The organism is Agromyces sp. GL_144 (assembly GCF_057834305.1).
In genome coordinates this window covers 2,225,624-3,135,349 of sequence record NZ_CM174399.1, presented here as the reverse complement: position 1 = coordinate 3,135,349, position 909,726 = coordinate 2,225,624, and the positions used below count along the sequence as shown (strand labels likewise).

Sequence of the window (909,726 nt, the reverse complement as noted above, 5' to 3'; positions counted from 1 at the left end):
AGCGGCGTCGGCGTCGGCGCACATCACGCACGCCTGCATGCAGGCCGAGAGGGCCTCCATGCATTCCTGCATCATCATCGGATCCATGCCGCTCATCGGCATCTCCGACGACGACATCGCGCCCTTCATCATGTCCATCGTCATGTTCATCGCACGCTCGCTCTTCCGGGCCGCGAGTGCCGACCCGGTGACGGCGGATGTCTCGGCTGCCCTGTTACGGAATGTTACGTCGCCCCGGGCCGGGCGTGAAGGGCTCGGCGTGACGTTCATGTGAACGCTCGCCCACGGTGCCCACGGTGCCCACGGTGCCCGGCCGAGTTGCAGGAAGAACGAGTGACACACCGCGTCGCCGACCGCCGTACCCCGGGAGTGTCGGCGAATCTTCCTGCAATGCCGGGAACAGACCCCGAGAACCGACGAAGGCGGGGCGGATGCCGCAGCACCCGTCCCGCCTCGTGACGACGGATGCCGCGACATCCGCTCGATCGTGATGTCTAGGCGTCGATGTCGACGTCCTTCGTCTCCTTCGAGAGCAGCAGGGCGATGAGCGTGAGCACCGCCATGACCGAGAGGTAGATGCCGACCCAGAACGGGCTGCCGTCGCCGGCCTGCCAGAGGGCGACCGCGATGAAGGGCGCGACCGCGGCGCCGAGGATCGACGAGACGTTGTACGAGATGCCGGATCCGGTGTAGCGCACGTTCGTCGGGAACAGCTCGGGCAGCAGCGCGCCCATCGGGCCGAACGTCAGGCCCATGAGAGAGAAGCCGACGACGAGCCAGATCATGACGCCCGCGAAGCCCGCATCGAGCAGCGGAACCCAGAGCAGGCCGAACACGATGATGCCGAGCGTGACCCAGATGAGCGTCTTGCGACGACCCCAGCGGTCGGCGAGCGGGCCCGAGATCAGGGTGAACGCGCCGAAGAACAGCACGCCGCCGATGAGCATGAGCACGAAGGTGCTGTAGGAGTAGCCGAGGCCGGGCAGGGCGCCGTCGGCGGCCTCGACCGGGGCGCGGCCGTAGCTCAGCGAGAACGTGGTCATCAGGTAGAAGAGCACGTAGGTCGCGAGCATGAAGAACGTGCCGAGGATGAGCTGCTTCCAGTAGCTCCTGAACACGGTCGCGAGCGGCAGCTTCTTCAGCTTGCCCTGCGTGGACGCCTTCGTGAACGCCGTCGACTCGACGAGGCGCAGCCGAACCCAGAGACCGACGATGACCATGACGACCGAGAACAGGAACGGGATGCGCCAGCCCCAGTCGAGGAACGCCTGCGAGGGCATCGACGGGTCGTCGCTCGGCAGCACCGCGGCGATGACGAGGAACAGGCCGTTCGCGATGATGAAGCCGATGGGCGCGCCGAGCTGCGGGAAGGTGCCGTACCAGGCCCGCTTGCCCTTCGGCGCGTTCTCGGTGGCCACGAGCGCGGCACCCGACCACTCGCCGCCGAGCGCGAAGCCCTGTGCGATGCGGAGGATCACGAGCAGCAGCGGGGCCAGCCAGCCGACGAGGGCGTAGGTCGGCAGCAGGCCGATGAGGAACGTCGCGATGCCCATCGTGAGCAGCGCGCCGACGAGCGTGGCCTTGCGGCCGTGCTTGTCGCCGAGGTGTCCGAAGACGATGGCGCCGAGCGGGCGGGCGACCATGGCGGCGCCGAAGACGGCGAACGAGGAGAGCAGTGCCGTGGTGGCGTCGCCCGTCGGGAAGAACAGGTGCGGGAAGACGAGCACCGCCGCCGTGGCGTAGACGTAGAAGTCGTAGAACTCGATCGTCGTGCCGATGAGGCTCGCGAGCACCACGCGACTGCGCGGGTTGGCGGGGGTGGTCGGTGCTGGGGATGCGGTCGTGGCCGCTGGGCTTGCAGACATTGCTGGCGAGGACTCCGGAGATGGTGAACGAGCCTGCATCCGTGGCGGTCGGTCTGGCTGTGCACGGAGAGGCTGGGGAATCGTCGCTTGTGGCAACCGCGAAAGCCTACGTCGGTCGGCGGCGCGCGAGTGCCGGATCGGGCCTTCGAAGCGGTGAACGGCGGTCACCGTGCGACGAACGGCGGATGCCTCGGCGCGGGAACGCGCCCGGGGCATCCGCCGTTCGGGACTTCGGAGGGTTGGTCGGGTCGGACCGATCAGCGCCAGATGACGGCGATCGCCGCGTTCAGCGCCGTGAGCACGCCGATCGACCAGAAGATCGCGGGCGGGACCGACCCGTTGCGGCGCTGGCGCGCCGAACCGATGCCGATGAGCGCCCCGATCGCGACCAGCACGACGAGCTTGACGCCGATCTTGACGTAGTTCAGGTCGTACTCGATGCCCCACGGAGCCGCGAGGGCGAGGCCGGCGACACCCGCGATCAGCAGGCCCCAGTTCATGAGCCGGGTCACGCCGTAGCGTCGGTTCACCGCCTCGACCGCCCAGGCGCCGAAGAGCAGCGCGAAGCCGATGAGGTGCACGAACAGGACGATGTGGCGCAGGGTCTCCATAGGGCCGAGTCTAGGTTCTACGGCTTGTCGAAGTCGACCATCGAACGATTGAGTTCGGGCGCCCGCGTGCGACTCGCCGGTCGAGTGGCGCAGCGTATCGAGACCTGCTCGTGGAGGTCTCGATACGCTCCTCCGTCGCTACTCGATCGGCGAGCGGTCTGAACCGTCGCTACGCGACCGGCGGAGGCCTCAGCTCCAGACGGCTCGCAGTGCACGTGCCGTCGCGATGGCCGCCTCGGCCGCCTCGCGGCCCTTGTCCTCCTTCGAGCCGGGCAGTCCGGCCCGGTCGAGGCCCTGCTGCTCGTCGTCGAGGGTGAGCACGCCGAAGCCGACGGGCTTGCCGGTGTCGAGGGCGACGCGCGTAAGCCCGTCGGTCGCTGCCGCCGAGACGTATTCGAAGTGGGGCGTTCCGCCGCGGATGATCACGCCGAGGGCGACCACCGCGTCGGCGCCGGCCTCGAGCGCGGCCTTCGAGACGACGGGCAGCTCGAAGCTGCCCGGCACCCGCACGAGCGAGAACGAGGCACCGGATGCCTCGAGCGTGCGCGTCGCGCCGGCGATGAGTGCGTCGGTGATGACGTCGTGCCAGCTGCCGGCGACGATGACGATGTCGAGGCCGGAGCCGTCGACGTCGAGGGTGGGGGAGCCTGCTCCGCTCATGATGCGTGTCCTTCCAGAAGGGCCTCGGCCGCGGCATCCGCGAGCTGGGCGTCGTCGATCGCGTGGCCCATGCGGCGACGCTTGGTCTCGAGGTAGGCGCTGTTGATCGCGCCCACGCCGACGACGAGCGGGAGCCGCTCGTCGACCCGGATGCCGTGAGCCTCGAGCTGGCTCACCTTCTCGGGGTTGTTCGTGAGCAGCCGCACGTGGTCGACGCCGAGGTCGGCGAGGATCGCGCTGGCCGCACGGTAGTCGCGCGCGTCGGCCGGCAGGCCGAGGGCGACGTTGGCGTCGAGGGTGTCGAGCCCGTCCTCCTGCAGGCGGTAGGCGCGCAGCTTGTTGATGAGGCCGATGCCCCGGCCCTCGTGCCCGCGCAGGTAGATGACGACGCCGCCGTGCTCGCGGATCTCGCCGAGCGCGGCGTCGAGCTGCGGCCCGCACTCGCATTTCAGCGAGCCGAAGGCCTCGCCGGTCAGGCACTCGGAGTGCACGCGCACGATCGCGCCCGCGGAATCGGCCGCCGGATCGCCCGCGATGATGGCCACGTGGTCGGCGCCGGTCTCCTGGTCGCGGTAGGCGCGCACCCGGAACTCGCCGTGCACGGTCGGCAGCGTCGTCTCGACCTCGAAGAGCACGCGCGAGGACTCGGGCACGCCGGTGATCACGCCGCCGAGCGTGCCGAGCGTGCTCTCGAGCGCGCTGCCGAGCACCGTGCCGTCGGGGAGCCCGCTGCCGGCCTGCTGGTCGCGCAGCCACTCCACGAGCGCCGCGACCGTCGTGACCGGCAGCCCCTCGCGGGCGCCGAACTCGATGAGGCCGGGCAGGCGCATCATGTCGCCGTCGTCGGTCACGATCTCGCCGATGACGCCGACCGGGGCGAGCCCGGCGAGGCGGAGCAGATCGACCGCCGCCTCGGTGTGGCCGCCGCGCTCGCGCACGCCGCCGTCGACGGCGCGCAGCGGGATCACGTGCCCCGGCCGGATCAGCCGGTCGGGCGTGGACTCGGGGTCGGCCAGCACGCGCAGGGTGTGCGCGCGGTCGGAGGCGCTGATGCCGGTGGACGTGCGGTCCGAGGCATCCACCGTGATCGTGTAGGCCGTGCCGCGCTGGTCTTCGCTGCGCTCGACCATGAGCGGCAGCTCGAGGCGGTCGGCGTAGTCGTTGGGCATGGGCGCGCAGAGGTAGCCGCTCGTGTGGCGCACCATCCACGCGATCCACTCGCGCGTGGCGAACTCGGCGGCCATGATCGCGTCGCCCTCGTTCTCGCGGCCCTCGTCGTCGGCCACGATGACGGGCTTGCCCGCGCGCAGTGCGTCGAGCACCTCGGGGATCGTCGCGAGGCTCATCGTGCGCCTCCGACCGATGAGGTCTCGGGTTCGCCGGCAGCCGACCCGACGCCGACCCCGAGCGACGACGGCAGCGTGCGATGCGCGTCGAGGCGCAGCATCCGCTCGACATGCCTGGCCAGGATGTCGGTCTCGATGTTGACCCGATCGCCGACCTCGAGTGCGCCGAGGGTCGTCGCCGTGAGCGTCTCGGGGATGAGCGAGACCTCGAACCATGAGCCGACGGCCTCGTCGCCGAGGCCGCTGACCGTGAGCGAGACGCCGTCGACCGCGATCGACCCCTTGTCGACCACGAGCGGTGCATGCGCCGCGTCGAGCGAGAAGCGGATGACGCGCCACGCGTCGCCCGGGCGGATCTCGAGCACCGTCGCGGTGCCGTCGATGTGGCCCTGCACGATGTGCCCGCCGAGGCGGTCGCCGACGAGGGCGGCGCGTTCGAGGTTGACGGCCCGCCCCGCGACCACGGCGTCGAGGGTCGACATCGCGAGCGTCTGCGCCATGACGTCGGCGGTGAAGCGCTCGTCGTCGAAGTCGACGACCGTGAGGCACACGCCCGACACCGAGATCGAGTCGCCGTGCTTCGCGCCCTCGACGGCCTGCGGGCCGCGCACGGTGATGCGCGCGGCGTCGCTCGTGTGCTCGACGCGCTCGATGGTGCCGAGCTCTTCGATGATTCCGGTGAACATGTCAGTTCCCTTCCGTGGGCCTGGGGTGCGCGACGAGCAGCACGTCGTCGCCGAGCCGCTCGATGGCGGCGAAGTCGTAGCGGCGGGCTTCGCCGATGGTCGAGACGCCGAGGTCGCCGAGGGCGAGCCGGTCCCCGCCGAGCAGGGCGGGCGCGAGGTAGACGAGCACCTCGTCGGCGTACCCGGCCGCGATGAACGCGCTCGCGAGCGTGGGCCCGCCCTCGACGAAGAGCGAGCGGATGCCGCGCTTCGCGAGTTCGCGCAGGTCGGCGGCCAGGTCTTCGCCGGCGAGGCTGATGAGGGCATGCGGATGCCGCGTGAGTGCCGCATCGGCGGGCACTCGTCGCCGTCCGAAGACGACGGGCACGGGCTGATCGGCGAGCAATTCGCCGTCGGTGCCGCGAGCGGTGAGCGAGGGGTCGTCGGCGAGCACGGTGCCCGAGCCCACCGCGATGGCGTCGCGCGCGGCGCGACGGCGGTGCACGTCTGTGCGTGCCACGGGCCCGGTGATCCACTGGCTCGTGCCGTCTGCGGCGGCCGCGCGGCCGTCGAGGCTCGACGCCCACTTGACCGTGACGGCGGGCCTGTGGTTCCGGGCGGCGAACAGCCAGTCGCCGAGGAACGCCTCGGCGTCGGCCGCGAGCAGGCCGCCGGCCACGTCGACGCCGCCGGCGCGAAGCCGGTCGGCACCGCCGGAGGAGTGCTCGCCCGGGTCGGCGACCGCGTAGACGACGCGGGCGATGCCGGCGGCGCGCAGCGCCTCGGCGCAGGGCCCGGTGCGGCCGGTGTGGTTGCAGGGCTCGAGGGTCACGACCGCGGTGGCGCCGACGGCGGACGGCGTCGCCGAGCTGTCGGGGTCGAGTCGGCTGAGCGCGTCGACCTCGGCGTGGGCCGTGCCGGCGCCGCGGTGCCAGCCCTCGGCGAGCACCTCGCCCGAGGCGGAGAGGATGACGCAGCCGACGCGCGGGTTCACGCCGCGTGCGGGGCCGTTCGCGGCGAGCTCGAGCGCGCGCCGCATGGCCGCGGTCTCGACCGCGGTGCGATCGGTGTCGCCCACCGTGCTCATCCGTCGTCCTGTCGTCAGGCTCCGGGAATGGACGGCGTGCGCCGAATTCGTCGACCGTGCACGGCACGGCCGACACGTGCCGCCTCCCATCCGGACTTTCACCGTCGGTTCCGGAATTCCACCGGATCAACCACCGGCAGACGATCGGAGATCGCTGTCGGAAGTTCGCGGACTGTCACCGCCGGCTCGGAATTACACCGACCCCGGAGCACGTTTGTCGTGTCGATTCTACTCAACGCGTCGAGGAGCGCCGTATTCCCCCGTCATCTCGCGACGCAGCGGTGCGCCCACGGCCCGAGCAGCGAGCTCACAACTCGAGCAGCGCGCTCACAATTCCAGCAGCGCGCGGGCCGTGCCCTCGTCGACGATGAGGTCGGTGATGAGGTCGGCGGCGAGCGCACCGGCGAGGCTCGCGAGCTTCGCCCGGCCCGAGACCACGCAGATCCGGCGGGGGGCGCGGCGCAGCACCGCGAAGTCGGGTCCGGTGGCGCGCTCGTTCAGGGCGATACCGTCGGTACTGCCGTCGGCGCGATAGAACACGGTCGCGACGTCGCCGACCGCCCCGTCGCGGCTCAGCGCGTCGTAGTCGGCCCGGTCGAGGTATCCGCCCTGGTAGACGTGGCTCGGCACCTCGGCGAACGGCGACCCGATGCCGAAGATGGCGACGTCCATGCCGGCCTGCAGGTCGAGCAGGCGCTGCGTGCTGCGCTCGCGCCAGAAGGCCCTGCGGGTCGCGGGGTCGTCGAAGAACGCCGGAACGGGGAACTGCTGCACGCGCGCGCCGAACGCATCGCCGAACCGTCGCAGCAGTTCGCTCGCATAGACGATGCCCGTGGTGCGTCCGTTGCCCGCGCCGTTCAACTGCACGATCTCGGTGTTGTGGGTCGCCTTCGGCACGAGGTGCCGGCTCATCGCGCTCATCGTGGATCCCCAGGCGACGCCGATCGTCTGGTTGGAGTCGACGAACCGGCCGAGAATCCGTGCAGCCGAGAGCGCCACCCGGTCGAGCCGGTCGACGTCGGTCGCGTGGTCGGGCACCGGCACGACATGCGCGACGATCGCGAACCTGGCGAGGATCTCCTGCTCGATGCGGCTCGGCAGGTCGAGCGGCGAGTGGATCGAGATCTCGACGAGACCACTGGCCCGCGCATGGCTCAACAGGCGTGAGACCGAGGATCGCGAGGTGTGCAGCTCCTGCGCGATGGCATCCATCGTCAGGTCCTGCATGTAGTAGAGGTGGGCGGCGCGCAGGGCCTCGCGCGTCTTGCCCGTGACCGTGTCGGCCCCCTCCGCGGCGTTCGCAGCGTCCCGTTCGTTCATGTTCCCACCCTTGCACGTTTGTGCACGCGGCTTGCAACAGCGTGCGGTCGAGTTCACGCTGTATTCATCCACACCGGACGCCCGTCGCGCAAGCCGCGCTCGTCCACGTACACATCCGAGAGGACAGCGATGTCATCGCACCCGACGAATCGGCAGGACGCCGCACCGCACGCCACGCACGGCAGCCCCGACCCGAGCCGCACCGCCGCGCCCGGAACCAGGCCGGAGGTCGCGGCCCTCCGCGCACGTCCGACCGCCGAGGTCGTCATCATCGGCGGAGGCATCAACGGCATCGCGACCTTCCGAGACCTGGCGTTGCAGGGCGTCGACGTCGTGCTCGTCGAGCAGGGCGACTTCGTGTCGGGGGCCTCGAGCGCATCGAGCCACATGATCCACGGCGGCATCCGCTACCTCGAGAACGGCGAGTTCCGACTCGTGAAGGAGTCGGTCACCGAGCGCAACGCGCTCATCCGCATCGCGCCGCACTACGTGAAGCCGCTCGAGACCACCGTGCCGATCTACTCGACCTTCTCGGGCATCCTCTCGGCGCCGCTGCGCTTCCTCACGCATCGGTCGGGCAAGCCCACCGAGCGCGGCGCGGCGCTCATCAAGACCGGCCTCACGATCTACGACGCGTTCTCGCGCGACGGCCGCTCGGTGCCGCGGCACCGCTTCCACGGGCGCAAGCGCTCGCTCGCCGAGCTGCCGGCGCTCGACCCGGCCATCAAGTACACGGCCACGTACTTCGACGCGAGCATGCACGACCCCGAGCGGCTCGCGCTCGACGTGCTCTTCGACGGCCTCGCCGCCGGACCGCACGCGCGGGCCGTGAACCACCTCGCCGCGGTCGGCCTCGGCGCCGACGGCGTCCGCGTGCGCGATGCGCTGACGGGCGCCGAGTTCGACCTCGCCGCCGACGTCGTCGTCAACACGAGCGGACCGTGGACCGACCTCACGAACGCGGGCCTCGGTCGCACCACGAACTACATGGGCGGCACCAAGGGCTCGCACATCGTGCTCGACCACCCCGAGCTGCTCGCCGCGACCGGCGGCCGCGAGATCTTCTTCGAGCATGAAGACGGTCGCATCGTGTTGATCTACCCGCTCAAGGGCCGGGTCATGGTCGGCACGACCGACCTCGAGCACGACATGCGCGAGCCCGCGATCTGCACCGAGGCCGAGGTCGACTACTTCTTCGAACTCATCGCGCACGTTTTCCCAGCCATCTCCGTCGACCGCACGCAGATCGTCTACCGCTTCTCGGGCGTGCGCCCGCTGCCGCGCCACGACGACACCCAGCCCGGCTTCGTGAGTCGCGACTATCGCATCGAGCGAGCGGATGTCGCGGAGCGGCCGGGCACGACCCTGCTGAGCCTCGTCGGGGGCAAGTGGACCACCTTCCGCGCGCTCGCCGAGCACCTCTCGAACGAGGTGCTGGGGCTCCTCGCGCGGGATCGGGTTCGCTCGACGGAGGGCCTCGCGATCGGCGGTGGCAAGGGGTACCCGACCACCGCGGACGCCCGTCTCGTGTGGCTCGTCTCCCACGAGGACGAGATCGGCCGCGACCGCGCCGAGACGCTGCTCGAGCGCTACGGCACGCGGGCCGAGGCGTTCCTCGACCTCTTCGACCCGGCGACGGATGCCGCCCTCGTGCACCACGACGACTACACGCGCTGCGAGATCACCTGGCTCGTGCGCGCCGAGCGCGTCGTGCACCTCGACGACCTCCTCCTGCGGCGCACGAGCATTGCGTTCACCGGCACGCTCACGGCGCCGCTGCTCGACGAGCTCGCCGAGCTCGCAGGCGACGAACTCGGGTGGGATGCCGAGCGCCGCCACGAGGAGATCGCCGCGGCGCGCGAGCTGCTCGCGACCCGCCACGGCGTGCTGCTGGGAGAGCTCCTGCCGGTCGAGTAGCGCCCGACGCGGGAGGGCGCGTATCGAGACCGGCCGGTGGCCTCGATACGTTCGCCGGCGCTCGCTGCTCGACCAGCGGCGCGGCGCACATCTGCACGGATGTGCACCCGAATCGGCGTCTGATCGGCCTCGCGGCTGGATACGTTACCTCGGGGCCACTCGCCCAGCGCATCGAACGGGACCCACAGCATCGCGGGTCCGACACACAGGAAGGTCAACGTGGACAATCTCGGAATCGTGTTCCTCTCGGAGCTCGTCGGCACGGCACTGCTCGTGCTCCTCGGCTGCGGCGTGGTCGCCAACGTCATCCTCGCCAAGACGAAGGGCTTCGGCGGCGGAACCCTCATGATCAACATCGGCTGGGGCCTCGCGGTCTTCTCCGGCGTCATCGTCTCGTACGCCTCGGGGGCGCACCTGAACCCGGCCGTCACGCTCGGCCTCGTCGCGAACGGCGCGACCGAGTTCGGCCAGGGCGTCCCGGTCGACGGCCTCTCGGTGCTCGTCTACATCTCGGCGCAGATGGTCGGCGCGTTCATCGGCGCCGTCTTCTGCTGGCTCGCCTACAAGCAGCACTTCGATGCCGAGCCGGATGCCGCGACCAAGCTCGGCGTCTTCTCGACCGGCCCCGCCATCCGCTCGTACGGCTGGAACCTCGTCACCGAGATCATCGGCACCTTCGTGCTCGTCTTCGTCATCATCGGCTTCACGAACGGCGGCACCCCGTCGGAGCTCGGCGCCATCCCGGTCGCCTTCCTCGTGATCGCGATCGGCGCCTCGCTCGGTGGCCCCACGGGCTACGCCATCAACCCTGCCCGTGACCTCGGTCCCCGCATCGCCCACGCCCTACTGCCCATCAAGGGCAAGGGCGGCAGCGACTGGTCCTACTCGTGGGTGCCGGTCGTCGGTCCGATCATCGGCGGTGTGCTGGCCGGCCTCGCCGCCATCCCGCTGCTGCCGATCCTCGGCTGACCCGCGGCATCCGCCCCTCTCACGCACACCCACCCATTCACTGACAGCAACGGAGTTCTCAGATGAGCGACTACATCCTCGCGATCGACCAGGGCACGACCTCGTCGCGCGCGATCATCTTCGACAGGGCCGGATCGATCGTCTCGACCGGGCAGCTCGAGCACGAGCAGATCTTCCCGAAGGCCGGCTGGGTCGAGCACGACCCCGCCGAGATCTGGCGCAATACGGGCGAGGTGATCGGCCAGGCCCTCGGCAAGGCGAACCTGACCCGGCACGACATCGCCGCCGTCGGCATCACCAACCAGCGCGAGACCGCCGTGGTGTGGGACAGGAACACCGGCGAGCCCGTCTACAACGCGATCGTCTGGCAGGACACGCGAACCCAGTCGATCGTCGACCGGCTCGCGGCCGACGGCGGCGTCGAGCGCTTCAAGCCGAAGGTCGGCCTGCCGCTGGCGACCTACTTCTCGGGCACGAAGATCGTGTGGATCCTCGAGAACGTGCCCGGCGCGCGGGAGAAGGCCGAGGCGGGCGACCTGCTGTTCGGCACGACCGACACCTGGGTGCTCTGGAACCTCACGGGCGGCGTCGACGGCGGCGTGCACGCCACCGACGTCACGAACGCCTCGCGCACCATGTTCATGGACCTCGAGACCCTGCAGTGGGACGACGAGATCCTCGCCGCGTTCGACGTGCCGAAGTCGATGCTGCCCGAGATCCGCTCCTCCTCCGAGGTCTACGGCATCGCGAACGAGCACTCGCTGCTGCGCGAGACGCCGATCGCCGGCATCCTCGGCGACCAGCAGGCCGCGACGTTCGGCCAGGCCGCCTTCGAGGCCGGCGAGGCGAAGAACACCTACGGCACCGGCAACTTCCTCATCTTCAACACGGGTGAGGAGATCGTGCACTCCAAGAACGGGCTTCTGACGACCGTCGGGTACAAGCTCGGCGACCAGCCCGTGCACTACGCGCTCGAGGGGTCGATCGCCGTCACCGGGTCGCTGATCCAGTGGCTGCGCGACAACCTCGGCCTCATCTCCTCGGCCGCCGAGGTCGAGGAGCTCGCGAAGAGCGTCGACGACAACGGCGGGGCGTACTTCGTGCCGGCATTCTCGGGGCTGTTCGCGCCATACTGGCGACCCGATGCGCGCGGCGCGCTCGTGGGCCTGACCCGCTACGTGAACAAGGGACACATCGCGCGGGCGGCCCTCGAGGCGATCGCGTTCCAGACGCGCGACGTCGTCGAGGCCGTGAACGCCGACGCGGGGCTCGACCTGACCGAGCTGCGCGTCGACGGCGGAGCGACCGCCAACGACACGCTGCTGCAGTTCCAGGCCGACATCCTCGGCGTGCCGGTCGTGCGTCCGGTCGTCGCGGAGACCACCGCGCTCGGCGCCGCCTACGCGGCCGGCCTCGCGGTCGGATTCTGGTCTGGTCTCGACGACCTGGCCAAGAACTGGCAGGAGGACAGGCGCTGGACGCCGTCGATGGACGACGCCGAGCGCGAGCGCCTCGACCGCAGTTGGAAGAAGGCCGTCACGAAGACCCTCGATTGGGTCGACGCCGACGTGGAGTAGAACCCGCCTCGACGATGAGAGTGGAAGTCTGCCTCGGCGATTAGAGTAGTTGCGGAGGGCCGGTCGCATGGGGGTGCGGCCGGCCCGATCTCATCTCTGCTGCGGCGTCGGAGGTTGCCGCCAGCGCTCGCTGAGCCGTGGCGCGACCTCGTCGAGGCCGCTGACGACGATGACTCCGGCGTCGGTGATCGCCGCCGCCTCGACGGACTCGAGCAGCGTCGACCAGCGGTCGAGCCAGACGCCGTCGAGTCCGGCCTCGGCGGCGCCGAGTGCATCGGTGCGCAGACGGTCGCCGACGTACGCGATGCGCGAGACCGGGGCGGATGCCTCGAAGCGGGCGACGGCGGCGTCGAAGATGCGCCGATCGGGCTTGGTCACGCCGAGGGCTCCTGACGCGACGACGTGCTCGAAGCGGTCGAGGATGCCGAGCCGCTCGAGCTTCGTGCGCTGGAAGTCGGGCTCGCCGTTCGTGATGATGCCCAGCCGCACGCCGGGCATCGACGCCTCGATCGCGTCAAGGGCGGGCAGCGCGTCGTCGTGCAGGGTCCACGCGTCACGGTACCGCTCGAAGTAGGCATCGAACCAGGCGCCCGACGAGGGGTCGTCGAGCTCTTCGCCGTGCGCTCGGGCGAAGTCTCGGGCACGTGCCCGACGCTGGCCCTCGTAGCTCAGTCGCCCGTCGAGGTAGGAGTGGTAGTGCTCTTCTTCGAGCTCATGCCAGAGCCGCTGAGCCGCCTCGAGGTCGCCCTCGTATGCGCGTTCGTGCATGTGCACTGCAATGCCGCTCGCGACCGCGGCGCGGTGCGCCATGAGCGTGTCGTCGAGATCGAACAGCACGACGGGCGCGGGCCCCGTCGAGCGGGGCGCGGGCCGGGTCATGCGGTGCGCCGGGGCGGCAGCAGGTCGCGCCAGCTGAGCTCGGCCCGGGGGTCGATCTCGGCCTCGCGCACGGCATACCAGGCGGGCAGGGTGTGCTCGCCGTCGCGGGTCGGCACGGTCGGGTTCTCGGGGCGGATGCGCCGGAATCCCGCGGCACGCGCCACCTGTGCCGAGGCGAGGTTGCCCTCGACGGCGCGCCAGAACACGGTCGTGGCTCCGGCGATGCCGCCGGCGAGCGCCCACTCCGAGACGGCCGTCGCGGCCTCGCTCATGAGGCCGGCGCCACGGTGTTCGGCGCCCATCCAGAAGCCGATCTCGTTCTGCGCCTCTCGCACGCTCACGACGCCGAGCAGCGGCCCGCCCTCGTGGTGCCGAATGGCCCACGTGAGCTCGCTGCCGCTCTGCCAGGAGCGCGGCACATGCGCTGTGAGGAATGCATCGGCGTCGGCGCGTGTGTACGGCCACGGCGTGGTCAGCCAGCGCTCGAAGACGGGGTCTTGGCAATAGGCGGTCACGGCCTCGGCGTCACCCGGCACGGGCAGGTCGAGGTGGAGCCGCGGGGTTCGGATGACGACCGGTCGCATGGGGCCCTACGCTCGACTCAGCCGCGCCGCACGAAGCCGATGCGGTCGTAGACCTCGCGCAGCTTGACCTCGGCGCGAGCCGCAGCTTTGTCGGCGCCGATCGCGAGCAGGCGATCGAGCTCGGCCGGGTCGGCCAGCAGTTCGAGCGCGTGGTCGCGGATGGGGCCGAGCCGATCGACCGCGACCTCGGCGAGATCCTTCTTGAAGTCGCCGTACCCGTGGCCGTCGTACTCGGCCTCGAGTTCGGTCACCGTGCGGCCCGAGAGCGCCGCATAGATGTCGAGCAGGTTCGAGATGCCCGGCTTCTCGGCGCGGTCGTGTCGCACCTCGCGCCCGGTGTCGGTCATCGCGCTCTTGAACTTCTTGGCGGTGATCTTGGGGTCGTCGAGCAGGTTCACGAGGCCGGCCTGGCTCGCGGCGGACTTCGACATCTTCGACGTCGGATCTTGCAGGTCGTAGATGCGGGCAGACGCCTTCGGAATGAGCGCCTCGGGCACGGTGAACGTGTCGCCGTAGCGTGTGTTGAACCGTGCCGCGAGATCGCGGGTGAGCTCGAGGTGCTGCCGCTGGTCGTCGCCGACGGGCACCGCGTCGGTGCCGTAGAGCAGGATGTCGGCCGCCATGAGCACGGGGTAGGTGAAGAGGCCGACCGTGGTGGCGTCGGCGCCCTGCTTGGCCGACTTGTCCTTGAACTGCGTCATTCGGCTCGCCTCGCCGAAGCCCGTGATGGTGCTGAGCACCCAGGCGAGTTCGGCGTGGGCGGGCACATGGGACTGCACGAACAGTGTCGAGCGCTCGAGGTCGACACCCGCGGCGAGGTACTGCGCGGCGGTGCGGCGCACGTTCTCGCGGAGCTGCTCGGGCTCTTGGGTCACGGTGATGGCGTGCAGGTCGACGACGCAGTAGATGGGGTCGTATTCGTCTTGCAGGGCGACCCAGTTGACGAGCGCACCGAGGTAGTTGCCGAGGTGCAGCGACTCGCCGGAGGGCTGCATGCCGGAGAAGATGACGGGACGGGCGGTGTTCATGTTCGGAGGGTACTTTCTCAGATCGCGTAGTCGACGACCACGGGGGAGTGGTCGGAGAAGCGGGCGTCGTAGGTGGCGGCACGGTCGACCGTGTAGTCGGTGACGAGCTCGGCGAGCGCGGGCGTCGCGAGCTGGTAGTCGATGCGCCAGCCGGTGTCGTTGTCGAACGCCTTGCCGCGGAACGACCACCACGTGTAGGGGCCGTCGACCTCGCCGGCGAAGCGGCGGCCGATGTCGACCCAGCCGAGCCCGTGGTCGTCGGAGCCCTCGGCGGCGACGAAGCGGTCGAAGTACGCGCGCTCTTCGGGCAGGAAGCCGGCACGCTTGACGTTGCCCCGCCAGTTCTTGATGTCGAGCGTGCGGTGGCCGACGTTGAGGTCGCCGACGACGAGCGCGAGCTCGGAGTGCGCGGCGAGCTCTGGCAGCCGCGCCTGCATGGCGTCGAGGAACTTGTACTTCTCCACCTGCTTCGGGGTGTCGGCCTCGCCCGAGTGCACGTAGGCGCTCACGACGGTGATGATGCGGTCGCCCACCTCGTAGTCGGCCTCGAGCCAGCGGCCCGCGCTGTCGAAGTCGGGCGCGCCGAGTTCGACCCGGTGGATGCTCGCGCGACGGCGGCTCGCGATGGCGACGCCCGCACGGCCCTTGGCCGTGGCCGGATCGTGCAGGATGCTCCACTCGTCGCCCAGGAGGCCCTGCAGGTCTTCGGTCGACGCGCGCACCTCTTGGAGGGCGAGCAGGTCGACGTCGCGCGAGGCGAGCCACTCGCCCATGCCGCGACGATACGCGGCTCGCACTCCGTTGACATTGACGCTGGCGACACGGAGACGAGAGGTCGAAGGCATGCCCTCGATCCTATTCGAGGCGACCGACATCACTCGTTCGCCGGGTGCCCTGCACGCGGGCCGCGGCCGCCTCGGCCTCGTCGAGATCGAGTTGCGCCCTGGCGACCCGTCGCCGGGCGCTGAAGCCGCCGATCCAGTTCGCGCTCGCGGCATCCGACCGCGCCTCCCGCAGCCGCACCCTGGCGACGGTCACCGCGGCCTCGGCCTCGCGCCGTCGGCGCTCCGCCTCGATCTGCTCGGGGCTCAGCGAGAGGAGGGTCTCGTGGGAGTCGGAGGCCTCGACCGCGATCCAGCTCGCCGCCACGAGGATCACGATGCTCGTGATGCGGAACCAGAACAGCAGGGCGATGAACACCGCGAACGTCGCCAGCAGCGGGTTGCTGCTCGCGAAGTTGATGAGCACGCCGCCGAGGAGTTGCATGACCGACAGGGCCGCCGACCCGAGCACCGAGCCGATGACCATGCGGCGCCACGGCATCTCGGCGCCCGAGAGATAGCGGAAGAGCACGGCGAGGGCGATGGTGTCGATGACGAACACCACGAGCACCGCGCCGACCTGGATCACGGCCGTCGACGTGCCCGAGTCGGGGTCGATGCCCATGAGCGACACGAGCCACGACACGAACCCGGTGGTCACGACCGAGAGCACCGAGGCGACGATGAGCACCGCGCCGAACATGAGGCCGGCGACGAAGTCGCGCGCCTTCAACAGCACGTACGAGCGCGAGTCCTTCGGCAGCCCGAACGTGCTGCGCACGCCGATGCGGGTGTAGGTGACCCAGCCGATCGCGGTCCAGATGAAGCCGATGAGGGCGACGGCACCCGTCAGGCCGAGGGTTCCCGTGCTCGATGAGGCGATCGCGGTGATCTCCTCGTTCGTGATGATGCCGTCGGGGCCGATGAGGCCGGGCGCATACGTGTTGATCAGCAGCTGGAAGGCCTCCATCGCGGCCTCGTTGCCCGTGAACCAGATGCCGAACACGGCGAACACCACGTACACGGCCGCGAAGACGCCGAACAGCGCCTGGTAGCTCATGCCAGACGAGAGGATGAACCCGTTCTGCGCCAGGAAGTACCGCCACACGCGCACCGGGAACAGCGCCATGGTCTTGTTCGTGATCGAGGTGACCCGGTTGATCGGCTCCTCGAAGCGCTCGCGCAGCGGCTCGCTGAGTTCGGTGAGGCGTTCACGTGCCGTTCGCGCGGCCGGTTCGTCGACGGATGCCGCGAGCTCGGCGTCGTCGGCGGCCTTGGGGTCGGTGCGCGTCGACGTGGATCGTCGCGCAGGCCCTCGGGGCTCGGTCGACGCTCGCTCGCTCACGCTCCAAGAGTACTGAGCGGGAGGTCGCGGTCGTGCGAGGCGGGCTGGCGCCGGGTCGTGGCATCCGCCCGTGCACTCGAGATCGGCCGCGAGAGCGCCCCCGGAGCAGACCCCCCATCGTGGTTACAGTGCACGAAAACCCCTGAATTACCGGGGAATCTGCACAAAGTGCCCCCCGTATTGGTCACGCGCGTGCCCTGTCGGTGCATCCCTCGCGAGTGGTTGACTCGGCTCACCTGCGTAATCCTCACATTCCGCAGTATGACCCGACGCGAAGGTTGAACGACGATGAGCAACTGGTTCGGTACCCGACACGATGACTCCGCACAGCGTCCCCGGAGGGAGCGGCGTCGACGAGAAGCCAACCGTGCTCGATCCCTTCGCGCGCTGATCGCCTCGATCGCCGTCGGCGGCCTGCTGGTGGTCGGCCTGCCGACCATGGCCTTCGCCGACGCGACCGACACGCCGACCGACCCTACGGTCAGCGAGTCGACGGATGCCGCGAAGTCGGGTGAATCCGCGAAGTCGAGCGAGGAGTCGACTGAGGAGACGCCGAGCGACGAGCCGACGGACACGCCGTCGGAGACGCCGAGCGACACGCCCAGCGAGGAGCCGTCGGAGCAGCCGTCGGAAGAACCCACCGAGGAACCTTCGGACGAACCGACCGAACAGCCCTCCGACGAGCCGACCGAGGAGCCGACGGACGAACCGAAGGCACCAGAGAAGGCCGCGAGGTCGCTCCTTGCCGTGCCCGATTTCGAGGCGCTGACCGAGGTGCTCCCGCCGGCCACGAACTGGGGCAAAGGCCAGGGCGTTGCGAAGGCTGACACCTCGACGATCACCGTGCGCAAGGGCGGCGACCGCGACGGCGACAGCTCGATCGCCCCGCTCAAGGATGCGATCTTCGACTTCTATCAGAACGTGAACAACGCCCCGGGTGGTGCCGTTGTGAATTCGTGTCAGACCGGAGACGACGGCCGCTGTTGGGTCGACGTCCCAGCCCGCAATCCCTCGGGTACGAACAACGACGGCTATTGGGCGGTCGAACGCACGGCCCCCGACGGCTGGCAGAAGATCGACAACCTGCGCATCGGCTCGTACGGCGGCACTTTCACGACTACGCCGTACCAGTTCCAAGGAGGCGGGACGGGCGACAACCAGAACACGAACACCCCGCCGACCGGAAGCGGCCTCCGCACGTCCAGTGGGCAGTGGATGAACGCCCGAGAGAACCCGGCCGTTCCCCAGCAGTGCGGCATCGACGTCGGCCTGCTCGTCGACCTCTCGGCTTCCATCAATGCCGAGAACAATGCTCAGACGAATCTGCGGACCGCGGCGACCGGATTCATCGACGCGCTCACGGGCACGGCGTCTAGGGTCGCGCTCCGCACGTTCGGCACTGACAGCCCCGCACCGAACACCACCGGCATGAACAACGCGCCGGTCGGACTCACCTCGGTGGTCGATGCAACTGCCGCAGCGCCGGTTCGCAACCGCGCCGCAGGGCTCACGACGAATATCAACCCGACGCAGTACACGAACTGGGATGAGGGGCTCTGGGGCTACAAGGCACTCGCCGACGCCGGGCTCGATATCGTGCTCGTGCTCACCGACGGCGACCCCACGCGATACGGCGCCCCTGCCCAGGGCAACAGCGGCGACACGCGATTCATCGAACTCGAGAACGCGATCGCCTCGGCCAATTACCTGAAGTCCAAGGGTACGCGCATCATCAATGTCGGCATCGGTGCGGGTGCGAGCGGCAACGCCGCATTGAACCTCGCGGCGGTCTCAGGGCCGACTCCCAACTCGGACTTCTTCCAGGTCACGAACTACGCGGCGCTGAACGCGTTCCTGCAGAGCCTCGCGAAGGCGAACTGCGCCGGCACCGTGAGTGTCACGAAGCAGGTGCTGCCCGTCGGCGGTGGAGCCGGCGTGCCGACCCCGGGATGGAACATCACCGCGACAGCGGCGAACCCGATCGTCAAGATCGATGACGGCAGCAGCGATCCTTATACGACCTCGGCGTCGCAGCCCACCGGCCCGACCGGTGTCGCCGGTTTCAAGGTCGACTTCACGGACCTCACGGGCTCGAAAGTGATCACCTTCAGGGAGCAGCAGCAGGACGGGTTCCAATTCGCGCCCTTCCCGAGCGGCGCCTACGCGCAGTGCGCCACGACGAGCGCCCCGGGAACGCCCCTGGCGGTGACCAACCTCCCGAGTGAGACCAACCCCGGCTTCTCGGTCTCCGCGATCAACGGTGAGACGGTCACCTGCACTATCCGCAACCAGGCGCTTGACCAGAGTGCGCAACTGCGGGTGCTCAAGGAATGGAAGTTCGACTCCGACGGTGACGGCACGCTCGAGACCTTCTCGAACGACAACCCGCCGCTGGGACTGAGCGCGACGCTCCAGCTCACGGACAACGCGAGCCTTCCTCCGGGACCGGCCGCTTTCGGCACGCTCTACTCGGGGCTGACGCACAACTCCACGGTGGGGGTCTCCGAGACGATCTCGAACCCCCGTCCGCTCTGTACGGTGACCATGTCCAGCGCCCCGGCGCTCGTCGACGGCAAGATCACGCTCTCGAAGACGAGCTCCGAGGGGGTGAACGAGGTCACCCTGACGAACACGGTCGTCTGCGAGACCAAGCTCACTCTCGAGAAGTCCGTCCTCGGGGGCAACGCTCTCCCGACCGAGTGGACCCTCGACGCCATCGCACCAACGGGGGCCGTTGCCGGCCCCTCGGGTGTCACCGGAACATCGGCGGCGACCGCACCCGTGACTCCTGGCGTCGTCTACCCGCTCGCTGAGGACGCGACGACCGCTGCAGCCGAGAAGTACGTGCAGTCGTTCGATCCCACGCTGCAGTCGCAATGGGGGCCGAATGCGGCCGCAGGTGCGACGGGTTCCTGGTTCTGCGTCATCGCGACGAGTGTCAACGAGCAGGGCGTTCCCACATGGAGCGGCTCGCAGTTCGACGGTCGCAACGGTGGGGTCACTGTGCTCGACGGCCAGTGGGCGAAGTGCACGGCGACCAACCAACCGATGCCCACGCTCGAACTCGTCAAGAAGGTGTCGATCAACGGCGTCCTCACCGACGAAGGCATCAACCAGTGGACGCTGAACGCCGCGTGGACCGCGCCGGCAGTACCGAACGACATCACCCCGTACCCCGGAACCCAGGCTCCGGTCAGCGCAGCGGGACACGTCGTTCCGACCGCGGTGCTTCCCGGCTCCTACGCGCTGAGCGAGTCCGGCGCTGTACCGGGCTACACGAACGGCACCACCTTCTCGTGTGTCGTGAACGGCGGCACGCCGATCACGATCGGCGCGGCCGACAAGCTCCCGCTCGCGGTGAACGACGTCGCGACGTGCACGATCGTGAACGTTCAGACGCAGCCGCAGTTGCGTCTGCTCAAGGACGTCGCCGGCAGCGATGTCTCCGACGCGAACTGGGTCCTCTCAGGTCTTGGAGCGAACGGTTCGCCGACGGTGACGAACCCCGCCGGTGGCGACACCGCATACGTCCAGGTCAATGCCGGCGCGGCATACACGCTGTCCGAGACACCGAAGCCCGACTTCTCTGGAGCGAACGAGTTCACTCCCAGTGCGTGGCAGTGCGTGGTCACGAACGGCATCGGCGCCGCCCCGACCGTGACCGGCACTGGCGCGGGTGCCGCGTCGATCACCGGCCTCACCGCAGGCCAGCAGGTAGCCTGCACGATCACGAACACGCTCAAGCCGATCACGCCTTCGATCACGAAGACCGCGGCGACTCCGACGCCGAACAGCGACGGTTCGTGGACGATCTCGTACGACATCGTCGCGACCAACCCGAGCGCGGTCGGCTCGATCTCGTACATCCTCTCCGACCTGCTCGAGTTCGGCAGCGAAGTCACGGTGAACAGTGCGAACTACCAGCGGCTGACTCCAGAACCCGCGGGTGCCGTGACCCCTTGGACCGCCGCCTTCGACGCGGTACAGGCGTTTGACGATGAGCCGGCACTCCTGCCCGGCGCAACGCACACCTGGCGTGTGACGGTCAACGCGACGGTCGATGAGGACGCCGATTTCGACGGCTCCACAATTGCCGAGTGCACGGCTCCGGAGCCCGATCCGGGTACGGTTGGCTTCCTCAACACGGCGACGATGTATGTCGGGCAGACCTCGTACGAGGCATCCGACTGCGAGCTGCCGGTGAAGCCGACCATCACGAAGCTCGGCGGCACGGCCGTCGACAATGGTGACGGAACGTGGACCCTGCCGTACACGATCACGGTCACCAACCCGTCGGCGACGACCAGTCTGATCTACGACCTCGAGGACGAGCTCGAATACCCGAGCGGTGCGACGGTGCTCTCGGCGAGCGTGTCTGGGCCGGTCGCGACGAACCCTGCCTGGGATGGGGCGGCCGACACGACCGTTGTGTCGGGTGTGACGCTTCCCGGAACGGCGGGTGTCGACCAGCACCTCTATGACGTCTCGGTCGTCGTGCGCGTCGGTTCCGATGCTCCGGCATACGAATGCCCGAGCGAGGTCGGCCTGAACAATACAGCGACGGTTTCCTCGGGTAACCAGAGCGACGATGACACCGGCTGTGTCACGGTCAACCCGCCGACGATCACGCACACCAAGGTGGTCGTGCCCGGCTCGGTCGTGCAGGCGTCCGACGGCACGTGGAGCATCGCGTACGACATCGTGGTCACGAACACCGGCCCCGTCGGCGGCGTCTACGACCTCGCGGACTCGACGCACTTCGGCACCGGCATCACGGGAGGCACGTACTCGGCGACGAAGAACGGCACCCCGATCGACGGCTGGACGAACGGGAGCGACCTCGCGACCGGCGCCTACCTCGCGGCGGGCGACCCCGACCCGACCGACACGTATCGAGTCTCCGTGACCGGCATCTCGGTCGCCGGACCCGAACTCACTCCGGCGCAGTCGGCATGTCAGACCGGCCAGGGAACGGGAGCATTCCTGAACACGGCGACCCTCACGGTCGCGGGTGTGGATGTCGACCAGTCCGCCTGTGACGCGCCGAGCGCCCCGAAGATCGTGAAGTCGGGCGGCACGGTGACCCAGCAGGCCGATTCCACCTGGAACGTGACCTACACGCTCACGGTGTCGAACACGGATCCGGGCGCGAAGCCGTCGTACTACACGCTGACCGACCAGCCGGCCTACCCGGTCGGGGTCGAGTACCTCAGCTACTCGATCGACGGCGGCGCTCCGGTGAGCCCGTACGACGGTTCGGAGTTCACGATCGTGGCGAACCAGGCCATCGCGGCCGGCGAGACCGACGTCTACGTGATCACGCTGAACGTCGACGTGCACGAAGACCTCGTCGATCCGGTGCAGCTCGAGTGCAAGACCGACAACAACCCGGGCGGCGTCGGATTCCTCAACACGGGAATCCTGACGTCCGGTGAGATCGTGCGCACCGACGACGACTGCCCGAACATCGTGCGCGGCGGCGAGCCGAGCGTCGAGAAGGACGACCCGACCGTCACCCAGGACGGCGACGGACTCTGGACGATCGTCTACGACGTCACGGTCACCGGAAACCCCGAGTACATCTCGCGGTACACGCTCTCCGACACGCTCCGCTTCGGGCCCGAGATCGACATCGAGTCGGCCTCCTGGCAGAACGCCGACGACCCGAGCGACAACGGCACGTGGGCCGATCCCTCGGCCGACCCGACGACCGCCATCGTGCCGTCGCTTCGGATCATCGGCATCGACGCGGTCCACACGTACACCGTGACCGTCACGGCGAACGTGGACGCTGCGGCATTCGGCGACCCGACGACCAACACCTGCAGCCCGACCGAAGGTGAGCCGAACGTCGGCTTCCTCAACGAGGTCGCGATGACCAAGGGCAGCGGGAGCACGAGCTACGACACCGGTTGCGGCCTTCCGGCCCAGCCCGAGATCAACAAGACCTTCAACGGTCCGGTCACGGGTGACGCGAGCGGGTGGACGGCGAGCTACACCATCACCGTGCACAACACGAGCGATGACCAGGAGCTGGTCTACGACCTGAACGACACGCCCGACTTCGCGGACGGCGTGACGATCACCGGTCAAGAGGTCACCAGCGCGGATGTCACGGTCAACCCCGCTTGGGACGGCGCAGCCGATACCGAAGTGGTGGAGGACCAGGCACTCGCCGGCGGTGCGACGCACACCTTCACGGTGACGATCACGTTCACGGTCGACGCGGATGCCCCGGCCGAAGGCCTGATCTGCGCCGGTGACGGGGTCGAGGGCCACGGCCTGCTCAACGGTGCGGTCGTCACCTCCGGTGACGAGTACACCGACGAGGACTGCGGTGACGTGCCCGTCACGGTCGAGGTCACGAAGCTCTGGGTGATCAACGGCGGCGACCCGATCGCGTGGGACAGCGACGAGCTGCCCGACGGGTTCGACGCGACGCTGCTGCTCGACGCCGCCGAGTCCGAGTGGGACACGGTCTACGGGCCGTACACGGTCGGTGACTCCGTGACCATCGGCGAGGCGGATGTCACGACGCCCGACGGTCTCGCTTGCGAGGTCGACACCGACGCGACCACGGGTCTCGGTGACGAGGTGCTCGAGGGCGCCGTCAACGAGTTCACCGTCACCAACCACGTCGACTGCATCCAGACGGTGACGCTCACGAAGGTCGTCGACAACCAGCACGGCGGCGACGGTGTCGCGGCCGACTGGACGTTGAGCGGCACGAGCCTCGGCGACGAGGACGACAACTTCAGCGGAGCCGGAACGGCGAGCGGCGAAGTCGGGCTCGACGTCGGCTACACGCTCAACGAGGTCTCGACCAAGTGGGAGAACGGCGTCGAGTACGAGGTCTCCTCGACGTGGACCTGTGAGTCCGACAGCGGCGAGGACGCGTTCACCCTGGTGAGCACGCCCGGTTCGCAGAACGCGACCCTGACGGTGAAGGGGCTCGGCGCGAGCGTCGACTGCGAGATCACGAACACCGACATCGCACCGACGCTCACGCTCAACAAGGTTGTGCTGCCTGAGGAAGTCGCCGAGAATTTCCCGGCCGACCTCTGGCACCTGACCGCCAGCAACGGTGACACAGTGGTGGTCGAGGGAGATGGCACCGCGACCGGCGACGTCGACTCGAACACGGCGTACGGTCTTGAGGAGGTTGCGAGCGACTTCGAGGGCAACGACGAGTTCACGCCGAGCGACTGGACCTGTCTGGTGACGAGCAACGATCCGGCCACCCCGGTGACGCTCGTCGAAGGTGCGGTCACGCTCCTGTCCGGTCAGCATGTCGAGTGTGAGATCACGAACACGGCGAAGCCAGGAACGCTCGACTTCGCGAAGGTGGTCTCGACTCCTTCGGCACAGCAGCCCGACGGCAGCTGGGTGACCGAGTACGAGGTCACGGTGACGAACAAGAGCGTCGTTTCTCCGGTGCAGTACGACCTGTACGACACCTTGGAGAACTTCGGGGCCGGAATCGTCGTCGACACGGCGAGTTGGACCGGACCGCAGAGCGGTTCCTGGCCCGAGAACCCGCTCGACGAGCCGACGCAGCTGCTCGCACTCGATCAGGTCATCGCTCCAGCAACGACTGACACCTATACGGTGACGGTGACGGCGAGCGTCCCGGCGAGCGCCTGGGAAGGCGGGTCGACGCAGTGTGTGTCGGATGAGGAATCCCCTGATCTCCCGATCGCCGGCGGCTTCCGAAACGCTGCAACGGTGGAGTACGGCGAGACGACCATCACCAAGACCGACTGCGACGAGCCCGGCACCTCGACGGCTGAGAAGTACGTCCTGGCTGACCCCGTCTACAACGGAGACGGCACGTTCGACGTCTCGTACGAGATCGCGGTGACCAACGACAGCGACAAGGACCAGTACTACGACCTGAGCGACACCCCGGCCTTCCCGGCCGGCACGACGTTCACGGCCGAGGCTTTCGATCCCGATGGCAACGCGGTCGAAAGCTGGACTGGTGTGGCCGGCGGCGATCCCGATGGCACCGTGCTCGCCGATGGCCGCGCGTTGCCGGCAGCGACGACGGAGTACTGGACCATCACCGCGACGGTCGACGTCACCACCATCACGGACAAAGATGACGCGAAGTGCCTCGAGAACACGAGCGGCCACGGCTTCTACAACGGCGGCGAGTTCACCACCGGCACGATCACCACGCCGATCAGCGACTGCGTCGACATCCCGATCGTCGACGTCGGCATCGAGAAGACGGCCGTCCTTCCCGACGGGGTGACCGCGGTGGACGACACCGAGGACAACACCTTCGACTGGGTGCTCACGGTCACGAACCACGGAAAGGACGTGCAGGACCTCGAGGTGACGGACCTCATCGATCCGTCGCTCGAGATCACCGGCCCGGCCACGTTCGAGGCTCCCGAGAACTGGACGGAGTCGACCGAGGACAACCAGTTCACGGCGACGTACACCGGAACCTTCGTCGAAGGCCAGGTCACGACGATCACGATCCCGGTACGGGTGCTCCCGGCCGAGGTCGAGGCGCCGGCGGCCGTCGGTCCGGACGACCCCGCTCCGGTGCTGCCTCCGTTCCCCGAGAACCAGGTGATCCCGAACACGGCGTGCGTGTCCACGAGCGGCTACGAGCCGCCGCGGCCGACGGCGGAGCGGGTCGCCGCACTGGCACTCGTGGTGCCCGAGGGCAACATCCCGGACATCTTCCCCGACAACGACTGTGCTGACGCAGACGTGCCGGTCAAGAAGGTCGATGCCGGAGTGTACGTGCGATGCGTGGCGGATGTCCCGTGGCTGTACTACGACGTGCGGGCGACCGAGAACGTCGAACCCGGTGACATCACCGTGACGTGGACCTCGGCCGACGGCACGCAGACCAAGGTGCAGACGATCCCGTGGGACGACCGTGAGGGCCGGCTCCTGTGGCCGGGCGCCGCGCTCGGCGAGGATGGCTTGCCGATCGAGTTCCCGGGCTGGCGTCCGATCACCGAGGAGGACCTCACGAACCCGCCGACTCCCGGCACCCGGTTCCTGGACCTCATCCTCGATGACAGCCTGCCCAGCTACGCCTGGCGCGACATGGAGAACCCGGCGAGCGTCGTGTTCTCGGTGAACCCGAGCCAGACCGTGCTCGCGGTGTACCCGCAGGCGCTGCCGACCTGTGCGGTCGACCGTCCGGCCGAGCTCGAGATCGAGAAGACGGCCAGCGTCACCAGCACCAAGGCGGACGGCGACTTCAGCTACTCGCTGCAGGTGACGTCGGTCGGCACGGGTGCGACGGACCCGACCGAGGTGTTCGACGACATCCCGGCCAACCTCCGGGTCGACACGATCACCACCGCACCGGCTCCCGCGTTCCCCCGCTGGGAGAACTGCGAGGTGACCGGCAAGGATGCGAGCGGTTACGGTGGCACGCTGCACTGCGACCTGCTCGGCCAACTCGGGCCGAACTTCACGACGGCGCCGGTCATCGACCTGGCGGTGCACGTGAAGCCGGGCACCACGGTCTCGACGATCGACAACACCGGTGAGGTCTGCTGGCAGACGGTCGACGATCCCGATCCGGTCACGGAGTGCGCTGAGGACACCGTCACGGTGACCCTCCTCGGCGGCACCGCGGTCACCGGGTTCGCGGGCGGCCCGTGGATCTGGGGCGCAGCGGGTCTGCTGCTCCTCGGCGGGATGACCGTGGTCTGGGTCATGGTCCGGCGCCGCCGGGAGAACGCCACCGAATGATCCATGGCGACCCGGTGGTGGGTGAACCCACCGGGTCGCCGTGATCGACACCCGGGAGCGAGGGGGAACGCGACCGGGAACGAAGAAGGGCCGATGCGAATCGCATCGGCCCTTCTTCAGTGCGACGGGGTCGCCGAGGTCATCGTCAGGGCTTGCCCCGCATGATGGCCTGCTTGACCTCGGCGATGGCCTTGGTCACCTCGATGCCGCGCGGGCAGGCATCGGTGCAGTTGAAGGTCGTGCGGCAGCGCCACACGCCCTCCTTGTCGTTCAGGATGTCGAGACGAACGGATGCCGCGTCGTCACGGTCGTCGAAGATGAACCGGTGCGCGTTCACGATGGCCGCGGGGCCGAAGTACTGGCCGTCGGTCCAGAACACGGGGCAGGACGAGGTGCACGCGGCGCAGAGGATGCACTTGGTGGTGTCGTCGAAGATCTCGCGCTTGGCGATCGACTGCACGCGCTCCTTGCCCGCTTCGGGCGTCGAGTTGGCGATGAGGAAGGGCTGCACCTCGCGGTAGCTCGCGAAGAACGGCTCCATGTCGACGATGAGGTCCTTCTCGAGCGGCAGGCCCTTGATGGCCTCCACGTAGATGGGCTTCGAGATGTCGAGGTCCTTGATGAGGGTCTTGCACGCGAGCCGGTTGCGGCCGTTGATGCGCATCGCGTCGGACCCGCAGATGCCGTGCGCGCAGGAGCGACGGAACGTGAGCGAGCCGTCCTGCTCCCACTTGATCTTGTGCAGGGCGTCGAGCACGCGGTCGGTCGCGTACATCTCGACGTCGAAGTCCTGCCAGCGCGGCTCGGTGTCGACATCGGGGTCGAAGCGGCGGATCAGGAACGTCACGGTGAACGACTGGATGGCGGCCTCAGCGGCGGGCGGCTGCTCGAGCGTGGTGGTGCTCACGATCAGTACTTCCTCTCCATCGGCTGGTAGCGGGTGATGGTCACGGGTTTCCAGTCGAGCCGGATGTGGTCGGCGGCATCTGACGAGTGCGCGTCGCCCGAGAGGTAGGCCATCGTGTGCTGCATGAAGTTCTCGTCGTCGCGCTTCGGGAAGTCGTCGCGCATGTGGCCGCCGCGACTCTCTTGACGGTTGCGTGCGGAGTAGACGACGACCTCGGCGAGGTCGAGCAGGAAGCCGAGCTCGACGGCCTCGAGCAGGTCGGTGTTGAACCGCTTGCCCTTGTCTTGCACGGCGATGTTCTTGTAGCGCTCGCGGAGGCCGGCGATGACGTTGGTGACATGCGCGAGGGACTCGTCGGTGCGGAACACCTGGGCGTTCTTGTCCATTTCGTCCTGCAGCTCCTTGCGGATCGCCGCGATGCGCTCGGTGCCGTCGGAATCGCGCAGCGACTGCAGCATGTCGCGGATCGCCGCGGCCGGGTCCTCGGGCAGCGGCGTGAAGTCGACGCCCGAGTTCACGTACTCGACCGCGTTGCGCCCGGCGCGCTTGCCGAAGACGTTGATGTCGAGCAGCGAGTTGGTGCCGAGACGGTTGGAGCCGTGCACGGAGACGCAGGCGCACTCGCCGGCGGCGTAGAGGCCGGGCACGACGGTGTCGTTGTCGCGCAGCACCTCGGCGGCGACGTTGGTGGGGATGCCGCCCATGGCGTAGTGCGCGGTCGGCATCACGGGGACGGGCTCGTACACCGGGTCGACGCCCAGGTACGTGCGCGCGAACTCCGTGATGTCGGGGAGCTTGGTCTCGAGCACCTCGGCACCGAGGTGGGTGCAGTCGAGCAGCACGTAGTCCTTGTGGGGGCCCGCACCGCGGCCCTCGGCGACCTCCTGCACCATGCAGCGCGCGACGATGTCGCGGGGTGCGAGGTCTTTGATCGTGGGGGCGTAGCGCTCCATGAAGCGCTCGCCGCTCGCGTTGCGGAGGATGGCTCCCTCGCCGCGGGCGCCCTCGGTGAGGAGGATGCCGAGGCCGGCGAGGCCGGTCGGGTGGAACTGGAAGAACTCCATGTCTTCGAGCGGCAGGCCCTTGCGCCAGATGATGCCGACGCCGTCGCCCGTGAGGGTGTGCGCGTTGGAGGTGGTCTTGTAGATCTTGCCGAAGCCGCCGGTGGCGAAGATGATCGCCTTGGCCTGGAAGACGTGCAGCTCGCCCGTCGCGAGTTCGTACGCGACGACGCCAGAGGGCTGCTCGACGCCGTCGACCTCGGTCATGATGACGTCGAGGGCGTAGTACTCGTTGTAGAACTCGATGCCGAGCCTGACGCAGTTCTGGAACAGCGTCTGCAGGATCATGTGACCCGTGCGGTCGGCCGCGTAGCAGGCCCGGCGCACGGGCGCCTTGCCGTGGTCGCGCGTGTGCCCGCCGAAGCGGCGCTGGTCGATCTTGCCCTCTGGCGTGCGGTTGAACGGCAGGCCCATGTTCTCGAGGTCGATGACCGCGTCGATCGCCTCTTTCGCGAGGATCTCGGCCGCGTCCTGGTCGACGAGGTAGTCGCCGCCCTTGACCGTGTCGAAGGTGTGCCACTCCCAGCTGTCTTCTTCGACGTTCGCGAGCGCGGCGGCCATGCCGCCCTGCGCCGCGCCCGTGTGGGAGCGCGTCGGGTAGAGCTTGGAGATGACGGCCGTCTTCGCACCGGGCCCGGCCTCGATCGCGGCCCGCATGCCGGCGCCTCCGGCGCCGACGATGACGATGTCGTACTGGTGGTAGTGGACGCCGTCGACGACCTTCGTCTCGACGTGTGCGCTCTGGTCGGTCACGGTTCTCCTAGACAGCGGGGCAGAACGAGGGGAGCAGGTCTGCGGGGGAGCCGGCGGGGCACGGGTCGAAGGTGAAGACCACGAGCGTGCCGAGCACGATGAGTACGGCCGCGGAGGCGAAGAGCGCGCCCTTCAGCACCTTCTGCGTCGTGCCGGGATTGGTGTAGTCGTTCACGATCGTGCGCATGCCGTTGGCGCCGTGGATCAGCGCGAGCCACAGCATCGTGACGTCCCACCACTGCCAGAACGGGTCGGCCCACTTGCCGCCGACGAACCCGAAGTCGATGGCCTTGACGCCCTCGCCGACCAGGAGGTTGACGAAGAGGTGGCCGAAGATGAGCACGAGCAGCACGACGCCGCTGGCTCGCATGTAGATCCAGCCCCATTTTTCGAGGTTCACGCCGCGCTTGCGCGCGGGTGCCTTGCTGCGAGGCGCTTCGATGACGGACATGCCTGCGCTCCTTAGTGGCTGAAGACGTTGATGAGGTGGCGGGGAGTGAAGCCGAGCATCGTGATGACCCAGAGGGCGATGACGATGTAGAACAGCAGCTTCTGGTGGCGCGTGGCCCAGGCCCAGAGGTCGACCAGGATGATGCGCAGGCCGTTGAACGCGTGGAACACGATCGCGCCGACCAGGGCGACCTCGCCGAGGCCCATGATGGGCGTCTGGTACGTGCCGATGACGGCGTTGTACGCCTCGGGGCTCACCCGTACGAGCGCGGTGTCGAGGATGTGCACCAAGAGGAAGAAGAAGATGGCGACGCCCGTGATGCGGTGCAATACCCACGACCACATTCCCTCGCGGCCGCGGTACAGCGTGCCACCAGGCTTCTGCTTCGCCGGCTTCGCGGGTGCGGTCAGGGTTCCTGCCGGATTCTCTGGCATGAACAACCCTCCCTGGCTGCTGAAGGCCCTCGATTCAGGGCGCGAACGGGCCGAACGACCCGATGCGATTGTAGTCCCGGGGTTGTCGCGCCGCCGCTAAGGGCTGCCTAACTCTCTCGATGTCGAGATATCTCCGTCGATTCGAACGAGCCGAGCGGATGCCTCGTGCCGCGGTTTCCGCACCGATGACGGGGCACCCGGCTATCCTCGGACTCATGTCTGCGCACTCCGTCCCGTTCGACGGGTTCTACAGCGTCATCCCGGCCGGCGGCGTCGGCTCCCGCCTCTGGCCGCTCTCCCGCGCCGACGCCCCGAAGTTCCTGCACGATCTGACCGGTTCCGGCCAGACGCTGCTGAAGGACACGTGGGATCGCCTCGCCCCGTTGTCGGGCGAGCAGCGCATCATGGTCGTCACCGGCCGTGCGCATCGCGCGGCGGTCGAGGCGCAGCTGCCCGAGCTCAGCGACGTGAACGTCGTGCTCGAGTCCGAGCCCCGCGACTCGACGGCCGCCATCGGCCTCGCCGCGGCCATCCTCGAGCTGCGCGAGCCGGGCGTGATCATCGGCTCGTTCGCCGCCGACCACGTGATCTCCGGCGACGCGCTGTTCCGCTCGGCCGTGGCCGACGCCGTCACGGCGGCGCGCGCGGGGTACATCGCGACCATCGGCATCACGCCCACCGAGCCGGCGGTCGGCTTCGGCTACATCGAATGCGGCTCGCAGCTCGAGATCCCGGGCGCGGGCAAGGTCGAACTCGTCGCGAACTTCGTCGAGAAGCCAGACCTCGACACCGCGCGGCGCTACGTCGACGGCGGTGCCCACCTCTGGAACGCGGGCATGTTCATCGCCAAGGCGTCGACGCTGCTCGAGGAGCTGGCTCGCACGAAGCCCGAGCTGCACGCGGGGCTCGTCGAGCTCGCTGCGGCGTGGGACGACCCCGGCACGCGCGGCCCCGCGGTCGACCGCATCTGGCCGAAGCTCGAGAAGATCGCGATCGACTACTCGGTCGCCGAGCCGGCGGCCGATGCCGGGCGCCTCGCCGTCGTGCGCGGCCACTTCCAGTGGGACGACGTCGGCGACTTCGCCTCGCTCGCCAAGCTCAACTCCTCTGGCCGCTCCGGTGAGCTGGCGATCCTCGGCGAGCACGCGCGCGTGCTCGCCGACGCATCCAGCGGCATCGTCATCAGCCGCTCGAAGCGCGTCATCAGCCTCATCGGCGTGCAGGACATCGTGGTGGTCGACACGCCAGACGCCCTGCTCGTGACCACGAGCGAGCACGCGCAGCGCGTGAAGGCGGTCGTCGACGCGCTCCGCCTCGGCGGCTCGGGCGACGTGCTCTGACGCGTCGCACTTCGAGAGCACGACCGGTACCAGACTTCGACGGTTCGACACGGGAGGAACGGATGTCGCGCAGGGTGATGTCTCGCAAGGCAACGTCGCGCAGGGCGATGGGGTTCGGCATCGCGCTCGTCGCGGCATCCGTCGTGCTCATGGGGTGCCAGGCGGCGCCGGAGGGCGACGCCGACAATGCAGACGACGCGGGCTGCGTGCGCATGGTCACCAACTCGGGCGGCCTCGAGGACCGCTCGTTCAACCAGTCGAGCTGGGAGGGCCTGCAGCAGGCCGAAGACGAGCTCGGCGTCGAGGCCGAGGCGATCGTCTCGACCGGTGAGACCGACCTCGCGCCCAACGTCGAGCAGGCCGTGCAGTCCGGATGCGGGCTCATCGTGACGGTCGGATGGGAGCTCGCCGACCCGACGCTCGAGCAGGCCGGGGCGAACCCCGACATCGCCTTCGCGATCGTCGACGAGACCGTCGACGCGCCGAACGTCAAGCCCGTCGTGTTCGACACGGCGCAGGCCTCCTACCTCGCCGGCTACCTCGCCGCGGGCGTGACGAAGACGGGCGTGGTGGCGACGTTCGGCGGCGGCAACCAGCCGCCAGTGACGCTGTTCATGGACGGCTTCGTCGACGGCGTCGCGAAGTACAACGAGGTGCACGGCACGGCCGTGCAGGCGCTCGGCTGGAACAAGTCCGCGCAGGACGGCGCGTTCACGGGCGACTTCGAAGACGTCAACAAGGGCAAGACGCTCACCGCCGGGTTCATCGACCAGGGCGCCGACGTGATCCTCCCGGTCGCCGGGCAGGTCGGCGAGGGCGCCGCCGCCGCGGCGCTCGAGCACGACGGCGTCTCGATCGTCTGGGTCGACAGCGACGGCTACGAGACCCTGCCCGCGCAGTACCGCCCGGTGATCCTCACGAGCGTGCTGAAGAACACGCAGGACGCGATGGTGCAGATCGTCGGCGACGTGCAGAGCGGCGCGTTCACGAACGAGCCCTACGTCGGCACGCTCGAGAACGCCGGCGTCGAGATCGCGCCGTACCACGACCTCGAGTCGCTCGTCACGCCCGAACTCGACGGCGAGATCGAGGGCCTGCGCCAGGCGATCATCGCGGGCGAGATCGTCGTGGAGTCGCCGAGCAGGCCCTGAGGCTGCCGTTCGAGTCGCCGAGCGCTCGCTGCGGCCGCCGGTCGAGTTGGCGAGCGCTCCCTGCGGCCGCCGGTCGAGCAACGAGCGCCGGCGAGCGTATCGAGACCCTGCCGACGGCGGGTCTCGATACGGCTGCTCCTGCGTCGCGGCCTACTCGACCGCCGGAGCGCCCTGCTCATATGAGCAGAATGTCGCGTCTTCATAACCATTGGATGTCGCGCCCGCAAACCACGATGGCGGCGCGCGCAACATTCGGTAACGTGTCCGCACGGCCCCTGCTCACGGTTCGGGGCGCACGATTTGGAGGACACAGTGAAGGTCACGACCAAGAAGGCCGGTCTCGCCGGTCTCGCGATGTTCGGTGCAGCCGCGCTGCTCGCCGGTTGCGCATCGGCCCCCGACGACTCGGGTGACGGCGGCACCGATACCGCCAGCGACTTCCTGCCCTGCATGGTGTCCGACGCGGGTGGATTCGACGACAAGTCCTTCAACCAGCTCGGCTACGAGGGCATCATGAAGGCCGGCGACGAGCTCGGCGTGACGCCGAAGACCGTCGAGTCGAAGGACGAGACCGAGTACGCCCCCAACCTGACGAGCCTCGTCGACCAGGGCTGCAACCTCATCGTGACCGTCGGCTTCGCCCTCTCGGCCGCGACGGTCGAGTCGGCCATCGCCAACCCCGACGTCGAGTACGTCATCATCGACGACGCGGCCGACAACGACTTCGACGGCAACGTCGACGCCGAGAACATCAAGCCGATCCTCTTCGACACCGCGCAGGCGGCCTTCCTCGCGGGCTACGCGGCGGCCGACTTCACCACCACGAACGTCGTCGGCACCTTCGGCGGCATGAACTTCCCGACCGTCTCGATCTTCATGGACGGCTTCAAGCAGGGCGTCGACTACTACGCCTCCGAGAACGGAAAAGACGTCAAGGTCGTCGGCTGGGACGGCACCGACGGTTCGTTCACCGGCGGCTTCGAGGCCAACGACCAGGCGCGCCAGACCGCGCAGGCCCTGATCGACCAGAACATCGACGTGCTGCTGCCCGTCGGCGGCCCGATCTACCAGTCGGGTGCCGCGGCGATCCGCGACTCCGGGCGTGACATCGCGCTCATCGGCGTGGACGCCGACGTGTTCGTGACCGACCCGAGCGTCGGCGACCTGCTGCTCACGTCCATCCTCAAGGGCATCGACGTCGGCACGTACGAGGCCGTGCTCGCTGCGGGCAACGGCGAGTTCGACCCGACCCCCTTCATCGGCACGCTCGAGAACGAGGGCGTCGGCCTGGCCTCGTTCCACGACTTCGAGTCGAAGATCTCCGACACGCTCCCCGACGCGCTCGATGCCCTCAAGGCCTCGATCATCTCGGGTGACGTCGTCGTGAAGTCCTACCTCTCGGAGTAGATCCCGGAGAACAGATCGGGGAGGTCGGTGCCGCCGACCTCCCCGATCTGCGTTCAGGCCGACGGGCTGAGGCGCCACGTCGGCGCACCGCGCGCAACATCTGAGCGCATCTGCGGCATCCGCCTCAACATCGGTGCAGGATCTGCTGCAGATGCTGCCTTCTCTTCTAGGATCGGGGACATGAAGCTCGAACTTCGCGGAATCACGAAGCGGTTCGGCAGCCTGGTCGCGAACGACCACATCGACCTCACCGTGGAGGCCGGCGAGATCCATTGCCTGCTCGGTGAGAACGGTGCAGGCAAGTCGACGCTGATGAACGTGCTCTACGGCCTGTACCAGGCCGACGACGGCGAGATCCTCCTCGACGACCAGGTGCAGCACTACTCCGGCCCCGGCGACGCCATGGCGGCCGGCATCGGCATGGTGCACCAGCACTTCATGCTCATCCCCGTCTTCACGGTCGCCGAGAACGTCATGCTCGGCCACGAGTCCACCAAGGGCGGCGGATTCCTCGACCTGAACGCCGCGCGCGCCCGCGTGCGCGAGATCTCCGCGCGATTCGGGTTCGACGTCGACCCCGACGCGCTGGTCGAGAACCTGCCCGTCGGCGTGCAGCAGCGCGTCGAGATCATCAAGGCGCTCTCGCGCGACGCGAAGGTGCTCGTGTTCGACGAGCCCACCGCCGTGCTCACGCCCCAAGAGACCGACGAGCTCATGCAGATCATGCGACAGCTGAAAGAGGCCGGCACCTCGATCGTGTTCATCACGCACAAGCTGCGCGAGGTGCGCGAGGTCGCCGACCGCATCACGGTGATCCGGCTGGGCAAGGTCGTCGGCGAGGCCGCCCCCACCGCCTCGAACACCGAGCTCGCCTCGCTCATGGTCGGCCGCGCCGTCGAGCTGACGGTGCACAAGAACCCGCCCGAGCTCGGCGACGCGGCCCTCGTGGTCGAGGGGCTCACGGTCATCGACCACATCGGCCAGCTCGTCGTCAACGACGTGAGCTTCGAGGTGCGCAAGGGCGAGATCCTCGCGATCGCCGGCGTCCAGGGCAACGGGCAGACCGAGCTCACCGAGGCGCTCGTGGGCCTTGCGCTGCGCGTCCGCGGCTCGGTGGTGCTCGACGGCGTCGAGCTCATGGGCCAGAGCGTGCAGAAGATCCTCTCCGCCGGCGTCGGCTTCGTGCCCGAAGACCGCAACGAAGACGGCCTCGTCGGCGAGTTCACGATCGCCGAGAACCTCATGCTCGACCGCACCGACGGCCCGCCCTTCGTCAAGGCCGCCAACATCCAGCGCGCGGCGCTCGCCGACTTCGCCCGCGAGAAGGTGAAGGAGTTCGACGTCCGCACGCAGGGCATCGACGAGAAGGTCGGCCGCCTGTCCGGTGGCAACGCGCAGAAGGTCGTGCTCGCGCGCGAGCTCAGCCGCGACCTGCGACTGCTCGTGGCCGCGCAGCCCACGCGCGGCGTCGACGTCGGCTCCATCGAGTTCATCCACAAGCGCATCGTCGAGACCCGCGACGCCGGCGTTCCCGTCGTCGTCGTGTCCACCGAACTCGACGAGGTCGCCGCGCTCGCCGACCGCATCATGGTGATGTACCGCGGCAAGGTCGTCGGCATCGTGCCCGGCGACACCCCGCGCGACGTGCTCGGCCTCATGATGGCCGGCGAACCCGCAGAAGGAGCCGCAGCATGAGCGACCCCCAGAACCCGAACGGGTCGTCCGAGCCCGTCGAGCCGGCCGCCGCCCCCGCCGGAGAGCCCCCCGTGACCGAGGCGCCCGAATCGGCGCCCGCGGCCGCGGCGCCGACCAGGCCCGCGGATGCCGCGGTGCCGCCGCCCTCGCGCTGGCACACCATGTGGCAGCAGATCGTGACGGGCAACGCCCTCATCTCGGTGCTCTCCGTCGTGCTCGCGCTCATCGTCGGCGCGATCATGATCGCCTTCACCGACGAGAACGTGCAGAAGGCCAGCGGGTACTTCTTCGCCCGCCCCGGCGACACCATCGTCGCCGTCTGGGACTCGGTCTCGGGTGCCTACGTCGCGCTGTTCCAGGGGTCGGTCTACAACTTCCGCCGCGATTCGTTCGCCGACGGCATCAAGCCGCTGACCGACACGCTCACCTTCGCGACTCCGCTCATCGCCGGCGGTCTCGGCGTGGGCCTCGCGTTCCGCGTCGGCATGTTCAACATCGGCGGTCGCGGACAGATGCTCATCGCGGCATCCGTCGCCGGCTGGATCGCCTTCGGGTTCGACCTGCCGTTCGGGCTGCACATGTTCGTCGCCCTCATCGGCGGCCTGCTCGGCGGCGCCCTCTGGGGCGGCCTGGCCGGCCTCCTGAAGGCCCGTACGGGCGCGCACGAGGTCATCGTCACCATCATGCTCAACTACGTCGCGTTCTACCTCGTGTCGTGGATGCTTCGCACGCCCGGCCTCCTGCAGGCGCCCGGGTCGTCGAACCCGAAGACGCCGCCCATGAAGGACACCGCGATCTTCTTCGACCTGCTGGGGCCGCGGTACAACCTGCACTTCGGCTTCGTGCTCGCGGTCGCGGCCACGGTGCTCGTCTGGTGGATCCTCAGCCGCTCGAGCCTCGGCTTCCGCTTCCGCGCCGTCGGCGAGAACCCCAACGCGGCTCGGGTCGCCGGCATCAACGTGCCGTCGATGTACGTCTACGCGATGCTCATCTCGGGTGCGCTGCTCGGTCTCGCGGGCGTCAGCCAGGTGCTCGGCACGGTGACCACCGGCTTCACCGCCGGCATCGACGCCGGCGTGGGCTTCGACGCCATCACGGTGGCCCTGCTCGGCCGCTCGACCCCGTGGGGCATCTTCCTCGCCGGCATCCTCTTCGGTGCGTTCAAGGCCGGCGGGTACTCGATGCAGGCCGCCGAGGGCGTCCCGATCGACATCGTGCTCGTCGTGCAGTCGCTCATCGTGCTCTTCATCGCGGCGCCGCCGCTCGTGCGCACGATCTTCCGCCTGCCCGACCCCGCGAAGGGGCCGAAGCGACCCCGCCCGATCGTCACGAAGGAGGTGCAGGCCAAGTGAGCACCGCAACCGAGTCCGCGGCCCCGACGCCGCAGGTCGTCGAGCTCGACACGACCGTCGTCACGAGCTGGAAGGCGCCCATCGCCTTCGCCGTCTTCACCATCGTCACGCTCGCGCTCGCGGTGTTCGCGCCGCGGCACGGCGACACGACGTACCGCCTGAACGCCTCCGAGAAAGACGCGATCCTCGTGCCCGACCTCGTCGTGCCGGCGATGCCGGCGCTGTGGACGGTGGTCGTGCTGCTCGCCCTGATCACGGCCTACTCGGCGTGGCTCGTGCGCTCGAAGAGGCGCGTGCCGCTCTGGCTCATCGTCGTGTACGCCGTGGTCTTCCTGTTCGGGTTCCTCACCTGGGCGGGCGCCGGCGCAACGCTGCCGATGATCGGCCTGCTGTTCGGCTCGTTGAGCCTCGCCGTGCCGCTCATCTTCGGATCGCTCGCCGGCGTCATCGGCGAACGCGTCGGCGTCATCAACATCGCGATCGAGGGCCAGCTGCTCGCCGGCGCGTTCACATCGGCGGTCGTGGCCTCCGTCGTCGCGTCCACGACCGGCTCGATCTGGGTCGGGCTCTTCTCGGGCGTCGTCGGCGCCATGGTGGCTGGCCTGCTCGTCGGCATGGTGCTCGCCGCGTTCTCGATCAAGTACTTCGTCGACCAGGTCATCGTCGGCGTCGTGCTGAACGTGCTCGTCACCGGGCTCACGAGCTTCTTCTTCTCGCAGGTGCTCGCCCCGAACGCGGCGGTGCTGAACTCGCCGCCGCGGTTCCCGCGCATGCCGATCCCGCTGCTGAGCGACATCCCGATCATCGGACCGGTCTTCTTCCGCCAGACGATCATCGTGTACATCATGTACATCGCGGTCGCGGCCGTGTACATCGGGCTCTTCCACACGCGCTGGGGCCTGCGGGTCCGCGCCGTCGGCGAGCACCCGCAGGCGGCCGACACGGTCGGCATCAACGTGAACCGCACGCGCTTCTGGAACGTGGCGTTGGCCGGTGCCATCGCGGGCCTCGGCGGCACCTTCTTCACCATCGGCTCCGGCATCGCCTTCAACAAAGAGATGACGGCGGGAGCGGGCTTCATCGCCCTGGCCGCCGTGATCTTCGGCCAGTGGGACCCGATCAAGGCGACGCTCGCCGCACTGCTCTTCGGCTTCGCGTCCAACCTGCAGAACACGCTCTCGGTCATCGGCTCGCCGGTGCCGAGCGAGTTCATGCTCATGCTGCCCTACGTCGTGACGATCATCGCGGTGGCCGGCCTCGTGGGCAAGGTCCGAGGGCCTGCCGCGGCGGGCAAACCGTACATCAAGGCCTGACCGGATGCCTCGGGGTCGAGCCCGCGACATCCGCCGCCCATCTCGAACGAGAGAAACACCATGACCGCAACGGATGCGATCGACTGGGCCGACCTGCGCGAGCGCGCACGGGAGGCCATGGCCAAGGCCTACGTGCCGTACTCGGAGTTCCCGGTCGGCGCGGCCGCCGTCGTCGACGACGGCCGCATCGTGAGCGGATGCAACGTCGAGAACGCCTCCTACGGCGTCACCCTCTGCGCCGAGTGCTCCCTCGTGTCGGCGCTCGCGATGTCGGGCGGCGGCAAGCTCGTCGCCTTCACCTGCGTCGACGGGCACGGCAACGTGCTCATGCCCTGCGGCCGGTGCCGGCAGCTGCTCTTCGAGCACTCCGCCGAGGGCATGGTGCTCGAGACGGTCTCGGGGTTCAAGACGATCGACGAGGTGCTGCCCGACGCCTTCGGCCCGCGCCAGCTCGCCGAGTACCGGGGGGCCGACGCATGAGCGCCGTCGAGGCCTTCGACGCGGTCGACCTGATCCGCGCCAAGCGCGACGGGCACGAGCTCGAGACGGCCGAGATCGACTGGCTGATCGACGCCTACACGCGCGGCTATGTCGCCGACGAGCAGATGTCGGCCATGACCATGGCGATCTTCCTCAACGGCATGGCCCGCCGCGAGATCCGCGACCTCACCATGGCGATGATCGCCTCGGGCGAGCGCATGGACTTCAGCGGGCTCGGCAAGCCGACCACCGACAAGCACTCCACCGGCGGCGTCGGCGACAAGATCACGCTGCCGCTCATGCCGCTCGTCGCCTCGTTCGGGGTGGCGGTGCCGCAGCTCTCGGGGCGTGGGCTCGGGCACACCGGCGGGACGCTCGACAAGCTCGAGTCGATTCCCGGCTGGCGCGCCGACCTCACGAACGACGAGATGTTCGCGCAGCTGCGCGACATGGGCGGCGTCATCTGCGCCGCCGGCAGCGGCCTCGCGCCCGCCGACAAGAAGCTCTACGCGCTGCGCGACATCACCGGCACGGTCGAGGCGATCCCGCTCATCGCCTCGTCGATCATGTCGAAGAAGATCGCCGAGGGCACGGGCGCGCTCGTGCTCGACGTGAAGTTCGGCTCCGGCGCTTTTCTGCAAGACATCGAGCGCTCGCGCGAACTCGCCCGCACCATGGTCGAACTCGGTGAAGACGCCGGGGTCGCGACATCCGCCCTCATCACCAACATGAACGTGCCGCTCGGCCTCACCATCGGCAACGCCAACGAGGTGCGCGAGTCGATCGAGGTGCTCGCCGGCGGCGGGCCGGCCGACGTGCGCGAGCTCACCATCGCGCTCGCCCGCGAGATGCTCGAACTCGCCGGCGTGCACGACCCCGACGTCGAGGCGGCGCTCGACGACGGCCGGGCCATGGACAGCTGGCGGGCGTTCGTCGTCGCGCAGGACGGCGACCCCGACGCCCCGATGCCCGTCGCCCGCGAGACGCACACCGTGCTCGCCGAGCGCGACGGCGTGCTCGTCGAGCAGCAGGCGCTGCCCTTCGGCATCGCCGCGTGGCGCCTCGGCGCCGGTCGCGCGCGCAAGGAGGATCCCGTGCACCACGCCGCCGGCATCGACCTGCACGCCAAGCCCGGCGACGCCGTGCGAAAGGGCGAGCCGTTGTTCACGCTGCTCGCCGACGAGCCCGCCCGCTTCGCGCGGGCGCTCGACGCGGTCGAGGGCGCCTACCGCATCGGCGAGGCGGGCGACCCGGTGCTCGACGGCGGCCCCCTCATCGCCGACCGCATCGGTCGCTGACCCTCGCACCGCCTTTCCACTTCAGAATTCAGGAACGCCCGTCACGGCTCTCCCGCGAATCCGCGGAGGAGCCGTGGGGCGTCCGTGCATAACCCCCACATGTTCCTGAATTCTGCACAGGAGAGGCGCCTGGCGGCATTGCTCTGAGATTGCCGAGACTTCGCGGGGGCCTCGCCGGTATCGTTGAGCCGTGAACACGAATGCGACGCAGTACCGGCTCGAGGGCGATGGCGCGAACATCCAGGCGCTCCCGAAGATCTCGCTGCACGACCACCTCGACGGAGGGCTGCGTCCGCAGACCATCATCGAGCTCGCCGACGCCACCGGTGTCGACGTGCCCACGCGCGATGCCGACGAGCTCGGCGCGTGGTTCGCCGAGAAGGCCGACTCGGGTTCGCTCGTCGAATACCTCAAGACGTTCGACCTCACGACCGCGGTCATGCAGACGCGCGAGGGGCTCACCCGGGTCGCCCGCGAGTTCGTGCAAGACCTCGCGGCCGACGGCGTCATCTACGGCGAGGTCCGGTGGGCGCCCGAGCAGCACCTGGGCGGCGGGCTCGACCTCGACGAGGTCGTCGTCGCCGTGCAGGAGGGCCTCGACCAGGGCATCGACGACGCGCGCGATGCCGGTCACGGCATCCGCACGGGGCAGCTCGTCACCGCCATGCGGCACGCCGATCGCGGTCTCGAGATCGCCGAGCTGGCAGTGCGCCACCGCGACCGGGGCGTCGTCGGCTTCGACATCGCGGGCGCCGAGGCCGGGTTCCCGGCGAGCCGGCACCGCACCGCGTTCGACTTCCTCGCGGGCCAGTACCTGCCCGTCACCGTGCACGCCGGCGAGGCCGACGGGCTCGAGTCGATCCGCAGCGCTCTCTTCGACGGGCGCGCCCTGCGGCTCGGCCACGGCGTGCGCCTGGCCGAAGACCTCGTCATCGAGCGACAGGACGACGAGAACACCTACGTCTCGCTCGGCCCGATCGCGCAGTGGGTGCGCGACCGCGAGATCGCGCTCGAGCTCAGCCCGTCGTCGAACCTGCAGACCGGCGCGATCCAGGCGTGGGGCGACGAGCTCGTCGACCACCCGTTCGACCTGCTCTACCAGCTCGGCTTCCGCGTCACCGTCAACCCCGACAACCGCCTGCAGAGCTCCACGAGCATCACGCGCGAGCTCGCACTGCTCAGCGACGCGTTCGGCTACGACCTCGACGACCTCGAGACGTTCCAGCTCAATGCGGTCGCCGCCACGTTCCTTCCGCTCGACGACCGCGACGAGCTCGCCGAACTCGTCTCCGAGGGCTTCGACGAGGCCTGAGCGGATGCCGCGACCAGGCCTCCCGGGTCGCCGCGACGCCGAACCGGCCGAGGCCGCCGACCCGACCGGCATCCACGACTCGACCCATGACACGACCACGCACGACCCCAGTGCTGAACGGATCCACCCATGACGACGACACCGTCGCTTCCCGACGAAGCCGTGCTCCTCGGCGCGCGCGTCGACGACTGGCGGCAGGCGGTCCGCGAGTCCGGGCGGGCGCTCACCCGGGCCGGCGCGACGCGTGACACGTACACCGAGCGCATGATCGGCGCCATCGAGGAGTTCGGCGCCTACGTCGTGATCGCCCCCGGACTCGCGCTGGCCCACGCCCGCCCCGGCCCCGACGTGCTCCACGAGGGGCTCTCGGTCGTCACGCTCGCGACGCCGGTCGAGTTCGGCCACCCGCACAACGATCCGGTGAGCGTCATCATCGGCCTCGCCGTCGTGAACGCCGAGGAGCACGTCGCCTCGGTCGCACGCCTCGCGAACGTCTTCAACGATCAGCGGGTCATCGCCCGCATCGCCGCTGCCACCACGGCCGACGAGGTGCGCGAGCTGCTGCGTCTCGGGGGCGCGGGCGACGGGCCCATCCGCGACGATGAGTCCGACGGGCCCGATGGCCCCGATGAGGTCGACCAGTCCGACGGGCCCGAGGGGGCCGGCGCATGAGGATCATCGCGGTCTGCGGTTCGGGCATCGGCACCTCCGCCATCCTCAAGCTGAACGCCGAGCGCGCGCTCGGGCGCCTCGGCATCTCGGCGGCCGTCGACGCCAGCGATCTCGAGTCCGTCGCGGCCGCGGCATCCGACGCCCAGGTCGTGCTGACCTCGACCGAGCTCGCCGATGCCGTGCGCGCCGCGCTCGGTCGCAGCCACGCCGAGATCATCGAGGTCGTGAACTACTTCGACGTCGAGGAGATCGGCGGCAAGCTCGAGGCATCGCTGGGCTGACGCTCGCCGCCCGACCGCCGGCGCAGTCTGCGGGTGAGGCCTGTGCAGTCGGCGGGTGAGGCTGGGCTCGCGCGCATGTTCTGCTCGTTTCGGAGATTCGGCGACACGCCGGGGGTGTCGCCCGTTGGCGTCGGCGTGTCGCAGAAAGTCCGAATCCGGCAGAACCCCGAGCCGAGCCCCTGCCGCGCCCCCGCCGCGCCGCCGACCGCGCCGCGGCAGGCACCCCGAGCCGCCCCCGGCCGCGGGTCAGGCGATGAGCTCGCGCATGCCCTCCTCGAGCGTCGCGAGGGTCGCGGATGCCGCGGCTCGGCGCTCGGCGACGGTGCCGTCGTGCGCGGCGGCGTCGAGGTAGACCTTGAGCTTCGGCTCGGTGCCGCTGGGGCGCACCATGACGCGTGCGCCGCCCTCGATGACGAAGCGCAGCACGTCGCTGGGCGCGAGCGGGCCGAAGCCGTGCGAGAGGTCTTCGATGCGCTCGACGCGGATGCCGCCGACCGACGCGGGCGGGTCGGCCCTGAGCCGGGCCATGACGGCGGCGATGCGGCTGAGATCGGTGACGCGGATCGAGATCTGGCTCGAGACGTGGCATCCGAAGCGCTCGACGAACTCGTCGAGGTGATCGGCGACGGTGCGCCCCGTGGCGCGCAGTTCGGCGGCGAGCGAGAGGAATGCGACGGCCGCGGAGATGCCGTCTTTGTCGCGGACCGTGCCGGGGTTGACGAGGTAGCCGAGCGCCTCTTCGAAGCCGAAGGCGAGGTTCGGTGCGCGGGAGATCCACTTGAAGCCCGTGAGCGTCGCCTCGAAGTCGAGCTCGTAGGCGTCGGCGATCTCGGCCAGACCGGGGGAGGACACGATCGAGCACGCGAGCGTGCCGTCGGGTCCGCCGTCGCCCGAGGCGCCCGCGGCGTGACGTGCGGCCCGCCAGCCGAGCAGCAGGCCGACCTCGTTGCCGGTGAGCCGCCGGAACCCCTCGGCGGCCGTGGCGTCGGGGATCGCGATCGCGAGCCGGTCGGCGTCGGGGTCGTTCGCGACGATGAGGTCGGCGCCCACCTCGCGCGCCCGCGCAAAGGAGAGGTCCATCGCGCCGGGTTCTTCGGGGTTCGGGAACGCGACGGTCGGGAATGCGGCGTCGGGTGCGATCTGCTCCTCGACGAGCGTGGGCGCGTCGAAGCCGGCGTCTGAGAGCACCCGGGCGGCGGTCTCCCAGCCGACCCCGTGCATGGCCGTGTAGACCACCTTCGGCTGGGCGGCCGGGGCATGCCCGGCCTCGTGAGCGGTCTGGCGCACGTAGGCGTCGACGACCGACTCCTCGGCGGTCTCGAACCCGCCGCGGGGAAGCTCCGTGACGGTCGCCGTGGCCGCGACGCCCGTGATGTGCGCCGCGATCTCGGCATCGGCGGGCGACACGATCTGCGAGCCGTGGTCGGGCCCGCCGAGGTACACCTTGTAGCCGTTGTCGTTCGGCGGGTTGTGCGAGGCGGTGACCATGACGCCGGCCGAGGTGTCGAGGTGCCGCACGGCGAACGCGAGCACCGGCGTCGGCAGCAGGCGAGGCAGCAGGATCGCCCGCACGCCCGCGCCCGCGAGGATCTCAGCGGTGTCGCGCGCGAACACGGCGGAGTTGCGGCGCCCGTCGTAGCCGATGACGGCCGACGGCGCCTCGTCGGTCGCCCGCTCGAGCAGGTACGCCGCGAGGCCGGCGGCGGCCTGCGAGACCAGCACCCGGTTCATGCGGTTCGGGCCGGCCGCGATCTCGCCGCGCAGGCCCGCCGTGCCGAACGCGAGCCGTTGGTCGAAGCGGTCTGCGAGATCTGCGGATGCCTCGGGGTCGCCGCCCTGCACCCGGGCGATGAGCTGCTCGAGCTCGGCGCGCGTCTCGGGGTCGGGGTCCTGTGCGATCCAGGCCTCGGCGAGGGCGATGCGCTCGGCGTCGGACGGGGCGGGAGCCTCGGACGGGGCGTTCGTCGAGGCGTCTGGCTGCGACATCCGGAATCTCCTAGAGCTCTGCGACGATCTTCGCCAGCAGCGACGAGATCACGGGTTCGGCGAGGCGGCCGGCCTCGATGACCTCTTCGTGGCTCAGCGGCGTCTGCTGGATGCCCGCGGCGAGGTTGGTGATCAGTGACATGCCGAGCACCTCCATGCCGGCCTGGCGGGCGGCGATGGCCTCGAGCGCGGTGGACATGCCGACGATGTGGCCGCCGACGGCCTTGGCCATCTGCACCTCGGCGGGCGTCTCGTAGTGCGGCCCGCGGAACTGGCAGTAGACGCCCTCGTCGAGGTCGGGGTCGATGGTGCGCGCGAGGTCGCGGAGCCGCTTCGAGTAGAGGTCGGTGAGGTCGATGAACGTGGCGCCCTCGAGCGGCGAGTCGGCCGTGAGGTTGATGTGGTCGCTGATGAGCACGGGCGTGCCGGGCTTCCAATGCGACTTGATGCCGCCGGCGCCGTTCGTGAGGATCATCGTGGTCGCGCCCGTGGCCGCCGCCGTGCGCACCGAGTGCACGACCCGGCGTACGCCGTGGCCCTCGTAGTAGTGCGTGCGCGCGCCGATGACGAGCGCGCGCTTGCCGCTCGGCAGCAGCACCGAGCGCAGGGTGCCGACGTGGCCCTCGAGCGCCGGCTTGGAGAAGCCGGGAACCTCGGTGGCCGCGATGGTGTGCGTCGTCTCGCCGATGAGCTCTGCCGCACGGCCCCAGCCGCTGCCCAGGGTGAGGGCGATGTCGTGGCGTTCGACCCCGGTGAGCTCCGCGATGCGGGCGGCCGCGTCGGCCGCGATCGCGAAGGGGTCTGCGGCGGGGTCGTCGAGCACGTTTGCATCCGTCATCCCACCACTCTAATGAGCGAGCGGATGCCACGACCGGTCGATGCTCGTGTGAGGCCGTGCACGGCGGTACTGGCAGAATATGAGCATGGCCTACGAGTTCGAGCGCACCCAACGCATCGCCGTCCTCGGGGGCGGGCCGGGCGGCTACGAGGCCGCACTCGCGGGCGCCCAGCTCGGCGCCGAGGTCACCCTCATCGAACGCGCCGGCGTCGGCGGCTCGGCGGTGCTCACCGACGTGGTGCCCTCCAAGTCCCTCATCGCCACGGCCGAGGCCTCCAACGCCGTGAAGGAGGCGGCCGACCTCGGCGTGCAGTTCTACGCGAAGGGCGACTCCGAGAAGGCCGTCAAGCCCAACGTCGCCATCAACCTCGCGGCGGTCAACAAGCGGCTGCTCGGCCTCGCCGCGCAGCAGTCCGACGACATGCGGTCGAACCTCATCGACGCGGGCGTCAACCTCGTGCACGGCGAGGGGCGTCTCGACGGGCCGAACGCCGTCATCGTCGCGACCGCCAAGGGCGGCACCGACTTCGACCGCATCGAGGCCGACACGCTCGTCGTCTCGGTCGGCGCGACCCCGCGCGTGCTCGCCTCGGCCGTGCCCGACGGTCAGCGCATCCTGACCTGGACCCAGCTCTACCACCTGCAGCAGGTGCCCGAGCACCTCATCGTCGTCGGATCCGGCGTCACCGGCGCCGAGTTCGCCTCCGCCTACCGGGCGCTGGGCGCGAAGGTCACGCTCATCTCGAGCCGCGACCAGGTGCTTCCGGGCGAAGATGCCGACGCGGCATCCGTCATCGAGAAGGTCTTCAAGCGCAACGGCATGAAGGTCATGAACAAGTCCCGCGCCGAGTCCGTGGTGCGCGACGGCGACGAGGTCGTGGCGACGCTCTCCGACGGGCGCGAGGTGCGCGGCTCGCACTGCCTCATGGCGGTCGGCTCGGTGCCGAACACGGGCGACCTCGGGCTCGAGCAGGCCGGCGTGCAGCTGTCGAATTCGGGCCACATCCGCGTCAACCGCGTGGCGCGCACCTCGATGCCGAACATCTACGCCGCGGGCGACTGCACGACGTTCCCGCCGCTCGCCTCGGTCGCGTCGATGCAGGGGCGCACCGCGGTGTTCCACGCCATGGGCGACATCGTGAACCCGCCCGAGCTGCGCAACATCACCTCGAACATCTTCACGCAGCCCGAGATCGCCACCGTCGGCTGGACCCAGCGCGAGATCGAAGAGGGCGTGGTGCCCGGCGTCGTCTACAAGCTGCCGCTCGCCTCGAACCCGCGGGCCAAGATGATGGGAATCCGCGACGGCTTCGTCAAGCTCTTCGCGTCGAGCGGGTCGGGCGCCATCATCGGCGGCGTCATCGTCGCCCCCAAGGCGTCCGAGCTCATCTTCCCGCTCGCGCTCGCCGTCGAGCACCGCCTCACGGTCGACCAGTTCGCCGAGGCGTTCCCGGTGTATCCCTCGCTCAGCGGTTCGCTGACGGATGCCGCGCGGGCGATGCACGTCGTACGCTGACGCGCGGGCGATGCACGTCGTACGCTGACGCGCGGGCGATGCACGTCGTACGCTGAGGTGGCGCAGCGCCGCGGGGGCGGCGGCGTGCACTGGGGGGCAACGATGAACCTGCGCGTGAAATCGGTCGAGTCCTCGATCGCCGACTCGCACGACGAGGAGCGGAGCCTCAAACGCTCGCTCGGCACGTGGGACCTCGCGCTCATGGGCATCGCGGTCGCGGTCGGCGCCGGCATCTTCTCGGTGGGCGCGCAGGCGGCGGCCAACTTCGCGGGGCCTTCGGTGATCCTGTCGTTCATCCTCGCCGCCGTCACGTGCGGGCTCGCGATCATGTGCTACGCCGAATTCGCCTCGACCGTGCCCGTGGCCGGTAGCGCCTACACCTTCACCTACGCGACCATGGGCGAGCTGCTCGCGTGGATCATCGGCTGGGACCTCATCCTCGAGCTCTTCACCGCCGCAGCCGTGCTCGCGAAGTACTGGGGCGTCTACCTCGGCGAGGCGCTGCTGGCGTTCGGCCTGCCGTTCCCGGCCACGTTCGAGCTGTGGGGCCTCGAGGTGAGCTGGCCGGCGTTCCTCATCGTCGCGGTGTTCACGGCGCTGCTCGTCGCCGGCACGAAGCTCACGGCACGCATCGGCGCCGTGTTCACGATCATCAAGGTCGCGATCGTGCTCTTCGTCATCGTCGTCGGGTTCTTCTTCGTGAAGGCGGCGAACTTCTCGCCGTTCATCCCCGAGGCGGTGCCCACCGAGGGTGGCGCGACGGATGTCTGGACCCAGTCGCTCTTCTCCTGGGCGACGGGTGCCGCACCGGCGCAGTACGGCGTCTTCGGCATGCTCTCGGCTGCCGCGCTCGTCTTCTTCGCCTTCATCGGGTTCGATGTCGTGGCGACCAGCGCCGAGGAGGTTCGCGAGCCGCAGAAGCGCCTGCCGCGCGGCATCTTCCTCGGACTGGGCATCGTGACCCTGCTCTACGTACTCGTCTCGATCGTCATGACGGGCATGGTCTCGTACACCGAGCTGGCCGAGGAGGACACGCCCTCGCTCGCGACCGCGTTCCGGCTCGTCGGCCAGGACTGGGCGTCCGCCGTGATCTCCCTCGGCGCGCTCGCCGGACTCACGACGGTGATCATGATCATCCTGCTCGGGCTCTCGCGCATCGTCTTCGCGCTCAGCCGCGACGGGCTGCTGCCGCGGTGGCTGTCGAAGACGACGGAGCGCACGAAGACGCCGGCGCGCATCCAGATCATCGCCGGATCCGTCGTCGCCATCGTCGCTGCGTTCACCGACGTCGGCCTGCTCGAGGAGATGATCAACATCGGCACGCTCTCGGCCTTCGTGCTCGTGAGCGTCGGCATCGTCGTGCTCCGGCGCACGCGCCCCGACCTGCCGCGGGGATTCAGGGTGCCGTGGTCGCCCGTGCTGCCGATCCTCTCGGCGGTGCTCTGCGTCTGGCTCATGCTGAACCTGACGACGCTCACCTGGGTGCGGTTCCTCGTCTGGCTCGCGATCGGCCTCGTGATCTACCTGCTCTACGGGCGCCGGCGGTCCCGGCTCGGGCTCGGACAGGTCAGCGAGGTCGAGCTGCCGAGCCCGCAGGGCACCCCCTAACCCTTGGGCAGTCAGAATTCAGGAACATCCCGCGGTTATGCGCCGGGGTCATTGCGACTACCCCCCGAAACAGTGGGAAGTCCACGGGCCTGCTCCTGAATTCTGCAAGGCTGAAGGCGCTGCACATCGGGCGCGTCCCGTCCCCAACAGCCTCGTCCGCGAGGCATCCGCTCACATCTACGGTCTTCGGGTGCCGCCACGCCCGGGAGACGATGACGCTCGATGAGTGATCCGTCTCGCCAAGGTGCTCAAGGAATTCGGTGGCATCGCAACCCGCCGCCAGCTGCTCGCGCGGGGACTGACCGGCGGCCAGCTCACCGTGGGCGTTCGCACCGGTGCGGTGCGCCGCATCCGCCAAGGGCACTATGCGCTCGCCGAGGTGGGGGTTGAAGCGTATGCCGCGGTGCGTATCGGTGGGCGGCTCGGATGTCTCAGCGCGCTGCGCTCCCACGGTCTCTGGGGCGGGACCTGCCGGGAGGTGCACGTGACGCTGCCCCGGAACGCAGCCCGCCTCCGCGTGCGCCGAGACGCGAGCGGCGAGGCGGTCGACGCAGGCGGCGATGCAGGCGGCGTCACGGTCGTGACCCCTGACCGCGCGGGGACGCGCTGCGTGCTGCATTGGCGCGACCCGAAGGTCGGGTCGCGTGATGACGAAGCGTCGGCTTGGCGCGTGGCCTTGCCCCAGGCGTTGACCGATGTCGTCGCCTGCGCCCCGCGGGCGGATGTGCGCGCGGCGTTCGAGTCGGTGGTCGCGAGCGGCGCGCTCACGCTCAAGGCCGCGCAGCGGCTGCTCGACTCTGTGGCTCCACTGGACTTCAGGCCGATGACGCTCAGTCGTGACTCGGGCTCAGGGGCGGAGTCGCATCTCATCGAAGTGCTGGACGATCTTGGGATCAGCTTCGTGCAGCAGGTTGAATTCGATTCGATCGGTCGAGTCGACTTCGTCCTCGGTGCCCGTCTCGTCGTGGAGGTCGATGGGTACGAGTTCCACAAGACGAAGGAGCAGTTCGAGCGCGATCGTGCTCGCGACGTCGCGTTGCTCGGGCTCGGGTACGTCACGGTGCGAATTCCCGCGCGGGTCGTGCTCGAGCAGCCGGCGGTCGCGGCAAGCACGGTTCGCGCCGCGCTCGAGGCACTCGGCGGGTTTCGGCTGTGTTCGAGAGCGGCCTGATCGGCGGCATCCTCGTGCGCGCACCTGCGTCAGGTGACGTGCGCCTCGTCGAGCGGGTCAGCCGACACGCTGGCCTGGCCGTGACGTGTCTTGCTCAGAATTCAGGAGCCGGCGCGCTCTCGCCCGCACAAACTCGCGGATGTCGTCGCGAGCCCAGACGCATAACCGCCAGATGTTCCTGAATTCTGCACAGAATCCAGAAGTCAGGCGGCGGGCGCGTCGGCGATCGAGAGCAGCAGGTGCCCGCTCGAGACGGTCGCGCCGGCCTCGGCGTTGACGAGCCCGATGACCCCGTCTTTGTGGGCGACGATCGGCTGCTCCATCTTCATGGCCTCGAGCACGAGCACGAGGTCGCCCTTGACGACCTTGTCGCCCTCGGCGACGGCCACCTTGACGACGGTCGCCTGCATGGGCGCCTTGACGGCATCGCCGGTCGCGGTGCCCGCGGCGTGCGAGGCGGTGCGACGGCGGGGTGCGGCGCCGGCCGTCGCCGTGGAGCCGGCCGAGCCCGATCCGGAGCCGGCGCCCGCGAGCTTCGCGGGAAGCGTGACCTCGATGCGCCGTCCGCCGACCTCGACCACGAGGTTGGTGCGCGCGGCTGCGGGGGCGGCTTCGGCGAGCTCGCCGGTCCAGGGCTCGAGCCGGTTGTCGTACTCGGTCTCGATCCAGCGGGTGTAGATCGAGAAGGGCTCGTCGCCGGCGGGGGCGAAGGCCTCGTTGCGCACGATGTCGCGGTGGAACGGCAGCACGGTCGGCAGGCCGTTGACCTCGAACTCGTCGAGGGCGCGGCGGGCGCGCTCGATGGCGTCGTGGCGGGTCGCGCCCGTGACGATGAGCTTCGCGAGCAGCGAGTCGAACGCGCCGGAGATGACGTCGCCCGACGTGACGCCGGAGTCGATGCGGATGCCGGGACCGCCCGGGAAGCGCAGCTGGTGCACCGGGCCGGGGGCGGGCAGGAAGCCCCGCCCGGGGTCTTCGCCGTTGATGCGGAACTCGATCGAGTGCCCGACGGCCACGGGGTCGGCGTAGTCGAGCACGCCGCCCTCGGCGATGCGGAACTGCTCGCGCACGAGGTCGATGCCGGTGACCTCTTCTGAGACGGGGTGCTCGACCTGCAGGCGCGTGTTCACCTCGAGGAAGGACACCGTGCCGTCTTGACCGATGAGGAACTCGCACGTGCCGGCGCCGACGTACCCGACCTCGCGGAGGATCGCCTTCGACGACTCGTAGAGCAGCGCCGTCTGCGCCTCGGTGAGGAAGGGCGCGGGCGCCTCTTCGACGAGCTTCTGGTGGCGGCGCTGCAGCGAGCAGTCGCGGGTCGAGATGACGACGACGTTGCCGTGCGCGTCGGCGAGGCACTGGGTCTCGACGTGGCGCGGCTTGTCGAGGTACTTCTCGACGAAGCACTCTCCGCGGCCGAATGCGGCGACGGCCTCACGGGTGGCCGAGTCGAAGAGCTCGGGCACCTCTTCGCGGGTGCGGGCGACCTTGAGGCCGCGTCCGCCGCCGCCGAAGGCCGCCTTGATGGCCACCGGCAGTCCGTGCACGTCGACGAAGTCGAGCACTTCGGAGGCATCGGCCACGGGGTTGAGGGTGCCGGGTGCGAGCGGCGCGCCGACCTTCTCGGCCACGTGCCGCGCGGAGACCTTGTCGCCGAGGCGCTCGATGGCCTCGGGCGACGGGCCGATCCAGATGAGGCCGGCGGCGATGACGGCGCGGGCGAAGTCGGGGTTCTCGGCGAGGAAGCCGTAGCCGGGGTGCACCGCGTCGGCGCCGGAGCGGCGCGCGATCGAGAGCAGCTTGTCGATGACGAGGTAGGTCTCGGCGCTCGTGGAACCCTCGAGGGCGTAGGCCTCGTCGGCGAGCTTGGAGTGGCGCGCGTCGCGGTCCTGGTCGGCGTAGACCGCGACCGACGCGATTCCGGCGTCGCGGGCGGCCCGGATGATGCGGACGGCGATCTCTCCGCGGTTGGCGATGAGGACCTTCGTGATACGCGGCATGACATTCAGCCTATTCAGCGATCGCGCATTGCCTTTGGGTCGAGTCCACAAGAAAGGGGCTCGACCCTTTCGGGTGTCGACAAAGACCGTGAGCCGAGCGGATGCCGCGACCTGCCAGGCCGGCCCGTCAGCCCCGATTCCAGAGTGACGGCCACGCCACCCCGAGCTCGCGCACGAGGTCGCGCAGTGTCGAGAGCGAGAGGCCGACGACGGTCGACGGGTCACCCTCGACCCGGCGGATGAAGGGCCCGCCGAGGCTGTCGACGGTGAACGCCCCGGCGACGAGCAGCGGTTCGCCCGAGGCGACGTAGGCGTCGATCTCGGCCTCGTCGAGGGCCGCGAAACGCACGGTCGCGACATCCGCTCGCCCGACCGCGCCGTGCACGCGTCCGCCGCGGTGGTCGATGAGCCAGTGGCCCGACCAGAGGTCGCCGTGGGCGCCGTTCTGCTCGAGCCAGCGCGCCTTCGCGACCTCGGGGAGGTGCGGCTTGCCGTGGATGCGCCCGCCGACGAGGAAGGCCGAGTCGCCGCCCAGGATGAGCCCGTCGATGGGCTCGCCGTCGACGGAGGCTCCGACGACGGCCTCGGCCTTGGCCTGCGCCAGCAGCTGCACCAGCGCGGATGCCTCGAGTGGGCCGTGCTCGCGCTCGCGCGCGGCGACCACCGCGTCTTCGTCGACCCCAGGCGAGATCGCGACCGGCTCGATGCCGGCGGCGCGCAGGGTCGCGAGTCGTGCGGGGGAGGTCGAGGCGAGGTAGAGGCGCATGCGACCATCCTGCCGCTCACAGGCGGGCTGTGGAATGCTCGAGGCATGCCCCGACCGCAGCGCCCCGACCGTTCGAACTCCGCCAGACGGGGCGGGCGACCCGCCCAGCGCTCCCCGAAGCAGGCGAGCGCGCAGCCGGCCGAGCGCGGCGCGCGCCCCGAGCGCAAGACCACCCGCGGTCGCACGCCCGCGCCCGTCCGCACCGACGGCCCCGTGCTCGACCTCGAGGTCGAGCGCATCGCGCACGGCGGCATCGCCGTCGCCCACCACGAGGGCCGGGTCGTCTTCGTCGCCGACGCGATCCCGGGCGAGCGCGTGAAGGCCAGGGTCGCGGATGCCTCGCACGAACGCTTCTGGCGCGCCGACACGGTCGAGGTGCTCGAGGCCTCGCCCGACCGGGTGCCGCATGTGTGGGCCGAGGCATCGGTCGACCGCGCTCCCGAGCGTCGCGCCGGAGGCGCCGAGTTCGGCCATATCGCCCCCGAGCGGCAGCGGGCACTGAAGGCCGAGGTGCTGCGCGATGCGCTGGCGCGCTTCGGCGGCGTCGAACGCGAGGTCGTGGTGCAGGCCGTCGATCCCGCCCTCGCGCCGGGCGTGCGCGCCGACGGCACCGGGTGGCGCACGCGGGTGCGCCTGCACGTCGCCGAGGACGGCACCGTGGGGCCCTACGCCGCGCGCAGCCACACGGTCGTGCCCGTGGCATCCGTGCCCCTCGCGGTCGACGCGCTCGCCGCGCTCGCACCGCTGGCCGAGCGCTTCCCGGGGGCCGTCTCGATCGACCTCGTCGCCCCGAGCGGCGCCGACGCGCAACTCGTCGTCGGCGACGGCGAGCGGATGCCGCGTGGCGAGCGCCCGGTCACGACCGAGATCGTGGGCGACCGTCGCTTCGCCGTCGACCGCGACGGGTTCTGGCAGGTGCACCGCGGAGCCGCCGCGACGCTGACGCGCGCCGTGCAGGCCGCCGTCGACGGCGACCGCTTCGACCCGCGCGCCGCGAACCTCGACCTCTACGGCGGGGTGGGCCTGCTCGCCGCCGCCGTCGGCGACCGATTCGGCGACACCGTGCGCATCACGAGCGTCGAGTCCGACGAACGCGCGACCGGGCACGCGGGCGCGAACCTCGCCGACTGGATCGGCGCGCGCGCCGTGACCGCGCGGGTCGACCGCTTCCTCGCCGAGCTCGAGGCCGAGGTCGAGGGCGCCGCGGGCGCGGGGGAGCGCGCCCGACTGCGCGAGGCGACCGTCGTGCTCGATCCGCCGCGGTCGGGCGCCGGCCGTGAGGTCGTCGATCGGCTCGCCGCGCTCAGACCGGCCCAGCTCGTGTACGTCGCCTGCGACCCCGTCGCGCTCGCCCGCGACGTGGGACTGCTGCGCGAGCGCGGCTACGAACTCGAGCACCTCGAGGCGTTCGACCTCTTCCCGAACACGCACCATGTCGAGGCCGTGGCCCGACTGGCCGCTATCGTGTGACTGACGGAAGGGGGTGCCGTGCCGGGCCCAGAAGCAGATGCGGTCGCAACGGTCGCGATCGTCGATGACCACGAAGCGGTCCGACTCGGACTCCGCGCGGCGTGCCGCGACGCCGGCTACGCCGTCGTCGCCGACACCGCCGACGTGCCGGAGCTGCTGACCGCGCTCGCCGCGCTCGACCGCGGTCGCTGCGACGTGGTCGTGCTCGACCTCTCGCTCGGCGACGGGTCCAGCGTGACCGACAACGTGCGCTCGGTGCTCGCGACCGGCAGCGCCGTGCTCGTGCACAGCATCGCCGACCGGGTCGCCGCCGTGCGCGAGGCGCTCGCCGCCGGCGCCGCCGGGGTGATCCCGAAGGCGTCGCCCATGTCGTCGGTCATCGCGGCCATCGCCACGGTCGCGCGCGGCGACGTGCTGAACAACGTCGAGTGGGCCAGCGCCATCGAGGCCGACCGCGAGTTCGCGAAGGCGCAGCTCGGGCGGCGCGAGCACGACGTGCTGCACCTCTACGCGTCGGGGCTGCCGTTGAAGGCGGTCGCGATGCAGCTCGGCATCGCGCACTCCACGGCGAGGGAGTACCTCGACCGCATCCGCGCCAAGTACGTCGAGGTCGGCCGCCCGGCCCCGACCAAGGTCGACCTGCTGCGTCGGGCCGTCGAAGACGGCATCCTCCCCGGGCTCGACGGTGACGGCGGGGATGCCCGCCGCTGAGACGCGCATCGCGCGTGCGAGCACCCGACGCCGCACCGCGGTCACCCGCGAACAGGTCGAGACCGTCGCGGCCCGCGCCCTCGGCATCTTCGGCATCGTGTTCGGCGCGCAGGCGCTCCCGCTCGCGCTGACGCAGAGCGAGGGGCTGCGCCCGGGCGCAGGGGTCGCGCTCGTCGCCGTGCTGTACGGCTCCATCATCGCGGTGGCGCTCGCGGCGGTCACCAAGGTCGCGGTGCGCAGCGCCGCCCTCATCTTCGCGGTGCTCTACGCCGGGGCGATCCTCGCGTGGCCGTTGATCGTCGTCGACCTCGCGGTGGTCGCCGACTCGCCGCCCTGGTTGTACTTCCTGTGCACCGTGGCGACGACGGCGGCCGTCGTCGCCCTGCCCACCCCCTGGGCGATCGCCTACACGGTGCTCGTCCCGGCCATGTACGGCGTCGTGCGGCTCCTGCCGGCCGGCGGCGGGGCGGAGGTCCAGCTCGCGATCCTCGACGCCGTGTACGCCCTCATCCTCGGCGCCGTGGTGCTGATCATCGTGACGATGCTCCGCAATGCCGCGAGGGCCGTCGACGTCGCCCAGGAGGCCGCCCTCGAGCGCTACGAGTCGGCGGTGCGGCTGCACGCCTCCGAGCTCGAGCGGGCGAAGGTCGACGCGCTCGTGCACGACAGCGTGCTGACGACGCTGCTCTCCGCGGCCGCCGCCGGCACGCCCGACGAGCAGGCGCTGGCGGCGCGCATGGCACGTGACGCGGTGCGCCGCCTCGACGAGGCGGGCGTCGGCTGGCCGCAGGTCGACGACCGGGTGGGACTGCCGCATCTCGTGCGACGGCTGCGCGCCGCGCTCGCGACGTTCGCGGTGGCGTTCACCGTGCGGGTCGTGAACACGGGCGGCGTCGAGATCCCGGTCGAGGCGGCCGATGCCCTCTCCACGGCCGCCGTGCAGGCCATGGTCAACAGCATGCAGCACGCCGAGGGCGGGGGGCACGTCGTGCGCCGCGAGGTGCGGGTGCGAGGCATCCGGGCCGGCGGATGCATCATCGAGGTCGCCGACACCGGCATCGGGTTCGACGTGGACCGCATCCCGGTCGAACGGCTCGGCGTGCGCGTCTCGATCATGGAGCGCATGGCGAATGCCGGAGGAGCCGCCCGCATCGACTCGGCCGAGGGCCACGGCACGACCGTGACCCTGCTCTGGCCCGCGGGCGTGGAGGCGGGCCGATGATCGCGATCCCGCGCTGGTTGCTGCTGGTGCTCGCGGCGCTGTTCTCGGCGTACCACGTGATGCTCGCCATCACCTCGATCGAGGTTCCGGCCAGTCCGTGGCCGACGGTCGCCGCCCTCGCGCTGTACGTGATCGCGACGGTCGCGAGCCTGACGGTGGGCTCGCGGGCACGCATGCCCGACTGGCTGGCGGCGTTCGACCTCGCCGTCAGCATCGTGCTGCCGCTGCTCGTGACGAGCCAGCTCGACCCGGCGGAGTCCAACGGCTACGCGACCTGGTACGTGGCCGCCGTCGGCACGCTCATGACGATCGCGGCGGCGCGACGGCAGATCCTGGCCGCGTGGCTCGGCGTCATCGCCCTCGCGGTGCAGACCGTCGTCTGGTCCGGGCCGTTCGCACTCGGAGAGCTCGGCGTCATCGGCAGCATCGCGTGGGTCGCGATCGCGCACATGCTCGCCGCGGCGCTCGGCACCGCCGCGAGGGAGACCCGGCGCTACGCCCAGGCCGAACGCGAGGCCGCCGAGTGGCAGGCCGCACAGGACGCGCACCTGTTCGAGGGGCGTGCGCGACTCGCGCAGACGAACCGCATCGCGGCACCGATGCTGCGCCGCATCGCCGATCGCGGCGGCGTGCTCACGCCCTCGCAACGCCAGGAGTGCCGCATCCTCGAGGCGGCCATCCGCGACGAGATCCGAGGGCGGATGCTGCTGACCGACGACGTGCGCACGCAGGTGCAGCGGGCGCGCGAACGCGGTGCGACGGTCACCCTGCTCGACGAGGGCGGCATCGACGAACTCGCCGACGACGACCGCGAGCGCGTGCTCGGCCGGCTCGCGGAGGCGATCGCCATGTCGAGGGCCGATCGCATCATCGCCCGCACTGCCGCGGAGACCTCGACCGCCGCGGTGACGGTGGTCGGCCTCGTCGAGCCCGTGCCCGGTGCGCAGCTCGAGGATCCCGACGACCTCGACGTGGAGTTCTGGCTCGAGATCCCGCGCGACGCCTGACCACCGGCCGATCGAGCGCGCCCGGAGGCCGGCGTGCTCCAGGAGATCAAGCCTCATCCCTCGTGTGGTGGGGATGGGGCTTCATGAAGGTGGGGGGCCGATCGATGATCGACCCCCCATCAAGCCCGAGTCACGGCGACAACCCGAATATCGCCCTGACTCGCCCCCAACCACTCGTCGGTTACCCGACCGACGAGGGTGGCAGCTCCCTGAGGGAGCCTGCATGACTATCGTCACCCAGACCGCGCACGCGGCATAGTCAGCATTTCGGGGGACACCGGCGGGGGACACGGTCGACCATGCTGCCCGATTCGGAGTCTCGGCGACACGCTCTTCGTCGGCGGTCTGCATGTGCGTGCCGTCGACGACTCAGGTCGCACGTGCGACACGCCGCCCCCGGCCGGGCCGACACGCCGAGGAAGTCGTCGCAGTCCTGAATTCGTGACGCGAATGGGCGGGCGGATGCCGCGGGGTGGCGGATGCCGCGGGGTGGCGGATGCCGCGGGCGGGCGGATGCCGCTGGCGTCCGGATGCCGCAGCCCGCGCGGATGCCGCGGGGTTACGCCCGCTCGCGGTCCCAGCGTGCGCCGCGGGGGTCGAACGCGCTGAGGGATCCGGAGCTGCGCACCCACGCGCCGCGTCGCGGGTCGGCGGGCGCTGCCGTGGACGCGGCCCGGGCGTCGAGCGCCGCGACGAGCACCGCGGTGACGGCCGCGGCCTCTTCGTCGGTGACGTCGCGCGTGACGAACCGGATGGCGGCGGCCTTCGCCGCGGCATCCGCTTCGGGGTTGGGTTCTTCTCGTGTCGTCATCGAGGGCCTACAGGGGGATGTTGCCGTGCTTCTTGGGCGGCAGGCTCGCGCGCTTCGTGCGGAGCGAGCGGAGCGCCTTGAGGATCGCGACGCGCGTGGCCGCCGGCTCGATGACGCCGTCGAGCTCGCCGCGCTCGGCCGCGAGGAACGGCGACGCGACGTTGTAGGTGTACTCGTTCGCGAGCTTCGTGCGCACCGCGGCGACGTCTTCGCCGGCGTTCTCGGCGGCCTTGATCTCGGCGCGGTAGAGGATGTTGACGGCGCCCTGGCCGCCCATGACGGCGATCTCGGCCGTGGGCCAGGCGAGGTTGATGTCGGCGCCGAGCTGCTTGGAGCCCATGACGATGTAGGCGCCGCCGTAGGCCTTGCGCGTGATGACGGTGATGAGCGGCACGGTCGCCTCGGCGTAGGCGTAGAGCAGCTTCGCGCCGCGGCGGATGACTCCGGTCCACTCCTGCTCGGTGCCCGGCAGGTACCCGGGCACGTCGACCAGCGTGATGATCGGGATCGAGAACGCGTCGCAGAAGCGAACGAACCGCGAGGCCTTCTCGCCTGCGGCGATGTTCAGCGTTCCGGCCATCTGGCTGGGCTGGTTGGCGATGATGCCGACCGAGCGACCCTCGACGCGGGCGAACCCGATGACGATGTTGGGCGCGAACAGCGGCTGCACCTCGAGGAAGTCGCCGTGGTCGACGACGCCCTCGATGACGGTGTGCATGTCGTACGGCTGGTTCGGCGAGTCGGGGATGACCGTGTTCAGGCGCTGGTCCTCGTCGGTGATCTCGAGTTCGGCCTCGGTGTCGTAGACGGGGGCATCCGTCATGTTGTTGTCGGGCAGGAACGAGATGAGCGTGCGCGCGTAGTCGAGCGCGTCGGACTCGTCGCTCGCGAGGTAGTGCGCGACGCCCGAGACCGAGTTGTGGGTGAGCGCGCCGCCGAGCTCCTCCATGCCGACGTCTTCGCCGGTGACGGTCTTGATCACGTCGGGGCCGGTGACGAACATCTGGCTGGTCTTGTCGACCATGATGACGAAGTCGGTGAGGGCGGGGGAGTACACCGCGCCGCCCGCGGCCGGGCCGCAGACGATCGAGATCTGGGGGATGACGCCGGAGGCCGCGGTGTTGCGGCGGAAGATCTCGCCGTACTTGCCGAGCGCGACCACGCCCTCTTGGATGCGGGCGCCGCCCGAGTCGAGGATGCCGATGATCGGCACGCCCGTCTTGATGGCGAGCTCCATGACCTTGATGATCTTCTCGCCGGCGACCTCGCCGAGCGAACCGCCGAAGATGGTGAAGTCCTGCGAGTACACGGCGACCTGGCGCCCGTGGATCGTGCCGGTGCCCGTGACGACTGCGTCGCCGTAGGGGCGCTTGGCCTCCATGCCGAACGCGTGCGTGCGGTGCCGCACGAACTCGTCGAGCTCGACGAACGAGCCGGGGTCGAGCAGCTCGGCGATGCGCTCGCGGGCGGTCATCTTGCCCTTGGCATGCTGCTTCTCGATCGCCGCCTCGCCACTGGCCGTCACGGCCTCGTGGTAGCGCAGCTTGAGGTCGGCGAGCTTGCCCGCCGTGGTGGACAGGTCGGGGCCGTCAGTCGCATCGGTCACGCGATTCACTCTACCGGCGAGCATCCGGCCCACTTCGTTGACGGATTCCTACAAATCATGCCCGCGCAATGGTGTCTTCCCCCGGGTCGCCTTTGGGAGACTGTCGGCATGGACCTTCCGAAGTCTCGCGCCGTCGCGCCCCGCCTCGAGTTCCTCGACACCGCGACCTCGACGAACGACCTGCTCCGCGAGGCCTCGACGGGGGCGGATGCCTCGGGCTGGCCGCACGGCTCCGTCATCGTCACCGACGACCAGACGAGCGGCCGAGGGCGGCTCGGCCGCACCTGGCTCGCACCGACCGGCAAGACCCTCGCGATCTCGGTGCTGCTGCGTCCGGGCGGCCACGGCGGCCCGGGCGACGCCGGCGACGGGGGCGTGCCCGCGCTGCCGACCGACGCCTACGGGTGGATCCCGCTCATCGCCGGCGCCGCCATGACCGAGGCCGTGACGCGTGCGGTCGACGCGGCGCGCCCGGCCGAGCCCGAGGACCCCGACGACCTCACGGGCGGCGTCGACGTGCGCCTGAAGTGGCCGAACGACGTGCTCGTGTCGGGATACAAGGTGTGCGGCATCCTCTCGGAGCTGCTGCCCGAGACGGGGGCCGTCATCGTCGGCGCCGGTCTCAACCTCACGCTCGACGAGCACGACCTGCCGACGCTCACCTCGACCTCGTTGCTGCTCGCAACAGGGGTGCGGCCCGACGCCGACGCCGTGCTCGCCGACTACCTCGAGACGTTCGAGCGGCGGTTCGCGGCGTTCGCCGCGAGCGGGGGCGATGCGGATGCCTCCGGCATCGCCGCCGTGGTCTCCTCGCTCTGCGGCACGCTCGGTTCCGATGTGCGCGTCGAGCTCCCGGGCGACCGGGAGCTCGTCGGCACCGCCGAGCGCATCGACGCCGATGGCCGGCTCGTCGTGCGAGACCGGGAGAACGGCGAGGAGCAGGCTGTCGCCGCCGGAGATGTGACGCACCTGCGGTATTAATGGGCGTATGACGAAGGGCGCCGAGACGCGCGCGGCCAAGCGGGCCGCGAAGTCCGGAGTGCCCGCTCCCGCCAGGGCGCAACCGCCGTCGGCCAGGCCGGGGCAGGCGCCCTCCGGCGGCGTCGCCCCGCTGCCGGGCGGCGCGACGGGAGGGCTCGGGTACACCGGTTCCGCCGCCCTCGCCTCCGCGACGCCCGAGCGGGTCATCGCCCGTGTCCGCCGGCACGCGAGGGTGCTCACGCTGCCGGCGCTGCTGCTCATCGCGGTCGCCGGCGGCGTCACGTACGCGCTCGGTGTGCTCGACGAGTCGTGGCGGATCGCGGCGCTCGTCGGCGGCGCCCTGCTCGTCGTGGTCGGCTGCCTGCTCCCGTTCCTCGCGTGGCTCACGCGTCGCGCGACCATCACCACGAGGCGGGTGGTGCTGCGGCACGGCGTGTTCTCCCGCACGCGGCAGGAGCTGCTGAACAGCCGCGGCACCGACGTCGAGGTGCGCGCGAACTGGGTGCAGTCGATGTTCGGCTCCGGCGACGTGCGCATCAACACCGGGCACGACCGCGTGCTCGTCATCAAGGACGCGCCGAAGGCCGAACTCGTGCAGGCCGCGCTGCAGGAGCTCATGGATCCGGCGAGCCCCGCCGCGCAGGAGCACCGGCGCGCGATGCGCGAGGCGCCCGAGGGCGACACGGTCGCCTGGGGCGGTCGCTGACCCGGGCGAGCCGAGGCCGTCATCGGCCCTGCGCCGAACCGCCCCCGGTCGGCGGTCACCCGGTCGCGACATCCGCTCGCGATGGTGCTCGAGACGGTGCTCGCGATGCCGTCCGCGAGATCGGTTCGGACACCGCACTCGGTTTCGGGGCGTAACGTAGAACGTCTGACTCGCGCGCCCCCGAGTGCGAGCGGCCCTATGGAGGTTTCCCGTGGACGAATGCAGGCACGGTTTCGAAGCTGGGATGTGCGCCACGTGCTTCCCGCCGCCCGAGCCCGCACCCAAGCCGGTGGTCGCCGCGGTGCGCACGCCGCGCTCGTCGATCGGCATCGGCGGCACCGTCACCCGCACCCGCCGCGCCCCGGCGCGCGTGGCCGGAACCCGCGGCGGCGTGCAGGCCGAGCTCGCACCGATCGACCCGAAGACCGTGCGCATCTACCACGTGACGCATATCGAGAACCTCGCGTCGATCCTCGGCGAGGGTGCGATCCTCGCGGATGCCGCGGGCGCGAAGCCCGAGGTCGACGTGGCCGCGCCCGCCGCGAGGGAGTACCGCCGCACGGCGCCCGTCGAGGGCACCGACGAGGTCGTCGCCGACTACGTGCCGTTCCTGCTCTCGACCGACGCGCACTTCTGGGAGGCCCTGCGCACCGGTTCACCCGATCCGCGGCTGGCCGACGAGGCCGTCGCACGCCCGGCATCCGACCACGTGCTCTTCGTGACCGACATCGCCGCCGCGGTCGGCGCGCGCACTGAAGACGTCGGCGCCGTCGCGATCACCGAGAAGGACGTCGCGGCCGTCGGGTCGGTCTCGGCCTCGGAATGGTCCGACGTGCTGCGCTCGCTGCGACGGCTGCACCGCGAAGACGAGGGCGCGCAGCTGCTCGCCGCGGAGTTCCTCGTGCGCGAATGCCTGCCGATCGAACGGGTGCGCCTCGTCGCCGTCGCCAACGACCGCGTGCGCGACCGGGTCAAGGCCGCGCTCGACGCCGTCGGGCTCACGACGCGCGTCGCGGTGTATCCGCCGTGGTTCCAGCCCGCCGGCGGTCAGGTCGTCGAGGACTGATCGGTCGAGGCATCCGCCTCACCGGGTTCCGGGTTCTCGGGGCCGGATGCCTCGGCACCGGGTTCTTCGAAGAGCGTTCGCTGCGCCTCCTCGACCCTGGCGAGGTTCGAGAGCCCGTCTGAACGGTGGTGCCCGAACACCCAGTACCGGTACAGGATGAACCGGAACGCGGTGCCGAGTGCGAGCCCCACGACGTTCGTGGCGATGTTGTCGGCGACGAGGCTCGTGTAGCCGAGCCAGTGGTGGCTGATCCACAGGCAGCCGAGGGCGATGAGCATGCCGCCGATGGAGACGACGACGTACTCGCCGAACTCGCGCAGGTAATTGCGCCTGCGGTGGTTGCGGAAGGTCCAGTACCGGTTGCCGAGCCAGTTGAAGATGATCGCGACGCTCGTCGAGATCGTCTTCGCGCCGATGGCGGACTGCGCCCAGTGGTCGTCGCCGAACACGCCGAGACGCAGCAGGTTGAAGAGCAGGACGTCGATCACGAGGCCGATGAGGCCGACCACGCCGAACTTCAGCGCGTAGGCGAGCAGTCCGTCCCAGAGCCGAGACAGGATGCCGCCTCCGGTGGCCTTGCTCGTGCCGCCGGCGTCGGCGGCGTCGGCGCCGCTCGCGCCGCCCTCGCCGCGTGCGCCGCCCGATCGGGAGGGGCTCGGCGTTCGGCTGGACACCGGCACATCCTATGCCGTGGCTTGCCGCCTAGACTGAACGGATGAGTGCCGCGTCGGCGGCCCGGCTCTCCTCAGGGCCGAATCGATCGTGATCAGAAGGAGCGGCCGCGTGCGAGTCGGAGTGATCGGCGGCGGACAGCTCGCCCGGATGATGATCCCCGCGGCCATCGAGCTCGGTGTCGACATCCGCGTGCTCGCCGAGGCCGAGGGCATGTCCGCGGCCATCGCCGCCGACCGCGTCGGCGACTACACCGACCTCGACACCGTGCTCGCGTTCGCGCGCGAGGTCGACGTCATCACCTTCGACCACGAGCATGTGCCCCAAGACGTGCTGCGCGGCCTCGTCGACGCCGGTGTCGCCGTGCACCCCGGCCCCGACCCGCTGCGCTTCGCGCAGGACAAGCTGCTCATGCGCGAGCGGCTCTCCGAGCTCGGCCTGCCCGTGCCCGACTGGGCCAGGGTCGAGAGCGCGGCCGACCTCGACGCCTTCATCGAGGCGCACGGCGGGCGGGCGGTCGTGAAGACGCCGCGCGGCGGTTACGACGGCAAGGGCGTGCGGGTGGTGCGCAACGCCGCCGAGGTGCACGAGTGGTTCGCCACGGTCGCCGAAGACGGCCGAGGGGGAGCGCTGCTCGTCGAGGAGCTCGTCGACTTCCGCCGCGAGCTCGCGCAGCTCGTCGCCCGTCGTCCGTCGGGTGAGACGGTCGCGTGGCCGCTCGTCGAGACCGTGCAGGTCGGCGGCGTCTGCAGCGAGGTCATCGCCCCGGCGCCGCACTCCGCCGGGCGAATGTCCGAGGTCGCCGCCGAGATCGCGTTCGCGGTCGCCGAGGGCGTCGGCGTCACCGGCGTCATGGCGGTCGAGCTCTTCGAGACGACCGACGAGCGCATCCTCGTCAACGAGCTCGCGATGCGCCCGCACAACAGCGGCCACTGGTCCATGGACGGGTCCACGACCGGCCAGTTCGAGCAGCACCTGCGGGCCGTGCTCGACCTGCCGCTCGGCGGCACCGGCACGCACGCCGACTGGTCGGTCATGGTCAACGTGCTCGGCGGGCCGGTCGAGGGAACGCTCGCCGACCGCTACGAGCGCGCCCTCGCCGAGCACCCCACGGCCAAGCTGCACAACTACGGCAAGGCGCCGCGCCCCGGCCGCAAGGTCGGACACGTCACCGTCGTCGGCGACGACCTCGACCAGGTCGTCTACGAGGCCCGCGCGGCCGCGGCGGCGTTCCAAGACTGAGCCCGCCCCGCCCGCACCGCCCCGCCCCGCCGTCGCCGTCGCCGGGCTGCGCCGCACGCACGGTGCTCCGCGCCGCCGGCTGCCCGCTGTGCCGCACGCACTGTGCCGCACGCATGGTGCCGGCCGCGCCGACGGTTGGCCGCTGCGCCGCACGCACGGTGCCGGCCGCACTGCCGGTTGGCCACTTCCCTGGTGCATTTGCGGCGACGCACCCAAGTTCCGACCCGCGCCGTCCGGGCGTCGTTCACCGGACACGGGCGGCTCCACGGTGAGAGGGATCCACTCTGAGAATCGTTGGCACTTTGGCACTTTGGCACTTTGGCACTTTGGCACTTTGGCACGTTGGCACCGGTTCTGAGAACCGAACCCTCCGGTGCGGCCAGCCTCCCGTCGGCCCCGCCGGGCAGGGGAGTCACGCTGAGAGCTGTCGGCACTTCGCGACTTTGGCACTTTGGCACTTTGGCACCGAGATTCAGACTGGGATCCCCTTTCGACCCGCGTGACTTCTCCTCCCCAGCCGCCACGACCTCGGGGTTCTGCACCGCGGGGGACGAAAGCGCATCGCGCGACGTCGGCGAAGGCAGAGTTGTCGTCAGAACAGCCGAGGCTCCACGGCCGGCCCTCGGCACTTCGGCACCGTGTTTCGGAACGAACCCCCGCCCGCTCCCTCATCCAGTCCAGTCCAGTCCAGTTCAGTTCAGTCCAGTCCAGTCCAGTCCAGTCCAGTCCGGTCCCGTCTCGTCCGTCCCGACCCGCCCGTCCGTCCGTCCCGACCCGCCGTCCGTCCCGACCCGCCCGCCGGTCCGGCCAGCCCAGCCCCGCGCACGCCGCACGCATCTGTGCCCCGCTTGTACCGCACGTGGACACCAGCCGGCGGGCGCGCGCCGCGTCGAATGTGCGCCGTGTCGAACGCGCACCGCAACAATCCGCACAGCATCGATCCGCACAGTATGAGGAGGAGACGAGATGAACGAACGCTCGATCAAGGTCGACGCGGAGACCGGCAGGTTGGTGAGCGACCTGGCATACCTGCTCGGCACGACGAAGAAACAGGTGCTCGCGTCGGCGGTCGCCGCGTACGCGGCGACCCGGATGCCGCCGCGCGGCAGCGAGCGGCGGCCGTACCTCGAGCTCCCGGTGCGTCAGCGCATCACGTTGCGGCGTGACGACCTGTTGCGGGTGTTCGAGCGCCATGGGGCATCCGATGTCCGACTCATCGGAGCCGTGGCGAAGGGCGATGGCCGCGGCGATGCCGATCACGCCGGTGATGGCGGCGACGCGGACGACCTCGAGCTCGTCGAGATGCTCGCCGAGACCGACATCATCATGGGCGGCGGGGCCGCGCCGTTGCTCGCCGATCTTGCGCGCGAGATCCTGGGCGTGCGCGTCGAGGTCGTCTCGGCGACCGGGCTCGCCTTCTCGAACCCCGAGGGGCTGGCGCTTCTGCGCGCTGAGTCCGTTCCGCTCCGAAGCGCGGGCGGTCGCGACGCGCGCGGGTGTGGCTTGCGGCGGGGCGCGATGCGCTCGGGTGCGGCATGCGGGCGGGTCGGCGCATGCGCGCGGTTCGGGCGGGTCGCGCGGCCCGTGCGCGCCCTGCGGCGATCTGCCAGCCGGGCATCCTAAGATCGTCGGGTGACTGCAGCAACCGGCCCGCTCGTGGGCGTCGTGATGGGTTCCGACTCCGACTGGAACGTGATGCGCGAGGCATCCGCCGTGCTCGACGAGTTCGGCGTCGCGCACGAGGTCGAGGTGCTCTCGGCGCACCGCACGCCCGAGAAGATGATCGCCTACGGCAAGCAGGCGGCCGCTCGCGGCATCAAGGTCATCATCGCCGGCGCCGGCGGTGCGGCGCACCTGCCCGGCATGCTCGCGTCGGTCACGACGCTTCCCGTCATCGGCGTGCCGGTGCCGTTGTCGCGACTCGACGGGCTCGACTCGCTGCTCTCCATCGTGCAGATGCCCGGCGGCATCCCCGTCGCGACCATGGCCATCGGCGGGGCGAAGAACGCCGGCCTCTACGCGGTGCGCGTGCTCGGGGCATCCGACCCCGCACTCGCCGACGCGCTCGCCGCATACGCCGAGGCGCTCGCCGCACTGGTCGAAGAGAAGAACGAACGGTTGAAGTCGACCCGATGACCCTCGCCGCAAGCCCGATCCGGTTCCCCGATGCCGCCTCGCGCACGGTCATGACCCGTCGTGCCTGGTGGCTCGTCGCACTGAACCTGCTCATCCCGGGGTCGGTGCAGGTGCTCGCCGGCGACCGCCGACTGGGCCGGTTCGGCCTCGGTGCGACGCTGACGCTCTGGGCGCTCGCGGTGCTCGCCCTCGTCACGTGGCTCCTGTGGCCGACCGTGCTGTACACGGTGATCTCCAACAGCATCGCGCTGTGGGTCCTGGCCGCGATGCTCGTGTTCTACGCCGTGCTCTGGGTCGTGCTCACCCTCGACACGCTGCGGCTCGTTCGCCTGATCAAGACCGCACCGACGGCGCGCCCCTGGGTCGCACTGCTGTCGGTGGCCGTGATGGTCGTGCTCTCGGGCACTGCAGCATACGGTGCGTACTTCGCGACGACCGCGAGCGGCCTGATCTCGTCGGTCTTCGCGAGCGGGCCGAGCGTACCGCCCGTCGACGGCCGGTACAACATCCTCCTGCTCGGCGGTGATGCGGGCCCCGACCGCGACGGCATGCGCCCAGACAGCATGAGCGTCGTCAGCATCGACGCCGAGACCGGCCAGGCCGTCACCATCGGGTTGCCGCGCGACTTCGTCGACGTGCCCTTCCCAGAGGACTCGCCCCTGTACCAGGTGTACCCAGAGGGCTACGGCGCCATCGACGGCTGCGAGGTCGACGTGTGCCAGCTCAACTCGATCTACACCGAGGTCGAGCTGAAGTCGCCCGAGATGTACCCCGACGCCGTCGACCGGAACAGCGAACCTGGCATCGAGGGCATGCGCGATGCCGCCGAGGGCATCACCGGCCTCACGATCCAGTACTACGTGCTCATCGACATGCAGGGCTTCGAGCAACTCATCGACGCACTCGGCGGCATCGACATCAACGTCGAGACGCGCATCCCGATCGGCGGCGACGAAGACAACAACGGCGTCGACGGCTGGATCGAGCCCGGCCAGCAGCACCTCAACGGCTACCACGCGCTCTGGTACGGGCGGGCACGATACGGCGTCGCCGGCGGCGATTACGAGCGGATGCAGCGACAGCACAACCTCGAGGCGGCGATCCTGCAGCAGTTCACGCCCGCGAACGTGCTCACGCAGTTCCAGGGCGTCGCGGCGGCCGGAGCCGACACCGTGAAGACCGACATCCCGCAGTCGATGCTCGGCTACTTCGTGAACCTCGGCATGAAGACGAAGGACCTGCCGGTCATCACGGTGCCGCTGACGCCCGACAACGGCGTCGACTCGGCTGAAGATCCCGACTACGAGTACGTGCGTCAGCTCATCGACGAGGCGCTCACGCCGCCGACGGCGGAGCCCGAAGAAGGCTGACCGTTCGGGCCGAGCGTCGCCTGCTCAGGGCCGGCGTGCGGCGTGCGTCGGGTCGAGGCGAACCGGGCGTGCAGGCGCACGCGGCGCGTCGGCCGCGCAGGCGCGCCGCCCGCTCAGAGGTCGGCGTGCAGCTGCCAGACCCGCTCGGCCGAGTCGCGCCAGCTGAACGCGCGGGAGCGGTCGGTCGAGGTGACCGACATGCGCTCGGCGACGGCGGGCTGCTCGACGACGGAGGTCACGGCGGCCGCGAGCCGGTCGGCGTACCCGCCGGATCCGACCGTGACGGCGATGCCGGACTCGGCCGCGACCTCGAGATGCGTCGCGGTGGTCGAGTGGATGACGGGCACGCCGAGGCTGAACGCCTCGATGAGGCCGGTCGCGGGCACGTCGTCGTGCGCCGGGGCGATGGCCGCGGTCGCGCCCGAGAGCACGACGGCGAGGTCGACGGGGTCGTCGCATTCGATCGCCCGCACCAGACGGGGGTCCACTCCGGACTCGGCGGCGACGTTCGCGAGGTGCACCTCGCCCCAGGTGGCGGGGCCCAGCACCACGAGGGGGATCTCGGGCACGCCCGGCCGCCCGAGCGCCTCGAGCAGGTCGATGATGCCGGTGCGCGGCTCGAGGGTGCCGCCGGCCACGAGGTACTGCGCCGGCAGGCCGAGCCGGGTCGCGCGCAGCGACGCCTCGAGCGCGGAGGGCCGCACGAGTCCGGGGCGGGGCGCGGTGCCGATGACGCGGACGCGGTCGCCGAAGTCGGCGAGCCCTCCCAGCCGCTCCGCGAGCGCGTGCGTGGGCACGACGATCGCATCGGCGTGGCGGCGCGCACGCTTCAGCATCGACTTCGACCAGGCCACCTGCGAAGGGGTGAGCGACTCGGGATGCAGCCACGGGGAGAGATCGTGCACGGTCACCACCACCTGGTCGCCGCTCACGGCGCGGTCGTGTCGGCGGAGCGGGGCGAACAGGCTCGGCGCGTGGATCATGCCGCCGCCGGGGGAGGTGGTCAGGCCGAGCTGCCAGGCCGCCGTGAGCTCGCGTCGTGCGAGCGACGTCTTGTAGAGGCCGGCCATGCCGGGGAACATCGCCTCGATGCGCTCGATCTCGGGGGCGGACGGCGAGGAGACGACGCCCTCGACCTGGCAGCCGGCCGGTGCGTTCGCGATGAGGGCCGAGGTGAGCGCCTGCGTGTACACGCCGAGCGGCCCGGGCACGGGCGCGATCACCTGGTCGACGATCATCCGGAGGGTGATGGCCATGCAGCTCCTTCGTCGGTGGGCGAGTCGGTGGCGACAACCCTGCAAATCTACCCGTCGCACCCCTGCGAATCCGACGGGAAGCGGTGCCCATGGTCGGCACGGCACGCGCGAGCAGGGCAAGATGGAATGTCACCCCCGAATCCCAGAGAGTCAGATGAGTCCGAACCGGCAGAATGCGCGCGTCGTCGCGGTCGTCGTCGCCTACAACCGCCGAGACCTGCTCATCGAGGTGCTCGACGCCCTCGCGGCCCAGCGCGCGCCCGTCGCCAGGGTCGTCGTCGTCGACAACGCCTCGACCGATGACACGGCGGATGTCGCCCGCTCCGCGGGAGAGCTCGTCGATCTCGTCAGCCTCGCGCGCAACACGGGCGGCGCCGGCGGGTTCGCCGCGGGCATGGCGGTCGCGCTCGAGCGGCACGACGCCGACTGGCTCTGGCTCATGGACGACGACACCGTGCCGACCGAAGGCGCGCTCGAGGCGCTGCTCGAGGCCGTCGTCGGCACCGACATCGCGGCCGCCGGCTCGCGGGTGATCTGGACCGACGGCACCGAGCACCCGATGAACACACCGCGTGCCAAGCCGTTCGTCGGCAAGGCCGAGCGGGTCGCGGCGGCCCGGGCCGGCGGCATCGCCGTGCGCAGCACCTCGTTCGTCTCGATGCTCGTGCGCGCCGACGTGGTGCGCGAGGTCGGTCTGCCCATCGCCGACTACTTCATCTGGAACGACGACTTCGAGTACTCCACGCGCGTGCTGCGCGGGCGCCGGGGCCTGCACGTGCCGGCATCCGTCGTCGTGCACAAGACGAAGGTGCTGGGCTCGACCGACGCCGATCCGGGCCCCCGGTTCTACTACGAGGTCCGCAACAAGCTCTGGATGTTCCGTCGATCGCAGAGCCTGTCGGGCTTCGAGAAGGCGATCTACGGCGGCTCCAGCATCCGTCGGTGGATCAAGACCTTCCTCCGTTCCTCCGATCGCGCGGTGCTCCGCGACGGGTGGAACCGCGGCTACCGCGACGGCACCCGCACCCGTCCGCGGCCGAACAGCTCGGCGCTCGCCGGGCTCGGCGAGGTCAGCGAGGCCGTGCGCGCGGTGGAGGGGTGATGGCCGAGCCGTTCGCGCTGCTCATGCCCGTCTACGGCCGTGACGACGCAGCGCATTTCACCAAGGCGTTCACGTCCAGCGTCGCGCAGCAGACGCGGCGGCCCGACCAGGTCGTGCTCGTGCAGGACGGACCGGTGCCCGACGAGCTCGCCGCGGCGATCGAAGGCGCGGTCGCGGCATCCGAGGTGCCGGTCGTGCACCACGTCATCCCCGAGAACGTCGGCCTCACACGCGCCCTGACCGAGGGGCTCGCGCTGAGCGCCCACGACATCGTGGCGCGCATGGACGCCGACGACATCTCGCTGCCCGAGCGTTTCGCGAAGCAGGTTCCCCTCATCGAGGGGGGCCTCGACCTCGTCGGCACCGGCATGCTCGAGTTCCTCGACGACGACGGCTCCATCGTCGGCAAGCGGGTGCCCCGCACCGATGCCGCCGAGATCGCCGCGTACGCGCGGTTCCACGATCCGTTCAGCCATCCGACGGTCGTCTACCGGCGTTCGGTCGTCGACCGGGTCGGCGGCTACCAGCCGATGGGCCTCATGGAGGACTACTGGCTGTTCGCCCGCATGATCGAGGGCGGCGCGGCCGTCGGCAACCTCGCCGAGCCGCTCGTCATGTACCGCGTCGGCGCCGGCGCCTACGCGCGTCGGGGCGGGCGTGCGCAATGGCGCAGCGAACGCGATCTGCAGCGCGCACTCCGAGGCATCCGCTTCACGACCAGGGGCCAGTACCTGCGCAACGTGAGCATCCGCGGGGTGTACCGCTTCGTGCCCGAGCCCGTGCGCAGGCGGCTCTACGGCCGCTTCATCGCGAACGGCGACGCGGTGGCGGGCACCGAGCACTGAGTCGGCCGGTGCGCCGGTCATCGGCTCGGTCGCTCGATCGGTGGCGGTCTCGCGTGCTCGGCCGGCGGCGGGTCGTCGGCAGGCGGTTCAGGATGCCGCGGCGATGCCGGATGCCGTCAGCGCCTCGCGCCAGTCGCGCATGGGCGGCAGGCCCGCGGCCTTCCAGCCGCCATGCGCGAGCACGCTGAACGCGGGCCGCGGCGCAGGGCGCACGAACTCGGCGCTCGTGGTCGGCTGGATGCGCTCGGGGTCGAGGCCCGCCTCGGCGAGCACGGCGCGGGCGAACCCGAACCAGCTCGTGCGCCCCGAGTTCGTGCCGTGGTAGACGCCGGCAGGGGCGTCGGCGTCGACGAGGTCGCGGATGCGGGTCGCGAGGTCGAGGGTCCACGTGGGCTGGCCGACCTGGTCGTCGACGACGGTCCACGTCTCGCGCTGCGCCGCGAGGCGGAGCATGGTCGTGGCGAAGTTCGGCCCGTGCTCGCCGTAGAGCCAGGCGGTGCGCACGACGTACGTGCCCTCGGGGTGGGCCGCGAGCGCGAGCTCTTCGCCGGCGGCCTTCGTGCGGCCGTACGCGTTGATCGGATCGCGCGGACGGTCTTCGGCGTACGGCTCGGTCGCGAACCCGTCGAAGACGTAGTCGGTCGAGACCGTGACGAGCTTCGAACCGTGTTCGCGGGCGGCGGCCGCCAGGTTGGCGGGGCCGGTGGCGTTCACGGCGTAGGCGGCGTCTTCGTGCGCCTCGGCGTCGTCGACCTTGGTATAGGCGGCGGCGTTGACCACGACGTCGTGACCGGCGACGGCTTCGCGCACCGCCGAGGCATCCGTCACATCGAGGTCGCCGCGACCCAGGGCGGTGATCTCACGACCCTCGAACGCACGCTGCAGGTCGTGGCCGAGCATGCCGGACGCGCCGGTGATGAGCACGCGCATCGCCTACTGCCCCTGCGCCAGGTAGCGGGCCTCGGTGGCGTCCTTCTGCGGGGCCCACCAGTGCTCGTGGTCGCGGTACCAGGCGATCGTGTCGGCGAGGCCCGCCGCGAAGTCGGAGAACTCGGGCGTCCAGCCGAGCTCGGTGCGCAGCTTCGTCGAGTCGATCGCGTAGCGGAGGTCGTGGCCGGGGCGGTCGGTCACCAGGTCGTAGGCGTCGGCCGGCTGCCCGAGTTCGGTCAGGATCAGCTCGACGACCTGCTTGTTGTTCTTCTCGCCGTCGGCGCCGATGAGGTAGGTCTCGCCGATGCGGCCGTGCTCGAGGATCGTCAGCACCGCCGAAGAGTGGTCGTTCGCGTGGATCCAGTCGCGCACGTTCTCGCCCGTGCCGTAGAGCTTGGGCCGTTCGCCGCGGAGCACGTTGGTGATCTGGCGGGGGATGAACTTCTCGACGTGCTGATACGGGCCGTAGTTGTTCGAGCAGTTGGAGATCGTCGCCTGCAGTCCGAACGAACGCACCCAGGCGCGAACGAGCAGGTCGCTGCCGGCCTTCGTCGACGAGTACGGGCTCGACGGGTTGTACGGCGTCTGCTCGGTGAACCGGGCGGGGTCGTCGAGCTCGAGGTCGCCGTAGACCTCGTCGGTCGAGATGTGGTGGAAGCGCACGCCGTGCCGGCGCGCCGCCTCGATCAGCGTGTACGTGCCGATGATGTTGGTGTCGAGGAACGGCCGGGGGTCGTTCAGCGAGTTGTCGTTGTGGCTCTCGGCCGCGTAGTGCACGACCGCGTCGTGCGCCCGCACGAGCTCGTCGACGACGACGGCGTCGGCGATGTCGCCCCGCACGAAGTCGAAGCGGTCTTCGGGAAGGCCCTCGAGCGACGCGAGGTTTCCGGCGTAGGTGAGCTTGTCGAGGACGGTCACCGAGTGGTCGGTGTTCGCCAGCAGGAAGTGCACGAAGTTCGAGCCGATGAAGCCGGCGCCTCCGGTGACGAGGATCTTCATGAATGCCTTCCTTGTGATCGACCGCTGACTGCGAGAGTCTACCGTGAGCGCTTCCGCAGCCATGTGGGAGCGGACGAGACCGAGGAGGGCCGCGTGCGAGAACACCCGTGGATCAGCGCCGCGTCGTATTGGGAGCCCGAGCACTTCGTCGGTTCCGCGTGGTACCAGCACGCGCCGTTCGCGTTCTGGCTCGTCGACGCGCTCGAGCCGCGCACGATCGTCGAACTCGGCACGCACCGCGGCTTCTCGTTCTTCGCGTTCTGCGAGGCGGTCAAGCGGCTCGGACTCGACACGGTCGTCACCGCGACCGACGGCTGGATGGGCGACGAGCACGCCGGGTTCTACGGCCAGGCCGTCTACGACGCCGTCGCGGCCACGACGGCCGAGCTCTACCCGGGCATCGGCGAACTGCATCGCGGCTACTTCGACGAGTTCGCCCCGACCACGGCCGACGGCAGCGTCGACGTGCTCCACATCGACGGCCGGCATCGCTATGAAGACGTGTGGCACGACTTCGAGTCGTGGCTGCCGAACGTCTCCGACCGCGGCGTCGTGCTCTTCCACGACACGACCGAGCGCAAGCGCGACTTCGGGGTCTGGAAGTTCTGGGACGAGGTGCGCGAGCGCTACCCCTCATTCGGCTTCGAGCACGGTCATGGGCTCGGCGTGCTCGCGGTCGGCAGCGCGCCTCCACCGCGGCTCGAGGCCTTCCTGGCGGCCGGGCGGGTCGAGGGAGCGGCGATCCGTGCCTTCTACCACGAGCGCGGCCGGCGGATCAGCGCATCCGCGCTCGCCAGGGCGGATGCCGCCCGCTACGTTGCGGCAGCTGGCAAACTCGCCGCCGCCGAGCAGCGCGTGCGCGACCTGGAGTCCAGCACCAGCTGGAAGATCACCGCGCCCGTGCGCCGGCTGGGTTCCGCGATTCGGCCGCACGATCGCGGGTGAGCCCGGATGCGCCTGGTTGGTAGACTCCTGCGGTGCAGATCCGCGAACTGAAGATCCCCGACAGCTACGAGATCACCCCCCGGCAATTCGGCGACGACCGGGGCGTCTTCCTCGAGTGGTTCCGGGCCGACCAGCTGGAGCAGGCCATCGGGCGTCGGTTCCCGATCCTCCAGTCGAACACCTCCGTCTCCAAGCGCGGCGTCGTACGCGGCATCCACTTCGCCGACATCGCGCCGAGCCAGGCGAAGTACGTCACGGCCACGCACGGCGCGGTCCTCGACTTCGTGATCGACATCCGCGTCGGCTCGCCGACGTTCGGCCAGTGGGACTCGGTGCTGCTCGACGACGTCGACCGCCGGGCGATCTTCATCTCAGAGGGCCTCGGACACTGCTTCGTCGCCCTGACCGACGATGCGACGGTGAGCTACCTGGTCAGCGCGCCGTTCAACGCCGAGCGCGAGCACGGCATCGACCCGCTCGACTCGTCGGTCGCCCTGGAGTTCCCGGCCGAGGCCGGAACGCCGCTGCTCTCCCCGAAGGACACCGACGCCCCCACGCTCGAAGAGGCCGCGGCGGCGGGACTGCTGCCGACCTGGGACGAGGCGAAGGCGTTCTACGCGACCCTCGAGGGCACGAGCTGATGCGCGGCATCATCCTCGCCGGCGGTTCGGGCACGCGCCTGTGGCCGATCACGAAGGGCATCTCGAAGCAGCTGATGCCGATCTTCGACAAGCCGATGATCTACTACCCGCTGTCGACGCTCATGATGGCCGGCATCGACGAGGTGCTGATCATCACGACGCCCGAGTACTCCGACCAGTTCCAAGCGCTCCTCGGCGACGGGTCGAGCCTCGGCATGCGGCTCGAGTACGCCGTGCAGCCCTCGCCCGACGGGCTGGCGCAGGCCTTCATCATCGGCGAGGAGTTCATCGGCGACGAGTCCGTCGCGCTCGTGCTCGGCGACAACATCTTCCACGGCGCCGGCCTCGGCACGGCGCTGCGGGGCAACACCGACGTCGACGGCGCCCTCATCTTCGCCTACCACGTGAGCAACCCGCGCGCCTACGGCGTGGTCGAGTTCGACGACGGGTTCCGCGCGGTCTCGATCGAGGAGAAGCCCGAGCAGCCGAAGAGCAACTACGCGGTGCCCGGCCTCTACTTCTACGACAACGACGTCGTGGCCATCGCGAAGGCCGTCGAGCCGAGTCCTCGCGGCGAGCTCGAGATCAGCACCGTCAACGAGCGCTACCTCGAGCGGGGCCGCCTGCAGGTGCAGGTGCTCGATCGCGGCACCGCGTGGCTGGACACCGGCACGTTCGAGTCGATGATGCAGGCGAGCGACTACGTGCGCGTCATCGAGGAGCGCCAGGGCTTCAAGATCGGCTGCATCGAGGAGATCGCCTGGCGGGCCGGGTGGATCGACGATGCCCAGCTCGAGGCGCTCGCGGCCCCGCTGGTCAAGAGCGGCTACGGCACCTACCTCACGCGGCTGCTCGCCGAGCGCTGACCCGCATCGCGGCGGTCGATTCCGCTGCGGGTCCGCAGCCCCTCGGGCGCCGAGACCGGTGGGCCGGGTGTCGTGCGGCGGGCCGGGTACAATCGAAGGTCGGCCGCGCCCGCGCGGCCGACGCAGATGAATGGGAGAAACCGTGACGACTGACGTCGATCTCGTAGTGGTCGGGTCCGGCTTCTTCGGCCTGACCGTGGCCGAGCGCTGCGCCGCCGAACTGGGCAAGCGCGTACTGGTCATCGACCGCCGCGATCACATCGGCGGCAACGCCTACAGCGAAGCCGACCCCGAGACGGGCATCGAGGTGCACCGCTACGGCGCCCACCTCTTCCACACCTCGAACCCGAGCGTCTGGGAGTACGTCAATCGGTTCACCGCCTTCACCGACTACGTGCACAAGGTCTACACGACGCACGGCGGCGAGGTGTTCCCGCTGCCGATCAACCTCGGCACGATCAACCAGTTCTTCCGCTCCGCCCATGGTCCGGCCGCCGCGCGCGAGCTCGTGGCCTCCCAGGCCGCCGAGGTGGACTCCTCCGACGTCGCGAACCTCGAGGAGAAGGCGATCTCGCTCATCGGGCGACCGCTCTACGAGGCGTTCATCCGCGACTACACGGCCAAGCAGTGGCAGACCTCGCCGAGCGAGCTGCCCGCCGAGATCATCTCGCGCCTCCCCGTGCGCTACACGTACGACAACCGCTACTTCAACGACGACCACGAGGGTCTGCCCGTCGACGGCTACACCGCGTGGATCGAGCGCATGGCCGATCACCCGCTCATCGAGGTGCGACTCTCGACCGACTTCTTCGACGAGTCGCAGCCGATCAACAAGTCGGCGCTCGTCGGCAAGGTTCCGATCGTCTACACGGGCCCCGTCGACCGGTACTTCGACTACGCCGAGGGCGAGCTCGCCTGGCGCACGCTCGACTTCGAACGCGAGGTGCTGCCGACGGGCGACTTCCAGGGCACCTCGGTCATGAACTACGCCGACGAAGAGACGCCGTACACGCGCATCCACGAGTTCCGGCACTTCCACCCCGAGCGCGAGTACCCGGCCGACAAGACCATCATCATGCGCGAGTACTCGCGGTTCGCCGAGCGCGACGACGAGCCCTACTACCCCGTGAACACCCCGGCCGACCGTGAGAAGCTCCTCGCCTACCGCGAGTTGGCCAAGACCGAGGCCGACGTCTACTTCGGCGGCCGTCTCGGCACCTACCAGTACCTCGACATGCACATGGCCATCGGCTCCGCGCTGTCGATGTACGAGAACAAGCTGAAGCCCGCGTTCGGCTGAGCCGGTGGTCGTGCGTGGCACGACCGCTGACCCCGCCGCATCTCGAGATCGAAGGAAACCCCATGACGACCGAGCCCCTCGTGCTGCAGCGCGTGATCTTCCCCGAGCACGGCGACCCGCAGGCTCTGCCGCTGTACCTCGACGCCGAGACCTGGTCGTGGTCGTACTCGGGCGACACCGACGACAACCTGCTCGCGAAGGCGCGAGGCCTGTTCCTCGAGGGCCACGACCGGCGCCCGTCGCGCGTCACGAGCCGCAACGGGCTGAGCTGGCTGAGCGGTCGACGCGGCCTGCAGTTGCCCGCGTCCGAGACGGTCTCGCTCGCGTCGTACTTCAACGCCTTCCCGGCGAGCTACTGGAATGCGTGGACCGCGCTCACCGGCACACGCCTCCGCGTGCAGACCGAGGGGCCCGGTCGGGTCGTGGTGTTCCGCTCCAACGCGCGCGGCGTGATCCAGCGCGTCGACGGCGTCGAGGTCTCGGGCAGCACCACGAGCGAGTTCGTGCTCCCGTTCAACTCCTTCCTCGACGGCGGATGGCTGTGGTTCGACCTCATCGCCGGCGATGAGCCGCTCTCCCTCGTGCAGGCCGACTGGCTCGCGCTCGACGGCGAGGGGCCCGTGACCGACGGCAGCGCCACGGTCTCGATCACGACGCTGAACCGCGGTGCGTACTGCACGAAGCTCATCGCCGAGATCGGCGGCGACGACGACGCCATGGCGTTCATCGACCGGGTGCTGGTGGTCGATCAGGGCAGCGAGCGCATCGTCGAGAACGAGGGCTTCCCGCTCGCCTCCGAGCGGCTCGGCGACCGGCTCCGCGTCATCGAACAGGCGAACGTCGGCGGGTCGGGCGGCTTCTCGCGCGGCATGCTCGAGACGAGCGAAGCCGGCGTGTCCGACTACATCATCCTGCTCGACGACGATGTCGAGATCGAGCCCGAGAGCCTGCGCCGGGCGGTGCTCTTCGCGAACCACTGCACGAAGCCCACCATCGTGGGCGGGCACATGTTCGACATGTACGACAAGTCGAAGCTGCACGCCTACGCCGAGGGCATCCACTGGGGCCCGTTCATGTGGGGGCCGTTCACGCCGTCTCGCCACGACCTCGCCGAGTCGAACCTCCGTCAGACCAACTGGCTGCACCGCCGCTTCGACGTCGACTACAACGGCTGGTGGATGTCGCTGATCCCGATCTCGATCGTGAAGGAGATCGGGCTCTCGATCCCGGTCTTCATCAAGTGGGACGACGCCGAGTACGCCCTGCGCGCGCGAGCTCACGGGCACTCGACGGTGAGCCTGCCGGGCGCCGCGGTGTGGCACGTGTCCTGGGTCGACAAAGACGATTCGCACGACTGGCAGGCGTTCTTCCATGCCCGCAACCGACTCGTCGCCGGGCTGCTGCATTCGCCGTTCGGGCGGGGCGGCAAGCTCTGGCGCGCGAACCTCGCGATCGACGTGAAGAACCTGTTCACGATGGACTACTACACGGTCGCCATGCGCCACGAGGCGATCCGCAACGTGCTCGAGGGGCCCGGGCAGCTGCACACCGACATGCTCGACCGCCTTCCGCGCGTCCGGGCGCTCGGTGCGCAGTTCCGCGAGTCGAAGCTCCTGCGCGACCCGAGCGAGATGCCGAAGTTCGCCGCGCGCGACATCCCCGAGGTCGTGACCGGTCGACAGAATCCCGGCCCGCGAGGCCTGAAGTTCATCTCGTGGCTGCTGAGCACGACCTGGCGCCACGCCGTGCGCCGTCCGTCGGGCGACGCCTCGCGGCATCCGTCGGCCCACCTGCCGTACCAGGATGCCAGGTGGTTCGAGGTGAGCCGCTACGACAGCGTGCTCATCAGCAACGCCGAGGGGTCGGGTGCGACGTGGCACCTGCGCGACCCGCGCAGGTTCCGCAAGCAGCTCGTCGACGCCGTGCGTCTGAACCTGCGCGTGCGCAAGCAGTGGGCCGAGCTCTCGAAGCAGTACCGCGACGCCCTGCCCGAGATCACGTCGGCCGAGGCGTGGGACGCCTCGCTCCGCGGCACCGCCGACTGACGCTCGGCGCCGGCGGCCGTGTCGGGCCGAGGGCTCCGAGCGGCGGTGCCCGGTCGGCCCGCCCCGGCCGGGCGCGGTTCAGTCGGCGCGAGCGGGACCGAACGTGTGGCGGGCGAGGCTGCGGAACCCCTTCGCGTCGCGCGCGAGCACGGCCTTGGGCAGGTCGGCCGCCGCGTGCAGGCGCGAGGTGAGGTGCAGGCGTGCCGCGCGAGCGGCGTGCGTCCAGCCGAGGGCCGAGAGGTCGCGTGCGGCCTCGCCGAACACGACGCGCTCCTGCGCGAACTTCGACCCGTCGGGCGCCGTCACGGCCGACACGCTCTCGGCATGGCGTCGGTACTGGAACACGACCTCGTCGTCGACCACGAGCGCCCCGCCGTCCTTGGCGAGTTCGAGGAGCATCGCCAGATCCTGCACGACATCGAGGTCGAGGCGGAACTCGTGCCGACGCAGGCGTTCGACGTTCCACGCGAGCGACGGGAAGTAGGTCCAGTTGCCCCTCAGGAGGCTCTTGGCCATCGACTGCCCCTCGAGCAGGCGCACTCCGGAGCCCCGCGGCTCGTACATCGCCTTCACGCGGTCGGCGAGCGGGCGGTGCAGGGCGCCGTCGGAATCGATCACCTCGACGCCCGGCTGGATCACCGCCGCGTTCGGGAAGCGTTCGGCGAGCGAGCTCACGCGGGCGACGTAGCCGGGGAGCATGATGTCGTCGCAGCCCATGATGACCGCGAACGGATTCTGCATGAGGCCCACGCATTTGCGGTAGTTGCGACTTGGGCGCAGGTTCGTCTCATTGCGGAGGTAGGTGACCCGGGGGTCATCGATCGCGGACGCCCACTCGCCCGCGCTCAGGTCGGGGTACACGTCGTCGACGATCACGAGACGCCAGTCGGGATCGGTCTGGGCGAGTACGCTCCGGACCGCGAGCTTGAAGTGGTCGATGCGACCGTAGAACGGCATCATGATGTCGAGAGTCACCCTCCCATCGTCCCATGGCGGCCGCCGTGCGCCCGACCGATGCCCCCTCGCGGGCTCACAGCACGGTGACAGTGCAGCCCTCGGCACGGACGGTATCCTTGGACACCGACGCCGCCGATCTCCGGAAGCGTGTGAAGGGATGCGACCTGAGATGACGTGGTTCGATCTTGCGTGGGCTTCGACGCTCGCCGCGGCGATCATCGTCCTGCCCGGATTGCTCCTCGCTCGCGTCGTCGGGCTCCGCGGCGTCTGGATGTGGGGGCTCTCCGCGCCGTTCTCAGTGACCGCCGTCGCCCTCGCGGCGCTCGTCGCGCCGTTCCTCGGGCTGACCTGGTCGTGGATCCCCGCCGTCGTCCTCACCGTGGCGCTCGCGGCGGTGCTCGCGCTCGTGCGGTGGCTCACCCGGCGAGGCCGCGCCGAGGCCGAGCGGGCCGTCCGGGTGCCGACCGCGGGGTCGTGGGCCTTCGGGGTGGGCGTCGCCCTCGCGGTCGCCCTGATCGTGTTCCGTTCGGTCCAGATCGTGGGGGAGCCCGGCGCGATCTCCCAGACGTTCGACAACATCTACCACCTGAACGCGGTGCGCTACATCCTCGACACCGGCAGCGGATCCCCGCTCGACGTCGGGGCGATGACCTCCGCGGGCCTCTGGTTCTACCCGGTCGGATGGCACGACGTCGCCACCCTCGTGGTGCAGCTCACCGGCGTGAGCATCCCGGTCGCCGTGAACGCCACCTGGATCGTCTTCTCCGCGGTCGCCTGGCCGCTCGGCATCGTGCTGCTCGCACGCGTGCTCGGCGGTTCCCGCCCGGCCGTCGCGCTGACCGCCGGCCTCGCGGCCGCGTCGGTCCCGGCGTTCCCGTACCTCATGGTCGACTACGGCGTGCTCTACCCGTACCACGCCGGCGTCGCCCTGGTGCCGGCGGCCGTCGCCGCGACGGTCGCGCTGTTCCGCCTCGGTCGCGAGACGACCGGACTCGACCCGGTCTGGTCGGCCGTCGTCGTCGCCGGGGCGCTTCCGGCACTCGCCCTGACCCACCCGGGCGCCTTCATGGCGTGGCTCGCGTTCTCATTGCCGATCGTCGTGATCGCCCTGATCCGATACCTGCGGTCGGGCGTCGCGGCGAGGTCCAGGATCATCGTCCTCGCCGGGTTCGCCGCCTACCTCGTCATCGGCTTCGTGGCGATCCGCGTGCTGCGGCCGCCGCTCGAGGCGACGCTGTGGCCGGCGATCGGACTCGCCGGACAGGCGCTCGGCGAGGTCATCACCGTGTCGATGTACCACACGCCGATCGCCGAGGTCGTCGCGATCGCGATGATCACGGGTGTCGTGTTCGCCGCGATCCGCAGGCGCTCCGCCGACTGGGTCGCCATGTCGCTGCTGGTCGTCGCCGGGTCGCTGTACATCGTCGTCGCCGGCGTCTCGAGCGCGACGATCCGCAATCTCATCACGGCCTCCTGGTACAACAACACTCCCCGCCTGGCGGCCCTCGTGGTCATCGCCGTCGTCCCGCTCGCCGCCATCGGCGTCGCGAGCCTCTGGCAGAAGCTCGTCGAGACGCGTGTGTACACGCGGATGGTGGCCGGCCGCGGACGTGTGCTGCAGGTCTGCGTCGCGGTGCTCGCCGTCGTGCTGCTGGGGCTCTCGATGCAGGGCAGGAGCATCGACGGCGCCGTCGACGGCGCGGCCAAGGGGTACCGCTTCACCGAGAATGCGCCGCTGCTCAGCCCCGATGAGCTGCAGCTGCTCGAGGAGCTCCCCGACCTCGTGCCGCCCGATGTGGCCGTCGCCGGCAGCCCGTGGACGGGCGCCGGACTCGCGTACGCCATCAGCGACCGGCGGGTGCTCATGCCGCACACGCTCATGGACATCTCCGACGAGACCGCGATCATCAACGACGAGCTCGACGAGGCCGACGCCGGTGCCGAGCTCTGCGCGGCCCTCGATGCCGAGAACGTCGGCTTCGTGCTCGACTTCGGCTCGCGCGAGGTGCACGGCGGCGAGCACGACTACCAGGGCTTCGACGATCTCGCCTCCTCCGATTCCGTCGAACTCGTGCGCGAGATCGGCGATGCGCGCCTGTACGAGATCACGGCGTGCGGAGGCCTCGAATGAGCGTCGACGCCCGAGACGAGACCGGCCCCGTTGCTATGCTCGAACCCATCATGGACAACTCGCCCGGGCGTGTACTGGTCATCGTCCCGGCGTGGAACGAGCAGGCCAACGTCGGCAACACGGTTCGCGAGATCGTCAGCCGCACGAGCGGCTTCGACGTCGTCGTCGTCGACGACGGATCTACCGATGAGACCGCGTCGGTGGCGCGCGCCGCTGGCGCGACCGTCATCGCCCTGCCGTTCAACCTCGGCGTCGGCGGCGCGATGCGCGCCGGCTTCACCTACGCTCACCGCCACGGCTACGAGGCCGCCATCCAGGTCGACGCCGACGGCCAGCACGACCCGGCCGAGATCGGCCGCGTGCTCGAGGGCCTGCGCACCGCCGACATCTCGATCGGCGCCCGGTTCGCCGACAAGGGCGACTACTCGGTCAGGGGCCCGCGCCGCTGGGCCATGCTCTTCCTGGCCGGCGTCATGTCGAGAGTCGCCCACACGCGCCTGACCGACGTGACGTCGGGCTTCCGTGCCGCGAATCAGCGCGCCATCGCGCAGTACGTGCGCTACTACCCGGCCGAGTACCTCGGCGACACGATCGACTCGCTGGTGGCGGCGGTGCACGCCGGCCTCACGGTCACGCAGATCCCCGTCGCCATGCGCCCGCGTCAGCACGGCAACCCGAGCCAGAACCCGCTCGGTGCGAGCGTCTACCTGCTGCGTTCGATCTTCGCGCTCGGACTCGCCCTGATGAGGCCCGGCCGGGCCACTGGAGGTCAGACCGCGTGATCGTCTTCCTCGGCATCGCCCTGGCGTTGGTGCTCGTCTGCATCGTCGTGTACATGCTCCTGACGCGCAAGCTCCGCGAGAAGTACGCGGTCTTCTGGATCGTCATCGGCCTCGTGGTGCTCGTGCTCGGCCTGTTCCCGCAGCTGCTCGAGGGCCTCACCCTCGCGCTCGGCGTGCAGGTGCCGTCGAACCTGCTGTTCTCGCTCGCGATCGTGCTGCTGCTCGGTGTGAGCCTGCACCTGTCGTGGGAGATCTCCCAAGCCGAAGACGAGATCCGCCGCGTGGCCGAAGAGACCGCACTGCTGAACGCCGAGGTCGAGCGGCTCTCGGCGCGCCTCGACATGCTCGAGGGCCGCACGGGCGGGCCCCGCCCGGCCACGCCGCCGACCGCAGAGGCATCGGTGCAAGACCCAGATACCGGCGCACCCGCCGCCCATGACCGCGAGGCCCGCGAGGGCGAATCACGGTGAGCCCCGAACAGCCGGGAGACGCCGCCGTCCACGTGGTGATCTCGGCGTTCCGGCCCGAGTCCGACCTCGTCGACAGCGTGACGCACCTGCGCGGGCACGTCGACGAGATCGTCGTCGTCGACGACGGCAGCGGCCCCGAGGCCGACGGCGTGCTCGGCGAGATCGAACGAGCCGGCGCCACCGTCCTGCGCTCGGCGACGAACGCCGGCATCGCGGCGGCCCTGAACGCCGGCATCGAGCACGCCCGTGCCCGCGGCGCGAGCCACGTGCTGACGCTCGACCAGGATTCACGACTGCCCGCGGCATCCGTTCGCGAACTGGTGTCCGCGATCGAACTCGCCGAGCAGCGCGGTCATGCGGTGGCGTTCGCGGTGCCGGAGCGGTTCGCCTCGGTGAGCCAGGTCGCCGAGCGCCACGACGACGGCACGCTGTTCGCACGGCACGCGATCCAGTCCGGCATGCTCGTACCGGTGGCGACCTTCGAGCGGGTGGGTGTGCTGCGCGCCGACCTCTTCATCGATCTCGTCGACACCGAGTTCGAGCTGCGCTGCACGAGCGCGGGCCTCCGCGGCGTCGCCGCGCCGGGCACGAGGTTCCCGCATTCGCTGGGCGCGGCCTACGAGCTGCCGGGCTGGCTGCGCCTGGTCAGCCTCGGCGTCCTGCCGAAGGTCCTCACGCTCAGCACGCCGTTCCGCTACTACTACCGGGTGCGCAACCGTCTCGTGGTCAACCGCGAGTTCCGCAGGGCGCAACCCGCCCGCATCGCAGTCGACACGGTGCTCGACGTGCTCCACTTCGCGGTCGCGGCGACCCTGGCGCGCCCGAGGGCCGCACTCTGGCGGGTCTACCGAACGGCGATCGCCGACGCCAGGGCGAAGCGCATGGGGCGCTGCGACGAGGCGACGCTGCGTGATGCGGGGCGCATCCGCTGGGCGGCGGAGCGCATCGAGCGCTCCGACGACGCCGCAGGCGCCTGAGCCCGCGCTCGCAGGCGCGAGCGAGCGACGGCGATCGACCGGGCTGCGGCCACCGGGCGAGTGGCTGCAGCTCAACCGGCGTCACCAGCTGCTGGGTGTGCCTTCGACCTCGGCGGTCGAGACCGTGACCGGGTGCGGCGTCGGCGTGTTGATCAGCCGCAGCGCCGGGATCGCCAGGATGAGGAGCGAGGTCGCCTCGGCGGCGGCCATGCCGGCCGCGACGACGGCCTCGTGCCCGTTCACGGAGCCGACCGTCATGATCGTCACGCCGACGACCGAGGCGGTCAGCGTGGTGGCGAGCACGAACCGGTACCGGCCGTGGGGGATCAGGATGTTGCGGATGAACGGCGTCGCGGTCGAGATGCAGAAGAACGCCACGCCGAACAGGACGCAGGTCAGGCTGTTCGCCGCGACCTCCGCGCCGAAGATGAAGCCCGAGGCCCAGGGGCCGAGCGTGGCGAGGCCGACCGCGCCGAACACGCCGAGCGCGAGATGCGCGAGGATCGCGGCACGATGGCGGCGAGCAGGGCTCGTCGCGTCCGGCTCGAGCACCCACGCCTGGAAGGCGTTGCCGAGCGCGACGACCGCGAGCACTCCGACGCGGTAGAGCCGGTCGGCCGAGGCGAACGAGCTGGCCTCCGCGGGGGGCAGGCCCGCCGTGGCGATCGGCACGGGCGTGGTGCCGTAGGCGTTGCCGGCGGCGTCGATCGCGGCGGTCGGCAGCAGCGCCCTGAGCACGCGGAAGCCGTCGATGAGCCCGACGTGCGGAGCCGAGGAGCCGCGGAGGTTCACGACCGCGTGTGCGGCGGCGGCCCCCAGCGTGGCCACGCCGAGCACGATCGGGTAGAAGAGCACGGGGCCGCCGAGGAGCAGGACCGGCATCGCGATGATGGCGCTCAGCAGCTTGGGCCCCGAGTCGTAGATCATGAGGTCGATCGGTCGCGCGGAGCCGATGCAGAACCACGACGGCGAGAGCCCGGCGAGCGTCATCGCCACGGCGATGCCGACCGACTCGACCTTGAAGTCGGGGCCGGTGATGAGGGCCGTGGCGACGATGACGAGCGGGATCGCGACGAGCGCCGTGATGGCTCGGGAGACGAGGCTCTCACGGAGGATTCGGGCCCGCCCCGTGGCATCCGTCGTCCGTGCGATGCGGACCGGACCGACCACGCTCCAACCGAAGAAGACCACGACCATGCCGAGGATGCCGATGGACTGGCCCGCGGAGAAGTCCGCCCAGCCCTGGGCGCCGGTGACGCGGGAGATGATCGGCAGGAGGAGGAACGGGGCGAGGGCCGACAGGATCGGTGCTCCCGTGAATCCGGCTAACCTCAAGAGGACAGATCTCATCGACCGACAGTCTATGTCGCTCGATCCATTGCGATTCACCGGGAGCAGGTTCGGCGTGGAGCATTCGAGACCACGTGTGAGCGTGTGCATGGCGACCTACAACGGCGCCGCGTACGTGCGCGAGCAGATCGCCTCGATCCTCGACCAGCTCACCGGCGACGACGAGCTCGTCGTCGTCGACGACGCGAGCCGCGACGACACCGCGGACGTCGTCGCGGCGATCGGCGACCCGCGCATCCGGCTCGAGCGCGCCGCCGTCAACGCCGGCTACGTGCGCACCTTCGAAGCGGCCCTCGGGCTCGCGAGCGGCGACGTCGTGCTGCTCGCCGATCAAGACGACGTGTGGATGCCCGGACGCGTCGACGCGATGCTCGACGCGCTCGAGGAGTCGGGCGCGCAGGTCGTGGCCTCGAACCTCGTGGTGCTCGGCACCGACGAGCCGCTGCCGTCGCCGATCACGGGGCGGCCGTGGCGGCTCCTGCGGTCGCAGTCGCGCGAGCACCGCCGCAACGTGCTGCGCATCCTCGCCGGCGACGCGCCCTACTTCGGCTGCACGATGGGCGCGCGCCGCGAGGCGCTCGGGCTCGTGACGCCGTTCCCCGCGTTCCTCACCGAGTCGCACGATCTCTGGATCGCGATCGCCGCCAACGAGGCGAGGTCGATCGTGCACGTCGAGGAGCCCACCCTGCGTCGACGCGTGCACGAGTCGAACGCGTCGACCCCTCGACCCCGCGGCATCCGCGCGGCCCTCGCCTCCCGGTGGATGCTGGTGCGTGCGCGTTCGGAGGCCAGGCGCCGGCTGCGTCGGGCCCGACCCGCCACGCGCACCGCCGCGTCAGACCGCCGCGCCGACCGGTGAGGGTTTCGCCGGTCGCCGACCGCGCGCGAGCCGCATGACCGGCCGCTCGACGAGCAGCCAGCTCGCCGTCGCGAAGATCGTCGTGAGCACGATCGTCGCCGCGAGGTAGACGGCCATGCCGTACTGCGCGAGGGCGGGCAGCATGAGCAGTTGCTGCATGGGCCAGGCGTAGATGTAGAACCCGTACGACACGTCGTTCTTCGCGATGAGCCTGGGCTGCGGGATCACCGTCGACAGGTACAGCAGGCCGTAGGCCATGAACGGGGCCGAGAGCTGACCGCCCCAGCGGGGGATGATCGCGATCAGCGCGACGGCGATCACGAGCGAGGCGATGCCGACCGTCGGGCTCAGGCCGAACCTGGAGATCACGTAGTAGACGATCGCACCGCCCATGAAGAACGGCAGGAGCCGCATGAACAGGGCGAAGTCCTCGTTGAGGCCCAAGCGCCGGGCGAGGTCGATGTTCGCGTAGGCCACGACGCTCAGCGCGAAGACGGCCGTGACGATCACCGGCGAGCGTCGCACCACGGCGAGCGAGCCGAGCAGCCAGATCGTGAGGTAGCAGAGGAACTCGTAGTGGAGGGTCCAGAGCGAGCCGTTCCACGCGCCGGGGTACGGCACGGTCGACAGCGTGCCGGCGATGTCGTAGTGCTGCATCTTCAGTCCGGCGTTCGCCCAGATGAAGTTCAGCGGCGTCGTCGGCGTGCTGAAGAACCCGGCCAGCGTGCCGCGTTCCCACAGGGCCGCGATGGGGGCGAACACGAGCGCCGTGATCACGAGACAGACGATGAAGGCCGGGAAGATGCGGGCGATGCGGTGCACGAGGAAGTCGCCCGCGGAGTTCGTGAACCGGCTCGTGGTGATGAGGAAGCCGCTGATCACGAAGAACCCGGCGACCGCCCAGCCGCCGAGGTTCTCGCCCTGCACGCTCGGGCCGCCGCCCTCGCCGGCGGTGTGCCAGGAGTGCGCGAACAGCACGAGCGCGGCCAGCACGAGCCGGAACAGGTTGAGGCTGTTGGCCCGCGCGGGGAACGGATTCCCGGTGAGCAGTCGGGGAACGCTCACTTCAGGAGGTTCCTGGCGGCCATCTCGTCGAGCGAACGCTGGTAGTTGTCGCCCTCGACCGGCTCGGTGAGCACCCACTCGACGAAGCGCCGGACGCCCTCGCGGAAGTCGACGGTCGCCTCGATGCCGAGCACCTCGGTGAGCAGCGTCGTGTCGGCATAGTTGTGACGGATGTCTCCGAGCCGGTAGTTGCCCGAGACGGTGGTCGGCACCTCGGTGCCGAAGGCGTCGAAGAGCGCGGCGACGACCTCGGAGACGGTCGTCGCGACGCCGCTGCCGACGTTGATGATGCGCGCGGCGGCGTCGGGCACGGTCGACGCGAGGAAGGTGGCGTTCACGATGTCGTCGATGTAGACGAAGTCGCGGCTCTCTTCGCCGTCTTCGAAGATGTTGATCGCCTTGCCCTGACGGATCAGCGTCGAGAAGATCGAGAGGATGCCCGTGTACGGGTTCTTCAGCGACTGCCCGGGGCCGTACACGTTCTGGTAGCGCAGGGCGACCGGCTCGATGCCGATCGTGGGCGCCACGGTCATGATGAGCGATTCCTGCACGTGCTTGGTGATGCCGTAGACGGACGACGGATGGATCGTCGCGGCCTCCGTCGTCGCGACGAGTTCGAGCGGCCCGTCGACGCCGGGCTCGTGCACGTCGAAGTCGCCGGCGGCCATCGCGGCGTCGTCGCGGTGCGACGGGTAGACGAGGTCGCCCTCGGGCGTGCGGTACGCGCCCTCGCCGTAGATCGAGCGCGACGAGGCCACGACCATGCGCCGCACGTGGTGCGGCCCGTTCGCGAGCGCGTCGAGGATCTTCGCGGTGCCGCCGACGTTCGCCTCGACGTACCGGTCGATCTCGTACATCGACTGGCCGGTGCCGGTCTCGGCGGCGAGGTGCACGATGATGTCCTGGTCGACGAGTGCCCGCGCGACGTCGTCGGGATTCGTGACGGTGCCGCGGATCACGGTCGCGATGTCGCGGATCGACGCGAGCAGCGGCGAGGTGGTGTCGGGGTCGTCGCCGTGCACCTGCGGGATGAGGCTGTCGAGCACGGTCACCCGGTAGCCCTCGTCGACGAAGCGGCGCGCGAGGCGGCTTCCGATGAAGCCGGCGCCGCCGGTGATCAGGACGTTGCCTTGCATGATGTCGGTGCTCCGGAATCGGTCTGGTGGGGGCGGAGATTCGTGCCCGCATCCGCGCCGGTGACACCGAGATCGCCGTCGGTTCGGATGGGCCCCGCACAGTCTATCCGGGACGTGCGGCGACCCCTCATCCTCGCGGCGACCAAGCTCATCCTCGCGCCGGGGTGCTCTCTGGCCGTAGCATGGCAGGAGCCGTCGCCCATATGGGGGGTGCGATGGTCGCAACGGGGGTTGTGCAATGGGGTGGAACCGTCTGGCGGGGATCCTCGCTTCGCTGAGCCTGCTGATCGGTCTGCTCGTGGCACTGCCGGCCGTCTCCGAGATGGGTTCGCAGCCGGCGGTGGCAGCATCCGGCGCGGACTTCGACCCGGGCGACATCATCAGCGACGGCGTGTTCTACGACAGCAGCACGATGAACGCCTCGCAGGTGCAGACCTTCCTGAACGCGCGCGTACCGTCGTGCCGGTCTGGGTACACCTGCCTCAAGTCCTACCGGCAGAGCACGGCTGCGCAGCCGGCCCGGTCGGAGGGGTGCGCGGCGATGGGCGCCACGTCCAACGAGACCGCTGCCTCGATCATCGTGCGCGTCGCCAAGGCCTGCGGCATCAACCCGCGCGTGATCATCGTGCTGCTCGAGAAGGAGCAGGGCCTGGTGAGCGACACGTGGCCGGTCGCGAGGCAGTACCGTTCGGCCACGGGCTACGGATGCCCCGACACGGCCGATTGCGACGCGAACTACTACGGCTTCTTCAACCAGGTGTACAACGCCGCGTGGCAGTTCAAGAAGTACCGTGCACGGCCGGACCGCAACTACGTCGCCGGCCGATGGAACACGATCCTGTGGCATCCGAACGCGGCCTGCGGCTCGTCGAGCGTCTACATCAGGAACCAGGCGACCGCCGGGCTCTACCTGTACACGCCGTACCGCCCGAACGCGGCCGCGCTCGCGAACCTCTACGGCACCGGCGACGGCTGCTCGTCGTACGGCAACCGCAACTTCTGGCGGATCTTCACCGACTGGTTCGCGAGCACGCACGGCACCGAGCCCGTGCTCATCAAGGGGGAGACCACCCCCGAGGTGTACCTCGTCTCGGCCGGGGTGAAGCACCACATCACGACCGCGGCCGACTACGCCGAGTTCCAGCGCGGGCTGGGCACCCGCATCGTCGTCAGCCAGGCGTACCTGAACTCGATCCCGACCGGCCGCACGGCCACGCTCTTCGTGAGGAACACGAAGTCGGGGGAGCTCGCGTTGATCCAGGACGGCACGACCCACTGGTTCTCGAACTGCACGCTCGTGGTCGCCTGGGGATCGAACTGCAGCGACGGATACCTGGACGTCACCGATGCCATCTTCACGCGGTTCAAGGCCGGGAGCGCGATGACGAAGTTCGGAACGGGTCCCGACGGGGTCGCCCGCATGCTCGAACGGCCGACGGCGATGAAGCTCGTCGGCGGTGCGCCGGCGGCGTTCAACGGCGGCAAGGCGCCGTTCCTCGCCCGCATCTCGGCGTCGCTGCTCGGCACGTACAAGAACGGGCGCACGCTCGCCGCCCCGCATTCCTACATCAAGTCCAAGACGACCGGGAACGTCTTCTACGTCGACGGTCGCGACCGCGTGCAGAACCTGCGCGACTGGACGTATGCCGGCGAGTACGGACTCGCCAAGACCGCCGTGGCGGTCGACGACGCCGTGATCGCCGGGTACAAGACCGCCGGCGACGTGGGGCTCATCGTGTCGTGCGATTCGACCGTGTACGCGGCGTCGAGCGGGGCGTTCGTGCAGCTCAAGGGCGGCGCGGGCGGACTCAAGGCGGCGCCGCTCGCCGGGGAGACGTGCAAGCTGCTGAAGAAGTCGGCCTCGGTGGTCAAGGGCCCGCTCTTCCTGCAGGCGAACGGCAAGCCCGAGGTCTACCTGGTGCGATACGGGAAGCTGCGGCACATAACGTCGCCGGCACAGCTCACCGCGCAGAACTACGGCACGTGGCCGACGATCGTGAAGGTCGCACCGACGACCCTCGCCAAGACGCCGACCGGTGGCGCCGCCATCGACATCGGCACGCTCGTCGGGTTCTCGGGAGATGCCAAGGCGTATCTCGTCAACGGCTGGCAGCTCGTGCATGTGCCCGACCTCGCGCTCGCCGACGAGTACCGGGTGCCTCGCAAGGTCCTGATGCTGCCCGCCGCGAGGCGCGACGGCTACATCGATGCCGCGCAACCGCTCGGGACCTTCTCGAAGTGCGGGTCGACCGATGTCTTCGCCGTCACCGGCGGGCAGCGCCAGAACGTCGGCGTGGTCGCCCTCGCGGCGAACCCGTTCACGACGCTGCACGCGTCGATCTGCGCCAAGATCCCGGTACGCACGCCGGCCATCGGCGGGCCGCTCTTCCTCGCGTCGGGCTCGAACTTCCGGGTGGCGGTCGCGGGCGGGTTCGCGCCCATCTCCTCGGCCGCGATGAAGGAGGCGAACGCGGGAGTCGCGCCGACGCCGTTGAAGGTGCCCGCCGGCGCGCTGTCCGCGCTCCCGGCACGCGGCAAGGCACCGGCGCCGGGAACGCTCATCAGGGGATCCAACTCGTCGGCCGTGGTGTTCGTCGACGGCACGGCCAAGCACGCGCTGCCGAACTGGGGTGTCGCCGCGGATCTCGGCATCGCCGGCCGGTACTCGATCGTGCATCCGGCCGAGCCCGCGCTCCTGAAGACGGAGACGCCGCCCCTCGGCATCTTCGTGCAGTGCGGCGGCCAGGCGTACGTGGCATCCGCCGGCGTGCTCAATCGCGCCACGCCCGAACTGGTCGCGGGCTTCGCCGTCACGGGCCTGTCGGATGCCGCGTGCAAGACGCTGAAGCTCACCGGAGCCGATATCCGCAAGGACCTCTACCTGAAGGATGCCTCGACCGGCATCGTCTACCGGCCGACGGCGGGCCGGCTCGTCGTGGTCGCGAAGGGAATCGTGCCGACAGGGGCGACCGTGCTGGGCATCGACACCCGCACGATCGCCGGGATGCCCAAGGGGTGAACGCGGGCGGAAGGCCCGGCATCGCGCCTTGGAGGCGGCTCTGCGACCGGCCGTGAGCTGTGGTCGGGCGGTAAGGTTTCTCGGCTAGTATGCCGTGGGGCTTCGGAGCAATCGAAGCCTTTTTCACATTCGGAGATCACGATCACATGACATCTGTCGATTTGACGGGGTTCCAGACCCCCGGTCGCGGTCGCGGCATCCTCGACGTCTTCAATCACGGCTATCTGCTGCGGTTGCTGATCCGCAAGGGCACCGCCACGCGCTACCGCAACTCGGTGCTCGGGTGGACCTGGTCGTACGTGAAGCCCGCGGCGCAGTTCTTCATCTACTACTTCGTCATGGGCGTGGTGCTGCAGTTCCACCGGGACGTCGAGAACTTCGCCATCTACCTCTTCGCCGGTGTGGTGGCCATCAACCTCTTCAACGAGGCCTTCGGCAACGCGACGCATTCGATCGTCGACAACCGGGCGCTCGTGCGCAAGATCTACCTGCCCCGAGAGCTCTTCCCGATCTCGACGATCATCATCGCCCTGATCCACTTCCTGCCTCAGGTCGCGATCCTCCTCCTCGCGTGCATCCTCGTCGGGTGGACCCCGACGTTCCTCTCGCTCGCGGCCTTCGTCATCGGGCTGGTCATCGTGCTCATGATCAGCCTCGGCCTGGGCCTGCTGTTCGGGGCCCTCAACGTGCGCTACCGCGATGCGCAGAACTTCGTCGAGATCATCCGGATGCTCTCCACCTGGGCTTCACCGGTGCTCTACACGATCGCGATGGTCGAGGAGGCGCTGAAGGGAACGTGGTTCCTGAGCGTCTACATGCTGAACCCGCTCACCACCGCGGTCGAGCTCTTCCACTACGCGTTCTGGGCGCCGACCACGAGCGGTGCGTCCGAGACGCTCTCCCCGGGGATCGTCAGCAACATCTTCATCTCTCTCGGCATCTGCGCGGTCCTGATCGTGATCGGGCAGCTCGTGTTCCGCCGGTTCGAACGGAGCTTCGCACAAGACCTATGAGCGAGACATTGACGCAGAAGCGCCCGAGCATCATCGTCGAGGGCGTGCGCAAGACATTCCAGATCCGGCACACGCACTCCATGAAGGAGGCGTTCATCTCGCGCATCCAGCGCAAGAAGGTCGGCGCCACGCCGTACAACGCGCTCGATGACGTGAGCTTCACGGTCGCCGAGGGCGAGTCGGTCGCCATCCTCGGGTTCAACGGGTCGGGCAAGTCGACGCTGCTGAAGCTCGTCTCCGGCGTGCTCGAACCCGATGCCGGCCGTGTTCTGACGCGCGGGCGCGTCGCGGGCCTCATCGAGGTCGGCGCCGGATTCCACCCCGAGCTCTCCGGCCGTGAGAACGTCTACCTCAACGCCGCCATCCTCGGCATGAACAAGGCCGAGATCGACGAGCGATTCGACGCGATCGTCGAGTTCTCCGAGATCGGCGAGTTCATCGACCAAGAGGTCAAGCACTACTCGTCGGGCATGTTCCTGCGCCTGGCCTTCTCGGTCGCGATCCACGTCGAACTCGACGTGCTGCTCGTCGACGAGATCCTCTCGGTCGGCGACGCGCCGTTCCGAAAGAAGTGCACCGAGAAGATCAACGAGCTCGCCCAGGCCGGCAAGACGATGCTCATCGTCAGCCACAACATGGCCATGGTGAAGGAGCTCTGCGAGCGCGGCGTCGTCATCAAGCGGGGCAGGAAGGTGTTCGACGGCCCGATCAACGAGGCCGTCGAGGCGATGAACGCGAAATGACCTCCCGCACCGCGGTGAACCTCGAACCGAGCTGGTTCGACGGGATCAACGCGGTGGACGTGCACTTCGACGGACGTCGCGTGTGGTCGGTCGCCACGGGATCCATCACCGCGGGGCGCCTGCGCTGGCCGAGTGCACTGCGTCCCCACCTCGTCGGTCGCACCACGATGACCCTGCACGACGCGGCCACCGGCCGAGAACTCGGCTCGGTGGATCTCCGCTTCGGGCGATCGCATGATCGCATCGAGCTCCGGGACTCCGTCGGTCGCCCGCTCGCGATGAACAAGTGGGACCGTCTCGGGCCGGTGTTCGAGGACGGCGACGTGGCGCTGCGCGAGCGGCTGCTGCAGAACTCGCGCCGCATCGTCGAGGTGCTCGAGGCCGGGGACTTCGACGTGTACATCGTCGGAGGCAGCCTGCTCGGGTACATGCGCAGCGGCGGACTCATGGCCCACGACGACGACGTCGACCTCGCGTTCCTCAGCGAGCACTCGAATCCGGCCGACATCGGCCTCGACGGCTTCCGCATGCAGCGGCTGCTCGAGGCTGCCGGGTACACCGTGGTGCGGCACAGCCTCACCCATGTCGAGGTCGACTTCTTCGACGCGGCCGGCCACGTCGAGCACTACGTGGACATCTTCACGGGGTACTTCCGTGACGGCCTCTACTGCCAGCCCTTCGCCCTGCGCGGCCCCGAGGTCGTGCGCGAAGACCTGCTGCCGGTGCAGCGGGTGGAAGTCGACGGGGTCGTGCTCCCGGCGCCGGCCCGCCCAGAGGCCTGGCTCGAATACGCCTACGGCCCGAACTGGCCGGTGCCCGATCCGTCGTTCGTGTTCGAGACCTCGCGGTGGACCAGTCGCCGCTTCGAGAACAGCTTCGGCGTGTTCAATCGAGGTCGGGTATTCTGGGAGAAGCACTACCTCTCGCTCGGCGGTCGGGTCAGGGCCGACGCCGACCGCTTCGATCGCGAGGCGGTCAGGGCCTGGGCGGACGCGCTGCCTGCCGATGCGCACGTGCTCGACGTCGGCTGCGGCACCGGCGAGGCGACCAATCTGATCGCCGAAGCGGGCCATGAGGTGATCGGCATCGACTTCAGCCACGAGGCGCTTTCGATCGCCGCTGCGCATGCGGCGTCGGGGGCGCGGTTCGCGTACGTGAATCTCAACGACCGACGCGACCTGCTCTCCCTCGGCGCCCGCCTCCTGGCTTCCGGAGACGTCTGGTACGTCCGCATCGAGGATGTGCTCCACGGGCTGACGAAGACCAACCGGCACTCGCTCTTCCACCTGCTCGAACTCGTGCTCCGGGGCGGCGCGGTGGCGACCGGCACCGTGCCGACCGTCCTCCCGTCCGACTATCGTCGCGGTGACCCGACGAGCTGGCACTATCCCGAGGAGTGGTTCCGCACGGAGCTCTCCAAGCATGCGCTCCAGGTCGAGTTCGGAGCGATGACCAGGCGCCACACGCCGCACGGCATCCGGGATGTGATCGCCTTCGTGATCCGCCCGGTGGCTGCAGCCCAGACCGTACCGTCGACGAGAGAGGACGATTCAGCATGAAGCGAATGCTCGGCAGCATCGCCGCACGAGTGATGCCCCGCACCTACCACAACCTCCAGGTGCTCTCCACGGTCGACCTGGCGAACGACTCGATGCTCGAACGCATGATCTCGTACGAGACCGAGGTACGCGAGCTCCGCGCCGAGCTCAACGAGGTGCGCCGCGACAACCGTCGGGTCGTCGAGCTCTACGACCTGGTCTTCGCACGACTCCAGGAGGACATGCCACTGCGCGCCAAGCCGGTGCCGGACGCGCCTCGGTGATCGGTCAGCGCACGTGCAGGCTCAGGTTCGCGTGGATGTTCGCGTAGACGTGCAGGCGCCGCCCCTCCGGGTTGGGATCGAAGCGGCCGACCGCCCGCAACGCCCGTTGGTTGACCACTCCGAAGAGCTCGTTCCTCGCATTGAAGTCCCATCGCCCCCGTGACATCGGCCGCCCGTGCCGCAGTGTCCCGGGCGTGAGCACGGCGATCGACGTGGCGGTGACGTCGGGATAGCCGGGCTGATCATCGACGGTCACCGTGGTCGCGGTCGGCACGAGCCAGGTCATCTTCGTCTCGCGTGATCGGAGGCCGATGCGCGTCGTCGCAGCTGCGATGTCGGCGTCGAGGTCGAGCAGCTCGGGTCCGAGTGCATCGGCGATCGGCGCAGGCAGGGCGCGCCGCACGCGGCCGTCCTCGACGGCGAGATCGAGGAACCCGCCGTGGTTCGCCGTCCAGAGCGTCTTGGTCTCGAGCCTGATGGCATCGCCTTCTTCGCGGGCGCCGAGCGCGAAGGTGACGCCCACGATGTCGTCGTCGAACCCGGCGAGCGTCTGGACGAGGTCGACCCTCCCGAGCCGGAGCAGGCGGGCCCTCGCCGCGAGGTGACGCGTGAGGCGGGCCTGCAGTCGCGGGTCGAGGAACTCGTCGACCAGGGCGCGGGAGCGGGTGAGCACCAGGGCGCGGTCTTCGAGCGGGCGTCGGAGCAGGCCGGGACCGACCGCGGGCAGCACCCGTTCGCGGAACTGGTGCAGCAGCAGCCGGTCGTGCTGATCACGGTGCTCGGGCGCGCCCAACGCCGTGTCGATGTGGCGCACGACGCGTTCGAGGGCGCTCCACCATTCGTCGAGGTCGCGACCGAAGCCGGTCGATGTCGTGTGCCCGGCGCGAACCCAGTGATAGAACGGCTCGTCGGAGCGGATGCTGACGCCGTGCATATGACGGGCGACGTCGATGTTGAAGCTGACGTCCTCCCAGAGCTGTCGGCCACCCTCGGGGAACCGGATGCCGAACTGCCGCAGGAGCGAGGTGCGGTAGAGCTTGTGCGGGTTGGTCGGGATGAGCGGATGGACGCCCCGGCGCTGCGTCGCGTCGTCGTGGTCGCCGTCGAAGGCGTCGAGCGCCCACTTCGCCTGATCGGTGCGAGCCTCCTTGCCCGCGAAGACGTCGACACCGGTGCGTTCGAGGGTGCTGACCGCCGTCTCGAGGGAGCGGGGGTAGAGCTCGTCGTCGTGGTCGGCGAAGAGCACGTACTCGCCACGGGCGAGATCGATGCCGACGTTGCGAGGCCGGCTGGGCCAGCCGGAATGCTCGATGCGGTGGAATCGCGCGTTCGGATGGTCGCGCACGCGCCCCGCGATGTCGGCGGCTTCGGAAGCGGGAGATCCGTCGTCGATGACGAGCACCTCGAACCGGTCGGACGGCAGCGTCTGCGCGCGCAGCGAGGCGAGCAGCCGTTCGAACCCGGGTCCCGGCCGATAGGTCGGGATCACGACGGTGACGAAGAGCCGTGGCGCGGTCGGGGATTCAGGCACGGGCGATCACCAGCTCCGCGGCATCCGCTCGAGCATGGAGGCTCCACGCGGGCAGGTCGGTGCCCCGTTCCGACGGCCTCCAGTGATACCTCCCGGGCCCGGGCAGCTCGAGGGCGGCGGTGACACCCGGCGTGCCGCGACCCGGGCCTGCCGCCCGGTCCGATGCCTCCGCGGCGGAGAAGCGCACCGGGAATCGCACGGGCGGGTGCTCCTTGCGGAGGAGGAGTCGTGCGACGCCCCTGAGTCGTGACGGCAGGCCGGCACGCCGATAGGACAGGAGGATCCAGCCGCGCCCCCCGGCGTCGCCGCTGACCGGGACCCCCGGCAGGCTCAGGGTCACGGTGACCCCGCCGGCCGTCGTCGTGGTCATGCGAACCGAGGCCGGTGTGGCGCCGTCGAAGATCGAGGCGACGTGCCCGCCGAGATCGACGCTGAGATGACCGTCGCGGTTCGTGTAGGCGACGGCCGTGCGCCCGTCGACGAGCGCGGGCAACGCGCCGGCCGTCGAGCGCACGCGCGGATGCTGGAGTCGGCCGACGCGATCGATGCGGAGGAAGACATCCCAGACCTGGTCGTCGAGCGCGGGCATCGCGGTCGCCCGCGCATCGAGTTCGCCGTCGACGCCGAACGTGAAGCGCGCCTCGGCGCCGTCGGGCGTCGGCACGAGCGCGCGGTCGGTGATCGTGCTCGGCACGGCCCACCCGATGCGCGACGTGCGCCCCCGCACGGTGAACGTCGCGGTCGTGGCGTCGAGCTCGGAGGCGACGTCCGCATCGAGTTCGGATGCCTCGCCGTCGACCTCGCCGTCGATCTCGACCTCGCTCTCGACCTCACCCTCGTGATCGAGACGGTCGAGCGCCGACAGGAGGTCTGCGGATGCCGCGAGCACGCGTTCGCCCTCGAGGCGGAAGGTGCCGCCGCCCGGGAGCCTCGGAACGGTGTCGCCGGTCACGTGCAGCACGAGGCGCCCGTCGTTCCAGTGCGCCCGGTCGAGGACCGGGACGGCGAACCGGTCGGTTCCGGCCGTGGAGGCCGCGAGGGCGAGCACGTCGGCGTCGCCGGAACGCAGGGCGGCGGCGACGAGTCGCGCGCCACGGTCGAGGGCGCGGTCGTCGTCGGCATCGGCGAACCGGGCCTGGAGGGCTCGCGCGCGCTGCTCGATCAGCTCGCGTTCGCTCTGCGGCCGCTTCAGGAACTCCGGCCCGAACGATCCGAGAATGCGGCTGCGGTACTGGTGACGCCGGAGCTGCGTGCCCTGCAGCGTGTCGTGGCCGAGCTGCTCGACGATGGCGTCGAGTACCCGCTCGAGATGCCGCCACCAGTCCGGGTCCGAGCGACGGAACGTGCTCGACCCGCTGCCGCCCGTCTGCACCCAGTGGTAGAAGGGCACCGATGAGAGCGTCGCGATGGTGCTCGCATGCGCCGCGACCTGCACGTTGAAGACGATGTCCTCCCAGAGCACGCGGCGCCCCTCCGGGAAGCGGATGCCGTGCTCGCGCAGGAACGCCGTGCGGTAGAGCTTGTGGGGGTTCATCGGCACGAGCGGATGCGCGTCGAGCCTGCCGACGTCTTGCGCGGAGTCGGCTCGGTACGTGTCGAGCGCCCAGCCGGCGTCCTGCGTGCGGGCCTCCTTGCCGTTCAGCACATCGGCGCCGTGGTCACGGGCGTACGAGGCGGCGGCGCGCAGGGCGTCGGGGTAGAGCTCGTCGTCGTGGTCCAGGTAGAGCACGTACTCGCCGACGGCGAGGTCGGTTCCGACATTGCGCGGTCGGGAGGCCCAGCCCGAGTTCTCGATGCGTTGGACCCGTACGTTCGGCCGTGTCGAGGCGATGCGCTGCAACCGCTCGACCGTGTGGTCGGGCGACCCGTCGTCGACGAAGATCACCTCGAACCGGTCGGCCGGCAACGTCTGGGCATCGAGCGAGCGCACGAGGCGGTCGAGCCCGTCGCCGGGGGAGTACGTCGCCACGACGACGCTGACCTCGGGCGTGCGCCCGCCCTCCTCGGGGCCGCTGCGGGGTTCGTGCATCATGACCGGTCAGTCGGATCCGACCAGGTGCTCGGCGATGAGCCGGGCGGTGCCGAGGTCTTGCGGCGTCGTGATCTTGATGTTGTTCACGTGACCTTCGACGATGCGCACGGACGTGCCGCAGAACTCGGCCACGAGGTCGGCGTCGTCGCTCACGCGGTCGTAGTCGGACTCGACGGCAGCGGAATAGGCCGCTTCGAGCAGGTGTCGGCGGAACGCCTGCGGTGTCTGGCCGAGCCACGAGCGCGCGCGATCGAGCGACCCGTCGATGAAGCCGTCGTCGTTGACGAGCTTCACCTGCACCGTGCTCGGCAGGCCGAGCATCGCCGCGCCGTGCTCGGCAGCAGCCGCCACCACCTGATCGATGAGATCGGGCGTCGGGAACGGACGTACCCCGTCGTGGGTCAGCACGATGTCTCCGGTCGTCGCGGCGAGTCCGCGCATCGCGGAGAGGTGGCGCTCGGCGCCGCCCTCGACGAGCACGACATCCAGTCGGGCCGTCTCGACGAGGATGCGACGGTACTCGGGTTCGTGCTCCCGACTCACCGCGACCACGACTTCGTCGACGATCGGCGTCATGATCGCCCTGACGGTGCGCTCGATCACCGTCACGCCGTCGATCGTGGCCAGGAGCTTGTTCGAACCGAACCTGGTGCCCTTGCCGGCGCAGGTGACGATCGCCGAGACCCGGTCATCGCCGTGCATCAGCGGGCCCTTCGCAGTTGCGCCGCGAAGCTGCGGATGCCGTCGAGCTCGGCCTCGGCATCGAGCAGGTAGTGCCCGGAGGCTCCGAACAGATGCGCGTGCTCGGTGCGCATGTCGCGCGTGTACATCGCGGCGAACGGGTCGGGCGGGCCGGGGTCGTTGGCCGACACGTCGATGCCGAACGCCTGCTCGGCGACGTCTCGGTTTCGCAGCGGGGGGGTCGCGAGGTTCACCGCATCGAGTCCCGCGTCGAGCGCGACGCCGATGTCGCTCCAGAGGCGGCGGACGTCGTAGTACTGGAACTCGGCTTCGGGCCGGATGAACTCGACGCGGTAGTCGTTGGCGAGGTCGTGCACGATGCCCTTCTTCAGGCCGTCGCCGTAGAGCTGCGGAAGCCGCATGACGAGCGTGTCGTGCTCGGCGACGAGCCGGCGCTCCTGGTGCAGGCGGTTCGCTCCGTACGGCGTCAGACCCGAAGGGTCGGTCGGCGTCGACTCGCTCGGGCTCGAGCCGCCCGGGTAGACGCAGACCGTCGAGATGACGACCAGCCTGCCGATCTCGACCCGGCCGAGCCGATCGGCGAGCCCCTCGACCTCGGCCAGGTCGTGCTCGCCTTCGCGGTTGATGCGGTGGGAGTCCGCCCGGTTGCCCGCGGTCACGACGAGGTCGAACGATTCGCCCTCGATCTCGTCGATGTTGCTCGTGTTGTAGACCGCGTCGAATGCGTGCCGTGACGCCACGTTCGAGCCGACGAAGCCGGTGTGGCCGATGAGAGCACTGCGCACGGATGCCTTTCGTTCGACGCGAACGTGACAGGCGATCGGCCCGCGCCGGGTGTCTCGGGTTCCGGTCGAGCCGAAGCCGGCTCGTGCTCAGCCTACGCGGGCAGCCGCCATCGCGTCACGCCAACTCATGTCCCTCGCGGACTTCACGGCGCAGACCACGAGCAGCATCCAGCCGCCCTCGACGATGGCGAAGCTCTCGGCGAAGCTCGTCACGGCGATGATGACGAGCATGAGGGCCGGCCACAGGTAGACGACGCTGCGTCGGCCGGTCGCGAGCAGCCAGGCGCGCACGAGGGCGACGCCGATGAGCCCGGCGAAGAGCAGCACGCCGATGACCCCGACCTGGAAGTACACGTCGACGTAGGCGCTCAGTGCGGAGGCCTGCGGCCGGCCGATGGCGGCCTCGATCCAGACGTAGGGGCGGGCATCGGGCCAGGATCCCACCCAACCCCAGCCCTGCAGCGGGTTCAGTGCGAGGTAACGGGATGCCTCGCGCCACAGGTCGAGCCGCACGTCGAACTCCGCCCGCGCGTCGAGCAACTCGATGATGCGGAGGCGGAAGAGCCACACCGTGACGAGCACCGCGACGGCGGTGGCGAGTAGCCCGATCTGCCACCGCCAGCGTGTCGCGGGGGCCACACGGCGCAGCCCGTAGATCGCCGCCAGCGCGACGAGCGCGACCGCGAGCGCGATCCACGCGGTGGGGGAGCCCGAGAACACGATGCAGACGGCGGCCAGCACGATCGAGGCGATCGATCGGCCCCTCGAGAGGATGTGCGTGCGCCACTCGACGACGAACGTCAGCAGTCCGATGACCGCGATGAAGCCGAGCAGGTTGCGCGAGCCGAAGATGCCCTGGATGGGTCCGAGCAGGGCGATGTCGCCCTGTACGCCGATGAGCGGGATGGGCGTGTCGATGAGGATGCCCGACACGACCTCGATGAGCAGCGATGCCCCGAGGAGCACCCGGGCGACGCCGCCGAACGCCCGGACGATCTGGATCGTGTCGCGCATGAGGGCGACGTAGACGCCGAGGACGGCGAACAGCACGAGGTAGGCGACCCGCACGAGACTCATGACCCAGTCGTCGCTCCACAGCACGGAGGCCGCGCACCACCCGACGAACACGAGGATCGTGAGCGGCAGGATGCCGTACCACTCGACCGCCCGCCAGCGGGCGACGAGCGAGAGCGCGCAGAGCACGAGCAGCACGCCGAGCATCGCGAGCAGGCCCGGCCAGCCGATGAGGCTGCGGATGAGATGCGTCGTGAACGCCGTGCCGATGGCCGCCACCGAGAGGGCCTGGGCGAATCGCGCGGATCCGGCGAACTCGCGCAACTGCGTGAGCACGGGCGAGTCGGTCATGCGTCGGCGGGCGGAGTCGCGGAAGCGGGCGGTGTCGCGGAGGCCGGCGGCGCGTCCAGCGCCACGGCGCTCGAGCGCGCGGGTCGCGGCTGGGCGGGCAACGGGTCGTTCGACCACTGCCGGCGCTTGGTCGACCACGCGATCGCGATGAGCAGCAGCCACCCGGCCTCGATGAGGATGCGGCTCTCGGCGAGGCTCTGGCCGAGCAGCGCGACGAGCACGAGCAGCGGCAGCAGCGAGGCCGCCGAGTACGGGATCGGCCGCCCCGCGACATCCCGCGGCTGATCGACGGCGAGGAACCACGAACGCCAGAGTGCGCCGATGACGATGGAGGCGAACGCGATGATGCCGATGACGCCGAGCTGCATCCACATGTCGAGCCACGCGTTGTGCGCCTGCAGGTACATGACGCCCTTGCGCACCGCGAGGCCGTTGAACGGCTCGACCCACGGCACCCAGTAGCCGACCCAACCCCACCCGGCCACGGGCCGCTGCTGCGCCAGGTCGATGACGGCGTTCCAGATGTCGGTGCGGCCCGTGAGGTCTTCGCTCTTGCCGAAGAGCGAGAGCAGCCACCCCCAGGCGAACGCGAGCAGAGCGACGGATGCCGCGAGCACGGCCGCCGCCGTGATGTAGACGTGTCTGCGGCGCTCGGCTCCGACCCGGCGCGTCCAGAGCGCGAACCCGAGGGCAACGGCCACCACGACCGCGACGAGGATGACGGTGGAGGAGCGGGTCAGTACGAAGACGAGGCCGGCCGTCACGAGCCAGCCGATGCCGGGGCCGCGGCGCATGCTGCCCGCCGCGAGCAGGCAGCCGAACACGATGAGGCCGATGAGGGCGATCATGCCGAGCAGGTTGCGGCTTGCGACGATGCCCTCGACGGGGCCGCCCTGGAAGAGCAGGCCGCGCGACCAGTAGAAGGCCATCGGCAGTTTCTCGCCGGTGACCTCGAAGTCGGGGAAGTTCGGCAGCAGCGGCTCGCGGATGAAGATCGCGACCCAGAGCTCGAACGCGATCGAGAGCGCGAGGATCCACTTGATCGCCGACGCGAGCGAGGCGACGATGCGCGGCCAGGGCAGGCAGAGCACGAGGGCGACGGCGGCGAAGGTCGTGACGAAGCTGATCGCGAGTCCGAGCGCGGTCGCACCGGGGTAGAACGACCACGCGAGCGACAGCGCCGCGATGAGCAGGAACGCGAACGTCGACTTGGGCACGCGCCGCCAGGTCCACGTCGGACGGGTGTCGACGATGAGCAGGATGCCGCCCACGACGACGATCGCGACCGCGGCGCCGAAGCCCCACCAGCCCAGCAGGTTGCGCCAGAACTGCCCGGCGAACGCGGTGAACAGCACGAACGTCGCGTACCCGCCCGCGAGGGCGTGTCGGCGATCCGGGCTCATGCGCTCAAGGCTATCGCGTGCCGTGTCGCCGGCCGGTGACGACCGCGCAAGCCGGTGCGACGGATCCCGCCGTAGAATGACCCGAGTGTCCATTCGAGGAGCTGGTGAGGCCGTGAACCGAGCCGCTGAAGCAAGCGCGAGCATTCCCGAGGCACGGGTGAGCAAGGCCGGCATCGTGTGGTCGGCCGGTTCGAGCGACGCAGGTGTCGCCATCGACATCGAGATCGACGGGGCCAGGCTCTGGTCCGAGTACCTGCCCGAGCCGATCGCGGACGAGCACCGCCTCGAGTGGCCGCGTGCACTCGGCCCGTACCTCCGCGGCACCGGCGCGGTCACCGTTCGGGTGGCCGCCGACGGCTCTGCGATCGCCGCAGGACCGTACCGCCTCCAGTCGGGTCGCTCCGTCCGGAGCCTGCGGAGCCTCGCCGCATCGGGGACGATCGTCGACAAGTGGGGCAAGCTGGTCAGCGTCGCCAACCTGGAACTCCACCGCGTGCTGCTCGACGGAGCAGAGCGCGTCATCGCGGAACTGCGCGACGGCGGATACACCGTCGCGATCACCGGGGGCACGCTGCTCGGAGCTGTGCGGGTCGGCACGATCCTCGACCGCGACGACGACGCGGACCTCCTCCTCTATCTCGGCGAGGCGACCCCGACCGACGTCTCGATCGCGTCGTATCGGGTCGAGCGACTGCTCGCCGCACACGGTCACCAGATCATCCGCCACAGCGATGCGCACCTGCAGGTGATGCTCGCGCAGACCGAATCCGGCATCAGCGCGCATGTCGACGTGTTCTTCGGCTACCACGATCGCGGCGTCTACAGCCAGCCGATCCATGTGCGTGCCGACCTCCCCGTCGAGGCCCTGCTCCCGCTGACCGAGATCGAACTCGGCGGCCGCATGTTCCCTTCCGTCGCCGACCCCGAGGCCTGGCTCGCGGCGTGCTACGGGCCGGGCTGGCGCGTGCCAGACCCGGCGTTCTCCTTCGAGACGCCCATCGCCACGCGCCGCCGCTTCGAGAACTGGTTCGGCACCTACGACTTCACGCGCCACTTCTGGGAGGCGCAGGCGCGCACCGCCGGTATGCGGCCGACGGCGCGCGGCAAGGCCGACGTGCGCCTCATGCTGCGCCGCACCCGCCGCGGCGACGCGGTGCTCGACCTCGGTGCGGGCATCGGCGCGCAGTCGCGCGCGCTCGCGAAGCACGGGCGGGTCGTCACCGCCGTCGACTTCGCGTCGACCGCCGTCGAAGCCGCACGCGCGTCATCCGCCAGCCGCTTCAGTGTCGAGCGCGTCAACTTGGCCGACGGCCATGCCGTGCTCGAGCTGATCGAGCGTCACGGTGGTCAGGGCGACCTCAACGTGCTGCTCGGCGACGTGCTCGCCTACCTGCCGAAGGACTCCCGAGCGAACGTGTTCCGCTTGGTGCACGCGCTGATCGGCGCCACCGGAACCGTGGTGGCGTCGTTCCCCGATCGTGTCTCCACGAGGTACGAGCACCTGCGACCAGACACGTGGCATCTGCCGCTGTCGTGGCTGCAGGACGAACTCGCGCCGTTCGGCCTCGAACACATCCTGGTTCGGCGGGCGGTGCGCCGCACGCCCGTCGGCCCGCGCCGAATCGTCCAGGTGGGCATTCGGGCCGCCGCACCGCACCGACGACAGGAGAAGACCCTCATGACCCGCATCCGCAAGGCCGTCGGCGCACGCCGCACCGAGGCGACCGAGATCGTCGCCGAGCCCGATCGGGTCGCCGACCTCGAGGCGGCCGTGCTCGAACTGCGTGGCGAGATCGATGAGCTCCGCAAGGACTCCCGCCGCATCGCCGAGCTCTACGACCTCGTCGTCGAGCACCTCGGCACGTCTCGCCCGCGCGACTGACCGAAGGTCGCGGCGGCCGGGGCGACGGCTTGGAGTCTCGGGCCCGACTCCGGGTCAGGCCTTCGGGCCGGTGACCCGCACGTCGACGATCTGACCCGTGATGTCGGCTTCGAGCACGCGTAGCGAGGTGAGCGCGACGGCTTCGGGGTCGAGCAGGGTGCCGTCGGGTTCTTCGCCGAACGCGGCGGTGCGCATGGGTGTCTTGGTGCGCTGCGGGTTCAGGCAGTTGACGCGGATGCCGCTCTCGGCCCATTCGTCGGCGAGAGCCTGCGTGAGGTTGACGACGCCGGCCTTGGTCGCGGAGTAGAGGCTGTACCCGGCGCGGCCGCGGGTGTATGAGCTCGAGGTGAAGAAGAGCAGTTGGCCCTTGGTCTCGGCGAGGTAGCGGTGGGATTCCTGTGCGACCTTCGCCGGGGCGATGAGGTTCACCTCGATCGTGCGGCGGAGTCCTCGCTTCGAGGTGCCCACGAGGTGCGAGATGGAGAGCACTCCTGCGGTCAGCACCACGTAGTCGATCGGGCCGTGGCTCGCGGCATCCGCCAGCGCTGCTCGGATCTGCGTGCGCGACGTGACGTCGGTGCCGGTGGTGGTTCGGCTGTAGTTGTGCACGGTGGCTCCCGCGGCACGGGCCTGTTCGGCGATGCTCGCGCCGATGCCGTACGAGCCGCCGAAGACCACGATCGAGCGCCCGCTGAGGTCGAGTTGGTCGAGGTCGCCGGTGCTCAGCGCTGCTGACTGGAGCTGGAAGATCTTGTCGGCGATGTGGATGTCGAGCGGTTCGGTGACCTTCATGTTCTCGGGGGTGCCGAGCACGACCTTGATCGGCACGTCGGGGAGGTACGCGAAGACGACACCGCAGTCATCGGTCGCCGCGAAATCGGGGTCGCCGGCCGCGAGCTCGTACGCCCGGCGGATGGTGCCGAGCCGAAAGCCCTGCGGCGTCTGTCCGCGGCGAAGCTTCGAGCGCGCGGGGATGCCCGTGATCACGTTGTTCTCGTCGATCTCGATGATGGTGTCGGCCGACGGGATCGCCGTGTCGACGGCGTCGTAGTCGTCGAGGGCGGCGATGCATTCGCTGATGATGCGCTCGTCGACGAACGGGCGGACCGCGTCGTGGAAGAGCACCTTGACGTCGTCGTCGTCACCGAGTGCCGCGAGGGCGAGTTGCGTCGTCTCGTTGCGGGTGTCGCCGCCGGGCAGGATCGAACTGAGCTTGGGGAATCGTTCGGCGTCCTTGAGGTAGTCGAGTTCACGCACCGTCGCGGCGTTCATCATCACGATGATCTCGTCGATCCCGGGATGTTCCTGGAGGGCCTCGAGGGTGTGCTCGACGATCGCCTTGCCCGCGATGCGGATCAATTGCTTCGGCATGCCGAGGCCGACGCGGGTACCGACACCCCCGGCGAGGATGACAGCGATCGTTCGAACGTCGGAACTCAAGATTTCTCCTTCAGATAGCGCAACCTCGAAAGTCTACGTCGACCGGCGGGGGCGGTCCGTTTCATGCGTCACCGCGCGGTGCGAACACCGCATCGACGAAGCGGGCCGATGCGTGTCCGTCGTCGAGTTCCATGAACTCGCTGCGGAACCGGCGGATCGGGTCTTCGTACTTCGCCCGGACGCTCGGGAGACGCTGCAGCTCCGCGATGACCTCCGCGGTGGTCTCGAGCCACGGACCGGGGGCCGTGCCCTCGAACGGGATCATCGGTTCGCGACTCTCGAAGTAGCGATCCCGGTCGGGAACGAAGAAGAGCATCGGGTTGCCGGTGAGCGCGTAGTCGAAGCGCAGCGACGAGTAGTCGAGGATCGCGACGTCGGATGCGAGCGAGAGCTCCACGATCGACGGGTGGTCGGTCACGTCGAGCAGGTTCGCCCCGACGACGTTGTAGCCGACGCGGGAGTTCATCACGTGCCCGCGCACGAGGATGGTGTGGCTCGGCCCGAGCGCCTTCGCGATGGCGTCGAGATCGAGATCCTCCATCGGGCGGGCCCGGAACTCGTCGATCGACAGGTAGTCCCGATACGTCGGCGCGTACAGCACGACCGTGTGGTCGTCGGGAACCCCGAGCCGCCGGCGGGCGTCGGCCCGAACGGCGTGACGTTCGGGGGAGAGCAGCGCGTCGTTGCGCGGGTAGCCCAGCTCGAGCATCTTGCCCGACCATGGCCGGTCCTCCGGCAGGAACTCCTGGAGCAGCGGCGTCGCGTAGCGGGCGGGTGAGAGCAGGTAGTCCCAGTCGAGGGCGCGCTGCTCGAACGAGGCGATGCGCGCGGGCTGCAGCCGGCTGGCAGCCCAATGGCGTCGCCCGGCGAGCTTGAACGGATAGCCGTGGAAGGTCTGGATGAGCACCTGGCCCGGCTTCTTCTCGAACCAGTCGGGCTGGTGCACGTTCACCATGACGTACTTCGACTCGCCCAACGCCCTGAAGTGGTCTGCAGACTCCTCGAGGACCCGTTCACCGCCATCGGGGATGCGGACGGAATGATCCTTCACGGACCAGATCAGGCGGAGGGGGCTGTTGCGCCGGCGGAGCTCTTCGTGGACCGCAGCGGCGCTGTCGTTCGCGACTTCGCCGTAGAGGCATCGGAAGACGATCGCCCGCTCGCCGGGAGTTTCGTTCACCGTGAGCGCGGAAGCGGCTTCGCGGTGGCGCGCGACATTGTAGGAGCCGCGCTCGTCACCGGCCAGCGGGGCCGACACGTCGATGGCGAGGCGCCCGTCGGCGGTGAGCTGGATCCAGAGCCGAACGTGCTCGAGCAGACTGCTCAGCGGCATGACCTTCGAGAGGTCGCCCGAGACGGTCGGGCTGACGGTCGCGTGCGCATCCGCCACGCTGATCTTGTAGCTGTCGCTCGGCAGCGGCGCCGAAGGCTGTCCCCATGTCGAGGCCTGGAGCGGGAACCGCGCGTCGAACACGCCGTCTGCCACTTCGTGGACCGCGGCTTCGAATACGTGCTTCGAGCTCTCCATGCGCACGCTGAGACTGTCGCGTTCCAGTCCGGAGACGCGGACGCGGACGCGGATCGCCTCCTGGTCGATGTCGACCTCGATCACGTCGGCGCACAGGACGCGCTCCACCAGCAGGGCCGCCGCACCGGGCAGGTACCTGAGGCGGCCGCGGCCGATGTCCTTGCGGTCGACGGTGAGGAACCCGCCGACGCGCCGCTCGAGCGCCAGTGCCTGGTCCGAGGCCTGAGCGGCGCCGCGCAGTGGCACGTCCGTCGGAGCGGCGACCGGGACCCATCGTCCGTCTGCGCCTCGCGCCTCGATCTGCCAGACCCGTTGGGTGTAGCTCCCGCCCAGCGCGGCAGGCGGCTCGGCCGGGACGGTGATCGTCGCACGACAGACCCCCTTGGAATCCGGCTGGAGCGCGGTGACCGCCAAGGGGACCGTGAACCGGTCGTCGGTGCGGACGAGGGCGACGGCGTCGAGGCCCTCGCCGCGGATGCCCACCGTGACCCGGCGACGCGCGACCGTCGAATCGACAAGGACCGCCGGCGATTGCACCTGGACCGTCAGGAAGTCCAGGCGATCCGAGATGAGGTCGACGAGCACGCCGACCCGGGTCAGGCGGGCTTCGCTCTCGCTGCCCTTGCGATAGTCGTGAAGCCATCGCGAGCGCTCGACGCCATCGACGGTCAGCGTGAGCTCGACGTGATACGCGGCGGTGGTCTCCGGGAGATCATCGACACCGATCACCGCTCGGAAGTGGGCGCTTCGGCCGTCGACGTTCGCTGACGAGAGCCCGACGGTGTCGAGCGGGTCCGGTGCGAACCCGATCGTGACCGGGAGGCGTTCGCTCGTCTCCTCGCACACGAGTGCGGCCCGGATGCCGACCTCGTCGGCGGACGGGTCGACGCCGCTGATGACCGCGGATCCGTGGATCTCGATCTCCGTGTCGGAGGTCCACTGCACGCTGTCGACCCGTGATCGGATGCGGGTCTCGAAGTCGCTGAGCTCGAGCGTCGAGTCGTCGATGCCGACCAGGTGGGACCGCTGCGGGTACTGCACGAGCACCCGATCGCCGTCGACCCGCGTGGGGTACACATCGAGACGGTACCCGCCCTCGAGCAGGAAGCCTTCCAGGTCGGCGCGCCGACCGGCGGCGACGAGCGCGTACGCCACCTTGTTGCGGGACGAGACCTGCTTCCAGATGCCCGGATAGTGTTCGGCCTCGTCGAGGAAGTACCGCACGGCGTCGGCGTAGGCCTGCCATTCCTCGTCGGTGGAGGCGGGGAGCAACGGCACCATGTGCGAATAGTCGTTCGCGAGCAACTGGGTCAGACGAACGCGCCGGGCCTCTTCGAGCCCGGCATCGGCGAGGGTCTTCAGCGATGTCGAGGCGGCAAGCAGGTGATCGTCGGCATTTCGGACCGCGAGCGCGGCCTGCGAGATCGAGGAGCCGTCGTCGCGGACGCGCCAGTTCACCGTCGGCTCGGTGAGGACGTCGATGCCCGAGGCGAGCGTGTAGGCCTTGGTCGACACGGCCTGGTCCTCGTAGAGGACGCCCTCGGGAAAGGCGAATCCATTGCGCTCCCAGAAGTCCCGTCGATAGACCTTGCTCCAGGCGACCGCGTTCACCTGGATCTCGGGGAAATCGGAGAGCAGGATGCCGAGCCGCTCGGTCTCGTGCGCCCGGTAGATCCACGGACCCGCCGGATGCTCGAGGTTGCGCACCAGGCGTCGGTACGGCGAGACGGACATGTCGGAATGCGACTCGCGCATGGCGTCGATGACCGGGCGGAACGAGTGGCGCGCAACGGTGTCGTCGCTGTCGATGAAGGCGATGAACTCCCCGCGTGCCAGGCGTGCACCCGCGTTGCGTGCGGCTCCGAGCCCTCGGTTCTCCTGCCGGATGAGTCGGACCCGCGGGTCGCGGCGGGCGATCGACCTGGCGATGCGGCCGCTGTCGTCGGTGCTGCCGTCATCGATGACGATGACCTCGATGTTGCGATACGTCTGCCGCTGGATCGACCCGACGGCCTCCTTGAGGTACGGGGCGACGTTGTACGTCGGCACGACGATGGAGAGCAAGCCGGAATGCTTCGATCCCGGGGTCAGCGACAGCGCTGCCCGGCGAATGCCGCCCTCGAGCCACGAGCGGGCGGCACGCGCGGATTCGCGTGCCGGGAACAGTCGTTCGCTGCCGAGCAACTGCAGCATCGAGTACTTGAGATCCAAACGGAAGTCCTTAAAGGGGTGGAACCGCGCAGGAGCGCATCTGGTCATCTTCAGATACGGATTCGAGGACCGCAACTGCGGGCTCGATCGATCTCGTCGATTCGGCAGGGTGCCGAGGAACGGGCCCGGTCACCGGCTACTGGGACATCCAGCGGACCTCGTCGACCCAGTGGGTGCCGCCGAGCTCGAGGGCCTTCACATCGCTGTCGACCATGATCTGGGCCAGTTCGGGAGTCTTGACCTGCGGCTCCCAGCCGAGCTCGCGCTGTGCGAGCCCGAAATCGCCGATGAGGGCGTCGACCTCGGTCGGGCGGAGGTAACGCTCATCGAACTTCACGTACTTCTGCCATTCCAGTCCGAGGCGGCCGAACGAGAACTCGAGGAAGTCCCGCACCGTGTACGCGGTGTTCGTCGCGACGACGTAGTCCTGGGGCGTGTCGTGCTGGAGCATGCGCCACATGGCCTCCACGTACTCGGGCGCATAACCCCAGTCGCGCACGGCGTCGAGATTCCCCATGTACAGCTCGGACTGCACGCCGGCGGCGATCCGCGCGGCGGCCCGGGTGATCTTGCGGGTCACGAACGTCTCGCCACGCCGGGGGGACTCGTGGTTGAACAGGATGCCGTTCACGGCGAACAGGCCGAAGGCCTCGCGGTAGTTCTTCGTGATCCAGTACGAGTAGACCTTGGCCGCGCCATAGGGCGAACGCGGGTAGAACGGCGTCGACTCGTTCTGCGGCGGCGGCGTGGCTCCGAACATCTCCGAGCTGCTCGCCTGGTAGTAACGACAGTCCAAGCCGGCGAGCCGAACCGCCTCGAGGAGTCGGACCGAGCCGAGACCCGTCGTATCGCCGGTGAACTCGGGCTCGTCGAAGCTCACACGCACGTGCGACTGCGCCGCGAGGTTGTAGACCTCATGCGGCTGGATCGCATCGAGGAGCGTGACGAGACGCGAACCGTCGGTCAGGTCGCCGTAGTGGAGGGTCAGGCGGACATCGGGCGAGTGCGGGTCGGCGAACAGGTGGTCGATCCGAGTCGTGTTGAAGGTCGACGCACGACGGATCAGCCCGTGGACCTCGTAGCCCTTGGCGAGGAGGAGCTCCGCGAGGTAGCTTCCGTCCTGGCCCGTGATCCCGGTGATGAATGCGCGCTTTGCGGCTTGTTCGGTCATGTCGACCTCGTGCTTTCTACTTGGAGGTTGCGTTCCACGGGATCAGCCCATGAGCGGGCGTCGGTGCTCGGCGCCGACGGAGCTCATGGGCGCTCAGAGTGCGGCGAGCGCGGAGTCGAGCAGTTCGAGCTCACGCTCGATCGGGTAGTGGTGGTTGCCGACGAAGAGCCCGTCGTCGTGCACCTTGTCGGCGGCCGGCAGCGAGTCGGGCACCACCGCATCGAAGTACCGCATCACCGGATTGCGGGTGAAGTTGCCGGCGACGATCGGGCGGGACTCGATGCCCTGTGCCGTCAACGCCCGGACCACATCGGAGCGACGCCCCGCGAGTCGGCCCTCGAGGATGAATGAGAAGCCGAACCAGCTGCTCTCGCCGTTCTCACGCTGGATTCGGAGGTCTTCGCGGCCGCCGAACCGGTCGGTGAAGACGGCTGCATTCCCGCGGCGACCCTCGACGATCGAATCCAGCTTCGCGAGTTGCTTGCGGCCGAGGGCGCCGGACATCTCGAGCGGGCGCACGTTGTAGCCGGGCAGCACGAATCGGAACAGGTCGTCGAAGTGGTCGCCGCTCTTGGGATGGATCAGGTTGTCGGCCGGGAGCTCTCGCGTCCAGCCGTGCGCCCGAAGCGAGATCATCGCCTGGTACATGTACTCGTCGTCGGTGGTGATGAGGCCACCCTCCATCGTCGAGATGTGGTGCGAGAAGAACGAACTGTAGGTTCCGGCGAGGCCGAAGGTGCCGGCGTGCCGGCCGTCGATCGCTGCGCCCAACGCCTCGCAGTTGTCCTCGAGCAGCACGATGCCACGCGCATCGGCGAGGGCGCGCAACCCCACGAGATCCGCCGGATTGCCCAGGAGGTTGACCGCGAAGATCGCCTTCGTCGACGGCGTGAGGGCTTCGGTGACCGCGTCCAGGCCCATGTTGAGGGTGTCGATGTCGATGTCGACGAACTTCAGTCGCAGGCCGAGCTGGTGGATCGGATAGTAGGTGGTCGCCCACGACACGGCGGGCACGATCACCTCGTCGCCCGGGCCGAGATCGACTTCGGGATCGAGGACCGCTGCGGTCAGGGCGATGAGGTTCGCGCTGCTGCCCGAATTGACCATCACCGAGTACCGAGCGCCCAGTGCTGCGGCGAACTCCTCCTCGAACGCCCGGACCTCGGGCCCCATCGTGAAGCGCCCGCTGTCGATCACCTTGTGGAGGGCGTCGTATTCGGCCTCATCCCAGGTCGACGTCGCCAGGGGGAAGTTGGTCTTGGTCATTGCGTCGTCCGTGCTTTCAGTCCGTGAGCGAGTCGAGGTATCCGCGGTAGGTCTTCGCCATGCCCTCGGCCAAGGTGGTGCTGGGCGCCCAACCGAAGCCGGCGGCCAACGAGGAATCCATCAACTTCTGGTGCATGCCGGCGGGCTTCGACGGATCGGTGATGAGTTCGGCGTCGTGGCCGACCGTCTCCAATGCCGCGCGATAGTAGTCGGCGACGCTGTGATCGTCACCTTGACCGACGTTCATGAGCGCGGGCCAGTCAGCCATCTCGTCGAGCGCCGAGACCACCCATGCGGCGAGATCGCCGACGTACGTGAACTCGCGGCGCGCCTTGCCGTCTCCCCAGACGTCGATCGTGTCGAGACCGCCGATCTTCGCGGCATGCGCCTTCGCGATCGTCGCCGCGACGAGGTGGCTGCGCTGGGGAGAGAAGTCGTCACCGGGGCCGTAGAGGTTCGAGGGGATCACGACCCGGTAGTCCCAGCCGAGCTGCTGTGCGACGTACTCGCAGTACCTCGACGCCGCGATCTTGGAGATCGCGTAGCCCTCGTTCGTCGGCTCGAGCGGGGCGGCGAGCACATCGGACTCGACGAGGGGCTGGCGGTAGTCCTTCGGGTACATGCACGAGCTGCCGAAATAGAGGAACCGCTCGATGCCGGAATCGTGTGCGGCAGAGAGGACGTTCGCGTCCAGGCGCAGGTTGTCCATCAGGAATCCGGAGGGATCCGCGACGTTCGCGGCGATCCCGCCGACGCGGGCCGCCGTATGGATGACGAGGTCGGGCTGCACGTCGCGCATGATGCGATCGACGGCGCTGCGGTCGCGGAGGTCTCCGTCGGCGCGAGCGACCGGCACCAGCTCGTCACGGCGTCCGGCGGCACGCCACTCGTTCGCAATGGCCTTGGCGAGCATGCCGTTGCCGCCGGTCAGAAGTACGCGCATCACGATTCTCCAGTTTCAGGTACGTGCCGACTGTCGTTCCGCGGGCACCGGCGGGCTGCCGTGACGAGTGTAGTGGAACCTCATCGGAGAGCCCCGTGGATCCACGGGCCCGATGCGCTCGTGTCGGAACGGCGGCCTTCTCTGCCGGCCTCCTCCGCTCGAGTCGGGGTTCAGTACGATTGCCAGATGAGCGCTCGCCCTGCTGCGCCCCGAGGAGGAGCCATGGTGCCCACTGATCTGACCGTCGCGATGGCCGGCCCCGGTGAGGTCGTCGAAGGCGGGCGCCGCATCGAGGGCATCACGCTCCAGCTCTTCGGCGGCGGCCTCGTCCCGGTCATCGACCTCAACCTCGAACGCGACTTCTCCGTCGTCTCGCGAGTCACCGGCATCTCGCCCCTGACGGCGGCCGCGCCGCGCGACCCGGCGATCGCGTCGTACGCGGAGGCCGGCCACGCCGCCACGCCAACGCGGCTCGACGTGCTGAAGGGTCTTTCGGCCGAGTTCGAACGCGCGCAGGCCGACTACCTCATCATCGACAATTCGGCGGCTGCGAGGGGCATCGTCGAAAGCGGTGGCAGCTGGTACACGACGGGCATCGATCAGAACTCCCGATTCGCCAAGGAGATCCTCGCACCGCTCGAGGCACGGGGGCGGGAGATCCGGCCCTACGACCCGTCCGCGCCGAAACGCCTGTTCGAGGCGTACGAGCGATTCATCGACGAGGTCCTGGCGCGCTACCCGAGCGATCGGATCATTCTCGTCACCGCGCACGTCTCCGATTTCTTCTGGGACGGGCTCGCCGTTCGACCACGCGCCGGTCGGCGCGAGCTGCGATCGGTTCGGACCCTGCTCGAGCGCCTCGACGCACGGTTCGCGGAGCGCACGGGTTGCCGTCGCGTCACGCTCGCCGCCGAGTTCCTGCCGCATCGCGACGGCGCGACGACCGATCTCGCCCTCGGAGCGGACTTCGGCGCGGCTCTCGAGGGCGCGGTCGCGGTCATGTGCAGGGGCGACCGCGCGGGCGACTCGACCGAAGAAGATTCGATCGGGTCCGGCGGCGACTCGTCCGCGTTCACGGAGTGGGCGCATCGCGTGCTCGCACGAGGCAGGAGGCCGAGGCCCAGTAGTGCGCAACGCCGCCTCGCGGCGCTGGGCGACGACGTCTCCATCGCCGACCTGGTCGCGATCGCCGGACTCGTCGGTGCGGCTCCCGACCTCGATTGGTCGGATGTCGCAAGCACCATCGTGACCGGTGCGAACGCCGGCGTTCGCGGTACGCACCGCCGCTTCGAGCAGAACAGGTTCACGCTGACCGGGCATCGTCACGTGTTCGGCGCAGACCTCGAACGGCTGGAGACCCCGAACAGGGTCGTGCTCCGCCTCGCCGACCGCTGGTATCTCGATGTCGATCCCGCTGCCGAGACGCCGATACGCGTGCGCCAGTACGGCCACTCGTCCGGGTGGGACGCGCGACGCTACGTCGACGACGGCTACGTCTGCTCGATCCACGAGATCGAGCATGCGCTCGAGAGCTGGTGGATGTATTTCGAGCGGGCGCGTCGAGGCGACTCCGCCCCGTTCCGACTCGATTTCGCCGAACGTGGTGCATTCGCCGAGTCCATGCTCTTCGCCGACTATGCCGACCTCCTCGCCGATGAGCAGGTCGTGATCACCGTGGAATCCGAGCTGCCCTCCGATCTGGAATGGAAGGCGAAGGTCGACGCGGCCTTCCTCTTCGATCCGAGCGCGCGGGTGTGCTGCCTCCGCAGCGGGTTCGGCGACCAGCTCTTCTACTACGTGTACGCGCGTGATCTCGCAGATCGGCTGGGGCTGCGACTGTACGTCGACGACCTTCTGTTCGACAACGACGAGATGCTTCCGACGACCCCGCACCTGCGCCCCGACATCCTGCCGATGGTCCGGGCGGAGGGCGTCTTCTCGGAGCTGTTCTCGCACCGCCTCCGGCGCGCTCGGCGACGCGACAACCGGCACCGCAGAGACAACCGCAGCGAGTACCACGACTTCGGCCTCGAGGAGATGATCCTCGCGACCGACCGTATGCACTTCAAGTGCTGCGTGGACCGCAACGACCTCCCGACGAGCCTGGCGGTTCAGGTCGTCGACCTCCCGGGCATGGAGCGGATCATGGCGAACCCTCCGGGAATCCTCTTCCTCGACGTGCTCGCGAAGGGCGGGTTGCTCGGCTACCAGTTGCTCCAGCAGAAGCCGCTCTGGGAGACGGCGATCAACCTGCCGCAGCTCACGTCGCAGACCTCGGAGTCGATCGCGGCTCGAATGCTGGAGACCGACGCGATCGTCGTCCACATCCGACGCGGTGACCGGGTCGCACTCGGCATCGCCGACGGCGACCAGTACTATCGGGACTTCGTCGTCCGGGCGGCGGCGCTCGACGAGTACACCGACAAGCACTGGTTCGTCTTCTCCGACGACCTCGACTACTGCCGTGCCCACTTGACCGAACTGGGACTCGACCTGGCCGGCACGGACATCACGTTCGTCGAAGGCAACGACCACTTCGCCTCGGTCGACGACTTCCAGCTCATGTCGCTCGGAAAGGTCGTCGTCTGCGGCAAGAGCGGCTTCTCGGCGTGCGCGGCGATGATCAGCACGCGGGTCGAGCACATCTTCGGCACCGGCTATTCGCTCGAGCGCGGCGGCGACTCCTGGCGGCGCGAAGTCGGCGCCGCCGGGTAGGCGAGCAACGCAGGGCGTCTTTCGGTCATGAGCGGTGATCGCGGCGATCTTCGGCGACCCCCGAAGGGCTGGTCAAGGTGAATGACTGATGAACACTCTCCCTTAGAATTGGCCAGTTCCCTCCCCAAGTTCGGAGTCTTTCTCAATGCCGTTGTCCCATCGCGACCGACGTATCTGGCTTTTCAACGCCGCAGACTACTCCGGGAATCCAAAGTGGCTGCTCGAGTACGTGATGAAGTATCGCAAGGACATCACGGCCTACTGGGTCACCAACGATGCGCCGACGCGAGCGCGGCTCAAGCAGCTCGGCGTCAATGTGATTCCGTTCAGTGGTGAGGCGAGCGCCCGCATTCAACGGCGCGCCGGCGTCTTCGTTGTGAACCAGGTGAAAGAGAAGATCCCGACTGCGATGACGGGCATCGTTCTGCTGAATCTCTGGCACGGAGTCGGCGTGAAGAGCGTCGAGCGCCGCATGACGGACGGCTTTCTCCTGCCGAGGATTGCGACGAAGTACATTCGGAACAACAAGGCGTACCGCGATACTCAGCTCCTCCTCGTGTCCTCGCCGGCCATGGAGGCGCACTTTGCGACCCAGATCGGCTTCACTGAAGACCAAGTGATCCGCGCGGGGTACCCACAGAACACCTATCGCCGAGTGCACGGTGCGATGAAGACGTACGAGCACGATGTGCGTTCCGGACAGGGTGTGTCGAGCGACACGAGGGTGCTGCTGTACGCCCCGACATATCGACTTGCAGACAACGCCCAGTTCATTGCTCGCGCGCTTCCCGACATGCCTGCCCTTCTGGAGCGGCTCGAGTCGAATGACCAAGTCCTGATCCTGAAGATGCACCCTCAACTGGAGCAGGACCGCGCGTACCAGGAGTTGAAGGCGCGATACAGTACCCACCCGCGACTGATCTTCTGGGAGCCCGGTCGCGACGTCTACGAGGTGTTCGGTCAGGTTGATACCGCGATCGTCGACTACTCGTCAATCCACTACGACCTCCTCGCGGCAGGCGTCACCTCATTCATTCGGTATGCATTCGACCTGGACGAGCCGACGGCGCTCGAGCCGAGCCTGAATTACCTGGACTACTCTTGCGGCGCGATCGCTGCGGACTTCGACGCACTGCTGGAAAGACTCGGCACCGACAACACGGTCGAGCCAGCGGAGCTCGAACGACTCCGTGAGTTCTTCTGGGCGTACGACGATGATGAGTCACTCGAACGCATCGTGCAGCACGCACTCGAGTACGAGGTGAAAGACGTCGCCCTCCCGACGCTCTACTCGTTCGACATCTTCGATACGCTCATCCACCGACGATCCGTGACACCCGGTTCGATCCACGCTGCAGTACGCCAAGAGGCCGAGCGATCTGTCATACGTTTCCCGGCGACCCTGCTCAGTCGGTATGTCGAGATCCGTATGAACGCGGAGCGCGCCGTTCGTGAGAGCCGACGTAAAGACCCCGCGAACGAGCGGGCGAAAACCTTCGAGATCACATTCAACGACATCTTCGCGCGCCTGGCGGTGCAGTTCGACCTCTCGGAAGCACAGGTCGAGCAGCTCCAGGCGTGGGAACTGCAGTACGAGTACGCAGCCTGCATACCCGACGACGAGAACGTGGCTCGCGCGCTCGAGTTGCTGGAAGCGGGCGAGACGGTCGTCCTCATCAGTGACATGTATTTGCCGAAGGACGTCATCCGCAGCCTCCTCGCCAAGGCTGACGAGCGACTCTCGAAGCTGCCGATGTACCTTTCCAGTGACTTCGGAGTGCAGAAGTCGACGAAGGAACTCTACGTTCGCGTGTTCGTGGACCTCAGTTACGATTTCGCCGAGTGGATCCATACCGGTGACAACGGGCACGCAGATGTGGCCATGGCAGGGCAACTCGGAATCACGACGAACGCGTTGGAGACGCCATCCTTCTATCCGTACGAGAAGCACCTGCTATCGGAGGCGCGGTCGTACGATGCTCATCTCTTGGCGGGCCTGATCCGGGAAGTTCGACTTTCGGGAGCATCCGAAGTCGAACTGTTCGCATACCGAACAGTCAGCCTCTACCTGGTCCCGTACGTCAACTGGCTGCTCGATGATGCTGTCGCTCGTGGATACGAGATGCTCTACTTCATTTCGCGAGACGGTCATCACCTCAAGCGGATCGCTGACGTCATCATCGAGACGCGTGGGCTCCAGCTCGAGACGGCGTACATCTTCGGTTCACGCCGTGCCTGGCGGCTCGCCTCGCAGTCGGGTGGAATCGACGACGACACATTCGCTCCGCACGGGAGTTTCGGTGGCATTCGAACGTTCGCGAGTCTTGTCGAGACGAGTCGGCTGGGCGAAGAGGAGCTTCTGCTGCTCTTTCCGGAGTTCGAATCCCTTCGGTCGGTGGAGCGCTTCGATGCACAGACCGCGGGCCAGGCGGTGCAAACCCTCTCCAGCTCAGCGGAATATCGTGCGAGGCTGGCAGCTATCGCCGAAACGGATCGCGAGATTACGGTCGAGTACCTGCGCCAGGAGATCGCGCTGGATCGCAAGATCGCATTCGCGGAGTACTGGGGGCGCGGTTATACGCAGGACTGTCTGGTGACACTCCTTGCAGATGCGAACGGTTCGGCGCTCGATGTGCCGTTCTACTATGCGCGCAGCATCTATCCGAGCCGCGGCGCTTCGATCCGTCACAACTTCACTTCGGCGTCGTACTCGTTGCTCCTCATCGAGGCGATCTTCGCGAACCTTCCGTACGGCACGACGACCGGATATCGGCGAGACGACGACGATCGTGTCGTGCCCGTTTCGGCGGCGCGCGAGTACTCACACGAATTGCTGGAGGCGATGGAGAAGATGCTTCCGAAGTTCGCTGCCGAGTATGTCGGCCTCGACTTCATTGATCCTGATCGGATGAATCGCGATGCGTTCCGATTCGGGTTCGAGCACTTCCGGGCGCATCCGACCAACCCGCAGTACGTGAACTTCCTCGCGCCACTGCGTGATGCAGTGGAGCTCGGTAGCGTCGAACGAGAGTTCGCACCCAAGTATCGAGTCGTCGATTTCATCGCATACCTCCGAGGGAAGCCCGTCGGAGAGATCACGAGATCACTTCCGCTCAGCCTCGCGCGCGCGACCGGACCCGCCCCCACGCTACTGAAGATGCAGATGCGCATCGGGTTCCGTCGTGTCTTCAAGCGGATTGGTCGGTGGCTCTCCGCACGAGTCCCGGAACCTCGTGCGGCGATCGTCCAGCCGCCATCGAGCAATCCTCCGATTCGCGCCGAATCCGAGATCCGGGCGCTGAGCGCGATTCATTGAACTGGTGAGCTCGCTTCGCGACCGCTCTGCACGAGCGCAGACCTGACATCGATGCTCGCTTAAGATCGAGGGATGGTCGTTGTCGATGTTCTCCGCCCCTATCACGATGAGCGTGGAAACCGCATCGAGTACGGCGGCCCCGAGCGCACGAACGTCAAGATCGTCTTCAAGGGTGAGAACAACGTGCTCACGGTCGAGGACGGCGCGAAGCTCGGCAGACTTGCCATCGAGTTCGATTGCAACAACGGGCTGGCGCACATCGGTGCGAGCTCGGGAGTTCCGGCATTCTCGGCGACGATCCGCATCGGCGAAGACGCGAGCGTGATCATCGGTCGCAACGTGTCCACCACGGCCACGTGCGGCATCTCGTCGGTTGAAGGAACGCGTGTCGTGATCGGCGACGATACGATGATCGCCTCCGGCGTCCAGTTGCGTGCAGACGACGGTCATCCGATCTTCGACGTTCACAGTGGGCGGCGCGTCAATGTCTCGCGCGACATCGTCGTCGGGCGACACGTCTGGCTCGGGTTGAACTCGATGCTCCTCGGCGGCGCGCGAATCGGCGACGGGTCCGTTATCGGCCTCGGCAGCGTGGTGAAGCGACGCATCCCGAACAACTGCGTCGCAGCCGGGTCACCCGCGAAGGTGGTACGCCGAGACATCGCGTGGGAGCGTCCCCACCTCTCACTGGTCCGGCCGTTCTACAAGCCGGATGCCACCACCGTGAGCCGCTCCGAGTACTGGAACCCGACCCGTGATGATGCCGCGGACACGGAGCAGGCGCCACAAAGCGTGCGCAGGAACGCGGGCCGGATCGGGCGGAGTCTCGCTCGAGTCGGCAGGGTCTCGAAGGGCGTGGCCCTGCGCGCCGTGCCAGGGCGCCGGCATCCGCTCGTGAGCGTCGTCGTTCCCTTCCACGACGTGGAAGGCTACTTGGGCGATGCGATCGAATCCTTGACCGCGCAGACGCTTCGTGACATCGAGATCATCCTCGTCGACGACGGGTCCACTGACCGGTCCTCGACGATCGCGAAGCGGCGCGCGTTGACAGACCATCGCATCACGGTCCTTCGCCAGGACAATCTCGGTGTCGGGCCCGCGCGCGAGGCAGGTATTGCACGTGCTCGCGGTGAGTACCTCGCCTTCCTCGACTCCGATGACGTGATGCCCCGCGAGGCGCTGGAGCTTCTGGTCGCATCGGCTGAGGGCAACGCTGCTGAGATCGCTGTCGGAGCCTTCCGGCGATTCGACAGCAGGCACGTATGGGTCGCCCCATGGGTCGGCGACGTTCATCGCGCACCGCTCGAGGGGACGACGCTGCGAGAGCACCCGGAACTGCTCCGGAACAACTATCCGTGCGGCAAGATCTTCAGACGCGGTTTCTGGAAGGAACAGGGACTCCACTTCAGAAGCGACGCCATCTACGAAGATCAGCCATTGATCGCCCAGATGCTCATGAGGGCCGCCCGCATCAACGTCCTGACCGAGATCTGCTACGACTATCGGGCCCGCGACGATCGTTCGTCGATCAGCCAGCGGCCAGAGGAGATCCGCGATCTCCAGGACCGCGTCGAAGCATGGCGCCTGAGCCTGGCCGCGCTCGAGGCTGAGAAAGCGCCGATCGAGGTTCTGCGTGGCTGGTATTGGACCATCTATGCCACCCACATGCACTGGTATCTCGACAACGATGCGGTCGTCGACGAGGCATATTGGTCGACGCTGCGTGATGCGGCGCAGTATCTGCGCTCGCACGCGCCCGAGGGAGCATCCGAGCGCGTTCCTGCGGAGCGTCGTGCAGCCCTGGCCCTGCTCGAGGCGGATCGAAGAGAGGACCTGATCGACTTCCGGCGCCGCGGTGCGTACTCGGATTCCTCGCAGTTCTTCGAATCTGCTTCGCCTTCCGGCCTGAGATACGACTTTCGCGTCGACGTACCCGAACGCGCCGCGACGACCGAACCCCCCGGCGTTCGGCTCATTCAGCATGTGGAGGGCGGTCGAGTCGCAGACGCTCCGAATGGCGCACGGATCCAGCTGCGCGGAGATGTTCGGTTCGCCGGCGTCCCGACCGGTGCCGAGGGCACCATCACGATTTCGGTCGTGGGCGTCGACGGGATGATTCTGGCGAGCACGTCACCGGATCGTCATCCTGAAACGGGGGTGTACACCGCTTCCCTCGATCTCGACCTGCAACGGCAGGCGACGTTCACGCTTCAGATCACACTGGAGTCGAACGGCCTCCTCCGCCGCGAACCGATCGGGCATGCGGCGCTCGAATGGCTGAATGCCGGATCGCGCACGTACACGTTGGCCGGTGGCGCGAGGGTCGAGCTTCGTGCCGACCCGAATCCATATGTTCCGCTCGCGATCGAGGTCACGCCGGCCGGCCGGGGTTGACCACCACCGGCCAAGCGTCGGATGCGGCCCGAACGCCGACGTCCACGGTCGGAACTCTCGTGCCTGCCGCGACGACGGCATCATAGACACGCTCGGCATTCCGTCCATCGCGTACAGGGAACGTGGACCGGGCACGCTCGGCATACTGGGGGAGTGCGCCGTCCAGCACGGCAGCCAAGGCGGACACGGTCGCGTCGGCGTCCTCGGTGACCGGACCGAATCCGTGGGTTTCGTAGTCGAAGTATCCGGGTCGTTCGGTGTGTTCGACCCAGTACGTCGATCGGTCGAACTGCATGTAGACGACAGGTCGCTCGAGGAACGCGAGGTTGAAGGCGATCGACGAGTAGTCGGTGACCAGCACTGCGGCCCCGGCGACGACCTCTTGGACGTCGTCTTCGCCGTACCGGACGATGCGGACTTCCTCGGGAAGGTCGAACTCCTCGAGGTAGTGCTGGATGTTCGGGTGGGGCATGAAGACGAGTCGCAGTCCACGGCTTCGTGCGAGTTCGTGGAGTGCCGGGTCCGTCACGAACGCCTTCCACGTGCGGGCGAACTCGCTCTCCATGAACGTCGAGCTGTGGGCGTGTCGTTGGGATCGCACCGCGAGGCTGGTCGAGAGCGACTTGCGCCACGTCGGCGCGATCACGATGTCACGGGGCTCGCCTGACTGCGCAGATGCCTTGCGGAGAAGTGCGTCGAACCGCGGCAGACCGGCGAGCCTCACCTCGCGTTTGGAGAACTTGTAAGGACCGTCTCCGCCGATGTACTCGTACTCGTCGGGCGTGGACGTGATGAACGTGTCGATCCGCTTGCCGTTGAGCCAGCTCGACAGGTCTCCCTTGATGACGCCGTGCTGGAGGAACGTGAATCGCCAGGGTTCCCGGCCGTACCGACGGCGGAATGGATTGACGATGGGGGCGTCGACATGACTCGAGATGAGTTCTGACGCGAGCAGCATCAGCACGCGATACTGTCTCGAGCCGTAGGCGACGAGTCGGAAGCCATCTTTCGAGAGACGCTGCCAATCGGGGGAGGTCTCGCTGAGCACGAACCAGGCGTTGGTGTTCGGTCGGTTGGCGCGTATCCAGCGGTAGAGCTCTTCGCCGCTGTCATTGGCATCCCACTCGCGATCCATGATCGCCCACGCATCCAGGTAGCGCTTGCGATTGCGCGGCAGCCGGAGTTCGATGGCGACGGCGAGGTCGGCGAGCGCCCACTTGACGCCGTGATGGCGAAGGCCTCGAAGCGTGTGGCCGCCGAGAGAGCGGAGCAGCCGCAAGAGCTTCACGCGAGGACGGAACAGCGGTGGCGTCGCCTTCGCCGCGGCGACACGGATCGCATCGACCGTCTCCGGCAGGATCGCGTCGCACGTCGACCCGTCCAACTGCGAGACCACCGGGGCGTGCACCCCGTCCAACATGAACGAGACCGTGCCGTCTGCGGGTACCCAGGCCAGGTACTCGGCGACTCCGGGTCGGCCGAAGATGGTGCGCGAAACGACCACCTCGAATCGAGGATCGATCGGAGCGCCATCGTGTCGAACTGCGATGTCTGGCCGGTCTCCCGTGAAGATGAATCGGACACGGACCAACCCTCGGGCTTCGTCGACTTCATCGATGTTGATCGGGAGGTGAGCGTTGATCGAGCCGATGCGGTGTGCGAGTGAGAAGCGCAGGAAGAGCGGGAACTTCATCAGATCGAACTCGAGGATCGCGTCGGGGTCGAGCGCGGCGACGACGCGGTCGACGTCGGCCGTGAACGCCGCGAGCGTCGGGACGGGAACGCGCGCCGACGCGCTCAGGTCTCGTTCGTCGACCAGCATGAGCCACAGGAGGTCGTAGACGATCAGCGTCTGGAGCCACCTGGGGACGGAACCGAGGACGGTCAGCGCCCGCTCCACGAGCGGCAGGTATCCGTGGGTGGCGACTGATGCGTACGTGCGGGAATCACTTCGAGCTTGTTGCACGCTCGATGAACCGTCCGCGCGGCGGCGATAGTAGTAGCGTGCATCCACCGCGAGTCCGATGACGGCGCGTCCGGCTGACAACAAGTAGTCGCAGACGAACTTGCCGTCTTCGAAGCGGGTGCGGAGTCGATCGTCGAAGCGAAGACCATGCTCGCGAACGATGTCGGCCCTGAAGAACGACAGCGGTGCCTGCCCGCTGATGAAGTTCGGCTGCTCATCGAGATCCACGACGACGTCGCCACTGCGGAACCGGAATGCCGTGGGGTGCGTGTCGGTGCGCGAACCCGTCGTCTCGTTCCACATGATCGTGTGACCACCGAACATCGTCGGCGCGACATCGCGCGAGGCGTCCATCAGGTTCGAGATCGAAGCGAAGTACGCAGGGTCGAGCACGTCGTCGGGATCGACGAACGTGAGCCATTCGCCGGTCGCCGCATCGATGCCGGCATTTCGTGCCGACCCTTGCCCGGCGTTCGCCTGGGTCAGGACGCGGACGTTGGGAAGCGCGGCGCCGAACTCTCGGCACAATTCGAGGGACTCGTCCGTCGACCCGTCGTCAACGAGGATGACCTCGATGCGCTCGAACCCGTACTCCTGTGCGAGCAAGGAGTCGAAGAACTCCGGCAGATACCGCGCCACATCGTACACAGCGGAGACGAGCGTGAAAGTGAATGGCATCCGACTGATTATAGGTTGGAGCCAGGGCCGATGCTGAAGCTCCGCGTCGGGTCGCCCCGTGATCGCAGCCGCGGAGGTACACGGTCACGCACTACCGACCAGCACCGAGCACCTCCGTCACGGCAGCCTCGAACGCCCGGACCGCGTCGACGGGCAGCGGCCCGAGGACGTAGGCCCGGCGACGGAGCCGATCCCCGCGCAGAGGGTCCAGCCGCAAGGCGTCGATGACGGCCTCGATGCTCGTGGGCGAGGAATCGAACGGATATCCGCCGGAGACGAGGTCGTTCGGCGGGCTCGCTCGCAACGTGTCCGATCGGACCTGGGAGACGGCGAAGGGCTTGCCCGAGGCGAGGAAGTCCGCGGCGACGCTCGAGACATCGGAGATCAGCGCATCGGCGGCATTGAAGCAGTCGGTGATGGACATTTCGATCTCGGCGATCGATCCGAAGAGGTGGGGGCGACCCGATGCGGATCGGTCAGCCGCCAAGAGTTCGCGAACGCGCACCGCATGCTCACGCAGCTGTGGGTTCATGTCGTTGTGCGGGTGAGGGCGGAACACGACCGTGAGACCGCGAGCAAGGAGTCGCTCGACGATCCTTTCGCCGAATGCGAGCGAACTGTATGCGGAATCGGCGTGGAATCCGGCCCAAGTCGGTGCGTAGAGCACCACGCTGACGTCTGGGATGCTGTCGACTGTCGAGATTGCGATATCGACCGCCTGCGGCCGTCCGACGACCCTGAAGAAGTCATCGTGAGTCGGAACGCCGTGGGCGGCGAAACGATCGATCGCGGCCTGCCCTGCGACGAAGTTCCGATCGTACGCGCGCAGGGATGGACTGTAGCTCGGCGCCTTCTCGCTCTCACCGTGGTTCAGCTGCACATGCTGGAGATCGGCGAACCTGATGAGCTGCACGTTGCGTGTCGCATTGTTGACGTAGAACGCCGCCCGCAGCGTCGGCAGGACCACGTCTTCGAGGTCCTCGAGCTCCGGCCGGTACACCACGGGATGGGAGGTGTTCGCGACGGCCTCGGGGTAGCTGTCGGGATTTCGGGCGATCACGAAGAACCGCCGGCCCGTCCTTTCCAGTTGCGGCAGCCACATTCGAAGTTGGTAGGCCGTGCCCGGCAGGGCATCCCAGTGCACGACGAACTCCGGCGCGTAGGCGGTGAGGGCTGATGCCATGCGTGACACGTCGTTCCGCCGGGAGCGGATTCGATGGATTCCACGTGCGGCGATCACGACCGCCGTCGACAGCGGAACGGCAGCGACGACAGCACCGATCCACCACGATACGGGCGTCCACGTGAGCCAGACGACGAGTACGAGAGCGAGCAGCGATTCGAAGACGATGAACCCGCCCGCGATCCGCTTCGGTTCTGCGATGCGGCATCCGGGCAGGTTGCTGGAGACCGGTGCCTGTGCCCGCAGGATGCGTCGGCAGGCCGATTCTGCGATCAGCCCGAGAATGAGCAGAGCGAAGGCGAGCGGGGCCTCAATCGGAAGCAGGACACCGGCGAGGAGAACGCGGGTGAGCGTGAATCGACCGAGGTCGTCGGTCGTGCCGTTTCGCATCGCGGCCATGAGCGCGATCGCGATGAGCGTGAGAACGGCGAGTGCGAACGGAAGCATCGAACGTGAGGACACCGAAACGGCGAGCAAGCAGGCGAGTGCGGCGATACCCGAAAGGACTTCGCCCGCGCGACCCGCCCGGAGGTTCCTGAGGATCGAGCCTCGGGAGGTGTCGTCGATCCTGTCGTTCTGCAGCGTCACTCATGCCTCTCTGTGAAATGAAGACCGCGGTGTGCATCCTCGCACACCCGGATTCGTCCCTCGAAGCGCGAGCCCGCGTCGGGAGCCCTACAAGAGGACGCGCCTGAGCGGTGTTCGTGCGATCAGCAGGCCGATGCCGACCGTGATCAGGTAGGCGAGCAGGAAGGTCCACTTCGAGGGTTCCATGCCTGCCTGAGCAGTGAACCAGAGGACGAGTGTGTGTCCCAGGATGACGGGCATCGCCACCGCGGCCACGGCGGCGATCGGTCGAGCCGACCACCGTGGCAGGATGCGATCCGCCGCCTCTGCGAGCAGGATCAGTCCGCAGGAGATGGAGGCGGCCGCGACCACGCTCACGAGCGGATCTCCGAGGACGCCGTACTTGAGGTCGAGTGGAGCGACGAACCCGAATCCGCCGAGGAGGATGGCCGGGACTGCGAGCACGCCGCCCATGATGAGCGGGTGACGGATGCGCTCTCGGTTTCTCCGGAGCACGCGGCCGACGGCGATGAAGCCCATGGCGGGCAACGCGAGCCCGAGACCTTCGGGGATGGCGATCATCGACTCGGGACGGACGGCGCACCAGAGGAGGCCGACGGCGGCGACGACCCAGACGAGGAGGTCTGAGAATCTCGAGAGCCAGCGCATCAGCACGATGGCGAAGAACAGTGTGGTGATGAACCAGAACGGCGAGTACGGGCGCCACGGGTACGACCCGCCCGCCGCCGCGCGGATGAGCCAGCCGAGATCAGGCTCGCCGTGTTGCACGGTGAGCCTGATCTGGAAGATCACGGTGACGATGACGAGCCAGGACAGGTACGGAACCAGGAGGGTGCGAGTGCGACGGCGCACTTCGTCGCGGAGCGTGCGATCGTCCTTCCAGAAGTATCCGGTGAGGACGAAGAAGATCAGGGTGTGCCACGTCGAGAACCACGCGGATGCCCACGGTTCCTGCCAATTATGGGTCAGGACGATGGAGGCGACCGTCACGACCCGGAGCAGGTCGAGCCCGGAGCTTCGCCGCCGCTTGGGCAGGAGGCCGGGCGCGGTGCGGAGCTCGCCCGCGACCGGCGTCGCATCACCGGAACTCTCCGGGGGGAGCGGATCGATCATGTCATGTCAGTCATCGAAGAGATACGGGGCGCCTGCGCGCAGGCGCTCGTCGAGAAGTGGGACGAGCGTACGCGAATAGGTCGCCGTCATGTGGTCGTCGTCGCGATACGCCGTGACATTGCCGACGATCGGCTCGCACCGATCCGTGCAGAACCCGTCGGTGAGGTCGAGTTCGACGAAGCTGCCCGGCACGCCCGGCGCGGTCGAGGCCGGCGAGACATCTGAGAAGAGGGCAGCTCGATCGAACCCGCACTGCTCGGGACTCTCGTCGTGCTGTTCGAGGCACTCCGGCACGCGCCATGGGAATCGTGGGGTGTCTCGGAGACCGATGACCGGGATGCCGGCCTGGTCGAGAACCTGCCAGGCTTCGACCTCGCCGGGGTTGAGGGCCTCGTCCTTTTCGGTCGACGTCCTGGAGGAGAGCGTGATCACGGCGGCGGGTTGCAGTGCGATCATCTGTTCGATGGCACTCGTGTTCCAGTCCAGGCAAGCCGCGTTCGCTGCGGATTGACTCCGTGTCAGGCGGCAGCCGTCCTTGTCGATGATCGTGAGGCGCCAGCCGTGTCGCTCGGCGAGCGTCGTCACCGCGTCCGACCACTGCTGGGCATGGGAACCGCCGGTGAGGACGATCGTCGTCGAGGAATCAGGCTCTCCGCGCGGTGCACAGGTGAGAACCTCGGCGAACTCCGGCTGATCGCGGTAGTTCTGGATGCACTTCTCGGCGTAGACCGACGGGAGATCGTCGAACGCGATCGAGGAGTCCGGCACCGGCTCGACCCCGTCCGGCGTGTCGACGCCGGCTGTGAGGCTCACTGCTCCGGGGTAGTCGGTGCTTTCGCCCGCCGCGACATCGAGGCTCGCGCTCCTGGACTGTTCGGCCGCGGCGGCACCTGTGCTGACCACCAGCGTCAATGCGGCGGCCGCCGCGAGCGCGGCGATCGGGTAGCGCCTGCGGGGAGTGCGGGTCGCGCCGGCCATGATCGGTTCGGAGACGAATCGCTGGGTCAGCCAGGCGAGCGTCCCGGCGACGATGAGGACGAATGCTCCTCCGAGCAGGCCGACGCCGTCGAATCCGCGGATCGCGAGGTAGGCGATCAGCACCGGCCAATGCCAGAGGTAGAGCGGATAGGAGATCCGCGCGACGAAGCGCGTGGGTGCCGTGGCGAGCGCGCGGTCGACGCCGAACCTCGTGGGTTCACCCGAGCAGGCGATGATGAGCGCGGCGCCGATGACCGGAACGAGTGCAGCAGGGCCGGGGAACTGCGTGGCACCGTCGAGGACGAATCCGGACCCCACGATGAGTGCGGCCCCGGTCCAACCGAGGATCATCCGCGCGAGCGCGGGGAATCGATTGACCGCCGTGAAGAAGATCGCGAGCATCGCACCCGCGCCGATCTCCCAGAACCGGGTGAACGAGTCGAAGTACGCGACAGCCGGTTCCTGCGCGTTGAACGACCACGCGTAGATGAACGACGCCGTCGTCGCGGCACCCACCGTCGTCGCCACGACGGCGGTCGTCCACGCCCTCCGGCGTGCGAGCAGCAGGAGCAGCGCGATCAGTGCCGGCCAGACCAGGAAGAACTGCCCCTGGACCGAGAGCGACCAGAAGTGCTGCACCGGGCTCGTCGTCGGTCCCGCGGCGCCATAGGCCAGTTGCGACCCGATGAGCTCCCAGTTCTCGTAGTAGAGGGCGGAGGCGACGATCTCATGCGCCGTCTGCGTCCACGTCGATTCCGGGAGCACCGCGATCGTCATCACGGTCGTCGCCGCCAGCACGAGGAGTGCCGCGGGCGTCAGCCTCAGCACCATGCGCGAGTATCGCCGGGGCAGGTTCAGCGGCCGGTGCGCCGACCAGCTCCGGAGCATGGTCAGGGTCAGGAGGAATCCGGAGACGAAGAGGAACACGTCGACGCCGCCGGAGACGCGCCCGTGGCCGAACAGGTGGAACAGGACCACCAGAGTCAGGGCGAGTCCGCGGAGCCCTTCGATCTCATCGATTCGACGATGGGAAGACGTCATGGCGGGAAGGGACTCTCTCGGGCGCAGGCAAGGGGGCACTCAAGTGTAGACGGCGGTGCGAAATCGGCTGCTCGGTGGCGGTGACGGTCTGCGCGCGGGCGGTCGCCCGTCGCTCAGCGGCCCGCCGAGCCCGACACGGCCGCGTCGAAGCGATCGAAGAACGCCGGCGCGGTCGAGCCCAGGTAGGTCGCGGTGGCGTGGTGCTGGTCGCGGTAGACGATGACGGAACCGGCGACGGCCGGGCAGCGGTCGTCGACGCAGTACAGGTCGAGGGTCGGCACGACGGGTGCGCCGATGAGTCGTGCCGCGTCGGCGTAGCGGTCGGCGATCGCCGTGGCATCCGCCTCGGGCACGTCGCAGGCGCCGGCCCGCAGGTCTGCTTCCGACGCCTCGATCACGCAGGTCGCCCCGGCATCGCCGATGCGGGGATTGTCCTCGATGACGATGACGCGGCTGCCCGCATCGACCAGGCGACCCCAGTTCTCGGCGATCTGGGCGGGCTCGGCGGGGACGTCGATGGCGCCCCGTCCGCCGGCGTACACGACCAGGTCGAACGGCTCGGCCTCGAACAGCGACTCCTCGGTCTGTTCGAGGCGCCCACGACATCGCTCCGTGACATCCGCATCGGCCGAGGTCTGCGGGCCCCAGACGCAGCCGTTGCCGACCATGGTGGTGACCGTCCAGCCGGCCCCGGCGGCCTCGGAGTCGAAGAGCGATCGGTACATCGCCGCATGCGAGTTGCCGATGAGCGCGATGTGCGTAGCACCTTCGCCCGAGGTGCAGGACGTGAGGACAGCGGCATCCGCCTGGGTGTAGCAGTCGTACGCACCGCCCGTGTCGTCGAGCAGGGCCGCCCGTTCGGGCACGAGCGGCCGGCCGGCGAGCATCTCGGCGCATTCCGCGTCGCGCCCGAGGGCACCAGCGCCGAAGCAGTCGCCGACGGCGTCCTGAGCGGATGCCGCATCCCGATCGAGCTGGGAGGCGGTGGCCGTGCCCGCGGCGATGCCGAGCCCGGCGCCGGCCACGACGGCGATCCACGCGCCGATGAGGAGCACCGCGACGAGCGGGCGGCGTGCGGGCACGGGCCAGGAGGCCGAGACCGGGCGCTCGACGAGGCGGTTGCCGAGCACCGCGAGCCCGATCGCCAGGGCGATGACCAGCGAGCCCTGCCAGAGGTCCGGCGTCGCGTGCTGCCCGAACGCGTAGCGGTACGAGACGAGGAGCGGCCAGTGCCAGAGGTAGATGCCGAACGCGACGCCGCCCAGCCAGACGAGCGGCCGGCTCGCGAGCACCCGGGTCGCGGCCCACGGACGCTCGTCCTGTCGCGTGGCGACGAGCAGGAGGGCGGCGCAGCTCACCGGCCAGAGCGCCGCGAGGCCGGGGAAGCTGCTCGAGACCGGCAGCACCATGCCGCAGACGACGAGGCCGATGAGCCCGACCCACGAGGCGATCGCCGACGCCGTGCCGCGGAGCGTCAGGCGCGTGCCCGCGAGCGCGATGAGACCTCCGACGCCGAACTCCCAGAGCCGGGTGGTCGTGCTGAAGTACGCCGTGGGCTGGGCCACCGAGGTCTGCCAGAGCGACCACGCGAACGATGCCGCCGCGACGAGCGCGATGGCTCCGGCGAACATGGCCCGGAATCGCGCGGTCGCGTCGACGGCCTCGGGCCCGGTTCCGGCCCTGGCGACGGCGCGCCGCGGGCGCAGGGCGAACCACAGTGCGCCGAGCGCGACCAGCAGCCAGATCACGTAGAACTGGCCCTGCAGCGTCATCGCCCAGAAGTGCTGCACGATCGTGTGCGGGTCCTCGGCGTTGAGGTAGTCGACCGCCTCGGCAGCGAGGAACTCGTTCTCGACGTACAGGGCCGAGGCGAGGATCTCGGTGAAGTTCCGCGTCCGGAGCACCTCGGGCGCGAGCGTGACCGTGATCGCGAGTGCGGCGACGAGCACGACCGCGGCCATCGGCCAGACGCGGCGTGCCAGGCGCCCGAGGTACTGCAGCGGACGGATGCGACCCTGGCGCCGAACATGCCCCACGAGCGTGAGCGTGATCAGGAACCCCGTGATCACGAAGAAGACGTCGACGCCGCCCGAGACCTTGTCGAACCAGATGTGGTAGGTCGCGACCAGCAGTGCGGCGACGGTGCGAAGGCCCTCGATCTCGAGTCGCCTCGTCGACGCGGGCACGGCGGCCGCGGAATCGGGCGGGATGCGCCCACCCGTGGAATCCGACGTCGGGGCCGTCGAGGCCCTCGAGGGCGCCGAGGAAGTCGAGGCCATCGGAGCGGTCGGTGCGGTCACGGGGCGCGAGCGTACCGATCGCCGGTGAACGGAAGGAGAACGACGGATGCCCCGGGCGAAGGTTCGCCCGAGGCATCCGCTCGGTCTGTGGTTCAGGTCACGCAGGTGACGCGACCGACGCGCGTCACACGAACGCGGCGCTGCCCGTGATCTTGCGGCCGACGATGAGGGTGTTCATCTCACGCGTGCCCTCGTAGGAGTAGAGCGCCTCGGCGTCGGCGAAGAAGCGCGCGACGTCGTACTCGAGCGTGATGCCGTTGCCGCCGCAGGCCTCGCGCGCCCAGGCGACGGTCTCGCGCATGCAGGCGGTCGTGTAGGCCTTGGCGAGGGCGGAGTGCTCGTCGCGCTGCTCGCCGCGGTCGAGCATCTCGGAGACGCGCACGACCATGCCGAGCGAGGCCGTGATGTTGCCGAGGCTCTTCACGAGCAGGTCCTGCACGAGCTGGTGCGAGCCGATGGTCTTGCCGAACTGCACGCGCTCGCCGGCGTACTTGACCGCAGCCTCGTACGCGCCGATCGAGGTGCCGACCGCGGCCCACGCGACCTCGGCGCGGGTCAGGCGCAGCACGCTCGCGGTGTCGCGGAACGAGTTGGCGTTCTGCAGGCGCAGCGACTCGGGCACGACGACGTCCTCGAGCGTGATGTCGGCGTTCTGCACCGCGCGCAGGCTGATCTTGCCTTGGATCTTCGTCGCCGTGTAGCCGGGCGTCGAGGTGGGCACGATGAAGCCCTTGACCTGGTTGTCGTCGACGTCCTTCGCCCAGATGATCGTGATGTCGCTGAAGGTGGCGTTGCCGATCCAGCGCTTGGCGCCGTTGATGACCCAGTTGTCGCCGTCGCGCTTCGCGGTCGTGCGCAGGCCCTGTGCCGAGTCCGAACCCGACAGCGGCTCGGTCAGGCCGAACGCGCCCAGCACCTCGCCGCTCGCGAGCTTGGGGATCCACTCGTCGCGCTGCTCCTTCGAGCCGCACACGCTGATGCTGCCGGTCGCGAGACCGTTCTGCACGCCCACGAAGGTGGCGACGGATGCATCGACCCTGGCCAGTTCCATCGCGACGAAGCCGCGGAACACGGCCGAGTTCTCGAACGGCTTCGTCTCGTCCCACCCGAAGGAGAGCACGCCGTGCTCGGCGAGCGGCTTCACGACCTGCATGGGGAACTCGGCACGCTCCCAGTAGTCGCCCACGATGGGCTTCACGTCGGCCTCGAGCCAGGCGCGCAGTTCGGCGATGGCCTGCTTCTCGCGGTCGGTGAGCAGGGATTCGTACGAGTAGAAGTCGCTCGCGAGCGGCTCGAAGGTCATGACAGCTCCAATACGTCGTCGTCGGATGCCTCGAGCCTACGTCCGTGATCTGAACGGACTCCGGCCGTTGGTAGCTTTGAGGGAAATCTCGGAAGGGGCCCTCAGGAATGTTTGTGTCGATCGGCAACACCCCGCGCGACTACGCGTGGGGCTCGACCTCGGCCATCGCGGGCTTCCGCGGCGTCGCCCCATCGGGTGCCCCCGAGGCCGAACTCTGGCTCGGCGCGCACGCCGGCTCGCCGGCGCGCATCGTCGACGCGGCATCCGTCGGTGCGGCGTCCCTCCCGTTCGGCGACCTGGCGCAGTGGATCGCGGCCGACCCCGAGGCGTCCCTCGGCGCCGACCTCGCCGCGCAGGGCGCCCGGCTGCCGTTCCTGCTGAAGGTGCTGGCCGCGGCCGAGCCGCTCTCGCTGCAGGCGCACCCGACGCCCGAGCAGGCCCGCGCCGGCTTCGCGCGCGAAGAGGCCGACGGCCCCGCGATCACCGCCTACGACCGCAACTACAAAGACGGGTTCCACAAGCCCGAGCTCATCGTCGCCGTCAGCGAGACCTTCGATGCGCTCTCGGGGTTCCGGCCGCTCGACGAGGTCGCGGGCGTGCTGCGCACGCTTCGGGCGGCAGATGCCGCGAGCGAAGACCCCCAGCCGGTCGCCCTCGACCTGCTCGAGGCGCACCTCGTCTCGCAGCAGCCCCTGCGCGACACCGTCGAGTGGCTGCTCCGCGACGGACGCGGCGGCGACACGGGCGAGGTCTCGTGGGTCGTCGAGCGCGTGACCGCCCTCGCCGCATCGGCCATCGCCCTCGAGTCGGAGTACGCGCTGTCGTTCGAGACCGTCGGCGCGCTCGCCGAGGCGTATCCCGGCGACCCCGGCATCGTGATCTCGCTGCTCCTGAACCGCGTGCGCCTGCGCCGCGGCGAGTCGCTCTACCTCGCCGCCGGCAACATCCACGCCTACCTCGAGGGCCTCGGCATCGAGCTCATGGCCGCGAGCGACAACGTGCTGCGCGGCGGGCTCACGCCCAAGCACATCGACGTCACCGAACTGCTCGAGGTGCTCGACTTCACGCCCATCGCCCCGCCGCGGCTGGAGCCCGAGCAACTCGGCGCGGGCGTCGAGGTGTTCCGCCCCGACGTGCCCGACTTCGTGCTCTACCGCGTCGAGCGGCCGTCGGCCTCGTCGGCGCCGGCTCCGGATGTCTCGGGCTCGGTCTCCATCGCACTCGACGGGCCCGCGATCGTGGTCGCCGAGGGCGGCGACATCACGGTGCGAGGAGCCTCGGGCGAGGCATCCGTCGCCCGTGGTGAAGCCCTCTACGTCACGCCCGACGAGTCCCCGCTCGCGGTCACGGGCGAGGGCATCGGCTGGATCGCGACCACCGGGCGCTGAGGCGCCCGGCGGGCGCGGACGGCGCCGGTGGGCGCGGGCGTCAGCCGATGACGCGGTCGAGCAGGTCCACGTAGGCGAGCGACATCGCCGCCGGAAGGTGCTCGCGCGAGTACGTCAGGGCTGACGCGCGCACCTCGGGCTCGAGGTACCACTCGTCGGCCAGCAGTTCCGCGATGGACTCGGCGGGCCGCTCGACGTCGAAGAACCGCACCCACGGCTCGTCACGGTACGGAGCCGTGAGGGCGTGCACGCCCGGGAGGATGCACGGCACCCCGAAGGTCGCCGAGAGGTGCATCGTGCCCGAGTTCAGCACGTTCTGGTACGGCAGCACCGTCACGTCGGCCGCCGAGAACCAGCTCGCCACCTCGTCGTCCTCGATGAAGCGCAGGGCCTTGGCGACCGAGGTCGCTGAGCGGTCGAGCTCGTCGAGCGTGCGTCGCATCGTCGGCGCGGGGTTGCCGGCGAGCAGCAGCTGGAATCGCGTGCCGCCCGGATCGACGAGCGAGAGCCCCTCGATGAGGTGCTCGACGCCCTTGTACGGTCGCACCTGCCCGAAGAAGAGTACGGTCGTGGCCTCGGCGTCGGCGCCGATCGACTCCGCGGCATCCGCTCTGGGAAGTCGTGCGCCGTAGATGCCGTGGTAGCTCGAATGCGGGATGACCGTGACGCGGTGGTCGTGGAGCTCGTAGGCCTCTTCGACGGCGTCGGCCGTGGCCGCCGTGAGCACGTGGATCGCATCGGCTGCATTCGCGATGTCGGCGTGCAGGCGGGTCGCCGCGGATGAATACTTCGTGTCGTGCGGGAGAACATTGTGCACGGTCCAGATGAGGCGCCCGCCGCGCGTCCGGTAGTCCCGGATCGCCTCGATGAATCGCGTCCTGCGCCCCTCCGCATCGCCGGAATTCGCGGCACGCTCGGTGATCGGGCTCGGCCAGTGCAGGTGGAAGACGTCGGGTGCGTCGGGGGAGCGGAGCACGGCGAGGGCCTCGGCGTAGTCGGTCGTGCCATCGACCCGATACCCGCGGGCGAGCGGCTGCAGCTTCAACATGTTCAGGAACGGATTTCCGCTCCAATCAGGGAATACGAAGACTCGGGGCGTTCGCGCCGACGTGCTGCCGACCGCTGCGGTCGGTTGGTGGAGCTGCACTGCGGTGGGATTCGGCAAGGACACGACGGCTCATTTCGGGGTGCGATGATGATGGCCCGCCGAGTGTAGGAGTTGAAGGTGAACGATCTGTTGACGCGCCGTGACGCCGTCGCCGAGGCTGAGGAATCGACGTCGCCCGCGGTGTCGGTGATCGTCGCGGCCCGGGACGTCGAGGACTGGATCAGCGAGACCCTCTGGTCGATCCTGAACCAGACGCTCGCCTCGCTCGAGGTGATCGTCGTCGACGACGGCTCGACCGACGGCACCCGCGAGATCGTCTCGGCCTTCGCCGCCGCCGACCCGCGGGTGCGGCTCGTGCCGAACACGACACGCGGCGGCGCCGCGGCACGCAACCTCGGCATCACCCTCGCCACGGGCGAGTACCTGGCCTTCGCCGACGGCGACGACATCGTGCCCGCCGACGCCTACGAACGCCTGGTGGCGCAGGCGCGGAGCACCGGCGCCCGGATGGTCATCGGCAATCACCTCGTGCTCGAGCCGCAGCGCACGACCTCGCGCAACCAGAGCCTGCCGATCTACGGCAGCACCCGCGTCGGCATCACCATCGCCGACGAGCCGCGGTTCCTGCGCGATCGCGTCTGCTGGAACCGGATCGTGCACCGGCCGGCGTGGAACGCGCACGGCATCCGATTCGCCGAGTCGCGCCGGTCGAACGACATCCACGCCATGGTGCAGTGCTACTGCGCCCTCCCGTTCGACGTGATCGCGTCGCCGGTGTACGCGTATCGGCGCCGGGTCGGGGCGACCTCGATGACCTCGGCGAAACTGCAGCCCGACTCGCTCGAGCAGCACTTCACGCAGGAACTGGCGTGCATGCGGGACATCCGCCGGCTCGATGACCCGCTCGTGCTCGAGGCGTACTACCGCGGCATCCTCGAGCACGACATCTGGGCCCACGGTCGGGCGCTCATGTTCTCGGAATCCCGTCGGGACGCCCGATTCGACCCGGCGCGCGCGGTCATGCTCGAACTGCTCGCGTGCGCGCCCGACGCAGCGCTGGCGACCATCGCGGATTCGAAGGCGGCCGCGTATCGGCTCGCCGCGGCGGGCGAATGGGACGCCGCGGGCGTCGTCGCCGCGCTCGGCGACGGGCCCCGGCTCAGGACCGAGCTGGCCGACGTCGGCCTCGGCAGGGTCATCACCCGACTCCGCGACACCACCGAGCCTCCGGCCCTGATGACGCGGATCGTGCGCGGCGGCCCACTCGCCTCGATCGGATCCGATGCGATCGAGACCGTCGGCGACGCGGAGTTCGAGGGGGCTGCAGGTCAGCTCCGCGACATCCGCTCGCTCGGAACGACCTCGCTGGGACTCTCGCTCCAGGAGCGTTCGCGCGTGGCCATCGTGGCGATCAGCGGGCGGAATGCGCGTCGCACCCTCTCGCTCGCCGACCGCGGATACCGGTTCTCGCGGCGCTCGGCCGGAAGAGTTCTCCGGCTGGTCAGACTGCGTTAACCATGCGGGCCGCGACGACATCGCGCTCGGGTAGCATGTGCCCTCGTCCGGGCCGCAGTCGCCCGCCTTCACCCAGCAGCCGACGCGCGATGCGGCGAGCACATGAACGGAGCCTGCCCTGAATCACAGTGCGACCAAGTCCTCGATCTCGCCCGAGCCGGTCGTGTCGGTGATCGTTCCCGTCTTCGATTCCGAGGAGTGGCTCCCCGCGCTCATCGGTTCGCTCCGCGAGCAGACGCTCGAGCGCTGGGAGGCGATCCTCGTGCTCGACGGTCCGACCGACGGCTCTGCCGAGATCTCGACGGCCGCAGCCCGTGAGGATGCCAGGTTCGTCGTGGTCGAGACCGAGAACGGCGGAGCCGGGAGGGCCCGCAACATCGGCCTGGAGCGGGCGAGCGCCGAGTACATCGCCTTCTTCGACTCCGACGACATCGTGCCGCCCAATGCGCTCGAGCTCCTCGTCGACTCGCTGCGGGCCTCCGGCTCGGACCTCGCGACCGGCGTCGCCCTGCAGTCGCGCGGCGGCACGAGCGGTACCTGGCCGTACTGGACCATGACGGGCGGCGCCCACGCGCGTCCGGCGCTCGGCACCGACCTCGCCGCGCGACCCGAGCTCATCTTCGATCACACCGTCTGGAACAAGGCCTACCGGGCCGACTTCCTGCGTGCGAACTCGATCGGCTTCCCCGAGGGGACGACCTGCGAGGACCTGTTGTTCTGCGCGCGGGCCTTCGCGGCCGCGAAACGGGTCGACGTGCTCGCCTCGACGGTGTACGTGCACCGACGCCGGCCCGGGTCGGTCACGACGTCGGGGCATTTCAACGCGGTGGCCCTCACCGACTGGATGACCCAGATCGAGGCCTGCGCCCGGCTCGTCGACGAGATCGGGTCTCCGCAGCTCTCAGCGGTCTTCGCCCAGCGACTGCTGCACGACGAGGCCTGGACGAGGGCGTCGCAGTGGGCCGACATGCCCGAAGGGCCCCTCGCCGAGCGGCTCGCGGCGGCGTGCGGGCGGTTCCTCGAGCGCGCCCCGCGGTCGGTCGTCGACCGGCTCCCGGCGTCCAAGCGCGCCACGTACCTGCTGATGGCGCGCGGCGCGCACGACCTCGCCGACCTCGTCTGCGGCACGGTCGATCCGCGAGGGCTCACGACGGCACGCCTCGAGGCGCTCTGCGAGGTGATCGGCGCGGCCGACTTCCGCGCGCTCGCCACCGCGCTCGTGAAGCACAACCTCGTGGATCCGGTGTTCGACCTCGACGTGTCGATCTTCGACGAGGTCGCGCTCCGCGACGCGCGCACGTTCCTGCGCGCGTTGCCCGAACTCGACCGGGTCGACCTGCTGCACCGTCGTCAGCAGAGCGAGGCGGTGCTCGCGGCGATCGGGTCGGGCGATCGAGGCACGCTCTCGCGCATCCGCTTCGGTGCAGCCGCCCCCATCGAGTTCCGGGCGGCGCGGTGGGTTCCCGGGGCGAATGCGATCGAGCTGTGGGGGCCGTGGGCGCAGGTCGCGGAGTCGGCGACGTGGGTCTCATCCGACGGCGTGCGACTCGTCGTGCCGGTGGTGCTCGACCACCACCGGGTGCGCATCGCCCTGCCGTCGGAGGCCCGGCCGGGCGCGGGCGCGGGCGCAGAACTCGGGCTCCTCGTGCGGAGGCCGGCCCCGGCCGACGTGGACGTCCTCGTCCGCATCGCCGCCCCGCCGCGGTCGAGCAGGTTCGACCGGTTCTCGGCGACCCGGGCGAGCGACGGCCTGCTCGTCATCCGCGATCGCGGATCCTTCGGGCCGAGGATCGGGCGGGCACTGCGGCGCCGGGCCGGTGCATGGCGGGCGAGGGTCATCCGACGGCGCACGCCCGAGTGACTCGGATGACGCGGGCGGGCCGCGCGAGGCGCCGGTCCGGCGACGCACCGCGACCTCGGTGACGCGTCAGGCCGGGCTCTGCGCGGCTCGGCCGAGGCCATCGAGCAGCTCGAACGAGGCGGCTTCCTGCTGGGTCGTGCGACCGACCCGATCCCGAAGCTCCCGTGCGGCGCGCGCCGACGTCCGGGGCGAGGGCGCCCCGCTCGCCCGGCGCGGCGCCGCGTACTCGCCGGCGGTCCAGAGGTCGCCGGGGAACGCGCGCGTCAGCGCATCGAGATCGATGCGGGGCGCAGCGACGGGGCCGAGCTCGAGCGCATGCTCGAAGCTTGTCGCGAACTCGACGTTGAAGCGCCCGGTGGAGGCGTAGTAGTCGACGTACTTGAAGGGGTGCTCGACCTCGGAGGCCATGGGGCGCGCGGGCACGCCGAACGCATCGGCCAGGATCAGGCCGTGCAACGAGGTTCCCGTCACGAACCCCGCCCTCGCGATCTCTCGCATGACCTCGAACGGGTCGCCGATCGGGGAGACCCGCACGCGCTCGTCGAACCTCTCGATCTCATGCAGGTTCGGGACCGCGATCGAGCGTCGTTGCGAGGCATCCGCGGTGGGGCCCAGCTCGGGCCAGATGCGCGCGGCGAGCAGCGCGGGATCGCCGTAGACCCTTGGGGCCCGGATGCCGGAGGCGAGCACGGCGCACCGCGTGAACGGCCCCCGCAGGGCTCGGATGTCGAGCTGACGCGGCAGCGCGGGCGGCTCCTTCCCGTTGATGCCCGCACCCCAGACGACGTCGCCCGTCGTCGCGAAATGCAGCACCGAGCCGACGGTGAGCAGGCGGCCGGGGAACACCGCGCGCGGCGATCCGGGGGGCCGGCGAACGAGCCGATCCACGAGGCGCTCCACGATCAGCGGGCCGAGCAGGTCGCCGAAGTTCGAGACGCGTGCGCCGTCGCGGTCGGGGTTCCAGCGCACGCACGCCACGCCAGCGATGTCCTCGACGAGATCGGTCTGCACGCGCTCAGCATAGGCGGGCGGAACGTCGCGGACCGTGGTCGATCGTGCACGCGGCCGGGCGGTACGCGACCCCGCGACGCAGCGTATTCCTGCTGTTCACCTGGGCGTCGTCCGGCGTCGCCGACGCGACATGTTCGAGTTGTACGTTGCGGCCGTGATGTCGATGAGCGGTCGAGTACGAGGTGCCCTGCGGCGAGTCGCAGGCCCGGGTCTGCAGGTCTCCCGCGCGGTGGCGCTCCGCCGGCGGATGTCGCGGGGCAGGGCCTTCGCGGCCCGGGTCGCTCCCGCCGACCGCCGGGCCGGCTGGATCTCCGTGATCATGCCGACGAAGGACGTCGTCGGCTACATCGACGCGAGCCTGGCGTCGGTGCTCGGGCAGGACCACCAGCAGGTCGAGGTCGTCGTCGTCGACGATCACTCGATCGACGGGACGCGCGAACGGCTCGCGGAATGGGAGCGACGGGACTCGCGCGTGCGGGTGTTCGACGTCGACGTCTCGGACCCGAACGCGGCCCGCAACCACGGCATCCGGCGAACAGCAGGTGAATTCCTGACCTTCCTCGACGGCGACGACGTGCTGCTCCCCGGGGCGTACCGGGACCTAGTGGGCAGCCTCGAGCGCACCCGGTCCGACTTCGTCGTCGCCGGATACGATCGCCTCTCGGGTCGGCGGCGGCATCCGGCGGCATTCTGGATCGACGAGGCGCATGCGACGCGACGCGAGCGCACGACCCTCGCGGAGCATCCGGACATCATGGTCAACGCGGTGCAGTGGAGCAAGGTGTACCGCAGGTCGTTCTGGGACGGCGCGGGTCTGTCCTTCCCCGAAGGAGGCCACTTCCAGGACCAGGTGCTGAGCGCGACCGCGTTCTCGCGGGCGCGGGCGTTCGACGTGCTCGACCGGAAGACCGTGTCGTGGCGGATCCGGGAGGCGGGCACGTCGATGACGCAGCAGTCCGCGTCGACACGGCAGATCGCGGACCGGTTCTCGACGTCCGTCTCGGCGCTCGAGGTGCTCGACTGGGAGGCGGGCGCCGATCTCGCGCGCCGACGCCTCGTGCAGTACCTCTCGAACGACATCGCCATCGCCGCGTCGAGACTGCCCGACATGGACGACGAGGCCTACGACGTGTTCGCGTCGGGCCTCGCCCGACTCGCACCGTCGGCCGACCGGTGGGACGTCTGGAACGAGGTCCCGGCGGCGCCGAAGGTGCTGTACGCGCTGATCCTCGCCGACGACGAGGCGAAGGCCAGGGCGTTCGTGCGACGCGGCGGGCTGGACCTGCTGCGGCACCGCGTCGTCGGACTCGGCGGGGCCGCGTACGTCTGCCTGCCGTTCTGGGGCGACTCGGATCCGCTCGTCGGGCTCGAGTGGTTCCGGGCCTCGCCGCGCGACCTGCAGGTGCTCGCCGATCACGGGCGGCCGTTCGTGGCGGGGTCGCCCGCGACGCGCGAGGCCGAGGTCGCGCCGGTCGCAGCGCTCGACGAGCTGGAGTTCGCCGACACGCTGCTCGACGGTGCCGGGTTCGAGGAGGAGCTGCTCGACGCGGCGACCGCGGCGGCGTCAGGCGCCCGCGGCGACGAGCTCGCGCGCGGGCTCGGCGCGCACGCCGAAGAGGCGTCGGTACGCGGTGGGCGTGGTCTGCAGGACCTTGACGAAGTGGTGGCGCATCACCGCGGCGGCGCCGAAGCCCGTCTCGCGGGCGATCTCCTCGAGTGAGAGCGACGTCTCTTCGAGCAGCTGCTGGGCTCGGAGCAGGCGCTGGCGGTTGAGCCACGCATTCGGCGTTGTGCCGGTCTCGGCGCGGAAGCGGCGGGCGAACGTGCGCGGCGACATGAGCGCCTTGCGCGCGAGCAGGTCGACCGTGAGGTCTTCGTCGAGGTGCTCGAGCATCCACGCGGTCACCGTGGCGAAGGAGTCGCTGCGGCACTCGGGCACCGGCGTCTGGATGAACTGCGACTGCCCGCCGTCGCGCTGCGGCGGCACGACCATGCGCCGGGCGACGATGTTGGCGGCGGCGGCGCCGAGCTCGGTGCGCACGATGTGCAGTGCGGCATCGATGCCGGCCGCGGTGCCCGCGCCCGTGACGATGCGACCGTCTTGCACGAAGAGCACGTCGGGGTCGACCTCGGTGTCGGGGAACATCTCGGCCATCTGGTCGGTGTACATCCAGTGCGTGGTCGCCCTGCGGCCCGCGAGCACGCCCGCGTGCCCGAGCGTGAACGCGCCGGAGCAGACCGAGAGCACCCAGGCGCCGCGATCGACGGCCTTGCGGATGACGTCGAGCACGCGCTCGTCGGGCTCTGCGCCGATGAGCGATGCGGGCACGGCGACGAGATCGGCCTCGTAGGCGAAGTCGAGGTTCTCGTGCACGACGACGTCGAACCCCAGCTTCGTCGAGATGGGGCCGGGCTCGGCGGCGACGACGTGGAAGTCGAACGTCGGACCGCCCTGCGCCGAGCGGTCGATGCCGAAGACCTCGCAGACGACCCCGAACTCGAACGGGGCCATCTGTGGGAGCGCGATGCAGGCGACGGAGGTGAGCACGGTTTCTCCTTGGCAGGAAATGGTTGATTGTTGTCAAGCCTGCCAGTCGCGGCAGGATATGGCAAGAGGAAGACTTTCTGCCATGACCACGATCCTTCTCATCATCATCGTCTCGCTCGTCGTGTGGGCGCTCGTCGGCACGATCGTCGTCGCGGGCCGCGACGGCTTCCACCGCATCCCCGCCCGCAGCACGTACCGGCGCACCCCCGTTAGCATCGACTGAGGCTGCCGACCGGGTGCGGCCCGGAAAGGCAGGACATGAGCTGGCTCGTCACCGGAGGCGCCGGATACATCGGCGCCCACGTCGTCCGCGCATTCGCGGAGCAGGGCATCGACGCGGTCGTGTTCGACGACCTCTCCTCGGGCAAGCGCGACTTCGTCGCCGGCACCACCCCGTTCGTGCAGGGGTCGATCCTCGACGGCGAACTGCTCGAGTCCACGTTCGAGCGGTACGGCGTGCAGGGCGTCGTGCACCTCGCCGGCTTCAAGTACGCGGGCGTCTCGGTCACGAGGCCGCTGCACACCTACCAGCAGAACGTCACCGGCACGGCGACCCTCCTCGCGGCCATGGAACGCGCGGGCGTCGACCGCATCGTCTTCTCCTCGAGCGCGGCCGTCTACGGCACGCCCGACGTCGACCTCGTCACCGAGTCCACGCCGAAGCATCCCGAATCCCCGTACGGCGAGTCCAAGCTCATCGGCGAATGGCTGCTCGCCGACCAGGCGAAGGCCGCGGGGCTCCGCCACACGAGCCTGCGCTACTTCAACGTCGTCGGCTCCGGCACGCCCGACATCTACGACGCGAGCCCGCACAACCTCTTCCCGCTCGTCTTCGACGCCCTGCTCGACGGTCGCACGCCTCGCATCAACGGCACCGACTACCCGACCCCCGACGGCACCTGCGTGCGCGACTACATCCACGTCGCCGACCTCGCCGCCGCGCATGTGGTCGCCGCGAAGCGCCTCGACGCCGGCGAACCCCTCGAGCCCGTCTACAACCTGGGCTCCGGCGACGGCGTCTCGGTCGGCGAGATCATGCAGGCCGTCGCGGCCGGCACCGGCATCGCCTTCGAGCCCGAGCGGGCCGAGCGCCGCGCCGGCGACCCGGCCCGCATCGTCGCCTCCGGAGAGCTCGCCGCGCGCGACCTCGACTGGCGCATGCGGCACTCCCTCGCCGACATGGTCGCCAGCGCGTGGAGCGCGCGGCAGGCCGCCGCGACCTCCTGAGACGGTCCCGGCCGGTCCGCGGCATCCGCTCAGATCACAACTCGTCAACACCCTCGGCGTGTCGAGCGCGTGGTGAAGCCTCGAGGGCATGTCGAGGGTTTACGATCTGCGACTTGACTCTCGCGAATTACACCGGTGTAATTGGTCAAGACACACCCTTCGGGTGGTCGGTACAACTGGGTGGGAGACGATATGAGCAATCCTGAATATCGTTCTGGAGTACCTGACGATTGGTTCATCGATCCGGTTCGGCTCGGCGTTCCTGGGGTTCGTCCGGGGGCCGGCGACGACAATCCGCTGGCATGGCAGAGCGACGCGCTGTGCGCGCAAACCGATCCGGAGGCGTTCTTCCCTGAGAAGGGCGGCTCCACACGCGATGCGAAGAAGATCTGCACGGGCTGCGAGGTGCGGGCGCAATGCCTCGAATACGCACTCGGCAACGACGAGCGCTTCGGCATCTGGGGAGGGCTGTCCGAACGCGAACGCCGCAAGCTCCGCAAACGCGCGGTCTGACCGACCGGGCTGATCGAATGGGCGCCACCCCTCGGGGTCGGCGCCCGTTCGCGTCCCATGCCTCCCCCGACCCTTTGCGGACTGGAGGACCCCTGCTCCCTTGCCTCCACCCCGCAAACGCTCGCAGGAGCGCTGATCTCTGAGAACGGCCGGGTTTCGAGGCACGCCCACGCGGTTCCGGATGCCGCGCTGACCGACGCCTAGGCTTGCCCCGATGTTCCCCAGAGTCACCGCCGTCCTCGTCGCTCGTCACGGCGGCGACCGCCTCCGGCACACGTTGGAGGCCATCGGCGCGCAGCGGCGTTCGCCCGACGTGTTCGTCATCGTGCTGAGCCACGCCGAGGGCGACGCCCGAGAACTCGCGGCCGGCGCCGGCGCGACGCACATCGTCGAGACCGGCGAGGCGCTCTCGTTCGGCGATGCCGTCAAGGCGGGCGAGCGCGTGCTCGACGCGCCGACCGACGAATCCGACGCGCTGTGGCTGCTCGCCGAGGACTCCGCACCCGAACCCGACGCGCTCGAGCGCCAGCTCGCGACGCTCGTGAACGGGCGCACCGTCGCGATCGCCGGGCCCAAGCTCGTGCGGTGGGACGAACCCGACCAGCTCGTCGGGCTCGGACGCACGATGACGAGGCTCGGCCGTTCGGTGCCCGTCGTGCCCGAAGAGCTCGACCAGGGGCAGCACGACCACCAGAGCGACGTGCTCGGCATCGACCCGGCGGGCGTGCTCGTGCGACACACCGTGTGGCAGGCGCTCGGCGGGTTCGACCCCGCGCTTCCGAGCCTCGACGACGGACTCGACCTCGGCGTGCGCGCCAGGCTCGCCGGCCACCGCGTGATCGTCGAGCCCGACGCGCGCGTGCGATTCGCGGGCGTCGGCGTCGCCGGGCCCCAGCTCGGCCACCGCGGGTCCGTGCGCCGCCGCCGCGACCGACTCGCCAGGGCGGCGACCCTGCATCGGCGGCTGGTCTATGCGCCGGCGGCCGTGGTGCCCCTGCACTGGCTCACGTTCCTCCCGCTCGCGATCCTGCGATCGATCGTCATGCTCCTCGGCAAGAAACCCGGCGCGATCCTCGGCGAGTTCGGCGCGGCGCTCGGCGTGATGTTCGCCGGCGCTCGCGTGGCCCGCGCGCGGCGCGTGCTCGCCTCCGCACGCACCACCGGTTGGTCGGCCGTCGCCCCGCTCCGGCTGCAGCCCGACGAGGCGAGGCGCCGTCGCGAGGCCGCGGCGGAGGCCAGGCGCATCCGCGCCAGAGGGCGTGCCGACGACGTCGCGTTCATCGGCACGGGCGGCGGCTGGGTGCTGCTCGTCTCGGTCGTGGCATCCGTCGTGCTCTTCTCCTGGATGCTCGGCGCCGGCGGACTCGGCGGCGGGGGACTCCTCCCGCTCTCGAACGGGCTGGGCGAGCTCTGGCGCAACGCCGCATACGGCTGGCGCGACATCGGGGCCGGCTTCACGGGAGCCGCCGACCCGTTCGCCGCAGTGCTCGCCCTGCTCGGATCGATCGCGTTCTGGGCGCCCTCGTTCGCGATGGTCCTGCTCTGGCTGCTCGCGCTCCCGGCCGCGGCCCTCGGCGCCTGGATCGCCGCTTCGCGACTGAGCGAACGCGGGTCGGTGCGCGCGGTCGTCGCCCTGCTCTGGATGTTCGGCCCGATGTTCCTCGCGGCCCTCGCCGACGGCCGCCCGGGCGCCGTGCTCGCCCACGTGCTGCTCGGCTGGCTCGCCTACGCCGCGCTCGGCGCCGCCCGCTCGTGGTCCTCGTCGGCGACGGCCGCCCTGCTCTTCGCCGCGGTGATCGCGGCCGCACCGAGCCTCGCACCCGTGCTCGTGATCGGCTGGCTCGTCGCACTCGCGGTCAGCGGCCGGGCCGCCGTGCGGCTCGCCTGGCTGCCCGTGCCGGCCCTCGCGCTCGCGCTGCCGCTCATCGTCGAGCAGATCGCCGGCGGCACGCCGCTCGCGCTCGCCGCGGATCCCGGCCTCCCGCTCGGCAGCGCGACGCCCACGGCGTGGGAGCTCGCGCTCGGACTCCCGCAAGCCGGCTGGGGAGGCTGGCCCGACGCGGTCGCCGCGATCCCCGCGCTCGCCGGGCTCGACGCGTTCACGATCATGCTCGTGCTCACCGGCCTCATGGTGCCGCTCGCGCTCGTCGCCCTCGGCGCGTTCCTCGGGCGCGGCATCCGCGTGGTGCTGCTCGCCGCGGCCGTCGTGATCGGCGGGTTCGTCACGGCCTTCGCCGCCACGCAGATCTCGGTCGCCGTCGCCGGCGACGACGCGATCGCGGTCTGGGCCGGCGCCGGCCTCAGCTTCGCCTGGCTCGGCGTGCTCATCGCGGCCGCGGTCGGCGTCGACGCGCTTCCGCGCTTCCGCGCAGGCCTCGGCGCCGTGCTCATCGTCTGCGCGGTGTTCGCCGTGATGCCGACGCTCGGCGCGCTCGCGACCGGATCCGCCACGGTCTCACCGGCGTCCATCCGCTCGGTGCCCGCCTTCGTCGAGGCCGAGGCCGAGGTCGACCCCAGGGTCGCGACCCTGCGCATGGAGCCGCTGCCGGGCGGCGGGCTTCGCGCCACCCTCGTGCACGGCACCGGCGAGACGCTCGACGACCAGTCCACGCTCGCCCAGACGCGAACCGAGCTCACCGACGACGAGCGCGAGCTCGCGACCATCGCCGGCAACCTCGCGAGCCGCAGCGGATTCGATGCGGATGCCGCGGTGCGCGAGTTCGGCGTCTCCTTCGTGCTGCTCGGCCAGGCGCCCGACGACGCCTCCTCGCTCGGCACGGCCGAACGCGCGCGGGTCGCGCTCGACGGCAACCCCGCGCTCATCTCGGTCGGCGAGACCGACTTCGGCACGCTCTGGCGCTTCGTCGACGCCGAGGCGGATGCCGCGGCCGCACAGATCCCGGCGGTCACGGGTTGGCCCGCCGGCCTGATCACCTGGGTGCAGCTGCTCGTGCTGCTCGCGACGCTGCTGCTGTCCATCCCCACCGGGGCCGGGCGCGAGGCGGACCGCCGACCCGTGCGGCCGAAGCGCGTGCGCGCCGAGAAGCCGATCGCCGCGCTGCCGTCCGAGGTTGCGGAGGCCGAGGCGAGTGAGGCCGAGGTCGCAGAGGTCGCAGAGGCCGAGGCTGACGAGCCGCAGCGCGAGGCCGTCGAGCCGGTCGAGGCAGCGCAGCCGGTCGAACCGACCGAATACGACGACGCCGCCGATGACGCCCTGCCCGAGGCATCCGCTTCGCCTGGCGAGCCAGCCGAGCCGGAAGAGCCCGCCGCACCCGCGGAGCCGACCGACCGCCCAGAGACCGGGGAGGCCCCCGATGCCCGTTGAGCGTCGCCGCATCATCCGCACGGGCGTGCGCGTCGTCGTCGCGCTGGCCGTCGGAGCCGTCGCGGTCGCCGTGGTGGGCGCCGCGGCCGTCGTGCCATGGCCCGAGCATCGCGCCGAGCCGGGGTCCGTCGTCGTGGCCCCCGCCGAGGCGGTCCAGCAGCGCGTGTGCCCGGGGCCCCTGCTCTCGATCGGCGACGACGCGACGGCCGCGACCGCCCTCGAATCCTTCGGGTCGACCTCGGTCGTGACCGCGACGGTGCCCGACGACGCCGAGATCGAGAAGATCTCGCTCGAGGCCCCCGAGAACGCGCAGGCGGGCAACGACGGGTCGCCCGTCGTGCTCGACGCCCAGCCCGGAACCGTCGACTCCGGCATGCTCGCCGGCGCCCAGTCGCAGACCGCGAACACCGACCTGCTCAGGGGCTTCGCCGCGGCATCCTGCACCGAGGCGACCTCCGAGTCGTGGCTCGTCGCCGGGTCGACGACACTCGGACGCAGCAGCCTCGTCCTGCTCGCCAACCCCACCGACGTGGCCGCCACGGTCGACGTGCGGGTGAGCGGCGAATCGGGCCCGGTCGAGGCGCGCTCGGCGCTCGGCATCACCGTCGCGCCCCGCACGCAGCGGGTGCTCTCGCTCGCGGGCCTCGCGCCGAACCTCGCTTCGCCGGTCGTGCACGTCACGAGCACGGGCGGTGCGATCGCGGCTTCCCTCCAGCAGTCGGCGATCGCGGGACTGGCTCCCGCCGGAATCGAGCTCACCGGGCCGACGGCCGCGCCGGCGACCTCGCTCGTCATCCCGGGCGTCGTCATCGGCGCGTCGGGCGGCGTCGACGCCGACGAGGATCACGCCGAGGGCGACGCGTTCCCGGCCGTGCGGCTGCTCGCACCGGGCGATGACGCGGTCGAGGTGACGATCGGCATCGCCCAGGCGGGCGGCGGCGACGGCGACTCGATCGACGTCGAACTGCAGCCGGGCGGCGTCAGCGACATCCCGCTCGGCGACCTCGCCGCCGGCACCTACACCGTGCGCATCGAGGCGGACGCGCCCGTCGTCGCGTCCGCGCGGTCAACGGTCGGCAGCGCCGAGTCGGCGACGGATGCCGCGGCCCCGGCCGATCTCGCCTGGTTCGTCGCCGCGCAGCCGCTGCTCGAGAACGCCGTGGTCGCCGTCGCGAGCGGACCGTCGGCCACACTGCAGCTCGCCGGCGGCGAGGAGGGCCCGGTCGAGGCATCCGTCACCGTCGATGGGCGGAGGACCGAGGTCGAGGTGCCCGCCATGGGCGCGGTGTCGGTGCCGATCCGCGGACGGGTCGTCGTGCTCGAGGGCGTCGAGGGCGTGTCGGCGGCGGTCACGTACCGCAGCGACACGGCGCTCGCGGCGTTCGCCCTGCAGCCGCCGGGGCCGCTGGACACGCCGATCCGGGTGTATCCGCGCTGACCCGTGGCCGGGGGCCGGCGCTCGGCTCCGCAGGTCAGAGGTGCCGGTAGCGCCCGGGCGCGAGCTCCCACGGATCCTTGTCGAGGAACTCGGCCACGGCCCGGAACACGCAGCTCTCGATGAGGAGCTTCTCGTCGCGCTCCTCGCCCTCCTGCAGGCGCAGGAAGCGCACGATCGGCAGCCGGTGGAAGGTGATGCGGCGCTCGTCGTGCGCGACCTTCCATCGGTCGATGTGGTCGACGTGGATCGCCTCGGCCGGAGCCTGGGTCACCTCGAAGACGACGCCCTCGAGTTCGGGCCAGAGCCCGCGCAGGTACGCGGCAGTGCCGGCGACCGTGGTGTCGAACTCCTCGATGCGGGTGCTGAGCGGCTCGAGGTGCGGGCCGGTGACGGCCGAGCGCATGCCGCGCCCGTGACGGTCGCGGGCGAGTCGCCTCGGCGAACGCGGACTTGCGACACGACGTGATCGAGGCATGCCTCCATCGTAATGTCCGCGCGCGTCGGTACGCTGGTCGAGCCATGAAGAGACGTTGTTCGCGAACCGCGTGCCCCGCCGAGGCGGTCGCGACGCTCACGTTCGACTATGCGGATTCGATGGCCGTCCTCGGCCCGCTGTCCGCCGCATCCGAGCCGCACGGGTACGACCTCTGCGCGCGGCACGCGCAGCGCACCTCGGCACCCGTCGGCTGGCAGATCGTTCGATACGCCTCACCGGGTCGGGTAGATTTCACGGCATGACTTCTGCCGTTCCCCCCGTCGACCGTGAGCTCCTGAACTCGATCGTCAAGGCCTACGACGTGCGCGGCATCGTCGGCGAGGCGCTGACCGAGCAGTCGGTCGAGGCGCTCGGCGCAGCGTTCGTCGACGAGGTCGAGGCGACCGGCGCCCGCATCGTGGTCGGCCACGACATGCGCGACTCCTCGCCCGGGTTCGCCGACGCCTTCGCGCGCGGCGCCACGAGCCGCGGCGCCGACGTCGTCGCCATCGGCCTCTGCTCCACCGACGAGAGCTACTACGCGTCGGGCACGCTGCAGGCGCCCGCCGCCATGTTCACGGCGAGCCACAACCCCGCCGCCTACAACGGCATCAAGTTCTCGCGGGCCGGCGCTCAGGGCATCTCGCTCGACACCGGACTCGCGGGCATCCGCGATCGGGCGGGCGACTATCTCGAGCAGGGCGTGGAGGCCGTCGCCTCGCCGGGCACCGTGCAGCGGGTCGACGTGCTCGCCGAGTACGCCGCCTACCTCCGCGAACTCGTCGACCTCAGCGGCATCCGCCCCCTGAAGGTCGTCGTCGACGCGGGCAACGGCATGGGAGGCCTCACGGTTCCCGCCGTGCTCGGCACCGCCGCCGGCCTGCCCGAGCTGCCGCTCGAGATCGTGCCGCTCTACTTCGAGCTCGACGGCACGTTCCCCAACCACGAGGCCAACCCGCTCGAGCCCGCCAACCTCGTCGACCTGCAGCGCGCCGTGGTCGAGCACGGCGCCGATCTCGGCCTCGCCTTCGACGGCGACGCCGACCGCTGCTTCGTCGTCGACGAGCAGGGCGGGGCCGTCACGCCGTCGGCGGTCGCCGCGATCGTCGCCGTGCGCGAGATCGCCAGGGTCGCCGCGCTCGGCGAGACCGATGTCAACGTGATCCACAACCTCATCACCTCGCGCTTCGTGCCCGAGACCATCGAGGCGTCCGGCGCGGTCCCCGTGCGCACGCGGGTCGGGCACTCGCTCATCAAGGACCGCATGGCCGAGACCGGGGCGGTGTTCGGCGGCGAGCACTCCGCGCACTACTACTTCCGCGACTTCTGGGGCGCCGACAACGGCATGCTCGCGGCGATGCACGTGCTCGCCGAGTTCGGCTCGGGCCGCGACGCGCGGGCGCTCTCCGAGCTCGCCGCGCGCTACACGCCGTATGCGCTCTCGGGCGAGATCAACTCCATCGTCGACGACGTGCCCTCGGCCTACACCCGCGTCGTCGAGGCGTTCACGGGGCGAGGCGAGTTCGACGAGCTCGACGGCCTCACGGTGTTCGGCACCACCGCCGAAGACAAGCCGTTCTGGTGGTTCAACGTGCGGCCCTCGAACACCGAGCCGCTGCTGCGCCTCAACGTCGAAGGCGAAGATGCCGCGACCATGGCGGTCGTGCGCGACGAGGTGCTCGCGCTCATCCGCGCCTGACCGGGGTCTCCTGTCTTCAGAATTCAGGAACATCCCATGGTTATGCGCGCGACGCCCGTTGCGAATCGGCGTGATCCCGCGGTGCCCGGGGGCACCCGTCCTGAATTCTGCAATGAAGGTTGTGCACCGCCGGTTTGGTGCCACGGTTCCTGAGAAAGCAATGGAGGGGCCGAGCCTGCGAGAATGGTGCCATGACGCTCGCCGAGACATCCGCCCTCCCGTTCAAGGTCGCCGACCTCTCCCTCGCCGAAGCCGGCCGCCATCAGCTGCGGCTCGCCGAGAACGAGATGCCCGGCCTCATGGCCCTTCGCGCGGAGTTCGGCGCGTCCAAGCCGCTCGCGGGCGCGCGCATCGCCGGCAGCCTGCACATGACCGTACAGACGGCCGTGCTCATCGAGACCCTCGTCGCGCTCGGCGCGCAGGTGCGCTGGGCGAGCTGCAACATCTTCTCGACGCAGAACGAGGCTGCCGCAGCGGTCGCGGTCGGCCCCGACGGCACCCCCGAGGCGCCCGCGGGCGTGCCGGTGTTCGCGTGGAAGGGCGAGACCCTCGAAGAGTACTGGTGGTGCACCGACCGCATCTTCGACTGGACGGCTGAAGCGGCAGCGGCAGGCGCCGACTGGATCGGCCCGAACATGATCCTCGACGACGGCGGCGACGCAACCCTGCTCGTGCACGACGGTCGCACGTTCGAGCTCGCGGGCGCCGTTCCCGCGACGGCCGATGACGCGAGCCACGAGTACCGCGTCGTGCTCGACACGCTGCGCCGCTCGCTCGAGGTGAGCCCCGACCGGTGGACCCGCATCGCCGACGAGCTCAAGGGCGTCACCGAAGAGACCACCACGGGCGTGCACCGCCTCTACGAGCTGCACGCCAAGGGCGAGCTGCGCTTCCCGGCGATCAACGTCAACGACTCGGTCACGAAGTCGAAGTTCGACAACAAGTACGGCATCCGCCACTCGCTGCCCGACGGCCTGAACCGCGCCACCGACGTGCTCATGGGCGGCAAGGTCGCGTTCGTCGCGGGCTACGGCGACGTCGGCAAGGGTGCGGCCGAGGCCCTTCGCGGCCAGGGCGCGCGCGTCATCGTCTCCGAGGTCGACCCGATCAATGCGCTGCAGGCCGCCATGGACGGCTACCAGGTCGCCAAGCTCGAGAGCGTCATCGGCGACATCGACATCCTCGTCACGGGCACCGGCAACAAAGATGTCGTGCGTCTCGAGCACATCCTCGGCCTCAAGCACCTCGCCGTCATCGCCAACGTCGGCCACTTCGACAACGAGATCGACATGGCCGCCCTCGAGACGCTCGACGGCGCCGAGAAGGTCGAGATCAAGCCGCAGGTGCACGAGTGGCGCCTGCCCACCGGCCGCAGCGTGCTCGTGCTCAGCGAGGGGCGCCTGATGAACCTCGGCAACGCCACGGGGCATCCGTCGTTCGTCATGTCGAACTCGTTCACGAACCAGGTGCTCGCCCAGATCGAGCTGTGGACCAAGCCCGAGGCCTACCCGGTCGGCGTCTACGTGCTGCCGAAGCACCTCGACGAGAAGGTCGCGCGCCTGCACCTCGACGCGCTCGGCGTCGAGCTGCACGGTGCTCACGCCCGAGCAGGCGGCCTACATCGGCGTGCCGGTCGAGGGCCCCTACAAGGTCGACCACTACCGCTACTGATCCACGAGCGGATGCCGCGCCTCGGCGTTCTCCGACTCCTGCGACGCTTTCCGGGGTGGAGGTCGTTCAGCAGCGTGCCTCTGACGCGGGAAGCGTCGCGGGAAGCAGCTTGCGGGACCGACGCGAGAACGAGCGCGTCAGCGCCGGGGGAACCCCACCGGCGTCTCGGTCAGCACGGGCTCGAGCGTCGCGAGGCGCGCCTGCTCCAGCTCGAGGGCGCGCGCGTCACGGCCGCGGCGCAGGGCGACGACGCCGGCGAGGAATCGCTCGGGCGCGGCATCCGGAACCGGCGACACGTAGGGCGCGACCTCGGCCGCGAGCGATGCCGCCAGGCGGGTGCGGCTCGCGGGGGAGAGCTGCCGGATCTGCTCGAAGTACGCGGCGACCCGGCGGGCGAGCGGGTCGGGCAGGCGCGCGACGTCGGCGATGCCCGCCCATGACGCGAGCTCGGGCGGCACGTCGAACGCGTTCGAGACGGGCCTCGGCACGCGCTCGACCTGCGCATGCGTGCCGGCCAGGAGGTCGCCTAGCCGCTTGGACGACGGGTTGAGGAAGCCGACGAGCACGGCCAGCCCGCCGAACGTGAGGTAGATCTCGAGCACGCCGGTGAGCGCGCGGATGAACGCGTGCCGGAACCCGATGGATCCGCCGTCGTCGCGCACGACCCGCAGGCCGAGGGCGAGCTTGCCGAGCGAGCGCCCGCGCGAGGCGGTCTCGACCGCGGTGGGCACGACGACGATGATGACCACGACGCCGCCGATCAGCAGGGCGCGGAACGCGGCGCCGTCGACCGTGAGGCCTGCGCCGGCGGCGAGGAGCAGCACGCCGAGCAGCAGCACGATCGAGACGAGCACGTCGATGATGGTGCCGCCGGCGCGGATGAGGGCGCTCGCCGGCCGGAGTTCGAGCGTGACGGCCTCGCCGATGACGATGCCCTCGTCGTCGTGCAGGGCGGGTCGCGAGGGGGCGTGCGAGGCGTCGGCCATGGCTAGTATTCAAGCAGATGGACCTCGATGCGCTCGCCTCCGCCCGCCACGACGAATGGCAGCGTCTCGACGCGCTCTCGCGCGGCGGCCGGCTCGACGGCCGCGAGGCCGACGAACTCATCGAGCGCTACCAGGGCGCGGCATCCGACCTCTCGCTGGTGCAGGCCACGGTCGGCTCGACCGCGCTCGGCGACCGCCTCTCGGTGGGGCTGGCCAGGGCGCGCGTGCGCTTCACCGGCACCCCCGAGAACCCGCTGAAGATCTTCACGCGCTTCGCCGTCGTCGACCTTCCCGCGGCGCTCTACCGCATTCGATGGCTCACCCTCGTGGTCGCCGTGGTCACGGTCGTCGTCGCCGGCCTCTACGCCTGGTGGATCGGCTCCGACCCGCGCGTGCTCGCCGGTCTCGGCGACGAGGCCGAGCTGCAGCAGCTCGCCGACGAGGGTTTCGTGGCGTACTACTCCGAGAATCCGGCGGCCTCGTTCGCCGGCTCGGTGTGGACGAACAACGCGTGGATCGCCGCCCAGTGCGTCGCGTTCGGCATCACCGGGCTCTGGGTGCCGGTCGTCATCCTGCAGAACGCCCAGAACCTCGGCATCACGGCGGCCATCATGTTCGCCTACGACGAGGCCGACACGTTCTTCCTCTACATCACGCCGCACGGGCTGCTCGAGCTCACCTGCATCTTCGTCGCCGCCGCCGCGGGCCTGCGCATCTTCTGGGCCTGGGTCGCGCCCGGGCCGAGATCGCGGGGCGTCGCACTCGCGCAGGATGCCAGAGCCCTCTTCACGGTCGCGATCGGGCTCGTCTTCTTCCTCTTCGTCTCGGGCCTCATCGAGGGCTTCGTGACGCCGGCGCCGTGGCCGTGGCCGATCAAGATCGGCATCGGCGTGCTGGCGTTCGCGGGGTTCCTGGCGTACATGCTCGTGCTCGGGCGCCGCGCGTACCGGGCGGGCGCCACGGGCGACGTCGCAGCGTTCGACGCGGGCGCGACGCGCATCGTGGCCGGCTGATCCGCTGAGCCTGCCGGCACCGCGGCAGAGTTGAGTCCCGCCGGCATTCCTGCGGGAGATGAGGCGCCATCCCCGGCCACAGCGAAGATGGCGCCTCATCTCTCCTGCGACTGATCACGAGCGTCGGTCCCCATCGGGCACGGGCCGCAGACACGGAACGGCGGATGCCTCGTGCGAGACATCCGCCGTTCGTGTGAACCGGCGAACCGGCGAACCGGCGAGCAGCCGAACCGGCGAGCAGCCGAACCGGCGAGCGGCTACGCGGTGAGCTTCGCCGGGCGGTCGAAGACCGCCTTGTAGACGATGCCGGCGAGCAGCGCGCCGATGATCGGGGCGACGATCGACGCCCAGAGCTGGGTCAGGGCGATCTGGCCGCCGAAGACCGCGGTCGCGATCGAGCGCGCCGGGTTGAACGAGCCGTTCGACACGTTGCCGGCGACGAGCAGCACGACGGTGAGGGTGAGGCCGATCGCGAGCGGTGCGAGGTTCGAGGCGGCACGGCCGGCCGAGGTCACGCCGAGGATCACGAACAGGAACACGGCCGTCGAGACGATCTCGACGATGAAGAACGAGCCGAGGCCGAAGCCGCCGGGCGACAGTTCGTCGTAACCGGTCGACGCCTTCGTGAACACCGCCGCGTCGAATCCGGGACCGGTCGACAGGACGCCGAGCAGCACGACGGAGGCGAGGATGCCGCCGACGATCTGCGCGACGATGTAGCCGATCGTCTCGCGCCAGGCGAAGCGGCCCGCGATCGCGAGCCCGAGCGTGACGGCCGGATTGAAGTGGCCGCCCGAGATCGGACCGAACGCGTAGGCGCCGACCACGACGGAGAGGCCGAGCGCGAAGGCGACGCCCAGCAGGCCCGTGCCCGCCGAGGAGAAGATCACGGTGCCGACGACGGCGAGGACGAGGATGAACGTGCCGATGAGCTCGGCGGTGAGTTTCTGGGCCGTCGACGGGGCGGCGGCGGGGGTCGTGTCGGACATGACCGTTCCTTTCGTTGGACTGAACAGGGCATTCGCGCGGAAGTGCAGGGATCGGTGTGCCCCCATGCCGATCGTTGCGAACATAGCGACTGGTGCGCCTCGAACGGGGGAACTTCGCCGCGTATGACGAAATCGGTACCGGATCGACGCGGCATGACGGATGCCGCGAGTCGGGCGTGGCGGGGCCGCAGCAGGCCCCGGATGCCTCGGGCACGGCGGATGCCGCCGAGTCGGACGGCCCGACGATGCGGCCGGCCGAACGGGTCTCAGAGCTGCCCGGTGGCCTTCAGGTCGAGGTACCGGTCGGCCAGCGCGGGCGGAAGCTCGTGCGGGACGGCCGAGACGGTGTGCGCCCCCGAACGCCGGATCGCGGCGGCGACACGATCGCCGTCGAGGCCCGACCGCTCGGACGCGGCGGCGAGGTAGAGCTCGTCGACGCCGTCGCGATGGGCGGCGTCGGCGACCGTCTCGGGGTCGAGCACCGACGCCACGATGACGGTGTGCCTCGACGCGAGCTGCGGCAGCACCGAGAGCAGTCCGCGAGCGGTTCCGGGCGAATCGGCGGTGGTCAGCAGCACGACGAGCGCGCGCCGGCTCGTGATGCGGCGGATCTGGGCGGGCAGCCCGGTCCAGTCGGCCTCGATGAGCTCGGCCTCGACGTCGGCCATCGCGTCGACGAGCTGTGCGAGCAGGTGGGGACCGGTCGCGCCGGTGACCCTGGCTCGGGCGCGGCGGTCCCAGGCGAGGAAGTCGACGCGGTCGCCGGCGTGGGTCGCGAGCGCCGAGAGCAGCAGCGTCGACTCCCAGGCGGTGTCGAGGCGCGGCTCGTCGGCGATGCGTGCGGCGGCGGTGCGCGAGGTGTCGGCGACGATGACGATGCGGCGGTCGCGTTCGGGCCGCCAGGTGCGCACCATGAGCTTCGCGCTGCCATTGCGGCCGCCGCGCCCGCCGGGGGCGACATGCCTCGCCGTGGCGCGCCAGTCGATCGAGCGCACGTCGTCGCCGCGCACGTACTCGCGGATCGAGTCGAACTCGGTGCCCTGCCCGCGCACGAGCAGCGGCGTGCGGCCGTCGAGCTCGCGCAGCCGGGTGAGCCTGGCCGGCAGGTGCACGCGCGAGTGGAACGGCGGCAGCACGCGCAGCAGCCCTGGTGCGAGAAGGCTCGCCTGCCGCGACCAGAGGCCGAGCGGGCCGGCCGCGCGGATGCTCGCATGCTCGCTCCGGCGATCGCCGCGGCGCCACGGCTGCAACTGCAGGCGGATGCTTCGACGCTCACCCGCCGGTACGGCGACGCGCGTGCGGTTCGCCCCGGCGACCCCGGCCGAGGGCTCCCAGCCGTCACGAACGGTGGCTCGCAGCATCCGCTCGCCCGTGTTCGTGATGCTCAGCGTCGAGACGACCGACTCGCCGAGCCGCACCCGCGGCGGCAGGTCGCGGGCGAGCACCACCCGGCGAGGGGATGCCGCGAGCGAGAGGTCGATCGCGCCCAGCCCGATCGACAGCGCGAGCCAGCCGAGGAGCGCGAGCCACGCGGCGTCCGCCCCTGAGAGGCCCGCGATGACGACGGGCACGACGCCGAGGGCGACGAGCAGCACGAACCGACCGGTGATCGCCATGTCAGAGCGGCACCTGCACCTGCTGCATGATCGCCTGCAGCACGGCGTCGACCGAGACGCCCTCGAGCTCGGCCTCCGGCCGCAGCTGCACGCGGTGGCGCCACACGGGCAGCAGCATCGCCTGGATGTGGTCGGGCGTGACCGAGTCGTAGGCCGTGAGCCAGGCCCACGCCTTGGCGGCGGCGAGCAGGCCGGTCGTCGCGCGCGGGCTCACGCCGAGGCGCAGCGACGGCGAGCGGCGGCTCGCGCGGGCGAGGTCGACGAGGTACGCCAGCACGTCGTCGGAGACCCGCACGGATGCCGCGGCCCGGCGTGCCGCGTCGAGCTCGTCGGCGCCCAGCACGGGCTCGACCCCCGCCGCGGCCAGGTCGTGCGGATCGAAGCCGTCGGCGTGACGGCGCAGGATCGCGAACTCGGCGTCGCGCTCCGGCACGTCGAGCACGAGCTTGAGCAGGAACCGGTCGAGCTGCGCCTCTGGCAGCGAGTACGTGCCCTCGTACTCGATGGGGTTCTGCGTCGCCGCGACGAGGAACGGCTCGGGCAGCGGCCGGGTCGTGCCGTCGGCCGACACCTGCCGCTCCTCCATGGCCTCGAGCAGCGCCGACTGCGTCTTCGGCGGCGTGCGGTTGATCTCGTCGGCGAGCAGGATGTTCGTGAACACCGGCCCCTCGCGGAAGTCGAATTCGCCCGTGCGCGGGTCGAACGCGAGCGAGCCGGTCACGTCGCCCGGCATCAGGTCGGGCGTGAACTGCAGGCGCCTGGTCTCCAAGTGCAGCGTGCGGCTGAGCGTGCGCACGAGCAGTGTCTTCGCGACGCCGGGCACGCCCTCGAGCAGCACGTGGCCGCGCGTCAGCAGGGCGATGATGAGGCCGGTGACGGCGCCGTCCTGTGCGACGACGGCCTTGCCGACCTCGGTGCGCACGCGGTTCAGCGCCGCGCGGAGTTCGTCGTCGGTGCGATACGGCTGCGTCGTGTCGGTCATGGCTGCCTTCCTGGCTGGTCGTCGTGCGTGCGGTGCTGCAGGTCTTCGGGGGCGGATGCCGCCGGGCGAGCGGATGCCACGGGGCCGGCGGATGTCGTGGGGTCGGCGGATGCCGGCGGCTCGCCTGAGGCACCGTGGCTGGGTTCGTCGGGTCGGAGCGCCAGCGCGACGTCGCGCTCGAGGACCGCGAGGTCGCCGCCGAGGCGCACGAACGCGGCGTCGTCGGCCGGCACCTCGTCGACGAGCAGGCGTCCGACGGAGGCCGCGTCGCGACCCGTCGCCTGCGCGACCGCGTCGACGATGACCGAGACCTCGGTCGAACGGGGGAGTCGGAGTGCCGCCGCGAGGCGCCAGACGGCGGCGATGCGCAACTGGTCGAGCGCATATCCCCGCTGCGATGACCGTGCGTAGAGGCGCGCGCGCCCCTGCCGCGTCTCGCGGGCGGGCACCGTCACGGGCAGCCGCTCGACGACGAGCGGACCGAGCCGTCGCCCGCGCCAGAGACCCGCGACGAGGGCCACGACGAGGCCGAGCGCCAGGACCGGGCTCACCCAGCCGGGCGTCAGCTCGCCGAGCGTCGGGGCGGACGCGGCATCTGCGTCGGAGGGCCCGGGCAAGTACCAGACGACCTCGTCGGTGGCGCCGAGCAGGCCGATGGCGAGCGCCGCGTTGCCGCGTTCGTCGATGCGGTCGTTGGTGAACACGGTCGCCGCGCCCACGAGCGAGATGCGATCGGATGCCGCGCCGCCGGCGCCCGCCTGCGCGTCGGAGCCGCCCGGGGCGGGCCCGACCGCCACGGCGTATCCGGCGCTGTCGCCGTCGCCGTCGCTCTCGCCGTCGCCGTCGCGGAAGCAGCCCCGCCAGCCGGACTCCCGGGCCTCGTCGTCGATCGTGAGCAGCCGCTGCCCGTCGGAGAGCTCACCGGCCTGCGTCGCCGCGCGCATGTCGCAGGAGACGTCGTCGATCGGGCCCGAGGCGGAGCCCGCGAGCCGCACGCCGGGGGCGAACGCCTCGAGCGCCCGGAATCCGGGCTCGGTGACGACGAGGCGCGCCCCCTCGTCGGCGAGGTCGGCGAGTTCGAGCATGCGCGAGCGGTCGAGCGTGCCGTACTCGTCGTAGAGCAATACGGTCGCGTCGCCGCCGGACGCGTCGACGGCGTCGAGCGTCGCCTCGAGCGACCTCGTCGACGTGACCGCGACGCCGTGGTCGCGAAGCACCTCGACGAGCGCGCCCGAGCCCGTCTGGCCGGGGTCGTCGGGACCCAACGTCTCGCCCTGCGAACGGATGCCGCCCTGGATCGCGAGCACCGCCACGGCGCCCACGAGGAGCACGGCGGCCAGCACGATCCACGTGCGACCGCGGCGCAGGAGTGCCCGCGTGGTCGGGGTGAGTGCGGCCGTGTCGGCCGGGCCGTGAGCCGCGTCGCCGCTCGCCGTGGAGGCAGACGAGGGCGCGGGTGCCGGCGCGGTCGTCGTCAACGTCGGGCCTCCGTGGCGTCGGTCCCGTCGACGCGCGTCGCCCCGACGAGCGCCGCATCGGCGAGCGTGGCTCCGACCAGTGCGGGGCGCGCCGACCGCAGCTCGGCGTCCAGCCCGGCGATCCTGGCGTACGCATCGGCATCGCCCGGCTGGTCGAGGTAGCGCACCGCGTCGAAATCGACGGCGGCGCTCGCCAGTTGCGATGCGAATGCGGGGAACGGCCGTGCCGCGGCATCCGCCAGTGCCCGTGCCGTGCTGCCGGGGTGCACCTGCACCAGCTCGCGCACGACGAGATCGCGCACGAGGGCGCGGAACCGCTCCTCGATCGCCAGTGTCCAGGCGCCCGCGCGCGCGGCGGTCTCGGCGGAGCGGCGGATGGTGGCGGCGTCGCGGCGGTCGTCTTCGAAGGAGGCGAGCTCGATGCCGCGCCGGCGTCGGCGGAGCCGGGGAATCCCGAAGACGAGGAGGCCGATCACCACGAGCACGACGACACCGAGCACGATGAGCAGGGCCACCACCTCGCCGGACACCGCGCCCGCGCCGTCGAGCAGCCCGAGGAACCAGTCGCGCACGGCCTGCATCGCGCGGTCGAAGGCGTTCGGTTCGCCGGCGCGGTAGCGGGGGTTCGAGAGCTCGTCCTGCAGCCACCGGCGCGCGTCGGGCGCGTCGGGGTCGAGCGGGTCGAATCGCACGATCGCCGCGGCAGCCGCGAGCCCGATCATGCCGTTGGGCCGCCCTGCGTCTGGGCCGGAGGCGTCGGCGGCGCCGGGTACGTCGTCGGCGGCGATGCGGGGTACGGCGATGCCGGGTACGTCGCGGCGGCGGGAGGTGCCGTCGGATACGGGACCGATGCGGCCGGCGCGGCCGCGGGCGGTGCCCACGGGTCGCCGACCGTGAAGCCCGCGTCGCGCTGCTCGACATGGCGCTGCAGTTCGAGGTCGAGGCCCTCGGAGCGCATGCGCAGGTCGATGTACACGACGCCGATCACCGCCGCCTGCACGACCGTCGTGATCGCGCCGATCACGATGGAGATCAGCATCGTCACCACGAACAGCGCGATCATGACGGGGATCGCCGCACCCGTGCCGGTCGGATCGATGATCGCCGGGAGGAGGCCGCCGATGAGCGAGATCGGCTGCACGACGATCTGGGACGCGATGTTCAGGATGACGCCGACGAGCAGGATGATGCCGAGCGTGCGCCAGAAGAAGCCGGTCGTCAGGCGCCACGACCGGCGCACGGCCGTCGCGATGCCGGCCCGTTCGAGCACGATGATGCTCGGCACGAGCGACACGCGGATGCCGAGCCAGAACCCGAGCACGGCGAGACCGAGGCAGGCGATGACGACCACGATGATGCCCACCGCGAGCCCGATCGGGGAGGTCAGCGCGCCCAGCACGATGATGCCGGTCAGCATGGCGATCACGATGAGCACGGCCAGCGCGACCAGCAGGGTCCACGCGATGAGCGGGCCGAGGCGGGGGAGCGTGCGTCGCCAGAGCGCGCCGAGGCCGAGCTTCTCGCCGAGCGTGCCGGAGGCGACCTCTTCGACCATGACCCCCTGGAGGAATGCGCTCGCGACGACCGAGACGGCGATCGCGACGAGCATGACGAGCACCAGGACGCCGATCGAGCCGGGCAGCAGGGCGTCGATCTCGTCGGGCTGCGCGGAGTCGATCCGGCCGAAGACGTAGAAGAACGCGGGCAGCATCACGGCCGTGGTGATCACGAGCGCCGCGAGCTGTACGATCAGGCCGCTGCCGAACGTCGCCGCGGGGTTGCGACGCAGCGTGCGGAACGGCGCCCAGAGCAGCGTGCCGAACCCCATGGGCCGCAACGGCAGGAGCCCCGGCTTCGGCGGCGGCGTCCACCCCGGTTGCGCGCCGTACGGTGCTTGCGGAGCCCCGTAGGGGGCCGGCTGCGCGCCGTACGGTGCCTGGGGAGCCCCGTACTGCGGCTGCTGCGGGGCACCTGAGCCGGGCGGCCCCCACTGCGGCGAGGGCGCGGGCGTCGGCGGCTGGGGCGTCGGCGCGCCTGGCGCCTGCCAGTCGTGTTCGGACACCTCGATGCGCTCCTTCCGGCGGGTTGACCCATGCTCGCACATCGCGTGCCGCCGCGCTCGCGGACGGCACGCCGTCCGCGACGTGCAGTGGACGCCGCTTCCGTGTGGAGGAGGGCTCGAGGCATCCGACCGAATGCGGGTGGGGTACGACTACGCTTGAGCCACTGGTTCCGCCCGGCCTCGGCCGGCTGCAGAGGATTGAAACCGCATGACTTCACGCGTACTCGTCGTCGACGACGACACGGCCCTCGCCGAGATGATCGGCATCGTGCTGCGCACCGAGGGCTTCGAACCCGTGTTCTGGGCCGACGGCACGGGTGCGCTCGCGGCGTTCCGCGACACCAAGCCCGACCTCGTGCTGCTCGACCTCATGCTGCCCGGCATCGACGGCATCGAGGTGTGCGGCCGCATCCGCGCCGAATCGGGCACCCCGATCATCATGCTCACGGCCAAGACCGACACGGCCGACGTCGTCAAGGGGCTCGAGTCCGGCGCCGACGACTACATGGTCAAGCCGTTCAACCCCAAGGAGCTCGTCGCCCGCATCCGCACGCGACTGCGACCGACGCCCGAGTCCGCCGTCGAGACCTTCGCCGTCGGCGACCTCACCATCGACGCCGCCGGGCACGAGGTGCGCCGGGGCGACGAGCGCATCTCGCTGACGCCCCTCGAGTTCGACCTCCTGCTCACGCTCGCGTCCAAGCCGCAGCAGGTCTTCACCCGCGAGATGCTGCTCGAGCAGGTGTGGGGCTACCACTACAAGGCCGACACCCGACTCGTGAACGTGCACGTGCAGCGGCTTCGGGCCAAGGTCGAGCACGACCCCGACAACCCGCGCATCGTCATGACGGTCCGCGGCGTCGGCTACCGGGCCGGCGCGACCACCTGAGCGGCGCGTGACCACCGTCGCCGACGACTCGCGCGCCACCGGCTCGTGGCGGGTCTTCCGGCGTCGCCTCGCGGCGGCGTGGCAGCGCTCGCTGCAGGTGCGCACGGTGTTCATCACCATCGGCCTGTCGAGCCTCGCGATCCTCGTGATCGGGCTCTACATCTCGTTCAGCGTCGCGTCGAACCTCTTCCAAGACCAGCGCACGCGCGTGCTCGAGGCCTCGAACAACGCGACCACGGCCGCCCAGCTGATCCTCGACTCGTCCGAGGCCGCCGACCCGGGTTCGCTGCAGCTGCTCATGAAGGCGACGCTCGACACGGTCACGAGCATCGCGGGCACGAACGTCATCGCGCTCTTCCGCGACCCCGAGCTGCCGCCGAACCGCCTCGCCCCGCCCGACCGGCTGAGCCCCGACCTCGCGGGCGTCATCAGCGACGACCTGCGCGCGCAGGTGCGCGAGCATCCCGACGGCCAGTACTGGCAGTCGGTCGCCCTCGAGAACTCGACGGGCGGCACCGACCCGGGCATCGTCGTCGGCAGCGTGCTGCAGGTGCAGGCGGGCGTCGGCAGCTACGAGCTCTACCTCGGCTACAACCTCGCCGAGGCCGAGCAGACCCTCGCCTTCATGCAGGTCACGGGCACGGTCGGCGCGATCGCGCTCATCGCCCTGCTCAGCGCGATCACGCTCGTCGTCGTGCGCGGCGTCATCGAGCCGATCCGCACGACGGCCTCGACCAGCCGGCGCCTCGCGGCCGGCGACCTCGGCGTGCGCATCCCGGTGCGCGGCGAAGACGAGATCGCCTCGCTCGCCGGGTCGTTCAACGTCATGGCCGACAGCCTGCAGGCCCGCATCCGCGAGCTCGCCGAGCTCTCGGTCATGCAGCAGCGCTTCGTGTCCGACGTCTCGCACGAGCTGCGCACGCCGCTCACGACCATTCGCCTGGCCGGCGACGTGCTCTACGGCCAACGCGAGAGCTTCACGGGCCCGACCTCGCGCACCGTCGAGTTGCTGCACACCCAGACCGAGCGGTTCGAACGCCTGCTCGCCGACCTGCTCGAGATCAGCCGCTACGACGCCGGATCCGTCACGCTCGCCACCGAGCCGACCAACCTCGTGCACCTCGCGGGCGACGCCATCGAGTCCATGCACGAACTCGCGCGCGATCGCGGGTCCGAACTGCGCCTCGAGGCGCCGGGCGGCCACCTCGACGCCGAGGTCGACCCCCGCCGCATCCGCCGCATCGTGCGCAACCTGCTCGGCAATGCCATCGAGCACGGCGAGGGCCGCCCCATCGTCGTGGCGGTCGACAGCAACGAGAGCGCCATCGCCCTCTCGGTGCGCGACTTCGGCATGGGCATGTCGCCCGAAGACGCCGAGCGCGTGTTCGACCGGTTCTGGCGGGCCGATCCGAGCCGCATGCGCACCATCGGCGGCACCGGGCTCGGACTCGCGATCTCGCTCGAAGACGCCGTCGCCCACGGCGGCGTGCTCGACGTGTGGTCCCGCCCGGGGCGCGGCAGCGTCTTCCGGCTGACCATCCCTCGAACCGCGGATGTCGCCGCCATCGTCTCGCCGTTGCCCCTCGAGCCCGTCGATCCCGACGCCTCCGGCCCGCCGCCGACCGCCTCGATGAGCGCGGTCGTCTTCGACGAGACCCGCGACGAACCCCGAGAGGACGACCGTGATGCGTAGGCGACTGCTCGTGGCATCCGCCCTGCTGCTCCTCGCGACCGTGCTGACCGGTTGCGTCTCGATCCCGAACTCGGGCAAGGTGCAGCAGGGCGACCCCGCCCCCGTCGACGTCTCGCCCGACCTCGACATCCTCGTCGACCCGCCGAAGGTCGACGGCACCCAGCAGGAGATCCTCGACGGGTTCCTCCTGGCCGCCCTCAGCTCGCAGAACAAGTTCCAGGCCGCATACAGATTCCTCACGCCCGAGTTCGCCGACGAGTGGCAGCCCGACGCGAACACCACCATCGACGTCCTCGCCGACCGCCGCTTCGACGAGGTCTCCGACGACCAGATCGAGCTCGTGGCCACGCCCGCGGCATCACTGCGCAACAACGGGCAGTACGAGGTCGCCCCTTCGGCGACGCCCATCGAGCTGCCCTACAGGTTCGAACAGATCGACGGGCAGTGGCGCATCTCGAGCGCACCGCAGGGCATCGTCATCGACCAGGCGAACTTCACCCAGGTCTACCGCGAGTACACGCTCTACTTCTTCGATCCGAGCTATCGCTACCTGGTGCCCGACTCGCGCTGGTTCGCCGGGCGAGACTCCGCGCAGACGAGCGTCGCGCAGGCGTTGCTCGCGGGCCCGGCCGATTGGCTGAAGCCGGGCGTGCGCACCGCCTTCCCCGAGGGCACCGAGCTCTCGCCGGCGGCCGTTCCGGTCTCGGGCCGGGTGGCCGAGGTGTCGCTCACCGGCGCCGCGTTCGACGACACGCAGAGCGCGCAGCGCATGCAGATCCAGCTCGACGAGAGCCTCGAGGGCGTGCGCAACGTCGACGAGGTCTTGCTCGTGCTGAACGGCGTGGAGTCCGACGCCGGCGAGCCGGCGACGCAGCCCGCCCGAGATCCACGAGTCGATCCGCGACCGGTCGTCTACGACGGCGAGACGTTCGGCTACCTCTCCACCTCGGGCGACGGCATCACGCCGATCGAGGGGATCAGCGAGCAGGTCGCCGCGGCGGATCCCACGGGCGCCGCCCTCGGCCCCGATGCCGAGTCGGCGGCGATACTGACCGACGAGGGCGTCTCCATCGTGACGCTCGGCGAGGAGCCGCTGCCCATCGACCCGCGTGCCGATCTCATCACGCCGGCCGTCGACCGCTTCGGCATCGTCTGGTCGGTGCCCGCCGACGCGCCGTCCGATCTCGCCTGGTTCGGGCCGGACGACACGAACGGGCGCGTCTCGGTGCCGTGGTCGGCCTCGACGATCGCCGCCATCCAGGTCTCCCGCGACGGCACGCGCATCCTCGCCCTGCTCGGCGACGGGTCGAAGACGTACTTCCAGGCGGCGGCGGTCATCCGCAACGAAGACGGCACCCCGACCGAAGAGCTCGGCACGGTCGTCCTGACGCTCGCCGAGGTCGACGGCACGCCGATCGACGTCGCCTGGATCGACAGCCGCACGGTCGCCTCCCTCACGGGCCTCGGCGACGGGACGACCCGGCTCATCACGCAGGATCTCGGCGGCTTCGCGAGCACCCGCGCCGGGCCTCCGAAGGGTCTGCAGCTCGACGCGGGCAACAGCATCCGCGATGTCAGGGCGCGCGACAGCGCGGGCCTGCTGCTCGCGCAGAGCGGCGTCGGCTGGCAGGAGCGCGCGAGCGGCATCCGGTTCACGTCGGTGCAGCTGCCCGGCTGAGTCCTCCGGGCGGTGACGCGACGCGTCCTCCCCAGCGCGGGCGGTCCCCGGCCGTCCACGGCTGAGGTCGAATCGGCGCGGCCGTCGGCGCGTGGGGTCGATACTCGGCGGGTGGTCTCCTCGTCGTCATCGCCGCGCGCGGCCCGGGTCGTGTGGGGCGCTGTCCGCGACGCCGTCGCGACCGTGCTCCCGGTCGCCTGCGCCGGCTGCGGCGCACCCGATCGCTCCGTGTGCGACGGATGCCGCGCCGCGGCGACCGCCCGACCCGTGATGCTCGAGCGGGCCGGGTTCCTGGCCTGGTCGGCGCTCGAGTACGGCGGGGTCGTGGCATCCCTCATCGGTGCCTTCAAGGACGGCGGACGCACGGATGCCGCGCCCGTGCTCGCACGGGCGCTCGGCGCCTCGCTCGCGGCGGCGCTCGGGGCGGCGCCCGGCTCCCCGGCCGACGAGGTGCCGGGTGCGGCGCCCGGGCGCGGGCAGGGGTCGCCGCTCGCCGGGCTCCACGTCGTGACGGTGCCGTCGACGCCGGCCGCGCACCGCGCCCGCGGCTACCGCCCAGTGCCGTTGCTGCTGCGGGCCTGCGGCATCCGCACCTCCCAGGTGCTCGCGCTCGCACGCGAACGAGAGGACCAGGCCGGACTCGACGCCATGGCCAGGCGGGCCAACGCCGAGGGGGGCCTGCGGGCGCGCCGGAGGCTCGATGGAGGCCGCTTCCTGCTCGTCGACGACGTGCTCACGACCGGGTCGACGCTCGTCGAGGCCGAGCGCGCGATCCGGGCCGCGGGCGGGCGCGTCGAGGCGATCGCGGTGCTCGCGCAGACCCCGCTGCGGCTCGGCGGGCGTTCAGGATCCTCACGGTGAACAGTTCGTGACATCCGTGGTCCCGGAGACTACGGTGGCAGGACAGGCGTGGTCGAACCACCCTTCAGAACCGGGTGACACGTCGGTGGATGGAGGTCGTCATGGAACTGAACATCGTCGGACGAAACCTGGGGATCACGGATCGATTCCGCTCGTACGCGACCGAGAAGTCGGAGAAGATCTCCCACCTCGCAGACCGGGCCATCCGGCTCGACGTCAAGCTCTCGCGGCACCACGAGAAGAACGGCGGCTCCGGCCCCGATCGCATCGAACTGACCCTCGTCGGCAAGGGGCCCGTCGTGCGGGCCGAAGCCGACGGCTCCGACAAGTACGCGGCGTTCGACGTCGCGCTCGGCCGCCTCCTCGAACGCATCCGCCGGGCGAAGGACCGGCGCAAGGTGCACCGGGGCCAGCATCGGCCGACGTCGATACGCGAGGCCACCGATCTCGGATTCGCCGAGGTCGGCGTGCAGGCCGCTCGACCCGAGGTCCTCGAGCAGGTGCGCACCGGCAGCATCCCCGTCGTCGAAGACGCCGCGACTCCCGAAGACGACGACGTGTACTGCCCGGTCGTGATCCGGCGCAAGGTGTTCGCCTCCACGCCCATGACCGTCGACGACGCGCTCTCGTTCATGGAGCTCGTCGGCCACGACTTCTACCTCTTCATCGACGCAGAGACGAATCGTCCGAGCGTCGTCTACCGCCGCAAGGGCTGGGACTACGGCCTCATCGGCCTCGACGAGAACGCCGACGAGTTCCCCGACGCCGTCGAGGGGGCTTCGTCACTGCAGCGCGCGAGCGCCTGACCGCGACATCCGTTCATCAACCGTCGGCGCCGTCGCATCGGGGGAGACCCGGTGCGGCGGCGCCGTTCGCGTGGGCGGCCATCGCGGCGCGGCCGCATGCAACGCGGCCGTCTGCGGCGCCGACGGCGAGCCGTTCGCTGCAGGCCGATGGGCGCGTTCGCGACGGGCGAAGTCGGGATGGCCGCGCTCAGCCCCTTCGCCGCAGGCGCTCAGCCCAGTGGCCGCTAGCATGGCTATGATGCCGTCGATACGGCGCAACCGGCGTGCCGCCGACGCTCCACCCGAGGAGCGTTCCACCGAAAGAGATGGCGCGCCGCAATGACAGGAGATCATTCGTGGCTTCGATTCTGGAGAAGGTCCTCCGCGTCGGCGAGGGGCGTACCCTCAAGCGACTGCAGAACTACGCGGCGGCCATCAACGCGCTCGAAGACGACTTCAAGGCCCTCAGCGACGAGGAACTGAAGCACGAGACCGTCGAGTTCCGCGAGCGGTACGCGAGCGGGGAGTCGCTCGACGACCTGCTGCCCGAGGCGTTCGCCGCGGTGCGCGAGGCGAGCCGTCGCACGCTCGGCCTGCGCCACTTCGACGTGCAGCTCATGGGCGGCGCGGCGCTGCACCTCGGCAACATCGCCGAGATGAAGACCGGTGAGGGCAAGACCCTCGTCGCGACCACGGCCGCGTACCTGAACGCGCTCGCGAGCCGTGGCGTGCACATCATCACGGTCAACGACTTCCTCGCGAGCTACCAGTCCGAGCTCATGGGCCGCGTGTTCCGAGCCCTGGGCATGACGACCGGATGCATCGTGGCCGGCCAGACCCCTGCGGTGCGCCGCGAGCAGTACGCGGCCGACATCACGTACGGCACGAACAACGAGTTCGGCTTCGACTACCTGCGCGACAACATGGCGTGGCAGGCGGCCGACATGGTGCAGCGCGGCCACTTCTTCGCCGTCGTCGACGAGGTCGACTCGATCCTCATCGACGAGGCCCGCACGCCGCTCATCATCTCGGGCCCCGCGTCGGGCGAGGCCAACCGCTGGTTCACCGAGTTCGCGAATCTCGCGCGCCGCCTCACCCCGGGCGAGGACTACGAGGTCGACGAGAAGAAGCGCACCGTCGGCGTGCTCGAGTCGGGCATCGAGAAGGTCGAAGACTATCTCGGCATCGACAACCTCTACGAGTCGGCCAACACGCCGCTCATCTCGTTCCTCAACAACTCGATCAAGGCCAAGGCCCTGTTCAAGCGCGACAAGGACTACGTCGTCATGAACGGCGAGGTGCTCATCGTCGACGAGCACACCGGCCGCATCCTCATGGGTCGCCGCTACAACGAGGGCATCCACCAGGCGATCGAGGCGAAGGAGGGCGTGCAGGTCAAGGCCGAGAACCAGACGCTCGCGACCGTCACGCTGCAGAACTACTTCCGCCTCTACGACAAGCTCTCGGGCATGACCGGCACGGCCGAGACCGAGGCCGCCGAGTTCATGTCGACCTACAAGCTCGGCGTCGTCGCGATCCCCACGAACAAGCCGATGCTTCGCATCGACCAGTCCGACCTCGTCTACAAGAACGAAGAGGTCAAGTTCGCGCAGGTCGTCGAAGACATCGTCGAGCGGCACCAGAAGGGCCAGCCCGTGCTCGTCGGCACCACGAGCGTCGAGAAGAGCGAGTACCTCTCGCGACTGCTCGCCAAGAAGGGTGTGCGCCACGAGGTCCTGAACGCCAAGAACCACGCCCGCGAGGCCGCGATCGTCGCGCAGGCCGGCCGCTACGGCGCGGTCACCGTCGCCACGAACATGGCCGGCCGCGGCACCGACGTCATGCTCGGCGGCAACGCCGAGTTCCTGGCCGTGCAGCAGATGCACGAGCGCGGACTCAGCCCCGTCGAGACCCCCGACGAGTACGAGGCCGAGTGGGACGCCGTGTTCGACGCCGTCAAGAAGGAGGTGGGCGTCGAGGCCGAACGCGTGCTCGAGGCCGGCGGCCTCTACGTGCTCGGCACCGAGCGGCACGAATCGCGACGCATCGACAACCAGCTCCGAGGCCGTTCGGGTCGTCAGGGCGACCCCGGCGAGAGCCGGTTCTACCTGTCGCTCACCGACGACCTGATGCGCCTGTTCAACGCCGGCGCGGCCGAGAGCCTCATGGCCAAGGGCGTGCCAGACGACGTGGCCATCGAGTCCAAGGTCGTCTCGCGGGCCATCCGCTCGGCGCAGTCGCAGGTCGAGGCGCGCAATGCCGAGATCCGCAAGAACGTGCTGAAGTACGACGACGTGCTGAACCGCCAGCGCGAGGCGATCTACGGCGACCGTCGTCACGTGCTCGAGGGCGACGACCTGCACGAGCGCACCCAGCGATTCCTCGAAGACGTCATCGACGAGGTGCTCGACGTGCACACCGCCGAGGGCAATCCCGATGAATGGGACTTCGACGCCCTCTGGACCGAGCTCAAGACGCTCTACCCCATCGGCATCACGATCGACGAGGTCGTCGCCGAGGCCGGCGAGAAGGGCCGGGTCAACCGCCAGTTCATCCACCGCGAGATCATCTCCGACGCGAAGCTGGCCTACCGGCGCCGCGAGGAGCAGCTCGGTTCTCCCGCCATGCGCGAGCTCGAGCGCCGCGTGGTGCTCTCGGTCATCGACCGGCGCTGGCGCGACCACCTCTACGAGATGGACTACCTGAAGGACGGCATCGGCCTGCGAGCCATGGCGCAGCGCGACCCGCTGGTCGAGTACCAGCGCGAGGGCTTCGCGATGTTCCAGCAGATGATGGGCTCCATCCGCGAAGAGACGGTCGGCTTCCTCTTCAACCTCGAGGTCGAGGTCGCCCCCCAGGGCGGCGGTGCGTCGATCGAGGCCAAGGGGCTCACCCGTCCCGACGCGCCCGCCGACAAGCTGAGCTACACCGCGCCGAGCGACTCGGGCGGCGTCGAGGTGCGCAACCAGCGCGGCCAGGTGCAGCAGGCGGCGACCCAGCGCGCGCGTCGCGCGGTGGCGCAGTCGCAGGCGCCCGCCGCGGTCCCTGCCGCCGAGCAGCCCCGTGGCGCGTTCGGTCAGCGCGGTGGCGACGGTGATGGCGCCGGCACCCCTGCGCCCCAGAACCGCGCCGAGCGGCGTGCGCAGGAGCGCAACGGTCGCTGATCGGCCGATGACGACGAGAGGGGGCGGCTACGGCCGCCCCCTTCTCTCGTTTCCGTGTGCCTTTCTCAGGATTTTCGCGCCGAGATCGGGGGGGGTGTTCCAGCCGAAATCTCCTGAGAACGGTGTCTTTTCGGAGGCTCGTTCCTGAGAAGAGCGGTTGGAAGCAGCACACGAAGCACACCGGCCCGCGAGGACCTCGCGAGGCGCGGATCGCGCGAGTTTCGTGTCGGGCCATGGAGTAGTCCTCCGTGACACTCGCACGGCCGGTGGGCCGCCGCGGAGCCTCAACCCACGCGTTCTCGCGTTCTCAGAGCACGGCGATCGCGCTCGCGCGCCAGCGCTGGTCGAGTCCTTCGAGGCGGATGGCGACCGAGCGCACGCGGTGCGGCTGGTGCACGAGCACGACGGCCTCGACGATGCCGTCGGCCGGCTCGGTCACGATGACCCGGCCGATGCGGAACGTCGGACGCTGGGGCGAGAGACCCTTGATGCGCCGGGCCCGGTTCGCGAGCACCACCCGCTTCGAGAGCGTGCGGTACACGTCGTCGGTGACCCAGCGCGCGAGTTGCTCCAGGTCGCGGGCGCCGGCCATGACCTCGACGACGCAATGCGTCAGGCTCTGCAGCATGGCCTGCGGGTCGGGCAACTCGCTGCGGCTCGCGGCCTGACGCCCGAAGAACTCGTCATGATCGATGAACGATGCGGAATCACGTGCATCGAGGCGGACGGCAGGGCGTGCGGGCATCTGTGCTCCATCTGGGGACGGCGGGTGGCGCAAACGGATGACGCCCCCGAACGGGGGACATTCGGGCGACCCTGCGATCGAATGTAGGAGGCGGCCCGAACCCGTGTCAAGAGTCTTTCCGCAGCTGTGGATAACGCGGCGTAACACGGGCGGACTCCGGCTAACGTGCCCTCATGCGGTGGGATCTCCTCTTCGACGATGCCAGCTCCGAACCCCACACGTAGGCGGATGGCGCGCCGTCGTGAGTCGTTGGCGGGCGATATGCTCACCGCATGCGCCGTGAAGCCCTCCCTCTTGCACTCGCTGCTGTTGCGCTCGGTGCAGCGCTCACCGGATGCGCGGCAGCCGCGCCCTCTGCAGAGCCGGAGCCCACGCCGGAGCCCCTCGGCAAGATCAGCACCATCGAACAGCTCCGCGACGCGTACATCGGCGCCGGCGGCGTCTGCAACTGGGACCAGACCGACGTCGTGACGGCAGCTGTAGCTTCAGGAACGTGCTCCGATTCCGCTGTACTCATGCTCTTCAACAACACGGCCGACACCGAGGCGGTCGTCAGCACGCTGCGATCCTTCGACCCGGTACTGATTCTCGTCGGCGAGAACTGGATCATCAACGCCTCGGACGCTCCCGAGATGCAGGCCGAGCTCGGCGGCACCGCGTACACCAGCTGATCCGAGCTTTCCCAGGGGTGGACGAGTAGAGTCCCGGCCATGGCGACTGTTCGCATCCTCAAGAACCCCGATCAGGCGTGGCTGAGCATCATGTTCACGGGCAGCCGGATCCGCGAGGCAACCGCGACGCTGAAGGCGACCCTGCCGAACGGCTGCTGGCGCTATGGCGGTGCACCGCTCCACGCCTGGTCGGTTGACCGTTTGTGGTTGCCGGCTCTCACGAAGGCGCTCAAGGCCGACAGACACCGCATCCTCGACGAGCGCTAAGAGCGCTGTCGGCGGGTGCTCGTAGCCTGCCTGCATGGCCCGTGACGCACCCCGGTGGCATCCGTTCTTCGCGACCGTCGAAGGCCCGGTCGGGACGTGGCGGATGCTCGACGCCGACGACCGCGAGTACGGGCTCATCCGCCTCGTGCGCCTCGACTGCGAGCCCCGATACCGCGGCGAGCTGCGCGGCGAACTCATCGGGTACGGGACCACGCTGCGCGGCACCTGCGAACGCGTGCACCACGAGTTCGTTGCATCGCACGGGCCGCGGCCGTTCCAGGGGTATCCGAACTTCCCGGCATGACGAGTATGGTCGTGGTCCATGACTGAGAATGAGCACCCCGAGACGACACCCACCGAGCATGCGCCGGAACGCGCGCGGAAGCCGAAGACGATGTACACCGAGCAGTTGCTCTCCGACGACCACGACTCGATGGGCGACGGCGCCTTCTTCGAGTCGCTCGAATACTGACGCAGGGCATGACGAAAGCGCCCCCGCCCACCCCTCGGAAGGGATGAAGCGGGGGCGCTCGGGTCGTGCAGGATGTCAGGGTGTCGTCGAGGGCTGGTAGTCCTCGGGGATGCCCTTCGACAGGATCGAGAGTGCAGACGCACCGCCGGCGAGGGCGGCGGTCACGATCGCGCCGCCGACGCCGAGAGCGACACCGGTCCAGAACTCACCGGTCAGGCTGATCGCGATCGCCGACGTCGGGATCGCGGCGGCGAGCGACTGGGATGCGGTGCGGATGAAGCCTCGCGCGGCGGCGCGCTTCGTGTCCGCGGGGACGAGGTACTCGTGCTTGCCCATGGGGCTACTCCTTCGGTGCGTGCGGTTGGGTGATCTCGAGCGCTGCGACGTTCTCGTGCAGCTTCCCGATCGCACCGTCGAGGCGCTCGACGACCTTGCGTGAGTGCTCCTCGTGCTCGTCGAGTCGCGCGCGGGTCTTCTCGAGGCCGTCGGTGTTGCGGCCGACGTCGCGGCGGATGCCGCGCATGTCGGAGCGCATGCCGTCGAATTGGCTGTCGGTGTGCCGTCGGAAGTCGCCGAGCACCTCGCGGAACTCGTTGCGGAAGTCGTCGACGTCGACTCTGAAGTTGATCGGCTTGCCGTGCTCGTCGATGTGGTCGTTCGCGACGTGGTCGCGCGCGACCGCGGCATCCTGCTTCGCCTCCGCGGCGTCCTTCTGCGTGCGTCGCAGCAGCGGGAGCACGGCGACCGCGACGAGCCCAGCCGTCGCGATCGTCTGTACGAACGCGGCCCCCGGGGTGTCGAGCAGCGGATCGCCGTTCGCGTCGTCGACGGTGCCGAGCACGACGATGACGGCGAGCATTCCGAGCACTCCGAGCACGGACCAGAGCAGGGTGCGGTTCCGGCGCTGGTGTTCAGGCATCCGTTCCCCTCTCAGGGCTGAGAGGGCGGGTCAGTACCGGATCTTCCCCGTGGGGCGGCCGGTGGCGTCGTAGACGCGGAGGCCGGCCTGCTTGACCAGGCCACGGATCTTCTCGCCCGACCACTCGGCGTACGGCGTCGGCCGGCCGTGCTCGTCGTTGTAGATGTACGCGTTCGTCTCGTCTTCGCCGAGGAGGCGCAGCGGCCCCTCTGCTCCCTGCAGGAAGCTGTCGTTCTTGCGGATGACGCCGTCCTTGGATGCGCTGGTCGCCTTGTATCGCATGATGTCCTCACTCGTGCTCGTGGTGGTGGTGGTGGTCTTGCTGGTGCCGCCCGAGGGCAGGCTGCTGCCTCCGCCGGCGGTGCTGCTGCCGCTCGAGCGGATCGCGGCGGCGATCGTCGGTGCGGGGTCGGTCAGCGGGCGGATGCCCTCGGCGGCGTTGTACGCCGAGATCGCCGACTGGGTGGTGTGGATGTGCGGTCCCGACCACAGGGTGCCGGGTTCGTCGTCCCAGCCCGCGACACCGGCGATCGCGTCGCCCTTGGGGATGCGCGCGCCGACGGGCGGCGGGACGACGGTGTGCGCGTAGCCGGCGAACCCGCCGAGGTTCAGCCGCCGCAGCCCGATCACGGTGCCGAGGCCGCGCGTGAAGGCGACGTACTCGACGACCATGTCGTCGTAGGCGATGATCGCCTGGCCGGCGGTGGCCTTGTAGTCGACGCCGCGATGCCCGGCGCCGTCGTAGAAGCCGCCGCCGGCGCCGAACGGGGTGGTGGGGGTGGCGTAGCAAGCGGTGAGCTCACTCATGAGAGTCCTCTCTCGGAGATGCGAAACGCCCCACCGGCCGGCAGGGCGTCAGGGGGTCGTGCTCGGGGTCAGATCGCGTCGCGCCAGACCCCGTCGCCGGGATCGACCTTCACGATCGCGTCGCGCCACACGCCGTCGCCCGGGTCGACGCGAGTGATGCCGTCGCGCCAGACCCCGTCGCCGGGATCGACACGGCCGCCGGCGGAAACGAGCAGCGACGCCGACGTGCGCGTCGCACCCGAACCGACCGCGTTGGCCGCGTACGCACGGAACAGGTACGTGCCCGACGGGAGGCTCGAGTACGTGTAGGTGCGGAGCGCCGCGGCGACCGCGACCGCCGTCGACCAGGTCGCGCCGGCATCCGAGGAGTACTGCAGCTGGTAGCCGCTGATCGGCTCGCCGCCGTTCGACGGAGGCTCTGCGATCGTGACCGTGACGCTGCGGCCCGTCTTCGCCATCGTCACCGACGCGGGCGCGTCGGGCGCCGCCGGGATCGCGACGTTCCCGGACTCGCGCCACCCGCCCGCACCCATCTCGTTCAGCGCGCGGACCCGCCACCGGTACGTGGCGCCGGACGTGAGGGCGGGGTACGCGCGCGGCGACGCCGAGTCCGCGACAGGCTGCGACCACGACGACCCGTTGTCGGTCGTGTGCGACACCTCGTACCCGGTGATCGATGCGCCACCGTTGCTCGGCGCCGTCCACGCGAGCGACACGTCGCGCACGGTGCGCGTCGCGGTCGCCGAGGGCGGCACACCCGGGGTCGTCGGGATGCTGATCGTCGCCGACAGCTTCCACGGGCCCGCGCCCATCTCGTTGACCGCGCGCACCCGATACCGGTACGTGCCGCCCAACGCGAGGTTCGTGTAGGTGTACGGGGACGCGTTGTCGTCGATGTCGCCGGCCCACGTCGTGCCGCCGTCGGCGGACTGAGCGACCTCGTACCGCGTGATGGATGCGCCGCCGTTCGACGGCGTCGACCAGGACACGGTCACGTCGCGGCCGGAGCGCGCCACGTTCACCGTCGACGGTGCGCTCGGCTTCGACGGGATCGACACCGCGCCGGACGTGCGCGCGGCACCGGAGCCGACCTCGTTGCGCGCGTACACCCGGAACTTGACCGACGAGCCCTCGGCGAAGTTGTTGAACGTGTAGGTGCGCGTGCCGGCGGCCGTGTTCGCGGACCCCTGCCAGGCGCCAGTGCCGATCTGGTACTGCACGGTGTAGCCGGCGAGGGATGCGCCGCCGTCGGACGCGGCACCCCACGACACGGTGACGTCGTCGCCGCTGCGGGACGTGCTGATCGAGGACGGGACGCCCGGCTGGCCGGCGTAGTCGAACTCGCCGCAGAGGTCGCCCTGCCACGTCTGCGAGTCGTAGCTGTTGCCGATGGTGCCGAGACCGCCCGTGTTGCGGCCGAAGTACATCTCGCCGCCGGTGTTGTTCACGGCCATCTGGCGGAACGCGGACCCGGGGGCGTACTGGAACGGGGCTTCCCCGCCGCCGAAGAGGGTGCCGGTGTAGTTGATGCACGCGTACCCGCGGGACTGGTAGTCGTTCCGGACGGCGTAGATCTTCATCCGGTACTTGCCGTCGAGGCCGACGTTGGAGCCCGGCATGCCGTAGCCGTCCATATACGCGAACGAGCCGGCCGTGTCGATGTGGGCGTTGGTGTTGTTCGGGTCGCCGCCGTAGCGGTACGTGATGGCCATGGCCTACACCCCTTCCCGGGTCACCAGGACACCCACACCTGCGGCTGCCCGGCGATCGACGGCGGCTGGGCCTGCTGCACGACCACCGGCCGGCGGACGGTCGTGCGCCGGCTCGTGACGTTCCCGGCGACGATCGAGGAGACGCCCGCGTTCACGCGCACGTCGCAGATCGGCCACTCCCAGATGCCCGTCGGGTTCTGCGTCAGCGTCGGCGCGACCGGCGTGCCCGAAGTCGCGGTGCCGGCGAGCACGGCGAGCTTGATCACCGGCGTGCCCGAGCGGTCGAGTCGGGCCACGACGGTGTCGATGCGGGACGTTCCCGCCGTGCCCGGCGCGGCACCGATCGCCACGGTCTCGACGGCGGTCGACCGCCAGGCGACGGATCGGACGAACCCGAACCCGGCCGCGATCTTCACGTTCATGCCCGACCCGTCACCCGATGGCGCGAAGCTCGCGGGCAGTGATGCGCCGGCCCCGACGAGGTGCTCGAAGAAATCGGACCACTGGTCCTCGGACGTGCCGGTCAGAGCCTTCGGGTACGCGGTGATCGTCATGATGCCTCCTCGGCAGGTTCGGCTGGGGTGAGGGACTGCACGGCTGTCAGGATCTGCGCGTCCGTGATGACGGATTCGTCGCGGCCCGGGCGATCGACGCTCGCGGCCACGGCGTACCCGTACGCATCGCCCCAGCCGGGCTGTGCGGCGAACGCCCACATCCGCTCGTCGACCCATCCCCAGGGCTGCGGGTTGCCCTCGACGGCGGCGCATGCCGCGAGCCGCTTGCGGAGGTCACCGTCCGCCTGCAGGTCAGCGATGTCGTTGTAGGTCATGATGCAGGGCTGCTCCTAATCGGTGAGGTAGTCGATGACGACTCGAATCGAGTCGTTCGTGGGCAGGGTCACGCCGGGCATGCCGCCCACGAGGTTCAGGGCGCCGCTGGTGAGCGCGACGGAGTGCCACATTGAGATGCCCGAACGAGCGCTCACGAGTTGCTTGTCGTAGCCCTCGCCGTTGCGCCAACCGGTCGGCATCGTCGCCATCGGCACGTCGGAGAGGTCACCGTTACCGCTGGCGGCAGTGAGAGCCGCGCCGGTACGGGTGACCGTGACGTGTCCGGTGACGCGGTTTCCGATTTTGCGCAACCGATACCCGTTGAGCGACCAGCCCGTCCCCGCGGTAATTGAGAGGCCGCTCGTGGTCCAGCCCGAGTCGCCGCCGATGACTGCGACCCACGGTGTCCACGTTACGTTGTTCCAGTACCGGGTATAGAGCACCGGGTCTTGATTCGTCCGCGCCTCGCGCAACTCTTGAGTGATGCGGTAGTCCCCGGCGCCCGACCCGGGGTGGTAGCGGACCACCCCCGTCATCCACGCCCCAGAGCCGCCGTCCCACGCCGTCGGGCCGTTCGCGGCGGACCTAGCCCAGTAGAACCCGGACTCGATCGCGCTGTTCCAGTCGGTGACCTGCTGGCCCTCGGCCGACAAGCGCGCAGGGAGCGGGCCGCTGTTGCGCTCGAGGTTGCCGACACGCTGCTCGACACCAGACACGCGGGACTCCATCACCGCATCCGGGTCGTAGCCGGCGATGTTGCCGACCGTCGCGCCCGCCAACCACCCCTCGGGCGTCAGCGAGGCGCGCACCTCGACGACCTCGGCGACGACATCCTGGCCGGCGACGTTCACCGTCACGAGCGAGCCCAACCACCAGTCGACACCGACCTCGTACGAGCCCTGATCCGACGGCGTCACCACGAGCGAACGGATCGTGTCACCGTTCGTCGCGAGCTCGTCATCGGCGGCCTGCTGCAGCTCCGTGACGGAGTCCGTCGAACGTAGGTCGATGACCCGCACCCGGCGCCGGCCCCACAGGGCCGCCGCGGCGAGCGATGCCGTGCTCGTGCGCCGGATCACGGTGCGCTTCGCGTCCAGCCCGCGGCCGAGCACGAGCACCTCGGTCGTCTGCGGTGCCCCGTACGCGGACTCGGTCTCGGCGAGCTCGTCGTTCGCGACGTCCATGCGCACGAGTGTCGAGACGTTCTCCGGCTCCCACACGCGGAACTCGAGGTTCGTGCCGACCTGCACGAGGTCGAAGAGGAGGCCGCGGGCGTTTGCGATCGACTGCAGCAGCTCGAGCAGGTACGTGAACCGCGGCGACCCTTCCGCCGCACCGCCACGGGCGAGGTCGGCGGCCAGCGTCAGCCCGGCGATGCGGCGCGACACGGGCGCGCTCGGGCCGACGTTCGCGTTCACGTACGCGCGCATGATCGTCTCGGCCGCGCCAGCACGATAGTCGGTCTCGACCGTCTGCGTGCCAGGAGAGTCGTTCGACGGCTGCGGATACGCCGGCTCGCGCGCGAGCAGATCCAGATCCGTGACGCCCGTGATGTCCCACGTGCCGCCCGGGTCGTCCGTGTTCTCCCGCAGCAGGGCGAACTCCATCGGGCCCGACACGATCCGGCCGCCCGGGAACGTCGCGATGATGCCCGCACCAGGTGCGCGCAACTGCTCCGCGACCGGGTTCGCGACCGTCGTGCCGTCGTCCTTCAGGATCTCCGCCGGCAACGACACCGACCACACGCCGACGTCGTTCTTCCGCGGCGAGCAGACGAACGTGGTCGCGTCGCCGAGCTGCCCGCGGCGCACACGGGCCGCGTCGCGGATCTCGACGACAGCATCCATCAGTACACGCTCCGAAACTCAGGCTGGAACGAGCACACGACCCGTGACGCCGCGGTCGTGCCCGTCAGCTCGATGGTCATCTGCGACTCCCCAGGCATCAGCAGGGGGAACCGCGGGGCTGGCCCGAGGAGGTCGTACCGGTTCGCGCCGGTCTGGTCGATGATCGTGTACGACTTCGACTCGTCGCGGGCGATCGTGAGCCGGGTGCCGCCGGAGATCGCCGCCAGCGTGAACGCGTCGTCGCCGCCACCGATCGTGGCGCCGCTGAACGGGCCCGTGATGAGCCAGCGCGGCCACACCGGCACCTTGCCCGGGTTCTGCACGTTGATCTGCCCGAACACGCCGGACGGCATCAGGATCATCGCCGAGAGGTCGGCGAGCAGATCCACCGTCGACGGGGCGCCGTCGATCGTGAACGACTCGAACTGCGTCGCCCGCCAATACGGGTGCGGCGCCTGCCACTGCAGCGGCCACACATGCCAGCGGTCCCCGTCGGTGCCGTACGTGTCCTCGAACCCGCCGAGCTGCACGAACGGCAGCTCGAGCACACGGCCCGTGTCGTACGACGCCCGTAGGCGCGGCAGCGGCAGACCCGGGAGGCGGTGGCAGAAGTGCTCGAGCGTCTCCTGCCGCTCCCACATCTGCGTGCGGCCGCTGGCCTGCACGCCGATCGGGACGACCAGGTCGCGCGGCCCCACCCGGAAGTGGCGGGGCCGCGCGCCCGTGCCCGACGACGCCGCATACGAGACCTGCACCGGAGGTGCACCGAACCCGGCGACCCCGTTCATGAGGCGGTAGTCGCCCGCCTCACCCAGCTCGGACGCGAGCCGCAGGGTCTCCCCGTAGGGCGAGACGAGGTCGAAATCGATCTCGGCCACGGGCTACCTCCTGGTTGCTCTGCGTGCAAGCTGCACGGCGCGAGTGAGCTGCCGCTGATCGGACAGCCCCTGCGACGTGGGCGCCGCGTGGTACGTGACGCTCATGTGCTCTGACCGGTCGACCGACCCCGGCCCTGCCGTGGACGACATCGCCGGGATGCCGATGCGGCGCCCCGTCTCCTCCCACAGCGGGATCGAACGGGACCGCATGCGCGGGTCGAGCGGGATGTACGCCTCGTCGCCGGCCTCAGCCCAGAGGATGTTCGACCCGCCCTTCGCGATCATCGGAGGCCGCACACCGCCGCCCGCCATGGCCGTGATCGACCCGAACGCCTTCGGTTTGAACGACAGCGCCCCACCGATCGCGGTGATGATGCGGTCGGTCTCCTTCTTCAGCCGGGCCTCGATCGCGTCCGAGTTCTTCTTCGCCGCCGCGACCTGGTTCTCGGCCGCGGTGATGAGCTTCTTGTAGTTCGCGTCCGCGACGGTCTGCCCGGCGAGGTCGGAGTACTTATCGATCTGCCCATACGAGGCGTTGATCGACTTGAACTCCTCCGCCGTCGCGCCGAGCAATGCGTCGGCGATGGGCTCGCCGGCCTCGACACCGAGCTGCGCGATCTCGGCGAGCAGGGCACCCGTGAGGCCCTTCTTCGTGAGCTTCGCGAGCTTGTCGGCGAACCGCTTGATGCCTGCCGCCTTGGACGCGAACGCCGTCTTCAGCGACGCACCGGTCGGCTTCGTCGTGGTCGTGCGCTCTTCCTCGGCGGTCTCCCAGTACGCGTCGCGCCCGGACCCGACCTGCTTCGTGACCTGCACCTTCTGCGTCTCGGTCGTGACCTTGCCGATCTCGCCGAGGTTGAAGAACCGGCGCACCGCGCCAGCCACGGACGACGCCATCGACGACGCCGCATCCTTCAGTCCCTGCAGCTTCGACGACGCCTTCTCGAGTTGCGCGTCGGCTTTCGCGGACTGCTTCTCGAGAGCCAGGAACGACTTCTCGGACGCCAACGCGACCGCCCGGAGGCGCTTCATCGTGGTGCCGCCGATCTGCTCGGCGACCGTGAACAGTTGGTCGACGAGCGACAGCCCGTTCCCGTTCATCCCGGCAGAGCGGGCCTCGCCGCGACGCAGCGACGTGTTCCAGTCGGTGCGCTGGGACGCGAGCCACTCCCTGAGCTGCTCCTTCTCGCGGGCGAGGCGCTCCGCCCGCTGCTCGGGCGTCTCGGCGATGCCGCCGGAGGCGAACGCCGTGATGCCACCGTTCGCGAACGCCGCGACCCCGCCGAGGCGAGACACGGCCTCAGTCGCGATCGCACGGTTCCTCGACTCCTGGCCCGCCTTGCCCGAGATGTACGCTTCCCAGCGCGTCTCCGGCTCGGCGAACTTGTGGATGCCGCCCGAACGGCCGGCGTAGATGCCCGTCGGGAACCCGCCGTTCGCGAATGGCGTGGGGAACGGGTCGGCGAAGCCGGAATAGAGGTTCCCATCCGCGTTGGGCTTCTTCAGCCACGCGTCGGAAGGGTTGCCCGCCGCGACGACATCGACATGCACCGTCCGGTTCCGGGTGAGGGTCTCGAGCGCTGACTCGAGCGATTCGATGCCATCCGCGGAGATCTGCACCTTCCCGTTGGGCAGCTGCTCGACCTGGAGGCCGAGCAGCTCGAGCGCGCGCTTCACCTCCGGCGTCGTGTCGTCGATCTCGATCGTCTTGTCTGGCGTCGCGAGGATCTGCGTTGCCAGGTCGATCGCACGGAGCCGCGACGCGTCGATCGTGCCGTCATCGGTGAGCGCGAACGCCACCACCGACGGGGTATCGAGCATCGTCTGGACCAGGCCGTCGACCTGCTCCGAGGAGAGGTCAGCATCGGTCGCGATCTGCCGCAGCTTGTCGATGTACGGCTGTGCGGCGGCCTGCGCCTCATCCATCGACGCACCGTGCCGGCCCTGAGCCTTCGCGGCCTCATCAGCCGCGAGGATCGCATCGAGCATCTCGTCGTTCAGACGCTTCGTCTCGTCGTACAGGCCGCGACCAGCGGTCGTCGTCGTGTCGATTGCGCCCGAGGCATCCACGAGCCCGGCGGCGAGCTTGTTGCCGTTCTCGTCGGCCGCGGCGAACGCCTCCGCGAGCCGGTCGCCCTGCTCGTTCAGATCGCGCTGCAGATCGGTCTGCGTCTTCGTGCCGCCATTGAGCTCGTCGAGCGCGCTCTTCAGCGCGTTCAGCCGCTCCGTGGCGTCCTTCGTGACATCGCGCGCGATCGCCAGAGCGTCGTTCATCCGCGCATTCGACCGCTCGAAGTCGGTCATCGCGGCCGCACTCTGCCGCTGCGCCTCCCGGTACTCCTGCGCCGCGATCACGGCATCCTGGTGCGCCGAGATCTGGTCGTCGATGACGTCGACCAGATCCTTGCCGGCCATGGCGGTGCCTTCGAACGCCATCTGCGCGACGCTCTTGCCCGACGTGCCGCCCTCGTTCTCCCACTTGCGCGCCGCGGCCGAGACCTCCGAGTAGGCGTCCGCGCTGCCGAGCGCGGCCGCCGTGACGGTCTCCATCGAGACGCCGATCTCGTCGGCGAACTTCTGCGCATCCCTGGTCTCGAGGTTCTGCCGCACGACCGACTCGCGAGCAGCATCGATAGCGCCGTTCGCCTCGACGTACGCGTCCTTGAGCTGGTTCACGACCTTGCGGTGCTCAGACGCCTCCTCCGACCCCGACGCGAGCGCCGACGTCACCAGAGCCACCGCGCCAGAGATCGCGAGCAGAGCGATGCCGACCGGGTTCGAGATGAACGCGGCCTTGATCGCGTTCCCCGCTCCCGTCGCGGCCTTCCCGACCACGCCGAGAGTGCCCGCGAAACGGCCCGTGGACCCCTCCATGGCCGCGAGGGACGCCTGCACCGCGGCACGCTCCGAGAGAGCCCGGAACGCCGCTTCCACGACGCCCTTGAGTGGCCCGAGGGTGCGCTGCATCAGCACGAACCCGGCGACCGCAGCGAGCACGGGCGTCGGGATCGACGCGATGATGTCGACGAGCGGCTTCGCGGTCTGCGCGACCGTCGTCAGACCTGTCGCAACGACCGGGAGCACCGCGACCAGCCCGGTGGCCGCGACGTCGGCGAGGTCGCCCATGACGGGCAGGAGGGGCTCGAGCGAGCCGAGCACCTCGGCGCCCGCGTCACGTACCTCCTGCGAAGACAAGGCGAACGCCGTGAGGCCGGCGACGAGCGGGTTGATGCCCGCGAGGAACCGGCCGAGCACAGGGACACCCTGCAGGCCGACCGTCGCCCACGCCGTCGCGAACCCAGCCACGACCGGCGCGTAGTCGCCGAGACGGTTCAGGAACCCCTCAAGCCGGGACGAGTCCCACGACTTCACGACGACGCGCGCATGATCCAGCGCCTCGGTGATGCCGGCGAACGCGGGCAGAGCCCGGCCCGTCAGCAGGTTCACGACCGGAGTCGTGTGGCCGAGCACGGCACGCATGATGTCCGCGACCTGGTTGCCCCACGTCACCGCGAGGCCGCCGCCCTGTTGCGACACGAACGGTTCAGCGAGGGCCGCACCGATCTCGCGCGACGCCGCCTTGATGCGGTCCTTCGTACCCTCCCAGGTGCCCTTCACGTTCGCCGCGGCGCCCGCGAACTTCGCCGACATCCCCGCCGTGAGCGCGTCGAGCGCCGCACCCGCGTCGAGCGCACCCTCGGAGATCTCGTCCTTGATCTGCTGCCCGGTCTTGCCCATCTGGGAGCCGATGAGCTCGGCGGCGTTGATGCCGCGCTGGCCGAGCTGCATCAGATCCTGGCCGGTGATCTTCCCGGCCGCCTGGATCTGCGCGAGGATGAACACGATGTCGCCGAGCGACTGCGACGACCCGCCCGTGGCCGCGACGGCCTGCTGAACGGCGTCGAGGGTCGGGATGACCTTCTTCGCCTCCATGCCGAAGCCGATGAGCTGCTGCTGTGCCGTGATGAACACGGACTTCGAGAACGGGCTGTTACGGGCGAACGCGTCGAGCGCCGCCATCTGGTCGTTCGCCTGCTGCGCGCCACCCACCAGAGTCTTCAGCGCCGCGCGCGACGTCTGCTGCAGCGTGTTGTACGCGACACCCGTCTGGAACAGGTTCGCCGTGTACGCCGCCGCAGCGACAGACGCGCCGAGCGTGAGAGTCGCCGCGCCGCGCAGGGCAGCCTTCGCAGCGTCACCGAACCGCGACGCCGTGCTCGCGCCGGCCGCCATCTTCTGCCCGACCCGGTCGACACCACGCTCGACCTGGTCAACCCCTTCGAGTCGGATCGTCGCGACGAGCTCGCCTGCGTTGAACGTCATGCGCCACCTCGAATCGGGTCAGCCCTCAGACGCCTCCCGAAGGACGCGCAGAAGACGGGTGTCTCGGTCGAGCAGCGCGAGGATGCGCGCCCGTGCCCACCACCACGGGCGGGCCATGAACTCGGGGGTCTCGGTGTCGATGCCGAACGTCTCGTGCAGGTCGACCGAGACCGTCGAGTCCCAGCGGTCGAAAGTGACCCGCCACAGGGTGCGCTCGTCGACCTCCGCTACTCGTTCTGGTGGATCGACCTCTTCGACGGCGGGAGCCGGTCGAGCGTGCTCTCGGAGCTGTCGGAGGTACCAGGCTGGGTAGTCGTATCGGGCGTACCGGCCGGTTCGAGGATCAGGTTCCCCGACGCCCCATCGAGCAATGTCTGCAACGCTGAGTGAGCGACCCACAAGCCGTTCGCCTTCAGCAGCGCTTCCTGCGCTTTTGGGTAGCCGTCCTGGAGGAGCTCGTTGACGCGGTCGATGCCGCCGCCCTGCACGTTCCAGAAGAACGCCGCGTTGATGACCTTCTCGGCCTCCGCCCATCGCAGCTCGTCGACCTGTTCGAAGTTCTGTTCCCCGATCGCGATGCGAGAGAACGTCTCCGCATCGATGTCGGGCTGCTCGGTCTGCGCGAACACGATGCCCGCCCACAGGGCGAGGAGTGATGCGCCGACCTTCGTCGAGACCGGGGAGACGGTGAAGACGATCGCGCCCTCACCATCTCCCACGGTCACCACGAGATTGCGCCCCTGCTCAACTGCTGAAATCACTGGCTGTTCCCTTCTCGTGGACGGATTACGCGCGGGTGTACGGGAACGCCGTCGAGGCGCCCGTGGAGTTGGTGACGACGATGTTCGCCGCACCGGCCGAGCCCGCGGGGAGCACGGCGACGATCGTGGTCGAGTCGACGACCGTGTACGACGCCGCGTTCGAGCTGCCGAACTTCACGCCGGCCGCACCGGTCACCGAGGAGAACCCGGTGCCCTTGACCGTGACCTGCGCGGCCGCGGCCGCACCCGACGGCGTCGCCGAGGAGATCGTGGGCACGGTCTCCTCGAGGCCGGGGTTCGAGATCTTCTTGCGGTCGCCCTGACCGGTGAGGTCGAAGCTGAAGAACTCGATGTCGTCGTTGCCGGTGTTCACGCGCGACCACTGCACGGCCGCGGTGCCCTCGTACGCGAGCGACGGGGACGTGGCGTGGTAGTAGCGGTAGCCGAGGATGTTGTCGGCACCGGACGCGTCGGCGGCGTCGATGAGGGCGAGCAGCTCGGGCTGGAACTCGCCCGTGAGATCCTTCACGCCCTTCACCTGCACGGCGAGGGTGAAGTCCTCACCGGTCTTCTGCTGCGACGTCTGGCCCTTGTTGGCGTACGTCGTGCCGTCCTTCATCTTCGGCGGGGCCGCCGGGGTGAGGCCGGTGATGTCGGGCACATTGACCCAGACGGGGGCTTCGGCGGTGCCGGTGTTGATGTCCCACAGCCACTCGAACGAGAGGCCCTGGTCACCCTGCGTCGGCGCCACATTGTCGAATGCGGTCATGATCGCTCCTTCTGAAATGCGAAGACCGCCCACACGATGTGGACGGTCGGGTTGGTGCCGGGCGACGCCGGCTCCCCGTGAGGGGTCTAAAGCCGGGTGCCGCGCATCCCGGTGATCTGGAAGTTCTGCGTGAACTGGTAGCGGCCGTTCCCGTCCTTCGAGAGACGCGCGAACGACCGCATCGAGACCAGGTCGACCCGGTGCCCGCCGAGCGTGATCTGCCGGCGACGGTGCAAGCTGTCGCGGATGTCGTCGGTGATCGCGAGCGACGCGGTGAGTGATGTCGACCCACGGGTGCGGATCTGCACCCAGAGCTCGTTCGATGCGAGCGCGCCGGGCACGTCGAGGTACGGGTTGATCGCGACCGCCTCACCGTCCTTCGGGAGGTCACCGATGACGATCGCACGCACGCCGGGCGGGTAGCCGCCGGCGGCTGAGTAGTGGCCGACGCCGAGGAGCGCGAGCAGCTCGGCGACGCCGCGGAGCACGTCGGCTGTGTACGTCATCCGAACCCCCTCCGGATGTTCGCACCGACGATGCCCATCAGCTCGCCCTCGTGCTCACGCGCGGGTTGCTCGAGGAACTTCGCCTGCGCGTTCGGATTCGGGTCGGTGGTGTGGTTGAACTCGAGGTGCTCGTGCTGATCGACCGCATACACGGTGTCGTACTGCACCTGCGAGCCCTGCTCGACGGTGTCGGGCGTCACCTGGTGGATCTGCTGTGACGCCTCGAGGTCGCCATCGAGGTTCGGGGTGAGAGGCTTCGCGAGCCCCGCGAGGCGCTCGGCAGCCTGGTTCAGCCCCTGGGCGGCGGATGCGCGCGCGATCTGCTTCGCGAGCGGCCCATTCCAGGTGAGGTTCGCTGACTGGCTCATCGGGCCTCCCTACTCGAGGTACAGGCGGACATGCGACGGCATGTCGCGGTCGTCGAAGAACGCCGAGCTGAGCACCTTCGCGCGACGCTGGCGGGGCAGGCCGAGCCAGACCGTGCACATCGACCCGACGGGCAGATCGTCCTCCGGGTCGACCCACACCGACGTGCTCGAGAGCGCCTCCGTGCCGGCGCCGACAGGCACAGTGCGCCGGGTGTCCTCGACGTACGCGCGCACCATCCGCGGGGCGGCGAACGTGTCGCCGTCGGCGGTGATTCCCTCGTACGCCTCGAGCAGCACCCGGTGCTGCATGAACCGGGCCGGGATGCGGCGCCTCAATGGAACACCGCCGCAGTGAGAATGCCGGCTTCCTGTAGCGCGAGCACGGCGTCGGGCGCGTACCGCGACTGATCAGGCGTCCTGGACGACCCGTTCAGCGTCAGGGAGCCGAGAGAGCCGCCGGCGAACCGCTCGGCGGCGCCCGTGTCGTCTCCGATCTCGTCAAACCACTCGGCCTGCGCACACACGGCGTCCCGGAGGGCGTCGGCAACGCGGGCCTCGGTCGGCTTCTCGTCGGCGTTGACCTGGTAGACGGCGCCCAGGATCAGCGAGTCGATCAGGCGGGACGCGCGGGAGAGTCGGCGAGTGACGAGGGGTTCGTCGGTCTCGGTGACGACCTCGGGAGCCACGTGAGTCTTGTACTGGTCGAGCGTGGCGTAGATCGGCTGGGGCATGACTACTCCTCGTCGGGTGTGAGTGGCACGACGTACGCGGGCAGGTACGTCTCGGAGGTCGACTCGGCCTCGGCCCATCGCTCGAACGTGCCCGGAGCGAGAATGCCGCCGGACGCGAGCCCGTCATCCGCGCGCTTACCCGCGTCGTCGAGGACGTCGAGCACGCGACTCGAGAGCAGCGTCGGTGTGGAACCGTCGGGGTCCTCGACCTCGGCGAGCCCCTCGAACGTCGCGCCCCGCATCGCGAAGAACGCGCGAGCGTTCGGGCCGAGCGCTGGCACGTCGGCGACACCCCCTTGGAAGAGGATGCCGCCGACGACCTGCTCACCCGGCTTTCGTGTCGGCAGGGTGATTCGGAGCATGGGCTACGCCTTGCCGCCGTCGCCCTCGGGGGCCTTCTCGCCCTCGGGAGCCTTGCCGCCGTCGCCCGAGGGCGCAGCCGGGGCCTGGGGCGGTGCAGGCGGGGTGGCCGGCGGGGTCGCCGGGGCCGTGACGGCCTCGACCTTGTAGCCGTGACGACGGAAGTACGCGAGCGAGACCTCGTTGTCCGTCGTCGCGACGGAATCCACGAAGTTCACCCCCACGATCTTCTGCGTCAGGCCCTTCACGGGCGCCGTCACCTCGAACGTGGCCGGCGTGGACTTGCTGTTGCGTGCTGCCATGGTGGCCGCCTCCTACTTGACCTTGATGTTGCGGAACACGGCGGCGGCCTTCGTCGCCTTGAGGACAGCGCCCACGGGGCCGAGCTCGACCTCGCCCTTCTTCACCGCACCGGCGGTGGAGAAGTCGGGCAGCCACGCCTGCACGAGCTGCCCGCCGACGGTCGACGCGCCGTGGAAGCCGTCGAGGCCCGCACGGAACGCGTAGAGGTCGGTCAGGCCGGTCTGCGACGTGCCGACGGTGCGCGTCTCCGTCGGGATGATCAGCGAGGACGAGCCCGCCTTCTCCCCGGCGTCGGCGAACACGATGCCGCCGTACTCCTCGCGGGAGATCGGGCGACCGTTCGCACCGATGAGGCCCTCGATCGGGTTGCGGACGTACAGGCCGGTGCGGCGCACGATTGCGCGCACCTTCGCGAGGACTTCCTTGTTGCCGATCAGCACCGTGGGGGTGCCGTCGAGCAGCCCGAGGAACTCGTCGAGGGCGTCGAGCGCGGTGAACTTCACCTTGCCGTCGGTGTCGAGATCCGACCAGTCCGTGACGGACGTGGGGCGGAACTCGGTCGACGAGCCGGTGAGGGCCTTGTCGAGGCCGTCGAAGCCGTTCGCGTCGACCGCGAGGTCGCCGTTGATCACCTCGTCCTGGAACTTCGTCCGGGCCGCCTTGATCTTCTGCGCCATGTTGAGGGTGACGTTCGACGACGCCGCGGCGCCGAGACGCGCGGTCACACGGTCGACGGAGAACGCGCCACCCATCACGGCCAGGGAAGCCGTGTACTTCTGGGTCGTGACGTTCTGCTCGGTGTACTCGCTGTTGATCGCACGAGTCGACGCCGTCGCCTCGGTGATCAGACGGCGGTAGCCGTAGTCGAGCGTGTCGCCGCCGCCGGTCGGGTTGACCACGTCGTCGAACGTGATCGAGTCGAGGATCGTCGACTCCTTGCGGAACTCGTCGATCACCGCCAGATCGAGATCGGTCGTCGCGTTGTTCTTGGACTCTGCGAGCGAAACGGGCATGGTGTTGCTCCTTCGTTACTGGCCGCCGCCCAGGGCCGCCGTGACAGCGGCACCGAGGGACGTCGGCTGGGTGGGAGGGGTGCCGGTGCCCGTGGGGGTTCCGCCGCCCGAGGTGGGCGGCAGGGCCGGGCCGGCCTTGTGCTCCGCGTGGCTGTCGAGCCACGTGGTGATGTGCTGCTTGACCGCGGCGTCGTCGGCGAGGTTCACCCCGTCGAGAGAGGCCGCGAAGCCGGAGGAGTCCAGCAGCAGGGTCGCGTTCGCACCCGCGGTGGGCGCGAGACGAGCGATCGCGCCCGTGCGCTGCGCCTTCGCGAGGTCGGTGCGGGCCTGGTCGCGCTCCTGCTCGAGAGCGGCGGCGCGCTGGCGCTCCGCGTCACGCTCGAGGCGGTAGGCCTTCGCTTCCTCACGGAGGCTCTTCGCGTAGTCCTCATCGGACTGACGCGGCGGCTCCGGCACGGGAGGGGTGGGCTTCGGCGCCGGCGGCACGGGGGCCGGGGGCGCTGCGGGAGGCGTCGGGGTCGGCGCGGGCGGTGCCGGGTCGCCGGCGGGCACGCCTCCTCCTTCACCGTTCTCGAAGCGGATGCCGCGGAGCTCGTGCAGGGTGCGGCCGAGCACGGCCATCCCGTCACGATCACGCACGGCGTGCGCGAGGTGCTGCTGCTTGGACATGTGGTGAGCCTTCCTGCTCGTTCCGCCCGCATTCGTGCGGGACGTGGGGTGCCCGACCGCGCCGGAGCAGGGGCTGCTGCGGGCGGCACGGTCGGGCGGTCTGTGGGCGCCGGTTAGGCGCGAGTGCTGCGCCGTCGGCAGCGGTGGCACGCGAGCACGCAGGCGACCTGCGACACACCGTGCGGGGTCAGGTGCAACAGCGGCACCTCGAATAGCGAGGGCAGGTAGCAGCACGCCGAGAGCCCATCGACGGGCCGCGGTGTGCCCGAGACCAGGTGCACGGTCGTCGAGGCCATCAGGCGGCCTTCCGCCCGTCCGAGAATCGGATCTGCTCACGGTTTCGCTTGCGGGGCAGGTCGTGCTCGGCGATGTGTCCGCGCAGGCCCGCCTGCAGGACCCGGATCTCCGACCGCAGCTCGGCGCGGCGCGGCTCGTTGTCGGCGAGCTCGAGGCGACGCTTCGTGTCGCGGATCTCGCGTTCGATCGCACGCTGCGTGTCCCGTGCGGCCTCTCTGATGGGGTCGTACGTCGTCGCCGACGCCGGGATGGACAGCCCGGGCAGGTACGCGGCCACGTGACAGCGGCAGTTCGGGTGCATGAGCCCTTCGGCGCGTGCATGCTCGAGCGTCGCGGCCACGTTCACGACCACGTCACGGTCTTCGATCGCGTGCAGCACACGCCTGGGGCCCGTGCGGCCGTCGGTGGAGAGCACCTTCCCGATCCACTCCGCGCAGTGCTTGCACGCCGACGCGCCGACGACGATCGTGACGAGGTCGATGCCCGCGGACTGCATGCGGTGCACGCCGGCATCCGTGAACGCCCGCTGCACGGCCGTGCGCGTCGCCATCTCCACGTACGAGCCGACCCGCCAGGGCCGGCCTGCCCGGTCGACGAACCCCTCGATCCCGGACGCCAACCACTTCTCGACCGCGTTGTCGGCCGCCTCGAGCCGCCCCGTCGCGCCGAGGAGGATCCCAGGCACGTGGCCCGCGATCAGACGCTGGTAGGCGTCCTGATCCCATCGCAGGATGCGGAGGTGCAGGGCGCCGTACGTGTTCCGCAGGTCGAGGGCGAGCTGCGCGGTCGCGAGCGCCGACGTGCGCGTGAACGGCACCGTCTGCGCCAGCCTCGGTGCGAGGTTGAGGCGTTCGACGGCGGCCGCGGTGCCCGCCTGCGCGGCGAGACGCATCACGTCTTCGGCGAGCAGCGGGTCGAGGTCGGCGAGCACGCGCGCGGTGTGCTCGCGCAGCATCCGCACCGCGTCCAACCGGGCCGTCAGGTCAGGCCGGTCGCCCAGGGCACGCCGTGCACGCCGTGCGAGCTCCGTCAGGATGCGAGTCTCAGCGTCCGTGTACGCGTCCACCACGATCGCGGCGGTCTCCTCGATGAGGTCGGCGACCTGCAGACCCTCAGTCGGGGTGTAGAGCGGCACGCGATCACCTCTCCTGCGTCGCGGCGATCCTGTCGGCCGCCGCGGCGAGCTCGGCACTCTCCGGTGTCGACCTGTTCAGTAGTGCCGGGTCCGGTACCTGGCGGCCCGTCTCCTGCATGATGCGGCCCACCTCGGTGTCGATGTCCTTCTCTTCGACCTCGCCGGCCATGCGCACAGACGTCTCGATCGAGATCGCCGTCGCGGCACGGAGCTGCTGGATCACGCGTGAACGCTTCTCCGGGTCTTCCTGCGACACCTCGGGGAACTCGACCGTGGGCTCGTCGTACGCGCCACCGCCCTTGCCGGGGAACACGTGCCCGTCGAGCTCGAGCGCGACCGACGCGAGCCGCGAGAGCGTCATCTTCGCCTGCAACGCCTTCCGGTCGCGGGTGCGTTCCTTCGCCCTGGTCTCGTCGAACACGCCAGTGGCCGTCGCCTGCCCGCGATCGCCGTCACGGTCGTCAGGGTCGAGGATTCCGGCCGAGACGAGCATGCGCCGATACAGCGCGGCCGTGGTGCGCTCGTGCTCCGCCACACGAATCTCGAACTGCACCTGCTCGATCTGCAGCTGCCCCGGCGCCATGCCCGACACCTCCACCGGTGTGAAGATCTCGCGGTCCGTGTCGAAGAACGCTCCCTGCCCGCGTCCACCGGTCTCGAGGTACGAGCGGGGAGCGACGAGGCGGGCCTTGCCGAGGTCGAGGTCACGCATCCACGACGTCCACGCCTCATCGAACGAGTCGAACAGGCCCTTCAGCGTGGGCGTGTAGTCCGAACGGCCCATCGGGGCGAGCTCGGCGCGCTTGCGCCACATCTTCGCGGGCGCGTTCAGCATCAGGCCGGCGGTGAGGCGCGCAACCTTCGTGGGGAGGATGCCATCGGAGTTGACCAAGGCGGCGTAGCCCTCGGTCTCGGGGCGCTCGCGGAGGTCGACACGGCGGCCGAGGTGCGTCGCCGTGCCCTTGTAGAGGCCGTGCAGGATCGCGCCGGGCTCGTGGCGCTCGAGGTGCCGCCAGTACACGTGCCCGTCGACCCACTGCGACCACAGGGTGACCGCCCACATGTGCCCGTTGCGGAACTCGGGCACGATGACGTCGGCGCCGGCCTCGCGGAGGAACACCTGGTCGGCGATCGCGGTATCCCACTGCACGGTGAAGCATGCGGCACCGAACGCGGACGCGAGCTCGCCGCCCTGCAGGAGGGTGGCGTGGGCCTGCGGGGCGCCCATGATCGTGTCGAGGCGCCCCTGCGCGGTCTTCCGCTTCTCGTCGTCACCCAGCGAGTACGTCGGGGGCTCCGCGAACAGCAGATCGGCCGAGAGCATCGAAATGTCGGCCGGTGCGCCGGCATGCATGCGGCGGCGGCCTTCACCCTCGGGCACGGGGCGACCCCAGAAGAACCGGGCCACGCCTGCTGCGACACCGGCGACACCGCCCTGCATGGGCTGCCCGCGGTGCTTGTGCGTCGCACGCTGTGCCTCGTCGCGGCCGTAGATCTTGCGGAGCGCGCGAGCGTCGCCGACGTACCAGGCGTCGTTCTCGGCGTACACGTCTTGCGCGTCAGCCCACGGTGCGGGAAGCCAGGGCGTGTCGTTCTGGGGGAGCGGCATCGCGGCCTCCTTCGGGGATCGGCGCAACGAATCGGCTATACCGGTCGGTGCGGGTGGGTCATTCTGTTGCGTCAGGTGCGCGATAGGCGGTGGATCGTTGCGCCGGTGAAAGGATCGGCACTTCGAGTTAGGCGGCGAGGGCGTACGCGGATCGCAGGATCGGCCCCCAGATGCCCTTCGTCGAGCGCACGGCGTACCGCCACGCATCCATGCTGTGGTCGTTCTGCTTCAGGGGCTCGTCGAGACCGTTCTTCGACGCCTTCTCGTCCCAGACGTACCCGGGTGCCTCGGTGATGACGCCCTTGCAACGGTCGGTGACGAGGATGTGGCCCTGCGCGAGCAGGGAGGCGACGTCGCCGATGCCGGCCGAGACGCTGTTGTCCGCGTTCCACGTGGTCACGCCGATCTTTCCGAGCTCCTCACCCAGAGCACCCGCCGAGGGGTCCAGGGAGATGTACTCGGGCCAGAGGTCGAGGTCGAACGGTGTGTGGTCGTCCTCGAGCCACTTCTTCAGGCGTGACGCCTGGTCGGAGGGTGCGAGGCGGCGCTTCTCCTTCCGGGAGTCCCACCGCCACTCGTCGAGCAGGATCAGCCGCGGGCGGGGGCGGCCGTTCGCGTCGTACTCGTCGGTGATGCCGAGCATGACCGCGCTTGTGGCGTTCGTCATGCCGAAGTCGACACCCACACCCAGGACACGCTGCAACGGCGGCATGTCGGCCCAGGGGATGACGTGCTTGGCCTCATCCCAGTCGGGGTAGATCGACCCTTCGGCGGACACCCAACGGCCGAGGATGAAGCGCTGGTACCAGAGGCCTGTGAACTCGCGCTTGATCGATGCCTTGAACTCGGGGTCGAGGGTCCAGTTGTCGTCGATCGTGAAGTGGTAGTACCGCCACGACTTCAGCTCGTCGAGCTTGCCGATGTAGTCGACCATGAGCCAGTGCTGCGGGTTGTCCGGGTTCGTCGTGCCGAACAGCTTCGCCCCCGCGGGGGACATGCGGCCCAGGAGCTGCTTGAAGAACTCCATCGACCAGGTCGTGAGCTCGTCGCCATACGCGCCGGCCACGGTCATGCCTCGGATCTTCGCTTCCGACTTCGAGTCGTTCGCGCCGAGCACGTTGACCCTCGTGCCGAAGATGTGCGCGACGGTGCCGCCCTGCCGGTAGTGCACGAACGGGCGCAGGAACGCGAGCGCGTCATCACGCTCGATCGGTTCGAACACGTTCCGCCACAGCGTGTCCCGCGACTTCCCGATCATCACCATGCTGCCCGGGCCGTCATAGGTCGCGATGAACCCGCAGAAGCGGAGGAACGACACGAACGTCTTCCCCGAACGGATCGACCCATCCCAGATGTTCACACGCCCGTACGAGTCGCCCAGGCTGAACCACTGCTTATCGGACAGCTCGAGCTCAGCCGTGCCCGCCGGCGCCGGAATCGTCGGCATCGGGCACCTCCACCGGTGACGGTGCGGCGACCGTGTCGGCCGCGCGCTGCATCAGGCCGGCGAACGCCGCCTTCACATCCTTGTTCGCGTCGTTCTCCACAGGCATCGTGTACGTGCCCGTGAGCTTCGCCCGCAGATCGATGATCTTCGCCAGACGGTCGATGGCGAACACATCACCGGCACGGACTGCGGCGAAGATCGCGACCTGTGCCTCGTCGAGACGCTGGATCTCGAGGTCACGCAACTCGGTTGCCGCGTCGCGGGGGATCGCGGCGAGCTCCTGCTTCACAGCCCGGAACGCTGACGACTTGTTGGCGTATCCGATCTCGTCGGCGATGTCTTGGTAGTTGAGGCCGGCGATGCGGAGTTGGAGTGCTTCGCGGCGGCGCTCGGCTGCGGTGAGTCTTCGGCGGGTTTCGCCGTCGCCGGTTGCAGTGTCCATGGGGTTGCTCCTGGTCTTCGGGCACCTTCGGGTGCAGGAGACGCCAGTGACCCCCAGGGAGCGGGTGGCTCGACCTGGGGGCCTCTGGGGGTGTCGGGTGGTGCTAGCTGCCGCTGGTGCGGCCTCCGGATGTGGAGGCTGCGGTGCGGGGGCGGGTGGCGCGGGCGATGCCTGCTCGGACTCGGGCGAGGTTGTTGCGGATGGCGTTGCGCATGCTGGTTCACCCCCTCCCGTGGGTCTCACCGCTGGTGCGGGTGTGTTTCCCGGCGGCGGCAGGTCTACCTGCTACCGGAGAGTCGTAGGCGTCGTGAGCAGCCTTCGGTGCCGATGGCGCACCGCTTGACCGCCGCCGGGGAATTTGGGGTCAGCTGCCGGAGGTGCGGGACTGCCGTGCGGACGCGGCGAGGCGGGGTCCGCGGTTGAACCTCGAGTTGAGGTTCGCGAAGCCTTCGGCGGAGCGGATGCCGCCGTTGATGTAGGCGCGGAGGGACTGGTTGCGCATGGTCACCTCCGATCTTCGGGTCAGGGGTGGCGTAGGGCCCGGTCGACCTCGCGGCCGGGAAGGTACTTGTCGCCGAGGTGGTCGAGGCCATGAGCCTGCAGGAACTGTTCCTTCTCGGCCCGGGAGGTGAAGCAGATCGCGACCCAGTACTCGGAGTCGGTGGCCTGGGTGAAGCGGGACTGTTCGGCCTTTGCACGGTCGCGGTACGCGGTCTCGAGTGCGGTGATCTCCGCTGCGGAGTCTTGGGCGAGGTCGCCGGTGTACTCGACGCCGGCGAGAGGGTCGGCGGGTGGCCCCTGGCGGCGGCCGGTGAGGCCGGAGAGGTCGCGGGGCCCGCCGAGGGGTGCACGCTTCCCGGTCAGGCCATCGAGGTTGCGGCGGCCGGAGAGGTTGCTGTGGTCGGTCATGCGCCGGCCTCCATCATGTCGGCGCGGAACAGCGCGAGATCGGCGAGGGGGAACCAGTCGAGGATGCGGTCGAAGTCGCGCGGTGCATGCTCGGCGATCGGGGCGAGGAACCGGTGGTCGATGCCATCGAAGCTGCGACCGAACCACTGGTAGTCGACCGGGAGGGGAATGCCGGCATCGGCGATGCGGTCGAGCACCTCACCCTTCAGCCAGTCGGCGACGGGCGAGACCTTCCGCGCATGCGGCTTCATCACGCCATGGCGGGTGAACGACGCCCGGCGGACGATGCTGTCGGCGGCGCGCACCCCATCGGCGACCCAGGTGTCGGGCGACAGGCTGAGATCGTTCCGGATGAGCCGCCAGATGGTGTCGTAGTCGATGCTGGGGAGCTGCGCGGCCTCGATGATCTGGCACCGCTCCGGCGGCTGGAAGACCAGGTTGTTCAGCCACCGGTAGAACGACGGGTGCGGGTACCGGTGGATCTGCTTCCCGAGACGCTGCTCGAGATCCTCGAGGCCCTGCTCGACGAACTCGAGGGTGCGCCCCGGCTGGCGGCCGGGGATGTAGTACAGGTAGGCGAGCACGGTCGGCACGCCGGCATCCTGCAGGGCGAGCTCGGTCGCGATCGCATCCTTGCCGCCGGAGAACGCGACGAGCACGGTGCGGCCATCGGCGGCGAGCTGCTCGCGCACCTCCTGCGAGGTCGGCTGCCCCTTGATGATGGTCGGCATGCTCACACCCTCCCAGTAGCCGGCGACACCGCGAGCTGCTCGAGGCAGAGGTCGCAGGTGACGGCCTCGGGATTCGAGGTCAGGCACAGGCCGCTCGCATTGGGCCGGCGCCGGGTGCCGCACGGCGCGAGGTCGGTGCGGTCGCACGCGATGTAGTCGGCGGTCGCGGCCGCGGTGGGCGAGTGGTGGAACTTCATGGCCATCACTATATCACTACTAGTTGACATGGTCGCTAGTAGGCTTATAGTGATTCCCATGACGAACACAAACACCTTCTGGGGTGAGGCCATCTACACCCACACGCCCGCCGACGCTGTCGCGGCAGGCGACTTCATCCGCCTGCCCGAGCCCATCACCGACGAAGCCGGCTACGGCCACATCCCGGTGGTCATGACGGCGGCCGCTCACGGCGACGCGGTCGCCTGGACGCGCACCGACACCATGCAGGACGAGTCGGGCCGCGCCTGGGATGTGCTCTGGATGGCGAAGCGCGCCGCACGAGCTGCACTCCGCGAGCCGGGCACCAGGTTCGGATTCGACATCTACCGGATCCCGAACACCACTCGCAGCGGGAAACCCTCGAAGGCGATCGAGGCGGGCCGGCTTCGGCTGCACGCTGTCGCTCAGGGGTACGACATCAGCGGCCGGCCCTGCATCACGATCCTGCTGCCGACGGAGGACTGAGCCATGATGACCTGCGCGAACTGCGGGATGCCGGCCGGCGACGCCTATGTCGCGATGACCGACCAGTGCCCGCGCTGCAAGACCACGCCCTTCATCGAGCTCGACGACGAGCTCGAGTGCGAAGGTCACCCCGACGATGACTGGTCGATCCGGGCAGGGATGCCGAGCGGTGAGACTCACTATTGCGACGGCTCGTGCCGAGGCCGACGATGAGCGCCGATGCGCGGGTCGACGCGCTCATCGGATCCGCGCGGTACTCCGTCGAGTGGATGCCCTCACCCGACCCGCTCAACGTGCTCCTGCGAGACGTCGAGCCCGGCGACGTCGACCGCGTCGAGCAGATCACCGGCGCCAAGATCGAGCGCGGCGGGCCTGGCGATCTCGCGCCGAGGCTCCGCGCCGCGCTGCGCCGGTGGGCGCTCCTGCACCCCATCGGTACGCTGGTCGTCGTGGACAAGACCCTGCTGGACCTCGCGGCCGCCGCCGACGTCGTGCGCGACGCGAACGCGGCGCTCGACGCGGCACGCGAGCGGCGCGACGACCTCGTGGTCGAGGCGATCGCGGCGGGCCACTCCTGGTCGATGGTGCAGGCCAAGGCCGGTCTCAGCTCGCCGACGCAGATCGCGCAGGCGCTGAGGCGTGTCGAGAAGCGACGCGAGTCCGCTCAGGACGCCTGAAGGTGTGAGGGCGGCCGGCGTGTTCTCCCGACCGCCGGCCGCCAAGCCGCTCATCTATCCCCTTGGAACGGCGAATGCCCCGCGTCTGGACAGACTGCGGGGCATGCACCACTCACTTTAATCGATCGAGGCCACGAGCCCGTCGACCATTCGCTGCTCGTCGCGAAGCTCGTGCGCGTGCATCATCTCGCGTGCGCCGTGCTCGCCCGGCCAGACCTTCTCGCAGAACCGGCACCGCACCGACTCGATCTGCTCGGCCTTCGTCTCATGCTCGACGCGGTAGAGCACGACGAGCGCCGACATCACGTTGCCCGAGTGGCGATCCCACGCCTGCTCGTTGTCGCACGCCGGGCACGGCATCTTGAGCTCGGCGGGGATGGGCTGATCGAAGAAGTCTTCGATGCGGCGCACCCAGCCGCGCACGATGCGGACGGTCGCGCCCTGGTGCTCGTCGTCGACCTCGCCCTTTCTGACGGCGTCGAGGTGGGCGCGGTACCACTCGATGAGCGTGCGCTCGAGCTCGAGATACACCGGCTTCGAGGTGGCGGCGACGTAGAGCTCGGTGATCTGCCACTCGATCTGGTCGTAGAGCTCGCGGGCGTCGGCGCTGAACGGGAGTCGTTCGGAGCCGAGGGTGCCGGAGCCGGCGTGCGCGCCGATGCCGGACACGATGGCGTCGCGGAGTTGCTTGAGGAGGCCGTCGTGGCGGGAGTAGCCGACCCAGGCTTGCCCGTCGTCGTTCTTCTGCAGGTGGGGCGTTCTGAACGGTTTCCGGAGCAGGTCGATGTCGGTGAGCATGTCGTGCTCGGGTGCGTACTTCACTGAACCTCCTGGTGTGCGTGGGTGAGACAACGGTGGGTCTCGCCAGTAGAGTCAGGGCCGTGAACTGCTATGGCCCCGACGAAGTGAGCTGCGAGCTCAGGCGAATTGCTGACGAACTCGCCGCGCCGCCGTCGGGGTGGGAGCTGCTGAGTCAGGCTCTGATCATCGGCGGAGCGTTTGCGGCGGCAATCTTCGCCGGCTGGGGCGTCTACCAGAGGTTCCGCTATCAGGAACGGCCCGTTTGGGTTCCAACGGTGATTCGCTTCCGCCCCTCCGAGATACCGAAAGACAAGTACGACGTCGAGTTCGTCATCGCAAACCACGGCGACGGTGCTGCGCTGAACGTCGAGCTTTACATGACGAGAAAGGGTGAGCGGCGAGCGATCAACCGGCAGCATTGGGCGGCGATCGCCCCGGGCGAGAGCATTACATTGCCGCTCAGCTTCCTGACCGCCATTCTGCGTGACACCGATCGGGCTCAGAAGTACTGGAGTGGCGACGCAACCGTGTTCGATTTCGACGGCGATGTGCTTGAGATTGAGTGGTCGCAAGTCCCACGTCGAGCGAAGCGGCGGCGACAGAGTTTCCGACTCGACGACGTTCAGCACATGATGCGTGCCGATACCCTTCCGGCGAAGACTCAGCTGTTCTAGCTGACTATCGGACATCAGAATGGCGTCTCCTCGCCATACGACGGGGCGGACGCAGGGGGAGCAGCGGGTGCCGGCGTGGCCGGTGCCGCTGGCGCCCACGACTCGCCGCCCGACTGCTGTCCGCCACCCTGACCGCCCTGCGCACGCGTGACCGCCGCGGTCGCGTAGCGGAGCGAGGGGCCGATCTCGTCGAGCTCGAGCTCGATCGTCGACCGCTTCTCGCCTTCCTTCGTCTCGTAGCTGCGCTGCTTCAGCCTGCCGGTCGCGATGACGCGGGAGCCCTTGTTCAGCGACCCGGCGACGTGCTCGGCGAAGTCGCCCCACACGGATGCGCGGAGGAACAGGGCTTCGCCGTCCTTCCACTCGTTCGCCTGGCGGTCGAACGTGCGCGGCGTGGACGCGATGGTGAGGTTCGCGACGGGCTTTCCCTGCTGGGTGTAGCGCAGTTCGGGGTCGGCGGTGAGGTTGCCGACGACGGTGATGATCGTTTCGCCTGCCATGGTTCAGTTCTCCTTCGTGGTGATGCTGTCGATGGCGGCCGCGATGAGCGCGCCCGCCTTGGTGAGGTCGCGCACCGGGTCGCCGGTCGGCTTCCAGTGGTGATCCATCCACGGGAATGCGGCCGGGATGTGCTCGGCTCCGAGAGGCGACATGCCCGAGGCGAGGTGGACGATGTCGCTCTCACCGCGCTGTCCATACATCCAGCCCGCCCGGGCGAGTTCGACGGCGTGACCCGCGTCGTGCTCGGCGGTGTAGCCCTCTTCGGCGATCTGGCGCATGCGCTCGGCTGCGATCAGGTCGGCGCCGCTCGCCGCCGACGCCTCGGTGTACGTGGCCTCGAAGATGTCGGGCTTGCACGGGTAGAACTCGCCCTGCACGCCCCGGATGATCCAGTCACCGGGGGTGGCGGTCATCGTGCCTTCGAGGGTGGGGATCAGGATGCGCCGAGCCACGTCGGTCGGGTCGCTGGCCTTCGGCTCTTCCTCGTATCGGCCACCGCACCATCTGGCGATGTCCCTGCCTCCGTCTGCGAGCCCTGTGAATCGCTGGGCCTCGATCTCGACGGGCTTCTTCCTGAACTTCATCTGATCTCCTTCCATCGGGGCGGGCTCAGTTGCCCGCCTGCATTGCACGCCAGTCGGCCGTTCCGACCAGCGGATTCCAGGGCGGCGACACCACCCGGGAGAATTTCGCCTCCCACGCGAGCGACGTGCGCCCCGTCTGCCCCTGACGGTTCTTCGCCACGACGACGTCGAGGTCGTCGGTATAGTTCCCGTCCTTGTCCTTCCGGCGCTGCAGCAGCAGAACCACGTCGGCGTCCTGCTCGATCGACCCCGACTCGCGCAGATCGATGAGCGACGGCAGACGTCGCTGCTGGCCCTCCGACTCACGGTTCAGCTGCACCAGAAGGATCACGGGCACCCGCATCTCGCGGGCCATCGCCTTGATGTCGCGTGTGAGCTCGCCGACGGCTTCCCACCGGGGGGTGCGGCCGGCCTTGTCGGTCTTCACCAGGCCGAGGTAGTCGACGATGATGCCCGAGAGCGGGCCCTTCCGCGACACCGAGCGGGCGAACTGGCGGATCTGCGTGAGCGAGAGGCCCGAGCGGTCATCGACGAAGATCCGCAGCTTCTCGATGTCGGCGCGCGCCGCGGCCACCGCGTGCCAGTCCGCCTCGGCGAGCGTGTGCCGGCTGAGGAGGCCCATCGAGATCGACGCGTGCGACGAGATCAGGCGTTTCGTGAGCTCGTCCTGCCCCATCTCGAGCGAGATGTGCGCGACGTTCCCGTGCGTCGAGAGCGCGGTCGCGGACTGCAACGCCATGATCGACTTGCCCGCGCCCGGGCGAGCCGCGATCACGCACACCGCGCCCGGCTTGAACCCGTGGATGTAGCTGTTGATCTCGCGCCACGGCGTCGGGTAGAAGTGCGGTTCCTCGTCGAGGGAGTCGATGACGTCGTTCAGGGTCGCGCCGATGGGACGCACCTCGTCGGCGGATGCTGTGGAGACCAGGTCGACGATCGCGCGGGCCCGCTCGGCGAGCGCGATCGGGTCGCCCTCCCCGGTGGCCATGTCGACGAGCTGCCCGCCGGCCTCTCGCAGCCTGCGGCGCACGGCGTCGCCCTTGACCAGGTCGGCGTAGTAGCCGGCGTTCGACCAGGTCGACGCGTGCTGCTCGATGCGGAACAGGTCGGCGAGTTCGATGCCGTGGCCGCGGCCCTGCACGCGGAGCTCCTCGGCGACGCACACGGGGTCGGTGGGTGCGTTGCGGTTCGCGAGGGCCAGGATCGCTTCGCCGATGGCCTCGTGCTTGGGCTCGTGGAAGTCGGCGGGGGTGATGGCGGCGAACACGTCGAGCACGGCTCGGGTGTCGCGCATCATGGCCGAGAGCACGTACTGTTCGGCGTCGTATCCGAGGTCGGTCGTCGTCATGCGTTCGTTCCTTCGTGGCCCAAGCAGTGGTGGGCGAGGTCGTCGGTGATGCTGAGTAGGGGTCGGCCGCAGCGTTCGCAGTGACCGCAGGCGGCGAGCCGGTGGACTGTGCCGCCGAGGGCGCACGACTCGACGGCGATCGCACGGCACACGGTCGCCGCGTCGCCGCATGGCCACCCTTCAGGGCGGATCGCGGTGCCGTCGGGCGCGATGCGCCAGCCGAGGTCGATCGCGGACAGGTCGCACACGTCGGGTGTCTCCCGGTTCTGGATGTCGTACGCCAGGTGGTTGAGGCGCAGCGAGAGCGACGTGCACAGCAGCGCATCGTGGCTCCACGAGGAGCCGAGCGACACGATGTGGCTGTTCTCGAACAGCAACCGATTCGGGGAGGTTCCGCCGCACACCATGCACGTGAGCGGCAGGTGCGAGTCGAGGTGGCGCCGCTCGTCGTAGCAGCCAGTGTCGTCGGGGCGGCAGTAGAAGCACTCGACGGCCCATGAGGGCGGTTCGGGTGCGAAGTCGACGAGATCGAACAGCGCAAGGCCGGTCACGATGCGGCTCTCGCGTCTGAGCTGCCATGGGCACGAGAGGCGCTCCTGGCGGATTCCACAGGTATGACAGAAATTGCCTTGGACATCGCCCGCGTCCTCACTACGCTCCGCGCCATGCTCGACATCACAGACCTGGTCTCCTCCGAATCGATCGACGGTGCGCTCGAGGTGCTCCGCTGGGTGCGCGGCATCGCGCGCGCGGTGTTCGTTCTCTGCCGCATCAGAACAGCGCTCCCGCAACCACGGCGTGCTCGAGCACGTGCCACTCGTCGCTTGATCCAGATCGACCGCTCTCCGAGTTCGGACGGTCCGGGTCGGCGAACGAGTACCGCGTCGTCATGCAGGCGTCGCCCTCGGCCTCGCAGACCATGTGGCAGGAGCCGGCGCCGACGTGCGTGATCAGCACGAGCTCGCGGCCGCGGTACGGCTTCACCGAACCGTCGGCGATGCGGTCCGCGACAGGGCGGTGCGGCGCTGGTCCTTCCCAGTCGCCCGTCCAGAGCTGGCGCCACACGAGGTCGCCGACCTCGAACGTGCCGTCCAGAGCGCTCATGCGCTGAGTCGCTTCCCGTACGCGCCCGCCACAGCCGGCAGCCCAAGCCGACGCCGCACCTTCGACACCGTCGCCTGATGCAGACCGAGTTCGGCGGCGATGGCCGTGTCGTTCTGGCGCGCCGTGCTGCGCTCACGAATCGCCTCGACCGTCGCCGCAGGCAGCCGGCGCCGGTCGGGCACCCACCCCTCACGCTCACGCTTTCGCGCGAGGGCTGCCTTCTGGTGTGCGATCGCGACCTCACGGCACGACTTCCCGCCCGCGATCGCCGACGGGCACTCCTTCGGGTCACGGCATCCGAGGAACCGGTACCCGCCACGCGTGCCGTGCTCCGCCCGCTTGGGAGGCTCGATGCCCTTCGCGCGGCGCCGCTCCGTCTCAGCAGCATTCGACGCATCCGTGCAGGTCACGCCGTCGGCGGCGCCCGGGCACAGATCGCGATCCTTGCAGCCGAGCTGGTACCCGTACGGCGTGCCGTGCTGCTCAGCCGGGACAGCCTGCGCGCGGCGCCGAGCCATGTACGCGCGGTGGTAGGCGCGCGACGCTTCGCCGCACGAGATACCGCCGGCCTGCTTCGAGGGGCAGTCGTCGCCGCGGCATCCGCGGGAGTAGCCGCCGACCGTGCCGTGCACGCGCTCGCTCTCCGGCTTCGGCTCCCGGTTCGCGCGCTTCACCGCGCGCCGGTGGCGCGGCAGATCGAGCTCCTTGCGGATGCCCGTGACGTACGAGGCCGAGATCTCGAGACGCTCCGCGATCTCGGCGTCGAGCAGTCCTTCGGCGTAGAGTTCAGCGACACGCACACGGGTACTCCTTGAGCGTCGGTGCGTGAGGCTGGGGCCGGCCGCGAGACGCGCGGCGGCCACGGCGGCACTCTCACCCTCGCGGGCGGCGCGACGCTCGCGGGCTGCAGCGTGAGCGGCACCTTGGGCTGTGCGCAGCTGGGCGCGCTCCTCTTCGCGGGCTTCGCGAGCGATCTGCGCGGCGCGCGCCTTCGCCTCGCGCACGGCGGCCTTCTCGGCCTCGCGAGCGGCGCGACGCTCTGCGGTGGCGGCGTCACGTTCGGCCTTGCGGCGCGCCTTCTCGGCGTCGCTCAGCCGCGTCACCTTCGGCGCTCGAGCAGCCTCCCGTGCAGCGAGGCGTTCGGCGCGCTCGCGCTCGACCTCCGCGGCTGCCGCGGCGCGCTCCTGCTCGAGCAGCTCGTCGACCGTCGCGCCCGCGTCGATCGCCTTCTTGAAACCCCAGTCCGAGATGTACCTGGTGCGCACAGCCGTGCACGAGAGCCCGTGCTCGGCGGCGGGGCAGTGGTTGGTACGGCATCCGCGCTGGTAGCCCTCGACGGTGCCGTGCGGGAAGCCGTCGACGAGCAGCTCGATGGCGCTCACAGTCCCGCCTCGATCTGTCCACGGCGTTCGATCTCGGCCTCGACGGCGGCGCACGCCTCCCACAGGTCCGACGACACCACGAGCGCCTCGAACTGCTCCGGCGTGAGTCCGGCCCTGGCGAGCCAGCGCGCTTTCCGCTCGGCGTCCTCGGCCTCGATTGCGTCGAGCTCGTCGGCGGGCGGCGTGGCGATCGCGCGGATGTGCGCGGGCATCAGGTACGCCGTCGAGGTTCGGAAGTGCTCGGCGACCGCGGCGCGCGCCTGGTCGAAGTCGAGATCTCCGACGACCTCATGCCACGCGAGGATCGTCGCCCGGCCGACCTTGCGGTTGTCGAACTCCTGGATGATCGCGAGGAGCTTGCTCGTTTCGTCGATCGTCATGATGCGATGCCCTTCTGCTCTTGGGCCGCCTGCGCGGCGGCGAGTTCCTGCCCGAGCGCAACCGTCGTCTGGAAGCGCTCATCCTTCGACTGGCTGGTATGCGGCTGGCGCTCGGCCCTCTCCTGATCGGAGAGCAGCCAATTACGCCAGGTGCCGAGCCAGTCGAGTTTCGTGGCGTCGCGGGTCTTCGCGCGCCAGTAGTTCACGAACTTCTCCGTCGACCGATCGACGTTCACGAGAGGTGCCTTCTCTGCCGCCCAAGACCGCATTTCGCTATTGACCAGGAAGGGGTCAGGGATGCGGGTTCCGCGCTTGCGCGGCACCACAGAACCTTTAGGTTCTGTGTTCTGTTCTGTACTGCTCTGTTCTGTTCTGTTCTGAGGGCGGGATTCTGACGGGATGCCGTCAACATTCCTGCCGGAAATTGAGGCAACTTCCCCGGAATCACGAGGCTCCGAACTCACATCGACCGCAGAACTGTTGCGCTGCTTTTCCGTGGTCGTGCCGTCCTTCTGCTGTCTATCTCCGCGCTCCTGCACTCCAACTGCGCTCGTTGTGTCACGAACATGCCGTGCACGGTCGTTTGCGAGGTCTCTGCCGTACTCCTCGACGCTCTTGTTCCACTTCAGCCAGGAACGCGCAACGTACCCGCCCGGTTCTGCGATCAACAGGCCAACCTCGTGCAGCTTCTCGACGCGCTTCCGCCACGAGCGGAGCCCGAACCCGACGATCTGAAGCTGTCGGTCGGTCACGAACCCGTCGCTCGGGATCGATGCCAGGAACGAAAGGATCCGCACCCACATCAGCTCGGCATCCGGGCCGGCCTCGAGGATCGCGTCATCGAGGAAGTACTGCGCGGAGAGCGGCGCGTAGACGCCCTTCCGTCGTGCTCGGCTCGCCATCAGCGGGCCTCGCTCTTCAGGTCGAAGTCGCCGCGCCGGATCCGCGCCGCGAGGCCCGCATAGATCGCGCCGACCAACGGCAGCGAGTGCTTCTCCGCGTGCTCGTCGATCCATGCCAGGAGAGCGTTGGCGTCGATCATGATGCGAGCCCCCACGCCTCCGGGTCGCGGCCCGCCACCGGCACCGCCGTGCCGTCGTCGAGGAGACGACGCCACTCGCGAGCCCATGCGAACCACACCGCGACGTCGTGCGCGGCCTCGCCGGCGAGCAGCCGCCACCCGCACCGGTTCCCCGTCTTTGCGAACGTCGCATCCTGCTCGAGCGCGACGTTGCAGCCGATGCACAGCGTCACCAGATTCGCGTAGCTGTCGGCGACAAGCTCGGCGGCACCCTTCACGCCGCCCATGCCCTTCCGGCGGCGGTGCTGCAGCGACATGCTCACCTCAGCACCGCACGCGGCGCACCGGTGCCCGTCACGGTCGTAGACCGCGAGTCGCTTCGTCTGGGTGATGCTCATGCTTGCTCCCGTGCCATGAAGGCGTCGGCCTGACGGTCGTTCGCCTGGTTCGTCTGCCACGCCCGCAGTCGGGCGTGGAGGATCTGCTGTGCCTGCTTCGCGCTGTCGACCATGCGCTCGGCCTTGCGGTACTCGATCGCCGCGAGGTGCACGCCTGGGTCTTCGGCCTCTGCCTTCATCCCCGCGACCTCGGCCGAGCGTTCGCCCTGCGTGCGGTACCGGATGACGCCGGCGCCCCGCACCCGCTCGTACTCCGTCTTCGCGATCGCGAACGCGGCGACCTGGCGGTCATGCTCGGCGTGGTAGCACCACAGCAGCGCGTTGATCAGCACGTCCTCGGACGTGTTGCCGAGGCGCGTGAAGGTGTCGATGAGGTCGCGGTGCAGCAGCGACTCCGGGTCGACCTCGCGAATGCCGAGATCGCGGAGGCGCTGCTGCACCATCGGGTTGATCGTCATCCGAGTGCCTCACGGATAGCCGCACCGGTGAGCTCGGCGACGTCGTCGAGGACGCTGACACCGAGCTCCTCGACGACGAACGCGGCCGTGCTGTCGGCGAGCGTGTGGTCGACGACCTCGGCCGCGGCGATCTGCGCGTACGCCTCGGACAGGTGAGGGCCGACGACGTCGACACCCTGCTCGACGGTGTACCGCACGGTGATCGTGCCGAGCGTGCTCGAGATGGGCGAGCTCATGCCGCGTCGCCGTCCGGGATGGGCGCCGACTTCCACTCCGTCACCGGCTCCCCGTCGGCGACCTCGCCCGTCGCGACATCCGCGCCGACCGTGGCAGCGGCATCCGCCGCCGAATCCTGGACCGGCTCGACATCGACGGGCGCCTCGTCCGGGAGACCAGGTGCACGCTTCATCAGAAGATCGGCGTACGTGAGCTCCTCATCGGCGTCGACACGCAGCCCGAGCACGCCCGCGTCGCGAGCCTCACGGAACAGCGCGCGGAGCCCCCCGGCGCCGACGACATCGGCACCCTTGAACGACACCGTCGCGGCCCGGTCGAGCCACTCGTCACTGACGAGCGTGGGCGCCTCGGGGGCCGCCGGCAAAGCGGGCTGCTCAGCCTTCGGCGCCGACGACGCGGGCCGGTCAGCCTGCGCCATCTCCTCGGCCGAGTACAGGCCGCTCAGCTCCATCGGGAACGCCTTGCGGAGCGCGAGCATCTCTGCGCACTTCCCCAGCATGAGCGCCGGCATCTTCGACCACATGTTGCCGCCCGCGTTGTACTGCGTCCACGTCGCGACCGCGTACAGCGGCTCGGCGAAGCCCTCACGGTAGACGCCCGCCCTCGCGGCGGCCGGGTTCTCCTTCGAGAGCCACACCTGCACCCACGTCTGGCCATCGGCCGTCCACTCGACAGGGGTCTGCCCGCGGTACTCACCCGAGCGCTGCGCGACCAGGCGGGCACCGTCGATGGAGACCTGCGTGCCCCACTTCCCGCCGCGCTCGATGCAGTAGATCTGCCGCGCGATCGGGTCGAGCCCAGTGCGCATGCAATGCTGCAGGAACGCCTCGACGACCGGGCGCGGCGCGAGCACCGTGTCGCGGCCCTGCTTCTTCGTCAGGCCCGCGGCCTCGACCAGCGCGGACTCCTGGGGCGTCCAGGTGGCCGAGTCGCCGCTCGTCGGCAGCGTTGCGATTGCCGTGTTCATTCGCCGGCTCCTCTCTCCTTGACCGCAGTGACGGTGAGCTTCCCCGCCGCCGTCTTGGTCTCCGTCCTCGTGAACTTCTTCGCGTGCGCGTTCCACCGCTCCGACAGCGCCTGCACCTCGGCGAACAGCGCCGGGTCAGCCTTCTTCGCAGCCTCGGGATCCGGCACGACGACCTCCGTCGTGGTCCCCGGCGTCCACGACACCTGCGCCCGCGCCGAGCGCTGCGAGATCTCCACACCCCGCTCGGCGAGCAGAGCCTGCAGCGACCCCCACGCCTGCTCCTTCGACCGCTTCCCGGCCGCCTCGGCATCGCGGGCGAACAGCACCTGCGCAGCAAGGTCGTCGAGCTCGGCGTCGACAGCCGGCGCCAGCGCGCCATCGGCAGATGCCTCATCGAGGGCGACGAGCGCGAGGTCGGCAACCTCGACCAGGCGGCCGATGCGCTCCTCGTCACGCTCGATCCAGTGCACGCGCGGCTCGAGGTCGAGGGGCAGCGGGTTCGGCCAGTTGTCGTCGTGCTGCTCCCACACGAACAGGCACGCCACGGCGCCCGACACGTGAAGCTGCCACTGCACCTGGTCGTAGTAGCCCGTGCCCCAGAACTTGCCCCGCTTGTTCAGCGGGTCCAGGTCGTACTTCGACGTCTTGATCTCGGCCATGACGAACCGGCCCTCGAACACGCCCACACCATCCGGGGTCGCGAGGTGCCGGCTGTTGTGCGCCGCGTGGAAGAGGATGTCGTTGTGCTCGATACCCGGATACCGGGTCGCGATCCACGCCGCGATCACGGGCTCACGCTCGTTCCCTCGAGCCACGTACCGGTTGCCCGAGAGGTCTTCGCTCTCGCCCGAGGTCTTCGCCTCGACGAGCGCACGCCGAGCGGCCACACCGCCTGCGTTCAGCTTCCCGGCCTCGGTCGCGGTCACGCCGAGACGACGCGATGCCAGCCACGCCTCACGGTCATCCGACGACGACACGGCACGCGACGCGAGATCTTGGAGCACCTCGACGCCCAGGTCGGTGGCGATCACTTCGTCACCGCCGGATCGATCATGCGGCCGAGCAGCTCGATCGCTTCCGAGTTGTTCAGGTCGCGCACCTGGGCGAACTTCGAGCCCTCGAGGCCCGAGCGGTACTCCTTGGCGAGGCGGTCGCGGACTGCCTTGTAGACCGCGTACCAGCGATCGCCCCACGGGCGCCAGCCGTCAGCGGCAGCGGCAGCGGCAGCGTCAGCGGCAGCGGCAGCGGCAGCGGCAGCGTCAGCGTCAGCGGCAGCGACAGCGTCAGCGGCAGCGACAGCGACAGCGACAGCGTCAGCGACAGCGGCAGCGACAGCGGCAGCGGCAGCGTCAGCGGCAGCGGCAGCGACAGCGGCAGCGGCAGCGTCAGCGGCAGCGGCAGCGGGCTTGAAGCTCTGCTTCTCCCACTCCGCGACGATGCGCGCCTTCAGGCTCGCGCTCGACTTCACACGGGCTGCGTACGCCGCGTCCCGCGCCACCCGAGCGGCATCCTGCGCAGCCTGCAGCGTCTCCTTCGACGAGATCGGAGCGAGCGCCCGCAGCGCCTGCGCCTCGGACGTCAGCCCGGCGACGTCGAGCCAGCGCGGGGTCGCGGCCCGGATCGCCCAGTCGGCCGCGAGCCAACGCCGCTGCTCGTCGAGCCCATCGCCCGCGGTGCCGATCATGCCCGGGATGAACGGCTTCAGCTTCTGCCGATCCTCATCCGAGAGGCGGTCATTGAGCCGAATGCCGTACTCAGTCAGCACCGGGCTCACGCACTTCGGGTGATCCGTCCACGGCTCGCCCGCGATGTACGCCGCAGCCTCAAGGAGGCACGCACCCTGGCTGATGTCGGCGGTCTCCGAGTGCCCGCCGGCGGCGAGCTCGAACGTCTCGAGGTCGAGGGTCGTCATTCGTCGTCACCGCCGTCCACGATCTCCGCATCGACCACGTCTTCCGGGTCGGACTCGATGCCCCACTCCGCGAGCAACGCCCGCGCCGCGGGCAGCAGAGCGACCGGCAGAGAGCCGAGCCCGAACGCGCCAACGGCGAACTCGAGACCGTCGAACTCCTCACCGCGGAGCGCGTGCCGCGACCCGATGACCTGCTCCGACGACCGCGACTGCAGCTCGATCGAGAACGAACCGTCGTCCTCGCGGATGACCTTGAAGACGTACCCGCCCTGCTCGCCGAGCTCGAGCGGCTGCTGCTCCGACTTCGGGAAGTCGAGCCCCACACGCCCGGTGCGCTCCTGGTAGAGGCGCATCAGCACGCTCGCGACGGTGTCGGAGAGATCCGCGGACACGATCTCGACGTGCGTCAGCGACACCGTCGGCTCGAGACGCCAGTCGGGCGCCTTCTCCTTCGCACCGGTCGTCTCGAGCACACCGACTATGAGGTACCGGTTGCCCTCATGCCGCTCCTGCATCAGCCGACGCTCGGCCGTCGCGAATCCGTTCAGATCGTCCTTCGGGAGTGACCCCGCCAATGAAACCGTCATGCCCCTGCTACCTTCCGTTCCGGGCCGCCCACATGGCGGCCGCATCCTGATGAAGCGCACTCACAACGACCTCGACTCCGGGGTGCGATGAGTACGTTTCGATCACGTCGAGCGCGATGACCAGGCGGTCGTCGACGAACACGTGAGCGTCTGTGAGCGCGTCGAGCACCGCGCGAATCAACTTGTCGAGATCGGGGGTCGTCGTCGGCCACTCCCTCGTGACCGTCTTGCCCCTCGGCATCCGGAACGCGAGCGCGACCTTCACCGCGCCCTCGAACGGCGGCACCCCGTGCACGCGCATTGCGGTCGACGCGACGCCCGTCACGAGCGACCGCCACGCCTTCAGCTCGGCCTTGTTGTCATCGACGACGACCGCGCGGCGTCCGACGATGAACGCCTTCTTCGAGCCCTGTTGCACCGGAACGCCGGCTACAGCGAACTGGAGCCGGCTCACTGGTCGACACCGCTCTCGCGGCGGATGCCGGCGCGGGCGTCACGCGCCGCAAGAACCGCGACGACCGCCCACAGGAGGCCCGCGAGCGCGAGGGCTGGCCACACCAAGTCAACGAGCCAGGGGAGCGCGGCGAGCACGGCCGCGCAGCCCATGATCGCGAGGTAGAGGCGGGCGCGGCGCATCACGCCGCCGCCTTCACGACCGACGCATACGCACGCTCGAGCACGGGCCGGTCGACCTCGAGGTACGCGTTCACGCGCCGCCACTCGGCGCCGACGAGCATGTGGCGCTTCACCGGCGCAGCACCGTACGTGCGCTCGTACTCGTGAGCGACCTCGAGTGAGAACGCGCCCATGACGTGCACGAGCTGCGGGCCACGGTGCCCGCGAGCTTCGAGGAACGCCGCGAGGTCGAGCGGCTTCAGGGTGGATCGGTCGAGGATCGCGGCCGCTCGGGTGGCGACGGCGTCGGCGCTGAGCGCCGGCGCGATGACCTGCAGCTCGCGGAGAGCAGCGATGGCCTGGGAATCGGAAAGCATTGGGAGAACGCCTTTCGGGGAGAAATGGTCGGGGGAGGTCAGCTCGCCTGGGCGAACTCGGCGGCACGCGCCTCGGCGGCGAGGCGGGCCGAGATCTCGGCGAGCACGGCGCCTGCTTCGGCGATGCACTCCTCGCGTGTGACGGCCATCAGGCGGCCACCCCCGCGAACTGGGGGTGCTTCGCGAACAGGGTGTGGATCGGCACGCCGAAGTGGGCCGCGAGGGCCTCGATCTCGTCGGTGTTGAACGGCAGGTCGCCGCGCATCCGCCGGTAGACCGAGTCCTTCGAGAGCTTGAGGATCGGGGCGAGGTCGGCTCGCGCCATGCCCCGACGCCCGAGTTCGGCGCCGATGTTCTCGACGAGCGGCGATTTCCCGCTGGGCTTATTTACGCTCATGCATAGAGACTATGCACTTATTTAGGATCAGTGCAAGCCCTTAGTGTCACCATGGGCTTATTTGCATAGGATGTGTGCATGGGACGCGCAGCAATACCTCCGCCTGGCCGGTTCTCGCAGCAGATCATCCGGCTCACGAAGCACGAGCTCGCCGATCGCGGGGAGTCGGGTCGATGGCTCGCCGAGCAGACGAGCATGAGCGCGACCTATGTGCGCGAGCGTCTCGACGGCAGCCGGCCCTTCAACACGAACGACCTCGCGGAGATCGCCGAACTCTTCGGCTACACGCCTGACGCGTTCGCTCGAGAAGCGATCGCGCGCGACCGCCCGAGGCTCAGTGTCATACCCGGCGGCAAGACTGTGCCGGTCGAGGTCGTTGACCTCGAGACCGTCGACCTCGACCAGTACGACAAGGCGGCCCACACGAAACCAGACACACCGGAGAACCCAACGCCATGACGCACCACCTGGGGGGATACGACCCGTTCGACCACGCAGAAAGGCTGGGGATAAGCGTGATCTACCGACGGCTCACCACCGCCAACGGGCTCTGGGTGCCTGACCTCCGCGCGATCTTCCTGCAGCCCCGCCTGCGGGCTGTGCACGAGCGCTCCGTGCTCGCGCACGAGCTCGGCCACGCCTGCCTGGGCCACCGCGACGACCGCCCGAAACACGAGCACGCGGCCGACCGGTTCGCCGCCCGCAACCTGATCGACCCGATGCGCCTCGACGACGTGCGCAACACGAGCAACGACCCGAACGTCTGGGCCAACGAGGTCGGCGTGACGTTAGACCTCCTGCAGACCTACCTCCGAGAACTTCTCCCAGTCGCTCGAGCGGTCGCCTGATGGCCGATCGCCACCTCGCTACGGTGCCGGCTCCCGCACCACGGCGTGCGCTTGCACTGATCCGTGTCTCGAAGGAACGCGACGAGATGCTCTCGCCCGACATTCAACGCGCCGCGATCGAGAAGTACTGCAAGGCGAGCGGATACGCGATCGTCGACTGGGTCATCGGCATCGACGAAAGCGGATCGCGCTCGAGCTCGAAGTGGTGGAGAAAGCTCGACGACGCTGTCGAACGCATCGAACGCCGCGAGGCCGACATCGTCGTCGTCTGGAAGTTCTCGCGCACGGCCCGCCACCGGCGCCGCTGGGCGGTCGCTCTCGACCGCATCGAGACCGCCGGCGGCTACCTCGAGTCCACGCTCGAACCGAACGACCGAAACGCCGCCGGCCGATTCACGCGCGGCATGTTCGCCGAGCTCAACGCGTTCAACGCCGAGATGATCGGCGAGCAGTGGAAAGAGGCGCACGCACTCCGGCTGAGTCGCGGGCTCCCTGCAACAGGCGGCGACCGCTTCGGATACACGAGGCCGGCGAAAGACGTCTACGAGCCGGATCCGATCACTGGGCCCATCCTCGCCGAGCTCTACCAGCGCGCCGCCGCAGGCCAGACCGTCTACTCGCTCTCGGTCTGGCTCAACGACCAGGGCATCCTGACGATCGCGGGCAGCGAATGGAGTCGCATGCGGGTGAGGCTCGTGCTCGACTCCGGATTCGGTGCCGGCCTCCTGCTCGTACGGTCTCGAGAGGCATCCTCCGAGCACCTCCCCGGCGTGCACCCGCCTGTCATCAGCCCGGAGCTGTGGGCCGCCTACCAGCGTTCGAAGGTGCGTGACCGCGTGATGCGTCCGGGCGGCAACGCGACGAAGAAACTGCTCACCGGCATCATCGTGTGCGGCGACTGCGGCAACAGCATGTCGGGCACGAGCCGGTCACAACGTGGCGCCATCGAACCTGGGTACGGGTGCAACCGGTACCAGCGGCTGCGTGTGGGCCGGTACGTGTCGACGCAGCGCTCCCGCGTCGAGGGTTGGGTGCGCGACCAGGTGCAGCAGCTCGCCGACGAGATCTCCGAGGCCGCGAAGGACAGGGTGAAGGCGGCCCCGAAGCCCGTCATCCCTATCAACGATGCCGCCGCGATCGCGCGTGAGCTCCACCAAGTCGAGGAGCAGCTTCGCCGGCTCGCGCTCGACTTCTCCCGGCCGGTGGAGGAACGCGTACTCGGCGACGACGAAGCGTATCGTTCGGCCGCCGCGCAGCTCCGTGCGAAGAAGGCAGGCCTGCTCGCTCGCGAGGCCGTGCGCGACGAAGCGGCCGACCGCGGCGGCGACGAGCAGGCCGTGCTCGCCCTCGCCCAGGCGTGGGACATCGCCACACCGGAAGAACTGCGCCGCCTCGTGCACGCCGTCCTCGGCGCCGTCATCGTGTCCTCGCCGCCCGCAGGCAGACGCGGCGCGACATACCGGTTGCTGTGGCGGTGGGAGCTGCGTTGACCCGTGGGATTCGGAGTCGAGATCGGACGATCTCGAAGCGAGGCTCGATCAGGAGCAACGCGACGAGGAGCGCGCGCTCGCGCTCGAGGAGGAACGCCTCCGGCTGGGTCGGCTCGGACTCCGCGACCGCCTCGTCGTGATGACCGGCGCCCTCGAGCACGATCCCGGCGCCGTCGTGCGCATCGAGCTCCGCAGCGGAGAGCCGGTCGCCGTGCGGCCCGCGGCCTTCGGCCGCGACTGGCTGAGCGCCGAGTTGCTCGGCGGCGGGCCCGGTCGGCAGTGCATCCTGCCGTTCGCGGCGATCGGAGCGGTGCTGGCGGGCCCACGGCTGCTCGAGCGCAGCCTCGAGCCGCACGCCGATCCACCCTCACGGCTCACCGAGCGCATGGGGCTCTCGTTCGTGCTGCGCGACCTCAGCCGTCGTCGCACGACCGTGCACCTGCTGGCCGAGAACGGCCGCGTGCACGGCACGATCGACCGGGTCGCCCGGGATCATCTCGACCTGGCCGTGCATCCACCCGGCACTCCGCGACGTGAGCGCGACGTGCAGGGCTACCGCATCGTGCCGTTCGATCGGGTGCTGCTCGTCTCATTCGGTTCGATCGGCTGATCACCGCTGATCGCACCTGATCGCCGCTGATCGAGGCGAGGGCGCGTTGTCGGGCGACGGGCCGCGACCGGAGGCGAATGCCGAACCGCCGCCCACGAGGCATCCGCTCAGGGAAGCAGTCTTCGGGGGCCGAGCGAGGTGACGTTGGAGAAATCGGTGACGTCGGCGAACTCGCCCTGATGCCAGAGCGCCGACCGGCGGGTCTCTTCGAGGCGGAAGTCGATCCAGAACTCGAGCTGGGTGCGCTCGATGCGCCACGGCCCGTTGTCGCCGACGCGGATCGCGGGGAGCTCGCCCGTGCCGATGAGCCCGAGGATCGTCGCGGAGTCGACCTCGAGGATCTGGGCGGCATCGGCGACCGAGAGGAACCGCCCGAGTTCGCCCGCTTCTGATGTGCTCACCATCCGATTATCGACCTGCGGCCGCGACCGCGGCTCGGGTGTGGATAACTTCACGGCGATCCGACAGGGTTGGGCGACGATTGACGACGGTGCGGCGGAGGTCGCCGCCGGGAGGAGCATGATGCCACGTCGATCAGATCGGGGCGCGGTGCGCATCGACCCACGGCTCGTCATCGGCGTCGTGCTCGTGGCGGGGTCGACGGCGGGCGTGTACGCCCTCGTCAGCGGACTCGACGACGCCACCGAGGTCTACACCGCCGTGCAGACGCTGACGCCGGGCGATCGCATCACCGCCGACGACCTCGTCGTCGAGCGCGTGCGCTTCGGCTCGGCGGCGACGCGCTACCTCGAGCCCGACTCGCTCCCCGACGACGGGCTCATCGTGACCTCGACGGTCCGCCAGGGCGAGCTCGTGCCGCTCGCGGCGGTCGACGACACCGATCGAGCCGGTCTCGCGACGGTCGTCGTCACCAGCCGTGCAGCGCTGCCCGGCGATGTCGAGGTCGGTTCGCTGGTCGACATCTGGTCGGCGCACCGCGTCGAACGCGGCGACTACGATCCGCCGGCCGTGCTCGTGCCGGGCGCCGAGGTGGCGGCGATCAGCGAGGGCGGCGGCATCGTGCAGAGCGGCGCGGCATCCGTCGAACTGCTCGTTCCGCGAGACCGGGTCGCCGTGGTGCTCGAGGCGCTCGCCGCCGAAGACGTCATCGACCTGGTTCCGGCCCGCCCGGGCGACGAGTGATGAGCCGCCTCGCGTTCGCCCTCGAGCCGTCGGTCGAAGACCGGCTGCTCGCCGACGCCGTCGAGGCGGGGCACGTCGTGGTCGCGAGGGCGATGGGGCCGGCCGACCTGATCCAGTCGCTCGACATCGTCGCGCCCGACGTCGTCCTGGTCGGCGCGGGCCGTGCGACGCTCGACGCCGAGCTCCTCGAAGCCTGCGACCTGCGCGGCGTTCGTCTCATCGCCCTCGCCGCCACCGATGCCGAGCGCTCCCACGCCCGTAGCATCGGCCTGCATGAGGTGTTCGACCTCGCGTCGAGCTGGGCCGATCTCGAGCCGGTCGTCAGCGGGGGAGTCCCCGTGCCGTCCAGGGTCTCCGCCGAGGGCCGCCGGCGCGGTGAGCCGGCCGCGGCGGCCGTCATCGCCGTCTGGGGCCCAGGAGGCGCGCCAGGGCGCACGACGATCGCGGTCAACGTCGCCGCCGAACTCGCGGCCGCCGGTCATCGGGTCGCGCTCATCGACGCCGATCCATACGGCGGGGCGATCGCGCCGACGCTCGGCCTGCTCGACGAGGCACCCGGCTTCGCCTCGGCCTGTCGTCTCGCCGGTGCCGACGCGCTCGACCGTGCCGAGCTCGAACGCATCGCCCAGCGCTACTCCTCGCCCCGCGCGTCGTTCGACGTGTTCACCGGCCTGGTCGGCCCGAGCCGATGGCCCGAGCTCGCGCGCGACCGCGTGGTCACGGCGATCGAGAAGATCCGCGAATGGGTCGAGTACGTCGTCATCGACACCGGGTTCAGCCTCGAGCACGACGAAGAGCTCACGAGCGACCAGTTCGCTCCGCGTCGCAACGCGGCGACGTTCGCGAGCCTCTCGCTCGCCGACCAGGTCGTGGCGGTCGGGCTCGCCGATCCGGTCGGGCTGTCCCGGCTGCTCCGTGGGCACGCCGAACTCGTCGACCATGTCGATTCCGACCGCATCCGGGTCGTCGTGAACCGGGTGCGCACGAGCGCACTCGGCATCGACGCCTACGGCCAGGTGCGGCAGACGATGCGCCGGTTCTCCGGCCTGTCCGAGGTCACGATGCTGCCGCACGACGGGCGCGCGACCGACGCCGCGATCCTGACGGCGCGCACGCTCCGCGATGCGGCGCCGAAGTCGCCCCTCCGGGTGGCGATGCGCGACTTCGCGCACGAGGCCTTCCTTCCGGTCCCCGCCGCGGCCGAGCGGCGGGGCTTGCGCTTCCCCCGCGGGGCCGTGCGCGCGCCCGCCGTTCGAGCGGGAGCCTGAGCCATACGGGCCGGTCGTGGCGTCGCGTGATGGCGTCGCGCCATGGACTCGTACGTTGCCGCTCGGCCGTGCACGCGGCATCCGACCGCTACGCTGGGGTCTGTGTCGACCCTCAGTGATCTCGTCCTCGCACAGGGCCGCAGCAGTCAGGCCGATGTCGACTGGCTGCACATGCTCGTCGGAGACCTCCAACTGCTCGCCGATCTCGCGTTCGCCGACATCGTGCTCTGGGTGCCCTCGGCCGACGAGGAGTTCGTCGCCGTCGCGCATTCGCGCCCGTCGAGTGCGGCGACCCTCTTCTACCGCGACTTCGTGGGGCAGCCGATCAAGTCGCAGTGGCGCGACCTGGTCGGCGACGCGTTCACCGGCGCGCGCATCGTCGACTCCTCGTCGCCCGACTGGTATGAAGAGATGCCGACCCGTGTGCGGGCCGTTCCGGTCATGCGTCGCCTCAGCTCGGCCGGCACCGAGATCGCGCCGGTTCCGGTCGCGGTGATCACCCGCCACACCAACCTCAGCACCACGCGCACCGCGAGTCGGCAGGAGTTGACGTTCAACGAATGCGCCGTCGAGCTCTTCGAGATGATCGCCTCGGGCGACTTCCCCGACCTCGGTGCGCCGACCGGTCCGCGCCGCGGCGCCCCACGTGCCTCAGACGGGCTGATCCGCCTCGACGTCGACGGCACCACGACGTTCGCGAGCCCGAACGCGCTCTCCGCGTTCAACCGCATGGGGTTCGAGGACGAGCTCGAGGGCGAGCTGCTCGCCGAAGTCACGACGCGCCTGCTCACCGGCAAGCTCGTGGTCGACGAGTCGCTCCCGCTCGTGGTCACCGGCCGGGCGCCGTGGCGCACCGACATCGAGTCGCGAGGGGTCACGGTCTCGTTGCGCGCGATCCCGATCCGACGGCGGGGCGAGCGCACCGGCGCGATCGTGCTGAGCCGCGACGTGACCGAGCTGCGCCACCAGGAGCAGGAGCTCATCACCAAAGACGCGACGATCCGCGAGATCCACCACCGGGTGAAGAACAACCTGCAGACGGTGGCGTCGCTCCTGCGCATCCAGGCGCGCCGTACGCATTCCGACGAGGCGCGCGACGCGCTCACCCAGGCGATGCGCCGGGTCGGCGCGATCGCGGTCGTGCACGACACCCTGTCCGAGGGCCTCACGCAGAACGTCGACTTCGACCAGGTGTTCGACCGCGCGCTGCTGCTCGTCGCCGAGGTCGCCTCGGCGCACAACACCACGGCCCACCCCAAGCGCTCCGGATCGTTCGGGGTGCTGCCGAGCGAATACGCAACCCCTCTCGCCCTGGCCCTCACCGAGCTCGTCACGAACGCCGTCGAGCACGGTCTCGCGGGCCAGGAGGGCGATGTCGAGATCACGGCCGACCGCTCGCAGGAGATGCTCACGGTGCAGGTGCGCGACACCGGCTCCGGCCTGCCCGAGGGCAAGGTCGGCGAAGGCCTCGGCACCCAGATCGTGCGCACGCTCATCCAGGGCGAGCTCGGCGGCACGATCGACTGGCACACCGTCGTCGGTCGAGGCACCGAGGTCACGATCGAGGTCCCGCTGCGCTGGATCACCTCGGCCTGAGTCGCAGCGCCGCTCCGCGGCATCCGTCGCCTGCGCCGCTCCGCGGCATCCGCTCGCTGTTGCCGTTTTCAGGAACGGGCACGCGAAAGAGTGCGCTTCTCAGGAGAAATTCGGCCAGATCGCGGGCGGTCTCAGGTTTCTAGCGCAACGCCGTTGATTAGTTGGTCCAGCTTGTGGGCTGGGCTGCGGAAGTTCAAGGTCTGTCGGGGGCGGATGTTCAAGAGCCGCTGGGCCTCGGCGAGTTCCTCGTCGGTGACGTCATTGAAGTTCGTGCCTTTGGGATAGAAATCGCGGATCAACCCGTTCGTGTTCTCGTTCGTGCCGCGCTGCCAGGGCGAGTGCGGGTCGCAGAAGAACACCGCACAGCCGGTCGCGACCGTGAACATCGAATGTGATGCCATCTCGGAGCCCTGGTCCCACGTGATCGTCTTGGTCAGCGCGGTCGGCAGGTCCTGGATCATGCCCGCGAGGACCCCGGTGACGGTCTCGCTGTCGCGTACCCCGGGGAGCCGGCCTAGCAGCGCGAACCTGGTCTGCCGTTCGACCAGCGTGACGATGCCGGAGTTACCCGGGCCGACCACGAGGTCCCCTTCCCAATGGCCGGGCACGGCCTGGTCATCGACCTCTGCTGGCCGGTCGACCAAGCGCGCCCCGTCCAGCCACGGACGGTTCGTCCGGGTCGGCAGCTTCGACCGCGGGACACGACCCTTCCGGCCTGACCGCAGCGCTTTCTCGACGGTCAGCTCGTGCCGCAGTGCGCCTCTGCCCTGCAGATAGAGCGCCTGATAGATGGTCTCGTGCGACACCCACATCTCCTCACGGCCCGGGAACGCAACCCGCAGCTCACCGGCAACTTGTTGCGGTGAGAACCGCTGGTTCAACCGTGACACGACTTGGGCGCGCAGCGCTGGATCATCCAGTTTCCGGGCCACATGCCGGGCCCGTCTGCTCAGCGCCCCGTGATGGGCCAGCTCGGCCGAGTAACGGCGTTCACCCCAATGGGTGACGAGATTCGCGCGGATCTCTCGCGACACCGTCGACACATCCACACCAAGCCCACCGGCGATCCTCCGCATCGACATCGGCGGACTGAACGACCTTGCTGATTGGATGAACGCCCGATCCGCAAGCGTCAACCGCCGATACGCCCGATCCTCGGACTCGGCGATCACCGCGTCCATCGGCACCGGCACAGCACCACCCGAGGCTCCCAGCTTCTGCTTCATGCCCACGAGCTTCGTCCAATGCCAGATCGTCACATCGTTGACACCCAGACGCTGCGCAACCTGAACAGCCGACACCCCACGAGCGAGCAACCCATACGCTTGCCCGCGTACCTCCCACGGAACCTTCTTCGCCACAGCACACCGCCTCCGCACCGAGGCGTTGCGCTAGAAACCTGAGACCGCCCGCGATCTGGCCGGAATACTCCTGAGAAAGGGTTCAGGGCGAGGGGTAGAGCCAGAGCCAGAGTTCGAAATGTCGGAGATTCGGGCCGATGCGGTCCCACGGGGAGGCGAAGGCACCGAATCTCCGACATTCCGAACGGGCCCGGGGATGGCAACGCCCGAACCGCTCGTCTTGGCCTCTGACCCGCCTCTGACCCCCAGAGCCAGAGCCAGAGCCAGGGCCGGGGCGCACGAAACGACGCCGCGGCCCGAAGGCCACGGCGTCGTGAAGTCGTACTCTGTGTCGGTCTCGGCGACCCGTGTCAGCCGGCGCGACGGGCGCGAGCGGCGCGGCGCTTGAGGGCACGGCGCTCGTCTTCGCTGAGGCCACCCCAGACGCCCGAGTCCTGGCCGGTCTCGAGGGCGTACTGCAGGCAGATCTCGGTGACCGTGCAGCGGGCGCAGACGGCCTTCGCCTTCTCGATCTGATCGACAGCGGGACCGGTGTTGCCGACGGGGAAGAAGAGTTCCGGGTCAGCCGTGAGGCAGGCGGCCTTGTCGCGCCAGTCCATGAAGATGCTCCTTGCAGTGGTGTTTCGTTTGCAGACGCGCACGATTGCGCGAGCCGAATCCGGCTGTGCTGCTGGGGGAAAGCCGAATCTCGGGAAGTAGGATCGGGATCGATCGGCTCACGTCCCTGTGAGCATCAATTCGGCCTCATAAATGGTCGCATAGCAGAGGGATCGAATCAATAGCCGTGAATGGGATAACGCTGTGAATACCGACGACGACCGCCGGAACATTCCGCCCGAGGCATCCGTCGGCGGCGTGCGTGCGGCGCTCGTGACGGTCTCGATCGTGCTCGTGCTCGAGGCGCTCGCGCTCATCGCCGTCGTGGTCTGGCTCGTGGTCGACCTGCTGACGATCGAGCCGTCGTCGTATGCCACCGCGATCGCGCTGCTCGTGCTCGTGCTCGTCGCCGCCATCTGGGTCGTCGCGGTGGCGATCGGCTCGCTGCGGCGGGCATCGTGGGCGCGCGCGTCGGCCATCGTCTGGCAGGTGCTGCAGGTCTCGATCGCCGTCGGCGCGTTCCAAGGTCTGTTCGCACGGCCCGACGTCGGGTGGGTGCTGCTCGTGCCCGCGATCACGGTCATCGGGCTGCTGCTGTGGGCTCCCGTGCGCATCGCGTACGCGGGCCGCGCCGACGAGGAACGGGCACCGCACGGCGCGTGAGCGTCGCGGATGCCCGTCCAGAAGGTCGTGCGGGTCGGCCGTCAGCCGTCGAGGCCGAGGTCGCGCCGAACGCGCGCCACGTGCCCGGTGGCCTTGACGTTGTACCAGGCGCGTTCGATGACGCCGTCGGCGCCGATCACGAAGGTCGAGCGGATGCTGCCCACGATGGTCTTGCCGTAGTTCAGCTTCTCGCCCCAGGTGCCGTAGCGCTCCTGCACGGCGTGGTCCTCGTCGGAGAGCAGGGTGTAGTTCAGGTCGTCGCGCTCGGCGAAGCGCGCGAGCTTCTCGACGGCGTCCTTCGAGACGCCGACGACCTTCACCCCGGCCGAGGCGAAGGAGTTGAGGTTGTCGCGGAAGTCGCAGGCCTCGGTGGTGCAGCCCGGGGTCATCGCCTCGGGGTAGAAGTAGAGCACCACCCGCGAGCCGCGCAGCTGCGAGAGCGTGATCGGCTCGCCGTGCTGGTCGTTCAGGGTGAAGTCGGGTGCGAGGTCGCCGGGGGCGAGTCGTGCATCGGTCATACCTCAATGGTAGGCAGCTTCGATGCACGGATGCCGCGAGCCGGCCGCCCCCGCACGCGGCAGCGCCGACTCAGCGGAAGGTCTCGAGCAGGCGCTGCAGCGAGTCGAGGCGTGCGCGGCCGGTGTCGCCGAGCTCGCCGGCCTGCACGGCCTCGACGATCGCGCAGTCGGGCGCGTCGGGCAGGTGCGTGCAGCCGCGCGGGCAGTTCTCGGCGATGCGCGCGAGGTCGCTGAACGCGCCGAGGATGTTCGCGGGGTCGACGTGCCCGAGTCCGAACGAGCGCACGCCCGGCGTGTCGATGACCCAGCCTCGGCCGGCGGGCGTCTCGAGGCGCAGCGACACCGTCGACGATGAGGTGTGGCGGCCGCGGCCGGTGACGGTGTTCACGACGCCCGTGGCCCGATGGGCGTCGGGCACGAGGGCGTTCACGAGCGTGGACTTGCCGACGCCCGAGTGCCCGACGAACACCGTGCGGTGGCCGATGAGCTCGGCGGTGATCAGGTCGATCGGCATCTCGTCGGAGCGGGAGCGGACGACGGGCAGGTCGAGGCCCGCGAAGTTCTCGAGGAACTCGGACGGGTCGGCGAGGTCGGTCTTCGTGATGCAGAGGATGGGCTGGATGCGCGCATCGAACGCGGCGACGAGGTAGCGGTCGACGAGGCGGATGCGCGGCTCGGGGTTCGCCGCGGCGACGACGATGAGCATCTGGTCGGCGTTGGCGACGATGACGCGCTCGACCTCGTCGGTGTCGTCGGCGCTGCGGCGCAGCAGCGTGCTGCGTTCGCGGACGCGCACGATGCGCGAGAGCGTTCCGGGCTCGCCGGTGGTGTCGCCGACGAGGTCGACGTGGTCGCCCGTGACGACGGACTTGCGGCGCAGTTCGCTCGCCCTGGCGGCCGTGATCGTGTGCTCGTCGTCGCCGTCCTCATCGACGAGCACCGTGTAGCGGCCCCGGTCGACGCCCATGACGACGCCCTCGACGGCATCGGCGTGCTCGGGGCGCACCTTGGTGCGCGGCCGGCTGCCTCGCCGATTGGGACGCACGCGCACACTCGACTCGTCGAACTCGTCTTCGTCGTCTTCGTCGTCGGCGTCCCACCAGGTCATGCGAGCATCTGCTCCCAGAGCGCGGTGAACTGAGGAAGCGTCTTGCTCGTGGAGCCGATGTCGTCGATGACGACACCGTCGACCGCCAGGCCGACGATGGCGCCTGTCGTGGCCATGCGGTGATCGGCGTAGGCCCGCCAGGCGCCGCCGTGCAGCGGCGCGGGCACGACCTGCAGGCCGTCTTCGAGTTCGCGGACGTCGCCGCCGAGCCCGTTGATCTCGGCGACGAGCGCGGCGAGGCGGTCGGTCTCGTGGTGGCGGATGTGGCCGATGCCCGTGAACGTGCTCGGCCCGTCGGCGAACGCCGCGAGCGCGACGAGGTTGGGCACGAGCTCGCCGGCCTCGGAGAGGTCGAGATCTGCACCGCGGATGCCGCGACCGCCGCCTGCCGTCGCCTCGGGTGCGTGCACGGTGAGCCGGTCGCCGTCGCGCTCGACACGGGCTCCGAAGCGGGGGAGCAGCTGCTCGAGCTGTGCGCCGACCTGCGTCGTGGCCTCTGGCCAGCCGGTGATGGTGACCCGCCCGCCTGCGACCACGGCCGCGACGAGGAACGGGGCCGCGTTCGAGAGGTCGGGTTCGACGTGCACGTCGATGGCCCGGATCGGGCCCGGCTCGACCACCCAGCGCCCGACCTCGGGCGAGGAGACCTCGATGCCGCGCTGGCGGAGCGTTTCAATGGTCATCTCGATGTGCGGCAGGCTCGGCAGGCGCTTGCCGGTGTGGCGCAGGTCGAGACCGCGCTCGAAACGGGCGGCCGAGAGCAGCAGGCCCGAGACGAACTGGCTCGAGGCCGAGGCGTCGAGTTCGACGACCCCGCCCTCGACGCGACCGGTGCCGTGCACGGTGAAGGGAAGCGCCCCGCGCCGGTCGTCGTCGAGGTCGACGCCGAGTGCGCGCAGGCCATCGATCGATCCGCCCATGGGGCGGCGTCGTGCCGCCTCGTCGCCGTCGAAGGTCGTCGGCCCGAGCGCGAGCGCCGCGACGGGCGGCACGAAGCGCATGACCGTGCCGGCCAGTCCGCAGTCGATGGTCGTCGAGCCGAGCAGTTCGTCGGCGGGGAGCACACGCAGGTCATCGCCGAAACCGCCCGTTGCCGGCATCCGCTCGAATCGCGTGCCGAGGGCGCGCAGTGCGTCGATCATGAGCTCGCTGTCGCGCGACCAGAGCGGCGCGTGCAGCGTCGACGGCCCGTCGGCGAGCGCTGCGAGCACGAGTTCGCGGTTCGTCAGCGACTTCGAGCCGGGGATCGCGAGCACGGAATCGAGGGGCGCGTCGGCCACGGGCGCACGCCAGCCGGCGTCGGGCTCCGTCTGGCGGTTGTCGCCGTACGGGTCGAACTCGGGCGCGGAATACTTCGAGATCTGCATCGGTTACCAACAGTAGCGTTCGAGAACGCGGAAGGAGTCGATGCGCGTGCCGGTCACCGAGTTGCGTCCCCATACGTCGGGCACCACGACGTCGAGCAGCATCCCATCGAGCAGCAGGGCGGCGAGCATCACCGTACCCCGCCGCCGCCGGGTGGCGTCCAAGGCCGACGGCCTAGGATGGCCACTGATGACTGCCGATGAGATCGCCGCTGCACCCGACGCCGAGCGCACGCAGGGAGAGCTGTTCGAGGAACAGGCGCTGCCCTTCCTCGACCAGCTGTACGCGGCGGCCCTCCGCATGACGAAGAACCCGGCCGACGCGCAAGACCTCGTTCAAGAGACGTTCGCCAAGGCCTACGCGGCATTCGGCCAGTTCACCCAGGGCACGAACCTCAAGGCGTGGCTGTACCGCATCCTCACGAACACCTTCATCAACACGTATCGCAAGAAGCAGCGCGAGCCGTATCAGGGCACGATCGACGAGCTGGAGGACTGGCAGCTCGGCGGGGCCGAGTCGACCACGGCCCGGGCGAGCCGTTCGGCGGAGGCCGAGGCGATCGACCACCTGCCCGACAGCGCCGTGAAGGACGCCTTGCAGGCGCTGCCCGAAGACTTCCGCCTGGCGGTCTACTTCGCCGACGTCGAGGGCTTCTCCTATCAAGAGATCGCCGACATGATGAACACCCCCATCGGGACCGTGATGAGCCGTCTGCACCGTGGCAGGCGGCTGCTCCGCGAGTCCCTCGCCGACTATGCGCGCGAGCAGGGCATCGCCGCAGCGGGGTCGGCATCCACCCCCAAGAGGCAGAAATCGCCGAGGAGCCCCAAATGAACGACTGCGGCTGCGAGAAGGCCCGAGCCGAGCTCGAGGAGTACCTCCACCACGAACTGGCCAGTGCGGATGCCGCAGACATCCGCTCGCATGTCGAGAACTGCGCCGACTGCCAGAACGAGGTGCGCGTCGGCGTCGCGATCACCGAGGTCATGCAGCGCGCCTGCAAGGAGACGGCGCCCGACCAGCTGCGCCTGCTCGTGCTGACCCAGATCCGCACCGTCCAGGCCGGCCACACGACCACGATCGTCTGATCGCGGGTGAGCCGGCGACGGCGCACCTGAGCTTCAACCGTTCGACGGACGCCCGGTCGGCGCCGCGAGCGTAGCGTCGAGACCGATGAACTCCGACGCCCCCACCCCAAGCCCTGCTCGGCACCGCTCCGTTCCCACCTGGCTGCGGGTGCTCATCCCGGCCGCACTGATCCTCGTCTGGTTCGCCGCATTCGGCGCCGGCGGCGCGTCGTTCGGCACGCTCAGCGACGTCGTCGAGAACGACCAGGCGCAGTTCCTGCCGGCCTCGTCGCAGTCGGCCGAGGTGCAGGAGCTGCAGGCCGGGTTCCGCGGCGACGAGTCGATCCCCGCCATCGTGGTCTACGCGCGCGACGGCGGGCTGACCGACGCGGATGTCGCCGCCATCGGCGCCGATGCGGAGGCCTTCGCCGCCGTCGACGGCGTGCTCGCCGACGGGGTGTCGCCCGCGGTCGAATCCGAGGACGGCGAGGCCGCCGAGATCTTCGTGCAGATCGACGCCGACGCCGAGACCAAGGAGGTCGTCGGCGAGCTGCGCGATCGCGTCGCAGAGACCTCCGTCGACGGGCTCGAGGGGGCCGTGACCGGCCCGGCCGGATTCACGACCGATCTCGGGGCGGCCTTCGCGGGCATCGACGGATTGCTGCTGCTCGTCGCGTTCGGTGCCGTGTTCCTGATCCTCGTGATCGTCTACCGCTCGCCGCTGCTGCCGTTCATCGTGCTCGGCACGAGCCTGACGGCGCTGTGCGCCTCGGTGCTCGTGGTGGTCTCGCTCGCGAAGGCCGACGTGCTCGTGCTCAACGGGCAGACGCAGGGGATCCTCTTCATCCTCGTCATCGGCGCCGCGACCGACTACTCGCTGCTGTACATCGCGCGGTATCGGGAGGCGCTGCACGCCAACGAGGGCAAGTGGGATGCCACGTGGGCCGCGCTGCGCGGATCGTGGGAGCCGATCGTGGCCTCCGCCGGCACGGTCATCGCCGGGCTGCTCATGCTGCTCGCGAGCGACCTCGGCTCGAACAAGCTGCTCGGACCGGTCTCGGCGATCGGCATCGTGTTCGCCCTGCTCACCTCGCTGACCCTGCTGCCCGCGCTCATGTTCTGGGCCGGACGGGCGGCGTTCTGGCCCGTGCGCCCGAAGGTCGCCGCGCATGTCGAGGCCGACGACGTCGTCGCGCGGCGCGGCGTCTGGCCCAAGGTCGCGCGGCTCGTCGCCAGGCGGCCGCGCGTCACCTGGATCGTGTCGACCCTGCTCCTGGCCGTCATGGCGCTCGGCATCACGCAGCTGAAGGCCGACGGCGTGCCGTCGAGCGAGTTCGTGCTGGGCCAGTCGCAGGCGCGCGACGGTCAGGCGATGCTGAGCGAGCACTTCCCCGGCGGCTCCGGCACGCCCGCGGTGATCATCGCGCCCGAGCAGGACCTCGACGCGGTCGCCGCCGTGGTGCTCGCCACCGACGGCGTGGACTCGCTCTCGGTCGTCTCGGAGGATTCGCCGAGCGGCTCCCTCCCCGTGACCGACGACGGCATCCAGCCGCTCGGCCCTCCCGGCACGCCGGCGGGCGAGCCGACCGTGGTCGACGGCCTCGTCGAGTTGAACGCCACGCTCGACGCCGCGAGCGACTCCGACGAGGCCGAGGCGGTGATCCTCGACCTGCGCGACGGGCTCGCCAAGGTGTCGACGACCGACCAGCCGGTGCTGGTCGGCGGGGTGACGGCGGTCGCGCTCGACACGAAGGTCGCCTCGATCCACGACCGCAACCTGATCATCCCGCTCGTGCTCGGCGTGATCCTGCTGATCCTGATGCTGCTGCTCCGGGCGATCGTCGCCCCGCTGCTGCTCATCGCCACGGTCGTGCTCTCGTTCGCGGCGGCGCTCGGCGTCTCGGCGATCGTGTTCGACCAGGTGTTCGACTTCGCGGGAGCCGACCCGGTGGTGCCGCTGTTCGGGTTCGTGTTCCTCGTCGCGCTCGGCGTGGACTACAACATCTTCCTCATGACCCGAGTGCGTGAGGAGAGCCTGAAGCACGGCACCCGCGAGGGGGTGCTCCGCGGCCTCGTCGTCACCGGTGGCGTCATCACATCGGCCGGACTGGTGCTCGCTGCGACGTTCGCGGCGCTCGGCGTGCTGCCGATCCTGTTCCTCGCCCAGTTGGCGTTCATCGTGGCGTTCGGCGTGCTGCTCGACACGTTCCTCGTGCGCTCGCTGCTCGTGCCGGCGCTCTCGTACGATCTCGGCCGCGTCATCTGGTGGCCGTCGAAGCTGTGGCGCACGGGCGGCCGGGAGCCGTCGCGCGCGCAGGTCGCGGCCGAGCTCGAGGCGGATGCCGCGACCGACGAGCCCCGTCTCGTGCCCGAGCACCGCGGCTGACCCGCGGCCGGCCCGCCCGAGTGCCGAATCGGCGTCGGAGTGCGCGAACGGTCCCACCGATCCCGCACTCGGGCGCCGATTCGCGGTGGGGGAGGCGCGGTGGGGGAGGCGCGGCAGGCGCGGGCGCTGAGGGCACCGGTGCTGGCGCCGGCGCGGGCGAGAACGACGAAGAGAGCGGATGCCACGTGGCATCCGCTCTCTTCAGTGCTGTTCGGTCGTGACTAGAGCGTCAGCGCGCGGCGTACGAGGTCGGCCTGCTCGGCGGCGTGGCGCTTCGCCGAACCGGTCGCCGGCGAGGCCGACGCGGAGCGGGAGACGACGCGCACCGGGCGATCGCCGAGCTTGTTCGTCTCGACGATGAAGTACGGCCACACGCCCTGGTTCTCGGGCTCGTCCTGAGCCCAGACGAACTCGGCGTTCGGGTAGCTGTAGGCCACGTTCTTCAGCTCTTCGACGGGGAGGGGGTAGAGCTGCTCGAGGCGTACGAGGGCGACCTCGGGGTTCGGGTTCTTGTCGAGCTCGGCGAGCAGGTCGTAGTAGATCTTGCCCGACACGAACACGATGCGCCTCACGGCCGCCTTGTCGGTGATGCGGGCGTCGTCGATGACGGGCTCGAACCGGCCGTTCGTGAAGTCGGCGACCTCGCTGGTCGCACCGCGGAGGCGCAGCATCGCCTTGGGCGTGAAGACCACCAGCGGGCGCCGGGGGCGCGCGTACGCCTGGCGGCGCAGCAGGTGGAAGTACGACGCGGGCGTGGACGGACGCGCGACGGTCATGTTGTTCTCGGCGCACATCTGCAGGTAGCGCTCGATGCGGGCGCTCGAGTGGTCGGGCCCCTGGCCCTCGTAGCCGTGCGGCAGCAGCAGCACGACGCTCGAGCGCTGGCCCCACTTCTGCTCGGCCGAGGAGATGAACTCGTCGATGATGGTCTGCGCGCCGTTGGCGAAATCGCCGAACTGCGCCTCCCAGAGCACGAGCGCGTCGGCGCGTTCGACCGAGTAGCCGTACTCGAAGCCCATCGCCGCGTACTCGGAGAGCAGCGAGTCGTAGATCCAGAAGCGGGCCTGGTTCTCGGAGAGGTTCTGCAGCGGCAGCCATTCCTGGCCGTTCGCGCGGTCGTGCAGCACCGCGTGGCGCTGCACGAAGGTGCCGCGCCGCGCGTCTTGGCCGGCGAAGCGCACCGGGGTGCCCTCGATGAGCAGCGAGCCGAGTGCGAGCAGCTCGCCGAAACCCCAGTCGATCTTGCCGTTGCGGCTCATGTCGACGCGCTTGGTGAGCAGCTGCTGGATCTTCGGGTGCACCGTGAAACCCGACGGCTTGTTGCCGAAGGCGTCGCCGATGGCCTGCACGACCTCGGTGGAGACGCCCGTGACGGCGAGCTCGCCCGTGGCGGGGCCCTCGTGGTCGATCGACTCGGTCGCGCCGACGATCGGGATCGCGCCGGTCTGGGCCGCGTGGGTCTCGGCGAACGCCCGCTCGAGGCGGTCCTGGAAGTCGCGGTGCGACTCCTCGTACTCGGCCTCGGTGATGTCGCCGCGACCGACGAGCGCCTCGGTGTAGAGCTTTCGCACCGAGCGCTTGGCCTCGATGAGGTTGTACATGAGCGGCTGGGTCATCGAGGGGTCGTCGCCCTCGTTGTGCCCGCGCCGGCGGTAGCAGACGAGGTCGATGACCACGTCGCGCTCGAACTCCTGGCGGTACCGGAACGCGAGCTCCGCGACGCGCACCACGGCCTCGGGGTCGTCGCCGTTCACGTGGAAGATGGGCGCCTGGATCGCCTTCGCGACGTCGGTCGAGTAGATCGAGGACCGTGCATCGCCCGGCACGGTGGTGAACCCGACCTGGTTGTTGATGTTGACGTGGATCGTGCCGCCCGTGCGGTAGCCGCGCAGCTGCGACATCTGCATGGTCTCGATCACGACGCCCTGACCGGCCATGGCCGCATCGCCGTGGATGAGGATCGGCAGGGTCGAGAAGGTGCCGATGGGCTTGCGGTCCTGCTTGGCGCGGACGATGCCCTCGAGCACGCCGTCGACGGCCTCGAGGTGCGACGGGTTCGCGGCGAGCGAGACGGGGATCTGTGCTCCGTCGTCGGCCGTGAAGGTGCCCTCGGTGCCGAGGTGGTACTTGACGTCGCCCGATCCCTGGCCCGACGTGGTGCCCTCGAACTCGCGGAAGACCTGACCGTAGGTCTTGCCGGCGATGTTCGTGAGCACGTTGAGACGACCGCGGTGGGCCATGCCGATGGCGACCTCGTCGAGGTTCTCCTTCGCGGCGCCCTGCAGGATCTCGTCGAGCAGCGCGATGACGGACTCGCCGCCCTCGAGGCTGAAGCGCTTCTGGCCGACGTACTTGGTCTGCAGGAAGGTCTCGAACGCCTCGGCCTCGTTGAGCTTGCCGAGGATGCGCATCTGCTCGTCGTGGGTCGGCTTCTCGTACTTGCGCTCGACCTGCTCCTGGATCCACCGACGCTGGTCGGGGTCCTGGATGTGCATGTACTCGATGCCGATGGTGCGGCAGTAGGAGTCGCGGAGCACGCCCAGGATGTCGCGGAGCAGCGCGGTGCGGGTGTTGCCGAAGCCGCCCGTGACGAACTCGCGGTCGAGGTCCCAGAACGTGAGCCCGTGGCTCTCGATGTTCAGGTCGGGGTGCGAGCGCTGCTGGTACTCGAGCGGGTCGGTGTCGGCCATCATGTGGCCGCGCACGCGGAAGGAGTTGATCAGCTCTTGCACGCGGGCCGTCTTGTCGATGGCGCTGGCGATGTCGACCGAGATGTCGGGCGACCAGTGGATGGGCTCGTACGGCAGGCGGAGGGCCGCGAACAGGTCTTCGTAGAAGCCGCGCTGGCCGATGAGCAGCTCGTGCACCTTCTTCAGGAACTCGCCGGAGCCTGCGCCCTGGATGACCCGGTGGTCGTAGGTCGAGGTGAGCGTGATCGTCTTGCCGATGGCGAGGTTGGCGAGCGTCTTCTCGGCGGAGCCCTGGAACTCGGCCGGGTACTCGAGGGCGCCGGCGCCGATGATGCAGCCCTGGCCCTTCATGAGGCGCGGCACGGAGTGCACGGTGCCGATGCCGCCGGGGTTCGTGAGCGAGATCGTCGCGCCCGAGAAGTCGTCGGCGGTGAGCTTGTTGTTGCGGGCCCGCCCCACGAGGTCTTCGTAGGCGTTCAGGAACTCGTTGAACGTCATCGTCTCGGCGCGCTTGATGGCGGGCACGAGCAGGGCGCGGCTGCCGTCGGGCTTCGGGATGTCGATCGCGATGCCGAGGCCGATGTGCGCGGGCCGGACGAGGCTCGGCTTGCCGTCGACCTCGCTGTAGAAGACGTTCTGGCTCGGGAATTCCTTCAACGCCTGGATGAGCGCCCACCCGATGAGGTGCGTGAACGACACCTTGCCGCCGCGTGTGCGGCGCAGGTGGTTGTTGATCACGATGCGGTTGTCGATCATGAGCTTCGCCGGCACGGTGCGCACGCTCGTGGCGGTCGGCACGGTGAGCGAGGCGTCCATGTTCGCGGCGAGGGCCTTGGGCATGCCCTTCAACGGCACGACCTCGTCGGTGCGCTCGCCGTCGTCGATGACCTGCTGCGGGCTCGTCACGGGCACGTCGGCCGGGACCGGCGCCGACCGGGGGGCCACGGACGTGGTGCGCGCGGCGGGCGCCTGGCCGATGACCGCGTTCGGGGTCGTCGGCGGGGCGGATGCCGCGGGGGCGGCCGGTGCCGCAGGAGCGGCGGGTGCCGTGGTCGTTGCCGCCGGCGCCGCGGGTGCTTCAGGGGCGGATGCCGCGGGCTGCGCGCTCCCGGACGGGGCCGGGCTCGCGGGCGTGGCGTCTGCTGCCGCGCCGCGGGCGTCGCGATACGACTCGAGCACGGGCCACCACGAACGGTCGACGGAGTCGGGATCGACGACGAACTTCTCGTACATCTCGTCGACGAGCCATTCGTTGGCCCCGTATTCGCCCGCCGTGGTCTCTTCAGACCCTGGCCCGGTCAATTGGCTCGACACAGCCGATCGCCCACTCTCTCCGTTGATACTGGATGTGATTTCTCGGCGATCGCGCTCGTCGCGCACTCGGGGGTATCCGGTCGCCTGTACAAGCCTAAACCCCTTCTCCGAGCGCTTGCCCACAGTCGGCCGGGGTAGCGTGATGACCATGGAGTTCTACCGCACCGAACCCACGCACGATCTCACCTACTCCGACGTCTTCCTCGTCCCGAGCAGGTCGGGGGTCACGAGCCGGCTCGACGTGTCGCTCGCCCCCGATGACGGGTCCGGCGCGTCGGTGCCGATCGTCTCCGCGAACATGAACTCGATCACGGGGCCGAGGCTCGCGTCGACGCTGGCGAGGCGTGGCGGACTCGGCGTCCTGCCGCAGGACCTGCACCTGCAGGACCTCGCCGAGTCCATCCGGTGGACGAAGGCCCAGTCGCCGCGCTTCGACACCCCGCACGTCTTCAGCCCCGATGCCACGGTGAGCGATGCGCTCGCGGTGCTCCCTCCGGTGGCCGGCCACGGCATCGTGCTGCAGGACGCAGCCGGTGAGCTCGTCGGATGCATCGCCGCCGAACGCCTGGCGACGGCATTGGCCGATGCGCGCCTCGGCGACCTCGTGCACGGCGGCCTCGCCTCGATCGACGCCGACGACGTGGACACCCCCCGCCGCGCGTTCGACCTCATGGTCGACGCCGGCCTCGAGTTCGTGCCCGTGCTCGAGCACGGACGCGTGGTCGGCACGCTGAGCCGCCGCAGCGCGCTCCGCGGCACGATCTACCGCCCGAACGTCGACGCCGACGGCCGCCTCCGGGTCGCCGCGGCCGTCGGCATCAACGGCGATGTGGCGGCGAAGGCGCAGGCGCTCGTCGAAGCCGGCGTCGACATGCTCGTCATCGACACCGCCCACGGGCACCAGGAGGGCATGCTCCGCGCCGTGTCCATCGTGCGCGACCTCGACCTCGGCGTGCCGATCGTGGCGGGCAACATCGTCACCGCCGACGCGGTCGCCGACCTCGTCGAGGCGGGCGCCGACGTGCTGAAGGTCGGCGTGGGCCCCGGCGCCATGTGCACGACGCGCATGATGACGGCCGTCGGCCGTCCGCAGTTCTCCGCGGTGCTCGAGACCGCCGAGGCGGCGCGCGAGCTCGGCGCGCGGGTCTGGGCCGACGGCGGCGTGCGGTACCCGCGCGACGTCGCACTCGCACTCGCCGCGGGCGCGGCATCCGTCATGATCGGCTCGTGGTTCGCCGGCACGATCGAGGCCCCGGGCGGACTCGCCCACGATGCCGCCGGCCGCCTCTACAAGGAGAGCTGGGGCATGGCCTCGACCAAGGCCGTGCGCGAGCGGTTCGATCGGCTGTCGCCGTACGAGCTGGCACGCAAGGAGCTGTTCGCGGAGGGCATCTCGTCGTCCAAGATCTACCTCGATCCGCTGCGGCCCTCGCTCGAGGACCTGCTCGACATGATCACGTCGGGGGTGCGCAGTTCGTTCACCTATGCGGGCGCCCGCACGCTCGAGGAGTTCCGCGAGCGCGCTCGGGTCGGCATCCAGTCCGCCGCGGGCTACGAGGAGGGCAAGGCGCTCCCGGTGAGCTGGTGATCTCCGGTCGGTTTCCGGTTGATTGCGGGTCGATCACGCGACCGGGTTCCCGGTCTCCGCGCAGCCTCGCGCCGATATACTGGCGCGCACAATGGATGATCCTCCCTCTGCCAATCCCGGCCACAGACCCTCGCCCGTGATCGACCGGGGAGGCGGCGATGTCTGAGTGGGTTCTCCTCGGCATCGGACTGCTCCTCACGGTCGGCACGGGCTTGTTCGTCGCGAGCGAGTTCGCGCTCGTCAACCTCGATCGCGCCGACGTCGAAGCGCGCCGCGAGCGGGGTGAGACGCGGCTCTCGCTCACCATCGAGGCGCTGAAGATCACCTCGACGCACCTCTCGAGCGCGCAGCTCGGCATCACGCTGACCACGTTGCTCACCGGCTACACGATGGAGCCCGCGATCACCTCGCTCCTGAGCGGGCCGCTCACGGCCCTCGGCCTTGCGGAGTCCGTCGTACGGCCTGTGGGCGCCACGACGGCGATCCTCGTCGCCACGCTGCTGTCGATGGTCATCGGCGAGCTCGTGCCCAAGAACTTCGCGCTCGCGCTGCCGCTGGCGACCGCGAAGCTCGTGATGCCGTTCCAGACCGCGTTCACGTGGGTGTTCCGGCCGGCCATCGCGGTGCTCAACGGCAGCGCGAACGCGCTGCTGCGCGCCATCGGCATCGAGCCGAAGGAGGAGCTCTCGGGCGCACGTTCGGCCGAGGAGCTGAGCTCGCTCGTGCGCCGATCGGCGAGCGCGGGCCTGCTCGAGCAGGACACCGCCACGCTGCTCGGCCGGACCCTGCGGTTCGCCGACCACGATGCATCCGACGTCATGACCCCCCGCCCGGCGGTCTCGGCCGTGCACCGTCAGGACAGCGCCGAGACGGTGCTCGAACTCGCCCGCCAGACGGGTTACTCGAGGTTCCCCGTCTACGACGAGAACCTCGACGACGTCGTCGGCCTCGTGCACGTCAAGCAGGCGGTCGCCGTCCCCCGCGAGCGGCGGGCGGATGTCCCGGCTTCGGCCCTGCAGTCCGAGGCGCTGCGCGTGCCGGAGACCATGACGCTCGACGTGCTGCTCGGCGAGCTGCGCGGCCGCGGGTTCCAGATGGCGGTCGTCGTCGACGAATACGGCGGAACCGCCGGCGTCGCGACCCTCGAAGACCTCGTCGAAGAGCTGGTGGGCGAGGTCGCCGACGAGCACGACCGCACCCGTGCGGGCATCGTGCGCCGTGAGGACTCGGTGGCCTTCCCCGGCATCCTCAGGCCCGACGAGCTCGTCGACCGCACCGGCATCCGCGTTCCCGAGAACGGCGACTACGAGACCGTCGCGGGCTACGTCATCTCCGAGCTCGGCCGGCTGCCGGTCGTCGGCGACGAGGTCGCGATCGAGGGCGGAACACTCGTCGTGCAGCGCCTCGACGGGCGTCGCATCGACCGGCTCCGCTACATGCCCGACCCCGTGCCGGTCGAGGCCGACGACGAGGAGGCGGCCCGATGAACGACTGGATGGGACTCGTCTGGCTCGTCGTGCTGCTGGCCGGCAACGCGTTCTTCGTCGGTGCCGAGTTCGCCGTGATCTCGGCCAGGCGCTCGCAGATCGAGCCGCTCGCCGAGCAGGGCAGCCGCAGCGCGAAGACCGCGCTCTGGGCCATGGAGCACGCGACCCTCATGCTCGCGATGAGCCAGCTCGGCATCACGATCTGCTCGCTGCTGATCCTGAACGTCTCCGAGCCCGCGATCCACCACCTGCTCGAGGTGCCGCTGCACCTCACGGGCTGGCCCGAGGGCGTCATCTCGACGGTCGCGTTCATCGTGACGCTCGTGCTCGTGTCGTACCTGCACGTCGTGTTCGGCGAGATGGTGCCGAAGAACCTCTCGTTCTCGCTGCCCGATCGCGCGGTGCTGCTGCTCGCGCCGCCGCTCGTGTTCATCGCGCGCGTGTTCCGCCCCGTCATCGTGGCGCTGAACGCGATGGCGAACGGCGTGCTGCGCCTGTTCCGCGTCGAGCCCAAGAGCGAGGCGAACTCGACGTACACGCTCGAAGAGGTGCAGACGATCGTCGACCGTTCGCGCGCCGAGGGCGTGCTCGACGACGCCAGCGGCACGCTGAGCGCCGCGTTCGAGTTCACGACCAAGCGGGTGACGGATGTCGCGCTGCCGATGTCGGCTCTCGTGAGCCTGCCGCCCACGGCGACGCCGGCCGACGTCGAGCGCGCGGTCGCCCGCCACGGCTACTCGCGCTACGTCATCCTCGGCGACGACGGCGAACCCGACGGCTACGTGCACCTGAAGGACGTCATCGATCTGCGCGTCGACGAGTTCGACGACCCGATCCCGCCGAAGCGCGTGCGCCGGCTGGTCTCGATCTTCGACGGCACCGATCTCGAGGACGCCCTTGCGACCATGCGTCGCCTCGGCACGCATGTGGCCAGGGCGTTCGACGAGGAGGGCGCCACGACGGGCGTGATCTTCCTCGAGGACATCATCGAGGAGCTCGTCGGCGAGGTGCAGGACGCGACCCGTCGCGGGTGAGCGACGTCGGTCGCGGCATCCGCTCATCGGGTGTCGCGGCCGGGTGTCGCGGCCGGCGTGCCAGTCGTTCCCCGCGCGGGGCCGGCGGTCTCGGGTCGGCGTACACTGACGCCGACCCGAGAACCGAGGAAAGATCATGTTCGAGAAACTCCTGGCGACGGCCGTCCTGCCGGCGTCCGACCTCGACCGGGCGCGCACGTGGTGGCGTGACGTGCTCGGCCGCGAACCCGTGTACGAAGATGTGGAGGGCGTGGGGCTCTTCGACGTCGGCGGCACGATCGTGATGGTGTACCGCACCGACTTCGCGGGCACCGCGAAGAACACGGCGTTCAACCTGATGACCGACGACCTCGACCGGGACATGACCGCGCTGCGCACCCACGGGGTCGTGTTCCACGACTACGACCTGCCGGGGCTCACCACGGTCGACGGGGTCGCCGACCTCGGCGACGAGCGCAGCGCGTGGTTCAGCGACAGCGAGGGCAACATCTTCGCGATCGGCCAGCTCTCACGGCAGATGATGGAGCGGGCCGCGCAGATGCGGTCGCACGCGTCGGGGTCGGCGTAGCGGCTCGACCGCAGCACGGCGTCGGCGGCCCGCCTCGCCGGTCGACCGCGACCTGCCTCGCCGGTCGACCGCGACCCGCCTCCCCGGTCGCCCGTGACCCGCCTCGCACGTCGCCGCCGCGCACGCTCCGCCTCGCGTGGGTTGCGCACGCCCCACCTCGCCTGGATCGCACGTGCCGGGTCTCGTCTCAAATGGCGCATTCCGTGTCTCGTGAGACGAATACGTTCCGGCTCGCCCCAGACGGTCGCCCCGGTCGTGGGGTAACACCCGGGGGAGACGTGTTCCGAAACCGTGTAGCCGTGTAGCCGTGTAGCCGTGTAGCCGTGTAGAGGTGCAGCCGTGCAGCCGTGCAGCCGTGCAGCCGGTGTCCTCGGAGCGGACCTCCGCCGGGAACACCGGCGCTGCGAGTGCGGAGCGCAGCGGATGCAGTGCACAGCCGATGCAGAACCGAGCGATACAACGGCGGCGGACGAGGCGCCTCGTCAGGAGACGGTGACGGTGCGCCCGTGCAGGCCGGCGGCGCCGTCGGGCAGCCCCCGCCGGCGAGACCTCCACCTGGCCGACGGCCCCCGGTCGCCCGCACGCGCAGCGAGTGCGAGCCCACCGCGGCATCCCCTCGAAACGCCGCTGTACCCAGGTGTCGTCCGAGATCGGGATGGTGAGCGAGGCGGGCCGCCGCGCACCGCGGTCGACCTGCACGTCGACGGCCGCGACCCCGACGACGCGGCCCGCGGGGTCGGTGGCGGTGACGACGCCGGGTCGACGGCCGCGACCCCGACGACGCGGCCCGCGGGGTCGGTGGCGGTGACGACGCCGGGTCGACGGCCGCGAGCCCGACGACGCGGCCCGCGGGGTCGGCGCCCGTCAAGACACCGATCCGCCGGTCACCACTCGCCGTCGTTGACCTCTGGCCTCGCCCGCAGGTACTGCACGGGCCACATCGACGTGCCCGCGCCGAGTTGGTCTGCCGCGCGCAGCGCGAAATGCGGGTCGCGCAGCATGGCCTTGCCGAACATGACGGCGTCGGCACCGCCCGAGGCGACGAGGTCGTCGGCGTGACGGGCGTTCGTGATGCGTCCGACCGCCGACACCGGCACCTCGCCGTGCTCGCCGACGTAGGCCGCATGCCCGGTCTGGTAGCCGGGGAACACCGGGATGTGCGCATTCGCCACGAGGCCGCCCGTCGAGACGTCGAAGAAGTCGGCGCCGGCGTCGTGGCACCAGCGGGCGACGGTCGCGGTCTGCGCCTCGTCCCAGCCGCCCTCGACCCAGTCGGTCGCCGAGAACCGTACGAGCACGGGCACCTCCTCGCCGACCTCGGCCCGCACGGCGCGCACGATCTCGAGCAGCAGGCGCGCGCGCCCCTCGAGATCGCCGCCCCAGGCGTCGTCGCGCAGGTTCGACAACGGCGACAGGAACTGGTGCACGAGGTATCCGTGCGCCGCATGCACCTCGACGAGGTCGAAGCCCGCCTCGATCGCGCGCCCGGCGGCGGCGCGGAAGTCCTCGATGACCTGACGGATGCCGCGCTCGTCGAGCGCCATGGGTTCGCGGAGCCCCTCGAACGACTGCGCCGAAGCCGATACCGTCTTCCACCCGCCCTCGTCGAGCGGCTGCGAGCCCGAACGGCGCAGGGCATCGGCCCAGACCGAGGCCTTGCGACCGGCGTGCGCGAGCTGGATGCCGGCCGCGGCGCCCTGCGAGCGGATGAACCGGGTGATGCGCGACCAGCCCTCGACCTGCGCGTCGTTCCAGATGCCCGTGTCGTGGTCGGAGATGCGGCCCTCGGGGTTCACCGCGGTGGCCTCGGCGATGACGAGCCCCGCGCCGCCCGCGGCCATCGAGCCCAGGTGCACGAGATGCCAGTCGTGCGGCACGCCGTCGAGCTGCGTCACGGAGTACTGGCACATCGGCGGAACCCACACGCGATTGCGGATCGTGAGGCCGCGGATCGTGATCGGGCGGAACAGCGCGGGCACGGACGCCGCCGTGGGCTGGGCGTCGGGCGCGGCGGCGTCGTTCACGAGGCGCGCCCGTTCACGAGGCACGCTGGCGCAGCCAGGACTCGAGGGACGCGGCATCCGTGAACACATGCCCGTCGCCGCCGACCGCGACGGCACCCTCGACGTTCTCGGCCTTGTTGTCGATGAAGACGAAGCGCGCCGGGTCGATGCCGAGCTCGGCGATGACGTGCTCGTAGATCGCGGCGTCGGGCTTCACGAGGTTCAGCTCACCGCTGACGAACACCTGCTCGAACAGCGGTGCGAACGAGCCGGAGCGGAGCCAGCCCGAGTAGTCGGCGCCGGCGTTCGAGAGGAGCGCGAGGCGCGTTCCGCCGTCGCGGAGCGCGTGCAGCACGCGCAGGGTGCCCGGGTCGACACTGAGCCACCCTCGGTGGTCGATCGCCCAGAGCTCGTGCACGTCGATCGGGTTCCAATCGGCACCGATCTCGCCCGCGACATCCGCCCAGTACCGGGCGATCGAACTGGTGCCCTGGTCGAGCGCCGCGCGATGCCGCCAGTAGGCGGCCCAGAAGCCCTCCTCGGCGTCGGCGTCGCCCGACACGCCGGCGCGATCCAGGAGCGCCGCGCGATCGGCGTCGGTCGGGGCGCGGGAGATGACCTCGCCGTAGTCGAAGACGACGACGCGCGGAGACAGACTGATGGGATCGAGGGCTGTTGCTGGCATCGCCTCCAACCTATCGTTGGAGCATGGCCACCGAATGGCACACCTGGGGCATCGACGACGCCCGCCGTTGGATCCGCGCCCCGCGGGCCGACGACGACAAGTACACCAGGGGGGTGCTCGGCATCGTCACCGGCTCGATCGAGTACCCCGGCGCCGCCGTGCTCGGCGTCTCGGCCGCGCACCGCACCGGCGTGGGTCTCGTGCGCTACATCGGCCCGCGCTCCGTGCGCCGTGCCGTGCTCGAGCGGCGCCCCGAGACCGTCACCGGTCGTGGGCGCGTGCAGGCCTGGCTGCTCGGGTCGGGCATCGAACCGACCCGCCGTTCCTTCGTGCTGCTCGGCGACCTGCAGCACGCACTCGCCGACCAGGTGCCCGTCGTGCTCGACTCCGGCGCCCTCGACCTCGCCGGCACGCACAGCGCGCCGACCGTGATCACCCCGCACCTGCGCGAACTCGTCCGGCTGCTGAACGCCCGCGAGATCCGCTCGACCGTCGACGAGGTCCGCGCCGACCCCGGCGAATGGGCCAGGCGAGCGGCCGGCGAGCTCGGCGTCGCCGTGCTCCTGAAGGGCGCGACCACCTACGTCTGCGACCCGAGCGGCAACCACCGAACCGTCACCGCTCCCACCCACTGGCTCGCCACGGCCGGCACCGGCGACGTGCTCGGCGGCGTGCTCGGCGCACTCGTCGCGACCCACCACCACGAACTCGCGCGCAATGCCGAGTCGCTCACCGACCTCGCGGCCACCGCGGCCTGGGTGCAGGGCGAGGCGGCGGCCAGGGCGAGTGCGGCATACGGCGGCGGACCCGTGACGGCGCTCGACATCGCCGACGCCGTGCCCTCGGTCGTCGGCGGGCTGCTCGCCGGCTGAGGCCGCCTACTCGCGGAGGAACCGCGCCAGGAATTCGCGCGTGCGCGCCTCGCGCGGCGCCGTGAAGAACTCCAGCGGGGGCGCCGACTCGATGATGCGGCCCGCGTCGAGGAAGACCACTCGGTCGGCGACCTCGCGCGCGAACGCCATCTCGTGCGTCGCCATGACGATCGTCGTGCCGCCCTCGGCGAGGGAGCGCACGAGCGCGAGCACCTCGCCGACGAGCTCGGGGTCGAGTGCGCTCGTGACCTCGTCGAGCAGCAGCAGTTCGGGCTCGGTCGCGATGGCCCGCACGATCGCCACGCGCTGCTGCTGGCCGCCCGAGAGGCGGTCGGGGAACGCCTTGGCGAACTCCGCGAGGCCCACCGAGTCGAGCAGCTCGAGCGCCCGCCGTTCGGCGTCTGCCCGCGGCATCCGGTGCACGAGTCTCGCGGCGAGCGTGACGTTGTCGAGCACGCTGAGGTGCGGGAACAGGTTGTAGTGCTGGAAGACGACGCCGATGCGGGCGCGCACCGCGTCGGCGTCGACGCGGGGGTCGCTGATCTCGTCGCCGTCGAGCAGGATCTCGCCGTCGTCGATGGTCTCGAGCAGGTTGATGGTGCGCAGCAGCGTGGACTTGCCCGAGCCCGAGGCGCCGACGAGGGCGACGACCTCGTGCGCGTCGACGTCGAGGTCGACGCCGTCGAGCACGAGCTTGTCGCCGAACGAGCGACGGATGCCGCGGAGCCGGAGCAGCCCGGGCGTGGTGGTCTTCTCGCTCATACGATGCTCCCGGCCTGCTCTCGGTCGCGCATGCGCGCCGAGACCCAGTCGGTGAGGCGGATCATCGGCCAGGCCAGCAGTACGAACAGCAGGCCCGCGACGACGTAGGGCGTGAAGTTGTAGTAATGCGCCTGCTCGATCTGCGCGGCACGCACCGCGTCGATGGCCCCGAGCACCGAGATGAGCCCGACGTCCTTCTGCATGGCGACGAAGTCGTTCATGAGCGCGGGCGTCACCTTGCGCAGCGCCTGCGGCATGATGACCCGCCGCATGGTCTGCCCGTGCCCGAGTCCGAGCGAGCGGGCCGCGAGGCGCTGCGAGGGATGCACCGCCTCGATGCCCGCGCGGAACACCTCGGACACGTAGGCCGAGTAGGTGAGGATCAGGGCGACCGTGCCCCAGACCGCGACGGGCACCCGTGGGAAGAAGTCGAGCCCTGGCACGCCGTACCCGACGAGGTAGAGCACGATGATGAGCGGCATGCCGCGGAAGAGGTCGGTGTACCCGGCCGCGAGCGCCCGGAGCGGGAAGGACACCGGCCCGCGCAAGGTGCGCATGGTCGCGAGCAGCAGCGCGACGAGCACGACGCCGATGCTCGCGAAGAACAGCACCTGGATGTTCAGCCACAGCCCCTGCAGGATGCGCGGGAGCGAGGCGATCGCCACCTCGGGGTCGAAGAACGAGGCCTGCACCTTCGCCCAGCCCGGCGAGCCCACGAGCCCCCACACGAGCAGCGCGGCGAACACGAGCGTCGAGCCCGCGCTGATGAGCACGGAACGCCGGGTCTGCTTGCGGCGGAACGCGCGCCGTGCGAGTTCGCGATCGCTCGGCCGCCAGGTCGCGTCGTCGTCGCCGCCGCTCGTGCCGTCGCCGGGCGCCCCGTGGTCGCCGAGGGCGCGCGGCAAGGTCGAATCAGGCACGATGCAACGTTAGCCGTGCATGCACGGGCGCTGCGTCACTCGAGCACGGGGGCCGCGTCGCCGCCGAGCCACTCGGTGGCGAGCGCGTCGAGGGTGCCGTCTTCGCGGAGGGCGTCGACGGCGGCCGTGACCTGCTCGGTGAGCGGGGAGTCCTTCGCGAGCACGAGTCCGAACTCGTCGCCGCCGCCGGTCGTCGGCAGCTGGCCGACGATGACACCGCCGTCGAGCTCGGCTCCCGTCAGGTAGAACGCGGTGGGCAGGTCGACGACGATCGCGTCGACCGTGCCGCTCTGCAGGGCCAGCTTGGCGTCGTCGTTCGTATTGAACACCTGGGCGCCCGCGGTCGGCTGGATGCTCTCTTCGATGGCCTCGAAGCTCGTCGTGCCGACCTGGGCGCCGATGAGCAGGCCCTTCAGGTCGGCGAGCGAGCCCGCGGATGCCGCGGGGGAGCCCTCGACCGTGACGACGACCTGCGTCGTCTCGTAGTAGGGCGACGAGAAGTCGACGTTCTCGGCGCGCTCGGGCGTGATGGAGAACTGCTGGAGGTTGATGTCGAAGTCCTTGGGGCCGGGCGCGATGGCCTGGTCGAACGTGGAGCGCACCCACACGACGTCGTCTTCGGCGAAGCCGAGCTGCTCGGCGACCGCGTAGGCGACCGCCGACTCGAAGCCCTCGCCCGACTCGGGGGCGTCGTCGATGATCCACGGGTAGTAGGCGGGCTCGCCGGTGGCGACCGTGAACTTGCCCGGCGTGAGGTAGCCGTCGCCCGCGTCGTCGGTCGACGCGTCGTCGCCGCCGGAGCAGCCGGCGAGGACGAGTGCGGCGGATGTCGCGAGGAGCAGCGCGGCGGTGATGCGTCGGGTCATGTCAGTGCCTCCGGGTGTCGTCATCCCAGCTTGGCCGATCCGGCGGGCGGGCGGTGGCGGCGTGGCGGATTGTGACACTCGGATAGGCTCGCTGACATGACGGACGGGGGCGGTGCCGAGACATCCGCCCGGCCGTTCAGGCGGTTCCTCGCCGGCCGTGGAGCGCTCTGGGTCGCGTTCCTGCTCGTGCACGGCGCGCTCGCCTGGCTGAACCTCAACGCCCCCGGGCTGCCGCTCGGCGACGTCACGGGCGTCTACGTGCACTGGGCCGAGAACGCGGCGAACGGCTGGGTGCGCATGGGCATCGACACGCCGTGGGTGTACCCGATCCTCGCGTTCGCCCCGATGGCCGCGGCGCTCGCGTTCGGCGTGGCCTCGTACGCCCAGACCTGGCTGCTCATGGTCACGGTGCTCGACGCCGTCGCGTTCTCGATGCTGCTCGGCAGGGCACGTCTCTCGCGCACGCGCCGCATCGCCGCCTGGTGGTGGCTGGCCTTCCTCGCGCTGCTCGGGCCGATCGCGCTCGGCCGTATCGACGCGATCACGGTGCCGTTCGCGATCGCCGGGCTCCTGATGGCCGCCGGGCATCCGCGCGTGGCCGCCGTGCTGCTCACCATCGGCGCGTGGATCAAGGTGTGGCCCGCCGCGTTGCTCGCCGCCCTCGTCATCGCCGCCCGTCGGCGCCGCGAGGTCGCCGGCATCGCGTTCGCCCTCAGCATCGGCATCCTGGGCGTGAGCCTCTTCGCCGGCGCGGGCCTGAACGCGTTCGGCTTCATCGAGGAGCAGGCCGGCCGCGGCCTGCAGATCGAGGCGCCGCTCGCCGTGGCGTGGCTCTGGCAGATCGTCGCGGGCGCCGAGGACGTGCGCATCGTCTACTCGCGCGACATCCTCACGTTCCAGATCCAGGGGCCGGGGGCGGATGTCGCGGCCGCACTCACGACACCGGCGATGGCCGTCGGCGTGCTCGCCGTCGTGCTCCTCGGGGTGCGGGCCGTGCGTCGCGGCGCGGTGTTCGCCCGCGTACTGCCGCCGCTCGCGCTCAGCTTCCTCGTCGTGCTCATGCTGGCGAACAAGGTCGGCTCCCCGCAGTTCGTGACCTGGCTGGCCGCGCCGATCGTGCTCGGCCTCGTCTACCGCCCGGCGCGGTTCGCGGTGCCGGCCCTCGTCGCTGCGGCGATCGCCCTGTTCACGCACATCATCTACCCGTACTGGTACGGGTGGCTTCTCGTCGCGGATCCGGCGTTCGTGTTCCTGCTCACCGTGAAGGTCATGCTGCTGGTCGTGCTGCTCGTCTGGGGCGTGCGGGCGCTGTGGCAGGCTGGAACGCGACGGGATCCTGCGCCCCAGCCCGAGTGACGCGCCCGCCGCGAGGAGGAATCATGCTGGTCGCATTCTCGGTCGCACCGAGCGGCACCGGACGCTCCGACGGGTCCGTGCACGACGCAGTCGCCGCGGCCGTGAAGATCGTGCGCGAGTCAGGTCTGCCGAACCGCACCGACTCGATGTTCACGACCATCGAGGGCGACTGGAACGAGGTGTTCGAGGTCGTGCGCCGCGCGACCGAGGCCGTCGGCGAGTACGGGTCGCGCGTGTCGCTCGTGCTGAAGGCCGACATCCGCCCTGGTTTCACTGGCGAGCTCGAGGGCAAGCTCGAGCGGCTCGAGGCGGCGATCGACGCGGACTGAGGCGATCGGCCGTTCAGGGCCGGATGCCGCGGGGCGGGCATTCGGCCGCGCATCGCAGGCGGTCTCCGAACGTTCAGCCGAATGCAACAGTCCCGTTGCGCGGCCGAAATCGAATCGATTCGATTCCTGTGCGAGAATCGACGGATGACCCACTTCGACGGCGGGCGCGCGGTGCTCTCGCCCGCCCGCATCCGGTTCGCCCTGCTCGCCCTCGCGCTGGGCGGCTTCGGCATCGGATCGACCGAGTTCGTCGCCATGGGGCTGCTGCCCGAGATCGCCCGCGACCTGCTGCCCGGCCTCGCGGCGGCCTCGCCCGACGAGGCGAACGCCCACGCCGGATGGGTCATCTTCGCATACGCCCTCGGCGTCGTCGTCGGCGCGCCGACCATCGCGGCAGCCGCCGCGAAGTGGCCGCGCAAGCGCCTGCTGCTCGTGCTGCTCACGGCGTTCACGCTCGGCACGATCGCCTCGGCCGTGCTGCCGACCTTCGGCCTCGTGCTCGTCGCCCGGTTCGTCTCCGCGCTGCCGCACGGCGCGTACTTCGGCATCGCCTCGCTCGTCGCGGCGAGCCTCATGGGCCCGGGCAAGCGCGCCCGCGGCGTCGCCCTCGTGCTCTCCGGCCTGACGATCGCGAACGTCATCGGCGTGCCAGCCATCACCTGGCTCGGGCAGGCCGCGGGCTGGCGAACCGCGTACCTCGCGGTCGCCGCCATCTTCGCCCTGACCTTCGTCGCCGTCGCGTTCGCGGTGCCGTACCAGCCTGGCGATCCCGGGGCGACCATCCGGCGCGAGCTCGGCGCGTTCCGCCGTTCGCAGGTCTGGTTCGCGCTGGGCATCGGCGCGATCGGCTTCGGCGGGCTCTTCGCCGTGTACACCTACGTGGCCCCGCTCGCGGTCGAGGTCACCGGGCTGCCCGCTTCGCTCGTGCCGATCGTGCTCGTCGCCTTCGGCATCGGCATGACCCTCGGCAACCTCATCGGCGGGCGCCTGGCCGACTGGAGCGTGCGGCGCAGCATGTACCTGTTCTTCGCCGTGCTCGCCGCCTCGCTGCTCGTGCTCGGCTTCACCGCCTCGAGCCCGGTCGGGCTCTTCGTCGGCGTGTTCCTGATCGGCGGGTCGTCGGCCGCGCTCTCGCCCACCATCCAGGCCAGGCTCATGGACGTCGCCCGCGACAGCCAGTCGATCGCCGCGGCGCTGAACCACTCGGCCCTGAACATCGGCAACAGCCTCGGGGCGCTGTTCGGCGGCATGGCCATCGCCGCGGGCCTCGGCTACGTCGCCCCGATCTGGATCGGGTTCGCGCTCACGCTCGCCGGCATCGCGCTCGCCCTCGCCTCGTTCGCGCTCGACCGGTCACGCGGCCGTCGCGGCGTGGTCGTGCCCTACGCGACCGGAGCGGTCGAGGTCGTCGACGCCTGAGCGTCGGGCGCCGCGGGTTCGTGCCCACGGTGCGGTTCCTGCCGCGCCGGATGTTTCCGTTTGCGCGCGGTGCCGCGTTCGGTGTTTCCGTTCGCGCCGGGTGTTTCCGTTGAAAGGGGAACACGGTGCGCGAACGGAAACGCCCACGACCGAGGGATCTGGAGAGGTGCGTGACATCGTGCGCGCCGCCAACCGTGCGGGTGCGCGCCGCGCGCGCGATGCGCTGACGGGCGGATGCAACGCCGCGTCGCGGCATCCGCTCGCTCGAAGCCGCGGCTCAGTCGGACTGCAGCAGGATGCCGTCGAGGATCGCGCGCTTGCGGAGCGCGACCTTGGTGCCCACGTCGAAGCCCGAGAGCCGGTACTTCTCGCGGATGCGCTTGAGGTAGCTCTTGGCCGTCTCTTCGGAGATGCCGAGCTGGAACGCGACCGCCTTGACCGGCTGCCCGGCGCCGTAGAGGGCCATGACCCGGCGCTCCTGGGCGGAGAGCTTGGGCACCTCGCCCTCGGCCGCGAGCGCGACCTCGAGCTCGGGCGTGAGGTAGGTCTCGCCGAGCCGCGCCGCCCGGATGGCCTCGACGATGTTCTCGACCGGCTCGGACTTGACCAGGTAGCCGAGCGCGCCCGACCCGAGCGCCTCGCGCACCACGGCCGGCTCGGAGTAGGTGCTCATGAGCATGGTCTGCACGCCCGCCGACTTCAGCATCGACAGCTTGAGCGAGACCGGGATGTTGTCGCGGAGGTCGAGGTCGAGCAGCACCACGTCGACCGGGAACTGGGGATGCGCGAGCAGCTCGGACCACGACGGCACGGCCACCACGAGATCGATGTCGGACGCACTGCCGCGCAGCCACTCGGACAGCGCGCCCAGCAGCATGCGGTGGTCGTCGACGATGGCCAGCCTGATCGGCGCCTCGGTGTCAACCATTCGACTTCTCCTCCATCGGGTGGCCGGTGCTTCTCTGGCCTGGTGCGTGTGCCTCTGGTTCGATGCGGCAGACGATCTCGATGCGGAAGCCTACTGCGGTCGCGATCATCTGATGCACTCCGACACTATCGACTGCCTCCCAGGTTGCGGGATCGACGCGGCGTCGAGTGACGCCCTCGACCTCGATCGTGATGTCGACGGCGGTCGCATCGGGGCCCGCCGAGAGGTCGTGGGCGTCGTGCTCGTCGTCGTGCTCGCGGCAGACGATGCGGACCGAGGCCGGGGCCGCGGACGGCTTCGCCGGGTCGGCCACGAGCAGCCACAGGGCGAGCAGGAGCCCCTCGCGCTGCGCGGGGGAGAGCGGCCCCGCCAGGCCGGTCGGGTCGTCGACGCTCACGCGCCCGCTGAGGTACTTGGACTCGGCCACGGCGTGCCGGAGCCAGGTGTCGTTGCGGCCCTCGATGAGCCGGATGCGCAGCCTCGCGGCCAGGGAGCCCGCGCGCTCGGCGTCGGCCGGCGGCAGGGGGAGGCCGATTCGGCCAGCGCTCACGTCTTCGAGCAGCGTCTCGGCGTCGAAGTCGAGCTGCGCGAGCTCTTCGGAGGCGCGCATGCCGACCGCGGACCTCGCGGTGCCCACCGTGCTCTGCACGAGCGAGAGGTCGAGCTCGTGCCGCACGAGGCGGCTGAACCCCTCGAGCAGCACCTTCGTGAGCACCACCGGCAGCACGGTGGCCGCGGCGATCGCGACCGCAGGCACGACCACGGCCCCCGCCGAGCCGATCTGGGTGAGCGCCTCGACGGCCAGCACGGCGGCGATGCCGCCCGCGGCCATGAGGGAGACGCGCATCGGACGGATCGCCGCGACGGGCATCAGGATCGCCCCGACCGCGGGCGCCGCCGAGGGTGTGAGCCCGAGTGCGAGCGTGCCGATCGTGGCCTGCACGTCGAGCCAGACCGGCACGACGAGGGCGAGCATCAGCGTGACGTAGAGCCAGTCGGGCAGGCCGCCCACGATCAGGCGCGCGGCGACGCCCGCGGCGATGATCGCGGCGAGCGCGATCCACGCCGGCCACGGGCCGAGGCCCGGCGGGAAGTACGGCGTCATCGCGACGGCGTGCACGAGGTGGGCGATCACGATGAGGCCCGCGGCGATGGTCACGCCGATCGTCGGGCGGCGACCGCCGTGGCTCGAGCGGATGTCGCTCGCCGCCCTGGCGGACCGGCTCGGACGGAGGAAGGAGTGCTCGAGCAGCGAGGCCGTCGTGACGGCGCCGGGGGTCGCTGCTCGCGTGCGCCTGCTCATGCCTTGGGCACCTCGAGCATCACGGTCGTGCCCGACCCCGGGGAGGAGAAGATGCGTGCCCGCCCGCCGACCGCGTTCAGCCGGCCCACGACCGACTCCGCGAACCCGAGCCGAGCGGGGTCGATGCCGGCCGGCTCGAACCCGTCGCCGGCGTCGGTCACCATGGCGCGCACGGTGAGGTCGTCGTCGGTGATGGTCACGTCGGCCTCGAAGACGCCGGAGTGGCGGCGCACGTTCTCGAGGCATTCGCCCAGCGCGCCGACGAGCGCGTCGAGGTGCTCCCGCGGCAGGGCGAGCTGGCCCGCACCGTGCCAGCTCACGTCGAGGCCCATGCGCGCGAACCGCTGCCGCACGGACTCGAACGTCGTGCTCAGCAGGTCGTCGTCGGATCCGGGGGAGAAGATGGCGTTCGAGCCGGCGTCGAGCGGCACGCCGAGTCGCAGCTGGCGCAGCAGCCGCGCATCGTCGCCCGCCTGGTCGCGCAGGGCGTTGGCCCCCACGCCGACGCCCGAGTGGGCGAGCAGCGAGAGCGTGGCGAGCACGGTGTCGTGCAGCACCCGGGCGTCCTGTCGCTGCTGTGCCTCGAGTTCGCTCGCGAGTCGTTCGGCCTCGTGCGCCCGCCCGACCTCGGCGATGCGCGACGCGGCGACTCCGACGCCGTTGTCGAGCCACGCGGCGAGCACGCCGAGCACCCCCCAGCCCACGGCCGTCACGATCGCGACGGACACGAGGGAGTGCCCGAACCAGGCTGCGGCGATCCACTCGACGACGAGCAGCACGGCGGCGAGCCCGCTCACGAGCAGTGCACCGCGCGGTCGCACCACGAGCGTCGCCGCGATCGAGGCCGAGGTCACGCCGCCCGTGATCGCGAGCGCGGTCGTCGCGCCCGGGCCGAGCACGTTCGCCGAGCCCAGCACGAACACGAGCACCGCGGATGCCGCGACCAGGGCGAGTGCGGCCGGCAACGATCCGCGCACCGCGTGCACGACGGCGAGCGCGGCGATGCCGATCGACAGCGCGGTCGCGACGGCGAGCTCGGAGGAGTCGGTCGTGCCCGGAACGAGCAGGCACGCGAAGGCGCCGACGGATCCGACGATCGCGGTCGTGCGCGCGAGACGCCGGAGGAGACGGTCGCGTTCCTTGTGGATGCGCTTCACGTCACCCCCTCGTCGTCGTACGGGCCCGGGCCGCGGTCGAACCGCGAACCCCGTGGACGGCGTCACCGCACGGCGGTTCGGCGACGGCGCCGTTCATCCGAACACTACTACCGGAGCGCACGCGTCATGACGCGAGGAGCGTCGCGAGCGCCTCGCCGACCGCGTCGTGCTCGATGAGGAAGGCGTCGTGCCCGTACTCGGAGTGCACGATGATCGGCTCGGCGCCGTGGACGCTGTTCGGCAGCCCTGCGGCGAGTTCGACCTGGCCGGCGAGCGGGAAGTACCGGTCGCTGTCGATGCCGAGCACGAGGCTCTTGGCGGTGACCCGGGCGAGCGCGCCCGCGACGGTGCCACGGCCGCGTGCGAGGTCGTGCGAGTTCATGGCCTCGGTGAGCACGAGGTAGCTGTTCGCGTCGAAGCGTCGGGTGAACTTGTTGCCGTGGAAGTCGAGGTAGGACTCGACGGCGAAGCGCCCGCCGCCGCCGAGCGGGTCGATCTCGCTCTGCCAGCCGCGCTCGAATCGCGCGTTCAGCTCGGACGCCGTGCGGTAGTTCAGCATCGCCATGCGACGCGCGAGCGAGAGCCCGCGCGTCGGGCCGTCGCCGGCGGGTGCGTCGTAGAAGTCGCCGTCGCGGAAGGCGGGGTCGGAGCGCACCGCCTCGATCTGCACCGAGTTGAGGGCGATCTGGTCGGCCGTGGTCGCCGCCGGGGCCGCGAGCACCGCGATGCGCTCGACCGCGTCGGGTGCCATGATCGCCCACTCGAGCACGTGCATGGCCCCCATCGACCCGCCCACGACGGCCGCGAAGCGCTCGATGCCGAGCTGCCTGGCGAACTCGATCTGCGCGCGCACCTGGTCGCGGATCGTGAGGAAGGGGAACCTGGAGCCCCACTCGGTGCCGTCGGGCGCGAACGAGGCCGGACCGGTCGAGCCCTGGCAGCCGCCGAGCACGTTCGGCGCGAGCACGAACCAGCGGTCGGTGTCGATCGCGAGACCCGGGCCCACGACGCCGGGCCACCAACCGGCACTCGCGTGCGCGGGGCCGGCCGGTCCGACGACGTGGCTGTCGCCCGTGAGGGCGTGCAGCACGAGCACGGCGTTGTCGCGCGCGGGGGAGAGCTCGCCCCACGACTCGTAGGCGATGCGGGCGCCGGGCAGCGTGCGACCGGACTCGAGGTGCACGTCGCCGATGGCGACGAACCGGCGATCGCCGACGGGGTCGCCCTCGCGCCACGCGCCCGTGACGGGTGCCCGGGCCGCGAGCGCGACCGTGCTCGCCTGCGGCACGATGGCCGCCGGCACCGCATCGGTCGTCGTCTGCCAGTCCATGCTCTCGATTCTCCCGGACTCGGCATGCGCCCGCGGCATTGTTACGGTGCCGGCGATGCAGCGGGCCGAAACGACTCGCGATGTCATCTCCGCCCTGTCGGCAGCCCTCGCCTGCCGACGCCAAGGACGGACCGCGTCGAGACGGAGACGGCGGATGCCGCGGGCCCGATCAGCCCGCGGCATCCGCCGTGCTCGTGTTGGAGGCCTGCTCAGACGCGGGCCGCAGCGGTCGCCGTGCGCGCCGCCGCGAAGCCGGCCTCGAGGTCGGCCTTGAGGTCGTCGATGTTCTCGATGCCCACCGAGAGCCGCACGAGCCCGGGCGTGACGCCGGTCGTGAGCTGCTGCTCGGGCGTGAGCTGCGAGTGCGTCGTCGACGCCGGGTGGATGACGAGCGAGCGCACGTCGCCGATGTTCGCGAGGTGCGAGAACAGCGACAGGCTGTCGACGAGCGCACGGCCGGCGTCGACGCCGCCCTTGAGCTCGAACGAGAGCACCGCGCCGACGCCCTTGGGGGCGTAGCGGTTGGCCGTCGCATACCAGGGGCTCGACGGCAGCCCGGAGTAGTTAACGCTCGCGACGTCGGGGTGGCCGTCGAGCCACTCCGCGATCTCTTGCGCATTCTGCACGTGGCGCTCGATGCGGAGCGACAGCGTCTCGATGCCCTGGATCAGCTGCCATGCGCTCGCCGGGGCGATCGAGGCGCCGAGGTCGCGCAGCAACTGCACGCGGGCCTTGATGATGTAGGCGAGCGGGTCGCCGACCGCGGCCGTGTAGCTGGCGCCGTGGTACGACGGGTCGGGCTCGGTGAGGCCCGGGAACTTGTCGACGTTCTTCGACCACTCGAACGAGCCGCCGTCGACGATGACGCCGCCGATGACGGTGCCGTGGCCGCCGAGGAACTTCGTCGCCGAGTGCACGATGATGTCGGCGCCGTGCTCGAACGGGCGGATGAGGTACGGCGTCGCGATCGTGTTGTCGACGATGAGCGGGATGCCGGACTCGTGCGCGACGTCGGCGACGAGGCGGATGTCGAGCACGTTGATCTTCGGGTTGCCGATGGTCTCGGCGAAGAAGAGCTTGGTGTTCGGTCGCACCGCGCGGCGCCATTCCTCGGCGTCGTCCTGGTTCTCGACGAACGTGGTCTCGATGCCGAGCTTGGCGAGGGTGTACTTGAAGAGGTTGTACGTGCCGCCGTAGATCGAGGAGGAGGAGACGATGTGGTCGCCGGCCTGCGCGATGTTCAGCACGGCGAAGGTCGAGGCCGACTGGCCCGAGGCGACGAGGAGGGCGCCGCTGCCCCCTTCGAGCGCGGCGAGGCGCTCCTCGACGACGGCCTGCGTCGGGTTCTGGATACGGGTGTAGATGTTGCCGAACTCGGCCAGCGCGAAGAGGTTCTGCGCGTGCTGGGCGTTGTCGAAGACGTAGGACGTGGTCTGGTAGATCGGCGTCGCACGCGCGTGGGTGACCGGGTCGGGTGCTGCCCCGGCGTGCACCTGCTTCGTCTCGAAGCGCCAGTCGGCGGTGTTCTCGCTCATGTGCTCTCCTTCTCGGATCGTGGCGCGGGCTCGCCGCGATGAGGCCACGCTACGTTCGCCGCGGGCGCGCGGCAACGACGGTCGACACACGGCGTCACGGCCCTTCGCGCGGCGTCAGGCGGCGTCGCGCGCCGTCACGGGCGCTCTTGCGGGGGCAGCACGATGGTGCCGGTGGCCGTGGCCGGCTCGGGGCGGAACAGCCAGCGGGCACGCGGCTCGACGAGCGGCCGGAACACCCGCCGCACCGGTTTCAGCGAGAGCACGATCGAGAGGCCGACGCAGAAGACCATCATGGCGGGCAGCACCCAGAACGGCTGGTCTCCGGCGAGCACGCCGGTCTCGCGGAAGGGGTAGAGCACGAACGAGTGCAGCAGGTAGATGTACATCGTCGCCTGCCCGAACGGCGTGAACCAGTGCGCGCCACGCGGCATGAGGGTCAGGAACGCGACGGCGAGCAGCATCGCGAGCAGGAGCAGCACGAGGCGGATGCCGCCCGACCACGGCTCGTCGTAGCCGATGGCCTGGTACGACTCGTCGTAGAGCATGAAGCGTCGCAGCTTCAGGTCGCGCAGCGTCTCGATGGTCATCGGCATGATCGCGAGGACGGTGCCGAGCAGGGCGATCGCGCCAGCGCGCCAACGCCACGCGACGGCCGGTCGCAGGTCGAGCCACCGGTCGGTGATCTGCCACTGGCGCAGCTTCCAGCCGAACACGAAGAACGGGAGCATGCCGAGCGTGCGCGAGAGCGCGAGCGTCGAGTCGATGGTCTCGGTGTACCCGGCGCCGAGCGAGACGAGGATCGCGATGATGAGCGGGTACCGGAGCAGCACGAGGTAGGGCAGCACGATGCGCCAGACGGCGAGGGCGATGAGGAACCACAGCGTCCACGAGGCGGTCGTGTAGTCGAGGCTGAGCTCGCCGCCGAGCAGCCACTTGAGCACGGCCCAGATGGTCTCGAAGATGAAGAACGGGAACACCACGTCGGTGAGGATCTGGCGCAGTGCCTTCGCGCTCGGCGGACCCGACTTCGCGAAGTACCCGCTCACGGTCACGAACACCGCGACATGGAACGAGTAGATGAAGAGGTAGACGCTGTACGCGCTGTCGGACTCGGCGATGAGCGGGAGGATGCCGTGGCCGATCACGACGAGCGTGATCGCGATCCAGCGCGCGTTGTCCCAGAGCGGCACCCGTCGCCGTGCGCCGTGCTTCGTCGTCGCGGTTCGGTGCATCGCTCCATTCAATCGCAGTCGGGCGGATGCCGCAGCGCGGCCGGTCCCGTGCGCCGCTGCGCCTTCGCGGGCCGGGGCACGGCAGAATGGGCCGCATGAGTGAACTTCGCGTGGTCGTGACCGGTGCGAGCTCGGGCATCGGCGCCGCCACGGTGCGCGCCTTCCGTGCCGCAGGATGGAACGTGCTCGGCGTCGCCCGCCGTGAGGACCGGCTGCGCGAGCTCGCCGATGAGACGGGGGCATCGGTCTTCGTCGCCGACCTGACGGTGCAGGCCGACGTCGATGCGCTGCGCGAGCACGTCGAGGCCACCGGCCCGGTGCACGCGCTCGTGAACAATGCGGGCGGCGCGAAGGGCCTCGCGAGCGTCGAGGCGTCGTCGGTCGAGGACTGGGCGTGGATGTTCGAGGTCAACGTGCTCGCGCTCAAGCGCGTGACATCCGCCCTGCTCCCCCTGCTGCGCCGCGGCGCGGCCGAGCGCGGCGTCGGCGACATCGTGAACGTCACCTCGATCGCCGGGCACACGGCCTACGTCGGCGGCGGCGGGTACAACGCGGCGAAGTTCGCGGCGCACGCGCTCACCGCGGTTCTGCGCCTCGAGCTGAACGGCGAACCGTTGCGCGTCATCGAGGTCGCCCCCGGCATGGTCAAGACCGAGGAGTTCGCGCTCGTGCGCTTCGGCGGCGACCGGGCGCGGGCCGACGCGGTCTACGACGACGTGCCAGAGCCGCTCGTCGCCGAAGACGTCGCCGACGTCATCGTCGACGCGGTGACGAAGCCGCGCCATGTCGACCTCGACCTCATCGTCGTGAAGCCCGTGGCGCAGTCCGCCCCGCATCTCGTGGCCAAGGGGCCGTTGACCGTGCGGACCGAGGGCTGACGTGACGGGCCGGCCGGCGATCCCGGCTCCGCGACGCGACGTCTGGGAGCGGCGCACGTCGACGCCGCTCGTGGTGCTCGGCATCGGGTTCATCGTCGTGTACTCGATCTACGTGCTCGCACCGTGGATCCCGCGCGGACCCGACTCCGTGCTGTTCTGGTCGCTCATCACGGCCTGGCTCGTCTTCGTCGTCGACATCGTCGCGCGCATCTCGCTCACGCCGCGCGGCGGTCGGTGGGCCTTCATCCGGTCGCATCCGATCGACGTGCTGTCGGCGATCCTTCCGGTCTTCCGCGCGTTCCGCGTGCTCGGCCTGCTGCACGCCGTGCCGTACCTGCAGCGCCGCAGCGGGGCGGCGGTGCGCGCGAACATCATCATCTACGGCGCGAGCTACGCCGTCGTCTTCGTCTACTTCATCGCGCTCGCGACCCTGCAGGCCGAGCGCAAGTCGACCGAGGCGACGATCACGACGTTCGGCGACGCGATCTGGTGGGCGATCGTGACCATCGCGACGGTCGGCTACGGCGACATGTACCCGGTCACGGCCGAGGGGCGCTTCTACGCGGTGTTCCTCATGGCGGGCGGCGTCGCGATCGTCGGCACGGCGTCGGCGACGATCATCTCGTACATCGGCGATCGCGTGAGCCAGGCGCATGCGCACCACGATCACGATCCCGCGACCGGATTGCCGAGGGCGGATGCCGCGGGGTCGGGGGCGTCGGGTTCGGCGCCGGCGGCGGCGTCGGCGGCGGAGTCCGGTTCCGGCTCGGTCGCGGGCACCGCTGACCCGACGACGGATGCCGCGGGCGAGCCGCCCGTCGACGGTTCGGCCTGACGCCGCCGACTACCCTTGGGGCATGACCTTCGATGCGAATGACGGCGCCGCGACCGATGACGGCATCCGTCGCGAGATCCTGACCTGGGACGACTTCGCGCAGGCCTCGCGCAGTGTCGCGGCCGAGGTGCTCGGCTCCGGGTTCCGGCCCGACGTGGTGATCGCGATCGCGCGCGGCGGACTGCTGTTCGCGGGCGCCATCGCGTACGCGCTTGGCACCAAGGCCTGCGGCTCGATCAACGTGGAGTTCTACTCCGGCGTCGACGAACGCCTGCCCGAGCCGATCCTGCACCCGCCCATGCTCGATGCCCCGGCGCTCGACGGCAAGCGCGTGCTGCTCGTCGACGACGTCTCCGACTCGGGCCGCACGCTCGCCAAGGTCGTCGGCATCCTCGGCGATGCCGGGGCCGACGTGCGCAGCGCGACGCTCTACACGAAGTCGCACACCGTGCTCGAGCCCGACTTCGACTACCGTCGCACCGACGACTGGATCGTGTTCCCCTGGTCGGCGCTGCCGCCCGTCGAGGCTGCGGATGCCTCGGGCACGGACGCCGCCGGGCCGGTCGCGGGGTCCGTCGCATGAGCGTGCATCTCGTGGGCGGCGGCGCGCTCGGCGCCGAACACGCGCCGCTGTATGCGCCGTTCTTCGCCGAGGCGACCGCTCGCGCTCGCACGGCCGGCCGGGAGCGACCTCGGGTCGCCGTGGTCTCGGTGCATCCGGCCGGGGTGCCGCAGGCCGACGTCCTGGTCGAAGTGCTCTCGAGCGCCGGCACGTTCGACCCGCAGGTGACCGTCGCACTGGCGGGCGCGCACGTCGAGCCGGCGGCGATCGCCGATGTGGACGGCATCGTGGTGGGCGGCGGCATCGTCGAAGAGGTCCGCGCCGCCGTCGAGCCGATCTTCGGCGAGCTCCGACGACAGGTCGCGACCGGGACGCCGTATCTCGGCATCTCGGCCGGGGCGATGATCGCCGCGGAGGTCTCGCTGGGCGGGGGCACGCGCATCGACGGCGTGGTCGTCTCGCCCGAGGACCCCACCGAAGGCGGCGTCGAGTTCGAGGTCGAGCCCGGCATCGGGCTCGTCGACGTCGCGGTCGACGCGCATGTCGCCCAACGCGGAAACCTCTCGCGCCTCGTCGCGGCCGTCGAGTCCGAACTCATCGAGAGCGCCCTCGGCATCGACGAGCGCACCGCGCTGATCGTCGGCGAAGGCGGGCTGCGGGTCGTGGGCTCCGGCAGCGTCTGGCGCGTGCTCTCCACCGAGGGCGGCGTGCTCGTCTCGACGCTCGGCGCCTGACGTGGCGAAGACGCTCGACGAGCTCGCCGCCGACGGGCTCCTCGATTCGGGCTGGGCGGCGGCGCTACAGCCCGTGTCCGGCGACATCGCCGCGCTCGGCGAGTTCCTCCGCGCCGAGACGGCGGCCGGCCGCGGCTACCTGCCGGCCGGCGATCGTGTGCTCCGCGCGTTCGCCGCGCCCCTCGACGACGTGCGGGTGCTCATCGTCGGCCAGGACCCGTACCCGACCCCTGGGCATCCGATCGGCCTGTCCTTCGCCGTCGAGCGCCACATTCGCCCGCTGCCGCGCAGCCTCGGCAACATCTACGCGGAGCTCACCACCGACCTCGACGTCGTGCCGCCCGCGCACGGCGACCTCTCGGCGTGGACCGGCAACGGCGTCATGCTGCTGAACCGCGTGCTCACCGTCGAACCGGGCGATGCCGGCTCGCACCGCGGCAAGGGCTGGGAACGGGTCACCGACCACGCGATCCGCACGCTCGTCGCGCGTGGCACGCCGCTCGTGGCCATCCTCTGGGGGCGCGACGCGCAGCAGTTGAAGCCGCTCCTCGGGTCGACGCCGGTCATCGAGTCCGCGCATCCGAGCCCGCTGTCGGCGCGGCGCGGCTTCTTCGGATCCCGGCCGTTCAGCCGCGCGAACGAACTCCTCGCCGCACAGGGCGGGGACCCCGTCGACTGGTCGCTCCCGCCGGCCGAGCCGCCGTCGGCGGTCGAGTAGCGACGCAGGAGCGTATCGCGACCTCCTCTTCCTCCTCCTCCTCGTCAACGAGTTGCAGGAAGAATGTCCGACACGCCGACCGTCCGGGCGGGCCCGGCCGCGTGTCGGCCGGCTTCTTCCTGCAACTCGTTCCGTGACTGGTCTCGATACGGCGCGGGGGCATCTACTCGACCGACTCGATGTCGCGCGCCAGGGCCAAGTTGCAGGAACAATGTCCGACACGCCGATGGACCGAGCGGGCCCGACCGGCGCGTCGGCCGATTTCTTCCTGCAACTCGTTCCGTGACGCCTCTTCGACGAGACGACGCCCGCTCGCGACATCCGCTCGCAACACGCCGGGCGTAAGGTGGTCGCCATGCTCGAGGAGGAATACCAGCAGCGCCGCACCCTGCCGCCGCACCTGCGCAAGTCCCCGCCGCCCGAGACGCCGTTCGCCTACCGGCTGCGCGACGCCGTTCCGGCCGACCTCCCGGCCGTGCGCGAGATCTACAACTACTACGTCGCGAACTCCACGGTCACGTTCGACGAGGATGCGATGACGCTCAAGGAGTGGAAGGCGAAGTTCGCCTACCTGCGCAAGCTCGGCATGCCCTTCCTCGTCGCCGAGGCGCCGTCGGGGCAGCTGCTCGGCTACGCGCTCGTCTCGCCGTGGAAGCAGAAGCGCGCCTACCGCTTCACCGTCGAGAACTCGATCTACCTCGGCCCGGCGGCATCCGGCAAGGGACTCGGGCGCGCCCTGCTCGCCGAGCTCATCGACCGGTCGAAGGCCGCCGGACTCAAGGAGATGATCGCCGTCATCGCCGACCAGGGCGCCGAGGCGTCGATCGCGCTGCACGAGAAGTTCGGCTTCGTCGAGATCGGGCGCATGGGCCGCGTCGGCTTCAAGTTCGAGCGCTGGCTCGGCACGGTGCTGCTGCAGAAGACGCTCAAGTAATCGAGCGGATGCCACGACGCGGGCGGTTCCGGATGCCGCGACGCGGGCGGTTCCGGATGCCACGACGCGGGCTCAGAGCGCGAGCTCGGCCGCTCCTCCGGCGAACGGCACCGCGACGGCGACGACGAGGCCCGACACGGCGAACAGCGCCGGATGCGCGAGGCCGACGACGACCCGCCGCAGCGCCGGCCGCGCTTCGAGCAGGCGCTCGGGCGTGGCATCCGCCCTGGGAACCTCGGCCCAGCCGCGCACACGGGCGAGGAACCACGCGCAGCGCAGCACGAAGGCCGCCCAGAGCACGGCCGCGACGGCGGGCACGATGACCGCCATGATCTCGAAGCCGATGCCGACGATGTCCTCCTCGCGCCCCTCGGCGGCGAGCTGGATCGTCTGCGAGATCGCCGCGCCGACCACGACCGACGCGCTCCACGCGGCGACGCCGATGACGAGGGCGAGGTAGCGCACGAAGAAATGCGAGAAGACCGAGGCCATCGCCTCGAAATGCGCGCGCGGCGTGGCCGAGAGCACCACGACCGTCGCGATCGTCGACGGCAGTGCGAGCGCGACGATGAGGGCCCAGTCGAGCAGTCCGGGGGAGTCGAGCACCACGGCGACGACGAGCGCGGCACCGAACACGAGGCTCCACCCGACGCCCCACACGAGCGGATGCCGCGTGATCGAGGTCGTGACCGGGTTGCTGCCCACGAGCGCCATGCTAGCGGCCGGGCACGGGGCGGGGTCGTAGGCTCGGATGGTGGAACTGCACGAGCACACGGCCCTCGAACTGCACCAGCTGCTCCAGCGCGGGGAGGTGACGCCCGTCGAGGTCGCGGCGCACTACCTCGGGCGCATCGAGCGCATCGACCCCGAGATCGGCGCCTTCGCCGCGGTCACGCCCGGGCGGGCGCTCGAGCGCGCCGCGTTCGTCGCCGCGAACACGCCGAAGCCGGCGCCGCTCTGGGGCATGCCGCTCGCCGACAAGGACCTGCATCCGCGTGCGGGCGTCGCGACGGTGTTCGGCTCGCGCGCGTTCGAGGGCTTCGTGCCGGATGCCTCCGACGAGACCGTGCAGGCCGTCGACGACGCGGGCGCCGTGAGCCTCGGCAAGACCGCGACGCCCGAGTTCGGGCTGCCCTCGTACACCGAGGCGCTCGTCGGCCGGCCCACCCGAAACCCGTGGGATCCGGCGCTCGGCGCGGGCGGGTCGAGCGGGGGAGCGGCCGCGGCCGTGGCATCCGGAATGCTGCCCTTCGCGCCGGGTTCCGACGGCGGCGGCTCGATCCGCATCCCGGCGGCGGCCTGCGGCCTCGTTGGCGTCAAGCCATCGCGCGGGCGCGTGCCGAGCGGCTCGGGGCTCACGAGCCTCGCCGGCCTCGGCGTGGTCGGCGCGATCGGCCGCACCGTGGCCGATGCGGCGCTGCTGCTCGACGGGCTCATCGCGCCGACGGGGTATCCGGCACGGCATCGGTCCGCGGTGCGCGCACCCGGCGACGACGGCCCGTACCTCGGGGCCGCGATCCGCGGCGAGGGGCGGTTCCAGGTCGGCGTGCTCACCGATTCGCCGTGGGACGACGCGTACGACATCGAGGTCGCGCCCGAGGCGCGATCGGCACTCGACCGGGCCATCGCGGTGTTCGATGCGGCCCGCAACGGCATCGAGCAGATCGCGCCCGCGCCCGAGCCCGGATACGCCCCGGCGTTCCGCACGATCTGGCAGGCGGGGGCCGGCACCATTCCTGTCGAGGGCGATCGACTCGAGCTGCTCGAGCCCCTCACGCAGTGGCTGCTCGAACGCGGGCGCGCCCTGCCCGCGAGGCGGCTCGCCGAATCGTTGGGCTGGCTCGCCGAGTTCGAGGGGCGCACGATCGCGAGGTTCGCGCCGTACGACGTCGTGCTGTCGCCCGCGCTGGCGATGACGCCGCGCCCGGTCGGCTGGTACGACGCCGAGGACGGCGAGCGCAACTTCGCGCAGCAGGTGCAGTACACGCCGTTCACCTCCTTCGTGAACGTCTCGGGGCTGCCCGCGATCACGGTGCCCGTGGAGTTCACGGACGACGGCGTGCCGATGGGCGTGCAGCTCATCGGCCGCCCCGGCGGCGAAGAGGCGTTGTTCTCCGTCGCCGCGCAGCTCGAGCGGCGGTTGCGGCGGGAGCCGCGGCATCCGGCCGTGTGGTGAGGCCCGTTCGTCTGGTGAAGTGCGGCGGCGCTCGAACCCGCCCCCTGATTCGAGCCGCCCGCGGGCGTGTGTCAGACTTAGGTAATGCTCACCTCACCCGCGGAAGCCGACTCGCGCGTGCGCTCTGCGTATCGCAACTTCCGCGTCGAGGTCGCCCGCGTCGAACGGCTCTCGCCCACGTTCACGAGCATCACCTTCACGGGCGATGACCTCGCCGACTTCGGCACCGCGGGGCTCGACCAGCGCGTGAAGGTGGTGCTGCCGCTCGAGGCCGACGGCTTCGACTCCTTCCCCGACGGCGAGCAGTGGTACTCGAGCTGGCGTGAACTCCCCGCCGATCAGCGCAACCCCTTCCGCACCTACACGGTGCGGGCCGTGCGCCCCGATGTACGCGAGGTCGACCTCGTCTTCGCCGGTCACGGCGACGGCGGTCCCGCGTCGGCGTGGGCCGGACGCGCCCGCCCCGGCGACGAGATCGTCATCATCGGACCCGACGAGTTCGGCCCCGGCCGCACGACCGGCATCGACTGGCGTCCCGGCGAGGTCGACGCGCTCCTGCTCGCGGGCGACGAGACCGCGGTGCCCGCGATCTGCGCGATCCTCGAGTCCCTTCCGGCGGATGCCTCGGGCGCCGCGTTCCTCGAGGTGCCCACCGGGGGCGACCGGCTCGACGTCCGGGCACCCGCCGGGGTCCGCGTGACCTGGCTCGCCCGGGGCGGCGAGCACGACGCGCAGTCCGTCGCCCACGGGGAGCTCCTCGCACCCGCAGTGCGCGACTGGGTCGTGCGGCACCTCGCCGACCTCGGCGTCACCCGCGCGGCCGGCGACGCCGCCGCGGCCGCACTCGCGGCGGCCGAGCGCGCCGACCTGCCCGACACCGCCCTCTGGGATGTGCCAGAGGGGCAGAGCCTCGACGGCGCCTGCTACGCGTGGCTGGCCGGCGAGGCATCCGTCATCACCGGGCTCCGACGCTTCCTCGTGCGCGAGGCCGGCCTCGACCGCCGCCAGGTCGCGTTCATGGGCTATTGGCGCCGCGGCCGAGCCGAACTCGAGTGAGCGGGCCTCACCCCGTGACGGGCAGTGAGGCGCCGCAGGTTGCGGGCACGATCGTCGGCGCCGCCCCCGTGATCGGCACAGCTGCACGACGGCGCCCCCGGCGCATCGGCACGGGCCGGGCCCTCGCCGTGCTGGCCGCCTGCACCCTCGCCCTGCTCGCGATCGTGGCCGCGAGCCTCGTGTTCGGCGTGCGGCCCATCGACCCGGGCGTCGTCTGGCAGGCCGTCATCGGGCCCGACCCCGCGAACGCCGACCACAACGTCGTCTGGCAGCTGCGCGTGCCGCGCACCGTCATCGGCCTGCTCGCGGGCGTCGCGCTCGGGCTCGCCGGAACCCTCATCCAGGGCGTCACCCGCAACCCCATCGCCGACCCCGGCCTGCTCGGCCTGAACTCCGGCGCCTCGCTCGCCGTCGTGCTCGCGATCGCGATCCTCGGGGTGAGCTCGCCGCTGCAGTACATCTGGTTCGCGTTCGGCGGCGCGGCGGCCGCGGCCGCGATCGTCTTCTCGATCGGCCGCGGGCAGCCCGTGCGGCTCGCGCTCGTGGGCGCCGCCGTGACCGCGTTCATCACGCCGCTCATCGCGCTCGTGCTGCTCCGCGACGCCGACACCTTCAACCAGTACCGGTTCTGGGCCGTCGGCTCGCTCACGGGGCGCGGCCTCGACGTCGCCGCCGTGCTCTGGCCGTTCATCCTCGTCGGCGCGATCGTCGCGTTCGTGCTCGCGAACCGGCTCAACCTCATCGCGCTCGGCGACGACGTCGCGAACTCGCTCGGGCAGCGGGTCGGCACGACGCGCGCAGTGGCGGGCATCGCGCTCGTGCTCCTCTGCGGCACCGCGACCGCGCTCGCGGGCCCGATCGCGCTCGTCGGCCTCGTGGTGCCGCACGCGGCCCGTCGCCTCGTGGGCACCGATTACCGCTGGATCATGCCGACCGCCCTGCTGCTCGGGCCCGTCATGCTGCTCGCGGCCGATGTCATCGGGCGCCTCATCGTGCCGAACTCCGAGCTCGAGGCCGGCGTGGTCGCGGCCTTCCTCGGCGCACCCGTGCTCATCGCGATCGCGCGCAGTCGCAACGTGGCGGGGCTCTGATGGCCATGACGACGGATGCCACGACCCGGCCGCCCGCGACCGTCGACGACGTGCGCCTCGCCGTCGCGGCGGTGCGGCACCGCAACCGTCGACGCCTCGTCATCACGCTCGCGGTCGGCGCTGCGCTCGCGCTCGTCTTCGCCGTGATCGCCCTCTCATCGGGGGCCGCGAGCCTGACGCCCGATCGCGTGCTCGCGACCCTGTTCGGGCAGGGCGACCGCACCGAGCAGCTCGTGGTGTTCACCCTGAGGCTTCCGCGCATCCTCGCCGCGGTGTTCGTCGGCGCGGCGTTCGGGCTCGCCGGCGCGGTCTTCCAGGCCGTGCTGCGAAACCCGCTCGCGAGCCCCGACATCCTCGGCGTCTCGGCCGGCGCGAGCCTCGGCGCCGTGTGGGCGATCCTCGGCCTCGGCCTCGCCGGTGCCGTGGTGTCGGGCTTCGCGCTCGCCGGGGGGCTCGCGGTCGCCGTGGTCATCTGGGCGACCGCGTGGCGACAGGGCCTGCACGGCATCCGCTTCGTGCTCGTCGGCGTCGGCCTCGCGTACGTCTGCGGCTCGCTCATCGCCTGGCTGCTCGCCCGCTCCGAGATCCGGCAGGCGCAGTCCGCCCTGCTCTGGACCGTCGGCAGCGTCTCCGACGTGCGCGGCGATGCGCTCGTGCTGCTCATGATCGGCGTGGCGATCGGATGCCTCCTCGTCGCGATCGTCGCCCGGGGGCTCTCGGTGCTCGCGCTCGGCGACGACCACGCGATCTCCCTCGGCGTGCGAACGGACCTCCGCCGCGGCATCCTGCTGCTCGTCGCCGTGCTGCTCATCGCGATCGCGACCTCGGTCGCCGGTCCTATCGCGTTCGTCGCGCTCATCGCTCCCGCCATCGCGCGCCGGCTCGTCGACGACGGGAGCGCCGCGCTCACGGCCTCGGTCATGACCGGCGCCGTGCTCACGCTCGGCTCCGACGTGCTCGGCCAGTTCGCGCTGCCGCAGTTCACCGCGCCCGTCGGCATCGTGACCGGGCTCATCGGCGCACCGTACCTGCTGTGGCTGCTCGCCCGCACCGAGCGCCGCGGCACCACGAGAAAGGCCGGCGCATGACCGCCCAGGCACCCGCATCCCCGTCGACCGCGGTCGGCCTCGCCGCCGAGGGCGTCAGCCTCGGCTACGACGGGCGACGCGTCATCGACGGGCTCGACCTCGTGATCCCGAGCGGGCGCATCACGGTCATCGTCGGCCCGAACGCCTGCGGCAAGTCCACCCTGCTGCGCGGGTTCGCGCGCCTGCACCAGCTCGACGGCGGTCGGGTCACGCTCGACGGCGTCGACGTCGCCGGGATGCCGCGGCGCGACCTCGCTCGTCGCGTCGGCGTGCTTCCGCAGTCCTCGATCGCGCCCGACGGCGTGCGGGTCGCCGAACTCGTCGGCCGGGGCCGCTACCCGCACCAGGGCTGGTTCGGGCGTCATTCCAGCGATGACGACCGGTTCGTGGCCGAGGCGCTCGCGGCGACCGGCATCGCCGACCTGGCGGACCGGAGGCTCGAGGAGCTCTCCGGCGGCCAGCGCCAACGCGTGTGGATCGCCATGGTGCTCGCCCAGCAGACCGACATCGTGCTGCTCGACGAGCCCACGACCTACCTCGACGTCACCCACCAGCTCGAACTGCTCGACCTGCTCACCGAGCTGAACCGCGAGCGCGGCACGACCGTCGTCATGGTGCTGCACGAGCTGAACCTCGCCGCCCGCTACGCCGACCACCTCGTCGTCATGTCGGCCGGCGCGATCATCGCCGAGGGCCGGCCCGGCGACATCCTCACGCCCGAGACCGTGCGGAACGCGTTCGCGCTCGAGGCATCCGTCATTCCCGATCCCGTCGCGGGTTCGCCGATGATCGTGCCGGTCGGCCGGTTCCACACGGCCGCGCGCGACGGCGCGGAGCAGGCCGGATCGTGACGCGTCCGTGACCGGCCGCGTTTCGCCGTTGGGAGTGCTTAGGTTAGCCTTGCCTTATCCCCACCATCGAACCGAGGAGTTTCCCGTGCGTCTTCGACGTCCGCTCATCGCCCTGGCCGGCCTCGCCGCCACCGCCCTGACCCTGACCGCCTGCGCATCGGGCACGACCGACGAATCCACGGCGGCTCCCGACTCGGCCGTCGGCACGGGGTTCCCGGTCACGATCGAGCACGCGTTCGGCGAGACCGTCGTCGAAGCGGCCCCTGCGCGCGTCGCCACGTGGGGCTGGGGCTCCACCGAGGCCGCGATCTCGGTCGGCGTCTACCCGGTGGCCGTCGCCGAGCAGAGCTGGACCGTCGGCGAGGGCAACCTGCTGCCCTGGGTCGAGAATGCGTACGACGAGGCCGGCGTCGATCACCCCGTCGTGCTGAACGACGACGAGGGCGGCGCGAGCGTGCCCTACGAGGAGTTCATCGAGGCCGCGCCCGACCTCATCCTCGCGCCGTACTCGGGCCTCACCGAGGAGCAGTACGACACCCTGAGCGACATCGCGCCCGTCGTCGCATACCCCGACGCCCCGTGGTCGACCCCGTGGGACGAGAACATCGAGATCACGGCGCGCGCGCTCGGCCTCGAGGCCGAGGGCGAGGCCGTGCTCGACGACATCCACGCGTACCTCGCCGACGAGGCCGCCGCGCACCCCGAATTCGAGGGCAAGACGTTCGCCGGCATCTGGGACGGCGACGGCGTCGTGTCCGTGTACACCGGCGCCGACCCGCGCATCCAGGTGCTGACCGAACTCGGCCTCGAGGTCGCCCCGAGCGTGGCAGAGCTCGACACGAGCGACGGCGGCTTCTACTTCGACCTGAGCTATGAGCAGCTCGACAAGCTCGACAGCGACTTCGTCGTGAACTACTCGAGCTCGAAGGAGGCGGCCGAGGCCGTGCTCACCAAGCCCGAGACGCAGGCGATCCCGGCCGTCGCCGCGGGTCGGGTCGCGCAGGTCTACGACCCGATCACGGTCTCGTCGGTCTCGCCGCCCACTGCGCTCAGCTTCTCGTGGAAGGACGGCATGCCCGCCCTCGTCGAGTCCATCGCGGGCGCGCTGGCCGAGTAGTCCGATCACGCACGACCGAACGGCCGGTGCCTTCCGAGCGGAGCCACCGGCCGTTCGCGGTCGTCGGGCTCAGCTCTCGGCGCGAGGCGAAGCGGCGGGGCGGCGGGGCGTGCGCAGGTAGCCGCCCGCCTCGAGGCCGGCCTCGATCTCGAAGCGGTTCTTCAGGGGGTCGCGTCCGGCGAAGAGGTAGAGCAGGGGCAGCAGCATGCCGTACTTGGCCCACTGCTGCTCGTGCACGGCCTCGTGCCCCAGCACGGTGTCGGAGTCGTTGCGGTCGGTGAGGTAGCAGCGGCCGACGCAGGAGCCGCCGCGGCCGAACGTCCACTTCGGCATGCCGGTGAACACGAACAGGCCGTTGCGGCGCTCCACGCGGCCCGTGCTCCAGATGAACCCCCACGTGAAGCCGACGAGCGTCGCCCACCAGTAGCCGACGCGGCTGATGGGGGAGTCCGTCAGCCGGATCGTGACCCGGCTCACTCGTGGGACCCGTCGCGGTCGGCGGCATCCGGCCGGCCGAGGGCTTCGAGCAGTCGCAGCCAGACCTCGCTCATCGTCGGGAACGAGGGCACGGCGTGCCAGAGCCGATCGACCGGCACCTCGCCGACGATCGCGACGGTCGCCGCATGCAGGAGCTCTGCGACGTCCTGGCCGACGAACGTGGCGCCGACGATCGTGCCGAGCCGCTCGTCGATCACGAGCTTCGCGCGCCCCTCGGCTCCGTCGGCGTTGATGCCCGTGCCGCTCGCCGACTCGAGGGCGACCTCGGCCACGCGGATGTCGCGGCCGGCCTTGCGCGCCTCGGCCTCGGTCGCGCCGACCTGCACCGCCTCGGGCTCGGCGAACACGACCTGCGGCACGGCCGAGTGGTCGGCCGTCGCGACATGCGCGCCCCAGGGCTGCGTGTCGAGCGGATGCCCCGCGGCCCGCGCCGCGACGAGGTCGCCGACCGCGCGCGCCTGGTACTTGCCCTGGTGGGTCAGCAGGGCGCGATGGTTGACGTCGCCTGCGGCGTAGAGCCAGGGAAGGTCGTCGGCGCCCTCGACGCCGGCCACGCGCAACGTGTCGTCGACGTCGAGCCAGTCGCCCGGCTGGAGTCCCACGGTCTCGAGCCCCGCGGCATCCGTTCGCGGCTTGCGGCCCGTGGCGACGAGCACCTCGTCGGCCGTCACCGTCGAGCCGTCGTCGAGGGTCAGCACGACCTCGCCCGACCCGGTGCGCTCGACGCCGACGGGCGATGCCCCGGTGCGCACCGTCGCGCCGAGCCCGCGCAGCCCCGCGACGACCGCGTCGCCGACGAACGGCTCCATGCGGCCGAGCAGCCCGCTGCGCGCGAGCACGGTGACCTCGGTGCCGAAACCGGCGTACGCCGTCGCCATCTCGCAGGCGACGACCCCGCCGCCGATGATCGCGAGCCGCGCCGGCACCTGCTGCACGCTCGTCGCCTCCCGGCTCGTCCACGGCGCCGCTTCGGCGAGACCTGGGATGGGCGGGATCACGGGGTCGGAGCCCGTCGCGACGACGACCGCGTGCCTCGCGACGAGCGTCACCGCCTCGGCGTCGTCGCGCTCGACGACGACGCGCCGCGGGCCGTCGAGGCGGCCGTGTCCTCGCTCGAGCTGGATGCCCGCGCCGTCGAGCCACTCCATCGCACCGTCGTCGCTCCAATCGGAGACCCAGTAGTCGCGGCGGCGCAGCACGGCGGCGACATCGAGCTCGCCGGTGACGGCCTCGGCCGCGCCGGGCACGCGCCGGGCGGCCCGCAGCGCCGCGGCACTGCGGAGCAGCACCTTCGAGGGAACGCATGCCCAGTAGGAGCATTCGCCGCCCACGAGTTCGTGTTCGACGACCACCACCTCGAGACCCGCGGCCCGCACGCGGTCGGCGACGTTCTCGCCGACCGGCCCGGCTCCGAGGACGATCACGTCGACTTCGCGCTGCATGCGTCTCCCCTCGTGCCCGGCGAACCGGGCGTCGGCCCAAGCCTAGGCACGACGTGGCCGTGAACACACCCCTTGACGGGTCAGGACGGCCGGATCGGTCGTGGCGGCCGCTGCCGTCGACCCGACCGGCTCAGCTCGCGACGGCCGCCGAGGCCGGGCGCTGGCCGCTCGCCCCGCTGGCGAGCGCGCCGACGAGCCGCAGGATGGTGGGCAGGTCGTCGTCGGCCGATTCGGGCGAACCCGGGGCGAAGCCGGCGATCGCGGCCCCGGCCAACGGGAAGCGCGCGACCACGGCCTTCACGAGGTCGACGAGCACGGGTGCGCTCACGCCGAACGGCATCGGGTACGACAGGCCGGCCATGGCCGACGGGTCGAGCACGTCGAGGTCGATGTGCACGAACACCTGCGATGCCCCCGTGGCCTCGAGCGCGGCGATGACGACCGCCGGGTCGGCGAGGTCGTCGACGGTCAGCACGTCGATGCCGTGCTCCTCGATGAAGCGGTGCTCCTCGGCATCGATGGCGCGGATGCCGCCGAGCACGAGCCGTGCGGGATCGACGCGCGTCTCGGGGTCGAGCGCGAGTCCGTCGACGCCGTCGCCCGTGACGTGCCGGAGGGTCATGCCGCCGAAGCCGCCGGAGGGCGAGGAGTCGGGCGTGTTCAGGTCGGGATGCGCGTCGAGCCACAGCACGGCCATGCCGCCGTCGGCGTGCCGCGAGGCATGGGCGACGCCGGCCAGTGCCACGCCGCAGTCGCCGCCGATGGTGATCGCGGGGGCCGCCGTGGTGGCGAGGAGCTCATCGGTGCGCTCGCGCACGCGCCGCAGCGCGCTGTAGCGGCGGATGCCGGTGCCGAGCGATTCTCCGGCCTCGGCCGGCACGTCGACGGTCACGGTGGCCGCCGACGGGAGGTCGCCGCGGATCGCGGCGGCACCGTCGGCCAGGCTCATCGCGCGCGAGGAGATCGAGCCCTGCCAGAGCGGGACGACGATGAAGGTTGCGGGCATGTGCCAAGTATCGCGCGATCGGGTCGGCCGGTGCCAGCCGACCCGATCGCGGATGCGGTCGCGCGTCAGCCCGAGATCTGGCCCTGGGCGCCGCCGGACTTCAACGCGGCGAGCCTCGCGTCGACCTCGGTGAGCTCCCCGAGGTCGTCGAGCTCGTTGAACTGGGCGTCGAGGCTCGACGCGGCGAGCTCCGACTGACCGCGCACGACGGCCTCCTCGCGCCGGATCTTCTCCTCGAAGCGGCCGAGCTCGCTCGTGGGATCGAGCACGTCGATCGACTTGACGGCGTCGTTGACCTGGCGCTGGGCGTCGGCGGTCTTGGCCCTGGCGAGCAGCTCGGACCGCTTGTTCTTCAGCTGGACCAGCTTCTCCTTCATGCCGTTCAGCCCGGACTTGAGCTGGTCGACCACCTGGGTCTGGGCCGCGATCTGCGGTTCGGACGCCTTGGCCTCGTTCTCGGAGGAGATCTGGCGCCCGAGCGCGACCTTCGCGAGGTTGTCGAACTTGTCGGCGCCGGCCGTGTCACCGGCGGCGCGCAGCTCGTCGCCCTTGCGGCTGGCCGCGATGGCCTTCTCGCCCCAGGTGCGGGCCGCCTCGACGTCTTCGCGGTGGTCGTCCTCGAGCAGGCGCAGATTGCCGATGGTCTCGGCGATGGCCGCCTCGGCGTCGGCGATGCTGTTCGTGAAGTCGCGCACCATCTGGTCGAGCATCTTCTGCGGGTCTTCAGCCTGGTCGATGAGCGCGTTGACGTTCGCGCGCAGGAGGGTGGAGATCCTCCCGAAGATGGACTGCTTGGTCATGCTGGTTTCCTTTCGTCGGTTCGTGGGTCCCGTCGCCGGATGCGGGCGCCGGCGTCGTGGGTCGGGCGCTCGAGGGCGGGCGGATCTCGGGTCGGCATCGGCTCGTTCAGAAGCGGCCTCCGCTTCCGCGGCGCCCTCGGGTGGCGCCGCCGCCGAAGCTCCCGGCGGATCGACCGGAACCGCCGCGGGAGCTGCCGCCGACCCCGCCGCCGCGCGAGGTGCCGCCGCCGAAGCCGCCGAAGCCGCCGGACCTGCCGGACCTGCCGCCGCGGGAGCCGCCGCCGAGCATCGACTCGATGAGGATGCCGCCGAGCACGGCGCCCATGACGTTGCCGCCCTGGCCGCCGAAGCCGCCGCCCTGGCCTGCTCCGCCGCCGGAGCCGCCGCCGAATCCCTCGACGTCGCGCCGGGCGAGCGAGAGCGCCTCGGCGGCGAGCCGCTCGGACTGCTGCGCGGCCTGCAGTGCTGCGGCCGGGTCGGAGCTCGTCTGGGCCTGCTGCAGCAACTGCGCGGCGGTGGCGAGCCTGGTGCGGGCCTCCGTGCCGACCGCGCCGCGCCGGGCCGTGAGGTATTGCTCGGCCGTCTGCACCTGCACGCGCGCCCCGTCGACGGAGCGCTGCAGCAGCGCCTGCGCCCTCGCCGCCTGTTCGGCGGCGTCGCGGGCGCTCGCGATGGCCGCGTCGATCTCGGTGTTCGCCTGCGCGAGGCGCGCCGTCGCGGTGAGCGGATCGCGGCCCGCGACGCCGAGCCCTGCGCGGAGCTCGGCGGCGACGGTCGCCGTGCGATCGGCGAGCGGCGAGGCCGCCCCGCCGAGGGCCCGTGCGGTCTCGACATCGTGCTCGAGGTCGGCGACGCCGTCGGCGAGCGTTCGATCGGCTGCCGTGAGGTCGTCGGCCAGCCGGGTCACGGCCGCGGTGAGCAGGCCGGCCTGGTCGACGGCCTCTTCAGCGGCCCGGATCGCGACCGCGGCCTCGGCCGACTGCGCGCCGGCGATCGAGGCCTCGGCCCGGGCGAGCGCCTCGTCGGCGAACGCGAGGCGGGACGCGGCCTGGGCCGTGTTGTCGGCCACGGCGGCCAGTGCGGATGCCGCGTACTCGGCGCCGAGCGTGTGCAGACGCTCGTCGGCGGGCGCCGTCGCGGACCGCGCCGCGGTCGCTTCGGCGCGGACGCGTTCGAGCTCGGCCGGCGCGTTGCGCTCGAGGTCGCGCAGCGCGTCGAACGCCTCGGCCTGCTCGTCGAGCAGCGCGTCGGCCGCGCCGGTGGCCGCGAGGATGCCCTCGTAGTACTCGCGCTTCTGCGCGTCGGTGTCGGGCACGTCGTCGTCGAGGAGCTGTTGCAGTCCGAACGCCTCGGCGACCTTCGCCTTCGCCTGCTCGAGCGCCGTGCGGAAGGCGTCGGTCGCGTCGTCGCCGTAGGAGGCGACGGCGAAGCCGAGCTCCTCCTCGCTCGTCTTCACGGCGTCGTCGGCCGCGACGAGCGCCGAGCCCGCGCGGCGGCGCAGCTCCTCGAGCGGCACCGGCGGTGACGTGCCCGGACCGCCCGAGGCATCCGCGGGACCCTGGCCCTTGCCGCCCTTGCGGCGGCGCGACAGCACGATCGCGATGACGGCGACCACGGCGGCCGCGATGACGAGGAACCAGACCCACCCCCAGCCGGAACCGCCGGAACCGCCGCCCAGCGCCTCGGCCGCGGCGATGGCGGCACCCGACCAGTCGCGATCGCGGAGCTCGGGCTCGATGACCTCGAGGCTGATGCGGTCGAGTTCGTCGGCGGAGACGGAGGCGTTGTCGGCGGCGGAGAGGTAGTAGGCCCGCCCGTCGACGGCGACCGCGAGCAGGTAGTCTTCGGCGCCCATGTTGTTCGCGACCGCGGTGTCGTTGGCCCAGGTGTCGGCCTGCTCGGGGTTCGTGAACTCGCCCACGTAGGCGACGAACAGCTGGCGCCCGGTGTCGTCGGCGGTCTTCTCGATGGCCGAGAGCACGTCGTCGGTGTCGCCGCCGAGCGCTCCGACGGTGTCGACGATGGGGCTCGAGCCGAAGTCGACGGGGTCTTCGGCCCAGGCGGGCGACCCCCCGAAGAGCACGAGCGCGGCCGCGACGGCCGCCGTGACCCCGAACCGACCGCCACGTGACGACGCCATGCACCCCTGCCCATTCTCCGCGTCAGCACGGATGCCTCGAGTCTACGGGGAGCCGCCGTCACCGTCCACGGCGCGTGGGCGGCTCCGCCCGACCGGGGCGGCCGGGTCCTCAGCCGACCGGGACGGATGCCGCGGGGGAGACGATGAGCCCCTCGGCCGTTCCGGCCGAGGACGTGAACGCGATCGCGGCCGAGAGCCCGTACGCCCCGGGGGCGAGGTGCTCGAGCGCGGGGCCGCCGAGCGCCTCCTCGCCGCCGCCGACGCACGAGGAGGCGGTGAACACGCCGCTCAGCACGACCGATTCACCGGGCGCCAGGCCGATCGCGACGGCCTCCGAGCCGCCCTCGGCGCCGCTTCCGAGCCGCGGATGCCACACGGTCGTGCCCGCGTCGGAGACCGTGATCGCGGGTGCGCTCAGCAGCCCTTCGACCGTGGTCGTGCCCACGTTCGTGACACGCACCTCGACCGTGGACTCCGAACCCGGGGCCACCGCGGTCGCGGACGGCTCGACCTCCGCCGTGAGCGGCAGGCTCGCGGCATCCGTCGCCGGTGCGATCGGGGCGCCGCAGGTGTTCAGGGTCTCGGGCGCGAGGAGGCGCAGGTCCTCGCCGAACTGCGCCCCGTCCTGCGGGGCGATCGGTGAGCCGCCGGCGTCCGCGCCGCTCTCGGCGGACTCGGCCCCGACCGGGCCGTCGGCCGTCGAGGAGGCGAGGCGCGGGCCCATCGCCCCGACGGCGAAGACGAGCCCGCCGACGGCGAGCAGCCCGGCGATCGAGGCCGTCGCCCCGACGACCGCCCTGCGGCGGCCGCGGCGGCGCGCACGGCTGCCGCGCAGCACGGCATCGAGGTCGACGGGGCGGGCGGACGCGGCATCCGCCTCATGCGACAGCGCCGCCGAGAGGTCGCGGGGTTCAGGCGACATGGTCACCCTCCGTTCGGGTCGAGCCGGCAGTGGCGGGCGGGCCGTCGGATGCCTCGATCGAGGAGGAGAGCGCCCGCAGGCCGTCGCTCAGGTACCGCTTGACGGCACCCGAGCTCAGCCCGAGCGTGTGCGCGACCTGGTCGACGGTGAGGTCGTCGTAGTAGCGCAGCACGATGCACGCGGCCTGTCGGGGCGCGAGCGAGCGCACGCGGCGCATGAGGTCGATGCGCGCGTCGCTCCGGTCCTGCGGCACGTCGGCGACGGCCGGGGCCACGGCGAGGTGGCGCACCCGGCGCCACGTGGCGCCACGGCGGGACCGGTCGATGACCGCGTTCAGGATCGCGCGTCGCACGTAGGCCTCCGCCCGCGGGAGCGTGAGCTGGAATCGCGGGCTGCCGAACGTGCGCACCAGGGCGTCCTGCACGAGGTCGGCGGCGTCGTCGGCGTCGCCCGTGAGCAGGTACGCGTAGCGCGTGAGCGCATCGCCGCGTTCCGCGACGAGCTGCGTCGCGACGTCATCCCATGACCGGGCCAAGCGCGGCTCCTCCCGACGGCGGTCGGTCCGCCGTCATAGGAAGAGACGAACGGGCGTCGCGTTTCGTTGGGGTGTCGCCACCTGGGGGTATCGGCACCGGGCCGCCGCGAACGGCCGCCCGGCAGTCGTCGCCGACTGGATTCTGTGCCCCCGGAGGGATTCGAACCCCCGACCTACGGTACCGGAAACCGGCGCTCTATCCCCTGAGCTACGGAGGCGCACAGCCAGCAACGATAGCACCGATCGCGGTGTCGTTCCGACCCCGGGAGGCCGGAACCCCGGCCCCGGCGGGCCGGAACCAGACCCCGGGAGGCGGGCACCGCCCGTCAGGCCCGCCCGACGGCGGCGACCGAATCGAGCAGTTCCTCGCGCACCCGATTGGCGAGCAGGCTCCTCGCCCCGCGGAGCACGGCGTCGCCGTGCACCGAGGTGGCCAGCACCTCGGGATACCAGCGGCTGATGCGACGGATGCCGGAGCCGACCGCCTGCGCGAACTCCGGTCCGCCGAGGTCGGCGGTGGGCCCCGCGAGCACCACGAGGCCCGGGTCGAGCGTCGCGATCACGGGCAGGGCGATATGCGCGACGCGCTCGGCGAGGTCCTCGAACACGCGTCGTCGGGCGCCCTCTGCCGCCGGCCCGGCCAGCGCGGCGCGCGCGGTGTGGAATCCGTCGGCGTCGATGCCGTGCCGTCGGGCGAGGAGCGCGACCGCGCGGCCGCCCACCAGGTCTTGTACGGTGCGCGCCGCCGGATCGATCGCGTTCGCCTCGCTCGAGACCGGCAGGAAGCCGATCTCGCCCGCGCCGCCGAACGAGCCGCGGTGCAGGTCGCCTGCGACGTCGAACGAGGCGCCGACGCCGTTGCCGAGCCAGAGCAGGGCGAACACGTCGCGCCCCACGGCGGCGCCGCCCTCGCGCTCGGCGAGCGCGGCGAGGTTCACGTCGTTCTCGATGAGCACCGTGCGGCCGAGGTCGTCCTCGAGGATCGTGCGCAGGTGCCGCACCGGCCAGCCGGGCAGCGTCTCGCTGAAGAGCTCGCCGCTCGCACCCGGGTCGACGTAGCCCGGGATGCCGAGGCACACCGTGCGCACCGCGTCGGCCTCGGTGCCGGCGGCCGCGCTCGCCTCGTCGATGGCGCGACGCACCTCTTCGACGGCCGAGCGGGCGGTGGGGTCGCGCGGCAGCGTGAGGCGCACGACCGGCCGATCGGTGCTCGCGGCGTCGACGACCGTGGCCCTGAGCTCGAACGCGTCGAGGTCGAGTGCGACGCCCACGCGGCGGTCGACCCGGGCCGCGTACACGACCGCCGCCCGCCCGGCCGCCCCGGCCAGCAGGCCCTGCTCCTCGATGAACCCGGCCTGGAGCAGGCGGCTCATCATCTGCGACGCGGTTGGCTTGGACACGCCGACGAGCTCGCAGATGCGGTTCCGCGTCAGCGGTCCGTGATCGAGCAGCACGGCGAGCCCGGCGCGATCGTTGACCGCGCCGAGCCACGACGGTGTGCCCGGGGTGTTGGTCGCCGCCATGGTGATCTCCTCGTCAGCTCGCGGGCAGGTTGGCGAGCACGTCGGCGACGAGGGTCTGCGCGTCGCCCGGCTCGAAGATCACGGTGGAATCGATGACGACCCAGTAGGGGCCGGAGAAGACCTGCACCTGGCCGTGCTCGCCGGAGCGCGTGAAGTAGCCGCTGACCTCCGGCGGCGTGCCGTACGTCGGCACCGCGGTGCTCGTGGACGCCGCCTCGTTGGCGAGGGTCGTGCCGGCCGCCTCGGTCGGCGTCGCGACGCCGATCTCGATGACCTCGCCGCTCGTCTGGTTGAGGTAGCCGCACGACGTGCCCTCGTGCTCGTCGACGAGGGCGACGACGGTGCGCGCGGCGGGTTCGTACGCGGGGTCCGCGCCGAAGTTCGGGTTGAAGGCGTAGGCCTGGTCGGCTGTGAGGAGGGCGTCGCATGCGATCTCGAACGGGATCGGCGGTTCGGCGGACTCGCTCGGCTCGGGCTCCTCGCCCTCGGAACCGCCCCCCGATGCGCCATCGGTCGCGCCGGGCGCCGTCGCGCCGGGGGTGCCCGACGCAGGCGTGGTCGAGGTCGCCTGCGGGTCGCCCGCGCTGCATGCGCTCAGCAGGACGGCGGATGCCGCGACGAGGAGCACGGAGGCGAGGACGGGGCGGAACGGGCGGCCGGTGCCGGGCATCACGGGGCGGGACATGGACAGACCCTATCAACGTCGAACGATAGGATCTGTGGGTGACTCCCGACGATCTCTCCCGCGCTCTGTTCGACCTCGTGACCGCCATGGTCGAGCGACGTCGACGCGCCGGCGACGAGGTCTCGCTCGAACTCGCCCCCGAGCAGATCGTGCTCGAGCGGCCGAAGAACCGCGACCACGGCGACTGGGCCTCGAACATCGCGATGCGCCTGGCCAAGCCGCTCGGCTCGAACCCCCGCGCCATCGCGACCGAGCTCGCCGAGGGCCTTGCCGCGGTCGCCGGCGTCACGAGCGCCGAGGTCGCCGGCCCCGGCTTCATCAACGTGCGGCTCGACGCCGCCGCGGCGGGCGCGCTCGCGAAGGCCATCGTCGACGCCGGCGCGGCGTACGGTCGCAGCGACAAGCTCGCCGGCGAGCACATCAACCTCGAGTTCGTGTCGGCCAACCCCACCGGCCCGCTGCACATCGGGCACACGCGGTGGGCGGCGCTCGGCGACGCCATCTCGAGGGTGCTCCGCGCCGCGGGCGCCGACGTCGCGAACGAGTACTACATCAACGACGCCGGCAACCAGATGGACAACTTCGGCCTCTCGGTGCTCGCCGCGGCCAAGGGAGAGCCCACGCCAGAGGGCGGCTACCCCGGCAGCTACATCGCCGACCTCGCGACGCGCGTGCTCGAGCGCGAGCCCAACCTGCTCGCGCTCGCCGACGACATCGCGCTGCACACCGCGAAGGAGATCGCCTACGAGCTGCAGCTCGGCGAGATCCGCGACTCGCTCGAGCGCTTCAACGTGCACTTCGACGTCTGGACCAGCGAGCGCCGCCTGCACGCGAAGAACGACGACGGGCTCTCCGACGTCGACACGGCCGTCGAGCGCCTGCGCGCGCAGGGGCACGTCTACGACGAAGACGACGCGGTGTGGGTGCGCACGACCGACTTCGGCGACGACAAGGACCGGGTCATCCGTCGCGGCAACGGCGTCTACACGTACTTCGCGGCCGACGCCGCCTACTACCTCGACAAGGGCGATCGCGGCTTCGGCCACAAGATCTACCTGCTCGGCGCCGACCACCACGGCTACGTGCACCGCCTCAGGGCGCTCGCGGGTGCGGCGGGCGACGACCCCGAGCGCGACATCGAGGTGCTCATCGGCCAGCTCGTGTCGATCAACGGCGCGAAGCTCTCCAAGCGCGCCGGCAACATCATCGAGCTCGACGACCTGCAGGCCTGGCTCGGCACCGACGCGCTGCGGTACACGCTGGCGCGCTACCCGGCCGACTCGCCGCTCACGATCGACCCAGAGATCCTCACGCGTCGCACGAACGACAACCCCGTCTTCTACGTGCAGTACGCGCATGCCCGCACCTGCGCCGTCGACCGCAACGCGGCATCCGTCGGCGTCGACCGCTCGGGCTTCGCACCCGAGCTGCTGGTGCACGAGACCGAGTCGGCGCTGCTCGGCGCGCTGCAGGAGTTCCCGCGCATCGTGGCCCAGTCCGCCGAGCTGCGCGAGCCGCACCGCGTCGCGCGCTACATCGAAGAGCTCGCGGGCCTCTACCACCGCTGGTACGACAACTGCCGGGTGCTGCCGCTCGGCGAGGAGCCCGTCGGCGACCTGCACCGCACGCGCCTGCACCTGAACGACGCCACCGGTCAGGTGCTGCGCAACGGCCTCGACCTGCTCGGCGTCTCGGCGCCCGAGCGCATGTGACCCGAGCCGCGGCCACCGGCAGGGCGAGCACCGCGACCACGACAGCACGGAGGCATCAGTGAGCACACCGCCCGACGAGAACCGCGATGAGCGCACGGATGCCGCAGAGCAGACTCCGCCCGAGCCGTCGACCCCGTCCGAGGCGACCGAGCCGACCGACCGGGTGCCCGACGAGGAGCTCGCGCAGACGGCCGTGCTCGACGACGTCCGTGGCACCGAGGTGATCGAGCCGCTCCCCGGCGAACCGGTCGCGCCCGTCGTGGGCGAGGAGCCCCGCAAGCGGCGCCGCGCGGCGCCGTGGATCATCGTGCTCACCTGCGCGGTCGCGCTGGCCGCCGTGCTCGTCGTCGCCGACCTCGTCACGAGGTCGCTGCTCGAGCAGCACATCGTCGAGCAGACCGAGCAGAACCTGCCCGACCGCGTCGACGGCGAGGTCACCGTGCACATCGGCGGGTTCTCGGTGCTCGCGCAGCTCGTCACCGGTTCGCTGAAGGAGGTCTCCCTCGACGCGCCGGCGCTCGAGGTCGACGGCAACCCCCTCGACGTGCACCTGCTCGCCCAGGGCGTTCCCGTGCAGCAGGGCGGCACGATCGACCGCGTCACCGGCACGGTCGACATCGACGAGGCATCCCTCAACGCGCTCGTCGACGTGCCCGGCGTGGACGGTGCGATCACGCTCGGCGACGGCACGCTCGGCTACCGCATGCCGTTCGAGTTGCTCGGCCTCCAACTGAGCGCATCCATCACGGCATCGGCCGAGGCCGCCGGCACGAGCGTGCTGCTGACGCCGGTCGGCGTCGAGCTCTCGGCGGGCGGCAACGACCTCGACCTCGGCGGGCTCGCGCAGCAGGTGCTCGGCGACGCGCAGGTCGAGGTCTGCGTGGCGAAGTACCTGCCGCAAGGGCTGCTGGTCGACGACATCGCCGTCACGTCGGGTCACGCGCAGGTCGCGTTCGTGGCGACCGACGTGCCGTTCGACGAGGCGTCGCTGCGCACGCTCGGCACCTGCGACGCGCAGTAGCGACCCGTCGTCGCGTGCGACGTCATCGATTCGGCCACCGCGATCCCGCTCGGTAGACTCGCGGGCAGGCCGCCCCACAAGGGCTGCGCGCTGCAGGCTCCACCGAATCGCATCCGGATTCGCTCGCCGTGAGCGAAGCTCGAGATCCGCCCCGTCCCCAGAGGTTCCCCGTGGCAACGACCACCGCCGTCCCCTCGTGGCTGCACGCGCCCGCCGACGCCAACGCCCTCGCCGAGCAGGTCTGGCCCGCTGGCGCCCGCCGCGACGAGGTCGGGGCCATCGAGATCGGCGGACTCGCCCTCACGGCACTCGCCGAGCGGTTCGGCACCCCGCTCTACGTGGTCGACGAGGCCGACGTCCGTGCCCGCGCCCGACGATTCCTGGCCGCATTCGAGGCGGCCGCGGCATCCGCGGGAACCTCGGTCACCGTGTACTACGCCGGCAAGGCCTTCCTCTCCACCGAGATCGTGCGCTGGGTCACCGCGGAGGGGCTCGCGGTCGACGTCTGCAGCGGCGGCGAACTCGCGATCGCGCTCGCCGCCGGAGCCGATCCCGCACGGCTCGGGTTCCACGGCAACAACAAGTCGGTCGACGAGATCGAGCGGGCCGTGCAGGCCGGCGTCGGGGCGATCATCATCGACTCCGAGATCGAGATCGAGCGCGTCGCGCAGGCCGCGGCCCGGGCGGGCCGCGTGCAGCGCGTGCGCCTCAGGGTCAACAGCGGCGTGCACGCCTCGACGCACGAGTTCCTCGCCACCGCCCACGAAGACCAGAAGTTCGGCGTCTCGCTCGACCGTGCCGTCGAACTCGGCACGCGCATCCGCTCGCACGCCTCGCTCGAGTTCCTCGGGCTGCACTGCCACATCGGCTCGCAGATCTTCGACTCCGCCGGGTTCGCCGAATCGGCCGAGCGCCTGCTGGCCGCCCACGCCGAACTCGCGCGCACGGCGCCCGTGCCCGAACTCAACCTCGGCGGCGGGTTCGGCATCGCCTACACCTCGGTCGACGAGCCGGCTCCCATCGAGCAGATCTCGCTGGGCATCGCCGACGCCGTCGCGCGCGCCTGCCGCGATCACGGCGTGCCGGTGCCCAAGCTCGCGTTCGAACCCGGCCGCTCGATCGTCGGCCCGGCGGGGGTGACCCTCTACACCGTCGGCACCGTCAAGCCCGTGCCGACCGAGTGGGGCTGGCGGCATTACGTCTCCGTCGACGGCGGCATGAGCGACAACGCGCGAACGGCGCTGTACGGCGCCGACTACACCGTGCGACTCGCGGGCCGCGTCTCCGACGAGCCCGCGGCGCTCGTGCGGGTCGCCGGCAAACACTGCGAGTCCGGCGACATCGTCGTCGACGCCGACTACCTGCCGCACGACGTCGCCCCGGGCGACCTCGTCGCCGTCGCGGCCACCGGCGCGTACTGCTGGTCGCTCGCGAGCAACTACAACCACGTGCCCCGCCCGGCCGTCGTCGCGGTCCGCGACGGCGCCGCCCGGGTCATCGTGCACGGCGAGACCATCGACGACCTGCTCGCCCGCGACGCCGGCGTCCGGCCGCGCGCCGCAACCAACCCCTCCGGAGGAACCACCGAATGATCGAGTACCGCTCCATCCGGGTCGGCCTGCTCGGGGCCGGGTCCGTCGGCTCCCAGGTCGCCCGGCTCCTGCTCGAGCACGGCGACGAGCTCGCCCAGCGCATCGGCGCCCGCATCGAACTCGTGGGCATCGCCGTCCGCGACCTCGACGCGAAGCGCGACGTCGACCTGCCGCGCGAACTGCTGACGACCGACGCCGACGAGCTCATCATCGGCTCCGACATCGTGATCGAGCTCATGGGCGGCCTCGAACCCGCGCGCACGCTCGTGCTGAAGGCCATCGCCGCCGGCGCCGACGTCGTCACCGGCAACAAGGCGCTGCTCGCCACGCACGGGCCCGAGCTCTACGCCGCCGCCGAGCAGGTGGGCGCTCAACTCTCCTACGAGGCCGCGGTCGCCGGCGCCATCCCGATCATCCGGCCCTTGCGCGAGAGCCTCGCGGGCGACCGCATCGAGCGCATCCTCGGCATCGTGAACGGCACGACGAACTTCATCCTCGACCGCATGGACACCACAGGGGCCTCGCTCGAGGACGCCCTCGCCACCGCGACCGAGCTCGGCTACGCCGAGGCCGACCCGACGGCCGACATCGGCGGCTACGACGCCGCGCAGAAGGCCGCCATCCTCGCGAGCATCGCCTTCCACACGAGCGTCCCGGTCGAGGCCGTGCACCGCGAGGGCATCACCTCGGTCACCGCCGAGCAGGTCGAGTCCGCGCGTCGCGCCGGCTTCGTCGTGAAGCTCCTCGCCATCTGCGAGCGGCTCGTCGACCGCGAGACCGGGGAAGAGGGCGTGTCCGCCCGCGTCTACCCGGCGCTCGTCCCGCGGGAGCACCCGCTGGGCGCCGTGCGCGGCGCGAACAACGCCGTCTTCGTCGAGGCATCCGCCGCCGGCCCGCTGATGTTCTACGGCGCCGGCGCCGGGGGAGTGCAGACCGCCTCGGCCGTGCTCGGCGACCTCGTCGCCATCGCGCGCCGCCACGTCGTCGGCGGACCCGGAACCGCCGAGTCCACCCACGCCGAGCTGCCGATGCTCGAGATCGGCCGCATCACCACGCGGTACGCGATCACGCTCGAGGTCGCCGACGAACCCGGCGTGCTCGAGCGCATCGCGCATGTGTTCGCCGAGCACGACGTCTCGGTCGAGCGTCTTCAGCAGACCGTGAGCGAGCAGTCCCGGCGGGCTACGCTGGTGATCGGAACGCACGAGGCGACGGAGTCCGCGCTCGCCGCGACCGTCGCCTCCCTCGCCGAGAACCCCGTCGTCGTATCCGTCGCGTCCGTCCTCCGATTCGAAGGAGCAATGTGAACCAGCCCACCCCCAAGGCCACGTCCCGCCAATGGCGGGGCGTCATCCGCGAATACGCCGACCGGCTCGACGTCACCGACGCCACGCCGGTCGTCACGCTCGGCGAGGGTGGCACGCCGCTCCTGCCCGCACCGGCGCTCTCGCGCCGGACGGGCGCCGACGTGTGGGTGAAGTACGAGGGCATGAACCCGACCGGCTCCTTCAAGGACCGCGGCATGACCATGGCCGTGACGAAGGCCGTCGAGCGCGGCGCGAAGGTCGTCATCTGCGCGTCGACCGGCAACACGTCGGCCTCGGCCGCCGCCTACGCGACCCACGCCGGCATCAAGGCCGCCGTGCTCGTGCCAGAGGGCAAGATCGCCATGGGCAAGCTGAGCCAGGCGATCGCCCACAACGGCGAGCTGATCCAGGTGCAGGGCAACTTCGACGACTGCCTCGACATCGCGCGCGACCTCGCCGAGAACTACGCGGTGCACCTCGTGAACTCGGTCAACAACGACCGCATCGAGGGGCAGAAGACCGCGGCGTTCGAGATCGTCGAGGCGCACGGCGACGCACCCGACTTCCACTTCATCCCGGTCGGCAACGCCGGCAACTACACCGCGTACACGCGCGGCTACCGCGAAGACCTCGCGGCGGGCAACAGCACGCGCATCCCCCGCATGTTCGGGTTCCAGGCCTCCGGGTCGGCGCCCATCGTGCGCGGCGAGCCGGTGAAGAACCCCGAGACCATCGCGAGCGCCATCCGCATCGGCAACCCGGCCTCGTGGCAGCTGGCGCTCGAGGCGCGCGACGAGACCGACGGCTACTTCGGCGCGATCGACGACGGCTTGATCCTCGAGGCGCAGCGCATCCTGTCGGCCGAGGTCGGCATCTTCGTGGAGCCGGCGTCGGCCATCTCGGTCGCCGGGCTCCTCGAGCGATCCGAGGCCGGCGCGATCCCGGCGGGCGCCCGCGTCGTGCTCACGGTCACCGGCCACGGCCTGAAGGACCCCCAGTGGGCGCTCCGCACGGCCGACGGCTCCGACGTGCAGCCGACGATCGTCCCCGTCGACACGGCCCAGATCGCCGCGGTGCTCGGGCTCACCTCATGAACGACGCCGCTCTCGCGCCCGACGAGGGCGTGCGCACCGTCGTCGGTCGTCGCGTGCACGTCAAGGTGCCCGCGACCAGTGCGAACCTCGGCCCCGGCTTCGACACGCTCGGCCTCGCGCTCGCGCTCTACGACGACCTCGAGGTCGAGGCGACCGATGCCGCGGCTCACGAGATCACGGTGCACGGCGTCGGCGAGGGCGAGGTGCCGCTCGACGCATCGCATCTCGTCGTGCGCGCCATGGCGCACACGTTCGCGCACGCGGGCGTCGACCTGCCCTCGATCCGGCTCGTCGCCCGCAACAGCATCCCGCACGGTCGCGGCCTCGGTTCCTCCGGCGCCGCGATCGTCGCCGGCGTCATCGCGGCAGCCGGGCTGCTCGAGGGCATCGTCGACTTCAGCGCCGACGAGCTGCTCGAGCTCGCCACCGAGCTCGAGGGGCATCCCGACAACGTCGCCCCAGCGCTGTTCGGCGGGCTGACGATCGCGTGGGTCACGCCCGAGGGCCCCCGGCACAAGAAGCTCATCGTGCACCGGGGTGTGTCGCCGCTCGTGCTCGTGCCCGAGCATGAGATGTCGACGGCCCTGGCGAGATCGCTGCAGCCCGAGTCGGTGCCGCATGAAGACGCGGTCTTCAACGTCTCCCGCTCCGCCCTGCTCGTCGCGGCGCTCATCCAGAGCCCCGAGCTGCTGCTGCAGGCCACCGAAGACAAGCTGCACCAGAACTACCGCGCGCAGGCCATGCCCGAGACCGACCGTCTCATCCGCGAACTGCGCGCGGCGGGGCATCCGGCCGTCGTCTCGGGCGCGGGCCCGTCGATCCTCGTGCTCTCGAGCGACCCGAGCGAGCGGGCCGAGGCCATCCGCCTCGTCGAGCGCGCGGCCGAGACCGCGTGGCAGCCGTTGCCGCTCGCGGTCGACTTCCTGGGCGCGACGGTCACCCCCGTGGCCGACTGACCGATGCCGGGCGCGACCCATTCTCCACAGGGCGGGTCGCGAATCGGCGCATGGCCCTTCGGGTGATAGCATTGAAGGGCACCCGACGAGTGACGCACTGTTCGCGTCCATCGTCGCATCGTGCAATTCCCAGCAATCCCTTGCTCTCGTTCTCGCGCACGTCTGCGCTCCGCGCATGACCTGCGACGTGTCAACGACCAGCTCTCCTGGGTCGGCAGCTCTTGCCACCGGGGGAAAGGAACATACCCAAGTGACCAACGCAACCGACCACGCCGAAGCAGGCGTGGCGAACCGCACCCGACTCTCGACCCTGAAGGTCGCCGAGCTCCAGGAGCTCGCCGCCTCGCTCGGCATCCCCGGCGGCTCCAAGCGCCGCAAGGGCGAGCTCGTCGACCTGATCTCGGCCCACCAGGAGGGCCTGAACGCCGAGGCCGCCGCCGGCGACGCCCCGGCCGACGCGGCCGAGGCATCCGTCGTCGCTCCTGAGGCGCCCGCCGTCGAGGCCGAGGCGCCCGTCGCCGAGCAGCCTGCCGAGCCCGTCGTCGCCGAGCCCGCGGCCGAGGCGCCCGCTGCCCCGGCGCGTCAGCGTCGCCAGCCGCGTCGCGCCACGAGCGCGAGCACGACCGCCACCCTGCACGCCAACGGCGCCGCAAGCGGCATCGACCTCGTGCCCGCGGCCGAGGCGCCCGCGGCCGAGGCGCCCGCGGCCGAGGCCCCCGCGGTCGAGGCGTCCACCGTGGCGCCCGTCGAGTCCGACGACGCCCGCGAGGCGGCCCGTGCCGCCGTGCGCGAAGAGCTCGCGGCCGCGACCGGCGAGGCCGGTCGCACCCCGAAGACCGCCGAAGGCGAGTCCGACGGCGACGCGTCCGCCGAGCAGCCCCGCCAGGGCCGCAGCCGCAACCGCGGTCGCCGTGGCGGCGAGCGCGAGCGCGCAGAGCGCTCGGCCGACGACCAGAAGTCCGGCGACGCCCAGGGCGCGCAGGCCGGCGGCAACGCCGAGCGTGCACCCAAGGGCGAGGCCCGCAAGGGCGACGACCAGGCAGCACGCCAAGGCCGCGAGCGCCAGAACGGCGACCGCCAGAACGCCGAGCGCGGCGACCGCCAGGCCGATGGCGCCGAGCCCAAGCAGCAGGGCGAGGGCAACCGCCAGAACCGTGATCAGAACCGCGACCGCGCCGAGCAGCAGCTCGTCGACGGCGAGGGCGGGCGTCGCAACCGCTACCGCGACCGCAAGCGCCGCGGCCAGACGGGCGGCGACGAGCTCGAGCCCGAGATCCTCGACGACGACGTGCTCATCCCCATCGCGGGCATCCTCGACGTGCTCGACAACTACGCCTTCGTGCGCACCACTGGCTACCTCCCGGGCCCGAGCGACGTCTACGTCTCGCTCGGCCAGGTGAAGAAGTACCACCTGCGCAAGGGCGACGCGGTCGTCGGCTCGATCAAGCAGCCGCGCGACTCCGAGTCGAACAGCCGTCAGAAGTACAACGCCCTCGTCAAGGTCGACTCCGTCAACGGCCAGACCATCGAGGAGTCGGGCGCGCGCGTCGAGTTCCAGAAGCTCACGCCGCTCTACCCGCAGGAGCGCCTGCGCCTCGAGACCGAGCCCACCAAGCTCACGCAGCGCATCATCGACCTCGTCGCGCCCATCGGCAAGGGCCAGCGCGGCCTCATCGTCGCGCCCCCGAAGGCGGGCAAGACGATCGTGCTGCAGCAGATCGCGAACGCCATCTCGATCAACAACCCCGAGGTCCACCTCATGGTCGTGCTCGTCGACGAGCGCCCCGAAGAGGTCACCGACATGCAGCGCACGGTGAAGGGCGAGGTCATCGCCTCGACCTTCGACCGTCCGGCCGAAGACCACACGACGGTCGCCGAGCTCGCCATCGAGCGCGCGAAGCGCCTCGTCGAGCTCGGCCACGACGTCGTCGTGCTGCTCGACTCGATCACCCGCCTCGGCCGTGCGTACAACCTCGCCGCGCCGACCTCGGGTCGCATCCTCTCGGGCGGTGTCGATGCCTCGGCGCTCTACCCGCCGAAGCGCTTCTTCGGCGCCGCGCGCAACATCGAGAACGGCGGCTCGCTCACGATCCTCGCGACCGCGCTCGTCGAGACCGGGTCCAAGATGGACGAGGTCATCTTCGAGGAGTTCAAGGGCACCGGCAACTCCGAGCTGCGCCTCTCCCGCCAGCTCGCCGACAAGCGCATCTTCCCGGCGGTCGACGTCAACGCGTCGTCGACGCGTCGCGAAGAGATGCTGCTCTCGCCCGACGAGGTCAAGATCACCTGGAAGCTGCGTCGTGCCCTTGCGGGCCTCGACCAGCAGCCGGCGCTCGAGGCCGTGCTGGGTCGCTTGAAAGAGACGCAGTCCAACGTCGAGTTCCTGATGCTCATGCAGAAGTCGATGCCGGTGGGTGCGAACGGCCACGGCTCGTCGCACGCGCACGACAACGACCACCGCTGAGGTTCGCGTGTTCGAATCCGTCCAGGCCATGCTCGTCGAGCACGGCGAGCTCCAGGAGGCGCTCGCCGACCCGGCGCTGCACGCCGACGCCGCGCGCGCGAAGAAGGTGAACCGGCGCTACGCCGAGCTCAGCCGCATCGTCGCCGCGAACGCGGCCTGGCACGAGGCGCAGGACGACCTGGCGGCGGCCCGTGAGCTGGCGAAGGAGGACGCGGCGTTCGCCGAGGAGGTCCCCTCACTCGAGGAGGGGCTCGCGCAGGCGCAGGAGAAGCTCCGACGGCTCCTGATCCCGCGCGACCCCGACGACGGCCGCGACGTGATCATGGAGATCAAGGGCGGCGAGGGCGGCGCCGAGAGCGCGCTCTTCGCCGGCGATCTCCTGCGCATGTACATGCAGTACGCGCAGTCCAAGGGTTGGAAGGTCGAGCTCCTCGACCAGAACGAGTCCGACCTGGGCGGCTACAAAGACGTGCAGGTGGCGATCAAGTCCAATGCGACCGACCCCTCGCAGGGCGTCTGGGCGCATCTGAAGTACGAGGGCGGCGTGCACCGCGTGCAGCGCGTGCCGGTGACCGAGACGCAGGGGCGCATCCACACCTCCACGACGGGCGTGCTCGTCTTCCCCGAGGTCGACGAGCCCGAAGAGGTCGACATCAACCAGAACGACCTCAAGATCGACGTCTACCGCTCCTCGGGGCCCGGCGGCCAGTCGGTCAACACGACCGACTCCGCGGTGCGCATCACCCACCTGCCCACGGGCATCGTGGTGTCGATGCAGAACGAGAAGTCGCAGCTGCAGAACCGCGAGGCGGCGATGCGCGTGCTCCGCGCCCGCATCCTCGCGCGCCAGCAGGAGGAGCTCGACGCCGCGGCATCCGACGCCCGCAAGTCGCAGATCCGGTCGATGGACCGCTCCGAGCGCATCCGAACGTACAACTTCCCCGAGAACCGCATCGCCGATCACCGCACCGGCTACAAGGCGTACAACCTCGACCAGGTCATGAACGGCGCGCTCGACCCGCTCATCGAGTCCGCGATCCAGGCCGACGAAGAGGCGCAGCTCGCCGGCCACGGCGACGCCTGAGCAGACGACGGGGCGCGGGCGGCCAAGCCGAAGCGACGCGGACACGAGAAGAGCGGATGCCGCGGCATCCGCTCTTCTTGCATGTCGGCGATGACCGATGACCGCGCCGCCTGCTCAGATGTGCCAGTCGTGGATGCCGCGCGAGGCGTCGGCCGCCGCGTCGGACAGCGGCCGCGGCGTGGCCGGCACGCCGACGAGCAGGGAATGCGCCGGCGCGCTCTTCGTGACGACGGCGTTGGCGCCGACGGCGCTCCCGGCGCCGATCGTGATGTCGCCGAGCACCTTGGCGCCCGCACCGATCGTGACGCCGTCGCCGAGGGTCGGGTGCCGCTTGGTGCCCGGCGGCGTGTGCCGCGGCGCCTTTCCGCCGAGGGTGACGCCGTGGTAGAGCATGACGTCGTCGCCGATGACGGCGGTCTCGCCGATGACCACGCCCATGCCGTGGTCGATGAAGAAGCGCCGGCCGATCGTGGCGCCGGGGTGGATCTCGATGCCGGTCAGGAACCTCGTCAGCTGCGAGATCACGCGGGCGGGGAACCGGAGCCCGGCGACCCAGAGGCGGTGCGTGAGCCGCGAGGCCCAGACCGCGTGCAGGCCCGAGTACACGAGGAAGACCTCGAGATCGCTGCGTGCGGCTGGGTCGTGCGCACGGGCGGTCGCGAGGTCTTCCTTCAGGCGGGAGAAGATGCTCACCCGGTCAGTCAAGCAGACCTTCGTACAGCACCGTCGACAGGTAGCGCTCGCCGTAGCTGGCGACGATGACGACGATGGTCTTGCCGGCGTTCTCGGGGCGCTTGGCGACCTCGAGCGCGGCGTACACGGTGGCGCCCGACGAGATGCCGCCGAGAACGCCCTCTTCGGTGCCGAGGCGGCGTGCCGTGGCGACCGCCTGGTCGATGTTGACGTCGATGACCTCGTCGTAGACGTCGCGGTCGAGCACGTCGGGCACGAAGTTCGCCCCGATGCCCTGGATCTTGTGGGGGCCGGGGGCCCCGCCGTTGAGGATCGGCGACTCGGCGGGCTCGACGGCGATGACCTGCACCTCGGGCTTGCGCTCCTTGAGCACCTGGCCGACGCCCGAGATGGTGCCGCCCGTGCCGATGCCGGCGATGAAGATGTCGACGCCGCCGTCGGTGTCGGCCCAGACCTCTTCGGCGGTGGTGCGGCGGTGGATCTCGACGTTGGCCTGGTTCTCGAACTGGCGGGCGAGCACCGCGCCGGGGGTCGTGGCCGCGATCTCCGCGGCCTTGGCGACGGCGCCCTTCATGCCCTCGGAGCCGGGCGTGAGCACGAGCTCGGCGCCGTAGGCCTTCAGCAGCGACTTGCGCTCCTTCGACATGGTCTCGGGCATCGCGAGGATCACCTTGTAGCCGCGTGCGGCGCCGATGAGCGCGAGCGCGATGCCGGTGTTGCCGCTGGTGCCCTCGACGATGGTGCCGCCCGGCTGGAGGGCGCCCGACGCCTCGGCGGCGTCGACGATGCCGACGCCGAGGCGGTCCTTGACGCTCGCGGAGGGGTTGTAGAACTCGAGCTTCGCGAGCACGGTGGCGCCCGCACCCTCGGTGATGCGGTTCAGGCGCACGAGGGGCGTGCGACCGAAGGCCTCGGTGATGTTGTCGAAGATCTGGGCCATGGGGCTTCCTCTCGGGATGCGGGTACAGGGGCGGGGTGCCCCGGCCAGCCTATGACCGGGCGTCTTCCCGGTCACGTGCATTACATTCCATTTCATGGATGCACGGATGCCGCGGGCCGACGCCGATCGATCGATCAGGGCGGTCAGGGGTGAGGCGGTCTCCCGGCTGGCTCAGGCGGGCGTCCCCGACGCCGAGGTCGACGCCGACCTGCTCCTCGGACACGTGCTCGGACTCTCGCGAGGCGGTGTGCAGGCCAGGGTCGTCATGGGCGACGAGGTCACCGAGGCGGATGCCGCGGAGCTGGCCTCGCTCGTCACCCGAAGGGTCGCGCGGGAGCCCCTGCAGCACATCACGGGGCGCGCGCCGTTCCGCAACCTCGAGCTGCTCGTGGGGCCGGGCGTGCTCGTGCCGCGGCCCGAGACCGAGGGGGTCGCCGAACTCGCGATCGAGGCGCTGCGCGCGATGCCCGATGCGGAGCCGATCGCGGTCGACCTCGGCACGGGCAGCGGCGCGATCGCGCTCGCCCTGGCGACCGAGGTGCCGCATGCGCGGGTGTACGGGGTCGAGCTCTCGCCCGAGGCGATGGCGTGGGCCCGCCGCAACGTCGAGCAGACCGGCGCAGAGGTGACGCTCGTCGAGGGCGACCTGGCCGATGCGCTGCCCGAGCTCGACGGGCGGGTCTCGGTTGTCGTGTCGAATCCGCCGTACGTGCCGGCGTCGGCCATTCCGGCGGACCCCGAGGTGCACCTGCACGACCCGGTCGTGGCGCTCTACGGCGGCGACGACGGCCTCGACGTGATCCGGGCGCTCTCGACGAGGGCGCTCGCGCTGCTGCGACCGGGCGGCACGCTCGTGATCGAACATTTCGAGACCCAGTCGGCGCAGGTCGCCGAGCTGCTGGCGGCCGACGGGTGGCGCACCGTGGCGCACCACCGCGACCTGACGATGCGGGATCGGGCGACGACCGCGGTGCGCTGAGCTGAGCGCCGGGCTCGGCATCGAGCGTGCGGCGCGCGCTGAGCGACCGGTCTACTTCGCGCGTGCGGCCTTCTCCCGTGCGAGCCGTGCCTTCTCGAGCGCGAGCTCGGCCTTCTCGTGCGCGGCCCGCTCCTTCTCCTTGGCGTGCTTCTCGCGCTCGAGCGCCTGCTTGATCGCCTCGCGTTCGCGCTTCTGCGCCTCGCGCAGGGCCTTCTCGGCCTCGCGCCTGGCCTTGGCGGCCTCGCGCACCTTCGCGTCGCGGGGGAGTTCGAGCGCGGGCGCCAGCGCAGGCGGGACGGCCGCAGCGAGCTCGCCCTGCTGCTCGGCGTGCTGCGCGACGTACGTCTGGATGCCGTCGAGCATGCGCTGCAGACCGAAGACGAAGTCGTCCTCGGTCTGCGGTCCGGGCGGGGCGTCGGCACTGCTCTCCTCGACGTAGCCGCCCCCGAGGAAGAGCGGCGCGAGGTGCGGGAAGCGCTCGGGGGTGACGAACTCCATGAGCGCGCCGAGGTAGCGCTCGCCGGTGACCTCTGCGGGGTCGGTGGCGGCGGACGCCCTCGCGATGTCGCGGTCCTGGGCGCTCGTCGCCCGCGCGTAGCTCGTGAACATGAGCAGGGTCGACATCTTCTCGCCGTCGCTCAGGGGGAGCTCGCGCACCTCGCGCAGGAACCAGTCGACGATCATGAGCGCGTTCGGCGTGATCGGCGCCCCAGAGACGGGGATGTCCACCAGCCACGGGTGCGCCTCGTATCCGGCCCTGAGACCGTGCACCCATGCCGTGACGCCGTCGCGCCAGCCGCGTTCGACCGACTCGTCGGGCACCGGCATGTCGCTCGCGGCCTCCTGCATGAGCAGGATCAGGTCGTCCTTGCTGGTGACGTAGCGGTAGAGCGACATGGTCGTGAAGCCGAGCGCGCTCGCGACCCGGCTCATCGACACCGCCGCAAGGCCCTCGGCATCGGCGATCTCGATCGCCGTGTCGACGATGCGCTCGATCGACAGTTCGCGTTTCGGGCCGCGCTGCGGGTTGGCGGCGACGCCCCAGGCGAGCGCGACGCCGCGCGGCAGTTCGGGGTCGGGGCTCTGCTCGCTCATCGGCATCCGTTCATTCGGTGTTGACCTCAGTCTAGAACTGTGTATTACTTAAACAACCGTAGACGCACTACACAGTTTACAAGATACGCAGAACTGGAATGAATGGAGCGAACCATGCAACTCGCCATCGACGCTCGCGGCCTCCGCAAGCGCTTCGGTCGCGCCGACGTGCTCGCGGGGCTCGACCTCGCCGTGCAGGCCGGCACGATCTTCGCCCTGCTCGGGCCGAACGGCGCGGGCAAGACCACGACGATCAACATCCTCACGACGCTCGTGCGGCCCGATGAGGGCACCGCGCTCGTCGCCGGACTCGACGTCGTCGCGAAGCCCGAGGAGGTGAAGCGGCGCATCAGCCTCACCGGCCAGGCCGCGGCGGTCGACGAGGTCTTGACCGGCTTCGAGAACCTCGTCATGTTCGGCCGCCTCTCTGGACTGTCGACGCGCGCGGCCAAGCGCAGGGCCGACGAGCTCCTGCAGCGCTTCGAGGCTCGCGGATGCCGCGGGGCGGCGCCTGAGCACGTACTCGGGCGGCATGCGACGTCGCCTCGACCTCGCGCTGAGCCTCGTCGTCGAGGTGCCGGTGGTCTTCCTCGACGAGCCCACGACCGGGCTGGACACCCGAAGCCGGCAGGAGCTCTGGCGGGTCATCCGTTCGCTCGCCGACGGCGGCGCGACCGTCTTCCTCACCACGCAGTACCTCGAGGAGGCCGATCTGCTCGCCGACCGCATCGCGGTGCTCGACCACGGGCGCATCGTCGCGCAGGGCACCGCCGACGAGCTCAAGTCCCTCGTCGGCGGCGAGGTCGTCGAACTCCGCGGCGGCGAGGGCGAGCTGCTCGCCGAGCTCCCGACCGACGGCACCGTGCACGGACTGCGGCGCGCGGTCGAGCAGATCGACCGGCTCTCCGCGGCATCCGCCGACGGTGCGACCGTCGCCATCCGTCGTCCGAGCCTCGACGACGTGTTCCTCCAGATCACCGGGCACCAGGACGCCCCAGAACTCCAGGAGTCGAGATGACCACCACGACCACCCACGCGACCGACCTCGCGGGCGGAACTGCCCGGCACGGGCGAGCGGATGCCGCGCCCGCCCTCCGGCCCCGGCTCGGCGCCCTCACCGCCGAACGCGTCTTCATCGGCCGCAGCTTCACCCATTCGGTGCGCGACGTCGAGACCATGCTCATGGCGGTGCTGCTGCCCGTGATGCTCATGCTGATGTTCACGTGGATCTTCGGCAACGCCATCGACCCGTCGGGCGGCTACGTCGACTACGTCGTGCCCGGCATCATCCTGCTCTGCGCGGGGTTCGGCTCGGCCTCCACGGCCGTCTCGGTCTCGCGCGACATGACCAACGGGGTCATCGACCGGTTCCGCACGATGCCGATCCGCAGCGGCGCCGTGCTCACCGGGCACGTCGTCGCGAGCCTCGTGCGCAACCTCGTCGCGACCGCCGTGGTCATCGTGGTCGGCCTGCTCGTGGGCTTCCGCGCCTCGGCCACGCCGCTCGAGTGGCTCGGCGTCTTCGCGATCGTCGCGCTCTACATCCTCGCGATCACCTACCTGTTCGCGGCGATCGGGCTCGCGGCCAAGACGCCGGAGGCGGCGAGCGGCTACGGCTTCATCCTGCTGTTCCTGCCCTACGTGTCGAGTGCGTTCGTGCCGGTCTCCACGATGCCCGAGTGGCTGCAGCCGGTCGCCGAGCATCAGCCGATCACGCCCGTCATCGAGACGATCCGCGCCCTGCTCACCGACGCTCCGCTCGGCGACCAGGCCTGGTGGGCCCTCGGGTGGTGCGTCGCGATCATCGTCGTGGCCGCGGTCTGGGGCGCCTGGCTCTTCCGCCGCAAGGCCGGTCGCCGCTGAGGCGGCGGGTTCCCGCCTCGAGCGGAGTCCTCGAGCGGAGTCCTCGAGCGGATGCCTCGGGCAGGCGTCTCGCCCGAGGAATCCGCCCGCCCGAGGCATCCGCTCGCCTCGACCGGCCCGGAACGGCCGGGTTCGCTGGTCTAGAATCGAGCGGTCATGACTGCCATCTACGACTGTTCGGTCGAATCCCAGCTGCTCACGGGCATGCGCCTCGCGCGCGGAGCGATCGGCCGCGGCCAGCTCGTGGTGCTGCCGACCGACACCGTGTACGGCCTCGCCGCCGATGCGTTCGATGCCGCGGCGGTCGCGCGACTGCTCGAGGCCAAGGGGCGCGAGCGCACGTCGCCTCCGCCCGTGCTGATCCCCGGCATCCCCACGCTCGACGCGCTCGCCCGCGAGGTGCCCGAGCCCGTGCGCAAGCTCGTGGCCGCCTTCTGGCCCGGCGGGCTCACGGTGATCCTGCATGCGCAGCCCTCGCTCACCTGGGACCTCGGCGAGACCCGCGGCACCGTCGCGCTGCGCATGCCCGACAACCGGTTCGCGCTCGAGCTGCTCTCCGAGACCGGCCCGCTCGCCGTCTCCTCCGCCAACCTCAGCGGCATGCCGTCGGCCACCAGCGCGGCCGAGGCTTCCGAGATGCTCGGCGATGCGGTCGCCGTCTACCTCGACGGCGGCCCGGCCGGCACGGGCTACGAGGCCATCGGCGAACGACCGGGCGACACCTCGTCGACCATCGTCGACGCGACCTCGCTCACCGCCGACGGGGGAGTGCTCCGCATCGTGCGCCCCGGCGTCATCTCTCGCGAGCGCATCGCCGAGGTCGTCGGCGAGGAGCTGCTCGCGCCGGTCGCCGTCGACGTGACGCCGGCTGCCGAGCCCGAGGCATCCGCTTCGACCTCCGGCACGGCCGAGCCCGAGGCATCCGCTTCGACCGCCGATGACGCGACGGACGCCGCCGCCTCATGACCCTCTTCCTCGCGCTCGCCATCGTGGCCGCGCTCGTGACCCTCGTGGGCTCGTATCTCGTCTGGAAGTTCAGCCTCAAGTACCGGCTGTACCCCAAGATCCGCGAGCGCGACGTGCACACCCGGCCGACCCCCCGGCTCGGCGGCGTGGCGATGTTCGTCGGCATCCTCGTGGCGTTCGGCGCCGCATGGTTCGTCTCGAGCCTCGGCCCCACGCGGTTCGCGAACGTCGCGATCATCTTCCAGGACCCGACGCAGGTGCTCTCGATCCTCGGCGCGGCACTGCTCATCGTGCTCATCGGCGTCGCCGACGACATCTGGGACCTCGACTGGACCACGAAGCTCGCGGGCCAGTTCATCGCGGCCGGCCTCATCGCCTGGCAGGGCGTCTCCATCGTGTCGCTGCCGATCGGCGGCATCCTCGTGGGTTCCTCGTGGATGTTCGCGACGCTCACGGTCTTCGTGATCGTGCTCGTGATGAACGCGGTCAACTTCATCGACGGGCTCGACGGCCTCGTCGCGGGGGTCTCGCTCATCTCCAACGGCGTGTTCTTCGTCTACACCTACCTGCTCGTGCAGCAGACCTCGCCGACGAACTACTTCAACCTCGCCTCGATGATCGCGATCATCCTCGTCGGCGCCTGCGCCGGATTCCTGCCGCTCAACTGGCGGCCCGCGAAGCTCTTCATGGGCGACGCGGGGGCGCTGCTCGTCGGCCTGCTCATGGCGACGTCGGCCATCGCGGTGACGGGCCAGCTCAACCCCGCCGGGGTGGGCTTCAACCAGCTCTTCGCGGCGTTCATCCCGATCATCCTGCCGGTGGTCGTGCTGCTCATTCCGCTGCTCGACTTCGGCCTCGCCGTGGTGCGCCGCCTGCGCGCCGGCAAGTCGCCGTTCGCGGCCGACCGCAAGCACCTGCACCACCGCCTGCTCGACATGGGGCACTCGCACCTGAACGCCGTGCTCATCTTCTACGGGTGGACCGCGGTGGCCTCCATCGGATGCCTCATGACGTATGTGTTCCCGGTGTACCTCGGCATCAGCGCGCGCTGGGCCTTCCTCCTGCTCGGCGTCGGATTCGTCGTCTGCGCGATCGTGACGCTCGCGCCGCTCGGGCGCCGCAAGCGCCTCACCGTCGCGGCCGAGGCGACGCCCGTGGCAGACGAGGTCGTGCGCGCCGACGAGCTCGACCGGCAACCGCTCAGCGAGCCGTCGGTAGAATCGGGCGACCCCACGACTGGAGCCTGATGACCGACGCACGACCTGATTCCGCCGATCGCACGCCGACCTCGAACCCGGTGCTGCGGCGCGCCCTCACCCTCGGCGGCATCGTGGCCGCCGCGCTGTTCGTGGTCACGGCGGTGCTCGGGTTCGTCTTCGCCGGCGGCGAGGGCCTCGCCGGTGCGCTCGTCGGCACGGCGATGGCGGTCGTGTTCATGGGCATCACCGCGGCGAGCATCCTCATCGCCAACCGGTTCGCCTCGAGCGACCTGTTCGTCGGCGCGTTCTTCGGCATCGTGCTCGGCGGGTGGCTGCTGAAGTTCGTCGTCTTCATCGTGCTCGTGGTGCTGCTGCGCGACGCCGCATGGCTCGACACGACCGTGCTGTTCCTCAGCCTCGTCGCGGGCGTCATCGCCTCGCTCGTCGTCGACGTGATCGTGATCACGACCTCGCGCATGCCGCATGTCAGCGACGTCGAACTGCCTCCGGCACCGACCGACGACTGATATTCGACAAGGTGTCGAAGTCGTCTCGGCGCGATTTTCGACATCGTGTCGAAGTCGACTCGGACGAACTTCGACGGCGATTCGTCCGATGCCCGAAGTATTGCTAGAGTAATGGAGATCCCCCCGGTAAACGCCTGCTTCGGCATGTGCGTGAAACCGATCCGATGTTCGTCGTCGCGAGAGCCGAGCTCCACGCCCCGAAACAGGAGATAGCGCTGCTAGCTAACGCTCTGAACCTTCTGGTTCCGATGTCAACCAACGATGGTGAATTCCACGGGCCGTCGATCGACGAATTCTTCCCTGGAGCGCTGTTCTTCGAGGGTACGCCGTTCGAGATCAACCGCATCATGCTCGTCCGCTACGTCGCGGTCATCGCACTGCTGCTGGTCTTCTGGCTCGGCACGCGCCGCATGCGCATGGTGCCCGGCCGATTCCAGAGCCTCGTCGAGATGGGTCTCGACCTGGTGCGCGTCAATATCGCCGAAGACCTCCTCGGCAAGAAGGACGGCAAGCGATTCCTGCCGATCCTCACGACGATGTTCTTCATGATCCTGTTCATGAACCTGACGGGCATCATCCCCGGCCTGAACATCGCCGGCACCTCGGTCATCGGCGTGCCGCTGGTGCTCGCGATCGTCGCCTACGTCACCTTCATCTACGCGGGCGTCAAGAAGAGCCCCAAGAACTTCTTCAAGAACTCCCTCTTCCCCTCGGGTGTCCCGTGGCCGGTGTACATCATCGTCACGCCGATCGAGCTGATCTCGACCTTCATCATCCGCCCGATCACGCTGACCCTGCGACTCATGATGAACATGATCGTCGGTCACCTCCTGCTCGTGCTCTTCTTCGCGGCGACGCAGTTCTTCGTCTTCTCGCTCGGCGGTTGGTGGACCCTCCTCGGTGCCGGAACCCTGGCCTTCGGCCTCGTGTTCACGCTGTTCGAGATCCTCGTCGCCGTCCTGCAGGCGTACGTCTTCGCCCTTCTCACCGCGGTCTACATCCAGCTCGCGGTCGCCGAAGAGCACTGAGCCCGGGCACCCGCCCAGAAACATCCCTAGGAAAGGAAACCCAACGTGGACGCAACCACCGTTCTCGCTGAGATCAACGGCAACATCGCGACGGTCGGCTACGGCCTCGCAGCCATCGGCCCGGCCATCGGCGTGGGCATCGTCGTCGGCAAGACCATCGAGGGCGTGGCTCGCCAGCCCGAACTCGCCGGTCGCCTCCAGGTCCTGATGTGGATCGGTATCGCCTTCACCGAGGCGCTCGCCTTCATCGGCATCGCGACCTACTTCATCTTCGTCTGATCCACCCGCCGCAACTGAGGAGGCCAACGTGCTTCATGCAGTACTGAGCGCTGCAACCGAGGGTGGCGAGACCCACAGCCCGGTCATTCCCGAGCTGTACGACATCCTCTGGTCGTCGGTCTGCTTCGTCATCATCCTGATCTTCTTCTGGAAGTACGTGCTGCCGCGCGTCCAGAAGATGCTCGATGAGCGTGGCGAGGCGATCGAGGGCAACATCGCGAAGGCCGACGAGGCCCAGCGCAAGGCCGAGGCCGCCCTCGAGGAGTACACCGCACAGCTCGCCGACGCGCGTGCCGAAGCCGGTGCGATCCGCGAGACCGCGCGCGAAGACGGCAAGAAGATCGTCGCCGAGGCGAAGGAGACCGCCGTGGCCGAGGCCACGCGCGTCACCACGAGCGCCCAGGCGCAGATCGAGGCCGAGCGCCAGTCCGCGCTCGTCTCGCTCCGCTCCGAGGTCGGCACGATCGCGATCGACCTGGCGTCCGGCGTCATCGGCGAGTCGCTCACCGACGACCAGAAGGCCCAGGCCGTGGTCGACCGGTTCCTCGCCGACCTCGAGGCGTCCGAGAAGGCCGCCGCAGGGGAGACGAAGTAACCCATGGGCAGTGCTACGAGAGAAGCCCTGGCCTCGACGCGAGCCTCGCTCGCGTCGTTCGGCCGGGCCGACCTGCAGGTGGCAGAAGACGTGCTCGCCGCCGGTCGACTCATCGCCGGTTCTGCGCAGCTGCGCAGCGCACTCACCGACAACGAGGCCGATGAGGCCCAGAAGCGGCAGCTCGTCACCTCGGTGTTCGGCAGCCGCCTCGTGCCCGGCGCGGTGAGCCTGCTCACCGCGGCCGCGTCGAACCGGTGGTCGAGCCAGGCGGACTTCCTCGACGGCATCGAAGAGATCGGCTTCCGTGTCGCGGCCGATTCCGCGGGCGAGGGCGTCGAGCTCGATGCCGAACTGTTCGCGTTCGAGCGCACGGTCGCATCCGACGCCGAGCTCGAGCTCGCGCTCGGGTCCAAGCTCGGCGAGAACGACGCCAAGGCGAGGCTCGTCGAGCGCCTGCTCGGCACCGGCCCCGTCTCCCCGGCGACACTCGTCGTGGTTCGGCACCTGGTGCTCTCGCCCAGGGGCCGGCGCATCGGTGCGATGCTGCGCGGCGCGGCATCCGTTGTCGCCGACCAGCGCGGCTTCGCGGTCGCGACGGTCACGACGGCCGTGCCGCTGAACGACGCCCAGCTCGCACGCCTCGAGCAACGTCTCGCCGCACAGGCGGGCCGCCGCATCCGATTCGACACGATCATCGATCCCGCCGTGCTCGGCGGCGTTCGCGTGCAGATCGGCGACGACGTCATCGACGGCAGCGTCGCCTCGCGCCTCAGCTCGCTGAGGCAGAAGCTTGCCGGCTGACGCCGGACGACAACGACCGGCGTCTCGCGCCGCGACAGACCAGTAGCTGTACAACCGGTACAGAAAAGGGAAAGACAATGGCAGAACTCTCCATCAGCCCCGATGAGATCCGCTCGGCTCTCACGGAGTTCGCCTCGGCCTACGAGCCGGGCGCGGCGCAGAAGACCGAGGTCGGATACGTCACCGATGCCGGCGACGGCATCGCGCACGTCGAGGGCCTCCCCTCGGTCATGGCCAACGAGCTCATCCGCTTCGCGGACGGCACGCTCGGCCTCGCGCTGAACCTCGACGAAGACAAGATCGGCGTCGTCGTGCTCGGCGAGTTCACCGGCATCGAGGAGGGCATGGAGGTGACCCGCACCGGCGAGGTCCTCTCCGTCCCCGTCGGCGAGGGCTACCTCGGCCGCGTCGTCGACCCGCTGGGCAACCCGATCGACGGCCTCGGTGAGATCACCGGCCTCGAGGGTCGTCGCGCGCTCGAGCTGCAGGCCCCCGGCGTCATGCAGCGCAAGTCGGTGCACGAGCCCCTGCAGACCGGCATCAAGGCCATCGACGCCATGATCCCCGTCGGCCGCGGTCAGCGTCAGCTGATCATCGGCGACCGCCAGACCGGCAAGACGGCCATCGCGATCGACACGATCATCAACCAGAAGGCCAACTGGGAGTCGGGCGACGTCAACAAGCAGGTCCGCTGCATCTACGTCGCGATCGGCCAGAAGGGCTCGACCATCGCCTCGGTGAAGGGCGCGCTCGAAGACGCCGGAGCCATGGAGTACACGACGATCGTCGCCGCTCCGGCCTCCGACCCGGCCGGCTTCAAGTACCTCGCACCGTACACCGGCTCGGCCATCGGCCAGCACTGGATGTACGACTCCAAGCACGTGCTCATCATCTTCGACGACCTGTCGAAGCAGGCCGAGGCCTACCGTGCCGTGTCGCTGCTGCTGCGTCGTCCCCCGGGACGCGAGGCGTACCCCGGCGACGTCTTCTACCTGCACTCGCGTCTGCTCGAGCGTTGCGCGAAGCTCTCCGACGAGCTGGGCGCCGGCTCGATGACCGGCCTGCCGATCATCGAGACCAAGGCCAACGACGTCTCGGCATACATCCCGACCAACGTGATCTCGATCACCGACGGCCAGATCTTCCTCCAGTCCGACCTCTTCAACGCCAACCAGCGTCCGGCGGTCGACGTGGGCATCTCGGTCTCGCGTGTCGGTGGCGACGCGCAGGTCAAGTCCATCAAGAAGGTCTCGGGCACGCTGAAGCTCGAGCTCGCGCAGTACCGCTCGCTCGAGGCGTTCGCGATGTTCGCGTCCGACCTCGACGCGGCGAGCCGTCGCCAGCTCGCGCGAGGCGCACGTCTCACCGAGCTCCTCAAGCAGCCGCAGTACTCGCCGTACCCCGTCGAGGAGCAGGTCGTCTCGATCTGGGCCGGCACGAACGGCAAGCTCGACGAGGTCCCGGTCGAGGACATCCTGCGCTTCGAGCGCGAGTTGCTCGACTTCCTCGGCCGCAACACCTCGGTGCTGAGCGACCTCCGCGAGACGAACGTGCTCACCGACGAGACCGTCGCGACGCTCGAGTCCTCGGTCGACAAGTTCAAGCTCGAGTTCCAGACCGGCGAGGGCAAGCCGCTCGCCTCGGTCGGCTCCGAGCAGTTCGAGCCCATCGACGCCGAGCACGTCGACCAGGAGCAGGTCGTCAAGACGCGGCGCTGAGCCTCGCACGACTGATCGATCGACTCTAAGAATTCAGGAGAGACATGGGAGCGCAACTTCGGGTCTACCGGCAGAAGATCAAGTCTGCCCAGACGACGAAGAAGATCACCAAGGCGATGGAGCTCATCGCCGCGTCGCGCATCCAGAAGGCGCAGGCGCGGGTGGCGGCTTCGACGCCGTATTCGCGGGCGATCACGCGCGCCGTGTCGGCCGTGGCGACGCACTCGAACGTGGCCCACGTGCTGACGACGGAGCCCGAGCGCATCGAGCGCGCCGCGGTCGTGATCCTCACGTCCGACCGTGGCCTCGCCGGCGCGTTCAACTCGCAGGTCCTCCGCGAGGCCGAGCAGCTCAGCGAGCTGCTCCGGTCCGAGGGCAAGGAAGTCAACTACTTCCTCGTCGGCCGCAAGGCGGTCGGGTACTTCGCCTTCCGTCGTCGTGAGTCCGAGCAGCAGTGGGTCGGCAGTTCCGAGAACCCCGACTTCGAGCTCGCGAAGGACATCTCCGACACGGTGCTCGAGGCGTTCCTGCGCGATGCGTCCGACGGCGGCGTCGACGAGATCTACGTCGTCTACAACCGCTTCGTGAGCATGATGACGCAGACCCCCTCGGTTGTGCGTCTCCTGCCGCTCGAGGTCGTCGAGGGCGTCGCCGAACCCAGCACCGAGGTCGAACCGCTGTACGAGTTCGAGCCCGATGCCGAGACCGTGCTCGACTCGCTGCTTCCGGTCTACATCGAGAGCCGCATCTTCAATGCGCTGCTCCAGTCCTCCGCCGCGAAGCACGCGGCGACCCAGAAGGCGATGAAGTCGGCGAGCGACAATGCCGACAACCTCATCACCGACTACACCCGCCTCGCGAACAACGCGCGTCAGGCCGAGATCACGCAGCAGATCTCCGAGATCGTGGGCGGCGCCGATGCGCTCGTCGCCGCCAAGTAGCAACTCAGAAAAGAGAGAGCAGAATGACTGACACCGCAACCGCGCCGGTCGCCGAGCGTGCCGCCGGCGCCGTCGGACGCATCGCCCGCGTCACCGGCCCCGTCGTCGACATCGAGTTCCCGCACGACTCGATTCCCGAGATCTACAACGCGCTGAAGACCGAGATCACGATCGAAGACGTGACGACGGTGCTGACCCTCGAGGTCGCCCAGCACCTCGGCGACGACCTCGTTCGCGCCATCGCCCTGAAGCCCACCGACGGTCTCGTCCGCGGCCAGGAGGTCACCGACACCGGCGAGGCGATCTCGGTTCCGGTCGGCGATGTCACCAAGGGCAAGGTCTTCAACGTCATCGGCGAGGTGCTGAACGGCGCGCCCGGCGAGCAGATCGAGATCACCGAGCGCTGGCCGATCCACCGCAAGCCCCCGGCATTCGACCAGCTCGAGTCGAAGACGCAGCTCTTCGAGACCGGCATCAAGTCGATCGACCTCCTCACCCCCTACGTGCAGGGTGGAAAGATCGGCCTGTTCGGCGGTGCCGGCGTCGGCAAGACCGTCCTCATCCAGGAGATGATCCAGCGCGTCGCGCAGGACCACGGCGGTGTGTCCGTGTTCGCCGGTGTCGGTGAGCGCACCCGTGAGGGCAACGACCTCATCCACGAGATGGAGGAGGCGGGCGTCTTCGACAAGACCGCCCTCGTCTTCGGCCAGATGGACGAGCCGCCGGGAACGCGTCTTCGCGTCGCCCTCTCCGCGCTCACGATGGCGGAGTACTTCCGCGACGTGCAGAAGCAGGACGTGCTGCTCTTCATCGACAACATCTTCCGCTTCACGCAGGCCGGCTCCGAGGTCTCCACGCTGCTCGGCCGCATGCCCTCCGCCGTGGGCTACCAGCCCAACCTCGCAGACGAGATGGGTGTGCTCCAGGAGCGCATCACCTCGACGCGTGGTCACTCGATCACCTCGCTGCAGGCGATCTACGTGCCGGCCGACGACTACACCGACCCGGCCCCCGCGACCACCTTCGCCCACCTCGACGCGACGACCGAGCTCTCGCGCGAGATCGCGTCGAAGGGTCTGTACCCCGCCATCGACCCGCTGACCTCCACGTCGCGCATCATGGACCCCCGGTACCTGGGCGCCGACCACTACCGCGTGGCGACCACGGTCAAGCAGATCCTCCAGAAGAACAAGGAACTGCAGGAGATCATCGCCATCCTCGGTGTCGACGAGCTCTCCGAAGAGGACAAGATCACGGTGTCGCGCGCGCGCCGCATCCAGCAGTTCCTCTCGCAGAACACCTACATGGCCAAGAAGTTCACGGGCGTCGAGGGTTCCACGGTTCCGCTGAAGGACACGATCGAGTCGTTCGACGCGATCGCCCGCGGCGACTTCGACCACGTGGCCGAGCAGGCGTTCTTCAACGTCGGCCCGATCACCGACGTCGAAGAGAACTGGGCTCGCATCCAGAAGGAGAACGGCTGAGCATGGCCGCACTCAACGTGAGCGTCGTCTCGGCCGACCGGGAGATCTGGTCGGGCGAGGCGTCCATGGTCGTCGCACGCACGGTCGAGGGTCAGATCGGCATCCTGCCGGGCCACGAGCCGATGCTCGCGGTCCTCGCCAGTGGTGAGGTGCGGGTGTCGTTGCCCGGCGGCGAAAAGGTCACGGCGAACGCCGAAGACGGCTTCCTCTCCGTCCAGTCCAACGTGGTGCAGATCGTCGCCTCGCGCGCGAGCCTGAACTGAGGCGTCGCGGATGCAGGGGGAGCAGCCGCTGGACCGCCAGTTCGGTGAACTGGCGGTCACGCAACTCGTCGTGATGGCGGGTCTGCCCGGAGCGGGCAAGTCGACGATCGCGGAGATCGTCGGCGCCCGGCTCGGGGCGACCGTCGTCTCGGTCGACCCGATCGAGTCGGCGATCCTTCGTGCCGGCATCGACGCCGATGAGCCCACTGGCCTCGCGGCGTACCTCGTCGCCGAGGAGATCGCCGAGAAGGAGCTCGCCTCCGGGCGGACCGTCATCGTCGATGCCGTGAATGCGGCCGAGGCCGCCCGACTCCAGTGGCGTGACCTGGCTGTGCGCAACGAGGTGCGACTCCGCGTGGTCGAGGTGTTCTGCTCCGATGAGGCCGTGCATCGTGCACGGCTCGAGAAGCGCGAGCGCGGGCTCCCGCATCTCGAGGAGACCACCTGGCGCGCCGTCGAGCAGAGCCTCGAGGGCTATGCGCCCTGGACCGGTCCGTCGTCGGCGCTGCCGCGCGTGAGCATCGACAGTGTCGAGTCCCTCGGCGCGAACGTCGAGGCGACGCTCGCGTTCCTCGCGTCGTAGATGCTGCTGCTCCTGCCGCCTTCGGAGACGAAGCGCGAGGGCGGCGACGGCGCGCCCCTCGACGTCACGAGGCTGTCGTACCCACAGCTCGGCGACCTTCGTTCCGAGCTGGTCGACCGCGTGATCGACCTCTGTTCCGACGAGCCGGCTGCGCTGCGCGCCTTGAAGCTCGGTCCGAGGCTCGTGACCGAGGTGGAGCACGATCGTCGGCTGCGCACCTCGCCGACGATGCCCGCCCTGGACCGCTTCACAGGGGTGCTCTTCGACGCCCTCGACGCCGGTTCGCTCGATGATGCGGCACGCCGCTTCGCGGCCGAGACGACGTTCGTGCATTCGGCCCTCTTCGGCCTGCTCGGCGCGCTCGATCCGATTCCGGCGTACCGGCTGTCGCATGACTCCCGCGTGCCGGGCATCACCCTGCGCCGGTTCTGGCGCGCGGCCGTTTCGGCGCTGATCGATGCGCACTCCGGCGTCATCGTCGACCTGCGCTCGGAGGCGTACGCAGACCTCGGCCCGGCGCCGATCCGTGAGAACAGTGTGTTCGTGCGCGTGGTGTCGATCGACGGCGATGGGCGGCGACGAGCGCTGAACCACTTCAACAAGCAGGCGAAGGGACGCTTCACCAGGCGCTTCCTCGAGACCCGGCCCGAGATCGAGTCGGTCGACGACCTCATCGAGTGGGCGGCCGGCGAAGACGTCGTGCTCGGTCTCGGCTCGGCGGCATCTGCACGCTCGCCGCTGGAGCTCGAGCTCGTCGCCTGACGAGCGCAGGCGTCTCGACTCGTTCGGATTCAGCTCGCGGCCGCGTTCGGCACCGGCTCCGCGGCCGACCGGTAGCAACCGGAGAGATGGTCGTCGACCAGGCCGGCGGCCTGCATGAGCGCGTACATCGTCGTCGGGCCGACGAACCGGAATCCGCGCGTGCGGAGCTCGCGACTGAGGGCACTCGACTCCGGAGTGATCGCCGGCACCTCCGCATAGGATGCGGGCGGTCTGCGGGGCGTGTCGGGCGCGAAGCTCCAGATGAACTCGTCGATCGGGAGATCGAGCTCGAGGGTGGCACGCGCGTTGCCGATGGTCGCCTCGATCTTGCCGCGGTGACGGATGATGCGCTCGTCGGCGAGCAGGCGCTGCACGTCGGCCTCGTCCATGGCCGCGACGCGTTCGACGTCGAACCCGTGGAAGACCTCGCGGAAGGCCGGTCGACGACGCAGGATGGTGATCCACGACAGGCCGGCCTGGAAGCCCTCGAGGCAGACCTTCTCGAAGAGCCGCGTCGGATCGTGCTGCGGACGGCCCCACTCCTCGTCGTGGTAGCGGCGGTATTCGTCGTCGCCGGCGCTCCAGCCGCAGCGGTGCAGGCCGTCGTCGCCGAGCACGAGTTCAGGACGGGGGATCACGCTCACGCTGCGAACCCGATCTTCTCGTGGCCGAGCAGCCAGAGCTTGGTCGGCACGCCTTGGCCGCCCGAGTAGCCGGTGATGCGACCGTCGGATGCGAGCACGCGATGGCAGCCCACGATGATGGGCACCGGGTTCGCCCCGACGGCGCCGCCGATCGCCCGTGCGGAGCCCGGCCTGCCGACGGCGTCGGCGAGAGCGCCGTAGGAGGTGGCATCGCCGTGGTGGAGCTGCTGGAGGCGTTGCCAGACGGCCCGCTGGAACTCGGTGCCGTGCAGGCGCACGGGCAGGTCGAAGTCGGTGCGTTCGCCCGCGAAGTACTCGGCGAGCTGGGCCTTCGCGGTCTCGAGCACGGCGTTGGCGTGCTCGGGTTCGGCGTCGTGGGGGAGGGTGCCGTCGCGCTCGATCGACAGCGCGGTGATGGCGTCGTCGTCGGCGACGATCTCGATGCGCCCGATGGGGCTGTCGATGCGGACGAGGTGCAGTTCGGTCATGGTTCGAGACTAGCCACGGGCACCGACATCCACTCGCGGGAATCGGACATCGCGGACGTGCCGACGTTCTCGGGAGATGTGGAGGACGAGTGCCTCACCCCTCCCTAACAGGTGGCCTGCGCGCGCGAGCATCGGCCCGGCCGTGGGGATCATGGATTCCGTCGTCCGCCTCGCCCAGCATGTGGCGTATGACCGCCATCATCCGCGCCGCGTCGGCGCACGATCTCCTCGCCCTCGTGCCGGCGCTCGCCGGCTTCAACCCTCGTCGCTCGCTCGTGTGCGTCGTCTTCATCGGCAATCGCACGGCAGGGGTCCTCCGCCATGACCTGCCCCGAGACGTCGGCGATCACGACGCACTCGTCGCCGCCGTCGTCGGCACGGTCTGCCGCATGCCCGACGTCGACTCGCTCGTGCCGATCGTCTACACCGACGAGACGTTCCGGCAGCATGGCGGCCTGCCCGAGCGGGCCTTGCTGGAGTTGCTCGTCGACCGTGCCGAGCAGGCCGGCTTCCAGATCCGCGACGCGCTCTGCCACGCGGGCGACGCGTGGGCATCGGCGCTCGAGGCGAACGGGCCGGAGTCGGGGCATCCGCTCTCGCTCATCGCGACGAGCCGGGCGGCCCATGACGCGTCGGGCGCAGCGGCCGCACCGCGAGGCATGGCGCCCGATCAGGCCGGTGCGATGCCTGCCGCCGACGCCGAAATCGCAGATGCGATCGCGGCAGCCTACGAGCAGATCGGTGCGATCGGCAGCGCGGAGTCGGCCATCGCCGGGCTGGGGCGCTTCGCCGACCCCATGGAGCTCGTCGAGTCGCTGCTGACCCGTTCGCGGCGTGCGCCCGATCCCGGGCTGCTCGGCTGGTTCCTGCATCTGGCCGCGCGGCCGGCGATCCGCGATGCGATGATGCTGCAGATCGCCTTCGGGCGGGTGATCGCCGAGCTCTCGCTGGACGCCTCCGACGCCGCCGACGAACGCGAGGCCGCGATGGATTCCGGAGCCGGGACCGACGGAGCGGCGCCGAGAGCGTTCGCGTTCGAGACGCGCACCGAGATCGACGACCTGCTCGGCCGGATCGTCATGGGCCGTACGATGCTGAGGCCCGATCGCCGCCGCCTCGAATCGGGGCTCGAGGCGATGCGGCACCTCATCGCGAACGCGCCGGAGGCGGCGCGACCGGGAGCCTGCTGCATCGCCGCCTGGACGGCGTGGGCGCTCGGACGGGGGTCGATGGCCGGAGCATTCCTCGACGCGGCACTGGAGATCGACGCCGATCATGCGATGGCGCGACTGCTCGACGGATTCATCGGCTCGGGGGCGCTGCCCGACTGGGCGTTCGCCCGGGCAGACGGATGAGCTCGCCGCAGGCTGGGCTGCGGCGAGCCCACCCACGTCGGTCAGAGGCGGTTCGAGGCCTCCGTGAGCACGCTCCGCAGGATCTGCTCGATCTCCTGGAACTCCGGCACGCCGATGGTGAGCGGCGGCGAGAGCTGGATGACCGGGTCGCCGCGGTCGTCGGCCCGGCAGTAGAGCCCGGCGTCGTAGAGCGCCGTGGAGAGGAACCCGCGGAGCAGGCGCTCGGACTCCTCCTCGTTGAAGGTCTCGCGCGTCGCCTTGTCCTTCACGAGTTCGACGGCGAAGAAGTAGCCCGCGCCGCGCACGTCGCCGACGATCGGCAGGTCGTTGAGCTTCTCGAGCTCGGAGCGGAACAGCGGCGAGTTCTCGCGCACGTGCTCGAACAGGTGCTCCTCCTCGAAGATGTCGAGATTCTCGAGGGCGACGGCCGCCGAGACCGGGTGCCCGGCCCAGGTGTAGCCGTGGTAGAACGTGGTGTCCCCGTGCTTGAACGGCTCGTAGATGCGATCGCTGATGATGGTCGCGCCCATCGGCGCGTACCCCGAGGTCATGGCCTTGGCACAGGTGATCATGTCGGGCACGTACCCGTACTCCTCGCAGGCGAACATGTGGCCGATGCGGCCGAACGCGCAGATGACCTCGTCGGAGACGAGCAGCACGTCGTACTGGTCGCAGATCTCGCGCACGCGCTGGAAGTAGCCGGGGGGCGGGGGGAAGCATCCGCCCGAGTTCTGCACCGGCTCGAGGAACACGGCCGCGACGGTGTCGGGGTCCTCCATGAGGATCTGCTCCTCGATGCGGTTCGCCGCCCAGATGCCGAAGGCCTCCTCGTCTTCGGTCGGCGCGCCCATCTCGGCTGCACGGTAGAAGTTCGTGTTCGGCACGCGCAGTCCGCCGGGCGTGATCGGTTCGAACGGCGCCTTGATCGGCAGGCCGGTGACGGCGAGGGCGCCCTGCGGGGTGCCGTGGTAGGCCAACGCGCGGGAGATCACCTTGTACTTGGACGGGCGGCCCATGAGCTTCCAGTAGTTCTTCGCCAGCTTGTACGCGGTCTCGACCGCCTCGCCGCCGCCGGTCGAGAAGAAGACGCGATTGAGGTCGCCCGGCGCGTGCTGGGCCAGGCGGTCGGCCAGTTCGATCGCCTTCGGGTGGGCGTACGACCAGATCGGGAAGAACGCGAGCTGCTCCGCCTGCTTGGCGGCGACCTCGGCGAGGCGCCTGCGGCCGTGGCCGGCGTTCACGACGAAGAGTCCGGCGAGGCCGTCGATGTAGCTCTTGCCCTGGATGTCGTAGATGCGGTGGCCTTCGCCCCTGGTGATGATCGGCACGCCCGACGTCTCCATGGTGGACTGCCGGGCGAAGTGCATCCAGAGGTGGTCCTTCGCCATCGCCTGCAATGTCGCGTTGTCTTCTACTCGATCGGTCATGATCGATCCCTTCTAGCGAGTGCCCCAGTTGTAGAACTGCTTCTGGAGTTTGAGGTAGACGAACGTCTCGGTCGAGCGCACGCCCGGCAGATTGCGGATGCGGGTGTTCAGCAACGAGATGAGCTCGTCGTCGTTCTCGCACACGACCTCGGCGAGCACGTCGAAGCTGCCGGCGGTGAGCACGACGTAGTCGATCTCGGGGATCTCGGCGAGGCTCGCCGCGAGCTCCCTCGTGTCGCCCGACGCACGGATGCCGATCATCGCCTGGCGCGTGAAGCCGAGCTGCATCGGGTCGGTCACGGCGACGATCTGCATGACGCCCGACTCGGTGAGCCGCTGCACGCGCTGCCGCACCGCGGCCTCGGAGAGCCCGACCGCCTTGCCGATGTCGGCATAGGAGCGTCGGCCGTCGGCCTGCAACTGCTCGATGATCGCCTTGGACACGTCGTCGAGGTGCACGGCCCGCGGCTGGCCCGTTCGCGCCGTGTTCGTCATGCAGCCGATTGTTACAGCAGCCACGGGCGCATGCAAGGGATTCCGTTGAATTCCGTACACAATGCAACGAATTCCCATGCAATAGCTCGCGTCGACCCACTGGATCCGATTACGATGGCGCACACATCCCCGGCTTCCCACCACGGATGCCGCAGCCGACGACGATGCCGCGGGCGCCGAAGCCCGTGGCTCGCGACGAGGAGAGCAGCATGACCGCAGCACCCATCCGGAACTTCATCGGCGGCGACTACATCGATGCCCGCGGCGATCAGGGCATCGACCTCGTCGACCCTGCGACCGAGGAGGTCTACGGCACGTCGCCCGTCTCGAATCTCGAGGACGTCGCGGCGGCCTACCGCGCGGCATCCGACGCCTTCGAGGTCTGGGGCGAGACGACGCCCGCCGAACGCCAGCTCGCACTGTTCCGCATCGCCGACGCGATGGCCGACCGCGCCGAGGAGTTCGCCGACCTCGAGTCGCAGGACACGGGCAAGCCGCGCGCGACGCTCGTGCAGGACGAGATCCTGCAGTCCGTCGACCAGCTGCGCTTCTTCGCGGGGGCCGCGCGCAACCTCGAGGGCCGAGCTGCGGCCGAGTACCTCGCCGGCCACACGTCGTTCGTCCGTCGCGAGCCCATCGGCGTCATCGGCCAGGTGACGCCGTGGAACTACCCGCTCAACATGGCCGTGTGGAAGGTCGCGCCGGCGATCGCTGCCGGCAACACCGTCGTGCTGAAGCCCTCCGACACGACCCCGCTGTCGACGCTGCTGCTCGGCGAGGTCGCGGCCCAGTTCCTGCCCGCGGGCGTGCTCAACGTCGTGACCGGCGATCGCACGACCGGCGCCGCCGTGCTCGGGCACGAGCGAGCGCAGATGGTCGCCATCACGGGCTCGGTGCGAGCCGGCATGGAGGTCGCCCGCGCTGCGGCATCCGATCTCAAGCGCGTGCACCTCGAGCTCGGCGGCAAGGCGCCGGCCATCGTGTTCGCCGACGCCGACCTCGACGCCGCCGCCGCCGGCATCGTCGCCGCCGCGTACTTCAACGGCGGGCAGGACTGCACCGCCGCGACACGAGTGCTCGTGCACGAGTCCGCGCACGATCGGTTCGTCGAACTCCTCGTCGCGCACGCGGCATCCGACGCCCGCACCGGCGGCCCCCGCGAAGACGGCGTGCTCTACGGCCCGCTGAACAACGCGAACCAGCTCGCCCAGGTCGCCGGCTTCATCGACCGGCTGCCCGCGCACGCCGAGATCGTCGCCGGCGGTCGCCGCCAGGGCGAGGTCGGCTACTTCTGGGAGGCCACGATCGTGACGGGCGTCCGTCAGGACGACGAGGTCGTGCAGCGGGAGATCTTCGGCCCGGTGCTGACCGTGCAGCCGTTCGCCGACGACGCCGACGCGCTCGCGAAGGCGAACGGGGTCGACTACGCGCTCGCCGCCTCGGTGTGGACGAGCGAGCACACCCGTGCGATGCGGTTCGCGAAGCACCTCGACTTCGGATGCGTGTGGATCAACACGCACATCCCGTTCGTCTCCGACATGCCGCACGGCGGATTCAAGCACTCCGGCTACGGCAAGGACCTCTCGAACTACGGCTTCGAGGACTACACCCGCATCAAGCACGTGATGAGCGCGATCGGCTGACCGCGATCGCGACTGGTGCGAGACTGAAGCCATGGTTGCTGGAACGGTGAGGAGCGCGACGCATGCGGGGCGCGCCGCCTGGGACGTCGTGATCGGCGATCGCTTCATCGCCGCGCTCGGCGCCCCCGCCGACGACCGGGCCGTCTCGGTGCTCGCCGAGGCCGCGGCCGATGCCGCAGTCGGCATCGAGCGACTGGTGCAGGCGATCCCGGCGCCCACATCCGACCGCGACCCCGGATTCGCCATCGTGTGGTGGCCCGACGACGGCAGCGAGACCGTGACGGCCGTGGTGCGCGGCGGCGCGATCGTCGACCTCGAATCGCCCGGCGGCTCGCGCCGGTTCGATGCGCGGGGCATCCGACCATGGCACCTCGCGGAGTTCCGCGATGTCACCGGTGTGCGCGTCACGGGTGCGGACGCCCCGCTCGACCGGCTCGGCGCGGCCACCGAACGCGTCAGGCACGCCAGGGCGAGCCTGCGCGCATCCACGATCGAGTGGAGCCCGGTCGCGACGGTGCCCGAAGACACCGAGCGAGCGGATGCCGCGGAGCCGGCTCCGGACGACGACGACACGGTGCTGCGCCCGGTCGGCCCTGCGCCCGGCCCGGCGGCACCCGTCCAGACCGCGGCACCGGCACCCGAACCGGCATGCGCGCCGCCCCCGGCCCCAGTGCCGATGGTGCGGATCGGCCGGGGCGACGCCCGCGAGGTCGCCGCCCCGATCATCATCGGGCGCCGCCCGCGCGCCCCGCGCACCCCCTTCGGACGGGCCGGGGTTCCCGAACTCGTGGCCGTGCGTTCACCGACGGGCGTGGTCTCCGGCACCCATCTCGAGCTCCGTGTCGAGGGATCCAGGCTCGTCGCCACCGACCTCCGTTCGACGAACGGCACGTTCCTGCGCACGCCGGGCGGCGAGCGCCGACTGCGCGCGGGCGAGTCCGTCGTCGTGGTCGAGGGGAGCCTGCTCGACCTCGGAGACGATACGATCGTCGAGGTCCTCCCCGCCCGAGAGGACGCCACCAGCCAGAACCGAGACGACAGGCCCCCCTCGTGACGCAGATCGGACACGGCAACTCCCGGCATCCGATCGCGCTGCCCGACGGGACGAAGATCACGATCGCCTGGGCCGCGGCCACCGACACCGGGCACCGGCGCCAGGTGAATGAAGACAGCTTCGTCGCCCAGGCTCCCGTCTTCGCGGTCGCCGACGGCATGGGCGGGCACGCCGCGGGTGATTTCGCCAGCGCCGCGGTCGTCACGCGCCTCGCCGAATACGGCGGCCGGCTCACCATGGGCACGGCCGAGATCGACCACGCACTCGAGCTCGCCGTACAAGACATGGTGCACGGCCGCGGCGTGACCGATGAGGGCAGCGGCACGACCGTCACGGGGGTCGCGCTCGGCGTCATCTCCGACGAGCCCGCGTGGATCGTGTTCAACATCGGCGACTCGCGCGTCTACCGCCTCGTCGGCGGCGTACTCGAACAGCTCACGGTCGATCACTCGATCGTGCAGGAGCTCGTGGACTCGGGCCAGATCACGCGCGACGAGGCCGACACCCACCCGCACTCGAACGTGATCACGCGCGCCGTCGGCTTCCACGAGACGCCGATCCCCGACTACCGGGCCATCGCGATCGAGCCGGGCATGCGGCTGCTGGTCTGCTCCGACGGGCTGACGAAGGAGCTCACCTCCTACGGCATCCGGCATTTCCTCATGGCCGACCGCGCGCCGGAGCGTGCCGCGTCGCACCTGCTCGAGGCCGCGCTCGGCAACGGCGGTCGCGACAACGTCACGGTGCTCATCGTCGACGTGCTCGAGGTCACCCCGCCCACGAGCGGCGAGCACGCGGCATCCGCCTGACGAGGCCGACGCCGAAGGTCTCGGCGACGTGCGACGACCCTAGAATGGGGCTGTCCGTGGCCCACGGGTCGCGAGCATTCGCGATCCGACAGGCCCCGAGATCAGGGAGGATCGTGTCGAGACGTCTGCCGTCCACGCCCCCGACGCTGCCGGGCTTCGTGTTCGTGCGCGTGCTCGGGTCGGGCGGGTTCGCCGACGTGTTCCTGTACGAGCAGAACATGCCGAGGCGCCTCGTCGCCGTCAAGGTGCTGCTCGCCGAGGTCGTCAACGACGAGCTCCGGCAGATGTTCCAGGCCGAGGCGAACGTCATGGCGCAGCTCTCCTCGCACCCCTCGATCCTCACGGTCTACCAGGCCGGCGTCGCCGCCGACGGTCGGCCGTACCTCGTCATGGAGTACTGCCCGACCGGCCTCGGACAGCGGTACCGCGCCGCGCCGATCCCGCTGTCGGAGGTGCTCGCGACGGGCGTGCGCATCGCCAGCGCCGTCGAGACCGCCCACCGCAGCAACGTGCTGCACCGCGACATCAAGCCCTCGAACATCCTCACGACGGCATACGGGCACCCCGTGCTCTCCGACTTCGGCATCGCCGCCACGATCGGCGGGGTCGAGGCGGCCGACGGGGCCGAGACGGTCGACGCGATCGGCATGTCCATCCCGTGGTCGGCGCCCGAGGTCCTGCACGAGGATGTCGGCGGCACGGTGCACAGCGAGGTCTGGTCGCTCGGCGCCACGGTCTACTCGCTGCTCGCGGGGCGCAGCCCGTTCGAGGCGCCGGGCGGTGACAACACGCCCGACCAGGTGGCGGCTCGCATCCGTCGAGCCGGGCTGCGCCCGACCGATCGCCCCGACGTGCCCGCGTCGCTCGAGGCGATCCTGGCTCGGGCGATGTCGAGGCGTCCGCAGGATCGCCAGCGCAGCGCGTTGGAGTTCGGCCGCGACCTGCAATCGGTCGAGGCGGAGCTCGGCCTGTCCCAGACCCCGCTCGAGGTCGCGACCGAGGATTGGCAGGCCATCGCCCTCGACGTCGACGACCGCACGAGTCTCACGGCCGCGGCCGGCACCGAACGACGCCCCGGCACGCGCCGCCGACGGTCGCACGAGGCGATGACGGCGACCACGCTCCGCGGCGACTCCCGATCCGGCGCCACGGCCACCGCGGCGGCGGGCGATGCACGGGCGGCCAGGCGGTCGCGCCGCCTGGCATGGACGATCGGGGCGGCGTGCGTCGCCGTCGTCGTCGCCGTCTCGACGGCCGTCGTGCTCCTCACCACGACGACGGCATCCATCCCCGTCGTCACCGACGTGCGGGGCTCGGTCGACGGCCGCACGGTGAGCTTCACGTGGGACGATCCCGGGCTCCGCGCCGACGACGCCTACATCGTCGTGGTCGACGGCGAGTCGTATCCCGCGCAACGCGACGCGCACGTCGAGGTCGCGGCATCCGAAGGCGACCGCCTCTGCGCCAGCGTGACCGTGACGCGCGACGGCAAGTCCGGCAGGGCCAGCGAGCAGCGCTGCGTCGACGTGGAGCCGTGATGCGACTTCCCGAAGCCCTCGGCAGGCATCGTTCGGCGGTGATCGCCTCGGCGGTCAGCGGGGGAGTGGTCGCCGTCATCGTGGCCGTGGCCGTGGCATCCGGCGGATACTCCGCGCAGCGGGTCGACCTCGGAGACGCCGCCGTCTGGGTCGCGAACGGCGATCTGGAGTCGATCGGCCGTGCCAATACCGCCGTGCACGAACTGAACTCCGTCGTCGAGACGGGCGGCGCGACCGGCGAGATCATCCAGCGGGGGCACACCGTGCTCGCGCTCGATCCCGACCGGGCGACGGTCGCGATCATCGACCCGACGACGTCCGTGATCCAGGATACGGTCGCCGTGCCGCCGGGCAGCACCGTCGCGCTCGCCGGATCGCGCGTGGTCGTCGCCGCCGACGGTCAGGTGTGGACCGCGCGGAGCGATCAGTTCGCCGACCTGGCGACCGACGCCGACCCGACGCTGAGCTTCGGCAAGGGCACGGTGGTCTCGGTCGACCCCGACGGCGTGCTCTTCGCCTACACGCCGTCGACCGGAGACGTCAAGCGAGTCGACGCGGCCGACTCCGAATCCGTCGGCGGACAGTGGACGACCGAGAAGACGGATGCCGACGCTCGGCTGCAGATCACCTCGGTCGGCGAACGATGGGTCGTCTACGACGAGGCGACGAGGACCCTGATGACCGAGCGACGCGAGATCGAACTGGACTCCGTCATCGGCGTGTCCGACGCACCCCTGCTGCAGCAGCCCTCCGCCGACGGCCGGGTCCTCGCGATCGCGAGCCGGTCGGGGCTGGTGCTCGTCGACCTCGAGACCGGGGTGATCACCGACGACGTCGTGCCCGGTGCGAACGGCGACGCGGCCGCTCCGATCCGTCACGCCGGATGCCTGAACGCGGCCTGGGCGGGCGGCACGGCCTGGCGATCCTGCGGAGGCGGATCCGGCACCGCCCATCCGCTCGAGGGGCTGCGGGGCGGGGCCGATCTCGCGTACTTCGCGAACGGCGACGCGCTCGTGCTCAACGACCGGGCGTCCGGCACGGCGTGGGCGGCCGGCACCGACTACGGCCTCATCGACAACTGGGCGGCGCTGCTGGCGACCAGGCCCGATGACGAGACGATCGAGTCCGACGATTCCGACACCGATGCGCCGATCGAGCGCAGCCAGGTCGCACCGGTCGCCGTCGACGACGAGTTCGGCGCCCGACCGAACCGTTCCTCCATCCTGCCGGTGCTCATGAACGACTCCGACTCGAACGGCGACGTGCTCGCACTCGACCGGGTCGACGGTGCACTGCCCGACGGGGTGCGGCTGGACATCGTCGCCGACCGCCAGCAGGTGCAGGTGACCCTCGACGCGTCGGTCGTCGAAGGATTCGCGTTCGAGTACACGGTCGACGACGGCCGCGGCGCGAGCGACACCGCCTCCGTGAGCGTCGCGATCCGAGCCGACGACGAGAACTCCCCGCCCCGGCAGGTGCGCGATCGCGAGGCCGCCGTCGCCGAGAAGGGCCGGGCCACGACCGCCGTCCTCGGGGACTGGATCGACCCTGACGGCGACCCGTTCTTCCTCCGCTCCGCGACGACGGATCGCCCGGACGACGTCTCGTACACGGCCGACGGCGTCGTGGTCTTCGACGAGGACGGCGGCGTCGGCTCGACGAGGCGCGTCGCGCTCGTGGCATCCGATGGGCGCGACGACGGCGGCGGGGAGCTCACGATCGAGGTGCGCTCCGACGTCCCGCTCGTGGCCGAGCCGTTCGTCGTGCTCGCGACGACCGGCGAGGAGGTCAGGGTCGATCCGCTGCGGCATGTGCACGGCGGCACGGGGCGCATCACGCTCAGCTCGGTGCCCGCCAAGGAGGATGCGCAGATCACCCCCGACTACGACGGCGGCTCCTTCCGGTTCCGCAGCACCGCGGAACGCACGCACTACCTCCAGTACGTCGTGACCGACGGGAGCGTGACGGCCACCGGCCTCATCCGCGTCGAGGTCGAGGCGCCGCCCGAGCGGGACACCACGCCGATCACGGTTCCGCACACGGCGTTCCTGCGCATGGGCACGCCCATGGACGTGGACGTGCTCGCGACCGACATCGACCCGACCGGCGGCGTGCTCGTGCTGACGGGCATCGACGGCCTCGACGACGCCCCGCTCACCGTGGAGGTGATCGAGCATCGGATCCTGCGCGTGGACCTCCTCGGACCGTTGCCGCTCGGATCGGCCTCGTTCCGGTATCGGGTGAGCAACGGCCTCGGGGAGGCCGACGGCGTCGTCACGGTGGTGCACGTGCCGGATCCGCCGCGAACCCAGCCGCCCGTGGCGAACGCCGACTCCGCCACGGCGCGCGTCGGCGACGTCGTCGACATCCCGGTGCTCGCGAACGACGAGCACCCCGATGCGCTGACGTTCGAGCTCGCGCCCGAGCTCGACCAGAAGCCCGAGCAGGGCCTGCTCTTCCCGAGCGGCGATCGTCTGCGGTTCTTCGCTCCCGACGAGCCGGGCGAGTTCGAGGCGGTGTACCGCATCGTCGCCTCCGACGGCCAGTCCGCGACGGCCACGCTCCGACTGACCGTCCGCGACGCGGACCCGACCACGAACTCGCCGCCCGTCCCGCCGACCATCACGGCACGGGCGCTCGCCGGCGACACGGTGCGCATCCCGATCCCGCTCACCGCGACCGATCCCGACGGCGACTCCGTGCAACTCGTGGGCCAGGAGTCCAACCCCGACCTCGGCGTCGTGCTGCAGACCGGCCCGGGATGGCTCGAATACGAGGCGGGCCCCTACGCGACGGGCACCGACACGTTCCAGTACTCGGTGATCGACGCGCTCGGTGCGCGCGGGACCGGGACGATCCGGGTCGGCATCGCGACGAGGCCCGATTCGGCACGAAACCCGGTGGCCGTGCAGGACCGCGTGGTCGTGCGGCCCGGGAGAACCGTCTCGGTGCGCGTCCTCGCCAACGACAGCGACCCCGACGGCGGCACGCTGGAGGTGGTCGACGTGGTGCCGAACGACAATCCGGCCACGGTCGCGTTCTCGAAGGACCAGGTCGACGTCACCCTGCCCGACGAGGAGGGCGAGTACGGGTTCCGCTACACCGTGGCGAACCGGCACAACGGCACGGCGACGGCCTTCCTCGTCATCATCGCGACCGAGGACGCGCCGCTCGCCCGGCCCGAGGTGGAGGACACCGTCCTGACCCTGAGCGACATCCTGGATCGCGACGTCGTCGACGTCGACGTCCTCGCGAAGGCGTTCCTCGCCGACGGCGACACGGCGGCGCTCCGGGTCGACCTGCTCGACGGCTTCCGCAGGGGGGTCGAGACGCTGCCCGACGGCCGCATCCGGGTCGAGGTCGAGGACCAGCGCCGGATCATCCCGTTCCGCGTCACCCATCCCGAGGATCCGAAGGTGCTGACCTACGCGTTCATCTGGGTCCCTGGGCGCGACGACGCCGTGCCCCAGTTGCGAGCCGACGCGCCGCTCGTCTCGGTGGACAGCGGCGAGACCGTGCAACTGGACCTCGAGGACTTCGTGATCGCGGCGTCGGGGCGGCCGGTGCGGATCACGGATGCCGCGAGCGTGCGCGTCGCGCACGGCGACGGCGAGGACCCATGGGTCGACGAGCACACCCTCCGGTTCCGGAGCGAGGAGGGCTATTTCGGGCCGGCGTCGATCTCGTTCACCGTCACCGACGGCGAGTCGGCGCAGGACCCCACCGGGAGGACCGGCACGATCGTGATCCCGATCAAGGTGCTCTCGACCGAGGACCAGCCGCCGGTCTTCGCGGGCGGCTCGATCGACTTCCAGCCGGGCGAGTCGAAGTCCATCGAGCTGGAGAGGCTCACGACCTACCCCGATCAGGTCGGCGACCTGCGGTACCGCATCCTCGACCCCCGGCCGACGGGCTTCGAGTTCGACCTCGTCGGCGACGTGCTCAAGATCACGGCCTCGCCGTCGACGCCGATCGGCACGACCGGGTCCGTGACGATCTCGGTGCTGGATGCCTCGGGCGACGGCACGCCGGGCCGGATCACGCTCGGCGTGGTGCCCTCGACCCAGCCGATCGCGCGTCCGGCCGCCGACACGGCGATCGCGCCGCGCGGGCGCACGACGGTCGTCGACGTGCTCGCGAACGACGGCCCGACGAACCCGTTCCCCGACGTCCCCCTTCGCGTGCGGACGGTTCGGGGGCTCGGCGCCGCGCTGCCCGACGGCATCACGATCGTGCCGAGCGGCGACCGATCGTCGCTCTCCGTCACGGTCTCCGACGATGCCGAGCCCGTCAACACCACCCTGCAGTACCAGGTCGCGGATGCCACGGACGACCCGAGCCGGTTCGCGTGGGGCACGGTGACGATCTCGGTCCAGGATCGTCCGGAGTCGGTCACGGCCCCGGCGGTCACCGGGTTCGGCGACGGCACGCTCGACGTCGTGTTCGGCGCCGGGGGGTTCAACAACTCCCCGATCACGGGGTATCGCATCGGCCTGCTCGACCCCGTCTCGGGCGCCGAGGTCGCGTCCTCCGAATGCGAGGCGACGACGTGCCGGGTGCCGACCACCGGCAACGGCCGCGCCAATGCGGTCACGGTGCAGATCCAGGCCCGCAACGCGATCGGCCTGTCCGACCCGGCGGCGGCGCCCGGCCCGATCTGGTCGGACGTGGTGCCGGGTGCGCCGGGCGGACTCGGATCCAGCCCGCTCGACGGTCGGCTCCGCATCCAATGGGCGCCGGTCCCGGTCGGCAACGGCAGCCCCGTGCACTCGTACGTCGTGGTGGTCGGCGGGGTGCCGATGGAGGTCGATGCCGGCTCGGTGTGCACGGCCTCGCGTTGCACCGTGGATTCCCCGCCCCAGCAGAACGGCAGCCTCGTCGAGTTCTCGGTCAGCGCCCGCAACGAGGCGTACCCCGCGATGGCGACTTGGGCCGATGCCAGGTCGTCGGGCACGCCGTTCGGCCCGCCGGTGGCGGGCTCCATCGTGGTGAGCGGCGACGCCATGGCCGGTGCGGTCACGGTCAGCTGGTCGCCGTTCAGCGGCAACGGCGATCCGATCGGCGGGTACTTCGTGCAGCGCCTCTCCGACGGGGGCGCGTCGGCGCCGACGGGTCCGCAGGCCTGCGCCGTCACCTCGCCCGCACCGGGTTCCGTCGTCGCCCCGTCTCGCGGCGGCGGTGTCGCCGAGGTCATCCAGGTCGGTCCGGATGCCTCGAGCGCGACGTTCACCGGAACGGTGTCGGACTCCGTGAAGTACTCCTTCGTGGTGTGGGGGTACAACCGCTCGGCCTGCGTGAGCACCGATGTCGCCGGGCTCGTCGTCAGACCGGCGCCGGGCGGCATCGATTCGGTGCGCAGCGGCATGGACTGGATGAACGCCGACACCTGGGACCGCTACATCGCGGAGGTCCGGCCGTCGTCGTCGCGGCTGCAGATCATCGCGGTCGACGCCAACGGCCTGCGGATCGGCGATCCGCGCGACTTCCCGGGCTCGGGCTGGCTCAGGGCCCTGCTGAACCGCCCGTTCGGCGAGGCGGCGCGATTCCAGGTGAGATCCTGCTCGGCATGGGGCACCTGCGGGCCGTGGTCGGCCGTGCTCCCCGTGAACGCCCAGCCCTCGCTCACCTTCGCGCTGCCGTCGAGGGTGTGGGATCCGGCGCTCGCCACGTGGTCCTGGACGAGCGAACCCCCCAATTCGGGGATCCCCGCGAGCTTCCGATGCGGGATCGTCGGCGACGACACGGGCGTCGCCGCGCAGAACCCGACGAGTTGCCAGGTCCCCGAGGCGAAGCCCGAGGACCGCGTCTGGTTGGATGTTGAGGTCGCCGGCGTGAAAGTGAGGTACACGAACTCGTGACTGCCGATGGAGCCCGTATGACGATGACACCCGAAGAGGCGTCGCGGTTCGCCGCGAACCTCGACCGACTCGTGGGCGCGGTCGAAGAGGTGCTGCTCGGAAAGAACCGCGTGGTCCGCCTCGCGTTCACCGCCCTGCTGAGCGAGGGCCACCTGCTGCTCGACGACGTGCCGGGCACCGGCAAGACCTCGCTCGCGCGGGCCATGGCCCAGTCCGTGCACGGCACGAGCAACCGCGTGCAGTTCACGCCCGACCTGCTGCCAGGCGACATCACGGGCGTCACGGTCTACGACCAGCGCAGCGGCCGGTTCGAGTTCCACCCGGGTCCGGTGTTCTCCAGCATCGTGCTCGCCGACGAGATCAACCGAGCGAGCCCGAAGACGCAGTCGGCGCTCCTCGAGGTCATGGAGGAGGGCCAGGTCACCGTCGACGGGCAGACGCATGCCGTGGGGCATCCGTTCATGGTCATCGCCACGCAGAACCCGGTCGAGCAGGCCGGCACCTACCGGCTCCCCGAAGCCCAGCTCGACCGGTTCCTCATGCGGACCTCCATCGGCTACCCCGACCACGCGTCGACGATCCGCATCCTCGAGGGCGCCGACCAGCGCGCGCACGGGCACCAGATCCAGGCGCAGCTCGATGCCGAGGAGATCGTCGCGATGGCGGCATCCGCCCGCACCGTCTACGTCGACCCGACGATCCACGACTACGTCGCGCGCCTCGTCGACGCGACCCGCACGACGCGCGAGGTGCGCCTCGGCGTGAGCGTCCGTGGAGCACTGGCGCTGATCCGGGCCGCGAAGACGCATGCCGCGGGTCGCGGCAGGCACTACGTCGTGCCCGATGACGTGAAGGCGCTCGCCGAGCCCGTGCTCGCGCACCGGCTGATCCTCGACGCCGAGGCGGAGTTCGACGGCGTCACGGCCTCCAACCTCATCTCGCAGGTGCTCATCGAGACCCCGCCGCCGTCCACGAGGCAAGCGGTGTGAGCCTCACGCCGACCCGCACCTCGATGCCCGAGGACGCTCGGCGCGAGGGGGTGCTCGCCGCGCTCATCGCGCATCTCGTTCGCGCGGTCGCCCGCGCGGCTTCGGTGCTCCGCGAGTGGCAGGCCCAGATCGGCTCGGTCGTCACCGCCCGCGGCTGGGCGATGATCATCGGGGCGGGGTTCGCGCTCGCGATCGGGTACGCATGGGGGTGGGTCGAGGCGATCGCCGTCGGATGGGGCCTGCTCATCGTCACGGTCCTCGCGTCGGCGTGGCTCGTCGGTCGGGGCGCCTCCAGCGTCGAGCTCTCGCTTCCGGTCGCCAGGGTCGTCGTCGGCGAACCGGCGAGGGCCAGGCTGGTCGCCTCCAACCCTGGCCCTCGTCGCTGGGGCGGCATCCGGCTCGAACTGCCGGTCGGGCGCCGGACCATGGAGTGGGTGCTGCCCGCGATCCCGCGGGGCGCCGCGTTCGACCGCGCCTTCCGGGTGCCGACCGAGCGACGGGGCATCGTGCAGGTGGGGCCGACGCGCACGGTCAGGGCCGATCCGCTCGGGCTCGTGCGACGAGAGATCGTCTGGTCCCAGATGGTCGAGCTGCACGTGCACCCGCGCACGATCGCGATCGCCGCGCTGAGCTCCGGGTTCATCCGCGATCTCGAGGGTTCGCCCACGAGGGACCTGACCGCGAGCGACATCGCGTTCCATGCGCTGCGCGAGTACCTGCCCGGGGACGACCGGCGGTTCATCCACTGGAAGAGCTCGGCGAAGACCGGCACCTTCATGGTCCGTCAGTTCGAGGAGACCCGCCGGAGCCGGCTCATGGTCGTGCTCGACCTGGACCCGGCCTCCTACGTCGACGACGCGGAGTTCGAGCTCGCGGTGAGCGCCGCCGCCTCCGTCGGTGCGCGGGCCATCCGGGACGCCAGGACCGTGTCCTTCGTCGTGTCGGGGGTCCGCGGCGGCAACCCCGTCGGCAGCGCAGGCGCAGGCGCCGGCGGCAGTGCCGGCGGGGGCGCAGCCAGGCGGGCGGATGCCGGTGCGCCGGTCATGCGCGAACTGCCGACGGTGTCGCGCGACCGGCTCCTCGACGCGCTCTGCCTGATCGAGCGCGACGAGCGGGCCGCGCAGCTCCCCGATGTCGCCAGGGCGGCCGCCGACGGGCTGCCCGGCGTGTCCCTGGCCTTCCTCGTGACGGGAACGGCGCGCGGCGTCGGCCAACTCCGCGCCGCCACGTCGAAGCTGCCGGCCGGGGTGGAGACCGTCGCCGTCCAGTGCTCGCCCGAGGGCGAGGCGACCGCACGCACGGTCGCCGGGCTCACCGTGTTCGGCATCGGATACCTCGAGGACCTCCGGGCCATGCTCGCGCGATCGGCGTCCGTCGCATGAGCCGCCCCGCCACGCCCACAGGTCGACGCAGCGGCGCGGTCGTCGGCGGCTCCCCGCTGCGGAACACGGTCACGGTGCTCGTGCTCGCCTTCGTGCTCGGTGCGGCGATGGTGCCGTGGTGGCCCGTGTACGAGAGCTGGGGCTTCATCGTCGCCGCGACCGTCGCGATCGTCGCCGGCATCGCCATCGCGCTCATCGGCGCACGGCGCGCGTGGCCGACCTGGGCCGTGCTCGTCGCGGTCGCCGTCGGCTTCCTCGTGCTGGGAGTGCCGGCCGCGGTCCCGTCCCGCGCGGTCGCGGGCGTGCTGCCGACGCCGCAGGGCGTGCTCGACCTGATCGCGGCGACGGCGCTGTCCTGGAAGCAGCTCGTGACGATCAGCGTGCCGGTCGGCTCGTACCAGACCCTGCTCGTGCCGCCGTTCCTGCTCGGCCTGCTCGCCGCGACGGCCGCGGTGACGATCGCGTTCCGCTCGCGGCATCCGGTGGCGGCCATCCTCCCCGCCGCAGTGCTCATGGCGGCCGGCATCCTCCTCGGCGTCGTGCACGGCACGTTCGCACTGGCGGGCGGCCTCGCCTTCCTCGTCGCGGTCGTGGCGTGGATGGTGCTCGTGGCCATCGCCGACCGCCGGGCCGTGACCGGGCACGGCACGGTCGAGAACGCCCTCGCCAACGCACGGCGCGTGCTCGGGGCATCCGCGATCCTGGCCGTCGCGCTCGTCGGGGCGACGGCGGCCGTGTCGCTCTCGCCGATGCAGGCGCGCACGGTCGTCAGGTCCGAGGTGCAGCCGCCGTTCGAGCCGCGCGATCACGAGAGCCCGCTGGCCGGGTACCGCGCCGCCTTCGCACCGGCCCTCGCCGACGACGTGATGCTCGAGGTGACGGGCCTTCCACCGGGATCCGGGCTCCGCGTGGCGACGATGGACACCTACGACGGCGTCGTGTACTCGGTCGGCGGCGCCGACGGCACCTCGGTGTCGGGCACGTTCACCCGCGTGCCCTACCGGGTCGACCAGACGGGTTCGTCCGGCGGGCAGGTGCAGCTGCGCGTGCGGGTGCGCGCCTACGACGACGTGTGGGTGCCCGGGGTCGGCAAGCTCGAGCGCATCGAGTTCGGCGGCCCGCGCGCCGAGACGCTCGCCGACGGGTTCTTCTACAACGACACCACGGGCACGGCCGCGGTGTCCACGGGCCTCGAGCGGGGCGACCTGTACAGCGCCTGGTCGGTCGCGGTCGCCGAGCCCGACAGTGTGCGGGCGATGAGTCCTGGCACGAGCGTGCTCCCCGCCGCGCCCGACCTGCCGGTCGAGCTCGCGAGCCTGCTCGACCAGTGGGCCCCCGCGTCCGAGCCCGAGGGCGATCGGCTCGCGGACGTGGTCGAGGCGCTGCGTCGCGTCGGCTACGTCAGCCACGGCACCGAGGTCGAGGTGCCGAGCCGGTCCGGGCACGCACTGGACCGGCTGGGCCAACTGGCGACCGACGTGCCGATGCTGGGCGACGGCGAGCAGTACGCGGTCGCCGCGGCGATGATGGCGCGCAAGATCGGCTTCCCGGCACGCGTGGTCGTCGGGTATCGGGCGACGGATGCCGCGACGGCCGCCTCGTCCGGATCCTCAGCGGGCGCCGACCTGCCCATGCTCCTCCGGCGCAGCGACCTGCAGGCCTGGATCGAGGTGGAGCGGGCGAACGGCACCTGGGTCGCCCTGGACCCGAACCCCGTGCCGAGGGCGATCCCCGAGCGGGAGCCCGACCAGCCGATGGCGGTCTCCCGTCCGCAGTCCGCGCTCCCGCCCCCGCCCGAACGCACCCGCATCGACATCGGCGACGATGCCGCGGAGCGCGCCGACGAGCGCCCGAACGACGAGCCCGATCAGTGGGTGGCGGTGCTGCGCAACGTGCTCACCGTGGGCGGCATCGTGGTGCTCGCGGCGGCGCTGATCGCGAGCCCGTTCCTCGCGGTGATCGTCGCGAAGCTCCGGCGGCGGCGGCTTCGTCGTCGGGCCGGCTCCGAGGTCGAGCGCATCGAGGGCGGCTGGTTCGAGTTCGCCGACACCGCGGCCGACTACGGCTACCCCATCCGGGCCGGCGCGACGAGGGCCGAGCAGGCGTCCACGGTGGGCGGGCTCGGTCCGCTCGTGCTCGCGTCGGTCGTCGACCGTGCGGTGTTCGCCCCGGGCGGCCCCGAGCCGGGCGACGACGACCAGGTCTGGCGATCCGTCGACGAGCTGCAGCAGCGACTGGCCGCGCCGCGCACCAGGCGGCAGAGGTGGCGGGCGGCCGTCTCGCTGACCTCGCTCGGCGGGTACGCTGGCAGCCGGAGAGGTGGTCGCGCATGAGATGTCGCATCTGCGGTGCCGCGCTGCCCGACGGCGCGATGTTCTGCGGACACTGCGGCAGTTCCACGAGCGCCACGCCCGAGTCCCGTCGCCGACCCGATTCGAGGCCGGGCGACACGATGTCGCTCGGGCGGGGGTTCCGGCACAGCGGCGTGGTCAGCGTGTCGGTCGAGGCCCCCGTCCAGGTCGAGCCGGCGTCGGGTGCCCCGGCGTCCGGCGCTCGGCCCACGTCCGAGGCGTCCACGCCTGCCGAGACGTCGTCGCCTCGCTTCGTGCTCCGGTTCGGCTCCGGCGAGATCCGCGTCGTGTTCGGCACGGGGCTCATCGGCCGCCGGCCGCTGCCGCAGCCGGGCGAGGCGTTCGACCACCTCGTGCATGTGGCCGATCCCGAGCGGTCCGTCTCCAAGACGCACCTCGAGTTCGGCGTGCACGACGACTCGCTCTGGATCGCCGATCGGTTCTCGGGCAACGGCACGACCCTGCGCCGCGTCGACGAGATCGCCCTGCGCTGCGAGCCCGGGCGCCGTTACCTCGTGCCGCGGGGCACGGTCGTCGAGATGGCCGGGCAGTCCTTCACGGTGGGCTGAGCGCACCCGTCCTCCACATCGACGACGGATGCCGCGGGCGCACCGTTCGGGAGCCGGCAGTCGTTCGGGCGACCCTGCTCTGATGTCATGGCCCGGTGACCACGCGCCTGTTCGCCCCGCCGGAGCCCACCCGACTCCCGCTGTCCCTGCCTCCGGTCGCACCGGCGCCGACGCGACCCGGATTCCCGTTCCTCGCGGCGATCGCACCCGTCGCGGCCTCGCTCGTGTTGTGGTTCGCCACGGGCTCGGTCGTCTCGCTCGCCTTCGCGGCGCTCGGGCCGCTCCTCGCCGTCGCGACGATGCTCGATTCGAGACGGCAGATGCGGCGCGGCGTACGCCTCGCCGAGGCCGAACGGGCGGCAGCCCTCGAACGTCTGCACCGGCAGATCGCGCTTCGGCACGTCGACGAGGCGGCCGAGCTCTGGTCGAGGCATCCGCCCGCCCGATCCCTGGCGCAGGGCGGAGCGCCCGTCTGGGGCCGTGATCCGTGTGCGCCCATCGTCGTGGGCAGCGCGACCGTCGAGAGCGCGATCCGCATCGAGGGCAGCGCCGCCGACGAACGGGACCGCGAGGCGCTCGACACCGCGCGACGACTCGAGCGTGCCCCGGTCGTGGTCGAGGTCCGCGAGGGCATCGGGCTCGCGGGCCCGCCTCATCTCGTGCGGGCGGCGGCGCGTGCGATGCTCGTGCAGTGCGCGCATGCCGTCGCGCCCGACGTCATCGGGTTCGCGGTCCCGTCGACCGAGGCATGGTCGTGGGTGCACGCCTTGCCGCATGCCGGGGCGGCCACGATCGAGGTCGTCGAGGTGGGGCCCGCACCGGGTGTCTCCCCGTTCTCGCCGCCGCCGTCTTCGCCCACGCCCTCGCCTTCGGGTGCGTCGACCGAGGTCACGATCGCACTGGCGTCGGAGGTCTCGCAGCTGCCGCCGGGGCTCGGCATCGTGTTCCGCATCCGAGGGCCGCGAACGGGCCATCTGCTCCGGGCGGGCGACGCCCGCAGTGCAGACGACGTCGTGCCCGACATGCTCGGCCTCGAGGAGGCCGCGGCGTGGGCGGCGGGCGCGGCCGCGTTCGCGGCGCGCAGCGGCATCGTCGCCGGTGCCGGCGCGCTTCCCGATCTCGTGCCGGTCGGCGACCTGCCCGACCCCGCCGCGCCGGTGCGCGACCGGTCGACGTTGCGAGCCGTGCTCGGTGCGACCAGGGGCGGCCGGCTCGAACTCGACCTCGTCGGCGACGGGCCGCACGCGATCGTCGCCGGAACGACGGGCAGCGGCAAGAGCGAGTTCCTCCTCGCCTGGATCCGGCAGCTCGCGGCCGCCCATCCTCCCGAACGGGTCGCCTTCCTGCTCGTCGACTTCAAGGGGGGCGCGGCCTTCGAACCCGTCGCGGCGCTGCCCCACGTCGCCGGCATCGTGACCGACCTCGAGGAGTCGGAGGCGGAGCGGGCGGTGCTGAGCCTGCGCGCCGAGCTCCGCCACCGTGAGCGCGTGCTTCGCGACGCCGGGGTCCGAGACATCTCGCAGCTCGACGACGCCGCGCAGCTCGGCCGACTGGTCGTGGTGATCGACGAGTTCCAGGCCATGGTCCAGCGCTTCCGCGAGCTCGGCGCGGTCGTCGCGGACATCGCCTCCCGTGGCCGCTCGCTGGGCGTGCACCTGGTGCTCGCCTCGCAGCGGCCGAACGGCGTGCTCGGCGACCAGGTCACCGCGAACGCCCCCATCCGCGTCTCGCTCCGGGTCATGACCCGTGCCGACAGCGTCGCCGTCGTCGGCACCGACGAGGCCGCGCAGATCCCGGTCGACCGGCCGGGGCGCGGCATCGTCGATCGCGGCGACGGCACGCCCGTGCCGTTCCAGTCCGCGCTCGTCGACCCGGCATCGATCGAGTCGGTGCGGCGCAGGTTCGCGACCTCGCCACCCGTTCGGCGACCATGGCTGGATCCGCTGCCGCACCGCCTCGGCGCCGATGCGCTGGCCGTGGCCGTGGCCGCGTCCGCGTCCGCGGCGACCGCACGGCCGACGGACGCCGTCGCCTTCGGCCTGCTCGACGAACCCGACCTGCAGCGCCGTTCGGTCGCCGCCTGGTCGCCGACCGCCGACGGTCCGCTGCTCGTGCTCGGCGCTCCCGGCAGCGGGCGATCCACGGCGCTCGCCGCGATCGAGGCCGCCATGCGGGTCCGCTCGGGTGCCGAGGTCACCAGGCTGGGAAGGGGCCGAGGCGAGGACTGGGCCGCCCTGGTCGGGCTCGCCGATCCGGATCGCGATCGCGCAGGCCGAGGCGATGCCCTCCGGCCGCGGCTGTTGCTCGTCGACGATGTCGACGCCTGCTTCGGAGGCTGGCCGGAGGAGTACCGGCACGCCGCCGTCGGCGTCCTCGAGCGGCTGCTCCGCGAGGGGCGCGGCACGGGACTCGCGGTCGCGGCCTCCGCCGCCCTCGGACACCGGCTGGGCGGGGGCCTGCGCGACCTGTTCGGCTCCGTCCTCCACCTGCGGCACGCCTCGCGATCCGACTTGGCGCATGCCGGCGGCACCGCCGACCTGTGGCAGCGCGACGACGTGCCGGGAGCCGGGCAGTGGCGCGGCCGCAGGCTCCAGGTCGTGCACGCGCCGCCGTCGATCGCGGAGGCGGTGTCACCGCCGGCCGAGGTCGATCTCGACGCGGCATCCGTCGCCGTGGTGTCGGCGACCGCGCAACGCGACCTCGCCGATCTGAGGGTCGCCGGCCTCGACCCGATCGTGCTCGTCTCGGGCGGCGAGCGCGAGACGGCGGCGGCGATGGCGGCCAGAGACCTGCCGATCGTCGTCGGAGACGCCGAGGCGTGGATGTCGGCCTACTCGCTGACCGCCCGCATGCGCGACTCGGCCCGACTCGTGGTGCGCGGCGGCCTCCGGGAGTTCCGGGCGCTCGCCCCGGCATCCGCGGGTCGCACGGGCCCAGTCGCGCTGCCGCCGCTGCTCGAGGACGCCGACCGGGAATGCTGGCAGATCGACCCGGGCCGCGCCGCGACACGGCGAAGGTGGAAAACGACGGAAACCGCTCCGAATGTCCAATTCGGGTACTGAATCCGAATGAGAAGTTCGCAGAAATTAACGATTCGGACATCAACGCGTGAATTGAGCACCGCAGTGTGTCAGTATCGACGCACCCCATGGCAACGTCGCTGACCCGAATGGAGCACCCGTGACCTCTCGGCCCCTTCCCCAGGATCCGATGATCCGTTCGCTCATCGCCCGCGCCCGGGCGTCGCAGATGAGCCGCCGCACGATGCTCGCCGGCGCCGGTGCGGGCGCGTCCGCCCTCGCCCTCGCGGCCTGTTCGACCGGCGGCGGCGCGACCAAGCCCACGCCCGCGGCCGACAAGTCCGCGACCGACAAGACGCTGAACTGGGCCAACTGGGCCGCCTACATCGACGAAGACGACGCCGGCAACTACCCCACGCTGCAGGCCTTCGAGGAGCAGACCGGCATCAAGGTCGACTACGAGGTCGCCGTCGACGACAACAACACCTACTACGGCAAGGTCAAGGACCAGCTCGCGCTCGGCCAGGACATCGGTGCCGACGTGGTGTGCCTGACCGACTGGATGGTCGGCCGCTGGATCCGCTTCGGCTACACGCAGGAGCTGAACCACGACAACATCCCGAACCTCGCGAATCTCACGCCGGCCCTCGCCGATCCCGACTTCGACCCCGGTCGCAAGTTCTCGGTGCCGTGGCAGGGCGGCTTCGCCGGCATCGCCTGGAACAAGGAGGCCTTCCCCGGCGGGCTGTCGAGTGTCTCCGATCTCTGGGACTCCTCGTTGAAGGGACGCGTGGGCGTGCTCTCCGAGATGCGCGACACGATGGGGTGCATCATGCTCGACATGGGCGTCGACATCGCCGGCGACTGGGGCGACGAAGAGTACAGCGCGGCGATCGACGTCCTGCGTCAGCAGGTGGACGACGGCCAGGTCCGCAACATCAAGGGCAACTCCTACCTCGAAGACCTGAAGAGCGAGGACACGCTGGCCGCGATCGTGTGGTCGGGCGACATCACGGTGCTGAACGCGGAGGCAGGCGACAAGTGGGAGTTCGCGCTGCCCTCCGCCGGCGGCACGCTGTGGAACGACAACTTCCTCGTCCCGGTCGGATCGTCTCGCAAGACGAACGCCGAGACGCTCATCAACTACTACTACGAGCCCGAGGTCGCCGCCGAGGTCGCGGCCTGGGTGAACTTCATCACCCCGGTCGTCGGCGCCCAAGAGGCTGCGGCGGCCATCGACCCCGAGCTCGCCGACAACCAGCTCATCTTCCCCAACGAGCAGACACTCTCGCAGGCGCACATCTTCCGCACGCTCTCGGGCGCCGAAGAGCAGAAGTACCAGGCCGAGTTCCAGTCCATCCTGCTCGGCGCCTGAGAGAGACCGGCATCATGGCTGTACGCGAATTCGCCGAGCGGGGCGCCGACCTCGAGCTCGTCGGCATCCAGAAGCGCTTCCCGGGCTTCACGGCGATCCAGGACCTCGACCTCACGATCCCGGCCGGCTCCTTCTTCGCCCTGCTCGGCCCCTCGGGCTGCGGCAAGACCACGACCCTCCGGCTCGTGGCCGGGCTCGAGGAGCCCACGCAGGGCCGCATCCTCATCGGCGGAAAAGACGTGACGTCGACGAGGTCGCACGAGCGACCGGTCAACACCGTGTTCCAGAGCTACGCGCTCTTCCCGCATATGAGCATCATCGAGAACGTGGCGTTCGGGCTCAAGCGCCGCCGCATGAGCGACCCGCTCGGCAAGGCGCACGAGGCGCTGAAGCTGGTCGAGCTCGACCACCTCGCGCAGCGTCGCCCGCAGCAGCTCTCGGGCGGGCAGCAGCAGCGCGTCGCGCTGGCGCGGGCCATCGTGAACCGGCCCGCGCTCCTGCTGCTCGACGAGCCCCTCGGCGCGCTCGACCTGAAGCTGCGGCGGCAGATGCAGCTCGAACTGAAGACGATCCAAGAAGAGGTCGGCCTCACGTTCCTGCACGTCACGCACGACCAGGAGGAGGCCATGACCATGGCCGACACCGTGGCGGTCATGAACAAGGGCGCAATCGAGCAGATGGGCGCGCCCGAGGTGCTCTACGAACTGCCGCGAACCGTCTTCGTGGCGAACTTCCTCGGGCAGTCGAACCTCTTCACCGGCGAGGTGGCCGCCGCGACCGACACGGCGATCACGATCGATGCGGCCGGCGCGCGCATCATCGTTCCGAAATCGCGGGCGGCGCTGCACAACGGCACGGTGACGGTCGGCGTCCGCCCCGAGAAGGTCACGTTGCACGCCGAGGCCCCCACAACCTCGCCCGAGCGCAACGTGCTCGGCCCCGGCCGGGTGCTCGACGTCTCGTTCTCGGGTGTGAGCACGCAGTACCTCATCGGCATCCCCGGGCACGGCCCGGTCCGCGTCTTCTCGCAGAACACGGGTGCAGGGCCGAACGTCGGAGTCGGCGCCGAGGTCTGGACGAGCTGGCTCGTCGAGCACGGCTTCGGGCTCGTCGACGGCCCGGTCGAGGCCGAGCGGTTCCCGGCCGACGACTCGACCACGTCGATCGCCGCGCAGCGTCGCGACGCCCTCGTCACCGAGCTCGAGGAGGGCTGAGCATGGCCTTCGCCGCGTTCTCGACCGCGGAGGCCCCGACCCAGCAGGCGCCGCGCAAGAAGAGCCGCATCGCACTGTTCCTCCTGTTGCCGGGCATCGCCTACCTGGTCCTGTTCTTCCTCACGCCGCTCGTCTCGCTGCTGCTGACGTCGCTGCAGGCGCCGCTCGAGTACGGCGACATCGGCCAGTACCAGTACGCCTTCAACTGGCAGAACTACGTCGACGTGATGACGGCGTACTGGCCGCACATCCTGCGCTCGTTCGGCTACGCGCTCGCGGCGACCGTGTTCGCGCTGCTGTTCAGCTATCCGCTGGCGTACTTCATCGGCGTCACGGCCAGGCGCTGGCCGCTGCTGCAGAGCCTCATGCTCGTGCTCGTCATCGCACCGTTCTTCATCAGCTTCCTGCTGCGCACGCTCGCCTGGAAGCAGATCCTCTCCGACGAGTCGTTCATCATCACCTCGCTCAAGGCGCTCTCGCTCCTCGGGCCCGACGCCCACTTCACCGGCACGCCGTTCGCGGTCATCTTCGGCCTCACGTACAACTTCATCCCGTTCATGACACTGCCCCTGTACACCACGCTCGAGCGGCTCGACCTGCGCTACCTCGAGGCGGGCAGCGACCTCTACGCCAACCCGTTCACGGTGTTCCGCAAGATCACCCTTCCGCTCTCGATGCCGGGCATCGTGGCGGGCACGCTGCTCACGTTCATCCCGGCCGCGGGCGACTACATCAACGCCAGTCGCGACTTCCTCGGCGGGCCCGACACGCAGATGATGGGCAACGTGATCGAGGCGAACTTCCTCGTGCTGCTGAACTATCCGGCGGCCGCGGCGCTGTCGATCATCCTGATGGCCGCGATCCTCGTGCTCGTGGGCGTCTACGTCAAGCGTTCGGGAACGGAGGACCTGCTGTGAGCGGAGAAGTCCAGGCCGCGGCCGTCATCGGCGGGCTCGCCGAGAGCGAGCAGACCGAGCCGCGACGCGGGCCGCAGCGCTCGCGGCGCATCGGGCTCGGCACCTGGCTGCTGCCCGTGTACGCCGTCATCGCCTTCACGTTCCTGCTCATCCCGATCGTCTACACGTTCGTGTTCTCGTTCAACGACTCGATCAAGTCCAACATCGCGTGGCGCGGGTTCACGTTCGACAAGTGGGTGAACGTCTGCAACGTCGAGGGCGGTGCCGTCTGTCAGGCCTTCGCGAACAGCGTGGTCATCGGCGTGGTCGCCACGATCATCGCCACGACCCTCGGCACGATGATCGCCATCGCCCTCGTGCGCTACCGGTTCCGGGCGCGCTCGGTCATCAGCCTGCTGCTGTTCCTGCCGATGGCCACGCCCGAGGTCGTGCTGGGCGCAGGCCTCGCCGCCCAGTTCCTCGCGGTGGGCGTGCCGAAGGACATGACGACGATCATCCTGGCGCACACGATGTTCTGCATCAGCTTCGTCGTCGTCACGGTCAAGGCGCGCGTCGCGAGCCTCGATCCGGCGCTCGAGGAGGCCGGACGCGATCTCTACGGGTCGCCGGCCCAGGTGTTCTGGCGGGTCACGTTCCCGCTGCTCCTGCCCGGCATCGTGGCGGCGGCGCTGCTCTCGTTCGCGCTGAGCTTCGACGACTTCATCATCACGAACTTCAACTCGGGTTCGGTCTCGACCTTCCCGAAGTACGTCTACATCTCGGCGTCGCGCGGCATCCCCGCCGAGGCCAACGTCATCGCCTCGGCGGTGTTCCTCTTCGCGATCGTGCTCGTGATCGGCGCACAGGTCTCCCGTGCGGCGCGCGCGAAACGGCTCGCGAAGCTCGGCTGACCCGAACCGAGCAGCAGGGCGGATGCCGCGACCGGAACCCGATCCGGTGCGGCATCCGCTCGGCGAACCATGGCGCTCGTCCGAGCGAGGCGTTCGACCGACCCGCTTCGACCGAGCCGCGCAGACCGAGCCGCGCAGAACGAGTCGCGCAGAACGAGCGGCGCAGACCGAGCGGCGCAGACCGAGCGGCGCAGACCGAGCGGCGCAGACCGAGCCGCTCAGACCGTCGCGCGGATCTCGCCGACGCGGCGATCGCCGCCCATGATCCACAGATCGAGCTCTGTGGCCACCCGGTCGACCGCGCCGTCGTCGATCGCCCCGGCGTTCGCGAGCAGGCGCAGGGCGATGATGGTCGAGGCGCGCGACGAGCCGTCGAGCACCTTGAGCGCCGTGGTCGTGCCGTTCGGCGCGGTCATGACCATGACGCCCTCGGCGCCGAACTTGGCGAACACGCCGAGGCGCTCGATCGCGACGGTGTCGGGCTGGCCGGGGCCGGCGATCGCCCAGGCGTTCTCGCGAACCCCCTCGGTGAGCGCGGCGGCCTCGCGGAAGAGTGCGAACGGCGAGGACGGCGCCGCGGTCGTGATCTTCTGGATGCCGCGGGCGAGGCCGGTGAGGCTGACCGCGTGCACGGGTGCGCCGCAGCCGTCGGGCGCGGTCGCCGCCGGGCGCTCGCCCGTGAGGCGCTCGAGCACGTCGAGGATGCGCTTCTGCAGCGGATGCGCCGGGTCGAGGTATCCGTCGAGCGGCCAGCCGTTGGCCGAGCAGGCCAGCAGCATCGCGGCATGCTTGCCGGAGCAGGTCATGTAGACGCGTTCGCGGGGGCCGCCCGAGCGCGCGAGCTCTTCGCGTGCGGTCTGGTCGAGGGGCGCCGAGGGCGGGCAGCCGAGCGCGGACTCGGGGATCGAGGCGCGCGAGAGCAGGCCGCGCACGAGGGCGACGTGCGCGGCGGTGCCCGAGTGGCTGGCGGTCGCGATGGCGGCGTCTTCACCCCTGAGGGTGACGCCAGAGGCCATGACGGCCACGGCCTGGAACGGCTTCATTGCCGAGCGGGGGAAGACGGGCGTCGCCACGTCGCCGAGGGCGCGCAGCTGCTCGCCCTCGGGGGAGAGCACGACGGCGGAGCCGGCGTGCCTGGACTCGGTGAAACCACTGCGTTCGACCACGGCGAGTTGGACGGCGTCGGAGATGGAGAAGGTCTCGGTCACCGGATCAACCGAGTGCCGCGAAGCCGTCGTCGAGCACGTGCAGGGCGTCGTCGATGAGCTCGTCGCTCACCGCGAGGCTCGGCAGGAACCGCAGGACGTTGCCGTAGGTGCCGGCGCTGAGCAAGAGCACGCCCTGCTGCGCGGCGTACGCGACGAGCGAGCTCACGGCCTCGGGGTTCGGTGCCTTCGTGGTCGTGGCGGTGCCGGGCTGCACGAGCTCGATCGCGATCATGGCGCCGAGTCCGCGGACGTCGCCGATGATGTCGTAGCGCCGCCGCAGGCGGTCGAGGCCGGCGGTGAGCGTCTCGCCGATGCGCGTCGCCTCGGCGAGCAGGTCGTTCGCCTCGATCGACTCGAACACGGCCACGGCCGCCGCGCAGGCGACCGGGTTGCCGCCGAACGTGCCGCCGAGGCCGCCGGCGTGCGCGGCGTCCATGATCTCGGCGCGGCCGGTGACGCCCGCGAGGGGGAGGCCGCCCGCGATGCCCTTGGCGGAGAGCACGAGGTCGGGCACCCAGCCGAAGTGCTCGCTCGCGAACCAGCGGCCGGTGCGCGCCATGCCCGACTGGATCTCATCGGCGATCATGACCACGCCGTGCTCGGTGCACCAGGTCTGCAGCGTGGTGAGGAAGCCCTCGGCCGGCACCATGAAGCCGCCCTCGCCCTGGACCGGCTCGACGACGAGGCAGGCGAGGTCGCTCGCCCCGACGACCTTCTCGAGGTAGGCGATGGTGCGGGCCGCGGCATCCGCGCCGGTGAGTCCGTCGCGGTAGGGGTACGAGCTCGGCGCGTGGTAGACGTCGCCGGCGAACGGGCCGAAGCCGGTCGCGTACGGGTGGGCCTTGTAGTTCATGGCCATCGTGAGGTTGGTGCGACCGTGGTACGCGTGGTCGAGCACGGCGACGGCGCGGCGGCCGGTGTGCTTGCGCGCGATCTTGACGCCGTTCTCGACGGCCTCGGCGCCGGAGTTCACGAGCACGCTGCGCTTCTCGTGGGTGCCGGGCGTGTGCTCGGCGAGCAGCTCGGCGACGCGGACGTACTCTTCGTAGGGCGTGATCGTGAACAGCGTGTGGATCACGTCCTGCAGCTGCGCCGCGGCCGCCTCGACGACGGATGCCTCGGTGTGGCCGATGGTCGTGACGCCGATGCCCGCGCCGAAGTCGATGAACTGGTTGCCGTCGACGTCGACGAGCACGGCGCCGTTCGCGCGCTCGATGTAGACGGGCAGCGCCGATGAGACCCCGGCGGAGACGACCTTCGCACGTCGCGCGTGCAGTTCTTGCGACTTCGGGCCGGGGACCGCCGTGACGATGCGGCGCTCCTGCGGCACCGAGTAGACGGGTGCGGCCTTGGTGTCTGCGGGTGTCTGGATGTCAGTCATGATGCCTTCCAGACTAGCGCCGAGCCGTCGCCGCCCGCGGTCGATCAGCGGGTGATCGAGGGCCTTCGCCCGCGACATCCGGATGCCTCGGGCTAGCGTGGACCCCGCCGGGAATCGTCTCGGCCACGCAGCGCGAAGCACGAGAACGGAGCCGCAAGATGATCGGTGAGCACGCCTACGCCGTCGACCTGGAGTGGACCGGCGCCCGGGAGGGCGGCACCACGGGATACCGCGCCTACGGCCGCGACCACCTGCTGCGCGCCGCCGGCAAGTCGCAGGTCATCGAGGGCTCGAGCGACCGGGTGTTCCACGGCGACGCCGAGCGCTGGAACCCCGAGGAACTGCTGCTCGGCGCGCTCAGTCAGTGCCATATGCTCTCGTACCTGCATGTCGCGACCCTGCACGGCGTGGTCGTGGTCGGGTACGCGGATGCCGCGACCGGCGTGATGGTCGAGGACGGGCGCGGCGGCGGTGCGTTCCGCGAGGTGACGTTGCGTCCGCGCGTGGTCGTCGCCGAGGCGGCGATGCTCGACCTCGCCCACGAGATCCACGCGGAGGCGGCCGCGAAATGCTTCATCGCGGCATCCGTCGCCTTCCCGGTCGGGCACGAGCCCGAGGCATCCGTCGCCGGCTGAGGCGACGAAGCGCCGAGGCACGCGCGTCAGGGGGTGTCGACGACCGCGGGCAGCGTGGGCTCGACCGGGCAGGCGTGCCCTCCGACGAGCCGTGTGCATGGTGCGAAGAACGCGGGGTAGCGCTCGGCCGTGGGGTCGCCGAACCAGCGGTGCCAGAGGCGCCAGAAGTTGAGGTTGCCGTAGGCGCCGCAGTCGTCGCCGCCCTCGGGGTTCGCCAGCGTGGCCGCGTTCGGCTGGTACGGCGTGTAGTTGTAGAGGTTGGCCGTGGCCTGGTTGCGGATCTCGACGGTGCTCGCCCCGCATGCGGCATCGGGGTTGTACCCGACCTCGGTCGCGCCGATCATGTACCGGCGATCGGGGTGCTCGGTGTACTGCCGGAACTGCCAGGCCGCGTTGTACACCTGGTTGAAGAACCCGAAGTACTCCTGGTCGCAGTCGGCCGTGTCGGGGCAGGCGTAGCCCGTGGCGCGCAGGTAGCCGTCGGCGGTCGGCCGGGTGAGCAGCGACTGCTCCTTCTGCAGCAGCACGAGCAGCGTGCGCGGGCTGATGCCGCAGGCCTCGGCCACCTTCTCGAGGATGCGGCTCGCGGGCTCGTCGACCCCGCCGCGGTACTCGGCGCAGTGCGTGCCGCCGACGGCGGGCTGGGTGGTCGTGGTCTCGGTGTACTCGGCGAGGCAGTCGATGCCGATGTCGGCCCGGCACGGAACCCGCTCGAGGAACGCCTGGATCCCGCGCTCGTCCATGGCGTCGCTGTTGTAGAACGCGTCGTCGCTCACGATGAGCCCGGGGGAGAACTCGGTCGCGGGCGGCTCGGGCAGCGTGCGGTCGACCTGCACCGGCTTCGCGGGCGCCATGACGCAGCCGGCGAGTACGAGCGCGGCGGCCACGGCCGTGGCGAGGCGTGCGAGGCGGCCGGCGGTGGTCATCCGGACGACCCTATCGCGACCGGCGAACCGGGGGCTGTGAATCGGGCGGATGTCGCGGGTCGGGCCCCCGACGACCTTGCAGGAACTCTCGACCTGCCGTGGGCATGTCGGAGCCGGACACGCCGAGGGGGGCGCAGAAGTTCCTGCACTTCAGGTGAGGTCGCGGGGCGCGCTGCTGCGATGATCCCGCCGGATGCCGCGGGGCGGCGCCGGCCGATCAGAGCCGCTCGCGCGGCACGACCTTGTCGGCGAACTTCGCGAGCGCGCCCTGCGGGGGCGTCTCGTTGTAGACGCCGGCGAGCTCCTGCTCGGAGAGTGCGTGGATGCCGGCCATGATCTCGTCGGTCGCGCCGCGCCTGGCGCGCCCCGAGGTCGCGGCGCCGTGGCCCGAGACGTCGATCGGCGCGCCGAAGCGCACGGTGACCGGACGCACGCGGGGCAGCTTCGCGCCGACGGGCTGGATCTCCTGCGTGCCGACGAGCCCGACCGGCACGACGAGGGCGCCCGTCTGCAGCGCGAGCCAGGCGACGCCCGTGCGGCCGCGATAGAGGCGTCCGTCGAGCGAACGGGTGCCCTCGGGGTAGATGGCGAAGGCGTTGCCGGCCTCGAGGATGCCGCGGCCGGCGTCGAGCGCGGCCTGCGCGTCGGCTCCGGCGCCGCGCTTGACGCCGACGGCGCCGATCGCCGTGAAGAAGGTGCGCGAGACCCAGCCGCGGAATCCGGTGCCCGTGAAGTAGTCGTCCTTCGCGAGGAACTGCACGGGCCGAGGCGAGGCGAGGGGGATCACGACACTGTCGATGAACGACAGGTGATTGCTCGCGAGGATGACCGGGCCGCTCGCGGGGATGTGCTCGGTGCCGGTGATCTTCGGGCGGTAGATGCCCAGTGCGATCGGACGCAGGATGCCGCGGATGATGCGGTACGCCGGACCCTGCCGCACGGGGCCGGTGGCGACCTCGCCCGCGTTCTCGCCGGTGTCGCGATCGGTTCTGCCCTCGTCGTGCTCTGTCACCCTCCGACCCTAGGCGTCGCACCATTCCGGGGCGGGCATATGGAACGGCGGTTCGATCGGCGCCGTGCGCGCACCGTGCGCGCGCCGTGCGCGAAGATGGGGGAGTGGACGCGCCCCTGCACGATGAGCCGATCGAGCTCGGCGGCACCGGCGTGCGCGTGCGCGTCGTGGCGGGCCCGCGCCGGCAGCCGGGCCCCGACGCACTGCTCCGATCCCTCATCGCCGAGGCGGCCTCCGTGCCCGCCGGCGATGTCGAACTCGTGCACGAGTGCGAGCAGTGCGGCGCCAGGCACGGCCGGATCACGGTCGCCTACCCGCTCACGGCGTCGGGCACGCCGAGGTACGCGGATGTCGCGATCGAGGGCGACGCGATCGTCGCGGCGACGGGCACGAGGCATCCGCTCGGGGTCGCCGTCGAGCCGGTCGCGCTCGCCGCGGGCGCGGTCATCGACGAGGCCGCGCTGCACCCCGACGAACGCGCGGCGCTGCAGGAGCTCGAGGCCGAGGATGCCTCGCTCGCGAGGGCGACGCTGTGGGCGCGCAAGACCGCGCTGCTGCGGGCCCTGGGCCACAACGACTTCATCGAGCCCTCGCGCCTCGCGCTCTCGGCGCCGCACCTCGACGGCGGAGTCGGGCGCATCGAACGCGGGGTCCCCGAGTTCGGGTCGTTCTGGCGCGAGGTCGTCTTCCACGACGTGCCGGTGCCCGGCCGGCGGGCGGCGTCGGTCGCGGTCATCGGCTGACGCGGGGCTCGATACGGCGCCGGCGCGCCTGCTCGACCGGCGCTGGGTCCCGTCTCGCCGGTCGAGGAGCGGAGCGTATCGAGACCGCGCCCGTACAGTGGTGACGTGCGTTCAGTCATCATCCTCGGCTCCACCGGTTCGATCGGCACCCAGGCCCTCGACGTCATCCGCGCCAATCCACGTCGTTTCGAGGTGGTCGGCCTCGCGGTCGGCTCGAATCGCGCGGCGCTCGAGGCGCAGGCCGCCGAGTTCGGCGTGGAGCACACCGCGGTCGGCATCGACGAGGCCGTGCAGCTCGTGCGCGACGTCGACGCCGACGTCGTGCTGAACGGCATCACCGGCTCGGTCGGCCTCGGCCCGACGCTCGCGACGCTCGAACGCGGCATGACCCTCGCGCTGGCCAACAAGGAGTCGCTCATCGTCGGCGGCGACCTCGTGACCCGGCTCGCGAAGCCGGGTCAGATCGTGCCCGTCGACTCGGAGCACTCGGCGCTCGCGCAGGCGCTGCGCTCGGGCACCGACGACGAGGTGCGCCGGCTCGTGCTCACCGCGTCCGGCGGCCCGTTCCGCGGGCGGCGCCGCGACGAGCTGGCCGACGTCACACCCGCCGAGGCGCTCGCGCACCCGACGTGGGACATGGGCCTCGTCGTCACGACGAACTCCGCGACGCTCGTGAACAAGGGCCTCGAGGTCATCGAGGCGCACCTGCTCTTCGATGTGCCATACGACCGCATCGACGTGACCGTGCACCCGCAGTCGATCGTGCACTCGATGGTCGAGTTCGTCGACGGCTCCACGATCGCGCAGGCCTCGCCGCCCGACATGCGACTGCCCATCTCGCTCGGGCTCGACTGGCCCAACCGAGTCGCCGCCGTGGGCCGCCCGCTCGACTGGACCGTCGCCTCGTCGTGGACCTTCGAGCCGCTCGACCATGAGGCGTTCCCCGCCGTGGCGCTCGCCAAGGAGGTCGGCCGCGCCGGCGGCGACTACCCGGCGGTCTTCAACGCCGCCAATGAAGAGGCCGTCGCCGCGTTCCACGCCGGCCGCATCGGGTTCCTCGACATCGTCGACACGGTGCGCGCGGTCGTCGAGGCGCATGAGTCCCCCGAGGGCAAGGTCACGGTGGCCTCGCTGGCGGAGTCGGAGCGGGTCGCGCGGGCGGCCGCGAACGCGCGCATCGCTCGCGCGTAGCGGAGGCATCCGCTCTCCCAGCAGAGCGTCAGCAGACGTGAAGACTTCGGCAGTACGCTCATCGGGTGGATTCCGTGCTGCCGTTCCTCCTCGGCGTTCTCGTCATCGTTCTCGGCCTCGCCGTGTCCATCGCGCTGCACGAGATCGGGCACCTGGTTCCCGCGAAGCTCTTCGGGGTCAAGGTCACGCAGTACATGATCGGCTTCGGCCCGACGCTGTGGTCCAAGCGCCGCGGCGAGACGGAGTACGGGGTCAAGGCCATTCCGCTCGGCGGCTACATCTCGATGATCGGCATGTTCCCACCGGCCAAGGGCGAGCAGGTGCACGCCGACTCCACGGGGTTCTTCAAGGGCCTCGTGCAGGATGCGCGCGACTCCAGCCAGGAGTCGATCACGCCGGGCGACGAGCAGAGGGCCTTCTACCTGCTTCCCGTCTGGAAGCGCATCATCATCATGTTCGGCGGCCCGTTCATGAACCTCGTGCTGGCCGTCGTGATCTTCGGCGTGCTGCTCATGGGGTTCGGCATCCCGCAGTCGACGACGACCGTCGCCTCGGTGAGCGCCTGCGTGCTGCCGGCCACGAGCGAGCGGCAGACCTGCGAGCCCGGCGACCCGGCGGCTCCGGGCGCCGCGGCCGGCCTGCAGCCCGGGGACACGCTCGTCTCGATCGACGGCGAGCCGCTCACCTCGTGGGAGCAGTCCACCGCGATCATCCGCGCCAACCCCGGTGAAGACCTCGCGGTCGTCATCGTGCGCGACGGCGCCGAGCAGACGCTCACGGTCACGCCCTCCCTCAGCGAGCGGTACGTCGTCGGCGACGACGGCAAGGTCGTGACGGACGACGCGGGCGAGCCGGTGACCGTCGAGGTCGGCTTCGTCGGCATGGGCCCGACCAGCGCGCGCATGCAGCAGCCCGTCACCGAGGTGCTGCCCGCCGTGGGCGAGAACATCGCCGGCGTCGCCGGCATCATCGTGAACCTGCCCCAGCGCATGATCGACGTGGCGAACGCCGCGTTCGGCCCGGAGGAGCGCGACCCGAACGGACCGCTCAGCGTCGTCGGCGTCGGTCGCGTCGCGGGCGAGGTCGCCGCGAGCGACCAGATCGCGAGCGTCGACAAGGTCGCGGGCCTGCTCGGCATCCTCGGCTCGCTGAACATCGCCCTCTTCGTGTTCAACCTCATCCCGTTGCTCCCGCTCGACGGCGGGCACATCGCCGGCGCGCTCTTCGAGGGCATCCGCCGCGCGTTCGCGAAGCTGTTCCGCCGCCCCGACCCGGGGCCCGTCGACATGGCCAAGCTCATGCCGCTCACCCTCGGCGTCGTCGTGGTGCTCGGTGCCATGAGCGCGCTGCTCATCTACGCCGACCTCGTGAAGCCGGTGCAGCTGTTCTGATCGTGTCGAACCGCTCCGCCTTCGTCGCAACCGCTGCGACGCCGTACTCCGACGGGAGTACGCGATGAGGCGCCCCGCGGAGGATTCGCGGCCGGCCGCCCCTCGATACGATCCTGGGATGCCCTTGCCACCATGGGAGACCCGATCCGGCTGGGACGGCCCGCCCTCGATGGGCGGCAGCCCGGGCGGGGATCCGAGCGGCCGATGGAACGGCGACGGGGCGGGCCGGCGATTCCGCCCTCCCGCGACGTTCCGCCTGCTCGCGCCCGTCGTCGTCAGCCTGCTCGTGCAGGTGCCCGCCGCGATCGGCATCGCCGCGTGGATGAACGTCGGCTGGGCGGCCGGCCTCGGCCAGGTGCTGCTCGCCGCGATCGGCCCGATCGCACTGCTCGCCGTGCGCCGGTGGCCCGGCCCGACGGTCGCCTTCGTCGCGCTCGCCGGGCTCGCCGACCTGCTGCTGACGCCCGACGCGGGCCCGCCCTACATCGCCCTCGCGTTCGCGATCGTCATCGCCGTCTCCCGTGGCGCCGTCGTCTGGGCGGCCGGCGCGGTGGTCACCGCGTGGGTCGCGGCGATCGTGCTCATCACGGCGTGGGGTCAGTCGTGGCATCCGTTCCGCGCGGCGATCACGACGCTCGCGCTCGCCGCCTGCTTCGGCATCGGGGCGTTCGTGCGCACCAGGTCGGAGCGCATGCAGCGGTATCGGGCCGAGGCGATGGCACGCCGCCAGAGCGCCGAGGAGCGCGAGCGCGTGCGCATCGCGCGCGAACTGCACGACGTCATCGGGCACGCGCTGTCGCAGATCAACGTGCAGGCCAGCGTCGGCCTGCACCTCATGGACCGCGATGCGGAGCAGGCGCGCACCGCCCTCGCGAACATCAAGACCACCTCGAAGACCGCGCTCGAGGAGGTGCGCAGCGTGCTGGGCGCCATCCGCACCGACGCCGACGCCCCGCTCACGCCGCAGGCGGAGCTCGCGGAGCTGCCGCGCCTCGTCGCAGGCGTCGGCTCGCCCGACCTCGATGCGCGCCTCGACGACCGTCTCGAGGGCGATGCGCCCGGCCGCGCCGCGCAGTTCGCGGCCTACCGCATCGTGCAGGAGGCGCTCACGAACGTCGTGCGCCATGCCGAGGCCTCCCACGCCGTGGTCACCGTCGCGCGCGAGGGCGACGTGCTGCGCCTCACGGTCGACGACGACGGCATCGGCCCGGTCGAGGCATCCGTCGACGGCAGCGGCATCCTCGGCATGCGCGAGCGTGCGGCGCTGCTCGGCGGATCGGTGCACGTCGAGGCCTCGCCCGAGGGCGGCACGAGGGTGGACGCCCGGCTGCCGTGGACGGCGACGCCGTGATCCGCGTCGCGCTGGCCGACGACCAGCTGCTCGTGCGCGCGGGGTTCCGTGCGCTGCTCGACGCCGAGCCCGACGTCGAGGTCGTCGGCGAGGCGTCCACCGGTTCGGAACTGCTCGAGCTCGTGCGCCGGCAGCCGGTCGACGTGGTGCTCATGGACATCCGCATGCCGGGCGGCGACGGGCTCTGGGCCACCGAGCAGATCGCGGCCGACCCGGCCCTCGTCGGCGTGCGCGTCGTGATCGTGACCACGTTCGAGCTCGACGAGTACGTGGCCCGCGCGGTGCGGGCGGGGGCGAGCGGCTTCCTCGTGAAGGACACCGAGCCCGTCGACCTGATCCGCGCCGTGCGCGTGGTCGCGAGCGGCGAGGCGCTGCTCTCACCCGGCATCACGAAGCGCCTGCTCGAGCGCATGGCCACGGGCCTGCGCGACGCACCCGACGCCGAGCGGCTCGCCGCCCTCACCGACCGCGAGCGCGAGGTCCTGCGACTCGTCGGACAGGGGCTCACGAACGACGAGATCGCCGCCCGGCTCGTGCTCTCCCCGCTCACCGCGAAGACGCATGTGTCGCGCATCATGGCCAAGCTGCATGCGCGCGACCGGGTGCATCTCGTGGTCGTCGCCTACGAGTCGGGGCTCGTGGCGCCCGGCTGGCAGTAGCGGCGCACCCCACGGACTGCTCCCGGGGGAGCAGGCGAAGTGCCTCCCACGGGCGGATTCGCGGATGCCGCGAGCTGACGAGACTCGAATCGACGACCTGAAGCGCAGGTCGCACGATCAAGGGAACACACCATGCTCACCACCCTCGCCACCACCGCAACCGTGGCCGCGCACGCCGGACCCTGGGCGGCCGGCTTCGGCTGGGTCTTCTTCCTCATCCCGCTGTTCTGGCTGCTCGTCATCGGCCTCATCATCTTCGGCGTGAGCCGTCGTCGCCGCGCGTGGGCGGCCGAGGGCTACGGTCCGGGTGCGCCGTGGATGCGCGGCGCGAGCGCGGAGTCCACGCTCGCCGAGCGGTTCGCCAAGGGCGACATCGACGAGGTCGAGTACCGCGCCCGCCTCGAGGTGCTGCGGGCGAACCGGCCGAACGCCTGACCCGACGGGGTCGACGCGCGAGGGGCGGATGTCGCGGCATCCGCTCTTCGTCCTGTCAGGTCGATGCCGACTCAGTCGCCGAGGGCCCGGTGCAGGGCCGCGGCCTGGTGTCGGTGCCCGACGGTCTCGTAGCCGACGACGATGACGAACGGCGAGGTGGCGGTGATGAGCAGGCCGATTCCGAAGCTCGCGCCGGCGGCGACCGTCACGACGGCGAGCAGGAGCGCGGCGATCGACCCCAGGAAGAGCCACAGCTGGAACGGGTCGAACTGCCGCAGCAGGAACGAGTACACCGTGAAGAGCGCCACGAGGAAGATCCCGACCGGCACGACGACCGTGAGCAGCGCCGGAACGATCCCGATGTGGGCGACGCCCTCGGTGACGTAGGCGGCGACGTGCAGCCCGGCGCCGGTGGCCGCGAGGCTGAAGAAGATGAAGTAGTGCAGGTAGCCCCACACGAATCCGCGTTCACGGAATCGCGCGAGCACTTTTCCCGAGGGCATGCTGAAGTACGCCCACCAGAGGCCGAAGACGAGCGCGGTCCCGGCGAACGCGAGGGTCACGGCCTCGATCGACCATCCCTGCTCCTCGATCACCGCCGAGACGGCGAGGATGGTGCCGAGCACGATCTCGCCGAGCGTGATGATCACGAGCAGTCCGTAGCGTTCGGCGATGTGGTGGGCATGCCACGGCGTGCCGCCCTGCGGGCCGTGCTCGGCGACGTACGGGCCGACGAGCTCGAGAAGCACGAGCATCGCCGTGAACGCGAGCGTCGGCGCGAGCGGCAGGTTGACGAAGAGGAGCGCGAGCCAGCCCACCTGCGTGATCGAGACGAACCACACGTAGGTGAGCGCCGTGCGCCGTCGTGCCGGGTCGTGCCTCGCCGCCCGCAGCCAGAGCGCGATCGTGGCGGCACGCATGACCACGTAGCCCGCGATCACGACCGCGTTGTCGACATGCTCGCCGGCATCGAGCGAGTGGAACAGCTGCGGCAGCCCGAGGGCGAGCACGAGCACGCCGAGCATCTCGACCATGGTGGCGACGCGGAAGAAGACGTCGTCGTTGTCGTAGGCCGACGAGAGCCACGAGAAGTTGAGCCACGCCCACCAGATCGCGAACACGGCGAACACGAATCCCGCCAACGCCGGCCACCAGTGCCCGAGCTCGAGCAGATGCGCCGTCTGGGAGCCCGCCTGGCTGAACGCGACGACGAACATGAGGTCGAAGAGCAGCTCGAGCGGTGTGGACGCACGATGGGCCTCGTTCGGGTCGCGACCGGTCATGCGTCGGAGCCGGTGATCGAGCGGCGGGTGCGCTGACGTGCTCATGGCGCAATCGTGACATGACCCGTGCGCAGGGCATAGACCCGTGCGCAGGGCATAGACCCGTGCGCAGGGCATAGACCCGCGCGCACGATGCCCGGCGTCAGCGCGAGAGCAGCAGCGCCTCGCCCTGACCGCCGCCGCCGCAGAGTGCGACCGCTGCCCGGCCGCCGCCTCGGCGCGAGAGTTCGAGCGCGGCGTGCAGCGCGAGGCGCGCGCCGGACGCGCCGATGGGGTGTCCGAGGGCGATGGCCCCGCCGTGCACGTTGACCTTCTCGGCGTCGAGGTCGAGGTCGTGCATCGACTGCAGCGAGACCGCCGCGAACGCCTCGTTGATCTCGACGAGGTCGAGGTCGGATGCCGCGAGCCCGGCCTTCTCGAGGGCGGCGGCGATCGCGTTCGAGGGCTGCGAGTGCAGCGAGTTGTCGGGGCCCGCGACCTGGCCGGCCTCGCCGACGAGCGCGAGCCAGGGGAGTCCGCGCGACTCGGCCCACTCGCGGCTCGCGACCACGACCGCGGCGGCGCCGTCGGAGATGGGCGAGGAGTTGCCCGCCGTGATCGTGCCGCCCTCGCTGAAGGCGGGGCGGAGCCGGCCGAGCACCTCGGCGGTCGAGTCGGGCCGAACGCCCTCGTCGGTCGAGACGACGACCGGGTCGCCCTTGCGCTGCGGCACCTCGACGGGCACGATCTCGTCGTCGAAGAGCCCCTCGGCTGCCGCAGCACCCGCACGCACGTGCGAGGCCGCCGCGATCTCGTCCTGCGCGGCTCGCGTGAGTCCGAGCCGGCCGTTGAACCGCTCGGTCGACGCGCCCATCGACTCGCGGTCGAACGCGTCGGTGAGGCCGTCGTTCGCGGCGTGGTCGAGCATCTCGACGCTGCCGTAGGTCCAGCCCTTGCGCGAACCGGGCAACAGCAGCGGAGCCTGCGTCATCGACTCCTGGCCGCCGGCCACGACGACGGATGCCTCGCCGAGGCGGATCAGCCGCGCGGCATCGGTGATGGCGGCGAGGCCCGACAGGCAGACCTTGTTGATCGTGATCGCGGGCACGCGCCACGGGATGCCGGCCGCGACCGCGGTCTGCTTGGCGGGATTCTGACCGGCGCCGGCCTGCAGCACCTGGCCCATGATGACCTGGTCGACGTCGTCGGGGGAGACCCCGGCCTTCGCGAGCGCACCGCGCACGGCGACGGCTCCGAGATCGACCGCCGACCGGGTCGCGAGGTTGCCGCTGATGCGGCCGAACGGCGTGCGGGCGCCGGCGATGATGACGACATCGGTGCTGGGCATCGGGGAGACTCCTTCGTCGGGGGTTGGTTGTGCGCTGGTTCCATCCTACGATTCGGTTAGGGAGCATTCACCGGATTCACGAAGTCCGGGCTGGGGCATCCGTCATCGAGTCGACGAGGAGGTCGTGACATGGCACTCGACAAGGTCGTGCAGAGCGCCGCGGAGGCGGTCGCCGACATCCCGGCGGGCGCGAGTCTCGCGGTCGGGGGTTTCGGGCTCTGCGGCATCCCGATGGTGCTCATCGACGCGCTGCTCGCGAGCGGCGTCGACGAGCTCAGCGTCGTGAGCAACAACTGCGGGGTCGACGACTGGGGACTCGGCGTGCTGCTCGCCGCGGGCCGCATCCGCAAGATGACCTCGTCGTACGTCGGCGAGAACCGCGAGTTCGCGAGGCAGTACCTCTCGGGCGAGCTCGAGCTCGAGCTCACCCCGCAGGGCACGCTCGCCGAGAAGCTCCGCGCGGGCGGCAGCGGCATCGCCGCGTTCTTCACGCAGACCGGCGTCGGCACCCAGGTCGCCGAGGGCGGTCTGCCGCAGCGGTACGCGGCCGACGGGTCGGTCGCGGTCGCGAGCGCGGCGAAGCCCGTGCAGAGCTTCCGCGTCGCCGGGCGCGAGCGGGAGTTCGTGCTCGAGGAGGCCATCACGACCGACTTCGCCCTCGTGCACGCACTGGTCGGCGACCGCCACGGCAACCTCGTGTTCGACAAGTCGGCCCGCAACTTCTCCCCGCTCGCCGCGATGGCCGGGCGGCTGTGCATCGCGCAGGTCGAGCGGCTCGTCGAACCGGGCGGGCTCGACCCCGACGCCGTGCACCTGCCCGGCGTGTTCGTCGACCGGGTCGTCGTGGTCGGGCCCGACATCGAGAAGCGCATCGAACGCCGCTTCGTGAGCGAGGAGGCCTGAGATGGCGCTGACCAGGGTCGAGATGGCCGCCCGCGCTGCGAAGGAACTGAACGACGGGGCCTACGTGAACCTCGGCATCGGCCTGCCGACGCTCGTGCCCAACCACGTGCCGGCCGGCGTCACGGTCGTGCTGCAGTCCGAGAACGGCATCCTCGGCGTCGGTCCGTACCCCCGCGAGGCCGACGTGGATCCAGACCTCATCAACGCGGGCAAGGAGACGGTCACGGTGCTGCCGGGCGCCGCCTACTTCGACTCCGCGACGAGTTTCGGCATGATCCGGGGCGGCAAGATCGACGCCGCGATCCTCGGCGCGATGCAGGTCTCCGCGGCCGGCGACCTCGCGAACTGGATGATCCCCGGCAAGATGGTCAAGGGTCCGGGCGGGGCGATGGACCTCGTGCACGGTGCACGCCGCGTCATCGTGCTCATGGAGCACGTCGCGAAGGACGGCTCGCCGAAGATCGTGCGCGAATGCTCGCTACCGCTGACGGGAAAGGCCGTCGTGGACCGCATCATCACCGATCTCGCCGTCATCGACGTGACGCCCGACGGGCTGCGACTCGTCGAGTGCGCCCCCGGCGTGAGCGTGGACGAGGTCGTCGCCGCGACCGAGCCGCCGCTCGACGTCGCGCACGTGGTCGACTAGCCCGTCGCCCTCCGGCGGTTCGAATCGTTATCGACGGCACCGTCGAGCAGCGGATGCCTCGTGCAGAATGTTCCTCGCGAGCGTTCCACGCTCGGATAGGGATGGTGCGCCGTGCGTCGATCGATTCGTTCGCTTGTGGGGTTCGCGGTGCTCGGCGTGCTCCTCACAGGGTGTGCACCCACATCCTCGGCGGCACCGTCGCCGTCGCCGACGGTGAGCACGACATCGACCCCCACGCCGACCCCGACCCCGACGCCGACGTCGGTCGCAGACCCCCTCGAGTCGGTGGAGTCGATCGTCATCGCCGCCGATGCGGTGTCGTTCGTCGACGGCAACGGAACCGAGGTCGCCGAGTTCGGCTATCTCGACGATCCGGCGCCGATCATCGAGGCCTTCACGGCCGTCTTCGGTGCACCGCCGACGAGTGAGCCCTACGACGGCACCAACCATGCTCCGCCTGGCGTTCGCCACGGGTGGGGCGACGCCCTCGAGGTGGACGAGCGCTTCTACGATGAGGCCCGCCGCGCCGAGTCGGATCCCGGACTCGCGTGGCCGAGGTTCGCCGTCTACGTCGACGAACCCGCCTTCGTCGGCGTCGCCCTCACCACGCCGTCGGGCGCGGTCGCCGGCATGACCTGGCCCGAATTCGACGCGATCGGCATCCCGAACCCCGGCTGGTCGTGCGCAGGTCCGCTCGTCGACATGATCGCGATCGACGGGTCCGACGCGAGGGGGCCGCGCGTGTTCGGGGTCGCCCTCGGCCCGTGGTGGTACGACGCACCCGAAACGGACACCGTCGAGTGGGTGGGCGCCCCGTCCGAGCAAGCCGAGGGCTGCGCCTGAGGCGCGCAGTCGGGACATCCGCCGCTCGCAGCCGTCGTCCACCCAGCCGGAACTAGACTGATCGACGTGCCTGCAGTGAATCTCGGAATGCCGAAAATCCCCGAAGTCCTGGCCCCGCGACGCAAGTCCCGCCAGATCAAGGTGGGCAAGGTGCTCGTCGGCGGCGACGCCCAGGTGAGCGTGCAGTCGATGACGACGACCCCCACGACGAACATCAACGCGACCCTGCAGCAGATCGCCGAGCTCACGGCCTCGGGCTGCGACATCGTGCGCGTCGCCGTGCCGAGCCGCGACGACGCCGAGGCGTTGCCGATCATCGCGAAGAAGAGCCAGATCCCGGTCATCGCCGACATCCACTTCCAGCCCAACTACGTGTTCGCCGCGATCGACGCGGGCTGCGCGGCGGTGCGCGTGAACCCCGGCAACATCCGCAAGTTCGACGACAAGGTCGGCGAGATCGCCGCAGCTGCCAAGGCGGCGGGCGTCTCGCTCCGCATCGGCGTCAACGCCGGTTCGCTCGACCCGCGCCTGCTCCAGAAATACGGCAAGGCGACGCCCGAGGCGCTCGTCGAGTCCGCCGTCTGGGAGGCGAGCCTCTTCGAGGAGCACGACTTCCACGACTTCAAGATCTCGGTCAAGCACAACGACCCGATCGTCATGGTCAAGGCCTACCGGCTGCTCGCCGAGCGCGGCGATTGGCCCCTGCACCTCGGCGTCACCGAGGCGGGCCCCGAGTTCCAGGGCACGATCAAGAGCGCGACCGCGTTCGGCATCCTCCTCGGCGAGGGCATCGGCGACACCATCCGCGTGTCGCTCTCGGCCCCGCCCGCGCAGGAGGTGAAGGTCGGCCTGCAGATCCTGCAGTCGCTGAACCTGCGCGAGCGCAAGCTCGAGATCGTCTCCTGCCCGTCATGCGGTCGCGCGCAGGTCGACGTCTACAAGCTCGCCAACGACGTCACCGACGGCCTCGAGGGCATGACCGTTCCCCTGCGCGTGGCGGTCATGGGCTGCGTCGTCAACGGACCGGGCGAGGCCCGCGAGGCCGATCTCGGTGTGGCATCCGGCAACGGCAAGGGCCAGATCTTCGTCAAGGGCGAGGTCATCAAGACCGTGCCCGAGTCCGAGATCGTCGAGACGCTCATCGCCGAGGCCAACCGCATCGCCGACGAGATGGGCGCCGACGCGCCGGTCGGCAGCCCGCAGGTGGTCACGCCGTAGCGCGCGGTCGGCGCAGAACCCGGGTTCGTCATGAGGCGTACTCCGGGCACGCACTGACGTGAGGATGTCTCGTCTCTCCTAGGTTGTGGCCGTGCGAGGCCGATGCCCGAGTTCCGCGGAGGCGGAACCGTCGACCCCGGGCATCACCTGAAACGGAGTGCGTCCCATGTCCGATCGAAATCCACTGCGTGCGCGGCTCGGGCTCGGCCTGAGCGGCGGCGTCATCGTCGCGACCGCGTCCCTGTTGTTCTCGCCCCTCGTCGCCAGCGCCGAGGAACCCCCACCGCCGGCCGCGGTCGAGTCCGCGGCATCCGAGTCCCCGGCGCCCGAGCCGGTTGCCGAACCGGCACCCGCGCCCGAGTCCGTCGCCGAGCCCGCGCCTGAGCCGGCGCCCGCACCCGAGCCGGCGCCCGAGCCTGCCCCTGCTCCCGAACCCGCTCCCGAGCCGCCGACCGTCGTGGTCGCCGAGCCCGGTGCGACCGTCGAGGAGACGCTCGACGAGGAGGTGGACACGCCCACCGTCACGCTCTTCACCGCGGAGGGCCCTGCGTCGACTCCCTCGGCGGCACGTGCGTCGACGCTCGCTGCGCCGGCCGCGGCGCCCGTCGTGGCCGCGGCTCCCGCACCGGGCGACCCCTGCTACCCGGCCGTCTGCATCACGAACGGCACGGTGCTGCTCGCCGTCAATCCCACGGGCGAGCTGAACGCCACCGACGGGACCGGCTCGGCCGCCGGACCCGGCGACGTCGGCCTCATGTACGTGCCGACGGGCAACGACTCGACCTCGCCCGGCTGCCTCTGCGAGGGCTGGGGCGTCGCCGACCCGGCGAGCGGTGTCTGGGGCGGGGCGAACCTCGACACGTTCGGCCCGGGAGGGCGGAACCTGACCGTCGAGTCCTTCGAGCACACGGGTTCGACCGCCACGTCCGTGACGGTCGTGAACGACGACGACAGCAAGCCGGTGTTCCGGGTGACGCATGAGTACAGGCCGTCGCCGGCGACGAAGAACCTCTACCAGGTGACGGTCACCATCGAGAACCTCTCGGGGGCGCCGATCGCGACGGTGCAGTATCGACGCGTCATGGACTGGGACATCGAGCCCACGGCGTTCAGCGAGCACGTCACGATCGACGGCGGCAGCGCGAGCGCGCTGATCTACTCGAGCGACAACGGCTTCGCCAGCCCGAACCCGCTCGCCGGGCCGTCGTCCATCCTCTTCGAGGGGAACGCGGTCGACAGCGGTCCAGCCGACCACGGCGCGCTGTTCGACTTCGCGTTCGGACCCCTCGGCGTCGGCGGCAAGCTCAGCTTCGTGATCTTCTACGGAGCGGCCGCATCCGAGGCCGAGGCGGAGGCCGCGCTCGCCGCGGTCGGCGCAGAGGTGTACTCGTTCGGCCAGAGTTCGCTCGACCCGACCGGCGGTTCGCCGAACACGTTCATCTTCGCGTTCGGCAAGGTCGGCGGTGCGCCGCTGTTCACGCCGCCGCCCGTCGAGGAGCCGAACCCCGCGCCGAACCCGGCACCCGAGCCGGCTCCGGTCGATGCCGCGCCCGTCGCGCCCGTCGCAGTGTCCGCGGTCGCCGAGGTCGCGGTCTCGGAGACGGCCACGACGGACGATGTCGCACTCGCGGCGACGGGCGTCGAGACCGCCTCCGCGCTGTGGATGGCCTTCGCGATGCTCCTCGCCGGAGCGGCCGCGTTCGCCCTGACGGCGCTCGGTCGTCGTCGCGCCTGACGACGCCCGATCGGCGGATGCCGGCACCCGTCACGGGTGCCGGCATCCGCCGTCAGTCGGTGCCGAGCAGGCGGCGGAGGCGCGGTGACTTCGGCGCGAGCGCCTCGGCCACGGTCATCGCCGACCGCACGGCGCTCTCGTGGGAGTCGGCGTCGTGGGTCGCGAGCCCCGCGAGCCAGAGCCCGTCCATGCCCTGCAGCGGGCGCAGGCGCGCCTGAGCGTCGAAGTAGTCGGGCGTGATCCTGCCGTGCTCGTAGGTCACGCGGGCGTAGAGCGGCTCGGGCATGCGCTCGTCGAAGCTCACCCAGCTCTTGAACACGGGCACGCCGAGCCGGGGGTTCCACACGGTCAACGAGCTGTGGCGGCCGTCCGTCCTGGCATTCACGACCGACCAGGATGCCTCGTGCTCGGGCATCAACCGTCGGTCGCCGTGGATGGCGATCGTCGTCTCGAACGTCTCGAACCTCGCGAGCTCGCGGGTGAGGGGATCGTGCGTCGGGATGCCGTCGAGGAGTGCGTGCGCGCGTCGCGGGTTGCACGCCAGCACCAGCCGTTCGAACGAGCCCGTCCGGCCCGAGGCATCCGTCACCTGCCAGGCGTCGCGTCGGCGCTCGACGCGCACGACCTCGGCGGCGAGGCGGATCTCGGTGGTCTCGAGCGAGTCGGCGATCGCGTCGACGTAGACGCGCATGCCGCCGACGATCTCGCTCTGCACCGGCGCGCGGAGCCCGGCGGCGGCGTTCGCGCCGAGGTAGTGGAGCGCGTTGTACGCCGTGAATCCGAGGAACTCGGCGCGGTCGACGCACCAGAACGCGACGAGGAGGGGCAGGAGGAAGTGGTCGACGAAGGGCTTCGGCAGTCGTGCGGCCTCGAGGTACTCGGCGATCGTGATCGTGGTGTCGCGCCGCGCGAGGAACGCGGGCAGGTCGTCGAGGAACCGCCGGAATCGCAGGAGCGTTCGCAGCGAGCCCGGCGCGAACGATCGAGGGATCGGCCACCCTCCGCGCATCGGCGGCATCGCGATCGGGCGCTGCCCCCGCGTGTCGTACACGGTCAGCGTGGCGTCGTAGTCGACCCGGGCCACGCCGAGGGCGTCGAGGAGGCGGTTGAAGCTCGCATACGCCGCACCGGGGGAGAAGAACTGGAATCCGGCGTCCACCCGGAGCGGGCGGCCGTACGCCTCGATGTCGACGGTGTGGGCATGTCCGCCGAGCCGCGGCTCGCGCTCGAAGACGGTGACCTCGTGCTGCTGATCGAGGAGCCAGGCGGTCGTCAGGCCCGCTGCGCCGCCGCCGACGACGCCGATCCTCACGACGCTGCCGGAGTCGAGGTCTGCACGAAGCGTGTGCCCATTCGCTCACCATACGGGCGATCGGCGGCTCGCGGTCCGGACGTGATTCTGCGTTCGACCTCGATCGACTTGACAACGATGCTTCACCGATATATCGTTAACCCATCGCAGACATTCTGCGAATGCTCTTTCATCAGGGCAGGACGAAAGGAGTCCGCGCTCATGACACGCGAACACTTCACTGAAAGCGACATCCGCCGTTCCGCAGATCGGCACGCTCGGATGTACCGCAGCCACACCCGCGGCGAAGGCCGCTTCCACCACGACCCCGGCCACGGGTTCCCGCATCGCGGCCCCGGCGGCTGGGACGACGCCGCATTCGCCGGCGGTCCCGGGTTCGGCCCTGGCTTCGGCGGCCGAGGCCCGCGCCGCCGCTCCAAGGGCGACGTGCGCGCGGCGATCCTCTCGCTGCTCGCCGAGAACCCGAGCAACGGGTACGCCATCATCAAGGCGGTCGGCGAGAAGACCGACGGCGCCTGGCGTCCGAGCCCCGGCTCGGTCTACCCGACGCTGCAGCAGCTCGTCGACGAAGACCTCATCGTCGCCGTCGGCGAGGGTCGCAAGACCGAGTTCCAGCTCACCGACGAGGGTCGCGCCTACGTGGCCGACCACGAGGCCGAGCTCGCCGGCGCCTGGGCGTCCGTGCCCAAGCCCAGCGAGTCGGCGACCGAGCTCTTCCAGGCGCTCGGCAAGCTCATGGGCGTCGCGGGGCAGTTCCGCCACGCGGCCACCGACGAGCAGCGTGCCGCCGCCGCCGCGAAGATCGACGAGACGCGCAAGGCGCTCTACCTGATCCTCGCCGAGTAGCACCCCGCAGCACCCACCGAGCACGCTCGGCACCATGGGCATCCGACCGGCTTCTAGACTGGTCGGGTGCCCACACGCCTTTCCAACTACTTCCTCCGCACGCTCCGTGAAGATCCCGCCGACGCCGAGGTGACCAGCCACCGCCTGCTCGTGCGCGCGGGGTACATCCGCCGACAGGCTCCGGGCGTGTTCGCCTGGCTGCCGCTCGGCCTTCGCGTCAAGGCCAAGATCGAGGCGATCATCCGCGACGAGATGACGAACGCGGGTGCCCACGAGGTGCACTTCCCGGCGCTGCTGCCGCGCGAACCCTACGAGGTGACCAACCGCTGGACCGAGTACGGCGACGGCCTCTTCCGCCTGCAAGACCGAAAGGGCGCCGACTACCTGCTCGCGCCCACGCACGAAGAGGTCTTCACGCTGCTCGTGAAAGACCTGTACAACTCGTACAAGGACCTGCCGCTCTCGATCTACCAGATCCAAGACAAGTACCGCGACGAGGCGCGTCCCCGCGCCGGACTCCTGCGCGGGCGCGAGTTCACCATGAAGGACGCGTACTCGTTCGACGTCTCCGACGAGGGCCTCGACGCCAGCTACCAGGCGCAGCGCGACGCCTACGAGCGCATCTTCACGCGGCTCGGCCTCGAGTACGTCATCGTCAAGGCGGATGCCGGCGCGATGGGCGGCTCGAAGAGCGAGGAGTTCCTGCACCCGACCCCCGTCGGCGAAGACACCTTCGTGCGGTCGGCCGGCGGCTACGCGGCGAACGTCGAGGCGTTCACCACGGTCGTGCCCGAGCCCACGTCGATCGAGGGACTGCCGGCCGCCGAGGTGTTCGACTCGCCGAACACGCCCACCATCGCGACCCTCGTCGACCTCGCGAACGCGAACCACCCGCGCCCCGACGGCCGCGACTGGACCGCGGCCGACACCCTCAAGAACGTCGTGCTCGCGCTGAAGAACCTCGACGGCACCCGTGAGATCGTCGTCATCGGCCTCCCGGGCGACCGCGACGTCGAGATGAAGCGCGTCGAGGTCGCCTTCGCCCCCGCCGAGGTCGAGCCCGCGACCGAGGCCGACTTCGCGAAGCACCCCGGACTCGTCAAGGGCTACATCGGCCCCTGGTCGCCCGAGGGCGCGGTGCTCGGCGAGACCTCGAGCACCGGCATCCGCTACCTCGTCGACCCCCGCGTCGTCGACGGCACCGAGTGGATCACGGGGGCGAACCTCGACCAGAAGCACGTCTTCGGCCTCGTCGCCGGTCGCGATTTCGTCGCCGACGGCACCGTCGAGGCGTCGAACGTGCGCGCCGGCGACCCCGCTCCCGACGGCTCCGGCCCGGTCGAGCTCGCGCGCGGCATGGAGATCGGCCACGTCTTCCAGCTCGGCCGCAAGTACGCCGAAGTGCTGGGGCTCAAGGTGCTCGACGAGAACGGCAAGCTCGTCACCGTCACCATGGGCTCGTACGGCATCGGCGTCACCCGCATCCTCGCGATCATCGCCGAGGGCAACAACGACGAGAAGGGCCTCGTCTGGCCCGCCTCGGTCGCGCCGTTCGACGTGCACGTGGTCGCCACCGGTCGCGACGCCGTGGCGTTCGACCTCGCCGAGCAGCTCTCGGGCGAACTCGAGCGCGCCGGCCTCGACGTGCTCTACGACGACCGCCCCAAGGTGTCGCCCGGCGTGAAGTTCGGCGACGCCGAGCTCATCGGCGTGCCGCGCATCCTCATCGTGGGCCGTGGCGCCGCCGAGGGCCAGGTCGAGCTCTGGGACCGCCGCACCGGCGAACGCGAGACGCTCGCGGCCGCCGACGCGGTGGCCGCGCTCCGCGGCTAGGGGCACGACCGCGTTCGGGCGGCAGGACATCCGGCGGCGCCGGCACGAGGCATCCGCTCGCTTCCATGCAAGGCTGGAGGCATGAGCCAGCACTCCGGCGTCGGCGAGACGCTTCCGCCCGAACTGCTGGCAGACGTGGATGCGCTCCTCGACGATGCCGGCGTCGTCGTCGATCGCGCGCTGGTGGCCCGCATCGTGCGGTCAGGGCTCAGGCTCGGCGCCGACGGCACCCGGCGGCTCGACCTGAAGATCACCGCGGCCGCGCTCGAGGAGATGCGCGACGCGTTCCGCCTGTTCGCGCCGTACGCATCGGTGCCGAAGGTCACCGTGTTCGGCTCGGCGCGCACGTCGCCGAACGACCCGCTCTACGGCCAGGCGCACGAGCTCGCGGCCGCGCTCGCCGACGACGGCTGGATGGTCGTCACCGGCGCGGGGCCCGGCATCATGGAGGCGGCGAGCACGGGCGCGGGGCGCGGCCGGGCGCTCGGGGTCTCGATCCGGCTGCCGTTCGAAGAGGAGCCGAACGCCGCGATCGAGGCGGGCAGCAACGTCGCGATGAAGTACTTCTTCACCCGCAAGCTCATGCTCGTGAAGGAATCGCGCGGCTTCGTCTGCCTGCCCGGCGGCTTCGGCACGCTCGACGAGACCTTCGAACTGCTCACACTGCAGCAGACCGGCAAGGCCGAGCCGACGCCGATCGTGCTGCTCGACGCACCCGGCGGCGGCTATTGGCACGGGCTCCGCGCATTCATCGAGAGCCAGCTCGTGCCGCTCGGCCTCATCTCCGCCGACGACCTCGACCGCGTGCTCATCACCGACAGCGTGTCGGCGGCTGCACGCGAGATCACGGGCTTCTGGCGCAACTACGACTCGCTTCGCTGGGTCGGGGGCCGCCTCGTGCTGCGGCTCAACGCACCGCCGACCGACGACGAGCTCGACGAGCTGAACGCCCGCTTCGGCGGGCTGCTCGCCGAGGGACGCATCGAGCGCGCCGAGCCGTTCCGCGTCGAACGGGCCGACGACGACGCGGTCGACCTGCCGCGCATCGCGTTCGCGCTCGACCAGCGTCGGGTGGGCGAGCTGCATCGCATCATCCGCGCCGTGAACGCCTTCGGATCCGCGCCCGACGCGGCGACGCCGCCCGTGGTTCCCACCGCGACCGAGCGCTGAGCCCGTCGGCCCGCGTTCAGTCCTCGCGGTGCAGGTGGTCGCGGTGCTTGTCGGCCTGGTGATGCGCGACCGACACCCCGATCGGGCCGGTGACCGAGCGCTCGTCGACCCAGCACTCGATGCCCGGGACATCCGGCAGCAGATCGCGCGTGAACACCGGATCCCGCCCCTGCCGTCGCTGATGCGTGTAGTCGCGCAGGAGCCGGAACGCGATGCCCGACAACAGGCCGATGGCCACGAGGTTGACGATGGCCATGAGACCCATCATGCCGTCGGCGAAGTTCCAGATCAGGTCGGCCCCGGCGATCGAGCCGACGAAGATCGCGACGACGACGAGCACGCGGTACCCGGTGAGCACGGCCCGCCGACCCGTGATGAACTCGATGTTCGACTCGCCGTAGTAGTAGTTGCCGAGGATCGAGCTGAACGCCAGCAGGAAGATCACGATCGAGAGCAGGATGCTGGCCCACCCACCGAGGTTGCTCACGATCGCGTTCTGCGTGAGGCCGATGCCGCGGGTGGCGCTGCCGAGATCGGGGTTCGAGACGAGGATGATGAACGCCGTGATCGAGCAGACGAGGAACGTGTCGAAGTAGACGCCGAGCGTCTGCACGAGCCCCTGCTTGACCGGGTGCGTGACCGCCGCGCTGGCGCCGGCGTTCGGCGCTGATCCGAGACCGGCCTCGTTCGAGAACATGCCGCGCTTGACGCCCGTCATGACGATCGTGCCGAGGGTGGCCCCGACGACCTCGTTGAACCCGAACGCCTCGGTGAAGATCGAGCCGAAGACCTCGGGGAACCTCGTGATGTTCATCGCCACGATGACGAGCCCGATGAGCAGGTAGAGCAGCGCCATGAGCGGCACGACGGCCTGCGTGACCGAGGCGATGCGCCGCACGCCGCCGAACACGACGAGCGCGGTCAGCACGGCGAGGCCGGCCCCGACCGCCCAGGGGATCCAGTCGGCGCCGCCGTCGGGCGCGACCGTGGAGGAGACCGTCGCGCTGATGGTGTTGGCCTGCAACGACGAGAAGGCGAACGGGAAGCAGACGATGAGGATGACCGCGAAGAGGATGCCGGCCCATCGGGCCTTGAGGCCGCGCTCGATGTAGTACGCCGGACCGCCGCGGAACCCGTCGGTGTCGCGCACCTTGAAGAGCTGGCCCAGCGTCGACTCGACGAAGCTCGACGCGCCGCCGACGAACGCCATGAGCCACATCCAGAAGATCGCGCCGGGTCCGCCGATCGCGATCGCAGTTCCGACGCCCGCGATGTTGCCGACGCCCACGCGGGACGCGGCCGAGATCGTGAACGCCTGGAAGGCCGAGACCGACTGCGGCTCACCCGACTCGTCGCGTGGCGTCTTGTCGGTGAGCGTTCGGAACATCTCGGGGATGAGCCGGAACTGCACGACCCCCGAACGCGCCGTGAAGTAGAGGCCGAGCAGCACCACCACGGGCAGCACGATCCAGGTCCAGAGCAGGTCGCCTGCGGAGAGCACGAAGTCGTTGACGGCATCCATGCGCCCAGCATGTCAGCGCGAACGCGAGGGATGCTCGCCATATCCGGCGGTTCGCAGAGCGGATGCCGCGGGCCTGGCGAGCGTCGGACGGGCGTCGCCGGTGGCTCCCGGTCGTCCGAGACATCCGCTAACCTAGAGAGTCGTCCGCACGGTGGACGACGTCTTGAGAGTTGAATAGAGGAGGCCGGGTTCATGGATATCGACCTCAGCGTGCTGCGGATGATGGAGCGCGAGAAGGAGATCCCGTTCGATGAGCTGGTGCAGATCATCGAACAGGCCATTCTCATGGCCTACCTGAAGCACACGCATCCCGACCAGCACGGCCACGCGAACCCCGACGGTGCGCGGGCCCACCTCGACCGGAAGACCGGCCACGTCTCGGTGTTCGTTCCCGAACTCGATGAAGAGGGCAACGTCATCGGCGAGGCCGAGGACAGCCCGAGCGACTTCGGTCGCATCGCGGCGTTCGCAGCGAAGCAGGTCATCAACCAGCGACTGCGCGACCTGGCCGACGACGCCGTTCTCGGCGAGTTCCGCGGGCGCGAGGGCGACATCGTCGCCGGCGTCATCCAGCAGGGCCCCAACCCGCGGATGATCCACATCGACCTCGGCACCGTCGAGGCGATCCTCCCGCCCGAGGAGCAGGTGCCCGGCGAGGAGTATCCGCACGGGCAGCGCATCCGCGTCTACGTCACGAGCGTGGCCAAGGGCACCAAGGGGCCCTCGATCACGGTCTCGCGCACGCACCCGGCACTCGTGCGCAAGCTGTTCGCGCTCGAGGTGCCCGAGATCGCGTCGGGCGTCGTCGAGATCGTCTCGCTCGCCCGCGAGGCCGGTCACCGCACCAAGATCGCGGTGCGCGCGACCCAGCCGGGCATCAACGCCAAGGGCGCGGCCATCGGCGAACTCGGCCAGCGCGTGCGCGCGGTCACCGCCGAGCTCGGTGCCGAGAAGATCGACATCGTCGATTACTCAGACGACCTCTCCACGTTCGTGGCGAGCGCGCTGTCGCCCGCGAAGGTCACGAGCGCGTTCGTCATCGACGAGTCGACCAAGGCGGTTCGCGCACTGGTGCCCGACTACCAGCTCTCGCTGGCGATCGGCAAGGAGGGGCAGAACGCCCGCCTCGCCGCCAAGCTGACGGGCGCGAAGATCGACATCCAGCCCGACTCGGTGCTCGAGTCGAACTGACCAGGCCTGGCCGTCATCGGGCGCCCAGACTCGGAGGTGTAGGATGGATCCCGTCAGAACGTGCATCGGGTGCCGTTCGCGCGCTCCACGATCCTCACTTCTGAGGGTCGTCTCCCAGAATTCCCTTGTCGTGGCAGACGCTTCGGCGGTGCTTCCGGGCAGGGGTGCGTGGCTGCATCCGACACTCGAGTGCTACCGGCTCGCCGTTCGGAAGCGTGCCTTCGGGCGCGCACTCCGCATTCGCGGCGAGGTGGACACCGGCAACGTAGAGAACAGGCTGAACACACAAGTGATGACCAATGAGTGACAACTAATGAGCGGCTCGAAATGAGTCCCGTCCGCCATTGATGGTCTGCCCCTGTCCGGGGTCAGGCCCGGAACAGGAGAGAAGTGGCTGCCAAACCACGCGTACACGAGATCGCATCCGAACTCGGTGTCGACAGCAAGATCGCCCTTGAGAAGCTCAAGGAGATGGGCGAGTACGTCAAGGGACCCTCGTCGTCCATCGAACCCCCCGTCGCGCGCCGCCTGAAGGCTGCGCTCGAAGCCGCAGGCGCTGCGGCGAACGCCGCCGCCCCGGCAGCGACCGCTCCCGCGGTACCGGCACGTCCGGCCGCGGTCAAGCCCGGCCCCAAGCCGGCGCCGAAGCCCGTCGCCGCGCCCGAGGCGCCGGCCGAGGCCCCCGCTGCCGCGGTGCCCGCCGACGTCCCGCTGACCGTGGCCGAGCGCCAGGCTCAGGCCGAAGAGCGCGCAGCCCAGGCCGCCGCCGAGAAGGCCGCCGCCGAGAAGACCGGCGATGCCCCCGCGGCCGCCGAGGCCTCCGATGCCGTGAAGCCCGGCGCGCCCAAGCCCGGCGGCTCCGCGCCGCGTCCGGGTGCTCCGCGCCCGAGCTCTTCGCGGCCCGGCAACAACCCGTTCTCGAGTGCACAGGGCATGGGCCAGCGCCCCGCCCAGCCGCGCCCGGGCAACAATCCGTTCTCGAGCGCGCAGGGCATGGGCCAGCGGCCCAGCCCGGGCAACATCCCGCGCCCGCAGGCACCTCGTCCCGGTTCGCCCCGGCCCGGTGCTCCCCGTCCGGCAGGCGCCGGCGGTCGTCCCGGCGGCGGTTTCCAGCGCCCCGGCGGCGCGGGTGCCGGCGCTCGCCCAGGCGGCGGCGGCGGTTTCCAGCGCCCCGGTGGCGGCGCTCCCGGTGCGGGCGGCTTCGGCGGTCCGCGGCCGGCGGGTGGCGGCGGCCGTGGCCGTGGCCCCGGCGGTGGCACGGCGGGTGCGTTCGGCCGCGGTGGCGGCAAGAGCAAGGCCCGCAAGTCCAAGCGCACGAAGCGTCAAGAGTTCGAGATGCGGGAGGCCCCGTCGCTCGGCGGCGTGAGCGTTCCCCGCGGCGACGGCAACACCGTCATCCGCCTGCGTCGCGGTTCCTCGATCTCCGACTTCGCCGACAAGATCGACGCGAACCCCGGTTCGCTCGTGACGGTGCTGTTCCACCTCGGTGAGATGGCGACCGCGACGGAGTCGCTCGACGAGGCCACCTTCGAGGTGCTCGGCGCCGAGCTCGGCTACAAGATCCAGGTCGTCTCGCCCGAAGACGAGGACAAGGAGCTCCTCGAGGGCTTCGACATCGACCTCGATGCCGAGCTCGAAGACGAGGGCGACGACGTGCTCGAGCAGCGTCCGCCGGTCGTGACCGTCATGGGTCACGTCGACCACGGTAAGACGCGCCTGCTCGACGCGATCCGCAACGCCAACGTCGTCGCAGGCGAGGCCGGCGGCATCACGCAGCACATCGGTGCCTACCAGGTGCACACCACCCACGAGGGCATCGAACGCGCCATCACCTTCATCGACACCCCCGGTCACGAGGCGTTCACCGCCATGCGTGCCCGTGGTGCGCAGGTCACCGACATCGCGATCCTCGTGGTCGCGGCCGATGACGGCATCATGCCGCAGACGATCGAGGCGCTGAACCACGCGCAGTCGGCGAACGTGCCGATCGTCGTGGCGGTCAACAAGATCGACAAGGAAGACGCCAACCCGCAGAAGGTGCGCCAGCAGCTCACCGAGTTCGGCCTGGTCGCCGAGGAGTACGGCGGCGACGTCATGTTCGTCGACGTGTCGGCCCGCAACGACATCGGCATCCAGGACCTGCTCGACGCGGTGCTCCTGACCGCCGACGCCGGCCTCGACCTGCGCGCGAACCCCAACAAGGACGCTCGCGGCGTCGCCATCGAGGCGAAGCTCGACAAGGGCCGCGGTGCGGTTGCGACCGTGCTCATCCAGTCGGGAACGCTGCGCGTCGGCGATGCGATCGTCGCCGGCACGGCCTACGGCCGCGTGCGTGCCATGACCGACGAGAACGGCGACGCCGTGCTGGCCGCGACCCCGTCGCGCCCCGTGCAGGTGCAGGGCCTCTCGAGCGTCCCGCGCGCCGGCGACACCTTCCTCGTCACCGAAGAGGACCGCACCGCGCGTCAGATCGCCGAGAAGCGCGAAGCCGCCGAGCGCAACGCCCAGCTGGCCAAGGCCCGCAAGCGCATCTCGCTCGAGGACTTCACCCGTGCACTCGAAGAGGGCAAGGTCGAGTCGCTCAACCTCATCATCAAGGGTGACGTCTCGGGTGCCGTCGAGGCGCTCGAGGAGTCGCTCCTCAAGATCGAGGTCGACGACTCGGTGCAGCTGCGCATCCTCCACCGCGGTGTGGGTGCGATCACCGAGAGCGACGTCAACCTCGCGACGATCGACAACGCGATCATCGTGGGCTTCAACGTGCGCCCCGACACGAAGGCGCGCGAGCGCGCCGCTCGCGAGGGTGTCGACATCCGCTTCTACTCGGTCATCTACAACGCGATCGACGAGATCGAGGACTCGCTGAAGGGCATGCTCAAGCCCGAGTTCGAAGAGGTCCAGTCTGGTGTCGCCGAGATCCGCGAGGTGTTCCGCTCCTCGAAGTTCGGCAACATCGCCGGTGTCATCGTGCGGTCGGGAACGATCACGCGAAACGCCAAGGCGCGCGTCATCCGCGATGGCGTCGTCGTCGGCGACAACCTCGCCATCGAGTCGCTGCGTCGGTTCAAGGACGACGTCACCGAGGTGCGCACGGACTTCGAAGCCGGTATCGGCCTCGGCAAGTTCAACGACATCCAGGTCGGCGACGAGATCGAGACCACCGAGATGCGGGAGAAGCCCCGCGCGTAAGTCGTGGTCACGGGTCCCCGTTCCTCACTCCGGTGACGAACGGGGGCCCCTACCCCGATTCACGTCGAGGCGGTCGGGGCGGCGAAGCCGAACCGACCTTGCCACGAAAGGAAGCACTGCAATGGCAGATCCGGCACGCGCCAGGAAGATGGCCGACCGCATCAAGGAGATCGTCGCCCGACGACTCGACAAGGGCCTTCGCGACCCCCGACTCGGCTTCGTGACGATCACCGACGTGCGCGTCACGGGCGACCTGCAGCACGCGAGCATCTTCTACACGGTGTACGGCACCGATGAGGAGCGCCGTGACTCGGCACTCGCGCTGAAGGCCGCGACCGGCATGCTCCGCACCGAGGTCGGCCGCAACATCACCGCCCGACTCACGCCGTCGCTCGAGTTCATCCTCGACGCGATCCCCGAGAACGCCGACCACATCGCCGCGCTGCTCCGCGAGGCGCGCGCACGCGATGCCGAGACCGAGGCCGCCGCGAGCACCGCCGAGTACGCCGGCGACGCCGACCCGTACGTCAAGCCGCGCGAGTTCGACGAGGGCGACGACCTCGACGAAGGCGACGACCTCGACGAAGACGAGTCGATCGCCCGCTGACTTCGGGGTTCACGCCTCGGGGAGCGTCAGCCCGTCGTCCTCGGGCACGGCGAGCCCGTCGCGCACGAGCGTCTCGACGGCGCGATCGAGTTGCGCGGCATCCGCCCACACGGGCGCGAGTTCGGCACGCGACACGGGCCGGTGCGCGGCACGCAGTTCGCGCATGACGAGTCCTCGAACCTGCCGGTCGGACCCCTCGAAGCGCGCCTGCCGCGCCGCGCGGGGGCCGTCGTACTCGGGGTGTCCGGCGAGGCGCCACGCGCACTGCGCCGCGATCGGACATCGGTCGCATTCGGGCGCGCGCGCCGTGCAGACGGTGGCTCCGAGCTCCATCGCGGCGGCGTTGAACATGCGCGCCGAGGCATCCGCCACCGGAAGCAGTGCCGCCATCGCGGCCAGATCGCGGTTCGTCGACGGCGGGCCGGGGTGCCCCTGTCCGAGCACGGCCCGGGCGATGACCCGTCGCGTGTTGGTGTCGACCACCGGATGCCGCGTGCCGAACGCGAACGCCGCGACGGCTCGCGCGGTGTAGGGGCCGACGCCCGGCAGCGCGAGCAGGTCGTCGAGCTCGCGCGGCACCTCGCCGTCGTGCCGCTCGACCATCGTGGACGCGGCCCGGTGCAGCCAGAGTGCGCGTCGGGGGTACCCCAGCCGATCCCAGGCGCGCACGGCCTCCGATGGGGGAGCGGCCGCGAGGTCGGCGGGGGTGGGCCAGCGTTCGATCCACGCCTGCCAGCGCGGGATCACGCGCGCGACCTGCGTCTGCTGCAGCATGAACTCGCTGACCAGCACCGCCCAGGGGGAGACCTCGGCCGCGCGCCACGGCAACGGCCTCGCAGCATGCGCGAACCAGGCGTTCACGGCCTCGGCGAGGTCGGGCGCGGTGGCGTCTGCGGGCATCCTCCAAGCCTACGAGCACGGATGCCGCGACCGGGCCGCACGGCTAGCATGAGCGCATGGAACTGGTGACGACGCCGCGCGTGAGCTTCCTCCGCGAACTCGCCGACGAGATCCTGCGGCAGTACGGCCTGGGCCGCATGATCGTCGCGATCGACGGACCGTTGCAGAGCGGCAAGACCGCGTTCGGCGACGATCTCGCGGACGTGCTGCGCGAGCGCGGGCACCGCGTGTTCCGGGCGAGCATGGAGGACTTCCATCGGTCGCGCGAGGCGCAGGACGTGTACGGGCCCGACACCGCCGAACGCTACTTCCGCTACGGCTTCGACGAGTCGGCGCTGCGCCGGGTGCTCGTCGAGCCCTTCCGCATGGGCGGCTCGACGGCGTTCGTGACCGCGGTGTTCGACCCGGCGCGCGACGCGTGGGTGCAGCCGAAGTGGATCACCGGTCCGGCCGACGCGATCCTCGTGCTCGACGGGCGCTTCGTGCTGCGGCCGCGCCTCGCGGAACTCTGGGACGTGCGCATCGCGCTCGAGGGCGAGCCGGTCGACGCGGCGGACCGCATCGCCTACGCCGAGAGCGACCCCAGGCACGCGGCATCCGTCGTCGTCGACAATCGCGAGCCGACCAGGCCGCGGTTCGGAGCCGTCGGTCGCGCCGGGTCGCGCCGGTCGTAGGGTCTGGATCGGTCGTCGCCGACCGGCTTCGTCGGACGAAATGTCCCCAATTCGGGGGACAGATCGTACCTGTGGTCGAAACGGGTGGACGGGCCTCGGCGGCGGGGCCATACTGAAGGTTCACAGCCCTTTGCCCCCGGCCGTGCGAACCCCCCCCAGCCCCACCCGAAGACCCGAACTTCGATGCGCCCACCCCGGCGCTTCGACCGGTCGCGCATGCGCGACGCCGGCTTCAGCAGGTTCGCCGCCATCCGATCGATGGAGAACCCCGAATGCCCAACCCCAGTGGTTCGGTGCGCGCTGCCCAGCGCCTGCGGCGTGCGCACGCGAAATCCGATTCCCCGAGCCTGTGGCGTCGTGCCGCGGCCATCCTGACGACCCTGGCGCTCGCCGGCGGCCTCGCCGTCGTCGGCGCCGCGGCCCCCGCGAGTGCGCACACCGGCGACCTGAAGGCCGTCGCGGAGTGCAACACCGAGACCGGCATGTACGACGTCACCTACACGCTCAAGCTCACCCAGGTCGGCAACCTGAAGGGCTCGACCATGTGGAAGGTCGGGACCACCGAGTTCAAGGGCACCCCCTCGAACGCCAACGGCATGGATCGCGGCCCGATCTCGTCGACGGGTGACGTGACGCTGACGCTCGGCAAGGAGTCCATCCCGGGCACGACCAAGGGCGGCGGTCCATGGGTGTACGCGTTCACCACCTGGAGCGACGACTACACGAAGGGTTCCGACGGTCGTGTCGAGAACCTCAAGGGCGACTGCAAGGACGATTCCGACAAGATCGCCTACTGTCATGCGACGGGGAGCGAGTCCAACCCGTACACCCGCGTGGAGACATCGGTGAACGCGTTCTACAAGTCGGGTCACATCGACCACCAGGGCGACATCTGGCCGGCATTCAGCTACAAGAAGAACGGCAGCACCATCAAGGTCGCGGCTCAAGGCGACCAGTCGCTGCTGCAGTATCCCGACTGTTCGCGGCCGCCGACCGAGATCCTCTCCGTACCCACGTTCAGCGACACGTGCGGTCCGGGCAACGAGGTCCTCGAGATTCCTGAAGACGTAGACGGCTACGTGTGGTCCGACTCGCGCGAAGGGGCGGTCATCACGGTGACCGCGACGGCCGAGCCCGGTTATTCCTTCAAACCCGGTACTCAGACCTCGTGGACCTTCACGGTGGACGACGAACCGTGCGAGATCGGCCTGCAGGGTGTGCCCGCCTTCTCGGACATCTGCGGCCCCGACAACGAGGAACTGTTCGTTCCCACCAGCACCGACACTGTGCTGTGGGCCTCGACGCGTGAGGGCTCGACCGTCACGGTGACGGCGACACCGAAGGGCGACGTCGTCTTCACGCCCGGCACGCGCACGTCGTGGACCTTCACGGTGGACGACGAGCCGTGCATCGTCGGTATCGAGTTCCTGCCGTCGTTCCGAGACGTTTGCGGACCAGGCAATGAAGAGCTCGAGATCCCCGAGGACGAAGACGGCTATGTGTGGTCCTCTTCGCGTGAGGGTTCGGTCATCACGGTCACGGCCACGGCAGAGCCCAACTTCGCCTTCGCTCCTGGCACCAAGACGGTCTGGACCTTCGATGTCATCGACGAGCCCTGCGTCATCGATCTCGTCGGTGAGCCGAAGTTCGTCGACACCTGCGGACCCGACAACGAGCAGCTCACCCTGCCGGAGAGCACCGAGACGATCGAGTGGACCTCGTCCGAGGTCGACGGCGTGATCACCGTCACGGCCACGGCCAAGGCGGGTTCCAAGTTCGGCGAGGACACGCAGGCCACGTGGGTCTACACGATCGACGATGCCCCGTGCATCACCGAGTTGGTCGGTGAGCCGTCGTTCGCCGACGTCTGCGGTCCAGACAACGAGCAACTCGTCGTCCCGGCGGACACCGAGACAGTGACGTGGAGCCAAGTCGAGACCGAGGGCGTCGTCACGGTCGTGGCCGTGCCGAAGAACGGTTTCGCCTTCGCCGACGGTGTGAAGAGCGAATGGTCGTATGCGATCGATGACGCGGCATGCGTCCAGCCGACCCTCGACGGTTCGCTCGCCACCGGCGTCTGCGAGGCCGACGTGCCGTGGATCAGTTACGCGGTCGCGCTGACCGACCCCGACAACCAGGCGACGAGCGATCTCGTCACGCTCACCCTCGGCGACGGCACGAACTCCGAGGTCATCGAGCTCGGCGAACTCGGCGCTGACGGCACGCTGTCCGGCAAGACGCTCTGGCCCGGTGCCGCGGTCGACGACGAGGGCAACGCCGCCGGATGGCCGGGCTGGGAGCAGCTCGCCGACGGCACCTGGCAGGAGACCGACGACAACTTCGCGTGGACGCGTTCGATCACCACCGCGGTGATCCACGTGAACCCCGAACTGTCGGTCGCACTCAGCTACCCGCCGGCCACGCCGGACTGCGCCGACGGTCCGACCATCGTGCCCACCGATGACGGCGGCAACGGCGACGGCGACACCACGGTGATCGCCGAGACCGAGCAGTCCGGGCTCGCGAGCACCGGTTTCGCCGGCACCACGATCGCGATCGTCGCGGGCATCATCGTGCTCGCAGGCGCCGCCTTCCTGGTGATCGCCCGCGTGCGCCGCAAGCGCGCGTAGCGACATCCGCTGAACGATGAGGGGGTCCGGTTCGCCGGGCCCCCTCATTCGCGTGCCGGCGAAGACCGGGCGCTCAGGCCACCACGAGCACGCGCTCGACGGGCAGCGGCCGGCCGAGCGTCTCGACCTCGTGCACGAGCGCGGTGAGCGCGGCGTTCACGGGTGCGTCGATGCCGGCGACGGATGCCTCGCGCACGACGGCGCCGTTCAGGAAGTCGACCTCGGTGGGCTGGCCGCGGCGCAGGCTCTGCTGCGTCGAGCCCAGGTTGGTCTGCCAGCCCATGCGCTGCACGAGCCCTGCGGGCACCTGCACTCCATCGGAGAGCGGCATTCGGGCGAACCCTCGGAGTCCCTCGTCGTCGAGTCCGTTCAGCGCGCCGAAGTGCACGCCGCGCGCGATGCCCACCCGCACGCACTCGCGCATCGAAGCCGTCATGACCCGGAGCAGCGCGGGGTCGGCGGCAACGGCCCCCAGGTCGCGCCCGACGATCGCCGGCACCGCGTTGACCATGTTCACGACGAGCTTGGTCCACTGCGCGCCCCGGAAGTCGTCGATCGCGCTGACCGGCACCGCATGCGAGAGCAGGCCGGCGATGCGTCGAGCGGTGTCGTCGGCCGGGCCGTCGCCGCGCCCGAGGTAGCTCTCGGCGGTCGCGGTCACCCGGACGCGACCCGGCTCGGTGTAGTTCGCGGCGATCATCGAGAGCAGGCCGACGCATGAGGATCGGGGGAGCAGGCGCGCGGCCGTGTCGACGCCCTCGAGTCCGTTCTGCACGACGACCACGGGCGCGCCGTGGATCGCGGCGCGGTTCGCGGTGATCGCGGCCTCGGCGTCCTGGGCCTTCGTGCAGACGAGCACGAGGTCGAAGGCGACGTCGCCCGAGAGTCGCTCGGCGACGGCGACGCGCGCATGCACCTCGCCGTACCCGCCGCTCAGGTGGATGCCGTCGGCGCGGAGCACCTCGAGACCGCTGCCGCGCGCGGTGACCTCGACCTCGTGTCCGGCCCGGGTCAGCAGGGCCGCGAGCGTTCCGCCGAGCGCGCCAGCGCCGATGATGCCGATCCTCACCATCCCAGCGTAGGGCGGCCGGGCGGGCGGAGCGTCGGCGACTGTTAGCCTGTACCGCGTGAACAGCGGCATCCTCCTCGTCGACAAGCCGCAGGGGATCACCAGCCACGACGTGGTCGCTCGCACGCGACGCCTCGCGGGCACGCGCAAGGTCGGCCACGCCGGCACGCTCGATCCCATGGCCACCGGTCTGCTGGTGCTCGGCGTGAACTCGGCGACCAGGCTCCTGACCTACCTCGTCGGGCTCGACAAGGAGTACGTCGCGACGATCCGCCTGGGCGCCGCCACGACGACCGACGACGCCGAGGGCGAACCGCTCGTCGAGGCATCCGCCGCCTCCGCTGCGCTCGTCGAAGGCGTCGACGACGCCCGCATCGCGGCCGGCATCGCGAAGCTGACGGGCGAGATCGAGCAGGTCCCGAGCACGGTCAGCGCGATCAAGGTCGACGGCAAGCGCGCCTACCAGCGCGTGCGCGACGGCGAGCAGGTCGAGTTGAAGAGCCGCGCGGTGACGATCTCGGCGTTCGAGGTGCTCGAGACGCGACGCGTGCCCGCGACCGATGCGGCAGGCGCAGCCGACGGCCACGGCTTCGTCGACGTCGACGTGCGCGTCGAGTGCTCCTCGGGCACCTACATCCGGGCCCTCGCGCGCGATCTCGGCGCCGACCTGGGCGTCGGCGGCCATCTCACCGCCCTGCGTCGCACGCGCATCGGCCGGTTCACGGTGGCCGAGGCATCCGTGCTCGAAGACCTCGACGTCGGGTCCGCGCTCATCGGCGCCGCGGATGCCGCGGGGCGGGCCATGCCCGTCGTGCACCTCACCGAGCAGCAGGCGATCGACCTCGGGCACGGCAAGCGCATCACTGCCGACGCGGCCCCCGAGAGCGCGAAGGGCGAGCCGATCGCGGCCGTCGCGGCATCGGAGGTCCGCGCCGCACCCGGCACGGCGCCCCGCCTGGTCGCGATCGTCGAGCGCCGGGGCGACACGCTCAAGGTCGTCGCGGGCTTCCCGGCCGACGAGGCCGTCTCGTGATCGAGTGGTTCATGTGGGTGCAGCTCGGCGTCGCGGTCGCGGCCGGCCTGCTGTGCCTCGGCCTGGGGTTCGCGGGCCGGGTTCCGAGCGACCTGTCGAACGGGGCGCTCGCGCTCGTCGAGCTGCTGCTCGTGGCGCAGGTCGTCGTCTCGATCGCGGCGCCGGCCTTCGGCAACACGCCGACCGGCAACCCGCTCGAGTTCGGCATCTACCTGTTCGCGGCCCTGCTCATCCCGCCGGCGGCGATCTTCTGGGCGCTGCTCGAGCGCAGCCGGTGGAGCACGGTCGTGCTCGGCGTCGGCGCGCTGGCCGTGGCGGTCATGCTCTACCGCATGTTCCAGATCTGGACCGTGCAGGTCGGCTGAGCACCGGCCGAGACACCGAGCACGGTCTGAGAGAATCGATCGAGATGTCCGAATCGCTTGAGCAGCCCGCACGTACCGACGCGGCCAACAACCCCTCCTCGGCCCGACCCCGCATGAGCGGCGTCGGGCGCGTGCTCGTCGCCGTCTACGCCGTGCTCGCGGTCGCCGCGACGGGGCGTTCGTTCTACCAGATCGCGACGAAGTTCGACGAGGCGCCGGTCGCGTACGCGCTGTCGGCGCTCGCCGCCGTGGTCTACATCGTCGCGACGATCGCCCTCGTGCGGCGCGGGCGCGTCTGGTACCGCATCGCGTGGGCGACGCTCGTGTTCGAGCTGACCGGCGTGCTCGTCGTGGGCGTGCTCAGCCTGCTCGATCCGGCCCTGTTCCCGCATGACACGGTCTGGTCGTACTTCGGCCGCGGCTACGCGTTCATCCCGCTCGTGCTGCCGATCCTCGGCATGTGGTGGCTGGCCGGGCACCACCCGACCGAAGCCGCGACCGCCGACAACCCAGCCGCCGAGACCGAGACCGAGGCGGATGCCGCGTGAAGACCTTCAAGGGCCTCGCGGCCGTTCCCGAGGCGTTCGGACCGAGCGTGGTGACCATCGGCAAGTTCGACGGCGTGCATCAGGGCCACAGGGCCCTCATCGAGCGCATCCGCACGATCGCCGACGAGCGCGCACTCACGACCGCCGTCGTGACCTTCGATCGCAACCCGCTCGCGCTGCTCGCCCCCGACAAGTGCCCCGACCCGCTCGTGAGCATGCGGCAGAAGCTCGAGCTGCTCGCGACGACCGGCGTCGACGTCACGCTCATGCTGCCGTTCGACCGGGCGCTCGCGTCGGTGCCGGCGACCGAGTTCGTCGAGCGCGTGCTCGTCGACGCGCTGCATGCGAGGGTCGTGCTCGTGGGGCGCGACTTCCGCTACGGCGCCCGCGGTGCCGGCGACGTCGACCTGCTCATCGACCTGGGCCGAACGTTCGGCTTCGAGGTCGAGGTCGTCGACGACGTGCGCCCAGGGGGCGAGCGGCGGGCCTCGTCCACGTGGATCCGCGAGCTCCTCGCAGACGGCGACGTGCGGCACGCCACGAAGCTGCTGGGGCACACGCCGACGGTGTCCGGCATCGTCGTGCACGGCGCCAAGCGCGGTCGCGAGCTCGGGTTCCCGACGGCCAACCTCACGCCGGAGTCCGAGGGCCTCATCCCCGCCGACGGCGTCTACGCCGGCTGGCTGACCGACGCGGGCACGCGGTATCCGGCGGCGATCTCGGTCGGCGACAACCCGACGTTCGAGGGCGTGGCGGCCAAGCAGGTCGAGGCGTACGTGCTCGACCGCGAGCTCGACCTGTACGACCACGTCGTCGACGTCGAGTTCGTCGATCGCATCCGAGGCATGGTCGCGTTCACCTCGATCCCCGATCTCATCGAGACCATGCGCGGCGACGTCGTGCGGGCCAGGCAGATCCTGACCGGCGACGACAACACCTAGACTCGATCGGGTGACTTCCGACGCGCCCCGTTCCCTGTGGGCCGGTCGAACCCTCGCCCTCGTGGGCATCATCCTCGTCGCGTTCAACCTGCGCACGGCGGTGGCCTCGCTGTCGCCGATCATGACGCAACTCGAGGTCGACATCCCGCTGAGCCCGACGCTCGTCGGGTTCCTCGGCATGCTGCCGCCGCTCTGCTACGCGGTGTTCGGCATCGTCACGCCGCTGTTCGCGAAGCGGCTCGGCCTCGAGCCGACGCTCATCATCGCGCTCGGCGCGCTCGCCGTCGGACTCCTCGGTCGAGGACTCGCGCCCGACGCGCTCTGGCTGGTCGCCGCGAGCTCGCTCACGTTCGCGGCCATCGGCGTCGGCAACGTGCTGCTGCCGCCGCTCGTCAAGCGCTACTTCCCCGACCGCATCGGGGTCATGACGACGATCTACGTCACCGCCATGTCGATCAGCACCTTCGTGCCGCCGCTGATCGCGGTTCCGGTGGCGGATGCCGCGGGCTGGCGCGTGTCGCTGGGGCAGTGGGCGTTCATCGCGGCGCTCGCGCTCGTGCCGTGGATCGCGCTGCTCGTGCACCCGCGACGTCAGGCGCCGGCGGTGCTTCCCGAGGAGGCGGAGCGCGGCCTGCTGCGGTATGCCGTGCGCTCGCCGCTGGCCTGGGCGCTCACGGTCACGTTCACCGTGTCGGGCTTCAACGCCTACGCGCTCTTCGCCTGGCTGCCGGCGATGCTGCCCGACCTCGCGGGCGTCACGCCGGCCGAAGCGGGCGCACTGCTCTCGTTGTACGCCGCCATGGGCCTGCCGGCCGGCCTGCTCGTGCCCGTGCTCGCGGCCAGGTACGGACGGGTTCGCCTGCTCGTCGGCGTCTCGGTGTTCTCGCTCGTCGCCGGATACCTCGGGCTGCTGCTCGTGCCGTCGGTCGCGACGTGGCTCTGGGTGGCGCTCGCCGGCCTCGGTCCGCTGCTCTTCCCGCTCTCGCTCGTGCTCATCAACCTGCGCACCAGGACCCACTCGGGTTCGGTCGCGCTGTCGGGGTTCGTGCAGTCCGTCGGTTACCTCATCGTGGCGGTCGGCCCCCTGCTCGTGGGCCTCGTGCACGACGTCAGCGGCGGCTGGGTCTGGCCGCTCGCGATCCTGCTGGCGACCGCGGCGCCCGCCGCGATCGCCGGGGCGGTCGTGTCGCGTCCGCGACTGTTCGAGGACGAGCGCGTCGCGCGCACGGGCGACTGACCGACTCCCCGCCACGACCTCTCATCGGCCGACGTCGCGTTCGCGGCGCGAACGAACCGTCGTCGACCCGCGAAACGTCGTCACGCGGCGTTCGAGCGGTCCCGCGAGCGGTCGGGCACGCGCGCGGGGTGCGCGCGAACGGATGGATGCTGCTCATCTGAGCACGATCCGCCGCGAGTGTTGCCGATGAGCGGGCACGTGCCTACGCTGGGAACGGCGGAAGGACAGGTGTGGACGAGATCGACGAACTCCTCTCGATCCGAGCGGCCGAGCTCTACTACGAGGAGAACAAGACGCAGGACGAGATCGGGCAGGCGCTGCGTCTGACCCGGTGGAAGGTCGGCCGACTCCTCGCCCAGGCGAAGCAGCAGGGCTTCATCCGCATCGAGATCCTGCATCCGCGCGCCAGGCGCCTGCCCATCGAACGCCGCCTCCGCGACGAGCGCGGCCTGGCCGACGCCGTCGTGGTCTCCTCCGCAGGGGTCACCTCCGCCGAAGAGCTGCAGGCGCGCACCGCGCAGGCCGCGGCCGACTACCTCACCTCGCTCCGGCCCGTGCCGCGCACGCTCGGCGTGAGCTGGGGGCGCACCCTCTTCGAGATCTCGCAGTACCTGCGCAACGGCTGGGCCTCAGGGGTCAACGTCGTGCAGATCAACGGCGGCGTGAGCCTGAACCGCAGGCCGGGCACGGCCGCGGCCACCGCGGTCGGCATCGCGCAGAAGGCCGGCGGCAGCGCCACGCTGCTGCCGAGCCCCGCAATCCTCGAGCGACTCGAGACCAAGCACGCGATCGAGGCCGACCGGGTCGTCGCCGGCGTCATCGACCTCGCACGCTCGGCCGACGCGTACCTCTTCAGTGCGGGCGCGGCCGATCACACCTCGGTGCACGTCGAGAGCGGCTACCTCTCCGAGTCCGACGTCGACCTGCTCGTGGCGAAGGGCGCCGTCGGCGACGTCGTCGGCCGCTACATCGACTCCGACGGCAACATCGTCGACCCGGCGCTCGATGCCAGAACCGTCGGGCTGACGCTCGACGAACTGCGCGCGGCATCCCACGGCATCGCCGTCATCGCGGGCCGTGCCAAGCACGCCGTCGCCGACGCGGTCGTGCGCAGCGGGCTCTGCTCGGTGCTCGTCACCGACGAGGCGACCGCCCTCCACCTCCTCGACGGCTGACGCCCGCCGGCGCCACCGACTCGAACGCCAGAACCGACTCGAAAGCCAGGTCGATCCCATGACAGGAACCTCCCTCATCACCGCCAGGGAGCGCGCACTCGCCGTGCTCGGCGGCGAGCCCGACGACGCGACGCTGCGCAGGTACCTGCACGGCATCCCGGGTGTCGACGCGGTCGGCCTCGAACAACGCGCCGCCGGCCTCGGCACTCGCAGCATCAAGACCACCTCCAAGGCGTGGGCGCTCGACCGCATCATCTCGCTCATCGACCTCACGACGCTCGAGGGCGCCGACACCCCCGGCAAGGTGCGCTCGCTCGCCGCGAAGGCGCTGAACCCCGACCCGGCGGATGCCACGACTCCGCGGGTCGCGGCCGTCTGCGTCTACGGCGACATGGTGCCCTTCGCGGTCGACGCCCTCGGCGCCGCGCACGGCGACCCCGACGACGGCCTCGTCTCGGTCGCGGCGGTCGCCACCGCGTTCCCGAGTGGCCGGGCCTCGCTCGAGATCAAGCTCGCCGACACCGCCGAGGCCGTCGCGGCCGGCGCCGACGAGATCGACATGGTCATCGACCGCGGCGCGTTCCTGGCGGGGCGCTACGGCCTGGTCTTCGACCAGATCGCCGCCGTCAAAGAGGCCTGCCGCCGCGCCGACGGCACGAGCGCGAGCCTCAAGGTGATCCTCGAGACCGGCGAGCTCGTCACCTACGACAACGTGCGTCGCGCATCGTGGCTCTCGATCCTCGCGGGCGGCGACTTCATCAAGACCTCCACCGGCAAGGTGCCGTCGGCCGCGACGCTGCCCGTCACGCTCCTCATGCTCGAGGTCGTGCGCGACTGGCACCTGGCCACCGGCCAGCGCATCGGGGTCAAGCCCGCGGGCGGCATCCGAACGTCCAAAGACGCGATCAAGTACCTCGTGACCGTCGCCGAGACCGTCGGCGAGGCGTGGCTCGTGCCGCACCTGTTCCGCTTCGGCGCCTCGAGCCTGCTCAACGACGTGCTGCTGCAGCGCCAGAAGCTCGCGAGCTCGCACTACTCCGGCCCCGACTACGTCACGATCGACTGAGACGAGAGCACGACACATGAACTTCCTCGAATACGCCCCCGCTCCCGAGTCGACGGCGATCCTGAACCTGCGCGACCAGTACGGCCTCTTCGTCGACGGCGAGTTCGTCGACGGCCGCGGCGAGCCGTTCCAGACGATCTCCCCGGCGACCGAGGCCCGCATCGCGACCATCTCGAACGCGAACGAGGCGGATGTCTCCGACGCGGTCGCCGCCGCCCGTCGCGCCTACGACCGCACCTGGTCCCGCATGAGCGGCCGCGACCGGGGCAAGTACCTCTTCCGCATCGCCCGTCTCGTGCAGGAGCGCGCCCGCGAGCTCGCGGTGGCCGAGTCGCTCGACAACGGCAAGCCCATCAAGGAGTCGCGCGACGTCGACGTGCCGCTCGTGGCGGCATGGTTCTTCTACTACGCGGGCTGGGCCGACAAGCTCGATCACGCGGGGCTCGGGGCCGACCCGCGGGCGCTGGGCGTCGCCGCCCAGGTGATCCCGTGGAACTTCCCGCTGCTCATGCTGGCGTGGAAGATCGCACCCGCGCTCGCCGCCGGCAACACCGTCGTGCTGAAGCCGGCCGAGACCACGCCGCTCACGGCGCTCATCTTCGCCGAGATCCTGCAGCAGGCCGACCTGCCGCCCGGCGTCGTGAACATCATCACCGGCGCGGGCGAGACCGGAGCCGCGCTCGTGTCGCACGAGGGCGTCGACAAGGTCGCCTTCACCGGCTCGACCGCCGTCGGCCGTGCGATCGCGAAGCAGGTCGCCGGAACCGACAAGAAGCTCACCCTCGAACTCGGCGGCAAGGCCGCGAACATCGTGTTCGACGATGCGCCCGTCGACCAGGCGATCGAGGGCATCGTCAACGGCATCTTCTTCAACCAGGGCCACGTCTGCTGTGCAGGGTCGCGCCTGCTCGTGCAGGAGAACATCCACGACGAGGTCGTCGACCGGCTCAAGAACCGCCTTTCGACCCTGCGTCTCGGCGACCCGCTCGACAAGAACACCGACATCGGCGCGATCAACTCGCGCGAGCAGCTCGAGCGCATCCGCGAGCTCTCCGACATCGGCGTGGCCGAGGGCGCCGAGCGCTGGAGCGCACCGTGCGAGATTCCCGAGAACGGGTTCTGGTACGCGCCGACCATCTTCACCGGCGTGCAGACCTCGAGCCGCATCGCCCGTGAAGAGATCTTCGGTCCGGTGCTCTCGGTGCTCACGTTCCGCACGCCCGCCGAAGCCATAGCCAAGGCGAACAACACGCCCTACGGGCTCTCCGCCGGCATCTGGACCGACAAGGGCAGCCGCATCCTCGCGGTCGCCGACCAGCTGCGTGCGGGCGTGATCTGGGCGAACACGTTCAACCGCTTCGACCCGGCCTCGCCGTTCGGCGGCTACAAGGAGTCCGGCTACGGCCGCGAGGGCGGGCGCCACGGGCTCGCCGCCTACCTCGCGCCGGCGAGCGCCGTCGCCGGTCCGGTCGCGGCGAAGCCGCTGAAGTCAGCAACGAAGGGATCGAAGCGATGAGCCGCCTCGCCGTGCCGAAGACCTACAAGCTCTACATCGGGGGAGCGTTCCCGCGCAGCGAGTCCGGCCGCACCTACGAGGTGCTCGGGGCGTCGGGCGCCTTCCTGGCGAACGCGGCCAAGGCCTCTCGCAAAGACGCCCGCGACGCGGTCGTCGCCGCGCGCGCCGCCGTCGGCGGATGGTCGGGCGCCACCGCCTACAACCGCGGGCAGGTGCTCTACCGCATCGCCGAACTCCTCGAGGGCCGTCGCGCCCAGTTCATCGCCGAGATCGAGGAGGCCGAGGGCGCGACCCGCGCCGTGGCATCCGCCCAGGTCGACGAGGCCATCGACCGCTGGGTCTGGTACGCCGGGTGGGCCGACAAGTTCGCCCAGGTCGCGGGGGGCGCCAACCCGGTCGCCGGTCCGTACTTCAACATCTCGGTGCCCGAGCCCACCGGCGTCGTCGCGATCGTCGCGCCGCAGGGCTCCTCGCTCCTCGGCCTCGTCTCCGCCGTGGCCCCCGCGCTCGTGGCGGGCAACGCCGTCGTCGTGGTCGCGAGCGAACGCTTCCCGCTCTCGGCGATCAGCCTCGCCGAGGTGCTCGCCACGAGCGACGTGCCGAAGGGCGTCGTCAACGTGCTCACCGGGTCGCCGGCCGAGATCGCGCCGTGGCTCGCGAGCCACGCCGACGTGAACGCGATCGATCTCGTCGGCGCGGGCGACCTCGACTGGATCGACCTCGAGATCGCGGCCGCCGACACGCTGAAGCGCGTGCTGCGGCCCGAGCAGGGGGCGGATCCCGCGGCGCCGGCGCTCGGCCGCATCGCGGCGTTCACCGAGACGAAGACGGTCTGGCACACCAAGAGCATGAAGTAGGGGCACGATGTCCGGACGCAATGGCGCATCCGACGAGCGGGGCCGACTCGAAGCCGACCCGTTCGACTACCGGCTGACGGGCCGCGGCGGCGTGATCGTGTACCGCGGCGGCCGGCCGGTGATGACGGTCGGCGGCAAGGACGCTGCTCGCCTCATCGACGCCCTCCAACGTGCGGATGATTCACAGGCGCAGCACCTGCTGGCGCGGGCCAGCGGCAACTATCGTCGAGGCAACGAACGGGCCTGACGTCGCGCGTCGGTCCCGGGAGGGGACTCGCATGCGCGTGCTCGTGACCGGGGCGACCGGATACATCGGCGGCAGACTCGTACCGCGCCTGCTCGCAGCAGGTCATGAGGTTCGCGTCCTCGTCCGTCGCCCCGACCGGCTGCGCGACGTTCCATGGGCGGAATCGGTCGAGGTCGTCACGGGCGACCTGGCCGATGCGGCATCCGTCGACGATGCCGTCGACGACATGGACGCGGTGTACTACCTCGTGCACTCGATGGGCGGCCGTGGCGACTTCGAGGCGACCGAGCTCGCGATCGCGCGCAACGTCGCGGATGCCGCGTTCCGTCGCGGTGTGGGACGCATCGTGTATCTCGGCGGGCTGCATCCCGAGGGGGAGCGCCTCTCGCGGCACCTCCGGTCGCGAACGCACGTCGGCGAGGTCCTGCTGGCCTCCGGCGTTCCGACCATCGTGTTCCAGGCGGGGGTCGTGATCGGTTCGGGGTCGACCTCGTTCGAGATGATCCGCCATCTCACCGAGGTGCTGCCGTACATGCCTGCGCCGCGCTGGGTGCGCAGCTTCATCCAGCCGATCGCGGTGCGCGACGTGCTGCACTACCTGGTCGCCGCCGTGGACGTGCCGTCCCGCGTGAACCGGGCGTTCGACATCGGCGGGCCCGACGTGCACCGTTACGGGCAGCTCATGAACGGCTATGCCGTCGAAGCCGGTCTTCCGCAGCGACCGATCGCCGCGCTCCCGGTGCTGACGCCGTGGCTCGCCGGCCAGTGGGTGAACCTCGTCACGCCGATCCCGCGACGGCTCGCGGTGCCGATCATCGAGTCGCTGCAGTTCGACTGCGTCGTGCACGACCACGACATCGACGACGTGATCCCGCCGCCGGTCGAGGGACTGCTGCCGTATCGCACGGCCGTGCGCCTGGCGCTCGAGCGGGAGCGCGCCGGCGAGGTCGAGACGAGCTGGCGCAACGCCGAGGTGGTCGGCGCGCCGAGCGATCCGCTGCCGAGCGACCCCGATTGGGCGGGCCACACCGTCTACGTCGATGAGCGCCGGCGAGACTCGCCCGCGGGCCGGGCATCGCTCTGGCGTGTGATCGAAGGAGTGGGCGGCGAGAACGGCTGGTACTCCTTCCCGCTCGCCTGGGCGTTGCGAGGGTGGGTCGACAAGCTCACCGGCGGCGTCGGGCTGCGTCGCGGACGGCTCGACCCCGAGCGGCTGCGCATCGGCGACGCCGTGGACTTCTGGCGCGTCGAGAGCATCGACCGCGGTTCCTTCCTGCGATTGCGCGCCGAGATGCGCGTGCCGGGGCGGGCATGGCTCGAGCTCTCGGCAGCGGATGCGGGCGACGAGGCACCGGGCGGGTCGAGGTACCGTCAACGGGCGGTCTTCTTCCCGAAGGGGCTTCCCGGGCGCCTGTACTGGTTCGCCATCCTGCCGTTCCACGGCGTGATCTTCGCGGGAATGGCGAACCGGATCACCGCGGAGGCGGAGGCCGCGCAGCGCCCCTCGAAAGAGGTAACGAAACGGTAACGCTCGTTTGCTAGAGTGACGGGAACCATCGCGCAAGGAGGCGCGATCGGTGGAAAGGCCCGAACCCGTGACCCGTACTCCAGGCGCGATCGACCCGACGATCGCACCACTCGACGCCCACCCGCCCGCTCATCCGATCACCGGCACCCGTGCCCGTACCCGAACTCGTCTCCGTGTCCGCATCCGTGCCCGGTTCGCCTTCGACCCGCCCCGCCGCACCGTCCGCGTGCTCGCGGGCGCCGTGGGCGTCGCGGCGGTCTCGACCCTGATCTTCGTGCTCGGCACGCCCACGAGCGCCACGGCGATCGACGTGTTCGGCGCGTTGCGCGGCCCGGGTGAACCGGCCCTGATCATCGGCCACCGCGGCGACCGGGCCGAGGCCCCCGAGAACACGATGCCCTCGCTCGAGCTCGCCATGGACCGGCTCGCCTACGTCGAGACCGACGTGCAGCTCAGTCGCGACGGCGTGCCGATGCTCTTCCACGACACCGACCTGGAGCGCATCACCGGCGACCCGCGCTCGGTCGGCGACCTCGACGTCGAAGAGCTCGGGCGCCTCGACGTCGGCGCCTGGTACGGCGCGGACTTCGCGGGCGAGCGGATGCCGACGCTCGAGCAGTTCCTCGAGGCGCTCGCCGAGCGCCCCGACGCGCGGGCCCTCGTCGAGCTCAAGGCCGACTGGACGAACGAGGAGGTGCTCACGGTCGTCGGCCTCATCGAACGCCACGGCCTGCGCGGACGCGTCGTGCTCGAGAGCTTCAGCCTCGAGACGCTCTTCGCCGTGCAGCGGGTCTCGCCGACGACCCCGCGCATCATGCTCATCCGCGAGCTCCCGGCCGATCCCGTGCCGATGGCGGAGCGGCTCGGGCTCGTCGGCTTCGGCACGACCGCGAGGTCGGTGACCGCCCAGCCGCAGGCGCTCGAGGCGCTGCACGAGGCGGGGGTCGCGGTGCTCTGCTACACCCTGAACACCGAGGACCGGTGGGAGGAGGTCGGCGCGCTCGGGGTCGACGGCATCATCACCGACGAGCCGAGCGAGCTCGACGAGTGGCTCGCCGTGACCGCGCCGGGCACCTGACCGGGGCGCGGCCGGTCAGCCACGGTTGTTCGACAGCTCGAAGATGCGCAGCAGCTCGGCGACCGCGGCGTCGCGCTGCTCCCCGCCGGCCTCGTACATCTCGCTCACATGCGTGCGCAGGTGGTTCTCGACGAGCAGCTTGTTCAGCGATGCGAGGGACTTCTGCACCGCGAGCGACAGGGTGATGATGTCGACGCAGTAGTCCTCGTTCTCGATCATCTTCTCGATGCCGCGCAGCTGGCCCTCGATGATCTTGGTGCGGTGCAGGGAGCGCTTCTTGATGTCGTCGATCACCACACCATCGTACGCCCGCGAGGCTGTACCCCCGGGGGTACTGCCCGCGCACGTCGGCGGAACGATAGCCTGATTCGGTGAGTGCGTTCCCGATCAGGAGGTCGTGGTTCGCCGCCGTCATCGTCGCGGGGGCGCTCGCGCTCGCGCCGGGCGCTGCGGCGTCAGCCGTGACATCCGCCGCCCGAAGCGACCTGTCGTCGGCCGCCGACGCGGTGACGGCGGTTCCCGCCGGTGTCGACGACTTCACCTTCGCGTCCTTCGACGCCGTCTACGAGCTCGGTCGCGATGCCGACGGCCGATCGGTGCTCGAGACCACCGAGACGCTCGTCGCGCAGTTCCCCGAGTACGACCAGAACCGCGGCATCCGGCGGGCGATCCCGCTCGACTACGACGGACACCCGGTCGACGTGCAGGTCGAGTCGGTGACGGATGCCTCGGGTCAGCCGCGCCGCTACGAGACCGAGACCGACGAGGACGACGAGTTCCTGCTCGTCACCGTCGCGGGTTCGGCCTACGTGCACGGCGAGCAGACGTACGTCATCACCTACCGCCAGCGCAACGTGACGTTCCAGCCCGACGACGCGAGCATCGACGAGTTCTACTGGGACGTCAACGGCACCGGCTGGGCGCAGCCGTTCGGCACGGTGCGCGCCGAACTCCGCGTCGACGGGTCCCTCGCGGCCGCGTTCACGGGGGATGCCGCGTGCTATCGCGGCGGCGCCGGGTCGGGCATGCCGTGCGAGACGCTGGAGTACGGCGGCGATCCGCTGCTCGTCGCCGAGGCGGCCGGCATCGGACCCTACGAGAACCTCACGATCGCGGCCGCGTTCGAACCCGGCACCTTCGTGCCGCGCGACGAGTCGTTCGGCTCGTCCGTGGCGGCGGTCACGAGCGCCGTGTCGGCCGTCGTCGCGCTCGCGATGTTCGTGCTCGCGCTCGTGCTGCGCCTCACCAGCTGGCGGCCAGCACGGCGCGGCACGATCATCGCCCAGTACGAGCCGCCGCCCGGCGTCAGCGCGCTCCTGGCGGCCGAGCTCGTCGACCAGCCGTCGCGCGGGGTGACCGCCACGATCCTCGAACGCGCGGTCGCGGGCGAGCTGCGCATCCTCGATCGGGGCGGCAAGGCGTACTCGGTGCAGTTCGTGGGCGGGCCGCTCGGCGACCCCGACGCCCAGTCCGTCGTGCGGGCCCTGTTCAGCGACCGCCCGGCGGTGGGGCAGGAGCGGCCGCTCAGCGCGTCGACCGGCCTCGGTCTGCTGTTGGTCGACGTGCGCAAGGCCGTGGCCCGGCGCACGATCGCATCTGGCCTGCGGCGCAGTCCCGCCGTAGGGGCGCGCGTCGTGATCGCGGCCGTCGCCTTCGCGGCGGCCCTGCTCGCGTTCATCATGGCGGTCGTCGCCCTCGACTCGGTCATGGGCGGACTCTGGCCGCTGCTCCCGATGTTCGCGGGGCCGGTCTTCGCAGTCGCCGCAGGCATCGCCGTCGTCGGCGTGCGCCCGCTGACCGCCGAGGGGCGCCGCATCCGCGACCACCTCGAGGGGCTGCGGCTGTTCATCCGCCTGGCCGAGGCCGACCGCATCCGCATGCTGCAGAGCCCCGACGGAGCGCTGCGCGATCGCCTCGGCGCCGATCCGGCGGCCCACCCGGCGCCCGATCCGGCCGAGGTGCTCCGCCTCACCGAACGGCTGCTGCCCTACGCGGCGTTGTTCGGCCTCGAGCGCGAATGGCTCCGCGAGCTCGCGGACCTCTACGAGGTCAACGGGCGCGAACCCGGCTGGTACGCGGGCACCACCGCATTCGACGCGGCCCGGTTCTCGGTCGCGGTGGCCTCGTTCACCTCGACGTCGAGCACGTCGTGGTCGGGCTCATCGTCGAGCTCGTCGTCGTCGGGTTCGAGCGGCGGCGGCTCATCCGGTGGCGGCGGCGGCGGCGGCGGAGGCGGCGGCGTCTGACCCCGCCGCATCCGCATCGCCCGGCCCGCGTTCCTCGCCCAGGTCGACGCGTCTCTCGGCGTCGATGCCCGGCACCTCGTCGTCGAGATCGTCGTCGAGCGCGCGATGCTCGTCGTCGATCGCGGGTTCGACCTCGTCGAACTCGGTGTCCTGCGCCACGGTGAACTCGTCGTCTCGGGGCTCCGCGGCCGCCCCCGCCAGCTCGTCCATGCCAGCAGTGTAGGCCCGTGCGGGCAGCGCCGCACGGGATCGAGGACAGGTGCACGGGGCATCCGCGAGCCGCCCGCACCCGCGCCACATGGAGGCCTAGGCTCCCGAGCATGGCGGACTGGATCTGGGCGGCGCTCGCCGGCCTCGTGGCGGGCGGCGCGCTCGTCGTCGGCGCGGTCATCGCGTGGAAGGTCCGGGTGCCGCAGAAGGTCGTCGCCTCGGTCATGGCCTTCGGCGCCGGCGTGCTCATCTCGGCGCTCGCCTACGACCTCGTGCTCGAAGCGCAGGCGGAGGGCGGGTTCTGGCCGACGGTCGGCGGGTTCGCGACGGGCGCGATCGTCTACGTCGCGGCGAACACCCTGCTCGACCGGCTCGACCAGCGCAATCCGCGCGGCAAGGGCGAGGACTCGGGCACCGGCGTCGGCATCGCGCTCGGCGCACTGCTCGACGGCATCCCCGAGTCCGCGGTGCTCGGGCTCAGCATGGTCGGCGGCACGGGGGTCAGCGTCCCGGTGCTGCTCGCGATCGTGATCTCCAACGTGCCGGAGGGGCTCTCGAGCACCGCCGCGCTGAAGGACGAGGGTCGCTCGGCGCGCTACGTCTTCATCCTGTGGATCGGCATCGCACTCGCGAGCGCGGTCGCGGCGCTGCTCGGGTTCGTGCTGCTCGACGGCGCGAGCGGATCGACGACGGCGTTCATCACCGCGCTCGCCGCGGGCGCGATCCTCGCCATGATCTGCGACACGATGATCCCCGAGGCGTTCCGCACGGCGCATTCGTTCACCGGCCTGCTCGCGACGTCGGGCTTCCTCCTGAGCTACGCGGTGCACTCGGCGGGCTGACGGCTGCGCGGGCTGGAGCACGCGGCATCCGCCCGCCCTCGCGCGCCATCTCGCGGCATCCGTGCGTCTACGGCTAGACTGGACCCTGCGCCCAGGCGAATCCGTTCTTCGTCCGACCATGCGAGTTCCGCCCGCATGCTGCTCGGCAGTTCATCGCGAACAGGGATTCGCCCGAACCGCTCTCGTTCGCATCCAGGTGCGGCGTGCGGTCCCGGCCATCGCGATCGGTGACGGGCAGGCGCCCAGGAGACGAGCCCCGATACCCGGAGGATCATGGCCCAGACGAGGCAGCGTCAGCGAACGCGTTCGCGAGACGACGACGCACCCATCATCCCGATCCTCGCGCGCAAGGTGCGCGAGGTCGAGCAGAAGGCGCAGAAGGGCAAGCTGGGCCCGACGAACCGCACCAAGTTCCAGGTCATCGCGCTGCTCATGCGCGAGGAGCGCGCCAGGGTGAAGTCCGACGCCGAGGTGCCCGACGCCGCCCGCCCCGAACTGCTGAAGCGCCTCGACGGCATCGCGCAGATCCTCGCGAAGACCGCGGCGCGCGACACGAGCCTCATCGCCCTGCTCGAGCCCGATGCCTCGATCTCCACGGTCGCGCAGCGGTTCCGCCGCGACTGGCTGCTCGAGTCCGGCGCCGAGCTCAGCCCCGACGAACTCATCATCACGCGCGAGGCCGAGGTCAAGCCCGTGCTCGCCGAGAACCAGGTGATCCCGGCGTCGGTGCGGTCGCGACAGCTCGCGAACCCGTTCCTCGCCCCCGACTTCTCCAAGCCGACGGCGCCGCCCGTTCCGGTGCGCCGGCTCGCGAACTGGGAGCTGCTCGGCCCGCTGTTCAAGGCGTTCGAGCAGGGCTCGGGCGGCCAGGCGGCCAGCATGGAACTGCCCGAGGCGCCGAAGATCGACCGCCTCGCGCCGCGCGGGCTCGAACTCATGATGCACCAGGCGCGCTTCATCGAGGCCGCGCGCGAGGGGCACCGCACGTTCCTGCTCGCCGACGAGCCCGGACTCGGCAAGACGGCGCAGTCGGTGCTCGCGGCGTCCGTCGCCGACGCCTACCCGCTGCTCGCGGTCGTTCCCAACGTCGTGAAGATGAACTGGGCCCGCGAGGTCGAGCGCTGGACCCCGCATCGCCGGGCCACCGTCATCCACGGCGACGGCGACACGCTCGACGCGTTCGCCGACGTGGTCGTCGTCAACTACGACGTGCTCGACCGGCACATGGCCTGGCTCTCGACCCTCGGGTTCAAGGGCATGGTCGTCGACGAGGCCCACTTCATCAAGAACCTGCAATCGCAGCGTTCGAAGAACGTGCTCGCGCTCGCCGACCGCATCCGTCGCGCCGCGCCGGGCAACGACCCGCTCCTGCTCGCGCTCACGGGCACGCCGCTCATCAACGACGTCGACGACTTCCGTGCGATCTGGCAGTTCCTCGGCTGGATCGACGGCGACAAGCCGTCGCCGCGCCTGCTCGGCCTCCTCGAGGAGAACGGGCTCACGCCCGCCGAGCCCGGCTTCTACGCCGAGGCCCGCCGCACGGTCATCGACCTCGGCATCGTGCGTCGCCGCAAGGTCGACGTCGCTGCAGACCTGCCGGCCAAGCGCATCGCCGACCTGCCCGTCGAGCTCGACGACGAACTGGGCCGTTCGGTGCGCGCCGCCGAGCGCGAACTCGGCAACCGCCTGCTGAGCCGGTTCCGGGCGCTCGTCGAGGCCCGTCACCTGCGCATCGGCGACCTCGACGACGACCAGCGCGACCAGTTCATCCGCGCGGTCGCGAGCGCCGAGCTCGAGGAGTCGAAGTCGGCCAAGACCGGCGAGAACGTCTTCACGATGGTGCGTCGCATCGGCCAGGCGAAGGCCGGGCTCGCGGCCGACTACGCCGCGCAGCTCGCCCGCTCGGTGGGCAAGGTCGTCTTCTTCGCCAAGCACATCGACGTCATGGACCAGGCCGAGTCCGCACTCGCCGCGCGCGACCTGCGCACGGTGTCGCTCCGAGGCGACCAGACCGCCCTGCAGCGCCAGGCCGCGATCGACGCGTTCAACAACGACCCGGAGGTCGCCGTGGCCGTGTGCTCGCTCACGGCCGCCGGCGTCGGCGTGAACCTGCAGGCCGCGTCGAACGTCGTGCTCGCCGAGCTCAGCTGGACCGCGGCCGAGCAGACGCAGGCGATCGACCGCGTGCACCGCATCGGCCAGGACGAGCCCGTCACCGCGTGGCGCATCATCGCCGCGCACACGATCGACGCGCGCATCGCCGAGCTCATCGACTCCAAGCAGGGCCTCGCGGCACGCGCCCTCGACGGCCAGGACGTCGAGCCCGGCTCGGCCGACTCGGTGCAGCTCGACGCGCTGCAGCACCTGCTGCGCGCAGCGCTCGACGGCGCCCTCTGACCCGGGCGTCGCGCCGGCCCGAGGCGGCCGACGCGTACTCGTTGATGGAAAGCTATAGACTGCCGCAGTCGACCAGCCCCGCCGTTGTGGCATCCGGCACATCACTTGTTCAGACGAGCACTTTGGAGTCGTCCACACCATGAAGATCGGCATTCTCACCAGCGGCGGCGACTGCCCCGGACTGAACGCGGTCATCCGCGGCTCGGTCCTGAAGGGGGTCATCTCGTACGACACCGAGTTCGTCGGATTCCGCAACGGCTGGCGCGGCGTCGTCGAAGAGGACCTGGTGCCGATCGTGCGTCACGACGTCAGGGGCCTCGCCAAGCAGGGCGGCACGATCCTCGGGTCGAGTCGCACCAACCCGTTCGAGGGCGAGGGCGGCGGGCCCGAGAACATCCAGCGCATGCTCGACCGCAACGGCATCGACGCGATCGTCGCGATCGGCGGCGAGGGCACGCTCACCGCCGCGCGTCGCCTCTACGACGAGGGCGGCATCAAGGTCATCGGCGTGCCGAAGACCATCGACAACGACCTCGCGGCCACCGACTACTCGTTCGGCTTCGACACGGCCGTGCAGATCGCGACCGAGGCGATCGACCGCCTGCGCACCACGGCCGATTCGCACGGGCGCTGCATGGTGCTCGAGGTCATGGGCCGTCACGTCGGCTGGATCGCCCTGCACTCGGGCATGGCCGGCGGAGCGCACGCGATCCTCATCCCCGAGCAGCCGCAGACCATCGAGCAGATCGCCGAGTGGGTCGAGTCGGTCCGCGATCGCGGGCGTGCGCCGCTGGTCGTCGTCGCCGAGGGCTTCAAGTTCGCCGGCATGACCGAGGCGCACTCGCACAAGGGCCTCGACGCGTTCAACCGCCCGCGCCTCGGCGGCATCGCCGAGCTCATCGCGCCCATGATCGAGGAGCGCACGGGCATCGAGTCGCGCGCGACCGTGCTCGGTCACATCCAGCGCGGCGGCGAGCCCACGGCGTTCGACCGGGTGCTCGCCACCCGCCTCGGCATGGCCGCCGTCGATGCCGTGTACAACGGCGCATGGGGCTCGATGGTGACGCTGAACGGCACGAGCATCGACACCGTCTCCATCGCCGATGCGGTCGGCACGCTGAACCGCGTCCCCGAAGACCGCTACGACGAGGCGCGCATCCTGTTCGGCTGATCATGCCGCCGCCGTCTCCGCTGCCGCAGGTCTGCGTCTGCTACCTCCTCCGCGAGCACGGCGGGCGCACCGAGGTGCTCCTCGGGCGCAAGAAGCACGGGCTCGGCGTGGGCAACCTCGTCGGCCCCGGCGGCAAGCTCGAACCGGGCGAGACGGCGACGGATGCCGCGGTGCGCGAGGTGCTCGAGGAGACGGGCCTGCGCGTGCAGGCGTCCGACCTCGACCCGCGCGGACTCCTGACGTACCTGTTCCCGCACCGCGAGGCATGGAGCCAGGAGTCCAGCGTGTTCGTCTGCCGTTCGTGGACCGGCGAGCCCGAGGCATCCGACGAGCTCGAACCGGAGTGGTTCGCGATCGACGAGGTGCCGTACGAGCGCATGTGGCACGACGCCGGGTTCTGGCTGCCCGGCGTGCTCGCGGGCGGCTCCGTGCGCCGCACGTTCACCTTCGGGCGCGACCTCGCGACCGTCGTGGACGCGAATCAGCACGTGGTGGATCAGTCCGGGAGCGTCGCGTAGGATTTACGCGGCGTTCGTCTCCGGTCCACGCGGCCTTCGTCGCCAGTTCATCCGGTGAGTTTCCGCACCGTCCCAGACCGAACCAAGAAAGACGCCGGTGGATCTCACCCTCATCGTCGTGCTGGTCATCGCACTGGCGCTCTTCTTCGACTTCACCAACGGGTTCCACGACACCGCGAACGCGATGGCCACGCCCATCGCCACGGGCGCGCTGCGGCCCAAGGTGGCGGTCGGCCTCGCGGCGATCCTCAATCTCGTCGGCGCGTTCCTGTCGACCGAGGTGGCCAAGACCATCTCGGGCGGCATCATCAAGGAGGGCGACGGGGGAGTCCTGATCACGCCCACGCTCATCTTCGCGGGCCTCATCGGCGCCATCGTGTGGAACATGGTCACCTGGCTGCTCGGGCTCCCGTCCTCGTCGAGCCACGCCCTGTTCGGCGGGCTCATCGGCGCGGCTCTCGTCGGCGCCGCCCTGTCGGGCGCGGGCGAGAACCCGGTCGACTTCGCCGTCGTGGTCTCGAAGGTCGTGCTGCCCGCGATCCTCGCACCGCTCACCGCGGGCCTCGTCGCCTACCTCGCGACCAAGCTCGCCTACGCGATCACCCGGCGCTACGACGGCAAGCCCGACGGGCGCGACGGGTTCCGGCACGCGCAGATCTTCTCCTCCTCGCTCGTGGCGCTCGCGCACGGCACCAACGACGCGCAGAAGACGATGGGCGTCATCACGCTGACGCTCGTCGCCGCCGGCCTGCAGACCTCCGGCAGCGACGTGCAGTGGTGGGTCATCGTCACCTGCGCGGTCGCGATCGCCCTCGGCACGTACATGGGCGGGTGGCGCATCATCCGCACGCTCGGCACCGGGCTCACCGACGTCAAGCCCGCACAGGGCTTCGCCGCAGAGACGGCGACCGCCGCGACGATCCTCGCCTCCAGCCACGTGGGCTTCGCGCTCTCGACGACGCAGGTGGCGTCGGGCTCGGTCATCGGCTCAGGGCTCGGGCGACGCGGGTCCAAGGTGCGCTGGCGCACCGCAGGGCGCATCGGCGTCGGCTGGCTGCTGACCCTGCCGGCCGCGGCCGCGGTCGGCGCGATCGCCGCGCTCATCGCGAGCTTCGGCCTCGTCGGCGTGGTCATCGACGCGATCCTCGGCACCGGCGTCATCATCGCGATCTTCCTGCTGTCCCAGCGCAGCGAGGTCTCCGCAGGCAACGTCGTCAGCGAGGTCGCGGACTCCGGTCGCGCGGTCAAGATCAAGCGCAACCCCAAGCCGAAGAAGGGCAAGGTCGCCAAGTGATCGACTGGCTCTCGTTCCTGCTCGTGCTCGTGGCCGCGCTCGTGAGCGCCTGCGTGGTCGTCTCGGCGTACGCACTCGGCATCCGCCTGCTCACGGTCTCGGGCCGAACGCCCATCGTCACGCCGGCCGAGTTCACCGACGCGATCACCATCGTCTCCCCGGCCGAGATCCGCCAGGCCGAGAAGCGGGCGGCGAAGGCCGCACGCAAGAGCCCGCTGACCGACGGGCAGAAGCGCGCCGCGCTCGTCGGCGCCTGGGCGTGCTTCGCGGTCAGCGCCATCGCCGTGCTCGTGGGCGTCTACCTCATCATCGGCGAGCACCTGTTCGAGATCTTCAGCTGACCCGCCCTTTGCTGCTATAACTCAATCGCGGCCCTCGCTCGAACACGCCGCATTCGCTCCACCGCACTCGCTCCATCACACACAGTCCAACCGTCGGGCGCACCCGAATGCGCCCGTCCCTCATCGAAGGTTCCCGGATGACCACTGAAACCGCCCAGAGCACTCGACCCGACGGCGAGAAGCCCGTCGGCGCGTTCGACCGCTTCTTCCAGATCTCCGAACGCGGCTCGACGGTCGGCACCGAGGTGCGCGGCGGCCTCGTGACGTTCATCACGATGGCGTACATCGTGGTGCTGAACCCGATCATCCTCTCGTCGGGCGTCGACGTCGCGGGCGACACCCTCGCGTTCCCGGCGGTCGCGGCCGTGACCGCGCTCACCGCCGGCGTGATGACGATCCTCTTCGGACTGGTCGCGCGGCTCCCGTTCGCGTTCGCCGCGGGGCTCGGCATCAACTCCTTCCTCGCGTTCAGCGTCGTCGGGCAGGTCACCTGGCCCGAGGCGATGGGCCTCGTGGTCATCAACGGCCTCGTCATCGTGCTGCTCGCCGCGACCGGCCTGCGCCGCCTGATCTTCGACGCCGTGCCCTACGAGCTGAAGATCGCGATCACGGTCGGCATCGGCCTGTTCATCGCGTTCATCGGCTTCGTCGACGCGGGCCTCGTGACCGCGACGGGCCAGAACTCGCCGCCCGTCGGCCTCGGCATCGACGGGTCGATCGCGACCGTGCCGACGCTCGTCTTCATCGTCACCCTGCTGCTGACCGGTGTGCTCGTCGCCCGCAAGGTCAAGGGCGCGCTGCTCATCGGCCTCGTCTCGGGCACCGTGCTCGCGGTCGTCATCGAGGCGATCTGGCACCTCGGCTCGAGTGTCGACAACCCCGGCGGCTGGGGCCTCTCGGTGCCCGCGCTGAACGGGAGCCTGTTCGCGGTGCCCGACCTCAGCCTGGTCGGCGATGTCAGCTTCGACTTCGGCAAGGTCGGCTTCCTCACCGTCGTCATGCTCGTCTTCACGCTCGTCTTCACGAACTTCTTCGACGCGATGGGCACCATGACCGGCCTGTCGAAGGAGGCCGGACTGGCCGACGCGAAGGGCAACTTCCCGCGGCTGAAGAGCGCGCTCATCGTCGAGGGCGTCGGCGCCGTCGCCGGCGGCCTCACGTCGGGTTCCTCGAACACCGTCTTCATCGAGTCGGGCTCCGGCATCGGCGAGGGCGCGCGCACCGGCTTCGCGAACATCGTCACCGGCGTGCTGTTCCTGCTCGCGATGTTCCTCACGCCGCTCGCGCAGATCGTGCCGAGCGAGGTGGCCGCGGCCGCGCTGGTCATCGTCGGTGCCATGATGATGGCGCAGATCCGCGACCTCGACCTGAGCAGCTTCTCGGTGCTGCTGCCGGTGTTCCTCACGGTCGTCGTGATGCCGCTCACCTACTCGATCGCGAACGGCATCGGTGCGGGCTTCATCGCCTGGGTCGTGGTCCGGTCGCTCTCGGGCAAGGCGAAGACCATCAGCCCGCTCCTCTGGATCGTCGCCGCGGGCTTCGTGCTGTACTTCGCGCGCGGTCCGATCGAGGCGCTGTTCGGCGCCTGAGTTCCGAACCGGTCGAGCACGACCCGGAACGGCGGATGCCACGGGGCCGGCCCCGCGGCATCCGCCGTGCTCGTTCCGCCCGGTCGGGGGCCGGGTCAGTTCGTGCCGCGCGCCCGCCCGATGGCGGTCATGACGTGGTAGATCACGATCGCGGCGATCGTGCCGAGCGCGATGCCGTTGAACGAGACGCCGCCGACGGCGAACGTGAAGTCGGCGATGCCGATGATGAGCGCCGTCGCGGCCGTGAACTGGTTCGCGGGCCGTGAGAAGTCGACCTTGTTGTCGACCCAGATCTTGACGCCGATGATGCCGATGAGGCCGTAGAGCGCGGTCGTGACGCCGCCGAGCACACCGGGCGGGATCGTGTTGATGACGGCGCCGAACTTGGGGGAGAGGCCGAGCAGCACGGCGACGATGCCCGCGACCCAGTACGCGGCCGTCGAGTAGACGCGGGTCGCGGCCATGACGCCGATGTTCTCGCCGTAGGTCGTCGTGCCCGAGCCTCCGAAGAAGCCCGCGACGGTCGTGGCGAGCCCGTCGGCGAGCAGCGCGCGTCCGGTCGAACGGTTGATCGAGGCATCCGTCATCTGGGCGACGCCCTTGATGTGGCCGACGTTCTCGGCGACGAGCACCAGCACGACCGGCAGGAACGCGGGGAGGTAGCCCCACACCGCGGCATCCGCGAACGGATTCGCCGGGAGGTGGAAGGTGGGCAGGCCGACCCACGCGGCCGCCTCGATCGGTGCGACGTCGATCTGGCCGAGCAGGGCCGCGGTGGCGTACCCGATGACGACGCCGACGAGGATCGACATGCGCCCGAGCAGGCCGCGGAACGCGACGCTCGAGATGATCACCGCGGTGAGCGTGACGAACGCCGTGAACGGTTCCTGCATGAAGTTCTCGCGCGCGGCCGGAGCGAGGTTGAAGCCGATGAGCGCGACGATCGAGCCGGCCACCACCGGGGGCATGAGCGCGTCGATCCACCGGGTGCCGAGCCACTGCACGATGACGCCGACGAGGGCGAGCAGCACGCCGACGACGACGATGCCGAAGAGCGCGGCGCCCATCGGGTCCGCGACGTCGCCCGCGGCCAGGGCCGCCGTGATCGGGGCGATGAACGCGAACGAGGAGCCGAGGTAGCTCGGAACGCGGTTGCGCGTGATGAGCAGGAAGCCGATCGTGCCGATTCCGGAGAAGAACACGGTCGTCGCGGGCGGGAACCCCGTGAGGATCGGCACGAGGAAGGTCGCGCCGAACATGGCGACGACGTGCTGTGCGCCGAGGCCGATCGTGCGCGGCCAGCTGAGGCGCTCGCCGGGCGCGACCACCTCGCCGGGGCGGACGTGCCTGCCGTCGCCGTGGATCGTCCATGGCAGGTTCATGCGGCTCCGATCATTCGCATCTTCGGGGAACCCTGAGAGCGTATCCGGGGGTTCACCGGATGTCGCGGAGCCAGCGGCGTCCGTAGCGTGGAATCACCACCACGAACAGGAGTTGGTTTCCATGACCACCGCAACCGCCACCACGCCGAACGTCGCACCCGTGGCCGCCTCGACCCAGACGAACGGGTTCAGCATCTCGAGCCTGGTGCTCGGCATCGTGTCGATCTTCGCGAGCTTCACGTTCTTCGTGCCCGCCGCCGGCCTCGTGCTCGGCATCATGGCACTGAAGCGCGAGCCGGCCTCGCGCACCATGGCGATCTGGGGCATCGTGCTCAACGCCGTGATGCTCGCGGGCACCGTGCTCGCCACGCTCGGAGCCCTCGTCTTCGGGCTCGTGATGCTGCCGTTCGCATTCATCTGAGCATGACGCGCGAGGCGGGTGCTCCTCGGGGCGCCCGCCTCAGGCGTAGAACCCGCGCAGCAGCGCCTCGGTGCCGCCGACGTGCTCGGCCATGGCCGCGGCGGCCTCGTCGGGGTTGCCGCGCAGGATCGCCGTGACGATCGCACGGTGCTGATCGTTCGCATGCGCGATGTTCGGCGCGAGCAGCGGGATGCCGTCGAGCAGCTCGTTCACGCGCATGCGCACGTCGGCGACGAGCGGAATCACGCTCGGCACGCCGAGCAACTCGGCGATGAGCAGGTGCAGGCGCGAGTCCGCAGTGCGGTACTGGTCTGCGGATGCCTCGCCGCACGCCTCGTACGCCTGCCAGAGCCGTTCACGGTCGGCCCCGCTCAGCTCGCTCTCGGCGGCCCGTCGTGCGGTGCCGACCTCGACCACGGCCCGGAGGCCCAGCGTGTCCTCGAGACGCGCCGCGTGCCTGCTGCGCTCTTCGTCGGTCACGGCGCCGGCCACGACGGGAGTGGGCGTCGGCAGCACGTCGGAGACGAACGTGCCGCCGTTGCGCCCGCGGCGCGCGACGAGCCAGCCGGCTTCGGAGAGTGAGGCGATCGCCTCGCGCAGCGTGTCACGGCTCACCTCGAGCATGCCCGCGAGCTCGCGTTCGGGCGGCAGCCGGTCGCCGGGGCCGATGAGCCCGAGGCGCACCGACTGCAGCAGGCGCTGCACCGTCTCCTCGAAGGCGTTCGCGGTGCGCGCCGGCGTGAACAGCAGCGCCGCGCTCGCGGTGCCGGTCGCAGCCTCGATCACCGGGTCGGATGCGGCATCCGGACCATGGTGCGACGCGGAACTGACGGTCATGCGCTCAAGCCTAGGCGGGAGGAACGCCTAGAGCGGCGTCACGTACGCGGAGCTGATGCCGCCGTCGACGAGGAACGTCGACCCCGTGATGAAGGACGCGTCGTCGCTCGCGAGGAACGCGACCGCGGCGGCGAGCTCCTCCGGTTCGGCGAAGCGGCCGAGGGGGATGTGCACGAGCCGGCGCTGCGCGCGCTCGGGGTCCTTCGCGAACAACTCCTGCAGGAGCGGGGTGTTGACGGGGCCGGGGCAGAGGGCGTTCACGCGGATGCCCTGGCGGGCGAACTGCACGCCGAGTTCCCGGCTCATCGCGAGCACGCCCCCCTTCGAGGCCGTGTACGAGATCTGCGAGGTCGCCGACCCCAGGACCGCGACGAAGGACGCCGTGTTGATGATCGAGCCGCGCCCCTGCACGACCATGTGGCGGAGGGCGGCGCGCGAGCACAGGTAGACCGACTTCAGGTTGACGTCCTGCACCTTCTGCCACGCCGGCAGCTCGGTGGTCTCGATCGAGTCGTCGTCGGGCGGGGAGATGCCGGCGTTGTTGAACGCGATGTCGACGGAGCCGTACGCGTCGGCCGCCGAGTCGAAGAGGCGGTCGACCTGCACCTGGTCGGTCACGTCGACCGGTACGAACAGGCCGCCCACGAGCTCGGCCGCGGCCGGGCCGTTGACGGCGTCCATGTCGCCGATGACGACCTTCGCGCCCTCGGCGGCGAGCCGCTTCGCGGTGGCGAGTCCGATGCCGGATGCGCCGCCGGTGATGACGGCCGTTCGGCCGGCCAGCCGCTGCGTGAGGTCGATGCGGGGGAGGTCGGTCATGGTGCTCCTGTCGTGGGATTCGGCGATGGGATTCGAAGGTCGGTCGGCCGCGATCGGTCAGTCGGCCGCGATGAAGACGTTCTTCGTCTCGGTGAAGGCGAGCGGCGCGTCGGGCCCGAGTTCTCGGCCGAGGCCCGACTGCTTGAACCCGCCGAACGGCGTGGCGTAGCGCACCGACGAATGCGAGTTCACGCTCAGGTTGCCGGCTTCGACGGCACGGGCGACGCGGATGCCGCGGCTGAGGTCGCGCGTCCAGATCGAGCCCGACAGGCCGTACCGACTCGCGTTGGCGAAGCCGATCGCGTCGGCCTCGTCGTCGAACGGGAAGACGGAGACCACGGGACCGAAGATCTCCTCGCGTGCGGCCCTGGCGTCCCTGGCGGGCGTCAGCACGGTCGGCGCGAACCAGAAGCCCTCGCCCTCCGGCGCCGTGCCGCGGAAGGCCACGTCGCGGTCGTCGGGCACGAACGAGCGCACGCGTTCGAGGTGCTCGCGGGCCACGAGCGGGCCCATCTCGGTCGTGACATCCGTCGGGTCGCCGACCTTCACCCCCGCGACCGCGGGCTCGAGCAACTCCATGAACCGGTCGTGGACGCGGCGATCGACGAGGATGCGGCTTCGCGCGCAGCAGTCCTGACCGGCGTTCTCGAAGACGCCGTACGGCGCGGTCGCGGCGGCCTTCTCGAGGTCGGCGTCGGCGAAGACGATGTTGGCGCTCTTGCCGCCGAGTTCGAGGGTCACGCGCTTCACCTGGTCGGCGCAGCCGGCCATGATGTGCTTGCCGACCTCGGTGGAACCCGTGAAGACCACCTTGCGCACGGTCTCGTTCGTGACGAACCGCTCGCCGACGACGGATCCCCGGCCCGGCACGACCTGGAAGAGTCCGTCGGGCAGCCCCGCCTCGAGGCCGAGCTCGGCCAGGCGCAGGCTCGTGAGCGGCGTCCACTCGGCGGGCTTCAGCACGACCGCGTTGCCGGCCGCGAGCGCCGGGGCGAACCCCCACGACGCGATCGTCATCGGGAAGTTCCACGGCGTGATCACGCCCACGACCCCGAGGGGCTCCTGGAAGGTGACGTCGAGTCCGCCGCCGACCGGGATCTGCCGGCCGAAGAGTCGTTCGGGCGACGCCGAGAAGTACTCGAGCACGTCGCGGACGTGTGCGGCCTCCCACCTGGCCTGCGAGATCGGATGCCCCGAGTTGCGCACCTCGAGCGCCGCGAGCTCCTCGACGGCGCCGTCGACCGCGTCGGCGAAGCGGCGGAGCAGGCGCCCGCGATCCGCGGGTGCGAGCTCGCTCCAGCCGCGCTGCGCGGCGGCGGCCCGGGCGATCGCGGCATCCGTCTGCTCGAGCGTCGAGGAGGCGACCGTCGCGACGACCTGCCCGTCGGCGGGGTTGACGATGGTGTGGGTCATGCGGTGCTCCTGTCGGCGCGGTCGGTGGATCGGGCGGCGCGGTGCGCGCGGGCGGCGTCGACGAGCCCGGCGAACAGGCGGCGGTCGGCGGCATCCTCCTCGGGGTGCCACTGCACGGCGAGTCCGAAGGGCACGGCGTCGACCTCGACGGCCTCGATGACGCCGTCGTCGCTGCGCGCGGTGACCGTGAGTCCGTCGGCGACGCGGTCGAGGGCCTGGTGGTGGTAGAGGTGCACGGGCAGTCGATCGCGGCCGATGAGCTCCCCGAGCAATGACTCGCGCTCGATGTCGACCTCGCCGTCGCCGAAGACGGCGGGGGCCGGTTGGTAGCGTTCGGAGCCCACGACGTCTGGCAGGTGCTGCACGAGCGTTCCGCCGAGCGACACGTTGAGCATCTGCGCCCCGCGGCAGATGCCGAGGAACGGCGTCTCCGAGGCGATCGCCTCGGTGAGCAGCGCGTGCTCCCATTCGTCGCGGTCGGTGCGGGGCGCCCCGGTGCGCGGATGCCGCTCCTGCCCGTAGCGTGCGGGGTCGACGTCGGCGCCGCCCGCGACGATGAGCCCGTCGAGCCCAGCCAGCACAGTGCGCGCGATCTCGGGGGAGGCGGGCTGCGGCGGCAGCAGCACGGCGATGCCGCCCGCGCCGGTCACCGCGTCGAGGTAGACCTTGGGCAGGAACGACGCCGGGACGTCCCACACGCCGGTGCTCGACCGCTCGAGGTAGGTCGTCACGCCGATGAGGGGTGCGGATGCCGCGGACGGGCCGCTTCGAAGGTCAGAGTCGTTCGAAGCCACGCACTCGCTCCCAGTCCGTCACGGCCGCGTCGTATGCCGCGAGCTCGACGTGCGCGTTGTTGAGGTAGTGGTCGACGACCTCGTCGCCGAACGCCTCGCGGGCGAGGGCCGAGGAGGCGAACAGCTCGGCCGACTCCCGCAGCGTGGCCGGCACCCGGGCCACGTCGCTCTCGTACGCGTTGCCGAGGAAGACCTCGCCCGGCTCGATCTCGTGGTCGATGCCGTGCAGGCCGGCGGCGATGAGCGCCGCGACCGCGAGGTACTGGTTGACGTCGCCTCCGGGCACTCGGTTCTCGACGCGCATGCCGAGCCCGTGGCCGACGACGCGCAGCGCGCAGGTGCGGTTGTCGAGCCCCCAGGCGATGGCGGTCGGTGCGAACGAGCCCGCGACGTAGCGCTTGTAGGAGTTGATGTTCGGCGCGGAGAAGAGCGTGAGCTCGCGCATCGCCGCGAGCTGGCCGCCCAGGAAGTGCCGGAAGAGCGTGGACATGCCGTGCGGAGCGTCGTCGTCGGCGAAGACCGCCTCGCCGCCCGTGCCGCGGAGCGAGATGTGGATGTGGCAGCTGTTGCCCTCGCGCTCGTTGAACTTGGCCATGAAGGTGAGGGCCTTGCCGTGGCGGTCGGCGATCTCCTTCGCGCCGTTCTTGTAGATCGAGTGGTTGTCGCAGGTGCCGAGGGCGTCGGTGTAGCGGAACGCGATCTCCTGCTGCCCGAGGTTGCACTCGCCCTTCACGCCCTCGCAGTACATGCCCGCACCGTCCATCGAGTTGCGGATGTCGCGGAGCAGCGGCTCCATGCGCGTCGACGCGAGCAGCGCGTAGTCGATGTTGTAGTCGCTCGCCGGCGTGAGATCGCGGTAGCCCTTGCGCCAGGCCTCGCGGAACGAGTCGTCGAACACGATGAACTCGAGCTCGGTGCCCACGAACGCGCTGAGGCCGCGTTCGGCGAGCCGCTCGAGCTGGCGCTGCAGGATGCGGCGCGGGGAGGCCTCGACGGCCGTGCCGTCGAGCCACTGCAGGTCGGCGGTCACGAGGGCCGTCGCCTCGAGCCAGGGTGCGGCGCGGAGCGTGGACAGGTCGGGCACGAGGGCCATGTCGCCGTAGCCGCGCTCCCAGCCCGACATCGCGTAGCCGCCGACCGTGTTCATCTCGACGTCGACGGCGAGCAGGTAGTTGCAGGCCTCGGCGCCGTGCCGGGCGACCTCCTCGACGAAGAGCCGGGCCGACACGCGCTTGCCCACGAGTCGGCCCTGCATGTCGGTGAAGGCGACGATGACGGTGTCGACCAGCCCCTCGGTCACCGCCCCCTGCAGGGCGTCGAGGCTCAGGAATCCCTCTGGTCGCGGCATCCGATGCTCCTCGTCGAACGTAATGGTCGGGGTGTCCGACCATTAGAGCACAGGAGGCGCCGCGGCGGTAGGAGGTCGTCAGCCCATCGAAGGGGCGTGCTTTCGGAGGTTCGGTGAAAAAGGTCTGGACGAGCTACCATTCCGCCCCCTACAGTCGGGTCCAAGCATCGCACCCCCCGCGCCGGCCGTCGGCTCGCGCGACGAGCACAAGGGAGCCGTCATGGCGAAAGACACCCTCAAGGTCTCGGGCGTGAAGTACACGACCGCAGAGCAGGGCTACTTCGAGAAGCGCAGACTCACGCGAACCGCGGGCGTCTGGGGCCTGTGGGGGCTCGCGGTCGCGGCCGTCATCTCGGGCGACTTCTCCGGCTGGAACTTCGGCATCGACTTCGCGGGCTTCGGCGGCATGCTGATCGCCTTCGCGGTGCTCGTCGTCATGTACTACGGGCTCATCTTCTCGATCGGCGAGATGGCCTCGGCGATGCCGCACACCGGCGGCGCCTACTCGTTCTCGCGAGCGGCAATGGGGCCGTGGGGCGGCTTCGTCACGGGCCTCGCCGAGACGATCGAGTACGTGGCCACCACCGCGGTGATCGTCTACTTCTCGGCCGCGTACGCCGACAGCATCACGACCGAGCTGCTCGGCTTCTCGATGCCCGCGTGGATCTGGTGGGTCATCCTCTACCTCGTGTTCATCGCGCTCAACTCCGCGGGGGCGAGCATCTCCTTCAAGTTCGCGATCGTGGTCTCGATCATCTCCATCGGGATCATCCTCGTGTTCAGCGCGATGGCCGTCTTCTCGGGGCAGTTCTCATGGGACAAGCTCTTCGACATCGCGCCCGACGCCGGTGCCACGGCGTTCCTGCCGCACGGCGTCTTCCCGATCCTCTTCGCGCTGCCGTTCGCGATGTGGTTCTTCCTCGGCATCGAGGAGCTGCCGCTGGCCGCGGAGGAATCGCACAACCCGGTCCGCGACATCCCCCGCGCCGGCCTCTGGGCCCGCGGCACGCTCATCGTCACCGGCGTGCTCGTGCTCGTGCTGAACACCGGGGTCATCGGAGCGGAGGCCACCGGGGTCGCCGGTGAGCCGCTGCTCGACGGCTTCCGTGCGATCGTCGGCGACGGCGTGGCCGCAGTGCTCGCGCTCTTCGCGCTGATCGGACTGCTGGCATCGCTGCAGGGCATCATGTTCGCGTACGGACGCAACATGTACTCGCTCTCGCGAGCGGGATACTACCCGCGGTTCCTCTCGCTCACCGGCAAGCGGCAGACGCCGTACGTGGCGCTCTTCGCCGGCGGACTCATCGGGTTCATCGCCCTCGTGATCGTCGACGCGGCCGGTGGCGCCGATGGCGTCGCCGGAGCGATCGTGCTCAACATCGCCGTGTGGGGCGCCGTGCTCGCCTACCTGCTGCAGATGGTCTCGTTCCTCATCCTGCGACGCAAGTACCCGAACGCGAAGCGCCCGTACCGCAGCCCCTGGGGCGTCGGCGGGGCCGTGGCCGCGGCGATCATCGCCGCGCTGATCTTCGTCGGCTTCCTGCTCAACCCCACCTTCCTGCCGGCCATCATCGCGATCATCGTGGTCTACGCCGTCATGCTCGCGATCTTCGCGCTCTGGGGGCGACACCGGCTGGTGCTCTCGCCGGAGGAGGAGTACGCGGTCTCCGGCGGCCTGCACGGCGACCCGCAGACCGAGGGCTACGGCGGCGCCGTGGAGCAGGAGCTGCTCGCCGCCGACGGCGTCGACGGGGCCGTTCGTGCAGACGACGAGGACGGCGTGCGCGACCCGGCGGGCGGCCCGACGCGGAGCTGATCACCGGCAGGCGGTCTCGGTGCGGCGGTAGGCTCGAAGGGGCCCATCGATCCGGAGGTGTTCGTGACGACGACGTCCGCAATCCCCATCCCCACCCGCACCGAGACCGACTCGCTCGGGTCGGTCGAGATCCCGGCCGATGCCTACTGGGGCGTGCACACGATGCGCGCCCTCGAGAACTTCCCGATCTCCAAGCGGCCGATCTCGGTCTACCCCGAGCTGGTCGTCGCCCTCGCCTCCGTCAAGCAGGCCGCGGCCCGCGCCAATCACGACGTCGGCGTGCTGAGCGAGCACAAGGCGGCCTGGATCGACGAGGCGTGCCAGCGCATCGTCGACGGCGCGCACCACGAGCAGTTCGTCGTCGGCGTGATCCAGGGCGGCGCCGGAACGTCGACCAACATGAACGCCAACGAGGTCATCGCCAACGTCGCACTCGAGATCGCCGGGTACCCCAAGGGTCGCTACGACGTGCTGCATCCGATCGACGACGTCAACCGCAGCCAGTCGACGAACGACACGTACCCGACGGCGCTGAAGCTCGCGATGACCTTCTCGCTCACGACCATGCTCGACGAGCTCGAACTGCTGCGGCGCTCCTTCAGCGAGAAGGGGCGCGAGTTCCACAGCGTGCTGAAGGTCGGGCGCACGCAGCTGCAGGACGCCGTGCCCATGACGCTCGGCCAGGAGTTCCACGGGTTCGCCACGACCCTCGGCGAAGACCTCGAGCGGCTGCGCGAGACCATCAAGCTGCTCGGCGAGGTCAACCTCGGAGCAACGGCCATCGGCACGGGCATCACGGCCGACCCCGGTTACGCGGGTCGAGCCGTCGCGCATCTCAGTGCGATCACCGGCCGGCACCTCGTGACCGCGCCCGATCTCATCGAGGCCACGAGCGACACCGGCGTGTTCATGACCTTCTCGAGCGCGCTCAAGCGCAGCGCCATCAAGCTCTCCAAGATCTGCAACGACCTGCGGCTGCTCTCATCCGGCCCGCAGGCCGGATTCGGCGAGATCAACCTGCCCCCGCGCCAGGCGGGGTCGAGCATCATGCCCGGCAAGGTGAACCCGGTCATCCCCGAGGCCGTGAGCCAGGTCGCCTACGCCATCGCGGGCGCCGACCTGACCGTCACCATGGCGGCCGAGAGCGGCCAGCTGCAGCTGAACGCCTTCGAGCCGGTCATCGCGCACTCGCTGCTGCAGTCGATCACGTGGATGCGGCAGGCCTGCTGGACCCTCCGCGTGAACTGCGTCGACGGCATCACGGCGAACACCGCGCACCTCGCGCTGATGGTCGGGTCGAGCGTCGGCATGATCACGGCCCTCATTCCGTTCATCGGCTACTCCGAGGCATCCGCCCTGGCCAAGCTCGCGCTCGCCACCGGGCGTCCGGTGGCCGATCTCGTGGTCGAGGCGGGCCTCATGACCCGGGAGTCGGTCGAGGCCCAGCTCGAGCCGTCGAAGCTCTCGGGCATCACGCCGATCACGCAGGCGATCCCGGTGATCGACCTGCAGGGAGAGCCGTCGGAGTGATCCGCGCTAGATGACGCGGCAGTGGGTCGTGAGCGACCCGATGCCCTCGATGCTCACCGTGACCGTCGAGCCGTCGCGCATGAACACCGGCGGCTTGCGCGAGTAGCCGGCACCGCCGGGGCTTCCGGTCGAGATGAGGGTACCGGGCGGGATCGTCGCGGACCGCGAGAGCAGCGAGATGATCTCGGCGACGCTGCGCACCATCTCGGCCGTGGAGGCGTCCTGCATGATGCTGCCGTCGAGGTTGGTCGTGAGCCAGAGATTCTGCGGATCGGGGATCTCGTCGGCGGTGACGACGACCGGGCCCGTGGGAGTGAAGCCGTCGAAGGACTTGCAGCGCGACCACTGCGCCTCGCTGAACTGGATGTTGCGGGCCGTGATGTCGTTGACGACGGTGTAGCCCCACACGTGGTCGAGGGCGTCGCGCGCGTGCACGCCGCGTGCCGGTCGGCCGATGATCACGCCGAGCTCGGCCTCGTAGTCGACCTGCGTCGAGAGATCTTCGGGCCACGTCGTGGTGGCCTCGTGGCCGGTGAGCGAGTTGGGCCACAGGGAGAAGATCGTCATCGCCGTCTCGGAGCGCAGCTTCAGCTCGGAGGCGTGGGCGGCGTAGTTCGCGCCGATCGCGATGACCTGCGCCGGGCGCAGCACCGCCGAGGAGTGGCGGAGGTCGGCGACCGCATGCCGGGAGAGGGCTCCAGGCACGTCGGGGCCGGTCTCGGGCTCGGGGGCGCCGACGGCGGCACGCACCCGGGCCAGGCCCTCCTGCCCCTGTTCGATGAGGTCCTGCAGGTCGCGGGGCGCACGTCGCATCACCTCGTCGAGGAAGATCGCGGACTCGCCTTCGACCACCGCGAGTCGGGGGGTCGTCTGGCCTTCGACTCTGAGGTGCGCAAATCTCACCTGTCCAGACTATCCGCGGGTTCGGCCGATCGGCTGTGCACAACGTACAAGATCGGCTGCGGCATACGACATGGTGTCGACGGGGTGGCAGACGGTGCGGGTCGTTCAGCCCAGCCTGGAGAGCAGCTCCACGACGGGCAGGAAGCGCACTCGCGAGCGCTCGATGTGCTCGCGCATGAGCCGCGACGCCTCGTCACCGTCGCCCGCGATGACGGCATCGGCGATGGCCGCGTGGTTGTCGACGGTGTGGGAGACCTGACCCGAGCGGTCGTACTCCTCGAGCACCTCGTGCAGGTTCGCGTCGTCGGGGAGGTCCGCCGAATGCGACGCGAGGTAGAGGCGCAGGAAGTGCAGGTGGAAATGCGTGCGCTCGAACGACTGCGCGACGAGGTCGTTGCCGGCCGTCGTCGCGATCAGCGCGTGGAATCGAGCGTCGTGCTCGGTCAGCGCCCGGAACGCCTCGGAGCCACCCCCGTGGGCGTCGGTCAGCTCTCGCCCGATGGCGATCTCGGCGCGCAGCGATTGCGCCACGGTCGGATCGACCGACCTGGAGGCCTGGGAGGCGGTCCACTGCTCGATGAGCACGCGGAACTGCGAGAGCTCGACGAATTCCCGGACGCTCAGGAGCGGTGTGGTCGAATACCCGCGCAGCGGGACCTTCACGACGAGGCCGTCGGACTCGAGGCGGGCCAGCGCCTCTCGGACGGGCGTCGGCGAGACGCCGAGGTCGGCGGAGAGCGAGTCGATGTTCACGCGATTGCCGGGCGCGATGCGGTGCTCGAGCACCATGTCCCGGATCACCGTATAGGTCTCGTCGGACAGCACGGAACGGGCGATGCGAGACGGGGCCGGCTGCGCGGATGACCGTTCGACGTGCATCAACCCTCCACCACGTCGATCCGCTCCTCATGGATGAGCCGGATGACCGATTTGCTCATTTCATCGTAATCGTGGGTGTTCGCCACGCTTCCGGTCACCTCGAAGTCTTGCATGACCACGATCCGGTCGACCAGGGTGACCATCTCGGCCAGGTCGCTCGAGATCACCAGCACCGCCTTGCCCTGCTCGGCCAGGTTCCAGATGAGCTGGTAGAACGCACCCTTGGTGCGCACGTCGATGCCGACGGTCGGCTCGTCGATGATGAGGATGTCGGTATCGGCCGCGAGCCACTTGCCGAGCGAGACCTTCTGCTGGTTACCGCCGGAGAGCTGTCCGACGAGCTGGTCGCGGTCGGAGACCTTGATGTCGAGGGACGCGATGTAGTCGTCGGCGGTCGCCCGGGCGGCACGCTCGCGCACGAACCCGAACGCGTTCGACAGGCGCTTCAGCACGGTCACCGTCAGGTTGCGGGCGACGGTCTGATCGAGGAAGAGCCCCTCGGCCTTGCGGTCCTCGGTCACGTAGCCGATGCCGTACCGCGCGAGCGCGTCGCCCACGGAGCGGATCTGCGCGGGCGCGCCGTCGACGAGCACCTCGCCCGACGTGATGCGGTCCAGGCCGAGCACCGCCTTCGCGAGCTCGGAGCGGCCGGCACCCACGAGCCCGTAGATGCCGAGGATCTGACCGGGATGCACGGCGAACGACACGTCGCGGTGGCCGCCGAGGGTCGAGACCTGGCGCAATTCGAGCGCGGGCGTGCCGACTTCGGAGGGCGCCCGATCGGGGACCTCCAGCTTCGCCAGCGTCCGGCCGACGAGAAGGTCGACGATGGTGTCCTTCGAGTAGTCCGCGAGCGGCTCGGACTCGGCCACGGATCGGCCGTCACGGAAGACCGTGACGGTGTCGCAGTGCGCGAAGACCTCTTCGAGCTTGTGGCTGACGAACAGGATCGCGCGCCCCTGGGCGGAGAGCCGGTGCACGACGTCGAACAGGAGCTTCGACTCGGTCTCGCTGATCGAGGCGGTCGGCTCGTCGAGCAGCAGCACCGCGCTCTCGGTGTAGAGACCGCGGGCGATCTCGACGAGCTGCGTCTGCGCGGGCGAGAGCAGGCTCGTGGGCGTCGCGGGATCGATCGGGAACTCGAGCAGGTCGAGCACGCGCTTCGCGCCCTCTCGCACCTCGCGCCACTGCACGCGACCGCTCCGCACGGGCGTGTTGCCCAGCACGATGTTCTCGGCGACCGTGAAGTCGGTGATCACGTTGCGTTCCTGGTGCACCACGCCGATGCCGGCACGCGTCGCCTCATGCGCCGAGCGGAACTTCTGCTCCACGCCGTTGACGAGGAGCCCTCCGGAGTCCTGCGGCTGGATGCCGGTGATGATCTTGATGAGCGTGGACTTGCCCGCGCCGTTCTCGCCGAGCAGGGCGTGGACCTCTCCGGGCTTCAGGCGGAGGTTGACCTCGTCGAGCGCGCGCACTCCCGGGAAGGTCTTGGTGATGCCGCGCACTTCGAGCGCGAAGGCGGTGCCGGTCATGCCGTTGCTCCAGGGTCGATGGCTCGAGCGGCCGCCGTCGGCGGCGCATCGGGCGGGGTGGGGCGGCTGCGCCGGCGAGTCGCCGGGCGACGCGAGCGCACCCGGTCGAGGGCGACGGTGCCGAGCACGACCGCGCCGATGACGAAGTTCACCCAGCTGGGCTCGAGCTGGAACTGGGCGCGTGCACTGTCGACGAGGCGGACGATCGTCGCGGCGAGCACGGTCCCGAGCACGGCGACCGTGCCGCCGGTCAGGGAGACGCCGCCGATGATCGGGGCGGCGAAGCTCGACAGCAGCCAGTCCTCGCCGATGCTCTTGTTCGCACCGGGCAACGACGCCAGCACCAGGAACGCGGCGACGCCGCAGAGGAGGCCGGAGAGACCGTGGGCCGTGACGAGGCTGCGGTTGTTCGAGATGCCCGAGAGCGTGGCGGCGAGGGGGTTGCCGCCGCTGGCGAGCATGTTCCTCGCGACGAGGGTCTGGCGGTACCCGACCGCGAGCAGGATCGCGATCGCGATCGCGATCCAGAAGATGAGCGGGATGCCGAGCGGCCGTGCGGTGCCGATGGCAGCGAGCTCGGGCCACGAGGCGGACGTGATCGTGCGGGTGCCCACGATCGCGTACTGGGCGCCCGAGAGGATCGTCATCGTCGCGAGGGTCACGATGAAGCCGTTGATCTGCGTCAGGACCACGATGAGGCCGTTGAGGATGCCGGCGGCGAGGCCGATGAGGATCGCGATGACGCCCCCGAGCCAGGCGGGCACGCCGACGTCCGCGATCAGCACGGCCGCGGAGCAGGCCGCGAAGCCGCCGATCGCACCGACGGCGAGGTTCATCTGGCCGACCGCGAGCGCGGCCATCTGGGCGAGGCCGATCACGATCGGGATCGCGAGGAACTGGAAGAACGTCTCGATCGAGATCGGGGAGAGGAACCCGCCGCTCGAGCTGATCGTCAGGACGATGACGCCGGCCAGGATCACGGCCGCGAGGATCGTGTTCTGGTCCCGGAGCAGTCGTGCGACGCGCGTGCTCATGACACCACCGCCTTCTCGCCCTTGCGAGCGGGTCTCGCTGCGTTCGAGGCTCGCAGCCGGGTCCGGGCTCCGGCGACCGAGCGGATTCGTTCGGCGGAGAGGGCGATCAGGAGGATGGTGCCGAGCAGGATGTTGAGTCCTTCGATGCCGACTCCGAACAGCAGCAGACCCTGGCGGATCACGACGGTGAGTGCGATGCCGAGGAAGGTGCCGATCACCGAGACGTATCCGCCGGCGAGCAGCGTGCCGCCGAGGATCGGCCCGAGGAAGGACTGCAGCATGAACTCCTGGCCGATGCCCGGAGTGAAGGAACCGGTGCTCGCTCCGAGCATGAATCCGGCCAGCGCCGCGAGCGCGCCGGAGAGCGTGTGCACGGTGATGATGCGTCGCGGCACGGGAATGGCGGAGAGCAGGGCCGCTCGGTCGTTCGAGCCGGTCAGCAGGATCTCGCGCCCGACCCTGGACCTGGAGAAGAGCAGGCCGATCACGAGCATCGCCGCGAGGGCGACGAACAGGATGAGGGGCACGCCGTCGGGGCCGCACGCGTCGCCGAGGCAGAGGTCGGAGAGCTTCGCTCGGCCGAGTTCTGCCAGCCCCGGCGTCTGCACGGTGATCGCGTTGCCGGTGCTGACCCGGGAGTACACGGCGGGCACGAGGCCGAGGAGCGCGAAGCTCATGGCGAGCGTGACCACGAAGGAGTTGACTCCGGCGTAGGCGATCAGCACTCCGCAGAGCGCTCCGACGGCGCCGCCGAACGCGAGGCCGACCACGATGCCGACGAGCAGGGGCACATCGAAGGCCTGGAAGACCATCGCCGAGCCCATCGCGCCGATCGCGGCCATGCCGCCGACGGCCAGGTTCATCTGACCGACCGAGAGTACGACCATCTGCGCCAGCCCGACGACCGTGAAGATGGCGATGCTCGTGAGCATCGGACCGATCACGAATGCAGGGGAGAAGAACATCGGCTTGAGGCTGCCGATCATGGCGACGAGGACGATGATGAGCAGCAGGAGCCCGACGCGGTTGTCGGCGAGCACGCCGGCCGTCCGCTTGGAGCGGCTCATGCGATCCGCCTCCGATCGATCTCGCCGGCATCCCATTCGATGCCGAGCCCGGGCTCGGATGGTGCGACGGCCCAGCCCTCGTCGACCGCGAGCTCGGTCTTCGTGATACCTCGCAGTTGGGGGATGTGCTCGACGTAGGCGCCGTTGGGCACCGCGGCGACGAGGCTCACATGCAACTCCATCAGGAAGTGCGGGCAGACCGAGACGTTGTACGCCTCGGCGAGGTGGGCCACCTTGAGCCACGGCGTCACGCCGCCGATGCGGGCGACATCCACCTGCACGATGCCGGCCGCCCCCCGGTGCAGGTAGTCGCGGAACTGGCCGATCGAGTACATGGACTCGCCCACCGCGATGGGGATGCTCGTCGACTCGGCGAGGCGCGCGTGTCCGCTGACGTCGTCGGCCGGGAGCGGTTCCTCGAACCAGGAGAGGTCGGCATCCTCGAACGCGGCGGCACGGCGGATCGCCTCGGCGGCCGTCATCGACTGGTTCGCGTCGACCATGATGTGCAGGTCGTCGCCGACCGCGTCGCGCACGGCGAGCAGGCGCTCGCGATCCTCGCGGACCGAGGGCTTGCCGACCTTCAGCTTCACGCCGCGGAGGCCCTTCGCCTGCGAGGCGAGTGCGCCGGCCACGAGGTCTTCGGTCGGCAGGTGGAGCCAGCCGCCCTCGGTGTCGTAGAGGGGGACCCGGTCGCGATAGCCGCCGGCGATCTGCCAGAGCGGCTGGTCGGCGCGTCGGGAACGGAGATCCCAGAGCGCCGTGTCGACGGCAGCGAGCGCGAGCGAGGTGATCGCGCCGACGGTCGTGGCCCTGGTCGAACGGAAGAGCTCCGACCAGATGCCCTCGACGTTCCGGCTGTCGAGGCTGGGGAGGAGCGGCACGAGGTGGTCGCGCAGCATCGAGAGCACTGCGCGACCACCCGTCCCGATCGTGTAGGAGTATCCGATACCCGTGAGTCCGTCGGCAGTGTCGATCTCGAGGAAGATCGTCTCCTGCTTGAGGAAGCTCTGGACGGCGTCGGTGCGCACGGTCTCGACCTCGAGATCGATCAGAGAAGCGCGTGCCGCGGTGATGGTGGTCATGTGTCGATCTACTCCGTCGCGCTTCCCGTTACTTGCAGTCGAGCAGATCGCTCGTGAACTGGTCGACGATCCTGTCGGACTCGGCGTCCTGCTCGTCGGTGTACGAGTCGACGTTGTCGGCCGTGACGACGAAGGAGCCGGAGTCCACGATCACGCCGGGCTCCTTCACCGTGCAGGCGCCGGACTGCAACTGGGCGAGCACCCACGAGCCGACGTACGCCTGCCCGGTCGGGTTCTGCACGACCGTCGCCGAGACGGACCCGTCGGCGATGCCGTCGAGGATCACCTGGTCGTCGTCGATCGCGACGACCTTGATCGGCAGTCCGGATTCCTTCACCCCCGAGGCCGAGGCGACCGCGGGGTTGTACGCCGTCGACACGAAGCCGTTGATCTCGGAGCCCTTGGCCGCGAGCAGGTCGGCCACGGCCTTCTGCGCGGTGCCGAGGTCGACGTCGATGTCGGTGACGGTCGTGAGCAGCGTCACCGCACCGTTCGTCTCGTCGACCGCCTTCTCGACCCCCGCGATGCGGCGCTGGGTGTTGGAGTCGACGTTGTTGCCCGTGAGGTGCACCAGGTTGCCCTTGCCCCCCATCGCCTCGATCGCGGCCTGCGCCGCCTTGTACGCGGCGACCTCGGTGTCGGTCGAGAGGCAGAAGTCCGCCTCGTTGACGTCGCCGGCGGGGCACGACCCGAGGGAGCCGACGGCGAAGCCCTGCTCCTTGAGCGTCTTGAAGGTCGTGTTGATGTCGGTCGGCGAGACGCCGAAGATGCCGAATGCGTTGACATCCTGTGCGGCGAGCGAGTTGATCGCCTCGTTCTGCTTCGCCTGGTCCCACTCGGCCGTCTCGTTGAAGACCACCGAGCCGAGGCCGAAGTCGGCCGCGGCCTTCTCGCCCGCGGCCTTCCACGGCTGGAAGTACGGGTGCGAGCCGCCGGAGACGAGGGCCACGTCGACGGATGCGAGGTCGCCTGCCTCGGCCGAAGCCTCGGTGCCGGCGGCCTTGCTGGTGCAGGCGGCGGTGCTCAGGGCCAGGGCGATCGCCGCGGCCGCCATCAGGCCGCGGGCGGCCTTGCTGCGAACAGCCATGTGTGTTCCTCCACGTTGAGAAATGAAATATCCAATAGGATCCGCGACCACATTGGGCCAAAGTCGCGCGGAAGTCAAGCCGGCCGCGACGACCTCGGCGTCGAATACGCCCGCCCATCTGGCGATTTCGCCTTGAACATCCGAAGTATCAGGGCGTCGTCGCCGGAATCATCGGCGAATCGTCATGCGAATCACCGCTTGACGGAACAGACATCGGATGTTTATGCTCGTGATGCCCACGAAAGGACCTCATGAGCACCATCGTCGCCGTTGACACCACGGACATCCGTTTCCCGACCTCCCTCCAGCTCGACGGCTCGGACGCGATGAACCCCGACCCCGACTACTCGGCGGCCTACATCACCGTGGCCACCGACGCGGACGACGGCCTCAGCGGCCACGCCTTCGTGTTCACGATCGGCCGGGGGAACGACGTCGAGGTGGCCGCGCTCGATGCGCTCAGGGGGCACCTGCTCGGGCAGGACGTCGAGGCGCTTCTCGACGACATGGGGGCGACCTGGCGCCTGCTCGCCCATGACTCCCAGCTCCGCTGGCTCGGTCCTGAGAAGGGCGTCATGCACATGGCGATCGGCGCCGCGATCGATGCGCTCTGGGACCTCAAGGCCAAGCGGGCCGGCCTGCCGCTCTGGCGCCTCCTCGCGCGCATGTCGCCCGAGCAGCTCGTCGACGTGGTCGACTTCCGGTACCTCTCCGACGCGCTCACCCGTGACGAGGCCCTCGAGATCCTTCGCGCCGCCGAACCGAACCGGGCCGAACGCGAGGCCGAGCTGCTCGCCGTCGGGTATCCCGCCTACACCACGACGCCCGGATGGCTCGGCTACTCGGACGAGAAGCTCGAGCGGCTCTGCCGCGAGGCGGTCGCCGACGGCTTCCCGCAGATCAAGCTCAAGGTCGGCAACGACCTCGACGACGACCGTCGCCGCCTCGCGATCGCGCGTGCCGCCGTCGGCCCGGGCTTCCCGATCGCCATCGACGCGAACCAGCGATGGGATGTCTCCGACGCGATCGCCTGGGTCAACGCGCTCGCCGAATACGACGTGGCCTGGATCGAGGAGCCCACGAGCCCCGACGACGTGCTCGGCCACGCGGCGATCGCCAGGGGCGTCGCCCCCATCCGCGTGGCGACGGGGGAGCACGTGCAGAACCGGGTGGTCTTCAAGCAGCTGCTCCAGGCGGACGGCATGCAGGTGATGCAGATCGACGCGACCCGCGTCGGCGGCGTCAACGAGAACATCGCGAACCTCCTGCTCGCGGCGAAGTTCGGCGTGCCGGTGTGCCCGCACGCCGGCGGCGTCGGGCTCTGCGAGGCCGTGCAGCATCTCTCGATGTTCGACTTCGTCGCCGTCTCCGGCAGCATGGACGGTCGCATGATCGAGTTCGTCGACCACCTGCACGAGCATTTCGTGACCCCGGCCGTCGTCGAGCGCGGCCGCTACCTCGTGCCCGAGGCGCCCGGCGCCGGCACCGAGATGCATCCCGTCTCGATCGCGGAGTACACCTGGCGCGGCGTCCGCGTCGGCGAGGTGCCGGCATGACCGAGGCATCCGCCCGGCCCGAGGCATCCGCACCGCTGCTCGACCTGCGCGGCGTGAGCAAGGGATTCCCCGGCGTGCAGGCCCTCGACGACGTGAGCCTCGAACTGCACCACGGCGAGGTGCTCGCGCTCGTCGGCGAGAACGGCGCGGGCAAGTCGACGCTCATGAAGCTGCTCGCGGGCATCTACACCCCCGATGCCGGCACCTTCCGCCTCAACGGCGAGGAACTCACGATCGAGGGCCCCAAGCACGCACAGGAGCTCGGCATCTCGATCATCCACCAGGAGTTCAACCTCATGCCCGACCTCACGGTCGCGCAGAACATCTTCATCGGCCGCGAGCAGCGCGCCGCCGGGTTCTTCCTCGACGAGCGCAGCCTGAATCGCCGGGCGCGCAAGCTCTTCGAGGGCCTCGGACTCGCGCTGGACCCGACCGAACGCATCGAGAACCTCACCGTCGCGAAGCAGCAGATGGTCGAGATCGCGAAGGCGCTCTCGTTCGAGGCCAAGGTGCTCATCATGGACGAGCCGACCGCCGCCCTCAACGACGCCGAGGTCGACGTGCTCTTCGAGCTCATCGGCCGCTTCCGGCGGCCGGACACGGGCGTCATCTACATCTCGCACCGCATGGAGGAGCTCACCCGCATCTCGGATCGCATCACGGTGCTCCGCGACGGCCGCAACGTCGGCAGCCGGGTGACCGCCGCGACCGATCAGCGCGAGGTCATCTCGCTCATGGTCGGCCGGGAGATCTCGGGCGAGCAGCGGCCCGCCGCGCGCGAGGTGCACGGCGAGCCCGTGCTCTCGGTCGAGCACCTCTCGACGAGGTCGCTGCTGCGCGACGTGAGCTTCGACCTGCGCGCCGGCGAGATCCTCGGCTTCGCCGGCCTCATGGGTGCCGGGCGCACCGAGGTCGCCCGGGCGATCGTGGGCGCGGACCCGAAGGAGTCCGGCGAGATCCGCGTGCACGGCCGGCCGGTCTCCATCGGCAACCCCGCCGAGGCGTCCCGTCACGGCATCGGCTACCTCTCCGAGGACCGCAAGCGCCTCGGCGTGCTGCTCGAGCGCAGCGTGCGCGAGAACATCGTGCTCTCGGCGCTGCGCGACTACACCTCGGCGCTCGGATTCGTCGACGACGGCCGCATCGAGAAGACCGGCCGCGAGTACATCGACCGGCTCCGCATCAAGACGCCCTCGAGCGCGCAGCTCGTGCAGAACCTCTCCGGCGGCAACCAGCAGAAGGTCGTCATCGCGAAGTGGCTCGCGAAGGACTGCGACGTGCTGATCTTCGACGAGCCCACCCGCGGCATCGACGTCGGTGCGAAAGAGGAGATCTACGCGCTGCTGAAGGGTCTGGCCGAGCAGGGCAAGGCCATCATCATGATCTCCTCCGAGCTGCCGGAGGTGCTGCGCCTCTCCGACCGCATCGCCGTCATGGCCGAAGGACGCCTCACGGCGATCCTCGACAACGCGGATGCCACGCAGGAGAACCTCATGGACTACGCAACCCGATTCTCGAGCGAAGGAACCATCGCATGACGAGCCCAACCGTGACGCCGCCGAAGCCGGACCGGGACCCCTCCACCACGGCGTTCGCCGCGATCGACCGTGGTGCGCCGCGGTTCGCGCGCCTGCGCGGATCGCTGCAGCAACTGCTGGCCTTCGCGAGCCTCATCCTCATCGTCATCGTGTTCTCGTTGGCCAGCCCCCACTTCTTCACGGCCAACAACCTGGTGTCCATCCTCACGGCGGCCACGGTGACCGGGATCCTCGCCCTCGGAACGACGTTCGTGATCATCACGGGCGGCATCGACCTCTCGATCGGCACGGGCATGGTGCTCTCGGGCGTCATGGCCGGCGTCTTCCTCACCTACCTCGGCTGGCCGCTCTGGGCCGGTGTGCTCGCGACGATCCTGTTCGGCGGGCTCATCGGCCTCATCAACGGCGTGAACGTCTCGGTGCTCGGCATCCCGCCGTTCATCGCGACGCTCGGCATGATGCTCATCGCCGCCGGACTCTCCCTGGTGATCTCGGGCACGAAGCCGATCTACTTCAACGACACCCCCGAGTTCCAGCAGATCATGAACCTGTCGATCATCCCCGGCATCCGGTTCCCGATGGGTGTCGCGATCTTCATCGTGATGATCGCGGTCGCCGCGGTGCTGTTGTCCAAGACGATCCTCGGCCGGTACACGTTCTCGATCGGCTCGAACGAGGCCGCCACCGCGCTCTCGGGCGTGAACGTTCGCCGGTGGAAGATCATCATCTACACGCTCTCCGGGCTCTTCGTCGGCCTCGCCGGCGTGCTGAGCGCCTCGCGACTCTCGTCGGCCCAGCCGACCGGCGGCATGGGCCTCGAACTCGAGGCGATCGCCGCGGTCGTCATCGGCGGCACCTCGCTGCAGGGCGGCAAGGGGTCGATCATCGGCACCGTGATCGGCGCGCTCATCATGGCCGTGCTGACCAACGGGCTGCGCATCATCTCCGTGCCGCAGGAGTGGCAGTCGGTCGCGGTCGGCGTCGTGATCCTCGTCGCCGTCTACCTCGACATGCTGCGCCGCCGAAGGGCCTGAATTCCGTACCGCACCACCCGAAACACACACAGCAACACAGACACAAAGGAGTGAACATGTTCAAGAAGCGCATGGTCGGCGCCGTCGTCGGCGCCGCCATCACCGCACTCGTCCTCGCGGGCTGCGCGAGCGACGGGGCTGACAGCGGATCCGGCTCGGACGAGGGCAGCGGCGACAAGCCGTACATCGCCCTCGTCTCGAAGGGCTTCCAGCACCAGTTCTGGCAGGCCGTGAAGTCGGGCGCGGAGCAGGCCGCCGAGGAGTTCGACGTCGAGATCACCTTCGAGGGCCCCGACACCGAGGCCGACGTCGACCAGCAGATCCAGATGCTGCAGACCGCCCTCGACAAGAACCCCGCCGCGATCGGCTTCGCGGCCCTCGACAGCCAGGCGGCCGGCCCGCTGCTGCAGCAGGCCAAGGACTCGGACATCCCCGTCATCGCGTTCGACTCCGGCGTCGAGAGCGACATCCCGCTGACGACGGCGGCGACCGACAACCTCGCCGCCGCGGCCGAGGCGGCCAAGCACATGGCCGACGCCGTCGGGCACGAGGGCAAGGTCGCGATGGTCGTGCACGACCAGACCTCGGTCACGGGCCAGCAGCGCCGTGACGGCTTCGTCTCGTACATGGAGGAGAACGAGCCCAAGATCGAGATCGTCGACATCCAGTACGGCGGCGGCGACCAGGCCAAGTCGGCCGACCTCGCCAAGGCCATGATCGCCGCGAACCCCGACCTCAAGGGCATCTACGGCTCGAACGAGGGCTCGGCGATCGGCGTCGTGCAGGCGGTCAAGGAGCTCGGTCTCGACGCGTCGTCCCTCGCGGTCGTCGGCTTCGACTCGGGCAAGGCCCAGATGGACGCGATCCGCGACGGTCTCATGACCGGCGCGATCACGCAGAACCCGGTCGGCATCGGCTACGAGACGGTCAAGGCGGCCGTCGAGGCGATCGACGGCAAGGAACTGCCGCTGACCATCGACACCGGCTTCTACTGGTACGACGCGACCAACATCGACGACGAGGAGATCCAGGCCGTCCTCTACGAGTAGGGCAGGCAGAGGCGGGGCGTCGACGGCGCCCCGCCTTCCTCGTCCGGGGCTCACGCCCCACCCCGCACGGCGGCTCGGATGCCCGCCCGTCGCGATGCACGATCCGTTCGTGCCCGGCACCATCGCATCCGCTCAGTTGGGAACACCACCCGGCGTGCTTCGGCGCGCCCGATCGATGGAGAGTGAACTGTGTCAGGCCCCGATCAGCACCACACGACGGACCGATCCGCTCGTGCCGGAACGAGACGACATGTGAGGAGGTGGGTCTCCGGTTCGCTCGCCTTCGCGCTGGGTGCGGGCGCCGTCGTCGCCCTGAGCACTCCTGCAGGCGCGGCGGAGCCGGAGGCGTTCGGTGAGCAGCCCGTGCTCAAGACCTGGTACTCGGCTCCCGCCGGCCCCGCGAACGACAAGGCGGGCGCGTGGGAGAAGGAGAGCATCCCGCTCGGCAACGGTTTCCTCGGCGCCAGCATCCTCGGCGGCGTCGACAAAGACGAGATCATCATCAACGACCACACCTACTGGACCGGCGGGCCCGGGCAGAATCCCGCCTACGACGGCGGGTTCAGCGCGAAGACGTCGGAGGAGAACGCCGCCAACGTCAAGAAGGCGCAGGAGCTGCTGCAGGCGGCGTGGGACGAGACCTCGCCCGCGACGGTCGACGATTCGGGCAGGATCACGCCGGCGACGACGCCGAGCTCGGCGAAGATGAACGAGATCACGAACACCGTGAACCAGCTCATCGGCAGCAAGCAGGACTTCGGCAGCTACCGGCAGATCAGCTCCATCCTCATGAGCGCCGACCCGATCGTCGCGCTCACCGGTTACTCGTCGAACTACACGAACCCGAACAACGCCAACGAGGGCACCGGGGCGCTGTTCGACGGCGCGACGAACAGCAAGATGTTCGCCGACAAGTTCGGCCGCCCGACCGCGGAGCGGCCGTACCAGGTGCAGTGGACCTACTCGAGCCCGTTCGCGGCCTCGGGCTACCGCCTCGCGACGGGCAACGACAGCCCGCCGCGCGACTTCCAGAGCTGGAACCTCTACGCGCGCGCCGACGGCGGTGAGTGGGTGCTGGTCGACACGGTCGGCACTGCGGCGTTCGGCGCCGAGCGACAGGCCTACAAGTCGTTCGACCTCGACGTGCCCGGCTCGTACGACGAGTACCGCATGGACGTGACCGCGACCGCCGGCGGCGCCGACCCGCAGATGTCCGAGCTCGAGGTCACGGCCGCGGCATCCGGCGCACCGGAGTTCGTCGGTTCGACCGCGAGCAGCGAGCATCCGAACAACGCGCAGGAGCGCTCCCCGGCCCTCTTCGACGGCGACACCGGCACGAAGATGTACGCCGATGCGGCGGGGCAGATCACCGAGGCCAACCCCTACACGGTCGAGTGGTCGTACACGAAGCCGTTCGAGGTGGCGACCTATCGCCTGGCCACGGGCAACGACGTGCCCGGACGCGACTTCAAGACCTGGAAGCTCTTCGCCAAGTCGGGCACCGGCGAGTGGACGCTCATCGACACGGTCGACGACGCGGCGTTCGGCGATGCGCGCAAGGCGTACAAGTCCTTCGACGTCGACGTGCCCGGCTCGTACGACTCGTTCAAGATGACGGTCACGGCCCTGGCGCAGCTCAGCCAGAAGCCGCAGATGTCCGAGATCGAGATGCCGCTGCCGTCCTCGGAGCAGCCAGAGGAGCCGGTCACCGACTACCGTCGCGAACTGGACCTCGACGGCAGCAAGGCCTCCGTCTCGTACACGCGCGACGGGGTCGACTTCACCCGCGAGTACTTCGTCTCGAATCCCGACGACATCATGGCGATCCGTCTCAGCGCCTCCGAAGCCGGGAAGATCACCCAGTCCTTCTCGCTCAAGCCCATCGACCCGCAGTCGATCGTGGTCGAGGGCGACACCGTCACCGCCACCGGATGGGTCAACGGACACGACCAGGGCGCGGACGACGTGAACCGCTTCAACGACGCCCTGCACTACGCGCAGCAGCTCAAGGTCATCCCCGTGGGCGAGGACGCCGAGCTGGTCGCGAACGACAGCGCCATCACCGTCACGAACGCCGACGCCGTGGTGCTGCTCACGACGACGGGCACGAACTACCAGGAGGACATCACCGCCGACGAGCCCTACCCGGGTGAGGACCCGCTGAACAACTACTTCGACGGGCGGGACCCGCTGATCGACGTGCAGCAGCGCATCGACGCGGCATCCGGACGCACCTTCGACGAGCTGTACGCGACGCACCTGGCCGACTACAAGGAGCTCTACGACCGGGTCCGGCTGAACCTCGGCAACGTGGCCGCCGTCACCGACAAGACGACGCCGCAGCTGCTCGAGGGATACCGCGAGGGCACGAACACCGCGGACGAGAACCTCTACCTCGAGACGCTGTACTACCAGTTCGGCCGCTACCTGCTCATCTCCTCGTCACGGGAGGGCTCGCTTCCGGCCAATCTGCAGGGGATCTGGGCGTACGGCACGAACCCGCCGTGGGCCGCCGACTACCACGCGAACATCAACCTGCAGATGAACTACTGGCTCGCGGAGCAGACGAACCTCTCCGAGCTCACCGAGCCGCTGATCAGCTACATCGACGCACTCGTGCCGCGGGGCGCGCAGGGCGCCGAGCGGGTCTTCGGTGAGGGAACCCGTGGCTGGACCACGTGGCACGAGAACAACATCTGGGGCAACACCGCTCCGGCCGTCTCGGGCGCGTTCTTCAGTCCCGAGGACGGCGCCTGGCTCGCACAGCACGTGTGGGAGCACTACCAGTACACGCAGGACGTCGAGTTCCTCGCGGAGCACTACGACCTGCTGCGTGATGCGGCGCTGTTCTGGGTCGACACGCTCGTGCTCGACACGAAGAGCGGCAAGCTCGTCGTGAGCCCGTCGTACTCGCCCGAGCACGGTCCGTACTCGCTGGGAGCCACGGAGCCGCAGTCGGTCGTGAGCGGACTCTTCGAGGACGTGATCGAGGCGCACCAGGTGCTCGCCGATCGCCTCGACGAGGCCGACGAGGCCAACGGCCTCGAGGGACGCGCGGCCGAGGACGGATACCTCGACGAGATCTCGACGGCCGCGTCGGGCATGCTCGGACTGCAGATCGCGCCGAAGGGCACGTACACGCAGGGCGGCCGGGCGTACCCGGGCGGGCAGCTCCAGGAGTGGCAGAACCCCATCGCCATCGACTTCACCGGCGACGGGAGCCACCGTCACACCAACCACCTGTACGCGCTGCACCCGGGCGACCAGGTCGTCGCGGGCCGCAGTGCCGAGGAGGATGCGCTCGTCGACGCGATGAAGGTGACGCTCGATACGCGCGGCGACTCCTCGACCGGATGGTCGATGGCCTGGAAGCTCAACTTCTGGGCTCGGGTCCGCGACGGCGACCGAGCGCACACCCTCTACGGCAACCTCCTCAAGCAGGGCACGTACGACAACCTCTGGGACGCGCACCCGCCGTTCCAGATCGACGGCAACTTCGGTGGCACGGCCGGGGCGACGGAGATGCTCCTGCAGTCCCAGGGCGACGCCATCGAACTCCTTCCGGCGATGCCCGAAGTCTGGGCGACCGGGTCGGTCACGGGCCTCCGAGCCCGCGGCAATGTCGGGGTCGACATCGCCTGGGCCGACCAGGCGCTCACCGAGGCCGTGCTGACCCCGGATGTCTCGCAGGAGCTCACGGTGGTCGGAACCGACCTCGCCGAGCGGACGGTCACGGACTCCGAGGGCCGCGTGGTGCGGTTCGAGGAGGTCGAGAACTCCGCGGGCGAGCGCGACGGACGCACGATCCGATTCGACGCGAAGGCGGGAGAGACCTACCGGATCGCCCTCGCGGCGCCCGACGAGACGCGCCCCGAGGTCACGTTGGCGTCGCCGACCGCCGCCGGCCCGTTCGGTGCGCTCGCCGTCGAGGTGGACGCGTCCGATGACGGCGGCCTGCAGCGGATCGTCGCGAACATCTACCAGGACGGCAAGCTCGTCAAGAGCACGCAGTCCGCGATGAAGGGGTCGACGAGCGGAACGCACACCGCTACGGTGAAGCTGCCCTCGGGGAACTACACGGTGAAGTACAACGCGCAGGACCTGGCGGGCAACATCTCCAAGACCGGGACGTTCGCGTTCACGATCGATGCGGATGCGCCGAAGGCGACGGTGAAGGACGGCGCCTCGTTCACGGTCGGCTCGGACGGCGTGTACGAGCTCGTCAGCTTCAAGCTGTACGACGCGGGCAAGATCGACAAGGTCACGCTCAACGGGGTCGTGAAGGACCTGTCGGACAACGCGTGGTCCGACGTGAACTTCGTGAAGCCCGGCGTGTTCGGCGCGGTCCGCGGCCAGAACACCCTGATCGTGTTCGACGTGGCCGGCAACACGACGACGCTGACCTTCACGCTCCAGTAGCGGGGCCCGGTTCCGGCGGGCGGGGCGGATGCATCGGCATCGGCCCCGCCCGTCGGCGTGCCGTTCGCGCCGCCGTGCTCGACGGCGCGCCGCTCAGAGCGCCGAGCGCAGCCAGTGCTCGACGCCGCTCACATGGGTCAGGGTGAGCGCGTGGGCGAGTTCGGCGTCGCCGATCGAGATCGCGTCGAGGATCGCGTGGTGCTCGTGGAGCGTGCGATCGACCGCGTTCTCCTGCGTGATGCCGCGCCACACGCGCGCGCGCACCGTGTGGCCCGAGATCGAGTCGATGAGGCTCGCGAGGTAGGCGTTGCCGGTGGCCTCGGCGATGCCGCGGTGGAACTCGAGGTCGTGCGTCACGAGCCCCTCGACATCGGTCGCGTCATCGACGCTGGCGACGACCGTGCGCAGGCGCTCGACGGTCTCGGCGTCGACGTTGCGCGCCGCGAGCGATGCGGCAGCGGGTTCGAGGATGCGCCGGACGGCGAAGATCTCGAGCACCGACTGATCGTCGTGCAGGTCGACGACGAACGACATCGCCTCGAGCAGGAGCCGGGGCTCGAGGCTCGTGACGTAGGTGCCGTCGCCGCGCCGCACGTCGAGCACGCGGATGACCTCCAGCGCCTTGACCGCCTCGCGGAGCGAGGAACGCGAGAGCCCGAGCCGGTCGCTGAGCTCCTTCTCGGGCGGGAGGCGATCGCCGGGCGCGAGCTCGCCGGTCAGGATCATCTCTTTGATCTTCAGGATCGCTTCGTCGGTGACGGCCATAGGGGAATGCTAGCGCGCAGCGTCGCAGACATCAGACCTTTCAGGCCGCGCGCCAGAGGTGCATGGACGCGTAGCTTCGCCACGGCGCCCAGCGCAGCCCGGTCGCGGCGAGTTCGCGCGGGGCGTGCGGGAGCCCGAGGTTCGCGGCGCCGTTGCGGAGCGCGAGGTCGCCGGTGAGCAGCACGTCGGGCGCGCCGGTGACCCGCATGGCGACGTACCCGGCCGTCCATGGACCGATGCCGGGGACCTCGAGCAGCTGCGACTCGAGGTCGTGACGCTCGCGATCGGCGGCGACCGCGAGCTCGCCGGCGGCGAGCCGGTTCGCCACGTCGACGATCGTGCGGATGCGCGCGGCGGGACCGCGCAGCACCTCGGCACCGTGCTCGGCGATCGCCGCGGCCGTCGGGAAGAGCACCGACGGAGCGGTCGGGTCGGGAAGCGGAACGTGCTCGCCGAGGTGGTGCGCGAGGCGCCCGAGCGCGGTGCGGGCGGCGGCGACCGAGATCTGCTGCCCGATGAGGGCTCGGAAGACGAGTTCGTGCGGGTCGAGGCATCCGGGCACCCGCATGCCGGGTACCTCGGCGACCGAGGCCGCGAGCGCCGGATCGGCGGCCAGTGCGGCATCTATGGCGATCGCATCGGCATCGAGGTCGAAGAGCCGCCGCACGCGCGCCACGAGTGGAGGGAGATCGGCGAGACCCGCGAGTCGTGCGGTCACGTGGATGCCGGGGTTGCGGTTGCCGAGGGCGTCGTCGTCGGTCGGTGCGAGCTCGATGAGCGCCGGGCCGCCCGGAAGCCGCAGCGTGCGGCGGAATCGGGGTCGGCCGTCTGGCGTCGACCAGGCCTGCTCGACCCCGGCCACGGTGCGCGCGGCGAGCCAGGCGAAGACGCCGTCGGCGTCGAAGGGAGGCCGCGCGGGAAGGCGCAGGTGCACCACGCCGGAATCGGGCAGGCCGGTCGGCGCGGGCGCCCCGCGCTCTCGTGCACGGGCCGAAGCGCGCACCTCGAGCGGGCTGCGCTCGTAGACCTCGCGGATCGTGTCGTTGAACTGCCGGATGCTGCCGAACCCCGAGGCGAAGGCCACGTCGGCGACGGGCAGCGTCGTCGAGGTGAGCAGCGTGCGGGCGGTCTGCGCGCGGTGGGCGCGGGCGAGTGCGAGCGGCCCGGCGCCGAGTTCGGCCGTGAGCACGCGCGTGAGATGCCGAGGGGTGTACCCGAGTCGCGCGGCGAGCCCCGGCACGCCCTCGCGCTCGACGAGTCCGTCGGCGATGAGGCGCATGGCGCGCGCGGCGAGGTCGTCGCGCAGATTCCATTCGGGGGAGCCGGGCACCGCATCGGGCAGGCAGCGTTTGCACGCCCGCAGCCCCGCCTCGTGCGCGGCGGCGGCGGTGAGGTAGAAGGTCACGTTCGACGGTTTCGGCGAGACCGCAGGGCAGCTCGGCCGGCAGTAGATGCCCGTCGAGTGCACGCCCGTGATGAACTGCCCGTCGAACCGCGCGTCGCGAGCCTGCATGGCGCGGTAGCGCTCGTCGAAGGCGGGGTCGGCGACGGCTGCTGCGGCGCGGGTGTCGAGGACTGGCATGCCTCAACCCTCGCACGCGCCACCGACACCCACTCGCGGAAATCGGACATCACCCGGGCCGCCTATGCTGGCGGCATGCCGCACGCCGTCCTCGCCCAGCTCATCGCCGACCTCGGGTCCGCCGTCGCCACCGAGCCGGCCGTGCTCGACGCGACCCGCGAGGACCGATCCGGGTGGAGGAGCGCCGCCGCACCGCTCGCACTCGTGCACGTGGCATCCGTCGCCGACGTCCAGGCGGTCATGCGCATCGCGCACGCCACCGGCACGCCGGTCGTCCCACGGGGCGCGGGCACGGGCCTCGCGGGCGGCGCCATCGCGAGCGCGGGGGCCATCGTGCTCGATGTCTCGCGCATGAACCGGGTGCTCGAGATCAGCGAGGCCGACGAGCTCGCGGTCGTCGAGCCGGGCGTGCTCAACGGCGACCTCAACGACCTGCTCGCGCCACGAGGCCTCTGGTTCGCGCCCGACCCGGCCAGCCGCGCGATCTCCTCGATCGGCGGCAACATCGCCACGAACGCCGGCGGCCTGCTGTGCGCGAAGTACGGCGTGACGCGCGAGTCGGTGCTCGGCCTGGCGGTCGTGCTCGCCGACGGGCGTCTGCTGCGCACCGGCCACCGCACGGTCAAGGGCGTCACCGGCTACGACCTCACCGCGCTCATGACCGGATCCGAGGGCACGCTCGGCGTCATCGTCGAGGCGACCGTGCGCCTGCGGCCGGCGGTCACCGGCGAGGTCGTCACCGTCGCGGCGATGTTCCCCGACGTCGAGGCGGCGGCCGCGGCATCCGCTGCGGTCACGGCCGCCAGGCTTCGCCCCGCGATGCTCGAGCTCATCGATGCCGCCGGGCTCGCGCGGGTCGCCGAGTACCTCGGTGCGGCGGCGCTCGAGGGCACGCCGCTCGCGACGCTCGCCCCCGGCGAGACCTTCCTGCTGGCCCAGACGGATGCCGCCGGCGCGGCCGCCGAGGCCGTCGTCATCGCCGCGATCTTCGAGCGCGCCGGCGGCCGGGTCACGACGTCGACGGACACGGCATCCGGCGACCGACTCGTCGCGATCCGCCGCACGATGCACACGGCGCTCGCCTCGCGCGGGCAGGTGCTCATCGAGGACGTGGCGGTGCCGCGGTCGCGCCTGCCCGAGATGTTCCGCGCGATCGAGCGCATCGCGGCCTCGCACGACCTCGAGATCCCGACGCTCGCGCACGCGGGCGACGGCAACCTGCACCCGAACTTCGTCTTCGACGGCGAGCCGGGCGAGGTGCCCGAGCACGTCTGGGCGGCGGCGGACGAGATGTTCCGCGAGGCCGTCGCCCTCGGCGGCACGCTCACGGGCGAGCACGGCGTCGGCGTGCTGAAGCGACGTTGGCTCGCCGACGAGCTCGGCGAGGACTCGTTCGAGCTGCAGCGCGGCATCAAGGCGCTGTTCGACCCGACCGGCATCCTGAATCCCGGCGTCATGTTCGAGGCGGCGCAGTGAGCACTCCCTTCCCGGCCCCCGCCGCATCGCCCGAGCAGCGCCCGCGCCGGCGCATCTCCAGCGAGGCCGTCTTCGGCCCGATCGGCATCGTCGTGGCCGCGCTCGTCGGCGCGGCCGTGCTCGCCTACCTCGCGTGGGCGCTCGGAACCTCGACGCTCGTCGTCGGTTCCCTGCTCGCCCTCGTACCGCTCACGATCGTGCTGCTCGCGGTGCGCTGGATCGACCGCTGGGAGCCAGAGCCGCGGTGGGCGCTCTGGTTCGCGTTCCTCTGGGGCGCCGCGGTGTCGGTCGCGATCGCGCTCGTCGTCGACACGGGCGTGCAGCTGGCGATGGCGTTCGCGATCGCGGCCGGGCCCGACGACGCCATGCAGGCCGTCGTGCAGGCGCCGCTCGTCGAGGAGGTCGCCAAGGGCCTCGGCGTGCTGCTGCTGTTCACGTTCTCGCGCAGCCACTTCGACGGCCCGGTCGACGGGCTCGTCTACGCGGCGACCGTCGCGGCCGGGTTCGCGTTCACCGAGAACATCCTCTACTTCGGCTCCTCGCTCATCGAGGGCGGCGGCGCGGCGCTCGGTGCGACCTTCGTCGTGCGGGGCCTCTTCTCGCCGTTCGCGCATGTGCTGTTCACGGCATGCACCGGCGTGGCGGTCGGCCTCGGCGCGCGTCGCACGCGGGGACCGGGCATCATCGGGTTCTTCCTCGGCGGGCTCGCCTGCGCGGTCGCGCTGCACGCGCTCTGGAACGGGTCGCTCACCTTCGCCTCCGACGCGGTCGTGCTGTACCTGCTCGTGCAGGTGCCGATCTTCATCGGCGCGATCGTGATCACGGTGCTGCTGCGTCGACAGGAGCGCATGATCACGCGCGATCGACTGCTCGAGTACGCGGCCGCAGGCTGGTTCAACCCCGACGAGGTCGAGGGCCTCGCGACCTCGGCGGGCCGCAACGCCGCGATCGCCTGGGGCAGGTCGCAGCATCCGCCCCGTACAGCGCAGGTCAGGCGATTCATCGCGGATGCCACGCGGCTGGCGTTCACCCGGCAGGCGATCATCACCGGGCGGGCCGGTCACGATGCCGCCCTCGCGCGCCGTCTCGCCGATGAGCGCGAACTGCTCGAGCGGGTGGCGGCCGACCGACGGGCGATCGCGGGCTGACGCGGCACTGCCGGACGCGCCGTCGCCCCTGCCGGATCCCGAGCGCTCGACGTAGGATTGCCGCATCCTGATTGACGGCGATCGGAGTCGGCATGCCCGTGCCGCGGTACCCGCACACGTCCGGGCTGCGTCCCGAGGCGTCCCTGCGCGATCTGCTCGAACTCGCGCAGGCGACCGCCATCGCCACCGGCACCGCGCCGCCGTCGCTCCGCCCGGTCGTGCGCGAATCGTGGGAGCGGGCGATCCGCGGCTCGATCGATCCCGATCACGCGCTGCCGCGCATCGACCTCGACGAGTTCGCGTTCCGCGACTACCGGGACTCGCATGCGCTCACGCCGGTGCTGCCCGTCATCCGGCGCCTGCTCGTCGACGGCACGGAGGACTCCGGTCTCGTCGTCGCCATCGGCGACGCGCACGGCAGGCTGCTCTGGGTCGACGGCGACGCCGCCCTCCGCCGACGCGCCGAGGACATGCTCTTCGTCGCGGGTGCCGACTGGTCGGAGGCGAGCGTCGGCACGAGCGCTCCCGGCACCGCGCTGGCCCTCGACCGCGCCGTGCAGATCCGCGGCGCCGAGCACTACAACCGCATCGTGCATCCGTGGAGCTGCACGGCGGCGCCGGTGCACGACCCCGCGACGGGCGAACTGCTCGGCGTCATCGACATCACCGGCACCGACCTCGCGGTCGCCCCGCATGCGCTCTCGCTCGTCTCGGCGACGGTCGCCGCGGTCGAGGCCGAGCTCCGCATCGCCCGCCTCGAGACGGCGGTCAAGGCGACGGTGCGTCGCGCACGGGTGCGCGCCGTCCCGACCGAGCCGGTGCCGCGCACCCGGCTGACGGTGCTCGGCGTGCGACGGCCGACGCTCGGCGCGGTCGAGTTGAGCCCGAGGCACGCCGAGATCCTCACGCTGCTCGCCTGGCATCCGGCCGGCCTCAGTGCGGCGCGGCTGGCGATCCTCCTCTCGGAGCGGGAGGTCTCGCCGGTCACCGTTCGCGCCGAGCTCGTCCGGCTCCGCCGCGTGCTCGACGCGGTCGGCGAACCGCCGATGCAATCGCGCCCGTACCGGCTCGCCCGCGAGGTCGACCTCGATGCGGCATCCGTCGCGAAGCTGCTCGCCCGCGGCTCGATCCGCCGTGCGGCCGAGCACTACGCCGGGCCGGTGCTGCCGGGCTCGGTCGCGCCGGGCATCGTCGAGATCCGCGAGGAGCTCGCGGGCAGGTTGCGGGAGTCGATGCTGTCGGATGCCGCTCCCGACCTGCTGGCTTGGTATGCCGAGCGCGATGAGAACCTCTCCGACACCGAGGTGTGGCGGGCGCTCCTGGCCGCGTTGCCGCGGCGGTCGCCCCGCCGTGCGACGGTCGTCGCCCACCTCGAGCGCCTCGAGAGAGCGCAAGGCTGAAGCACGTCGGACCATACCGCTGCAACGCACCTGCAACCCCCGCACGCGTAGCGTCACGCGTGCCCCGCAGAACCACCCGGCGGGGCGCCATGACAACGACATGACAACGACGTCACGAGGAGACACGATGACCGTGTACGCCGCGCCAGGCACCGCCGGCGCTTTGATCGAGTTCAAGCCGCGCTACGAGCACTTCATCGGCGGCGAGTGGGTGAAGCCGAAGGAGGGCGCCTACTTCGAGAACATCTCGCCCGTGAACGGACGCCCGTTCACCGAGGTCGCCCGCGGCACCGCCGCCGACATCGACGCGGCACTGGACGCCGCGCACAAGGCCGCGCCCGCGTGGGGCCGCACGAGCGCGACGAAGCGCGCCGCCGTGCTGAACGCCATCGCCGATCGCATCGACGCGAACCTGGAACTGCTCGCCGTCGCCGAGACGTGGGACAACGGCAAGTCGATCCGCGAGCCGCTGAACGCCGACCTGCCGCTCGCGAGCGACCACTTCCGGTACTTCGCGAGCCTGATCCGTGCGCAGGAGGGCAGCTTCACGCAGCTCGACGAGGACACGGTCGCGTACCACTTCCACGAGCCGCTCGGCGTGGTCGGGCAGATCATCCCGTGGAACTTCCCGCTGCTCATGGCCGTGTGGAAGCTCGCGCCGGCGCTCGCCGCGGGCAACGCCGTCGTGCTGAAGCCGGCGGAGCAGACGCCGACCTCGATCCTCGTGCTCATGGAGCTCATCGCCGACATCCTGCCGCCCGGCGTCGTGAACGTCGTCAACGGCTTCGGCGTCGAGGCGGGCAAGCCGCTCGCCTCGTCGAACCGGATCCGCAAGATCGCGTTCACGGGGGAGACCACGACCGGCCGGCTCATCCTGCAGTACGCGTCGAACAACATCATCCCCTCGACCGTGGAGCTCGGCGGCAAGAGCCCGAACCTCGTCTTCGAGTCCGTCGCCGACAAGCGCGACACGTTCTACGACAAGGCGCTCGAGGGCTTCAGCCTGTTCGCGTTCAACCAGGGCGAGGTGTGCACCTGCCCGAGCCGGTCGCTCATCCAGAAGTCGATCTACGACTCGTTCCTCGACGACGCGATCGAGCGCACGAAGCTCGCGAAGCAGGGCAACCCGCTCGACACCGAGACGCAGGTCGGCGCGCAGGCCTCGAACGACCAGCTCGAGAAGATCCTGAGCTACATCGACATCGGCAAGCAGGAGGGCGCGAAGCTGCTGCTCGGCGGCGAGCGGGCCCATCTCGGCGGCGACCTCAGCGAGGGCTACTACGTGCAGCCCACGATCTTCGAGGGGCAGAACCGCATGCGGCTCTTCCAGGAGGAGATCTTCGGTCCGGTCGTCGCCGTGACGAGCTTCACCGATTACGACGACGCGATCTCGATCGCGAACGACACCCTCTACGGGCTCGGCGCCGGCGTCTGGAGCCGCAACGGCAATGAGGCGTACCGGGCGGGCCGCGACATCCAGGCCGGTCGCGTGTGGGTCAACAATTACCACGCCTACCCCGCGGGTGCGGCGTTCGGCGGCTACAAGTCCTCCGGCATCGGACGCGAGAACAACAAGGCCGCACTCGACCACTACCAGCAGACGAAGAACCTGCTGGTCAGCTACAACGAGAACCCGCTCGGGTTCTTCTGATCCGGGTGCCGTGATGAGCGCCGATGCGCCGTTGAATGCTGATGCGCCAGGGCTCGCGTCCCTCGGCAGGATCGTCGCCTCCATCACCGTCGCGGGGGAGCGGATGCCGCGGGTGGAACTCACGCCCGCGGCATCCGACCTGCTCGCGATGCTCTGGGGCAAGTACGGTCCCCTCATGTTCCACCAGTCGGGCGGATGCTGCGACGGGAGCTCGCCCATGTGCTATCCGGCGGGCGACTTCATCACCAGCGACGCCGACGTGCTGCTGGGCGAACTGGACATCGGTGCGGATGCCGCGGGGGCGGATGCTGCGGCGCCGCGCGTCGTGCCGTTCTGGATGTCGACCGAGCAGTTCGCCTACTGGCGTCACACCTATCTCACCGTCGACGTCGTGAAGGGGCGCGGCAGCGGGTTCTCGGTGGAGGCGCCGGAGGGCGTGCGGTTCCTGATCCGCTCGCGGCTCATGGACGCGTGACCCGCGTCTCGGGCCGGCAGACGAAGAAACTCGCCGCCCTGCGGTGTGGCATTGCCGACGACTCTGCGGGACGACGAGTTTCTTAGGAGACCAGCGTGCGTCATGTTCGCAGTCAGCGCAAGAGGGGGGTGGACGCTTGTCCGGGGCGGCCGGCTCATATTGGATGGAGGACATGACTGACACGAACAGCAAGCCCGAGGTCGACGCTCCCGAGGGCCCGGCCCCCGCAGATCTCGTCATCGAGGACATCGTGGTGGGCGACGGCGCCGAGGCGACGCCCGGCTCGACGGTCGACGTGCACTACCTCGGCGTCGAGTACGACACCGGCGACGAGTTCGACTCCTCGTGGAGCCGCAACCAGTCCATCAACTTCCCGCTGCAAGCGCTCATCGCCGGCTGGCAGGAGGGCATCCCCGGCATGAAGGTCGGCGGGCGCCGCAAGCTCATCGTTCCGCCGCACAAGGCCTACGGCCCCGCCGGCGGCGGGCACCGCCTCTCGGGCCAGACCCTGATCTTCGTGATCGACCTGCTCGGCGTGAGCTGAACGACGCTGCACCGCATCACCTGAACGAGACGAAGGCCGCCGGCGGACGCCGGCGGCCTTCGTCGTGCACGCATCATCCGCTCGGCTACGATCGGCGGGTGCCGAAGACGTCCACGACCCTGCTCATGCTGAGCCCGTACCTAGCGCTCAGCGCCATCCACCTCGTGCTCCTCGAGACGGGGCCCGGCTGGGCGGTGACCGGCACGAAGGCGCTGCTCATGCCGCTGCTCGCGCTGGGCGTCGTGCTGGCATCGCGATCGGCCGGAGCGAGGGCCCCGTGGCTGCTGCTCGTGGCCCTCGGATTCTCCTGGGCGGGCGATGTCGCCCTGTCGTTCGACGGCATGTTCGTGGTGGGGCTCTGCGGGTTCCTGCTCGCGCATCTCGCGTACATCACGTTGTTCCTGCGCATGCCGCGTGATCGGAATCCGGGAGCGCGTCGCCGACCGCCGCTCTGGACGCTCGTCTACGTCGTCTGGTTCGCCGGCTTCCTCGCCCTGCTCGGCCCGCACACTGGCGTGCTGTTCGTGCCCGACGCGGTCTACGGACTCGTGCTCGGACTCATGGCGGCGTTCGCCGCCGCCCGCGGCAGGATCATGGCGATCGGCGGCGCGCTCTTCGTGGTCTCGGACTCGGTGCTCGGCCTCGGCAGATTCCTGCCGGGGTACGAGAACCCCCTGCACGACCTGACCGTGATGTCGACCTATCTCGCGGCGCAGCTGCTCATCTCGCTCGGGGTGCTCATCTCGCTCCGGGTGCCTGCCTCGCCTCGCGCTTCGGATCCGCCGTCTCCTGCACCCGATCGACCAGCTCCCGCCACGGCCCCGTGAGCTGGCGCTCGGCGAGCGTGACCTCCTCTGCCGGCTCACCCTCTGCGGGCTCGCCTTCGCACCGGATGTCCCAGGTGAACCGGTCGGGTTCCGGCGGCGCGGGTGGCACCTCGTTCCAGGGGATCTCCTCGATGAGCAGGATCCACTCGTCGGCGTCGGGCTGCTCGTCGACGCGCACGTGCCAGGTCAGCCGGATGCCGGCGATGCCGCCGCTGCGTGAGACGAAGACGTCCATAGGACGCAGGCTACTCCGATGCCCTCGTCACCGCCCCGGCACGCCGACCTCTCGCCAGCCCTCGCGCACCGCCTCGGCCTCGCGCGAACCCGTGCCGAAGCGGGTCTCGGCCTGTCGAATCGTCTCGTCGGCGAACTGCTCGAACGTGGCGTTCGGCTCCAGTCGGCCGGAGGTGAGCGTGTCGTACCAGATGCGCCCCACGCTCTCCCAGGCGAAGCCGTCGATCTGCCGGGCGGCGAGCGCGAACGCACGGTTCGGGATGCCGGAGTTCAGGTGCACGCCGCCGTTGTCTTCGACGGTCTCGATGTAGTCGCGCATGTGGGCGGGCTGCGGGTCGCGGCCCAGCACGTCGTCGTCGTAGGCGGTGCCCGGTTCGAGCATGGAACGCAGCGCGCGGCCCTCGACCTCGTCGGTGAAGATGCCCTCGCCGATGAGCCAGGTCGCAGCCCGCGCGTCCTGGCCGAGGGCGTACTGCTCGACGAGTGCTCCGAAGGCGTCGGAGACGTGCTCGTTGAGTGCGCCCGACTGGCCCTGGTAGCGCAGCCGTGCGGTGTGCTCGGTGACGCCGTGGGCCAGCTCGTGTCCGATGACGCTGAGCGAGTCGGTGAACCCGCGGAAGATCTCGCCGTCGCCGTCGCCGAACACCATGCGCTCGCCGTCCCAGAACGCGTTGTCGTAGGCCCGGCCGAAGTGCACCGTGGCCTCGAGGGGCATGCCGGCGCCGTCGATCGAGTCGCGCCCGAACACCCGGTCGAAGAGGCGGTGCGTGTCGCCGAGCCCGTCGTAGGCGTCGTCGACGGCCTCGTCGCCCGTGGCGCGTTCGCCCTCGCGCCGCACGAGCCGGCCCGGCAGCACCTCGCGGCCCTCGGCGTCGGAGATGCGGCGGTCGGGCTGCGACGGCGCGTCGGGCAGGACGCTCGGCTGATCGGGCACGTCGGGCACGATGAGCGGCAGGCGCGCCGGCGGCTCGCGGAGCAGGGCGCGCCTGGCCGCCTCGGCGGCGAGCGGGAACCGCGGTTCTGCGGCCTCGGCGATGCGGTCGAGCAGGTAGGGCGGAACGATCGTCGGCATGCGTCGATGCTCGCACCCGCCGCCGACATCTCCACGGACGGCGGGCGGCGCGGCGCGCGGACTGCGATGGCCCGAATAGGCTGGCATCGTGACATCCGCCCCTCTGCTCGGCCTCCTGCTCGACGTCGACGGCCCCATCGCGAGCCCGGTCAGCCGGTCGATCGCGATTCCGTCGATCGCCCGCGACCTCGCCGCGCTCGCGAACTCGGGCAATCCGGTGATCTTCAACACGGGTCGTTCCGACGCGTTCATCGCCGAGCAGGTCGTGCCGCCGCTGCTCGCAGCCGGCCTCGAACCCGGCGCTCCGGTGTGGGCGATCTGCGAGAAGGGCGCCGTGTGGGCCGCGATCGACCAGCGCGGCCTCGGCGAGGTCTTCGTCGACCTCGACCTCGCGATGCCCGCCGACTTCGCCGCCGACATGCGCGCCTACGTCGAGGATCATTTCGACGAGTTCGCGTTCTTCGACGACACCAAGCGTGCGATGGTCTCGGTCGAGCAGCATGTGCACGTGGCATCCGTCGACTACCTCGAGGCCCAGCCGCGCTTCGACGCCCACGCCCACGATCGTCTCGCCGCGCGTGGATTCGGCACGGTGCGGGGCGGCGACGAGCGACCGGATGCCGCGGGGCGGGTGCATTGGCGCATCGATCCCACGATCATCTCGACCGACATCGAGTCGGTGCGGCTCGGAAAAGACCTCGGCGCCGAACGCGCGGTGGCACTGCTCGACGAGCGAGGCATCCGCCCGCAGCACTGGCGCACCATGGGAGACTCGCGCGGCGACTACCGCATGGCCGACTGGCTGCACGAGCGCGGCGAACGGGTGCGGCACGTCGACGTGCGCCCCGCCGAGGGCATCCCGGCGACCGAGTACCCCGTGCTGACCGCGGGCGAGCTCATCCACGACGAGGCCGGTGCGGTGTTCCTCTCCCGCTGGGTCGAGGCCTCACGGCGCGGCTCGCTCCGCGAAGACGAGTAAGCGGTGTCCGTTCCGAGCGACGCTCTCGCGCTGCGGACGCATCCGATCGCCCTGCTGCCCGCCCTGCTCGTCTGCGGTGCCGCGGTGCTGCTGTTCGGGTTCATGATGCCGATCGCGGGGTACGCGATGCTCGCGGTCGGGCTCGTCGTCGCGTGGCTCTGCGACCGCTCGGGGCGCACCGAACGGCTACTCGCCGACCTCGCGCTCATCGCCGTGGGTCAGGTCATCATCTCGACGGTGTCGCTGAAGGCCGACCTCAGCGACGAGGGCATGGTGCGCTTCGCCGTCGTGCTCGGGCTCGCCGTGATCGTGCCGTACGTCATCTCGCGGTTCGTGTATCGCGAGCACGTGATCCGCTTTCCGTGGCGCACCGGTCGCCGTTGGAATCGCACCCAGTGGCTCTACCTGATCTTCGTCACGCTCGCGGGCTGGCTCATTCTGCCGTTCTACTTCATCACGTCTGGCGTCTACCAGAACTGGCCGACCGTGACCGAGCCCGACACGATCGCGCGCCTGTTCGTCGGCGTCGCCGCGGTCGGCACCTGGGACGAGCTCTTCTTCATCTGCACGGTCTTCGTGCTGCTGCGTCGGCATTTTCCGTCGTGGCAGGCGAACCTGCTGCAGTCGATCGTGTTCGTGTCGTTCCTGTGGGAGCTCGGCTACCAGTCGTGGGGGCCGCTGCTGACGATTCCGTTCGCGCTCATCCAGGGCTACACGTTCAAGCTCACGAAGTCGCTGCTCTACGTCTTCGTCGTGCACATGCTCTTCGACGCGGTCGTGTTCGCGGTCATCGTGTACGCGCACACGGGGTGGCCGGCGATCTTTTTGCTGGCGCCGTAGGGGCGGCCGGTTCGGCGGTCGGGCGAGCGGATGTCGCGGCATCAGCCGTGGGTCTCGTCACCGGTCAGTGTGCACAACTGCTCGGGTCATCTGCTGCTCGAGTCTCTCCTGATCAGTTCGTCACCGTCCACGCCGGGAGCAGCCGTGAGCAGTGCCGCGGTGAGTTCGATGTCGATTTCGTCGTCGGGAGCCGAATCGAGGTCGAAGCCGATATCGGGAAGGATCATGTCGTCGAGCCTGCCGTTCCGGGTCTCAGGAGCGATTCGGGGCGAAGTCTTCGGTGCGCACGATCGACGCGACCAGTGCCTCGAACTCGGCATCGACCAGCTCAGCGACCGCGAGCGGGTCAGTCGGCACCGAACCTGCCTGCACCGAATCTGCCGGGACCGAGTCTGCCGGGACCGAATCTGCCGGGAACGAATCAGTCGGCACCGAACCTGCCGGGGCCGAATAGCGCTGGATGAGTTCTGGATAACGCTGGATGAGCTCTGGCGAGGCCGGGTCGAGTGGGAGGCGATCCTCCGCTGCGCTCGGCCGAGTGGGCGGCGGCTCCGAACCTCCACCCCGCGCAACCGGTATGAACGGCCGTTCGGGCAGTGTTCGAAGGAGATGACCCGCCGGAGAGGTCCATCGCATGACACCTCCTGTTTCGTGTCGCACGCGCCATCCGCTCTCGTGTTTGAGGCGATGGTGGTGTCGGCACAAGGCGGCGAGGTTGGCGGCGTCGGTGTGGCCGCCGTGCTGCCAGGCGGTGGTGTGGTCGAGATCGGCGAGATCGGCGCGGCGTGAACAGCCCGGGAAGCGGCAGCGGCCATCGCGGACGCGGACGAATCCGGCGAGGTCGGCCGGGGCGCGGTAGGTCTCGCGGCCGTAACTGAGGATGGCGCCGGTCTCGGGGTGCACGAGCATGCGGCGCATCGAGGGTGCGTGCGCGGCGAGTCTGCGGGCGGTGTCAGCGTCGATGGGGCCGTAGCCCTCGAGCTCGGCCGGCTCGTCGGAGACGCCGAGCAGGGTCAGCACCGGCACGGTCACGTTGATGCGCGGCTGCACGGTACCGAGGAAACCGGTGGTGGTCTCGGTCGCTGGTGTTGCCGAATGCCCGGCGCCTGAACCGGCCGTCGAACCGGTGGCCGAACCGGTGGCGCGGCCGGCGGCCGAACCGGTGGCGGGGCCGGCGGCAGAGTTCGCGACTGAACCACTCGCGGAGCCGGGCGTGGTGAGCACGCCGCCGAGGAGCAGGTCGCCGGCCACGTCGACGGCGCGTTGCGGAAGGGTGCGCGCATCACCGGCCGCCGGCTCGCGTCGGGCGAGGGCGTGGAGCCGGTGCTCGATCGCGACGGCACGTTCGGCTTCGAGGAACAGGCTCAGCCAGGCCATGCCGTCGGGTGCCGGCTCGAGGCACACACGCCGCTCAGCGATCGCCCGCTCACGCCGGTCGGCGAGAGGCTCGGGGTGCAGGCGTTCACGCACCCGCCGCATGCGACGCCGCAGCTCGGCATTCGTGGACACGACGCCATCAGCAACCGCGGCCGCGGCGGCATCGAGGGCGACACGTTCGACGGCGTCGGAGACCTCGACCGGCAGCCCCTGCGTGAGTTCGAGCACGGATCGCACCTGGGCGAGCGAGAGCTGCCCGGCCTCGAGCGCGGCCAGGGTGCCCGCCCGCGCACCGGTCAGTCGTTCGGCCTCGGCGACCAGACGCGAAGCGGATGTCTCGTGCAGACCCAGCATCGTCGCGAGCTCCGCGATGAACGACCGGGTTGCGAGATCGCGCTCGGCGGGACTGCTCGCGTCGGTCACGCCCTCGACCACGGCCGCGGCCTCACGGGCGAGCTGGACATGCCGGTACTGATCGGCCTGCGCCCGCCGAATGATGCCGTCGTAGGCCGAGATCGCCTCCAGCCTGAACTGCAACACCGTGAGCGGCGGGGCGTCGATGATTGCTGGCATGTCTTCATCCAAACAGCACCCACCGACATTCCGGCCCGCATGCCCCTGCTCCGGAATCCCAGATCAATCGACGAATCTCGCACGCTTTCGCACAGCGGCGATGTCGACCCTCGGCACGATCGTGATGCCGCTGAGGCTCCAGCCCCGTACCCGGTGGACGGGGCGAACGGCGGGTCGCGACATCGACTCGCTCGGCTGCTCGAACCACTCGAGAAGTCGCGGAGCGCGTGAGCGCGTGAGGCGTGAGCGCCTGGGCGCCTGAGCGTCCCTACTCCAGGCGCTCGACCGCCGCACCGTGCTCGGCGAGCCACTCGAGCAGCACCGCCGCGTGGTTCACGTGCTCGTCGCGCGCGCCGAAGAGGAGGGTCACGCGGCCGTGCTCGCGTTCCTGCTCGTCGCCGAACGCCAGCAGCGCCTCGGCCGCCGGATTCGCGTCGAGCTCAGTGCGATATCGAGCGGCGAACTCGTCGAACCGCGACGGGTCGTGGTGCCACTCGGTGCGCAGCTCGGGCGAGGGCGCGACGTCCTTGTTCCAGGCGTCGAGCTCGGCCCACTGCCGGCTCACCCCGCGCGGCCACAACCGGTCGACGAGCATCCTGAACCCGTCGGATGCCTCTGGCTCGGCGTAGACGCGCCTGATGACGAAGGCCATGGCACGAGTCTCGTCTACCTGACTGCGGAGTGGAACTCGATCTGCCAGCCGACCGTGACGGCCCAGGTTCCGCCCTCGATCTGGTCGTCGGGGATGATGAACGCCATATTGCCGGTCGCGCTCTCGCCTGGCTGCAGGTCGGGAAGGTCGAAGAACGGCTCGGGGATCACGGCGAACTCCTCGTCGATCACCTCGGCGTCGGCCGTCTCGAACGAGACGTAGACGTCTTCCCATGGCGAGCCGGTCTCACCGGGGTCGGCAGCGTCGCCGTGGAACTCGACCGTGACCGGAAGCAGGATGTACGACGACCCGTCGGGAGCCGTCTCGTTGTACTCGTTCTCGGCCGCGATGACCGCATCGGCGTCGAGGTCGGGGGTGCCGAGGGTGATCGAATAGTAGGGCTCGCCGAGGTTCGCGACCTCGACGGTCTCGCCGATCGGGAACGGATCGGTGCGGTCGCCCGTGGCCGAACCGCCCACGATCTCGAGATCGAGGGGGGCTTCGTCATATGAGTCGTCGTACTCGTCAGAGGAGTCGTCGAAGTCATAGGCGCCGGCGGAGTCCCTGATGGCGTCCATGGACGCGGTCGTGACCAGGATCACGGACACGACGCTCATGATGATCGCGAGGACCAGTGCGAGCGCGCCGAGGATCAGGCCGGCGATGCCCTGGCCCCTGCGCCGCGAGCGCTTGGTGACGAGCGCCGCGATGCCGAGGCCGATCGCGACGAGCGCAGGGAGCCACGCGACGAAGGCCAGGAACGGGATCGCCGCGAGCACGATCGAGACGATGCCGACGATCAGGGCGGCGAGACCGAGCGCGTTGCGCGCGTCGGCCGCCGACGCCGCGGGGGTGCCGTATGGCGGGGGAGTCGCAGGGGTGCCGTATGGCGGGGGCGCTGCGGGGGCCCCGTATGGCGGAGGAGCCGCGGGGGTGCCGTATGGCGGGGGCGCCGCGGGGGCGGCGTACGCCGGAACGACCGGAGTTGCGCCCTCCGGCGACACGGTCGGCGCGGGACCGTACGGCGACGGCGACGGCGACGGCGTCGGCGCGTGGCCGTATGGCAGCTCGGTCGGCGTCCAGTAGGCGGCCGGCGGTTCGGGAACGGCCGGCGGTTCGGGAAAGGTCGGCTCGGCCGCGACCGGCTGCTCGGCCGCGCCCGGCTGTTCGGACGCGGTCGGCTCGGATGCCGTCGGCTCGGGTGCCGTCGGCTCCTCGGCGACGCCGAGCTCGGCGGGGGTCGGGATGGGCGGCGGCCCGGCGGGGTCGTTGCTGCCCTGGCCGGGCTCCTTCGGTGAATCGGACACGACGGGGTTCCCTCTCGGATGGGCGGCGGATGCTGCGACGGTATCGTATGCGGAACCTCGGCGACTCGACGGCGTCATCCACAGGCCGAGTTCGAGAACGGCCGACGCGTGCAGGGCCGGGGTTCCGCACAGGGCCGTGGCGCGGCATCCGCTCTGGTAGACTCTTCAGGTTGCCGTGAAACGGCCGCGCATCAAGAGAGCCCAGGCATCAGGCCCCGGGCAGCGCGCAACGAAGAGAAAGGGGATCCCATCTATGGCACTCGAAGCAGACGTCAAGAAGGCGATCATCGAAGAGTACGCGACCCACCCCGGTGACACTGGATCCCCCGAAGTCCAGATCGCGCTCCTCACGAAGCGAATCAAGGACCTCACCGAGCACCTGAAGGAGCACAAGCACGACCACCACTCGCGTCGTGGCCTGCTCCTCCTCGTCGGTCAGCGCCGTCGTCTCCTCGGCTACCTCGCCGATGTCGACATCAACCGCTACCGCAAGCTCATCGAGCGTCTCGGCCTGCGCCGCTAAGCGTCTTCACAGACGCGGCTCTCGAAGATTCCGCGAGCTTCTTGCGAAAGCCCCCCGCCACCCAGTGGCCGGGGGCTTTCGTCATGCCCGGGCTGTGCTCATGCGTGCGCTGTGCTCATGCCCGCGCTGTGATCATTCCCGGCCCAGTTCCTCGCGCACCTCCTCGGGCGTCCGTCCGCGGCGCGTGAGGATCAGCGCGGCGATGACCGCGACGATCGCGGCGAGCAGGGGCAGCCCGAGCGCGGGCAGCACGGGGTGATCGGGCACCATGTCGCCGCAGAGCCAGAAGAATCCGACCGTCGAGGTGAGCGCTGCGGCGGGCGCGAACCAGACGACGAGGTCGCGGAACACGCCGGGCCGGAAGGCCGCCGGAATGCGCGCGAGGCCGGCGAGGACGCCGAGCCCGCCGATGAGGATCGCGAGCAGTTCGAGCGTGAGCGTCACCGCGAAGGGCAGCGCTGCCGAGACCTGCCACGAGCGACGGACGTCCTGATCGGGGCCGACGAACGTGCCGGCCGGGAAGTCGAGCCGCACGCCGAGGTCGTCGACCGAGAGTGCGAGCGGCACGCCGTAGTCGGTGTCCTCGAACGTGACCGCGGCGACGAAGGTGCTGCCCGAGGCATCCGTCGCCTGCTCGATCGTCTCCTCGGTGCCGTGCAGATCGAGGTCCGTCACGGTCTCGTCGACCTCGCCGAACGGCACGACCGTCTCGGGCCAGTCCCGCGGCTCGTCGGCAGCCCGGGAGTCGCGCGTGATCCAACCGGCCTCGGTCGTGAGGGCCAACAGGTCGTCGGCCACGCGGAACTCGACCCTGGTCGGTGCGAACCGCATCGAGTCGAGGTCGCGCCACGACGAGGCGTAGTCCCAGTCCTCGATGAGTGCCGCCCAGCGCACGCGATCGACGATGGACCCCTGGCCGTACCCGCCCTCATCGCCCGTCGCCGCGACCGCGGCCGAACCCAGCGTGTACTCGACCACGACCTCGCGCGTACCCGACAGCACGTCGGTCAGCTTCGTATGCATGAGCAGGGTGTCGCGCACCTGCTCGGTCGCGAACGGCACGTCGTCGCCGTCGATGCGCACCGCGTCGACATGGAGGTCGAGCGACTGGCCCTCGACCTCGTTGCGCCACTGGTCGGCGAACTGCGGCACGCGGCTGCCCGAGTCGTCGAAGGCGACGTCGAACCGTTCGGTGACACGCAGCACCGCCAGGCCGTCGTCGGCGCGCGAGAGTTCGCCGACGATGTCGGCGGACTCGACGGTCGTCCAGAGCGTGCCGGGCAGGTCCTGGTCGTAGGCGGCCGTGCGGATGCCTCGTTCGTACGGGTTCGGCACGAGTGCGATCATCGCGATCATGCCGGGAAGCAGCAGCAGGGATGCCCCGATCACGAGCAGGCGGGGCCAGGTGAGGTACCCGGGGGAGCGCCACCTGCGAGCGGCGGATGCGTCGCCGAGCTCGCCGTCGAGCATCGTCGCCACGCGTCGCCCGGTCGGCCTCGGCTCGGCGCCGAGCACGGCATAGGCGAGTGCCGCGTCGTTCGACGGGCCGCGTTCGAACAGAAGGGTGCGCTCGGCGAAGACCTCGACGCCGAGCAGGTGCTGCTTCAGCAACGCTCCCCGGCGGGTGAGCGGGCGCGACGACCAGGCGATCCACATGACGATCGCGGCGATCACCGTCGAGGCGAGGACGAAGGCGACGGGCCACCACACGATCGCGAGCTTCGCCTGGTGCGAGAGTTGGCGCACGAGCCCCCACTGCACGAGCACGAGGGCGGGGGAACCGGCGAGGAAGGCGTCGCGGACGAACCCGGCCGGCACACGGCGCAGGCCGTCGGCCACGACCGTGCGTCGATCGGCGCCGAACCAGTACCGCGAGAGGGCGCGGGGGAGGTCGCCGCCCCGGCCGGCGCGGCGCGCGACCCGGCCGGCGCGCACCCGGGCCGCGCGGGCGTCGGCGGCGCGAGCCTTCCACCGGGGGATGCCGGCGAGCGCCTCGCCGAGCTCGAGGGTGCGCGGCGCCCCGAGCACGTGCGCGGCGATGCCGGGTGTCACGTCGGGCGGGTCGTTCCTGGCGATGAACCATGGCCGGCCGCGGGCGTCGGCCCAGGCCACGGTGCGGGCGGCGAACGCGAACAGCAGCGCGATCGCGAGCAGCACGAGCGGAACCAGCGGCCCGAAGGACTGCAGAACGAACAGCGGCGAGGGCTGCGGCATCGCGAACGTGCCGGAATCGAAGCTCATCGTGAACCAGGCCTGCGCGTGCGGCGGGATGTTCTGGTCGTTCGTCATGCGGTAGGTGGACTCGCCCGGCGCACCGTCGGCCTCGGGCTCGAGCCATTCGCCGCCGCCGACGAGCGTCCACGCGATGCTGCCGCGGGGCTGGCGGATGAGCCGGTCGGCCAGGTCGTCGGGCAGCGTGATCGCGACGTCGAGCCCGGTGAAGGCCTGGGGCCACGACGGGCCGAAGACGTCCCACTGGAGGAGGTCGACGGTGGCGCCGGTCGCCTCGTCGACCGTGACGTAGGCGAGGTCCTGCATGCGATACCGCAGCTCGAACCCGTGATCGCCGGTGAGCGGCTCGCCGGCGTCGATCGTGACCGTCAGCTGCGTCGCACTGCGACTCGTGCGAACCTCGACTGGCTCCCCGTCGAGCGTCGCCGAGATCGCCGAAGGGTCGAGCGAATGCCCTTCGTACTCGGTCGCGAGCACCCGCTGGATTCCGGTCGCGTCGACGTCGTCGGGGAAGTACGCGTCGATCCGCTCCTCGACCTCGGCGCGGAGCCGACCAGGCCTGTCGCCGTCGGCGTCCCGCTCGATGCGGTACTCGGCGGCGAACCGCTTCGCGATCCAGTCGTCGGTCGCGTGCGAGGCCGACGACGTGATGTCGTCGAGCGTCATCGGCGGATTGATCACCGGTCCCACGAGCAGGAACACGCCGCCCGCGGCGACCACGGCCCAGAACAGTCGGATGCCGCGACGCAGCCCCCTGCCCCCGTGCGAGCGCAGCCACGCCTCGAGCCCGAGCAGCCACCCCGAGAGCAGCGACCACAGGGGGGTGTGCCGCGGGCGGTCGTCGCGGATCGCGTCGTCGGGCAGGGCGGTCGGTTCGACGCCGGTGACGGACTGCTCGTCTCGGCTGCGGCGGCGGGTCACCCGCCTGATTCTAGAGGCGGGCCGCGGTCATCCGGTGCGCGCGGCGCACGAGAGAATGAGCGGATGCCCCGTCGCCGACGTTCCCGCCGCGTCTCCCTGCCCGTGCTGCTCCTGATCGTCCTCGCGGCCGCCGCCTGGGTGTACGTGTACGGGCCGGAGGGCGACGGGTGGACGGCCGACGGGGCACCGGCCGAGCCCGCGGCATCCGGCCCCGTGGCACCCCTCGACCCCGACCTCGCGCGTCTCGTGGTCGCCGGGCCGTCGTCGAAACCGACGTACGACCGCGACCTGTTCGGCGAGGCGTGGCTCGATGTCGACCGCAACGGATGCGACACCCGCAACGACGTGCTCATCCGCGACCTCGTCGATGTGCGGTTCCGCGCCGACAGCGCGAGCTGCATCGTGCGCACGGGAACGCTGCACGATCCGTACACGGACACGGTCATCTCGTTCGTGCGCGGGCCCGACACCTCGCAGGCCGTGCAGATCGACCACGTCGTTCCGCTGTCGTACGCGTGGCGGCACGGGGCGTCGACGTGGTCGACCGACGAGCGCGAGGCGTTCGCGAACGACCCCGCCAACCTGTCGGCGGTCGACGGCCCCGCGAACCAGGCGAAGTCGGACTCCGGCCCCGCCGGGTGGATGCCTCCGGCCGACGCATACGCCTGCACGTACGTCGACCGGTTCGCGGCCGTGCTCCTCGACTACGGGCTCACGGTCTCGCCGGAGGACTTCGAGGTCATCGCCCGGGTCGACGCGGACTGCGGCTGAGCGAGGCGCGTCGGTCGACGGCCCGGCTACTCCGCGTCGACGCGCGCCCGGTACGCCCGCACGGCCATGCGGTTGCCGCATCGCGTCGTGCAGAACCGGCGCGAGCCGTTCTTCGAGAGGTCGACGTAGAGGCTCTCGCAGTCGTCGGCGTCGCAGACGCGCAGGCGGTCGGTCTGGTCGGCGCGGATGACGTCGACGAAGGCCATCGCCGCCTCGACGAGGATGCGCGTGGCGAGCGGCTCGTCGTTCGCGGTCGCGTGGATATGCCAGTCGAGGTCGTCGTGGCGCACGAGCCGGGGGAGCGCCTCGGCGTCGGCGAGGAGCTCGTTGACGGCGTCGGCGGCCTCGTCGCGGTCGAGCATCCAGAGCGTACGGAGCCGTTCGCGAGCGTCACGCACCTCGGCGAGTTCGCGGGCATCGCGGTCGTGCCGCCCCGAGTAGCGCCAGTGGCTGATCAGGGCGTTCAGCTGGGCGATCGTGGCCAGCTCGTCCTCGCCCGAGTCCGAGGCTTCGGGCACCGTGTCGGTGAGCGCCGCGACGAAGGCGAGCGCGGACTCCGTGTCATGGGTGAAAAACATTTGACTCCTGACCGATCCCACGAGTACTGTCACGAGCATAACGAGTTTCGGGCATGACGGGGTTCCGACTCGCGAGCAGACGGAACGGTGTCGGAATGCGGGCTTCACGCGGCATCCTCGGAATCATGCTGGGCCTCGGGTCCGGTCTCGCGTTCGGCGCGGGCGGCGCGATCGTGAAGCCCCTGCTCGAGTCGGGCTGGTCGCCGGGTGCCGCCGTGTTCTTCCGCGTGCTCGTCGGTGCGCTCCTGCTGCTCGTACCCGGACTCATGGCCCTGAAGTTCGACCTGCGTCCGCTCTGGCGCGCGAAGTGGACCGTGCTCGTCTACTCGGTCATCGCGGTCGCGGGCGTGCAGCTGGCGTTCTACATGTCGATCGCCCGAATCCCCGTGAGCACGGCGCTGCTCATCGAGTACCTCGCGCCGGTCGCGCTCGTCGCCTTCGCGTGGACGCGCACCCGGCACATGCCGCAGATCGTCGTGCTCGCCGGTTCGGTCGTGGCCGTCACGGGCCTCGTGCTCGTCATCGGGCCCGCAGGCGGCGGCGCGCTGGACCCGGTCGGCATCGCCTTCGCCGCGGTGGCGATGATCGGCGTCGCCGTCTACTACGTGCTCGGCGAGAGGACCGACACGGGCATTCCGCCGATCGCGCTCGCCGCGGTCGGACTGTTCATCGGATGCCTCGTGCTCGGCCTCTCGCTCGTCATCGGCGTCGTGCCGTTCGAGGCCCACTTCGGCGAGGTCGCGTTCTTCGGCACCATGGCGCCGTGGTGGCTGCCGGTGCTCACGGTCGGCGCGCTCTCGACGGCGTTCGCCTACGTCTCGGGCATCATGGCGATCCAGATCCTCGGCACGCGGCTGGCCTCGTTCCTCGGGCTCTCGGAGGTGGTCTTCGCGGGCATCGTCGCGTGGGTGCTGCTCGGCGAGGCCATCGGCCCGGTGCAGCTGCTCGGCGGCCTGCTGATCCTCGGCGGCATCGTGCTCGTGCGCTTCGAGCGACCGGCGGCGGGGGTCGAACCGCTCGTGGAGCGCGACGCGCAGTTCGGCGCCGAGCCGATACCGGCGGAACTGCAGCAGGACCGATCCCCGATCTAGACTCGCGACCATGCGCTTCGGAATCTGCATCCTCCCCCAGGCCGACTGGCCGCAGGCCGCCGAGCTCTGGCGCGGTGCCGAGCAGTACGGGTTCGACCACGCCTGGACCTACGACCACCTCTCGTGGCGCGACCTCGCCGGCGAACGCTGGCACGCGACCGTGCCGACGCTCACCGCCGCCGCCATGGTCACCGAGCGCATCCGGCTCGGCACCTTCGTCGCCTCGCCGAACTACCGTCATCCGGTGCCGTTCGCGAAGGACATCGCGACCGTCGACCAGATCGCCGGCGGGCGCGTGCTGCTCGGCATCGGCTCGGGCGGCACCGGGTGGGATGCGACCGTGCTCGGCGAGCGCGAGCTGTCGCCCCGCGAGCGCTTCGAGCGGTTCGCCGAGTTCACCGAGGCCCTCGATGAGCTGCTGCGGTTCGAGGATCCATCGCTCGCGGCATCCGAGGCTCCCGGCATCTCCTACGACGGCGAGTGGTACCGGGCGGTGAACGCCCGCATGGTCGGCGCCCCGGCACAGGCCCCGCGGATGCCGCTGCACATCGCCGCCGACGGCCCCAAGGCCATGGCGCTCGCCGTGCGCCTCGGCGACGGCTGGGTGACCACGGCCGGGTCCGTCGACGACACCGAGGAGTGGTGGGCGTACGCGGACGAGCTGTCGCGCCGCTTCGAAGACGCCTGCGCCGTAGCCGGACGCGACGCCGCGGCCGTGCCGCGCACGCTGCTGCTCGACTCGTCGGCGCGATACTCGCTCACGAGCGTCGGAGCCTTCGAGGACGCGGTCGGCCGCGCGGCCGAGCTCGGCTTCACCGACGTCGTCGCGCACTGGCCGCGCGAGCACGGCATCTACGCGGGCGACCGTGCGGTGCTCGACGAGGTCGCGTCGCGGCTTCCGGCGCTGCGCTGAGCCTGTGTCGCTGCGCTAGCCTGATCCGATGCCCGCACCTCGCTCCAAGCCGCTCCTCGCCTGGGAACCGCTGCCCTACCTCGTGCTCATCGGGCTGCTGATGTTCACCGGGCTGGTGCGCCCGACCTCGTCGCCGTGGATCTTCTGGCCGTTCACCGCGCTGCTCGTGGCGACGCTCGCATGGCTCGTCGTGGGGCTCATGCGCGGCCGCCGCGACGCATCGAACCCCGATCGGTGGGGCGACCTGTCGAGCCTCGACGGCATCGAGGTGCTCGACGCGCCGCGGCGCGCCCGCGAGGTGCGCACGGTGCTGCCGGTGGCCGACGTGCGGCGGCATCAGACGGCCATCGACCTCGCCCGCATCCATGGCGGCGCCGAGCAGCACGCGGTGCTCGTGCCGAGGGCGAGCCGGTGGCTCTCGCGCCGGTACCGGGTGGGCGTGCAGCTGGTCGGCGGCGATCGCCCGCGTCACGCGGGATTCATCGCGGATGCCGCGACCGAGCCGTGGCTCGAGCGGCTCGACCGGCTTCGGGGCGACGGCGTCTACGTGCGCGTGCCGGCGCTCATCACGGGCGAGTCGCGCCCGTTCGGCGTCGACCTCGACGTGAGCGGCCTCGAAGCCGCCCTGTCGGCGTCTTAGGAGTCCACCGACGCGGTCGCCTGCTCGGCCGCGATCTGCTCGCGCACCTTCTGCATGTCGAGGTCGCGCACCTGCGAGACGAGGTCGTCGAAGACGGGGCGGGGCAGAGCGCCGGCCTGCGCGAACACGCCGATGCCGTCCTTGAAGGCCATGATCGTGGGGATCGACGTGATGTTCATCGCGGCGGCGAGCTGCTGCTGGTCCTCGGTGTCGACCTTGGCGAAGACGAGGTCGGGGTTCGCCTCGGACGCGGCTTCGTAGTTGGGCGCGAACTGCATGCACGGGCCGCACCAGCCGGCCCAGAAGTCGACGAAGACGGTGCCGCCCTCGAGGATCGTCTTCTCGAAGGTCTCCAGGGTCAGTGCGACGGTAGCCATGGTTCCAGCGTACGGTCTCGTGCTCCACACGCGCCCCGTGTTCGCCCTGAGCGACCTGTGCGGCGCGTTATCGTGAACGGGTGACGGGAATCGACGATCGGCGCGGGGTGTTCCGTCGGCGCCCGGGCGACGCGACATTCCGTGCCACGCCGGCGGGGATCGTCGGCCCGCCGCCCCCCGACTGGCAGCGCGACGCCGAGTCGCTCGATGCGGCCATCCCCGACATCGACTGGCAGCGCCTGCCGGAGGGTGCCGAGCGCAGCGTGTTCGACGCGCCGAGCGGGCCCATCGCCACCATCGCCATGGGGCCGGCCGACGGTCAGCGCGTCGTGCTCATCCCGGGGGCCACGGGGTCGAAGGAGGACTTCGTGCTCATGCTGCCGCTGCTCGCCGATGCGGGCTACCGGGTCGAGTCGTTCGACCTGGCCGGCCAGTACGAGTCCAGCGAAGCCGGCCCGTGGCGACTCGATCCGCCTCGGGCGCGGTACGACGAGCGGCTCTTCCTCGACGACGTGCTCTCGGTGCTCGACTCGGGTTCGGGCCGCGCGCATGTGCTCGGCTACAGCTTCGCGGGCACGGTCGCCCAACTCGCGCTCATCGCGCGGCCCGACCGGTTCGCGAGCCTCGCACTGCTGAGCTGCCCGCCCGAGGTCGGGCAGGCGTTCCGCACCGTGAAGCGCATCGGGCCGCTGTCCGGCTACACGAACCCGCGCCAGGGCGCGGCGCTCATGCTGTGGGGCATCCGCAACAACCTGAACCGGGTGCCGCCCGGCCGGCTCGCGTTCGTGCGCGAGCGGTTCGCGCTCACCCGACGCCAGAGCGTCGACGACATCATCGCGCTCATGATGAAGACGCCCGACCTGCGCGCCGAGGTGGCCGCCTCGCCCGTGCCGAAGCTCGTCGCGGTCGGCGCGCACGACCTCTGGCCGCTCGAGCGCCACGAGGCATTCGGGCGGGCGATCGGCGCCGAGGTCGCGGTGTACTCGACCGGGCACTCGCCGTGCGAGACGGCGCCGCACCAGCTCGTGCGCGACCTGCTCGCGCTCTACGCGCGGAGCTGAGCACGAACGGGCCGGCCGCGGCTCAGGCGATGCGCGGCAGGTCGGCTTCGGGGTCGTGGGGTTCGGCGTCGATCCCGGCCGGTCGCGCCGGCACTCCCGGCACTCCTGCTCGCCGATCGGCGCGCCGTTCGAGCGGCGGCCAGGCGCGCATCTCCACGGCGAGGGTGTGGAAGGCCATGCGGATGCGTCGGATGAAGCCCGGCCAATGGTCGAACGGCCGTGCCGAGACGCCGACCACCAGGGTCCTGTCGAGCACGACCGTCATGCCGGGCTGCATCCACCACGCCAGGTCGAAGTCGTCGTGCAGGTCGGGGCGGTCGCGGTGCACGATCGAGCGCAGCGCCTGCCACGCGTCGGCGCGGATCGCGTAGTTCGAGCCGAAGATCGGCGGATGTCCGAGCACGAGCCCGATGAACCAGAAGTAACCGGCGATGTAGACGTGTCGCCCGGCCCAGCGCGTGAACCGCCCGCCGCCGTAGAACTCGCCCGGTCCGGTCACGACGGTGGGGTGATCGGGCGCGGACATTCGCTGTTCGAGCCGTTCGAGCCAGTCGGGCGGCGGCACCGAGTCGGCATCGAGCCGGGTGATGAGGTCGCCGGATGCCGCGTCGAACCCCGCGGCGGTCGCCGGCCAGATGCCGCGCACGGGTTCACGCACGAGCGTTGCGCCCGCGGCGAGGGCGACGCCTGCCGAGTCGTCGGAGGAGCCGTTGTCGACGACGACGACCTCGTCGGGAACCCGGGTCTGCGCCGCGAGCGCATCGAGGCACGCCGCGAGGAGGACCGCGTCGTCCAGACACGGGATGACCACCGAGATCCTGCCCATGGGATGCGAGTCTAGAGCGATGCGCGTACTCGTGAACGTGGCGGGAATAGTCTGCACGCGGCATCCGTTGGACCCGATGTATGCAAACGCATAGACTTGCAGGAACAGAGGTCCTGCAGGATCAGCAGCACCACCCAGGAGGGCGCCATGCAGTTCGGAATCTTCACCGTCAGCGACATCACCCAGGACCCGACGACCGGCCGCACCCCGACCGAGGCCGAGCGCATCCAGGCGACGTTGACGATCGCCAAGCACGCCGAAGAGGTCGGGCTCGACGTCTTCGCGCTCGGCGAGCACCACAACCCGCCGTTCTGGTCGAGTTCGCCCACGACGACGCTCGCGTACATCGCGGGGCAGACCTCGACGCTGCAGCTGACCACCGCGACCACGCTCATCACGACGAACGACCCCGTGAAGATCGCCGAGGACTTCGCGATGCTCCAGCACGTGTCGGGCGGTCGCGTCGACCTCATGCTCGGCCGAGGCAACACCGGACCGGTCTACCCGTGGTTCGGCAAGGACATCCGCCAGGGCCTGCCGCTCGCGCAGGAGAACTACGAGCTGCTGCACCGCCTCTGGCGCGAAGACGTCGTCGACTGGCAGGGCCGGTTCCGCACGCCGCTGCAGGGCTTCACCTCGACGCCGCGCCCGCTCGACGGCGTGCCCCCGTTCGTCTGGCACGGCTCGATCCGCACGCCGGAGGTCGCCGAGCAGGCCGCCTCGTACGGCGACGGCTTCTTCGCCAACCACATCTTCTGGCCGGCATCGCACACCCAGCGCATGATCGCCCTCTACCGCCAGCGCTTCGAGCACCACGGCCACGGCACCGCCGCGCAGGCGATCGTCGGCCTCGGCGGCCAGGTCTTCATGCGCAGGAACTCGCAGGACGCCGTGCGCGACTTCCGCCCGTACTTCGACAACGCACCCGTCTACGGCCACGGCCCCAGCCTCGAGGACTTCACGCAGCAGACCCCGCTCACCGTGGGCAGCCCGCAGGAGGTCATCGACCGCACCCTCGGATTCCGCGACTACGTCGGCGACTACCAGCGCCAGCTGTGGCTGCTCGACCACGCCGGCCTGCCGCTGAAGACCGTGCTCGAGCAGCTCGACCTGCTCGGTGAGGAGGTCGTGCCGGTGCTGCGCCGCGAGTTCGCGAAGAACCGCCCCGCCGAGGTTCCGGATGCCCCGACGCACGCCTCGCTCGTCGCCGCGACCTACGGCGACGAGGCGCCGCGCCAGGCGACCCCGAACGCGAACCGCGGCGACAACCTCGCAGGACCCTCGCCGTACCAGGACGCGCAGGCCGCGCCCGCGGCGCCCGCACCCGTCAAGACCGGCTCGGCCTTCGGCCCCGCCGCCACGCGATAGGAATTCCGCACATGACCGAGAACACCAAGCGCATCGTCGTTATCTCGTCCGGACTGTCGACCCCGAGCTCGACGCGCCAGCTGGCCGACCGCCTCGCCGCCGACGCCGCGGACATCCTCGGTGAGCGCGGCGTCGAGGTCGAGGTGCAGACGTTCGAGCTGCGCGACCTCGCCCACGACATCACGAACAACCTGTTGCTGGGTTTCGCACCGCCGAAGCTCGAGCAGGCGCTCGAGGCGGTCGCGACGGCCGACGGCCTCATCGCCGTCACGCCCATCTTCACGACGAGCTACGCGGGCCTGTTCAAGTCGTTCATCGACGTGATCGACTCGCAGGCGCTGACCGACCTGCCCGTGCTCATCGGCGCGACCGGCGGCACGCCGCGGCACTCGCTCGCGATCGACTACGCGATCCGCCCGTTGTTCACGTACCTGCACGCGATCCCCGTGCCGACCGGCGTGTACGCCGCCACGAGCGACTGGGGCGACGGCGGCGACGGCGTGCGGTCGCTGCCGGACCGCATCTTCCGCGGCGCGAGGGAGTTCGCCGACCTCGTCGAGCGGAGCGACCGTTCGCACCTCGTGAACGACCCGTTCGCCCTCGACCGGCCCACGGGGCACCTCATCGGCGGACTCGCGGGGGAGTAGCCGCCCCTCGTCTCGCATCGAGCGCGCCCACCAGCCGATCGACGACGAGGCCGAGCACGATGGCGACCGGAACCGAGATCGCCATCGCGACGAGCGGCCGGTCGCCCACGACCGATCCGATCAGCGCGCCCACCGCGACGTTGTAGCAGGCCCACGCCGTTCCGGCCGCGAGCGAGAGCGGCAGGTACCTCCGCAGCGGCACCCGGCCTGCGCCCGCCGCGAGGTTCACGGCGATGCGCGCGAACGGCACGTACCTGGCCGTGAAGACGAGCACCGCGGTGCGCCGGTGCACGGTTCGGCGGGCGCGGTCGAGCGCGCGGGCGACCCGGCCGCGCCGCTGCCACGCCCACCGCTCGAGCCCGACCCGTCGGCCGATGAGGTAGCAGAGCAGGTCGCCGATCACGGCGCCCGCCGCCGCGACCGGGATCACCGCGACGAGCGGCGGCGATCCCGTGCTCGCGGCGAGCGCGCCGAGGGCGACGACGAGGGTCTCGCTCGGCAGCACCACGAGGAAGGCATCGCCCACGACGAATGCGAACAGCACGGGCAGCACCCACGGCGAGGCGGCGATCTCGTCGAGCGCGGCAAGGTCCACGCGGCGATTCTCACCGTTCGAGGTGAACGGCAGGCTCGCCGAGGTGAACGAGCAGGGCGGATGCCGCGAACCGTCGTCAGTGCTCCGTCGATCGTTCCCGCACGAGCGAACCCGGCTCGAGGTCGTGCACCGTGTCGGCCGGCATGCCCTTCGGCCCGGTGCCGTCGCCGCGGAACCACGGGGCCCACCAGAGCACCGTTCCGGCGACCCACGCGGTCACGGCGAACGCGATCCACGCCTGCACGCCCGTGATGCCCGATTGGATGACCACCGCCGTCGTGTCGCCGCTGGGCGCGGTCGCGTCGTCGAGGGACGCGAGCCAGGTGGTCAGCGCGACGGCGACGAGGGTCGCGGCGATCGTCACGAGGGTCACGAGGATGAGGCGCGCCGGCCGCAACGCGCGGGAGAGCAGCGTGAGCGAGAGCGCGCCCACGACGAGCGCGGAGGCGAGCGAGCGCCAGAGCATCGAGCCCCACGGCGAGGGGAGGTCGGCCGTCAGCGGGTCGAACGCGAGCATCGGGAGGAACGCGGTCGCGACCACCGTGAGCACGCCGAGCAGTCCGAGCAGGATCCACCGGCCGGGACGCGACCTCCTGGCCGACGCGACCGTCTGCAGCTGATAGTGGGTGATCTCGGTGACGACGACGAGTGCCGCGAGCGCGACCCAGAACGGCAGCGTCCAGAGTCCGAACACGAGGGCCGCGAGCCCGAACACGACCACGAGCACGATCGTGAGCGCGACGAGGATGAGCCGAGGCGTGCGCGCACGGCGCTCGGCGACCCGGATGATCCTGCGCGCGCGCGTGCCCTCGACCGTGGTGTCGTCGACCGCGGCTCGCCGCTCACGTCGCGCCTTTCGGGCGCCGAGCAGCCGGATGCCGGCGATGAGCGCCGCGACCAGCGCCGCGATCAGGGCGCCGAGCCAGCTCCGGTCCAGCGCCGAGGCGGAGCTGAGGTCGCCGGTCATCTCGCGCAGCGCGAGCATGAGCCCGCACGCGAGGATGACCGCCGCGAGCATCAGGCGCGGCGGTGAGAGCAGGGCGGGGGCGAGCACGAGCAGCGGTCGCAGCATCCACTGCGCGATGCGGCTGGGCGAGAGCGCGCCGGTGCCGCGCACGAGCGCGGACGACGCGACGCGCACGACGCGAGAGGCCAGTGCCACCCGGTAGCCGGAACCGAGGGACTCCAGGTCCTGCGCGCCGCGCACGAGTTGCGCCCGGATCTCGTCGACCCCCTCGGGGCCGGCATCCGGGGCGACCGGTGCCCGGTAGGGACGCTGGTCGCTCGCGTCCATCTCTCGGAGCAGCGCCGCGTGCACGGCGTCGAGGCTCGTCTCGGTGGTGGGCGCCACCCCTGGTGCCGGTTCCATGCTCTCGAGCAGCTCGACGGCGCCCGCCGCGGCATCCAGCCGGCCCCACCACCAGTCGTTGCGCCGCCACGCGGCGCTCAGGAAGCCGGCGAAGTTCGCGATGCGCAGCCCAGCGAGCTTCGACGACGAGCGCAGCTGCCGGTCGTCGAGCAGCCGGGCCACGGTCTCGTGGTCGAGCTCGTCGACGGGCTTGGCCAGCGCCGCCCGATAGCCGTCGAGGATCTGCGCGTCGAGGAGGGTGCGGTACCCGTCGACCGACGCGGGTTGGGTGTCCGAGCCGATGCGGTGGAAGCGGATCGTCGAGGACGCGGTCGGGATCCCGCTGCCGGCGAAGATGAGCGGCAGGTCGCTCGCCGGGAGGCGGGTGCCGACCCCCGGCATGCGGTGCCACGGCGTCTCCAGCCATCGGCCCTTCGCATCGCCCGCCGCGACGACCGTGCTCGCGTGCTGCAGCCAGACGACGATCTCGTCGAGCTGGGCCCAGAGGTCTCTGCGGGTGCGGGGCGCGTCGGCGTTCGCCTTCAGCCAGGTCGTGACGATCGCGTCGATGCGATGCCCGTCGAGCGGCGATTCGAGCGAGGGGGCGTCGTCGATCACGTCGAGCGCCTGTTCGACCGCGCGATCGCGAAGGTCGCGAGCGCGCGACATGACCGCGTAGAGCCGCTCGCGGAGCACTGCGCGCGTCGTCGTGCGCGTGGCGTCGGTGCGCTCGAGGCCCGCGTCGAGGGCGTGCAGCGAGCTGCCGCGGAAGCTCTGGTCCTCGATCGCCCGAACCCAGGCCAGCGTGCAGAACGCCGCATCGACGAGGGTCTGCGAGCCGGTCGAGATCACGTCGGCGGGGAGGTCGTCGACATCCTCGCCGCGACTGACCCGGTCGAGCACGCCGCGGAGGGACTTCTCGAACAGCCCGATGCTCGCGCGGTCGAGGGCTCGCCTGGGCGGGCGCCGATCGAGGTTGGTGCCGAGCGTCCACTCACCCGGGCGACTGAACACCATGCGGAGGAACTCGGCGTCGGTCGTCGATCGCAGGCGGGCGAAGGCCGACGCCGAGTTCAGGGCCGAATCCGGATCCTCTCCGGCGGTCGGGGCGGCGTTCATGCGCACCGCGAGCATCTCGTCGCGGCCCTTGCGCACGAGCGACGCGGTGCGTTCGTCGTACACCGCGTCGATCTCGTCCTCGCCGGACTCGCCGCCGGCGCGCTTGCGGACGCCGGCGATGACGGCGAAGAGGAACCGTGAGAGCGGATCGCGTCGCGTCGTGGACGGGTCGGGCGGCAGCTCGGGCGCCGGACCGCGGTACGCGGTCGCCCGGAGCAGCCAGCGCGAGCTCTCCTTGGGCGACGGGTCGAGGTAGACGAGCGCGCGGTTGACGTGGTCGTTGGCGGGGATGTTGCGCACCGCCCGCAGTGCGCGGTCGATCGGGATGTTGTCGAGCACCCCGCCGTCGACGACCCGGAACGGGTGCGACCGCCCGTCGTGACGGTGGGCGCTGAACACGTTGCGCATGTCGGGCGGACTCGAGGTCGAGGCCTGATCGAAGGCCTCGTCGCCCGAGTAGATGAGCGCGGGCTCGAACGCGCCGGGGAACGACGAGGTCGACCTGGCGGCGTAGGCGAGCCGGGCGTAGGCGGTGCGGCGGGCCTGCGGGTCGGCGCCGCGTCCCGGGATTCCGCGGTCCTCGACGCTGTCGCGCTCGGCCCCGACGAACCGGAAATGCGCGTGGCCCTCCGCGGCACTGCGCTCGGTCGTGTCCTTCGCGTCGATGAGGGTCGCCGACAGGTCGACGACCACATGCGGCGCACTGAGCGCGGGATGCGGCGGGTTCACGATGACGGGCCGATCGGATCCGCCGCGTGCCGCGTCCCCGCGCACGTCGCCGGTCGCGATGCGCTCGAGCGCCTGCTCGAGCTCGACCCAGAAGTATTCGTCGCCGCGCAGCACCGAGTCGAATGCCGCGGGCCTGCCCGTCTGCAGCAGGCCCCAGGCCGACCCGGTCGTGATCCAGGTGCCGAGGATGCCCTCGAGGCCGACGCCGGCGCGTTGCGCGACGGCGTACATCACGGCGTTCAGCCCGCCCGCGCTCGCCCCCGCGAGCACGTCGAACTCCACCCGGTCGTAGCCGCGTTCGTACAGGAGGCGCGCGTACCGGTCGGCGCGCTCGAGCAGGTCGCCGTCGGAGGCTGCGGCCGATGCGGCGGCGGCGCTCGTGCGCGAGCCCTTCACGGTCGACGGGTGGATGAGCAGCGCCTGCGGGCGTTCGTCGCCCTCGACGCGGAAGATGCGGATGCGCCGGAGGATGTCGAGCTCGGCGATCGCGCCGCCGATCCAGACCGCGAGGCTCACCCCGCCCTTCATGGCGAGCGCGACGCGCAGGCCCCTGGCGTGGAACGGCGAGGCGCCGCGCGGTAGGAAGACCCGCGGGTTCAGGTCGGTCGCGGCATCCGGATCGCCCGTGAACTCCTCGACCGTCTCATCGGGTGCGAGATCGCGCCCGTGCCGATCGGGGAACCGGCCGTAGGTGCGCCCGGCTGCGGCGGGCGACGTCGGATCGAGGCGCAGCGACACGTAGTCGTGCGGCGACTCGGTCGGCGGCGACTCGGGCGGTGTCGACTCGGGCGACGGTTCGGGCGACGGTGACGCAGACATCGGCGGCTCCTGTGGAGACCTGGGGCGGTCGGCCACATGCTAGCGAGTCGGATGTCGCGGCGTCATCAGTGTTCGCCCTGATGGGTGCGGCGACCAGCCTCGCTCAGCCGCCGCTCTTGCGGCGGAACTCCTGCTTGGTCGCGGCGTTGCCCTGCGCGTGGTCGACCGCTCCGCGGCCGTCGAGGTGGGCCTCGCCGCGGTGCTGCTGCTTGTTCTTGCGCTCGAGCGCCTCGCGGAACTTTCGCTTGACGTCGTCGGAGGGACCGGTGGTGTTCTGGTCGCTGTTCGTCTTGTCGTCGTCGGAAGTCATGTCCCCAGTCTAGGGGCGGCCGGTGCGCGGGCTCCGCTCAGCCGGCCTCGGTCAGGCTTGCGTGAGGTCGCGTGCCCGGAACCGCATGAGCCCGAGCGCCCAGAGCGCGAGCGCCACGAGCGAGAGCACGACGAGCGGCAGCGCCTCGAACGGCACGCCCGGAACCCGAGGCGTCGCGGCGAACGGCGTCGCCTCGATCGCCTCCTCGGAGAGCGAGAACAGCGGACCGAACATGGCGATGACGGCACTCGCGCCGTAGACGATCCACGAGACGAGCACGGTCGACCGCGGCAGCCACCCGGTGAGGAACACGGCGACGCCCGTGAGCACGAACAGGGTCGGGATGTACGCGAGCGACGCGGAGAAGATGCGCCAGAGCTGATCGGGGTCGGAGGAGGTCGCGGCATACGAGATGCCGAAGACGAGGCCGGATGCCGCGAGGATCACGACGCCCCACCCGACGGCGAGCAGGTGATGCGCGAGCGCCCACCTGGTGCGGGAGACCGCCCCGGCCAGCTGCGGCTCGAGGCGCCCTGCGGCCTCCTCGAGACGCACCGTGGTCGCCGACTGCACGGCGAACCCGGCGGCGACCATGGCCGCGGCCATGACGAACAGGCCCACGATGCCGTCGAGCATCGAGTCCGCGGTGCCGGCGAACGCCTCGGCGAAGGCGTTGCCGGGCTCGAGCAGGTCGGCCATGGCGTTCGCGACCCCGCCGGAGAACGCGCCGCCGACCATGCCGCCGATGAGCCAGCCGATCATGGGTCCGCGCTGCAGGCGCACGGCGAGGCCGAGCGTGCTCGTGAGCGACCGGCTCGCCCGTGCGGGCCCCGGACGGTCGGGCAGCACGCCCGCGCCGACGTCGCGTCGCGACTCGACGGCGCCGGCCACGAGGCATCCGCCGACGCCGAGGCCGACGAGCAGCAGCAGCGGCCACCAGGTGTTCTCGCCGAACGAGCGCATGTTCTGCGCCCAGCCGATGGGCGAGGCCCAGCTCAGCGGACTCGGGGTGTCGCCCTCGGCCTGCACGTCGGCGACCGCGCGCAGGAGGTACGAGACCCCGAGCACGATCGCGGCGAGCGAGTTGGCCGCGCGGCTCGTCGAGGTGAGCTGGCCCGCGACCGCGGCGATGCCGAGGAACGCGATGCCGACGCCCGCGATCGAGGCGCCCATGGCGAGCGATCCCTCGGCGGGCAGGCCGAGCGCGATGCAGGTGAGGCCGATGAGCAGGCCGATCACGACGCTGAGCCCGCCGACGACGAGCTGGTTCGCCAGGCTGTAGGCGTGGTGGCCGACGGCGCCGGCGCGCACGAGCTCGGTGCGGCCGTTCTCCTCCTCGGCGCGACCGTTGCGGGTCACGAGGAAGATCGAGGCGAAGCCGATCGACACGGCGAGCGTCATCCAGATCTTGATGTTCAGGATGCCGCCGAGCGTGCCGGCGCCGTAGGGCAGGCCGGTGAGCGCCGCGACCGCCGGCGTGTTCGCGACGGCCGCGTACGCGTCGCGGGACTCCTGCGTCGGGAACGCGACGCGCTGCGACTCGAAGACCATCGCGACCATGGCGACGAGCACCACGACCCAGAGCGTGAGGCGCAGCCAGTTGCGGCGGAGCACGAAGGCGGTGAGGTCGGGGAAACCGGCGAACGAGGCGACCGGTGCGGTGCGCCCCGGCGTCGACGCCGTGGGGCGCGCGGGCGCGAGCGTCGTCATGAGGCGCTCACCGCCTCGTCGGCGGGCAGGTCGATGCCGTAGTGGCGCAGGAAGAGGTCTTCCAGCGAGGGCGGGGTCGAGACGAGTGATCGGGGCGAGCGCGCCGCGAGCTCGACCAGCACGGGGCCGAGGTCGGCGTCGTCGACCGTGAAGCTCACATGCTCGCCGTCGGCCGCGAGGTCGTGCAGGTCGGTGCGCTCGGCGAGCGTGCCGGCGCCGCCGGGCAGCACGACCGAGACCGAGGTGCGGTGCAGGTGACGCAGGTCGGCGAGCGACCCCGCCTCGACCGTGCGGCCGGCGCGGATGATCGTGACCTGGTCGCAGAGCTTCTCGACCTCGGCGAAGATGTGGCTCGACAGCAGCACGCTGCGCCCCTCGTGCGTGAGGTCGCGCACGGTGTCGGTGAACACGCCCTCCATGAGGGGGTCGAGGCCCGACGTGGGCTCGTCGAGGATGAGCAGCTCGGCGTCGGAGGCCAGGGCGGCCACGAGCGCGACCTTCTGCCGGTTGCCCTTCGAGTAGGTTCGCGCCTTCTTGGAGGGGTCGAGGTCGAAGCGCTCGACGAGGGCGTCGCGCCGGGCGCGGTCGACTCCGCCGCGCAGGCGCGACAGGACGTCGATGGCCTGACCGCCGGTGAGGTTCGGCCAGAGGTTCACGTCGCCCGGCACGTAGGCGATGCGCCGGTGCAGTTCGACGGCGTCGCGCCACGGATCGCCGCCGAGCAGGCGCGCGCTGCCGGCATCCGCCCTGGCGATGCCGAGCAGGATGCGGATCGTCGTGGACTTGCCCGAGCCGTTCGGCCCGAGGAAGCCCATGACCTGGCCCTGCTCGACGCGGAGGTCGAGCCCGTCGAGGGCGGTGACGGCGCCGAAGCGCTTGACGAGGCCGACGACCTCGATCGCCGGGGTGGATGGTGCGTTCATGTCACTCTCTTCCTGACTGATCCCCGATGAATTCCAGGTACTCCTCGAGGTAGGTGCCGTCGGCGAAGACGCCGTACGTGTAGAGCTCGATCGACGGCAGGGCGATCGCGTCGAACGTCGTCTGGAGCACGGCCTTGAAGTCGGTGAGCGAGATCTCGGGATGCATCGAGAGCTGCACGATGAGCCCGCCGATCGAATTGGTCACGAGTAGTCGTGCGCGGCCTTCGGGATCGAGGCTCGGTCGAAGGATGCCGGCGGCGACCGCGTTCTCGGAGTAGGCGAGCGCGTCGGCGATCATGCGCTCGATGAAGGCGGTGCCCGCAGCGCTGCCGTCCTGCACGCTGCGCAGGATGTAGACGAGCAGCGCACCGTGCTCGTCGGCCTCGGCGAGTTGGGCCATCGCGGTCGCCGGGGCGCCGATGCCGTCGACCTTGAGGGCGCGGTGCCGCGCGAGCACGACCTCGTCGCATTCGGCGCGCAACGCGTCCTTCGAGCCGAAGTGGTGGCGGATGAGGCCGGCGCTGACTCCGGCGCGGGCGGCGATGGAGCGCACCGATGCGGTGAAGCCCTCTGCCGCGAAGCACTCGATCGCGGCATCGCGCAGGCGCGCGCGGGTCGTGAGGTCGTTCGGCGGAGCCTCGGCTATACGCATGTATCGGATGTTACACACGTGTATAGCCATCGTCCAGACGTCGCGTTCGCCAACCGATCGCGACCGGCAGGTGAACGTTGGGCGATGCCGCCCCGGATCGCGGAGATCCCGTCCGACCAGCCGTCACGCTGGGAGCGTGAAGGTCGCACTCCTCGCAGAATCGTTCCTCCCGCACATGAACGGCGTGACGCACTCCCTGCTGCAGGTGCTGCGCCACCTCGAGCGGCGCGGGCACGACGCGCTCGTGATCGCGCCCCGCTCGGGCATCGCCGATCCCGGTCGGGGAGGCGGGCTCGACGCGGCGCTGCACGGCGCCCGCACGGCGTTCGTGCCGTCGGTTCCGCTGCCGAGCTACCCCGATGTGCGCGTCGCGCTCGCCGGGGCCCACCGGTTGACCGGCCTGCTGCGCGAGCACGGCACCGAGGTGGTGCACCTCGCGAGCCCGTTCGTGCTCGGATGGCGCGGCATCGCCGCCGCCGAGGCGCTCGGGGTGCCCTCTGTCGCCGTCTACCAGACCGACGTGCCGGGCTACGCCGAGCGCTACGGCATTCCGGGGGCCGCGCCGGCGCTCGCCAGGCACCTCTCGCGGCTGCATCAGCGCGCCACCGTCACGCTCGCACCCTCGACGTCGGCGATCGAGCGCCTCATCTCGCTCGACGTCGACCCCGCCCGCATCGAACTCTGGCGCAGGGGCGTGGACACCGAGCGGTTCGCCCCTGCACGTCGCACCGAACGCTGGCGGCGCGAGGTGGCCGGTGCGGCACCCGGCGAGGTCGTCGTCGGCTACGTCGGCAGGCTCGCCCCCGAGAAGCAGGTCGAGGACCTCAGGGCGCTGGCCGGCCTGCCGCGCACGCGGCTCGTCATCGTCGGCGACGGTCCGTCGCGCCCCGTGCTCGAGCGGATGCTGCCGAACGCGACGTTCACCGGATTCCTGGGCGGTGACGCGCTCGCCGAGGCCATGGCCGGCTTCGACGTGTTCGTGCACCCCGGCGAGAACGAGACCTTCTGCCAGACCGTGCAGGAGGCGCTCGCGAGCGGCGTGCCGGTCGTCGCCGTGGGGCGGGGCGGCCCGCTCGACCTCGTCGAGAGCAGCATCGACGGCTGGCTGTACCGGCCGGGCGACCTGGCCGAGTTCCGTGCCCGCGTGACCGACCTCGTCGGCGACGACGCCAAGCGGCGCGCCTTCGCCGAACGCGCCCGCGAGGCCGTCGCCGGGCGCGGCTGGGACGTGCTCGGCGACGAGCTGCTCGGCCACTACGAGCGGGCGGTCGAGGGCACCGGGCCGACCGGTCGACCGGTCGGGCATCGCCCGCCCGCGGCATCCGCCCCGCTCGCCCCGCCGCGCTGGCAGCGGTACGTCGCCGTCGGCGACTCGCTGAGCGAGGGCCTCTGCGACACCTCGCGCATGGCCGCGGGGGAGTACCGCGGCTGGGCCGACCGGCTCGCGATGCTGCTCGCCCTCGCGAGTCCGCACGGCGACCGGGTCTCGTACGCGAACGTCGCCGTGCGCAGCCGCAAGGTGGCCGATGCCGTCGAGACGCAGATGCCGCTGGCCGCCGCCATGGGCGCCGACCTCGTGAGCGTGTTCATCGGCGCCAACGACCTCGTGGGCGCGCACCCCGACGTGCACGGGCTCGCCGACCGGCTCGCGGCGTCCGTCGCGGCCCTGCGCGCGGCCGGCGCCGACGTGCTGCTCGTGACGCCGTTCATGCCGAAGCGGCCCGCGTCCCGGCTGTACGCGTCGCGGTTCGCGGCCTTCGCCGATCGCCTGCGCGGCATCGCGCAGGACACCGGCGCGATCCTGCTCGACGTCGGGGAGCTGCCGGAGCTCACGGCCAAGGCCATGTGGGCCGAGGACCGCGTGCACCTGAACTCCGCCGGCCACCGCGCGCTCGCCTACGCCGCGGCGCGCGTGCTGGGGGTCCCGGATGCCGCCGCGCTCGGCGCGCTCGAGCAGTCCGCGCACGACGAGCCGGACGAGGCGCTCGACCGTCAGGTCGGCGACCTGGCGTGGATCGCGCGCCACGCCACGCCCTGGATCGCCAGGCGGCTGCGCGGGCGCACCGCGGGCGACGGGCGCGAGCCGAAGCGACCGGAGCTGCGTCCGGTGCTGCGCCCTGAGCCCGCGTCGACCGGGAGCGCCGACGGCGCGACATCCGCTGTTCACAGGCGAAAAACACGGCCTCTGCTAGGCTGAGCGAGGTTGCCGACGGGCTGCCGCGCAGGTGCGCGGCGAACATCGGCCGCCGATGGAGCAGGCCGGCAGGAAGCTGGTCCCCTGTGGTGGATCACCAATCGAGCGAGAAGTGCCCGATTCGAATGGTGGACTTCTACTGGTGGCCAGCGTGAATGCATCGTCCTGATGCGATTCGTATTGCCTGTTCCTGCTCCGATGTACGAGTCGCGCCCATACGGGGTGCGACGAAAAACAAAGGAGAGAGACCTCTTGGAAGGTCCTGAAATCACGTTCGCCGAAGCCGTCATCGACAATGGCAAGTTCGGCACCCGCACCATCCGGTTCGAAACCGGCCGTCTTGCGCAGCAGGCGCAGGGCTCGGCCGTCGCCTACATCGACGAAGAGACCATGCTGCTCTCGGCGACGTCCGTCTCCAAGCAGCCGAAGGACCACTTCGACTTCTTCCCGCTCACGATCGACGTCGAAGAGCGCATGTACGCCGCGGGCCGCATCCCGGGCTCGTTCTTCCGTCGCGAGGGCCGCCCCTCGACCGAGGCGATCCTCACCTGCCGTCTCATCGACCGCCCCCTGCGCCCCTCGTTCGTCGAGGGCCTGCGCAACGAGGTCCAGGTCGTCGTGACCGTGCTCGCCATCGAGCCCGACGAGCTCTACGACGTGCTCGCCATCAACGCCGCGTCGCTCTCGACGCAGCTCTCGGGCCTGCCCTTCTCGGGCCCGGTCGCGGGTGTGCGCGTCGCGCTCATCGACGGCCAGTGGGTCGCGTTCCCGAAGCACTCGCAGCTCGAAGACGCCGTGTTCAGCATGGTCGTCGCCGGTCGCGTCGTGACCGAGGACGACGGCTCGCAGGATGTCGCGATCATGATGATCGAGGCCGAGGCGACCGACAACGCCTGGAACCTCATCCAGGCCGGCGCGGTCAAGCCCGACGAGGCCGTCATCGCGCAGGGCATCGAGGCCTCGAAGCCCTTCATCAAGCAGCTCGTCGAGGCGCAGGAGAAGGTCGCGGCCACCGCGGCCAAGCCCACCGCCGACTACCCGACGTTCCCGCCCTACCAGCCCGCCACCAAGGACGTCGTCGAGGCGTTCGCCGGTGAAGAGCTCAAGGACGTCTACAAGATCGCCGGCAAGGTCGAGCGCCAAGACGCCGACGACGCCCTCAAGGCGCGCGTGAAGGAGCACGTCATCGCGAAGATCGAGGCCGGGGAGCTCCCCGAGTCCGCGATCGCCGAGGTGTCGGCCGCCTACAAGTCGGCCACCAAGCACGTCGTGCGCTCGCGCGTCCTCGAAGAGGGCGTTCGCATCGACGGCCGCGGCCTGGCCGACATCCGCCCGCTCGACGCCGAGGTGCAGGTCGTGCCCCGCGTGCACGGCTCGGCCATCTTCCAGCGCGGCGAGACCCAGATCCTGGGCATCACCACGCTGAACATGCTGAAGCTCGAGCAGTCGATCGACTCGCTGAGCCCGGTCACCAAGAAGCGCTACATGCACAACTACAACTTCCCGCCCTACTCGACCGGTGAGACCGGCCGCGTGGGGTCGCCGAAGCGTCGCGAGATCGGGCACGGCGCACTCGCCGAGCGCGCCCTCGTGCCGGTGCTGCCCACGCGCGACGAGTTCCCCTACGCGATCCGCCAGGTCTCCGAGGCGCTCGGCTCCAACGGCTCCACGTCGATGGGCTCGGTCTGCGCCTCGACGCTGTCGCTGCTCAACGCCGGTGTGCCGCTGCGCGCTCCCGTCGCGGGCATCGCGATGGGCCTGATCTCCGACACCGTGAACGGCGAGACGCGCTACGCGGCCCTCACCGACATCCTCGGTGCCGAAGACGCGCTCGGCGACATGGACTTCAAGGTCGCCGGCACGAGCGAGTTCGTCACGGCGATCCAGCTCGACACCAAGCTCGACGGCATCCCCGCTTCGGTGCTCGCCGGCGCGCTGACGCAGGCGAAGGAGGCGCGCACGACGATCCTCGCCGTGCTGAACGCCGCCATCGACGCGCCCGACGAGATGGCCCCGACCGCGCCCCGCGTGATCTCGGTGCAGATCCCCGTCGACAAGATCGGCGAGCTGATCGGCCCGAAGGGCAAGACGATCAACGCCATCCAGGACGAGACCGGCGCCGACATCTCGATCGAAGAGGACGGCACCGTCTACATCGGCGCGGTCGACGGTCCGTCGGCCGAGGCCGCTCGCGCCCAGGTCAACGCGATCGCGAACCCGACCAACCCCGAGGTCGGCGAGCAGTTCCTCGGAACCGTCGTCAAGATCGCGGCGTTCGGTGCGTTCGTCTCGCTGCTCCCGGGCAAGGACGGCCTGCTGCACATCAGCGAGGTGCGCAAGCTCGCCGGTGGCAAGCGCGTCGAGAACGTCGAAGACGTGCTCGGCGTCGGCCAGAAGATCCTCGTCGAGATCACGAAGATCGACGACCGCGGCAAGCTCTCGCTCGCCCCGGTCATCGCCGACGAGGCCGACACCGAGGGTCGCGAGACCTCCGGCACGCACACGGAGGAGCCCGCAGAGGGCGCCGACGCGTAGTCACCCTGTCGCAACGCGGATGCCCCGCCCGAATTCGTTCGGGCGGGGCATCCGTCGTTCCGCCTGACGCGGCGCCCTGAAGTGGGGGATGGCCGGGCCCGGAGTTCGGGCGTACGGTGCGCCCATGATGAAGAATGCTCACCTTAGAGGAGGGCTCCCGTTTCGTCTCGGCGCCCTCGCGTTGATCTCGACCGCACTCGTCGCCGGCATCGCCGCGACACCCGCGTCGGCGCTGCCGACCGCGGCCACGTCGGGCGCCGCATCCGGCGGCGCGACCGGCTGGTCGCCGCCCGCGCGCGGCTACGTCGCCCTCGGCGATTCGTTCACCGCCGGTCAGGGCGCACCGCCGTACCGGTCCGATGCCTGCAAGCAGAGTCGCTACACGGGGTATCCGACCCTCGCCGCGGTGGTCAGCCTCTACCGTCTCACCGAGAACAGGGCGTGCTCCGGCGCCACCGTCGCCGCCACCGCGGCCCAGTTGGCGGGCGTGAGCCCCCAGACGAAGCTCGTCACCCTCACGGTCGGCGGCATCGACGCCGGCTCCAACGACGTGCTCGCCGCATGCGCGGTGAATCCCGACCCGGCCGTCGACCCGTGCAGGTCCGCCCTCGCGGTGAGCGCGGCCAAGCTCGCGGCGCTCGGTCCGCAACTCGTCGGGCTGTATTCGACGATCGCCGCCACGCTCCCGAACGCGAAGGTCGTCGTGCTGAACTACCCGCGCCTCTTCAATCCGGGTGCCGCCCCGCTCGGCGACCTCGTCAACACCGCGAGCGACGGGCTGAACGCCGTGATCGCGGGGGCGGTGGCGGCGACCGGGAACCCGCGCGTCACCCTCGTCGACGTCACGCAGGAGTTCGCCGGCCACGGCATCGGCTCGCGCCTGCCCTACATCGCCTTCGATCCGTCGAACCTGCTCGCGGCGGCGAACTTCCATCCGAATGCGCTCGGCAACGCCCTCGGGTACGCGCGCGCACTCGCGAACGATCGGGTGCTCAGCCGCTGAGCCTGCGCTGAGGGCGTCAGTACAGCTGGGTGGAACTGCTGCGGATCATCGCGTCGCGTTCGGCCAGGGCCGCCTCGGCGAGGGCGTGGGCCTCGACCCGGCGCTGCAGGCGGTCGCGGTCGGTGCGGCGGTTCGCCCGGCGCAGGCCCCATTCGGCGACCTTGAGGCCGCTTCGCACGGCGAACGCGGCGAGCGCTCCGGATGCGGGGGAGAGCGTCATGCTGGTCATGTCACGGCTCCTTCGTGTCTCGTTCCGATGATGCTTCGGTCGCCTCGCCCCGCACGAGCGGGAAGGCGTTGACGTGGATCTGCACCGGCCATGAGCCGGGCGAAGGTGTGCGCTTGTGCGCGTCGATGTACTTCTTGAGCACCACGTCGATGTCGGCCACGAGCCCGGCGAGCTGGTCTGGCGTCAGGCGCAGGTTGATGGTGTCGCTCGTGGCGATGTCGAGCCAGTCCTCGCCGAACACATGCTCGCCCTCGGCGACGTACTCGCGGAAGTTCTGCTCGCGGGTGCGGAACCACTCGTCTTCGACGAGCTTGACCGCGAGTCGGTCGGCGCTGCCCGGCGGCAGCGAACGCGCATCGGGGATCGCGATCGACCCCGGCGTGCGCTCCCACCAGCGCTCGCGGCCCTTGCCGCGCGTGGTGTCCTCACGCACGAAGCCGGCTCGCTCGAGCTGGCGCAGGTGGTAGCTCGTCGAGCCGCTGGATTCGCCCAGTCGCTCGCCGAGCCCGCTCGCGGTGAGCGGCCCGTAGGCCGACAGCTCGTCGTAGATGCGCACGCGGAGCGGGTGCGCGAGCGACTTCAGGCTCGCCGACGGCAGCACGTGGTCGATGCCGGGGTGCCGCGTGCTGCTCGGCTCCTTCGAGAGGTCTCGGGGTTCGTTCGCTGACATGATGCAAAGGTACTGCTGCAAAGAGAGGTTTGCAAGTGTTTCTTTGCAACATGTTCTTTGCATGCTGCGGCAGAGTCTTCCCAGAGCCTGCCCAGAGCGTGCCCAGAGCCTGCCCAGAGCGTGCCCAGAGCAGGTCCATGACGAATGTCACGGGCAGGTCGTGACGCGGGTGTGAGGGCCCGGCGGAGCATCGCGCCGAGCATGGAGACATGCCAACGACAGAACCCATCACCACCGCGACCGCGCAGCCCGCGGCATCCGCCCCCTCGACCGACCTGCTCGCGATCGACGTGCGCGGCATCACGAAGCGCTTCGGCCGGGTGCAGGCCGTGGACGGCGTCGACCTGCAGGTCGCGCCCGGCGAGATCGTGGCCTTCCTCGGTCCGAACGGCGCCGGCAAGACCTCGACGATCGACCTCATCCTCGGCCTCTCCTCGCCCGATGCCGGCAGCGTGGAGGTCTTCGGCCGCAGCCCGCGTGCCGCCGTGGCGCAGGGCTTCGTGTCGGCCGTGCTGCAGACCGGCGGCCTGCTGAAGGACCTCACCGTGCGCGAGACCCTCGCGCTCACCGCGAGCCTCTTCGCCGACACCCGCCCGGTCGACGAGGTGCTCGAGCGCGCCGGCATCCGCGAGATCGGCGACCGCATGGTCGGCCTCTGCTCCGGCGGCCAGCAGCAGCGCCTGCGATTCGCGATGGCGCTGCTGAGCGACCCCGGCCTGCTCATCCTCGACGAGCCCACCACGGGCATGGACGTCGAGGGCCGCCGCGACTTCTGGAACGCGATCCGAGCGGATGCCGCGCGCGGGCGCACCGTGCTCTTCGCCACGCACTACCTCGACGAGGCCGACGCCTACGCCGACCGCATCGTGCTCATGCGCCAGGGGAGCATCGTCGCCGACGGCACCGCCGCCGAGATCAAGAACCTCGCGGCCGGTCGAACCGTGCATGCCACGATCCCGGGCGCCGACGCCGTCGCCCTCGCCGCCCTGCCCGGCGTCGACTCCGTCGAGGCGCAGGGGGAGCGGTACGCGCTCGTCACCCGCGACTCCGACGCCGTCGCCCGCCACCTGCTGACCACGACGGACGCGCGCGACGTCGAGATCACCGGCCAGAACCTCGAGAACGCCTTCATCGCCCTCACCTCCGAAGGGAAGCACTGACCATGAGCACCACCACCGGCACCACCACCGGCACCATGACCCCGACCGGCACGACCGGCGCCCGCACCGACCGGGTCAGCCTCGAACGGCGCGTGCCGCCGTTCGGCGGCTTCAACCTGACGTTCCTCGGCATCGAGCTCAAGCGCAAGCTCCGCAACCGGCGCACCCTGTTCTTCACCGTGCTCTTCCCGGTCGCGATGTACCTGCTCATCGGGTACCCGAACCGCGACATCGCCCTGACCGACGTTCCGGTCGCCGACGGCGGCCTCTCGGTCGCGGCGTACCTCATGGTGTCGATGGCGGTCTACGGCGCGATCATGTCGGCGACGGCGGCGGGCAGTGCGGTCTCGATCGAGCGCGCGCAGGGGTGGAGCCGCCAGTTGCGGCTGACCCCGCTGCATCCGATCGCGGGCGTGGCCACGAAGGTGATCGCCGGTATGGTGCTCGGCCTCCTCGCCGTCGGTGCGACGTTCATCGCGGGGGCGCTCACCGGCATCCGCATGTCGCCGGAGCAGTGGATCCTCTCGGGCCTCGCCGCCTGGCTGCTCGGCTCCGCCATCTTCACCGCGCTCGGCCTGCTCGTCGGCTACCTCGTGCCCGGCGAGAACACCGCGCAGGTCACCAGCCTGGTCGTCGTGTTCCTGAGCTTCATCGGCGGGCTCTTCTACCCGATCGACTCGATGGCGCCCGTGCTGCAGGACATCGCCGCATTCACGCCCGTGTACGGCATCGGCCAGATCGCCCGAGCCCCGCTGACCGGGGAGGGCGTCGACCTGCTCTGGTTCGCCAACGCGATCGCCTGGCTCGCGATCTTCATCGTCGGCACCGCGTGGGCGTTCCGACGGGACACCAAGCGGGTCTGATCCCCGCCGATGAGTCCGAGTCGAGCGGATGTCCCGGCCCGCCCCCGTTCTAAGGTGAGACACGTGCACGACACGAGCATCGACATGCCCCTCTCCGGCCCGAGATGGCCGATCATGCCCGCCTCCGCCGACGGGCCGCTCGTGAGCTTCCCGTCGGTGCTCGTCTCGCGCGGCGCGCGGAGCTGGTACTTCGGAGCCGGGATCTCGCTGCTCTGGCTGATCAGCGTCGGCGAGTCCGTGCTCGAGACGGCGACGTCCACGTTCTCCGCCGTGACCGGCCTCGCGCTCGTGGTCGTCTTCGGGGCCGCGTTCATGGTGGCGCCGCCGATCGCCTGGACCCTCAGGCTCCGGCGGCGCCTCCTGCTCGTCGCGGCGCTGTTCGCGCTCTCGTTCACGCTCGCGCCGTGGCTCGGCTGGGATGTCTACGTCACCTGGACCTACGTCGGCGTGCTCATCGCGATGAGCGTGCTGCCGTGGCGCGAGACCTGGACCACCATCGTCGCGCTCGGCGCCCTCGCCCTGCTGCTCGCCTACCTCGCCGACGGCTGGCACGACTTCATCCTCACGACGCCCGCGATCATCGTCTCGATCTCGCTCATGATGGCGGCGTTCGCCCGCACGCTCGCCGCCATGAACCAGCTGCGGGCCACCCAGGCGCAGCTCGAGACGATGGCCGTCGAGCGCGAGCGCGGTCGGGTCGCCCGCGACCTGCACGACATCCTCGGCCACTCGCTCACGGTCATCACGGTGAAGGCCGAGCTCGCCGGTCGACTCGTCGAGGCGGATCCGGTGCGGGCGCGGGCCGAGATCGGCGAGGTGGAGCAGCTGGCGCGCGGTGCGATGGCCGACGTGCGCGCGACGGTCGCGGGGTTCCGCGGGGTCAACGTGAGCACCGAACTCGTCGCCGCCAGGTCGGCGCTGGACGCCGCAGGCATCGTCGCCGAACTGCCGCAGTCGACGGATGCCGTGCCCGAACGTCGTCGCGAGCTCGCCGGCTGGGTCGTGCGCGAGGGGGTCACGAACGTGATCCGCCATTCGGGGGCGGCCAGGTGCCGGGTGCTGCTGGCGCCGGGCATCGTCGAGATCGCCGACGACGGGCGGGGTCCGACGGCGGCGGCCGGCGACTCGAGCGGCCTGGCCGGACTTCGCGAACGCGTCGAGGCGGCGGGCGGCACGATGTCGATCGGACGCAGCGAGCTCGGCGGCTTCGCGCTGAAGGTGACGCTGTGATCCGCCTGCTCATCGCCGACGACCAGGCGCTCGTGCGCGGGGCCCTGTCGGCCCTGCTCGGGCTGGAGCCCGACATCGAGGTCGTCGCCGAGGTCGGGCGCGGCGACGAGGTCGTCGCGGCAGCGCAGACATCCGCTCCCGACGTGGCCATGCTCGACATCGAGATGCCCGGCATCGACGGCATCGCCGCGGCGGCCGAACTGCGACGGGCGATGCCGGCCTGCCGCGTCATCATCGTGACCACGTTCGGCCGGCCGGGCTACCTCAAGCGCGCGATGCAGGCGGGTGCGGCCGGCTTCGTCGTGAAGGACACGCCCGCCGCGCAGCTGGCCGATGCCGTGCGCCGGGTGTCGCAGGGACTGCGCGTCGTCGACCCCGCGCTCGCAGCCGAGTCGCTCGCGCAGGGCGACTCACCGCTCACCGAGCGCGAGACCGACGTGCTCTCGGTGGCACGCACGGGCGGCTCGATCGCCGACATCGCCCGCATGCTGCACCTCTCGGAGGGCACCGTGCGCAACCACCTCTCGAGCGCGATCGGCAAGACCGAGGGGCGCAACCGGGCGGATGCCGCGCGCATCGCCGAGGACAACGGCTGGCTCTGACCGGCGCGGGGCAGTCGGCTGCTCAGTCCTCGAGCAGCGGCCCGAGCCGATACGGGATGAGCTCGCCCATCGCGAGCGAGGTCTCGGTGCGCTCGACGCCGTCGATGGCGAGGATCTCGCCGTCGATGCGGAACAGGTCGTGCGCGTCGCGGCAGACGACCCGCACGAGCAGGTCGACCGCGCCCGAGAGGCCGTGTGCCTGGATGACCTCTGGGATTCCGCGGAGCTCCTCGACGACTTCGCCCAGCTGCCGCTGCCGCACGTGCACCGAGATGAACGCCTCGAGCGGGAACCCGAGCGGCGTCGGATCGATGCTGCGCTCGAACGAGAGGAAGGCGCCGGATGCCTCGAGCCGGGCCATGCGCGCCTGCACGGTGTTGCGCGAGAGGCGGAGGCGATCGGCGAGGGCCACGACGGTCGCGCGCGGATCCGTGCCGAGGGCGAGCAGGAGGGCGCGGTCCACGTCGTCGTAGGCGGTCATACCGCCACACGATAGCACCAGAACAGGCGACCTGATTGAGCAACATGCTCAACACATTCGTCGATGCTTGAGCGCTGTGCGTTCTCGACGTAGTCTCCGGGTATCCGGCAACGCCGCCGGGTGCGGCTGCTCACGAGGCGGCCGCCGAGCGCGAGGATCCTGCGATGACCACATCCGACCGACATGCCACCGGGCTCCTGACCCGGCCCGACGAGTTCGTGCAGCTCATCGGCTCCACGGGCGAGCGACGCCACGACCCCGAGCTCGACCGCTGGGTCGCCGACATCGACCTCGACGCCCTCGCGGCGCTCCACCTCGACATGTCCGTCGTGCGCCGCCTCGACACCGAGGCGACCGCGCTGCAGCGGCAGGGCGAACTCGGCCTCTGGCCGCCGCTCGCCGGCCAGGAGGCCGCGCAGATCGGCTCCGCCCGCGCCCTCCGTGACGACGACTTCGCGTTCACGAGCTACCGCGAGCACGCCGTGGCGTGGGTTCGCGGCGTCGGCCCGGCCGACCTGCTGCGCGTCTGGCGCGGGGCCGCGGCATCCGGCTGGAACCCGTACGAGCACGGCATGGCCGTGCCCCAGATCATCATCGGCGCCCAGGCGCTGCACGCGACCGGCTGGGCCATGGGCGCCAGGTGGGACGGCACGGATGCCGCGGCCGTGGCCTACTTCGGCGACGGGGCCACGAGCGAGGGCGACGTCAACGAGGCCCTCGTGTTCGCGGCGAGCTTCGACGCGCCCGTCGTCTTCTTCTGCCAGAACAACCAGTGGGCCATCTCCGAGCCCGTCGGCCTGCAGTCCAAGCAGCCGCTTGCACGGCGCGCCGACGGATTCGGCATCCCGGGCGTGCGCGTCGACGGCAACGACGTGCTCGCGGTCATGGCGACCACGCGCATGGCGCTCGACCGCGCCCGCCGCGGCGAGGGGCCGACCTTCATCGAGGCCGTCACCTACCGCATGGGGCCGCACACGACGGCCGACGACCCCAAGCGCTACCGCGGTGAGGACGAGCTCGCGGCCTGGCGCGATCGGGACCCGATCGCGAGGGTCAGGGCGTTGCTCGCGGCATCCGGAGCCGATGTCGAGGCGCTCGAACGCGAGGCGACCGAGCAGGCAGACCGCATGGCCGCCGACCTGCGCGCGGCGATCACCTCGATCGCCGACCCCGAGCCCCTGACCGTGTTCGACCACGTCTACGCCGAGCCGAACGCGCACCTCGACCGCCAGCGCGAGCACTACACGCGCTACCTCGCGCAGTTCGAGGATGCGGATCCGTCGGCCGAGGGAGGCGCGCGATGACCACGCTCACCCTCGGAGGCGCCCTGAACGCCGGCCTCCGCCGCTCGCTCGCCGGCGACGACAAGGTCGTGCTCATGGGCGAGGACATCGGCACGCTCGGCGGCGTGTTCCGCATCACCGACGGCCTCAAGGCCGAGTTCGGGGCGCACCGCGTCGTCGACACGCCGCTCTCGGAGGCGGGCATCGTCGGCACGGCGGTCGGGCTCGCGTACCGCGGCTACCGGCCGGTCGTCGAGATCCAGTTCGACGGGTTCATCTACCCCGGCTTCGACCAGATCGTCGCCCAGGTCGCGAAGCTGCACTACCGCTCGCGCGGCAACGTGCGCATGCCGATCACCATCCGGGTGCCGTTCGGCGGCGGCATCGGCGCGGCCGAGCACCACTCCGAGTCGCCAGAGGCGTACTTCGCGCACACGGCCGGCCTGCGCGTCGTCGCCTGCTCCGATGCGGCCGACGCGTACGTCATGATCCAGCAGGCCATCGCGAGCGACGACCCGGTGCTCTTCTTCGAGCCCAAGCGCCGCTACCACGTGAAGGGCGAGGTCGACGAGACCGCCAGCCTCGCCGACGCGAAGCCGCTCGGGGTCGCCTCGGTCGTGGCATCCGGAACCGACGTCACGCTCGTGACCTACGGTGCGCTCGTGCAGACCGCGCGCGACGCCGCCATCGCCGCCGAGGAGGACGGCGTCTCGATCGAGGTCATCGACCTGCGATCGCTTTCACCCATGGATCTCACCACCGTCGCGGCGTCGGTGCGCAGAACCGGGCGGCTGGTGATCACGCACGAGGCCGGGCAGCAGGTCGGACTCGGCGCCGAGATCGCGGCGAGCATCACCGAGCGCTGCTTCGAGTTCCTCGAGGCCGCGCCCGTGCGCATCACGGGCCACGACATCCCGTACCCGCCGGCCAAGCTCGAACGGCACCACCTGCCCGACCTCGACCGCATCCTCGACGGGGTCGACCGTGCGCTCGGTCGCCCCAACTCGCTGAGCGGGGTGGAGGCGTGAGCATGATCCGCGAGTTCCCGCTGCCCGACCTCGGCGAGGGCCTGACCGAGTCCGAGATCGTCGCCTGGCGCGTCGCCGTCGGCGACCGTGTCGAGCTGAACCAGATCATCGCCGACGTCGAGACCGCCAAGGCCGTCGTCGAGCTCCCGTCGCCGTACGCGGGCGTCATCACGGCGCTGCACGCCGGCGAGGGCGAGACGGTCAACGTCGGCGAGCCGCTGTTCTCGTGCGACACGGGCGAGGGTGCAGGGGCGGATGCCGCGGGGCCGGCGGATGCCGCCCATGCCGCGCCGCCCGCCGCATCCGCTCCGAGTGCCGGGTCGGATGCCGCGCCCGGCCCGAACCTCGTCGGGTACGGCGCCCGCGACGAGGGCGGTCCGAAGCGTCGCGCCCGGCGGTCGCCCGAGCGTTCCGACGGTCGAGGAGCGCCCGACGAAGGAGGGCGCGTATCGAGACCCGCCGCCACTGCTTCCGACGCGTCGCCCGAACGCCCCCGCTCGACCCCTCCCGTGCGCAAGCTCGCGCACGACCTCGGCGTCGACCTCGATGCCGTGCAGGGCACGGGGGAGCGCGGGCTCATCACGCGCGCCGACGTCGAGGCGGCGGCCGGCGGCCGGGTCGCGGCATCCGCTCGTGATGCCGAGGTCGCGACCGGGGAGTCGGCGCCCGCCGCGACCGGTGACACCCGCATCCCCATTCGCGGCGTGCGCAAGCACACGGCCGCGGCGATGGTGCGCAGCGCCTTCACCGCGCCGCACGTCACCGAGTTCCTCACGATCGACGTCACCGCGAGCATGGACCTCGTGCGGAGCCTCCGCGAGGACCGGGCGTTCGCCGGCCACCGCATCACGCCGCTCGCGGTCGTCGCGAAGGCTGTGTGCCTCGCCGTGCGCCGCACGCCGGAGGTCAACGCGCGATGGGACGAGGACGCCCAGGAGATCGTGCAGTTCGCCGGGCTCAACCTCGGCATCGCGGCGGCGACCGAGCGCGGGCTCGTCGTGCCGAACGTGAAGGGCGCCGAGCGCCTGACCCTCGTCGAGCTCGCCGACGCGATCGGCGCACTGGCGGCCACCGCCCGCGAGGGGCGCACCCCTCCGGCTGACCTCTCGGGCGGCACTCTCTCGATCACGAACGTCGGGGTGTTCGGCATCGACGCGGGCACGCCGATCCTGAATCCCGGCGAGGCGGCGATCCTCGCGATGGGGGCCGTGCGCCGGCAGCCGTGGGAGCACCGGGGCGAGATCGCCCTGCGCGAGGTCATGACGCTGAGCCTCTCGTTCGACCACCGGCTGGTCGACGGCGAGCAGGGCGCCAGGTTCCTGACCGACGTCGGGGCGATCCTGCGCGATCCGGCCCGGGCGATCACGATGATCTGAGGCTGCAGGAAGAACTGGCGACACGCCGATCGGGACGGCCGGGCTGAGGCGGCGTGTCGATCATTCTTCCTGCAGTTCCCTCCCGGAGGAGGAGGATGTGAGCATGAACGCAAAGCGCACGCTCGCCCCGGCCGACACGGCGGCCGACCTCGCCCCGACCGGGTTCACGCACGCCGACGACCGGCTCGTCGCGACCTTCGCGACGGCGGACTTCGCGAGCGCCGTCCGGCTCCTCGACGCGGTCGCGATCGTCGCCGACGAGCTGGACCACCACCCCGACGTGCAGCTCGGCTGGGGACGCGTCGCCTTCGAACTCTCGTCGCACGACGCGGGTGGCGTCACCGGGCGCGATATCGATCTCGCGCGCCTCATCCGCGAGATCGCCGACGACCAGGGCGCCGGCGTCCGGGCGCCCGGGTCGGCCGACGCGGGCTGATCGCTCAGTCGAGCCGGTAGAGGCCGTCGTCGACGCGCCGGAAGCCGCAGCGTTCGAGCACGGCGACGGATGCCTCGTCGCCCACGGCGACCCGGGCGTGCAGGGGTCGGGGCAAGGTGTCGGCGAGCAGGCGCAGCGCGCGCACGCGCACGGCGTCGCCCGCGGAGGGCGGGAGCGCCTCGACGGCGACGAACGCGTCATCGCCCTCGCGCCGGCTCGTGATCTGGCCGACGATCGCACCGTCGGCCCGCACGGTGCGGCGTTCGAGGTCGGGTGCGTCGGGGTCGTCGTCGTGGTCGTGCGTGATTCGGTGCAGGGTGTCGAGATCCGTGTCGCGGGTCGCGCGCAGGGTCACGACATGAGGCTCGCCCATGCCATCTCCTCGAGGATGCCGCGGACGGTGCCGTCGGCGGGTCTGCGCCCGGGGGTGGGGGCGCTGTGGGGTGTGGAGTTGAGCAGTCCGAAGGCGGCGTGTGCCCGGAACCGCAGCTCCACCTCGGCCCGGTCGGGCCTGAGCTCTGCGAGGGTGGCGACCCAGTGCTCGACGTAGCGGCGTTGCAGCGAGCGCACCTCATGGCGCACGCCGGGGTCGAGCTGTTCGAGTTCGCGATCCTGTACGACGATGACGTCGGCGTCGGCGAGGGCGAAGTCCACGTGGAAGGCGATGAGCGAGCGCAGGGCGGATGCCGCGTCGGGCGCCTCGGCGAGCACGCGGTCGGCGCCGTCGAGGAGCGACCTGCTGGCGCCCTCGAGGATCGCGGCGAGCACGGCGGACTTGCCCGGGAAATGGCGGTAGACGGCGGGGCCGCTCACGCCGACGGCGGCGCCGAGGTCTTCGATCGTGACGCCCGCGTAGCCGCGTTCGGCGAAGAGCCGGGCAGCGGCGGCGAGGATCGCGGCGCGCCGGTCGGCCTTCTGCCGGCCGCGCTCGGTGAGCGGCTCGGACGGTCGCTCGGACGGCTGCTCGCCGGTGAGCCCGATCGGTGCCGTCGATGCCGGTGTGCTTGCCATTCGCCTGCCTGCTCGTTACGCTCGGGAAATCGAGTTAGTGAACACTAACCGAAAATCGCGACGACGCACAAGGGGCGCGCCGCGCGGACGCGGAGGGCCGATGCCGACACTCACGACCAGGGTCGATCCCACGGGCGATGCCGCTCGAGGCAACGTCGCCGCGCACGGCGCGCTCGTCGCCGAGCTGCGCGAACGCCTCGCCGTCGCCGCACTCGGCGGCCCCGAGGCATCCCGCGACCGGCACGTCGCACGCGGCAAACTGCTGCCGCGCGACCGCGTCGATCGCCTGCTCGACGAGGGCAGTCCGTTCCTCGAGCTCTCGCCGCTCGCGGCCGACGGCATGTACGACGGTCAGACGCCGGGCGCGGGCATCATCACGGGTGTCGGACTCGTGCACGGCAGGCCCGTCGTGGTGGTCTGCAACGACGCGACCGTCAAGGGCGGCACGTACTACCCGATGACGGTCAAGAAGCACCTGCGCGCGCAGGAGGTCGCCCGCGAGCACCGCCTGCCCTGCGTCTACCTCGTCGACTCGGGCGGCGCGTTCCTGCCCATGCAGGACGACGTGTTCCCCGACCGCGAGCACTTCGGCCGCATCTTCTTCAACCAGGCGCAGCTCTCGTCGCTGCGCATCCCGCAGCTCGCGGCCGTGCTCGGCTCGTGCACGGCGGGCGGCGCCTACGTGCCGGCCATGAGCGACGAGTCGGTGATCGTGCGCGACCAGGGCACGATCTTCCTCGGCGGTCCGCCGCTCGTGAAGGCCGCCATCGGCGAGGTCGTGACGCCCGAGGAGCTCGGCGGCGGCGACCTGCACTCGCGGGTCTCCGGCGTGACCGACCATCTCGCCGACGACGACGAGCACGCCCTCGAGCTCGTGCGCGACATGGTCGCGACGCTGCCCGCACCCGGTGAGCGGGCCTGGGCCGTGCGCGCGCCGCGGCCGCCGGTCGTGGATCCGGCCGGGCTCACGGCGGCGGTGCCGGTCGACGTGCAGCAGCCCTACGACGTGCACGAGGTCATCGCCCGGCTCGTCGACGCGAGCGAGTTCAGCGAGTTCAAGCCCGAGTACGGCGACACCCTCGTCACGGGCTTCGCGCACCTCGACGGCCATCCGGTCGGCATCGTCGCGAACAACGGCGTCCTCTTCAGCGAGTCGGCCATGAAGGGCGCCCACTTCATCGAGCTCTGCGACCAGCGCGGCATCCCGCTCGTGTTCCTGCAGAACATCTCGGGCTTCATGGTCGGCCGCGACGCCGAGGCCGGGGGCATCGCCAAGCACGGCGCGAAGATGGTCACCGCCGTCGCCACCACCCGCGTGCCGAAGCTCACCGTCGTGATCGGCGGCTCGTTCGGCGCGGGCAACTACTCCATGTGCGGGCGCGCGTACTCGCCGAGGTTCCTCTGGATGTGGCCGAACGCACGCATCTCCGTGATGGGCGGCGAGCAGGCGGCATCCGTGCTCTCGACCGTGAAGGGCGACCAGCTCGCGATCAAGGGCGAACCCTGGTCGGATGCCGCCGCCGAGGCGTTCAAGGCCCCAATCCGCGAGCAGTACGAGGCGCAGGGCAGCCCCTACCACTCGACCGCGCGCCTCTGGGACGACGGCATCATCGACCCCGCCGACACGCGCACGGTGCTCGCCATGGCGCTCGAGCTGGCGAGCCGCACGCCGCTGCCCGAACCGCGATTCGGCCTGTTCCGCATGTGACGGCTGTTCCGCACGTGACGGCCGTTCCGCATGTGACGGGAGGGCGTGTTCCTCTCGGCTGCGCGGGCATGCCAGAGTGTTCCCGTACGCGATCGTGGATGGGGGCGGCATGCAGCGACCACTGGCCGGATTGACGAGGAAGAACCTCGTCACCGAGCTCACGGCGGGCGTGACCCTGATCGCGATCGCCATCCCGCTGAACATCGGCTACGCGCAGATCGCCGGCCTGCCTCCGACCGCCGGTCTCTACGCACTGATCGTGCCGACCGTCGTCTACGCGCTGGTCGTCTCGTCGCGGCAGCTGGTGGCGTCACCGGATGCCGCGGCCGCGGCGCTCGTGGCTTCGTCGATCGGCGGCCTCGCCGCGGCGGGCAGCGAGGACTACGCGACCCTCGCGCTCGCGCAGGCCGTCATCTGCGGTGTCATGTTCGTGCTGCTCTCGGTCTTCAAGCTCGGATTCCTCGCGAACTTCCTCTCCAAGCCGATCCTGATCGGGTTCGTCGGCGGACTCGCCCTCGACATCATGGTCAGCCAGATCGCCAAGATGCTCGGCGTCAAGATCGACTCCGGCGGCGAGTTCGTCGACAAGGTCGCCGGCCTCGTGAGCGGCCTCGGCACCACGAACCTCTGGTCGCTCGCGATCTCGGTCGTCTCGGTCGCCGTGCTGCTGCTCGGCAAGCGATTCCTCGGTGCCGTGCCGTGGGCGCTCGTGGTGCTCGTGCTCACGACCGTGCTCGTGGTCGTCGCGAGCCTCGACGACGCGGGGGTCGACGTGCTCGGCGACGTGCCCGCCGGCCCGCCCGCGTTGACCTGGCCGATGCTCGACTGGACGACCTGGCTCCTCCTCATCCCCTCGGCCATGGCCCTGACGCTCGTCACGACCGCCGAGGGCCTGCTCGTCTCGCGGTCGTACTCCGAGAAGCACCGCTACCCGTTCCACGCCAACCGCGACCTCATGGCCTTCGGCCTCTCGAACATCGCGGCGGGTGCGCAGGGCAGCTTCGCCGTCGGATCCTCGACGTCGCGCACCGCCGCGATGGACCAGGCGCGCTCGCGCACGCAGCTGCCGTCGCTCGTGCTCGCCGTCGGCACGCTGCTCCTCCTGCTCTTCGGCACCGCGCTGCTCGCCGACATCCCTTCGCCCGCGATCGGCGCGGTCGTGGGCGTCGCGATCATCCCGCTGCTCGGCATCCGCGAGTTCGCCGACCTCTGGAGGAAGGACCGCTTCGAGTTCGTGATCGGTGCCGTCTGCTTCCTCGTGACCCTGTTCGTCGGGTCCATCCCGGGCATCATCGTCGCCTTCACGCTCGCGCTCATCAACCTCGCCAAGCGGGCCGCGAACCCCGCGATCGACGTGCTCGAGAGCTCGGGCGACCCGGGCGAGTCCCTGCTCGAAGACGCTCCGGCCGGTACGACGACGGCCCCGGGCGTCGTCGTCATCCGGCTCGCGGCCCCGCTGTTCTTCGCGAACGGCAGCATCTTCACCTCCGCGGTCAAGCGCGCGATCTCCTCGGTCGACGGCGACCCGGTGCACGACCTGGTCATCGACATGGAGGCCGTCACCGACGTCGACGTCACGGGCGCAGAGGCGTTCGAGGCGCTCAAGGTGTGGCTCGCTCGCGGCAACGTGGCGCTGTCGTTCAGCCGCATGCGCGAGCCGGCCAGGCTCCGCCTCGTGCAGCTCGGGCTCCTCGGCGACGAGCGCATCTTCGACACCAACCGCGCGGCGATCACGGCGCTCGCATCGACCACATCGCCGGCACCCGGCGACCCGACAGCATCCAACCCGACAGAGAAGAGCTCTTCATGAACGGCGCCATCGGCGGAATCCTCCCACTCGCCCTCGGCGTGGCGATCAGCCCGATCCCGATCATCGCGGCGATCCTCATGCTGCTCTCGCCGAAGGCGCGGGTCACCAGCGTGGGCTTCCTGCTCGGCTGGCTCATCGGCATCGTCATCGCCGTCAGCGTGTTCACCGCGCTGGCATCGGTGCTGCCCGAGGAGGATCCCGATGCGTCCAAGCCGATCCAGGGCGTCATCCAGCTCGTCCTGGGCGTGCTGCTGCTCCTGCTCGCCGTCGGGCAGTGGCGCAAGCGGCCGAAGAAGGGCGAGGAGCCCGTGCTGCCCAAGTGGATGCAGGCGATCGACAAGATCAGCTTCTTCGGTGCGTTCGGGCTCGGGTTCCTGCTCTCGGCGCTGAACCCGAAGAACCTCATCATGGCCGCCGGAGCCGGCACGGCGATCGGCGCGGCCCAGCTGGCCGGGGGCGAGATCGTGCTCGTCATCGCGATCTACGTGATCATCGCGGCCTGCACCGTGGCCATCCCCGTGATCGCGTATCTCATCGCGGCCGACCGGCTGCGCGGACCGCTCGACGCGCTGCGCGAATGGCTCGCCCGCGAGAACGCGATCATCATGGCCGTGCTGCTGCTCGTGATCGGCATCTCGATGCTCGGCAAGGGCATCGGCAGCTTCTGACGTCGCGCGGGCCCGCCTCGGCTTCAGGCTCCGGATGCCGCGGCCGCGCGTTCGACCTCGGTGATCGCCTGCTCGACTCCGCCGTGCCACGGCGTGCCGTGGCCGGGAAGCACCCAGGTGGCGCCGAGGCCGGCGATGCGGTGCAGTGAGGCGAGCGCCTCGGCGGGGTCGTCGGTGAACGGCGCGGGCTGCGGGCCTTCGGCGCCCGTGAGCACGTGCCGCGTCGTGAGCCCGTCGCCCACGAACACCGCGTCGACCGACGGCACGTGGATCGCGATGCTGCCGGGGGAGTGGCCGGGCAGGCCGATGATCTCGGGCGCGCCGGGCAGGTCGAGCACGTCACCGTCGTGCACGGCGACGACCTCGGTGAGCGGGGTCGTGCGCAGGCCGTCCTTGCGCAACGCGTACCAGAGGAACTTCGCCGTCGCGCCGAGCTTCATGCCGCCCCACTCGGGTTTGCTCGACTCCTCGCCGCGGGCGCGCGCGGCATCGGCCTCGTGCACGTACACGGGCACGCCGTGGTCGCGGCGCAGACGTTCGGCGAAGCCGATGTGATCGCCGTCGCCGTGCGTGAGCACGACGCCCCGCACGTCGTCGATCGTGCGACCCATGGCGTCGAGTTCGGCGAGCAGCTCCTTCCACTGCCCGGCGAGGCCCGCGTCGATGAGCGTGACGCCGTCGGACGAGTCGACGAGGTAGACGGCGACGATGTCGTTGCCGACGCGGTGGAGCGAGGGTGCGAGTTGCATGGGGTGCCCTGGTCTTTCGTCTTCGAGGTTCATGTTCGTGCTGGCGATGGCTACGATACATAGCTATGATGGCTAAGGTCAATAGCTTTCATGGATTCGAGGAACACATGCCGACACCCGATCGAACCTCCCTCGCCGAGATCGTCGGCGCCGGGCGAGCACTGCTCGAGCTCGACGGCCTCGACGGGCTCACCATGCAGGCCGTCGCCACGCGTGTGGGCGTGCGGGCGCCATCGCTCTACAAGCGCGTGAGCAACCGCGACGCGCTCATCGCCCTCGTCGCCGACGAGACGCTCCGCGACCTCGGCGATGCCGCTGAGCGGGCCGCGATCGGGGCCGGTGCCGATCCGCGCGATCGCCTGCGCGCGCTCGCGCACGCCGTGCGCGGGTTCGCGCGGGCCCGTCCGGTCGCGTTCGGTCTGGTCTTCAGTCCGGGGTCCGACCTCCGCCTCGAGCCCGAGCACCTGGAGGCTGCTGCCGCGCCCGTGCTCGCCGCGGCGGCCGATCTCGCGGGCGAGCGGCACGCGCTCGATGCGGCGCGCACCTTCACGGCCTGGGCGCACGGCTTCATCGGCATGGAGCTCTCCGGCGCCTTCCGTCTCGGCGGCGACGTCGATCGTGCCTTCGAATACGGGGTCGAGGCGATCGTCGGGGCCGTCTCCTCGGCGGTGACGACCGGCACCGTGGCATCCGCTCGTGAATCGGACGCCGAGGCGTGAACGGCTGATGGTGCTCGTCGCGCGCGGGCATCGCCGCGGCGCACCGCCCGCTGACATTCGAGAGGGCCCGACCGTCGTCGCTGCGCCGGGCGCATGAGCCGCCTCGAGCATGAGGTCGGCGCACCGGCCCAGCGGCATCCTTGCGATTTCAGTTAATCCTCACTAACATCGGATTCAGTTAGTGCGCGTTAACCGAGGTGGTGCGCGCGGAACCCGCAGAGAGGCGGATGACGCGAGAGATGGGCACGATCGACGCCGGCAGCCGACCCTTCGAGCGCGTGCTCGTCGCCAACCGCGGCGAGATCGCCGTGCGGGTCATCCGCACGCTGCGTGGTCTCGGCATCCGCTCGATCGCGGTCTTCTCCGACGCCGACGCCGATGCCCCGCACGTGCAGCTGGCCGACGAGGCCGTGCGCATCGGACCGGCGCCCGCCGCACAGAGCTACCTCGACCCGGCGAAGCTGGTCGCCGCCGCACTCGAGACCGGCGCGCAGGCCGTGCACCCGGGCTACGGATTCCTCTCCGAGCACGCCGGGTTCGCCGAGGCCTGCCGAGCGGCCGGCATCGTCTTCATCGGGCCGGGCGATGAGGCGCTCGCCGTCATGGGCGACAAGATCCGGGCGAAGCGGCATGTCGCGGCATCCGGCGTCCCGGTCGTGCCCGGCGTCTCCGACCCCGACTTCGATGACGCGGCGCTGCTCGCCGCGGGGGAGCAGGTCGGCTTCCCGCTGCTCGTGAAGCCCTCGGCGGGCGGCGGCGGCAAGGGCATGCAGATCGCGCGCGACGCCGCCGAGCTCGCCGAGGCCATCCCGGCGGCCCGCCGCGTCGCCCGCACCTCGTTCGGCGACGACACGCTGCTGCTCGAGCGCCTCATCGAGCGGCCGCGGCACATCGAGGTGCAGGTGCTCGCCGATGCCCACGGCTCCGTCATCCACCTCGGCGAGCGCGAGTGCTCGCTGCAGCGTCGCCACCAGAAGGTCGTCGAGGAGGCGCCGTCGCCGCTCCTCGACGAGGCGACGCGCGAGCGCATCGGGCAGGCCGCCTGCGACGCCGCCCGCAGCGTCGCCTACCTGGGGGCGGGCACCGTCGAGTTCCTCGTGTCCGATGCCGCGCCCGACGAGTTCTTCTTCATCGAGATGAACACCCGCCTGCAGGTCGAGCACCCCGTGACCGAGTTCGTGACGGGCGTCGACCTCGTCGAGCAGCAGCTGCGCATCGCGGCCGGGGAGCCGCTCACCATCGCCCAGGCCGACGTGCGGCTCACGGGTCACGCCATCGAGGCGCGCGTCTACGCCGAGTCGCCCGAGCGCGGCTTCCTGCCGTCCGTCGGCGAACTGCTCGAGTGGCGGGCACCTGCCGGCGAGGGCGTGCGCGTCGACGCGGGCATCCGCACCGGGCAGCACATCACCGCCGACTACGACCCCATGCTCGCGAAGGTCATCGCGTACGGCGCCGACCGGGCCGAGGCCCTCGACCGACTCGACGCGGCGCTCGCCGAGACCGTCGTGCTCGGCGTCGACACGAACCTCGCGTTCGTGCGGCGGCTGCTCGCCGAGCCTGCCGTGCGCGACGGCGCGCTCGACACGAACCTCATCGATCGGCTCCCGGCACCGGTCGCCGAACCGCCTGGCGACGAGCAGCTCGCCGCCGCGGCATCCGCGGTGCTCGCCGAGGCGGAGCGCGGGCGGTCCGCCGGTTCCTCCGCCGGGCCCACGACGTGGGCGGATGCCGCGGGCTGGCGTGTCGGCGCACACCGGGCGCAGGCCGTCCTGCTCGCCCCGCGCGACGCACCCGACGCGGTCGTGGCGGCCGTGGCCGGGCCCCTGGCGACCGGTGACGACACCGACGACGCCGTCGTGCGCATCGCCGCCGACGGCACGATCTGGGTGCACGACGCGAGCGGCATCACGGCGTTCGTGCGGCACCACCGCCGCGAGCTCGCCGCGGTCCGTCGCGCGGCCGCCGAGCGGGGCGACCTCGCCGCCGACCCCGAACTCCGGGCCCCGATGCCCGGAACCGTGACCGCGGTCTTCGTCGCCGACGGCGACCACGTCGACGAGGGTGCCGCCGTCATGGCCATCGAGGCCATGAAGATGGAGCACCGCATCACGGCGACGACCGCCGGAACCGTGCGGCTCGAGGCATCCGTCGGCGATCTCGTCTCGCGCGACCAGGCGGTCGCCCGCATCGAACCCGCCCGCATCGAGCCCGTCGGGGCCACCGCCGACGCGGCATCCGCATCCCACGCATCCCACGCATCCCACGAGGAACAGGAGCCCCCGAATGCAGTATGACCTGAGCGCCGACGAGCAGCGCCTGTACGACGACGTCGCCGACTTCGCCGACCGCGTCGTCGCGCCCGCCGCGTACGAGTACGACACCGCGCGACGCCTGCCGATGGAGATCATCGCGCAGATGGGCGACATGGGCCTGTTCGGGCTGCCGTTCCCGAAGGAGGTCGGCGGCCAGGGCCGCAGCTACTTCGAGCTCTGCCTCGCGGTCGAGGCGCTCGGCCGCGTCGACCAGTCGATCGGCGTGACGCTCGAGGCGGGCGTCGGGCTCGGCATCATGCCGGTCTACCGGCACGGCACGCCCGAGCAGCAGGCCGAGTACCTGCCCGACCTCGTCGCGGGTCGCGCGCTCGCCGGGTTCGGGCTCACCGAGGCCGGTGCGGGCAGCGACGCGGGAGCGACGGCGACCACCGCGGAGCTCGAGGGCGGCGAGTGGGTCGTCAACGGGTCGAAGCAGTTCATCACCAACTCGGGCACGCCCATCACGCGGTTTGTCACGATCACCGCGGTCACCGGGCAGCGCACGGGCGCCGACGGGCGCACCAAGCCCGAGCTCTCGACGATCATCGTGCCGAACGACACCCCCGGGTTCACGGTCGAACCGGCGTACGACAAGGTCGGCTGGCACACCTCCGACACGCATCCGCTCACGCTCCGCGATGTGCGCGTGCCCGAGGCGAACTTGCTCGGCGAGCGCGGTCGCGGCTACGCGAACTTCCTGCGCACGCTCAACGAGGGCCGGGTCGCGTTCGCCGCGCTCGCCACCGGCGCGGCGCAGGGCTGCCTCGAGGAGGCGCTGCGGTACGCGAAGGAGCGCAAGGTGTTCGGCGCGAGCATCGGCTCGAACCAGCACATCGCGTTCAAGATCGCGAAGATGCAGGCCCGCGTGCACCAGGCCCGGCTCGCGTGGCACGACGCCGCGCGCAAGCTCGATGCGGGCAAGCCCTTCACACTCGAGGCATCCATCGCGAAGATGGTCTCGGGGGAGGCGGCCATGGACAACGCACGCGACGCCACGCAGATCTTCGGCGGCTACGGCTTCATGAACGAGAACGCCGTCGCCCGCCACTACCGCGACTCGAAGATCCTCGAGATCGGCGAGGGCACGACCGAGGTGCAGCTCATGATCATCACGCGCGAGCTCGGGCTCGTCGCGTAGCAGGGCGCCCAGGAGGAGCAGCAGATGACGGATGCCACGAGCCGAGCGGATGCCTCGGGCGGGCCGGGCGGGCTCCGCGAGGTCGTGCAGCGCGGCCTCTGGTTCGAGGAGTTCGAGCAGGGCGTGCGCTACCTGCACCGCCCCGGCCGCACCGTGACCGAGGCCGACAACGTGCTCTTCACGACGCTCACGATGAACCCGCAGCCGCTGCACCTCGACGCGGCGTTCGCGGCGACGCAGCCGTTCGGAAAGATCCTCGTGAACTCGCTCTTCACGCTGTCGACCCTCGTCGGCCAGTCGGTCGGCCAGCTCACGCAGGGCACGCTCGTGGCCAACCTCGGGTTCGGCGAGGTGGCGTTCCCGAACCCGGTGTTCGTCGGAGACACGCTCTACGGCGAGAGCGTCGTGGAGTCCAAGCGCCTCTCGTCGTCGCGCCCGGGCGAGGGCGTCGTCGTGCTCGCGCACACCGCGCGCAACCAGCGCGGCGTCGTCGTCGCCACGGCGTCGCGCACGATGCTCGTGCACACGCGGGAGGCGGGGGAGCGTGCGGCGGCCGGGCGACGCGCCGACGGCGGGGCGAGCGGATGACGCATCCCACGTTCCGCTTCGGACCGGCGCTGCTCTTCTGCCCGGCCGACCGACCCGACCGGTTCGCCAAGGCGCTCGAGCGCGCCGACGCCGTCATCCTCGACCTCGAGGACGCCGTGGCCCCCGACGCGAAGGCCGACGCACGGCGCGCGGTCGCGGCATCCGCCCTCGGTCCACATGCCGGCGGTGCCGCGGCCCTCGACCCCGAGCGCGTGATCGTGCGGGTGAACCCCGCCGGCTCGCCGGAGTTCGCCGCCGACGTGGCGATGCTCGCCGAGACGCCGTACCGCACCGTCATTCTCGCCAAATGCGAGGGCACGGCCGACCTGGTCGATCTCGTCGACTTCGAGGTCATCGCGCTCTGCGAGACCGCGCGCGGGGTGCTCGCGGCCGAGCAGGTCGCGGCGATCCCGAACGTCTCGGCGCTCATGTGGGGCGCCGAGGACCTCGTCGCCTCGCTCGGCGGCTCGTCGAGCCGCCACGACGACGGCGGCTATCGGGGCGTCGCCGCATACGCACGGGCGCAGGTGCAGATCGCGGCGGCCGCCCACGGCATCGCCGCGATCGACACGGTCCACCTGGACATCGCCGACCTCGCGGGCCAGTCCGACGAGGCCCGCGATGCCGCGGCGATCGGCTTCGCGGCCACCGCGTGCATCCACCCGTCGCAGGTCGACGCCGTGCGCGAGGCGTACCGGCCCACCGAAGAGCAGCTGGAGTGGGCCGGCGCCGTGCTCGCCGCGGCCGCCGATCAGGCAGGGGTCTTCGCGTTCCGCGGACGCATGATCGACGCACCGCTGCTCCGCCAGGCCGAGGCGATCGTGCGGCGGGGCTGAGCGGCTGAGCGGCTGATCGGCTGAGCTGAGTCCGAGTCGGACCGAGCCCGAGCGCATCCGCTTCCACATGGCGCCATCCGATTCGCCGTGCGCTCCGAACCACTTCCGAATGCGAGATCAGCCCTCATTTCGGGGGACATGTCGAAACGATTCGGTAACAGTTCACGTGGAATTCCCGTGGCGGCATCTGTCGACCATCGGGCACGACGTATTCTCGATGCATCCTGGGGAGGAGGAACGCACGTGGCACGACGGCACATGGCAGGTGTTCGCGAGACGCGAGGTTCGGGGGTCGCGCTCGCCGAACGCGATGACGAACGCGACGAGAACGATGCATACCCCGGCGCGGATGCAGCGTCCACGGTCGAGCGTGCCGTGCGCCGCACTCCCGCCCATCTGGCCGAGACCATTCCGTCGAACACGTTCTCCGGACCGATCCTCGTGCCGCTGCGGTCGAGGCTCGGCGACACCGACATGGTCGTGCACCCGCTCGCGCTCGGCACGAGCACGTTCGGCTGGACGCTCGGCAACGACGACGCGTTCGCCGTGCTCGATCGCTTCGCCGGCACGGGGGGCGATCTCATCGACACCGCCGACAGCTACGCGGCCGGTCGCAGCGAATCGATCATCGGCGCCTGGATGGCCTCGCGCAAGGTCCGCGACCGCGTGCACGTCATGACCAAGGTCGGCCGCTCGTCCGAGAACCCCGGGCTCTCGCCCGACGCGATCCGCGCCGCGGTCGACGACAGCCTGGCGCGCCTGCAGACGGAGCGCATCGACATGCTCCTCCTCCACGGCGAGGACGCCGAGGTGCCGCTCGAGGAATCGCTCGGCGCGGTCGGCGCGCTCGTCGACGTCGGCAAGGTCCGCGCGGTCGGCGCGAGCGACTTCGGGCCGGAGCGGCTCATCGAGGCCCGCGTGCTCGCGGCGAACGGGCTTCCCCGGTTCCAGGCGCTGACCACCAGGTACAACCTCATGGAGCGCAGCGGCTTCGAGGGCGCCACCGAGCTCGTCGCGCACGCGCAGGGGCTCGCCGTGCTGCCGTACTTCCCGCTCGCCAACGGCTTCCTCGGCGGCGGCGTCCGCAAGCGCACCGACGTGCGCCACGATGCCAGGGGCGAACGCGCCGCCGCGCACCTCGGTCGCCGCGGCACCAGGGTGCTCGCCGCGATCGACGAGATCGCCCGCGCGCACGAGGTCGCCCCGGCAACGGTCGCCCTCGCCTGGCTCCTCGCGAAGCCCTCGGTCATCGCGCCGGTCGCGAGCGCGTCCACCCCCGAGCAGCTCGACGCGCTCATCGCCGCCGCCGCGCTCGATCTGCATCGCTCCGAGCTCGTCGAACTCGACCGCGCCTCGAACTGAGGCGGCCGGCGCCTCAGCCACGCGGCATCCGCCCCCATTCCTCGAGCCTCGTGGCATAGGGTGGTCAGGATGAACGGTGCCGTCGAACTTCCCCTCGGCACTGCCGACCTCTCCTTCACCGCAGCCGGCGAGGCCCGCGTGCGACGCAGCATCCTCCCCTCGGGGGTGCGGGTGCTCACCGAGCAGGTGCCCGGCAGTCGCAGCGCGACCGTCGGCTTCTGGGTCGCGGTCGGCTCGCGCGACGAGACGGCGGCCGAGGCGGGGCATCCGGCCACCTTCGGCTCCACCCACTTCCTCGAGCACCTGCTCTTCAAGGGCACGCCGATGCGCACGGCGCTCGACATCGCGATCTCGTTCGACGCGGTGGGCGGCGAGCACAACGCCCTCACGGCCAAGGAGTACACCTGCTACTACGCCAAGGTGCAGGATCGCGACCTGCCCATGGCCGTCGAGGTGCTCGCCGACATGTTCACGTCGTCGCTGCTCGACCCCGTCGAGTTCGACAACGAGCGCGGCGTGATCCTCGAAGAACTCTCGATGGCGGGCGACGACCCCGGCGACGTCGCCAACGAGCGCTTCTTCGAGGCGATCCTCGGCGAGCATCCGCTCGGCCGACCCATCGGCGGCAGCGCCGACACCATCAACCAGGCCACGCGCGAGGCCGTGCACGAGCACTACGTCGCCAACTACCGCCCGAACGACCTCGTCGTCACCGCGGCGGGGGCGGTCGACCACGACGAACTCGTCGCCGGACTCGAACGCGCCCTCATGGCGGGCGGGTGGAACCTCGCCGTCGAGGCCGCCCCGGTCGAACGACGCCCGAACACGCCGGTCGTGCTCGCACCGTCGCGCGAGCTCACGGTCGTGCAGCGCCCGATCGAGCAGGTCAACCTGCTGCTCGGGGTCCCGGGCCTCGTGGCGACCGACGAACGCCGCTCGACCATGAGCGTGCTGAACACCGTCTTCGGCTCCGGCATGTCGTCGCGCCTGTTCCAAGAGGTGCGCGAGCGCCGCGGGCTCGCCTACGCCGTCTACTCGTTCTCGCCCTCGTACTCCGATGCGGGCCTGTTCGGCATGTACGCCGGCTGCGCGCCCGCGAAGGCGCCGACGGTCGCCGAGCTCATGCGCGCCGAGCTCGACCGCGTCGCCCAAGACGGCGTCACCGACGAAGAGCTGCGACGCGCCACCGGGCAGCTCGCCGGGGCATCCGCCCTCGCCCTCGAAGACTCCGACACGCGCATGTCCCGCCTCGGCCGCGCCGAACTCACGCTCGGTGAGTTCGTCGACCTCGACGAGGCCCTGCGACGCATCGCCCGCGTCACCGTCGACGACGTGCGCGCGCTCGCCGCAGACCTCATCGCCCGCCCGTTCTCACTCGTCGCCGTCGGCGCGAGCGAGGAATCCGACTTCGAGGGCCTCGTGAACGGCCCGCCCCGCTCCGACGCGGCCTGACGTCTCGTCGCCCACCCGATCCGATCCTCCGAGGGAAGCGCACCGTGCCACATCACCTCTACCTCGTACGCCACGGCGAACAGCTCGACGCCGAGCACGGCATGGGCGACGGCCCGCTGTCGCCCCGCGGCAGACGGCAGGCCGAACTGCTCGGCGAGCGCCTGGGCGGCATCCCCTTCGACAACGCCTGGCATTCGCCGCTGCAGCGTGCGACCGAGACGGCCGAGATCATCGCGGCGAAGATGCCGTCGCTCTCGCCCGAGCCCTCGGCGCTGCTCTTCGACTGCATCCCCTCTGGGCCGGCGCCCGCGACGCCCAAGGCCTTCGACGCCTTCTTCGGCTCCGTGACCGAGGCCGAGATCGAAGCCGGCACTGCGCAGATGGAGGACGCCGCCACGGAGTTCCTGCGCTCGCACCGCGACGACCGCCACGACCTGCTCATCACGCACAACTTCGTGATCGGCTGGTTCGTGCGCGAGGTGCTCGGCGCCCCCGACTGGCGGTGGGTCTCGATCAACCAGGCCAACTGCGGGCTCACCGTGCTCACGCAGAAGTCCGGCCGGCCCTGGAACCTCGTCGTGCACAACGACCTCGCGCACCTGCCGTTCGAGCTGCGCACCGGGCTGCCCGAGCCGTACGCGGTCTGAGCTGCGGATGTCGCGGAGCAGCGTCTGAGCCGACCTCAGGCGTCGAGGCGCTTGGCGAACCAGGTGGTCGCGTTCGGGTTGTCGTTGTACGGCGCGATCTCGACGAAGCCGCTCGACCGGTAGAGCCCGCCCGCGGCGGCGAGGCTCGCGTTCGTGTCGAGCACGAGTTCTTCGGCACCGAACTCCCGTGCGCGCCGTTCGAGCTCGACGAGAAGTGCGCGACCGGCACCGCGCCCGCGCGCGGCATCGGTGAGCCACAGATGCTTGACCTCGTAGCGCACGCGACCCGTCTCGGGGTCGGGATCGATGCGGCGGATGCCTCCGCAGCCGATCGCCGTCGGAACGGAGGCCGGCACCGCGGCATCCGCTCGGTCGCTCGTCTCGTCGCTCGCGGCGCCGATCGTCGCGACGTGGGCCGTCTCGTCGTCGACGATGAGGAAGACGCCGGCGGGCGGAGCGAACGCCGCATCGGTGGGGAACGTCGGCCGGTACTCGCCCTGCTCGGGCGGAAACCCCGCCGCGCGTTCGGCGAAGTACGCCGTGAGCATGCCGTGCGCCTCGGCGCCGGTGACCTGTGCCGTCCTGAACCGCATGGCTCCAAGCCTAAACGGGGCTTGCTAGGGTGAATCCCGTGACGATACGGGTCGCCGTGGCCGGGGCCACCGGCAAGATGGGCAGGCTGGCACTCGACCTCATCGAGGCATCCGACGACCTCGAGCTGCACGCCGCACTCTCCTCGAAGTCCGAGCTCGACGAGATGCTCGGAGCGGATGTCGCGCTCGACGTCTCGCACCCCGCGGCCAGCCTCGGCATCGTCGAGTTCGCCACGGGAGCCGGCATCCCCATCGTCGTCGGCACCTCCGGATGGTCGGCCGACCGCATCGGCGAGATCGAGCGGTTCGTGCGCGACCACGACGAGGCCGGCGCCGTGCTCTTCATCCCGAACTTCTCCATCGGCAGCGTGCTGGGCACGGCCTTCGCCGCGCTCGCGGCGCCGTGGTTCGACTCCATCGAGATCGTCGAGGCGCATCACGCCGGCAAGGTCGACTCGCCGTCGGGCACGTCGGTGCGCACCGCCGAGCTCATCGGCGAGGCACGCGCCGGCAAGGGTCCGGTGGCGGCGCCGCACGCCGACCAGCGCGCTCGCGGGCAGCTCGTCTCGGGCATCCCGGTGCACAGCCTGCGCCTGTCGGGCCTGCTCGCCGAGCAGCGGGTCGTGCTCGGCGGCGACGGCGAGACATTGACCATCGCGCATTCCACGCTCTCGCCGAGCTCCTACGAGGCCGGCATCCTGCTCGCGCTCCGGCATGCGCCCGAGGCCGTCGGCGTCACGGTCGGGCTCGGCACGCTCATCGGGCTCGACCTGCCGGTCGCCGGTGCCGACGAGTGAGGTCGGTCGCCTCGATGTCCGTCGCGCTTCGCGGAGGCATCCGATGAGCGCGAAGCTCGGCGCCCTCGCCATGGCCGTGCTGCTCGTCATCTACGTCGCGCTCGTCGGGTGGCGCGCGGTGCAGTTCGTCGGCACGGGCCAACCGGTGGCCATCGGCATCGGCATCGCCCTGCTCGTGATGCCGGTCATCGCCGCATGGGCCATCTGGCGCGAGCTCGCCTTCGGCATCCGCTCGCAGGCGCTCGTCAAGCGCCTCGAGGCCGAGGGCGGCACCGACCTCGGCATCCAGACGCGCGAGAGCGGCCGCGCCGACCGAGCCTCGGCCGACGCCGAGTTCGCGAGGTTCCGCGCCGCGGCCGAAGCCGAACCCGACTCGTGGCGAGCCTGGCTCCGCCTCGGCATGGCCTACGACGCCGCGGGCGATCGCCGGCGCGCCCGCTCGGCCGTGCGCCGCGCTATCGAACTGGAGCGGGCCGGCTGAGCATCGCGTCGAGCGCCGACTCGACGCTCTCGTGCTCGAACACGTACCCGTCGTCGACGAGTCGTTGCGAGGTCACCTTCTGGCTTGCGAGCAGCAGTTCGTCGGCGGCCTGGCCGAGGGCCAGCCCGAGCACGCGCTCCGGCACCGCGAGTGCGTAGGGTCGATGCATCCGCTCGGCCATCGCAGCCATGACGCGGTCGGCGGTCGCCGGCGTGGGGCCGACGAGATTCACCGGGCCCGAGAGATCGGAGTCGAGCAGGTGCACGATCGCGCCGACCTCGTCGTCGAGTGCGATCCACGGCCAGTGCTGGCCGCCCGTGCCGAGCCTCGCCGAGACGCCGAGCTTCGTGAGGGTGCCGACCCGCTTCATCGCGCCGCCGTCGCCGATCACGAGCCCGGTGCGGAACGTGACCGTGCGGGTCTCGGAGGGCGCGAGCCTCGCCGCGCTCTCCCACCTGGCCACCACATCGGCGAGGAACCCCGAACCCACCGGCGACGCCTCGGCGAGCAGCTCGCCCGGCCGGTTGCCGTAGTAGCCCACGGCCGATCCGCTGAGGAACACCGCCGGAGGTGTGCGCGCCTTGCGCATGGCATCGGCGAGGGTGCGCGTGGCACTCACGCGCGACTCGAGGATCTCGGTGCGGTACCCCTTCGTCCACGGCAGGCGGGCGAGCGAGGCGCCGGAGAGGTTCACGACCGCGTCGACGCGATCCATGACCGTGAAGTCGATGATGCCCGCGGCGGGCGACCACGCGACCTCTTCGGGCGATTCGGCGCGCCGGCGCACGAGCTTCAGCACCTCGTGCCCGTCGCGCGTCAGACGCTCGACGAGCGCGGTGCCGATGAAGCCGGATGCCCCGGCGATGAGCACCCGCACGTCAGGCGAGTTCGGCTTCGATCGTGATCGGGATGCCGGCGAGGGCCTGCGAGATCGGGCAGTTCGCCTTCGCGTCCTCAGCGAACACCTCGAACTGCTCCTCGGTGAGGCCCGGCACGCGGGCGCTCACGAGGAGGTGGCTGCCGAGCACCCCGCGCCCGGCCTCGAACGTGATCGCCGCCGTGGTCTGGATCGACTCCGGTGCGTGCCCGGCGCCCGTGAGGGCATGCGCGAGCGCCATCGAGTAGCACGCCGAATGCGACGCGCCGAGCAGCTCTTCGGGATTCGTCGTGCCGGCCTCGCCCTCGGAGCGGGCCTTCCAGTTCACGGGGAACTCGGCGACGCCCGACGAGTCGAGCCTCGTCGTGCCCGAACCACCCGCCAGGGTGCCGGTCCAGACGGTGGTCGATTCACTCGTGACAGCCATGGGTCCTCCTCGTCGAGCCGGATTTCCAGCCTAGCCGCGAGGGGCGTCGGCTGTCAGGCGTGTCGTCGGGTCGATCGGGCTTCGTGCTCGGGATCGGGTCGCTCGGCCCCGCCGCATGAGCAGGCCTCCCGCATGATCAGGCCTGCCGCATGATCAGGCCTGCCGCAGGATCAGGCCTGCCGCATGATCAGGCCTGCCGCATGATCAGGCCCGCTGCACGAGGCGCGCGCGAACCAGCAGCAGGTAGATCTGGCATCCGAGGCAGTAGTCGAACACGGCGTTCAGGAACGCCGCGATGAAGGCGAAGGCCGCCGCGATCGGCACGGCGTACTCGAAGCCGAAGAGCGCGAGCACGACGCCGACGAAGGTCACGATGAAGCCGACGAGCTGGGCGAACGTCGGCGGACGAGGATCCTCGAGCTCTGCCGGGGGAGCCAGGCGCGGGCGCACGAGCTTGCGGAAGATCGCCCCGAACGGATGCCGCCGAACGCCGGCGATCGCTCCCCAGAGGAAGAGCGCCGTGATCGCGGCGAGCAGCACCCAGGCGGCGAGCGCGGCGCCCGCGACCGAGAGCACGACGACGACGAGGAGCAGCACCGCCGTGATCGCCGCGGCGAACCGCGGAGCTCGCGGGTCGATGCCCGCCGGCTGCGTGGCCGAGCCGGTGGTCGGTGCGGTGGAGCCGGCGGTCGGTGCGGTGGAGCCGGCGGACGGGATGGAGCCGGTGGTCGCGTTCGCGACGGGATCAGGATGCGACATGGTGTCTCCGGGTGAGGGTCTCGAGGTGGGATCGGACGGCGTCGAGCCTGGGCACGCCGCCGATGCGGGCGGTGGTGGCGCCGTCGGCCGCGAGCACGAGCGTCGTCGGCGTCTGACGCACGTGGAACCGGTCGGCGAGGTCCGCCCGGTGGGTGAGGTCGATCTCGACGTGGCGGACGCCCTCGTAGTCGCCCGCGAGCTCGGCGAGCTGCCGTGCGGTCGCGGGGCAGCGGCTGCAGTACTCGGTCGAGAACTGCACGAGGGTGGCCGACGCGCCCAGCGCCGGTTCGTCGAGGTCGAGGGCGGCGGCGGCCGTGGCGCGCGGGTCCTCGGTCGCCGAGCGCGGCGCCGCGGCATCCGTTGCTGCATGCTCTGCGGCGGCGGGTGCGGGTGCGGTGGCGGTGGCGGTGGCGGGTGCGGCGACGCGGTGCAGGCGGCCGGTGCGCGAGCGCCAGGCGAGGCCGAGCACGGTGGCCAGCGCGGGCAGGCCGAGGCCCGCGATGAGCGCCGCCTGCCAATCCATGGGCACAGGCTACGAGCCGGATGCCGCGGCCGGTCGAGTGTGACGACGGATGACGCGGGGCGCCATGGCCCCGATGTCGCACGGCGGGGTTAGCATCGATGCGATGTCCGAGACGATTGCGACCCCCTACGAAGACCTGCTGCGCGACGTGCTCGAGCACGGCACGCGCAAGACCGACCGCACCGGCACGGGCACCACGAGCGTGTTCGGCCGCCAGTTGCGGTTCGACCTGGCCCACGGGTTCCCGCTGGTCACCACCAAGCGCGTGCACTTCAAGTCGATCGCCTACGAGCTGCTGTGGTTCCTGCAGGGCTCGTCGAACGTCGGCTGGCTGCGCGAGCACGGTGTCACCATCTGGGACGAATGGGCCGATGCCGACGGCGACCTCGGGCCCGTCTACGGCGTGCAGTGGCGCTCGTGGCCGATGCCGAACGGCGAGACGATCGACCAGATCGCCGACGTCGTCGACCAGATCCGCACGAACCCCGACTCGCGCCGGCTCATCGTCTCGGCCTGGAACCCGGCCGACATCCCCGACATGGCGCTCGCGCCGTGCCACGCGCTCTTCCAGTTCTACGTCGCCGACGGCAAGCTGTCGTGCCAGCTCTACCAGCGCAGCGCCGACCTCTTCCTCGGGGTGCCGTTCAACATCGCCTCCTACGCGCTGCTCACCCACATGATCGCCGCGCAGACCGGGCTCGAGGTCGGCGACTTCGTCTGGACGGGCGGCGACTGCCACATCTACGACAACCACGTCGAGCAGGTGCGCACGCAGCTCGAGCGCGAGCCCTTCGCACCGCCGACGCTGCGGTTCGCCCGCACACCCGACTCGATCTTCGACTACGAGTACGACGACTTCGTGATCGAGGGCTACCAGCATCACCCGGCCATCCGCGCGGCCGTCGCCGTATGAGCGGGCGGTCCTCGTGAGCTGGGTCGCTGCATGAGCGGGTTCGCCTGCCGTGCGAGCGTGGTCGGCTCGCCGGAGAGCGTGGTCGGCACGCCGGAGAGTGTGGTCGGCACGCCGGAGAGCGTGGTCGCCTCGTGACCCGAGCGGATGCCGCGGGCCGACCGCAACCCGCCGGCTCGCCGGTTGCGGGGGGCGCTTCGCGCCCGGCTGTCCCGGAGGGCGCTGCGCGCCCGGCTGATGCGTCGGCCTCGCTCGGCGCCTCCGCGTCCGCGTCCGCCTCCGCAGTTGCTTCGCGCCCGGCGATCGGGCTCATCTGGGCCGAGGCCGAGGGCGGCGTCATCGGCCGCGACGGCGGCATGCCCTGGCATGTGCCAGAAGACCTCGCCCACTTCAAGCAGGCCACGCTCGGCGCGCCCGTCATCATGGGCCGCAAGACGTGGGACTCGCTCAACCCGCGCTTCCGGCCGCTGCCCGGCCGGCGCAACATCGTCGTCACGCGCCAGGCCGGCTGGTGGGCCGACGGGGCCGAGGTCGCGGCATCCGCCGAGGCGGCGCTCGCACTCGCGACCGTCGTCGACGAGACGGTGCCCGCAGGCCACGGGGCATCCGACCGTGTCGCGGGTACGGTGCCCCCGCACACCGAGACGACCGACATGGCGGCACCGGCGTCGCCGGGCTCCGCCGACGGCGTCGATCGGGTGTGGGTCATCGGCGGTGCAGAACTCTTCCGCGCGGTCATCGGGCTCGCCGATCGTCTCGAGGTCACCGAGCTCCGGCACGTCGACGGTCCCTTCACCCCGGCCGCGGGCGACGTGCTCGCGCCGGCGATCCCGGCCGGCTTCGAGGCGACGCCCGGCGACGAGCACACCTCGGTGAGCGGCATCCGCTACCGCTTCGTCACCTACCGCCGCCGCTGACCCGGCGGGGCATCGCCCGTCTGTCTCGCTCGGGCCTTCGCCCGTCTGTCTCGCTCGGGCCTTCGCCTGTCCATCCCACCCTGGCCTTCGCCCGTCCGTCCCGCGCGGGCCTTCGCCTGTCCATCCCACCCTGGCCTTCGCCCGTCCGTCCCGCGCGGGCCTTCGCCCGTCCATCTCACCCTGGCGTTCGCCCGTCCGACCTGCCCGGCATGCGCCGAAATGTCGGAGGATTCACGCGAACGTGACGCCCAGGGCGGCCTGCACGTGTTTCCTCCGACATCTCGGCCGTGCTCGCCGTACCGGGGCGGCCGAAATGTCGGAGCATCAGCCACGAGGGTGCCGCAGGCCGCCCCGACGCACGGATCCTCCGACATTCCGGTCGTGCCCCACTCGCCCTCCACAGCGGCTCGCCCTGCCGAACGATGCACCGGCGTCGCCCCACGAGCCGGCCGGGCTTCGACCGGAGGGCACTCTCGCTGCATGCCCACCGACACGTCCGAAGTCGAGCAGTGGTGCGACCGGCTCGGGGGCGTCGCGCGCACCTCCGACCTGCTCGCGGCCGGCGTCGACGCCAAGTCCATCGCCCGGGCGCGGCGCGACGGCGGCATCGAACGGGTTCGATCGGGTGTGTACGCCAGCCCGACCGCGTCGGCCGACGCGGTGACCGCCGCCCGACACGGCGGGATGCTCGGCTGCGCCTCGCGCCTGCGGCGCGCCGGTGTGTGGTTGCTCGACGACGATGATCGCGTGCACGTCGCGATGGCGAAGCACGGACGTGGTCACCCGCATGACGATTGCACCTGCGTGCCGCACTGGACCGGCAGTGCATCGGCACTCGGCGAGAGCACGATCGTCGATGCGCTCGCACAACTGTTGGGATGCCGCGGCGTCGAGGCCTTCTTCGCCGCACTCGAGTCGGCGATGCGCAAGCGATTGATCGACGAGGCGGGCATGGGGCGTCTGCGCGCGAAGATACCCGCGACGCATCGCCGATTCGTCGACTTCGCCCGTTGGAACGCCGACAGCGGCCTGGAGTCGCTGCTGCGGCTGCGTCTTCGGCGCCACCGCATCGAACTGCGCTCCCAGGTCACGATCGACGGGGTCGGCCGGGTCGACTTCGTGCTCGGCGACCGCCTCATCCTCGAGGCGGACGGCAAGGCGAACCACGTGGACGGGTTCGACGGCCTGCCCTCGCAGGACGATTCCGACACGGCGACGGCCGCGGCGTCGAAACGGCACAAGGACCTCGTGCGAGACGCGGCGGCGGCCGAACGAGGGTACGTCACCCTGAGATTCGACTATGCCCAGATCGTCCACGACTGGCCCCGCGTCGAGGCTGCCATCCTCGCGTGCGTGGCGCACCGACGACACCGTGCGTCCACGCCCGTTCGCCCGTCCCGCAATCGTCGAGCCCCATGATGGCGCCACGGGCGCAGCGTGGGTGCCCGCGGCGCCCAGAACGACGGGCGCGCAGCGCGCGACATCCGCCCGACCCGATAGCCTTGAGGGCGTGACTCAGGAAAACCCCTTCGGACAGGTACTCGTCGCGCTCGTCACCCCGTTCACGGCTGACGGCGAAGTCGACTGGCCAGGGGTCGAGAAGCACATCGACCACCTCATCGAGGGCGGCGCCGACGGCATCGTCGTCACGGGCACCACCGGCGAGACGAGCACGCTCACCGACCCCGAGAAGATCCGCCTCGTCGAGGTCGGCAAAGACGTGGCCGCGGGGCGCGCGAAGATCATCACGGGCGGCGGCTCGAACGAGACCGCGCACGCGATCGAGCTCTACAAGCACTCCGAGCAGGCCGGCGCCGACGGCATCATGATCGTCACGCCGTACTACAACAAGCCGACGCAGGCGGGCATCCTCACGCATTTCCGCATGGTGGCCGATGCGACCGACCTGCCCGTCATCCTCTACGACATCCCGGGCCGCACGGGCGTGCCCATCAAGTACGAGACGATCCTGCGGCTCGCGAAGCACCCGAACATCCTCGCGGTCAAAGACGCCAAGGGCGACTTCTCCGAGGTGAGCCGGGTGCTGAACCAGACCGACCTCATGTACTTCTCGGGCGATGACGCGAACGCGCTGCCGCACCTCTCGATCGGGGCGACCGGGCTCATCGGCGTGACCGCGAACATCGCGCCCGCGCCGTACCGCACCATCGTCGACGCCGTGAACCGCGGCGACCTGGCCGCGGCCACGGCCGCCCACCAGCAGCTCGAGCCGCTCGTGCGCGCCGTCATGACGCATGTGCCCGGCACGGTCGCGGCGAAGTACATCCTGCACGGCCTCGGCCGCATCTCGAGCCCGCGCGTGCGCCTGCCGCTCGTGGGCCCCGAGGAGTGGGAGGCCGCCCTCATCGAAGACGAGATCGACCACGTGCGGGGCATCCCGGGCGTCGACTTCGGCAACTTCCGCCCCGACCGCAACGCCGCCGCCGGCGGCGCCCTGCCCAAGGTCGCCGGCACCACGCGCTGAGCGCGCCGGCCGAGCGCACCGACCACAGACCACTCAGAACCCACAGAACTGCGGATGCCGCGACGAGCACGTCCTCGCCCCGACATCCGCCCGAGACATCCGCCGGTCACAGGGCCGGCACCGAACTGAACACCGAAATCTAAGGAGGGCCCATGCCCGACGCCATCATCGATCCTGCCCCGCTGACCCCCGGAACGCTCCGCATCATCCCGATCGGCGGCCTCGGCGAGGTCGGCCGCAACATGACGAGCTACGAGATCGACGGCAAGATCCTCATCGTCGACTGCGGCGTGCTCTTCCCCGAGGAGCACCAGCCGGGCGTCGACCTGATCCTGCCCGACTTCGGGTTCCTGCGCGACCGCATCGACGACGTGGTCGGCGTCGTGCTCACGCACGGCCACGAAGACCACATCGGCGGCGTGCCGTACCTGCTGCGCCTGCGCGCCGACATCCCGCTGATCGGCTCGCAACTGACGCTCGCGCTCGTCGAGGCGAAGCTCAAGGAACACCGCATCGCGCCCTACAGCCTCACGGTGAAAGAGGGTCAAGATGAAGAGATCGGCCCGTTCGACCTGGAGTTCATCGCGGTCAACCACTCGATCCCCGACGCGCTCGCCGTCGCGATCCACACCGACGCCGGCACGGTGCTCGCCACGGGCGACTTCAAGATGGACCAGCTGCCGCTCGACGGCCGCCTGACCGACCTGCGCGAGTTCGCCCGCCTCGGTGAAGAGGGCGTCGACCTGTTCATGGTCGATTCCACCAACGCGGATGTCCCTGGCTTCACGCCGCTCGAACGCACGATCGGTCCCGTGCTCGACGAGGTCATCGCCCGCGCCCCGCGTCGCGTCATCGTGGCGAGCTTCTCGAGCCACGTGCACCGCGTGCAGCAGGTGCTCGACGCCGCGCACCAGAACGGGCGCCGGGTGGCGCTGCTCGGCCGCAGCATGGTGCGCAACATGACCATCGCGGCCGACCTCGGCTACCTCAAGGTGCCGGCGGGCGTGCTCGTCGACTACAAGAAGGCGGGCGACATCCCCGACGACAAGATCGTCTACATGTCGACCGGTTCGCAGGGCGAGCCGATGGCCGTGCTCAGCCGCATGGCCAACCGCGACCACCAGATCGAGGTCGGCGAGGGCGACACGGTGATCCTCGCGTCGAGCCTGATCCCGGGCAACGAGAACGCGGTCTACCGCGTCATCGACGGGCTGACGAAGCTCGGCGCCAACGTCGTGCACAAGGGCAACGCGAAGGTGCACGTCTCTGGCCACGCGGCCGCGGGCGAGCTGCTCTACTGCTACAACATCCTGAAGCCGAAGAACGTGCTCCCGATCCACGGCGAGTACCGGCACCTGTTCGCGAACGCGAAGCTCGCGCGCGACACCGGCATCCCCGAGCGCAACACCTTCATCGGCGAGAACGGCACGGTCTACGACCTGCTCGACGGCGACATGAAGGTCGCGGGCCAGCTCGACCTCGGGTTCGTCTACGTCGACGGCTCGACGGTCGGCGAGATCACCGACGCCGACCTCAAGGACCGCCGCATCCTCGGCGAAGAGGGCTTCATCTCCGTCATCATCGTGGTGGATGCCTCGACCGGGCGCATCATCGTCGGGCCCGAGATCCACGCGCGCGGGTTCGCCGAAGACGACTCGGTCTTCGAGGACGTGAAGCCCAAGATCTCGGCGGCGCTCATCGAGGCCGCGAAGAACGGCACCCGCGACTCCCACACGCTGCAGCAGATCGTGCGTCGCACGGTCGGCACGTGGGTCAGCCGTCGTCTTCGCCGTCGCCCGATGCTCGTGCCGCTCGTCATCGAGGCGTAGGCGCCGGGGTCCCGTAGGCGCCGCCGTCGAGGCGCCGCCGTCGAGGCGCCGCCGTCGAGGCGGCGCGCTCCGGCGTGCCCGGGTCGTCCCCGATCCGGACCCTGAATCATCCCCGAGACGTATTCCGCTCCCGGCATCCGAGCCACTAGCGTGGGGCGACCCCTTTCGACCCCTACACGATGGAGGCCCGGCCGTGAGCGTCTGGCGCAAGTGGATCTTCCCGATCATCCGCATGGTGCTGGTGGCGGCGATCGCCGTCGCACTCGTCAAGCTGGCGTTCTTCTCCGATGCACCGCAGGCCGACGCGGCACTACAGCCGACGGGAACGATCACCGAGCCGCAGGTGCAGGTGTCGCGGGCGTCGATCCAGAACGACGTGGTGCTCGCGGGAACGGTCGCAGCAGATCCGGCCGTGGTCGTCAAGGCGATCGCGAACGGCACGGTCGACGAGGTGTTCGCGAAGTCCGGCCAGACGGTGGCGTCGGGCGACGTGCTCTTCGACATCAAGGTCGTCGACGAACCGGTCGAGACGACCACGACCGGGCCCGACGGCAAGCCGATGGTGACCCCCGGCGAGCCCGGCCACCACTTCGAGCAGGTGCTCGCGCCGATCTCGGGGGTGCTGTCGGCGTTCGACGTGCTTCCCGAGCAGGCGGTCGCGGTCGGGCAGGACTCGGGCCGGGTGGCGCCGCCGTCGTACCGGGTGTCCGCGACGCTCAGTCCCGAGCAGCAGTACCGGCTCGCGCAGATCCCCGCCGAGGCGCAGGTCGCGATCACCGGCGGGCCTGCGCCGTTCGCCTGCACCGCGCTGAAGATCCAGGTGTCGGATGCCGCGGCCGAGACTCCGGTCGAGGGTGCGGGCGCCGGGGGCGGCACCACGACCGTGTACTGCTCGGTTCCGGGCGACGTGAAGGTGTTCCCGGGGCTCGCCGCGCAGCTGACGATCGCGGCCGGCGCGGCCGACGACGTGCTCGTGGTTCCGACGACGGCGGTCGAGGGCGGCGCAGAGACCGGCGTGGTCTGGCTCGTCGGCCCCGACGGCCAGGGCGTGGAGCACCCGGTGACGCTGGGACTCACCGACGGCGAGAACGTGCAGATCCTCGACGGGCTCGCCGAGGGCGACAGCGTGCTCCAGTTCGTTCCGGGGGCCGCGGCCGAACCCGACTGCTCGATCGATCCGATGGCCTGCGAGGGTGTGGTCATGGGCCTCGGCGCGTGAGCATCATCAGCCTCGAAGGCGTCGGCCGCACGGTCGAGCTGCCCGACGCGCCGCCGCTCACGATCCTCTCGTCCGTCGACCTCGAGATCGCCGACGGCGACCGGGTCTCGGTGGTCGGCCGGTCGGGCTCCGGCAAGTCGACGCTGTTGAACCTGCTCGGGCTCCTCGACCGGCCGACGCACGGCGTGATCCGCTTCGACGGGGCCGACGTCCGACGCCTGTCCGACGCGCGACTCGCGCGCCTGCGCGGCGCGTCGATCGGGTTCGTGTTCCAGCAGTTCAACCTGCTGCCGGGGCGCACGGCGATCGAGAACGTGATGACCCCGCTGCTCTACGATCGCGGAACCGCATTCTGGCGTCGCGAACGCCTCGCGACCGAGATGCTCGAACGGGTGGGCCTCGGCGAGCGCCTCACCTCGATGCCCGACCGCATGTCGGGCGGCGAGCAGCAGCGCGTCGCGATCGCGAGGGCGCTCGTGCGGCGCCCGCGGCTGATCCTCGCCGACGAGCCCACCGGCGCCCTCGACCTCGAGACGGGCGGCACGGTCATGGCGCTCATGGAGCAGGTCGCTCGCGAGACCGGGGCGGCGCTCGTCACCATCACGCACGACCCGGCGATCGCGCGTCGTGCCGTGCGTCACCTGCGGCTCGACGCCGGGCGGCTCGGTCCGCTCGACGGCACGCCGGAAGATGCGACGGATGCCGCGAGCGTGACGCATGCCGCGAGCGCGACGGATGCCTCAGACCTGACCGATGCCCGCGACGTCGAGCACGCGGCATCCGACCCCGACACGATCGCCGAACCCGACGAGGTGCTCGCATGATCGGCTGGCTCGGCCGCACGGCCACGGGTGTGGTCTCCACGTTCGTCGAGTCCGCTGAAGAGCTCCGCATCCACCGCACCAGGGTGCTGCTCTCGCTCATCGGCGTCGCGATCGCAGTCTTCGCGCTCACGACCGTGCTCGGTGCCGCGGCCGTCGCGGAGCAGGCGCTCAACGAGGGCAACGAGCGCAACTCGGGGCGGCCGGCGATGCTCTCCGCGAACCTGTACCTGCCCTCTGGCGAGGACCTCGATGCCGATGCCGCGACCGAGGCCTGGCGCGCAGCCGTCGAACGGCACGAGATCGAGTACGAGTCCCGCGTGCTGTACGGCGCGATGTCGGCGCAGTTCGTCGACGGGCTCTCGAGCGTCGATGCCACCGTCGTCGACGTCGACTACGGGGTCATGCACCGAACGGCCATGCAGGAGGGCGCCTGGTTCACGGAGCGCGACGGGCAGCGGCTCGCGCCCGCCCTCGTCGTCAACCGGCCGTTCTGGGAACGGCTCGGCAGCCCGGCGATGGCGGCCCACCCGACCGTGGAGCTGCGCGGTGCCGATGGCGCCGTCACCGCCGTCGTGGTCGGCGTCGTGCGCACCTCCGACTACGAGACGTATCCGCGTGCGTTCGCCCTGGCCGACTCGGTCGACCGGTTCGCGCTCATGCCCGAGGCATACGGCCCGGGCGCCTACGAGGCCTGGGTGCCGACCGACACGGCCGACGAACTCGCCCTGCGGCTGACGGCCGAGCTCCGCGGGGCGGTGCCGGGGGCCGAGGCATCCGTGAATCGACAGGACTACCTCGCGTGGGGCGGCGGCGACCCGCTGCTCGTGCTGAAGTACGTGGTCGCCGGCGTCGCGGTGGTGATCCTGCTGCTCGGCGCGCTGGGCCTCGTGACGATCTCGCTGGTCACCGTGAAGTACCGCATCCGAGAGATCGGCATCCGGCGCAGTTTCGGCGCCACGAGCGGGCGGGTCTTCTTCTCCGTGCTCATGGAGAGCGTCGTCGGCACCGCGCTCGCGGGCGCCATCGGCGTGGCACTCGCGATCGTGGCCGTGAAGAGTCCGATGTTCGAGCAACTCGTGGGCCAGGGCATGGTCGAGGACTTCCCGCCGTTCCCGATCGATGCGGCGCTCATCGGCATCGGCGCATCCGTGCTCGTCGGCGCGCTCGCCGGGCTGCTTCCCGCGATCACGGCCGTGCGCGTGCGGGTCATCGACGCGATCCGGTTCTGAGTCGCCGAACGCCCGGGCCGCCTGCGCCGATCGCGCGTGCCGCGCGAAACATGCGCGAAACGGCCGTGGCGTAGCATCCGGCCATGGCGGACTTCACGATCCGCCCGGCCGGCGTCGGCGACGGGTCATTCCTCGCCGACATGGTGGTCGAGGCGGCGAACTGGCGCACGGACGCGACGCGTCCGAGGCCCGCGGTGCTGAGCGACCCGGTCTACCGCAACTACGTCACCGGGTGGCAGCGCCCGGCCGATCGCGGGTTCATCGCCGACGACGCCCAGCAGCGGCCCGTGGGGGCCGCGTGGTACCGGCTGCTCGCGGCCGACGTGCCGGCGCACGGGTTCGTCGCGGCCGGCGTGCCGGAGCTCATCATCGGGGTCAGGCCGGTCTGGCGGGCGCAGGGCGTGGGCCGTGCGCTGCTGCAGGCGCTGACGGATGCCGCGCGCTCGGCCGGGTTCGCACGCCTGGCGTTGAGCGTGGAGCACGGCAACCACGCAGAGGCGCTCTACCGCAGCGAGGGGTTCGCCGTGGTCGCCTCGCGCGGCGGCCGCGACACCATGGTTCGGCTGCTCGGGTGAGCGGCGGTCGCGCGGGCATCTGCGGCGTCGATCACGGACACTCGCGGCGGCCTGACGGCCGGCGTCGGCGGTCGGCCGTAACGTAGGGCGTATGGCTACGAGCACCAGGTCGAACGGGCGCGCCCCGAGCGCGTCCGCGCGTTCGGGCTCGAAGGCGTCCGGTGCGAAGACGACGACGTCCAAGACCGCCCCGACGAAGAAGCTCCCGGCGACCACGACGAGGGGCGCCGCCGCCAAGACGGCGGCCGCGACATCCGATCGTCCGAACGTGCTCGTCCGCATGTGGATGGGCATGGCCCATGTCACGGGCGGTGCTGCGCGCGCGCTCGGGCCCGAGACGCTCTCGAAAGAGGAGCGCCGCGACGGGCTGCCGTTCTTCCTCGTGCTCCTCGCCATCGCAGGGGCGGTCGTCGAATGGTTCTTCATCAACGAGCCGGTCGCGCAGAACCTCGACTCCTGGACCTTCGGCCTGCTCGTCGGTCGCGTCGCGTTCGCGCTGCCCGTCATCATGGTGCTGTTCGCGGTCTGGCTGTTCCGCCACCCGAGCTCAGTGCACGACAACACGCGCATCGGCATCGGGCTGGCGATCCTGCTCCTCACCGTCTCCGGGCTCTGCCACCTCTTCGGCGGTCGTCCCGAGCCGAGCGAGGGCATGCCCGTGCTGGCCCGCGCGGGCGGCATCCTCGGGTGGATGCTCGCCGAACCGCTCGCCCTGCTCATCACGCCGATCGGGGCGACGGCGGTCGTCATCCTGCTCCTGCTGCTGTCGGTGCTCATCATCACCAAGACCCCGCCGAACCGCATCCCGGCGCGGTTCCGCGAGCTGTACGCGTGGCTGTTCGGCGAGCCCGAGACCGCAGACGAGCCCGTCGCCGCGCCGAAGGCCGAGAAGCCGAAGCGCGGGCGCAAGGCCGTGCCCGTCGAGCTCGACGGCATCGACGCGCTCGATGCGCTCGGCGCCGACGATGACGACGAACCGTCGGGCAAGGGCGGCATGCTGCCCTGGTGGCGGCGCAACGACTCGAACCGCGAGGTCGATCCCGACTTCGCCGCCCCGGGTGCCGACGGCCTCACCGCCGTCTTCGGTGCAGGGTCCGCCGAGGGCAGCTTCGAATCCCCGATCGAGGGTGTCGGCGGCGCGGCGGGCTACGGCACCGAGATCGTCGGAGACCTCGAGCGGGCCGAGTCGGCCCTGCAGCAGTTCACCGGCGACGTGCCGCACGGCGGCACCGGCCTCCGCGGCGACGACGCCGGCGCGACCGGCATGCTCGCCGTGTTCGACGAGCCCGCCGTCGGCGCGGCCGCCGCGGGCACGGCCACGGGCGGCGCACCGCTCGCCGGGGCGGGTCAGTCGGCCGAACCCGAGCCCGACCGCCCGTACAACCTCCCCGCGTCGTCGACGCTCGCCGCGGGCGCTCCCGCCAAGTCGCGTTCGGCCGCCAATGACGAGGTCGTGCGCCAGATCACGGGCGTGCTCGACCAGTTCGGCGTCGACGCCAGGGTCACCGGGTTCTCCCGTGGGCCGACCGTCACGCAGTACGAGATCGAGCTCGGGCCGGGTGTCAAGGTCGAGCGCGTCATCGCCCTGTCGAAGAACCTCGCCTACGCCGTGGCCTCCAACGAGGTGCGCATCCTCTCGCCGATCCCCGGCAAGAGCGCCATCGGCGTCGAGATCCCCAACGCCGACCGCGAGATCGTGACCCTCGGCGACATCCTCCGCTCGACGGCGGCCGTGAACGCGAAGCACCCCATGACCATCGGCGTCGGCAAAGACGTCGGCGGCGGGCACGTCGTGGCCAACCTCGCGAAGATGCCGCACCTCCTGGTGGCCGGTTCCACGGGTTCCGGCAAGTCGAGCTTCGTGAACTCGATGATCACCTCGCTGCTCATGCGTGCCAAGCCGGCCGATGTGCGCATGGTGCTCATCGACCCCAAGCGTGTGGAGCTCGCTCCGTACGCCGGCGTCCCGCACCTGATCACGCCCATCATCACGAACCCAAAGAAGGCCGCCGAGGCGCTGCAGTGGGTCGTCAAAGAGATGGACATGCGCTACGATGACCTCGCGTCGTTCGGGTTCCGGCACATCGACGACTTCAACAAGGCCGTCGTGGGCAACGAGATCGTGCTGCCGCCAGGCAGCGAGCGCCAGCTCAAGCCGTATCCGTACCTGCTCGTCGTCGTCGACGAGCTCGCCGACCTCATGATGGTCGCGCCCCGTGACGTCGAGGACTCGATCGTCCGCATCACGCAGCTCGCACGCGCGTCGGGCATCCACCTCGTGCTCGCCACGCAGCGGCCGTCCGTCGACGTCGTCACGGGCCTCATCAAGGCCAACGTGCCGTCGCGCCTCGCGTTCGCGGTCACGAGCGTCACCGACTCCCGCGTCATCCTCGATCAGCCGGGCGCCGACAAGCTCATCGGCCAGGGCGACGGCCTGTTCCTGCCGATGGGCGCCTCCAAGCCCGTGCGCGTGCAGGGTGCGTGGGTCAGCGAGGCCGAGATCGAGAAGGTCGTCAAGCACGTCACCCGTCAGGCGCGGCCCGAGTACCGGCAGGACGTCGCGGCGTCCGTCGAGAAGAAGGAGATCGACGCCGACATCGGAGACGACCTCGAGCTGCTGCTCGCGGCGGCCGAACTCGTGGTGTCGACCCAGTTCGGCTCGACGTCGATGCTGCAGCGCAAGCTCCGCGTCGGATTCGCGAAGGCGGGTCGCCTCATGGACCTGCTCGAGTCGCGCGAGATCGTCGGCCCGTCCGAGGGTTCCAAGGCGCGCGATGTGCTCGTCACGGCCGAGCAGCTGCCCGGGGTGCTCGCGCGGCTGCGCGGGGAGCCGGCCGCACCTGTTCCGCAGGCGTCGGCGCCCCAGGCGGCTTCGGCCGCCGCGCCCGTCACGCCGCAGGCCCGACCTGCTCAGGCCGAGGGATACGGCGCGCCAGACGACCGCTACGATGACGACCCGGTGGCGCGGTCCACGCATGGGCTGCCAGAGGTCGAGGGCGACGACGACGAAGACGCCTGGGGCCTCACGGGGCGCGACTGACCTCTTCGGTCGTCGAGTCGCCGAAGTTCGCTGAGGCGCGCGCCCGATCACGACGTCCCGGCCGCGGCCGGCCGGTATCCTGTCGACTATGACCTCCTCCGCCGCAAGCCCCGGGCGATCGGCGAACTGGAACCTCCCGAACGCGATCACCGTCGTGCGCATCCTGCTCGCACCGATCTTCTTCTGGATGCTGCTCGTCGACGACGGTGCCGACGGCTGGCTGCGCTGGGCCGCCGCGGCGCTGTTCATCATCGCGATCGCGACCGACGGCATCGACGGCCACATCGCGCGCTCGCGCGGCCTCGTCACCGATCTCGGCAAGATCCTCGACCCCATCGCCGACAAGCTCCTCACGAGCGGCGCCCTGGTGTGCCTCTCGATCCTCGGCGAACTGCCCTGGTGGGTCACGGCCGTCATCGTCGTGCGCGAGGTCGGCATCACGGTCTGGCGTCTCGTCGAACTGCGCCGGGGCAACGTCGTGCCCGCGTCATCCGGCGGCAAGTTGAAGACCGTCGTGCAGGCCGTCGCGATCTCCTTCGCCCTCGTCCCGCTCTGGACCGTGTTCGGCGAGTGGATCCACTGGGTCAACGGCGTGCTCATGACGGCGGCCGTGGTGCTGACGCTCTGGTCGGGCCTGCTCTACGTTCGCGACGCCGTGCACCTGGCCCGCAGCGGGCGCAGCGCGTCCTGACATGGGCGAGCGGATGCCGCAGCCCGGCGCCGAGGCGTCGGCGGCCTCTCGGCTGGTCGCCGAGCTCACCCGTCGCGGGCTGCGCATCGCGGTCGCGGAGTCGCTCACCGGTGGGCTCGTGGTCGCGGAGCTCACGAGCGTTCCCGGCGCGTCCGTCGTCGTCAACGGGGGAGTGGTGGCATACGACACGGCGGTGAAGCATTCATTGCTCGGGGTCTCCGCCGAGCTGCTCGCGCGCGAGGGCGCGGTGCATCCCGAGGTCGCCCGCCAGATGGCCGTCGGCGCACGACGGGCTCTCGCGGTCGGCGGGCTGCGGGCCGATCTCGGCGTCGCCACCACGGGCGTCGCCGGCCCCGACCCCCAGGACGGCAAGGCGCCCGGCCTGGTCTACGTCGCGGTCGCGCTCGGCGACCGGGTGGAGGCGGTCGAGCTCTCGCTGCATGGAGATCGTGCCGAGATCCGGTGGGCGACGGTGGCCGCGGCCGTCGACGCGGCGCTCAGCGCGGTGCGCGCGCAGCATTGACGCGGTCGGCCCGAACGGCTCCGATCGCACGGATTCCCGTGGCATCCGATCGATCTCGCCGCGTACGGAATACCGATCGTGAAGACCCTGTTACATCTCGCAGGTTCACACGAAAGCCCCAGTGTGCGACGCTAGGTTGGAAGCACAGAGTTTCAGGTAAACTGACGCTCCCGTTTCTGGCTCCAGCGGAGTCGTAGGCAGTACGAAGGAGGTTCCCGATGGTTCTGGTTCGACAGGAGATCGGCGATGTTCTGAGGGACTTCCGACTGCAGAAGGGTCGGACCCTTCGTCAGGTCGCGTCCAAGGCGAGTGTCGCACTCGGCTACCTGAGCGAGGTGGAGCGCGGCCAGAAGGAGGCCTCCTCCGAGATCCTCGCCTCGGTCGCCGAAGCACTCGACACGCCCATCTCGGTGATCATGCACGAGGTCGGAGACCGCCTCGCGGTGCTCGAGAGCCTCTCGGTCGTGCCCGACAGCCTTCCCGACGAGCTCGTCGCAGAGTTCGACGCCGGCATGATGGTGCGCTGACCCACCCACGTTCTCGATCTCGATCGGCCGGTCCTCGGACCGGCCGATCGTTCGTTCACCCCGTCCGTTCGCCGTTGTTGCAGGAGCACCTTGTGAAGTTGAGCGAGTTCCAGTTCGCGGTCGACCATGAGTTCGGGGCTGCGTACGGCGCCGTCGTCGTCACCGATCTCGCCCTCGCCGGCGTCGGCGGACGCACCGCGCGCGAGGCGCTCGCCGCCGGGGTGCCGGCCCGCACGGTCTGGTTCGCGCTCTGCGACGCGGCCGACGTGCCAGATGAGCGCAGGCACGGCGTCGGCCGCCCGGCGCCCGGCGATTCCGGTTCGCACGGCGGTCGCTGACGCGCCTCCCGCGGCTCTCGCGCCACCGGTCGGCCGGATGCCCATTCACGTCGCGACAGGTCGAACATGTCTTCGGCGCGTCGTTCGAACGTCTGTTCGGTTCCTCGGGTAGGCTCCTCAACAGCAGGAGCTTCGACACGGCTCTCCACATCCAGACGGTTCGCCCCACGGATGTCGGTGGCCGGCCATACGGTTTCAGACGTCGGAACACACCGCAACCGCCTTGTCGCCAGACGAGCGGGTCACGGCCCGCACGAGCAACGACAGCCTAGAGGCAGCCGCACACCACGAAGGAGCCCACCATGCCATCAGCAGTAGACCGCGAGAAAGCCCTCGAGACCGCACTCGCCCAGATCGACCGCCAATTCGGCAAGGGCTCGGTGATGCGCCTCGGCAGCGAAGACCGCGCCCCCGTCGAGGTGATCCCCACCGGTTCCATCGCGCTCGACGTCGCGCTCGGCGTCGGGGGGCTGCCGCGCGGGCGCATCATCGAGATCTACGGCCCCGAGTCCTCGGGCAAGACCACGCTCACGCTGCACGCGATCGCGAACGCGCAGCGCGCGGGCGGCATCGCCGCCTTCGTCGATGCCGAGCACGCGCTCGACCCCGAGTACGCCAAGAAGCTCGGCGTCGACATCGACGCCCTGCTCGTGTCGCAGCCCGACACCGGTGAGCAGGCGCTCGAGATCGCCGACATGCTCGTGCGTTCGGGGTCGATCGATCTCATCGTCATCGACTCCGTCGCGGCGCTCGTGCCTCGTGCCGAGATCGAGGGCGAGATGGGCGACTCCCATGTCGGCCTCCAGGCGCGCCTCATGTCGCAGGCCCTCCGCAAGCTCACGGGTGGCCTCAACCAGACCAACACGACGATGATCTTCATCAACCAGTTGCGCGAGAAGATCGGCGTCTTCTTCGGCAGCCCCGAGACCACCGCGGGCGGCAAGGCGCTCAAGTTCTACGCCTCGGTGCGCCTCGACATCCGTCGCATCGAGACCCTGAAAGACGGCACCGAGGCGGTCGGCAACCGCACCCGCGTCAAGGTCGTCAAGAACAAGATGGCCCCGCCGTTCAAGCAGGCCGAGTTCGACATCCTCTACGGCGTCGGCATCTCGCGAGAGGGCAGTCTCATCGACTACGGCGTCGATCAGGGCATCGTCAAGAAGTCGGGTGCCTGGTACACCTACGACGGCGATCAGCTGGGGCAGGGCAAAGAGAACGCCCGCAACTTCCTGCTGTCCAACCCCGACATCGCGGCCGACATCGAGACGAAGATCCTCGTCAAGCTGGGCATCGGCGCCGCCGGCGCGGCCGGGGCCGCTGCGGCACCCGCCAACGTCGAGCCGATCGCACCCAAGCTCGGGCGCAAGGGCGCCTGAGCGGGCCGCCCGCGGCGCGGGAGGCCACCACGCACGATCGCACGGCTGCGTTGCACCACTGCATGACTGCACCGCTGCGCAGCACGGCACGAGACCGGGGGAGAACCCATGAGCGACGCATCAGAGCACCTCGCCCCGGTCTCGTACCTGCCGTGGGCGAAGCCCGAGCAGGAGCGTGAGCGCGACTCGGTCGAGTCGGCAGGGCGCGACGAAGAGCACGCGCCGCAACCCGGTCCCACGACCGATGCCAGTCGCTCGGTCGGGGCGAACAGCTCGATCCAGTCGACCGGCTTCTCGCGTTCCAAGAACTCACGGGGGTCGCGTTCCTTCGCACGAACGGCTCGGCCCTTCTCCGCGGTCGAGGTCGAGTCCGGCGCCGAGCCCGACGGCGACGACGTCGCGCCCGAGACCGGGCCCGAGCGCGATGACCGCATCGACCGCATCATCGTGGCGCGCCTTCGCCGCTCCTCGCTGTCCGTGGCCGAGGTGCGCTCGGCGCTCGTCGAGCACGGACTCGATGCCGGCGAGATCGAGGAGTGGATCGAACGGTACGAGCGATTCGGCTACCTCGACGACGCCAGGCTCGCCGAGCAGCTCGTGCATGTGAACGCGGGGCGGCGGGGCAAGGGCAGCGGGGCGATCCTCCAAGAGCTCACGCGCCGCGGCGTCGATGCCGAGGCGGCGCGCGCCGCGATCGACGGCCTCGATCCCGAGACCGAGTTCGAGAACGCGCTCACGGTCGCAGAGCGTCGTGTGCGGCAGCTGCGGGGCCTCGATCGCCACGTTGCCGAGCGGCGCCTTTCGGCGTTCCTGCAGCGGCGTGGGTACTCGGGCGAGGTCGTGCGTCAGGTGGTGACGCAGGTGCTCGCAGCCGAGGGCTCGTAAACTGGGCTCATCATGAGCATCATTGACGACGTCTCGGTCGCCGAGGCCCCCGACGCTGCGCCCGCGCCGCGCACCTACGAGGTGCGCACGTTCGGCTGCCAGATGAACGTGCACGACTCCGAGCGGCTCTCCGGGTCGCTCGAGGCTGCCGGATACGTCCCCGCCGACGGCGCCGAACCAGACATCGTGGTCATCAACACCTGCGCGGTGCGCGAGAACGCCGACAACAAGCTCTACGGCAACCTCGGGCACCTCGCCGGGGTCAAGCGACGCCACGCCGGCATGCAGATCGCCGTGGGCGGCTGCCTCGCCCAGAAGGACAAGAACGTCATCCTCGAGAAGGCGCCGTGGGTCGACGTCGTCTTCGGCACGCACAACATGGGGTCGTTGCCGAGCCTGCTCGAACGCGCGCGGCACAACGACGAGGCCCAACTCGAGATCCTCGACGCGCTCGAGGTCTTCCCGTCGACACTGCCGACCAAGCGCGACTCCACGTACAGCGGCTGGGTCTCGATCTCGGTCGGGTGCAACAACACCTGCACCTTCTGCATCGTGCCGGCGCTCCGCGGCAAGGAGAAGGACCGCCGCCCCGGCGAGGTCCTCGCCGAGGTGCAGGCGCTCGTCGACGACGGCGCCATGGAGGTCACGCTCCTCGGCCAGAACGTCAACTCCTACGGCGTCGAGTTCGGCGACCGCCAGGCGTTCGGCAAGCTCCTCCGCGCGGCCGGGCAGATCGACGGGCTCGAGCGCATCCGCTTCACGAGCCCGCATCCGGCCGCGTTCACCGACGACGTCATCGACGCGATGGCCGAGACGCCCGCGGTCATGCCGCAGCTGCACATGCCCCTGCAGTCGGGCTCCGACCGCGTGCTCAAGGCGATGCGGCGCTCGTACCGATCCGAGAAGTTCCTCGGCATCCTCGATCGCGTCCGCGCGAAGATCCCGAACGCGGCGATCTCGACCGACATCATCGTCGGCTTCCCGGGCGAGACCGAAGAGGACTTCCTCGAGACCATGCGCGTGGTCGAGGCGGCCCGATTCGCGTCGGCCTTCACGTTCCAGTACTCCATCCGCCCGGGAACCCCCGCCGCGACCATGGCCGATCAGGTGCCGAAAGAGGTCGTCCAAGAGCGCTACGAACGCCTCACCGCACTGCAGGAGCGCATCTCCTGGGAGGAGAACCAGAAGCTCATCGGCCGTGCCGTCGAGGTGCTCGTGTCCACGGGCGAGGGCAAGAAGGACGCCGAGACGCACCGCCTCAGCGGTCGCGCCGAAGACAGCCGACTCGTGCACTTCGAGGTGCCCGAGGGCTCCGAGGTCCCGCGTCCCGGCGATGTCGTGTCGGTCACGATCACCCAGGCGGCCCCGTTCCACCTCATCGCCGACGCGCCCGACGGTTCGCCGCTCGAGATCCGTCGCACGCGTTCCGGCGACGCCTGGGATCGCTCGCTGGCCGAGAGCTGCGGGGTACCGGCGGTGCCCGGCGGCGCATCCGGCGGCGGCGCGGCGCGCGTCTCGCTCGGCCTGCCGACCGTGCGGGTGCTGCCGTCCACGCAGACCGGGGCAGCGGCGGCCGAGCCGCTCATCAAGCCCGGCTTCGGCACGTTCCCGATCTACGACCCCGACGACGACCTCCGCTGAGCGCGGCGGACAACGCGCATGCTCATCGCGATCGTCGGCGCCACCGGCACCGGCAAGTCCGACTTCGCACTCGACCTCGCCGAATCCCTCGGACGAACGGGCCGAACGGCCGAGGTGGTCAACGCCGACGCCATGCAGCTCTATCGGGGCATGGACATCGGCACGGCCAAGCTCTCGCCCGCCGAGCGGCGCGGCGTGCCGCATCACCTGCTCGACGTGCTCGAGGTCACCGACGAGGCATCCGTCGCCGCCTACCAGCGCGACGCACGGCAGGCGATCGACCGGATCCTCGAGCGCGGCGACGTCGCGCTGCTCGTGGGCGGCTCGGGGCTGTACGTGTCGTCGGTGATCCACGACTTCCGGTTCCCGGGAACCGATGCCGCGGTGCGAGCGCGGCTCGAGGACGACCTCGCCCAACTGGGCCCCGGCCTGCTGCACGCGCGCCTGCGTGAGATCGACGCCGAGACGGCACGCGCCGTCGACCCGGCGAACGGGCGGCGCATCGTGCGGGCGCTCGAGGTGATCGAGCTCACGGGCGAGCCGAAGGCCGCGCGCCTGCCCGACGAGCCGGTGTCGTGGCGTGCGCACCGCATCGTGCACCTGCGCAGCGAGCGCGCCGATCTGGTCGCGCGCCTCGACGCCCGCGCCGCCCGCATGTTCGACGACGGCCTCGTCGACGAGGTGCGCGCCCTGATCCCGCGGGGCATCGAACGCGGCGTGACGGCCCGGCGGGCCATCGGGTACGCCCAGGCGCTCGCCGAGATCGAGGGGCGCATGGCGCGGGCCGAGGCCGTCGCCGAGACCCAGCAGCTCACGCGCACCTACGCCAGACGGCAGGTCGGATGGTTCCGGCGCTACCGCGATGCGGTCGAGATCGACGCCGCCGACGTCGCCGCGCGCGACCGGGAGTTGGCCCGGCAGTCCGCCATAGACTGAGCAGATGTCCTTCGACCTCCGCTTCACCAAGGGCCACGGCACCGGCAACGACTTCGTGCTGTTCGCCGACCCCGACGGTGACACCGAGCTGACGCCGACCCAGATCGCCGCCGTCTGCGATCGGCATTTCGGCGTCGGTGCCGACGGGTTCATCCGCGCCGTGCGCTCGACGAACCTCGCCGCGGGCGCCGCCACGGTGGCCGAAGACCCCGAGGCCGTCTGGTTCATGGACTACTGGAACGCCGACGGCTCGGAATCCGAGATGTGCGGCAACGGGGTCCGGGTGTTCACGCGGTTCCTGCTCGATCAGGGCCTCGTCGACCTCGCCGCCGCAGAGTCGATCGCCATCGGCACTCGAGCGGGCATTCGCCGGGTGAGCCGTTCCGAGCACGGCTTCGAGGTCGACATGGGCACCTGGCGTCTCGACGGGGCTGACCCGCTCGTGCGCGCCAAGGGTCTTCCGGTCGCCCGGCCGGGGCTCGGCATCGACGTCGGCAACCCGCATGTCGTCGTGGCCCTCGCCGACGATGACGAACTCGCGGGCCTCGACCTCGGCTACCTCCCGATCCTCGACCCGGCGCCCGCCGCGGGGGCGAACGTCGAGTTCGTGGTGCCGGCCGAGCCGCTCGTCGAGGCCGGCATCGGCCGCATCCGCATGCGCGTCCACGAACGGGGCTCCGGCGAGACGCTCTCCTGCGGCACCGGCGCCGTCGCATCGGCGCTCGCCGTGCGGCACTGGGCGGGCGCGGGCGCACCGAACGAGTGGCGGGTGCAGGTTCCCGGCGGCCTCGTCGGCGTGCGCATGTTCGAGGGCCCCGACGGCGAGCATGTGACGCTCTCGGGTCCGGCCGAGCTCGTGTTCGACGGGGTGCTCGCGCTCGCCTGAGCGTGCGCTCCAGCTCGCTCGCGCTCAGGTGAGCGCGAGCCGCGGTACGTCGCGATCAGGTCGTCAGCCGAGCGGACGGCCCGCGGCGAGCACGCGGAAGCCCTTCGAGGTCTCCGCGCGCTCGACCTCGAGGCCGAGCTCGTCGCCGAGCCACCGCTGCAGCGATTCCGCGCCGAGGTGCTTGGCGACGACGAGCCAGGCGGTCGCGTCCTCGTCGAGGCGCGGCAGCCACGTCGAGAGCATCGCGTGCAGTTCCTGCTTGCCGACGCGGATCGGCGGGTTCGACCAGATCGTCGCGAACCGGATGTCGTCGGGAACATCCGAGGGCAGCACGGCGTTGACATTCACGAGGCCGAGGCGGGCCGCGTTCGCACGCACCAGGTCGAGGGCGCGTTCGTTGACGTCGACGGCCCACACCGTGGCATCCGGAGACTGCAGCGCGAGCGCGAGGCCGATGGGGCCCCAGCCGGCGCCGAGGTCGAGCAGGTGGCCCGTGGCGGGTGCAGCGGGCACGGTGTCCAGGAGCACCGAGGTGCCCTGGTCGAGGTGCTCGGGGCTGAACACGCCGGCCGCGGTCACGAGATCGACGTCTCGCCCGGCGAGGTGCACGCGGATCGTCCGGGTGCGCGAATCGCTGCGGGGGGAGGCGGAGAAGTAGTGGTCGGAGCCCATCCCAGCACGGTAGCGCACCGCGATGCACGTCCCCCGCACAGCCCATCCGCAGATCACGACCGACCGAAGACCGAGAGCGAAGTAGGGTTGAGAGAATGAACGAAGCCGAAGACCGCCCCACCGACGACGCCGTCGACCGGGTGCTGCGCAACGCGGAACCGTCCGCGAACGTGGCGCGCTTCGGCGCGGGCGAGGCGACCGCCATCATGCGAGCGGATGCCTCGAGCCGGTCCACGACCGACGGCGACCAGTTCGAGCGCGAAGACCGCGCCGCGCTGCGACGCGTGGCGGGGCTCTCGACCGAGCTCGAAGACGTCACCGAGGTCGAGTACCGGCAGCTGCGGCTCGAGAACGTCGTGCTCATCGGCGTGTACTCGCAGGGCTCCCAAGACGACGCCGAGAACTCGATGCGCGAGCTCGCGGCCCTGGCCGAGACGGCCGGTGCGCGCGTGCTCGACGGACTCCTGCAGCGCAGGCCGCATCCCGATCCCAGCACCTACCTCGGCCGAGGCAAGGCCGAAGAACTGCGCCACGTGGTCGCGGCGGTCGGCGCCGACACCGTCATCGCCGACACCGAGCTCGCCCCGAGCCAACGGCGTGCGCTCGAAGACGTGGTCAAGGTCAAGGTCATCGACCGCACGGCCGTCATCCTCGACATCTTCAGCCAGCACGCGAAGAGCCGCGAGGGCAAGGCCCAGGTCGAGCTCGCGCAGCTCGAGTACCTGCTGCCGCGACTGCGCGGCTGGGGTGAGTCGATGTCCCGCCAGGCCGGTGGCCAGGTCGGCGGCGCGGGTGCCGGCATGGGCTCCCGCGGCCCCGGTGAGACGAAGATCGAGCTCGATCGCCGCCGCATCCACTCGCGCATGGCGAAGCTGCGCAAGCAGATCGTGGGCATGAAGCCCGCACGCGATGCGAAGCGCGCCAACCGGCGCCGCAACGCGGTGCCCTCCGTTGCCATCGCCGGCTATACGAATGCGGGCAAGTCGAGCCTGCTCAACCGCATCACAGGTGCGGGGCTGCTCGTCGAGAACGCGCTGTTCGCGACCCTCGACGCGACCGTGCGGCGCAACACGACCGCCGACGGCCGCGTCTACACGATCGCCGACACGGTCGGGTTCGTGCGCAACCTGCCGCATCAGCTGGTCGAGGCGTTCCGTTCGACGCTCGAAGAGGTCGGCGACGCCGACCTGATCGTGCACGTCGTCGACGCCGCCCACCCCGACCCCGCCGGGCAGATCGCGACCGTTCGCGACGTCATCGGCGACGTCGGTGCGCGCAGCATCCCCGAGCTGATCGTGTTCAACAAGGCCGACCTCGTCGGCCCCGAAGAGCGTCTCGTGCTGCGCGGGCTCGCCCCCGATGCGGTCTTCGCCTCCGCACGCACGGGCGAGGGCGTCGACGAGGTGCTCGCCGCGATCACGCGCATGCTGCCCGACCCGTCGGTCGAGATCGACCTGCTCGTGCCCTACGATCGCGGCGACGTCGTGTCGACGCTGCACGAGTCGGCCCGGGTGCTGTCGGTCGAGTACGACGAGGGCGGCACGAGGGTGCGGGCGCTCGTCTCACCCGAGCAGGCCGCCCAGCTCGACGTCTTCTCGGCGGCCGCCGCCGCGTCCTGACGCAGTCGGGCCCGTCGGGCTCCGACGCCGGTGGGTCGGTTCGCGTGAGACTCGCCCGACGTTCGATGACGTTCTGCGTCGAAGAACGTCGCAACCCGTGGCGGAATGCCGCGACATCCGCGTATGGTCTGATCTTGATCGAAACGTGCCGGGCCAGACGTCCGGCACTTGGAGCGACAGCCGAGCCCGGCACCCGCCCGCGAGACCACCAGCCGTGACGGCCGGGGTACGCGGCCTGTGTGCCCGCCCCGCCCCACGGTGTCCACCGGGGAGCAGAGCATGGTGCAGCACGGCGACGAGACGAACGCAACGGGCGGTGGCTCCGCGACGCCGCTGTCGTTCGAGCTCTACCCACCGCGCACGGATGCCGCGGCGATCGCGCTCGGGCGCACCATCGACCGCCTGGCGCAGGTCGATCCGGCGTTCATCTCGGTCACGTTCGGCGCCGGAGGCTCGTCGCGCGACCGTTCGCTGACGGTGCTCCGGTACATCCTCGAGAACACCGACGTCGAGCCGATGGCGCACCTCACCTGCGTCGGTTCCTCTCACGCCGAGGCCAACGATCTCGTGCGACGGTTCCTCGATGCCGGCATCCGCAGCTTCCTCGCGCTCAGGGGCGACCCGCCGGCCGGCGCCGAGCAGGACGCCTCGCTCGGCGACCTGGCGACGGCGGCCGAGCTGGTGCAGCTCATCCACCGGGTGCAGCAGGAGCGCGAGCCGTTCGCCCAGGTCGCGGTTCCGGGCAATCCGGGAGCGCGGCGCATCCATGCGCGAGCCGATCGCACCCGCGTCGCCGTGGCCGCGTTCCCGACCGGACATCCTCGGTCCAAGGACCCCTCGCGTGACGTCGACGTGCTGCTCGCGAAGGAGGTCGCCGGCGCGAACCTCGCGATCACCCAGTTGTTCTGGCTCGCCGATGACTACCTGACGTTCGTCGAGCGCGCCAGGGCCGCCGGCGTGACCATTCCGATCCTGCCCGGCATCATGCCGACGACGACCCCGGCGAGGCTGGCGAAGCTCACCGAGCTCACCGGCGTCGAGCCGCCCGCCGAGTACTCGATCGCGCTCGAGATCGAACCGGATGCCACCGGCCAGACCGACATCGGCATCACCTTCGCGGCCGAGCTCGCTGCCGAGGTGCTCGCCGGCGGCGCGCCGGGGCTGCACCTCTACACGTACAACCGCCACGAGGCCGTGCTCGAGCTCATCGACCGACTCGGGCTGACGCCGAAGACCACGACCGCCGACGCGCCCAAGACCGCCGACGCACCCAAGACCGCCAACGAGAGGAACGTCACGAGACGATGACCGCACGCACCTTCCCCACCGGAACGATCATCGGCTATCCGCGCATCGGACGCCGCCGAGAACTCAAGCGCGCCGTCGAGGCCTTCTGGGCCGGACGCATCGACGCCGATGAGCTCGAGACCGCCGCGGCGGAGCTCCGGGCCGCCACGCGCGACCGTCTCGCGGGCCTCGGCCTCGGGCGCGAGGACTCGTCGATCCCCGAGTCGTTCTCGTTCTACGACCAGGTGCTCGACGCGGCGGTGGCCGTTGGCGCCGTTCCCGCCCGGTTCGCCCATCTCGTCGACGACGAGGGCAGCGTCGACCTCGCCGGGCTCTTCACGATCGCGCGCGGCCAGGGCGAGCACGCGCCGCTCGAGATGACGAAGTGGTTCGACTCGAACTACCACTACCTCGTGCCCGAGATCTCGCCGACGACCGCCTTCTCGCTGCACGCCGAGCGCATTCTCGCGAGCTTCGTCGAGGCGCGCGCCGCCGGCTACCTCACGCGTCCCGTCATCGTCGGACCGATCACGTTCCTCGCACTCGCGAAGGCGGCGGATGACGCGCCGGACGGATTCCGTCCGCTCGATCGCCTCGACGACCTCGTGCCCGTCTACGCGCAGCTCCTCGAGCGTCTCGCCGAGGCCGGGGCCGAGTGGGTGCAGCTCGACGAGCCCGCCCTCGTCAGCGAGAGCCTCGACGAGTCCCGCGCGCGCATTCTCGGCGCGATCGGCGCGACCTACGACGTGCTCGGCGCTGTCTCGGCGCGGCCGTCGATCTTCGTCGCCGCGCCGTACGGCTCGCTCGACGAGGCACTGCCCGCCCTGGCGGCCACGCCCGTCGAGGCCATCGGGCTCGACCTCGTGCGCGGTGCCCTGCCCGACGCGCTCGACCCCGCGACCGCCGAGTCGCTCGCGGCCAAGACGCTCGTCGCCGGCGTCGTCGACGGCCACAACATCTGGCGCGGCGACCTCGCCGCGGCATTCGCGCGCGTCGAGGCGGTCCAGGCGCTCTCGGGCTCGGTCGCGGTCTCCACCTCGACCTCGCTGCTGCACGTGCCGCACGACGTCGCCGACGAGCCCCACCTCGACCCCCGACTCGCGAGCTGGCTCGCCTTCGCCGACCAGAAGGTGGCCCAGGTCGCCGTGCTCGCGCGCGGCCTCGCCGAGGGGCGTGGCGCCATCGAGGGTGATCTCGACGAGGCATCCGCAGCCCTGGCCGATCGCGCGGGCGCACCCGGCGTGCGCGTGCCGGCCGTGCGCGACCGACTCTCGGCGCTCGGCGACCGCGACTTCTCGCGCGACTCGTACGACGAGCGGGTCGCGGCGCAGGCCTCGCTCGACCTGCCGGAGCTGCCCACCACGACCATCGGGTCGTTCCCGCAGACCGGCGAGATCCGGCGCGCCCGGGCGGGCCTCGTGAGCGGCGCCCTGTCGGCCGAGGCGTACACCGCGCAGATGCGCGAGGAGATCGAACGCGTCATCCGGCTGCAGGAGCGCATCGGCCTCGACGTGCTCGTGCACGGCGAACCCGAGCGCAACGACATGGTGCAGTACTTCGCCGAGCTCCTCGACGGCTTCGCCGTGACGGTGAACGGCTGGGTGCAGTCGTACGGTTCGCGGTGCACGCGTCCGTCGATCCTCTGGGGCGACGTCTCGCGGCCCGAGCCGATGACGGTCGAGTGGTCGGCGTACGCGCAGTCGCTCAGCGAGAAGCCCGTCAAGGGCATGCTCACCGGCCCGGTGACGATCCTCGCCTGGTCGTTCGTGCGCGACGACCAGCCGCTCGGCGACACGGCGCGCCAGGTCGCGCTCGCCCTGAGGGACGAGATCACCGACCTCGAGTCGGCCGGCATCCGCATCATCCAGGTCGACGAGCCCGCGCTGCGCGAGCTCCTGCCGCTGAAGCGCGCCGACCAGCCGGCGTACCTCGACTGGTCGGTCGGCTCGTTCCGCCTCGCGACGGCGGGAGCGGCATCCGCGACTCAGGTGCACACGCACCTCTGCTACTCGGAGTTCGGCGTCGTGATCGACGCGATCAAGAACCTCGACGCGGATGTCACCTCGATCGAAGCCGCCCGCAGCCGCATGGAGGTCGTCGACGACCTCGCGACGAGCGGGTTCGACCACGGCATCGGGCCGGGCGTCTACGACATCCACTCGCCGCGCGTGCCGAGCGTCGAGGAGGTCACCGCGCTGCTCGAGCGCGCGGTCGGCGAGATCCCGGCGACTCGGCTCTGGGTCAACCCCGACTGCGGCCTGAAGACGCGTGGGTACGACGAGACCGTGGCCTCGCTCGAGAACCTCGTCGCCGCGACGAACGAGGTGCGTGCACTCGCCGGTCGGGAGCCGGCCGCGGTCTAGCACCTTCACCCCGAAGAACGGCGGGCGACGCATCGGGTGTCGCCCGCCGTTCGCGGTTTCGGAGTGGCCGCGTGATCGGCTCGGGCCGGCCCACTCGGGACCGACCGGCTCAGACCGACCGGCTCAGAGCTCCCGGCTCAGACCGACCTGAGCACCGCGACGATCTTGCCGAGCACCTCGGCGGCGTCGCCGAGGATGGGCTCGAACGCACTGTTGCGCGGGAGCAGCCACGTGTGTCCGTCGCGCTGCCGGAACACCTTGACGGTCGCCTCGCCGTCGAGCATGGCCGCGACGATCTCGCCGTTCTCCGCGGTGCGCTGCGAGCGCACGACGACCCAGTCGCCGTCGCAGATCGCCGCATCGATCATGGAGTCGCCGACGACCTTCAGCATGAACAGCTCGCCCTTGCCGACGAGTTGCCTCGGCAGCGGGAAGACCTCGTCGATCTGCTGCTCGGCCGTGATGGGCACACCCGCGGCGATGCGGCCGACGAGCGGGACCATCGCGGCGTCGCCGACCGGGGTCGGGTCGCCGACGGACGGCGCCCGGGTGTCGAGACCGGGGAGCTCGATGAGCACCTCGAGGGCACGGGGCCGGTTCGGGTCGCGCCGGAGGTAGCCGGCGAGCTCGAGCTGATTGAGCTGATGGGTGACGCTCGACAGTGAGGACAACCCCACCGCATCGCCGATCTCGCGCATGCTCGGCGGGTAGCCGCGGTCGGCGACCGACCGCTGGATCGCCTCGAGGATCGAGATCTGCTTCGCGCTGAGGCTCTTGCGGCGTCGGCTGCGGCCGGACTCGCGCTGGTCGTCGAGTTCGGTGCTCATCGTCGCTCCTCTGGGTTGATGCACCGAACGGATGTCGGTGGTGTCTGTTCGAATGTCCTCGGACATTCGAAACTGTATCCGCCCCGCACTGGTGCGGCAAACATCCGTTCGAGTGTGTCGTGAGATCCGGCGTCGAATTCCATTCGAACGAGATCCTTGCGATGTTCGAAGTTCGAAGATATATTCGGAACAGAGTTTCGCATCCGGTCCTCCCGGCCGAGGGCCGGATGCGACTCGCTACAGGAGGTGCGAGATGAGCGCAGTGATGGTCGAAGCTGTTTCGGGCAGTGCCGTAGTGGGCGGTGCCGTGATGGGCGGCGGTTCGTACGCCGGCAACTCCGTCTCCGGCGGGTTCGATGCGTACGCCCTCAGCGGTGCCGTACGCAGCCGGCTCCGCCTCACCCGGCGTGGGCGGGTCGTGCTGACCACGCTCGCCGCGATCCCGGTCGCGGTGTTCGCCATCTCAATCGTGCTCGGCAGCGGGGGAGCCGCGGCCGACGTCGATGGGCCGTCGAACGTGGGCCTCTCCTACCTCACCGTCGCCGATGGCGAATCGCTCTGGCGCATCGCCGAGTCGATCGCTCCCGCCAGCGATCCGCGAGAGATCATCGACGAGATCATGCGCCTCAACGGGCTCGAGAGTTCGACCGTCCAGCCCGGCCAGCGACTCGCGCTGCCGGTCGCGCCGTAGGCGGTTTCGCCCGGTGTCGCGACGGTGACGGGCGATGCGGCCTGCTCGCTAGCATTGATCGGGTGACCACTCTCGACGACCTGCCCATCCGCGATGACCTTCGCGGCCGAAGCCCGTACGGAGCCCCGCAGAAGGCGGTCCCCGTCGCGCTCAACGTCAACGAGAACACGCATCCGATTCCCGAGGCCGTCGCCCACGACATCGTCGCTCGTGTCGCGGCCGCCATCCTCCACCTGAACCGGTATCCCGACCGCGAATTCTCCGAACTCCGGGCGGCATTCGCCTGCTACCTCGGTCACGGCCTCGACGCCGACCAGATCTGGGCCGCCAACGGTTCGAACGAAGTGCTGCAGCATGTGCTGCAGGCCTTCGGCGGTCCGGGGCGCACGGCGCTCGGCTTCGCGCCGACGTACTCGATGTACGGGCTGCTCTCCGCGGGCACCGGCACCGGCTGGGTCGAGGGCGGCCGTGACGCCGAGTTCGAGCTGAGCCCCGAAACCGCGGTCGCGGCCATCCGCGAGCACGACCCCGACATCGTGCTGCTCTGCTCGCCGAACAACCCCACGGGCACGCCGCTCCCGCACGAGACGATCACCGCCGTCGTCGATGCCGCGCGAGGCATCGTGGTGGTCGACGAGGCCTATCACGAGTTCGCCGATCCGGGCACGCCGAGCGCCCTCGACCTGCTCGAGGGCCGCCCTCGGCTCATCGTGTCGCGCACGATGAGCAAGGCGTTCGCCTTCGCGGGCGCGAGGGTCGGCTACCTCGCCGCCGACCCGGCGGTCGTCGATGCGCTCCGCCTCGTGCGACTGCCGTACCACCTCTCCGCGCTCACGCAGGCGGCCGCGCTGGCGGCCCTCTCGCACAGCGACGAGATGCTCGCGATGGTCGACGACATCCGCGGCCAGCGCGAACGCATCGTCGACGAGCTCGGGCGGCTCGGGTTCCACCCGTACCGCAGCGGCGCGAACTTCGTGCTCTTCGGCGGTGTCGATGACCCCCACGGCGTCTTCGAGGCGCTGCTCGCACGAGGCATCCTCATCCGAGACATCGGCCTGCCGGGGTGCCTGCGCGTGACGGCGGGCACCGAGACCGAGACCACGGCGTTCCTCGAGGCGATCGCCGAGTTCGCGCCGAACGTGGCGGCCGATCCAGGCTCGAACGCCGGCAACGGCGCCGTGAATAGGATGGACGCATGACCACTTCGAACGCGCCGCGCACGGCGCGGGTGCAGCGCGAGACGAGCGAGTCGAGCATCGATCTCTCGATCGACCTCGACGGCACCGGTGCGAGCGACATCGAGACCTCGGTGCCGTTCTACGACCACCTGCTCACGGCGTTCGCGAAGCACTCCCTCACCGACCTCACCGTGCGGGCCACGGGCGACACGCACATCGACGTGCACCACACGGTCGAAGACGTGGGCATCGTGCTCGGTCAGGCGATCCGCCAGGCGCTCGGCGACAAGCGCGGCATCTCGCGCTACGGCGACGCCCTCGTGCCGCTCGACGAGGCGCTCGTGCAGGCCGTGGTCGATATCTCGGGGCGTCCGTACCTCGTGCACACGGGCGAGCCGGCCGGCTTCGAGTACCACCTCATCGGCGGCCACTTCACGGGGTCGATGGTGCGTCACGTCTTCGAGGCGATCACGTTCAACGCCGGCCTCACGGTGCACGTGAACGTGCTCGGCGGGCGCGACGCGCACCACATCGCCGAGGCCGAGTTCAAGGCGTTCGCACGGGCGTTCCGCCAGGCGAAGGCGTTCGATCCGCTGGTGTCGGGCATCCCGTCGACCAAGGGCGCCCTGTGACCCGTACGCGGCGCGTCGTGGTGCTCGACTACGGCTCGGGCAACGTGCACTCCGCGGCCAAGGCACTCGAGCGTGCCGGCGCAGAGGTCGAGGTCACGTCCGATCGCACGGCGGCGCTCGAGGCCGATGGACTGCTCGTGCCCGGCGTGGGCGCGTTCAAGGCCGTCGTCGAGCAGCTCGAGGCGGTGCGCGGCGACGAGATCATCGACCGGCGGCTGGCCGGCGGCCGGCACGTGCTCGGCATCTGCGTGGGCATGCAGGTGCTCTTCGAGCACGGCGTCGAGCGCGGCAACGACACCGAGGGCCTCGGCGAGTGGCCGGGCACCGTCACCGAGCTCCCGGCCGAGGTGCTGCCGCACATGGGGTGGAACACGGTGCGGCCCGACGAGGGTTCCGTGCTCTTCGACGGCATCGCCGACGAGCGGTTCTACTTCGTGCACTCGTTCGCGGCGCAGCAGTGGACCCTCGACGTCATGCCGCCGTTCCCGAAGCCCCGGCTCACGTGGGCCGAGCACGGCGGCCCGTTCCTCGCCGCGGTCGAGAACGGACCGCTGTCGGCCACCCAGTTCCACCCCGAGAAGTCGGCCGACGCCGGCATCCGCCTGCTCTCGAACTGGATCCGCTCGCTCGAGTGAGCGACCCGACGCGTCACACGATCCGAGCGCCACGCCGACCGGCGACTAGGATGCTGTGACTGTGCCGATGCCGCGGTTCTGCGGCGTCTGAAATTCTCCTAGGACAGTGATGAGTGAGTTCAACAAGACCCCCCGCCTCGTGCTGCTTCCCGCGGTCGACGTGGCGGGCGGCAAGGCCGTTCGCCTGACCAAGGGCGAAGCCGGTACCGAGACCAACTACGGCGACCCGATCGACGCGGCGGTCGACTGGGCCGACCAGGGCGCCGAGTGGATCCACCTCGTCGACCTCGACGCGGCGTTCGGCCGTGGCTCGAACGGTTCCATCCTCAAGAAGGCGATCCGCCAGGTGCGCGGCCGCGTGAACGTCGAGCTCTCGGGCGGCATCCGCGACGACGCCTCGCTCGAGCACGCGCTCGAGATCGGCGCCAAGCGCATCAACCTCGGCACCGCGGCGCTCGAGAACCCCGAGTGGGCCGCCTCGGTCATCGCCCAGTACGGCGAGGCCATCGCGGTCGGCCTCGACGTGCGCGGCACGACGCTCGCCGCCCGCGGCTGGACGAAGGACGGCGGCGACCTGTGGCAGGTCATGGACCGCCTCGAAGAGGCCGGCGCCGCGCGCTACGTCGTCACCGACGTCACGAAGGACGGCACGCTGCAGGGCCCCAACCTCGACCTGCTGCGCCAGGTCATGGACCGCACGCACCGTCCGGTCGTGGCATCCGGCGGCATCTCGAACCTCGACGACATCGTCGCCCTCCGCGAACTCGTGCCGCTCGGCCTCGAGGGCGCGATCGTGGGCAAGGCCCTCTACGCGGGCGCGTTCACGCTGCCCGAGGCGCTGGATGTCGCGTCCCACTGAGTCCGGCGACGGCGTCGAACCGGTCGATCCGCCCAGACCTGCGGATGCCGCGGGCGGGCGTGCGACCGGCGGCGCCGCGGGTCGGGTGCACGACCACCACGCCGACCCCGGCGGATCGACCGATTCGGCCGGCGTTCCTTGGGCCGGCCGATCGCTCGCCCCGAACCCGCACGCGGCCGACGACGGACGGGCTCCGCAGGCGCTCGCTGCGGCGCTCACGGCATTCCGCGACGGTGACGGAAGCCAGGCCGACGTCGTCGCCGCATTCGGCGGATCCCGGCTGCTCATCCCGCTGCTCGCCGAGCTCGGCGACGGCGGCACCGAGATCGGTGAGCACGGGCTCGCGATCGAGAAGAGCCAGGAGCTGTCGATCGTGACGGTCGAGGGCCCGGACGGGCGCCGGGTGCTGCCCGTGTTCGCCTCGGTCGACGCGATGTCGCGGTGGAACCCGGTCGCACGGCCGGTGCCGGCCGACGGCATCCGGGTCGCGCTCGCGGCGGCCGACGACGGCACTGATCTCGTGGTGCTCGACCCCGGATCGCCGACGGAGTTCGTGCTGCGCCGCCCCGCGGTCTGGTCCGTCGCCCAGTCCCAGTCGTGGCATCCGTCGTTCGAATCGGCCGAGGTGCGCATGGCGTTCGCTCGATCCGTGTCGACCGAGCTCGCGGTGCTCGGCTTCGAGCTCGAGGCGGGCGATCCCGACGCACGGCTCGCGGGCCCAGAACTCATCGTCGAGCTCTCGTTGGTGGCGGGGCTCGAACGTTCAGAGCTCGACATCGTGCTCGGGCGACTCGCGCAGCGCTGGGCGGCCGATGACGTGATCGCCACGGGCGTCGACTCGCTCAAGGTGCGCCTCCGGGCCGCGCCGGCCTCGGCCTGACGCGGGCCCGCCCGCCCGGCCGGCGTTCGACCCGCCATCCTCGTCGCCGAGGGTTGCCGCGCCTCGTTCACGGGTGCAGACTCACGTGCGGGGGACCGCATGGGCGCAGCATCCGAATCCGAAGACGAGTTCCGTGCGCCGCTCGAGGCCGCCGCGCGCATCGCGGGCACCTGGCTCGAAGGGCTCGCTTCGCGCGAGATCGTGCCGCGCACGGGCATCGAGTCCGTGAAGGATGCGCTCGGGCGCGATCTGCCCGTCGCGGGTTCCGATGCCGCCGAGGTCGTCGAAGCCCTCGCCGAGGCCGTCGAGCCTGGTCTGATGGCGATGCAGTCGGCCCGCTTCTTCGGCTGGGTCATCGGCGGCACGGCGCCCGCCGCGCTCGCGGCGGACTGGCTCGTGAGCGCGTGGGACCAGAATGCCGCCCTCCGCGAGGTGACCCCGGGCGTGAACGCCGCAGAGGAACTCGCCGCGGACTGGATCTGCGACCTGCTCGGCCTGCCGGGCGGCACCGTCGCGGGATTCACGACCGGCGCGACCACCGCGAACCTCGTGGCACTCGCGGCGGCGCGCCACGCCGTGCTCGACCGCGTCGGGTGGGACGACGCCGTCCACGGCATCCAGGGCGCGCCGCGCATCCGGGTGATCGCGGGCGACGAGCACCATCCGTCGGTGGACGTGGCGCTGCGCGTGCTCGGCCTGGGGCGGCCGACCGACGTGGCGTCCGACGCCGAGGGCCGCATCCGTCCCGAGGCGCTCGAGGCCGCGCTCGCCGCAGGGGAGGGCCCCGCGATCGTGTGCCTCCAGGCGGGCAACATCCACTCCGGGGCATCCGACCCGTTCGCGGCATCCGTCGCCATCGCCCGTGCCGCGGGCGCCTGGGTGCACGTGGACGGCGCGTTCGGCCTGTGGGCGGCGGCGAGCCCGCGGTTGCGCCACCTCGTCGCGGGCGTCGAGCTCGGCGACTCGTGGGCGACCGACGCGCACAAGACGTTGAACGTGCCGTACGACGCCGGCATCGTCGCGGTGGCCGAGCCCGCGCATCTCGTGGCGGCGATGACGATGCACGCCGCCTACCTGCCGGCGGCCGCGTCGGGCATCGACCCGGCCGATCGGGTGCTCGAGCTCTCGCGGCGTGCGCGGGGCGTGCCGACGTACGCCGCGCTGCGGGTGCTGGGGCGCGAGGGCGTCGTCGAGCTGGTCGACGGGCTCGCGGCCGCGGCGACCGCCCTGGCCGACGGGCTGCGGTCCATGCCGGGCGTCGAGGTGATGAACGAGGTCTGCTTCACCCAGGTGTGCGCGGCGCTCGACGGGCACGACGTCGCCGCGGTGGCGCGGGCGCTCGACGCCGACGGCGCGGCGCTGGCGCACCCCTCGCGCTGGCGCGGCCGAGAGGTGCTGCGCTTCTCGGTCAGCAACCGGTCGACGGATGCCGCGGCCGTCGAGACGGCCCTCGAGGCCGTGCGCCGGGCGCTCGCCTGAGCTCGCACCTCCCGTGCGGTTGCGAGCATCCTGCCCGGATGTCGGTCGGTGGCGGCAGGATGGAGGGGTGGTCGCGCTCGACGCCTTCTCCGAAGCCACGCGAACCTGGTTCGCGGAGTCGTTCCGCGCGCCCACCGCGGTTCAGGATGCCGCGTGGCAGGCCATCGGGCGCGGCGCGCACGCCCTCGTCGTGGCGCCGACCGGCTCGGGCAAGACGCTCTCCGCATTCCTCTCCGCGATCGACCGGCTGCACGCGGAGCCGCCGCCGGCCGAACCCGGGACCCGTGTCTTGTACCTCTCGCCGCTGAAGGCGCTCGGCGTCGACGTCGAACGCAACCTCCGGGCACCGCTCACGGGCATCGCGCGCGTCTCCGAGCGACTCGGTGTCGAGCCGCCGCATGTCAGCGTGGGCGTACGGTCGGGCGACACGCCGGCGTCCGACCGCCGCGCGCTGCTGCGCACGCCGCCCGACATCCTCATCACGACGCCCGAGTCGCTCTTCCTCATGCTCACCTCGCAGGCGCGCGACACGCTCCGCACCGTCGAGACGGTCATCGTCGACGAGATCCACGCCGTCGCGGCGACCAAGCGCGGGGCGCACCTGGCACTCTCGCTCGAGCGGCTCGACGCGCTGCTGCCGAAGCCCGCCCAGCGCATCGGCCTCTCGGCCACCGTCCGCCCGGTCGAAGAGGTGGCGCGCTTCCTCTGTGCGAGCGCCCCCGTCGAGATCGTCGCACCGCCGAGCGAGAAGCGCTTCGACCTGCGCGTGGTGGTGCCGGTCGAAGACATGGCGCAACTGCCCGCGAGCGACGATGCGACCGGGTCGATCTGGCCGCATGTCGAAGAGGCGATCCTCGACCAGGTGCTCGCGCATCGCTCGTCCATCGTGTTCGCGAACTCGAGGCGCCTCGCCGAGCGGCTGACGGCGCGGCTCAACGAGCTCTCGCTCGAGGCATCCGAACGCGAGGCGCTCGTCGTGGCGGCGACCGCGAGCGGCCCGCCGGCCGCCGTGATGGCGCAATCGGGGCAGACCTCGGGCGCACCGCCGTTGCTCGCGCGCGCCCACCACGGGTCGGTCAGCAAAGAACAGCGCGCCGAGATCGAAGACGACCTGAAGAGCGGCCGCCTCCGCTGCGTCGTGGCGACCTCGAGCCTCGAGCTCGGCATCGACATGGGCGCCGTCGACCTCGTGGTGCAGGTCGAGTCGCCGCCGTCGGTCTCGAGCGGGCTGCAACGTCTGGGCCGGGCCGGGCACCAGGTGGGCGAGGTGTCCCGCGGCGTGATCTTCCCGAAGCAGCGCGCCGACCTCGTGCACGCTGCCGTCACGAGCGAGCGCATGCTCGCCGGCGCCATCGAGACCATGCGCGTGCCCGCGAACCCGCTCGACATCCTCGCGCAGCAGACCATCGCCGCGGCGGCGCTCGAACCCCTCGACGTCGACGGCTGGTTCGACGCGGTGCGGCGTTCGGCTCCCTTCGGGAGCCTGCCGCGTTCGGCCTACGAGGCCACCCTCGACCTGCTCGCCGGGCGGTATCCGTCCGATCGGTTCGGCGAGCTGCGGCCGCGCGTCGTGTGGGACCGTGAGGCGGGCACGCTCGTCGGCCGCCCGGGCGCCCAGCGGCTCGCCGTCACGAGCGGCGGCACCATCCCCGACCGCGGCATGTTCGGGGTCTTCCTCGTGGGCGACGAGGCCGGCGGGCGGCGCGTCGGCGAGCTCGACGAAGAGATGGTCTACGAGTCGCGCGTCGGCGACGTGTTCGCCCTCGGCGCCACGAGCTGGCGCATCCAGGAGATCACGTTCGACCGGGTCAACGTCGTGCCGGCGTTCGGCCAGCCCGGCCGTGTGCCCTTCTGGAAGGGCGACGGCCTCGGCCGCCCCGCCGAGCTCGGCCGTGCCCTCGGCGCGTTCATGCGCGAGGTGGCGGCGGCGCCCGAGTCCGACGCGCGCACGCGCATCACCGAGGCGGGCCTCGACGCGTTCGCGGCGAACAACCTCATCGCCTTCCTCGCAGACCAGGCGAAGGCCACGGGGCATGTGCCCTCCGACCGCACGCTCGTCGTCGAACGCACGCGCGACGAGCTCGGCGACTGGCGGGTCATCCTGCACTCGCCGTTCGGCATGCCGGTGCACGCGCCGTGGGCGCTCGCCGTGGCTGCACGGGTGCGTGAGCGGCACGGCGTCGACGGTGCGGCCGTCGCCGCCGACGACGGCATCATCGTGCGCATCCCCGACACCGGGGTCGACCCGCCCGGTGCCGACCTCTTCGTCTTCGAGGCCGATGAGCTCGAACAGCTCGTGACCGACGAGGTCGGCGGCTCCGCGCTCTTCGCGAGCCGATTCCGCGAATGCGCGGCGCGCGCCCTGCTCCTGCCGAACTACCAGCCGGGGCGGCGTTCGCCGTTGTGGCAGCAGCGCCAGCGATCGGCGCAGCTGCTCGAGGTCGCGAGTGCGTTCCCGACCTTCCCGATCATCCTCGAGACGCTGCGCGAGGTGCTCCAAGACGTCTACGACGTGCCCGCGCTCGTCGAGCTCTCCCGTGACGTCGCCGCCCGGCGGGTCCGCCTCGTCGAGACGACGACCGAGGTGCCCAGCCCGTTCGCGAGTTCGCTGCTCTTCGGCTACGTCGGCGCGTTCATGTACGAGGGCGATTCACCGCTCGCCGAGCGCCGTGCCGCTGCGCTCGCGATCGATGCGACGCTGCTCGGCGAGCTGCTCGGACGGGTCGAGCTGCGAGAGCTCCTCGACCCCGGCGTCATCGAGACGACCGAGCGCGAGTTGCAGCGCCTGGCCGACGACTGGAAGGCGCGCGGCGTCGAGGGCGTCGCCGACCTCCTGCGGCTGCTCGGACCGCTCACCGACGACGAGCTGGCCGCGCGGGTCGCCGAGGGCACCGACCCGGCCACGGCGGCCGAGGAGCTCATCGCCGCCCGGCGTGCGGTGCGGCTCACGTTCGCCGGCAGAGCCCACCTCGCCGCGGTCGAAGACGTCGGGCGACTCCGCGATGCGCTCGGCGTCCCCGTGCCGCCGGGCGTCGCCGTCGCGTTCGCCGAGCACGTCGGCGACCCGCTCGGCGACCTCGTCGGGCGATACGCACGCACCCACGGGCCGTTCGCCGCCGACGAGGTCGCCGCGCGGTTCGGCATCGGCGTCGCGGTCGCGAAGGCCGCGCTGCGCCGCCTCGCCGACGAGCGACGGGTCGTCGAGGGGGAGTTCCGGCCCAACGGCACCTCCACCGAATGGTGCGACGCCGAGGTGCTGCGGCGGCTTCGCCGGCGCTCGCTCGCCGCGCTCCGCCACGAGGTCGAACCCGTGCCCCAGCTCGCCTACGCGCGGTTCCTGCCCGAGTGGCAGCATGTCGGCCGGCCGTTGCGCGGCATCGACGGCGTGCTCTCCGCGGTCGAACAGCTCGAGGGAGCGCGCATCCCGGCCTCCGCCTGGGAATCGCTCGTGCTGCCCGCGCGGGTCGCCGACTACAGCCCGGCCATGCTCGACGAGCTGATGGCGACCGGCGAGGTCGTCTGGTCGGGGTCTGCGTCGTTGGCGGGCGACGACGGGTGGATCACCCTGCACCTCAGCGATTCCGCACCGCTCACCCTCGACCCGCCCATCGGCGTCGAGACGATGCCGCTCCAGCGCGAGGTGCTCGTCGCCCTCGGCTCCGGCGGTGCGTTCTTCTTCCGGCAGCTCTCCGACGCCATCGGTCGGTTCGGCGAGCTCGAGCAGCCGGTCACCGATGACGAACTCGTCGAGGCGCTCTGGGGGCTCGTGTGGGCAGGCCTCGTCACGAACGACACCTTCGCCCCGGTTCGGGCCCTGCTGGCCGGGGGGCGCAGTGCGCACAAGGCCCAGCGATCCACTCCGAGATCGCGCATGATGCGGGGCCGGGCGGCATTGCCCCGCGCATCGTCGGCCGTGCTGCGATCGGGCCCGCCCTCGGTCGCGGGGCGGTGGTCGATCCTTCCCGTGCCCGACGACGACGCCACCCGGCGTGCGCACGCGCTCGGCGAGACCCTGCTCGATCGGTACGGCGTGGTCACCCGCGGCACGGCGGTCGCCGAGGGCGTGGTCGGCGGCTTCGCCCTCGTCTATCGCACGCTCCGCGGCTTCGAGGACTCGGGTCGCTCACGTCGCGGCTACTTCGTCGAGCGGCTCGGCGCCGCACAGTTCGCCGGCCCGGGGGCGGTCGACCGCCTGCGCGGGTACGCCGACCGCGCCGACCGGGCCGACGGCGTCGGTGCCGGCAGCGGCGCCGGCGCGTCCGCCGCCGAGCCGTCGATGCTCGCGCTCGCGGCGACCGATCCGGCGAACGCGTACGGCGCTGCGCTCCCATGGCCCGAGCCGCCGGGCGCGAGCTCGCACCGGGCCGCGCGCAAGGCCGGCGCCATCGTCGTGCTCGTCGACGGGCACCTCGTGCTCTACGTCGAGCGCGGCGGCAAGACGATGCTCGCCTACGTCGACGACGAGGCCGTGCTCGCGAGGGCGGCCGAAGCCATCGCGGCGCTCGTGCGCACGGGACGCGTCCGGCGCCTCGCGGTCGAGACCGTCAACGCCGCGTTCGTGCTCGGCTCGCCGCTCGGTGCGGCGCTGAAGGCGGCCGGGTTCGGCGAGACGCCGAAGGGACTCCGGCTCGATGCCAGGGGCTGACGATTGCAGGGGCTGACGATGCCGGGGGCTGACGATGCCAGAGGGTGACGATGCCAGAGGGTGACACCGTCTTCCAGACCGCCGTGCGTCTGCGCGGGGCGCTCGAGGGCGAGTCCCTCACCCGCACCGACTTCCGCGTGCCGGCGTTCGCAACACTCGACCTCAGCGGTCGCACGGTCGACGAGGTCGCCTCGCGGGGAAAGCATCTGCTGATCCGGGTCGGCGAAACCACGATCCACTCCCACCTCAAGATGGAGGGCAGCTGGCGGGTGTTCCGGCCGGGGGAGCGGTGGAACCGGCCGGCGCATCTCGCCCGTGCCGTGCTCGAGACGCCGCGATCGGTCGCGGTCGGATTCGAGCTCGGCCTGCTCGAGGTGATCCCGCGAACCGCCGAAGACGAGGCCGTCGGGCATCTCGGCCCAGATCTTCTCGGGCCCGACTGGCATGCCGGCGAGGCGGTCGCGCGTGTCATCGCGGCAGCCGAGACGCCGATCGCCGTGGCCCTGCTCGATCAGCGCAACCTCGCCGGGCTCGGCAACGTCTACGTCAACGAGCTGTGCTTCCTCCGCGGCATCCGCCCGCAGCGACCGGTCGGCGAGGTGGCCGACGTCGAGGCCGCGGTCGACCTCGGTCGTCGGCTCATCGTCGCGAACCGCGACCGCATCGCCCGAGTGACCACGGGCGTCGATCGGCGCGGACAGCGGCTGTGGGTCTACGGGCGCGCGGGGGAGCCGTGCCGGCGCTGCGACACTCGCATCGAGCGCGGCCGGCTCGGCCCGACCGACCTCGAGGAGCGGGTCACGTTCTGGTGTCCGAACTGCCAGCGCTGAGCCGGAGCCCGGCGAGCAGCGGATGCCGCGGGGCCCGCGCCGCCCGAACCGCGATCAGTTGACCGGGCCGGTCCACTTCTCGCCAGGGCCCTGGCCGATCGGGTCGGGAATGACGGACGCCTCGCGGAACGCGAGCTGGAGCGAGCGGAGCCCGTCGCGCAGCGAACGCGCGTGCATGTCGCTGATCTCGGGCGCACCGGCCGTGATGAGGCCCGCGAGGGCGTTGATGAGCTTGCGCGCCTCGTCGAGGTCGATCTGCTGCTCGGGGTCGTCGGCGAGGCCGACCTTCACCGCCGCCGCGCTCATGAGGTGCACCGACGCGGTCGTGATGATCTCGACGGCGGGCACCTCCGCGATGTCGCGGGTCGCGTCGTCGACCGCGCCATGCGACGCGTCGTGCTCGCCCGCCTGGTCGTGGGTCGGGGTGGGCTCGCCTGAATTGTTGCTCACAGACATCCTCTGCTAGACTCGTTCGGTCCGGGGCTATGCCTCGGTGTGCCGGGATTCGTTCCGGCAACGAAAGTGGAGATTCTCCCACCCGCGCTGACCGCTTCATCAAGGTTACCGGGTTGATTGCCCTCCGCCTCATCGCCCGCAAGGGCCGCGAGGCAGTCAGGGGGCCGCAGAGCAGCACGGTGTGATTCCGTGCGGCGTGCGTGGATCTTCGCTCTCGAACGATGGGCGGCATCCGGTCTCCCGTCGAGTGAAGAAGCTTGAGTAGAGGAGTACCCGCATCAGCGATCCCCGTACCAATGACCGTATCCGCGTTCCCGAGGTCCGCCTCGTGGGTCCTGGCGGAGAGCAGGTCGGCGTCGTGAAGATCGAGGTGGCCCTGCGGCTCGCGCAGGAAGCCGATCTCGACCTCGTCGAGGTCGCACCGAACTCCAAGCCGCCGGTCGCCAAGATCATGGATTACGGCAAGTTCAAGTACGAGGCTGCGCAGAAGGCGAAAGAGGCCCGGCGCAACCAGGCGAACACGATCCTCAAAGAGGTCCGGTTCCGTCTCAAGATCGACAAGCACGACTACGAGACCAAGATGAAGCGCGCGATCGGCTTCCTGAAGACCGGCGACAAGGTCAAGGCGATGATCCTCTTCCGCGGCCGCGAGCAGTCGCGCCCCGAGATGGGCGTGCGCCTCCTCCGCCGCTTCGCCGAAGACGTCGCCGAGTTCGGCACGGTCGAGCACAACCCCACCATCGACGGTCGCAACATGGTCATGGTGATCGCCCCTCTCAAGAACAAGTCCGAGGCCAAGGCCGAGGCGAATGCACAGCGTGCTGCGTCCAAGGCGCGTCCTGCGGCCGATGCCGCGGACGAGTCCGAGACGCAGACGGCCGACGCCGCAGAGGCGTAGGCCAGACCCCCACGTCCGCCACGAGTTGGCGGCAGAACCAAGGAGACACACGAGATGCCGAAGCAGAAGACCCACTCCGGGTCCAAGAAGCGCTTCAAGATCACCGGCAGCGGCAAGATCAAGAAGCAGCAGGCCGGAATGCGCCACAACCTCGAGGTCAAGGCCTCCAAGCGCAAGGCCCGTCTGAACCAGGACAAGGTCGTGTCGGCCCCCGACGCCAAGGTCATCAAGAAGCTTCTCGGCCACTGAGCCGCGGACCCGTTAGGAAGAAACAGTCATGGCAAGAGTGAAGCGGGCGGTCAACGCCCACAAGAAGCGCCGGGTCATCCTCGAGCGCGCCGAGGGTTACCGCGGCCAGCGTTCGCGTCTGTACCGCAAGGCCAAGGAGCAGGTCACCCACTCCCTCGTCTACTCGTACAACGACCGCCGCAAGAAGAAGGGCGACTTCCGTCGTCTCTGGATCCAGCGCATCAACGCGGCCTCGCGTGCGAACGGCCTCACCTACAACCGCCTGATCCAGGGTCTCGGCCTTGCGGGCATCGAGGTCGACCGTCGCATCCTCGCGGAGCTCGCGGTCAACGAGCCCGCGACGTTCGCGGCGCTCGTCGAGTCCGCCAAGAAGGCGCTCCCGGCCGACACCTCGGCCCCGAAGACCGCCGCGTAAGCAGCCTCTTCCGCTTCCGAACGGCCCGGCACCCCTGTGGTGCCGGGCCGTTCCGCGTTCGGCGACCCATCCCGTCGCGCCCGTAGACTTGCGGCATGCTCGAGAACCCCCGTTCCCCCCGTGTGCGCGCCGTCGCGAAGCTCGCGAAGAAGGCGTCGCGCTCCGAGAGCGGGCTGTTCCTGCTCGAGGGGCCGCAGGCCGTCTCCGAGGCGCTGCGCTTCCGGCCCGAGCTCGTCCTCGAGCTGTTCGGCACGCCGACGGCGCTCGAGCGCCACCCCGAGATCGTCGAGGCGGCCGCGGGCGCCGAGGTCGAGATCGAGTACGTCACCGAAGAGGTGCTCGACTCCATGGCCGACACGGTCACGCCGCAGGGCTTCGTGGCGGTCTGCCGGCAGTTCCCGACCGCGGTGAAAGACGTCTTCGCGGCATCCCCGAGGCTCATCGCGATCCTCGAGGAGGTGCGCGACCCGGGCAACGCGGGCACCATCGTCAGGGCGGCCGATGCCGCGGGCGCAGACGCCGTCGTCTTCACCGGTCGCGCCGTCGACCTCTACAACCCCAAGGTCGTGCGCAGTTCGACCGGGTCGATCTTCCACGTGCCGGTCGCGGTCGGCGCCGACCTCGACGACGTGCTCCGGCGCGCGAGGGCCGCCGGCCTCACCGTGCTCGCGGCCGACGTCAAGGGCGACGACCTGCTGTCGGTGCGTGCCGACGGCGTGCTTGCGAATCCGACCGCCTGGCTGTTCGGCAACGAGGCGCACGGCCTGCTCGACGAGCAGCTCGAACTGGCCGACCGCGTGGTCACCGTGCCGATCTACGGACATGCCGAATCGATGAACCTCGCGACCGCGGCATCCGTGTGCCTGTACGAGAGCGCGTTCGCCCAGCGCAGCAGCTGAGCCCTCCTCGCGGGTCACGAAACGGTAACCAACGCGTCGCGCCCCACGCGCGCCACGCATGGCACACCCTAGTTTTGGGGGTATGGAGCCCACCCAGCCAGCACCCGCGACGTCGAACATCTCGGTGCGTCGGGGCGAACCGCTCGTCGTCATCGATCATGTCGAGAAGCATTTCGGCGAGCTGCACGTGCTGAACGACATCAATACGGTGGTCAATCGGGGCGAGGTCGTCGTCGTCATCGGGCCCAGCGGCTCGGGCAAGTCCACGCTCTGCCGCGCGATCAACCGGCTCGAGACCATCGACTCGGGTTCCATCAGCATCGACGGCCAGCGGCTGCCCGAAGAGGGCGCTGCTCTCGCGAGGCTCCGTGCCGACGTCGGCATGGTCTTCCAGTCGTTCAACCTGTTCGCCCACAAGACCGTGCTCGAGAACATCACGCTCGCGCCCATCAGGGTCAAGCGCATGCCGCGCAAGAAGGCCGAGGCCGAGGCGATGACGCTGCTCGAACGCGTCGGGGTGGCCAACCAGGCGAAGAAGCTCCCGGCCCAGCTCTCCGGCGGACAGCAGCAGCGCGTCGCGATCGCGAGGTCGCTCGCCATGAACCCCAAGCTCATCCTCATGGACGAGCCGACGAGCGCACTCGACCCCGAGATGATCAACGAGGTGCTCGACGTCATGGTCGGCCTCGCGAAGGACGGCATGACGATGATCGTCGTGACCCACGAGATGGGCTTCGCACGCAAGGCGGCCGACCGGGTGCTGTTCATGGCCGACGGCAAGATCGTCGAGGAGGCCACGCCAGCCGACTTCTTCGACCACCCGAAGTCCGAGCGCGCCAAGGACTTCCTCTCCAAGATCCTCGACCACTGACCAGGGTCGCCACGAGCAGGCCCGGACCACAAGAGAAAGAGGCAGGAACATGACACGCAGGAGAATCGCGCTCGTCGCCGCAGCGGCGGCGACCGTGCTCGCACTCGCCGGCTGCACCAGCGACGGCGGCACCGACGACGCGTCCGACGAGCCCGCGGCCAGCTTCGAGGCCGGCACGACCATGGCCAGGCTGCAGGAGGCCGGCGAGATCACGATCGGCACGAAGTTCGACCAGCCGCTGTTCGGCCTGAAGGGGCCGTCGGGCGACCCCGAGGGCTTCGACGTCGAGATCGGCAAGATCATCGCCGATGAGCTCGGCATCGACAAGATCAACTGGGTGGAGACCGTCTCGGCCAACCGCGAGCCCTTCATCGAGAACGGCCAGGTCGACCTCGTCGTCGCCACGTACACGATCAACGACGAGCGCAAGAAGGTCATCTCGTTCGCCGGCCCGTACTACATGGCCGGCCAGTCGATCCTCGTGCTCGCCGACAACGACGACATCACGAGCGAAGACGACCTCGTCGGCCAGAAGGTGTGCTCGGTGACCGGGTCCACTCCGGCCGAGAAACTCGCCGAGATCGGGGCCGAGCCGGTGCTGACCGACACGTACACGAACTGCCTCGAGCCGCTGCGCGCGGGCGAGGTCGTCGCGGTGTCGACCGACAACGTCATCCTCGCGGGTCTCGCGGCCCAGAACGAGGGCGAGTTCAAGGTCGTGGGCGAGCCCTTCACGCAGGAGCCCTACGGCATCGGCGTGCAGCTCGACGACACCGACTTCCGCATGTTCATCAACGACGTGCTCGAGAAGTCCTACGATGACGGGCGCTACGAGGAGGCCTGGAACTCCACGGCCGGCACGGTGCTGCCGTTCGTCGACCCGCCCGCGGTCGACCGCTACTGATCCGCACGCGACCCGGGCCCCCGACGGGGCCCGGGTCGCGCAGCGGTGACCTGCGGAGCGATCCGCGACTGACGAAAGGAACGGTGTGGACGTCGTCTTCGACAACCTGCCGCGCTACCTCGAGGGCTTCGGCATGACGGTGCTGCTGCTCGTGGTGAGCGGGCTCGCGGCGCTCGTGCTCGGTACGATCGTCGCCGCGATGCGCATCTCGCCGGTGGCCACGCTCCGCGGCTTCGCCACGGTCTACACCGAGATCGTGCGCAACACGCCGCTCACGCTGGTGCTCTTCTTCTGCGCGCTGGTCCTGCCCTACCTCGGCCCGCGGCTCCCGTACACGATCTCGGCGATGGTGGCCCTCGCGGTGTACACCTCGCCGTTCGTCGCCGAGGCCCTGCGGTCCGGCATCAACGGCGTGCCCGTCGGGCAGGCCGAGGCCGCACGCAGCCTCGGATTCGGCTTCGGCCAGTCGGTGACGCTCGTCATCTTCCCGCAGGCGTTCCGCATGACCATCCCGCCGCTCATCAACGTGTTCATCGCCCTGACGAAGAACACGTCGGTGGCCAGCGGATTCTTCGTGGTCGAACTCTTCACGGTGGGCAAGGAACTGGCGAACGCGAATGGCGACGCGGTCATCGCCGTACTGCTCGGGGTCGCCACGTTCTACCTGCTCATCACGGTGCCGCTGGGCCTGTTCGCGACCCAGCTCGAACGCAAGTGGGTGGTGCAGCGATGACCGGTGCGAACGTGCTCTTCGATGCGCCGGGTCCCAAGGCCAGGCGCCGCTCGCTCATCCTGTCCGTCGTCGCGGGCCTGCTCGTCGCGGCCGGCCTGGTCTGGATGATCCTCACGCTGAGCGCGCCGCGCGAATCGGGCGGCATCACGCTGCCGGGCATGTTCGACCCGAGCCGCTGGGACATCTACGCCGATCCCGAGGTGTGGAGCTTCATCATCTTCGACGGCGTCTGGGGCACCCTCAGGGCGGCGCTCGTGGCCGCGGTGCTGGCCATCATCCTCGGCATCGTGTTCTCGTTGCTCCGAAGCGCCGAGACCGCGTGGATCCGCATTCCGACGGCCGTGGTGATCGAATTCTTCCGCGGCATGCCCGTGCTGCTGATGATGCTCTTCATCCTCCTCGTCGGTTCGACTGGGCAGTACTGGGCCGTCGTCTGGGCGCTCGCCGTCTACAACGGCGCGCTCATCGGCGAGGCGCTCCGGGCCGGCCTCGCGTCACTGCCTCGAGGCCAGCGCGAGGCCGGGCTCAGCCTCGGCATGCGCCCCCTGCAGTCGAAGCTGCTCGTGGAGTTCCCGCAGGCCTTCCGGCAGATGCTGCCGATCATCGTCGCCCAGCTCGTGGTGCTGCTGAAGGACACCTCGCTCGGCTACATCGTGGGCTACCAGGAGCTGCTGCGCGTCACGCTCAACAACCTCTCGAGCTTCTTCGGCAACCGCTACCTGTTCTCGCTGTTCATCGTCACCTGGGCGCTGTACCTGATCATGAACCTCTCGCTGTCGTGGTTCGCGCGGTGGCTCTCGAAGCGCACCGCGTCCAAGACGAGCGCGACGCGTCTTCCGCCCGACGACCCCAACCAGGGGCTGCTGGTCGCGCAGGCGTCGGCGTCGGCGCGGCAGTCGGAGAGTCAGGCGCCGCGGTAACGAGCGGCGGGCGGCGACGCCGCGCCCCGGTAGACTCGGTTCTCGTGTCCGAGCCCCGTGAAATCACCGAGCAGTCCGTCGAGTCCGCGGTCGCCGCGGCGCTCGCCGCGATCGCCTCGGCCGGCGATTCCGCCGCGCTGAAGGTCGTCCGCGCCGAGCACACCGGCGAGAAGAGCGAACTCGCGCAGCTGAACGCAGAGCTGCGCAACGTCCCCAACGATCAGAAGGCCGCCCTCGGCAAGCTCGTGGGCGGCGCCCGCGGTCGCGTCAACCAGGCGTTCGCGGCGCGCGAGGCCGAGATCGTCGCCGCCGAGGCGGCGGCGCAGCTCGATGCCGAGGCGCTCGACGTCACGGCGTTGCCGTCGCGCGCCGCGGTCGGGTCGCGGCATCCGCTCGCCCTGCTCGAAGACCGCGTCTGCGACGTGTTCACCGGCATGGGTTGGGAGATCGCCGAGGGGCCGGAGGTCGAGAGCGAGTGGTTCAACTTCGACGCGCTGAACTTCGACGCCGACCACCCCGCGCGCGCGATGCAGGACACCTTCTTCGTCGACCCGCCAGAGGCGCACCTCGTGATGCGCACGCACACGAGCCCCGTGCAGGTGCGCTCGATGCTCGAGCGCGACGTGCCGATCTACGTGCTCGCGCCGGGCCGCGTGTACCGCACCGACGAGTTCGACGCCACCCACCTGCCCGTGTTCATGCAGTTCGAGGGCCTCGCCGTCGACAAGGGCCTGACCATGGCGCATCTCAAAGGCACGCTCGACCACTTCGTGAAGTCGATCTTCGGCGACGAGGCGAAGGTGCGCCTGCGGCCGAGCTACTTCCCGTTCACCGAGCCGTCGGCCGAACTCGACTTCTGGCACCCGACCTTCAAGACGGGGCCGCGCTGGATCGAGTGGGGCGGCTGCGGCATGGTGCACCCGAACGTGCTGCGTTCGGCGGGCATCGATCCCGACGTCTACACGGGCTTCGCGTTCGGCATGGGCATAGAGCGCGGCCTGATGCTCCGCAACGACGTGCAGGACATGCGCGAAATGGTCGAGGGAGACATCCGCTTCTCCCAGCAGTTCGGAATGGTGGTCTGAAGACATGCGAGTGCCGCTGAGTTGGCTCGCCGAGTACGTCGAGCTCGTCCCCGGAACCACGCCCGAGCAGGTGCACGCCGCCCTCGTCGAGATCGGCCTCGAAGAAGAAGACGTGCACACGTTCGACCTCGTCGGCCCGATCGTCGTGGGTGAGGTGCTCGAGTTCGTCGAGGAGCCGCAGACGAACGGCAAGACCATCCGCTGGTGCCAGGTGCGCGTCGCGCCCGACGGCGAGACGGCAGCCGATGGCGGCGACGCCGTGCACGGCATCGTCTGCGGCGCCCGCAACTTCTTCGTCGGCGACAAGGTCGTGGTGACCCTGCCCGGCGCCGTGCTGCCCGGCCCCTTCCCGATCGCGGCCCGAAAGACCTACGGGCACGTCTCCGACGGCATGATCGCCTCGGCGCGCGAACTGGGCCTCGGCGAAGACCACGACGGCATCCTGCGGCTGTCGACGCTCGGCATCGACGCGCCCGTCGGCACCGACGCCATCAAGCTGCTCGGCCTCGATGACACGGCCGTCGAGCTGAACGTCACGCCCGACCGCGGGTACGCGTTCTCGATCCGCGGCGTCGCCCGCGAGTACGCGCACGCCACGGGGGCGGCCTTCCGCGACCCGGCCGGCCAGATCGAGCCGACGGATGTCGCGGCCGACGGCTTCCCCGTCGTCATCGACGATCGGGCGCCGATCCGCGGCAACATCGCCTCCCAGGCGTTCTCGACCCGCATCGTCCGCGGCGTCGACCCCTCGCGCCCGACGCCCGCCTGGATGGTCGCACGGCTCAAGCTCGCCGGCATCCGCTCGCTCTCGCTGCTCGTCGACATCACGAACTACGTCATGCTCGAGTTCGGCCAGCCGGTGCACGGCTACGACCTCGACGCGCTGCGCGGCGGCATCGTCGTGCGTCGTGCAGAGGCCGGGGAGCCCTTCACGACGCTCGACGGCAAGGCGCGCACGCTGCACGCCGAAGACATCGTCGTCGCCGACGACCGCGGGCCGATCGGCCTCGCCGGCGTCATGGGCGGCGCCGAGACCGAGATGGGCGAGACGACCACGAACGTGCTCATCGAGGCGGCGCACTGGGACCCGGTGTCGATCGCCCGCAGCGCGCGCCGCCACAAGCTCCCGAGCGAGGCCGCCAAGCGCTACGAGCGCGGCGTCGATCCCACCATCGGCCCGGTCGCCGTCGCACGCGTGGCGCAGCTCATGGTCGACCTGGCGGGCGGCACGGCCGACGCCGGCGGCTCGATCATCCAGACCGCGCCCGAGCGGCAGTCGATCCTGCTTCCCGACGGCTACGTCTCAAAGGTCATCGGCGTCGAGTACTCCGATGCCGAGGTGCACGACGCGCTCGCCGAGATCGGCGGCGTCGTCACCCGCGTCGACGGCGGATTCTCCGTGGTCCCGCCGGCCTGGCGCCCCGACCTCACCGGTCGCGAGGAGCTCGTCGAAGAGGTCGCCAGGCTCGGGGGCTACGAGCGCATCCCGTCGGTGCTGCCCGTCGCGCCTCCCGGACGCGGGCTCACGCGGTCGCAGCGCATCCGTCGCCGCGTGGCCGAGGTGCTCGCCGCAGGCGGTGCGACCGAGGTGCTCTCGTTCCCCTTCGCGAACGCCGACGATAACGCGCTGTACGGCAGCGCCGACGGCAGCCCCGTGGCTTCCGTGAAGCTCGCGAACGCGCTCGACGCGTCGAACGCGCTGCTCCGGCGCTCGCTGCTGCCCGGCCTGATCGGTGCGGCCAAGCGCAACCGCTCGCGCGGGCTCGTCGATCTCGCGCTGTTCGAGCAGGGCCTCGTGTTCCTGCCCGAGACGGGTCGCGTCCACGGTTCGAGCGAGCTCCCCGCCGGCGCTGCGCTACCGAGCGACGATGAGCTCGCCGCCCTGAACGCGGGCATCCCGCCGCAGCCGCGTCACGTCGCCGCGCTCTTCGTGGGCGACGCGATCACGAAGCAGCCGGGGCAGGCCGCCGTTCCCGCCGGCATCATCGACGCGCTCGACGCCGTTCGCCGCATCGGCCTGGCGACCGGCGCCGAGTTCGAGCTCGTGCAGGGCTCGCACCACGCGCTGCACCCCGGCCGCACCGCCGAGCTGCGTGTCAAGGGGCGGGCCGTCGGGTTCGCGGGCGAACTGCTGCCCTCGATCGCCGAAGAGGCCGACTTGCCCCGCGTCGTGGCCGTGCTCGAGCTCGATCTCGATGCCGTCATCGAGCTCGCCGACGCGCAGCCCGAGGCGAGGGCCATCGGCACGTTCCCCGCGGCGACGCAGGATCTCTCGCTCGTGGTCGGCGCCGACGTGCCCGCCGCGGTCGTCGCCGGTGCCGTGCGCGAGGGCGCCGGGGATCTGCTCGAAGAGCTGCACCTCGTCGACGACTATCGCGGCCAGGGCGTGCCCGATGGGTCGAAGAGCCTCACGTTCGCGCTGCGCTTCCGCGCGGCCGATCGCACGCTCACCGCGGCCGAGGCCAGCGAGGCCAAGCTCGCAGGCGCCGCCCTCGCCGGGGAGCGTACGGGCGCCGCGATCCGCGAGTAGTGCGCTTCGGTCGGACCGGAGGCCGTTTCGGTCGATCGCCGGGTCGGGGCTGTCGGATGCCTCGACCCGGCGATACCCTGAACCATGGCCGAGCCGAAGACCGTTCCGACCGGGGCATCCGTCGCCGAGTTCCTCGATGCGGTCGAGCCGGCGGGGCGGCGCGAAGACGGCTTCGCGCTGCGCGAGCTCTTCGACCGGGTGACCGACACCGACGCGGTCATGTGGGGTCCGTCGATCGTGGGGTACGGCGTGGAGCACTACCGCTACGAGACGGGCCGCGAGGGCGACTGGCCGATCGTCGGCTTCTCGCCGCGCAAGGCGAACGTGGCGCTCTACGGCCTGCAGCTGCCGGGAGGCGAGGCCCTCGTCGAACGCCTGGGCAAGGTCAAGCTGGGCGCCGGATGCCTCTGGGTCGGCCGGCTGGCGAACGTGGACCTCGACGTGCTCGCCTCGCTCGTCGACCGTTCGTGGATCCACGCGCGAGGCTGAGGCGGGGCATCCGCCGTTCGCCGACTCAGCCCGGTGCGGCGGCCGTGCGTTCGGCCGACTGGATCACGGCTTCGACGCCGAGGACGAAGAGATCGCGGTCCTCGAGCGCCGCCATCTTCACCCCGAGCTCGGCGACGCGCGGATGCGTTCGCGGATCGGCGAGGATCGGCCCTTCGAACCAGGGACTGGGTTCGTCTTCGCTCGCGACCCGACCGCTGCGGCCGCGCGCGATGCCGGCGGCGGTCGACAGCACGTACGAGGCCATGAGGGCGTAGTGGCGCACGAGCTCGTCGTCGACGAGCCCCGCCCTGGCGAACGCGTCGAGCATCAGCTCGACGGCGTCGAGTTCGCCCGGACCGTGGGTGGTGAGCACGGTGGCCTCGACGGCGATCGCGGGATGCGCACTGAATGAGGAGAGGGTTGCGGCCGCCAGTTGTCTGAGCCGATCGCGCCACTCCTCGGGGGCCGCCGTGACCGCGGCGACGGAACGCGCATTGAGCTCGTCGAGCAGGGCCTGCATGAGCGCTTCCTTGTTGCGGAAATGCCGGTAGATCGCGGTCGGGTCAGCCCCGAGCCGTGCCCCGAGCTCGCGCACGGAGATGGTCGTCGCCCCCGTGTCGGCGGCGAGCTCGAGGCCGGTGGACACGATCGTCGCCCGGTCGAGCCGCACCTTGCCGGTGCCGGGCGCGTCATCGGCACGGCTGCGTCCGGTCGCGGTCGTCATCGTCACTGTCCTCGTTCTTCTCGGTCGCCAGTCATCCTGCCACGCACGGACGATGCCGCTCGGCGTTGCAGCGCGTGGCCAGCATAACGAATTGGACAACAGCGATGTCAACACTGTTGACGTCTGGCGATCCGCTCGCTACTGTCGCCTGCACACCCAACGAGGAATCGAGGCGACGTGGCAGTCGACATCCTGTTCACCGGCGGAACCGTCTTCACCGGAAGCGGTTCGCCCCTGCACGGCCGAGCGGTCGGCGTGTCCGGCGGTCGCATCGCGGCCATCGTTCCCGAAGGCGAGGCGGCCGCCCTCGTCGGCGCCGCGACCCGTGTCGTCGAGCTCGATGGCGCGCTGCTCTCCCCGGGCTTCCAGGACGCGCACATCCATCCCGTCGGCGGCGGCGTCGAACTGCTGCAATGCGACCTCTCCGAGGCGACGGATGCCGCCGACGCGGTCGCGAGGGTGGCCGCGTATGCCGCCGCGAACCCCGATGAGCCCTGGATCCTCGGGGGCGGTTGGTCCATGGACCACTTCCCCGGCGGCGCGCCCACCCGCGCCCTGCTCGACGAGGTCGTGCCCGACCGGCCGGTGCTGCTCATGAGCCGCGACCACCACAGCGCCTGGGCGAACAGCACCGCAATCGGCCTCGCCGGCATCGATGCCGGGACCCCGGACCCCGCCGACGGTCGCATCGAGCGCGAGGACGACGGATGCCCCGCAGGCACGTTCCACGAGGGGTCGAGCGAACTCTTCGCCGGCGTCCGACCAGCCGGGAGCGACGAGCTGTCGTACCGTGGCCTGCTCCGGGCGCAGGAGCTGCTGCTCTCGCTCGGCGTCACCGGCTGGCAGGACGCCCTCGTCGCCGGTTCCTCTGCGGGCGTGTCCGACCCCACCGGCGCCTACCTGCGTGCGGTCGACGAGGGCACGCTGCGCGCCCATGTCGTCGGCGCGCAATGGTGGGAGCGCTCGGGCGACCTGGATCAGGTCGAGCGCATGGTGCGGCTGCGTGACGAGATCGCGGCGCGCGGACACGATGACCGGATCTCGTTCGGCACGACGAAGATCATGGTTGACGGCGTCGCCGAGAACCAGACGGCGGCGATGCTCATGCCCTATCGCGACGCGCACGGCCACGACACGGCGAACCGCGGCATCTCGTTCGTCGCCCCGACGCTGCTGCGCCGCGCGGTCGAGGCACTCGACGCGGCCGGCATGCAGGTGCATTTCCACGCGCTCGGCGACCGCGCCGTGCGCGAGGCGCTCGACGCACTCGAGTCGGCCCGAGCGGCCAACGGCGTGAGCGACGGCCGGCATCACCTCGCCCACCTGCAGGTCGTCGCCGAGGCCGACGCGGAGCGTTTCGCCGAGCTCGATGCGGTCGCGAACCTGCAGGCGCTGTGGGCGACCCACGAGGACCAGATCGACGTGCTCACGCTGCCGTTCCTGCAGGACGGTGCCGAGGCGAGGCAGTACCCGTTCGGCGACCTCGTTCGCGGCGGAGCCCGGCTCGCGGCCGGCAGCGACTGGCCGGTCTCCTCGGCCGACCCGCTGGCCGCGATCCACATCGCGGTCACCAGGGTCGCCCCGGGTGTCGACGCGGAGCCGCTCGGCGGCGCGCACCAGCGCCTCGACCTCGCGACGGCCATGGCGGCCTACACCTCCGGCAGCGCCTACGTGAACCACCGCGACCACGACACCGGGTACGTGCGCGAGGGCCACCTCGCGAACCTCGTCGTCATCGAGCCCGATCCCTTCACCCTCCCCGACGAGGAGCTGCATCTTGCGACGGTGACCTCCACCTGGATCGAGGGCGAGCCCGTCTACGTGCGCGACGTCGAAGACCGCGGCGCCGAACGCGCCGCGACCGCCGCAATTCCGACCCCCACCCTCTGAGGAGCCCCAAATGTCCACATTCCGATCCCGCGTCGGCCGACGACGCGGCATCCTGCTCGTCGCAGGCCTCGCGGCGGGAGCGCTGGCGCTCACGGCGTGCACGCCGCAGCAGACGCCGAAGCCCACGGCCCCCGAGTGGGAGCTCACCGCGCAGACCGCGGATCCGTCGGGTGACCTCGACTCGTTCACCTGGGCGAACTACGGCGAGCCGTACTCCCTCGACTACGCGTACGCGTTCGACTACGCCGACAACATGGTGCTCTCGAACGTCTGCGAATCCCTGTTGCGGCTGAACCCCGACTACACCCTCACGCCCGGCCTCGCCGAGTCGTACGAGCAGACGAGCCCCACGACGTGGGTCTACGAGATCCGCGACGGCGTGAGCTTCCACGACGGAACGCCGCTCACCGCGGCCGACGTGGTCGCCTCGATGAGCCGTCATCTCGACCCCGCCGTGGGGTCGTCGTGGTACTCCGTCTACCAGAACGTGACGTCGATCGAGCAGACGGGCGACCGCGAGGTGACGGTCACCACGGCGATCCCCGACTCCCAGTTCAACCAGGGCATGGGCGGCGCGGCCGGCGTCGTCGAGTCCGCCGCGACGCTCGAGGCGAAGGGCGCCGACTACGGCAACTCGAGCGGACTGGTCAACTGCACCGGACCGTTCGAGCTGACCGAGTGGAAGTCGGGGGAGTCGATCACGCTCACGCGATTCGACGACTACTGGGACGAGAGCCTGAAGGCGCGGTCCGGGCAGGTGCGGTTCGTCTTCATGAACGACGCCAACGCCCGCATCAACGCGTTGAAGTCCGGCGACGTCGACGGCAGCTGGATGCTCCCGAGCGAGGGCATCGCGCAGCTCCAGGCGTCGGGCGCCGGCGACGTCGTGTTCGGCCTCAGCACCGCCACCTCGAACCTCATCGTCTCCGACACCGACGGGCCGCTCAGCGATCCCCGGGTGCGACAGGCGCTCATGATGGCGCTCGACCGCGAGGGCATCCTCGAGGCCGCGGCGAAGGGGTACGGCGAGGTGACGAACGCGCTGACGACCCCGTCCGTCTGGGGCGAGGCATCCGAGCAGACCCGCACCGACGCGTTCAGCGGCCTCGAGGAGTACCCCAACGACCTCGATGCGGCCAAGCAGCTCGTCGAGGAGGCCGGCGCGACCGGCGCGAAGGTCGTGTTCGCGACCGCGCCGATCAGCAACGACTTCGCCGTCGTGTCCCAGGCGACCGTGGCCGCCGCACAGTCGATCGGCCTCGACGCCGAGATCAAGACCGTCACGCCGAACGCGTACACGGCACTGTTCTCCGACCCGAGCGCACGAGAGGGCGTCGACCTCTTCTTCACCGTGTGGTACCTCTCCAGCCCCGACCCGCTCGAGATGTACGCGGTCCTGCGAACCGGCGAGTTCAGCAACTACGGCGAGTGGAGCGACCCAGACTTCGACGAGATCGTGACCGAGGCGGTCGGCACGGCCGACGCCGAGGCCAGGGCGAAGCTCACGAGCGAGCTGCAGCACATCGCCAACGAGCAGGTGCCGTGGCTGCCGCTGTACACGACGCCGATGACGGCGTTCGTCGGCGAACGCATCACGGGGGTCGCACCGTCGATCGCCTTCCTGTATTACCCGTGGGCGGCGACCATTGGCGCTCGATAGGTCCGCGATCCCGGTCGCCGCGACTCCCGCGGCGACCGGGCCGGGCGGGACTGCCGACCCTGGGACGACCGACGTCCCGGCCGCGCCGAGTGCGGCGGGCGCACCCGGCCGGTTCAGCGGCGGCATCCGCCGGATCGCCGGCAAGCTGGGCGGGCTCGCGCTGACGCTCTTCCTCGCGTCGCTGCTCGTCTTCTTCTCCCGATTCATCGTCCCCGGCGATCCCGTGACCTTCCTGCTCCGCGGCCGCAAGCCGAGCCCGGAGGCGATCGCCCAGGTGACCGAGCAGTACGGACTCGACCTGCCGCCGTGGCAGCAGTACCTGAACTGGCTCATGGGTGCCCTGCAGGGCGACTTCGGCCGATCGCTGCAGTACCGGCAGGACGTCTCGACCGTCATCGCCGACCGACTGCCGGTGACGTTCATGCTCGTCGTCATGGCGGGCGCGATCATCGCCGTGGTCGGGGTCTCGGCGGGCATCGTCGCGGCGCTGAACCGCGGACGTGCGCTCGATCGCGCGACGCTCGTCGGCCTGACGGTGCTGAGCGCGATCCCGTCGTTCGTCGGGTCGATCGTGCTCATCTCGATCTTCGCGGTGCAGCTCGGGTGGTTCCCGACCTTCGGATCCGGCGAGGGCTTCGCGGACATGGCCTACCATCTCGTCCTGCCCTCGGTCGCCCTCGCGATCGTGTTCGTCGTGCTCGTCGGAAAGGTGACGCGATCGTCGATGGTCGAACAGCTCGGCCGCGAGCACGTCGAGGTCGCGACGAGCCGCGGGCTCGGGCGCGGCACGGTGGTGCGCAGGCATGTCATCCGCAATGCGCTCGGACCGATCCTCACGGTGAGCGGGGTGCTGGTCGCCGGGCTGCTCGTCGCGAGCACCATCGTCGAGGCGGCGTTCGGAATCTCGGGCATCGGCTCGTTGCTCGTGCAGTCGGTCGACCGACTGGACTTCCCGGTCGTGCAGGCCATCGTGATGCTCATCGTCACCGCGTTCGTCATCGTGAATGCGCTCGTGGACCTCGCCGAACCGTGGATCGATCCGCGTTCCGCGGCCGGGGCGGGTGCACGATGACCATCCCCACGACCCCTCCACCCGCCGCTGACGCGTCGCGCGGAGCCTCTGGTCGCGTGGGCCCACCCACGACCCCTCCGCCCGCCGCTGACGCGTCGCGCGGAGCCTCTGGTCGCGTGGGCCCACCCACGACCCCTCCGCCCGCCGCTGACGCGTCGCGCGGAGCCTCTGGTCGCGTGGGCCCACCCACGACCCTCGCCGTCCAGGTGCTGCGCTCGCCGCGCGTGCGCCGCCCCGACCTCTCGTTCGTGCTCGCGGTCGCCGTCATCGGCGCGATGACGCTCGCGGCGATCTTCGCACCGTTCGTGGCCCCCTACCCGCCCGACGCGATCGACCTCCTCGCCGTGAACGCGCCGCCCAGCGCCGCGCATTGGCTCGGCACCGACGGGCTCGGCCGCGACCTGCTCAGCCGGCTCGTCTTCGGCGCGCGCACGGCCCTGCTCGGCCCCCTGCTCGTGGTGATCGGGTCGACGATCATCGGCATGCTCCTCGGGCTCCTCGCCGGTTGGCGCGGCGGATGGATCGACGCGGTGCTGGGGCGGGTCTTCGACGTGCTGTTCGCCTTCCCGTCGCTCCTGCTCGCGATCATGGCCGTCGCCCTCTTCGGCAAGGGGCTCGTGGCACCGGTGATCGCGATGAGCATCGCGTACGCGCCGTTCGTCGCGCGCCTCACCAGGTCGCTCGTGAAGGCCGAGGCGACGAGGCCGTACGTGGCCGCGTATCGCGTGCAGGGCTTCGGCGCACCGTGGATCGCGTTCCGCAGGGTGCTGCCGAACGTGACCCCGATCGTGGGCGCCCAGTCCACCCTGAACTTCGGCTACGTGCTCGCCGAGCTCGCGGGCCTCTCATTCCTGGGCCTCGGCGTGCAACCGCCCACGCCCGACTGGGGCGCGATGATCAACGAGGCGCAGTCCGGCATCCTCGCCGGCGCCTTCCTGCCGGCCCTCGCACCCGCGGTCGCCGTCGTCATCGCGGTCGTGGCCGTCAACATCATCGGGGACGAGCTCTCCGACCGCATCGGCGGAGGGACCCCCGCATGAGCCTGCTCGAGATCTCGGACCTGACGCTCGACCTCCCGAACGGCACCCGGCTGCTGCACGGCATCTCGCTCGCCGTCGCGGCCGGGGAGACCGTCGGACTCGTCGGCGAGTCGGGCTCCGGCAAGTCGCTGACCGCCCGCTCCGTCATCGGGCTCACCCCCGACCGGGCTCGGCCGGGCGGCCGCATCGAGCTCGACGGGCAGCAGGTCATCGGCGCCGGCGCCGGCGACATCCTCGACCTTCGCCGGCATTTGGCCGCGATGATCTTCCAGGACCCGCGGTCGGGCATCAACCCGATGCGCACCCTCGGCGATCACATGACCGAGACGCTCCGACTGTGCGAGGGGCTCTCGTCGAAGCAGGCGACCGCGCGCGCGATCGAGCTGCTGGCCGCCGTGCAACTGCCGCGCCCCGAGGAGCACCTGCGGCAGTATCCCCACGAGTTCTCCGGCGGCATGCTGCAGCGCGTCATGATCGCCGGCGCGCTCACGAGCTCCCCGAAGCTGCTCGTGTGCGATGAGCCCACCACGGCGCTGGACGTCACGACGCAGGCCGAGATCATCCGCGTGCTCGCGGACCAGCGCGACGCCCGCGGCATGGGCATGCTCTTCATCACGCACGACCTCAACCTCGCCGCGTCGATCTGCGACCGGGTGGTCGTCATGAGCGCGGGCCGTGTCGAGGAGGAGGGGCCTGCGCTCCGCGTGTTCACGGCTCCGCAGGCCGAGTACACGGCTCGTCTGGTCGCGGCCACGCCCACGCTGGTCGCGAGCGGTCACGGGCAGGCGGAGACCGGGGCGGATGCCACGACCGGCGTGGCATCGGCTCCCGATGCCTCGGCGGGGGAGCCCGAGGCATCCGCTCGCACCTCGTCCGTCGGCGCAGGGAGCGCCGCCGGCCCGTTGCTCTCGGCCGGGGGACTCTCGAAGACCTACCATCGGCGCGGGAAGCCGCCGGTGCAGGCGGTCGTCGAGGCGTCGTTCGAACTTGACCGCGGCGACGCGCTCGCCGTCGTCGGCGAATCCGGGTCGGGCAAGTCGACGCTCGCCCGCATGATCGTCGGCCTCGAGCCGAGCGACGGCGGCGAGCTCGTCATCGCCGGCCGCGACCGGGCGGCGGTCCCGCGGGGCAGGCCGGCGCGCCTCGCGCACGCCCGCAGCGTGCAGATGGTCTTCCAGGACCCGTACCTCTCGCTGGATCCGCGCATCACTGCTGGACGCGCCATCGAGGACGCGCTGCGCCTGCACGCGCCCCTGGATCGGGCCTCGGCCCGTTCGCGCACCGTCGACCTGCTCGAACAGGTCGGACTCACGGCCGCGCATGCCGACGCCAGACCGCGCACGCTGTCGGGCGGCCAGCGCCAGCGGGTGGCGATCGCGCGTGCGCTCGCGATCGAGCCCGACGTGCTCGTCATGGACGAGGCGACGAGCGCGCTCGACGTGTCCGTGCAGGCCCAGGTGCTCGACCTCGTCACCGAGCTCCGTCGCGAGCGGGGGCTGACGCTGCTCTTCATCAGCCACGACCTCGCGGTCGTGCGACGGGTGTGCGAGCAGACGCTCGTGATGCGGCGCGGCGAGATCGTCGAGCGCGGTGCCACCGCCGAACTGCTCGACGCTCCGCGGCATCCGTATACGCGGTTGCTCCTCGACTCGGTCCCGAAGCCCGCGGTCGAAGCTGCGCCCGCAGTCGAAGCCGAAGCCGAAGCCGAAGCCGAAGCGAGCATCATCCCCGCGTCCTGACCGGAGCGGCGAGCGGCGGCCCGGTTTGCGGCCGCGCTCGCCGCGCCGGTAGGGTCGACGCATGTCCGCCCCCCGGCTCACCCGCATCGCACGCCTCGCGCGTGTCGAGGTCTCGGGCAGCCGGCGTCGTGGCGAGCGCCGAATCTCGGCGACCCCTGCGGCAGGCTGAGGTCTGACGCGGGGCGTCGCCGGAACATCGCCCCGCTCGTTCAGACCATAAGGTGGATTCCATGACGTACTCCGTCGCCGTTTCCGGCGCGTCCGGCTATGCCGGAGGAGAGATCCTTCGGCTGCTCGCCGATCATCCCGAGTTCGAGGTGCGCACGGTCACGGCGCATTCGAGCGCCGGCCAATCGCTCGTCTCGGTGCAGCCGCACCTGCGCTCGTACACGCATCTCACGCTGCGCGAGACGAACGCCGAGACGCTCGCCGGCCACGACCTCGTCTTCCTCGCCCTGCCGCACGGCACGTCGGGCGCGATCGCGGCCGAGCTCTCGCCCGACACGCTCGTGATCGACTGCGGCGCCGACCATCGGCTCGAGTCACCCGACGCGTGGGCGAGCTTCTACGGCGGCGACCACCACGGCGCCTGGGCCTACGGCGTGCCCGAGCTGCCACGGCTCTCGGGCACCCAGCGCGAGCGGCTCACGGGCGCTCGCCGCATCGCTGCTCCGGGGTGCAATGCCTCGACCGTCGCGCTCTCGCTCGCGCCCGGCATCCGTGCGGGCGTCATCGACGACCACGACCTCGTCTCGGTGCTCGCGGTCGGCCCCTCGGGGGCGGGCAAGAGCCTCAAGACGAACCTGCTCGCGGCCGAGATCCTCGGCTCGGCGAACCCGTATGCCGTCGGCGGCACGCATCGCCACATCCCTGAGATCCAGCAGGCCCTGCGCTGGGCCGGCGCCGCGGCACCGACGATCTCGTTCACCCCGGTGCTCGTTCCCATGAGCCGCGGCATCCTGGCCACGTCCACCGCCCGCATCGTGCCCGGCACGGATGCCGCGACCGTGCGTGCGGCCTGGGAGGACGCCTACGCGGGCGAGCTGTTCGTGCAGCTGCTGCCCGAGGGGCAGTTCCCGCGCACGGCCGACGTGCAGGGCGCGAACACCGCGCTCATCGGACTCGCGATCGACGAGGCCGCCGGCCGCGTGGTCGTGGTCGCCGCGGTCGACAACCTCGTCAAGGGCACCGCGGGGGCCGCGATCCAGTCCGCGAACATCGCCCTCGGCCTCGCCGAATCCACCGGCCTTCCCCTGAACGGAGTCGCCCCGTGACCGTCACCTCTCCCGCCGGCTTCGACGCCGCCGGCATCGCCGCGGGCATCAAGCGCTCGGGCGCGCTCGACCTCGCCGTGGTCGTCAATCGGGGTCCGTCCGCGGCCGCGGCGGCGGTGTTCACCTCCAACCGTGCCAAGGCGAACCCGATCATCTGGTCGCAGCAGGTCATCCTCGACGGCGTGGTCTCGGCGATCGTGCTGAACTCGGGCGGCGCCAACTGCTTCACCGGCCCAGAGGGCTTCCAGGTCACGCATCGCACGGCGGAGGCCGCGGCATCCGCCCTGGGCATCGCCGCGGGCGACGTGCTCGTCTGCTCGACCGGGCTCATCGGCGACCAGCTCGACGGCGAGGTGCTCGAAGAGGGCGTGCTCTCCGCGGCGGCGCGGCTGTCGGCCGACGGCGGCGACGACGCCGCTCGGGCGATCATGACGACCGACACGAAGCCGAAGACCGTGGTGATCGAGGGCGACGGCTGGAGCGTGGGCGGCATGGCCAAGGGGGCGGGCATGCTCGCTCCCGGCCTCGCGACCATGCTCGTCGTGCTCACGACCGACGCCGACCTGTCGAGCGAAGTGCTCGACTCCACGCTCCGCGAGGCGACCCGGGTCACGTTCGACCGGCTCGACTCCGACGGCTGCATGTCGACGAACGACCAGGTGACGCTGCTGGCGTCGGGTGCGTCGGGCGTGGTTCCCGATCTCGCCGCGTTCCGCGCCGCCGTGATCGACGCGTGCCGCTCGCTCGCCGAGCAGCTGCAGGCCGACGCCGAGGGCGCGAGCCACGACATCGCGATCGAGGTGCGCGGGGCCGAGACCGAAGACGACGCGGTCGAGGTGGGCCGCTCGGTCGCCCGCAACAACCTCTTCAAGGCGGCGATCTTCGGCAACGACCCCAACTGGGGCCGCGTGCTCGCCGCGATCGGCACCACGAAGGCGCCCTTCGACCCGTACCTCGTCGACGTCTCGATGAACGGGGTCCGTGTGTGCCACGCCGGCCGGCCCGATGCACCGCGCGAGTCGGTCGACCTCGAGCCGCGCGCGACGCACGTGCTCATCGAGCTGCACGCGGGCGAGGCATCCGCCACCATCCTCACCAACGACCTCACGCACGACTACGTGCACGAGAACAGCGCGTACGCGAGCTGATGATGCAGACACGCGCTCAGACGGATGCCGCCGACGCCGAAGCCTCCGCGTCGGCCAAGGCCCACGTGCTCATCGACGCCCTGCCGTGGCTCAAGCGCTTCCACGGCGAGACCGTGGTCGTGAAGTTCGGCGGCAACGCGATGGTCAGCCCCGAACTGCAGCGGGCGTTCGCCGAGGACATGGTCTACCTCCGCTACGCGGGCATCAAGCCCGTCGTCGTGCACGGCGGCGGCCCGCAGATCTCCTCGATGCTCGACCGCCTCGGCATCGAGAGCGAGTTCCGTGGCGGCTATCGCGTGACCACCCCCGAGGCGATGGACGTGGTCCGCATGGTGCTCTCCGGGCAGGTGAACCGCGAGCTCGTCTCGCTCGTCAACGAGCACGGGCCGCTCGCGATCGGCCTCTCGGGTGAGGATGCGGGGCTGTTCCGCGGTCGGCGCCGTGGTGTCGTCGTCGACGGCGTCGAGGTCGACCTCGGCCAGGTCGGCGACGTCGTCGAGGTCGACCCCGCCGCCGTCATCGCGCAGCTCGAGGCGGGGCGCATCCCCGTCGTGTCCTCGATCGCACCCGACGCCGACCATTCCGGACAGTCGCTCAACGTGAACGCCGACTCGGCCGCCGCCGCGCTCGCGGTCGCGCTCGGCGCCGCGAAGCTCGTCGTGTTGACGGATGTCGCGGGCCTGTACCGCGACTGGCCGAACCGCGACTCCCTCGTCTCGCAGATCGATTCGGCCGAGCTCGCCGACCTGCTGCCCACGCTCGAGTCCGGCATGATCCCGAAGATGACCGCATGCCTCGAGGCCGTCGAGGGCGGCGTCGCCAAGGCGGCCATCATCGACGGTCGGGTGCCGCACTCGATCCTGCTCGAGATCTTCACGCCGGCCGGCATCGGCACCGAGGTGGTGGCCGCATGAGCGCCTGGCAGCAGCGGTTCGAGACCCGCATCATGCGCTCCATCGGCATGCCCCTCCTCAAGCTCGAACGCGGTGAGGGCGCGCTCGTCTGGGACGACGAGGGGCGCGAGTACCTCGACTTCCTCGCCGGCATCGCCGTCAACTCGCTCGGCCACGCGCACCCGGTGTTCGTCGAGGCGGTGAGCCGCCAGGCGGCGACGCTCGCGCATGTGTCCAACTACTTCACGACCGAGCCCGCGCTCGAGCTCGCCGAGCGCCTCGTGCGCCTCGCCGGGGCGGGCGCGCACGGCCGGGCATGGTTCGGCAACTCCGGAGCCGAGGCCAATGAGGCCGCGTTCAAGCTCGCCCGACTCAACAACTCGGGCGGCGCGCGCACCCGCGTGCTCGCGCTCGTCGACGCGTTCCATGGCCGCACCATGGGTTCGCTCGCGCTCACCGGCAAGCCGCACATGCGCGAGGCCTTCGAGCCGCTCGCCGGCGGCGTCGAGCACATCCCGGCGACGGTCGAGGCGCTCGAGGCCGCGCTCGACGACGCGGTCGCGGCGCTCATCGTGGAGCCGATCCAGGGCGAAGCCGGGGTGGTCGAGCTGCCCGCCGGATATCTCGAGGCGGCCCGGGAGCTGACCCGCCGCCACGGCGCGCTGCTCATCGTCGACGAGATCCAGACCGGCGCCGGACGCACCGGCGCCTGGTTCGGATTCCAGCACGCCGGCATCACCCCCGATGCGATCACGGTCGCGAAGGGCATCGGCGGCGGCATCCCCATCGGCGGGCTCGTGACGTTCGGCGCGGCATCCGACCTGTACTCCAAGGGGCAGCACGGCTCGACCTTCGGCGGCAACCCGCTCGCGACGGCCGTGGCCAACGCGGTGCTCGGCGAGATCGAACGTGCCGACCTCGTCGGCAACGCCGCCCGCCGCGGCCCGCAGGTGCGCGAGCGCATCGAGGCGATCGGCTCGCCGCTCGTCGCGGGCACGCGCGGGCGCGGCCTGCTCATCGGGGTGGGGCTCACCGAGCCCGTCGCCGGAAGAGTCGTCGACGCCGCCCTCGCGCACGGGCTCATCGTGAACGCCGCCAACGACGTGACGATCCGGCTCGCGCCGCCGCTCATCATCGGCGACGCCGAGATCGACCTCTTCGCCGACCGATTCGCCGCCGCGCTCGACGACGTCTCGCGCGCCACCTCCTGACCTGAACCGACGCGTCGGCTCCGCCGACCCACCGAACGGAAACCACGTATGACCCGCCATTTCCTCCGCGACGACGACCTGTCGCCCTCCGAACAGGCCGAGGTGCTCGACCTCGCGCTCAGGCTCAAGGCCGACCGTTTCTCCGAACGCCCGCTCGAGGGCCCGCAGACGGTCGCGGTCTTCTTCGACAAGACCTCCACCCGCACCAGGGTCTCGTTCTCGGTCGGCATCGCCGATCTCGGCGGGGTGCCGCTGATCACGGCCTCGGGCGACAGCCAGCTCGGCGCCAAGGAGTCGATCGCCGATACCGCCCGCGTGCTCGAGCGCATGGTCGCCGCCATCGTGTGGCGCACCTTCGCCCAGTCCGGTCTCGAGGAGATGGCCGAGGGCACCACGATCCCCGTCGTCAACGCGCTCTCCGACGACTTCCACCCGTGCCAGCTGCTCGCCGACCTGCTCACCGTGAAAGAGCGCTTCGGCGACCTCGCAGGCCGCTCGCTCGTCTACGTGGGCGACGGCGCGAACAACATGGCGCACTCCTACCTGCTCGCGGGCGCGACCGCCGGCATGCATGTGCGCATCGGATCGCCGGCCGACTACGCGCCGCGTGCCGACATCGTCGCAGACGCGCAGCGCATCGCGGCCGAGACCGGCGGGTCCGTGCTCGTCACGACCGACCCCCGCGAGGCGGCGCGCGGCGCCGACGTCGTCGTGACCGACACCTGGATCTCCATGGGTCAAGAGGCCGAGAAGGCCGAGCGCATCGCCGTGTTCGGCGGCTTCGGCGTCGACGACGCGCTCATGGCCGAGGCATCCGCCGATGCGATCTTCCTGCATTGCCTGCCCGCCTACCGCGGCTACGAGGTCGAGGCCTCCGTCATCGACGGCCCGCAGTCGGTCGTCTGGGATGAGGCCGAGAACCGCCTCCACGCCCAGAAGGCCCTGCTCGTCTGGCTGCTCGCCCACAAGGAGGACGCACGATGACCGACGACACCACGGACACCGGCCTGCCCGAGCAGACCGGCGCCGATCACGTCGACGCGGAGCCCCACGGCACGAACGAGGGCTCGCTCTGGGGCGCCCGCTTCGCGAGCGGCCCGTCGCCCGAGCTGGCACTGCTCTCGAAGTCCACGCATTTCGACTGGCAGCTGGCGCCGTACGACATCGCGGGCTCGCGCGCGCATGCCCGGGCGCTCTCGGCGGCCGGGTACCTCGACGCCGACGAGCTCGCCGCGATGCTCGCCGGCCTCGACACGCTCGAGTCGCGCGTCGCGAGCGGCGAGATCGTCGCGGCCGACACCGACGAAGACGTGCACGGCGCGCTCGAGGCCGCCCTCATCGGCATCGTCGGTGCCGAGCTCGGCGGCAAGCTCCGCGCCGGCCGCAGCCGCAACGACCAGATCGCCACGCTCGTGCGCCTCTACCTGAAAGACCACGCCGCGAGCATCGGGCAGTTGCTCGTGCACCTCATCGACGCGTTGTCCGCGCAGGCCGACGCGCATCGCACCGCGATCATGCCAGGCCGCACGCACCTCCAGCACGCCCAGCCGGTGCTGCTCGCCCACCACCTGCTCGCGCACGCCTGGGCGCTCTCACGCGACCTCGACCGACTCGTCGACTGGACGAAGCGAGCGGATGTCTCGCCCTACGGCGGCGGTGCCCTCGCCGGATCGACGCTCGGCCTCGACGCGGCATCCGTGGCCCGTGATCTCGGACTCGCCTCGCCCTCCGAGAACTCGATCGACGGCACCGCGAGCCGCGACGTCGTCGCCGAGTTCGCGTTCGTGACCGCGATGATCGGCATCGACCTCTCGCGCATCGCCGAAGAGGTCATCCTCTGGAACACCCGCGAGTTCGGCTTCGTCACGCTGCACGACGGCTACTCGACCGGGTCGTCGATCATGCCGCAGAAGAAGAACCCCGACATCGCCGAGCTCGCTCGCGGCAAGTCGGGCCGGCTCATCGGCAACCTCACGGGCCTGCTCGCGACGCTCAAGGCGCTGCCGCTCGCCTACAACCGCGACCTCCAAGAAGACAAGGAGCCCGTCTTCGACTCGGTCGAGACCCTCGAGGTCCTGCTGCCGGCCTTCACCGGCATGATCGCGACGCTCACCTTCCACACCGAGCGCATGGCCGCCCTCGCGCCCGCCGGCTTCTCGTTGGCGACCGACGTCGCCGAGTGGCTCGTGAAGCGCCACGTGCCGTTCCGCGACGCGCATGAGATCACCGGTGCGCTCGTGCGCTACGCCGAGGAGCATGCGCTCGAGCTCGACGAGGTCGACGACGCCGCACTCGTCGCGATCTCGCCGCACCTCACGCCCGACGTGCGCGAGGTACTCACGGTCGAGGGCTCGGTCTCGAGCCGCGACGGGGTGAGCGGCACGGCGCCCGACCGCGTCGCCGAGCAGTTCTCGAAGCTCGCCGACCGCGTGCGGCACCTCGTCGCCGGGCTGCCCACGACCGCGAGCTGACCGAGCGGATGCCGCGACCCGACGTCGACGACGGCCCGCCGCGCGGCGGGCCGGGTCGCGGCATGCCGCGCATCGACAGACCGGGTGCGCCCGACTCGGGGCTCGTCGCCGTCGGCCGGGAGTTCTTCGCCCGCGACCCCGTCGAGCTGGCGCCGCTGCTGCTCGGAGCCGTGCTCTCGTACGAGGCGCCCGACGGCCGCGTCGCCGTGCGGCTCTCGGAGGTCGAGGCCTATCGCGGCGTCGGCGAAGACCCGGGCTCGCACGCCTTCCGCGGACGGACACCGCGCACGTCGGTGATGTTCGGCGAGGCGGCGCACCTCTACGCGTACTTCACCTACGGCATGCACACGTGCATCAACATCGTCGCCGGGCACGAGGGCGCCGCGTCGGGGGTGCTGCTCCGCGGGGGCGTCGTCGTCGAGGGGCTCGAACTCGCGCGCGAGCGCCGCGCCGCGGCATCCGACCGTGATCTCGCCCGTGGCCCGGCCCGTCTCGCGCTCGCCCTCGGGGTGCCGCTCGCGGCGAGCGGTGCCGACGTGCTGGCGGCCCCGTTCTCGGTGCGCGTTCCCGAGCTGGCGGTGCCGTTCGCGTCCGGCCCGCGCACGGGCATCAGCGGGCCCGGTGGGGGAGCGGAGTTCCCGTGGCGCTTCTGGATTCCGGGTGATCCCGGCGTCTCGCCGTATCGCCGCCACGCGCGGTCGCACGACTGAATCGACGGCATGGCGCCGGTCTCCGGGAACGGCCGCTCAGCGAACCGCGAGGTGCACGATCAGGCCGGCCGCGCAGGCCCAGATGAGGCTCGCCAGCGTGCCGATGATGAATCGCTCCCGCGCCTCGGCGGCCTCGAGCTCGGTGAATCGGCCGACGCCCTTGACGGCCACGATGATGGCGATCGCCTCGGGGAATCCGGCGACGATCGCGCCGGTCGTGGCGATGCGTTCGAGGATGCCGATGACCAACCCGCCGCGCAGCACCTCCTGCTTCGGCGCGGCGACGAGGCCCTGCCGTTCGGCGTCGGTGACGGGCTTCGACGTGATGAGGATGCCGCCGTGCAGGCCTGGCGAGACGCTCGCGCCCATCGCGAGCTGCAGCGCGGTGCCGGCGGCCGGACTGCCGCCGAAGACCGCCACCGTCAGCGCGAGGGCGGTCAGGAGCGGTGCGAACCCCCAGGCGACGGGCGCGGAGAGTGCGGAGGCGCACATGAGCGCGATCGCGACGGCGCCCGTGGCGATCCAGACGAACACGGCCCGCGGCCGCAGGTAGGCGATGACCGACATCGCCGCCGCACCCGCGAGCGAGATGAGCAGCGCGGTCGACGCGATCGTGTCGGCGACGGCGGTGAGATCGAACACGGGGCTCCTTCGCGAGGCCGGCAGGGCGGACCCGATCAGCGTAGCGAGCACGACCGACGTGCGGGGGTCAGGCCGGTTCGGCGCGTCCGCTGCCGGAGTCGAGATCTGCCAGCAGGCGCTCGAGCGCGGGCAGGGCGTCGGCCTCCGCCCGCCACATCGCGGCCTTCAGCCTGGCGCTGACCGCGGCGGCGCTCACGCCGAGCATGGCGGCGATGTCCTTCTGCAGGTGACCCGCCCGGGCGAGGTCCGCGACCTCCCATCCGGGATCGGTGCGCCGCTCGCGCACGAGCACGAGCAGGCGGATGAGCGCCTCGACCCCGCTCGCGTCGAGGCCGCCATGCGGCGAGGCATCCGTGCGACCCGCGGATGCCTCGCGCAACGCGAATCGTCCGTCGGCGCGCTTGGCGGCCTCGACCGCCTCGCGGGCGGCGATGAACGCCGTTCCGCTCGCCTTGCGCGCGGCATCCGGAAGCGGGGTGCGGACCTCGCCGACGCCGAGCCCGACGCTCCAGTGGCCGTCGCGCGTGGCGTCGAGCACGATCTCGAGTGCGGCCGGCGCCGACTCGGTGATGAGCTGCACCTCGTCGCCCGCCGTCTGGTCGGCGGGCAGCGCCAGCGCGCCGCGGTGCCGTGATGCGAGGGCGCCGATGAGCGTGGCGGCGCGGTCGGGCTGGTGCCGGCTCGCGACCTGGTCTGCCGTGATGACGTACATCGCACCTCCGCTGATGAAGTCCCTGAGCTTGATCTCTAGAAATCAATGCTACAGGATGAATCGGTGACGATCAATGCTTCATCATTGAACGCAGGGCGTCGGAGCGCTGATACCCTTGCTCCCGTGTCAGACCCCGTGATCCTCGCATCCCAGCACAACGACGACTCGTTCGCAGACGTCTGGGAGGAGCTCCGCTGGCGCGGCCTCGTGCACGTCTCCACCGACGAGTCCGCGTTGAAAGACCTCCTCGCCGGCGATCCGATCACGTACTACTGCGGGTTCGACCCGACCGCGCCGAGCCTGCACCTGGGCAACCTCGTGCAGCTCCTCGTCATGCGCCGGCTGCAGCTGGCGGGGCATCATCCGCTCGGCCTCGTCGGCGGGTCGACCGGTCTCATCGGCGATCCGCGGCCCACGGCCGAGCGCACGCTCAACACGAAGGAGACCGTGGTCGAGTGGGTCGGCCGGCTCCAGGGGCAGGTGAGCCGGTTCCTCTCGGTCGAGGGCGAGAACGCCATGCGCCTCGTCAACAACCTCGACTGGACGGGCGATCTCAGCGCCATCGACTTCCTTCGCGAGATCGGCAAGCACTACCGCGTCGGCACGATGCTGAAGAAGGACGCGGTCGCCTCGCGCCTCAACTCCGACGCCGGCATCAGCTACACCGAGTTCAGCTACCAGATCCTGCAGGGCTTCGACTACCTCGAGCTCTTCCGCCAGTACGGCTGCGTGCTGCAGACCGGCGGCAGCGACCAGTGGGGCAACCTCACGAGCGGCACCGACCTGATCCACCGGGTCGAGGGCCGCAGCGTGCACGCCATCGGAACGCCGCTCATCACGAACTCCGACGGCACGAAGTTCGGCAAGAGCGAGGGCAACGCCATCTGGCTCGATGCCGAGATGTGCAGCCCCTACCGCTTCTACCAGTTCTGGCTCAACACCGACGATGCCGACGTGATCCCGCGGCTCAAGGTGTTCACGTTCCTCTCGCGCGAGCGCATCGAGCAGCTCGAGGCGCTCGTCGAGAGCGAGCCGTTCCGCCGAGAGGCGCAGCGCACGCTCGCGAACGAGGTCACCACCCTGGTGCACGGGCCGGATGCCACGGCCGCCGTCATCGCGGCCTCCGAGGCGCTCTTCGGGCAGGGCGACATGTCGGCGCTCGACGAGGCGATGCTCGAGTCGGCGCTGCGCGAACTGCCGAACACCACGACATCACCCGATGCGCCGGTCGCCCAGCTGCTCGTCGACACCGGGCTCGTCAAGTCCGTGAGCGAGGGCCGCCGTGCCATCGCCCAGGGCGGCGTCTCACTCGACAACGTCAAGATCGAAGACGAGACCGCGACCATCGAGGGCCGTGTGCCCCGAGGCGGCATGGCCGTGCTCCGTCGCGGCAAGAAGACCCTCGCCGGCGTCTTCGTCGAGTAGCCGGCGACTTCCGTCTGAAACGGCCCCGCTCACCTGCGTCCGCAGGGGAGCGGGGCCGTTTCGCGTCACCTTTTCGCGTCTGAAAGCCGTGATCGGCGCCTCTGGAGCTCGCCGGCCCTCACGAGTGAATCGGCTTCGGGGACGCCCTCGTACAACGCCGCGGAGCGGATCTGTATCGACCGATTCGCGGCCCGAAGGGCTGATGGCCAAATCCCCGGTTCGCCGCAGACAGGGCGCTTTTCAACCGTGGTCTGGGTTTTGTGGTGGTGGGGTTGGTGCGACACGCCCGGGATGTGGGTTGGATTTGTGTGGGTGGGGTGGGGGCTTGTAGATTCATACATGTCGCCGCGGCGGTCAGGGAGAAGCGGAAAGCTTCGGTCTGGTTGCTGGGTGAAGATTCTAGCCAAATAACCTCGTAGGCGCGTTTGCGACTCGGTGATTTCAAGTCTAGGATTGAACTTCTCACCTTCCTTGTTTGTCTGGCCTTTTGGGTTGGGTTTTCGGGGTGCTGTTCTTGCAGGGCCGGTTGGTTTTGTTTGGGTGGTTGTGGTGGTATGGTTGACAGGTTGCCCTGAAGGTCGGGCCCGCGGTTGGCGGGTTGTCTGTGTCGGGTGCGTCCGTTTCTTGAGAACTCAACAGCGTGCACTATGTTCAATGCCAATTTATTGAACCCCAGCCTGTCCCTTTTTTGGGGTGGGTATGGATTCCTTTGATTGATGGACAATTTGATTTTTAGAAGTCAGTTGTTTCTCTGTCAGTGAACAAACTCCTCGATGCCCTTTGGGGTGTTGGGAACCATTTTTTTTGGAGAGTTTGATCCTGGCTCAGGACGAACGCTGGCGGCGTGCTTAACACATGCAAGTCGAACGATGAACTTGGAGCTTGCTCTGGGGGATTAGTGGCGAACGGGTGAGTAACACGTGAGTAACCTGCCCTGGACTCTGGGATAAGCGTTGGAAACGACGTCTAATACCGGATAGGACCTCGAACCGCATGGTTTGGGGTGGAAAGTTTTTCGGTCTGGGATGGACTCGCGGCCTATCAGCTTGTTGGTGAGGTAATGGCTCACCAAGGCGTCGACGGGTAGCCGGCCTGAGAGGGTGACCGGCCACACTGGGACTGAGACACGGCCCAGACTCCTACGGGAGGCAGCAGTGGGGAATATTGCACAATGGGCGCAAGCCTGATGCAGCAACGCCGCGTGCGGGATGACGGCCTTCGGGTTGTAAACCGCTTTTAGTAGGGAAGAAGGGCTTCGGCTTGACGGTACCTGCAGAAAAAGGACCGGCTAACTACGTGCCAGCAGCCGCGGTAATACGTAGGGTCCGAGCGTTGTCCGGAATTATTGGGCGTAAAGAGCTCGTAGGCGGTTTGTCGCGTCTGCTGTGAAATCTGGAGGCTCAACCTCCAGCCTGCAGTGGGTACGGGCAGACTAGAGTGCGGTAGGGGAGAATGGAATTCCTGGTGTAGCGGTGGAATGCGCAGATATCAGGAGGAACACCGATGGCGAAGGCAGTTCTCTGGGCCGTAACTGACGCTGAGGAGCGAAAGCGTGGGGAGCGAACAGGATTAGATACCCTGGTAGTCCACGCCGTAAACGTTGGGCGCTAGATGTGGGGACCTTTCCACGGTTTCCGTGTCGTAGCTAACGCATTAAGCGCCCCGCCTGGGGAGTACGGCCGCAAGGCTAAAACTCAAAGGAATTGACGGGGGCCCGCACAAGCGGCGGAGCATGCGGATTAATTCGATGCAACGCGAAGAACCTTACCAAGGCTTGACATGACCGAGAACGCCGCAGAAATGTGGAACTCTTTGGACACTCGGTTACAGGTGGTGCATGGTTGTCGTCAGCTCGTGTCGTGAGATGTTGGGTTAAGTCCCGCAACGAGCGCAACCCTCGTCGCATGTTGCCAGCACGTAATGGTGGGAACTCATGTGAGACTGCCGGGGTCAACTCGGAGGAAGGTGGGGATGACGTCAAATCATCATGCCCCTTATGTCTTGGGCTTCACGCATGCTACAATGGCCGGTACAAAGGGCTGCGATGTCGTAAGGCGGAGCGAATCCCAAAAAGCCGGTCTCAGTTCGGATTGAGGTCTGCAACTCGACCTCATGAAGTCGGAGTCGCTAGTAATCGCAGATCAGCAACGCTGCGGTGAATACGTTCCCGGGCCTTGTACACACCGCCCGTCAAGTCATGAAAGTCGGTAACACCCGAAGCCGGTGGCCTAACCCTTGTGGAGGGAGCCGTCGAAGGTGGGATCGGTGATTAGGACTAAGTCGTAACAAGGTAGCCGTACCGGAAGGTGCGGCTGGATCACCTCCTTTCTAAGGAGCAACTCAGAGGCTTTCGGGTTTCTGCAGTGCAGACCAGATCAGGTCCTTTGTGGCTTGCTGGTTGCTCATGGGTGGAACATTGACATAGGTGCTCGTTTGAATGGTTTCGGATCTAGTACGCCTCGCTTTTGTGGGGTTGGAATGGTTTGGTGCCGGCCGGGCGGGTGCATGCACGCTGTTGGGTCCTGAGGGACCGGACGAATCCTGGTGCTTCTTCGGAAGTGTTGGGGGTGATGGTTTCTTCAGACCTTCGCCGAGATCAGCTGTGTGCTGGTGGGTGTGGGGGTTCTGGCCGTCTGTTGAGAACTACATAGTGGACGCGAGCATCTTAGAAGCAGGACTTCGGTTCTGTTTCACAAAAGGTGAAGCGTTGGAGAGCATGCCTTCGGGTGTGTTGTTCGGCGTATTCACTGGTCAATTTCTCCGGCACTTCGGTGTCGGATACGAATTCGATCGAACTCATGTGATTTCAAGTTTCTAAGAGCAAACGGTGGATGCCTTGGCATCTGGAGCCGAAGAAGGACGTCGTAATCTGCGATAAGCCTCGGGGAGCTGATAAACGAGCTGTGATCCGAGGATTTCCGAATGGGGAAACCCCGCCAGGCCCTTTGGGTGACCTGGTGACTCCCGCCTGAATATATAGGGCGGGTAGAGGGAACGTGGGGAAGTGAAACATCTCAGTACCCACAGGAAGAGAAAACAACCGTGATTCCGTAAGTAGTGGCGAGCGAACGCGGAAGAGGCTAAACCGGTCATGTGTGATACCCGGCAGGGGTTGCATGGTCGGGGTTGTGGGACCTTTCGGGCTGATCTGCCGATCAGTCACGGTGACGCGTCAGGTATAGACGAACCGCATTGAAAGGCGGACCGGAGTGGGTGTGAGTCCCGTAGTCGAAATGCCTGGCCGGCCGGAGAGGTATCCCAAGTAGCGCGGGGCCCGAGAAATCCCGCGTGAATCTGTCAGGACCACCTGATAAGCCTAAATACTCCCAGATGACCGATAGCGGACAAGTACCGTGAGGGAAAGGTGAAAAGTACCCCGGGAGGGGAGTGAAATAGTACCTGAAACCGTTTGCTTACAAACCGTTGGAGCACCCTTGTTGGTGTGACAGCGTGCCTTTTGAAGAATGAGCCTGCGAGTTAGTGATATGTGGCGAGGTTAACCCGTGTGGGGCAGCCGTAGCGAAAGCGAGTCTGAATAGGGCGATTCAGTCGCATGTCCTAGACCCGAAGCGAAGTGATCTATCCATGGCCAGGTTGAAGCGACGGTAAGACGTCGTGGAGGACCGAACCCACTTCAGTTGAAAATGGAGGGGATGAGCTGTGGATAGGGGTGAAAGGCCAATCAAACTTCGTGATAGCTGGTTCTCTCCGAAATGCATTTAGGTGCAGCGTTGCGTGTTTCTTGCCGGAGGTAGAGCTACTGGATGGCCGATGGGCCTCAACAGGTTACTGACGTCAGCCAAACTCCGAATGCCGGTAAGTGAGAGCGCAGCAGTGAGACGGTGGGGGATAAGCTTCATCGTCGAGAGGGAAACAACCCAGACCACCAACTAAGGTCCCTAAGCGCGTGCTAAGTGGGAAAGGATGTGGAGTTGCACAGACAACCAGGAGGTTGGCTTAGAAGCAGCCACCCTTGAAAGAGTGCGTAATAGCTCACTGGTCAAGTGATTCCGCGCCGACAATGTAACGGGGCTCAAGCACGCCACCGAAGTTGTGGCATTGACATTGATGGTAGGCCTTCGTGGTCCAGCCGTGTTGATGGGTAGGAGAGCGTCGTGTGGGCAGTGAAGCGGCGGTGTAAACCAGCCGTGGAGGCCACACGAGTGAGAATGCAGGCATGAGTAGCGAAAGACGGGTGAGAAACCCGTCCTCCGGAAGACCAAGGGTTCCAGGGTCAAGCTAATCTGCCCTGGGTAAGTCGGGACCTAAGGCGAGGCCGACAGGCGTAGTCGATGGACAACGGGTTGATATTCCCGTACCGGCGAAGAACCGCCCACATGAAATCAGGAGTGCTAAGCATCCCAAGACGCGTGGATCCCTTCGGGGACGATCGTGAGGCGGCATGCGACCCCATCTGGTGGAGTGAGCGTATTAACAGGTGTGACGCAGGAAGGTAGCCCAACCCGGGCGATGGTTGACCCGGGGCAAGTGCGTAGGCCGAGCGATAGGCAAATCCGTCGCTCATGATGGCTGAGACACGATGCGGATAAAAAGTGGGTGATCCTATGCTGCCGAGAAAAGCATCGACGCGAGGTTCTAGCCGCCCGTACCCCAAACCGACTCAGGTGGTCAGGTAGAGAATACTCAGGAGATCGAGAGAATCGTGGTTAAGGAACTCGGCAAAATGCCCCCGTAACTTCGGGAGAAGGGGGGCCTAAGGCGTGAACCAACTTGCTTGGGGAAGCGCTGCAGGGCCGCAGAGACCAGTGGGAAGCGACTGTTTACTAAAAACACAGGTCCGTGCTAAGTCGCAAGACGATGTATACGGACTGACGCCTGCCCGGTGCTGGAAGGTTAAGAGGACCGGTTAGCCGCAAGGCGAAGCTGAGAATTTAAGCCCCAGTAAACGGCGGTGGTAACTATAACCATCCTAAGGTAGCGAAATTCCTTGTCGGGTAAGTTCCGACCTGCACGAATGGCGTAACGACTTCCCAGCTGTCTCAACCGCGAACTCGGCGAAATTGCAGTACGAGTAAAGATGCTCGTTACGCGCAGAAGGACGGAAAGACCCCGTGACCTTTACTACAGCTTGGTATTGGTGTTCGGTGTGGCTTGTGTAGGATAGGTGGGAGACTGTGAAGCTGGCACGCTAGTGTCGGTGGAGTCATTGTTGAAATACCACTCTGGTCACTCTGGATATCTAACTTCGAACCGTGATCCGGTTCAGGGACAGTGCCTGGTGGGTAGTTTAACTGGGGCGGTTGCCTCCCAAAAAGTAACGGAGGCGCCCAAAGGTTCCCTCAACCTGGTTGGCAATCAGGTGGCGAGTGTAAGTGCACAAGGGAGCTTGACTGTGAGACTGACAGGTCGAGCAGGGACGAAAGTCGGGACTAGTGATCCGGCAGTGGCTTGTGGAAGCGCTGTCGCTCAACGGATAAAAGGTACCTCGGGGATAACAGGCTGATCTTGCCCAAGAGTCCATATCGACGGCATGGTTTGGCACCTCGATGTCGGCTCGTCGCATCCTGGGGCTGGAGTAGGTCCCAAGGGTTGGGCTGTTCGCCCATTAAAGCGGTACGCGAGCTGGGTTTAGAACGTCGTGAGACAGTTCGGTCCCTATCCTCTGCGCGCGCAGGAAATTTGAGAGGATCTGACCCTAGTACGAGAGGACCGGGTTGGACGAACCTCTGGTGTGCCAGTTGTTCCGCCAGGAGCACCGCTGGTTAGCTACGTTCGGGATGGATAACCGCTGAAAGCATCTAAGCGGGAAGCCGGCCTCGAGATGAGATTTCCATCCCCATTGGGGGAGAGGCTCCCAGCCAGACGACTGGGTTGATAGGCCGGATGTGGAAGACAGGACTAACGACTGTCGGAGCTGACCGGTACTAATAAGCCGATAACTTGAAAACTCACTACACACACACGAAAGTGCATTCACGTAAAAGGCGTGTGTGTGGCCTGATGACTCGCGTCCACTCTGTGGTTCCCAACAGACGGAAACACATGTTCTAAATTCAATACAGAACAACACCCGAACACACGCCGGCACCGATACAGGTCACCCGGCAGGTGCGCGGGGGTTCACGAAACTACACACCCACCACCCCACAACACGGGTTGGTGCAGGATGTGGCAAGAGTTTCGGCGGCCATAGCGTCAGGGAAACGCCCGGACACATTCCGAACCCGGAAGCTAAGACTGACAGCGCCGATGGTACTGCAGGGGGGACCCTGTGGGAGAGTAGGACACCGCCGGACAACCATTACCAGGAAGGCCACCCCAACGGGGTGGCCTTCCTGCATTTAACAGGCTTCCTCCGGACGACCGCAGTACGGTGGTTCGGAACCAACTTCACAGACGACGGGAACATCGTGAGCGACACGAACGACGACACGAACAGGGGCGAGCAGCGCAACCGCGCACCCCGAGGCGAGGGGCGACCGCAGAGCAGCGGACGTGGAGCGAACGATGGCAAGGGTTCCCGATCGAGCGGCGACCGGGACAACAAGCGTCCGTATGAGAAGCGTGACGGTGCCCCGCGGTCGTACGGCGACCGGGACAGCAAGCGTCCGTATGAGAAGCGCGATGGCGACAAGCGTCCGTATGAGAAGCGCGACGGTGCCCCGCGGTCCTACGGCGACCGGGACAACAAGCGTCCGTATGAGAAGAGTGACGGTGCGCCGCGGCCCTACGGCGACCGGGACAACAAGCGTCCGTATGAGAAGCGCGACGGTGCTCCGCGGTCGTATGGCGACCGCGACAACAAGCGCCCCTACGAGAAGCGTGACGGTGGTTCCTCGCGTCCGTATGAGAAGCGCGATGGCGGTGCTCCGCGGTCGTATGGCGACCGCGACAACAAGCGCCCCTACGAGAAGCGCGATGGCGGTTCTTCCCGTCCGTATGAGAAGCGCGATGGCGGTGCTCCGCGGTCGTACGGTGATCGGGACAACAAGCGTCCGTATGAGAAGCGTGACGGTGGTTCCTCGCGTCCGTATGAGAAGCGTGACGGTGCTCCGCGTTCCTACGACAACAAGCGGCCGTCCGGCGATCGCCGTGACTCGAATGAGCCTCGCGACTTCCGTCGCGATTCGCCCGGCGCGGCCAGCCTGCCGGTGCGTGCGCATCATGACGACCCGTTCATCCCCGAGACGATCGAGGCGCGCGACCTCGACAAGGGCGCCCGAGCCGAGCTCAAGACGCTCAGCAAGGAGAATGCCGACTGGGTCGCGCGGCACCTCGTCGCGGCATCCATGTACCTCGATGACGACCCCGAGCTGGCGCACCAGCACGCCCAGTCGGCCGGACGGCGCGCCGGCCGCGTCGCGGTCGTGCGTGAGACGCTCGCGATCACGGCGTACGCGACCGGTGATTTCGCGCTCGCGCTGCGCGAGTTGCGCACCTACCGCCGCATCTCGGGCAGCAACGACCAGCTTCCGCTGATGGTCGACAGCGAACGGGGCGTCGGACGCCCCGACCGGGCGCTCGAGGTGGGCCGTGCCGTCGACCGCGGCGAGCTGCCGGCCGCCGTGCAGGTCGGCCTGGCCATCGCGATGTCGGGTGCACGTCTCGACCTCGACCAGGCGGAGCTCGCACTGGCCGAGCTCGAGATCCCGCAGCTCGATCCCGATCGGGCCTTCAGCTACAGCCCGGCCCTCTTCTCCGCGTACGCGGAGGTGCTCGAGGAGCTCGGACGCACCGACGAAGCCGCCGCTTGGCGCGCTCGTTCGGCTCGTGCAGACGCCGCGCTCGGCGGCCCGGAACTCGACCTCGTCGAGATCTACGAGGTCGAGCTCGAACCGGAGCTCGAAGGCGGGTCGGCCATCGACTCCTCCGAAGACGTGACCGAGACCGAGACCGAGACCGTCGACGACGTTCCGAGCGAGACCGAAGCGGACGGCGAACCCGAGAACGAGGCATCCGCTTCGGATCAGGGCGACGTCGAGGACGAGGCATCCGCCTCGGACACCGTCGAGGACGCCGACGCCGACGCCGACGAACTCGGTGACCCGGGCGACGTGCTCGAGGACGACGTGCGCGCCGTGCTCGCCGAGGGCGACGACGAGGATCAGGCGTAGCGGGTGGGACTCTTCCGCTCGAAGCCCATCGGATCGGCGCCGCTCGACGGCGCCGATGCCGTGCTCGCCGACCTCGACGGCGTCGTCTACGCCGGCGCCGGCGCGATTCCGCATGCCATCGAGAGCCTCTCTCTGGCGAAGCAGCGCATGGCCGTCGGGTACATCACGAACAACGCGTCGCGAAGCGATGCATCCGTGGCCCGTCACCTCTCGGAACTCGGCCTCGACGTCGCGCCGGCCGATGTCGTCACTTCGCCGCAGGCCGCGATGCGCCTGCTCGACGAGCAGGTCTCGCCCGGCGCGCTCGTCCTGGTCGTCGGCGGCGAGGGCATCGTCGTCGAACTCGAGAAACGCGGCTATCGCGTGACGCGGTCGGCTGATGACGCGCCCGACGCGGTCGTGCAGGGCTTCACACCCGAGGTCGGGTGGAAGGATCTCGCCGAGGCCTCGTTCGCCCTGAACGCCGCGGGCGGTCCCGGGTCGGACGCGCCCGGCATCCCGTGGATCGCGACGAACACCGACTGGACGATCCCGGTCGCGCGCGGCATCGCCCCGGGCAACGGCACGCTCGTCTCGGCGGTGCACACGGCCGTCGGACGGCTGCCCCTCGTGGCCGGCAAGCCCGAGACGCCGATCTTCGACGAGGCCAGGCGCCGCTTCGGCGCGGAGCGGCCGCTCGTGGTGGGCGACCGCCTCGACACCGACATCCTCGGGGCGAACCGCGCCGGCATGACCAGCGTGCTCGTGCTCACCGGCATCGATCGGGCCAAGCAGGTGCTGGCCGCGGATGCCGCGAGCCGGCCGGACTTCATCCTCGGCGACCTGCGCGGGCTGCATGAGCCCTACCCCGAGACCGAGGAGGCGCGCGGCGTGCTTCGGGTCGGTCGTGCGCGTGTGCGAGTCGACGGGCGACGCGTGGTCATCGAAGCCGAGGGGGACGACGAGCTCGACCTGCTCCGTGCGGCCTGCGCGGCGATCTGGCGCTCGGGTCAGGCGATCCACGTGCTCGACGTTCCGGCGTCGCTGTACTCCTGACGTGCTGGGGTGCGCCTCGGGTCGTGTTCGCGCTCGGCGTTCGCGCATCGGCCGTGCCATCCGCTTCGGCGTCGGGGGCCTCGGGTAGCGTGGTGGCGTGAGCATTGACGACGCGCCGTTCGAGGCATCCGACGAGGCACGCGCGGCCATCGCCGCGATCGAGGCGCTTCCGCTCGAGGAGCGCGCACCCGCGTACCTCGCCCTCGCCGAACGGCTGCGGGCCGAGCTCGAGCACTCCGATCCCGCACGGCAGTCCGACTGACGATGCCCGATCAGCGTCTGGACGCCGTGCTCGCGGAGCGCGGGCTCGCCCGCTCTCGAACGCACGCCGCGACCCTCATCGCCGCGGGCCTCGTGAGCGTCGACGGGCGGCCGGCGGTCAAGCCGTCGCTCAAGGTCGACGAGAGCCGTGAGCTCACGGTCGCGGCATCCGACCACTACGTCTCGAGGGCGGCGCACAAGCTGATCGCCGCGCTCGACGGGTTCGGCGTCGACCCTTCCGGCCGGGTGGCGCTCGACGCGGGCGCCTCGACGGGCGGGTTCAGCCAGGTGCTGCTCGAACGCGGTGCGCGCACCGTGCTCGCGGTCGACGTCGGGCACGGGCAGCTCGCCGCCGAGCTCTTCGGCGCGCCCGGTCTCGTGCTCGTCGAGGGGTGCAACGTCCGGTCACTCGACCGTGCGACGTTGGCCTCGCTCACCGGCACCGCCGAACCGCCGTCGCTCGTGACGGCCGACCTCTCGTTCATCTCGCTCACCACGGTGCTGCCCGCGCTGGTCGCCACGGCCGAAGACGGCGCCGACTTCGTGCTGCTCGTGAAGCCGCAGTTCGAGGTCGGTCGCTCCGGAGTCCGCGAGGGCATCGTGCACTCGGCCCCGCTCCGTTCGGAGGCGGTCGCGAACGTGCTCTGGGCGGCTCACGACCTCGGCGTCGGCACCTGCGGCGTCATGTCCTCCCCAATCGCCGGAACGCGCGGAAATCACGAGTACCTCGTGCATCTCGCCGCCGGGCGGGGAACGAATCCGACAGAATGGATGCGTCGGGTCGAGCAGATGACGGGAGGCGTCGCCGAGTGAACGAAGCACGGCACTTCCTGGTGGTCTCGCACACCGGTCGACCCACGGCACTCGAAGCGACCGGCGAGGTCTGCGCCCAGCTCATCGCGGCCGGCGCCGTTCCCGTCATCGCCGACGAACAGTGGAACGACGTGCACGAGTTCGTGCCCGAGCTGAACGGCGCGGTGCGAAGGCTCGAGGAGACCGATCCCGAGCTCATCGAACTGGTCATCGTGCTCGGCGGCGACGGCACGATCCTCCGAGCCGCAGAGCTCGTGCGCGACCATCCCGTCGCACTGCTCGGCGTGAACCTCGGCCACGTCGGATTCCTCGCCGAGAGCGAGCGCGACGACCTCGGCTACACCGTGCAGCGGGCGCTGGCGCGCGACTACGTCGTCGAAGAGCGCATGACGCTGTCGGTGCGCGCGAAGCTCGGCGAGCAGATCGTGTACGAGAGCTGGGCGCTGAACGAGGTCACGGTCGAGAAGGCCGAGCGCGAGCGCATGATCGAGGTCGTCATCGAGGTCGATCGCCGGCCGCTCTCGTCGTTCGGGTGCGACGGGGTCGTCATGTCGACTCCGACGGGCTCGACCGCGTACGCGTTCTCCGCCGGCGGTCCCGTCGTGTGGCCCGGACTCGAGGCGCTGCTGCTCGTGCCGCTCAGCGCGCACGCCCTGTTCGCCAGGCCGCTCGTGGTCGCCGCCGACTCGTCGCTCGCCGTCGAGGTCCTGCAGCGCACCGAGACCTCGGCGGTCATCTGGTGCGACGGGCGGCGCACGTTCGATCTTCCGGCCGGTGCGCGCGTCGTCGTGCGCCGCTCGCCGGTGCCGGTGCGCCTCGCGAGGCTGCACGAGGCGCCGTTCACCGATCGGCTCGTGAACAAGTTCCAGTTGCCCGTCAGCGGGTGGCGAGGGCCGGTGGGTCGTGATTGACGAACTCGGAATCCGCGACCTCGGCGTGATCGCCGAGGCGACGCTGCCGCTCGGGCCGGGCTTCACCGCCGTGACCGGCGAGACCGGCGCGGGCAAGACCATGGTCGTCACGGCGCTCGGGCTCCTGCTCGGCGCCAGGGCCGATGCCGGCGCCGTGCGGTCCGGCGCGAAGCAGGCGTGGGTCGAGGGGCGCTGGTTCGTGCCCGACGACGGCGTCGTCGCCGAACGCGTCGCCGAGACCGGCGGCGAGATCGAGTCGGGCGAACTGCTGCTCGGTCGCTCGGTGTCCTCCGAAGGGCGCAGCCGGGCCGTCGTCGGCGGCCGCAGCGCGCCCATCGGCGTGCTCACCGAACTCGGCGACGAACTCGTCGTCGTGCACGGGCAGGCCGACCAGCAGCGGCTCCGGTCCGCCGTGGCCCAGCGCGAGGCACTCGACCGCTTCGCCGGCGCCGGCCTTCAGACCGTGCTCGCCGAGTACCGCGCCGCCTACGCGAAGTGGCACGCCGACGCGGCCGAGCTCGACGGGCTCACGACCGCGCACGACGCACGACTGCGCGAGGCGGCCGAACTGCGCGAGGCGCTCGACGAGGTCGAGGCCGTCGACCCGCAGCCGGGCGAAGACGTCGAGCTCGGCGAACGTTCCGACCGGCTGTCGAACCTCGAAGAGCTCCGGCTCGCCGCGGCGCAGGCGCACGCGCTCATCTCGGCCGACGAGGTCGTCGACGACGCACCCGACGCGGTCGCCCTCGTCGACGGGGCCAAACGGCAGCTCGAGCGCGTGCTCGAACACGACTCCGGGCTCGCCCCGATCGCCGAGGTGCTGCAGAACGCGGGCTTCCTGCTGGCTGACGCGGCGGCCGAACTCGCCGGCTACATCGCCGGGCTCGACGCCGACGGCGCGCGCGAACTCGAGATCGTGCAGGAGCGCCGCGCGCAGTTGACCTCGCTCATCCGCCGACACGGAACCACGCTCGACGAGGTGCTCGAGTTCCGCCGCACCGGCGGGCTGCGGCTCGTCGAGCTCGACGGCGACGACGAGCGCATCGAGCAGCTCGCGGCCTCGGTCGAGGCCAGTGCGGCCGACGTCGACCGGCTGGCGAGTGCCGTGACCGACCTGCGCACCGAGGCGGCGGGTCGTCTCGCGGCCGCCGTGACCGTCGAGCTCGCCGCCCTGGCGATGCCGGATGCGCGACTGTCCGTCGTGGTCGACCCCGACCACGAGCCGGCCGTGCACGGGCGCGATCAGGTCTCGATCCTGCTGCAGCCGCATCCGGGCGCCGAGCCGCGGTCGGTCTCGAAGGGGGCGTCGGGCGGCGAGCTCTCGCGCGTCATGCTCGCGATCGAGGTCGTCATCGCCGGCACCGATCCCGTGCCCACGTTCGTCTTCGACGAGGTCGATGCGGGCGTCGGCGGCGCCGCAGCCATCGAGATCGGTCGACGACTGGCACGACTGGCCGAACGCTCGCAGGTCATCGTCGTGACCCACCTCGCCCAGGTCGCGGCCTTCGCGACGAACCACCTGAGCGTCATCAAGGGCACCGACGGCAGGGTGACCGAGTCGAGCGTGCGTCGACTCGAGGGCGCCGAACGCGAGGCCGAGATGGCGCGCCTGCTCTCAGGACTCGCCGAGTCCGAGAGCGGCATCGCCCACGCGAGAGAACTGCTCGAACTCGCGTCCGAACGGGCGAGAACCGGCTGATCAGCGAGTGGAACACCGCACGGCGCATTCGCCGTGCGCACGATGAAGGGGGAGCGTGTGCAGCAGGTCGAGCCCAGTCACAGCAAACGTGGCTTAGACTATAAGCCCGTGGTGGAAGAACGCGGAACAGCGCAGTCAGGCGCACAGAACTCAGACGACACGACCAAGCACATCTTCGTGACCGGTGGTGTCGTTTCTTCGTTGGGCAAGGGGCTCACAGCAGCCAGTCTCGGCAACCTTCTCACCTCGCGCGGTCTCCGTGTCGTGATGCAGAAGCTCGACCCCTACCTGAACGTGGATCCCGGAACGATGAACCCGTTCCAGCACGGCGAGGTCTTCGTGACCGACGACGGCGCAGAGACCGACCTCGACATCGGCCACTACGAGCGATTCCTCGACATCGACCTCAGCCAGGCCGCGAACGTCACGACCGGCCAGATCTACTCGACGGTCATCGCAAAGGAACGGCGCGGCGAGTACCTCGGCGACACGGTGCAGGTCATCCCGCACATCACCGACGAGATCAAGCGTCGCATGCGCCTGCAGGCGACCGAGTCGCCCAAGCCCGACGTGATCATCACCGAGATCGGCGGCACGGTCGGCGACATCGAGTCGCAGCCGTTCATCGAGTCGGCGCGCCAGGTGCGGCACGAGCTCGGACGCAAGAACGTCTTCTTCGTGCACGTCTCCCTCGTGCCGTACATGGGTGCCTCGGGCGAGCAGAAGACGAAGCCCACGCAGCACTCGGTCGCGGCCCTGCGCTCGATCGGCATCCAGCCCGACGCGCTCGTGCTGCGCAGCGACCGGCCGGTCACCGAGTCCAACAAGCGCAAGATCGCCCTCATGTGCGACGTCGACGAGGCCGCGGTCGTGAACGCCGTCGACGTGCCTTCGATCTACGACATCCCGACGATGCTGCACGACCAGGGGCTCGACGCCTACATCATCGATTCCCTGGGTCTCGACCGCAAGGCCGACGACGTCGACTGGTCGGGCTGGAGCAGCCTGCTCGAGGTCGTGCACGATCCCAAGCACGAGGTCACGATCGGACTGGTCGGCAAGTACATCGACCTGCCCGACGCGTACCTCTCGGTCACCGAGGCGCTGCGTGCCGGCGGGTTCGCCAACGACGCCAAGGTCAAGATCGAGTGGATCCCGTCCGACGAGTGCCAGACGCCCGAGGGCGCGCACAAGCACCTCTCGGGGCTCGACGGCATCTGCGTGCCCGGCGGCTTCGGCGTGCGCGGCATCGAGGGCAAGCTCGGGGCGCTGCGCTACGCGCGCGAGAACGGCATCCCGACGCTCGGCCTCTGCCTCGGCCTGCAGTGCATGGTCATCGAGTACTCGCGCAACGTGGTCGGACTCGAGGGGGCGTCATCGAGCGAGTTCGACCCCGACACCGAGTTCCCGGTCATCGCGACCATGGAGGAGCAGGTCGAGATCATCGCCGGCGGCGACCTCGGCGGCACCATGCGCCTCGGGCTCTATCCGGCGGCCCTCGCCGAGGGCTCGATCGCGGCAGAGGTGTACGGCTCGACGCTCGTCTCCGAGCGCCACCGCCACCGCTACGAGGTGAACAACGCCTACCGCGACCGCATCGCGGAGGCCGGGCTCGTCTTCTCGGGCACGTCGCCCGACCGCCACCTCGTCGAGTTCGTCGAGTTGCCGCGCGAGGTGCACCCGTACTACGTCGCGACGCAGGCGCACCCCGAGCTGCGCAGCCGCCCGAACCACGCGCACCCCCTGTTCCGCGGACTCGTCGCCGCGTCGCTCGACCGGCAGCGGTCGAGCCTGCTCTTCGACGACGCGAATGCCTGAGTCGATCGCAGACGAACCGATCGAGGTCGAGCCGCTCGCCGACGAACGGGTCTCCGTGCCCGTCTCGGCGAGCGAGCTCGAGTTCGAGGGTCGGGTCTGGGACATCCGTCGTGACACGTTCGACCTCGGCAGCGGCCCCATCGTGCGCGACTACATGGACCACCCCGGCGCCGTCGCCGTGCTCGCGCTCGACGACGACGACCGTGCGTTCCTGATCCGCCAGTACCGGCATCCGGTGCGCACGCGCGGGTGGGAGATCCCGGCGGGCCTGCTCGACATCGCGGGTGAAGACCCGCTCGAGGCGGCCAAGCGCGAGCTCGCCGAGGAGGGCGACCTCGCGGCATCCGAGTGGTCGGTGCTCTCCGACTTCTTCACCTCGCCGGGCGGCAGCGACGAGGCGCTGCGCATCTACCTCGCCCGTGGCCTCACCGCCACCGACGAGGTGTTCGCCCGTGAAGACGAAGAGGCGCATATCGAGATGCGCTGGGTTCCACTCGACGACTGCGTCGACGCCGTGCTCGCGCGGCGGGTGCAGAACCCGTCGCTGGTCATCGCGATCCTCGCCGCGCAGGTGTCCCGCTCGCGCGGCTGGCAGAGCCTCGGCGAAGCGCATGCCGCGTGGCCGGGGCGTTCGACCCCGCGCATCGCGCGCGGGCACGCCGCGACATCCGACCGGGTGCCGACGGCGCGAGACTGAGCGGGGTCGCCGTGCCGGGGCCGAGCGACGTCGAGACCTACCTCAGGCACCTCGCGGTCGAGCGGGGGCTCGCGCGCAACACGGTCGCGTCGTACCGGCGCGATCTCGAGATCTACGCGGCCTGGCTCGCTGCCGAGGGCCTCGACGGGCCGGCGGCCGTCGGCGAGCAGGACCTCTCGCGCTTCATCCGCTTCCTCGGGACCGAACGCGTGCCTCCGCTGGCGGCCTCGTCGATCGCGCGCGTCATCTCGACCGTGCGGGGCCTGCACCGCTTCCTCGCCGACGAGGGGGTCATCGAGGCGGATGTCTCGCGTGAACTGCGCCCGCCGAAGCTGCCGATGCGGCTGCCGAAGGCGATCTCCGTCGAAGACGTCGAGGCGCTCCTCGCCGCGGCCGGGGGCGAAGAGGTCGTCGAGCTGCGCGACACCGCCCTGCTCGAGGTGCTCTACGCGACGGGCGCCCGTGTGTCGGAGGCGATCGGCCTGAACGTCGACGACCTCGTCGACGGCGACGTGGTGCGGTTGTTCGGCAAGGGCGGCAAGCAGCGCATCGTGCCGCTCGGCTCCTATGCGCGAGCCGCGCTCGACGCGTACCTCGTGCGCGGCCGGCCGATGCTCTCGGTGCGGGGCGCGGCGACGCCGGCGCTGTTCCTCGGGGTGCGTGGCCGGCGGATGTCGCGCCAGGCCGCGTGGGAGGTCATCCGCGACGCCGCCGAACGGGCCGGGCTCAGCGGGCACGTCTCACCGCACACCCTGCGGCACTCGTTCGCGACGCACCTGCTCGAGGGCGGAGCCGACGTGCGCGTCGTGCAGGAACTGCTCGGCCACGCCTCGGTCGCGACCACGCAGATCTACACACTCGTCACGGCTGACACACTCCGGGAGATGTACACGTCGGCCCACCCGCGCGCTCGCTAGAATCGACCAAGCAACTCGCACGACGAGCGGCCGGCAGGCGGCAGGAGAGAGACCACACGTGACCAACCAGACGCGCGACGCTGCGGACGGAATCGCTTCGCCTGCGCAGGAGCTCGGTCCGACCGGTCGCCCGCACCGCGAATTCCCCGAGCCGAAGCCGCTGCGTTCGCACGGGCCCGCCCGAATCATCGCCCTGTGCAACCAGAAGGGCGGCGTCGGCAAGACGACGACGACCATCAACCTCGGGGCCACCCTCGCCGAGTACGGCCGACGCGTGCTCGCCGTCGACTTCGACCCGCAGGGCGCGCTCTCGGCTGGGCTCGGCGTGCAGACGCACGACGTGCCCACGATCTACGACCTGCTGCTCTCGCGCACGATCGAGCCGAAAGACGCGATCCAGCACACGAGCGTCGACGGCCTCGACGTGATCCCGGGCAACATCGACCTCTCGGCCGCCGAGATCAACCTGGTCAACGAGGTCGCGCGCGAGCAGATCCTCGCCGGCGTGCTGCGCAAGGTCTCCGCCGACTACGACGTGATCCTCATCGACTGCCAGCCCTCGCTGGGCCTGCTCACGGTCAACGCGCTCACCGCGGCGCACGGTGTCGTCATCCCGCTCGAATGCGAGTACTTCGCCCTGCGCGGCGTCGCGCTGCTCATCGAGACCATCGACAAGGTGCGCGACCGGTTGAACCCGGCGATCACGCTCGACGGCATCCTCGCGACCATGTACGACTCGCGCACGCTGCACTCGCGCGAGGTGCTCGAGCGCGTGGTCGACGCCTTCGGCGACGACGTGCTCGAGACGGTCATCACGCGCACGGTGAAGTTCCCCGACGCGACGGTCGCGGCGACGCCCATCACCGAGTTCGCACCAGAGCACCAGGCGTCCAAGTCGTACCGTCAGCTCGCGAGGGAGCTGGTCTTCCGTGGCGCGGTCGCCTGAGGCCGTTCCGGTCTCGGGGGGGCACGCGCCCGGCGGCGGGGCCGGACGAATCGACGAGCCCGCGGTCGGGGCGACGGGCTCGGCCGACGCATCCGAGGGCGACCGGCACGAGGCATCCGACGTTCAAGGTGCCGGGTTCCGCGTCGCGCTGACGAACTTCGAGGGCCCGTTCGACCTGCTGCTCTCGCTCATCGCGAAGCACGAGCTCGACATCACCGAGGTGTCGCTCTCGGCCGTGACCGACGAGTTCATCTCCTACCTGCGCGGCGTCGACTCGGCTGAGGAGCTCGACCGCGCGTCGGAGTTCCTCGTGGTGGCGGCGACGTTGCTCGACCTCAAGGTCGCGGGGCTCCTGCCGCAGGGCGAGCTCGTCGACGCTGAAGACGTGGCCCTCCTCGAGGCCCGCGACCTGCTCTTCGCGCGCCTGCTGCAGTACCGGGCGTTCAAGGAGGCGGCCCGCTGGTTCCAGGGCCGGCTCGACGCCGAGGGCTCGCGGCACGCGCGCACGGTGCGGCTCGAGGAGAAGTTCCGCCAGCGCGCCCCCGAGTTGCGCTGGACCCTGAGCGCCGAGGACTTCGCCGCCCTCGCCACGCTCGCGCTCACGCCGCGCGAGATCCCGGTCGTCGGGCTCACGCACCTGCACGCGCCGCTCGTCTCGATCCGCGAGCAGGCCGCGCACGTCGTCTCGGTGCTGCGCCGCGGTGAACCGGTCAGCTTCCGCGAACTCATCGCCGGGGTCACCCGGCCCGGCGTCGTGGTCGCCCGATTCCTCGCCGTGCTCGAGCTCTACCGACACGCCGCGATCGGCTTCGACCAGATCGAGCCGCTCGGCGAACTGACCCTGCACTGGGCCGCCGAGACGTGGTCCGACGCCAACCTCGAGACCCTGGGGGCCGACTATGACGAGTGAGATCGACGAGACGGATGTCGCGACGAACGCGGTCGACGAGCGGGGTGCTGGTCTCGATACGGGCGCTGAGCGCCCTACTCGACCGGCTGACGACGGCCCCGAGCTCTCGATCGTCACCCCGCTCGACGTGCCGGGCCAACCGCACCTCGACCTCGACCGCGCGCTCGAGGCGATCCTGTTCATCGCCGACGAGCCGCAGAGCGTCGTGCACCTCGCCGCGGCCGTGCAGCGTCCGGTCGCCGAGATCCGTGCCGCGATCGCACGCCTGCGGGCCGACTACGACGGCACGGGGGGCTCGGGGGAGCCGCGCACCGATGTCGCCGAGGACGAGCATGCGGCACGAGGCATCCGCCGCGCCTTCGAACTGCGCGAGGTCGGCGGCGGCTGGCGGTTCTACGTGCGAACCGAGTACGACCAGCTCGTCTCGGATTTCGTGATCGCGCAGACGTCGACGAGACTTTCGCAGGCGGCACTGGAGACGCTCTCGGTGATCGCCTACAAGCAACCGATCTCCCGATCGCAGATCGCGTCGATCCGTGCGGTGAACGTCGACTCGGTCGTGCGCACGCTGCTCGGCCGCGGACTCGTCACCGAGGTCGACACCGACGCCGAGACGGGCGCGATCCTCTACGGCACCACCGAGCTGCTGCTCACCAACCTCGGCATCAACTCGCTCGACGAGCTGCCCCACATCTCCCCGTTGCTCGACGACGGCCAGGAAGGATTCGACCGTGACTGACACGAACGGCACCGACGCAGGCGAGGCCGGCGACGGCGGCCGCACCACCGACGACTGGGCCGCCCCCGCCGAGGGCGTGCGTCTGCAGAAGGTGCTCGCCGCCGCGGGTGTGGCGAGCCGCCGCGTCGTCGAGCAGTACATCGTCGAGGGGCGCATCGAGGTCAACGGCGAGGTCGTGACCGAGCTCGGCCGCCGCGTCGACCCCGAGGCCGACCTCGTCGCCGTCGACGGCGTCGCGATCCAGCTCGACCCCGACAAGCGCTACTACATGCTGAACAAGCCGCGCGGCGTCGTCTCGTCGATGCGCGACGAGCAGGGACGCGCAGACCTGCGGCAGTTCACCGACGAGATCGAGGAGCGCATCTACAACGTGGGCCGTCTCGACGGCGAGACGAGCGGACTGCTGCTGCTCACGAACGACGGCGACCTGGCGCATGTGCTCGCGCACCCCTCGTTCGGCGTCGAGAAGACCTACATCGCCAAGGTGAAGGGTCGGGTCACGCCGCAGACCATCCAGCGGCTCAAGCAGGGCATCGAGCTCGACGACGGCCCCATCAAGGTCGATCGTGCGAAGGTTCGCCAGCACCAGGGCGACGACCGCCACTCGATCGTCGAGCTCACGCTGCACTCGGGTCGCAACCGCATCGTGCGTCGCATGCTGGCCGAGGTGGGGCATCCGGTCGTCGACCTCGTTCGCCGCAGCTTCGGGCCGTTGCATCTCGGCACCCTCCGGGTCGGGGTCATGCGCGAACTCACCGACAGCGAGCGCGGGCTGCTGCTGACCATCTCGAGGGATGCGGATGCCGCGCGCCGGGCCAGTGGCGACGGCGAGGCGGCCGCAGAGGGGGAGTCGTGAGCGAATCCCGCCTCGTCGGGCCCGTGCGCGTCGTGGGCGTGGGCCTGCTCGGCGCGAGCATCGGGCTCGGGCTGCGTGCCAAGGGCGTCGAGGTGATCCTCGCCGACGCGTCGCCGACCCACCTCGCGATCGCCGCCGACTACGGCGCCGGGCGCCCGGCCGCTCCCGGCGACGAGCCGCAGCTCGTGGTCGTGTGCGTTCCGCCCGACGTGACCGCCGACGTCGTGGCATCCGAACTCGCGGCGTTCCCGAACGCGATCGTGACGGATGTCGCGAGCGTGAAGTCGGCCATCTTCGACGACCTCGTGGCGCGCGGCGCCGACGTCTCGCGCTACCTCGGCTCGCACCCGTTGGCCGGGCGCGAGGTGGGCGGACCCATGTCGGGCCGGGCCGACCTCTTCGTCGGACGCCCGTGGGTCGTGGCCGGGCACGACGGCATCACGTACCGCGAGGCCTCCGTCATCGACGATCTCATCCTCGACCTCGGGGCGACGCTCGTCGAGCTCACCCCCGAGCAGCACGACCGCGCCGTCGCGCTCGTCTCGCATGTGCCGCAGGTCGTGTCGAGCCTCATGGCGCGTCGGCTCATCGACGCCCCGCACGCGTCGGTCAACCTGGCCGGGCAGGGCATCCGCGACGTCACGCGCGTCGCCGCGAGCGACCCCGAGCTGTGGGTGCAGATCCTCGGGCAGAACGCCGCGCCCGTCATCGAGATCCTCCGTGGGTACCGCGACGACCTCGACCGCTTCATCGACGCGCTCGGCGACCTCGAGGCACCAGGCGCTCGCCGCCGCATCGCCGAGGAGCTCTTCGGCGGCAACACGGGCGTCGAACGGCTGCCGGGCAAGCACGGCGTCGACCGTCGCTACGCGAGCCTCATCGTGATGGTCGACGACCGCCCCGGCCAGCTCGCGCGGCTCTTCAACGACGTCGGCGACGCCGGCGTCAACCTCGAGGACCTGCGCCTCGAGCACTCGCCGGGCGCCCAGGTGGGTCTCGCTGAGATCTTCGTGCTCCCCGAGGTGCAGGAGCGCCTCACCGACGAGCTGGCCGCGCGCGGCTGGCGGATTGCAGGTTGAACGTGTCTTCCCCCGACATCCCCGTCGTCGTCGCGATCGACGGCCCCGCCGGCAGCGGCAAGTCGAGCGTGTCCAAGGCGGTCGCACGGCGACTCGGGTACGGGTTCCTCGACACCGGCGCGGCGTACCGGGCCCTCGCCTGGCACGTCGAGGCATCCGGAATCGACACCGAACACGCGGCATCCGTCGTCGCCACGCTCGCGAGCTTCGACTACCGCATCGGCACCGACCCCGCCGGATACGCCGTGCACGTGGGCGACGTCGACGTGACGACCGCGATCCGCGACCCCGAGATCTCGGCGGTCGTGAGCCGCGTCGCCCGCGTGCCAGAGGTTCGTACGCACCTCATCGAGCTGTTCCGCAGCAGCATGGCGTCTGAGGCACGGCCCGGCATCGTCGTCGAGGGCCGGGACATCACGACCGTCGTCGCTCCCGACGCCCCCGTTCGAATCCTGCTGACGGCCTCGCCCGAGGTGCGCGCGGCGCGCCGCTCGGCCGAGCTCGCGGGGTCGTCGGCGGCCAACGTCGGCGACGCGTTGCGGCAGCGCGACGAGGCCGATTCGAAGGTCGTCGAGTTCATGTCGGCCGCCGAGGGCGTGACCACGGTCGACTCCACCGAGCTCGATTTCGACCAGACGGTCGATGCCGTGATCGCCGTCATCGCCGAACATTCAGCCGGTCACTGATTGAATAGAGCGGGGCGCATCTCGATCAGACGCGCCCGAAGACTTGAGGAGACACCCATGACCGACCAGCGCGACGAGTACGACGACGATTCCGTCGTCGATGAAGGGCTCGCCGACCGCCTCGCCGACGTCGACGACGAGCTGGCCGATCAGCGTGCCGCGGCGCTGCGATCGGGGCTCTCGGCCTACGACCTCGACGACGACGACCTCGACGTGCTCGAGCACTCCGAAGAGGGCGAAGCGGGCATCCGCTACCTCCCGGCTCTGCCCGTGGTCGCGATCGTCGGCCGCCCGAACGTCGGCAAGTCGGCACTCGTGAACCGCATCCTCGGTCGCCGCGAGGCCGTCGTCGAAGACACCCCCGGCGTCACGCGCGACCGCGTCGCGTACAAGGGCGAGTGGCTCGACCGCCGCTTCACCCTCGTCGACACCGGCGGTTGGGAGCCCGACGCGAAGGGCATCGACGCATCCGTGGCCGCGCAGGCCGAGGTCGCGATCGACCTCTGCGACGTCGTACTCTTCGTCGTCGACGCCACGGTCGGCGCGACCTCGACCGACGAGCACGTCGTGCGCCTGCTCCGCAAGACGAAGAAGCCCGTGTTCCTCGTCGCCAACAAGGTCGACGACGCGCGTCAGGAATCCGAGGCCGCCGCGCTCTGGAATCTCGGACTCGGAGAGCCGCACCCCGTCTCGGCGCTGCACGGGCGCGGTGTCGCCGACATGCTCGAGGCCGTCTTCAAGGTGCTGCCGCAGGTCTCCGCCGTCGCGAAGGACGAGTTCGGCGGGCCGCGTCGTGTCGCGATCCTCGGCCGCCCGAACGTCGGCAAGAGTTCGCTGCTGAACAAGGCCGCGGGCGAAGAGCGCGTCGTCGTGAACGAACTCGCCGGCACGACCCGCGACCCCGTCGACGAGCAGATCGAACTCGGCGGCAAGATCTGGCGCTTCGTCGACACCGCCGGCATCCGGCGTCGCGTGCACCTGCAACAGGGCGCCGACTTCTACGCGTCGCTGCGCACCCAGGCCGCGCTCGAGAAGGCCGAGGTCGCCGTCGTGCTCCTCGACGTCTCGCAGCCGATCTCCGAGCAGGACGTGCGCATCATCGACCTCGTGCTCGAGTCCGGCCGCGCGCTCGTGCTCGCCTACAACAAGTGGGACCTGCTCGACGACGAGCGGCGCCGCTACCTCGAGCGCGAGATCGAGGAGGACCTGCACCACGTGGCCTGGGCACCGCGCGTGAACATCTCGGCGCGCACCGGCCGCCACCTCGAGAAGCTCGTGCCCGCTCTCGAGACCGCCCTCGAGTCGTGGGACACCCGCATCGCGACGGGCAAGTTCAACGCCTTCCTCACCGAGCTCACGCAGGAGACGCCGCACCCCGTGCGCGGCGGCAAGCAGCCCCGAGTCCTGTTCGGCACGCAGGCCGCGAGCCGCCCGCCGACATTCGTGCTCTTCACGACCGGGTTCCTCGACCCGGGTTACCGCCGGTTCATCCAGCGGCGCCTGCGCGAGATCTACGGCTTCGTCGGTTCGCCGATCGTCATCAACATGCGCGTGCGCGAGAAGCGCCAGCGCTAGCGCCGTTCTCGGTCGAACAGCAGGACCGGGTGCTTCGGCATCCGGTCCCGCCGTCGTTCGTTTCCGCGTTCGTTCCCGCGTCGTTCCGGGCATCGGGCGACGGATGCCGCGTGCGCGGCGTGTGCCGGGCGCGTCAGCCTGCGTCGTCGAATCGGATCTGCATGACGGCGCGGCTCGGCGTCGGCCGTGCCACCTCGTGGAAGCCCGCGCGCTCGTACATGCCCACGGTGCCGGGGAAGAGGTCGGCCGCCGGCACCTTGGCCAGCGCCGTCGGATCGACGCCGTAGGCCTCGACGACCCTGGCACCGTGTTCGCGCGCGTAGGCGACGGCCGCCTCGGCGAGCACGCCGCCGACGCCGCGCTTGCGATGCGCGCGCGGCACGACGAAGCAGGTGACCGCCCAGATGCTCGGGTCGGCGAAGTCCTGGTCGGGGGAGCCCTCGGCCACGATGCGCTTGCGCGGCAGGCCCGGCAGCGCCGATCGCGGCTCGACCGCGCACCAGCCGACCGGCGTCTCGCCGTCGTAGGCGATGAGGCCGGGCCCGAACTCGTCTTCGGAGATCTGCTGCTCGAGGAGGTGCGCGAGCTCGGCGTCGCTCATGGTCCACTCGCTGCGCGGCAGCTTGTACCACTGGCACCAGCAGTGCGCCGCATCACCCTTCGTGCCGAACACGGCCTCGACGTCGGCGAACGGCACCTGCTGCGCCGGGACGACGCGCAGTTCGGGTGGATTGGTGTCGGCGATGACCTGGGAGGGCATGCCGACACGATAGTGCGCGGGTGCGACATCCGCTCGGGTTCGTGGGATGGCTCTCTCGCGAGCCCTGCACGGCGGTCGACGTCGGGCTGGGGGGAGTGTTGCTCTCAGAGTGCCCGGTACTCCGGTACCTCGGTACCGGCTCGTGGTCGTGACCGCCGGCGGTCGCGCCGAAGGGCGGTGATCAGGAGATCACCGCCCTTCGGCCGCGTGGTGCGCGAGCGCGTCAGTTCTTGGGTGCCTCGGGGGTGCTCGGCGCTTCGGGTGCGGCGGGCGCTTCGGGTGCGGCGGGCGCCTCGGGTGCGGCGGGTGCGGGTGCCTCTGCGGCAGCGGCGGGCGCGGGGGCGTCGACGGGGATCTCGACGTCGGCCTCGTCGATGACGAGGTCGAGCTCCTCGAAGTCGTCGTCGTCGAGGTCGCCGAACACGGCCTCGAACTCGGCCGCGGCGGTCTGCGCCTGGATCGCGGCGGCGCGGGTGCGCGCGTGCGTCGCGAGGGCGATGATGATGCCCACGACGCCGGCCGCGAGCAGGAGGCCGCCGATGGTCGACTGCGAGACGTTGTTGAGGTACGCCGCGTAATCGGAGCCCTGCTCGGTGTAGAAGTCGACCTGCGCCTTGTTGCCGAGGATCAGGAGGATGGCGCCGACGGCGGTCACGACGACCGCGACGACCCAGAGCAGGATGGCGGGCAGGTTCAGCGTGGACGGCTTGGGGGCGGTGGCGTTGTTCGACACGAGATTCCTTCGGAGAGGGGGCAGGGACGGTTGCCGACTGGCGGGCACGCCGCCGTCGAAGGCGACTCCGACGAGCCTAGGGGAGATGTCTATGAATCGGTTATGTTCGGGTGCCGTGCGTCTCGCGTGCTTCTCGCGTGCTTCTCCGCGCATTCGGTGCCGTGCGGCACCGCCACGTGTTCGAGCACCCCCTCGGATGCCGCTATGATGGTCAAGTTGCCTCCGACGAGTTCGGGAGCATCGGGCTGTGGCGCAGCTTGGTAGCGCACCTGACTGGGGGTCAAGGGGTTTACCCCGCTCTGGTCGGCCCGAATAACTGAAAATCGATGCCACGGGATGTGGCGCAGCTTGGTAGCGCACCTGACTGGGGGTCAGGGGGTCGCAGGTTCAAATCCTGTCATCCCGACAGAAAAGCCCCGATGAGAAGCCATTTTCATCGGGGCTTCGTCATGTCTGGCGACGGGTTTTTGTTGGTCCCCCTCTGGTCCCCTCGCCACCGCATCGTTGCCGGCTCACAGACGTCGGAGACCGTATCTGGCTCTCTGGAGGTCGTTGCCTGTGGATAAGGGGACCAAAAGGGGACCAGAGCCTCCGATCGTGGCTCCCGGCTCCCCGTCACAGTGACCTCGAGGCCTCGCGCCGGCTCGGTCTGCTGGCCTTGGCGGATCGGGCAAGGAAAGCGTTGGCCTGCTCCGCGGCAGATGCGAGGTGGCGGTCGTCGGGGTGCAGGTATCCGCGGGTGGTCTCGACGGAGGCGTGGCCGAGGATGTCCTGGAGGACGTGGAGCGGGATGCCGGCGTCTGCCATCCAGGTCGCGCCGGTGTGCCGGAGGCCGTGTCGGGTGAGGTCGGGCAGGCCGAGGTCGCTGACGATCTGGTCCCAGTTCGTCGCGTCCCGCACGGTCGCGGTCGTGAGAGCGCCGCCCTTCGGGCCGACCAGCAGCCGATCCTCGGGCTCTTTCCCCTCCGTGAGCCGCTCAAGAACCGGTCGTAGCGGGTCGAGGATCGGGACGCGGCGTTCTCTGCGGCCTTTGGTCTGCTTCGTGATGAGCCCGCCTTTGCCGGGGTAGGTCTGCCGCGCGATGACCACGATGTTCTTGTCGAACCGGACGTCACCGGCCTGAAGGCCCGAAACCTCGGAGGAGCGCGCGGCGAGGAGGGCGGCGAGCATGACGAAGTCGGAGTACGACTGGTGGACCTTCCCGCAGGCTTCAGCGAGCTTCGTCAGTGTTCCCATGTCGGGGATCGCATGGGCGCGCGGGGAAGCATCCTCCGCAGGCTGGAGACGGAAGGCATTGCGGTTCAGGCTGCGCTTGGCACGGTTTTTCGCCGGGTTGATCGGGATGAGCCCGTCGCGCACTGCTTCGTCGAGGACCCGCACGAGCGGGGCGATGGAGTTCTTGATCGTTGACGCCCCATGCCGTTTCTCCCAGGCATCGATGGTGCGGTCGATGATCCCGGCGGTGATCTGCGTGACGGGCAGGTGCCCGAGGGCAGGTAGCACCCGGAGCTTGAGCCCGTACCCGTAGGTCTCCCCGGTGGAGGTGGGGTCGAGGCCGCGCGCCCATCGGTCGCCGATCGTGGTGACGAACTCGGTGAGCGTCATGGACACGTCCATGCCCTTGGCCGATGACTGCCGCAGCGAGTCGAAGAACTCGTGCGCTGCCGCCTCGTCGGCGACGATCTCGGAGCGGATGATGCGGCGTTTGCTGATCGGGTCCGTCCAGCGGGCACGGGCGCGGATGCCGTAGGAGCGACGTTCCAGGTCGGTGGAGATCCTCACGCCGACCGGAGGCACCGGCTTCGGCTGCGCGTGCGGGAGCGGCTCAGCCTTCCGGGGCATGGCTGTGCTCCAGCCCCGCCAGCCAGGCGTCGACCGCGTCGATGCGGTACCGGGCGATCCCGCCCAGCCGCAGGAACGGCGGCCCCTGACCGGCGGAACGCCACCTCGACAAGGTCGACTCGGACACCTTGAGATAGGCGGCGATCTCGCGACTGTCCATCAGAGGCGAGACCACGATCGTGCCGCCGGTATCGCTCATGCGACTTCTCCAGTGTTCGGGTCGAGCCCGGCATAGAAGTCGTCCTCGGCCTGGCGGCGCGCGGCGACATCGTCGAGGACGAACTGCACGAAGTCCTGATCCCGGTGAGCGATGATCGTGTCCTCGACCGGGCCTGCCGGGTCCTCGCCGGGCCAGGTGGTCTGCCGTGTCGGGCGGTCTCGGTCGAGACGGGTTCCGGAAGCGGCGACCCAGTCGCGGAGCCGCTGGCGGGCGTCGGCGAAGTCGCGATGCCAGCCCAGCGGCGCGGAGCCGTTCTGCTCCGGGTCGTAGGCGGACAGCCAATGCAAGTGCAGAGCGCTCAGCTCCCACAACAGCTCCGGGTGGCGGTACCAGAACGGCGGAACCACCGAAGCAGGCAGCCCGTAGGTGCGGCGCAGCCAGTCGACCCAGCGGTTCAGCTCCAGCCACTCGGCCTCGGCCTCCTCGCTGGTCAGGAGGTTCCAGTTGATCGGGTGCGGAGGCTCCGGGATCAGCGGCCCGTCGAACTCCTCGGACTCCTCGTCCAGGTCCGGCTCGTCGGTCTCGGGGGTGGTGTCGTTCTCGTTCATCGCGGTCACCGCCGGTCAGAGCCCGAGCGCCGGGGCGGCGCCCGAGCTCTCTCGATGAGCTGCGCCGGCCGCCTGTCCCACAGGCTCCTGCGTCGTGGCGGGCTGGCGGCGGGTGCGGTCGACCTCGTAGCTCGTGCGGGCGAGGTCGTGGCCGAGCTTCTTCGCCACGAACTCCTCGGCCTTGACCACCTCGCCTTCCGGCGTGGCGCGGTCGTACTCGCGGCTGTAGCCCTCGGCGACGAACTTGTCTCCCTTGGCGAGCCGGTCGTGAGCGCGCTCGGCGGTCTTCTTGAACGCCACGAGGTCATGGAAGGTTGTCTCGGTCTGCGTGAACGACCCGTCCGGCTCCTTGCGATAGTGCTCCTGCCCGATCTTGGCGTAGAACCGGGCATCGCCCCGCTCCGTGTAGGTGAGCTGCGGATCGGAGGCGATGAACCCCGAGACGGACTCCTGCGTGTGGAGAGCCATCGGACTGCCCCGCTTTCTGACATCGGCGGCGACCCCACGACGGGGCCGCTCTGTCAGGCAGGTGCGCCCGGCGGCTCCTCCGAGCGGCGCTGCAACGTCGCCTCGATGTCGGCCCGGTCAGCGCGCAGCTCTTTCTCGTCGGGCCGGTCGGTCCAGGTCCGCATCCGGGTGAGGATGGGCGGCGCGGAGCGCAACAGCACCAGCGCAGTCCCGAACGGGAGGGTGCGGATCGTGTCGGGCGGCATGATCGGCACACGGCGGATGGAGCGCTGCGCGGAGCGGGAGCCGTGGTCTCCGACCGTGGTGGAGTCGGTCACCTCGTCGCGCTCGCCGATGAGCGTGGTCAGGTCGTGCAGGTCCTTGGAGTTCGACGCTCCGCCCAGGACGATCTTGACGATGGAGGCATCCCAGATCGCGCCGGCAGCGTTGTCCGACCACTTCTCCCGCGCCTGCGCGAGGCTTTGGAGGACGGGCATCGTCGTGATCCCGGTTCCTCCGCCCTCGGCCATGAGCGTCGGCAGCGACGGCAGCGGGGCGAGGTTGCCGACCTCATCGAGCGCGAGCAGCAGTGGCGGGTCGAGGCGGGCGCCTGGGCTGGTGGCGGCCAGGCGGCGGGCAGCTTCCACGACGTCTTCCACGAACGCCGCCACCAACGCAGCGGAGTTGTTGGCGCCGGCTCCGGTGGCCAGCAGGTAGAGGGTTCCTCGGTCGCGGAGGAACGCTTCGGGGTCGAAGTCCTCGTCCTCGCGCGGCGATACGGCGTCGAGCACGCGCGGATCTGCCAGCGCGGCGAGGGCGAGGGAGACGCCTTGCCAGATGGAGTCGCGCGTGCGGGGGTCGGAATCGATCATCCCCTGCAACGAGTCCGCCCACCCCGTCGCGGCTCGCGGGTTCGCGGTGAGGATCGCCACCGCGTCCGCGGCGGCGGATGGGTCGAGAGTCCACCGGAACAGCTCCGAGGGCGGCCGGTGATCGAGGGCGGCGGCATGGAGTAGCGCTTGGAGCGCGGTCCTCGTCTTGCCCTCCCAGAACCCGCCGCCCTCGACCCCGCCGGCCGAGAGACCGGTACCGGCGGCAAGGCCGGTCGCCCGGATCATCGCCGTCAGCGGGTCCTCACACCCGCGGATGGGTGACCACCTGAGCCCGGCGGGTAGGCCTTCGGCGAGGTGCTGGGGGTCGAACACCGCGAAAGGGCCGATTTTCTGCCGGGCGCGAAGGGTCGCGGTCAGGTTGTCCGGCCGCGTCGATGTGGTGACGACCGCGCCAGGGGCGTCCACGATGGCGTTGATGACGATGTGGGCGCCCTTGCCGGATCGGGGTGGGCCGATCAGCAGGATGGAGTCCTCGACGGACGCCCACACGCTCGTGCCCCGTGAGGCGCCGATCCGGTAGCCGACATCCTTCGGCCGCGGCTGGTGGAGCGAGGGCCGCAGGTGACCGGCCCGGCGCAGCAGCGCCGCCTCGGACGCGGCCTTAGCGACTTCGCTGCGGGTGGCGATCCCGGCGATGCGGTACGGGTCCGTCTTCACTTGGCGGCCGTGCTCGCGGAAGAATCGCCATGCCCACCAGCCGGCCACTCCGGCGCCGAGGACCAGCAGACCGGCGGTGATCCAGTACGCCACGGCGCTCAGGCCCGGTGCGCCGAGCGCGGTCGCTGGGTCACCGGGGTCCAGCAGCACACCCAGGCCCGCCTCGATCCCGCCGGTGGGCTGGCCGGTCCCGGTGATCCAGGCGGCGACGGACCCGGCGCCGCGGAGGATGGCGGCGAGGACCGCGGCACCGATGAGGATGCCGATGCCGAGGCTGCTCAGCTCGTCCCCGAGCGCTCCCGCAGGCCGGGGCGTGCTCATTCGGGGTGGCCGATCGTGAGGGTGCCGGAGACGCGGCCGAGCAGGATGACCTCGCGGGTCGGGCTCCCGGCGAGCTGGCGGGCTTCGACGAGGCCGCGCATGGTGCCGTCCAGGGCGGCATCGCCGTGGGCGATGACGACGGCGATCGCGACGTCCTCCCCGGGCACGAACCCTTCCCCGTGCAGCACGACGAGTTCCGCCGCCGGTCGGCGGGCCGGTTCTTCCGATGCCAGCTCTGGATCGGGTTCGGTGCGGCGGCGTCGGCTCGGAGTGATGATGTCGGTGAACACGGTTCCGTCCGCTTCGCGCATCTCGACCCGCACCGGCGAGCGGCGCAGGTCGGTGAGCTGGTCGAGGACGCGGGCGAAGTCCTCCCGCCGCCACGGCGGCGCGAACGGCTCCGGCTCGAACGCCGCCCCGTCGACAGTGACGGTCATGCGGCCGTCCTCGGCGATGGCGATGGCGACGAGCGGGAGCACGACCGGCACGGGCTCGACACTCCCGTTTCGGGATGCGGGTTCGCCCCAGGATCGCTTGTAGCGGGGCCGGGGCATCAGGGATCCTGCCGATCGTTCGGGATTCCTGAAGGCACGTCGAGATTCCTGAACTCGTGGGAATCGCCCGTCATGCGGCCGGTGGTGTCGAACGCGGCGAGCTCGGCGGGGTGGAGCTGATGCTGGACGACGAAGGAGCGGTCCTTGATCCGCCAGAGCCCCTGCCCGGTCCCCAGGCCGGGGAGCAGCTTCTGCTCGGTGCCGGTGAGCCCGAGCGCGAGGGCGGTGGAGCCGAGCTGGTCCGGCTCCTGCCGGTACACGATCCTGGTCTCCGCATTTGCCAGCAATGACGAGGCGAGGGCGCGCATCGCGGTCCCGGCATCGCCGACGTTGTCGAGGTCGGAGAGCTTGTGGAAGATCAGCATGTTCGCGATCCCGAAGTGCCGCGCCAGCCTCCACTGGGCGTCCATGCGGCGAAGCAGCGCCGGGTACTGCATGAGCCGCCACGCCTCGTCGTAGATCACCCATCGCTGCCCGCCCGCCGGGTCGGACAGAGCGGACTCCATCCATGCGGACGAGCAGGTCATCAGCACCGAGATCAGCGTGCTGTTCTCCGCGACCCGCGACAGGTCGAGCGACACCATCGGCAGCGACGGGTCGAACCTGACCGTGGAGGGGCCGTCGAACAGACCTTGGAGGTCTCCAGCGACGAGCCGACGTAGCGCGTGACCGACAAGACGACCGTCTTCCGCGAGCCGCCCGTCCTCATCGTCCGCCGCACTGGGGGTGAGGATGCGGTCGACGACCATCGGCAGGATCGGCACCTCGGCGCTACGGACGGCGTCTCGGAGAGCGAGGTCGATGGCGGTGTGCTCCAACGGCGACAACGGACGGTCCAGCACGGTCTCTGCGAGGGCGCCGATGAGGTCGCGGCGGCGGGAGGCGACCTGCATCGCCCACTCCGTATCCGACACCGCAGACGGCCGGTGGCCCTCATCGAGCGGGTTGAGCCTGTTGCGCAGGCCATGGCCGAGGATGATCGCCCGCCCGCCGACCGCCTCCGCGACAGCCGTGTGTTCGCCCTTGGGGTCGCCGGGGACGTAGACCCTGCGTCCGAACGGCAGGCTGCGCGTGTACAGCGACTTCGCCAGGGATGACTTGCCGGAGCCGACGATCCCGGCGAGCACGACGTTCGGTGCCGTGATGAGGCCTCGCTGATAGAGCACCCAGGGGTCGAACACGAACGATCCGCCGCTGTAGAGGTCCTGGCCGACGAAGACGCCCTGGCTGCCGAGGCCGGCTTCGGCCAGGAAGGGGTACTGGCCGGCGAGCGTCGCGGAGGTGTCTTGGTGCTTGGGGAGCCGGAACCGGCCCGGCGTCCGCAACGCCGCAGGTCCCGCCTCGCCGGAGGCGGGCAGGTAGCTCGTGTTGCGGCGTTCAGTCTGCTCCGCCTCCCACTTCGCCCTCGCTTCTGCCTTGCGATGCCGGCGGGCATCGGTCTCGACCTTCGCCGCCGCCTGCCGGCGGGCCTTGCGTTCCCGGCGCCGTTCACCTTCGGGCCCGACGAGCACAGCGGTGTGCAGGCGGCTGTCGTCCTGCCCGGTCACAGCGCCAGCCCCCGGCCCTGCGCGGAGGCGGCGCCGGGGCGGCGGGTGAACCAGTCGGCCCCGTCTCGCGCCCGGCTGACAGCGGGGCCGACTGCACGCGTGGACTTGTGCGCGGCGCGTTCCGCTTCCCGCCTCGACTCCGATGCGGGTGCGGAGGCCGGGGTGTCGATGGGGAGGAGTGCCGGGTCGGGCACGGTGTCGTGCAGGCGCAGCAGCGAGACGTGCCCGAGGAAGGGGTTGTAGGTGAGCGTGTAGACGTCTCTGGTCGCCAGCTTGTCGAGCACACCTGACGGGGGCTCGTCGTAGACGTATCCGTTCTCGAGCGCGGCCTGGGTGGTGTCCGCCCCGTAGTCGTGCTCGGCCAGGTGCTCGATCGCTGCATCCGTCCCGTCGCGGTCGATCAGCTCCAGCACCTCGTCGGCCTCGGAGCCTTCCAGGAACACGACGCTGACCCACCGCCTCGCCGGGCCTTCCTCGACGGCAGGTGCGGGGTGCCAGGCGATGCGGCCGGAGTGCTGGGAGGCGGCGTCCAGGCCCCATTCCACGGTGTCCAGCAGGGTGCCGGCCTGGTGCAGCTCGTCGGCAGCCGCGAGGGCCGAGGTTGCGCCGGCGGCCTGGTTCCCGGCGTCGTCGTGCGCCCTGGCGCGGGCGTTGATATGGGCGGCGGCGAGCTGGTCGAGCACTTGCCGCAGTGACCTGACGCCGGCGAGCAGCTCTCCGATCACCGGGTAAGTGTCGGCGGGGCTCTCGAACGTCCGGGTCGCGTGGGCCAGGGCCCGCAACGCCGCGGACGCCTCAGCGGCGTCCGCGAGCGGGGCATCGAAGGTCGGCATGATCAGGACTCCTCACAAGAAGGGCGTGACGGTTGGTCAGCAGGTGCGCCGAGTCAGACCGACCGGCACAACGGCAGCGCGGCAGCGGTGAACGCCTGCGCCTGCTGACCGATGAGCCGCCTGGTCTCGCAGGACGCTTGGATCGCCGCCTGCTCGACCGCGGCCACCGCGGCATCGAGCTCGTCCACGGTCGGTGCGGAGACGGAGACGAGGCCGGAGACGCGCAGGACGCCGTGCCCGGCAGTCAGGTCGGCCTCCTGCTGGAGCACGTCGTCCAGCTCGGCGCTGCTAGCCGCGTCGTCGATCTGCCCGATCTTGCGCCGCTGGGCGGCATCGGAGATGAGTTCGGTCTTCTTCTTCCGTAGGTCCCGGGCGGCCTGGTCGGCGCGGACCGGGGTGTAGTGCAGGGCGAGTGTGCGCAGGATGCCGTTGGACAGCACGAGCGGGGCGAGGAAGCCGGGATACACCTGCGAGCGAGGCCACTCGGTGATCCACAGCACCGCATGGTGCGCGGAGTCCGACCGCAGCCGGTCCCAGGTCTCCGTGACCGCGACCGGTCCGGCCGTCGCCAGGTCACGGCCGAGGTCTCCGTGCCGCTCCAAGGCGGGGGCGGCGGCGGGGTCGTAGGCCGAGCGCAGGATGACGGCGACCTCGCCCGGTGTCAGCCACCCGGTCGAGGCGAGCTCGGCCGCGCGCAGCGCCGTGGTGAGGGTGCTCATCTCCTGCCGCAGCACGGCCGCGGCGCCGCGCATCCCGCCGCCGGAAGTGCGTATCTGCCGGGCGGCGGCCTTCATGTCGAGCGCGAGGCTGATCGTGGTGGCGTGGCGTTCTCCGGCGGGGCCGGCACGCTCGATGAGCTCGGCGTAGGTGGTCGCGGCCCAGGATCCGTCATCAGTGCCGTGCGTGCGCCACCACTCCGCCAGCCCCGTGCCCGAGTCCGGCAGGGTCCGCTCGGACACCTGAATCCGCGCGATCCGTCCGGAACGGCACGCGGCGGCCAGCACGCGGCCCCACCCGGAGACCCGGCGCTGCTGCTCACCCGGATCAAGCAAGACGAAGGCGGGGTGGGAGACGCCGAGGATCGCGGTGAGGGTCTGCGCGTGCGGGTCGTGGACCATCGCCGCGCCGGTCTCGGGGTCCTCCCACTCCCGCAGCGGTGCCGCGTCCCCGGGCAGGGCGAGGGTCCCGGCGGGGCGGGGCTTGATGACGCGGCGCCGGTAGATGAGCTGCCCGAGATAGGTCCGGGCGGCCCAGCGGGCGAGGATCGGCACCCACTCGATCACCTTCCGGCCCCCAGCAGGGATCACCGCGAGCAGGGCGCAGGTGCCCCAGACGGGTGCGGTCCAGGCGAAGCCCATCCCGCCGGCGGTGTAGAGGGAGAAGACGACCGTGAGCACCGCGATGCCGAGGACGATGAGCTGCGGCAGGGACAGGCCGAGCATGATGCCGCGCTTGGCGAGCCGGGAGAACTGCACCGGCGCCAGCGGGTAGTCGCTGTTCGAGTTCGTGACCATCAGGGGTTACTCCTTCTCGGCCGGTGTGGACGATGGCGGAGGCGGCGGGTCCTGCCGGCGCCGAGGCGCGGGCGAGGACTCTGCAGTCCCGGGAGAGGGCGGCGTGGCCGGAGGCGGCGTTGACGGTGCGGGACGCGGCGGGGTGCCCTGCGACGGCGGCGGGGATGTCTGTTCGGCCGCCGCGCCGGCCTGGCTGTCCGCCGCGCCGCCTACCGCTTTGCCTGCCTTCGGGCCGGCGGTCGCTGCGGCCTTGACCACGGCGGCTCCGACGACCACCGCGGCACCGACAGGCCCCGCGGCCGCACCGGCACCAGCCGCGCCAGCGCCGGCAGCTCCGGCGCCCGCTCCAGCCCCAGCTCCGGCTCCGGCTCCGGCGGATGCGGCGGCGCCGGTGCCCGCCGTGCCGGCTCCTGCGCTGGCCGGGGCCGCGGCCGACGCACCGGGAGGAGGAGGTGGGGGCGGTGTCGAGCCTCCGCCCGCGCCGCCGCCACCGCTCGGGGGCTTGCTGCCGGGGTCGGTGCCGGCGTCGAGCACTTTCTTGGCCGTGTCGGCCTGCGGGGCGGACGGCACCGGCACGGGCCGGTTCAGCGCGGACTTCGCCTCCTGCTCGGACGACATCGCGTGGTACATGTCGAAGCCCACGAACGACAGGAACTTGTAGGTGATGTAGGGCGCGAACGCGGCGATGAACATCAGCACGACGCCCGCGATCGGGTCGGAGATGGAGGCCAGGTCGGCCTCGATCGGGGCCGAGACCTGCCCGATCGCGACGAGGAAGATCACGACGAGGACGAGCTTGGAGAAGATCAGGGCGATCACGAAGGCCGCCCACTTGGCGAACCAGCCCTTCGTCGCATCCCACGTCGCCCCGGCCAGGGCGACCGGGCCGAACACGATCGCCACCAGCAGCAGCGCCTTGCGGATCAGCAGGGAGAACCACACGATCGCCGCCGCCGAGATGGCCAGGCCGGCGAGGAAGATCGTGATGATCGCCCCGGTGCCAGGGGCCGTGAGGTTGATGCCTGCGAGCCCGACGGCGAGGAGCCCGATCTGGGTCCCCATCCCTTCCATCGTGTTCCCGGTGGCCTGCACGATCCCGACCGCGAGCTGATCGGTCACTTCCAGTAGCAGCGCCGTGAGGGTGATGACGAGAAACGACCCGAGGACGGACTTGGCGAGGCCGAGCGCGGCGCGGGACAGGGCGGTGGGGTCGCGGTGGATCAGGCCGGTGATGAGCTGGAGGCAGAAGAAGATCAGCATCACGAACACGGCGACACCGAAGAGGACGTTGTAGACGCCGACGTACTCGGCGCTCGTGACGTCGACGAGGGTCGTGGTGTCGAACACCCACCACACGGCCTCGAACAGCCACGCCGCAGCCCCGGCCATCGCCTGGGCGAGCCAGTCGAACGGGGCCGCGATCAGGGAGGCGGTGCCCTCGCCGACGGCGTCACAGACGGAGGAGATGACCGGGACGTCGCAAACGCTCACCGCGCCCACCCCCGCCGTCGGAAGTCATGTCGGGTCGTCATTAGACGGCCTGCCCGACGCCCCAGAAGAAGTTCACCAGCGTCACCGCGGCGCCGCAGATGATCGCCGCCCCGCAGCTCACGAGGACGCCGACCTTGCCGCGGCTGGCGAGGTGGGGGTTGCTGCTGTTCGATCCGAGACCCCAGACGATCGCGGAGACGATCAGGGCGAGGACGGAGAGGATCAGGCCCACCGTCATCACGGCGCCGACGATGATGCGCAGCTGCTCGATGCCCGGAAGGCCCGAGCTGTTGGGGTCGATGTCGATCACGGTTGTGCTCCCTTGACTGGTCGAGACGGGGTTCTCGACGGTCAGGTGCGCACTCGCCCCCAGCCGCACAGGCAAGGACGGTCAGAGCCGGGTGCCGACGTCCAGCAGGAAGTTGAGCCAGGCAACGCCGGCACCGGATAGCGCGGCGGCGCCGACCGCGACAAGCAGGCCGGTGCGGGCCTTGGTCGCTGCCTGGTAGTTGCCGGAGGCTCCGCTGATCGCCCAGATGATGGCGCAGACGATGAGCATGAGCACCGCGGTGACGAGCACGAACATCAGCAGCGCGCCGACGATGGAGCGCAGGTCTGCGGCGCCGCCCACTCCGCCGAAGTCGGGGAACACGTCCATCACGCACCCCCGGCAGTGCACAGGGCGGGGGCGGCATCGCCGCCCGCAATCCCTTCGGCGCCGTGTTCGGTGAGCCAGGCGTCGGAGTCCACGGGGTCGGCGCCTGCGCCGCCGGGGTGGATTTGCAGGTGGAGGTGCGGGCCGGTCGAGTGGCCGGAGGAGCCGACGTCCCCGATGTGCTGGCCCGCGGTCACGGTGTCGCCTTCGGCGACGTGGATGCCGTGCTGCCACATGTGCACATACATCGACGCGACCCGCTGCCCGCCGACGGTGTGCTCGATGACGATGACCCCGCCGCCTGCGTCGGTGTAGTTCGCGCGCACCACGACGCCATCGGCGACGGCATAGATCGGGGTGCCGTCGGGGGCGGCGAAGTCCGAGCCTGCGTGGAAGCGTCGTTCCCCGGTGATCGGGTCGTTGCGCCACCCGAACGGGCTCGTCCGCACCCAGGTTCCCTCGGGAAGCGGGAACACGATCCTGGTCGTCTCGGGCACGACCGGTGCCTCATCCCCGCCCCCGTTGCCAGAGGGCGCGGGGCGGGTGAGCGCGGCGAGGATCGCCTGCGCAACCGGCTGGTAGTTCTGATACCTGTCCGGATAAGCGCTGACCTCGACGGCCTGCGCGGCCTCGCCGGGATCGAGCCGCTGCCAGCCCGGGATGTCGAGCAGCCCCCGCGGGGACGGGTAGTTCGGCCCGGACTCGCCGCCGTAGAAGGCTCGAGCCTGGTAAGCCGAGTCCATGAGTTCCGCGACCGTGCCCCAGCCGCTGGCGGGCCGCATCTGGAACAGGCCGAGCGAGTCATGATCCGACCCGTCGCCATCGTGCGGATAGTCCGCGGACTCCGGGTAGGCGCTGGTGTTGGCGAGCATCCGCAAGGTGGATTCGGTGAGCGCGGCCATGAGCGCGATCAGCACACCGTCGCGTCCGACGCCGGCGGTCTGCCCGCCGACCGTGATGATCGTCGCCGCGTGCGTGAGCTGTTGCCGGTTCAGCGTGACCGTCTCCCCGTTGCGGGTCGTCGCGGTCAGCGAGTCCGGGATCGGACCGACCGCGAGTGAGCCGGGCGTGCAGACGGCGGCGGTCGCGGCGGAGGTGCCGCCGAGCGCGGCGACCCCCAGCAGGGCGGTGGAGGGCCCGATGAGCAGCAGGGTGAGGGCGAGGACGGCGAGCTTCTTCATCACGACGCTCCCGGCTCAGTGCAGCGGGTTGTCGAGCTCGGACAGCCGCAGCACCTCGCACGACCCCGATGCCGCGCCGCGGCCGGGCGTGGGCGGGGTGCAGACGAGGAACACGGTGAACGCGACCGGGCGGGACGCCTCCACCGGGGCCGTGCCCCAGGTGCCGTCACGGTGCCTCGTGCCCTCGATCGTGTAGGCGATCGCCCCGGCCGGGATCTGGCCGGGCGCGGCCTGGTCGACGGCGGTCTCCCACGCCTCCGGGATGAACACCTCGTCGATGGTGAGCCACTGGCGCGTCGCATACTGGCGCAGCTGCGCCCACGCCTCCACAGAAGGCAGGTAGGCGCGCACGTCGCCCACGAACGCATCCGCCTCGGAGCCGTGGGCGGCATCCGCGAGCACCTGCGCATAGTCCGAGGGCATGTGCCCGGTCGTGGTGTCCCAGGTGAACAGCGCGGTCGCGACCGCGCGGGCGACTGCTTCCGGGCCGAGGTTCTGCCGCAGCGGCTCGAGCTCACCGCCCGGCGTCGGGCCAGCCGTCACAGGCCCCGCCGTGGTGGAGGGTCGTTCGCTCGGCGGCGGGTCGGCAGGGGCGGCGGGGCCTCGGACGAGTCCGTAGATGCCGACGCCGATGAGGATCAGCAGGGCGAGGCCTGCGGCGGTGGCGGCGATCAGCAGGCGGCGACGGCGACGGTCATCGGGGGCGGCGGGGTCCATGAACAGGGGTCCTTCCCGGGCGGCAATAGGGATGCGTGGTTGCCAGGGAGGTGCGTCACCGACCCCCGGCCTGTTCAGGCGGTCTGCTCGGCCCGGTCCTGCCGTGAGGCACGGGCGGCGTCGGCGAACGCGACGGTGCCGGTGATCGTCTGCTCGAACCGTGCCCATTGCTCGGTGGTCAGTGCGGGGCCGACCTCGGCGGGGTTGTAGTGCTCCCACCACGAGGCCATGTCGTCCCACGTCGCGGTGAACACGCTCAGCGGGAACGGCACCGGGAGGCCCGGCTTCACCGCCGTCAGCGCGGGCCGCTTCGCCTTCCTGCCGGTCATCTTGGCGGCCTTGACGCGGGCGAGCGCGGCCTGCGCCAACTGCTCCAGCTCCGCGGCCTTCGCCTCCCGCTCCGCGGCCCGCACCGCATCCGCTTCGGTGCGGGCCTGCTCGCGCAGCTCGGCGGGCTGGGCCGGGTCGGCGGCGAGCTGGTCGAGCTCCGCCAGCGACAGCTCCGCGTTCACGCGCAGATGCGAGGGATAGACGCTGCCGCCGATCTTGATCCGCTCGACCTCCCGCGCGGCGCGCGCCCGCACCGCCTCGGGCTGGGACTCGTCCGCGGCGAGGTCTTCCAGCCGGCCGATGCGCTCCAACGTCGTGTAGGAGGCGCGGCCAGTGACCATCCGAGCGGCCTGCGCGCGGGTCTTGCCCTGCTCGATCTGCGGTGGTGCCAAATTGGCACCACCGTCTTCTGCGTCGTCGGCGGACGCTTGGAACCGGGTGGCCTCCTGGCGGCGGGCGGCGTCCTCGGCCAGCAGGGTCTTCAGTTCGCGGTAGAGGGCGGCGGCTTCGAGCTGGGTGAGGGGTTTGTGGAGCTGGTTGTCGTCCTGCTCCGCGAGGAGCTGCCCGAGCCGGTCGGAGACCCCGGAGCGCACCCAGACGTTGACGGTCTTGATGCCGAGCATTTTTATCGCGGCGAGCCGTCGGGCGCCGCAGATCAGGTGCCCGTCGAGGGTGACCGTGATCGGCTGGAGCAGCCCGTGGCGGCGGATCGATTCGACCAGCGGGGTCAGGTCGCCGTGGTCGTGCCGGTGCCGCGCGCCGACGATGATCGAATCGACGGCGCGCTCCAGCTCGATGCGTCCTTCCAACGGCGTGCTCATGATCCGTCGGTCCCGATGCGTGGGGCGGCGAGCCCGGCGGTGATCACGAGGTCGTCGTCTGTGAGGAGTGCGCGCAGCGGCTGGCCGATCAGCAGGCGGCGGAGCATTCCGCGGCCGGCGTTCGTGTGCGCGAGGGCCGGGTCGGGAACACCGAGCACGACCCGCAGCAGCGCCGTCCAGGATGCGCCGGGGAGGTCGAGGAGGGCGCGGGCCTGCCGGTCGCGGCGCAGCACCTCGAACGCCGACGCCCGCGAGGACGCCTCCGTGAGCCGGGCAGTGACGTACTCGACCGCGGCCCGCGCGGTCTCTGGCTCCCACCCGACCCGGGTCAGGAACGCGATGGTGTCCTCGATGGCGGTGGCGACGTTCACCGCCCGCTCGGGCACCGGGTCCTCGTCGTCGGGCTCATCGTCGGTGAAGGGGTCGAACCGGAACGCGGGGTGGTAATCGGGCAGCGGGTTCTCACGGTCGCTGAACCGCTCCGCATCGTGGAACACCGAGTAGCGGGGACGGCGGGCCTGGTGGACGGAACACAGCAGCCCGTTGCCGCGCTCCTCGCCGATGCAGGTCACCTGCACCGCCCGCGTGATCACCGCCCACGGGTCCTCCGCCCGGCGGGTCGCGGCACCGCGCATCGCCTCGAATGCCGCCGACGCCGCCTCCCACGGGTCCAGCCCGTGCTTGCGGGCCAGCGCCGCGTACTTGCTCGCCGCATGCTCCATGAGCGCAGCGGCCTCGGGGTCATGGCGCCACGCCCCGCGCCCCGCCTCGTGGAGGCGGGTGAGCAGGGCGCGCAGCGCCTCCGAGTCCTCGAATCGTTCCCGCCGGTCGCGGGCCGTGGCAGTCTCCATGACGGCACCTCCTGACAGGCAGGTGCGCACACGGCCCCCAGCGGCCTGGCTTCGCGCCGTCGCGCTGGGGGCGAACATGGTTACCCCAGCCCGATCCCGGAGCGCGACACCCAGGAGTAGTGCTCCCCGGACCCGCGGCCGAACGCCGTCACGGGCGGCAGCTTCCGGGCACGCTCGCTCACGAACCGGACACCAGTGCGTACCCCGGTGCGCGTCGCCCGGTACGCCTGGCCGGGAACCCGGCGGGAGCGGCGGGCGAGCTCAGCCTGGAAGTCGATACCCCGCCCGGCGATCCGGGCCGAGCGTGACGCGATCAGGTCGGTCGGGCGCACCCACTCCACGCCCGGCCGCTGCTTTTTTGCCGCCTCCGTGGCGCCTTCGGTCAGCGACGGGTCGCGGTGCCGGGCGAGCACCGAGGCCTCGCTCTCCCGCGACGTTCCGTCGCGCTCCGGCTGGTCGGGTTCGCGTTCGATGCGCTCGTGCAGGGCGGTCGTGTGCTGGCCGTCGTTCATGGCGTCTCCTTCTCCTCATCCGTCGTCGGTGCGGGCGGGGCGAACCAGCGGCCCACGGTGGAGGGGTGCACGCCCAGGCGCCTGGCGATGGCCTTGTTGGACCAGCCCTCCTCCTCCCGCAGGCGCGCCGCGAGCTCCCGGCTCGCTTGGCGCACCGGCACGACCGCCAGCGGCGACGGCGCAGCATCAGGCACACGCTCATCAGGCGCAGACTCCTCGGCGGGCTCGATACTCGCGGGGACCGGGCGAGTGAGGATCACGGTGAGATGCGTGATCGCCAGCAGCACCAGCGGCGGCACCGCCGCCACACACGCGGCGAGCACGCTGGGCACGTCGGCGTCGGCCGCGACGACGGCGTGGATCGCGTTCGCCGTCACCGACACCAGCGCACCGGCCGCGAGCAGCAGCCACGGGTACCAAGCCGACCGCTGGCCCGCGAGGGCGACGACAGCGACCGTCGCGACGACGATGATCCCGTCAACGATGAGCGGCCAGGCCCACGCCTGCCCGGCATCCACGCCCGAGCGGCGAGCGAGGTCCGCGAGGGCGGTGAACGAGAGCCAGAACGCGCCGGCCGCGATGAACACCGTCCCGGCCACGGCCGTCACGACCGCGAGCCGGCCGCCCCGCGTCCGCACCGCGGAACTCATGAGAGCACCTGCCCCGTGAGTCGCACCGGCCGGCTCGCCGCCTCCTCCTGCCCGACGACAGATGCGGGCTGGGCGTGCGCGGCGCGGTACGCAGAGCGAATCGTGGTCTCGACCTCCCGCGGCGCAAGGCCCATTCGTTCACCCGCCGGGGCGAGCGCGTCGACCATCTCGGGCAGCGACAGACCCGCCTCCGCGAGACGGCACGACGCCCAGAACAGGCCGCGATTGCGCTCACCCTCGGCGCGCATCCCGACCCATGCGGCCAGCCGTGCTGCATCCTCCGAACGGATTGGGCCGCGCACGCGGTGCGGGGCAGGCTCCGGGCGCGGGTCTAGGAAGTCCCGCAGCCGAGCCGCATCCACGGGTCCCGGCACACGGTCGGCGCCAGCAACGAACTCGTAGGAACCGGAGTCGGTTACGGTCGAGGGTGGGGCGATGATGTAGCCGCCGTCGCCGCGGAAATCCACATGAGCCCTCGCCGCCTGCCACGACCGCTGCGGCCGGTCCGGATCAACCGGGAAGTAGAAGTGCGCCCCGCCCGACGCTGACCTGACCACGGCCAGACAGCCCGGCACCAGGCCGGCACGGCGAGCGCGCTCGAGCGCCTCGAACCCGTCACCTCCGGGCTTGCGGTCCACATCGATGACCACGACCCCGGAGACAGCGCCGGTCGGGATGCCGATATTCGCGGACGGCCACCGCCGCCACCACGCCGCCACCTGACGGGCATCGATGGTCGCCGAGTGGAACCCACCAGGCTGCGCCTGCGGGTGCTCCTTGTCCGGCTTCAACAGCGGGTTCTTCGCGCCGGGCACGCACGGGAACACCGGCACCCCGGCGGAAGCAAACAGCACAGCGGCCTGCGACAGCGGAAGGGCCGACATCGAGGAGAGGGCGCTGGCGACGCTCATCACAGGCTCCCCACCGTGACGTCCGCAGGACGCGACGAACGCGCCGACTTGACCGGCACTGGCTGGGGCGCGATCCGCTCCGGGCCAGCCACACGTGAAGTCCCAGCCGGCTCACGGGCTAGGTCGGGCGGGTCGCCGGTGCCGACCTGGACGGTGGGCAGCGCGTCGAGAATCGTCACCGCGACCTTGCGCACTCGCTCGCCTGTCGCCTGCACGACCTCGGCCGGGTGCTTGTCCTTGACCGTGCCCGCCCAGCCTGAGACATACGGGATCGCGTAGGCGGTGGTGTCCATGTCATGCGCGGCGCCGATCATCAACGCCACGGACTCTGCCTCGACCTCGCCGATACCGCGATGCCCGGTCGCGTCCGGATTGTCGGGGCCGTGCAGCATCACATGCGCGAGCTCGTGCGCGAGGGTCTTCACCTGCGCGGCGTCGTCCATGTTCGTCCGCACCGCGACGGTGCGCGCCTGGAAGTCGGTCAGGCCGTTCGCGCCGTGGATCATCCCCTCGTGCTCGACCCGCAGTACCGAGAAGCCCTCGGCCACCACCAGCGCCGAAAGCCCTTCCCACAAGCCGTCCGGTGCCTGGCCTTCCAGCAGCGTCGGCGCCGGGCGTTCAGGGATCGGCGGGCCGTCGGTCATTGAGACATCCCAGACACGCACCGGGATCGCGCGGACCATCTTCGACCGGACCGTTTCGCCGGGCTTCGGCTTCTCGTACCTGTCCAGCCGGCGCCATGACTCGGGGTTCTGCGGTGTCGAGGACGCGAACCGCGCCATCAGCGGCGCGAAGATCTGCATCGACCCACCCGCCAGCGGAGAGCGGCCCAGCGCCTTCCACTGCTTGTACCCGGCCACGAATGTCGGCTCCGGCACGCTCGTGCGCCCTGCCTCGTAGAGATCGAGGTGCTGCGCCCAGATCAGCAGCGTGTTGTTGAATGACTTCGCTCGGAACCGGGCCGCGAACTCCAGCGCACGCTTCCAGTCCTCACCCGAGACGAGTTGATCGACCGCAGTCGTCAACCGTTCATGGAGCTGTTCGAGCCGCGCATCCCGCGCCGCTCGCGCCTCCTCGTCCGTCGCCATCCGTGACCTCCTCCCGGTAAGGGCTGAAGGCATGTGCCGGTGGCCCTTGCGACCATGAGGTGCGTCGGGAGGATCAGGAGACTGAGACGGACGGAACTGACGAGGCGACCGTCAGGCTCCGATGAACCCGACGAATCCCATCTGGACTACCAGCAATCGAGGCTGTGCTTGTTCGATGACGTCCTTTGGTGCGTAAATCCGCGTCAAAACTGAGCAGATCCGGTGCACCTGACGTCAGGTGCTCCTGCCCTCGCGAAGAGTCCGATACCGACGGGGCGTGACGCCGACATACTGCCGGAAGAGGCGAGCAACGTGACCTCGATTGGTCCATCCAACTTGTCGGGCGGCGGCGTCGATGGTGAGGTCGGTCTCGCGGAGCAGCTGGGCCATCTGCTCGACGCGCAGCATGGTGAGGTAGGCCAGTGGCGTCTTGCCGTAGGCGTCGACGAACACGCGGCTCAGTTGTGACCTCGATAGATGCACTTCGCGAGCGAGGGCGTCCAGCGTCCAGCGTTGTGATGAAGCATTCCGCAGTAGTTCGGCAGTTCGTCGCGCCTCAGCTCGCAGAGGCTGAAACGCGCGGCGACGAGGAAGAGTCGGCCGGACCTTCATCCTCTGCGTTCGGGACTGCCGCGTCAGGGTGATCTCGATGGACGGCGCCACGACGTCCATCACAGCGAACAGGATGGATTGCATTCTGTAGTAGCGGTCGACAAAGTCGCCTTCCCTGCTGAGTGCGACCAGCTCATCGAGCAACGGCATCAGGGTCTCGATGCGGTCTTCTCCGAGGTGAAACACTTGCGCGGGCTCTGCATATCGGTCGTCCATGCACGCGCGGGCGTCGAGCCGGTCCGTGAATATCGCCGCGTGTTGCCAGAACACCTGATCCGCCACGTAGTCGACGTCGAGATAGAGCGTGGTGATGGTCATCCAGCCCTCGGGCTCGCTGCCGCACAAGGTGTTCGTGCCCAGCAGGATCACGTCGCCAGCCTTGACCACCCTCTCGCCGAACTCGCTGAACACGATTGCCGAGCCGGACCGGACGAAGCTCAGCTTCACACAGTCGTACGCGACCGGGCAGGCCGCTTGACGTGTTGTGATCGATCGGGCGTCAATCGGGACGTAGACATTTGCTGGTTGGTCGGGTACCGACGTGAGCGGCTCGTCGTGAGTCAGGGCGGCGGTCTCTCTAGGTGGCGACCGTGAAGAGCTGGTTGAGGTGCCGTCGTTGTTCGACCTCGTCGATCATGGCGATGGCGTAGTCCGCGTAGCTGATCTGACTGCGCCCTTGTGCGTCGCGGAGCACGACGTTGTCGCCGGCTCTGTATGTGCCGGTTCGCGGGCCGTTGGGCTGGAACTCGATAGCGGGGGCGAGATACGTCCAGGTGACTTCGGGGCAGGCGGCGAGCATGTCGGTGACCTGCCGGAGGACGGCAGAGCCGTCTCGCAGTGGTCCGGGTTTCAGCTCGGTCTCGTAGTAGCGGGACGTGCGGGCCGGGGAGGTGAAGAGGTGTCCGGCACTGCCGACGACGATGAGTCGGGTCGAGGTGCCGCGGAGGATATCGAGGAGGTGCCGGGTGACGTCTAGGTGCTCGTGTTCTCGCCCGAGTGGCACGCCGTAGGCGGAGACGAGTACGTCGAGTCCCTGGATGTCTGACCGATCGAGCTCCAGTACGGGTTTCTCGATGTAGGCCGTTGTCGAGGTGAGCTTCCGCCGATCCCGCACGAAAGCGATGACCTCGTGTCCGCGTTGTTCAGCTTCGGCGAGGATGAGGGAGCCGGCTCGTCCTGTCGCGCCGATGATTCCGAGTTTCACAGTGTCCTCCGTGTTCGTATGGTCGTCCGCATCGATCAGCTCGCCTCGGGAAGGTTGACGCCAGTGAGCTCGGTGCTGAGCGTCCAGAGCCGACGTGCGGACTCGGGATCCACGGCATAGGGCATGACACCTTGCGCGAAGGAGCCGACGGTGAGGGTGGCGCTGTCTCGCTCCGCGGTCGAGAGCGGCGCGATGTCAGCGTTCTCGCAGTACACGCCACCGATCCCGTCGAGTTGCGGGCTGGTGGCGCACCAGATCGAGGTCGCGGCGCCCTGCTCGGGAGTCTTCATGTTCCGGGACGGGTCAAGGATGGGCTCACCGTTCTCGTCGAGAACCCCCATGTCGATGAGCGCTTCGGTGGTGGTGTGCCGGGCGAGCCGGGTGACGATGCTGCCGGGGTGCAGTGCGAACGCGCGGACTCCGCGGTCTCGACCGAGGCGATCCAGTTCGAGCGCGAAGAGCACGTTGGCGGTTTTGGATTGCCCGTAGCCCCGCATCGGCGTGTATTCGGTGTGGGTGAAGTTCGGGTCGTCCCAGATGATGTCGGACTGCCGGTGCCCCCAGGACGACACGGAAACGACCCGGGCGCCGCCGTCCCGGGCGAGGAGTGGCCAGAGTCTGGCGGTGAGTTGGAAGTGTCCGAGGTGGTTGGTCGCGAAGTGGGACTCGTAGCCGCGAGCGTCGCGTTCGAGGGGTGCCGCCATGATGCCGGCGCTGTTGATCAGGATGTCGATGGCACGGTCGTCCGCGAGGACGGTCCCCGCGAACGAGTCGATGGATGCGGGGTCGGTGAGGTCCATCGGTCGGATGTCGACCCGTTCGATGCCGGCGAGTGCTTCGGCGGCGCGGGACGTGTCGCGGGCGGGAACGATGACGTCGCTGCCTGCTGTGCTGAGGGCGCGGACGGTCTCGACGCCGATCCCGGAGCCGCCACCGGTGACGACGGCGAGCTTTCCGGTGAGGTCGACGCCCGCCAGGACGTCGGTGGTGGTGCTCGCGGCGCCGAACCCGGAGTTCAACGGTGTCTGGCGTGTGGGTGTCTGGGGTGTGGGGGTTGTCATGATGTCGCTTTCGATGAGAACGGGGCAGTGCGGGATGTGAGTGCGGCGAGGAGGGATGCGCCGAGGAGAGCGTGGCCGAGGTAGGCGCCGTAGACGGCGCCGCGCTCGAACAGGCCGAGATTCCATTCGGTGCCGCTCTGGTAGTCGGTCATGAACACGACGAAGCTGATCAACCCGACGATCCCGATGATCAAGCTGGCAGTTCCGATGCCCCGACTGATTCCGAGACGGCGCTGGAAGGTGCCGACGAGGACTGCGGAGAGGTTCCCGGCGATGATCGCCGCTTGCGCGCCCAGCAAATGCAGGACGATGAGCCCGTTGTCGACGTTCTCCTGAGAGCCGTGGACGAGGGCGACAAGGACGATGCCGATGCCGGCGACCAGTCCGAGCGCTCCGATAAGAATCGGCCGGATGCCGGTTCGGAACTGCAGCACGAGGATCAGCCCGGTGGTCGCGAGGACCCCGTAGAGAATCCAGCCGGTGTTCATGACCCACGCGAGCGGCGAGTTGATGACCTGCCCGAAGGCTTCCTGGGGCGGGCCGGGCACGCCGAGGTGGCTGACCCAGTTGTACAGCGGAGCGTATGGCGGGTCCTGCCACGCGGCTGCCGTGACCAGTTCAGCGAGCCACGCGATCAGAGGAGCTGCGAGCAGAAGCGAGGCCCCCACGACCCCGATGCGGGTCCGACGAACCATGAGAGCGTGCCCATCCGGGCGGGTTCGACTGGTCATCAGGCGGCAGGGGTGAAGCCGGGCAGGCGCGCCATGATGGCCTGCAGCTCGGCGTCGTCGGAAATGCCCTGGAAGTCGTAGCGGGGCGTGTACGGGTTCTCCAGAGTGCGGATCTCGTCGTCGGTGAGCGTGATGTCGAGCGAGGCGATGGCGTCATCGATCTGCTGGGTGCTGCTGGCGCCGACCAGCGGTGCGGTGACGACAGGGTTGCTGCGTAGCCAGGCCAGGGCGATCTGAGCGCGCGTAACCCCGCGAGACTCGGCGACCTGGCCGACAGCGTCGATGATCGCCCGGTCGGACTGCTCGGTGAGCGGTGTGTAGAGCATGTCGGCGAAGCCGTCGTTGCCGCTGCGGGCGGTGGCTTTCGCGTCGTCCCAGGCGCGGGCGAGACGTCCTCGGGCGAGCGGCGACCAGATTACGGTGCCGACACCTTCGTCGAGGGCGAGGGGGATCATCTCGCGCTCCTCTTCGCGGGCGAGCAGGTTGTAGTGGTGCTGCATCGACACGAACCGTGCCCAGCCGTTGGCCTTCTGCAGGTGCAGTGCCTTGGCGAACTCCCAAGCGTGCATCGAGGAGGCGCCGAGGTAGCGGACCTTTCCGGCCTTCACGAGATCGTGGAGGGCTTCGAGGGTCTCTTCCAGCGGGGTCGTGTGGTCGTTGCGGTGGATCTGATACAGATCGATGTAGTCGGTGCCGAGACGGGTGAGCGAATGGTCGACCTCGGTCATGATCGCCTTACGGGACAGGCCCTTCCCGTTCGGGCCGGACCGCATGGGGTGGCGCAGCTTGGTCGCGATCACCACGTCGTCGCGGTCGGCGAAGTCGTGCAGGGCTCGGCCGAGGATCTCCTCGCTGGAGCCCTGGGAGTACATGTTCGCGGTGTCGAAGAAGTTGATGCCCGCCTCCAGGGCGTGCTTGATGAGCGGGCGACTGGCCTCCTCGCCGAGGGACCAGACGGGATGGCCGCGGTCGGGTTCGCCGTAGGTCATCGCGCCGATCGCGATGGGAGAGACGTCGAGGCCGGTGCTACCGAGCTTGATGTACTGCAAGGGTTCTCCTATGCTTGAGACCAAGAACGGAGAACTCTCCGCTACTGAGATCGACCGTACCGGAGAGTTCTCCGTTTGGCAAGCGGGCGGTCGCGACACCCTGGAGGCACCGTGATGGAGGGCACAGACTGTGGCTGAGCCCCGGAATGAACCTGTGCGCGCCGATGCGCTGCGCAATCGCGAGCACATCCTGCGGGTCGCCCATGATGCCTTCGCCGAGGACGGTGCGACCTCGCTGAACGTGATCGCCAAACGCGCCGGTGTCGGCGCTGGCACGCTGTACCGGCATTTCCCGACTCGTGAGGATTTGATCCTCGCCGTGTACCAGCACGACGTGCAGGGACTCGTCGATCAGGTCGATGACGTGCTCGCCGAGCATGCGCCGTTGGATGCGTTCCGGGTCTGGTTCGAGAAGCTGGCCGACTACGTGCGCCTCAAGCACGGTCTGGGCGAGGCGCTGCACACGGTCGCCGCGCAGAACGTCATCAACGACACCTACGCCCCGGTGACCGCTGCCGTGGGCGTGCTCCTCGATGCCTGCGTGAAGGACGGCAGCGTGCGGCCCGGCCTGAACCCGGCGGACGTGCTGCTGCTGATGGGATTCCTGTGGCGCGTCGGGACCGATGACACTGGACGAGCCCAAGCTGCCCGGGTCATGGAGCTCTCCATCGATGGATTCCGCGCGCACAATTGAGCTTGTGACCCGCCTCCAGCACCCCATCGCTCAGCCCTCGCGACCTACACGAGCAGGCTCTCGCTGAGGCTCCACAGTCGGTCGGCGGCGTCCGGGTCGATGGCGTGCGGGACGACCCCGACCGGGGTGCTTCCCGCGGCCATCTGCGCCTGCAGGGCGTCCGGATCGGGCAGGGCGATGATCGGCGATACCTCGTTGTTCTCGGCGTAGACCCCGCCAAGTCCAGCGAGCCGGGGCTCGGTGGCTGCCCAGACGCTGGTGGAGGCTCCCTGCTCGGCGGTCTTCTTGCCGTTCTCGGGATCGATGACGGGCTGGTCGTTCTCGTCGACGTTGCCCATGGCGCGGTGCGTCTCGATGCTCGCCCAAGGGGAGAGATTCGTGGTGATGATGCTGCCCGGGTGCACCGAGAACGCTTCGATGCCGTCGTCGGCCCCGCGCGCGGTGATGCCGATCGCGTGCAGGATGTTCGCCGTCTTGGACTGTCCGTATCCGGAGAACGGCTCGTACTCCCGGCTCTCGAAGTTCGGGTCGTCGAACACGACCGGGGAGAGCCGATGCGCCCACGCGGAGACGTTCACGACGCGCGCACCGTTCGCACGACTCAGGGCCGGCCACAGCTGTTGCACCAGTCGGAAGTGGCCGAGGTGGTTGGTGGCCAGGTGCAGTTCGTTGCCGCGGGAGTCGCGCGACAACGGGACGGCCATGATGCCCGCGCTGTTGACCAGGATGTCCAGGGCGCGCCCGGAGGCGAGGAACCGGTCCGCGAAGGCGTCGACGGAGTCGCGGTTCGCGAGGTCGAGCTGCTCGACCTCGATGTCGTCGATGTCGCTCACGCGGGCGCGACCCTTCTCGGGATCGCGCACCGGCACCACGACGGCGGCTCCGGCGGCACGCAGCGCGCGCGTCGTCTCCAGGCCGACTCCGGAGTGGCCTCCGGTGACGATGGCGACCCTGCCGGTCAGGTCGATGCCGGCGACCACGGCGAGGGCGGTGCTCGCGGCGGTGAATCGGGAGCCGATCGGGTGCTGTCTGGTCGTTGATGACATGCGTGGTTGCGCCTTCCATGATCGTGACGGAGAGGTCTCCGTCATGCATGGGCTAGGCTAACGGAGAACTCTCCGTCAAGCAATCGAAGGACTCATGACCGTGACCTCCAAACGGGTTGAGCAACTCCAGGAGCAGGCCGCCCGCACCCGGGAGAAGCTCTTGGAGGTCGCTCGAGGTGCGTTCGCGGAGTCCAGCGACGTCTCGCTCAACTCGATCGCGAAGACCGCCGGCGTGGGTATCGGCACCCTGTACCGGCACTTCCCCGGCCGGGAGGACCTGGTGTTCGCTGTCTATCGCGATGAGGTGCAGCAGCTGTGCGATGCGGCTGCGGAGTTGCTGGCCGCGAACGAGCCGATCGTCGCGTTCCGCGTTTGGCTTGATCGCCTCGCCCAGTACGCCATGACGAAGGCGGGTCTCGTCGATGCACTCCGGACCTCAGGAGGCCATGCCCGCTTCGCCAGCGAGGCATACGGCCCGGTGGTCGAAGCGATCGGTCTTCTTCTTGCCGCCAACGAACAGGCCGGAACCCTCCAAGCCGGCGTCACCGCGGACGACGTCATCCTCGCCGTAGCGGGCCTCTATCAACTCGACCCCGCCGGCGACTGGCAGCCGCAAGCCGCGCGCCTTCTGGACTTCGTCGTCGCAGGGATGGCCCCGCGAGGCTGATGACGCGACATGACGCGCTCAGTTGAGCGTGTGGTTCTAGCGCTCCTGCTTGTCCAGTCGTAGGCCGTCGACGATGAGGTCGGCGACGAACTCGGCGTGGGCGGCGATCTCCCACGGCCTCGTCGCGTCGTCTGGTTCGACGAGTTGGGCGAGAGCCTCGTTGCTGAAGACCGCGGTGCCTCCGGCCGTGATCATGAAGAACAGGCTTCGCCAGGGCACGGGCCGAATCTGCCCTGTTCCGCTCAGGTCATCCACGATGGGGCGGATGACCTGTTCCATCGCGACGAGATGGTTTGAGTAGAGGTAATCGAGGCGGTCGCTGGGCCTGCTGCCTTCGGCGTTGACCAGACGCAGCAGATCGGGGCGGCGGCCATTGGCGAGGATGAACTCGCGGACGATGTTGCGGAGCCGGTCTAGCGGGGGTCGGGTTTCATCGTCGGTGGCGGCGATCTCCTCGATCAGCCCCCCGAAGCCGCAGTCCACTGCGGCGCGCCAGAGGTCGGCCTTGGTTCCGAAGCGCTGGTGCACGACATTGTGGCTCACCCCGAGCTCGGCGTTGAGCGTGCGCAACGAAATGCCCTCGTATCCGTAGACCGCGAACGCATGCAGCGCTGCGGCGAGGATGCCCTCCTGGGAGACGGGCTCATCCTCCTTGCGCGGGCGACCGCGCTTTCGCGCGGGCTCATTCGTCATAGCAGTCACCCTTTGATCGTACGAGCCGGGGTGGGCGTCGCCGGTCTGGTGCGTGTCCTCGTGCATCATCCATCACTCCGACCTGCGGTCGGTCGGGGATGACCGGCCGTGTTGACCTGACCTTCTTCGATGAGTGTATATTGTCACGTGACAATATAAGGAGTTGGGATGCAGTTCGGGATCTTCAGCATCGGGGACGTCACGTCGGACGCGATGACGGGCCAGGCGCCGAGTGAGCATGAGCGGATCACCGCGATCGCGCAGCTCGCGGTCACGGCGGAGGAAGCAGGCCTCGACGTGTTCGCGACGGGCGAGCATCACAACCGGCCGTTCGTGCCGTCGAGCCCGACGACGCTGCTGGGCTTCGTCGCGGCGCGCACGGAGCGGATCATCCTGTCGACGGCGACGACGCTGATCACGACGAACGACCCGGTGAAGATCGCCGAGGACTACGCCTTCCTGCAGCATCTCGCGAACGGCCGTGTCGACCTGATGATGGGCCGCGGCAACACCGGCCCCGTCTACCCCTGGTTCGGCAAAGACATCCGCCAAGGCGTGGAGCTCGCCGTCGAGAACTTCGCCCTGCTGCGCCGCCTCTGGCGCGAGGACGTCGTCGACTGGGAAGGGAAGTTCCGCACACCGCTCCAGGGCTTCACCTCGACCCCGCGCCCGCTCGGCGGGGTACCGCCGTTCGTGTGGCACGGGTCAGTGCGGACCCCGGAGATAGCCGAGCAGGCGGCGTACTACGGCGACGGGTTCTTCGCCAACAACCTCTTCGCCCCGTCCTCCTACTTCGCCCGGCTGGTGAACCTGTACCGGGAGCGATTCGAGCACTATGGGCACGGCCCGGCACGGCGCGCGATCGTCGGCGCCGGCGGCGCGACCTTCATCCGCCCCCGCTCGCAGGACGCACTCGCCGAGTACCGCCCCTACTTCGACCGATCGCCGATCACCGGCGGTGGCCCCTCACTCGAGGAATACATCGCCGCGACACCCCTCGCAGTGGGGTCGCCACAGCAGGTGATCGACAAGGTGCTCGGCTTCCGGGAGCAGTTCGGCGACTACCAGCGGCAGTTGTTCAACATCGATGGCGGCGGCCTGCCGCAGAAGACGGTGCTGGAGCAGCTCGGCCTGCTCACCGAGCATGTCATCCCGGTGCTGCGGCGTGAGTTTGACAAGGGCCGGCCCGCCGATGTGCCCGAAGCCCCGATCCATCCTGCCGTCGTTCCGGTCACGCGTTGATGAGCTCGCGGCCGAACAAGACACGTCCACGAGAAGAGGAATCCCGTATGATCACCGCCACCCGTCCCGTTCGATCCGCGAACGATGCGCAGCCCGGCAATCGCCATCACCCGCGACGCACCACGCTCGGGCCGGGCATCAGCACGATCCTGACGATCGTCATCGCGGCCTACGCGATCGTGACGTTCCTCAATGGAGCGGCACCGGACAGCGCGCTCGCGCAGTTCGCGCCCGTCATCACGATCGGCACCGTGACGGCGATCTCCTTTATCCACGGCATCCGCCGATACGGCCTGTGGCGGATGCTGGTGTTCTTCGCGTTCGCGTTCGCGATCAGCTGGACGTACGAGACGATCAGCATTGCGACGGGGTTCCCGTTCGGGAACTACACCTACTCCGAGGTGCTCGGCCCGCAGTTGGGCGTCGTGCCGCTGCTGATCATGCCGGCCTATTTCGCGATGGCCTACCTGTCGTGGATCATCGCCCACGCACTGCTGCGCAAGACGACCGCTGCGTTCCGCGGGACCGAGACCGTCACCGTCCCGCTCGTCGCGGCCTTCGTCATGGTGATGTGGGACTTCGCGATGGACCCCACTCGCGCCACTGTCGACCAGACCTGGGTGTGGGAGGACGGCGGCGGCTACTTCGGCGTGCCGGTCTCGAACTACCTCGGCTGGTACCTGTGCGTGTGGACGATCTTCCAGCTCTTTGCCCTGTACCTGCGAGCGCTGCGTGCTCGACACCCCGAGGACGAGGCCGAGATCACCCAGACGAGCCACTGGCTCATCCCGATCGCTCTCTACGCCGCAGTCGCGACCGAGTTCATCGCCCGGATGATCTTCGGCGGTGGCGAGGAGATTACGACGCCGGACGGCGTGACCTGGACCACCGAGGCGATCTTCCAGTCCCAGGGCCTCGTCACCATCACGACCATGCTTTTCGTCGCCCTGCTCGCGACATTCGTCGTCATCCGGCGCCCGGCCGCGAACGCGGTCGACGAGCGCTGACCAACGCTCGCTCACCCGAGAGACCCATAAGGAGAAAAACAGACATGCATGCCAACGTCTTCACCGCAGAGAACGCAGCGATGCTGCTCATTGACCACCAGATCGGCACCATCTCGTGGACCACCTCCCACCGGCGCGGTGACATCAAGCGCAACGCCATATCGCTCGCGAAGATCGCCAAGGCCTTCGACATGCCGCTGCTGCTCACCTCCAGCCAGGAGGAGAACATCCAGGGCCCACTCATCCCCGAACTGGAGAAGGCCGCTCCCGTCGAGTTCGAGAACCGCATCAGGCGAAGCGGCATCGTCAACGCGATGCACGACGAGAACTTCAACGCCGCCGTTCGCGCGACAGGTCGCAAGAAAATCATCGTCGCCGGAATCACGAGCGAGGTCTGCGTCGTCTTCCCCGTGCTGCAGTTGCTGGACGAGGGCTATGAGGTGCAGGTCGTCGCCGACGCCTCCGCAGGCTTCACGAGGTCCGGTCACGATTCGTCGCTGCGCCGTGTCGAGCAGGCCGGGGCCGTCATAGTCGTCACTCCGCAGATCATTTCCGAACTCGCCATCGACTGGACCACCCCGCAGGGACAGGAACTCCAGAAGGTGCTCCTGTCCGGGCAGTCCTTCTCAGCGATCCTCGGCACCGGGTGGCGTTGGCTCACGGCGATGGGGCCAGCCCGCGTGACGCGCGCGCTGCGCAGGTAGCGGGGCACACGCTTGAGCCAGATCTCCAACGCGAAGTCGTCGGATCGCCCCGAGATCATTCCTCCGTGAGGAGCGACCTGATCGCGGCGACCGCCTGCGCGGGGGCAACCCCATTTCCGAGGGCACTGAGTTGCTGAGCGTGCGTCAGGCCCAGTGCCGAGTCGGTCACCCACCCCTCGTCCAGGCCCATGAGCCACTCCACGAAGGCCGGCGCGGGCCTTGGTCCGGCGCCCTCGTTCACGATGGCGGGCGCTGGTGCCGGTCGCCCGGTGATGCGTTCCCATCGAGCGACGGCCGCGGCGTAGCGTCCCCAGCGGCGAAGAACTCCTCGATCAGTGCGAACGTCTCCTCCGGCCTGCGCCGCCGACCCTTCTTCGTCACGAGGTCGATGATCTGGTGGCTGAGAGCGATCGTTCCTCGCCTTGCCTTCACACGGTCCAACGTCTCCCCGCCCCTCGCGGAGTCCGAGGCCAACGGCGTTCGGAACAGCGCGGTGGGCGAGGATGAAGATGCGGAACCGTGGATGCGGAGCGCCGACTGCGGAAGCGGGTAGGCCGATCCACCTCGCGTCGTACCGGAGGTCGGCCAGATCTCCGAGTACGGCGCCAAGCGCCCGTAGAGGTCGGGCTGACTGGTCTCCCAGACCCCACGGGTCGGGTTCCACACCGCGAAGGGTTGCGACCTCGGGGGTTGCGGGTTCGGGGTTGCATCGTTCATCGTCGTCTCCTTCCGGGGCGGGGCGGATCGCGAATGCGGAGAGCAGCCCGCGGACGTTCTCGATGACGACCCACCCGGGTTGCAGCTCCGAGATAGCCATCGCCATGTGCGCCCAGAGACCGGAGCGGGTGCCGGGGGCGAGGCCGGCCATTTTTCCGACGGTGGAGACATCCTGACAGGGGAAGCCGCCGCAGAGTACGTCGACCGGCTCAACCGTGCTCCAGTCGATGGTGGTGATGTCGCCGAGGTTCGGGGCGTCCGGCCAGTGGCGGGCGAAGACTCGGGCGACTGGCTCGTTGATTTCCGAGAACCACACGGTGCGGGCATCGAATACCTTCTCGACGGCGAGGTCGAGGCCGCCATAGCCGGAGAACAGGGAGCCAACCCGTAGTCGAGGCTCGTGGCTCTCGTCGTACGGCTCGCGCATGAGGACTCCGCAGGTCGTTGATCCCCGGTCGTCGCCGCTGCTGTTCCCGACCGGGGCTGGTCACCTGCCAGGTGCACGAGCCGTCTCCCGCCCGCCTCACGCCGACCGCTCCGGCAGTGCCTCGCTTGACGACTCGCCCACCTCGTCTCAGAACCACCACGCCTCTTGCAGATCGAGGTTGAGCCCGCCGTCAGCGGGCCGTCTGCTCACCTTGTGAGCAGACGGGGAAGGGCGGCCGGTGTGACGGTGTCGATGCGCGTGATGTCGGCGGGCGACGGTTACAAGTACCTGCTGCGCACAGTCGCGGCCAGTGACGGCGACAGGTCGTTGTCCACCCCGCTGACGCGTTACTACAACGCCGAGGGCACCCCGCCGGGCCGATGGCTCGGCGCCGGGATCGCCACGCTCGACAGTGGGCGGATCAGCGCAGGCGATCACGTCTCCGAAGCCCAACTCCAGCTCCTAGTCGGCATGGGCCGTGACCCGATCACCGGGGAACCGCTTGGCCGTGCATACCCCGAGTACCGAACCGTGGCCGAGCGGATTGAGGCGCGCAGCGGGGCGCTTGATCCATCCCTCGGGCCGGCGTCACGTGCGGAGGCGGTCGTGGCGATCGAAGGGGAGGAGGCCGAGCGTGGGACACGGCGGGCTGTTGCGGGGTTCGATTTCACGTTCTCGATCCCGAAGTCCGCGAGCGTGCTGTGGGCGGTTTCGGATGCTGGGACGCAGATGTTGATCGCGGATGCGCATTATGCGGCGGTTGCGGAGGTGGTTGCGTTCATGGAGCGGGAAGTTGCAGCCACGCGCACGGGCGCAAGCGGCCGCGACGGCGCGGTTGCGCAGGTCGACGTCGCCGGTCTGATCGCCACCGCGTTCGACCACTACGACAGCCGGGCGGGCGACCCCCATCTGCACACGCACGTCGTCATCAGTAACAAGGTCCAGGCCGTCCTTGACGGGAAATGGCGGAGCCTGGATGGGCGGCCGATGCACGCGGCTGTCGTCGCGCTCTCCGAACTGCACGAGGCGGTCTTCGCGGACCACCTCACCCGAATGCTCGGCGTCTCTTGGGAGGCGCGGGATAGAGGCCGCGACCGGAACCCCGCCTGGGCGGTCACCGGGGTGCCGGAGGCACTGGTCAAGGAGTTCTCCACTCGTGCCCGGCACATCGACGCAGAGACCGATCGCCTTATCGAGCGTTACGTCGAGACGCATGGGCGGCGGCCGTCGCCGGCGACGATCATGAAGCTCCGCGCCCAGGCCACGCTCTCCACTCGCCCGGAGAAGGAGGTGCGGTCGCTGGCCGCCCTCACGGCTTCGTGGCGGGAACGGGCCGGGAGGGTGCTCGGGTCGGATGCGACCTCGTGGGCGCGCGGCGTGACGGCGAACGAGGAGCCGTTGCTGTTGCGCGCCGACGACGTGCCTTTGGACGTGATCGACTCGCTCGGGGCAGACGTCGTGGCCGCGGTCGGTGAGAAGCGCTCCACTTGGCATCGCTGGAACCTCACCGCCGAGGCCGCTCGGCAGACAATGGCCTACCGGTTCGCGTCGACCGAGGATCGCGAAGCCATCGCCGGAATGGTCGTTGACGCTGCCGAGGCGGCCTCGCTGCGCCTGACCCCGCCGGAGCTCGCATCCAGCCCGGCGGCGTTCCGCCGACCGGACGGCACGAGTGTGTTCCGTCCGAAGCACTCCGCGCTGTTCTCCTCCGAGGCGCTGCTGGTCGCCGAAGACCGCCTCCTCGAGCGCGCCCGCACCACGACGGCGCCGACGGTGCCGCTGAGCACCGTCGAACGAATCACGAAACGCCCCGACAGCAAGGGCCGGATGCTCGGTGACGACCAGGCAGTCGCGCTGACGAAGATCGCGCTCTCCGGCCGGATGGTCGATGTACTGGTCGGCCCGGCCGGGGCGGGGAAGACAACCGCGATGTCGGCGTTGCGGCGGGCGTGGGAGCGCGAGCACGGGCGCGGCAGCGTGGTCGGGCTCGCGCCGTCAGCGGTCGCCGCGCAGGTCCTGGCCGATGACCTCGGCATCCCCACCGAGAACACCGCGAAGTGGCTCGACACCCACGACCGCACAGGCGCGACGTTCGCGAAGGGGCACCTCGTCATCGTCGATGAGGCGTCGCTGGCGGGCACGCTCTCCCTTGACCGCATCACGGCCCTTGCCGCGGCGGCCGGGGCGAAGATACTGCTGGTCGGGGATCACGCCCAACTCCAGTCCGTCACCGCCGGAGGCGCGTTCTCACTACTCGTTCACGACCATGACGATGCCCCGGAGCTGGTCGACGTGCACCGGTTCGTCAACCCGTGGGAGAAGACCGCATCCCTCGCGCTGCGGCACGGCCGCACCGACGTCATCGACACCTACGCCGAGCACAGCCGCGTGATCGGCGGGGAGACCGAGGAGATGATCGACGCCGCCTACACCGCCTGGCGCTCCGACACGCTTGCCGGGCGGGCGAGCGTCCTGGTGACCGACTCGAACGAGTCCGTCCAGGCGCTCAACAACCGGGCGCGGGCCGATCTCATCCTCGACGGCACCGTGAACGCCCGCCGCGAGGTCGAGCTGCACGACGGCACCCGTGCCGCTGCCGGGGACACCGTCATCACTCGCCGCAACGACCGCCGCCTCCGCGCCGGACGGTCCTGGGTCCGCAACGGCGACAGATGGACGGTCACCGAGGTCCGCGACGACGGCGCCCTCAGCCTCCGCCGCGCCGGGCGCACGTGGGGCGCCTCGGTCGTCGTCCCGGCCGAGTACGCGGCCGAACATCTCGACCTCGGCTACGCCGTCACGTCCTACCGGGCACAGGGCATCACCGTGGACTCCTCGCACGTCCTGGCGGATGCGTCGATGACCAGAGAGACGTTCTACGTCGCCATGACACGAGGTCGTGAGGAGAACATCGCCTACGTCGCCGTCGACAAGCCCGACCCCGCCCACGACGGCCCGCACCCCGGCGACAACGAGGATGCGTCCGCCCGGTCGGTGTTGTTCGGAGTGCTGCAGCACGTCGGCGCTGAACTCTCCGCGCACGAGACGATCGCTGCCGAGCAGGAAGCCTGGGCCTCGATCGCGCAGCTCGCCGCCGAGTACGAGACCCTGGCCGCCGCCGCACAACACGACCGCTGGGCCGCACTCATCCGCTCCTGTGGCCTCAGCGACGAGGACGCAGACGACGCGATCGCCTCACCCGCATTCGGAGCACTGACCGCCGAGCTCCGCCGGGCCGAGGCGAACCAGCACGACGTCGAGACCCTGCTGCCGCGCCTTGTGCGAACGCGCGGGTTCGGGGACGCCGACGACATCGCCGCGGTCCTGCACTACCGCGTCGCTAAGGCGACCGTGCGGCCATCAGGGTCGGGGCGCGCGCGGAAGGCGCCACGCTTGATCGCCGGCCTCATCCCCGAAGCCGTCGGCACCGTGCCGTCCGAGATGCGGCAGGCGCTGACCGAGCGACGCGACCTCATCGAGACCCGGGCCGATGCCCTCCTCGACACCGCGCTCACCGAGAAGCACGAGTGGATCACGAAGCTCGGCATCCAACCGAAGCAGGCACGAGCGTCCCAGGCATGGCGGAACGCCGCTCGCACCATCGCTGCCTACCGAGACCGCTACGGCATCACTGGGCCTGCGCCGCTCGGAGCACCCGCCGAGGCCGAGACGCAGAAGCTCGACGCCGCCCGTGCCCGAGCCGCGTTCGACCGGGCACAGAACCTCGCCCAGGCCGAGCAGCCAGAGCAGGAACACGCCCGGCGCACCAGGCCGCAGCGCGTCAGACCGTCGCTGTAGGCGATACTGGCGACGACCTCGGGCTCGGCCCACGTGGTGATCTCATGCTCGATGGCTCTAGGCGAGCGGCTCACGCAGTTGATGGGGCGCGGAACTAGCCGGTATAGAAGCCTCCAAATGCCCAGTTGGGCGTGGTGGGGTCACCCTGAGCGATGGTCCATCCCTCCTCCACCACCCACGGCGGCGACACGGGTTTCGCCGGGCTGTCCCAGGTCCATCGTTGGTCAGGAATGGGGCGGCTGATGATGTCGGGCATGGCCAGAGCCGAGCCGAGGAACTGCCCGCCCGGAGATCGGAATGTCCACATCACACGGTCATGCTCAACTACGCGCAGATCGAAGTTTCTACGGGACAGACGTCGCTCTTCCAGGAGGGCATGAGCTCGCTCGACGGCGGCTCGGTGTTCGAGACTCCGCTCGAAAGCGATCTGGTTGTAAACCCAGGTTTCGAAGTCAGCACGGAACATGTAGAGCTCCTCCAGGCCGCGGTCGTCTAGCAAGCGGCCGTTCGCGTCATGTCCCGACCGGCCGCTCTTCTCACGATCGCGAACTCGACGCCACCTTCGTGCTCGGTCCTCCGCACGCGACTCAAGATGCTCTGCCAGTGCTCCGACCAGGACCAGAGTCTTGGTCGAGTTCACCTTGGTCGCGAACGAGAGATCCTGACCGTGGATTACTCCATGACGAGAGACGAGCCCGTACCTGCCCACCTTGTCGACGGGTTGACTGAACGCCCGACGCACCGCCGGCAGGTTCCCTTCGATGCCAGCAAGAGTGGAATCGTCGGTGTAGTCCGCCTCGGTTGGCGCCGCGTTTGCTTTGAAGAAGGTGGTCCCCACCACCTCTCTTGTGATCCCATCGATCTGAGTAAGCGTCAACGTGATGGCTGCTGCGAAGCGACCCTCCTGGTGGCACTGGATGGCCTCGTTGATAAGAGTTTGGCGTTGCTGACTGCGCCGCTGGAACTCGAGATCGATGCCCCGTCCGAATCGGCCCAACGGCATCGCGATGTTCCTGAGAAGAGTCGGTTGCTCGATATTCCATACGTCAGTGATGGCCTGATCGATCTCCTGCTGAGAGGTTCCCTCTCGCGAGAGAGCGAGAATTCGCCGCGACTGCTCCAGGTGCCAGTGCCCGAAGAACGCCCATCCTGCCGGTGCGAATGCCGTAGCCATCTCGCGCGCTTCGTCGGCGAATGGCGACTCTCGAACGTCCATGCTTCGATTCTGCCCTTCGGCAGCCGTGGAGCTGTGTCCGCAGCGATGAGCATGTCCGTGAGGGAGTGGTCGGGGTCCAATGCTGCGGCAAGGGCGACGGGCGCGGAGCGCTCACCCTTTCCAAGAGAAACGACCGTGACGACCTTGCCCGGCTCTCATCAGACTGCGCCAGCCAAGCGCATAGCCTCAGCCGGGCGCGAAGCGCGCACCTCTTACGAATGTCACGCGACGGTCGTACCCTGAAAGGGAGGCAGATTCCTCCTTGATATGGCGTCCCTCGTGGACAGGCCCTCGGGTCACTCTCTACGCACTGTCTCAGTCGATCGACAGTGCTACGAGAGGGAACGCCATGATCCGGCTGCTCTGGGCGCTCAGCGCCCACGTCCGCTACTACCTGCGGTGCTACATGCCCACCAACATCGCGCTCGATGTAATCCGCACCCGCCGCGGCCTGAAGTGGGGCATCCCCGCGATGCTTCTCGCTGTGCCGTACTTCCTGGCAGCGAACTACTGCCTCACGCTGATCGAGGACAGTGGCCCCGGGTGGCTGAACCTCCTCGTGCTCCTGTTCTGCTGGAACGCGCTCAAGTTCCTCATCATGGGCCCGGTCAGCGTCGTGCTCCTCATCCGCGCTCGCATGGAGGAGTGGGCGGTCCGGCGCCGCGCCCGCCGGCGCGTGTCGGCCGATCGAGCCTGCTGAACCGACAACGGCGCGCATGCCATAGGAATGGCATCGCGACCTCGGCCGCGCCCTTGAGCGGCGAAGTCGTCGCGGCACGCGGCGATCCGCGTGCCCGGCGACGGTCAACTCCACAGGGGAGCAGGGCGGAGGAACAGACTCGCTCGCCTGTCCTTCGAGACTGGAGGGATGAATCAACACCAGTCCAGCCCGCACGGCCTGGAACCGCTCCTGAACATCGACGAACTCGCCGGCTACCTCGGCGTCCCCGTCTCCACCATCTACGACTGGCGCACCAACGGCAAAGGTCCGCGCGCCTATCGCTTCGGCAAGCGCATCATGTTCGGTATCAACGACATCCGCGCCTGGATGGACACCATGCGCGAGCCCGCCGCCTCTACCGGTGCGGCCACCTTTCCCGGAGCGGGGGAGGGCACGCGTGGGTAGGCCCCGCACACCGATCGGCACCTTCGGAGTCATCGCCACCCGCGCCCAGCCGAACGGCAACCATGTGGCCCGCGCCCGGTACCGGGGCTGGGACGGCAGCAACCGGCTCGTGCAAGCCACCGGCCCGTCACGGGCCGCCGCGGAGCGCAAGCTCAAGCAGAAGCTCGCCGAACGTTCCCTCTGCCAGCCCGGATTCAACGGGATGAGCGCCGACAGTTCGTTCCCGGAGCTCGTCGCGTACTGGCTGGAAGACATGGAGATCGAAGACCGACTCTCCCGAACTACGAGGAACCTCTACGAGCGAGACATGCGATCCCTCGTGCTCCCGGCTTTCAAGGACCTCACGCTCCGGGAGATCGGGGTCGCCCGGTGCGACTACTTCCTCAAGCAACTCGCCAGACGCAGCTACAGCCGGGCCAAGCACGCCCGCGTCGTCCTCCGCCTCGCGCTCGCGCTCGCGGTCCGTCACGAGATCCTGCCTCGCAATCCGATGGATCACGTTTCCCGGCTGCACCGGAAGAAGAGCATCCCGGAGGCGTTCACGATCGGCGAGGTGCAGGAGGTCCGGGCAGCGATCAAGGCTTGGGAGTCCCGGCGGATACTGGCGGGACCGAAGCCGGATCGGCAGCTCGGGCAGATCGTCGAGGTCATGCTCGGCACCTCCGCCCGCATCGGGGAGGTGCTCGCCATTCGACTCCAGGACCTCGATCTGGACGGGCCGATCCCGACGGCACGGATTGCCGGGACGATCATCAGCCGTAAGAGTGAGCCGACGCACCGGCAGGATCATCCGAAGACGGATCGCTCGGTTCGCCGCGTCGCACTGCCGTCGTTCGCGCTGCAGGCGATCCGCTCGCGCCTGCTGCGTAGCGGCGACACCGAACCGGGTGACCTCCTGTTCAGCACGCGGGTCGGGACGCCGCACACGACGAACAACATCCGCCGGCTCCTGCGCGACGTGATGGAAGCGGCCGGGATCGAGAACGTCACCCCGCACCGCTTCCGCCGCACCGTCGCGACTGTCATCAACGACGCGCAAGGTGCGCTCCTCGCCTCCGAGCTCCTCGGGCACACCGACCCGCGGATCACGATGCAGCACTATATCCAGCGCAACGAGACCGTGGACCCTGTCACGGCGCAGCTGCTTGACGAGGTATTTACCCGAGCAAGCTGAGCGTGGATCGACAGCGCCGTGTACTTGGGCCAACTGATCTGCGGCAGATCGTTGCTCTTGGAGGCATGCCGAGAACTTCCGCTGTCGGCTTCACACACTCTCAAGCAACGCGTTGAACAGTTTGATCGGTGTGCGGTCTAGGACATAGGTGTCGGAAACCGTGACGTGTGACAGGCCGCGGCCCCGCAGTTCAGTCACGGCTCGTCTCACGTTCGGATTCCAATGCGCGTCCTCGTGCCGCCAGAGCGGGTGGCCAATGACGACAGCGGCACCTTGACCCTCTGGTGAAACGAGTGTCGGTAGTCCGTTGACCACATGTTGCTCGATTCGGAGGTGCGGGCCGTAGCCGTCAGTGAAGCTCTGCATCAACGCAGCGGTTCGATCAGTCCAATGGGACAGGTCGAGCCTTCTTCCGAGAACAAGATCTACGACGTCAAGCCCAAGTCGCCAGTCCAGCGCCCAGTGATTGAAGCGATTCTCGTAGTTGCGGAGGCAGCCCGGGCATGAGGAGGTGCAGGCTGTGCCATGTGGGTCTTCACGGAGTCGTCGACCCGTTTCTTCTCGGACCGAGGTGAGGAGCTTCTCGAACGTCGCCGGCTCGCCGAGTTCCAACGCATACCCAGCGCCGTTGTCGAGCGCATCGGCAAGGAACACCCGCGCCGAGACGGTGGTGCCGTTGCGTGTGGGCTGAAGCCCGACCTCGAGTTCCGACTGCTCAATATCTAGGTATTCCTTGGCAGCGTTGCGGAGCAACTCAGCAAAGGAAAGCAACGCGCCCTTACCTGCCGGACACGCCCAGGGCAGGGTGGCGACCGCGCCCTCTGGCAGTGCCAGATCATCGAGGCCAAGCAGGAGCACATCGGTCCGACGGACTTCGCCGATCGCTGCTGGGTCGAGGGCTTGTCCGCCAGTCCGCATGAAATCGGGAAGCGGGCGACGATAGAGATCGCGATTCTGAGCAATCACCGACCCGTCCGACTGCCGGCTCAGATCGAAGAGCTTGCGGTTGTTGTCGTTCACGGCCACGACTTCCGCCTGCTCGAGTAGTCGAAGTGAAACGCCGTGGAGTCTCACTTCCTGCCCGAGTTCAGTGTTGGTCGAAAGCTCGGAGTAGCCGGCGTACATCGGCGTGATGTGTGAGTCGTCATAGTCCGGCTGGCTATAGATCGTCCGGTAGCCTTCAGGCTGATAGAGCGAGAACGCCCTCATTTCCTCGCCGCAGACTGAGCACCTGAGTGACTCGTTCATTGGCCGCGTGTCGAGGCTGCCACACTGTGCGCAACGATGAACCGGGAAGGGTGCCCCGAGAGGATCTTTTGCTCGTGTACTTTTCCCGATGATGTTGTAGGCCGCAAAGCCCACCGCGAGGTGCTCTGCACCATCCTTTACGACGACGGCTCCGGGAGCGAATGCCGTGATGGACATTCGGAGATCGCGATCGGCGACTGTATGCCTTTCTACGTCGCCAACACCGCGGAGCTGCTTTGAATAGAGCGGCCGCACCCGCGTCGGGAAACCAAACATCGGGAGCACCCCGGCGTTTGCGAGCAACTCGCTGAGCTCAGTGTGCTGGAAGTATGGGTTCCCGACAGCTTCGTCGATGTCGTTGGCGAGACCATTTCGCGCCCAGTCATTGAGTTCGTCTACATCGAGAGCCGTATAAGCGCTGAACCGTGCGCAGACGACGGGGACGTCATTGGACGCCTCAAGCCACGCCGCCACGTCGGCTCTTCGTTGTGGCCAATCCTGGGTTAAGCCGAACGTTCCGTGGATGCTGTCACCAGTTCGCCTCGGCGGATTGCGGACGGAGAGGAACGCCCTGCGGAGCAGTTCTGCCGCGATCACTCGACGGACAATCCGGGGCCGGGACAAGTCGATGAACGGCGGCGGAGGATCGGCTGCGGTCATCTTCTCCGGTGCCTGGAAGTAGTAATCATCGTGGGCACGGTCCCGCGAGACGGTGACCGCGAACGAGAACGGTTGACCTGAACGTCCAGCTCGACCGACACGCTGTTGATAGTTGAACCGTTGAGGCGGCATGTTCGCCATTGCTACGGCCCTGAGCGATCCGATATCGACGCCGACCTCCATCGTGGTTGTCACCGAAAGCAGATCAAGGGGGTCAGCCAAAGCGCTCTCGGCGGGGGCAGGAAGCGTTGCGCCCTTGAATAGCCGTTGCCGGGTTCGTTGGTCGCTGAGCCTGGTCTGGCCGGTAAGCTCAGCGACCCTCATACGTCGAAGCGGTTGCGAGGCGAGCCACCCGTAGTAGTCGAACTCTTCGGACCATTCCTCCTCGTGGAGCACCCCGTTCGGGCATTCCTCATTGGTGCAGACGCCGGCAGAGGGATGCAGGTGGGTGGTTCCGCAGTTCTCGCAAACCCAGACCTTGTCGCCGGGCGTCCTGAGTTCGAGAGCGTCTTGACCGGTCTGGGTCTTCAGCGCCCAGGTCTCATCAACGATGCTGCTCGTGCGCAAGAACTCGCCGGTGTCCGACACCAGGGTCTGCCAATCGATCTGATACCTCGCGGCGACGCGCTTCAAGTAAGTGACGACAACCTTCGGCGCCGAATTTGACTGGGCGGCATACCCGCCCTCGAACCGCTTTGCAATCCCGAGGAGACGAATCACACTGGCCAGGACATCGCTAGCGGTCTCCTCCGTGATGCCCCAGCTATTGGGCGCGGACGGCCGCGCTCGAACTACGCCCAGTCGAGTGGATTCGAGGTCTCGTGAGGCTCGGTCGAAAACTGCTTCGGCAACAGCCTTAGCCGTGAGGCGGTAGCGATCTTGGCGGATTGGACGTGCCACGGCATCAGCCAGTGGCTCCCAAGCGTAGCGGACCGGAGGTTCATAAGCGCGGTACCAAGGGGCATCGCCCTCGCTTTCAGCAACGGACGGCCCTGGTCCGGCCGGGTTCACGCCGACTTCGAGCATCACCCGCTCGGCATCGTGGATGAGTGTCGACCACGGCAGGGATTCGGCTTCTCGCTCCGCAGCGGCGATCGTCTCTTCGTCCGCTGTATCGGCTGCACCGAGACTCTCGAGCCGGAGCTTGTCGAAGAGCTCGCGGCGGCTGGAGCGCAATTGCTCGGCCCGCCGGAGGGCATCGTCAGCGAGTTCACCATTGAGGAGCGCTCGTAGCATCGGCACTGGGTTCTCGCGGCCATGCAGAAGTTGTCGGACGACTTGCCGCACTTGGTCACGGAAGTTGTTGAGCGCAATCCCGGCGGCGATTCGTGCAGAGTCGTCCCTGCTGTCGGTGAAGACGATCGTCCTCGATTCCGCCGCCTCAGACCCCAGGCTGCGGAAAAGCTGGGACACCGCCATTTGGTTGAGCTGTGCGCGACCTGAAGTGTGTGCACGGATTGGCGACCGGACGTTTCCGGCGAAGTAAACAGATGCATCGCGGTTGTCTTGACTCCCACCGCAGCGAGGGCAGGCTTCCGGAAGCGCCGGCAGGGCCAGCCCACTGTCATCGCCCGCATTGTGGCTAAGAACCACCGCTGGGATGCCGTCAGGAAAGTTACCAAGAGTGAGCGAACCGAGTTTCGGATTCCAGGTTGCGGCACCGAAGTTCGTCTCGATCGTGGCCTGATTCTCGTCTATGTCGGCAGGGAGCTTGTGCCGGTTGGGGGCGTCGGGAACGGGCGAGCCGAGCCAGAGCCATCTGTACTCGTCATCGTTCCTTCGGTACACGAAGTCACCGGAATTCTCACCGGGTATGACTGGAGTGGTGGAAAGCACCACCGCGCCGCGATCGGGCCGATCGACGACGTACCCGCCGAGGCTCACGTCGCCACACTCGAAGCAGTACAGGAGTTCAAGTACGCGTGCGCCACACTCAGTGCACGTGGACCGTGGGGTGTCATACATTCGACCGACTCGCCGTGGCTCTGAAGCGGTGCCACCAGGGCAGCTGGGATCAGAGCAGGCCCAGAGGCCACGCATCCCTCGCATCATCACATGACCGCGGAACGGGATTGCGGGCTTGGCGACGTCGGCGAGGCCGCCGAGCATCGTCGCCAGCGCCGTCTGCGCGAGTGGGTCGTCCCCGAAGAGGCGGGTCGCCACTGTCTCGATACGCGTGGCCTTCGGACGGCTATCGTCCGGGTCGCTGCACGCTGCCGCGATGGTCTCCGCCCACCGATCCCTTGTTGCGACGTCTCCAAGTTCGTGCGGTGAGATGCTCAACACCTCGGCCGCAGTTGGCTGCTCGCCAGAAACGAGTGATCGGGGCTGCCCCGGTTCGATAAGGAAGGACGTACGGTCGACGCCGAAGAAGCGCTCTAGATACTCCAGACCCGAGTCGTCCCCGGGGAGTGAGGCGCTCGTTGCAATGATTCTGAATTGATCGGACGACGGTTCGAGCCCAAGGCGCGATGCCAGGTTTCTGACGACCATTCCGACTTCGGCGCCGGTGCTCCCGCGGTACAGGTGCAGTTCATCGACGACGAGAGTGAAAATATGATCGGACGATTGCTGGAGCCAAAGTCTCGTGGACTCAAAGATTGGCTCCTCGACGTCGCGCATCAGCATCACGTTGAGCATCGAATAGTTCGTTACCAGAACGTCGGGCGGAGTGGCGATCATGTCCCAGCGGGTGATGAGCTCGCCGGCATAGGGATCCTGGAATTGAGCAATGAGGTCTGGGTCGTTGAGTTCAGCAAGCTTGGCGTTCAAACGCGATAGATCGCGCATATCTCGGGCCGCGTCTGCGGTCGTCGGCCCAGATACCTTTCCAGTCGGGACTCCGCCCGAACCGGGTGTCGCACCCGTGTAGCGACCGAACCATAGGTCAATCGGTGATTCCTGATTCCGGAGACCTCGGACAGCCCGTCGAAGCCGGGCAACTTGGTCTTCGACCAGCGCGTTGGTCGGGTAGAGGATCACCGATCGGACCGCCGCCGGGCTCACGCCGACGGTTCGTGTCGGTCGCCAGTTGTCGGTCTGTCGCTTCAGATCCCACCACTCGTGAATTGGCGCTAGCGAGGTCCCCGACCGCTTCTCAGCAACAATTCGGGTCAGGAGCGGAATCAGGAAGGACTCTGTCTTTCCAGAGCCAGTGCCCGATGTCACAACGGGGTTGTGAGAGATGCTCGGCGCGAAATGCGTCGTGAGCGCGGCTGCCTGATGTTTGCGTAGCTTCACGTCCGAGAGCACGTCAGGTGTCACGCTAAAGACTGCCCGGAGTACATCACCGAGATCGCGGGCGTCGACTCTCGCCTGCCTCGCGGCCTCCTCCACAGACGCAACCCCGTCGTAGGGAAGCACGGGCTCAAGCATGAGCGGCGCGAACAGGTTCCCTTGGCCCTCGAGTAGAAGACGTCGTCGCTCGTTGCTGAGCGTCTGGTCTCGAAGTGCGTATGCAGTATCGATATAGCGAAGGAACGCGTCTCGGAGGTCGTCGGCGATCTTCACTGGAGTTGGGAACGGCATGGCTTTCACTGACTCACACGGTCGTAGATGATGTCCGCGATTTCTCGCGGTACTGATGGGTACTGAAGCATCCTGTGATTGACGATCTCTCGCGGCGCGCGCCCTGAGCAGAGAGCGAGTGCGCGCCCGTACAGCGCTGGCAGGTCTGCACCCAAGGGTGTAACTACCGAGCCGCTGCGCGAGTTGTAGCCGATCAAGGGATCGCCGGCCCACAAGTTCGCGATGTGTTTCACGATCTGTGCGTTGCCAAGCCCGATGGTTCCGTTCGCGATGTCTTCCGCTGTGCGAATCGCGTAAGTCGAACCGAAGTCTTTGAGCCGGTACGCGCCGACCTTGATGAGTGACTCTGTCTGGCGCCACGAGGCGGCGGATGTATCCCAGACCTCCGCCGATCTGTGAGTCGGCACGATGACGCGCTTGAGTGATTTCGCCACATCGCTAAGTGCAGGGAGCGCCTCGGCGATATCCTTCGCTGGCGAAGCGTCAAGCACGGTGAACCCCGCTTCCATCAGGGTTGAGACCGGCAACTCGCCTGAGACCTCGACACGGGAAAGTTCAGCGTCAACAGTCGCCGTGACTTCGGCGTAGCCGTCGATTAATCCCCTGAGCCGATCCAACAGCGCGCCAGAACGAGAGCCGATGAGAACCCACCGACCGTCACCGGTCGGGACAAGGGTTGAGGTGTTGACGGCCCACTCCGTCACCTGGAGATAGTCGTCTCTGGCCACGTCGACGTGCCCGACGACCTCAAGCCGTCGGAGGAAAGAGTCGGCGAACAAACCAGAGCCTTCGATCTGGGCAGCGATCCGCTCGAATATCCCGAACGAACCGGTCCCGACGTGGTTTAGCGCGTCAAACGCGACCTCGAAGTCCGGCTCGTCCGACTCGATCACCGGAGGGATCTCCGGAAGAACGATGGCTTTAGCGGTGGCATCCTTCTTCTTCGCGGCCCAGGGAGTGCCGGCGAAACGGCGCACGAGCCCGCAGGTTGTGCACTCGCCCTCGATACTCCGCGTGGGTGTTTGGCTCGCGAGTACTGGCGGAAGGAGGAAGCGGTGCATCCCAGTGACGAGACAAGAATCGCTCGTCATCGGAATGCCCACGCGAGTTCTCCCGGCCACCACGGGGGAGGAGCTTCTTTCCCGGGGCACGAACTCCGGCATCGGCGTTGTGGCTTCAACAACGAGCGAATCGAGGCCCACGATCCTCGCACCATTCACATGACTCGGCCATTCAGGCGCGCCAGCAGTTAGAGGCCAGCGCAACGAGGAGTCAGGCGAGTAGACCAGGCGGATATCGACATCCTCGACCCTGAACTGCGGAGTGTTCGCGGACCGCAGGCGGAGGAGCGCCGTCGACGAGGGCTTGCTTGCGTCGTCAACGAACATTGCGACGACATATTCGCCGTCAGATAGGTCACGATCCACGAGCGGAAGAACTGCGAGCTCGCCAGGCTGAACAGACTCAGCGACAAGCATGGCAGGGTCGACTCGTGCGCCGCGGTACACGCGGACATCGACCGAGGACGCCCCAGCGGCGAGAGCGACCGCTTCAGGCGGATCTAACGCCGACCACTTACGAAGCAGACCCGGAAGTACGAAGCCCCCTCGCATCGTCAGGCTCGTCCGAGCGCGCGGGGCGAGCGGCAGGAGATCGAAATGCACCTGACCTGTGGGCGCGGAGACGATCTGGACGTGCTGATAGACCAGCCATCCTTCCGGGTTGCCGGGCAGATCAGCGAGTTCATGCCAGCCCGGCCGGGCGTGGGTATCGAGGTGTGCCTCCACGCGCTGGCGTGCATCTGACCTCGCCAGGACGACGCTGTCCTCACCGAGAGAGATGCGTTCGATCTCGACAAACGCCCCCTGGAGGTCATCCCATCGGAGCGGAGTCACCCGCTTCGGACGGCGACCGAATGGACGGCTGTCGTCGTTCCCGAACTCTCCCGCGAGTTGTTCCCCTACGAGCGAAGCCGCACTAACCCCCTCCACTCCTGAGAGCCGTGTGGAACCGCCTGGCCCGGAGATGGTCGGAACGGTCGACTCCCCGTCCACGAGCTGAAACCGTGCGATGTCCGGCCCTTCCGAGCGGTACGGAAGCATCAGGTTGAACTCGATCGACTTGCGTGGGAACGTCCGCAGGAATGCCAGCAGACGCGTCGTGACAGCGGGCCGCGCAGAAGCGACCGCCTCGATCCCGGACCCGTCCCACGCCTCCAGTTCGAGACAAGCGGCATCGACGATTCGCTCCCTGGCGGCCGGGACGCGCCAGAGGCGCGCAAGGTGCGAACTGAGGGGCAAGCTCGGAGTGGCCGATGCATATGGGTCCATCGCGAGGCTCATGTCGTCTGGCGAGATACGCAGACCTGGGGTCATGCCCTCGAGCGCGAAGAGTTCGTGGAGGCCGGCGCGATCGTGCTGTCGGACAACCGCTTGGGACATTGGTAGCCCGATGAAGGCATGGCCTCCGACGGCGTAGGCCGTCGGGATTCCGCGCTCGCCCTCCCATGCCTCAAGCCACGAATTCAGTGATCCCCACAGCAGGTCGGCGGTGCGGCGGTAGTCGTTCTCGACCCTCTGGTACTCGCCCGTCGGGACATGGAGCATCCGATGCAATCGCGAGTAGTAGTTGTGTGCGGCAAGGTCACCGTCCGCCTGCATCTGCTCTGCGGCGATCGACAGTGCGACCAAGAGCGGGAGCGCAGGTGGCGTTTCGAGCGGCTGGCGTCGATGACGTCGCGCAGCCTCCGCCTGCCAATGGAACGGGGCAACGCCAGGCTCATCCACTTGAAGCGATGACCTGACGATGGACGCTAGCTTGGTCACCGTCCGGTCCTCAATCTCTGCGGCTTCGAGCAGGTTACGAACCGTATCGGCCTCCGCGAGCGAATAGACGGGTCGGCCAGCCTGCGATGAGCCGAACATGACGTCAGCGATCGCCTCGCTCACGCGCTCGTACTCGGAACCCACGGCCAGCCTCCCTCGCACCACGTTGTCTATCCCAACCTAGCGAGGGGTTCCGACATCGGGGCCTCGGTAAAGGTCTGAAGCAGAGGTGGCCGATTACGCGGCAGCGTGCTGTTCGTCCTCCGAAACCACTGACGTCTGGTGAAGGCCGCGCAGGAGTGGCTCGGCGATCGCGCGTACCACGTCGGCATTGACGGCGTTCCCCAGCGCCTTATATGCGCGCAGATCACCATCGGGAAGCGAGATCGAGCCGAGGCTCTGAAGCGCGGCGCATTCCGCCGGAGTCATGTAGCGACGAACACCGACGATGTCTTTACCGAGGATCGGAACCTGCGTGTGCGTCATCGCGATGAGACTCGGAGCGGTCGAAGTGCGCTTCACCCGGAGGCCCGAGGCGCGCACTTGCAGGACGTACTCGTCAATGCGTCGTCCACCACCTTGCACGTTCCACTCGAACTTCTGAAGGCTGGAGGAGAGCTTCCACGGCTTCCACTTGTCAAGCCACGGGTCGATCCACTTTTGATTCGCCCAGTAGAACTGCCGGTTCTGTCGGATGAAGGTTTGCTTCCACGAGGGGAACTTGAGATCGGTCGGTCGGCGAGCGTGGCTTGGCAAGAGCTCGAACTGCTCGGACTGCTCCAGCCCTTTCAACTCGAACCCGAAGCTGCCAAGGGCATGATCCAGGTCGCGCGGGCCGAGTTCCTTCCAGATCGCCGGGGGCGTGGCGTCTTCGTAGGGATACGTTGCTCGGAACTCCATCGACCAGATCGGAAAGGACGGTAGTTTCAGCGCCTCTGGAGCGCGCTTGAGGAAGTCGTCCCACATGTCGATCGCCTGCAACGTCTGAGCCGAGATTGCGCGGGTCGGTGCTGCCTGCTTATCCAACACGCTGCTGATGTCTGTCGTTGGCCGAGACGGGCTCGGCCACTTGAATCCGTCGAGTCCATCGAGCGATCCGACGAAGTACGCCCGTTCCCGAATCTGCGGCACGCCGAATTCGTGAGGCGAGAACTTGTGCACGTCGACCGCGTAGCCGAGGTCTTCAAGCTCCTTGCGAATGGTGGCAAGCGTCTCGCCGTTCTGGTGGCGCAGGATGTTTGGCACGTTCTCGAGGATGAACCGCCGCGGACGCTTCTCTTTGAGAATCGCGAGCACCTTGAAGAACAGCTTGCCCTGAAGTGTATGGCTGAATCCGAGTTGCTCACCGGCCTTCGAGAATGGCTGGCAAGGGAAGCCTGCCGTTAGGACGTCATGCTCGGGAACCTCCCGAGCGATCATTGCTTCGTCCTCCAGGTCGTCGATGTCGGCCCAAGGCTGGATATCGAAATTTACCTTGTAGAGCTCGTTCAACGTCGCATCCCATTCGGCCGCGAACACGCCCTCGCCACCGAGCTGTTGCAGCGCGACGTGGAAGCCCCCGAGTCCCGCGAAGAGATCGATGAACCGGAAGGCTGTACCCTCATTGGCCATACGGGACCCCTCTCGTCAGACGGTTCAACGATACCGGCACCCACCCACACCGGATCGGAAGCTCGGCGGCCACCCGCGAGTGCGCTGGAGAGTTCCGGCCGACGAAGCTCTTCGCCGTGCCCACTCGCAGCTCTCACCGTGAGCCGCGGTCCGCTATGGCCTGAACGCAAAAGGCCTGAGCGCAAAAGGCCTGAGCGCGTCGATGCCCATAGGACGGGTTCGTCTGCGATTCTGAGTAAACCTGCGTGGAAGGAGGGCCGGTGCCTATGCTGTCGATGCTGCCGTCTGACGCACGCCGCCGTGGCGGATCAACGAGCCAGACCGCGACACGAGTCCTGGTGCTGCTTGATGTTCTGGGGACGCCCGTCGGTGCATCCTGCGACGTAGAGGGTGCGGTCGCAGTCGTCTCGTCGCTCATACGCTTACAGAAACTTGACTTCTGGCTCCGTAATCCCGACTATCTTGCGGATGAACTGCTCACCGAGTTCGAGCAGGACCGCGTGTCTCTTGATGAGGTGCGGCCGCACGTTCAGCGAATGTTGAACGGTGATGCACCCCAGCTCCACACCTATCCTATGGAGCGCTACATCTACGGGGCGTATGAGTTCATCGACGACGCCCTTGCGGTGCTCAAGCTTTATGAACAGATTGAGCACCGGCGTGCTGCTGACTCGGGCGCTCTCTCGCGTCGGGATTATTTCCTGCTGCAGAAGGGGCGAGACACTGTCGCCGCAATGCGGGCGGAGATCCCCGAGCTTGAGTGGTATGTACAGCAGGCGATCGCCATTGGGCTCATCGCCGACGCTGCCAAGGGGCTGGCAGCCAAGCGCCGACAGTATTTGCAGGCCGAGTACGCGGATACCGCTCACGGGGATGTCATCCCCTCGATTCTCGAACGAGTACGCGAGCGCGCTGTTGCGCTGAAGGTGATGGAGAACTGATGATGGCGACTGTCGTGGACTGGGTGGGAACCGTCGCGGAGCGCGCAGATGTAGACCGTGAGGTCGTTACGGACGTGCTCACACGATACGGGGTCGTCGGTCCCAAGCCGGTTCCAACAAGGCGCCTACTGCGGGTCGCGGCGGTTCATTTCGCCGGCGTCAAGAACCTCGCTGCCGATGACGACGCCGAGACACGTCGGTTCGTGCCTTTCTCCTTCCACCGCGCTTTCACCACCTCCGTGACCGCCTTCGTGAGCGATGGGAAGAATGACGCTGGGAAGAGTTCAACCCTCGACATCCTCAAGTGGGGCTTGCGCGGCTCATCGAAGGTGGCCGGGGATGTGCAGAAGTGGTTACGGCAGGTGTGTCTGCTACTGACTATCAGCGGCGAGCGGATCCTTGTGGCGTGGCGTGTGAATGACGGTGCGCCGAGCGGACATGTCATCGTCCTCCCCGACACAGTGGGACTGGCGCTTGACGAATTCAGTGTGGCGACGGCAGAGGTGATGGCCGAGCACAGTCAGGAAGCCGCCGCGGCAAGTGAGCCTATCTTCACGCTCGACGTTCCGGTCGACGGCCTGGTTGAGAGGCTTCTCCGCGAAGGCGCGTTTGTCATCGGGAGCTTCGATGGGGACGAAGAAATGGCGACGGTCGTGGGCGAGTTCATGCTGCAGCGCCTCGGTCTCGACGCTCTCACGCAGTGGACCCGCGTCGCTGGAGCAACAGACGCGGATGATGGCAACCTGGTTGGCCATGGTTGGCCCCTCTGGTCGCAGGCCCTTGCCATCACCAAACCGAGCGACACCGCCGCCATCGGGGAGACACCGTTCCAGGCCCAGAACGTCCTAAACACATTCCTCGCAACAGAGTGGAGCGCGACGAGGCTCGCGGCGCGAGCGCACAAGAAAGCCTTGGACGGGCAGCTTGCCGGTATCGCGCGACGTCGGGCTCGCGACTCCGAGTCGCGAGAAGCCAGCACGCAGGCGCTTCGTGCAGAACGAGCCGAGGCTGAGACAGAACTCAACTCCATCCCCGTGTCGGGCATGTCGGCCGAGGACCTGGAGGCGGCAATGAAGGACGTCACCACTGCGACGGCCAACATCACCCGAACGCAGCGTGCCGTGGCGGAGGCTGCGCTCGCGTACGGGTCTGCGGAACGTGAGTTGGATGCGGCGGAGCAGGATCTCGTTGCATTCAAGGAAGCGGCAGTCACGAAACGGTTCTGGCACGCGCTCAAGCCATCATGCTGCCCGCGATGCGACGCGAAAGTTCAGCCCGAGCAATGGCAGCGGGAACAGGAAGGTTCCTGTTCCTTGTGCAACAACCCGATAGACGAAGCCGACGCAGCTCCCGGTGGGGCGGAGGACGACGAAGACGCCGACGACAACTTCGACCCCGTCACGATGGCAGAACAGCGCGTCGCCCAGCTCACCGCCCATGCAGAACGGCTTTCGGCGCTTCACGACGATGCGATGGACCACGCGAGTGCTGCCCAATTGGAGTTTGAGCGCGCATCGGAGGTCATCCGTAACGTCCATGGGGACCCCATCGAACGACGTGCCCTCGAGCGCCGCATCGCGATACTCGACGGACGAATCCAGGAACGCGCGCAACCATCTGAGGCCGAACCGGAGGAGGCCACCTTGACCAACGACGCGCACATTCTCGGCGCCGTCGAGGTTTTCGCTGGGGCATCCGCTAAGAGCGATTTCTCGGAGGCGCTCGCGTCGGTGAGCACGCAGATAACGACCCTCGGAAAGACCCTCGGCATCAGTAACCTCGAAAAAGCCACTCTTCAGGCCAACGCCCACCTCCCCGTCGTGAAGGGCGGTGACAAGACCCCCTTCGGGAAGCTCACGGACGGAGAGAAACTGCGTCTGAAGATCGCTCTCGTCGTATCGCTCCTAGACGTTGGAACGACATCGGGCCTGGGTCGCCACCCCGGGCTGCTCATCGTCGACTCCCTCGCGACCGAGGAACTCAACCGCGAAAACGGCGAGCTGCTGCTGCGTGAGTTGAACCGAGTGGCAGAGGCATACGGGCTCCAGGTCATCACGAGCACGGCGCACAGTGAGCTAGTGACGGCCGTCCTTCCAGCCGAAGCCGTGCAACGACCAACCTCGGAAGACCTGATGTGGTGAGGAGCCCGTCACAGTGACACAAACGGTGTTCGACTTCCTTGACACGCTCGATGGAGCCCCATCCGTCGCCGGCCTCGGCGGCGAACAGACGATCTACGCCTCTTCTCATGAGTTGGCCCGCGATACTCGGGTCGTCGAAGTCGCTGCCGCCCTTTGCAACGAATGGGTGGATCTCGAAGACCAGGCGGCGGCAGGCGCATTGCTTGTCGGAGCCGCCAACGCGATCCCAGTGCTCGCGGCGCGTGACCTCTACGATGTGTTGCTCTGCGCTGAGGAGACACTTCCCCGGATAGCGCTGGGCCTCGAAGCCGCATTCAAAGCCCGTGCCGGCACGCAAGGATACGAGAGAGACACTGCCTTGGAGGGGTGGACGCGGCTCGCACTCGGACACTGGACCAAGAACACGCTCCAACTGCGCGGTCTGTTGCACGAAGGTAGCGGGACTCCCGATGCCACAGAGCCGCTGGTTCGCGCCCTCGGCGCCGCCTGCTCGATGTGGGATGACTCTGAACTCGTTGACGCGTTGATGGTGCTTGCAACGCACCATTCACTTGAAGCAGATGCTGCGATGGAGCTTGGCTTCCAGAAGGTTGCGTCGGCGGTTGCATGCACTGATCTCAACGCATCGCGCGGCGACCTCGATGACGCACTACGGTGGTTCGACACCGCGTACCTCGATGACGCTCGGCCGGATGCCTCAGCGTTCCGCGCCGTACTCACGGGTGTCACTGAGCAGGCGACTGGTCATGCTGTCGACGACGCCCGGTTCGACGCGATCGCCGACGCGGTCTACGAGTATCTCGATGGATACCGTGGCGCCCAGCCGAGCTGGAGGGGTGCACGCGCCGGCACGACGAGTGCATGGCTAGATCTCCTCACACAGCTCCGGGCCGCCGAGTCCGACCGATGGTTCGACACCGAGATCACGCTTCGCGCGCTCGCGCATGCGTTCGCTGCCGAACAGACCATGGTCCTAGTCGTCAACCCGGGCATGAACAAGTCCGCGTCACAGGCCGGGGTTCGCGAACTGATATGGCCCCGCATCGAGGAAATCGCGCGCGGAAACGCCTCGGTTGTCACTCATATCCACCGGTGGTTGACAGCGAGCGCTGAGCCGGCAGACTCGGCCACCCGCCTCGCGGTGGAAGCGCTCCTTGCTCGACTGGAGGAGTCGCCATCAAAAAAAGCAAGTAGCGAGTCGGTCCGTCTTCCGGATGCGATTCGCGAGAACCTACACCTTACAGACGACGGATTTTCCGAACTCGAGCGCGCCGCGGCATCCGAACCGTCCCTGATCCCAGTCCTCGAACAGATCGCACTTCAGATCCCGTCGCTGAACCTCGCCGAAAATGCGCTGCTCTCCAGCTTGCTGGAACGCTGCGACGAGCACGCCGAGGGAGGAATAGGCGGCTATCGCACCGAGCTGACAGTGCTCCTAACCGATGTCATTCGGTACACCGCCACGCACCTCAACGTCAGTCAGGCACCCAGCCGGTTGCCGCCATGGATGTCTCACGGCCAGCCATGGCCAGAAGAGCACGAGCTCGCGGACGACCTGAACACTGCGCTCCTAATGGCGGGCCGCGATTCCGCCGTCGAATTGCCCAACGTCGCGGGCGGCCGGGTGGACATCGCTGTGAGGTTCGACAGGCGATGCACCCTCTACATCGAGGTGAAAACGGTTGACCGAGATCGCTCGGACGATGATCTCGTCAATGACTTTGGTACGCAGGCGGTCCAGTACGCCGTGACCAACATCCCTGTGGCGATCCTGGTCGTGGCCGACTACGTCCCGCGACGCGCCCGAAGAGACCTCACCGGGGCATTCCATGTCACTTCGGCGAGACTCGATTCGGTTTCACGACAGCACGCCCTCATTACGGTTCGACTTCAAGCGAACGTAGCTCCACCATCCGCTACCTCGGCGAAGCGGATCAAACGCACGAAACCGAAACGCTCATAGTTTCTAAGCGACCGATGTCGTCAGCAAATCGGTACACAATCGAGTGGAGTGATGCATGTCATGAACGAGGATGAGATCGAAGAATGGCTTAGTCGCTTCCTAGAAGCTCTAGAAGTCCCCACAGCTGCCGACTGGATAGGCGCGATCTCGGCGGCACTGACGTTTGTGATTGCTGGCATCGCGCTTCTTTACGCTCGCGGCCAGGTATCTGAAGCGCGCGCCAGCCGGAAGCTCGCGCAAGAACTCGAAGTTGAACGCGCACAGCCCTATGTCGTTGCCTACTCAGAGCCAAGCAAAGCAACACAAGTCATCATCGACCTGGTCGTAAGAAACTACGGGGAGACGGCGGCTACCGACGTGCGGATCACCCTCGATCCATGGCCAATGCGAAGCGTTGCTGGAGGGCAACCGGAGAGAGTCGCGATCCCCGAGATCATCCCGGTGCTCGCACCGGGGCAGGAGTGGCGCACCATGTGGGACTCTGGGATCACGCGGTCAGATTCGGATCTCCCTGACCGTCACGAAGGAAAAGTGACATTCCGAGGGATCAAGAACGCCGCACGCGAGTCCGACGTGGTGCTCGACTGGACGATCTACAAGACTCGGCGATGGGTTGAAGTTCGCGGTATCCACGACGCCGCCGTCGCGCTTCGCGAGATGAAGACAATCATGAAGAAGTGGAACGAAAACGTTCACGGTGCGCTCCGCGTGTACGTCCGCGACGGTAACGAGAAGGATCGTGAAGATGCTGCGCAATACCGAGCGTGGCTCAGCGACAGGCGAGATAGTCAAGAACAAGCCGATACCGAGATGGGAGAACCGGACTCCGCGCCGAAGGTCGACCCCGCCACACATCGAGCACCGGAGAATCCCGAGACTGTGGATGAATAGTTGCGGCGACATAGTGCTGTCTAGGATTCCGTCAGTCCTTCTGGGCTTTTAGGTGTCCGCAGGTGTGGGGGGACCAGAAGGGGACCAGAACCATGCAAACCATGAACCTCGTGACGTGCCCTGCATGATCTGACGTCCGGAATCACGCGGAATCCGGCCTCGTCGGAGCCGTCTGGACGCCTGGGGGTCAAGTGCGATCGCGGCTGTTTCAGCCTGAAAAGTGAACAACGGGATGTGGCGCAGCTTGGTAGCGCACCTGACTGGGGGTCAGGGGGTCGCAGGTTCAAATCCTGTCATCCCGACAGAAAAGCCCTGATGAGAAGACATTTTCATCAGGGCTTTATCATGTCTGCCGACGGGTTCGTGTTGGTCCCCCTCTGGTCCCCTCGCCGAGGTGCTGATGCCGGCTGCGAGGTGCCGAAGGGTGGGTCTTGCTCTCTGGAGTCCGTCGCCTGCGGATCAGGGGACCAAAAGGGGACCAGAGCGCCCGACCCTGACTCCGGGCTCCCTGTCACAGGGACCTCGACGCGTCGCGCCGGTTCGGCCTGCTGGCCTTGGCGGATCGGACGAGGAAGGCGTTGGCCTGCTCAGCGGCGGAGGCCAGGTGCCGGTCGTCGGGGTGCAGGTATCCGCGCGTCGTCTCGACGGAGGCGTGGCCGAGGATGTCCTGGAGGACGTGGAGCGGGATGCCCGCATCGCCACCCGCTTGGCCGACGTTCTCGTCGTGCAAGCAATCCGGGGCTGGCTCACGACCACCGACGGCGCAACCACCGGCTGGCTCCGCGCTCTCCAGGATGAACGAATCGGCCGCTCACTCGAAGCAATCCACGACAACCCCGGACTCGACTGGAGTCTCGACCGGCTCGCTCGGCACGCGACCATGTCCAGATCCTCATTCAGCGCCCGCTTCTCCGAACTCGTCGGAGAAGCACCCATCGCATATCTCACCCGCTGGCGCATGAACATCGCCCGATCCCGGCTCGCCGAAGAGAGCATCACCGTTGGCGCACTCGCTGCCGAACTCGGCTACCAATCCGAAGCCGCATTCAATCGGGCCTTTGCTCGCATCACCGGACGCACTCCGGGATCGATCCGCAAACTACAGCAGTAGCAGCGGTTACGCGCGTCTGCTGATTCAAGTCGCCCCGGAATCGTCTGCTCACCCTTGTGCTCTCGCCTGTCCATCTGCGACAAGAGTGTTCTGGCGACGCAGGATCCACCAGCGGCCCTCACGGCGCACGAAAGTGTAGTGGGCGTTCATCTCGGGCGACGCCCCTCGGCGGGCATCCTCGGCGCTCGACCATGCACTCTTGTGCGCGACGATCACATCCGAGGCGACGAGTGCGATGTCGCTCAGGCGGTAATGGGCCGTCGCGGTCCGGAGCGGACCTCGGGCAAGCCCTTCTCGCGTGGCGGACTCGACGGCGTCGCGCCCTCGAAGGACGATGCCGACCGCGTTCACGATCACCGCATCCGGCGCGACATGACGTACGAGGAGATCCGCATCGTTCGTGTTGAATCCGAGTTCGACGTCCGATATCACGAGGCGGATCGCCTCCTCGTCCCTCAGAGTCAATTCCGCTTGCCCGAGGTCGTCTGTGGGTTCTGGGGAAGGCATCGTCTTATTGGTCATAGGATGAAGTTCACTTCATGAAGTGCACTTGATGTCAAGGGGTGGCATGAGCGAGATACCCGGCGACGCAACCTGGTTGAAGCCCGGGCAGGTCGCCCGGCGCGCGGGTGTCGCGGTGTCGACCCTGCACTACTACGAGCAGATCGGGCTCATCCGCAGCCGGCGCACAGCCGGGGATCGTCGCGAGTTCCGTCGCGACACCCTTCGACTGGTGGCCTTCATCAGGGCTTCGCAGACCCTGGGTATCCCGCTGGCACGGATAAAGCAGGCACTCGATGACCTTCCGCACGACGATCCGCCGACGAAACGGGATTGGGCACGTCTCGCGCGGCACTGGCGGACCGATCTCGATACTCGGATCGCGCGACTCACCGCCCTGCGGGACAACCTCGCCAATTGCATCGGCTGCGGCTGCTTGTCCCTGACCGCGTGTCCTTACACGAACCCGGACGACGCCCTCGCTCTCGAGGGGCCGGGAGCGCGTCGTCTGATCCCGGTGCCGGCGAAGGACAGATCCGATCTGAGCGGAACCCTGGACGCGGAGTGACCCGCGAGGATCCGAGACCCAGGTCGCGCTTCTCGCGACCTGGGGAGGATCCCGGCGGCCCGTCCGATCGGCAGGGTCTAGGTATGACCACCACAGACACAACACAGGAGTCACCCGTCCGCCCCCTCCCCGGGGGTTCGCTCCTGAGCATCGCGCCGGTGACTGCCACAATGTCTGCGACCATCGTCGCGGCCGCCACCGTGTCGGCGATGTTGATCGGCCCCGGGGCGGACTACTCCGCGATCTTCCCACCTCGGTGGTTCGGCCTGCCCGGCGCCGGCCTGCTCGGGGCGGCCGTTCTCCTGCACTCGGCGTCGCCGGGGCGGCTCGCCCAGATGACGGCGTGGCTCGCATCCGTCGTCTTGCTCGGTGCCTCCGGTGGGGTTCTGCTCGATGGCTTCCGTGCCTTCTTCGCCGTCACCGGGATCCCGGCCGGTGGCTTCTCAGAAGTGGACGTCGCCGGAGCCGTCGCGCGGGCGAGCGCACTGGGCGCGTCCTTCTGCGCCGTCCTGTTGGCACGGCGGATCAGGATTGAGGCCGGCCCTGCACGCAGGGTTGTCTCCGACCGGAGCCGTCGGATCGTGGGACTGCTCGGAGTTCTCCTCTGCGTCCCGTACCCTCTCCTGAAACTGGTGTGGTGGCTCCAAGGTGAGGACGGCTCCTTCGCCGTGGGCTTCCCCGGGATGGAGCTCGTACTGTTCGCCGTCGCCGCGGCCGTGCTCATCGGACTGACCGTGAAGCGCACGCCTGTCGCGGTCCGCGTACCGCTCCTGATCGCGGGATGGGGCGGCGGGTTCGCGCTGTTGAGCATGGGGGCGCTGATGGTGTTCGGCCTCCTGGCGCAGATGACCGGTCTCGCCGAGTCGCCGCTCGCGCTCGGGGATCCGTCTCGCATCGCACTGGTGACCGCGGTCTACGGCACATGGCTGCTACTGGGTGTGGCGCTTGCTGCGGCTACGGTGCTGTACGGGGAGGCCCGCCCGGTTCGGAGGCCGCGAGGTCAACACGATGAGTGAGCAGAGGCGCAGAGTGACGGAGATCGGAATGCACCCCCGCGTCCTCGTCCTGCTCGTCGGGGGCTCCGCGGTACTCCTGCTTCCGCCGACGATCCTCATTGCACTCGTCTCGCTCCCCGCCCTCGGTGGCATCACGGTCTCGCTCGCTGCGGTCGCAGCTCACGCGTCTCTGCTGGTGCTGCGCCGTGCGCCGACCGCCGCATTGCTGCTCATCACCGCAGCGACCGCCGTCCAGGCCGTGGTGACTGGACTGTTCGTGTTGCTGCCCTCCACGCTTCTCGTCCTCGTCGGCCTGCACGCGGCGGCCTCGCGCGGCGACCGCAGAGTGGCCATCGCGGTCGGGATCGTCGGCCCGCTCGCTGCGATGGGTCGCTACACCATCGACCCCTCTGTCACACGCAGCCCGTTCGGCCCCGCGCCGTGGCTGATGGCGATCCTCCTGTTGGCCGTCTGCACGGTGGCGATCACGCTCGGGCTTCTCCGGCGCTCCGAGCTGCGCGCCGCCCGCCTCGACGAGGCTCGACGTGAAGGGGAGGAGCGGAGCCGCGTCCATCGAGATGAGGCCGCCGCCGCGGCCGAGCGTGCCCGTATCTCGCGCGAACTGCACGACGTGCTCGCCCACTCCCTCACCGCGATCGTCGGGCAGACGCGCGTCGCCCGCTTCGCTCCGGCGGACGCGCCCGATGCGTTGGACGTCATCGAGGAGACCGCGCGCGATTCCCTGAACGACCTCCGGGCGACCCTGCGCATGCTGCGAGACGGAGAATCCGGCGCCGCCACGCACCCCGCCGCCACCCTCACCGACAGGGACGCTCTCTCCACGCGGATGCAAGCCCTCGGACTGCACATCCGGCGACGGACGACCGGCACGCCGCTGGGCCTCGGCTCTGCCGCAGAGCTCGCAGTGCATCGATTCGCACAGGAAGGACTCACCAATGCACTGCGCTACGGCGACGGTGCGCTCGACTGGGAGGAGCACTGGGGAGAGGATCGTCTCGTGATCATCCTGCGCAACGCCGTCCCCTCCGCTCCACGCGCCGCGGTCGGATCCGGGCTGGGCCTGCTCGGGATGCGGGAACGGCTCGATGCCGTCGGAGGCTCCGTCTCGATAGATGTCGCGAATGGTTTCACGGTGACCGCGTCCGTCCCGATCCCCTCTGCCGCATCAGACGGCCATGCATCGCCGCGTCGTGGAGCGTCGTCGTGATCCGCGTGCTCGTCGCCGATGATCAGGATCTCGTTCGCGCAGGGATCGTCGCGACCGTCGACGCCCAGGAAGGTATGGAAGTCGTGGGTGAGGCCGCGGACGGCGCAGCTGCGCTCCGTGCCGTCGACGTGTGCGCTCCGGACGTGATCCTGATGGACATCCGGATGCCGAGGACGGACGGCATCGAGGCCACGCGACGCATCCTCGCCGCCGAGCCGCGGGCGCGCGTCATCGTGCTGACGACCTTCGACGCGGACGACCTCGTGCACGCCGCTCTCGGTGCGGGCGCTTGCGGCTACCTCGTCAAGGACGCGCCGATCGCGGAGCTCGCCACAGCGATCCGTGCCGCCGCACGCGGAGACGCCGTGCTCTCTCCCGCCATCACGTCCCGCGTCGTCGAACGACTCCTCGCGCATCCTCCGGCCGGGTCCGCCGCCGCGGTCCCACCGGCCGCAGAGTCGCTCACAGACCGGGAACTCGAGGTCGTGCGCCTCGTCGCCGATGGTCTGAGCAATCTGGAGATCGCCCGCATCGTCCACCTGTCCGAGGCCACGGTGAAGACGCACGTCGGTCGGGTGCTCACGAAACTCGCCCTCCGTGACCGTGTCCAGGTCGCGGTGTGGGCGCATCGTCATGGTGTCGCGCGACCGCCCGCCTAGCGTTCGAGCCGGAGCGCTCCTCGGTTCCGCTCGATCGCCACACCGTCTCGGGTGAGAGCGCGACGATATCGCACTCGCAGTCGTTCCGCCGACTAAGCCAGGCCCGGTGGTGATGATCGAGCTCGACGCGGCGCAGCTCTCCCGGGTGAGGTTCGCGGTGTCGCCGCTGTGGGAGGTCGGACTCGCCGCGCTGGTGCTGCGCCGTGCCGACCCTGGCGTCCTCTTCCGGCGCTGGGCCGAGCAGTCGCGCCGAGATGTCGACGCGATCGCACTCGACCGCGTGATGGCGTTGACCGCTGGTCGCGACTTCGTGCCCGACGTCTTCAGCGCCCGGTCCTGGGAGGACCAGCCGGAAATCTCCGAGGTGCCGGATCATCTGCGGGGGATGCCCGATGAGCTGCTGGCGCGTGATCTCACCCGACTCGCCCGGGCGCATCGCGGCGGACACGGCTGGATCCAGTCGCTGATGGGCGACCATGCTCGTGCGCGCGAAGAGATCGCCGATGTCGTCGCCGAGTTCTGGCGCGGGGCGATCGCACCGCACTGGCAGGCGTTCCGGAGGCTCGCGCGCGCCGACATCGCGCGCCATGCGCTCAGCGCCGCGGACGACGGACAAGGGGCCATGCTCGATGGACTGCACCCGGGGGTGCTCTGGACCGGTGAGGCGCTGGACATCACCGGAGCGTGCGAGACGACCTTCGGACCGACGCCGGCGGAGGATGGCGTCCTGCTGACGCCGTCGGCGTTCGCCTGGCCGCACGTGCACGTCATGTCGAACGCGCCGTTCCAGCCGGCCATCGCCTACGGGGTGCGGGGATTCGCCACGCTGTGGGAGCGTTCGAACGAGGAGGGACCGTCTCCCGCGGTGGAGAGGCTGGTCGGCGCGGGCCGCGCGCGTGTGGCGGGTGCGATCGTGACGCCGGCCACGACGACAGAGCTCGCTCACGCGCTGGGCATCGCCCCGGCGACGGTCAGCGAACACCTGCGCACGCTGACGGACGCTCGGCTCGCGAGCGCTCTGCGAGACGGGCGCTCCGTCGTGTACTCGTTGACCGAGCTCGGGAGCGAGTTGCTGGTCGCAGGCTCTTCCTAACCGGTGGATTCGGCGGCGGCCGAATCCACCGCGCCACCTGCTCTGCGGGTCGAGACTGGACCCGTCCCCGAGGAGGCCCCATGTCCGCACGTTCCTGTCAGCTTCATCTCGTCCGCCGGCCCCAGGGGCTGCCTGTGCCGCAGGACTTCGACATCGTCGAGGTCCCGCTCGCCGCCCCGGAGCCGGGTGAGGTTCTGGTGGAGAACCTCTGGGTCTCCGTCGATCCGTATCACCGTGAGGTCTTCGACAGCGTTGCACTCGGCACGGCGTTGGAGGGGCGCGCGCTGGGTCGCGTGCTTGCCTCTCGGGATCCCGAGATCGACGTGGATGACCTGGTGATCCACCGTGACGGGTTGCGCACGTGCACGGTCACTTCGCAGGCGCGCGTCATCCGTCCGCCCGCGGGCGTGCCGATCGAGGCCTACCTCGGAATCTTGGGTGGCACTGGGCTGAGCGCCTGGGTCGGGTTGACCACGATCGGCGGGCTCGAAGCCGGTGAGTCGGTGCTGATCACCGCTGCAGGCGGAGGCGTGGGTACCGCGGCGGGTCACATCGCCAAGGCATTGGGCGCCGCTTCGATCATCGGCGTGACCGGCAGCCGGGCCAAGGCGGACCGTCTCCTCGCCGGGCCGTTCGACGAGGTGATCGTCTACCGCGACACCGCACTGGCCGACCGCCTCGCCGGGCGCGAGATCCGGCTCGCGCTGGACGGCGTCGGTGGTACCCAGCTGGAGGCGGTCATCGGCGGGATGGCAGAGGGCGGGCGAATCGCCTGGGTCGGCGGCATCTCCGGATACAACACGCTGACGCCACCGAGCGCACCCCGGAACCTCTTCGACCTGGTGCACCGCGAGATCGCACTGCGCGGTTACCTCGTGCGCAACCACATGGACGAGCGTGAGCGCTACGAGGCGTTCATGACGCCTCTCGTGACTGACGGAACTGTGCCCGTGGAGCAGACCGTCGTCGACGGCCTCGACGCCGCCCCGTCTGCACTCATCGGTGTGCTCTCCGGTGCGAACTTCGGCAAGTACCTCGTACGCCTCGCCGAGTAGAACCGCTTTGGCGGACATGCTGCGATCACTCGCTGCAACGGTTGATGCCTCGGCCCGCCGCAGCGCACGTTGCGGAGTCCGCCGACGACGTGAAAAGAGTCGCTATTGGTGAGCGCGGTGGTGACATCGCCCTGGGGCGTGCAAGCGTAAGACGTCTTCACCGCCGGGACAGTTCAGCGTCATCGTCGGTGACCCGAGCGACGGGTTCATTGAAGCGATTCACAGAACCTGCCGCAAGGCCCTATCTGTGGAAAAAGGGACCGAGAGGGACCAGAACCGTTCGTGGCAGGTCCATCAGGCACTGTCAGGGATCGCTTGCGCTCGTGGGGAGGTACCGTTTGCGGCTCGCCAATGGATCCGCCGATCCAGCGCCCACCACCGGTGGGTCACTGGCGCACTCGTGGTCATCTATTCAACCGTGAGGATGAGCTTGCCGCGAACTGTGCCGGACTCTCCGACCCGGTGCGCTTCCGCGATGTCCTCGAGCGGGAACGTCTGCCCGACCGGAATGCGAAACGCGCCCTCGTCGATCAGCTGCATCGCCTGGGCGATCGCGTACTCGGCGCGGCCATCGTTTCCTCGGCTGAACCGGACCCCGTACTGTCGCGCTCCCGGGAAGTCGGCGATCGTGATCACGTTGTCCGCGCCACCGGCGAGGTCGATCAGCTCCGGCAGCACACCACTGCCGGCGACATCGAGGGCAAGATCCACCCCGTCCGGAGCGATCACGCGCACCCGATCGGTCATGCCTTCGCCGTAGGCGACAGGCTCTGCCCCGAGGGCGCGCAGGTAGTCGTGCGTCGCCGGGCTTCCCGTGCCGATCACACGGGCACCCCGATGCACGGCGAACTGCACGGCTGCGCTGCCGATGCTTCCGGAGGCGCCGTTGATCAGCACCGTGCTTCCGGCGGTGACGCCCAGCTGGTCCAAGGTGCGCGCGGCTGTCTCCACTGTCGACGGCAGTGCGGCGGCACCGACGAAGTCCAGCGACTTCGGGATCCGGGCCCATGTCGACAGCACGGCGTACTCGGCCTGCGCCGTCCCGCCACCACCGATGCCGACGACCGGGTCGCCCAGCTGCACCCCGGTGACATCCTCGCCGATCTCGTCGACGACTCCTGCTGCCTCATAGCCCAGCGTCTGCGGCAGCTCCTGATCCATCTGGCCCGACCGCTTCTTCCAGTCGCTGGCATTCACCCCCGCGGCCCGCACGCGGATACGCACTTCACCGGAACCCGGGTGCGGTTCGGGCAGGTCCACGATCTCGAGAACCTCCGGTCCGCCGAACCTGCTGAACTGTGCTGCCTTCATCGTGATGCTCCATCTCATTCGCGTCGCCCGGTGTGGACGAGACTGCAACCGATGATCCCCGCCGTGGACATCGTGGCCGTTAAAGGGTGACGACGATTTTCTGCGACGAGACGCCTCGCCGCTGAAGATCCAGGGCCTTCTGGATCGAGGCCAGCCCGTGGCCGACGATGCTTGGTCGCGGGGTGATGGCGTAACTCCCGTCAGCGAGAGCCGCAGGCAAGAAATCGCGGTAAATGGCCTGACTCACCTCGGTGTGTTTAAGAGCAGTACCAAAGATGTACTTGACCTTTACCCCTGTACGCCGAGCCGTAAACTGGAGAGCAATGTTCGACGCGATCAACTGGGCCGTGACTCGGATGCGCGTGTTGAGTCTGTTGTCGGCCAATGCCGCGAACGACACTGGTGGTGTGCCGACTGCCACGAACCGGTTACCCTTTGAGGCTCCCGCGATGCGAACACAGGCCGGGGCCCCGGTCGTTCCGAACGAGACGGCTCCTGCCAGGATGCGACTTGACAGGGCAGCGATAATTTCGTGCTCAGCTTCGGGGCTGTGGTAGTCGAACACAAGAGTGGCGCCGAGAGCTTTGAGGGTGTCGAAATTACGCGGAGACGCGGTAGTGATGACGTCGTAACCGGCGGCGACAGCCAGCTGGATCGCCTGGCTGCCGACGCTGGTCGAGCCGCCCCAGATCAGTACGGTCTGACCGGTCGTCTTCGGGTTGTGAGTTGGAAGCTGTAGCGCCAGCCAATCCGATTCGAATAAGGCGCAGGATGCTGTCGACACCGCGAGTGGAAGGGTCGCGGCTTCTTCGAACGTCAGCGTTCCCGGAATAGGGGACGCCAGGCGCTCCAGCACGACGGTGTACTCCTGAAAAGCTCCTTCGGTACCCGTATTGGCGTCCTTATCGGTGCCAACGGCATGCCCGAGTACCCGATCACCGACTCGGAACCGAGTAACCGCGGAGCCAACCTCGACGACTTCGCCGGCTGCATCCGACCCGAGCACCGTCGGGTATTTCAGCCAGCCGTAGGTGAGGTTGCCCTCGACCTGGATTATCCACTCCAGGGGATTCATCGCGACGGCCCGGTTGCGGATGATGATCTGATCAGCGGCGGGCGTCGGGTATGGAGCTTCCCCTGTCGCGAAGCGGCCATGCTTCTCGGTCAGCCAGGCGGCGGTATTGACGGGCATGAAGACTCCTCAAACTGATTGCACTTAGTGCAGTTCAGCTTGCATGGTCCCACGTAATTGCACCGAATGCAATAGGTGCGTAGGGTCGGTCTATGACGAGATGGAGGCCAGACGGTCGCGAGAGGCTTCAGGAGGCTGCCGTCGAACTGTTCTTCGAGCGTGGCTACGAGGCCGTGACCGTGGCGGAGATTGCCGAACGGGCCGGGCTCACGAAGCGCTCCTTCTTCAATCACTTCGCTGACAAGCGCGAGGTGCTCTTCGCCGGTGCGGTCGACTTCGAAGCCAAAGTCCTCGGTTGCCTACGCGGGGCCGATCGCACCTTGCCCCCGTTCGAAGCCGCGGTCTTCGCGCTGGGCGAAGCAGGGCGCACCCTCGCCGACCTGGCACCGTATGCGTCGATCCGTCAGGGCCTGATCGAATCGTCTGTCGAACTCCGCGAGCGTGCCCTCATCAAGTCGGCATCGCTTTCGGCCGTGATCGCCGAGGCGCTCGTCGACCGCGGAGCCTCCGCCTGTACAGCGCGATTCGCGGCCGGGGCTGCGGTGGCGGCGTTCAGCGCGGCGTACGACGACTGGGGTCGGACCCCCAACTCTGATTTCGCCGAACTGATGGACGCGTTCGCAGGGGCGTTGCGTTCTGCGCTCTCGCAGGGCGGGTTGGCCGCTCCCGACTAAGAGGTTGCGCGGATAGGTGGGGTGTGGCGCTCCAATAGGGCAGGCACGAGGCCTGTTGAACACGGTTTCGATCAAGATTCCGTTGTTTGCCAGAAGCGCTCGCGCCTGCCGTTCCATCTTCCGTCATCGAGCCCGTATGGACCCAGTTCCCTCGCGAACGCGATCATCATCGTCAGACGCTTCATCCGCGAAGCCTGGACACGCCACCGATGGGACACGCGCCCACCCCCGCCCGACCATGACCTATCCGCGCGACCTCTAAAGTCGCACTCGTCACAGGTGCGGGCTCCGGCATGGGGCGGTCTACCGCTGTGTTGCTCGCAAGCCAAGGTGCTGCGGTCACAGTGGTGGGCCGGCGTGAGTCTAAGCTCGCCGATCTCGTCACGGAGATCGCCATCGCCGGCGGTCGCGCTCTCGCGGTGCAAGGCGACGTGAGCACGCCCGACCTCGAACGAGCGGTCGCCCGTACGGTCGACGGGTTCGGGGCTCTGCACTATATGCGGTGAACAATGCGGGAGTCTCTGGCGTCTTCGCTCCGCTGCACGAGGAGACCATCGAGGATTGGGGCCATGTAGTTAAGATCGACTTTTCGAGCATCTTCGACGGTCTCAAGTACGAGATTCCCGCAATTCTCGCCGCGTACGAGTACGGCAATCAGGGCATCCGAATCAACGAGCTCCAGCTCGGGGTCAGAGGCGCGCGTCTGCTCGAGAGTGGCGTCCGCAGCCTCACGCAACAGCCATGCCTGGGCGATGCCCGCCACGATCGGGGAGAACGGCGCGGTGTTCGGCGTCTCGATGCGTGCTTCCAGCTTCTCGTCGGTGCCGCCGAACTCGGCCGCGAGAGCGTTCGCCCACTCAGCATATTTCGTGTAGGCGTCGAGCACGTTGTAGGTGTGGGTCGCGTGGATTCCACCATCTGCCAACGTTCGGATGATCTTCGACTCCTTCGACTCCTTCGACTCCTTCGGCCCCAAGGGCGTCAGCATTGATCTCAGCCTTGTCAGTCGTGTTGAAGCGGTCGATACGCGGTAAGCCGATGGGGGTCCACTCGTAGCCATCCGCCATCCGGATCGCACCCTCGTAGAGAAGATGCTCGCCCGTGGGCGATGCTGTGCAACTGGCGCGTCGCTCGTCTGAGGGGAGGACCGTTTGCCGTAGGACTGACGCTCCGAGGACAAGAGGTTTCCTGCCGGGGAGCGCCCGCGTATCGTGGACAGGTGGACCGAACGCAGCTCGCGGATTTCCTCCGCCACCGGAGGGATGCTCTGCGCGTCACGGACGTGGGGTTGAAGGCAGGGCCGCGCCGTCGCATTGCGGGGCTTCGCCGGGAAGAGGTCGCTGCCCTCGCTGGGATGTCCACGGACTACTACACCCGGCTGGAGCAGGCACGCAGTCCGCAACCGTCCGAGCAGCTGCTCGGCGCGCTGGCACGCGCGCTACGGCTCACCGTGGACGAACGCGATCACCTCTACAGATTGGCGGGCCACCACGCTCCGGCTCGCCATAGCCTGGACCGACATGTGGCACCGGCGCTGCAACGCGTGCTGGACCGGCTCGACGACACCCCTGCGCTGATCTTGTCGAGTCTTGGTGAGACACTGCTGCAGAACAAGCTCTCGGAAGCGATCTTCGGAGATCACTCCGATCGCACCGGGTTCGACCGTTCCGCCATCTACCGGTGGTTCACCGACCCTGCCGAACGTGCCTGCTACCTGCCCGACGACTACGCCCATCAGAGCCGCGCGCAGGTCGCGAACCTTCGGGTTGCGTTCGGTATCGCGGGGACGACCGCGCAGGCGGGAAGAATCGTGCAGGCGCTGCAGAAAATCAGTCCCGAGTTCGCCGAGCTGTGGGAACGACACGAAGTCGTCACCCGGTTCGAGGACCACAAGATACTCCGGCATCCCGAGGTCGGTGAGATGGAGCTCGACTGCCAGGCGCTGTTCACCGAAGACCAGTCGCAGGCGCTCCTCGTGCTCACAGCCGCGCCACGCTCGGACAGCGCCGAGAAGCTGGAACTCCTCGGTGTTCTCGGGCGCGAACAATTCAGCGACTGATCCCGTCCGCTCGACACTCGTGAACGAACGGAGGACGCTCGAGGCGCTGAGGTCCATGCTGGACAAGTGACCGACGCGATCGTCAACGAGTCATCCGCTCGCGCCTGAACGGCCACCTGTTCTCACGTTCGATCTCGGAAGGAAACTCAATGCTCATCGATCTACACGGCCGCACGGCACTGGTGACCGGCTCGACCCAGGGCATCGGGCGCGCCATCGCCACCGCCCTTGCCGACGCCGGCGCACGCGTGGCCGTCAACGGCCGCAACCCCGAGAGCGTGGACACGGCCCTCGCCGACCTGCGCGCGGAGTCCAACGAGCGCGACCTCGTCGCCGCCCCGGGCGACATCACCGACGAGCATGGCGCTGCTGCGGTGCTCACCGCGACCGGCGAGGTGGACATCCTCGTGAACAACCTGGGTATCTTCGGCGCCACTCCGGCGCTGGAGATCACAGATGAGGAGTGGCGGCGCTACTTCGACGTCAACGTGCTCACCGCCGTACGCTTCATCCGCGCCACTCTTCCCCGAATGACGGAGCGCGGCTGGGGTCGGGTGCTGAACATCGCGAGCGACTCCGCGATCGTCATCCCGGCCGAGATGATCCACTACGGCATGTCGAAAACTGCCCTGCTCGCCGTCTCCCGCGGGTTCGCGAAAGAAGCCGCAGGCACCGGCGTCACGGTGAACTCGGTCATCGCCGGCCCCACCCACACCGGGGGAGTGGAGAGCTTCGTGTATGAGCTCGTCGACCCCGCACTGCCCTGGGACGAAGCACAGCGCGAGTTCATGCGGGTGCACCGCCCGCAGTCACTGTTGCAGCGACTCATCGAGCCGGAGGAGATCGCGAACCTGGTGGCCTACCTCGCGTCGCCCCTCGCCTCAGCCACGACAGGAGCTGCGGTGCGCGTGGACGGTGGGTATGTGGACTCCATCATCCCGTAGCGCCGGGTTCCACCTTTGTTGTCTGCTGCTGATCGGAGAGAAATGCTCACGGGAGTGCCAGACGGTGCTCGTGCGCCCTCGGCTGGGTGGCCTTGCCTTTGAGCCCGGCGAGCACGCAACTGGCGAGGGCGTCAGCGACCGCTGCACGGGCCTCGTCAGGGCCGGTCGCTGATGTGGTGCGCCCGAGTCTGCGGGCAAGGGGTTCCTGCACGATGCCGGAGATCGCGCCGGTGAGTATGAAGTAGAGCAGGTCGACGGGAATGCCGGCGCCCTCGGGAGCGGCGCGTTCGACAGCGGGGAGGGTCTCGTCGACGGCGGGCCGCAGGTGGCGTTCGAAGAGGTAGTCGAGCTCGGCGAACGCGTCGAGGCCCCGGTCGTAGGATCTCGTCTTCGCTCAATCGAATGGTCATCGCCATCTCCACGTCTCAGCATCCCGCATCGGCCGCGTCCCCGAGCGGAGCGGACCGCGTGCGCTGCGGCTGTGGCGTTCTCGACATGCGGGCGGGGTTCGGTTCCGGGGTGTGGCGGGATGCGTCTTCGACGTCGGGGTCGGCGAGGACATGGTCGAGCCACCTGGGCGGCCACCACGCGGCCCGGCCCCGCCCGCGAGCGACACCAGGGTCGCGGCGAGGAGGAGGCGGTCGAGGAACGCGTCGGCGAGGACGCCGGGTGGCGAGTTCGATGCCGACAGCCCGGACGACATGGATCCCGTCACGGGAGCCTTTCTCGGTACAGCGGTTCGGATGGTCTCGAGTGAGTGCTCAACGTGGATCGGCGGTGAGTGCCGTGGCGATGCCCAACCCGATGATGCTGACACCCCCTGTTTGCCCGATGCGCCGGAGTCTCACCGGTGAGGACGCGAACCAGCCCCTCACCGCGCTCGCCGCGAGCGCCCAGGTCATGTCGGTGATGAGGCCGACCGTCACTGGGACGAGCGCGAGGACCAGCATCTGGGCGGTCGTGTTCCCGACTGCGGGGGCAACGAACTGGGGCAGGATCGCCGCATAGAGCACGAACACCTTGGGGTTGCTGACGCCGACGACCAGGCCCTGTTTTGCCACGGTAAGCCAGGACACTCGTGTCTCGGCGCCGGTCGCTCGTACGTGAGCGCGGGATCGATGCGCGAGAAGGGCCTGTAGGCCGAGAAAGATCAAGTACGCGGCGCCCGCGTATTTGATCACGTGGAACAGTATCTCCGAGCGAGAGAGCAACTCGCCAAGGCCGACCGCGACGACCACACCGGCGATGAGGCTGCCGGCCGCGTTCCCGATCACGGTCGCCACGGCCAGTCGTCTGCCCTGCGCGAGTGCCCGACCGACAATGAACAGGACGCTGGGGCCGGGCACGGCGATGATCAGCAGGCTCGCCAGCGCGAGGCCCGTCAGCTGCCCGATTCCGATCACGTTGCAGCGCCCCTCCAGACGACGTGCGCTCGGCCTTCTGCGGCCGGCCGGTGTGGTCGATCTGCTACTGCGTAGAGACGATGGCGATGGCCGCCTCCGGGGTGTTGACACGGAAGGTGAGCGTCTCTTCGAGGTAGAGGTGGATGTCGGTGGCGTCGTGGCGGGAGTAGCCGAGGGAGATGTCTTCGCCGAGTTCGAGGACGAAGTCGTCGCCCCGGGTGCTGAGGACGATGGCGCCCTCGATTCCGGGTGTCCATTCGATAGGACCGCCGAGAATGGACTCCAGATGTCGAAGCACGGGGTAGCCGTCGTCTCCCGCTTCGATCACGGCCACCCAATCCTCGGGGCCGACGGCGAGCGCGTATGGCCCGCCGATCCCGCTGCGCTTCAGAACCGCTATCGCCTGGGCGACCTGCTCCAGATAGTGCGCCGGGCTGCCGTTGTGCACCAGCGCGCGGTGCGGGGAGGCCTCGGCGATCCCGGTGATGCCGGCGCTTTCCCACCCGGAGAACACCGCGCGGTTCTCCACACCGGCCAGGCGCAGCGCTGCCGCGTCCAGAGCGCCGAGATCGACGTCTTCGGCGCCGCGGGAGTTGCTCTCGAGTTCGAGTCGTTCGAGGCTGAAATCGGCGCGCACCTCGGTCATCGGCAGCACTCTGCGGGTGCGGGCGGTGACCGACTCCGCCGGCGCATCGATCACCGGTCCGACGCGACCCAGGTTGGTCGCCGAGTACGACCACCCGAACGGACCGCGCACATCGACGAGTCGGCGCGCGGCGAGGCTGACACGCAACCGGCCGGAGGCTTCTTCGTCGAGCAGCGCCCAGTCGTCGGGTGAGATCGGCGCGAGGTCGCGCAGGAGGTGGTTCATGGGCGGTATCCTTCCGGCCGGGGTGTCTTCAACGATCCGATCCGCAGTGAGGTGTCCTCGCCGGCGGGCATCGGCGCGAGTGTTGCGGTCTGTGCGACCGGCGCTGGCGGAGCGGTGGTCGTGGGTGTGCTCGGCGTCGCCTCGCCGAGGGCGGCCAGACGCTGCCTCGACGGCGCGAAGAAGGTCGCACCCGTGACGGCGGTCGAGAAGTCGAGGATGCGATCGTAGGAGCCGACCGGGTCGCCGAGGAACATGTTCTGCAACATCTTCTCAGTGACCCAGAGTCGCCGGGAGTAGCCGATGAAGTAGGTGCCGAACTCCCCTCGGCCCGGCCGACCGAACGGCATGTTGTCGCGGAGGATGTCCAACTCGTTGCCGTCGTCGTCGAGGATTGTGGACAGCGACTTGTGCGATTTTCGAGTCTCGGTCGCGCCGTCGCGCTCGACGTTGTCGATCTTGGAGCGACCGATGATCTCCTCCTGCACCGCCGTGCTGAGCCCGCCCCAGCCTGCGAGGTCGTGCAGGTACTTCTGCACGACGATGTAGCTGCCGCCCGCGAACTCGGGGTCCTCGTCGCCGACGAGGGCGGAGTCGACCAGATTGTCTGCGATCGGGTTGGCGGTGCCGTCGACGAAGCCGAGCAGGTCACGGGAGTCGAAATAGCGGAAGCCGGCTACCTCGTCGACCACGGTCACGCTCTCGCCGAGAGTGTCGAGCAGGAGCCGTTCGAACTCGAAGCACAGATCGGCGCGTTCGGAGCGGATATGGAACAGCAGATCGCCGGGGGTTGAAGGAGCCTGGTGTGCTCCGCCGTCGATCTCCGCGAATGTGTGCAGCTCCGCCGGGCGCGCCCGCGGTGAGAGTCGGTCCCATGCCGCGCTGCCGATCGCGACCACGCATGAGAGTCGACCCTCCAGGTCGCGGAATCCGACCGTCTTGACCACATCGTCGATGCCGGCGATCACCGAGCGTGCCACGTCGAGCGCGGCATCCGTCGGCCCGATCGTCGTCGTGAGGAACACGGCGGAACGTGACAGCGGAGCATCGACGCTCTGCGCATCGATCCCGACCCTGTCCCACGAAGGATGCGACATGACCTGCCTTTCCGGTGACGGCGCCTACTGCCTACGTCTCACAACATACTCGGGGCCGCGAGCCGGCCGTGTTCGTGGTCCGCTCCGAGTCCAGGTGGTGACATCACGGATTCGGTGGATAGGCGATCGTCCGGTCCAGAGACGCCCGACGTCATGGCGCAGGATCGGCGAGAGCGATCGTGCGGTTCCGTCCACGTCGGATGCGTGCGATGGTGACGGCACCTCCCCAGGCGACGATGAAGAGTCCGACGATGCCGAAGCCGAGGGTGTTGAAGTCGATCTGCTCGAACCAGCTGAATGCGCCGCCGAGGCTGAACCGGTCTCCGAAGAGCGCGAGGACTTCGATGGTTCCGACGATGACCGCGACGGCGACCGACAGGGCGGTCACGGCGATGTTGTACGTCATCCGTCGGCGTGGCCTGCCGAACGCCCACCCGTAGGCGTAGCGCATCACGAGCCCGTCGGCGGTGTCCAGCAGCGACATGCCCGCCGCGAACAGCAGCGGCAAGGACAGCAGCGCATACCAGGGGACGCCGGCGGCGATGCTGGTGGCCGCCAGCACGAGCAGGCCGATCTCGGTGGCCGTGTCGAACCCGAACCCGAACAGCACCCCGATGGGATACATCTGCCAGGGCTTGCGGATGCTGCGGAACAACCCGGCGAATATGAGGATGAGAGGTCCTTTCGGGGCTGCCTGAGCCGCTGCTTCGTCCTCGCTGAGGTCTCCGGAGCGCACCCGCCGGTAGGCGCGGATCGCGGCGATCAGCAAGGCGAGGTTGATGCCGGCGATCACATACAGGAACACGCTCGAGACACCGGTGCCGATGATCCCGGTGACCTGATGGAGGGTCGAGTCCTCCTCCTCGAGCGGACCGATCAGTGCCCGCGCTCCGAGCGCGAGCGCCAGGGTCAGCGCGAACACGATCGTGGAGTGCCCGAGGGAGAACCAGAACCCTACCGAGACGGGCTTGCCGCCGTCGCCGACGATCTTCCGGGTGGTGTTGTCGATCGCGGCGATGTGGTCGGCGTCGAACGCGTGCCGCAACCCCAGCGTGTACGCGGTCACCCCGATCCCGACACTGAGCGCGGCGCCGCGCGCGGCCGGTTCGCCGGCGACGACGAGCAGCGACCAGCCGGAGACGTGCAGGCCGATGATGACCGCGGCCATGCCGGCGATCGCCGAGGACCACCTCGGTCGTCGTCGACCCACTGCGACCGCATCCGATCCCGGTGCGAGCGTCGTGTTCACCATCCAGCCTTCAGCTGGCGACGGGAACGTAGGGGAACGCGTCGCGCGGTGTGGAGGTGACGGATTCCTTCCCGATGCCCAGGGCCACCGGGGTGTTCGCGGCGAGGGAGAACATGACATCGGGGGCGTTGTCGATCAGCGATCGGCCATTGAATCCGGAGAACCCGAACACCGCGGGGGTTCCGACGACGTAGGGCAGGATGTTCGGCAGGAACCGGTGTGCGATCGTCTGTCCGTACGCGGCGGGGTCGGTGGCGGTGCCGTAGGCGCGGACGATGCCCTCGATCTCGGAGCTGATGAGCGCGCCCCAGGTGGCGAAGTCGTCCAGCGGACGGCCGGCATTGAGGTCGTCGCCGAGCTGCTCGTTGTACTGGGTGAACAGCGGGTGGATCATCGGCAGCCCGATCCGGTTGATGGACCGCCACCCGCCGGCGTCGGTCTGCAGGCTCGCGACCGCCCACACCCCGATCGGGGTGCCCGAACCGCCCAGAACCGCATCCGCCAGTTCGAGGACGATCGAGTAGACCGTGTGGCCGGCGAACAGGTTGGTCGCCTTGTCGGGCGTCCACGAGCCCAGGTCGACGGTGGTGCCGTCCTGCACGGCGTGGCCGACGGCGTGCAGCACGTCCGGTTCGATCCAGAACGGGTCGCCCGCCTTCCCCGTCCACACCCGAATGCCGTCGGTGCCTTGGATCTCCTCGCTCATGGCGCCCTGGGCGACCAGGTCGCCACCCGCGAAGGGGTCGGTCGCGGCCGACCCCTCGATCTTCCACAGGGCGAAGCGCTGCTTCCCGTCGGCATCGCGGTCATCGAAGACGAATCGGTAGGTGACATCTTCGACGTCGTCGCCGTCGAGATCGATCTTGAACTCGTACATCCCCTCGGGGTGATACCCCGGGACGGGAACGTCGCCGGCGATGGAGTGGCACACGTTGATCGCGAGCACGGTGCCGGTCTCGCCGCGGAATGCGTAGAGGTCGGTGATGTCGAGCCGGACGTCCTGTCGGGCGATCGGGGAATCGAGGTGGTGGGACATGATCTTCGCTTCCTGTTGGGGCGACACCCCGACGCGTCGCTTCGGAGGGTGCCGCGGATTGCGGCCGAGGTGGGTTGGTCGTCAGTCGGTGATGAAGGTGAGGATGTCCTTGTCGAGCGCGGCCTGATAGTCGCCGTAGATCCCGTGCGGGGCCCCCGGATACACCTTGAGGGTGCCGTTCTTCACCAGGCCGATCGACTTCTCCGCAGCGGCGGCGATGGGCACGATCTGGTCGTCATCGCCCTGCGCGATCAGGATCGGGACCTCGAGTGCCCGGAGGTCGTCGCTCTGGTCGGTCTCGCTGAACGCCTTGACGCAGTCGTAGGCGGCGGCGAGGTTGACCAGCATCCCCTGACGCCAGAAGTCGTCCTTCGCACCCTGGGAGACCTGCGAGCCGGGCCGGTTCGCGCCGAAGAACGGCTCGGCCAGGTCCTGGTAGAACTGCGAGCGGTCCTTCAGCACACTCTCGCGAATGCCGTCGAGCGCCTCGATCGGGGTGCCTTCCGGGTTCGTGGCGGACTGCAGCATGATCGGCGGCACCGCCCCGGCCGTGACGACCTTCGCCACCCGGCCCGCACCGTGCTGTGCCGCGTAGCGGACAACCTCGCCACCGCCGGTGGAGTGGCCGACGAGGACCATGTCGTGCAGGTCGAGGGAGTCGATCAGCTCGGCGAGGTCGCTGGCGTAGGTGTCCATGTCGTTGCCGGTATAGGTCGCCGCGGAACGGCCGTGGCCGCGACGGTCATGCGCGATCGTACGGTAGCCGGCATCCGCGAAGAACTTCAGTTCGACCTGCCACGCATCCGAGCTCAACGGCCACCCGTGGCTGAACACGATCGGCCGGCCGCTGCCCTGATCGGTGTAGTACAGCTCGACGCCCGCGGAAGTGGTGAAAAACGGCATCAACGTCCTCGCTTCATCTCAAGTTCCCTGCCGCTGTTCGCGGAGGATCACGCTCGCCCGGTCGCCCCGACGCGGAGCCGGAACGTCGACCCGTATGTGAATTGTCCGGTACTGCCGAGCTGGTACGGGGAGGACCGCTTGTCATAGGACTGACGCTCTCCCCATCGGTGCTTCTGCGGTGATTAGGTCGCCTCGTATCGTCATTGGGCAGTCCGAAATCCGGTTCAGAGTCCCGTCTGCCGAATGGGAGATCGCCAAGGACGAGCCTGCCCCGGTGCGATGCACACCCAGACGAGCAGGATGTCGCGTCCGGCGACCCTCAGCTCATCGCGTCGTTCCGCGCGCACGCGGACGACCATGATCCGACCAGCGGATGGCCGGCTGCAGTCTCGTATGGAATCCTGCGTTCGCCGCACGCGCAGAAGAACCGGACGGCCGGGAGGGACCGGCAATCCCGGGATATCCGCTCCTCTCGTGCCCACACCCGCCCGCTTCTACGGTGAGGAATTGAGCGGCGGACATTCCCGGCAATCCGCCGGTTGTGCCGCTCATCACGAAAGGAATCCCCATGACTGACATGACCGGCAAGGTTGTCCTGATCACCGGCGGCACGCGAGGAATCGGCCGCTCCGTCGGCCTTGCGTTCGCCCGCGAAGGCGCCACGATCGTCGCCTCTTACATCTCCAACGAAGCCGCCGCCGCCGAGTACGGCGCCGAGCTCGAAGCACTCGGCGTCGAATACCTCACGGTCCACAGCGACTCGTCCCACCCTGAGCAGATCCGCAGCCTGTTCGCGACGGCGAAGGAGACCTTCGGTCGGATCGATGTGGTGTTCTCCAACGCAGGCATCGAGTTGATCGACACCCCCATCCTCGAGACCACTGACGCGCAGGTCGAGCTGCTGCTGAACGTGAACATCCGCGGCACCTACTACACCCTCCAGGAGGCGGCGAAGGCGGTCGAGGACGGCGGCAGGATCATCTCGACCGGGTCGACGATCGCCCTCAACGCGCCCAACGGTGCGTCGCTCTACGCCGCAACCAAGGGCGCGCTCAAGCCCATGGTCCAGGCCGTCGCCCGTGAGGTGGCCGCGCGCGGCATCACCGCGAACCTCATCACCCCCGGTGTGGTCGAAGGCGCCGGGGTCATCCGCGACCTGCCCCAGGAGACGATCGACGGCTACGCCGCCCTCAACCCCTTCGGCCGGCAGGCCCGCCCCGACGACATCGGCCCCCTCGCCGTGTTCCTCGCCTCCCCCGGAGCGGGGTTCATCAACGGACAGGCGATCGCCGTCGACGGCGGCTCCTTCATGTGACCACCCAGCCGAAGGTGCCGGGCCGCCATGCATCGGCGGGTTCGCGGCCCGGGTGGCCGCCGAACCCGTAGCGCGGCAGCCCGGACTCGTCTCAGCGAAGCCGATGCAATCGGGGGCGATGTTCCTGTCCCGGGGCGGGACAACCAGTCCCGAAGACGCCCGCGAGGGAGGGACCGGCGATCCCTCGATAACCGCTCCTCTCCCGCTGCCACAGCATCGACTGCACACTCAACAGGTATCCATCAACGAAAGGACTCGCCCGTGAACATCACCGGCAACACGATCTTCATCCCCGGCGGCGCCTCCGGCATCGGCTTGGCGCTCGCCCAGCGTCTCCAGGCCGCCGGCAACACCCTCATCATCGGCGGACGCCGCACCGCTGTCCTCGACCAGCTGAAGGCCGAACACGGCTTCGACACGGTCACCATCGACACCACCGACAGCACCTCGGTGCTCGCCGCCCGCGATGCTGTACTGGCGGCACACCCGGACCTGAACGTCGTCATCACGATGGCCGGCATCATGGTCGCTGAGGATACCCACGTCGCCGGGTTCCTCGAGGCCGCCGAGCGCACGGTCGAGACGAACGTGCTCGGACCGCTGCGGCTCATCTCCGCGTTCATCGAGCACCTGCAGGCTCGCCCTGATGCCACGATCATGACGGTTTCCTCCGGGCTCGCGCATCTGCCGCTGACGATCACGCCGAGCTACAACGGCAGCAAGGCGTTCATCCACCGCTTCACCGAGACGCTGCGCCTGCAGCTCGCCGGCTCTACGGTCAAGGTCGTCGAGCTGACCCCGCCCGGGCTGCGTACCGAGCTGATGCCCGGTCAGTCGCAGGTCGAGATCTTCCTGCCGCTGAACGACTACATCGACGAGGTCATGACCATCCTCGAATCCCAGCCCGACGTCACCGAGGTTCTCGTCGAGGGTGTCAAGTGGATGCGCTACGCCGAGGTCAACGGCAACTACGACGAGCTCGTCACCACCATGAACGCGAATTAACAACCTCCGCCGAGTGCGGGGAGGCACCCCTTCTGGACGATCAGGTCGCATGGAAGAACGGGTACAGCACCAGGCGGCCGCGCAGGCCGCGGCGGTGCGTCGTACCGACCTGCAACTGGCCGAGCTCACGCAGCTGCAGCGGGAGGTACGGCTCGAGGAAGACCCGGCCGTCGCCCGCCGGCTGCACGCCCGCTGGCACGAACTCCTCTGGGCCGCGTCGGAGAACACGACCCTCATCACCATGCTGCAGGGCCTCATCGTGCGGCTGCGCATCTTCGACCAGGATGCGTTCCACCGACAGGACGTGCACGAATCCATGCTCGAGCATGATGCGGTGCTCGACGGGATCCGCAATCGCGACCCCGTCGCGGCCCGCGAGGCGATCGCGGCGCACCTCATCAGAACCAAGCGCGAGCGCCTCGACACCTTCGCGCGCCGCAGGATCGGCGCCGACACGGTGTGACGCGATCAGCGGTGGAGCGCATGATCGTGCCGATCAGGCGAACGGGTCGACGAGCGCCGAGTAGCCGCAGACGAGGCAGCGCAGCGTGATGGTGAGGGAGTTGTCGTCTGGCGCGAGCACGCCGCCGTCGAGCACGTCGCCGCACTGCGGGCATGGATCGGGGCTCCGGAACCGCGGCTCGTCGCCCTCGTCGATCTGCATGTCGTCGTCTCCTCTCGAGCGCTCGCGTGCTCGCGTCAGCGCCCCACGTACACCCACGCGGCGAGGCCCGACTCGAGGGCGACCGCGACCCGCGTGTAGTCCTCGACCTCGTAGCGATCGGCCGCCGCGAGTTGCGCGGGGGCCAGCTCGAGCACCGCGCCCTCGACGCGGTCGGCGGGGTCGCCCGTGTGCTCGAGGATGGGGTGCTCGGCCGCTCCGCTCAGGGCCAGCACCGCGGCATCCGTGATTCGCAGGGTTGCGAGCCGCCAGCCGACCAGCGCGTCGGGGGTCGTCGGCAACTCCGCGCCGAACGTCTCGCGCTGCACCTGGGGCAGTCGCAACGTGCCATATGAGAAGAGGCGCTCGGGCGCGGTCATGTCAGCCCCAGAATCCGTCGTGGACGGCGGATGCCTCGGGAAGGTCGGCGGGCCCCGTGACCGAGACCGGCCGGCCGCCGTGGGCGAAGACCTCGCGACAGGGCAGGGCCATGGTGGGCACGCCCTCCTGCTCGGCGACGAGATCGCGCAGCCCGTCTTCGCCGAGTGCGTAGACGACGCGCGGGATGCCGCTCCAGTAGATGGCCCCCGAGCACATCGCGCACGGCTCGGTGCTCGTGTAGAGGGTGCTGGTCGCGAGCTCCTCGGCGGACAGCACCGCGGCGGCCGCGCGGACGACGTTCGTCTCGGCGTGACCCGTCGGATCGTGCTGGGTGACCACGCTGTTCATGGCCTCGATCGGGCGGCCGTCGGCGGTGACGACGAGCGATCCGAACGGGTGGTCGCCGCGGGCCCTCGCCTCGGCGGCGATGCGGATGCAGCGGCGCAGCCGATCGAGGTCGGCATCGGTCATGGGCGTCTCGTCGGTCATGCGGCTCCTCGGTTCCGTCCCATCATCGCCGATCCTCCCGACGTCGCGACGAGCGGATGCCTCACCGATCGCACAGCTCGAAGACGTGGGCGTCATCGCCCGGCACGGTCAGGTCGCGATCGCGCAGCACGAGCGAGGCCGGGGCGTCGGGTTCCGCGCAGAGCTCGGCGAACGGCCGGGGGAGGGCGTCGGCGTACTCGATCGCGATGACGTGCACGCCGTACACGTCGGCGTAGGCGCCGCATTCGGCGTAGGCCATGCACTCCTCGACGACCGCGAAGTCGAACCCCGCCTCGTCGTGCAGCCGCTCGGTCGCCTCGGCGGCGTTCTTCTGCCCGGCCGCGAGCCCGTTCGAGTGGGCGACCTCGACGAGCATCGCCGCGAGGGCGAGGTTGTCGTCGAGGCTCATCGCGCCGTCCGACCGCGTGTACGAGTCGAGGTTGTCGAACTCGACGGCGTCGAAGCCGGATTCGGCGCAACCCTTGATCCACGGCCCGACGATCTCCGCGATGCGGGAGCGCTGCTCCGCCGTCGAGGTGTCGAGCAGCGACTCGTCGGGCCAGTCGGGATCGACCACGTCTGCGCCCTCGCGCGTGAGCACGAGGGCGTCGGGCCAGTCGTCGCGCTCGCCGGGTTGGGTCTGGAACCCGTTGACGTAGCAGATGGAGTACCGGCCGGGGGCGGGCGCATCGGCGCGGTCGCGCGCGACGATGCCGACCGCCGGGCCGGGTTCGTACGCCCCGCCGAGCTGGTAGTCGGGGGCGGCGCCGGCGGGCGGCAGTTGGACCGTCGTCGCCTCGGGAGCGGCCTGCGCCGCGCATCCGGAGGTGAACAGGACGGCCAGCGCGAGCACGCACAGGGAGACACGGCCCACGGGTCGATGGGTCATCGTGCGCCGTGCTCGGCCGTGAGCACGGGCTCGAGGAGTTCGAGCAGGTGCGCCGCCGCGGCATCCGCTCGTCGTGCCGTGACCGCCGAGACGATCCACTGCGGAACGGATGCATCGGGGAGCTGGATCGTCGTGAGGCCGGCCGCCTGCGGCTTCTCGGCCACGTGCGCCGGCACGAGCGCGATGCCGAGCCCGCGGTGGATCAGGTCGAGCAACGTGTGCACCTCGTCGACGGTGCACCGGATGCGTCGTGCGACGCCGTGCGCCGCGCAGGCGGCGTCGTTCAGCGAGCGGACGCCCCACGCCTCGCGGAAGTCGATGAACTCGTGGCCGCTCAGGTCGGCCCACTCCACGCCCGATGCGGCCGCGAGCGCGTGATCGGGCGGCACGAGCAGCACGATCGGCCGACGCCCGAGCTCCGCGCTGCGGGCGGCCGACGGCGGACCCGTGGTCGCGACGAACGCGATGTCGAGCTCCTCGGCCCGAACCTGCGTGAGCAGGTCGTGCGAGCCCGCCTGCGTGAAGGAGATGTCGACGAGCGGGAAGCGTCGATGGAACCGCTCGAGCAGCGGCGGAACGTCCACCACTCCCAGGCATTGCTCGGACCCGACCCGCAGCCGCCCCGAGAGCTCGTGCGTGGCGCGCACCACGGCGTCGCGCCCCGCGGCCGCCTGGGCGAGCGTCGCACGCGCGAACGGCAGCAGTGCGAGCCCGCTGTTCGTGAGGTCGACCCGGCGGGTGGTGCGGGTGAAGAGCGGCGAGCCGAGTTCGCTCTCGAGCGTGCGGATCGCGGCCGAGAGCCCCGATTGCGAGACGCGGCAGACCGCGGCCGCGCGCGTGAACTGCTGCTCGTCGGCGAGCGCGACGAAGTACTCCAACTGCCGAAGTTCCATTGATCGACGCTCTTTCTCAATCGAATCAGATCTTGTTGTTTTACTTCTACTCTCGCGCTGCCTAGCGTGGATGTGCAACCCGAAGACACGAAGAACCCTGTGAAAGGACCGTCTGTTGAAGACCTTCACGCTGACCGGAACCGAGATCGTCGTCCCCAACGTCGTGCTCGGCATGATGCGCATCGCCGACAAGACCGACGACGAGGTGCGCGAGCTCGTCGGCGCCGCACGTGACGCCGGCATCGACTTCCTCGACCACGCCGACGTCTACGGCAAGGACCTCCACGGATGCGAGCGTCGATTCGCCGAGGCGCTGGCGCTGACCCCGTCGCAGCGAGACGAGATCACCATCCAGACCAAGGCGGGCATCGTGCGCGACGGCCCCTACTTCGACTTCTCGTACGAGCACATCATCGAGTCGGTCGAGGGCTCGCTCGCGGCGCTGCAGACCGATCGCATCGACATCCTGCTGCTGCACCGCCCCGACGCGCTCGTCGAGCCGGAGGAGGTCGCGCGCGCCTTCGACGAACTCGAGGCGGCGGGCAAGGTGCGCGCCTTCGGCGTCTCCAACCACACGCCGCGCCAGATCGACCTCCTGCGCCAGGTCGTGCGGCAGCCGATCGTCGCCAACCAACTGCAGCTGTCGATCACCCACGAGCCGATCATCGCCCAGGGCGTCGCCGCGAACATGCTCGACGAGCCGCAGTCGGTCATGCGCGACGGCGGCGGCATCGTCGACTACTGCCGCCTGCACGGCATCACGATCCAGGCGTGGTCGCCGTTCCAGGCCGGCTTCTTCAACGGGGTGTTCCTCGGTTCGCCCGACTACCCCGAGCTCAACGCCGTCATCGACCGGCTCGCGGCGAAGTACGACGTGCCGCCCATCGCGATCGCGACCGCGTGGATCACCCGTCACCCTGCCCGCATGCAGGTCGTGCTCGGCACGACGAGCCCCGAGCGCGTGGCCGGTGCGGCACAGGGCTCCGAGATCCCGCTCACGCGCGCCGAGTGGTACCAGCTCTTCCGCACGTCGGGGCACCTCGTGCCCTGAGCACGGCTCGGCGCATCCGCGTTCAGAACGCGCTGAACGATCCCGCGAGGCACTGCTGGGCGCGCGACACGCGGTCTGGAAGGCCGGCCACGCTCGCGTCCCCACCGGCGCCCGGCGCCCCGCGCGTCGGGACCCGGACGTCGGGCTGCGGCCCGTAGCTCAGCGGCGAGGCCACGAAGATGACGGTCAGCAGCAGCGCGAGTACGGTGAACACCGAGCAGACCCGAGCCATGACGAGCTCGGTCCGCACTCCCAGCCGGCGGCGCACGAGAACGAGCAACCCGAGGCCGAGAAGGCCGCCCGCCGTGTTCGTGATGACGTCGGTGATGTCGGAGCTGCCCACCGCCAGCACGTACTGGGCGACCTCGAGCGCGATGCTCGCGCCGGCGACCGTGGCCACGACCCTCCACCACGGCCACGCCGGCGCGAGCAGGCCGAGGTAGAGGCCGAACGGGACGAAGATCAGCACGTTCGCGATGACCTCGGAGGGCGCACTGGCGCCGTTGCAGGCGTCGGCGATGAACGGGACGAGCTTGACCTGGCGCAGCCCGCCGGTGCCGAACGACGCGAGCTCGAGCTTGAAGAGCACGAGCCAGGCGAGCAGCACGAGGTACAGCGTGAACAGCGCGGCCAGCAGCGCGTGGCGGCTCGGGCGCCGCGACCCGCCGGCGCCACCCGCCGATGTGCCCGCCGATGCCTGCGCCGACGCCGAGTCCCGTGGCCGTTCCTCGACGCTCATCGGGCGGCGTCCGATGCCGATGCCGACGCGGCCGGGAGCCGCACGGTCACGCGCAGCCCGCCCTCGGGCGCGCCCGTGATCGAGAGCGTTCCGTCGTGCGCCTGCGCGATGCTCTTGACGATCGCGAGGCCGAGGCCGACCCCGCCGTGATCGCCGCGGATGCGCTCGGTGCCCCGCTGGAACGGCTCCGTGAGCGTGGCCGCCACGTGCGGCGGGAGGTGCTCGCCCGTGTTCTCGACCCTGAGCGTGACGGCGCCGCCGTCGACCGCGGTGGCGACGTGCACGGTGCCGTCGTCGGGCAGGTTGTGCACGATGGCGTTGTGCACGAGGTTCGTGGTCAGCTGCAGCAGCAGGGCGGACGAGCCGAGCGCGAGCGCGACGTCGCCGGAGGTCTCGATCGCGACGCCGCGCTGCTCGGCGAGCGGAAGCAGGGTCTCCGCGGCCTGCTCGGCGAGCAGTGACAGGTCGACCCGCTCGCGGGTGAATGACCGCTGATCTGCGCGGCTGAGCACCAGCAGCGCCTCGGTGAGGTCGATCGCCCTGGCGTTGACGGCGATGAGGCGGTCGATGAGCTCGCCGTGGTCGCTGGCCGGATCGTTGCGGGCGACCTCGAGCAGCGTCTGCGTGATCGCGAGCGGCGTGCGCAGCTCATGCGAGGCGTTCGCCGCGAACCTCCGCTGTTCGGCGACGTGCGCCTCGAGCCTTGCGAGCATCGCGTCGAAGCTGTCGGCGAGCTCGCGGAACTCGTCGTTGCTGCCCTCCAATTCGATTCGATACGACAGGGTTCCGTTCGCAGCCCGGCGCGTGGCATCCGTGATCCGTGCGAGGGGCACGAGCATGCGCCCGGCGAGGAACCAGCCGCCGCCGAGCCCGATGACGAGCAGGAACAGGATGACCCACCCGACCGCGGGGCCGAATGCGCGCACGAGGTCGTCGCGCCCTGGCACGAATCCCTCGATCGTCTGGATCGCCTCGCCGGGCACGTACCGCAGCAGGAAGAGCCACACCGCAGCCAGCAGCAGGACGCTCGCCACGAGCAGGAACCCCGCATAGCTGAGGGCGAGCTTCAGGCGCACGCTCAGGCCCGGCGTCCTCCTACCCACGATCGAGGCCCTCGGGGCGAGCGGATGCCTCGGGGCGAGCGGATGCCTCGGGGCGAGCGGATGCCTCGGGGCGAGCGGATGCCTCGGGGGCGATGTCCGGCGCACCGGTGTCGATGCGGTAGCCGACGCCGGGAACGGTCGCGATCAGCCACGGCTCGCCGAGTCGCTTGCGCAGGGCGGAGACCGTGATGCGCACGGCGTTCGTGAACGGATCGGCGTTCTCGTCCCAGGCCCGCTCGAGGAGCTCCTCGGCGCTGATGACGCCGCCCTCGGCGGCGACGAGCACCTCCAGCACGGCGAACTGCTTGCGGGTGAGCGCGACGTAGCGGCCGTCGCGGAAGACCTCCCGGCGGAACGGGTCCAGTCGGAGGCCGGCGATCTCGCGCACGGGCGGCCGATTGTGCGCACGTCGTCGGTCGAGCGCCCGAAGCCGGAGCACGAGCTCCTGGAGTTCGAACGGCTTGGTCAGGTAGTCGTCGGCGCCGAGCCCGAAGCCCGAGGCCTTGTCGTCGAGGCGGTCGGCGGCGGTGAGCATGAGGATCGGCATGCCGCTTCCGGAGGCCACGATGCTGGCGGCGACCTCGTCGCCGGACGGTCCGGGAATGTCCCGGTCGAGGACCGCGAGGTCGTAGGTGTTGATGCTCAGCAGTTCGAGTGCGGTGTCGCCGTCGCCCGCGATGTCGGCCGCGATCGCCTCGAGGCGCAGCCCATCGCGGATGGCCTCCGCCATGAACGGTTCGTCCTCCACCACCAGTACTCGCATGCTGGCCATGCTAGGAGCCGGTGCATATCGTCGGCGTATCCGAATCCCGATACGGGCTCGCAACGCGTCGCCGCGTTGGCTGGCGGGATGAGTCACCATGCACCAGCTCGAACCCGTTCTCACGCTCGCACGCCCAGGATCCTCCGGTTCGCCGCTGCGGGTCTAGGCATCGTCATCGCGATCACGCTGATCGGCACCGTCGTGCATCAGGCGGCCTCGTCCGCGGACTCGCGCGGCGACCGTTCGCCCGGCGCGCGCGGTGTGGTGCTGCTCCCGAACGATGGCGCGGCCACCGAGGCCGACGGCGTCCTGCCCGACGGCGTCTCCGTCTTCGACGAGCAGTACGCCGGCGTCGTGAACCTCGATCCCGACCTGCTGCGGGCCGTTCGCGAGGCGGCGACGGATGCCGCGGACGACGGCATCGAGTTCGTCGTCAACAGCGGCTGGCGCTCGCCGGAGTACCAGGAGCAACTGCTCGACGAGGCCGTCGGCGAGTACGGCTCGCGCGAGGAGGCGGTCAGGTGGGTCGCCACGGCCGACACGTCCGCCCACGTCTCGGGGGATGCCGTCGACCTCGGCTCGTACGATGCCGACGCCTGGCTGGCGGAGCACGGCGCCGACTACGGGCTGTGCCCGATCTACGACAACGAGCCCTGGCATTTCGAGTTGCACCCCGACGCGATCGACGCGGGTTGCCCCGACACGTACCGCGACCCCACGCAGGACCCGAGGATGCAGCCGTGATCACCCGGGCGGCGCCGGGCACGGGGCCGGCGCGGAGCGCCCGGAATCACTCGGTCTCTGCGGCGCCGAGGATGAGCGCGTCCCGGTCGTCGTCGAACCTCGTCCGGGCGACGAGCACCTCTTCGACATGAGCCTCGGCCCAGACCTGCAGCGCCACCAGGGGCTCATGGAGGGTGCGACCGAGCGTCGTCAATCGATAGCGTGCCGGAGCGCCGGGGTCCGTGACGTGCTCGATCATGCCGTCGCGTTCCAGGGCGCGCAGGGTGTCGGTGAGCACCTTCTTCGTGATGCCCTCCACCCGCGTGTGGAGTTCGCCGAAGCGCATCGGCTCGTCGTGCAGGAGGATCACGATCATCGCCGTCCACTTGTTCGCGATGCGGGCGAGCGACTCGCGTGACGGGCACCTGGCCGAGAAGACGGTCCATTCTCGTGTCATGTCGTTCCCCCGGTCACGTTGAAGTAACCTCGCTCCGTTTGCCATCGTGGCTCCCACAGTACCGATGAGAGAAGGAGCAACGCATGTCTGCAGCCGAAGCCGTTGGACGTTACGGAGCCGCCGCCGCGACCGGGGACATGGTGGCCCTCGCGGCGACCCTGAGCCCCGATGCCGTCTGGCACCAACCGGGCCGCAACCCGCTGTCGGGCGACCATGTGGGTCCCGACGCGATCGTGGCGCACCTCGGCCGCTTCATGGAACTCAGCGGCGGCTCGTTCGCCCTGTCGACGGAGTCCGTGACGGAGGCGGGCGCACTGGTGGCCACCACCGTCAGGTTCACCGCATCGCGCCCAGGGCGCGTCGACCTCGACCAGCGCGGTGTCGACGTGTTCCGCGTCGAGGGCGAGAGGATCGCCGAGATCTGGTTGATCAGCGAGGACCAGGACGAGGAGGACGCGTTCTGGAGCTGAAGGCGTGGCCCGGCCGCCGGGTGATCGGGTGGGCGACGCCGTCGCAGCCCGACGCTCGCCGCAGCTAGTCGCGCATCCAGTCCCGCAACCGATGTGCGAGCCACTCGGGCCGCTGCAGCGGGATGCCGTGACCGCAGCCGTCGACGATCTCGACGGAGCTGTCGGGGAGTCCCGCGTGCAGCGACTCGGCCGACGCCCGCATGAACGCCCGCTCACCCGCCCCGGCGAAGATCAGCGCCTCGCCGGGGAACGCGGCCCAGCCGGTCGGGATCGTGAACCGGATGTTCTCGCCGACGGCCGCGAGCAGGGACGGCCTCGACATGGACGACGAGGTTCGAAGGTAGTCGGGGAGCAGATGCTCCGGCACGAAGAGCTCCTTCGCCTGCAGCCTCGCGAACCGCTCGTTCCTCGCCAGGCCCGCGGTGGCTCCGAGCAGCGCGAGTGTCAGCCGCGGCGCGGGCGTGGGTCTCGTCTGCGCGCTGATGATCACGACCCGGTCGACGAGGTCGGGCCGACGGGACGCGAGCATGATCGCCAGCTGGGCTCCGAGCGAGAACCCGACGACGGTCGCGGGCGTGCTCGCCTGCTCGAGCAGGGTCTCGAGTTCGGCGACGGTGCGGTCGTGCGACCGGTAGTCCTCGTCGGAGCTGCGGTCGTGTCCGGGAAGGTCGGGCACGACGAGGTGCAGGCCCGGGTCGAGGTGCGCGATCAGCGGCTCCCACATCCACCCCGCGACACCGCCGCCGTGCAACAGCATCACCGTTCGCCCGCGCTCGTCTCCGACCGTGTGCACGTGCATCCGTCCTCCTTCGATCTGCGGTTCGAACGACTCGGCCCGTCGCGTCACGGCTCGAACGTCGAGACCATGCGGGCGAGCGACTCGATGGCGCCCTCGAGCTGTGCGGACGTCATCGGCCCGATGATCCTGCTCGCCGAAAGCAGGCCGATCGTCGCGCTCGAGAGCGCGAGGGCGAGATGCTCGGGATCGAGGTCGGCGGCGAGACTGCCGCGGGCCTGCAGGTCGCGCAGCCACATGACGACACCCGCGTGGCGCGCCCGGTACCGGCCGTCGGTGACGGTGTCGACGTGGCTGCCGAGCACGCTCCGATCGTCGAGCAGGGCGGCGGTCATCAGCCGGTCGTCGAGCAGGGCCCGCAGGGCGGCGCGGTAGGACTCGCTCAGCGGTGGGTGCTCGCCGAGCTCGGCGTCGACGCGGTTGCGCATGCGGTCGTTCGCGCGGAGCAGCAGCGCGTCGAGGAGATCGTGCTTGCCCGCGAACTCGAGGTAGACCGCGCCCTTGCCGATGCCGGCCTGTTCGGCGACGGCGGCGACGCTCATCGCGTCGAAGCCGCGGGCGAGCACCAGGTGCTCGGCCGCATCGAGGATGCGTTCGCGTCGGTCGGGGATGCGCGGTCTCGGCATCAGTCGCGGCCCCCGCGTGCGAGTTCGTTCAGGAACGCCGACATGGCCGGGATGACGACATCGGGTCGATCGCGTTGCACCCAGTGCCCGGCGTCGGGGATCGCCAGCAGTTGGCCGTGGGGCAGGAGTTCTGCCGCCGCCCGCGCGCGGGCGAGCGGGACGCCGCTGTCGCGCTCGCCGTGGATGAAGAGGACCGGGGTCGCGATGGTCGGGAGTCGTTGCGTGTAGTCGGTGCGGAGGCGGCTCCAGAGCACCTGGTCGCGCTGCCATTCGCCGAACACCTCGAGCCCCTCGCTCGCGGCGGTCTCGTCGATGACGGCCCGCACGAGCTCCGGCGTTCGCGCGTCGGGGTTCCGCACGATGTCGCGCAGTCCGCGTTCCATCGCCGCGGCGTTGCGTGCGTACGACCGGGTCATGGCCGTGAGGATGCCCGTGCGTACCATGGCGCAGATGAGGAGCTGGTTCGGTCGGCCGAGGATTCCGTCGGTGAGGCGCGGCATGATGCCGTAGCTGCCGAGCAGCAGTGCGCCTCGGGCACGGCCCGGTCGGTCGAGGAGATGCCCGAGGGTCAGGCCGCCGCCGAGGGAGAGCCCGCCGACGACGTAGTCGTCGAGTTCGAGGGCGTCGACGAGCTCGCCGACGTAGGCGACGAGGCGCTCCTGCGTGAGCGGCCACGCGGCCCGTGGGCTCCGGCCGAAGCCCGGATGGTCGGGCGCGACGACTCGGTGCCCGGCCTCGGCCAGCGCCGGGCCGACCTCGCCCCACGACAGTTCGGCACTGTCGGTGCCACCGCCGTGCAGCAGCAGGACGGTCGGGCCGGCCGGCGCTGCCGGCGCCCACTCCAGCACGGAGACCATCGCACCCGTCACCGTGATCGTCGTTCGTCGCGCCGTGGCCATCGCGGACACCCTCCAGTCGTTGTGACCAGAATAGCGCATCTGGTCACAACGAAGGTCGGCGGATGCCTCGAGCGGGGCGTTCAGTCGGACCAGATCGTCTCGAGCGGCAGGTCGCGCTGCAGGATGTTCGATGCCGCACGGTGGCCGGAGAGCATGGCCGCCGGAACCGTCGCGGGGTCGTCCGTCCAGGTCGCCTCGCCCGCGAGGTGCAGCACCCCGCCGACCGGAGTGGCGAGGTCGTCGTGATCGGCCGTCGTGGAGCCGACCGTCATGTAGGCGTACGAGCCGTGGCTGAACGGGTCGTCCTGCCAGGCCGTGACGTGCACGTGGTCGGGCTGCTCGACGCGGTCGCCGTAGAGGCGGCGCAGCTGTGCGAGCACCGACTCGACGACCCGCGCCTCGTCCCAGTCGCGGATCGCCACGGCCGCGGGCCCGGCCGCGAAGGTGAGCAGTGTGGGGGTGCCGTGCAGCGGTGAGAGGTCGTACCAGGAGTGCCACCAGCGGCTCTCGGCGCCCTGCTGCCGGATCGCATAGACCCCGTCGTCCCAGAACCTCGTCGGGAAGCGCAGCACGATCTTCTCGAACGCGTTCATGCGAAGCCGGGACAGTGCGCCCGCGATCGGCTCGGGAAGCGCCGGCTCGATGGCGAACGCGCCGGACTGGAGCACGCCGACCGGCACCGTCACGACGACGCCGTCGGCGGTCAGCTCGCCGCGCTGCGTCGTGACGGTCACGCCGTCGGCAGACCACCTCACGCGGGAGACGACCTGCTCGAGCCGCACGTCGAGACCCTCCGCGAGGCGCGACGGCAGCCGGTCGTAGCCGTCGGGGAAGACCACCTCGTCGCCCTCGACCACGTCATCGTCGAGGCCGTGCGCGGCCAGGTCCTCGATCCAGGCGCCGTACTGCTCCTCCGATCGGTGCTCGAGGTACTCGCGCACGCGCTGGGTGCGCTCGGCGTCCCAGTCCTGCCGGGCGAGTGCCTCCTCCGTCACGTCGCGGTACGAGGCATCCGCAGCGGATCCCGCGACGACGTCGAGCAGGGTCGCGTCGACGGCGTGGACGTCAGCGGCGAAGCGCTGCGCCGAGGCATCCGGGAGTCGTGCTCCGTCGGGTCCGTAGTACGCGATCGGTCGGCTGTCGGGCTGGTAGCCGCCGACCGTGAACTCGACGGTGCGCATGCCGAACGCCTCGGCCGCGGCGGCGACCGGGCTGTCGGTGATGCCGTGGATCCACGAGGCGCCGAGGTCGGTGACGAGTCCGTCGCCGCGATCGGAGACGACCCTGCCGCCGACCCGGTCGCGGGCCTCGAGCACGACCACGCGGCGGCCGGCCCTCGCCAGCAGTCGTGCCGCGGTCAGGCCCGCGACCCCCGCGCCGATCACGATCGTGTCGTAGTGCTCCATCGCCGTCTGCCTCCGTCGCATCGTGCCCACTCGTACTCCGACGCTATCGCTCGGTCGTGTCCTGCACCGACCTCCGTTGCCGAGCGGATGCCGCGTGCACGGCGTCCCCCTATCGCTCGCGCTCGTTCCGCTATATCGTTGAGTATCGTTCATCGAGGGAAGAGGTTGTCATGAGTGGATCGTTCCCAACCGGCGGGTTCCCGGCCGGCGGGTTCGCCGGCCCCCGCGCCGAGGGCATCTGGCAGGCCATGGAGCAGCTGCGCTCGACCTTCGAGAAGCGCGCGGGCAGCCGTGTCGCGCGGGGCGACGTGCGGGCCGCGGTGCTCGCGCTGCTCGCCGAGCAGCCCATGCACGGCTACCAGATCATCCGCGAGATCGAGGAGCGCAGCGGCGGCAGCTGGAAACCCAGCGCCGGATCGGTCTACCCCACCCTGCAGCTGCTCGCCGACGAGGGCCTCATCAGCGCCGAGGAGTCGAACGGCCGCAAGACCTTCTCGCTCACCGACGCCGGGCACGAGGCCGTCGCGCACTCCGCCGGCGCCGCGCCGTGGAGCCCGCAGGGGGCGACCGACGCCGCAGGGGCGTCCGCGCTGCCCAAGGCGGGCTTCGAGCTCGCCCAGGCCGCCGCCCAGGTCGGGCGCACCGGCACCCCCGAGCAGGTGCAGCAGGCCGTGACCGCGCTCGACGAGACGAGACGACGGCTCTACGCGATCCTCGCCCAGGACTGACGCGGGTGGCATCCGTTCCCGGTGCCGGCGACACGCGCGCCAGGTACCGCCGCATCCTGCGCTTCGCCGGCTGGAACCTCTCGGTGACGTGGTGGTACGAGCTGTTCCTGCCGCGCATCGGGCTCGCCAAGTTCGCCGAACGCAGCCGATCGAAGCGCATGCGACGCTTCGCACAGCGCTTCCACGTGCTCGCGGTCGACCTCGGCGGACTCATGATCAAGGTCGGGCAGTTCATGTCGTCGCGCCTCGACGTGCTGCCGCCCGAGATCACGGCCGAGCTCGCCGGCCTGCAGGACGAAGTGCCGCCGGTGCCCTTCGAGGCGATCCGCGCGCTCGCCGAGGCCGAGCTGGAGCTGCCGCTCGAACGGGCCTTCGCCTCGATCGAGCAGGCGCCCATCGCCGCGGCCTCGCTCGGCCAGGCGCATCGGGCCAGGCTCGGCCCGGCCGATGCCGCCGATACCGGCCTCGAGGGCGTCGTCGTCAAGGTGCAGCGGCCCGGCATCGACCGCATCGTCGACGTCGACCTGGCCGCCCTCCGCAAGGTGGCCGGGTGGCTCAGCCATGTGCGGCTCGTCTCCGACCGCGTGAACACGCACGCACTCGTCGAGGAGTTCGCCCAGACGAGCCTCGAAGAGATCGACTACGTGCACGAGGCGGCGAGCGCTGAGCGGTTCGCCGCGGACTTCGCCGACGACGACCGCGTGAGCGTGCCGGGCATCGTCTGGGAGCGCACGACGCGGCGCGTGCTCACCCTCGAGGACGTGACGGCGATCAAGGTCACGGATGTCTCGGGCCTCGCGGCCGCCGGCATCGATCCGGCCGAGGTGGCGCCGGTGTTCGCGGCGGTCATGTTCGACCAGCTCTTCACGAACGGCTTCTTCCACGCCGATCCGCACCCGGGCAACATCTTCGTCACGCCGCTCGGGGCCGACGCGGTCGGCGCCGGGGCGGGCGCCGGCCGGGAGACCGCCGTCGAGCCGTCGGCGCAGCCGTGGAAGCTGACCTTCATCGACTTCGGCATGATGGGCGAGGTCCCGGCGGGCACGCGGAGCGGTCTGCGCAAGCTCCTGATCGCGGCGGCCACTCGCGACGGCAAGGGCCTCGTCGACGCGGTGCGCGAGGTCGGCGTGCTGCTGCCCTCGGCGGACACCGGTGAGCTCGAGCGCGCGATGACGCAGCTGTTCGCCCGGTTCGGCGGCATGGGCTTCGCCGAGCTGCGCGAGGTCGATCCGCGCGAGTTCCGCGACTTCGCCGAGGAGTTCGGCCACGTGGTGCGCTCCCTGCCGTTCCAGCTGCCCGAGCATTTCCTGCTCATCGTCCGGGCGATGTCGCTCACCTCCGGCGTGTGCAGCGCGCTGGACCCCGGGTTCAACCTGTGGGACTCCATCGAGCCGTACGCGACCAAGCTCATCCGCGACGAGCGCGGCAACGTCGTGCAGGACCTCGCGAAGCAGGCGGTCGAGATCGCCGGCATCGCCCTCGCGCTGCCGAAGCGGCTCGACGGACTCGTCACGCGCATCGAGCAGGGATCCGTCGCGGTGACGAACCCGACCCTCGAGCGGCGGGTGGCCCGGCTGGAGCGCACCGCTCGCCGCGTGGTGTCCGCCGTGCTGTTCGGGGCGCTCCTCGTCGCGGGTGCGGTGCTGCGTGCCGACGACGTGGTCCTCGGAACGGTGCTCATGGCGGCGTCGGTGCTCCCGTTGCTGCACGCCCTGTTCGCGGGTCGCAACGGTCGCTGAGCCGGCGGCGCGTCGCCGCCCGCGGGCGAGTGGGCTCGTGCCTACTTCTTGCCCAGGGCCTCGCGCGCGATGACCTGGCCCACGGTCGGAGCGCCGGCCGAGGTCGACACCGCGACGACCTTGCGCGCGAACTCGTCTTCGGTCGCCTGCCGCAGCAGCACGTTCGCCAGGTCGGCGCGAGAGGTGAAGGGCCCCGGCGTGTAGCGCTCGGCGCAGTCGTAGTCGCTCACGCCCGTCGCGTCGAACAGGCCCGACGGACGAACGATCGTCCAGTCGACGTCGCTGGCCGTGACGATCGCCTCCATGCGGCGCATGTCGGCGTAGAGCTGGCGGCCGAACACGTTGACGATCAACGGCTGGAGCAGCTTCTCGAAGAAGAACCCGCCGTGCGGGCCGGCTTCGGGGTCGAGGGCACTCGAGCTCACGCAGGCGAAGCGACGGACCCCGTGCATGCGCATCGCCGTGAGGATGTTCGTCGCGCCGTCGGAGTAGACGCTGATCGGCTGCCGGCCGTAGGGCACCCCGAGCGCGGAGAGCACGGCATCCGCACCGTCGACGACCGAGGCGACCGCGACGGCATCGTGCACGTCGGTCGCGACGACGCGCAGCGCATCGCCGGTCAGCGGGAATTCCGCGGGGGAGCGCGTGACGGCCGTCACGGCATGACCCGCCGCCAGGGACTGTTCGACGAGGAGTCGGCCGGTCGGCCCGTTGGCGCCGAAGATGACGAGGTTCATGGGATGTCTCCGCTACTCTGTATTCAGGAACCGATATAATACGGAAACGATAACATATGAATGAAGAACCAGTGGCGGCATCCGATCGCCGACGGCAACGCCGCGCGGCCGCGGAGCTGAAGAACACCCTGCGCGGCCTGCGGGTGCAGTTGTCCGTGCTCAACCACCAGGTCGGCGTGGCCGCAGAGCTGCGCGACGTCGACCTCGACTGCCTCGACCTCATCGCGGCGAACGGACCGACCAGCCCGAGCACGCTGGCCCGACTCGCCGGCCTGCACCCCGCGACGCTCACCGGCATCCTCGACCGTCTCGAGAAGGGCGGATGGATCGCCCGCGATCGCGACACCGCCGACCGGCGCTCGGTGCTCGTGCGGGCGCTGCCCGAGCGCACGCGCGACATGTTCCGCCTCTACGGGGGCATGAACGACCGCATGGACGACCTCTGCGCCGGCTACGACGTCGAGCAGCTCGAGCTCATCCGCGGGTTCCTGCACCGGGCGACGCTCGCCGGACAGGAGGCGACCGAGCAGTTCGGAGTCGCCTGAGTCACGCGCCTTCCCCGCACCCGGGTCCCGTAGCATCGCTCGGGTGACCGGAACCGCCCCAGGCCTCGCCGTCGACCCCCGTACACCCGTCCTGCGCCTCGACGGGGTCACGTTCGCGCGCGACGAGCGGACGATCCTCGACCGCATCGACCTCACCGTGCATGCGGGGGAGCACTGGGCGCTCCTCGGACCGAACGGCGCGGGAAAGAGCACGATCCTCGGGTTCTGCGGCGCCGTGACGCACCCCACCGCCGGCACGGTCGAGGTGCTCGGCGGCCGGCTCGGGCGCGTGGAGCTCCAGGCGTTGCGCCGCCATATCGGACACGTGAATCCGAGGCATCCGCTGCGCTCGCCGGCGACCGTGCGCGAGGTCGTGCTCACCGGCCTCACGGGCACCGTCGAGACCGCGATGCGCTGGGAGGCCGCCGCGGCCGACCTGGAGCGGGCCGACTCGCTCATCGAGCTCATGGGCCTCGCCGATCGAGCGGATGCACGGTGGCCGACGCTCTCGCAGGGCGAACGGGGTCGCACGCTCATCGCGAGGGCGCTCATCGCGGAGCCCCGACTGCTACTGCTCGACGAACCGTCGACCGGACTCGACGTCGCCGCCCGCGAGCAACTGCTCGAGACCGTCGACGCGCTCGAGCGGTCGCATCCCGAGGTCGCCTCGATCCTCGTCACCCATCACCTCGAGGAACTGCCGACCACCACCACCAACGCGCTGCTCATCGCGCACGGCCGCACGGTCGCGATCGGTCCGGCATCCGAGGTGATCACCGGTGACCTCGTGTCGGTCGCGTTCGAGCACCCGATCGACGTGGAGTACCGCGACGGCAGATGGGGCGCTCGTGCCCGACGCGCCTCGACGCGAACCCTCGCATGAACACGCGGGGCGCGCCTCTTCCGCGGCCGCCCGCGCACCGATAGGTTGAGCGCCAGACGGCCTCGACAGCATCGCGGCCACCGATTTCGAAAGGATGCCGCCCATGGGCTTCTTCGCCACCGTCTGGGACTGGTTCTGGTTCAGCTTCTGGATCTTCGCGTACATCGCGTACCTGTTCACGCTGATCTACATCGCCATCGACATCTTCCGGTCGCGCGACCTCAACGGCTGGCTGAAGGCCCTCTGGGTGGTCCTGCTCGTCTTCTTCCCGTTCATCACCGGCCTCGTGTACCTGATCGTGCGCGGCCAGGGCATGGCCGAGCGCTCGGCGGGCACCAGGCCCGAGATCGTCGAGTACTCCGACGACGAGGTGCGCCAGGTCTCGTTCGCCAATCCGACCGACGAGATCGCGAAGGCCGCGGCGCTGCGCGACCAGGGCGTCATCAGCGAGGGCGAGTTCCAGGCCCTCAAGAACAAGGCGCTGGGCAACAAGTTCTGAGCCCGGATGCCGCGGCGCGGCCCAGCTCCGCGGAGTAGCCTCGGCACATGAACGACACGAACGGCGCCGTCCGGATCCCGGCTTCGGGATCCGGACCGGCGCCGTTCGCCGTCCGCGCCTTCGCGCGCACGGCGCACGGCAGCCTGCGCGACGAGGTCGACCTCGACGCCGTCGCGCGCGCCGGCCTGTCGCCCGAGTCGTTGCGCACCGTGGCGAGTCTCGCCGCGCTCGAGGGCGCGACCATGGCGCACCTGCGCAACGTGCTCGTGACGCCGACGCACAAGGACGCGAGGGTCACCGCCTTCCTCGTGTCGTGGGCGTATGAGAAGTACTGGATCGCCGACGCCCTTCGGCAGGTCGCGGATGCCGCGGGCACGGCCGGAACGTGCGGTCCGGCGCTCCCGTCCGCACCGGGCGACTCCGCCCGGGTGCGCGGTCGCGGCCCGATCCGGCGCGCGCTCGCGGGCTTCGGCCAGGGCTGGGACGTGATCGGCGCGCATCTCGCGCTCGGCCGCATCGACGACCTCGTGCTCGATCTCGCGTATGCCCGGCTCGAGGCCGTCGCGACCGCGGAGGCGAACCCCGCCATGGTCGTGCTCGTCGACCGCATCCGGGAGATCAAGCGTCGCCACACGTCGTTCTTCGAGGGCGAAGCCGCACGGCGGCTCGCCGCCTCGCCGAGGGCCGCTCGGCTCGCCAGGCGGGAGCTCTCGCGCACGACCTGGCCGCTCGGCAGCGCGTCGATCCCGGCCTCCGACCGTCGCGCGTTCGTCCGGTTCGCCCTGAGCGGGCCCGACGACGCCGAGATGCGGCTCGCAGGAGGCATCCGCTCGCTCCCCGGGATCGACGAGCGCGCCGCGACCCGCATCGTGCGACGGTTCGCGCACTGATCGACAGGGGAGACGAGCATGGCCTTCGACATCGACCGGTACACCGCGACCTCCGTCAGCGTGGACTGGAGCGACCTCGACCTCGAGGTGTTCCGCCGCGAGCCGTTGCCCGCGTCGTCGCTGCGGACCCTGCGGTACATGGCCGACGTCGAGTACCACACGGTCTGCTACACCCGCGACCTGCTCACCACGCCCTCGCACCGCGAGGCCGACGTCAGCGCGTTCATGACCATGTGGAACCGCGAGGAGTTCTGGCACGGCGAGGCGCTCGCGGCGGTGCTCGCGATGCACGACATCACGGTCGACTACGACCAGCTGAAGGCGAGCCGGCTGAAGCTCGGCTGGAAGGACCGGCTCGACCCGATCAAGCAGTCGGTGCTCGGCGGGCTCGTCGGACAGGACTTCGTGGCCGTGCACATGTCGTGGGGCGCCGCCAACGAGTGGTCGGCGATCACCGCATACCAGCGCATGGCCGAGCTCGAGGAGCATCCGGTGCTCGCCGAGCTGCTCCGTCGCATCGCGAAGCAGGAGGCGCGGCACGTCGCCTTCTACACCTCGCAGGCGCGGGAGCGACTGGCGGCGAGCACGAAGGCGCAGAAGGTCACGCGATTCGCGCTCAGCCGCTTCTGGGCGCCCGTCGGGTCGAGCATCATGCAACCTGACGAGGTGCGTCACGTCATGGGGCACCTCATGAGCGGGCCCGAGGGGCGGCGCGCGGCCCGCAAGGTCGACGACAGCATCAGCGGCATGCCGGGCCTCGGCGGCCTCACGATCGTGCAGGACGCCCTCGACCGGCTCGGCGTCGCGGCCTGAGGCCGGTCGGCTCGCGGGGTGCTGGCGTGCCCCCGGGCGCTACCGCGTGGTCAGCGCCGCGATCAGCGCGCCGATCGCCGTCAACGCGATGAGTCCGGCCAGCCCCCAACGACGCAGCTGCACCGCGAGCAGCGCGTACGAGAGGCGCCGGCGACGCCGACGTCGCCGCGGGGCGGGCTGGGACATCGGAGGGATCCTCTCGGGCGACGGCGGGCGCCGGCGTGAACGGGGTGCGGCGGGGGAGCGCGTCGGCCGCGGCTCAGACCTGCGGCGACTCGTCGTCGAGGGCGTGGAAGCGGCGGTCGCGGTACACGAGCGACGGCGCGCGTTCGCCGAGCCGCACGTCGAGCACCTCCGCGACCACGAGCGACGAACCGCCGACGGGCACCGTGTGGATGATGCGCGCCCGGAGCGCGACCGGGGCGGCGACGAGCCAGGGCTCGCCCGTCGGCAGCGAGGACCAGCCCTGCTCGGGCGTGAACCGTGGAGCGCCCGATCGCGCGAACGCCCTGGCCACCTCGACCTGGCCCGCGGCCAGCAGGTGCACGACGATGGTCTCGGCCGCGAGCAGGCCGCCGGCCGAGCCGGTGGCGCGCGTGACCGAGAACGAGAGCGCGGCGGGGTCGGCCGAGACCGACGCCACGCTCGAGGCCGTGAGCCCGACGGGGCCGAGCGGGGTCATGCCCGTGACGAGGGCGACGCCCGCCGGGTGGTCGCGGAACGCGGCCTTGAACGCCTCGATCGTGGCCGGCACGAGGGTCGGCGATGCGGCCGCATTCGCGAGGCCGTCGGCGATCGGATCCGGATTCAGCACACCCATGCCTCCAGCCTACGGTCGCCTCGCTGCGAGTCGGCCGCATGGCGGCGGCGGCGGGTGCCCCGAGCGCGGCGGATGCCCCGTCGGAACAGGTCCGACGAGGCATCCGCTCGCACTGCTCGGCTCGAGCGGGGCACGACCGCTACGCGAGCGCGGAGGCGTCGCGCTTCGGCAGCTTCCACCCCGGACGCACGAAGTGGCACGTGTACCCGTTGGGGTACTTCTCGAGGTAGTCCTGGTGCTCGGGCTCGGCCTCCCAGAACGGGCCGGCCTCCTCGATCGTGGTGACGACCTTCGCGGGCCACAGGCCCGACGCGTCGACGTCGGCGATCGTGTCGAGCGCGACCTCCTGCTGCTCTGGGCTCTGCGGGAAGATCGCCGACCGGTAGCTCGTGCCGATGTCGTTGCCCTGACGGTTCAGGGTCGACGGGTCGTGCACCTGGAAGAAGAACTCCAGCAGCTCGCGGTAGCTCGTCACGCTCGGGTCGAAGACGATCTCGATCGCCTCGGCGTGGCCGGGGTGATTGCGGTACGTCGGCTCGGCGTTGCTGCCGCCCGTGTAGCCCACGCGCGTGGACTCGACGCCCGGGCGCTTGCGGATCAGGTCCTGCATGCCCCAGAAGCATCCGCCCGCGAGGACTGCGGTCTCGGTCTGGTTCGTCATGATGCGTCCTCCTTCTCAGACGCCGTGGTCGCGGCATCCGTCGTCGTGAACAGGCTGCGGAAGTCTCCGTAGCCCTGCTCCTCGAGCTCGGCCACCGGCACGAAGCGCAGCGCCGCCGAGTTCATGCAGTACCGGAGCCCGCCGGCCTCGACCGGCCCGTCGTCGAAGACGTGGCCGAGGTGGCTGTCGGCACCCGACGAGCGTACCTCCACGCGCTTCATCCAGAGCTTGCCGTCGACATGCTCGGTCACGGCGGTGGCCTCGAGCGGCCTCGTGAAGCTCGGCCAGCCCGAGCGGCTGTCGTACTTGTCGGTCGAGGAGAAGAGCGGCTGCCCCGAGACCACGTCGACGTAGATGCCATCCTCGTGGTTGTCCCAGTACTCGTTGCGGAAGGCCGGCTCGGTGCCGTCGTCCTGGGTGACGCTGCGCTGGAGCGGTGTGAGGCGGGCGAGCGCCTCCGGAGTGCTGCGGTAGTCGTTCGACATGTCGTTCCTCCTTCATGGGGCGGCGCTGGCTGCGGCACCCTCTCGGTCGCGTTCCGCCTGTGCGGCGCGACATCAGGGAAAACCATCGAACGCCCCCGGCTGTTCCGGATGCTGCGCGCCCACGCTGTGAGTTCGCCGTGAGGTGCGTCCGTGACACGTCGCGCCCCGTGCGACAGACTTTCCCCAACGCCGTCGGCCGGATGCCGCGACCGACGGCAGGTCCGAGAGGGAATGTGCATGGAACTGCTCGTCGTCGTCGTGCTCGGACTGCTCGGCATCGCCGCGGCGACGGCGTTCGGACCGCGCCTCGGGGTCGCCGCCCCGCTGCTGCTCGTGATCGTCGGCATCGGCGCGAGCCTGCTGCCCTTCGTGCCCGACCTCGAGGTCGACCCGGAGTGGATCCTCGCCGGCGTGCTGCCGCCGCTGCTCTACTCGGCCTCGGTGGCGATGCCGGCGATGGAGTTCCGGCGCGAGTTCAGCGCGATCGGCGGGCTCTCGGTCGGCCTCGTCCTCGTGAGCTCGATCGCGCTCGGCATCCTGTTCTCCTGGTTGATCCCCGATCTCGGCCTCGCCGGCGGCATCGCGCTCGGCGCGATCGTGAGCCCGACCGACGCGGTGGCGACCTCGATCGTGAAGCGCATCGGGGTGACACCGCGCATCGTGACCGTGCTCGAGGGCGAGAGCCTGCTGAACGATGCCACCGCGCTCGTGCTGCTGCGCTCGGCGATCGTCGCGACCGCGGCATCCGTCTCGTTCTGGGACGTGATCGGCGACTTCGTGTTCGCCGTCGTCGTCGCCGTGCTGATCGGATTCGTGGTCGGAAAGCTGAACCTCTGGGTGCGCGAGCGCGTGACCGACCCGACGGTGAACACCGTCATCTCGTTCACCGTGCCGTTCCTCGCCTCCGTGCCGAGCGAGGCGCTCGGGGCCTCGGGCCTCGTCGCGGCGGTGGTCGCCGGCCTCGTCACCGGACGTGGTGCGATCAAGCGCCTCTCGCCGCAGCACCGCGCCTCCGACACCCAGGCGTGGCGCACGGTCGAGCTGATCCTCGAGGGCACGGTCTTCCTCGTCATGGGACTCGAGATGTCGGCCATCGTCTCCGACGTGCAGGGCGGGCGTTCGGGCCTCGTCGCGGGACTGATGCTCGCCGGCATCGCGCTCGCGGCGGTCATCGTGGTGCGCGCCGCCTTCGTCTTCCCGACGCTGGGCTTGCAGCGTCGCAGCGCTCGCCGCAGTGTGCGCCTGCGCGATCAACTCGCGGGCATGCAGGATCGGCTCGACGGCGCGGATGCGGCCGATCCGTTCCGGCTCGCCCGTGGTGGCGGCCCGCAGGGCGGGAAGGCCGCACCACCGGTCTCGAAGGATCGGCTCGCGATGTTCCGGCGCAGGATCAACCGCAAGGTGGCCGACATCGACTACTTCACGGCCGAGCCGCTCGGGTGGCGCGAAGGCGTGGTCATCGTCTGGGCCGGCATGCGGGGCGCCATCACGCTCGCCGCGGCGCAGACGCTTCCCGCCGACATCCCCGAGCGTTCGCTGCTCGTGTTCGTCGCGTTCGTCGTGGCGGCGGCATCGCTCCTCGTCCAGGGCGGCACGCTGCCGATGCTCGTGCGCTGGGTGAAGCCGGCTCGGCTCGACCAGGCGGCGATCGATGCGGACCGGGAGGAGCTGGACCGCATGCTCCGCGAGATCGCCCGCACGCGCATCGAGGCGGCGAAGGCGGCCTCTCCCGACCCCCGAACGGCGGCGCGCGGGTACGCGTTCCGCCTCGGCATCATCGACGAGCAGCGGCGCGCCCTGTGGGCGCAGCGTGACGAGGGGCGCTTCAGCTCGGCCGCGCTCACCGAGGCCCTCGCCGCGCTCGATGCGACCCAGATCAGCCTCGAACTCCACGTGCGCCCGGGCGATCAGGTGGAGCAGGAACCCGAGCGCTGAATATGAGCAATCGTCAATATTCGGATGACATTCACAGGAAAAGGTGAGGGGTTGTCCAGAACCTCTCGGCAGACTGGCGACTTCGCCCGGCCGCCCCCGCGTCCGTGGAACGCCAAGTCAGGTCCGACGCACCCCCGTGCGCCGTTCCGCCCATGTGAAAGACATGCAGAACCAGACTCACTCCACTCCTCCGACCGAACCGAAGCGCGAGATCGCGACCCGTCGCACCCGCAAGCTGGCCACCCCCTCGCACCGCTTCCGCACCCCGCTCATCACCGCAGGCGCCATCGTCGCCGTCGGCGCCCTCGTCGGCTCCGGCTACGCCGTGCAGAGCAACGCCGACGCCGCCGCCGCGCGAGTCGCCGAGACGCGTGCGCTCGCGCTCGCCGCCGAGCGCGACTCCGTGCAGAACCGCGAGGTCGACTACGGCTCCGTGCTCGACGTCCGCGCCGAGAAGGTGGCGAAGGACACGCTCAGCGTGGCCAACGGCGCCATCGCCGCGGCCGAGGGCAAGGCCGACGCCTCCGCGCTCGCGACCTCGGTGGCCGCCCTCGACGCCTACGACCTGCTCAGCCCGCGCAAGGTCTTCGAACTCGCCGACAAGGCGAAGGCGCAGACCGGCGACGTCAAGAAGGCCGTCGCCGAGGCCGACCGCATCGCCGCCGAGCAGAAGGCCAAGGCCGAAGCAGAGGCCAAGGCGAAGGCCGAGGCCGAGGCCGCCGCTCGCGAGGCCGAAGAGGCCGAGGCGAGCTCGGGCTCCGGCGGCGGCGGTGGCGGCGCGATCGCCGCACCGAGCGCCCCGTCCAACCCGAGCGAGGCCCAGGCCATCGCCCGCGACATGATGGCCGCCCAGTACGGCTGGGGCGAAGACCAGTTCGGCTGCCTCGTCGCGCTCTGGAACAAGGAGTCGGGCTGGAACGTGTACGCCTCCAACCCGAGCGGCGCCTACGGCATCCCGCAGGCCCTGCCCGGCAGCAAGATGTCCTCCGCGGGCGCCGACTGGGCGTCCAACCCGGCCACGCAGATCTCGTGGGGCCTCGGCTACATCGCCGGCCGCTACGGCAGCGCCTGCGGTGCATGGAGCACCTCCGAATCGCAGGGCTGGTACTGAGCCGACCGGTCCACCACCCAGGCTCGAACGAAGGCGTCCCGGCATCGGCCGGGGCGCCTTCGCCGTCGTCCGGCGCTTCGCTGCCAGAACGCGATGATGCTGTCAAGCGCCTGCACGCGGCATCCGCCCTCGATACGCTGACCGCATGGGCGACGACGAGACCGAGCGGCCCACCGCCGCTGCGACCGGGACTTCCGTGCCGTTCGGCGAGCGCGTGCGTCGCATCACCGCCTGGGCGCTCGCGCTGAAGCCCGTTCGCGCCTACCTGCTCTACATGGAGCACCACGGCGCCGTCCTCGCCGACAGCGTCACCTACCGAACGCTGTTCTCCGTGTTCGCGGGCGTCTTCCTGGGCTTCGCCATCGCGGGCATCTGGCTCGCCGGCAACCAGGACGCCATGGACGCGCTGGTCCAGACCGTCGACCAGGCCATCCCGGGCCTCGTCGGCGAGGGCGCCCTCATCGACCCCGACGACCTCGTGCAGCCGATCACGCTCAGCATCGCCGGCGCGATCGCCCTCATCGGCCTCGTCACCGCGGCGATCGGCGCCATCGGCTCCCTGCGCGTCGCCCTCCGCAACCTCGGCGACCAGCCCGACTCCCAGACGTTCTTCCTGTGGGTCCTCCTGCGCGACCTCGCGCTCGCGATCGGATTCGGCGCCGCGCTCGCCGCGGCCGCGGCGGTGACCTTCTTCAGCACGACCGCGATCGAGAGCCTGTTCGGCTGGATCGGCCTGTCCACCGCCGACGGCGGGTACGAGCTGACGACGAGACTCGTCTCGGTGCTCGTGATCTTCGCGATCGACACGCTCGTGGTCGCGGCGATGTTCCGGCTGCTCTCCGGCCTTCGCCCGAGTGCTCGCTCGCTCTGGGGCGGGGCGCTCATCGGCGGGCTGGGGCTCACCGTGCTGCAGCAACTGTCGAGCCTGTTCATCGGCGGGGCGACGAGCAACCCGCTGCTGGCCTCGTTCGGCTCGCTGATCGCGCTGCTGCTCTGGCTGAACCTGTCGAGCCAGGTGATCCTCATCGCCGCCGCGTACATCATCACCGGGGTCGACGAGGAGCACGACCGGGTGCGCGCACGGCATGGAGCCCCGACGGTCGCGATCCGGCGCCTGCGACGGGCCGAGCGGCGTGCCGCGGATGCCTCGACCGAACTCGTCGCGGCCCGAGAGGCCGTCGAGGCGGAACGCGCAGCGGCCACGGGCGGGCCCGGCGACGGGGGCCGCCCATGACGTCCGTGCTCGCATTCGTGCGATCGACGGTCGCCCCGCTGACGCGGACGCGGCTCTTCCGCGCCCTCGGGCCCGTACTGCTGCCGCCCCTCGAACGCCTCGTGCGCGCGGTCTCCGGCGGTCGCGTGCAGCTCAGCGGACTGCTGGTGCCGTCGCTCGTGCTGCACACGACGGGCGCGAAGACGGGGGAGCCGCGCGACAGCTACCTCATGTACACGCCAGACGGTCGAGGACGCGCGATCGTCGCGGGCACGACGTTCGCGCAGGAACGGCATCCGGGCTGGACCTACAACCTGCTTCGACATCCGGATGCCTCGATCACCGTGCGGGGGCGCGAGCTGCGCGTGCGTGCCGAGCTCATCGCCGACCCCGACGAACGCGAGCTCGCCTGGTCGAGGATCGAGTCGCAATGGCCCGGGTACCGCGGCTACGAGCGCGACTCGGGCCGGACGGTGCGGCTGTTCCGGCTCCGGCCCGTCGTTCACGACGCGTCGTCGAGATCATGACATCGCACAGTCGCTCCACAGTGGCCGGCCGTACGCTGTTCCCATGACCCGACGACGTGCCAGCGAACCGATCTACAGCACGGCCATCGTCGCCGGTCGCGGTCTCTTCGGGTTCCTGGGTCTCAAGCGCCGCGTCATCGGCGTGGAGCATGTGCCCGTCACGGGCGGCGCGGTGCTCGCGATGACGCATTTCGGATACCTCGAGTTCGCCCTCGTCGAATGGGTCACGTGGCTCGCGAACCGACGGCGCATCCGCTTCATGGCCAAGCAGAGCGTCTTCGACTCGGCCGTCACCGGTCCGCTCATGCGCGGCATGCGCCACATCGCCGTCGACATGAAGGCCGGCGCCGCCGCCTACGCGAAGGCCGTCGAGGCGCTGCGCGACGGCGAACTGCTCGGCGTGTTCCCCGAGGCGGGCGTGAGCGCGTCGTACACGGTTCGCGAGTTGAAGACGGGTGCCGTGCGCCTGGCCGCCGAGGCCGGCGTGCCGATCATCCCGGTCGCGGTCTGGGGCGGTCATCGCCTGCTGACGAAGGGCCACCGGGTCGGTTTCTTCGAGCGCTTCGGCGTGCCGGTGAGCTTCGCCTTCGGATCGCCGCTCACGGTCGGCGCCGATGAAGACGTGCGCACGGTGACCGAGCGCCTGCGCGAGCGCCTGCAGGGCCTCGTCGACCGCCTGCAGCGCGAGTACCCCGTCGACGGCACCGGCACCTGGTGGCAGCCGAGGAGCCTCGGCGGCACGGCGCCCACGCCCGAGGAGGCCGCGGTGGCCGACGCGGCCCGCGACGCCGCTCGCGAGGCGGCCCGGGCGGCGCGCAAGTCCGAGGGGTAGCCGCGCGCGACACGTCGGCACCGCGGCTCGATCGGCACGACCGGTCGGCCCTCGCGACGCGTCGGCGGCGTGGAGTAGCGTCGCTGGCATGGCAGGCGACGCGGCACAGCTCACGGTTCCCGCACCCGACGGCGAGCGGCAGGTGCGCATCTCGTCACCCGGGCGAGTGCTCTGGCCCGAGGTCGGCATCACCAAGCTCGAGCTCGCCGAGTACCTCGTCGCGGTCGGCCCCGCGTTCATCGAGGCCAACGGCGGCCGGCCGGTCTCGCTCCAGCGGTTCCCCGAGGGCGTCGACGGCGAGCAGTTCTTCTCGAAGAACCCGCCGCGCGGTGCGCCCGAATGGGTGCGATCGGTCACGGTCACGTATCCCAGCGGGCGGCGGCATCCGCAGCTCGTGCTCGACGAGCCCGCAGGGGCCGTGTGGGCGGCGCAGATGAACACGGTCGTGTTCCACCCGTGGGCGTCGCGGGCCGAGAACACCGACAACCCCGATCAGCTGCGCATCGACCTCGACCCCCAACCCGGCACCGGGTTCGCCGAGGCGGTGCCGATCGCGCTCGAACTGCGCGACCTGCTCGGCGAGGTCGGGCTCACGGCCTTCGTGAAGAGTTCCGGCAGCCGCGGCATCCACGTCTTCGCCCCCATCGAGCCCGATCACGAGTTCCTCGACGTGCGCCACGCCGTGATCGCGCTCGGCCGCGAGCTCGAACCTCGCCTGCCCGAGCAGGTCACCACGAACTGGTGGAAGGAGGAGCGCGGCGACCGCATCTTCATCGACTACAACCAGGCGAACCGCGATCGCACCATGGCGGGTGCGTACAGCCCGCGGCCGCTCCCGCACGCCTCCGTGTCCTGCCCGCTCGAGTGGAGCGAGCTCGAGTCCACCGATCCGACGCGGCACACGATCCGCACGGTGCCGCAACGGCTGGCCGAGCAGGGCGACCCATGGCACGGCATGCACGAGCATCCCGGCCGCATCACGACGCTGCTCGAGTGGTGGCAGCGCGGCCTCGACGACGGGCTGGGCGAGTTGCCGTTCCCGCCCGACTTCCCGAAGATGCCGGGCGAGCCGATGCGCGTGCAGCCGAGTCGCGCGCGCAAGGACGGCGGCGACGCCGCTGCCGCCGACTGAGCCGGGCCCGCGGCACCTCACGAGAGGTCGGCGACCTCCCCGTACGACGGGATGGTCGACGGCGCGGACACCGACGGGTCGCGCACCCGGGCGAGGGCATCCTCGATCGCGCCGAGCGTGCTGCGGAAGAGCAGCGAACCGGTGCTGACCCTTGCCACGCGCGCGCCCGCGAGGTCCTCGAGCGCGACGCCCGGCTGCACGAGCACGTTCAGGGGCGCGCCCGCACGCTCCGCCAGCCGCGCGATGAGATCCAGCGGCATCACGCCCGGCACGAACACGCCGGAGGCACCCGCGGCGATGTACCGAGCCGATCGTGCGACGGTGATCTCCTCGCGCTCGGGTGCCGAGCCGCCGTGGTCGATCCAGAATGCGTCCGTGCGGGCGTTCACGAACAGCCCGGGTGCGGCGACCACGATCGCCTCCACCTTCGCGGCCGTCAGCAGCGGATCACCGAGCCGGCCCGTCGCATCGGAGTCCTCGAGGTTCACGCCGAGCACGCCGAGCCGGTGCAACCGCCGTGCGTACCCGGCGACGGTCGCGGGGTCGTCGGAGAAGCCGGATTCGATGTCGACGGTGACGCCGAGGCCCGCGCCGGTCAGCTCCGCGGCCAGTCTCAGCGTGGCGTCCGCGGTGCGACCTGCGCCGTCGGGCAGCCCGGCCTCGACCGCGACGCCGAGGCTCGTCGTGCCGACGACCTCGTGGCCCCTCGCGGCGAGCCAGCGGGCGGATGCGAGGTCCCACACGTTCGGCAGGAGGAAGGGGCGTCCAGGGCGGTGCAGCGCGGCGAACGCGTCGGGCGTCATCATCGGGCATCCCGCGAACGGAGCGCGTCGACGACGGCCGACGCGATCGCCAGCGCGTGCTGCGGGGCCGGACATGCTCGGGGGCCGGCGCCGAACGCGAGCGTCGACCGGGCGGCATCCGCGTCCGAGATGACGTCCGCGCCCTGGTCGGCGCCGGTGTCGGCGAGGCCCACGACCACGATGTCGCCGTCGGGGCGCAGGCGCCTGGTCGACGGCACGGGCGGTTCGCGTCGCAGCGTGTGCAGCAGTGCGGCCCTCGTGCCGAGGCCGGGATGCTCGGCGATCGCCCGCAGGGCGCCGTCGATGAGCGCCGCCGTCGCGAGGTGCGCCTGCACGAGCAGCTGCACGGCGAGCTCGGGATCGCGGATCGGGGCGAGGTCGATCGCGCGCGTCGTGGCGTCGTCGGCGGCCTCCGACGCAGCACCGGATGCGTAGATCGCGGCGACCTCGGCGACGAGCGCGGGGAGCTCGCCGGGGCTCGCGAAGCCGAGGTGCTCGGCGAGGCACGCGACCGGCACGGTGCGTGCGACCAGCTGCGGCGGAGTCTCCCGGGCGGCCGCCGTTCGACGCGCGGCGGTTCGCGCCAGGGCCTGGGGATCCAGCGCCGCGAGCCGCTGCTCGATCAGGGCGCGACGCTCGTCGTGCCGGTCTCCGTCGACGAACCGCGAGGTCGCGGCGCGGAACCGTTCGGCGGCATGCTCGGACCCGGCATCCGCCTCGGGAACGCGGTGTCCGGGATCGGCGAGGATGCGTCGCACGTCGGAGGGATCGGTGATCGTGTCGGCCATGCTCCGACGCTATGCCCGTGAAGGTTCGCCCTGGAACGAATCGTCGTCGGCGTACGCTGGCACGGTGGACGGCGATGCAGACCTCTCGTACCCGGCACGGCTCATGGGCGAGCCGGCGCGCGCGGCGATGCTGGTGGCGCTGCTCGACGGGGGTTCTCGCCCGGCGAGCGAGCTCGCGGCGATCGCCGGCGTGCGACCGCCGACCGCGAGCGCGCATCTCGCGCAACTCGTCGAGGGCGGACTGCTCGTCGACCGCCGCATCGGACGGCACCGCTACTTCACCCTGGCCGATGCGAGCGTGGCCGACGCGGTCGAGGCGCTGCAGCGCCTCGCGCCTCGGCAGCGGGTGACCTCGTTCACCCAGTCCTCGACGGCCGCGCGGCTCGCCGAGCTGCGATCGTGCTACGACCACCTCGCCGGGCGAGTGGCGCTCGTGATCACCGACGCCCTCGTCGCCGAGGGATCGATCGCGCCGCTCGTCGCGGGCGGCGTGGGCGAGGTCACCGCGCACGGGCCGGTCGCGCGCCGCCTCGGGCTCGACGTGCAGAGCGATGCGGGGCATGCGACGAGCCGTCGCCCATCGGTGCGCGGATGCCTCGACTGGACCGAGCGGCGCCCGCATGTCGCCGGAGCGCTCGGCGCCCGGATCCGCACGACGTTCCTCGAGCGTGGCTGGGCGACCGCGCTCCCGAACGATCGCTCGCTCAAACTCACCGACGCCGGACGGGAGCTGCTCGCCGAGATCGTCTGAATGCTCACCTGGAAAGGGTGCGCGCTCGCGCCGGCCCGATGGTGCGACTCAGACCGCGATCGGCCGGTTCATCCCGGTGCGGGCCGGGCCGCCGCCGTGCAGTTCTCGGTGCAGTCGCTCCATGCGCGCATCGAGCTCCGCCGCCGTGTGCGCGGCATCCGTCAGGTCCTCGAGCAGCTCGGCCGGCACCTGGCGATCGTACTTGTAGTAGATCTTGTGCTCGAGGCTCGCCCAGAAGTCCATGGCGATCGTGCGCACCTGCACCTCGACGGGCACGTGATGCGTGCCGGTCGAGAGGAAGACCGGCACCTCGACGATGAGGTGCAGGCTCTGGTATCCGTTCGCCTTCGGCTCCGAGATGTAGTCCTTCTGCTTCAGCACCCGGATGTCGCCCTGGGCGGTGAGCAGTTCGGCGACGCGGTACACGTCGGACACGAAGCTGCACGTCACCCGCACGCCGGCGATGTCGGTGATGGTCTCGCGGATCGCGTCGAACGTCGGCTCGATGCCCTTGCGGTCCATCTTCTCGATGACGCTGTCGAGGCTCTTCAACCGGCTCGAGATGTGCTCGATCGGGTTGTACGCGTGCGTCTGCCCGAACTCCTCACGCAGGATCGAGAGCTTGGTGATCACCTCGTCCATGCCGAACTTGTACCGCAGCATGAACCGCTCGGTCTCGTCGCGGAGGCTGCGCATCTCGTCGAGCGTGCCGCCGTCGATGGCCTCGAGCGCCCGCTGGGCCCGTTCGGTCAGGGCATGCGGTGCCAGGTCGCGGGCGGCGGCGTCGTCGTTCGAACTCACGTCAGTCACCGTACGCGGACAACCTCTGCATTCCCTTTGACCGCCCGCGCGGGCCGATCCGGTCGCGGCCGCTCGACCGAAGGCGGCTAGGCTCGGCGGCATGTCGACCTGGTCCTTGATCGCGCCCGGCGTGCACCAGCGACGCGGGGGCGCGTTCGATCTCTCGGTCGTCGTCATCGAGGGCGACGACGGGCTGCTCGTGGTCGACTCGGGCGCAGACCCCCACGAGGCCGAGGCGATCCTCGCCGACCTCCGCGATCGGTTCCGCGCTCCGGTCGTCGGCCTGGTGAACACGCATGCGCATTTCGACCACACGTTCGGCAACCAGGTGTTCGGGCCGGGTTCGGCGACGGATGCCGCGATCCACGGCCACGCCGCGATCGCGGAGCACTTCGCGGCGTACGAGGGCCCGCGACTGGCCGCCTGGCGCGATGATCGCTCCCGTGAGCCCGAGCGGCGATGGGAGTCGGTCGAACTCGTGGCCCCGACGCATCCGGTCGACGTGCCCACGAGGCTCGACCTCGGCGGCCGCGCCGTCGAGCTGCGTCCGCAGCTCGAGGCGCACACCGACACCGACCTGGTGGTGTTCCTCCCGGCCGAGCGCGTGTGGATCCTGGGCGACCTCGTCGAGGAGTCCGGGCCGCCGATGTACGGCTCCGGCAGCTACCCGCTCGGCTGGCCCGACGTGCTCGATGCGCTCCTGGCCCAGATGCGCCCCGGCGACCTCGTCGTGCCGGGCCACGGCGGCGTGGTCGACCCCGGGTTCGTCGCGCGGCAGGCGGCCGACCTGCGCCGCATCGCCGACCGGCTCGCGGCCGCGCACGCCGCGGGACTGAGCGAGGCCGAGGCACTCGAGCGGCACGACGAGTGGCCGTTCCCGGTCGCGGGGCTCGTCGGTGCGGCCGAACGCGTGTACGCGGCACTCGACGGGCGTCCGCTCGAGCAGGGGAGCATCGAGGACGCCTGAGCCCGGCTCAGCCGATCGCGCCCACGTAGAACCACTGCCCGCCCTCGCGGGTGAACGTGCTGACCTCGTGCTGCTCGCCGCGCTCGCCGTCGTGCCGGTAGACCGCGGTGAACTCCACGACGCCCTCGCGGTCGAACGGGCCGCCCGCCTCGGTGCGCTCGACGTCGAGGCGCTGCCACCGAACGGTCGCATCGAGCTCCAGCTCGGCGGGCCGGGTCGACGGATGCCACGTCGCGAGCAGGTAGCCCGCGTCGCCGACGGCGAACGCCGTGAAGCGCGAGCGCATGAGCTGTGCGGCGGTCGGCGCGACGGCGGACCCGACGAGCCATCGGCCGCAGCATTCCCCGAACGTGAGGCCGCTCGTACACGGACAACGGTTGCCGGAGGCCGGGAACTCAGAGGATTCGGAGGTTTGCGCCATGCCCCCAGTATTCCGGGGCGCGAGAGGTCTCGGTCATGCTCCGCACAGGCAGAAGTGAGGATCTGTACAGAAACACTCGGCAGAGTCTCTGTCTTGTGCCCGCGCTCGGCGGCGCCCACCCCCGTTTCCCCCCATCCCCGAGCAACAGGATTCATGCGCCCCACCACGAACTCACCGTCAGAAGAACGCTCGAATACCACCGCAGACTCGCACCCCCGCCGCAGCATCCGCTCGCGCCGCGTCGGCCGCCGCCGCTTCATCGCCGCGGGCGCCGTGCTCGCCGTCGGCCTCGTCGCCGGCACCGGCTTCGCCGTGCAGAACGCCTTCGAGGCGGATGCTCGCGCCCAGGCGACCGCCCAGCTCACCAACGCGAGCGGGCTCAGCACCGACTACCTCGGCGTCTACAGCGGCATCGCCGCCGCCAAGGTGAAGGCCCAGGCCGCGGACACCATCACGATGGCGAACGAGACCCTCGCGAAGGCCGACGGCAAGGTCGACGCGTCCGCGCTCGCGGCCTCCGTCGCCTCGCTGAGCGACTACGAGGACATCCCGACCGACGCGGTGGCCGACCTCACCAAGGAGACGAAGGCGGCGGCCGCCAAGACCGCGGCCGACATGTCGGCGTACGAGAAGGCCGAGGCGGCCGCGGCCGCCCAGGCCGCCGCCGAGGCCGCGGAGGCGCTCGCGAACGCGAACACGCCCGACGGCGCCCGCGCCAGCGCGCGTTCGCTCGCGGCATCGATGTACGGCTGGGGCGACGACCAGTTCCAGTGCCTCGACAGCCTCTGGGCGAAGGAGTCCGGCTGGTCGTACACGGCCTACAACGGCTCGAGCGGTGCGACCGGCATCCCGCAGTCGCTGCCCGGCAGCAAGATGGCCTCGGCCGGCGCCGACTGGGAGACCAACGCCGCGACGCAGATCAAGTGGGGCCTCGGCTACATCGCCGGCTCCTACGGATCGCCCTGCAGCGCGTGGTCGCACTCGCAGTCGGTCAACTGGTACTGATTCGGACCTGAATCGGACTCGCGGGCTCGTCCTGCTCCGCCAGTCGCCGCCGCTCAGGCCGTGCGCGGGCGGAGCAGTGCTGCGCGTTCGGGATGCCGGTCGAACCACTCGGCCACGTACCAGCAGCTCGGCACGACATGCCGTGACGAATTCGCCTCGACATCGTCGACGGCGAACGCCACGAGCTCGCCCGCGTACCCGGATCCGCGATACGGCGGGTTCGTGAAGGCCCGGGTCATGGCGACGGCGTCGCCGAGCACGCGGTAGTCGAGCACGCTCGCGATCTCGTCGTTCAACCGCAGCACGTAGCGGTCGGCATCCGGTTCGTGGGTGAACGATCTCTCCATGGCCTCAGGCTACGCCGTCGTCCCATCGGCCGTCGCGGTGTCGACTCGCGGCGTCAGCCGTCGCGCCCGCGCAGGCGCTCCAGGTCTCGCCGCTCGCGCTTCGTCGGCCGGCCGGCACCACGGTCTCGCACCGGCACGACTGGCACGCTCTCGCGGGGCGGCGGCGGGGGAGTGCGGTCCTCGACCGCGGTCGCGGCGACGGTGGCCGACACGCGCTTCACGAGCGTCAGCCGCACCATGAGGTGACGGTCGAAGCCCTCGACGCGCACGCGCACCTCGTCGCCCGGGCGCACGGTCTGGGCGGCCTTCGCCCGCTCGCCGTTGACGCGCACATGTCCGGCACGGCATGCGGCCGTCGCGGCCGAACGCGTCTTGAACTGCCGCACGGCCCACAGCCACGCGTCGATGCGCACGGGGGAGTCTCCTGGCGCGGGCATGCGCTCAGCCTACGCGCGCACGGCCGCCCACCAGATGAGCAGCATCGTCACGAGGAATCCGACCGCGTAGTTCAGCGCGATGAAGTGCCGCCATCCGCGATTCGCCTCGCCGGAACGCGCGTCGGAGATCGATCGGTACGGCCAGGCCGCGACGAGGTAGGGCAGCACGAGCAGCGCGCCGAGTGGCCCCGGCCACGCGGTCGCGAGCATGAGCATCCCCGCTGCAGCCCAGAGACCGAGCGCGACGCGCACGGTCGCGCGGGCGCCGAACGCCGTGGCGATCGAGTCGATGCCGGCCTCGCGGTCGGGCACGACGTCCTGCACGGCGCCGAAGGCGTGGCTGGCCATGCCCCAGCAGAAGAAGGCGACGAGCAGGGCGCCGAGCTGCGGCGTCATGACCGCCCCGGCCACGGCGAGCCCGTAGAGGGCGGGGCTCACGAAGTGGAAGCTCGAGGTCGCCGAGTCGAGCACGGGCCGCTCCTTGAAGCGCAGCCCGGGCACGGAGTACGCGAACACCGCGAACAGGCTCGCCGCGAGCACGACCCACGAGAGCGGATGCCGCGTGCCGGCCGACCACACGAGCACGACGAGGCACGGGGTCGCCGTGAGAACCCCCGCCCAGACGACGGCCCGGTGCAGCGACGGATCCAGCACGGCGCCCTCGGCCCCGCCCTTACGCGGATTGCGCAGGTCGGACTCGTAGTCGAAGACGTCGTTCACGCCGTACATGAGCAGGTTGTACGGGATCAGGAAGAACAGCGTGCCGATCACGAAGGTCAGGCCGACCGTTCCCGTCGTCAACAGGTACGCGGCCGCGAACGGGAACGCGGTGTTGATCCAGCTGACCGGCCGGCTCGAGAGCAGGACCCTGCCGAGGCGCGTGGCCGGGGCGGTGCGGGCCGGGCCGGTCATCGGGTCGGCTCCCCGACGGTCGGGGTGCCCGTCTCGACGCCCGTCTCGATGCGTCGCCTCGCGAGCGAGAAGACCGCCGGTACGAGCAGCACCGTCGCGAGCGGGTAGGCGAAGTCCTCGACGGGGGCGAGCCACACCGTCGTGCCGAGCCTCGTGCCGTCGGCATAGCCGAAGAGCCCGGCGGCGATCATCACCGAGTCGAACACCGCCGTGAGCGCCACGAGCAGCACGGCGGCGATGCCGAGCGCGGACCACCGGCGACGGCGGGCGGCCCGCGGCATCCGCCCCGTCGCGACGACCGCGACGAGGGCCGACACCGCGAGGAACGGCAGGCAGATGAGCAGGTAGGTCATGAGCGCACCCCCGAATCGGATGCCGCGACGACGGCTGCCCCGCCCCCGTCCGCCCGCGCACGGCGTTCGAGCAGCCGCTCGACGCCGAGCACCGAGACGAGCGCGAGTTGGCAGAGGAAGAGGAGGAAGACGGGTTCCTCGATCGGCAGCTCGGGCGCGAGCAGCAGCCCGGTCGCGAACGCCGATTCCCCGCGGAAGAACACGCCGAAGCCGATGCCGGCGAGGTCCCACGCCAGGAGCAGCGCGGTGCCGCAGGCGACGGCGATCGTCGAGGCCAGCGGCGCGCGCCGGAACGCGAGTCGCCAGCGCACGTCGATCGCCGCGATCGCCGCGATCGAGACGAGCAGCAGGGTGAGGTAGGTGAAGCCGATCACGCGCCCTCCCTCGAGCGGATGCCTCGCACGCGGGCGTCGGCGCGAAGGCCGACCCCGGCCCCGGCGCCCGCCCCGGGATCCGGCGGCCCCGGTTCCGGCAACGGCCCCGACGATCGGTCGCCGCGCACGCGCTTCACGACGTTCTCCGCGCTGATCAGGCACATCGGCAGGCCGATTCCCGGAACGCTCGTGCCACCCGCGTAGAGCAGGCCGCGCACCCGGCGGGATCGGTTCGAGCCGCGCAGGAACGCACTCTGCCGCAGTGTGTGCGCGGGCCCGAGCGCCCCGCCGCGCCACGAGTTCAGCTCGGTCGCGAAGTCGGCCGGACCGACCGTGCGCCGCACGACGACGCGCTCGCCGAGATCCGGGACGCCCGTCGCCACCGCGATGCGGGCGATCGCGCGATCGGCCGTCGCCTCGACGAGCGCATCGCCGCGACCGTCCTCGCCGCCGCGGCCGATGCCGACGTCGGCCGGCACGGGCACGAGCACGAACAGGTTCGTGTCGCCGGGCGGTGCGACCGAGGCATCCGTCGCGCTGGGCCGGCAGACGTAGAACGATGCGGGGTCGGGAATGGACGGTTCCGCACCGAAGATGCGGCCGAAGTTCTCGCGCCAGTCCTCGGTGAAGAAGAGCGTGTGATGCGCGAGCCCCGGCACCTCGCCGCGCACGCCGAGCATCGCCAGCACGGCGCCGGGCCCCGACGTGCGGCGGCGCCACCACGACTCGGGGTGGGTGCGCGCATGCGGGGGCAGCAGGGCGGTCTCGGTGTGATGCAGGTCGGCGGCGGAGACCACGCGGTGCGCGGGCACGCGGTGCACGGCGCCTCCCGCGTCGTGGAAGCGCACGCCCGTGACCGCCGGCTCCGCATCGTCGGTGAGTTCGATCGCGTCCACCCGCGCCCCGGTCACGAGATCGACACCGGCCTCGGCGGCGATCGCGGCGATGGCGTCGATCACGGCCGCGAAGCCGCCCTGGGGGTAGAACACGCCCTGCTCGAGGTCGAGGTGGCTCATGAGGTGGTACATCGCGGGGGTCGCCGACGGCGACGACCCGAGGAACACGGCGGGGTACCCGAGCACCTGGCGGAGGCGGCGATCCTGCACCGAGTGCGCCGCGAAGCGCTCGAGCGAGGTCGTCAGGAGGTGCGCGAGCCGTCCCGTACCGCGCAGCACCTCGGGAGCGAGCAGGCCGCGAACGCCGTCGAAGTTCGTGTACAGGAACCTCCGCATGGCGATGTCGTACGTCGACGACGCCGAATCCAGGTAGCGTCCCAGCGCCGCGCCGGCACCCGGCTCGATCGACTCGAACAGCTCGACGTTCTCGCGCCGCGAGCCCCGCAGGTCGATCGCGTCGTCGTACCCGTCGGCGTAGACCCGGTAGCCGGGGTCGAGCCGCGTGAGGTCGAGCTGCTCGGCGGCGCTCGTGCCGAAGAGCCGGAAGAAGTGCTCGAAGGCCTCGGGCATCAGGTACCACGACGGCCCGGTGTCGAACCGGAACCCGTCGCGCGACCACGACCCCGCCCGCCCGCCGAGCTCGTCCCGTGCCTCGAGCAGCGTCACGCGATGCCCGTCGCGGGCCAGCAGGGCGGATGCCGCGAGCCCGGCGATGCCGCCGCCGATGACCACGATCCGTTCCGAACCGTCGATCATCGCGCACGACCCCTCGTGACGGGCATGGAGCCGGCCACCGACCGCAGGACGATCACGAGCTTGACGGTGTCGGGAACCCGGATGCGGGTCGTCATGAGCCGAGCGGCCGGGGTGTCCCTGCAGCGCAGCGAGAGCTCGGCGAACAGGCCGTGCGCCGTCTGCACGGCGACCCGCGCGCGCCGCGGCAGCTCGGGCATCGACGCGGCCGCGAGATCGAGGTCGTGATCGATGTCGTCGAGGATGCGTGCCTTGTCGGCCTCGGTGAAGCCCTCGGGGTCGCACCACGGGAAGTAGTTCCGGCCGAGCGTTCGCCAGTCCGTGTCGAGGTCGCGCAGGAAGTTGATCTTCTGGAACGCGGCACCGAGGTGCACCGCACCGGCCTCCAGTCGCCTCCGTCGGGCGGGATCGCGGGGCTCGGCCGCCAGGAAGACCGCGAGGCACATGAGCCCGACGACCTCGGCCGAGCCGTGGATGTACGCGGCGACCTCCCCCTCGCGGATCGGCGAGGGGTCCAGGTCGCGGCGCATCGATGCGAAGAACGGGCGGGTGAGCGTCAGGTCGATGCCCGAGGCCCGCGCAACGCGCGCGAATGCGTGCACGACGAGGTTCGTCGAGTACCCGCAGAGCATGGCCGCCTCGGTCTCCGACTCGAGCTCGTCGAGCAGGCACCGCTGCTCGGGCGGCGTCAGCCCCGCGGCATCCGCCGTTCCGTCCACGAGTTCGTCGGCGACGCGCACGAGCGCGTAGATCGAGCGGATGCCCCGCCTCGTCGCCGGATCGAGCATGCGGGCCGCGGCGCCGAACGACGTCGAGTAGCGGCCGATGACCGTCGCGGCGCTCGCGACCGCGGTCTCGTCGTAGCGTTCGAGCAGGCTCGGTCCGGCCCTCATCGCGCACGCTCCACGGCGCGCCGCGCGATCGCCCCGAGCCCGCCCGCGAGGTCGCCGGGCAGGTCGGCCGCCTCGAGCTCGTACATGGCGAGCGTGACCTGCTCTTCAGCGAGCCGAACCGCGGCGTCGAGGGCGCCGCAGTCGCGGAGGGCCGAGCGCATGCGCTCGGCGTCGGCCTCCTCGAGCGACGGGTCGCCGAGGCCCGCCGCGATCAGGGGCCACTCGGCGGTCGTCGCCGCATGTGCGATGAGCGCGGTGCGCTTGCCCTCCCGGAGATCGGAGGAGGCGGACTTGCCGGTGACGGCCGGGTCGCCGAAGACGCCGAGCACGTCGTCGGTGATCTGGAAGGCCACGCCGACGAACCGCCCGAATCGTTCGAGGGCCGCGATCGCCGCGGGTGGCGCATCGGCGAGCACCGCACCGGCGGCGAGCGGGCACTCGAACGAGTACACCGCGGTCTTCTGCTCGAGCGTCGCGAGCACGCGCGACATGCTCGTCGGCCCGACCCCGCCCGCGTTGACGACGTCGGCGAGCTCGCCGGCGGCCGACACGAACACCGCTCGGTCGAGGATGTCGAGCAGCCGTGCCCGACGCTGCGCGTCGACGGGCAGCAGTGCGATCTCGCGGTGGGCGCGACTGAGCGCGAGGTCGCCGGCGAGCACCGCCGCCGTCTCGCCCCAGATGCCGCTCATGCGTTCGTCGGCGCCGTGCCGGATGGCGCGTGCGGCGAAGTCCGCGGCGATGTTCGGGTCGCCGCGACGAACGGTGTCGCGGTCGATGACGTCGTCGTGGATCAGGAAGGCCGTGTGCAGCAGCTCGAAGGCGACGGCCACCCGCGTCGCCAGTGCGTCGTCATCGCCGCCGAAGCCGGTGTAGGCCAGGCGCACGAGCTGCGGTCGGATGCGCTTGCCGCCCGAGCTCTGATCGGCGAGCGAGCGCCAGAGCGCCGCGTAGTGGGGGTCGAGGTCGCCGGCACGTCTGCCGGCGTCGGCGAAGATCGCGCCGAGTTCGACCTCGATGGCCGCGTCGATGACGTCAGGCACGGTAGAGCTCCAGCTGGTCGGCCTGGAGCGCGAGCCAGGGGCTGAACGCCCATGGGGCGGCGTCGATGGCACGGCGGAGCTCGTCGGGGCGCACCCAGACGTGGTCGACGACCTCGCGCGGGTTCGGCTCGGGCTCGCCGGAGGCGGTCGCGAGGTAGACCGGGCAGATCTCGTTCTCGACCGTGCCGTCGGCGTCGACCGCGCGGTAGCGGAAGGTGGGCAGGGCGAGTTCGATCGAGTCGAGTTCGAGGCCGAGTTCGAACTCCGCCCGCCGCCGCACGGCCGCGAGCAGCGGTTCCGACGGGCGAGGATGCCCGCAGAACGAGTTGGTCCACACGCCCGCCCATGCCTGCTTGGTCAGGGCCCGCCGGGTGACGAGCACCTCGCCCGCCGCGTTCAGCACGTGGCAGGAGAAGGCGAGGTGCAGGGCGGTGTCGGGGCCGTGGGCGGCGCTCTTCGCCACCCGGCCGATCGGCTCGCCCGCCTCGTCGAGGAGGACGACGTCATCGTCGACGAATTCCCTGAGATCGATCGTGTCGGTCATGCTCACTCCCAGATATCGCTAACTTGGTTAGTGACATGAACGCTAGCATTGGCGCGTGCCCACCGGAACCACCGAAAGTTCGAACGCCGATCGCTACTGGTTCGCGACGGCGGATGCCTCGACCGTGGCGGTCCTCGAGGCGGTGCGCCGCCATCGCGCGGCCGAAGCCGAGATGCGCCGGCGCCTCCGGATCGACATGGACATGGGCGACACCGACGTCGCCGCCCTGCGCTGGATCATCGGCGAGGAGCGGTCGGGGCGGTCGGCCACGAGCGCGGGCCTCGCCCGAGAGCTCGGCATCACGACCGCGGCGACCGTCAAGCTCGTCGCGCGCCTCGTGGGCAGCGGCGACCTCACGCGGATCCCGCACCCCACCGACCGCCGGATCCTGCTCCTGCAGACGCTCCCGGGAGCGCATGACCGCATCAGGCGGACGCTCGGCCGCATGCACGAACGGCTGCAGCGCGTCGCCGACTCCTACGACGAGGCCCAGCAGGCCGTGATCATCCGATTCCTCGACGACCTCGCCGATGCGGTCGCCCCGCCCGAAGACGCTCCGTGACGACCCGCCGGGGCGCGTACGTCATGCTGGAGGCATGAGCGGAACGAGCGGCGACGGCTGGGTCGAAGGGCCCGACGGTGCACGGTACTGGGGGCGATTCGGTGCGGCCGGGCTCCTCGTCGTGAGCCCCCAGGGCGAGGTCCTGCTGCAGCACCGGGCGGTCTGGAGCCACTTCGGCGGCACCTGGGGCATGCCGGGCGGCGCGCGCCACGAAGGCGAGACCCCGCTCGAGGCGGCCGTACGCGAAGCCGGCGAGGAGGCCGGGGTCCCGCCCGACACGCTCGCAGTGCGCTACACGAGCGTGCTCGACCTCGGCTACTGGTCGTACACGACGGTCGTCGCCGACGCCGATCGCCGGTTCGAGCCCGTCGTGAGCGACCCGGAATCGATCGCGCTGGCGTGGGTGCCCGTCGACGAGGTCGAGGCGCTGCCGCTGCATCCGCGGTTCGCCGAGGCCTGGCCCGCGCTCCGCGAGCGTCTCTGAACCGAAGGCTCAGCCGCGTGCGGCGGTCGCCGTCTCGTCGGCGTGCACGGCGTGCGGGAACCACGGCACGATGGGGGAGGTGCGCGCCCGGTACGCGTCGTACTCGGGGTACCTGCCGCGCGAGATCGACTCGGTGAACACGGTCGACCCGATGAACAGCAGCGTGAGCAGCACCGCGCCGGCGATGCTCCACTGCAGCCACACGCCCGTGGCGACCACGGCGAAGCCGTAGAACGCCCACCACTGCGCCTGTTCGAAGAAGAAGTTCGGATGCCGCGACACGGCGAACAGGCCCGTCTGCAGGAACCCCGGGGCCGGTGTGCGGCCTGCGGCCCGCTCGGCCGCCTTCCACTGATGGAATCGCCACTGCTGCTGGTCGGCGACCGTCTCGCCGACCAGGAAGGCGAGGAACACGGCCGCGACGACGAGGTCCCACGCGCCGAGCGCCGGTCGAGCGGACTCGTACACCGTCAGCGCCGGGAGGCAGAACAGCAGGATCAGCGCGTTCTGGTAGATCGAGATGAAGAACAGGTTGAACGCCGCGAACGCCGGTCGAGGCATCCGCTCGCGCAGGATCGCCCAGCGGTAGTCCTCGCCGCCCGGACGATACCCGCCCTTGCGCGCGAAGTTGAACGTCAGGCGGGCGCCCCACGCGGTGACCAGCACGGCCATCAGCACGAGTCGCGCGTCGAATCCGCCCGCGACGGCGAACACCCAGACGTAGGCGACCGGCACGATCGACCAGATGCGATCGACCCACGAGTACTCGTGCGTGATGACCGACATGATCCAGGTTCCGGCGGTCACGAGGGCGAAGAGCACCAGACACACGGCGAGGGGAGTCATGGCGCGATTCTACGGGTCGATAGGATCGAATCGTGGCTGGGCGGAGCGCGGGGGCGGTCGGAACGGAGATCTGGACGATCCCGAACCTCCTCAGCATGCTCCGGCTCGTGCTCGTGCCCTTCTTCCTGTGGGCGGTCATCGACGGCTCGTACGTCGCCGCGCTGGTCATCCTGGTCGCCGCGAGCCTCAGCGACCTGCTCGACGGATACCTCGCGCGGCGCCTGAACCAGATCACGAGGCTGGGGCAGCTCCTCGACCCCGCGGCCGACCGCCTGTACATCTTCGCCGCGCTCGTCGGCCTCGCCGCGAACTCACTCGTGCCCTGGTGGATCGTGGTCGTCATCGTCGCGCGCGACGTCTTCCTGCTCATCCTCGGCGTGGTCCTGGCCAACCACGGCTACGGCCCGCTGCCGGTGCATCAGCTCGGCAAGGTCGCCACGTTCGCCCTGTTCTTCGGGCTGCCCGTCATCATGCTCGGCCTCGCGTTCCCGGCAGTGCAGCCGGTGAGCGCCCCGATCGGCTGGGCCATCACGATCTGGGGCGCCTTCCTCTACTGGTGGGCGGGCATCATCTATGCGATCGAGACGGCACGAGTCATCCGCATTCCACTGGTGTCGGATGAGTCCCGATCGGATACGCTTGAACAGGGAGGCTAGCGTGGCGGATACCGACATGACACAGGCAGGCGGCGCTGAGGGCGACCGCACGACATCGAACGGCGAGTTCGGCGACAGCAACACGGCCGGCACGACGATCGGCTTCAGCCGCGAGGCTGCCGCGCAGCTCTCCCTGGTCGACGCCGACATCACGGCCGAAGAGCAGGAGGCGATCGCGGCGCTGCCGTCCGGGTCGGCGCTGCTCATCGTGCGCCGCGGGCCCAACAGCGGTGCTCGCTTCCTCCTCGACACCGACGTGACGACCGTCGGCCGGCACCCCGACGCCGACATCTTCCTCGACGACGTCACCGTGTCCCGGCGTCACGCCGAGTTCCACCGGCATCGCACCGCGTTCGAGGTGAAAGACCTCTCCTCGCTGAACGGCACCTACTTCGACGGCGTCCGCATCGAGACCGCGCTGCTGAGCGACGGCGCCGAGGTGCAGATCGGCAAGTTCCGGCTCACGTTCTACGCATCGCGTCGCGACCTGGCACCGCTGGCGAGCAGCTAGTGTCGGGCCACGCCGCCCCTGCGCACGCGAGCGGCCAGGCCCCACTGCTCGGCATCGGTCAGGTCCTCGCGCGGCTGCAGCCGGAGTTCCCCGACCTGACCCCGTCGAAGCTCCGATTCCTCGAGGAGCAGCGCCTCGTCTTCCCCGCACGCACCGCGGCGGGGTATCGCAAGTTCTCGACGGCCGACGTCGATCGCATCACGCTCGTGCTGTCGATGCAACGCGACCACTACCTCCCGCTGAAGGTCATCCGCGCGCATCTCGAGGCGATCGACGCAGGCGAGACGCCGGCGCTGCCCGGCGCGACCGACGCGCGCGGATTCCTCGGCGCCCGTCGATTCGCGCGCGACGAGCTCATCGCGGCCGCGCGCGCGCCGCGCGGCCTGCTCGACGAGGCCGTTTCCGCATCGCTCATCTCGCCGGCCGAGCCCTACGACGAAGAGGCGCTCGGCGTGCTCAAGGCGCTCACGACGCTTCGCGAGGTGGGCATCGAACCGCGGCACCTGCGCGGCCTGCGGGCCGCCGCCGAGCGCGACGCGGCCCTCATCGAGCGGGCGCTCGCGCCATCGCGTCGCCCCGACGCCGCCGGCAAGGCGCGCGTCTCCGAACGGGCGGCCGAGCTCGCGTCGCAGCTCGAGACCGTGCGGGCGGAGGCCGTGCGTTCCGCGCTCGCGAGGCTCGCGCACTGAGCATCTGCCGAAGACCCTCGCGACACGCCGTGACGTTCGGCCCGATGTGTTTGGTTCGGCCCTCTCCGCTCGGTAGCGTGGACGATGCCCCGACGGGGTGAGAGGCCGAGAGTGAGGGGATCGCATGAGTGAGCTCGACCGGAGCGAGCGCGACCGCTACGACCTCGGACTCCTCTTCACCGACGGCATGCCCGAACACGACGACGGCACCGGGTATCGCGGCGCGGTCGCCGCACGCGCGGCCGGCATCAGCTACCGTCAGCTCGACTACTGGGCTCGCACGCAGCTCGTCGAGCCCACCGTGCGCGGAGCGGCCGGGTCCGGGTCGCAGCGGCTCTACGGGTTCCGCGACATCCTCGTGCTGAAGCTCGTCAAGCGACTGCTCGACACCGGCATCTCGTTGCAGCAGATCCGCACGGCCGTCACGCAGCTCCGCGAGTCCGGCATCCAGGACCTCGCGCAGACGACGCTCATGAGCGACGGCGCCAGCGTCTACCTCTGCACCTCCGACGACGAGGTCATCGACCTCGTCAATCGCGGCCAGGGCGTCTTCGGCATCGCCGTCGGCAAGGTGCTGCGCGAGGTCGAGAACTCGCTCGTCGAGCTCGACACGCAGCCGGCCGACCCCATGGACGAGCTCGCCGCGCGCCGCGGCGCGAAGTCGCGCCGCATCTCCTAGCGGTCCACGTCCGCACGCACGACCCCGCTGAGGCGGAGCCCGTCATTCGAGGTCGCGCCTCGGTGCGTTCGCGGCATCCGATCGTGGCGACCGATCGTGCGCGGAGCGTCGAGTCCGGGCATCCGAGTGGGATGCGGATCGGCTCGACCGGGTCAGTGCGCGGGCGTCTCGAGTTCGAGCGGGGCGTTGGAGTAGTCGCCGATGCGGGCGGTGCGCAGCACCCGCTCGAGCAACTGGTCGAAGTTCGACGACATCTCTTCTGCACTCTCGCCCGGCCACATGTGCAGCGGCTTCGCCGCGCCCTGCGCCTGCTGGAGCGAGGTGCGCTCGGGCAGCTGCGGAGACAGCACGAGCGGGCCGAACATGTCGCGCAGCTCCTTGATGCGGAACTGGTGCTCGAGGGACTGCACGCGTGCGCGGTTGACGATGATGCCGAGCGGCTGCAGGCGAGGGGAGAGACCCCGGCGGATCTCCTCGATCGCGCGGAGCGCGCGGTCGGCGGCGGCCACCGAGAAGAGGCCGGGTTCGGTCACCACCGCGACGCGGTCGCTCGCGGCCCACGCGGTGCGCGTGAGCGCGTTCAGCGAGGGCGCGCAGTCGATGAGCACGAGCTCGTAGTCGGCCTCGACGTTGGCGAGGGCCTCCTCGAGCTTCCAGATGTCGCGGATCGAGGGATGCGGCCCGTCGAAGTTGATCGCCGACGGGCTGCCGATCATGACGTCGATGGTCGACTGCGGGTTCGAGCGGGCCCAACCGCTCGGCGCGATCGCCGAGCGGACGATCTTCTCCTTGGGGGAGGCGAGCACGTCGGCCACGTTGAGGTGGCCGCCGACCTGGATGTCCATGCCGGTGGAGACGTCGGACTGCGGATCGAGGTCGACGACGAGGGTTCGGACGCCGCGGGCGAACGCCGCCGACGCCAGTCCGAGGGTGACGGTCGTCTTGCCGACACCGCCCTTGAGGGAACTGACGCTGAGTACGTGCACGAACAGATACGCTACCTCTATTGCTTGGGCGAAACCTAAACGTTCGCTGTGCGGAAACCCCCACCGAAAGGCCTGCATGTTCTCGAAGATCCTGGTAGCCAACCGCGGAGAGATCGCCATCAGGGCGTTCCGGGCGGCCGTCGAACTCGGTGCGAAGACCGTTGCGGTGTATCCCTTCGAGGATCGCAATTCGCTGCACCGCCTGAAGGCCGACGAGGCGTACCAGATCGGTGAGCCGGGTCATCCGGTGCGTGCCTATCTCGACGTGTCCGAGATCATCCGCGTCGCGAAGGAGTCCGGCGCCGACGCGATCTACCCGGGCTACGGATTCCTCTCCGAGAACCCCGAACTCGCCCAGGCCTCGGCCGAGGCCGGCATCACCTTCATCGGCCCTCCGACCCGCGTGCTCGAGATGGCCGGCAACAAGGTCACGGCCAAGGAGCACGCCATCGCCGCCGGCGTTCCCGTGCTGAAGTCCACGCCGCCCTCGCGCGACGTCGAGGCGCTCGTCGCCCAGGCCGATGACATCGGATTCCCGATCTTCGCCAAGGCCGTCGCCGGCGGCGGCGGTCGCGGCATGCGCCGTGTGAACACGAAGGACGACCTGCGCGGCTCGCTCGAAGAGGCGATGCGCGAGGCCGACAGCGCATTCGGCGACCCCACCATGTTCCTCGAGCAGGCGGTGCTGCGCCCGCGCCACATCGAGGTGCAGATCCTGGCCGACGCCACGGGCGAGACCGTGCACCTCTTCGAGCGCGACTGCTCGGTGCAGCGTCGTCACCAGAAGGTCATCGAGATCGCCCCGGCGCCGAACCTCTCCGACGAGATCCGCCAGTCGCTCTACCGCGACGCGATCGCGTTCGCCAAGTCCATCGGCTACGTGAACGCCGGCACGGTCGAGTTCCTGCTCGACACCGCGGGCGAGCGAGCGGGCGAACACGTCTTCATCGAGATGAACCCGCGCATCCAGGTCGAGCACACGGTCACCGAAGAGGTCACCGACGTCGACCTCGTGGTCTCGCAGATGCGCATCGCCGCAGGCGAGACGCTCGCCGAGCTCGGGCTCGAGCAGGGCGACATCCGGCTGCGCGGCGCCGCACTGCAGACCCGCATCACGACCGAAGACCCCACCGCGGGCTTCCGCCCCGACACCGGCAAGATCACGACCTACCGCTCGCCGGGCGGCGCGGGCATCCGCCTCGACGGCGGCACCATCAACCCCGGTGCGCAGATCAGCCCGCACTTCGACTCGATGCTCGCGAAGCTCACCTGCCGTGCCCGCGACTACCCGTCGGCCGTCGCCCGCTCGAAGCGCGCCCTGGCCGAGTTCCGCATCCGCGGCGTCTCGACGAACATCTCCTTCCTGCAGGCCGTGCTCGAGGACCCGGCGTTCGTCGCCGGCGATCTCAGCACGTCCTTCATCGACGAGCGCCCTCAGCTCGTGCGCGGGCGCGTGTCGAAGGACCGCGGCACGAAGATCCTGAACTGGCTCGCCGACGTCACCGTGAACCAGCCCAACGGCGCCGCGCCGACGACGGTGAGCCCCACCGAGAAGCTCCCGAAGATCGACCTCGCCGCGGCCGCCCCGGCGGGCTCGCGTCAGCGCCTGCTCGAGGTCGGCCCCGCGGCGTTCGCCGCTGAGCTGCGCGCGCAGACCCCGCTCGCGGTCACCGACACGACCTTCCGCGACGCGCACCAGTCGCTGCTCGCGACGCGCGTGCGCACGAAAGACCTGGTGGCCGTCGCACCGTACGTCGCCCGCATGACGCCGCAGCTGCTCTCGGTCGAGGCCTGGGGCGGTGCGACCTACGACGTCGCGCTCCGCTTCCTCGGTGAAGACCCGTGGGAACGTCTCGCCTCGCTCCGCGCGGCGCTGCCGAACGTCGCGATCCAGATGCTCCTCCGCGGCCGCAACACCGTCGGCTACACGCCGTACCCGACCGAGGTCACCGACGCGTTCGTCCGCGAGGCGGCCGCCACCGGTGTCGACATCTTCCGCATCTTCGACGCGCTCAACGACGTGAACCAGATGCGCCCGGCGATCGACGCCGTGCTCGCGACCGGCACCGCGGTCGCCGAGGTCGCCCTCTGCTACACCGGCGACCTGCTCGACCCGGCCGAAGACCTGTACACGCTCGACTACTACCTGGGCCTCGCCGACGAGATCGTCGCCGCGGGCGCGCACATCCTCGCGATCAAGGACATGGCCGGGCTCCTCCGGCCGGCCGCCGCCGAGAAGCTCGTCGCGGCCCTCCGCGAGCGGTTCGACGTGCCGGTGCACCTGCACACGCACGACACCGCCGGTGGCCAGCTCGCCACGCTGCTCGCGGCGAGCCGCGCCGGCGTCGACGCCGTCGACGTCGCGAGCGCGCCCATGGCGGGCACCACGAGCCAGCCGTCGGCGTCCTCGCTCGTCGCGGCGCTCGCGCACACCGAGCGCGACACGGGCATCTCGCTGCAGTCGGTCGCCGACCTCGAGCCCTACTGGGAGGCCGTGCGCCGCATCTACAAGCCGTTCGAGTCGGGCCTGCCGGGCCCGACCGGACGCGTCTACCACCACGAGATCCCCGGCGGTCAGCTCTCGAACCTGCGTCAGCAGGCCATCGCGCTCGGACTCGCCGACGATTTCGAACTCATCGAGGACATGTACGCCGCGGCGAACGACATCCTCGGGCGCGTGCCCAAGGTCACGCCCTCGTCCAAGGTGGTCGGCGACCTCGCGCTGCACCTGGCGGCCGTCAAGGCCGACCCGGCCGACTTCGCCGCCAACCCCGAGAAGTACGACGTGCCCGATTCGGTCGTCGGCTTCATGGCCGGCGAGCTGGGCGACCTCCCGGGCGGCTGGCCCGAGCCCTTCCGCACGAAAGTCCTCGCGGGCCGCGACGTGCGCATCGGCGTCACCGAGCTCACGTCCGAGCAGCGCGCCGCCCTCGAGGGCGAGGGCATCGAGCGTCGCGCGATGCTGAACAACCTGCTGTTCCCGGCGCCGACGCGCCAGTTCGAGCAGATCAGGGAGCTGTTCGGCGACCTCTCGGCGGTCGACACCCTCGACTACCTCTACGGCCTGCGGCAGGGCTCCGAGCATGTCGTCGAGATCGACCGCGGCGTGCGCCTGTACGCCGGACTCGAGGCCATCGGCGAGGCCGACGACAAGGGCATGCGCACCGTCATGACCATCCTCAACGGCCAGTTGCGTCCCGTCTTCGTGCGCGACCGCAGCATCGAGGTCGACTCGCGAACGGCCGAGAAGGCGGATGCCTCGCAGCCGGGTCATGTCGCCGCCCCGTTCTCCGGCGTGGTCACGCTGCAGGTCGAGCCGGGTGCCGAGATCGCCGTCGGCCAGAGCGTGGCGAGCATCGAGGCCATGAAGATGGAGGCCGCGATCACCTCGCCCGTCGCCGGAGCCATCGAGCGCGTCGCGATCCCGAAGACCCAGCAGGTGGAGGCCGGCGACCTCCTCGTGGTGGTCCGTCCACTGTAGGCTGGGCGTGGGTTCGCGGCGACGCGCGCTCGTGTTCGCACTGAGGAGGGGATTCGGTGGCTGACAATTCCGGAGAAGACCGCACGGGGGTTCGGCGTTCGGGGCGCACGACGGCGACGGAGACATCCGACGCACGAGGCGCGCATACCGCGGGCGCGATTCCCGACAGCCTGAACATCCACGTCGACCTTCCGCCGGCCCCACGGCCGGTCATGCCCGACGACGAGGTCGCCGTCGCGATCGACGACGTGGCCGTCGACCCCGGCGGGCTCGCGGGCGGGCCCACGACGACCTCGGTCGACGTGATGACCCCGGCCCTGGCCGGCGCCTACCGCGGGGGAGCGCACGCCGATGCATCGCCCTACGGGGCACTGCTCGCCGCCGATGCGTCCAAGACCCGTCGGGAGCGCGTGAGCACCGACACGGGCAGTCACGTGGCGATCGTCGACGTCCCGTCCGATGCCGGCCCGGCCGAGGTCCCCGAGACCTCCGAGTCGCTCACGGCCGATCGGCTGATCGACCTGAACCGCACGACGCGACCGGCGCCGCACGGCGGCTTCAACCGTTTCGTCTACGAGGCGTCGCTGCATCTCGTGAACCTCGGCGATTCGGCGAAGGCCCGTGCCTACAAAGAGCTCAGCGCCCGCATCCAACGTCGCTTCGACGGCGGAGCGCGGTTCGTCCCGGTGCTCACCCGCAAGGGCGGGGTCGGCAAGACGACGATCACGACCCTGCTCGGCATGGCCATGGCCGACGCGCGCGACGACCGCATCATCGCGATCGACGCCAATCCCGACCGCGGCACCCTGGCCGAACGCGTCGACCGGCAGACGCGCGAGACGGTCCGCGACGTCGTCACGAAGGCGCCGTCCATCGGCGGCTACACCGACTTCTCGGCCTTCGTCTCCCGAGACGAGACCCGCCTCGACATCCTCGCCTCCGACACCGACCCGACGCTCTCCGAGGCGTTCGACGACGACGACTACAACGTCGTGGCCGGACTCGCGGCCCGCTACTACTCGATCGTACTCACCGACTGCGGAACGGGCATCGTCCACTCCGTCATGCGTGCGACGCTGCAGCGCGCCGATTCGATCGTGATCGTCTCGGGCGGCAGCGTCGACGAGGCGCGGCTCGCCTCCGAGACGCTCACGTGGCTCGAGGCGAACGGCTTCGGCGACCTGGTGCGCAACGCCGTCGTCGCGATCAACCTCGCGACCCAGGGCACGCACCTCGTCAAGGTCGACGAGATCGAAGCCCATTTCCAGTCCAGGGTGCGCGAGATCGTGCGCATCCCCTACGACCCCCAACTGGCCGCCGGTTCCGTGGTGCACTGGGACGAACTGCGTCCCATCACGCGCCACGCCGCACGCGAGCTCGCCGCGCTCGTCGTGGAGGGGCTGCCGGTCGACCGCGGCGGCCATTGAAAGAGAGCGGCATTGCCGGAACGACCCATTCGCCTGTTCGGCGACCCAGTCCTGAAGACCGTCTCCGCCCCCGTCGAACAGATCGATGACGGCGTTCGCGCGCTCGTCGCCGACCTCGTCGACAGCGTCCGCATCCCGGGCCGGGCCGGGGTGGCGGCCTCGCAGATCGGGGTGAACCTCCGGGCGTTCAGCTACAACGTCGACGGCGAGGTCGGCTACATCCTGAATCCCGTGATCGTCGAGACATCCGGCGACCTCGAACTGCTCGACGAGGGATGCCTCTCGGTGCCGGGTCTCTGGCAGAAGACGCCGCGGTACCCGTTCGCCAGGGTGCGGGGCATCGACCTCGACGGCAATGAGATCGAACTCTCGGGCACCGGGCTCATGGCACAGGCGCTGCAGCACGAGACCGACCACCTCGACGGGCTGCTCTACCTCGACCGCCTCGAGAAGGACGAGCGCCGGGCGGCGATGCGCGCCGTGCGGGAGTCGGATTGGTTCTGACCGGCATTCGGATTCCGGCCCGGACCGCGAAGACCGCCTGAACGACGAAACGGGCCCCGCACGAGATGCGGGGCCCGTTTCGGGGTTCGGATCAGCGGATGATCGAGTGCCCCTCGGTCGCCGGAGCTCCCGAGTACATGCCTTCGATCTCGGTCGCGAAGTCCTCGAGGATCACGTTGCGCTTGATGCTGAGCTTCGGGGTCAGGTGCCCGCTGGCCTCGGTGAGGTCGGTCGTCAGGATCGCGAACTTGCGGATCGACTCGGCCCGCGACACGTTCTCGTTCGCCGTGTCGATCGCCCGCTGCACCTCGGCGAGGACCGCCGGGTTCACGGCGGCCTCCTCGACGCTCATGCCGGCGTCCTCGCCGTTGTTGTTCAGCCAGACCGGGAGCATCTCGGGGTCGAGCGTGATGAGTGCCGAGATGAACGGCTTCTGGTCGCCGACCGCGACGACCTGGCCGATGAGCGGGTTCGCCCGGATCGGATCTTCGAGCGCGGCGGGCGCCACGTTCTTGCCGCCCGCGGTGACGATGATCTCCTTCTTGCGACCGGTGATCGTGAGGAAGCCCTCGTCGTCGAACGAGCCGAGGTCGCCGGTCTTGAACCACTCGCCGTCGAACGCGTCTGCGGTCGCCTCGGGGTTGTTCCAGTACTCCGTGAAGACGTCGACGCCCTTGACCTGGATCTCGCCGTCGTCGGCGATGCGCACCGAGACGCCCGGCAGTGCGGGGCCGACCGTGCCGATCTTCGAACGCGTGGTGAGGTTCACCGTCGCGGGTGCGGTGGTCTCGGTGAGGCCGTAGCCCTCGAGGATCGTGATGCCGAGCGCGTGGTAGAAGTGCCCGAGGCGCGGGCCGAGCGGCGCCGAACCCGACACGGCGTACTTGACGTTGCCACCCATGGCCGTGCGCAGCTTGGAGAAGACGAGGGTGTCGTAGAGCTTGAACTTGAGCTTCATGCCGAGCGAGATGGGCGAGCCCGCCTCTTTCGCCGTGGAGTAGGCCACGGCGGTCTCGGCGGCGGCGCGGAAGATCTTGCCCTTGCCGCCGGCCTCGGCCTTCTGCTCGGAGACGTTGTAGACCTTCTCGAACACGCGCGGCACGGCCAGGAGGAAGGTCGGCTTGAAGCTCGCGAGCGAGGGGAGGAGCTGCTTGGTGTCGGCCTGGTGGCCGACGCGGACGCCGGCGTGCACGCTCAGCACGGCGATGAAGCGGGCGAACACGTGCGCGGTCGTGATGAACAGCAGGGTCGACGCGCCGTTGGGGTCGAGCACGACGTCTTTCAGCGCGACCGCGGCGTTGCGGGAGAGCTCGACGAAGTTCGAGTGCGTGAGCACGCAACCCTTGGGCTTGCCGGTGGAACCCGAGGTGTAGATGAGGGTCGCGATGTCGGAGCCGCGGGCGAGGTTGCGCCGGCGCTCGATCTCGTCGTCGGCGACACCGGTGCCGGCGGCCGCGATCTTGTCGAGGTCGCCGAGGTCGATCTGCCACACCTTGCCGATGGCCGGGAGGTCGGGGTGCACCTCGTCGAACCGTGCGAAGTGGTCGGCGGTCTCGAGGATGACGGCGACGGCGCCCGAGTCGCTGAGGCTCCACTGCACCTGCGTCGGCGAGTTGGTCTCGTAGACGGGCACGAGGATGCCGCCGGCGAACCACATGGCGAAGTCGATGAGGGTCCACTCGTAGCGGACCTTGCTCATGAGGCCGACCTTGTCGCCGGGCTGGATGCCGGCCGCGACGAAGCCCTTGGCGAGGGCGATCACCTGGTCGTAGAACTCGCGGGTCGTCACGGGCGACCAGCCGCCGTCGGCGGTCGGAAGCGAGAAGAGCACGGAGTCGGGGGTCGCCGCGACACGGTCGACCAGCAGGTCGGTCGTGTTCGCTTCGGGGTCGGCGGGGACGACGGCGGGGGTATCGAACTGGATCACGGTAGCTCCTTCGGCACCGGTAAGTCATACAGGGGGCGACGGTCGGTGTAGGGGTTGACCGGTCTACTACACTCTAGTGGTTGCCCCGCCGCGGGCCCCGCCCGCTGGGCGGCCTGCAGGGCGATTCGACAGCTCCCACCCACGAAAGGCGATCCACCGTGCACGCGATCGGCATCGACATCGGCGGAACCAAGATCGCGGGGGCGGTCGTCGACGAGGCGGGCGCGATCGTCCGGCACGAGCGGGTGCCGACCCCGGCCGGCGATGCCGCGCTCCTCGAGGACGCGGTCGTCGAGATGATCCGCGCCCTGTCCGACGGCGCCGACGAGTCCGAACTCGCCGTCGGCGTCGCCGCCGCCGGATTCATCGACGCGGCCCAGTCGACCGTGTACTACGCGCCGAACATCGACTGGCGCAACGAGCCCTTCCGCGCGAAGCTCGAGGCGCGCGTTGGCGGCACGGTCGTCGTCGACAACGACGCGAACGCGGCGGGCTGGGCGGAGTTCCGGTTCGGCGCAGGCCGGCTCGTGAGCGACATGGTCATGCTCACCATCGGCACCGGCGTGGGCGGTGCGATCGTGACCGGCGACCGGCTGTTCCGCGGCGGGTTCGGCGCCGGCGCGGAGCTCGGCCACCTCCGGGTCGTCCCCGGCGGCCTCCCCTGCGGATGCGGGCAGCGCGGATGCCTCGAGATGTACGGTTCAGGACGCGCGCTGCTGCGCCTCGCGAACGAGATCGCCGACGCGGGCGGCATCGGGCTGCAGCTGGCCCGCGCCCGCGACCTGCACGGCGCGCTCGACGGCAAGATTGTCGGCGCGATGATCGAGACCGAGGACCCGGGCGCGATCGCGGCCCTGCGTCAGCTCGGCCACTGGCTGGGCGAGGCCGCGGCGTCGCTGTCGGCGGTGCTCGACCCCCAGCGCTTCGTCTTCGGCGGCGGCGTGGCCTCGGCGGGCGAACTGCTGCTCGGCCCGATCCGCGAGGCGTACATCGAGCACCTGCCGGCGCGCGGGTACCACCCCGAGCCCGACTTCGTGATCGCCGAGCTCGTCAACGACGCCGGCGTCGTCGGCGCGGCCGACCTCGCACGCGTCTGGGTGGCCGAGCACGCCTGAGCCGCTGCGGCGGTAGGGTTCAAACGGCGGGAGAGGCAGTCGATGTTCTACTGGATCATGAAGCACATCGTGGTGGGGCCGATCCTGCTCGCGATCTTCCGGCCCTGGATCGTCGGCCTCGAGAACGTCCCGAAGACGGGCCCGGTGGTGCTCGCGAGCAATCACCTCTCGTTCATCGACTCGATCTTCCTCCCGCTCGTCGTCGACCGGCCGGTCGTGTTCCTCGCGAAGAGCGAGTACTTCACGGGCAAGGGCCTCAAGGGCTGGGCCACGAAGATGTTCTTCCAGGCGGCCGGTCAGCTGCCCATCGACCGCTCCGGCGGCAAGGCGTCCGAGGCGTCGCTCGAGACGGGGCTCAGGGTGCTCGGCGGTGGCGGCATCCTCGGCATCTACCCCGAGGGCACCCGCAGCCCCGATGCGCGGCTCTACCGGGGCCGCACGGGCGTGGCGCGCATGGTGCTCGAGGCCGGCGTCCCGGTGATCCCGGTCGCGATGATCGGCACCGAGACCGTCATGCCCATCGGCACGCGGCTGCCGAAGGTGCGCCGCATCGGCCTCATCATCGGCGAGCCGATCGACTTCACGAGGTTCGACGGTCTCGAGGGCGATCGCTTCGTGTTGCGCTCCGTGACCGATGAGCTCGTGCACTCGCTCCGCGGGCTGAGCGGGCAGGAGTACGTCGACGTATACGCGAGCTCGGTGCGGGAGCAGCGCGCTCCGCAATCGCGGTAGGCTCGAGAAGCGGTGGCGCGATCGCGCCGCCGATTTCTCATCCCGGCGCATCGCGCCCCGAAACCCTCAGGACATATCCGTGGTACAGCTCGTCGAGCCCGTCGTCAATGCAGATCCCTCCGTGATCGACGGCCTCGACTATTGGCGCACGCTGCCGATCAAGCAGCAGCCTGTGTGGCCCGACGCCGTGGCCGCGGCCGCGGCATCCGCCGAGCTCGCCTCGCTGCCTCCGCTGGTGTTCGCCGGCGAGGTCGACAACCTCCGCGACCGCCTCGCGGCCGCGTCCAGGGGCGAGGCGTTCCTCCTGCAGGGCGGCGACTGCGCCGAGACCTTCGCCGGGGCGACGGCCGACCAGATCCGCAACCGCGTGAAGACGGTGCTGCAGATGGCCGTCGTGCTCACGTACGGCGCGTCCATGCCGGTCGTCAAGATGGGGCGCATGGCCGGGCAGTTCGCCAAGCCCCGCTCGAGCGACACCGAGACGCGCGGCGACGTCACGCTCCCGGCGTACCGCGGCGACATCGTCAACGGCTACGACTTCACGCCCGAGTCCCGTCAGGCCGACCCTGCGCGACTGGTGCGCGGGTACCACATGGCCGCGTCGACGCTGAACCTCATCCGCGCCTTCACGCAGGGCGGGTTCGCCGACCTCCGCCAGGTGCACTCCTGGAACCAGGGCTTCGCCGCGAACCCCGCCAACGCGCGCTACGAGATCATGGCGCGCGACATCGACCGCGCGGTGAAGTTCATGGACGCCTGCGGCGCCGACTTCGAGGCGCTGCGGCACACGGAGTTCTTCACCGGGCACGAGGGCCTGCTCATGGACTACGAGCGGCCGATGACGCGCATCGACTCGCGTACGGGCACGCCCTACGACACGTCGGCGCACTTCATCTGGATCGGCGAGCGCACACGCGAGCTCGACGGCGCGCATGTCGACTTCCTCTCGCGGGTGCGCAACCCGATCGGCGTGAAGCTCGGCCCGACCACGTCGCCCGAGACCATGCTCGAGCTCATCGACAAGCTCGACCCGAACCGCGAGCCGGGTCGCCTCACCTTCATCACGCGCATGGGCGCAGGCAAGATCCGCGACGGACTGCCGCCGCTGCTCGAGGCCGTGAAGGCGAGCGACGCCACGCCGCTCTGGGTCACCGACCCGATGCACGGCAACGGCATCACGACGCCGAACGGCTACAAGACCCGTCGTTTCGACGACGTGGTCGACGAGGTCAAGGGCTTCTTCGAGGCGCACCGCGCGGCGGGCACGTTCCCCGGCGGCATCCACGTCGAGCTGCACGGGCGACGACGTCACCGAGTGCCTCGGCGGGTCCGAGCACATCGACGAGGCGACGCTCGCCACGCGCTACGAGTCGCTCTGCGACCCGCGCCTGAACCACATGCAGTCGCTCGAGCTCGCGTTCCTGGTCGCCGAGGAGCTCTCGGCGCGCTGATCGGCCACGGCGCGGCATCCGCTCCGCTTTCGAGAGAAGGCGAGCGGATGCCGCGCCTCGTCGTCTGCCCTGATGTCGCCGACGCGGCACGGCACGGCGACGAGATGGCGCGTCGACGCCGGCGGTTCAGAGCGTGAGCTGGCCGGTGATGGTCACAGTGGACCCGCGAACGGCCTGTTCTCCGGCCGGCGGATCGGTCGAGGTGACCTTCGCCAGGTCGAGGAACAGGTCGGGCAGGCTGTAGCTGACCGCGAATCCGGCCTCTTCGAGCTCGCTCTTCGCGTCGCTCATGGTCTTGCCGACGACGTCGGGCACGGCCACGAGGTCCGGCCCCTTCGAGACCGTGAGCTCCACCGTGGACCCGGGCACCATGGGGTCTGCGGTCCAGTCGGCCGTCTTCACGTGGTCCGCGGGCACGTCGGGGTCGAAGACCGGGTCCTTGTAGGTCACGGTGAGCCCGGCGTCGGTGAGCTTCGCCTCGGCCTCGTCGGCGGGAAGACCCTCGACGGGCGGAACCGCGCCGACCGAGACGACGAGGGTCAGCTTGCCGCGTTCCGCGTACGTCTCGCCGACGGGAGCGCCGTCGGCGTCGAGCACGGCGATGACCGAGCCGTTCTCGACGTCGCCGGAGAACTGCTCGACGGCGTCCTTCGCGACGGTGAAGTCCGACAGTTGGTCGCGGGCGTCGGCCTCTGGCGTTCCGACGACCTGGGGCACGTCGAGGATCTGCGGCCCGGTGGAGACGTAGAGCGTGACCTTCGAGCCGCGGTTCACCTGCTCGCCCCCGCCGGGATCGGTGCCGGCGACCGCTCCGGCGGGGATCTCGGGATCGGTGCGCTCGGCGTCGACGACCTCGAAGCCCGCGTCGACCAGCAGGGCGTGCGCCTCGCCGGGCGTCTGGCCGACGGTCTGCGGAACGGAGACGTACGAGCCCGGCCCGCTGCCGAAGTACCACCCGGTGCCGGCGGCGAGGCCGGTGAGCAGCAGCACGAGCGCGAGGATCCAGTAGCCGCGGCGGCGGCGGCGCGCCGACACCTCGGTGAGCGCGGCGGCATCTGGCCCGCCGCCGTCGGCGTCGGACAGCGGCGGGGTCGACGGGGCCGCGAGCGCGCCGGCCGCGACGGCGCCGGTCAGGACGGTCGTCGCGGCGGTCGGGGTCGTGAGGCGCGCGGGAACGTTCGAGAGCACCATCGTCGCGGTCGGATCGATGCCGTGGCGGATGGCGGGCTCGACCTCGCGCAACCGGTCGAGCATCTCGCGTGCGTCGCGCGGACGCGCCTCGGGGTCGCGGGTCGTCGCCCAGAGCACGAGCTCGTCGAGTTCGGCGGGAACCGAGGGGTTCTTCGTGCTCGGCATCGGCACCTGGTCGTTCGCGTGCTGGTACGCGATCTGCATGGGCGCCTCGCCCACGTACGGCTGTTCGCCGGTGAGCATCTCGTACATCATGATGCCGACCGCGTAGATGTCGCTGCGGGCATCGGCGACGCCGCGCGTCACGAGCTCGGGGGAGAGGTACGCGATGGTGCCGAGCAGGGCCTGGCCGGTCGCCGTGTTCGCGCTGGCGGCACGGGCGAGACCGAAGTCGCCGAGCTTGATGCGGCCGTCGTCGGCGAGCAGCACGTTCTCGGGCTTCAGGTCGCGGTGCACGATGCCGGCCTTGTGCGCGGCGGCGAGGCCGGCGAGCACCGCGTCCATGATGTCGACGGTCTGCTCGGGCGTGAGCTTCTTGTAGTCCTTCAGGAGGTCGCGCAGCGTGATGCCGGGCAGGTACTCCATGACCATGTACGCCATGTCGGCGTCTTGACCCTGGTCGAACACGTTCACGACGTTGGGGTGCGCGAGGCGTGCGGCCGAGCGCGCCTCCTGCACGAACCGGCTCTTGAACGTGTTGTCGTCGGCGAGGTGGCCGTGCATGACCTTGATCGCGACGCGGCGTTCGAGCCGCAGGTCGGTGGCGAGGTAGACCGTGGCCATGCCGCCCCGCGCGATGCGCGAGCGCACCTGGTACCGGCCGTCGATGAGACGGCCGATCATCGGGTCGACGGGCGCGGTGGTCACCAGAGAAGTGTACGAACTCCCGCATGCCGCGAGCCGACTACACACCGATGGCGGCGCGATCGAAACGGCTTCGTGATGCTTTGCGATCCTTCACGGCCCGGATGCCGCGGGCTCGACGACGCCGTGAGGTCGTGCCGTGTCGGCCGGTGACTCAGCCGAGTTCGGCGAGCCACGTGCGTGCGGCGTTCACCCACTTGGCGTAGTGCTCGGGATGCGCCGACTTCTGCACGGCCTGGGCCGCGACATCCGCCGGCATGTCGGCCCAGCCGCGGAGGTCGAGCAGTCCTGGCGCGCGGCCGACGTTGGGTCCGTCGGATCCGCCGTAGAACGCGCGTGCCGCGCGGGCGGGGTCGAGCACCTGCTCGGGCGTGCCCCATCCCTGGCTCGGTCGCTGCTGGAACAGGCCGAGCGAGTCGCGATCGCCGGCGGGCACGTTTCTCAGCCCCGACTCCTGCGCCGCTGCGACGAGCGCCGCGACGATGCCGCCGTCGGGCACGTCGAGCTGACGGCCGACGTCGATGATGAGCTGCGCGTTCGCCCGCATCTCGTCGCTGAGGGTCGCCGGCCGATCCGGCTGAGGCTCGGCCGGTGCCGCGGGTGCCGCGGGTGCGGTGTCGGCGACCGGGGTGGCGACGACGGGCTCCGGTGCCGGCCCGGGCTGCGCGGCCGGCGCAGATGCACCGCCGACCGGCGGAAGCACGATGGACTCGCCCGGGAAGATCAGGCTCGACCGCCCGAGCCCGTTGGCGCTCAGGACCTGGGCGACATCCAGCCCGTACCGTTCGGCGATGCCGATGATCGTGTCGCCCGCGACGACCGTGTGCCGTGCCAGATCGGGCGCCGGAGGGGGCTCTTCCGCCTCGGGCGCGGACCCGCCGGGCAGCGCCAGCCGCTGGCCGGGGAAGATGAGGCTCGACCAGCCGAGGCCGTTCGCGGCGAGCACCTCCGCCGTGGCGAGGCCGTAGCGCTCGGCGATGCCGCTGACGGTGTCTCCAGCGGCGACGGTGACCTCCGCCGGTGCGGCGACCGCCGCGACCGCAGCCGCGCGCTCGGCACCGGCCGTGCTCGCCTTCGCCTTCGCCTGCCGTTTCGAGGTCTGCGGTGCGGCCTCGGCCGGCTGGGCGATGCCGAGGGTCACGGCGATGGCCCCGACCATCGCGATCGGCAGGGTGAGGACCCGGCGGATGCCACGTGCCCGGCGCCGTGGCCGCAGCGGTTCGGGTCGCGGGTCGACGCCGGCACCCGGGTCGGGCGGACGGTCTTCGCGCACGTCGGAACTCCGGCGTTCATCGGCCCGGTTCGCCATCCTGCCCCCATCGGCCGACCCCCATCGGCGTTGGACGCCACGGTTTCACAGCGCAGGCGGAGAGTCAACGTCCTCGGCGCGTGTCCCGGGAGTCGCGCGAACCGGTGATCGGGCCGCCACCCGCCCGCGCGCGGCGCCGCGGCGGCTCGAAGAGACGGTTCCGGCGGAGGCGTCGCGCTGGCTAGGCTTGAACCGTGACCGATCCGACTGCGCCAGACGCCGCCGCCACCGAATGGCTGACCGTGCCCGACCTCGTCGAGCTCCTCGACTCGACCCCGAGTCGGGTGCGCCGCATGATCGACGACCGTCATCTGCTCGCGGCGCGCATCGACGGCGTGCTGAAGGTGCCGGCGGACTTCATCCGCGACGGCGCCCCGCTTCCCGAACTGCTCGGCACGGCGATCGTGCTGGGCGACAACGGATTCAGCGACGCCGATGCGCTCGACTGGCTGCTGAACGACGACGACAGTCTCGGCACGACGCCGATCGCCGCGCTCCGCGCGGGTCGCAAGGCCGAGGTCCGACGGGTGGCCCAGGCGCTCGCCTGATCCCTCGGCCCCGCTGAACGCACCCGCTCGATCGGGGGCGCCGCCGCGGCATCCGCTCGACCGTCGGTGCGGTGCGGTGCGCGTGAGCCTCAGCTCGTGCGGCGGCTCACGGTCGTGGCGAGCGACCCGAGCTCGGTGCGGGCCACTTCGCTGAGGGGGGCGTCGACGAGCGCCGCACGTGCGCGGGCGACCTCGTCGGCGATCATGCCCTCGATCTCGTCGACGGCACCGCAGTCGACGATGGTGCGCTGCAGCGTGCGGATCTGGGAATCGTCGAGTTCGGGGTCGCCGAGCAGTTCGTCGAGGAGTGCCCGTGCGCCGGGCGCGAGCCGCTCGCGCGCGGCGGCGACGAGCATCGTGCGCTTGCCCTCGCGGAGATCGTCGCCGCTCGGCTTGCCGGTGATCTCGGGGTCGCCGAACACCCCGAGCAGGTCGTCGCGCAGCTGGTAGGCGATGCCCAGCGGCAGGCCGAACTCGCGCAGCGCACGGATCTGCGCTGCCTGGCCGCCGGCGATGAGCCCGCCGAGCGCGAGCGGCGCCTCGACGGAGTACTTCGCCGCCTTGAACGTGATGACGCGTTCGGCGATCTCGCGCTGCTCGTCGTCGCCGCGCCGGTGCCAGGACTGCTCGGCGAGGATGTCGAGGTACTGCCCCGCGGTCACCTCGGTGCGCATGCGGACGAACTCGGCCCTGGCCGCACGTGCCGCCGAGCGATCGGCGAGCGGGTCGAGCGCCTCGTCGAGCAGTTCGTCGCTCCAGCCCAGGACGAGGTCGCCGAGGAGGATCGCCGACGAGGTGCCGAACTCGTCGCTGCGCCGCAGCCATCCGGCCTCGTCGTGCATGCGCTCGAAGAGCCGGTGCGCCGACGGGGCCCCGCGTCGCGTGTCGGACCGGTCGATGATGTCGTCGTGGATGAGCGCGGCGGCGTGGAAGAGCTCCAGCGCGGAGGCGGCCGTGACGATGGGGGAGAGGTCGCGCTCGTCTGCGTCGGCGAACGGGTCGAACCCGCTGCCGCTCACCGCCTCCCAGCCCCAATAGCAGAAGAGCGCCCGGAAGCGTTTGCCGCCGCTGAGAAACCGCCTTGAGAACTCGTCGAGCGGTTCGAGGTCGGGGCTGACGGAGCGGAGAATGGAGGTGCGCTCGTCGAGGAACGAGTCGATGCGCGTTTGAACCAGATCGACAAGTCGAGAACCGTGAGCCACCCGCCTAGCCTAGCGAGGCCGGGCAGCGCTAGAATGTCCCCGGATGCGTCGGTCCCGAGCCTGAGGGGAAAGAGATGCCGCTTTCAGAGCAGGAGCAACGTCTTCTCGAGGAGATGGAGCGGAACCTCTACCGCAACGATGCGGATTTCGTCCATGCGGTCGGAGGGGTACGCGGTCGTCGCCCGAACTACCGGGCCATCGTGCTCGGCGTGCTGCTCGCGGTCGCGGGCGCAGGAGCACTCATCGCGGGGGTGGCCCTGCAGGTGCTCGTCGTCGGCGTCGTCGGCTTCGCGCTCATGTTCGCGGGCGTCCTCGTCGCGATCACGCCCTCGAAGCGAGGCGCGGCCACGCCGGCGCCCACCGAGCACGGGCCGGCCGGCAGCGCGAAGGGCCAGCAGTCCGCCGGATTCATGGATCGCCTCAACGATCGCTGGGACCGCCGCCAGGAGCGCGGCGACTGAGCCCTCCACCTTCCTCCACACCTGAACGGGTCGATCCTCGGATCGGCCCGTTTCGTCGTGTCCGGGCGATTGCGGCCCGACCGTCGGAAGGTCGCGACCGGCACTGATCGCAGCCGCTCGGCGCGCTGACGTCGGGACGAGGCATCCGCAGGCTCCCGACACTCCCGATTCGGCGACTTTTCCTCCACCATCCTCCACCGCGATGTTCCGCGTGTTTCCGGGGATGCTGGGCGATCGGACGAGTCGAAGCATCCGGATGCCGTTGATCGGTGGATGGGAGTGGAGTAAAGTGGGGCTACCTGGATCCTGGTCGGAGGAAAGGGGGTGGTGCGGTGTTCCTCGGGACCTACGAGCCGAAGCTCGACGAGAAGGGCCGCGTCATTCTTCCGGCCAAATTCCGGGACGAGCTCTCGACCGGACTCGTGCTCACGCGCGGTCAGGAGCGCTGCATCTACGTGTTCAGCGCCCGGGAGTTCGAGCAGATGAACGAGAAGATCCGCCAAGCCCCGGTGACGAGCAAGCAGGCGCGCGACTACATGCGCGTCTTCCTCTCGGGGGCGTCCGCGGAGACCCCCGACAAGCAGCACCGGATCACCGTCCCCGCGACGCTTCGCAGCTACGCGGGCCTCGACCGAGACCTCACGGTCATCGGCGCGGGCAGCCGGGTGGAGATCTGGGATGCCACGGCATGGCAGACGTACCTCGCCGAGCAGGAGGCGGCCTTCGCAGACACGGCGGAGGAGGTGATTCCCGGGCTCTTCTAGCCCGCGGGTTGCGACTCCCAGCCGTACGCGCCTGCTGCACTTCCCCGCAACAGGACGAACGGATGGGGATCGGAATCCGTCGGACACGATCCGGAGACATCATGGACATCGAACGCATCCACACCCCGGTCATGCTCGAGCGCACGCTCGCGCTGCTCGAACCGGCCCTCGGCCGCGACGGCGCCGTGGCCGTCGACGCGACCCTCGGCATGGGCGGTCACACGGCGGCCATGCTCGAACGCTTCCCGGCGCTCACCGTCATCGGTCTCGACCGCGACACCGACGCGCTCGCGATCGCCCGCGAGCGGCTCGCCCGGTTCGGCGACCGTGCGCGCTTCGTGCACACCGTGTACGACGGCATCGCCGACGCGGTGGGCTCCGAGGGGTTCGACGAGGTCGACGCGGTGCTCTTCGACCTCGGCGTCTCCTCGCTGCAGCTCGACCGGGCCGAGCGCGGCTTCGCGTACTCGAAGGACGCCCCGCTCGACATGCGCATGGACGGCACCACGGGCCGTACCGCCGCCGACATCATCGCGACGTACTCCGAGGTCGAGCTCCGCCACATCTTCCAGGACTTCGGCGAGGAGAAGCTCTCGGGGCGCTATGCGAAGGCGATCGTGCAGGCCCGCGAGACGAGTCCGATCACGCGTTCGGCCGAACTCGTCGCGATCATCACCGCGGCCACGCCGGTCGCCGTGCAGCGCCAGGGCCACCCGGCCAAGCGGGTGTTCCAGGCGCTTCGCATCGAGGTGAACGAAGAGCTCTCCGTGCTGCAGCGGGCGATGCCCGCCGCGCTCGAGACGCTGAACCTCGGCGGGCGCATCGTCGTGCTGGCCTACCAGTCGCTCGAGGACCGCATCGTCAAGCGCGTGCTGCAGGCGGCCACCACCTCGTCGGCGCCGGCGGGCCTGCCGATGGAGCTGCCCGAGCACGCCCCGCAGTTCAAGCTCCTCGTGCGCGGCGCCGAACTCGCGAGCGAGGCCGAGCAGGCCGAGAACCCGCGCGCCAAGCCCGTGCGCCTGCGTGCGGCCGAGCGTGTGAGGAGGGCGTCATGACCGCTCTTCCGGCTCCTGGCGCGCCGAGCCCGTCCCGACGCCGCAACTGGGTCCCCGAGATCCTCCGGCCCGTGCCCGACGCGGCGGGCCGGCCCAAGCCGCGCCTGGCGTACGCCGTGATCGCGATCAGCGGCGTCGTCGTCATCGCCCTCGCCCAACTGCTGCTCTCCATCGCCGTCACGCAGGGCGCCTACGAGGTCGACGGATACGAGACCAGCCAGGCGAAGCTCTCGCGCGAGCAGCAGAAGCTCGCCGAAGACCTCGATCGCGTGCAGTCCCCGCAGTACCTCGCGCAGAATGCCGAGGCGCTCGGCATGGTGCCGAACACCAACCCGGTCCTCCTGCGTCTCAGCGACGGCGCCGTGCTCGGCCAGCCGACCGTTGCCGTCGGCGGCAGCACGGCATCCGCGGCCCTCGTGCCGAATGCGCTGATCGTCGGCGTGCCGCTCGTGACCGAGCAGGCCGCGGGAGAGACTGCACCCGTGGGGGGTCACGGCGCAGCGGTCGGTGCAGCGGCACCGGAGGCGGTGACGCCGGAAGCGCCGCCGCCGGCCGTCGGCGACTCGCTGCCCACGCCCAGCACGCACTGACCATCCGAACCGATCCACCGCACCACCCGAGAGGCCGCAGATGAATCGCATCAGCAGACATCCGATGCGGCGCATCCTCGCCGCCGGCGTGGTCCTGGTGCTGCTCGTCATCGTGTTCGTCGTGCGCCTGGTCGACATCCAGGTGGTGCGGGCCGCAGCCCTGAACGAGCAGGCCGAGGAGGTGCGCTCGACAGTGCCGATCCCCGTGTTCGGCACCCGTGGCAAGATCGTCGATCGCAACGGCACCGTGCTCGCCGACAGCGTGATGCGCTACGACATCGCCCTCTCGCCGAAGAACGCGAAGAAGGGACCGGTCGCCCGGGATGAGCCCGACCCCGCCGACCCGTCCAAGACGAAGCGGGTCGACGTGCCGCTCGAGCAGATCGCGGCCGAGCTCGGCGAGGTCGTCGGCCTCACCCAGAACCAGGTGCTCGGCATCATCACCGCCGCGCTGGCCGACAACCCGGACTCCGACTTCGCCTACGTGGCGAAGCTCGTCGATGTCGACACCTACGAGAAGGTCCAGGCGCTCGACATCCCGTGGGTGGTTCCGCACCCGCATCCGAGCCGCAACTACCCCAACGGCGCGGTGGCCGGCAACCTCCTCGGCTGGGTCAACAGCGACGGTGAGGCCGACGCCGGCCTCGAGCTCGGAGAAGACCAGTGCCTCGCGAGCGAGGACGGCGAGGTCACGTACATCCCGAGCCTGCGGGACTGGGTCGAGATCCCGGGCACCCAGGTCGTGCACAAGCAGGCGAAGGACGGCGGCACGCTGCAGCTCACGATCGACTCCGACCTGCAGTGGGAGGTGCAGCGCATCGCCGAGGAGCAGCGACTCGCGGTCCAGGCCGAGTGGGCGACCGTCACGGTCATGGAGGCCAAGACCGGCAAGCTCCTCGCCGTGGCCGACGTGCCGACCGTCGACCCGAACAACCCCTCGGCCACCGACGAGTCCGACCGCGGCTCGCGCACGTTCACCGCGCCGTTCGAGCCCGGCTCGACGTTCAAGGCCGTGACCGCGGCATCCCTCATCGACGCCGGCGTCGCGAACCCGCTGAGCCAGGTCATCGCGCCCTATGTCTACGACGCGCCGAACGGGGCGAACTTCCGCGACAGCTTCGCCCACGAGGACACGCCGTACACGCTGACGGGTGCGCTCATCGACTCCTCGAACACCGCCACCGCGAAGTTCGGCGAGCAGATGTCCGACCAGGCGCGCTTCGAGTACATGCAGAAGTTCGGCTTCGGCCGGGTGAGCGAGGTCGGGTTCCCCGGCGAGGAGTCGGGCGACCTGCACGGCGAGAGCCCCGACGACTGGGACAACCAGACCAAGTACACGACGATGTTCGGCCAGGGCCTCACGACCACGGCCGTGCAGGTCGCGAGCGCCTACCAGACCATCGCGAACGGCGGCGTGCGCATGCCCGTGCAACTCGTCGAGAGCTGCACCGACCCCGACGGCAAGGTCACGAAGACGACCTCGAAGGGCACTCGCGTCATCAGCGAGAAGGCGGCGAAAGAGACGAGCGAGATGCTCGAGAACGTCTACACGCAGGGCTGGCTCGCCGACCAGTGGAACATCCCCGGCTACCGCGTCGCGACCAAGACCGGAACCGCGCAGGTGCCCGACGGCAACGGCGGGTACCGCACCGAATACCTCGTCTCGGTCTCGGGCTTCGCCCCGGCCGACGACCCCGAGTTCGTCGTTTCGGTCAGCTACATGAATGCCGTTAAGATGAATTCGTCCGCCGCATCCGCTCCCGTGTTCCAGAAGGTCATGAGCCAGGTGCTGACGAAGTATCGGACGATTCCATCCGGCGCTCCGGCGCCTGACCTGCCAGCCACCTGGTGAGAAAGTTGGGTTCGTGACCGGATCGCCTCCCACGGCCCTCCGGCCGCAGCATCCCGAGCCTCGATCGCTCCCGGCGCTGGCCGAGCGATTCGGGTTCGAGGTGCGCGGCGATCTCGGCGACCTCGAGGCCACGGGCGTCGTGCTGTCCTCGAACACCGTGCAGGCCGGCGACCTCTACGTCGGCGTTCCCGGGCGCAATGCGCACGGCGCCCAGTACGCCGCGGCGGCGCGCGACGCCGGTGCGGTCGCGGTGCTGACCGATTCCGCGGGCGTCGATCTCGCCGCCGAGTCGGGGCTGCCCGTGCTCGTCGCCGATGACGCGCGCGCCGCGCTCGGCGCGGTCGCCTCATGGATCCACGAGACCGACGAGAACCCGGCGACGATGTTCGCGGTCACCGGCACCAACGGCAAGACGAGCGTCGTCTACCTCCTGTACGGCATCCTCCGCCAGCTCGGCGTGACGGCCGGGCTCACCTCGACCGCCGAGCGGCGCATCGGCGACGAGGCCGTCACGAGCTCGCTGACGACGCCCGAGGCGAGCGAGCTACACGCCCTGCTCGCCCGCATGCGCGAGGTCGACGTGCGCGCCGTCGGCATCGAGGTCTCCGCGCAGGCCCTGTCGCGGCACCGGGTCGACGGCCTCGTCTTCGACGTCGCCGGCTTCACGAACCTCACGCACGACCACCTCGACGACTACCCGTCGATGCAGGTCTACTACGAGGCCAAGCGCGAGCTGTTCCAGCCCGAGCGGTCCCGCCGCGCCGTCGTCACGGTGGACTCCGACTGGGGCAGGCGCCTGGCGGCGGAGGCCGGCATTCCCGTCACGGCCCTGACGACCGAGCCCGAGGTCGAGGCCGACTGGCGCATCACCGTGCTCGACGAGCAGCCGGCCCACACGTCGTTCCTGCTCGAGGGCCCGGGCGGCCGCCGGCTCGAGACGCGCGTGCCGCTGCTCGGCTGGTACATGGCGGCCAACGCGGCGCTCGCGATCGTCATGCTCGTCGAGGCCGGATACGATCTCGCGCGCATCGAGGCGGCGCTCTCGCGCGACGGCGGCATCGAGGCCTATATCCCCGGTCGCGCCGAGCGCATCTCGGGCGATCACGGCCCGATCGTCTACATCGACTACGGGCACAGCCCCGATGCGTTCCTGCAGACGCTCGACGCCATCCGGCGCACGACGACCGGGCGCCTCATCATGGTGTTCGGCGCCGACGGCGACCGCGACACCACGAAGCGCGCCGATATGGGCGCCATCGCCGCCCGCGGCGCCGACGTCGTGGTCATCACCGACTTCCACCCCCGATGGGAGGACCCCGCGGCCATCCGCGCGGCGCTCATCGAGGGTGCGCGCGCCGCGGTCCCCGACCGCGAGATCCACGAGATCGCCGACCCCCGCGCGGCCTTCCGTGCCGCGCTCGCGCTCGCGGGCGACGGCGACGCGATCCTCTACGCCGGCCCGGGCCACGAGGACTACCACGAAGTGAAAGGCGTCAAGATCCCGTATTCAGCCAGAGACGACGCGAGAAGCGCGCTCCGCGAGGCGGGCTGGCCCGCATGATCGCCCTGACCCTTCGCGAGATCGCCGACGCCGTCGGCGGCACGCTCGAGCCGCGCGGCACCGATACCTCGCCCGAGACGGTGATCGAGGGCACCGTCACGACCGATTCGCGTGAGATCGTGCCCGGCGACGTGTTCTTCGCCAAGCGCGGCGAGTTCGACGACGGCCACCGCTTCGCACCTGCCGCAGCGCAGCAGGGCGCGGCGCTGCTCGTCGTCGAGCACGAACTCGACCTCGACGTGCCGCAGATCGTGGTCGCCGACTCCGTGGTCGCCCTCGGCGACCTGGCGACCTCCGTCGTCGCGCGCGTGCGCGAGGCCGGCGACCTGAAGATCGTCGGCGTCACCGGCTCCAACGGCAAGACCACGACCAAGAACCTGCTGCGCGCCGTGCTCGAACGCGTCGGGCCAACGGTCGCGGCCCGCGCCTCGTACAACAACGAGGTCGGCGCGCCGATCACGATGCTCTCGCTCGAGGCCGACACGAGGTTCCTCGTCGCCGAGATGGGCGCCTCGGGCGTCGGCGAGATCGCCCGACTCGTGCGCATGGCGCGGCCCGACATCGGCATCGTGCTGAAGGTCGGCCTCGCGCACGCCGGCGAGTTCGGCGGCATCGAGCAGACGGTGCGCGCGAAGTCCGAGATGGTCACCGACCTGCTCCCGACGGATGTCGCGGTGCTGAACCTCGACGACCCGCGGGTCGCCTCCATGGCCGGGCTCACGAAGGCCGGGGTCGTCACGTTCGGGCTCGGCGCGAACGCCGACGTGCGCGCGACCGACGTCGTCGTGCACGCCCGCGGAACCGAGTTCACCGTGCACGTCCCCGGCGGCGAGTCCGCCTCGGTGCGGTTCGGCGTGCTCGGCGAGCACCACGTCATGAACGCGCTCGCGACGGTCGCGGCATCCGTCGAACTGGGCGTCGGGCTCGCCGACGTGGTCGCGGCGCTCGAGTCGGTGACCCTGGCCGAACAGTGGCGCATGCAGGTCATGGGCGGCCGCGACGGCATCACCGTCATCAACGATGCGTACAACGCGAGTCCCGACTCCATGAGCGCGGCGCTCAAGACGCTGGCCCAGGTCAAGGCGCCGGGCACCCGCACGATCGCCGTCCTCGGCGAGATGAGCGAGCTGGGCGAGTTCTCGGGCGAGGAGCACGACCGCATCGGCCTGCTCGCGGTTCGCCTCGGCGTCTCGCAGCTCGTCGTGGTGGGCGAGGGCGCGAGGCGTCTGCACATCACGGCCATCAACGAGGGATCGTGGGACGGCGAGTCCGCCTACGTGAAGACGGCCGACGAGGCGTACGACCTCGTCGTCGCCGCAGCCCGGCCCGGTGACACCGTGCTGGTGAAATCGTCGAACGCGGCGGGCCTCCGCCACCTCGGCGACCGACTGGGAGAATGGTTCTCGTGAGAGCACTGCTGAGCGCCGGAGCCTTGTCGCTCGCCTTCACGCTGTTTCTGACCCCCCTGTTCATCAAGCTCTTCGTGCGGCTCGGGTGGGGTCAGTTCATCCGTGACGACGGGCCGCAGAGCCACCACGTCAAGCGCGGCACGCCCACGATGGGCGGCATCGTCTTCATCCTCGGAACCGTCCTCAGCTACTTCGCGGCGACCCTGCTCATCAGCAATGAGAAGCCGACGGCCAGCGGCCTGCTGGTGCTGTTCATGATGGTCGGGCTCGGGCTCGTCGGCTTCCTCGACGACTTCCTGAAGACGCGCAAGAAGCAGAGCCTCGGACTCGGCGGATGGGCGAAGGTCGCCGGGCAGACGGCCGTCGCGGCGGCGTTCGCGCTGCTCGCGATCAACTTCCCGAACAGCGAGGGCGTCACGCCGGCGACGACGAACATCTCGTTCATCCGCGATCTGCCGCTCGACTTCATGGTCTTCGGCACGATCGCAGGCACCATCGTCTACGTCGTCTGGATCTGCCTCATCGCGGCCGCCACCTCGAACGGCGTGAACGTGACCGACGGCCTCGACGGCCTCGCCGGCGGCGCCTCGGCGCTCGCGATCGGGTCCTTCATCTTCATCGGGTTCTGGCAGTTCAACCAGTCGATCTTCAGCCCGAACCTCAACATGGCCGACGCGTATCGCGCGTACGACGTGCGCGACCCGCTCGACATCGCGATCGTGGCTTCGGCCATCGTCGGCGGGCTCATCGGGTTCCTCTGGTGGAACACGAACCCCGCGAAGATCTACATGGGCGACACCGGCTCACTCGCCCTCGGCGGCGCGCTGGCGGCCCTCGCGATCCTCAGCCACACCGAACTGCTGCTCGTGCTCATCGGCGGCATCTTCGTCATCGAGGCCGGCTCGGTCATCGTGCAGCGCGCGTACTTCAAGGTCACCGGCGGCAAACGCATCTTCCTCATGAGCCCGATCCACCATCACTTCGAGTTGAAGGGCTGGGCCGAGGTCACGATCGTCGTGCGCTTCTGGCTCATCGCCGGCATGTTCGTCGCCGCCGGCGTCGGCAGCTTCTACTTCGAGTGGCTGCAGCGATGACGGCTGCGGATGCCGCGACCGGGCGTCTCGACGGGTTGACGAGCTGGCACGCGGAGTGGAAGGGACTCCGGGTCGTCGTGCTCGGTGCGGGCGTCACGGGATTCGCCGCGGCCGACACGCTCTCCGAGCTCGGCGCCGAGGTCCTCCTCGCCGCCTCGAGCGTCGATGACGATCGGGCGAGGATCCTCGACGTCATCGGGGTGCGCGTGCTGCGGCATCCGCTCGACGTCGTTCCCAACGAGGTGGTCGCGTTCGCTCCCGACGTCGTCGTCGTCTCGCCGGGATTCCACCCCGACCACGCCGTGCTCGAATGGGCGGGCGCAGCGGGCGTCGCGATCTGGGGCGACATCGAGCTCGCCTGGCGCGTGCGCGACAAGGTGAACGCCGCCGACTGGATCCTCGTCACCGGCACGAACGGCAAGACCACGACGACCCAACTGGCCGCGACGCTGCTCGCGGCGAACGGGCTGCGGGCCGCCCCCTGCGGCAACATCGGGGTACCGGTGCTCGACGCCGTGCGCGACCCGAGCGGCTTCGACGTGCTCGTGGTCGAGCTCTCGAGCTACCAGTTGCACACCCTGCCGACCGAGGGGCCGGGCGCGCTGCACCCGGTCGCGAGCGTGTGCCTGAACGTCGCCGACGACCACCTCGACTGGCACGGCGGCGCCGAGGCGTACCGTGCAGCGAAGGGCAAGGTGTACGCGAACACGCGTGTCGCCTGCGTCTACAACCGGGCCGACGAGGCGACCAGGCGCATGGTCGAGGACGCCGACGTCGAAGCGGGCGCGCGCGCCATCGGCTTCGGCCTCGACGTGCCGGGCCCGAGCGACTTCGGCGTCGTCGAGGGCATCCTCTGCGATCGCGCCTTCCTCGAGGAGCGGCACTCGTCGGCACTCGAGATCATCACGGTCGACGAGCTCGAGCCTCGCGGCCTCGCGGTGCCCCACATCGTGGCGAACATCCTCGCCGCCTCGGCGCTCGTGCGCGCCGTCGGCGTCCCGGTCGGCGTCATCCACGACGCGCTGGGGGAGTTCCGACTCGACCACCACCGCATCGAGACCGTCGAGCTCGCCGGGGGCATCCGCTGGGTCGACGACTCCAAGGCGACGAACCCGCATGCGGCCGAGGCCTCGTTGCGCGCCTACCCGAGCGTGGTGTGGATCGTCGGCGGCCTCCTCAAGGGCGTCGACGTCGACGACCTGGTCGCCACGCACGCCGCCCGCCTGCGCGCGGCGATCGTGATCGGGGTCGAGCGCGCCGCACTCGTCGCCGCGTTCGCCCGACACGCGCCCGACGTGCCGCTGTTCGAGATCGACGACGCCGACACTGGAACGGTGATGTCGCAGGCGGTGGCGTTCGCCGAGTCGAAGGCGCAGGCCGGCGACACGGTGCTGCTGGCCCCCGCCGCCGCATCGATGGACCAGTTCGCCGACTACGCCGATCGCGGGCGGTCCTTCCAGCAGGCGGTTCGGGAGCGAGCAGGAGGTGGTGCCGATGGCGACCCCGCAGCAGACGCCCCCGGCGCCGGGGTCTGAGGGCAGGGGCGTCGCCGCCCGCATCCGCATCGGACGCGTGTTCCGCGTCGAATCGAAGGATTACGTCCTGCTCCTGAGCACGACCGTCTTCCTCGTGCTCTTCGGCCTCGTGATGGTGCTCTCCTCGTCGACGGTCGAGTCGCGCATCGAAGACGGCGACTTCTTCGTCCAGGCCGCCCGTCAGGGCATGTTCGCCGTCATCGGCCTTCCGGTGATGCTCATCGCGAGCCGGTTCCCCGAGCGGTTCTGGATGCGCATCGCGTGGCCTCTGCTGATCGTGTCCTGCGCTCTGCAGGCGCTGGTGGTGGCCACGCCGCTCGGCGTCAGGATCGGCGGCAACACGAACTGGCTCGCGATCGGCCCCGTGCAGTTCCAGCCGTCCGAGCTCATCAAGGTGGCGCTCGTGCTCTGGCTCGGCCTCATCGTCACGAAGAAGCAGGCGCACCTCGGCGACTTCCGGCAGGGCATCCTCCCGATCCTGCTCGTGGGCGGCGGGGCGATCGGACTGGTGCTCCTCGGCGGCGACCTCGGAACGGTCATGGTGATGGGGCTCATGCTCCTCGGTGCGCTGTTCCTCATCGGGGTGCGCTTCCGGCTGCTGCTGCCGCCCGTGCTGCTGAGCGCGGCGCTCTTCGTGATCGTCGCGGTCACCAGCGACAGCCGCATGCGCCGCATCAGCGCGTTCCTGCAGGAGACCTGCGAGAACCCCGACGACTGCTGGCAGACCGAGCACGGCCGGTTCGCCCTGGCGAACGGCGGGGTCTTCGGGGTCGGCCTCGGCAACTCGACGGCCAAGTGGTCGTGGCTGCCGGCGGCCGACAACGACTTCATCTTCGCGATCATCGGCGAGGAACTGGGGCTGATCGGGGCGATCGTCGTCATCGCGTTGTTCGCCCTGCTCGCGTTCGCGTTCGCTCGCGTGCTCCGCTCGGCGCAGACGCCGTTCGCGAAGGCCGTCACGGCATCGGTCATGGTGTGGGTGATCGGCCAGGCATGTGTCAACATCGGAGTCGTGCTCGGTGTCTTCCCCGTCCTCGGTGTCCCGCTTCCGCTCGTCTCCGCCGGAGGCACGGCGCTCGTGACCACGCTCTTCGCCATCGGCATCGTGCTCTCGGTCGCGCGTGACCCAGAGGCGACCGCGCGTGCCGCTGCTCGGGCTGCGGCGCGCCTCGCCCCCCGCTCTGCAGCCGGTCGCACCCGATGACCGTGCACCTGCTGGCCGGCGGCGGAACGGCCGGCCATGTCAACCCGCTGCTCGCGGTCGCCGATCATCTGCGCGAGCGCGATCCGCGCGCCGAGGTCCTCGTGCTCGGCACCGCCGAGGGGCTCGAGTCCCGTCTGGTGCCCGCGCGGGGCTACGAGTTGCTCACCATCGCGAAGGTGCCGTTCCCGCGGCGGCCCGACGGGGCGGCGGTCCGGTTCCCGAAGCGGTTCTGGCAATCGGTCTCCGACGTGCGCACCATCATCTCCGAGCGAGAGGTCGACGTGGTCGTCGGCTTCGGCGGGTACGTCTCGACGCCCGCCTACCTCGCCGCACGCCGGCTCGGCGTTCCGATCGCGATCCACGAGGCCAATGCGAGGCCGGGCCTCGCGAACCGTCTCGGAGCCCGGTGGGCCGAGACCGTCGGCGTCGCTTTCACCGGCACACCGCTGCGGCACGCCGAGGTCGTCGGCATGCCGCTCCGGCGCGAGATCGCCGACCTCGACCGGGTGGCCGGGCGCCGAGCCGCCGCCGAGTCCTTCGGCCTCGACCCCGACCGGCCGGTGCTGCTCGGGACCGGCGGCTCCCTCGGCGCTCGTCGCATCAACCGCACGATGGTCGATTCGGCCGAAGCGATCACCGGTGCGGGCTGGCAGGTGCTGCACATCACCGGCGCGAACTCCGAGGTCTCCGACCCCGGCGTGGCCGACTACCATCTGCTCGAGTACGCCGACCGCATGGATCTCGCGCTCTCCGTCGCCGATTTCGCGGTCTCGCGCGCCGGTGCCGCGACCGTCTGCGAACTCGCGGCACTCGGCATCCCGTCGCTCCTCGTGCCGTACCCGGTGGGCAACGGCGAGCAGCGGTTCAACGCGGCCGAGGTGGTCGAGGCCGGCGGCGCGATCCTCGTCGACGATGCGGCGTTCCTACCCGACCTCGTGCGTGCGACGCTGCTCCCGTTGCTCGCCGAACCGCATCGCGTGGCCGACATGGCCGCGGCCGCGGCATCGGTCGGGCACCGCGACGGGACGGAGCGCATGGTCGGCCTCGTCGACGCCGCGCTCGGCGCGGATGCCGCCGACGCCCGGTCCGGCGCGTAACGTGGAGACGACGGATGCCGCGGCATCCGCCCCAGTGAGCTGTGGCATGCTCGATGCCGCACCCAGCGCCCCGCACCCCGAACCCCGAGCCGGAAGAAAAGCATCGTCGTGACCATCAAGCCCGATCTGTCCATCCCGATCCCGACCAGCCTCGGAGCCGTGCACTTCGTGGGCATCGGCGGCTCGGGCATGAGCGGCATCGCGCGGCTCCTCATCGGCGAGGGGCATCGGGTGACCGGCTCCGACGTGCGCGACTCGGCGAACATCGCCGCCCTCCGCGAGCTCGGCGCCGACATCGCCATCGGCCACGCGGCGGCCAACCTCGGCGACGACGTCGACACGGTCGTGGTCACCGGTGCGCTCTGGCAGGACAACCCCGAGTACCGACTGGCCCTCGAACGCGGCCTGCCCGTGCTGCACCGCTCGCACGCCCTCGCGGCCCTGATCGCGGGCCGCCGGCTCGTGTCGGTCGCGGGCGCGCACGGCAAGACCACCTCGACGGGCATGATCGTGACTGCCCTCCGGGCGCTCGGCGCCGACCCGAGCTTCGTCAACGGCGGCGTGCTCGCCGACCTGGGCGTGAGTTCGGCCGCGGGCGCCGGCGAACTCTTCGTCGTCGAGGCCGACGAGTCCGACGGCTCGTTCCTGCTCTACGACACGGCCGTCGCGCTCATCACCAACGTCGATCCCGATCACCTCGACCACTACGGCTCCCGCGAGGCGTTCGAGCAGGCGTTCGTCGAGTTCGCCGACCGAGCGAGCGAGCTCGTCGTGATCTCGAGCGACGATGCCGGCGCGGTGCGCGTGTCAGAGCGGCTGTCGAACGAGCACGTCATCACGTTCGGCGAGGCATCCGATGCCACGGTGCGGTTGCATTCCGTCGTCACCGACGGCCCCGTGGCCTTCAGCGTCTCGTACGAGGGCGTCGACCACACCGCCCGACTTCGCGTGCCAGGCCGCCACAACGCGATCAACGCGGCAGGCGCGTTCGCGGTGCTCGTCGGGCTCGGATTCGATCCGGCCGCCTCGTTGGCCGGCATCGAGGCGTTCTCGGGCACGGGGCGCCGCTTCGAACTGCACGGCATCGTCGGCGGCGTGAGCGTCTACGACGACTACGCCCACCACCCCACCGAGGTCGCGGCCGCGCTGTCGGCTGCGCGCACGGTCGTGGGCGAGGGTCGCATCATCGCCGTGCACCAGCCGCACACGTACAGCCGCACGCAGGCCTTCGCCAAGGAGTTCGCCGAGGTGCTCGAGCAGTACGCCGACGAGACCGTCGTGCTCGACGTGTACGGCGCGCGTGAAGACCCCGTGCCCGGGGTGACCGGTGCGCTCGTCAGCGAACGATTCGCGGATGCCTCGCATGTGGCCTTCCTCGCGGACTGGCAGCAGGCCGCCGACCACACGGCGCGCATCGCGCGGCCGGGCGACTACGTGATCACCCTCGGCTGCGGTGACGTCTACCGCATCGTGCCGCAGCTGCTCGGCTCGCTCGAGCGGGAGCGCGGGTGAGGGTGCACGCCGCGTGAAGCGGCCGCAGGGATTCGAACGGCCGGCGCAGACGCGACCGGCCGCGAAGCCGAGTGCCTCCGAATCCGCGCGATCCACCGCGCGGACGAACCGATCCGCACGGTCCGGCGACGCGGTGCCGAAGCCGGCACCGACCGCCGACGCGCGGAGCGCCCGCCCGGCCCCGGCGCCGCAGCGTGCACCGAGCGCCGCGGATCAGGCGCACACGGAACCGATCGAGGTCGACGTCGAACGACTCGCAGGCGAACGGACGGGCGCGTCGTCCGAGGCATCCGACGCTCCTCGCGCCGAGCCGGTGACGACGGCACGCAGCCGTTGGGCCGCCCGCCGTGACGTCGCCGCGGCGACTCGGGCGCGCAAGCGCTACGAGCGGGCCGAGGTGCGCCGGTTCACCGTGCGTTCGAGGCGGCGACGGCTGGCATGGGGCGTCTCGCTCGGCACGCTGGCGCTGCTCGTCGCCGTGGTCGTGGTCGGCGCCTACTCACCGCTCATGGCGTTGCGCGAGGTGCGCGTCGAGGGCGCCTCGCGGGTGCCCGCCGAGGGCGTCGTGAGCGCGTTCGACCCGATGCTCGGCACGCCGCTGACCCTGATCGATCGCGATGAGGTGCAGGCGGCGCTCTCGGAGTTCCCGCTCATCGAGACGTACCAGCTCGAGGCCGTTCCGCCGGGAACGCTCGTCGTGCGGCTCGTCGAGCGCACGCCGGTCGGCGTGATCGAGACCTCCGAGGGCCTGGCCCTCGTCGATGCCGCCGGCGTCGTCATCGAACGACCGGAGTCCAGGCCCGACGGGCAGCCGTTGATCAGCGTCGACGGGGGAGTGACCAGCGACGGCTTCCGTGCGGTCGCCGCCGTCGTGCGCAGCCTTCCGGCCGACGTGCGCCCGCTCGTGACGGGTGCGAGCGCCGAGACGGCCGACGACGTCGAACTCGAGCTCGGCGACGCGCGCGTCGTGTGGGGCAGTGCCGAGGAGTCCTCCCTGAAGGCCGCGGTGCTCGCCGGCCTCATGCGCGCGGCGCCGCCCGAGACGGTCTCGCAGTACGACGTGTCGGCACCGATGAGCCCCGTCACGCAGTGAGGGCAGCGACGGTGAGCGTCGGCTCGGCCCGGGTCCGGGCAACCGATCGAACCTTCTCGCGACACGCCCGCGTGCCTTGCAGTGCGGTGCTCCGCCTCCGCTTACCTTCGAACACAGGAATTGCATACTCGGCAAGACTTTAACCCTCGACTTGAGGTTCAAAGTTCAGAGTTCGCACGAAGGGCCGGAGATGTCGACTAACCAGAACTACCTCGCCGTCATCAAGGTCGTCGGTATCGGCGGCGGCGGCGTCAACGCGGTCAACCGCATGATCGAACTCGGCCTCCGCGGTGTCGAGTTCATCGCGATCAACACCGACGCCCAGGCGCTGCTCATGAGCGACGCCGACGTCAAGCTCGACGTCGGCCGCGACCTCACGCGCGGGCTCGGCGCCGGCGCCGACCCCGAGGTCGGACGGCGAGCGGCCGAAGACCACGCAGAAGAGATCGAGGAGGCGCTCGCGGGCGCCGACATGGTGTTCGTCACCGCCGGAGAGGGCGGCGGAACCGGCACCGGTGGCGCTCCCGTCGTCGCGCGCATCGCGAAGTCGATCGGCGCGCTCACCATCGGTGTCGTCACCAAGCCTTTCGGCTTCGAGGGCAAGCGCCGTCAGACGCAGGCCGAGCAGGGCGTCGCGCGCCTGAAGGAAGAGGTCGACACCCTCATCGTGGTGCCGAACGACCGGCTGCTCGAGATCAGCGACCGCGGCATCTCCATGCTCGAGGCGTTCGCCACGGCCGACCAGGTGCTGCTCGCCGGCGTGCAGGGCATCACCGACCTCATCACGACCCCTGGCCTCATCAACCTCGACTTCGCCGACGTCAAGTCGGTCATGCAGGGCGCCGGTTCCGCCCTCATGGGCATCGGGTCCTCGCGGGGGGCCGATCGAGCCATCAAGGCCGCCGAGCTCGCCGTCGCGAGCCCGCTGCTCGAGGCCTCCATCGACGGCGCGCACGGTGTGCTGCTCTCGATCCAGGGCGGGTCGAACCTCGGCATCTTCGAGATCAACGATGCCGCCAGGCTCGTGCAGGAGGCCGTGCACCCCGAGGCGAACATCATCTTCGGCGCGGTCATCGACGACACGCTCGGCGACGAGGTGCGCGTCACCGTCATCGCGGCCGGCTTCGACGGCGGCGAGCCCGGTTCGAAGCCCGTCGAGGCGAGGCGCGAGCAGCTCGTGCCCGCGGCCGTCGGTGCGGGCATCGGCGGGGCGGCCTCGTCGAGCGCGGACTCGGCCGACGTCATCGGCGAGATCGACATCGACGAGCTCGTCGAGACGGCGAACTGGGGCGGGCCCGAGACCTCGACGGCCGACCAGATCGTGAGCGATCCCGCCTTCGACGCCGCAGACGACGACCTCGACATCCCCGACTTCCTGAAGTGAGCTCCGAGCACGCCGGTCATGACGTCGATCGTCTCCGCGAGCGACTGCTCGCGGTGCGTGATCGCGTCGACTCGGCCGCGAGGCTCGCAGAGCGCGACCCGGATGGGATCACGACGATCGTCGTGACGAAGTTCCACCCGGCGTCGCTCGTGCGCGACCTGGCGTCGCTCGGCGTGCGCGATGTCGGCGAGAACCGGCATCAGGAGGCGCAGGCCAAGCAGCGCGAGCTCGCCGACCTCGAGCTGCGCTGGCATTTCATCGGCCAGCTGCAGAGCAAGAAGGCCAGGCAGGTGCGCGCCTATGCCGGGGCGATCCACTCGATCGATCGCCCGGCGCTCGTGGACGCGCTCCGCTCGGACGAGACGTCCGTCGACGCCTTCGTGCAGGTCAACCTCACCGATGACCCCGGTCGAGGCGGTGTCGCGGCATCCGACCTCGGCGCGCTCGTCGAGCACGTGCTCGCGACCCCCGGCCTCCGCCTGCGGGGCCTGATGGCGGTCGCACCGCTCGAGGAGCCCGCACGGCCCGCGTTCGCGCGGGTGCGCGAGCTCTCCGAGCGGGTGGTGCGCCCCCTCGCCCCCGCAGCGGCCGACCTCTCGATGGGCATGAGCCACGACCTCGAGGAGGCCGTGGCCGAGGGCGCGACACACCTACGGATCGGCACCGCAATCACCGGCAATCGTCCGGTCGCCGGTTAGCCTCGAAGAGACGGAACCTAGACGGAGGCAGCGATGTCCAACCCGCTCAAGAAGACCATGGTCTACCTCGGCCTCGCGGACGAGGAGTTCGAGACCGAGCCCCGAGAAGCGTCGGCCCCCGCGCCGGCATCGCCGGTCGTGCACGCCGCGCCGGCACCCAAGGCCGGGGCGGCCGTCACGCCGCTCCGCAGCAAGCACCCTGTCCAACCGAGCACCCCGCAGGCGGAGATGAACGAGATCCTCACCGTGCACCCGCGTCAATACCGCGACGCGCAGGTCATCGCCGAGTCCTTCCGCGAGGGAGTCCCGGTCATCATCAACCTCTCGCAGATGTCCGACGGCGACGCCCGTCGCCTCATCGACTTCGCCAGCGGCCTCTCGCAGGGCCTGCACGGCAAGATCGAGCGGGTCACGAGCAAGGTGTTCCTGCTGTCGCCGTCGCATGTGGTGGTCTCCGGTGAGACCGGCGACGCCGACGGCGATGTCGACGCGTCGTTCTTCACGCACGCGTAGCGGCGGGTGGGTGCGCTGTCCGTCGTCTGGAGCATTCTCTACACACTGCTCGTCATCTATTTCTTCGTGATGTGGGCGCGCTTCGTGCTCGACCTCATCCGGACGTTCAACCGATCCTGGCGTCCTCAGGGTGCCTGGCTCGTCGTCGTCGAGATCGTGTACTCGATCACCGACCCCCTCGTGCGGTTCTTCCGGCGGCTCATCCCGCCCATCCGCATCGGGCAGGTCGCGCTCGATCTGGGCTGGTCTCTGGCCATGCTCGTCGTGATCATGGCGATGACCGTCGTATCGTGGCTTGCGGCGATCGCCTGACGATCTCCTGCGAACACGACGCACTGCATGACCCCGGCACTGGGGGAACCGAGTGGACTTTGCTACCGTTTAGCAGAACGCAACGAACAGTTCGAAGATGTGAGGGTGAGAAGCCATGGCGCTAACTCCGGAAGATGTGGTCAACAAGCGCTTCCAGGCGACGAAGTTCCGCGAGGGGTACGACCAGGATGAGGTCGACGACTTCCTCGACGAGGTCGTCGTCGAGCTTCGTCGACTGAATCAGGAGAACGAGGAGCTGCGTCAGCGCGTGTCCGCCGCCGAGGCGCGGGCCGCCGAGGCCGCGAAGTCGGCCGCCGCCGCTCCCGTGGCGTCCGCCCCCGTCTACGCGGAGCCGACGCCCCAGCCCGCGACGGTCGCCGTGACGGTGCCCGCCCCGGCCCCTCAGTCGGACTTCGACGAGCAGGCCAGCACCACGAACCTGCTGCAGCTCGCTCGTCGCCTGCACGAGGAGCACGTGCGCGAGGGCATCGAGAAGCGCGACGCGCTCATCGCCGAGGGCCACGCCACCGCGGCACGCGTCGTCGCCGAGGCCGAGGCCAAGCAGCGCGCCCAGATCGGCGTCCTCGATCAGGAGCGCCAGGCGCTCGAGAAGCGCGTCGACGGCCTGCGTCTGTTCGAGCGCGAGTACCGCCAGAAGCTCAAGAGCTACATCGAGGGCCAGCTGCGCGACCTCGACACCGCCGCACCCGTCTCGGTGCCCGACAACCAGGGCTACCACGCCCCGGTGACCGGTGTGACGAACGAGCAGGCCCCCGCACCCACCTTCCAGGGCTTTGGAGCCTGAGCGGGGCGCGAAGGCCGGAACTGCAACCGCCCTCGTCGTCCTCGTCCTCGGCGCGCTCGCGGTCTACGGACTCGATCAGCTGAGCAAGTTCCTCGTCGTCTCCAACCTCACCGAGGGCGAGACGGTGCCGGTGCTCGGCAACGTGCTCCAGTGGCACTTCGTGCGGAACCCGGGGGCGGCCTTCTCGCTCGCGAGCGGCATGACCTGGATCTTCACGATCCTGGCCGCCGCGGTCATCACTTTCATCATCTGGTTCGCCAGGCGCATCCGGTCCGTCGCGTGGGGGCTCGTCTTCGGGCTCCTGCTCGGCGGAGTGCTGGGCAACCTCACCGACCGGCTGCTCCGGGAGCCGAGCTTCGGCCTCGGGCACGTGGTCGACTTCGTCTCGACTCCGTGGCTGATCCCGGCGATCTACAACGTCGCCGACATGGCGATCGTGTCCAGCATGGTGCTGTTCATGATCCTCACGATTCGCGGCGTCGGGCTCGACGGGTCGCGTGAGACCAAGCGTTCGGCCAGTGCCGACGAGCAGACCACCGAGTCGGTCGAGCCCGCCGAGGGCGAACCCGGAGCAGCGCCGGGCGGCGTCGCGCCGGTCGTCCGCGAGGCCTAGCACCGCATGGAGCATCGTTCCCTCCCGGTCCCCGACGGGCTCGAGGGCATCCGCGTCGATCAGGGGCTCGCGAAGCTCCTCGGCTTCTCGCGCACCCACGCGGCCGAGGTCGCGGCATCCGGCGGCGTGGTCATCGACGGTCGTACCGCCGACAAGTCCGATCGGCTGCGCGCCGGCAGTTGGCTCGAGGTGAGCTGGGAACCGCCGCGCATGGTCGAGGTCGTCGCGATCGCGGTGCCCGACCTCGGCATCGTCCACGACGACGACGACCTCGTGGTCGTCGACAAGCCGGCCGGCGTCGCGGCGCATCCGTCGCTCGGCTGGCAGGGGCCGACCGTGGTCGGCGCCCTCGCCGCGGCAGGCTTTCGCATCTCGACCTCCGGCGCCCCCGAGCGGCAGGGCATCGTGCACCGGCTCGATGCCGGTACGAGCGGGCTCATGGTCGTGGCCAAGTCCGAGCGCGCCTACACCGAGCTCAAGCGGCAGTTCCACGATCGCGAGGTCGACAAGGTCTACCACACGGTCGTGCAGGGCCATCCCGACCCCCTCGCGGGCACGATCGACGCGCCCGTGGGGCGCCACCCGCGCTCCGAGTGGAAGTTCGCGGTCGTCACCGACGGCAAGCACGCGGTGACCCACTACGAGACGCTCGAGGCGTTCCCGTACGCCTCGCTGCTCGAGGTGCACCTCGAGACCGGCCGCACGCACCAGATCCGAGTGCACATGGCCGCCCAGCGGCATCCCTGCGTCGGCGACGCCATGTACGGCGCCGACCCCACGATCTCGGCCCGGCTCGGGCTCACGCGGCAGTGGCTTCACGCGCATCGGCTCTCGCTCACGCACCCCGCGACCGGCGACCGGGTCACGTTCGAGTCCGAGTACCCCGCCGACCTCGCCGCGGCGCTCGAATCGCTCCGCGCCGACTGAACGGGCGGCACTGACGCCGGGTCGCCGTAGACTCGAGTGACCCCCGAGAACCACCCCGCAGCATCCGAAGAGGAGCCCAGTGGCCGCCGATTCCTTCGTCCATCTGCACGTGCACAGCGAGTACTCGATGCTCGACGGTGCGGCCCGGGTCGGTGAGCTCGTCACCGCCGCGGCGGAGCAGGGCATGCCGGCCGTCGCCGTCACCGACCACGGCAACGTGTTCGGCGCCTACGACTTCTGGAAGCAGGCGACCGACGCCGGCATCAAGCCGATCATCGGCACCGAGGCGTACGTCACGCCGGGCACGCATCGCGGCGACAAGACGCGCATCCGCTGGGGCAACGGCGGCGGCGACGACGTCTCGGGCTCGGGCGCCTACACGCACATGACCCTGCTCTCGCAGAGCACCGAGGGCATGCACAACCTCTTCCGGCTCTCGAGCCGGGCCTCGCTCGAGGGCTACTACTTCAAGCCGCGCATGGACCGCGAACTCCTGTCGACGTATTCGTCGGGGCTCATCGCGACCACCGGGTGCCCGTCGGGCGAGGTGCAGACCCGCCTCAGGCTCGGCCAGTACGACGAGGCGCTGAAGGCGGCATCCGACTTCCGCGACATCTTCGGCAAAGAGAACTACTTCGCCGAGATCATGGATCACGGCCTCGGCATCGAACGCCGCATCATGAGCGACCTGCACCGCCTGGCGAAGGAGCTCGACCTGCCGCTCGTCGCCACGAACGACCTGCACTACACGCATTCGCACGACGCCAAGAGCCACGCGGCCCTGCTCTGCGTGCAGTCGGGCTCGACGCTCGATGACCCGAACCGGTTCAAGTTCGACGCCGACGAGTTCTACCTGAAGACCGCCGCCGAGATGCGACAGGTGTTCCGCGACTACCCCGAGGCGTGCGACAACACGCTGCTCATCGCCGAGCGTTGCGACGTGAAGTTCAACACGAGCGCCAACTACATGCCGCGCTTCCCGGTGCCCGAGGGCGAAGACGAGCAGAGCTGGTTCGTGAAGGAGGTCGAGCGGGGCCTGCACGTGCGCTACCCCGACGGCATCCCCGACGCGGTGCGCAAGCAGGCCGACTACGAGGTCGGGGTCATCTCGCAGATGGGCTTCCCGGGCTACTTCCTCGTCGTCGCCGACTTCATCAACTGGTCGAAGAACAACGGCATCCGCGTCGGCCCCGGCCGCGGTTCGGGTGCGGGGTCGATGGCCGCGTACGCGATGCGCATCACCGACCTCGACCCGCTGCAGCACGGCCTCATCTTCGAGCGGTTCCTGAACCCCGACCGTGTCTCCATGCCCGACTTCGACGTCGACTTCGACGAGCGTCGTCGCGGCGAGGTCATCAAGTACGTCACCGAGAAGTACGGCGACGAGCGCGTCGCGCAGATCGTGACCTACGGCACCATCAAGGCGAAGCAGGCGCTGAAGGACTCCGGCCGGGTGCTCGGATTCCCGTTCTCGATGGGCGAGAAGCTCACGAAGGCGATGCCGCCTCCCGTCATGGGAAAAGACATCCCGCTCACGGGCATCTTCGACAAGAACCACCCTCGCTACAAGGAGGCCGCCGACATCCGGGCGATCGTCGAGACCGACGCCGAGGCGAAGACGGTCTTCGAGACGGCGCTCGGGCTCGAGAACCTGAAGCGGCAGTGGGGCGTGCACGCTGCCGGCGTGATCATGTCGAGCGACCCGCTCATCGACATCATCCCGATCATGAAGCGCGAACAGGACGGCCAGATCGTCACGCAGTTCGACTACCCCGCCTGCGAGTCGCTCGGCCTGATCAAGATGGACTTCCTCGGGCTGCGCAACCTGACGATCATCGACGATGCGCTCGACAACATCGAGGCGAACCGCGGGTTCCGCCCGGTGCTCGAAGACCTCGCGCTCGACGACGCCGGGGCCTACGAACTGCTCGGCAAGGGCGACACGCTCGGCGTCTTCCAGCTCGACGGCGGGCCCATGCGGTCGCTCCTGCGCCAGATGAAGCCCGACAACTTCGAGGACATCTCGGCCGTCATCGCGCTGTACCGACCGGGTCCGATGGGTGCGAACTCGCACATCAACTACGCGCTCCGCAAGAACGGCCTGCAGGAGATCACCCCGATCCACCCGGAGTTCGAGGAGTCCCTGAGAGAGATCCTCGACACGAGCTACGGCCTGATCATCTACCAGGAGCAGGTCATGGCGATCGCGCAGAAGGTCGCCGGGTTCAGCCTCGGCCAGGCCGACATCCTGCGGCGCGCAATGGGCAAGAAGAAGAAGTCCGAGCTCGACAAGCAGTACGAGGGCTTCTCGGGCGGCATGAAGGCCAACGGATATTCGGATGCCGCGATCCAGAAGCTCTGGGAGATCCTGCTGCCGTTCTCCGACTACGCCTTCAACAAGGCGCACTCGGCCGCCTACGGCGTACTCAGCTACTGGACGGCCTACCTCAAGGCCCATTACCCGGCCGAGTACATGGCCGCGCTGCTCACGAGCGTCGGCGACGCGCGCGACAAGCTCGCGCTGTACCTCAACGAGTGCCGCCGCATGGGCATCAAGGTGCTGCCGCCCGACGTGAACGAGTCCATCGGGTACTTCGCGGCCGTCGGCGAAGACATCCGCTTCGGCATGGGCGCGGTGCGCAACGTCGGGTTCAACGTCGTCGACGCGATCCGCGCGGCCCGCGACGAGAAGGGGCGGTTCGAGTCCTTCCACGACTTCCTGAAGAAGTGCCCGCTGCCGGTCGCGAACAAGCGCACCGTCGAGTCGCTGGTCAAGGCAGGCGCGTTCGACTCCCTCGGGCACACGCGACGGTCGCTCGTCGAGATCCACGAGGGGGCGGTGGAGTCGGTCGTCAAGGAGAAACGAGCCGAAGAGGTCGGCGACATCGGGTTCGACTTCGACAGCCTGTTCGACGACCACGAGCGCGACTCCGTGCCCTCGCTCGTGCCCGACCGGCCCGAGTGGCCGAAGAAGCAGAAGCTCGCGTTCGAGCGCGAGATGCTCGGCCTGTACGTGTCGGAGCACCCCCTCGACGGACTCGAGGTGCCGCTGGCGAAGCACGCCTCGAGCTCGATCCTCGATCTCACCACGTCGGACTCGACGCAGGACGGCGAGACCGTCGTCGTGGCCGGGCTCGTGACCAGCGTGCAGCACCGCATCGCCAAGTCGTCGGGCAACCAGTACGGCATGATCACCGTTGAGGACTTCTCGGGCGAGATCACGGTCATGTTCATGGGCAAGGCGTACCAGGAGTTCGCACCCGGCCTGCAGTCGGACTCGATCGCCGTCGTGCGCGGGCGGGTCAGCATGCGCGACGACGGCATGAACCTGCACGCGTTCAGCGTGTTCTCGCCCGACCTCGGGCAAGACGACGATTCGGGCATCGTGAAGATCACGATCCCCGACCATCGGGCGACGCACGAGACGACGGAGGCGCTTCGAGAGGTGCTCGGGCGTCATCGAGGCGAGACCGAGGTGCGCATCACGCTGACGAAGGGCGGTGTCGGTCGGGTCTTCGAGGTGGCGCAGTACCCGGTCAAGGTCAGCGCGGACTTCTACGGCGAGCTGAAGAGCCTCCTCGGTCCCAACTGCCTCGTGTGACGGCTCGGGCGAACGGCGCGTGCACCGGTCGGTACGCTTGATGATCATGCTGCGCACACTCGACCTCCGCGGTTCCCGCCCGACCCCGTCCGAACTGCTCGCGCTCGTGCCGCGCGCCGAGACGGACGTCACTGCGGCGCTCGCGCCGGCCGGCCGCATCATCGACGAGGTGCGCGAGCATGGGGAGCAGGCGCTGCTCGACCAGGCCGAGCGGTTCGACGGCGTGCGGCCCGCGGCGGTGCGCGTGCCGGCCGAGCAGCTCGCGGCCGCGCTCGACGCACTCGCCCCCGAGGTGCGCGCCGCCGTGGAGTCGACGATCGCCCGCGTCCGCGAGGCGAGTGCGGCCCAGGTGCCGGTGCCGGTCACGACCGTGCTCGCGCCCGGCGCCGTCGTCGAGCAGCGCTGGCAGCCGGTCGAACGCGTCGGACTGTACGTTCCGGGTGGCAAGGCCGTCTACCCCTCGAGCGTGGTCATGAACGTCGTGCCGGCCCAGGTCGCCGGCGTGCGCTCGATCGCGCTCGCGTCGCCGGCGCAGGCCGAGCACGACGGGCGCATCCACCCCACGATCGCGGCGGTCGCGGCGCTGCTCGGCGTCGACGAGGTCTACGCCATGGGCGGCGCGGGCGCGATCGGCGCGTTCGCATACGGCGTTCCCGGCATCGGCCTCGACCCGGTTCAGCGTGTCACAGGCCCCGGCAACGTGTTCGTCGCGGCGGCGAAGCGACTCGTCGCCGGGGTGACGGGCATCGACGCCGAGGCCGGCCCCACCGACATCCTCGTCATCGCCGACGCGGGCGCCGACCCCGACTTCGTCGCCGCCGATCTCGTCAGCCAGGCCGAGCACGACGAGCTCGCGGCATCCGTGCTCGTGACCGACTCGGCCGAGCTGGCGGGCGCCGTGCTCGCCAGGCTCGAGGCGCGCGTGCCCGCGACCAGGCACTCCGAGCGCGTGCGCGCGGCGATCCAGGGCCCGCAGTCGGCGCTCGTGCTCGTCGACGACCTCGAGCAGGCGGCGGCCTTCACGAACGCGTTCGGACCAGAGCACCTCGAGATCCAGGTCGCCGACCCCGACGCCACGCTCGCGCGCATCGAGAACGCCGGGGCCATCTTCATCGGCCCGCACTCGCCCGTGAGCCTCGGCGACTACGCCGCCGGGTCGAACCACGTGCTGCCCACCGGCGGCACCGCCCGCCACGTCGCGGGCCTGTCGGCCGCGACGTTCCTGCGGCCGCAGCAGGTCGTGCGCTACGACGAGGCCGCCCTCCGCGAGGTCGCCTCGGTCGTCGCGACGCTCTCGGCCGAAGAGGACCTTCCCGCGCACGGCGAGGCGGTCACGGCCCGCTTCGAGGGCTGACCCGGGGGAGCGGAGCCCGCGACGGGCTCCGAGCACCGCAGGCGGTCGAGGCCGAGGCATCCGAGGCGCTCCGCTCACCCCGCTAGGCTTGACGGACCATGTACTGTCCGTTCTGCCGTCATTCGGATTCCCGCGTCATCGATTCCCGCACGAGTGACGACGGGCTCTCGATCCGTCGCCGCCGGCAGTGCCCGCAATGCGGTGGGCGCTTCTCCACGACCGAGACGGCCAGCCTCTCGGTCATCAAGCGCAGCGGGGTGACCGAACCGTTCAGCCGCGAGAAGGTCGTGCTCGGCGTGAAGAAGGCCTGCCAGGGGCGCCCGGTCACCGACTCGGATCTCGCGATGCTCGCGCAGACCGTCGAGGAGACGATCCGCTCGACCGGAGCCTCGCAGATCGAGGCCAACGACATCGGGCTCGCGATCCTGCCGCCGCTGCGCGAGCTCGACGAGGTCGCCTACCTGCGATTCGCGAGCGTCTACCAGGCGTTCGAGTCGCTCGACGACTTCGAGACGGCGATCGCGCGGCTCCGCGAGGTGCACGGCCGTCTGCCCGCCCGACCCGTCGAGTGACACGGGCGCCGGCCGTCCTGCCCGCTCCGCTACCCTGAAAGACGGCATGTATCCTCTCCTCTTCTCCCTCGTCTTCTCGCGCATGGACCCTGAGTACGCGCACCACTTCGCGTTCCGGTTCATCCGCCTGTTGCCGACCCTCGGCCTCGGTCGGTTCGTGGAGTCGTTCACGAGGCCCGACGACGCGCTCGCGGTCGAGGCGCTCGGCCTGCGCTTCCCGTCGCCGTTCGGCGTCGCCGCTGGGTTCGACAAGGACGGCTTCGCGGTGCGCGGCCTCGGCAATCTGGGCTTCGGTCACGTCGAGGTCGGCACGATCACGGCGATCGCGCAGCCCGGCAACGAGCGCCCGCGACTGTTCCGCCTCGTCGCCGACCGGGCGCTGGTCAACCGCATGGGCTTCAACAACGGCGGGGCGGATGCCGCGGTGGGGCGTCTCTCGCGGCTGTCACGTCGTCGGCACCGACCCGTGCTGGGCGTCAACATCGGCAAGAGCCGGGTCACGGCCGTCGAGGATGCCGTGCCCGACTACGAGCGCAGCACGCGCGTGCTCGCGCCCTACGCCGACTACCTCGTGGTGAACGTCAGTTCGCCGAACACGCCGGGCCTGCGCGGCCTGCAGGAGCTCGACGCGCTCGCGCCGCTGCTCGAGGCCGTGCGGGCGGCCGCCGGCCGCACGCCGCTGCTCGTGAAGATCGCGCCAGACCTGGCCGACGACGAGGTCGTGCGCATCTGCGAACTCGCGACGCGGCTCGGACTCGACGGCATCATCGCCACGAACACGACCATCGCCCGCTCCGGCCTCACGGCGTCGGCCGCCGAGGTCGAGCGCATCGGCGCCGGCGGTCTTTCGGGGGCGCCGCTCGCGGCGCGATCGCTCGAGGTGCTCCGGCTCGTGCGCGAGCACGTTCCTGCCGAGCTCTGCATCATCTCCGTCGGCGGCGTCGAGACCGCCGAAGACGTGCAGCGACGCCTCGACGCCGGCGCCACGCTCGTGCAGGGGTACTCCGCGTTCATCTACCGCGGGCCCACCTGGGCCAGGCAGGTCAACCGCGGGCTCGTCGAGTTGCGACGGCGTCGCGCTCGCGACGAGGCATCCGTCGACGCCTGACGCGTCGGACGCGAGGCATCCGCCGTTGCCCGAATGTCGGCCGCGAGGCATCCGCCGTCGACCGACCGACCGACGGGGAGTCGGCTCAGAGCACGCCGGCGTCGGCCAGGAGGTCGGCGAGCATCGACCCGTCGCTGGCCGAGACCCACGGCGCGCGCACGGCGTGCTGATCGGCCTTGCCGCGACCTCCGGCGAGCACCGCCTCGCCCTTGGAGAGCGTGCGGATCGCGATCGCCGCGACCGAGTCGGGATGCTCGGCCGCGAAGTCCGCGTAGATCTCCTCGTCGTGCTGTCCGTCGTCGCCGACGAGCAGCCACCGGATGCCGGGGAACTCGCTCGCGAGGCGGCGCAGGTTCTCTTCCTTGTGGGCACGTCCGCTGCGGAACCAACGATCGTGCGTCGGCCCCCAGTCGGTCAGGAGCAGCGGCCCCGACGGATAGAGGTTGCGCGAGAGGAAGCGCGTGAGCGTGGGGGCGACGTTCCAGGCGCCCGTGGAGAGGTAGATGACCGGCACGCCGGGGTGCGCGCGCACGAGCCGCTCGTAGAGCACGGCCATGCCCTGCGTCGGCATGCGGGCGTGCTCGTCGAGCACGAACGTGTTCCAGAACGCGACGAAGGGACGTGGCAGCGCGGTCACCATGACGGTGTCGTCGACGTCGGAGACGATGCCGAACGAGACCTCGGGCGACAGCACCTGGATGGGCGCCTCGACGGGCTCCGCGCCGGCCGTGCTGAGCGTGGCCTGGTGCCAACCGGGTGGCAATGCGACGGGCACGCGCGTGTCGACCACGCCGCCGCGGTCGGCGAGCACCTCGATGCGCTGCCCCGCGATGTCGATGACGACGGGCACGTCGCCGACCGGAGCACTGGTGAAACTGCGCCATCCGCGGATGCCCTGCTCGCGCCGTCGTCGACGCCGGGGGGAGGGCTCGTCTTCGGCGATGGGACGGCTGAGCAGCACTCGGCAGAAGACCCGGACCCACTCGGTGGAGCCGTAGCCGGTGTAGGGCACGACGGTGGGGACCTGCCCGCGCCAGGTGGCCCACCGCACGTGGAGGTCGTGCACCCAGTCCTCGATGCGCGCGGCACGATGCCGGACCTCGCGCTCTCGGGATCCGGCCGGATCAGGGGGGCTCGCCGGCATCCACTCAGTCTGTCATGCCGGGATGCCCCGAAACGAAACGGGCCGGCGTGCGTGGTCGGGAGCACGTTCGACGCCGGGTAGAGTAGAGCCCGCAATCTGAGGAGGTTCCGTGCCGAATGTCGACCTGATCCTCGGGGCCGATTCGAGCAGGAGACGCTCCGTCCGCACCGAGCCCACGCAGCGACGCAGTTCGCAGCGACTCGACGCGCTGCTCGACGCCGCCGCCGACATCGTCGACGAGTCCGGTTTCGAGCGTCTCACCACGCAGATGGTCGCCGAGCGTGCCGGCGCCTCGATCGGCACCGTCTACCGGTACTTCCCCGATCGCGTGGCGGTCGTGAACGCGCTTCGCGAGCGCGCCATCCGCCGGTATCGCGAACGCGTGGTCGACGAGGTCGAGCGCACGGCGCCCGCCACCTGGTGGAACCTGGTCGACCTCGCGCTCGACGCCTGCATCGCGTTGTACCGCGATGAGCCCGGTTTCGCGGTCGTGCACGCCGGTCGTCGCGATCGCGCCGAAGACGACGAGCCCGAGTTCGCCGCGCGCATGGCGCAGCTGATCGCGGCCGAATTCGAGGTCGAGGTCGAGGCCGAGGAGCTCAGGTTCCGCCTGGGCATCGCACTCGAGGTCGGTCACGCATTGATCAACCGCGCATTCGAACGCTCGATCGACGGCGAGGAGGTCTACCTCGCCGAGGCGAGGAGCCTCGTGCGCAGCTACCTCTTCGAGCACGTGGGCGCACCCGTCGCCGCGAGCAACGCGGCCTGACCCGCCTCCTCCAGCGTTTCGCGACGGATGCCTCGTCGCCGTCGCTCGGCCGCGCCCTTCGCGCTACCGGAAATGACGCCCCGTGCCAACCGGATTGCCTCGTCGTGCAATTGGTGTTTGGCTGGAGAACTGCGACCGGACGTCCGTCCGTTCCAGGGTGAGGGGCACCGATGATCGAGTTCCGCGACGTCACGAAGCGATACCCCGATGGCACGGTCGCCGTGGCCGGCGTCGACATCGTCATCGAACCGCACACCACGACCGTGCTCGTCGGTTCGTCGGGCTCCGGTAAGACGACGCTGCTCCGCATGATCAACCGCATGGTCGATCCGACCGGCGGACAGGTGCTCATCGACGGCACCGACGTCGCGGCCGTCGATCCGGTCCAACTGCGACGCGGCATCGGGTACGTGATGCAGAACTCCGGTCTGCTGCCGCACCGCAAGGTCATCGACAACGTGGCGACGGTGCCGCTGCTCCGCGGCGAGAAGCGGCGGGCGGCATACGACCGGGCGAAGGAACTGCTCGACACGGTCGGCCTCGACCGTTCCCTCGCCGACAAGTACCCGAGCCAACTCTCCGGCGGCCAGCAGCAGCGCGTCGGCGTGGCGCGCGGGCTCGCGGTCGACCCCAACATCCTGCTCATGGACGAACCGTTCGGCGCCGTCGATCCGATCGTGCGAGCGGAACTCCAACAGGAGCTGCTGCGCCTGCAGGGCGAGCTCGGCAAGACCGTCGTGTTCGTGACCCACGACATCGATGAGGCGTTCCTGCTCGGCGACCAGGTCGTCATCATGCAGCAGGGCGGCAAGATCTCCCAGGCCGCCTCGCCGGCCGAGATCCTCGCGAACCCGGCCGACGAGTTCGTCGCGGACTTCGTGGGAGCCGACCGCGGCAAGCGTGCGCTCCACATCGCCGAAGTCGACGGTCGACGACTCGTCATCGACGCCGACGGGCGGCCCGCGGGGGTCCTCGCGTCGTGAACTGGCTCTGGTCGAATCTCGACCGGGTCGGCGAGCTCATGCTCGTCCACCTGGCGTTGTCGGTGCCCGCGATCATACTGAGTTTCGTGATCTCCGTACCGATCGGCTGGATCGCGCATCGCTACCGGTGGAGCCGCGGTGTGCTGCTCTCGCTGTGCGCACTGCTCTACGCGATCCCGTCGCTCGCGCTGTTCATCGCGCTTCCGGTGATCACCGGCCTCGGGCTCCGTTCGCCGCTGAACCTCGTGATCGCGCTCACGCTCTACGGCATCGCGGTCATCGTGCGCACCGCGACCGACGCGTTCGACTCGGTCGACCGCGACGTCCGGCAGTCCGCCACCGCGATCGGCTACTCCGCGGCCGGTCGCTTCTGGGCGGTCGAGTTCCCGCTCGCCGGCCCCGTGCTGCTCTCGGGGCTGCGCGTCGTCATCGTGAGCACGGTCAGCCTCGCGACGGTCGGCGCGGTGATCGGCGTGCCGAGCCTCGGCAGCCTGTTCACCGACGGCTTCCAGCGCGGCATCCAGGTCGAGATCATCACGGGCATCGTCGCGACGATCGTGCTCGCCCTCGTGCTCGACTGGCTCTGCGTCGTGGTCGGCCGCCTGCTCATGCCGTGGTCCCGGCCGAAGGCGGCGAGGGCGCGCGCCCAGTCGACCACGCTCGTGAAGCAGGCGGATTCCGCATGAACCTCTTCGCCGACGCCTTCGCGTGGATCCTCGACCCCGTGCACTGGAGCGGTGCGGGCAGCATCCCGCAGCGCATCTGGGAACACGTCTGGGTCTCGGCCGTCGTGCTGCTCCTCGCCTCGGCCATCGCGCTGCCGGTCGGCGCCGTCATCGGCCACACCGGGCGCGGGCGCGAGCTCGCGGTGCGCGTTTCGGGCGGGCTCCGAGCCCTGCCGACCCTCGGCGTGCTCACTCTCTTCGGACTCTGGCTGGGCATCGGCCTCGCCGCGCCCGTCATCGCGCTCGTGATCCTCGCCATCCCGCCGCTCCTCGCCGGCGCGTACGCGGGCTTCGAGTCCGTCGACCGCCGCACGGTCGACGCGGCGCGGGCGGTGGGCATGCGCGAGGCGCAGATCGTCGGCAAGGTCGAGGTGCCGCTCGGACTCCCGATCATCGTGGGCGGCATCCGCTCGGCGACCCTGCAGATCATCGCGACGGCGACGCTGGCCGCCTACATCGCCGACGACGGGCTCGGCCGCATCATCTTCGAGGGGTTGAAGACCCGTGACTACCCGATGATGCTCGGCGGCTCCATCCTCGTGATCGCGCTCGCCCTCGTCGTCGACGGCGCCATCGCGATCACGCAACGACTCGTCGTGCCCGCCGGCGTGCGGGCGACGCGAACGAGAGAGCTCCGCTCGAGGCCGACCCGGCCGCGGGCGGCCGTGGGGCAACCCATCACCGAAGGGAATCGAGAATGATCACAGCAGGAAGAGGCCGGCTCGTTGCGCTCGCAGCGGTCGCGGTCGGGGCGACAGTGGCCCTGGCAGGGTGTTCGTCAGGCGATCCGCTCGACAGCGGATCGGGTGGCGGCGACACGGATTCGCCCACCATCGTCGTCGGCTCGCAGGACTACTACTCGAACGCCATCATCGCCGAGATCTACGCCCAGGCGCTCGAGGCGAACGACATCACGGTCGACCGTCAGTTCCGCATCGGCCAGCGCGAGGTCTACATCCCCGAGATCGAGAGCGGGGAGATCGACCTGTTCCCCGAGTACACGGGAAACCTCCTCCAGTTCTACGTGCCCGACACGACGGCCACGACGAGCGACGACGTGTACGCCGAACTGACCGACGCGCTGCCCGAGGGGCTTCGGGTGCTCGACCAGTCTCCGGCGACCGACCAGGATTCGTACAACGTGACCAAGGAGTTCTCCGAGGCCAACGGCGTCACGAGCCTCGCCGATCTCGCGGGCGTCTCGACGCCGCTCACGCTCGGCGGCAACTCCGAGCTCGCGACCCGTCCCTACGGGCCCGAAGGGCTGAAGTCGGTGTATGGCGTCGACGTGGCGTTCACCCCCATCGAGGACAGCGGCGGACCCCTGACGTTGAAGGCGCTCCTCGACGACCAGGTGCAGCTCGTGAACATCTACAGCGCCGACCCGAACATCGGGGCGAACGACCTGGTCACCCTCGACGACCCCGAGGGCCTGTTCCTCGCGTCGAACGTGGTGCCCGTGGTCAGCGACAAGGTGACCGACGAGATCGCCGACGTCATCAACACCGTCAGCGCCGCGCTCACGGCCGACGAGCTCGTGCGGCTCAACGGGCTGAGCGTCAACGAGCAGCAGTCCGAGGACCAGATCGCCACCGACTGGCTCGCCGAGAAGGCGCTGTTCTAGCGGCGGCGCCTACGCGCTGAGCGTGGGGTTCGAAGGGTCGGATGCCTCGGCGTCCGGCCCTTCGTCTTCGGTCGCGGCATCCGCCCGCAACTCGTCGGTCGCGGCATCCGTCGTGTCATGCGTCGGGGCCGCGGCGGTGGCATCCGTCATGTGGGCGGCCTCGGAGCGGAAGATCCAGCGCTTGGCGAGCCACACGATGACGAGGAACACCACGATCACGGCGACGAAGAGGTAGCCGGCCCAGTGCAGGTCGCGGCTGAGCTCGCGGTAGCCGCCGGCGGCCGCCGACCCGACCGAGACGTAGGCGAAGGTCCAGATCACGCATGCGGGCAGGGTCCAGGCGATGAACCGGCGGTAGCTCATCGTGCTCATGCCGACCGTGAGCGGGATCAGCGAGTGCAGCACCGGCAGGAACCGCGAGATGAACACGGCCGGTCCGCCGCGGCGATCGAGGTAGCGTTGCGCCCGGTGCCAGTTCTGCTCGCCCATGCGGCGCCCGAGCCGGGAGTGCTGGATGTGCGGGCCGAACCAGCGGCCGAGCGCGAAGCCGATGCTCTCGCCGATGAGCGCGCCGGTGATGACGGCCGCGACGAGCGAGAAGTACTCGAGCGGGCCGTCGACGGCGGTCGAGGCGACCAGAACGATGGTGTCGCCCGGCACGATGAGTCCGATGAGCACCGACGTCTCGAGCAGGATGCCGAGCCCGGCGAGCAGGGTGCGCGCCACGGGGTCGACGTTCTGAACGGTGTTCAGGATCCAGTCGAGGATCTCGTTCATCGTTCGAGCGTAACCGCGGCGTCTGGGCCGCGCGTCACACTAGAGGCTGATTCCAAGGCGGGCGAGGCGCGCGTCGAGCATCGCCCGATCGGGGGAGACGCCGCCCGATTCCGCGTACGCACCCGGTTCGCCCGAGCTGCCCACGAGCACCATCGCGGTGCCGAGCGGGGCGTCGCCGACCTCGCGCCTCGCCGTGTCGTCGGCCAGCATCTCGGTCAGCAGCGCGACTGCCCGCTCGGCCCGGTTCGCGATGGGGAACCAGGGGAGCGCGCTGTGCCAGGCGCGGAACGAGAGCAGCACGAGATGGTGGAACTGGTCGAGGTGCGCGCGCTCGTGCGCGATGACCGCCGCGAGCTCGTCGGGCCTGAGCGCATCGACCAGGCCGTCGGTGAGCACCGTGGCCGTGCGGAGGCCGGGCACGCAGTACGCGAGCGGTTCGGGGTGCGCGAGCACGAGCGTGCGAGGACTGCCGGGCATCGGATCGCCCAGGATGGCGATGAGCTCGTGCTGTCGACGTCGTTCTCGCTCGGCACGCACCGCGGTCTGGCCGAGGTTCAGGGCGAGGTGGACCGCGAGCCCGATGGCGAGCGTGAGCGCGGCGAGGTGGATGACCGCATACTCGGGCGGGATCGCCCCGTGCAGCAGGGCCGGCAGCAGGTGCTCGGCGAGCGCGGGAAGCGACCCGGCGGGGATCGCGGCGAAGGCGAGCAGCGCGCCGATCATCGAGAACGCGCCGCCGAGGGCGATGCCCTGCCAGAGCACGAGCGCTCGACCGGGGGCGCGCGCCGGCCATTCGGCCGTGGAGAGTGCCATGGGCACGGGCCAGGCGAGGGCTCCGGCGATGACGCCGAGCATGACGGCGGTGGCGAGCATGGTCAGCGGTGCGCGAGCTCGTCGAGGAGCCTGCGGAGCGTGGCGGCCTCGCCGGCGCTCACGGTGCCCACGAAGCGGGCGAGGGCGGCGTCGCGGTCGCTCGAACGGTCGAGCACCTCGTGCATGAGCTCGGCCGTGTGCTCCTCGCGGGAGAGCAGTGCGCGGTAGCGGTGCGGGCGCTGCTCGCGCGTGCGGGAGACGAATCCCTTGCGCTCGAGGCGCGAGAGCACCGTGAGCACGGTGGTGGTCGCCACCGCGCGGCCGCCCGACTCGTCGCGCAGCGCGAGGGCATCGCGCAGTTCGTTCGCCGAGAGGGCGGCGTCGTTGCGCCAGAGCACCTCCATCACGGAGCGCTCGAGTTCTCCGAGACTCGCCATGCCCTAAGAGTACCGCTGGCAGCCTGAATGTTCTACGCTCTGTAGAAGAACGTCCGGTATGCGACACCACGCGTGCGAAAGGGGCAACCGTGAACGACCTGCTCGACCCGCTGCTGCTGGGCAGATGGCAGTTCGGTCTGACGACCGTCTACCACTTCCTGTTCGTGCCGATCACGATCGGCCTGGCCACGAGCACCGCGGTCTTCCAGACGGCGTGGTTCCGCACGGGCAAGACCGAGTACCTGCGCATCACGCGGTTCTTCGGCAACATCTTCCTGATCAACTTCGCCATGGGCGTCGTCACCGGCATCGTGCAGGAGTTCCAGTTCGGCATGAACTGGTCGGAGTACTCCCGCTTCGTCGGCGACGTCTTCGGTGCCCCGCTCGCGATGGAGGGCCTGCTCGCCTTCTTCTTCGAGGCGACGATGATCGGCCTCTGGATCTTCGGCTGGGACAAGCTGCCACGCGGCATCCACCTCGCCACGATCTGGGCGACGGCGGTCGGCACCATCCTGTCGGCGTACTTCATCCTCGCGGCGAACGCGTTCATGCAGAACCCCGTGGGCTACGAGATGAGCGGCGAGGGGGGCCGTGCCGAGCTCGTCGACATCGGCGCGCTGCTCACGAACAGGGTCGTGCTCGCGGCCTTCCCGCACACGATCGCCGCGAGCTTCATGGTCGCGGCCGGGCTCATCATCAGCGCCGCCGCCTGGCACCTCGCACGCAATCGCAACCTCGAGACGATGCGCCCCGCGCTCAAGTACGGCCTCTGGCTCATGATCGGCTCCGGGATCCTCACGACGCTCTTCGGCGACCAGCTGAGCCTCGCGATGGTCGCGACGCAGCCCATGAAGATGGCCGCGGCCGAGGCGACGTTCGACACCGTCTGCGGGGCGGATGCCTCGTTCTCGATCTTCACCCTCGGCACGCCGGACGGCTCGAGCGAGCTGTTCTCGATCCGCATCCCGTACCTGCTCTCGTTTCTGTCGACGCACACGTTCGACGGATGCGTCGAGGGCATCAACGACCTGCAGGCCCAGTACACCGAGCAGTTCGGCCCCGGCGACTATGCGCCGATCCTGTGGGTCACCTACTGGGCGTTCCGCTGGATGATCGGCCTCGGCCTGCTGCACGTGGTCATCGCGGTCGTCGGCCTCTGGGTCACCCGCAAGGGCCGGCTGCCGAAGCAGAAGTGGATCTGGAAGGTCGCGATCTGGAGCTTCCCGCTGTCGCTGCTCGCGATGAGCGTCGGCTGGGTCTTCACCGAGATGGGGCGCCAACCCTGGATCGTCTTCAGCCTCATGAAGACGGAGTCGGGCGTCTCGCCCTATGTGACCGGACTCGACGTGCTCATCTCGCTCGTCGCGTTCACGCTCATCTACGGCATCCTCGCCGTGGTCGAGGTGCGCCTGATCATCCAGGCCATCCGCAAGGGCCCACCCGAGGTCGGCGACCCGGACCCCGAGACCGGCAAGATCGAACCCGCGACGACGGTGTACTAGGAGGCGATGGAGATGGATCTCGCAACACTCTGGTTCTGGATCGTCGCGTTCCTCTTCGTGGGGTACTTCGTGCTCGACGGATTCGACTTCGGCGTCGGCATGTCCCTGCCCTTCCTCGGCAGGGACGACACCGACCGACGCGTGCTCATCAACACGATCGGCCCCGTGTGGGACCTCAACGAGACCTGGGTGATCGTCGCGGGTGCGGCGCTGTTCGCGTCGTTCCCCGAGTGGTACGCGACGCTCTTCTCCGGGTTCTACCTGGCGCTGCTGCTCATCCTGCTCGCGCTCATCGCGCGCGGCGTCTCGTTCGAGTACCGGCACAAGCGGCCCGACTCGAAGTGGAAGGCGTGGTTCGACGGCATGATCATCGTCGGCTCGGCCGTGCCTGCGCTGCTCTGGGGCGTCGCGTTCGCGAACATCGTGGCGGGCGTGCCGCTCGATGCCGACCACAACTTCACGGGCAACCTGTTCACGCTGCTGAACCCGTACGCCCTGCTCGGCGGACTCACGACCCTGCTGCTCTTCTTCACGCACGGCGTGGTCTTCGCGTCACTCAAGACCGACGGCGAACTGCGCGAACGCGCTCGGCGCCTCGCGACGAAGTCGGGCCTGGTCACGATCGTCGTCGCGGCGTCGTTCCTGCTCTGGACCGGGCTCGCGTTCGGCACGCTCTGGTTCTGGATCTTCGCCGCCATCGCGGCCTTCGCACTCATCGGCGGGTGGCTCATGAACCTGCGCGGGTCGGAGGGCATCGCGTTCACGCTGCTCGCGGTGACCGTCGCCACGGCCGTGCTGGCGCTGTTCTCGGCGCTGTTCCCCGACGTCATGCCGGCCTCGAACGATCCGGCGAACAGCCTCACGATCGAGAACGCCTCGAGCACCGAGTACACGCTCACGGTCATGACCTGGGTCGCGGTGTTCACGCTGCCGATCGTGCTGCTCTACCAGGGCTGGACGTACTGGGTCTTCCGCAAGCGCATCACCCGATCCTCGATCGAGGCCGCCGCGCACTGACGTGAAACCACTCGACCCGAGACTCATCCGTCGTTCGCGAGCGGCTCGCCGCTTCCTGATGCTCGGCGGGCTGCTCGCCCTCGTGCAGGCCGCCGCGATCATCGGCTTCGCGTACGCGCTCTCGACACTGGTGGTCGCGCTCATCGACGGCGGGCGGATGTCGCAGAGCTGGCCGTGGCTCGTCGGGGTCGTCGTCGCGGCATCCGTTCGTGCCCTCGCCGCGTGGCTCTGGGACGTCGTCGGGTCGGCCGGCGCGATGCGCGTGAAGCAGGAACTGCGGGGCGACGTGCTGCATGCGCTCGAGTCGGCTCCGGGCGGCGTGCCCGGCTTCCCGAGCGCGCGCACCGCGACCCTGCTCGGGCCGGGGCTCGACGCCCTCGACGCGTACTTCGGCTCCTACCTGCCGCAACTCGTGCTCACGGTCGTGGCCACGCCGCTCCTCGTGGCGACGGCCTGGATCGCGGACCCGCTGTCGGGGCTCGTGCTGGTCATCGTGCTGCCGCTGATCCCGCTCTTCATGGCGCTCATCGGCATGGCGACCGCGAGCGTGCAACGCCGGCAGTACGAGAGCCTCACGACCCTGTCGCGCGGGTTCCTCGAGGTCGTCGGCGGGCTCTCCACGCTCATGGCGTTCGGGCGCGCGCAACGTCAGGTCGGGCGCATCCGCGATGTCACGGAAGGCTTCCGCAAGCGCACGATGAGCGTGCTGCGGGTCACGTTCCTCTCCGGGTTCACGCTCGAATTCGCCGCGAGCCTGTCGGTCGCGATCGTGGCCGTCTCGATCGGATTCCGGCTCGTCTGGGGCGAGATGGGGCTGCTTCCCGGGCTCTTCGTGCTACTGCTCGCACCCGAGGTGTTCCTCCCGGTGCGCAACGTCGGCGCCGCGTTCCACGCGTCCTCGGCGGGGGTCACGGCGTCGGGCGACGCGTTCGACCTGTTCGAGGCGGCCGAGCGGGCCCCGAGCGGGTCGGCCGGGCCGGGCGGCGAGGGCTCGGACTCCGGCGCTGCGGGCGCCGAGCAGACGACGGATGTCGCGCACGGCCTCGTCATGACGGGCGTCGGTGTGCGGCGCGGCGATCGCGCGGTCGTCGAACGCCTCGACCTCGACGCGCGACCGGGCGAACTCGTCGCGATCATCGGGCCCAGCGGCGTCGGCAAGTCGAGCCTGTTCGGCGCGATCCTCGGCTTCGTGCCGTTCGAGGGGCACATCCGCGTCGCCGGTGCGCGTCCAGGACCCGCATCGCGGTCGGCCGTCGCATGGTCGCCGCAGACGCCCACGCTCTTCCCCGGCACGGTCGCCTCCAATGTGCGGCTCGGCCTCGAGACCGCCGACCCCGAGTTCGGGCGACGGGCGATGCGCCTGGCCGCGGTCGGCCTCGACGCCTCGACGCCCATCGGGCAGGGCGGCGTCGGGCTCTCGGGCGGACAGGCGCAGCGCGTGGCCACGGCTCGCGCCATCCATCGCGTGCTCGCCGGCCGTGCGAGCCTGCTCCTGCTCGACGAGCCGACCTCGGCGCAGGATCCCGACCGCGAGGCCGCGCTGGCCGACGGACTGCGCGAGCTCGCAGACGAAGGCGCCGTCGTGCTCGTCGCCACCCACCGCGCCGCGCTCGCGGCGGCATCCGATCGGGTGCTCGACCTGGAGGCCGCCCGTGTCTGAGCGATCCGCGAGCGTGCTGCGGGCCGCGCTGCCGTCGGCCGGGCGGCTCCTGCCGTCGATCCTCTCGGGCATCGGGTCCGCCGCCTCGGCGATCGCGCTGCTCGTCTGCTCGGCCTGGCTCATCGCGCGCGCGGCCGAGCAGCCGCCGGTGCTCTACCTCTCGGTCGCGGTCGTCGGCGTGCGCGCCTTCGCCCTCGGACGTGCCGTCTTCCGCTACCTCGAACGGCTCACGGGGCACGACGCGTCGTTCCGCCAGCTCGCGAGCATCCGCACCGGGGTCTTCGAGCGGATGCTGCCGGTGGCTCCCGACGGGCTCGCGGGCGTTCGCCGCGGCGACCTGCTCGCCCGTTTCGTCGACGACGTCGACGATCTGCAGAATGTGGCGCTGCGCGTCGTGCAGCCGCTCGTGAGCGCCGTCGTCGTGCTGCTCGCCGCGGTCGTCGGCGTGGCGGTGCTCGCTCCGGGTTCGGCGCTCGCGATCCTCTCGATCCTCGTCGCCGGCATCGGCTTGACGCTGCTCGCCCAGCGCGCCGCCGCGAAGCGCGCCGACCGTGAGTTGGCTCCGCTGCGTGGCGAGATGCAGGCCGCGGTGCTCGAGCACGTGCAGGCCGTCGACGTGCTCGTCGCCTTCGACGCCGCTGACGCGAGCCGCGCCCGCATCGACGGCATCGGCGCCAGGCTGGCCAGGGCGACCCGCGCACGGGTGGCCGTCGCCGGTGCGGCATCCGCGTCGATGACCGCGATCGGCGGCATCGCCGTGGCGGCGAGCCTCGCCGCGGCCGCGCCGCTGCTCGTCGACGGGCGCATCGACGGACCGACGTTCGCCGTGCTCTGCCTCGTGCCGCTCGCCATCGCCGAGGTCGCGGGCGCGATCCCGCTCGCCGCGACGTCGTGGCGCATCGCCCGGGCGAGTGCCGAGCGGGTCGAACGGGCCGTGCCGGCCGAGGTGCCGGCGGGCATCCCCGTCGCTCCCGCGGTTCCGGCCTCGCTGCCCGGCGGTGACGGGCCTCCGCCGGTGCGGCTGCGCGGCGTTCGGGCGGCCTGGCCCGAGACCGCCGTCGACGGACCGACGGACGCCGCGCACGAGGCATCCGCGGCGCTCTCGAACGTCGACCTCGACCTCGCACCGGGGGAGTGCGTGCTGCTCCGTGGGCCTTCGGGCGCAGGCAAGACCACGCTCGCGCATGTGCTCGTGCGGTTCCTCGACTACGAGGGCTCCTATCGCCTCGGCGAGGTCGAGGCCTCAGCCCTCGAGCCCGACGCGCTCCGCACCGTCGTCGGCATCGTCGAGCAGCGCCCGTGGCTCTTCGACGAGTCCGTTCGGCAGAACCTGCTCTTCGCGCGCGAGGGCGCGAGCGACGTCGACCTGTTCGAGGCCCTCGATCGCGTGGGCCTTCGCGACTGGGTGCTCGAACGCGGCGGGCTCGATGCCGCCGTCGGCGAGCGCGGCTCGCTCGTGTCGGGCGGGCAGGCGCAGCGCATCGCCCTCGCACGGGCGACCCTCGCCGGGTTCCCGGTACTCGTGCTCGACGAGCCCACGGCGAACGTCGACGCGGTGCAGGCCGAGGCCCTCATGCGCGACCTCATGGCCGCCGCACGCCGCGACGGCCGTACGGTGCTGGTCATCTCGCACGCACCCGTCGACGACCGACTCGTCGACCGGGAGCTCACCATGGTCGACGGGCGCCTCGCGGGTTCGATGACGTCGTAGTCTGAAGGGATGCCGCGCCGAATCCGACGCCGCCGGCTCGACGGGTGGATCGCTCCGCACCTGCTCTTCCGTGCGCTGTACTCCGAAGCCGCCTTCGCGGTCTGGCTCGACGGGGGGCGCGACGCCGTCGCCGGGCTCAGCATCCTGGCCGCCGCGCACGCCGGCAGCGAGTTCATCACGGCGGATGTCGCGGCGGGCACGATCTCGCGAGGCCGGCCCGCGGCATCCGATCGCCCGACCCTGACCGGGCCCGCCACGGTCGACGACGTGTTCGCCGCGCTCGGCGATCGGCTCGACGGCGGGATCCTGCGCGACTCCGACCTTCGCGACTCAGGCCTCCGCGACGCCGACGCCTCCGACGAGGATGCGGCCGGCGCGCTCCTGGGCTGGTTCGGCTGGTTCGGCTACGAGCTCGGCGCGCGCGTCGTCGGGGTCCCCGCCGCTGCGACCGACGCGCCGGATGCCGCATTCCTCTGGGTCGATCGTGCGGTCGTGTTCGACCATGCCGAGCGCTCGGCCGAACTGGTGTGGCTCGACGGCGGCGGCGGCGGCGGCGAGGGCGAGGGCGACGGCGGCGCGTCGGTCGAGGCGTGGTCACGCGAGGTGCTCGCGGCCTGGACCCGACTGCGTTCGGAGGCGGACCCCGGCGCGGAGCACGGGCCCGTGCCGCAGCCGGTGGCCGCTCCGGCGCAGGAGCCCGCAGCGACGGCAGCGCCCGCACCGCGCTGGCGCCACTCGCCAGAGCAGTACGCCGCCCTCATCGCCGAATGCCAGCGCGCGATCCACCGCGGCGATGCATACCAGCTGTGCCTCACGAACCGCATCGACGTCGACGTCTCGCCCGATCCCGCGGCGACCTACCTCGCACTGCGCGCAACGAGCCCCAGCCACCACGGCGGCTACCTGCGCTTCGGCGAGCACGCACTGCTCAGCGCCTCGCCCGAACTGTTCCTGCATGTCACGCCCGAGGGCGTCGTCTCGACGAAGCCCATGAAGGGCACGCGACCGCGGCACGTCGACGTCGAGCACGATCGACGCCTGCGCCGTGAACTCCTCGAGAGCGACAAGGAGCGCGCCGAGAACCTCATGATCGTCGACCTCATGCGCAACGACCTCGGCCGCGTCGCCGAGCTGGGCACCGTCGAGGTGCCGAGCCTGCTCGCGGTGGAGGAGTACCCCCACGTGCACCAGCTCGTCTCGACGGTGCGCGCCAGGCTGCGGCATCCGCTCACCTCGCTCGACGCCGTGAAGGCGTCGTTCCCCGCCGGATCGATGACGGGTGCGCCCAAGCACAGCGCCATGCGCATCCTGCACGAGCTCGAAGGCGGGCCGCGGGGCGTGTACTCGGGTGCGTTCGGATACCTCGCCGTCGACGGCGGCGTCGACCTCGCGATGGTGATCCGCTCGATCGTGCTCGGACCGGACGGCGCCTCGATCGGCACAGGAGGCGGCATCACGGCGCTCTCGGTCGCCGACGAGGAGATCGAGGAGACCCGCGTCAAGGCGCGTGCGTTGCTCGCGGTTCTGGGCGCGGCGGGCGCACAGCCCGAGTGAGTAGGCTTGTCTCTCGGTGCGTCGACGTCTGGCGTGCCCAGAAGCTTCGCGGGCAACCGCATCGACACGATTGAGAGTCACGTGGCACACGATCAGCACGAGGTCGACCCGAACGCATACGACTTCGCCGCCATCCAGGCGAAGTGGCTTCCCGTCTGGGACGAGGCGAAGCCGTTCGAGGCCGGCCGCCCCGGTGACACGAAGCCGCGCAAGTACATCCTCGACATGTTCCCGTACCCGTCGGGCGACCTGCACATGGGTCACGCCGAGGCGTTCGGCTACGGTGACACGGTCGCGCGCTACTGGCGCCACCAGGGCTTCGACGTGCTGCACCCGATCGGCTGGGACTCCTTCGGCCTGCCGGCCGAGAACGCCGCCATCAAGCGAGGGGTCGACCCCCGCGCCTGGACCTACGAGAACATCGAGCAGCAGAAGCGCTCGTTCCGGCAGTACGCGCCGTCGTTCGACTGGTCGCGCGAGCTGCACACGAGCGACCCCGAGTACTACCGCTGGAACCAGTGGCTGTTCCTGAAGCTCTACGAGAAGGGCATCGCCTACCGCAAGGCGGGCCAGGTCAATTGGTGTCCCAACGACCAGACCGTGCTCGCGAACGAGCAGGTCATCGACGGCCACTGCGAGCGCTGCGGCGCCGTCGTCACGAAGAAGGCCCTCACGCAGTGGTACTTCCGCGTGACCGACTACGCCGACCGCCTCATCGACGACCTCAACCAGCTCGAGGGCGCGTGGCCGTCGAAGGTCATCTCGATGCAGCGCAACTGGATCGGCCGTTCGGCCGGTGCCGACGTCGAGTTCGAGATCGAGGGCCGCGAGGCCCGGGTGCCCGTGTTCACGACGCGTCCCGACACGCTGTTCGGCGCGACGTTCATGGTCGTGGCGCCCGACTCCGAGCTCGCCGCCGAGCTCGCGGCCGGGGCGTCCGACGAGGTGAGGGCGAGGTTCGAGGGCTACCTCGAGTCGGTGCGCGCCGAGAGCGACATCGACCGCCTCGCGACCGACCGCCCCAAGTCGGGCGTGTTCCTCGAGCGCTACGCGATCAACCCCGTCAACGGCGAGCGCCTGCCCATCTGGGCGGCCGACTACGTGCTGGCCGACTACGGCCACGGCGCGATCATGGCCGTGCCCGCGCACGACCAGCGCGACCTCGACTTCGCGCGCGCGTTCGACCTGCCCGTGCGGGTCGTCGTCGACACGAACCAGCCCGTGACGGGCGTGATCCCCGTGATCCCGCTCGACGAGAACGGCGTTCCGTACCTGCCCGACGACCTGCCGTCGCTGAACCCCGCCGAGACGGGCGAGGCACTCACGGGCGAGGGCCGGCTCATCAACTCGGGTCCCCTCGACGGGCTCTCCAAGTCGAACGCGATCCGCCGCGTCATCGACCTGCTCGAGCAGCGCGGCCTCGGTCGTGCGGCCAAGAACTACCGCCTGCGCGACTGGCTCATCTCGCGCCAGCGCTACTGGGGCACGCCCATCCCGATCATCCACTGCGCCGACTGCGGCGAGGTGCCGGTTCCCGACAGCGAGCTCCCGGTGCGACTGCCGGATGCCGCGGGGCTCGACTTGAAGCCCAAGGGTTCGAGCCCGCTCGGCGCGGCCGAAGAGTGGGTCAACGTCGCCTGCCCGAAGTGCGGCGCCCCGGCCCGTCGAGACTCCGACACCATGGACACGTTCGTCGACAGCTCCTGGTACTACCTGCGCTACCTCAACCCGAACGACGAGGGCGTGGCGTTCGACCCGGCCCAGGCCGAGAAGTGGGCGCCCGTCGACCAGTACGTCGGCGGCGTCGAGCACGCGATCCTGCACCTGTTGTACTCCCGCTTCATCACGAAGGTGCTCTTCGACGAGGGCTACCTGAGCTTCACCGAGCCGTTCACCTCGCTGCTGAACCAGGGCATGGTCATCATGGACGGCACCAAGATGAGCAAGTCCAAGGGCAACCTCGTCGAGTTCGCGAGCGAGCTCGGCGCGCACGGCGCCGACGCGCTGCGCGTGACGCTCGCGTTCGCGGGTCCGCCCGAAGACGACATCGACTGGGCCGATGTCTCGCCCGTCGGTGCCGCGAAGTTCCTGGCCCGTGCGTGGCGCATCTCGGGCGAGGTCACCTCGAGCCCCGACGTCGAGTGGAAGACGGGTGACGCGGCCCTGCGGCGCATCACGCACCGGCTGCTCGCCGATGCGCCCGGCCTCGTCGAGGCGTTCAAGTTCAACGTCGTCGTCGCCCGGCTCATGGAGCTCGTCAACGCCACGCGCAAGACGATCGACTCGGGCGCCGGTGCCGGCGACGCCGCCGTCCGCGAGGCCGCCGAGGTCACCGCGATGATCCTCGACCTGTTCGCGCCGTACACGGCCGAAGACATGTGGGAGCGCCTCGGGTACCAGCCGACGGTCGCCCTCGTGCCGTGGCGCAAGGCCGACCCGGCGCTGCTCATCGAGGAGTCGGTCACGGCCGTCGTGCAGGTCGACGGCAAGGTGCGCGACCGTCTCGATGTCTCGCCGAAGATCTCGGGCGACGAGCTCGAGGCCATGGCCCGTGCTTCGGCCGCCGTGGCCCGCTCGATCGGCGAGCGCGAGATCGTGAACGTGATCGTGCGCGCGCCGCGCCTCGTGAACATCGCCACGAAGGGCTGAGCGCTCCTCCACAGCGCAGCATCGGCGACGGCCGTCCGGGTTCCAGACCCGGGCGGCCGTTTCCTGTTCCGGCGGGCCGTAGCGTGCGGGCATGCCCGCACGTGCCGAACCCGATCCGAACGTCGATCCGTTCGATGCGCTCGACCCTTCGGCGCGCCGCTCGACGCCGCGGGTGCGCATCGCGGTCGGTGCCGCGGTCGTGCTCTTCGTCGGTGCGGTCGCGGTGGCCGCCGTCATGTCCTTCTTCGCCGGCGGGGGCGGGGAGCAGGCGGCGATCGGGGCACCGTCCTCCGCGCACGGCGGCGCCTCGACCGATACCGGTGATGGCGCTGCGGGCGTCGGCACCGCTGAGGTGACGACGACGCCGCTGCTCGTGCACGTGCTCGGTGCGGTCGCGCAGCCGGGGCTCGTCGAGCTCGCACCCGGCGCACGCGTGGTCGACGCCGTCGCGGCGGCCGGGGGATTCACGGCCGAGGGCGATCCGGCGGGCGTCAACCTCGCGCGTCCGGTGGTCGACGGCGAGCAGCTCGTCGTGTTCGCGATCGGCGAGGTGCCGGCAGCGGCCGGCCCCGCGGGCGGAGGCGGCGGCGCGAGCGGCGGTGCCGCGGCATCCGACGGGCTCGTGCACCTGAACACTGCCGGCGTCGCCGAGCTCGACACGCTGCCCCGCATCGGGCCGGCGCTGGCGCAGCGCATCCTCGACTACCGCGAGGCGAACGGCCCGTTCACCAGCGTCGACCAACTGCTCGATGTCACGGGCATCGGCGACGCCGTCTTCGCGGGGCTCGCCGAGCTCGTGGCGCTCTGAGTGCGCGACCTCCGACTGCTGGCTCCGGCCTGCGTCGCGTGGGCGGCGGCGTGGATCGCGGTGGCCGCACCCGACCTCGGCATCGACCCCGCCGTGCTGCCGGTCGTGCTCTGGGGCGCCGCCGGCTTCGCGCTCGCGGTCGTGGTGGTACTCATGCTGCGTTCGCGTCCGTCATCGAGGATGGCGGATGCCTCGTCGAGCGCGACCGGGGCGCGGCATCCGCTGCTCGTGGCCGTTGCCGCGACCCTGCTCGTCGTGCTCGCCTGCGCGGCCCTCGTCGTGACGGCCGCCTCGCTCGCGCTCGCGACCAGGGCGGCCTCGCCGCTCGCCGAGGCTGCGGTCTCGCGCGGAACGGTCGAGGTCGTGCTCGAGGTGACGAGTCCGCCGCGTCCGATGCGCGCGGCGGTGTGGGCCGACGAGACCCCGCAGCTGCGCGTCGACGGAACGGTCGTGGTCGTCGACGGCGCGGCCGTTGCGGGCGTGCCGGTGACGGTGGGGCTCGGTGCATCCGAGGGCGTCGAGTGGGGCTCTCGCATCGCATTCGCGGCGCGGGTGCAGCCGTTGCCCGCGGCGGAGCCGAACGCGTTCCGGCTCGCGAGTCCAGGCGAGGTCGTCGTCGTCGCGTCGCCGCCGCCCTGGCTCGACTGGGCCGGCGAGCTCCGTCACCGCTTCAACACGGCCGCGGGCGCACTCGGCGGCGACGGCGGCGCGCTCGTGCCCGGACTCGCGATCGGCGACACCTCAGCGGTCGGAACCGAACTCGACGCGGCCATGAAGACGAGCTCGCTGAGCCACCTCACCGCGGTCTCCGGGGCGAACTGCGCCATCGTCACGGCCGCCGCATTCGGGCTGGCGGCGCTGTGCGGGCTCGGCCGCGGCATGCGCATCGTGATCGCGCTGACGGCGCTCGCGGGCTTCGTCGTGCTCGTGACACCGCAGGCCAGCGTCATCCGTGCGGCGGCGATGGCGGTGGTGATCCTGATCGGGCTCGCGCTGGCCCGCGGCGGAGGAGGCGTCTCGGCGCTGTCGCTCGCCGTCGTGATCCTCCTCGCGCAGAACCCGTGGCTGGCGCGCGACTACGGGTTCGCGCTCTCGGCGGCGGCCACGGCCGGGCTGCTGATGCTCGCGGCGCCGCTGGCGCGCCGGCTCGCCGACGTCATGCCGGCTCCCCTCGCGGTCGTGTTGGCGGTGCCGATCGCCGCGCAGCTCGCGTGCCAGCCCGTGCTCGTGCTGCTCGACCCGTCGATCGCCCTCTACGGGGTTCCCGCGAACCTGCTCGCCGCGCCGGCCGCGCCCGTCGGCACCGTCGTCGGCATGATCGGATGCCTCGTGCTGCCGGTGCTGCCCTCGGTCGGCTACGCGCTCATGCAGGTCGCGTGGGTGCCCGCGACGTGGATCGCACTCCTCGCCCACGGCGCATCGGCGCTGCCTGGAGCACGCCTGCCGTGGCCTGCCGACGGGGTCGGGGCACTCCTGCTCGTCGTCGTGACGGCCGCGGCGCTCTGGCTCGCGCTCTCACGGACGCGAGCCGGCCCAGCCCGACGGATCGTCGCGGTGCTCCTGGTGCTGCTCGTCGCGGTGCCGACCGGCATCGCGATCGGACCGGGCGTCATCTCCCGGGCGAAGCATCCGACCGACTGGGATGTCGCGGACTGCGACGTCGGCCAGGGCGATGCGGTGCTCGTGCGATCGGAGGGCGCGACCGCCCTCATCGACACCGGGCCCGACCCGGCGGCGCTCGCGCGATGCCTCGCGCTGCTCGGCGTCGAGCACATCGACCTGCTCGTGCTGACGCACTGGGACGCCGATCACGTCGGCGGCAGCAGTGCCGTGTTCGGCATGGTCGACACCGTGATCCACGGGCCGCTCGACGGCGAGCGCTCGGCGAAGGTGCTCGACCCGCTCGCGGAGTCCGGCGCCGACGCGATCCAGGTCGTCGCGGGTCGGCGCGGCTCGCTCGGGGAGTCGCGTTGGCGCGTGCTCTGGCCGCCTCCGAAGACGCAGCCGGGCAACGACGCGAGTGTCGTGCTCCAGCTCGACGGTGCGCTCGGGCGCGCGATCTTCCTCGGCGACCTCGGCGAGCAGGCGCAGGCGCGCATGGCCGCGTCGACGGAACTCGGCCGGGTCGACCTCGTCAAGGTCGCCCACCACGGCTCGGCCGACCAGAGCGAGCGGCTCTACGAGACGCTCGACGCCACGGTCGGCATCATCGGCGTGGGTGCAGACAACGGCTACGGCCACCCGACGGATCGTCTGCTCGACCTGCTCGAGCGCGTCGGCACGACGCCCGTGCGGAGCGACCGCACGGGCACCTCGCTCCTCACCGCCGACGAGGACGGCGGCTACCGGCTCTGGGTCGAACGGGGCGCGGGCGATGTCGCACCCCGACCGTAGACTGGATGCGAACAGGAGGTGCCGTGGCGGCTCGAACCGGTGCACGTGGCGGTACGCGTGCGAGCGCGGCGGCGATTCCGCAGCTCCCGTACAACCAGGTGCGACCGGCACCGGTCGTGCTCATCTCGGGCCCAGAAGACGTGCTCGCCGATCGGGCGTCCGGTATGTTGCGCGATCAGCTCCGCGCCGAAGACCCCGAGCTCGAGGTCAGCGAGATCTCGGGCGACGCGTATCAGCGCGGCGAGCTCATCACGCTCGCGAGCCCGTCGCTCTTCGGCGAGGCGCGCCTCATCCGCATCGATGGGGCCGAGAAGGCCACCGACGCGCTGATCCTCGACGTGCTCGATTACCTCGGGCAGACCGCGGAGTCGACGACCGTGGTCATCCGCCATCGCAGCGGCGTCCGCGGCAAGAAGATGCTCGACGCCATCCGCTCGGGTCAGGGCGGTGCCATCGAGATCGTCTGCGCCGAGCTCAAGCGCGAGTCCGACAAGCAAGAATTCGTGCAGGCCGAGATCCGCGCGGCCGGCCGCAAGATCGCCCCGAAGGCGCTGCGGTCTCTCGTGGCCGCCTTCAGCGACGACCTCGGCGAGCTCTCCGCGGCATGCCGGCAGTTGCTCGCCGACACTCCCGGCGACATCACCGAGGCGGTTGTCGCGAAGTACTACGGCGGCCGCGTCGAGACGAATGCGTTCGAGGTCGCCGACGCCGCCATCGCCGGGCGGCACGGCGAGGCGCTCGTGGCCCTGCGTCACGCACTCGACAGCGGCGCCGATCCTGTGCCGATGGTCGCGGCATTCGCCATGAAGATCCGCACCATGGCGAAGGTCTCGGGGGTTCGCGGGGGAGGCCAGGCGGCCTCGTCCCTCGGGCTCGCCCCGTGGCAGGTCGATCGGGCCCGCCGCGATCTCGCCGGCTGGAGCGACGAGGGCCTGCAGCGGGCCATCGTCGCGCTCGCCCGCACCGACGCCGCGGTCAAGGGCGCCGAGCGCGACCCCGTGTTCGCGCTCGAGCGGCTCATCGGCGTCATCGCCGCGCGCGGCCGCGACCTCGCCTCGTAGGCTCCCGCCCTTCGGGCGTGACCACGCACACCCCACGACGTTTCGCCGGCCGGAAGTCGACTGATGGCCGCTCCCAGTCAGCTTCCAGCCCGCGAAAGGTCGTGGCGGGCCGCGAGAGCGGACCCTGCGAGGTTGCGGGGGAGCGGCGCTCGCCCGAAATGTCGGAGATTCGAGCCCATGCGGTCCCACGGGGAGGCGAAGGGATGGAATCTCCGACATTCCGCACGGGCCCGGGGCTGACACGCCCGGCCCGATCCGCTCTTTTCGCCTGGAACCTCGCCCGATCCCGTGAAACGACGAACGCCCCGCACTCTCGTGCGGGGCGTTCGATCAGACGGTGTGCGTCAGAGCGCAGCAGCCTGCTTCGCGATGGCCGACTTGCGGTTCGCGGCCTGGTTCTTGTGGATGACGCCCTTGCTGGCGGCCTTGTCGAGCTTGCGACCGGCGACCTGGACGGCGGCGATGGCCTTGTCCTTGTCACCGGTGGCGATGGCCTCGCGAGCGGCGCGGACGGCGCTCTTGACCTGGCTCTTCACGGCCTTGTTGCGCTCCTGCGCCTTGAGGTTCGTCTTGATGCGCTTGATCTGCGACTTGATGTTTGCCACGTGGTTCGTCTTTCGTTCTTGTGCGGGTACCGGATGTGCCGAGCGAAGGTAGAGGGGCCTCGCGCGGCGAATCGTGCGGGGTGGGACCCACACGCAAGCCAACAGGCAACGATACCAGCAACGCGCGTGCGGCACCAATGCGGTGGATCGCGGCCGTGCCACGGCGACTCGCCCTGCCACTGATACCGGATTCGTATCAGTGGCAGAGCGCCCGCGAACCGATACCGGTCCCGGTCGGCAGCGCGCCGGGTCGAGGCATCCGTCAGCTGGAGCGGATGAGTCCGAGCGTGCGCGCCCGTGCCACCGCGGCCGTGCGGGAGCCGACCTCGAGCTTGGCGAAGATGTGCACGAGATGCGACTTCACGGTCGCCTCGCTGAGGAAGAGGGCCTTGCCGATGTCGCGGTTCGAGTTTCCGCCCGCGACGAGCTGGAGCACCTCGACCTCGCGGCCGGTGAGTCGTTCGAGTCCCGAGTTCGCCTCGAGGCGGGAGGACACGCCGGGGGCGAACGCGGGTTCGCCGCCCGCCGCCGTGCGGATCGCCTCGACGAGTTCTGCGGGCGGGGCGTCCTTCAGCAGGTATCCGCTCGCGCCGGCCTCGATGGCGCCCAGGATGTCGGCGTCGGTGTCGTAGTTCGTGAGCACGAGCACGCGGGGCGCGCCCGGCGCCGAGCGGATGTGCCGGGTCGCCTCCGCGCCCTGCATGCGCGTCGGGAACTGCAGGTCCATGAGCACGACGTCCACGTCGCCGTCGCCCGCACGTCGCACCGCGGCATCCGCCGTGTCGACCTCGCCGACGACCTCGAGGTCGGGCTCGGACTCGAGCATCGCCCGCACGCCGGCGCGCACGACCGGATGGTCGTCGGCGAGCAGGAGGCGGATCATGCCCCGCGCCGCGCTCATGCCGCGCCCACCGGGATGCGCACCGAGATCGCCGTGCCGTCGCCCGGCGCCGACTCGAGCTCGATCGTGCCGCCCTCGCGTTCGGCACGTTCGCGCATGGCGCGCAGCCCGAAGCGGATGCCGGCGCCGTCGGCGGCGACCTCCGCCGGATCGAAGCCGACGCCGTCGTCGACGATGTCGAGCGCGACCTCGTCGCCGAGGTAGCTGAGCGTGAGCTCAGCACGCGTCGCGCGGGCGTGCCGCAGCACGTTCGCGAGGGCGCCCTGCGCGATGCGGAGGAGTGTCGCGTCGATCGCCATCGGCAGTGGCACGGGCGTGCCGCTCGTCGAGTACGAGACCCTGGTGGCGGACCCGGCCTGGGCGGCCTGCTCGTCGACGGTCGCGGCGAGACGGCGCAGCGCGGCGGGCAGCGTCTGCTCGTCGAGCGATGGCGGGCTGAGCTCGCGGATGAACCGCCGGGTCTCCGCGAGGTTGTCGGAGGCGGTCGCGCGCGCGAGCTCGAGCTTCTGGCGCGTGCCCTGGTCGGCGACGTCGCGTTCGGCGGCGTGCAGCAGCATCTGGATGCTCGACAGGCCCTGCGCGACGGTGTCGTGGATCTCGCGGGCGATGCGCTGCCGTTCGGCGAGGGTGCCCGCCTCCCGGCTCGCGCTCGCGAGCTCCTCGCGCGTGGCGATGAGGTCGAGGATCAGCGCCTGGCGGTCCTTCGTCTCCTGGGCCATCGCCCGGTAGCCGAGGCCGATGACGATCGCGACGCCGGCGCTGATGAGCGGACCGAGCACGCTTCCGACGCCGAACCCGAGGTGCGTCACGGTGCCCCAGACCGAGAGGCCGAACGTCACGGCCACGAGCGGCACGGCGAGCGGGGCGGCGAGCACGTGCAACTCGAGGAAGAAGAGGGGGAACGCCAGGAACGCGGCATCCGGGGTCAGTGCCGACATGCCGACCCAGAGCGCGAGCAGCGCGGTGAGCCAGAGCACGCGCGCCCACTGCGGGAGGTTGCGATGGGCGGTCGCGACGCCCGCGCCGTAGCAGGCGAGGAAGGCGATCGTGAGCACCGTCAGCGGCACCTCGGTCGCGTCGTCGTCGAGCAACGCGCGGATCATGACGAAGAGGGCGAGGCCGATCACGAGCACGTGCAGCCCGAAGCGCAGCGTGATGAAGACGGGCCGCAGGGCGGACGGGGACACCCGGCCGACGTCGAGGGCGGGCAACGGCGACGGGAGGGCTGGCGCGGTCATGATGCGAGCCAGCGTAGCCCTCGGCCCCTGCGTGCGGCATCCGTCGAAAGTGCGAACCCCCAAGTCGTGGGAGAATCGACAGGATGTCTCCGAGAGCCTTGACCCCGCCGGTGCCCGCCGCCACCGATCCCGCGCTGATCCGCAACTTCTGCATCATCGCGCACATCGACCACGGCAAGTCGACGCTCGCCGACCGCATGCTCGGCATCACGGGGGTGGTGAGCGACCGGGACATGCGCGCGCAGTACCTCGACCGCATGGACATCGAGCGCGAGCGCGGCATCACGATCAAGAGCCAGGCCGTGCGCATGCCGTGGCAGGTCGGCGACACGTCGTACGCCCTGAACATGATCGACACACCGGGCCACGTCGACTTCAGCTACGAGGTCTCCCGCTCGCTCGCGGCCTGCGAGGGCGCGATCCTGCTCGTCGACGCCGCACAGGGCATCGAGGCCCAGACTCTCGCGAACCTCTACCTCGCCCTCGAGAACGACCTCGAGATCATCCCGGTGCTGAACAAGATCGACCTCCCCGCGGCCGAGCCCGAGAAGTACGCCCGCGAGCTCGCCGAGCTCATCGGCGGCGACCCCGCCGACGTGCTCAAGGTCTCGGGCAAAACGGGGCTCGGCGTCGAAGACCTCCTCGACCGCGTGGTCGAGCGCATCCCGGCGCCGGTCGGCGACGCCGACGCTCCGCCGCGCGCGATGATCTTCGACTCCGTCTACGACAGCTACCGCGGCGTCGTCACCTACGTGCGCATGGTCGACGGCCACCTCAACCCGCGCGAGCGCATCCAGATGATGTCCACGCGCGCCACCCACGAGATCCTCGAGATCGGCGTGAGCGCGCCCGAGCCCACGCCCACGAAGGGGCTCGGCGTCGGCGAGGTCGGCTACCTCATCACCGGCGTGAAGGACGTGCGCCAGTCCAAGGTCGGCGACACCGTCACGACGGCCGCGAAGTCGGCCACCGAGGCGCTCGCGGGCTACACCGAGCCGCTGCCCATGGTCTTCTCGGGCCTGTACCCGATCGACGGCAGCGACTACCCCGAGCTGCGCGAGGCCCTCGACAAGCTCAAGCTCTCGGATGCCGCGCTCGTGTACGAGCCCGAGACCTCGGTCGCCCTCGGCTTCGGGTTCCGTGCCGGATTCCTCGGCCTGCTGCACCTCGAGATCATCACCGAGCGCCTGCAGCGCGAGTTCGGGCTCGACATCATCGCGACCGCGCCGAGCGTGGTCTACGAGGTCACGACCGAAGACAAGAAGACCGTCACGGTCACCAACCCGAGCGAGTTCCCGACCGGGGCGAAGATCTCCGAGGTGCGCGAGCCCATGGTGCGTGCGGCGATCCTCGCGCCGAAGGACTACGTCGGCACCATCATGGAGCTCTGCCAGTCGCGCCGCGGCGCGCTGCTCGGCATGGACTACCTCGGCGAAGACCGGGTCGAGATCCGATACACGATCCCGCTCGGCGAGATCGTCTTCGACTTCTTCGACCAGCTGAAGTCGAAGACCGCCGGCTACGCCTCGCTCGACTACGAGCCCGTGGGCGATCAGGCCGCCGACCTCGTCAAGGTCGACATCCTGCTCCAGGGCGAGCAGGTCGACGCGTTCAGCGCCATCGTGCACCGCGACAAGGCCTACGCCTACGGCGTGCTCATGACGGGCCGCCTCCGCGAGCTCATCCCTCGCCAGCAGTTCGAGGTGCCGATCCAGGCCGCGATCGGCGCGCGCATCATCGCCCGAGAGTCCATCCGCGCCATGCGCAAAGACGTGCTCGCCAAGTGCTACGGCGGTGACATCAGCCGCAAGCGCAAGCTCCTCGAGAAGCAGAAGGAGGGCAAGAAGCGCATGAAGATGGTCGGCCGCGTCGAGGTTCCCCAAGAGGCGTTCATCGCCGCACTCAGCGGTGACGTCGAGAAGAAGGACGCGAAGAAGTAGGGGGTTCGCACATGACCCGACGCAGCACGTTCACCGATCAGTCCGTCACGTACGGCTCCATCGGGGCCACCCTCGACCCCGATCTGCTCAGGTACCCGCCGGCCGGGTACCTTCCCGTCGAAGACCGCGTGCGCATCGGCAGCGGCATCGAGCGCTTCGACCGCGCGGCCGAGTCGCTCATGACCTGGGGCATCCAGCGCGGCGCGGGCTTCGAGGTGACGGATGTCTCCGCCGGAACCGGCGCCCAGTATCCCGGCATCGTGTACGACGTCGACGGTTCGCCGCTCACCGAGCAGCCGGGGCCGCGCACCGAGGACCGGTTCGGCGCCGACGGCACGCCCTACATCGCGGCGGGGATGCAGGCGACCCTCGTGCGCCACGACCACCTCGGCGCGAAGCGCACGCCGGTGCTCGTCGTCTACGTGATCGACGAGCCGGGCCGGGTCGGATACGCCTTCGGCACGACGGGCGACGGACACGAGAGCGGCGAGGAGTCGTTCGTGCTCGAGCACCTCGACGACGACACCGTCTGGCTCACGATCCGGTCGTTCCGCGAGATCCCGACGGGCGTCACGCGTGCGATCGCGCCGCGCATCCGTCGTCGCCGCCGCGAACTGACCCGCCTGCAGCTGCGCGCCCTGCATCCCGCCGGCGGCGTGTAGGCGTGGGTTCGGCGCTCCCGCTCGGCGACCCCGCGCCGCTCGACGGACTGCTCCCGGCGACGGCCGCCGTGGGCGCCGTGGATCGTGCCCTCGGCGTCTACGTGCACGTGCCGTTCTGCCGGGTGCGCTGCGGGTACTGCGACTTCAACACGTACACGGCGAGCGAGCTCCGCGGCGCCCGGCAGGTCGACTACGCCGACCACGCGATCGACGAGATCCGCATGGCACGGCGTGTGCTCGAGGCATCCGCGGTGCCCTCGCGCGAAGCCGAGACGGTCTTCTTCGGCGGGGGCACGCCGACCCTGCTGCCGGCCGACGACCTCGTGCGAATGCTCGCCGCGGTGCGGGACGAGTTCGGCTTCGCCGACGGCGCCGAGGTCACGACCGAGGCCAACCCCGACTCGGTCGGCCCCGAAGACCTCGTTCGCCTGGCCGAGGGCGGGTTCACGCGCGTCTCGTTCGGCATGCAGTCGGCGGTGCCGCATGTGCTCGCGGCGCTCGATCGCACGCACGACCCGGCCCGGGTGCCGCTCGTGGTGCGCTGGGCGCGCGACGCGGGCCTCGACGTGAGCCTCGACCTCATCTACGGCACGCCCGGGGAGTCGCTCGACGACTGGCGGCGCAGCGTCGATGCGGTCGTCGCCGAGCGGCCCGACCACGTGAGCGCCTACGCCCTCATCGTCGAGGAGGGCACGAAGCTCGCACGGCAGATCCGCCGAGGCGAGCTCGCGCAGCCCGATGACGACCTCGAGGCCGACATGTACGAGCTCGCCGACGAGGCGTTCGCCGCCGCCGGGTTCGAATGGTACGAGGTCAGCAACTGGGCGACCGACTCCGCCCATCGTTCGAGGCACAACCTCGGGTACTGGCGCGGTGACGACTGGTGGGGTGTCGGGCCCGGGGCCCACAGCCACGTCGGCGGTGTGCGCTGGTGGAACGCGAAGCATCCGGCGGCCTATGCCGAACGTCTCGCTGCCGGGCACTCGCCCGCGGTCGGTCGCGAGGTGCTCGACGCCCCGACCCGCGAGACCGAGCGCGTGCTGCTGCTCACGCGCATCCGCGAGGGCATCGACATCGCCTCGCTCCACGCGGGCGGTCGCCACGCCGTCGCCGGGCTCATCGCCGACGGGCTCGTCGACGCGAAAGCCGCCCTCGCCGGCGGGTTGACGCTCACCAGGCGAGGACGGCTGCTCGCGGACGCCGTCGTCAGGCGCCTGCTCGAGGACTGACTCCGATCAGCTCACGAACTTGATCGAGAGCGGGTACGTGTAGGGCTGGCCCTGGTTGGCCTTGACCGCGGCGATGATGCTGAAGACGATCACCACGATGCCGACGGCGATCGTGAGCAGGATGCCGATGAAGACGATCCAGAGGATCGCACTGACGATCGCCGCGATCGTCATGGTGATCTGGAAGTTCAGTGCGGTGGCGGTGTGCGCCCGCACGAAGGGCCCCTTGTCCTTGAGGACCAGGTAGCCGATGAGGGCCGGGATGAACCCGAAGAAGATGCCGCCGACGTGGATCAGCGTCGCCCAGAGCTTCTCGTCGCTCGGGCTGAGCTGGGGGCTCTGCTGGTAGGGGTTCTGGGGCGGGGGAGGAGGGGGCAGGTCGGACATTCGTGAACTCCTGTTCGGGGCGCTGGGCCGCGGGACTGCGGACGCCCACCATGCTGGCACAGCGACGCCCGCCGCGGGAGGGTGACGCTCCTACGGCGGGCGAATCGCGAGTCGGCTACTTGATGAGACGGATGGCGAACGGGTAGCGGTAGTGGTTGCCGTCCTTGGCCTGGAGGAACGCGATGATCGAGAAGACCACGCCGACGATCCAGATGGCCCAGGAGAGCAGGCCGAGCACGCTGCCGAGGCCGAACGTGACGATCGTGATGATCATGGTGAGGATGAACAGCGCGATCTGGGCGAAGACGAGCGTGATCTGGAAGTTCAGCGCCTCCTTCGCCTCGGTGTTCGTGAACTGGCCGCGATCCTTGAAGACGAGCCAGATGATCAGCGCCGGCAGGAATCCGAGGATTCCGCCGAGGTGGGCGAACGAGCCCCACTGCACGTCCTGCTCCTGCGAGAGCGGGGCTGCGGGTGCGGCGGGCTGCCCGGCGGCCGGCTGCTGCGGCGGTGTCGGGGGCACGTTCGGATCGGACGGACCTGCATTGGGATCTGACATGATGCGTGCCTTTCGGGGTTCGGGGAGTGAACCGCTGCTGCGAGGGAGTGGGCGGTCGCAGCCTTGGTGACTCGCGGATCACGCCCACGGTAGCGCCGGGCGGGAGTGTCGGCAATGGGGTTTACCCTGAGTTGCGCGGTATGATTGGCACTCGCATCGAACGAGTGCTAAAGGGTAGGCGAAAGCGAGGAACATGGTCTCCGAACGCAGCCTCGCCGTCCTCAGGGCGATCGTGCAGGACTACGTCGCCTCCCGCGAGCCCGTCGGCTCGAAGGCGATCGTCGAGCGGCACGCGTTCGGGGTCTCGGCGGCGACGATCCGCAACGACATGGCCCTGCTCGAAGAAGAGGAACTGATCGCGGCCCCGCACACCTCGTCGGGCCGCATCCCCACCGACAAGGGCTATCGCGTGTTCGTCGACCAGCTCACCGAGGTGCGTCCGATGACCCGCGCCCAGCGGCACGCGATCGAGACGTTCCTCGGCGAGTCCAGCGACCTCGACGAGCTGCTCGCGCGCACGGTCCGGCTGATCGCACAGCTGACCAGGCAGCTCGCGGTCGTGCAGTACCCGAGCTTCGGCAGCGCGCGCGTGCGTCACGTCGAACTCGTCTCCCTCGCGCCCGACCGGGTGCTCTGCATCCTCATCACCGATTCCGGCCAGGTCGAGCAGCGCGTCACCGAACTCCCGCACCCCATCGACGACGAGACCCTCTCGCTGCTCCGTGCACGCCTCAACGAGGTCGTGGGCGGCAAGGCCATGGCGGATGCCGCGGACGCGCTCTCCGGCGCATTCGACGACGTCGCCCGGGTCGATGCCGAGGTGCTCCGCACCCTCGCGACCACCCTCGCCGAGCAGGCGCGCGCGCAGCGGCAGGATCGCCTGGTCGTCGCGGGCGCCGCGAACCTCGTGCGCACCGAACAGGACTTCGCCGGATCGATCCTCGGCGTCATCGAGGCCATCGAGGAGCAGGTCGTGCTGCTGCGCCTCTTCGGCGAGATGGCTGCCGACGAGCATCCCGTGGCCGTGCGCATCGGTCGCGAGAACGCCTCGTTCGGCCTCGGCGATGCATCCGTGCTCTCGAGCGCCTTCGAGATCCCGGGCCGCGACGTCTCGCGGCTCGGTGTCGTGGGGCCCACCCGCATGGACTATTCGCACAGCATCGCGGCCGTTCGCGCGGTCGCCCGATACCTCTCCCGCACGCTCGGCGAGAACTGAGCAGGCCGGCCCCCACCGGCTTTTCGCAATCGAAAGGACACGCCCTCCGTGGCAGACCACTACGAGGTCCTCGGCGTCTCACGCGAGGCCACCCCAGACGAGATCAAGAAGGCCTACCGCCGTCTCGCCCGAGAACTGCACCCCGACGTGAATCCGGGTGCCGAGGCATCCGAACGCTTCAAGTCCGTCACGCATGCATACGACGTGCTCTCCGACCCGAAGCAGCGCCAGCAGTACGACCTGGGCGATCAGGGTGGGTTCGGCGGCGCGCAGGGCTTCGGCGGGTTCGGCGACATCTTCGAGACGTTCTTCGGGGCCGGGCAGCAGACCCGCGGGCCGAGGTCGCGCCGCGAGCGGGGTCAAGACGCGCTCATCCGCGTCGAGGTCGGCCTCGACGAGGTCGTCTTCGGCACGCACCGCGAGATCGAGGTCGACACGGCCGTCGTCTGCCAGACGTGCAACGGGTCGTGCTGCCAGCCCGGCACGGCCCCCGTCACCTGCGACATGTGCCACGGCACCGGCTCGATCCAGCGCGCCGTTCGCTCGCTGCTCGGCAACGTCATGACCTCGAGCCCCTGCGGCACCTGCCGCGGCTACGGCACGGTCATCGCGACGCCCTGCGTGACGTGCCAGGGCCAGGGCCGCGTTCGCTCCCGCCGCACCGTGCCGGTCGACATCCCCGCGGGCGTCGACACGGGCGTGCGCCTGCAGATGCCCGGCTCGGGCGAGGCCGGCCCCGCCGGCGGCCCCAACGGCGACCTCTACCTCGAGATCAAGGTCAAGAACCACGACGTCTTCAGCCGCAACGGCGACGACCTGCTGGCGACGCTCGAGATCTCGATGACCGACGCGATCCTCGGCACCACGGCGAAGATCGAGGCGCTCGACGGCGACGTCGACGTCGAGATCAGGGCCGGCCTGCAGAGCGGCGAGATCCTCACGGTCAAGGACCGCGGCGTCACGAAGCTCCGCGGCAACGGCCGCGGCGACCTCAAGGTCGGAGTGCAGGTCCTGACCCCGACCAAGCTCTCCTCGAAGGAGCGCGACCTCGTGCAGCAGTTCGCGGCCTCGAAGAAGGCGCCCGCACCGGCGCTCAGCCACTTCCAGCAGGGCCTGTTCGCACGCCTGCGCGACCGGTTCCTCGGCTAGAGCACCGCGATGAGCCACCTGTACCTCGACGAGTCGCTCGACCTCGCCGCCGTGACTGCCGGCGACGAGGTGCGCCTCACCGGCGACGAGGCCAGGCACGCCGTGACGGTGTCTCGGCTGCGTTCGGGCGAGCGGGTCGCGGTCGGCGACGGGCGGGGAACACTCGCGCAGTGCACGGTCGTCGAGGCGGCGCCACGCGAACTCGTGCTCGAGGTCGTCTCGGTCGAGGCGACGCCCGCGTCGAGCCCCCGGATCACGCTCGTGCAGGCGCTCGCCAAGGGCGACCGTGACGAACTGGCGGTGCAGGCGGCCACCGAACTCGGGGTCGACGCCATCGTGCCGTGGTCGGCGAGTCGTTCGGTCTCGCGCTGGGAGGGCCCGAAGGCCGAGAAGGGTCGCGCCCGCTGGGCGAGCATCGTGCGCGAGGCGACCAAGCAGTCCATCCGCGCGTGGATGCCGCAGGTCGCACCGCTCACCACGACCGCGGGCCTCGCGGCCCTGGCCGACGGCGCCCGCGTGCTCCTGCTCGAGCCCACCGCCGAGACGCCGCTCACGGGCATCCGCCACGACGGCCGTGATCTCGTGCTCGTCGTCGGGCCCGAGGGCGGCATCGCACCCGCCGAGATCGAGCGGCTCGTCGCCGCCGGCGCCGAAGCCGTGCGGCTCGGCGCGTCGGTGCTGCGCGCCTCGACGGCGGGCCCGGCGGCGATCGCCGTGCTGAACGCCGAACTCGGGCGGTGGTGAGACATCCGTCGGTACGATGGAGTCATGACCGCAGCCGAGGCCGAGCCGACCATCTTCGAGCGCATCGTCGCGCGTGAGATCCCCGCGAACATCGTCGCCGAGACCTCGCGCGTGATCGCGTTCCACGACATCGCCCCCAAGGCGCCGGTGCACGTGGTCGTCACGACGAAGGTCGGCACCTACCGCGACGTCGTCGAACTCGCGGCGGGCGACCCCGGGCTGCTGGCCGAGCTCGTCGGCGTCGCACGCGACATCGCGGCCGACCTCGCCGACGGCGACTTCCGCCTCGTGTTCAACACGGGCGCCGGGGCAGGCCAGACCGTCTTCCACGTGCACGCCCACGTGTTGGCCGGCGGCCTCGAGGAGGCCTCGCTTGGCGGATGACCCGCAGCACGAGATCGTGTCCTCCGGCGCTGAGTCGGCGCCCGCTGAGGCCGCGCGCGACGACGAGGAGCGCCTGCGCATCGACGGCATCGCGATGGTGCGGCTCCTCGGACCCCAAGACCGCCTGCTCACCACGGTGCAGCGCGAGTACCCGGGCGTCGAGGTGCACGTGCGCGGCAACGAGATCGGCATCCGCGGCGAGGCCGACGAACGACGCAAGGTCCGCCGGCTCATCGAAGAGCTGCTCGAGCTCGTGCGAGCCGGTCAAGACCCGACACCCACCGAAGTGAGGAGCTCGGCCCGCATGATCGACGCCGATCCCGATTCCCGTCCGTCCGAGCTGCTCGGGCAGGTCATCGTCTCGTCGCGAGGCAAGACGATCCGGCCCAAGACCGAGGGCCAGCGCGCCTACGTCGACGCCATCGACGAGCACACGATCGTGTTCGGCATCGGCCCGGCCGGCACCGGCAAGACCTACCTCGCCATGGCGAAGGCCGTGCAGGCCCTGCAGCGCAAGGAGGTCAGCCGCATCATCCTGACCAGGCCGGCGGTCGAGGCCGGTGAGCGGCTCGGGTTCCTGCCGGGCACGCTGACCGACAAGATCGACCCCTACCTGCGCCCGCTCTACGACGCGCTCAACGAGATGATGGACCCCGAGATGGTCCCGAAGCTCCTCGCCTCGGGCACGGTCGAGGTCGCCCCACTCGCGTACATGCGCGGCCGAACGCTGAACGACTCGTTCGTCGTGCTCGACGAGGCGCAGAACACGACGCCCGAGCAGATGAAGATGTTCCTCACGCGACTCGGGTTCGGCTCGAAGATGGTCGTCACGGGCGACATCACGCAGATCGACCTGCCCGGCGGCGCGAGCGGCCTGCGAACCGTCACGCGCATCCTCGACCACGTCGAGGACATCCACTTCTCGCGGCTCACGAGCGACGACGTGGTACGGCACACGCTCGTCGGGCGCATCGTCGACGCCTACACCGAGTACGACCAGCGCGCACAGGCGCAGCGGTTCGAGCGCGACCAGGCGCGCGAGTTCGCGAACCGCGCCGAACGACGCGGGCATGCCGCCCCGCGCGACCACCTCCCTCGAAGGGGCAGCAACTCGTGAGCATCGAGGTCAACAACGAATCCGCGATCGAGGTCGACGAGACCGTGCTGCAGCGGCTCGCCGTGTACGTCCTCGACGCGCTGCACGTGCACCAGGACGCCGAGCTCGCGATCGTGCTCGTCGACGAGGGAGCGATGGAGCAGCTCCACGTGCAGTGGATGGACGAGCCCGGCCCGACCGACGTGCTGAGCTTCCCCATGGACGAGCTGCGCCCGGGCAGCGACGAGAACCCGACGCCGCCCGGACTGCTCGGCGACGTCGTGCTGTGCCCGCAGGTCGCCGAGACCCAGGCGCGCGCGGCGGGGCATCCGCTCGTCGATGAGCTCACCCTGCTGACGACGCACGGCATGCTGCACCTGCTCGGGTTCGACCACGCCGAGCCCGAAGACGAGAAGGAGATGTTCGGGCTGCAGCGCGACCTGCTCGTGGGCTTCACGATGCAGGAACGCCGCCGCTGACCATGCAACCCTGGCTCTTCCTCGGCGCGGCCCTCGTGCTCGTCGCGTTCGGCGGCCTGATGGCCGCGGTCGACTCCGCACTCGGGGCCACGAGCCGAGCGGATGTCTCCGACCTCGCGGTCGGCTCGCGTTCGCGTCGATCACTGCTGGCCATCGCCGACGACACGGGCGCGCACATCAACGCCGTGAACTTCGTGCGCATCATCGCCGAGACCACGGCGGCCGTGCTCGTGACGCTCGCGTTCGTGTCGTTCCTCGACAACGTGTGGTGGGTGCTGCTCTGGTCGGCGCTCATCATGACGGCCGTGTCGTTCGTGCTCGTCGGGGCGAGCCCCCGCAGCGTCGGTCGGGCGCACGCCGAGGTCGTGCTCCGGCTCACCGCCCCGCTCGTGCACTTCCTGCGCGTCCTGCTCGGACCGCTCGCCAACGCCCTCGTCTCGCTCGGCAACCGGGTGACGCCCGGCCGCATCCGGTTCGCGGGCGTGTCCAGCGAAGAGCAGCTGTTGAGCATGGTCGACGAGGCCACCGAGCTCGACGTGCTCGAAGAGAACGACCGCGAGCTCATCCACTCCATCTTCGAGTTCAACGACACGGTCGCGCGCGAGGTCATGATCCCGCGCACCGACATGGTGACGATCGACGCCACCGCCCATCTCGCGCAGGCCATGGCGCTCTTCCTGAACGCCGGCTATTCGCGCATCCCCGTCATCGAGAACGATGCCGACGACGTCGCCGGCATCCTGTACCTGCGCGACCTGGCGCGACTCGGGTTCGAGCGCCCGCTCGATGCCGGCGACCTGACCGTCGGTGAGCTCGTGCGCCCCGCCGTCTTCGTGCCCGACTCGATGAAGGCCGATGCGCTGCTGCGTCAGATGCAGCTCGACAAGAACCACCTCGCGATGGTCGTCGACGAGTACGGCGGCATCGCCGGTCTCGTGACGCTCGAAGACGTCATCGAGGAGCTCGTCGGCGACATCTCCGACGAGTACGACCGCGAGGCCGTGCAGGTCGAGGACCTCGGCGGCGGGCGCTACCGCGTCAGCGCGCGACTGCCGGTCGACGAGCTCGGCGAGGTGTTCGGCCTCGAGCTCGACGACGAAGACGTCGACTCGGCCGGCGGCCTGCTCGCGAAGGGGCTCGGCCGGCTCGCGCAGCCCGGCGAGCGCGCCATGGTGTCGGGGCTCGTCCTCGAGGCCGAGCGCACCGAAGGACGCAGGAAGCGCATCTCGACGATCCTCGTCGAGCGCGATCAGGCCCTCATCGACGCGCAGACCGCGTTCGAGCCAGGGGACCCCGATGGAAGGAAGCACCGTGGCTGAATACCGCGCCGGATTCGTCTCGTTCGTGGGGCGGCCGAACGTCGGCAAGTCGACGCTCACGAACGCCCTCGTCGGCGAGAAGGTGGCGATCACGAGCTCGAAGCCGCAGACCACGCGCCGGGCGATCCGCGGCATCGTGCACCGCGAGAACGGCCAGCTCATCCTCGTCGACACCCCTGGGCTGCACCGACCGCGCACCCTGCTCGGCGAACGGCTGAACTCGCTCGTGCAGTCCACGCTCGGCGATGTCGATGTCATCGCGTTCTGCGCGCCCGCGAACGAGCCGATCGGTCCCGGCGACCGGTTCATCAACGAGCAGCTCGACCAGTACCCGCGGGCCAAGAAGGTCGCGATCGTCACCAAGACCGATGCCGCGTCGAAGTCGAAGATCGCCGAGCAGCTGCTCGCCGTCTCCGAACTGCGCGAGTGGGACGCGATCGTGCCGGTCTCGGCGCCCGAGGGCGACCAGCTCGAGGTGCTCGTCGACGAGCTGCTGACGCTGCTGCCCGAGTCGAGCCAGCCGCTGTACCCCGCCGAGACGCTCACCGACGAAGACACCTCCGAGCGCATCGCCGAGTTCATCCGCGAGGCCGCGCTCGAGGGCGTGACCGACGAGCTGCCGCACTCGATCGCCGTGATCGTCGACGACATGGTCGAGCGCGAAGACAAGGACCTGCTCGAGATCTACGCCAACCTCTACGTCGAGCGCGACAGCCAGAAGGGCATCATCATCGGCAAGGGCGGCTCGCGGTTGCGCGAGGTCGGCGCCACCGCGCGTGCGCAGATCGAGGGCCTGCTCGGCCGCAAGGTCTACCTGGCGCTGCACATCAAGGTCGCGAAGGACTGGCAGCGCGACCCCAAGCAGCTCGGGCGCCTCGGGTTCTGAGTCGGCCGCAGTCGCCGACCCGGCACGGCATGGCCCGGCACGGCGCTGGAGCGCGACGGCCCGCCGCAGCCGGCGCCCGTACGACTCGAGGATGATTTCGGGCGTGGAACAGGGCGGCCGGCAACGGTGACGCGTACGGTGGATCGGTGACCGACACCCCGATCAGCCGCGCGCAGTTGAGGACCGACATCGTCCTCGCCGTCGTCTTCGCGCTCATCGCGCTGCCGTTCGCCCTGCTCGGCAACGCCGCCGACTTCTTCGCGCTCGCGATGTTCGCCGGCGCACTGGCCGTGCGGCGGTTCGCACCGCCATGGTCGCTCGGCGTCGCGTGGGCCGCCGCCACGGTGCAGATGGCCGCCCTGCGCGACCTGCAGTTCTACGACTTCGCGGTGCTCGGCGTGCTCTACTCCTGCGCGGCGCACGGGGGCCGGCTCGTCAAGTGGCTGGGCCTCGCCTCGGCGATCGGCGGTGCGCTCATCGCCACGGCGTACCTGCAGTTCGTGAAGCCGCTCGCCGACGGCGTCACCGGGCTCGGCGCCAACGTCTTCATCGGTGCGGGGTTCGTGTTCGTCGCCTCGGTCGCGCTGCTCGTGCTCGCGTGGACGGCCGGACTGCTCGCACGTTCGGTGCGCGACGGACGCGAGGTGCGGCGCCGTGAAGAGGTCGCGAATCGCGAGCGGTCGCTCGCCGAGTACCGGTACTCGGTCGAGCAGGAGCGCAATCGCATCGCCCGAGACATGCACGATGTCGTCGCGCATTCGCTCGCGGTCGTGATCGCCCAGGCCGACGGGGCCCGCTTCGCGGCCAAGACCCGACCCGACGCGGCATCCGAGGCACTCTCGACCATCTCGGGCGTGGCTCGCGGCGCGCTGGGCGATGTGCGGGTGCTGCTCGCGGAGCTCCGCCACCATGAGGGCGGGGCGCCGCAGCCCGTGCTCGACGACCTGAGCGGACTCGTCGAGGGCGTGACGGGTGCCGGGCTCGATGTCGTCTTCGAGGAGCACGGCGTGCGGCGCGAGCTCGGCACCGGGCACCAGATCGCCGTCTACCGCATCGTGCAGGAGGGGCTGACGAACGCGCTGCGCCACGGCGACACGACGCGGCCGGTCGCGCTGCGCCTCACCTGGCACGATGGCGGCGTCGATCTCGAGGTCTCCAACTACCTGAGGGCGGATGCCGCGGGGCCGGCCCCGACGACGGCCCCCATCTCGGCACGACACGGACTCACGGGCATGCGCGAGCGTGCGCAGCTCGTGGGCGGAACGCTGCTCGCGCAACCGGTCGACGGCGTGTTCCGCGTGCTCGCGCGGATCCCCGCGCAGCCGGGGGTGCCCGCATGACCGCCGGCCGCACCGGTGTCGTGCGCGTCGTCCTCGTCGACGACCAGGCGTTGTTCCGCGCCGGCGTGCGCATGCTCGTGGAGTCGCAGCCCGACCTCGAGGTCGTCGGCGAGGCCGGCGACGGCGTCGCCGCGGCATCCCTGCTCGCCTCGACTGCGGCCGACGTGGTGCTCATGGACGTGCGGATGCCGCTGCTCGACGGGATCCAGGCGACCGAACGCATCCTCGCGGAGGCCGATCGCGACGGACGCAGCGCGCCCCGCATCCTCGTGCTGACCACCTTCGACCTCGACGAGAACGCGGCGCGGGCGATCCGGGCGGGTGCGAGCGGGTTCGTGCTGAAGGATGCCGACCCCGAGTTCCTGCTCGCGGCGATCCGCACCGTGCACCAGGGCAACCAGGTCATCGCGGCGAGCGCGACGCGTGCCCTGTTCGAGCATGTCGCGCGGGGGAGCGGCCGTCGCCCGGCGCCTGCGTCGTGGACGGAGCTCACGCCGCGCGAGCGGGAGATCTTCGGGCTCGCGGCGCGCGGGCTCTCGAACGGCGAGATCGCGGCCTCCGAGTTCCTCTCGGAGGCGACCGTGAAGACGCATGTGAGCCGCATCCTCGCGAAGCTCGGGCTCCGCGACCGCGTCCAGCTCGTCGTCTTCGCCTACGAGCACGACCTCCCCGACGCCTGACCCTTCGCTTTTCTCAGGAGTTTTTCCCCGCGGGGCGGCATCCGGGCGCGATTCCTCCTGAGAAGCGGTCGGTTCGGCGGGGTGGCTCCTGAGAAACGTCATCCGCTGGGATGACGCGCGACCATCCCGCCGTCCGATGACCCGGCGCCCCGGCGTCCGTAACGTCGAAGACATGCAGATCACTCCCACCGACCTCGGCCTCATCGCCCGCGTCGTCTCGCTCGGCAAGCAGTACGGATCCGGCTCCAGTGCGGTCACCGCGCTCGACGACGTCTCGATCGGCCTCCGTCGCGGCGAGTTCACCGCCATCATGGGCCCGTCGGGCTCGGGCAAGTCGACGCTCATGCACATCATGGCGGGGCTCGATTCGCCGACGTCGGGTCGCGTGTGGCTGGGCGACACGGATGTCACGGAGCTGTCGGATTCCGCACTGACCGTCCTCCGTCGCCGCCGCGTCGGCTTCGTCTTCCAGTCGTTCAACCTGGTGCCGACGCTCGACGTCCGGGCGAACGTCGCGCTGCCCTTCGATCTCGACGGACGCCGCCCGAGCAAGGACGAGCAGGCCTGGATCGACGAGCTCCTCGACACGCTCGGCCTGAACTCGCGCCTGCGCCACCGCCCGCATGAGCTCTCGGGCGGCCAGCAGCAGCGGGTGGCCATCGCCCGCGCGCTCGCGACCCGGCCCGATCTCGTCTTCGCCGACGAGCCGACGGGCAACCTCGACTCGCGCACCGGGCGCGAGGTGCTCGGGCTGCTCGCCTCGGCATCCTCTCGCTACGGGCAGTCGATCGCGATGGTCACGCACGACCCGGTCGCCGCGAGCCACGCGGATCGCATCCTGTACCTCGCCGACGGCCGCATCGTGCGCGACATGGGCCGCTCGACGCCCGAGGAGATCAGCTCGTACATGCTCGCCATGGAGCAGGCGGCATGACGCGCCTGCGGGACCAGGGCCCGACCCTGCTCGTGGCGACGCTCGCGGCCGCCTTCGGCGTCGCGCTGCTGCAGATCACGGGCATCCTCGCGGCCGTCATCGAGGAGTCCGGCGCCGCGGAGTCGGGAACCGTACGGCTCATGCTCGGACTCGTCGCGGGCGTCTTCATCACGATCGCCGTGTACGTCAGCGCCGTGGTCACCGCCAACACCGTCGCCACCGTCGTCGCCGGTCGGACCCGCCTGATCGCCCTCTACCGGCTCATCGGCTCGAGCGCCCGCGCGCAGCGCGCCGCGATCGCCCGGGAGGGCCTGCTCGTCGGCATCGCCGGTGCGGTGCTCGGCGGCGTGGTCGGCACCGGGGCGGCCTGGGCGCTCGGCGAGATCGGCGTCGCGCAGGGGAGCATCCCCGCGTTCGATCGCTCGGTGCTGGATCCCAGCGTGCTGCTGCCGATGCTCGCCGTCGTCGTGACGACCTGGCTCGCGGCGTGGGCGGGTTCGCGTCACGTGCTGAGCGTGCGTCCGTCGCAGGCGCTCGGCAACTCGGCGGAGGTCGATCTCGAGACGGTCTCCAAGCGAACCGGACTTGCCGTCGCCGCGTGGGTGCTCGGCGTGCTCGGCGCCGCCCTGCTCGTGCTCGGCGTGCTCGTGGGGCTCGTGCGGCCCGAGGGCGTGCTCCTCGGTCTCCTCGGCGGCATCCTCTCGTTCACCGCGATCGTGCTCGCCGCGCACCGCATCATGCCGCCCGTGCTGCGTGCCGTCGGCCGCCTGTTCGGCGACGGCCCCGTGGCGCGCCTCGCCGCTGAGAACGCGGTGCGTCACCCCGAGCGCTCGGCGCGCATGACGGTCGGCCTCGTGATCGGAGTGACGCTCGTCACGACGTTCGCCGTCACGATGGAGTCCTACCGCACCATGGTGCTCGCCGCGACGGCCGCGCAGCCCGAGATGCAGGACGAACTCGGTCCGCTGATCGACGGCACGGTCGCCGTGTTCTCGACGCTCATCGGCTTCAGTGCCGTCATCGCGGCCGTCGGGCTCGTCAACACGCTCTCGATCAGCATCCTGCAGCGCACGCGCGAGCTCGGCCTGCTGCGCGCACTCGGCTTCGACCGGTGGCAGATCCGCGTGATGGTCATGCTCGAGGCCGCGGCGCTCACCGTGGCGGCGACGCTCACGGGTCTCGTGCTCGGCACCGCCTACGGCTGGGCGGGCGCCCAGTCGATGCTCGGATCCGCGGGCGGCGCACCGGGCCTGGTGGCACCGACCATCCCGTGGCCGATCATCGCGATCGTGGTCGGCGCGGCGATCGTGCTCACGCTCGTGGCATCCGTCGCCCCGATGCGCCGCGCGGCGCGCGTGTCGCCGGTGGTCGCGCTCGCGGTGCAGTAGCTCCGGTTCGGCGACTCGCGGCGCTCGTGTCGCGCTCAGGTCTCGCACGGGGGTGCGAGAGGGGGAACGTGCGGGCGGATGTCTCGGGGGAGGCGTCCGCCCGCACCATCGCGCAACGTGGTCGGGCAACCAGATTGCGCACCACGTCGTGAAACCGCGTTGTGCAACTCAGTTGCATCAGGTGTTAGCCTAAGTGCGTGTCTTACGGCCTGCTTCTCCTTAGCTGCCGCAGCGAGTCCTAGTTCTCAGGCCTCCCTCGCTGCGGAGTTCGTCGTCGGCTGAATCACCGCGAAGCGAGAGAAGCACCTCATGAAGAACACTCAGAAGCCGTCCGCGATGCCCGTGCATCGGTACCGCCCGTTCCACGAGCAGATCGTCGTCGACCTGCCCGATCGCACCTGGCCGTCCAAGCGCATCGAGGTCGCACCGCGCTGGTGCGCCGTCGACCTGCGAGACGGCAACCAGGCGCTCATCGACCCGATGAGCCCCGAGCGCAAGCGCATCATGTTCGACCTGCTCGTGAAGATGGGCTACAAGGAGATCGAGGTCGGGTTCCCGAGCGCGAGCCAGACCGACTTCGACTTCGTGCGCAGCCTCATCGAAGAGGGCGCGGTCCCCGACGACGTCACCATCCAGGTGCTGACGCAGGCGCGCGACCACCTCATCGAGCGCACCTACGAGTCGATCAGGGGCGCCAAGCAGGCGATCGTGCACCTGTACAACTCGACGAGCATCCTGCAGCGCGAGGTCGTCTTCCGCACCGACCGGCAGGGCATCGTCGACATCGCCCTGCACGGCGCCCGCAAGTGCCGCGAGATGGAGGCGACGGTTCCCGGAACCGCGGTGTACTACGAGTACTCGCCCGAGAGCTACACGGGCACCGAGCTCGAGTTCGCCGTCGACGTGTGCAACCGGGTCATCGAGATCTTCGAGCCCACGCCCGAGCGCAAGGTCATCATCAACCTGCCGGCGACGGTCGAGATGGCGACCCCCAACGTCTACGCCGACTCGATCGAGTGGATGGGCCGTCACCTCGCGCACCGCGAGAACGTGATCCTGTCGCTGCACCCGCACAACGACCGCGGCACCGCGATCGCGGCGGCCGAGCTCGGCTACCTCGCCGGCGCCGATCGCATCGAGGGATGCCTGTTCGGCAACGGCGAGCGCACGGGCAACGTCGACCTCGTCGCGCTCGGCGTCAACCTGTTCACGCAGGGCATCGACCCGCAGATCGACTTCTCCGACATCGACGAGGTCAAGCGCACGGTCGAGTACTGCAACCAGCTGCGGGTGCCCGAGCGCCACCCGTGGGCGGGCGACCTCGTCTACACGGCGTTCTCCGGTTCGCATCAAGACGCGATCAAGAAGGGCTTCGAGACCATGGCCGCCGACGCCGAGGTCCGTGGCATCCACGTCGACGACCTCGAGTGGGCCGTGCCCTACCTGCCGGTCGACCCGCGCGACCTGGGTCGCAGCTACGAGGCCGTCATCCGCGTCAACTCGCAGTCGGGCAAGGGCGGCGTCGCCTACCTGCTGAAGAACGACCACGCGCTCGACCTGCCGCGCCGCCTGCAGATCGAGTTCTCGGGCGTCGTGCAGGCCAAGACCGACGAAGAGGGCGGCGAGGTCTCCAGCGACGAGATCTGGCGCGTCTTCAACGACGAGTACCTGCCGGCTCCGGCCGAGCGTCCCGACGAGAAGTGGGGCCGCTTCGAGCTGCTCTCGCTCCGCACCGAGAGCGAGCTCACCGGCGAGGTGCGCGTGCGCTGCGGCCTGCGCGACGGCGACGAGCGCGTCGAGGCCGACGGCAGCGGCAACGGACCGGTCGCGGCATTCCTCTCGGTACTCGGCGCCGAGGGCGTCGACGTGCGCGTGCTCGACTACAGCGAGCACGCCATGTCCTCGGGCGGCGACGCCGTCGCGGCCGCCTACGTCGAGTGCCAGGTCGACGGTCGCACCCTCTGGGGCGTCGGCATCGACGCCGACATCGCCACCGCGTCGCTGAAGGCGGTCGTCTCCGCCGTCAACCGGGCGATCCGCACGGACGTCGCCGTCGGCGAACGCGAGGCCGTCGCCGTCTGACCCTGCGCGAGCTTCGAGCCTGCGCCGGCGCTGACCACGCCTGATCACGGGCGGATGCCGCGTGCCGAACCCTCGGCACGCGGCATCCGTCGTCTCAGTCGGCCTCCGGTCTCGTTGCCGGTCGGATGATCGGCAGCATGCCCGTCTCGGTGGCGACCTTGCGTCGGTAGAGCATGCGCTGCTCGGGCAGCGACACATCGAAGATCACGGCGAGCCAGCGGATGACGGCGGTCACCACGACGCAGACGATGCCGCCGATGAGCAGCGGCACGCCGAACAGGTGCAGCACCACGAGAACGATCGATCCGGCGCCTGCGGCGACTGCGTAGAGCGAGCCGACGTGCATGATCGAGATGGGCAGGCCCATCAGCATGTCCCGGAGCACGCCACCGCCGACCGCCGCTGCCACGCCCACGAACACGGCGGGCAGGATCGGCAGGCCGAGCCCGAGGGCCTTGGACGTGCCGAACGCGCCGAACATGCCGATGACGATGGCGTCGAGGCCCACGATGACGGCGTTGACGCGCACGAGCGGACCGGCCAGGAGCATGCCGAGCAGTGCGGCCGCGACGGCGACGATGAGGTACCAGTTGCTCTGCAGCGCCCGCAGCGGCTCGTTGAGCAGCAGGTCGCGGATCACGCCGCCGCCGAACCCCATGACGATGCCGACCAGGGCGACGCCGAGCAGATCGAGTCGGCGTTGGCCCTGGAAGCCGGAGGCGAACATGGCGCCTTGCACGCCGCCGAGGCCGACGGCGGTGAGATCGAGCCACAGGGGGATGAAGAACTGCTGGGATTCCACGAGGCAAGTGAACCAGATGGATGCCGCCTTTGCGGCGTCCGGCCTGCCGTGCGAGCGCGGGGCGTCAGCCCGGGGCATCCGTCGGCGGCCTGCGAGGGCGGGGCCGGATGTCGGAATCGGGTGGGATGATGAAGGGTGCCCGTGTACCGAGATGAAGCCGTCGTGCTCCGCACCCACAAGCTGGGCGAAGCCGACCGCATCCTCACGTTGCTCACTAGGCGCCACGGCAAGGTGCGCGCCGTCGCGAAGGGCGTGCGGCGCACCGGCTCGAAGTTCGGGGCCAGGCTCGAGCCGTTCATGGTCGCCGACCTGCAGCTCTACGAGGGCCGCACGCTCGACGTCGTGACCCAGGCCGAGTCGCTCGGTTCCTACGGCGCAGAGATCAGCGCCGACTACGCCGCCTACACCGCGGCCAGCGCCATGGTCGAGGCCGCCGACAAGCTCACCGAGTCCGAGGGCTCGCTGCAGCAGTACCTGCTGCTCGTCGGCGCGCTGCGCTCGCTCGCGCGCGGCGAGCACGGGGCCACGCTCACGCTCGACTCCTACCTGCTGCGCGCGCTCGCCCTCGCGGGCTGGGCGCCGAGCTTCGAGGACTGCTCCCGATGCGGCCGCCCGGGCGAGCACACGGCCGTGGTCGTGCAGCTCGGCGGCGTGGTCTGCGATGAGGAATGCGCGCCTCCCGGCACCCCGCGCATCGCCAGATCGACCGTGGCGCTGCTCGGCGCCCTGCTCGCGGGCGACTGGGCGTTCGTCGACGCGTCCGCGTCCGGCGACCGCAACCAGGCCAGCGGCATCGTCGCCGCGTACACCCAGTGGCACCTCGAGCGGGGCCTCCGCTCGCTGCCGCACGTCTCGAGAGAAACCACCGCACCGTGACCCCGAAGCCCTACACGCACCGCGACGCCGTTCCCTTCCGCCCGCTCGACTGGACGGGCGTGCACCCGCCGGCGTTCCCGAAGGGCTCGGTGCCGAACCATGTCGCGATCGTCATGGACGGCAACGGGCGCTGGGCGAACCGCCGCGGTCTCACCCGCATCGAGGGCCACAAGGCGGGCGAGGCGGCCCTGCTCGACGTCGTCGCCGGGGCGATCCAGGCGGGCGTCAAGCACCTCTCGGTCTACGCGTTCTCGACCGAGAACTGGAAGCGCAGCCCCGAAGAGGTGCGCTTCCTCATGGGCTACAACCGCGACGTGCTGCACCGCAGGCGCGACCAGCTCAACGAGTGGGGCGTGCGCATCCGCTGGGCCGGGCGCCGGCCGAGGCTCTGGGCGTCGGTCATCAACGAGCTGCAGTTCGCCGAGCGGCTCACCGCCGGCAACGACACCCTCACCCTCACGATGTGCGTGAACTACGGCGGCCGCAACGAGATCACCGATGCGGTGCGATCGATCGCCGACGACGTGGCATCCGGTCGCCTGAAGCCGTCGGCCGTGTCCGAGAAGCTCATCGCGAAGCGGCTCTACGTGCCCGAGCTGCCCGACGTCGACCTGTTCGTGCGCAGTTCGGGCGAGCAGCGCACCTCGAACTTCATGCTCTGGCAGTCGGCCTACGCCGAGATGGTGTTCCTCGACACGCTCTGGCCCGACTTCTCGCGAGCCGACCTGTGGCAGGCCATCGAGCTCTACGCGTCGCGCAACCGCCGCTTCGGCGGTGCGGTCGACACGCCGACCGCCTCGGCGTAGCGGGCGAGCCAACGCTCGGTCTCGCGTGGGGTCGCGAGGCGCACGACCTCGAGTGCGGGGTGGCGCGCGGCCGCGTCGTCGACCTGCGCACGCCAGGTCGAGTGCGTGCGCCACGCCCAGCGGATGATGTGGTCGCGATCGCCGAAGATCGTGCCGAGCGGCGCCTCGCGGTTGCCGTTCCAGAGTTCGACGCGGCGTAGGCGGCGGCGGATGGTGCGCCGCACCACCCTGGCCATCACGATGCGTCGCGGGTAGTCGAGGAAGACGAGCGTCGTCGCACGCTCGGCGAGCATCGATTTCGCCTCGGTGTACTGCCACTCGATGACCCACTCGGGCTGTCGGGTGAACGCGTCGACCTCGTCGAGGAACGACGGCCGCGGCTGCCAGCCGGCACCATGCTTGAGTGCGTCGATCTCCTGATACGGCAGGGCGGATGCCGCGGCGATGCGCCGTGCGAGCGTGGACTTGCCCGACCCGCTCGTGCCGGCGACGAGGATGCGGCGCGACGCCTGCGTCGGCGCACCGCTCATCGCGGCATCCATGCAGCCCGGACCTGATCGTGCAGCAGGCGGGCCGCATGCCCGAGGGCCTGTTCGGCGCCGGGCTGGATCCTCGCCGGCACGGAGGACTCGCTGAGGACCGCGATCGCGAACCGCGCGCCGTCGGCGTGCTCGAGCACGCCGACCTCATGTCGGAGATGCAGGAAGGTGCCCGTCTTGGAGTACCACGCCGCGTCGTCGGACTCGAGGTCGGGGGCGAGCCGGTGACGCATGAGGTTCATTCCGAGGAGGCGCCTGATCGAGGCCTGCTCGGCCGCGAGGCCGGGATCGGTCCAGAGCCGTTCGAGGAGGTCGACGAGCGCTCGCGATGTGCCGGCATTGGCATGCGTGACGTCGAGCTGCGGGATGAGATGGCCGCCTCCGCGCGTCGACGCCTGGATCGCGAGGGCCAGCGCCTGCGGCACCTCGTCGGGCTCGAGTCGGCTCGCGAGGGTTTCGTGCAGCTCCTGGATGGAGTGCCGCACGGTGATCTCCATGACGTCGAGCTCGCGAAGCAGGGTGGTCACGTGTGCAGGCGGGAAACGCCGGAAGAGGGCATCGGCGGCCGTGTCGTCGCTCACGCAGATCGCGAGGTAGAGCAGATCCCCGATGGCCACGGTCGCCGGGTGTTCGAAGCGGCAGAGGCCCGTGAGGCCCGGGGTCCGGGATGCCGGATCGATCGGCACCGGTTCGCCGAGGTCGATCGCGCCGTCTCGGGCCGCGCGGAGGACGGCGAGTGCGAGCGGCAGCTTGACGACCGAGGCGAGCGGGTACGCGGCATCCGGGTCGAGGGAGAGCTCGCGCCCGCTGTCGAGGTCGCGCACCGAGATCGACGCGGTGAGGCCGGCTTCGGCGAGCGCGTCGGAGGCGTCGCGCAGCACGAGGCGGTCAGGTCGCATCGGTCGCCCTCGTGCCGAGCAGGTCGGGCAGCAGGGGGCCCGTCGCGTCGAGGAACCGCTCGGCGAGGTCGGCGTCGCGATGCACGAGCGTGTAGCCGCGTACGAGGTGCAGGTCCCCGAGCGGATGCCACGCCAGGTCGGCTTCGCTCGCCTCGGTGCGCGTGCAGAGCACGAGGTCGCCGTCGGCGATGGCGCGGGCGATCGCGGTGACGAGCGAGGTCGCCTGGCGAAGGTGCCCGGCCGCGAGGCCGGCGCCGTTGCGCACGCGCTCGAGCCGGTCGCGAACGTTCGGCACGTCGTCCTCGGGTGCGAGCCAGAGGCGCCGACGTTCCGGCGTGCCGCGCCGTGGTCGGAGCTCGGCGAGGTAGAACGGCTCCTCGCCGGAATCCGCGCTGCCGCCCCCGCCGGCGAATCCGACGCCGAGAGGCGTCGACCAGTCGGCCCGGTCGGGCTCGACATGCTGCAGCGCGAGTTGGGCGCGCCCGGTGCTCATCCACTCGGTGCGTTCGCGGGGGGCGCCCTCGAACAGCTCGACCGTGAGCGAACGGTCGGCCGCGGCGGCGCAGACCCGAGCGGCCGACGAGGGGGAGAGGTGCCGCGGCACCGCCAGGGTGACCGGAAGCGCCCTGGCGTGATCGGCGTCGTCGGCGAACTCCTGCGAGGCGACCACGAGCCGGATCGCGCCGGGCAGCACGCTGCGTCCGAAGGCGGTGAGGGCGACGCGACGCGAGGTTCGCTCGAACAACCGGGCGCCGAGGTGGTCTTCGAGCGCCGCGATCCGTCGACTGGCAACGGATTGCGTCACTCCGACGCCCGTCGCGCCCGCGGTGAAGCTCTCCCGTTCGGCGACGGAGACGAAGGCCTCGCAGGCCGAGAGCAGATCGAAGTTGCGGGGCATGCATGCGATCTTGGCATGGATGGGGGCGTTGTGTGCTTTGACCGCATCGATGTCGTCTCGGAAGACTTCCGGCATGACTTCGACGCATGAATCCTCCGCCGTCTCCCGCCGTTCCCTGCTCGCCTTCGGAGGTGCCGCGACGGCCGGCATCGCCGCGGCGGCCCTCACCCCGACTCCGGCCCGGGCGGTCGGCGTCGGTGCCGGTGGAGGCCTCGGCTCGGGCGACCGTTCCCGGATCTCGCGCGACCTGCGTGCCCTCGAACAGGAGGCGGACGTCCGCATCGGCGTCCACGCCGTCACCCGTGGCGGGCGGCGTGCCTTCCGCCACCGCGCCGACGAGCGGTTCCCGATGTGCTCGCTCTTCAAGCCGATCGCGGCGGCCGCGCTCGTGCAGGCGCGCGGGTACGACGACGCGTACTGGGGAACGCCGATCCCGTTCACGGACGCCGACGTCGTTCGGGACTCGATCGTGCTCGACAAGCTCGAACCGCAGGAGGCCACCCCCGAGCAACTGGCGGATGCCGCGATCCGGTTCAGCGACAACACCGCGGGCAACCTGCTCCTCCGGGAGCTCGGCGGGCCATCGGCGATCACCTCGTTCGCGGCGTCGTTGGGCGCGACCGAGACGCGGCTCGATCGCTGGGAGCCCGACCTCAACGAGGCCGTCCCCGGCGATCCGCGCGACACGACGACCCCCGACGACATCGCGCTCCTGTACTCGTCGCTCATCCTCGAGGACGCCGCGGGCGTGCTCGCCTCCTCGAGGTTGCGCGAGTGGATGCTGCGCACGCAGACCTCCGGGAAGCGCATGCGCGCGGGGCTCACCCCGCCCTACGAGCTGGCCGACAAGACCGGCGGCGGCGAATACGGCGTCGTGAACGACGCCGGCGTGCTCTGGCGGCCGCGGCGCGAACCGCTCACACTCGTGATCCTGACGCACGCCGACCGCTCCGAGGCGGTGCGGAACGACGCGGTGGTGGCCGAGGCGACGAGGATCGTGGTGGGCGGCTGAGGGGGCGGCCGACGCACCGAAGCAGTCGGATGCCGCGGTGCGGTCCGGACGGCCGATGGCTGGGAATACCGATGCGCCTGCATGCGTTGCATTCCGTCGTGAGTGAACCCATCAAGATCGACATCTGGTCCGACATCGCCTGCCCCTGGTGCTACATCGGCAAGCGCCACCTCGAAGCCGGCATCGACGCCCTGGGCGCCGACGCCCCCGATGTCGAGATCGAGTACCACTCGTTCGAGCTCTCGCCCGACACCCCGCTCGATTTCGAGGGCTCGACGGTCGAGTACCTCTCGGAGCGCAAGGGCATGCCCGTCGAGCGCGTCGAGCAGATGCTCGAGCACGTCACCGGCGTCGCCGCGAACGCGGGCCTCGAGTACCACTTCGAGAAGGTCGCGCACACCAAGACCCTGAAGGCGCACGAACTGCTGCACTTCGCCAAGGCGAACGGCAAGCAGCTCGAGCTGAAGGAGCGCCTGCTCAAGGCGTACTTCGTCGAGGGCGGCCGCGTGAACCGCATCGATGAGCTCATCGCCTACGCCGAAGAGGTGGGGCTCGACGGCGCCGCCGCGCGCGAGGCGCTCGAATCCGGTCGCTACGCCGAGGGCGTGCAGGCCGACATCGCCCAGGCCGGCGCCTACGGCATCAACGGCGTGCCGTTCTTCGTGATCGACGGCAGGTACGGCATCTCGGGCGCGCAGCCCGCCGAGGTCTTCTCGCAGGCGATCTCGCAGGTCGCCGGGGAGCGTGCAGCGTGACCGAGTCGATCATCGAGACGACCGTGACGGATGCCGCGGCGCAGCCGCTCACGGACGCCGCGGCGTCGCCCTTCATGATGGTGGCGGGCGACCCGTCGGCCATGGTCTGCGAGGGCGACGTCTGCTTCGTGCCTGGCGCAGACGCGGCCGAGTAGCCGCTACTCGGGGTCGCTGAGGTCGGCGACCGTCGCGCCGAACGCCTCGATGAGGCGGTCGGCGTCGACGAACAGGCTGTGGCCGTGCTCGCCCGCGCCCATCGAGACGCGGCGCCCGACGACGGACTCGTCGATGAACACGGGCCACGCCGTGGTCGATCCGAGCGGGGTGATCGTGCCGCGCTCGTAGCCGGTCGCGGCCAGCGCGAGCGACGCATCCGGCAGTTGCAGCTTGTTGACGCCGACGAGCGCGCGCAGCTTCGGCCAGGAGATCTTGCGCCCGCCGGGCACGAGCGCGAACAGGTAGGTGTCGTCGCTGCGCTTGACGACGAGCGACTTGACGATGTCACCGGGGGAGATGCCGAGCAGTTCTGCAGCCTCGTCGAGACTGCGTGCCGCCGGACGCTCGATGATCTCGACGTCGAGACCGCGCGCCGCGGCATCCGCTCGCACGCGTTCAGAACCGGTCAGGGCCTCGCCCATGTCGTCCTCCCCAGGTCGCCTGAGGGAGATCCTAGGCGCGCGATTCGCGCCGTGGGCCGGATGCCGCAGGATTCTGGGAGAATCGAACGTGATGCCACTCACCACCACGACGCCCACCGGCCCGCTGACCATCGGCGGCCTCGAACTCGACGTGCCCGTCGTGCTCGCCCCCATGGCGGGCATCACGAACACGGCGTTCCGCAGGCTCTGCCGCGAGTTCGGCGCCGGCCTCTACGTCTCCGAGATGATCACGAGTCGTGCGCTCGTCGAGCGCACGCCCGAGTCGATGCGCCTCATCACGCACCACGAGTCCGAGACGCCGCGCTCCATCCAGCTCTACGGGGTCGACCCGAAGACGGTCTCCGAGGCGGTCACGATGCTCGTCGCCGAAGATCGCGCCGATCACATCGACCTGAACTTCGGATGCCCCGTGCCCAAGGTCACCCGCAAGGGCGGCGGTGCGGCGCTGCCATGGAAGAGCGGGTTGTTCCGAGACATCGTCGAGGGTGCGGTGCAGGCCGCGGGCGACATCCCGCTCACGATCAAGATGCGCAAGGGCATCGACGCCGACCACCTCACCTACCTCGAGGCGGGTCGCATCGCCGAGGGAGCAGGCGTCGCCTCGATCGCGCTGCACGCCCGCACGGCGGCCGAGTTCTACTCGGGTCATGCCGACTGGTCGGCCATCGCCCGGCTCAAAGAGACGGTCACCGGTGTTCCGGTGCTCGGCAACGGCGACATCTGGTCGGCCGACGACGCGCTGCGCATGGTCGCCGAGACCGGGTGCGACGGCGTCGTCGTCGGTCGCGGATGCCTCGGGCGGCCGTGGCTCTTCGGCGATCTGGCGGCGGCGTTCCGCGGTGAGACCCAGAACTTCCACCCGTCGCTCGGTCAGGTCGCGCAGACCTTCCGCCGTCACGCCGAGTTGTTGACGGAGTTCTTCGACTCCGAAGAACGCGGTTGTCGAGACATCCGCAAGCATGTCGCCTGGTACTTCAAGGGCTACCCGGTGGGCGGCGACCTGCGGGCGCGGCTCGCGACGGTCGAGTCGCTCGCGATGCTCGACGACCTGCTCGGCACGCTCGACTGGTCGATGCCGTACCCGGGCGAGGGCGCCGAGGGGCCGCGCGGGCGCGCAGGCACCCCGAAGAACCCCTCGCTGCCTGACGGCTGGCTCGACTCGCAAGAGCTCGTGGGCCACGATCGCACGACGCTCGTCGACGCCGAACTCGACACGAGCGGCGGCTGAGGGTGGCATCCGAACGACTCTTCGGCGGGTACCACGACGCCGACACCGAACGCCTGCTGCCAGAAGAGCACACCAACCGCCGCAGCGACTTCGCGCGCGACCGGGCGCGGCTGCTGCACTCGAGTGCGCTCCGGCGCCTCGCGGCGAAGACCCAGGTGCTGAGCCCGACCGCGGGACTCGACTTCGCCCGCAACCGGCTCACGCATTCGCTCGAGGTCGCCCAGGTCGGGCGCGAGCTCGCCGAGTCGCTCGGGCTCGACCCAGACGTCGTCGACACGGCCTGCCTCGCGCACGACCTCGGGCACCCGCCGTTCGGGCACAACGGCGAGAAGGCGCTCAACGTCTGGGCGGCCGACATCGGCGGGTTCGAGGGCAACGCGCAGACCCTGCGCATCCTGAGCCGCCTCGAGCCGAAGGTCTTCGGAGCCGACGGCCGCGGCTACGGACTCAACCTCACGAGGGCGAGCCTCGACGCGAGCTGCAAGTACCCGTGGCCAGAGGCCACGTCGGTCGCCGATCCGAGCGGTCGCGCGAAGTTCGGGTTCTACCGCGACGACCTCGACGTGTTCACCTGGCTCCGCCGCGGGGCGCCGGAGCGGCGCCTCTGCATCGAGGCGCAGGTCATGGACCTCTCCGACGACATCGCGTACTCGGTGCACGACTTCGAAGACGCCGTGGTCAACGGCTACATCGATGTCGAGAGCCTCGGTGCGCGCGTCGACCACGACGCGCTCGTCTCCTCGATGTACGAGTGGATCGGCGGCACGTTCTCGCACGACGAGCTGATCGCGGCGTTCGACCGCCTCGACTCGCTCGACGGCTGGATGGACTCCTACGACGCCGGCCGGCGCGACCAGGCGCACCTGAAGAACCTCACGAGCCAGCTCATCGGCCGCTTCGCCCGCGCGGCGACCGAGGCGACGCGCTCGGCGTTCCCGCTGGCGAGCCTCATCCGCTTCGACGCCGACGTCGTCGTGCCGCGAGAGGTGCAGGCCGAGATCGCGGTGCTGAAGGGCATCGTCGCGGCATTCGTGATGTCGCGCAACAGCCGCCAGCCCATCTACGTGCAGCAGCGCGAAGTGCTCGTCGAGCTGGCCGACGCCCTGCTCGCGACGGGGGAGCGCGACCTCGACCCCGGCTTCGCCGAGGACTGGGCGGCCGCCGGCGACGATGCGGCCCGCACGCGGGTCGTGGTCGACCAGGTCGCGAGCCTCACCGATCAGTCCGCGCTGGCGTGGCATGAGCGCCTCGTGCGCCGCTGAGACGACCCTGAAGTCGCGGCCGACCGGCCGTGGCACCGCGCGCGCGATCTAGGATGAGAGCCATGGCAGGCCGAATTCGACAGAGCGACGTCGATGAGGTGAAGGCCCGCACGAACATCGCCGATATCGTCGGCGACCACGTGAGCCTGAAGTCGGCAGGCGTCGGTTCCCTGAAGGGCCTCTGCCCCTTCCACGACGAGCGCAGCCCGAGCTTCCACGTGCGCCCCGCGCTCGGCTACTACCACTGCTTCGGCTGCGGCGAGTCGGGCGACGCCTACACCTTCCTGCAGCGCATGGACCACGTCTCGTTCACCGAGGCCGTCGAGCGGCTCGCCGGTCGCCTCGGCTACGAGCTGCACTACGAAGACGGTGGCCAGGCGAGCGACCACGGCAATCGGGCCCGGCTCCTCGCCGCGAACCAGGTGGCCGCGGAGTTCTTCATCGAGAAGCTCGGGTCCCCAGAGGCCGAGGTCGGCCGCCGCTTCCTCGGCGAGCGCGGCTTCGACGCCGAGGCCGCGAGGCGGTTCGGCGTCGGCTTCGCGCCCAAGAGCTGGGACGCCCTCACCGACCACCTCAAGGGTCGTGGCTTCAGCACCGAAGAGCTCTCGGCGTCGGGCCTCGTCTCCCAGGGCGATCGCGGGGTCTACGACCGGTTCCGCGGCCGACTCGTGTGGCCCATCCGCGACGTCACCGGCCAGACGGTCGGCTTCGGCGCCCGGCGCCTGCTCGACGACGACAAGGGCCCGAAGTACCTGAACACCCCCGAGACGGCCGTCTATCACAAGGCGCAGGTGCTCTACGGGCTCGACCTCGCCAAGCGCGACATCTCCAAGACCCACCGGGTGGTCGTCGTCGAGGGGTACACCGACGTCATGGCCTGCCACCTCGCGGGCGTCACCACGGCCATCGCGACGTGCGGCACCTCGTTCGGCGTCGACCACATCAAGGTGCTGCGGCGCGTGCTCGGCGACGACTCGGGCGGGGGCGAGGTGGTCTTCACCTTCGATGGCGATGCGGCCGGCCAGCAGGCCGCGATGCGCGCCTTCGGTGAGGAGCAGCGCTTCGCCGCGCAGACCTTCGTGGCGGTCGCGCCCGACGGACTCGACCCGTGCGACCTGCGGCTCTCGAAGGGCGACGCCGCCGTGCGCAGCCTCGTCGAGTCGCGCACCCCGCTGTTCGAGTTCGTGCTCCGGCACACCATCGAGCGCTACGACCTCGAGACCGTCGAGGGCCGCGTCGGCGCCCTGCGCGCGGCGGCTCCCGTCATCGCCGAGATCCGCGACCCCGCACTGCGGCCCGGCTACACGCGCGAGCTCGCGCGCATGCTCGGCGTCGAACTCGGCGAGGCGACCCGCGCGGTGCGGCAGGCGAGCTCGCAGGGCCAGCGCGGCGGTGCGGGCCAGCGCGGCGACTCGGGTTCGGCGCGTCAGTCGGCGGGGCAGCACGGCGCACCGGGGCAGGGCGCAGGTGTCGCCACGGCGACGGATGCCCCGGCCCGGCCGTTCTCGATCGCCGATCTCCCGAACGACCCGGCCACGCGCCTCGAACGCGACGCGCTGCAGGCGATGCTGCAGTACCCCGACGAGGTCGGGCTCGACCTGCTGCGGCACGCCGTGGACTGCCGGTTCACGAACCCGTCGCTGTCAGTGGTCCGTGATGGCGTGGCATCCGTGCTCGCGGCCGGTGCCGACGCCGTGCGGGTCGACCGCGTCGTCGACGAGGTGCCGCAGCCGTTCGCCGGCGTCGTGCGGCAGTTGGCCGTCGCCCCGATCCCGCAGCGCGGCAACGCCGAGCTCTCCGTCTATGTGCGCGGTGTCGTGAGCGCGCTCGTCGATCGCGAGCTGCTCCGGCAGAAGTCCGAGCTGCTCGGTCGCCTCCAGCGCACCGATCGCACCGACACCGAGACCTACGCGTCCCTGCAGCGGGGGCTCGTCGAACTCGAGCGCGAGCGACGCGACCTGCGCGGCGACTGATCCTCAGCCGCTCAGCCGCTCAGCCGCTCAGCCGCCCGCGCGCTGCACGATGCGATCGAGCTCGGCCCGGAGCTTCGCATCGTCGGCACCGCCGGGCCAGAGTTTCACGAGGCGGCCGTCGGCGTCCACGAGCGCGGTCATCGGCGCTTCGTCGACGGCGTACGAGCGCCACACCCGCAGATCGGGGTCGGTGATCACCGGCTGGGTGACCCCGAGGTCGTCGAGATGCTCGAGGAGCGCGTCCTGGCCGTCGGCGGGATCACCGGCCACGAGCGCGACGGTGACCGCATCGCCGTAGTCGCGCGTGATGCCGTCGATCACCGGCTGCTGGTCGTCGCAGCGCGAGCACCAGGAGGTCGTGAACTGCAGAACGGCGGGCCGATCGCCCCAGAGCTCCTCGTTGCCGACGGGCGAGCCGTCGACGAGTTCCGCGTCGATGGTCGGCGCGTTCGGCGAGCCGGGGTTCTCGGCGAACGTCACGCCGGCGGGCAGCTCGCCGGGGAGCCGGTCGGCTCCGCCTCGGGCTTCGGAGGTGCATCCGGTGAGGAGGAAGGCCGTCAGTGCGACGGCCGCCAGGAGCGAGGCACGCTGGACGAGCGACATCAGTGGTCTCCGGTTTCGAGGATCGCGCCGGGATCGGCGAGCGGCGGAACTGCGATGGGTGCGGCGTCGGCGGGCGAGTACCGGTAGCCGCCTGCGTCGCGGCCGTCGATCGTCACGGCGTAGTCGACGTCGGGCGCGATCCCGGGCACGGCGACGCGGAAGCGGCACGCGGTGGGAATCCGCGGCGCGGCGCCGTAGTCGAGGTCGTCGATGCGCACGGCCTCGCCGTCGGGGAGCTCGACCGCCAGACGAACGGACTCGTGTTCGAGCACGAGTTCGGCACCGCGGTGGATGTGCTCGTCGGGTCGAGCGCCTGAGCACGCCTCGCCCTCGACCCGCAGGTTCGAATCGCGCACGAGCACATCGATCGTCGCAGCATCCGACCCGGCCTGCGTGGCGCAGCCGGCGAGGAACACCGCGGCGATGGCGATGGCGATGGAAGCGATGCGGGGGACTCCGGTCATGCTCTGGCTCCGCTCGATGGATGTGGCCGGCTGGATCACGATGCCGTGACGGGTGCCTCCCCGCAGGAGCGGGGAGGCACCCGCCTCAGTGGTTCGACGTCAGTTCAGGGTGAACGTGATCGTCGTCGCGTTGCCCGCGACGTCGGAGACGACGAGCGTGTTCTCGCCGACCACCCCGCCGAAGGCGCCGGGCTTGACGAAGTTGAGGTCGGACCACGCGTTGTTCGTGAGGTCCTTCACCACCCCGTTGAGCGTCAGCGTGTCGATCATGCCGGCGTCGTAGAGCTTGAAGCTCACGAGCGAGTAGACGCCGTCGGCTCCCACCGTCTCATTCGCACCCGTCTTGACCGTGACCGTCGGAACCGTCGCATCGATCGTGAACGCGAACGTCCCGGTCTTGGCGATGTTGCCGTTGAGGTCCTCGGCGTTGTACTTCACCGTGTAGTTGCCGTCGGGCAGGGTGACCGTGGCATTGTGCGTGGCGCTCGTCGCGCCGTTCGCGGCGGTCTGGGTGCTCTTGACGAGCGTCGTGCCGCTGTACACGTTCGCCACGATCCGCTTCAGGCCGTGATTGTCGGTCGCATCGACCTGTACGGTCAGCTCCTTTGCCGGTCCGGCGGTGGTCGGCGAGACCAGGGTCGCCACGGGCTTGACGGTGTCGACGACCGAGGTCTTGGCCGTCGCGGTCGCCGCCGGGTCGTTCTCGGACGTGACCGTGACCGAGACCGAAGGCACGACCGTCGGCACGCCGTCGCCCTCGTATGCGAGGTAGACCGGCACCTCCTCCGTCGCACCGGTGCCGACCGTCAGGATCTCGTTCGGGATGCGCACGGTCCAGCCGGCCGCCTCACCCTCGATCGTTGCGGCGACGCGGTAGATGTCGACGTCGGCGATCGGGTCGGATGCCGCGGCTCCGGTGTTGGTCACCGGAACCGTGAGGCCGAGCAGACCGCTCTCTAGCGAGCCCGAGTTCGCGACCGCGCCGAGGGCGACGCCGCGTGCCTGGGCCGACGTCGACGTGAGCGAGCGGATCGCCACGTCGTAGGCGAGCAGGCCTTCGTCGTCGCGCTCCATGTCCGTGATGTAGAAGTGAAGCCCGTTCGCCTCGTCGACGTACTCGTACTCGGATCCGGAGTCGGTTCCGGCATGGAAGAGCGCGTCGTTCAACTGGCGCTGGTCGCCTCGCGTGATCATCACCGGCGTGCCGTCGGGGCGGACGTAGTCCACCGTGTCGATGTTCTGCGGGTTGGCGTCGATCGTCCAGATGAACGGGTTCGAATCGCGATTCTTCGTCTTCGCGATCATCACGCCGCTGTCGGGTTGGAACGAGTCGGTGCCCATGCGGTCGATCACCTCGAGCGTGTAGTTGTCGAAGTTGCCGCCGTCGCAGTCCCAGGTGGCATTGCCCTCCGCGTCCCTGCCCTGGCGGGTGCACGAGCCGGTCGAGTTGTCGGCGGGAGCCGAGTCGGGCTTGTCGAGCACGAGGTTGACGCCCGTGAGCAGGCCTTCGCCCATCACCGCGCGCGAGGTGATGCGCGTGCTGACGGCTCCGACCTGGTCGAGGGTCGTCTCGGGCAGGTTCAGGTACTCCGACTCGTCGATGATCCCGAGGTTGATGCGGTTGCGCAGTCCGACGCCCGCGGGCTGGGATCCGCCGGCGATCGACGGAACGCTCCAGCGCTGGTGGGTGCCACCGGGGCCGTTGAACGAGCCGCGTGCCAGCACGTCGAACGGACCGCTGGTATCACGCAGCGGGCCGCCGTCGGCGCCTTCGGTGCCGTACGGGTTGCCGTAGTTGTCGGAGATGCCGAGGATGTGGCTGAACTCGTGCGCGAAGGTGCCCATGCCGGACGACTCCGCCTGGGTCGAGTTGCCCGCCCGCCCGCCGGACGCGAAGTTCGCGTTCGGCCAGTGGTTGATGGCAGCCTGCCACGACGTCCACGGGATGTACCGGGTCTTCGCCCAGTTCTTCATCGGCTGGCCGTTCTGATCGAGGGCCACGCCGTTCTCGTCACGCGGCGGTCCGAAGTCATCGGTGACGTCCTCGGGGTTCTCGAACAGCATCTGGCCGAACTCCTCCCACGTCGAGGACTCGTCGTGGCCGGCCGTGATGTAGAACACCTGGTCGAACTCGCGCAGCGGGTCGGCCGAGCCGATGTCCGCGCCCCACAGCGGCAGTGCGTCGGTGCGGATGTTCTTGTCGCACCTGAGTCCCTGCGGGCAGTACGCGCGGTTGCCCGCGGCACCCGGGTCCTTGTTGAACGAGTCGTTGAGGCCGTACTCCTCGATGTTGCCGGGGAGCTTGTACGGCCCGAACGCCTCCATCTGCACGCTGAGCCGGCCGCCCGACTGCTCCATCCAGTACTCGTTGATGGTGCGGCCGTGGTTCAGCTCGTTCGGTGTGTTCAGCAGATCGAGGTAAAACTGCGGCACGTCCTCGCGGTCGAGGCCGTTCGCGATCGACGACGGGTCGCCGAACGGGTGGGCGCCCTCCTCCTCGGTCACGAGGAACGGCTGGTTCTCGAAATCCAGCAGCACGATGGCGCCGTTGAACTGCCGGTCGGTGCCTTCGTCGTCGTTGGCCCAGTCGGTGCCGGGGACGGGGACGTAGTCGTCCCACGTCATGTCGTCCATGTTCTCCCAGTTCTGGGGGTCGATGGGGTTGAGGACGGCCGGGTCGATCGCTGCCGGCGGCGCCGCGAACGCGGTGCCGCTCGACACCGTCGCAAGGGTCATCACGCCCACCGTGACGATGGCGGCCAACCCCGCTCGCCTCATTTCAGTTCTGGATCTGTGTTCACGCAGTGCCACTTCAACCTCCTGATCGTGGTGGACGAGTCCCTGCGACTCGTTGTTGTGCATCACATGTGATGTGGTACGAAACTCGACAAAGATGTGATGTTTCCGGAATCCTTCCACCGTCGGAATGCCGAGCAACAGGCCTTCGGCGGGTCTCATATGTGGGTACTTCCGACGGGTACCCTTCGGGATTTTCGACCATTACGGTCCGATAACGTTGACGAATGCTTCATGGTCGAGGTGCTAACTCTTGAAGTGTTCTCCCGCACACTGCTGAACGGAGAGGGTTGCTCGTTCGCATCAGAAGGTGCCGACGTGCGGTCCGATTCGCACCGCACCTGGAATGCCAGGGTGTCGGAATCACCAGACTCGGAGGTCGCCTTCGCGGCCGAGCCGATACCCAAAGGAAGAGGTAGACGGATATGACATCCGCATCCACGAACCGGCGCCGCATGCTCACCGCGGCCGCCGGTGTCTCGGTCGCCGCGCTCGCGCTGGCCGGTTGCTCCGCAGGCGGCACCGACGACGCGGGCGCAGGCACGCTGACGATCGGCACCACTGAGCAGGTCACCGCGCTCGACCCGGCCGGCTCGTACGACAACGGCTCGTTCGCCGTGATGAACCAGGTGTACCCGTTCCTGATGAACTCGCCGTACGGCAGCCCCGATGTCGAGCCCGACATCGCGGAGTCCGCGGAGTTCACGGCGCCGACCGAGTACACGGTCAAGCTCAAGTCCGGCCTGAAGTTCGCGAACGGCAACGACCTCACGGCCTCCGACGTGAAGTTCACGTTCGACCGCCAGACGGCGATCGCCGACGAGAACGGCCCGTCGTCGCTGCTCTACAACCTCGACTCGACCGAGGTCGTCGACGACACCACCGTCGTCTTCCACCTGATCAGCGAGAACGACCAGATCTTCCCGCAGATCCTGTCGAGCCCGGTGGGCCCGATCGTCGACGAAGAGGTCTTCGCGGCCGACGCGCTCACCTCCGACGACGACATCGTCGCGGGCAACGCGTTCGCCGGCCAGTACGTCATCTCGAGCTTCGACTTCAACAACCTGATCTCGTACAAGGCGAACGCCGACTACCAGGGTCTGCTCGGTGCACCGAAGACCGACACGGTCAACGTGAAGTACTACACGGATGCCTCGAACCTGAAGCTCGACGTGCAGGAGGGCAACATCGACGTCGCGCAGCGCACCCTCAGCGCCACCGACATCGAGGACCTCCGCGGCAACGACAACGTGAAGGTCGTCGACGGCCCGGGCGGCGAGATCCGCTACCTGGTCTTCAACTTCGACACGATGCCGTTCGGCGCGACGACCGCCGAGGCCGACCCGGCCAAGGCCCTCGCCGTCCGCCAGGCGATCGCCGACCTCATCGATCGCGACGCGATCTCCGAGGACGTGTACAAGGGCACCTTCACCCCGCTGTACTCGATGGTGCCCGAGGGCCTGACCGGCGCGAATGACGCGCTCAAGGGTCTGTACGGCGACGGCAACGGCGCGCCCGACGCCGACAAGGCGGCCGCCCGCCTGAAGGACGCCGGCATCACGGCTCCGGTCGAGATCGCGATCCAGTACGTCGCCGAGCGCTACGGACCGAGCTCGAGCGACGAGTACGCGATCATCAAGGAGAACCTCGAGGAGAGCGGCCTGTTCACGGTCGACCTGCAGTCCACCGAATGGGTGCAGTACTCCAAGGACCGCGTCGCCGACCTCTACCCGGCATACCAGCTGGGCTGGTTCCCCGACTACTCCGACGCCGACAACTACCTGTCGCCGTTCTTCCTGCCGGGCAACTTCCTCGCGAACCACTACGAGAACCCCGAGGTCAGCGACCTGATCCTCGAGCAGGCGGTCACGACCGACCCCGAGGAGCGGGCGACCATCATCGACGAGATCCAGGACAAGCTCGCGGTCGACCTGTCCACGATCCCGTACATGCAGGGCGCGCAGGTCGCGGTCGTCGGTTCCGACGTCGAGGGCACCGAAGACACGCTCGACGCGTCGTTCAAGTTCCGCTACGCGGCGCTCTCCAAGGGCTAGTCACTCCGACTAGAGTCGATCCAGTTCGACCGACGGGGGCGACCCGCATCCTGCGGGTCGCCCCCGTTCCATGTTTCACAGTGAGGAATCCATGTCCGCTGTCGATCTGACGCCGAGTGCCGGCGTCGCGACCCCCGGCGCCAAGCCCAAGTCCCAGGGCGGAGGATTCGCACGCTACCTGCTCGTGCGATTCCTGCTGATCTTCCCGACGATCTTCATCCTCGTCACGCTCGTGTTCTTCCTGATGCGCACGACGGGCGACCCCATCACGGCCGCGCAGGGCGGCCGCCTGAGTCCGGAGGCCCTCGCAGCGTTGCGTGAGGCCGCGGGCTACGACCGGCCGCTGCTCGTGCAATACCTCGAGTACCTCGGGCGCATCGTGGTCTTCGACTTCGGCACGACGATCACGACGAACCGTCCCGTGATCGACGTGCTCACCACGTATGGCCCTGCGACGTTCGAGCTCGTCTTCTACTCGCTCATCATCGCGTTCGCGGTCGGCATCCCGCTGGGCCTTCTCGCCGCGTACTTCCGCGACAAGGCTCCCGACGCCTTCTTCCGGGTGCTGGCCATCTTCTGGTACGCCGTGCCGATCTTCTTCGCCGGACTGCTGCTCAAGCTCGTCTTCGCCGTCTGGCTGAAGTGGCTCCCGGTCGCGGGGCGCGCGAGCGTCGGCGCCGAACTGCAGTTGCAGACGGTGCCCAACAAGACGGGGTTCTACACGATCGACGCCCTGATGACCGGCAATCCCGCGGTGCTCGGCGACGTGCTCGCACACGCCGTGCTGCCCTCGATCGCGCTCGGCCTGCTCACGGCGGGCATCTTCCTGCGCCTCGTGCGCACGAACGTCATCGGCACGTTGTCGACCGACTACGTCGACGCGGCCAGGTCGCGCGGCGTCGCCGAGTCGCGGCTGCTGCGCAAGCACGCGTACCGGCCCGCCCTCATCCCGATCGTCACGGTCATCGGCCTGCAGATCGCCCTGCTGCTCGCGGGCGCAGTGCTCACCGAGACCACGTTCGAGTGGAAGGGCCTCGGCTTCATCCTCGCCGAGTTCCTCGAGTCGAGGGACTTCGTCGCGGTGCAGGGCATCGTCGTGCTCCTCGCGATCATCGTCGCCCTCACCAACTTCATCGTGGACATCATCGCCGCGTTCATCGACCCGCGAGTGAGGTACTGACATGACCGCGGCATCCGCACCCCTCGCACCGCCGAAGCGGCGACTGCGCGACCGTCTGCCCGTCGTGCACCAGGTCCGGCAGAGCGTCGGCCTGCAGCGCGGCATGCTCGTCGCCGGACTCGTCATGGTGGGCGTGTTCATCCTGACGTCGCTGCTCGCGCCGGTGCTCGCGCCGTACGGGTTCGCCCAGCGCAAGGACGACGGCGTCGCCTTCGGCACGCAGCGTCCGCCCTCGATCGAGCATCCGTTCGGCACCACGGTCGGCGGCTACGACGTGTTCTCCCGGGTCATCTGGGGCACCCAGACCGCGATCGTCGTCATCATCGTCGCCGTGCTGCTCTCGATCTTCATCGGCGTCGCGCTCGGCCTCTACTCCGGGTACTTCGGCGGATGGCTCGACCGCGTGCTCGTCGTCGTCTGCGACGCGATCTACGCGTTCCCGTCGCTGCTGCTCGCGATCGTGCTCTCGATCGTGATCTCCGGCGGTCAGTCCGGCCTGTGGGGCGGCGTGCTCGCGGCGGCCGGCTCGATCACGGTGGTGTTCATCCCGCAGTACTTCCGCGTGATCCGCGCCGAGACGGTGCGCATCAAGGCCGAGGCCTACGTCGAGTCGGCCAAGGTGCTCGGCGCGTCGAACTCCCGCATCGTGTTCAAGCACGTGCTGCGCAACGCCACCCGCACGCTGCCGCTCATCATCACGCTGAACTCCTCCGAGGCCATCCTCACGATGGCCGCCCTCGGCTTCCTCGGCTTCGGCATCGAGCCGACGGCCGCGGCCGAGTGGGGCTACGACCTCAACAAGGCGCAGTCCGACGTCACGAGCGGCATCTGGTGGACGGCGGTCTTCCCGGGCCTCGCGATCGTGTTCACGGTGCTCGGCATCACGCTCGTCGGCGAGAGCCTGAACGACCTCGCCGACCCGCGCCTGCGCGGTCGTCGCCGGGTCGCGAAGGCGGCCGGCCAGGTCGCCGAGACGTCGGTCGTGCCCGGTGGCACGCTGACCGCCGGGCCCGGAGGTCTCGCCGGCCTCGAAGACGGGGAAACATTCGACGAGCACGGAATCGAGGTCAAGCCATGAGCACGGTGGTCGACATCAGGAACCTCGGGGTCTCGTTCGCGACCGACGCCGGTGCGGTGAAGGCCGTCGACGACGTGTCGCTCACGGTGCAGCGCGGCGAGGTGCTCGCGATCGTCGGCGAGTCCGGCAGCGGCAAGACCGTCACGGCGAAGACGATCCTCGGGCTCCTGCCCGAGACGGCGACGACGAGCGGTGCGGTGGTGCTCTCCAACCGCGCCGGAACCCGCGAGAACGACGTGATCTCATTGTCGAAGCAGCGGCTCCGCGACATCCGCGGCACCGATGTGGCGATGGTCTTCCAGGAGCCGTCGACGGCGCTCAACCCCGTCTACACCGTCGGGTGGCAGATCATCGAGGGCCTGCGCGCGCACGGCGAGATCTCCAAGAAGGAGGCCCGCGCGAAGGCCATCGAGATGCTCGGGCGCGTCGGCATCCCCGACCCCGAGCAGCGCATCGACCACTTCCCGCACCAGTTCTCGGGCGGGCAGAAGCAGCGCATCGTCATCGCGATGGCGCTCGTGCTCGAGCCGGGGCTCATCGTCGCCGACGAGCCGACGACCGCGCTCGACGTCACCGTGCAGGCCGAGATCCTCGACCTGCTGCGGCGGTGCCGCGACGAGTTCGGTGCGGCGATCGTGCTCATCACCCACAACATGGGCGTCGTCGCGGACCTCGCCGACCGGGTCGCCGTGATGTACCAGGGCAACCTCGTCGAGCAGGCCGACGTCGAACAGCTGTTCGCCACGCCGCAGCACGAGTACACGAAGAAGCTGCTCGCGGCGGTGCCCTTCGTCGGCCATGGCACCGTTCACGCCCAGGAGCGTGCGGCGGCTCGCGCCGACGACTGGGCAGACCAGACGCCCGTGGTTCGGGCGAAGGGCCTCGAGATCGAGTACCCGGGCCGGTTCGGCAGCTCGGGCTTCAAGGCCGTGCGCGGGGTCGACCTGGTCATCCGACCGGGTGAGGTGCTGGGCCTCGTCGGCGAGTCCGGCTCCGGCAAGACCACGATCGGCCGTGCGATCGCCGGGCTCACGAAGGTCACGGGCGGCTCGCTGAACGTGCTCGGTGCCGAGATGAACGGCATCCGCGAGCGCGACTTCCGGCCGCTGCGCAGCCGCATCGGATTCGTCTTCCAGGACCCGGCGTCGAGCTTCAACCCGCTCCTGACGATCGCGGAGTGCGTGGCCGAGCCGCTCATCATCCACGGCCGGGCCCGCGATGCCAGAACCGCCCGTCCGCGCGTCGACGAACTGCTCGAGGCCGTGCAGCTGCCGAAGGCCTACGGCGACCGCTACCCGCACGAGTTGAGCGGCGGGCAGCGCCAGCGCGCGAGCCTCGCCCGCTCGCTCGCGCTCGAACCCGAGCTGCTCATCGCCGACGAGCCCACCTCGGCGCTCGACGTGTCGGTGCAGGCCCGCGTGCTCGAGCTCTTCGCCGAGCTGCAGCGCGAGTTCGGGTTCGCCTCGCTGTTCATCAGCCACGACCTCGCGGTCGTGGACATCCTCGCCGACCGCATCGCGGTGCTGTACCACGGCGAGCTCGTCGAGGAGGGCACCGGAACCGAGGTGCTCGGTTCGCCGCAGCAGGCGTACACGCAGCGCCTGCTCGCATCGCTGCCGGTGCCCGACCCGATCGTGCAGGCCGAGCGTCGCGAGCAGCTCCGGCGACTGCGGGAGGCCGACTGATGGCTCCGACCGAGCACGGGTACCCGATCGTCATCAGCGATCTGACGCTGGAGTACCCGGCCAAGGGCCCGAGCCCCGCCCATGTCGCGCTGCACGGGCTGAGCCTCACGATCGCACCGGGCGAGGTCGTCGGCCTGCTCGGCAGCGCGGGCAGCGGCAAGAGCACGCTCGCGAAGCTGCTCTCGGGGGTCGCCCTCGACCCGAAGTCGGGCGACTCGCGGCCGGTCATCACGGGCGGCGAGGCATCCGTGCTCGGTCATCGGTTGCGCGGTCTGCCGAAGCGACGCATCCCCGAACTGCGCTTCCACGTCGGCTACCTCGCGCAGGACGCCGGATCCAGGCTCCCGGCCGACCGCAGCGTGGCGGAGATCATCGCCGAGCCGATCCTCGAGCGCGATCGACGCTACAACCAGCGGGCACTGGCGACCCGGGTCGCGACGATGCTCGACAGCGTGCGCCTGCCGCTCGGCCACCTCGAGAAGTACCCCTACGAGCTGAGCGGCGGCCAGCGCCAGCGCGTCGCGCTCGCCCAGGCGCTCGTGCTCGGCCCGTCGGTGCTCATCGCCGACGAGCCGACGGCCGGCATCGACCTCACGGTGCGCGACGCGGTCGCCCAGCTCATCGGCGAACTGCGCGAGCGCCAGCGGTTCTCCGCGCTGCTCATCAGCCACGACCTGCCGGTGCTACGACGCACCGCCGATCGCATCGCCGTGCTCGACCGCGGCAACCTGGCGGCGCTCGGCACCATCGAGGAGGTCTTCCACGATCCGAGCCACCCGTACGTGGCCGCGCTCGCGGGTGCGCTCGACGACGGTCACGCGATCATCGACGAGGTCGACGAGGGCATCAGCACGTGACCGATTCCGCGACGCGGCCGTTCGCGTCCGGTGCCGTCTCGGTGCTGCCGAACGCCGATCCGACCGTGGTCGACGCCGTGCGTCGCGCCGGCGGCACGGTCGTGCCGCTCGGAGCGGCCACGCGCGGCATCGTCTGGGTGGCGAACGGGGGCTCGGCCGAGCTGACGGACGCACTGGAGCGGCATCCCGATGTCTCGTGGGTGCAGCTTCCGTGGGCGGGCGTCGATGCGTTCGCCGGCACGCTCGAGCGGTTCCGCGACGACGGCCGGGTCTGGACGAGTGCCAAGGGGTCGTACGCACGCCCCGTGGCCGAGCACGCGCTCATGCTCGCCCTGAGCGTGCTGCGCGAGGTTCCCCGCCGGGCGCGCGCCGTGACGTGGGAGGCCGACGAGCGCGGACGCTCGCTGCTCGGCGCGCGCGTCGTGGTGCTCGGCGGCGGCGGCATCACCGAGGAACTGCTGCGGCTGCTCGAGCCGTTCGGCGTGCACGCGACCGTCATCCGTCGCCGAGAGGCCCCCGTCGCGGGTGCGGCGCGTACGGTGACCGACGCCGCACTGCACGAGGTGCTCGCCGACGCCGACGTCGTGTTCCTCGCTGCGGCGCTCACCGAGCGCACGCGCGGCATGATCGGCGCGGCCGAACTCGCGCTGCTGCCCGACGGCGCCGTGCTCGTCAACGTGGCGCGCGGCGCGCTCGTCGACACCGACGCACTCGTCGCCGAACTCGCGAGCGGCCGGCTCGGCGGGGCCGGGCTCGACGTCACCGAGCCCGAACCGCTGCCGGCGGGGCATCCGCTCTGGCAGCTCGACAACGCCCTCGTCACGCCGCATGTCGCCGACACCGAGGCGATGACCGTGCCGCTCTTCGCGGCGCGCGTGGAGGCCGACACCGCCGCGTTCCTCGGTCGCGGCGAGTGGGTCGGACGCATCGACCTGCACGCCGGATACTGACTTCCGGCTCTCATTCAGGTGCCGTCGGTACCCTGAAATCGCATCTGGTCGGGGCGTCCTCCACGACGCCGCGGCCGGCTGTTTGTCGAGGGTCGCTCGAATTGGTCAGACGCGCACGTTTTGCTAGAGTGAATCCGCTGCAACACGCATGATCCTCCATAGCTCAATTGGCAGAGCAATCGGCTGTTAACCGATAGGTTCTTGGTTCGAGTCCAAGTGGGGGAGCAACCGAAGCCCCGCATCCAGACGGATGCGGGGCTTTCTGCACCGGCGGGGTCCTGTCGACAGCGCCACGAAGAGCAAGTCGATCCGAGGGTGCGCGCATGGACGAGGTGACCGAGGCCGCTGCCGGCCGCAGCGCCGCCGTGCGCGCCTCGCTCTCGGTCGGGCTCGCGACGGCCGCCTACGGCATCTCGTTCGGTGCGCTCTCGGTCGCGTCGGGTCTCGACGTGTGGCAGACGATGTTCCTCAGCCTCGTGATGTTCACCGGCGGCTCGCAGTTCGCCCTCATCGGGGTCCTCGCCGGCGGCGGGGCGGCCGCCGCAGGGCCGGCCATCGCCGCGGCCGCGCTGCTCGGCGTGCGCAACGTCGTCTACGGCATGCGCATGAAGCCGCTCGTCGACCGCGGCGGCCCGGTGAAGCGCGTGGGTGCGGCCTGGCTCACGATCGACGAGTCCACCGCCGTCGCGCTCGCGCAGTCCGACGAGAAGTCGGCCCGACTCGGTTTCTGGCTCACGGGCGCCATCGTCTTCGTCGGCTGGAGCCTCACCACGCTGCTCGGCGCGCTCATCGGCGACGCGCTCGGCGACACGAAGGCCTGGGGGCTCGATGCCGCGGCCGCGGCCGCGTTCCTCGGGCTGCTCTGGCCGCGCCTGAAGCGCGTGCAGGCGGGTGCCGTCGCCGTCGGCGCGGCGGTCGTCGCGGCGCTGACCACGCCCGTGCTCGTACCGGGCCTGCCCGTGCTCGTCGCGGCATCCGTCGCCCTCGTCATCGGGTGGTTCGACTGGTTCGACCGCAAGAGGCCGGCGGCATGACGACCTGGCACGTGATCCTCATCGCCTCCGCGGCGACGCTCGCCCTGAAGCTCGGCGGGTACGTCGTGCCGGCGGGGTTCCTCGAGCGCGAGCGCCCGGCGCGCATCGCCGACCTGCTCACGGTCGCGCTGCTCTCCGCGCTCATCGTCGTGCAGACGCTCGGCGCCGGGCAGGCGATCGTGCTCGACGCGCGCGTGCCCGCGGTCATCGTCGCGGCGGCCCTCTACGCCCTGCGGGTGCCGTTCGTCGTCGTGGTCATCGTGGCCGCGGGCGTCGCCGCCGCCATCCGTGCGTTCACCTGAGCGGATGTCGCGACACGGCCGCTCGGGATCGGGTCAGGCCTCGAGGTCGTCGACGCCGGGCATCCACGAGACACCGGGCTCGCCCCAACCGACCTTGCGGCAGATCTTCGCGACGATGCGCTGTTCGCGATCGGTCAGCCGGTCGGTGTAGAGCGTGCCGTCGAGGTGGTCGAACTCGTGTTGGAAGATGCGGGCGAGCCATCCGTCGGCCTCGATCTCGAAGCGCTCGCCCTCGAGGTCCGTCGCACGCAGCAGCGCACGCTCGGCGCGACGCAGCGGGAACCGCTCGCCCGGGAACGAGAGGCAGCCCTCGGACTCGAGGTCGGGGTCGGGGTGCCCGGGCACGGCCGGCGTGATCCAGAGCTCGGGGTTGATCGCGACGCCGCGCCATTCGCGGTCGGACTCGTCGGTCCAGCCGTAGGTGAACAGGCGCAGCGCGACGCCGACCTGCGGCCCCGCGAGCCCCACGCCGGGTGCGGCATCCATCGTGTCGAACATGTCGCGCACCAACTCGCGGATGCCGTCGTCGATGGTCTCGACGGGGAGGGCGGGGGAGTGGAGCACCGGGTCGCCGGTGATGCGAATGGGAAGCACGGCCATTCGCCAAGGATATCGGCGCGGGAGAGGTAGGGTCGTTGCGTGGATCCGAACCTGAGCGACCTCACAGAGCAGATCGCCCTCGACCCCACCCAGTTCATCGGCATTCCCCTGGCCCTGGTCGGCGCGGTCTTCCTGTCGCTCGGCGCCCAGTTCCAGCACCGCGGCGTGACCAAGGTCGAGGCGCACACCCGTGACTCGCTCGGCACCGGCCTCGGGCTCGGACAGCTCTGGTTGCTGCTGTCGCGCCCGTCGTGGGTCATCGGCACGGTCATGCTCGGCCTCGCCATCGTCTTCCAGCTCGCGAGCCTCTCGTTCGCGCCGCTCATCGTGGTGCAGCCGCTCGGCGCGATCGCGCTCGTGATCACGTCGATCCTCAACTCGCGCGTCAACAAGGTGAAGCTGAACTCCAAGTCGATCACCGCGATCGTCATGTGCGTCGGTGGCGTGTTCCTCTTCGTCGGCGTCGCGGCGTTCACGGCCGTCGACAAGCCCGTCACCGACCGCCAGCTCATCGTCATCCTCTCGCTGCTCGCGGTCGTGCTGATCGCTGCCGGCCTCGCCTTCTGGTTCTTCCGCAGCCGCATCCGTGCCGTGTTCTACGTCATCATGGCCGGTGTGCTCTACGGCTTCGTCGCCACGCTCGCCAAGGTCGTCATCGGCCGCGTGCAGCAGGGCGAGTTCGAGTGGCTGACGCTCACCTGCGTCATCGGCCTGCTCGCCGCGACCGCCCTCGGAGCGTACTTCGTTCAGAACGCCTACGCGTCGGGACCGCCCGACCTCGTGATCGCCGGCCTCACGGTCGTCGACCCCATCGTCGCCGTCGTCATCGGCATCGTCGTGCTCGGCGAGGCCTCGCAGGCCGGCCTCTGGGCGAACATCGTCTTCGTGATCGCCGGAGCGATCGCCGTGTGGGGCGTGTTCCTGCTCGCTCGCAACCACCCGCAGACCCGGCTCTGAGGCGCGGGCCGTCAGGGGCGCCCGGCGCCTCTCGGCCGCGCCTTCCGATCGGCGTGCGGCTCGCGGCATCCGGCTCGCGACATGCTGGTCCCGGCCCGCCCCCGGGGCGCCACGTAGACTACTATTCTTCGAAGTCACCGCTCGCGCCCGAACGGCGCCGTGACGACCCAGGCCGATCGGGCCGCCCCAGAATTGTGAGGAACTTCACCACGTGTCTGACACTCCCGGTGCGACATCCCCCAGTGCCGCCGACCGCGCAGAGCCGGAACGCCCGCTTCGCATCCTGATCGGCGCCGACACGTTCGCGCCCAACGTCAACGGTGCGGCCAGGTTCGCCGAGCGGCTCGCCGCCGGCCTCGTCGAGCGCGGTCACGAGGTGCACGTCGTCGCGCCCGCCGCGAACCGCAAGCACGGCACGTGGCCCGAGGTGCACGAGGGGCAGGAGATCACCGCGCACCGGCTGCGCAGCTGGCGCTGGTACCCCCACGACTGGCTGCGATTCGCGCTTCCGTGGCGCATCAAGCAGAACAGCGCCCGCATCATCGACGCCGTGCAGCCCGACGTCGTGCACTTCCAGTCGCACATCATCGTGGGCCGGGGCCTCTCACTCGAGGCTGCGAAGCGCGGCATCCGCATCGTCGGCACGAACCACTTCATGCCCGAGAACATGCTCGAGTTCACGCTCCTGCCCAAGGCCTGGCAGGACTGGGCCGTCGGCCTCGCCTGGAAGGCGGCGGGGCGCACGTTCGGCCGCGCCGAGTCGGTCACCACTCCCACGCTCAAGGCCGCGCAGTTCCTCGAGAAGCACACCGGCCTCAACGGCGTGCACGCCATCTCCTGCGGCATCGACGCCCACAAGTACTCGCCCAACTGGGAGCCCCGCACCGAGAACCGCATCCTCTTCGTCGGGCGGGTCACGGGCGAGAAGCAGATCGACGTGCTGCTGCGGGCCCTCACCATGCTGCCCGCCTCGCTCGACGCCAAGGTCGAGATCGTCGGCGGCGGCGACCAGAAGCGCAACCTCGAGGCGCTGGCGGTCGAACTGGGCATCGCCGACCGCGTCACCTTCACGGGCTACGTGACCGACGAAGAGCTGCGCGAGGCCTACCACCGCGCCTCCGTGCTGGCGATGCCGTCGATCGCCGAGCTCCAGAGCATCGTGACGATGGAGGCCATGGCCTCGGCGCTGCCCGTCGTCGCGGCCAACGCCATGGCGCTGCCGCACCTCGTGCACGATGGCGAGAACGGCTACCTCTTCGAGCCGAGCAACCCCGAAGATCTCGCAGCCAAGCTCCGCACCGTGCTCGAGGCCTCGCCCGACGAGTACCACGCGCTGAAGGCGGCGTCGATCAAGCTCATCAAGGCCCACGACATCACCCGCACGCTCGACACGTTCGAGAGTCTGTATCGTGGTGAGCGCGTGACCGATCCGGTCACCGAGTCGATACCGGTCATCCTTCCCGACTGATGTCGCTCACGGGGCGGTAGCTCAGCCGGTTAGAGCAGTGGACTCATAATCCATCGGTCACGGGTTCAAGTCCCGTCCGCCCTACAGATAGCAGCTGATCAGGGGTTCTTTTCGTTCGCGATACGACCGCACGATGTCAGGACTCGGCCTTGATGTGCGGCGGCACGGCCGACCGCCTCGTGGCGTGCCCATCGGCGAGGCGGGCACCGTTGCCGAGCCGTCGGGTTCTCGGGTGACGAGCAGTCCGCGCGAGCTATTGGCGGAGTCGAGCAGTTCGAGCACCCAGGCTTCGTTGATCGAGGGATGCCGCTCCGCCGAAGAACTGTAGACGCCCTGCCGAGTCTGCCGACGAGCGCGCTGCGTGTGCGCGTCTGGGGGTCTTACCTCTCTGAGTGCATGCAGTCCAGCCCCTTGAGCGCGGTTCGAGGTTCGGCGAGGGTGAGGGCATGAGAGCACTCACCTGGCAGTCCACCGGCAGCGTCAGCGTCGAAACGGGTCCCGACCCGCGCATCGAGGAACCGACCGACGCGGTCGTCCGCATCACCTCGACCGCGATCTGCGGCTCCGACCTGCACCTCTACAACGTGCTCGGGCCGTTCCTCGCGAAGGGCGACATCCTCGGTCACGAGCCGATGGGGGTCATCGAGGAGGTCGGGGCGGATGTCGCGGGCCTCGCGGTCGGCGATCGCGTCGTGGTGCCCTTCGTGATCGCCTGCGGTGCGTGCTACATGTGCCTGCGCGGGCTGACGACGCAGTGCGAGACGACGCAGAACCGGGACACCGGCACCGGAGCCGACCTCTACGGTTACACCGAGCTGTACGGATCGATACCCGGCGGGCAGGCCGAGTACCTGCGGGTGCGACGGGCCGACGCCAACGCCTACAGGGTCGGGCACGAGTTGTCCGACGACCGGTACCTGTTCCTCAGCGACATCCTGCCGACCGCCTGGCAGGGCGTGCAGTACGCGAACGTGCCCGCGGGCGGCACCCTCGCGGTGCTCGGCCTCGGGCCGGTCGGTCAGTTCGCCGCGCGCATCGGGCGGCACTTCGGCCAGCGCGTGCTCGCCGTCGACCCGGTGCCCGAGCGGCGGGCGATGGCCGAGCGGCACGGCATCGAGACGTTCGACCTCGACGATGATCTCGTCGATCTGCTCCGCGACGAGACCGATGGGCGCGGACCCGACAGCGTCGTCGACGCCGTCGGCATGGAGGCGCACGGCAATCCCGGCGTCGAGTTCGTGCAGAAGGCGGTCGGCATCCTGCCCGACGGGCTCGCGAAGCCGATGATGCAGAAGGCGGGCGTGGACCGGCTCGCGGCCCTGCACCTCGCGCTCGAACTCGTGCAGCGCGGCGGCACCGTGTCGCTCAGCGGCGTGTACGCCGGTGCGGCCGACCCGATGCCGTTCATCTCGATGTTCGACAAGCAGATCGCCCTGCGCATGGGCCAGTGCAACGTGCACCGCTGGCGCGACGACCTGCTGCCGCTCGTCGAGGAAGCGGCCGACCCGCTCGGAGTCGAGGACCTCGTCACGCACCGGGTGCCGCTCGAGCGCGCCCCCGAGATGTACGAGACCTTCATGAAGAAGGAGGACGGATGCATCAAGGTCGTGCTCGAGCCGTGAGCACGACGCGGTCCGCCCTCGCGTGAGCGCGGCATCCGCTCGCTCGATAGCGGGGAGAAGCGCAGCGCGCAAGGCCCTGCCGTCGCTTCGCGAGGCCGCGTAGATTCGCCGCATGAGCGAGCAGACGCGAGACCAGTCCACGCGGGATCAGTACACGTTCGGCGACCCGTCGAAGCTCTACGCCGAGTACGACCCGAAGGCGCAGCACCAGCCCGAACCCGGACTCGACGCGAAGCTCGACCCGAAACCCGATCTGGGCGAGAACTCCTACCGCGGCAGCGGGCGCCTGCAGGGGCGCAAGGCGCTCGTCACGGGCGCCGATTCGGGCATCGGAGCGGCCACCGTCATCGCGTTCGCCCGTGAGGGCGCCGACGTCGTCATGGCGTACCTGCCCGAGGAGGAGGCCGATGCGCAACGCGTCGCGGCGATCGCGCAGGATGCCGGCGTGCGGGTGTTCACGATTCCGGGCGACCTGCGTGACGCCGGGTACTGCCGCGATCTCGTCGATCGTTCGGCGGATTCGCTCGGCGGCCTCGACCTCGTCGTGAACAACGGGGGCAAGCAGGTGTACGTCGAGGACCTCGTCGACCTCTCCGACGATCAGTTCGACGACACGTTCAAGACCAACGTGTACGCGATGTTCTGGATCACCAAGGCGGCGGTGCCGCACCTGACGCCGGGCTCGACGATCATCAACACGACCTCGATCCAGGCCTACGAGCCCTCGCCGATCCTGATCGACTACGCGTCGACGAAGGCGACGATCAACGCGTTCACGAAGGCGATCGCCCAGCAGCTCGCGCCGAAGGGAATCCGGGTGAACGCGGTCGCGCCGGGCCCCGTCTGGACCGTCCTGCAGGTGACCGACGGGCAGCCGCCCGAGAAGCTCGCGGAGTTCGGCGAGAACACGCCGCTCGGCCGCATGGGCCAGCCCGCCGAACTCGCGCCCGCGTTCGTGTTCCTCGCATCGGCGGAATCGAGCTATGTCATCGGCGAGACGCTCGGCGTCACCGGCGGCAAGCCGACCCCGTGATCTGCGCGTGGCGCCCCGGGTGCTCCGACCTGGCGCGGTGATCGTGGATCTCGCGTGAGCGCGGCCGGCCGGTACGCGGGAGACCCCTTCCGCCGCACGTCAAGCTCCTCCCGCCTCGCGAATGGTCGATCTCACGTCATGGCACCGGGCTCGTGATCGATCCCGGCAGCAAGGAGCACCTGATGACCCGTTCAGCCCGTCGGAGCACTTCGACCCCTCCGAGACCCTCGATCGAGCACCGCCCGCCTCAGGAGGTGGTGGCATGAGCACGATCGCCGATCTTGCGCAAGTCGGGGACAGCCCTCGGCGGCGACATGGACTTCCGCCGATCGGCCTCTGGTGGCCGAGGCTGGAGCATCCGCTCCAGCGCGAGCTGCTCGAGAACCTCGATGCACCGTTGCGTCCCGTGCTCGTTCGGCGGATATTCGACCTCTGCGATCTCGAGGATCGGCCGCTGCCGTTCGGCGTCGTTCGTCTCGCCCTCGACGAACGTGCCTACATCGCCGGCTGGGCGCACACGCTCTCGTGGGAATGACGCTCGATCCCGTGAGGGGATCGAGGCGCGGCGACGCGTGCGTCGCGTCGGTCGGTTGGCTGTTGAAGACGAGTCTGCGTCCGGGGGAGCAGCCCGGTTGAGTCCACCGACCCCGGACTCACGCGCGTCGCCTCGGAATGAGCATCGAACGGAGTCTCACATCTGTCGTGCTCGCCGCCACACGATGACAGCGCCGAGCCAAACGACGATCAGGCCACCGGCGATCCCGAAGCCGATCGCATTGAGGTTCACACCGGCTGCGAACTGCCACACGCCACCGTCGAGACCGAGTTCTTCACCGAGAAGTGCGACAAGCTCCGTGGTTCCGACTGCGACGGCGACCATGACGGAGATCGCGGTGATGGTGAGGTTGTATCCAAGCCTGCGCGGGCCGTCGGTGAACGCCCAACCGTAGGCGTAGCGCATCACCAGTCCGTCGGCAGTGTCGAGAAGGGACATGCCTGCGGCGAAGAGCAGGGGCAGTGACAGCAGGGTGTACCACGCGATTCCCGACGCGGTGCTGGTTGCAGCAAGGACCAGCAGGCCGACCTCGGTGGCGGTGTCGAATCCGAAGCCGAAGAGCACGCCGAGCGGATACATCTGCCATGGTGCACGGATGGTGCGCATGACGGGTGCGAAGAGACGGGCCAGGGGGCCGCGTGTCGTCGCCTGCTCCTCGATCTGGGTCATCGTGACCTCACCTGAGCGCACCTGCCGATACGTTCGCCACGTCGATGCCAACAGGGCGACGTTGATCGCGGCGATGACGCCCAGGAACAGGGCCGACACGGTCGTGCCGACGGTGCCCGTGACCCGGTGGAGCACGGACCCGTCGTCTTGGAGTGGACCAGCGATGGCGCCCACGCCGAGCGCGAGCAGCAGTACGAGCGCCAGCACGACGGAGGAATGACCGAGGGAGAACCAGAACCCGACTGACACGGGCTTCTTGCCGTCACTGATCAGCTTCCGCGTGGTGTTGTCGATCGCAGCGATGTGGTCGGCGTCGAACGCGTGCCGGAGACCCAGAACGTAGGCCGTCAGCCCCACCCCGACGCTGAGGACGGCGCCCGCGCCCGATCCGCCGCCGCCTTGTGTCAGAAGCAGACCGAACCCCGCGACATGGAGGGCGAGAATGACTCCGAACATACCCAGGAGCGGCAGGCGTGCGCGGTGGTGAGGAGAGCGCGTTGCCGGGGGGAGGGTGCTGATCTTCGAGGATGCCGGGCGCAGAGCCTCCGCGCCCATGGAACCGAGGTTCACTCGATCGCCCCGACCGAGTCGATCGCTCGAGGCGTCGACGAGGCTCCTGCCGGGATCGGCACGGCAGCGGTTGCGACGGACGCGGCGGTTGACGTGGCTTGCTCCGCCCATTCCGCCCACACGCGGTCCAATGGCGAGTCGTGCGTGTGATGGCCCAGATGCCTTGCCACCGCGCCGGGCTGGTCGAGCAGCAATGCGCCGGGCTCATGGTCGGGGCGGAAGCCGATTGCGATGATCGCGTCCAGCACCCGATCCGAGCTCAATATCCCCGGTTCGGGAAAGCGCCCGTCGAGGTCGAGGTCCTCGGTGAGTACTGGGCCGTCGGGATCCGTGATCGAGAGGTGGGACGAGAGGCTCCCACCCGCCTCGCCCTGCCGACCCAGCACGACGGTCTCCCGGATGACAGTGCATCCGCCCGTGTCGAGGTCGATCTGCGTGCGGCGATCGACGCTTGCGCCCTCCGCGACGACCAGCGGCAGGGCACGCCAGAGCAGGGTGCCGCCTGATCCCACCCGCGCAGCGAAGGTCACCTGAGCTGCGGAGGTCAGGGCACGGTAGGCGACCATGCCGCCGACGTCTTCGAGCTCGAGGGTGCAGTCGGGCCCCACGTCCACCTCGACGTCGACGAGGTCGCCGCCGAGGAGGAGCATGCCCGCGGCGGTGAGCGCGACGTGCGCGGTGCAGGAGGTGCGTCCGACGAGTCTCGGAGCCAGTGCGCCGACGACCAGGTCGACCTGCGCACGAGGATGGCCCGCCCGCACCGCGATCCGTGTCGTCGTCATTTCAGAGCATCGGAGAGCGAAGGAACGTGATCTGGCGCGCTCGAGTGGTGCTCGTCCGCGCCCTCCTCATCGTGACGGTGCACGAAGCCGCCGTCGGGGTGTTCTTCATCGGCGTGGAAGTGCGGTGCCATCGGCCCCGGGTCCTGAGGCACGTGCGTGCCGCGGCGGTGGCTCTCGAGAACGCCGAGCACCCAGGCGCGCAGCGCAGCGACGGATGCGGCATCCGAGCGCGACAGCGCGAGGACGGCCCGGCCCTCGCGTGCCTGCGACGCATCCGCCACCATCTGCGGCACATCGACGCCGACGTGGGGTGCGAGGTCCGTCTTGTTGACCACCAGCAGGTCGGCTCGCCCGATGCCCGGACCGCCCTTGCGGGCGACGTCGCCGCCGCCTGCGACGTCGAGCACGAAGATCTGCGCGTCGACGAGTGCCGGTGAGAACGTCGCGGTCAGGTTGTCGCCCCCGGATTCGATGAGCACGACATCGAGGGGAGCGAAATCACGCTCGAGGTCTTCGGCGGCGATGAGATTCATGGTGATGTCATCTCGGATCGCGGTGTGCGGGCACGCGCCGGTCTCGACGGCACGGATGCGATCGGGTTCGAGCACTCCGGCCGAACGGAGGAATCGAGCGTCTTCGTCGGTGTAGATGTCGTTCGTGATCACTCCGAGTCGAAGTTCGTCGGCGAGGGAACGGCACACGGTCGCGATGAGCGAGGACTTGCCGGTACCCACGGGTCCGGCAATGCCGAGACGCAGGGCGCGGGTGGGGGTGTTCTCAGGCACGGAAGAGCCTCCTGGTGGTCAGGGCATGAGCTTCCGCCCATGCCTCGCTTTGCGGCGCACTCGCCGCGGGGATCTGGTGGGTGGATGTGATGCTCGACACGGCGGCGACGTTCGGCTCGATCGATGAACAGGCGTCGAGCACCATCGCGACACCCTGCGCGGGATCGCCGGGCTCGAGCTTGAGGAGCGCGGCCACGGCGCATGCCATGTCGTCGTAGACGATGAGCCGAACAAGGCTCTCGGCATCGAGCCCCGCGTGTGCGGCGATCGCGCCGAGCACGAGCGGTCTCGGCGGGGACTCATCGAGGTCGCCGAGCGAGTTTCGCACTGCGGGCCAGATCTGCACGGCCAGCCGATTGAGGCCACGTCCGAGATCCTTCGCGGCATCACGGATCGCGCGGCTCGGCGTGCGCGCGGCCCATGCCCGCTCGATCGGTGCCATCGGGACGCAGTCGAGCGCCGCGTGCCGGGCGAGCACAGCGGTGCCGGCATCCACCATGCCCGTCGTCCGGGCTCTGGCACGCAGGAATGCGGGGACGTCCGCGACCGGCATCCCTGCCAGCAGTGCAGGCTCCACTCCCGACGACTGCGCATGGCCGCCGCTGGGGAGGCGCGCATCCGCCAACAGCAGGCTGATCGTGTGCGGTGACGGCTTCATCAGAAGAGGTTGTACAGCTGCGCGAGGGGGAGGGATGCCGCGGGCGCCGGTTCGACGTCCTCGCCGTCGATCGCGATCTCGAACGTGTCGGGACGAATGCGGATCGACGGCAGGACGTCGTTGTTCTTCATGTCGACTTTGCCGATATGGCGCGTGGGCTCGACCCCTGCGAGTCGACGACGAAGTCCGAGCGTCTCGGCGAGACCGGCATCGAGTGCCGCAGGCGAGACGTACGTCACCGACACGTCCGCCCCGATCGCGTCGCCGAAGGACGGTCGCATCATCACGGGCTGCGGCGTCGGGATGGAGGCGTTCGGGTCGCCGAGCGCGGCCCACGCGATTGCGCCGCCCTTGACGACGACGGCGGGTCGGACACCGAAGAATTTCGGGTCCCACACCACGAGGTCGGCCAGACGGCCGACCTCGATCGACCCCACGTCGTATGCGATCCCGTGGGCGATCGCGGGGTTGATGGTGTACTTCGCCACGTAGCGACGCGCTCGTTCGTTGTCTGCCGGCATCCCGCCGTCCAACGGGCCGCGACGGTGTTTCATGACGTGTGCGACCTGCCAGGTGCGCGTGATCACTTCGCCGATCCGGCCCATGGCCTGCGCGTCCGACGAGGTCACGGACAGGGCGCCGATGTCGTGAAGGATGTCCTCCGCCGCGATCGTGGTGGCCCGGATGCGCGACTCGGCGAATGCGAGGTCCTCCGGAACCGCAGGGTTGAGATGATGGCAGACCATCAGCATGTCGAGGTGCTCGGCGACCGTGTTGACCGTGTGAGGGAGCGTCGGGTTCGTGGAACCCGGGATCACGTGGGGCAGCCCGGCGATCGAGAGGATGTCTGGAGCGTGACCGCCGCCGGCGCCTTCTACGTGGAACGCGTGGATGGATCGGCCGCCCATCGCCGCGATCGTCGACTCGACGAATCCCGCCTCGTTCAGAGAGTCCGAGTGCAGCGCGACCTGCAGGCCCCAATCCTCGGCCGCACGCAACGACGCGTCGATCGCCGCGGGGGAGGAGCCCCAGTCCTCGTGCACCTTGTAGCCGGCGGCGCCGGCGAGAGCCTGCTCCTTCAGGGCGGCCATCGACACCGTGTTGCCCTTGCCGAGCAGCAGGATGTTGACCGGCAGCCGATCCAGCGCACGGTGCATGGCGGACAGATGCCACGCACCCGGGGTGACCGTCGTCGCCTTGGACCCCTCCGATGGTCCGGTGCCACCGCCCACGATCGTCGTGATGCCGGTGGCGAGTGCCTCGTGGATCTGCGAGGGCGAGAGCAGGTGGACGTGCGAGTCGATGGCGCCCGCGGTGACGATGCGTCCCTCACCGGAGATGACATCCGTGGACGGGCCGATGATCATGTCGATGCCGTCGCTGATGTCGGGATTGCCCGCGTGCCCGATGCCGACGATCCGACCGTCGCGGATGCCGATATCGGCGCGGATGATGCCCCACCAGTCCAGGATGATCGCGTTCGTGATGACCGTGTCGAGGGCGCCGTCCGCTCGCGTCGTCGTCGCCTGCGCCATGGACTCGCGGATCGACTTGCCGCCACCGAACACGGCCTCCTCGCCGCCGATGGTGAGATCGCGCTCGATCTGGATCCAAAGGTCGGTGTCGCCGAGCCGCACCTCGTCTCCGACCGTCGGCCCGTAGATCGCTGCGTATCGTGAACGGTCAAGCCAGACCATCGAGCACCTCCTGTCCCTCGGTCTTGATCTGGATGCCGGGAACCCGGCGCGCACCGCGCAATGCCACGGCGTCGAGCGCCCGCGATGCGCCCGGCTCGAAGCGCTGAGAGGTCCCGGAGGGGATGTCGAGCCGGAATCCCTGCGCGGCGGCCCGGTCGAACTCGAGGGCTCCGTTCACGTCGGGAAGGTGGATGTGCGAGCCGATCTGGATCGGGCGGTCGCCCGTGTTCACGAACACGAGCCGGATGCGCTCCGCGTCGCTGCGATCGGCGTTGAGCTCGATGCGCCCCGGCTGGATCCGGTAGGCGCCAGGGCCATGCGATGAAGGTGATGCCACGGCGACTCCTCAGTCGATCGGGTGGTGGACGGTGACGAGCTTGCGGCCATCCGGGAACGTCGCTTCGACCTGCACGTCGGCGAGCATCTCGGGAACGCCCGGCATCACCTGATCACGGCGGAGTACGGTGCGGCCCTCCTGCATCAATTCAGAGACGCCGCGACCGTCTCTGGCCCGTTCGATGACCCAACTCGAGAGCAGAGCGACGGTCTCGGGGTGGTTGAGCAGGATGCCCCGCTCGAGTCGGTCGCGCGCGACCATCGCTGCGACCGACAGCAGGAGCTTCTCGGTTTCGGCGGGAGTGAAGTGCATGTAGGCCTCCGACGGGTGATGTCAGAAGTGTGCCATATCGAATTCTTTCGCTGAGGTGCTCGCCTGAGCTGATTCCGAGATATGGGTCAAGAATGCCCGGAATCACGGCGTTCTTACCGGGAGTCTCCGCCGATGGTTAACCAGATCGGAACATCAGAGAAATGTCAAAGTAATGCCACAGTCCCATGCTGGCACTACCGCAACGGTCGGCGATCACCTTTCGCCGGTCCGAACCGGCATGCGAGGCCCGGCACCATCCGGCATCCAGACGCAAGGCACCGCCGGCTCAACGTCCTGCTCCGCGCCGTGATTCACAGATCAGCCTGTTCCGTCATCTCCTCGACGCCCGCCCGCACCGTGTCCCGTCGTCCGCCGTCCCCGAAATGACGTCGGCGCGACCGGGTCATGCGGCGCGCCGGCCAGGCCCAGCACCGAACCCGAGAACGCATCACCCCTGCATCACACAGAAATGGAGTTCCATATGAACGCGACACGAACTCGAAGGGCGCGCCGCATGCTGGCCGTCCCCGCCCTCGCGACCGCAGCGGTCCTCATGCTCGCCGGCTGCGGTTCCCGCGCCGGTGACACCGCAGAGGCGGATTCCGCCGCAGCGGCGGCCGAAAGCTGCATCGACACGTCCGGCGACACGATCAAGCTCGGCTTCCTCAACTCACTGACCGGTGGGATGGCAATCTCGGAGCAGACCGTCTCCAACGTCCTGCACATGGCCGCGGACGAGATCAACGCCGACGGAGGCATCCTCGGCAAGCAGATCGAGTACATCCAGGAAGATGGGGCCACCGACTGGCCGACCTTCGCGGAGAAGACCGAGAAGCTCCTCACGCAGGACTGCGTCGCCGCGATCTTCGGCGGTTGGACCTCGTCGTCCCGCAAGGCGGTCAAGCCGGTCGTCGAAGAGAACAACGGCCTGTTCTTCTACCCGGTGCAGTACGAGGGCCTCGAGTCGTCGCCGAACATCTACTACACCGGCGCGACCACGAACCAGCAGATCATCCCCGCGATGGACTATCTCGCTTCCCAGGGCGTGAAGACCCTGTTCCTGGCGGGTTCCGACTACGTGTTCCCGCGCACCGCGAACGCGATCATCAAGCTCTACGCCGCCGAACTCGGGATCGAGATCGTCGGCGAGGAATACGTGCCGCTCGACAAGGACGACTGGACGACCCAGGTTTCGAAGATCGTCGCCGCGGACCCGGACTTCGTCTTCAACACGATCAACGGCTCGTCGAACGTCGGCTTCATCAAGGCGTACTACGACGCCGGTCTCACCCCGGAGACGACGCCGATCATCTCGGTGTCGATCGCCGAGGAGGAGGCGCCGGCCATGGGCCACGAGGTCACCGGCAACTATGCGTCGTGGAACTACTTCCAGTCGCTCCAGACGCCGAACAACCCCGGCTTCATCGAGCGCTGGCAGGCCTACCCGGACAGCAGCGGGGTGACTTCCGACCCGATGGAGGCCGCGTACATCTCGCTCTACCTCTACAAGGCCCTGGCCGAAGCGGCCGGTTCGTTCGACGTCGACGAGATCAATGCCGCCGCCGCGGAAGGCGGAATCACCGTCGACGCGCCAGAGGGCGTCATCACCCTCGACGGCGAGAACCACCACATCTCCAAGCCGGGCAACATCGGCAGGATCAACGCCGACAACCAGTTCGACATCGTCTGGTCGTCCGACGGCTTCATCGACCCCGACCCGTACCTCGAAGGGTACGACTGGTTCCCCGCCGACGTCCGCGATGCTCTGGTAGCCGCCGCGGGCTGATCCTCGCCGGATGCGGGGTCCCGCGTCCCGGCGGGCACGGGACCCCGCATCATCACCGCTCCGGAACGACGACTGAACAGAGAGCGAACGCACGTGGATGCACTCATACCGCCGTTGTTGAACGGCACCGCGCTGGGCGCGCTGCTGCTGCTCGCAGCGCTCGGGCTCACCCTCACCTTCGGCCAGATGGGGGTGATCAACATGGCGCACGGCGAGTTCATCATGGCCGGTGCGTTCATCGCGTACCTGACCCAACTGGTCGTCATCTCCAGCAACGTCTCGATCCTGCTCGCGCTGCCGCTGGCCTTCATCGGAGCGGGACTCCTCGGCCTCCTTCTCGAGATCGGCATCATCCAGTGGATGTATCGACGACCTCTCGACACCCTCCTGGTCACGGTCGGTGTGGCTCTGATCCTGCAGCAGGTCGCACTGCAGATCTTCCCTGCACAGGGCGTGCCCGTGCAGGCCCCCGACTGGCTCAGCGGGCAGATCGCCGTCTTCGGCTACGCGTGGCCCCTCCGGCAGTTGTTCACCATCGTGCTCGCGGCCCTGTGCCTGATCGCGCTGGCGGCATGGCTCAAGTACTCGTCCTTCGGGCGCCGGATCAGGGCGACCGTCCAGAACCGGGACCTCGCCGAGACCAGCGGCATCCGCACCCGCAACATCGACCGCATCACGTTCTTCGTGGGTTCGGGCCTGGCAGGCGTCGCCGGAGTCGCAGCGTCGCTCATCGGCGGCACGAACTCCCAGATGGGCACGCAGTACATCATTCCCGCGTTCCTCGTCGTCGTCGCCGGCGGTGTCGGCCAGATCAAGGGGACCGTGATCGCCGCGTGGGCGCTGGGCATCGCCCTGTCGTTCTTCGCGGACTGGACCACCGGAAGCATGGCCCAGGTGCTCGCCTTCGTTCTGCTCGTCGTGTTCCTGCAGTTCCGTCCACAGGGCCTGTTCACGGTCCGCACCCGGGGGTTGACATGACCAAACTCAAGCCGTGGCTTCCAGTGATCGGCATCGCGGTGTTCGCCGTGCTGCTCCTGGTCGTCGCCCCAGCCGTGCTGTCCATGCACTGGCTCAACAACCTCGGAAAGTACTGCTGCTGGGCGATCGCCGCGGTGGGGATCGGCCTCGCCTGGGGTCGTGGAGGCATGCTGGTCCTCGGGCAGGGAGTCTTCTTCGGGCTCGGTGCCTACGCGATGGCGATGCACCTCACGCTGGAGAGCACGGTCGCCGGCAGCCTTCCCGTCTTCATGATCCTGTACGACCCGCTGGCATCGCTTCCCGCCTTCTGGGAGCCGTTCCGCAGCGACGTCTTCACGCTGGCGGCCATCGTGCTGCTGCCGGTGATCGTGGCCGGGGTGCTCGGATACGCCCTGTTCAAGCGCAGGATCAAGGGGGCGTACTTCGCGATCCTCTCCCAGGCGCTCGCCGTGGCGCTCGCCGTCCTGATCAGTTCGACGATCCGCGAGACCGGTGGCGACACCGGGCTCAGCGACTTCAAGTACTTCTTCGGGTTCGTCTTGAACGACGATGCGAACAAGGTCATGGTCTTCATGATCGCGGCCGCGTTGCTCATCGTGTGCCTTCTGGTGGTGTGGCAGCTCAACCGCAGCCGGTTCGGTGAACTGCTGATCGCCACGCGCGATGCCGAAGAGCGCGTTCGCTTCCTCGGCTACGACCCCGCCAACATCAAGCTGGTCGCCTATGTGGTCGCCGCGCTGATGGCGAGCATCGCGGGAGCCATGTTCGTCCCCATCGTCGGCATCATCACACCGGCAGAGATCGGCGCTTCCGCCTCGATCCTGATGATCGCCGGTGTGGCGCTCGGTGGCCGCGCCTCGCTGTTCGGCCCGGCTCTCGGGGCGATGGCGATCGGATGGGGGCAGTCGAGCCTCGGATCCAGCTGGCCCAGTGGGTGGATCTACATCCTGGGACTCGTCTTCATCCTCGTGACCCTCTTCCTCCCGATGGGATTGTCCTCGCTGTCGCGTAAGGCGAAGAGCTTGGTGTGGCGCTCGCGCCCAGCGCCATCCGCGCCATCCGCGCCATCCGCGCCATCCGCGCCATCCGCGCTCACCGTCGCTGAAGCACCCGTGCTCGAGGAGGCGAAGAAGTGAACACGTCCGATTCGCTCGTCGTCTCAGACCTGCACGTCGAGTTCGATGGCTTCGTCGCCGTCGGCGGCGTCTCCTTCGACGCCCACCCCGGCGAGGTGCGCTTCCTCATCGGCCCGAACGGGGCCGGCAAGACGACCTGCATCGACGCCATCACCGGCATGTCCAAGGGCTCCGGATCGGTGAAGCTCGGCGATCAGGAGCTCCTGGGCAAGCCGGTCAACAAGATCGTGCGCCTCGGGGTCGGGCGGACGTTCCAGACCGCAAGCGTGTTCGAGCAGCTCTCGGTCCTGCAGAACCTCGACATCGCGGCAGGGCTCCACCGCTCGTCGCTCTCGTTGTTGCGTGCTCGGCGCGGCATCGAACCCGCGATCGAACTGGCGTTGGAGGAGACGGGGCTGGGTGCGGAGCGCGAGACGCCGGCCGGCATCCTGTCCCACGGCCAGAAGCAGTGGTTGGAGATCGGGATGATGCTCGTGCAGGAGCCGCGCGCGCTCCTGCTCGACGAGCCCGTCGCCGGGATGAGTCAGGACGAGCGGTCCGCGACCGGCGAGCTCCTGCAGCGCATCGCCCAGCGCCGCATCGTGCTGGTCGTCGAGCACGACATGGATTTCATGCGCCGGTACGCGTCGCGCGTCACGGTGCTGCACCAGGGCAAGGTGCTCTCGGAGGGCGCGGTCGCGCAGGTCCAGGCCGACCCCAACGTGCAGGAGGTCTACCTCGGCACAGCCGGGGTCGCGACCACGACCGCCATGCTGGCCGTGGCTGACACGACGACCGCGGTGACGGATGCCGCGACGCGAGGGGAGGGGGTCTGACATGCTCGAGCTGAACGACATCCGGGCCGGCTACGGCCGCACACTCGTACTGCACGGCGTGACGCTGCCGAGTTCCGACGGGGTGGTGGCCGTGCTCGGTCACAACGGGGCCGGAAAATCGACGCTGTTGCGCGTCGCGATCGGACTCATCAAGCCGCTCAGCGGCAAGGTGATCTTCGACGGCGAGGACGTCACGTCGCTCCCGCCCAACAAGCGCGTCGCGCGCGGCATGGCCTACGTTCCGCAGGGCCAGCAGTCGTTCTCGCAACTCACGACGATGGAGAACCTGCAGCTCGTCGCCGACGGCCGCAAGCGCGGCAAGTCGCTCATCGAGCAACAGCTTTCGCGCTTCCCCGCCCTGGGGAAGTTCGCCACCCGCAAGGCCGGCCTGCTCTCGGGCGGTCAGCGTCAGCAGCTCGCGATCGCCCGGGCGCTCATCACCGAGCCGAAGACGCTCATCCTCGACGAGCCGACGGAGGGCATCCAGCCGACGATCGTCGCCGAGATCGAGCACACGGTGATGCAGCTCGCGAGCGAGGGCCTCTCCGTGCTGCTCGTGGAGCAGCACATCGGCTTCGCGCTCGAGGCCGCGGACAAGTACCTCGTGCTCGCGAGCGGGTTCGTGTCGAGCACCGGTGACGGCGGGGCATCTGCTGCCGAGGGTGTGCGCGCGGCCATGGCGATCTAGCGCGCAATGCGGCTGTAATACGCGAACCGGGAAGATGAGCCCCACTGACGAGGCGCAAGGAGAGCGAACGTGGCGGCGAGGGCAGACAACGCGCGGGCAGCCGCCGATGACAGTCTCGAGGACTATGCCTTCCGCTATGTTCCGCGGTCGTTCCGACGCTGGAGCGCCGGCTCGATCGGCGTCACGGCTCTCGGCTCGATCGCCTTCCTCGCCGATTTCTCGATCGGGGCCAGTGTGGGGGTCGAGCACGGAACGAACAACGCCGTGCTCGGCATCCTGTTCGCGTCGGTCATCATCTTCATCGTCGGCCTGCCCATCGCGTACTACGCAGCTCGCTACAACCTCGATCTGGATCTGATCGCCCGCGGGTCGGGGTTCGGATACTACGGCTCGTCGATCACGACCGTGATCTTCGCCGTGTTCACGTGCATCTTCTTCGCCCTCGAGGGGGCGATCATGGCGCAGGGACTCCATATCGCGGTCGCGATCCCGCTCCCGATCGGTTACCTCATCTCCACCGTGGTGGTGGTCCCGATCGTGATCTATGGGATGCGCGCGCTCGAACGCCTGCAGTTCTGGACCACACCGCTCTGGCTCGCGCTCGCGCTGCTGCCCCTGCTCTGGGTGATCGTGTCCGACCCCGAGGCGGTGCGGGCGTTCGTCGCGTTCACGGGGGAGACCGACGGTGCCGTCAGCCTCGAAGCCATCGTCGCGAGTGCCGCCGTCTGCTTCGCGCTGACGCCGCAGTTGGCCGAGCAGATCGACGTGATCCGGGCGATGCCGCCGCGCACGCGCGTGAACCGACGGTCGTGGTGGGCCTCGCTCGTGTTCGCGGGGCCCGGATGGGTGCTGTTCAGCGGCATCAAGCAGGTCATCGGCGTCTTCCTCGCGGTCTACCTCATCACGCGCGTGGACCCGGATCTCGGCCAACAGGCCGCCGAGCCGGTGCGGCAGTTCATCGCCCTCTACGAATCGATCATGCCGGAGTGGCTGGCGATCGGCCTGGCGCTCGTTCTCGTCGTCGTCGCCCAGGTCAAGATCAATGTCACGAACGCATACTCCGGGTCGCTGGCATGGTCGAACGTCTACACCCGGCTCACCAAGAACTACCCTGGCCGGTCGATCTTCATCTTCTTCAACCTCGCCATCGCCCTCGCCCTGATGTGGATGGACGTCTTCAGCCTCATCAGCTTCGTGCTCAGCCTCTACGCGAACGTCGTGATGGCGTGGCTGGTCACGATCGCCAGCGACATCGCGATCAACAAGCACGTGCTGCACATCTCGCCGGTCTACCCCGAGTTCCGGCGCGGCATGCTGCGGGACTGGAATCCGGTCGGTCTGGTGTCGGTCGGCCTGGCCTCGCTCCTGTCGCTGGCGGCGTTCGGGGGTCTGTTCGGCGATGGGTTGCGGCCGTTCTCGGTGCTGATCGCGATCGGCGTCGCCGCGTTCACGACCCCGCTCATGGCGCTGGTCACGCGCGGCAGGTACTACCTGCGGCGCGAGACGGACGGCATCGGCTCGCCGATGCTCGATGCCGACGGCAACCCGTCGGGTGACCGACTGCGCTGCCATGTCACCGGCTACACGTTCGAGCGGCCGGATATGCTGGCATCGGCGGAACGAGGGGCTCATGGCGAGACGCAGTACGTGTCGTCACTGGCGCTGACGCTCGACGACTCGGACCGGTATCTGCTGCCGGTCGAGCCGACATCGCGGGGGGAACCTCCGCGAGGGCGAACGGCCGAGGAGACCAGACGGCTGAAGAAGGGGGGCGGATGATGGCGGAGGCGATGGACACCCCGACTGCGATTCTCGCCAACACCGCTGCGGCCCTGCGCGAGATTCCGTTCGACGACATCTCGTACGGCGCCCTCGGCGACGCGGTCGGCGTGTCGGAGCGGACGGTCTACCGTCACTTCCCGACGAGATCGCACCTCCTGGAGGGCGTCGCCGGGTGGATCGAGTCCACCGAGTTCCCGTTGCCGCCGTTCATCACGATCCCTGAGTTCGAGGCGGCGTCCCGCGCCCGCTTCGTGGCGTTCGATTCGTCGCCGGCGTTCGCGTTCGTGTGTGCGCGCGCTGCATCGATCTCACCGACCGGCGAACCGGAGGCCACGTTCCTCACCCGCGCCCTCGTGGCGATGCTCGCGACGAATCATCCTTCGGTGAATGAACGTGACCTGCGCCGGGTGGCGGCCACGCTGCGCTACTTCGCGTCGGCGCAGTTCTGGGCGCGCATGCGAACGGGCTTCGACTTGAGCGCGCCCGAGATCTCGGATGTCTTCGACCGATCCGTCGCCCAAGTCCTGAGCGGCCTTCCCACCCTGTCTCGGACCTCGAGATGATTCGCTCCTTCGTGCGAGCACGGGCGTGACGGTGCCAGCGGCCGGCGAACCCGAGGACCGATCGGCTCGCGGCGTCAACCGCACCCAGGAGGCGATCCTCGCCGCCTACGCCGAGTTGATCGAAGAGCTCGGCACCGACGACGTGTCGTTCCGGCTGATCGCCCGACGTGCGGGAGTCGGCGAGCGCACGATCTTCCGAAACTATGCAACGCGGGTCGACCTGCTGCTCGCTGCGGCCGCATGGATCGAGCGTCGGATCTTCCCGCGCGAAGACGCTCCCAGCATCTTCGACATGCCGCTCACGATCCGTGCGGCGATGGAGTCGTACGACCGTCGACCGGAACTGACGCACGTCGTGGCCGAGACCGCGATGCGGGGGATCAGCGGCGCGACGCCGAGCCCGCGAAGGGGCATGCTCGAGGAGATGATCGACGCCGAGGTTCCTTCGCTCGGAGCGGCTGAGCGCAGGGCGATCGTCGCGGCCTTGGCTCACCTCGATTCGGCGGCGACGTGGGTCACCTTCCGTCGGGAGTTCGGCATGACCCGCAGTGATATCGCCGACGCCGCGGCCTGGGCGGCGGAGGCGGTGCTCGATCCGATACGCTCGCGCGTCGGCTGAGGCAGCAACCGATCGGCGGTCCTCGCTCGAGCGACAGGACGGATGTTCGCTCGACCACGGTGACGCGTGTCGGCGAGCCGTTGCGAGAACTCCATGCCTCGAGAGCGGCGCTACGGCGCGCTCCGCTGCTCCTCAAGATGACGGCTGAGAGCTTCGAGGAGGCCGCGGGTGCCCGCTTCGCGGTTCGCGCCGTCGGCCCAGAACCGGTCGAAGAAGACGCCGTGCTCGGCATGCGTGAACCGGGTGCCCTCGGCGACCTGCTCGAACTCGAAGGAGGCCACCGAGGTCGACATGTGGGCGCCGTCGAGCCACATGTCGTAGGTCGTGACGATGCGGACGTGCTCGACGATGTCGGTGTAGACGGCCTCGTACCGCGACAGCGGTCCGTCGTGGAACTTCGCCTCGTCGATGTCGCGTCCGCCGACGCGGAAGTCGAACGCCCACTCGCGGGCGTCGAACGTGTCGGCGTCGCCGAACCAGCTTCGCTTCTGCTCCTCGTCGGCGAACGCCCGCCAGACGTTCTCGACCGGCACGGGATAGTCCCGCGAGAGGGTGAATCCGGCGTGCGCGAGTCGGCGCTCGATCGTCATCGCTGCGCCTCTCTCGTGAAGGTGACGTGGATGGTGCCGCTCTCGGCGACCTCCGTGGTCACCCGATGGGTGTGCTCGAGGCCCCGAAGGTCCTCCCACACGCGGTTGCCCCTGGCGAGCACGATCGGCGCGATGCCGACGTGCAGATCGTCGACGAGCCCGGCGCGCAGGAATTCGCGCGCGGTGCGCACGCCGCCCCCGACCCGGACGTCGAGGCCGCCGGCGGCGGTGGTGGCCTCCGCGAGCACCTCCTCGATCGAGCCGGTGCGGAAGTGGAAGGTCGTGCCGCCCTCCATCGCGATCGACGGGCGAGGCGCGGCGTGGGTGAGCACGTACACCGGGCAACCGAACGGCGGCCGCTCACCCCACCATCCCTTCCATTCCGGGTCGTCGGGAAACGCGTGCAGGCCGAACATGGCCGCGCCCATGATCTCGGCACCGACGCCGGTGAAGAACGACGTGGCGTAGGCGTCGTCGATGCCGGTGGTTCCCGCGCCGCTCGTGTCGCCGAACACCTTCTGCCGGAACGTGCGTGTGGCAGCGTAGGCCGCGGTGAGCGGCCCCCAGTCCTCGCCCATCGGGTTGTCCGCCGAGGGATCGGGCGCGGCGGTGTACCCATCGAGCGACGAGAACAGGTCGATGCGAACTCGGGTCATGCTAGCTCTCCTTGATCGTGCGGGTCAGGTGGATGCCGAGGCGGTCCGCCTGGCGTTCGGCGGAGGTGCGCTGCACGCCGAGCCAGAGGTGGAGGACGTCGAACGCGCCCGGCCGGAGGCTCACGGTGCGTACGCGCCCCTGCTTGGTCGAGGTGATCACCCCCGCGTCCTCGAGGATCCGCAGATGCTGCAGCAGCGACGGCAGCGTCATCGAGAACAGGGTCAGAAGGTCGGACACGACCGCCGGAGACATGGACAGCCTCTCGACGACCATCCGCCGAGTCGGGTCCGCGAGTGCTCGGAGCACCGCGTCCAGCTCCTGCGAATAGTTAGGCATATGCCTAACTATTGCGCACGCGCCATGGCACGTCAACCGACACGGGCCCGCAATGGCGATCATCGGTCGAGCTGCAGGTCGACCGGTGGTCGCTCCGGACGCTCGCCGAGCGGGAGTCACTAGGCTGGCCGCACATTCGATTGATCCGAAGGTGCGCACCGTGTCCGATCGTTCCCCGGCAGCCCTCCCAGGCGGCCCGAGCGAGGTCGACCATGCCCCGCGGTGACGACGGCCGCAGCGTGGCCGAGAAGCTGTTCGCCATCGCCGACGCCTTCGAGCGCGGTGACGAACTCACGCTGAGCGAGATCGCCGAACGCGCCGGGTTGCCGTTGTCGACCGCGCACCGCCTGCTCGGCGAGTGGGTCGCGTGGGGCGGCATCACCCGCTCGGGCGACGGGCGGTATCGCGTGGGCATCAAGCTCTGGCGGCTCGCCGTACGGCAGCCGTCGTCGCGGCGGCTGCGCATCGCGGCGAGGCCCTACCTCGAGGACCTCTTCGAGTCCACGGGGGAGCATGTGCACCTCGCGGTGCGCGAGGGACTCGGTGCGGTCTACCTCGAGCGGATGTCGGGGGTCAACGCCGTGCCCTCGATCACCGAGGTCGGCTCGCGCCTGCCCCTGCATGCGACGGGTGTCGGCCAAGCACTGCTGGCGTTCGCGCCGACCGGCGTCTTCGAGGACGTCATCGCGGCGGGCCCGCGCAGGTTCCTGCCGGGCACGATCGTCGATGAGGCCGCACTGCGCGAGCGGATGGCGCAGATCCGGGCGGCGGGCATCGCCACGTCGGTCGAGGCGTTGACCAAGGGCGCGTTCTCGGTGGCCGCGCCCGTGCGGGATGCCACGGGTGACGTGGTCGCCGCGGTCTCGATCATCGCGCATGCCGAACGGCGCGACGAGCCGCAGTTCGCACTCGGCGTGCGCATCGCCGGGCGCGGCATCTCGGCCGCGCTCGGCCATCGGCCGTAGGGCGCGGCATCCGCTCGTCGGCGTGATCGTCGTCGTGATCTCGCGGCGCCGTCGACGCGCGCGCTTCCATCAGATGGGATTGAGGATGCACGCGAGGGGCGCCGCAGCGCACGATGGTGCCATCTTCCACCGACGCGAGAGGACGCAGCGTTGCGAACCCAGGTGATCATCATCGGAGCCGGCCCCGCCGGACTCCTGCTCGGGCACATCCTGCACCGAGCGGGCATCGCCTCCACCATCCTCGAGGCCCGATCGCGCGAGCACGTGCTCGGCCGAATCCGCGCCGGCGTGCTCGAGCAGGGCTCGGTCGACGCACTCGCCGAACTCGGCCTGGACGCCGACCTGCGCGAACGCGGGCTGACCCACCACGGCATCCACCTGCAGTTCGAGGGCACCCGCCACCACGTGGACTTCGTCGACCTCGTCGGCCGCACGGTCACGGTCTACGGGCAGCAGGCGCTCGTGCGCCACCTGCTCGCCGAGCACGAGCGGCTCGGCAGCGACATCCGCTTCGAGGTCTCCGACGTGACCCCGACCGGACTCGACGGATCCAGCCCGAGCGTGAGCTTCGCGGATGCCGGTGCCACGACGTCGATCGACGGCGAGATCGTCGTCGGGGCCGACGGCTTCCATGGCGTCTGCCGCCCGGCGATCCCCGGCATCCGCTCGCTCGAGCGTTCGTACCCGTTCGGATGGCTCGGCATCCTCGCCGACGTGCCGCCGTCGACCGACGACCTCGTCTACGCGCTGCACCCCGACGGCTTCGCGATGCACTCGATGCGCTCGCCAGAGGTCTCGCGCCTGTACCTGCAGGTCGGCCACGACGCGTCGATCGAGGACTGGTCCGACGCCCGGATCTGGGATGCGCTGCAGACCAGGCTCGGCGTCGACGGCTGGACGCTGCACGAGGGCGAGGTGCTCGAGAAGTCGATCACGCCGATGCGCTCGTTCGTCGCCTCGACGATGGCGCACGGCCGCCTCTTCCTCGTGGGCGACGCCGGGCACATCGTGCCCCCGACGGGGGCGAAGGGCCTGAACTCCGCCATCGCCGACGTCGTGCTGCTCGGTCGGGCGCTCATCGCGAGCCTGCACCGGGGCGACGAGCGCGGTCTCGCGGGCTACAGCACCGCGGCGCTGGCCAGGCAGTGGAAGGTGCAGCAGTTCTCCGAGTGGATGACCGACCTCCTGCACGTGCACGACGCGACGGATGCCTCGACCCGCGCCTTCGCGTACCGCAGCCAGGTCGGCCGGCTCGAGTACGTCACCGGGTCGCGCGCCGCGCGCCGGAGCCTCGCCGAGCAGTACGCCGGCCTTCCCTTCCTCCCCTCGACGACGGAGTGAGCATGACCCGCCTCGCAACCCCACCCGAGCTGTCGCAGCAGCGCATCAGCAATGAGATCGCCGAACGCCGTACCGCAGAACGCGATGCCGCGACATCCGCCGGCCGTGGGCTCACCGCGCACCCCCGACGCGACTTCGCGCCGTACCGGTCGACCGTGCTGCGGCATCCGACCCACGCGCTCGTGCGAGCCGACCCCGAGGAGATCGAGCTCGTGTCGCCGGCGTTCGGCCATACGGATGTCGCGCAGGAGGAGTCCGACCTCACGATCCAGCACGCGGGCGAGCCACTCGGCGAGCGCATCATCGTCACGGGTCGCGTGCTCGACGGCGAGGGGCGGCCGGTACGAAACCAGCTCGTCGAGGTCTGGCAGGCCAACGCGTCGGGGCGGTACGTGCACAAGCGCGACCAGCATCCGGCCCCGCTCGACCCGAACTTCACCGGCGTCGGCCGCATGATCACGGGCGATGACGGCTCCTACCGCCTGACGACGATCAAGCCCGGCGCCTATCCGTGGAAGAACCACCGCAACGCCTGGCGACCGGCGCACATCCACTTCTCGTTCTTCGGCTCGGCGTTCACGCAGCGGCTGATCACGCAGATGTACTTCCCGGGCGACCCGCTCTTCGCGCTCGACCCGATCTACCAGTCGATCGCGGATCCGACCGCGCGCGAGCGGCTCGTCGCCGACTACGACCACGACGTGAGCGAGCCCGAGTGGGCCATCGGCTACCGGTGGGACGTCGTGCTCACCGGCCCGACGTCGACCTGGATGGAGCCGGAGGACGCCGACCATGCCTGAGCTCCGAACGCGCGAGGTGGCCGTGCCGCTCGGCCAGACCCCGTCGCAGACCGTCGGCCCCTTCTTCGGCTACGCCCTGCCGTACGTCGGCGGGCCCGACGTGCGTGCGCCGTGGCAACCCGACGCGATCCGCCTGCACGGCACCGTGTTCGACGGCGTCGGCGAGCCGATCCCCGACGCCGTCGTCGAGATCTGGGGGGCGGATGCCTCGGGCCGGCCGTCGATCGAACGCGGATCGCTCACCCGCGACGAGCGCGGCTTCACCGGGTTCGGCCGGGCCGCGGTCGACCGCGACGGCCACTACTCCTTCACGACGATCAAGCCGGGGGCGATGCGCGAGAGGTCGGCGCCGTACCTGCTCGTGACGGTCTTCGCGCGCGGCGTGCTGCAGCATCTCTTCACGCGGGCGTACTTCGGCGACGAGTCGGCGGCGAACGCGGCGGATCCGCTGCTCGCCCGCGTCGAGGCCTCCCGCCGGCCCACGCTCGTGGCCGCCGCCGATGCGCCGCGGTCGTATCGCTTCGATGTGCGGCTGCAGGGTGAGGGCGAGACGGTGTTCCTCGACTACGGCACCGAGCTGTGACGGGAGCGCGGCGATGACGGACTGGGGACTGCTCGATCCAGGAGCGACCGACACCGCGGGCACAGACGACGACGCCGTGCTCGCGGCGATGGTCGACGTCGAGCGGGCGTTGCTGCGGGCGTGGGGGAGCGAGCTCGATGAGTTCCTCGACGCGCAGGCCGATGCGCTCGACGCCGCAGCGCTCGATCGCGTCTCGCTCGTGGAGGGCGTGGCGCGCGACGCCGTTCCCGTGGTCGCGCTCGTGCCGGCCCTTCGGGCGCAGGTCGAAGCCGCGGGCCTCGATGCGGGCCGCCTGCACCTCGGCGCGACGAGCCAGGACGTGCTCGACACGGCGCTGGTGCTCGTGGCGCGCGACGCCCTGCGCGCGACCCGGGCGTCGCTCGTCGAGGCCGGCGCACGGCTGGCCGCCATCGCCGACGCCGAGCGCCGCAGCCCGCGCATCGCCCGCTCGGTCGCCCGACACGCCGAGGCGAACACGCTCGGCGTGCTCGCCGCCGGGTGGCTCGACGGCGTCGCCTCCGCGATCGAGGCGATCGACGCCCCGACGTTCCCCGTGCAGTTCGGCGGCGCCGTCGGCACCGGAACGGCGGCGGATGCCGCGGCCGAGCGCGCCGGCGCGGTCGAGGCCGTGCGGGCAGGCCTTGCCGCCCGGCTCGGGCTCGCGGACCCCGGCCGCTCCTGGCACACCGAGCGCACGCCCGTGCTCGTGGTCGCCTCGGCGGCCGCCACCGTGGTCGCCGCGCTCGGCCGCATCGCGGGCGACGCGACCTTGCTCTCGCGCGAGGAGCTCGGCGAGGTGCGCCTCGCGGGCGGCGGCGGATCCTCGGCCATGCCGCACAAGCGCAATCCGGTCGACGCCGTCGCGATCACCACGGCGGCCGTCGAGGCGCCCGGTCTGCTGCAGGTCGTCGCCTCGGCCGTGATCGCCGGTGACGAACGGTCCGCCGGCCGCTGGCATGCCGAGTGGTCCGCCCTTCGGCGGCTCATGCGCCTCGCACGATCCGCCGCGGTCAGTGCCGTTCGGCTCGTCGAGGGGCTCTCGTTCGATCGCGACCGTGCTGCGCAGCTCCTGGCGGCGTCGGGCCCCGCGGGCGCGAACCCCGACCGGGACGTGCTCGTCGCGGCATCCGACCGCATCGTCGACCGGGCCATCGCTCGATTCCGCACCGTGTCCGAAAGGGGCCTTCGCCCATGACCGTTCCACGCCTGCTCGGCTCGTTCGCCCCCGGCACCGCGCCGGCCGCATCGAACCCGCTCCTCGTGCTGCTGCCCTCGCTCGGCACCACGACCCTGCTCTGGGAGGGCGTCGTCGACGCGCTCCGCGCGGATCCGCGCACCGGTTCGCTCCGGATCCTCCGCATCGACCTGCCCGGTCACGGCGCGAGTCCGGCGGCCGCCGAGCCGTTCACGGTCGACGAGCTCGCCGCCGGTGTGCTCGCCGTGGTCGACGAGGCGGGCGGCGGTGCGTTCCACGTCGCGGGGGTCTCGCTCGGCGGCGCCGTCGCGCTCGAGCTCGCCGTCGCGCACCCCGAACGCGTGCAGGGGCTCGTGATGAGCTGCAGCGGCGCCCGCATCGGCACGCCCCAGAGCTGGGCCGCGCGGGCGGCCGCGGTGCGCTCCGGCGGCACCGCGTCGCTCGTCACCGGGAGCGCCGCACGGTGGTTCGCCCCCGGGTTCCTCGATCGCGACGCCGGCGGGCCGGGCGCGAGCGCGCTCGGCGCGCTCGTCGACGTCGACGACGAGTCGTACGCCAGGTGCGCCGAGGCGCTCGGCGGCTTCGACCGCTCGCGCGACCTCGCGACGCTCGCGGCGCCGACGTTGGCACTCAGCGGCGAGCACGACGCGGTGACGACGCCCGCCTCGATGCAGGACCTCGCCGACGACATCCCGGGGGCCCGGCATGTCGCGCTCGACGGCGCCTCGCACCTCGCCGTGCTCGAGGAGCCGCAAGCGGTGGCCGAGCTCATCGCCGAGCATCTCGCGTCGATCGAACGTACGGCCGAGGCATCCGTCGCCCGTGATCGCGGCATGCGCGTGCGTCGGGAGGTGCTCGGCGAAGCGCACGTCGATCGAGCCGTCGCCGCCACCACCGCCGAGACCGAGGCGTTCCAGGACTTCCTGACGCGGTACGCGTGGGGCGAGGTGTGGGCTCGGCCGGGCCTCACCCGCCGCGATCGCTCCATCGCGACGCTCGCGAGCCTGACGACCGGCGGTCACGAGCAGGAGATCGCCATGCACGTACGCGCCGCGCTCGGCAACGGCCTCACCCGCGCGGAGGTCGCCGAGGTGCTGCTGCACACCGCGCTCTACGCGGGGCTGCCGGCGGCGAACTGCGCCTTCGCGGTCGCGCGTGCGATCTTCGCCGAGGCGGATGCCGAAGCCGAAGCCGAGACCGAGGCCGAAGCCGCTGAAGCAGCACCTCCGACCCCGACCACGAACGACTGAACCCGGAGCACCATGGACAAGACCTTCGCGACCGCGGCCGACGCGGTCGCAGACATCCCATCGGGCGCGTCGCTCGCCGTCGGCGGCTTCGGCCTCTCGGGCGTGCCGATCGTGACCATCCGCGCGCTGCTCGCCCGGGGCATCGGCGATCTCGAGGTCGTGTCGAACAACTGCGGTGTCGACGGGTGGGGCCTCGGTGAGCTGCTGGCCGCCGGACGCATTCGGCGGGTGGTCGCGAGCTACATCGGGGAGAACCGGGAGTTCGCCCGCCAGTACCTCGGCGGCGAGGTCGAGGTCGAGCTGAGCCCGCAGGGCACGCTCGCCGAACGACTGCGGGCCGGCGGCGTCGGCATCCCCGCGTTCTACACGGCGACCGGTGCGGGCACGGTCGTGTCGGACGGTGGGATGCCGCTGCGGTACGCCGCCGACGGGTCGGTCGCCCTCGCGTCGGAGCCGAAGGAGTTGCGTCCGTTCGACGCGTTCGGCCGCACCCGCGAGTACGTGCTCGAGCAGGCGATCAGCACCGATTACGGGCTCGTGCGCGCCGCGGTCGGCGATCGGCACGGCAACCTGCGGTTCGAGAAGTCGACCCGCAACTTCAATCCGCTCGCGGGCATGGCCGGGCGCATCACCATCGCCGAGGTCGATGAGCTCGTCGAGCCGGGCGTGCTCGGCCCGGACGACATCCACCTGCCCGGCATCCACGTCGACCGGGTCGTCGTGCTCACCCCGGGGGAGGCGGCAGAGCTGCCGATCGAGAAGGTGACGGTGCGCGCCCGGCCCGCGGCATCCGGAACCGAAGCCCAGAACGAGGAGGCCCGCTGATGCCGCGCACGCGTGAGGAGATGGCCGCCCGTGCGGCCCGCGAACTCGTGGACGGCAGCTACGTGAACCTCGGCATCGGGCTGCCGACGCTGATCCCGAACCACCTGCCCGAGGGCGTCGAGGTCGTGCTGCACTCCGAGAACGGGATCCTCGGCGTCGGCCCCTACCCGTGGGAGGGCGAGGCCGACCCGAAGCTGATCAACGCCGGCAAGGAGACCGTGACCGTGCTGCCAGGCGCGGCCTACTTCGACTCGGCGGCCAGCTTCGGCATGATCCGCGGCGGCCGCATCGGCACGGCCGTGCTCGGCGCGATGCAGGTCTCGCAGGGCGGGGACATCGCGAACTGGGCGGTGCCCGGCAAGATGGTCAAGGGCATGGGCGGGGCGATGGACCTGGTCAACGGCGCCGAACGCGTCATCGTCGTCATGGAGCACGTCGCGAAGGACGGCACCGCGAAACTCGTCGAGGCGTGCACCCTGCCGCTGACGGGCCGGGCCTGCGTGGACCGCGTCATCACCGACCTCGCCGTGTTCGACGTCACCGATCACGGGTTCGTGCTCGTCGAACTCGCCCCTGGTGTGCGCCTCGAGCAGGTGACGGATGCCACGGGCGCGACCTTCACCGTTGCCGAAGCGCTGACCGTGGCCGGCCGATGAGCGAACTCCGCGACGTCGTCGTCTGCGCGCCGCTGCGTACGCCGGTCGGACGCATGGGTGGCATGCTCGCGCCCGTCAGCGCGCTCGAACTCGCCACGACGGTGCTGCGCGCGCTCGTCGAACGCACGGGCCTCGACCCGGCCGCCGTCGACGGCGTCATCGGCGCCCAGGGCTACCCGACCATGGAGGCTCCGGCGCTCGGCCGCGTCGCCGCGCTCGACGCCGGATTCCCGGTCGAGACGACGGGCTACCAGCTCGACCGTCGCTGCGGCTCCGGACTCCAGGCCGTGCTGAACGCCGCGATGGAGGTGCAGACCGGCGTCGCCGACACGGTGATCGCGCTCGGCGTGGAGTCGATGTCGAATGCGCCGCTCTACACCGCGGAGGGTCGCCGTGGCCCGACGGGCGCAGGCCTCCTGCTGCGCGACGCGCTCGCGCGCGGGCGGGAGACCGTGGGCGGCAGCAGGTTCCCGACCCCCGACGGCAACGTCGGATCGGCCGAACTGCTGCGCGCCGAATACGGCATCTCGCGCGAGGCTCAGGATGCCTTCGCGCTCCGGTCGCATCAGCGCGCCGTCGCCGCGCAGCAGGCGGGCAGGTTCGACGCCGAACTCGTGCCCGTCGCCGTGCCCTCGCGTCGCGGAACCGTGCTCGTCGACCGCGACGAGCACCCGCGGGCCGACAGCAGCCTGGAGGCGCTTGCCGGGCTGCGGCCGATCCTGCGACGCGACCCCGACGCGACCGTCACCGCCGGCAACTCGAGCGGGCAGAACGACGCCGCGGCCGCGTGCATCGTCACGACCCCGGCACGCGCCGCCGAGCTCGGCCTCGACCCGACGCTCCGACTCGTCTCCTGGGCCGCCGCGGGCAACGACCCGCTCCGCTTCGGCGTCGCGCCCGTTCCGGCGACGAACCTCGCGCTCGCGCGCGCCGGCATCCGGCTCGAGGATCTCGACGTGATCGAGCTCAACGAGGCCTTCGCGGTGCAGGTGCTCGCCTGCCTCGCCGACTGGAGCCTCGACCCCGAGGACCCGCGACTGAACCCGCGAGGCAGCGGCATCTCGATCGGACACCCGATCGGCGCCACCGGCATCCGCATGCTCGCCACGCTCGCGCACGAGATGGCCGAGCTCGACCGCGAGCTGGCGGTCGAGACGATGTGCATCGGGGGAGGGCAGGCCCTCGCGGCGGTGTTCGAACGGATGTGAGCGCGCCGCGTAGAATCGGACATCCGACCCTCAGGGCAGCGTTCCGTGCAACCCGATGAGCCGTCGGACCGAATTCGAGGAGTCCAGCACCATGAGCCGAACCGTCTGGACCGTGCTCGGCGTCATCGCCGCCGTCATCATCGCGTGGGTGCTCGTCGACGTCGTGTTCAGCGTGGTGTGGTTCCTCGTCAAGGCGGTCATCGTGCTGATCGTCGCCGCCGTGGTGTTCCTCGTGCTCCGGGCGATGGTGCGCCCTTCGGGGCGCGATTCCGTCGACCGCTGACGGGACCTCGGCTCTCCGCGTTCAGCGGAGAGCCGAGACCGGTTCAGGCCGTGGCCTGCGCGTCTGCGTCGCGTTTGATCGCGGAGAGCTCGAACTCGAGCGTGATCTTCTCGGACACGAGCACGCCGCCGGTGTCGAGCGGCACGTTCCACTCGAGGCCGAACTCGCGGCGATCGATGCGACGTGTTCCCTGGAACCCGGCCCGGAGCGCACCGGTCGCGTCGGTGTGTGCGCCGACGAATTCGATCGGGATGGTGATGGCCTTCGTCACATCGCGGATCGTCAGATCGCCGGACACGACGAGCGCGTTGTCGCCGACCTCTTCGATGCGGGAGCTGCGGAAGATGATCTCGGGCCACTCCTCGACGTTGAAGAAATCGCCGCTCCGCAAGTGCTCGTCGCGCTGCGCATTGCGAGTGTCGACGCTGTCGACGCGGCAGACGATCTCGGCGAACGAGGCGTCGGGGTCGTCGAGATCGGCGTGCAGGGTGCCGGTCACGTCGGTGAAGGCGCCGCGAACCGTCGCCACCATCGCGTGCTTCGCCGAGAAGCCGATACGCGAATGGTCGGGATCGATATCCCAGTCACCGCTCAGATCAGAACTCTGGTTGGTCATGGTCTCTCCAGTGTCGTTGCACGAACTCGTCAAGTCTCTCATCCATCCGATGCCGATCCGCACACCCGTGTCGTGCGACGGCCGGCGCGGTCAGTCGGACTTGGTTCCGCGCATCTCGATCGCGATCTGCGACGCGTCCAGGTTCGCGAGTTCCCGCGCGAGCACGTCGGCGTCGAAGGTGCCGTTGTCGCGCGCGTCGAGCAGGGCGGATCGCTGCGCCTCGAGCACCTGGAGCCGGTACGCCACCTCGATGTCGATCTGCTCGGCACGGTCCCCGTCCCGGTCGCGTTCCGGCTTCGGCACGGATTCCGCCTTCGCTCGAAGGAGTTCGAGGATCTGCGTGCGCTCCGCCTCCATCGTCGTGTCGGCCTCGGCCGGATCGGCGGCCTTCGGGGCGATGCGGCGGATCAGCAGGCCGATCGTGCCGCCCTGCACGAGCAGCGAGAGCGCTGCGACCGCGAACGCGATCAGCACGAGCACGGAGCGCTGCGGCGTGTCCTCCGGCAGCGTCTGGGCGGCCGCGACGGTCACGGCACCCCGCATGCCCGCCCAGACGACGATGACCCCCTCGCGCCAGCCGAGCGGTTGTCGAAGGAAGTACTTGATGTCGGCGAGGCTCTGCGTGACGCGGCGCACGAACTGCTCGGCCTGCCGCTCCGAGGGCCGACGCCGGCCGCGGTTCACCTCGCCGAACGTCTCCTGCACGCCCTTTGGCGTGGCCAGGCGTTCCTGCATCTGCTCCAGCCGCGGTTTCATCTTCTCGATGCGGTGCGCACGGCGGGCGAGCACGCCGAGCAGCGGGGCCACGTACGCCGCCCGCACGAGGATGGTCAACGCCAGCGCCCCGATCGCGATCAGGATCGCCGTGCCCACTCCCGCGTGGTCCCGTTGCACATCGGCCACGATCGACGAGATCTGCAGCCCCATGGTGAGGAACACGAAGCCCTCGAGCACGAGTTCGACGGTGCGCCAGTTCTGCGAGTCCGACAGGCGGTTCTGCGGCGAGAGCTCACGAGGGGCGCGGATGCCGGTGACGAGGCCCGCGACGACGGCGGCGACGAGACCTGACGCGCCGAACAGCTCAGCCGGGATCGCGGCGGCGAACGGCACGGTGAACGAGATGACGGTGTTGACCGTCGGGTCGGTGACGCGCCGGCGTGCAGCCAGGTTCAGCCACCCGACGAGGCCGCCGATCACGACGGCCACCACGACGGAGTACGCGAAGGTGCCGACCGTGCCCCAGAACGAGAAGGCGGCGGCGGTCGCGACGATCGCGGTGCGGAGCAGCACGAGCGCGGTCGCGTCGTTCAGCAGGCTCTCGCCCTCGAGCATGGCGACGACGCGCTTGGACACCGGGGCCCGCTTGACGATCGAGGTCGCGACGGCGTCGGTCGGGCTCACGATCGCTCCGAGGGCCACGCCCCAGGCGAAGCCGAGGCCCGGGATCACGAGCATGAAGAACAGGCCGAGCAGCAGTGCCGTGCCGATCACGAGCAGCACCGACAGCCCGCTGATCGCACCGAACTCGCGGCGGAAGTTCATCGCCGGGATCGAGACGGCGGCCGAGTAGAGCAGTGGCGGCAGAACGCCGAGGAGGATCAGTTCGGGCTCGACGTGCACGGACGCGAACACCGGGAGGAAGCTCGCCGCGATGCCGACCGCCACCAGGATCAGGGGCGAGGCGATGCCCAGGCGCGGCCCGACCAGCGTGGCGAGGGCGATCACCGCGAACGCGCCGACCATGACGAGGAGAGTTTCGACCATGCGTCCAGACTGGCAGGAACCGCCTCCGCGCGCGCGTCGGACGAGGCCGCACATGCGGGAAACAGGCCCGATCCGGGTGCTAGTCTGGCCCGGCAGTGCGCACAGCGAGGCCTCGCGTCCGATTCCGGACACGCCTGCGATTCCGTTATCCGAGGAGTCGCGCATGACGGCTCCCGCTCGAAGGAGCACCGCATGGTCACCGTCACCAACGCCCACTTCGTCGGCAGCATCAACCAGCCCGACGCCGAATCCGTCTTCCGCATCGTCGCGGCGCACCTCGGTGATCGCGCCGGCCGCATCCCCGATGGGGAGGTCGGCGAGCGGTTCTACTGGATCCAGTTCCAGACGTTCCGCCTCGACGAGACCCCCGGCCTGCGTCGGGTCGGCGCGGAGCTGCCGTTCAAGCTCCGAGGCATGTTCGACCTTCGCCCGTTCGAACTCGACGGCAGCGTCGCTCCCGGCGATCTGCGGTTCCCGAACCTCGGGTATGCGGCTGCCGCGATCGAGTCGTACTCGACGTTCGTCGCTCTTCGCGATGAAGGGGTCATTCCGGCCGGCGTCCGCTTCCAGGTCTCGATCCCGACGCCGGTCGGCGTCGTCGGTGCCTTCGTCGTGCCGCAGGACCGCGCCGCGGTGGAGCCGGCCTACGAGAGCGCCCTGTTCGCCGAGGTCGCCCGGATCGCCGCCGCGATCCCGCATGAGGATCTGGCGATCCAGTGGGATGCCGCGGTCGAGTTCGGCATCCTCGATCGCGCCGAGGTCGGCGGCGTGCCGCTCAGCGCCGGGTGGGGCGACGACCTGCTCGCCGGGGTCGTCGACCGGGCCGTGCGTCAGATCGCTGCGGTTCCCGACGACGTGCACGTGGGATTCCACCTCTGCTACGGCGACGTCGAGGAGGCGCACTTCGTGCAGCCGAAGGACGCGGGCACCCTCGCATCCGTGATCCGCGGCGTCATCGAGGCATCCCCGCGCCCGGTGGACTGGTTCCACATCCCGGTGCCGATCGAGCGCGACGACGAGGCGTACTTCGCGCCGCTCGCGGATCTCGCGCTTCCGGCCGAGACCGAGCTCGACCTCGGGCTCCTGCATCACGAAGACGGCGTCGAGGGTGCCGAGCGCCGCATCGTCGCGGCCTCGAGCGTGCTCGATCGCTTCGGCGTCGCGACCGAGTGCGGGTTCGGTCGTGGTCCTGCCGAACGCACCGCGCCGCTGCTCGAACTGCACGCCGCGATCGTGGACGCCCACAGCTGACCGAGCGGGCGTCGCCGCACGGCGACGCCCGCTCGGTCACGACGAAGCGCCGGATGCGCGGCATCCGGCGCTTCGCCCATCTGTACCCAGTTACTTCGCGGTGGACTCGCCGCCCTTGGCGAGGTTTGCTCCGGCGAACCCCGAGAGGATCGTGCTGAGGTCGAGGCCGGTGAGCGACTTCACGACCTCGGTGCCCTCGCCGAGCACCTGACCGACCGTCTTGGTGACGGCGCTCGCGCCGTCGGTCGAGACGACCGTGAGCGTGTCGATGTTCGAGATCGGCTCGGCCGCGGCACGGACGATCTCTGGCAGACGCGAGATGATCTCTTGGGCGAGGGCGGCCTCGCCGTACTTCTTGAGCGCCTCGGCCTTGGCATCGATGGCCGTCGCCTCGGCGAGACCCTCGGCCTGCACGGCTGCGGCGCGCGCCTCACCGTCGGCACGGATACCGGCCGCAAGGGCGACCTGACGGTCGCGCTCGGCCTCACCGGCGAACCGCACGGCGGTGGCGCTGGCCTCGGCGTCTTGCACGGCGGCCACCTTGTTGGCCTCGGCGATCTTCGTGCGCTTGAACGCCTCGGCCTCGGTCGAGGCGTTCGTGGCGTCACGCTGGGCCGTGGCCCGCTGCACTTCGGCGTACGCCTCGGCCTCCGCGGGCTTGCGGATCTCGATGTCGAGCCGCTCCTGCGTGACGAGCGCCTGCTCGGAGAGGGCGTCGCGTTCCTGCACGGCGACGAGCTTGTCCTGCTCGGCCTTGGCGAGCTGGCCGGCGGCTGCGGCGTTCTCGTTCGCGCGGTCGGTCTCGGCCTTGATGTTGGCCTGTCGGAGGCTCAGCGCCTTCTGGCGCTCGGCGACCTGCTCGGCGGCGTCGATGCGGGCGAATTCGCTCACACGCGCGGCCTCGGCCTCGCTGACCTCGGCGACCTGGCGGGCACGGGCGGCCTCGGCGCGGCCGAGGTTCGCGAGGTAGTCGCTGCCGGGGGTCGAGATGTCGGAGATGTTCAGCAGGTCGACCTGCAGGCCCTGTTCGACGAGGTCGGTCTTCGTCTCGGCGACGACACGGTCGGAGAGGCTCTTGCGGTCGGAGATGATCTGCTCGATGGTCATGTCGCCGACGATCGAGCGCAGCGAGCCCTCGAGCGACTCGCGGATGATGTCGGTCAGCGTGCCCTGCTGCGAGAGGAAGCGCTGGGCGGCCCGCCGCACGCCGTCTTCGGTGCCGCTGACCTTGAAGTTGATCGAGGCCTTGATCGCGATCTTGATGCGGTGCTTGTCGACGCCCTCGACGGTGATGCCGATCTGGCGCTGCTCGAGCGAGATCGAGAAGCCCTGCTGCAGGATGGGCCAGACGAACGTGCGCCCGCCGATCACCACGCGCTGCCCCGACGAGGTGTCGGGGTCGCGGCGACCGGCGCCGCGCCCGACGATCACGAGCGCCTCGTTCGGCGGGACCCGGCGGATGCGACGGGCGATGAAGACGAGGAGGGCGAGCAGGGCGATGACGATCGCGATGATCGAGATCACCTGGATCGTGGTCGAGTCCAGCAACATGATGCCTTTCGGGTTGGGGTCGTGATGCCCGCCGGGTGCGGGAACGAGCGTTGTGGGCGGCGGGGTCGCCGTCAGCCGGCGACGACCTTGACGCGGCTGCCGGCGTGCTCGACGACCACGATGCGCGTGCCCTCGGGGATCGGCTCGTCGGAGAACGCGAGGCGACGCTCGATCTCGCCCGGGCCGTCGAGGCTCACCTCGCCGCCGGCGGGCGAGATGTCGGACCGGGCCACGCCCGTGAGGCCGAGCGCGGAGGCGGGCACCCCGTCGGAGCTGTTCGTGAGGTTGCGCACGACGAGGGCCGAGAACACGTAGGCGACGATGCCGAGCACGATCGCGAGCACGTACGCCCAGACGATGTCGAGTCCGGAGGTGGCCGTGAGCGCGCCGGACGCGCCGAACACCACGAGGCCGACCGAGAGCGCCGTTCCGGAGATCGCCCCGTCGCCGACGTCGAAGTGGTCGAGGATGTCCCCGAGGATCAACGAGATGAGCAGCAGCACGAGGCCGATACCGCCGACGATGAGGAACGGGAGGAGCATCCACAGGCCTTTCTGCGCGCAGGGGCTCGTGCGGGGGCGTGCACGGGTTCAGCAACTCTACCGGGCCGCGTGCGCTCGGGAGGCCGTTCTCCACAGGTGCGGGGCGGGGTCAGGAGGCTTCGGATGCCGCGACGGTGACCGCCTCGACCGCGGCATCGCCGCGCAGTTCGCGCATGCGGTCGACGACGGCATCGACGACCGCGGCGGTGAGCGAACGGCACACGATGCTGTTCGCGCCGAGCGACTCCAGTCCGCCGGCACGGATTCGGATGACCTCCCAGCCGACCTCGTTGAGCGCCTCGTCCTTCTCGAGGTCGGACGCCTCCTTGAGTCCGAGATGCGCGCGCCGTGATCGGCCGGCGTCGTCGTACTCGACGGCGATGCGCAGCTGCGGCACCAGGATGTCGGGCCAGACCTCCCGACGCCCGTAGAACGTGCGGGCGATGTGCACGGCGTTCACCCGATGGTGCAGGCGGACGCGTTCGCCGAGCATCGCGCGCAGGCGCTGCTCGGTCATCGACGTGCCCGTGCGCAGGCCCGGCTTCATGAAGGCGACGCCCGCTTCGCGCAGGGGCGCGGGAGCCACGGCGCCGGCGCGGCACTTGGCGCAGCCGGTCGAGGTGAGCACCTCGCTCACCGTGGCGCGGTAGCGGTCGTGCCCTCGCGTGCAGCGCCAGTCGTATTCGGCGCCGATGCGCGTCTCGCCCGCCAGCCTGGCGCGCTGGGCCGGCGCGACCCTGCGGAGCAGTTCGGCGCGCGAGCGCTGCGTCTCGCCGATGAGCATGCAGAGCGGACAGGGGCGGCGCATGGCGAGCACCCCGGGTTCGTCGCGCACTGCGCCGTGCCCGCACCGGAAGTTCACCGTGACCATCGGCCGTCCATCTGCTCGTGCATGCGTCCGATCCTGCCCTCGCCCACCGACATCCGCTCGTCAAGCCCGGCGTGGTCGCCGGCGATGCCCATGTCGGTGCCGCCGAGGAGAATGGGGGCATGCAGATCGCCGTGGGCGTCGGCGGCGACGGTCGCGTGCAGTTCGTCGACGCGGCGCACCCCGACGACGTGCTGGCTGCGGCGCGACCCGAGGCTGCTGCGGCGGAGTTCCGCCGTCTCGAGTCCGAGTCCGCTCCACGCTGGGTCTGGTCCGACACCCGCCGGTGGTACCCGGCGCTCCTCGCGAGCGGGGTGCGGCTCGCACGGTGCCACGACCTCCGGCTCGCCGGGGCCATCCTCGATCATTCGACGTTCACCGCAGACGTCCGCGCTCGCGGTGCGCAGCCGGCCCCGTCCTGGCTCCCGCCGGGCCCGACGGTCGCAACCGACGTCACGCCGGTCGCGACCGGGTCGGCCCACGAGACCCTCTTCGACCTCGACGACTTCGACGCCGGTGGGCGAGCGGCGAGCGTGGGGACGGCGAGCGCCGAGACGAGCGGCGGCGCCGGTGAGCCCGGCACCTCGACCCCGCGCGAGCACGCACTCGGCGATCGAGACCGCGATCCCTCCGCGGCATCCGTCGTCGAAGAACACCGCAGGCAGACGGCGCTCGTCGAGGCGAGCACGGCGCCGGCGGCGCTCAGGCTCCTCGTCGCAGCCGAATCCGCCGGGGCGCTCATCGGCGCAGAGCTCAGCGCGGCCGGCCTGCCGTGGAGTCGCCGGGTGCACGAGTCGGTGCTCGAGGGCGAGCTCGGCGCGCGCCCGTCACCCGGGCGCAAGCCCGCGCGCATGGAGCAGGTGGCCGACGTCGTGCGAACGGCGCTCGACGCCCCCGCGCTGAACCTCGACTCCCAGGTCGACGTGCTGCGGGCGCTCCGTTCGGCGGGCGTGCCGACGAACTCGACCTCCAGATGGGAACTGCGCGAGCACGACCACCCGGCGATCGAGCCCCTCATGGCCTACAAGAAGCTCGCGAGGCTGCTGAGCGCCAATGGCTGGACCTGGCTCGACGAGTGGGTGCGCGACGATCGCTTCCGCCCCGAGTACGTGCCGGGCGGCACGGCCACCGGGCGCTGGGCGACGTCGGGCGGCGGCGCGCTCCAACTGCCGAAGCTCGTGCGCGGCGCGGTCGTCGCCGACCCCGGATGGACCTTGGTCGTCGCCGACGCGGCGCAGCTCGAGCCGCGCGTGCTCACCGGCATGGCGCGCGACGAGGCGATGGAGCGCGCCGGCCACGGGCGCGACCTCTACCGCGGCCTCGTCGACGCCGGAGTCGTCGGCACGCGCGACGAGGCCAAGATCGCGATCCTGGGCGCGATGTACGGCGCGACCACCGGCGACAGCGGGCGCCTCGTGCCACGACTCGCCCGCGCCTTCCCGAAGGCGATGCACCTCGTCGACGCTGCAGCGCGCGACGGCGAACGCGGCCTGCCGGTCACGACGCTGCTCGGCCGGTCCTCGCCGCTGCCACCGGCGGAATGGCGGCAGACCCAGTCGCGCGCGAGCCAGCCGGAGGCGACCGCGGCCGACGAGCGGCGGGCCAGGTCCTCGGCCCGCGACTGGGGGCGGTTCACGCGCAACTTCGTCGTGCAGGGCAGCGCGGCCGAGTGGGCCCTCTGCTGGATGGCCGACCTCAGGGCCAAGCTGCACGACCTGGGTGAACGTCGCGTCGCCGAGATCGCCCCGGCTGCGGCATCCGGCCCGGTGTTCGAGGCCGCACCGCATCTCGTGTACTTCCTCCATGACGAGATCATCGTGCACACGCCGAAGGCGCTGGCCGACGAGGTGGCCGAGGCCGTGCGCACGTCGGCGGTGACGGCCGGCCGGCTGCTGTTCGGCGGCTTCCCGGTCGGCTTCCCGCTCGACCTCGAGGTCGTCGACAGCTACGGTGCGGCCGAGTCCTGAAGCGAGAGATCGGCGGATGCCTCGGCGTCGACGGATGCCTCTGCCGCGGCCCTGCCCGGTCGACGTCCGCGCCTCGGGCGCTCCGTGCTCGGCTCGAATGCGAGTGCGGCCGAAGCCGAGCCCTCGCGAACGGCCTCGAGCCAGGCGATGGCGCTCTCGGCGCGGGCGACCTCGGCGCGGGCTGCGAGCGCGACGAGCCGGTGCTCCGGGCCGGAGCCGCCCGCATCGGCCTCTGCCGCGTGCGCCGCGGCGACGGCCGACTCGGCGCGCGACGCCGCGTCATCGCGCCGGATCCGCCACCGGTCGAGCTCGGCCTCGACGACGGAGTCCGCGTCGAACCGGGGGAGCGAGCAGGAGATGAGCACGCGATCCACGCTCTCGTCCCACGGGTCTGCGCCCGAGGCATCCGCGCCGTTCAGCCAGGCAGCCGAGGCGGCGCGACCCGACGACGTGAGGCGGTGCAGCGGCAGCCCGTCGTCGGTGCTGCCGGCCGGTTCGATGAGGCCCTGCTTGGTGAGGCGCTCGAGCGTGGCGTAGGTCTGGCCGACGTTGACCGACCGCCGCGCCCCGGTCCGCTCGGTCAGCCCGCCGTGCAGGGCGAACCCGTATGCCGGGCCCATCGACAACAGCACGAGCAGCGCGTCGCGAACGGCCATGGCGCCTCCTTCAGGATGCTTGCGGAACGGATGTCGCAGCGCAACGCGGAACGGATCCGGAACTCTTCACCGAGCATACGGTTCTCGCCCGGTGCGAGGCGATCATCCCGACCGGTGCGGCGAACCTTGTCAGATCGGCCGATCCGGGGCATAATCGCGGATGACGGCTCGCCGTCCACAATCGAACACATACCGCCATCCGCAGGTTCCGAGGTCGTAGGGGAAGACGCACCTCGAGAACGGAGACGGAGATGGCAGAGACGTTGTCGCGGGTCGTGCGCCCCGCGCAAGGAGTGCTGTTCGTGCACTCTGCACCGCGCGCGCTGTGCCCGCATGTCGAGTGGGCCGCTGGTCGAGCCCTCGGCACGGCGGTGAACTTCGACTGGAGCGAGCAGCCCGTCTATCGCGGCCTCATGCGTGCGGAGTTCCACTGGGAGGGCGACGCCGGCAGCGGCGCGCGCATCGCATCCGCCCTCCGCGGGTGGGAGCAGCTGCGCTACGAGGTGAGTGAGGACCCCACGCCCGGCTCCGACGGTGCACGCTGGATGCACACCCCCGAGCTCGGCGTGTACTTCGCCCAGACGGATGTCGCAGGCAACACCGTCATCGGCGAGGATCGCATCCGCTACGCCATGGAGATCGCCGGCGCCGACCCGGTCGAGCTCCACCGCGAACTCCGGCTCGCCCTCGGACAGGCCTGGGACGATGAGCTCGAGCCCTTCCGCCATGCGAGCGACTTCGCTCCCGTCGTCTGGTTGCACCAGGTGGGGTGAGCAGAGCCTCGGCCCGCGTGCTGGCGTCCCGCGCCGTCGGATGAGAGCTTCCCGGTGAGCGCACGAACGAAACCCGCGGACCGTCGACGAGAAGACCCCGGTGTCGGATGACACCGGGGTCTTCGCCTGCAGCGGATGCCGCGGCATCCGCTCGTGGGTCGTGCGTTACACCGAGCGGAACACGGCGACCGCGTTGTGCCCGCCGAAGCCGAACGAGTTCGAGATGGCGAGCTGCGGGCCATCGCCGAGCGGCTGCGCCTCGCCGGAGACGAGCAGCGGGATCGCCGGGTCCTGCTCGGTGAGGTTGATCGTCGGCGGCGCGAGGCGATCCTGCAGCGCGAGCACCGTGAAGACGGCCTCGAGCGCACCGGTGCCGCCGAGCAGGTGGCCGGTCGACGCCTTGGTCGCCGAGACGGGGATCTCGTGCACCCGGTCGCCGAACACGCTGTGCAGCGCGGTGTACTCGGCGATGTCGCCGACGGGCGTGCTCGTCGCGTGCGCGTTGATGTGGGTGACCTCGTCGGGCGTCGCACCTGCCTGCGCGAGCGCGTCGAGCACGGCACGGCTCGCGCCGCGCCCCTCGGGGTCATTGGCGGTGATGTGGTACGAGTCCGCGCTCACGGCACCGCCGGCGAGCTCGGCGTAGATGTGCGCGCCGCGGGCGAGTGCGTGTTCCTCGGTCTCGATGACGAGGCTCGCCGCCCCCTCGCCCATGACGAAGCCGTCGCGGTCGACGCTGTAGGGGCGCGATGCGTGCTCGGGGTCGTCGTTGCGCTTGGAGAGCGCCTGCATCGACGAGAACGAGGCGAGCGTGATCGGGTGCACCGCGGATTCGGAGCCGCCCGCGATGACGACGTCGGCGAGCCCGAGCTGCAGGTGCTCGTAGGCGTTCGCGATGGACTCGGTGCTCGAGGCGCAGGCCGAGGCGACCGTGCGCGCGAAGGCGCGCGCGTGGAAGTGCATCGAGATGGCCGCGGATGCCGCGTTGGGCATGAGCATCGGCACGGTCATGGGCAGCACGCGGCGGGGACCGCGCTCGCGCAGGGTGTCCCACGCGTCGAGCAGGGTCCAGATGCCGCCGATGCCGGTGGCGTAGTCGACGCCGAGCCGCTCGGGGGCGACCTCGGGGGCACCCGCGTCGGCCCAGGCCTCCATGGCGGAGATGAGGGCGAACTGGCTCGACGGGTCGAGCCGCTTCGCGACGGGACGCTCGAGCACCGTTTCGGGGCGCACCTTCGCCTCGGCGGCGAACCGCACGGGCAGGTCGTACTGCTCGACCCAGTCGTGCTCGAGGCTGTGGGTGCCGGACTCGCCGGCGAGCAGGGCTTTCCAACTGTCACGGGCGGTGCCGCCGAGCGGCGAGGTCGCGCCGATGCCCGTGATCACGATCTTCTTGGTCATACGAGAAACACTCCGATGGGAGGAACGGGCGAACTGATCGAGCGGGCCGGGCGATGCCGCGGCCCGCTCCACGCAGCGACTAGGCCTGGGCCTTGACGATGAAGTCGACGGCGTCGCCGACGGTCTTGAGGTTCTTGACCTCTTCGTCGGGGATCTTGACGTCGAACTTCTCTTCGGCGTTGACCACGATGGTCATCATCGAGATCGAGTCGATGTCGAGGTCGTCGGTGAACGACTTGCCCAGCTCAACCGTGTCGGTCGCGATGCCGGTCTCGTCGTTGATGAGCTCGGCCAGGCCGGCAAGCACTTCTTCGGTGGACAATGCCATGGGTTCTTCTCCTTGATGGGTGTCTCGTTTTGACCGAGAGCCAGTCTAGATGGACAGGGGTCGGCGGTTCAGGGCAGAACCACCACTTGGGCGCCGAACACGAGGCCGGCGCCGAAGCCGATCTGGAGGGCGAGGCCCCCGGAAAGCTCAGGGTGCTCGTCGAGCAGACGGTGCGTCGCGAGCGGGATGGATGCGGCCGAGGTGTTGCCGGTCGTGGCGATGTCGCGCGCGATGACGACCGACTCGGGCAGCTTCAGCTGCTTCGCGAACTCGTCGATGATGCGCATGTTCGCCTGGTGCGGGATGAACGCGGCGAGGTCGGCCGCCGTGACGCCGGCCGCGTCGAGCGCCTGCTTGGCGACCTTCGCCATGTCCCAGACCGCCCAGCGGAAGACCGTCTGGCCCTCCTGGCGGAGCGTCGGCCATTCGGCCGCGCCGTCGCGGAACTCGGTGAGGGTGGCGTTCATGCCGACCGCGCCGGCCTTCGACCCGTCGGAGCCCCAGATCGTGCGGGCGATGCCGGGGAAGTCGCTCGGGCCGATGACCACGGCGCCCGCGCCGTCGCCGAGGAGGAACGAGATCGAGCGGTCGGTCGGGTCGACCACGTCGGAGAGCTTCTCGGCGCCGATCACGAGCGCGTAGTGCGCGACGCCGGTGCGAATGAGGGCGTCGGCCTGGGCGACCGCGTAGGCGTAGCCGGCGCAGGCCGCGTTCGTGTCGTAGGCCGCGGCCGGGTTCGAGCCGACCCGATCGGCGACGACGGCCGCCATCGACGGCGTCTGCCGCACGTTCGAGATCGTCGCGATGATCACGAGGTCGATGAGCTCGGGAGCGACGCCCGACTTCTCGATCGCCTCGCGTGCGGCGTCGGTCGCGAGGTCGAGCGCCGAGACCTCGGCGCCGGCACGCGTTCGCGTGATGATGCCGGTGCGCTGCTGGATCCACTCGTCTGAGGAGTCGATCGGCCCGACGAGGTCGTCGTTGGGCACGGCATTCTCGCCGCGGGCGGCGCCGACGGCGTAGATGCGGGTGTAGGCGGGGCCGTGCGACTGCTGCAGGGTGGGCTTGGTCATGTTCGACATTCTCTCGTGGACGGCGCCGCGTCAGGCGGCCTGCTCGATGAGCTCGATGGCGGCCGGCAGGTCGTCGGGTGTCTTCACCGCGACGGTCGGCACGCCCTTCAGCGCACGCTTGGCGAGGCCGACGAGGGCGCCGGCCGGCGCGAGTTCGATGATGCCGGTCACGCCCGCCTCGGCGAACGAGCCCATGCAGAGGTCCCAGCGCACCGGCGAGGAGACCTGGCCGACGAGCAGGTCGACGAACGCCGACCCGGATGCCACGGTGCTGCCGTCGCGGTTCGTCCAGAGCGTCTGCGCGGGGTCCGCGGGAGCCAGCGTCGCGGCGACCGACGTGAGGTGCTCGACCGCTGGGCGCATGTAGCGCGTGTGGAAGGCCCCAGCGACCTGCAGGGGGATCACGCGCGAGCCGGCCGGGGGCTCGGCCTTCAGCGTGTCGAGCGCGTCGACGGCGCCGGCGACCACGATCTGGCCGCCGCCGTTGAAGTTCGCGGGCTCGAGCCCGAGCTCCTCGAATCGGGCGAGCAGCGCGGTCTCGTCGCCGCCGAGCACGGCGCTCATGCCGGTCGGGGTCTGCGCCGCCGCATGCGCCATGGCCCGGCCGCGCTCGCCCACGAAGCGCATGGCGTCGGTGGCGCTGAGCACGCCCGCACCGGCGGCGGCCGTGATCTCGCCGACGGAGTGTCCGGCGATGCCGCCGATGCGCGCATCGCGGCCGTCGGCCAGGAGCGCGTCGAGCGTGAGCAGGCCCGCCGCGACGATGAGCGGCTGCGCGACGGCCGTGTCGCGGATGGTCTCGGCGTCGCTCTCGGTGCCGTGCAGCGCGAGGTCGACACCGGCCGCCTCGGAGTAGGCCGCCAGACGCTCGGCCCGCGAGGGGTCGACGATCCAGGGGGAGAGGAATCCGGGGGTCTGCGAGCCCTGACCAGGGCAGACGACGACGATCACGTCCCCTAGTCTGCCAACGACCGGTGGCCGACGTGTGTGTCGATGCGACAAGCTCTTCGAAGAAGCTTTGTGCGCGTCACACAGCATGGGGGGCGGCCGAAGTTCGGAGCGAACGACGGCGGCGGCGGCGAGGCGTCAGTTCGTGCGTCGTCGCGGGGGGTGCTCGTGGTCGCTCATCGACCCGATGATGAGCGCCGACTGGAGGATCAGCGCTTCGCGAGCGCCGGTGGCGTCCCAGCCGATCACGTCGGAGACGCGCTTCAGGCGATAGCGCACCGTGTTCGGGTGCACGAAGAGTTCGCGGGCGGTGGCCTCGAGCGAGCGGCCGTTGTCGAGGTAGCTCCAGAGCGTGGTCAGCAGCTCGGTCGAGTGCGCCTGGAGCGGACGGTAGATGCGGTGCACGAGCGTCGCCCTGGCCAACGGGTCGCCGGCGAGCGCGCGCTCGGGCAGCAGATCGTCGGCGTGCACCGGCCGCGGCGCGTGCCGCCAGGAGCGGGCGACGGCGAACCCCGCGAGGGCCGCCTTCGCGCTCTTGGATGCGTCGACGAGGTTCGGCACCTCGTGGCCGAGCACGAGGTGACCCGGGCCGAAGTGTCCCTCGAGCTGCGTGGCGAACTCCATGAAGGACATCGCGGGGGAGGTGCCGACCTCGTCGGGCTGCCGGCCGAGATGCTCGGAGCGGCCGATGACGAGCACGAGGCGATTGCCCTGCACGCCGATGAGCACGTCGGCCTGCATGTGCCGGGCGACCCGTCGCACGTGGTCGACGTCGAGCTGCTTGGGCGCCGTGCCGACGAGCACCGCGACCTCGCCGTGCCCGTGCCAGCCCAGAGCCGCGATGCGGCTCGGGAGCTCGTCGTCGTACTCGCCCGAGAGGATCGAGTCGACGACGAGCGCCTCGAGGCGCGCATCCCACAGTCCACGGGCCTCGGCGGCACGCGCGTAGACGTCGGCCGCGGCGAACGCGATCTCGCGGGAGTAGAGGAGGATCGCCTCGCGCAACGGCTCGCCGCCGTCCTTCACGCGGTCCTCGACGACCTCGACGGTGACGCGGATGAGCTGCAGCGTCTGCTGCAGGCTCACTGAGCGCAGCAGTTCGCGTGGGGCCGCGCCGAACACGTCGGCCGCGATCCACGGTGTCGACTGAGGATCTTCGAACCAGGCGATGAACGACGAGATGCCGGCCTGGGCCACGAGGCCCACGGCCGAGCGTCGGCTCGGGGGCATGTCCCCGTACCAGGACAGGTTGTCCTCCAGGCGCTTCAGCGTCTGGGTCGACAGTTCACCCGCGATGGTTCGCAACCACGCGAGGGTCTCGTCCTTGGTACGGGGCTTCGCCACCTTCTGCTAGCTCTCGCCGCCGGCGGAGCCGGTCGTGCCGGCGTTGACGTCGTGCAGGCGGTACTTCTCGATTGCCTGCGCCGGAACCGAGGTGTCGAGCTCACCGCGCGCGACGAGCTGCTCGAGGGCGCGGACCACGACCGACGGTCCGTCGATCTTGAAGAACCGGCGGGCCGCGGCGCGCGTGTCGGAGAAGCCGAAGTCGTCGGCGCCGAGCGTCGCGAAGTCGCCGGGCACGTAGGCGCGGATCTGATCGGGGACGGCGTGCATGTAATCGGACACCGCGACGAACGGACCCGCTGCGCCCGAGAGCTTCGACGTCACGTAGGGCACGCGCGGCTCGGCATCGGGGTTCAGGAAGTTGTGCTCGTCGGCGGCGATGCCGTCGCGTCGCAGCTCGGCCCAGCTCGTGACGGACCAGACGTCGGCCGAGACGCCCCAGTCCTCGGCGAGGAGCTGCTGGGCCTCGAGCGCCCAGGGCACCGCGACACCGGATGCGAGGATCTGCGCGGTCGGGCCGTTGCCGTTGCCGGCGGCGACCCTGTGGATGCCGCGGAGGATGCCGTCGACGTCGACGCCCTCGGGCTCGGCGGGCTGAACGATCGGCTCGTTGTACACCGTCAGGTAGTACATGACGTTCGGGTCGGCGTGCGAGCCGCCGTACATGCGCTCGAGGCCGGCGCGCATGATGTGCCCGATCTCGTAGCCGTACGCCGGGTCGTAGCTGACGACGGCCGGGTTGGTCGAGGCCAGGAGCGGCGAGTGGCCGTCGGCGTGCTGCAGGCCCTCACCGGTGAGCGTGGTGCGGCCGGCGGTCGCGCCGATGATGAAGCCGCGCGCCATCTGGTCGCCCGCGGCCCACATGGCGTCGCCCGTGCGCTGGAAGCCGAACATCGAGTAGAAGACGTAGACCGGGATGAGCGGTTCGCCCTGCGTCGCGTACGACGTGCCGATGTTCGTGAACGCCGCGAACGCGCCCGCCTCATTGATGCCGACGTGCACGATCTGGCCCTGCGGGCTCTCCTTGTAGGCGAGCAGCAGTTCACGGTCGACCGAGGTGTAGTGCTGGCCGTTCGGGTTGTAGATCTTCGCCGTCGGGAAGAAGGCGTCGATGCCGAACGTGCGGGCCTCGTCGGGGATGATCGGCACGATGCGGTGGCCGAAGTCCTTCGAGCGGATGAGGTCCTTCAGCAGCCGGACGAACGCCATGGTCGTGGCGATCTCCTGCGTGCCGGAGCCCTTCTTCGAGATCGCGTAGGCCGAGTCGTCGGGCAGCGAGATCTCGACGTGCTTCGTGCGGCGCTCGGGGACATACCCGCCGAGGGCGCGGCGACGCTCCTGGAGGTACTGGATCGCCTCGTCGTCCTGGCCCGGGTGATAGTACGGCGGCAGGTACGGGTTCTCCTCGAGCTGCGCGTCGGAGATGGGGATGCGCATCTCGTCGCGGAAGCCCTTGAGGTTGTCGAGGGTCATCTTCTTCATCTGGTGCGTCGCGTTGCGCCCCTCGAAGGACTTGCCGAGGCCGTAGCCCTTGATGGTCTTCGCGAGGATGACCGTGGGCTGGCCCTTGTGCTCGGTGGCCGCCTTGAACGCCGCGTAGATCTTGCGGTAGTCGTGGCCACCGCGCTTGAGGCCCCAGACCTCGTCGTCGCTGAGGTGCGACACGAGCTCGAGTGCGCGCGGGTCGCGACCGAAGAAGTTCTCGCGCACGTACGCGCCGGATTCGGTCTTGTACGTCTGGTAGTCGCCGTCGGGCGTGACGTTCATGAGGTTGCGCAGCGCGCCGTCGTGGTCGCGGGCGAGCAGGTCGTCCCACTCACGGCCCCAGACGACCTTGATGACGTTCCAGCCCGCGCCGCGGAAGTAGCTCTCGAGCTCCTGGATGATCTTGCCGTTGCCGCGCACCGGTCCGTCGAGGCGCTGCAGGTTGCAGTTGATCACGAAGTTGAGGTTGTCGAGACCCTCGTTCGCGGCGACCTGGAGCTGACCGCGGCTCTCGACCTCGTCCATCTCGCCGTCGCCGAGGAACGCCCAGACCTGCTGGTCGGAGGCGTCCTTGATGCCGCGGTTGGTGAGGTAGCGGTTCAGCTGCGCCTGGTAGATCGCGTTGATCGGGCCGAGGCCCATCGACACGGTCGGGAACTGCCAGAACTCGGGCATGAGACGCGGGTGCGGGTAGGAGGAGAGCCCGTGCGGGGCCCGGGACTTCTCTTGACGGAAGCCGTCGAGGTCGGTGTCGCTGAGACGCCCCTCGAGGAACGCGCGGGCGTACATGCCGGGGGAGGCGTGACCCTGGAAGAAGACCTGGTCGCCGCCGCCGGGGTGGTCTTGACCGCGGAAGAAGTGGTTGAGGCCGACCTCGTAGAGCGATGCGGCGCCCGCGTAGGTGGAGATGTGACCGCCGACGGCGATGTCGGGGCGCTGGGCACGGTGCACGAGCACCGCGGCGTTCCAGCGCAGCCAGGCGCGGTACCGGCGCTCGATGTCCTCGTCGCCGGGGAACTCGGGCTCGTTCTCGGGCGCGATGGTGTTCAGGTAGTCGGTCGTGGGAACCATGGGCACGCCGAGGTGCAGTTCCTTCGAACGCTTGAGCAGGCTCAGCATGATCTCGCGGCCACGCTGATGTCCCTTCTGCGCGACGAGGGCGTCAAGGGACTCCGCCCACTCGGATGTCTCATCCGGGTCGGAGTCCAATGCCTCGACGGAGTAGGGGTCCTGGTCGTTGACAGTCACACTCGACCTCTCTCTTCTGCGGCTCGTGACCGCTGGGGTGTGGGGGTGCTCACGTCGAGGCGGACCGCCTCGCGGTCGCATGGCACCACGCCATCCTAGTGATTCTACGACCGTATCGCGGGGGATAGGCTGGCGCCGCACACCCGCGGCGCACGCCCCGCGGCCGCCGATCCGAACCGGGATGCGACACCATGACGATTCTTCCCCAGGGCACGCCCGCCCCTCCCTTCAGCCTGCAGGACCAGCACGGGGGCACGGTCTCGCTCGACGCCTTCCGCGGCGTGTCGCCCGTGGTGCTCGTCTTCTTCCCGCTCGCCTTCTCGCGCACGTGCCAGGGCGAACTCTGCGCGCTCCGCGACGACCTCGGCCTCTTCGAGGAGCGCGGCGTGCAGTTGCTCGGCGTCTCGGTCGATTCGAAGTTCGCCCTGCGCGCGTGGGCCGAGGAGCAGGGGTACGCCTTCCCGCTGCTCGCGGACTTCTGGCCGCACGGCGAGGTCGCCCGGGCCTACGGCGCGTTCCTCGAGGAGCGCGGGCACGCGGCGCGAGCCACCTTCGTCATCGACGCCGCCGGCCTGATCCGGGCGAGCTTCGCCACGGCGCCCGGCGAGCCGCGCAGCATCGAGCAGTACCGCGAGGCTCTCGCGACGCTCGGCTCGAACTGATGTCATCGGCCGGTTGCGGCCGCGTCGCGGCATCCGCGGCTCGCGATAGCATGGCGGATGCGTCGCTCGCGCGACGGGCCTTTAGCTCAGTTGGTAGAGCGCCACGTTTACACCGTGGATGTCGTCGGTTCGAGCCCGGCAGGGCCCACCGAAGGCCGTCGCGGTTCCCGTGGCCTGTGTGGGCCGTACCTCAGCCGGGCCGCCGAGTGCCCGTGAGCTCCTCGGCGGCGGCCCACAGCCGGCTCGCCACGTCGAGGTCGCGTGCCGTGCGCGGGAAGCGCGTGAGCTTGGTCGGCCCGACGAGTCCGAGCGCCCCGCCGGGGCCGTAGTACGCGCCTTGGCGCGCGTCGGGGTCCGTGGCCGCGAAGAGCAGCGGCTCGGCGCCCGTCTCGACGGTCTGCGAGGGCAGGATGGTGCGCTGGATCGGCGGCAGTTCCTCGGTGCGATCGAGGTTGCGCCCGGCGGTCTGCAGGTTCGTGCGGGTGTAGCCCGGGTGCGCGATCGCCGACAGCAACCCCCAACCGCGGGCGTCGGATGCCGCGGCGAGATGCCGGCCCATGAACATGTCTGCGAGCTTCGACTGCGCGTACGCCTGCTGCGGGCGATAGCGGCGCGCCGACTGCAGGTCGTCGAAGCGGATGCGGCCCCAGTTCGCGGTGCCGCTCGACATGGTGGCCACGCGCGGCGAGGGCGCCTCGAGCAGCTTCGGCAGCAGCAGGTTCGTCAGCGCGAACGGCCCGAGGAAGTTCGTGCCGAACTGCAGTTCGAACCCGTCGGCGGTCTCGAGTCGCCGCGGCGGCACCATGACGCCGGCGTTGTTGACGAGCACGTGCAGGGGCTTGTCGTCGGCGAGGATGCCGTCGCCGAAGGCGCGCACGCTCGCGAGGTCGGCGAGGTCGAGGGGGCGCACCTCGAGGAGGGCGTCGGGGTGCGAACGCAGGATCTCGTCGCGCGCCGCCTCGCCCTTCGCGGGGGAGCGAACGGCCATGACGACCTCAGCGCCCGAGCCGGCGAGTCGCTTCGCGGCTTCGCGACCGGTGCCGCTGTTCGCGCCCGTGACGACGAATCGCCGTCCGGTCTGGTCGGGGACGTTGTACATGGGAGGCCCTTCGGGGATAATAGAACCGGTGGTCTGTTGTTCTCCGAACATAACAGACCGCCGGTCTATTACGCAAGAAGGGATTCCGTGACGACTCAGCCGACCTTCGCCAGGGCGAGGAGCGAGCAGCAGCGAGCCGAGCGACGGGCCGCGATCCTCGACACCGCGGCATCGCTGCTGGCCACATCCCGCGTCGCGGAGCTCAGCCTCAACGAGCTCGCGCGACGAGTGGGGCTCGCGAAGTCCAACGTGCTGCGCTACTTCGAGTCGCGCGAGGCCGTGCTGCTCGAGCTGCTCGGACGCGAGTACGACGATTGGCTCGTCGCGATCGAGGCCGGACTCGCCGACGACGCCGAGCCCGATGCCGTCGAACGCGTCGCGGGCGTCGTCGCCGGCACGGCCGCCGCACGGCCGCTGCTCTGCGAACTGCTCTCCAACGCGGCGAACGTGCTCGAGCACAACGTGTCGGCCGACGTCGCGGCCGAGTACAAGCGCGGTGCGCTCCGGCGCGCGGTCCGCCTCGGCACACTCCTCACCGAGGGCCTCGTGACCGCCGACGACGGCAGCCGGGCGTACCTCGCCGGAGCGGTCAACACCGCGGTCGGCGGCACCTGGGCCGCATGCCGCCCGTCGGTGGGCATGCTCGCCGCCTACGAGAAGTACCCCGACCTCGCGGCGTTCCGCATCGAGGTCGAACCGATGCTGCGCGAGTACGTCGCCGTGCTGCTCACGGGCTTCCGCGCGCGCGCCGCGCAGGCGTGATCGCGCGGCATCCGAACCGCAGCGCCTCGTCCACGCTCGCCGCCCGTACCCGCTCGCCGGCGGCGGCACGGCGGTAGGCTTGGCCCGTGCCCGCCGACCTCGCCGATGTCCTCACCACGATCGAGCGACTCTGGCCGGTCGCCGGCGCCGAGCAATGGGATTCGGTGGGCCTCGTCACCGGAGCTCCGGATGCCACGGTGCAGCGCGTGCTCCTCACGGTCGACGCCGTCGGCGAGACCGTCGACGAAGCCCTCGAGTGGGGCGCCGATCTCGTGATCGCGCACCATCCGCTGCTGCTGCGCGGCGTCACCACGATCGCCGAAGACCGCTACAAGGGCTCGCTCATCGCCAGGCTCATCCGCGGCGACTGCGCCCTCGTCGCCGCGCACACCAACGCCGACGTGGTCGAGCGCGGCACCTCCGCGGTGCTCGCCGAGCGCCTCGGTCTCATCGAGTCCGCACCCATCGTGCCGGGCAACGGTCCGGGCGCCGATCTCGGCCACGGGCTGGGCCGAGTCGGTCGGCTGGTCGAGCCGACGACGCTGGGCCGCCTCGCGCGCCGACTCGCCGAACTCCTTCCCCCGACCGCCACCGGCGTCCGCGTCGCGGGCGGATTCGACGATGTCGTCGAGACGGTCGCCGTCTGCGGGGGAGCGGGCGATTCCCTGCTCGGCGACCCCGCCGTGCGTGCCGCCGACGTCTACATCACCGCCGACCTGCGCCACCATCCGGCGTCGGAGTCCCGCGAGCAGTCCAAGCTCGGCGGCGGGCCCGCCCTCATCGACGTCTCGCACTGGGCGAGCGAGTGGCTCTGGCTCGACGCGGCCGCCGCCCAACTCGCCGAGGCGCACCCCGAACTCGAGATCCGGGTCAGCGAACTGCGCACCGACCCCTGGGACTTCCAGGTCGTGCAATGATGACCATTCCCACCGCGAATCCCACAAGGAGCACCACGTGAAGGCAAGCCCGGCCGACCAGCAGCAACTTCTGCGCCTCCAGGCGGTCGACACCCGCCTGCAGCAGATCGCGCATCGGCTCGGCAGCCTGCCGCAGACGGCTCCGATCGCCGAACTCGCCACGCGCGACACCGCCGTGCGCTCGCGTCGCGCCGAGGCGCTCGGCACCTTCGAAGACGCCCGCACCGAGCTCAAGCGCATCGAGTCCGACGTCGAGGTCGTCGAGGCCCGCATCGCGCGCGACGGCGAGCGGCTGCAGCACACCTCCTCCACGAAGGACGTCGCGGCGCTGGAGTCCGAGCTCGTCTCGCTCAAGAAGCGGCTCTCCGACCTCGAAGACCAAGAGCTCGTGGTCATGGAACGCGTCGAGGAGGCCGAGCGCGCGGTCGCGGCCATCGACGCCGAGCGGGCTGTCATCGCCGAGGAGACCGCGACGCTCGAGGCCGCCCGCGACGAGGCATCCGCCGGCTTCGTGGTCGAGCGCGACGGTGCCGAGCGCGACCGCGCCGTCGTGGCCGGCGAGATCCCGGCCGAGCTCCTCGCCCTCTACGAGCAGCGCCGCGCCCGAGGTGCCGGCGTCGGCGCCGCGCTGCTGCGCCAGCGCACCTGCGGCGGCTGCACGATCACGCTCACGGGGTCCGACCTCGACCAGGTGCGCCGCGCCGCGCCCGACGAGGTGCTGCTCTGCCCCGAATGCGACCGCATCCTCGTGCGCACCGAGGAATCCGGCATCTGACCGGAAATCCGAGCTGCGGCGTCGGGATGCCGAACCCCGGCGCCGAGGCCCGGCCTCGTCGCACCCCGACGCCGGGTTCGGTCAGCTTCGCCCTGTAGGCTGCATCCGTGAGCGGGTCGGCAAGACGACCGCGTCATCCGAGCGATCGGATGCCGAGGAACGTCCGGGCTCCGCAGGGCAGGACGGTGGGTAACGCCCACCCGGGGCAACCCGCGAGACAGTGCCACAGAAAGCAGACCGCCCCGAGCGTCAGTTCGGGGTAAGGGTGAAACGGTGGGGTAAGAGCCCACCAGCGGCCGCGGTGACGCGGCCGGCTCGGTAAACCTCGTCCGGAGCAAGGTCAGACAGGGAACGATGGGGCTGCCCGTCCCGTTCCCGGGTAGGCCGCTGGAGGGGCACGGCAACGTGTCTCCGAGAGAGATGGTCGTCCAGCCGGTGTCGCGCAAGCGCCCGGTGAACAGAACCCGGCGTATCAGCCGGCCCGCTCACATCCACGCCCGTGCGGGGCGCGCGCCTCGCCGCGACTACCCGATGGCGAGCGCCGCCGCGCCGATGATGCCCGCGTTGTTGCGGTGCACGGCGGGCACGATCGGCGTCTTCAGGTCGAGCAGCGGCAGGAAGTGCTCCTGGTGCTTGGAGACGCCGCCGCCGACGATGAAGAGGTCGGGCGAGAAGATGAATTCGACATGGGCGTAGTAGCGCTGCAGGCGCTTCGCCCACTGCTCCCAGCTGAGGTCTTCGCGCTCCATCGCCGAGTACGCGGCGCGGTGCTCCGCATCGTCGTCGTCGAGCTCGAGGTGACCGAGCTCGGTGTTCGGGATGAGCACGCCGTCGTAGAGGAACGCCGACCCGATGCCCGTGCCGAGCGTCGTGAGGATCACGAGTCCGTCGACGTCGGCCGCCGCGCCGAAACGCAGTTCGGCGACGCCGGCGGCATCCGCGTCGTTGATGAAGTGGATGTCGCGGCCGAGCGCCTGCTCGAAGCGCTCTTCGGCGGCGAGGCCGATCCACTTGTCGGAGACGTTCGCGGCCGAGAGCGTTCGCCCGCGCTTCACGATCGCCGGGAAGCACACGCCGAGCGCGAGCCCGTCGATGTCGCCGTCGGCCCCGATCGTCTCGAGGAGCTCGGTCGTCGCCTCGATGATGCCGTCGGGTTCACCGCCTTCGGGGGTGCGCACCTTGCGGCGTTCGCTGACGAGCGCGCCGGTCTCGAGATCGACGATCGCCCCCTTGATGCCCGTTCCGCCGATGTCGATGCCGATCGCGTGCTTGGTCGCCATGCCGACACACTATCGCGGCCGCTTCGACGGGCCGTTCAGGGGAGCGTCAGGATCTCCGCGCCGCGCTCGGTGACGACGAGCGTGTGCTCGAACTGCGCCGTGAGCGAGCGGTCGCGTGTGACGACGGTCCAGTCGTCGGCCCACACGTCCCATTCGACCCCGCCGATCGTGAGCATCGGCTCGATCGTGAAGATCATGCCCGGCTCGATGACCGTGTCGAACTGCGGGGCGTCGTAGTGGGGAATGACGAGGCCGGTGTGGAACGCGCGCCCGACGCCGTGTCCGGTGTAGTCGCGCACGACGCCGTAGCCGAAGCGCTTCGCGTACGCCTCGATCGCCCGGCCGATCACGTTGACCTGCCGGCCGGGGGCGACCGCGCGGATGCCTCGTGTGAGCGCTTCCCGGGTGCGTTCGACGAGGAGCGACGCCTGTTCGCTCGCCTCGCCGACGAGGAAGGTGTGGTTGAGGTCGCCGTGGTAGCCGTCGAGGTACGCCGTCACGTCGAGGTTCACGAGATCGCCGTCTTCGAGCACCGTGTCGTCGGGGATGCCGTGGCAGATGACCTCGTTGACCGAGGTGCACGAGGACTTCGGGTACCCGCGGTAGCCGAGGGTCGACGGGTACGCCCCGTGGCCCACGACGTAGTCGTGCACGATGCGGTCCAACTCGTCGGTCGTCACGCCGGGCCGGATCGCGGATGCCGCGGCCTCGATCGCCTGCGCGGCGATGCGACCGGCGGCGCGCACGCGTTCGACCTCGTCGGGGGTGTACCGGTCGCCGGCGGTGTTCGGCGCGGGCGCCGTGCGACCGACGTACTCGGGACGGGGGATGGAGGCGGGAACCCGGCGCATCGGCGACAGGCGTCCGGGGATCAGGTGGCCAGCGGCGTCCTTCGGCATAGGATCAGCCTATGTCCGAGGATATCGAGCACCGGTTCTGGTACAACCTCAAGACGGGCGCCGTCGAGCAGGGCTTCCAATCGCCCTCCGTCGATCGCGTCGGCCCGTTCGATACGCGCGAAGAGGCGGCGCGAGCCCTCGAGATCCTTCGCGCCAACAGCGCGAAGTGGTCGGAGGAAGAGGCCGCAGAAGACTGAGCTTCGCGGCATCCGGTCACTCGTAGCTGTGCTCGGGCCCCGGATACTGGCCGTTCGCGACGTCTTCGCGCCACTCGACGGCCGCCTTGCCGAGGATGCCCGCGAGGTCGGCGTACTGCTTGACGAACTTCGGCACGCGCCCGGTCGTGAGCCCGGCCCAGTCGGTCCAGACGAGCAGCTGCCCGTCGGTGTCGGGGCCCGCGCCGACGCTGATGGTCGGGATGTCGAGTCGCTCGGTCACCTGCCGCGCGGCGTCGGAGGGCACCATCTCGAGCACCACCGCGAAGGCGCCCGCGTCCTGCACGGCCTCGGCGTCGGCGAGCAACTGCTGCACGCCCTCGCCACGCCCCTGGATGATGTGCCCGCCGAGGCCGTGCTCGCTCTGCGGCGTGTACCCGATGTGGGCCATGACCGGGATGCCGGCCTGCACGACGCGGCGGATCTGCTCGGCGCTGCGCACGCCGCCCTCGAGCTTGACGGCGTGGGCGCCGGTCTCCTTCATGAAGCGGATCGCGGTGTGCAGCGCCTCTTCGCCACCGACCTCGTAGGAGCCGAACGGCATGTCGGCCACGACGAACGCGCGCTTGACCGCTCCGGCGACGGCCCTCGTGAGCGGGATGAGCTCGTCGACCGTGACCGGCAGCGTGGTCTCGTAGCCGAACACGTTGTTGCCCGAGGAGTCGCCGACGAGGAGGAAGTCGACGCCGGCCTCGTCGAAGATGCGGGCCGTCAGCTGGTCGTAGCTCGTGAGACCCGTGATCTTGATGCCGTCGCGCTTCGCATTCTGGAAGTGGCGCGTTCGCACCCGCCTCGGGCCGCCGGATGCCGCGGCACCGCCATACGGCGTCGTCTCGACGCCCGACTCGCCTGCGGGTGACGAGGCACCGGTCGACGTTGCGGCGGCGGATGAGGTCTCGGGCTGGTCGGACATGTCGCAAGTCTTCCACACGCGCAGGATGAAGCGGCGGCCGGGGACACGTGGAACCGCTACCCTGAGAGATGCGAGAGAGGGTGTGGATGGATAAGCAGCGCGACTTCGTACTTCGCACGATCGAGGAGCGGGGGGTCAAGTTCGTCAGGCTGTGGTTCACCGACGTCGTCGGCACCCTGAAGTCGGTGGCGATCGCCCCGGCCGAGGTCGAGGGAGCCTTCACCGAGGGCATCGGCTTCGACGGCTCCGCCATCGAGGGGCTCAGCCGCACGTACGAGTCCGACCTGCTGGCCTATCCCGATCCGACGACCTTCCAGACGCTGCCGTGGCGTGGTGACATCGATCCCACCGGGCGCATGTTCTGCGACATCACGACGCCCGACGGCGAGCCGGCGGTCGCCGACCCCCGCAACGTGCTGAAGCGCACGCTCGCGCGCGCCGCCGACAAGGGCTTCACGTTCTACACGCACCCCGAGATCGAGTTCTACCTGCTCAAGTCGTCGAAGTTCGGGCCCGAGGGGCCCCAGCCGGTGGATTCCGCGGGCTACTTCGACAACGTGCCGGGCGGCACGGCGCACGACTTCCGGCGCCGCTCCGTGCGCATGCTCGAAGACCTCGGCATCTCGGTCGAGTTCAGCCACCACGAAGCCGGCCCCGGGCAGAACGAGATCGACCTGCGGTACGCCGACGCACTCACCACGGCCGACAACATCATGACCTTCCGCACGGTCATCAAAGAGGTCGCGATCGAGCAGGGCGTCTACGCGACGTTCATGCCGAAGCCCTTCTCGCAGTTCCCCGGCAGCGGCATGCACACCCACCTCTCCCTCTTCGAGGGCGACGCGAACGCGTTCTACGAGGCCGGGTCGCAGTACCAGCTCTCGAAGATCGGCCGCCACTTCATCGCCGGACTGCTGCGGCATGCGCACGAGATCTCCGCCGTCACGAACCAGTTCGTGAACTCCTACAAGCGACTCTGGGGCGGCGACGAGGCGCCGAGCTTTGTCTGCTGGGGGCACAACAACCGCTCCGCGCTCGTTCGGGTGCCGCTCTACAAGCCCAACAAGGGCCAGAGCGCGCGCGTCGAGTACCGCGCCATCGATTCGGCCGCGAACCCCTACCTGGCGTTCTCGCTGCTCCTCGCCGCGGGGATGAAGGGCATCGAAGAGGGCTACGAACTGCCCGCCGAGGCCGAAGACGACGTCTGGGCCCTCACCGACAGCGAGCGGCGCGCGCTCGGGTACAGCCCGCTCCCGGCGAGCCTCGACCACGCGATCGAGTACATGGAGAGCTCCGAGCTCGTCGCCGAGACGCTCGGCGAGCAGGTGTACAACTACGTACTGGCGAACAAGCGGGCCGAATGGCGCGACTACCGCACGCAGGTGACGCCGTTCGAGCTGCAGCGCAACCTCGAGATCCTCTGACCCGCACCGGATGTCACGCCAGGCACCGACGCTCGCACGGCTCGCGCGAGCCGGGTTCGACGAGCTGTCGGCGTCCTCGGCGCGCCTCGGCACCCTCGCCGAGGCGGCCTCGCTCGACGAGGAGCACCTGCTCGCCGCGTTCGCGAACGCCGCCGATCCAGACGAAGCGCTGATCGCGACCGAACGGCTCCACGCCCGCGCGCCGCAGGAGGTCACCTCGGTGCTCGAGCAGGCCGCCTCGGCCGAGCGCTTCGCCCGACTCGTCGGAGCCTCCCGTGGGTTCGCGGACTTCCTGCTGCGGCATCCGACAGAGCTCGCGCTCCTGCACGAGGTGCCGGCCCCGCCGTTCACCGTGGTCGAGGCGCGCGAGCTGCTTCTCGACGCGGTCACGAGCGCATGGGCGGCACCGGGGTCCTCGCTCGAGTCGGCGTCGGCCGCGCTGCGCATCCGGTATCGGAGCCTGCTCGCCCGCATCGCGGTGTACGACCTGACCCGCATCGACGCCGTCGACGCGGTCGAGACGGTCGCGGCGGGCCTCGCCGACCTCGCGGGTGCGACGCTCGACGCCGCACTGAAGCTCGCCCGGCTCGCGAGTTCGCGGGCCGACGGTGCTCCAGCCGCACCCGGCCAGTATCCGGCGGCCGAGGTCGAGGCGACGAGGCTGGCGATCATCGGCATGGGCAAGGCCGGCGCCAGGGAGCTCAACTACGTGAGCGACGTCGACGTGATCTACGTGGGGGAGTCCGCCGATGACTCCGTCGTGTCCGATGCCCGTGCGCTCGAGATCGCGACGCGCCTCGCGATGGTCCTCATGCGCGTCATCATGGAGCCCGGCATCGAGCCGCTGCTCTGGGAGGTCGATCCGAACCTTCGTCCCGAAGGCAAAGACGGCGCCCTCGTGCGCACGCTCGACTCGCATCTGCAGTACTACGACCGGTGGGCCAAGAGCTGGGAGTTCCAGGCCCTGCTGAAGGCACGCCCGCTCGCCGGTGACGCAGAACTCGGTGCCCGGTATGCGGCGGGCGTGGGCCCCAAGGTCTGGACCAGTTCGAGCCGCGACGGGTTCGTCGAGTCCGTGCAGCGCATGCGCGAACGCGTGACCGACTTCATCCCGGCCGACGAGGTCGCGTACCAGGTGAAGCTCGGGCCGGGCGGCCTGCGCGACATCGAGTTCACCGTGCAGCTGCTGCAGCTCGTGCACGGGGCGAGCGACGACGCGATCCACCAGAAGGGCACGCTGCCGGCGCTCGAGTCCCTCGCCGACAACGGATACGTCGGGCGTGAAGAGGCGGCCGAGTTCTCGCGTGACTACCGCCTGCTGCGCGTGCTCGAGCACCGACTGCAGCTCGAACGGCTGCGACGAACCCACCTCATGCCGCGCGACGCGGCCGGCATGCGACGCATCGCTCGTGCCTCGGGGCTCGCGCCCGACGCCGAACGTCTCGGCGAGATCTGGCAGAGCGTGCGACAGCGCGTGCGGGGCCTGCACGAGCGACTGTTCTACCGGCCGCTGCTGTCGGCGGTCGCCGCCCTGCCGGCGTCCGGGCTCGAGCTCACGAGTGCGCAGGCCGAGGCGCGCCTGGCCGCCATCGGGTTCCGCGACCCGCGCGGAGCGCTCGCGCATATCGCCGCACTCACGGCGGGTGTCTCGCGCCGGGCGCAGATCCAGCGCAACCTCATGCCCGTGCTCATCTCGTGGTTCGCAGACGGCACCGATCCCGACTTCGGCCTGCTCTCCTTCCGCCGGCTGAGCGACACCCTCGGCACGACCCACTGGTATCTCCGGTTGTTGCGCGACAGTTCCGATGCCGCGCTGAACCTCACGAGGGTCCTCTCGGGCTCCCGGTACGCGGCCGCGCTGCTCGAGCACAGCCCCGAGGCGGTGGCCTGGCTCGAAGACCTCGCCGAGCTGCGCCCGCGCACGATCGACGCCCTCGAGGCCGAGGGCCGCGCCGTCATGGCGCGCCACGGCGACGCCGAGGCCGCGGCCAAGATCTTCCGCGCCATCCGTCGCCGCGAGGTGCTGCGCCTCGCCATGGCCGCGATCCTCGATGTCGTCACGGTCGAAGACCTCGGCCGGGCGCTCAGCGACGTGACCGAGAACCACATCGCGGCCATGCTCGCGGCGATCCGGCGGTCGACACCCGACGGCATCGAGTTCGCGGTCATCGGCATGGGCCGATTCGGCGGGCGCGAGCTCGGCATCAGCAGCGACGCCGACATCATCTACGTCTATCGGCCAGCGGATGCCGCACCCGACGCCGCCCATTCGCAGGCGCTGCGCATCGTCGCCGAGCTCGTGCGCCTGACTGAAGATGCCCGGCTCCCGTTCGAACTCGATGCCGATCTGCGCCCCGAGGGTCGCAACGGGGTCGTCGTGCGATCCCTCGACGCCTACCGCGCCTACTACGCCCGCTGGTCGCTCACCTGGGAGGCGCAGGCGCTCCTGCGGGCGCGCGGCGTCGCCGGCGATCGCGCGCTCATCGAGGACTTCACGGCCCTCGCCGACACGGTTCGGTATCCCGCGCAGATCTCCGATCGCGACATCCGCGAGGTCAAGCGCATCAAGGCGCGCGTCGAGAACGAGCGGCTCCCGCAGGGGGCCGACCCCACTCGACACCTGAAGCTCGGGCGCGGGTCGCTGAGCGACGTCGAATGGTACGTGCAGCTCATCCAGCTCGAGCACGGCGCCGAGGTGCCCGCGCTCCGCACGACGTCGACGCTCGACGCCCTCGCGGCGAGCGTCGAGCACGGGCTCGTCGCCGAGGCCGATGCCGAGACGCTGCGCACCGCGTGGATCCTGGCGTCCCGTGCTCGCTCCTCGCTCACGCTCTGGCTCCAGCGCACCACCGACGTGCTGCCGGTCGAGCGCACGCAGCTCGAAGGCGTCGCACGCATCATGGGGTACCTGCCGGGCTCGGCGACCCAGCTCGAACACGACTACCTGGCGGTCACGCGTCGAGCCCGCGCCGTCTTCGAGCGTGGCTTCTACGGAGAAGAGGAGCGGCGCGAGCCGTCGACGCACTGAGTCGGCATCGCATCCGCTGCTCCTGATCCTCGCATCGATCGATGCTGCCGGCGCGCTGCGTCGCAGCCGATCCGCACTCCGACTCGTGCTGCCGCTCACGCGGGAAGGGCCCGCGCCGCCGAAGCGGTGCGGGCCCTTCCGGGAATGCAGGGGGTGTTCGGCTCAGACGCCGTAGTACAGCTCGAACTCGAACGGGTGCGGGCGCTGGGCCAGGGGCTTCAGCTCCTTCTCGCGCTTGTAGTCGATCCAGGTCTCGATGAGCTCCTTGGTGAACACGTTGCCCTCGAGGAGGAAGTCGTGGTCGGCCTCGAGCGCGTCGAGCGCCTCGCCGAGCGAGCCGGGAACCTGGGGGATCGACTTTGCCTCCTCGGGCGGGAGCTCGTAGAGGTCCTTGTCGACGGGCTCGTGCGGCTCGATGCGGTTCTTGATGCCGTCGAGGCCCGCCATGAGCTGCGCGGCGAACGCGAGGTACGGGTTGCCCGAGGCATCCGGCGCACGGAACTCGATGCGCTTGGCCTTGGGGTTGGTGCCCGTGATCGGGATGCGGATCGACGCCGAACGGTTGCCCGCCGAGTAGACGAGGTTGACGGGGGCCTCGAAGCCGGGAACGAGGCGGTGGTACGAGTTCACCGTCGGGTTCGTGAAGGCGAGCACGGCCGGGGCGTGCTTGAGGAGACCGCCGATGTACCAGCGGGCGAGGTCCGAGAGACCGCCGTAGCCGGCCTCGTCGTAGAACAGCGGGGTGCCGTCGTTCCACAGCGACTGGTGCGTGTGCATGCCCGAACCGTTGTCGCCGAAGAGCGGCTTCGGCATGAACGTGGCGGACTTGCCCCACTGCTCGGCCGTGTTCTTGACGATGTACTTGAACTTCAGGATGTCGTCGGCCGCGTGCACCATGGTGTCGAAGCGGTAGTTGATCTCCTGCTGGCCGCCCGTGCCGACCTCGTGGTGCGAGCGCTCGAGCGTGAAGCCGGCCTCGATCAGGTTGAGCGTGATGTCGTCGCGCAGGTCGGCCGTCTTGTCGACCGGGGCGACCGGGAAGTAGCCGCCCTTGTACGGTGTCTTGTTCGCGAGGTTGCCGCCCTCTTCGGTGCGGCCCGAGTTCCAGGCGCCCTCGTCGGAGTCGACCGAGTAGAAGCTCGAGTGCTGGTTGACCTCGTAGCGCACGTCGTCGAAGATGTAGAACTCGGCCTCGGGGGCGAAGAACGCGGTGTCGGCGATGCCGGTGGAGGCGAGGTACTTCTCGGCCTTCTTGGCGACCTGGCGCGGGTCCTTCGAGTAGATCTCGCCGTTGCGCGGGTTGTAGATGTCGAAGACCATGACGAGCGTGCGCGCCGTGCGGAACTGGTCGACGTAGGCGGTCGTCACATCGGGGATGAGCTGCATGTCGGACTCGTGGATGTTCGCGAACCCACGGATCGAGGAGCCGTCGAACAGCTGCCCGACCGTGAAGAACTCCTCGTCGACGGTCGACGCCGGGATGTTGAAGTGCTGCTGCACGCCCGGGAGGTCGGTGAAGCGGATGTCGAGGAACTTGACATCCGTCTCCTTGATGAACTTGAGGACTTCAGAGGAATCACTGAACATGGGTTGGAATCTCCAAGGGGGCGAGTTGAACCGGCGAGGCCGGACGGACGTGCACAGCCACTGTCGACCGTACAGAGGGAGGGTTTCTCTACCGTGACGCGTTTGTTTCCGGCATGTTACGCAGGGAGCCGCCGGTAGAATCCATGGATGCCTGACTCTACACCGACGACGTTCGGCCGACTCGAACCCAGCCGGTGGCCAGGGCAGCGGCTCGGACTCCCCGACGAAGGGCGCGGGTCGGTCGCCCGCATCGGTCGCCGCTTCCTCGCGATCGCCATCGACTGGGCGGCGGCCATCGTCATCGCCCTCGCGTTCGCCCCGTACAGTTCCGCGCTGCACTCCTGGCTCACGCTCGGCATCTTCGTGCTGATGCAGGTCGTCTTCATCCCGACCATCGGCGGCAGCGTCGGCCACCGCCTCGCCGGCCTGCGCGTCGTGCCGATCGCCGGCGGATGGGTCGGGCTCTGGCGGCCCATCGTGCGCACCCTGCTCCTGGCGATCGTCGTGCCCGTGCTCGTCTGGGACTCCGACCAGCGCGGGTTCCACGACAAGGTCGCCGGAACGGTGCTCATCAGGGCCTGACCGGCCTCGGTTCCGATCGGCGCGCCGCTTGACGGACCGCGCGCCGGCACCGGGGTCGCCCGGACACCGCGCCGAGTAGCGCCGACCTCCGCGACATCCGACGACGAAGCGGCATCCGACCTGGATCGGATGCCGCTTCTCGTGGTGCGTGGAGCCGGACTCAGCGCATCTTGCCGCGCTGGGGGCGCGCCTTCATCGGGTCGATGCCCTTCGGGATCGGCAGCGGATTCTGCAGCGAGTTGAGGCGGTTCGAGACCGCGAGGACCTCGGGCTTGGTGAGCGTGCGCTTGATCTTGCGCAGCGTCGCCGGCAGACGATGCAGCTCGATGGAGTCCTTGTCGGCGCCGACCGAGATGAGGGTGACCGGCACGTTCGGGAGGATGCGCGCGACCTTGCGCTTCTCGTCGTCGAGCATGCGCTGGGTGCGCGAGACGGGGCCCTCGCTGATGAGGGCGACGCCGCCGCGCCCGACGGATCGGTAGATGGCGTCCTGCGTCTTGCCGTTGACGGCGACCGGCATCTCGTTGCCGATCCATCCGCCGCGCAGGCCGCTGCGGAGCACCGCGCCGACCGCGCCGGGCTGGCCCTCGATCTGCGAGTACGCGGCGCGCTCGGCGCGCCGTCCGAGCACGATCATGGCGAGCAGCAGGCCCGCGAGCACGCCCGCGACGATCCAGAGGGCGATGGTGAAGCCGTTGCCCTCGCTGAGCCACAGCGCCAGGCCGAGGCCGACGATCACGGGTGCGAGGAACACCAGCAGCATGAACCACTGTGCCGTCGGGTCGTAGCGACGGGTCATCTGGAAGACCTGCCACATCTGCTTCAGACGGCCGGGTTCCTTCGGAGCAGACGACGAGTCCTTGGTGCGTGCCATGCTGACAAGGATACCGGCGCGCGGCGCCGCCTCCGACCGTGTTCTCGACGGGCGAAGGCGGCGGGCGGATGCCTCAGCCGACCGCCTGCGCGAAGCCCAGCGTCGCGTCGGCGAGATGCGCCAATTGCGGCGGCAGTTCGCGTCCCTTCGCGTGCATCGACTGCGCCCAGAGACGGCCCGCGCGGTACGAGGATCGCACGAGCGGACCGGCGAGCACGCCGAGGAAGCCGATCTGCTCGGCCTCCTCCTTGAACGCGACGAACTCCTCGGGCCTGACCCAGCGATCGACCGGCAAGTGACGCGGGCTCGGCCGCAGGTACTGCGTGACGGTGATGATGTCGGTGCCCGCGTCGTGAAGGTCGTGCAGGGCCCGGGTGACCTCGGCCGGTTCTTCGCCCATGCCGAGGATCAGGTTCGACTTCGTGATGAGGCCGGCCGCACGGGCCTGCGTGATCACGTCGAGCGAGCGCTCGTACCGGAACGCTGGCCGGATGCGCTTGAAGATGCGCGGCACGGTCTCGACGTTGTGGGCGAACACCTCGGGGCGGGCCGAGAACACCTCGCCGAGCAGTTCGGGCTCGCCGTTGAAGTCGGGCACGAGGATCTCGACACCGGTGCCGGGGGACTGCTCGTGGATCTGCCGGATCGTCTCGGCGTAGAGCCACGCGCCGCCGTCGGGAAGGTCGTCGCGCGCGACGCCCGTGACGGTCGAGTAGCGCAGTTGCATGCGCACGACCGACTCCGCGACGCGACGCGGCTCGTCGACGTCGTAGTCGGCCGGCTTGCCGGTGTCGATCTGGCAGAAGTCGCAGCGCCTCGTGCACTGCGAACCGCCGATGAGGAAGGTCGCCTCGCGATCCTCCCAGCACTCGTAGATGTTCGGACAGCCGGCCTCCTGGCACACGGTGTGCAGGTCTTCGCTCTTCACGAGGCTCTGGAGCTGTCGGTACTCGGGGCCCATCTTGGCCCGGGTCTTGATCCACTCGGGCTTGCGTTCGATCGGTGTCTGGGCATTGCGGACTTCGAGGCGCAGCATCCGGCGCCCCTCGGGTACCGCGCTCACGCGGCGACCACGCCCTCGAACTCGGCGCGGAACTGCGCGGTCACGGCGTCGACCACGTGGCCGGGGGTCGTCTCGATGCCGGACTCCCGCGAGATCGTGGTGACGCCGGCATCGCGGATGCCGCAGGCGACGATCTTCTCGTACGGCTCGAGCGCGTTCGAGCAGTTCAGGGCGAACCCGTGCATCGTGACGCCGTCGGCGACGCGGATGCCGATCGCGGCGATCTTGTTCTCGAGGCCGGTTGGGCCGACCCAGACGCCCGAGCGGCCGTCGACGCGACGGCCCTCGACGCCGAGCCCGCTGAGCACGTCGATGAGGATGCCCTCGAGGCGGCGCACGTAGGCGACGACGTCGACGGGTTCGGCAAGCCGGATGATCGGGTAGCCGACGAGCTGCCCCGGACCGTGCCAGGTGATCTTGCCGCCCCGATCGACGTCGATGACCGGGGTTCCGTCGGTGGGCCGCTCGTCGGGCGCAGTGCGCTTTCCGGCGGTGTAGACGGAGGGGTGCTCCAGGAGGAGGACGGTGTCAGGGCGTTCGCCGCTGACGACCGCGCGATGGACGGCGCGCTGAAGGTCGAGACCCTCGATGTACGGCACGGAGTTGGCGCTTAGCCCCGCGACGACGAAGTCGAGCATGCCGTCCAGTCTAGACAGCGGATGCCGCGTCGCGACGCTCCCCGGTCGGTGCGTGTGTCCGACTCGTCCTCGACAGGGGCGATCCCGCTCGCGTCGTGCGGCAAGCCCCGGAGCCGGTCGCCGGGGGGTGCGCCGCACGGGACGATGTGCGGATGAAGCGACGTATGCGACGACGGACCCACTCCGAGCTCGACGCGACTCCGCAACCGTCGGGCACGGGCACGGGCACGGGCACAGGCATCGCGGGCTATCGCGTGGTGCGTCGCATCGCCTCGGGCCGGCGCGCCGACGTCCTCCTCGCCGTGGCGGCGCGCGGCGAGTCGTCCGTTTCCGTGCCCGGCGGCGCCGCTGCCGGTGAGTCGGCGCCCCTCGTCGTCCTGCGGGTCTATCGCGACGAGGTCGACGACCACGGCATCGCGACCGAACTCGAGGTCATGGAGCGCGCGCCGGCCGGGTCACCGCCCATGCTGATCGACGTGGCGACCGCCTCCGACGGAGCGCGGGTCCTCGTCGTCGAACGCATCGCGGGCACGACGGTCGGCCAATTGCTCATCGATCGCGCGCTCGATCCCGGGGAGGCCGTCACGCTCATCGCGCCGATCGCCGACGCGGTCGCGCGATCGGCCGAGCAGGGCTTCGTGCACCTGCGCCTCTCGCCGTCCGACGTCCGCCTCGACGACACGGGCAGGCCACGTCTGCTCGGCCTCGGCGGCGTGCAACGCCTGCCCCAGGACGGCGCGCAGCGGACCGCGCTCCGTCGTGAGGGCCTCTGCGCACTGGTCGACTACGTCGAAGCCGTCGTCGGGGCGGTCCGGCCCGGTGGCGTCTTCGACGAGGTGCGCGTGCTGATGGCACGCGCCCTCGAACAACGCCCGTTGGTGCCGTTCGAACGCGAGATCGAACGGGCGTTGTTCGCCGCGGCCGCACCGACGGCGATCAGCGGGGCGGCCTCGGCGCACGTCTCGCGGGTGCCGGCACGACTGATCTCACCGCAGCCGGTCGCCGACGCGAGCATCGATCAGCCCGTGGGCCTTCGCGAAGCTCGACCCGTCCGACGGGCGGGGGTCCCATCGGTGGCGACCGGTCTGCTGGAGGTCGCCGAGGTGCCGGAGCCGATCGTCGAACGACTCGTGGACTCGATCGAGGGTGATCGGCTCACGGCACTGCGCCTCGCCGTTCGACGCTGGACGGCCGGGCGAAAGCGGCAGATCGCCGTGGCCGCCCTCGTCGGAGGCGCCGCGCTCGTGGTCCTGTTGACCGCGGTCCCGCCTGCGTCGGCGGGCGCCGGTGGTGGCGACGACGGGGCGGTCTCGTCCCAGTCGTCGAGCAGCACGCCCGCAGAGTCCGAGCAGTCGGCGGCCTCGATCGACGCCGACGGCGCGGCATCGTCCGATTCGGCGACGGCCGACGGCGCGGCATCGTCCGATTCGGCGACGGCCGACGAGTCGGCGACCGATCCCGCTGCGACCGGGATGGCGGGCGAGGGTGCGCTCTCCGCCTCGACCGAGCCGGATGCCGCCGCCACGGAGCTCATCCGTCGACGGGCGGCGTGCTTCTCGGCGCTGGACCTGGACTGTCTGCGTCCGATCGTGCAGCCCGGCTCGCCCATCGAGGAGTCGGACTGGAACCTGATGCTCGCCGCCCGCGACGGCGGCCCTGGTGCGCTCGCGCTGGACGCTGATCGCGTCGAGGTCGTCGCCGAGATGGGTGCCGCCGTGCTGGTGCGAGTGCCGGTCGACGGCGAAACGGAACCGGCCTCGCTCCTCATCGTGAGGAGCGAGGCCGGTTGGCGCCTTCGAGAGGTCTTCGACTAGATGCCGAGGTCCGCCTCGAATTCGCCCGACTCGAGGCGGTCCTTGACGGCCGTCAGGAAGCGGGCGGCGTCGGCGCCGTCGATGATGCGGTGGTCGTACGACAGGGCGAGGTAGACCATCGAGCGAACCGCGATCGCCTCGGAGCCGTCGGTGGTCACGACGACCGGACGCTTCACGACGATGCCGGTGCCGAGGATCGCCGACTGCGGCAGGAAGACCACCGGCGTGTCGAAGAGCGCACCACGCGAACCCGTGTTCGTCAGCGTGAACGTGCCGCCCGAGAGCTCGTCGGGCTTCAGCTGGTTGTTGCGCGTGCGGTCTGCGAGGTCGGCGATCTGGGCCGCGAGGCCGGCGATGTCGAGTTCGCCCGCGTTGCGGATGACCGGCGTGAGCAGGCCACGCTCGGTGTCGACCGCGATGCTCACGTTCTCCTGGGCCGGGTAGACGATGGTGTCGCCGTCGACCGTGGAGTTGATGATCGGGTACGCGCGGAGCGCCTCGGCCGTCGCCAGCGCGAAGAACGGCAGGAAGCTCAGCTTGTTGCCGGTCTTCTCGAGGAACGCGCCCTTCACCTTGTCGCGCAGACGGGCGACCTTGGTGACGTCGACCTCGACCACCGAGGTGAGCTGGGCGGTCGACTGCATGGACACGACGGCACGCTCGGCGACGACCTTGCGCAGGCGCGTCATGGGAACGGTCGTGCCGCGCAGGGGCGAGGTCTCGAGCGGCGTGCGCGCCGGGGCGGCCGCAGCCGCGGGTGCGGACTGGGCCGAGATGACATCCTGCTTGCGGATTCGACCGCCGACGCCGGTGCCCGTGACGCTGGCGAGGTCGACGCCCTGGTCGTTGGCGAGCTTGCGGACGATCGGGGTCACGTAGCCGGGAGCGCCGGCGTGCGAGCCGGTGGCCGCGGGTGCGGCGGGAGCAGCCGGCGCCGCGGCGGGAGCCGGGGCCGTGGGGGCTGCAGGAGCCTCGGCGACGGGTGCCGGAGCGGCCGGCGCTGCAGGAGCCTCGGCTGCAGGTGCCGGTGCGGCCGGCGCTGCGGGTGCCTCTGCGACGGGCGCGGGAGCCGCGGGTGCCTCGGCTGCGGGTGCCGGAGCGGCCGGGGCCGCGGGTGCCTCCGCGACCGGGGCGGGTGCAGCGGGTGCCTCCGCGACGGGCGCAGCTGCGGCCGGAGCCTCGGCTGCGGGAGCCGCCTCGGCCGGCGCGGCCGAACCGTCGCCGATCGTCACGAGTGCAGTGCCGACCTCGACGGTCTCGTCCTCCTGGACGAGGATCGCCTCGATGACACCCGCCACGGGCGACGGGATCTCGGTGTCGACCTTGTCGGTCGAGACCTCGAGCAGCGGCTCGTCGACCTCGACACGGTCGCCCACGTTCTTCAGCCAGCGGGTGACCGTGCCCTCTGTGACACTCTCACCGAGTGCCGGGAGGCTGACGGATTCGCTCATGCGCTTGTCTCCTTCACAGCGTTGGGACGCTTTCTAGCTTATTGCAGTCGTATGGGGGATGAATGGATCAGAGCGCGTGCAGCGGCTTGCCGGCGAGCTTGAGGAACGCCTCGCCGAGCGCCTCGTTCTGCGTCGGGTGCGCGTGGATGAACGGCGCGATGTCTTCGGGGTAGGCCTCCCAGTTCACCGCGAGCTGCGCCTCGCCGATGAGCTCGCCGACGCGCCCGCCGATCATGTGCACGCCGATGACGGGGCCGTCGTTGACCCGGACGACCTTGATCGAGCCGCTGGTCTCGAGGATGTGGCTCTTGCCGTTGCCCGCGAGGTTGTACTCGTAGGAGGAGACCTGGTCGGCGCCGAACTTCTCGGCCGCCTTCGCCTCGGTGTAGCCGATCGAGGCGATCTCGGGCTCGCAGTAGGTGATCTTCGGGATGTTCACGTCTTCGACGACGATCGGGTTCAGGCCCGCGATCTCTTCTGCGACGAAGATGCCCTGCTGGAAGCCGCGGTGCGCGAGCTGCAGGCCCGGGACGATATCGCCGACGGCGTAGAGTCCGGGGACGCCGGTCGAGAGGCGCTCGTCGGTGATGACGAAGCCGCGGTCGATAGTGACACCCGCCTCCTCGTAGCCGAGACCCTGGGTGACCGGGCCACGGCCGACGGCGACGAGCAGGAGCTCGGCCTCGATGGTCTCGCCGTTCTCGAGCGTGACGACCACGCCGTTCTCGTGCTGGGTGACCGACTGGAAGCGCACGCCGATCTTGTAGTCGATGCCCCGCTTGCGGAAGGCGCGCTCGAGCTGCTTCGAGATCGACTCCTCCTCGTTCGGAACGAGGTGGGGGAGCGCCTCGATGACGGTGACCTCGGAGCCGAACGACTTCCAGACGCTCGCGAACTCGACGCCGATGACGCCGCCGCCGAGGATGGCGACCTTGCCGGGCACGAAGTCGAGTTCGAGGGCCTGCTCGCTCGTGATGACGCGGCCGCCGATCTCGAGGCCGGGCAGCGAGCGCGAGTAGGAGCCGGTGGCGAGGATGACGTTCTTGCCCACGATGCGCTGGTCGCCCACCTGCACGGCGTTGGGGGCGACGAGACGACCCTCGCCCTCGATGACGGTGATGCCGCGGGCCTTGATGAGGCCCTGGAGGCCCTTGTACTTGCTCGAGATGATGCCCTCGCGGTACGCGGTGACCGCGGGGACGTCGATGCCCTCGAAGGTCGCGCGCACGCCGAACTTGGCGGAGTCGCGGGCGTTCTCGGCGATCTCGGCGGCGTGGAGCAGTGCCTTGGTCGGGATGCAGCCGCGGTGCAGACATGTGCCGCCGAGCTTGTCCTTCTCGACGAGGCCGACGGTGAAGCCGAGCTGGACGGCCCGCAGCGCTGCTGCATAGCCTCCGCTGCCGCCACCGAGGATGACAATGTCAAAGTTCTGCTCGGACAACCGGAATCTCCCTTGCGCAACTGTTCTGCAGCACGAACCGCCTCGGGTGGGTCACCGTGAGCGGAGTGATGGGCGAAGAACTCGCCCCTAAGACCCTACTACTCTGCGGCGAGGTCCTCGCTCAGGCCGATCAGCGTGCGCACGGCCATCGCGGTGCCCCCGGTGCCGGTGAATCCCCACGGGGCGCTGCTGTTGTATCCGGGCCCCGCGATGTCCAGGTGAGCCCACGCGATGCGGTCGTCGGAGTCGGGGCGTGTGCCGACGAACTCGCGCAGGAACACGCCGGCCACGAGCATGCCGGGGATCGTCGTGCCGAGCTTCGCGTTCGTGAGGTCGGCGACGTCGGACTTGAGGTAGGTCTTCAGGTCGCCGGGGAGCGGCATCGGCCAGAACGCCTCGTCCGCGGCATCCGCGGCCCTTCTGACGCGTTCGACGAGTGCGTCCTCGCCCATGAGTCCGCCGATGCGGTGTCCGAGCGCGACGACCTGCGCGCCCGTGAGCGTTGCGACGTCGACGATCGCGTCGGGCTGCTCCTCGCTCGCGGCGACGAGCCCGTCGGCCAGCACGAGCCGGCCCTCGGCGTCGGTGTTGATGACCTCGACGGTCTTGCCGCCGCGCATGCGCAGCACGTCGTTCGGGCGCATCGCGGTGCCGGAGGGCATGTTCTCGGCGAGGCAGAGCCATCCGGTGACGCGGATCGGCACTTCGAGCGCCGCGAGCGCGAGCATCGCGGAGAGCACGGTCGCGGCCCCGGCCATGTCCGACTTCATGCCGACCATCGAGCCCGCGGGCTTCAGCGACAGTCCGCCGGTGTCGAACGTGATGCCCTTGCCGACGAGTGCGAGGTGCGTGCTCGCCGATTCGGGCGCGTACTCAAGGCGCACGAGCCGGGGCCCGCGCACCGATCCCTGACCCACGCCGAGGATGCCGCCGAACCCGTCGGACTCGAGCGCCTCCTCGTCCCAGACCGTCGAGGTGACGCCGACGGCATCGGCCGCGTTCACGGCGATCTCGGCGAATCGCGCGGGGGAGAGGTCGCCGGGAGGGGTGTTCACGAGATCCTTCGTTCGGCGAACGGCATCCGCGACCGCACGCACGCGGTCGAGCCGCACGGCCGCCGCCGATTCCGGTGCGCCGGCGTGCAGGGTGATGCGCGACACCGCCGGCTTGGGGTCGGAGCGGTAGGCGGTGAACGCGTACGCGCCGAGGGCGGCGCCCTCGAGCATCGCCTCAGCCGCGTCTGCGTGGGCCTCGGGGACCGCGATCGCCACGTGGGCCGTACCGGCGAGACGCCGCAGGGCGCTGCCGAGCGCGAGGCGCATGGCCGCGGCATCCGCTCGTGAACCGAGTCCTGCGACGGCGATGACGGCCGGCCCGTCGACCTGCGAGGGGAGCCGCACGAGCTCGTCGGCCGCCCCCGTCGCGCCGAGCGGGGCGAGCAGCGGCGCCACCCAGTCGTAGCCGGCGACCTCGAGGAGGACCGGGCCGTCGTCGCCGGTCGTCGCGGTGAGGACGAGGACGTCGGCATCGGAGGCTGCGGGCGGCTGATCGCTGAGGTGGAGTTCGGGGGAGCTCATGCAGCGAATGCTACGTGTTCGCTCTGAGCATCTGGTGGTTGCGGCGTTCGCGGCGAAGGGTGCGACCGCGCTCAGTAGGCTGGAAGCATGCGCGATCCACGTTCCCTGTACGAGTTGAGCTCCGAGGTCGAGGTGCCTCGGGGGCTGCCGCTCGTCGCCGGGCTGACCGGCTTCGCCGATGCCGGTGCCGCGGTCGCGCAGACCACCGACTACTTGCTCGCCACGCTCGAGAACGTGGTCGTCGCGACCTTCGACGCCGACGAGCTGCTCGACTACCGCGCACGGCGCCCGATCATCCTCTTCGAAGAGGACCACATCACCGAGTACCGCCCGCCGCGCCTGATGCTCTCGCTCGCGCGCGACGAGATCGGCCAGCAGTTCCTGCTCCTCACGGGGTACGAGCCCGACTTCCAGTGGGAGCGCTTCAGCGCGGCCGTGCTGCAGCTCATCGACCGGCTCGGCGTCTCCTCGACCACGTGGATCAACGCCATCCCGATGCCGGTTCCGCACACGCGCCCGGTCAGCATGACCGTGAGCGGCAATCGCGGCGAGCTCGTCGAGGCCATGTCGGTGTGGCGTCCGACCACCGAGGCGCCGGCGAACGCGCTGCACCTGGTCGAGGTCCGCCTGCAGGAGTCGGGCCGGCCCGTCACCGGCTTCGTGCTGCTCATCCCGCACTACCTGAGCGACACCGAGTACCCGGCCGCGGCCGTGGCGTCCCTCGAGGCCGTGAGCAAGGCCACCGGCCGCATCTTCCCGACCGACAGCCTCCGCGACCAGAACCGGGACTTCGTCGCCCGCATCGACGAGCAGGTTGCGGGCAACGGCGAGCTCGCCAAGCTCGTGGGCACGCTCGAGCAGCGCCACGACACCTATATGGAGGAGACGACGCTCCGCTCACCGCTCACCGACGATGAGGGCGATGTCCCCTCCGCCGATGAGATCGCGGCCGAGCTCGAGAAGTTCCTCGCGGTGCGCCGTAGGCACGACGACGAGTCGCCGCTCGGCAGCTGAGCGAGCGCACCGGGCGAGTCGCTCGGGCGGGCGCGTCGGCCGCACGAGGCCGGCCGGCACGGCAGGGCGAGCGGATGCCGCGTGCACGACGATGCCGGCACCGGGAATGTCTGCACGGGAACGGTCGTTGCATCAGACAGGTCGGTGAGCGCGTGCGGGTCGGGCACGGGCGACGCGCTGCCGGGCGTGTACGGCAGCGATGCGCTGCGCCTGTATAATGGGGGAAGGACCCGTTCTGGTCCGCGGGCACGATTTCGTGCGAGCACGTCGCGGACTTGACATGGGTCCTCATAGTGTCCGAAAACGTTCGGGCCACCACGATCCGCACTCCCGAGGGGTGCGCCGTGCGATGTAGGAGAGGTTCACCAATGGCAACGACGAAGGCTGCGACGCCCGCGAAGGCCGAGGCGGAGACGCCCGCCGGTCGCGCGACGGCCGCGAAGTCGACCACCAAGGCGGCCGCGACGAAGGCCGCCGCGAAGACCACCACGGCGAGCAAGACGCCGCGCAAGACCACCGCCAAGGCGACGACGAAGCCCCGCGGAGCCGCGAAGGCCGGCGACGATGAAGACGAGGCCGAAGAGGTCGAGGTCGATGCGGTCGTCGACGAGACCGATGCCGCGGCATCCGACGGCGACGATGACGAGAAGCCCGTCGCGGTCGAGCCGCACCCCACCGGGGCGCTCGTGCTCCGCGCGGTCGACGACGAAGACGACGTCCCGGTCTACTCGAGCGCCATCACCGGTGCCACGGCCGACCCGGTCAAGGACTACCTGAAGCAGATCGGAAAGGTCGCGCTGCTGAACGCGGCCGAAGAGGTCGAGCTCGCGATGCGCATCGAGGCGGGCCTGTTCGCCGAAGAGAAGCTCTCGCACATGACCGACGCCGAGAAGCGCTCGCAGCTCGGCCGTGAGCTGCAGTGGGTCGCGAAAGACGGCCAGCGTGCCAAGAGCCACCTGCTCGGCGCGAACCTGCGTCTCGTGGTCTCGCTCGCCAAGCGCTACACCGGTCGCGGCATGCAGTTCCTCGACCTCATCCAAGAGGGCAACCTGGGCCTCATCCGTGCGGTCGAGAAGTTCGACTACACCAAGGGCTTCAAGTTCTCGACCTATGCGACGTGGTGGATCCGCCAGGCGATCACCCGCGCCATGGCCGACCAGGCCCGCACCATCCGCATCCCGGTGCACATGGTCGAGGTCATCAACAAGCTCGCCCGCGTGCAGCGCCAGATGCTCCAAGACCTCGGTCGCGAGCCCACGCCCGAAGAGCTGAGCCGCGAGCTCGACATGACCCCCGAGAAGGTCATCGAGGTGCAGAAGTACGGCCGCGAGCCCATCTCGCTGCACACCCCGCTCGGCGAAGACGGCGACAGCGAGTTCGGCGACCTGATCGAAGACACCGAAGCGGTCGTGCCGGCCGACGCGGTGGGCTTCACGATGCTGCAGAAGCAGCTCGAGTCGCTGCTCGACTCGCTGAGCGAGCGCGAGGCGGGCGTCATCCGCATGCGCTTCGGCCTCGGCGACGGCATGCCGAAGACCCTCGACCAGATCGGCGACACGTTCGGCGTCACGCGCGAGCGCATCCGCCAGATCGAGTCGAAGACCATGGCGAAGCTGCGCCACCCGTCGCGGTCGCAGTCGCTGCGCGACTACCTCGAGTAGGCCGGCGGTGCCAGCTGGAACCCTGCGTTATGCGCCGGCGATCCTCGTCGGCAGGCTCACCCGAATCGCCGCCCGGCTGCGCAAGCCGGGCGGCGGTTCCGCGGTGCCCGGCCTCGTGGTCAACCGCATCGCCCCGAACTACCTGAAGCGCACGCTCTCCGGCTTCCCGCAGGGCCTCGTTATCGTGACCGGATCGAGCGGCAAGTCGACGACCACCAAGATGCTCGTCGCGATCCTGCGCGCCCACCATGTTGACGTGTTCACGAACCCGTCGACGGCGAACATCAGCCAGGGCCTCACCTCGGCGCTGCTCGAGCGCGCCGACTGGCGGGGCCGCGTGCCCGGTGAGATGGCCGTGCTCGAGATGGACGAAGGGCATGGCGCCCTCGTCATGCAGGGTGTCGACGCGCGCGTCGTCACGCTCATGAACGTCATGGTCGACCAGATCGACCGGTTCCACGACTCCGAGATGGTCGCCGGCATGCTCGCGCGCATCGCCGCGCGGGCGAACGAGGCCGTCGTCGTGAACGGCGACGACGCCTATCTGGCTCGTCTCGCCGAGAAGGTGCGGCCGGATGTCGCGGTGCACCGCTTCGGCGTCTCGCAGGCGGTGCTCGACGCCTCACCGCGAGGCCTCGGCTACACCGAGACGTCGCGCGATCGTATCGAGCCGGGCGACGGGGTCATCGTCGGGGGCGTCGACGGCCGTACAGCCCTGCTCAACGACGGACGCACGTTCATCACGACGACCCTGCCCGCACGTGGAGTGCACTATGCCGTCGACGCGGCCGCCGCCTATGTCACGGCGAAGTCGGTACTCGGCGAGGGATTCTCCGCTCGCACCGCGAACGAGGCACTGGCGTCCATCCCCGCAGTGTTCGGTCGCGGAGAACGCGTTCGGGTGCGCGACCAAGACGTCGACTTCGTGCTCGTGCAGAACCCCGCGAGCTACCAGCTCAACGTCGACAGCATCGAGGACGGCACGAGCGACATCCTCTTCGCGATCGGCTCCGATGTGCGCGATCCCTCATATTTCTGGCCGACGGATGCCTCGTCCCTCGGCCGTGTGTCGATCGTGTCCGGTTCCAAGGCGGCCGAGGCCGCACTGATGCTCGCCTACGACGGCGTCGAGATCGATCGCGTCGAGCCTGACCTCGGCCGCGCCCTCGACGACTTCCTCGCGGCGCCCGCGCCGGCATCCGGCACGAAGACGATCGTCTTCTCGGCCGATTCGATGCGGCGCACCCGCGCCCACCTCGGACTCACGGGAGCGGAATGACCCTCACGATCGTGGCGCTCCTGCCGTCGCTGCAGAACACCAACGGCGACGCCGAGAACGCGGCCGTGCTCGCACGCCGCGCTGCATGGGCCGGACTCGAGGCGCGTGTCGTCGCCGTCGAGTCCCGTGCCGAACTGCCCGATCAGGTCGACGCCATCGTGCTCGGCTCGGGCAGCGACGCGTCGCTGGAACGCAGCCGCGAGCTTCTGCTCGACCTTCACGACGAGCTTCGCCGCTGGGGCACCGAGGGGGTTCCGATCCTCGCCGTCGGCACCGGGTGGGAACTGCTCTCCTGGGGCGTCGAGCGGCCCGACGGCACCGTCGTCGAGGGCCTCGGCATCCTCCCCGGTCGGGCCGTGCCGCGCCCCGGCCCCCGCGTGACCGAAGACCTCGTGGTCACCGAACGTGGCACCGGCCGCACGCTCATCGGCTTCGAGAACCACGCTCGCGACTACATCGGCGCCGAGGGCTCACCGCTCGGCCGAGTGCGTGCCGGGCAGGGCAACGGGCGCGCATCGGGTCAAGAGGGTGTGGTCATGGGCGAGGTCATCGGCACGCACCTGCACGGGCCGGTGCTCGCCAAGAACCCCGACCTCGCCGATCGCATCCTCGCCACGATGGCCGGGCGTGCAGGCCTCGACTACGAGGCGGGCGAGCAGGCTCGTGTCGTCGACGCGTACGCGGATGCCGCGCGCCGGGCGATCCTCGCCGCGTCAGGCGTCACCGACGCCACCGCCTGACGGCTCAGGGCCTACCCCGACCTGCGACGATCGGCGCCCGATCGAGGCATCCGCTCGGGCCGTGGAACCGTGCTGCGTTCCGGCGCGCACCGGAGACGTCGAACGCCCCGAGATCCGATCTCGGGGCGTTCGATGTCGGTGGCGGCTCTGCGAGCCGTCACGAGCGTCAGGTCAGGGGCGCTCGTTGAGGCGCGAGGACTCGTCGTGCCAGCTGTGGGCGATCTGCGAGAGCTTCTCCTGGTGCTTGCGACCGTGGTGGGCGCAGAACAGGAGCTCGCCGCTGCCGACGACCACGCGGATGTACGCCTGGGCGCCGCATGCGTCGCAACGATCGAGCGCGGTGAGCTCGTACGGGGTCTCGAGTTCCTCGACCGCACCGTTGGTTTCGATGTGCTGGGTCATGGCTCCTCCTCCTGGCTCACGTTCGCGAAATCCGTTCATCAATGTAAACACGCCGGAGGCCCCAGCCCTTCCGTTGGGCCGGGCATTTCGCTCAGCGCGTAGCGCCTGTGCTCGAGCGTCGGCGGTGCTCAGTAGGCTTGGTCGACGTGAGCTCCGACTATTCCGCCCGCCATCTCTCCGTGCTCGAGGGCCTCGAGGCCGTGCGCAAGCGACCCGGCATGTACATCGGGTCGACCGATTCCAGAGGTCTCATGCACTGCCTCTGGGAGATCATCGACAACTCGGTCGACGAGGCGCTCGCCGGTCATGGCAGCGAGATCGGTGTCACGCTGCATCCCGACGGCAGCGTCGAGGTGCGCGACCGCGCACGCGGCATCCCCGTCGACATCGAACCCAAGACGGGTCTCTCCGGGGTCGAGGTCGTCTTCACCAAGCTGCACGCCGGCGGCAAGTTCGGCTCCGGCTCCTACGCGGCCTCCGGCGGCCTGCACGGTGTCGGCGCCTCCGTCGTGAACGCGCTGTCCGAGCGCCTCGACGTCGAGGTCGATCGTGACGGCAAGACCTGGGCCATGTCCTTCCACCGCGGCGAGCCCGGCATCTTCGCCGACACGGGTGCGCCGTCGCCCGACGCCGCCTTCACGCCGTTCGAGCAGCGCAGCGAGCTCCGGGTCGTGGGCAAGGTCGCCAAGGGCGTCACCGGCACGCGCATCCGCTACTGGGCAGACCGTCAGATCTTCACCAAGGGCGCCGAGTTCCAGTCCGACGAGCTCGTCGGCCGCGCTCGTCAGACCGCGTTCCTCGTGCCGGGGCTCGCCATCGACGTCACCGACGAGCGCGGCGAGGTGCCGCACACGACGTCGTTCCAGTTCGAGGGCGGCATCTCCGAGTTCGTCGAGCACCTCTCGGTCGATTCGGCGCTGACCGACGTCTGGCGCCTCACGGGCACCGGCACGTTCTCCGAGACGGTGCCCGTGCTCACCGACGGCGGCGCGATGGTGCCCACCGAGCTCAAGCGCGAATGCGTCGTCGACATCGCGCTGCGCTGGGGCACCGGCTACGACACGATCGTGAAGTCGTTCGTCAACATCATCGCCACGCCCAAGGGCGGCACGCACCAGACCGGGTTCGACCAGGGGCTGCTCAAGTTCCTCCGCCAGCAGGTCGAGCAGAATGCGCGCCGATTGAAGGCGGGCAACGACAAGCTCGAGAAGGACGACGTGCTGGCCGGCCTCACCGCCGTCATCACCGTTCGCCTTCCCGAGCCGCAGTTCGAGGGGCAGACCAAAGAGGTGCTCGGCACCCCGGCCGTACGCGCCATCGTCTCGAACGTGCTCACCAAAGAGCTCGGGGCGAGGTTCTCCTCGACCAAGCGCGATGACAAGGCGCAGTCGGCGTTGCTGCTCGACAAGGTCGTCGCCGAGATGAAGTCGCGCATCTCGGCCAGGGCCCACAAAGAGACCCAGCGTCGCAAGAACGCGCTCGAGAGCTCGTCGCTGCCCGCCAAGCTCGTCGACTGCCGGTCGACCGATGTCGCGCACAGCGAGCTGTTCATCGTCGAGGGCGATTCGGCGCTCGGCACGGCCAAGCTCGCCCGCGACAGCGAGCACCAGGCGCTGCTGCCCATCCGCGGCAAGATCCTGAACGTGCAGAAGGCCAGCGTCGCCGACATGCTCGGCAATGCCGAATGCGCGTCGATCATCCAGGTGATCGGGGCCGGCTCCGGGCGCAGCTTCGACATCGCGACCGCGCGCTACGGCAAGGTCATCATCATGAGCGACGCCGACGTCGACGGCGCCCACATCCGCACGCTGCTGCTCACGCTGTTCTTCCGTTACATGCGCCCCATGATCGAAGAGGGGCGGGTGTTCGCCGCCGTGCCGCCGCTGCACCGCGTCGTCGTCATGAATCCGGGCTCCAAGCCCAACGAGACGATCTACACCTACTCCGAGGCCGAGCTCGCGGGCGTGCTCGCGACGCTGAAGAAGCAGGGCAAGAAGTATCAGGATCCGATCCAGCGATACAAGGGACTCGGCGAGATGGACGCCGACCAGCTCGCGACCACGACCATGGACCGTCGTCAGCGCACCCTGCGCCGTGTCGGCCTCGGCGATGCCGAGAACGCCGGGCGCGTCTTCGAGCTGCTCATGGGCAACGAGGTCGCACCGCGCAAGGAGTTCATCGTCGAGAGCGCCGACGGCCTCGAGCGCGAGCGCATCGACGCCTGACGCAGCACCCGAGAGATGCAGAACGCGGCGGCCGATCGGCCGCCGCGTGCTGCATTTCGCCGCCTGCTCGGCGGCGCGATGGAGTCAGGAGACGCGTGTGCCGATCGCCGCGACATGCGCCTCGAGCGGCTGACCCGACGCATCGCGCTTGGCGCCCGTGTCGGGCAGCTGGCGGGCTGCGCCGTCGGCTGCGACCGCAAGCGCCGGCGATGGACCGGCCCAGGCGAGGCGCAGCGCGTCTTCGCCCTTGAGGAACCGCTGCGCCCGAACGCCGCCGGTCGCACGCCCCTTGGCGGGGAACTCCGAGAACTCGCTCACCTTCGCGCTGCCGGCGTCGACGCCGAGCAGCGTGTCGCTGCCGGCCGCGATCGTGACGACCACGGTGTTCTCGAGCGCCTCGGCCGGAAGGCTCGTGAAGTGGATGACGTGTGCACCCGCGCCGAGCTTGATGCCCGCCATGCCACCCGCCGGGCTGCCCTGCGGGCGTACCGTCGCCGCCGGGAAATGCAGGAGCTGCGCGTCGGATGCGACGAAGACGAGCTCGTCGCCCTCACCGCCCTGGACCGCACCGACCACCTCGTCGCCGGCCTTCAGCCCGATGACCTCGAACTCGGGCTTGTTCGGATATGCCCCGGTCGAGACCCGCTTGACCACGCCCTGGCGGGTGCCGAGCGCGATCGAGCGGTCGGCGCTGAGCGAGACCAGTGCGAGCACCTTCTCGTCGCGGTTGGGCAGGCCGAGGTAGTCGCCGATCTTCACGCCGGCACCGAGTTGCACGGAACTCGGCGGCAGCATGGGCACGTCGACCGCGGTGAAGCGAATGAGGCGGCCGAGGTTCGTGACGGCGCCGATCTCTGCGCGGCTCGACGTGTCGAGGATCGAGAGGATCGCATCGTGCTTGCTGCGGCGGGAAGGCACCGTGATGCTCGGGGTGCCGGCCTCGCCGGGCTGCAGGTCGACCCTGGCGATGCGGCCCGTCGACGAGAGGAACACCCGGCACGGGACATCCGCCACCTCGAGGATCGCGGCGGCACGCTTGGCCGCGGCCCCCGTGGCGACCGGACGCGCATCGGTGAGGAGCGTGCGGCGAGGCGTGCCGTACTTCTCGGCGATCTCGGCGAGCTCGTCGGAGACGAGTGCCTCGATGCGGTGCCGACTGGCGAGGATCGCCTCGAGCTCCTCGATCTCGGCGCGCAGCTTGTCGCGCTCGGCCTCGAGCTCGATGCGCGAGAACTTCGTGAGGCGCCGCAGCTGGAGCTCGAGGATGTAGTCGGTCTGCACGACACTGAGGTCGAAGACCTCCATGAGCCGCGTGCGGGCCGCCGCCGTGTCGTCGCTCGAGCGGATGACCTGGATGACCTCGTCGATGTCGAGGATCGCGATGAGCAGGCCGTCGACCAGGTGCAGGCGTTCCTTGCGTCGTGCGAGGCGGTACTGCGAGCGACGCGTGACGACCGAGATGCGGTGGTCGACGTAGACCTGCAGCAGTTCGCGCAGGCCGAGGGTCTGCGGCCCGCCGTTGACGAGGGCGACGTTGTTGATGTTGAACGAGTCCTCGAGCGGGGTGAGCCGGTAGAGCTGCTCGAGCACGGCGTCGGGGCTGAAGCCGGTCTTGATGCCGATGACCAGGCGCAGTCCGTTCGTGCGGTCGGTGAGGTCGGTGACGTCGGAGATGCCGCTGAGCTTCTTGGAGTTGACGCCGTCCTTGATCTTCTCGATGACCTTCTCGGGGCCGACGAGATAGGGGAGCTCGGTGACCACGAGTCCGGTCTTGCGCGCGGTGATGGGCTCGATGCGCACCTTGGCGCGGGTCTTGAAGCTGCCGCGGCCGGTGGCGTAGGCGTCGCGGATGCCGGCGAGGCCGACGATCGTGCCGCCGGAGGGCAGGTCGGGCGCCGGCACGAACTCCATGAGGTCGTCGAGCGTGGCGTCGGGGTGGGCGATCAGGTGTCGCGCAGCGGCGACGACCTCGATGAGGTTGTGCGGCGCCATGTTCGTCGCCATGCCGACCGCGATGCCGCTCGCTCCGTTCACGAGCAGGTTCGGGTAGGCGGAGGGCAGCACGGCGGGCTGCATGAACTGGTTGTCGTAGTTCGGCACGAAGTCGACGACGTCTTCGTCGAGGCCGTCGTTCATGGCGATGGCCGCGGCGGTGAGCCGGGCCTCGGTGTACCGGGATGCCGCGGGGCCGTCGTCGAGCGAACCGAAGTTGCCGTGCCCGTCGACGAGCGGCACGCGTAGCGTGAACGCCTGCGCCATGCGGACGAGGGTGTCGTAGATGGCCGTGTCGCCGTGCGGGTGGTACTTGCCCATGACCTCGCCGACGACGCGCGAGGACTTGACGTGGCCGCGATCGGGGCGCAGGCCCATCTCGTTCATGCCGAAGAGGATGCGCCGCTGCACGGGCTTCAGGCCGTCACGGGCATCGGGCAGGGCGCGCGAGTAGATGACGGAGTACGCGTACTCGAGGAACGAGCCCTGCATCTCGGTGGCGACGTCGACGTCTTCGATGCGCTCGACGATCGGTTCTTCAGCGGGCGGGTTCTTGGCTCGGGTCATCCGTGTTCTCTGCTGCTGGTGGGCTCACGCCGGGAATGAAGGGCGCGCCCTGCCTGTGCGAGACTGGGCGCGATGCCTGCCATGCTACCGGTGCCCACCGACGCCGTTCCGCGCCTCACCGACGTCCTTGGCAGTTCGATCGCGAGCCTCGGGGGTCATGACAACGCATTCGGCCTGCCCGCGGCATCCGGCGTCGTCGTCGTGCTCGTCGACGGGCTCGGCGCGGCCAACCTCCAGGCGCGCGCCGGCCATGCGCGCTTCCTCTCCGGTCGCACGGCCAAGCGCGACGTCATCCGCACCGTGCTGCCGTCGACGACGGCCGCGGCGCTCGCGAGCCTGACCACAGGTCGGCTGCCGGGCGAGCACGGCCTGGTCGGCTATCGCGCGCTCGACGCCGCGAACGACCGGCTCGTCAACCAGCTGAGCGGATGGGACGCCGCGATGGTGCCCGAGACCTGGCAGCGTTGCGAGACGGCGTTCGAGCGGGCGGAGCGCATCGACATCGACCCGATCGCGATCGGCGCCGCGCGGTACGCCGATTCGGGGTTCACGCGGGCGGTGCTGCGCGGAGCCGAGTACCGTGCGGCGGCCTCGATCTCGGACCGCTTCGCCACGGCCCTCGAGCTGCTGCACTCGCGCACGGCGCCGCTCATCTACCTCTACGTGCCCGAGCTCGACCAGGCGTCGCACGCCCACGGCTGGGAATCCGATCGATGGCTCGGCCTGCTCGAGCAGCTCGACGCCGAGGTCGCCTCCTTCGAGCAGCGGATGCCGCGTGGCGCGGGCCTGCTCGTGACCGCCGACCACGGCGTGGTCGACGTCCCATCGCACCGCCACGTGTTCGTCGACGCGAAGCCCGAGCTCGTCGCGGGCGTGCGACACGTCGGCGGAGAGCCGCGGTTCCTGTCGCTGTACCTCGAACCCCGGCTCGACGCGGGGGAGCGCGACGCCCTCCTGACGCGGTGGCGCGGCGCCGAGGGACACCGCTCGTGGGTGCTCTCCCGCGACGAGGCGATCGACGCCGGCCTCTACGGCCCGGTCGCCGACGACGTGCGCCCGCGCATCGGCGACATCCTCGTCGCAGCCCGTGCCGGCATCGCGTACTACGACCGACGCGAGGCGAACCGGCAGGCCGAGGGCATGATCGGGCAGCACGGGTCGCTCACCGATGAGGAGACGCGCGTGCCGCTCATTCGCGGCGGGGCGTTCCGCCGGGCCTGAGTCCCGGATCCCGTTCGCTCCCGGCTGCCGCCGCGGCCGGTGCACGAGCCGCACCCGCGGGCGTCCCGCTCACGCGGAGACGACGACGGCCGGGGCATCCGCCGCCGGCCGTCGTCTGTGCTGTCGCGTGCGCGTCAGCTCGGGTACTGACCGCGCTTGACCTGCGGCTTGGGCAGGCGGAGCATGCGCAGCTGGAGCGCGCGCATGGCCGCATACCAGCGCACGCGCTCGGCCTTGTCGCCGTACTTCGCGCGAAGCTTGCGCGTGAGCAGCTGCCCGAGCACGATCACGTCGACGATCGCGATGAGGAAGAACGACCAGAGCGCGAGGATGCCGATCGCCTGCACCTGCGCGTCGGGGATGAACGTGAGGATGATCACGGCGAACATCACCGGGATCAGGATCTCGCCGATGCTGAAGCGCGCGTCGACGTAGTCGCGCACGAACTTCTTCTGCGGGCCGCGGTCGCGCATCGGGAGGTAGCGCTCGTCGCCGGCGGCCATGCCGACTCGGGCGCGCTCGCGGGCCTCGGCCTCCTTCGCCTTCGCCGCCTTGGCCGCCTCCTTGCGGTCGTTCGGCACGAGCGGGCGCTTGCGGGCGGCCTCCTGCTCGGCGCGGCTCGGCGTGGGAACGCCCTTGCCGGCCTTCAGACGGGCCTGGGTCTCTTCGAGCGTCTCGGCGCTCGGGTCATCGCTGTTGGTGGGTTGCTTTGCCACGGGGGTCCCTCGAATCGGTTCCCTTAAGATTACCGGCATGACCGAGCCCACACCCACCGGCCCCGCATCCGCTCCGAATCCAGACGTCGTCGACGCGATCCGCGACGCCGTCGACGTCGGATTCCCTTCGACCGTCGCCGACCTCGCGAACCTCGTCCGCATCCCGTCCGTCTCCTGGCCCGCCTTCGACCCGGCCCATGTGGCGCAGAGCGCCGAGGCGGTCGCCGGGCTGCTCCAGGACACCGGCGTCTTCGAGCTCGTCGAGGTGCGCCGGGCACTCGTCGACGACGGCTCCGAGCTCGGCCGGCCCGCGGTCGTCGCGAGCCGGCCGGCGCGCAACGGGCGGCCGACCGTGCTGCTCTACGCGCACCACGACGTGCAGCCGCCCGGCAAGGACGAGGACTGGGAGACCGCGCCGTTCGAGCCCACGCAGCGCGGCGACCGCCTCTATGGGCGAGGCGCCGCAGACGACAAGGCCGGCGTCATGGCGCATGTCGGCGCCATCCGCGCCTTCGCCGAGGCCGCCGGCGACTTCGACCTCGGCCTGGCCGTGTTCATCGAGGGCGAGGAGGAGTGGGCGTCGCGCTCGTTCGCGAACTTCCTGCGCGAGAACCGTGAGCTCCTCGCCGCCGACGCGATCATCGTCGCCGACTCGGGCAACTGGGACCTCGACACCCCGGCGATCACGGTGGCGCTCCGCGGCGCCGTGGCGTTCAACGTGCGCATCTGCACGCTCTCGCACGCCTCCCACTCGGGCATGTACGGGGGAGCGGTGCCCGATGCGATGCTCGCCGCGATCCGCGTGCTCGACACCATGTGGAACGCCGACGGATCCGTGGCCATCTCCGGGCTCTCCAGCGCCGACCTCGAGCCGCCGGCCTTCGACGAGGCGCAGCTCCGTGCCGAGACGGGGCTCGTCGACGGCGTGACCCCCATCGGCACGGGGTCGATCCTCTCCCGCATCTGGGCGCAGCCGGCGGTCACGGTCACGGGCATCGACGCGCCGGATGTCGCGAACGCGTCGAACACCCTCGTGCCCGAGGTGCGCGTGCGCATCAGCGCGCGCATCGCACCCGGGCAGGACGCGGGCGAGGCGTACGAGGCGATCCGAACGCATCTCGAGGCGAACGCGCCGTTCGGTGTGCAGCTGGGCTTCGAGGACGTCGACCGCGGCCAGGCCTTCCTCGTCGACACGAGCGGCTGGGCCGTCGAGGAGACGCGTGCCGCGATGACGGATGCCTGGGGCAGGGCCCCGATCGACATCGGCGTCGGCGGGTCGATCCCGTTCATCGCCGAACTCGTCGAGGAGTTCCCCGAGGCGCAGATCCTCGTGACCGGCGTCGAGGATCCCGATTCGCGCGCGCACAGCCCGAACGAGTCGCTGCACCTCGGTGTCTTCAAGCGGGCGCTGCTGAGCGAGGCGCTCCTGTTCGCGCGACTCGACGCGCGGGGCGCGACGCAATCCTGAACTCAGGCCGTATCCGCAGCCGGAGCGGGTAGAATCCGATCAGACATCAGGCGTTCTTCGACGCACCGAGGAGAGACATGAGCGACACCATCACCGACACCGAACACGGTGTGAAGCTGAGCGACACGGCGGCCGACAAGGTCCGCAGCCTTCTCGAACAGGAGGGCCGCGACGACCTGCGCCTGCGTGTCGCCGTGCAGCCGGGCGGCTGCTCGGGCCTCATCTACCAGCTCTACTTCGACGAGCGAATGCTCGACGGCGACGCCGTCGTGGACTTCTCGGGCGTCGAGGTCGTCGTCGACAAGATGAGCGTCCCCTATCTCGACGGCGCCTCGATCGACTTCGAGGACACCATCCAGAAGCAGGGCTTCACGATCGACAACCCCAATGCACAGGGAAGCTGTGCATGTGGTGACTCGTTCCACTGAAACACCGCATTCGACTCCGCGAAGGGAGGCTGCCGATGGCAGCCTCCCTTTCTCTTTGCGCCGATGATCGCGGAAATCGACGCGCGGATGCCCGGAAAACGAGGGTCCCTTGCACGCCAGCCCGGTCGAGTCGGAGTAGGCTATCCATCGATCATGCGCTTCGCTGTGAAGCGCCTTCGAGTCTCCCGAAAGGTCACCGGTGCGCCACAATCGCCGTCTCCGATGGGCTGCTATCCCGATCGCAGCGTCGCTCAGCCTCGTCCTCGCAGGGTGCACGACCGCTCAGCTGAACGGGTTCCTGCCGGGCTTCGAGGAGGGGCAGCCTCCCGTCACGAACCACACCGAGCGCGTCTCGGGCCTGTGGGTCACGTCGTGGATCGTGCTGCTCGTCGTCGGTGTCATCACCTGGGGCCTGACGATCTGGGCCGTCATCGCCTACCGTCGCCGCAAGGGGCAGACCGGCCTCCCGGTCCAGCTCCGGTACAACATGCCGATCGAGGTGTTCTACACGATCGTCCCCCTCATCCTGGTGCTGGGCTTCTTCGCCTTCACGGCCCGCGACCAGGAGGCCATCGAGCAGCGCTTCGCCGATGACCAGATCGACGTCAAGGTCGAGGTCATCGCCAAGCAGTGGGCGTGGGACTTCAACTACGTGAACGAAGACGTCTACTCGCCCGGCATCCAGGGCCAGCTCTCCGACGAGGGTCCCGACGGCTCGCTCGTCGAGTCCGAGGTGCCCACGCTGTACCTGCCCGTCGGCAAGAACGTCGAGATCGAGCTCGAGTCGCGCGACGTCATCCACTCGTTCTGGGTCGTGGACTTCCTCTACAAGAAGGACATGTTCCCGGGCAAGACCAACTACATGTCGTTCGTGCCCGAGCGCGAGGGCACGTACGAGGGCAAGTGCGCCGAGCTCTGCGGCGAGTACCACTCGTTGATGCTCTTCAACGTGAAGGTCGTCTCCGACGCCGAGTACGAGCAGTACATCGACTCCCTGCGCGACCTCGGCCAGGAGGGGCAGCTCTCCAACGAGTACGACCGCAACCAGAACCTGCCCGGCACGGGCGCGCCCGAACTGAAGGAGCACGAAGGCGAATGACCACCACGACCGCACCGGCTCGGCCGCAGTCGAGCAGCCTTCCCTTCGGCGCGTCGAAGGTCGAGCGCAAGGGCAATGTCCTCGTGCGGTGGATCACCTCCACCGACCACAAGGTCATCGGGTACATGTACCTGATCACGTCGTTCGTCTTCTTCTGCATCGCCGGCGTGATGGCGCTGATCATCCGCGCCCAGCTCTTCGAGCCCGGCCTCGAGATCGTGCAGACGCGCGAGCAGTACAACCAGCTCTTCACGATGCACGGCACGATCATGCTGCTCATGTTCGCGACGCCGCTGTTCGCCGGGTTCGCCAACGTGCTCATGCCCCTGCAGATCGGTGCGCCCGACGTCGCCTTCCCGCGTCTGAACGCGTTCGCGTTCTGGCTCTTCGGCTTCGGCTCGCTCATGGCGGTCTCGGGCTTCTTCACGCCGCAGGGCGCGGCCTCCTTCGGATGGTTCGCCTACCAGCCGCTGGCATCCACGACCTTCTCGCCCGGCGTCGGGGGCAACCTCTGGATGCTCGGCCTCGGTCTCTCCGGCTTCGGCACCATCCTCGGCGCGGTGAACTTCATCACCACGATCATCACGATGCGCGCGCCCGGCATGACGATGTTCCGCATGCCGATCTTCACCTGGAACACGCTGGTCACCTCGATCCTCGTGCTCATGGCCTTCCCGGTGCTCGCGGCCGCGATCCTCGCCGCCGGCGCCGACCGCGTGTTCGGCGCGCACATCTACGACCCCGCCAACGGCGGAGTCATCCTCTGGCAGCACCTGTTCTGGTTCTTCGGCCACCCCGAGGTCTACATCATCGCGCTGCCGTTCTTCGGCATCGTCTCCGAGATCCTCCCGGTCTTCAGCCGCAAGCCGATCTTCGGCTACTCGACCCTCGTCTACGCGACGATCGCGATCGCGGCGCTCTCGATCACGGTGTGGGCGCACCACATGTACGTCACCGGGTCGGTGCTACTGCCGTTCTTCTCCGTGATGACGATGCTCATCGCCGTTCCAACGGGTGTGAAGATCTTCAACTGGATCGGCACGATGTGGCGCGGCTCGATCACGTTCGAGACGCCGCTCGTCTGGACGATCGGCTTCCTCATCACATTCGTCTTCGGTGGCCTCACCGGTGTCATCCTCGCCTCGCCGCCGCTGGACTTCGCGGTGTCCGACACGTACTTCGTCGTCGCCCACTTCCACTACGTCGTCTTCGGCACCGTCGTGTTCGCCATGTTCGCCGGGTTCTACTTCTGGTGGCCGAAGTGGACCGGCAAGATGCTCAACGAGACGCTGGGCAAGTGGCACTTCTGGCTGCTCTTCATCGGCTTCCACACGACGTTCCTCATCCAGCACTGGCTGGGCGTGGTCGCGATGCCGCGTCGGTACTACTCGTACCTGCCCGAAGACAACATCACGTGGATGAACCAGCTCTCGACGATCGGTTCGGCGATCCTCGCGATCTCGATGATCCCGTTCTTCCTGAACGTCTACATCACGGCCCGCCGCGCCCCCAAGGTGACGGTGAACGACCCGTGGGGTTACGGCCGCTCGCTCGAGTGGGCGACCAGCTGCCCGCCCCCGCGCCACAACTTCACCTCGATCCCGCGCATCCGTTCGGAGTCCCCGGCATTCGACCTGAACCACCCCGAGGCCGGCATCCCCGTCGGCATCGGTGCGGGCAAGGATGCTCCTGATGCGCCCGTGTTCGACGTCGAGACGAAGGAAGTCAAGTAAGTGCGCGCGAATGTGATTCTCTTCTGGATCCTGGCGGGATTCTTCGCGATCGCCGCGGCGATCTACATCGCCTGGAGCGCGATCGACGAGGTGGAACCCGGTGTCGAGTGGGTCGGTCTCGTTGCGATCTCGCTGAGCGCGGTGCTCGCGGCGTTCATCGCCTTCTATCTCGGACGGGTCCACAAGGCGCAGGGCGCCGAGCTCCCTGAGGACCGTCTCGACGCGAACATCGACGACGGCGACCCCGAGCTCGGGTTCTTCAGCCCCTGGAGCTGGTGGCCTATCATGCTCGCGGGTTCCGCGGCACTGCTCTTCCTCGGCCTCGCGGTCGGGTTCTGGATCAGCTTCATCGCGGTCGGCCTCGGCGTCATCAGCCTCGTGGGCTGGGTCTACGAGTACTACCGGGGCAACTTCGCCCGCTGACCTCCAGCACGCTCGGAACGGCCCCCACAACGCGTTGTGGGGGCCGTTCCGCATCACTCGGGGCCTCTCCCTCGTCTTCTCGGCGCTTCGACACCCGCTCGGGCAGAAACCGAGGGGGAGTTCACCTGCCGCCTCAGATCGATCGACGCCGTACGCGGTAGCGCAGGTGGAGCACTCGATTGCCCTGAATCACCACGTCGGGATCCTCGAGGACGTGCTGGGTGTCGAGCGAACCGAAGTAGCGCTTGCCGGACCCGAACACCACGGGTGCGATGTCCATGCGCACCTCGTCGATCAGCCCCGCGGCGAATGCCTGGCCGCCGACGTCGCCGGCGGCGAATTCGATGATGCGGTCACCTGCGAGCTCCCGCGCCCTGGCCACGGCCGCCGCGATGCCGTCGACGAAGTGGAACGGCGCGTCAGGGTCCCAGCCCTCGGGCGCCGGCCGGTGCGTCACGACGACCACGTGATCGACCCCGCTCGGAGGAGTGCCGTCCCAGCCGTCCGTCAGGTCGAAGACGTGTCGGCCGGCGATGGTCACGCCGACCTGGTCCCAGTAGGGCCGCACGTGATCGTACGATGCCTGCGACACCCTCAACACGCCGCTCTCGTCCAATGGCACATCACCGCTGACCAACCACTCGAACAGCGGACCCGGATCGTCCTTCTCGTCAGCGATGAAGCCATCCACCGATACCGCGGCATTCATGACGACGTTGCCCATGAGCTCTCCTCTGATTGGAATGCCTTCAGGTTAGGATCTGCGTGCGCCGTGGCTCTTGTAGGAAATCAATCGACTGGCAGCGGCCAGCTGTCCAGTTCGTTGCCGGGATGCTCGCGCGAGAACCGTCGCCGAACGTCGATGTACTCGGTCGGCGTGAGCCCGGTGAACGAACGGAAGTCGTGGCTGAAGTGGGACTGGTCGAAGTACCCGGCTCCAGCAGCGACGTCGCCCCAGTTGATCGGTTCGGCAGGGTTGATCGCCAATGCGGTCATGGCGAAGCGGTAGCTGCGGGCCAGCCGCTTCGGCGTGATGCCGACGAACTCCTTGAACCGCTGTGCGAGATAGGTGCTGCTGACACCGGCCTCCCGCCTCAGCTCGTCGACCGTCACCGCCCCGTTGGTCGCCGCGATGCGTCGGCACGAACGGCTGACCAGTCCCAGTCCGGGGGTGTCACGCAACCGTGCCAGCAGCGCCTTCTCGAGCAACGTGAGCATCTCGTTCGGCCCGTCCGCCGACTTCAACCGCTCATGCAGCGCGACGACGGCGGGCCGGCCCCACAACAGCTCGACCGTCACCGGTCGGTTGCACAGTTCGCTTGCCGGCATCGGCAGGAATGGCGCCAGCCCCCACGGCTTGAAGTGAACGCCGACGGACAGGGTCGGAGTGGGGTATCCGAACTCGAACGCACGGGTGGGCGGAGTGACCGCGCATCCGTCGGCGTACTCGGACGTGCCGGTATCGCCGCCGCCCCGAATCCGGAACGGCGCTCCGAGGTTCACGATGAGGAATGCTGCCGGCGAGGCCGGCAGCATGAACCGGCGATACGGCGGCGTGCCCTGCAGGTAGTAGACGTCGTCGATGAGCTCGTCCAACGGGGATCGCGGCGCTCTGGACACGTACTCCACGCCCACAGTATCGCCGACGTTTCGACCCGAGGTACACCGTTCAGTGTGAACCGCCCGAATCAATGGCCCCGATCAGGCGTTGTCGTCTTCCGTGGCTCGACGGAACGTGATGACATCGACGGCGACGGTGACCCTGGTCTCGTGAGGGCGATGAACGGCCGTCTGCGACGCTGCGGCGTCGCGATGGTGCGCGGTCGGGCCCATCGCCGTGAGCAGCTCGCGCTGTGCGGCGTCGATCGAGGCCTCGTACTCGACGTGCGTGCGAGACCCGGCGACGAAGCCGTTCCGGGCCAGTGCGGCAGCGACCTGGCCCTGCTTGTCGTCGGCGATCGAGAGCATCGCCCCGTCGTGTTGCAGCTCGACGAGATGGTTCTCTCTCGGTACCACCACGATGAGGATGCCGGTTGGGCGGATGACCCGCGCGTACTCCGGTGGATTGCGAGGGGCGAAAATGTTGAGCGCGATGTCGACGATGTCGTCGCGCAGGGGGAGCGGGCGCCAGATGTCGAGCACGACGCCGGTGGCGCCGGCGATCGCGCGTGCGGACAACCGTGCAGCGACCGGTGAGCGATCCGCGACGAGCACGGGCGAGTCCGGGTTGGCCTGCGCCACCGCACTCGAGTAGTAGCCGGTGCCGCTGCCGAAGTCGGCGATGCGCGGCGGCGCCGACGTGCCGTCGCGTGTGGTCGTCGACCAGAGCAGGCTCGCGCTGCTCACGGCCTCGGCGATCGGCCCGTAGAGGGCGCTGTCGAGCAGTGCCGCTCGAGCGGAGAGCATCTCACGGTCGTCGCCGATCGTACGCGGCGCCCTGGGCGGCAACAGCGTGACCGTGCGATGCTTCGAGACATCGAAACGATGCCCGTTCTCGCAGCCGATGACGAGGCGGTCGACGGGCATGAGATCGTGAATGCAGTTCGGGCACCGGAACCAGGTCGTGTCGAACGACGTGGATCCGGTGCCCGAATCGGTGTTGCGCTTCAGCGGGTCGGCCGTCAGTGGTGCTCGCCGTGACCGGACTCGAGTTCGCCCTTGGTGACGGGAGCGATGCGGTCCTCGAAGAACCACCGTGAGAGCGAAGCGCGGAAGCGCTGGCCCGCTGTGATCTTGCCGCGCGCGTTGGGGCGGATCATGAGCGGTGTGTAGCTCTCGAAGCTCACCAGGCGCCAGCGGTCGTACTCGTCGAGGGGCTCGTGCACCTCGATGTACTCGCCACCGGGGAGGCGGACGATGCGGCCGGACTCGAAGCCGTGCAGGACGATCTCGCGGTCCTTCTTCTGGAGCGCGATGCAGACGCGCTTCGTGATGAAGAACGCGATGAAGGGACCGATGATGACGACGGCCTGGATCGCGTGGATGACGCCCTCCATGGTCAGCCAGAAGTGCGTCGCCAGGATGTCCGAGCTCGCAGCGGCCCAGAGGCCCGCGTAGAACGTGACACCGGCGGCGCCGATCGCAGTGCGGGTCGGTGCGTTGCGGGGACGATCGGCGATGTGGTGCTCGCGCTTGTCGCCCGTGATCCACGCCTCGATGAACGGGTACAGGAGGACGAGCACGATGAAGATGCCGATGGCGATCAGCGGCACGATGATGTTGAACGACCAGGTGCGGTCGAGCCATACGAACTCCCAGCCCGGCGGGATGAGGCGGAGCGCGCCATCGGCGAAGCCGATGTACCAGTCGGGCTGCGTTCCGGCGGAGACCGGCGACGGGTCGTATGGGCCGTAGTTCCAGATCGGGTTGATCGTGAACAGCGCCGCGATGAGAGCGATGACACCGAAGATGATGAAGAAGAAGCCACCCGCCTTCGCCGCATAGATCGGCAGGATGGGCGGACCGACGGCGTTCTGCTGGGTCTTGCCGGGGCCGGCGTACTGCGTGTGCTTGTGGACGACCACGAACACGAGGTGCAGCGCGATGAAGGCGATCACGAGCGCCGGCAGCAGCATGATGTGCAGCGAGTAGAGGCGGCCCACCACCTGGTTTCCGGGGAACTCGCCCCCGAAGATGAGGAACGAGGTCCACGTGCCGATGACCGGGATTCCCTTGACGAGACCGTCGATGATGCGGAGGCCGTTGCCCGAGAGCAGGTCGTCGGGGAGCGAGTAGCCGGTGAAGCCCTCGGCCATCGCGAGGATGAAGAGCGTGAAGCCGATCACCCAGTTGAACTCGCGAGGCTTGCGGAACGCACCCGTGAAGTAGATGCGCAGCATGTGCAGGCCGATGGCGGCCACGAACAGCAGTGCCGCCCAGTGGTGCATCTGACGCACGAACAGGCCGCCGCGGATGTCGAACGAGATGTCGAGGGTCGACGCCATGGCGGCGGACATCTCGACGCCCTTGAGCGGCACGTACGAGCCGTCGTAGTGCAGCTCGGTCATCGACGCGTGGAAGAAGAACGTCAGGAACGTGCCGGAGATGAGGATGACGACGAACGAGAAGAGCGCGACCTCGCCGAGCAGGAACGACCAGTGGTCGGGAAACGCCTTGCGGCCGAGCTCCTTGATGAAGCCCGCGATGCTCGTGCGTTCGTTCACGTAGACGGCCGCAGAGGTCGTGAACGACCGCTTCTGCGTGTCAGTGGTGGGCGATGCGGTGCTCAATGGCGCTCCCAGAAGCTCGGGCCGACGGGTTCGGTGAAGTCGCTCTGCGCGATGAGGTAGCCCTCGTCATCGACGGCGATGGGCAACTGGGGCAACGGCCGCTTGGCCGGCCCGAAGATAACCGCTGCCTCGTGCTTGATGTCGAACTGCGACTGGTGGCACGGGCAGAGCAGGTGGTGCGTGTGCTGTTCGTACAGCGCGACAGGACAACCGACGTGCGTGCAGATCTTCGAGTAGGCGACGATGCCGTCGTACGCCCAGCCCTCGCGACCGGGGCTCGGGTGGAGATCAGCCGGGTCGAGGCGCATGAGCAGGACCGCGGCCTTCGCCTTCTCGTCGAGCTTGCCGTGCTCGAGGTCGTTGAGTCCCTCGGGAATGACGTGGAATGCGCTGCCCATGGTGACGTCGGACGCCTTGATCGGAGCACCGCTCGGGTCGAGCGCGAGTCGAGTGCCCTTGCGCCACATCGTGTGGCTGAGCAGGGGAACCGGAAGCTGGTCCTGCGGTGCGAGCCCGCGGAATGCGACCACCGCGGGAAGCGGGAAGACCACGATCGCGGCGATGAGGCTGTTGCGGATGACCGATCGCCGGGTGAATCCGGACTCCTTGTCGGCGTCGGTGAAGACCTTCACCGCGGCAGCCTGCGTCTCGGCGGAGCCGCCCTGCGGGTGCCGTTCGTCGACGAGTTCGACGTCTTGCATGACCGACTTGCCCCAGTGCACGATGCCGATGCCGAGTGCGAGGAGTGCGAGCGCCGCTCCGAGACCGAAGTAGAGATTGTTCAGGCGCACATCGCCCGGATTGTGCGACTCCATCGGGAACAGCATGTAGGCGGCGACCGCCCACAGGCTCCCGACGATCGAGAGGTAGAAGAGCGTGTAGACCGTGCGCTGCGCGCGCTTCTCGCGCTTCGGGTTCTCATCCGTCACACGAGGGCGGTGCGCCGGGAAGCCCGGGTTCTCGAACGCGTCCTGAACGATCAGCGCGGTGCCGGGTGAGGCATCGGATTCGTGCGCGGCATGCGACGAGTCGGCAGCGGCGAGTTCAGCTCCGCTGTTGTCGTCCTGGGCCATGGTTCTCCTTCTTCAGGTACTTCGGTACCGGCGTGCGCTAGTTGGACTTCGCCGTGATCCACACGGTGATCGCGACGATCGCGCCGAGACCGAAGATCCAGATGAACAGACCCTCGGCGACGGGACCGAGCGAACCGAGCTCGAATCCGCCGGGGGACCGGTTGTCCTGCACGTACTTGAGGTACGTGATGATGTCGCGCTTGTCTTCGGGCGAGATGTTCAGGTCGTTGAACACGGGCATGTTCTGCGGCCCGGTGACCATCGCCTCGTAGATGTGGACGCCCGAGACCTCGGTCAGCGGGGGAGCGAACTTGCCCTCGGTGAGAGCGCCGCCCGCACCGGCGACGTTGTGGCACATGGCGCAGTTGATGCGGAAGAGCTCGGCACCGTTGGCGGCGTCGCCACCACCGTTGACGAGGTGGTCGGAGGGGATGTCGGGGCCGGGGCCGAGCGAGGCGACGTAGTACGCCAGCTGCTTGACCTGCTCGTCGGTGAACTGGACCGGCTTCGCTTGAGCCTGCGGACCCTGCATCTGCATGGGCATGCGACCGGTGCCGACCTGGAAGTCGACCGCCGCGGCGCCGACGCCGATGAGGCTGGGGCCGTTGTCGGTGCCCTGCGCGGAGAGACCGTGGCAGGTCGCGCAGTTGGCCTGGAAGAGCTTCTTGCCCTCATCGATGGTCTGCTGCGACGTGGCGGACGACTCGGCCTGCGCGGTCGTGCCCGCGCTCAGCGCGGCGTACGCGCCACCGGTGAAGACGAGGCCGATCGCGAGCAATGCGACCGTTGCGAGCGGGTGCCGGCGGCCGGTGCGTCGCTTCTGGCGGTTCATGGGGTTCTTCCTGTTCACGGGCATGCTGGGTCGGCGCTCCTGCTTGCGACTATTTGAGGACGTAGATGACAAGGAAGAGCCCGATCCACACGACGTCGACGAAGTGCCAGTAGTACGACACGACGATCGCGCTCGTCGCCTCCTTGTGGCCGAAGTTCTTGACCGCGAAGACGCGGCCGATGACCAGGAGGAAGGCGATGAGGCCGCCGGTCACGTGCAGGCCGTGGAAGCCGGTCGTGAGGTAGAAGGCCGAGCCGTAGGAGTTCGAGTCGAGCGCGATGCCCTCGGAGACGAGGGTCGCGTACTCCCAGACCTGACCCGACACGAAGACGGCGCCCATGGCGAAGGTGAGGAAGAACCACTCGACCATGCCCCAGTCCCACGGCTTCCAGCCGGTCGCGTAGGGCTTCATCTTCTCGGCTGCGAACACGCCGAACTGGCAGGTCACCGAGGAGAGCACGAGGATGATCGTGTTCGTCAGGGAGAACGGGAAGTTCAGGACGCCGGATTCTGCGGCCCACAGCTCGGGCGACGTCGACCTGAGCGTGAAGTAGATCGCGAACAGGCCGGCGAAGAACATGACCTCGCTCCCGAGCCAGACGATCGTGCCCACCGCAACGGTGTTCGGTCGCTTGATCACGGGCGCGCTCGCCTGGAAAGTCAAAGAGGTGCTCGTCACGAAGACCATTATGGCCGAAATCAAGGCTGAGTTTTCGTCATAGTCGTTGCCCGTGTCGGATGCCGCGGGGTAAGGTTCCCCTTACTTTCGGTGTGGAAGACCCGTGAATCAGCCGTGAATCGGCTCGCTAGGATCGTCTTCATGCCCGTGGAATCGAATTGGCCAGACATCCTCACCGCCCTGCTCGACGGAGAGGATCTCAGTGTCTCCGAGGCCGCCTGGTGCATGGAGCAAGTCATGACGGGCACGGCCACCCACGCCCAGCTCGCGGGGTTCCTCGTCGCGTTGCGCGTGAAGGGCGAGACGGTCGACGAGGTCGTCGGCTTCCGCGATGCGGTGCTCGAACATGCCGTCCCGTTGCCCGTGGACCCCATGGCGCTCGACATCGTCGGCACCGGTGGCGACCGATTCGGCACGGTCAACGTCTCGACCATGGCCTCGGTCGTGGCCGCGGCATCCGGCGTTCCCGTGATCAAGCACGGCAATCGGGCGGCGAGTTCGGCTTCGGGGTCCTCCGACGTGCTCGCGGCGCTCGGCATCGACCTGACGATGTCGGCCGATCGCGTGGCGGCCGTGCTCGACGAGGCCGGCATCACCTTCGCCTTCGCCTCCGCGTTCCACCCTGGCTTCCGGCATGCGGGCGCCGTGCGCGCCGAGCTCGGGGTTCCGACGGTGTTCAACATCCTGGGTCCGCTCTGCAATCCGGCCCGGCCGGAGGCATCCGCCGTCGGGGTCGCGCACCTCGATCGCGTGCCGCTCATCGTCGGCGTCTTCCAGACGCGCGGCGCGACCGCCCTGGTCTTCAGGGGCGATGACGGGCTCGACGAACTGACGACGACCGGCCACAGCCATGTGTGGGAGATCTCGCGCGGCACGGTCAAGGAGCACGACCTCGATCCGCGCGATCTCGGCATCGCGCGGGCGAGGATCGACCAGCTCGCGGGCGGCGACGCCGCACACAACGCCGAGGTCGTCCATCGCGTGTTCGCCGGCGAGACCGGGCCGGTGCGCGACATCGTCGTGCTGAACGCGGCCGCGGGGCTCGTCTCGTTCGAACTCGCGAAGGACCCGTCGCAGGTGCAGCGCGCCATCCTCGACCGGTTCGCCGAGCAGATGGTCGTCGCCTCGGAGGCGATCGACAGCGGCGCGGCCGCACGCAAGCTCGAGCACTGGGTCGCGGCGACCAAGCGCTGACGCACGTACGCGTCGGGCCCCGCGGCATCCGCAGGGCCCGACGCGTCGTTTGCGTTCGGAGGCTCAGTTCACGTCGTCATCGACCCAGTCGAACGTCTTCGTGACGGCCTTCTTCCAGAGCCTGATCTGGCGATCGCGCTCGTCGGGGTCCATCTTCGGCTCCCAGCGCGAGTCCTCCTGCCAGTTGGCCCGCAGCTCGTCGAGGTCGGACCAGAAGCCGACCGCGAGCCCGGCCGCGTAGGCGGCGCCGAGCGCCGTGGTCTCGGCCACGACCGGCCGCACCACGGGCACGCCGAGGATGTCGGCCTGGAACTGCATGAGCGTGTTGTTCGCGATCATGCCGCCATCGACCTTCAGCTCCGTGAGATCGACCCCGGAGTCGGCGTTGACGGCGTCGAGCACCTCCCGCGTCTGGAACGCGGTCGCCTCGAGGGCCGCCCGCGCGATGTGCCCCTTGTTCACGTAGCGGGTCAGCCCCACGAGGGCCCCACGAGCGTCGGGCCGCCAATACGGTGCGAAGAGCCCCGAGAACGCCGGCACGAAGTACGCACCGCCATTGTCGTCGACCGACTTCGCCAGCTCCTCGACCTCTGGCGCAGACGAGATGAGCCCGAGATTGTCGCGCAGCCACTGGATGAGCGACCCGGTGACCGCGATCGACCCCTCGAGCGCGTAGTGGGCGGGCGCGTCGCCGAGCTTGTAGCCCAGCGTGGTGAGCAATCCGTTCTTCGAGTGGATGATCTCGGTGTCGGTGTTGAAGATGAGGAAGTTGCCGGTGCCGTACGTGTTCTTGGACTCGCCGGCGTCGAACGCGGCCTGGCCGAAGGTCGCGGCCTGCTGGTCGCCGAGGATGCCGGCGACCGGCACCTCGCGGAGCAGGCTCGACGGCTCGACCGTGCCGTAGACCTCGGAGGAGGAGCGGATCTCGGGGAGCATCGACTTCGGCACGCCGAACGCCTCGAGGATGTCGTCGCGCCAGGAGAGCGTCTCGAGGTCCATGAAGAGGGTGCGGCTCGCGTTGGTGACGTCGGTGGCGTGCACGCCGCCTTCGGCGCCGCCGGTGAGGTTCCAGAGCACCCAGGTGTCGGTCGTGCCGAACAGCAGGTCGCCGGCCTCGGCCTTCTCGCGGGCGCCCTCGACGTTCTCGAGGATCCACACGATCTTCGTGCCCGAGAAGT

827 protein-coding genes, 7 tRNA genes, 3 rRNA genes, 1 other RNA gene, 7 pseudogenes and 1 riboswitch (2 of these 846 only partly in view) are annotated in these 909,726 nt (G+C 70.1%); of the genes and pseudogenes, 496 read left to right on the top strand and 349 right to left on the bottom strand.

Annotated features, from left to right (window positions below):
• Positions 1-96, bottom strand: partial view of a four-helix bundle copper-binding protein gene (locus AC3IPY_RS14305; RefSeq protein ID WP_489184945.1) — the 5' portion only. The gene continues 276 nt to the left of window position 1, outside the view; 96 of the gene's 372 nt are visible here — the first part of the coding sequence; the start codon lies at positions 94-96; the stop codon falls past the left edge of the window.
• Between AC3IPY_RS14305 and AC3IPY_RS14300 the strand changes: the two genes are divergently transcribed.
• The gene (locus tag AC3IPY_RS14300; RefSeq protein ID WP_489184944.1) at positions 86-274 is read left to right on the top strand and encodes a hypothetical protein; all 189 of its coding nucleotides are present in this window, start codon (positions 86-88) and stop codon (positions 272-274) included. The genes AC3IPY_RS14305 and AC3IPY_RS14300 overlap by 11 nt on opposite strands.
• Before the next feature lie 220 nt (positions 275-494).
• Here AC3IPY_RS14300 and AC3IPY_RS14295 read toward each other — a convergent pair whose 3' ends face one another.
• The 7 genes from AC3IPY_RS14295 to AC3IPY_RS14265 form a co-directional block, all read right to left on the bottom strand.
• Positions 495-1,865, bottom strand: a complete 1,371-nt coding sequence (locus tag AC3IPY_RS14295) for an MFS transporter (RefSeq protein WP_489184943.1) — start codon at positions 1,863-1,865, stop codon at positions 495-497.
• Positions 1,866-2,122: 257 nt separating this feature from the next.
• Positions 2,123-2,476 (bottom strand): Fe-S protein, encoded by a 354-nt coding sequence (locus AC3IPY_RS14290; RefSeq protein WP_489184942.1) that lies wholly within the window; start codon positions 2,474-2,476, stop codon positions 2,123-2,125.
• 189 nt (positions 2,477-2,665) lie between these two features.
• Positions 2,666-3,136 carry a 6,7-dimethyl-8-ribityllumazine synthase gene (ribH, locus tag AC3IPY_RS14285; protein ID WP_489184941.1) on the bottom strand — a complete coding sequence of 157 codons (471 nt, stop codon included), beginning with the start codon at positions 3,134-3,136 and terminating at the stop codon, positions 2,666-2,668.
• Positions 3,133-4,482, bottom strand: coding sequence for a GTP cyclohydrolase II (gene ribA / locus AC3IPY_RS14280; protein WP_489184940.1), 1,350 nt, complete (start codon positions 4,480-4,482; stop codon positions 3,133-3,135). The genes ribH and ribA overlap by 4 nt, the downstream gene beginning before the upstream one ends.
• Positions 4,479-5,168 carry a riboflavin synthase gene (locus tag AC3IPY_RS14275; RefSeq protein WP_489184939.1) on the bottom strand — a complete coding sequence of 230 codons (690 nt, stop codon included), beginning with the start codon at positions 5,166-5,168 and terminating at the stop codon, positions 4,479-4,481. The genes ribA and AC3IPY_RS14275 overlap by 4 nt, the downstream gene beginning before the upstream one ends.
• A 1-nt stretch (position 5,169) precedes the next feature.
• Entirely contained in the window at positions 5,170-6,234 is a 1,065-nt protein-coding gene (gene ribD / locus AC3IPY_RS14270) for a bifunctional diaminohydroxyphosphoribosylaminopyrimidine deaminase/5-amino-6-(5-phosphoribosylamino)uracil reductase RibD (protein WP_489184938.1), read from the bottom strand.
• 72 nt (positions 6,235-6,306) lie between these two features.
• Positions 6,307-6,450: riboswitch (FMN riboswitch) on the bottom strand.
• A gap of 111 nt (positions 6,451-6,561) precedes the next feature.
• A complete protein-coding gene (locus AC3IPY_RS14265; RefSeq protein WP_489184937.1) occupies positions 6,562-7,554 on the bottom strand; it encodes a sugar-binding transcriptional regulator in 993 nt (330 codons plus the stop codon).
• 129 nt (positions 7,555-7,683) lie between these two features.
• Between AC3IPY_RS14265 and AC3IPY_RS14260 the strand changes: the two genes are divergently transcribed.
• The 3 genes from AC3IPY_RS14260 (at position 7,684) to glpK (AC3IPY_RS14250) (ending at position 12,017) form a co-directional block, all read left to right on the top strand.
• Positions 7,684-9,471 carry a glycerol-3-phosphate dehydrogenase/oxidase gene (locus AC3IPY_RS14260; RefSeq protein ID WP_489184936.1) on the top strand — a complete coding sequence of 596 codons (1,788 nt, stop codon included), beginning with the start codon at positions 7,684-7,686 and terminating at the stop codon, positions 9,469-9,471.
• Between the two features lie 219 nt (positions 9,472-9,690).
• Positions 9,691-10,440, top strand: a complete 750-nt coding sequence (locus AC3IPY_RS14255; protein ID WP_489184935.1) for an MIP/aquaporin family protein — start codon at positions 9,691-9,693, stop codon at positions 10,438-10,440.
• 62 nt (positions 10,441-10,502) lie between these two features.
• Positions 10,503-12,017 (top strand): glycerol kinase GlpK, encoded by a 1,515-nt coding sequence (gene glpK, locus AC3IPY_RS14250; protein WP_489184934.1) that lies wholly within the window; start codon positions 10,503-10,505, stop codon positions 12,015-12,017.
• 90 nt (positions 12,018-12,107) lie between these two features.
• Here the strand turns inward: glpK (AC3IPY_RS14250) and AC3IPY_RS14245 are convergent, their stop codons facing one another.
• The 5 genes from AC3IPY_RS14245 to AC3IPY_RS14225 are packed head-to-tail and all read right to left on the bottom strand — an operon-like array spanning position 12,108 to position 16,674.
• Positions 12,108-12,896, bottom strand: coding sequence for an HAD family hydrolase (locus AC3IPY_RS14245; protein ID WP_489184933.1), 789 nt, complete (start codon positions 12,894-12,896; stop codon positions 12,108-12,110).
• The gene (locus AC3IPY_RS14240) at positions 12,893-13,480 is read right to left on the bottom strand and encodes a GNAT family N-acetyltransferase (protein WP_489184932.1); all 588 of its coding nucleotides are present in this window, start codon (positions 13,478-13,480) and stop codon (positions 12,893-12,895) included. The genes AC3IPY_RS14245 and AC3IPY_RS14240 overlap by 4 nt, the downstream gene beginning before the upstream one ends.
• 17 nt (positions 13,481-13,497) lie before the next feature.
• Positions 13,498-14,508 (bottom strand): tryptophan--tRNA ligase, encoded by a 1,011-nt coding sequence (gene trpS, locus AC3IPY_RS14235; RefSeq protein WP_489184931.1) that lies wholly within the window; start codon positions 14,506-14,508, stop codon positions 13,498-13,500.
• 17 nt (positions 14,509-14,525) lie between these two features.
• Positions 14,526-15,353 (bottom strand): exodeoxyribonuclease III, encoded by an 828-nt coding sequence (locus AC3IPY_RS14230; RefSeq protein ID WP_489184930.1) that lies wholly within the window; start codon positions 15,351-15,353, stop codon positions 14,526-14,528.
• Positions 15,354-15,363: 10 nt separating this feature from the next.
• Positions 15,364-16,674 carry a YihY/virulence factor BrkB family protein gene (locus tag AC3IPY_RS14225; protein WP_489184929.1) on the bottom strand — a complete coding sequence of 437 codons (1,311 nt, stop codon included), beginning with the start codon at positions 16,672-16,674 and terminating at the stop codon, positions 15,364-15,366.
• A gap of 288 nt (positions 16,675-16,962) precedes the next feature.
• Here AC3IPY_RS14225 and AC3IPY_RS14220 point away from each other — a divergent pair, with 288 nt between their 5' ends.
• Positions 16,963-26,403 carry a hypothetical protein gene (locus AC3IPY_RS14220; protein ID WP_489184928.1) on the top strand — a complete coding sequence of 3,147 codons (9,441 nt, stop codon included), beginning with the start codon at positions 16,963-16,965 and terminating at the stop codon, positions 26,401-26,403.
• A 145-nt stretch (positions 26,404-26,548) separates the two neighbouring features.
• Here AC3IPY_RS14220 and AC3IPY_RS14215 read toward each other — a convergent pair whose 3' ends face one another.
• From AC3IPY_RS14215 to sdhC, 4 genes are read right to left on the bottom strand one after another with little or no spacing between them, the layout of a single operon-like run.
• The gene (locus AC3IPY_RS14215; RefSeq protein ID WP_434069169.1) at positions 26,549-27,310 is read right to left on the bottom strand and encodes a succinate dehydrogenase iron-sulfur subunit; all 762 of its coding nucleotides are present in this window, start codon (positions 27,308-27,310) and stop codon (positions 26,549-26,551) included.
• 2 nt (positions 27,311-27,312) lie between these two features.
• The gene (sdhA, locus tag AC3IPY_RS14210; protein WP_489184927.1) at positions 27,313-29,124 is read right to left on the bottom strand and encodes a succinate dehydrogenase flavoprotein subunit; all 1,812 of its coding nucleotides are present in this window, start codon (positions 29,122-29,124) and stop codon (positions 27,313-27,315) included.
• A gap of 7 nt (positions 29,125-29,131) precedes the next feature.
• The gene (locus AC3IPY_RS14205) at positions 29,132-29,575 is read right to left on the bottom strand and encodes a succinate dehydrogenase hydrophobic membrane anchor subunit (RefSeq protein WP_489184926.1); all 444 of its coding nucleotides are present in this window, start codon (positions 29,573-29,575) and stop codon (positions 29,132-29,134) included.
• An 11-nt stretch (positions 29,576-29,586) separates the two neighbouring features.
• Positions 29,587-30,009, bottom strand: coding sequence for a succinate dehydrogenase, cytochrome b556 subunit (gene sdhC / locus AC3IPY_RS14200; RefSeq protein ID WP_489184925.1), 423 nt, complete (start codon positions 30,007-30,009; stop codon positions 29,587-29,589).
• A 215-nt stretch (positions 30,010-30,224) separates the two neighbouring features.
• On the opposite strand from sdhC, the gene AC3IPY_RS14195 reads away from it, so the two are divergent.
• The 11 genes from AC3IPY_RS14195 to AC3IPY_RS14145 all read left to right on the top strand — a co-directional run bounded on the left by AC3IPY_RS14195 (position 30,225) and on the right by AC3IPY_RS14145 (position 42,310).
• Positions 30,225-31,349: a mannose-1-phosphate guanylyltransferase gene (locus AC3IPY_RS14195; RefSeq protein ID WP_489184924.1), complete on the top strand. Its 1,125-nt coding sequence runs from the start codon at positions 30,225-30,227 to the stop codon at positions 31,347-31,349.
• A 77-nt stretch (positions 31,350-31,426) separates the two neighbouring features.
• A complete protein-coding gene (locus AC3IPY_RS14190; protein WP_489184923.1) occupies positions 31,427-32,500 on the top strand; it encodes a BMP family lipoprotein in 1,074 nt (357 codons plus the stop codon).
• Between the two features lie 312 nt (positions 32,501-32,812).
• The gene (locus AC3IPY_RS14185; protein WP_489184922.1) at positions 32,813-33,907 is read left to right on the top strand and encodes a BMP family lipoprotein; all 1,095 of its coding nucleotides are present in this window, start codon (positions 32,813-32,815) and stop codon (positions 33,905-33,907) included.
• A 180-nt stretch (positions 33,908-34,087) separates the two neighbouring features.
• A complete protein-coding gene (locus tag AC3IPY_RS14180) occupies positions 34,088-35,602 on the top strand; it encodes an ABC transporter ATP-binding protein (protein WP_489184921.1) in 1,515 nt (504 codons plus the stop codon).
• On the top strand, positions 35,599-36,954 hold the full coding sequence (locus AC3IPY_RS14175; protein ID WP_489184920.1) for an ABC transporter permease: 1,356 nt from the start codon (positions 35,599-35,601) through the stop codon (positions 36,952-36,954). Before AC3IPY_RS14180 ends, AC3IPY_RS14175 begins: the two co-directional genes overlap by 4 nt.
• Complete coding sequence (locus tag AC3IPY_RS14170) at positions 36,951-38,267, top strand: ABC transporter permease (protein WP_489184919.1); 1,317 nt, start codon at positions 36,951-36,953, stop codon at positions 38,265-38,267. Before AC3IPY_RS14175 ends, AC3IPY_RS14170 begins: the two co-directional genes overlap by 4 nt.
• Positions 38,268-38,327: 60 nt before the next feature.
• Entirely contained in the window at positions 38,328-38,747 is a 420-nt protein-coding gene (locus AC3IPY_RS14165) for a cytidine deaminase (RefSeq protein ID WP_489184918.1), read from the top strand.
• A complete protein-coding gene (locus tag AC3IPY_RS14160; protein WP_489184917.1) occupies positions 38,744-40,045 on the top strand; it encodes a thymidine phosphorylase in 1,302 nt (433 codons plus the stop codon). The genes AC3IPY_RS14165 and AC3IPY_RS14160 overlap by 4 nt, the downstream gene beginning before the upstream one ends.
• A gap of 190 nt (positions 40,046-40,235) precedes the next feature.
• Positions 40,236-41,357, top strand: coding sequence for an adenosine deaminase (locus AC3IPY_RS14155; RefSeq protein WP_489184916.1), 1,122 nt, complete (start codon positions 40,236-40,238; stop codon positions 41,355-41,357).
• Between the two features lie 129 nt (positions 41,358-41,486).
• Positions 41,487-42,029: a PTS sugar transporter subunit IIA gene (locus tag AC3IPY_RS14150; RefSeq protein ID WP_489184915.1), complete on the top strand. Its 543-nt coding sequence runs from the start codon at positions 41,487-41,489 to the stop codon at positions 42,027-42,029.
• Entirely contained in the window at positions 42,026-42,310 is a 285-nt protein-coding gene (locus tag AC3IPY_RS14145) for a PTS sugar transporter subunit IIB (protein ID WP_489184914.1), read from the top strand. Before AC3IPY_RS14150 ends, AC3IPY_RS14145 begins: the two co-directional genes overlap by 4 nt.
• A gap of 246 nt (positions 42,311-42,556) precedes the next feature.
• On the opposite strand, the gene AC3IPY_RS14140 is transcribed toward AC3IPY_RS14145, so the two are convergent.
• Together AC3IPY_RS14140 and AC3IPY_RS14135 are read right to left on the bottom strand one after the other, a co-directional pair.
• Positions 42,557-44,296 carry a phospho-sugar mutase gene (locus tag AC3IPY_RS14140; RefSeq protein ID WP_489184913.1) on the bottom strand — a complete coding sequence of 580 codons (1,740 nt, stop codon included), beginning with the start codon at positions 44,294-44,296 and terminating at the stop codon, positions 42,557-42,559.
• 10 nt (positions 44,297-44,306) lie between these two features.
• Positions 44,307-45,134, bottom strand: a complete 828-nt coding sequence (locus AC3IPY_RS14135; RefSeq protein ID WP_489184912.1) for a purine-nucleoside phosphorylase — start codon at positions 45,132-45,134, stop codon at positions 44,307-44,309.
• Positions 45,135-45,219: 85 nt separating this feature from the next.
• Here AC3IPY_RS14135 and AC3IPY_RS14130 point away from each other — a divergent pair, with 85 nt between their 5' ends.
• From AC3IPY_RS14130 to AC3IPY_RS14120, 3 genes are all read left to right on the top strand, one after another.
• The gene (locus tag AC3IPY_RS14130) at positions 45,220-46,650 is read left to right on the top strand and encodes an NAD(P)H-quinone dehydrogenase (RefSeq protein WP_489184911.1); all 1,431 of its coding nucleotides are present in this window, start codon (positions 45,220-45,222) and stop codon (positions 46,648-46,650) included.
• 102 nt (positions 46,651-46,752) lie between these two features.
• Positions 46,753-48,258, top strand: a complete 1,506-nt coding sequence (locus AC3IPY_RS14125) for an APC family permease (RefSeq protein ID WP_489184910.1) — start codon at positions 46,753-46,755, stop codon at positions 48,256-48,258.
• Between the two features lie 226 nt (positions 48,259-48,484).
• Complete coding sequence (locus AC3IPY_RS14120; protein ID WP_489184909.1) at positions 48,485-49,429, top strand: DUF559 domain-containing protein; 945 nt, start codon at positions 48,485-48,487, stop codon at positions 49,427-49,429.
• A 203-nt stretch (positions 49,430-49,632) separates the two neighbouring features.
• Here the strand turns inward: AC3IPY_RS14120 and AC3IPY_RS14115 are convergent, their stop codons facing one another.
• The gene (locus AC3IPY_RS14115) at positions 49,633-51,429 is read right to left on the bottom strand and encodes an acetyl/propionyl/methylcrotonyl-CoA carboxylase subunit alpha (protein ID WP_489184908.1); all 1,797 of its coding nucleotides are present in this window, start codon (positions 51,427-51,429) and stop codon (positions 49,633-49,635) included.
• Positions 51,430-51,556: 127 nt separating this feature from the next.
• Positions 51,557-52,195 carry a Maf family protein gene (locus AC3IPY_RS14110; protein ID WP_489184907.1) on the bottom strand — a complete coding sequence of 213 codons (639 nt, stop codon included), beginning with the start codon at positions 52,193-52,195 and terminating at the stop codon, positions 51,557-51,559.
• 45 nt (positions 52,196-52,240) lie between these two features.
• On the opposite strand from AC3IPY_RS14110, the gene AC3IPY_RS14105 reads away from it, so the two are divergent.
• The 4 genes from AC3IPY_RS14105 to AC3IPY_RS14090 are packed head-to-tail and all read left to right on the top strand — an operon-like array spanning position 52,241 to position 56,605.
• Positions 52,241-53,665: a class I SAM-dependent RNA methyltransferase gene (locus AC3IPY_RS14105; RefSeq protein ID WP_489184906.1), complete on the top strand. Its 1,425-nt coding sequence runs from the start codon at positions 52,241-52,243 to the stop codon at positions 53,663-53,665.
• An 18-nt stretch (positions 53,666-53,683) separates the two neighbouring features.
• Positions 53,684-54,376, top strand: coding sequence for a response regulator transcription factor (locus AC3IPY_RS14100; RefSeq protein ID WP_489184905.1), 693 nt, complete (start codon positions 53,684-53,686; stop codon positions 54,374-54,376).
• Positions 54,363-55,598 carry a sensor histidine kinase gene (locus AC3IPY_RS14095; RefSeq protein ID WP_489184904.1) on the top strand — a complete coding sequence of 412 codons (1,236 nt, stop codon included), beginning with the start codon at positions 54,363-54,365 and terminating at the stop codon, positions 55,596-55,598. The genes AC3IPY_RS14100 and AC3IPY_RS14095 overlap by 14 nt, the downstream gene beginning before the upstream one ends.
• Entirely contained in the window at positions 55,595-56,605 is a 1,011-nt protein-coding gene (locus tag AC3IPY_RS14090) for a hypothetical protein (protein ID WP_489184903.1), read from the top strand. The genes AC3IPY_RS14095 and AC3IPY_RS14090 overlap by 4 nt, the downstream gene beginning before the upstream one ends.
• A gap of 559 nt (positions 56,606-57,164) precedes the next feature.
• Here AC3IPY_RS14090 and AC3IPY_RS14085 read toward each other — a convergent pair.
• Positions 57,165-57,416: an acyl-CoA carboxylase epsilon subunit gene (locus AC3IPY_RS14085; RefSeq protein ID WP_489184902.1), complete on the bottom strand. Its 252-nt coding sequence runs from the start codon at positions 57,414-57,416 to the stop codon at positions 57,165-57,167.
• A gap of 7 nt (positions 57,417-57,423) precedes the next feature.
• Positions 57,424-59,046, bottom strand: coding sequence for an acyl-CoA carboxylase subunit beta (locus tag AC3IPY_RS14080; RefSeq protein WP_489184901.1), 1,623 nt, complete (start codon positions 59,044-59,046; stop codon positions 57,424-57,426).
• A gap of 84 nt (positions 59,047-59,130) precedes the next feature.
• Here AC3IPY_RS14080 and AC3IPY_RS14075 point away from each other — a divergent pair, with 84 nt between their 5' ends.
• From AC3IPY_RS14075 to AC3IPY_RS14065, 3 genes are all read left to right on the top strand, one after another.
• The gene (locus tag AC3IPY_RS14075; RefSeq protein ID WP_489184900.1) at positions 59,131-60,003 is read left to right on the top strand and encodes a biotin--[acetyl-CoA-carboxylase] ligase; all 873 of its coding nucleotides are present in this window, start codon (positions 59,131-59,133) and stop codon (positions 60,001-60,003) included.
• 7 nt (positions 60,004-60,010) lie between these two features.
• Positions 60,011-60,709 (top strand): PH domain-containing protein, encoded by a 699-nt coding sequence (locus tag AC3IPY_RS14070; RefSeq protein ID WP_489184899.1) that lies wholly within the window; start codon positions 60,011-60,013, stop codon positions 60,707-60,709.
• Between the two features lie 244 nt (positions 60,710-60,953).
• Positions 60,954-61,775 carry a DarT ssDNA thymidine ADP-ribosyltransferase family protein gene (locus AC3IPY_RS14065; RefSeq protein WP_489184898.1) on the top strand — a complete coding sequence of 274 codons (822 nt, stop codon included), beginning with the start codon at positions 60,954-60,956 and terminating at the stop codon, positions 61,773-61,775.
• Here AC3IPY_RS14065 and AC3IPY_RS14060 read toward each other — a convergent pair.
• A complete protein-coding gene (locus tag AC3IPY_RS14060; RefSeq protein WP_489184897.1) occupies positions 61,757-62,449 on the bottom strand; it encodes a GtrA family protein in 693 nt (230 codons plus the stop codon). The genes AC3IPY_RS14065 and AC3IPY_RS14060 overlap by 19 nt on opposite strands.
• Before the next feature lie 148 nt (positions 62,450-62,597).
• Between AC3IPY_RS14060 and AC3IPY_RS14055 the strand changes: the two genes are divergently transcribed.
• The 4 genes from AC3IPY_RS14055 (at position 62,598) to AC3IPY_RS14040 (ending at position 67,195) form a co-directional block, all read left to right on the top strand.
• Positions 62,598-63,689 (top strand): 5-(carboxyamino)imidazole ribonucleotide synthase, encoded by a 1,092-nt coding sequence (locus AC3IPY_RS14055; RefSeq protein ID WP_489188340.1) that lies wholly within the window; start codon positions 62,598-62,600, stop codon positions 63,687-63,689.
• Positions 63,690-64,655: 966 nt separating this feature from the next.
• Positions 64,656-65,312, top strand: a complete 657-nt coding sequence (locus AC3IPY_RS14050) for a hypothetical protein (RefSeq protein ID WP_489184896.1) — start codon at positions 64,656-64,658, stop codon at positions 65,310-65,312.
• Positions 65,313-65,357: 45 nt separating this feature from the next.
• Positions 65,358-65,825, top strand: a complete 468-nt coding sequence (purE, locus tag AC3IPY_RS14045; RefSeq protein WP_489188339.1) for a 5-(carboxyamino)imidazole ribonucleotide mutase — start codon at positions 65,358-65,360, stop codon at positions 65,823-65,825.
• Positions 65,822-67,195, top strand: a complete 1,374-nt coding sequence (locus AC3IPY_RS14040; protein ID WP_489184895.1) for an LCP family protein — start codon at positions 65,822-65,824, stop codon at positions 67,193-67,195. Before purE ends, AC3IPY_RS14040 begins: the two co-directional genes overlap by 4 nt.
• 113 nt (positions 67,196-67,308) lie before the next feature.
• On the opposite strand, the gene AC3IPY_RS14035 is transcribed toward AC3IPY_RS14040, so the two are convergent.
• Positions 67,309-68,451, bottom strand: a complete 1,143-nt coding sequence (locus AC3IPY_RS14035; protein ID WP_489184894.1) for a glycosyltransferase — start codon at positions 68,449-68,451, stop codon at positions 67,309-67,311.
• Positions 68,452-68,605: 154 nt separating this feature from the next.
• On the opposite strand from AC3IPY_RS14035, the gene AC3IPY_RS14030 reads away from it, so the two are divergent.
• Positions 68,606-69,553, top strand: a complete 948-nt coding sequence (locus tag AC3IPY_RS14030) for a glycosyltransferase (RefSeq protein ID WP_489184893.1) — start codon at positions 68,606-68,608, stop codon at positions 69,551-69,553.
• Positions 69,553-70,398, top strand: a complete 846-nt coding sequence (locus AC3IPY_RS14025) for a glycosyltransferase (protein ID WP_489184892.1) — start codon at positions 69,553-69,555, stop codon at positions 70,396-70,398. The genes AC3IPY_RS14030 and AC3IPY_RS14025 overlap by 1 nt, the downstream gene beginning before the upstream one ends.
• 87 nt (positions 70,399-70,485) lie before the next feature.
• Here the strand turns inward: AC3IPY_RS14025 and rfbD are convergent, their stop codons facing one another.
• Positions 70,486-71,328, bottom strand: a complete 843-nt coding sequence (gene rfbD / locus AC3IPY_RS14020; protein WP_489184891.1) for a dTDP-4-dehydrorhamnose reductase — start codon at positions 71,326-71,328, stop codon at positions 70,486-70,488.
• Between the two features lie 3 nt (positions 71,329-71,331).
• Positions 71,332-72,327, bottom strand: a complete 996-nt coding sequence (gene rfbB / locus AC3IPY_RS14015) for a dTDP-glucose 4,6-dehydratase (protein ID WP_489184890.1) — start codon at positions 72,325-72,327, stop codon at positions 71,332-71,334.
• A 93-nt stretch (positions 72,328-72,420) separates the two neighbouring features.
• On the opposite strand from rfbB, the gene AC3IPY_RS14010 reads away from it, so the two are divergent.
• The 5 genes from AC3IPY_RS14010 (at position 72,421) to AC3IPY_RS13990 (ending at position 78,124) form a co-directional block, all read left to right on the top strand.
• Entirely contained in the window at positions 72,421-73,272 is an 852-nt protein-coding gene (locus AC3IPY_RS14010; protein WP_489184889.1) for a class I SAM-dependent methyltransferase, read from the top strand.
• Positions 73,273-73,304: 32 nt separating this feature from the next.
• Positions 73,305-73,913, top strand: coding sequence for a dTDP-4-dehydrorhamnose 3,5-epimerase family protein (locus AC3IPY_RS14005; RefSeq protein WP_489184888.1), 609 nt, complete (start codon positions 73,305-73,307; stop codon positions 73,911-73,913).
• The gene (gene rfbA / locus AC3IPY_RS14000) at positions 73,913-74,779 is read left to right on the top strand and encodes a glucose-1-phosphate thymidylyltransferase RfbA (protein ID WP_489184887.1); all 867 of its coding nucleotides are present in this window, start codon (positions 73,913-73,915) and stop codon (positions 74,777-74,779) included. The genes AC3IPY_RS14005 and rfbA overlap by 1 nt, the downstream gene beginning before the upstream one ends.
• Positions 74,780-74,921: 142 nt before the next feature.
• Positions 74,922-76,079, top strand: a complete 1,158-nt coding sequence (gene glf / locus AC3IPY_RS13995; protein ID WP_489184886.1) for a UDP-galactopyranose mutase — start codon at positions 74,922-74,924, stop codon at positions 76,077-76,079.
• Between the two features lie 62 nt (positions 76,080-76,141).
• Positions 76,142-78,124 carry a glycosyltransferase gene (locus AC3IPY_RS13990; RefSeq protein ID WP_489184885.1) on the top strand — a complete coding sequence of 661 codons (1,983 nt, stop codon included), beginning with the start codon at positions 76,142-76,144 and terminating at the stop codon, positions 78,122-78,124.
• 78 nt (positions 78,125-78,202) lie between these two features.
• Here the strand turns inward: AC3IPY_RS13990 and AC3IPY_RS13985 are convergent, their stop codons facing one another.
• Complete coding sequence (locus tag AC3IPY_RS13985; protein ID WP_489184884.1) at positions 78,203-79,099, bottom strand: glycosyltransferase family 2 protein; 897 nt, start codon at positions 79,097-79,099, stop codon at positions 78,203-78,205.
• 151 nt (positions 79,100-79,250) lie between these two features.
• On the opposite strand from AC3IPY_RS13985, the gene AC3IPY_RS13980 reads away from it, so the two are divergent.
• Genes AC3IPY_RS13980 through AC3IPY_RS13965 form a run of 4 tightly spaced genes read left to right on the top strand, consistent with a single transcriptional unit; the run spans position 79,251 to position 83,441 of the window.
• Positions 79,251-81,212 carry a DUF6541 family protein gene (locus AC3IPY_RS13980; RefSeq protein WP_489184883.1) on the top strand — a complete coding sequence of 654 codons (1,962 nt, stop codon included), beginning with the start codon at positions 79,251-79,253 and terminating at the stop codon, positions 81,210-81,212.
• 50 nt (positions 81,213-81,262) lie between these two features.
• Complete coding sequence (locus AC3IPY_RS13975; RefSeq protein WP_489184882.1) at positions 81,263-81,994, top strand: glycosyltransferase family 2 protein; 732 nt, start codon at positions 81,263-81,265, stop codon at positions 81,992-81,994.
• The gene (locus AC3IPY_RS13970; protein WP_489184881.1) at positions 81,991-82,464 is read left to right on the top strand and encodes a DUF2304 domain-containing protein; all 474 of its coding nucleotides are present in this window, start codon (positions 81,991-81,993) and stop codon (positions 82,462-82,464) included. Before AC3IPY_RS13975 ends, AC3IPY_RS13970 begins: the two co-directional genes overlap by 4 nt.
• Positions 82,461-83,441 (top strand): glycosyltransferase, encoded by a 981-nt coding sequence (locus tag AC3IPY_RS13965; RefSeq protein ID WP_489184880.1) that lies wholly within the window; start codon positions 82,461-82,463, stop codon positions 83,439-83,441. The genes AC3IPY_RS13970 and AC3IPY_RS13965 overlap by 4 nt, the downstream gene beginning before the upstream one ends.
• Before the next feature lie 81 nt (positions 83,442-83,522).
• Here the strand turns inward: AC3IPY_RS13965 and AC3IPY_RS13960 are convergent, their stop codons facing one another.
• Positions 83,523-84,791, bottom strand: a complete 1,269-nt coding sequence (locus AC3IPY_RS13960; RefSeq protein WP_489184879.1) for a lipopolysaccharide biosynthesis protein — start codon at positions 84,789-84,791, stop codon at positions 83,523-83,525.
• 88 nt (positions 84,792-84,879) lie between these two features.
• Here AC3IPY_RS13960 and AC3IPY_RS13955 point away from each other — a divergent pair, with 88 nt between their 5' ends.
• The gene (locus AC3IPY_RS13955; protein WP_489184878.1) at positions 84,880-85,650 is read left to right on the top strand and encodes a glycosyltransferase; all 771 of its coding nucleotides are present in this window, start codon (positions 84,880-84,882) and stop codon (positions 85,648-85,650) included.
• Here AC3IPY_RS13955 and AC3IPY_RS13950 read toward each other — a convergent pair.
• Together AC3IPY_RS13950 and AC3IPY_RS13945 are read right to left on the bottom strand one after the other, a co-directional pair.
• Complete coding sequence (locus AC3IPY_RS13950; RefSeq protein WP_489184877.1) at positions 85,627-86,715, bottom strand: acyltransferase family protein; 1,089 nt, start codon at positions 86,713-86,715, stop codon at positions 85,627-85,629. The genes AC3IPY_RS13955 and AC3IPY_RS13950 overlap by 24 nt on opposite strands.
• Positions 86,712-87,851, bottom strand: coding sequence for an NAD-dependent epimerase/dehydratase family protein (locus tag AC3IPY_RS13945; RefSeq protein ID WP_489184876.1), 1,140 nt, complete (start codon positions 87,849-87,851; stop codon positions 86,712-86,714). The genes AC3IPY_RS13950 and AC3IPY_RS13945 overlap by 4 nt, the downstream gene beginning before the upstream one ends.
• Before the next feature lie 238 nt (positions 87,852-88,089).
• Between AC3IPY_RS13945 and AC3IPY_RS13940 the strand changes: the two genes are divergently transcribed.
• From AC3IPY_RS13940 to AC3IPY_RS13920, 5 genes are all read left to right on the top strand, one after another.
• Positions 88,090-90,870, top strand: a complete 2,781-nt coding sequence (locus AC3IPY_RS13940) for a hypothetical protein (protein WP_489184875.1) — start codon at positions 88,090-88,092, stop codon at positions 90,868-90,870.
• 146 nt (positions 90,871-91,016) lie between these two features.
• Positions 91,017-91,883, top strand: a complete 867-nt coding sequence (locus AC3IPY_RS13935) for an ABC transporter permease (protein ID WP_489184874.1) — start codon at positions 91,017-91,019, stop codon at positions 91,881-91,883.
• A complete protein-coding gene (locus AC3IPY_RS13930) occupies positions 91,880-92,626 on the top strand; it encodes an ABC transporter ATP-binding protein (protein WP_489184873.1) in 747 nt (248 codons plus the stop codon). Before AC3IPY_RS13935 ends, AC3IPY_RS13930 begins: the two co-directional genes overlap by 4 nt.
• Positions 92,623-94,185 (top strand): class I SAM-dependent methyltransferase, encoded by a 1,563-nt coding sequence (locus AC3IPY_RS13925; RefSeq protein ID WP_489184872.1) that lies wholly within the window; start codon positions 92,623-92,625, stop codon positions 94,183-94,185. The genes AC3IPY_RS13930 and AC3IPY_RS13925 overlap by 4 nt, the downstream gene beginning before the upstream one ends.
• A complete protein-coding gene (locus tag AC3IPY_RS13920; protein ID WP_489184871.1) occupies positions 94,182-94,448 on the top strand; it encodes a hypothetical protein in 267 nt (88 codons plus the stop codon). Before AC3IPY_RS13925 ends, AC3IPY_RS13920 begins: the two co-directional genes overlap by 4 nt.
• Before the next feature lie 4 nt (positions 94,449-94,452).
• Here AC3IPY_RS13920 and AC3IPY_RS13915 read toward each other — a convergent pair whose 3' ends face one another.
• From AC3IPY_RS13915 to AC3IPY_RS13890, 6 genes are all read right to left on the bottom strand, one after another.
• A complete protein-coding gene (locus tag AC3IPY_RS13915; RefSeq protein WP_489184870.1) occupies positions 94,453-95,979 on the bottom strand; it encodes a glycosyltransferase family 2 protein in 1,527 nt (508 codons plus the stop codon).
• Positions 95,972-98,011 (bottom strand): glycosyltransferase, encoded by a 2,040-nt coding sequence (locus tag AC3IPY_RS13910; protein WP_489184869.1) that lies wholly within the window; start codon positions 98,009-98,011, stop codon positions 95,972-95,974. The genes AC3IPY_RS13915 and AC3IPY_RS13910 overlap by 8 nt, the downstream gene beginning before the upstream one ends.
• A gap of 6 nt (positions 98,012-98,017) precedes the next feature.
• Positions 98,018-98,713, bottom strand: coding sequence for an IspD/TarI family cytidylyltransferase (locus tag AC3IPY_RS13905; RefSeq protein ID WP_489184868.1), 696 nt, complete (start codon positions 98,711-98,713; stop codon positions 98,018-98,020).
• The gene (locus AC3IPY_RS13900; protein ID WP_489184867.1) at positions 98,713-99,498 is read right to left on the bottom strand and encodes an NAD-dependent epimerase/dehydratase family protein; all 786 of its coding nucleotides are present in this window, start codon (positions 99,496-99,498) and stop codon (positions 98,713-98,715) included. Before AC3IPY_RS13900 ends, AC3IPY_RS13905 begins: the two co-directional genes overlap by 1 nt.
• 87 nt (positions 99,499-99,585) lie before the next feature.
• On the bottom strand, positions 99,586-100,863 hold the full coding sequence (locus AC3IPY_RS13895) for an O-antigen ligase family protein (RefSeq protein WP_489184866.1): 1,278 nt from the start codon (positions 100,861-100,863) through the stop codon (positions 99,586-99,588).
• A complete protein-coding gene (locus AC3IPY_RS13890; RefSeq protein ID WP_489184865.1) occupies positions 100,860-102,266 on the bottom strand; it encodes an O-antigen ligase family protein in 1,407 nt (468 codons plus the stop codon). The genes AC3IPY_RS13895 and AC3IPY_RS13890 overlap by 4 nt, the downstream gene beginning before the upstream one ends.
• 112 nt (positions 102,267-102,378) lie before the next feature.
• Here AC3IPY_RS13890 and AC3IPY_RS13885 point away from each other — a divergent pair, with 112 nt between their 5' ends.
• The gene (locus tag AC3IPY_RS13885; protein ID WP_489184864.1) at positions 102,379-104,148 is read left to right on the top strand and encodes a class I SAM-dependent methyltransferase; all 1,770 of its coding nucleotides are present in this window, start codon (positions 102,379-102,381) and stop codon (positions 104,146-104,148) included.
• A gap of 54 nt (positions 104,149-104,202) precedes the next feature.
• On the opposite strand, the gene AC3IPY_RS13880 is transcribed toward AC3IPY_RS13885, so the two are convergent.
• From AC3IPY_RS13880 to AC3IPY_RS13860, 5 genes are all read right to left on the bottom strand, one after another.
• Complete coding sequence (locus AC3IPY_RS13880) at positions 104,203-105,588, bottom strand: SDR family NAD(P)-dependent oxidoreductase (protein ID WP_489184863.1); 1,386 nt, start codon at positions 105,586-105,588, stop codon at positions 104,203-104,205.
• A 61-nt stretch (positions 105,589-105,649) separates the two neighbouring features.
• Entirely contained in the window at positions 105,650-109,375 is a 3,726-nt protein-coding gene (locus AC3IPY_RS13875; protein WP_489184862.1) for a bifunctional glycosyltransferase/CDP-glycerol:glycerophosphate glycerophosphotransferase, read from the bottom strand.
• 88 nt (positions 109,376-109,463) lie between these two features.
• Entirely contained in the window at positions 109,464-110,498 is a 1,035-nt protein-coding gene (gene gmd, locus AC3IPY_RS13870) for a GDP-mannose 4,6-dehydratase (RefSeq protein WP_489184861.1), read from the bottom strand.
• Between the two features lie 93 nt (positions 110,499-110,591).
• Positions 110,592-111,764 carry a DegT/DnrJ/EryC1/StrS family aminotransferase gene (locus AC3IPY_RS13865; RefSeq protein ID WP_489184860.1) on the bottom strand — a complete coding sequence of 391 codons (1,173 nt, stop codon included), beginning with the start codon at positions 111,762-111,764 and terminating at the stop codon, positions 110,592-110,594.
• A gap of 16 nt (positions 111,765-111,780) precedes the next feature.
• Entirely contained in the window at positions 111,781-112,677 is an 897-nt protein-coding gene (locus tag AC3IPY_RS13860; RefSeq protein ID WP_489184859.1) for an NAD-dependent epimerase/dehydratase family protein, read from the bottom strand.
• 216 nt (positions 112,678-112,893) lie between these two features.
• On the opposite strand from AC3IPY_RS13860, the gene AC3IPY_RS13855 reads away from it, so the two are divergent.
• The 3 genes from AC3IPY_RS13855 to AC3IPY_RS13845 all read left to right on the top strand — a co-directional run bounded on the left by AC3IPY_RS13855 (position 112,894) and on the right by AC3IPY_RS13845 (position 121,132).
• On the top strand, positions 112,894-115,422 hold the full coding sequence (locus tag AC3IPY_RS13855; RefSeq protein ID WP_489188338.1) for an alpha-1,2-fucosyltransferase: 2,529 nt from the start codon (positions 112,894-112,896) through the stop codon (positions 115,420-115,422).
• A gap of 145 nt (positions 115,423-115,567) precedes the next feature.
• A complete protein-coding gene (locus tag AC3IPY_RS13850) occupies positions 115,568-118,738 on the top strand; it encodes a CDP-glycerol glycerophosphotransferase family protein (RefSeq protein ID WP_489184858.1) in 3,171 nt (1,056 codons plus the stop codon).
• 72 nt (positions 118,739-118,810) lie between these two features.
• Positions 118,811-121,132, top strand: a complete 2,322-nt coding sequence (locus tag AC3IPY_RS13845) for a glycosyltransferase (protein ID WP_489184857.1) — start codon at positions 118,811-118,813, stop codon at positions 121,130-121,132.
• Here the strand turns inward: AC3IPY_RS13845 and AC3IPY_RS13840 are convergent.
• Entirely contained in the window at positions 121,110-123,776 is a 2,667-nt protein-coding gene (locus AC3IPY_RS13840; protein ID WP_489184856.1) for a bifunctional glycosyltransferase/CDP-glycerol:glycerophosphate glycerophosphotransferase, read from the bottom strand. The genes AC3IPY_RS13845 and AC3IPY_RS13840 overlap by 23 nt on opposite strands.
• Before the next feature lie 91 nt (positions 123,777-123,867).
• Complete coding sequence (locus AC3IPY_RS13835) at positions 123,868-124,959, bottom strand: CDP-glycerol glycerophosphotransferase family protein (RefSeq protein WP_489184855.1); 1,092 nt, start codon at positions 124,957-124,959, stop codon at positions 123,868-123,870.
• Between the two features lie 33 nt (positions 124,960-124,992).
• On the opposite strand from AC3IPY_RS13835, the gene AC3IPY_RS13830 reads away from it, so the two are divergent.
• Positions 124,993-125,415: a hypothetical protein gene (locus AC3IPY_RS13830; RefSeq protein ID WP_489184854.1), complete on the top strand. Its 423-nt coding sequence runs from the start codon at positions 124,993-124,995 to the stop codon at positions 125,413-125,415.
• 219 nt (positions 125,416-125,634) lie between these two features.
• On the opposite strand, the gene AC3IPY_RS13825 is transcribed toward AC3IPY_RS13830, so the two are convergent.
• The 4 genes from AC3IPY_RS13825 to AC3IPY_RS13810 all read right to left on the bottom strand — a co-directional run bounded on the left by AC3IPY_RS13825 (position 125,635) and on the right by AC3IPY_RS13810 (position 132,282).
• Positions 125,635-126,660: an acyltransferase family protein gene (locus AC3IPY_RS13825; protein ID WP_489184853.1), complete on the bottom strand. Its 1,026-nt coding sequence runs from the start codon at positions 126,658-126,660 to the stop codon at positions 125,635-125,637.
• Positions 126,661-126,666: 6 nt separating this feature from the next.
• Complete coding sequence (locus tag AC3IPY_RS13820; protein WP_489184852.1) at positions 126,667-128,679, bottom strand: acyltransferase family protein; 2,013 nt, start codon at positions 128,677-128,679, stop codon at positions 126,667-126,669.
• A 113-nt stretch (positions 128,680-128,792) separates the two neighbouring features.
• Entirely contained in the window at positions 128,793-130,979 is a 2,187-nt protein-coding gene (locus AC3IPY_RS13815) for an acyltransferase family protein (protein WP_489184851.1), read from the bottom strand.
• Positions 130,980-131,103: 124 nt separating this feature from the next.
• Entirely contained in the window at positions 131,104-132,282 is a 1,179-nt protein-coding gene (locus AC3IPY_RS13810; protein ID WP_489184850.1) for an acyl-CoA dehydrogenase family protein, read from the bottom strand.
• Positions 132,283-132,389: 107 nt separating this feature from the next.
• Here AC3IPY_RS13810 and manA point away from each other — a divergent pair, with 107 nt between their 5' ends.
• The gene (gene manA / locus AC3IPY_RS13805; RefSeq protein WP_489184849.1) at positions 132,390-133,670 is read left to right on the top strand and encodes a mannose-6-phosphate isomerase, class I; all 1,281 of its coding nucleotides are present in this window, start codon (positions 132,390-132,392) and stop codon (positions 133,668-133,670) included.
• 40 nt (positions 133,671-133,710) lie between these two features.
• Here the strand turns inward: manA and AC3IPY_RS13800 are convergent, their stop codons facing one another.
• Complete coding sequence (locus tag AC3IPY_RS13800; RefSeq protein WP_489184848.1) at positions 133,711-134,718, bottom strand: glycosyltransferase; 1,008 nt, start codon at positions 134,716-134,718, stop codon at positions 133,711-133,713.
• A gap of 177 nt (positions 134,719-134,895) precedes the next feature.
• On the opposite strand from AC3IPY_RS13800, the gene AC3IPY_RS13795 reads away from it, so the two are divergent.
• Positions 134,896-136,293 (top strand): glycosyltransferase family 2 protein, encoded by a 1,398-nt coding sequence (locus tag AC3IPY_RS13795; protein WP_489184847.1) that lies wholly within the window; start codon positions 134,896-134,898, stop codon positions 136,291-136,293.
• Between the two features lie 169 nt (positions 136,294-136,462).
• Positions 136,463-138,154, top strand: coding sequence for a glycosyltransferase family 2 protein (locus AC3IPY_RS13790; protein WP_489184846.1), 1,692 nt, complete (start codon positions 136,463-136,465; stop codon positions 138,152-138,154).
• A gap of 66 nt (positions 138,155-138,220) precedes the next feature.
• Here AC3IPY_RS13790 and AC3IPY_RS13785 read toward each other — a convergent pair whose 3' ends face one another.
• Positions 138,221-139,165, bottom strand: coding sequence for a polysaccharide pyruvyl transferase family protein (locus tag AC3IPY_RS13785; protein WP_489184845.1), 945 nt, complete (start codon positions 139,163-139,165; stop codon positions 138,221-138,223).
• 130 nt (positions 139,166-139,295) lie between these two features.
• On the opposite strand from AC3IPY_RS13785, the pseudogene AC3IPY_RS13780 reads away from it, so the two are divergent.
• Positions 139,296-139,919: pseudogene (locus AC3IPY_RS13780) on the top strand (glycosyltransferase family 2 protein); the annotation flags it as partial.
• A gap of 810 nt (positions 139,920-140,729) precedes the next feature.
• Here the strand turns inward: AC3IPY_RS13780 and AC3IPY_RS13775 are convergent.
• Positions 140,730-141,713 (bottom strand): GlxA family transcriptional regulator, encoded by a 984-nt coding sequence (locus AC3IPY_RS13775; RefSeq protein ID WP_489184844.1) that lies wholly within the window; start codon positions 141,711-141,713, stop codon positions 140,730-140,732.
• An 82-nt stretch (positions 141,714-141,795) separates the two neighbouring features.
• Here AC3IPY_RS13775 and AC3IPY_RS13770 point away from each other — a divergent pair, with 82 nt between their 5' ends.
• The 5 genes from AC3IPY_RS13770 (at position 141,796) to AC3IPY_RS13750 (ending at position 148,216) form a co-directional block, all read left to right on the top strand.
• Positions 141,796-141,936, top strand: a complete 141-nt coding sequence (locus AC3IPY_RS13770) for a hypothetical protein (RefSeq protein WP_489184843.1) — start codon at positions 141,796-141,798, stop codon at positions 141,934-141,936.
• Positions 141,937-141,971: 35 nt separating this feature from the next.
• Entirely contained in the window at positions 141,972-142,940 is a 969-nt protein-coding gene (gene galE, locus AC3IPY_RS13765; protein WP_489184842.1) for a UDP-glucose 4-epimerase GalE, read from the top strand.
• 192 nt (positions 142,941-143,132) lie between these two features.
• Complete coding sequence (locus AC3IPY_RS13760) at positions 143,133-143,453, top strand: WhiB family transcriptional regulator (RefSeq protein WP_489184841.1); 321 nt, start codon at positions 143,133-143,135, stop codon at positions 143,451-143,453.
• A 214-nt stretch (positions 143,454-143,667) separates the two neighbouring features.
• The gene (locus AC3IPY_RS13755) at positions 143,668-146,778 is read left to right on the top strand and encodes a glycosyltransferase (RefSeq protein WP_489184840.1); all 3,111 of its coding nucleotides are present in this window, start codon (positions 143,668-143,670) and stop codon (positions 146,776-146,778) included.
• On the top strand, positions 146,768-148,216 hold the full coding sequence (locus tag AC3IPY_RS13750) for a DUF5719 family protein (RefSeq protein WP_489184839.1): 1,449 nt from the start codon (positions 146,768-146,770) through the stop codon (positions 148,214-148,216). Before AC3IPY_RS13755 ends, AC3IPY_RS13750 begins: the two co-directional genes overlap by 11 nt.
• Positions 148,217-148,250: 34 nt before the next feature.
• Here AC3IPY_RS13750 and AC3IPY_RS13745 read toward each other — a convergent pair whose 3' ends face one another.
• Positions 148,251-148,691: a hypothetical protein gene (locus AC3IPY_RS13745; RefSeq protein WP_489184838.1), complete on the bottom strand. Its 441-nt coding sequence runs from the start codon at positions 148,689-148,691 to the stop codon at positions 148,251-148,253.
• Positions 148,692-148,735: 44 nt separating this feature from the next.
• On the opposite strand from AC3IPY_RS13745, the gene AC3IPY_RS13740 reads away from it, so the two are divergent.
• The 3 genes and pseudogenes from AC3IPY_RS13740 to ahcY all read left to right on the top strand — a co-directional run bounded on the left by AC3IPY_RS13740 (position 148,736) and on the right by ahcY (position 152,061).
• The gene (locus AC3IPY_RS13740; protein WP_489184837.1) at positions 148,736-148,954 is read left to right on the top strand and encodes a DUF3499 family protein; all 219 of its coding nucleotides are present in this window, start codon (positions 148,736-148,738) and stop codon (positions 148,952-148,954) included.
• Complete coding sequence (locus tag AC3IPY_RS13735; RefSeq protein WP_489184836.1) at positions 148,951-150,390, top strand: phosphomannomutase/phosphoglucomutase; 1,440 nt, start codon at positions 148,951-148,953, stop codon at positions 150,388-150,390. Before AC3IPY_RS13740 ends, AC3IPY_RS13735 begins: the two co-directional genes overlap by 4 nt.
• Positions 150,391-150,581: 191 nt before the next feature.
• A pseudogene (ahcY, locus tag AC3IPY_RS13730) lies at positions 150,582-152,061 on the top strand (adenosylhomocysteinase).
• Between the two features lie 137 nt (positions 152,062-152,198).
• Here the strand turns inward: ahcY and AC3IPY_RS13725 are convergent.
• Positions 152,199-153,047, bottom strand: a complete 849-nt coding sequence (locus tag AC3IPY_RS13725) for an RDD family protein (RefSeq protein WP_489184835.1) — start codon at positions 153,045-153,047, stop codon at positions 152,199-152,201.
• Between the two features lie 17 nt (positions 153,048-153,064).
• Between AC3IPY_RS13725 and AC3IPY_RS13720 the strand changes: the two genes are divergently transcribed.
• The gene (locus AC3IPY_RS13720) at positions 153,065-154,060 is read left to right on the top strand and encodes a stage II sporulation protein M (protein ID WP_489184834.1); all 996 of its coding nucleotides are present in this window, start codon (positions 153,065-153,067) and stop codon (positions 154,058-154,060) included.
• A 257-nt stretch (positions 154,061-154,317) separates the two neighbouring features.
• Here AC3IPY_RS13720 and AC3IPY_RS13715 read toward each other — a convergent pair whose 3' ends face one another.
• The 6 genes from AC3IPY_RS13715 to AC3IPY_RS13690 all read right to left on the bottom strand — a co-directional run bounded on the left by AC3IPY_RS13715 (position 154,318) and on the right by AC3IPY_RS13690 (position 161,187).
• A complete protein-coding gene (locus AC3IPY_RS13715; protein WP_489184833.1) occupies positions 154,318-155,049 on the bottom strand; it encodes an aquaporin in 732 nt (243 codons plus the stop codon).
• Between the two features lie 266 nt (positions 155,050-155,315).
• Positions 155,316-156,665: a DUF58 domain-containing protein gene (locus tag AC3IPY_RS13710; protein WP_489184832.1), complete on the bottom strand. Its 1,350-nt coding sequence runs from the start codon at positions 156,663-156,665 to the stop codon at positions 155,316-155,318.
• A 1-nt stretch (position 156,666) separates the two neighbouring features.
• Positions 156,667-157,647 carry an AAA family ATPase gene (locus tag AC3IPY_RS13705; RefSeq protein WP_489184831.1) on the bottom strand — a complete coding sequence of 327 codons (981 nt, stop codon included), beginning with the start codon at positions 157,645-157,647 and terminating at the stop codon, positions 156,667-156,669.
• Positions 157,644-159,125 (bottom strand): DUF4350 domain-containing protein, encoded by a 1,482-nt coding sequence (locus AC3IPY_RS13700; RefSeq protein ID WP_489184830.1) that lies wholly within the window; start codon positions 159,123-159,125, stop codon positions 157,644-157,646. The genes AC3IPY_RS13705 and AC3IPY_RS13700 overlap by 4 nt, the downstream gene beginning before the upstream one ends.
• Entirely contained in the window at positions 159,122-159,847 is a 726-nt protein-coding gene (locus AC3IPY_RS13695; RefSeq protein ID WP_489184829.1) for a DUF4129 domain-containing protein, read from the bottom strand. Before AC3IPY_RS13695 ends, AC3IPY_RS13700 begins: the two co-directional genes overlap by 4 nt.
• Positions 159,844-161,187, bottom strand: a complete 1,344-nt coding sequence (locus AC3IPY_RS13690) for a DUF7847 domain-containing protein (RefSeq protein WP_489184828.1) — start codon at positions 161,185-161,187, stop codon at positions 159,844-159,846. Before AC3IPY_RS13690 ends, AC3IPY_RS13695 begins: the two co-directional genes overlap by 4 nt.
• Before the next feature lie 208 nt (positions 161,188-161,395).
• On the opposite strand from AC3IPY_RS13690, the gene mtrA reads away from it, so the two are divergent.
• The 6 genes from mtrA (at position 161,396) to secA (ending at position 170,257) form a co-directional block, all read left to right on the top strand.
• The gene (mtrA, locus tag AC3IPY_RS13685; RefSeq protein ID WP_489184827.1) at positions 161,396-162,076 is read left to right on the top strand and encodes an MtrAB system response regulator MtrA; all 681 of its coding nucleotides are present in this window, start codon (positions 161,396-161,398) and stop codon (positions 162,074-162,076) included.
• A gap of 7 nt (positions 162,077-162,083) precedes the next feature.
• The gene (gene mtrB / locus AC3IPY_RS13680) at positions 162,084-163,769 is read left to right on the top strand and encodes an MtrAB system histidine kinase MtrB (RefSeq protein ID WP_489184826.1); all 1,686 of its coding nucleotides are present in this window, start codon (positions 162,084-162,086) and stop codon (positions 163,767-163,769) included.
• Positions 163,762-165,447, top strand: coding sequence for an LpqB family beta-propeller domain-containing protein (locus tag AC3IPY_RS13675; protein WP_489184825.1), 1,686 nt, complete (start codon positions 163,762-163,764; stop codon positions 165,445-165,447). Before mtrB ends, AC3IPY_RS13675 begins: the two co-directional genes overlap by 8 nt.
• Before the next feature lie 111 nt (positions 165,448-165,558).
• Positions 165,559-166,308: a ComF family protein gene (locus tag AC3IPY_RS13670; protein WP_489184824.1), complete on the top strand. Its 750-nt coding sequence runs from the start codon at positions 165,559-165,561 to the stop codon at positions 166,306-166,308.
• A gap of 101 nt (positions 166,309-166,409) precedes the next feature.
• Positions 166,410-167,114, top strand: a complete 705-nt coding sequence (gene hpf, locus AC3IPY_RS13665) for a ribosome hibernation-promoting factor, HPF/YfiA family (protein WP_489184823.1) — start codon at positions 166,410-166,412, stop codon at positions 167,112-167,114.
• A gap of 335 nt (positions 167,115-167,449) precedes the next feature.
• Complete coding sequence (gene secA / locus AC3IPY_RS13660; RefSeq protein WP_489184822.1) at positions 167,450-170,257, top strand: preprotein translocase subunit SecA; 2,808 nt, start codon at positions 167,450-167,452, stop codon at positions 170,255-170,257.
• Between the two features lie 307 nt (positions 170,258-170,564).
• On the opposite strand, the gene AC3IPY_RS13655 is transcribed toward secA, so the two are convergent.
• Positions 170,565-171,002, bottom strand: a complete 438-nt coding sequence (locus AC3IPY_RS13655; RefSeq protein WP_489184821.1) for an Rv3235 family protein — start codon at positions 171,000-171,002, stop codon at positions 170,565-170,567.
• 272 nt (positions 171,003-171,274) lie between these two features.
• Here AC3IPY_RS13655 and AC3IPY_RS13650 point away from each other — a divergent pair, with 272 nt between their 5' ends.
• From AC3IPY_RS13650 to AC3IPY_RS13635, 4 genes are read left to right on the top strand one after another with little or no spacing between them, the layout of a single operon-like run.
• Positions 171,275-171,673 (top strand): hypothetical protein, encoded by a 399-nt coding sequence (locus AC3IPY_RS13650; RefSeq protein ID WP_489184820.1) that lies wholly within the window; start codon positions 171,275-171,277, stop codon positions 171,671-171,673.
• A 39-nt stretch (positions 171,674-171,712) separates the two neighbouring features.
• A complete protein-coding gene (locus AC3IPY_RS13645; protein WP_489184819.1) occupies positions 171,713-171,940 on the top strand; it encodes a hypothetical protein in 228 nt (75 codons plus the stop codon).
• 34 nt (positions 171,941-171,974) lie between these two features.
• Entirely contained in the window at positions 171,975-172,244 is a 270-nt protein-coding gene (locus AC3IPY_RS13640; protein ID WP_489184818.1) for a hypothetical protein, read from the top strand.
• Positions 172,245-172,262: 18 nt separating this feature from the next.
• Complete coding sequence (locus tag AC3IPY_RS13635; protein ID WP_489184817.1) at positions 172,263-172,412, top strand: hypothetical protein; 150 nt, start codon at positions 172,263-172,265, stop codon at positions 172,410-172,412.
• A 75-nt stretch (positions 172,413-172,487) separates the two neighbouring features.
• Here the strand turns inward: AC3IPY_RS13635 and AC3IPY_RS13630 are convergent, their stop codons facing one another.
• From AC3IPY_RS13630 to AC3IPY_RS13500, 27 genes are all read right to left on the bottom strand, one after another.
• Positions 172,488-172,748, bottom strand: coding sequence for a hypothetical protein (locus tag AC3IPY_RS13630; RefSeq protein ID WP_489184816.1), 261 nt, complete (start codon positions 172,746-172,748; stop codon positions 172,488-172,490).
• A 4-nt stretch (positions 172,749-172,752) separates the two neighbouring features.
• Entirely contained in the window at positions 172,753-173,331 is a 579-nt protein-coding gene (locus tag AC3IPY_RS13625; RefSeq protein ID WP_489184815.1) for a hypothetical protein, read from the bottom strand.
• A gap of 30 nt (positions 173,332-173,361) precedes the next feature.
• Positions 173,362-174,138 (bottom strand): M23 family metallopeptidase, encoded by a 777-nt coding sequence (locus AC3IPY_RS13620; protein WP_489184814.1) that lies wholly within the window; start codon positions 174,136-174,138, stop codon positions 173,362-173,364.
• Positions 174,139-174,206: 68 nt separating this feature from the next.
• Positions 174,207-175,850, bottom strand: coding sequence for a fibronectin type III domain-containing protein (locus AC3IPY_RS13615; RefSeq protein ID WP_489184813.1), 1,644 nt, complete (start codon positions 175,848-175,850; stop codon positions 174,207-174,209).
• Positions 175,851-175,870: 20 nt separating this feature from the next.
• Complete coding sequence (locus AC3IPY_RS13610; RefSeq protein WP_489184812.1) at positions 175,871-176,404, bottom strand: hypothetical protein; 534 nt, start codon at positions 176,402-176,404, stop codon at positions 175,871-175,873.
• Positions 176,401-176,679 carry a hypothetical protein gene (locus tag AC3IPY_RS13605; protein WP_489184811.1) on the bottom strand — a complete coding sequence of 93 codons (279 nt, stop codon included), beginning with the start codon at positions 176,677-176,679 and terminating at the stop codon, positions 176,401-176,403. Before AC3IPY_RS13605 ends, AC3IPY_RS13610 begins: the two co-directional genes overlap by 4 nt.
• Before the next feature lie 15 nt (positions 176,680-176,694).
• Positions 176,695-178,527 carry a Gp37-like protein gene (locus tag AC3IPY_RS13600; protein ID WP_489184810.1) on the bottom strand — a complete coding sequence of 611 codons (1,833 nt, stop codon included), beginning with the start codon at positions 178,525-178,527 and terminating at the stop codon, positions 176,695-176,697.
• Positions 178,527-179,405, bottom strand: a complete 879-nt coding sequence (locus AC3IPY_RS13595) for a phage tail family protein (RefSeq protein ID WP_489184809.1) — start codon at positions 179,403-179,405, stop codon at positions 178,527-178,529. Before AC3IPY_RS13595 ends, AC3IPY_RS13600 begins: the two co-directional genes overlap by 1 nt.
• 3 nt (positions 179,406-179,408) lie before the next feature.
• Positions 179,409-183,728: a tape measure protein gene (locus AC3IPY_RS13590; RefSeq protein ID WP_489184808.1), complete on the bottom strand. Its 4,320-nt coding sequence runs from the start codon at positions 183,726-183,728 to the stop codon at positions 179,409-179,411.
• 227 nt (positions 183,729-183,955) lie between these two features.
• Complete coding sequence (locus AC3IPY_RS13585; RefSeq protein ID WP_489184807.1) at positions 183,956-184,357, bottom strand: hypothetical protein; 402 nt, start codon at positions 184,355-184,357, stop codon at positions 183,956-183,958.
• Between the two features lie 157 nt (positions 184,358-184,514).
• Positions 184,515-185,258 (bottom strand): phage tail tube protein, encoded by a 744-nt coding sequence (locus AC3IPY_RS13580; RefSeq protein ID WP_489184806.1) that lies wholly within the window; start codon positions 185,256-185,258, stop codon positions 184,515-184,517.
• An 86-nt stretch (positions 185,259-185,344) separates the two neighbouring features.
• A complete protein-coding gene (locus tag AC3IPY_RS13575) occupies positions 185,345-185,764 on the bottom strand; it encodes a phage tail terminator protein (RefSeq protein WP_489184805.1) in 420 nt (139 codons plus the stop codon).
• Entirely contained in the window at positions 185,761-186,132 is a 372-nt protein-coding gene (locus tag AC3IPY_RS13570; protein ID WP_489184804.1) for a hypothetical protein, read from the bottom strand. Before AC3IPY_RS13570 ends, AC3IPY_RS13575 begins: the two co-directional genes overlap by 4 nt.
• A 9-nt stretch (positions 186,133-186,141) precedes the next feature.
• A complete protein-coding gene (locus AC3IPY_RS13565; protein ID WP_489184803.1) occupies positions 186,142-186,468 on the bottom strand; it encodes a hypothetical protein in 327 nt (108 codons plus the stop codon).
• Positions 186,465-186,863 (bottom strand): head-tail connector protein, encoded by a 399-nt coding sequence (locus AC3IPY_RS13560; protein WP_489184802.1) that lies wholly within the window; start codon positions 186,861-186,863, stop codon positions 186,465-186,467. Before AC3IPY_RS13560 ends, AC3IPY_RS13565 begins: the two co-directional genes overlap by 4 nt.
• A 2-nt stretch (positions 186,864-186,865) precedes the next feature.
• On the bottom strand, positions 186,866-187,225 hold the full coding sequence (locus AC3IPY_RS13555) for a hypothetical protein (protein ID WP_489184801.1): 360 nt from the start codon (positions 187,223-187,225) through the stop codon (positions 186,866-186,868).
• 3 nt (positions 187,226-187,228) lie between these two features.
• Entirely contained in the window at positions 187,229-187,525 is a 297-nt protein-coding gene (locus tag AC3IPY_RS13550) for a hypothetical protein (protein WP_489184800.1), read from the bottom strand.
• A 12-nt stretch (positions 187,526-187,537) separates the two neighbouring features.
• The gene (locus AC3IPY_RS13545) at positions 187,538-188,539 is read right to left on the bottom strand and encodes a major capsid protein (protein WP_489184799.1); all 1,002 of its coding nucleotides are present in this window, start codon (positions 188,537-188,539) and stop codon (positions 187,538-187,540) included.
• Between the two features lie 15 nt (positions 188,540-188,554).
• Positions 188,555-189,208, bottom strand: coding sequence for a hypothetical protein (locus AC3IPY_RS13540; RefSeq protein ID WP_489184798.1), 654 nt, complete (start codon positions 189,206-189,208; stop codon positions 188,555-188,557).
• 295 nt (positions 189,209-189,503) lie between these two features.
• Positions 189,504-190,640: a phage minor capsid protein gene (locus tag AC3IPY_RS13535; RefSeq protein WP_489184797.1), complete on the bottom strand. Its 1,137-nt coding sequence runs from the start codon at positions 190,638-190,640 to the stop codon at positions 189,504-189,506.
• 4 nt (positions 190,641-190,644) lie between these two features.
• Positions 190,645-192,249 carry a hypothetical protein gene (locus AC3IPY_RS13530; RefSeq protein WP_489184796.1) on the bottom strand — a complete coding sequence of 535 codons (1,605 nt, stop codon included), beginning with the start codon at positions 192,247-192,249 and terminating at the stop codon, positions 190,645-190,647.
• A 127-nt stretch (positions 192,250-192,376) separates the two neighbouring features.
• On the bottom strand, positions 192,377-193,696 hold the full coding sequence (locus AC3IPY_RS13525; RefSeq protein ID WP_489184795.1) for a PBSX family phage terminase large subunit: 1,320 nt from the start codon (positions 193,694-193,696) through the stop codon (positions 192,377-192,379).
• Positions 193,662-194,138, bottom strand: coding sequence for a hypothetical protein (locus AC3IPY_RS13520; RefSeq protein WP_489184794.1), 477 nt, complete (start codon positions 194,136-194,138; stop codon positions 193,662-193,664). Before AC3IPY_RS13520 ends, AC3IPY_RS13525 begins: the two co-directional genes overlap by 35 nt.
• 364 nt (positions 194,139-194,502) lie before the next feature.
• Complete coding sequence (locus tag AC3IPY_RS13515; RefSeq protein WP_489184793.1) at positions 194,503-194,640, bottom strand: hypothetical protein; 138 nt, start codon at positions 194,638-194,640, stop codon at positions 194,503-194,505.
• A 20-nt stretch (positions 194,641-194,660) separates the two neighbouring features.
• On the bottom strand, positions 194,661-195,047 hold the full coding sequence (locus AC3IPY_RS13510) for a hypothetical protein (RefSeq protein ID WP_489184792.1): 387 nt from the start codon (positions 195,045-195,047) through the stop codon (positions 194,661-194,663).
• Entirely contained in the window at positions 195,044-195,778 is a 735-nt protein-coding gene (locus tag AC3IPY_RS13505) for an adenine nucleotide alpha hydrolase family protein (protein WP_489184791.1), read from the bottom strand. The genes AC3IPY_RS13510 and AC3IPY_RS13505 overlap by 4 nt, the downstream gene beginning before the upstream one ends.
• A 2-nt stretch (positions 195,779-195,780) precedes the next feature.
• The gene (locus tag AC3IPY_RS13500; RefSeq protein ID WP_489184790.1) at positions 195,781-195,975 is read right to left on the bottom strand and encodes a hypothetical protein; all 195 of its coding nucleotides are present in this window, start codon (positions 195,973-195,975) and stop codon (positions 195,781-195,783) included.
• A 58-nt stretch (positions 195,976-196,033) separates the two neighbouring features.
• Here AC3IPY_RS13500 and AC3IPY_RS13495 point away from each other — a divergent pair, with 58 nt between their 5' ends.
• The 3 genes from AC3IPY_RS13495 to AC3IPY_RS13485 are packed head-to-tail and all read left to right on the top strand — an operon-like array spanning position 196,034 to position 197,139.
• A complete protein-coding gene (locus AC3IPY_RS13495) occupies positions 196,034-196,462 on the top strand; it encodes a hypothetical protein (RefSeq protein WP_489184789.1) in 429 nt (142 codons plus the stop codon).
• 3 nt (positions 196,463-196,465) lie between these two features.
• Positions 196,466-196,675, top strand: coding sequence for a hypothetical protein (locus AC3IPY_RS13490; protein ID WP_489184788.1), 210 nt, complete (start codon positions 196,466-196,468; stop codon positions 196,673-196,675).
• Positions 196,672-197,139 (top strand): hypothetical protein, encoded by a 468-nt coding sequence (locus AC3IPY_RS13485; RefSeq protein ID WP_489184787.1) that lies wholly within the window; start codon positions 196,672-196,674, stop codon positions 197,137-197,139. Before AC3IPY_RS13490 ends, AC3IPY_RS13485 begins: the two co-directional genes overlap by 4 nt.
• Before the next feature lie 117 nt (positions 197,140-197,256).
• On the opposite strand, the gene AC3IPY_RS13480 is transcribed toward AC3IPY_RS13485, so the two are convergent.
• Positions 197,257-197,961: a hypothetical protein gene (locus tag AC3IPY_RS13480; protein ID WP_489184786.1), complete on the bottom strand. Its 705-nt coding sequence runs from the start codon at positions 197,959-197,961 to the stop codon at positions 197,257-197,259.
• A gap of 59 nt (positions 197,962-198,020) precedes the next feature.
• Between AC3IPY_RS13480 and AC3IPY_RS13475 the strand changes: the two genes are divergently transcribed.
• Complete coding sequence (locus AC3IPY_RS13475) at positions 198,021-198,614, top strand: hypothetical protein (protein WP_489184785.1); 594 nt, start codon at positions 198,021-198,023, stop codon at positions 198,612-198,614.
• Between the two features lie 14 nt (positions 198,615-198,628).
• Here AC3IPY_RS13475 and AC3IPY_RS13470 read toward each other — a convergent pair whose 3' ends face one another.
• From AC3IPY_RS13470 to AC3IPY_RS13375, 20 genes are all read right to left on the bottom strand, one after another.
• Positions 198,629-199,114 carry a single-stranded DNA-binding protein gene (locus AC3IPY_RS13470; RefSeq protein WP_489184784.1) on the bottom strand — a complete coding sequence of 162 codons (486 nt, stop codon included), beginning with the start codon at positions 199,112-199,114 and terminating at the stop codon, positions 198,629-198,631.
• Between the two features lie 3 nt (positions 199,115-199,117).
• Entirely contained in the window at positions 199,118-199,699 is a 582-nt protein-coding gene (locus AC3IPY_RS13465) for a hypothetical protein (RefSeq protein WP_489184783.1), read from the bottom strand.
• Between the two features lie 25 nt (positions 199,700-199,724).
• Complete coding sequence (locus tag AC3IPY_RS13460) at positions 199,725-201,047, bottom strand: replicative DNA helicase (protein ID WP_489184782.1); 1,323 nt, start codon at positions 201,045-201,047, stop codon at positions 199,725-199,727.
• On the bottom strand, positions 201,044-201,838 hold the full coding sequence (locus tag AC3IPY_RS13455) for a hypothetical protein (RefSeq protein ID WP_489184781.1): 795 nt from the start codon (positions 201,836-201,838) through the stop codon (positions 201,044-201,046). Before AC3IPY_RS13455 ends, AC3IPY_RS13460 begins: the two co-directional genes overlap by 4 nt.
• Positions 201,819-202,151 (bottom strand): hypothetical protein, encoded by a 333-nt coding sequence (locus tag AC3IPY_RS13450; protein ID WP_489184780.1) that lies wholly within the window; start codon positions 202,149-202,151, stop codon positions 201,819-201,821. Before AC3IPY_RS13450 ends, AC3IPY_RS13455 begins: the two co-directional genes overlap by 20 nt.
• Positions 202,148-203,533 carry a hypothetical protein gene (locus tag AC3IPY_RS13445; RefSeq protein ID WP_489184779.1) on the bottom strand — a complete coding sequence of 462 codons (1,386 nt, stop codon included), beginning with the start codon at positions 203,531-203,533 and terminating at the stop codon, positions 202,148-202,150. Before AC3IPY_RS13445 ends, AC3IPY_RS13450 begins: the two co-directional genes overlap by 4 nt.
• Positions 203,530-203,913 carry a replicative helicase loader/inhibitor gene (locus tag AC3IPY_RS13440; RefSeq protein ID WP_489184778.1) on the bottom strand — a complete coding sequence of 128 codons (384 nt, stop codon included), beginning with the start codon at positions 203,911-203,913 and terminating at the stop codon, positions 203,530-203,532. The genes AC3IPY_RS13445 and AC3IPY_RS13440 overlap by 4 nt, the downstream gene beginning before the upstream one ends.
• Positions 203,910-204,815, bottom strand: a complete 906-nt coding sequence (locus tag AC3IPY_RS13435) for a hypothetical protein (RefSeq protein ID WP_489184777.1) — start codon at positions 204,813-204,815, stop codon at positions 203,910-203,912. Before AC3IPY_RS13435 ends, AC3IPY_RS13440 begins: the two co-directional genes overlap by 4 nt.
• Complete coding sequence (locus AC3IPY_RS13430; protein WP_489184776.1) at positions 204,815-204,955, bottom strand: hypothetical protein; 141 nt, start codon at positions 204,953-204,955, stop codon at positions 204,815-204,817. Before AC3IPY_RS13430 ends, AC3IPY_RS13435 begins: the two co-directional genes overlap by 1 nt.
• Positions 204,952-205,251, bottom strand: coding sequence for a hypothetical protein (locus tag AC3IPY_RS13425; RefSeq protein WP_489184775.1), 300 nt, complete (start codon positions 205,249-205,251; stop codon positions 204,952-204,954). The genes AC3IPY_RS13430 and AC3IPY_RS13425 overlap by 4 nt, the downstream gene beginning before the upstream one ends.
• Before the next feature lie 77 nt (positions 205,252-205,328).
• Positions 205,329-205,790 (bottom strand): hypothetical protein, encoded by a 462-nt coding sequence (locus tag AC3IPY_RS13420; RefSeq protein ID WP_489184774.1) that lies wholly within the window; start codon positions 205,788-205,790, stop codon positions 205,329-205,331.
• A complete protein-coding gene (locus tag AC3IPY_RS13415; RefSeq protein WP_489184773.1) occupies positions 205,787-206,026 on the bottom strand; it encodes a hypothetical protein in 240 nt (79 codons plus the stop codon). The genes AC3IPY_RS13420 and AC3IPY_RS13415 overlap by 4 nt, the downstream gene beginning before the upstream one ends.
• A complete protein-coding gene (bet, locus tag AC3IPY_RS13410) occupies positions 206,023-206,994 on the bottom strand; it encodes a phage recombination protein Bet (RefSeq protein WP_489184772.1) in 972 nt (323 codons plus the stop codon). Before bet ends, AC3IPY_RS13415 begins: the two co-directional genes overlap by 4 nt.
• Positions 206,991-208,025, bottom strand: a complete 1,035-nt coding sequence (locus tag AC3IPY_RS13405) for a YqaJ viral recombinase family protein (RefSeq protein ID WP_489184771.1) — start codon at positions 208,023-208,025, stop codon at positions 206,991-206,993. Before AC3IPY_RS13405 ends, bet begins: the two co-directional genes overlap by 4 nt.
• The gene (locus tag AC3IPY_RS13400) at positions 208,022-208,906 is read right to left on the bottom strand and encodes a hypothetical protein (protein ID WP_489184770.1); all 885 of its coding nucleotides are present in this window, start codon (positions 208,904-208,906) and stop codon (positions 208,022-208,024) included. The genes AC3IPY_RS13405 and AC3IPY_RS13400 overlap by 4 nt, the downstream gene beginning before the upstream one ends.
• Complete coding sequence (locus AC3IPY_RS13395; protein ID WP_489184769.1) at positions 208,903-209,493, bottom strand: hypothetical protein; 591 nt, start codon at positions 209,491-209,493, stop codon at positions 208,903-208,905. The genes AC3IPY_RS13400 and AC3IPY_RS13395 overlap by 4 nt, the downstream gene beginning before the upstream one ends.
• A 7-nt stretch (positions 209,494-209,500) precedes the next feature.
• Positions 209,501-209,947, bottom strand: a complete 447-nt coding sequence (locus AC3IPY_RS13390; protein WP_489184768.1) for a RusA family crossover junction endodeoxyribonuclease — start codon at positions 209,945-209,947, stop codon at positions 209,501-209,503.
• A complete protein-coding gene (locus AC3IPY_RS13385; RefSeq protein WP_489184767.1) occupies positions 209,944-210,132 on the bottom strand; it encodes a hypothetical protein in 189 nt (62 codons plus the stop codon). Before AC3IPY_RS13385 ends, AC3IPY_RS13390 begins: the two co-directional genes overlap by 4 nt.
• A complete protein-coding gene (locus AC3IPY_RS13380; protein WP_489184766.1) occupies positions 210,129-210,485 on the bottom strand; it encodes a hypothetical protein in 357 nt (118 codons plus the stop codon). The genes AC3IPY_RS13385 and AC3IPY_RS13380 overlap by 4 nt, the downstream gene beginning before the upstream one ends.
• 148 nt (positions 210,486-210,633) lie before the next feature.
• Complete coding sequence (locus AC3IPY_RS13375; RefSeq protein WP_489184765.1) at positions 210,634-210,882, bottom strand: helix-turn-helix domain-containing protein; 249 nt, start codon at positions 210,880-210,882, stop codon at positions 210,634-210,636.
• 195 nt (positions 210,883-211,077) lie between these two features.
• Here AC3IPY_RS13375 and AC3IPY_RS13370 point away from each other — a divergent pair, with 195 nt between their 5' ends.
• The 4 genes from AC3IPY_RS13370 (at position 211,078) to AC3IPY_RS13355 (ending at position 213,830) form a co-directional block, all read left to right on the top strand.
• On the top strand, positions 211,078-211,341 hold the full coding sequence (locus AC3IPY_RS13370; protein ID WP_489184764.1) for a hypothetical protein: 264 nt from the start codon (positions 211,078-211,080) through the stop codon (positions 211,339-211,341).
• Positions 211,338-211,730 (top strand): ImmA/IrrE family metallo-endopeptidase, encoded by a 393-nt coding sequence (locus AC3IPY_RS13365; protein ID WP_489184763.1) that lies wholly within the window; start codon positions 211,338-211,340, stop codon positions 211,728-211,730. Before AC3IPY_RS13370 ends, AC3IPY_RS13365 begins: the two co-directional genes overlap by 4 nt.
• Positions 211,730-213,220, top strand: a complete 1,491-nt coding sequence (locus AC3IPY_RS13360) for a recombinase family protein (RefSeq protein ID WP_489184762.1) — start codon at positions 211,730-211,732, stop codon at positions 213,218-213,220. Before AC3IPY_RS13365 ends, AC3IPY_RS13360 begins: the two co-directional genes overlap by 1 nt.
• Before the next feature lie 139 nt (positions 213,221-213,359).
• A complete protein-coding gene (locus AC3IPY_RS13355) occupies positions 213,360-213,830 on the top strand; it encodes a hypothetical protein (protein ID WP_489184761.1) in 471 nt (156 codons plus the stop codon).
• Positions 213,831-213,937: 107 nt separating this feature from the next.
• Here AC3IPY_RS13355 and AC3IPY_RS13350 read toward each other — a convergent pair whose 3' ends face one another.
• Entirely contained in the window at positions 213,938-214,234 is a 297-nt protein-coding gene (locus AC3IPY_RS13350; protein ID WP_489184760.1) for a helix-turn-helix domain-containing protein, read from the bottom strand.
• Between the two features lie 118 nt (positions 214,235-214,352).
• Here AC3IPY_RS13350 and AC3IPY_RS13345 point away from each other — a divergent pair, with 118 nt between their 5' ends.
• The 3 genes from AC3IPY_RS13345 to AC3IPY_RS13335 all read left to right on the top strand — a co-directional run bounded on the left by AC3IPY_RS13345 (position 214,353) and on the right by AC3IPY_RS13335 (position 217,837).
• The gene (locus AC3IPY_RS13345; protein WP_489184759.1) at positions 214,353-214,973 is read left to right on the top strand and encodes a CpaB family protein; all 621 of its coding nucleotides are present in this window, start codon (positions 214,353-214,355) and stop codon (positions 214,971-214,973) included.
• Entirely contained in the window at positions 214,973-216,241 is a 1,269-nt protein-coding gene (locus tag AC3IPY_RS13340; protein WP_489184758.1) for a CpaE/TadZ family protein, read from the top strand. Before AC3IPY_RS13345 ends, AC3IPY_RS13340 begins: the two co-directional genes overlap by 1 nt.
• Positions 216,242-216,343: 102 nt before the next feature.
• Positions 216,344-217,837: a sensor histidine kinase gene (locus AC3IPY_RS13335; RefSeq protein WP_489184757.1), complete on the top strand. Its 1,494-nt coding sequence runs from the start codon at positions 216,344-216,346 to the stop codon at positions 217,835-217,837.
• 131 nt (positions 217,838-217,968) lie between these two features.
• Here the strand turns inward: AC3IPY_RS13335 and AC3IPY_RS13330 are convergent, their stop codons facing one another.
• Both AC3IPY_RS13330 and AC3IPY_RS13325 read right to left on the bottom strand, forming a co-directional pair.
• Complete coding sequence (locus tag AC3IPY_RS13330; protein ID WP_489184756.1) at positions 217,969-219,198, bottom strand: IS30 family transposase; 1,230 nt, start codon at positions 219,196-219,198, stop codon at positions 217,969-217,971.
• A 350-nt stretch (positions 219,199-219,548) separates the two neighbouring features.
• Entirely contained in the window at positions 219,549-219,797 is a 249-nt protein-coding gene (locus tag AC3IPY_RS13325) for a WhiB family transcriptional regulator (protein WP_055859573.1), read from the bottom strand.
• Between the two features lie 202 nt (positions 219,798-219,999).
• On the opposite strand from AC3IPY_RS13325, the gene AC3IPY_RS13320 reads away from it, so the two are divergent.
• Positions 220,000-220,458 (top strand): hypothetical protein, encoded by a 459-nt coding sequence (locus AC3IPY_RS13320; RefSeq protein WP_489184755.1) that lies wholly within the window; start codon positions 220,000-220,002, stop codon positions 220,456-220,458.
• A 41-nt stretch (positions 220,459-220,499) separates the two neighbouring features.
• Here the strand turns inward: AC3IPY_RS13320 and bcp are convergent, their stop codons facing one another.
• The 4 genes from bcp to AC3IPY_RS13300 form a co-directional block, all read right to left on the bottom strand.
• Entirely contained in the window at positions 220,500-220,976 is a 477-nt protein-coding gene (bcp, locus tag AC3IPY_RS13315) for a thioredoxin-dependent thiol peroxidase (protein ID WP_489184754.1), read from the bottom strand.
• A 70-nt stretch (positions 220,977-221,046) separates the two neighbouring features.
• Positions 221,047-222,084 carry a ribosome small subunit-dependent GTPase A gene (gene rsgA, locus AC3IPY_RS13310; RefSeq protein WP_489184753.1) on the bottom strand — a complete coding sequence of 346 codons (1,038 nt, stop codon included), beginning with the start codon at positions 222,082-222,084 and terminating at the stop codon, positions 221,047-221,049.
• The gene (gene aroA, locus AC3IPY_RS13305; RefSeq protein WP_489184752.1) at positions 222,081-223,451 is read right to left on the bottom strand and encodes a 3-phosphoshikimate 1-carboxyvinyltransferase; all 1,371 of its coding nucleotides are present in this window, start codon (positions 223,449-223,451) and stop codon (positions 222,081-222,083) included. The genes rsgA and aroA overlap by 4 nt, the downstream gene beginning before the upstream one ends.
• Positions 223,452-223,454: 3 nt before the next feature.
• Entirely contained in the window at positions 223,455-223,613 is a 159-nt protein-coding gene (locus tag AC3IPY_RS13300) for a hypothetical protein (RefSeq protein ID WP_489184751.1), read from the bottom strand.
• Between the two features lie 25 nt (positions 223,614-223,638).
• Between AC3IPY_RS13300 and AC3IPY_RS13295 the strand changes: the two genes are divergently transcribed.
• The 3 genes from AC3IPY_RS13295 (at position 223,639) to AC3IPY_RS13285 (ending at position 226,902) form a co-directional block, all read left to right on the top strand.
• Entirely contained in the window at positions 223,639-224,283 is a 645-nt protein-coding gene (locus tag AC3IPY_RS13295) for a sigma-70 family RNA polymerase sigma factor (protein ID WP_489184750.1), read from the top strand.
• Positions 224,280-224,537, top strand: coding sequence for a zf-HC2 domain-containing protein (locus AC3IPY_RS13290; RefSeq protein WP_489184749.1), 258 nt, complete (start codon positions 224,280-224,282; stop codon positions 224,535-224,537). Before AC3IPY_RS13295 ends, AC3IPY_RS13290 begins: the two co-directional genes overlap by 4 nt.
• Positions 224,538-224,622: 85 nt before the next feature.
• The gene (locus tag AC3IPY_RS13285; RefSeq protein WP_489184748.1) at positions 224,623-226,902 is read left to right on the top strand and encodes an MMPL family transporter; all 2,280 of its coding nucleotides are present in this window, start codon (positions 224,623-224,625) and stop codon (positions 226,900-226,902) included.
• Positions 226,903-227,123: 221 nt separating this feature from the next.
• Here the strand turns inward: AC3IPY_RS13285 and AC3IPY_RS13280 are convergent, their stop codons facing one another.
• Positions 227,124-230,906 (bottom strand): multifunctional oxoglutarate decarboxylase/oxoglutarate dehydrogenase thiamine pyrophosphate-binding subunit/dihydrolipoyllysine-residue succinyltransferase subunit, encoded by a 3,783-nt coding sequence (locus AC3IPY_RS13280; RefSeq protein ID WP_489184747.1) that lies wholly within the window; start codon positions 230,904-230,906, stop codon positions 227,124-227,126.
• Positions 230,907-231,054: 148 nt separating this feature from the next.
• On the opposite strand from AC3IPY_RS13280, the gene guaB1 reads away from it, so the two are divergent.
• The 4 genes from guaB1 (at position 231,055) to AC3IPY_RS13260 (ending at position 235,583) form a co-directional block, all read left to right on the top strand.
• Complete coding sequence (gene guaB1, locus AC3IPY_RS13275; protein ID WP_489184746.1) at positions 231,055-232,494, top strand: GMP reductase; 1,440 nt, start codon at positions 231,055-231,057, stop codon at positions 232,492-232,494.
• A gap of 158 nt (positions 232,495-232,652) precedes the next feature.
• Positions 232,653-233,981, top strand: coding sequence for a hemolysin family protein (locus AC3IPY_RS13270; protein ID WP_489184745.1), 1,329 nt, complete (start codon positions 232,653-232,655; stop codon positions 233,979-233,981).
• On the top strand, positions 233,978-235,015 hold the full coding sequence (locus tag AC3IPY_RS13265; RefSeq protein ID WP_489184744.1) for a hemolysin family protein: 1,038 nt from the start codon (positions 233,978-233,980) through the stop codon (positions 235,013-235,015). Before AC3IPY_RS13270 ends, AC3IPY_RS13265 begins: the two co-directional genes overlap by 4 nt.
• A 136-nt stretch (positions 235,016-235,151) precedes the next feature.
• On the top strand, positions 235,152-235,583 hold the full coding sequence (locus AC3IPY_RS13260) for a VOC family protein (protein WP_489184743.1): 432 nt from the start codon (positions 235,152-235,154) through the stop codon (positions 235,581-235,583).
• An 884-nt stretch (positions 235,584-236,467) separates the two neighbouring features.
• Here the strand turns inward: AC3IPY_RS13260 and AC3IPY_RS13255 are convergent.
• Both AC3IPY_RS13255 and AC3IPY_RS13250 read right to left on the bottom strand, forming a co-directional pair.
• Positions 236,468-237,562: an NADH:flavin oxidoreductase/NADH oxidase gene (locus AC3IPY_RS13255; protein WP_489188336.1), complete on the bottom strand. Its 1,095-nt coding sequence runs from the start codon at positions 237,560-237,562 to the stop codon at positions 236,468-236,470.
• Between the two features lie 58 nt (positions 237,563-237,620).
• Positions 237,621-238,271, bottom strand: coding sequence for an HAD family hydrolase (locus AC3IPY_RS13250; protein ID WP_489184742.1), 651 nt, complete (start codon positions 238,269-238,271; stop codon positions 237,621-237,623).
• Between the two features lie 23 nt (positions 238,272-238,294).
• Here AC3IPY_RS13250 and AC3IPY_RS13245 point away from each other — a divergent pair, with 23 nt between their 5' ends.
• On the top strand, positions 238,295-239,143 hold the full coding sequence (locus AC3IPY_RS13245; protein WP_489184741.1) for an ADP-dependent NAD(P)H-hydrate dehydratase: 849 nt from the start codon (positions 238,295-238,297) through the stop codon (positions 239,141-239,143).
• A 6-nt stretch (positions 239,144-239,149) separates the two neighbouring features.
• Here AC3IPY_RS13245 and AC3IPY_RS13240 read toward each other — a convergent pair whose 3' ends face one another.
• The 3 genes from AC3IPY_RS13240 to AC3IPY_RS13230 are packed head-to-tail and all read right to left on the bottom strand — an operon-like array spanning position 239,150 to position 241,691.
• Positions 239,150-239,905, bottom strand: a complete 756-nt coding sequence (locus AC3IPY_RS13240; protein WP_489184740.1) for an amino acid ABC transporter ATP-binding protein — start codon at positions 239,903-239,905, stop codon at positions 239,150-239,152.
• Positions 239,902-240,825 carry an amino acid ABC transporter permease gene (locus AC3IPY_RS13235; RefSeq protein ID WP_489184739.1) on the bottom strand — a complete coding sequence of 308 codons (924 nt, stop codon included), beginning with the start codon at positions 240,823-240,825 and terminating at the stop codon, positions 239,902-239,904. Before AC3IPY_RS13235 ends, AC3IPY_RS13240 begins: the two co-directional genes overlap by 4 nt.
• Before the next feature lie 35 nt (positions 240,826-240,860).
• Positions 240,861-241,691, bottom strand: coding sequence for an ABC transporter substrate-binding protein (locus AC3IPY_RS13230; protein WP_489184738.1), 831 nt, complete (start codon positions 241,689-241,691; stop codon positions 240,861-240,863).
• A gap of 96 nt (positions 241,692-241,787) precedes the next feature.
• Between AC3IPY_RS13230 and AC3IPY_RS13225 the strand changes: the two genes are divergently transcribed.
• The 3 genes from AC3IPY_RS13225 to AC3IPY_RS13215 all read left to right on the top strand — a co-directional run bounded on the left by AC3IPY_RS13225 (position 241,788) and on the right by AC3IPY_RS13215 (position 244,795).
• Positions 241,788-243,047, top strand: coding sequence for a glycosyltransferase 87 family protein (locus AC3IPY_RS13225; RefSeq protein ID WP_489184737.1), 1,260 nt, complete (start codon positions 241,788-241,790; stop codon positions 243,045-243,047).
• Between the two features lie 23 nt (positions 243,048-243,070).
• Positions 243,071-243,376 carry a thiamine-binding protein gene (locus AC3IPY_RS13220; RefSeq protein WP_489184736.1) on the top strand — a complete coding sequence of 102 codons (306 nt, stop codon included), beginning with the start codon at positions 243,071-243,073 and terminating at the stop codon, positions 243,374-243,376.
• A gap of 144 nt (positions 243,377-243,520) precedes the next feature.
• Positions 243,521-244,795, top strand: coding sequence for an MFS transporter (locus tag AC3IPY_RS13215; RefSeq protein ID WP_489184735.1), 1,275 nt, complete (start codon positions 243,521-243,523; stop codon positions 244,793-244,795).
• Positions 244,796-245,072: 277 nt separating this feature from the next.
• Here the strand turns inward: AC3IPY_RS13215 and AC3IPY_RS13210 are convergent, their stop codons facing one another.
• From AC3IPY_RS13210 to AC3IPY_RS13185, 6 genes are all read right to left on the bottom strand, one after another.
• Positions 245,073-245,723, bottom strand: a complete 651-nt coding sequence (locus AC3IPY_RS13210; RefSeq protein WP_489184734.1) for a response regulator — start codon at positions 245,721-245,723, stop codon at positions 245,073-245,075.
• Entirely contained in the window at positions 245,716-247,026 is a 1,311-nt protein-coding gene (locus AC3IPY_RS13205; protein WP_489184733.1) for a hypothetical protein, read from the bottom strand. Before AC3IPY_RS13205 ends, AC3IPY_RS13210 begins: the two co-directional genes overlap by 8 nt.
• Positions 247,023-248,183, bottom strand: a complete 1,161-nt coding sequence (locus AC3IPY_RS13200) for a sensor histidine kinase (protein WP_489184732.1) — start codon at positions 248,181-248,183, stop codon at positions 247,023-247,025. Before AC3IPY_RS13200 ends, AC3IPY_RS13205 begins: the two co-directional genes overlap by 4 nt.
• A gap of 124 nt (positions 248,184-248,307) precedes the next feature.
• The gene (gene metX / locus AC3IPY_RS13195; RefSeq protein WP_489184731.1) at positions 248,308-249,513 is read right to left on the bottom strand and encodes a homoserine O-acetyltransferase MetX; all 1,206 of its coding nucleotides are present in this window, start codon (positions 249,511-249,513) and stop codon (positions 248,308-248,310) included.
• 209 nt (positions 249,514-249,722) lie between these two features.
• Positions 249,723-251,048, bottom strand: coding sequence for a bifunctional o-acetylhomoserine/o-acetylserine sulfhydrylase (locus AC3IPY_RS13190; RefSeq protein WP_489184730.1), 1,326 nt, complete (start codon positions 251,046-251,048; stop codon positions 249,723-249,725).
• A gap of 134 nt (positions 251,049-251,182) precedes the next feature.
• Complete coding sequence (locus tag AC3IPY_RS13185; protein ID WP_489184729.1) at positions 251,183-252,280, bottom strand: acyltransferase family protein; 1,098 nt, start codon at positions 252,278-252,280, stop codon at positions 251,183-251,185.
• A 95-nt stretch (positions 252,281-252,375) separates the two neighbouring features.
• Here AC3IPY_RS13185 and AC3IPY_RS13180 point away from each other — a divergent pair, with 95 nt between their 5' ends.
• From AC3IPY_RS13180 to AC3IPY_RS13155, 6 genes are all read left to right on the top strand, one after another.
• Positions 252,376-253,158: an SDR family NAD(P)-dependent oxidoreductase gene (locus AC3IPY_RS13180; protein WP_489184728.1), complete on the top strand. Its 783-nt coding sequence runs from the start codon at positions 252,376-252,378 to the stop codon at positions 253,156-253,158.
• 1 nt (position 253,159) lies between these two features.
• Entirely contained in the window at positions 253,160-253,993 is an 834-nt protein-coding gene (locus AC3IPY_RS13175; protein WP_489184727.1) for a potassium channel family protein, read from the top strand.
• Between the two features lie 22 nt (positions 253,994-254,015).
• Positions 254,016-254,576 (top strand): phosphoribosyltransferase, encoded by a 561-nt coding sequence (locus AC3IPY_RS13170; RefSeq protein ID WP_489184726.1) that lies wholly within the window; start codon positions 254,016-254,018, stop codon positions 254,574-254,576.
• Positions 254,573-255,289: a Type 1 glutamine amidotransferase-like domain-containing protein gene (locus AC3IPY_RS13165; protein WP_489184725.1), complete on the top strand. Its 717-nt coding sequence runs from the start codon at positions 254,573-254,575 to the stop codon at positions 255,287-255,289. The genes AC3IPY_RS13170 and AC3IPY_RS13165 overlap by 4 nt, the downstream gene beginning before the upstream one ends.
• A 1-nt stretch (position 255,290) precedes the next feature.
• A complete protein-coding gene (locus AC3IPY_RS13160) occupies positions 255,291-256,007 on the top strand; it encodes a uracil-DNA glycosylase (RefSeq protein WP_489184724.1) in 717 nt (238 codons plus the stop codon).
• Positions 256,008-256,362: 355 nt separating this feature from the next.
• Complete coding sequence (locus AC3IPY_RS13155) at positions 256,363-256,941, top strand: GNAT family N-acetyltransferase (protein WP_489184723.1); 579 nt, start codon at positions 256,363-256,365, stop codon at positions 256,939-256,941.
• A 72-nt stretch (positions 256,942-257,013) separates the two neighbouring features.
• Here AC3IPY_RS13155 and AC3IPY_RS13150 read toward each other — a convergent pair whose 3' ends face one another.
• Positions 257,014-257,646, bottom strand: a complete 633-nt coding sequence (locus tag AC3IPY_RS13150; RefSeq protein ID WP_489184722.1) for a hypothetical protein — start codon at positions 257,644-257,646, stop codon at positions 257,014-257,016.
• Positions 257,647-257,692: 46 nt separating this feature from the next.
• Between AC3IPY_RS13150 and AC3IPY_RS13145 the strand changes: the two genes are divergently transcribed.
• The 6 genes from AC3IPY_RS13145 (at position 257,693) to AC3IPY_RS13120 (ending at position 264,320) form a co-directional block, all read left to right on the top strand.
• Positions 257,693-259,117 carry an amidase gene (locus tag AC3IPY_RS13145; protein WP_489184721.1) on the top strand — a complete coding sequence of 475 codons (1,425 nt, stop codon included), beginning with the start codon at positions 257,693-257,695 and terminating at the stop codon, positions 259,115-259,117.
• 84 nt (positions 259,118-259,201) lie between these two features.
• A complete protein-coding gene (locus AC3IPY_RS13140; protein WP_489184720.1) occupies positions 259,202-260,173 on the top strand; it encodes a siderophore-interacting protein in 972 nt (323 codons plus the stop codon).
• A gap of 14 nt (positions 260,174-260,187) precedes the next feature.
• Positions 260,188-261,264, top strand: a complete 1,077-nt coding sequence (locus AC3IPY_RS13135; RefSeq protein WP_489184719.1) for a FecCD family ABC transporter permease — start codon at positions 260,188-260,190, stop codon at positions 261,262-261,264.
• The gene (locus AC3IPY_RS13130; RefSeq protein ID WP_489184718.1) at positions 261,264-262,352 is read left to right on the top strand and encodes a FecCD family ABC transporter permease; all 1,089 of its coding nucleotides are present in this window, start codon (positions 261,264-261,266) and stop codon (positions 262,350-262,352) included. The genes AC3IPY_RS13135 and AC3IPY_RS13130 overlap by 1 nt, the downstream gene beginning before the upstream one ends.
• Positions 262,349-263,203, top strand: coding sequence for an ABC transporter ATP-binding protein (locus tag AC3IPY_RS13125; RefSeq protein ID WP_489184717.1), 855 nt, complete (start codon positions 262,349-262,351; stop codon positions 263,201-263,203). Before AC3IPY_RS13130 ends, AC3IPY_RS13125 begins: the two co-directional genes overlap by 4 nt.
• A gap of 85 nt (positions 263,204-263,288) precedes the next feature.
• Complete coding sequence (locus AC3IPY_RS13120) at positions 263,289-264,320, top strand: iron-siderophore ABC transporter substrate-binding protein (RefSeq protein ID WP_489184716.1); 1,032 nt, start codon at positions 263,289-263,291, stop codon at positions 264,318-264,320.
• 69 nt (positions 264,321-264,389) lie between these two features.
• Here the strand turns inward: AC3IPY_RS13120 and AC3IPY_RS13115 are convergent, their stop codons facing one another.
• From AC3IPY_RS13115 to AC3IPY_RS13070, 10 genes are all read right to left on the bottom strand, one after another.
• Positions 264,390-264,797 (bottom strand): Fe-S oxidoreductase, encoded by a 408-nt coding sequence (locus tag AC3IPY_RS13115; RefSeq protein ID WP_489184715.1) that lies wholly within the window; start codon positions 264,795-264,797, stop codon positions 264,390-264,392.
• Positions 264,794-266,260, bottom strand: coding sequence for a dihydrolipoyl dehydrogenase family protein (locus AC3IPY_RS13110; protein ID WP_489184714.1), 1,467 nt, complete (start codon positions 266,258-266,260; stop codon positions 264,794-264,796). Before AC3IPY_RS13110 ends, AC3IPY_RS13115 begins: the two co-directional genes overlap by 4 nt.
• 130 nt (positions 266,261-266,390) lie before the next feature.
• Complete coding sequence (locus AC3IPY_RS13105) at positions 266,391-267,266, bottom strand: arginase family protein (protein WP_489184713.1); 876 nt, start codon at positions 267,264-267,266, stop codon at positions 266,391-266,393.
• A gap of 65 nt (positions 267,267-267,331) precedes the next feature.
• Entirely contained in the window at positions 267,332-268,066 is a 735-nt protein-coding gene (locus AC3IPY_RS13100) for a PspA/IM30 family protein (RefSeq protein WP_489184712.1), read from the bottom strand.
• 106 nt (positions 268,067-268,172) lie between these two features.
• On the bottom strand, positions 268,173-270,206 hold the full coding sequence (locus AC3IPY_RS13095; RefSeq protein WP_489184711.1) for a TPM domain-containing protein: 2,034 nt from the start codon (positions 270,204-270,206) through the stop codon (positions 268,173-268,175).
• Between the two features lie 109 nt (positions 270,207-270,315).
• Positions 270,316-271,128 (bottom strand): hypothetical protein, encoded by an 813-nt coding sequence (locus AC3IPY_RS13090; protein ID WP_489184710.1) that lies wholly within the window; start codon positions 271,126-271,128, stop codon positions 270,316-270,318.
• Positions 271,118-271,663 (bottom strand): sigma-70 family RNA polymerase sigma factor, encoded by a 546-nt coding sequence (locus AC3IPY_RS13085; RefSeq protein ID WP_489184709.1) that lies wholly within the window; start codon positions 271,661-271,663, stop codon positions 271,118-271,120. The genes AC3IPY_RS13090 and AC3IPY_RS13085 overlap by 11 nt, the downstream gene beginning before the upstream one ends.
• Before the next feature lie 145 nt (positions 271,664-271,808).
• Positions 271,809-271,881: transfer RNA gene (locus AC3IPY_RS13080), tRNA-Arg, on the bottom strand.
• 108 nt (positions 271,882-271,989) lie between these two features.
• Positions 271,990-273,186, bottom strand: coding sequence for an ROK family protein (locus AC3IPY_RS13075; protein ID WP_489184708.1), 1,197 nt, complete (start codon positions 273,184-273,186; stop codon positions 271,990-271,992).
• A gap of 13 nt (positions 273,187-273,199) precedes the next feature.
• Entirely contained in the window at positions 273,200-273,871 is a 672-nt protein-coding gene (locus AC3IPY_RS13070) for an iron ABC transporter ATP-binding protein (RefSeq protein ID WP_489184707.1), read from the bottom strand.
• A gap of 38 nt (positions 273,872-273,909) precedes the next feature.
• Here AC3IPY_RS13070 and argS point away from each other — a divergent pair, with 38 nt between their 5' ends.
• The 8 genes from argS (at position 273,910) to prfA (ending at position 285,101) form a co-directional block, all read left to right on the top strand.
• Positions 273,910-275,583 (top strand): arginine--tRNA ligase, encoded by a 1,674-nt coding sequence (gene argS, locus AC3IPY_RS13065; RefSeq protein WP_489184706.1) that lies wholly within the window; start codon positions 273,910-273,912, stop codon positions 275,581-275,583.
• Positions 275,584-275,641: 58 nt separating this feature from the next.
• Positions 275,642-276,604, top strand: a complete 963-nt coding sequence (locus AC3IPY_RS13060) for an LmeA family phospholipid-binding protein (protein ID WP_489184705.1) — start codon at positions 275,642-275,644, stop codon at positions 276,602-276,604.
• Between the two features lie 170 nt (positions 276,605-276,774).
• Complete coding sequence (gene lysA, locus AC3IPY_RS13055; RefSeq protein ID WP_489184704.1) at positions 276,775-278,196, top strand: diaminopimelate decarboxylase; 1,422 nt, start codon at positions 276,775-276,777, stop codon at positions 278,194-278,196.
• Positions 278,193-279,503, top strand: a complete 1,311-nt coding sequence (locus AC3IPY_RS13050) for a homoserine dehydrogenase (protein ID WP_489184703.1) — start codon at positions 278,193-278,195, stop codon at positions 279,501-279,503. The genes lysA and AC3IPY_RS13050 overlap by 4 nt, the downstream gene beginning before the upstream one ends.
• Entirely contained in the window at positions 279,500-280,597 is a 1,098-nt protein-coding gene (gene thrC / locus AC3IPY_RS13045) for a threonine synthase (protein WP_489184702.1), read from the top strand. Before AC3IPY_RS13050 ends, thrC begins: the two co-directional genes overlap by 4 nt.
• Positions 280,594-281,553 carry a homoserine kinase gene (thrB, locus tag AC3IPY_RS13040; protein WP_489184701.1) on the top strand — a complete coding sequence of 320 codons (960 nt, stop codon included), beginning with the start codon at positions 280,594-280,596 and terminating at the stop codon, positions 281,551-281,553. The genes thrC and thrB overlap by 4 nt, the downstream gene beginning before the upstream one ends.
• A gap of 250 nt (positions 281,554-281,803) precedes the next feature.
• Positions 281,804-284,017 carry a transcription termination factor Rho gene (rho, locus tag AC3IPY_RS13035; RefSeq protein WP_489184700.1) on the top strand — a complete coding sequence of 738 codons (2,214 nt, stop codon included), beginning with the start codon at positions 281,804-281,806 and terminating at the stop codon, positions 284,015-284,017.
• A gap of 7 nt (positions 284,018-284,024) precedes the next feature.
• Complete coding sequence (gene prfA / locus AC3IPY_RS13030; RefSeq protein ID WP_489184699.1) at positions 284,025-285,101, top strand: peptide chain release factor 1; 1,077 nt, start codon at positions 284,025-284,027, stop codon at positions 285,099-285,101.
• Positions 285,102-285,215: 114 nt separating this feature from the next.
• On the opposite strand, the gene epsC is transcribed toward prfA, so the two are convergent.
• Both epsC and cysK read right to left on the bottom strand, forming a co-directional pair.
• Positions 285,216-285,794, bottom strand: a complete 579-nt coding sequence (gene epsC / locus AC3IPY_RS13025; RefSeq protein WP_489184698.1) for a serine O-acetyltransferase EpsC — start codon at positions 285,792-285,794, stop codon at positions 285,216-285,218.
• Positions 285,795-285,798: 4 nt separating this feature from the next.
• Positions 285,799-286,734: a cysteine synthase A gene (gene cysK, locus AC3IPY_RS13020; protein ID WP_489184697.1), complete on the bottom strand. Its 936-nt coding sequence runs from the start codon at positions 286,732-286,734 to the stop codon at positions 285,799-285,801.
• Positions 286,735-286,828: 94 nt separating this feature from the next.
• Between cysK and prmC the strand changes: the two genes are divergently transcribed.
• The gene (prmC, locus tag AC3IPY_RS13015) at positions 286,829-287,713 is read left to right on the top strand and encodes a peptide chain release factor N(5)-glutamine methyltransferase (RefSeq protein WP_489184696.1); all 885 of its coding nucleotides are present in this window, start codon (positions 286,829-286,831) and stop codon (positions 287,711-287,713) included.
• 51 nt (positions 287,714-287,764) lie between these two features.
• Here prmC and AC3IPY_RS13010 read toward each other — a convergent pair whose 3' ends face one another.
• The gene (locus AC3IPY_RS13010; RefSeq protein WP_489184695.1) at positions 287,765-288,808 is read right to left on the bottom strand and encodes a TetR/AcrR family transcriptional regulator; all 1,044 of its coding nucleotides are present in this window, start codon (positions 288,806-288,808) and stop codon (positions 287,765-287,767) included.
• A 114-nt stretch (positions 288,809-288,922) separates the two neighbouring features.
• Here AC3IPY_RS13010 and AC3IPY_RS13005 point away from each other — a divergent pair.
• The 15 genes and pseudogenes from AC3IPY_RS13005 (at position 288,923) to AC3IPY_RS12935 (ending at position 301,817) form a co-directional block, all read left to right on the top strand.
• Positions 288,923-289,826 (top strand): annotated as a pseudogene (locus AC3IPY_RS13005) (ATP-binding cassette domain-containing protein).
• On the top strand, positions 289,823-290,671 hold the full coding sequence (locus AC3IPY_RS13000; protein WP_489184694.1) for an ABC transporter permease: 849 nt from the start codon (positions 289,823-289,825) through the stop codon (positions 290,669-290,671). The pseudogene AC3IPY_RS13005 and the gene AC3IPY_RS13000 overlap by 4 nt, the downstream one beginning before the upstream one ends.
• Before the next feature lie 156 nt (positions 290,672-290,827).
• Positions 290,828-291,637 carry an L-threonylcarbamoyladenylate synthase gene (locus tag AC3IPY_RS12995; RefSeq protein WP_489184693.1) on the top strand — a complete coding sequence of 270 codons (810 nt, stop codon included), beginning with the start codon at positions 290,828-290,830 and terminating at the stop codon, positions 291,635-291,637.
• Positions 291,634-292,884, top strand: a complete 1,251-nt coding sequence (locus tag AC3IPY_RS12990; protein ID WP_489184692.1) for an MraY family glycosyltransferase — start codon at positions 291,634-291,636, stop codon at positions 292,882-292,884. Before AC3IPY_RS12995 ends, AC3IPY_RS12990 begins: the two co-directional genes overlap by 4 nt.
• Positions 292,884-293,363 (top strand): Cg1360 family ATP-synthase-associated protein, encoded by a 480-nt coding sequence (locus AC3IPY_RS12985; protein WP_489184691.1) that lies wholly within the window; start codon positions 292,884-292,886, stop codon positions 293,361-293,363. The genes AC3IPY_RS12990 and AC3IPY_RS12985 overlap by 1 nt, the downstream gene beginning before the upstream one ends.
• Before the next feature lie 248 nt (positions 293,364-293,611).
• Positions 293,612-294,391, top strand: a complete 780-nt coding sequence (atpB, locus tag AC3IPY_RS12980; RefSeq protein WP_489184690.1) for a F0F1 ATP synthase subunit A — start codon at positions 293,612-293,614, stop codon at positions 294,389-294,391.
• 45 nt (positions 294,392-294,436) lie between these two features.
• Entirely contained in the window at positions 294,437-294,670 is a 234-nt protein-coding gene (atpE, locus tag AC3IPY_RS12975) for an ATP synthase F0 subunit C (RefSeq protein ID WP_022888426.1), read from the top strand.
• 28 nt (positions 294,671-294,698) lie between these two features.
• Positions 294,699-295,265 (top strand): F0F1 ATP synthase subunit B, encoded by a 567-nt coding sequence (locus tag AC3IPY_RS12970; RefSeq protein ID WP_489184689.1) that lies wholly within the window; start codon positions 294,699-294,701, stop codon positions 295,263-295,265.
• Positions 295,266-295,268: 3 nt separating this feature from the next.
• Positions 295,269-296,066, top strand: a complete 798-nt coding sequence (locus AC3IPY_RS12965; RefSeq protein ID WP_489184688.1) for a F0F1 ATP synthase subunit delta — start codon at positions 295,269-295,271, stop codon at positions 296,064-296,066.
• A gap of 77 nt (positions 296,067-296,143) precedes the next feature.
• Entirely contained in the window at positions 296,144-297,784 is a 1,641-nt protein-coding gene (gene atpA, locus AC3IPY_RS12960) for a F0F1 ATP synthase subunit alpha (RefSeq protein WP_489184687.1), read from the top strand.
• A gap of 44 nt (positions 297,785-297,828) precedes the next feature.
• Positions 297,829-298,725, top strand: coding sequence for a F0F1 ATP synthase subunit gamma (locus AC3IPY_RS12955; RefSeq protein WP_489184686.1), 897 nt, complete (start codon positions 297,829-297,831; stop codon positions 298,723-298,725).
• Positions 298,726-298,748: 23 nt separating this feature from the next.
• Positions 298,749-300,209 carry a F0F1 ATP synthase subunit beta gene (gene atpD, locus AC3IPY_RS12950; protein WP_489184685.1) on the top strand — a complete coding sequence of 487 codons (1,461 nt, stop codon included), beginning with the start codon at positions 298,749-298,751 and terminating at the stop codon, positions 300,207-300,209.
• 2 nt (positions 300,210-300,211) lie between these two features.
• Positions 300,212-300,472 carry a F0F1 ATP synthase subunit epsilon gene (locus AC3IPY_RS12945; RefSeq protein WP_489184684.1) on the top strand — a complete coding sequence of 87 codons (261 nt, stop codon included), beginning with the start codon at positions 300,212-300,214 and terminating at the stop codon, positions 300,470-300,472.
• A 10-nt stretch (positions 300,473-300,482) separates the two neighbouring features.
• A complete protein-coding gene (locus AC3IPY_RS12940; protein ID WP_489184683.1) occupies positions 300,483-301,055 on the top strand; it encodes a P-loop nucleotide/nucleoside kinase family protein in 573 nt (190 codons plus the stop codon).
• Positions 301,056-301,817: a YaaA family protein gene (locus tag AC3IPY_RS12935; protein WP_489184682.1), complete on the top strand. Its 762-nt coding sequence runs from the start codon at positions 301,056-301,058 to the stop codon at positions 301,815-301,817. It abuts the gene before it with no gap.
• 29 nt (positions 301,818-301,846) lie between these two features.
• Here the strand turns inward: AC3IPY_RS12935 and AC3IPY_RS12930 are convergent, their stop codons facing one another.
• Positions 301,847-302,452 carry a DNA-3-methyladenine glycosylase I gene (locus AC3IPY_RS12930; RefSeq protein ID WP_489188335.1) on the bottom strand — a complete coding sequence of 202 codons (606 nt, stop codon included), beginning with the start codon at positions 302,450-302,452 and terminating at the stop codon, positions 301,847-301,849.
• Between the two features lie 5 nt (positions 302,453-302,457).
• The gene (locus AC3IPY_RS12925) at positions 302,458-302,949 is read right to left on the bottom strand and encodes a methylated-DNA--[protein]-cysteine S-methyltransferase (protein ID WP_489184681.1); all 492 of its coding nucleotides are present in this window, start codon (positions 302,947-302,949) and stop codon (positions 302,458-302,460) included.
• Between the two features lie 89 nt (positions 302,950-303,038).
• Here AC3IPY_RS12925 and AC3IPY_RS12920 point away from each other — a divergent pair, with 89 nt between their 5' ends.
• The gene (locus AC3IPY_RS12920; protein ID WP_489184680.1) at positions 303,039-304,304 is read left to right on the top strand and encodes a DUF4192 family protein; all 1,266 of its coding nucleotides are present in this window, start codon (positions 303,039-303,041) and stop codon (positions 304,302-304,304) included.
• Between the two features lie 41 nt (positions 304,305-304,345).
• Here AC3IPY_RS12920 and AC3IPY_RS12915 read toward each other — a convergent pair whose 3' ends face one another.
• The gene (locus AC3IPY_RS12915; RefSeq protein ID WP_489184679.1) at positions 304,346-305,731 is read right to left on the bottom strand and encodes an aspartate aminotransferase family protein; all 1,386 of its coding nucleotides are present in this window, start codon (positions 305,729-305,731) and stop codon (positions 304,346-304,348) included.
• A gap of 12 nt (positions 305,732-305,743) precedes the next feature.
• A complete protein-coding gene (locus tag AC3IPY_RS12910) occupies positions 305,744-306,226 on the bottom strand; it encodes an Lrp/AsnC family transcriptional regulator (RefSeq protein WP_489184678.1) in 483 nt (160 codons plus the stop codon).
• Positions 306,227-306,435: 209 nt separating this feature from the next.
• Between AC3IPY_RS12910 and AC3IPY_RS12905 the strand changes: the two genes are divergently transcribed.
• From AC3IPY_RS12905 to AC3IPY_RS12840, 14 genes are all read left to right on the top strand, one after another.
• Entirely contained in the window at positions 306,436-307,869 is a 1,434-nt protein-coding gene (locus AC3IPY_RS12905; RefSeq protein ID WP_489184677.1) for an aminobutyraldehyde dehydrogenase, read from the top strand.
• Positions 307,870-307,900: 31 nt separating this feature from the next.
• Entirely contained in the window at positions 307,901-308,923 is a 1,023-nt protein-coding gene (locus tag AC3IPY_RS12900; RefSeq protein ID WP_489184676.1) for an FHA domain-containing protein, read from the top strand.
• Positions 308,920-309,732 carry a PP2C family protein-serine/threonine phosphatase gene (locus tag AC3IPY_RS12895; RefSeq protein WP_489184675.1) on the top strand — a complete coding sequence of 271 codons (813 nt, stop codon included), beginning with the start codon at positions 308,920-308,922 and terminating at the stop codon, positions 309,730-309,732. The genes AC3IPY_RS12900 and AC3IPY_RS12895 overlap by 4 nt, the downstream gene beginning before the upstream one ends.
• A 113-nt stretch (positions 309,733-309,845) precedes the next feature.
• A complete protein-coding gene (locus tag AC3IPY_RS12890; RefSeq protein ID WP_489184674.1) occupies positions 309,846-311,270 on the top strand; it encodes a serine/threonine-protein kinase in 1,425 nt (474 codons plus the stop codon).
• The gene (locus tag AC3IPY_RS12885; protein ID WP_489184673.1) at positions 311,270-317,128 is read left to right on the top strand and encodes an Ig-like domain-containing protein; all 5,859 of its coding nucleotides are present in this window, start codon (positions 311,270-311,272) and stop codon (positions 317,126-317,128) included. The genes AC3IPY_RS12890 and AC3IPY_RS12885 overlap by 1 nt, the downstream gene beginning before the upstream one ends.
• Positions 317,129-317,145: 17 nt before the next feature.
• The gene (locus tag AC3IPY_RS12880) at positions 317,146-318,117 is read left to right on the top strand and encodes an AAA family ATPase (RefSeq protein ID WP_489184672.1); all 972 of its coding nucleotides are present in this window, start codon (positions 317,146-317,148) and stop codon (positions 318,115-318,117) included.
• Positions 318,114-319,499, top strand: a complete 1,386-nt coding sequence (locus AC3IPY_RS12875; RefSeq protein WP_489184671.1) for a DUF58 domain-containing protein — start codon at positions 318,114-318,116, stop codon at positions 319,497-319,499. The genes AC3IPY_RS12880 and AC3IPY_RS12875 overlap by 4 nt, the downstream gene beginning before the upstream one ends.
• Positions 319,496-321,832 (top strand): transglutaminase TgpA family protein, encoded by a 2,337-nt coding sequence (locus AC3IPY_RS12870; RefSeq protein WP_489184670.1) that lies wholly within the window; start codon positions 319,496-319,498, stop codon positions 321,830-321,832. Before AC3IPY_RS12875 ends, AC3IPY_RS12870 begins: the two co-directional genes overlap by 4 nt.
• Entirely contained in the window at positions 321,829-322,419 is a 591-nt protein-coding gene (locus AC3IPY_RS12865; protein ID WP_489184669.1) for a zinc-ribbon domain-containing protein, read from the top strand. Before AC3IPY_RS12870 ends, AC3IPY_RS12865 begins: the two co-directional genes overlap by 4 nt.
• A gap of 95 nt (positions 322,420-322,514) precedes the next feature.
• A complete protein-coding gene (locus AC3IPY_RS12860; RefSeq protein WP_489184668.1) occupies positions 322,515-325,481 on the top strand; it encodes an FtsK/SpoIIIE domain-containing protein in 2,967 nt (988 codons plus the stop codon).
• A 148-nt stretch (positions 325,482-325,629) separates the two neighbouring features.
• Positions 325,630-326,814 carry an ABC transporter substrate-binding protein gene (locus AC3IPY_RS12855; protein ID WP_489188333.1) on the top strand — a complete coding sequence of 395 codons (1,185 nt, stop codon included), beginning with the start codon at positions 325,630-325,632 and terminating at the stop codon, positions 326,812-326,814.
• A 14-nt stretch (positions 326,815-326,828) separates the two neighbouring features.
• On the top strand, positions 326,829-328,028 hold the full coding sequence (locus tag AC3IPY_RS12850) for an ABC transporter ATP-binding protein (RefSeq protein WP_489184667.1): 1,200 nt from the start codon (positions 326,829-326,831) through the stop codon (positions 328,026-328,028).
• A 2-nt stretch (positions 328,029-328,030) separates the two neighbouring features.
• Entirely contained in the window at positions 328,031-328,945 is a 915-nt protein-coding gene (locus tag AC3IPY_RS12845; protein WP_489184666.1) for an ABC transporter permease, read from the top strand.
• 89 nt (positions 328,946-329,034) lie between these two features.
• Entirely contained in the window at positions 329,035-329,835 is an 801-nt protein-coding gene (locus AC3IPY_RS12840; protein ID WP_489188331.1) for an ABC transporter permease, read from the top strand.
• A gap of 218 nt (positions 329,836-330,053) precedes the next feature.
• On the opposite strand, the gene AC3IPY_RS12835 is transcribed toward AC3IPY_RS12840, so the two are convergent.
• Together AC3IPY_RS12835 and gabT are read right to left on the bottom strand one after the other, a co-directional pair.
• Positions 330,054-331,043, bottom strand: coding sequence for an asparaginase (locus tag AC3IPY_RS12835; protein WP_489184665.1), 990 nt, complete (start codon positions 331,041-331,043; stop codon positions 330,054-330,056).
• Between the two features lie 4 nt (positions 331,044-331,047).
• Positions 331,048-332,424, bottom strand: coding sequence for a 4-aminobutyrate--2-oxoglutarate transaminase (gene gabT / locus AC3IPY_RS12830; protein WP_489184664.1), 1,377 nt, complete (start codon positions 332,422-332,424; stop codon positions 331,048-331,050).
• Positions 332,425-332,582: 158 nt separating this feature from the next.
• Here gabT and AC3IPY_RS12825 point away from each other — a divergent pair, with 158 nt between their 5' ends.
• Positions 332,583-333,059 (top strand): OsmC family protein, encoded by a 477-nt coding sequence (locus tag AC3IPY_RS12825; protein ID WP_489184663.1) that lies wholly within the window; start codon positions 332,583-332,585, stop codon positions 333,057-333,059.
• A 26-nt stretch (positions 333,060-333,085) separates the two neighbouring features.
• Here the strand turns inward: AC3IPY_RS12825 and AC3IPY_RS12820 are convergent, their stop codons facing one another.
• A complete protein-coding gene (locus tag AC3IPY_RS12820; RefSeq protein WP_489184662.1) occupies positions 333,086-333,985 on the bottom strand; it encodes a hypothetical protein in 900 nt (299 codons plus the stop codon).
• A gap of 217 nt (positions 333,986-334,202) precedes the next feature.
• Positions 334,203-334,925, bottom strand: a complete 723-nt coding sequence (locus tag AC3IPY_RS12815; RefSeq protein WP_489188330.1) for a lysophospholipid acyltransferase family protein — start codon at positions 334,923-334,925, stop codon at positions 334,203-334,205.
• A 176-nt stretch (positions 334,926-335,101) separates the two neighbouring features.
• On the opposite strand from AC3IPY_RS12815, the gene AC3IPY_RS12810 reads away from it, so the two are divergent.
• The 6 genes from AC3IPY_RS12810 (at position 335,102) to AC3IPY_RS12785 (ending at position 340,767) form a co-directional block, all read left to right on the top strand.
• On the top strand, positions 335,102-335,740 hold the full coding sequence (locus tag AC3IPY_RS12810) for a 4'-phosphopantetheinyl transferase family protein (protein WP_489184661.1): 639 nt from the start codon (positions 335,102-335,104) through the stop codon (positions 335,738-335,740).
• A 105-nt stretch (positions 335,741-335,845) separates the two neighbouring features.
• Positions 335,846-336,931, top strand: coding sequence for a 1-deoxy-D-xylulose-5-phosphate reductoisomerase (gene dxr, locus AC3IPY_RS12805; protein ID WP_489184660.1), 1,086 nt, complete (start codon positions 335,846-335,848; stop codon positions 336,929-336,931).
• 65 nt (positions 336,932-336,996) lie between these two features.
• Positions 336,997-338,322, top strand: coding sequence for a M50 family metallopeptidase (locus AC3IPY_RS12800; RefSeq protein WP_489184659.1), 1,326 nt, complete (start codon positions 336,997-336,999; stop codon positions 338,320-338,322).
• 118 nt (positions 338,323-338,440) lie between these two features.
• Positions 338,441-339,673 (top strand): sensor histidine kinase, encoded by a 1,233-nt coding sequence (locus AC3IPY_RS12795; RefSeq protein WP_489184658.1) that lies wholly within the window; start codon positions 338,441-338,443, stop codon positions 339,671-339,673.
• Positions 339,670-340,332 (top strand): response regulator, encoded by a 663-nt coding sequence (locus AC3IPY_RS12790; protein WP_489184657.1) that lies wholly within the window; start codon positions 339,670-339,672, stop codon positions 340,330-340,332. The genes AC3IPY_RS12795 and AC3IPY_RS12790 overlap by 4 nt, the downstream gene beginning before the upstream one ends.
• Before the next feature lie 132 nt (positions 340,333-340,464).
• Positions 340,465-340,767 carry an SHOCT domain-containing protein gene (locus AC3IPY_RS12785; protein WP_489184656.1) on the top strand — a complete coding sequence of 101 codons (303 nt, stop codon included), beginning with the start codon at positions 340,465-340,467 and terminating at the stop codon, positions 340,765-340,767.
• Between the two features lie 71 nt (positions 340,768-340,838).
• Here the strand turns inward: AC3IPY_RS12785 and AC3IPY_RS12780 are convergent, their stop codons facing one another.
• Entirely contained in the window at positions 340,839-342,095 is a 1,257-nt protein-coding gene (locus tag AC3IPY_RS12780; protein ID WP_489184655.1) for a low temperature requirement protein A, read from the bottom strand.
• A 97-nt stretch (positions 342,096-342,192) separates the two neighbouring features.
• Positions 342,193-343,377 carry an acetyl-CoA C-acetyltransferase gene (locus tag AC3IPY_RS12775; RefSeq protein ID WP_489184654.1) on the bottom strand — a complete coding sequence of 395 codons (1,185 nt, stop codon included), beginning with the start codon at positions 343,375-343,377 and terminating at the stop codon, positions 342,193-342,195.
• A 129-nt stretch (positions 343,378-343,506) separates the two neighbouring features.
• Between AC3IPY_RS12775 and AC3IPY_RS12770 the strand changes: the two genes are divergently transcribed.
• The 5 genes from AC3IPY_RS12770 to AC3IPY_RS12750 all read left to right on the top strand — a co-directional run bounded on the left by AC3IPY_RS12770 (position 343,507) and on the right by AC3IPY_RS12750 (position 348,722).
• A complete protein-coding gene (locus AC3IPY_RS12770; RefSeq protein WP_489184653.1) occupies positions 343,507-344,280 on the top strand; it encodes a CoA transferase subunit A in 774 nt (257 codons plus the stop codon).
• 1 nt (position 344,281) lies between these two features.
• Positions 344,282-344,926, top strand: a complete 645-nt coding sequence (locus AC3IPY_RS12765) for a CoA transferase subunit B (RefSeq protein WP_489184652.1) — start codon at positions 344,282-344,284, stop codon at positions 344,924-344,926.
• A 213-nt stretch (positions 344,927-345,139) separates the two neighbouring features.
• Entirely contained in the window at positions 345,140-345,769 is a 630-nt protein-coding gene (locus AC3IPY_RS12760; RefSeq protein ID WP_489184651.1) for a hypothetical protein, read from the top strand.
• 87 nt (positions 345,770-345,856) lie between these two features.
• Positions 345,857-346,987, top strand: coding sequence for a flavodoxin-dependent (E)-4-hydroxy-3-methylbut-2-enyl-diphosphate synthase (ispG, locus tag AC3IPY_RS12755; protein WP_489188328.1), 1,131 nt, complete (start codon positions 345,857-345,859; stop codon positions 346,985-346,987).
• A 166-nt stretch (positions 346,988-347,153) separates the two neighbouring features.
• Positions 347,154-348,722, top strand: coding sequence for a hypothetical protein (locus AC3IPY_RS12750; protein WP_489184650.1), 1,569 nt, complete (start codon positions 347,154-347,156; stop codon positions 348,720-348,722).
• A gap of 52 nt (positions 348,723-348,774) precedes the next feature.
• Here the strand turns inward: AC3IPY_RS12750 and AC3IPY_RS12745 are convergent, their stop codons facing one another.
• On the bottom strand, positions 348,775-350,034 hold the full coding sequence (locus tag AC3IPY_RS12745) for an FAD-dependent oxidoreductase (protein WP_489184649.1): 1,260 nt from the start codon (positions 350,032-350,034) through the stop codon (positions 348,775-348,777).
• A 261-nt stretch (positions 350,035-350,295) separates the two neighbouring features.
• Here AC3IPY_RS12745 and AC3IPY_RS12740 point away from each other — a divergent pair, with 261 nt between their 5' ends.
• The 3 genes from AC3IPY_RS12740 (at position 350,296) to AC3IPY_RS12730 (ending at position 353,883) form a co-directional block, all read left to right on the top strand.
• Positions 350,296-350,880, top strand: coding sequence for a PadR family transcriptional regulator (locus AC3IPY_RS12740; RefSeq protein WP_489188327.1), 585 nt, complete (start codon positions 350,296-350,298; stop codon positions 350,878-350,880).
• Positions 350,881-350,946: 66 nt separating this feature from the next.
• Positions 350,947-352,713, top strand: a complete 1,767-nt coding sequence (locus AC3IPY_RS12735) for a proline--tRNA ligase (protein WP_489184648.1) — start codon at positions 350,947-350,949, stop codon at positions 352,711-352,713.
• 81 nt (positions 352,714-352,794) lie between these two features.
• Positions 352,795-353,883: an LOG family protein gene (locus AC3IPY_RS12730; RefSeq protein WP_489184647.1), complete on the top strand. Its 1,089-nt coding sequence runs from the start codon at positions 352,795-352,797 to the stop codon at positions 353,881-353,883.
• Positions 353,884-353,899: 16 nt separating this feature from the next.
• Here AC3IPY_RS12730 and AC3IPY_RS12725 read toward each other — a convergent pair whose 3' ends face one another.
• Positions 353,900-355,405, bottom strand: coding sequence for an alanine/glycine:cation symporter family protein (locus tag AC3IPY_RS12725; RefSeq protein WP_489184646.1), 1,506 nt, complete (start codon positions 355,403-355,405; stop codon positions 353,900-353,902).
• Between the two features lie 192 nt (positions 355,406-355,597).
• Here AC3IPY_RS12725 and nusA point away from each other — a divergent pair, with 192 nt between their 5' ends.
• The 4 genes from nusA to rbfA all read left to right on the top strand — a co-directional run bounded on the left by nusA (position 355,598) and on the right by rbfA (position 360,392).
• The gene (gene nusA, locus AC3IPY_RS12720; RefSeq protein ID WP_489184645.1) at positions 355,598-356,596 is read left to right on the top strand and encodes a transcription termination factor NusA; all 999 of its coding nucleotides are present in this window, start codon (positions 355,598-355,600) and stop codon (positions 356,594-356,596) included.
• Between the two features lie 43 nt (positions 356,597-356,639).
• Positions 356,640-356,903: a YlxR family protein gene (locus tag AC3IPY_RS12715; RefSeq protein WP_489184644.1), complete on the top strand. Its 264-nt coding sequence runs from the start codon at positions 356,640-356,642 to the stop codon at positions 356,901-356,903.
• 83 nt (positions 356,904-356,986) lie between these two features.
• Entirely contained in the window at positions 356,987-359,785 is a 2,799-nt protein-coding gene (infB, locus tag AC3IPY_RS12710) for a translation initiation factor IF-2 (protein WP_489184643.1), read from the top strand.
• 121 nt (positions 359,786-359,906) lie between these two features.
• Positions 359,907-360,392 (top strand): 30S ribosome-binding factor RbfA, encoded by a 486-nt coding sequence (gene rbfA, locus AC3IPY_RS12705; RefSeq protein ID WP_489184642.1) that lies wholly within the window; start codon positions 359,907-359,909, stop codon positions 360,390-360,392.
• A gap of 9 nt (positions 360,393-360,401) precedes the next feature.
• Here rbfA and AC3IPY_RS12700 read toward each other — a convergent pair whose 3' ends face one another.
• Positions 360,402-361,292, bottom strand: a complete 891-nt coding sequence (locus AC3IPY_RS12700) for an HhH-GPD family protein (RefSeq protein WP_489184641.1) — start codon at positions 361,290-361,292, stop codon at positions 360,402-360,404.
• 56 nt (positions 361,293-361,348) lie between these two features.
• Here AC3IPY_RS12700 and AC3IPY_RS12695 point away from each other — a divergent pair, with 56 nt between their 5' ends.
• The gene (locus tag AC3IPY_RS12695; RefSeq protein WP_489184640.1) at positions 361,349-361,966 is read left to right on the top strand and encodes a nucleoside/nucleotide kinase family protein; all 618 of its coding nucleotides are present in this window, start codon (positions 361,349-361,351) and stop codon (positions 361,964-361,966) included.
• A gap of 272 nt (positions 361,967-362,238) precedes the next feature.
• Positions 362,239-364,596 (top strand): hypothetical protein, encoded by a 2,358-nt coding sequence (locus AC3IPY_RS12690; protein WP_489184639.1) that lies wholly within the window; start codon positions 362,239-362,241, stop codon positions 364,594-364,596.
• 73 nt (positions 364,597-364,669) lie between these two features.
• On the opposite strand, the gene AC3IPY_RS12685 is transcribed toward AC3IPY_RS12690, so the two are convergent.
• Positions 364,670-365,665 (bottom strand): ketopantoate reductase family protein, encoded by a 996-nt coding sequence (locus AC3IPY_RS12685; protein ID WP_489184638.1) that lies wholly within the window; start codon positions 365,663-365,665, stop codon positions 364,670-364,672.
• 58 nt (positions 365,666-365,723) lie between these two features.
• Between AC3IPY_RS12685 and truB the strand changes: the two genes are divergently transcribed.
• The 12 genes from truB to AC3IPY_RS12625 all read left to right on the top strand — a co-directional run bounded on the left by truB (position 365,724) and on the right by AC3IPY_RS12625 (position 377,256).
• Positions 365,724-366,698 (top strand): tRNA pseudouridine(55) synthase TruB, encoded by a 975-nt coding sequence (gene truB, locus AC3IPY_RS12680; RefSeq protein WP_489184637.1) that lies wholly within the window; start codon positions 365,724-365,726, stop codon positions 366,696-366,698.
• Positions 366,695-367,063: a hypothetical protein gene (locus tag AC3IPY_RS12675; protein WP_489184636.1), complete on the top strand. Its 369-nt coding sequence runs from the start codon at positions 366,695-366,697 to the stop codon at positions 367,061-367,063. Before truB ends, AC3IPY_RS12675 begins: the two co-directional genes overlap by 4 nt.
• Before the next feature lie 113 nt (positions 367,064-367,176).
• Positions 367,177-367,611 carry a hypothetical protein gene (locus tag AC3IPY_RS12670; RefSeq protein ID WP_489188326.1) on the top strand — a complete coding sequence of 145 codons (435 nt, stop codon included), beginning with the start codon at positions 367,177-367,179 and terminating at the stop codon, positions 367,609-367,611.
• Complete coding sequence (locus tag AC3IPY_RS12665) at positions 367,608-368,552, top strand: bifunctional riboflavin kinase/FAD synthetase (protein ID WP_489184635.1); 945 nt, start codon at positions 367,608-367,610, stop codon at positions 368,550-368,552. The genes AC3IPY_RS12670 and AC3IPY_RS12665 overlap by 4 nt, the downstream gene beginning before the upstream one ends.
• A gap of 10 nt (positions 368,553-368,562) precedes the next feature.
• Entirely contained in the window at positions 368,563-369,789 is a 1,227-nt protein-coding gene (locus tag AC3IPY_RS12660) for an MFS transporter (protein WP_489184634.1), read from the top strand.
• Between the two features lie 230 nt (positions 369,790-370,019).
• On the top strand, positions 370,020-370,964 hold the full coding sequence (locus AC3IPY_RS12655) for a sugar-binding transcriptional regulator (RefSeq protein ID WP_489184633.1): 945 nt from the start codon (positions 370,020-370,022) through the stop codon (positions 370,962-370,964).
• Between the two features lie 58 nt (positions 370,965-371,022).
• Positions 371,023-372,030: a deoxyribose-phosphate aldolase gene (deoC, locus tag AC3IPY_RS12650; RefSeq protein ID WP_489184632.1), complete on the top strand. Its 1,008-nt coding sequence runs from the start codon at positions 371,023-371,025 to the stop codon at positions 372,028-372,030.
• 16 nt (positions 372,031-372,046) lie between these two features.
• On the top strand, positions 372,047-373,546 hold the full coding sequence (locus tag AC3IPY_RS12645) for an aldehyde dehydrogenase family protein (protein ID WP_489184631.1): 1,500 nt from the start codon (positions 372,047-372,049) through the stop codon (positions 373,544-373,546).
• Complete coding sequence (locus AC3IPY_RS12640; RefSeq protein WP_489184630.1) at positions 373,543-374,403, top strand: aldehyde dehydrogenase family protein; 861 nt, start codon at positions 373,543-373,545, stop codon at positions 374,401-374,403. Before AC3IPY_RS12645 ends, AC3IPY_RS12640 begins: the two co-directional genes overlap by 4 nt.
• A gap of 7 nt (positions 374,404-374,410) precedes the next feature.
• A complete protein-coding gene (locus AC3IPY_RS12635; protein WP_489184629.1) occupies positions 374,411-374,650 on the top strand; it encodes a hypothetical protein in 240 nt (79 codons plus the stop codon).
• A 31-nt stretch (positions 374,651-374,681) separates the two neighbouring features.
• The gene (locus tag AC3IPY_RS12630) at positions 374,682-376,178 is read left to right on the top strand and encodes an SDR family oxidoreductase (protein WP_489184628.1); all 1,497 of its coding nucleotides are present in this window, start codon (positions 374,682-374,684) and stop codon (positions 376,176-376,178) included.
• Between the two features lie 67 nt (positions 376,179-376,245).
• The gene (locus tag AC3IPY_RS12625; protein ID WP_489184627.1) at positions 376,246-377,256 is read left to right on the top strand and encodes a glycerophosphodiester phosphodiesterase; all 1,011 of its coding nucleotides are present in this window, start codon (positions 376,246-376,248) and stop codon (positions 377,254-377,256) included.
• A gap of 15 nt (positions 377,257-377,271) precedes the next feature.
• Here AC3IPY_RS12625 and AC3IPY_RS12620 read toward each other — a convergent pair whose 3' ends face one another.
• Positions 377,272-377,550, bottom strand: a complete 279-nt coding sequence (locus tag AC3IPY_RS12620; RefSeq protein WP_489184626.1) for a metal-sensitive transcriptional regulator — start codon at positions 377,548-377,550, stop codon at positions 377,272-377,274.
• Between the two features lie 77 nt (positions 377,551-377,627).
• On the opposite strand from AC3IPY_RS12620, the gene AC3IPY_RS12615 reads away from it, so the two are divergent.
• Positions 377,628-379,502 carry a DUF2207 family protein gene (locus AC3IPY_RS12615; protein WP_489184625.1) on the top strand — a complete coding sequence of 625 codons (1,875 nt, stop codon included), beginning with the start codon at positions 377,628-377,630 and terminating at the stop codon, positions 379,500-379,502.
• Here the strand turns inward: AC3IPY_RS12615 and AC3IPY_RS12610 are convergent.
• Complete coding sequence (locus AC3IPY_RS12610; protein ID WP_489184624.1) at positions 379,458-379,712, bottom strand: hypothetical protein; 255 nt, start codon at positions 379,710-379,712, stop codon at positions 379,458-379,460. The two genes, AC3IPY_RS12615 and AC3IPY_RS12610, sit on opposite strands and share 45 nt — an antisense overlap.
• A 110-nt stretch (positions 379,713-379,822) precedes the next feature.
• Between AC3IPY_RS12610 and AC3IPY_RS12605 the strand changes: the two genes are divergently transcribed.
• The 7 genes from AC3IPY_RS12605 to AC3IPY_RS12575 all read left to right on the top strand — a co-directional run bounded on the left by AC3IPY_RS12605 (position 379,823) and on the right by AC3IPY_RS12575 (position 387,864).
• Positions 379,823-380,554, top strand: a complete 732-nt coding sequence (locus tag AC3IPY_RS12605; RefSeq protein WP_489184623.1) for a ZIP family metal transporter — start codon at positions 379,823-379,825, stop codon at positions 380,552-380,554.
• Between the two features lie 273 nt (positions 380,555-380,827).
• Entirely contained in the window at positions 380,828-382,951 is a 2,124-nt protein-coding gene (locus tag AC3IPY_RS12600) for a DEAD/DEAH box helicase (RefSeq protein ID WP_489184622.1), read from the top strand.
• Between the two features lie 139 nt (positions 382,952-383,090).
• Positions 383,091-384,122, top strand: a complete 1,032-nt coding sequence (locus AC3IPY_RS12595) for a 6-phosphofructokinase (RefSeq protein ID WP_489184621.1) — start codon at positions 383,091-383,093, stop codon at positions 384,120-384,122.
• 2 nt (positions 384,123-384,124) lie between these two features.
• Positions 384,125-384,640: an 8-oxo-dGTP diphosphatase gene (locus tag AC3IPY_RS12590; RefSeq protein ID WP_489184620.1), complete on the top strand. Its 516-nt coding sequence runs from the start codon at positions 384,125-384,127 to the stop codon at positions 384,638-384,640.
• Between the two features lie 97 nt (positions 384,641-384,737).
• The gene (locus AC3IPY_RS12585; protein ID WP_489184619.1) at positions 384,738-385,934 is read left to right on the top strand and encodes an inorganic phosphate transporter; all 1,197 of its coding nucleotides are present in this window, start codon (positions 384,738-384,740) and stop codon (positions 385,932-385,934) included.
• A complete protein-coding gene (locus AC3IPY_RS12580) occupies positions 385,931-386,275 on the top strand; it encodes a peptidase (RefSeq protein WP_489184618.1) in 345 nt (114 codons plus the stop codon). The genes AC3IPY_RS12585 and AC3IPY_RS12580 overlap by 4 nt, the downstream gene beginning before the upstream one ends.
• A gap of 137 nt (positions 386,276-386,412) precedes the next feature.
• On the top strand, positions 386,413-387,864 hold the full coding sequence (locus AC3IPY_RS12575) for an NCS2 family permease (RefSeq protein ID WP_489184617.1): 1,452 nt from the start codon (positions 386,413-386,415) through the stop codon (positions 387,862-387,864).
• Between the two features lie 95 nt (positions 387,865-387,959).
• On the opposite strand, the gene AC3IPY_RS12570 is transcribed toward AC3IPY_RS12575, so the two are convergent.
• Positions 387,960-389,246 carry a uracil-xanthine permease family protein gene (locus tag AC3IPY_RS12570; RefSeq protein ID WP_489184616.1) on the bottom strand — a complete coding sequence of 429 codons (1,287 nt, stop codon included), beginning with the start codon at positions 389,244-389,246 and terminating at the stop codon, positions 387,960-387,962.
• A 121-nt stretch (positions 389,247-389,367) separates the two neighbouring features.
• On the opposite strand from AC3IPY_RS12570, the gene AC3IPY_RS12565 reads away from it, so the two are divergent.
• The gene (locus tag AC3IPY_RS12565; protein WP_489184615.1) at positions 389,368-389,667 is read left to right on the top strand and encodes a DUF4190 domain-containing protein; all 300 of its coding nucleotides are present in this window, start codon (positions 389,368-389,370) and stop codon (positions 389,665-389,667) included.
• A 39-nt stretch (positions 389,668-389,706) separates the two neighbouring features.
• Here the strand turns inward: AC3IPY_RS12565 and AC3IPY_RS12560 are convergent, their stop codons facing one another.
• From AC3IPY_RS12560 to AC3IPY_RS12540, 5 genes are read right to left on the bottom strand one after another with little or no spacing between them, the layout of a single operon-like run.
• Complete coding sequence (locus AC3IPY_RS12560; RefSeq protein WP_489184614.1) at positions 389,707-390,504, bottom strand: FadR/GntR family transcriptional regulator; 798 nt, start codon at positions 390,502-390,504, stop codon at positions 389,707-389,709.
• Positions 390,505-390,531: 27 nt separating this feature from the next.
• Positions 390,532-391,323 (bottom strand): 3-oxoacyl-ACP reductase, encoded by a 792-nt coding sequence (locus AC3IPY_RS12555; protein WP_489184613.1) that lies wholly within the window; start codon positions 391,321-391,323, stop codon positions 390,532-390,534.
• 57 nt (positions 391,324-391,380) lie between these two features.
• Entirely contained in the window at positions 391,381-392,736 is a 1,356-nt protein-coding gene (locus tag AC3IPY_RS12550; RefSeq protein ID WP_489184612.1) for an aldehyde dehydrogenase family protein, read from the bottom strand.
• Positions 392,733-393,530, bottom strand: a complete 798-nt coding sequence (locus AC3IPY_RS12545) for a gamma-glutamyl-gamma-aminobutyrate hydrolase family protein (protein ID WP_489184611.1) — start codon at positions 393,528-393,530, stop codon at positions 392,733-392,735. The genes AC3IPY_RS12550 and AC3IPY_RS12545 overlap by 4 nt, the downstream gene beginning before the upstream one ends.
• Positions 393,511-394,878, bottom strand: a complete 1,368-nt coding sequence (locus tag AC3IPY_RS12540; protein WP_489184610.1) for a glutamine synthetase family protein — start codon at positions 394,876-394,878, stop codon at positions 393,511-393,513. The genes AC3IPY_RS12545 and AC3IPY_RS12540 overlap by 20 nt, the downstream gene beginning before the upstream one ends.
• Before the next feature lie 220 nt (positions 394,879-395,098).
• Between AC3IPY_RS12540 and AC3IPY_RS12535 the strand changes: the two genes are divergently transcribed.
• Positions 395,099-396,694, top strand: coding sequence for an amino acid permease (locus AC3IPY_RS12535; protein WP_489184609.1), 1,596 nt, complete (start codon positions 395,099-395,101; stop codon positions 396,692-396,694).
• 63 nt (positions 396,695-396,757) lie between these two features.
• A complete protein-coding gene (locus AC3IPY_RS12530; RefSeq protein ID WP_489184608.1) occupies positions 396,758-398,224 on the top strand; it encodes an aspartate ammonia-lyase in 1,467 nt (488 codons plus the stop codon).
• Between the two features lie 6 nt (positions 398,225-398,230).
• Here AC3IPY_RS12530 and AC3IPY_RS12525 read toward each other — a convergent pair whose 3' ends face one another.
• The 7 genes from AC3IPY_RS12525 to AC3IPY_RS12495 form a co-directional block, all read right to left on the bottom strand.
• On the bottom strand, positions 398,231-399,127 hold the full coding sequence (locus tag AC3IPY_RS12525; RefSeq protein ID WP_489184607.1) for a fumarylacetoacetate hydrolase family protein: 897 nt from the start codon (positions 399,125-399,127) through the stop codon (positions 398,231-398,233).
• Between the two features lie 105 nt (positions 399,128-399,232).
• Positions 399,233-400,006 (bottom strand): GntR family transcriptional regulator, encoded by a 774-nt coding sequence (locus tag AC3IPY_RS12520; protein ID WP_489184606.1) that lies wholly within the window; start codon positions 400,004-400,006, stop codon positions 399,233-399,235.
• Positions 400,006-401,541: a sugar ABC transporter ATP-binding protein gene (locus tag AC3IPY_RS12515; RefSeq protein ID WP_489184605.1), complete on the bottom strand. Its 1,536-nt coding sequence runs from the start codon at positions 401,539-401,541 to the stop codon at positions 400,006-400,008. Before AC3IPY_RS12515 ends, AC3IPY_RS12520 begins: the two co-directional genes overlap by 1 nt.
• Complete coding sequence (locus AC3IPY_RS12510) at positions 401,538-402,575, bottom strand: ABC transporter permease (protein ID WP_489184604.1); 1,038 nt, start codon at positions 402,573-402,575, stop codon at positions 401,538-401,540. The genes AC3IPY_RS12515 and AC3IPY_RS12510 overlap by 4 nt, the downstream gene beginning before the upstream one ends.
• Complete coding sequence (locus tag AC3IPY_RS12505) at positions 402,572-403,642, bottom strand: ABC transporter permease (protein WP_489184603.1); 1,071 nt, start codon at positions 403,640-403,642, stop codon at positions 402,572-402,574. Before AC3IPY_RS12505 ends, AC3IPY_RS12510 begins: the two co-directional genes overlap by 4 nt.
• Complete coding sequence (locus AC3IPY_RS12500) at positions 403,639-404,727, bottom strand: mandelate racemase/muconate lactonizing enzyme family protein (protein WP_489184602.1); 1,089 nt, start codon at positions 404,725-404,727, stop codon at positions 403,639-403,641. Before AC3IPY_RS12500 ends, AC3IPY_RS12505 begins: the two co-directional genes overlap by 4 nt.
• A 28-nt stretch (positions 404,728-404,755) precedes the next feature.
• A complete protein-coding gene (locus tag AC3IPY_RS12495) occupies positions 404,756-405,814 on the bottom strand; it encodes a sugar ABC transporter substrate-binding protein (protein ID WP_489184601.1) in 1,059 nt (352 codons plus the stop codon).
• A 251-nt stretch (positions 405,815-406,065) separates the two neighbouring features.
• Between AC3IPY_RS12495 and AC3IPY_RS12490 the strand changes: the two genes are divergently transcribed.
• The 5 genes from AC3IPY_RS12490 to AC3IPY_RS12470 all read left to right on the top strand — a co-directional run bounded on the left by AC3IPY_RS12490 (position 406,066) and on the right by AC3IPY_RS12470 (position 415,410).
• Positions 406,066-407,370 carry an enolase C-terminal domain-like protein gene (locus AC3IPY_RS12490; protein ID WP_489184600.1) on the top strand — a complete coding sequence of 435 codons (1,305 nt, stop codon included), beginning with the start codon at positions 406,066-406,068 and terminating at the stop codon, positions 407,368-407,370.
• Positions 407,367-408,908, top strand: coding sequence for a sugar ABC transporter ATP-binding protein (locus AC3IPY_RS12485; protein ID WP_489184599.1), 1,542 nt, complete (start codon positions 407,367-407,369; stop codon positions 408,906-408,908). Before AC3IPY_RS12490 ends, AC3IPY_RS12485 begins: the two co-directional genes overlap by 4 nt.
• Positions 408,905-409,942, top strand: coding sequence for an ABC transporter permease (locus AC3IPY_RS12480; protein WP_489184598.1), 1,038 nt, complete (start codon positions 408,905-408,907; stop codon positions 409,940-409,942). Before AC3IPY_RS12485 ends, AC3IPY_RS12480 begins: the two co-directional genes overlap by 4 nt.
• A 56-nt stretch (positions 409,943-409,998) precedes the next feature.
• Positions 409,999-410,991: an ABC transporter substrate-binding protein gene (locus AC3IPY_RS12475; RefSeq protein WP_489184597.1), complete on the top strand. Its 993-nt coding sequence runs from the start codon at positions 409,999-410,001 to the stop codon at positions 410,989-410,991.
• Between the two features lie 252 nt (positions 410,992-411,243).
• On the top strand, positions 411,244-415,410 hold the full coding sequence (locus AC3IPY_RS12470) for a glycosyl hydrolase family 95 catalytic domain-containing protein (protein WP_489184596.1): 4,167 nt from the start codon (positions 411,244-411,246) through the stop codon (positions 415,408-415,410).
• 93 nt (positions 415,411-415,503) lie between these two features.
• Here the strand turns inward: AC3IPY_RS12470 and AC3IPY_RS12465 are convergent, their stop codons facing one another.
• Positions 415,504-416,175: a FadR/GntR family transcriptional regulator gene (locus AC3IPY_RS12465; protein WP_489184595.1), complete on the bottom strand. Its 672-nt coding sequence runs from the start codon at positions 416,173-416,175 to the stop codon at positions 415,504-415,506.
• A 40-nt stretch (positions 416,176-416,215) separates the two neighbouring features.
• Positions 416,216-417,757 (bottom strand): AlkA N-terminal domain-containing protein, encoded by a 1,542-nt coding sequence (locus AC3IPY_RS12460; protein WP_489184594.1) that lies wholly within the window; start codon positions 417,755-417,757, stop codon positions 416,216-416,218.
• Between the two features lie 75 nt (positions 417,758-417,832).
• Between AC3IPY_RS12460 and AC3IPY_RS12455 the strand changes: the two genes are divergently transcribed.
• From AC3IPY_RS12455 to AC3IPY_RS12425, 7 genes are all read left to right on the top strand, one after another.
• Positions 417,833-419,233: an FAD-binding oxidoreductase gene (locus tag AC3IPY_RS12455; RefSeq protein WP_489184593.1), complete on the top strand. Its 1,401-nt coding sequence runs from the start codon at positions 417,833-417,835 to the stop codon at positions 419,231-419,233.
• The gene (locus tag AC3IPY_RS12450; protein ID WP_489184592.1) at positions 419,230-420,381 is read left to right on the top strand and encodes a PrsW family intramembrane metalloprotease; all 1,152 of its coding nucleotides are present in this window, start codon (positions 419,230-419,232) and stop codon (positions 420,379-420,381) included. The genes AC3IPY_RS12455 and AC3IPY_RS12450 overlap by 4 nt, the downstream gene beginning before the upstream one ends.
• 92 nt (positions 420,382-420,473) lie before the next feature.
• Positions 420,474-421,781 (top strand): GAF domain-containing protein, encoded by a 1,308-nt coding sequence (locus AC3IPY_RS12445; RefSeq protein ID WP_489184591.1) that lies wholly within the window; start codon positions 420,474-420,476, stop codon positions 421,779-421,781.
• Positions 421,782-421,908: 127 nt separating this feature from the next.
• On the top strand, positions 421,909-423,432 hold the full coding sequence (gene exaC / locus AC3IPY_RS12440; RefSeq protein ID WP_489184590.1) for an acetaldehyde dehydrogenase ExaC: 1,524 nt from the start codon (positions 421,909-421,911) through the stop codon (positions 423,430-423,432).
• Positions 423,433-423,445: 13 nt separating this feature from the next.
• Positions 423,446-423,907 (top strand): DUF779 domain-containing protein, encoded by a 462-nt coding sequence (locus tag AC3IPY_RS12435; RefSeq protein WP_489184589.1) that lies wholly within the window; start codon positions 423,446-423,448, stop codon positions 423,905-423,907.
• Between the two features lie 172 nt (positions 423,908-424,079).
• Positions 424,080-424,451, top strand: coding sequence for an FKBP-type peptidyl-prolyl cis-trans isomerase (locus tag AC3IPY_RS12430; RefSeq protein WP_489184588.1), 372 nt, complete (start codon positions 424,080-424,082; stop codon positions 424,449-424,451).
• Between the two features lie 98 nt (positions 424,452-424,549).
• Positions 424,550-425,278 (top strand): lysoplasmalogenase, encoded by a 729-nt coding sequence (locus tag AC3IPY_RS12425; protein WP_489184587.1) that lies wholly within the window; start codon positions 424,550-424,552, stop codon positions 425,276-425,278.
• Here the strand turns inward: AC3IPY_RS12425 and AC3IPY_RS12420 are convergent.
• On the bottom strand, positions 425,190-425,513 hold the full coding sequence (locus AC3IPY_RS12420; RefSeq protein ID WP_489184586.1) for a protealysin inhibitor emfourin: 324 nt from the start codon (positions 425,511-425,513) through the stop codon (positions 425,190-425,192). The two genes, AC3IPY_RS12425 and AC3IPY_RS12420, sit on opposite strands and share 89 nt — an antisense overlap.
• A gap of 27 nt (positions 425,514-425,540) precedes the next feature.
• On the bottom strand, positions 425,541-426,584 hold the full coding sequence (locus AC3IPY_RS12415) for a M4 family metallopeptidase (RefSeq protein WP_489184585.1): 1,044 nt from the start codon (positions 426,582-426,584) through the stop codon (positions 425,541-425,543).
• 85 nt (positions 426,585-426,669) lie between these two features.
• Between AC3IPY_RS12415 and AC3IPY_RS12410 the strand changes: the two genes are divergently transcribed.
• Entirely contained in the window at positions 426,670-427,563 is an 894-nt protein-coding gene (locus AC3IPY_RS12410; protein ID WP_489188325.1) for a hypothetical protein, read from the top strand.
• Between the two features lie 3 nt (positions 427,564-427,566).
• The gene (locus AC3IPY_RS12405) at positions 427,567-428,403 is read left to right on the top strand and encodes a CPBP family intramembrane glutamic endopeptidase (RefSeq protein WP_489184584.1); all 837 of its coding nucleotides are present in this window, start codon (positions 427,567-427,569) and stop codon (positions 428,401-428,403) included.
• Positions 428,404-428,489: 86 nt separating this feature from the next.
• Here the strand turns inward: AC3IPY_RS12405 and AC3IPY_RS12400 are convergent, their stop codons facing one another.
• From AC3IPY_RS12400 to AC3IPY_RS12385, 4 genes are all read right to left on the bottom strand, one after another.
• Positions 428,490-428,630 (bottom strand): hypothetical protein, encoded by a 141-nt coding sequence (locus AC3IPY_RS12400; protein WP_489184583.1) that lies wholly within the window; start codon positions 428,628-428,630, stop codon positions 428,490-428,492.
• 25 nt (positions 428,631-428,655) lie between these two features.
• Positions 428,656-430,353 carry an HNH endonuclease signature motif containing protein gene (locus AC3IPY_RS12395; RefSeq protein ID WP_489184582.1) on the bottom strand — a complete coding sequence of 566 codons (1,698 nt, stop codon included), beginning with the start codon at positions 430,351-430,353 and terminating at the stop codon, positions 428,656-428,658.
• Positions 430,354-430,621: 268 nt separating this feature from the next.
• Complete coding sequence (locus AC3IPY_RS12390; RefSeq protein WP_489184581.1) at positions 430,622-431,005, bottom strand: DUF488 domain-containing protein; 384 nt, start codon at positions 431,003-431,005, stop codon at positions 430,622-430,624.
• Between the two features lie 14 nt (positions 431,006-431,019).
• On the bottom strand, positions 431,020-432,312 hold the full coding sequence (locus AC3IPY_RS12385; RefSeq protein WP_489184580.1) for a DUF4190 domain-containing protein: 1,293 nt from the start codon (positions 432,310-432,312) through the stop codon (positions 431,020-431,022).
• A 253-nt stretch (positions 432,313-432,565) separates the two neighbouring features.
• On the opposite strand from AC3IPY_RS12385, the gene rpsO reads away from it, so the two are divergent.
• The gene (gene rpsO, locus AC3IPY_RS12380; protein WP_056658110.1) at positions 432,566-432,835 is read left to right on the top strand and encodes a 30S ribosomal protein S15; all 270 of its coding nucleotides are present in this window, start codon (positions 432,566-432,568) and stop codon (positions 432,833-432,835) included.
• Positions 432,836-432,967: 132 nt separating this feature from the next.
• Here rpsO and AC3IPY_RS12375 read toward each other — a convergent pair whose 3' ends face one another.
• A complete protein-coding gene (locus AC3IPY_RS12375; RefSeq protein WP_489184579.1) occupies positions 432,968-435,988 on the bottom strand; it encodes a hypothetical protein in 3,021 nt (1,006 codons plus the stop codon).
• 63 nt (positions 435,989-436,051) lie between these two features.
• On the opposite strand from AC3IPY_RS12375, the gene AC3IPY_RS12370 reads away from it, so the two are divergent.
• On the top strand, positions 436,052-436,759 hold the full coding sequence (locus AC3IPY_RS12370; protein WP_489184578.1) for an HNH endonuclease family protein: 708 nt from the start codon (positions 436,052-436,054) through the stop codon (positions 436,757-436,759).
• A 26-nt stretch (positions 436,760-436,785) separates the two neighbouring features.
• Here the strand turns inward: AC3IPY_RS12370 and AC3IPY_RS12365 are convergent, their stop codons facing one another.
• A complete protein-coding gene (locus tag AC3IPY_RS12365; protein ID WP_489184577.1) occupies positions 436,786-437,337 on the bottom strand; it encodes a CGNR zinc finger domain-containing protein in 552 nt (183 codons plus the stop codon).
• A 125-nt stretch (positions 437,338-437,462) separates the two neighbouring features.
• Between AC3IPY_RS12365 and AC3IPY_RS12360 the strand changes: the two genes are divergently transcribed.
• Genes AC3IPY_RS12360 through AC3IPY_RS12350 form a run of 3 tightly spaced genes read left to right on the top strand, consistent with a single transcriptional unit; the run spans position 437,463 to position 439,981 of the window.
• A complete protein-coding gene (locus AC3IPY_RS12360; protein ID WP_489184576.1) occupies positions 437,463-438,428 on the top strand; it encodes an EamA family transporter in 966 nt (321 codons plus the stop codon).
• A gap of 10 nt (positions 438,429-438,438) precedes the next feature.
• Positions 438,439-439,341 carry an LLM class flavin-dependent oxidoreductase gene (locus AC3IPY_RS12355; protein ID WP_489184575.1) on the top strand — a complete coding sequence of 301 codons (903 nt, stop codon included), beginning with the start codon at positions 438,439-438,441 and terminating at the stop codon, positions 439,339-439,341.
• 28 nt (positions 439,342-439,369) lie between these two features.
• Complete coding sequence (locus AC3IPY_RS12350) at positions 439,370-439,981, top strand: hypothetical protein (RefSeq protein WP_489184574.1); 612 nt, start codon at positions 439,370-439,372, stop codon at positions 439,979-439,981.
• Here AC3IPY_RS12350 and AC3IPY_RS12345 read toward each other — a convergent pair.
• The gene (locus AC3IPY_RS12345; protein WP_489184573.1) at positions 439,978-440,358 is read right to left on the bottom strand and encodes a thioredoxin family protein; all 381 of its coding nucleotides are present in this window, start codon (positions 440,356-440,358) and stop codon (positions 439,978-439,980) included. The genes AC3IPY_RS12350 and AC3IPY_RS12345 overlap by 4 nt on opposite strands.
• Positions 440,359-440,516: 158 nt before the next feature.
• Here AC3IPY_RS12345 and AC3IPY_RS12340 point away from each other — a divergent pair, with 158 nt between their 5' ends.
• The gene (locus tag AC3IPY_RS12340; protein ID WP_489188324.1) at positions 440,517-441,419 is read left to right on the top strand and encodes an alpha/beta fold hydrolase; all 903 of its coding nucleotides are present in this window, start codon (positions 440,517-440,519) and stop codon (positions 441,417-441,419) included.
• Between the two features lie 22 nt (positions 441,420-441,441).
• Here AC3IPY_RS12340 and AC3IPY_RS12335 read toward each other — a convergent pair whose 3' ends face one another.
• Positions 441,442-442,245 (bottom strand): glycosyltransferase family 2 protein, encoded by an 804-nt coding sequence (locus tag AC3IPY_RS12335; RefSeq protein WP_489184572.1) that lies wholly within the window; start codon positions 442,243-442,245, stop codon positions 441,442-441,444.
• 147 nt (positions 442,246-442,392) lie between these two features.
• On the opposite strand from AC3IPY_RS12335, the gene AC3IPY_RS12330 reads away from it, so the two are divergent.
• Both AC3IPY_RS12330 and AC3IPY_RS12325 read left to right on the top strand, forming a co-directional pair.
• The gene (locus AC3IPY_RS12330; RefSeq protein ID WP_489184571.1) at positions 442,393-443,613 is read left to right on the top strand and encodes an LLM class flavin-dependent oxidoreductase; all 1,221 of its coding nucleotides are present in this window, start codon (positions 442,393-442,395) and stop codon (positions 443,611-443,613) included.
• An 11-nt stretch (positions 443,614-443,624) separates the two neighbouring features.
• Positions 443,625-444,260: an FMN reductase gene (locus AC3IPY_RS12325; RefSeq protein ID WP_489184570.1), complete on the top strand. Its 636-nt coding sequence runs from the start codon at positions 443,625-443,627 to the stop codon at positions 444,258-444,260.
• Here the strand turns inward: AC3IPY_RS12325 and AC3IPY_RS12320 are convergent.
• The 6 genes from AC3IPY_RS12320 to AC3IPY_RS12295 form a co-directional block, all read right to left on the bottom strand.
• Positions 444,235-444,855 (bottom strand): DedA family protein, encoded by a 621-nt coding sequence (locus tag AC3IPY_RS12320; RefSeq protein ID WP_489184569.1) that lies wholly within the window; start codon positions 444,853-444,855, stop codon positions 444,235-444,237. The genes AC3IPY_RS12325 and AC3IPY_RS12320 overlap by 26 nt on opposite strands.
• A gap of 76 nt (positions 444,856-444,931) precedes the next feature.
• Positions 444,932-448,870 (bottom strand): DUF3376 domain-containing protein, encoded by a 3,939-nt coding sequence (locus AC3IPY_RS12315; RefSeq protein ID WP_489184568.1) that lies wholly within the window; start codon positions 448,868-448,870, stop codon positions 444,932-444,934.
• Between the two features lie 103 nt (positions 448,871-448,973).
• The gene (locus AC3IPY_RS12310; RefSeq protein WP_489184567.1) at positions 448,974-449,180 is read right to left on the bottom strand and encodes a DUF5302 domain-containing protein; all 207 of its coding nucleotides are present in this window, start codon (positions 449,178-449,180) and stop codon (positions 448,974-448,976) included.
• A gap of 51 nt (positions 449,181-449,231) precedes the next feature.
• Entirely contained in the window at positions 449,232-450,890 is a 1,659-nt protein-coding gene (locus tag AC3IPY_RS12305; protein ID WP_489184566.1) for an ABC transporter permease, read from the bottom strand.
• Entirely contained in the window at positions 450,887-451,813 is a 927-nt protein-coding gene (locus AC3IPY_RS12300; RefSeq protein WP_489184565.1) for an ABC transporter ATP-binding protein, read from the bottom strand. Before AC3IPY_RS12300 ends, AC3IPY_RS12305 begins: the two co-directional genes overlap by 4 nt.
• Before the next feature lies 1 nt (position 451,814).
• The gene (locus AC3IPY_RS12295; RefSeq protein WP_489184564.1) at positions 451,815-452,465 is read right to left on the bottom strand and encodes a TetR/AcrR family transcriptional regulator; all 651 of its coding nucleotides are present in this window, start codon (positions 452,463-452,465) and stop codon (positions 451,815-451,817) included.
• Between the two features lie 136 nt (positions 452,466-452,601).
• Here AC3IPY_RS12295 and AC3IPY_RS12290 point away from each other — a divergent pair, with 136 nt between their 5' ends.
• The 3 genes from AC3IPY_RS12290 to AC3IPY_RS12280 all read left to right on the top strand — a co-directional run bounded on the left by AC3IPY_RS12290 (position 452,602) and on the right by AC3IPY_RS12280 (position 458,197).
• Positions 452,602-454,662 carry a glycosyltransferase gene (locus tag AC3IPY_RS12290; RefSeq protein WP_489184563.1) on the top strand — a complete coding sequence of 687 codons (2,061 nt, stop codon included), beginning with the start codon at positions 452,602-452,604 and terminating at the stop codon, positions 454,660-454,662.
• Positions 454,663-454,911: 249 nt separating this feature from the next.
• On the top strand, positions 454,912-457,194 hold the full coding sequence (locus AC3IPY_RS12285) for a polyribonucleotide nucleotidyltransferase (RefSeq protein ID WP_489184562.1): 2,283 nt from the start codon (positions 454,912-454,914) through the stop codon (positions 457,192-457,194).
• Positions 457,195-457,318: 124 nt separating this feature from the next.
• Positions 457,319-458,197, top strand: coding sequence for an SGNH/GDSL hydrolase family protein (locus AC3IPY_RS12280; protein WP_489184561.1), 879 nt, complete (start codon positions 457,319-457,321; stop codon positions 458,195-458,197).
• Positions 458,198-458,213: 16 nt separating this feature from the next.
• Here AC3IPY_RS12280 and AC3IPY_RS12275 read toward each other — a convergent pair whose 3' ends face one another.
• Together AC3IPY_RS12275 and AC3IPY_RS12270 are read right to left on the bottom strand one after the other, a co-directional pair.
• Positions 458,214-458,426: a hypothetical protein gene (locus tag AC3IPY_RS12275; protein WP_489184560.1), complete on the bottom strand. Its 213-nt coding sequence runs from the start codon at positions 458,424-458,426 to the stop codon at positions 458,214-458,216.
• A 1-nt stretch (position 458,427) separates the two neighbouring features.
• Entirely contained in the window at positions 458,428-459,096 is a 669-nt protein-coding gene (locus tag AC3IPY_RS12270) for an ArsR/SmtB family transcription factor (protein WP_489184559.1), read from the bottom strand.
• A 209-nt stretch (positions 459,097-459,305) separates the two neighbouring features.
• On the opposite strand from AC3IPY_RS12270, the gene AC3IPY_RS12265 reads away from it, so the two are divergent.
• The 4 genes from AC3IPY_RS12265 (at position 459,306) to AC3IPY_RS12250 (ending at position 462,951) form a co-directional block, all read left to right on the top strand.
• Positions 459,306-460,256 carry an ABC transporter ATP-binding protein gene (locus tag AC3IPY_RS12265; protein WP_489184558.1) on the top strand — a complete coding sequence of 317 codons (951 nt, stop codon included), beginning with the start codon at positions 459,306-459,308 and terminating at the stop codon, positions 460,254-460,256.
• 2 nt (positions 460,257-460,258) lie between these two features.
• A complete protein-coding gene (locus AC3IPY_RS12260; RefSeq protein ID WP_489184557.1) occupies positions 460,259-461,119 on the top strand; it encodes an ABC transporter permease in 861 nt (286 codons plus the stop codon).
• A gap of 63 nt (positions 461,120-461,182) precedes the next feature.
• A complete protein-coding gene (locus AC3IPY_RS12255) occupies positions 461,183-462,349 on the top strand; it encodes a sensor histidine kinase (RefSeq protein ID WP_489184556.1) in 1,167 nt (388 codons plus the stop codon).
• Complete coding sequence (locus AC3IPY_RS12250; RefSeq protein WP_489184555.1) at positions 462,346-462,951, top strand: response regulator transcription factor; 606 nt, start codon at positions 462,346-462,348, stop codon at positions 462,949-462,951. The genes AC3IPY_RS12255 and AC3IPY_RS12250 overlap by 4 nt, the downstream gene beginning before the upstream one ends.
• Positions 462,952-462,973: 22 nt before the next feature.
• On the opposite strand, the gene AC3IPY_RS12245 is transcribed toward AC3IPY_RS12250, so the two are convergent.
• On the bottom strand, positions 462,974-463,432 hold the full coding sequence (locus AC3IPY_RS12245) for an Lrp/AsnC family transcriptional regulator (protein WP_489184554.1): 459 nt from the start codon (positions 463,430-463,432) through the stop codon (positions 462,974-462,976).
• Between the two features lie 164 nt (positions 463,433-463,596).
• Between AC3IPY_RS12245 and pdhA the strand changes: the two genes are divergently transcribed.
• The 4 genes from pdhA (at position 463,597) to AC3IPY_RS12225 (ending at position 467,555) form a co-directional block, all read left to right on the top strand.
• Positions 463,597-464,736, top strand: coding sequence for a pyruvate dehydrogenase (acetyl-transferring) E1 component subunit alpha (pdhA, locus tag AC3IPY_RS12240; protein WP_489184553.1), 1,140 nt, complete (start codon positions 463,597-463,599; stop codon positions 464,734-464,736).
• Positions 464,733-465,743, top strand: coding sequence for an alpha-ketoacid dehydrogenase subunit beta (locus AC3IPY_RS12235; RefSeq protein ID WP_489184552.1), 1,011 nt, complete (start codon positions 464,733-464,735; stop codon positions 465,741-465,743). Before pdhA ends, AC3IPY_RS12235 begins: the two co-directional genes overlap by 4 nt.
• Before the next feature lie 2 nt (positions 465,744-465,745).
• A complete protein-coding gene (locus AC3IPY_RS12230) occupies positions 465,746-467,119 on the top strand; it encodes a dihydrolipoamide acetyltransferase family protein (protein ID WP_489184551.1) in 1,374 nt (457 codons plus the stop codon).
• 103 nt (positions 467,120-467,222) lie between these two features.
• Complete coding sequence (locus AC3IPY_RS12225) at positions 467,223-467,555, top strand: 4a-hydroxytetrahydrobiopterin dehydratase (protein ID WP_489184550.1); 333 nt, start codon at positions 467,223-467,225, stop codon at positions 467,553-467,555.
• Between the two features lie 4 nt (positions 467,556-467,559).
• Here AC3IPY_RS12225 and AC3IPY_RS12220 read toward each other — a convergent pair whose 3' ends face one another.
• Together AC3IPY_RS12220 and AC3IPY_RS12215 are read right to left on the bottom strand one after the other, a co-directional pair.
• Entirely contained in the window at positions 467,560-467,928 is a 369-nt protein-coding gene (locus AC3IPY_RS12220; protein ID WP_489184549.1) for a hypothetical protein, read from the bottom strand.
• Positions 467,907-468,566 (bottom strand): TetR/AcrR family transcriptional regulator, encoded by a 660-nt coding sequence (locus AC3IPY_RS12215; RefSeq protein ID WP_489184548.1) that lies wholly within the window; start codon positions 468,564-468,566, stop codon positions 467,907-467,909. Before AC3IPY_RS12215 ends, AC3IPY_RS12220 begins: the two co-directional genes overlap by 22 nt.
• A gap of 100 nt (positions 468,567-468,666) precedes the next feature.
• Between AC3IPY_RS12215 and AC3IPY_RS12210 the strand changes: the two genes are divergently transcribed.
• The 3 genes from AC3IPY_RS12210 (at position 468,667) to AC3IPY_RS12200 (ending at position 472,752) form a co-directional block, all read left to right on the top strand.
• Positions 468,667-470,274, top strand: coding sequence for a carboxyl transferase domain-containing protein (locus tag AC3IPY_RS12210; protein WP_489184547.1), 1,608 nt, complete (start codon positions 468,667-468,669; stop codon positions 470,272-470,274).
• A 109-nt stretch (positions 470,275-470,383) separates the two neighbouring features.
• On the top strand, positions 470,384-472,084 hold the full coding sequence (locus AC3IPY_RS12205) for a SulP family inorganic anion transporter (RefSeq protein WP_489184546.1): 1,701 nt from the start codon (positions 470,384-470,386) through the stop codon (positions 472,082-472,084).
• Positions 472,081-472,752 (top strand): GAP family protein, encoded by a 672-nt coding sequence (locus AC3IPY_RS12200; protein ID WP_489184545.1) that lies wholly within the window; start codon positions 472,081-472,083, stop codon positions 472,750-472,752. The genes AC3IPY_RS12205 and AC3IPY_RS12200 overlap by 4 nt, the downstream gene beginning before the upstream one ends.
• A 23-nt stretch (positions 472,753-472,775) precedes the next feature.
• On the opposite strand, the gene AC3IPY_RS12195 is transcribed toward AC3IPY_RS12200, so the two are convergent.
• A complete protein-coding gene (locus AC3IPY_RS12195) occupies positions 472,776-473,501 on the bottom strand; it encodes an MBL fold metallo-hydrolase (RefSeq protein WP_489184544.1) in 726 nt (241 codons plus the stop codon).
• A gap of 107 nt (positions 473,502-473,608) precedes the next feature.
• Here AC3IPY_RS12195 and AC3IPY_RS12190 point away from each other — a divergent pair, with 107 nt between their 5' ends.
• The 8 genes from AC3IPY_RS12190 (at position 473,609) to AC3IPY_RS12155 (ending at position 482,555) form a co-directional block, all read left to right on the top strand.
• A complete protein-coding gene (locus tag AC3IPY_RS12190) occupies positions 473,609-474,220 on the top strand; it encodes a TetR-like C-terminal domain-containing protein (protein WP_489184543.1) in 612 nt (203 codons plus the stop codon).
• 227 nt (positions 474,221-474,447) lie between these two features.
• A complete protein-coding gene (locus AC3IPY_RS12185; RefSeq protein ID WP_489184542.1) occupies positions 474,448-476,514 on the top strand; it encodes an acetyl/propionyl/methylcrotonyl-CoA carboxylase subunit alpha in 2,067 nt (688 codons plus the stop codon).
• On the top strand, positions 476,504-477,670 hold the full coding sequence (locus tag AC3IPY_RS12180; protein WP_489184541.1) for an acyl-CoA dehydrogenase family protein: 1,167 nt from the start codon (positions 476,504-476,506) through the stop codon (positions 477,668-477,670). The genes AC3IPY_RS12185 and AC3IPY_RS12180 overlap by 11 nt, the downstream gene beginning before the upstream one ends.
• A 24-nt stretch (positions 477,671-477,694) precedes the next feature.
• Positions 477,695-478,258, top strand: coding sequence for a MaoC family dehydratase (locus tag AC3IPY_RS12175; RefSeq protein WP_489184540.1), 564 nt, complete (start codon positions 477,695-477,697; stop codon positions 478,256-478,258).
• Positions 478,255-479,094: an HpcH/HpaI aldolase/citrate lyase family protein gene (locus AC3IPY_RS12170; RefSeq protein WP_489184539.1), complete on the top strand. Its 840-nt coding sequence runs from the start codon at positions 478,255-478,257 to the stop codon at positions 479,092-479,094. The genes AC3IPY_RS12175 and AC3IPY_RS12170 overlap by 4 nt, the downstream gene beginning before the upstream one ends.
• Positions 479,095-479,337: 243 nt before the next feature.
• On the top strand, positions 479,338-480,456 hold the full coding sequence (locus AC3IPY_RS12165; RefSeq protein ID WP_489184538.1) for an aldo/keto reductase: 1,119 nt from the start codon (positions 479,338-479,340) through the stop codon (positions 480,454-480,456).
• 69 nt (positions 480,457-480,525) lie between these two features.
• The gene (locus tag AC3IPY_RS12160) at positions 480,526-481,908 is read left to right on the top strand and encodes a M16 family metallopeptidase (protein ID WP_489184537.1); all 1,383 of its coding nucleotides are present in this window, start codon (positions 480,526-480,528) and stop codon (positions 481,906-481,908) included.
• 44 nt (positions 481,909-481,952) lie between these two features.
• The gene (locus AC3IPY_RS12155; protein ID WP_489184536.1) at positions 481,953-482,555 is read left to right on the top strand and encodes a histidine phosphatase family protein; all 603 of its coding nucleotides are present in this window, start codon (positions 481,953-481,955) and stop codon (positions 482,553-482,555) included.
• Between the two features lie 35 nt (positions 482,556-482,590).
• On the opposite strand, the gene AC3IPY_RS12150 is transcribed toward AC3IPY_RS12155, so the two are convergent.
• The gene (locus AC3IPY_RS12150) at positions 482,591-483,148 is read right to left on the bottom strand and encodes a GNAT family N-acetyltransferase (protein WP_489184535.1); all 558 of its coding nucleotides are present in this window, start codon (positions 483,146-483,148) and stop codon (positions 482,591-482,593) included.
• Positions 483,149-483,186: 38 nt separating this feature from the next.
• On the opposite strand from AC3IPY_RS12150, the gene AC3IPY_RS12145 reads away from it, so the two are divergent.
• Positions 483,187-483,945: a 4-hydroxy-tetrahydrodipicolinate reductase gene (locus tag AC3IPY_RS12145; RefSeq protein WP_489184534.1), complete on the top strand. Its 759-nt coding sequence runs from the start codon at positions 483,187-483,189 to the stop codon at positions 483,943-483,945.
• A gap of 43 nt (positions 483,946-483,988) precedes the next feature.
• Positions 483,989-484,426: a hypothetical protein gene (locus tag AC3IPY_RS12140; RefSeq protein ID WP_489184533.1), complete on the top strand. Its 438-nt coding sequence runs from the start codon at positions 483,989-483,991 to the stop codon at positions 484,424-484,426.
• Here the strand turns inward: AC3IPY_RS12140 and AC3IPY_RS12135 are convergent.
• The 4 genes from AC3IPY_RS12135 to AC3IPY_RS12120 form a co-directional block, all read right to left on the bottom strand.
• A complete protein-coding gene (locus tag AC3IPY_RS12135) occupies positions 484,401-485,303 on the bottom strand; it encodes a TIGR01777 family oxidoreductase (protein WP_489184532.1) in 903 nt (300 codons plus the stop codon). The genes AC3IPY_RS12140 and AC3IPY_RS12135 overlap by 26 nt on opposite strands.
• 1 nt (position 485,304) lies before the next feature.
• Positions 485,305-485,730 carry an OsmC family peroxiredoxin gene (locus tag AC3IPY_RS12130; RefSeq protein WP_489184531.1) on the bottom strand — a complete coding sequence of 142 codons (426 nt, stop codon included), beginning with the start codon at positions 485,728-485,730 and terminating at the stop codon, positions 485,305-485,307.
• A gap of 204 nt (positions 485,731-485,934) precedes the next feature.
• The gene (locus AC3IPY_RS12125; RefSeq protein WP_489184530.1) at positions 485,935-486,489 is read right to left on the bottom strand and encodes a DUF4395 domain-containing protein; all 555 of its coding nucleotides are present in this window, start codon (positions 486,487-486,489) and stop codon (positions 485,935-485,937) included.
• Positions 486,476-487,012 (bottom strand): thioredoxin family protein, encoded by a 537-nt coding sequence (locus AC3IPY_RS12120; protein WP_489184529.1) that lies wholly within the window; start codon positions 487,010-487,012, stop codon positions 486,476-486,478. Before AC3IPY_RS12120 ends, AC3IPY_RS12125 begins: the two co-directional genes overlap by 14 nt.
• A 103-nt stretch (positions 487,013-487,115) precedes the next feature.
• Between AC3IPY_RS12120 and AC3IPY_RS12115 the strand changes: the two genes are divergently transcribed.
• The 19 genes from AC3IPY_RS12115 (at position 487,116) to dapF (ending at position 507,843) form a co-directional block, all read left to right on the top strand.
• A complete protein-coding gene (locus tag AC3IPY_RS12115) occupies positions 487,116-487,925 on the top strand; it encodes a thymidylate synthase (RefSeq protein WP_489184528.1) in 810 nt (269 codons plus the stop codon).
• Between the two features lie 131 nt (positions 487,926-488,056).
• Complete coding sequence (locus tag AC3IPY_RS12110; RefSeq protein WP_489184527.1) at positions 488,057-488,839, top strand: dihydrofolate reductase; 783 nt, start codon at positions 488,057-488,059, stop codon at positions 488,837-488,839.
• Between the two features lie 480 nt (positions 488,840-489,319).
• A complete protein-coding gene (locus AC3IPY_RS12105) occupies positions 489,320-490,258 on the top strand; it encodes a type IV toxin-antitoxin system AbiEi family antitoxin domain-containing protein (protein WP_489184526.1) in 939 nt (312 codons plus the stop codon).
• 91 nt (positions 490,259-490,349) lie between these two features.
• Positions 490,350-491,324, top strand: a complete 975-nt coding sequence (dapA, locus tag AC3IPY_RS12100; protein WP_489184525.1) for a 4-hydroxy-tetrahydrodipicolinate synthase — start codon at positions 490,350-490,352, stop codon at positions 491,322-491,324.
• 152 nt (positions 491,325-491,476) lie between these two features.
• Entirely contained in the window at positions 491,477-493,153 is a 1,677-nt protein-coding gene (locus AC3IPY_RS12095) for a ribonuclease J (RefSeq protein ID WP_489184524.1), read from the top strand.
• 193 nt (positions 493,154-493,346) lie between these two features.
• Complete coding sequence (locus tag AC3IPY_RS12090; protein WP_489184523.1) at positions 493,347-494,372, top strand: efflux RND transporter periplasmic adaptor subunit; 1,026 nt, start codon at positions 493,347-493,349, stop codon at positions 494,370-494,372.
• Entirely contained in the window at positions 494,369-495,196 is an 828-nt protein-coding gene (locus AC3IPY_RS12085) for an ABC transporter ATP-binding protein (protein ID WP_489184522.1), read from the top strand. Before AC3IPY_RS12090 ends, AC3IPY_RS12085 begins: the two co-directional genes overlap by 4 nt.
• Positions 495,193-496,425, top strand: coding sequence for an ABC transporter permease (locus tag AC3IPY_RS12080; RefSeq protein WP_489184521.1), 1,233 nt, complete (start codon positions 495,193-495,195; stop codon positions 496,423-496,425). Before AC3IPY_RS12085 ends, AC3IPY_RS12080 begins: the two co-directional genes overlap by 4 nt.
• A gap of 83 nt (positions 496,426-496,508) precedes the next feature.
• Positions 496,509-497,000 carry a GNAT family N-acetyltransferase gene (locus tag AC3IPY_RS12075; protein ID WP_489184520.1) on the top strand — a complete coding sequence of 164 codons (492 nt, stop codon included), beginning with the start codon at positions 496,509-496,511 and terminating at the stop codon, positions 496,998-497,000.
• A gap of 91 nt (positions 497,001-497,091) precedes the next feature.
• Positions 497,092-500,040: an FtsK/SpoIIIE family DNA translocase gene (locus AC3IPY_RS12070; RefSeq protein WP_489184519.1), complete on the top strand. Its 2,949-nt coding sequence runs from the start codon at positions 497,092-497,094 to the stop codon at positions 500,038-500,040.
• An 88-nt stretch (positions 500,041-500,128) separates the two neighbouring features.
• The gene (pgsA, locus tag AC3IPY_RS12065) at positions 500,129-500,731 is read left to right on the top strand and encodes a CDP-diacylglycerol--glycerol-3-phosphate 3-phosphatidyltransferase (protein WP_489184518.1); all 603 of its coding nucleotides are present in this window, start codon (positions 500,129-500,131) and stop codon (positions 500,729-500,731) included.
• Between the two features lies 1 nt (position 500,732).
• On the top strand, positions 500,733-501,254 hold the full coding sequence (locus tag AC3IPY_RS12060) for a CinA family protein (protein WP_489184517.1): 522 nt from the start codon (positions 500,733-500,735) through the stop codon (positions 501,252-501,254).
• A 218-nt stretch (positions 501,255-501,472) separates the two neighbouring features.
• Positions 501,473-501,781 (top strand): helix-turn-helix domain-containing protein, encoded by a 309-nt coding sequence (locus tag AC3IPY_RS12055; protein ID WP_156999602.1) that lies wholly within the window; start codon positions 501,473-501,475, stop codon positions 501,779-501,781.
• Between the two features lie 98 nt (positions 501,782-501,879).
• A complete protein-coding gene (locus AC3IPY_RS12050) occupies positions 501,880-502,119 on the top strand; it encodes a DUF3046 domain-containing protein (protein ID WP_489184516.1) in 240 nt (79 codons plus the stop codon).
• A 302-nt stretch (positions 502,120-502,421) separates the two neighbouring features.
• A complete protein-coding gene (gene recA, locus AC3IPY_RS12045) occupies positions 502,422-503,495 on the top strand; it encodes a recombinase RecA (RefSeq protein WP_489184515.1) in 1,074 nt (357 codons plus the stop codon).
• Positions 503,496-503,603: 108 nt separating this feature from the next.
• Positions 503,604-504,380, top strand: a complete 777-nt coding sequence (locus tag AC3IPY_RS12040) for a regulatory protein RecX (RefSeq protein WP_489184514.1) — start codon at positions 503,604-503,606, stop codon at positions 504,378-504,380.
• Positions 504,381-504,392: 12 nt separating this feature from the next.
• On the top strand, positions 504,393-506,021 hold the full coding sequence (gene miaB / locus AC3IPY_RS12035) for a tRNA (N6-isopentenyl adenosine(37)-C2)-methylthiotransferase MiaB (protein WP_489184513.1): 1,629 nt from the start codon (positions 504,393-504,395) through the stop codon (positions 506,019-506,021).
• Positions 506,022-506,039: 18 nt separating this feature from the next.
• On the top strand, positions 506,040-506,957 hold the full coding sequence (miaA, locus tag AC3IPY_RS12030; RefSeq protein ID WP_489184512.1) for a tRNA (adenosine(37)-N6)-dimethylallyltransferase MiaA: 918 nt from the start codon (positions 506,040-506,042) through the stop codon (positions 506,955-506,957).
• A 4-nt stretch (positions 506,958-506,961) separates the two neighbouring features.
• On the top strand, positions 506,962-507,843 hold the full coding sequence (gene dapF, locus AC3IPY_RS12025) for a diaminopimelate epimerase (RefSeq protein ID WP_489184511.1): 882 nt from the start codon (positions 506,962-506,964) through the stop codon (positions 507,841-507,843).
• Between the two features lie 63 nt (positions 507,844-507,906).
• Here the strand turns inward: dapF and AC3IPY_RS12020 are convergent, their stop codons facing one another.
• Positions 507,907-508,515, bottom strand: a complete 609-nt coding sequence (locus AC3IPY_RS12020) for a class I SAM-dependent methyltransferase (protein ID WP_489184510.1) — start codon at positions 508,513-508,515, stop codon at positions 507,907-507,909.
• A 95-nt stretch (positions 508,516-508,610) separates the two neighbouring features.
• Here AC3IPY_RS12020 and hflX point away from each other — a divergent pair, with 95 nt between their 5' ends.
• From hflX to metE, 3 genes are all read left to right on the top strand, one after another.
• A complete protein-coding gene (gene hflX / locus AC3IPY_RS12015; RefSeq protein WP_489184509.1) occupies positions 508,611-510,134 on the top strand; it encodes a GTPase HflX in 1,524 nt (507 codons plus the stop codon).
• 279 nt (positions 510,135-510,413) lie between these two features.
• A complete protein-coding gene (locus AC3IPY_RS12010) occupies positions 510,414-511,442 on the top strand; it encodes a methylenetetrahydrofolate reductase (RefSeq protein ID WP_489184508.1) in 1,029 nt (342 codons plus the stop codon).
• A complete protein-coding gene (metE, locus tag AC3IPY_RS12005; protein ID WP_489184507.1) occupies positions 511,439-513,784 on the top strand; it encodes a 5-methyltetrahydropteroyltriglutamate--homocysteine S-methyltransferase in 2,346 nt (781 codons plus the stop codon). Before AC3IPY_RS12010 ends, metE begins: the two co-directional genes overlap by 4 nt.
• A gap of 137 nt (positions 513,785-513,921) precedes the next feature.
• Here metE and lexA read toward each other — a convergent pair whose 3' ends face one another.
• A complete protein-coding gene (gene lexA / locus AC3IPY_RS12000; RefSeq protein ID WP_489184506.1) occupies positions 513,922-514,611 on the bottom strand; it encodes a transcriptional repressor LexA in 690 nt (229 codons plus the stop codon).
• Positions 514,612-514,864: 253 nt separating this feature from the next.
• On the opposite strand from lexA, the gene AC3IPY_RS11995 reads away from it, so the two are divergent.
• The 9 genes from AC3IPY_RS11995 to AC3IPY_RS11955 all read left to right on the top strand — a co-directional run bounded on the left by AC3IPY_RS11995 (position 514,865) and on the right by AC3IPY_RS11955 (position 526,440).
• The gene (locus AC3IPY_RS11995; RefSeq protein ID WP_489184505.1) at positions 514,865-515,302 is read left to right on the top strand and encodes a LysM peptidoglycan-binding domain-containing protein; all 438 of its coding nucleotides are present in this window, start codon (positions 514,865-514,867) and stop codon (positions 515,300-515,302) included.
• A 62-nt stretch (positions 515,303-515,364) separates the two neighbouring features.
• Positions 515,365-516,501 (top strand): histidinol-phosphate transaminase, encoded by a 1,137-nt coding sequence (locus AC3IPY_RS11990; RefSeq protein WP_489184504.1) that lies wholly within the window; start codon positions 515,365-515,367, stop codon positions 516,499-516,501.
• Entirely contained in the window at positions 516,498-517,112 is a 615-nt protein-coding gene (hisB, locus tag AC3IPY_RS11985; protein ID WP_489184503.1) for an imidazoleglycerol-phosphate dehydratase HisB, read from the top strand. Before AC3IPY_RS11990 ends, hisB begins: the two co-directional genes overlap by 4 nt.
• Positions 517,109-517,747 (top strand): imidazole glycerol phosphate synthase subunit HisH, encoded by a 639-nt coding sequence (gene hisH / locus AC3IPY_RS11980; protein ID WP_489184502.1) that lies wholly within the window; start codon positions 517,109-517,111, stop codon positions 517,745-517,747. The genes hisB and hisH overlap by 4 nt, the downstream gene beginning before the upstream one ends.
• A gap of 109 nt (positions 517,748-517,856) precedes the next feature.
• Positions 517,857-518,606 carry a bifunctional 1-(5-phosphoribosyl)-5-((5-phosphoribosylamino)methylideneamino)imidazole-4-carboxamide isomerase/phosphoribosylanthranilate isomerase PriA gene (priA, locus tag AC3IPY_RS11975; RefSeq protein ID WP_489184501.1) on the top strand — a complete coding sequence of 250 codons (750 nt, stop codon included), beginning with the start codon at positions 517,857-517,859 and terminating at the stop codon, positions 518,604-518,606.
• The gene (locus AC3IPY_RS11970; protein ID WP_489184500.1) at positions 518,590-519,486 is read left to right on the top strand and encodes an SseB family protein; all 897 of its coding nucleotides are present in this window, start codon (positions 518,590-518,592) and stop codon (positions 519,484-519,486) included. The genes priA and AC3IPY_RS11970 overlap by 17 nt, the downstream gene beginning before the upstream one ends.
• A 99-nt stretch (positions 519,487-519,585) precedes the next feature.
• Entirely contained in the window at positions 519,586-520,965 is a 1,380-nt protein-coding gene (locus AC3IPY_RS11965; protein ID WP_489184499.1) for a pyridoxal phosphate-dependent decarboxylase family protein, read from the top strand.
• 67 nt (positions 520,966-521,032) lie between these two features.
• The gene (locus AC3IPY_RS11960) at positions 521,033-525,610 is read left to right on the top strand and encodes an ATP-dependent helicase (protein WP_489184498.1); all 4,578 of its coding nucleotides are present in this window, start codon (positions 521,033-521,035) and stop codon (positions 525,608-525,610) included.
• Between the two features lie 50 nt (positions 525,611-525,660).
• Complete coding sequence (locus AC3IPY_RS11955; protein ID WP_489184497.1) at positions 525,661-526,440, top strand: DNA-formamidopyrimidine glycosylase family protein; 780 nt, start codon at positions 525,661-525,663, stop codon at positions 526,438-526,440.
• A gap of 54 nt (positions 526,441-526,494) precedes the next feature.
• Here AC3IPY_RS11955 and AC3IPY_RS11950 read toward each other — a convergent pair whose 3' ends face one another.
• A complete protein-coding gene (locus tag AC3IPY_RS11950) occupies positions 526,495-526,896 on the bottom strand; it encodes a DUF1844 domain-containing protein (protein ID WP_489184496.1) in 402 nt (133 codons plus the stop codon).
• 277 nt (positions 526,897-527,173) lie between these two features.
• Between AC3IPY_RS11950 and infC the strand changes: the two genes are divergently transcribed.
• The 11 genes from infC to AC3IPY_RS11895 all read left to right on the top strand — a co-directional run bounded on the left by infC (position 527,174) and on the right by AC3IPY_RS11895 (position 536,889).
• Positions 527,174-527,794, top strand: a complete 621-nt coding sequence (gene infC / locus AC3IPY_RS11945) for a translation initiation factor IF-3 (protein WP_489188322.1) — start codon at positions 527,174-527,176, stop codon at positions 527,792-527,794.
• A 54-nt stretch (positions 527,795-527,848) separates the two neighbouring features.
• Positions 527,849-528,043, top strand: a complete 195-nt coding sequence (rpmI, locus tag AC3IPY_RS11940; protein WP_092968518.1) for a 50S ribosomal protein L35 — start codon at positions 527,849-527,851, stop codon at positions 528,041-528,043.
• Between the two features lie 28 nt (positions 528,044-528,071).
• Positions 528,072-528,458 (top strand): 50S ribosomal protein L20, encoded by a 387-nt coding sequence (gene rplT / locus AC3IPY_RS11935; protein WP_022890857.1) that lies wholly within the window; start codon positions 528,072-528,074, stop codon positions 528,456-528,458.
• Positions 528,459-528,553: 95 nt separating this feature from the next.
• A complete protein-coding gene (locus AC3IPY_RS11930; RefSeq protein WP_489184495.1) occupies positions 528,554-529,357 on the top strand; it encodes a TrmH family RNA methyltransferase in 804 nt (267 codons plus the stop codon).
• A gap of 82 nt (positions 529,358-529,439) precedes the next feature.
• A complete protein-coding gene (locus tag AC3IPY_RS11925; protein WP_489184494.1) occupies positions 529,440-530,228 on the top strand; it encodes an amino acid ABC transporter ATP-binding protein in 789 nt (262 codons plus the stop codon).
• 49 nt (positions 530,229-530,277) lie between these two features.
• A complete protein-coding gene (locus tag AC3IPY_RS11920; protein ID WP_489184493.1) occupies positions 530,278-531,132 on the top strand; it encodes a glutamate ABC transporter substrate-binding protein in 855 nt (284 codons plus the stop codon).
• Positions 531,133-531,217: 85 nt separating this feature from the next.
• On the top strand, positions 531,218-531,865 hold the full coding sequence (locus AC3IPY_RS11915) for an amino acid ABC transporter permease (RefSeq protein ID WP_489184492.1): 648 nt from the start codon (positions 531,218-531,220) through the stop codon (positions 531,863-531,865).
• The gene (locus AC3IPY_RS11910) at positions 531,862-532,785 is read left to right on the top strand and encodes an amino acid ABC transporter permease (RefSeq protein ID WP_489184491.1); all 924 of its coding nucleotides are present in this window, start codon (positions 531,862-531,864) and stop codon (positions 532,783-532,785) included. The genes AC3IPY_RS11915 and AC3IPY_RS11910 overlap by 4 nt, the downstream gene beginning before the upstream one ends.
• Positions 532,786-532,829: 44 nt before the next feature.
• Positions 532,830-533,870, top strand: a complete 1,041-nt coding sequence (pheS, locus tag AC3IPY_RS11905) for a phenylalanine--tRNA ligase subunit alpha (protein ID WP_489184490.1) — start codon at positions 532,830-532,832, stop codon at positions 533,868-533,870.
• A gap of 4 nt (positions 533,871-533,874) precedes the next feature.
• Positions 533,875-536,400 (top strand): phenylalanine--tRNA ligase subunit beta, encoded by a 2,526-nt coding sequence (pheT, locus tag AC3IPY_RS11900; RefSeq protein WP_489184489.1) that lies wholly within the window; start codon positions 533,875-533,877, stop codon positions 536,398-536,400.
• An 84-nt stretch (positions 536,401-536,484) separates the two neighbouring features.
• Positions 536,485-536,889, top strand: a complete 405-nt coding sequence (locus tag AC3IPY_RS11895; RefSeq protein ID WP_489184488.1) for a DUF1801 domain-containing protein — start codon at positions 536,485-536,487, stop codon at positions 536,887-536,889.
• A gap of 25 nt (positions 536,890-536,914) precedes the next feature.
• Here the strand turns inward: AC3IPY_RS11895 and AC3IPY_RS11890 are convergent, their stop codons facing one another.
• Positions 536,915-537,613 carry a TetR/AcrR family transcriptional regulator gene (locus AC3IPY_RS11890; protein WP_489184487.1) on the bottom strand — a complete coding sequence of 233 codons (699 nt, stop codon included), beginning with the start codon at positions 537,611-537,613 and terminating at the stop codon, positions 536,915-536,917.
• 177 nt (positions 537,614-537,790) lie between these two features.
• Between AC3IPY_RS11890 and AC3IPY_RS11885 the strand changes: the two genes are divergently transcribed.
• From AC3IPY_RS11885 to AC3IPY_RS11830, 12 genes are all read left to right on the top strand, one after another.
• A complete protein-coding gene (locus tag AC3IPY_RS11885) occupies positions 537,791-539,503 on the top strand; it encodes an amidohydrolase (RefSeq protein WP_489184486.1) in 1,713 nt (570 codons plus the stop codon).
• 10 nt (positions 539,504-539,513) lie between these two features.
• A complete protein-coding gene (locus AC3IPY_RS11880) occupies positions 539,514-541,163 on the top strand; it encodes an ABC transporter substrate-binding protein (protein ID WP_489184485.1) in 1,650 nt (549 codons plus the stop codon).
• A 124-nt stretch (positions 541,164-541,287) separates the two neighbouring features.
• Positions 541,288-542,235 carry an ABC transporter permease gene (locus AC3IPY_RS11875; protein WP_489188320.1) on the top strand — a complete coding sequence of 316 codons (948 nt, stop codon included), beginning with the start codon at positions 541,288-541,290 and terminating at the stop codon, positions 542,233-542,235.
• 275 nt (positions 542,236-542,510) lie between these two features.
• On the top strand, positions 542,511-543,275 hold the full coding sequence (locus tag AC3IPY_RS11870; RefSeq protein WP_489188318.1) for an ABC transporter permease: 765 nt from the start codon (positions 542,511-542,513) through the stop codon (positions 543,273-543,275).
• On the top strand, positions 543,272-545,014 hold the full coding sequence (locus AC3IPY_RS11865) for a dipeptide ABC transporter ATP-binding protein (RefSeq protein WP_489184484.1): 1,743 nt from the start codon (positions 543,272-543,274) through the stop codon (positions 545,012-545,014). The genes AC3IPY_RS11870 and AC3IPY_RS11865 overlap by 4 nt, the downstream gene beginning before the upstream one ends.
• A 230-nt stretch (positions 545,015-545,244) precedes the next feature.
• Positions 545,245-546,288 carry an N-acetyl-gamma-glutamyl-phosphate reductase gene (gene argC / locus AC3IPY_RS11860; RefSeq protein ID WP_489184483.1) on the top strand — a complete coding sequence of 348 codons (1,044 nt, stop codon included), beginning with the start codon at positions 545,245-545,247 and terminating at the stop codon, positions 546,286-546,288.
• The gene (argJ, locus tag AC3IPY_RS11855; protein ID WP_489184482.1) at positions 546,285-547,436 is read left to right on the top strand and encodes a bifunctional glutamate N-acetyltransferase/amino-acid acetyltransferase ArgJ; all 1,152 of its coding nucleotides are present in this window, start codon (positions 546,285-546,287) and stop codon (positions 547,434-547,436) included. Before argC ends, argJ begins: the two co-directional genes overlap by 4 nt.
• Before the next feature lie 2 nt (positions 547,437-547,438).
• A complete protein-coding gene (argB, locus tag AC3IPY_RS11850; RefSeq protein ID WP_489188316.1) occupies positions 547,439-548,350 on the top strand; it encodes an acetylglutamate kinase in 912 nt (303 codons plus the stop codon).
• On the top strand, positions 548,347-549,540 hold the full coding sequence (locus tag AC3IPY_RS11845) for an acetylornithine transaminase (RefSeq protein WP_489184481.1): 1,194 nt from the start codon (positions 548,347-548,349) through the stop codon (positions 549,538-549,540). The genes argB and AC3IPY_RS11845 overlap by 4 nt, the downstream gene beginning before the upstream one ends.
• Before the next feature lie 48 nt (positions 549,541-549,588).
• Positions 549,589-550,524: an ornithine carbamoyltransferase gene (gene argF, locus AC3IPY_RS11840; RefSeq protein WP_489184480.1), complete on the top strand. Its 936-nt coding sequence runs from the start codon at positions 549,589-549,591 to the stop codon at positions 550,522-550,524.
• The gene (gene argH / locus AC3IPY_RS11835; RefSeq protein ID WP_489184479.1) at positions 550,521-552,011 is read left to right on the top strand and encodes an argininosuccinate lyase; all 1,491 of its coding nucleotides are present in this window, start codon (positions 550,521-550,523) and stop codon (positions 552,009-552,011) included. Before argF ends, argH begins: the two co-directional genes overlap by 4 nt.
• Positions 552,012-552,073: 62 nt before the next feature.
• Positions 552,074-552,721 (top strand): DNA-3-methyladenine glycosylase, encoded by a 648-nt coding sequence (locus tag AC3IPY_RS11830; protein ID WP_489188315.1) that lies wholly within the window; start codon positions 552,074-552,076, stop codon positions 552,719-552,721.
• 36 nt (positions 552,722-552,757) lie between these two features.
• Here AC3IPY_RS11830 and AC3IPY_RS11825 read toward each other — a convergent pair whose 3' ends face one another.
• Positions 552,758-553,363, bottom strand: coding sequence for a hypothetical protein (locus tag AC3IPY_RS11825; protein WP_489184478.1), 606 nt, complete (start codon positions 553,361-553,363; stop codon positions 552,758-552,760).
• A 67-nt stretch (positions 553,364-553,430) separates the two neighbouring features.
• Positions 553,431-554,075 (bottom strand): DNA-binding protein, encoded by a 645-nt coding sequence (locus AC3IPY_RS11820; protein WP_489184477.1) that lies wholly within the window; start codon positions 554,073-554,075, stop codon positions 553,431-553,433.
• Positions 554,076-554,198: 123 nt separating this feature from the next.
• Between AC3IPY_RS11820 and tyrS the strand changes: the two genes are divergently transcribed.
• The 20 genes from tyrS to der all read left to right on the top strand — a co-directional run bounded on the left by tyrS (position 554,199) and on the right by der (position 578,517).
• Entirely contained in the window at positions 554,199-555,500 is a 1,302-nt protein-coding gene (tyrS, locus tag AC3IPY_RS11815; RefSeq protein WP_489184476.1) for a tyrosine--tRNA ligase, read from the top strand.
• A gap of 801 nt (positions 555,501-556,301) precedes the next feature.
• Positions 556,302-557,828, top strand: a 16S ribosomal RNA gene (locus tag AC3IPY_RS11810).
• A gap of 476 nt (positions 557,829-558,304) precedes the next feature.
• A 23S ribosomal RNA gene (locus tag AC3IPY_RS11805) occupies positions 558,305-561,409 on the top strand.
• 231 nt (positions 561,410-561,640) lie between these two features.
• Positions 561,641-561,757 (top strand): 5S ribosomal RNA (gene rrf, locus AC3IPY_RS11800).
• The 16S, 23S and 5S rRNA genes sit together here, the layout of an rRNA operon.
• Before the next feature lie 30 nt (positions 561,758-561,787).
• On the top strand, positions 561,788-563,575 hold the full coding sequence (locus tag AC3IPY_RS11795; protein ID WP_489184475.1) for a tetratricopeptide repeat protein: 1,788 nt from the start codon (positions 561,788-561,790) through the stop codon (positions 563,573-563,575).
• Positions 563,576-563,578: 3 nt separating this feature from the next.
• Positions 563,579-564,610, top strand: a complete 1,032-nt coding sequence (locus AC3IPY_RS11790; RefSeq protein ID WP_489184474.1) for an HAD-IIA family hydrolase — start codon at positions 563,579-563,581, stop codon at positions 564,608-564,610.
• A gap of 97 nt (positions 564,611-564,707) precedes the next feature.
• On the top strand, positions 564,708-564,872 hold the full coding sequence (locus AC3IPY_RS11785) for a hypothetical protein (RefSeq protein ID WP_489184473.1): 165 nt from the start codon (positions 564,708-564,710) through the stop codon (positions 564,870-564,872).
• Positions 564,873-564,874: 2 nt separating this feature from the next.
• Positions 564,875-565,684 carry a TlyA family RNA methyltransferase gene (locus AC3IPY_RS11780; protein ID WP_489184472.1) on the top strand — a complete coding sequence of 270 codons (810 nt, stop codon included), beginning with the start codon at positions 564,875-564,877 and terminating at the stop codon, positions 565,682-565,684.
• The gene (locus AC3IPY_RS11775) at positions 565,681-566,595 is read left to right on the top strand and encodes an NAD kinase (RefSeq protein WP_489184471.1); all 915 of its coding nucleotides are present in this window, start codon (positions 565,681-565,683) and stop codon (positions 566,593-566,595) included. The genes AC3IPY_RS11780 and AC3IPY_RS11775 overlap by 4 nt, the downstream gene beginning before the upstream one ends.
• On the top strand, positions 566,588-568,294 hold the full coding sequence (recN, locus tag AC3IPY_RS11770) for a DNA repair protein RecN (protein ID WP_489184470.1): 1,707 nt from the start codon (positions 566,588-566,590) through the stop codon (positions 568,292-568,294). The genes AC3IPY_RS11775 and recN overlap by 8 nt, the downstream gene beginning before the upstream one ends.
• Before the next feature lie 201 nt (positions 568,295-568,495).
• A complete protein-coding gene (gene pyrG / locus AC3IPY_RS11765) occupies positions 568,496-570,112 on the top strand; it encodes a CTP synthase (protein WP_489184469.1) in 1,617 nt (538 codons plus the stop codon).
• Entirely contained in the window at positions 570,105-570,809 is a 705-nt protein-coding gene (locus AC3IPY_RS11760) for an NUDIX domain-containing protein (protein ID WP_489184468.1), read from the top strand. The genes pyrG and AC3IPY_RS11760 overlap by 8 nt, the downstream gene beginning before the upstream one ends.
• Positions 570,810-570,820: 11 nt before the next feature.
• On the top strand, positions 570,821-571,726 hold the full coding sequence (gene xerD / locus AC3IPY_RS11755; protein ID WP_489184467.1) for a site-specific tyrosine recombinase XerD: 906 nt from the start codon (positions 570,821-570,823) through the stop codon (positions 571,724-571,726).
• 58 nt (positions 571,727-571,784) lie between these two features.
• Complete coding sequence (locus tag AC3IPY_RS11750) at positions 571,785-572,672, top strand: ParA family protein (protein WP_489184466.1); 888 nt, start codon at positions 571,785-571,787, stop codon at positions 572,670-572,672.
• A 148-nt stretch (positions 572,673-572,820) separates the two neighbouring features.
• Positions 572,821-573,582 (top strand): segregation and condensation protein A, encoded by a 762-nt coding sequence (locus tag AC3IPY_RS11745; RefSeq protein ID WP_489188313.1) that lies wholly within the window; start codon positions 572,821-572,823, stop codon positions 573,580-573,582.
• Positions 573,572-574,321, top strand: coding sequence for an SMC-Scp complex subunit ScpB (scpB, locus tag AC3IPY_RS11740; RefSeq protein ID WP_489184465.1), 750 nt, complete (start codon positions 573,572-573,574; stop codon positions 574,319-574,321). The genes AC3IPY_RS11745 and scpB overlap by 11 nt, the downstream gene beginning before the upstream one ends.
• Positions 574,322-574,397: 76 nt before the next feature.
• Positions 574,398-575,177, top strand: coding sequence for a pseudouridine synthase (locus AC3IPY_RS11735; protein ID WP_489188312.1), 780 nt, complete (start codon positions 574,398-574,400; stop codon positions 575,175-575,177).
• Entirely contained in the window at positions 575,174-576,256 is a 1,083-nt protein-coding gene (locus AC3IPY_RS11730; RefSeq protein ID WP_489184464.1) for a prephenate dehydrogenase, read from the top strand. The genes AC3IPY_RS11735 and AC3IPY_RS11730 overlap by 4 nt, the downstream gene beginning before the upstream one ends.
• A complete protein-coding gene (gene cmk / locus AC3IPY_RS11725; protein WP_489184463.1) occupies positions 576,253-576,942 on the top strand; it encodes a (d)CMP kinase in 690 nt (229 codons plus the stop codon). Before AC3IPY_RS11730 ends, cmk begins: the two co-directional genes overlap by 4 nt.
• Before the next feature lie 57 nt (positions 576,943-576,999).
• The gene (gene der, locus AC3IPY_RS11720) at positions 577,000-578,517 is read left to right on the top strand and encodes a ribosome biogenesis GTPase Der (protein ID WP_489184462.1); all 1,518 of its coding nucleotides are present in this window, start codon (positions 577,000-577,002) and stop codon (positions 578,515-578,517) included.
• A gap of 133 nt (positions 578,518-578,650) precedes the next feature.
• On the opposite strand, the gene AC3IPY_RS11715 is transcribed toward der, so the two are convergent.
• Complete coding sequence (locus tag AC3IPY_RS11715; RefSeq protein ID WP_489184461.1) at positions 578,651-579,277, bottom strand: GNAT family N-acetyltransferase; 627 nt, start codon at positions 579,275-579,277, stop codon at positions 578,651-578,653.
• 223 nt (positions 579,278-579,500) lie between these two features.
• Complete coding sequence (locus tag AC3IPY_RS11710; protein ID WP_489184460.1) at positions 579,501-580,010, bottom strand: hypothetical protein; 510 nt, start codon at positions 580,008-580,010, stop codon at positions 579,501-579,503.
• A gap of 241 nt (positions 580,011-580,251) precedes the next feature.
• On the opposite strand from AC3IPY_RS11710, the gene AC3IPY_RS11705 reads away from it, so the two are divergent.
• Together AC3IPY_RS11705 and AC3IPY_RS11700 are read left to right on the top strand one after the other, a co-directional pair.
• Positions 580,252-580,322, top strand: a tRNA-Pro gene (locus tag AC3IPY_RS11705).
• Between the two features lie 20 nt (positions 580,323-580,342).
• Positions 580,343-580,416: transfer RNA gene (locus AC3IPY_RS11700), tRNA-Pro, on the top strand.
• A gap of 209 nt (positions 580,417-580,625) precedes the next feature.
• On the opposite strand, the gene AC3IPY_RS11695 is transcribed toward AC3IPY_RS11700, so the two are convergent.
• The 25 genes from AC3IPY_RS11695 to AC3IPY_RS11575 all read right to left on the bottom strand — a co-directional run bounded on the left by AC3IPY_RS11695 (position 580,626) and on the right by AC3IPY_RS11575 (position 603,250).
• Positions 580,626-581,792 carry a tyrosine-type recombinase/integrase gene (locus tag AC3IPY_RS11695; RefSeq protein ID WP_489184459.1) on the bottom strand — a complete coding sequence of 389 codons (1,167 nt, stop codon included), beginning with the start codon at positions 581,790-581,792 and terminating at the stop codon, positions 580,626-580,628.
• A gap of 43 nt (positions 581,793-581,835) precedes the next feature.
• Positions 581,836-582,051, bottom strand: a complete 216-nt coding sequence (locus AC3IPY_RS11690) for a helix-turn-helix transcriptional regulator (protein ID WP_024357612.1) — start codon at positions 582,049-582,051, stop codon at positions 581,836-581,838.
• Positions 582,048-582,620: a hypothetical protein gene (locus AC3IPY_RS11685; RefSeq protein ID WP_489184458.1), complete on the bottom strand. Its 573-nt coding sequence runs from the start codon at positions 582,618-582,620 to the stop codon at positions 582,048-582,050. The genes AC3IPY_RS11690 and AC3IPY_RS11685 overlap by 4 nt, the downstream gene beginning before the upstream one ends.
• 15 nt (positions 582,621-582,635) lie before the next feature.
• Entirely contained in the window at positions 582,636-583,088 is a 453-nt protein-coding gene (locus AC3IPY_RS11680) for a single-stranded DNA-binding protein (protein WP_489184457.1), read from the bottom strand.
• 53 nt (positions 583,089-583,141) lie between these two features.
• A complete protein-coding gene (locus AC3IPY_RS11675; protein WP_489184456.1) occupies positions 583,142-584,938 on the bottom strand; it encodes a type IV secretory system conjugative DNA transfer family protein in 1,797 nt (598 codons plus the stop codon).
• On the bottom strand, positions 584,935-585,492 hold the full coding sequence (locus tag AC3IPY_RS11670; protein WP_489184455.1) for a hypothetical protein: 558 nt from the start codon (positions 585,490-585,492) through the stop codon (positions 584,935-584,937). Before AC3IPY_RS11670 ends, AC3IPY_RS11675 begins: the two co-directional genes overlap by 4 nt.
• On the bottom strand, positions 585,492-587,039 hold the full coding sequence (locus AC3IPY_RS11665; RefSeq protein WP_489184454.1) for an ATP-binding protein: 1,548 nt from the start codon (positions 587,037-587,039) through the stop codon (positions 585,492-585,494). Before AC3IPY_RS11665 ends, AC3IPY_RS11670 begins: the two co-directional genes overlap by 1 nt.
• Positions 587,036-587,872: a hypothetical protein gene (locus tag AC3IPY_RS11660; protein ID WP_489184453.1), complete on the bottom strand. Its 837-nt coding sequence runs from the start codon at positions 587,870-587,872 to the stop codon at positions 587,036-587,038. The genes AC3IPY_RS11665 and AC3IPY_RS11660 overlap by 4 nt, the downstream gene beginning before the upstream one ends.
• 53 nt (positions 587,873-587,925) lie before the next feature.
• Positions 587,926-589,386, bottom strand: a complete 1,461-nt coding sequence (locus AC3IPY_RS11655; RefSeq protein ID WP_489184452.1) for an SCO6880 family protein — start codon at positions 589,384-589,386, stop codon at positions 587,926-587,928.
• Between the two features lie 6 nt (positions 589,387-589,392).
• Positions 589,393-590,877, bottom strand: a complete 1,485-nt coding sequence (locus tag AC3IPY_RS11650) for a TrbL/VirB6 family protein (protein WP_489184451.1) — start codon at positions 590,875-590,877, stop codon at positions 589,393-589,395.
• A gap of 40 nt (positions 590,878-590,917) precedes the next feature.
• Positions 590,918-591,187, bottom strand: a complete 270-nt coding sequence (locus AC3IPY_RS11645) for a DUF6112 family protein (RefSeq protein WP_020627604.1) — start codon at positions 591,185-591,187, stop codon at positions 590,918-590,920.
• Positions 591,188-591,268: 81 nt separating this feature from the next.
• A complete protein-coding gene (locus AC3IPY_RS11640) occupies positions 591,269-591,535 on the bottom strand; it encodes a DUF6112 family protein (protein ID WP_043281856.1) in 267 nt (88 codons plus the stop codon).
• Positions 591,535-592,713, bottom strand: coding sequence for a M23 family metallopeptidase (locus tag AC3IPY_RS11635; protein ID WP_489184450.1), 1,179 nt, complete (start codon positions 592,711-592,713; stop codon positions 591,535-591,537). Before AC3IPY_RS11635 ends, AC3IPY_RS11640 begins: the two co-directional genes overlap by 1 nt.
• 15 nt (positions 592,714-592,728) lie before the next feature.
• Positions 592,729-593,430, bottom strand: coding sequence for a hypothetical protein (locus AC3IPY_RS11630; RefSeq protein WP_489184449.1), 702 nt, complete (start codon positions 593,428-593,430; stop codon positions 592,729-592,731).
• Between the two features lie 74 nt (positions 593,431-593,504).
• A complete protein-coding gene (locus AC3IPY_RS11625; RefSeq protein WP_489184448.1) occupies positions 593,505-594,581 on the bottom strand; it encodes a ParB N-terminal domain-containing protein in 1,077 nt (358 codons plus the stop codon).
• On the bottom strand, positions 594,578-595,432 hold the full coding sequence (locus AC3IPY_RS11620; protein ID WP_489184447.1) for a serine/threonine-protein kinase: 855 nt from the start codon (positions 595,430-595,432) through the stop codon (positions 594,578-594,580). Before AC3IPY_RS11620 ends, AC3IPY_RS11625 begins: the two co-directional genes overlap by 4 nt.
• Positions 595,433-595,512: 80 nt before the next feature.
• Positions 595,513-595,944: a hypothetical protein gene (locus AC3IPY_RS11615; protein WP_489184446.1), complete on the bottom strand. Its 432-nt coding sequence runs from the start codon at positions 595,942-595,944 to the stop codon at positions 595,513-595,515.
• A complete protein-coding gene (locus AC3IPY_RS11610; RefSeq protein WP_489184445.1) occupies positions 595,941-596,594 on the bottom strand; it encodes a DUF2637 domain-containing protein in 654 nt (217 codons plus the stop codon). The genes AC3IPY_RS11615 and AC3IPY_RS11610 overlap by 4 nt, the downstream gene beginning before the upstream one ends.
• Positions 596,591-597,505, bottom strand: coding sequence for a bifunctional DNA primase/polymerase (locus AC3IPY_RS11605; protein WP_489184444.1), 915 nt, complete (start codon positions 597,503-597,505; stop codon positions 596,591-596,593). Before AC3IPY_RS11605 ends, AC3IPY_RS11610 begins: the two co-directional genes overlap by 4 nt.
• Complete coding sequence (locus AC3IPY_RS11600) at positions 597,505-598,593, bottom strand: ImmA/IrrE family metallo-endopeptidase (protein ID WP_489184443.1); 1,089 nt, start codon at positions 598,591-598,593, stop codon at positions 597,505-597,507. The genes AC3IPY_RS11605 and AC3IPY_RS11600 overlap by 1 nt, the downstream gene beginning before the upstream one ends.
• A gap of 234 nt (positions 598,594-598,827) precedes the next feature.
• Positions 598,828-599,652, bottom strand: coding sequence for a helix-turn-helix transcriptional regulator (locus AC3IPY_RS11595; RefSeq protein ID WP_489184442.1), 825 nt, complete (start codon positions 599,650-599,652; stop codon positions 598,828-598,830).
• A 130-nt stretch (positions 599,653-599,782) separates the two neighbouring features.
• Positions 599,783-600,409: an NAD(P)-dependent oxidoreductase gene (locus tag AC3IPY_RS11590; protein WP_489184441.1), complete on the bottom strand. Its 627-nt coding sequence runs from the start codon at positions 600,407-600,409 to the stop codon at positions 599,783-599,785.
• 35 nt (positions 600,410-600,444) lie between these two features.
• Positions 600,445-601,428, bottom strand: a complete 984-nt coding sequence (locus AC3IPY_RS11585; RefSeq protein WP_489188311.1) for an oxidoreductase — start codon at positions 601,426-601,428, stop codon at positions 600,445-600,447.
• Between the two features lie 38 nt (positions 601,429-601,466).
• Complete coding sequence (locus tag AC3IPY_RS11580; RefSeq protein ID WP_489184440.1) at positions 601,467-602,201, bottom strand: DUF998 domain-containing protein; 735 nt, start codon at positions 602,199-602,201, stop codon at positions 601,467-601,469.
• Entirely contained in the window at positions 602,201-603,250 is a 1,050-nt protein-coding gene (locus AC3IPY_RS11575; RefSeq protein ID WP_489188310.1) for an aldo/keto reductase, read from the bottom strand. The genes AC3IPY_RS11580 and AC3IPY_RS11575 overlap by 1 nt, the downstream gene beginning before the upstream one ends.
• A 154-nt stretch (positions 603,251-603,404) precedes the next feature.
• Here AC3IPY_RS11575 and AC3IPY_RS11570 point away from each other — a divergent pair, with 154 nt between their 5' ends.
• Positions 603,405-603,944: a TetR/AcrR family transcriptional regulator gene (locus tag AC3IPY_RS11570; protein WP_489184439.1), complete on the top strand. Its 540-nt coding sequence runs from the start codon at positions 603,405-603,407 to the stop codon at positions 603,942-603,944.
• A 44-nt stretch (positions 603,945-603,988) separates the two neighbouring features.
• Here AC3IPY_RS11570 and AC3IPY_RS11565 read toward each other — a convergent pair whose 3' ends face one another.
• Complete coding sequence (locus AC3IPY_RS11565) at positions 603,989-604,990, bottom strand: SDR family NAD(P)-dependent oxidoreductase (RefSeq protein ID WP_489184438.1); 1,002 nt, start codon at positions 604,988-604,990, stop codon at positions 603,989-603,991.
• A 94-nt stretch (positions 604,991-605,084) separates the two neighbouring features.
• Here AC3IPY_RS11565 and AC3IPY_RS11560 point away from each other — a divergent pair, with 94 nt between their 5' ends.
• Positions 605,085-605,657: a TetR/AcrR family transcriptional regulator gene (locus AC3IPY_RS11560; protein ID WP_489184437.1), complete on the top strand. Its 573-nt coding sequence runs from the start codon at positions 605,085-605,087 to the stop codon at positions 605,655-605,657.
• Between the two features lie 36 nt (positions 605,658-605,693).
• Here the strand turns inward: AC3IPY_RS11560 and AC3IPY_RS11555 are convergent, their stop codons facing one another.
• Positions 605,694-606,419 (bottom strand): TetR/AcrR family transcriptional regulator, encoded by a 726-nt coding sequence (locus AC3IPY_RS11555; protein ID WP_489184436.1) that lies wholly within the window; start codon positions 606,417-606,419, stop codon positions 605,694-605,696.
• Positions 606,420-606,518: 99 nt separating this feature from the next.
• On the opposite strand from AC3IPY_RS11555, the gene AC3IPY_RS11550 reads away from it, so the two are divergent.
• The 3 genes from AC3IPY_RS11550 to AC3IPY_RS11540 are packed head-to-tail and all read left to right on the top strand — an operon-like array spanning position 606,519 to position 609,303.
• On the top strand, positions 606,519-607,592 hold the full coding sequence (locus AC3IPY_RS11550) for a CE1758 family FMN-dependent luciferase-like monooxygenase (protein ID WP_489184435.1): 1,074 nt from the start codon (positions 606,519-606,521) through the stop codon (positions 607,590-607,592).
• A 47-nt stretch (positions 607,593-607,639) separates the two neighbouring features.
• Complete coding sequence (locus AC3IPY_RS11545; protein WP_489184434.1) at positions 607,640-608,599, top strand: carotenoid biosynthesis protein; 960 nt, start codon at positions 607,640-607,642, stop codon at positions 608,597-608,599.
• Positions 608,600-608,643: 44 nt separating this feature from the next.
• Complete coding sequence (locus tag AC3IPY_RS11540; protein WP_489184433.1) at positions 608,644-609,303, top strand: isochorismatase family protein; 660 nt, start codon at positions 608,644-608,646, stop codon at positions 609,301-609,303.
• A gap of 55 nt (positions 609,304-609,358) precedes the next feature.
• Here the strand turns inward: AC3IPY_RS11540 and AC3IPY_RS11535 are convergent, their stop codons facing one another.
• The gene (locus tag AC3IPY_RS11535) at positions 609,359-610,447 is read right to left on the bottom strand and encodes a DNA cytosine methyltransferase (RefSeq protein ID WP_489184432.1); all 1,089 of its coding nucleotides are present in this window, start codon (positions 610,445-610,447) and stop codon (positions 609,359-609,361) included.
• A 252-nt stretch (positions 610,448-610,699) separates the two neighbouring features.
• Between AC3IPY_RS11535 and mobF the strand changes: the two genes are divergently transcribed.
• Positions 610,700-614,245 carry a MobF family relaxase gene (gene mobF, locus AC3IPY_RS11530; protein WP_489188309.1) on the top strand — a complete coding sequence of 1,182 codons (3,546 nt, stop codon included), beginning with the start codon at positions 610,700-610,702 and terminating at the stop codon, positions 614,243-614,245.
• A gap of 94 nt (positions 614,246-614,339) precedes the next feature.
• Here mobF and AC3IPY_RS11525 read toward each other — a convergent pair whose 3' ends face one another.
• A complete protein-coding gene (locus AC3IPY_RS11525; protein WP_489184431.1) occupies positions 614,340-615,461 on the bottom strand; it encodes a hypothetical protein in 1,122 nt (373 codons plus the stop codon).
• 349 nt (positions 615,462-615,810) lie between these two features.
• On the opposite strand from AC3IPY_RS11525, the gene AC3IPY_RS11520 reads away from it, so the two are divergent.
• The 3 genes from AC3IPY_RS11520 to AC3IPY_RS11510 all read left to right on the top strand — a co-directional run bounded on the left by AC3IPY_RS11520 (position 615,811) and on the right by AC3IPY_RS11510 (position 617,761).
• Positions 615,811-616,161, top strand: a complete 351-nt coding sequence (locus AC3IPY_RS11520; protein ID WP_489184430.1) for a sulfate permease — start codon at positions 615,811-615,813, stop codon at positions 616,159-616,161.
• A gap of 168 nt (positions 616,162-616,329) precedes the next feature.
• On the top strand, positions 616,330-616,587 hold the full coding sequence (locus AC3IPY_RS11515; protein WP_489184429.1) for a helix-turn-helix transcriptional regulator: 258 nt from the start codon (positions 616,330-616,332) through the stop codon (positions 616,585-616,587).
• Positions 616,580-617,761: a tyrosine-type recombinase/integrase gene (locus AC3IPY_RS11510; RefSeq protein WP_489184428.1), complete on the top strand. Its 1,182-nt coding sequence runs from the start codon at positions 616,580-616,582 to the stop codon at positions 617,759-617,761. Before AC3IPY_RS11515 ends, AC3IPY_RS11510 begins: the two co-directional genes overlap by 8 nt.
• Before the next feature lie 90 nt (positions 617,762-617,851).
• On the opposite strand, the gene AC3IPY_RS11505 is transcribed toward AC3IPY_RS11510, so the two are convergent.
• The 3 genes from AC3IPY_RS11505 to AC3IPY_RS11495 form a co-directional block, all read right to left on the bottom strand.
• Positions 617,852-623,179, bottom strand: coding sequence for a DEAD/DEAH box helicase (locus AC3IPY_RS11505; protein WP_489184427.1), 5,328 nt, complete (start codon positions 623,177-623,179; stop codon positions 617,852-617,854).
• 23 nt (positions 623,180-623,202) lie between these two features.
• Entirely contained in the window at positions 623,203-626,166 is a 2,964-nt protein-coding gene (locus tag AC3IPY_RS11500) for a hypothetical protein (protein ID WP_489184426.1), read from the bottom strand.
• A gap of 93 nt (positions 626,167-626,259) precedes the next feature.
• The gene (locus tag AC3IPY_RS11495) at positions 626,260-627,633 is read right to left on the bottom strand and encodes a DNA cytosine methyltransferase (RefSeq protein WP_489184425.1); all 1,374 of its coding nucleotides are present in this window, start codon (positions 627,631-627,633) and stop codon (positions 626,260-626,262) included.
• A 260-nt stretch (positions 627,634-627,893) separates the two neighbouring features.
• On the opposite strand from AC3IPY_RS11495, the gene AC3IPY_RS11490 reads away from it, so the two are divergent.
• The 6 genes and pseudogenes from AC3IPY_RS11490 to AC3IPY_RS11465 form a co-directional block, all read left to right on the top strand.
• Entirely contained in the window at positions 627,894-628,574 is a 681-nt protein-coding gene (locus AC3IPY_RS11490; RefSeq protein WP_489184424.1) for a hypothetical protein, read from the top strand.
• Complete coding sequence (locus AC3IPY_RS11485; RefSeq protein WP_489184423.1) at positions 628,574-630,715, top strand: hypothetical protein; 2,142 nt, start codon at positions 628,574-628,576, stop codon at positions 630,713-630,715. The genes AC3IPY_RS11490 and AC3IPY_RS11485 overlap by 1 nt, the downstream gene beginning before the upstream one ends.
• A gap of 13 nt (positions 630,716-630,728) precedes the next feature.
• Positions 630,729-632,678 (top strand): hypothetical protein, encoded by a 1,950-nt coding sequence (locus tag AC3IPY_RS11480; protein ID WP_489184422.1) that lies wholly within the window; start codon positions 630,729-630,731, stop codon positions 632,676-632,678.
• 60 nt (positions 632,679-632,738) lie between these two features.
• Positions 632,739-633,569: a hypothetical protein gene (locus AC3IPY_RS11475; protein WP_489184421.1), complete on the top strand. Its 831-nt coding sequence runs from the start codon at positions 632,739-632,741 to the stop codon at positions 633,567-633,569.
• Positions 633,570-633,797: 228 nt separating this feature from the next.
• Positions 633,798-633,871: transfer RNA gene (locus AC3IPY_RS11470), tRNA-Pro, on the top strand.
• Between the two features lie 392 nt (positions 633,872-634,263).
• A pseudogene (locus AC3IPY_RS11465) lies at positions 634,264-634,680 on the top strand (helix-turn-helix transcriptional regulator); the annotation flags it as partial.
• Positions 634,681-634,728: 48 nt separating this feature from the next.
• Here the strand turns inward: AC3IPY_RS11465 and AC3IPY_RS11460 are convergent.
• Entirely contained in the window at positions 634,729-635,202 is a 474-nt protein-coding gene (locus tag AC3IPY_RS11460; protein ID WP_489184420.1) for an SgcJ/EcaC family oxidoreductase, read from the bottom strand.
• A gap of 46 nt (positions 635,203-635,248) precedes the next feature.
• Here AC3IPY_RS11460 and soxR point away from each other — a divergent pair, with 46 nt between their 5' ends.
• The 6 genes from soxR (at position 635,249) to AC3IPY_RS11430 (ending at position 640,779) form a co-directional block, all read left to right on the top strand.
• A complete protein-coding gene (gene soxR / locus AC3IPY_RS11455) occupies positions 635,249-635,749 on the top strand; it encodes a redox-sensitive transcriptional activator SoxR (protein WP_489184419.1) in 501 nt (166 codons plus the stop codon).
• Between the two features lie 83 nt (positions 635,750-635,832).
• Entirely contained in the window at positions 635,833-636,765 is a 933-nt protein-coding gene (locus tag AC3IPY_RS11450; protein WP_489184418.1) for a hypothetical protein, read from the top strand.
• 175 nt (positions 636,766-636,940) lie between these two features.
• The gene (locus tag AC3IPY_RS11445) at positions 636,941-637,972 is read left to right on the top strand and encodes a sensor histidine kinase (protein ID WP_489184417.1); all 1,032 of its coding nucleotides are present in this window, start codon (positions 636,941-636,943) and stop codon (positions 637,970-637,972) included.
• On the top strand, positions 637,969-638,631 hold the full coding sequence (locus tag AC3IPY_RS11440; RefSeq protein ID WP_489184416.1) for a response regulator: 663 nt from the start codon (positions 637,969-637,971) through the stop codon (positions 638,629-638,631). Before AC3IPY_RS11445 ends, AC3IPY_RS11440 begins: the two co-directional genes overlap by 4 nt.
• 112 nt (positions 638,632-638,743) lie before the next feature.
• Complete coding sequence (locus AC3IPY_RS11435; protein ID WP_489188307.1) at positions 638,744-639,724, top strand: helix-turn-helix domain-containing protein; 981 nt, start codon at positions 638,744-638,746, stop codon at positions 639,722-639,724.
• An 80-nt stretch (positions 639,725-639,804) separates the two neighbouring features.
• Positions 639,805-640,779, top strand: a complete 975-nt coding sequence (locus AC3IPY_RS11430) for a zinc-binding dehydrogenase (protein ID WP_489184415.1) — start codon at positions 639,805-639,807, stop codon at positions 640,777-640,779.
• Between the two features lie 408 nt (positions 640,780-641,187).
• Here AC3IPY_RS11430 and AC3IPY_RS11425 read toward each other — a convergent pair whose 3' ends face one another.
• Positions 641,188-642,090 carry an NADP-dependent oxidoreductase gene (locus AC3IPY_RS11425; RefSeq protein WP_489184414.1) on the bottom strand — a complete coding sequence of 301 codons (903 nt, stop codon included), beginning with the start codon at positions 642,088-642,090 and terminating at the stop codon, positions 641,188-641,190.
• 79 nt (positions 642,091-642,169) lie between these two features.
• Positions 642,170-643,282 carry a zinc-binding alcohol dehydrogenase family protein gene (locus tag AC3IPY_RS11420; RefSeq protein WP_489184413.1) on the bottom strand — a complete coding sequence of 371 codons (1,113 nt, stop codon included), beginning with the start codon at positions 643,280-643,282 and terminating at the stop codon, positions 642,170-642,172.
• Positions 643,283-643,374: 92 nt separating this feature from the next.
• Between AC3IPY_RS11420 and AC3IPY_RS11415 the strand changes: the two genes are divergently transcribed.
• Positions 643,375-643,956, top strand: a complete 582-nt coding sequence (locus AC3IPY_RS11415) for a TetR/AcrR family transcriptional regulator (protein WP_489184412.1) — start codon at positions 643,375-643,377, stop codon at positions 643,954-643,956.
• A 293-nt stretch (positions 643,957-644,249) separates the two neighbouring features.
• Positions 644,250-644,462, top strand: a complete 213-nt coding sequence (locus AC3IPY_RS11410) for an SDR family NAD(P)-dependent oxidoreductase (RefSeq protein ID WP_489184411.1) — start codon at positions 644,250-644,252, stop codon at positions 644,460-644,462.
• On the opposite strand, the gene AC3IPY_RS11405 is transcribed toward AC3IPY_RS11410, so the two are convergent.
• A complete protein-coding gene (locus AC3IPY_RS11405) occupies positions 644,450-644,944 on the bottom strand; it encodes a hypothetical protein (RefSeq protein ID WP_489184410.1) in 495 nt (164 codons plus the stop codon). The genes AC3IPY_RS11410 and AC3IPY_RS11405 overlap by 13 nt on opposite strands.
• Positions 644,945-645,175: 231 nt before the next feature.
• Here AC3IPY_RS11405 and AC3IPY_RS11400 point away from each other — a divergent pair, with 231 nt between their 5' ends.
• Positions 645,176-646,015: a helix-turn-helix transcriptional regulator gene (locus AC3IPY_RS11400; RefSeq protein WP_489184409.1), complete on the top strand. Its 840-nt coding sequence runs from the start codon at positions 645,176-645,178 to the stop codon at positions 646,013-646,015.
• Between the two features lie 149 nt (positions 646,016-646,164).
• The gene (locus AC3IPY_RS11395; RefSeq protein ID WP_489184408.1) at positions 646,165-646,959 is read left to right on the top strand and encodes an SDR family NAD(P)-dependent oxidoreductase; all 795 of its coding nucleotides are present in this window, start codon (positions 646,165-646,167) and stop codon (positions 646,957-646,959) included.
• Positions 646,960-647,720: 761 nt separating this feature from the next.
• Here AC3IPY_RS11395 and AC3IPY_RS11390 read toward each other — a convergent pair.
• The 6 genes from AC3IPY_RS11390 to AC3IPY_RS11365 all read right to left on the bottom strand — a co-directional run bounded on the left by AC3IPY_RS11390 (position 647,721) and on the right by AC3IPY_RS11365 (position 653,515).
• A complete protein-coding gene (locus AC3IPY_RS11390) occupies positions 647,721-648,362 on the bottom strand; it encodes a LysE family translocator (protein ID WP_489184407.1) in 642 nt (213 codons plus the stop codon).
• A 64-nt stretch (positions 648,363-648,426) separates the two neighbouring features.
• Positions 648,427-649,233, bottom strand: coding sequence for a family 1 encapsulin nanocompartment shell protein (locus tag AC3IPY_RS11385; protein ID WP_489184406.1), 807 nt, complete (start codon positions 649,231-649,233; stop codon positions 648,427-648,429).
• Complete coding sequence (locus AC3IPY_RS11380; protein WP_489184405.1) at positions 649,230-650,255, bottom strand: Dyp-type peroxidase; 1,026 nt, start codon at positions 650,253-650,255, stop codon at positions 649,230-649,232. The genes AC3IPY_RS11385 and AC3IPY_RS11380 overlap by 4 nt, the downstream gene beginning before the upstream one ends.
• Positions 650,256-650,478: 223 nt before the next feature.
• On the bottom strand, positions 650,479-651,576 hold the full coding sequence (locus AC3IPY_RS11375; RefSeq protein ID WP_489184404.1) for a HoxN/HupN/NixA family nickel/cobalt transporter: 1,098 nt from the start codon (positions 651,574-651,576) through the stop codon (positions 650,479-650,481).
• A 10-nt stretch (positions 651,577-651,586) separates the two neighbouring features.
• A complete protein-coding gene (locus tag AC3IPY_RS11370) occupies positions 651,587-652,612 on the bottom strand; it encodes a DUF4331 family protein (RefSeq protein WP_489184403.1) in 1,026 nt (341 codons plus the stop codon).
• An 81-nt stretch (positions 652,613-652,693) separates the two neighbouring features.
• Positions 652,694-653,515 (bottom strand): alpha/beta fold hydrolase, encoded by an 822-nt coding sequence (locus AC3IPY_RS11365; protein WP_489184402.1) that lies wholly within the window; start codon positions 653,513-653,515, stop codon positions 652,694-652,696.
• Positions 653,516-654,083: 568 nt separating this feature from the next.
• Between AC3IPY_RS11365 and AC3IPY_RS11360 the strand changes: the two genes are divergently transcribed.
• The 3 genes from AC3IPY_RS11360 to AC3IPY_RS11350 all read left to right on the top strand — a co-directional run bounded on the left by AC3IPY_RS11360 (position 654,084) and on the right by AC3IPY_RS11350 (position 656,298).
• Positions 654,084-654,830 carry an SDR family NAD(P)-dependent oxidoreductase gene (locus AC3IPY_RS11360; RefSeq protein ID WP_489184401.1) on the top strand — a complete coding sequence of 249 codons (747 nt, stop codon included), beginning with the start codon at positions 654,084-654,086 and terminating at the stop codon, positions 654,828-654,830.
• Between the two features lie 261 nt (positions 654,831-655,091).
• Complete coding sequence (locus AC3IPY_RS11355) at positions 655,092-655,835, top strand: SDR family oxidoreductase (protein WP_489184400.1); 744 nt, start codon at positions 655,092-655,094, stop codon at positions 655,833-655,835.
• A gap of 49 nt (positions 655,836-655,884) precedes the next feature.
• Positions 655,885-656,298, top strand: a complete 414-nt coding sequence (locus tag AC3IPY_RS11350) for an FCD domain-containing protein (protein WP_489184399.1) — start codon at positions 655,885-655,887, stop codon at positions 656,296-656,298.
• A 33-nt stretch (positions 656,299-656,331) separates the two neighbouring features.
• Here the strand turns inward: AC3IPY_RS11350 and AC3IPY_RS11345 are convergent, their stop codons facing one another.
• The 5 genes from AC3IPY_RS11345 to AC3IPY_RS11325 all read right to left on the bottom strand — a co-directional run bounded on the left by AC3IPY_RS11345 (position 656,332) and on the right by AC3IPY_RS11325 (position 659,148).
• Complete coding sequence (locus AC3IPY_RS11345; RefSeq protein WP_489184398.1) at positions 656,332-656,499, bottom strand: hypothetical protein; 168 nt, start codon at positions 656,497-656,499, stop codon at positions 656,332-656,334.
• A gap of 35 nt (positions 656,500-656,534) precedes the next feature.
• A complete protein-coding gene (locus AC3IPY_RS11340) occupies positions 656,535-656,876 on the bottom strand; it encodes a gamma-glutamylcyclotransferase family protein (RefSeq protein ID WP_489184397.1) in 342 nt (113 codons plus the stop codon).
• 1 nt (position 656,877) lies between these two features.
• Positions 656,878-657,366 (bottom strand): nucleoside deaminase, encoded by a 489-nt coding sequence (locus tag AC3IPY_RS11335; protein ID WP_489184396.1) that lies wholly within the window; start codon positions 657,364-657,366, stop codon positions 656,878-656,880.
• Positions 657,367-657,427: 61 nt separating this feature from the next.
• Entirely contained in the window at positions 657,428-658,240 is an 813-nt protein-coding gene (locus AC3IPY_RS11330; RefSeq protein WP_489184395.1) for an endo alpha-1,4 polygalactosaminidase, read from the bottom strand.
• 11 nt (positions 658,241-658,251) lie between these two features.
• Positions 658,252-659,148: a LysR family transcriptional regulator gene (locus AC3IPY_RS11325; protein WP_489184394.1), complete on the bottom strand. Its 897-nt coding sequence runs from the start codon at positions 659,146-659,148 to the stop codon at positions 658,252-658,254.
• 115 nt (positions 659,149-659,263) lie between these two features.
• Here AC3IPY_RS11325 and AC3IPY_RS11320 point away from each other — a divergent pair, with 115 nt between their 5' ends.
• A complete protein-coding gene (locus AC3IPY_RS11320; RefSeq protein WP_489184393.1) occupies positions 659,264-660,199 on the top strand; it encodes an aldo/keto reductase in 936 nt (311 codons plus the stop codon).
• A gap of 22 nt (positions 660,200-660,221) precedes the next feature.
• On the opposite strand, the gene AC3IPY_RS11315 is transcribed toward AC3IPY_RS11320, so the two are convergent.
• The 3 genes and pseudogenes from AC3IPY_RS11315 to AC3IPY_RS11305 all read right to left on the bottom strand — a co-directional run.
• Positions 660,222-660,938, bottom strand: coding sequence for a VanZ family protein (locus AC3IPY_RS11315; protein ID WP_489184392.1), 717 nt, complete (start codon positions 660,936-660,938; stop codon positions 660,222-660,224).
• Complete coding sequence (locus AC3IPY_RS11310; RefSeq protein WP_489188306.1) at positions 660,935-662,020, bottom strand: sensor histidine kinase; 1,086 nt, start codon at positions 662,018-662,020, stop codon at positions 660,935-660,937. The genes AC3IPY_RS11315 and AC3IPY_RS11310 overlap by 4 nt, the downstream gene beginning before the upstream one ends.
• Before the next feature lie 127 nt (positions 662,021-662,147).
• Positions 662,148-662,804 (bottom strand): annotated as a pseudogene (locus tag AC3IPY_RS11305) (response regulator transcription factor); the annotation flags it as partial.
• A gap of 201 nt (positions 662,805-663,005) precedes the next feature.
• Here AC3IPY_RS11305 and AC3IPY_RS11300 point away from each other — a divergent pair.
• Positions 663,006-663,548 carry a M15 family metallopeptidase gene (locus AC3IPY_RS11300; RefSeq protein ID WP_489184391.1) on the top strand — a complete coding sequence of 181 codons (543 nt, stop codon included), beginning with the start codon at positions 663,006-663,008 and terminating at the stop codon, positions 663,546-663,548.
• 46 nt (positions 663,549-663,594) lie between these two features.
• On the opposite strand, the gene AC3IPY_RS11295 is transcribed toward AC3IPY_RS11300, so the two are convergent.
• A complete protein-coding gene (locus tag AC3IPY_RS11295) occupies positions 663,595-663,984 on the bottom strand; it encodes a winged helix-turn-helix transcriptional regulator (RefSeq protein ID WP_489184390.1) in 390 nt (129 codons plus the stop codon).
• Positions 663,985-664,067: 83 nt separating this feature from the next.
• On the opposite strand from AC3IPY_RS11295, the gene AC3IPY_RS11290 reads away from it, so the two are divergent.
• Positions 664,068-664,454, top strand: a complete 387-nt coding sequence (locus AC3IPY_RS11290; RefSeq protein WP_489184389.1) for a nuclear transport factor 2 family protein — start codon at positions 664,068-664,070, stop codon at positions 664,452-664,454.
• A 64-nt stretch (positions 664,455-664,518) separates the two neighbouring features.
• Here AC3IPY_RS11290 and AC3IPY_RS11285 read toward each other — a convergent pair whose 3' ends face one another.
• The 4 genes from AC3IPY_RS11285 to AC3IPY_RS11270 form a co-directional block, all read right to left on the bottom strand.
• Positions 664,519-665,253, bottom strand: a complete 735-nt coding sequence (locus AC3IPY_RS11285) for an alpha/beta fold hydrolase (RefSeq protein ID WP_489184388.1) — start codon at positions 665,251-665,253, stop codon at positions 664,519-664,521.
• A gap of 44 nt (positions 665,254-665,297) precedes the next feature.
• Positions 665,298-665,876 (bottom strand): TetR/AcrR family transcriptional regulator, encoded by a 579-nt coding sequence (locus AC3IPY_RS11280; RefSeq protein WP_489184387.1) that lies wholly within the window; start codon positions 665,874-665,876, stop codon positions 665,298-665,300.
• Positions 665,876-666,775, bottom strand: coding sequence for an alpha/beta fold hydrolase (locus tag AC3IPY_RS11275; RefSeq protein ID WP_489184386.1), 900 nt, complete (start codon positions 666,773-666,775; stop codon positions 665,876-665,878). Before AC3IPY_RS11275 ends, AC3IPY_RS11280 begins: the two co-directional genes overlap by 1 nt.
• A gap of 80 nt (positions 666,776-666,855) precedes the next feature.
• On the bottom strand, positions 666,856-668,181 hold the full coding sequence (locus tag AC3IPY_RS11270) for a flavin monoamine oxidase family protein (RefSeq protein ID WP_489184385.1): 1,326 nt from the start codon (positions 668,179-668,181) through the stop codon (positions 666,856-666,858).
• Between the two features lie 170 nt (positions 668,182-668,351).
• On the opposite strand from AC3IPY_RS11270, the gene AC3IPY_RS11265 reads away from it, so the two are divergent.
• Complete coding sequence (locus AC3IPY_RS11265) at positions 668,352-668,909, top strand: PadR family transcriptional regulator (protein ID WP_489184384.1); 558 nt, start codon at positions 668,352-668,354, stop codon at positions 668,907-668,909.
• Between the two features lie 5 nt (positions 668,910-668,914).
• Entirely contained in the window at positions 668,915-670,648 is a 1,734-nt protein-coding gene (locus tag AC3IPY_RS11260; RefSeq protein ID WP_489184383.1) for an ABC1 kinase family protein, read from the top strand.
• Positions 670,649-670,689: 41 nt separating this feature from the next.
• Here the strand turns inward: AC3IPY_RS11260 and AC3IPY_RS11255 are convergent, their stop codons facing one another.
• Positions 670,690-671,385, bottom strand: coding sequence for an NAD(P)-dependent oxidoreductase (locus AC3IPY_RS11255; RefSeq protein ID WP_489184382.1), 696 nt, complete (start codon positions 671,383-671,385; stop codon positions 670,690-670,692).
• 56 nt (positions 671,386-671,441) lie between these two features.
• Here AC3IPY_RS11255 and AC3IPY_RS11250 point away from each other — a divergent pair, with 56 nt between their 5' ends.
• From AC3IPY_RS11250 to AC3IPY_RS11230, 5 genes are all read left to right on the top strand, one after another.
• Complete coding sequence (locus AC3IPY_RS11250) at positions 671,442-671,930, top strand: MarR family transcriptional regulator (RefSeq protein WP_489184381.1); 489 nt, start codon at positions 671,442-671,444, stop codon at positions 671,928-671,930.
• Positions 671,931-671,973: 43 nt separating this feature from the next.
• Positions 671,974-672,813: an ABC transporter ATP-binding protein gene (locus AC3IPY_RS11245; RefSeq protein WP_489184380.1), complete on the top strand. Its 840-nt coding sequence runs from the start codon at positions 671,974-671,976 to the stop codon at positions 672,811-672,813.
• Positions 672,814-672,916: 103 nt separating this feature from the next.
• Positions 672,917-673,312 carry an SHOCT domain-containing protein gene (locus AC3IPY_RS11240; protein WP_489184379.1) on the top strand — a complete coding sequence of 132 codons (396 nt, stop codon included), beginning with the start codon at positions 672,917-672,919 and terminating at the stop codon, positions 673,310-673,312.
• A gap of 47 nt (positions 673,313-673,359) precedes the next feature.
• Positions 673,360-674,202 (top strand): hypothetical protein, encoded by an 843-nt coding sequence (locus AC3IPY_RS11235; protein ID WP_489184378.1) that lies wholly within the window; start codon positions 673,360-673,362, stop codon positions 674,200-674,202.
• Positions 674,203-674,220: 18 nt separating this feature from the next.
• Positions 674,221-675,015 (top strand): ferritin-like domain-containing protein, encoded by a 795-nt coding sequence (locus AC3IPY_RS11230; protein WP_489184377.1) that lies wholly within the window; start codon positions 674,221-674,223, stop codon positions 675,013-675,015.
• A gap of 39 nt (positions 675,016-675,054) precedes the next feature.
• On the opposite strand, the gene AC3IPY_RS11225 is transcribed toward AC3IPY_RS11230, so the two are convergent.
• The 4 genes from AC3IPY_RS11225 to msrB all read right to left on the bottom strand — a co-directional run bounded on the left by AC3IPY_RS11225 (position 675,055) and on the right by msrB (position 676,981).
• Positions 675,055-675,201 (bottom strand): hypothetical protein, encoded by a 147-nt coding sequence (locus tag AC3IPY_RS11225; RefSeq protein ID WP_489184376.1) that lies wholly within the window; start codon positions 675,199-675,201, stop codon positions 675,055-675,057.
• Between the two features lie 73 nt (positions 675,202-675,274).
• Positions 675,275-675,835 carry a flavin reductase family protein gene (locus AC3IPY_RS11220; protein WP_489184375.1) on the bottom strand — a complete coding sequence of 187 codons (561 nt, stop codon included), beginning with the start codon at positions 675,833-675,835 and terminating at the stop codon, positions 675,275-675,277.
• Positions 675,836-675,974: 139 nt separating this feature from the next.
• Positions 675,975-676,496 (bottom strand): peptide-methionine (S)-S-oxide reductase MsrA, encoded by a 522-nt coding sequence (gene msrA / locus AC3IPY_RS11215; RefSeq protein ID WP_489184374.1) that lies wholly within the window; start codon positions 676,494-676,496, stop codon positions 675,975-675,977.
• A complete protein-coding gene (msrB, locus tag AC3IPY_RS11210) occupies positions 676,493-676,981 on the bottom strand; it encodes a peptide-methionine (R)-S-oxide reductase MsrB (protein ID WP_489184373.1) in 489 nt (162 codons plus the stop codon). Before msrB ends, msrA begins: the two co-directional genes overlap by 4 nt.
• Before the next feature lie 237 nt (positions 676,982-677,218).
• Here msrB and AC3IPY_RS11205 point away from each other — a divergent pair, with 237 nt between their 5' ends.
• From AC3IPY_RS11205 to ligD, 6 genes are all read left to right on the top strand, one after another.
• Positions 677,219-678,916 carry a cation:proton antiporter gene (locus AC3IPY_RS11205; protein ID WP_489184372.1) on the top strand — a complete coding sequence of 566 codons (1,698 nt, stop codon included), beginning with the start codon at positions 677,219-677,221 and terminating at the stop codon, positions 678,914-678,916.
• A 163-nt stretch (positions 678,917-679,079) separates the two neighbouring features.
• A complete protein-coding gene (locus AC3IPY_RS11200) occupies positions 679,080-680,027 on the top strand; it encodes an aggregation-promoting factor C-terminal-like domain-containing protein (RefSeq protein WP_489184371.1) in 948 nt (315 codons plus the stop codon).
• 145 nt (positions 680,028-680,172) lie between these two features.
• The gene (locus AC3IPY_RS11195) at positions 680,173-681,261 is read left to right on the top strand and encodes a YihY/virulence factor BrkB family protein (protein ID WP_489184370.1); all 1,089 of its coding nucleotides are present in this window, start codon (positions 680,173-680,175) and stop codon (positions 681,259-681,261) included.
• Positions 681,258-681,767 carry a nitroreductase/quinone reductase family protein gene (locus tag AC3IPY_RS11190; RefSeq protein WP_489184369.1) on the top strand — a complete coding sequence of 170 codons (510 nt, stop codon included), beginning with the start codon at positions 681,258-681,260 and terminating at the stop codon, positions 681,765-681,767. The genes AC3IPY_RS11195 and AC3IPY_RS11190 overlap by 4 nt, the downstream gene beginning before the upstream one ends.
• 43 nt (positions 681,768-681,810) lie before the next feature.
• Positions 681,811-682,599, top strand: a complete 789-nt coding sequence (locus AC3IPY_RS11185; RefSeq protein ID WP_489184368.1) for a lysophospholipid acyltransferase family protein — start codon at positions 681,811-681,813, stop codon at positions 682,597-682,599.
• Positions 682,600-682,687: 88 nt separating this feature from the next.
• Complete coding sequence (gene ligD / locus AC3IPY_RS11180; protein ID WP_489184367.1) at positions 682,688-683,731, top strand: non-homologous end-joining DNA ligase; 1,044 nt, start codon at positions 682,688-682,690, stop codon at positions 683,729-683,731.
• Positions 683,732-683,748: 17 nt separating this feature from the next.
• On the opposite strand, the gene AC3IPY_RS11175 is transcribed toward ligD, so the two are convergent.
• Both AC3IPY_RS11175 and AC3IPY_RS11170 read right to left on the bottom strand, forming a co-directional pair.
• Positions 683,749-684,537 carry an isocitrate lyase/PEP mutase family protein gene (locus AC3IPY_RS11175; RefSeq protein ID WP_489184366.1) on the bottom strand — a complete coding sequence of 263 codons (789 nt, stop codon included), beginning with the start codon at positions 684,535-684,537 and terminating at the stop codon, positions 683,749-683,751.
• A complete protein-coding gene (locus AC3IPY_RS11170) occupies positions 684,534-685,322 on the bottom strand; it encodes a cytochrome P450 family protein (RefSeq protein WP_489184365.1) in 789 nt (262 codons plus the stop codon). Before AC3IPY_RS11170 ends, AC3IPY_RS11175 begins: the two co-directional genes overlap by 4 nt.
• Positions 685,323-685,386: 64 nt before the next feature.
• Here AC3IPY_RS11170 and AC3IPY_RS11165 point away from each other — a divergent pair, with 64 nt between their 5' ends.
• A complete protein-coding gene (locus tag AC3IPY_RS11165; protein WP_489184364.1) occupies positions 685,387-686,073 on the top strand; it encodes an ArsR/SmtB family transcription factor in 687 nt (228 codons plus the stop codon).
• Positions 686,074-686,121: 48 nt separating this feature from the next.
• Here AC3IPY_RS11165 and AC3IPY_RS11160 read toward each other — a convergent pair whose 3' ends face one another.
• Entirely contained in the window at positions 686,122-686,769 is a 648-nt protein-coding gene (locus tag AC3IPY_RS11160) for a GTP pyrophosphokinase (RefSeq protein WP_489188305.1), read from the bottom strand.
• Positions 686,770-686,974: 205 nt separating this feature from the next.
• Here AC3IPY_RS11160 and AC3IPY_RS11155 point away from each other — a divergent pair, with 205 nt between their 5' ends.
• Entirely contained in the window at positions 686,975-687,841 is an 867-nt protein-coding gene (locus tag AC3IPY_RS11155; protein ID WP_489184363.1) for an MBL fold metallo-hydrolase, read from the top strand.
• 7 nt (positions 687,842-687,848) lie between these two features.
• Here the strand turns inward: AC3IPY_RS11155 and AC3IPY_RS11150 are convergent, their stop codons facing one another.
• Entirely contained in the window at positions 687,849-688,127 is a 279-nt protein-coding gene (locus AC3IPY_RS11150; RefSeq protein WP_489188304.1) for a YchJ family protein, read from the bottom strand.
• A 63-nt stretch (positions 688,128-688,190) separates the two neighbouring features.
• Positions 688,191-688,262 (bottom strand): annotated as a pseudogene (locus AC3IPY_RS11145) (hypothetical protein); the annotation flags it as partial.
• 153 nt (positions 688,263-688,415) lie between these two features.
• On the opposite strand from AC3IPY_RS11145, the gene AC3IPY_RS11140 reads away from it, so the two are divergent.
• Positions 688,416-689,267 (top strand): aggregation-promoting factor C-terminal-like domain-containing protein, encoded by an 852-nt coding sequence (locus AC3IPY_RS11140; RefSeq protein WP_489184362.1) that lies wholly within the window; start codon positions 688,416-688,418, stop codon positions 689,265-689,267.
• 53 nt (positions 689,268-689,320) lie between these two features.
• On the opposite strand, the gene AC3IPY_RS11135 is transcribed toward AC3IPY_RS11140, so the two are convergent.
• Genes AC3IPY_RS11135 through idi form a run of 9 tightly spaced genes read right to left on the bottom strand, consistent with a single transcriptional unit; the run spans position 689,321 to position 695,819 of the window.
• Positions 689,321-689,614 (bottom strand): GNAT family N-acetyltransferase, encoded by a 294-nt coding sequence (locus tag AC3IPY_RS11135; RefSeq protein ID WP_489184361.1) that lies wholly within the window; start codon positions 689,612-689,614, stop codon positions 689,321-689,323.
• 53 nt (positions 689,615-689,667) lie between these two features.
• A complete protein-coding gene (locus AC3IPY_RS11130) occupies positions 689,668-690,051 on the bottom strand; it encodes an RNA-binding S4 domain-containing protein (protein ID WP_489184360.1) in 384 nt (127 codons plus the stop codon).
• 9 nt (positions 690,052-690,060) lie between these two features.
• Positions 690,061-690,963, bottom strand: coding sequence for a prenyltransferase (locus tag AC3IPY_RS11125; RefSeq protein ID WP_489184359.1), 903 nt, complete (start codon positions 690,961-690,963; stop codon positions 690,061-690,063).
• Positions 690,960-691,316 (bottom strand): lycopene cyclase domain-containing protein, encoded by a 357-nt coding sequence (locus AC3IPY_RS11120; RefSeq protein ID WP_489184358.1) that lies wholly within the window; start codon positions 691,314-691,316, stop codon positions 690,960-690,962. Before AC3IPY_RS11120 ends, AC3IPY_RS11125 begins: the two co-directional genes overlap by 4 nt.
• Positions 691,313-691,690: a lycopene cyclase domain-containing protein gene (locus AC3IPY_RS11115; protein ID WP_489184357.1), complete on the bottom strand. Its 378-nt coding sequence runs from the start codon at positions 691,688-691,690 to the stop codon at positions 691,313-691,315. The genes AC3IPY_RS11120 and AC3IPY_RS11115 overlap by 4 nt, the downstream gene beginning before the upstream one ends.
• Positions 691,687-693,342: a phytoene desaturase family protein gene (crtI, locus tag AC3IPY_RS11110; protein WP_489184356.1), complete on the bottom strand. Its 1,656-nt coding sequence runs from the start codon at positions 693,340-693,342 to the stop codon at positions 691,687-691,689. Before crtI ends, AC3IPY_RS11115 begins: the two co-directional genes overlap by 4 nt.
• Positions 693,339-694,232, bottom strand: a complete 894-nt coding sequence (locus AC3IPY_RS11105) for a phytoene/squalene synthase family protein (RefSeq protein WP_489184355.1) — start codon at positions 694,230-694,232, stop codon at positions 693,339-693,341. Before AC3IPY_RS11105 ends, crtI begins: the two co-directional genes overlap by 4 nt.
• Entirely contained in the window at positions 694,229-695,275 is a 1,047-nt protein-coding gene (locus AC3IPY_RS11100; RefSeq protein ID WP_489184354.1) for a polyprenyl synthetase family protein, read from the bottom strand. Before AC3IPY_RS11100 ends, AC3IPY_RS11105 begins: the two co-directional genes overlap by 4 nt.
• On the bottom strand, positions 695,268-695,819 hold the full coding sequence (gene idi, locus AC3IPY_RS11095) for an isopentenyl-diphosphate Delta-isomerase (protein WP_489184353.1): 552 nt from the start codon (positions 695,817-695,819) through the stop codon (positions 695,268-695,270). Before idi ends, AC3IPY_RS11100 begins: the two co-directional genes overlap by 8 nt.
• 55 nt (positions 695,820-695,874) lie before the next feature.
• Here idi and AC3IPY_RS11090 point away from each other — a divergent pair, with 55 nt between their 5' ends.
• Both AC3IPY_RS11090 and AC3IPY_RS11085 read left to right on the top strand, forming a co-directional pair.
• On the top strand, positions 695,875-696,381 hold the full coding sequence (locus AC3IPY_RS11090) for a MarR family winged helix-turn-helix transcriptional regulator (RefSeq protein ID WP_489184352.1): 507 nt from the start codon (positions 695,875-695,877) through the stop codon (positions 696,379-696,381).
• A gap of 34 nt (positions 696,382-696,415) precedes the next feature.
• On the top strand, positions 696,416-696,865 hold the full coding sequence (locus tag AC3IPY_RS11085; RefSeq protein WP_489184351.1) for an NUDIX hydrolase: 450 nt from the start codon (positions 696,416-696,418) through the stop codon (positions 696,863-696,865).
• 9 nt (positions 696,866-696,874) lie between these two features.
• Here AC3IPY_RS11085 and AC3IPY_RS11080 read toward each other — a convergent pair whose 3' ends face one another.
• The gene (locus AC3IPY_RS11080; RefSeq protein ID WP_489184350.1) at positions 696,875-697,711 is read right to left on the bottom strand and encodes a DUF1295 domain-containing protein; all 837 of its coding nucleotides are present in this window, start codon (positions 697,709-697,711) and stop codon (positions 696,875-696,877) included.
• A gap of 32 nt (positions 697,712-697,743) precedes the next feature.
• Here AC3IPY_RS11080 and AC3IPY_RS11075 point away from each other — a divergent pair, with 32 nt between their 5' ends.
• The 4 genes from AC3IPY_RS11075 to AC3IPY_RS11060 all read left to right on the top strand — a co-directional run bounded on the left by AC3IPY_RS11075 (position 697,744) and on the right by AC3IPY_RS11060 (position 700,246).
• Complete coding sequence (locus AC3IPY_RS11075) at positions 697,744-698,367, top strand: CDP-alcohol phosphatidyltransferase family protein (RefSeq protein ID WP_489184349.1); 624 nt, start codon at positions 697,744-697,746, stop codon at positions 698,365-698,367.
• A gap of 16 nt (positions 698,368-698,383) precedes the next feature.
• Positions 698,384-698,878 carry an FHA domain-containing protein gene (locus AC3IPY_RS11070; protein ID WP_489184348.1) on the top strand — a complete coding sequence of 165 codons (495 nt, stop codon included), beginning with the start codon at positions 698,384-698,386 and terminating at the stop codon, positions 698,876-698,878.
• Positions 698,878-699,567, top strand: a complete 690-nt coding sequence (ftsR, locus tag AC3IPY_RS11065; protein WP_489184347.1) for a transcriptional regulator FtsR — start codon at positions 698,878-698,880, stop codon at positions 699,565-699,567. The genes AC3IPY_RS11070 and ftsR overlap by 1 nt, the downstream gene beginning before the upstream one ends.
• Before the next feature lie 124 nt (positions 699,568-699,691).
• Positions 699,692-700,246, top strand: coding sequence for a MerR family transcriptional regulator (locus AC3IPY_RS11060; protein ID WP_489184346.1), 555 nt, complete (start codon positions 699,692-699,694; stop codon positions 700,244-700,246).
• Positions 700,247-700,398: 152 nt separating this feature from the next.
• Here AC3IPY_RS11060 and AC3IPY_RS11055 read toward each other — a convergent pair whose 3' ends face one another.
• A complete protein-coding gene (locus tag AC3IPY_RS11055) occupies positions 700,399-701,232 on the bottom strand; it encodes a ParA family protein (RefSeq protein WP_489184345.1) in 834 nt (277 codons plus the stop codon).
• A gap of 76 nt (positions 701,233-701,308) precedes the next feature.
• On the opposite strand from AC3IPY_RS11055, the gene AC3IPY_RS11050 reads away from it, so the two are divergent.
• Genes AC3IPY_RS11050 through def (AC3IPY_RS11040) form a run of 3 tightly spaced genes read left to right on the top strand, consistent with a single transcriptional unit; the run spans position 701,309 to position 706,644 of the window.
• Positions 701,309-704,713 carry a pyruvate carboxylase gene (locus AC3IPY_RS11050; protein ID WP_489184344.1) on the top strand — a complete coding sequence of 1,135 codons (3,405 nt, stop codon included), beginning with the start codon at positions 701,309-701,311 and terminating at the stop codon, positions 704,711-704,713.
• Positions 704,714-704,769: 56 nt separating this feature from the next.
• Entirely contained in the window at positions 704,770-706,140 is a 1,371-nt protein-coding gene (locus tag AC3IPY_RS11045; RefSeq protein ID WP_489184343.1) for a MinD/ParA family ATP-binding protein, read from the top strand.
• Between the two features lie 12 nt (positions 706,141-706,152).
• Positions 706,153-706,644: a peptide deformylase gene (gene def, locus AC3IPY_RS11040; RefSeq protein ID WP_489184342.1), complete on the top strand. Its 492-nt coding sequence runs from the start codon at positions 706,153-706,155 to the stop codon at positions 706,642-706,644.
• Between the two features lie 91 nt (positions 706,645-706,735).
• Here def (AC3IPY_RS11040) and AC3IPY_RS11035 read toward each other — a convergent pair whose 3' ends face one another.
• On the bottom strand, positions 706,736-708,571 hold the full coding sequence (locus AC3IPY_RS11035) for an AMP-dependent synthetase/ligase (protein WP_489184341.1): 1,836 nt from the start codon (positions 708,569-708,571) through the stop codon (positions 706,736-706,738).
• A gap of 158 nt (positions 708,572-708,729) precedes the next feature.
• Between AC3IPY_RS11035 and AC3IPY_RS11030 the strand changes: the two genes are divergently transcribed.
• From AC3IPY_RS11030 to AC3IPY_RS11020, 3 genes and pseudogenes are all read left to right on the top strand, one after another.
• Positions 708,730-709,686, top strand: a complete 957-nt coding sequence (locus AC3IPY_RS11030; RefSeq protein WP_489184340.1) for an ROK family glucokinase — start codon at positions 708,730-708,732, stop codon at positions 709,684-709,686.
• Between the two features lie 42 nt (positions 709,687-709,728).
• Positions 709,729-710,418, top strand: a complete 690-nt coding sequence (locus tag AC3IPY_RS11025) for a lysophospholipid acyltransferase family protein (protein ID WP_489184339.1) — start codon at positions 709,729-709,731, stop codon at positions 710,416-710,418.
• A 121-nt stretch (positions 710,419-710,539) separates the two neighbouring features.
• Positions 710,540-711,869, top strand: a pseudogene (locus AC3IPY_RS11020) (class II 3-deoxy-7-phosphoheptulonate synthase).
• A 126-nt stretch (positions 711,870-711,995) separates the two neighbouring features.
• Here AC3IPY_RS11020 and pknB read toward each other — a convergent pair.
• Positions 711,996-713,927 carry a Stk1 family PASTA domain-containing Ser/Thr kinase gene (gene pknB / locus AC3IPY_RS11015; RefSeq protein WP_489184338.1) on the bottom strand — a complete coding sequence of 644 codons (1,932 nt, stop codon included), beginning with the start codon at positions 713,925-713,927 and terminating at the stop codon, positions 711,996-711,998.
• Between the two features lie 151 nt (positions 713,928-714,078).
• Positions 714,079-715,197 carry a LysM peptidoglycan-binding domain-containing protein gene (locus AC3IPY_RS11010; RefSeq protein ID WP_489184337.1) on the bottom strand — a complete coding sequence of 373 codons (1,119 nt, stop codon included), beginning with the start codon at positions 715,195-715,197 and terminating at the stop codon, positions 714,079-714,081.
• A gap of 230 nt (positions 715,198-715,427) precedes the next feature.
• Between AC3IPY_RS11010 and AC3IPY_RS11005 the strand changes: the two genes are divergently transcribed.
• Complete coding sequence (locus tag AC3IPY_RS11005; protein ID WP_489184336.1) at positions 715,428-715,781, top strand: Rv2175c family DNA-binding protein; 354 nt, start codon at positions 715,428-715,430, stop codon at positions 715,779-715,781.
• An 89-nt stretch (positions 715,782-715,870) separates the two neighbouring features.
• On the opposite strand, the gene AC3IPY_RS11000 is transcribed toward AC3IPY_RS11005, so the two are convergent.
• Positions 715,871-716,983, bottom strand: a complete 1,113-nt coding sequence (locus AC3IPY_RS11000; RefSeq protein WP_489184335.1) for a polyprenyl synthetase family protein — start codon at positions 716,981-716,983, stop codon at positions 715,871-715,873.
• A gap of 74 nt (positions 716,984-717,057) precedes the next feature.
• Here AC3IPY_RS11000 and AC3IPY_RS10995 point away from each other — a divergent pair, with 74 nt between their 5' ends.
• The 24 genes from AC3IPY_RS10995 (at position 717,058) to AC3IPY_RS10880 (ending at position 744,097) form a co-directional block, all read left to right on the top strand.
• Positions 717,058-717,444 (top strand): DUF3040 domain-containing protein, encoded by a 387-nt coding sequence (locus AC3IPY_RS10995; protein ID WP_489184334.1) that lies wholly within the window; start codon positions 717,058-717,060, stop codon positions 717,442-717,444.
• 332 nt (positions 717,445-717,776) lie between these two features.
• The gene (gene mraZ, locus AC3IPY_RS10990; protein ID WP_489184333.1) at positions 717,777-718,208 is read left to right on the top strand and encodes a division/cell wall cluster transcriptional repressor MraZ; all 432 of its coding nucleotides are present in this window, start codon (positions 717,777-717,779) and stop codon (positions 718,206-718,208) included.
• A gap of 101 nt (positions 718,209-718,309) precedes the next feature.
• A complete protein-coding gene (rsmH, locus tag AC3IPY_RS10985; RefSeq protein ID WP_489184332.1) occupies positions 718,310-719,263 on the top strand; it encodes a 16S rRNA (cytosine(1402)-N(4))-methyltransferase RsmH in 954 nt (317 codons plus the stop codon).
• Complete coding sequence (gene ftsL, locus AC3IPY_RS10980; RefSeq protein ID WP_489184331.1) at positions 719,260-719,853, top strand: cell division protein FtsL; 594 nt, start codon at positions 719,260-719,262, stop codon at positions 719,851-719,853. Before rsmH ends, ftsL begins: the two co-directional genes overlap by 4 nt.
• 40 nt (positions 719,854-719,893) lie before the next feature.
• Entirely contained in the window at positions 719,894-721,705 is a 1,812-nt protein-coding gene (locus tag AC3IPY_RS10975; RefSeq protein WP_489184330.1) for a peptidoglycan D,D-transpeptidase FtsI family protein, read from the top strand.
• A 13-nt stretch (positions 721,706-721,718) separates the two neighbouring features.
• Positions 721,719-723,266 carry a Mur ligase family protein gene (locus AC3IPY_RS10970; protein WP_489184329.1) on the top strand — a complete coding sequence of 516 codons (1,548 nt, stop codon included), beginning with the start codon at positions 721,719-721,721 and terminating at the stop codon, positions 723,264-723,266.
• Entirely contained in the window at positions 723,263-724,675 is a 1,413-nt protein-coding gene (locus AC3IPY_RS10965) for a UDP-N-acetylmuramoyl-tripeptide--D-alanyl-D-alanine ligase (protein ID WP_489184328.1), read from the top strand. The genes AC3IPY_RS10970 and AC3IPY_RS10965 overlap by 4 nt, the downstream gene beginning before the upstream one ends.
• Positions 724,672-725,769 carry a phospho-N-acetylmuramoyl-pentapeptide-transferase gene (gene mraY, locus AC3IPY_RS10960; protein ID WP_489184327.1) on the top strand — a complete coding sequence of 366 codons (1,098 nt, stop codon included), beginning with the start codon at positions 724,672-724,674 and terminating at the stop codon, positions 725,767-725,769. The genes AC3IPY_RS10965 and mraY overlap by 4 nt, the downstream gene beginning before the upstream one ends.
• A complete protein-coding gene (murD, locus tag AC3IPY_RS10955) occupies positions 725,766-727,304 on the top strand; it encodes a UDP-N-acetylmuramoyl-L-alanine--D-glutamate ligase (protein ID WP_489188303.1) in 1,539 nt (512 codons plus the stop codon). Before mraY ends, murD begins: the two co-directional genes overlap by 4 nt.
• Positions 727,264-728,508: a putative lipid II flippase FtsW gene (gene ftsW, locus AC3IPY_RS10950; protein ID WP_489184326.1), complete on the top strand. Its 1,245-nt coding sequence runs from the start codon at positions 727,264-727,266 to the stop codon at positions 728,506-728,508. Before murD ends, ftsW begins: the two co-directional genes overlap by 41 nt.
• Positions 728,505-729,605 (top strand): undecaprenyldiphospho-muramoylpentapeptide beta-N-acetylglucosaminyltransferase, encoded by a 1,101-nt coding sequence (murG, locus tag AC3IPY_RS10945; RefSeq protein WP_489184325.1) that lies wholly within the window; start codon positions 728,505-728,507, stop codon positions 729,603-729,605. Before ftsW ends, murG begins: the two co-directional genes overlap by 4 nt.
• A gap of 108 nt (positions 729,606-729,713) precedes the next feature.
• Entirely contained in the window at positions 729,714-731,117 is a 1,404-nt protein-coding gene (gene murC / locus AC3IPY_RS10940) for a UDP-N-acetylmuramate--L-alanine ligase (RefSeq protein ID WP_489184324.1), read from the top strand.
• Between the two features lie 313 nt (positions 731,118-731,430).
• Positions 731,431-732,210, top strand: coding sequence for a cell division protein FtsQ/DivIB (locus AC3IPY_RS10935; protein ID WP_489184323.1), 780 nt, complete (start codon positions 731,431-731,433; stop codon positions 732,208-732,210).
• A 190-nt stretch (positions 732,211-732,400) separates the two neighbouring features.
• Positions 732,401-733,594: a cell division protein FtsZ gene (gene ftsZ, locus AC3IPY_RS10930; RefSeq protein WP_489184322.1), complete on the top strand. Its 1,194-nt coding sequence runs from the start codon at positions 732,401-732,403 to the stop codon at positions 733,592-733,594.
• Positions 733,591-734,292 (top strand): YggS family pyridoxal phosphate-dependent enzyme, encoded by a 702-nt coding sequence (locus AC3IPY_RS10925; RefSeq protein ID WP_489184321.1) that lies wholly within the window; start codon positions 733,591-733,593, stop codon positions 734,290-734,292. The genes ftsZ and AC3IPY_RS10925 overlap by 4 nt, the downstream gene beginning before the upstream one ends.
• A gap of 33 nt (positions 734,293-734,325) precedes the next feature.
• Positions 734,326-734,805 carry a cell division protein SepF gene (locus tag AC3IPY_RS10920; RefSeq protein ID WP_489184320.1) on the top strand — a complete coding sequence of 160 codons (480 nt, stop codon included), beginning with the start codon at positions 734,326-734,328 and terminating at the stop codon, positions 734,803-734,805.
• 6 nt (positions 734,806-734,811) lie between these two features.
• Positions 734,812-735,117 carry a YggT family protein gene (locus AC3IPY_RS10915; protein ID WP_489184319.1) on the top strand — a complete coding sequence of 102 codons (306 nt, stop codon included), beginning with the start codon at positions 734,812-734,814 and terminating at the stop codon, positions 735,115-735,117.
• Positions 735,118-735,232: 115 nt separating this feature from the next.
• Positions 735,233-735,922: a DivIVA domain-containing protein gene (locus AC3IPY_RS10910; protein WP_489184318.1), complete on the top strand. Its 690-nt coding sequence runs from the start codon at positions 735,233-735,235 to the stop codon at positions 735,920-735,922.
• Positions 735,912-736,535, top strand: a complete 624-nt coding sequence (lspA, locus tag AC3IPY_RS10905) for a signal peptidase II (RefSeq protein ID WP_489184317.1) — start codon at positions 735,912-735,914, stop codon at positions 736,533-736,535. Before AC3IPY_RS10910 ends, lspA begins: the two co-directional genes overlap by 11 nt.
• 6 nt (positions 736,536-736,541) lie before the next feature.
• Positions 736,542-737,462 carry an RluA family pseudouridine synthase gene (locus AC3IPY_RS10900; RefSeq protein WP_489184316.1) on the top strand — a complete coding sequence of 307 codons (921 nt, stop codon included), beginning with the start codon at positions 736,542-736,544 and terminating at the stop codon, positions 737,460-737,462.
• A 127-nt stretch (positions 737,463-737,589) separates the two neighbouring features.
• Positions 737,590-741,063, top strand: coding sequence for a DNA polymerase III subunit alpha (dnaE, locus tag AC3IPY_RS10895; protein WP_489188302.1), 3,474 nt, complete (start codon positions 737,590-737,592; stop codon positions 741,061-741,063).
• 46 nt (positions 741,064-741,109) lie between these two features.
• Entirely contained in the window at positions 741,110-742,417 is a 1,308-nt protein-coding gene (gene hisD, locus AC3IPY_RS10890) for a histidinol dehydrogenase (protein WP_489184315.1), read from the top strand.
• Between the two features lie 98 nt (positions 742,418-742,515).
• A complete protein-coding gene (gene nrdR, locus AC3IPY_RS10885) occupies positions 742,516-742,989 on the top strand; it encodes a transcriptional regulator NrdR (RefSeq protein ID WP_489184314.1) in 474 nt (157 codons plus the stop codon).
• A gap of 46 nt (positions 742,990-743,035) precedes the next feature.
• Positions 743,036-744,097 carry a quinone-dependent dihydroorotate dehydrogenase gene (locus tag AC3IPY_RS10880; RefSeq protein ID WP_489184313.1) on the top strand — a complete coding sequence of 354 codons (1,062 nt, stop codon included), beginning with the start codon at positions 743,036-743,038 and terminating at the stop codon, positions 744,095-744,097.
• A gap of 85 nt (positions 744,098-744,182) precedes the next feature.
• On the opposite strand, the gene AC3IPY_RS10875 is transcribed toward AC3IPY_RS10880, so the two are convergent.
• Positions 744,183-745,241, bottom strand: a complete 1,059-nt coding sequence (locus AC3IPY_RS10875) for an App1 family protein phosphatidate phosphatase (protein ID WP_489184312.1) — start codon at positions 745,239-745,241, stop codon at positions 744,183-744,185.
• 109 nt (positions 745,242-745,350) lie between these two features.
• Here AC3IPY_RS10875 and AC3IPY_RS10870 point away from each other — a divergent pair, with 109 nt between their 5' ends.
• The 5 genes from AC3IPY_RS10870 (at position 745,351) to AC3IPY_RS10850 (ending at position 749,342) form a co-directional block, all read left to right on the top strand.
• The gene (locus tag AC3IPY_RS10870; protein ID WP_489184311.1) at positions 745,351-746,010 is read left to right on the top strand and encodes a TetR/AcrR family transcriptional regulator; all 660 of its coding nucleotides are present in this window, start codon (positions 745,351-745,353) and stop codon (positions 746,008-746,010) included.
• Between the two features lie 170 nt (positions 746,011-746,180).
• Positions 746,181-746,993 (top strand): ABC transporter ATP-binding protein, encoded by an 813-nt coding sequence (locus tag AC3IPY_RS10865; protein ID WP_489184310.1) that lies wholly within the window; start codon positions 746,181-746,183, stop codon positions 746,991-746,993.
• 86 nt (positions 746,994-747,079) lie between these two features.
• Positions 747,080-747,679, top strand: coding sequence for an ABC transporter permease (locus tag AC3IPY_RS10860; protein WP_489184309.1), 600 nt, complete (start codon positions 747,080-747,082; stop codon positions 747,677-747,679).
• The gene (locus tag AC3IPY_RS10855; protein ID WP_489184308.1) at positions 747,676-748,419 is read left to right on the top strand and encodes an ABC transporter permease; all 744 of its coding nucleotides are present in this window, start codon (positions 747,676-747,678) and stop codon (positions 748,417-748,419) included. The genes AC3IPY_RS10860 and AC3IPY_RS10855 overlap by 4 nt, the downstream gene beginning before the upstream one ends.
• A complete protein-coding gene (locus AC3IPY_RS10850; protein WP_489184307.1) occupies positions 748,416-749,342 on the top strand; it encodes an ABC transporter substrate-binding protein in 927 nt (308 codons plus the stop codon). Before AC3IPY_RS10855 ends, AC3IPY_RS10850 begins: the two co-directional genes overlap by 4 nt.
• A gap of 9 nt (positions 749,343-749,351) precedes the next feature.
• Here the strand turns inward: AC3IPY_RS10850 and AC3IPY_RS10845 are convergent, their stop codons facing one another.
• Genes AC3IPY_RS10845 through AC3IPY_RS10835 form a run of 3 tightly spaced genes read right to left on the bottom strand, consistent with a single transcriptional unit; the run spans position 749,352 to position 751,369 of the window.
• On the bottom strand, positions 749,352-750,119 hold the full coding sequence (locus AC3IPY_RS10845; RefSeq protein WP_489184306.1) for a DedA family protein: 768 nt from the start codon (positions 750,117-750,119) through the stop codon (positions 749,352-749,354).
• Positions 750,120-750,158: 39 nt separating this feature from the next.
• A complete protein-coding gene (locus AC3IPY_RS10840) occupies positions 750,159-750,992 on the bottom strand; it encodes a M56 family metallopeptidase (protein WP_489184305.1) in 834 nt (277 codons plus the stop codon).
• Between the two features lie 2 nt (positions 750,993-750,994).
• On the bottom strand, positions 750,995-751,369 hold the full coding sequence (locus AC3IPY_RS10835; RefSeq protein WP_489184304.1) for a BlaI/MecI/CopY family transcriptional regulator: 375 nt from the start codon (positions 751,367-751,369) through the stop codon (positions 750,995-750,997).
• An 89-nt stretch (positions 751,370-751,458) separates the two neighbouring features.
• Here AC3IPY_RS10835 and AC3IPY_RS10830 point away from each other — a divergent pair, with 89 nt between their 5' ends.
• From AC3IPY_RS10830 to holA, 9 genes are all read left to right on the top strand, one after another.
• Positions 751,459-752,871 (top strand): cytochrome ubiquinol oxidase subunit I, encoded by a 1,413-nt coding sequence (locus tag AC3IPY_RS10830; RefSeq protein ID WP_489184303.1) that lies wholly within the window; start codon positions 751,459-751,461, stop codon positions 752,869-752,871.
• Positions 752,872-752,883: 12 nt separating this feature from the next.
• Positions 752,884-753,888: a cytochrome d ubiquinol oxidase subunit II gene (gene cydB / locus AC3IPY_RS10825; RefSeq protein WP_489184302.1), complete on the top strand. Its 1,005-nt coding sequence runs from the start codon at positions 752,884-752,886 to the stop codon at positions 753,886-753,888.
• Between the two features lies 1 nt (position 753,889).
• Positions 753,890-755,548 (top strand): thiol reductant ABC exporter subunit CydD, encoded by a 1,659-nt coding sequence (gene cydD, locus AC3IPY_RS10820; protein WP_489184301.1) that lies wholly within the window; start codon positions 753,890-753,892, stop codon positions 755,546-755,548.
• Positions 755,541-757,259, top strand: a complete 1,719-nt coding sequence (gene cydC / locus AC3IPY_RS10815; RefSeq protein ID WP_489184300.1) for a thiol reductant ABC exporter subunit CydC — start codon at positions 755,541-755,543, stop codon at positions 757,257-757,259. Before cydD ends, cydC begins: the two co-directional genes overlap by 8 nt.
• A 9-nt stretch (positions 757,260-757,268) precedes the next feature.
• The gene (locus AC3IPY_RS10810) at positions 757,269-758,813 is read left to right on the top strand and encodes an anthranilate synthase component I family protein (RefSeq protein WP_489184299.1); all 1,545 of its coding nucleotides are present in this window, start codon (positions 757,269-757,271) and stop codon (positions 758,811-758,813) included.
• Positions 758,814-758,894: 81 nt separating this feature from the next.
• Positions 758,895-761,462, top strand: a complete 2,568-nt coding sequence (gene leuS / locus AC3IPY_RS10805; RefSeq protein WP_489184298.1) for a leucine--tRNA ligase — start codon at positions 758,895-758,897, stop codon at positions 761,460-761,462.
• 91 nt (positions 761,463-761,553) lie between these two features.
• Positions 761,554-762,270, top strand: coding sequence for a ComEA family DNA-binding protein (locus AC3IPY_RS10800; protein WP_489184297.1), 717 nt, complete (start codon positions 761,554-761,556; stop codon positions 762,268-762,270).
• Positions 762,271-764,664, top strand: coding sequence for a ComEC/Rec2 family competence protein (locus AC3IPY_RS10795; RefSeq protein WP_489184296.1), 2,394 nt, complete (start codon positions 762,271-762,273; stop codon positions 764,662-764,664).
• A gap of 23 nt (positions 764,665-764,687) precedes the next feature.
• Positions 764,688-765,725 (top strand): DNA polymerase III subunit delta, encoded by a 1,038-nt coding sequence (gene holA / locus AC3IPY_RS10790; RefSeq protein ID WP_489184295.1) that lies wholly within the window; start codon positions 764,688-764,690, stop codon positions 765,723-765,725.
• A gap of 344 nt (positions 765,726-766,069) precedes the next feature.
• Here holA and rpsT read toward each other — a convergent pair whose 3' ends face one another.
• The 3 genes from rpsT to AC3IPY_RS10775 all read right to left on the bottom strand — a co-directional run bounded on the left by rpsT (position 766,070) and on the right by AC3IPY_RS10775 (position 768,469).
• A complete protein-coding gene (gene rpsT / locus AC3IPY_RS10785) occupies positions 766,070-766,330 on the bottom strand; it encodes a 30S ribosomal protein S20 (RefSeq protein WP_489184294.1) in 261 nt (86 codons plus the stop codon).
• Between the two features lie 262 nt (positions 766,331-766,592).
• Entirely contained in the window at positions 766,593-767,213 is a 621-nt protein-coding gene (locus tag AC3IPY_RS10780) for a response regulator transcription factor (RefSeq protein WP_489184293.1), read from the bottom strand.
• Positions 767,214-767,227: 14 nt separating this feature from the next.
• Positions 767,228-768,469, bottom strand: coding sequence for a sensor histidine kinase (locus tag AC3IPY_RS10775; RefSeq protein WP_489184292.1), 1,242 nt, complete (start codon positions 768,467-768,469; stop codon positions 767,228-767,230).
• Positions 768,470-768,552: 83 nt separating this feature from the next.
• Here AC3IPY_RS10775 and lepA point away from each other — a divergent pair, with 83 nt between their 5' ends.
• From lepA to hemW, 3 genes are read left to right on the top strand one after another with little or no spacing between them, the layout of a single operon-like run.
• On the top strand, positions 768,553-770,409 hold the full coding sequence (gene lepA, locus AC3IPY_RS10770; RefSeq protein WP_489184291.1) for a translation elongation factor 4: 1,857 nt from the start codon (positions 768,553-768,555) through the stop codon (positions 770,407-770,409).
• An 11-nt stretch (positions 770,410-770,420) separates the two neighbouring features.
• Positions 770,421-771,071, top strand: a complete 651-nt coding sequence (locus AC3IPY_RS10765; protein WP_489184290.1) for a DUF1990 domain-containing protein — start codon at positions 770,421-770,423, stop codon at positions 771,069-771,071.
• A gap of 2 nt (positions 771,072-771,073) precedes the next feature.
• Positions 771,074-772,300 (top strand): radical SAM family heme chaperone HemW, encoded by a 1,227-nt coding sequence (gene hemW / locus AC3IPY_RS10760; RefSeq protein WP_489184289.1) that lies wholly within the window; start codon positions 771,074-771,076, stop codon positions 772,298-772,300.
• Between the two features lie 6 nt (positions 772,301-772,306).
• On the opposite strand, the gene AC3IPY_RS10755 is transcribed toward hemW, so the two are convergent.
• Both AC3IPY_RS10755 and AC3IPY_RS10750 read right to left on the bottom strand, forming a co-directional pair.
• On the bottom strand, positions 772,307-772,687 hold the full coding sequence (locus tag AC3IPY_RS10755) for a DUF4870 domain-containing protein (RefSeq protein WP_489184288.1): 381 nt from the start codon (positions 772,685-772,687) through the stop codon (positions 772,307-772,309).
• A 115-nt stretch (positions 772,688-772,802) separates the two neighbouring features.
• Positions 772,803-773,246 carry a DUF4870 domain-containing protein gene (locus tag AC3IPY_RS10750; RefSeq protein ID WP_489184287.1) on the bottom strand — a complete coding sequence of 148 codons (444 nt, stop codon included), beginning with the start codon at positions 773,244-773,246 and terminating at the stop codon, positions 772,803-772,805.
• A 193-nt stretch (positions 773,247-773,439) separates the two neighbouring features.
• On the opposite strand from AC3IPY_RS10750, the gene hrcA reads away from it, so the two are divergent.
• From hrcA to leuA, 13 genes are all read left to right on the top strand, one after another.
• Positions 773,440-774,462 carry a heat-inducible transcriptional repressor HrcA gene (hrcA, locus tag AC3IPY_RS10745; RefSeq protein ID WP_489184286.1) on the top strand — a complete coding sequence of 341 codons (1,023 nt, stop codon included), beginning with the start codon at positions 773,440-773,442 and terminating at the stop codon, positions 774,460-774,462.
• A gap of 48 nt (positions 774,463-774,510) precedes the next feature.
• Complete coding sequence (dnaJ, locus tag AC3IPY_RS10740; RefSeq protein WP_489184285.1) at positions 774,511-775,611, top strand: molecular chaperone DnaJ; 1,101 nt, start codon at positions 774,511-774,513, stop codon at positions 775,609-775,611.
• 9 nt (positions 775,612-775,620) lie between these two features.
• Complete coding sequence (locus AC3IPY_RS10735; protein WP_489184284.1) at positions 775,621-776,355, top strand: 16S rRNA (uracil(1498)-N(3))-methyltransferase; 735 nt, start codon at positions 775,621-775,623, stop codon at positions 776,353-776,355.
• A 24-nt stretch (positions 776,356-776,379) separates the two neighbouring features.
• The gene (locus AC3IPY_RS10730; protein WP_489184283.1) at positions 776,380-776,739 is read left to right on the top strand and encodes an HIT domain-containing protein; all 360 of its coding nucleotides are present in this window, start codon (positions 776,380-776,382) and stop codon (positions 776,737-776,739) included.
• Entirely contained in the window at positions 776,729-777,856 is a 1,128-nt protein-coding gene (locus AC3IPY_RS10725) for a PhoH family protein (protein WP_489184282.1), read from the top strand. The genes AC3IPY_RS10730 and AC3IPY_RS10725 overlap by 11 nt, the downstream gene beginning before the upstream one ends.
• Entirely contained in the window at positions 777,853-778,314 is a 462-nt protein-coding gene (gene ybeY / locus AC3IPY_RS10720) for an rRNA maturation RNase YbeY (protein ID WP_434072225.1), read from the top strand. Before AC3IPY_RS10725 ends, ybeY begins: the two co-directional genes overlap by 4 nt.
• 2 nt (positions 778,315-778,316) lie before the next feature.
• On the top strand, positions 778,317-779,633 hold the full coding sequence (locus AC3IPY_RS10715; protein WP_489184281.1) for a hemolysin family protein: 1,317 nt from the start codon (positions 778,317-778,319) through the stop codon (positions 779,631-779,633).
• Positions 779,611-780,519 carry a GTPase Era gene (gene era, locus AC3IPY_RS10710; protein ID WP_489184280.1) on the top strand — a complete coding sequence of 303 codons (909 nt, stop codon included), beginning with the start codon at positions 779,611-779,613 and terminating at the stop codon, positions 780,517-780,519. The genes AC3IPY_RS10715 and era overlap by 23 nt, the downstream gene beginning before the upstream one ends.
• 146 nt (positions 780,520-780,665) lie before the next feature.
• Positions 780,666-781,859, top strand: coding sequence for a sensor histidine kinase (locus AC3IPY_RS10705; protein WP_489184279.1), 1,194 nt, complete (start codon positions 780,666-780,668; stop codon positions 781,857-781,859).
• The gene (locus tag AC3IPY_RS10700) at positions 781,856-782,539 is read left to right on the top strand and encodes a response regulator (protein ID WP_489184278.1); all 684 of its coding nucleotides are present in this window, start codon (positions 781,856-781,858) and stop codon (positions 782,537-782,539) included. The genes AC3IPY_RS10705 and AC3IPY_RS10700 overlap by 4 nt, the downstream gene beginning before the upstream one ends.
• Positions 782,540-782,711: 172 nt before the next feature.
• Positions 782,712-783,473 carry an ABC transporter ATP-binding protein gene (locus tag AC3IPY_RS10695; protein WP_489184277.1) on the top strand — a complete coding sequence of 254 codons (762 nt, stop codon included), beginning with the start codon at positions 782,712-782,714 and terminating at the stop codon, positions 783,471-783,473.
• Positions 783,470-784,861, top strand: a complete 1,392-nt coding sequence (locus tag AC3IPY_RS10690; protein WP_489184276.1) for an ABC transporter permease — start codon at positions 783,470-783,472, stop codon at positions 784,859-784,861. The genes AC3IPY_RS10695 and AC3IPY_RS10690 overlap by 4 nt, the downstream gene beginning before the upstream one ends.
• A 309-nt stretch (positions 784,862-785,170) precedes the next feature.
• Positions 785,171-786,943 carry a 2-isopropylmalate synthase gene (leuA, locus tag AC3IPY_RS10685; RefSeq protein ID WP_489184275.1) on the top strand — a complete coding sequence of 591 codons (1,773 nt, stop codon included), beginning with the start codon at positions 785,171-785,173 and terminating at the stop codon, positions 786,941-786,943.
• 94 nt (positions 786,944-787,037) lie between these two features.
• Here the strand turns inward: leuA and AC3IPY_RS10680 are convergent, their stop codons facing one another.
• On the bottom strand, positions 787,038-787,745 hold the full coding sequence (locus AC3IPY_RS10680) for a trimeric intracellular cation channel family protein (RefSeq protein WP_489184274.1): 708 nt from the start codon (positions 787,743-787,745) through the stop codon (positions 787,038-787,040).
• A 135-nt stretch (positions 787,746-787,880) separates the two neighbouring features.
• Here AC3IPY_RS10680 and recO point away from each other — a divergent pair, with 135 nt between their 5' ends.
• Positions 787,881-788,621, top strand: coding sequence for a DNA repair protein RecO (recO, locus tag AC3IPY_RS10675; protein ID WP_489184273.1), 741 nt, complete (start codon positions 787,881-787,883; stop codon positions 788,619-788,621).
• A complete protein-coding gene (locus AC3IPY_RS10670; RefSeq protein ID WP_489184272.1) occupies positions 788,618-789,427 on the top strand; it encodes an isoprenyl transferase in 810 nt (269 codons plus the stop codon). Before recO ends, AC3IPY_RS10670 begins: the two co-directional genes overlap by 4 nt.
• On the opposite strand, the gene AC3IPY_RS10665 is transcribed toward AC3IPY_RS10670, so the two are convergent.
• From AC3IPY_RS10665 to AC3IPY_RS10655, 3 genes are read right to left on the bottom strand one after another with little or no spacing between them, the layout of a single operon-like run.
• Complete coding sequence (locus AC3IPY_RS10665; protein ID WP_489184271.1) at positions 789,367-789,957, bottom strand: P-loop NTPase family protein; 591 nt, start codon at positions 789,955-789,957, stop codon at positions 789,367-789,369. The genes AC3IPY_RS10670 and AC3IPY_RS10665 overlap by 61 nt on opposite strands.
• Positions 789,954-790,865, bottom strand: coding sequence for a serine hydrolase (locus AC3IPY_RS10660; RefSeq protein ID WP_489184270.1), 912 nt, complete (start codon positions 790,863-790,865; stop codon positions 789,954-789,956). The genes AC3IPY_RS10665 and AC3IPY_RS10660 overlap by 4 nt, the downstream gene beginning before the upstream one ends.
• The gene (locus tag AC3IPY_RS10655) at positions 790,855-791,763 is read right to left on the bottom strand and encodes a LysR family transcriptional regulator (RefSeq protein ID WP_489184269.1); all 909 of its coding nucleotides are present in this window, start codon (positions 791,761-791,763) and stop codon (positions 790,855-790,857) included. The genes AC3IPY_RS10660 and AC3IPY_RS10655 overlap by 11 nt, the downstream gene beginning before the upstream one ends.
• Here AC3IPY_RS10655 and bla point away from each other — a divergent pair.
• The 3 genes from bla (at position 791,762) to AC3IPY_RS10640 (ending at position 793,685) form a co-directional block, all read left to right on the top strand.
• Entirely contained in the window at positions 791,762-792,775 is a 1,014-nt protein-coding gene (bla, locus tag AC3IPY_RS10650) for a class A beta-lactamase (protein WP_489184268.1), read from the top strand. The genes AC3IPY_RS10655 and bla overlap by 2 nt on opposite strands.
• A 98-nt stretch (positions 792,776-792,873) precedes the next feature.
• Positions 792,874-793,530, top strand: coding sequence for a DsbA family oxidoreductase (locus AC3IPY_RS10645; protein ID WP_489184267.1), 657 nt, complete (start codon positions 792,874-792,876; stop codon positions 793,528-793,530).
• Positions 793,527-793,685, top strand: a complete 159-nt coding sequence (locus tag AC3IPY_RS10640; protein WP_489184266.1) for a hypothetical protein — start codon at positions 793,527-793,529, stop codon at positions 793,683-793,685. Before AC3IPY_RS10645 ends, AC3IPY_RS10640 begins: the two co-directional genes overlap by 4 nt.
• Before the next feature lie 3 nt (positions 793,686-793,688).
• Here AC3IPY_RS10640 and AC3IPY_RS10635 read toward each other — a convergent pair whose 3' ends face one another.
• Complete coding sequence (locus tag AC3IPY_RS10635; protein WP_489184265.1) at positions 793,689-794,168, bottom strand: aminoacyl-tRNA deacylase; 480 nt, start codon at positions 794,166-794,168, stop codon at positions 793,689-793,691.
• 91 nt (positions 794,169-794,259) lie between these two features.
• Here AC3IPY_RS10635 and dusB point away from each other — a divergent pair, with 91 nt between their 5' ends.
• The 3 genes from dusB to dnaG all read left to right on the top strand — a co-directional run bounded on the left by dusB (position 794,260) and on the right by dnaG (position 798,652).
• On the top strand, positions 794,260-795,417 hold the full coding sequence (dusB, locus tag AC3IPY_RS10630) for a tRNA dihydrouridine synthase DusB (protein WP_489184264.1): 1,158 nt from the start codon (positions 794,260-794,262) through the stop codon (positions 795,415-795,417).
• A 2-nt stretch (positions 795,418-795,419) separates the two neighbouring features.
• The gene (locus AC3IPY_RS10625) at positions 795,420-796,679 is read left to right on the top strand and encodes a deoxyguanosinetriphosphate triphosphohydrolase (protein ID WP_489184263.1); all 1,260 of its coding nucleotides are present in this window, start codon (positions 795,420-795,422) and stop codon (positions 796,677-796,679) included.
• Positions 796,680-796,741: 62 nt separating this feature from the next.
• Entirely contained in the window at positions 796,742-798,652 is a 1,911-nt protein-coding gene (gene dnaG, locus AC3IPY_RS10620; protein ID WP_489184262.1) for a DNA primase, read from the top strand.
• A gap of 27 nt (positions 798,653-798,679) precedes the next feature.
• On the opposite strand, the gene AC3IPY_RS10615 is transcribed toward dnaG, so the two are convergent.
• The 3 genes from AC3IPY_RS10615 to AC3IPY_RS10605 all read right to left on the bottom strand — a co-directional run bounded on the left by AC3IPY_RS10615 (position 798,680) and on the right by AC3IPY_RS10605 (position 802,482).
• Positions 798,680-799,255, bottom strand: a complete 576-nt coding sequence (locus tag AC3IPY_RS10615; protein WP_489184261.1) for a TlpA family protein disulfide reductase — start codon at positions 799,253-799,255, stop codon at positions 798,680-798,682.
• Positions 799,255-799,719 carry a hypothetical protein gene (locus AC3IPY_RS10610; RefSeq protein WP_489184260.1) on the bottom strand — a complete coding sequence of 155 codons (465 nt, stop codon included), beginning with the start codon at positions 799,717-799,719 and terminating at the stop codon, positions 799,255-799,257. Before AC3IPY_RS10610 ends, AC3IPY_RS10615 begins: the two co-directional genes overlap by 1 nt.
• 99 nt (positions 799,720-799,818) lie before the next feature.
• Positions 799,819-802,482 (bottom strand): hypothetical protein, encoded by a 2,664-nt coding sequence (locus AC3IPY_RS10605; RefSeq protein ID WP_489184259.1) that lies wholly within the window; start codon positions 802,480-802,482, stop codon positions 799,819-799,821.
• Between the two features lie 458 nt (positions 802,483-802,940).
• Between AC3IPY_RS10605 and AC3IPY_RS10600 the strand changes: the two genes are divergently transcribed.
• The 9 genes from AC3IPY_RS10600 (at position 802,941) to AC3IPY_RS10560 (ending at position 811,655) form a co-directional block, all read left to right on the top strand.
• The gene (locus tag AC3IPY_RS10600; protein WP_489184258.1) at positions 802,941-804,569 is read left to right on the top strand and encodes an ABC transporter substrate-binding protein; all 1,629 of its coding nucleotides are present in this window, start codon (positions 802,941-802,943) and stop codon (positions 804,567-804,569) included.
• 91 nt (positions 804,570-804,660) lie between these two features.
• Positions 804,661-805,749 (top strand): ABC transporter permease, encoded by a 1,089-nt coding sequence (locus AC3IPY_RS10595; protein ID WP_489184257.1) that lies wholly within the window; start codon positions 804,661-804,663, stop codon positions 805,747-805,749.
• A 1-nt stretch (position 805,750) separates the two neighbouring features.
• Positions 805,751-806,827: an ABC transporter permease gene (locus tag AC3IPY_RS10590; protein WP_489184256.1), complete on the top strand. Its 1,077-nt coding sequence runs from the start codon at positions 805,751-805,753 to the stop codon at positions 806,825-806,827.
• Entirely contained in the window at positions 806,824-808,512 is a 1,689-nt protein-coding gene (locus AC3IPY_RS10585; RefSeq protein ID WP_489184255.1) for an ABC transporter ATP-binding protein, read from the top strand. The genes AC3IPY_RS10590 and AC3IPY_RS10585 overlap by 4 nt, the downstream gene beginning before the upstream one ends.
• Complete coding sequence (locus AC3IPY_RS10580; RefSeq protein WP_489184254.1) at positions 808,512-809,369, top strand: ATP-binding cassette domain-containing protein; 858 nt, start codon at positions 808,512-808,514, stop codon at positions 809,367-809,369. Before AC3IPY_RS10585 ends, AC3IPY_RS10580 begins: the two co-directional genes overlap by 1 nt.
• Positions 809,366-810,319, top strand: coding sequence for a D-isomer specific 2-hydroxyacid dehydrogenase family protein (locus AC3IPY_RS10575; protein WP_489184253.1), 954 nt, complete (start codon positions 809,366-809,368; stop codon positions 810,317-810,319). The genes AC3IPY_RS10580 and AC3IPY_RS10575 overlap by 4 nt, the downstream gene beginning before the upstream one ends.
• A gap of 152 nt (positions 810,320-810,471) precedes the next feature.
• Positions 810,472-810,544, top strand: a tRNA-Asn gene (locus AC3IPY_RS10570).
• Between the two features lie 98 nt (positions 810,545-810,642).
• Complete coding sequence (locus AC3IPY_RS10565) at positions 810,643-811,353, top strand: AzlC family ABC transporter permease (RefSeq protein WP_489184252.1); 711 nt, start codon at positions 810,643-810,645, stop codon at positions 811,351-811,353.
• Complete coding sequence (locus AC3IPY_RS10560) at positions 811,350-811,655, top strand: AzlD domain-containing protein (RefSeq protein ID WP_489184251.1); 306 nt, start codon at positions 811,350-811,352, stop codon at positions 811,653-811,655. Before AC3IPY_RS10565 ends, AC3IPY_RS10560 begins: the two co-directional genes overlap by 4 nt.
• Before the next feature lie 33 nt (positions 811,656-811,688).
• Here AC3IPY_RS10560 and def (AC3IPY_RS10555) read toward each other — a convergent pair whose 3' ends face one another.
• Entirely contained in the window at positions 811,689-812,255 is a 567-nt protein-coding gene (gene def / locus AC3IPY_RS10555; RefSeq protein WP_489184250.1) for a peptide deformylase, read from the bottom strand.
• Between the two features lie 39 nt (positions 812,256-812,294).
• Here def (AC3IPY_RS10555) and AC3IPY_RS10550 point away from each other — a divergent pair, with 39 nt between their 5' ends.
• The 6 genes from AC3IPY_RS10550 to AC3IPY_RS10525 all read left to right on the top strand — a co-directional run bounded on the left by AC3IPY_RS10550 (position 812,295) and on the right by AC3IPY_RS10525 (position 817,870).
• Positions 812,295-813,212 carry a DMT family transporter gene (locus AC3IPY_RS10550; RefSeq protein WP_489184248.1) on the top strand — a complete coding sequence of 306 codons (918 nt, stop codon included), beginning with the start codon at positions 812,295-812,297 and terminating at the stop codon, positions 813,210-813,212.
• 211 nt (positions 813,213-813,423) lie between these two features.
• Positions 813,424-814,680, top strand: a complete 1,257-nt coding sequence (locus tag AC3IPY_RS10545) for a glycosyltransferase (protein WP_489184247.1) — start codon at positions 813,424-813,426, stop codon at positions 814,678-814,680.
• 10 nt (positions 814,681-814,690) lie between these two features.
• Positions 814,691-814,764 (top strand) — tRNA-Ile (locus AC3IPY_RS10540).
• A 362-nt stretch (positions 814,765-815,126) separates the two neighbouring features.
• The gene (locus AC3IPY_RS10535) at positions 815,127-816,302 is read left to right on the top strand and encodes an alcohol dehydrogenase catalytic domain-containing protein (RefSeq protein ID WP_489184246.1); all 1,176 of its coding nucleotides are present in this window, start codon (positions 815,127-815,129) and stop codon (positions 816,300-816,302) included.
• 112 nt (positions 816,303-816,414) lie between these two features.
• Complete coding sequence (locus AC3IPY_RS10530) at positions 816,415-817,335, top strand: SDR family oxidoreductase (RefSeq protein WP_489184245.1); 921 nt, start codon at positions 816,415-816,417, stop codon at positions 817,333-817,335.
• Between the two features lie 262 nt (positions 817,336-817,597).
• Complete coding sequence (locus tag AC3IPY_RS10525; RefSeq protein WP_489184244.1) at positions 817,598-817,870, top strand: hypothetical protein; 273 nt, start codon at positions 817,598-817,600, stop codon at positions 817,868-817,870.
• A 156-nt stretch (positions 817,871-818,026) separates the two neighbouring features.
• Here AC3IPY_RS10525 and AC3IPY_RS10520 read toward each other — a convergent pair whose 3' ends face one another.
• Genes AC3IPY_RS10520 through AC3IPY_RS10490 form a run of 7 tightly spaced genes read right to left on the bottom strand, consistent with a single transcriptional unit; the run spans position 818,027 to position 823,701 of the window.
• Positions 818,027-819,130, bottom strand: a complete 1,104-nt coding sequence (locus AC3IPY_RS10520; protein ID WP_489184243.1) for a HoxN/HupN/NixA family nickel/cobalt transporter — start codon at positions 819,128-819,130, stop codon at positions 818,027-818,029.
• The gene (locus tag AC3IPY_RS10515) at positions 819,127-819,912 is read right to left on the bottom strand and encodes an urease accessory protein UreD (protein ID WP_489184242.1); all 786 of its coding nucleotides are present in this window, start codon (positions 819,910-819,912) and stop codon (positions 819,127-819,129) included. Before AC3IPY_RS10515 ends, AC3IPY_RS10520 begins: the two co-directional genes overlap by 4 nt.
• Positions 819,909-820,697 (bottom strand): urease accessory protein UreG, encoded by a 789-nt coding sequence (gene ureG, locus AC3IPY_RS10510; protein ID WP_489184241.1) that lies wholly within the window; start codon positions 820,695-820,697, stop codon positions 819,909-819,911. Before ureG ends, AC3IPY_RS10515 begins: the two co-directional genes overlap by 4 nt.
• Positions 820,690-821,355, bottom strand: coding sequence for an urease accessory protein UreF (locus tag AC3IPY_RS10505; protein WP_489184239.1), 666 nt, complete (start codon positions 821,353-821,355; stop codon positions 820,690-820,692). Before AC3IPY_RS10505 ends, ureG begins: the two co-directional genes overlap by 8 nt.
• The gene (locus AC3IPY_RS10500) at positions 821,355-823,052 is read right to left on the bottom strand and encodes an urease subunit alpha (protein ID WP_489184238.1); all 1,698 of its coding nucleotides are present in this window, start codon (positions 823,050-823,052) and stop codon (positions 821,355-821,357) included. The genes AC3IPY_RS10505 and AC3IPY_RS10500 overlap by 1 nt, the downstream gene beginning before the upstream one ends.
• The gene (ureB, locus tag AC3IPY_RS10495) at positions 823,039-823,389 is read right to left on the bottom strand and encodes an urease subunit beta (protein WP_489184237.1); all 351 of its coding nucleotides are present in this window, start codon (positions 823,387-823,389) and stop codon (positions 823,039-823,041) included. The genes AC3IPY_RS10500 and ureB overlap by 14 nt, the downstream gene beginning before the upstream one ends.
• 9 nt (positions 823,390-823,398) lie before the next feature.
• Positions 823,399-823,701: an urease subunit gamma gene (locus AC3IPY_RS10490; protein WP_489184236.1), complete on the bottom strand. Its 303-nt coding sequence runs from the start codon at positions 823,699-823,701 to the stop codon at positions 823,399-823,401.
• Positions 823,702-824,215: 514 nt separating this feature from the next.
• On the opposite strand from AC3IPY_RS10490, the gene urtA reads away from it, so the two are divergent.
• The 8 genes from urtA to AC3IPY_RS10450 all read left to right on the top strand — a co-directional run bounded on the left by urtA (position 824,216) and on the right by AC3IPY_RS10450 (position 832,068).
• Positions 824,216-825,487 carry an urea ABC transporter substrate-binding protein gene (urtA, locus tag AC3IPY_RS10485; RefSeq protein WP_489184235.1) on the top strand — a complete coding sequence of 424 codons (1,272 nt, stop codon included), beginning with the start codon at positions 824,216-824,218 and terminating at the stop codon, positions 825,485-825,487.
• Between the two features lie 93 nt (positions 825,488-825,580).
• Positions 825,581-826,465 carry an urea ABC transporter permease subunit UrtB gene (gene urtB / locus AC3IPY_RS10480; RefSeq protein ID WP_489184234.1) on the top strand — a complete coding sequence of 295 codons (885 nt, stop codon included), beginning with the start codon at positions 825,581-825,583 and terminating at the stop codon, positions 826,463-826,465.
• The gene (urtC, locus tag AC3IPY_RS10475) at positions 826,462-827,601 is read left to right on the top strand and encodes an urea ABC transporter permease subunit UrtC (RefSeq protein ID WP_489184233.1); all 1,140 of its coding nucleotides are present in this window, start codon (positions 826,462-826,464) and stop codon (positions 827,599-827,601) included. The genes urtB and urtC overlap by 4 nt, the downstream gene beginning before the upstream one ends.
• Positions 827,598-828,416 carry an urea ABC transporter ATP-binding protein UrtD gene (urtD, locus tag AC3IPY_RS10470; protein ID WP_489184232.1) on the top strand — a complete coding sequence of 273 codons (819 nt, stop codon included), beginning with the start codon at positions 827,598-827,600 and terminating at the stop codon, positions 828,414-828,416. The genes urtC and urtD overlap by 4 nt, the downstream gene beginning before the upstream one ends.
• A gap of 1 nt (position 828,417) precedes the next feature.
• Positions 828,418-829,104, top strand: coding sequence for an ATP-binding cassette domain-containing protein (locus AC3IPY_RS10465; RefSeq protein ID WP_489184231.1), 687 nt, complete (start codon positions 828,418-828,420; stop codon positions 829,102-829,104).
• A gap of 69 nt (positions 829,105-829,173) precedes the next feature.
• On the top strand, positions 829,174-830,883 hold the full coding sequence (locus AC3IPY_RS10460; protein WP_489184230.1) for a purine-cytosine permease family protein: 1,710 nt from the start codon (positions 829,174-829,176) through the stop codon (positions 830,881-830,883).
• Between the two features lie 11 nt (positions 830,884-830,894).
• On the top strand, positions 830,895-831,449 hold the full coding sequence (locus AC3IPY_RS10455) for a TetR/AcrR family transcriptional regulator (protein WP_489184229.1): 555 nt from the start codon (positions 830,895-830,897) through the stop codon (positions 831,447-831,449).
• A gap of 25 nt (positions 831,450-831,474) precedes the next feature.
• Complete coding sequence (locus AC3IPY_RS10450; RefSeq protein WP_489184228.1) at positions 831,475-832,068, top strand: TetR/AcrR family transcriptional regulator; 594 nt, start codon at positions 831,475-831,477, stop codon at positions 832,066-832,068.
• 110 nt (positions 832,069-832,178) lie between these two features.
• Here AC3IPY_RS10450 and AC3IPY_RS10445 read toward each other — a convergent pair whose 3' ends face one another.
• The 3 genes from AC3IPY_RS10445 to AC3IPY_RS10435 are packed head-to-tail and all read right to left on the bottom strand — an operon-like array spanning position 832,179 to position 833,567.
• Entirely contained in the window at positions 832,179-832,658 is a 480-nt protein-coding gene (locus AC3IPY_RS10445) for an SRPBCC domain-containing protein (RefSeq protein WP_489184227.1), read from the bottom strand.
• Entirely contained in the window at positions 832,655-833,314 is a 660-nt protein-coding gene (locus AC3IPY_RS10440; RefSeq protein WP_489184226.1) for a dihydrofolate reductase family protein, read from the bottom strand. Before AC3IPY_RS10440 ends, AC3IPY_RS10445 begins: the two co-directional genes overlap by 4 nt.
• Before the next feature lies 1 nt (position 833,315).
• Positions 833,316-833,567 (bottom strand): ArsR/SmtB family transcription factor, encoded by a 252-nt coding sequence (locus AC3IPY_RS10435; protein ID WP_489184225.1) that lies wholly within the window; start codon positions 833,565-833,567, stop codon positions 833,316-833,318.
• A gap of 296 nt (positions 833,568-833,863) precedes the next feature.
• Between AC3IPY_RS10435 and AC3IPY_RS10430 the strand changes: the two genes are divergently transcribed.
• From AC3IPY_RS10430 to AC3IPY_RS10385, 10 genes are all read left to right on the top strand, one after another.
• Positions 833,864-834,616: an IclR family transcriptional regulator gene (locus tag AC3IPY_RS10430; protein ID WP_489184224.1), complete on the top strand. Its 753-nt coding sequence runs from the start codon at positions 833,864-833,866 to the stop codon at positions 834,614-834,616.
• Positions 834,617-834,766: 150 nt separating this feature from the next.
• Complete coding sequence (locus AC3IPY_RS10425; RefSeq protein ID WP_489184223.1) at positions 834,767-835,957, top strand: 4-hydroxybenzoate 3-monooxygenase; 1,191 nt, start codon at positions 834,767-834,769, stop codon at positions 835,955-835,957.
• A gap of 2 nt (positions 835,958-835,959) precedes the next feature.
• The gene (gene pcaH / locus AC3IPY_RS10420) at positions 835,960-836,757 is read left to right on the top strand and encodes a protocatechuate 3,4-dioxygenase subunit beta (RefSeq protein WP_489184222.1); all 798 of its coding nucleotides are present in this window, start codon (positions 835,960-835,962) and stop codon (positions 836,755-836,757) included.
• Positions 836,750-837,340 (top strand): protocatechuate 3,4-dioxygenase subunit alpha, encoded by a 591-nt coding sequence (gene pcaG, locus AC3IPY_RS10415; RefSeq protein ID WP_489184221.1) that lies wholly within the window; start codon positions 836,750-836,752, stop codon positions 837,338-837,340. The genes pcaH and pcaG overlap by 8 nt, the downstream gene beginning before the upstream one ends.
• A 13-nt stretch (positions 837,341-837,353) precedes the next feature.
• Positions 837,354-838,535, top strand: coding sequence for a lyase family protein (locus AC3IPY_RS10410; protein ID WP_489184220.1), 1,182 nt, complete (start codon positions 837,354-837,356; stop codon positions 838,533-838,535).
• The gene (gene pcaDC / locus AC3IPY_RS10405; protein ID WP_489184219.1) at positions 838,532-839,785 is read left to right on the top strand and encodes a bifunctional 3-oxoadipate enol-lactonase/4-carboxymuconolactone decarboxylase PcaDC; all 1,254 of its coding nucleotides are present in this window, start codon (positions 838,532-838,534) and stop codon (positions 839,783-839,785) included. The genes AC3IPY_RS10410 and pcaDC overlap by 4 nt, the downstream gene beginning before the upstream one ends.
• A gap of 12 nt (positions 839,786-839,797) precedes the next feature.
• Entirely contained in the window at positions 839,798-840,610 is an 813-nt protein-coding gene (locus AC3IPY_RS10400; protein ID WP_489184218.1) for a CoA transferase subunit A, read from the top strand.
• Positions 840,610-841,266 (top strand): CoA transferase subunit B, encoded by a 657-nt coding sequence (locus tag AC3IPY_RS10395; protein WP_489184217.1) that lies wholly within the window; start codon positions 840,610-840,612, stop codon positions 841,264-841,266. The genes AC3IPY_RS10400 and AC3IPY_RS10395 overlap by 1 nt, the downstream gene beginning before the upstream one ends.
• Positions 841,263-842,474, top strand: a complete 1,212-nt coding sequence (locus AC3IPY_RS10390; RefSeq protein WP_489184216.1) for an acetyl-CoA C-acetyltransferase — start codon at positions 841,263-841,265, stop codon at positions 842,472-842,474. The genes AC3IPY_RS10395 and AC3IPY_RS10390 overlap by 4 nt, the downstream gene beginning before the upstream one ends.
• 91 nt (positions 842,475-842,565) lie before the next feature.
• Entirely contained in the window at positions 842,566-842,757 is a 192-nt protein-coding gene (locus AC3IPY_RS10385; protein ID WP_489184215.1) for a hypothetical protein, read from the top strand.
• A 43-nt stretch (positions 842,758-842,800) separates the two neighbouring features.
• Here AC3IPY_RS10385 and AC3IPY_RS10380 read toward each other — a convergent pair whose 3' ends face one another.
• Positions 842,801-843,373 (bottom strand): YceI family protein, encoded by a 573-nt coding sequence (locus tag AC3IPY_RS10380; RefSeq protein ID WP_489184214.1) that lies wholly within the window; start codon positions 843,371-843,373, stop codon positions 842,801-842,803.
• A 90-nt stretch (positions 843,374-843,463) separates the two neighbouring features.
• Entirely contained in the window at positions 843,464-845,137 is a 1,674-nt protein-coding gene (locus AC3IPY_RS10375) for a cation:proton antiporter (protein WP_489188301.1), read from the bottom strand.
• A gap of 192 nt (positions 845,138-845,329) precedes the next feature.
• Here AC3IPY_RS10375 and AC3IPY_RS10370 point away from each other — a divergent pair, with 192 nt between their 5' ends.
• Positions 845,330-846,388, top strand: a complete 1,059-nt coding sequence (locus AC3IPY_RS10370; protein WP_489184213.1) for a uroporphyrinogen decarboxylase/cobalamine-independent methonine synthase family protein — start codon at positions 845,330-845,332, stop codon at positions 846,386-846,388.
• A gap of 90 nt (positions 846,389-846,478) precedes the next feature.
• Here the strand turns inward: AC3IPY_RS10370 and AC3IPY_RS10365 are convergent, their stop codons facing one another.
• From AC3IPY_RS10365 to AC3IPY_RS10355, 3 genes are all read right to left on the bottom strand, one after another.
• On the bottom strand, positions 846,479-847,939 hold the full coding sequence (locus AC3IPY_RS10365) for a flotillin family protein (RefSeq protein ID WP_489184212.1): 1,461 nt from the start codon (positions 847,937-847,939) through the stop codon (positions 846,479-846,481).
• Positions 847,940-848,010: 71 nt separating this feature from the next.
• Complete coding sequence (locus tag AC3IPY_RS10360; RefSeq protein ID WP_489184211.1) at positions 848,011-848,481, bottom strand: NfeD family protein; 471 nt, start codon at positions 848,479-848,481, stop codon at positions 848,011-848,013.
• A 109-nt stretch (positions 848,482-848,590) separates the two neighbouring features.
• Positions 848,591-849,352 (bottom strand): hypothetical protein, encoded by a 762-nt coding sequence (locus AC3IPY_RS10355; protein ID WP_489184210.1) that lies wholly within the window; start codon positions 849,350-849,352, stop codon positions 848,591-848,593.
• Positions 849,353-849,471: 119 nt separating this feature from the next.
• Here AC3IPY_RS10355 and AC3IPY_RS10350 point away from each other — a divergent pair, with 119 nt between their 5' ends.
• Positions 849,472-851,316: a bifunctional 3'-5' exonuclease/DNA polymerase gene (locus AC3IPY_RS10350; protein WP_489184209.1), complete on the top strand. Its 1,845-nt coding sequence runs from the start codon at positions 849,472-849,474 to the stop codon at positions 851,314-851,316.
• On the opposite strand, the gene AC3IPY_RS10345 is transcribed toward AC3IPY_RS10350, so the two are convergent.
• Positions 851,295-851,972, bottom strand: coding sequence for a PadR family transcriptional regulator (locus tag AC3IPY_RS10345; RefSeq protein WP_489184208.1), 678 nt, complete (start codon positions 851,970-851,972; stop codon positions 851,295-851,297). The two genes, AC3IPY_RS10350 and AC3IPY_RS10345, sit on opposite strands and share 22 nt — an antisense overlap.
• A gap of 251 nt (positions 851,973-852,223) precedes the next feature.
• On the opposite strand from AC3IPY_RS10345, the gene AC3IPY_RS10340 reads away from it, so the two are divergent.
• Positions 852,224-852,745, top strand: a complete 522-nt coding sequence (locus AC3IPY_RS10340; RefSeq protein ID WP_489184207.1) for a DUF3145 domain-containing protein — start codon at positions 852,224-852,226, stop codon at positions 852,743-852,745.
• Positions 852,746-852,910: 165 nt separating this feature from the next.
• On the opposite strand, the gene AC3IPY_RS10335 is transcribed toward AC3IPY_RS10340, so the two are convergent.
• From AC3IPY_RS10335 to aceE, 6 genes are all read right to left on the bottom strand, one after another.
• On the bottom strand, positions 852,911-854,146 hold the full coding sequence (locus tag AC3IPY_RS10335) for a beta-ketoacyl-[acyl-carrier-protein] synthase family protein (protein WP_489184206.1): 1,236 nt from the start codon (positions 854,144-854,146) through the stop codon (positions 852,911-852,913).
• Between the two features lie 79 nt (positions 854,147-854,225).
• Complete coding sequence (locus tag AC3IPY_RS10330) at positions 854,226-854,474, bottom strand: acyl carrier protein (RefSeq protein ID WP_489184205.1); 249 nt, start codon at positions 854,472-854,474, stop codon at positions 854,226-854,228.
• 68 nt (positions 854,475-854,542) lie between these two features.
• Positions 854,543-855,547 carry a beta-ketoacyl-ACP synthase III gene (locus AC3IPY_RS10325; RefSeq protein ID WP_489184204.1) on the bottom strand — a complete coding sequence of 335 codons (1,005 nt, stop codon included), beginning with the start codon at positions 855,545-855,547 and terminating at the stop codon, positions 854,543-854,545.
• A 30-nt stretch (positions 855,548-855,577) separates the two neighbouring features.
• Positions 855,578-856,498 (bottom strand): ACP S-malonyltransferase, encoded by a 921-nt coding sequence (locus tag AC3IPY_RS10320; RefSeq protein ID WP_489184203.1) that lies wholly within the window; start codon positions 856,496-856,498, stop codon positions 855,578-855,580.
• Between the two features lie 135 nt (positions 856,499-856,633).
• On the bottom strand, positions 856,634-857,839 hold the full coding sequence (locus AC3IPY_RS10315; RefSeq protein WP_489184202.1) for a PucR family transcriptional regulator: 1,206 nt from the start codon (positions 857,837-857,839) through the stop codon (positions 856,634-856,636).
• Positions 857,840-857,845: 6 nt separating this feature from the next.
• Positions 857,846-860,572, bottom strand: a complete 2,727-nt coding sequence (gene aceE, locus AC3IPY_RS10310) for a pyruvate dehydrogenase (acetyl-transferring), homodimeric type (protein WP_489184201.1) — start codon at positions 860,570-860,572, stop codon at positions 857,846-857,848.
• Between the two features lie 191 nt (positions 860,573-860,763).
• Between aceE and AC3IPY_RS10305 the strand changes: the two genes are divergently transcribed.
• Both AC3IPY_RS10305 and AC3IPY_RS10300 read left to right on the top strand, forming a co-directional pair.
• Positions 860,764-861,234, top strand: a complete 471-nt coding sequence (locus AC3IPY_RS10305) for a peroxiredoxin (protein WP_489184200.1) — start codon at positions 860,764-860,766, stop codon at positions 861,232-861,234.
• Positions 861,235-861,309: 75 nt separating this feature from the next.
• Positions 861,310-861,382: transfer RNA gene (locus tag AC3IPY_RS10300), tRNA-Val, on the top strand.
• A 42-nt stretch (positions 861,383-861,424) separates the two neighbouring features.
• Here the strand turns inward: AC3IPY_RS10300 and AC3IPY_RS10295 are convergent.
• Positions 861,425-862,333: an SDR family oxidoreductase gene (locus AC3IPY_RS10295; protein ID WP_489184199.1), complete on the bottom strand. Its 909-nt coding sequence runs from the start codon at positions 862,331-862,333 to the stop codon at positions 861,425-861,427.
• 87 nt (positions 862,334-862,420) lie between these two features.
• Between AC3IPY_RS10295 and AC3IPY_RS10290 the strand changes: the two genes are divergently transcribed.
• From AC3IPY_RS10290 to rnpB, 4 genes are all read left to right on the top strand, one after another.
• Positions 862,421-863,095 (top strand): TetR/AcrR family transcriptional regulator, encoded by a 675-nt coding sequence (locus tag AC3IPY_RS10290; protein WP_489184198.1) that lies wholly within the window; start codon positions 862,421-862,423, stop codon positions 863,093-863,095.
• Positions 863,096-863,181: 86 nt separating this feature from the next.
• Entirely contained in the window at positions 863,182-864,012 is an 831-nt protein-coding gene (locus AC3IPY_RS10285; RefSeq protein ID WP_489184197.1) for a Nif3-like dinuclear metal center hexameric protein, read from the top strand.
• A 37-nt stretch (positions 864,013-864,049) separates the two neighbouring features.
• Positions 864,050-864,787: a zinc ribbon domain-containing protein gene (locus tag AC3IPY_RS10280; RefSeq protein WP_489184196.1), complete on the top strand. Its 738-nt coding sequence runs from the start codon at positions 864,050-864,052 to the stop codon at positions 864,785-864,787.
• Between the two features lie 112 nt (positions 864,788-864,899).
• An RNA gene (gene rnpB, locus AC3IPY_RS10275) (RNase P RNA component class A) lies at positions 864,900-865,275 on the top strand.
• A 36-nt stretch (positions 865,276-865,311) separates the two neighbouring features.
• Here rnpB and ppgK read toward each other — a convergent pair.
• Positions 865,312-866,067, bottom strand: coding sequence for a polyphosphate--glucose phosphotransferase (ppgK, locus tag AC3IPY_RS10270; RefSeq protein WP_489184195.1), 756 nt, complete (start codon positions 866,065-866,067; stop codon positions 865,312-865,314).
• A 35-nt stretch (positions 866,068-866,102) separates the two neighbouring features.
• Positions 866,103-866,966: a type I methionyl aminopeptidase gene (map, locus tag AC3IPY_RS10265; RefSeq protein WP_489184194.1), complete on the bottom strand. Its 864-nt coding sequence runs from the start codon at positions 866,964-866,966 to the stop codon at positions 866,103-866,105.
• An 11-nt stretch (positions 866,967-866,977) separates the two neighbouring features.
• On the opposite strand from map, the gene AC3IPY_RS10260 reads away from it, so the two are divergent.
• The gene (locus tag AC3IPY_RS10260) at positions 866,978-867,163 is read left to right on the top strand and encodes an SPOR domain-containing protein (RefSeq protein ID WP_489184193.1); all 186 of its coding nucleotides are present in this window, start codon (positions 866,978-866,980) and stop codon (positions 867,161-867,163) included.
• A 16-nt stretch (positions 867,164-867,179) separates the two neighbouring features.
• On the opposite strand, the gene panB is transcribed toward AC3IPY_RS10260, so the two are convergent.
• Positions 867,180-868,094, bottom strand: coding sequence for a 3-methyl-2-oxobutanoate hydroxymethyltransferase (panB, locus tag AC3IPY_RS10255; protein ID WP_489184192.1), 915 nt, complete (start codon positions 868,092-868,094; stop codon positions 867,180-867,182).
• Between the two features lie 86 nt (positions 868,095-868,180).
• Between panB and glnA (AC3IPY_RS10250) the strand changes: the two genes are divergently transcribed.
• Both glnA (AC3IPY_RS10250) and AC3IPY_RS10245 read left to right on the top strand, forming a co-directional pair.
• Entirely contained in the window at positions 868,181-869,518 is a 1,338-nt protein-coding gene (gene glnA / locus AC3IPY_RS10250; protein ID WP_489184191.1) for a type I glutamate--ammonia ligase, read from the top strand.
• A gap of 10 nt (positions 869,519-869,528) precedes the next feature.
• Complete coding sequence (locus tag AC3IPY_RS10245) at positions 869,529-872,546, top strand: bifunctional [glutamine synthetase] adenylyltransferase/[glutamine synthetase]-adenylyl-L-tyrosine phosphorylase (RefSeq protein ID WP_489184190.1); 3,018 nt, start codon at positions 869,529-869,531, stop codon at positions 872,544-872,546.
• A gap of 162 nt (positions 872,547-872,708) precedes the next feature.
• On the opposite strand, the gene glnA (AC3IPY_RS10240) is transcribed toward AC3IPY_RS10245, so the two are convergent.
• Positions 872,709-874,133: a type I glutamate--ammonia ligase gene (gene glnA, locus AC3IPY_RS10240; RefSeq protein ID WP_489184189.1), complete on the bottom strand. Its 1,425-nt coding sequence runs from the start codon at positions 874,131-874,133 to the stop codon at positions 872,709-872,711.
• Between the two features lie 147 nt (positions 874,134-874,280).
• Here glnA (AC3IPY_RS10240) and AC3IPY_RS10235 point away from each other — a divergent pair, with 147 nt between their 5' ends.
• Positions 874,281-874,715 carry an RDD family protein gene (locus AC3IPY_RS10235; protein WP_489184188.1) on the top strand — a complete coding sequence of 145 codons (435 nt, stop codon included), beginning with the start codon at positions 874,281-874,283 and terminating at the stop codon, positions 874,713-874,715.
• 160 nt (positions 874,716-874,875) lie between these two features.
• Here the strand turns inward: AC3IPY_RS10235 and AC3IPY_RS10230 are convergent, their stop codons facing one another.
• The 3 genes from AC3IPY_RS10230 to lipB form a co-directional block, all read right to left on the bottom strand.
• Complete coding sequence (locus AC3IPY_RS10230; RefSeq protein ID WP_489184187.1) at positions 874,876-875,589, bottom strand: DUF4191 domain-containing protein; 714 nt, start codon at positions 875,587-875,589, stop codon at positions 874,876-874,878.
• Between the two features lie 73 nt (positions 875,590-875,662).
• Positions 875,663-876,652, bottom strand: a complete 990-nt coding sequence (gene lipA, locus AC3IPY_RS10225) for a lipoyl synthase (protein ID WP_489184186.1) — start codon at positions 876,650-876,652, stop codon at positions 875,663-875,665.
• A complete protein-coding gene (lipB, locus tag AC3IPY_RS10220; protein WP_489184185.1) occupies positions 876,649-877,290 on the bottom strand; it encodes a lipoyl(octanoyl) transferase LipB in 642 nt (213 codons plus the stop codon). Before lipB ends, lipA begins: the two co-directional genes overlap by 4 nt.
• 164 nt (positions 877,291-877,454) lie before the next feature.
• Here lipB and AC3IPY_RS10215 point away from each other — a divergent pair, with 164 nt between their 5' ends.
• Positions 877,455-879,104 (top strand): serine/threonine-protein kinase, encoded by a 1,650-nt coding sequence (locus tag AC3IPY_RS10215; RefSeq protein ID WP_489184184.1) that lies wholly within the window; start codon positions 877,455-877,457, stop codon positions 879,102-879,104.
• Here AC3IPY_RS10215 and sucB read toward each other — a convergent pair.
• From sucB to AC3IPY_RS10200, 3 genes are all read right to left on the bottom strand, one after another.
• Entirely contained in the window at positions 879,101-880,555 is a 1,455-nt protein-coding gene (gene sucB / locus AC3IPY_RS10210; RefSeq protein WP_489184183.1) for a 2-oxoglutarate dehydrogenase, E2 component, dihydrolipoamide succinyltransferase, read from the bottom strand. The two genes, AC3IPY_RS10215 and sucB, sit on opposite strands and share 4 nt — an antisense overlap.
• A 67-nt stretch (positions 880,556-880,622) precedes the next feature.
• Positions 880,623-881,996: a dihydrolipoyl dehydrogenase gene (lpdA, locus tag AC3IPY_RS10205; RefSeq protein ID WP_489184182.1), complete on the bottom strand. Its 1,374-nt coding sequence runs from the start codon at positions 881,994-881,996 to the stop codon at positions 880,623-880,625.
• A 98-nt stretch (positions 881,997-882,094) separates the two neighbouring features.
• A complete protein-coding gene (locus AC3IPY_RS10200) occupies positions 882,095-883,573 on the bottom strand; it encodes a leucyl aminopeptidase (RefSeq protein ID WP_489184181.1) in 1,479 nt (492 codons plus the stop codon).
• 87 nt (positions 883,574-883,660) lie between these two features.
• Between AC3IPY_RS10200 and AC3IPY_RS10195 the strand changes: the two genes are divergently transcribed.
• The 4 genes from AC3IPY_RS10195 (at position 883,661) to AC3IPY_RS10180 (ending at position 888,267) form a co-directional block, all read left to right on the top strand.
• The gene (locus tag AC3IPY_RS10195) at positions 883,661-884,587 is read left to right on the top strand and encodes a proteasome assembly chaperone family protein (protein WP_489184180.1); all 927 of its coding nucleotides are present in this window, start codon (positions 883,661-883,663) and stop codon (positions 884,585-884,587) included.
• Between the two features lie 368 nt (positions 884,588-884,955).
• Entirely contained in the window at positions 884,956-886,248 is a 1,293-nt protein-coding gene (locus AC3IPY_RS10190; RefSeq protein ID WP_489184179.1) for an RNA polymerase sigma factor, read from the top strand.
• 7 nt (positions 886,249-886,255) lie between these two features.
• On the top strand, positions 886,256-887,527 hold the full coding sequence (locus AC3IPY_RS10185) for a Mur ligase family protein (protein WP_489184178.1): 1,272 nt from the start codon (positions 886,256-886,258) through the stop codon (positions 887,525-887,527).
• A complete protein-coding gene (locus tag AC3IPY_RS10180; RefSeq protein ID WP_489184177.1) occupies positions 887,524-888,267 on the top strand; it encodes a type 1 glutamine amidotransferase in 744 nt (247 codons plus the stop codon). The genes AC3IPY_RS10185 and AC3IPY_RS10180 overlap by 4 nt, the downstream gene beginning before the upstream one ends.
• Positions 888,268-888,438: 171 nt before the next feature.
• On the opposite strand, the gene AC3IPY_RS10175 is transcribed toward AC3IPY_RS10180, so the two are convergent.
• Positions 888,439-888,669, bottom strand: a complete 231-nt coding sequence (locus AC3IPY_RS10175; RefSeq protein WP_489184176.1) for a DUF7455 domain-containing protein — start codon at positions 888,667-888,669, stop codon at positions 888,439-888,441.
• 146 nt (positions 888,670-888,815) lie between these two features.
• On the opposite strand from AC3IPY_RS10175, the gene AC3IPY_RS10170 reads away from it, so the two are divergent.
• On the top strand, positions 888,816-890,894 hold the full coding sequence (locus tag AC3IPY_RS10170) for a DNA gyrase/topoisomerase IV subunit B (protein WP_489184175.1): 2,079 nt from the start codon (positions 888,816-888,818) through the stop codon (positions 890,892-890,894).
• A gap of 84 nt (positions 890,895-890,978) precedes the next feature.
• Here the strand turns inward: AC3IPY_RS10170 and AC3IPY_RS10165 are convergent, their stop codons facing one another.
• On the bottom strand, positions 890,979-893,453 hold the full coding sequence (locus AC3IPY_RS10165) for a DNA gyrase/topoisomerase IV subunit A (protein ID WP_489184174.1): 2,475 nt from the start codon (positions 893,451-893,453) through the stop codon (positions 890,979-890,981).
• 72 nt (positions 893,454-893,525) lie between these two features.
• Between AC3IPY_RS10165 and AC3IPY_RS10160 the strand changes: the two genes are divergently transcribed.
• Positions 893,526-894,674: an alkaline phosphatase family protein gene (locus tag AC3IPY_RS10160; RefSeq protein ID WP_489184173.1), complete on the top strand. Its 1,149-nt coding sequence runs from the start codon at positions 893,526-893,528 to the stop codon at positions 894,672-894,674.
• A gap of 134 nt (positions 894,675-894,808) precedes the next feature.
• Here the strand turns inward: AC3IPY_RS10160 and AC3IPY_RS10155 are convergent, their stop codons facing one another.
• Positions 894,809-895,390 carry a DUF3043 domain-containing protein gene (locus tag AC3IPY_RS10155; RefSeq protein ID WP_489184172.1) on the bottom strand — a complete coding sequence of 194 codons (582 nt, stop codon included), beginning with the start codon at positions 895,388-895,390 and terminating at the stop codon, positions 894,809-894,811.
• 37 nt (positions 895,391-895,427) lie between these two features.
• On the opposite strand from AC3IPY_RS10155, the gene AC3IPY_RS10150 reads away from it, so the two are divergent.
• From AC3IPY_RS10150 to AC3IPY_RS10130, 5 genes are all read left to right on the top strand, one after another.
• Complete coding sequence (locus tag AC3IPY_RS10150; RefSeq protein WP_489184171.1) at positions 895,428-896,858, top strand: dipeptidase; 1,431 nt, start codon at positions 895,428-895,430, stop codon at positions 896,856-896,858.
• Between the two features lie 77 nt (positions 896,859-896,935).
• Positions 896,936-897,286 (top strand): iron-sulfur cluster insertion protein ErpA, encoded by a 351-nt coding sequence (erpA, locus tag AC3IPY_RS10145; protein ID WP_489184170.1) that lies wholly within the window; start codon positions 896,936-896,938, stop codon positions 897,284-897,286.
• A 199-nt stretch (positions 897,287-897,485) separates the two neighbouring features.
• Complete coding sequence (ctaC, locus tag AC3IPY_RS10140; RefSeq protein ID WP_489184169.1) at positions 897,486-898,385, top strand: aa3-type cytochrome oxidase subunit II; 900 nt, start codon at positions 897,486-897,488, stop codon at positions 898,383-898,385.
• Positions 898,382-900,118: an aa3-type cytochrome oxidase subunit I gene (gene ctaD, locus AC3IPY_RS10135; protein WP_489184168.1), complete on the top strand. Its 1,737-nt coding sequence runs from the start codon at positions 898,382-898,384 to the stop codon at positions 900,116-900,118. The genes ctaC and ctaD overlap by 4 nt, the downstream gene beginning before the upstream one ends.
• Positions 900,119-900,541 carry a cytochrome c oxidase subunit 4 gene (locus AC3IPY_RS10130; RefSeq protein WP_489184167.1) on the top strand — a complete coding sequence of 141 codons (423 nt, stop codon included), beginning with the start codon at positions 900,119-900,121 and terminating at the stop codon, positions 900,539-900,541. It abuts the gene before it with no gap.
• 133 nt (positions 900,542-900,674) lie between these two features.
• On the opposite strand, the gene AC3IPY_RS10125 is transcribed toward AC3IPY_RS10130, so the two are convergent.
• From AC3IPY_RS10125 to ctaE, 7 genes are all read right to left on the bottom strand, one after another.
• A complete protein-coding gene (locus AC3IPY_RS10125) occupies positions 900,675-901,265 on the bottom strand; it encodes a dihydrofolate reductase family protein (protein WP_489184166.1) in 591 nt (196 codons plus the stop codon).
• A gap of 65 nt (positions 901,266-901,330) precedes the next feature.
• Positions 901,331-902,137, bottom strand: coding sequence for a helix-turn-helix domain-containing protein (locus AC3IPY_RS10120; RefSeq protein WP_489184165.1), 807 nt, complete (start codon positions 902,135-902,137; stop codon positions 901,331-901,333).
• A gap of 105 nt (positions 902,138-902,242) precedes the next feature.
• Entirely contained in the window at positions 902,243-903,067 is an 825-nt protein-coding gene (locus AC3IPY_RS10115) for a class I SAM-dependent methyltransferase (RefSeq protein WP_489184164.1), read from the bottom strand.
• A gap of 95 nt (positions 903,068-903,162) precedes the next feature.
• Entirely contained in the window at positions 903,163-904,770 is a 1,608-nt protein-coding gene (gene qcrB / locus AC3IPY_RS10110; RefSeq protein WP_489184163.1) for a cytochrome bc1 complex cytochrome b subunit, read from the bottom strand.
• The gene (gene qcrA, locus AC3IPY_RS10105; RefSeq protein ID WP_489184162.1) at positions 904,767-905,843 is read right to left on the bottom strand and encodes a cytochrome bc1 complex Rieske iron-sulfur subunit; all 1,077 of its coding nucleotides are present in this window, start codon (positions 905,841-905,843) and stop codon (positions 904,767-904,769) included. The genes qcrB and qcrA overlap by 4 nt, the downstream gene beginning before the upstream one ends.
• A 37-nt stretch (positions 905,844-905,880) precedes the next feature.
• Positions 905,881-906,675, bottom strand: a complete 795-nt coding sequence (gene qcrC, locus AC3IPY_RS10100) for a cytochrome bc1 complex diheme cytochrome c subunit (protein WP_489184161.1) — start codon at positions 906,673-906,675, stop codon at positions 905,881-905,883.
• A gap of 49 nt (positions 906,676-906,724) precedes the next feature.
• Entirely contained in the window at positions 906,725-907,363 is a 639-nt protein-coding gene (gene ctaE, locus AC3IPY_RS10095) for an aa3-type cytochrome oxidase subunit III (RefSeq protein WP_489188300.1), read from the bottom strand.
• 132 nt (positions 907,364-907,495) lie between these two features.
• Between ctaE and trpD the strand changes: the two genes are divergently transcribed.
• Entirely contained in the window at positions 907,496-908,548 is a 1,053-nt protein-coding gene (trpD, locus tag AC3IPY_RS10090; RefSeq protein ID WP_489184160.1) for an anthranilate phosphoribosyltransferase, read from the top strand.
• Positions 908,549-908,611: 63 nt separating this feature from the next.
• Here trpD and glpK (AC3IPY_RS10085) read toward each other — a convergent pair whose 3' ends face one another.
• Positions 908,612-909,726, bottom strand: partial view of a glycerol kinase GlpK gene (glpK, locus tag AC3IPY_RS10085; RefSeq protein ID WP_489184159.1) — the 3' portion only. Its footprint extends 400 nt past the window's final position; only the last 1,115 of its 1,515 coding nucleotides appear in the window; its start codon lies beyond the right edge, outside the window; its stop codon occupies positions 908,612-908,614.

What these genes read in the sequence shown, in the direction of transcription:
- AC3IPY_RS14300 (WP_489184944.1), top strand. Translation starts at nt 86, where the DNA reads ATGCCGCTCATCGGCATCTCCGACGACGACATCGCGCCCTTCATCATG.
- AC3IPY_RS14295 (WP_489184943.1), bottom strand. Translation starts at nt 1,865, where the DNA reads ATGTCTGCAAGCCCAGCGGCCACGACCGCATCCCCAGCACCGACCACC.
- AC3IPY_RS14290 (WP_489184942.1), bottom strand. Translation starts at nt 2,476, where the DNA reads ATGGAGACCCTGCGCCACATCGTCCTGTTCGTGCACCTCATCGGCTTC.
- ribH (WP_489184941.1), bottom strand. Translation starts at nt 3,136, where the DNA reads ATGAGCGGAGCAGGCTCCCCCACCCTCGACGTCGACGGCTCCGGCCTC.
- ribA (WP_489184940.1), bottom strand. Translation starts at nt 4,482, where the DNA reads ATGAGCCTCGCGACGATCCCCGAGGTGCTCGACGCACTGCGCGCGGGC.
- AC3IPY_RS14275 (WP_489184939.1), bottom strand. Translation starts at nt 5,168, where the DNA reads ATGTTCACCGGAATCATCGAAGAGCTCGGCACCATCGAGCGCGTCGAG.
- ribD (WP_489184938.1), bottom strand. Translation starts at nt 6,234, where the DNA reads ATGAGCACGGTGGGCGACACCGATCGCACCGCGGTCGAGACCGCGGCC.
- AC3IPY_RS14265 (WP_489184937.1), bottom strand. Translation starts at nt 7,554, where the DNA reads ATGAACGAACGGGACGCTGCGAACGCCGCGGAGGGGGCCGACACGGTC.
- AC3IPY_RS14260 (WP_489184936.1), top strand. Translation starts at nt 7,684, where the DNA reads ATGTCATCGCACCCGACGAATCGGCAGGACGCCGCACCGCACGCCACG.
- glpK (WP_489184934.1), top strand. Translation starts at nt 10,503, where the DNA reads ATGAGCGACTACATCCTCGCGATCGACCAGGGCACGACCTCGTCGCGC.
- AC3IPY_RS14245 (WP_489184933.1), bottom strand. Translation starts at nt 12,896, where the DNA reads ATGACCCGGCCCGCGCCCCGCTCGACGGGGCCCGCGCCCGTCGTGCTG.
- AC3IPY_RS14240 (WP_489184932.1), bottom strand. Translation starts at nt 13,480, where the DNA reads ATGCGACCGGTCGTCATCCGAACCCCGCGGCTCCACCTCGACCTGCCC.
- trpS (WP_489184931.1), bottom strand. Translation starts at nt 14,508, where the DNA reads ATGAACACCGCCCGTCCCGTCATCTTCTCCGGCATGCAGCCCTCCGGC.
- AC3IPY_RS14230 (WP_489184930.1), bottom strand. Translation starts at nt 15,353, where the DNA reads ATGCCTTCGACCTCTCGTCTCCGTGTCGCCAGCGTCAATGTCAACGGA.
- AC3IPY_RS14220 (WP_489184928.1), top strand. Translation starts at nt 16,963, where the DNA reads ATGAGCAACTGGTTCGGTACCCGACACGATGACTCCGCACAGCGTCCC.
- AC3IPY_RS14205 (WP_489184926.1), bottom strand. Translation starts at nt 29,575, where the DNA reads ATGTCCGTCATCGAAGCGCCTCGCAGCAAGGCACCCGCGCGCAAGCGC.
- sdhC (WP_489184925.1), bottom strand. Translation starts at nt 30,009, where the DNA reads ATGCCAGAGAATCCGGCAGGAACCCTGACCGCACCCGCGAAGCCGGCG.
- AC3IPY_RS14195 (WP_489184924.1), top strand. Translation starts at nt 30,225, where the DNA reads ATGTCTGCGCACTCCGTCCCGTTCGACGGGTTCTACAGCGTCATCCCG.
- AC3IPY_RS14190 (WP_489184923.1), top strand. Translation starts at nt 31,427, where the DNA reads ATGTCTCGCAAGGCAACGTCGCGCAGGGCGATGGGGTTCGGCATCGCG.
- AC3IPY_RS14180 (WP_489184921.1), top strand. Translation starts at nt 34,088, where the DNA reads ATGAAGCTCGAACTTCGCGGAATCACGAAGCGGTTCGGCAGCCTGGTC.
- AC3IPY_RS14175 (WP_489184920.1), top strand. Translation starts at nt 35,599, where the DNA reads ATGAGCGACCCCCAGAACCCGAACGGGTCGTCCGAGCCCGTCGAGCCG.
- AC3IPY_RS14165 (WP_489184918.1), top strand. Translation starts at nt 38,328, where the DNA reads ATGACCGCAACGGATGCGATCGACTGGGCCGACCTGCGCGAGCGCGCA.
- AC3IPY_RS14160 (WP_489184917.1), top strand. Translation starts at nt 38,744, where the DNA reads ATGAGCGCCGTCGAGGCCTTCGACGCGGTCGACCTGATCCGCGCCAAG.
- AC3IPY_RS14150 (WP_489184915.1), top strand. Translation starts at nt 41,487, where the DNA reads ATGACGACGACACCGTCGCTTCCCGACGAAGCCGTGCTCCTCGGCGCG.
- AC3IPY_RS14145 (WP_489184914.1), top strand. Translation starts at nt 42,026, where the DNA reads ATGAGGATCATCGCGGTCTGCGGTTCGGGCATCGGCACCTCCGCCATC.
- AC3IPY_RS14140 (WP_489184913.1), bottom strand. Translation starts at nt 44,296, where the DNA reads ATGTCGCAGCCAGACGCCTCGACGAACGCCCCGTCCGAGGCTCCCGCC.
- AC3IPY_RS14135 (WP_489184912.1), bottom strand. Translation starts at nt 45,134, where the DNA reads ATGACGGATGCAAACGTGCTCGACGACCCCGCCGCAGACCCCTTCGCG.
- AC3IPY_RS14130 (WP_489184911.1), top strand. Translation starts at nt 45,220, where the DNA reads ATGGCCTACGAGTTCGAGCGCACCCAACGCATCGCCGTCCTCGGGGGC.
- AC3IPY_RS14125 (WP_489184910.1), top strand. Translation starts at nt 46,753, where the DNA reads ATGAACCTGCGCGTGAAATCGGTCGAGTCCTCGATCGCCGACTCGCAC.
- AC3IPY_RS14115 (WP_489184908.1), bottom strand. Translation starts at nt 51,429, where the DNA reads ATGCCGCGTATCACGAAGGTCCTCATCGCCAACCGCGGAGAGATCGCC.
- AC3IPY_RS14110 (WP_489184907.1), bottom strand. Translation starts at nt 52,195, where the DNA reads ATGCGCCTCTACCTCGCCTCGACCTCCCCCGCACGACTCGCGACCCTG.
- AC3IPY_RS14105 (WP_489184906.1), top strand. Translation starts at nt 52,241, where the DNA reads ATGCCCCGACCGCAGCGCCCCGACCGTTCGAACTCCGCCAGACGGGGC.
- AC3IPY_RS14095 (WP_489184904.1), top strand. Translation starts at nt 54,363, where the DNA reads ATGCCCGCCGCTGAGACGCGCATCGCGCGTGCGAGCACCCGACGCCGC.
- AC3IPY_RS14090 (WP_489184903.1), top strand. Translation starts at nt 55,595, where the DNA reads ATGATCGCGATCCCGCGCTGGTTGCTGCTGGTGCTCGCGGCGCTGTTC.
- AC3IPY_RS14085 (WP_489184902.1), bottom strand. Translation starts at nt 57,416, where the DNA reads ATGACGACACGAGAAGAACCCAACCCCGAAGCGGATGCCGCGGCGAAG.
- AC3IPY_RS14080 (WP_489184901.1), bottom strand. Translation starts at nt 59,046, where the DNA reads ATGCTCGCCGGTAGAGTGAATCGCGTGACCGATGCGACTGACGGCCCC.
- AC3IPY_RS14075 (WP_489184900.1), top strand. Translation starts at nt 59,131, where the DNA reads ATGGACCTTCCGAAGTCTCGCGCCGTCGCGCCCCGCCTCGAGTTCCTC.
- AC3IPY_RS14070 (WP_489184899.1), top strand. Translation starts at nt 60,011, where the DNA reads ATGACGAAGGGCGCCGAGACGCGCGCGGCCAAGCGGGCCGCGAAGTCC.
- AC3IPY_RS14065 (WP_489184898.1), top strand. Translation starts at nt 60,954, where the DNA reads ATGTGCGCCACGTGCTTCCCGCCGCCCGAGCCCGCACCCAAGCCGGTG.
- AC3IPY_RS14055 (WP_489188340.1), top strand. Translation starts at nt 62,598, where the DNA reads ATGATGATCCCCGCGGCCATCGAGCTCGGTGTCGACATCCGCGTGCTC.
- AC3IPY_RS14050 (WP_489184896.1), top strand. Translation starts at nt 64,656, where the DNA reads ATGAACGAACGCTCGATCAAGGTCGACGCGGAGACCGGCAGGTTGGTG.
- purE (WP_489188339.1), top strand. Translation starts at nt 65,358, where the DNA reads ATGGGTTCCGACTCCGACTGGAACGTGATGCGCGAGGCATCCGCCGTG.
- AC3IPY_RS14040 (WP_489184895.1), top strand. Translation starts at nt 65,822, where the DNA reads ATGACCCTCGCCGCAAGCCCGATCCGGTTCCCCGATGCCGCCTCGCGC.
- AC3IPY_RS14035 (WP_489184894.1), bottom strand. Translation starts at nt 68,451, where the DNA reads ATGGCCATCACCCTCCGGATGATCGTCGACCAGGTGATCGCGCCCGTG.
- AC3IPY_RS14030 (WP_489184893.1), top strand. Translation starts at nt 68,606, where the DNA reads ATGAGTCCGAACCGGCAGAATGCGCGCGTCGTCGCGGTCGTCGTCGCC.
- AC3IPY_RS14025 (WP_489184892.1), top strand. Translation starts at nt 69,553, where the DNA reads ATGGCCGAGCCGTTCGCGCTGCTCATGCCCGTCTACGGCCGTGACGAC.
- rfbD (WP_489184891.1), bottom strand. Translation starts at nt 71,328, where the DNA reads ATGCGCGTGCTCATCACCGGCGCGTCCGGCATGCTCGGCCACGACCTG.
- rfbB (WP_489184890.1), bottom strand. Translation starts at nt 72,327, where the DNA reads ATGAAGATCCTCGTCACCGGAGGCGCCGGCTTCATCGGCTCGAACTTC.
- rfbA (WP_489184887.1), top strand. Translation starts at nt 73,913, where the DNA reads ATGCGCGGCATCATCCTCGCCGGCGGTTCGGGCACGCGCCTGTGGCCG.
- AC3IPY_RS13990 (WP_489184885.1), top strand. Translation starts at nt 76,142, where the DNA reads ATGACGACCGAGCCCCTCGTGCTGCAGCGCGTGATCTTCCCCGAGCAC.
- AC3IPY_RS13980 (WP_489184883.1), top strand. Translation starts at nt 79,251, where the DNA reads ATGACGTGGTTCGATCTTGCGTGGGCTTCGACGCTCGCCGCGGCGATC.
- AC3IPY_RS13975 (WP_489184882.1), top strand. Translation starts at nt 81,263, where the DNA reads ATGGACAACTCGCCCGGGCGTGTACTGGTCATCGTCCCGGCGTGGAAC.
- AC3IPY_RS13960 (WP_489184879.1), bottom strand. Translation starts at nt 84,791, where the DNA reads ATGAGATCTGTCCTCTTGAGGTTAGCCGGATTCACGGGAGCACCGATC.
- AC3IPY_RS13955 (WP_489184878.1), top strand. Translation starts at nt 84,880, where the DNA reads ATGGCGACCTACAACGGCGCCGCGTACGTGCGCGAGCAGATCGCCTCG.
- AC3IPY_RS13945 (WP_489184876.1), bottom strand. Translation starts at nt 87,851, where the DNA reads ATGCAAGGCAACGTCCTGATCACCGGCGGCGCCGGCTTCATCGGAAGC.
- AC3IPY_RS13940 (WP_489184875.1), top strand. Translation starts at nt 88,090, where the DNA reads ATGGGGTGGAACCGTCTGGCGGGGATCCTCGCTTCGCTGAGCCTGCTG.
- AC3IPY_RS13935 (WP_489184874.1), top strand. Translation starts at nt 91,017, where the DNA reads ATGACATCTGTCGATTTGACGGGGTTCCAGACCCCCGGTCGCGGTCGC.
- AC3IPY_RS13930 (WP_489184873.1), top strand. Translation starts at nt 91,880, where the DNA reads ATGAGCGAGACATTGACGCAGAAGCGCCCGAGCATCATCGTCGAGGGC.
- AC3IPY_RS13925 (WP_489184872.1), top strand. Translation starts at nt 92,623, where the DNA reads ATGACCTCCCGCACCGCGGTGAACCTCGAACCGAGCTGGTTCGACGGG.
- AC3IPY_RS13920 (WP_489184871.1), top strand. Translation starts at nt 94,182, where the DNA reads ATGAAGCGAATGCTCGGCAGCATCGCCGCACGAGTGATGCCCCGCACC.
- AC3IPY_RS13910 (WP_489184869.1), bottom strand. Translation starts at nt 98,011, where the DNA reads ATGATGCACGAACCCCGCAGCGGCCCCGAGGAGGGCGGGCGCACGCCC.
- AC3IPY_RS13905 (WP_489184868.1), bottom strand. Translation starts at nt 98,713, where the DNA reads ATGCACGGCGATGACCGGGTCTCGGCGATCGTCACCTGCGCCGGCAAG.
- AC3IPY_RS13895 (WP_489184866.1), bottom strand. Translation starts at nt 100,863, where the DNA reads ATGACCGACTCGCCCGTGCTCACGCAGTTGCGCGAGTTCGCCGGATCC.
- AC3IPY_RS13890 (WP_489184865.1), bottom strand. Translation starts at nt 102,266, where the DNA reads ATGAGCCCGGATCGCCGACACGCCCTCGCGGGCGGGTACGCGACGTTC.
- AC3IPY_RS13875 (WP_489184862.1), bottom strand. Translation starts at nt 109,375, where the DNA reads ATGACCAGATGCGCTCCTGCGCGGTTCCACCCCTTTAAGGACTTCCGT.
- gmd (WP_489184861.1), bottom strand. Translation starts at nt 110,498, where the DNA reads ATGACCGAACAAGCCGCAAAGCGCGCATTCATCACCGGGATCACGGGC.
- AC3IPY_RS13865 (WP_489184860.1), bottom strand. Translation starts at nt 111,764, where the DNA reads ATGACCAAGACCAACTTCCCCCTGGCGACGTCGACCTGGGATGAGGCC.
- AC3IPY_RS13860 (WP_489184859.1), bottom strand. Translation starts at nt 112,677, where the DNA reads ATGCTCGCCAAGGCCATTGCGAACGAGTGGCGTGCCGCCGGACGCCGT.
- AC3IPY_RS13855 (WP_489188338.1), top strand. Translation starts at nt 112,894, where the DNA reads ATGAGCGCTCGCCCTGCTGCGCCCCGAGGAGGAGCCATGGTGCCCACT.
- AC3IPY_RS13850 (WP_489184858.1), top strand. Translation starts at nt 115,568, where the DNA reads ATGCCGTTGTCCCATCGCGACCGACGTATCTGGCTTTTCAACGCCGCA.
- AC3IPY_RS13845 (WP_489184857.1), top strand. Translation starts at nt 118,811, where the DNA reads ATGGTCGTTGTCGATGTTCTCCGCCCCTATCACGATGAGCGTGGAAAC.
- AC3IPY_RS13840 (WP_489184856.1), bottom strand. Translation starts at nt 123,776, where the DNA reads ATGCCATTCACTTTCACGCTCGTCTCCGCTGTGTACGATGTGGCGCGG.
- AC3IPY_RS13835 (WP_489184855.1), bottom strand. Translation starts at nt 124,959, where the DNA reads ATGGCATCAGCCCTCACCGCCTACGCGCCGGAGTTCGTCGTGCACTGG.
- AC3IPY_RS13830 (WP_489184854.1), top strand. Translation starts at nt 124,993, where the DNA reads ATGGATTCCACGTGCGGCGATCACGACCGCCGTCGACAGCGGAACGGC.
- AC3IPY_RS13825 (WP_489184853.1), bottom strand. Translation starts at nt 126,660, where the DNA reads ATGATCGATCCGCTCCCCCCGGAGAGTTCCGGTGATGCGACGCCGGTC.
- AC3IPY_RS13820 (WP_489184852.1), bottom strand. Translation starts at nt 128,679, where the DNA reads ATGACGTCTTCCCATCGTCGAATCGATGAGATCGAAGGGCTCCGCGGA.
- AC3IPY_RS13810 (WP_489184850.1), bottom strand. Translation starts at nt 132,282, where the DNA reads ATGACCTTCGAGCCGCTCGCGAGCGACTTCTACTCGTACGAATCCCTG.
- manA (WP_489184849.1), top strand. Translation starts at nt 132,390, where the DNA reads ATGTTTGTGTCGATCGGCAACACCCCGCGCGACTACGCGTGGGGCTCG.
- AC3IPY_RS13800 (WP_489184848.1), bottom strand. Translation starts at nt 134,718, where the DNA reads ATGTTGAAGCTGCAGCCGCTCGCCCGCGGGTATCGGGTCGATGGCACG.
- AC3IPY_RS13770 (WP_489184843.1), top strand. Translation starts at nt 141,796, where the DNA reads ATGACCACGATCCTTCTCATCATCATCGTCTCGCTCGTCGTGTGGGCG.
- galE (WP_489184842.1), top strand. Translation starts at nt 141,972, where the DNA reads ATGAGCTGGCTCGTCACCGGAGGCGCCGGATACATCGGCGCCCACGTC.
- AC3IPY_RS13760 (WP_489184841.1), top strand. Translation starts at nt 143,133, where the DNA reads ATGAGCAATCCTGAATATCGTTCTGGAGTACCTGACGATTGGTTCATC.
- AC3IPY_RS13755 (WP_489184840.1), top strand. Translation starts at nt 143,668, where the DNA reads ATGTTCCCCAGAGTCACCGCCGTCCTCGTCGCTCGTCACGGCGGCGAC.
- AC3IPY_RS13750 (WP_489184839.1), top strand. Translation starts at nt 146,768, where the DNA reads ATGCCCGTTGAGCGTCGCCGCATCATCCGCACGGGCGTGCGCGTCGTC.
- AC3IPY_RS13745 (WP_489184838.1), bottom strand. Translation starts at nt 148,691, where the DNA reads ATGCCTCGATCACGTCGTGTCGCAAGTCCGCGTTCGCCGAGGCGACTC.
- AC3IPY_RS13740 (WP_489184837.1), top strand. Translation starts at nt 148,736, where the DNA reads ATGAAGAGACGTTGTTCGCGAACCGCGTGCCCCGCCGAGGCGGTCGCG.
- AC3IPY_RS13735 (WP_489184836.1), top strand. Translation starts at nt 148,951, where the DNA reads ATGACTTCTGCCGTTCCCCCCGTCGACCGTGAGCTCCTGAACTCGATC.
- AC3IPY_RS13725 (WP_489184835.1), bottom strand. Translation starts at nt 153,047, where the DNA reads ATGGCCGACGCCTCGCACGCCCCCTCGCGACCCGCCCTGCACGACGAC.
- AC3IPY_RS13720 (WP_489184834.1), top strand. Translation starts at nt 153,065, where the DNA reads ATGGACCTCGATGCGCTCGCCTCCGCCCGCCACGACGAATGGCAGCGT.
- AC3IPY_RS13715 (WP_489184833.1), bottom strand. Translation starts at nt 155,049, where the DNA reads ATGTCCGACACGACCCCCGCCGCCGCCCCGTCGACGGCCCAGAAACTC.
- AC3IPY_RS13710 (WP_489184832.1), bottom strand. Translation starts at nt 156,665, where the DNA reads ATGGCGATCACCGGTCGGTTCGTGCTGCTCGTCGCCCTCGGCGTCGTG.
- AC3IPY_RS13705 (WP_489184831.1), bottom strand. Translation starts at nt 157,647, where the DNA reads ATGACCGACACGACGCAGCCGTATCGCACCGACGACGAACTCCGCGCG.
- AC3IPY_RS13695 (WP_489184829.1), bottom strand. Translation starts at nt 159,847, where the DNA reads ATGATCGGGCTCGCGGCTGCCGCGGCGATCGTGCGATTCGACCCGCTC.
- mtrA (WP_489184827.1), top strand. Translation starts at nt 161,396, where the DNA reads ATGACTTCACGCGTACTCGTCGTCGACGACGACACGGCCCTCGCCGAG.
- AC3IPY_RS13675 (WP_489184825.1), top strand. Translation starts at nt 163,762, where the DNA reads ATGCGTAGGCGACTGCTCGTGGCATCCGCCCTGCTGCTCCTCGCGACC.
- hpf (WP_489184823.1), top strand. Translation starts at nt 166,410, where the DNA reads ATGGAACTGAACATCGTCGGACGAAACCTGGGGATCACGGATCGATTC.
- AC3IPY_RS13655 (WP_489184821.1), bottom strand. Translation starts at nt 171,002, where the DNA reads ATGCCCGCACGCCCTGCCGTCCGCCTCGATGCACGTGATTCCGCATCG.
- AC3IPY_RS13650 (WP_489184820.1), top strand. Translation starts at nt 171,275, where the DNA reads ATGCGCCGTGAAGCCCTCCCTCTTGCACTCGCTGCTGTTGCGCTCGGT.
- AC3IPY_RS13645 (WP_489184819.1), top strand. Translation starts at nt 171,713, where the DNA reads ATGGCGACTGTTCGCATCCTCAAGAACCCCGATCAGGCGTGGCTGAGC.
- AC3IPY_RS13640 (WP_489184818.1), top strand. Translation starts at nt 171,975, where the DNA reads ATGGCCCGTGACGCACCCCGGTGGCATCCGTTCTTCGCGACCGTCGAA.
- AC3IPY_RS13635 (WP_489184817.1), top strand. Translation starts at nt 172,263, where the DNA reads ATGACTGAGAATGAGCACCCCGAGACGACACCCACCGAGCATGCGCCG.
- AC3IPY_RS13630 (WP_489184816.1), bottom strand. Translation starts at nt 172,748, where the DNA reads ATGGGCAAGCACGAGTACCTCGTCCCCGCGGACACGAAGCGCGCCGCC.
- AC3IPY_RS13625 (WP_489184815.1), bottom strand. Translation starts at nt 173,331, where the DNA reads ATGCCTGAACACCAGCGCCGGAACCGCACCCTGCTCTGGTCCGTGCTC.
- AC3IPY_RS13620 (WP_489184814.1), bottom strand. Translation starts at nt 174,138, where the DNA reads ATGAGTGAGCTCACCGCTTGCTACGCCACCCCCACCACCCCGTTCGGC.
- AC3IPY_RS13615 (WP_489184813.1), bottom strand. Translation starts at nt 175,850, where the DNA reads ATGGCCATCACGTACCGCTACGGCGGCGACCCGAACAACACCAACGCC.
- AC3IPY_RS13610 (WP_489184812.1), bottom strand. Translation starts at nt 176,404, where the DNA reads ATGACGATCACCGCGTACCCGAAGGCTCTGACCGGCACGTCCGAGGAC.
- AC3IPY_RS13605 (WP_489184811.1), bottom strand. Translation starts at nt 176,679, where the DNA reads ATGACCTACAACGACATCGCTGACCTGCAGGCGGACGGTGACCTCCGC.
- AC3IPY_RS13600 (WP_489184810.1), bottom strand. Translation starts at nt 178,527, where the DNA reads ATGGATGCTGTCGTCGAGATCCGCGACGCGGCCCGTGTGCGCCGCGGG.
- AC3IPY_RS13590 (WP_489184808.1), bottom strand. Translation starts at nt 183,728, where the DNA reads ATGACGTTCAACGCAGGCGAGCTCGTCGCGACGATCCGACTCGAAGGG.
- AC3IPY_RS13580 (WP_489184806.1), bottom strand. Translation starts at nt 185,258, where the DNA reads ATGACCGCATTCGACAATGTGGCGCCGACGCAGGGTGACCAGGGCCTC.
- AC3IPY_RS13575 (WP_489184805.1), bottom strand. Translation starts at nt 185,764, where the DNA reads ATGACGTACACAGCCGACGTGCTCCGCGGCGTCGCCGAGCTGCTCGCG.
- AC3IPY_RS13570 (WP_489184804.1), bottom strand. Translation starts at nt 186,132, where the DNA reads ATGAGCCAGTCAGCGAACCTCACCTGGAATGGGCCGCTCGCGAAGCAG.
- AC3IPY_RS13560 (WP_489184802.1), bottom strand. Translation starts at nt 186,863, where the DNA reads ATGCCCCAGCCGATCTACGCCACGCTCGACCAGTACAAGACTCACGTG.
- AC3IPY_RS13555 (WP_489184801.1), bottom strand. Translation starts at nt 187,225, where the DNA reads ATGCTCCGAATCACCCTGCCGACACGAAAGCCGGGTGAGCAGGTCGTC.
- AC3IPY_RS13550 (WP_489184800.1), bottom strand. Translation starts at nt 187,525, where the DNA reads ATGGCAGCACGCAACAGCAAGTCCACGCCGGCCACGTTCGAGGTGACG.
- AC3IPY_RS13545 (WP_489184799.1), bottom strand. Translation starts at nt 188,539, where the DNA reads ATGCCCGTTTCGCTCGCAGAGTCCAAGAACAACGCGACGACCGATCTC.
- AC3IPY_RS13540 (WP_489184798.1), bottom strand. Translation starts at nt 189,208, where the DNA reads ATGTCCAAGCAGCAGCACCTCGCGCACGCCGTGCGTGATCGTGACGGG.
- AC3IPY_RS13530 (WP_489184796.1), bottom strand. Translation starts at nt 192,249, where the DNA reads ATGCCGCTCCCCCAGAACGACACGCCCTGGCTTCCCGCACCGTGGGCT.
- AC3IPY_RS13525 (WP_489184795.1), bottom strand. Translation starts at nt 193,696, where the DNA reads ATGCCGACGATTCCGGCGCCGGCGGGCACGGCTGAGCTCGAGCTGTCC.
- AC3IPY_RS13520 (WP_489184794.1), bottom strand. Translation starts at nt 194,138, where the DNA reads ATGGACACTGCAACCGGCGACGGCGAAACCCGCCGAAGACTCACCGCA.
- AC3IPY_RS13515 (WP_489184793.1), bottom strand. Translation starts at nt 194,640, where the DNA reads ATGCGCAACCAGTCCCTCCGCGCCTACATCAACGGCGGCATCCGCTCC.
- AC3IPY_RS13510 (WP_489184792.1), bottom strand. Translation starts at nt 195,047, where the DNA reads ATGACCGACCACAGCAACCTCTCCGGCCGCCGCAACCTCGATGGCCTG.
- AC3IPY_RS13505 (WP_489184791.1), bottom strand. Translation starts at nt 195,778, where the DNA reads ATGCCGACCATCATCAAGGGGCAGCCGACCTCGCAGGAGGTGCGCGAG.
- AC3IPY_RS13500 (WP_489184790.1), bottom strand. Translation starts at nt 195,975, where the DNA reads ATGAAGTTCCACCACTCGCCCACCGCGGCCGCGACCGCCGACTACATC.
- AC3IPY_RS13495 (WP_489184789.1), top strand. Translation starts at nt 196,034, where the DNA reads ATGACGAACACAAACACCTTCTGGGGTGAGGCCATCTACACCCACACG.
- AC3IPY_RS13490 (WP_489184788.1), top strand. Translation starts at nt 196,466, where the DNA reads ATGATGACCTGCGCGAACTGCGGGATGCCGGCCGGCGACGCCTATGTC.
- AC3IPY_RS13485 (WP_489184787.1), top strand. Translation starts at nt 196,672, where the DNA reads ATGAGCGCCGATGCGCGGGTCGACGCGCTCATCGGATCCGCGCGGTAC.
- AC3IPY_RS13470 (WP_489184784.1), bottom strand. Translation starts at nt 199,114, where the DNA reads ATGGCAGGCGAAACGATCATCACCGTCGTCGGCAACCTCACCGCCGAC.
- AC3IPY_RS13465 (WP_489184783.1), bottom strand. Translation starts at nt 199,699, where the DNA reads ATGAAGTTCAGGAAGAAGCCCGTCGAGATCGAGGCCCAGCGATTCACA.
- AC3IPY_RS13460 (WP_489184782.1), bottom strand. Translation starts at nt 201,047, where the DNA reads ATGACGACGACCGACCTCGGATACGACGCCGAACAGTACGTGCTCTCG.
- AC3IPY_RS13450 (WP_489184780.1), bottom strand. Translation starts at nt 202,151, where the DNA reads ATGAGCGCTCTGGACGGCACGTTCGAGGTCGGCGACCTCGTGTGGCGC.
- AC3IPY_RS13440 (WP_489184778.1), bottom strand. Translation starts at nt 203,913, where the DNA reads ATGACGATCGACGAAACGAGCAAGCTCCTCGCGATCATCCAGGAGTTC.
- AC3IPY_RS13435 (WP_489184777.1), bottom strand. Translation starts at nt 204,815, where the DNA reads ATGGCGAGCCGAGCACGACGGAAGGGCGTCTACGCGCCGCTCTCCGCG.
- AC3IPY_RS13430 (WP_489184776.1), bottom strand. Translation starts at nt 204,955, where the DNA reads ATGATCGACGCCAACGCTCTCCTGGCATGGATCGACGAGCACGCGGAG.
- AC3IPY_RS13425 (WP_489184775.1), bottom strand. Translation starts at nt 205,251, where the DNA reads ATGTCGCTGCAGCACCGCCGCCGGAAGGGCATGGGCGGCGTGAAGGGT.
- AC3IPY_RS13420 (WP_489184774.1), bottom strand. Translation starts at nt 205,790, where the DNA reads ATGACGATCAACCCGATGGTGCAGCAGCGCCTCCGCGATCTCGGCATT.
- AC3IPY_RS13415 (WP_489184773.1), bottom strand. Translation starts at nt 206,026, where the DNA reads ATGAGCTCGCCCATCTCGAGCACGCTCGGCACGATCACCGTGCGGTAC.
- bet (WP_489184772.1), bottom strand. Translation starts at nt 206,994, where the DNA reads ATGAACACGGCAATCGCAACGCTGCCGACGAGCGGCGACTCGGCCACC.
- AC3IPY_RS13400 (WP_489184770.1), bottom strand. Translation starts at nt 208,906, where the DNA reads ATGACGACCCTCGACCTCGAGACGTTCGAGCTCGCCGCCGGCGGGCAC.
- AC3IPY_RS13395 (WP_489184769.1), bottom strand. Translation starts at nt 209,493, where the DNA reads ATGACGGTTTCATTGGCGGGGTCACTCCCGAAGGACGATCTGAACGGA.
- AC3IPY_RS13380 (WP_489184766.1), bottom strand. Translation starts at nt 210,485, where the DNA reads ATGCTTTCCGATTCCCAGGCCATCGCTGCTCTCCGCGAGCTGCAGGTC.
- AC3IPY_RS13375 (WP_489184765.1), bottom strand. Translation starts at nt 210,882, where the DNA reads ATGAGCGTAAATAAGCCCAGCGGGAAATCGCCGCTCGTCGAGAACATC.
- AC3IPY_RS13370 (WP_489184764.1), top strand. Translation starts at nt 211,078, where the DNA reads ATGAGCGCGACCTATGTGCGCGAGCGTCTCGACGGCAGCCGGCCCTTC.
- AC3IPY_RS13365 (WP_489184763.1), top strand. Translation starts at nt 211,338, where the DNA reads ATGACGCACCACCTGGGGGGATACGACCCGTTCGACCACGCAGAAAGG.
- AC3IPY_RS13360 (WP_489184762.1), top strand. Translation starts at nt 211,730, where the DNA reads ATGGCCGATCGCCACCTCGCTACGGTGCCGGCTCCCGCACCACGGCGT.
- AC3IPY_RS13355 (WP_489184761.1), top strand. Translation starts at nt 213,360, where the DNA reads ATGACCGGCGCCCTCGAGCACGATCCCGGCGCCGTCGTGCGCATCGAG.
- AC3IPY_RS13350 (WP_489184760.1), bottom strand. Translation starts at nt 214,234, where the DNA reads ATGGTGAGCACATCAGAAGCGGGCGAACTCGGGCGGTTCCTCTCGGTC.
- AC3IPY_RS13345 (WP_489184759.1), top strand. Translation starts at nt 214,353, where the DNA reads ATGCCACGTCGATCAGATCGGGGCGCGGTGCGCATCGACCCACGGCTC.
- AC3IPY_RS13340 (WP_489184758.1), top strand. Translation starts at nt 214,973, where the DNA reads ATGAGCCGCCTCGCGTTCGCCCTCGAGCCGTCGGTCGAAGACCGGCTG.
- AC3IPY_RS13325 (WP_055859573.1), bottom strand. Translation starts at nt 219,797, where the DNA reads ATGGACTGGCGCGACAAGGCCGCCTGCCTCACGGCTGACCCGGAACTC.
- bcp (WP_489184754.1), bottom strand. Translation starts at nt 220,976, where the DNA reads ATGACCGATGCACGACTCGCCCCCGGCGACCTCGCACCCGACTTCACC.
- rsgA (WP_489184753.1), bottom strand. Translation starts at nt 222,084, where the DNA reads ATGACCTGGTGGGACGCCGACGACGAAGACGACGAAGACGAGTTCGAC.
- aroA (WP_489184752.1), bottom strand. Translation starts at nt 223,451, where the DNA reads ATGCAGATCTCGAAGTATTCCGCGCCCGAGTTCGACCCGTACGGCGAC.
- AC3IPY_RS13295 (WP_489184750.1), top strand. Translation starts at nt 223,639, where the DNA reads ATGACTGCCGATGAGATCGCCGCTGCACCCGACGCCGAGCGCACGCAG.
- AC3IPY_RS13290 (WP_489184749.1), top strand. Translation starts at nt 224,280, where the DNA reads ATGAACGACTGCGGCTGCGAGAAGGCCCGAGCCGAGCTCGAGGAGTAC.
- AC3IPY_RS13285 (WP_489184748.1), top strand. Translation starts at nt 224,623, where the DNA reads ATGAACTCCGACGCCCCCACCCCAAGCCCTGCTCGGCACCGCTCCGTT.
- guaB1 (WP_489184746.1), top strand. Translation starts at nt 231,055, where the DNA reads ATGGAGTTCTACCGCACCGAACCCACGCACGATCTCACCTACTCCGAC.
- AC3IPY_RS13270 (WP_489184745.1), top strand. Translation starts at nt 232,653, where the DNA reads ATGTCTGAGTGGGTTCTCCTCGGCATCGGACTGCTCCTCACGGTCGGC.
- AC3IPY_RS13265 (WP_489184744.1), top strand. Translation starts at nt 233,978, where the DNA reads ATGAACGACTGGATGGGACTCGTCTGGCTCGTCGTGCTGCTGGCCGGC.
- AC3IPY_RS13260 (WP_489184743.1), top strand. Translation starts at nt 235,152, where the DNA reads ATGTTCGAGAAACTCCTGGCGACGGCCGTCCTGCCGGCGTCCGACCTC.
- AC3IPY_RS13250 (WP_489184742.1), bottom strand. Translation starts at nt 238,271, where the DNA reads ATGCCAGCAACAGCCCTCGATCCCATCAGTCTGTCTCCGCGCGTCGTC.
- AC3IPY_RS13245 (WP_489184741.1), top strand. Translation starts at nt 238,295, where the DNA reads ATGGCCACCGAATGGCACACCTGGGGCATCGACGACGCCCGCCGTTGG.
- AC3IPY_RS13240 (WP_489184740.1), bottom strand. Translation starts at nt 239,905, where the DNA reads ATGAGCGAGAAGACCACCACGCCCGGGCTGCTCCGGCTCCGCGGCATC.
- AC3IPY_RS13230 (WP_489184738.1), bottom strand. Translation starts at nt 241,691, where the DNA reads ATGACCCGACGCATCACCGCCGCGCTGCTCCTCGCGACATCCGCCGCA.
- AC3IPY_RS13225 (WP_489184737.1), top strand. Translation starts at nt 241,788, where the DNA reads ATGACGGACGGGGGCGGTGCCGAGACATCCGCCCGGCCGTTCAGGCGG.
- AC3IPY_RS13220 (WP_489184736.1), top strand. Translation starts at nt 243,071, where the DNA reads ATGCTGGTCGCATTCTCGGTCGCACCGAGCGGCACCGGACGCTCCGAC.
- AC3IPY_RS13215 (WP_489184735.1), top strand. Translation starts at nt 243,521, where the DNA reads ATGACCCACTTCGACGGCGGGCGCGCGGTGCTCTCGCCCGCCCGCATC.
- AC3IPY_RS13210 (WP_489184734.1), bottom strand. Translation starts at nt 245,723, where the DNA reads ATGGTTGACACCGAGGCGCCGATCAGGCTGGCCATCGTCGACGACCAC.
- AC3IPY_RS13205 (WP_489184733.1), bottom strand. Translation starts at nt 247,026, where the DNA reads ATGAGCAGGCGCACGCGAGCAGCGACCCCCGGCGCCGTCACGACGGCC.
- metX (WP_489184731.1), bottom strand. Translation starts at nt 249,513, where the DNA reads ATGGACTGGCAGACGACGACCGATGCGGTGCCGGCGGCCATCGTGCCG.
- AC3IPY_RS13190 (WP_489184730.1), bottom strand. Translation starts at nt 251,048, where the DNA reads ATGAGCGAGAACACCGCCGACTGGCGCTTCGAGACGAAGCAGGTGCAC.
- AC3IPY_RS13185 (WP_489184729.1), bottom strand. Translation starts at nt 252,280, where the DNA reads ATGCACCGAACCGCGACGACGAAGCACGGCGCACGGCGACGGGTGCCG.
- AC3IPY_RS13180 (WP_489184728.1), top strand. Translation starts at nt 252,376, where the DNA reads ATGAGTGAACTTCGCGTGGTCGTGACCGGTGCGAGCTCGGGCATCGGC.
- AC3IPY_RS13170 (WP_489184726.1), top strand. Translation starts at nt 254,016, where the DNA reads ATGACCTTCGATGCGAATGACGGCGCCGCGACCGATGACGGCATCCGT.
- AC3IPY_RS13165 (WP_489184725.1), top strand. Translation starts at nt 254,573, where the DNA reads ATGAGCGTGCATCTCGTGGGCGGCGGCGCGCTCGGCGCCGAACACGCG.
- AC3IPY_RS13155 (WP_489184723.1), top strand. Translation starts at nt 256,363, where the DNA reads ATGCTCGAGGAGGAATACCAGCAGCGCCGCACCCTGCCGCCGCACCTG.
- AC3IPY_RS13145 (WP_489184721.1), top strand. Translation starts at nt 257,693, where the DNA reads ATGGTGGAACTGCACGAGCACACGGCCCTCGAACTGCACCAGCTGCTC.
- AC3IPY_RS13140 (WP_489184720.1), top strand. Translation starts at nt 259,202, where the DNA reads ATGCTCACCTCACCCGCGGAAGCCGACTCGCGCGTGCGCTCTGCGTAT.
- AC3IPY_RS13130 (WP_489184718.1), top strand. Translation starts at nt 261,264, where the DNA reads ATGGCCATGACGACGGATGCCACGACCCGGCCGCCCGCGACCGTCGAC.
- AC3IPY_RS13125 (WP_489184717.1), top strand. Translation starts at nt 262,349, where the DNA reads ATGACCGCCCAGGCACCCGCATCCCCGTCGACCGCGGTCGGCCTCGCC.
- AC3IPY_RS13110 (WP_489184714.1), bottom strand. Translation starts at nt 266,260, where the DNA reads ATGCAGCGCGAAGTCGACGTGATCGTCCTCGGAGCCGGGCCGGTCGGC.
- AC3IPY_RS13105 (WP_489184713.1), bottom strand. Translation starts at nt 267,266, where the DNA reads ATGCCCGCAACCTTCATCGTCGTCCCGCTCTGGCAGGGCTCGATCTCC.
- AC3IPY_RS13100 (WP_489184712.1), bottom strand. Translation starts at nt 268,066, where the DNA reads ATGACCAAGCAGTCCATCTTCGGGAGGATCTCCACCCTCCTGCGCGCG.
- AC3IPY_RS13095 (WP_489184711.1), bottom strand. Translation starts at nt 270,206, where the DNA reads ATGGCGTCGTCACGTGGCGGTCGGTTCGGGGTCACGGCGGCCGTCGCG.
- AC3IPY_RS13090 (WP_489184710.1), bottom strand. Translation starts at nt 271,128, where the DNA reads ATGTCGCCTGAACCCCGCGACCTCTCGGCGGCGCTGTCGCATGAGGCG.
- AC3IPY_RS13075 (WP_489184708.1), bottom strand. Translation starts at nt 273,186, where the DNA reads ATGGCGGCGACCAACACCCCGGGCACACCGTCGTGGCTCGGCGCGGTC.
- AC3IPY_RS13070 (WP_489184707.1), bottom strand. Translation starts at nt 273,871, where the DNA reads ATGTCCCGCCCCGTGATGCCCGGCACCGGCCGCCCGTTCCGCCCCGTC.
- AC3IPY_RS13050 (WP_489184703.1), top strand. Translation starts at nt 278,193, where the DNA reads ATGATCGAGTACCGCTCCATCCGGGTCGGCCTGCTCGGGGCCGGGTCC.
- thrB (WP_489184701.1), top strand. Translation starts at nt 280,594, where the DNA reads ATGAACGACGCCGCTCTCGCGCCCGACGAGGGCGTGCGCACCGTCGTC.
- cysK (WP_489184697.1), bottom strand. Translation starts at nt 286,734, where the DNA reads ATGGCCCAGATCTTCGACAACATCACCGAGGCCTTCGGTCGCACGCCC.
- prmC (WP_489184696.1), top strand. Translation starts at nt 286,829, where the DNA reads ATGGATGCACGGATGCCGCGGGCCGACGCCGATCGATCGATCAGGGCG.
- AC3IPY_RS13010 (WP_489184695.1), bottom strand. Translation starts at nt 288,808, where the DNA reads ATGAGCGAGCAGAGCCCCGACCCCGAACTGCCGCGCGGCGTCGCGCTC.
- AC3IPY_RS13000 (WP_489184694.1), top strand. Translation starts at nt 289,823, where the DNA reads ATGACCACCACGACCACCCACGCGACCGACCTCGCGGGCGGAACTGCC.
- AC3IPY_RS12995 (WP_489184693.1), top strand. Translation starts at nt 290,828, where the DNA reads ATGACTGCCATCTACGACTGTTCGGTCGAATCCCAGCTGCTCACGGGC.
- AC3IPY_RS12990 (WP_489184692.1), top strand. Translation starts at nt 291,634, where the DNA reads ATGACCCTCTTCCTCGCGCTCGCCATCGTGGCCGCGCTCGTGACCCTC.
- AC3IPY_RS12985 (WP_489184691.1), top strand. Translation starts at nt 292,884, where the DNA reads ATGACCGACGCACGACCTGATTCCGCCGATCGCACGCCGACCTCGAAC.
- atpB (WP_489184690.1), top strand. Translation starts at nt 293,612, where the DNA reads ATGTCAACCAACGATGGTGAATTCCACGGGCCGTCGATCGACGAATTC.
- AC3IPY_RS12965 (WP_489184688.1), top strand. Translation starts at nt 295,269, where the DNA reads ATGGGCAGTGCTACGAGAGAAGCCCTGGCCTCGACGCGAGCCTCGCTC.
- atpA (WP_489184687.1), top strand. Translation starts at nt 296,144, where the DNA reads ATGGCAGAACTCTCCATCAGCCCCGATGAGATCCGCTCGGCTCTCACG.
- AC3IPY_RS12955 (WP_489184686.1), top strand. Translation starts at nt 297,829, where the DNA reads ATGGGAGCGCAACTTCGGGTCTACCGGCAGAAGATCAAGTCTGCCCAG.
- atpD (WP_489184685.1), top strand. Translation starts at nt 298,749, where the DNA reads ATGACTGACACCGCAACCGCGCCGGTCGCCGAGCGTGCCGCCGGCGCC.
- AC3IPY_RS12945 (WP_489184684.1), top strand. Translation starts at nt 300,212, where the DNA reads ATGGCCGCACTCAACGTGAGCGTCGTCTCGGCCGACCGGGAGATCTGG.
- AC3IPY_RS12940 (WP_489184683.1), top strand. Translation starts at nt 300,483, where the DNA reads ATGCAGGGGGAGCAGCCGCTGGACCGCCAGTTCGGTGAACTGGCGGTC.
- AC3IPY_RS12935 (WP_489184682.1), top strand. Translation starts at nt 301,056, where the DNA reads ATGCTGCTGCTCCTGCCGCCTTCGGAGACGAAGCGCGAGGGCGGCGAC.
- AC3IPY_RS12925 (WP_489184681.1), bottom strand. Translation starts at nt 302,949, where the DNA reads ATGACCGAACTGCACCTCGTCCGCATCGACAGCCCCATCGGGCGCATC.
- AC3IPY_RS12915 (WP_489184679.1), bottom strand. Translation starts at nt 305,731, where the DNA reads ATGACCGATCGAGTAGAAGACAACGCGACATTGCAGGCGATGGCGAAG.
- AC3IPY_RS12910 (WP_489184678.1), bottom strand. Translation starts at nt 306,226, where the DNA reads ATGACGAACACGGCGCGAACGGGCCAGCCGCGGGCCGTGCACCTCGAC.
- AC3IPY_RS12905 (WP_489184677.1), top strand. Translation starts at nt 306,436, where the DNA reads ATGACCGCAGCACCCATCCGGAACTTCATCGGCGGCGACTACATCGAT.
- AC3IPY_RS12900 (WP_489184676.1), top strand. Translation starts at nt 307,901, where the DNA reads ATGGTTGCTGGAACGGTGAGGAGCGCGACGCATGCGGGGCGCGCCGCC.
- AC3IPY_RS12885 (WP_489184673.1), top strand. Translation starts at nt 311,270, where the DNA reads ATGCGACTTCCCGAAGCCCTCGGCAGGCATCGTTCGGCGGTGATCGCC.
- AC3IPY_RS12880 (WP_489184672.1), top strand. Translation starts at nt 317,146, where the DNA reads ATGACGATGACACCCGAAGAGGCGTCGCGGTTCGCCGCGAACCTCGAC.
- AC3IPY_RS12870 (WP_489184670.1), top strand. Translation starts at nt 319,496, where the DNA reads ATGAGCCGCCCCGCCACGCCCACAGGTCGACGCAGCGGCGCGGTCGTC.
- AC3IPY_RS12865 (WP_489184669.1), top strand. Translation starts at nt 321,829, where the DNA reads ATGAGATGTCGCATCTGCGGTGCCGCGCTGCCCGACGGCGCGATGTTC.
- AC3IPY_RS12855 (WP_489188333.1), top strand. Translation starts at nt 325,630, where the DNA reads ATGATCCGTTCGCTCATCGCCCGCGCCCGGGCGTCGCAGATGAGCCGC.
- AC3IPY_RS12850 (WP_489184667.1), top strand. Translation starts at nt 326,829, where the DNA reads ATGGCTGTACGCGAATTCGCCGAGCGGGGCGCCGACCTCGAGCTCGTC.
- AC3IPY_RS12845 (WP_489184666.1), top strand. Translation starts at nt 328,031, where the DNA reads ATGGCCTTCGCCGCGTTCTCGACCGCGGAGGCCCCGACCCAGCAGGCG.
- gabT (WP_489184664.1), bottom strand. Translation starts at nt 332,424, where the DNA reads ATGACTGACATCCAGACACCCGCAGACACCAAGGCCGCACCCGTCTAC.
- AC3IPY_RS12825 (WP_489184663.1), top strand. Translation starts at nt 332,583, where the DNA reads ATGATCGGTGAGCACGCCTACGCCGTCGACCTGGAGTGGACCGGCGCC.
- AC3IPY_RS12820 (WP_489184662.1), bottom strand. Translation starts at nt 333,985, where the DNA reads ATGACCACCGCCGGCCGCCTCGCACGCCTCGCCACGGCCGTGGCCGCC.
- AC3IPY_RS12795 (WP_489184658.1), top strand. Translation starts at nt 338,441, where the DNA reads ATGCCCTTGCCACCATGGGAGACCCGATCCGGCTGGGACGGCCCGCCC.
- AC3IPY_RS12785 (WP_489184656.1), top strand. Translation starts at nt 340,465, where the DNA reads ATGCTCACCACCCTCGCCACCACCGCAACCGTGGCCGCGCACGCCGGA.
- AC3IPY_RS12780 (WP_489184655.1), bottom strand. Translation starts at nt 342,095, where the DNA reads ATGAGCACGTCAGCGCACCCGCCGCTCGATCACCGGCTCCGACGCATG.
- AC3IPY_RS12775 (WP_489184654.1), bottom strand. Translation starts at nt 343,377, where the DNA reads ATGCCCAGCACCGATGTCGTCATCATCGCCGGCGCCCGCACGCCGTTC.
- AC3IPY_RS12770 (WP_489184653.1), top strand. Translation starts at nt 343,507, where the DNA reads ATGGCACTCGACAAGGTCGTGCAGAGCGCCGCGGAGGCGGTCGCCGAC.
- AC3IPY_RS12765 (WP_489184652.1), top strand. Translation starts at nt 344,282, where the DNA reads ATGGCGCTGACCAGGGTCGAGATGGCCGCCCGCGCTGCGAAGGAACTG.
- ispG (WP_489188328.1), top strand. Translation starts at nt 345,857, where the DNA reads ATGCCGAAAATCCCCGAAGTCCTGGCCCCGCGACGCAAGTCCCGCCAG.
- AC3IPY_RS12750 (WP_489184650.1), top strand. Translation starts at nt 347,154, where the DNA reads ATGTCCGATCGAAATCCACTGCGTGCGCGGCTCGGGCTCGGCCTGAGC.
- AC3IPY_RS12740 (WP_489188327.1), top strand. Translation starts at nt 350,296, where the DNA reads ATGTACCGCAGCCACACCCGCGGCGAAGGCCGCTTCCACCACGACCCC.
- AC3IPY_RS12730 (WP_489184647.1), top strand. Translation starts at nt 352,795, where the DNA reads ATGAGCCAGCACTCCGGCGTCGGCGAGACGCTTCCGCCCGAACTGCTG.
- AC3IPY_RS12725 (WP_489184646.1), bottom strand. Translation starts at nt 355,405, where the DNA reads ATGGATGCCGTCAACGACTTCGTGCTCTCCGCAGGCGACCTGCTCTGG.
- nusA (WP_489184645.1), top strand. Translation starts at nt 355,598, where the DNA reads ATGGATATCGACCTCAGCGTGCTGCGGATGATGGAGCGCGAGAAGGAG.
- AC3IPY_RS12715 (WP_489184644.1), top strand. Translation starts at nt 356,640, where the DNA reads ATGGATCCCGTCAGAACGTGCATCGGGTGCCGTTCGCGCGCTCCACGA.
- rbfA (WP_489184642.1), top strand. Translation starts at nt 359,907, where the DNA reads ATGGCAGATCCGGCACGCGCCAGGAAGATGGCCGACCGCATCAAGGAG.
- AC3IPY_RS12700 (WP_489184641.1), bottom strand. Translation starts at nt 361,292, where the DNA reads ATGCCCGCAGACGCCACCGCGCCCGACCTCGCCGAGGCCGTGAACGCC.
- AC3IPY_RS12695 (WP_489184640.1), top strand. Translation starts at nt 361,349, where the DNA reads ATGGAACTGGTGACGACGCCGCGCGTGAGCTTCCTCCGCGAACTCGCC.
- AC3IPY_RS12690 (WP_489184639.1), top strand. Translation starts at nt 362,239, where the DNA reads ATGCCCAACCCCAGTGGTTCGGTGCGCGCTGCCCAGCGCCTGCGGCGT.
- AC3IPY_RS12670 (WP_489188326.1), top strand. Translation starts at nt 367,177, where the DNA reads ATGAGCGGCGTCGGGCGCGTGCTCGTCGCCGTCTACGCCGTGCTCGCG.
- deoC (WP_489184632.1), top strand. Translation starts at nt 371,023, where the DNA reads ATGACAGGAACCTCCCTCATCACCGCCAGGGAGCGCGCACTCGCCGTG.
- AC3IPY_RS12645 (WP_489184631.1), top strand. Translation starts at nt 372,047, where the DNA reads ATGAACTTCCTCGAATACGCCCCCGCTCCCGAGTCGACGGCGATCCTG.
- AC3IPY_RS12640 (WP_489184630.1), top strand. Translation starts at nt 373,543, where the DNA reads ATGAGCCGCCTCGCCGTGCCGAAGACCTACAAGCTCTACATCGGGGGA.
- AC3IPY_RS12635 (WP_489184629.1), top strand. Translation starts at nt 374,411, where the DNA reads ATGTCCGGACGCAATGGCGCATCCGACGAGCGGGGCCGACTCGAAGCC.
- AC3IPY_RS12630 (WP_489184628.1), top strand. Translation starts at nt 374,682, where the DNA reads ATGCGCGTGCTCGTGACCGGGGCGACCGGATACATCGGCGGCAGACTC.
- AC3IPY_RS12610 (WP_489184624.1), bottom strand. Translation starts at nt 379,712, where the DNA reads ATGGACGAGCTGGCGGGGGCGGCCGCGGAGCCCCGAGACGACGAGTTC.
- AC3IPY_RS12605 (WP_489184623.1), top strand. Translation starts at nt 379,823, where the DNA reads ATGGCGGACTGGATCTGGGCGGCGCTCGCCGGCCTCGTGGCGGGCGGC.
- AC3IPY_RS12600 (WP_489184622.1), top strand. Translation starts at nt 380,828, where the DNA reads ATGGCCCAGACGAGGCAGCGTCAGCGAACGCGTTCGCGAGACGACGAC.
- AC3IPY_RS12595 (WP_489184621.1), top strand. Translation starts at nt 383,091, where the DNA reads ATGAAGATCGGCATTCTCACCAGCGGCGGCGACTGCCCCGGACTGAAC.
- AC3IPY_RS12590 (WP_489184620.1), top strand. Translation starts at nt 384,125, where the DNA reads ATGCCGCCGCCGTCTCCGCTGCCGCAGGTCTGCGTCTGCTACCTCCTC.
- AC3IPY_RS12575 (WP_489184617.1), top strand. Translation starts at nt 386,413, where the DNA reads ATGACCACTGAAACCGCCCAGAGCACTCGACCCGACGGCGAGAAGCCC.
- AC3IPY_RS12570 (WP_489184616.1), bottom strand. Translation starts at nt 389,246, where the DNA reads ATGAACCTGCCATGGACGATCCACGGCGACGGCAGGCACGTCCGCCCC.
- AC3IPY_RS12565 (WP_489184615.1), top strand. Translation starts at nt 389,368, where the DNA reads ATGACCACCGCAACCGCCACCACGCCGAACGTCGCACCCGTGGCCGCC.
- AC3IPY_RS12560 (WP_489184614.1), bottom strand. Translation starts at nt 390,504, where the DNA reads ATGACCGTCAGTTCCGCGTCGCACCATGGTCCGGATGCCGCATCCGAC.
- AC3IPY_RS12555 (WP_489184613.1), bottom strand. Translation starts at nt 391,323, where the DNA reads ATGACCGACCTCCCCCGCATCGACCTCACGCAGCGGCTGGCCGGCCGA.
- AC3IPY_RS12550 (WP_489184612.1), bottom strand. Translation starts at nt 392,736, where the DNA reads ATGACCCACACCATCGTCAACCCCGCCGACGGGCAGGTCGTCGCGACG.
- AC3IPY_RS12540 (WP_489184610.1), bottom strand. Translation starts at nt 394,878, where the DNA reads ATGCCGCGACCAGAGGGATTCCTGAGCCTCGACGCCCTGCAGGGGGCG.
- AC3IPY_RS12535 (WP_489184609.1), top strand. Translation starts at nt 395,099, where the DNA reads ATGGCGAAAGACACCCTCAAGGTCTCGGGCGTGAAGTACACGACCGCA.
- AC3IPY_RS12520 (WP_489184606.1), bottom strand. Translation starts at nt 400,006, where the DNA reads ATGCACGTCGAACGGTCATCCGCGCAGCCGGCCCCGTCTCGCATCGCC.
- AC3IPY_RS12515 (WP_489184605.1), bottom strand. Translation starts at nt 401,541, where the DNA reads ATGACCGGCACCGCCTTCGCGCTCGAAGTGCGCGGCATCACCAAGACC.
- AC3IPY_RS12510 (WP_489184604.1), bottom strand. Translation starts at nt 402,575, where the DNA reads ATGAGCACGCGCGTCGCACGACTGCTCCGGGACCAGAACACGATCCTC.
- AC3IPY_RS12505 (WP_489184603.1), bottom strand. Translation starts at nt 403,642, where the DNA reads ATGAGCCGCTCCAAGCGGACGGCCGGCGTGCTCGCCGACAACCGCGTC.
- AC3IPY_RS12500 (WP_489184602.1), bottom strand. Translation starts at nt 404,727, where the DNA reads ATGACCACCATCACCGCGGCACGCGCTTCTCTGATCGATCTCGAGGTC.
- AC3IPY_RS12495 (WP_489184601.1), bottom strand. Translation starts at nt 405,814, where the DNA reads ATGGCTGTTCGCAGCAAGGCCGCCCGCGGCCTGATGGCGGCCGCGGCG.
- AC3IPY_RS12490 (WP_489184600.1), top strand. Translation starts at nt 406,066, where the DNA reads ATGAGCACCATCGTCGCCGTTGACACCACGGACATCCGTTTCCCGACC.
- AC3IPY_RS12485 (WP_489184599.1), top strand. Translation starts at nt 407,367, where the DNA reads ATGACCGAGGCATCCGCCCGGCCCGAGGCATCCGCACCGCTGCTCGAC.
- AC3IPY_RS12480 (WP_489184598.1), top strand. Translation starts at nt 408,905, where the DNA reads ATGACGAGCCCAACCGTGACGCCGCCGAAGCCGGACCGGGACCCCTCC.
- AC3IPY_RS12475 (WP_489184597.1), top strand. Translation starts at nt 409,999, where the DNA reads ATGTTCAAGAAGCGCATGGTCGGCGCCGTCGTCGGCGCCGCCATCACC.
- AC3IPY_RS12465 (WP_489184595.1), bottom strand. Translation starts at nt 416,175, where the DNA reads ATGGCCGTCACCGACGAAGCGATCCTGAAGATCAAAGAGATGATCCTG.
- AC3IPY_RS12460 (WP_489184594.1), bottom strand. Translation starts at nt 417,757, where the DNA reads ATGCCAGTCCTCGACACCCGCGCCGCAGCAGCCGTCGCCGACCCCGCC.
- AC3IPY_RS12455 (WP_489184593.1), top strand. Translation starts at nt 417,833, where the DNA reads ATGCCGCACGCCGTCCTCGCCCAGCTCATCGCCGACCTCGGGTCCGCC.
- AC3IPY_RS12445 (WP_489184591.1), top strand. Translation starts at nt 420,474, where the DNA reads ATGCCCGTGCCGCGGTACCCGCACACGTCCGGGCTGCGTCCCGAGGCG.
- exaC (WP_489184590.1), top strand. Translation starts at nt 421,909, where the DNA reads ATGACCGTGTACGCCGCGCCAGGCACCGCCGGCGCTTTGATCGAGTTC.
- AC3IPY_RS12435 (WP_489184589.1), top strand. Translation starts at nt 423,446, where the DNA reads ATGAGCGCCGATGCGCCGTTGAATGCTGATGCGCCAGGGCTCGCGTCC.
- AC3IPY_RS12430 (WP_489184588.1), top strand. Translation starts at nt 424,080, where the DNA reads ATGACTGACACGAACAGCAAGCCCGAGGTCGACGCTCCCGAGGGCCCG.
- AC3IPY_RS12420 (WP_489184586.1), bottom strand. Translation starts at nt 425,513, where the DNA reads ATGGACGTCTTCGTCTCACGCAGCGGCGGCATCGCCGGCATCCGGCTG.
- AC3IPY_RS12415 (WP_489184585.1), bottom strand. Translation starts at nt 426,584, where the DNA reads ATGCCGACGATCGTTCCGCCCTACCTGCTCGACCGCATCGCCGAGGCC.
- AC3IPY_RS12400 (WP_489184583.1), bottom strand. Translation starts at nt 428,630, where the DNA reads ATGATCCTTCCCGATATCGGCTTCGACCTCGATTCGGCTCCCGACGAC.
- AC3IPY_RS12395 (WP_489184582.1), bottom strand. Translation starts at nt 430,353, where the DNA reads ATGCCAGCAATCATCGACGCCCCGCCGCTCACGGTGTTGCAGTTCAGG.
- AC3IPY_RS12390 (WP_489184581.1), bottom strand. Translation starts at nt 431,005, where the DNA reads ATGGCCTTCGTCATCAGGCGCGTCTACGCCGAGCCAGAGGCATCCGAC.
- rpsO (WP_056658110.1), top strand. Translation starts at nt 432,566, where the DNA reads ATGGCACTCGAAGCAGACGTCAAGAAGGCGATCATCGAAGAGTACGCG.
- AC3IPY_RS12370 (WP_489184578.1), top strand. Translation starts at nt 436,052, where the DNA reads ATGCCCCGTCGCCGACGTTCCCGCCGCGTCTCCCTGCCCGTGCTGCTC.
- AC3IPY_RS12365 (WP_489184577.1), bottom strand. Translation starts at nt 437,337, where the DNA reads ATGTTTTTCACCCATGACACGGAGTCCGCGCTCGCCTTCGTCGCGGCG.
- AC3IPY_RS12360 (WP_489184576.1), top strand. Translation starts at nt 437,463, where the DNA reads ATGCTGGGCCTCGGGTCCGGTCTCGCGTTCGGCGCGGGCGGCGCGATC.
- AC3IPY_RS12355 (WP_489184575.1), top strand. Translation starts at nt 438,439, where the DNA reads ATGCGCTTCGGAATCTGCATCCTCCCCCAGGCCGACTGGCCGCAGGCC.
- AC3IPY_RS12350 (WP_489184574.1), top strand. Translation starts at nt 439,370, where the DNA reads ATGCCCGCACCTCGCTCCAAGCCGCTCCTCGCCTGGGAACCGCTGCCC.
- AC3IPY_RS12345 (WP_489184573.1), bottom strand. Translation starts at nt 440,358, where the DNA reads ATGGCTACCGTCGCACTGACCCTGGAGACCTTCGAGAAGACGATCCTC.
- AC3IPY_RS12335 (WP_489184572.1), bottom strand. Translation starts at nt 442,245, where the DNA reads ATGGGCAGGATCTCGGTGGTCATCCCGTGTCTGGACGACGCGGTCCTC.
- AC3IPY_RS12330 (WP_489184571.1), top strand. Translation starts at nt 442,393, where the DNA reads ATGCAGTTCGGAATCTTCACCGTCAGCGACATCACCCAGGACCCGACG.
- AC3IPY_RS12325 (WP_489184570.1), top strand. Translation starts at nt 443,625, where the DNA reads ATGACCGAGAACACCAAGCGCATCGTCGTTATCTCGTCCGGACTGTCG.
- AC3IPY_RS12315 (WP_489184568.1), bottom strand. Translation starts at nt 448,870, where the DNA reads ATGTCTGCGTCACCGTCGCCCGAACCGTCGCCCGAGTCGACACCGCCC.
- AC3IPY_RS12310 (WP_489184567.1), bottom strand. Translation starts at nt 449,180, where the DNA reads ATGACTTCCGACGACGACAAGACGAACAGCGACCAGAACACCACCGGT.
- AC3IPY_RS12305 (WP_489184566.1), bottom strand. Translation starts at nt 450,890, where the DNA reads ATGACGACGCTCGCGCCCGCGCGCCCCACGGCGTCGACGCCGGGGCGC.
- AC3IPY_RS12300 (WP_489184565.1), bottom strand. Translation starts at nt 451,813, where the DNA reads ATGAACGCACCATCCACCCCGGCGATCGAGGTCGTCGGCCTCGTCAAG.
- AC3IPY_RS12295 (WP_489184564.1), bottom strand. Translation starts at nt 452,465, where the DNA reads ATGCGTATAGCCGAGGCTCCGCCGAACGACCTCACGACCCGCGCGCGC.
- AC3IPY_RS12280 (WP_489184561.1), top strand. Translation starts at nt 457,319, where the DNA reads ATGATGAAGAATGCTCACCTTAGAGGAGGGCTCCCGTTTCGTCTCGGC.
- AC3IPY_RS12275 (WP_489184560.1), bottom strand. Translation starts at nt 458,426, where the DNA reads ATGACCAGCATGACGCTCTCCCCCGCATCCGGAGCGCTCGCCGCGTTC.
- AC3IPY_RS12270 (WP_489184559.1), bottom strand. Translation starts at nt 459,096, where the DNA reads ATGTCAGCGAACGAACCCCGAGACCTCTCGAAGGAGCCGAGCAGCACG.
- AC3IPY_RS12265 (WP_489184558.1), top strand. Translation starts at nt 459,306, where the DNA reads ATGCCAACGACAGAACCCATCACCACCGCGACCGCGCAGCCCGCGGCA.
- AC3IPY_RS12260 (WP_489184557.1), top strand. Translation starts at nt 460,259, where the DNA reads ATGAGCACCACCACCGGCACCACCACCGGCACCATGACCCCGACCGGC.
- AC3IPY_RS12245 (WP_489184554.1), bottom strand. Translation starts at nt 463,432, where the DNA reads ATGACCGCCTACGACGACGTGGACCGCGCCCTCCTGCTCGCCCTCGGC.
- pdhA (WP_489184553.1), top strand. Translation starts at nt 463,597, where the DNA reads ATGACCACATCCGACCGACATGCCACCGGGCTCCTGACCCGGCCCGAC.
- AC3IPY_RS12235 (WP_489184552.1), top strand. Translation starts at nt 464,733, where the DNA reads ATGACCACGCTCACCCTCGGAGGCGCCCTGAACGCCGGCCTCCGCCGC.
- AC3IPY_RS12230 (WP_489184551.1), top strand. Translation starts at nt 465,746, where the DNA reads ATGATCCGCGAGTTCCCGCTGCCCGACCTCGGCGAGGGCCTGACCGAG.
- AC3IPY_RS12225 (WP_489184550.1), top strand. Translation starts at nt 467,223, where the DNA reads ATGAACGCAAAGCGCACGCTCGCCCCGGCCGACACGGCGGCCGACCTC.
- AC3IPY_RS12220 (WP_489184549.1), bottom strand. Translation starts at nt 467,928, where the DNA reads ATGGGCGAGCCTCATGTCGTGACCCTGCGCGCGACCCGCGACACGGAT.
- AC3IPY_RS12215 (WP_489184548.1), bottom strand. Translation starts at nt 468,566, where the DNA reads ATGGCAAGCACACCGGCATCGACGGCACCGATCGGGCTCACCGGCGAG.
- AC3IPY_RS12210 (WP_489184547.1), top strand. Translation starts at nt 468,667, where the DNA reads ATGCCGACACTCACGACCAGGGTCGATCCCACGGGCGATGCCGCTCGA.
- AC3IPY_RS12205 (WP_489184546.1), top strand. Translation starts at nt 470,384, where the DNA reads ATGCAGCGACCACTGGCCGGATTGACGAGGAAGAACCTCGTCACCGAG.
- AC3IPY_RS12200 (WP_489184545.1), top strand. Translation starts at nt 472,081, where the DNA reads ATGAACGGCGCCATCGGCGGAATCCTCCCACTCGCCCTCGGCGTGGCG.
- AC3IPY_RS12195 (WP_489184544.1), bottom strand. Translation starts at nt 473,501, where the DNA reads ATGCAACTCGCACCCTCGCTCCACCGCGTCGGCAACGACATCGTCGCC.
- AC3IPY_RS12190 (WP_489184543.1), top strand. Translation starts at nt 473,609, where the DNA reads ATGCCGACACCCGATCGAACCTCCCTCGCCGAGATCGTCGGCGCCGGG.
- AC3IPY_RS12185 (WP_489184542.1), top strand. Translation starts at nt 474,448, where the DNA reads ATGACGCGAGAGATGGGCACGATCGACGCCGGCAGCCGACCCTTCGAG.
- AC3IPY_RS12180 (WP_489184541.1), top strand. Translation starts at nt 476,504, where the DNA reads ATGCAGTATGACCTGAGCGCCGACGAGCAGCGCCTGTACGACGACGTC.
- AC3IPY_RS12175 (WP_489184540.1), top strand. Translation starts at nt 477,695, where the DNA reads ATGACGGATGCCACGAGCCGAGCGGATGCCTCGGGCGGGCCGGGCGGG.
- AC3IPY_RS12170 (WP_489184539.1), top strand. Translation starts at nt 478,255, where the DNA reads ATGACGCATCCCACGTTCCGCTTCGGACCGGCGCTGCTCTTCTGCCCG.
- AC3IPY_RS12160 (WP_489184537.1), top strand. Translation starts at nt 480,526, where the DNA reads ATGAACGGTGCCGTCGAACTTCCCCTCGGCACTGCCGACCTCTCCTTC.
- AC3IPY_RS12150 (WP_489184535.1), bottom strand. Translation starts at nt 483,148, where the DNA reads ATGCGGTTCAGGACGGCACAGGTCACCGGCGCCGAGGCGCACGGCATG.
- AC3IPY_RS12140 (WP_489184533.1), top strand. Translation starts at nt 483,989, where the DNA reads ATGAGCGCGAAGCTCGGCGCCCTCGCCATGGCCGTGCTGCTCGTCATC.
- AC3IPY_RS12130 (WP_489184531.1), bottom strand. Translation starts at nt 485,730, where the DNA reads ATGGCTGTCACGAGTGAATCGACCACCGTCTGGACCGGCACCCTGGCG.
- AC3IPY_RS12125 (WP_489184530.1), bottom strand. Translation starts at nt 486,489, where the DNA reads ATGTCGCATCCTGATCCCGTCGCGAACGCGACCACCGGCTCCATCCCG.
- AC3IPY_RS12120 (WP_489184529.1), bottom strand. Translation starts at nt 487,012, where the DNA reads ATGGATTGGCAGGCGGCGCTCATCGCGGGCCTCGGCCTGCCCGCGCTG.
- AC3IPY_RS12115 (WP_489184528.1), top strand. Translation starts at nt 487,116, where the DNA reads ATGTCCGAGACGATTGCGACCCCCTACGAAGACCTGCTGCGCGACGTG.
- AC3IPY_RS12105 (WP_489184526.1), top strand. Translation starts at nt 489,320, where the DNA reads ATGCCCACCGACACGTCCGAAGTCGAGCAGTGGTGCGACCGGCTCGGG.
- AC3IPY_RS12095 (WP_489184524.1), top strand. Translation starts at nt 491,477, where the DNA reads ATGCCCGACGCCATCATCGATCCTGCCCCGCTGACCCCCGGAACGCTC.
- AC3IPY_RS12080 (WP_489184521.1), top strand. Translation starts at nt 495,193, where the DNA reads ATGATCGGCTGGCTCGGCCGCACGGCCACGGGTGTGGTCTCCACGTTC.
- AC3IPY_RS12075 (WP_489184520.1), top strand. Translation starts at nt 496,509, where the DNA reads ATGGCGGACTTCACGATCCGCCCGGCCGGCGTCGGCGACGGGTCATTC.
- AC3IPY_RS12070 (WP_489184519.1), top strand. Translation starts at nt 497,092, where the DNA reads ATGGCTACGAGCACCAGGTCGAACGGGCGCGCCCCGAGCGCGTCCGCG.
- pgsA (WP_489184518.1), top strand. Translation starts at nt 500,129, where the DNA reads ATGACCTCCTCCGCCGCAAGCCCCGGGCGATCGGCGAACTGGAACCTC.
- AC3IPY_RS12060 (WP_489184517.1), top strand. Translation starts at nt 500,733, where the DNA reads ATGGGCGAGCGGATGCCGCAGCCCGGCGCCGAGGCGTCGGCGGCCTCT.
- AC3IPY_RS12055 (WP_156999602.1), top strand. Translation starts at nt 501,473, where the DNA reads ATGGTTCTGGTTCGACAGGAGATCGGCGATGTTCTGAGGGACTTCCGA.
- recA (WP_489184515.1), top strand. Translation starts at nt 502,422, where the DNA reads ATGCCATCAGCAGTAGACCGCGAGAAAGCCCTCGAGACCGCACTCGCC.
- AC3IPY_RS12040 (WP_489184514.1), top strand. Translation starts at nt 503,604, where the DNA reads ATGAGCGACGCATCAGAGCACCTCGCCCCGGTCTCGTACCTGCCGTGG.
- miaB (WP_489184513.1), top strand. Translation starts at nt 504,393, where the DNA reads ATGAGCATCATTGACGACGTCTCGGTCGCCGAGGCCCCCGACGCTGCG.
- miaA (WP_489184512.1), top strand. Translation starts at nt 506,040, where the DNA reads ATGCTCATCGCGATCGTCGGCGCCACCGGCACCGGCAAGTCCGACTTC.
- dapF (WP_489184511.1), top strand. Translation starts at nt 506,962, where the DNA reads ATGTCCTTCGACCTCCGCTTCACCAAGGGCCACGGCACCGGCAACGAC.
- AC3IPY_RS12020 (WP_489184510.1), bottom strand. Translation starts at nt 508,515, where the DNA reads ATGGGCTCCGACCACTACTTCTCCGCCTCCCCCCGCAGCGATTCGCGC.
- hflX (WP_489184509.1), top strand. Translation starts at nt 508,611, where the DNA reads ATGAACGAAGCCGAAGACCGCCCCACCGACGACGCCGTCGACCGGGTG.
- AC3IPY_RS12010 (WP_489184508.1), top strand. Translation starts at nt 510,414, where the DNA reads ATGGTGCAGCACGGCGACGAGACGAACGCAACGGGCGGTGGCTCCGCG.
- metE (WP_489184507.1), top strand. Translation starts at nt 511,439, where the DNA reads ATGACCGCACGCACCTTCCCCACCGGAACGATCATCGGCTATCCGCGC.
- lexA (WP_489184506.1), bottom strand. Translation starts at nt 514,611, where the DNA reads ATGAGCACCGAACTCGACGACCAGCGCGAGTCCGGCCGCAGCCGACGC.
- AC3IPY_RS11995 (WP_489184505.1), top strand. Translation starts at nt 514,865, where the DNA reads ATGAGCGCAGTGATGGTCGAAGCTGTTTCGGGCAGTGCCGTAGTGGGC.
- hisB (WP_489184503.1), top strand. Translation starts at nt 516,498, where the DNA reads ATGACCACTTCGAACGCGCCGCGCACGGCGCGGGTGCAGCGCGAGACG.
- priA (WP_489184501.1), top strand. Translation starts at nt 517,857, where the DNA reads ATGAGTGAGTTCAACAAGACCCCCCGCCTCGTGCTGCTTCCCGCGGTC.
- AC3IPY_RS11970 (WP_489184500.1), top strand. Translation starts at nt 518,590, where the DNA reads ATGTCGCGTCCCACTGAGTCCGGCGACGGCGTCGAACCGGTCGATCCG.
- AC3IPY_RS11965 (WP_489184499.1), top strand. Translation starts at nt 519,586, where the DNA reads ATGGGCGCAGCATCCGAATCCGAAGACGAGTTCCGTGCGCCGCTCGAG.
- AC3IPY_RS11955 (WP_489184497.1), top strand. Translation starts at nt 525,661, where the DNA reads ATGCCAGAGGGTGACACCGTCTTCCAGACCGCCGTGCGTCTGCGCGGG.
- AC3IPY_RS11950 (WP_489184496.1), bottom strand. Translation starts at nt 526,896, where the DNA reads ATGTCTGTGAGCAACAATTCAGGCGAGCCCACCCCGACCCACGACCAG.
- rpmI (WP_092968518.1), top strand. Translation starts at nt 527,849, where the DNA reads ATGCCGAAGCAGAAGACCCACTCCGGGTCCAAGAAGCGCTTCAAGATC.
- rplT (WP_022890857.1), top strand. Translation starts at nt 528,072, where the DNA reads ATGGCAAGAGTGAAGCGGGCGGTCAACGCCCACAAGAAGCGCCGGGTC.
- AC3IPY_RS11930 (WP_489184495.1), top strand. Translation starts at nt 528,554, where the DNA reads ATGCTCGAGAACCCCCGTTCCCCCCGTGTGCGCGCCGTCGCGAAGCTC.
- AC3IPY_RS11925 (WP_489184494.1), top strand. Translation starts at nt 529,440, where the DNA reads ATGGAGCCCACCCAGCCAGCACCCGCGACGTCGAACATCTCGGTGCGT.
- AC3IPY_RS11920 (WP_489184493.1), top strand. Translation starts at nt 530,278, where the DNA reads ATGACACGCAGGAGAATCGCGCTCGTCGCCGCAGCGGCGGCGACCGTG.
- AC3IPY_RS11910 (WP_489184491.1), top strand. Translation starts at nt 531,862, where the DNA reads ATGACCGGTGCGAACGTGCTCTTCGATGCGCCGGGTCCCAAGGCCAGG.
- pheT (WP_489184489.1), top strand. Translation starts at nt 533,875, where the DNA reads ATGCGAGTGCCGCTGAGTTGGCTCGCCGAGTACGTCGAGCTCGTCCCC.
- AC3IPY_RS11895 (WP_489184488.1), top strand. Translation starts at nt 536,485, where the DNA reads ATGGCCGAGCCGAAGACCGTTCCGACCGGGGCATCCGTCGCCGAGTTC.
- AC3IPY_RS11890 (WP_489184487.1), bottom strand. Translation starts at nt 537,613, where the DNA reads ATGACGACCGCGACCGGACGCAGCCGTGCCGATGACGCGCCCGGCACC.
- AC3IPY_RS11880 (WP_489184485.1), top strand. Translation starts at nt 539,514, where the DNA reads ATGTCCACATTCCGATCCCGCGTCGGCCGACGACGCGGCATCCTGCTC.
- AC3IPY_RS11870 (WP_489188318.1), top strand. Translation starts at nt 542,511, where the DNA reads ATGACGCTCGCGGCGATCTTCGCACCGTTCGTGGCCCCCTACCCGCCC.
- AC3IPY_RS11865 (WP_489184484.1), top strand. Translation starts at nt 543,272, where the DNA reads ATGAGCCTGCTCGAGATCTCGGACCTGACGCTCGACCTCCCGAACGGC.
- argC (WP_489184483.1), top strand. Translation starts at nt 545,245, where the DNA reads ATGACGTACTCCGTCGCCGTTTCCGGCGCGTCCGGCTATGCCGGAGGA.
- argB (WP_489188316.1), top strand. Translation starts at nt 547,439, where the DNA reads ATGCAGACACGCGCTCAGACGGATGCCGCCGACGCCGAAGCCTCCGCG.
- AC3IPY_RS11845 (WP_489184481.1), top strand. Translation starts at nt 548,347, where the DNA reads ATGAGCGCCTGGCAGCAGCGGTTCGAGACCCGCATCATGCGCTCCATC.
- argF (WP_489184480.1), top strand. Translation starts at nt 549,589, where the DNA reads ATGACCCGCCATTTCCTCCGCGACGACGACCTGTCGCCCTCCGAACAG.
- argH (WP_489184479.1), top strand. Translation starts at nt 550,521, where the DNA reads ATGACCGACGACACCACGGACACCGGCCTGCCCGAGCAGACCGGCGCC.
- AC3IPY_RS11830 (WP_489188315.1), top strand. Translation starts at nt 552,074, where the DNA reads ATGCCGCGCATCGACAGACCGGGTGCGCCCGACTCGGGGCTCGTCGCC.
- AC3IPY_RS11820 (WP_489184477.1), bottom strand. Translation starts at nt 554,075, where the DNA reads ATGTACGTCATCACGGCAGACCAGGTCGCGAGCCGGCACCAGCCCGAC.
- AC3IPY_RS11780 (WP_489184472.1), top strand. Translation starts at nt 564,875, where the DNA reads ATGCCCGATCAGCGTCTGGACGCCGTGCTCGCGGAGCGCGGGCTCGCC.
- AC3IPY_RS11760 (WP_489184468.1), top strand. Translation starts at nt 570,105, where the DNA reads ATGCCTGAGTCGATCGCAGACGAACCGATCGAGGTCGAGCCGCTCGCC.
- scpB (WP_489184465.1), top strand. Translation starts at nt 573,572, where the DNA reads ATGACGAGTGAGATCGACGAGACGGATGTCGCGACGAACGCGGTCGAC.
- der (WP_489184462.1), top strand. Translation starts at nt 577,000, where the DNA reads ATGACCGACCAGCGCGACGAGTACGACGACGATTCCGTCGTCGATGAA.
- AC3IPY_RS11715 (WP_489184461.1), bottom strand. Translation starts at nt 579,277, where the DNA reads ATGCCCTCCCAGGTCATCGCCGACACCAATCCACCCGAACTGCGCGTC.
- AC3IPY_RS11690 (WP_024357612.1), bottom strand. Translation starts at nt 582,051, where the DNA reads ATGAGCGATACCGGCGGCACGATCGTGGTCTCGCCTCTGATGGACAGT.
- AC3IPY_RS11685 (WP_489184458.1), bottom strand. Translation starts at nt 582,620, where the DNA reads ATGAACGAGAACGACACCACCCCCGAGACCGACGAGCCGGACCTGGAC.
- AC3IPY_RS11680 (WP_489184457.1), bottom strand. Translation starts at nt 583,088, where the DNA reads ATGGCTCTCCACACGCAGGAGTCCGTCTCGGGGTTCATCGCCTCCGAT.
- AC3IPY_RS11675 (WP_489184456.1), bottom strand. Translation starts at nt 584,938, where the DNA reads ATGAGCACGCCCCGGCCTGCGGGAGCGCTCGGGGACGAGCTGAGCAGC.
- AC3IPY_RS11670 (WP_489184455.1), bottom strand. Translation starts at nt 585,492, where the DNA reads ATGCCCCGGCCCCGCTACAAGCGATCCTGGGGCGAACCCGCATCCCGA.
- AC3IPY_RS11660 (WP_489184453.1), bottom strand. Translation starts at nt 587,872, where the DNA reads ATGCCGACCTTCGATGCCCCGCTCGCGGACGCCGCTGAGGCGTCCGCG.
- AC3IPY_RS11655 (WP_489184452.1), bottom strand. Translation starts at nt 589,386, where the DNA reads ATGGTCACGAACTCGAACAGCGACTACCCGCTGGCGCCGGTGCAGTTC.
- AC3IPY_RS11640 (WP_043281856.1), bottom strand. Translation starts at nt 591,535, where the DNA reads ATGGACGTGTTCCCCGACTTCGGCGGAGTGGGCGGCGCCGCAGACCTG.
- AC3IPY_RS11635 (WP_489184450.1), bottom strand. Translation starts at nt 592,713, where the DNA reads ATGAAGAAGCTCGCCGTCCTCGCCCTCACCCTGCTGCTCATCGGGCCC.
- AC3IPY_RS11630 (WP_489184449.1), bottom strand. Translation starts at nt 593,430, where the DNA reads ATGGACCCCGCCGCCCCCGATGACCGTCGCCGTCGCCGCCTGCTGATC.
- AC3IPY_RS11625 (WP_489184448.1), bottom strand. Translation starts at nt 594,581, where the DNA reads ATGAGCACGCCGTTGGAAGGACGCATCGAGCTGGAGCGCGCCGTCGAT.
- AC3IPY_RS11620 (WP_489184447.1), bottom strand. Translation starts at nt 595,432, where the DNA reads ATGGAGACTGCCACGGCCCGCGACCGGCGGGAACGATTCGAGGACTCG.
- AC3IPY_RS11615 (WP_489184446.1), bottom strand. Translation starts at nt 595,944, where the DNA reads ATGAACGACGGCCAGCACACGACCGCCCTGCACGAGCGCATCGAACGC.
- AC3IPY_RS11610 (WP_489184445.1), bottom strand. Translation starts at nt 596,594, where the DNA reads ATGAGTTCCGCGGTGCGGACGCGGGGCGGCCGGCTCGCGGTCGTGACG.
- AC3IPY_RS11605 (WP_489184444.1), bottom strand. Translation starts at nt 597,505, where the DNA reads ATGAGCGTCGCCAGCGCCCTCTCCTCGATGTCGGCCCTTCCGCTGTCG.
- AC3IPY_RS11600 (WP_489184443.1), bottom strand. Translation starts at nt 598,593, where the DNA reads ATGGCGACGGACGAGGAGGCGCGAGCGGCGCGGGATGCGCGGCTCGAA.
- AC3IPY_RS11580 (WP_489184440.1), bottom strand. Translation starts at nt 602,201, where the DNA reads ATGACCAGTCGAACCCGCCCGGATGGGCACGCTCTCATGGTTCGTCGG.
- AC3IPY_RS11565 (WP_489184438.1), bottom strand. Translation starts at nt 604,990, where the DNA reads ATGTCATCAACGACCAGACAGCACCCGATCGGCTCCCGATTCACCGCC.
- AC3IPY_RS11560 (WP_489184437.1), top strand. Translation starts at nt 605,085, where the DNA reads ATGACCGTGACCTCCAAACGGGTTGAGCAACTCCAGGAGCAGGCCGCC.
- AC3IPY_RS11555 (WP_489184436.1), bottom strand. Translation starts at nt 606,419, where the DNA reads ATGATGCACGAGGACACGCACCAGACCGGCGACGCCCACCCCGGCTCG.
- AC3IPY_RS11550 (WP_489184435.1), top strand. Translation starts at nt 606,519, where the DNA reads ATGCAGTTCGGGATCTTCAGCATCGGGGACGTCACGTCGGACGCGATG.
- AC3IPY_RS11545 (WP_489184434.1), top strand. Translation starts at nt 607,640, where the DNA reads ATGATCACCGCCACCCGTCCCGTTCGATCCGCGAACGATGCGCAGCCC.
- AC3IPY_RS11540 (WP_489184433.1), top strand. Translation starts at nt 608,644, where the DNA reads ATGCATGCCAACGTCTTCACCGCAGAGAACGCAGCGATGCTGCTCATT.
- AC3IPY_RS11535 (WP_489184432.1), bottom strand. Translation starts at nt 610,447, where the DNA reads ATGCGCGAGCCGTACGACGAGAGCCACGAGCCTCGACTACGGGTTGGC.
- mobF (WP_489188309.1), top strand. Translation starts at nt 610,700, where the DNA reads ATGCGCGTGATGTCGGCGGGCGACGGTTACAAGTACCTGCTGCGCACA.
- AC3IPY_RS11525 (WP_489184431.1), bottom strand. Translation starts at nt 615,461, where the DNA reads ATGGACGTTCGAGAGTCGCCATTCGCCGACGAAGCGCGCGAGATGGCT.
- AC3IPY_RS11520 (WP_489184430.1), top strand. Translation starts at nt 615,811, where the DNA reads ATGATCCGGCTGCTCTGGGCGCTCAGCGCCCACGTCCGCTACTACCTG.
- AC3IPY_RS11515 (WP_489184429.1), top strand. Translation starts at nt 616,330, where the DNA reads ATGAATCAACACCAGTCCAGCCCGCACGGCCTGGAACCGCTCCTGAAC.
- AC3IPY_RS11495 (WP_489184425.1), bottom strand. Translation starts at nt 627,633, where the DNA reads ATGGCCAATGAGGGTACAGCCTTCCGGTTCATCGATCTCTTCGCGGGA.
- AC3IPY_RS11485 (WP_489184423.1), top strand. Translation starts at nt 628,574, where the DNA reads ATGATGGCGACTGTCGTGGACTGGGTGGGAACCGTCGCGGAGCGCGCA.
- AC3IPY_RS11475 (WP_489184421.1), top strand. Translation starts at nt 632,739, where the DNA reads ATGAACGAGGATGAGATCGAAGAATGGCTTAGTCGCTTCCTAGAAGCT.
- AC3IPY_RS11460 (WP_489184420.1), bottom strand. Translation starts at nt 635,202, where the DNA reads ATGACCAATAAGACGATGCCTTCCCCAGAACCCACAGACGACCTCGGG.
- soxR (WP_489184419.1), top strand. Translation starts at nt 635,249, where the DNA reads ATGAGCGAGATACCCGGCGACGCAACCTGGTTGAAGCCCGGGCAGGTC.
- AC3IPY_RS11450 (WP_489184418.1), top strand. Translation starts at nt 635,833, where the DNA reads ATGACCACCACAGACACAACACAGGAGTCACCCGTCCGCCCCCTCCCC.
- AC3IPY_RS11435 (WP_489188307.1), top strand. Translation starts at nt 638,744, where the DNA reads ATGATCGAGCTCGACGCGGCGCAGCTCTCCCGGGTGAGGTTCGCGGTG.
- AC3IPY_RS11430 (WP_489184415.1), top strand. Translation starts at nt 639,805, where the DNA reads ATGTCCGCACGTTCCTGTCAGCTTCATCTCGTCCGCCGGCCCCAGGGG.
- AC3IPY_RS11425 (WP_489184414.1), bottom strand. Translation starts at nt 642,090, where the DNA reads ATGAAGGCAGCACAGTTCAGCAGGTTCGGCGGACCGGAGGTTCTCGAG.
- AC3IPY_RS11420 (WP_489184413.1), bottom strand. Translation starts at nt 643,282, where the DNA reads ATGCCCGTCAATACCGCCGCCTGGCTGACCGAGAAGCATGGCCGCTTC.
- AC3IPY_RS11415 (WP_489184412.1), top strand. Translation starts at nt 643,375, where the DNA reads ATGACGAGATGGAGGCCAGACGGTCGCGAGAGGCTTCAGGAGGCTGCC.
- AC3IPY_RS11410 (WP_489184411.1), top strand. Translation starts at nt 644,250, where the DNA reads ATGGGGCGGTCTACCGCTGTGTTGCTCGCAAGCCAAGGTGCTGCGGTC.
- AC3IPY_RS11405 (WP_489184410.1), bottom strand. Translation starts at nt 644,944, where the DNA reads ATGCTGACGCCCTTGGGGCCGAAGGAGTCGAAGGAGTCGAAGGAGTCG.
- AC3IPY_RS11395 (WP_489184408.1), top strand. Translation starts at nt 646,165, where the DNA reads ATGCTCATCGATCTACACGGCCGCACGGCACTGGTGACCGGCTCGACC.
- AC3IPY_RS11385 (WP_489184406.1), bottom strand. Translation starts at nt 649,233, where the DNA reads ATGAACCACCTCCTGCGCGACCTCGCGCCGATCTCACCCGACGACTGG.
- AC3IPY_RS11370 (WP_489184403.1), bottom strand. Translation starts at nt 652,612, where the DNA reads ATGTCCCACCACCTCGATTCCCCGATCGCCCGACAGGACGTCCGGCTC.
- AC3IPY_RS11365 (WP_489184402.1), bottom strand. Translation starts at nt 653,515, where the DNA reads ATGCCGTTTTTCACCACTTCCGCGGGCGTCGAGCTGTACTACACCGAT.
- AC3IPY_RS11360 (WP_489184401.1), top strand. Translation starts at nt 654,084, where the DNA reads ATGACTGACATGACCGGCAAGGTTGTCCTGATCACCGGCGGCACGCGA.
- AC3IPY_RS11350 (WP_489184399.1), top strand. Translation starts at nt 655,885, where the DNA reads ATGGAAGAACGGGTACAGCACCAGGCGGCCGCGCAGGCCGCGGCGGTG.
- AC3IPY_RS11345 (WP_489184398.1), bottom strand. Translation starts at nt 656,499, where the DNA reads ATGCAGATCGACGAGGGCGACGAGCCGCGGTTCCGGAGCCCCGATCCA.
- AC3IPY_RS11340 (WP_489184397.1), bottom strand. Translation starts at nt 656,876, where the DNA reads ATGACCGCGCCCGAGCGCCTCTTCTCATATGGCACGTTGCGACTGCCC.
- AC3IPY_RS11335 (WP_489184396.1), bottom strand. Translation starts at nt 657,366, where the DNA reads ATGACCGACGAGACGCCCATGACCGATGCCGACCTCGATCGGCTGCGC.
- AC3IPY_RS11325 (WP_489184394.1), bottom strand. Translation starts at nt 659,148, where the DNA reads ATGGAACTTCGGCAGTTGGAGTACTTCGTCGCGCTCGCCGACGAGCAG.
- AC3IPY_RS11315 (WP_489184392.1), bottom strand. Translation starts at nt 660,938, where the DNA reads ATGAGCGTCGAGGAACGGCCACGGGACTCGGCGTCGGCGCAGGCATCG.
- AC3IPY_RS11295 (WP_489184390.1), bottom strand. Translation starts at nt 663,984, where the DNA reads ATGACACGAGAATGGACCGTCTTCTCGGCCAGGTGCCCGTCACGCGAG.
- AC3IPY_RS11290 (WP_489184389.1), top strand. Translation starts at nt 664,068, where the DNA reads ATGTCTGCAGCCGAAGCCGTTGGACGTTACGGAGCCGCCGCCGCGACC.
- AC3IPY_RS11285 (WP_489184388.1), bottom strand. Translation starts at nt 665,253, where the DNA reads ATGCACGTGCACACGGTCGGAGACGAGCGCGGGCGAACGGTGATGCTG.
- AC3IPY_RS11280 (WP_489184387.1), bottom strand. Translation starts at nt 665,876, where the DNA reads ATGCCGAGACCGCGCATCCCCGACCGACGCGAACGCATCCTCGATGCG.
- AC3IPY_RS11275 (WP_489184386.1), bottom strand. Translation starts at nt 666,775, where the DNA reads ATGGCCACGGCGCGACGAACGACGATCACGGTGACGGGTGCGATGGTC.
- AC3IPY_RS11270 (WP_489184385.1), bottom strand. Translation starts at nt 668,181, where the DNA reads ATGGAGCACTACGACACGATCGTGATCGGCGCGGGGGTCGCGGGCCTG.
- AC3IPY_RS11265 (WP_489184384.1), top strand. Translation starts at nt 668,352, where the DNA reads ATGAGTGGATCGTTCCCAACCGGCGGGTTCCCGGCCGGCGGGTTCGCC.
- AC3IPY_RS11255 (WP_489184382.1), bottom strand. Translation starts at nt 671,385, where the DNA reads ATGAACCTCGTCATCTTCGGCGCCAACGGGCCGACCGGCCGACTCCTC.
- AC3IPY_RS11250 (WP_489184381.1), top strand. Translation starts at nt 671,442, where the DNA reads ATGAATGAAGAACCAGTGGCGGCATCCGATCGCCGACGGCAACGCCGC.
- AC3IPY_RS11240 (WP_489184379.1), top strand. Translation starts at nt 672,917, where the DNA reads ATGGGCTTCTTCGCCACCGTCTGGGACTGGTTCTGGTTCAGCTTCTGG.
- AC3IPY_RS11235 (WP_489184378.1), top strand. Translation starts at nt 673,360, where the DNA reads ATGAACGACACGAACGGCGCCGTCCGGATCCCGGCTTCGGGATCCGGA.
- AC3IPY_RS11230 (WP_489184377.1), top strand. Translation starts at nt 674,221, where the DNA reads ATGGCCTTCGACATCGACCGGTACACCGCGACCTCCGTCAGCGTGGAC.
- AC3IPY_RS11225 (WP_489184376.1), bottom strand. Translation starts at nt 675,201, where the DNA reads ATGTCCCAGCCCGCCCCGCGGCGACGTCGGCGTCGCCGGCGCCTCTCG.
- AC3IPY_RS11220 (WP_489184375.1), bottom strand. Translation starts at nt 675,835, where the DNA reads ATGGGTGTGCTGAATCCGGATCCGATCGCCGACGGCCTCGCGAATGCG.
- msrA (WP_489184374.1), bottom strand. Translation starts at nt 676,496, where the DNA reads ATGACGAACCAGACCGAGACCGCAGTCCTCGCGGGCGGATGCTTCTGG.
- msrB (WP_489184373.1), bottom strand. Translation starts at nt 676,981, where the DNA reads ATGTCGAACGACTACCGCAGCACTCCGGAGGCGCTCGCCCGCCTCACA.
- AC3IPY_RS11205 (WP_489184372.1), top strand. Translation starts at nt 677,219, where the DNA reads ATGGAACTGCTCGTCGTCGTCGTGCTCGGACTGCTCGGCATCGCCGCG.
- AC3IPY_RS11200 (WP_489184371.1), top strand. Translation starts at nt 679,080, where the DNA reads ATGCAGAACCAGACTCACTCCACTCCTCCGACCGAACCGAAGCGCGAG.
- AC3IPY_RS11195 (WP_489184370.1), top strand. Translation starts at nt 680,173, where the DNA reads ATGGGCGACGACGAGACCGAGCGGCCCACCGCCGCTGCGACCGGGACT.
- AC3IPY_RS11190 (WP_489184369.1), top strand. Translation starts at nt 681,258, where the DNA reads ATGACGTCCGTGCTCGCATTCGTGCGATCGACGGTCGCCCCGCTGACG.
- AC3IPY_RS11185 (WP_489184368.1), top strand. Translation starts at nt 681,811, where the DNA reads ATGACCCGACGACGTGCCAGCGAACCGATCTACAGCACGGCCATCGTC.
- ligD (WP_489184367.1), top strand. Translation starts at nt 682,688, where the DNA reads ATGGCAGGCGACGCGGCACAGCTCACGGTTCCCGCACCCGACGGCGAG.
- AC3IPY_RS11175 (WP_489184366.1), bottom strand. Translation starts at nt 684,537, where the DNA reads ATGATGACGCCCGACGCGTTCGCCGCGCTGCACCGCCCTGGACGCCCC.
- AC3IPY_RS11170 (WP_489184365.1), bottom strand. Translation starts at nt 685,322, where the DNA reads ATGGCCGACACGATCACCGATCCCTCCGACGTGCGACGCATCCTCGCC.
- AC3IPY_RS11160 (WP_489188305.1), bottom strand. Translation starts at nt 686,769, where the DNA reads ATGCGCAGCCTCCGCGACGAGACCGAGCGGTTCATGCTGCGGTACAAG.
- AC3IPY_RS11155 (WP_489184363.1), top strand. Translation starts at nt 686,975, where the DNA reads ATGTCGACCTGGTCCTTGATCGCGCCCGGCGTGCACCAGCGACGCGGG.
- AC3IPY_RS11150 (WP_489188304.1), bottom strand. Translation starts at nt 688,127, where the DNA reads ATGCGCTCGCGCTTCACGGCGTTCGCCGTCGGCGACGCGGGCTACCTG.
- AC3IPY_RS11140 (WP_489184362.1), top strand. Translation starts at nt 688,416, where the DNA reads ATGCGCCCCACCACGAACTCACCGTCAGAAGAACGCTCGAATACCACC.
- AC3IPY_RS11135 (WP_489184361.1), bottom strand. Translation starts at nt 689,614, where the DNA reads ATGGAGAGATCGTTCACCCACGAACCGGATGCCGACCGCTACGTGCTG.
- AC3IPY_RS11130 (WP_489184360.1), bottom strand. Translation starts at nt 690,051, where the DNA reads ATGCCCGCGCCAGGAGACTCCCCCGTGCGCATCGACGCGTGGCTGTGG.
- AC3IPY_RS11125 (WP_489184359.1), bottom strand. Translation starts at nt 690,963, where the DNA reads ATGACCGGCCCGGCCCGCACCGCCCCGGCCACGCGCCTCGGCAGGGTC.
- AC3IPY_RS11120 (WP_489184358.1), bottom strand. Translation starts at nt 691,316, where the DNA reads ATGACCTACCTGCTCATCTGCCTGCCGTTCCTCGCGGTGTCGGCCCTC.
- crtI (WP_489184356.1), bottom strand. Translation starts at nt 693,342, where the DNA reads ATGATCGACGGTTCGGAACGGATCGTGGTCATCGGCGGCGGCATCGCC.
- AC3IPY_RS11105 (WP_489184355.1), bottom strand. Translation starts at nt 694,232, where the DNA reads ATGAGGGCCGGACCGAGCCTGCTCGAACGCTACGACGAGACCGCGGTC.
- idi (WP_489184353.1), bottom strand. Translation starts at nt 695,819, where the DNA reads ATGACCGACACGATCGATCTCAGGGAATTCGTCGACGATGACGTCGTC.
- AC3IPY_RS11085 (WP_489184351.1), top strand. Translation starts at nt 696,416, where the DNA reads ATGAGCGGAACGAGCGGCGACGGCTGGGTCGAAGGGCCCGACGGTGCA.
- AC3IPY_RS11080 (WP_489184350.1), bottom strand. Translation starts at nt 697,711, where the DNA reads ATGACTCCCCTCGCCGTGTGTCTGGTGCTCTTCGCCCTCGTGACCGCC.
- AC3IPY_RS11070 (WP_489184348.1), top strand. Translation starts at nt 698,384, where the DNA reads ATGACACAGGCAGGCGGCGCTGAGGGCGACCGCACGACATCGAACGGC.
- AC3IPY_RS11060 (WP_489184346.1), top strand. Translation starts at nt 699,692, where the DNA reads ATGAGTGAGCTCGACCGGAGCGAGCGCGACCGCTACGACCTCGGACTC.
- AC3IPY_RS11050 (WP_489184344.1), top strand. Translation starts at nt 701,309, where the DNA reads ATGTTCTCGAAGATCCTGGTAGCCAACCGCGGAGAGATCGCCATCAGG.
- AC3IPY_RS11025 (WP_489184339.1), top strand. Translation starts at nt 709,729, where the DNA reads ATGTTCTACTGGATCATGAAGCACATCGTGGTGGGGCCGATCCTGCTC.
- AC3IPY_RS10995 (WP_489184334.1), top strand. Translation starts at nt 717,058, where the DNA reads ATGCCGCTTTCAGAGCAGGAGCAACGTCTTCTCGAGGAGATGGAGCGG.
- rsmH (WP_489184332.1), top strand. Translation starts at nt 718,310, where the DNA reads ATGGACATCGAACGCATCCACACCCCGGTCATGCTCGAGCGCACGCTC.
- ftsL (WP_489184331.1), top strand. Translation starts at nt 719,260, where the DNA reads ATGACCGCTCTTCCGGCTCCTGGCGCGCCGAGCCCGTCCCGACGCCGC.
- AC3IPY_RS10975 (WP_489184330.1), top strand. Translation starts at nt 719,894, where the DNA reads ATGAATCGCATCAGCAGACATCCGATGCGGCGCATCCTCGCCGCCGGC.
- AC3IPY_RS10965 (WP_489184328.1), top strand. Translation starts at nt 723,263, where the DNA reads ATGATCGCCCTGACCCTTCGCGAGATCGCCGACGCCGTCGGCGGCACG.
- murD (WP_489188303.1), top strand. Translation starts at nt 725,766, where the DNA reads ATGACGGCTGCGGATGCCGCGACCGGGCGTCTCGACGGGTTGACGAGC.
- ftsW (WP_489184326.1), top strand. Translation starts at nt 727,264, where the DNA reads ATGGCGACCCCGCAGCAGACGCCCCCGGCGCCGGGGTCTGAGGGCAGG.
- murG (WP_489184325.1), top strand. Translation starts at nt 728,505, where the DNA reads ATGACCGTGCACCTGCTGGCCGGCGGCGGAACGGCCGGCCATGTCAAC.
- ftsZ (WP_489184322.1), top strand. Translation starts at nt 732,401, where the DNA reads ATGTCGACTAACCAGAACTACCTCGCCGTCATCAAGGTCGTCGGTATC.
- AC3IPY_RS10920 (WP_489184320.1), top strand. Translation starts at nt 734,326, where the DNA reads ATGTCCAACCCGCTCAAGAAGACCATGGTCTACCTCGGCCTCGCGGAC.
- AC3IPY_RS10910 (WP_489184318.1), top strand. Translation starts at nt 735,233, where the DNA reads ATGGCGCTAACTCCGGAAGATGTGGTCAACAAGCGCTTCCAGGCGACG.
- AC3IPY_RS10900 (WP_489184316.1), top strand. Translation starts at nt 736,542, where the DNA reads ATGGAGCATCGTTCCCTCCCGGTCCCCGACGGGCTCGAGGGCATCCGC.
- dnaE (WP_489188302.1), top strand. Translation starts at nt 737,590, where the DNA reads ATGCTCGACGGTGCGGCCCGGGTCGGTGAGCTCGTCACCGCCGCGGCG.
- hisD (WP_489184315.1), top strand. Translation starts at nt 741,110, where the DNA reads ATGCTGCGCACACTCGACCTCCGCGGTTCCCGCCCGACCCCGTCCGAA.
- nrdR (WP_489184314.1), top strand. Translation starts at nt 742,516, where the DNA reads ATGTACTGTCCGTTCTGCCGTCATTCGGATTCCCGCGTCATCGATTCC.
- AC3IPY_RS10880 (WP_489184313.1), top strand. Translation starts at nt 743,036, where the DNA reads ATGTATCCTCTCCTCTTCTCCCTCGTCTTCTCGCGCATGGACCCTGAG.
- AC3IPY_RS10875 (WP_489184312.1), bottom strand. Translation starts at nt 745,241, where the DNA reads ATGCCGGCGAGCCCCCCTGATCCGGCCGGATCCCGAGAGCGCGAGGTC.
- AC3IPY_RS10865 (WP_489184310.1), top strand. Translation starts at nt 746,181, where the DNA reads ATGATCGAGTTCCGCGACGTCACGAAGCGATACCCCGATGGCACGGTC.
- AC3IPY_RS10855 (WP_489184308.1), top strand. Translation starts at nt 747,676, where the DNA reads ATGAACCTCTTCGCCGACGCCTTCGCGTGGATCCTCGACCCCGTGCAC.
- AC3IPY_RS10850 (WP_489184307.1), top strand. Translation starts at nt 748,416, where the DNA reads ATGATCACAGCAGGAAGAGGCCGGCTCGTTGCGCTCGCAGCGGTCGCG.
- AC3IPY_RS10845 (WP_489184306.1), bottom strand. Translation starts at nt 750,119, where the DNA reads ATGAACGAGATCCTCGACTGGATCCTGAACACCGTTCAGAACGTCGAC.
- AC3IPY_RS10840 (WP_489184305.1), bottom strand. Translation starts at nt 750,992, where the DNA reads ATGCTCGCCACCGCCGTCATGCTCGGCGTCATCGCCGGAGCCCTCGCC.
- AC3IPY_RS10835 (WP_489184304.1), bottom strand. Translation starts at nt 751,369, where the DNA reads ATGGCGAGTCTCGGAGAACTCGAGCGCTCCGTGATGGAGGTGCTCTGG.
- cydB (WP_489184302.1), top strand. Translation starts at nt 752,884, where the DNA reads ATGGATCTCGCAACACTCTGGTTCTGGATCGTCGCGTTCCTCTTCGTG.
- AC3IPY_RS10810 (WP_489184299.1), top strand. Translation starts at nt 757,269, where the DNA reads ATGCCGCGCCGAATCCGACGCCGCCGGCTCGACGGGTGGATCGCTCCG.
- AC3IPY_RS10800 (WP_489184297.1), top strand. Translation starts at nt 761,554, where the DNA reads ATGCCCGCACGTGCCGAACCCGATCCGAACGTCGATCCGTTCGATGCG.
- AC3IPY_RS10780 (WP_489184293.1), bottom strand. Translation starts at nt 767,213, where the DNA reads ATGATCCGCCTCCTGCTCGCCGACGACCATCCGGTCGTGCGCGCCGGC.
- AC3IPY_RS10775 (WP_489184292.1), bottom strand. Translation starts at nt 768,469, where the DNA reads ATGACCGCGCCAGCCCTCCCGTCGCCGTTGCCCGCCCTCGACGTCGGC.
- lepA (WP_489184291.1), top strand. Translation starts at nt 768,553, where the DNA reads ATGTCTCCGAGAGCCTTGACCCCGCCGGTGCCCGCCGCCACCGATCCC.
- AC3IPY_RS10765 (WP_489184290.1), top strand. Translation starts at nt 770,421, where the DNA reads ATGACCCGACGCAGCACGTTCACCGATCAGTCCGTCACGTACGGCTCC.
- AC3IPY_RS10755 (WP_489184288.1), bottom strand. Translation starts at nt 772,687, where the DNA reads ATGTCCGACCTGCCCCCTCCTCCCCCGCCCCAGAACCCCTACCAGCAG.
- AC3IPY_RS10750 (WP_489184287.1), bottom strand. Translation starts at nt 773,246, where the DNA reads ATGTCAGATCCCAATGCAGGTCCGTCCGATCCGAACGTGCCCCCGACA.
- hrcA (WP_489184286.1), top strand. Translation starts at nt 773,440, where the DNA reads ATGGTCTCCGAACGCAGCCTCGCCGTCCTCAGGGCGATCGTGCAGGAC.
- AC3IPY_RS10735 (WP_489184284.1), top strand. Translation starts at nt 775,621, where the DNA reads ATGAGCCACCTGTACCTCGACGAGTCGCTCGACCTCGCCGCCGTGACT.
- AC3IPY_RS10730 (WP_489184283.1), top strand. Translation starts at nt 776,380, where the DNA reads ATGACCGCAGCCGAGGCCGAGCCGACCATCTTCGAGCGCATCGTCGCG.
- AC3IPY_RS10715 (WP_489184281.1), top strand. Translation starts at nt 778,317, where the DNA reads ATGCAACCCTGGCTCTTCCTCGGCGCGGCCCTCGTGCTCGTCGCGTTC.
- era (WP_489184280.1), top strand. Translation starts at nt 779,611, where the DNA reads ATGGAAGGAAGCACCGTGGCTGAATACCGCGCCGGATTCGTCTCGTTC.
- AC3IPY_RS10700 (WP_489184278.1), top strand. Translation starts at nt 781,856, where the DNA reads ATGACCGCCGGCCGCACCGGTGTCGTGCGCGTCGTCCTCGTCGACGAC.
- AC3IPY_RS10695 (WP_489184277.1), top strand. Translation starts at nt 782,712, where the DNA reads ATGCAGATCACTCCCACCGACCTCGGCCTCATCGCCCGCGTCGTCTCG.
- AC3IPY_RS10690 (WP_489184276.1), top strand. Translation starts at nt 783,470, where the DNA reads ATGACGCGCCTGCGGGACCAGGGCCCGACCCTGCTCGTGGCGACGCTC.
- leuA (WP_489184275.1), top strand. Translation starts at nt 785,171, where the DNA reads ATGAAGAACACTCAGAAGCCGTCCGCGATGCCCGTGCATCGGTACCGC.
- AC3IPY_RS10665 (WP_489184271.1), bottom strand. Translation starts at nt 789,957, where the DNA reads ATGAGCGGTGCGCCGACGCAGGCGTCGCGCCGCATCCTCGTCGCCGGC.
- AC3IPY_RS10660 (WP_489184270.1), bottom strand. Translation starts at nt 790,865, where the DNA reads ATGCGACCTGACCGCCTCGTGCTGCGCGACGCCTCCGACGCGCTCGCC.
- bla (WP_489184268.1), top strand. Translation starts at nt 791,762, where the DNA reads ATGCATGCGATCTTGGCATGGATGGGGGCGTTGTGTGCTTTGACCGCA.
- AC3IPY_RS10655 (WP_489184269.1), bottom strand. Translation starts at nt 791,763, where the DNA reads ATGCCCCGCAACTTCGATCTGCTCTCGGCCTGCGAGGCCTTCGTCTCC.
- AC3IPY_RS10635 (WP_489184265.1), bottom strand. Translation starts at nt 794,168, where the DNA reads ATGGGCGAGGCCCTGACCGGTTCTGAACGCGTGCGAGCGGATGCCGCG.
- dusB (WP_489184264.1), top strand. Translation starts at nt 794,260, where the DNA reads ATGCCACTCACCACCACGACGCCCACCGGCCCGCTGACCATCGGCGGC.
- dnaG (WP_489184262.1), top strand. Translation starts at nt 796,742, where the DNA reads ATGGCAGGCCGAATTCGACAGAGCGACGTCGATGAGGTGAAGGCCCGC.
- AC3IPY_RS10615 (WP_489184261.1), bottom strand. Translation starts at nt 799,255, where the DNA reads ATGTCGCTCGTCCAGCGTGCCTCGCTCCTGGCGGCCGTCGCACTGACG.
- AC3IPY_RS10610 (WP_489184260.1), bottom strand. Translation starts at nt 799,719, where the DNA reads ATGACCGGAGTCCCCCGCATCGCTTCCATCGCCATCGCCATCGCCGCG.
- AC3IPY_RS10600 (WP_489184258.1), top strand. Translation starts at nt 802,941, where the DNA reads ATGACATCCGCATCCACGAACCGGCGCCGCATGCTCACCGCGGCCGCC.
- AC3IPY_RS10595 (WP_489184257.1), top strand. Translation starts at nt 804,661, where the DNA reads ATGTCCGCTGTCGATCTGACGCCGAGTGCCGGCGTCGCGACCCCCGGC.
- AC3IPY_RS10590 (WP_489184256.1), top strand. Translation starts at nt 805,751, where the DNA reads ATGACCGCGGCATCCGCACCCCTCGCACCGCCGAAGCGGCGACTGCGC.
- AC3IPY_RS10585 (WP_489184255.1), top strand. Translation starts at nt 806,824, where the DNA reads ATGAGCACGGTGGTCGACATCAGGAACCTCGGGGTCTCGTTCGCGACC.
- AC3IPY_RS10580 (WP_489184254.1), top strand. Translation starts at nt 808,512, where the DNA reads ATGGCTCCGACCGAGCACGGGTACCCGATCGTCATCAGCGATCTGACG.
- AC3IPY_RS10565 (WP_489184252.1), top strand. Translation starts at nt 810,643, where the DNA reads ATGGACGAGGTGACCGAGGCCGCTGCCGGCCGCAGCGCCGCCGTGCGC.
- AC3IPY_RS10560 (WP_489184251.1), top strand. Translation starts at nt 811,350, where the DNA reads ATGACGACCTGGCACGTGATCCTCATCGCCTCCGCGGCGACGCTCGCC.
- def (WP_489184250.1), bottom strand. Translation starts at nt 812,255, where the DNA reads ATGGCCGTGCTTCCCATTCGCATCACCGGCGACCCGGTGCTCCACTCC.
- AC3IPY_RS10535 (WP_489184246.1), top strand. Translation starts at nt 815,127, where the DNA reads ATGAGAGCACTCACCTGGCAGTCCACCGGCAGCGTCAGCGTCGAAACG.
- AC3IPY_RS10530 (WP_489184245.1), top strand. Translation starts at nt 816,415, where the DNA reads ATGAGCGAGCAGACGCGAGACCAGTCCACGCGGGATCAGTACACGTTC.
- AC3IPY_RS10525 (WP_489184244.1), top strand. Translation starts at nt 817,598, where the DNA reads ATGAGCACGATCGCCGATCTTGCGCAAGTCGGGGACAGCCCTCGGCGG.
- AC3IPY_RS10515 (WP_489184242.1), bottom strand. Translation starts at nt 819,912, where the DNA reads ATGACGACGACACGGATCGCGGTGCGGGCGGGCCATCCTCGTGCGCAG.
- AC3IPY_RS10505 (WP_489184239.1), bottom strand. Translation starts at nt 821,355, where the DNA reads ATGAAGCCGTCACCGCACACGATCAGCCTGCTGTTGGCGGATGCGCGC.
- AC3IPY_RS10500 (WP_489184238.1), bottom strand. Translation starts at nt 823,052, where the DNA reads ATGGTCTGGCTTGACCGTTCACGATACGCAGCGATCTACGGGCCGACG.
- AC3IPY_RS10490 (WP_489184236.1), bottom strand. Translation starts at nt 823,701, where the DNA reads ATGCACTTCACTCCCGCCGAAACCGAGAAGCTCCTGCTGTCGGTCGCA.
- urtA (WP_489184235.1), top strand. Translation starts at nt 824,216, where the DNA reads ATGCTGGCCGTCCCCGCCCTCGCGACCGCAGCGGTCCTCATGCTCGCC.
- urtC (WP_489184233.1), top strand. Translation starts at nt 826,462, where the DNA reads ATGACCAAACTCAAGCCGTGGCTTCCAGTGATCGGCATCGCGGTGTTC.
- AC3IPY_RS10465 (WP_489184231.1), top strand. Translation starts at nt 828,418, where the DNA reads ATGCTCGAGCTGAACGACATCCGGGCCGGCTACGGCCGCACACTCGTA.
- AC3IPY_RS10455 (WP_489184229.1), top strand. Translation starts at nt 830,895, where the DNA reads ATGGACACCCCGACTGCGATTCTCGCCAACACCGCTGCGGCCCTGCGC.
- AC3IPY_RS10445 (WP_489184227.1), bottom strand. Translation starts at nt 832,658, where the DNA reads ATGACGATCGAGCGCCGACTCGCGCACGCCGGATTCACCCTCTCGCGG.
- AC3IPY_RS10440 (WP_489184226.1), bottom strand. Translation starts at nt 833,314, where the DNA reads ATGACCCGAGTTCGCATCGACCTGTTCTCGTCGCTCGATGGGTACACC.
- AC3IPY_RS10435 (WP_489184225.1), bottom strand. Translation starts at nt 833,567, where the DNA reads ATGTCTCCGGCGGTCGTGTCCGACCTTCTGACCCTGTTCTCGATGACG.
- AC3IPY_RS10430 (WP_489184224.1), top strand. Translation starts at nt 833,864, where the DNA reads ATGCCCCGCGGTGACGACGGCCGCAGCGTGGCCGAGAAGCTGTTCGCC.
- pcaH (WP_489184222.1), top strand. Translation starts at nt 835,960, where the DNA reads ATGACCCGCCTCGCAACCCCACCCGAGCTGTCGCAGCAGCGCATCAGC.
- pcaG (WP_489184221.1), top strand. Translation starts at nt 836,750, where the DNA reads ATGCCTGAGCTCCGAACGCGCGAGGTGGCCGTGCCGCTCGGCCAGACC.
- AC3IPY_RS10410 (WP_489184220.1), top strand. Translation starts at nt 837,354, where the DNA reads ATGACGGACTGGGGACTGCTCGATCCAGGAGCGACCGACACCGCGGGC.
- pcaDC (WP_489184219.1), top strand. Translation starts at nt 838,532, where the DNA reads ATGACCGTTCCACGCCTGCTCGGCTCGTTCGCCCCCGGCACCGCGCCG.
- AC3IPY_RS10400 (WP_489184218.1), top strand. Translation starts at nt 839,798, where the DNA reads ATGGACAAGACCTTCGCGACCGCGGCCGACGCGGTCGCAGACATCCCA.
- AC3IPY_RS10395 (WP_489184217.1), top strand. Translation starts at nt 840,610, where the DNA reads ATGCCGCGCACGCGTGAGGAGATGGCCGCCCGTGCGGCCCGCGAACTC.
- AC3IPY_RS10390 (WP_489184216.1), top strand. Translation starts at nt 841,263, where the DNA reads ATGAGCGAACTCCGCGACGTCGTCGTCTGCGCGCCGCTGCGTACGCCG.
- AC3IPY_RS10385 (WP_489184215.1), top strand. Translation starts at nt 842,566, where the DNA reads ATGAGCCGAACCGTCTGGACCGTGCTCGGCGTCATCGCCGCCGTCATC.
- AC3IPY_RS10380 (WP_489184214.1), bottom strand. Translation starts at nt 843,373, where the DNA reads ATGACCAACCAGAGTTCTGATCTGAGCGGTGACTGGGATATCGATCCC.
- AC3IPY_RS10375 (WP_489188301.1), bottom strand. Translation starts at nt 845,137, where the DNA reads ATGGTCGAAACTCTCCTCGTCATGGTCGGCGCGTTCGCGGTGATCGCC.
- AC3IPY_RS10370 (WP_489184213.1), top strand. Translation starts at nt 845,330, where the DNA reads ATGGTCACCGTCACCAACGCCCACTTCGTCGGCAGCATCAACCAGCCC.
- AC3IPY_RS10365 (WP_489184212.1), bottom strand. Translation starts at nt 847,939, where the DNA reads ATGTTGCTGGACTCGACCACGATCCAGGTGATCTCGATCATCGCGATC.
- AC3IPY_RS10360 (WP_489184211.1), bottom strand. Translation starts at nt 848,481, where the DNA reads ATGCTCCTCCCGTTCCTCATCGTCGGCGGTATCGGCCTCGTGCTGCTG.
- AC3IPY_RS10355 (WP_489184210.1), bottom strand. Translation starts at nt 849,352, where the DNA reads ATGGTCACGGTGAACTTCCGGTGCGGGCACGGCGCAGTGCGCGACGAA.
- AC3IPY_RS10350 (WP_489184209.1), top strand. Translation starts at nt 849,472, where the DNA reads ATGCAGATCGCCGTGGGCGTCGGCGGCGACGGTCGCGTGCAGTTCGTC.
- AC3IPY_RS10345 (WP_489184208.1), bottom strand. Translation starts at nt 851,972, where the DNA reads ATGGCCGTTCGCGACGCGCTGCTCGTGCTGTTGTCGATGGGCCCGGCA.
- AC3IPY_RS10340 (WP_489184207.1), top strand. Translation starts at nt 852,224, where the DNA reads ATGGCAGAGACGTTGTCGCGGGTCGTGCGCCCCGCGCAAGGAGTGCTG.
- AC3IPY_RS10335 (WP_489184206.1), bottom strand. Translation starts at nt 854,146, where the DNA reads ATGACCAAGAAGATCGTGATCACGGGCATCGGCGCGACCTCGCCGCTC.
- AC3IPY_RS10330 (WP_489184205.1), bottom strand. Translation starts at nt 854,474, where the DNA reads ATGGCATTGTCCACCGAAGAAGTGCTTGCCGGCCTGGCCGAGCTCATC.
- AC3IPY_RS10325 (WP_489184204.1), bottom strand. Translation starts at nt 855,547, where the DNA reads ATGACCAAGCCCACCCTGCAGCAGTCGCACGGCCCCGCCTACACCCGC.
- AC3IPY_RS10305 (WP_489184200.1), top strand. Translation starts at nt 860,764, where the DNA reads ATGACGATTCTTCCCCAGGGCACGCCCGCCCCTCCCTTCAGCCTGCAG.
- AC3IPY_RS10295 (WP_489184199.1), bottom strand. Translation starts at nt 862,333, where the DNA reads ATGTACAACGTCCCCGACCAGACCGGACGGCGATTCGTCGTCACGGGC.
- ppgK (WP_489184195.1), bottom strand. Translation starts at nt 866,067, where the DNA reads ATGGCGACCAAGCACGCGATCGGCATCGACATCGGCGGAACGGGCATC.
- map (WP_489184194.1), bottom strand. Translation starts at nt 866,966, where the DNA reads ATGCCGAAGGACGCCGCTGGCCACCTGATCCCCGGACGCCTGTCGCCG.
- AC3IPY_RS10260 (WP_489184193.1), top strand. Translation starts at nt 866,978, where the DNA reads ATGTCCGAGGATATCGAGCACCGGTTCTGGTACAACCTCAAGACGGGC.
- panB (WP_489184192.1), bottom strand. Translation starts at nt 868,094, where the DNA reads ATGTCCGACCAGCCCGAGACCTCATCCGCCGCCGCAACGTCGACCGGT.
- glnA (WP_489184191.1), top strand. Translation starts at nt 868,181, where the DNA reads ATGGATAAGCAGCGCGACTTCGTACTTCGCACGATCGAGGAGCGGGGG.
- AC3IPY_RS10245 (WP_489184190.1), top strand. Translation starts at nt 869,529, where the DNA reads ATGTCACGCCAGGCACCGACGCTCGCACGGCTCGCGCGAGCCGGGTTC.
- glnA (WP_489184189.1), bottom strand. Translation starts at nt 874,133, where the DNA reads ATGTTCAGTGATTCCTCTGAAGTCCTCAAGTTCATCAAGGAGACGGAT.
- AC3IPY_RS10235 (WP_489184188.1), top strand. Translation starts at nt 874,281, where the DNA reads ATGCCTGACTCTACACCGACGACGTTCGGCCGACTCGAACCCAGCCGG.
- AC3IPY_RS10230 (WP_489184187.1), bottom strand. Translation starts at nt 875,589, where the DNA reads ATGGCACGCACCAAGGACTCGTCGTCTGCTCCGAAGGAACCCGGCCGT.
- lipB (WP_489184185.1), bottom strand. Translation starts at nt 877,290, where the DNA reads ATGCTCGACTTCGTCGTCGCGGGGCTAAGCGCCAACTCCGTGCCGTAC.
- AC3IPY_RS10215 (WP_489184184.1), top strand. Translation starts at nt 877,455, where the DNA reads ATGCGACGACGGACCCACTCCGAGCTCGACGCGACTCCGCAACCGTCG.
- sucB (WP_489184183.1), bottom strand. Translation starts at nt 880,555, where the DNA reads ATGAGCGAATCCGTCAGCCTCCCGGCACTCGGTGAGAGTGTCACAGAG.
- AC3IPY_RS10200 (WP_489184181.1), bottom strand. Translation starts at nt 883,573, where the DNA reads ATGAGCTCCCCCGAACTCCACCTCAGCGATCAGCCGCCCGCAGCCTCC.
- AC3IPY_RS10195 (WP_489184180.1), top strand. Translation starts at nt 883,661, where the DNA reads ATGCGCGATCCACGTTCCCTGTACGAGTTGAGCTCCGAGGTCGAGGTG.
- AC3IPY_RS10190 (WP_489184179.1), top strand. Translation starts at nt 884,956, where the DNA reads ATGGCAACGACGAAGGCTGCGACGCCCGCGAAGGCCGAGGCGGAGACG.
- AC3IPY_RS10180 (WP_489184177.1), top strand. Translation starts at nt 887,524, where the DNA reads ATGACCCTCACGATCGTGGCGCTCCTGCCGTCGCTGCAGAACACCAAC.
- AC3IPY_RS10175 (WP_489184176.1), bottom strand. Translation starts at nt 888,669, where the DNA reads ATGACCCAGCACATCGAAACCAACGGTGCGGTCGAGGAACTCGAGACC.
- AC3IPY_RS10165 (WP_489184174.1), bottom strand. Translation starts at nt 893,453, where the DNA reads ATGACCCGAGCCAAGAACCCGCCCGCTGAAGAACCGATCGTCGAGCGC.
- AC3IPY_RS10160 (WP_489184173.1), top strand. Translation starts at nt 893,526, where the DNA reads ATGCCTGCCATGCTACCGGTGCCCACCGACGCCGTTCCGCGCCTCACC.
- AC3IPY_RS10150 (WP_489184171.1), top strand. Translation starts at nt 895,428, where the DNA reads ATGACCGAGCCCACACCCACCGGCCCCGCATCCGCTCCGAATCCAGAC.
- erpA (WP_489184170.1), top strand. Translation starts at nt 896,936, where the DNA reads ATGAGCGACACCATCACCGACACCGAACACGGTGTGAAGCTGAGCGAC.
- ctaD (WP_489184168.1), top strand. Translation starts at nt 898,382, where the DNA reads ATGACCACCACGACCGCACCGGCTCGGCCGCAGTCGAGCAGCCTTCCC.
- AC3IPY_RS10125 (WP_489184166.1), bottom strand. Translation starts at nt 901,265, where the DNA reads ATGGGCAACGTCGTCATGAATGCCGCGGTATCGGTGGATGGCTTCATC.
- AC3IPY_RS10115 (WP_489184164.1), bottom strand. Translation starts at nt 903,067, where the DNA reads ATGCCCGTCGACCGCCTCGTCATCGGCTGCGAGAACGGGCATCGTTTC.
- qcrA (WP_489184162.1), bottom strand. Translation starts at nt 905,843, where the DNA reads ATGGCCCAGGACGACAACAGCGGAGCTGAACTCGCCGCTGCCGACTCG.
- qcrC (WP_489184161.1), bottom strand. Translation starts at nt 906,675, where the DNA reads ATGAACCGCCAGAAGCGACGCACCGGCCGCCGGCACCCGCTCGCAACG.
- ctaE (WP_489188300.1), bottom strand. Translation starts at nt 907,363, where the DNA reads ATGGTCTTCGTGACGAGCACCTCTTTGACTTTCCAGGCGAGCGCGCCC.
- trpD (WP_489184160.1), top strand. Translation starts at nt 907,496, where the DNA reads ATGCCCGTGGAATCGAATTGGCCAGACATCCTCACCGCCCTGCTCGAC.